At 44.6% G+C, this 922,746-nt stretch carries 822 protein-coding genes, 9 pseudogenes, 4 riboswitches and 2 other annotated features (2 of these 837 cut by a window edge); of the genes and pseudogenes, 575 read left to right on the forward strand and 256 right to left on the reverse strand.

What is annotated here, in order from left to right:
- The 36 genes from MHI14_RS11220 to MHI14_RS11395 all read left to right on the forward strand — a co-directional run.
- Nucleotides 1–300: the end of a M23 family metallopeptidase gene (locus tag MHI14_RS11220; RefSeq protein ID WP_133385378.1), read on the forward strand. 2,841 nt of this gene lie to the left of the window's left edge; 300 of the gene's 3,141 nt are visible here — the last part of the coding sequence; its start codon lies beyond the left edge, outside the window; its stop codon occupies nt 298–300.
- Complete coding sequence (locus MHI14_RS11225) at nt 300–716, forward strand: hypothetical protein (RefSeq protein WP_341130313.1); 417 nt, start codon at nt 300–302, stop codon at nt 714–716. Before MHI14_RS11220 ends, MHI14_RS11225 begins: the two co-directional genes overlap by 1 nt.
- 18 nt (nt 717–734) lie before the next feature.
- A complete protein-coding gene (locus MHI14_RS11230) occupies nt 735–1,145 on the forward strand; it encodes a hypothetical protein (protein WP_339309931.1) in 411 nt (136 codons plus the stop codon).
- Between the two features lie 11 nt (nt 1,146–1,156).
- Nucleotides 1,157–3,076 (forward strand): hypothetical protein, encoded by a 1,920-nt coding sequence (locus MHI14_RS11235; RefSeq protein ID WP_341130314.1) that lies wholly within the window; start codon nt 1,157–1,159, stop codon nt 3,074–3,076.
- Between the two features lie 13 nt (nt 3,077–3,089).
- Nucleotides 3,090–4,226, forward strand: coding sequence for a hypothetical protein (locus MHI14_RS11240; protein WP_036607790.1), 1,137 nt, complete (start codon nt 3,090–3,092; stop codon nt 4,224–4,226).
- A 101-nt stretch (nt 4,227–4,327) separates the two neighbouring features.
- Nucleotides 4,328–10,126 (forward strand): hypothetical protein, encoded by a 5,799-nt coding sequence (locus tag MHI14_RS11245; RefSeq protein WP_341130315.1) that lies wholly within the window; start codon nt 4,328–4,330, stop codon nt 10,124–10,126.
- A 45-nt stretch (nt 10,127–10,171) separates the two neighbouring features.
- On the forward strand, nt 10,172–14,818 hold the full coding sequence (locus MHI14_RS11250; RefSeq protein ID WP_341130316.1) for a hypothetical protein: 4,647 nt from the start codon (nt 10,172–10,174) through the stop codon (nt 14,816–14,818).
- Nucleotides 14,819–14,834: 16 nt separating this feature from the next.
- Nucleotides 14,835–15,968 carry a hypothetical protein gene (locus MHI14_RS11255; RefSeq protein WP_339309927.1) on the forward strand — a complete coding sequence of 378 codons (1,134 nt, stop codon included), beginning with the start codon at nt 14,835–14,837 and terminating at the stop codon, nt 15,966–15,968.
- 59 nt (nt 15,969–16,027) lie between these two features.
- Nucleotides 16,028–17,794, forward strand: a complete 1,767-nt coding sequence (locus MHI14_RS11260) for a hypothetical protein (protein WP_341130317.1) — start codon at nt 16,028–16,030, stop codon at nt 17,792–17,794.
- A 46-nt stretch (nt 17,795–17,840) separates the two neighbouring features.
- Complete coding sequence (locus MHI14_RS11265; RefSeq protein ID WP_133385370.1) at nt 17,841–18,137, forward strand: hypothetical protein; 297 nt, start codon at nt 17,841–17,843, stop codon at nt 18,135–18,137.
- 12 nt (nt 18,138–18,149) lie between these two features.
- Nucleotides 18,150–19,208, forward strand: a complete 1,059-nt coding sequence (locus tag MHI14_RS11270) for a hypothetical protein (protein ID WP_133385369.1) — start codon at nt 18,150–18,152, stop codon at nt 19,206–19,208.
- A 3-nt stretch (nt 19,209–19,211) separates the two neighbouring features.
- Entirely contained in the window at nt 19,212–20,165 is a 954-nt protein-coding gene (locus MHI14_RS11275; RefSeq protein WP_339309924.1) for a hypothetical protein, read from the forward strand.
- A gap of 16 nt (nt 20,166–20,181) precedes the next feature.
- Nucleotides 20,182–20,973, forward strand: coding sequence for a hypothetical protein (locus MHI14_RS11280; RefSeq protein WP_133385367.1), 792 nt, complete (start codon nt 20,182–20,184; stop codon nt 20,971–20,973).
- 14 nt (nt 20,974–20,987) lie between these two features.
- Nucleotides 20,988–21,548, forward strand: a complete 561-nt coding sequence (locus tag MHI14_RS11285; RefSeq protein ID WP_133385366.1) for a hypothetical protein — start codon at nt 20,988–20,990, stop codon at nt 21,546–21,548.
- The gene (locus MHI14_RS11290) at nt 21,545–21,940 is read left to right on the forward strand and encodes a hypothetical protein (protein WP_076331360.1); all 396 of its coding nucleotides are present in this window, start codon (nt 21,545–21,547) and stop codon (nt 21,938–21,940) included. Before MHI14_RS11285 ends, MHI14_RS11290 begins: the two co-directional genes overlap by 4 nt.
- Nucleotides 21,941–21,955: 15 nt before the next feature.
- The gene (locus MHI14_RS11295) at nt 21,956–22,867 is read left to right on the forward strand and encodes a hypothetical protein (RefSeq protein ID WP_341130318.1); all 912 of its coding nucleotides are present in this window, start codon (nt 21,956–21,958) and stop codon (nt 22,865–22,867) included.
- A 157-nt stretch (nt 22,868–23,024) separates the two neighbouring features.
- Nucleotides 23,025–23,348, forward strand: a complete 324-nt coding sequence (locus MHI14_RS11300) for a hypothetical protein (RefSeq protein ID WP_133385364.1) — start codon at nt 23,025–23,027, stop codon at nt 23,346–23,348.
- Nucleotides 23,341–23,514, forward strand: coding sequence for a hypothetical protein (locus MHI14_RS11305; protein WP_165980218.1), 174 nt, complete (start codon nt 23,341–23,343; stop codon nt 23,512–23,514). Before MHI14_RS11300 ends, MHI14_RS11305 begins: the two co-directional genes overlap by 8 nt.
- A 234-nt stretch (nt 23,515–23,748) precedes the next feature.
- Nucleotides 23,749–24,165, forward strand: a complete 417-nt coding sequence (locus MHI14_RS11310; RefSeq protein WP_036607758.1) for a Na-translocating system protein MpsC family protein — start codon at nt 23,749–23,751, stop codon at nt 24,163–24,165.
- 599 nt (nt 24,166–24,764) lie between these two features.
- Nucleotides 24,765–25,331 carry a sigma-70 family RNA polymerase sigma factor gene (locus tag MHI14_RS11315; protein WP_133385362.1) on the forward strand — a complete coding sequence of 189 codons (567 nt, stop codon included), beginning with the start codon at nt 24,765–24,767 and terminating at the stop codon, nt 25,329–25,331.
- 147 nt (nt 25,332–25,478) lie between these two features.
- Complete coding sequence (locus MHI14_RS11320; RefSeq protein WP_341130319.1) at nt 25,479–25,853, forward strand: hypothetical protein; 375 nt, start codon at nt 25,479–25,481, stop codon at nt 25,851–25,853.
- 78 nt (nt 25,854–25,931) lie between these two features.
- Entirely contained in the window at nt 25,932–26,306 is a 375-nt protein-coding gene (locus MHI14_RS11325; protein WP_339309922.1) for a hypothetical protein, read from the forward strand.
- Nucleotides 26,303–26,518, forward strand: coding sequence for a hypothetical protein (locus tag MHI14_RS11330; protein ID WP_339309921.1), 216 nt, complete (start codon nt 26,303–26,305; stop codon nt 26,516–26,518). Before MHI14_RS11325 ends, MHI14_RS11330 begins: the two co-directional genes overlap by 4 nt.
- Before the next feature lie 63 nt (nt 26,519–26,581).
- A complete protein-coding gene (locus tag MHI14_RS11335) occupies nt 26,582–27,283 on the forward strand; it encodes a lytic transglycosylase domain-containing protein (protein ID WP_339309920.1) in 702 nt (233 codons plus the stop codon).
- 66 nt (nt 27,284–27,349) lie between these two features.
- Complete coding sequence (locus MHI14_RS11340; protein ID WP_339309919.1) at nt 27,350–28,153, forward strand: sigma-70 family RNA polymerase sigma factor; 804 nt, start codon at nt 27,350–27,352, stop codon at nt 28,151–28,153.
- Between the two features lie 163 nt (nt 28,154–28,316).
- A complete protein-coding gene (locus MHI14_RS11345; protein WP_339309918.1) occupies nt 28,317–29,510 on the forward strand; it encodes a D-alanyl-D-alanine carboxypeptidase family protein in 1,194 nt (397 codons plus the stop codon).
- 31 nt (nt 29,511–29,541) lie between these two features.
- Nucleotides 29,542–30,168: a nucleoside recognition domain-containing protein gene (locus MHI14_RS11350; protein WP_133385355.1), complete on the forward strand. Its 627-nt coding sequence runs from the start codon at nt 29,542–29,544 to the stop codon at nt 30,166–30,168.
- A gap of 6 nt (nt 30,169–30,174) precedes the next feature.
- Nucleotides 30,175–30,708, forward strand: coding sequence for a spore maturation protein (locus MHI14_RS11355; RefSeq protein ID WP_017687658.1), 534 nt, complete (start codon nt 30,175–30,177; stop codon nt 30,706–30,708).
- 63 nt (nt 30,709–30,771) lie between these two features.
- Nucleotides 30,772–31,590 carry a S1 family peptidase gene (locus MHI14_RS11360; RefSeq protein ID WP_339309917.1) on the forward strand — a complete coding sequence of 273 codons (819 nt, stop codon included), beginning with the start codon at nt 30,772–30,774 and terminating at the stop codon, nt 31,588–31,590.
- A 196-nt stretch (nt 31,591–31,786) separates the two neighbouring features.
- On the forward strand, nt 31,787–32,536 hold the full coding sequence (locus MHI14_RS11365; RefSeq protein WP_062835222.1) for a pseudouridine synthase: 750 nt from the start codon (nt 31,787–31,789) through the stop codon (nt 32,534–32,536).
- Between the two features lie 134 nt (nt 32,537–32,670).
- The gene (locus MHI14_RS11370; protein WP_017687661.1) at nt 32,671–33,198 is read left to right on the forward strand and encodes a redoxin family protein; all 528 of its coding nucleotides are present in this window, start codon (nt 32,671–32,673) and stop codon (nt 33,196–33,198) included.
- A 14-nt stretch (nt 33,199–33,212) separates the two neighbouring features.
- Nucleotides 33,213–34,886 (forward strand): cytochrome c biogenesis protein ResB, encoded by a 1,674-nt coding sequence (resB, locus tag MHI14_RS11375; protein ID WP_133385353.1) that lies wholly within the window; start codon nt 33,213–33,215, stop codon nt 34,884–34,886.
- A complete protein-coding gene (gene ccsA, locus MHI14_RS11380; RefSeq protein ID WP_091028901.1) occupies nt 34,883–36,145 on the forward strand; it encodes a cytochrome c biogenesis protein CcsA in 1,263 nt (420 codons plus the stop codon). The genes resB and ccsA overlap by 4 nt, the downstream gene beginning before the upstream one ends.
- Before the next feature lie 138 nt (nt 36,146–36,283).
- Complete coding sequence (locus MHI14_RS11385) at nt 36,284–37,000, forward strand: response regulator transcription factor (RefSeq protein ID WP_017687664.1); 717 nt, start codon at nt 36,284–36,286, stop codon at nt 36,998–37,000.
- 55 nt (nt 37,001–37,055) lie between these two features.
- Entirely contained in the window at nt 37,056–38,453 is a 1,398-nt protein-coding gene (locus tag MHI14_RS11390) for an ATP-binding protein (RefSeq protein WP_240768053.1), read from the forward strand.
- Between the two features lie 196 nt (nt 38,454–38,649).
- The gene (locus MHI14_RS11395) at nt 38,650–43,506 is read left to right on the forward strand and encodes a BclA C-terminal domain-containing protein (RefSeq protein WP_341130320.1); all 4,857 of its coding nucleotides are present in this window, start codon (nt 38,650–38,652) and stop codon (nt 43,504–43,506) included.
- Between the two features lie 64 nt (nt 43,507–43,570).
- Here MHI14_RS11395 and serA read toward each other — a convergent pair whose 3' ends face one another.
- A complete protein-coding gene (gene serA / locus MHI14_RS11400) occupies nt 43,571–45,166 on the reverse strand; it encodes a phosphoglycerate dehydrogenase (RefSeq protein WP_076209897.1) in 1,596 nt (531 codons plus the stop codon).
- Nucleotides 45,167–45,365: 199 nt separating this feature from the next.
- Nucleotides 45,366–45,596, reverse strand: a binding site (T-box leader).
- 334 nt (nt 45,597–45,930) lie between these two features.
- Here serA and MHI14_RS11405 point away from each other — a divergent pair.
- From MHI14_RS11405 to MHI14_RS11415, 3 genes are read left to right on the forward strand one after another with little or no spacing between them, the layout of a single operon-like run.
- Entirely contained in the window at nt 45,931–46,524 is a 594-nt protein-coding gene (locus MHI14_RS11405; RefSeq protein ID WP_036607728.1) for a CPBP family intramembrane glutamic endopeptidase, read from the forward strand.
- On the forward strand, nt 46,521–46,973 hold the full coding sequence (locus MHI14_RS11410; protein WP_091028905.1) for a hypothetical protein: 453 nt from the start codon (nt 46,521–46,523) through the stop codon (nt 46,971–46,973). Before MHI14_RS11405 ends, MHI14_RS11410 begins: the two co-directional genes overlap by 4 nt.
- Nucleotides 46,974–47,002: 29 nt before the next feature.
- Nucleotides 47,003–47,812 carry a metallophosphoesterase gene (locus MHI14_RS11415; protein WP_341131693.1) on the forward strand — a complete coding sequence of 270 codons (810 nt, stop codon included), beginning with the start codon at nt 47,003–47,005 and terminating at the stop codon, nt 47,810–47,812.
- Nucleotides 47,813–47,845: 33 nt separating this feature from the next.
- On the opposite strand, the gene MHI14_RS11420 is transcribed toward MHI14_RS11415, so the two are convergent.
- Nucleotides 47,846–48,742, reverse strand: a complete 897-nt coding sequence (locus MHI14_RS11420; RefSeq protein WP_133385350.1) for a polysaccharide deacetylase family protein — start codon at nt 48,740–48,742, stop codon at nt 47,846–47,848.
- A 94-nt stretch (nt 48,743–48,836) separates the two neighbouring features.
- On the opposite strand from MHI14_RS11420, the gene MHI14_RS11425 reads away from it, so the two are divergent.
- From MHI14_RS11425 to MHI14_RS11535, 23 genes are all read left to right on the forward strand, one after another.
- On the forward strand, nt 48,837–49,190 hold the full coding sequence (locus MHI14_RS11425; RefSeq protein ID WP_047843572.1) for a hypothetical protein: 354 nt from the start codon (nt 48,837–48,839) through the stop codon (nt 49,188–49,190).
- A gap of 186 nt (nt 49,191–49,376) precedes the next feature.
- Nucleotides 49,377–49,991, forward strand: a complete 615-nt coding sequence (locus MHI14_RS11430) for a genetic competence negative regulator (protein WP_133385349.1) — start codon at nt 49,377–49,379, stop codon at nt 49,989–49,991.
- Between the two features lie 43 nt (nt 49,992–50,034).
- Nucleotides 50,035–50,730, forward strand: a complete 696-nt coding sequence (gene prsW / locus MHI14_RS11435) for a glutamic-type intramembrane protease PrsW (RefSeq protein ID WP_133385348.1) — start codon at nt 50,035–50,037, stop codon at nt 50,728–50,730.
- 114 nt (nt 50,731–50,844) lie between these two features.
- Nucleotides 50,845–51,015 (forward strand): hypothetical protein, encoded by a 171-nt coding sequence (locus tag MHI14_RS11440; RefSeq protein ID WP_165980215.1) that lies wholly within the window; start codon nt 50,845–50,847, stop codon nt 51,013–51,015.
- Between the two features lie 121 nt (nt 51,016–51,136).
- Nucleotides 51,137–52,483 carry a germination protein YpeB gene (gene ypeB, locus MHI14_RS11445; protein ID WP_076209902.1) on the forward strand — a complete coding sequence of 449 codons (1,347 nt, stop codon included), beginning with the start codon at nt 51,137–51,139 and terminating at the stop codon, nt 52,481–52,483.
- A gap of 148 nt (nt 52,484–52,631) precedes the next feature.
- Nucleotides 52,632–53,285 (forward strand): flagellar brake protein, encoded by a 654-nt coding sequence (locus MHI14_RS11450; RefSeq protein WP_133385347.1) that lies wholly within the window; start codon nt 52,632–52,634, stop codon nt 53,283–53,285.
- 63 nt (nt 53,286–53,348) lie between these two features.
- The gene (locus MHI14_RS11455; RefSeq protein WP_341130321.1) at nt 53,349–53,573 is read left to right on the forward strand and encodes a hypothetical protein; all 225 of its coding nucleotides are present in this window, start codon (nt 53,349–53,351) and stop codon (nt 53,571–53,573) included.
- A gap of 103 nt (nt 53,574–53,676) precedes the next feature.
- Complete coding sequence (gene cmk, locus MHI14_RS11460; protein WP_091028913.1) at nt 53,677–54,381, forward strand: (d)CMP kinase; 705 nt, start codon at nt 53,677–53,679, stop codon at nt 54,379–54,381.
- Nucleotides 54,378–54,965, forward strand: a complete 588-nt coding sequence (locus tag MHI14_RS11465; protein WP_076209906.1) for a lysophospholipid acyltransferase family protein — start codon at nt 54,378–54,380, stop codon at nt 54,963–54,965. The genes cmk and MHI14_RS11465 overlap by 4 nt, the downstream gene beginning before the upstream one ends.
- 142 nt (nt 54,966–55,107) lie before the next feature.
- Nucleotides 55,108–56,322 (forward strand): 30S ribosomal protein S1, encoded by a 1,215-nt coding sequence (gene rpsA, locus MHI14_RS11470; protein WP_062835205.1) that lies wholly within the window; start codon nt 55,108–55,110, stop codon nt 56,320–56,322.
- A gap of 185 nt (nt 56,323–56,507) precedes the next feature.
- The gene (gene der, locus MHI14_RS11475) at nt 56,508–57,830 is read left to right on the forward strand and encodes a ribosome biogenesis GTPase Der (protein ID WP_076209907.1); all 1,323 of its coding nucleotides are present in this window, start codon (nt 56,508–56,510) and stop codon (nt 57,828–57,830) included.
- Between the two features lie 11 nt (nt 57,831–57,841).
- The gene (gene plsY, locus MHI14_RS11480; protein WP_237174694.1) at nt 57,842–58,465 is read left to right on the forward strand and encodes a glycerol-3-phosphate 1-O-acyltransferase PlsY; all 624 of its coding nucleotides are present in this window, start codon (nt 57,842–57,844) and stop codon (nt 58,463–58,465) included.
- Entirely contained in the window at nt 58,458–59,498 is a 1,041-nt protein-coding gene (locus MHI14_RS11485; RefSeq protein ID WP_036607707.1) for an NAD(P)H-dependent glycerol-3-phosphate dehydrogenase, read from the forward strand. Before plsY ends, MHI14_RS11485 begins: the two co-directional genes overlap by 8 nt.
- Before the next feature lie 103 nt (nt 59,499–59,601).
- A complete protein-coding gene (locus MHI14_RS11490; RefSeq protein WP_017687687.1) occupies nt 59,602–59,877 on the forward strand; it encodes a stage VI sporulation protein F in 276 nt (91 codons plus the stop codon).
- A 173-nt stretch (nt 59,878–60,050) separates the two neighbouring features.
- Nucleotides 60,051–60,230 (forward strand): DUF2768 family protein, encoded by a 180-nt coding sequence (locus tag MHI14_RS11495; RefSeq protein ID WP_017687688.1) that lies wholly within the window; start codon nt 60,051–60,053, stop codon nt 60,228–60,230.
- Nucleotides 60,231–60,313: 83 nt separating this feature from the next.
- Nucleotides 60,314–60,931, forward strand: a complete 618-nt coding sequence (locus MHI14_RS11500; protein WP_340963137.1) for a hypothetical protein — start codon at nt 60,314–60,316, stop codon at nt 60,929–60,931.
- 17 nt (nt 60,932–60,948) lie between these two features.
- Complete coding sequence (locus tag MHI14_RS11505; RefSeq protein ID WP_341130322.1) at nt 60,949–61,299, forward strand: 2Fe-2S iron-sulfur cluster-binding protein; 351 nt, start codon at nt 60,949–60,951, stop codon at nt 61,297–61,299.
- A gap of 46 nt (nt 61,300–61,345) precedes the next feature.
- Nucleotides 61,346–62,125 carry a hypothetical protein gene (locus tag MHI14_RS11510; protein WP_341130323.1) on the forward strand — a complete coding sequence of 260 codons (780 nt, stop codon included), beginning with the start codon at nt 61,346–61,348 and terminating at the stop codon, nt 62,123–62,125.
- Between the two features lie 454 nt (nt 62,126–62,579).
- Nucleotides 62,580–64,058, forward strand: a complete 1,479-nt coding sequence (gene spoIVA / locus MHI14_RS11515; protein WP_036607700.1) for a stage IV sporulation protein A — start codon at nt 62,580–62,582, stop codon at nt 64,056–64,058.
- Between the two features lie 216 nt (nt 64,059–64,274).
- Nucleotides 64,275–65,372, forward strand: a complete 1,098-nt coding sequence (locus MHI14_RS11520) for a sugar ABC transporter substrate-binding protein (protein WP_133385344.1) — start codon at nt 64,275–64,277, stop codon at nt 65,370–65,372.
- Nucleotides 65,373–65,481: 109 nt separating this feature from the next.
- On the forward strand, nt 65,482–66,999 hold the full coding sequence (locus MHI14_RS11525) for a sugar ABC transporter ATP-binding protein (RefSeq protein ID WP_341130324.1): 1,518 nt from the start codon (nt 65,482–65,484) through the stop codon (nt 66,997–66,999).
- Entirely contained in the window at nt 66,996–67,982 is a 987-nt protein-coding gene (locus tag MHI14_RS11530) for an ABC transporter permease (RefSeq protein WP_017687695.1), read from the forward strand. The genes MHI14_RS11525 and MHI14_RS11530 overlap by 4 nt, the downstream gene beginning before the upstream one ends.
- Before the next feature lie 217 nt (nt 67,983–68,199).
- Nucleotides 68,200–68,472: an HU family DNA-binding protein gene (locus MHI14_RS11535; protein ID WP_024630670.1), complete on the forward strand. Its 273-nt coding sequence runs from the start codon at nt 68,200–68,202 to the stop codon at nt 68,470–68,472.
- A 66-nt stretch (nt 68,473–68,538) separates the two neighbouring features.
- Here MHI14_RS11535 and MHI14_RS11540 read toward each other — a convergent pair whose 3' ends face one another.
- Nucleotides 68,539–68,700 carry a hypothetical protein gene (locus tag MHI14_RS11540; protein ID WP_165980214.1) on the reverse strand — a complete coding sequence of 54 codons (162 nt, stop codon included), beginning with the start codon at nt 68,698–68,700 and terminating at the stop codon, nt 68,539–68,541.
- Nucleotides 68,701–68,847: 147 nt separating this feature from the next.
- Here MHI14_RS11540 and mtrB point away from each other — a divergent pair, with 147 nt between their 5' ends.
- The 32 genes from mtrB (at nt 68,848) to MHI14_RS11700 (ending at nt 96,937) form a co-directional block, all read left to right on the forward strand.
- Complete coding sequence (mtrB, locus tag MHI14_RS11545; protein WP_017687697.1) at nt 68,848–69,069, forward strand: trp RNA-binding attenuation protein MtrB; 222 nt, start codon at nt 68,848–68,850, stop codon at nt 69,067–69,069.
- 121 nt (nt 69,070–69,190) lie between these two features.
- Nucleotides 69,191–69,742 carry a hypothetical protein gene (locus MHI14_RS11550; protein ID WP_076209915.1) on the forward strand — a complete coding sequence of 184 codons (552 nt, stop codon included), beginning with the start codon at nt 69,191–69,193 and terminating at the stop codon, nt 69,740–69,742.
- A 101-nt stretch (nt 69,743–69,843) separates the two neighbouring features.
- The gene (locus tag MHI14_RS11555) at nt 69,844–70,707 is read left to right on the forward strand and encodes a heptaprenyl diphosphate synthase component 1 (RefSeq protein WP_091028932.1); all 864 of its coding nucleotides are present in this window, start codon (nt 69,844–69,846) and stop codon (nt 70,705–70,707) included.
- 15 nt (nt 70,708–70,722) lie between these two features.
- Nucleotides 70,723–71,451 carry a demethylmenaquinone methyltransferase gene (locus MHI14_RS11560; protein WP_017687700.1) on the forward strand — a complete coding sequence of 243 codons (729 nt, stop codon included), beginning with the start codon at nt 70,723–70,725 and terminating at the stop codon, nt 71,449–71,451.
- On the forward strand, nt 71,444–72,310 hold the full coding sequence (locus tag MHI14_RS11565; protein ID WP_091028934.1) for a UbiA-like polyprenyltransferase: 867 nt from the start codon (nt 71,444–71,446) through the stop codon (nt 72,308–72,310). The genes MHI14_RS11560 and MHI14_RS11565 overlap by 8 nt, the downstream gene beginning before the upstream one ends.
- Entirely contained in the window at nt 72,311–72,931 is a 621-nt protein-coding gene (locus MHI14_RS11570) for a UbiX family flavin prenyltransferase (protein WP_017687702.1), read from the forward strand.
- A gap of 343 nt (nt 72,932–73,274) precedes the next feature.
- On the forward strand, nt 73,275–74,249 hold the full coding sequence (locus MHI14_RS11575; RefSeq protein ID WP_017687703.1) for a polyprenyl synthetase family protein: 975 nt from the start codon (nt 73,275–73,277) through the stop codon (nt 74,247–74,249).
- Nucleotides 74,250–74,403: 154 nt separating this feature from the next.
- Entirely contained in the window at nt 74,404–74,847 is a 444-nt protein-coding gene (gene ndk, locus MHI14_RS11580) for a nucleoside-diphosphate kinase (protein WP_017687704.1), read from the forward strand.
- A 25-nt stretch (nt 74,848–74,872) separates the two neighbouring features.
- Entirely contained in the window at nt 74,873–75,667 is a 795-nt protein-coding gene (locus MHI14_RS11585; RefSeq protein ID WP_091028937.1) for a CheR family methyltransferase, read from the forward strand.
- A gap of 178 nt (nt 75,668–75,845) precedes the next feature.
- Complete coding sequence (gene aroC, locus MHI14_RS11590; protein ID WP_091028940.1) at nt 75,846–77,015, forward strand: chorismate synthase; 1,170 nt, start codon at nt 75,846–75,848, stop codon at nt 77,013–77,015.
- 1 nt (nt 77,016) lies between these two features.
- On the forward strand, nt 77,017–78,111 hold the full coding sequence (aroB, locus tag MHI14_RS11595) for a 3-dehydroquinate synthase (protein ID WP_341130325.1): 1,095 nt from the start codon (nt 77,017–77,019) through the stop codon (nt 78,109–78,111).
- 5 nt (nt 78,112–78,116) lie between these two features.
- Entirely contained in the window at nt 78,117–78,494 is a 378-nt protein-coding gene (gene aroH, locus MHI14_RS11600) for a chorismate mutase (RefSeq protein ID WP_047843558.1), read from the forward strand.
- A gap of 692 nt (nt 78,495–79,186) precedes the next feature.
- Nucleotides 79,187–80,755: an anthranilate synthase component I gene (gene trpE, locus MHI14_RS11605; protein ID WP_036607674.1), complete on the forward strand. Its 1,569-nt coding sequence runs from the start codon at nt 79,187–79,189 to the stop codon at nt 80,753–80,755.
- 68 nt (nt 80,756–80,823) lie between these two features.
- A complete protein-coding gene (trpD, locus tag MHI14_RS11610; RefSeq protein ID WP_091034830.1) occupies nt 80,824–81,864 on the forward strand; it encodes an anthranilate phosphoribosyltransferase in 1,041 nt (346 codons plus the stop codon).
- The gene (trpC, locus tag MHI14_RS11615; RefSeq protein ID WP_249912240.1) at nt 81,854–82,642 is read left to right on the forward strand and encodes an indole-3-glycerol phosphate synthase TrpC; all 789 of its coding nucleotides are present in this window, start codon (nt 81,854–81,856) and stop codon (nt 82,640–82,642) included. The genes trpD and trpC overlap by 11 nt, the downstream gene beginning before the upstream one ends.
- A gap of 35 nt (nt 82,643–82,677) precedes the next feature.
- Nucleotides 82,678–83,379, forward strand: a complete 702-nt coding sequence (locus MHI14_RS11620; RefSeq protein ID WP_341131694.1) for a phosphoribosylanthranilate isomerase — start codon at nt 82,678–82,680, stop codon at nt 83,377–83,379.
- Nucleotides 83,376–84,575: a tryptophan synthase subunit beta gene (trpB, locus tag MHI14_RS11625; RefSeq protein ID WP_017687714.1), complete on the forward strand. Its 1,200-nt coding sequence runs from the start codon at nt 83,376–83,378 to the stop codon at nt 84,573–84,575. Before MHI14_RS11620 ends, trpB begins: the two co-directional genes overlap by 4 nt.
- Nucleotides 84,572–85,378, forward strand: a complete 807-nt coding sequence (gene trpA, locus MHI14_RS11630) for a tryptophan synthase subunit alpha (protein WP_249912241.1) — start codon at nt 84,572–84,574, stop codon at nt 85,376–85,378. Before trpB ends, trpA begins: the two co-directional genes overlap by 4 nt.
- A gap of 86 nt (nt 85,379–85,464) precedes the next feature.
- A complete protein-coding gene (hisC, locus tag MHI14_RS11635; RefSeq protein ID WP_341130326.1) occupies nt 85,465–86,565 on the forward strand; it encodes a histidinol-phosphate transaminase in 1,101 nt (366 codons plus the stop codon).
- Between the two features lie 26 nt (nt 86,566–86,591).
- On the forward strand, nt 86,592–87,686 hold the full coding sequence (locus tag MHI14_RS11640; RefSeq protein ID WP_091028950.1) for a prephenate dehydrogenase: 1,095 nt from the start codon (nt 86,592–86,594) through the stop codon (nt 87,684–87,686).
- Nucleotides 87,687–88,384: 698 nt separating this feature from the next.
- Complete coding sequence (locus MHI14_RS11645; protein WP_062835180.1) at nt 88,385–88,978, forward strand: RNA polymerase sigma factor; 594 nt, start codon at nt 88,385–88,387, stop codon at nt 88,976–88,978.
- Nucleotides 88,975–89,610, forward strand: coding sequence for an anti-sigma factor family protein (locus tag MHI14_RS11650; protein WP_341130327.1), 636 nt, complete (start codon nt 88,975–88,977; stop codon nt 89,608–89,610). Before MHI14_RS11645 ends, MHI14_RS11650 begins: the two co-directional genes overlap by 4 nt.
- 43 nt (nt 89,611–89,653) lie before the next feature.
- Nucleotides 89,654–90,253 (forward strand): histidine phosphatase family protein, encoded by a 600-nt coding sequence (locus MHI14_RS11655; RefSeq protein WP_221820330.1) that lies wholly within the window; start codon nt 89,654–89,656, stop codon nt 90,251–90,253.
- Nucleotides 90,254–90,485: 232 nt separating this feature from the next.
- Nucleotides 90,486–91,604 (forward strand): hypothetical protein, encoded by a 1,119-nt coding sequence (locus tag MHI14_RS11660; protein WP_341130328.1) that lies wholly within the window; start codon nt 90,486–90,488, stop codon nt 91,602–91,604.
- A gap of 47 nt (nt 91,605–91,651) precedes the next feature.
- The gene (locus tag MHI14_RS11665) at nt 91,652–92,158 is read left to right on the forward strand and encodes a gamma carbonic anhydrase family protein (protein WP_091028957.1); all 507 of its coding nucleotides are present in this window, start codon (nt 91,652–91,654) and stop codon (nt 92,156–92,158) included.
- A gap of 23 nt (nt 92,159–92,181) precedes the next feature.
- Complete coding sequence (locus MHI14_RS11670) at nt 92,182–92,361, forward strand: IDEAL domain-containing protein (protein ID WP_017687723.1); 180 nt, start codon at nt 92,182–92,184, stop codon at nt 92,359–92,361.
- Nucleotides 92,362–92,513: 152 nt separating this feature from the next.
- Complete coding sequence (locus MHI14_RS11675; RefSeq protein ID WP_133385334.1) at nt 92,514–92,936, forward strand: DUF2487 family protein; 423 nt, start codon at nt 92,514–92,516, stop codon at nt 92,934–92,936.
- Between the two features lie 192 nt (nt 92,937–93,128).
- The gene (locus MHI14_RS11680) at nt 93,129–93,671 is read left to right on the forward strand and encodes a QcrA and Rieske domain-containing protein (protein ID WP_017687725.1); all 543 of its coding nucleotides are present in this window, start codon (nt 93,129–93,131) and stop codon (nt 93,669–93,671) included.
- Nucleotides 93,672–93,686: 15 nt separating this feature from the next.
- The gene (qcrB, locus tag MHI14_RS11685) at nt 93,687–94,358 is read left to right on the forward strand and encodes a menaquinol-cytochrome c reductase cytochrome b subunit (RefSeq protein ID WP_017687726.1); all 672 of its coding nucleotides are present in this window, start codon (nt 93,687–93,689) and stop codon (nt 94,356–94,358) included.
- Between the two features lie 21 nt (nt 94,359–94,379).
- A complete protein-coding gene (locus MHI14_RS11690; protein ID WP_091018012.1) occupies nt 94,380–95,264 on the forward strand; it encodes a menaquinol-cytochrome c reductase cytochrome b/c subunit in 885 nt (294 codons plus the stop codon).
- A gap of 110 nt (nt 95,265–95,374) precedes the next feature.
- Nucleotides 95,375–96,001 (forward strand): DUF1405 domain-containing protein, encoded by a 627-nt coding sequence (locus MHI14_RS11695; protein ID WP_133385333.1) that lies wholly within the window; start codon nt 95,375–95,377, stop codon nt 95,999–96,001.
- 66 nt (nt 96,002–96,067) lie between these two features.
- A complete protein-coding gene (locus MHI14_RS11700; protein ID WP_289389661.1) occupies nt 96,068–96,937 on the forward strand; it encodes a sporulation protein YpjB in 870 nt (289 codons plus the stop codon).
- Between the two features lie 123 nt (nt 96,938–97,060).
- On the opposite strand, the gene MHI14_RS11705 is transcribed toward MHI14_RS11700, so the two are convergent.
- Nucleotides 97,061–97,930, reverse strand: coding sequence for a YitT family protein (locus MHI14_RS11705; RefSeq protein ID WP_341130329.1), 870 nt, complete (start codon nt 97,928–97,930; stop codon nt 97,061–97,063).
- A gap of 172 nt (nt 97,931–98,102) precedes the next feature.
- Between MHI14_RS11705 and MHI14_RS11710 the strand changes: the two genes are divergently transcribed.
- The 25 genes from MHI14_RS11710 (at nt 98,103) to MHI14_RS11830 (ending at nt 122,754) form a co-directional block, all read left to right on the forward strand.
- A complete protein-coding gene (locus MHI14_RS11710; RefSeq protein WP_017687732.1) occupies nt 98,103–98,432 on the forward strand; it encodes a nucleotide pyrophosphohydrolase in 330 nt (109 codons plus the stop codon).
- Between the two features lie 50 nt (nt 98,433–98,482).
- Nucleotides 98,483–99,007, forward strand: a complete 525-nt coding sequence (locus MHI14_RS11715; protein WP_339309907.1) for a tetratricopeptide repeat protein — start codon at nt 98,483–98,485, stop codon at nt 99,005–99,007.
- An 80-nt stretch (nt 99,008–99,087) separates the two neighbouring features.
- Nucleotides 99,088–99,891 (forward strand): 4-hydroxy-tetrahydrodipicolinate reductase, encoded by an 804-nt coding sequence (dapB, locus tag MHI14_RS11720; RefSeq protein ID WP_017687734.1) that lies wholly within the window; start codon nt 99,088–99,090, stop codon nt 99,889–99,891.
- Nucleotides 99,892–99,902: 11 nt separating this feature from the next.
- Entirely contained in the window at nt 99,903–100,343 is a 441-nt protein-coding gene (gene mgsA, locus MHI14_RS11725) for a methylglyoxal synthase (RefSeq protein ID WP_091028967.1), read from the forward strand.
- Nucleotides 100,340–101,038, forward strand: coding sequence for a bacillithiol biosynthesis deacetylase BshB1 (bshB1, locus tag MHI14_RS11730; RefSeq protein ID WP_091028969.1), 699 nt, complete (start codon nt 100,340–100,342; stop codon nt 101,036–101,038). Before mgsA ends, bshB1 begins: the two co-directional genes overlap by 4 nt.
- Nucleotides 101,039–101,122: 84 nt before the next feature.
- Nucleotides 101,123–102,283: an N-acetyl-alpha-D-glucosaminyl L-malate synthase BshA gene (gene bshA / locus MHI14_RS11735; protein WP_036607630.1), complete on the forward strand. Its 1,161-nt coding sequence runs from the start codon at nt 101,123–101,125 to the stop codon at nt 102,281–102,283.
- A gap of 63 nt (nt 102,284–102,346) precedes the next feature.
- Entirely contained in the window at nt 102,347–103,645 is a 1,299-nt protein-coding gene (locus tag MHI14_RS11740) for a CCA tRNA nucleotidyltransferase (RefSeq protein WP_249912248.1), read from the forward strand.
- Complete coding sequence (locus tag MHI14_RS11745) at nt 103,632–104,609, forward strand: biotin--[acetyl-CoA-carboxylase] ligase (RefSeq protein ID WP_133385330.1); 978 nt, start codon at nt 103,632–103,634, stop codon at nt 104,607–104,609. Before MHI14_RS11740 ends, MHI14_RS11745 begins: the two co-directional genes overlap by 14 nt.
- Before the next feature lie 344 nt (nt 104,610–104,953).
- Nucleotides 104,954–105,832, forward strand: coding sequence for a 3-methyl-2-oxobutanoate hydroxymethyltransferase (gene panB / locus MHI14_RS11750; RefSeq protein WP_036607625.1), 879 nt, complete (start codon nt 104,954–104,956; stop codon nt 105,830–105,832).
- A complete protein-coding gene (gene panC, locus MHI14_RS11755) occupies nt 105,829–106,725 on the forward strand; it encodes a pantoate--beta-alanine ligase (protein WP_036607623.1) in 897 nt (298 codons plus the stop codon). The genes panB and panC overlap by 4 nt, the downstream gene beginning before the upstream one ends.
- Nucleotides 106,718–107,101, forward strand: a complete 384-nt coding sequence (panD, locus tag MHI14_RS11760; RefSeq protein ID WP_017687742.1) for an aspartate 1-decarboxylase — start codon at nt 106,718–106,720, stop codon at nt 107,099–107,101. The genes panC and panD overlap by 8 nt, the downstream gene beginning before the upstream one ends.
- Nucleotides 107,102–107,218: 117 nt before the next feature.
- Complete coding sequence (locus tag MHI14_RS11765) at nt 107,219–107,842, forward strand: tetratricopeptide repeat protein (RefSeq protein ID WP_313771433.1); 624 nt, start codon at nt 107,219–107,221, stop codon at nt 107,840–107,842.
- A gap of 141 nt (nt 107,843–107,983) precedes the next feature.
- Complete coding sequence (dinG, locus tag MHI14_RS11770) at nt 107,984–110,845, forward strand: ATP-dependent DNA helicase DinG (RefSeq protein WP_036607618.1); 2,862 nt, start codon at nt 107,984–107,986, stop codon at nt 110,843–110,845.
- A 218-nt stretch (nt 110,846–111,063) separates the two neighbouring features.
- Nucleotides 111,064–111,717, forward strand: a complete 654-nt coding sequence (locus tag MHI14_RS11775; RefSeq protein ID WP_036607616.1) for a redox-sensing transcriptional repressor Rex — start codon at nt 111,064–111,066, stop codon at nt 111,715–111,717.
- The gene (locus tag MHI14_RS11780) at nt 111,704–113,011 is read left to right on the forward strand and encodes an amidohydrolase (protein WP_133385328.1); all 1,308 of its coding nucleotides are present in this window, start codon (nt 111,704–111,706) and stop codon (nt 113,009–113,011) included. Before MHI14_RS11775 ends, MHI14_RS11780 begins: the two co-directional genes overlap by 14 nt.
- Nucleotides 113,012–113,050: 39 nt before the next feature.
- Nucleotides 113,051–113,581, forward strand: coding sequence for a cell wall elongation regulator TseB-like domain-containing protein (locus MHI14_RS11785; protein ID WP_036607612.1), 531 nt, complete (start codon nt 113,051–113,053; stop codon nt 113,579–113,581).
- Between the two features lie 301 nt (nt 113,582–113,882).
- On the forward strand, nt 113,883–114,410 hold the full coding sequence (locus tag MHI14_RS11790) for a hypothetical protein (protein ID WP_017687748.1): 528 nt from the start codon (nt 113,883–113,885) through the stop codon (nt 114,408–114,410).
- Nucleotides 114,403–115,905, forward strand: coding sequence for an AAA family ATPase (locus tag MHI14_RS11795; protein WP_036607609.1), 1,503 nt, complete (start codon nt 114,403–114,405; stop codon nt 115,903–115,905). Before MHI14_RS11790 ends, MHI14_RS11795 begins: the two co-directional genes overlap by 8 nt.
- Before the next feature lie 133 nt (nt 115,906–116,038).
- Nucleotides 116,039–116,911, forward strand: a complete 873-nt coding sequence (locus tag MHI14_RS11800; protein WP_017687750.1) for a 3-hydroxyacyl-CoA dehydrogenase family protein — start codon at nt 116,039–116,041, stop codon at nt 116,909–116,911.
- Nucleotides 116,908–118,113: an acetate/propionate family kinase gene (locus MHI14_RS11805; RefSeq protein WP_036607607.1), complete on the forward strand. Its 1,206-nt coding sequence runs from the start codon at nt 116,908–116,910 to the stop codon at nt 118,111–118,113. Before MHI14_RS11800 ends, MHI14_RS11805 begins: the two co-directional genes overlap by 4 nt.
- A 101-nt stretch (nt 118,114–118,214) precedes the next feature.
- Entirely contained in the window at nt 118,215–119,510 is a 1,296-nt protein-coding gene (asnS, locus tag MHI14_RS11810; RefSeq protein WP_017687752.1) for an asparagine--tRNA ligase, read from the forward strand.
- A gap of 20 nt (nt 119,511–119,530) precedes the next feature.
- The gene (locus MHI14_RS11815; RefSeq protein ID WP_082219126.1) at nt 119,531–120,235 is read left to right on the forward strand and encodes a DnaD domain-containing protein; all 705 of its coding nucleotides are present in this window, start codon (nt 119,531–119,533) and stop codon (nt 120,233–120,235) included.
- Between the two features lie 246 nt (nt 120,236–120,481).
- Entirely contained in the window at nt 120,482–120,982 is a 501-nt protein-coding gene (locus MHI14_RS11820; RefSeq protein ID WP_235200725.1) for an RNA polymerase sigma factor, read from the forward strand.
- Nucleotides 120,975–121,427 (forward strand): hypothetical protein, encoded by a 453-nt coding sequence (locus tag MHI14_RS11825; protein ID WP_341130330.1) that lies wholly within the window; start codon nt 120,975–120,977, stop codon nt 121,425–121,427. Before MHI14_RS11820 ends, MHI14_RS11825 begins: the two co-directional genes overlap by 8 nt.
- Before the next feature lie 37 nt (nt 121,428–121,464).
- Nucleotides 121,465–122,754, forward strand: a complete 1,290-nt coding sequence (locus MHI14_RS11830; protein ID WP_445670335.1) for a multi-tm2 domain protein — start codon at nt 121,465–121,467, stop codon at nt 122,752–122,754.
- 166 nt (nt 122,755–122,920) lie between these two features.
- Here MHI14_RS11830 and MHI14_RS11835 read toward each other — a convergent pair whose 3' ends face one another.
- The 7 genes from MHI14_RS11835 to MHI14_RS11865 all read right to left on the reverse strand — a co-directional run bounded on the left by MHI14_RS11835 (nt 122,921) and on the right by MHI14_RS11865 (nt 130,569).
- Nucleotides 122,921–123,574: a methylthioribulose 1-phosphate dehydratase gene (locus MHI14_RS11835; RefSeq protein WP_341130332.1), complete on the reverse strand. Its 654-nt coding sequence runs from the start codon at nt 123,572–123,574 to the stop codon at nt 122,921–122,923.
- 3 nt (nt 123,575–123,577) lie between these two features.
- Nucleotides 123,578–124,255, reverse strand: a complete 678-nt coding sequence (locus MHI14_RS11840; RefSeq protein WP_133385323.1) for a 2-hydroxy-3-keto-5-methylthiopentenyl-1-phosphate phosphatase — start codon at nt 124,253–124,255, stop codon at nt 123,578–123,580.
- Nucleotides 124,252–125,475 carry a 2,3-diketo-5-methylthiopentyl-1-phosphate enolase gene (locus MHI14_RS11845; protein ID WP_341130333.1) on the reverse strand — a complete coding sequence of 408 codons (1,224 nt, stop codon included), beginning with the start codon at nt 125,473–125,475 and terminating at the stop codon, nt 124,252–124,254. The genes MHI14_RS11840 and MHI14_RS11845 overlap by 4 nt, the downstream gene beginning before the upstream one ends.
- Nucleotides 125,472–126,332 (reverse strand): pyrroline-5-carboxylate reductase, encoded by an 861-nt coding sequence (gene proC / locus MHI14_RS11850; RefSeq protein WP_036607595.1) that lies wholly within the window; start codon nt 126,330–126,332, stop codon nt 125,472–125,474. Before proC ends, MHI14_RS11845 begins: the two co-directional genes overlap by 4 nt.
- Before the next feature lie 36 nt (nt 126,333–126,368).
- Entirely contained in the window at nt 126,369–127,616 is a 1,248-nt protein-coding gene (locus tag MHI14_RS11855) for a glutamate-5-semialdehyde dehydrogenase (RefSeq protein WP_341130334.1), read from the reverse strand.
- 279 nt (nt 127,617–127,895) lie between these two features.
- Complete coding sequence (gene proB / locus MHI14_RS11860; RefSeq protein WP_341130335.1) at nt 127,896–128,999, reverse strand: glutamate 5-kinase; 1,104 nt, start codon at nt 128,997–128,999, stop codon at nt 127,896–127,898.
- A 361-nt stretch (nt 129,000–129,360) separates the two neighbouring features.
- Nucleotides 129,361–130,569, reverse strand: coding sequence for a pyridoxal phosphate-dependent aminotransferase (locus MHI14_RS11865; RefSeq protein ID WP_341130336.1), 1,209 nt, complete (start codon nt 130,567–130,569; stop codon nt 129,361–129,363).
- 262 nt (nt 130,570–130,831) lie between these two features.
- Between MHI14_RS11865 and MHI14_RS11870 the strand changes: the two genes are divergently transcribed.
- The 4 genes from MHI14_RS11870 (at nt 130,832) to MHI14_RS11885 (ending at nt 134,831) form a co-directional block, all read left to right on the forward strand.
- Entirely contained in the window at nt 130,832–131,836 is a 1,005-nt protein-coding gene (locus MHI14_RS11870; RefSeq protein WP_341130337.1) for an ABC transporter substrate-binding protein, read from the forward strand.
- A gap of 200 nt (nt 131,837–132,036) precedes the next feature.
- A complete protein-coding gene (locus MHI14_RS11875; protein WP_341130338.1) occupies nt 132,037–133,659 on the forward strand; it encodes an AraC family transcriptional regulator in 1,623 nt (540 codons plus the stop codon).
- A 73-nt stretch (nt 133,660–133,732) separates the two neighbouring features.
- A complete protein-coding gene (locus MHI14_RS11880; protein WP_341130339.1) occupies nt 133,733–134,554 on the forward strand; it encodes a carbon-nitrogen family hydrolase in 822 nt (273 codons plus the stop codon).
- A gap of 91 nt (nt 134,555–134,645) precedes the next feature.
- Nucleotides 134,646–134,831, forward strand: a complete 186-nt coding sequence (locus MHI14_RS11885) for a hypothetical protein (RefSeq protein WP_017687767.1) — start codon at nt 134,646–134,648, stop codon at nt 134,829–134,831.
- Nucleotides 134,832–135,077: 246 nt separating this feature from the next.
- Here MHI14_RS11885 and MHI14_RS11890 read toward each other — a convergent pair whose 3' ends face one another.
- Entirely contained in the window at nt 135,078–135,998 is a 921-nt protein-coding gene (locus tag MHI14_RS11890) for a LysR family transcriptional regulator (RefSeq protein WP_091028991.1), read from the reverse strand.
- A gap of 377 nt (nt 135,999–136,375) precedes the next feature.
- Here MHI14_RS11890 and leuC point away from each other — a divergent pair, with 377 nt between their 5' ends.
- From leuC to MHI14_RS12015, 25 genes are all read left to right on the forward strand, one after another.
- Entirely contained in the window at nt 136,376–137,797 is a 1,422-nt protein-coding gene (gene leuC / locus MHI14_RS11895) for a 3-isopropylmalate dehydratase large subunit (RefSeq protein ID WP_339308556.1), read from the forward strand.
- Between the two features lie 31 nt (nt 137,798–137,828).
- Nucleotides 137,829–138,431 carry a 3-isopropylmalate dehydratase small subunit gene (gene leuD, locus MHI14_RS11900; RefSeq protein WP_091028995.1) on the forward strand — a complete coding sequence of 201 codons (603 nt, stop codon included), beginning with the start codon at nt 137,829–137,831 and terminating at the stop codon, nt 138,429–138,431.
- Nucleotides 138,432–139,033: 602 nt separating this feature from the next.
- Nucleotides 139,034–140,440 carry an N-acetylmuramoyl-L-alanine amidase family protein gene (locus MHI14_RS11905; protein ID WP_341130340.1) on the forward strand — a complete coding sequence of 469 codons (1,407 nt, stop codon included), beginning with the start codon at nt 139,034–139,036 and terminating at the stop codon, nt 140,438–140,440.
- Nucleotides 140,441–140,698: 258 nt separating this feature from the next.
- On the forward strand, nt 140,699–142,108 hold the full coding sequence (locus tag MHI14_RS11910; protein WP_036607564.1) for an N-acetylmuramoyl-L-alanine amidase family protein: 1,410 nt from the start codon (nt 140,699–140,701) through the stop codon (nt 142,106–142,108).
- 35 nt (nt 142,109–142,143) lie between these two features.
- Nucleotides 142,144–142,824 (forward strand): GerMN domain-containing protein, encoded by a 681-nt coding sequence (locus MHI14_RS11915; RefSeq protein WP_036671957.1) that lies wholly within the window; start codon nt 142,144–142,146, stop codon nt 142,822–142,824.
- Nucleotides 142,825–142,896: 72 nt separating this feature from the next.
- The gene (locus tag MHI14_RS11920) at nt 142,897–145,638 is read left to right on the forward strand and encodes an S-layer homology domain-containing protein (RefSeq protein WP_341130341.1); all 2,742 of its coding nucleotides are present in this window, start codon (nt 142,897–142,899) and stop codon (nt 145,636–145,638) included.
- Between the two features lie 163 nt (nt 145,639–145,801).
- A complete protein-coding gene (gene nth / locus MHI14_RS11925; protein WP_036607558.1) occupies nt 145,802–146,497 on the forward strand; it encodes an endonuclease III in 696 nt (231 codons plus the stop codon).
- Nucleotides 146,498–146,520: 23 nt separating this feature from the next.
- Nucleotides 146,521–146,793 (forward strand): hypothetical protein, encoded by a 273-nt coding sequence (locus MHI14_RS11930; protein WP_017687779.1) that lies wholly within the window; start codon nt 146,521–146,523, stop codon nt 146,791–146,793.
- Nucleotides 146,794–147,100: 307 nt separating this feature from the next.
- On the forward strand, nt 147,101–150,787 hold the full coding sequence (locus MHI14_RS11935) for a dynamin family protein (protein WP_341130342.1): 3,687 nt from the start codon (nt 147,101–147,103) through the stop codon (nt 150,785–150,787).
- A gap of 324 nt (nt 150,788–151,111) precedes the next feature.
- Nucleotides 151,112–152,884 carry an ABC transporter ATP-binding protein gene (locus MHI14_RS11940; protein WP_124116257.1) on the forward strand — a complete coding sequence of 591 codons (1,773 nt, stop codon included), beginning with the start codon at nt 151,112–151,114 and terminating at the stop codon, nt 152,882–152,884.
- Nucleotides 152,881–154,731, forward strand: a complete 1,851-nt coding sequence (locus MHI14_RS11945) for an ABC transporter ATP-binding protein (protein WP_091017941.1) — start codon at nt 152,881–152,883, stop codon at nt 154,729–154,731. Before MHI14_RS11940 ends, MHI14_RS11945 begins: the two co-directional genes overlap by 4 nt.
- Nucleotides 154,732–155,079: 348 nt before the next feature.
- Nucleotides 155,080–156,582 carry an AraC family transcriptional regulator gene (locus MHI14_RS11950; RefSeq protein WP_165980212.1) on the forward strand — a complete coding sequence of 501 codons (1,503 nt, stop codon included), beginning with the start codon at nt 155,080–155,082 and terminating at the stop codon, nt 156,580–156,582.
- 131 nt (nt 156,583–156,713) lie between these two features.
- A complete protein-coding gene (locus MHI14_RS11955) occupies nt 156,714–157,703 on the forward strand; it encodes an ABC transporter substrate-binding protein (RefSeq protein WP_341130343.1) in 990 nt (329 codons plus the stop codon).
- 62 nt (nt 157,704–157,765) lie between these two features.
- Nucleotides 157,766–158,788, forward strand: coding sequence for an NAD(P)/FAD-dependent oxidoreductase (locus MHI14_RS11960; RefSeq protein ID WP_091029006.1), 1,023 nt, complete (start codon nt 157,766–157,768; stop codon nt 158,786–158,788).
- A gap of 252 nt (nt 158,789–159,040) precedes the next feature.
- A complete protein-coding gene (gene purT, locus MHI14_RS11965; protein WP_091029007.1) occupies nt 159,041–160,228 on the forward strand; it encodes a formate-dependent phosphoribosylglycinamide formyltransferase in 1,188 nt (395 codons plus the stop codon).
- Nucleotides 160,218–160,676, forward strand: coding sequence for a GNAT family N-acetyltransferase (locus tag MHI14_RS11970; RefSeq protein WP_017687788.1), 459 nt, complete (start codon nt 160,218–160,220; stop codon nt 160,674–160,676). The genes purT and MHI14_RS11970 overlap by 11 nt, the downstream gene beginning before the upstream one ends.
- Nucleotides 160,677–160,936: 260 nt before the next feature.
- Entirely contained in the window at nt 160,937–161,743 is an 807-nt protein-coding gene (locus MHI14_RS11975; protein WP_091029008.1) for a CAP domain-containing protein, read from the forward strand.
- Between the two features lie 294 nt (nt 161,744–162,037).
- Nucleotides 162,038–162,907, forward strand: a complete 870-nt coding sequence (locus tag MHI14_RS11980; RefSeq protein ID WP_341130344.1) for a GDSL-type esterase/lipase family protein — start codon at nt 162,038–162,040, stop codon at nt 162,905–162,907.
- Nucleotides 162,908–163,873: an ABC transporter ATP-binding protein gene (locus MHI14_RS11985; protein ID WP_341130345.1), complete on the forward strand. Its 966-nt coding sequence runs from the start codon at nt 162,908–162,910 to the stop codon at nt 163,871–163,873.
- The gene (locus MHI14_RS11990) at nt 163,866–164,855 is read left to right on the forward strand and encodes an ABC transporter permease (RefSeq protein ID WP_211084733.1); all 990 of its coding nucleotides are present in this window, start codon (nt 163,866–163,868) and stop codon (nt 164,853–164,855) included. The genes MHI14_RS11985 and MHI14_RS11990 overlap by 8 nt, the downstream gene beginning before the upstream one ends.
- A gap of 76 nt (nt 164,856–164,931) precedes the next feature.
- Nucleotides 164,932–166,911, forward strand: a complete 1,980-nt coding sequence (parE, locus tag MHI14_RS11995; RefSeq protein WP_249912270.1) for a DNA topoisomerase IV subunit B — start codon at nt 164,932–164,934, stop codon at nt 166,909–166,911.
- A 12-nt stretch (nt 166,912–166,923) separates the two neighbouring features.
- Nucleotides 166,924–169,386, forward strand: coding sequence for a DNA gyrase subunit A (gene gyrA / locus MHI14_RS12000; RefSeq protein ID WP_249912271.1), 2,463 nt, complete (start codon nt 166,924–166,926; stop codon nt 169,384–169,386).
- Between the two features lie 228 nt (nt 169,387–169,614).
- Nucleotides 169,615–170,055 carry a MarR family winged helix-turn-helix transcriptional regulator gene (locus tag MHI14_RS12005; protein ID WP_124116267.1) on the forward strand — a complete coding sequence of 147 codons (441 nt, stop codon included), beginning with the start codon at nt 169,615–169,617 and terminating at the stop codon, nt 170,053–170,055.
- A gap of 275 nt (nt 170,056–170,330) precedes the next feature.
- Nucleotides 170,331–170,777 (forward strand): MarR family winged helix-turn-helix transcriptional regulator, encoded by a 447-nt coding sequence (locus tag MHI14_RS12010; protein WP_036613308.1) that lies wholly within the window; start codon nt 170,331–170,333, stop codon nt 170,775–170,777.
- Nucleotides 170,774–172,285 (forward strand): DHA2 family efflux MFS transporter permease subunit, encoded by a 1,512-nt coding sequence (locus tag MHI14_RS12015; protein WP_091029016.1) that lies wholly within the window; start codon nt 170,774–170,776, stop codon nt 172,283–172,285. The genes MHI14_RS12010 and MHI14_RS12015 overlap by 4 nt, the downstream gene beginning before the upstream one ends.
- A gap of 111 nt (nt 172,286–172,396) precedes the next feature.
- On the opposite strand, the gene MHI14_RS12020 is transcribed toward MHI14_RS12015, so the two are convergent.
- From MHI14_RS12020 to MHI14_RS12030, 3 genes are all read right to left on the reverse strand, one after another.
- Complete coding sequence (locus MHI14_RS12020) at nt 172,397–172,741, reverse strand: MGMT family protein (protein ID WP_339312902.1); 345 nt, start codon at nt 172,739–172,741, stop codon at nt 172,397–172,399.
- 193 nt (nt 172,742–172,934) lie between these two features.
- Nucleotides 172,935–173,666, reverse strand: a complete 732-nt coding sequence (locus MHI14_RS12025) for an RluA family pseudouridine synthase (RefSeq protein WP_091029021.1) — start codon at nt 173,664–173,666, stop codon at nt 172,935–172,937.
- A 2-nt stretch (nt 173,667–173,668) separates the two neighbouring features.
- Nucleotides 173,669–174,532, reverse strand: coding sequence for a class I SAM-dependent methyltransferase (locus MHI14_RS12030; RefSeq protein WP_017687801.1), 864 nt, complete (start codon nt 174,530–174,532; stop codon nt 173,669–173,671).
- Between the two features lie 294 nt (nt 174,533–174,826).
- Between MHI14_RS12030 and MHI14_RS12035 the strand changes: the two genes are divergently transcribed.
- Genes MHI14_RS12035 through MHI14_RS12045 form a run of 3 tightly spaced genes read left to right on the forward strand, consistent with a single transcriptional unit; the run spans nt 174,827 to nt 176,710 of the window.
- Nucleotides 174,827–175,279, forward strand: a complete 453-nt coding sequence (locus tag MHI14_RS12035; RefSeq protein ID WP_017687802.1) for a flavodoxin — start codon at nt 174,827–174,829, stop codon at nt 175,277–175,279.
- A gap of 5 nt (nt 175,280–175,284) precedes the next feature.
- The gene (locus tag MHI14_RS12040; RefSeq protein WP_133385301.1) at nt 175,285–176,091 is read left to right on the forward strand and encodes a hypothetical protein; all 807 of its coding nucleotides are present in this window, start codon (nt 175,285–175,287) and stop codon (nt 176,089–176,091) included.
- A gap of 52 nt (nt 176,092–176,143) precedes the next feature.
- On the forward strand, nt 176,144–176,710 hold the full coding sequence (locus tag MHI14_RS12045; protein ID WP_076317523.1) for a nitroreductase family protein: 567 nt from the start codon (nt 176,144–176,146) through the stop codon (nt 176,708–176,710).
- A 21-nt stretch (nt 176,711–176,731) separates the two neighbouring features.
- Here the strand turns inward: MHI14_RS12045 and MHI14_RS12050 are convergent, their stop codons facing one another.
- The gene (locus MHI14_RS12050) at nt 176,732–178,189 is read right to left on the reverse strand and encodes a 4-hydroxyphenylacetate 3-hydroxylase family protein (RefSeq protein WP_341130346.1); all 1,458 of its coding nucleotides are present in this window, start codon (nt 178,187–178,189) and stop codon (nt 176,732–176,734) included.
- 202 nt (nt 178,190–178,391) lie between these two features.
- A complete protein-coding gene (locus tag MHI14_RS12055; protein ID WP_076209985.1) occupies nt 178,392–178,544 on the reverse strand; it encodes a DUF1540 domain-containing protein in 153 nt (50 codons plus the stop codon).
- A 432-nt stretch (nt 178,545–178,976) separates the two neighbouring features.
- Here MHI14_RS12055 and MHI14_RS12060 point away from each other — a divergent pair, with 432 nt between their 5' ends.
- A complete protein-coding gene (locus tag MHI14_RS12060; protein WP_133385298.1) occupies nt 178,977–179,789 on the forward strand; it encodes an AAA family ATPase in 813 nt (270 codons plus the stop codon).
- Nucleotides 179,790–179,894: 105 nt separating this feature from the next.
- Here MHI14_RS12060 and MHI14_RS12065 read toward each other — a convergent pair whose 3' ends face one another.
- On the reverse strand, nt 179,895–181,361 hold the full coding sequence (locus MHI14_RS12065) for a HAMP domain-containing sensor histidine kinase (RefSeq protein ID WP_341130347.1): 1,467 nt from the start codon (nt 181,359–181,361) through the stop codon (nt 179,895–179,897).
- Nucleotides 181,346–182,032, reverse strand: coding sequence for a response regulator transcription factor (locus MHI14_RS12070; protein ID WP_036613325.1), 687 nt, complete (start codon nt 182,030–182,032; stop codon nt 181,346–181,348). The genes MHI14_RS12065 and MHI14_RS12070 overlap by 16 nt, the downstream gene beginning before the upstream one ends.
- Before the next feature lie 192 nt (nt 182,033–182,224).
- Between MHI14_RS12070 and MHI14_RS12075 the strand changes: the two genes are divergently transcribed.
- From MHI14_RS12075 to MHI14_RS12115, 9 genes are all read left to right on the forward strand, one after another.
- Nucleotides 182,225–182,941, forward strand: a complete 717-nt coding sequence (locus tag MHI14_RS12075) for a YceI family protein (RefSeq protein ID WP_341130348.1) — start codon at nt 182,225–182,227, stop codon at nt 182,939–182,941.
- A 257-nt stretch (nt 182,942–183,198) separates the two neighbouring features.
- On the forward strand, nt 183,199–187,578 hold the full coding sequence (locus tag MHI14_RS12080; RefSeq protein WP_341130349.1) for a glycosyl hydrolase 53 family protein: 4,380 nt from the start codon (nt 183,199–183,201) through the stop codon (nt 187,576–187,578).
- A 268-nt stretch (nt 187,579–187,846) separates the two neighbouring features.
- The gene (locus MHI14_RS12085) at nt 187,847–188,890 is read left to right on the forward strand and encodes an SPFH domain-containing protein (RefSeq protein ID WP_091029036.1); all 1,044 of its coding nucleotides are present in this window, start codon (nt 187,847–187,849) and stop codon (nt 188,888–188,890) included.
- Nucleotides 188,891–188,961: 71 nt separating this feature from the next.
- Entirely contained in the window at nt 188,962–189,936 is a 975-nt protein-coding gene (locus tag MHI14_RS12090) for a sugar kinase (protein ID WP_341131695.1), read from the forward strand.
- A gap of 83 nt (nt 189,937–190,019) precedes the next feature.
- Nucleotides 190,020–190,733: a response regulator transcription factor gene (locus MHI14_RS12095; RefSeq protein WP_341130350.1), complete on the forward strand. Its 714-nt coding sequence runs from the start codon at nt 190,020–190,022 to the stop codon at nt 190,731–190,733.
- The gene (locus MHI14_RS12100; RefSeq protein WP_341130351.1) at nt 190,730–191,728 is read left to right on the forward strand and encodes a sensor histidine kinase; all 999 of its coding nucleotides are present in this window, start codon (nt 190,730–190,732) and stop codon (nt 191,726–191,728) included. Before MHI14_RS12095 ends, MHI14_RS12100 begins: the two co-directional genes overlap by 4 nt.
- Before the next feature lie 188 nt (nt 191,729–191,916).
- Nucleotides 191,917–192,687: an ABC transporter ATP-binding protein gene (locus MHI14_RS12105; protein WP_341130352.1), complete on the forward strand. Its 771-nt coding sequence runs from the start codon at nt 191,917–191,919 to the stop codon at nt 192,685–192,687.
- Nucleotides 192,662–194,623, forward strand: coding sequence for an ABC transporter permease (locus MHI14_RS12110; protein ID WP_341130353.1), 1,962 nt, complete (start codon nt 192,662–192,664; stop codon nt 194,621–194,623). The genes MHI14_RS12105 and MHI14_RS12110 overlap by 26 nt, the downstream gene beginning before the upstream one ends.
- Before the next feature lie 100 nt (nt 194,624–194,723).
- The gene (locus MHI14_RS12115; RefSeq protein ID WP_341130354.1) at nt 194,724–195,107 is read left to right on the forward strand and encodes a cupin domain-containing protein; all 384 of its coding nucleotides are present in this window, start codon (nt 194,724–194,726) and stop codon (nt 195,105–195,107) included.
- Nucleotides 195,108–195,373: 266 nt separating this feature from the next.
- Here MHI14_RS12115 and MHI14_RS12120 read toward each other — a convergent pair whose 3' ends face one another.
- The 6 genes from MHI14_RS12120 to MHI14_RS12145 all read right to left on the reverse strand — a co-directional run bounded on the left by MHI14_RS12120 (nt 195,374) and on the right by MHI14_RS12145 (nt 199,164).
- Entirely contained in the window at nt 195,374–195,673 is a 300-nt protein-coding gene (locus MHI14_RS12120; RefSeq protein WP_445670362.1) for a metal-sulfur cluster assembly factor, read from the reverse strand.
- A 31-nt stretch (nt 195,674–195,704) separates the two neighbouring features.
- The gene (locus tag MHI14_RS12125; RefSeq protein WP_341130356.1) at nt 195,705–196,937 is read right to left on the reverse strand and encodes a hypothetical protein; all 1,233 of its coding nucleotides are present in this window, start codon (nt 196,935–196,937) and stop codon (nt 195,705–195,707) included.
- Between the two features lie 13 nt (nt 196,938–196,950).
- The gene (locus MHI14_RS12130) at nt 196,951–197,556 is read right to left on the reverse strand and encodes a DUF2249 domain-containing protein (RefSeq protein WP_341130357.1); all 606 of its coding nucleotides are present in this window, start codon (nt 197,554–197,556) and stop codon (nt 196,951–196,953) included.
- A complete protein-coding gene (locus MHI14_RS12135) occupies nt 197,543–197,917 on the reverse strand; it encodes a hypothetical protein (RefSeq protein ID WP_341130358.1) in 375 nt (124 codons plus the stop codon). Before MHI14_RS12135 ends, MHI14_RS12130 begins: the two co-directional genes overlap by 14 nt.
- Before the next feature lie 17 nt (nt 197,918–197,934).
- Entirely contained in the window at nt 197,935–198,168 is a 234-nt protein-coding gene (locus MHI14_RS12140; RefSeq protein WP_341130359.1) for a DUF2249 domain-containing protein, read from the reverse strand.
- A 294-nt stretch (nt 198,169–198,462) separates the two neighbouring features.
- On the reverse strand, nt 198,463–199,164 hold the full coding sequence (locus MHI14_RS12145; RefSeq protein WP_341130360.1) for a Crp/Fnr family transcriptional regulator: 702 nt from the start codon (nt 199,162–199,164) through the stop codon (nt 198,463–198,465).
- A gap of 177 nt (nt 199,165–199,341) precedes the next feature.
- Here MHI14_RS12145 and MHI14_RS12150 point away from each other — a divergent pair, with 177 nt between their 5' ends.
- Nucleotides 199,342–200,064: a ZIP family metal transporter gene (locus MHI14_RS12150; RefSeq protein WP_133385286.1), complete on the forward strand. Its 723-nt coding sequence runs from the start codon at nt 199,342–199,344 to the stop codon at nt 200,062–200,064.
- Between the two features lie 208 nt (nt 200,065–200,272).
- Here the strand turns inward: MHI14_RS12150 and MHI14_RS12155 are convergent, their stop codons facing one another.
- Complete coding sequence (locus MHI14_RS12155) at nt 200,273–200,974, reverse strand: Crp/Fnr family transcriptional regulator (protein ID WP_341130361.1); 702 nt, start codon at nt 200,972–200,974, stop codon at nt 200,273–200,275.
- Nucleotides 200,975–201,032: 58 nt separating this feature from the next.
- Nucleotides 201,033–202,022: a multicopper oxidase domain-containing protein gene (locus MHI14_RS12160; protein ID WP_341130362.1), complete on the reverse strand. Its 990-nt coding sequence runs from the start codon at nt 202,020–202,022 to the stop codon at nt 201,033–201,035.
- A 279-nt stretch (nt 202,023–202,301) separates the two neighbouring features.
- Between MHI14_RS12160 and MHI14_RS12165 the strand changes: the two genes are divergently transcribed.
- The 7 genes from MHI14_RS12165 to MHI14_RS12195 are packed head-to-tail and all read left to right on the forward strand — an operon-like array spanning nt 202,302 to nt 207,347.
- Complete coding sequence (locus tag MHI14_RS12165) at nt 202,302–202,910, forward strand: hypothetical protein (RefSeq protein WP_249912291.1); 609 nt, start codon at nt 202,302–202,304, stop codon at nt 202,908–202,910.
- Between the two features lie 46 nt (nt 202,911–202,956).
- Nucleotides 202,957–203,607 carry a hypothetical protein gene (locus MHI14_RS12170; protein ID WP_249912292.1) on the forward strand — a complete coding sequence of 217 codons (651 nt, stop codon included), beginning with the start codon at nt 202,957–202,959 and terminating at the stop codon, nt 203,605–203,607.
- Complete coding sequence (locus tag MHI14_RS12175) at nt 203,604–204,164, forward strand: hypothetical protein (protein WP_445670336.1); 561 nt, start codon at nt 203,604–203,606, stop codon at nt 204,162–204,164. Before MHI14_RS12170 ends, MHI14_RS12175 begins: the two co-directional genes overlap by 4 nt.
- Before the next feature lie 44 nt (nt 204,165–204,208).
- Nucleotides 204,209–204,943: a hypothetical protein gene (locus MHI14_RS12180; protein WP_341130364.1), complete on the forward strand. Its 735-nt coding sequence runs from the start codon at nt 204,209–204,211 to the stop codon at nt 204,941–204,943.
- 21 nt (nt 204,944–204,964) lie between these two features.
- Nucleotides 204,965–206,266: a hypothetical protein gene (locus MHI14_RS12185; protein ID WP_341130365.1), complete on the forward strand. Its 1,302-nt coding sequence runs from the start codon at nt 204,965–204,967 to the stop codon at nt 206,264–206,266.
- 32 nt (nt 206,267–206,298) lie between these two features.
- Nucleotides 206,299–206,721, forward strand: coding sequence for a hypothetical protein (locus tag MHI14_RS12190; protein ID WP_340914178.1), 423 nt, complete (start codon nt 206,299–206,301; stop codon nt 206,719–206,721).
- 20 nt (nt 206,722–206,741) lie between these two features.
- The gene (locus tag MHI14_RS12195; protein ID WP_341130366.1) at nt 206,742–207,347 is read left to right on the forward strand and encodes an SMI1/KNR4 family protein; all 606 of its coding nucleotides are present in this window, start codon (nt 206,742–206,744) and stop codon (nt 207,345–207,347) included.
- An 89-nt stretch (nt 207,348–207,436) separates the two neighbouring features.
- Here MHI14_RS12195 and MHI14_RS12200 read toward each other — a convergent pair whose 3' ends face one another.
- Nucleotides 207,437–207,766 (reverse strand): hypothetical protein, encoded by a 330-nt coding sequence (locus MHI14_RS12200; RefSeq protein ID WP_176872598.1) that lies wholly within the window; start codon nt 207,764–207,766, stop codon nt 207,437–207,439.
- A gap of 109 nt (nt 207,767–207,875) precedes the next feature.
- Between MHI14_RS12200 and MHI14_RS12205 the strand changes: the two genes are divergently transcribed.
- Together MHI14_RS12205 and MHI14_RS12210 are read left to right on the forward strand one after the other, a co-directional pair.
- Entirely contained in the window at nt 207,876–208,928 is a 1,053-nt protein-coding gene (locus MHI14_RS12205; protein WP_091029076.1) for a leucine-rich repeat domain-containing protein, read from the forward strand.
- 160 nt (nt 208,929–209,088) lie between these two features.
- A complete protein-coding gene (locus MHI14_RS12210; RefSeq protein ID WP_341130367.1) occupies nt 209,089–209,847 on the forward strand; it encodes a cupin domain-containing protein in 759 nt (252 codons plus the stop codon).
- 463 nt (nt 209,848–210,310) lie between these two features.
- Here the strand turns inward: MHI14_RS12210 and MHI14_RS12215 are convergent, their stop codons facing one another.
- Nucleotides 210,311–211,357, reverse strand: a complete 1,047-nt coding sequence (locus MHI14_RS12215; RefSeq protein ID WP_289389598.1) for an aromatic ring-hydroxylating oxygenase subunit alpha — start codon at nt 211,355–211,357, stop codon at nt 210,311–210,313.
- Between the two features lie 412 nt (nt 211,358–211,769).
- Between MHI14_RS12215 and MHI14_RS12220 the strand changes: the two genes are divergently transcribed.
- Both MHI14_RS12220 and MHI14_RS12225 read left to right on the forward strand, forming a co-directional pair.
- Nucleotides 211,770–212,216, forward strand: a complete 447-nt coding sequence (locus MHI14_RS12220) for a carboxymuconolactone decarboxylase family protein (protein ID WP_091029083.1) — start codon at nt 211,770–211,772, stop codon at nt 212,214–212,216.
- Between the two features lie 33 nt (nt 212,217–212,249).
- Nucleotides 212,250–213,185, forward strand: a complete 936-nt coding sequence (locus MHI14_RS12225; RefSeq protein WP_133385279.1) for a sigma-70 family RNA polymerase sigma factor — start codon at nt 212,250–212,252, stop codon at nt 213,183–213,185.
- A 96-nt stretch (nt 213,186–213,281) separates the two neighbouring features.
- On the opposite strand, the gene MHI14_RS12230 is transcribed toward MHI14_RS12225, so the two are convergent.
- Both MHI14_RS12230 and MHI14_RS12235 read right to left on the reverse strand, forming a co-directional pair.
- Nucleotides 213,282–214,238: a hypothetical protein gene (locus tag MHI14_RS12230; protein WP_341130368.1), complete on the reverse strand. Its 957-nt coding sequence runs from the start codon at nt 214,236–214,238 to the stop codon at nt 213,282–213,284.
- A gap of 238 nt (nt 214,239–214,476) precedes the next feature.
- Nucleotides 214,477–215,118 carry a spore coat protein gene (locus MHI14_RS12235; protein ID WP_373419867.1) on the reverse strand — a complete coding sequence of 214 codons (642 nt, stop codon included), beginning with the start codon at nt 215,116–215,118 and terminating at the stop codon, nt 214,477–214,479.
- 324 nt (nt 215,119–215,442) lie between these two features.
- Between MHI14_RS12235 and MHI14_RS12240 the strand changes: the two genes are divergently transcribed.
- Both MHI14_RS12240 and MHI14_RS12245 read left to right on the forward strand, forming a co-directional pair.
- Complete coding sequence (locus tag MHI14_RS12240; RefSeq protein ID WP_341130369.1) at nt 215,443–215,979, forward strand: hypothetical protein; 537 nt, start codon at nt 215,443–215,445, stop codon at nt 215,977–215,979.
- Between the two features lie 29 nt (nt 215,980–216,008).
- On the forward strand, nt 216,009–216,737 hold the full coding sequence (locus tag MHI14_RS12245) for a DUF1361 domain-containing protein (protein ID WP_289389593.1): 729 nt from the start codon (nt 216,009–216,011) through the stop codon (nt 216,735–216,737).
- Between the two features lie 141 nt (nt 216,738–216,878).
- On the opposite strand, the gene MHI14_RS12250 is transcribed toward MHI14_RS12245, so the two are convergent.
- Nucleotides 216,879–217,817 carry an alpha/beta fold hydrolase gene (locus MHI14_RS12250; RefSeq protein WP_341130370.1) on the reverse strand — a complete coding sequence of 313 codons (939 nt, stop codon included), beginning with the start codon at nt 217,815–217,817 and terminating at the stop codon, nt 216,879–216,881.
- Nucleotides 217,818–218,001: 184 nt separating this feature from the next.
- On the opposite strand from MHI14_RS12250, the gene MHI14_RS12255 reads away from it, so the two are divergent.
- Nucleotides 218,002–218,595: a TetR/AcrR family transcriptional regulator gene (locus MHI14_RS12255; protein WP_076331768.1), complete on the forward strand. Its 594-nt coding sequence runs from the start codon at nt 218,002–218,004 to the stop codon at nt 218,593–218,595.
- A gap of 143 nt (nt 218,596–218,738) precedes the next feature.
- Nucleotides 218,739–219,761 carry a serine hydrolase domain-containing protein gene (locus MHI14_RS12260; protein ID WP_341130371.1) on the forward strand — a complete coding sequence of 341 codons (1,023 nt, stop codon included), beginning with the start codon at nt 218,739–218,741 and terminating at the stop codon, nt 219,759–219,761.
- 86 nt (nt 219,762–219,847) lie between these two features.
- Here MHI14_RS12260 and MHI14_RS12265 read toward each other — a convergent pair whose 3' ends face one another.
- On the reverse strand, nt 219,848–220,828 hold the full coding sequence (locus tag MHI14_RS12265; protein ID WP_341130372.1) for a serine hydrolase domain-containing protein: 981 nt from the start codon (nt 220,826–220,828) through the stop codon (nt 219,848–219,850).
- Nucleotides 220,829–221,269: 441 nt separating this feature from the next.
- Between MHI14_RS12265 and MHI14_RS12270 the strand changes: the two genes are divergently transcribed.
- The gene (locus MHI14_RS12270; protein WP_341130373.1) at nt 221,270–222,616 is read left to right on the forward strand and encodes a glucoamylase family protein; all 1,347 of its coding nucleotides are present in this window, start codon (nt 221,270–221,272) and stop codon (nt 222,614–222,616) included.
- A gap of 84 nt (nt 222,617–222,700) precedes the next feature.
- Complete coding sequence (locus MHI14_RS12275) at nt 222,701–222,841, forward strand: hypothetical protein (protein ID WP_289389587.1); 141 nt, start codon at nt 222,701–222,703, stop codon at nt 222,839–222,841.
- A gap of 18 nt (nt 222,842–222,859) precedes the next feature.
- Here the strand turns inward: MHI14_RS12275 and MHI14_RS12280 are convergent, their stop codons facing one another.
- Nucleotides 222,860–223,726: a LysR family transcriptional regulator gene (locus MHI14_RS12280; RefSeq protein WP_341130374.1), complete on the reverse strand. Its 867-nt coding sequence runs from the start codon at nt 223,724–223,726 to the stop codon at nt 222,860–222,862.
- Nucleotides 223,727–223,885: 159 nt separating this feature from the next.
- Between MHI14_RS12280 and MHI14_RS12285 the strand changes: the two genes are divergently transcribed.
- Together MHI14_RS12285 and MHI14_RS12290 are read left to right on the forward strand one after the other, a co-directional pair.
- Nucleotides 223,886–224,248 carry a cupin domain-containing protein gene (locus MHI14_RS12285; RefSeq protein ID WP_249912314.1) on the forward strand — a complete coding sequence of 121 codons (363 nt, stop codon included), beginning with the start codon at nt 223,886–223,888 and terminating at the stop codon, nt 224,246–224,248.
- An 89-nt stretch (nt 224,249–224,337) separates the two neighbouring features.
- Entirely contained in the window at nt 224,338–224,703 is a 366-nt protein-coding gene (locus MHI14_RS12290; protein ID WP_341130375.1) for a cupin domain-containing protein, read from the forward strand.
- Between the two features lie 65 nt (nt 224,704–224,768).
- Here the strand turns inward: MHI14_RS12290 and MHI14_RS12295 are convergent, their stop codons facing one another.
- Nucleotides 224,769–225,125 (reverse strand): CPBP family intramembrane glutamic endopeptidase, encoded by a 357-nt coding sequence (locus MHI14_RS12295; protein WP_341130376.1) that lies wholly within the window; start codon nt 225,123–225,125, stop codon nt 224,769–224,771.
- A gap of 749 nt (nt 225,126–225,874) precedes the next feature.
- On the opposite strand from MHI14_RS12295, the gene MHI14_RS12300 reads away from it, so the two are divergent.
- The 4 genes from MHI14_RS12300 to MHI14_RS12315 all read left to right on the forward strand — a co-directional run bounded on the left by MHI14_RS12300 (nt 225,875) and on the right by MHI14_RS12315 (nt 230,499).
- On the forward strand, nt 225,875–226,804 hold the full coding sequence (locus tag MHI14_RS12300; RefSeq protein WP_445670363.1) for an ABC transporter permease: 930 nt from the start codon (nt 225,875–225,877) through the stop codon (nt 226,802–226,804).
- Between the two features lie 16 nt (nt 226,805–226,820).
- Nucleotides 226,821–227,732: a carbohydrate ABC transporter permease gene (locus tag MHI14_RS12305; RefSeq protein ID WP_124116320.1), complete on the forward strand. Its 912-nt coding sequence runs from the start codon at nt 226,821–226,823 to the stop codon at nt 227,730–227,732.
- Nucleotides 227,733–227,770: 38 nt separating this feature from the next.
- The gene (locus MHI14_RS12310) at nt 227,771–229,381 is read left to right on the forward strand and encodes an extracellular solute-binding protein (RefSeq protein WP_341130377.1); all 1,611 of its coding nucleotides are present in this window, start codon (nt 227,771–227,773) and stop codon (nt 229,379–229,381) included.
- A gap of 86 nt (nt 229,382–229,467) precedes the next feature.
- Complete coding sequence (locus tag MHI14_RS12315) at nt 229,468–230,499, forward strand: glycoside hydrolase family 130 protein (RefSeq protein WP_341130378.1); 1,032 nt, start codon at nt 229,468–229,470, stop codon at nt 230,497–230,499.
- Between the two features lie 60 nt (nt 230,500–230,559).
- Here the strand turns inward: MHI14_RS12315 and MHI14_RS12320 are convergent, their stop codons facing one another.
- Nucleotides 230,560–232,890 carry a helix-turn-helix domain-containing protein gene (locus MHI14_RS12320; RefSeq protein WP_341130379.1) on the reverse strand — a complete coding sequence of 777 codons (2,331 nt, stop codon included), beginning with the start codon at nt 232,888–232,890 and terminating at the stop codon, nt 230,560–230,562.
- A 278-nt stretch (nt 232,891–233,168) separates the two neighbouring features.
- Here MHI14_RS12320 and MHI14_RS12325 point away from each other — a divergent pair, with 278 nt between their 5' ends.
- The 5 genes from MHI14_RS12325 to MHI14_RS12345 are packed head-to-tail and all read left to right on the forward strand — an operon-like array spanning nt 233,169 to nt 237,796.
- Nucleotides 233,169–234,218 (forward strand): amidohydrolase/deacetylase family metallohydrolase, encoded by a 1,050-nt coding sequence (locus MHI14_RS12325; protein ID WP_240768134.1) that lies wholly within the window; start codon nt 233,169–233,171, stop codon nt 234,216–234,218.
- Complete coding sequence (locus MHI14_RS12330; protein ID WP_341130380.1) at nt 234,196–235,305, forward strand: DgaE family pyridoxal phosphate-dependent ammonia lyase; 1,110 nt, start codon at nt 234,196–234,198, stop codon at nt 235,303–235,305. Before MHI14_RS12325 ends, MHI14_RS12330 begins: the two co-directional genes overlap by 23 nt.
- Complete coding sequence (gene dagF / locus MHI14_RS12335) at nt 235,302–236,057, forward strand: 2-dehydro-3-deoxy-phosphogluconate aldolase (RefSeq protein ID WP_341130381.1); 756 nt, start codon at nt 235,302–235,304, stop codon at nt 236,055–236,057. Before MHI14_RS12330 ends, dagF begins: the two co-directional genes overlap by 4 nt.
- A complete protein-coding gene (locus MHI14_RS12340) occupies nt 236,050–237,063 on the forward strand; it encodes a sugar kinase (RefSeq protein WP_339309875.1) in 1,014 nt (337 codons plus the stop codon). Before dagF ends, MHI14_RS12340 begins: the two co-directional genes overlap by 8 nt.
- Nucleotides 237,064–237,073: 10 nt before the next feature.
- The gene (locus MHI14_RS12345) at nt 237,074–237,796 is read left to right on the forward strand and encodes a GntR family transcriptional regulator (protein WP_249912321.1); all 723 of its coding nucleotides are present in this window, start codon (nt 237,074–237,076) and stop codon (nt 237,794–237,796) included.
- Between the two features lie 58 nt (nt 237,797–237,854).
- Here MHI14_RS12345 and MHI14_RS12350 read toward each other — a convergent pair whose 3' ends face one another.
- Nucleotides 237,855–238,856: a hypothetical protein gene (locus MHI14_RS12350; RefSeq protein ID WP_341130382.1), complete on the reverse strand. Its 1,002-nt coding sequence runs from the start codon at nt 238,854–238,856 to the stop codon at nt 237,855–237,857.
- Between the two features lie 422 nt (nt 238,857–239,278).
- Between MHI14_RS12350 and MHI14_RS12355 the strand changes: the two genes are divergently transcribed.
- From MHI14_RS12355 to MHI14_RS12405, 11 genes are all read left to right on the forward strand, one after another.
- Nucleotides 239,279–239,632 (forward strand): hypothetical protein, encoded by a 354-nt coding sequence (locus MHI14_RS12355; protein ID WP_133385259.1) that lies wholly within the window; start codon nt 239,279–239,281, stop codon nt 239,630–239,632.
- 915 nt (nt 239,633–240,547) lie between these two features.
- Nucleotides 240,548–241,231, forward strand: coding sequence for a hypothetical protein (locus MHI14_RS12360; RefSeq protein WP_339309872.1), 684 nt, complete (start codon nt 240,548–240,550; stop codon nt 241,229–241,231).
- A 206-nt stretch (nt 241,232–241,437) separates the two neighbouring features.
- Nucleotides 241,438–241,707, forward strand: a complete 270-nt coding sequence (locus MHI14_RS12365; RefSeq protein ID WP_341130383.1) for a hypothetical protein — start codon at nt 241,438–241,440, stop codon at nt 241,705–241,707.
- Between the two features lie 279 nt (nt 241,708–241,986).
- Complete coding sequence (locus MHI14_RS12370; RefSeq protein ID WP_341130384.1) at nt 241,987–242,925, forward strand: hypothetical protein; 939 nt, start codon at nt 241,987–241,989, stop codon at nt 242,923–242,925.
- Between the two features lie 342 nt (nt 242,926–243,267).
- Nucleotides 243,268–243,465, forward strand: coding sequence for a hypothetical protein (locus MHI14_RS12375; RefSeq protein ID WP_133385255.1), 198 nt, complete (start codon nt 243,268–243,270; stop codon nt 243,463–243,465).
- Between the two features lie 59 nt (nt 243,466–243,524).
- Entirely contained in the window at nt 243,525–243,830 is a 306-nt protein-coding gene (locus tag MHI14_RS12380; protein WP_341131697.1) for an aldo/keto reductase, read from the forward strand.
- Nucleotides 243,831–243,968: 138 nt separating this feature from the next.
- Nucleotides 243,969–244,565: a cupin domain-containing protein gene (locus tag MHI14_RS12385; protein ID WP_133385253.1), complete on the forward strand. Its 597-nt coding sequence runs from the start codon at nt 243,969–243,971 to the stop codon at nt 244,563–244,565.
- Between the two features lie 176 nt (nt 244,566–244,741).
- Nucleotides 244,742–245,422 (forward strand): hypothetical protein, encoded by a 681-nt coding sequence (locus MHI14_RS12390; RefSeq protein WP_091029150.1) that lies wholly within the window; start codon nt 244,742–244,744, stop codon nt 245,420–245,422.
- A 548-nt stretch (nt 245,423–245,970) separates the two neighbouring features.
- Nucleotides 245,971–247,560 (forward strand): methyl-accepting chemotaxis protein, encoded by a 1,590-nt coding sequence (locus tag MHI14_RS12395; protein ID WP_341130385.1) that lies wholly within the window; start codon nt 245,971–245,973, stop codon nt 247,558–247,560.
- A gap of 23 nt (nt 247,561–247,583) precedes the next feature.
- Nucleotides 247,584–248,009, forward strand: a complete 426-nt coding sequence (locus MHI14_RS12400) for a chemotaxis protein CheW (protein WP_017687852.1) — start codon at nt 247,584–247,586, stop codon at nt 248,007–248,009.
- Between the two features lie 14 nt (nt 248,010–248,023).
- Nucleotides 248,024–250,039 carry a chemotaxis protein CheA gene (locus tag MHI14_RS12405; RefSeq protein WP_249912326.1) on the forward strand — a complete coding sequence of 672 codons (2,016 nt, stop codon included), beginning with the start codon at nt 248,024–248,026 and terminating at the stop codon, nt 250,037–250,039.
- A 97-nt stretch (nt 250,040–250,136) separates the two neighbouring features.
- On the opposite strand, the gene MHI14_RS12410 is transcribed toward MHI14_RS12405, so the two are convergent.
- Nucleotides 250,137–251,021 carry a LysR family transcriptional regulator gene (locus MHI14_RS12410; RefSeq protein ID WP_036672843.1) on the reverse strand — a complete coding sequence of 295 codons (885 nt, stop codon included), beginning with the start codon at nt 251,019–251,021 and terminating at the stop codon, nt 250,137–250,139.
- 112 nt (nt 251,022–251,133) lie between these two features.
- On the opposite strand from MHI14_RS12410, the gene zwf reads away from it, so the two are divergent.
- The 4 genes from zwf (at nt 251,134) to MHI14_RS12430 (ending at nt 256,376) form a co-directional block, all read left to right on the forward strand.
- Complete coding sequence (gene zwf, locus MHI14_RS12415; protein ID WP_341130386.1) at nt 251,134–252,657, forward strand: glucose-6-phosphate dehydrogenase; 1,524 nt, start codon at nt 251,134–251,136, stop codon at nt 252,655–252,657.
- A 36-nt stretch (nt 252,658–252,693) separates the two neighbouring features.
- Entirely contained in the window at nt 252,694–253,359 is a 666-nt protein-coding gene (fsa, locus tag MHI14_RS12420; RefSeq protein WP_062835043.1) for a fructose-6-phosphate aldolase, read from the forward strand.
- A 250-nt stretch (nt 253,360–253,609) separates the two neighbouring features.
- A complete protein-coding gene (gene gndA, locus MHI14_RS12425) occupies nt 253,610–255,028 on the forward strand; it encodes an NADP-dependent phosphogluconate dehydrogenase (RefSeq protein WP_289389573.1) in 1,419 nt (472 codons plus the stop codon).
- 244 nt (nt 255,029–255,272) lie between these two features.
- Nucleotides 255,273–256,376, forward strand: coding sequence for a metallophosphoesterase (locus tag MHI14_RS12430; protein ID WP_341130387.1), 1,104 nt, complete (start codon nt 255,273–255,275; stop codon nt 256,374–256,376).
- A 170-nt stretch (nt 256,377–256,546) separates the two neighbouring features.
- Here the strand turns inward: MHI14_RS12430 and MHI14_RS12435 are convergent, their stop codons facing one another.
- On the reverse strand, nt 256,547–257,569 hold the full coding sequence (locus MHI14_RS12435) for a hypothetical protein (RefSeq protein ID WP_341130388.1): 1,023 nt from the start codon (nt 257,567–257,569) through the stop codon (nt 256,547–256,549).
- 255 nt (nt 257,570–257,824) lie between these two features.
- Between MHI14_RS12435 and licT (MHI14_RS12440) the strand changes: the two genes are divergently transcribed.
- From licT (MHI14_RS12440) to MHI14_RS12455, 4 genes are all read left to right on the forward strand, one after another.
- Complete coding sequence (licT, locus tag MHI14_RS12440) at nt 257,825–258,679, forward strand: BglG family transcription antiterminator LicT (protein WP_091029168.1); 855 nt, start codon at nt 257,825–257,827, stop codon at nt 258,677–258,679.
- Between the two features lie 132 nt (nt 258,680–258,811).
- On the forward strand, nt 258,812–260,731 hold the full coding sequence (locus MHI14_RS12445; protein ID WP_341130389.1) for a beta-glucoside-specific PTS transporter subunit IIABC: 1,920 nt from the start codon (nt 258,812–258,814) through the stop codon (nt 260,729–260,731).
- A 49-nt stretch (nt 260,732–260,780) separates the two neighbouring features.
- Nucleotides 260,781–262,244: a glycoside hydrolase family 1 protein gene (locus MHI14_RS12450; RefSeq protein WP_341130390.1), complete on the forward strand. Its 1,464-nt coding sequence runs from the start codon at nt 260,781–260,783 to the stop codon at nt 262,242–262,244.
- A gap of 168 nt (nt 262,245–262,412) precedes the next feature.
- The gene (locus MHI14_RS12455; protein WP_047843459.1) at nt 262,413–262,979 is read left to right on the forward strand and encodes a 5' nucleotidase, NT5C type; all 567 of its coding nucleotides are present in this window, start codon (nt 262,413–262,415) and stop codon (nt 262,977–262,979) included.
- Nucleotides 262,980–262,991: 12 nt separating this feature from the next.
- Here the strand turns inward: MHI14_RS12455 and MHI14_RS12460 are convergent, their stop codons facing one another.
- Nucleotides 262,992–263,876 carry a helix-turn-helix transcriptional regulator gene (locus tag MHI14_RS12460; protein WP_341130391.1) on the reverse strand — a complete coding sequence of 295 codons (885 nt, stop codon included), beginning with the start codon at nt 263,874–263,876 and terminating at the stop codon, nt 262,992–262,994.
- 134 nt (nt 263,877–264,010) lie between these two features.
- Here MHI14_RS12460 and MHI14_RS12465 point away from each other — a divergent pair, with 134 nt between their 5' ends.
- The 11 genes from MHI14_RS12465 (at nt 264,011) to MHI14_RS12515 (ending at nt 277,872) form a co-directional block, all read left to right on the forward strand.
- A complete protein-coding gene (locus MHI14_RS12465) occupies nt 264,011–266,731 on the forward strand; it encodes a family 78 glycoside hydrolase catalytic domain (RefSeq protein ID WP_445670364.1) in 2,721 nt (906 codons plus the stop codon).
- Between the two features lie 115 nt (nt 266,732–266,846).
- On the forward strand, nt 266,847–267,323 hold the full coding sequence (locus MHI14_RS12470; protein WP_339309861.1) for a putative immunity protein: 477 nt from the start codon (nt 266,847–266,849) through the stop codon (nt 267,321–267,323).
- On the forward strand, nt 267,304–267,837 hold the full coding sequence (locus tag MHI14_RS12475; RefSeq protein ID WP_341130393.1) for a GNAT family N-acetyltransferase: 534 nt from the start codon (nt 267,304–267,306) through the stop codon (nt 267,835–267,837). The genes MHI14_RS12470 and MHI14_RS12475 overlap by 20 nt, the downstream gene beginning before the upstream one ends.
- Before the next feature lie 140 nt (nt 267,838–267,977).
- On the forward strand, nt 267,978–269,066 hold the full coding sequence (locus MHI14_RS12480; RefSeq protein WP_341130394.1) for an acyltransferase: 1,089 nt from the start codon (nt 267,978–267,980) through the stop codon (nt 269,064–269,066).
- Nucleotides 269,067–269,232: 166 nt separating this feature from the next.
- Complete coding sequence (locus MHI14_RS12485) at nt 269,233–269,793, forward strand: AAA family ATPase (RefSeq protein WP_091029185.1); 561 nt, start codon at nt 269,233–269,235, stop codon at nt 269,791–269,793.
- A 57-nt stretch (nt 269,794–269,850) separates the two neighbouring features.
- On the forward strand, nt 269,851–270,156 hold the full coding sequence (locus MHI14_RS12490) for a hypothetical protein (protein WP_341130395.1): 306 nt from the start codon (nt 269,851–269,853) through the stop codon (nt 270,154–270,156).
- A 224-nt stretch (nt 270,157–270,380) separates the two neighbouring features.
- The gene (licT, locus tag MHI14_RS12495; protein WP_036613486.1) at nt 270,381–271,220 is read left to right on the forward strand and encodes a BglG family transcription antiterminator LicT; all 840 of its coding nucleotides are present in this window, start codon (nt 270,381–270,383) and stop codon (nt 271,218–271,220) included.
- A gap of 168 nt (nt 271,221–271,388) precedes the next feature.
- Nucleotides 271,389–273,326, forward strand: a complete 1,938-nt coding sequence (locus tag MHI14_RS12500; RefSeq protein ID WP_341130396.1) for a beta-glucoside-specific PTS transporter subunit IIABC — start codon at nt 271,389–271,391, stop codon at nt 273,324–273,326.
- A 443-nt stretch (nt 273,327–273,769) separates the two neighbouring features.
- Nucleotides 273,770–275,683, forward strand: coding sequence for a beta-glucoside-specific PTS transporter subunit IIABC (locus MHI14_RS12505; protein ID WP_341130397.1), 1,914 nt, complete (start codon nt 273,770–273,772; stop codon nt 275,681–275,683).
- A gap of 34 nt (nt 275,684–275,717) precedes the next feature.
- Nucleotides 275,718–277,160 carry a 6-phospho-beta-glucosidase gene (locus tag MHI14_RS12510; RefSeq protein ID WP_341130398.1) on the forward strand — a complete coding sequence of 481 codons (1,443 nt, stop codon included), beginning with the start codon at nt 275,718–275,720 and terminating at the stop codon, nt 277,158–277,160.
- Nucleotides 277,161–277,473: 313 nt separating this feature from the next.
- On the forward strand, nt 277,474–277,872 hold the full coding sequence (locus MHI14_RS12515; RefSeq protein ID WP_133385236.1) for a RidA family protein: 399 nt from the start codon (nt 277,474–277,476) through the stop codon (nt 277,870–277,872).
- A 119-nt stretch (nt 277,873–277,991) separates the two neighbouring features.
- On the opposite strand, the gene MHI14_RS12520 is transcribed toward MHI14_RS12515, so the two are convergent.
- On the reverse strand, nt 277,992–279,152 hold the full coding sequence (locus MHI14_RS12520) for a S8 family peptidase (RefSeq protein ID WP_133385235.1): 1,161 nt from the start codon (nt 279,150–279,152) through the stop codon (nt 277,992–277,994).
- 210 nt (nt 279,153–279,362) lie between these two features.
- Between MHI14_RS12520 and MHI14_RS12525 the strand changes: the two genes are divergently transcribed.
- The 9 genes from MHI14_RS12525 (at nt 279,363) to MHI14_RS12565 (ending at nt 307,152) form a co-directional block, all read left to right on the forward strand.
- Entirely contained in the window at nt 279,363–279,887 is a 525-nt protein-coding gene (locus tag MHI14_RS12525) for a GNAT family N-acetyltransferase (protein WP_341130399.1), read from the forward strand.
- A gap of 50 nt (nt 279,888–279,937) precedes the next feature.
- Nucleotides 279,938–280,396, forward strand: a complete 459-nt coding sequence (locus MHI14_RS12530) for an SMI1/KNR4 family protein (RefSeq protein WP_341130400.1) — start codon at nt 279,938–279,940, stop codon at nt 280,394–280,396.
- A gap of 76 nt (nt 280,397–280,472) precedes the next feature.
- Entirely contained in the window at nt 280,473–281,330 is an 858-nt protein-coding gene (locus MHI14_RS12535; protein WP_206105759.1) for a Cof-type HAD-IIB family hydrolase, read from the forward strand.
- A 178-nt stretch (nt 281,331–281,508) separates the two neighbouring features.
- Nucleotides 281,509–282,774 carry a YncE family protein gene (locus MHI14_RS12540; protein WP_339309851.1) on the forward strand — a complete coding sequence of 422 codons (1,266 nt, stop codon included), beginning with the start codon at nt 281,509–281,511 and terminating at the stop codon, nt 282,772–282,774.
- An 18-nt stretch (nt 282,775–282,792) separates the two neighbouring features.
- Nucleotides 282,793–283,059: a hypothetical protein gene (locus MHI14_RS12545; RefSeq protein ID WP_339309850.1), complete on the forward strand. Its 267-nt coding sequence runs from the start codon at nt 282,793–282,795 to the stop codon at nt 283,057–283,059.
- Nucleotides 283,060–283,274: 215 nt separating this feature from the next.
- Nucleotides 283,275–284,480, forward strand: a complete 1,206-nt coding sequence (gene fabD, locus MHI14_RS12550) for an ACP S-malonyltransferase (protein WP_339309849.1) — start codon at nt 283,275–283,277, stop codon at nt 284,478–284,480.
- A 273-nt stretch (nt 284,481–284,753) separates the two neighbouring features.
- Nucleotides 284,754–296,639 (forward strand): amino acid adenylation domain-containing protein, encoded by an 11,886-nt coding sequence (locus MHI14_RS12555; RefSeq protein WP_341130401.1) that lies wholly within the window; start codon nt 284,754–284,756, stop codon nt 296,637–296,639.
- 35 nt (nt 296,640–296,674) lie between these two features.
- Nucleotides 296,675–306,496: an amino acid adenylation domain-containing protein gene (locus tag MHI14_RS12560; protein WP_341130402.1), complete on the forward strand. Its 9,822-nt coding sequence runs from the start codon at nt 296,675–296,677 to the stop codon at nt 306,494–306,496.
- A 473-nt stretch (nt 306,497–306,969) separates the two neighbouring features.
- A complete protein-coding gene (locus tag MHI14_RS12565) occupies nt 306,970–307,152 on the forward strand; it encodes a YjfB family protein (protein ID WP_017687882.1) in 183 nt (60 codons plus the stop codon).
- 125 nt (nt 307,153–307,277) lie between these two features.
- Here MHI14_RS12565 and MHI14_RS12570 read toward each other — a convergent pair whose 3' ends face one another.
- From MHI14_RS12570 to MHI14_RS12590, 5 genes are all read right to left on the reverse strand, one after another.
- Complete coding sequence (locus MHI14_RS12570) at nt 307,278–308,015, reverse strand: HAD family hydrolase (protein ID WP_341130403.1); 738 nt, start codon at nt 308,013–308,015, stop codon at nt 307,278–307,280.
- Between the two features lie 71 nt (nt 308,016–308,086).
- On the reverse strand, nt 308,087–309,136 hold the full coding sequence (locus MHI14_RS12575) for a zinc-dependent alcohol dehydrogenase (RefSeq protein ID WP_249912371.1): 1,050 nt from the start codon (nt 309,134–309,136) through the stop codon (nt 308,087–308,089).
- Nucleotides 309,137–309,374: 238 nt separating this feature from the next.
- Complete coding sequence (locus tag MHI14_RS12580; protein ID WP_341130404.1) at nt 309,375–310,613, reverse strand: aspartate aminotransferase family protein; 1,239 nt, start codon at nt 310,611–310,613, stop codon at nt 309,375–309,377.
- Nucleotides 310,614–310,703: 90 nt separating this feature from the next.
- The gene (locus tag MHI14_RS12585; protein WP_341130405.1) at nt 310,704–311,924 is read right to left on the reverse strand and encodes an MFS transporter; all 1,221 of its coding nucleotides are present in this window, start codon (nt 311,922–311,924) and stop codon (nt 310,704–310,706) included.
- Between the two features lie 342 nt (nt 311,925–312,266).
- A complete protein-coding gene (locus tag MHI14_RS12590; RefSeq protein ID WP_133385224.1) occupies nt 312,267–312,899 on the reverse strand; it encodes a DUF1963 domain-containing protein in 633 nt (210 codons plus the stop codon).
- A gap of 204 nt (nt 312,900–313,103) precedes the next feature.
- On the opposite strand from MHI14_RS12590, the gene MHI14_RS12595 reads away from it, so the two are divergent.
- Nucleotides 313,104–313,805: a pseudouridine synthase gene (locus MHI14_RS12595; RefSeq protein ID WP_341130406.1), complete on the forward strand. Its 702-nt coding sequence runs from the start codon at nt 313,104–313,106 to the stop codon at nt 313,803–313,805.
- Nucleotides 313,806–313,875: 70 nt separating this feature from the next.
- On the opposite strand, the gene MHI14_RS12600 is transcribed toward MHI14_RS12595, so the two are convergent.
- The 3 genes from MHI14_RS12600 to MHI14_RS12610 all read right to left on the reverse strand — a co-directional run bounded on the left by MHI14_RS12600 (nt 313,876) and on the right by MHI14_RS12610 (nt 316,994).
- Nucleotides 313,876–314,805, reverse strand: coding sequence for a DMT family transporter (locus MHI14_RS12600; RefSeq protein ID WP_339309844.1), 930 nt, complete (start codon nt 314,803–314,805; stop codon nt 313,876–313,878).
- Entirely contained in the window at nt 314,802–315,653 is an 852-nt protein-coding gene (locus MHI14_RS12605; RefSeq protein ID WP_133385221.1) for an AraC family ligand binding domain-containing protein, read from the reverse strand. Before MHI14_RS12605 ends, MHI14_RS12600 begins: the two co-directional genes overlap by 4 nt.
- Nucleotides 315,654–315,878: 225 nt before the next feature.
- On the reverse strand, nt 315,879–316,994 hold the full coding sequence (locus MHI14_RS12610; protein ID WP_445670337.1) for an NADH:flavin oxidoreductase: 1,116 nt from the start codon (nt 316,992–316,994) through the stop codon (nt 315,879–315,881).
- 223 nt (nt 316,995–317,217) lie between these two features.
- Between MHI14_RS12610 and MHI14_RS12615 the strand changes: the two genes are divergently transcribed.
- The gene (locus MHI14_RS12615) at nt 317,218–317,799 is read left to right on the forward strand and encodes a TetR/AcrR family transcriptional regulator (protein WP_341130408.1); all 582 of its coding nucleotides are present in this window, start codon (nt 317,218–317,220) and stop codon (nt 317,797–317,799) included.
- Between the two features lie 84 nt (nt 317,800–317,883).
- On the opposite strand, the gene MHI14_RS12620 is transcribed toward MHI14_RS12615, so the two are convergent.
- Nucleotides 317,884–319,137: a cytochrome P450 gene (locus MHI14_RS12620; protein WP_341130409.1), complete on the reverse strand. Its 1,254-nt coding sequence runs from the start codon at nt 319,135–319,137 to the stop codon at nt 317,884–317,886.
- A 98-nt stretch (nt 319,138–319,235) separates the two neighbouring features.
- On the opposite strand from MHI14_RS12620, the gene MHI14_RS12625 reads away from it, so the two are divergent.
- The 9 genes from MHI14_RS12625 (at nt 319,236) to tyrS (ending at nt 328,263) form a co-directional block, all read left to right on the forward strand.
- On the forward strand, nt 319,236–320,393 hold the full coding sequence (locus MHI14_RS12625) for a YhgE/Pip domain-containing protein (RefSeq protein WP_341130410.1): 1,158 nt from the start codon (nt 319,236–319,238) through the stop codon (nt 320,391–320,393).
- 71 nt (nt 320,394–320,464) lie between these two features.
- Nucleotides 320,465–321,010: a PadR family transcriptional regulator gene (locus tag MHI14_RS12630; RefSeq protein ID WP_165980206.1), complete on the forward strand. Its 546-nt coding sequence runs from the start codon at nt 320,465–320,467 to the stop codon at nt 321,008–321,010.
- A gap of 18 nt (nt 321,011–321,028) precedes the next feature.
- Complete coding sequence (locus MHI14_RS12635) at nt 321,029–321,328, forward strand: Dabb family protein (RefSeq protein ID WP_341130411.1); 300 nt, start codon at nt 321,029–321,031, stop codon at nt 321,326–321,328.
- 46 nt (nt 321,329–321,374) lie between these two features.
- Nucleotides 321,375–322,154: an NRDE family protein gene (locus tag MHI14_RS12640; RefSeq protein WP_133385214.1), complete on the forward strand. Its 780-nt coding sequence runs from the start codon at nt 321,375–321,377 to the stop codon at nt 322,152–322,154.
- A gap of 241 nt (nt 322,155–322,395) precedes the next feature.
- On the forward strand, nt 322,396–323,712 hold the full coding sequence (locus MHI14_RS12645) for a nucleobase:cation symporter-2 family protein (RefSeq protein WP_133385213.1): 1,317 nt from the start codon (nt 322,396–322,398) through the stop codon (nt 323,710–323,712).
- A gap of 309 nt (nt 323,713–324,021) precedes the next feature.
- Complete coding sequence (locus MHI14_RS12650; RefSeq protein ID WP_341130412.1) at nt 324,022–325,491, forward strand: protein adenylyltransferase SelO; 1,470 nt, start codon at nt 324,022–324,024, stop codon at nt 325,489–325,491.
- Nucleotides 325,492–325,644: 153 nt separating this feature from the next.
- The gene (locus MHI14_RS12655; RefSeq protein WP_341130413.1) at nt 325,645–326,088 is read left to right on the forward strand and encodes an Imm63 family immunity protein; all 444 of its coding nucleotides are present in this window, start codon (nt 325,645–325,647) and stop codon (nt 326,086–326,088) included.
- A gap of 20 nt (nt 326,089–326,108) precedes the next feature.
- Entirely contained in the window at nt 326,109–326,558 is a 450-nt protein-coding gene (locus MHI14_RS12660) for a DMP19 family protein (protein WP_341130414.1), read from the forward strand.
- Between the two features lie 98 nt (nt 326,559–326,656).
- Nucleotides 326,657–326,884 (forward strand) — a binding site (T-box leader).
- Between the two features lie 116 nt (nt 326,885–327,000).
- Complete coding sequence (gene tyrS / locus MHI14_RS12665) at nt 327,001–328,263, forward strand: tyrosine--tRNA ligase (protein WP_091011938.1); 1,263 nt, start codon at nt 327,001–327,003, stop codon at nt 328,261–328,263.
- A gap of 158 nt (nt 328,264–328,421) precedes the next feature.
- Here tyrS and MHI14_RS12670 read toward each other — a convergent pair whose 3' ends face one another.
- The 4 genes from MHI14_RS12670 to MHI14_RS12685 all read right to left on the reverse strand — a co-directional run bounded on the left by MHI14_RS12670 (nt 328,422) and on the right by MHI14_RS12685 (nt 330,624).
- Nucleotides 328,422–328,700, reverse strand: a complete 279-nt coding sequence (locus MHI14_RS12670; RefSeq protein WP_017687903.1) for a YxcD family protein — start codon at nt 328,698–328,700, stop codon at nt 328,422–328,424.
- A gap of 5 nt (nt 328,701–328,705) precedes the next feature.
- A complete protein-coding gene (locus MHI14_RS12675; RefSeq protein WP_091029269.1) occupies nt 328,706–329,209 on the reverse strand; it encodes a hypothetical protein in 504 nt (167 codons plus the stop codon).
- A gap of 98 nt (nt 329,210–329,307) precedes the next feature.
- A complete protein-coding gene (locus tag MHI14_RS12680) occupies nt 329,308–329,874 on the reverse strand; it encodes a PadR family transcriptional regulator (protein WP_036613540.1) in 567 nt (188 codons plus the stop codon).
- 174 nt (nt 329,875–330,048) lie between these two features.
- Entirely contained in the window at nt 330,049–330,624 is a 576-nt protein-coding gene (locus MHI14_RS12685) for a beta-class carbonic anhydrase (RefSeq protein ID WP_062835011.1), read from the reverse strand.
- Between the two features lie 349 nt (nt 330,625–330,973).
- On the opposite strand from MHI14_RS12685, the gene MHI14_RS12690 reads away from it, so the two are divergent.
- From MHI14_RS12690 to glnA, 19 genes are all read left to right on the forward strand, one after another.
- Nucleotides 330,974–332,488 carry a carboxypeptidase M32 gene (locus tag MHI14_RS12690; RefSeq protein WP_091029271.1) on the forward strand — a complete coding sequence of 505 codons (1,515 nt, stop codon included), beginning with the start codon at nt 330,974–330,976 and terminating at the stop codon, nt 332,486–332,488.
- A gap of 159 nt (nt 332,489–332,647) precedes the next feature.
- Nucleotides 332,648–333,652, forward strand: coding sequence for an ABC transporter substrate-binding protein (locus tag MHI14_RS12695; RefSeq protein WP_341130415.1), 1,005 nt, complete (start codon nt 332,648–332,650; stop codon nt 333,650–333,652).
- Nucleotides 333,653–333,680: 28 nt separating this feature from the next.
- Complete coding sequence (locus MHI14_RS12700) at nt 333,681–334,475, forward strand: ABC transporter ATP-binding protein (RefSeq protein ID WP_091029275.1); 795 nt, start codon at nt 333,681–333,683, stop codon at nt 334,473–334,475.
- A gap of 38 nt (nt 334,476–334,513) precedes the next feature.
- Complete coding sequence (locus MHI14_RS12705) at nt 334,514–335,305, forward strand: ABC transporter permease (RefSeq protein WP_253442648.1); 792 nt, start codon at nt 334,514–334,516, stop codon at nt 335,303–335,305.
- A 348-nt stretch (nt 335,306–335,653) separates the two neighbouring features.
- Complete coding sequence (locus MHI14_RS12710) at nt 335,654–336,631, forward strand: aromatic acid exporter family protein (RefSeq protein ID WP_091029278.1); 978 nt, start codon at nt 335,654–335,656, stop codon at nt 336,629–336,631.
- 75 nt (nt 336,632–336,706) lie between these two features.
- Nucleotides 336,707–337,267 (forward strand): outer spore coat protein CotE, encoded by a 561-nt coding sequence (locus tag MHI14_RS12715; protein ID WP_062835006.1) that lies wholly within the window; start codon nt 336,707–336,709, stop codon nt 337,265–337,267.
- A 204-nt stretch (nt 337,268–337,471) separates the two neighbouring features.
- Nucleotides 337,472–338,722 carry a putative amidoligase domain-containing protein gene (locus MHI14_RS12720; protein ID WP_341130416.1) on the forward strand — a complete coding sequence of 417 codons (1,251 nt, stop codon included), beginning with the start codon at nt 337,472–337,474 and terminating at the stop codon, nt 338,720–338,722.
- 204 nt (nt 338,723–338,926) lie between these two features.
- The gene (gene mutS / locus MHI14_RS12725) at nt 338,927–341,728 is read left to right on the forward strand and encodes a DNA mismatch repair protein MutS (RefSeq protein ID WP_341130417.1); all 2,802 of its coding nucleotides are present in this window, start codon (nt 338,927–338,929) and stop codon (nt 341,726–341,728) included.
- A gap of 21 nt (nt 341,729–341,749) precedes the next feature.
- The gene (mutL, locus tag MHI14_RS12730; RefSeq protein ID WP_341130418.1) at nt 341,750–343,966 is read left to right on the forward strand and encodes a DNA mismatch repair endonuclease MutL; all 2,217 of its coding nucleotides are present in this window, start codon (nt 341,750–341,752) and stop codon (nt 343,964–343,966) included.
- A gap of 17 nt (nt 343,967–343,983) precedes the next feature.
- Nucleotides 343,984–344,769, forward strand: a complete 786-nt coding sequence (locus MHI14_RS12735; RefSeq protein WP_341130419.1) for a class I SAM-dependent methyltransferase — start codon at nt 343,984–343,986, stop codon at nt 344,767–344,769.
- Nucleotides 344,750–345,706 (forward strand): tRNA (adenosine(37)-N6)-dimethylallyltransferase MiaA, encoded by a 957-nt coding sequence (gene miaA, locus MHI14_RS12740; protein WP_341130420.1) that lies wholly within the window; start codon nt 344,750–344,752, stop codon nt 345,704–345,706. The genes MHI14_RS12735 and miaA overlap by 20 nt, the downstream gene beginning before the upstream one ends.
- A gap of 373 nt (nt 345,707–346,079) precedes the next feature.
- Entirely contained in the window at nt 346,080–346,322 is a 243-nt protein-coding gene (gene hfq, locus MHI14_RS12745; protein ID WP_017687918.1) for an RNA chaperone Hfq, read from the forward strand.
- Nucleotides 346,323–346,493: 171 nt separating this feature from the next.
- The gene (locus MHI14_RS12750; RefSeq protein ID WP_091029287.1) at nt 346,494–349,172 is read left to right on the forward strand and encodes a transglycosylase domain-containing protein; all 2,679 of its coding nucleotides are present in this window, start codon (nt 346,494–346,496) and stop codon (nt 349,170–349,172) included.
- Between the two features lie 287 nt (nt 349,173–349,459).
- Entirely contained in the window at nt 349,460–350,023 is a 564-nt protein-coding gene (locus MHI14_RS12755) for a DUF402 domain-containing protein (protein WP_091029289.1), read from the forward strand.
- 110 nt (nt 350,024–350,133) lie between these two features.
- Nucleotides 350,134–351,105, forward strand: a complete 972-nt coding sequence (locus MHI14_RS12760; protein WP_062834999.1) for an AAA family ATPase — start codon at nt 350,134–350,136, stop codon at nt 351,103–351,105.
- A gap of 119 nt (nt 351,106–351,224) precedes the next feature.
- A complete protein-coding gene (gene hflX / locus MHI14_RS12765; RefSeq protein ID WP_076331536.1) occupies nt 351,225–352,511 on the forward strand; it encodes a GTPase HflX in 1,287 nt (428 codons plus the stop codon).
- Between the two features lie 83 nt (nt 352,512–352,594).
- Nucleotides 352,595–353,848, forward strand: a complete 1,254-nt coding sequence (locus tag MHI14_RS12770; protein WP_091029295.1) for a methionine gamma-lyase family protein — start codon at nt 352,595–352,597, stop codon at nt 353,846–353,848.
- Nucleotides 353,849–353,930: 82 nt separating this feature from the next.
- Nucleotides 353,931–354,344: a MerR family transcriptional regulator gene (locus MHI14_RS12775; RefSeq protein ID WP_056689944.1), complete on the forward strand. Its 414-nt coding sequence runs from the start codon at nt 353,931–353,933 to the stop codon at nt 354,342–354,344.
- Nucleotides 354,345–354,473: 129 nt separating this feature from the next.
- Complete coding sequence (gene glnA, locus MHI14_RS12780; protein ID WP_091029299.1) at nt 354,474–355,802, forward strand: type I glutamate--ammonia ligase; 1,329 nt, start codon at nt 354,474–354,476, stop codon at nt 355,800–355,802.
- 69 nt (nt 355,803–355,871) lie between these two features.
- On the opposite strand, the gene MHI14_RS12785 is transcribed toward glnA, so the two are convergent.
- Nucleotides 355,872–357,056, reverse strand: a complete 1,185-nt coding sequence (locus MHI14_RS12785; protein WP_341131698.1) for a tyrosine-type recombinase/integrase — start codon at nt 357,054–357,056, stop codon at nt 355,872–355,874.
- A gap of 918 nt (nt 357,057–357,974) precedes the next feature.
- On the opposite strand from MHI14_RS12785, the pseudogene MHI14_RS31115 reads away from it, so the two are divergent.
- From MHI14_RS31115 to MHI14_RS12815, 7 genes and pseudogenes are all read left to right on the forward strand, one after another.
- Nucleotides 357,975–358,238 (forward strand): annotated as a pseudogene (locus tag MHI14_RS31115) (CD3324 family protein).
- Nucleotides 358,239–358,399: 161 nt separating this feature from the next.
- Nucleotides 358,400–359,422 (forward strand): phosphotransferase enzyme family protein, encoded by a 1,023-nt coding sequence (locus MHI14_RS12790; RefSeq protein WP_249910813.1) that lies wholly within the window; start codon nt 358,400–358,402, stop codon nt 359,420–359,422.
- A gap of 389 nt (nt 359,423–359,811) precedes the next feature.
- Complete coding sequence (locus tag MHI14_RS12795) at nt 359,812–359,952, forward strand: hypothetical protein (RefSeq protein WP_341130421.1); 141 nt, start codon at nt 359,812–359,814, stop codon at nt 359,950–359,952.
- 253 nt (nt 359,953–360,205) lie between these two features.
- Nucleotides 360,206–360,373: pseudogene (locus tag MHI14_RS12800) on the forward strand (peptidase G2 autoproteolytic cleavage domain-containing protein); the annotation flags it as partial.
- A gap of 896 nt (nt 360,374–361,269) precedes the next feature.
- Nucleotides 361,270–361,977, forward strand: a complete 708-nt coding sequence (locus MHI14_RS12805; protein ID WP_341130422.1) for an adenosine deaminase — start codon at nt 361,270–361,272, stop codon at nt 361,975–361,977.
- 321 nt (nt 361,978–362,298) lie between these two features.
- On the forward strand, nt 362,299–362,475 hold the full coding sequence (locus tag MHI14_RS12810) for a hypothetical protein (protein WP_341130423.1): 177 nt from the start codon (nt 362,299–362,301) through the stop codon (nt 362,473–362,475).
- 801 nt (nt 362,476–363,276) lie between these two features.
- Complete coding sequence (locus MHI14_RS12815; protein WP_341130424.1) at nt 363,277–364,578, forward strand: aldehyde dehydrogenase; 1,302 nt, start codon at nt 363,277–363,279, stop codon at nt 364,576–364,578.
- Between the two features lie 105 nt (nt 364,579–364,683).
- Here MHI14_RS12815 and lexA read toward each other — a convergent pair whose 3' ends face one another.
- A complete protein-coding gene (gene lexA, locus MHI14_RS12820; RefSeq protein ID WP_017688034.1) occupies nt 364,684–365,310 on the reverse strand; it encodes a transcriptional repressor LexA in 627 nt (208 codons plus the stop codon).
- Nucleotides 365,311–365,606: 296 nt separating this feature from the next.
- Between lexA and MHI14_RS12825 the strand changes: the two genes are divergently transcribed.
- The 8 genes from MHI14_RS12825 to MHI14_RS12860 all read left to right on the forward strand — a co-directional run bounded on the left by MHI14_RS12825 (nt 365,607) and on the right by MHI14_RS12860 (nt 372,887).
- Nucleotides 365,607–365,984: a LysM peptidoglycan-binding domain-containing protein gene (locus tag MHI14_RS12825; RefSeq protein WP_341130425.1), complete on the forward strand. Its 378-nt coding sequence runs from the start codon at nt 365,607–365,609 to the stop codon at nt 365,982–365,984.
- 95 nt (nt 365,985–366,079) lie between these two features.
- A complete protein-coding gene (locus MHI14_RS12830) occupies nt 366,080–366,289 on the forward strand; it encodes a DUF896 domain-containing protein (protein ID WP_017688036.1) in 210 nt (69 codons plus the stop codon).
- A 125-nt stretch (nt 366,290–366,414) separates the two neighbouring features.
- Nucleotides 366,415–366,924 (forward strand): hypothetical protein, encoded by a 510-nt coding sequence (locus MHI14_RS12835; RefSeq protein WP_017688037.1) that lies wholly within the window; start codon nt 366,415–366,417, stop codon nt 366,922–366,924.
- A 28-nt stretch (nt 366,925–366,952) separates the two neighbouring features.
- Nucleotides 366,953–367,744 carry an HAD family hydrolase gene (locus tag MHI14_RS12840; RefSeq protein WP_341130426.1) on the forward strand — a complete coding sequence of 264 codons (792 nt, stop codon included), beginning with the start codon at nt 366,953–366,955 and terminating at the stop codon, nt 367,742–367,744.
- 589 nt (nt 367,745–368,333) lie between these two features.
- Nucleotides 368,334–369,263, forward strand: a complete 930-nt coding sequence (locus MHI14_RS12845) for an ABC transporter permease (RefSeq protein WP_371129062.1) — start codon at nt 368,334–368,336, stop codon at nt 369,261–369,263.
- 12 nt (nt 369,264–369,275) lie between these two features.
- Nucleotides 369,276–370,148 (forward strand): carbohydrate ABC transporter permease, encoded by an 873-nt coding sequence (locus tag MHI14_RS12850; RefSeq protein WP_036613592.1) that lies wholly within the window; start codon nt 369,276–369,278, stop codon nt 370,146–370,148.
- A 327-nt stretch (nt 370,149–370,475) separates the two neighbouring features.
- The gene (locus MHI14_RS12855) at nt 370,476–372,110 is read left to right on the forward strand and encodes an ABC transporter substrate-binding protein (protein WP_341130427.1); all 1,635 of its coding nucleotides are present in this window, start codon (nt 370,476–370,478) and stop codon (nt 372,108–372,110) included.
- Between the two features lie 102 nt (nt 372,111–372,212).
- Nucleotides 372,213–372,887 (forward strand): GntR family transcriptional regulator, encoded by a 675-nt coding sequence (locus MHI14_RS12860; protein WP_091020712.1) that lies wholly within the window; start codon nt 372,213–372,215, stop codon nt 372,885–372,887.
- 96 nt (nt 372,888–372,983) lie between these two features.
- Here the strand turns inward: MHI14_RS12860 and MHI14_RS12865 are convergent, their stop codons facing one another.
- On the reverse strand, nt 372,984–373,529 hold the full coding sequence (locus tag MHI14_RS12865) for a cupin domain-containing protein (RefSeq protein ID WP_047843398.1): 546 nt from the start codon (nt 373,527–373,529) through the stop codon (nt 372,984–372,986).
- A 179-nt stretch (nt 373,530–373,708) separates the two neighbouring features.
- On the opposite strand from MHI14_RS12865, the gene metH reads away from it, so the two are divergent.
- The 27 genes from metH (at nt 373,709) to MHI14_RS13000 (ending at nt 401,037) form a co-directional block, all read left to right on the forward strand.
- Complete coding sequence (metH, locus tag MHI14_RS12870; RefSeq protein ID WP_341130428.1) at nt 373,709–377,149, forward strand: methionine synthase; 3,441 nt, start codon at nt 373,709–373,711, stop codon at nt 377,147–377,149.
- Between the two features lie 76 nt (nt 377,150–377,225).
- Nucleotides 377,226–378,164, forward strand: a complete 939-nt coding sequence (rnz, locus tag MHI14_RS12875; RefSeq protein WP_017688042.1) for a ribonuclease Z — start codon at nt 377,226–377,228, stop codon at nt 378,162–378,164.
- A gap of 140 nt (nt 378,165–378,304) precedes the next feature.
- Nucleotides 378,305–378,439: a hypothetical protein gene (locus tag MHI14_RS12880; protein ID WP_341130429.1), complete on the forward strand. Its 135-nt coding sequence runs from the start codon at nt 378,305–378,307 to the stop codon at nt 378,437–378,439.
- Nucleotides 378,440–378,520: 81 nt separating this feature from the next.
- Nucleotides 378,521–379,330 carry a TIGR01457 family HAD-type hydrolase gene (locus MHI14_RS12885; protein WP_133385199.1) on the forward strand — a complete coding sequence of 270 codons (810 nt, stop codon included), beginning with the start codon at nt 378,521–378,523 and terminating at the stop codon, nt 379,328–379,330.
- Nucleotides 379,331–379,336: 6 nt separating this feature from the next.
- Nucleotides 379,337–380,158: an Fpg/Nei family DNA glycosylase gene (locus MHI14_RS12890; protein WP_091029323.1), complete on the forward strand. Its 822-nt coding sequence runs from the start codon at nt 379,337–379,339 to the stop codon at nt 380,156–380,158.
- Nucleotides 380,148–380,996, forward strand: coding sequence for a deoxyribonuclease IV (locus MHI14_RS12895; protein WP_341130430.1), 849 nt, complete (start codon nt 380,148–380,150; stop codon nt 380,994–380,996). The genes MHI14_RS12890 and MHI14_RS12895 overlap by 11 nt, the downstream gene beginning before the upstream one ends.
- A gap of 19 nt (nt 380,997–381,015) precedes the next feature.
- A complete protein-coding gene (locus tag MHI14_RS12900) occupies nt 381,016–381,354 on the forward strand; it encodes a cyclic-phosphate processing receiver domain-containing protein (RefSeq protein ID WP_091029331.1) in 339 nt (112 codons plus the stop codon).
- Nucleotides 381,354–381,671, forward strand: a complete 318-nt coding sequence (locus MHI14_RS12905) for a thioredoxin family protein (protein ID WP_341130431.1) — start codon at nt 381,354–381,356, stop codon at nt 381,669–381,671. Before MHI14_RS12900 ends, MHI14_RS12905 begins: the two co-directional genes overlap by 1 nt.
- Nucleotides 381,668–382,447, forward strand: coding sequence for an ABC transporter ATP-binding protein (locus MHI14_RS12910; protein WP_445670338.1), 780 nt, complete (start codon nt 381,668–381,670; stop codon nt 382,445–382,447). Before MHI14_RS12905 ends, MHI14_RS12910 begins: the two co-directional genes overlap by 4 nt.
- 6 nt (nt 382,448–382,453) lie before the next feature.
- Nucleotides 382,454–383,503 carry an SAM-dependent methyltransferase gene (locus tag MHI14_RS12915; protein WP_341130432.1) on the forward strand — a complete coding sequence of 350 codons (1,050 nt, stop codon included), beginning with the start codon at nt 382,454–382,456 and terminating at the stop codon, nt 383,501–383,503.
- Nucleotides 383,504–383,730: 227 nt separating this feature from the next.
- On the forward strand, nt 383,731–385,209 hold the full coding sequence (locus tag MHI14_RS12920) for a serine/threonine protein kinase (protein WP_289389518.1): 1,479 nt from the start codon (nt 383,731–383,733) through the stop codon (nt 385,207–385,209).
- 26 nt (nt 385,210–385,235) lie between these two features.
- Complete coding sequence (locus tag MHI14_RS12925; protein WP_091029336.1) at nt 385,236–386,255, forward strand: SAF domain-containing protein; 1,020 nt, start codon at nt 385,236–385,238, stop codon at nt 386,253–386,255.
- A gap of 76 nt (nt 386,256–386,331) precedes the next feature.
- The gene (locus MHI14_RS12930; protein WP_091029338.1) at nt 386,332–387,045 is read left to right on the forward strand and encodes a hypothetical protein; all 714 of its coding nucleotides are present in this window, start codon (nt 386,332–386,334) and stop codon (nt 387,043–387,045) included.
- Nucleotides 387,042–387,872 (forward strand): hypothetical protein, encoded by an 831-nt coding sequence (locus MHI14_RS12935; RefSeq protein ID WP_341130433.1) that lies wholly within the window; start codon nt 387,042–387,044, stop codon nt 387,870–387,872. Before MHI14_RS12930 ends, MHI14_RS12935 begins: the two co-directional genes overlap by 4 nt.
- A 7-nt stretch (nt 387,873–387,879) precedes the next feature.
- On the forward strand, nt 387,880–389,700 hold the full coding sequence (locus MHI14_RS12940; protein ID WP_341130434.1) for an ATPase, T2SS/T4P/T4SS family: 1,821 nt from the start codon (nt 387,880–387,882) through the stop codon (nt 389,698–389,700).
- A complete protein-coding gene (locus MHI14_RS12945; RefSeq protein WP_341130435.1) occupies nt 389,697–391,763 on the forward strand; it encodes a hypothetical protein in 2,067 nt (688 codons plus the stop codon). Before MHI14_RS12940 ends, MHI14_RS12945 begins: the two co-directional genes overlap by 4 nt.
- A 62-nt stretch (nt 391,764–391,825) precedes the next feature.
- Nucleotides 391,826–392,311 carry a hypothetical protein gene (locus MHI14_RS12950; protein ID WP_062834890.1) on the forward strand — a complete coding sequence of 162 codons (486 nt, stop codon included), beginning with the start codon at nt 391,826–391,828 and terminating at the stop codon, nt 392,309–392,311.
- Nucleotides 392,312–392,327: 16 nt separating this feature from the next.
- The gene (locus MHI14_RS12955; protein ID WP_341130436.1) at nt 392,328–392,726 is read left to right on the forward strand and encodes a hypothetical protein; all 399 of its coding nucleotides are present in this window, start codon (nt 392,328–392,330) and stop codon (nt 392,724–392,726) included.
- The gene (locus tag MHI14_RS12960; protein ID WP_341130437.1) at nt 392,723–393,274 is read left to right on the forward strand and encodes a hypothetical protein; all 552 of its coding nucleotides are present in this window, start codon (nt 392,723–392,725) and stop codon (nt 393,272–393,274) included. The genes MHI14_RS12955 and MHI14_RS12960 overlap by 4 nt, the downstream gene beginning before the upstream one ends.
- Nucleotides 393,261–394,244, forward strand: coding sequence for a hypothetical protein (locus MHI14_RS12965; RefSeq protein ID WP_341130438.1), 984 nt, complete (start codon nt 393,261–393,263; stop codon nt 394,242–394,244). The genes MHI14_RS12960 and MHI14_RS12965 overlap by 14 nt, the downstream gene beginning before the upstream one ends.
- Nucleotides 394,245–394,382: 138 nt before the next feature.
- Entirely contained in the window at nt 394,383–395,933 is a 1,551-nt protein-coding gene (locus MHI14_RS12970) for an ABC-F family ATP-binding cassette domain-containing protein (protein ID WP_341130439.1), read from the forward strand.
- Between the two features lie 75 nt (nt 395,934–396,008).
- A riboswitch (TPP riboswitch) is annotated at nt 396,009–396,118 on the forward strand.
- Nucleotides 396,119–396,344: 226 nt separating this feature from the next.
- The gene (locus tag MHI14_RS12975) at nt 396,345–397,007 is read left to right on the forward strand and encodes a thiamine phosphate synthase (RefSeq protein WP_341130440.1); all 663 of its coding nucleotides are present in this window, start codon (nt 396,345–396,347) and stop codon (nt 397,005–397,007) included.
- A 17-nt stretch (nt 397,008–397,024) separates the two neighbouring features.
- The gene (gene thiO / locus MHI14_RS12980; RefSeq protein WP_341130441.1) at nt 397,025–398,197 is read left to right on the forward strand and encodes a glycine oxidase ThiO; all 1,173 of its coding nucleotides are present in this window, start codon (nt 397,025–397,027) and stop codon (nt 398,195–398,197) included.
- Nucleotides 398,194–398,397, forward strand: coding sequence for a sulfur carrier protein ThiS (gene thiS / locus MHI14_RS12985; protein WP_133385191.1), 204 nt, complete (start codon nt 398,194–398,196; stop codon nt 398,395–398,397). Before thiO ends, thiS begins: the two co-directional genes overlap by 4 nt.
- Before the next feature lie 2 nt (nt 398,398–398,399).
- The gene (locus MHI14_RS12990) at nt 398,400–399,167 is read left to right on the forward strand and encodes a thiazole synthase (RefSeq protein WP_289392812.1); all 768 of its coding nucleotides are present in this window, start codon (nt 398,400–398,402) and stop codon (nt 399,165–399,167) included.
- The gene (locus MHI14_RS12995; protein WP_249912474.1) at nt 399,164–400,213 is read left to right on the forward strand and encodes a ThiF family adenylyltransferase; all 1,050 of its coding nucleotides are present in this window, start codon (nt 399,164–399,166) and stop codon (nt 400,211–400,213) included. The genes MHI14_RS12990 and MHI14_RS12995 overlap by 4 nt, the downstream gene beginning before the upstream one ends.
- A gap of 119 nt (nt 400,214–400,332) precedes the next feature.
- A complete protein-coding gene (locus tag MHI14_RS13000) occupies nt 400,333–401,037 on the forward strand; it encodes a response regulator transcription factor (protein WP_091029364.1) in 705 nt (234 codons plus the stop codon).
- Between the two features lie 108 nt (nt 401,038–401,145).
- Here the strand turns inward: MHI14_RS13000 and MHI14_RS13005 are convergent, their stop codons facing one another.
- Complete coding sequence (locus tag MHI14_RS13005) at nt 401,146–401,646, reverse strand: C40 family peptidase (RefSeq protein WP_249912476.1); 501 nt, start codon at nt 401,644–401,646, stop codon at nt 401,146–401,148.
- Nucleotides 401,647–401,942: 296 nt separating this feature from the next.
- A complete protein-coding gene (locus tag MHI14_RS13010) occupies nt 401,943–402,584 on the reverse strand; it encodes a thiamine diphosphokinase (RefSeq protein ID WP_091029368.1) in 642 nt (213 codons plus the stop codon).
- Nucleotides 402,585–402,766: 182 nt separating this feature from the next.
- Here MHI14_RS13010 and MHI14_RS13015 point away from each other — a divergent pair, with 182 nt between their 5' ends.
- Nucleotides 402,767–403,468, forward strand: coding sequence for a trimeric intracellular cation channel family protein (locus MHI14_RS13015; protein ID WP_091029371.1), 702 nt, complete (start codon nt 402,767–402,769; stop codon nt 403,466–403,468).
- 1 nt (nt 403,469) lies between these two features.
- The gene (locus MHI14_RS13020) at nt 403,470–403,940 is read left to right on the forward strand and encodes a low molecular weight protein-tyrosine-phosphatase (protein WP_341130442.1); all 471 of its coding nucleotides are present in this window, start codon (nt 403,470–403,472) and stop codon (nt 403,938–403,940) included.
- Nucleotides 403,941–404,105: 165 nt separating this feature from the next.
- On the opposite strand, the gene MHI14_RS13025 is transcribed toward MHI14_RS13020, so the two are convergent.
- Entirely contained in the window at nt 404,106–404,840 is a 735-nt protein-coding gene (locus MHI14_RS13025; RefSeq protein WP_091029375.1) for an alpha/beta hydrolase, read from the reverse strand.
- Nucleotides 404,841–405,096: 256 nt separating this feature from the next.
- Between MHI14_RS13025 and pdhA the strand changes: the two genes are divergently transcribed.
- The 9 genes from pdhA (at nt 405,097) to MHI14_RS13070 (ending at nt 417,234) form a co-directional block, all read left to right on the forward strand.
- Nucleotides 405,097–406,164 carry a pyruvate dehydrogenase (acetyl-transferring) E1 component subunit alpha gene (gene pdhA / locus MHI14_RS13030; RefSeq protein ID WP_017688072.1) on the forward strand — a complete coding sequence of 356 codons (1,068 nt, stop codon included), beginning with the start codon at nt 405,097–405,099 and terminating at the stop codon, nt 406,162–406,164.
- A 101-nt stretch (nt 406,165–406,265) separates the two neighbouring features.
- A complete protein-coding gene (locus MHI14_RS13035; protein ID WP_076210115.1) occupies nt 406,266–407,243 on the forward strand; it encodes an alpha-ketoacid dehydrogenase subunit beta in 978 nt (325 codons plus the stop codon).
- Nucleotides 407,244–407,419: 176 nt separating this feature from the next.
- Nucleotides 407,420–408,742, forward strand: a complete 1,323-nt coding sequence (locus MHI14_RS13040; protein WP_150366714.1) for a dihydrolipoamide acetyltransferase family protein — start codon at nt 407,420–407,422, stop codon at nt 408,740–408,742.
- Nucleotides 408,743–408,745: 3 nt separating this feature from the next.
- Nucleotides 408,746–410,161 (forward strand): dihydrolipoyl dehydrogenase, encoded by a 1,416-nt coding sequence (gene lpdA / locus MHI14_RS13045; protein WP_036613658.1) that lies wholly within the window; start codon nt 408,746–408,748, stop codon nt 410,159–410,161.
- 446 nt (nt 410,162–410,607) lie between these two features.
- Nucleotides 410,608–411,402: a thymidylate synthase gene (thyA, locus tag MHI14_RS13050; protein ID WP_340962884.1), complete on the forward strand. Its 795-nt coding sequence runs from the start codon at nt 410,608–410,610 to the stop codon at nt 411,400–411,402.
- Nucleotides 411,403–411,452: 50 nt separating this feature from the next.
- Complete coding sequence (locus MHI14_RS13055) at nt 411,453–411,941, forward strand: dihydrofolate reductase (RefSeq protein ID WP_338587227.1); 489 nt, start codon at nt 411,453–411,455, stop codon at nt 411,939–411,941.
- A 617-nt stretch (nt 411,942–412,558) separates the two neighbouring features.
- The gene (locus MHI14_RS13060; protein ID WP_289389509.1) at nt 412,559–414,046 is read left to right on the forward strand and encodes a glutamate synthase subunit beta; all 1,488 of its coding nucleotides are present in this window, start codon (nt 412,559–412,561) and stop codon (nt 414,044–414,046) included.
- A 231-nt stretch (nt 414,047–414,277) separates the two neighbouring features.
- Nucleotides 414,278–414,769, forward strand: coding sequence for a ferric iron uptake transcriptional regulator (gene fur / locus MHI14_RS13065; protein WP_036613667.1), 492 nt, complete (start codon nt 414,278–414,280; stop codon nt 414,767–414,769).
- 125 nt (nt 414,770–414,894) lie between these two features.
- Nucleotides 414,895–417,234: a type IA DNA topoisomerase gene (locus tag MHI14_RS13070; protein WP_341130443.1), complete on the forward strand. Its 2,340-nt coding sequence runs from the start codon at nt 414,895–414,897 to the stop codon at nt 417,232–417,234.
- A 28-nt stretch (nt 417,235–417,262) separates the two neighbouring features.
- On the opposite strand, the gene MHI14_RS13075 is transcribed toward MHI14_RS13070, so the two are convergent.
- Nucleotides 417,263–418,027, reverse strand: a complete 765-nt coding sequence (locus tag MHI14_RS13075; protein ID WP_036613669.1) for an HAD family hydrolase — start codon at nt 418,025–418,027, stop codon at nt 417,263–417,265.
- Between the two features lie 49 nt (nt 418,028–418,076).
- Nucleotides 418,077–418,997, reverse strand: coding sequence for an ArsR/SmtB family transcription factor (locus tag MHI14_RS13080; RefSeq protein ID WP_341130444.1), 921 nt, complete (start codon nt 418,995–418,997; stop codon nt 418,077–418,079).
- A gap of 391 nt (nt 418,998–419,388) precedes the next feature.
- Here MHI14_RS13080 and MHI14_RS13085 point away from each other — a divergent pair, with 391 nt between their 5' ends.
- The 5 genes from MHI14_RS13085 (at nt 419,389) to MHI14_RS13105 (ending at nt 424,917) form a co-directional block, all read left to right on the forward strand.
- A complete protein-coding gene (locus MHI14_RS13085; RefSeq protein WP_341130445.1) occupies nt 419,389–420,579 on the forward strand; it encodes an MFS transporter in 1,191 nt (396 codons plus the stop codon).
- 83 nt (nt 420,580–420,662) lie between these two features.
- The gene (locus tag MHI14_RS13090; RefSeq protein WP_036613671.1) at nt 420,663–421,388 is read left to right on the forward strand and encodes a phosphonate ABC transporter ATP-binding protein; all 726 of its coding nucleotides are present in this window, start codon (nt 420,663–420,665) and stop codon (nt 421,386–421,388) included.
- A 16-nt stretch (nt 421,389–421,404) separates the two neighbouring features.
- Nucleotides 421,405–422,730, forward strand: a complete 1,326-nt coding sequence (locus MHI14_RS13095; RefSeq protein ID WP_133385183.1) for a hypothetical protein — start codon at nt 421,405–421,407, stop codon at nt 422,728–422,730.
- Nucleotides 422,723–423,421 carry a response regulator transcription factor gene (locus MHI14_RS13100; RefSeq protein ID WP_017688086.1) on the forward strand — a complete coding sequence of 233 codons (699 nt, stop codon included), beginning with the start codon at nt 422,723–422,725 and terminating at the stop codon, nt 423,419–423,421. Before MHI14_RS13095 ends, MHI14_RS13100 begins: the two co-directional genes overlap by 8 nt.
- Entirely contained in the window at nt 423,418–424,917 is a 1,500-nt protein-coding gene (locus MHI14_RS13105) for a sensor histidine kinase (protein ID WP_341130446.1), read from the forward strand. Before MHI14_RS13100 ends, MHI14_RS13105 begins: the two co-directional genes overlap by 4 nt.
- Nucleotides 424,918–425,031: 114 nt before the next feature.
- Here MHI14_RS13105 and MHI14_RS13110 read toward each other — a convergent pair whose 3' ends face one another.
- On the reverse strand, nt 425,032–426,258 hold the full coding sequence (locus MHI14_RS13110) for a glucose-1-phosphate adenylyltransferase (protein WP_091029400.1): 1,227 nt from the start codon (nt 426,256–426,258) through the stop codon (nt 425,032–425,034).
- A 193-nt stretch (nt 426,259–426,451) separates the two neighbouring features.
- Between MHI14_RS13110 and glgB the strand changes: the two genes are divergently transcribed.
- Together glgB and glgA are read left to right on the forward strand one after the other, a co-directional pair.
- Nucleotides 426,452–428,458 carry a 1,4-alpha-glucan branching protein GlgB gene (gene glgB, locus MHI14_RS13115; RefSeq protein WP_091029402.1) on the forward strand — a complete coding sequence of 669 codons (2,007 nt, stop codon included), beginning with the start codon at nt 426,452–426,454 and terminating at the stop codon, nt 428,456–428,458.
- Nucleotides 428,455–429,897: a glycogen synthase GlgA gene (gene glgA, locus MHI14_RS13120; RefSeq protein ID WP_091029405.1), complete on the forward strand. Its 1,443-nt coding sequence runs from the start codon at nt 428,455–428,457 to the stop codon at nt 429,895–429,897. The genes glgB and glgA overlap by 4 nt, the downstream gene beginning before the upstream one ends.
- 145 nt (nt 429,898–430,042) lie before the next feature.
- Here glgA and MHI14_RS13125 read toward each other — a convergent pair whose 3' ends face one another.
- Both MHI14_RS13125 and MHI14_RS13130 read right to left on the reverse strand, forming a co-directional pair.
- Nucleotides 430,043–431,809, reverse strand: coding sequence for an alpha-glycosidase (locus MHI14_RS13125; protein ID WP_341130447.1), 1,767 nt, complete (start codon nt 431,807–431,809; stop codon nt 430,043–430,045).
- Between the two features lie 419 nt (nt 431,810–432,228).
- Nucleotides 432,229–433,404: a M20 family metallopeptidase gene (locus MHI14_RS13130; RefSeq protein WP_091029410.1), complete on the reverse strand. Its 1,176-nt coding sequence runs from the start codon at nt 433,402–433,404 to the stop codon at nt 432,229–432,231.
- A 183-nt stretch (nt 433,405–433,587) separates the two neighbouring features.
- On the opposite strand from MHI14_RS13130, the gene MHI14_RS13135 reads away from it, so the two are divergent.
- From MHI14_RS13135 to MHI14_RS13145, 3 genes are all read left to right on the forward strand, one after another.
- A complete protein-coding gene (locus MHI14_RS13135) occupies nt 433,588–435,051 on the forward strand; it encodes an ABC transporter substrate-binding protein/permease (protein WP_341130448.1) in 1,464 nt (487 codons plus the stop codon).
- On the forward strand, nt 435,038–435,760 hold the full coding sequence (locus tag MHI14_RS13140) for an amino acid ABC transporter ATP-binding protein (RefSeq protein WP_341130449.1): 723 nt from the start codon (nt 435,038–435,040) through the stop codon (nt 435,758–435,760). Before MHI14_RS13135 ends, MHI14_RS13140 begins: the two co-directional genes overlap by 14 nt.
- A 218-nt stretch (nt 435,761–435,978) precedes the next feature.
- Nucleotides 435,979–436,175, forward strand: a riboswitch (cyclic di-AMP (ydaO/yuaA leader).
- 2 nt (nt 436,176–436,177) lie between these two features.
- The gene (locus MHI14_RS13145; protein WP_091029414.1) at nt 436,178–436,849 is read left to right on the forward strand and encodes a 3D domain-containing protein; all 672 of its coding nucleotides are present in this window, start codon (nt 436,178–436,180) and stop codon (nt 436,847–436,849) included.
- Nucleotides 436,850–436,954: 105 nt separating this feature from the next.
- Here MHI14_RS13145 and MHI14_RS13150 read toward each other — a convergent pair whose 3' ends face one another.
- A complete protein-coding gene (locus tag MHI14_RS13150; protein ID WP_341130450.1) occupies nt 436,955–437,746 on the reverse strand; it encodes a polysaccharide deacetylase family protein in 792 nt (263 codons plus the stop codon).
- 154 nt (nt 437,747–437,900) lie between these two features.
- Between MHI14_RS13150 and lpdD the strand changes: the two genes are divergently transcribed.
- The 5 genes from lpdD (at nt 437,901) to MHI14_RS13175 (ending at nt 440,802) form a co-directional block, all read left to right on the forward strand.
- A complete protein-coding gene (gene lpdD, locus MHI14_RS13155; protein WP_051447323.1) occupies nt 437,901–438,242 on the forward strand; it encodes a prenylated flavin chaperone LpdD in 342 nt (113 codons plus the stop codon).
- Between the two features lie 111 nt (nt 438,243–438,353).
- Nucleotides 438,354–439,025, forward strand: coding sequence for a PspA/IM30 family protein (locus MHI14_RS13160; protein WP_076210133.1), 672 nt, complete (start codon nt 438,354–438,356; stop codon nt 439,023–439,025).
- A 95-nt stretch (nt 439,026–439,120) separates the two neighbouring features.
- On the forward strand, nt 439,121–439,522 hold the full coding sequence (locus MHI14_RS13165; protein ID WP_036613690.1) for a DUF350 domain-containing protein: 402 nt from the start codon (nt 439,121–439,123) through the stop codon (nt 439,520–439,522).
- Between the two features lie 23 nt (nt 439,523–439,545).
- Entirely contained in the window at nt 439,546–440,052 is a 507-nt protein-coding gene (locus tag MHI14_RS13170) for a DUF4178 domain-containing protein (protein ID WP_076210134.1), read from the forward strand.
- A gap of 12 nt (nt 440,053–440,064) precedes the next feature.
- The gene (locus tag MHI14_RS13175; protein WP_091029419.1) at nt 440,065–440,802 is read left to right on the forward strand and encodes a DUF4247 domain-containing protein; all 738 of its coding nucleotides are present in this window, start codon (nt 440,065–440,067) and stop codon (nt 440,800–440,802) included.
- Nucleotides 440,803–440,914: 112 nt separating this feature from the next.
- On the opposite strand, the gene MHI14_RS13180 is transcribed toward MHI14_RS13175, so the two are convergent.
- Nucleotides 440,915–441,205 carry an HNH endonuclease gene (locus tag MHI14_RS13180; protein WP_091029422.1) on the reverse strand — a complete coding sequence of 97 codons (291 nt, stop codon included), beginning with the start codon at nt 441,203–441,205 and terminating at the stop codon, nt 440,915–440,917.
- 221 nt (nt 441,206–441,426) lie between these two features.
- Here MHI14_RS13180 and MHI14_RS13185 point away from each other — a divergent pair, with 221 nt between their 5' ends.
- Both MHI14_RS13185 and mobB read left to right on the forward strand, forming a co-directional pair.
- Complete coding sequence (locus MHI14_RS13185) at nt 441,427–442,695, forward strand: molybdopterin molybdotransferase MoeA (protein WP_091034849.1); 1,269 nt, start codon at nt 441,427–441,429, stop codon at nt 442,693–442,695.
- A gap of 7 nt (nt 442,696–442,702) precedes the next feature.
- Complete coding sequence (mobB, locus tag MHI14_RS13190; protein ID WP_091029424.1) at nt 442,703–443,236, forward strand: molybdopterin-guanine dinucleotide biosynthesis protein B; 534 nt, start codon at nt 442,703–442,705, stop codon at nt 443,234–443,236.
- Between the two features lie 247 nt (nt 443,237–443,483).
- Here mobB and xerS (MHI14_RS13195) read toward each other — a convergent pair whose 3' ends face one another.
- Entirely contained in the window at nt 443,484–444,575 is a 1,092-nt protein-coding gene (gene xerS, locus MHI14_RS13195; protein WP_256332233.1) for a tyrosine recombinase XerS, read from the reverse strand.
- A 193-nt stretch (nt 444,576–444,768) separates the two neighbouring features.
- On the opposite strand from xerS (MHI14_RS13195), the gene MHI14_RS13200 reads away from it, so the two are divergent.
- From MHI14_RS13200 to MHI14_RS13215, 4 genes are all read left to right on the forward strand, one after another.
- Nucleotides 444,769–445,257 carry a GNAT family N-acetyltransferase gene (locus tag MHI14_RS13200; protein WP_076210139.1) on the forward strand — a complete coding sequence of 163 codons (489 nt, stop codon included), beginning with the start codon at nt 444,769–444,771 and terminating at the stop codon, nt 445,255–445,257.
- Nucleotides 445,258–445,336: 79 nt separating this feature from the next.
- Nucleotides 445,337–446,110, forward strand: coding sequence for an SDR family NAD(P)-dependent oxidoreductase (locus MHI14_RS13205; RefSeq protein ID WP_091029430.1), 774 nt, complete (start codon nt 445,337–445,339; stop codon nt 446,108–446,110).
- Nucleotides 446,111–446,235: 125 nt separating this feature from the next.
- On the forward strand, nt 446,236–447,129 hold the full coding sequence (locus MHI14_RS13210; protein ID WP_341130451.1) for an aldo/keto reductase: 894 nt from the start codon (nt 446,236–446,238) through the stop codon (nt 447,127–447,129).
- Nucleotides 447,130–447,755: 626 nt separating this feature from the next.
- Entirely contained in the window at nt 447,756–449,102 is a 1,347-nt protein-coding gene (locus tag MHI14_RS13215; RefSeq protein WP_091029434.1) for an amino acid permease, read from the forward strand.
- 56 nt (nt 449,103–449,158) lie between these two features.
- Here the strand turns inward: MHI14_RS13215 and MHI14_RS13220 are convergent, their stop codons facing one another.
- The 6 genes from MHI14_RS13220 to MHI14_RS13245 all read right to left on the reverse strand — a co-directional run bounded on the left by MHI14_RS13220 (nt 449,159) and on the right by MHI14_RS13245 (nt 455,194).
- Entirely contained in the window at nt 449,159–449,920 is a 762-nt protein-coding gene (locus MHI14_RS13220; RefSeq protein ID WP_091029437.1) for a YqcI/YcgG family protein, read from the reverse strand.
- 82 nt (nt 449,921–450,002) lie between these two features.
- Complete coding sequence (locus MHI14_RS13225) at nt 450,003–450,629, reverse strand: LysE family translocator (RefSeq protein WP_091029439.1); 627 nt, start codon at nt 450,627–450,629, stop codon at nt 450,003–450,005.
- Between the two features lie 117 nt (nt 450,630–450,746).
- Nucleotides 450,747–451,364: a DUF1989 domain-containing protein gene (locus MHI14_RS13230; protein WP_091029441.1), complete on the reverse strand. Its 618-nt coding sequence runs from the start codon at nt 451,362–451,364 to the stop codon at nt 450,747–450,749.
- A 148-nt stretch (nt 451,365–451,512) separates the two neighbouring features.
- Entirely contained in the window at nt 451,513–453,009 is a 1,497-nt protein-coding gene (locus tag MHI14_RS13235; protein ID WP_176872806.1) for an amidase, read from the reverse strand.
- Between the two features lie 321 nt (nt 453,010–453,330).
- The gene (locus MHI14_RS13240; protein ID WP_091029445.1) at nt 453,331–454,311 is read right to left on the reverse strand and encodes a DMT family transporter; all 981 of its coding nucleotides are present in this window, start codon (nt 454,309–454,311) and stop codon (nt 453,331–453,333) included.
- A gap of 144 nt (nt 454,312–454,455) precedes the next feature.
- A riboswitch (FMN riboswitch) is annotated at nt 454,456–454,609 on the reverse strand.
- Between the two features lie 84 nt (nt 454,610–454,693).
- Nucleotides 454,694–455,194, reverse strand: a complete 501-nt coding sequence (locus MHI14_RS13245; RefSeq protein WP_091029446.1) for a DinB family protein — start codon at nt 455,192–455,194, stop codon at nt 454,694–454,696.
- 143 nt (nt 455,195–455,337) lie between these two features.
- On the opposite strand from MHI14_RS13245, the gene MHI14_RS13250 reads away from it, so the two are divergent.
- The 5 genes from MHI14_RS13250 to MHI14_RS13270 all read left to right on the forward strand — a co-directional run bounded on the left by MHI14_RS13250 (nt 455,338) and on the right by MHI14_RS13270 (nt 461,595).
- On the forward strand, nt 455,338–455,889 hold the full coding sequence (locus MHI14_RS13250; protein ID WP_341130452.1) for a CGNR zinc finger domain-containing protein: 552 nt from the start codon (nt 455,338–455,340) through the stop codon (nt 455,887–455,889).
- Nucleotides 455,890–456,000: 111 nt separating this feature from the next.
- Nucleotides 456,001–457,380: an amidohydrolase family protein gene (locus MHI14_RS13255; protein WP_091029451.1), complete on the forward strand. Its 1,380-nt coding sequence runs from the start codon at nt 456,001–456,003 to the stop codon at nt 457,378–457,380.
- 472 nt (nt 457,381–457,852) lie between these two features.
- Nucleotides 457,853–459,289, forward strand: a complete 1,437-nt coding sequence (locus tag MHI14_RS13260; RefSeq protein WP_341130453.1) for an amino acid permease — start codon at nt 457,853–457,855, stop codon at nt 459,287–459,289.
- Nucleotides 459,290–459,548: 259 nt separating this feature from the next.
- Nucleotides 459,549–460,628, forward strand: coding sequence for a hypothetical protein (locus MHI14_RS13265; RefSeq protein WP_341130454.1), 1,080 nt, complete (start codon nt 459,549–459,551; stop codon nt 460,626–460,628).
- A gap of 46 nt (nt 460,629–460,674) precedes the next feature.
- Nucleotides 460,675–461,595, forward strand: a complete 921-nt coding sequence (locus MHI14_RS13270) for a tyrosine-type recombinase/integrase (protein ID WP_341130455.1) — start codon at nt 460,675–460,677, stop codon at nt 461,593–461,595.
- A 271-nt stretch (nt 461,596–461,866) separates the two neighbouring features.
- Here the strand turns inward: MHI14_RS13270 and MHI14_RS13275 are convergent, their stop codons facing one another.
- A complete protein-coding gene (locus MHI14_RS13275) occupies nt 461,867–462,796 on the reverse strand; it encodes an L-lactate dehydrogenase (RefSeq protein WP_091029459.1) in 930 nt (309 codons plus the stop codon).
- Nucleotides 462,797–463,132: 336 nt separating this feature from the next.
- Between MHI14_RS13275 and MHI14_RS13280 the strand changes: the two genes are divergently transcribed.
- Both MHI14_RS13280 and MHI14_RS13285 read left to right on the forward strand, forming a co-directional pair.
- A complete protein-coding gene (locus MHI14_RS13280) occupies nt 463,133–464,410 on the forward strand; it encodes a WD40/YVTN/BNR-like repeat-containing protein (protein ID WP_341130456.1) in 1,278 nt (425 codons plus the stop codon).
- 148 nt (nt 464,411–464,558) lie between these two features.
- Nucleotides 464,559–464,768, forward strand: coding sequence for a hypothetical protein (locus tag MHI14_RS13285; RefSeq protein WP_339309699.1), 210 nt, complete (start codon nt 464,559–464,561; stop codon nt 464,766–464,768).
- Nucleotides 464,769–464,855: 87 nt separating this feature from the next.
- Here the strand turns inward: MHI14_RS13285 and MHI14_RS13290 are convergent, their stop codons facing one another.
- From MHI14_RS13290 to MHI14_RS13305, 4 genes are all read right to left on the reverse strand, one after another.
- Nucleotides 464,856–466,073, reverse strand: a complete 1,218-nt coding sequence (locus tag MHI14_RS13290; protein WP_341130457.1) for a tyrosine-type recombinase/integrase — start codon at nt 466,071–466,073, stop codon at nt 464,856–464,858.
- An 18-nt stretch (nt 466,074–466,091) separates the two neighbouring features.
- Nucleotides 466,092–466,706 (reverse strand): ImmA/IrrE family metallo-endopeptidase, encoded by a 615-nt coding sequence (locus MHI14_RS13295; RefSeq protein WP_341130458.1) that lies wholly within the window; start codon nt 466,704–466,706, stop codon nt 466,092–466,094.
- 78 nt (nt 466,707–466,784) lie between these two features.
- A complete protein-coding gene (locus MHI14_RS13300; RefSeq protein ID WP_341130459.1) occupies nt 466,785–467,417 on the reverse strand; it encodes a hypothetical protein in 633 nt (210 codons plus the stop codon).
- Nucleotides 467,418–467,474: 57 nt separating this feature from the next.
- Nucleotides 467,475–467,831: a helix-turn-helix domain-containing protein gene (locus MHI14_RS13305; RefSeq protein WP_341130460.1), complete on the reverse strand. Its 357-nt coding sequence runs from the start codon at nt 467,829–467,831 to the stop codon at nt 467,475–467,477.
- 161 nt (nt 467,832–467,992) lie between these two features.
- On the opposite strand from MHI14_RS13305, the gene MHI14_RS13310 reads away from it, so the two are divergent.
- From MHI14_RS13310 to MHI14_RS13405, 20 genes are all read left to right on the forward strand, one after another.
- Nucleotides 467,993–468,235, forward strand: a complete 243-nt coding sequence (locus MHI14_RS13310; RefSeq protein ID WP_341130461.1) for a helix-turn-helix transcriptional regulator — start codon at nt 467,993–467,995, stop codon at nt 468,233–468,235.
- Nucleotides 468,236–468,275: 40 nt separating this feature from the next.
- Complete coding sequence (locus MHI14_RS13315; RefSeq protein ID WP_341130462.1) at nt 468,276–468,593, forward strand: DNA-binding protein; 318 nt, start codon at nt 468,276–468,278, stop codon at nt 468,591–468,593.
- Nucleotides 468,593–468,838, forward strand: a complete 246-nt coding sequence (locus MHI14_RS13320) for a hypothetical protein (protein WP_341130463.1) — start codon at nt 468,593–468,595, stop codon at nt 468,836–468,838. Before MHI14_RS13315 ends, MHI14_RS13320 begins: the two co-directional genes overlap by 1 nt.
- A gap of 91 nt (nt 468,839–468,929) precedes the next feature.
- Nucleotides 468,930–469,445, forward strand: coding sequence for an XRE family transcriptional regulator (locus MHI14_RS13325; RefSeq protein WP_341130464.1), 516 nt, complete (start codon nt 468,930–468,932; stop codon nt 469,443–469,445).
- Nucleotides 469,446–469,455: 10 nt separating this feature from the next.
- A complete protein-coding gene (locus tag MHI14_RS13330; RefSeq protein ID WP_341130465.1) occupies nt 469,456–469,728 on the forward strand; it encodes a hypothetical protein in 273 nt (90 codons plus the stop codon).
- The gene (locus tag MHI14_RS13335) at nt 469,725–469,961 is read left to right on the forward strand and encodes a hypothetical protein (RefSeq protein ID WP_307415121.1); all 237 of its coding nucleotides are present in this window, start codon (nt 469,725–469,727) and stop codon (nt 469,959–469,961) included. Before MHI14_RS13330 ends, MHI14_RS13335 begins: the two co-directional genes overlap by 4 nt.
- Nucleotides 469,962–470,094: 133 nt before the next feature.
- Entirely contained in the window at nt 470,095–470,340 is a 246-nt protein-coding gene (locus MHI14_RS13340; RefSeq protein ID WP_341130466.1) for a hypothetical protein, read from the forward strand.
- A 224-nt stretch (nt 470,341–470,564) separates the two neighbouring features.
- Nucleotides 470,565–471,512, forward strand: coding sequence for a YqaJ viral recombinase family nuclease (locus tag MHI14_RS13345; protein WP_341130467.1), 948 nt, complete (start codon nt 470,565–470,567; stop codon nt 471,510–471,512).
- Between the two features lie 9 nt (nt 471,513–471,521).
- Nucleotides 471,522–472,373, forward strand: a complete 852-nt coding sequence (recT, locus tag MHI14_RS13350) for a recombination protein RecT (RefSeq protein WP_341130468.1) — start codon at nt 471,522–471,524, stop codon at nt 472,371–472,373.
- The gene (locus MHI14_RS13355) at nt 472,373–472,576 is read left to right on the forward strand and encodes a hypothetical protein (RefSeq protein ID WP_341130469.1); all 204 of its coding nucleotides are present in this window, start codon (nt 472,373–472,375) and stop codon (nt 472,574–472,576) included. The genes recT and MHI14_RS13355 overlap by 1 nt, the downstream gene beginning before the upstream one ends.
- Complete coding sequence (locus MHI14_RS13360; protein ID WP_341130470.1) at nt 472,573–472,857, forward strand: hypothetical protein; 285 nt, start codon at nt 472,573–472,575, stop codon at nt 472,855–472,857. Before MHI14_RS13355 ends, MHI14_RS13360 begins: the two co-directional genes overlap by 4 nt.
- Before the next feature lie 16 nt (nt 472,858–472,873).
- Nucleotides 472,874–473,854 (forward strand): hypothetical protein, encoded by a 981-nt coding sequence (locus tag MHI14_RS13365; protein ID WP_341130471.1) that lies wholly within the window; start codon nt 472,874–472,876, stop codon nt 473,852–473,854.
- Complete coding sequence (locus MHI14_RS13370) at nt 473,841–474,179, forward strand: hypothetical protein (RefSeq protein ID WP_341130472.1); 339 nt, start codon at nt 473,841–473,843, stop codon at nt 474,177–474,179. The genes MHI14_RS13365 and MHI14_RS13370 overlap by 14 nt, the downstream gene beginning before the upstream one ends.
- A gap of 13 nt (nt 474,180–474,192) precedes the next feature.
- Complete coding sequence (gene dnaB, locus MHI14_RS13375; RefSeq protein WP_341130473.1) at nt 474,193–475,569, forward strand: replicative DNA helicase; 1,377 nt, start codon at nt 474,193–474,195, stop codon at nt 475,567–475,569.
- Nucleotides 475,570–475,582: 13 nt separating this feature from the next.
- The gene (locus MHI14_RS13380; protein ID WP_341130474.1) at nt 475,583–475,741 is read left to right on the forward strand and encodes a DUF6906 family protein; all 159 of its coding nucleotides are present in this window, start codon (nt 475,583–475,585) and stop codon (nt 475,739–475,741) included.
- A 53-nt stretch (nt 475,742–475,794) separates the two neighbouring features.
- Complete coding sequence (locus MHI14_RS13385; protein ID WP_341130475.1) at nt 475,795–475,944, forward strand: hypothetical protein; 150 nt, start codon at nt 475,795–475,797, stop codon at nt 475,942–475,944.
- Nucleotides 475,928–476,080 (forward strand): hypothetical protein, encoded by a 153-nt coding sequence (locus tag MHI14_RS13390; protein WP_341130476.1) that lies wholly within the window; start codon nt 475,928–475,930, stop codon nt 476,078–476,080. Before MHI14_RS13385 ends, MHI14_RS13390 begins: the two co-directional genes overlap by 17 nt.
- 5 nt (nt 476,081–476,085) lie before the next feature.
- Nucleotides 476,086–476,610: a crossover junction endodeoxyribonuclease RuvC gene (locus MHI14_RS13395; protein WP_341130477.1), complete on the forward strand. Its 525-nt coding sequence runs from the start codon at nt 476,086–476,088 to the stop codon at nt 476,608–476,610.
- A gap of 2 nt (nt 476,611–476,612) precedes the next feature.
- Nucleotides 476,613–477,473 (forward strand): hypothetical protein, encoded by an 861-nt coding sequence (locus MHI14_RS13400; RefSeq protein WP_341130478.1) that lies wholly within the window; start codon nt 476,613–476,615, stop codon nt 477,471–477,473.
- A 514-nt stretch (nt 477,474–477,987) separates the two neighbouring features.
- Nucleotides 477,988–478,140, forward strand: a complete 153-nt coding sequence (locus MHI14_RS13405) for a hypothetical protein (protein ID WP_341130479.1) — start codon at nt 477,988–477,990, stop codon at nt 478,138–478,140.
- 182 nt (nt 478,141–478,322) lie between these two features.
- Here the strand turns inward: MHI14_RS13405 and MHI14_RS13410 are convergent, their stop codons facing one another.
- The gene (locus tag MHI14_RS13410; protein WP_341130480.1) at nt 478,323–478,616 is read right to left on the reverse strand and encodes a hypothetical protein; all 294 of its coding nucleotides are present in this window, start codon (nt 478,614–478,616) and stop codon (nt 478,323–478,325) included.
- A 198-nt stretch (nt 478,617–478,814) separates the two neighbouring features.
- Here MHI14_RS13410 and MHI14_RS13415 point away from each other — a divergent pair, with 198 nt between their 5' ends.
- The 18 genes and pseudogenes from MHI14_RS13415 to MHI14_RS13500 all read left to right on the forward strand — a co-directional run bounded on the left by MHI14_RS13415 (nt 478,815) and on the right by MHI14_RS13500 (nt 492,041).
- Entirely contained in the window at nt 478,815–479,189 is a 375-nt protein-coding gene (locus MHI14_RS13415) for a LexA family protein (protein WP_341130481.1), read from the forward strand.
- A complete protein-coding gene (locus MHI14_RS13420) occupies nt 479,189–479,368 on the forward strand; it encodes a hypothetical protein (protein WP_341130482.1) in 180 nt (59 codons plus the stop codon). Before MHI14_RS13415 ends, MHI14_RS13420 begins: the two co-directional genes overlap by 1 nt.
- A 2-nt stretch (nt 479,369–479,370) precedes the next feature.
- Nucleotides 479,371–479,496 carry a hypothetical protein gene (locus MHI14_RS13425; protein ID WP_341130483.1) on the forward strand — a complete coding sequence of 42 codons (126 nt, stop codon included), beginning with the start codon at nt 479,371–479,373 and terminating at the stop codon, nt 479,494–479,496.
- 86 nt (nt 479,497–479,582) lie between these two features.
- Nucleotides 479,583–480,053, forward strand: a complete 471-nt coding sequence (locus tag MHI14_RS13430; RefSeq protein WP_341130484.1) for an ArpU family phage packaging/lysis transcriptional regulator — start codon at nt 479,583–479,585, stop codon at nt 480,051–480,053.
- A gap of 115 nt (nt 480,054–480,168) precedes the next feature.
- Nucleotides 480,169–480,696 carry an ATP-binding protein gene (locus MHI14_RS13435; RefSeq protein WP_341130485.1) on the forward strand — a complete coding sequence of 176 codons (528 nt, stop codon included), beginning with the start codon at nt 480,169–480,171 and terminating at the stop codon, nt 480,694–480,696.
- Between the two features lie 17 nt (nt 480,697–480,713).
- Entirely contained in the window at nt 480,714–481,772 is a 1,059-nt protein-coding gene (locus MHI14_RS13440; RefSeq protein WP_341130486.1) for an N-acetyltransferase, read from the forward strand.
- Entirely contained in the window at nt 481,750–482,175 is a 426-nt protein-coding gene (locus MHI14_RS13445; protein WP_341130487.1) for a hypothetical protein, read from the forward strand. Before MHI14_RS13440 ends, MHI14_RS13445 begins: the two co-directional genes overlap by 23 nt.
- A 680-nt stretch (nt 482,176–482,855) precedes the next feature.
- Nucleotides 482,856–483,542 (forward strand): hypothetical protein, encoded by a 687-nt coding sequence (locus MHI14_RS13450; protein ID WP_341130488.1) that lies wholly within the window; start codon nt 482,856–482,858, stop codon nt 483,540–483,542.
- A 240-nt stretch (nt 483,543–483,782) separates the two neighbouring features.
- The gene (locus tag MHI14_RS13455) at nt 483,783–484,244 is read left to right on the forward strand and encodes a hypothetical protein (protein WP_340984710.1); all 462 of its coding nucleotides are present in this window, start codon (nt 483,783–483,785) and stop codon (nt 484,242–484,244) included.
- Between the two features lie 49 nt (nt 484,245–484,293).
- Nucleotides 484,294–484,472: pseudogene (locus tag MHI14_RS13460) on the forward strand (transcriptional regulator); the annotation flags it as partial.
- Between the two features lie 79 nt (nt 484,473–484,551).
- Nucleotides 484,552–484,899: a nucleotide pyrophosphohydrolase gene (locus tag MHI14_RS13465; RefSeq protein WP_341130489.1), complete on the forward strand. Its 348-nt coding sequence runs from the start codon at nt 484,552–484,554 to the stop codon at nt 484,897–484,899.
- Complete coding sequence (locus tag MHI14_RS13470; protein WP_341130490.1) at nt 484,892–485,857, forward strand: HNH endonuclease; 966 nt, start codon at nt 484,892–484,894, stop codon at nt 485,855–485,857. The genes MHI14_RS13465 and MHI14_RS13470 overlap by 8 nt, the downstream gene beginning before the upstream one ends.
- A gap of 48 nt (nt 485,858–485,905) precedes the next feature.
- Entirely contained in the window at nt 485,906–486,577 is a 672-nt protein-coding gene (locus tag MHI14_RS13475; RefSeq protein WP_341130491.1) for a DUF4145 domain-containing protein, read from the forward strand.
- A gap of 291 nt (nt 486,578–486,868) precedes the next feature.
- A complete protein-coding gene (locus MHI14_RS13480) occupies nt 486,869–487,117 on the forward strand; it encodes a hypothetical protein (protein WP_341130492.1) in 249 nt (82 codons plus the stop codon).
- A 40-nt stretch (nt 487,118–487,157) separates the two neighbouring features.
- Nucleotides 487,158–488,051 (forward strand): phage terminase small subunit, encoded by an 894-nt coding sequence (gene terS / locus MHI14_RS13485; RefSeq protein ID WP_341130493.1) that lies wholly within the window; start codon nt 487,158–487,160, stop codon nt 488,049–488,051.
- Nucleotides 488,045–489,736, forward strand: coding sequence for a DNA packaging protein (locus MHI14_RS13490; RefSeq protein ID WP_341130494.1), 1,692 nt, complete (start codon nt 488,045–488,047; stop codon nt 489,734–489,736). The genes terS and MHI14_RS13490 overlap by 7 nt, the downstream gene beginning before the upstream one ends.
- The gene (locus tag MHI14_RS13495) at nt 489,737–491,218 is read left to right on the forward strand and encodes a phage portal protein (RefSeq protein ID WP_341130495.1); all 1,482 of its coding nucleotides are present in this window, start codon (nt 489,737–489,739) and stop codon (nt 491,216–491,218) included.
- Entirely contained in the window at nt 491,211–492,041 is an 831-nt protein-coding gene (locus MHI14_RS13500) for a phage minor head protein (RefSeq protein ID WP_341130496.1), read from the forward strand. Before MHI14_RS13495 ends, MHI14_RS13500 begins: the two co-directional genes overlap by 8 nt.
- On the opposite strand, the gene MHI14_RS13505 is transcribed toward MHI14_RS13500, so the two are convergent.
- Nucleotides 492,038–492,322 (reverse strand): hypothetical protein, encoded by a 285-nt coding sequence (locus tag MHI14_RS13505; RefSeq protein ID WP_341130497.1) that lies wholly within the window; start codon nt 492,320–492,322, stop codon nt 492,038–492,040. The genes MHI14_RS13500 and MHI14_RS13505 overlap by 4 nt on opposite strands.
- A 65-nt stretch (nt 492,323–492,387) precedes the next feature.
- Between MHI14_RS13505 and MHI14_RS13510 the strand changes: the two genes are divergently transcribed.
- From MHI14_RS13510 to MHI14_RS13620, 23 genes are all read left to right on the forward strand, one after another.
- Nucleotides 492,388–493,638, forward strand: coding sequence for an XkdF-like putative serine protease domain-containing protein (locus MHI14_RS13510; RefSeq protein ID WP_341130498.1), 1,251 nt, complete (start codon nt 492,388–492,390; stop codon nt 493,636–493,638).
- Nucleotides 493,639–493,661: 23 nt separating this feature from the next.
- Nucleotides 493,662–494,609 carry a phage major capsid family protein gene (locus MHI14_RS13515; RefSeq protein WP_341130499.1) on the forward strand — a complete coding sequence of 316 codons (948 nt, stop codon included), beginning with the start codon at nt 493,662–493,664 and terminating at the stop codon, nt 494,607–494,609.
- The gene (locus MHI14_RS13520; protein ID WP_341130500.1) at nt 494,609–494,938 is read left to right on the forward strand and encodes a Rho termination factor N-terminal domain-containing protein; all 330 of its coding nucleotides are present in this window, start codon (nt 494,609–494,611) and stop codon (nt 494,936–494,938) included. The genes MHI14_RS13515 and MHI14_RS13520 overlap by 1 nt, the downstream gene beginning before the upstream one ends.
- Nucleotides 494,916–495,302, forward strand: coding sequence for a DUF3199 family protein (locus MHI14_RS13525; RefSeq protein WP_127550619.1), 387 nt, complete (start codon nt 494,916–494,918; stop codon nt 495,300–495,302). Before MHI14_RS13520 ends, MHI14_RS13525 begins: the two co-directional genes overlap by 23 nt.
- Nucleotides 495,299–495,622: a hypothetical protein gene (locus MHI14_RS13530; RefSeq protein ID WP_341130501.1), complete on the forward strand. Its 324-nt coding sequence runs from the start codon at nt 495,299–495,301 to the stop codon at nt 495,620–495,622. Before MHI14_RS13525 ends, MHI14_RS13530 begins: the two co-directional genes overlap by 4 nt.
- Entirely contained in the window at nt 495,612–496,136 is a 525-nt protein-coding gene (locus tag MHI14_RS13535; protein ID WP_341130502.1) for an HK97 gp10 family phage protein, read from the forward strand. Before MHI14_RS13530 ends, MHI14_RS13535 begins: the two co-directional genes overlap by 11 nt.
- A complete protein-coding gene (locus MHI14_RS13540; protein WP_341130503.1) occupies nt 496,136–496,603 on the forward strand; it encodes a hypothetical protein in 468 nt (155 codons plus the stop codon). Before MHI14_RS13535 ends, MHI14_RS13540 begins: the two co-directional genes overlap by 1 nt.
- On the forward strand, nt 496,600–496,845 hold the full coding sequence (locus tag MHI14_RS13545) for a hypothetical protein (RefSeq protein ID WP_341130504.1): 246 nt from the start codon (nt 496,600–496,602) through the stop codon (nt 496,843–496,845). Before MHI14_RS13540 ends, MHI14_RS13545 begins: the two co-directional genes overlap by 4 nt.
- Complete coding sequence (locus MHI14_RS13550; protein ID WP_341130505.1) at nt 496,826–498,178, forward strand: phage tail sheath subtilisin-like domain-containing protein; 1,353 nt, start codon at nt 496,826–496,828, stop codon at nt 498,176–498,178. The genes MHI14_RS13545 and MHI14_RS13550 overlap by 20 nt, the downstream gene beginning before the upstream one ends.
- A 3-nt stretch (nt 498,179–498,181) precedes the next feature.
- Nucleotides 498,182–498,625 (forward strand): phage tail tube protein, encoded by a 444-nt coding sequence (locus MHI14_RS13555; RefSeq protein WP_341130506.1) that lies wholly within the window; start codon nt 498,182–498,184, stop codon nt 498,623–498,625.
- Nucleotides 498,626–498,684: 59 nt separating this feature from the next.
- Nucleotides 498,685–499,095, forward strand: a complete 411-nt coding sequence (locus tag MHI14_RS13560) for a hypothetical protein (protein ID WP_341130507.1) — start codon at nt 498,685–498,687, stop codon at nt 499,093–499,095.
- Nucleotides 499,096–499,253: 158 nt separating this feature from the next.
- A complete protein-coding gene (locus MHI14_RS13565; RefSeq protein ID WP_341130508.1) occupies nt 499,254–502,673 on the forward strand; it encodes a tail tape measure protein in 3,420 nt (1,139 codons plus the stop codon).
- Between the two features lie 3 nt (nt 502,674–502,676).
- Nucleotides 502,677–503,330 (forward strand): hypothetical protein, encoded by a 654-nt coding sequence (locus tag MHI14_RS13570; RefSeq protein ID WP_341130509.1) that lies wholly within the window; start codon nt 502,677–502,679, stop codon nt 503,328–503,330.
- A gap of 11 nt (nt 503,331–503,341) precedes the next feature.
- Entirely contained in the window at nt 503,342–504,319 is a 978-nt protein-coding gene (locus MHI14_RS13575; protein WP_341130510.1) for an XkdQ/YqbQ family protein, read from the forward strand.
- On the forward strand, nt 504,319–504,642 hold the full coding sequence (locus MHI14_RS13580; protein ID WP_341130511.1) for a hypothetical protein: 324 nt from the start codon (nt 504,319–504,321) through the stop codon (nt 504,640–504,642). The genes MHI14_RS13575 and MHI14_RS13580 overlap by 1 nt, the downstream gene beginning before the upstream one ends.
- Before the next feature lie 3 nt (nt 504,643–504,645).
- Complete coding sequence (locus tag MHI14_RS13585; protein WP_341130512.1) at nt 504,646–505,089, forward strand: DUF2634 domain-containing protein; 444 nt, start codon at nt 504,646–504,648, stop codon at nt 505,087–505,089.
- On the forward strand, nt 505,086–505,910 hold the full coding sequence (locus tag MHI14_RS13590) for a baseplate J/gp47 family protein (RefSeq protein WP_341130513.1): 825 nt from the start codon (nt 505,086–505,088) through the stop codon (nt 505,908–505,910). The genes MHI14_RS13585 and MHI14_RS13590 overlap by 4 nt, the downstream gene beginning before the upstream one ends.
- Complete coding sequence (locus tag MHI14_RS13595) at nt 505,907–506,560, forward strand: hypothetical protein (RefSeq protein WP_341130514.1); 654 nt, start codon at nt 505,907–505,909, stop codon at nt 506,558–506,560. Before MHI14_RS13590 ends, MHI14_RS13595 begins: the two co-directional genes overlap by 4 nt.
- Nucleotides 506,560–506,880, forward strand: coding sequence for a hypothetical protein (locus tag MHI14_RS13600; protein WP_341130515.1), 321 nt, complete (start codon nt 506,560–506,562; stop codon nt 506,878–506,880). Before MHI14_RS13595 ends, MHI14_RS13600 begins: the two co-directional genes overlap by 1 nt.
- Complete coding sequence (locus MHI14_RS13605; protein ID WP_341130516.1) at nt 506,873–509,752, forward strand: hypothetical protein; 2,880 nt, start codon at nt 506,873–506,875, stop codon at nt 509,750–509,752. Before MHI14_RS13600 ends, MHI14_RS13605 begins: the two co-directional genes overlap by 8 nt.
- A 162-nt stretch (nt 509,753–509,914) precedes the next feature.
- Entirely contained in the window at nt 509,915–510,343 is a 429-nt protein-coding gene (locus MHI14_RS13610) for a phage holin family protein (protein WP_341130517.1), read from the forward strand.
- A complete protein-coding gene (locus MHI14_RS13615; RefSeq protein WP_341130518.1) occupies nt 510,309–511,676 on the forward strand; it encodes a GH25 family lysozyme in 1,368 nt (455 codons plus the stop codon). The genes MHI14_RS13610 and MHI14_RS13615 overlap by 35 nt, the downstream gene beginning before the upstream one ends.
- 144 nt (nt 511,677–511,820) lie before the next feature.
- On the forward strand, nt 511,821–512,000 hold the full coding sequence (locus MHI14_RS13620; protein ID WP_341130519.1) for a hypothetical protein: 180 nt from the start codon (nt 511,821–511,823) through the stop codon (nt 511,998–512,000).
- A 13-nt stretch (nt 512,001–512,013) separates the two neighbouring features.
- On the opposite strand, the gene MHI14_RS13625 is transcribed toward MHI14_RS13620, so the two are convergent.
- Together MHI14_RS13625 and MHI14_RS13630 are read right to left on the reverse strand one after the other, a co-directional pair.
- Nucleotides 512,014–512,754, reverse strand: coding sequence for an HNH endonuclease (locus tag MHI14_RS13625; RefSeq protein ID WP_341130520.1), 741 nt, complete (start codon nt 512,752–512,754; stop codon nt 512,014–512,016).
- Entirely contained in the window at nt 512,747–513,928 is a 1,182-nt protein-coding gene (locus MHI14_RS13630) for an AAA family ATPase (protein ID WP_341130521.1), read from the reverse strand. The genes MHI14_RS13625 and MHI14_RS13630 overlap by 8 nt, the downstream gene beginning before the upstream one ends.
- A gap of 218 nt (nt 513,929–514,146) precedes the next feature.
- On the opposite strand from MHI14_RS13630, the gene MHI14_RS13635 reads away from it, so the two are divergent.
- Nucleotides 514,147–514,929, forward strand: coding sequence for a hypothetical protein (locus MHI14_RS13635; RefSeq protein ID WP_341130522.1), 783 nt, complete (start codon nt 514,147–514,149; stop codon nt 514,927–514,929).
- Nucleotides 514,930–514,996: 67 nt separating this feature from the next.
- Here MHI14_RS13635 and MHI14_RS13640 read toward each other — a convergent pair whose 3' ends face one another.
- Nucleotides 514,997–515,668 carry an SOS response-associated peptidase gene (locus MHI14_RS13640; RefSeq protein WP_341130523.1) on the reverse strand — a complete coding sequence of 224 codons (672 nt, stop codon included), beginning with the start codon at nt 515,666–515,668 and terminating at the stop codon, nt 514,997–514,999.
- Nucleotides 515,669–516,242: 574 nt separating this feature from the next.
- Here MHI14_RS13640 and MHI14_RS13645 point away from each other — a divergent pair.
- From MHI14_RS13645 to MHI14_RS13755, 24 genes and pseudogenes are all read left to right on the forward strand, one after another.
- Nucleotides 516,243–517,295: a hypothetical protein gene (locus MHI14_RS13645; protein WP_341130524.1), complete on the forward strand. Its 1,053-nt coding sequence runs from the start codon at nt 516,243–516,245 to the stop codon at nt 517,293–517,295.
- 105 nt (nt 517,296–517,400) lie between these two features.
- The gene (locus MHI14_RS13650; RefSeq protein ID WP_341130525.1) at nt 517,401–517,604 is read left to right on the forward strand and encodes a hypothetical protein; all 204 of its coding nucleotides are present in this window, start codon (nt 517,401–517,403) and stop codon (nt 517,602–517,604) included.
- Nucleotides 517,605–517,606: 2 nt separating this feature from the next.
- Entirely contained in the window at nt 517,607–517,900 is a 294-nt protein-coding gene (locus tag MHI14_RS13655; RefSeq protein ID WP_341130526.1) for a hypothetical protein, read from the forward strand.
- Nucleotides 517,901–518,125: 225 nt separating this feature from the next.
- Nucleotides 518,126–519,106, forward strand: a complete 981-nt coding sequence (locus MHI14_RS13660) for a hypothetical protein (protein WP_341130527.1) — start codon at nt 518,126–518,128, stop codon at nt 519,104–519,106.
- A gap of 706 nt (nt 519,107–519,812) precedes the next feature.
- Nucleotides 519,813–519,980 (forward strand): annotated as a pseudogene (locus tag MHI14_RS31120) (class I SAM-dependent methyltransferase); the annotation flags it as partial.
- A gap of 28 nt (nt 519,981–520,008) precedes the next feature.
- On the forward strand, nt 520,009–521,796 hold the full coding sequence (locus tag MHI14_RS13665) for a serine hydrolase domain-containing protein (protein ID WP_341130528.1): 1,788 nt from the start codon (nt 520,009–520,011) through the stop codon (nt 521,794–521,796).
- 21 nt (nt 521,797–521,817) lie between these two features.
- Nucleotides 521,818–522,597 carry a phosphotransferase gene (locus MHI14_RS13670; RefSeq protein ID WP_341130529.1) on the forward strand — a complete coding sequence of 260 codons (780 nt, stop codon included), beginning with the start codon at nt 521,818–521,820 and terminating at the stop codon, nt 522,595–522,597.
- A gap of 58 nt (nt 522,598–522,655) precedes the next feature.
- Nucleotides 522,656–523,081 carry an NUDIX hydrolase gene (locus MHI14_RS13675; RefSeq protein WP_341130530.1) on the forward strand — a complete coding sequence of 142 codons (426 nt, stop codon included), beginning with the start codon at nt 522,656–522,658 and terminating at the stop codon, nt 523,079–523,081.
- Between the two features lie 132 nt (nt 523,082–523,213).
- Nucleotides 523,214–524,284 (forward strand): CHAP domain-containing protein, encoded by a 1,071-nt coding sequence (locus MHI14_RS13680; protein ID WP_133385156.1) that lies wholly within the window; start codon nt 523,214–523,216, stop codon nt 524,282–524,284.
- 95 nt (nt 524,285–524,379) lie between these two features.
- On the forward strand, nt 524,380–524,802 hold the full coding sequence (locus MHI14_RS13685; protein ID WP_341130531.1) for an NUDIX hydrolase: 423 nt from the start codon (nt 524,380–524,382) through the stop codon (nt 524,800–524,802).
- A 70-nt stretch (nt 524,803–524,872) separates the two neighbouring features.
- On the forward strand, nt 524,873–525,415 hold the full coding sequence (locus tag MHI14_RS13690; protein WP_133385154.1) for a GNAT family N-acetyltransferase: 543 nt from the start codon (nt 524,873–524,875) through the stop codon (nt 525,413–525,415).
- Between the two features lie 35 nt (nt 525,416–525,450).
- A complete protein-coding gene (locus MHI14_RS13695; RefSeq protein ID WP_341130532.1) occupies nt 525,451–525,945 on the forward strand; it encodes an AAA family ATPase in 495 nt (164 codons plus the stop codon).
- A 43-nt stretch (nt 525,946–525,988) separates the two neighbouring features.
- Nucleotides 525,989–526,537 carry a GNAT family N-acetyltransferase gene (locus MHI14_RS13700; protein ID WP_091029485.1) on the forward strand — a complete coding sequence of 183 codons (549 nt, stop codon included), beginning with the start codon at nt 525,989–525,991 and terminating at the stop codon, nt 526,535–526,537.
- Between the two features lie 36 nt (nt 526,538–526,573).
- Entirely contained in the window at nt 526,574–527,167 is a 594-nt protein-coding gene (locus tag MHI14_RS13705; protein WP_341130533.1) for a C39 family peptidase, read from the forward strand.
- A 318-nt stretch (nt 527,168–527,485) separates the two neighbouring features.
- Entirely contained in the window at nt 527,486–528,616 is a 1,131-nt protein-coding gene (locus MHI14_RS13710) for a collagen-like protein (protein WP_091029491.1), read from the forward strand.
- 352 nt (nt 528,617–528,968) lie between these two features.
- Nucleotides 528,969–529,361, forward strand: coding sequence for a DUF2500 domain-containing protein (locus MHI14_RS13715; RefSeq protein WP_017688132.1), 393 nt, complete (start codon nt 528,969–528,971; stop codon nt 529,359–529,361).
- 147 nt (nt 529,362–529,508) lie between these two features.
- Nucleotides 529,509–530,258, forward strand: coding sequence for a glucose 1-dehydrogenase (locus MHI14_RS13720; protein ID WP_249912504.1), 750 nt, complete (start codon nt 529,509–529,511; stop codon nt 530,256–530,258).
- A gap of 204 nt (nt 530,259–530,462) precedes the next feature.
- Nucleotides 530,463–532,148 carry a hypothetical protein gene (locus MHI14_RS13725; protein WP_341130534.1) on the forward strand — a complete coding sequence of 562 codons (1,686 nt, stop codon included), beginning with the start codon at nt 530,463–530,465 and terminating at the stop codon, nt 532,146–532,148.
- Between the two features lie 160 nt (nt 532,149–532,308).
- Nucleotides 532,309–532,731 (forward strand): cell wall hydrolase, encoded by a 423-nt coding sequence (locus MHI14_RS13730; protein WP_074095421.1) that lies wholly within the window; start codon nt 532,309–532,311, stop codon nt 532,729–532,731.
- 75 nt (nt 532,732–532,806) lie between these two features.
- Complete coding sequence (gerQ, locus tag MHI14_RS13735) at nt 532,807–533,265, forward strand: spore coat protein GerQ (protein ID WP_036613981.1); 459 nt, start codon at nt 532,807–532,809, stop codon at nt 533,263–533,265.
- Between the two features lie 225 nt (nt 533,266–533,490).
- On the forward strand, nt 533,491–535,074 hold the full coding sequence (locus MHI14_RS13740) for a sigma-70 family RNA polymerase sigma factor (RefSeq protein WP_341130535.1): 1,584 nt from the start codon (nt 533,491–533,493) through the stop codon (nt 535,072–535,074).
- A 227-nt stretch (nt 535,075–535,301) separates the two neighbouring features.
- On the forward strand, nt 535,302–535,715 hold the full coding sequence (locus MHI14_RS13745; protein WP_091029501.1) for a MerR family transcriptional regulator: 414 nt from the start codon (nt 535,302–535,304) through the stop codon (nt 535,713–535,715).
- Complete coding sequence (locus MHI14_RS13750; protein ID WP_341130536.1) at nt 535,715–536,239, forward strand: hypothetical protein; 525 nt, start codon at nt 535,715–535,717, stop codon at nt 536,237–536,239. The genes MHI14_RS13745 and MHI14_RS13750 overlap by 1 nt, the downstream gene beginning before the upstream one ends.
- Before the next feature lie 633 nt (nt 536,240–536,872).
- Nucleotides 536,873–538,189: a hemolysin family protein gene (locus tag MHI14_RS13755; RefSeq protein ID WP_133385149.1), complete on the forward strand. Its 1,317-nt coding sequence runs from the start codon at nt 536,873–536,875 to the stop codon at nt 538,187–538,189.
- Nucleotides 538,190–538,259: 70 nt separating this feature from the next.
- Here MHI14_RS13755 and MHI14_RS13760 read toward each other — a convergent pair whose 3' ends face one another.
- Entirely contained in the window at nt 538,260–538,904 is a 645-nt protein-coding gene (locus MHI14_RS13760; RefSeq protein WP_341130537.1) for a hypothetical protein, read from the reverse strand.
- A gap of 240 nt (nt 538,905–539,144) precedes the next feature.
- Here MHI14_RS13760 and MHI14_RS13765 point away from each other — a divergent pair, with 240 nt between their 5' ends.
- Nucleotides 539,145–539,648 carry a hypothetical protein gene (locus tag MHI14_RS13765; RefSeq protein WP_341130538.1) on the forward strand — a complete coding sequence of 168 codons (504 nt, stop codon included), beginning with the start codon at nt 539,145–539,147 and terminating at the stop codon, nt 539,646–539,648.
- 5 nt (nt 539,649–539,653) lie between these two features.
- Here the strand turns inward: MHI14_RS13765 and MHI14_RS13770 are convergent, their stop codons facing one another.
- The 4 genes from MHI14_RS13770 to MHI14_RS13785 all read right to left on the reverse strand — a co-directional run bounded on the left by MHI14_RS13770 (nt 539,654) and on the right by MHI14_RS13785 (nt 543,975).
- Nucleotides 539,654–540,604 carry a hypothetical protein gene (locus tag MHI14_RS13770; RefSeq protein WP_249912508.1) on the reverse strand — a complete coding sequence of 317 codons (951 nt, stop codon included), beginning with the start codon at nt 540,602–540,604 and terminating at the stop codon, nt 539,654–539,656.
- Nucleotides 540,582–541,172 (reverse strand): RNA polymerase sigma factor, encoded by a 591-nt coding sequence (locus MHI14_RS13775; RefSeq protein WP_017688141.1) that lies wholly within the window; start codon nt 541,170–541,172, stop codon nt 540,582–540,584. Before MHI14_RS13775 ends, MHI14_RS13770 begins: the two co-directional genes overlap by 23 nt.
- A 247-nt stretch (nt 541,173–541,419) precedes the next feature.
- Nucleotides 541,420–542,652, reverse strand: a complete 1,233-nt coding sequence (locus MHI14_RS13780) for an aminopeptidase (RefSeq protein WP_341130539.1) — start codon at nt 542,650–542,652, stop codon at nt 541,420–541,422.
- Nucleotides 542,653–542,742: 90 nt separating this feature from the next.
- Nucleotides 542,743–543,975: an aminopeptidase gene (locus MHI14_RS13785; RefSeq protein ID WP_091029517.1), complete on the reverse strand. Its 1,233-nt coding sequence runs from the start codon at nt 543,973–543,975 to the stop codon at nt 542,743–542,745.
- Nucleotides 543,976–544,209: 234 nt separating this feature from the next.
- Between MHI14_RS13785 and MHI14_RS13790 the strand changes: the two genes are divergently transcribed.
- The 19 genes from MHI14_RS13790 to MHI14_RS13880 all read left to right on the forward strand — a co-directional run bounded on the left by MHI14_RS13790 (nt 544,210) and on the right by MHI14_RS13880 (nt 571,387).
- A complete protein-coding gene (locus MHI14_RS13790; protein ID WP_047843332.1) occupies nt 544,210–544,482 on the forward strand; it encodes a hypothetical protein in 273 nt (90 codons plus the stop codon).
- Nucleotides 544,483–544,662: 180 nt separating this feature from the next.
- Nucleotides 544,663–545,472 (forward strand): MBL fold metallo-hydrolase, encoded by an 810-nt coding sequence (locus MHI14_RS13795; protein WP_091029520.1) that lies wholly within the window; start codon nt 544,663–544,665, stop codon nt 545,470–545,472.
- 179 nt (nt 545,473–545,651) lie between these two features.
- Entirely contained in the window at nt 545,652–546,662 is a 1,011-nt protein-coding gene (locus tag MHI14_RS13800) for an aldose 1-epimerase (protein WP_074095412.1), read from the forward strand.
- A 132-nt stretch (nt 546,663–546,794) separates the two neighbouring features.
- Nucleotides 546,795–548,183, forward strand: a complete 1,389-nt coding sequence (fumC, locus tag MHI14_RS13805) for a class II fumarate hydratase (RefSeq protein ID WP_341130540.1) — start codon at nt 546,795–546,797, stop codon at nt 548,181–548,183.
- A gap of 176 nt (nt 548,184–548,359) precedes the next feature.
- Nucleotides 548,360–551,104: a CHASE3 domain-containing protein gene (locus MHI14_RS13810; protein ID WP_341130541.1), complete on the forward strand. Its 2,745-nt coding sequence runs from the start codon at nt 548,360–548,362 to the stop codon at nt 551,102–551,104.
- Between the two features lie 426 nt (nt 551,105–551,530).
- The gene (locus MHI14_RS13815) at nt 551,531–553,153 is read left to right on the forward strand and encodes a PucR family transcriptional regulator (protein ID WP_133385142.1); all 1,623 of its coding nucleotides are present in this window, start codon (nt 551,531–551,533) and stop codon (nt 553,151–553,153) included.
- Between the two features lie 239 nt (nt 553,154–553,392).
- Nucleotides 553,393–554,898, forward strand: coding sequence for a factor-independent urate hydroxylase (gene pucL / locus MHI14_RS13820; protein ID WP_341130542.1), 1,506 nt, complete (start codon nt 553,393–553,395; stop codon nt 554,896–554,898).
- Entirely contained in the window at nt 554,898–555,275 is a 378-nt protein-coding gene (uraH, locus tag MHI14_RS13825; RefSeq protein WP_091029530.1) for a hydroxyisourate hydrolase, read from the forward strand. The genes pucL and uraH overlap by 1 nt, the downstream gene beginning before the upstream one ends.
- Nucleotides 555,276–555,318: 43 nt before the next feature.
- Entirely contained in the window at nt 555,319–556,722 is a 1,404-nt protein-coding gene (gene allB, locus MHI14_RS13830; protein ID WP_341130543.1) for an allantoinase AllB, read from the forward strand.
- A complete protein-coding gene (locus tag MHI14_RS13835) occupies nt 556,719–558,026 on the forward strand; it encodes a M20 family metallo-hydrolase (RefSeq protein ID WP_341130544.1) in 1,308 nt (435 codons plus the stop codon). Before allB ends, MHI14_RS13835 begins: the two co-directional genes overlap by 4 nt.
- 6 nt (nt 558,027–558,032) lie before the next feature.
- Nucleotides 558,033–559,274: a pyridoxal-phosphate-dependent aminotransferase family protein gene (locus tag MHI14_RS13840; RefSeq protein ID WP_341130545.1), complete on the forward strand. Its 1,242-nt coding sequence runs from the start codon at nt 558,033–558,035 to the stop codon at nt 559,272–559,274.
- Nucleotides 559,268–560,863, forward strand: a complete 1,596-nt coding sequence (ggt, locus tag MHI14_RS13845; protein WP_341130546.1) for a gamma-glutamyltransferase — start codon at nt 559,268–559,270, stop codon at nt 560,861–560,863. The genes MHI14_RS13840 and ggt overlap by 7 nt, the downstream gene beginning before the upstream one ends.
- Before the next feature lie 135 nt (nt 560,864–560,998).
- Nucleotides 560,999–562,321 (forward strand): 5'-deoxyadenosine deaminase, encoded by a 1,323-nt coding sequence (locus MHI14_RS13850; RefSeq protein ID WP_036613764.1) that lies wholly within the window; start codon nt 560,999–561,001, stop codon nt 562,319–562,321.
- Between the two features lie 30 nt (nt 562,322–562,351).
- Entirely contained in the window at nt 562,352–563,644 is a 1,293-nt protein-coding gene (locus MHI14_RS13855; protein ID WP_341130547.1) for an XdhC family protein, read from the forward strand.
- Entirely contained in the window at nt 563,616–564,260 is a 645-nt protein-coding gene (locus tag MHI14_RS13860; RefSeq protein ID WP_341130548.1) for a nucleotidyltransferase family protein, read from the forward strand. Before MHI14_RS13855 ends, MHI14_RS13860 begins: the two co-directional genes overlap by 29 nt.
- Nucleotides 564,261–564,547: 287 nt before the next feature.
- The gene (locus MHI14_RS13865; protein ID WP_091029548.1) at nt 564,548–565,462 is read left to right on the forward strand and encodes an FAD binding domain-containing protein; all 915 of its coding nucleotides are present in this window, start codon (nt 564,548–564,550) and stop codon (nt 565,460–565,462) included.
- A gap of 33 nt (nt 565,463–565,495) precedes the next feature.
- Nucleotides 565,496–567,937, forward strand: coding sequence for a molybdopterin cofactor-binding domain-containing protein (locus tag MHI14_RS13870; RefSeq protein WP_341130549.1), 2,442 nt, complete (start codon nt 565,496–565,498; stop codon nt 567,935–567,937).
- Nucleotides 567,934–568,452 (forward strand): (2Fe-2S)-binding protein, encoded by a 519-nt coding sequence (locus MHI14_RS13875; protein ID WP_341130550.1) that lies wholly within the window; start codon nt 567,934–567,936, stop codon nt 568,450–568,452. Before MHI14_RS13870 ends, MHI14_RS13875 begins: the two co-directional genes overlap by 4 nt.
- A 355-nt stretch (nt 568,453–568,807) precedes the next feature.
- Nucleotides 568,808–571,387: a X2-like carbohydrate binding domain-containing protein gene (locus MHI14_RS13880; RefSeq protein ID WP_341130551.1), complete on the forward strand. Its 2,580-nt coding sequence runs from the start codon at nt 568,808–568,810 to the stop codon at nt 571,385–571,387.
- A gap of 81 nt (nt 571,388–571,468) precedes the next feature.
- Here the strand turns inward: MHI14_RS13880 and MHI14_RS13885 are convergent, their stop codons facing one another.
- The gene (locus MHI14_RS13885) at nt 571,469–572,113 is read right to left on the reverse strand and encodes a YczE/YyaS/YitT family protein (protein WP_133385130.1); all 645 of its coding nucleotides are present in this window, start codon (nt 572,111–572,113) and stop codon (nt 571,469–571,471) included.
- 123 nt (nt 572,114–572,236) lie between these two features.
- Here MHI14_RS13885 and MHI14_RS13890 point away from each other — a divergent pair, with 123 nt between their 5' ends.
- From MHI14_RS13890 to MHI14_RS13915, 6 genes are all read left to right on the forward strand, one after another.
- Nucleotides 572,237–572,755 (forward strand): GNAT family N-acetyltransferase, encoded by a 519-nt coding sequence (locus MHI14_RS13890; protein WP_340905020.1) that lies wholly within the window; start codon nt 572,237–572,239, stop codon nt 572,753–572,755.
- Nucleotides 572,756–573,446: 691 nt separating this feature from the next.
- Nucleotides 573,447–574,529, forward strand: coding sequence for a class II fructose-bisphosphatase (glpX, locus tag MHI14_RS13895; protein WP_091029562.1), 1,083 nt, complete (start codon nt 573,447–573,449; stop codon nt 574,527–574,529).
- Nucleotides 574,530–574,811: 282 nt separating this feature from the next.
- Nucleotides 574,812–575,861, forward strand: a complete 1,050-nt coding sequence (locus MHI14_RS13900; protein WP_133385128.1) for a LacI family DNA-binding transcriptional regulator — start codon at nt 574,812–574,814, stop codon at nt 575,859–575,861.
- A 54-nt stretch (nt 575,862–575,915) separates the two neighbouring features.
- Nucleotides 575,916–577,088: a Gfo/Idh/MocA family protein gene (locus MHI14_RS13905; protein ID WP_036613779.1), complete on the forward strand. Its 1,173-nt coding sequence runs from the start codon at nt 575,916–575,918 to the stop codon at nt 577,086–577,088.
- Nucleotides 577,089–577,158: 70 nt separating this feature from the next.
- Nucleotides 577,159–577,884, forward strand: coding sequence for a ThuA domain-containing protein (locus MHI14_RS13910; protein ID WP_076217226.1), 726 nt, complete (start codon nt 577,159–577,161; stop codon nt 577,882–577,884).
- A gap of 96 nt (nt 577,885–577,980) precedes the next feature.
- Nucleotides 577,981–579,087, forward strand: coding sequence for a Gfo/Idh/MocA family protein (locus MHI14_RS13915; protein WP_133385126.1), 1,107 nt, complete (start codon nt 577,981–577,983; stop codon nt 579,085–579,087).
- A 167-nt stretch (nt 579,088–579,254) separates the two neighbouring features.
- Here MHI14_RS13915 and MHI14_RS13920 read toward each other — a convergent pair whose 3' ends face one another.
- On the reverse strand, nt 579,255–580,073 hold the full coding sequence (locus tag MHI14_RS13920; RefSeq protein WP_341130552.1) for an SPL family radical SAM protein: 819 nt from the start codon (nt 580,071–580,073) through the stop codon (nt 579,255–579,257).
- Nucleotides 580,070–580,654, reverse strand: coding sequence for a bifunctional transcriptional activator/DNA repair enzyme AdaA (locus MHI14_RS13925; RefSeq protein ID WP_341130553.1), 585 nt, complete (start codon nt 580,652–580,654; stop codon nt 580,070–580,072). The genes MHI14_RS13920 and MHI14_RS13925 overlap by 4 nt, the downstream gene beginning before the upstream one ends.
- A gap of 383 nt (nt 580,655–581,037) precedes the next feature.
- On the opposite strand from MHI14_RS13925, the gene MHI14_RS13930 reads away from it, so the two are divergent.
- Genes MHI14_RS13930 through MHI14_RS13940 form a run of 3 tightly spaced genes read left to right on the forward strand, consistent with a single transcriptional unit; the run spans nt 581,038 to nt 583,725 of the window.
- Nucleotides 581,038–582,018, forward strand: a complete 981-nt coding sequence (locus MHI14_RS13930) for a Gfo/Idh/MocA family protein (protein WP_341130554.1) — start codon at nt 581,038–581,040, stop codon at nt 582,016–582,018.
- A 30-nt stretch (nt 582,019–582,048) separates the two neighbouring features.
- Entirely contained in the window at nt 582,049–582,819 is a 771-nt protein-coding gene (locus tag MHI14_RS13935) for an SAM-dependent methyltransferase (RefSeq protein WP_445670339.1), read from the forward strand.
- Nucleotides 582,820–582,831: 12 nt separating this feature from the next.
- Nucleotides 582,832–583,725, forward strand: a complete 894-nt coding sequence (locus MHI14_RS13940; RefSeq protein ID WP_339309674.1) for an NAD-dependent epimerase/dehydratase family protein — start codon at nt 582,832–582,834, stop codon at nt 583,723–583,725.
- Between the two features lie 229 nt (nt 583,726–583,954).
- On the opposite strand, the gene MHI14_RS13945 is transcribed toward MHI14_RS13940, so the two are convergent.
- On the reverse strand, nt 583,955–584,971 hold the full coding sequence (locus tag MHI14_RS13945) for a LacI family DNA-binding transcriptional regulator (protein WP_341130555.1): 1,017 nt from the start codon (nt 584,969–584,971) through the stop codon (nt 583,955–583,957).
- 411 nt (nt 584,972–585,382) lie between these two features.
- Between MHI14_RS13945 and MHI14_RS13950 the strand changes: the two genes are divergently transcribed.
- From MHI14_RS13950 to MHI14_RS14010, 13 genes are all read left to right on the forward strand, one after another.
- Nucleotides 585,383–587,173 carry an L-fucose isomerase gene (locus MHI14_RS13950; RefSeq protein ID WP_341130556.1) on the forward strand — a complete coding sequence of 597 codons (1,791 nt, stop codon included), beginning with the start codon at nt 585,383–585,385 and terminating at the stop codon, nt 587,171–587,173.
- A gap of 125 nt (nt 587,174–587,298) precedes the next feature.
- On the forward strand, nt 587,299–588,789 hold the full coding sequence (locus MHI14_RS13955) for a rhamnulokinase (protein ID WP_289389431.1): 1,491 nt from the start codon (nt 587,299–587,301) through the stop codon (nt 588,787–588,789).
- Between the two features lie 70 nt (nt 588,790–588,859).
- On the forward strand, nt 588,860–589,522 hold the full coding sequence (locus tag MHI14_RS13960) for a class II aldolase/adducin family protein (RefSeq protein WP_289389429.1): 663 nt from the start codon (nt 588,860–588,862) through the stop codon (nt 589,520–589,522).
- Nucleotides 589,523–589,772: 250 nt separating this feature from the next.
- A complete protein-coding gene (locus MHI14_RS13965; RefSeq protein ID WP_245838229.1) occupies nt 589,773–590,501 on the forward strand; it encodes an FCD domain-containing protein in 729 nt (242 codons plus the stop codon).
- Between the two features lie 41 nt (nt 590,502–590,542).
- Nucleotides 590,543–592,591 carry a hydantoinase/oxoprolinase family protein gene (locus MHI14_RS13970; protein WP_091029585.1) on the forward strand — a complete coding sequence of 683 codons (2,049 nt, stop codon included), beginning with the start codon at nt 590,543–590,545 and terminating at the stop codon, nt 592,589–592,591.
- Nucleotides 592,588–594,561, forward strand: a complete 1,974-nt coding sequence (locus tag MHI14_RS13975) for a hydantoinase B/oxoprolinase family protein (protein WP_091029586.1) — start codon at nt 592,588–592,590, stop codon at nt 594,559–594,561. The genes MHI14_RS13970 and MHI14_RS13975 overlap by 4 nt, the downstream gene beginning before the upstream one ends.
- 68 nt (nt 594,562–594,629) lie before the next feature.
- Entirely contained in the window at nt 594,630–595,766 is a 1,137-nt protein-coding gene (locus MHI14_RS13980) for an ABC transporter substrate-binding protein (protein ID WP_133385118.1), read from the forward strand.
- Between the two features lie 72 nt (nt 595,767–595,838).
- Nucleotides 595,839–596,969: an ABC transporter ATP-binding protein gene (locus MHI14_RS13985; protein ID WP_341130557.1), complete on the forward strand. Its 1,131-nt coding sequence runs from the start codon at nt 595,839–595,841 to the stop codon at nt 596,967–596,969.
- On the forward strand, nt 596,966–597,883 hold the full coding sequence (locus MHI14_RS13990) for an ABC transporter permease (RefSeq protein ID WP_133385116.1): 918 nt from the start codon (nt 596,966–596,968) through the stop codon (nt 597,881–597,883). Before MHI14_RS13985 ends, MHI14_RS13990 begins: the two co-directional genes overlap by 4 nt.
- Nucleotides 597,876–598,721, forward strand: a complete 846-nt coding sequence (locus MHI14_RS13995) for an ABC transporter permease (RefSeq protein ID WP_340914360.1) — start codon at nt 597,876–597,878, stop codon at nt 598,719–598,721. Before MHI14_RS13990 ends, MHI14_RS13995 begins: the two co-directional genes overlap by 8 nt.
- Nucleotides 598,714–599,931 (forward strand): Xaa-Pro peptidase family protein, encoded by a 1,218-nt coding sequence (locus MHI14_RS14000; protein WP_341130558.1) that lies wholly within the window; start codon nt 598,714–598,716, stop codon nt 599,929–599,931. Before MHI14_RS13995 ends, MHI14_RS14000 begins: the two co-directional genes overlap by 8 nt.
- Nucleotides 599,932–600,013: 82 nt before the next feature.
- Entirely contained in the window at nt 600,014–601,201 is a 1,188-nt protein-coding gene (locus tag MHI14_RS14005; protein WP_341130559.1) for an MFS transporter, read from the forward strand.
- 85 nt (nt 601,202–601,286) lie between these two features.
- Complete coding sequence (locus tag MHI14_RS14010; RefSeq protein WP_036613800.1) at nt 601,287–601,637, forward strand: hypothetical protein; 351 nt, start codon at nt 601,287–601,289, stop codon at nt 601,635–601,637.
- Between the two features lie 157 nt (nt 601,638–601,794).
- Here the strand turns inward: MHI14_RS14010 and MHI14_RS14015 are convergent, their stop codons facing one another.
- Nucleotides 601,795–602,421 (reverse strand): FMN-dependent NADH-azoreductase, encoded by a 627-nt coding sequence (locus MHI14_RS14015; protein ID WP_074095370.1) that lies wholly within the window; start codon nt 602,419–602,421, stop codon nt 601,795–601,797.
- A gap of 236 nt (nt 602,422–602,657) precedes the next feature.
- Here MHI14_RS14015 and MHI14_RS14020 point away from each other — a divergent pair, with 236 nt between their 5' ends.
- The 6 genes from MHI14_RS14020 to MHI14_RS14045 all read left to right on the forward strand — a co-directional run bounded on the left by MHI14_RS14020 (nt 602,658) and on the right by MHI14_RS14045 (nt 609,670).
- Nucleotides 602,658–603,596: a sugar-binding transcriptional regulator gene (locus tag MHI14_RS14020; protein ID WP_062836066.1), complete on the forward strand. Its 939-nt coding sequence runs from the start codon at nt 602,658–602,660 to the stop codon at nt 603,594–603,596.
- Between the two features lie 213 nt (nt 603,597–603,809).
- The gene (gene deoC / locus MHI14_RS14025) at nt 603,810–604,460 is read left to right on the forward strand and encodes a deoxyribose-phosphate aldolase (protein WP_076215422.1); all 651 of its coding nucleotides are present in this window, start codon (nt 603,810–603,812) and stop codon (nt 604,458–604,460) included.
- Nucleotides 604,461–604,689: 229 nt separating this feature from the next.
- Nucleotides 604,690–605,880: a NupC/NupG family nucleoside CNT transporter gene (locus MHI14_RS14030; protein ID WP_133385110.1), complete on the forward strand. Its 1,191-nt coding sequence runs from the start codon at nt 604,690–604,692 to the stop codon at nt 605,878–605,880.
- A 29-nt stretch (nt 605,881–605,909) separates the two neighbouring features.
- The gene (gene deoB / locus MHI14_RS14035) at nt 605,910–607,088 is read left to right on the forward strand and encodes a phosphopentomutase (protein WP_017688192.1); all 1,179 of its coding nucleotides are present in this window, start codon (nt 605,910–605,912) and stop codon (nt 607,086–607,088) included.
- Between the two features lie 98 nt (nt 607,089–607,186).
- Nucleotides 607,187–607,894 (forward strand): purine-nucleoside phosphorylase, encoded by a 708-nt coding sequence (gene deoD, locus MHI14_RS14040; RefSeq protein WP_017688193.1) that lies wholly within the window; start codon nt 607,187–607,189, stop codon nt 607,892–607,894.
- Nucleotides 607,895–608,368: 474 nt separating this feature from the next.
- Nucleotides 608,369–609,670 carry a pyrimidine-nucleoside phosphorylase gene (locus tag MHI14_RS14045; RefSeq protein WP_150366780.1) on the forward strand — a complete coding sequence of 434 codons (1,302 nt, stop codon included), beginning with the start codon at nt 608,369–608,371 and terminating at the stop codon, nt 609,668–609,670.
- A 123-nt stretch (nt 609,671–609,793) separates the two neighbouring features.
- Here the strand turns inward: MHI14_RS14045 and MHI14_RS14050 are convergent, their stop codons facing one another.
- Entirely contained in the window at nt 609,794–610,777 is a 984-nt protein-coding gene (locus tag MHI14_RS14050) for a TIGR03943 family putative permease subunit (RefSeq protein WP_341130560.1), read from the reverse strand.
- 82 nt (nt 610,778–610,859) lie between these two features.
- The gene (locus MHI14_RS14055; protein ID WP_133385107.1) at nt 610,860–611,894 is read right to left on the reverse strand and encodes a permease; all 1,035 of its coding nucleotides are present in this window, start codon (nt 611,892–611,894) and stop codon (nt 610,860–610,862) included.
- A 221-nt stretch (nt 611,895–612,115) separates the two neighbouring features.
- Here MHI14_RS14055 and MHI14_RS14060 point away from each other — a divergent pair, with 221 nt between their 5' ends.
- Nucleotides 612,116–613,315, forward strand: a complete 1,200-nt coding sequence (locus MHI14_RS14060) for a GTP-binding protein (protein ID WP_339309659.1) — start codon at nt 612,116–612,118, stop codon at nt 613,313–613,315.
- Between the two features lie 69 nt (nt 613,316–613,384).
- Here the strand turns inward: MHI14_RS14060 and MHI14_RS14065 are convergent, their stop codons facing one another.
- A complete protein-coding gene (locus tag MHI14_RS14065) occupies nt 613,385–614,242 on the reverse strand; it encodes a stalk domain-containing protein (protein WP_133385105.1) in 858 nt (285 codons plus the stop codon).
- Nucleotides 614,243–614,411: 169 nt separating this feature from the next.
- Here MHI14_RS14065 and rpmG point away from each other — a divergent pair, with 169 nt between their 5' ends.
- From rpmG to MHI14_RS14095, 6 genes are all read left to right on the forward strand, one after another.
- Nucleotides 614,412–614,561 carry a 50S ribosomal protein L33 gene (gene rpmG, locus MHI14_RS14070; protein ID WP_036613813.1) on the forward strand — a complete coding sequence of 50 codons (150 nt, stop codon included), beginning with the start codon at nt 614,412–614,414 and terminating at the stop codon, nt 614,559–614,561.
- A gap of 50 nt (nt 614,562–614,611) precedes the next feature.
- Nucleotides 614,612–615,319, forward strand: coding sequence for a metal ABC transporter ATP-binding protein (locus MHI14_RS14075; RefSeq protein ID WP_341130561.1), 708 nt, complete (start codon nt 614,612–614,614; stop codon nt 615,317–615,319).
- Nucleotides 615,265–616,158, forward strand: coding sequence for a metal ABC transporter permease (locus tag MHI14_RS14080; RefSeq protein WP_249912543.1), 894 nt, complete (start codon nt 615,265–615,267; stop codon nt 616,156–616,158). The genes MHI14_RS14075 and MHI14_RS14080 overlap by 55 nt, the downstream gene beginning before the upstream one ends.
- A complete protein-coding gene (locus tag MHI14_RS14085) occupies nt 616,145–617,299 on the forward strand; it encodes a metal ABC transporter solute-binding protein, Zn/Mn family (RefSeq protein WP_341130562.1) in 1,155 nt (384 codons plus the stop codon). Before MHI14_RS14080 ends, MHI14_RS14085 begins: the two co-directional genes overlap by 14 nt.
- Nucleotides 617,300–617,463: 164 nt before the next feature.
- Entirely contained in the window at nt 617,464–617,946 is a 483-nt protein-coding gene (locus MHI14_RS14090; protein WP_249912545.1) for a hypothetical protein, read from the forward strand.
- A gap of 43 nt (nt 617,947–617,989) precedes the next feature.
- Nucleotides 617,990–618,691 (forward strand): M50 family metallopeptidase, encoded by a 702-nt coding sequence (locus MHI14_RS14095; RefSeq protein ID WP_091029626.1) that lies wholly within the window; start codon nt 617,990–617,992, stop codon nt 618,689–618,691.
- 115 nt (nt 618,692–618,806) lie between these two features.
- Here MHI14_RS14095 and MHI14_RS14100 read toward each other — a convergent pair whose 3' ends face one another.
- From MHI14_RS14100 to MHI14_RS14120, 5 genes are all read right to left on the reverse strand, one after another.
- Nucleotides 618,807–619,178 (reverse strand): DUF4363 family protein, encoded by a 372-nt coding sequence (locus MHI14_RS14100; RefSeq protein WP_091029627.1) that lies wholly within the window; start codon nt 619,176–619,178, stop codon nt 618,807–618,809.
- 26 nt (nt 619,179–619,204) lie between these two features.
- On the reverse strand, nt 619,205–619,933 hold the full coding sequence (locus tag MHI14_RS14105) for a DUF421 domain-containing protein (protein ID WP_091029630.1): 729 nt from the start codon (nt 619,931–619,933) through the stop codon (nt 619,205–619,207).
- A 346-nt stretch (nt 619,934–620,279) separates the two neighbouring features.
- On the reverse strand, nt 620,280–621,143 hold the full coding sequence (locus MHI14_RS14110; protein ID WP_091029632.1) for an SDR family oxidoreductase: 864 nt from the start codon (nt 621,141–621,143) through the stop codon (nt 620,280–620,282).
- Complete coding sequence (gene uxuA / locus MHI14_RS14115) at nt 621,140–622,207, reverse strand: mannonate dehydratase (protein ID WP_289389412.1); 1,068 nt, start codon at nt 622,205–622,207, stop codon at nt 621,140–621,142. Before uxuA ends, MHI14_RS14110 begins: the two co-directional genes overlap by 4 nt.
- A 40-nt stretch (nt 622,208–622,247) precedes the next feature.
- On the reverse strand, nt 622,248–622,925 hold the full coding sequence (locus MHI14_RS14120; RefSeq protein WP_133385983.1) for a GntR family transcriptional regulator: 678 nt from the start codon (nt 622,923–622,925) through the stop codon (nt 622,248–622,250).
- Nucleotides 622,926–623,197: 272 nt separating this feature from the next.
- Here MHI14_RS14120 and MHI14_RS14125 point away from each other — a divergent pair, with 272 nt between their 5' ends.
- Nucleotides 623,198–623,500, forward strand: a complete 303-nt coding sequence (locus MHI14_RS14125) for an ArsR/SmtB family transcription factor (RefSeq protein WP_091029636.1) — start codon at nt 623,198–623,200, stop codon at nt 623,498–623,500.
- Between the two features lie 90 nt (nt 623,501–623,590).
- Nucleotides 623,591–624,994 carry an aldehyde dehydrogenase gene (locus tag MHI14_RS14130; RefSeq protein ID WP_339309656.1) on the forward strand — a complete coding sequence of 468 codons (1,404 nt, stop codon included), beginning with the start codon at nt 623,591–623,593 and terminating at the stop codon, nt 624,992–624,994.
- A 31-nt stretch (nt 624,995–625,025) separates the two neighbouring features.
- Here MHI14_RS14130 and MHI14_RS14135 read toward each other — a convergent pair whose 3' ends face one another.
- Complete coding sequence (locus MHI14_RS14135; RefSeq protein ID WP_133385099.1) at nt 625,026–625,937, reverse strand: AraC family transcriptional regulator; 912 nt, start codon at nt 625,935–625,937, stop codon at nt 625,026–625,028.
- Between the two features lie 221 nt (nt 625,938–626,158).
- Here MHI14_RS14135 and MHI14_RS14140 point away from each other — a divergent pair, with 221 nt between their 5' ends.
- From MHI14_RS14140 to MHI14_RS14180, 9 genes are all read left to right on the forward strand, one after another.
- Nucleotides 626,159–628,348, forward strand: a complete 2,190-nt coding sequence (locus MHI14_RS14140) for a glycoside hydrolase family 52 protein (RefSeq protein WP_339309655.1) — start codon at nt 626,159–626,161, stop codon at nt 628,346–628,348.
- Nucleotides 628,345–630,492 carry an alpha-glucuronidase family glycosyl hydrolase gene (locus MHI14_RS14145; RefSeq protein WP_341130563.1) on the forward strand — a complete coding sequence of 716 codons (2,148 nt, stop codon included), beginning with the start codon at nt 628,345–628,347 and terminating at the stop codon, nt 630,490–630,492. Before MHI14_RS14140 ends, MHI14_RS14145 begins: the two co-directional genes overlap by 4 nt.
- Nucleotides 630,493–630,573: 81 nt before the next feature.
- A complete protein-coding gene (locus MHI14_RS14150; RefSeq protein WP_249912551.1) occupies nt 630,574–631,641 on the forward strand; it encodes an NAD(P)-dependent alcohol dehydrogenase in 1,068 nt (355 codons plus the stop codon).
- 165 nt (nt 631,642–631,806) lie between these two features.
- Nucleotides 631,807–632,073, forward strand: coding sequence for an HPr family phosphocarrier protein (locus tag MHI14_RS14155; protein ID WP_026081056.1), 267 nt, complete (start codon nt 631,807–631,809; stop codon nt 632,071–632,073).
- Between the two features lie 144 nt (nt 632,074–632,217).
- The gene (locus MHI14_RS14160) at nt 632,218–632,469 is read left to right on the forward strand and encodes a type B 50S ribosomal protein L31 (RefSeq protein ID WP_062834756.1); all 252 of its coding nucleotides are present in this window, start codon (nt 632,218–632,220) and stop codon (nt 632,467–632,469) included.
- Between the two features lie 439 nt (nt 632,470–632,908).
- Nucleotides 632,909–633,214, forward strand: coding sequence for a Dabb family protein (locus tag MHI14_RS14165; protein WP_091029652.1), 306 nt, complete (start codon nt 632,909–632,911; stop codon nt 633,212–633,214).
- Nucleotides 633,215–633,373: 159 nt separating this feature from the next.
- Nucleotides 633,374–634,135 carry an SDR family NAD(P)-dependent oxidoreductase gene (locus MHI14_RS14170; RefSeq protein WP_133385095.1) on the forward strand — a complete coding sequence of 254 codons (762 nt, stop codon included), beginning with the start codon at nt 633,374–633,376 and terminating at the stop codon, nt 634,133–634,135.
- 256 nt (nt 634,136–634,391) lie between these two features.
- Complete coding sequence (gene poxB, locus MHI14_RS14175) at nt 634,392–636,119, forward strand: ubiquinone-dependent pyruvate dehydrogenase (protein WP_133385094.1); 1,728 nt, start codon at nt 634,392–634,394, stop codon at nt 636,117–636,119.
- Nucleotides 636,120–636,450: 331 nt separating this feature from the next.
- The gene (locus tag MHI14_RS14180) at nt 636,451–637,206 is read left to right on the forward strand and encodes an SDR family NAD(P)-dependent oxidoreductase (protein WP_062834752.1); all 756 of its coding nucleotides are present in this window, start codon (nt 636,451–636,453) and stop codon (nt 637,204–637,206) included.
- 120 nt (nt 637,207–637,326) lie between these two features.
- Here the strand turns inward: MHI14_RS14180 and MHI14_RS14185 are convergent, their stop codons facing one another.
- The 4 genes from MHI14_RS14185 to MHI14_RS14200 form a co-directional block, all read right to left on the reverse strand.
- Complete coding sequence (locus MHI14_RS14185) at nt 637,327–638,514, reverse strand: MFS transporter (protein WP_289389404.1); 1,188 nt, start codon at nt 638,512–638,514, stop codon at nt 637,327–637,329.
- A gap of 233 nt (nt 638,515–638,747) precedes the next feature.
- Nucleotides 638,748–639,032, reverse strand: coding sequence for an ArsR/SmtB family transcription factor (locus MHI14_RS14190; RefSeq protein ID WP_176872808.1), 285 nt, complete (start codon nt 639,030–639,032; stop codon nt 638,748–638,750).
- Between the two features lie 170 nt (nt 639,033–639,202).
- On the reverse strand, nt 639,203–639,532 hold the full coding sequence (locus MHI14_RS14195) for a ribosomal protein L7/L12 (protein WP_341130564.1): 330 nt from the start codon (nt 639,530–639,532) through the stop codon (nt 639,203–639,205).
- A 46-nt stretch (nt 639,533–639,578) separates the two neighbouring features.
- Nucleotides 639,579–640,778: a cytochrome P450 family protein gene (locus MHI14_RS14200; RefSeq protein ID WP_341130565.1), complete on the reverse strand. Its 1,200-nt coding sequence runs from the start codon at nt 640,776–640,778 to the stop codon at nt 639,579–639,581.
- Nucleotides 640,779–640,931: 153 nt separating this feature from the next.
- Here MHI14_RS14200 and MHI14_RS14205 point away from each other — a divergent pair, with 153 nt between their 5' ends.
- From MHI14_RS14205 to MHI14_RS14305, 21 genes and pseudogenes are all read left to right on the forward strand, one after another.
- Nucleotides 640,932–641,945, forward strand: coding sequence for an aldo/keto reductase (locus tag MHI14_RS14205; protein WP_445670340.1), 1,014 nt, complete (start codon nt 640,932–640,934; stop codon nt 641,943–641,945).
- Between the two features lie 421 nt (nt 641,946–642,366).
- Nucleotides 642,367–643,467, forward strand: coding sequence for an ATP-binding protein (locus tag MHI14_RS14210; protein WP_341130566.1), 1,101 nt, complete (start codon nt 642,367–642,369; stop codon nt 643,465–643,467).
- Nucleotides 643,455–645,923: a DUF5682 family protein gene (locus MHI14_RS14215; RefSeq protein ID WP_341130567.1), complete on the forward strand. Its 2,469-nt coding sequence runs from the start codon at nt 643,455–643,457 to the stop codon at nt 645,921–645,923. Before MHI14_RS14210 ends, MHI14_RS14215 begins: the two co-directional genes overlap by 13 nt.
- Complete coding sequence (locus MHI14_RS14220; protein WP_341130568.1) at nt 645,908–647,131, forward strand: VWA domain-containing protein; 1,224 nt, start codon at nt 645,908–645,910, stop codon at nt 647,129–647,131. The genes MHI14_RS14215 and MHI14_RS14220 overlap by 16 nt, the downstream gene beginning before the upstream one ends.
- 19 nt (nt 647,132–647,150) lie before the next feature.
- Complete coding sequence (locus MHI14_RS14225; RefSeq protein ID WP_341130569.1) at nt 647,151–650,708, forward strand: DUF4132 domain-containing protein; 3,558 nt, start codon at nt 647,151–647,153, stop codon at nt 650,706–650,708.
- A 4-nt stretch (nt 650,709–650,712) separates the two neighbouring features.
- Nucleotides 650,713–652,545, forward strand: coding sequence for a hypothetical protein (locus MHI14_RS14230; protein WP_289389396.1), 1,833 nt, complete (start codon nt 650,713–650,715; stop codon nt 652,543–652,545).
- A gap of 7 nt (nt 652,546–652,552) precedes the next feature.
- Entirely contained in the window at nt 652,553–652,810 is a 258-nt protein-coding gene (locus tag MHI14_RS14235; RefSeq protein WP_341130570.1) for a hypothetical protein, read from the forward strand.
- Between the two features lie 223 nt (nt 652,811–653,033).
- The gene (locus MHI14_RS14240) at nt 653,034–653,576 is read left to right on the forward strand and encodes a sigma-70 family RNA polymerase sigma factor (RefSeq protein ID WP_341130571.1); all 543 of its coding nucleotides are present in this window, start codon (nt 653,034–653,036) and stop codon (nt 653,574–653,576) included.
- A gap of 13 nt (nt 653,577–653,589) precedes the next feature.
- Nucleotides 653,590–654,996: a hypothetical protein gene (locus tag MHI14_RS14245; RefSeq protein WP_341130572.1), complete on the forward strand. Its 1,407-nt coding sequence runs from the start codon at nt 653,590–653,592 to the stop codon at nt 654,994–654,996.
- Nucleotides 654,997–655,170: 174 nt separating this feature from the next.
- Complete coding sequence (locus MHI14_RS14250; RefSeq protein WP_341130573.1) at nt 655,171–657,678, forward strand: WG repeat-containing protein; 2,508 nt, start codon at nt 655,171–655,173, stop codon at nt 657,676–657,678.
- A 187-nt stretch (nt 657,679–657,865) separates the two neighbouring features.
- On the forward strand, nt 657,866–658,456 hold the full coding sequence (locus MHI14_RS14255; RefSeq protein ID WP_341130574.1) for an ABC transporter transmembrane domain-containing protein: 591 nt from the start codon (nt 657,866–657,868) through the stop codon (nt 658,454–658,456).
- 46 nt (nt 658,457–658,502) lie between these two features.
- A complete protein-coding gene (locus MHI14_RS14260; RefSeq protein WP_341130575.1) occupies nt 658,503–658,745 on the forward strand; it encodes a hypothetical protein in 243 nt (80 codons plus the stop codon).
- A gap of 159 nt (nt 658,746–658,904) precedes the next feature.
- Nucleotides 658,905–659,369: a hypothetical protein gene (locus tag MHI14_RS14265; protein ID WP_289389391.1), complete on the forward strand. Its 465-nt coding sequence runs from the start codon at nt 658,905–658,907 to the stop codon at nt 659,367–659,369.
- 308 nt (nt 659,370–659,677) lie between these two features.
- Nucleotides 659,678–659,992: pseudogene (locus MHI14_RS14270) on the forward strand (RDD family protein).
- 320 nt (nt 659,993–660,312) lie between these two features.
- Complete coding sequence (locus MHI14_RS14275) at nt 660,313–661,938, forward strand: extracellular solute-binding protein (protein ID WP_341130576.1); 1,626 nt, start codon at nt 660,313–660,315, stop codon at nt 661,936–661,938.
- 56 nt (nt 661,939–661,994) lie between these two features.
- Nucleotides 661,995–662,918 (forward strand): ABC transporter permease, encoded by a 924-nt coding sequence (locus tag MHI14_RS14280; RefSeq protein ID WP_091029693.1) that lies wholly within the window; start codon nt 661,995–661,997, stop codon nt 662,916–662,918.
- A 10-nt stretch (nt 662,919–662,928) separates the two neighbouring features.
- Nucleotides 662,929–663,810, forward strand: a complete 882-nt coding sequence (locus MHI14_RS14285; protein ID WP_024631936.1) for a carbohydrate ABC transporter permease — start codon at nt 662,929–662,931, stop codon at nt 663,808–663,810.
- 102 nt (nt 663,811–663,912) lie between these two features.
- Nucleotides 663,913–664,971 (forward strand): glycoside hydrolase family 88 protein, encoded by a 1,059-nt coding sequence (locus MHI14_RS14290; RefSeq protein ID WP_445670365.1) that lies wholly within the window; start codon nt 663,913–663,915, stop codon nt 664,969–664,971.
- Between the two features lie 309 nt (nt 664,972–665,280).
- Nucleotides 665,281–667,581 (forward strand): helix-turn-helix domain-containing protein, encoded by a 2,301-nt coding sequence (locus MHI14_RS14295; protein ID WP_341130578.1) that lies wholly within the window; start codon nt 665,281–665,283, stop codon nt 667,579–667,581.
- A gap of 19 nt (nt 667,582–667,600) precedes the next feature.
- Nucleotides 667,601–669,250 carry an extracellular solute-binding protein gene (locus tag MHI14_RS14300; protein WP_341130579.1) on the forward strand — a complete coding sequence of 550 codons (1,650 nt, stop codon included), beginning with the start codon at nt 667,601–667,603 and terminating at the stop codon, nt 669,248–669,250.
- Nucleotides 669,251–669,445: 195 nt separating this feature from the next.
- Nucleotides 669,446–672,112, forward strand: coding sequence for a discoidin domain-containing protein (locus tag MHI14_RS14305; protein ID WP_341130580.1), 2,667 nt, complete (start codon nt 669,446–669,448; stop codon nt 672,110–672,112).
- Between the two features lie 585 nt (nt 672,113–672,697).
- On the opposite strand, the gene xerS (MHI14_RS14310) is transcribed toward MHI14_RS14305, so the two are convergent.
- From xerS (MHI14_RS14310) to MHI14_RS14330, 5 genes are all read right to left on the reverse strand, one after another.
- Nucleotides 672,698–673,771: a tyrosine recombinase XerS gene (xerS, locus tag MHI14_RS14310; protein ID WP_339176929.1), complete on the reverse strand. Its 1,074-nt coding sequence runs from the start codon at nt 673,769–673,771 to the stop codon at nt 672,698–672,700.
- Between the two features lie 726 nt (nt 673,772–674,497).
- On the reverse strand, nt 674,498–674,995 hold the full coding sequence (locus tag MHI14_RS14315) for a Cthe_2314 family HEPN domain-containing protein (RefSeq protein WP_341130581.1): 498 nt from the start codon (nt 674,993–674,995) through the stop codon (nt 674,498–674,500).
- A 73-nt stretch (nt 674,996–675,068) separates the two neighbouring features.
- The gene (locus tag MHI14_RS14320; RefSeq protein WP_341130582.1) at nt 675,069–675,656 is read right to left on the reverse strand and encodes a hypothetical protein; all 588 of its coding nucleotides are present in this window, start codon (nt 675,654–675,656) and stop codon (nt 675,069–675,071) included.
- 705 nt (nt 675,657–676,361) lie between these two features.
- Nucleotides 676,362–677,369 carry a HAMP domain-containing sensor histidine kinase gene (locus tag MHI14_RS14325; RefSeq protein ID WP_341130583.1) on the reverse strand — a complete coding sequence of 336 codons (1,008 nt, stop codon included), beginning with the start codon at nt 677,367–677,369 and terminating at the stop codon, nt 676,362–676,364.
- A 44-nt stretch (nt 677,370–677,413) separates the two neighbouring features.
- Nucleotides 677,414–678,091, reverse strand: coding sequence for a response regulator transcription factor (locus MHI14_RS14330; protein WP_341130584.1), 678 nt, complete (start codon nt 678,089–678,091; stop codon nt 677,414–677,416).
- Between the two features lie 245 nt (nt 678,092–678,336).
- Here MHI14_RS14330 and MHI14_RS14335 point away from each other — a divergent pair, with 245 nt between their 5' ends.
- The gene (locus MHI14_RS14335; protein WP_341130585.1) at nt 678,337–679,506 is read left to right on the forward strand and encodes a pectin acetylesterase-family hydrolase; all 1,170 of its coding nucleotides are present in this window, start codon (nt 678,337–678,339) and stop codon (nt 679,504–679,506) included.
- A gap of 150 nt (nt 679,507–679,656) precedes the next feature.
- The gene (locus tag MHI14_RS14340) at nt 679,657–680,808 is read left to right on the forward strand and encodes an NINE protein (RefSeq protein WP_341130586.1); all 1,152 of its coding nucleotides are present in this window, start codon (nt 679,657–679,659) and stop codon (nt 680,806–680,808) included.
- An 86-nt stretch (nt 680,809–680,894) separates the two neighbouring features.
- On the opposite strand, the gene MHI14_RS14345 is transcribed toward MHI14_RS14340, so the two are convergent.
- Nucleotides 680,895–681,863 carry an aldo/keto reductase gene (locus MHI14_RS14345; RefSeq protein ID WP_341130587.1) on the reverse strand — a complete coding sequence of 323 codons (969 nt, stop codon included), beginning with the start codon at nt 681,861–681,863 and terminating at the stop codon, nt 680,895–680,897.
- A 143-nt stretch (nt 681,864–682,006) separates the two neighbouring features.
- On the opposite strand from MHI14_RS14345, the gene MHI14_RS14350 reads away from it, so the two are divergent.
- The 3 genes from MHI14_RS14350 (at nt 682,007) to MHI14_RS14360 (ending at nt 684,167) form a co-directional block, all read left to right on the forward strand.
- Complete coding sequence (locus MHI14_RS14350; RefSeq protein WP_341130588.1) at nt 682,007–682,693, forward strand: TetR/AcrR family transcriptional regulator; 687 nt, start codon at nt 682,007–682,009, stop codon at nt 682,691–682,693.
- Between the two features lie 180 nt (nt 682,694–682,873).
- Entirely contained in the window at nt 682,874–683,242 is a 369-nt protein-coding gene (locus tag MHI14_RS14355; RefSeq protein ID WP_179264707.1) for a MerR family transcriptional regulator, read from the forward strand.
- Between the two features lie 70 nt (nt 683,243–683,312).
- Entirely contained in the window at nt 683,313–684,167 is an 855-nt protein-coding gene (locus MHI14_RS14360) for an oxidoreductase (protein ID WP_341130589.1), read from the forward strand.
- Nucleotides 684,168–684,967: 800 nt separating this feature from the next.
- Here MHI14_RS14360 and MHI14_RS14365 read toward each other — a convergent pair.
- The 3 genes and pseudogenes from MHI14_RS14365 to MHI14_RS31130 form a co-directional block, all read right to left on the reverse strand.
- On the reverse strand, nt 684,968–685,993 hold the full coding sequence (locus MHI14_RS14365) for an alpha/beta hydrolase (protein ID WP_341130590.1): 1,026 nt from the start codon (nt 685,991–685,993) through the stop codon (nt 684,968–684,970).
- Nucleotides 685,994–686,006: 13 nt separating this feature from the next.
- Complete coding sequence (locus MHI14_RS31125; protein ID WP_445670366.1) at nt 686,007–686,189, reverse strand: carboxylesterase family protein; 183 nt, start codon at nt 686,187–686,189, stop codon at nt 686,007–686,009.
- A 46-nt stretch (nt 686,190–686,235) separates the two neighbouring features.
- A pseudogene (locus MHI14_RS31130) lies at nt 686,236–686,454 on the reverse strand (carboxylesterase family protein); the annotation flags it as partial.
- A gap of 1,944 nt (nt 686,455–688,398) precedes the next feature.
- Here MHI14_RS31130 and MHI14_RS14370 point away from each other — a divergent pair.
- Together MHI14_RS14370 and MHI14_RS14375 are read left to right on the forward strand one after the other, a co-directional pair.
- Entirely contained in the window at nt 688,399–689,157 is a 759-nt protein-coding gene (locus MHI14_RS14370) for an SDR family oxidoreductase (RefSeq protein WP_091029713.1), read from the forward strand.
- Nucleotides 689,158–689,296: 139 nt separating this feature from the next.
- On the forward strand, nt 689,297–689,914 hold the full coding sequence (locus MHI14_RS14375; RefSeq protein ID WP_091029717.1) for a TetR/AcrR family transcriptional regulator: 618 nt from the start codon (nt 689,297–689,299) through the stop codon (nt 689,912–689,914).
- 108 nt (nt 689,915–690,022) lie between these two features.
- Here MHI14_RS14375 and MHI14_RS14380 read toward each other — a convergent pair whose 3' ends face one another.
- The 4 genes from MHI14_RS14380 to MHI14_RS14395 form a co-directional block, all read right to left on the reverse strand.
- A complete protein-coding gene (locus MHI14_RS14380; RefSeq protein WP_176872620.1) occupies nt 690,023–690,454 on the reverse strand; it encodes a hypothetical protein in 432 nt (143 codons plus the stop codon).
- Between the two features lie 97 nt (nt 690,455–690,551).
- Nucleotides 690,552–692,528, reverse strand: coding sequence for a sigma-70 family RNA polymerase sigma factor (locus tag MHI14_RS14385; RefSeq protein ID WP_341130591.1), 1,977 nt, complete (start codon nt 692,526–692,528; stop codon nt 690,552–690,554).
- A gap of 958 nt (nt 692,529–693,486) precedes the next feature.
- Nucleotides 693,487–694,074, reverse strand: coding sequence for a hypothetical protein (locus MHI14_RS14390; RefSeq protein WP_341130592.1), 588 nt, complete (start codon nt 694,072–694,074; stop codon nt 693,487–693,489).
- A gap of 287 nt (nt 694,075–694,361) precedes the next feature.
- The gene (locus MHI14_RS14395; protein ID WP_341130593.1) at nt 694,362–694,751 is read right to left on the reverse strand and encodes a hypothetical protein; all 390 of its coding nucleotides are present in this window, start codon (nt 694,749–694,751) and stop codon (nt 694,362–694,364) included.
- Nucleotides 694,752–694,835: 84 nt separating this feature from the next.
- Between MHI14_RS14395 and MHI14_RS14400 the strand changes: the two are divergent.
- A pseudogene (locus MHI14_RS14400) lies at nt 694,836–695,193 on the forward strand (sensor histidine kinase); the annotation flags it as partial.
- Between the two features lie 338 nt (nt 695,194–695,531).
- Here the strand turns inward: MHI14_RS14400 and MHI14_RS14405 are convergent.
- Together MHI14_RS14405 and MHI14_RS14410 are read right to left on the reverse strand one after the other, a co-directional pair.
- Nucleotides 695,532–695,768 carry a sensor histidine kinase gene (locus MHI14_RS14405; protein WP_165980188.1) on the reverse strand — a complete coding sequence of 79 codons (237 nt, stop codon included), beginning with the start codon at nt 695,766–695,768 and terminating at the stop codon, nt 695,532–695,534.
- Nucleotides 695,769–696,162: 394 nt separating this feature from the next.
- On the reverse strand, nt 696,163–696,642 hold the full coding sequence (locus MHI14_RS14410; RefSeq protein ID WP_341130594.1) for a GNAT family N-acetyltransferase: 480 nt from the start codon (nt 696,640–696,642) through the stop codon (nt 696,163–696,165).
- 172 nt (nt 696,643–696,814) lie between these two features.
- On the opposite strand from MHI14_RS14410, the gene MHI14_RS14415 reads away from it, so the two are divergent.
- Nucleotides 696,815–697,714, forward strand: a complete 900-nt coding sequence (locus MHI14_RS14415; protein ID WP_165980187.1) for a LysR family transcriptional regulator — start codon at nt 696,815–696,817, stop codon at nt 697,712–697,714.
- Between the two features lie 157 nt (nt 697,715–697,871).
- Here the strand turns inward: MHI14_RS14415 and MHI14_RS14420 are convergent, their stop codons facing one another.
- The 4 genes and pseudogenes from MHI14_RS14420 to MHI14_RS14435 all read right to left on the reverse strand — a co-directional run bounded on the left by MHI14_RS14420 (nt 697,872) and on the right by MHI14_RS14435 (nt 700,063).
- Nucleotides 697,872–698,561 (reverse strand): metal-dependent hydrolase, encoded by a 690-nt coding sequence (locus MHI14_RS14420; protein WP_341130595.1) that lies wholly within the window; start codon nt 698,559–698,561, stop codon nt 697,872–697,874.
- Between the two features lie 73 nt (nt 698,562–698,634).
- Nucleotides 698,635–698,856: pseudogene (locus MHI14_RS14425) on the reverse strand (MFS transporter); the annotation flags it as partial.
- A gap of 149 nt (nt 698,857–699,005) precedes the next feature.
- The gene (locus tag MHI14_RS14430; RefSeq protein ID WP_133385013.1) at nt 699,006–699,641 is read right to left on the reverse strand and encodes an FMN-dependent NADH-azoreductase; all 636 of its coding nucleotides are present in this window, start codon (nt 699,639–699,641) and stop codon (nt 699,006–699,008) included.
- 38 nt (nt 699,642–699,679) lie between these two features.
- Complete coding sequence (locus tag MHI14_RS14435) at nt 699,680–700,063, reverse strand: tautomerase family protein (protein ID WP_133385012.1); 384 nt, start codon at nt 700,061–700,063, stop codon at nt 699,680–699,682.
- A gap of 226 nt (nt 700,064–700,289) precedes the next feature.
- Here MHI14_RS14435 and MHI14_RS14440 point away from each other — a divergent pair, with 226 nt between their 5' ends.
- A complete protein-coding gene (locus tag MHI14_RS14440; protein WP_341131702.1) occupies nt 700,290–702,728 on the forward strand; it encodes a tetratricopeptide repeat protein in 2,439 nt (812 codons plus the stop codon).
- A 337-nt stretch (nt 702,729–703,065) separates the two neighbouring features.
- Here MHI14_RS14440 and MHI14_RS14445 read toward each other — a convergent pair whose 3' ends face one another.
- The 5 genes and pseudogenes from MHI14_RS14445 to MHI14_RS14465 form a co-directional block, all read right to left on the reverse strand.
- Nucleotides 703,066–704,025, reverse strand: a complete 960-nt coding sequence (locus MHI14_RS14445) for an NAD-dependent epimerase/dehydratase family protein (RefSeq protein ID WP_133385009.1) — start codon at nt 704,023–704,025, stop codon at nt 703,066–703,068.
- A 37-nt stretch (nt 704,026–704,062) separates the two neighbouring features.
- Nucleotides 704,063–705,253 carry a glycine C-acetyltransferase gene (locus tag MHI14_RS14450; RefSeq protein ID WP_341130596.1) on the reverse strand — a complete coding sequence of 397 codons (1,191 nt, stop codon included), beginning with the start codon at nt 705,251–705,253 and terminating at the stop codon, nt 704,063–704,065.
- 854 nt (nt 705,254–706,107) lie between these two features.
- Nucleotides 706,108–706,385: pseudogene (locus tag MHI14_RS14455) on the reverse strand (alpha-N-arabinofuranosidase); the annotation flags it as partial.
- A gap of 29 nt (nt 706,386–706,414) precedes the next feature.
- Nucleotides 706,415–706,996: a TetR/AcrR family transcriptional regulator gene (locus MHI14_RS14460; protein WP_091029755.1), complete on the reverse strand. Its 582-nt coding sequence runs from the start codon at nt 706,994–706,996 to the stop codon at nt 706,415–706,417.
- A 92-nt stretch (nt 706,997–707,088) separates the two neighbouring features.
- Nucleotides 707,089–708,099: a fumarylacetoacetate hydrolase family protein gene (locus MHI14_RS14465; RefSeq protein ID WP_341130597.1), complete on the reverse strand. Its 1,011-nt coding sequence runs from the start codon at nt 708,097–708,099 to the stop codon at nt 707,089–707,091.
- A 164-nt stretch (nt 708,100–708,263) separates the two neighbouring features.
- Here MHI14_RS14465 and MHI14_RS14470 point away from each other — a divergent pair, with 164 nt between their 5' ends.
- Both MHI14_RS14470 and MHI14_RS14475 read left to right on the forward strand, forming a co-directional pair.
- Nucleotides 708,264–709,286 (forward strand): MBL fold metallo-hydrolase, encoded by a 1,023-nt coding sequence (locus MHI14_RS14470; protein ID WP_341130598.1) that lies wholly within the window; start codon nt 708,264–708,266, stop codon nt 709,284–709,286.
- 814 nt (nt 709,287–710,100) lie between these two features.
- Entirely contained in the window at nt 710,101–710,685 is a 585-nt protein-coding gene (locus tag MHI14_RS14475; protein ID WP_341130599.1) for a hypothetical protein, read from the forward strand.
- 391 nt (nt 710,686–711,076) lie between these two features.
- Here the strand turns inward: MHI14_RS14475 and MHI14_RS14480 are convergent, their stop codons facing one another.
- Together MHI14_RS14480 and MHI14_RS14485 are read right to left on the reverse strand one after the other, a co-directional pair.
- Nucleotides 711,077–712,096: a DUF4367 domain-containing protein gene (locus MHI14_RS14480; protein WP_341130600.1), complete on the reverse strand. Its 1,020-nt coding sequence runs from the start codon at nt 712,094–712,096 to the stop codon at nt 711,077–711,079.
- Complete coding sequence (locus MHI14_RS14485) at nt 712,057–712,641, reverse strand: RNA polymerase sigma factor (RefSeq protein WP_341130601.1); 585 nt, start codon at nt 712,639–712,641, stop codon at nt 712,057–712,059. The genes MHI14_RS14480 and MHI14_RS14485 overlap by 40 nt, the downstream gene beginning before the upstream one ends.
- Before the next feature lie 489 nt (nt 712,642–713,130).
- Here MHI14_RS14485 and MHI14_RS14490 point away from each other — a divergent pair, with 489 nt between their 5' ends.
- The 4 genes from MHI14_RS14490 to MHI14_RS14505 all read left to right on the forward strand — a co-directional run bounded on the left by MHI14_RS14490 (nt 713,131) and on the right by MHI14_RS14505 (nt 715,867).
- A complete protein-coding gene (locus MHI14_RS14490) occupies nt 713,131–713,967 on the forward strand; it encodes an alpha/beta fold hydrolase (RefSeq protein WP_124114954.1) in 837 nt (278 codons plus the stop codon).
- Nucleotides 713,968–714,266: 299 nt separating this feature from the next.
- Nucleotides 714,267–714,728 carry a nuclear transport factor 2 family protein gene (locus MHI14_RS14495; RefSeq protein WP_341130602.1) on the forward strand — a complete coding sequence of 154 codons (462 nt, stop codon included), beginning with the start codon at nt 714,267–714,269 and terminating at the stop codon, nt 714,726–714,728.
- Nucleotides 714,725–715,306 (forward strand): TetR/AcrR family transcriptional regulator, encoded by a 582-nt coding sequence (locus tag MHI14_RS14500; RefSeq protein ID WP_133385000.1) that lies wholly within the window; start codon nt 714,725–714,727, stop codon nt 715,304–715,306. The genes MHI14_RS14495 and MHI14_RS14500 overlap by 4 nt, the downstream gene beginning before the upstream one ends.
- Nucleotides 715,307–715,396: 90 nt before the next feature.
- Nucleotides 715,397–715,867, forward strand: a complete 471-nt coding sequence (locus MHI14_RS14505; protein WP_091029778.1) for a DinB family protein — start codon at nt 715,397–715,399, stop codon at nt 715,865–715,867.
- 272 nt (nt 715,868–716,139) lie between these two features.
- On the opposite strand, the gene MHI14_RS14510 is transcribed toward MHI14_RS14505, so the two are convergent.
- On the reverse strand, nt 716,140–716,436 hold the full coding sequence (locus MHI14_RS14510; protein WP_341131703.1) for a DsbA family protein: 297 nt from the start codon (nt 716,434–716,436) through the stop codon (nt 716,140–716,142).
- Between the two features lie 331 nt (nt 716,437–716,767).
- A complete protein-coding gene (locus tag MHI14_RS14515; protein WP_341130603.1) occupies nt 716,768–717,763 on the reverse strand; it encodes a glycoside hydrolase family 43 protein in 996 nt (331 codons plus the stop codon).
- A gap of 837 nt (nt 717,764–718,600) precedes the next feature.
- Between MHI14_RS14515 and MHI14_RS14520 the strand changes: the two genes are divergently transcribed.
- The gene (locus MHI14_RS14520) at nt 718,601–719,809 is read left to right on the forward strand and encodes a sugar efflux transporter (RefSeq protein WP_341130604.1); all 1,209 of its coding nucleotides are present in this window, start codon (nt 718,601–718,603) and stop codon (nt 719,807–719,809) included.
- Between the two features lie 149 nt (nt 719,810–719,958).
- Here the strand turns inward: MHI14_RS14520 and MHI14_RS14525 are convergent, their stop codons facing one another.
- Nucleotides 719,959–727,275, reverse strand: coding sequence for a DUF5695 domain-containing protein (locus MHI14_RS14525; RefSeq protein ID WP_341130605.1), 7,317 nt, complete (start codon nt 727,273–727,275; stop codon nt 719,959–719,961).
- A gap of 256 nt (nt 727,276–727,531) precedes the next feature.
- On the opposite strand from MHI14_RS14525, the gene MHI14_RS14530 reads away from it, so the two are divergent.
- On the forward strand, nt 727,532–728,464 hold the full coding sequence (locus MHI14_RS14530; RefSeq protein ID WP_341130606.1) for a helix-turn-helix transcriptional regulator: 933 nt from the start codon (nt 727,532–727,534) through the stop codon (nt 728,462–728,464).
- A gap of 137 nt (nt 728,465–728,601) precedes the next feature.
- Here the strand turns inward: MHI14_RS14530 and MHI14_RS14535 are convergent, their stop codons facing one another.
- The 5 genes from MHI14_RS14535 to MHI14_RS14555 all read right to left on the reverse strand — a co-directional run bounded on the left by MHI14_RS14535 (nt 728,602) and on the right by MHI14_RS14555 (nt 735,383).
- Nucleotides 728,602–730,587 (reverse strand): glycoside hydrolase family 127 protein, encoded by a 1,986-nt coding sequence (locus tag MHI14_RS14535; protein WP_341130607.1) that lies wholly within the window; start codon nt 730,585–730,587, stop codon nt 728,602–728,604.
- 615 nt (nt 730,588–731,202) lie between these two features.
- Entirely contained in the window at nt 731,203–732,186 is a 984-nt protein-coding gene (locus tag MHI14_RS14540) for a glycoside hydrolase family 43 protein (protein ID WP_341130608.1), read from the reverse strand.
- A gap of 28 nt (nt 732,187–732,214) precedes the next feature.
- Complete coding sequence (locus MHI14_RS14545; RefSeq protein ID WP_397352003.1) at nt 732,215–733,033, reverse strand: carbohydrate ABC transporter permease; 819 nt, start codon at nt 733,031–733,033, stop codon at nt 732,215–732,217.
- Between the two features lie 31 nt (nt 733,034–733,064).
- On the reverse strand, nt 733,065–733,961 hold the full coding sequence (locus tag MHI14_RS14550) for a carbohydrate ABC transporter permease (protein WP_062834705.1): 897 nt from the start codon (nt 733,959–733,961) through the stop codon (nt 733,065–733,067).
- A gap of 84 nt (nt 733,962–734,045) precedes the next feature.
- Nucleotides 734,046–735,383: an ABC transporter substrate-binding protein gene (locus tag MHI14_RS14555; protein ID WP_133385972.1), complete on the reverse strand. Its 1,338-nt coding sequence runs from the start codon at nt 735,381–735,383 to the stop codon at nt 734,046–734,048.
- Between the two features lie 244 nt (nt 735,384–735,627).
- On the opposite strand from MHI14_RS14555, the gene MHI14_RS14560 reads away from it, so the two are divergent.
- Together MHI14_RS14560 and MHI14_RS14565 are read left to right on the forward strand one after the other, a co-directional pair.
- A complete protein-coding gene (locus tag MHI14_RS14560) occupies nt 735,628–736,710 on the forward strand; it encodes a GntR family transcriptional regulator (protein ID WP_341130609.1) in 1,083 nt (360 codons plus the stop codon).
- Nucleotides 736,711–736,854: 144 nt separating this feature from the next.
- Nucleotides 736,855–737,187, forward strand: coding sequence for a hypothetical protein (locus tag MHI14_RS14565; protein WP_341130610.1), 333 nt, complete (start codon nt 736,855–736,857; stop codon nt 737,185–737,187).
- A 478-nt stretch (nt 737,188–737,665) separates the two neighbouring features.
- On the opposite strand, the gene ilvD is transcribed toward MHI14_RS14565, so the two are convergent.
- The 5 genes from ilvD to MHI14_RS14590 form a co-directional block, all read right to left on the reverse strand.
- A complete protein-coding gene (gene ilvD / locus MHI14_RS14570) occupies nt 737,666–739,357 on the reverse strand; it encodes a dihydroxy-acid dehydratase (protein WP_341130611.1) in 1,692 nt (563 codons plus the stop codon).
- Between the two features lie 15 nt (nt 739,358–739,372).
- Entirely contained in the window at nt 739,373–740,038 is a 666-nt protein-coding gene (locus MHI14_RS14575) for a GntR family transcriptional regulator (protein ID WP_339309611.1), read from the reverse strand.
- Nucleotides 740,039–740,272: 234 nt separating this feature from the next.
- On the reverse strand, nt 740,273–741,877 hold the full coding sequence (locus MHI14_RS14580; RefSeq protein ID WP_091029833.1) for an extracellular solute-binding protein: 1,605 nt from the start codon (nt 741,875–741,877) through the stop codon (nt 740,273–740,275).
- Nucleotides 741,878–742,009: 132 nt separating this feature from the next.
- On the reverse strand, nt 742,010–742,900 hold the full coding sequence (locus MHI14_RS14585) for a carbohydrate ABC transporter permease (protein ID WP_029880772.1): 891 nt from the start codon (nt 742,898–742,900) through the stop codon (nt 742,010–742,012).
- A 28-nt stretch (nt 742,901–742,928) separates the two neighbouring features.
- Nucleotides 742,929–743,885 carry an ABC transporter permease gene (locus MHI14_RS14590; RefSeq protein WP_062322050.1) on the reverse strand — a complete coding sequence of 319 codons (957 nt, stop codon included), beginning with the start codon at nt 743,883–743,885 and terminating at the stop codon, nt 742,929–742,931.
- Nucleotides 743,886–744,138: 253 nt separating this feature from the next.
- Between MHI14_RS14590 and MHI14_RS14595 the strand changes: the two genes are divergently transcribed.
- Nucleotides 744,139–745,866, forward strand: a complete 1,728-nt coding sequence (locus MHI14_RS14595) for a cache domain-containing sensor histidine kinase (RefSeq protein WP_341130612.1) — start codon at nt 744,139–744,141, stop codon at nt 745,864–745,866.
- Between the two features lie 68 nt (nt 745,867–745,934).
- On the opposite strand, the gene MHI14_RS14600 is transcribed toward MHI14_RS14595, so the two are convergent.
- From MHI14_RS14600 to MHI14_RS14640, 9 genes are all read right to left on the reverse strand, one after another.
- A complete protein-coding gene (locus MHI14_RS14600) occupies nt 745,935–748,046 on the reverse strand; it encodes an alpha-galactosidase (RefSeq protein WP_341130613.1) in 2,112 nt (703 codons plus the stop codon).
- A 179-nt stretch (nt 748,047–748,225) separates the two neighbouring features.
- Complete coding sequence (locus MHI14_RS14605; protein ID WP_341130614.1) at nt 748,226–752,809, reverse strand: S-layer homology domain-containing protein; 4,584 nt, start codon at nt 752,807–752,809, stop codon at nt 748,226–748,228.
- Nucleotides 752,810–753,121: 312 nt separating this feature from the next.
- Nucleotides 753,122–754,654 carry a response regulator gene (locus MHI14_RS14610; RefSeq protein ID WP_289389296.1) on the reverse strand — a complete coding sequence of 511 codons (1,533 nt, stop codon included), beginning with the start codon at nt 754,652–754,654 and terminating at the stop codon, nt 753,122–753,124.
- A gap of 100 nt (nt 754,655–754,754) precedes the next feature.
- Nucleotides 754,755–757,088, reverse strand: a complete 2,334-nt coding sequence (locus MHI14_RS14615; RefSeq protein WP_341130615.1) for a glycoside hydrolase family 95 protein — start codon at nt 757,086–757,088, stop codon at nt 754,755–754,757.
- A 100-nt stretch (nt 757,089–757,188) separates the two neighbouring features.
- Complete coding sequence (locus tag MHI14_RS14620) at nt 757,189–759,261, reverse strand: alpha-galactosidase (RefSeq protein WP_341130616.1); 2,073 nt, start codon at nt 759,259–759,261, stop codon at nt 757,189–757,191.
- Nucleotides 759,262–759,634: 373 nt separating this feature from the next.
- Complete coding sequence (locus MHI14_RS14625; RefSeq protein ID WP_341130617.1) at nt 759,635–761,683, reverse strand: glycoside hydrolase family 16 protein; 2,049 nt, start codon at nt 761,681–761,683, stop codon at nt 759,635–759,637.
- Between the two features lie 201 nt (nt 761,684–761,884).
- Nucleotides 761,885–763,456 (reverse strand): response regulator transcription factor, encoded by a 1,572-nt coding sequence (locus MHI14_RS14630; RefSeq protein WP_341130618.1) that lies wholly within the window; start codon nt 763,454–763,456, stop codon nt 761,885–761,887.
- Nucleotides 763,457–763,459: 3 nt separating this feature from the next.
- Complete coding sequence (locus MHI14_RS14635) at nt 763,460–765,298, reverse strand: sensor histidine kinase (protein WP_341130619.1); 1,839 nt, start codon at nt 765,296–765,298, stop codon at nt 763,460–763,462.
- 74 nt (nt 765,299–765,372) lie between these two features.
- Nucleotides 765,373–767,025, reverse strand: coding sequence for an extracellular solute-binding protein (locus tag MHI14_RS14640; RefSeq protein ID WP_341130620.1), 1,653 nt, complete (start codon nt 767,023–767,025; stop codon nt 765,373–765,375).
- A 197-nt stretch (nt 767,026–767,222) separates the two neighbouring features.
- On the opposite strand from MHI14_RS14640, the gene MHI14_RS14645 reads away from it, so the two are divergent.
- Nucleotides 767,223–767,480 (forward strand): GlsB/YeaQ/YmgE family stress response membrane protein, encoded by a 258-nt coding sequence (locus tag MHI14_RS14645; RefSeq protein WP_074095306.1) that lies wholly within the window; start codon nt 767,223–767,225, stop codon nt 767,478–767,480.
- 248 nt (nt 767,481–767,728) lie between these two features.
- Here the strand turns inward: MHI14_RS14645 and MHI14_RS14650 are convergent, their stop codons facing one another.
- Both MHI14_RS14650 and MHI14_RS14655 read right to left on the reverse strand, forming a co-directional pair.
- The gene (locus tag MHI14_RS14650) at nt 767,729–768,097 is read right to left on the reverse strand and encodes a nuclear transport factor 2 family protein (protein ID WP_289389288.1); all 369 of its coding nucleotides are present in this window, start codon (nt 768,095–768,097) and stop codon (nt 767,729–767,731) included.
- A 262-nt stretch (nt 768,098–768,359) separates the two neighbouring features.
- On the reverse strand, nt 768,360–768,788 hold the full coding sequence (locus MHI14_RS14655; protein WP_091029863.1) for a MarR family winged helix-turn-helix transcriptional regulator: 429 nt from the start codon (nt 768,786–768,788) through the stop codon (nt 768,360–768,362).
- A 166-nt stretch (nt 768,789–768,954) separates the two neighbouring features.
- Between MHI14_RS14655 and MHI14_RS14660 the strand changes: the two genes are divergently transcribed.
- A complete protein-coding gene (locus MHI14_RS14660) occupies nt 768,955–770,265 on the forward strand; it encodes an amidohydrolase family protein (RefSeq protein WP_341130621.1) in 1,311 nt (436 codons plus the stop codon).
- A 133-nt stretch (nt 770,266–770,398) separates the two neighbouring features.
- On the opposite strand, the gene MHI14_RS14665 is transcribed toward MHI14_RS14660, so the two are convergent.
- On the reverse strand, nt 770,399–770,818 hold the full coding sequence (locus MHI14_RS14665) for an ester cyclase (protein WP_091029868.1): 420 nt from the start codon (nt 770,816–770,818) through the stop codon (nt 770,399–770,401).
- A 518-nt stretch (nt 770,819–771,336) separates the two neighbouring features.
- Between MHI14_RS14665 and MHI14_RS14670 the strand changes: the two genes are divergently transcribed.
- A complete protein-coding gene (locus tag MHI14_RS14670) occupies nt 771,337–771,693 on the forward strand; it encodes a winged helix-turn-helix transcriptional regulator (RefSeq protein ID WP_036613919.1) in 357 nt (118 codons plus the stop codon).
- Between the two features lie 192 nt (nt 771,694–771,885).
- Here the strand turns inward: MHI14_RS14670 and MHI14_RS14675 are convergent, their stop codons facing one another.
- From MHI14_RS14675 to MHI14_RS14725, 11 genes are all read right to left on the reverse strand, one after another.
- The gene (locus MHI14_RS14675; RefSeq protein WP_091029871.1) at nt 771,886–772,719 is read right to left on the reverse strand and encodes an SPL family radical SAM protein; all 834 of its coding nucleotides are present in this window, start codon (nt 772,717–772,719) and stop codon (nt 771,886–771,888) included.
- Nucleotides 772,720–772,891: 172 nt separating this feature from the next.
- Nucleotides 772,892–774,019: a Ger(x)C family spore germination protein gene (locus MHI14_RS14680; RefSeq protein ID WP_091029873.1), complete on the reverse strand. Its 1,128-nt coding sequence runs from the start codon at nt 774,017–774,019 to the stop codon at nt 772,892–772,894.
- Nucleotides 774,016–775,110, reverse strand: a complete 1,095-nt coding sequence (locus MHI14_RS14685; protein ID WP_341130622.1) for a GerAB/ArcD/ProY family transporter — start codon at nt 775,108–775,110, stop codon at nt 774,016–774,018. The genes MHI14_RS14680 and MHI14_RS14685 overlap by 4 nt, the downstream gene beginning before the upstream one ends.
- Nucleotides 775,111–775,113: 3 nt before the next feature.
- Nucleotides 775,114–776,589, reverse strand: a complete 1,476-nt coding sequence (locus MHI14_RS14690) for a spore germination protein (protein WP_341131704.1) — start codon at nt 776,587–776,589, stop codon at nt 775,114–775,116.
- A gap of 119 nt (nt 776,590–776,708) precedes the next feature.
- Complete coding sequence (locus MHI14_RS14695) at nt 776,709–777,077, reverse strand: hypothetical protein (RefSeq protein ID WP_091029878.1); 369 nt, start codon at nt 777,075–777,077, stop codon at nt 776,709–776,711.
- A 1-nt stretch (nt 777,078) separates the two neighbouring features.
- A complete protein-coding gene (locus tag MHI14_RS14700; RefSeq protein ID WP_091029881.1) occupies nt 777,079–777,426 on the reverse strand; it encodes a YolD-like family protein in 348 nt (115 codons plus the stop codon).
- Nucleotides 777,423–778,640: a DNA polymerase IV gene (locus tag MHI14_RS14705; RefSeq protein WP_445670367.1), complete on the reverse strand. Its 1,218-nt coding sequence runs from the start codon at nt 778,638–778,640 to the stop codon at nt 777,423–777,425. The genes MHI14_RS14700 and MHI14_RS14705 overlap by 4 nt, the downstream gene beginning before the upstream one ends.
- Nucleotides 778,641–779,006: 366 nt before the next feature.
- Nucleotides 779,007–779,894: an RCC1 domain-containing protein gene (locus MHI14_RS14710; RefSeq protein WP_341130624.1), complete on the reverse strand. Its 888-nt coding sequence runs from the start codon at nt 779,892–779,894 to the stop codon at nt 779,007–779,009.
- A 191-nt stretch (nt 779,895–780,085) separates the two neighbouring features.
- Nucleotides 780,086–782,017 carry a fructose-1,6-bisphosphatase gene (locus tag MHI14_RS14715; protein WP_341130625.1) on the reverse strand — a complete coding sequence of 644 codons (1,932 nt, stop codon included), beginning with the start codon at nt 782,015–782,017 and terminating at the stop codon, nt 780,086–780,088.
- 272 nt (nt 782,018–782,289) lie between these two features.
- Nucleotides 782,290–783,006 carry a class I SAM-dependent DNA methyltransferase gene (locus tag MHI14_RS14720; RefSeq protein WP_341130626.1) on the reverse strand — a complete coding sequence of 239 codons (717 nt, stop codon included), beginning with the start codon at nt 783,004–783,006 and terminating at the stop codon, nt 782,290–782,292.
- Nucleotides 783,007–783,071: 65 nt separating this feature from the next.
- Entirely contained in the window at nt 783,072–783,980 is a 909-nt protein-coding gene (locus tag MHI14_RS14725) for a LysR family transcriptional regulator (protein ID WP_341130627.1), read from the reverse strand.
- A 145-nt stretch (nt 783,981–784,125) separates the two neighbouring features.
- On the opposite strand from MHI14_RS14725, the gene MHI14_RS14730 reads away from it, so the two are divergent.
- Nucleotides 784,126–785,145: an alpha/beta fold hydrolase gene (locus tag MHI14_RS14730; protein ID WP_341130628.1), complete on the forward strand. Its 1,020-nt coding sequence runs from the start codon at nt 784,126–784,128 to the stop codon at nt 785,143–785,145.
- 284 nt (nt 785,146–785,429) lie between these two features.
- On the opposite strand, the gene MHI14_RS14735 is transcribed toward MHI14_RS14730, so the two are convergent.
- Both MHI14_RS14735 and MHI14_RS14740 read right to left on the reverse strand, forming a co-directional pair.
- Complete coding sequence (locus tag MHI14_RS14735; RefSeq protein ID WP_341130629.1) at nt 785,430–785,675, reverse strand: hypothetical protein; 246 nt, start codon at nt 785,673–785,675, stop codon at nt 785,430–785,432.
- Between the two features lie 573 nt (nt 785,676–786,248).
- Nucleotides 786,249–786,677, reverse strand: a complete 429-nt coding sequence (locus MHI14_RS14740) for a nuclear transport factor 2 family protein (RefSeq protein ID WP_341130630.1) — start codon at nt 786,675–786,677, stop codon at nt 786,249–786,251.
- A 341-nt stretch (nt 786,678–787,018) separates the two neighbouring features.
- Between MHI14_RS14740 and MHI14_RS14745 the strand changes: the two genes are divergently transcribed.
- The 3 genes from MHI14_RS14745 to MHI14_RS14755 are packed head-to-tail and all read left to right on the forward strand — an operon-like array spanning nt 787,019 to nt 789,948.
- Complete coding sequence (locus MHI14_RS14745; RefSeq protein WP_339309594.1) at nt 787,019–787,981, forward strand: phosphatidylinositol-specific phospholipase C/glycerophosphodiester phosphodiesterase family protein; 963 nt, start codon at nt 787,019–787,021, stop codon at nt 787,979–787,981.
- Entirely contained in the window at nt 787,968–788,666 is a 699-nt protein-coding gene (locus tag MHI14_RS14750) for a response regulator transcription factor (protein ID WP_091029908.1), read from the forward strand. The genes MHI14_RS14745 and MHI14_RS14750 overlap by 14 nt, the downstream gene beginning before the upstream one ends.
- Nucleotides 788,641–789,948: a sensor histidine kinase gene (locus MHI14_RS14755; protein ID WP_341130631.1), complete on the forward strand. Its 1,308-nt coding sequence runs from the start codon at nt 788,641–788,643 to the stop codon at nt 789,946–789,948. The genes MHI14_RS14750 and MHI14_RS14755 overlap by 26 nt, the downstream gene beginning before the upstream one ends.
- A 123-nt stretch (nt 789,949–790,071) precedes the next feature.
- Here MHI14_RS14755 and MHI14_RS14760 read toward each other — a convergent pair whose 3' ends face one another.
- From MHI14_RS14760 to MHI14_RS14770, 3 genes are all read right to left on the reverse strand, one after another.
- The gene (locus MHI14_RS14760; protein WP_341130632.1) at nt 790,072–790,773 is read right to left on the reverse strand and encodes a hypothetical protein; all 702 of its coding nucleotides are present in this window, start codon (nt 790,771–790,773) and stop codon (nt 790,072–790,074) included.
- Nucleotides 790,774–790,901: 128 nt separating this feature from the next.
- Complete coding sequence (locus MHI14_RS14765) at nt 790,902–792,284, reverse strand: sensor histidine kinase (RefSeq protein ID WP_091029914.1); 1,383 nt, start codon at nt 792,282–792,284, stop codon at nt 790,902–790,904.
- A 41-nt stretch (nt 792,285–792,325) separates the two neighbouring features.
- Nucleotides 792,326–793,033, reverse strand: a complete 708-nt coding sequence (locus MHI14_RS14770; protein ID WP_133384964.1) for a response regulator transcription factor — start codon at nt 793,031–793,033, stop codon at nt 792,326–792,328.
- A gap of 157 nt (nt 793,034–793,190) precedes the next feature.
- Here MHI14_RS14770 and MHI14_RS14775 point away from each other — a divergent pair, with 157 nt between their 5' ends.
- Nucleotides 793,191–793,448, forward strand: coding sequence for a GlsB/YeaQ/YmgE family stress response membrane protein (locus tag MHI14_RS14775; protein ID WP_024630063.1), 258 nt, complete (start codon nt 793,191–793,193; stop codon nt 793,446–793,448).
- Between the two features lie 148 nt (nt 793,449–793,596).
- Here the strand turns inward: MHI14_RS14775 and MHI14_RS14780 are convergent, their stop codons facing one another.
- Nucleotides 793,597–794,232: a TetR/AcrR family transcriptional regulator gene (locus MHI14_RS14780; protein WP_341130633.1), complete on the reverse strand. Its 636-nt coding sequence runs from the start codon at nt 794,230–794,232 to the stop codon at nt 793,597–793,599.
- Between the two features lie 130 nt (nt 794,233–794,362).
- Between MHI14_RS14780 and MHI14_RS14785 the strand changes: the two genes are divergently transcribed.
- A complete protein-coding gene (locus MHI14_RS14785; RefSeq protein ID WP_091029923.1) occupies nt 794,363–795,931 on the forward strand; it encodes an FAD-dependent monooxygenase in 1,569 nt (522 codons plus the stop codon).
- A gap of 110 nt (nt 795,932–796,041) precedes the next feature.
- Here MHI14_RS14785 and MHI14_RS14790 read toward each other — a convergent pair whose 3' ends face one another.
- The 5 genes from MHI14_RS14790 to MHI14_RS14810 form a co-directional block, all read right to left on the reverse strand.
- A complete protein-coding gene (locus MHI14_RS14790) occupies nt 796,042–796,803 on the reverse strand; it encodes a pentapeptide repeat-containing protein (protein ID WP_341130634.1) in 762 nt (253 codons plus the stop codon).
- Between the two features lie 85 nt (nt 796,804–796,888).
- Nucleotides 796,889–798,517, reverse strand: coding sequence for a hypothetical protein (locus MHI14_RS14795; RefSeq protein ID WP_091029928.1), 1,629 nt, complete (start codon nt 798,515–798,517; stop codon nt 796,889–796,891).
- Nucleotides 798,501–798,893, reverse strand: a complete 393-nt coding sequence (locus tag MHI14_RS14800; protein WP_341130635.1) for a hypothetical protein — start codon at nt 798,891–798,893, stop codon at nt 798,501–798,503. Before MHI14_RS14800 ends, MHI14_RS14795 begins: the two co-directional genes overlap by 17 nt.
- Nucleotides 798,893–799,246, reverse strand: coding sequence for an ATP-binding cassette domain-containing protein (locus MHI14_RS14805; RefSeq protein WP_341130636.1), 354 nt, complete (start codon nt 799,244–799,246; stop codon nt 798,893–798,895). The genes MHI14_RS14800 and MHI14_RS14805 overlap by 1 nt, the downstream gene beginning before the upstream one ends.
- Nucleotides 799,206–799,361, reverse strand: coding sequence for a hypothetical protein (locus MHI14_RS14810; RefSeq protein ID WP_341130637.1), 156 nt, complete (start codon nt 799,359–799,361; stop codon nt 799,206–799,208). The genes MHI14_RS14805 and MHI14_RS14810 overlap by 41 nt, the downstream gene beginning before the upstream one ends.
- 451 nt (nt 799,362–799,812) lie before the next feature.
- On the opposite strand from MHI14_RS14810, the gene MHI14_RS14815 reads away from it, so the two are divergent.
- Nucleotides 799,813–801,369 (forward strand): glycine betaine uptake BCCT transporter, encoded by a 1,557-nt coding sequence (locus MHI14_RS14815; RefSeq protein ID WP_249913568.1) that lies wholly within the window; start codon nt 799,813–799,815, stop codon nt 801,367–801,369.
- Nucleotides 801,370–801,574: 205 nt separating this feature from the next.
- Here MHI14_RS14815 and MHI14_RS14820 read toward each other — a convergent pair whose 3' ends face one another.
- The gene (locus tag MHI14_RS14820; protein WP_341130638.1) at nt 801,575–802,426 is read right to left on the reverse strand and encodes an alpha/beta fold hydrolase; all 852 of its coding nucleotides are present in this window, start codon (nt 802,424–802,426) and stop codon (nt 801,575–801,577) included.
- Nucleotides 802,427–802,518: 92 nt separating this feature from the next.
- On the reverse strand, nt 802,519–803,595 hold the full coding sequence (locus tag MHI14_RS14825) for an NAD(P)H-dependent flavin oxidoreductase (RefSeq protein ID WP_445670368.1): 1,077 nt from the start codon (nt 803,593–803,595) through the stop codon (nt 802,519–802,521).
- Nucleotides 803,596–803,722: 127 nt separating this feature from the next.
- Here MHI14_RS14825 and MHI14_RS14830 point away from each other — a divergent pair, with 127 nt between their 5' ends.
- Entirely contained in the window at nt 803,723–804,604 is an 882-nt protein-coding gene (locus MHI14_RS14830) for a LysR family transcriptional regulator (protein WP_341130639.1), read from the forward strand.
- 223 nt (nt 804,605–804,827) lie between these two features.
- Here the strand turns inward: MHI14_RS14830 and MHI14_RS14835 are convergent, their stop codons facing one another.
- On the reverse strand, nt 804,828–805,226 hold the full coding sequence (locus MHI14_RS14835; RefSeq protein WP_091029941.1) for a winged helix-turn-helix transcriptional regulator: 399 nt from the start codon (nt 805,224–805,226) through the stop codon (nt 804,828–804,830).
- A 136-nt stretch (nt 805,227–805,362) separates the two neighbouring features.
- Between MHI14_RS14835 and MHI14_RS14840 the strand changes: the two genes are divergently transcribed.
- On the forward strand, nt 805,363–806,397 hold the full coding sequence (locus MHI14_RS14840; RefSeq protein WP_341130640.1) for a zinc-binding alcohol dehydrogenase family protein: 1,035 nt from the start codon (nt 805,363–805,365) through the stop codon (nt 806,395–806,397).
- Nucleotides 806,398–806,825: 428 nt separating this feature from the next.
- Here MHI14_RS14840 and MHI14_RS14845 read toward each other — a convergent pair whose 3' ends face one another.
- On the reverse strand, nt 806,826–807,344 hold the full coding sequence (locus MHI14_RS14845) for a DUF3231 family protein (RefSeq protein WP_091034868.1): 519 nt from the start codon (nt 807,342–807,344) through the stop codon (nt 806,826–806,828).
- Between the two features lie 148 nt (nt 807,345–807,492).
- Between MHI14_RS14845 and MHI14_RS14850 the strand changes: the two genes are divergently transcribed.
- On the forward strand, nt 807,493–807,762 hold the full coding sequence (locus MHI14_RS14850; protein WP_289389255.1) for a WGxxGxxG family protein: 270 nt from the start codon (nt 807,493–807,495) through the stop codon (nt 807,760–807,762).
- 94 nt (nt 807,763–807,856) lie between these two features.
- On the opposite strand, the gene MHI14_RS14855 is transcribed toward MHI14_RS14850, so the two are convergent.
- Nucleotides 807,857–808,711: a manganese catalase family protein gene (locus MHI14_RS14855; protein ID WP_341130641.1), complete on the reverse strand. Its 855-nt coding sequence runs from the start codon at nt 808,709–808,711 to the stop codon at nt 807,857–807,859.
- 282 nt (nt 808,712–808,993) lie between these two features.
- Between MHI14_RS14855 and MHI14_RS14860 the strand changes: the two genes are divergently transcribed.
- The gene (locus tag MHI14_RS14860) at nt 808,994–809,839 is read left to right on the forward strand and encodes an MBL fold metallo-hydrolase (protein WP_091029950.1); all 846 of its coding nucleotides are present in this window, start codon (nt 808,994–808,996) and stop codon (nt 809,837–809,839) included.
- A gap of 238 nt (nt 809,840–810,077) precedes the next feature.
- Here MHI14_RS14860 and MHI14_RS14865 read toward each other — a convergent pair whose 3' ends face one another.
- From MHI14_RS14865 to MHI14_RS14875, 3 genes are all read right to left on the reverse strand, one after another.
- Nucleotides 810,078–810,509: a universal stress protein gene (locus MHI14_RS14865; RefSeq protein ID WP_341130642.1), complete on the reverse strand. Its 432-nt coding sequence runs from the start codon at nt 810,507–810,509 to the stop codon at nt 810,078–810,080.
- A gap of 5 nt (nt 810,510–810,514) precedes the next feature.
- A complete protein-coding gene (locus MHI14_RS14870; RefSeq protein ID WP_341130643.1) occupies nt 810,515–811,747 on the reverse strand; it encodes a CynX/NimT family MFS transporter in 1,233 nt (410 codons plus the stop codon).
- Nucleotides 811,748–811,962: 215 nt separating this feature from the next.
- Nucleotides 811,963–812,523: a helix-turn-helix domain-containing protein gene (locus tag MHI14_RS14875; RefSeq protein WP_091021004.1), complete on the reverse strand. Its 561-nt coding sequence runs from the start codon at nt 812,521–812,523 to the stop codon at nt 811,963–811,965.
- Between the two features lie 162 nt (nt 812,524–812,685).
- Between MHI14_RS14875 and MHI14_RS14880 the strand changes: the two genes are divergently transcribed.
- Nucleotides 812,686–813,648: an NAD(P)-dependent oxidoreductase gene (locus tag MHI14_RS14880; protein WP_341130644.1), complete on the forward strand. Its 963-nt coding sequence runs from the start codon at nt 812,686–812,688 to the stop codon at nt 813,646–813,648.
- Between the two features lie 31 nt (nt 813,649–813,679).
- Here MHI14_RS14880 and MHI14_RS14885 read toward each other — a convergent pair whose 3' ends face one another.
- Genes MHI14_RS14885 through MHI14_RS14895 form a run of 3 tightly spaced genes read right to left on the reverse strand, consistent with a single transcriptional unit; the run spans nt 813,680 to nt 815,261 of the window.
- Nucleotides 813,680–814,165, reverse strand: coding sequence for a hypothetical protein (locus MHI14_RS14885; protein WP_341130645.1), 486 nt, complete (start codon nt 814,163–814,165; stop codon nt 813,680–813,682).
- Between the two features lie 17 nt (nt 814,166–814,182).
- Nucleotides 814,183–814,758: a nitroreductase family protein gene (locus MHI14_RS14890; protein ID WP_341130646.1), complete on the reverse strand. Its 576-nt coding sequence runs from the start codon at nt 814,756–814,758 to the stop codon at nt 814,183–814,185.
- Between the two features lie 20 nt (nt 814,759–814,778).
- Nucleotides 814,779–815,261: a MarR family transcriptional regulator gene (locus MHI14_RS14895; protein ID WP_017688279.1), complete on the reverse strand. Its 483-nt coding sequence runs from the start codon at nt 815,259–815,261 to the stop codon at nt 814,779–814,781.
- A 386-nt stretch (nt 815,262–815,647) separates the two neighbouring features.
- Between MHI14_RS14895 and arr the strand changes: the two genes are divergently transcribed.
- Nucleotides 815,648–816,064, forward strand: a complete 417-nt coding sequence (gene arr / locus MHI14_RS14900) for an NAD(+)--rifampin ADP-ribosyltransferase (protein ID WP_047843187.1) — start codon at nt 815,648–815,650, stop codon at nt 816,062–816,064.
- A gap of 83 nt (nt 816,065–816,147) precedes the next feature.
- On the opposite strand, the gene MHI14_RS14905 is transcribed toward arr, so the two are convergent.
- The 6 genes from MHI14_RS14905 to MHI14_RS14930 form a co-directional block, all read right to left on the reverse strand.
- On the reverse strand, nt 816,148–817,110 hold the full coding sequence (locus MHI14_RS14905; RefSeq protein WP_341130647.1) for an amidohydrolase family protein: 963 nt from the start codon (nt 817,108–817,110) through the stop codon (nt 816,148–816,150).
- 16 nt (nt 817,111–817,126) lie between these two features.
- Nucleotides 817,127–818,620 (reverse strand): ABC transporter substrate-binding protein, encoded by a 1,494-nt coding sequence (locus tag MHI14_RS14910; protein WP_341130648.1) that lies wholly within the window; start codon nt 818,618–818,620, stop codon nt 817,127–817,129.
- A 57-nt stretch (nt 818,621–818,677) separates the two neighbouring features.
- Complete coding sequence (locus tag MHI14_RS14915; protein WP_341130649.1) at nt 818,678–819,559, reverse strand: carbohydrate ABC transporter permease; 882 nt, start codon at nt 819,557–819,559, stop codon at nt 818,678–818,680.
- A 17-nt stretch (nt 819,560–819,576) separates the two neighbouring features.
- A complete protein-coding gene (locus MHI14_RS14920; RefSeq protein ID WP_240768022.1) occupies nt 819,577–820,509 on the reverse strand; it encodes an ABC transporter permease in 933 nt (310 codons plus the stop codon).
- Nucleotides 820,510–820,842: 333 nt separating this feature from the next.
- Nucleotides 820,843–822,063: an amidohydrolase family protein gene (locus tag MHI14_RS14925; RefSeq protein WP_339309582.1), complete on the reverse strand. Its 1,221-nt coding sequence runs from the start codon at nt 822,061–822,063 to the stop codon at nt 820,843–820,845.
- A gap of 23 nt (nt 822,064–822,086) precedes the next feature.
- Entirely contained in the window at nt 822,087–823,346 is a 1,260-nt protein-coding gene (locus MHI14_RS14930) for an amidohydrolase family protein (protein WP_091029972.1), read from the reverse strand.
- Between the two features lie 217 nt (nt 823,347–823,563).
- Between MHI14_RS14930 and MHI14_RS14935 the strand changes: the two genes are divergently transcribed.
- Entirely contained in the window at nt 823,564–825,207 is a 1,644-nt protein-coding gene (locus MHI14_RS14935) for a PucR family transcriptional regulator (protein ID WP_341130650.1), read from the forward strand.
- 68 nt (nt 825,208–825,275) lie between these two features.
- Here the strand turns inward: MHI14_RS14935 and MHI14_RS14940 are convergent, their stop codons facing one another.
- From MHI14_RS14940 to MHI14_RS14980, 9 genes are all read right to left on the reverse strand, one after another.
- On the reverse strand, nt 825,276–825,434 hold the full coding sequence (locus MHI14_RS14940; RefSeq protein WP_249910533.1) for a hypothetical protein: 159 nt from the start codon (nt 825,432–825,434) through the stop codon (nt 825,276–825,278).
- Nucleotides 825,435–825,645: 211 nt separating this feature from the next.
- A complete protein-coding gene (locus tag MHI14_RS14945; RefSeq protein ID WP_165980179.1) occupies nt 825,646–825,792 on the reverse strand; it encodes a hypothetical protein in 147 nt (48 codons plus the stop codon).
- Nucleotides 825,793–826,000: 208 nt separating this feature from the next.
- Nucleotides 826,001–826,960 (reverse strand): NAD(P)H-dependent flavin oxidoreductase, encoded by a 960-nt coding sequence (locus tag MHI14_RS14950; RefSeq protein ID WP_341130651.1) that lies wholly within the window; start codon nt 826,958–826,960, stop codon nt 826,001–826,003.
- Between the two features lie 38 nt (nt 826,961–826,998).
- A complete protein-coding gene (locus MHI14_RS14955) occupies nt 826,999–828,126 on the reverse strand; it encodes an NtaA/DmoA family FMN-dependent monooxygenase (RefSeq protein ID WP_341130652.1) in 1,128 nt (375 codons plus the stop codon).
- A gap of 454 nt (nt 828,127–828,580) precedes the next feature.
- Nucleotides 828,581–832,384: a GH32 C-terminal domain-containing protein gene (locus tag MHI14_RS14960; protein WP_341130653.1), complete on the reverse strand. Its 3,804-nt coding sequence runs from the start codon at nt 832,382–832,384 to the stop codon at nt 828,581–828,583.
- A 132-nt stretch (nt 832,385–832,516) separates the two neighbouring features.
- Nucleotides 832,517–834,112, reverse strand: coding sequence for a glycoside hydrolase family 32 protein (locus MHI14_RS14965; protein ID WP_341130654.1), 1,596 nt, complete (start codon nt 834,110–834,112; stop codon nt 832,517–832,519).
- Between the two features lie 394 nt (nt 834,113–834,506).
- Complete coding sequence (locus MHI14_RS14970) at nt 834,507–834,656, reverse strand: hypothetical protein (protein WP_164783315.1); 150 nt, start codon at nt 834,654–834,656, stop codon at nt 834,507–834,509.
- A 248-nt stretch (nt 834,657–834,904) separates the two neighbouring features.
- Nucleotides 834,905–835,462, reverse strand: a complete 558-nt coding sequence (locus tag MHI14_RS14975; protein ID WP_341130655.1) for a flavin reductase family protein — start codon at nt 835,460–835,462, stop codon at nt 834,905–834,907.
- Between the two features lie 97 nt (nt 835,463–835,559).
- The gene (locus MHI14_RS14980; RefSeq protein WP_091029987.1) at nt 835,560–836,441 is read right to left on the reverse strand and encodes a LysR family transcriptional regulator; all 882 of its coding nucleotides are present in this window, start codon (nt 836,439–836,441) and stop codon (nt 835,560–835,562) included.
- A 176-nt stretch (nt 836,442–836,617) separates the two neighbouring features.
- Between MHI14_RS14980 and MHI14_RS14985 the strand changes: the two genes are divergently transcribed.
- Both MHI14_RS14985 and MHI14_RS14990 read left to right on the forward strand, forming a co-directional pair.
- Complete coding sequence (locus MHI14_RS14985; RefSeq protein ID WP_133384939.1) at nt 836,618–837,412, forward strand: SDR family oxidoreductase; 795 nt, start codon at nt 836,618–836,620, stop codon at nt 837,410–837,412.
- Nucleotides 837,413–837,440: 28 nt separating this feature from the next.
- Nucleotides 837,441–837,782 carry a nuclear transport factor 2 family protein gene (locus MHI14_RS14990; protein ID WP_133384938.1) on the forward strand — a complete coding sequence of 114 codons (342 nt, stop codon included), beginning with the start codon at nt 837,441–837,443 and terminating at the stop codon, nt 837,780–837,782.
- 60 nt (nt 837,783–837,842) lie between these two features.
- Here the strand turns inward: MHI14_RS14990 and MHI14_RS14995 are convergent, their stop codons facing one another.
- The 4 genes from MHI14_RS14995 to MHI14_RS15010 all read right to left on the reverse strand — a co-directional run bounded on the left by MHI14_RS14995 (nt 837,843) and on the right by MHI14_RS15010 (nt 841,380).
- On the reverse strand, nt 837,843–838,925 hold the full coding sequence (locus tag MHI14_RS14995; protein WP_133384937.1) for a nucleotidyltransferase domain-containing protein: 1,083 nt from the start codon (nt 838,923–838,925) through the stop codon (nt 837,843–837,845).
- 168 nt (nt 838,926–839,093) lie between these two features.
- Complete coding sequence (locus MHI14_RS15000) at nt 839,094–839,360, reverse strand: CD3324 family protein (protein ID WP_133384936.1); 267 nt, start codon at nt 839,358–839,360, stop codon at nt 839,094–839,096.
- Nucleotides 839,361–839,712: 352 nt separating this feature from the next.
- Nucleotides 839,713–840,798: an L-dopachrome tautomerase-related protein gene (locus MHI14_RS15005; RefSeq protein WP_176872639.1), complete on the reverse strand. Its 1,086-nt coding sequence runs from the start codon at nt 840,796–840,798 to the stop codon at nt 839,713–839,715.
- 303 nt (nt 840,799–841,101) lie between these two features.
- On the reverse strand, nt 841,102–841,380 hold the full coding sequence (locus tag MHI14_RS15010) for a hypothetical protein (RefSeq protein WP_133384935.1): 279 nt from the start codon (nt 841,378–841,380) through the stop codon (nt 841,102–841,104).
- A 188-nt stretch (nt 841,381–841,568) separates the two neighbouring features.
- On the opposite strand from MHI14_RS15010, the gene MHI14_RS15015 reads away from it, so the two are divergent.
- Genes MHI14_RS15015 through MHI14_RS15035 form a run of 5 tightly spaced genes read left to right on the forward strand, consistent with a single transcriptional unit; the run spans nt 841,569 to nt 843,882 of the window.
- A complete protein-coding gene (locus MHI14_RS15015) occupies nt 841,569–841,811 on the forward strand; it encodes a spore gernimation protein GerQ (protein WP_076253190.1) in 243 nt (80 codons plus the stop codon).
- A gap of 11 nt (nt 841,812–841,822) precedes the next feature.
- On the forward strand, nt 841,823–842,209 hold the full coding sequence (locus MHI14_RS15020) for a spore coat protein (protein WP_076253189.1): 387 nt from the start codon (nt 841,823–841,825) through the stop codon (nt 842,207–842,209).
- Nucleotides 842,206–843,342, forward strand: a complete 1,137-nt coding sequence (locus MHI14_RS15025) for a zinc-dependent alcohol dehydrogenase (RefSeq protein WP_036615410.1) — start codon at nt 842,206–842,208, stop codon at nt 843,340–843,342. The genes MHI14_RS15020 and MHI14_RS15025 overlap by 4 nt, the downstream gene beginning before the upstream one ends.
- A gap of 31 nt (nt 843,343–843,373) precedes the next feature.
- Nucleotides 843,374–843,574 carry a hypothetical protein gene (locus MHI14_RS15030; RefSeq protein ID WP_076253188.1) on the forward strand — a complete coding sequence of 67 codons (201 nt, stop codon included), beginning with the start codon at nt 843,374–843,376 and terminating at the stop codon, nt 843,572–843,574.
- An 11-nt stretch (nt 843,575–843,585) separates the two neighbouring features.
- Complete coding sequence (locus MHI14_RS15035) at nt 843,586–843,882, forward strand: spore coat protein (protein WP_036615415.1); 297 nt, start codon at nt 843,586–843,588, stop codon at nt 843,880–843,882.
- Nucleotides 843,883–844,102: 220 nt separating this feature from the next.
- Here the strand turns inward: MHI14_RS15035 and tenA are convergent, their stop codons facing one another.
- From tenA to MHI14_RS15060, 5 genes are all read right to left on the reverse strand, one after another.
- Nucleotides 844,103–844,765, reverse strand: a complete 663-nt coding sequence (gene tenA, locus MHI14_RS15040; RefSeq protein ID WP_091030008.1) for a thiaminase II — start codon at nt 844,763–844,765, stop codon at nt 844,103–844,105.
- A gap of 113 nt (nt 844,766–844,878) precedes the next feature.
- A riboswitch (TPP riboswitch) is annotated at nt 844,879–844,976 on the reverse strand.
- Nucleotides 844,977–845,182: 206 nt separating this feature from the next.
- Nucleotides 845,183–847,855 carry an endo-1,4-beta-xylanase gene (locus MHI14_RS15045; protein ID WP_133384934.1) on the reverse strand — a complete coding sequence of 891 codons (2,673 nt, stop codon included), beginning with the start codon at nt 847,853–847,855 and terminating at the stop codon, nt 845,183–845,185.
- Nucleotides 847,856–848,148: 293 nt separating this feature from the next.
- On the reverse strand, nt 848,149–849,000 hold the full coding sequence (gene licT, locus MHI14_RS15050; RefSeq protein ID WP_133384933.1) for a BglG family transcription antiterminator LicT: 852 nt from the start codon (nt 848,998–849,000) through the stop codon (nt 848,149–848,151).
- Between the two features lie 17 nt (nt 849,001–849,017).
- The gene (locus MHI14_RS15055) at nt 849,018–850,460 is read right to left on the reverse strand and encodes a glycoside hydrolase family 1 protein (RefSeq protein WP_091030014.1); all 1,443 of its coding nucleotides are present in this window, start codon (nt 850,458–850,460) and stop codon (nt 849,018–849,020) included.
- Nucleotides 850,461–850,520: 60 nt separating this feature from the next.
- Entirely contained in the window at nt 850,521–852,479 is a 1,959-nt protein-coding gene (locus MHI14_RS15060; protein WP_133384932.1) for a beta-glucoside-specific PTS transporter subunit IIABC, read from the reverse strand.
- A 335-nt stretch (nt 852,480–852,814) separates the two neighbouring features.
- Between MHI14_RS15060 and MHI14_RS15065 the strand changes: the two genes are divergently transcribed.
- Nucleotides 852,815–853,207 (forward strand): hypothetical protein, encoded by a 393-nt coding sequence (locus MHI14_RS15065; RefSeq protein ID WP_036671465.1) that lies wholly within the window; start codon nt 852,815–852,817, stop codon nt 853,205–853,207.
- 252 nt (nt 853,208–853,459) lie between these two features.
- On the opposite strand, the gene MHI14_RS15070 is transcribed toward MHI14_RS15065, so the two are convergent.
- Nucleotides 853,460–854,032, reverse strand: a complete 573-nt coding sequence (locus MHI14_RS15070) for a TetR/AcrR family transcriptional regulator (protein WP_091030019.1) — start codon at nt 854,030–854,032, stop codon at nt 853,460–853,462.
- 139 nt (nt 854,033–854,171) lie between these two features.
- On the opposite strand from MHI14_RS15070, the gene MHI14_RS15075 reads away from it, so the two are divergent.
- Nucleotides 854,172–854,936 (forward strand): SDR family NAD(P)-dependent oxidoreductase, encoded by a 765-nt coding sequence (locus MHI14_RS15075; RefSeq protein WP_341130656.1) that lies wholly within the window; start codon nt 854,172–854,174, stop codon nt 854,934–854,936.
- Nucleotides 854,937–855,075: 139 nt separating this feature from the next.
- Here the strand turns inward: MHI14_RS15075 and MHI14_RS15080 are convergent, their stop codons facing one another.
- From MHI14_RS15080 to MHI14_RS15100, 5 genes are all read right to left on the reverse strand, one after another.
- Nucleotides 855,076–856,815, reverse strand: a complete 1,740-nt coding sequence (locus MHI14_RS15080; RefSeq protein ID WP_341130657.1) for an ABC-F family ATP-binding cassette domain-containing protein — start codon at nt 856,813–856,815, stop codon at nt 855,076–855,078.
- A gap of 144 nt (nt 856,816–856,959) precedes the next feature.
- On the reverse strand, nt 856,960–858,342 hold the full coding sequence (locus tag MHI14_RS15085) for an erythromycin esterase family protein (RefSeq protein ID WP_091030027.1): 1,383 nt from the start codon (nt 858,340–858,342) through the stop codon (nt 856,960–856,962).
- A 267-nt stretch (nt 858,343–858,609) separates the two neighbouring features.
- Nucleotides 858,610–859,236 (reverse strand): ABC-2 transporter permease, encoded by a 627-nt coding sequence (locus MHI14_RS15090; protein WP_341130658.1) that lies wholly within the window; start codon nt 859,234–859,236, stop codon nt 858,610–858,612.
- A complete protein-coding gene (locus MHI14_RS15095; protein ID WP_249910547.1) occupies nt 859,233–860,093 on the reverse strand; it encodes an ABC transporter ATP-binding protein in 861 nt (286 codons plus the stop codon). The genes MHI14_RS15090 and MHI14_RS15095 overlap by 4 nt, the downstream gene beginning before the upstream one ends.
- Nucleotides 860,094–860,098: 5 nt before the next feature.
- Nucleotides 860,099–860,473 carry a GntR family transcriptional regulator gene (locus MHI14_RS15100; RefSeq protein WP_062834670.1) on the reverse strand — a complete coding sequence of 125 codons (375 nt, stop codon included), beginning with the start codon at nt 860,471–860,473 and terminating at the stop codon, nt 860,099–860,101.
- A 417-nt stretch (nt 860,474–860,890) separates the two neighbouring features.
- On the opposite strand from MHI14_RS15100, the gene MHI14_RS15105 reads away from it, so the two are divergent.
- Complete coding sequence (locus tag MHI14_RS15105; RefSeq protein ID WP_091030032.1) at nt 860,891–861,295, forward strand: VOC family protein; 405 nt, start codon at nt 860,891–860,893, stop codon at nt 861,293–861,295.
- Nucleotides 861,296–861,444: 149 nt separating this feature from the next.
- Here the strand turns inward: MHI14_RS15105 and MHI14_RS15110 are convergent, their stop codons facing one another.
- On the reverse strand, nt 861,445–862,305 hold the full coding sequence (locus tag MHI14_RS15110) for a LysR family transcriptional regulator (RefSeq protein WP_341130659.1): 861 nt from the start codon (nt 862,303–862,305) through the stop codon (nt 861,445–861,447).
- Nucleotides 862,306–862,459: 154 nt separating this feature from the next.
- On the opposite strand from MHI14_RS15110, the gene MHI14_RS15115 reads away from it, so the two are divergent.
- From MHI14_RS15115 to MHI14_RS15130, 4 genes are all read left to right on the forward strand, one after another.
- On the forward strand, nt 862,460–863,299 hold the full coding sequence (locus tag MHI14_RS15115; RefSeq protein WP_341130660.1) for an alpha/beta fold hydrolase: 840 nt from the start codon (nt 862,460–862,462) through the stop codon (nt 863,297–863,299).
- 283 nt (nt 863,300–863,582) lie between these two features.
- The gene (locus MHI14_RS15120) at nt 863,583–865,337 is read left to right on the forward strand and encodes a methyl-accepting chemotaxis protein (protein WP_341130661.1); all 1,755 of its coding nucleotides are present in this window, start codon (nt 863,583–863,585) and stop codon (nt 865,335–865,337) included.
- A 268-nt stretch (nt 865,338–865,605) separates the two neighbouring features.
- Nucleotides 865,606–865,857: a (4Fe-4S)-binding protein gene (locus MHI14_RS15125; protein ID WP_341130662.1), complete on the forward strand. Its 252-nt coding sequence runs from the start codon at nt 865,606–865,608 to the stop codon at nt 865,855–865,857.
- Nucleotides 865,850–866,131 (forward strand): GNAT family N-acetyltransferase, encoded by a 282-nt coding sequence (locus tag MHI14_RS15130; RefSeq protein WP_036615433.1) that lies wholly within the window; start codon nt 865,850–865,852, stop codon nt 866,129–866,131. Before MHI14_RS15125 ends, MHI14_RS15130 begins: the two co-directional genes overlap by 8 nt.
- 103 nt (nt 866,132–866,234) lie before the next feature.
- Here MHI14_RS15130 and MHI14_RS15135 read toward each other — a convergent pair whose 3' ends face one another.
- From MHI14_RS15135 to MHI14_RS15170, 8 genes are all read right to left on the reverse strand, one after another.
- The gene (locus tag MHI14_RS15135) at nt 866,235–867,902 is read right to left on the reverse strand and encodes a glycoside hydrolase family 13 protein (RefSeq protein ID WP_341130663.1); all 1,668 of its coding nucleotides are present in this window, start codon (nt 867,900–867,902) and stop codon (nt 866,235–866,237) included.
- 59 nt (nt 867,903–867,961) lie between these two features.
- Nucleotides 867,962–869,590, reverse strand: coding sequence for a glycoside hydrolase family 13 protein (locus tag MHI14_RS15140; protein WP_341130664.1), 1,629 nt, complete (start codon nt 869,588–869,590; stop codon nt 867,962–867,964).
- A 22-nt stretch (nt 869,591–869,612) separates the two neighbouring features.
- On the reverse strand, nt 869,613–870,506 hold the full coding sequence (locus MHI14_RS15145; RefSeq protein ID WP_133384921.1) for a carbohydrate ABC transporter permease: 894 nt from the start codon (nt 870,504–870,506) through the stop codon (nt 869,613–869,615).
- Nucleotides 870,507–870,519: 13 nt separating this feature from the next.
- Entirely contained in the window at nt 870,520–871,434 is a 915-nt protein-coding gene (locus MHI14_RS15150) for an ABC transporter permease (RefSeq protein ID WP_249910553.1), read from the reverse strand.
- A gap of 61 nt (nt 871,435–871,495) precedes the next feature.
- Complete coding sequence (locus MHI14_RS15155; RefSeq protein ID WP_341130665.1) at nt 871,496–873,232, reverse strand: sugar ABC transporter substrate-binding protein; 1,737 nt, start codon at nt 873,230–873,232, stop codon at nt 871,496–871,498.
- 252 nt (nt 873,233–873,484) lie between these two features.
- A complete protein-coding gene (locus MHI14_RS15160; protein WP_341130666.1) occupies nt 873,485–874,891 on the reverse strand; it encodes a response regulator in 1,407 nt (468 codons plus the stop codon).
- Nucleotides 874,888–876,600 (reverse strand): sensor histidine kinase, encoded by a 1,713-nt coding sequence (locus tag MHI14_RS15165; RefSeq protein WP_340914548.1) that lies wholly within the window; start codon nt 876,598–876,600, stop codon nt 874,888–874,890. Before MHI14_RS15165 ends, MHI14_RS15160 begins: the two co-directional genes overlap by 4 nt.
- Nucleotides 876,601–876,946: 346 nt before the next feature.
- Nucleotides 876,947–883,333 carry a rhamnogalacturonan lyase family protein gene (locus MHI14_RS15170; protein WP_341130667.1) on the reverse strand — a complete coding sequence of 2,129 codons (6,387 nt, stop codon included), beginning with the start codon at nt 883,331–883,333 and terminating at the stop codon, nt 876,947–876,949.
- 208 nt (nt 883,334–883,541) lie between these two features.
- Between MHI14_RS15170 and MHI14_RS15175 the strand changes: the two genes are divergently transcribed.
- Nucleotides 883,542–884,414, forward strand: coding sequence for a helix-turn-helix transcriptional regulator (locus MHI14_RS15175; RefSeq protein ID WP_091030058.1), 873 nt, complete (start codon nt 883,542–883,544; stop codon nt 884,412–884,414).
- Between the two features lie 130 nt (nt 884,415–884,544).
- Here the strand turns inward: MHI14_RS15175 and MHI14_RS15180 are convergent, their stop codons facing one another.
- Nucleotides 884,545–885,282 carry an SDR family NAD(P)-dependent oxidoreductase gene (locus tag MHI14_RS15180; RefSeq protein ID WP_074095227.1) on the reverse strand — a complete coding sequence of 246 codons (738 nt, stop codon included), beginning with the start codon at nt 885,280–885,282 and terminating at the stop codon, nt 884,545–884,547.
- Between the two features lie 176 nt (nt 885,283–885,458).
- Between MHI14_RS15180 and MHI14_RS15185 the strand changes: the two genes are divergently transcribed.
- The gene (locus tag MHI14_RS15185) at nt 885,459–886,073 is read left to right on the forward strand and encodes a TetR/AcrR family transcriptional regulator (protein WP_249910558.1); all 615 of its coding nucleotides are present in this window, start codon (nt 885,459–885,461) and stop codon (nt 886,071–886,073) included.
- 23 nt (nt 886,074–886,096) lie between these two features.
- Here MHI14_RS15185 and MHI14_RS15190 read toward each other — a convergent pair whose 3' ends face one another.
- Nucleotides 886,097–888,166, reverse strand: coding sequence for a helix-turn-helix domain-containing protein (locus MHI14_RS15190; RefSeq protein WP_341130668.1), 2,070 nt, complete (start codon nt 888,164–888,166; stop codon nt 886,097–886,099).
- 146 nt (nt 888,167–888,312) lie between these two features.
- Here MHI14_RS15190 and MHI14_RS15195 point away from each other — a divergent pair, with 146 nt between their 5' ends.
- The 4 genes from MHI14_RS15195 to sdaAA all read left to right on the forward strand — a co-directional run bounded on the left by MHI14_RS15195 (nt 888,313) and on the right by sdaAA (nt 892,707).
- A complete protein-coding gene (locus MHI14_RS15195; RefSeq protein WP_341130669.1) occupies nt 888,313–889,557 on the forward strand; it encodes an MFS transporter in 1,245 nt (414 codons plus the stop codon).
- A 114-nt stretch (nt 889,558–889,671) separates the two neighbouring features.
- Nucleotides 889,672–891,114, forward strand: coding sequence for a M20 family metallopeptidase (locus tag MHI14_RS15200; RefSeq protein WP_341130670.1), 1,443 nt, complete (start codon nt 889,672–889,674; stop codon nt 891,112–891,114).
- Between the two features lie 4 nt (nt 891,115–891,118).
- A complete protein-coding gene (gene sdaAB, locus MHI14_RS15205; protein ID WP_341130671.1) occupies nt 891,119–891,787 on the forward strand; it encodes an L-serine ammonia-lyase, iron-sulfur-dependent subunit beta in 669 nt (222 codons plus the stop codon).
- Nucleotides 891,788–891,831: 44 nt separating this feature from the next.
- Nucleotides 891,832–892,707: an L-serine ammonia-lyase, iron-sulfur-dependent, subunit alpha gene (gene sdaAA / locus MHI14_RS15210; RefSeq protein WP_341130672.1), complete on the forward strand. Its 876-nt coding sequence runs from the start codon at nt 891,832–891,834 to the stop codon at nt 892,705–892,707.
- Nucleotides 892,708–892,819: 112 nt separating this feature from the next.
- On the opposite strand, the gene MHI14_RS15215 is transcribed toward sdaAA, so the two are convergent.
- Together MHI14_RS15215 and MHI14_RS15220 are read right to left on the reverse strand one after the other, a co-directional pair.
- Nucleotides 892,820–893,551 carry a hypothetical protein gene (locus tag MHI14_RS15215; protein WP_341130673.1) on the reverse strand — a complete coding sequence of 244 codons (732 nt, stop codon included), beginning with the start codon at nt 893,549–893,551 and terminating at the stop codon, nt 892,820–892,822.
- Between the two features lie 41 nt (nt 893,552–893,592).
- Nucleotides 893,593–893,892 (reverse strand): immunity 53 family protein, encoded by a 300-nt coding sequence (locus tag MHI14_RS15220; protein ID WP_341130674.1) that lies wholly within the window; start codon nt 893,890–893,892, stop codon nt 893,593–893,595.
- Nucleotides 893,893–894,085: 193 nt separating this feature from the next.
- Here MHI14_RS15220 and MHI14_RS15225 point away from each other — a divergent pair, with 193 nt between their 5' ends.
- Nucleotides 894,086–894,442 carry a DUF3221 domain-containing protein gene (locus MHI14_RS15225; protein ID WP_133384909.1) on the forward strand — a complete coding sequence of 119 codons (357 nt, stop codon included), beginning with the start codon at nt 894,086–894,088 and terminating at the stop codon, nt 894,440–894,442.
- Between the two features lie 161 nt (nt 894,443–894,603).
- On the opposite strand, the gene MHI14_RS15230 is transcribed toward MHI14_RS15225, so the two are convergent.
- The 8 genes from MHI14_RS15230 to MHI14_RS15265 all read right to left on the reverse strand — a co-directional run bounded on the left by MHI14_RS15230 (nt 894,604) and on the right by MHI14_RS15265 (nt 904,209).
- The gene (locus MHI14_RS15230) at nt 894,604–895,875 is read right to left on the reverse strand and encodes an alpha/beta hydrolase (RefSeq protein WP_240768020.1); all 1,272 of its coding nucleotides are present in this window, start codon (nt 895,873–895,875) and stop codon (nt 894,604–894,606) included.
- A 115-nt stretch (nt 895,876–895,990) separates the two neighbouring features.
- Complete coding sequence (locus MHI14_RS15235) at nt 895,991–896,638, reverse strand: response regulator (protein WP_133384908.1); 648 nt, start codon at nt 896,636–896,638, stop codon at nt 895,991–895,993.
- Nucleotides 896,635–897,858 carry a sensor histidine kinase gene (locus MHI14_RS15240; protein WP_133384907.1) on the reverse strand — a complete coding sequence of 408 codons (1,224 nt, stop codon included), beginning with the start codon at nt 897,856–897,858 and terminating at the stop codon, nt 896,635–896,637. Before MHI14_RS15240 ends, MHI14_RS15235 begins: the two co-directional genes overlap by 4 nt.
- Nucleotides 897,859–897,936: 78 nt before the next feature.
- Nucleotides 897,937–898,167, reverse strand: a complete 231-nt coding sequence (locus MHI14_RS15245) for a hypothetical protein (protein WP_133384906.1) — start codon at nt 898,165–898,167, stop codon at nt 897,937–897,939.
- A 6-nt stretch (nt 898,168–898,173) separates the two neighbouring features.
- Nucleotides 898,174–899,790, reverse strand: coding sequence for a glycoside hydrolase family 43 protein (locus tag MHI14_RS15250; RefSeq protein ID WP_341130675.1), 1,617 nt, complete (start codon nt 899,788–899,790; stop codon nt 898,174–898,176).
- A gap of 62 nt (nt 899,791–899,852) precedes the next feature.
- Nucleotides 899,853–901,829, reverse strand: coding sequence for a YjhG/YagF family D-xylonate dehydratase (locus MHI14_RS15255; protein ID WP_341130676.1), 1,977 nt, complete (start codon nt 901,827–901,829; stop codon nt 899,853–899,855).
- A 16-nt stretch (nt 901,830–901,845) separates the two neighbouring features.
- Nucleotides 901,846–903,312, reverse strand: coding sequence for an alpha-ketoglutaric semialdehyde dehydrogenase GucD (gene gucD, locus MHI14_RS15260; protein ID WP_341130677.1), 1,467 nt, complete (start codon nt 903,310–903,312; stop codon nt 901,846–901,848).
- 21 nt (nt 903,313–903,333) lie between these two features.
- On the reverse strand, nt 903,334–904,209 hold the full coding sequence (locus MHI14_RS15265) for a fumarylacetoacetate hydrolase family protein (RefSeq protein ID WP_091030091.1): 876 nt from the start codon (nt 904,207–904,209) through the stop codon (nt 903,334–903,336).
- 217 nt (nt 904,210–904,426) lie between these two features.
- Here MHI14_RS15265 and MHI14_RS15270 point away from each other — a divergent pair, with 217 nt between their 5' ends.
- Nucleotides 904,427–905,338 carry an AraC family transcriptional regulator gene (locus tag MHI14_RS15270; RefSeq protein WP_341130678.1) on the forward strand — a complete coding sequence of 304 codons (912 nt, stop codon included), beginning with the start codon at nt 904,427–904,429 and terminating at the stop codon, nt 905,336–905,338.
- A gap of 194 nt (nt 905,339–905,532) precedes the next feature.
- Here MHI14_RS15270 and MHI14_RS15275 read toward each other — a convergent pair whose 3' ends face one another.
- Nucleotides 905,533–906,954 (reverse strand): family 43 glycosylhydrolase, encoded by a 1,422-nt coding sequence (locus MHI14_RS15275; RefSeq protein ID WP_341130679.1) that lies wholly within the window; start codon nt 906,952–906,954, stop codon nt 905,533–905,535.
- A 135-nt stretch (nt 906,955–907,089) separates the two neighbouring features.
- Between MHI14_RS15275 and MHI14_RS15280 the strand changes: the two genes are divergently transcribed.
- Entirely contained in the window at nt 907,090–907,863 is a 774-nt protein-coding gene (locus MHI14_RS15280; RefSeq protein ID WP_341130680.1) for a helix-turn-helix transcriptional regulator, read from the forward strand.
- Nucleotides 907,864–908,060: 197 nt separating this feature from the next.
- Here MHI14_RS15280 and MHI14_RS15285 read toward each other — a convergent pair whose 3' ends face one another.
- From MHI14_RS15285 to MHI14_RS15305, 5 genes are all read right to left on the reverse strand, one after another.
- A complete protein-coding gene (locus MHI14_RS15285; RefSeq protein WP_341130681.1) occupies nt 908,061–909,029 on the reverse strand; it encodes an ROK family protein in 969 nt (322 codons plus the stop codon).
- A gap of 258 nt (nt 909,030–909,287) precedes the next feature.
- Entirely contained in the window at nt 909,288–910,241 is a 954-nt protein-coding gene (locus MHI14_RS15290) for an alpha/beta hydrolase (RefSeq protein WP_341130682.1), read from the reverse strand.
- 57 nt (nt 910,242–910,298) lie between these two features.
- On the reverse strand, nt 910,299–911,351 hold the full coding sequence (locus tag MHI14_RS15295) for an LLM class flavin-dependent oxidoreductase (RefSeq protein ID WP_133384898.1): 1,053 nt from the start codon (nt 911,349–911,351) through the stop codon (nt 910,299–910,301).
- Between the two features lie 28 nt (nt 911,352–911,379).
- Nucleotides 911,380–912,249 (reverse strand): NAD(P)-dependent oxidoreductase, encoded by an 870-nt coding sequence (locus MHI14_RS15300; protein WP_249910573.1) that lies wholly within the window; start codon nt 912,247–912,249, stop codon nt 911,380–911,382.
- Nucleotides 912,250–912,409: 160 nt separating this feature from the next.
- On the reverse strand, nt 912,410–912,994 hold the full coding sequence (locus tag MHI14_RS15305; RefSeq protein ID WP_240768019.1) for a TetR/AcrR family transcriptional regulator: 585 nt from the start codon (nt 912,992–912,994) through the stop codon (nt 912,410–912,412).
- Nucleotides 912,995–913,147: 153 nt separating this feature from the next.
- Here MHI14_RS15305 and MHI14_RS15310 point away from each other — a divergent pair, with 153 nt between their 5' ends.
- The gene (locus tag MHI14_RS15310) at nt 913,148–913,633 is read left to right on the forward strand and encodes a hypothetical protein (RefSeq protein WP_341130683.1); all 486 of its coding nucleotides are present in this window, start codon (nt 913,148–913,150) and stop codon (nt 913,631–913,633) included.
- A 165-nt stretch (nt 913,634–913,798) separates the two neighbouring features.
- Here MHI14_RS15310 and MHI14_RS15315 read toward each other — a convergent pair whose 3' ends face one another.
- The 8 genes from MHI14_RS15315 to MHI14_RS15350 all read right to left on the reverse strand — a co-directional run.
- The gene (locus tag MHI14_RS15315) at nt 913,799–914,971 is read right to left on the reverse strand and encodes an MFS transporter (protein WP_341130684.1); all 1,173 of its coding nucleotides are present in this window, start codon (nt 914,969–914,971) and stop codon (nt 913,799–913,801) included.
- Between the two features lie 24 nt (nt 914,972–914,995).
- Nucleotides 914,996–915,814, reverse strand: a complete 819-nt coding sequence (locus tag MHI14_RS15320) for a MerR family transcriptional regulator (protein WP_341130685.1) — start codon at nt 915,812–915,814, stop codon at nt 914,996–914,998.
- Nucleotides 915,815–916,067: 253 nt separating this feature from the next.
- Nucleotides 916,068–916,487, reverse strand: a complete 420-nt coding sequence (arsC, locus tag MHI14_RS15325) for an arsenate reductase (thioredoxin) (RefSeq protein WP_341130686.1) — start codon at nt 916,485–916,487, stop codon at nt 916,068–916,070.
- A gap of 38 nt (nt 916,488–916,525) precedes the next feature.
- The gene (locus MHI14_RS15330) at nt 916,526–917,821 is read right to left on the reverse strand and encodes an arsenic transporter (RefSeq protein ID WP_091034885.1); all 1,296 of its coding nucleotides are present in this window, start codon (nt 917,819–917,821) and stop codon (nt 916,526–916,528) included.
- Between the two features lie 73 nt (nt 917,822–917,894).
- A complete protein-coding gene (locus MHI14_RS15335) occupies nt 917,895–918,221 on the reverse strand; it encodes an ArsR/SmtB family transcription factor (protein ID WP_341130687.1) in 327 nt (108 codons plus the stop codon).
- Nucleotides 918,222–918,364: 143 nt separating this feature from the next.
- Nucleotides 918,365–920,833, reverse strand: coding sequence for an FAD-dependent oxidoreductase (locus MHI14_RS15340; protein ID WP_341130688.1), 2,469 nt, complete (start codon nt 920,831–920,833; stop codon nt 918,365–918,367).
- Nucleotides 920,830–921,144 (reverse strand): ArsR/SmtB family transcription factor, encoded by a 315-nt coding sequence (locus MHI14_RS15345; protein WP_091030120.1) that lies wholly within the window; start codon nt 921,142–921,144, stop codon nt 920,830–920,832. The genes MHI14_RS15340 and MHI14_RS15345 overlap by 4 nt, the downstream gene beginning before the upstream one ends.
- 237 nt (nt 921,145–921,381) lie before the next feature.
- On the reverse strand, nt 921,382–922,746 hold the 3' portion of the coding sequence (locus tag MHI14_RS15350) for a family 43 glycosylhydrolase (protein ID WP_341130689.1). It continues 450 nt past the right edge of the window; only the last 1,365 of its 1,815 coding nucleotides appear in the window; the start codon falls outside the window, past its right edge — the gene reads right to left on this strand; it ends in the stop codon at nt 921,382–921,384.

The following is a 922,746-nucleotide window of genomic DNA, read 5'->3' on the forward strand; positions in this document are numbered from 1 at the left end:
GAACTCAAAGGAGAAATCCGAACCATGGTCCTGGCCGTTCCTTGGGCGAAGACGGTTGAAGCCAAAAGACAGGTGGCAGAACGAGCTTTTTTTGATATGAAACGTATGTGCCGTACGTTACAGGTATCCATTCCTGCGAATCCTGCGCTTGATCTGCTCGACAACGTCATTGTGACGGATAAAACGACCACCACACGGGCTGTATATACGATTAAAAGTATTAAAACCAGTTATTCGGTCGACCGTGGCATGTTACAGGTCATTGATATGATGTGGGCAAGAAAGGGAGTGATGGTGTAATGGCCGGCATTGTGAATGAAAATATTGTATTTCCCGTGCTGGATCTAATCCACCGGGAGCTTCGCAAATATAGCAGTATCTCCAATTCAAATGTTTCTCCTCTTGAAGGTGAGCCTTCCGTTACATTATATCGGGAGCACATGCAGGACCAGGACAGAGTGACAGGGGCAGACCTCTTGTATGAATCGGCATGGAAGGTTTCGATCTGGATGAAGTTTGGCTCAGAGGATGAGGAAGACTTTCCTTCCGGGGTGGGCTATTCCCACCCGGATTATGATTATTACAAGTATTTCAGGTTAACGCAGGTGACGGCCCGTACATATGATCCGAGTGGAGAGCCGATGTTCACTTACAATATTGGTCTAAATTATGATGACGAAGGACGCTTAACTGGAACGAGCGTAAGTCGTATATAACATGTAGGAGGTGGTTCCATGGCATTTAATGTATCTTACATCGCGGGTGGCGTCATCGACAAAGTGCGCGAGCTGCCGTACCCACACTTCAGTAAAAAGACGATCCCGTTCATTCGGGGACAGATGTTGGACATTCCGGCGTCCAAGACCACCAAGTCTGATACATTCACCTTGGCGTATGACACAGAGTTCCTGAGCATTGCGTTTGCTGCGAGCCACTACTGTGTCGGCGATTACTGGGAGCTGATGATCGGGACGGAGAAGGTATGTCGTACCATCTATACGAAGGAACTTCCCGAATCAGTTTCTATGGGTAACAGTTTCGGAATTGTCTACCCGATTCCGGCGGGAACGCCCATCACGTTTGACTTCTACAACGCGGTGGCTGAAGCCAAGTCGGTCTGGTACAACATCAAATTTTTGAGATAAGGAGGGTGACGATGGCACTGCAAAAACCGCAGACGAACTTTGCCGCTTATATTGACGGAGAGTCGGAAGCACAAAAACTAATCAACACACTGGCCGATGAAATCGTAGGTGCTGATATTCCCAAAGTAGAGGGCGGGATTGACGCCAATCGCTGGGAGAAAGTCTATGAGGCAGAGCAAGATTACTGGGTAACCTATACCCCTAAAACTCGGCCTAATATCCAAGGGAAGTACCTTCATACGGATGGTAACTTGTATGATGTGGTTAAAATTCCTGACTACAGTAAACTTAAGTTTAAAGATGGAACACCAGCTGTTGAAGATGATGGTTTCCTTTATGAAGTGAGTTCGGTATATTGGGATCAAATTGTCGAAGGTGGTAGTCGTCCCACAGTTAGAGAAAAGGATTACGGTAATTACAAGACCGGCAGAAAGATTCAAGTTGTTCAGTTTTCTTATACGGATAAGACAGGAGCTAATATTTTTGTAGACGTTCCTAATCAGCTAGCTACATTGGTAACAGATCTCACTAAACCTGATGGTGTTACTGCCTACATTGTAAAGCAGAAGCAAACGCTTAGTACAGGTGACGTAGTTTACTTGGACGACTGGAATGAATTTGAGTTAGTTACGGAGCTTCCTGATGACTGGAACTACAGTCTTAAGACGGCATATCAGTGGGAATACGTTAGGTATTTTGACTATTACGGTAGTTGGACTTCTTTGAAGTCTAGTATTGTGGAACCTGGTAAATCAAAATACACGTTTACTGAGCGTTATTATACTGCTGATCCCGTTCATGATGTGCCTTCTAGAGTAGTGATTAAAGGTACGCCAACTGTACCAACTGGAGTTCCTGTGCGAGAGTACTCTGTAATGTTGGAACAACCAACTAATGATTGGAACTATATAAATATTTATTATGGTGAAGAGTTTGAAGGTATAAACACAAGTGGAGATTCAACGACCACATACAGAGGAGCTTGTGACCCAACTACGGTTAAACCGGGGTTAACACCTACAGTTATAGATCAAGCCAAGGCACAAGCCATTTACGAGATGTGGAACACAGATACGATTGTCAAAACATTCATCCCACCGTCCACGAAGTGGAAGCTGGATTATGACGGCAAGACAGAGATCGTAAGCCCGGCAGCTCGATTTTTCCACGGACGACATTCTACCACGTCATGGTTGCCTAACAAAAAACGCAGACCGGATTACCTGGTAGCTTACACTTTATCGGTAAACAATGATCGAGTAGTTCTTGTTCTGGAAGGTGATCCTTCACCGAATATTCATAGCTATTACCGCAGTTTTGGATACATAGGCAAGATCGTTCCGTTCAATGATTACGACCATGGAGGCAACTTTGGTGTCACTGTAGGTATGGGTGATCTGCGAACAGATATGACAGGTTATACGAAAAATGATATTCTCACGGATCTTAATCCAGATATCTATGCCAAATATGGTGAGTACACTTCAAATGGCATGGACTCCATGTCCATGTTGAAGACACGTAGTAATGTCTTGTTCCAGCGGTATTACCCGGCATTTATTTCGCATCTTCCGAACTATCCTTCTGTGGGTAAACTTCCCCCGGGCCTTTCTAAATTGATTGTAGATACAGATGGGTTCCAGAAATCCCTCTGGACAGGAAAGTATCACGCGAGCCCAATCTACCTTGTGCATCAGGCAGAAGGATACCGAGGTTATATGGACGGTGTAGTAGCGATATACGACCATAATTTGGTCAATCGCGATGAATTAATCGTAGATACAGAAATTCTGAAAGACCCTTCCAAACCTGCATTGGGTACGTGGACTGAGGTTTACAAGTTTTTCAGTATCAAGAGTCCGTTGAATCTATTCAAGCATTCCCCATCACCAGATGTAATTACGATTGCATTTTTGAAAGAGATAAAATAAGGAGGATTACATAATGGCAAATTTTAAATATGTAGAAACAATCACCACTTCACAGGACGTGTTAACAAAACTGAAAGAGGAAGTTACAGGGTTTAAGAGTTTCCCATTTGAATCCACTGCAGGCGAGTCTCAGGAACAAAATCTGTGGGAAGTATTTTACGAAGAAAAGGATAGTAGTGACCGTATTCAGGAACTTATTCTTCGCGGGATCATGACGATTGGAACACAAGCAACACCGATTACTAAACATTTCTATGTAAGTTTCATTAATCATGCTCTGGTACCACGCGTCGTTGCACCAGTTCCAGCCTATGAGGAGCATAGTACGTTGACTGTTCAGCTGCTTGAAGGATTGGAAGGCAGCGAACCAACTACACTACCAGTTACCACTCGTCCAACATTCAAGCTGACAGGACATCCGGTACTCTACCAATGGGCACTGGAAAACTATACACCAACGGATCGGAATAAAGAAAAACCTGTTTATATGTATGTGAATGTCATGAACAATCGATTGGCGATGGTTCTCGTTGCGGACCCAGCTGTAAACTTCCTTGATTACAAAAAATCCTTCCTGTATGCAGGTGCATTGAAACCGTTCAAATACAACCTGAATGATGTAGACGGAAACGTAATGCTGACAGCCGGAGCAGTAATCGAAGAACCGGATATCTCGCAGATTGCCACAACAGGAACGTACTACTACGGTCAATATACCTCTGCAGGTAACAACACACTTCAGATGTTGAAAACCAAATCGGGTATTGAATTCCAGCAGCACTATCCTTCCTTTATCACGCAAGCTCCACCGAAAGGTAAAGCTTATCAAGATCCTGAATTGGGGGATACGGGTTTGGAATTGGAGCCTCAAGGCTTCCAGGCATCCAAGTGGACATCCAAATATCACTTGTCTCCGATCTACGTGGTTCATCCTTACGAGGGTTACCGCGGTCAATTCGATAATTGCATTGCGGTTACGAAGCATAATATCCTTCACCTGGATGAGTTAATTATTGATGTGGAAGGCAAGTCTTGGGACCAAGAGGTTTATCGTTATTTCGATACCGATACGGCGCAGAATTTTATGAATCTGTCTGCCAACCAACGCATGGGTGTAGCTATTCTGAAGGAAGTCCGTTATACGGCGTAAGTTAAACTGAATCAAAGCTGAGTCGTATAGATTCAGTGAGAGGGAACTTTCTGAGACTCCACTCAGGGGTTCCCTTTTTTTAGTTGGAAGGGGGCAGTGACGTGAGTCAAGTAGTCAATAAGTTTGATTTCACCGTTATAGATTACACGACAACTCAGTACGGTTACCTGTTTACAGTCGGAACTACAGGAAGCAGGCCTGAGGATTATCGATTTATATACATGCCTTACAGCCGGTATCCAAGTGTCCTGATGCTTGATTTTTACATGGCAAGATCGATCTCACATGGATTTAATCATCAACTTGTGGAAGCGATTCGCAAGGATCTGGAAGGAGAAGAACGATTTATTGTCCTAAGTGATGCTAAACAGGATAAAGAAGGACTTTTACACAGTTCCATGGAAGGATCGAGCTCAGCTACCAAGCAAGGCGATGTCATGGAATTTTCGTTCGAAATGGAGCGGTCTGCTTTAATTGAAGCTTTGGAGATGGATCATCACGATGAGGGCCACAGGCCCGGAGGATTAAAGGATTCATTCATTCCTGAAGATATGTCAGAGGGCTGGCGCGTAGATAATGACAAAGAGCTAAAGATTGTCCGTAATTTGGGTCTGACTCGTAACTTTGTGAAGAATCTGGATAAGCTGGAGCCTGGAAAAATCAGTTTCAGGGTCAGTGAATTTGGGATGATTGCGGACTATGCAGATAGTGCAGAGCAAGATAGCCACTCTGAACTGGTGATTAAACAATGGATACACTCCGTTCGAAACGATAAACCGGATATGGATGTGGCAGAGGTTTTCGAAAAAGTGGAGAAGATCATTGGACGCCGGGCACAAAATGACTTTTTGTTAGAAGCCATTCAAGACCACTTCAAAAGTACAGAACTGGAGAGAAGCCTTCGATCCCGGAAGGTAAGCAAACAAGACGTGGAAATGCTATATCAGGATCTGCTAGGTTTACGTGATGGTCATAAAGAAACATTTGCTGAACAAGCTGCCATGATTGGGAAAAGGGTAGATGATCATCAGCAATTATCTATTCTCTCTGATATGTCAACTGCTTATATTCGTCGGTTTCAGGAAATAAAGTATATGCACCTTGATCGCACGTTGCCGTTAGCCCAAAGAGTGTATGACACTTCACAATTGACACTCATGCATACATTGGGAACAGCTGTGCGAGCAACAACGTTTGGTGGAACGACTACAGGCAAAATTGTTCAAGCAATCAGAGACATCGAAGAGAATATGTTTCTTTCACAACTGAATCAGGCTACGCGGGTAATTGAGAATGAAATGACAACTCATGAGAATGTACTTGCCAAACTGAAGGATCATCAGTACCCGACTGTTCTACATACCGAAATGAGAAGTACGCGAGAAGTAGACAAGCAACTATACTTTCATGATGATCTCAGTCAAAGCAGCCGTGACCAACATCGAAATGCGTTAGTCTTTCGTCCGAGTGATACCCTGTGGCATCCGCTCCAAGCTCACAGAATGATAGACAAACATCCGGCAACTACAGCATCCGGTATCATTTTGGCATCCAGAGATTTAGGGACTATTACGGATGTGGAAAGGCAGTTTCCTTGGGCAGCTCGGGATCAAGCGGAAGATATGAACGTCATAGGTGATCTGACTACGGGGCAAAGAGTTTATGTGGAGAAAATGTATATTGAGCATGAGCGTCCTAAGGCACGACGAATTTATGTGGTTCATAGTGAGGTGGACCGTCATGCAGAACAGGCTTATCGTGAAAGTAAGGAGCACGGTTTTGTTTTCAGAGATTTGCAGGAGAGCAGAAGGATCAGTAAGGTTCCTGGGTATGTAGAGAGGGAAAGTAGGTTAGGCAAACGAGTGACTGCAGAGGCTCTTGAAGTACTTAACAAGCAATCACTTGGTGAAAGGGAAAGCAAGTTCGATAGCTATATTGAGGACAAGTTCCATACTGCAAAAACAGAAAAAAGGAATTTGTTCATCCCGAACAGCGAGGAAGGCGCAGAAAGAGAAGCATCCTTTGAAAGTTATACGGCTGGTTCAACAACGGCAGAAAGAGCCTTGGCTCATGATTTGTGGTTACCTGAGTCTGAGGACCATTTGGCTGATAAAGAATTATTACGTTCTACCATGCTCGAAAAGCTAAATTCGTATGGAAAGAACGACGAACAGAAGCATGTACATCTGACAGAGAAACCACTTGTATCACATAGAGACCGTAAAAAGTTACATCTGGAAACGACCCTGAAAGCCATCCGAGATCGTAGTCGACCAACCATGATTCGGGATGAGCTTTTGGACAAATTGGTTGGTGGAGGATGGTTGGGGAATAAAGCATACCCTGGATATCTGGACGAGGAATTTATCCTAGGGGAGATCTTGGAGAACAGCCCGGCAGTCATCCTGGAAATGATGATGGAAGCTGTGAATAATGCAGACGCTTCGGTTTATTTTGATGAACCGTTTTTGGCTGGGGTTAGAGAGCGGGTAGATGCGTTAATCGATTGTGGGATCTTAACAGCTGATAAAGAAGGAAGCAGATCAGGCATCATTTCCTTTAATTTCGAAGGTGCGAAGGAATCTCAGCTTGGTGATATAGGGACGGAACTCTCAGAAGCATCCAAAGATTTGAGCATAACAGTACTTGAGGATGAATCTCGATCGGCTGAACTGAACAGACGTAATTCTACTCTAGAGACAGACGTTTTCGAGGGAGTGAAAGTAAAGGAAGATCAGCATGGCGAAATTACGGAAGTCATTTACGGCGCCGATTTTAATGCAAGACCGGCTATTATTGAGTTTGAAGATTCATTAGGTTACCTGAATCCTGGAGGGGGATTATTCCCGGATGACCCAGCGTATGAAGGAAGTCAAGTTGAACGCAGAGGACAAACCTTTGATGAGTACGGGATAGGCGCAAAATATAAACGGGACGGAATGACTCTTGACCATCATATCGTGAGTTCCAACATGAACCGTGAGAGTGTGATTCATACCGAATTTAATATGGGCGGGGTTTCCCGGTATCGATATGGAATAATTGATGATGAATACACCATGGGTGGCACGAACTTGCGCCAGATGCTTTTGAACAGCGAATATGCTATTGGAACGTCAAAGACTCGTGAGGGATACTCGTATGATCAACAACTTATGGCTACTAATCCAATAAGAGAAGGTTTAATCAGTGGTGAGTACTCCATAGGCACAGCCAAGATCAGACAGTTGTATTTGAATGAGAGCTATTCTATTGGCATGATTGAACCACGTCAGGCAGCAATTGATATAGATTACTCACTGGCGACTTTGGAATGGAGATCTGCGCTGCTCAGCGAGGATTATTCCATAAGCAGCTCGAAATATCGAGATGGAGTAGCTGAGATTGGATATACGCTTGGTTCATCGTGGGCAAGAGAAAGTGCAATGGATATTGAGTTTATTGCAGGTACGCGGCAAGCATGGGAATCCACGTTGGTAAATATTACTTCTGAAGCGATTAGGGTAGATCGATATGGATCGGTGCAAGATGAGATGTCTCTAGCCACTACTGTAATGAAATCTGCGAATCTTGACGATATGCTGACGGCCCATTCAATCATGCGCAAAGGACAATTGAACGTTGAAATCATTTCGGATAACATGAACAGATTATCTCTCATGCTTGAAGATAACCATTCTACAAGAATCGTGAAAGAGGCATCAGTCCATGAGATTGAGAGTGAAATTGTCAAGTTGCGCTTAAGTGAATTGCATGGTGAGGGTTGGTACGGTGGTAAAAATATCAGAGATACTGAATTGGTCGAACTGATCTATGATTCGATAAAGAGTAAAAAGGATTCGGCACTGGATCATGATGTGATCATTGCCTACAAGCTTACTCATGACGCTTACCTTCATGAGACAACTGATAGCACGATTGAAAAGATTGCTAATCTTGAAGAACAACTTATAGCGGATAAACCGCAAAATGGTTATCTTGACCTCACGCTACCACTAGGCGGTATAAATCTGAAATATGCAGATGTTCCAGTGGAATCCGTGGGTGGGACGGGGCTCAGTTATGGAGATATACCTGTAGAGATTGTTGGCGGAACGAATCTGAAGTACGGTGATGTTCCAGTTGAGATTGTTGGTGGAACAAACTTGAAGTACGGAACAACAGAGATTGTACTCTCAGCGGACAAACCCCAGTACGGCAATATGGAAGAGAATCTGCTCGCTGACAAACCGCAATATGGATATTTGGAAGAGAACATGTATGGTCTGAAAAATGCCAAAGATTCCACTGTTGATGAGCAAATTCATGCGTTTAAAAACGGTAAAGAAGTCGATTTGATCCAAACGCTTGAGTTAAATAAAGAGGATAGATCAGCATTCTTGCATGACAACCTTTTGGGGGTAAAAGCTGAAAGATGGGCGCATACCCATGAGACGATCAATGATGTAATGAAGCTGCGAAATGGATCGTTGGATCAGGATATGTTCTACGGAAATAAAGAATTTAATGAATCCAATTTGGACACGGAAATGGTTGGCTTCCAATATAAACAGATAGACCTGATCCAAAGCGAATATGCTTACCTTAAAACGAGAGACGTTCATATCGAAGATAACTCGTTCATGAGCTCCAGAAGTTCTTATGACGCGTATAACCATCACTTGGATTCTGGAATGAACTTGTTAAGAAGCACGACTCTCGATTCGGAGCAATTCGCAGCGGAGAAAATAGATCGATATGGTCATTCACATGAAATGGAAAGTGGCGTTGGGGGTGAGCGAGCCGGTGAGCATTTCGATGGGATATACGGGACCACACTCCAGAGGTTTGCATTCTCAGGTGACGAGTTAAGTTACGGAAATAGTCTACCATACACAAGTTACGTTGATAATGACGGCGAGAGCTTTGGCAGTAAGTTAATAGACCCGGGTTATCTCAGTGAAGATGATTTTAAAGGGATAACTGAGGAACATGAATCCAGCATAGAAAGAGAGTGGCCGACTGGAACAACGAACGCCAGATTGTCTGAAATTGAAGATCCTGATTCTCTCATGGCTTCATTTGAAGAACGCTGTTCTCAAGTCATCACAGGTTTTATTTTCGCTGAAAGACCTGAGAAACGAGCAGAGTATCTGGAACAGTTGCACGCGTTCCTTCCCGAGAGAACAGCTCATCTTATGGAAATGTATCACGAAGCCAAGATGGAACCGCGTGAGAGCTTCACACTGACTGATCATCCGGTGGCTGAACGTGAAACCGCTGATGCTTACATTCCGATGATGGACACCATGGCACAGGGTCTCATATTCGATTACTCGGAAGATCTGCTCGATCGAGGGATGGATCCTGAAGATTGGGAAGGTGGTTTGGGTGTGCCGGAGGACTATGATCCGAATGATCCATTTAATGTGTACTATCCGTATTCCAAGGATATGGATGCGCTGGAATTATCCCAGTCTGACGATTGGACTAGATTCGGTCAAGGCGATTGGGATCGGGATCCATTGCTTGGAAAGTTTTATTCCAAGGCGGATACGAAGGACATCAGCGGATGGTACCGAAATAATTTCCTGGCTGAGACGTATAAGTTCTCAATTGATTTCAAGGTGGATGCAAGTACGGATGGGAATGGTGCAGGGATTATTTTCAAATACTTCGATGAAAATAATTATTGGATGTTTATGGTTCATGGAGGAGACAGCGATAACAGTCTGGATATGAGAACGCCGATGCAGCTATATAAAATCGTTGCTGGCAATCCAACTGCAGTGGGTTCTCCGATGCAACCCTTTAAGTGGGAGAAGGATAAATGGTATACATTGTCCGTTTCTGTCATGAAAAATAAACTCCAGATATACACAGATTCGAAATTGCAATATGATCTGACGGGCACCGATTAACTCGGTGCTCTTTTTGTCGTATAGAGAGATTGGGAGGTGATTGGTATGGGTCATACATTTGGTTTGTTCTCCAAATCACAGAAAGGTGTATTGTTCGCCAATATGAGAGCGAAGATTGCGGACGAAAGTTACGGCAACCCCAATAACCCTGCGTATTTACCGCAGAGTCCCAATGCACCGAGGAGTGAAACGGACCGGCATGGCGAAGAAAATAATCCTATTCTGGGTGATCCAGGTTACGGTCAGATAGGACGATGGCAGACGGTTCAATTGGATGCACTGGAAAACAGTATTGATCAAATCATTGAGCAATATCTGAAAGATAAGTCGTGGTATGCGAGTGTACGATGCCGTGAAGCACTGTGGAATATATATCGCAGGATTGAATGGTGGGTAGAACAACAGCAGCCTCCAGATAAAACACAATATCAGCGAGTACTGCAAATGGTGAAAGACTGTATTCACAAGATTCTTGAAAACGCCCAGAAGCCTGGTGGTAGTCATCATGGTGTGTCATTGCCCGTCTGTCCGGCACCCTACTACCATCATTTTAGTGGGAATTACTTTAATCATTTTGATGCAACCGTATATGAGATCCCGCTCTTTTCTATGAAAAAGGACGTCCCGTTCTCGAATAAATTCCCTGATTTCTTCAGATATGTATCATCGACGGAGGATCAGGAATGGGTAGCTGTCCACTCCGTAGGGCGAAATGAACAATCTGGTTCAGAGATGATCTTGAAACTGGATTTAGGACTTCTGGAGATTGGCAACTCATCCAAAATTACATTTAACTGGCGTGTGAAGCGTTATGGACAGATCAGGTTCAAGTACCTGGCTAGTGCCAAGCGCGGTAATGGCATGCTGTTCTATATTAATGGGCAGCAAGTCGGAGGTGAATGGAGCGAGAACAGTGGATGGCAAGAAGCTGCATTTACGTTGCAGCCTGGACAGATGTACAAGTTCGACTGGCTGATCCGTAAAATGAGACCTGAAGTGTGGCAGAACAATGGCATCTATATCAAGGATGTTGAAGTTGTTGAGATTGTGGATACACGCAAGCCGCCTGCTCCGAAAGATTACGATCTGGATGGTGAGGACGTATATGAGTATGGTAACTGGGTTGTAAGATCACCACAAAGTGTGGCACAGGCTCATTTTAAAGGACAGTTCATTACGGATGATTTGCGTAAGAAAACCATGACGATGGATCTGGACAACGAATGTGATGGTACGGTTTCATTTGCATACAAAATGGGTGTGGATGAAGAGCCGTATCCCGATCATGATTATCAGTTGTTTTTTGATGATACAATGCTTGAACGCACTCAGCGTGGGGATGGAGATCATGGCAGTTATGCTACATCAGTACATGGTGTGGAGTGGAGACTGAATGGGGAATATTCAGAAACGGAGACTAACCAGGCTAAAATTGAATATGAGATTGTTGCAGGGCCGGATACGACGGTGGACTTGAGAGGTGCGCTCGAAGTAACTTGTCCTCCACGAGAAATTGATCATTTGGAACCGTTTCACTATGGACAAGGCATTGGGAAGTATGAATGGTATATATCGGGAAATCCAAGTTGGGTGAATCAAGGGAATGTGCTTCGTCTGGATGAACCGAAGCAGGGAGATATGATTGCTCAAACCATAATAACTTTGCCGGATGAGGGATGGTTCATATTCAGCTATAAGCATCAGCTACGGCCTACTGAAGCGTTTGAGGTTACTGTAAATGGTATGTCTGTTCATTATACAACGACGAATGGTAATGGCGAACAAGTACGCATTCCTTTGCAAGCTGGAAACAACGTAATCCAATTTCGAATCAGAGATAGTTTAACGGAGGAACCCTTTAAATATCAGTTGGACAAGTTGTTTACCTATGGCAATAACACAGGTAATACATATCGCACAACGTCTCCGCTAGGATCATATGTTGATGTGACACGTGGATGGGATGTAACCGATGCTGGAGCAACCACGGAAACGAATAACGACACAATTACATATCGTTCCGAGTTAAATCCAGGAGCGAAGCTGACGATTAAAGAACACATGCGAATCTATCCTGCGATGGACTATAATTATGATCCGGAAACGGGCGCGAATCGAGATGAAATGGTTTTTTATGAGCTGTTTAATGAAGAAGACAAAATTAGTTCAAGATTAAGATTTACAGGAAGCTGGCAATGGAAGGAGCTAATTGCTGGTGATGGTGTGATGTGGGCTCAAGGACACAACCAGGAATTCAGCTGCGAACTCGAAGCTCAGCTAAATAAGCCCGGTTATATATTCTGGCAGTATGGTGGAGATTTCGATCCCGGAGAGAAATTGGAGCTTCAAGTAGATGGCGTTACAGTCTGGACAGGGAATCAGTCCAATGGAAACGATGGAACAAACTGTATGTATCCAGTTTCCTCAGGCAGTCACCGTTTTCGCTGGATTTACCGGGATGGTAAGGCATATGTGCCTAGCGACGGTAACCCAGGTGGATCTGGCAGCGGATCTGCAAATCCAGGCGGAAACGGTACCGGAAATGGTCCGTCAAATGGTTCGACTACAAGTCCATTTGGAGAAGTATGTTTTCAAAGTGGAATGAAAAATCATGATATTCAGTATGGACAAAATTCTTATTCAGGACGGTCTGAACAGACGAGTCTGTGGGGATGGAAAAATGAAGGAGCAGCTTATGACGGTAGTCATAGACTTCTGGATGAAGGTAAATATATTACCCGGGATTTTTATGCTCCTCACATTGGTAAAATTGATTATGTTGAGACACTAAAGGTATATCCTATAAAGAAATTAAACAACACGGGTTTACGACCCATTCGAACTTCGGACATGATGAGAGAGTATTATGCAGAACCAGGTACCATCTATCAAAATAAAGAAATTAATTATTACGGATTAAATGTGAAAAGTCTATCTCCTGGGGATCCGAAAACGGAGTTTGATAGTCCACATACCAAAATGATTTATAAACGTTTTTACTGTGAAGGCGAATTTAGCATTGATTTTAGATATATTTGTTATCTGAAAGATGGGGATCAACAAAAAGCAAGATTTAGAGTTTACTTTTATCCTGAATCTGGTACAAAACGAATAATATTAAATGAAAAAAATAACAGGGGTAAGAATAACGGGAAAGTAAATTACAAAAACATAAGTGCTTCAGACTGGAACACAGCAGCGAACTTTTCTGAAACAGTCCCTAATTTGAAAGCAGGATATTACTATATCTGTATTGGCATTACGGATACTTCTGATGACAGTGATCAAGATAAAGATGGGTTTCTCTACCATGCTTCCATTAAGAATCTATCCATTAAAACAAAAGATTCTGCCGGATTGAACGGCGGCAATCTGGTTTATCCTAACAGAACGGATAGTGAGACGTATGTATTAGTTGATTTGATCGATAAAACTGCAGGTTCAACGCTTTACTCCTATCGTTACCCAGCAAGTAATGGACAGATACAGACATACAATATGGATTTTACTCCTTATACAATACCTGGTAAGGCATACACAGTTCAATACAGTTTGCATAAAGCATCAGGTGCAGCTGACGGTAGTGGCTTGGATGCTGGAGGATTTACACTTAGTGGAGGACGTTTTAGAGAAACTTGGAATGCGTACTGTACAGATTCACAGGGACGTTTGTATTTGGAAGGACAATCACCACATCCTGGGGAGGATACATGGAATCCACCTGGCCCAGGCACGACTGCACCAGATGGTGGCAGTCATGCCTGGCTCGACGTTATTCGATTGTACGAGAATAGAGACCCGGCTTGTCAAGGAACCAAAATTGTCATTGAAACTTATGAGGACGGTCAACTATTAATTCCACCACGACCAGTGACAAATCAAGATGATCAGATTATCTCCATTGAAGTCGAGAATACATCAGATCAGAAGAAAAACTACGAGGTTCGCGTTCGATTCGAGCAGGGATGCCCTGGAGATGGCGCCATGATTTGGGGCGGATCGATGCAACTTGACGATATTAGCAAATTAGATCCATCCTGGGCAGAAGTGACCCACTTCGAAGTTTGGAATAACAAACCGATCTGGATGGGCGGCTGCGATAACAGTAATATGCGCGTGAAAATTACACGTGAGGACGGAAAGGTGTTATGGGATGAAAAGTATTACGGGGATGGATATCATGGCTTCGAACTGAATGATCTGGCTCCCAAACCTTATAGCAAATATAAAGTGGAGATTACAACAGATCAGAAGGGACAGATCAGCGACTGGACAGGAAAAAGATATCTAACCACCTTCCGGCTGCATGACTTCAAAGCCTACGAACGATGGGTATGGGTACCTGAACCGTTTGATTGTCAGCTGGATTTCTTCATTGACGATGAGTTGATCAAAACATTCACCCAAGAGGGTGGATACTATACATTTTCACATCCAGTGCCCAAAGGCAAACATGAATTCAAATGGGTGTTCACGTCACTTCAGGAAGTGGGTACGCGTAGTTACGAATATGCTAATCTGGACTGGATGGAACTGACAAACTGGATATGTGATGACGTCTATGTCATTCCTTACTGCGAAGGCGGTGGGGGAGACAAGTGTGTTGAAGCACTTATTAAATGCTTGCTGGAAGTTTGGAAAGCAAGGCCTAAGATGTGTGTAATCGGTAAACGCATCTGGTTATTCACGTAAAGAAAGGAGGTTCTATATGGGTGTTGCGAGATTGAAAGAGTCAGGCAGGATTTATGAGGATGCGTTCGTAAGCTCCAACTTGGATTCCAAATGGGAAGTACTCCCTAACGATGCTACTCGCTATCAAGCGGGTAGTGGCAGCCTGGTGCTCAAACATGGTCAAGATCCGCTGTATATGTTCTATAAACCTCTGACAGATATGAAGCAATTCGTCATGGATGTGAAGAACAGTTACAATCCCGATACAGAGGGATGTTACGGTGGGATTATTGTTTTTGTAGACGAACATAATTACATGGAGATTGAAGAGTTTCTGGATGTGTCTTTGCCAACGCCTTTGTTAAAGACCTACCCTTGGATTCGTTTGATTCGAGATTACAACTATTATACGGCGTATTGGTCAGATGATGGCTTGATTTGGAACATCATTGGTTCTGTAGAACTGGCGGGAGCTCCCCAAATTGGTCTCTATTTGAAGGGTGAAGGGGAGCACCCCATGCATGTTCAGTATATTCGAATTAACAAAGGAACATCTATTGCCGTAGACAATCTAACCAAAGGAACCGTGGTTGATCTAATCGATCAAAGTGGTGTTGTACTTGAGTCCCGGGTATGCCGATCTGAAGAAACGGTTGTACATTTTAACATGGATCCATATCCATATCCGTTTGAGGGCAATTTCGGGATTAGGCTTCCGGATGGAAATCGGTTTCAGGCCATGGATTCTATAAAGTTATACAAGGGAGACCTAATGTATTTTGAGGTTACACCAGATTTATATTACAAAGAGTCGAATCCTGAAACAGGAGAAGATTTCGATGTGCTTCTTTATCCCAACACGGATCGGTTTCTAGGCTATTTAACGGCAGGTGGTTCTGCTACACAAGAAGTTCGAATGTTTGCCAAGAACCCCATGATATCAGGAGACTTTAAAAATGTAACCTTTGCGCTCACAAGCGGAACGGATAAAGTGCAGATTGCGCCCGATGTTGATGGCATTCCTGGTTCCTTCAGTTACTCGATTACCGCGTTTACCATTTTGCCAGGAGCATCCTATCGATTCTGGCTGCGAATGGAAAGAGAGGAATCTCAAGACAGGTATGCTTCTCAGGTTAAATTTTCGCTACAGATGTATTCGACATACATATGACTTAATAGTATTGAAGTAATTACGTATAGATCATGTAAGGCATGAATGGAGGTGGTCAAATGTCAGTAAGAATTAACCAGTCTCATCGATCATCCGCCAAGAGTCATAAGGAATTAAGGGATATTGGGGCGCATACGCATGATGAGATTGATTCCTATCTTGTAGAGTTGGATGAAGCAAGAGGGTCTGCTCTCAGTCTAGGTGAACGGATCACTGTCGTAGAAGAGTCTGCAAGTGATAGCCGAGATGCAGTAAAAGATCATGAACAGAGGATAGGCGATGTCGAGACTAAGGTTATTTCAAACAGCTCACGATTGGATGATGTTCAGCAGGATATTCTCACAGCAAGAGCAGATATTAATACCCTTTCCAAGAGTCAGGATGACCATGAGAAAAGATTAAGCCTCGCTGAGACGGAAATAAAAGAAGCACGTGGAGCAGAGGCATCCATAGATCATCGATTTGACACGTTGGAGAAAGCGATTGAAGTTGTAGCGAAGCAACCCATTCAGGATCTCAGTGTTACCAACCCCACGTATCTAGATACTAATAACAGTGTTCAAGTTACGATTAATGCAGGACGAGCCAGTATCAATAAGGTAATTGTGGATCAGTTTACTCAGACATTTAGCATTCCAGCCATTCTGGCAAATACGACATATTATATTTTTCTTCATGAAAATGGGGAGTACTCTTACAGTTCAGATCAAGAAGAACCCAAGGATGCCATGATCATTGGTGGACTCGATGTCGGAGTTTCTCCAACAACTTCACTCACGGCTTTGGATTTCAGATATTTCTTAACAAAGGGTTCTATTGAAAATGACATGTCTGTATTGGGAATTCGTGTAGATGATCTGGAAAAAACCGTTGGTGAGCAAACCGTAACAATTGCTTCACATCATACGGCGATCGAAGCGATGGAAGCTCAATTAGAAGCAACTGCTGAAGAGGTTGTGGTTTCAAGAGAAGATAAAAACGGAGTCGTCTATGATGCTCTCAAGGACAGGCTCGACAACATGCAGAGTCGTCTTGAACTCGCTGAGAGTCGAGGCACCATGGAGCATCAATCCGTATTCCATTTCACTTCTGCTCCTAACAGCAGGTTGTCGACGACTAGAGATTTTCAAGTGCCCCGATATGTGATTGGTTCAAATTCGGCAGAGGTATTTCTGGATGGAATACGCATGGATGCAGGAGACGATTACATTGAATATAACGATACACTTATACGATTTACTTTTGATGTACCCAAGGAAGCCCGAGTAACGGTCATTGGTCGTGGGTCAATTATTAACACCACTTCGGTAACCGAATATACCTATTATCCAGATGGAAAAGTACATACGGAGAAGATTGATGGAGGGATTAACCGCACCATTGAGCACTTCTATAGCCCGGATGGAAATCTGGAACGACAAGAGGTTACCGAGAGTAACGGGCAGATTAAGTCCATTGAGTATCAGCGTGACATTACGGGTAAAGTATTGCGTGAAATCAACAATGGTGCAGAGTATTATGTGCTTCAAGGAGGCGCTACCTACGATGACACAGACATCAGGAGGAGGCTTGTGTTTCTTGAAGGAAGTACACTTGAGCTTGATGTCATGTATAACTACTTCTCTAATGGTGACATCGAGTCAGAAGAAGTGTTCTCCGTAGAATTGACACCGCAGCTATTGAAGAAAACATCGTTCACTTACAATGCAGATGGTACCGTTAAGACCGAGACCTTGATCTATGACGGCCAGGGAGTTCAGAAGGCATTTGAATACTATGCTAGCGGTAACATCAAACAAGTAAAAATCAGAAAGGTTGTGATTTGAGATGACGAGGACCGTGCAGGATGTGAAATTTGCTCTACATACCATTATGGATAAATTAGTGGGCAATCACCCGGAGCCATACAGTACAGAGGAAATTGAAATTCTGATCTTTGCTTTTGAGAGCAATATTCTGTTTGATAATGTGGCTCATAAATTTCTGCCTTCACTTCAAAAAATTATTGAGTTCCCGTCATTAGACTCTTTAGATATGAGGGAAAGTAATAGGGGAGATACTGATCTGAAAGACGAAGTTCAATTAAGAAACACAATGGTAAAGACAATTCTCATAACAGTAATTAAAGAAAATATATTCAGAGAAATAAGCATCCGATTCGGAAGTTAAGGAGGATATAAAGTGTCTGAAAACATACTGCTGGGACCTTTACGAAGATATGAATTTTATTCATATTGCTCCAATTTTATATCTGAGTTGTACAAGACTGTAACTCAAGAATTATATGGAGATATTCATTGGGAATGGTCATATTATAACAACAATGATTTTGCCATACCGAGAAGTTGGAACTCAACAGGACGCACGGCTGCAAACCAAGGAACGATTACGGCCAAAAATGTAAAAGATCCTAGTATGTTCTTTACGATTAGTATGAATTTCTCTCGATTCTACACGACCTATGATTACGTTGATTACACTAGAAGTTATGTGTGGCGAGTAGGCCTACGTAATAATGGGGCAGATGTTAAACCAGATTTATACACCAATGTTGGTCATATGACAGAGATACCTTTGAATACTTGCATTCAGGATGGTGGAACACGAACTCATAATGCGGTTAATACTTTTTACAAATGGAATCTGTTTATTACTGATACATATATCTTCTTCTATGGAGAACCACAAGGTGGAAATCAGGCTTATCCCGTAAGACTGTATATGGGAAGGTTGAGAGCGCTTGAGCAAGAAGATCCGCTTATTGCAAATGACTTTGTTGGAATATTCGGTCACTATCCCTCTGGATTAAATAATGATGAGGATGAGCTTATGTATAGAGCCGGCCGAGGTTATGTACGTTCATCACGAAACGGACAACCTAATGCTCAGTATCATTTTGCTACAAGTTCTCAGGTTCCATCACCAGGTGTAGGGGGGAGATTTTTTATATCTCCATTTTATGTATGGCATGAAAACGAAGGCATAAGAGGAGAATTTTACGGAGTGAAAACAGCTGTTCTGAGGGATTCTAGCATGTATCCAGATGGCTCAATTCTCGATCTTGGAGACGAAAGATATTATGTCTTTCACGCCTTGTCACAACAAAATCCTTCTACTTACCAAGGATGGGTTTCAACTGCAGGAGGAGTATTCTCAGGCCAACCCTACTTCTTCGATTCCCCCTTACTTCTCGGTGGTGGGCAGCGGGTGCTGCTATTCGAAATTGAGAAGGAGGTGTAGTGCATGACCATGATTCGTAGACACGAGTTTACCAGTACGCTAAGCTTGTTTACTTCAACGCTTGTTAACACCTTGAAGGATGCACTCGATCCTTACTGGGATACCATACATACGGCCGAAACAACCTATGCCAACTGGGGAAATGCGCTGCTTACCAATAAAAAAAATACATCCATGCGGTTTACCATGTGTGTGATTGCACACGCCAGGGGAGTCAATATTCGCTGGGGACTGAAGAACCTGGGAAGCAATGTGGCATCACCAGACCTATTCGTAAATCCGCCCGTGGACACAGATAAATTCATGACGGAAACGCCATTTTTGTGTCATAACGTACAGTACAATGTGAACTATAAGTGGTCTGTAATTACGAATGAGGATATCCTGTTTATCCATGGAGAGAGTCTGAACTATCCGGAACGAGCTTACCCAGTACGAATATTCTTAGGCAAATGCCAGCCCTTAGAGCAAGAAGACCCGGCGATTGCCAATAAATTTTATGGCGTTTTCCCACACATGCCTTTATCCGCTTCGGATAACAACACATCAGATCAATACGATACACCGAGAGGTGTCGTGATGACTTCACGGAATGGAACGGAGTATGCACTGTACAATTTTGGAACAGAGTCGATTCCTTCTCCAGGCGTGGGTTCCAGATACTATGTTACGCCTTTCATGGTCTACCATCCATCTGAAGGAGCTAGGGGCGAATTCAAGGGTATGCGTTCCATTGTATTTAAAAACAGTGCGCAGCACCCGGACGGATCGATCCTCGATCTTGGCAATGATGGCAAGTACTACGTGTTTCATGTCAAAGATCAGGATTATCCGAATACTGACTATGGACGTTATTACTACAATTCGAACCAAGTTCCTGTGTATTCAAGGCCGAAGTTCTTCCATGGTGCGAGACTGCTTGGTGGCGGGCAAAGAGCGTTACTTTTCCAAATATAGGAGGTGTTTATGAGGGATGGCTAATTTCACAGGCAAAGTTAAGATGAATGAATTATTCGCGAATATTGTTCAAGGCTTTAAAACGATTGCGGGATCTCCCTGGTCTGTTTTTTACGAGACAGCGAGTGTGATCGTGCTGAAATCGGTGGGCACAACGGGCTCAGATAAACTGTTCTTCAGACTTGAGGTTGGAAACACGAAGGGAACAACGGGAAACACATTGACCGTTAGTGTGGCTGAAGATGTGATGGCAACAGATGGTAGTATACCTTTGGGAAGAGCCGAAGTAAAAAAGGACTTCCTATGTCATACGAGTGCCGTTGATACGAATCTATTAATCGATTACCAAGTTTCAGTTCAACCCAACCGTATTATTATTTATTTGCAGGGGGATGTGAACTCGGTTACCGGTATATCCAATCTGGGTTACTTCGGAATTCTGAACAGGTATGCCACAGAGACGGATTCCTCAAGTTTGAGTGTAGGTCTCAGCTACAACGGGGATAACGGGATCAGGACGTTGCGTGATAAAGATAAACAGATGGTGAATAACATTTATGATGCTTACTCTGCCATGCTTCCTGTTAATCCAGGCTGGGGGTCTCTTTATCACCTTGCTCCGGTAATTATGTGTAATGGTGTGGAAGGCCCAAGAGGCGAGCTTATTGACATCTATGCGGTACCTTCTGCCGGAGTTTCTCATGGAGATGAGATCAAAGTCGGCACCAAAACATATAAGGTATATTCTCTGTCGATTGGTGGACAGAGCTTCTTATCAGGAGCTACGGTTGCTGTCCTGATGAATTAAGGTGGTGAATGGACATGGCTATACATCAAGGGAAAGTTGTAGGGACCGCCGAGAGCGGTTCTCTTTTTACCCAGAGTAAGGCGGCAGTTTTCCATAGCATTGGATACGATCTTGATGCTGTTCCGTTAACCATTGAGGGTAAGGAAATGGTCTATACATTAGGAACGTTATCCACTACGGCTGAATTAATTGACATCTACCGTTGGGGTACATGGAGGATGCTGGACAACCATAATGATCTTTTGATTGGATACGTTACGGATAAATATATTTATGGGCCACGAACCAGAGTGGGAATTCCTAATGAAAAAAATATGATACTGAAGCATCAATTTTTGACCCAATCCAGTGGAGCAGGTTTAATTCGAGACACCATAAGAGGTTTAAAAACAAAACAAAATTTTGCGGGGCTTGATTGGTGCATTAAGGTCAAAATTCCTGTCCAGCAAGCGGGGTTAGTGGGGAAAACGTGGGGGGATTGGTCTTACAGCGGAAGTGGAAACACATCTGGCAATCATCTTCGTCCACGACGGTATCCGGATACGCATATTCCTAGAAGGAGGGAAGACTCTTGAACAGGACATGGAAACTGATGGAGGAGATGAGAAAAGTGCTATTGCCAGTATCGTTTGCCCAAAGAGTAGAGTATGTTGGCGGTGGGGCGAAGGCAATGATTGATATTCCCATGGAACATCCTCGATTCATGATCAAAACGATTAGGGTCATTCCGTCCAGAGAGACAAATGTGGAACTTCATGTATTGAACAGTGCGGGTCCGCATCCAGAGGTTCTCTATTTCAACAATGCCCAATACTCGACAGGGAATTTTATGGAAGGGATTTACGATATGATCGATTTGCCATATGAGGACGTAGATGGGACTTCAACACTTCACTTGTCGTTAAAAAATCTGGGTACAGATGTGGCCAACTTCGATATTGAGGTCGTTGGTTTGACTACGAGGTAGGAGGAGGACCAACATATGGATATTGTTTCATTCAGCAAAGCTGCCAAAGTAGAACGTGAAGTTAAACAAGCCAGGGACTCTTATCCCTCACTTGATGGCAGACTGGACGCGGTGTCAGTAGGGAACGTGGTCTCGGTCAGACTCAAAACAGAACTGCCCACCGTGGGTGAAGCAGGAAGATTATATCTAGTACGCCAAGATTCAAGCAATCAAAATGAATCAACGACCTATACATACAGCAGCGGGGAATATGTAAAGGTAGGTGGTGATCGAGTTTCGAATCATCCGGAGAATGGTACCATTAATCTTAATGGTACCAAAACGGTGATCTATAACCATCCTGTTACACACAGCGCTGATATGTTAACAGATGGAAGCCATAACGTTATCATGACGCTGGACGAACGCGAAAAATTGTCCAACATCGAGCGTGAGGCCAACCATTACACACATCCAGACACACACAGTGCTGATATGATCAGTGATGGAGAAACCCATGTTAGCATGACTTGGGGTGAACGAAAACGCCTGAATGTCATTGATCCGTGGGAATCAATCAGCGACTTGGTAGATTATACGGATGTGGTTACATACTTTGCTTTTGACATGCAGGGAAGAGTTATTCGACAAGTTGTTACAGACAATTACACCGAGCAGCTGGTTAGAGAACCTGTACTGACCCTACCAGCTTCTCCAAAAGGTTACGCGCAGGATGATTCCTTCTTGGTCATTTCCATTGGTGAGATATATCGATATGATGGTCTGGACTTCGTGCAGCTTCCTACTTTGGTTGATGTCATCTATCAGTATGATGAGGGAAGACTGGTGGCCAAGTCCATAACCAGGGTGGGAACAACACCTGTTCAAACCAACTTCCAATATATATATGACTCATACGGCAATCGCATAGCGGTTAAGAAATACTAATACGGAAGGATAGCATATGCTGTCCTTTTTTCCTTTTAACAACGAAATAATTTATGAAATCCACATCTACATATGAAGATTAGCATTAACAATTACCTGATCAAGGCGTATAGAGAAAGTAGTATGAGAACGTAATTATTCCGGGAGGTAGTGTACGATGAATATTGAACTTACTGCTCATTTCTATTTCAAGGGAAGTGGGAAAAAGAAAACGGTGAACTGGACGGAAGATAATCCAAGATTACAACAGAAAGAGAAAGATTCGGATAAGGTCGTACGCGAAATCCCGTTAACTGCGGATGAGGTTAAGCAAGAATATCGCCGACTATTCACCAAACACAAAAACGAGGGGAAATCGATCACGTTGGAAGATACAGACGATGTAGTTCATATCATTGATCTTACCGATGTGCGAAATATTGAATTGACCTCTAAGGAGGGGAATACAGATGCTGTACAGGCTGACCTTTGCAATGAATGATGAGGAAATTGTTACTACCGAGATGACCTCGGATAAGGAGGATCTGGTTGGAGCCACGGAAGAAGCGTTCGATTTGATCGAAAAAGACTATGGTGCCAATGTCGCTTTGAACCTGGTTGCGTTTAGTTTGCTCAAAATAGAGCTAACCAATGAAATGATAAATTAAGCGTTTACGCTATCTAATGTTAGCTTTTCAGCACCAAGTTTTAGTTTAATTGAATAATTATAAAATATAGTTAATAAAGTGATATACCCCAATCCTAGTTCTGGGGTCTATTCCTTTTTCATGAAAAGTTGATAGTGACTTGATTTAATGCATCCATTGAAACTTGTCTTGTACAAGCAGTTTTGATTAAACTAGGTTGAATTCATATGTTCAAGGGCAGTAGAAGGGGTCAGGATGATTGGCAAGGAGGGATGGGACATTGAGATAAAAGACTTGGAAAGAGAGCTCGCAAAGTTGGCATCCAGAATAAGAAAAGATTTTACTGAGCGCGGGCCGGTAGATACCAGAGTCTCTATCATGAATCATTTTATCATCTTAAAGTTTACAGCAAAATTCACCAAGCCTGAAGCATTCATGCTGGAACATATGCAATCACACTCAAGTCAAATTTTCGCCGAATACAAGATGAAGCTAGCACATATGATGAGAGAAGATTTCAACCCCGTTTTCTCCTATATCAACATGGGTCTGAAGATCGAAGACATCGAAACAACATTTTTTGGTCATGATTTTGCAGAGCAGATTACAGTCTTCAAGATGAACAAGGATGTTGAAGTGCTGCTGAAAAATGATGAGATTAACATGCCTTAAGACCTATTAACTAACGTTTGAATACTGGACAGGTTCTTAGGAACTAATTTTTGTTGTTGACAATATCCTACATATTTCCTTATACTACCCTTATGGCGATCGAATAGATTAATAATCTTGACGAAGCCTATAACCTTGTTAAAGAACTTGAAGGCCATATCTTCGGTAATTGGGACGAAATAGATGTCAGACCAAGACCGACACATTCCACCATTTTGGTATTTTCCAGTGGTGCGCTCTGTGTTGGTCTTTTTGTTTGTAAAAAATGCTGCTTTACCTTTCACCGTATACTTCGTATATAGTCAGTAAAAGGCATATAAGCGAACGAAATAAATAAATGTTGCGAACATTAGTTCGTATTTGTTATTCTGAATGTAATAGGATGGGAATAGGGAGGCGGATCAAAGGGAGATTTCTTGATCGTTTGTATGTAATTAGGCTTATTAGCTTCAATTCTGTGTAAATAAGACTACATAAGGTATATGAGATTTCGGGAGCAATAACGGGAATGTAGAGTAAGATCATGCTGGATAACAAATAGATTGTGAAGAAAGAATACGAACTACTAATAATTAAATAGTTAATGGGGGAAATGTATAATGTCTGCTAAAACTGCTATGGGTTTTGATGATTTATTTGAGATTGGGGATATAGACATGTTCCTGAATAAAGCTCAGGAGAAGTGTCGTCACAAGCTTAGAGGGAAAACATTTGCCGGGATGGAGAAAGAAGATGTGACCCAGGAGATTATGATCAAATTAGTTAACTCCCTGGACAAGTATGATGCAGAAAAGGCCAAAATGTCGACGTTTGTTGATCATCTTATTGAAAATAAGATCAAGGATATGTACCGCAAGTGCATGTCTGAGAAAAATCTCAGTGTAGTTAATGCTGTACAGATCATGTGCACGGATCAGGGTGGTGGCGATGAATCAGAAGGCTCAGATATCGCATTAGCGCTTGGTCATGCTGGGTTTGCTTATGAGAATTTTGAGTTTGTAACAGATATTATGGAGAATATGAAACTGAACGAACGTGAGAAGCAAATCTTTAAACTTCGGACTTCAGGATATGAATTTGTAGAGATTGCAGGAATGCTAGGTGTATCCAAGGCACGTATATCCCAGTTATGGAAAGCGATTCGTGAGAAATACGAAGCATTGTAGTCATAAGTGGCAATTAATAGCCTAAGTTTGATGAAGATAGATTCAGTAGCCTACATAGAACAGAGAGAGCACCCTTAACTGGGTGCTTTTTTATGTCGTATAGAGAGATTAGTACAGAGAGAAAGGCGGAACAAGATGCTTAGTGTGGTGGTTTTAGGATTTTCTGTGGAACGTCTAGAGGGGTATTCGGATATCGCTTGGGCAAGTCATGATTCTTCGACAGCTTCTGATTTAAGCAACAGGGAGTATGCCTTGATCATTGAGAAAGTAGTGGTACAGGCTGATGCCGTCTTGGTTAATCTGGATATGGATCATTTGACTTCTACTGATATTGTGATCATGCATCATGCTTATATACATAAAAAACCGATCTTGGGTGTAGGTTTCAGGCCATTGGAGCCTGTCATCGAAGATTTTGTCTCCAAACGAGTGGCTGATCTGGACGTGGCTGTACACCATATGCGGAAGAACTATATGGTCCTAAGCAGCGGAACCAATACTTTATCTGCGGCTCCAATTTAACTGCCGCTCCGATAACACGTATAGAGAATGTAAGGGCAAGAATATTCGCTAGACTTTAACTAATGGAGGAATAATTCAATGACACATATGATCAAAGCAAAAGATGATAAATTAACGGAAGAAATCGTAGCCAGTATGATTGGAAAGTATATCCACGCGCCGACTAATATGCATGAAATCCAGACGCCAACTGGCGCAACAACAAAAGCGAACGTATGGTTTGCTGGTCGTGTAGCTGGTTACGAAAAAGCTGTTATTGGATTCAACTACGAAGAGGGTACCTTCCATGAAGAACTACAAACATTTTATAACGTTCATTTAACGGATGGTATGGGGTACATTCTGACAAGTGCTTACGAATTGGAGATTCATGAACTGACCGAAGAGGAGTTTAATCAACTTATTGAAGAGAAAAAGGAAGAGGAACAAGAAACATCTGGTGAAGAGCAATGAAGGTGTTAAACTACGCTTCGGATTTAGCTGTAAAAACGTTTGTGTCCGCTAGCGCTACAGGTGTGGAAGAATTAATCAACGCATGGATGTTATCCAAACCACACACGTTCGTTACCGGACTGGAGTTTATCTCCACTGTTGATCCATCCAGTAACACGTTGGAATTTGCAGCAATCATTGTATATCAGCCAAGTGAACAAGACCAATCTTAACTTATGTATGAGATTATTCCTTCTATAATATAGAGGCTTTCAGTAAGGAGGTGGGCGAATCTGTTGCTCACTGTAGAAAGAGTAATAAGTATTGTTATTGCTGTTGTGATATTAGCTTCGCAATACGGGAGTCTATCAGCATTGGGAAATTACAAACCGATTGACGAAGAAGTGCTTGACTCCAAGAGATTAAAGGGAGTAACACAAGAAGAGCAGTTAAAGCAAGTAAAGCCAACGAAGCAAGAAAAACAAGAAAAGAAAGAAAAACAACATAAACAAGTTAAATCGGTTGCTCCGGCGCACATACAAATGACGGATATGCTTGAGCAGTATATAAAACTCCACCATGAGAAAAGAGTGAGCCGGGCAAAACTGCTGAAATATGTGAGGTGGGTAGTTCGATATTCGAAGGATACGGATATCGATTCCGTCTGGATTCTGGCTATGATGTGGCAAGAGAGCCGGATGTTAGAGGAAAGTGTATCATCCCATGGAGCGATTGGTTTACTTCAGATTCTTCCTAGCACAGCGAAATCGTTTGGAGTGAGTAAACAGGAGCTACATAAGCCTGAAACGAATATCAGGACAAGCATTCTATACTTGGAATATCTTATAGATAAGTACGATGGAAATCTTCGTACAGCAACCATTGCGTACAATCAGGGAGAAGGCAATGTAGCTAAGGGAAAGGCTCGCTCCTGGTACTACGATCAAGTGAAGGAACATCATAACAAGATGCTTCAAATAATCAAAAAAGGTCAATAAACATCATTTAACAATAGAGTTTGAATACTATAAGATCGTTTATCAATTTTACATAGGGAGATCCAAATGGGAAAATTTCCAGAACATATTAGCACGAATTTGCAGGCAGACAAGAAGTATTACACAATGGATGACGTAGAAAATATTGAACGTTGTAAGCTCGATGAGCATTTCCTCGGGGATTGTATTCTGGTTAATGAGAACCTGATTTGGCACTCCGTTCATAAGTATATTGGAAAGCCCGAAATGATTATTAAAAATCATTGTGTAGAGAAGGATGATATTCTTCAACTGGGCCGTCTGGGATTCATCAAAGCGATTAGGGCATTTGATACGGGGCGGGGCGTGAAATTTAGTTCGTTTGCTGTCACTGCGATTGTTAGAGAAATCCGATGTTTTCTGAGAGATAGTGCAAGCATTATTCGTCCAACTCGCACAGCTACAGAATTAATTAACCGAATCAATCGACTTGAACACGATATGGGTTATCTGCCACCAGCACATGAAATCGCATTGCTGCTGGATGAGGAAGAAGAAAAGATCAATAAAGTACTTCAAGTGGGTAAAGGTGTGAAATACCTGGATGAGCCTGTAGGTGCTGATGATCAACAAACTCAATCCGTGACGTTGATGGATACCATCTATAGCGGGGAGAATATTGAAGAAGATATTCTGGACAAGTTATACGTTGATGCGGTTATTGATTCGGTCAAGCGCAAGCTTAGTGAGAAAGAAGTGACTGTACTGAAGCATCGTGTAGAAGGATTTAATCAAACCCAGACCGCAGATATGGAAGACATTAGCCAGATGAGGGTCTCTAGAATTATGCGAAAAGTAGCTAAAATGCTGGATAAAAAGGATCAGGCTTGATTGTCGTCTCAGCCCTTCATATCTTATATAATGTCTCATACATAACGTCCCTCCCGCATCGAAGCGGTGAGGGATTTTTGCTGTTTTTGCCCTATGGGACATACTCCAAGTTGTCCGAACATAAGATAGTACAAGATTCCAAGTGACCCGGAGGAATGAATTGATGCGAAAAATAACGAAAGTTCTTGCATGCATGCTTATCCCTGTCTTCTTGCTGTCTTCATTAGGGGTTACTCAAGCCCAGGCAACCATTCAAGGTCCGTCTACACATGCGCAAAGCGCTGCTCTCATTGATGTCACATCAGGACGGATCTTATACAGCAAGGATGGGGATAAGGAACTGCGAATTGCCAGTTTGACCAAAATCATGACGGCGATCGTAGCGATTGAACACAGCAAGCTGGATGAGAAAGTGAAAGTGTCTCCCACGGCATTTGCCAAAGAAGGATCGTCTCTCTATCTGAAGTTAGGTGAAGAGATGACACTCGAGAACATGTTGTACGGGCTAATGCTCCGTTCAGGCAATGACGCGGCCTCTGCAATAGCGGAACATGTAGGTGGTTCGGAAGAAGGTTTTGTTCTGTTAATGAACAAAAAGGCAGAGCAAATCGGTCTGTCACATTCCCACTTTATGAACCCTCATGGACTGGATGCAGAAGGTCATTATTCTACAGCCAATGACTTGGCCAGATTAACGGCATATGCGTTGCACAATCCGGTGTTCAAACGCATCGTAGCCACGGAGGACAAATCCGCACCGAACCCCAATGAAAGCTGGGAATACTCTTGGCACAACAAAAATAAAATGCTGCGGATGTACGAAGGTGCAGATGGAGTGAAAACCGGTTACACCAAGAAAGCTTTCAGATGTTTGGTCAGCTCGGCTACACGCAATGGACAGCAGCTCGCCGCGGTAACGTTGAACGACGGAAACGATTGGAACGATCATGCTCGGATGCTTGATTTCGGGTTTGAATACTTCCCCTTGGTAGAGATCGCGAAGCAAGAACAGCCTGTGCAAAATACAGATGTCGTTACGGGCCGGGGATTCTGGTATCCTCTGGCCGAGAGTGAGAAAAGTTCATTGACCAAAAAGTTGATTCTGCACGAGAATCGCGCCCAGTCGGAAACGAAAGTCGAAGGCAAGGAACAATCGACAGATCCTTCGTTCGGATTGGCAGGTCGCATTGATATGCAGCTTGACGGCAAACTTGTTGGCTCAATTCCGGTGTATCGCAAAGGCAGTTATATTCCTCCTGAACCGAAGACAGAAGATGCAACGCTGGGTGGAATCGGTGATGTCTCTTCCTGGGCAGCTGCATGGCGTGCCGTGTTAAGCCACCTGTTGTCTCCTTAGCTAAATCGCCATTGAAGGGAGGATATAATCCATGATTAATCTAATTTGGCTGCTCATGATTTTAATCGGATTTGCTTTTGCAGCCGTCAACGGCAATATCGAAGTGGTCACGCAAGCCGCTTTTGATGGGGCGGCAACGGGAGTCACGGTCTGTTTTGGACTGATTAGTGTGCTTGTGTTCTGGATGGGTATGATGAAAATGGCTGAGGATGCTGGCCTCTTGGCCCGGATTGCCAAGCTGCTCGGTCCGGTTGTGGGCTTCCTATTCCCCGATGTGCCCAAAAATCATCCGGCGATGGGTTATATTCTCTCCAATATGAGTGCGAATCTGCTGGGGCTAGGAAATGCGGCTACTCCGATGGGAATTAAAGCCATGCAACAACTGCAGGAGCTTAATCCGGACAAACAAACCGCTTCTCCTGCGATGTGCACCTTACTGGCTCTGAATACGGCTAGTATTACCATTATTCCGACAACGCTGATCGCCATCCGCTTAAACTATCATTCCGCCAATGCAACAGAGATTGTGGGAACAACATTGATGGCTACCATTATCGCTACACTTGCTGCTATAATCGCCGATCGCTGGTATCGGAACAGGGCTTTACACAAACCGCCGCGCGTACCGAAAAGTGGCAATCCCGGCATGAAAGGATGAGCACCTTTGTTAACCTTCATCAACTGGATCTCCGTCTGGGCCATCCCGGTTATTATCGCGTTTGTTCCATTATATGCGTTTACCAAAAAGGTCCCGGTTTACGAATCCTTTGTTGATGGGGCCAAGGATGGTTTCTCTACTGCAATCAGTATTATTCCGCATCTCGTGGGCATGATGGTCGCAATCAGCGTATTTCGTGCCTCGGGTGCACTGGATTTTGTGATTAGCCTGTTCGCTCCGCTGGTGTCCTGGATGGGTGTTCCAGGCGAAGTGTTGCCACTCGGAATACTGCGTCCTTTAACGGGGACAGGCTCTCTGGCGTTTACAACCGATCTGATCAAAACCCATGGCCCTGACTCCATGATCGGACGTATGGCATCTACGATTCAGGGGAGTACAGACACTACGTTATATGTGCTGACTGTTTATTTTGGGGCTGTAGGTATACGGAACGGTCGATATGCACTCAAAGTAGGGTTGTTTTCCGATGTCGTTGGTTTTATTGCTGCCCTTGCCATTTGTTTGCTCGTTTTTGGTTAAAAGATATCTCCTTTCCTTCCGATATATTAGATATGCTAGAATAATAGCGGAGGAGAGTGAGACATGCAGAAGAGTTGGAAACGAATGCTCCGTGTCGGAATGTCAGGTGTGCTTGCCCTTGCCATGCTTGCAGGGTCAACGGGGCTGGCGGCGGCTCAAGCCGTTCAGACGATACATTTTACAGGTTACTTCGACAAACAGCTGCGTGCACAAATGGCAGTCACAGCGGATTCTTTTCCAGTCGTGAATGTACGTTTGGTCAAGCAGCATGAACCCGATATGGTATATTATGATGTTGGTACCTCGATACTGATCTCAAAGGATGAAGTACTCACGAATTACCATGTCGTTCAGAGTTTTGCTGAATTGTCTGATGGTGATGAAGGTACACTGACTGTTGCGAGCCCGGGTTCCTTAGGTAAGCCTGTAAAGGCAAAGATTATTAAGACAGATCCGGTGACAGACATGGCGCTGTTGAAGCTGGACAAGGAAATAGACGCCCAACCGGTCACATTTGCAAATGCGAGGGATAACCAGGTTGTCTATACGATTGGATTCCCCAAAAATCCTGCTGGTGATCTTGTCATCCTGGATGAAGATTTTCCTTCAACCTACAATACGATAGCCAAAAGTCGAGTGTTCAGTTCCCAAGCTTCGGATGTTCCAGGCAAAAAGGGAATCGGCAGTATTGTGAAATCCATGGCACAGGGTAATTCAGGTGGCCCTGTTCTGGATCAGAACAACCGGGTTATTGGTATGATGACATTTGTGTATGGTGGACGTACCTATTATATTACTTCCAAAACATTGCAGTCTTTCATTAAAGACAGCGCTACGCCTGCCAAAAAACAGGTTGCAGTTGCCGGCAAAGTTTCCAATTAAATAGTTTGAGGAAAAGGCTTATCTTTACGCCATCTGTGTTCAACAGGTCGTGTAAAGGTAGGCTTTTTTTGCGTCAATCTCAAAGAGGAAGGTGGCCTAAAGTGGGTATTCGTATCGCCAGTTTGCAAAATCCTTGGATTATCCTTGTGATTTCCTTGCGTGATGGGTATCATTAGTGTGAGGTGACATGACAAACATGGAAAGATTACAAAAAATTATCGCACAGGCAGGCATTGCATCCCGCCGCAAGAGCGAGGAACTAATCCTGTCCGGCAAAGTAGAAGTTAACGGGGAGGTCGTAACCGAACTGGGTACAAAAGCGAACCCCGAAGAGGATATGATTACGGTTAATGGAAAACCAATCCGCAGTGAGAAAAAAGTGTACTTGATGTTGAACAAGCCAAAAGGCGTAATCACAAGTGCATCTGACCCGGAAGGTCGGAAGATTGTATCCGACTACCTGAAAGGTGTTAAGGAACGTGTATATCCTGTGGGTCGTCTGGATTATGACACAGAGGGCTTATTGATCCTTACCAATGATGGTGAGTTCGCACATTTGTTGACGCATCCTAAACATCACGTACCCAAAACGTATCATGCAACGGTTAAAGGTGTGCCGCATGGTACAGCTCTGGAGAAATTAAAGACAGGCATTATGCTGGATGACGGCATGACTGCTCCTGCAGAGGTAGAGTACAAAGATGTGGATACAGCCGCTAATGAGTCGGTCATTTCCATTACGATCTATGAAGGACGTAACCGTCAGGTTAGACGCATGTTTGAGGCGATCAACCATCCGGTAACCCGTCTGAAACGGATTTCGTTTGGTGGTATTTTGCTACAAAACCTGAAACGTGGTCTGACACGTAATCTGACCAAAGAAGAAGTCAACAACCTGATTACCCTCGCACAATCAGAACCAGCCAAAAAAATGAAAAAAAGGTAATGTGAGGACACACAATTTTCATAAAACCGCCGCAGTTTTGTGACGAAATTCGCTATAATTGTTCATAGGATGTTCACAGTTGTCTTAGACCAATAAGATGCGAATGCTACAGTCACATAAAAGGGGAGCAGCACATGGGGAAATCAAGAAGAACGGTGCAAATCGTCATTTTGTTATTGATCCTGGTGTTGGGCGGATATGCGATTACCACATCGGTATCCGGCTCGAATGGCAAGCCAAAGGAAGGGGACAAGTCTCCTTCTTTTGAACTGCTGGGCCTGGATGGTCAAGTTCATACGTCTGATGAGTACAAAGGAAAAGCGATGGTGATCAATTTCTGGGGCACATGGTGTGAACCTTGTGTTAAAGAAATGCCTGCACTTCAGGCACAAGCTGACAAATGGAAGGACCAGGGAGTACAATTTGTCGGAATTAATGTTGGAGAAGACCAGATGACCGTGGATAATTTTGTACGGCAGGTTGGCGTTACGTTTCCAATCATGCTTGATCGGGAGAAAAACTCGGTTCGTGATTTTGGGATCTCTCCGATGCCAACAACATTCTTTGTATCCGACACGGGCAAAATCTCTACCATTCATATCGGTCAACTTGATTTGGACACACTTGACGCTCAAATTTCGCAACTGGCGAAGCAGCCCTGACAGGAGGTCTATTCGTGTTCCAAAATACCAAATGTGAGTGCGGACACCAGAATCCGGTAGGCACTGTACTATGTGAGGCATGTGGGAAACCGCTGCTGGAGTCTGAAGCTAAATCGGATGAAGTGTTGGAAATGCGTTATGATGGCATGGCGCGCCGTTCACAGCGCAGTAATCCCAATATCATTGACCGCATATGGAACTTTTTTTCTTCCGTTAAAATTGCCGTTTATATGATTGTTTTTACGCTGGTGGGTTCTATGCTTGGTACAATCTATCCGCAAGAAAGTACATTCTTGAATATTGATCCTTCCGTGTATTACAAAGAAACATACGGTCAGTTGGGTCACATCTATTATCTGTTGGGTTTATCTCATACATACGAATCCTGGTGGTTTATTCTACTGCTGGTGCTGATTGGGGCATCATTGGTGATATGCAGTCTGGATCGCGTCCTACCGCTCTACAAAGCACTGAATAAACAGAGAATACGTAAACATACGCAATTTTTGACAAGACAGCGTCTGGTGTACCAAGGTACCATCGAAGAGGCACCAGAAGACTGGGTTAAGAAAGCGGTTACGCCGTTGAAAAAGAAAGGATACCGCGTGCACACCCAGGGAGATGCATTACTCGCCGAGAAACAGCGATTCAGTCGATGGGGCCCATATGTCATCCATATTGGACTCATTATATTTTTGCTGGCGGTGCTCGCACGAGGACTTCCTGGTCTGAATCTGGACGAGCACGTTGCTTTTCCTGAAGGGGAGATCAAAAAGATCCCGAATACGTCGATGTATCTGAAAAATGAACAGTTTAATGTTGAATTCTACAGTGAGGAAGAAGTACCTGAGCAATTCCGTAACCTGAATAAGACCGTTCCCAAACTGTTTGAAACAAAAGTTGTTTTGTATGAATGTACAGCAGATTGTTCGGATCTCTCGAAGAAACCTCAGTTAGCTGAGGTGGCCAGACATGATGTACGCGTGAATCATCCATTGAATTATAACGGTCTGAAAGCATATCAGTTTGATTATGATCTAACACCCACCATTCGTTCCGTAACGCCTGATCTGGTCAATACAAAGACGGGTGAAGTATATGGGCCAATTAAGATTGATATGGTAGATACCCAAAGAACATTTGAAGCTGGTCTTTATAAGCTCACGGTAAAAGAAAAGTTTATGGACTTTGGATTGGATGAGAATGGTCAGCCCAAATCAAAATCGCCTTCACCTAATGCACCTGCTTTTCTCTTTCTCATCAAGGGACCGGATCTGCCCGAAGAGGGGATACAATATCTGTACTTTGCAAAGCAGATTGATAAACAACGGTTTCAACAGGATGCGATTAACCAACAGCTGATTGGAGCTGAGATTCCTTTACAGCTGGAAGTAGACAGCATGGACAAGGTCGATATTATTCAGTCCGTAAGTTATCTCAATATAAGAGTGGATAAGGCAATGCCTTTTGTGTGGGTAGGAGCCGGTATTGTTATGTTGGGTCTCGTCATGGGTTTTTATTGGCATCATCGCCGCATCTGGATTCGTTTTGATGATAAACAGCTCACATTGGGTGGACATACCAACAAAAACTGGTTTGGCTTCAGGCGTGAAGTTGCGGCCGTCTTGAAACAGATGAATCTGGAAGTGGAAGAGAAGTCGTTGGATAACGGGGGGAATCAGGCATGAGATTATTGGATTTCAGCAGCGACGCATTTATCGTATCTTTCTTTCTCTATTGTGCTGCATTCTTGTTATATGCTGTTGCAGTCATGGGCAAAAAATGGAGTAATCGTGATCCTCTGGACCATATGAATCGCTGGGGTAAAAGAGCTTTTATCGCTTCGACTGTCGCTTTAGCGGCACATATCGTATTTTTTGTAACCCGATGGGCTGGCGCAGGTCATATCCCAGTTAGTAACATGTATGAGTTTATGTCTTTTCTGTCCATGATGATCATGGTTGCATTTATTGTTGTATATGCCATATACCGCAAGTCATTACTGGGTTTGTTTGCGTTACCACTTACCATTATTATTATGGCGTACGCCGCTGTATTTCCTCAGGAGGTACAACCATTAATCCCGGCACTTCAGTCCATCTGGCTGAAAATTCACGTGACGTTGGCCGCGCTTGGTGAAGCATTCTTCGCCGTGGGTTTTGCCGCAGGGTTCATGTATTTGCTCCGTACTGTTGATTTCAGTGGTAAAGACAAATCTTCAAGACGTCAACGAGGATGGGTTGAATTCACTCTGGTTACGATCGTTGTAGTCATCGGATTCATCGGAACGGTATTTGCCTTTCGTACAGCTGGTTACGAGGCGGTTTTTGTACAGAAAACGGTCAGCATTGACACAGAGGTACAGGAAAATAGTACAATAGAGAAAGTGATTTATCGCATGCCTCCGATTTTTGCACCATATAATAGCGAAGTGGAGAGCATGACACCGTTTCTTGGCATGGAAAAACCTTTACTTGAGACGCCTTCCTGGATGAACGGGGTAAATGCCGGGCGCAAGCTGAATACGGTGGTTTGGTCACTTATTGTAGGTCTGATCCTGTATGGAATTGTACGACTTCTTGTGCGCAGACCACTTGGACAAGCGTTACAACCAATGATGGATGGAATCGATGCCGATGATCTGGATGAGATAAGTTATCGCGCGATTGCGATTGGTTTTCCGATATTTACGCTGGGAGCATTAATTTTTGCCATGATCTGGGCTCAGATTGCCTGGAGTCGCTTTTGGGGTTGGGACCCTAAAGAGGTGTGGGCATTGATTACATGGCTATATTATAGTGTGTATCTGCATTTGCGTTTATCCAGAGGTTGGCAAGGTCAGAAGTCTGCATGGCTTGCAGTTCTTGGCTTCCTGGTCGTCATGTTTACGCTAGTTGGGGTGAATTTGATCATTGCTGGATTACATTCTTACGCTGGAGCGGACTAGGACAGACTCGTAACTCAAAGGTTGAGTTTAGAAGCGGGAACACAAACGTACCTTTTTATTGAAGGGTATTCAAATATTGTTCGCCAGATCGAACATAATAGAAGTGATGAGGAGTTATTGCAAAGGGGCTGGAGAGGCATGGCTGAACATGAGAATCGAATACTGGTCGTGGATGACGAAGAGAGAATCCGCAGGCTTTTGAAAATGTATCTTGAAAAAGAAGGTTATGAAATCGATGAAGCTGAGGATGGGGAAACTGCGCTGCGTAAAGCAACAGCAGGGGACTACGGGCTGATTTTGCTTGATGTGATGTTGCCGGGTATGGATGGAGTTGAAGTGTGTACCCGTCTTCGTCAGGTGAAATCAACGCCGGTTTTGATGCTCACTGCAAAAGGTGAAGAGATCAACCGGGTTCAAGGCTTCGAAGTTGGCGCTGATGATTATGTTGTAAAACCATTCAGCCCGCGTGAAGTGATTTATCGTGTCAAAGCGATTTTGCGTCGATCTTCCGCGACTGCTTATCTCTCCAAGGAGAGTAATTCGAGTAACAACATCGTGTTCCCGCATCTGGTTATTGAGCATGATGCCCACCGGGTAACCGCTGGTGGCGAAGAGATTAGTCTTACACCAAAAGAATATGAATTACTGCACTACCTGGCAACATCTCCCGACAAAGTTTTCTCCAGAGAAGAATTGCTCAAGGATGTATGGAATTACGAATTCTTTGGCGATCTTCGTACCGTGGATACGCATGTGAAGCGTCTTCGCGAGAAACTTAACAAGGTATCGCCTGAATCGGCGGCCATGATTACGACGGTGTGGGGTGTGGGTTATAAACTGGAAGTACCGAAGTAGTTTTAGTTTCTGGAGATCACTGGTCGGGAAGTTATGGATCACTATTATCTGCCTTGTGGGTTGTGTACTTATAGCGCTGGGTCTTTTTTTGCTGCCCTACATTGATACAAACTTTGCAGAATCCGAATCCAGAGATATTAAGCGGTTGTTCACCTATATCTGTATAATCGGATTCAGTTTAACCACGTTTTTTGCATTGTTTCTATTCACCAAGATAACGCAGCCCATGCAGCAATTGATTCAGGCAGCCAATGCGATTCGCAAAGGGAACTACGGAACACGTCTCTCCCTGGTAACGAGTGATGAGATTGGTGAACTTGCCAACACATTTAATCATATGGCTGCCCAACTGGAAGATAATATTCGAAACCTTAACCATGAGAAGGAACATTTGGCGAGTGTGCTTCGAAGCATGACCGATGCGGTGGTTACATTTGATGGTGAAGGCAAAGTTATTCTGACGAATCCGCCTGGAGAAAAGATCATGCAGGCTTGGTATGATCTGGATTGGGCAAAAATGGACGAAGGAAAAGATCCTGAACAGTCCGACAAGTCCTCACGTGATGTACCTGAGCCCCTTCTTCCTTTGTTCAGAATGGTGATGGAGCAAGGTGGGGATCAGAACTCCAATGTCCACGTACAGCAAGGTGTCTGGTCTGTTCAGATGGCACCGTTGTATGCTGATAGTGTTGTCAGAGGGGCTGTGGCTGTCTTGAGAGATGTAACAGAAGAAGTGCGTCTGGAGAAAATGCGGCGTGATTTCGTGGCTAACGTATCTCATGAGATACGAACTCCGCTATCCATGATGCAAGGTTACAGTGAAGCCCTTCTGGACGGCATGGCAACCTCACCGGAAGAGAGCGAAGAACTGATCCAGGTCATTCATGATGAGTCACTGCGGATGGGCAGACTGGTTAAAGACTTGCTTGACCTTGCGCGGATGGAAGCTGGACATACGGACATGGTGATGAAGGAAGTTGACCTCGGAGAACTACTTGAACGTGTATATCGTAAGTTCTCGGTGCGTTCAAAAGAACAGGGAATTCAACTGCACTTTGAATTTGAACAACCAACCATTGAACTTCAACAGGCAGATGAGGATCGACTTGAGCAAGTATTTACGAATTTGCTGGATAATGCGTTCAGACATACGCCTACAGGCAAAAATGTAATGATCTCAGCCGAGCGTGTCACTTATCTTCGTGCTCCATTTGTCAGAGTTTCTGTGAAGGATCAGGGTGTAGGTATCCCTTCATCCGACTTGCCATTTATTTTCGAACGATTCTACAAAGCAGACAAGGCTCGTGTTCGTGGAGAAAGTGTAGGCACGGGGCTTGGTTTAGCGATTGTAAAAAATATTGTTGATGCGCATCAAGGCATGATTACCGTCAATAGTGTACTTGGCGAAGGAACCGAGTTTATTTTGCAATTTCCTTTGGATTCATCGAAATAGCCTGATTTCATACAAAAAGTGCGGAAACACCCTCTTATGGAGGGTGTTTTTTTGTTGAAGAGTACCGTTTAATCTTGTTCAACGTGGAACATGAATCGTCTTTTTATTTTGACTAAAAGGAGTGTCCAAGATAATTTTCCTTCCTATGTGACATAAGCTTGAAAAGCAAGCAAGATAGAGGAGGATTGAGCTAAGCATGTCCGATGATCGAAAAAGGGTCAATATCAAAGCTTTTCTGGAAGGCAGATCTTTTAAAGCGGGCTCTCCCTTTATTCCCATAACCACAAGAGAACTGGAGCAGTTTGAATCCATTTTGCGTTCCCTCGCTGTGACTATTCCAGCTGCAATCAGTCAGCCAACTTCAGCCAATATACTGGCATTGCAGAATGGATTACGCCAGTTACTTACATTTGTAAATCAATCGGGATTTCGTGCCGGGGTAAAAGCAGAATTACAAGCTGTATTGGAATTAACGATTGCAGGCTCAGAGATTATTCCTGTTCCCCTAATTAATCTCGCAGGTAACTTGCAAAATTTACTAGATGATTTGTTAAGTGTGACGTTACTTCTGGAATTGCCGCCTGCTGAAAAAGATAAACTTGTGGGATTAATCCGTTCGATATCGTTATCCCTAAGTCGGGCGACGACGACTTTTGGAAACGGAGGGATTACCGGACCGGCTGGCCCACAGGGAGTGCCAGGAGTTCCTGGCGTACCAGGTGTTCCAGGAGTTCCTGGGGTGATAGGCCCTACGGGACCGGCAGGAGGAATTGGACCGATCGGCCCAATAGGTCCAGTAGGACCAGTTGGCCCACAGGGAGCACAAGGTCCGGCAGGGGCACCAGGTGTAGGTTTAAACAATATTACCGGATATGATCCTGCACTTGGACCGACATATGCTCAAGGTCAGGTAGTAAGCTACGAGGGTAGTCTTTATGTTGCCAACGTAAACGGTCCTCTGGGTACACCCGGAAGTTCTCCAGACTACACTCTTTTATTGTCGGGTGGAACGACTGGTGCAACGGGGGCAACCGGAGCTGGTTTAACGGGTGCTTTAGCATTTGATCCAGCGCTCGCCCCGGGTTATCCTGCAGGTCAGGTAGTTACTTATAACGGGAGCACCTATATTACAAGTGTAGCTGGTCCATTAGGAACACCCGGTACTTCATCGGATTACACATTAATTGCAGCAGCAGGGGCAACTGGAGCAACCGGGGTAGGCTTAACCGGAATAACATCTTTTGATCCAGCTCAGTCCCCGACATACCTAGCGGGTCAGGTCGTTACTTATAACGGCAGTACTTATATTACGAATGTTGTAAGTCCGGGAGGGGTGCCAGGAAGCTCACCGGATTACACACTGCTTGCGACAGCAGGAGCGACGGGGGCAACTGGAGCCACAGGTGTAGGGTTAAATGGCATTGTACCGTTCGATCCGGCATTAGCACCAACCTATCCAGCTGGACAGATCGTCACGTTTGGTGGCAGTACCTACATTACGAATGTTGCATCACCAACGGGTACACCAGGAGGTTCTCCAGATTATACATTGTTAGCAGGATCAGGAGTTACCGGTGCGACTGGAGCTACAGGCATCGGCCTTAATGGTACAGTTCCGTTTGACCCTGCAGTAGCTCCAACGTATCCAGCAGGTCAGGTCGTAACGTTTAATGGAAGTACGTATATAACGAATGTGGCTTCTCCTACGGGTACTCCAGGGACTTCGCCAGACTATACATTGCTTGCAGGTGCAGGACCCACAGGAGCCACGGGTGCATCAGGTGTAACGGGAGCAACCGGGGCAGGTTTAACAGGCATTTTGCCATTCGATCCAGCGGTGGCTCCAACATATCCAGCGGGTCAAATTGTAACGTTTAATGGAAGCACATATATAATCGATGTAGCCTCACCAACGGGAACGCCGGGGACTTCACCAGATTACACGTTGCTTGCTGGAGCAGGAGCGACAGGTGTGACGGGAGCCACAGGAATCGGCGTAACGGGAAGTACGGGGGTTACAGGGGCATCGGGTTCAACGGGAGCGACAGGCTTGGGTTTAAGTGGTATCGTGCCATTTGATCCAGCCGTAGCCCCAACGTATCCAGCCGGCCAGGTTGTAACGTTCAACGGCAGTACGTATATAACCAATGTAGCCTCACCAACGGGAACGCCGGGTACTTCACCAGATTACACGTTGCTTGCGGGCGCAGGAGCAACAGGTGTGACTGGTGCAACCGGCGTTGGAGTAACAGGAAGTACCGGAGCATCAGGGGTAACGGGAGCGACAGGTGTAGGTTTGAGTGGTATCGTACCATTTGATCCAGCCGTAGCCCCAACGTATCCAGCCGGCCAGGTTGTAACGTTCAACGGCAGTACGTATATAACCAATGTAGCCTCACCAACGGGAACGCCGGGTACTTCACCAGATTACACATTGCTTGCGGGCGTGGGAGCCACGGGAGCGACAGGTACAACCGGAGTTGGAGTAACGGGAAGTACGGGTGCGACAGGTACACCTGGCGTAACAGGGGCAACGGGTGTAACTGGTGCGGGTTTAACAGGAGTTGTACCGTTTGATCCAGCGTTAGCCCCGACGTATCCAGTGGGTCAGGTAGTAACGTTTAGTGGCAGTGCGTATATTGCGAATGTGGCCTCACCAACGGGAACACCAGGCACCTCACCAGACTACACATTAATTGCAGGTGTAGGAGCAACAGGTGCAACGGGTGTCGGGGTTACGGGTAATACTGGAGCCACGGGCGTAACGGGTGCAGGACTCACGGGAGTAGTACCATTCGATCCAGCCGTAGCTCCCACATATCCGGCAGGTCAAGTTGTTACCTTCAACGGCAGCACGTACATTGCAAATGTGGCATCGCCGACGGGAGCACCGGGCACCTCACCAGATTACACGCTGATTGCGGTAGCAGGAGCAACGGGAGTTACTGGAGCTACAGGAATCGGTTTGAATGGTGTCGCGCCATTTGATCCAGCGGTAGCCCCCACGTATCCGGCGGGTCAGGTTGTAACATTTAATGGAAGTACGTATATAACCAATGTGGCATCACCAACAGGAACACCGGGCACCTCGCCGGATTATACACTGCTTGCAGGGGCAGGTGCTACAGGGGCCACAGGGGCATCCGGTGTAACAGGAGCGACAGGTGTAGGTTTAAGTGGTATCGTACCATTTGATCCAGCGGTAGCCCCAACGTACCCGGCGGGTCAAGTCGTAACGTTTAACGGTAGTACGTATATAGCCAATGTAGCGTCACCAACGGGTACACCAGGCACGTCACCAGATTACACGCTAATTGCAGGTGCAGGCGCAACAGGTGTAACGGGAGCAACTGGACTTGGAGTGACAGGAAGCACAGGAGCGACGGGTGTCACGGGAGCCACCGGAGTCGGCGTAACCGGAAGTACAGGATCAACAGGTGCAACTGGTGAAACGGGAGCGACGGGTCTCGTAGGTTTGACCGGTGTGACTGGAGTTACAGGAGCGACCGGAGTTGGCGTGACCGGAAGTACGGGATTAACAGGTGCCACTGGGGAAACGGGAGCGACGGGTCTCGCAGGTTTGACCGGTGCGACTGGAGTTACAGGAGCCACCGGAGTTGGCGTAACCGGAAGTACAGGATCAACAGGTGCCACTGGTGAAACGGGAGCGACGGGTCTCACAGGTTTGACCGGTGTGACTGGAGTTACAGGAGCCACCGGAGTTGGCGTAACCGGAAGTACGGGATTAACAGGTGGAACTGGTGCCACTGGTGAAACGGGAGCGACGGGTCTCGCAGGTTTGACCGGTGTGACTGGAGTTACAGGAGCGACCGGAGTTGGCGTGACCGGAAGTACGGGATTAACAGGTGCCACTGGTGAAACGGGAGCGACGGGTCTCGCAGGTTTGACCGGTGTGACTGGAGTTACAGGAGCGACCGGAGTCGGTGTAACTGGAAATACGGGTTTAACAGGTGCAACTGGGGAAACGGGAGCAACGGGTCTCGCAGGTTTGACCGGTGTGACTGGAGTTACAGGAGCCACCGGAGTTGGCGTAACCGGAAGTACAGGATCAACAGGTGCCACTGGTGAAACGGGAGCGACGGGTCTCACAGGTTTGACCGGTGTGACTGGAGTTACAGGAGCCACCGGAGTCGGCGTAACCGGAAGTACGGGATTAACAGGTGCCACTGGGGAAACGGGAGCGACGGGTCTCGCAGGTTTGACCGGTGCGACTGGACTTACAGGAGCCACCGGAGTTGGCGTAACCGGAAGTACGGGATTAACAGGTGGAACTGGTGCAACTGGGGAAACGGGAGCGACGGGTCTCACAGGTTTGACCGGAGTTACAGGAACAACCGGAGTCGGCATAACCGGAAGTACGGGATTAACAGGTGCCACTGGTGAAACAGGAGCGACGGGTCTCGCAGGTTTGACCGGTGTGACTGGAGTTACAGGAGCGACCGGAGTTGGCGTGACCGGAAGTACGGGATTAACAGGTGCAACTGGGGAAACGGGAGCGACGGGTCTCGCAGGTTTGACCGGTGCGACTGGAGTTACAGGGGCCACAGGTATAACCGGAGCCACGGGAGTGGGCGTAACGGGAAGTACTGGGACAACAGGTGTCACTGGGGAAACCGGAGCCACAGGAACTTCTGTCACAACGGCTTCATCCTACGCAGAAAATACGAATGGCACCATTCTTGTTATTTTGGGCGGAACGGTTGTTGCTCTTCCTGCGAATCAGAATATTGGAACCGGAATTACGGTAAATGGAGCGAATGATACCTTCACTCTTGCTACAGCAGGCAGATACTATATCAGTTACAAAATTAATTTGACAGCAGCACTCGCCGTACAATCACGGATATTGCTTAATGGGGCTGTAGTACCGGCGAGTGTAATCTCACCAGTGCTCTCTCTAAGCCAGTTGTCAACCGACTTTATTATCACTGCCACAGCGGGTTCGACCATTCAGCTTCAATTATTCGGTCTAATAGCCACAGCTGTTCTATCGCCGCCAGGTGCGACACTCAATATTATTCGCTTAAGCTAATCACGAAAAAAAAGAGACGGACCCTTTGGGGCTCGTCTCTTTGATCTTACTGAATGATAAGGAACTATTCCAGAACAATTTCAACAGCAGTATTGATTTCAGGCAGCGCAGCAAGCTGCACAAGCACATCTTTTGGAACAGCTTTATCTACGGTCAGAATCATGATCGCTGCACCACCAATAATTTTACGTCCAACCTGCATGGATGCGATGTTGACATCGTTTTGTCCAAGCAGGGTTCCTACACGTCCGATAATACCTGGTTTATCGTTATGGGAGATCAAAATTTGATGACTTTCCGGTGCGATATCTACCGGGAATTTGTCCAGACGAACGATACGCTCTCCATAACCTGCAAGTAATGTACCTGCTACACGACGTTCCTCAGCATCCTGAGTTGTAACCAATGTAACGGTAATCAGGTTAGTAAATCCTTTAGTTGCTGAGGTCTGGCTTACAACCACATTCAGATCACGGATTTTGGCCAGATGCATGGAGTTAACGATGTTGGCTTCCCCACCCAAATGTCTGGCGAGAATCCCTTTCACAATGTAACGAGTGAGAGGAGAAGTATCTACTTCAGAAAGTTCACCAGCATAGTCGATCCGAATCTCCTGCACTGCATTTTGTGTAATCTGTGCTGCAAAACTACCCAACGTTTCACCCAGTTTGAAATACGGCTGCAATTTGTTCATAACGGTTGGTGCAACAGCCGGCATGTTAACTGCGTTTTTAAACGGTTCGTTACGCAAAATGTGAAGTACCTGTTCCGACACATCGATAGCCACGTTCTCTTGTGCTTCTACTGTGGACGCACCAAGGTGAGGCGTAACGATAATGCTTGGGTGATTCAGGAACGGGTGATCAGCGGCTGGCGGCTCGCTTTCGAATACGTCAAATGCTGCACCAGCAACAATACCTTGATCAATGGCTTCGACAAGTGCCATCTCGTCAACTACACCACCACGAGCACAGTTGATGATACGCATGCCTTTTTTCATCACTTCGAATTGTGGACGTGAAATCATATGCCGTGTTTCCGGTGTTAATGGCGTGTGAACGGTCATGAAGTCCGCATTGCGAATAATATCATCTACACTAGCCAGCTTCACTTGCAGCTTCTCGGCACGCTCCTCCGTGAGGAACGGGTCGTAAGCAAGAATGTCCATTCCGAATGCTTTGGCGCGCTTGGCAACTTCACTACCGATCCGTCCCATACCCAGTACACCGAGCGTTTTATTTCTTAATTCCACACCCAGGAAGGTTTTACGATCCCACGTACCTTGAATAGTCTTGGCATATGCCTGAGGAATGTGTCGTGCCAATGCCATCATCATGGCAAATGTGTGCTCACAAGTTGTGATGGTATTGCCATCAGGAGCATTAATAACGATGATACCGCGCTGAGTAGCAGCTTCCAGATCAATGTTATCTACACCAACACCTGCACGTCCGATCACCTTAAGGTTGGTACCAGCCGTCATAATACGATCTGTAACACGAGTCTGGCTACGAACCAAGAGGGCATCATAATCACCAATAATGGCAACAAGTTCATCTTCACTAAGACCGGTTTTCTTCTCAACAACAACATCATTTGCATCCACCAGTTGCTGGATCCCCAGATCACTGATTGGGTCCGACACTAACACTTTGTACATGGTTTCTTCCTCCTTAGGTATGTGTATCTATATCGTCAAGGTTTGACCTCAGCGAAGAGGTATTCCTTAAAACCAGATTGATTCTTCCGCCCAACAACGCGGTGTCGCAACAGAGGGGGGAGGTGAAGCAAATAGAGTGATCCCACAGATATCCTTTAAAATAAATCAAAAAACTCTCAATCCACATACTGCTTGCGCAATAAGGGACGAGAGTTGTCGTGGTACCACCCTAATTCACCGCCGTTTCGCAACGACAGTCTTAGCGGTCAATGAAGACCGAAGAGGATAACGGGTCTAAACCGATTGCACCTACTCCAATTTCAATGCAATAACTCAGGAGCGCTCAAGACCATTTGCCTGCCACCGATTCACACCTACCATCGGCTCTCTGTAAGACGAAGCAACATCTTTTTTCCATCATCGTGTTTAACGTGACTAATTTTTCATAATGTATCATGGCTGACATGAGCATGTCAATAGGCTTAAATGTTTTAAATTGTTTTGCAGATGTCTTTAGATTGACACATAAACAGAGTCACCATAAGTAATACAGTAGTTAATATACCTACCACAAGAAGATGGAAAGTAAGCTGTTTGGTGAACTGGATTTTACTGCTTTAATGAAGTAATGGCACGGACGTATAACCAGGACTTGGGGCAGGTCTTGAACCTAATTGGTTTTTTGGCTATCATTTAGTATACTATCCGATTGGACAACGTAATTGTTATCCATCAAATTTAACTCAAGAGGACAGACGCATCCGATGAAAAAATTCAAGTTTCCCAAGTTCAAGATTCAAAAGGCTGAGCCACAGCAGCTTACCGAGCGTTTGCTTTTAATCAATCTATACTTTACACAAGGTCTGACACTGATTATCGGAGTTGTGTGGATCTTATTGCAGAAACGAAACTTGTTAGATGTACTCGCATGGCCTGACAATTACCAATTTATATGGTGGGGTCTTGGTCTTGCAGGCATTATGCTTGTTATGGACTTGGTACTGTCGTATGTTATACCTCAGGAAAGTATGGATGACGGTGGAATTAACGAGATGTTGTTCCGTGGGCGTCCGATCTGGCACATTGTATGTATAGCAGCCATTGTTGCTGTGTGTGAGGAATTATTATTCCGTGGAGCCATCCAACATGCCATCGGTCCTTACTGGACAAGTATTTTATTTGCAGTTATCCATATTCGTTATTTGCGCCACTGGATTCCAACAGGCTGGGTGTTTGTCTCAAGTTATGGATTGGGTTGGATTTACTTGCAATCCGGCACATTATGGGCGCCTATATTATGTCACTTTATTATTGATTTGGTGTCCGGATTAGCGATACGTTTTCGGAGGGGATCATGAATCAGCCATTAAGTAGAATGAAGACATATGGCAGTCAGCGCCATCGTCAATCGGATAAAAAAGAGAAATCCGAGCGTCAGGTGGCTTCTCAAGTAAGCATCGTTGTTGAAACGGCAGCAGCTGCTGAGGTTGGCGGAATCACACCAATTACTTCTGTTTCTTTACCTAGATCACAGCGCAAGCCTTATACAGAAAAGCTGGAAAGTCCAGTACTTCCTCAAAGGGCACCATCACGCTCCAAAAAAACGCCAACATCAACGGAAGAGTCGATCCCCGAAGCGGGTTCGCTTCCTACACGGACAGAATTACATCCTTCACGTCGGTTAAAATTGAGCAAGAGGTTTGTCAATTCACTCATTTTTATTTTTGTCATGTTAACGATTAGTCTGGTTTGGTGGGGGGTTGAAGGGGCACCCGCTCTGAATACGTTCCTTCCCTTACCGTGGTAATGCTTTTAATCGCAGGTTTAATCATTTTGATGGGAGTTTTACTTCTTTTTCATATGTGGCGTGAAGCCCATATTCATCAAATGATTGAAGAAGAGGTTGAAGTGCCTCATCTGCCAACATCCTTTGACGGGGCTAAGATTTTGTATGTATCCGACACGCACAAGCGCAAGCTGAAGCAGAAGGATCTGGAAAACGTTAAAAACAAGGTGGACTGGGTTCTCATCGGCGGGGATGTTGCGGAAAAAGGAATCTCATGGTCTTTAGTTAGACATAACATGAAAATTTTATCGAACATTGCTCCTTCATTTACGGTGTATGGCAACCATGACAAGAGGGCTGGTACCGCTCAACTTGCGCGAATCCTTCGGGAATCGGACGTTAAGCTCCTGCAGGATAATGTGGAATATCTGCAAAGAGGCAACGACAGATTGAGCCTGATCGGCATAGACTATCGTTCCAAACAGGGCGATGTATTACTACAACAGATCGGTAACCGTTTTTGCAAAATTGCTATCGTTCATGATCCTTTGCAGGCCCTTCGCTTGGAGGAAAATGCAGATCTTATTTTAAGCGGTCATACACATGGCGGACAATTGGTTTTACCATTTTTCGGACCTGTGTTCCTGAGCAAAGTGTATCGTCCCGTATCGAATGGTTGGTACTCCCTGAAGCGAAGTCCGGAGGAAGTTCACCAAGAAGGCAAAATGCTTGTTAGCAGAGGATACGGTACAAATCATCTTCCTCTCCGACTAGGTTGTCCTGCGGAGATGCATATCATCACGTTAAGAGTGCCCGCGGAAAAAGCACTCACAGAGAAACAGCCTTTATCCATTGGATAAAGGCTGTTTTATTTTAATGCGCAAAATTTCAATTTAACGAGCTTCCAATTCAATTGCACGCGGATCAACAAAGGAATAACCTTTCTTTTCGAGCTTGGTCAGCAACTCATCCAATGCTTCAACCGTCCATGGCAACTCGTGCATCAAAATATTGCTTCCGGGATTTAACTGGTCCAGTACATTTTGAATGACTTTTTCTGGTTTGTCTTTGGTACTTTTATCCCAATCGAGCGAACCATTAGACCAAGTCATATATAACATGCCATTTTTCTTCACAGCAGCCTTCAGTGCATCATTTCCCGACCCAAAAGGTGGACGGAAGAATTGCGGTTCCTCACCAATGGTATCCTTCACTATTTTTTGGACATCTGTAACCTGTTTTGCCGCCTCAGCGTTGGACATTTTTTTGAGATCCTCATGATCCCAGGCATGATTGCCTACAATCTGACCCCGTTCATGTATGAGTTTGAGCAATTCCGGATGGCTTTTTACCCGATATCCATTGACGAAAAATATCGCTTTAGCGTTATGTTTATCTAAAGTGTCGATCAGTGAAGTAATCATTTTTTCTTCTTTGGGTCCATCATCAAAAGTTAACAAGACCACTTTGTTTGGGCTCGCTTCATCGTTTGGTTTAATATAATAATTTTCATTCATATGATACGTCTTTTCCACTTTCTCTTCTGTAGAAACCTTCTCCGAAGATTCAGGTTCTTCTTCTGTCGCAGTTGAATCTTCCGTTGAAGGCTCGGGCACATCAGTTCCGGGTTCTGCTGTTTCAGTTGGGTTAGAGTTACCTTGCTCTTCTTGACTCGTGGTAGTCGATTCGCCCGCTGGTGCGGAATTTTCAGATGTTTTTTCTTCTGTTGTCCCACAAGCTGACAGCAGTAAACTTGCAGCAATGATCAATGCGGCGGTATGTCTGAACATGATTTCAACTCGCTTTCCTGTATTTATACGGAATGAGATCGCTCACTACCGCAAACACTAAATATGATTTTAACACTTGAAGGAGGTTGGTGTAATGAAGACGTCATCCTTTTTTTGGGGCATTGTCATTGGTGTTGCAGCCAGTTCATGGCTGTCCAAAGGCAAATTGCCCATGATGTCATCGGGTTCATCAAGAAATATGATGGATCAGGCAAAACATAAGATGATGGAAATGACTTTCCCGGGTATGGACGGGTTCACAAGTAAGCAAAATCAACATGGTGAATCCCACAAAAATCCGGCAGCAAAGACCGCAAGAGCAATCACACCGCAGGAAAAAGAAGCGAATATGAGCATGCTCAAAGATTTTATTCGCACCAATCCGGATGTTAAGCATGAAGTTGAGCAAATTTTAAGTCAAACAAACACAACAGTACCGGGTTTATAAACCAAAACCACCAATTAGAATCATCCACAGTCTAGATTGGCTGTGGATGATTCTTTTTTTGTCGATTTTACTTCGTGCATTTAGAGGTATAAAATGATAACATAACTACATAGATTTATTTTCAGCACATATTGTTTTGTGCTTCATAATCTGTTATAAGACTTGCTTATAAAGGGGAGATCCTGTATGAAAATAGAACGACTAAGTCACGATAAGATACGGATTTTCCTGACCTTTGACGATCTGAGCGAGCGCGGAATACAAAAAGAAGATATGTGGCAGGAAATACCTAAGGTTCATGAACTGTTCACTGAAATGATGGATCAGGCCTATTCCGAACTTGGATTTGATGCCACAGGTCCACTCGCTGTCGAAGTATTCGCACTTCCCGCTCAAGGGATGGTTGTCATTGTCACACGTGGAAAATATGATCCGCAACAATATGGTTCAGGTCATGAAGATGATCTTCCTGAAGAAGTATATGAAATGGAAGTTACACTCGAGCAAAGCGATTCCATCGTTTATGCATTCAAGGACTTTGAAGTGCTCATTGAAGCTGCACATATGTTGCGTCAGCATGTTACGGATGCTGGGAGACTTTATTCTTATAAAGACAAGTGGTTCTTGCATTTTGAGCCAGATGAGGTAGATTCCACCAAACATGCGGCATTGATTGCTTTGCTTGCTGAATTTGGCGAAGGCTCCTCAGTTACTCCAGCAGTTATGGAAGAGTATGGTAAGGTTGTTATTCCTGCACAAGCGATTGATGTTATCTGCACCCACTTCAAACGCCAGGATTAATCTCTAGTTGTAATCGCGTCTTTAGTCAGAGGAGGGAATTTCGGTGCTTTTGTTTTCGGTCTTAGCGGCAGCAGTTGCTCCGGGTCTCGCCTTGTTAACATACTTTTACCTGAAAGACCGTTATGATTATGAGCCACTTCATATGGTATTGCGGGTTTTCCTCATGGGGATTCTCATGGTACTGCCTGTGATGATTATTCAGCGTGGCATGATGATGTGGCTCGGGGATAATCCTTATCTTGAGGCCATTATGATCTCAGGTGGTGTGGAGGAATTCATTAAATGGTTCGTACTTTATCATATCATCTATAATCACACCGAATTTGATGAGCCGTATGACGGGATCTTATATGCAGTCGCTGTTTCACTTGGATTTGCCACTGTTGAGAATGTGTTGTATGCCTTTGCGGGGAATGCATCCGTCTCAGCCATGTTCCTTCGGGCATTGCTCCCTGTTTCAGGGCACGCTATGTTCGCAGTAATCATGGGTTATTACATGGGTAAAGCCAAGTTTATCGGTGGTAAGAAAAAGCGGTGGTATCTGGTTCTTTCTCTGGTGTTACCTTTTTTCTGGCATGCATTGTACGATGTTATCATGAACACCATGGTGAATCATTGGTTGTGGTTTATAGCGCCGCTAATGGCGGGCCTGTGGTATGGGGCAATGGGTAAAATTACACGAGCTAATAACCGTTCTCCTTTTCGTTTTGTGAAGCGGGAGGAAGAGGTTAAATTATAAAAATACGGACACACTGGTGGACATAAAGCGCATATTGCGCCTATGGCTCCGGTGTGTTTTTATTTTTACGGATAAACTCCCGGGGAATGACCAACAGAAACGGAGATCGTTGTGATGAGAATTAAAATTAAAATCAGATGCAAACAATGCGGTGAACGATTTACATTACGAGGCAAGAAAGAGCGGGGCCGGATTGAGACGGGATTCAAGCAGTGCCTCTGTGATAACAGAGACCAGTTCGAAATTGAAGAAGAGGGCATGGCAACTGGGATTCAGCTGAATTAAAATAAGGACCCAAACGGTACTTTAGCAACCTGCTTGTGTAAGGACTGGAAATCGCATGCATAAGAGATCTTTCTTCGATCCACAATAGAGGTAGTGGTTTAGAAGAAAGGAGACTCTACCGATGTATAAACGATTAAGTTCAGTTATGTTTCCGATATTTGCGGTTCTGCTGGTCGGTGCGCTCGTGTGGGGCTATCAGGAGAATCAGGAGAAGAATGCAATTCTGATCAAGGCAGAGAATCAATATCAGCGTGCCTTTCACGATTTATCTTTTCATATGGACAAATTGCATTCGGAGATTGGTAACACCTTGGCGGTTCACTCTACATCACAGGGGATGCATCGCAAAGGTCTGATGAATGTATGGCGACTCACCAGTGAAGCGCAGAATGAGATCAACCAACTGCCACTTACCATGCTGCCATTTAACGAGACAGAGGAGTTTCTCTCGCGTATTTCCAACTTTGCCTATCGGGCGTCGATGCGTGACTTGACAAACGAACCGCTAAGTGAGAAGGAAATGGGCAACCTGAAAAAGCTGTATCAGAATTCATCCGAGATTACCAAGAATCTGCAGGATGTGCAGCAGAAAGTCCTGACGGACCGATTGCGCTGGATGGATGCAGAGACTGCCATGGCAACGCAAGAGCAAACCATGGACAACACGATCGTTGATGGTTTTCGTACTGTGAACAAAAAGGTGCAGGAATACCCGGAGCTTGATTGGGGTCCTTCCGTATCCAATATCTATGCCAAACGATCAGTCAAGAAACTGGGCGGCTTACCGGTGACCAAAGAACAGATTCAGAGCAAGGCTGCAAAATTTTCTAATGCGGATAGTAGCAAAATCCAAGTGCAGGAGAACGGCAAAGGAACGGACTGGGAGTCCTACACCGCCACGATTGATCATGCCAACAATGGCAAACTGATGATGGATTTCACCCGTAATGGCGGAATGCTGATCTCTTACAGTGATACGCGTCCAATCGGAACCAAAAAAGTGTCTCGTCAGAATGCCATGGCTAAAGCGGATCAATTTCTAATGAACAAAGGCTATAAGGATATGAAGGCTGTAAACTACGATGAATATGGTAATCTGGGTAACCTTACTTATGTGCGTAAGCAAGGAGACACTTTGATCTATCCAGAGAAAATGTCAGTTCGTGTAGGTTTGGATACAGGCGAAGTAACCGGCTTTCAGGCGAGTGACTTTGTCTACGAACATAATGACAAGCGCAAAATTCCGAAAGCAACTCTTACGGAGCAACAGGCGCGGAAAAAGCTGAACTCGGAGTTCGAAGAAAATTATGTTCGCAAATCCTTGATTGAGAATGATTACAGCAAAGAAGTATTGTGTTATGAATTCGGAGGGAAAATTAACGGTTCTCGTTACCGGATATACATTAATGCAAATACAGGAATGGAAGAAGCGGTTGAAGAGATCAAACCGGTCAATGCAACCTCATAAAAAGATGGATAATCTGAATTTTAAGCTGAGCGAATAACTGCGGCAGACCACGATGTGGTCTGTTTTTTTCTTGTTCAATGTGAGAAAGGTCATGGTATAATAGTCCTTGTACATACGAAGATAAATACATAAAGTGGCGGTGAACAGCTTGTTTCCGAAAATAAATGAAATTTTATACATCCAGATTGCTTCTGCAGATGAAAAAGAGGAACACAAAGAGTACAAATCACGCATTGCAGATATGGATGACAGCAGTTTTCTGATTGAGGTCCCGATGCAACAAGGAAGCAGCCGTCTGAAAAGGCTCTTTTTTGGAGAGGAATTGTCCATTTCATATATTATGGAGGATGGGGTCCGGCATTATTTTAATACCTATGTCACGGGATTTGAGGAAGATGTGGTCCGTCTTGTCCGTATCCGCAAACCGCTTCCGAGCGATATATCCAAAATACAACGGCGCAGCTTTCTTCGTGTTCATGCAAACCTCGAATTGGCCATCCAGAGTGAAGATCTGACCCGTGCCGTCGGATTGACTGAAGATATTGGTGGCGGTGGATTGTCCATCTACGGCGAAACAGGTTTTTCAATAGCTGAAGGTCAAAAACTGAAATGCTGGTTGCTGGTTCCCTACCGGAATTCAACCATTGAACATGTGAATTTTGAAGCTGAAGTTGTGCGGATCAAAACCCTGGAAACCGGCAGACAGCTATGCATGCTGAAATTTGTGCAGATTTCAGATTCGGAGCGCCAGAAAATTATCAAGTTTTGTTTCGAACGACAATTGGACTATCGTACGAAATAGGAATGTTGTGGCATAAGAAGAAGGAACTGCGGGTACCGTAATGAAAAAAACGGAGGCATTACCATGAATCATCGTCATGCAACCCGCAGATATGAACGACTTTATTATGTTTTCTCCAGGCGAATGGAACGAAAGGTTACGATTCTGATTACAGTCCTTCTAATCCTGCTTGTGGTATATCAATTGCTGCTGTTGATACCCGGCTTCAAAAAGAATTTGACCACCATTGACCGCCTGGAAGGAACGCCAATTGAAGTGCAAACGATGAATGATTACGAACATCGTTGATTTGTCTGTTTTTGCATCCATGTGTAGAGTGTGGTATAATTTTCACGATGCAGGCAATGCCTGTTTTTTTATTGAGGTTTATCGTTTGAGGAGGAATGCCCCGTTGGCAAGCCAGAACACATCAGAGAACGGGAAAATGAACGTTGCAATTGACGGACCTGCCGGTGCCGGGAAAAGCACGGTGGCCCGATTGGTTGCAGAGGCGCTCGCGTATGTATACGTCGATACAGGCGCAATGTACCGTGCGGTAACCTTGCACATGCTTCGGAAAGATATTGCGCCGGAAGAAGTGACACAGGTACTTCAGGAAGCCCAAAAGCTGGTCATTGATTTACAACCGGATCCCGACGGACAGAAAGTGTTCTGTAATGGGGAAGAAGTAACCTCGGAAATCCGCTCCCGTGAAGTGACGGGAATCGTGTCCCGATATGCGCAAATCGAGGGGCTGCGTACGCAATTAGTGGATACTCAGCGGCAAATGGCTTTGCGCAAGGGCGTCGTCATGGATGGACGCGATATCGGAACGACAGTATTGCCCGATGCGGAAGTGAAAATCTTCATGACTGCCAGTGTCGAAGAGCGTGCACTTCGCCGCTTCAAAGAACTGGACCCCTCTGAAGGACTGACGTTGCAACAGCTGGAGCGAGACATTGCCACCCGTGACAGATTGGATGAGAATCGGGAAATTTCCCCATTGCGTTGTGCTGAGGATGCTATCGTCCTTGATACAACGGAGATGAACATTCATGAAGTGGTTGACAAAATCGTATCTTATTGCACAATGGTCAGAGGAGAGATCGGTCTATGATTTACACATTTTGCAGCACATTACTGCGGATCATTTATACCATTCTTTTCCGCTTGGAGGCCGTTGGACGGGAGAATATTCCGAAAGAAGGCGGCGTACTTTTATGTTCCAATCATATTAGTAACTTCGATCCTCCAACCGTTGGTATCAAAATTCGCCGTCAGGTGCGTTTTATGGCCAAAAGCGAATTGTTTGACATTCCGGTACTCGGCCGAATTATTAAAGCCGTGGGCGCTTTCCCCGTTAAACGTGGAGGTGTCAGCAAGGAATCCATCAAAACCTCACTCAATATTTTGCGTGATGGTCAAGTGCTTGGAATCTTCCCCTCGGGAAGCCGTCACAATGATGGAGGTATCGGCAAAAAAGGGGCAGCGAGTTTTGCTCTCCGCAGTGGCGCTACAGTTATTCCTACTGCTATTATCGGTAACTACAAAGTTTTTCGTAAGATGAAAGTTGTATATGGAGCACCAGTAAGTTTGGACGAGTTCAAGGAAGACCCATCTGGAGAAGCTCTGGAGAAGGCGACTGAAAAGATTATGTCCAAGATTAACGAAATGGTGCAAACGGGCGTGCCAAGCAAGTAATGGCTTCGTCGGTAGCTGAGTGCATGTTTCCATATTTTTGAGGGAGACTAAAGCTTAAGCACTCAGTGATGAAAGTGTTTTGAACTCTGCTACAGGCAGGTTTGAATATAATGGGGTTTTTGAATTGAGGAGGGTATTTGACATGTCGGAAGAAATGAAAAATCAAGAAGCAACCCAAGATGAGTTGGATCAATTCGTTTCCTTGAAAAAAGGAGATACCGTAAAAGGAACCATCGTCAAATTGGAAGATAACCAAGCCTATGTGAGCATTGGATATAAATATGACGGTGTCATTCCAATTCGTGAACTGTCTTCATTACATGTTGACAGCGCGTCTGACGCAGTTGAAGTTGGACAAGAAGTTGAAGCTAAAGTTCTTAGCATCGACGACGAGAAAGAAAAACTCGTTCTGTCCAAACGTGCAATCGACAGCGAAAACGCATGGGATCAATTGCAAAAGCATTTTGAAGACCAAGACGTATTCGAAGTTGTTGTAGGTGATGTTGTTAAAGGCGGTCTGGTAGCAGACGTGGGCGTACGTGGATTTATCCCGGCTTCCATGGTTGAACGCCATTTCGTTGAAGACTTCAGCGACTACAAAGGACGCACACTGCGTGTTAAAGTGAAAGAGATCGACCGTGAGAACAACAAAGTGATCCTTTCCCAAAAAGACGTACTGGAGCAAGAATTCGAAGCAAACAAAGCTACAGTAATGGCTGGTTTGCAAGAAGGTCAAGTGATCGAAGGTACAGTACAACGTTTGACTCAATTCGGTGCATTCGTTGATGTGGGCGGAGTTGACGGTTTGGTTCACGTATCCGAGCTGGCTTGGACACACGTTGAAAAACCATCCGACGTTCTGTCTGAAGGTGACAAAGTTAGTGTGAAAGTGCTGAAAGTTGACCCTGAAAAAGGCAAAATCAGCCTGAGCATGAAAGCTGTTCAACCAGGTCCTTGGGAAACAGCAAGCGAAAAATTCAATTCCAGCGATATCGTAACAGGTGTTGTAAAACGTCTGGTTGACTTCGGTGCATTTGTTGAAATCGCTCCTGGTGTTGAGGGACTTGTGCATATCTCGCAAATCTCCCACAAACACATCGGCACTCCTCATGAAGTGCTGAAAGAAGGACAGGAAGTTCAAGTTAAAATCTTGGACATGAACCCTTCTGAGCAACGTGTAAGCTTGAGCATCAAAGAAACAGAAGAAGCTCCAGCTCAACCACAAAAATCAGAAAGACCTGCAAGAAACAACGCTCCGCGTGAAGAAATCAACAATCCAAACGTTTCCTTGAACAATCAAGGTATGAGCACTACGCTTGGCGAACTGTTTGGAGACAAACTCAGCAAATTCAAATAAGTTAACAATGCATGGTTCTAAGTTATATACTGCATATTTTGCTGAATAACAAAAGCAAGATCGGCGAGCCCCAGGCGGGTTCGCCGATTGTTTTTATTGCGAGTAATTTGGCATGAAACGTTAGCCAAGACATATCTTTTTTGCTATGATGAGTATCGTAAGTATGGACAGGAGGAGTGGAATGTATGGCAAGACCCGTTGTGGCAATTGTCGGACGACCGAACGTGGGTAAATCCACCATTTTCAATCGGATCATCGGCGACAGACTGGCCATTGTGGAAGACAAGCCGGGCATTACCCGTGACCGCATATACGGAATCGGTGAATGGAACGGTAAACCATTTAGTATTATTGATACAGGTGGTATCGAAATTGATGGTGAAGATGTAATCTTAAAATCGATTCGGATGCAAGCAGAGCTCGCTATTGAAGAAGCGGATGTTATTGTATTCATGTGTGATGCAAAAGCAGGTATTACGCAATCGGATGAAGAGGTAGCAGAGATGCTCTACCGCTCAGGCAAGCCTATTGTTGTAGCCGTTAACAAAGTGGATAATATCGGACGAAGTGAGCTCATTTATGAGTTTTATGGATTTGGTTTCGGTGATCCCATCGGCGTATCCGGAAGTCACGGTACAGGTGTAGGTGATTTGCTTGATGCAATTGTGGAGAAGCTGCCAGAACTTGAGGAAGAGACTTACGATGAAGATGTCATTCGTGTAGCTCTGATCGGACGTCCTAATGTGGGTAAATCTTCACTGGTGAATGCTATTCTGGGTGAAGAGCGTGTCATTGTAAGTGACGTGGCTGGAACGACCCGGGATGCAATTGATACACCTTTTGAAAAAGACGGCCAACGTTACGTGCTGATTGATACAGCAGGTATGCGTAAGCGTGGTAAAGTATATGAAACAACTGAGAAATACAGTGTAATGCGTGCGATGCGTGCGATTGAGCGTGCAGATGTTGTTCTGATTGTCATTAATGGTGAAGAAGGCATTATTGAACAGGACAAGCATATTGCAGGATATGCATTCGAAGCTGGTAAAGCGTCATTGTTTGTTGTGAACAAATGGGACGTAGTAGAGAAGCATGACAAAACGATGAAAGAGTTTGAGAGAAAAATTCGGGATCACTTCCTGTTTATGACTTATGCTCCGGTCGTATTCTTGTCAGCCCTCACAAAACAACGCTTACAAAAACTGTTGCCGGTTGTGCAACGTGTAGCAGAGCAACACTCGTTACGTGTGCAGACACATCTGCTTAACGATGTGGTGTCTGATGCGGTTGCGATTAATCCTCCGCCAACGGATAAAGGACGGAGAATGAGAATTAACTATGTGACTCAGGTTGCAGTTAAACCGCCGACCATGGTTATTTTTGTGAACGACCCTGAGTTGATGCACTTCTCATATGAGCGCTATCTGGAGAATAAAATCCGTGCAGCGTTTGATTTCGAAGGAACACCAATTCGCATATTTACTCGGAAGAAGTCCGACGAAAGTTAGGGGAGAAGTGTGTGATTTTACAAATCGCAGCGATTGTACTGAGTTATTTACTCGGTTCGATCAGCTTTAGTGTCCTCCTTGCCAAAGCGATACGGGGGATCGATATTCGTCAGCACGGAAGCGGAAACGCGGGAGCTACCAATACGTTGCGTATTTTGGGTAAAGGACCGGCAATTGCTGTTCTGTTACTTGATGTACTTAAGGGTGTTGCAGCTGTATGGATAGGAATCTGGCTGAGTGACGGATCTGTCTGGATTCCTGCACTCAGTGGTATAGCAGCCATTGCAGGACATAACTGGCCGCTTTACTTCCATTTTCGTGGAGGAAAAGGCATTGCCACAGCCATTGGTGTTCTGGTGAGTCTTGCTTTCCTACCTGCGTTATGTGCTGGGGTGATCGCCATTCTGTCTATTGTATTGACACGCTATGTTTCATTGGGGTCTCTGATTTTTGTAGCATTTACACCCATTTTTATCCTGGTATTACCCGGATATTCAATGAATATCTTCTGGGGGAGTCTGATTATTTGTCTGTTTGCGTTCTGGAGACATCGTACCAATATTGCGAAGCTCGCCAAAGGACAGGAAAATAAATTGGGATCGAAAAACCCTGGAGGGGGTAAACGAGTTGTCTAAAAAAGTTGCTGTTCTGGTCGCTGGAAGCTGGGGGACAGCTCTGGCCAGTGTACTCGCCGCCAATCAGTTGGATGTGATGATGTGGACACGTGGTGAAGACCAGGCTAACGAAATCAATAACAAGCACACCAATACTCGCTATCTTCCGGATGCGGAGCTTTCACCACGGATCCAAGCAACAACTGATATGGAAGCTGCGGTGGAAGGCGCTATAGCTGTGTTAATTGTTGCGCCTTCATCAGCCATGCGTGCAGTTACGAACCAGCTTAAGGCTTATTACAAGCCTGAGATGTTAGTCATTCATGCAACCAAAGGTTTTGAGACAGAAAGCCTCAAACGGATGTCCACAGTCATTTCAGAAGAGCTTGAATGTGAAGAAGGACGTGTGGTTGTTCTTTCTGGCCCAAGCCATGCGGAAGAAGTGGTGAAGCGTTGTCCAACGACAGTGGTTGTAGCTTCACTGGATAAGGCATCTGCCGAGTCTGCCCAAGCTTTGTTTATGAATGCCTATTTCCGGGTTTACACGAATCGGGACATGATTGGTGTTGAGCTTGCAGGCGCATTCAAAAATATCATTGCTCTTGGTGCAGGCATGTCCGATGGTCTTCAATTTGGTGATAATGCCAAAGCCGCTTTGCTAACACGAGGTCTGGCAGAGATCACACGTATTGGTGTTGAGATGGGAGCAAATCCGCTAACGTTTTCGGGACTTGCCGGCATCGGGGATCTGGTTGTAACGGCTACAAGTCAGCACAGTCGGAACTGGAGAGCAGGTTCCATGTTGGGTCAGGGACAGAAGTTGGATGATGTACTGAAGTCCATGGGCATGGTGGTAGAAGGCATTCGAACTACGCAAGCTGCCTATTTCATCTCACAAAAATACGGTGTGCAAATGCCAATTGCGGATCAGTTATATCACGTTTTATTCCAGGAGAGACAGCCGCGTGATGCGGTTGAAGCCTTGATGGGACGTGACCCGAAGACTGAAATGGAAGTCATGAAACTTGAAACCTGGGAGCAATGGCATTCCTGATTGTAATCAGCCTAAACGTACCTTGTGAAATAAGAAGCTTATTCACCTTTTCTGTAGCAGACTCATACTATACACATGAGTATTGCCGGAGGAGGGGAGACGAATGGGTAACAACATTTCCAAAGATGCACTGAATGCAATCAACAAGAAAACGGGTAAAACGATAACTGAAGGTGCCGTTAAGAAATTGGCAAGCACGGTGAAACCAACGACGATTCAGAATGAAGCTCAGTTGCGCCAATTGATCAAACAAGTATCCGCCATGGCGAAAGTTCCGGTATCTGAGGATACGGTTAAGGATATTGTGAGTGCGGTCAAGAAAAGCGGATTGAATCCGAGCAGTATGGAATCGTTAATGAAAATGATGATGAAAAAATAATAGATCACACCTGCATGTACAGGTGATCCAGTAAGACAAAAAGACGAGTCGGCTTCTGCCGGCTTGCTTTTTTGTCTTTTTTTTGGAAAGTTGAGCTGAATTTCGTGTTATAATGGTTGCAATTGTCACAGTGTCAGTGATGAATATCGGACTGAAGGGGAGACTGCTGGATTATGAGCGCAATGGACAAGATGTGGCTGTCATTGGTGGCCATCCTCATTATGGGATTATCTGTATTCCTGATTACGTTTGCTCGTGCCAAAACAAAAGGTATTGTACGGGGGATTCTTTCTCTAATTGCATTTTTGATTATGCTGATTGGCTTTTTCGGTGGAATCGCTTCTCTGACCTGATTTCCCATGCCTGAAAGATAACATCCGCATAAGCACATCATAAGAACTGACACAATGAACACGGATGAGGGGAGTGTGAGCCTATGGGGCCGCATGATACGGAGGGTCGGACAGAGCGTTATCCGGAATTACACGCGGCTTTGCTGGAAACGGCCAAAGCCTGGAACACACAGCCACAGACATGGTTACTTGGAGGAAGTTGTGGGTTGCTGCTTCAAGGGGTGGAGTTGCAACAAGCTCCAAGAGATATTGATATCTATGCGGATGTTGCTGCTGCTAAAGAACTTCACCTTAGCGCTCCGGGGGAAATGCTTGACGAGCCTACAGTGGACAAGACAGGACCGTATGCTTCTCTGCTGAGCCACTATCAGGTGGGTGAATGTGCGCTGGAATTGGTTGGTGGTTTCGAAATATGGGCTCGCAAAAGTTGGTACCGTATCGAGATTGAACATGTACTTGCTCCACATGCACCAGTAGCACAAGTAGGTTCATATACCCTGCGACTGATGCCGCTTGCGCATGAGCTGTTGTTTAATCTGCTGCGAGGTCGTGAAGATCGTTATGTACCCATTGCGACACAGATGCGTCAGCAACCACATGCACATCAACCTATAATGATGCTGTTAAGTCAACAGAATGTATGGACAGCCCGCTTCAGAGCCGAAGTGGAAGAGCTTGTTGGCTTTGCATGGCCCCAGTAGGTTGAGGGAGGAAAATGATGGAATATAAGATAACTTTTTTACCTATGAACAAATCGATAGCGCTCAAACCAGGGGCAACACTTCTGCATGCAGCACGACGTGCTGGAGTCAAGATTACGACCCGATGTGATGGTAAAGCGGCTTGCCTGATGTGCAAAGTGAACGTGGATGAAGAACATCGGGCGGAACTGTATCCACCAACAGATGCAGAAAAGCGCAAGCTGGGTTCACTGTTGGAAGCAGGTACACGACTGTCCTGTCAGGCCAAGGTGTGTGGATCTCTATCGGTTCATGTTCCAGAGGACCCGCTGAAGGCAGCCATTCGGAAACAACTGGAACGTCAACAACAGGAAGACGACTGGTTCTGAGCGTTATGAAATTGATTCTCTAATGAGTTATTCAAGGAGGACACGAATGATTAGGAACAAGCCAAATTGTGTTGAAAGAAGCAGACGGCAGCGTCTGAAACATCAGACGGGTGGTCTGCTGTTATTCCTGTTGTTTGCTTTTACAGCAAGTGGTTGTATGTATCCATCCCAGAGCAATTCGGACCCAAAGATAGCCTATCGGGAAAGCGTGAGCCGTATCCAGAGTGCGGTCGAGGCATTCCAGAAAGATGAGGGGATTCTGCCAATCATCAATGCAGATATGGAAACGCCAAAATATGAAAAGTTCAGAGTGGACCTGCCCAAGTTGAAACAACTGGGGTATCTGGATGAAATACCAGGGACTGCTTTTGAAAGTGGTGGGAGCGCTTACTTCCTTATTCAGGACGAAGAAGTGAATCCGACCATTAAAGTGATGGATCTTCTGACCGTACAGAAAGTAAACGATGTGCAACGATTGGTTAATCAATATAAGTCCGTACATAACAATAAGCTGCCAAGCGGGGAAGAACTGTATCCGGGGTTATATGCTGTGAATATGGAGCAGGCTGCACAGGCTGGCACACCTTCCATTACGCTGAATAGTGTATATTCAGGTCAGGCGTTACCTTTTATGATGGATGACGAAGGCAAAGTCTATGTAGATTATGCTTTTGACATCATGCAGGCAGTGGAAAAGTCTGACATGTCCCCAGCAGACACTGAAGATGTTCGCGATTTTCTGTTGGAACACTCCTACTTCGTACCCGTTAAATCGGTTCCCTATGCTTGGCAAAATAATGCGCCGATTGCCCAGCCCATAAAATAAGCATGGTTGCAATTCAAATGATTTAGGTGTAGGACCGCCATGGCTCTAATGGTTCAAAAAGAGATATTCCAAATAAGGGATATCTCTTTTTTCTTTTGTTAGTATCAGCAATAACCGTCATAAAAGCTTCACGGATCACATAAAGTAGATTGAAATAAAGACGCGCAGTCCGAGATCGGGGGATTCTCCTAATGTCATCACCATAAGATAAAAAAACAAAAATACGCGTCATATTGCCGCATACGGATACATAAGATGATACTAGTCCAATTGCATGTACGAGTTAACGCCGCTCTCGCCGGTTTCATCAGAATGCAACGTTCGGCGGCGGACGACTTCCGGGCACTCACAAAGGCGGCTCTACCGTTGCAGGGATTTCAGTCTTCTGATTGAAAAAACGAAGCGGATGCTCTTTAGCATTTTTCCTTCGGAGTAATTTAGGGAGGGGATTTCATTGGAGAAAGTGGACATTTTTAAGGACATAGCTGAGCGGACCGGAGGGGATATTTATCTCGGGGTTGTCGGCGCAGTCCGGACGGGAAAATCAACATTTATCAAACGATTCATGGAAACCATTGTATTGCCAAACATCACAAACGAGGCAGATCGTGGTCGAGCGGTGGATGAACTTCCACAGAGCGCAGCGGGTAAAACCATCATGACTACCGAACCGAAATTCGTACCAAATAACGCAGTCCAGATCAAGGTGGCAGAAGGGCTCGATGTCAATGTGCGCCTTGTGGATTGTGTAGGTTACGCGGTGGAAGGAGCCAAGGGATACGAGGATGAGAATGGTCCACGCATGATCTCCACGCCTTGGTTCGAGGAACCAATTCCATTCCAGGAAGCCGCCGAGATTGGTACTCGCAAAGTCATTCAGGAGCATTCTACACTGGGTGTTGTGGTAACAACAGATGGCACAATCGCCGAAATTGCCCGCAGCTCCTATGTGGAATCCGAAGAACGGGTCATTGCGGAATTGAAAGAAGTGGGTAAACCGTTTGTCCTGGTCATCAACTCCACTCGTCCTCGCAGTGAAGAAGCCCTGCAATTGCGTAGTGAGCTCGCTGCCAAATACGACATTCCGGTGATGACACTCAGTGCAGCCACGATGACGGAAGATGATGTGACGGGTGTACTTCGTGAAGTGCTCTATGAGTTCCCTGTGCATGAAGTGAATGTAAACTTGCCGAGCTGGGTTATGGTGCTCAACGAGACTCACTGGCTGCGTAGCAACTACGAAAATTCCGTACGGGATACCGTCAAGGATATTCGCAGACTTCGCGACGTGGATCGGGTTGTCGCTCAGTTCATGGAATATGAATTCATTGATCGCGCAGGCCTGAGTGGCATGAATATGGGGCAGGGTGTAGCCGAAATTGACCTGTACGCGCCGGATGAACTGTATGATCAGATTCTCGTGGAAGTGGTTGGCATCGAGATTCGCGGTAAGGATCATCTGCTGCAATTAATGCAGGAGTTCTCGCATGCGAAGAGAGAATATGACCGCTTCGCAGAAGCGCTGGAGATGGTCAAAACGACCGGATACGGCATTGCTGCTCCATCTCTTGCCGAGATGGCTCTGGATGAACCTGAGCTCATTCGTCAGGGCACCAAATTTGGCGTACGCTTGAAAGCAACGGCACCGTCCATTCACATGATCCGGGTTGATGTGGAATCGGAGTTCGCTCCAATCATTGGCACGGAGAAACAAAGTGAGGAACTGGTGAGATACCTGATGCAGGACTTCGAGAACGATCCGATCAAGGTATGGGATTCAGACATGTTTGGTCGTTCACTGCACTCCATCGTGCGAGAAGGTATCCAGGGCAAGATTGCCATGATGCCGGATAATGCAAGATACAAATTGCAAGAGACGCTGGGACGAATCATTAACGAAGGTTCGGGCGGCTTGATCGCCATCATTCTGTAAGACATCAAAAGACCGTAGGGGGTATCCCCTCGCGGTCTTTTTTGCGTGATTTCTTTATTTTGGATGAAATGGATAGGAAAAATAGTACTTTCGAAAAAACTTAGCGAGTTTTAGCTTTAAATTGCTAAAACCCATTTACATACTAGGGATTAGCCGGTATATTAATATTCAACTATTGTGATCGAGATCACAGAGAGTGGACAGGGGGAGACAGAGATGAAAAGAAAAGAGACAAAATGGGTATGGTTGAGTGTGTTATTAGTATTTACATTGGCGCTGTCCGCTTGCGGAATTAAAAAAGAACCGGCAGCAACTCCGGCTTCGGGTGCATCAGATGATACACCAAAAACGGAAGCAGTTACAGGCCCTCTAAGCGGCAAGCGGATTGCACTTATTATGGAGTTTAATACAGGTACTTTCTCGCAGCAATATGTACAGGGTGTAAAAGAAGAAATCGAAAAATTCGGTGGAGAACTGACAACGTTTGTTGCCGATAATGACAAAGCAAAGATGGTATCCTTGCTTGATAGCGCTATTAACCAGAAATTTGATGCCATTCTCACGGATCACGGTGATTCCCTATTAGAGCCAGGTGTGAAGAAGGCAGTAGAACTGAATATTCCAGTGGTCGTGTTTGACGCAGCTATCAGTGTTCCAGGAGCCACAGTCCTGTCGCAGGATGACCAGAAGATGGCTGAACTGACGCTGGAGCAAATGAAAAAAGATATCAATGGACAAGGTAATATTGTAAAGGTATGGGTAGCTGGTTTCGCACCGATGGAACGCCGTCAGATTGCATACGGTGAATTCATGAAAGCAAATCCGGACATCAAGGAAATAGCTACATTCGGTTCTGCACAGAACCCGGCGCTGGATACTCAAGCCAAAATGGAAGCTATTCTCAAGCAGTATCCAAAAGGTGAGATTACAGCTGTATGGACTGCATGGGATGAGTTCGCCAAAGGTGCAGCCCGTGCGATTCAACAAGCTGGACGTGATGAGATCAAAGTGTATGGTATTGATATGAGTGACGAGGATCTGCAAATGATTCAGGACCCGAAAAATCCTTGGGTAGCTTCTGCGGCTGTTGATCCAACGGATATTGGTCGCGTCCAAGTACGTTATGCTTATCAGAAACTGAACGGGGACGAGACCGAAGATGCAGTTGTTCTAAACCCGGTCTATGTTCAACGTGAAGCTCTGCCAGATAAACAAATCTCCACTTCGGAGCTGTCAGAGTTCGTTGAAGGTTGGGGTGGCAGCACACAAGGAATCAAGGACTGGATGAGCGAATACGGAATTACTGCTAAATAAGCAGCGTAACGGAAGCGCGCCGCAAGGCGCGCTTTTTCAAACATAATGAAGATATGTGTGGTCTGAAAAAAGGGATGCTCCCGGAAGGGAACGATTGGAGGTTAACATCATGAGCACTGCACCGATTCTGCTTCAAATGGAACATATCCACAAGCAGTTTTCAGGTATTCCTGCACTGAAGGATGTGGATTTCTCTGTAAAAGGCGGGGAAATTCACGCGCTGCTGGGTGCCAATGGTGCCGGTAAGAGCACGTTAATGAAAATTCTGTCTGGTGCCTATCCATTGGATCAGGGTACGATTCAATTGAGTGGACAAGCGCTTCACTTAAGTTCTCCGGGAGACGCGAAGGCAAGTGGGATTCACTGTGTCTATCAGGAAGTGGATGCTGCACTAGTGCCACAGCTGACGGCTGCGGAGAACATTATGTTGGATCAGTTGGCTTCATCTGCTGGAGGTTGGTGGAAAAGTCCACGAAAATTGCAACAGCGTGCGGTTGAGGCGTTGAAGCAATTAGGAGCAGACATATCTGTTCACCAAAAAGTGGCCGATCTGACACTTGCAGAGAAACAGATGATATTGCTGGCGCGGATTTTAATTCAGGATGCCAAGGTCATCATTTTTGATGAACCGACTGCACCGCTGAGCCAGGAAGAAACGGATGCATTTTTCAGGATTGTTCATCTCCTGAAGGATCGGGGCGTAGCCTGTATTTTCATTACCCATCGTCTTGCTGAAGTGACGGGTCACTGTGATCGCGTTACGGTTATGAGAGATGGGCAACACGTATTTACTGGTGAAGCAAAGGGACTTACGATCAACGATTTGGTTACACAGATGTTAGGTAAACCATTCGAAGAAGAATTTCCAAAGACGGAAGCACCCGTGGGGGAACTGCTGTTGGAGGCACGTGGGCTTCGTCGTGGAGTGAAGGTCAAAGGTGTTAACCTCTCTGTACGCCGAGGTGAAGTCCTCGCTGTGGTGGGTCTGGTAGGCGCGGGTAAAACGGAAAGCTCTCGTTTGCTGATTGGTGCAGATCGGCTGGAGGGAGGCGAGATCCGGCTTAACAACCGTAATCTCCGCCTGTCTCAGCCTGCGGATGCGGCGGCTCTGGGGATCGTTTCTGTACCGGAGGAGCGACGTAAACAGGGAATCCTGATCCAGGAGAACGTGGAACGGAATTTAAGTCTGCCTTTGCTAAGCCGTCTTAGTACATTAGGTTTCGTAAGTCGCAAGCGGGAACGTCTGAATGCAGAGTCATTGGTGAAACAGCTTGGGATTAAAACATCGTCCGTGAAACAGGAAGTGAAATATCTAAGCGGTGGTAATCAGCAGAAGGTTGCCATTGGTAAATGGCTAAATGCGGATGCGGATGTATTTATATTTGATGAGCCAACCAAAGGCGTAGATATTGGGGCAAAAAGTGACATTTTCCGCATCATCAATGAACTGGCTTTGGCGGACAAGGGTGTAATCTATTTCACCTGTGAACTGGACGAAGGCATGGGAATTGGCGACCGAATCGCTGTCATGTGCGAGGGTGTTATCGTAAAAGAGTTCAAACGAGGCGAGACTAACCAAGAACAGCTGCTATACTATGCAAGCGGTGGACAAGAGGTGCAATCATGAAGGATAAATCACTGGATTTTGCGTTCCGTTACGGGGCGATTATAGTCATAATAGGTGTTATCGCATTTTTCGGCATTAAATTGCCTTACTTCTTTACGTACAGTAACTTGACCGATATTTTGGGCTCGATCTCTATCGTTACGTTTGTAGCGATCGGTGTTACATTATCTCTCATTGTTGATGGATTTGATCTCTCGGTTGGGGCGACTGTCTCATTAACTACCGTCGTTACTGCTTCGTTAATGATTTGGTATCAACAACCACTGGCAATTGTAATTATTGTGCCACTAATCATTGGAGCTGTTATTGGTTTACTGAATGCTTTGCTCATTGTAAAATTGCGTATTCCGGATTTGCTCGCCACCCTTGCCACGATGTACATCATCGGAGGTATTCACAAAACGTATGCACAGGGATATACCATTTACAATCACATGCAGTTCCCTGATGGGAGTAAAGCTGCGGGAGAGATGGACCCGACATTCCTGCTTATAGGGCAGGGTAAATGGCTGGGTATGCCTATATCAGTTATCATGCTACTTATTGCGGTAATAGGTGTGCATATCTTTTTGACGTATACGAAATATGGTCGCCAGATGTACATTACAGGTGGTAATGAGGAAGCTGCACGGTTGTCTGGAATCAAGGTGAAAAAGGTGCGTACACTCGCCTATGTAGCCGCTGGAGTGTTTGCAGCAATCGGGGGTATCATCTATGCTTCCAAAGTAGGATCTGGTCAAATTGATGCGGGATCACCGTTGTTAATGGAATCCGTAGCTGCAGTATTTGTCGGTTTCTCTGTGTTTGGCGCGGGTAAACCAAATGTCATCGGAACCTTCATCGGTTCGGTTCTGATTGGTGTACTTGTGAACGGTTTAACAATGATGAACGTACAGTATTTCACACATGATATTGTAAAAGGTGGGGTTCTCGTGCTTGCCCTGGCGGTTACATTTTACGTCTTAAACCGCAACCGGACTTGAAATTGTGGGCTGTCTGTATTAGTATGAAATTTGTTCGGCGTCTGAAATGCCCGTGGTTTCAGACGACATTCTGCCGAAAATGACTGTTGACCGCAGGCGGAGATTTGTGTTCAGCGCTCAAGATGTACGTAGATTTTTTGCGTATGAACGTATATTTCGCTATAAAACGGAAACACAGTATAACATTCAGGACATTGATACAGGAGGTGAAAAACAAATGAACAAATCAGACTTGATTACACACGTATCTGAAGCGACTGAATTGTCCAAGAAAGATGTAACGAAAGCGGTTGATGCCGTATTCGAAGCAATCTCTGAGGCTCTTCAAAGCGGAGATAAAGTACAATTGGTTGGTTTTGGGAACTTCGAAGTTCGCGAGCGCTCTGCACGTAAAGGACGCAACCCGCAAACAGGTGAAGAAATCGAAATTCCTGCGAGCAAAATTCCTGCATTTAAACCAGGTAAAGCGCTCAAAGACGGAATTAAATAAGATTTCTACATATTCCATATGTCGACAAAAAGACCGTGACTTGTTCACGGCCTTTTCTTTTGCCCTTTAACGATGATTCTTGCGGCTATCCGAGTGCTCAGGATCCTCCGGTTGCCCGATATAAGCAACCAGAATCAGTTCTTCGCCCGCAGCTGCAGATAGATGCTGTTCGATTTCTTTTAACTGATGAATATGCTCGTCTGTAAGTGCGGCAGGGGTGTACTTCATGCAAATTCTCCTTTCTGTAGCTGTATAACTGTAGTATGACCCTAGGGTAGCCGATTCTTGCGGTTCATTCGTATAAGGCGCAGGTTGACAAATGAAACAATCTTAATCATCATTAACGCTATCGAACTAAAGAAGGGGACATGCGTGATGGATCATCCAACCGGCAATGATTATATTGTAATTAAGGCAGAGGAAAATGGTGTCCAGGTGATCGGATTAACCCGAGGTCAGGATACACGTTTTCACCACACCGAGAAATTGGACAAGGGTGAAGTGATGTTTGCCCAATTTACCACTCATACCTCAGCTATTAAAATCCGGGGCAAAGCCACGCTGATTACCAAGCATGGACAGATTGAATCGGAGTAATGGACAGATTGAATACATTCAAATGAAGATTGCAGGCATAGCCTGCTTTTTTTCATTGTACAATGAGGTATGAGCCTTTACCGGACAGACTACACTAACAGGTAAAGGCAGGGAGGCGTATATGAAACCGCGGATGATTGTTACTGCTTCAATGCTGGCAACGGTTGCGGCGGTCTTTCTGCTTGTTGCGATACAAACCTTACATATGCGTACATGGGGCGGGGACAACGTACAGCCTGCCTCTGCATCACATCATCCAGTTCAGCTAACGAATGACAATCTGGTTGATGTGCTAAGTTCCATGCAACTATCAACTCCCATTGCAAGAGTGGAATGGAAACAGTCCATTTTGACGTTGGACCTCAAAGTTAAAGGAACGGGTACAAGTTACACTGAAATCTATGAGAACATGGCAGCTGTGGCGGATCTGGGCTTTCGGAGTCTGGATAACGTGGATCAGGTGCTGCTACGTGTAATGGCAGAAGATGAATGGATGCATAAACGACATCTGTTGCTTGCTGCTGATATTCGGCGTGGAGAGTGGCCTCTGTATGCGATTGAAACATTACGGAACTGGAAAAGTGCGGCCTTTTCAGATGAATTGAAGGACTGGTTTCATTTGATGGAGACCGAACTCTGGAAGAAGCAATTCGAAATGACAAGTCAGGGGTAATAGAATAGCAGGATTCAGTGCGTGCCCGTTCAACATATGCTATAATATATAAGATTGTAGTGCAGAAATGGTTTAACAATGTTAAGGCTCGGAGGCTGAGAATGAATTCATATCGCGTACCCCAACTAGCAAAGAAATATACGGATTACGACATGATTCGACAACATACGGAAATCCCATCATTTCCGGATAGCCGGGCACGTCTGTTGCAGGTATTTGTGGGCCGCACAGACGAAAAGGTGCATCAAGAGTTATATGCTCTTGCAACTTCGCTCGTTCAGTTGGCCATGGATACGCATGATCGAATCGATACCATTTCCGGTGAGCGGAGAGAGCAGGAGATGCGTTCACGCCAGTTGAATGTACTCGCCGGGGATTATTTAAGTAGCCGTTTTTATCAATTGCTTGCCCAAGCGGGCAGAATTGAAATGATTGGCAAACTCAGTGGTGCTGTATCCGGAGTGAACGCACGCAAGATGACGCTGTATGAACGGATGAAGAAGCTTCTCGTTTCGGCTGATGAATACTTGCGTGAAACGGTACAGCTGAGGATGCAGCTGTTTCTTTCATTTACAGGCATGATTCAACATAACGAAGAGTCATTATGGAACAGCCTGTTGACCGAATTCAGCTCCTGCGAAACGATCGTGGAAGAACTGAAGCGGATGAATGACGCAAAACAATATCTTCACAGCTATGCATATTGGCACATATACGAGCATGGTAATGACGATGAGCGCAGTGTGCTACGTCAGTCTGAACCGGATGCACGTGCATGGAACGCTATGGTGCTGAAGCATAGGGTTGGCGAGGTTTTGCTGGACAAGCTTCGCGAGTGTACACACCGCATTCAACTGTTGTTGCAAGACGAGGAAGGGCGGATGGGCTTGCATGAGATACATGCAATTCTAGATCCTTACTTGGCATATTTGCAGCCTTCACATGCGGCAGTAAGGGAAGATTGAGGGGGAGACAGACGAATGGGGAGCGGAGAGACCAAACCGAAAGAAGAATATGTCCATTCGGTTTTTCAGAGTATAGCCGGAAAATATGATGTCATGAATGATATTCTAAGTTTCCGCAGGCATAAGGCTTGGCGTAAATTCACCATGAAAAAGATGAATATGTCCAAAGGCGATACCGGTCTTGATTTGTGTTGCGGCACATGTGACTGGACGCTTGCTATGGCAGAGGCAAGTGAAACGGGGCACATGCACGGACTTGATTTCAGCAGCAACATGCTGGAAGTTGGTCAGACAAAGATCAATGCGGTGCAACGTCAAAAGCAGATTACCCTGACACAGGGAAATGCCATGTCACTTCCTTATGAAGACAACTCATTTGATTATGTGACGATCGGGTTCGGGCTGCGTAATGTACCTGATCTCAGACAAGTGTTGTCTGAAATGAAACGTGTTGTCAAACCGGGCGGTATGGTTGTATGCCTGGAATTGTCCAAGCCAACATGGCAGCCGTTCAAAGGCATTTATTATTTTTATTTTGAGAAGGTTTTACCGAATCTTGCCAAAGTGTTTGCTAAAAGTTTTGAGCAGTACAAATGGCTGCCGGACTCACTGGCCATTTTTCCGGGAAGGCAGGAACTGGCAGATATTTTTGCAGAAACTGGATTACAACAAGTGCAGGCCTACCCTCTGACCGGAGGTATAGCGGCACTGCATATTGGAACCAAGGAGAATCAGCATGTTTAGGAAAATTCGCATCTTTTTAGAAATGATCAAGATTGAACACACGCTTTTTGCTTTACCTTTTGCATTTATGGGGGCCATTCTCGGCTCCATGGTAGTAAATGATACCTTCCCAAGCTGGATGCAGATCATGTGGGTATTGCTTGCGATGGTCGGCGCACGTAGTGCAGCTTTTGGTTTGAACCGAATTATTGACCAAGCGATTGATGGCAAAAATCCGCGTACCGCGATGAGAGCCATCCCGGCAGGACTGTTGAAAAATGGGGAAGTTGTTATATTTGTCATTATCTCATTTATATTGTTATTCTGGGCCTCATCCAATCTTAATGTATTATCCATGCAGCTGTTGCCTATTGCTGTGTTTATGTTGGTACTGTATTCGTACACCAAACGATTCACATGGTTATGCCACGTCGTTCTCGGAATGACGATTGGTTTGGCACCACTTGGTGGCTGGGTAGCTGTAACAGGAACGATGGATTGGACAGCGATTGTGCTGTACGTTACGATTGTGTTCTGGACAGCTGGCTTTGATATTATCTATGCATGTCAGGATCTGGAATTCGATCAGGGAGAGGGTCTTCACTCCATACCTTCCCGTTTTGGCCTGGTTAAATCCTTGCAGATCGCCAAGTTCTTCCATGTGATTACTGCAATTGGTTTTCTTGCGTTATTGTTGATGACAGATCTGAGCTGGTGGTATGGCGCAGGCATGTTGGTGACGTATGGAATTCTGTTCTATCAACACTATATCGTATCGCCTAATGATATGAGCCGTGTTCAAACGGCGTTTTTTACCATGAACAGTTTGCTTAGTATAATCGTATTTACGTTCACTCTTATTGATCTGGCGGTGAAATAAATGGTGCAGCAGCCGGACAATAAACGACTGGTTGTCGGAATTACCGGAGCGAGTGGCAGCATATATGGCATTCGATTAATTGAAACGCTGCTTGATTTGGAATATAACGTTCATCTGGTCATATCCAATGCAGGGTGGCGTGTACTGAAAGAAGAATTGGACTGGGATGTGACGAATCGGGACGCGGTGCTGGAAGAAAAATTCGGCAACCGTGCCGGTTCTCTGATCTATCATCCTGTGAGTGATATAGGGGCCTCCATTGCAAGTGGTTCTTATCTGGCCGACGGCATGATTATCATGCCATGTTCTATGGGAACTCTTTCGTCCATCGCGCAGGGATCGTCGGATAATCTGATGTCTCGCGCAGCCGATGTTATGATGAAAGAGGGAAGAACATTGATCCTCGTACCACGTGAGACGCCTCTTCATGCAATCCATCTGGAAAACATGCTGAAGCTTTCTCGTCTTGGTGTACGAATGATACCGGCTATGCCTGCTTTTTATTACAAACCTCAAACTATGGATGAGTTGATTCTATTTTTGGTGGGGAAAGTGCTGGATAGCTTGCGCATCCCACATCAACTGTTTACAAGATGGGGAGAACCGGATGAACGGGGATAACGACTGAGTTCGATACAAGGCTGTTTTTTGCCAAAGTGTTGCTCGGTTTATTTGTCCCCCGAATCCCGGGGTATTGGTGAGTGCTGATGGTGAGTCTTCATGAACCACAGTCTTGACCCATGCTCCGGCAACTTCTGTATTTTGTTTCAGAACAAGTCGCAGAGTTTAATTTTCGGGTGTCGGCTATGACATTCGGAGAAGAAAAATACGTTAGATTACCTTATAGAAAAACACAAGCAAGAACGGTAAGCCGGGTTTTTCGTAATGCCTGCAGGCCCGACTTGCTGGAGGGGAAGGTAAGCATGAATTTATGGACTGACAATACGCTGATACGGGTGAACGAATGAAACTATTGGATATTTTCGGGTTGTTAAAAAAGGACATGGATTACATTGAGAAAGAGTTGTATCGCAGTGTTCGAGGAGAACAGAAGCTGCTGAGTGAAACGTCACTTCATTTGCTCAAAGCAGGAGGAAAACGGTTACGGCCCGTTTTTGTGTTACTTGGTGGGAAATTTGGTACATACGACATTGAACGTCTGAAGCTGGTTGCGGTTCCGCTGGAACTCATTCATTCGGCATCCCTCGTTCACGATGATGTTATTGATAATGCGGAGACACGCCGAGGTAAACCTACGGTGAAGTCAAAATGGGATAATCGGATTGCCATGTACACTGGAGACTATATCTACGGTAAGGCACTTGAAATGACTGCCGGATTATCCGATCCAGCTATTCATCGTATCCTTGCCAAAGCCATGGTACAGATGTCCATTGGTGAGATGGAGCAAATTCGGGACTTTTTCAATACGGGACAAAGTGTTCGTAATTATCTACTGCGGATTCGCCGCAAAACAGCACTTCTGATTGCGGTTAGCTGTCAGTTAGGGGCATTGGCTACACGTGCGCCTGAGCATGTATCTTCCCTGCTGTATACGTACGGATACAATGTGGGGATGGCTTTTCAGATTCAAGATGATGTACTTGATCTGGTAGGTACCGAGAAACAACTTGGCAAGCCACCTGGCAGTGACATGAAGCAAGGGAATATTACTCTTCCTGTACTTTATGCTCTGGAAGAATCCGATCTGCGGGAACCTTTACTTAAGGAGATTTCCCGTGTCCAGCATGAAGAAGGACGGGCAAGTGCATCGGATGCAATTGGAATGATTCGCCAAAGTCAAGGAATTGCTAAAGCAGAAGCCCTTGCTGACCGATATATGAAGAAAGCGCTCGATGCTCTCGATCAGCTACCTAACATCAAGACGACCAAAAACCTGCGTGATATCGCTCATTTTGTGGTTAAACGTACGCATTAAACTTTGTATGACCTTCGACTCTCGGCTTGCTCATACCCAAAGATGAACAGAACTGTGAGATTCCTCATTGGGAGGATTTGGACATGTATGTTACAATCATAGGGATTGCGTTTACATAGTGATTAACTTTGAACCGTGAGTGAGGAGTGAGCTGATGGATCGTACATTTTTGATGGTGAAGCCGGATGGTGTGCAGCGTGGATTGATCGGTCGAATTATTAGCCGTCTGGAAGACAAAGGATTTAAGTTGGTGGCAGGCAAATTGGTGCAGATGTCTGAGGATCAGGCAAAACGCCATTATGCTGAACATGAGGGCAAACCGTTTTTCGATGATTTGGTTCGTTTTATCACATCTGGGCCTGTATTTGCCATGGTGTGGGAAGGCGACGATATTGTGGCGCTTGCGCGCATCGTCATCGGAAAAACCAATGTGAAGGAAGCAGCTCCGGGTACCATTCGCGGAGACTTCGCCAGCCACACACCACATAATCTGATTCATGGGGCAGATTCACCGGAAAGTGCTTCCCGTGAAGCAGCCAATTTCTTTGCTTCAGATGAACTGGTGGTATACGACAAGAGCATCGCAGCCTGGTTGTAATTATTAGCCAAAAGGGTGATACACGATGCTGGAGCAAGAACAACTACTAGACCCGGATTACACCGGATTCATTCGTAAAATCAAAGAGAGCACAGGCATTGATCTTGCTCAATACAAGGAAGGCCAGATGAAAAGAAGGCTGACCACACTTCGCAACAAAAACGGGTTTCATACATTTTCTAACTTTTTTGATGCTATGCAGAAAGATAAATCATTGTTCTACGAATTCCTTGATCGTATGACGATTAACGTGTCGGAATTCTGGCGTAATCCCAATCGTTGGGAAGTGCTGCGGGACGAGATCCTGCCTGAACTGCTGGGGTCCAAGCGTCGTGCTAAAGTTTGGAGTGCGGCCTGTTCAACAGGTGAAGAACCTTATACACTCGCCATGATTCTGGACACGATGGGTATTTTGAAGGACAGCTCCATTACGGCAAGTGATCTGGATGAAGGTGCATTGGCCAAAGCCAAGGAAGGGCGTTATATGGAACGCTCACTTAAGGATGTGCCAAAGGAAACGGCGAACCGTTACTTCAAGCAGGATGGCTTGGTATACCGTATTGATGAGCAACTCAAAAATTCGATCAAGTTCATGAAACAAAATTTGCTGGTGGACCGTTTTGACGATGGGTACGATCTGATTGTGTGCCGAAATGTCATGATCTATTTTACCGAGGAAGCCAAAAACCTGTTGTATCACAAATTTGCAGCAAGTTTGCGTCCAGGCGGTATTTTGTTTGTGGGCAGTACGGAGCAGATCTTCTCCCCGGGACAATATGGTCTGGAGACAGCAGAGACATTCTTCTATCGGAAAAAATAATGATAATGGTTGTTGAGCCGTCTGAAGCACATGTACATGTGTTCAGGCGGTTATTTGTATACCAAGTACAAGAAAGAGCCGACTTTCTTGTCAAAGCCGGTCAGCTATACTATAATAAGCAAAGAAATTATGGGATTTTAGCAATGTGAAGTTTAACAGTTTAAAGGGGGAACGTATTATGAGTTTACGCTATTTAACCGCAGGGGAGACGCACGGACCCCAATTGACCGCTATTATTGAAGGATTGCCAAGTAATTTGACAATTGATTTTGAAGAACTGAATTTCCAGCTTCACCGCCGCCAAAAGGGATATGGCCGTGGACGCCGGATGCAGATCGAGAAGGATCAGGCGAATTTCGTTGGTGGTATCCGTCATGGATATACAACAGGTGCTCCGGTAGCGCTGGTTGTTCAAAATAACGACTGGAAACATTGGCAGAATATTATGAATATTGAGCCGATTGAAGGCAGTGACGAAGAGAAACGTCGCGTTCATCGTCCTCGTCCCGGACACGCTGATCTGAACGGTGGACTCAAGTATAATCTTAAAGACTTGCGTAACGTACTGGAGCGCTCCAGTGCACGTGAGACAACGGTACGTGTGGCATGTGGTGCCATTGCACGTCAATTCCTGGCTGAATTCGGAATCAAGGTAGCAGGACGTGTACTTCGCATTGGAGAGATCGAAGCTCCGTATCAGGACCTTCCGATTGATGAACTGATCGCTGTGACAGAAGCTTCCTCTGTACGTGTTACGGATGCTGAGACAGAGAAGAAGATGGAAGCCTACATCGACCAGATTAAACAAGAAGGCGATTCCATCGGAGGAATCGTGGAATGTATCGTTGAAGGTGTACCTATTGGTCTTGGTAGTTATGTTCAATACGATCGCAAACTGGATGCACGAATCGCTCAAGGCGTAATGTCCATTAATGCATTCAAAGGTGTAGAGATTGGTATCGGATTCGAAGCCGGAGTCATTCGGGGATCACAGGTGCATGATGAAATCATGCATACGGATGAGCGCGGCTACCACCGGGCAACCAACCGTCTGGGTGGATTCGAAGGTGGTATGACAAACGGTATGCCAGTCGTTGTACGTGGTGTGATGAAGCCGATCCCAACGTTGTATAAGCCACTGCAAAGTGTTGATATTGATACAAAAGAAGCATTTACGGCTCAGGTTGAGCGCTCGGACGCTTGTGCTGTACCAGCAGCGAGTGTGGTTATGGAGCATGTTGTAGCGTGGGAAATTGCCAAAGCATTCCTGGAGAAATTCGGCGGGGATTCCATGGAAGAGATCCGTGCTAATGTTGCTAGTTATAACGCTCAACTGGAGAGTTACTAATATGCGTCAGCTGACGGTACAGTTGGAGGAACGCTCATATCCGATTCTGATTGGTAGCGGCCTATTGGCACAAGCCCCTCAATATTTTGAGCAGTATGGCTTGACCAAAAAAAGTCCGCTACTCATCATTACAGATGAAAATGTGGCTCCCAAATACTTGTCAGGTATGGAGCAAACGCTGCGTACGGCTGGTTATACAGTCGTATCTGCGGTTGTGCCCTCTGGTGAAACATCGAAATCCCTTTCGGTGTACCAGGATATGATGACCGTTGCGATCGAAGGCAAACTGGATCGGAGTTCTGCGATTCTGGCCCTAGGTGGTGGTGTCGTAGGTGATCTGGCTGGCTTTGTTGCCGCTACATATATGCGTGGAATCAAGTTTGTTCAAGTACCTACAACGATTTTGGCGCATGACAGCAGTGTAGGCGGCAAGGTGGCTGTCAATCATCCGCTGGCCAAAAATATGATCGGTGCATTCCACCAGCCCGAGCTTGTACTCTATGATGTGGACACACTTCAATCCTTGCCGCCACGAGATGTTTCGGCAGGGTTGTCAGAGATGCTGAAGCACGGGCTGATCCGTGATGAGTCTTTTGCACATTGGTGTGAGGAGCATGCGGAGGAGTTGCTTGCGCTTAATCCGGAAGCACTTGGATACGGCTTGGAGCGTGGGTGTGGCATTAAGGCAGAGATTGTATCCAGAGACGAACGTGAAAATGGAGAACGTGCGTTGTTGAACCTGGGACACACGATTGGTCATGCCATTGAAGCGATTGCCGGTTATGGAGAATTCCTGCACGGAGAGGCGATCTCGATCGGTATGGCTGGATCAGCATTGCTTGGTGAGAAGCTTGGTGCGCCAGCAGGGCTCTATGAAGATACAGTTCGCATGCTGCGTTCACTTCGCCTTCCAACAACGATGCCTGCACATCTCGACACGGAAGCATTAATGGAAGCGATGATGCATGACAAAAAATTCCGTGAAGGTCATATGGTGTTTATCATTCCTGATCGGATCGGGGCTGCAAGAATTGTGAAGGACGTACCTGTGTCGGCAGTTCGGGACGTCATTGAAATGCTCAGGAAGGGAGAATAACAGCAATGGTCACACGGGGAATTCGCGGGGCTACAACAGTCACGCAGAACAACGAAGAACAGATTTTGAAGGAAACGGCTGTATTGTTGCAGGAGATCGTGGATCGCAATGAGATCCAACCGGAAGATATCTGCAGTGTGTGGATTACGTTAACTGGTGATCTGGATGCTGCTTTCCCGGCAAAAGCTATTCGCCAACTGGATGGCTGGGAACTGGTACCACTGATGTGTGCACTGGAGGTTCCTGTTAAAGGTGCCTTGGCGCAGTGCATTCGTTTCATGGTGCATGTGAATACAAACAAAGCTCAGAATGAAATCAACCATGTGTATCTGAACGGTGCACAGGCATTACGTCCGGATTTGGCGGCACCTTCTGGCTCTTAAGTAGTGGGTTGTCAAACCGATCATAATGATGTATAGTGAGAACCAGTTGAGTAGAGTTGAGATTGAGCTGAGAGCAGCTGAGCTAGTGGAGTATATAGCAGAGTCCAGTGGGTGGTAACCGGGGCAACAGAAACCGGTCAACTGATTCACGGTACGTCGTGCTACGGAATAGGTAACAGGAACAGGGAAAACAAACGTGTCATAGGACATCGTTGTTTTGTATATTTTGGTATAAACACAATCAATGCACTCTCCTATATTTTATGAAATATTGGAATGAGAGTTGAAGTGTTATAACTGATATATTTTCCCGAATTGGATGATGTGAGATGCATCAATTCAGCGACCTGTGAATAATCCGACAGCGAAGTATAGGGACTTGTTATTTATGAAGCATCACCCTGTTAAATACAGCTTATAACCAAACCTCTACCTGATGGTAGAGGTTTTTTTGTACATATAACCTTTTCTACTACCCATATAGGTTCAACTTAACTTTTTACACACAAAAACGCAGAGGACAGAAATAACGTGAAGAAGCGGAGCGTTCACATTAATCACCGGATTTTCCCTTTTGAAAGGGAATCAAAAAAATCTGGGGATAACAGTGATCGGAAGGTTGTTCTGTCATCGAAGTGCTCAGTGTAAACATCTTTAGTTGAGCTTACCTAAATCTGAAAGGACGTGATCTGATGATAACGCCAAACGTTAATCAAGTACTGAAAATGTCGAACGAGTATAATCTGATTCCGGTAGTCAAACGGATTCTGGCAGATATGGAGACTCCGATTCGAATATTCCGCCGTTATGCTGACAACGACCGGGCATTCCTGCTGGAAAGTGTAGAGGGTGGTATTCAATGGGCGAGATACTCGTTCATCGGTACAGATCCGTTCCTGATGATTTCGGCCAAGAAGGGTCGGATCGTTGTAGAAGAAGCAGGGAAAACTCGTGAATTGCCAGGTAAACCGATTGAAGAACTGAAAGCACTGCTGCGTAAGTATCGCAGTCCAAAAGATGATGAACTGCCACCATTCACAGGTGGGGCAATTGGTTTCTTCGGATATGATCTGCTGTCCTATTATGAGAAACTTCCAGCTCACGCGCTGGATGACCTGAATATGGATGACATTCGCTTTATGTTTTGTGACCAGATTATCGTGTTTGACCATGTGAAGCAGCAGATGCTGCTCGTTGGGAATGTACACGTCAAGGACGGTGCAACGGATGACGAGATACGTCAAGCGTATGCAGTGACTTCGGAGAAGCTGGAGCAGGCCGCAGAACGTTTGCAGCAGCAAGGACCAGGGGAGAACCTGAATCCGCGTTCTATTCCGGGAGACGTGGAACTGGGGGATATTCGCTCCAACCTCACGAAGGAGCAATTTATCGGTAATGTGGAGCAAGCCAAAGATTACATTCGCGCAGGTGATATTTTTCAAGTGGTATTATCCCAGCGTTTCCACATTGATACGGAAGTTTCTCCGCTTCACGTGTATCGTGTGCTTCGGACCCTGAATCCATCACCTTATATGTATTACCTCAAAATGGATGATGAGATTATCGTGGGTACTTCGCCTGAAGCGCTGGTCAAGGTGGACGGGAATCGTGTGGAGACACGACCGATTGCAGGTACACGTCCAAGGGGGGCTACAGAAGCAGAAGATCGTGCACTCGCTGCTGATCTGCTCCAGGATGAGAAGGAACGCGCGGAGCATCTGATGCTGGTTGATCTGGGTCGTAACGATCTGGGCCGGGTATCCAGCTTCGGTAGTGTGAAGTGTGACATGTTTATGGAGATTGAACGGTACTCTCACGTGATGCACATGGTATCCAACGTTACGGGCGAGCTTAGAGAAGATAAGGATTTCTTCGATGCGTTCCTCTCATGCTTGCCAGCGGGTACCGTATCCGGCGCACCGAAACTGCGAGCAATGGAGATTATCGCGGAGCTGGAGAAAGAAGCACGGGGTGCTTATGCAGGAGCAATCGGATACCTTGGTTTCTCGGGTAACATGGACTCTTGTATTACGATTCGTACGATTATTTTCAAAAAAGGAAAAGCTTATGTACAGGCCGGAGCGGGAATCGTCTGGGATTCTGTGCCTGAGAATGAATATGAGGAAACAGTTAACAAAGCTAAAGCATTGCTCAAGGCGATTCGAACAGCAGAAGCCATGTTTCCTGCCAAAGAAAAGGACAGCACGTTGAGACTGGCGAATGCAGACTACTTTGTCACACCAGCGGCCGCTAAGAACTGAGAGAGGAGAGACCGGAGATGAACATAAACCCAATAATGAATGAGAAACCTGTAACCCCCATTGCTGAGATTACTCGTGAGGAAGGCATGAAGAATGGCCTGGCGAAGATTTTGGAGGGCAGCCATCTGGAACAAGCCGAAGCAAGAGATTTGATGTACTCGATTATGAGAGGTGAGGCAACGCCGGCTCAAATCGGAGGTTTGCTGATGGCGCTGCGGATGAAGGGGGAAACGGTGGATGAGATCACCGGTTTTGCTGAAGCCATGCGTGGTCAGGGCGGACGAATTCTAACGGATGGCAGCGGCTTGCTGGACACTTGTGGAACAGGTGGATCGGGTATTCACAAATTCAACATTTCCACAGCATCCGCCATTATTGCTTCGGCCGTCTCGGTTCGTGTCGCCAAACATGGCAACCGTTCAGCTTCAGGTAAAGCGGGTAGTGCAGATGTATTAGAGGCACTGGGTGTAAATATCCATCTGAACGGGGAGCAGGCCAGACAATGTCTGGATGATATCGGAATCTGCTTCTGTTTTGCCCAGGTATATCACCCTTCCATGCGACATGCGGCAGGACCAAGAAAAGAGCTGGGTGTTCGTACCATTTTTAATATGCTCGGACCATTAACCAATCCTGCGGGAGCAGATCGCCAATTGCTTGGCCTGTATGATCGTTCCCGGACGCCGATGATTGCTGAAGTATTGAATCGTCTTGGTCTTAAAAGAGCGTTGGTCGTGGCCAGCCATGATGGTCTGGATGAAATCAGTATCTCGGCACCGACTCAGGTATCTGAACTTCGCAATGGTGAAGTGCACACCTATGATATTGATCCACGTGATATGGGCTTGTCTCTGCATCCGCTTGAAGCGGTACTTGGAGGAGATGCGGCACAGAATGCCGAAATTATTAAAAGGATCTTCCAGGGTGAGCAGAGTGCCTATCGCGATGTCGTTCTGTTGAACGCCGGAGCGTGCATCTATGTATCCGGTCTTGCAGATAGCATTGCTGAAGGGGTGACACTTGCCGCAGAAGCGGTAGATTCGGGCAAAGCTGCCGGGAAGCTTGAACAGTTAATTCATACAACGGAGGCGTACAGTCATGTATCTTGATCGAATCGTTGCAACCAAACATAAAGAAGTTGAAGTTCTGGCACAGACATTTCGCATGGATGAAGCTATCCAAAAAATCGAAAAACTACCCGCAACCCGGGGGTTTGAACAAGCACTATCGAGCGGACGCAATCGCAAACTCGGCCTTATTGCTGAAGTGAAGAAAGCTTCGCCATCTAAAGGGTTAATTCGTCCGGATTTTCATCCGGTAGAGATTGCTGCTGCTTATGAGCGAGCGGGTGCTGACTGCATCTCTGTATTAACGGATGTGTCGTATTTTCAAGGCAGCAACGAGTACTTGCAGGCTATTCATCAGGCGGTGAACATTCCGCTGTTACGCAAGGATTTTATTATAGATGAACGACAGATTGCCGAGGCAAGATTGCTGGGTGCGGACGCGGTATTGCTGATTGCCAGCATTCTGACACCAGAACAGATTCGTCAATATCTGGAATTTGCCAAAAGTTTGGGGCTGGATGCCTTGATTGAAGTCCACGATCGAACAGAACTGGAGCAGGTATTGGAGATTCCGCAGGCAACACTTGTAGGCATCAACAATCGTAATTTGAAAACATTCGAAACCAGTCTGAACACGACACTGGATCTGATGGAATTGATTCCAAGTGGTGTTACCTTGATTAGCGAAAGTGGTATTGACGGACCAGAATCAACAGTACCTCTGATCCAGGCCGGTGTTCATGGTATTCTCGTAGGTGAGCATCTCATGCGCAAGGATGATGTCGAGGCGGCTGTATATGATCTGATGGGACCCAAATGATGAATACTTCCATACACGATGGCACAGGTGACAGTATGTCAGAACTGAGAAACCCGCTGCCAGCGGCCGTAAAAATATGTGGACTTCAGGACGTTGAAGTGCTAAAATCGATGATAAACTTGCCTGTGGATTACATTGGTGTTGTTTTTGCCAAATCACGCCGCCGAATCGAACCCGAGCAGGCTGCTGCATTAAGAACGGTGTTGTTCGAATGGTCTGCCTATGATCGGCCGAAGCTTGCGGGTGTATTTGTGAATCCTACGCTCGAAGAGCTGGAACACATTATGGAGATTGCTCACCTGGATGTTATTCAACTGCATGGACAGGAGTCTGCGGAATTTTGCCAGCAGGTGAAGCAGCGGTGGAATGCGGAAGTATTCAAGGTTTTTTCTTTTCCCAAAGATGAAACGGGTCCGGAAGCTGATGATGCAGCCATAAGGGCTCTTGATGCTTACGATAAATTCGTGGATGCGATATTGCTTGATACCCATGATCCTCTATATGGAGGGGGCTCCGGGAAAACGTTTGCCTGGGAGCGAATCCCTGCCTACGCTGAATGGGCCAAAAAGCGCGAAATTTCTCTGTTCGTTGCAGGAGGTTTGCAGCCGGACAATGTACAAGAACTAATACAGACATATGCACCTTTCGGCGTCGATGTATCCAGCGGCGTTGAGACTGAAGGTGTGAAGGAGATTGCCAAAATTACAGCATTCGTAGAAAGGGTGAAGCAGGCATGACACATCAATTGCCGGATCAACACGGGCGTTTCGGTCACTTCGGAGGCCGCTTTGTACCTGAGACACTAATGAACGCACTTATTGAGTTGGAGGAGGCATATAGCCACTTCTCTGAAGATGAGGAATTCAACAAGGAACTGAACTACCTGCTGAGCGAGTATTCCGGGCGTGAAACGCCATTGTATCATGCAGAGCAATTATCACGCCGATTGGGCGGACCAAAAATTTATCTGAAACGTGAAGATCTGAATCATACAGGCGCGCACAAAATTAATAACGCCATTGGGCAAGGTTTGCTTGCCAAACGGATGGGCAAAAAGAAAGTTATTGCCGAAACGGGTGCAGGTCAACATGGCGTTGCAACGGCAACCGTAGCCGCATTGCTTGGATTGGAATGCAAAGTATTTATGGGCGAAGAAGATACAGAGCGTCAACAGTTAAACGTATTTCGGATGAAGCTGCTCGGAGCAGAAGTGATTCCGGTTACGTCTGGAACACGGACACTGAAGGATGCTGGTAATGAAGCACTTCGCTACTGGGTCAGCAATGTGGAGGATACGTTCTATGTGCTCGGATCAGTCGTTGGTCCTCATCCATATCCGATGATGGTGCGGAATTTCCAACGTGTGATTGGTGATGAGACCCGTCGTCAGATTCAGGAGATCGAAGGGCGTTTGCCGGATGTAATTGTAGCAGCTGTTGGTGGAGGAAGTAATGCGATCGGTATGTTCTATCCATTTATCGGTGATCAGGATGTGAAGCTTGTTGGTGTTGAAGCCGCAGGCAAAGGGGTCGAAACCGAGTATCACGCTGCGACGATGACCAAAGGTACGCATGGTGTATTCCAGGGATCTATGAGTTACCTGTTGCAGGATGAGTATGGACAGGTTCAGCCAGCGCATTCCATCTCGGCCGGACTTGATTATCCGGGTGTTGGTCCGGAGCATTCCTATCTCAAGGATATTGAACGGGCAAAATATGTACCGATCACGGATCAGGAAGCACTGGATGCCCTGCAACTCCTATGTCGGACGGAGGGAATCATTCCTGCTCTGGAGTCTGCACATGCGGTAGCCCAAGTTGTCAAACTGGCGCCTGAACTTACAGCAGATGATATTGTAGTCATTTGTCTGTCGGGACGTGGAGACAAGGATGTTGAATCCATCATGAAATACACGGGAGGTGACTTGGGATGAATCTGATGGACCAGACCTTCCAGCAATTGAAGCAACAGAATCGTACGGCACTTATTCCATTCTTAACCGTGGGAGACCCGAATGTGGACACAACGATTGATATCATCAAGGAGCTTGAACAGGCTGGAGCGGATATTTTGGAATTGGGTGTTCCCTATTCCGATCCGCTTGCAGATGGCCCAGTCATTCAGCGTGCTTCCGAACGTGCGCTGAAAAGCCAGATTACCATTCGTACTGTTATGGAAACCGCAGCAAAAGCTCGTAATGCAGGTGTGAAACTGCCGTTTGTACTGTTCACCTATTATAATCCGGTATTGCAGACAGGACTGGATGTATTCTTTGATGAATTGGTCAAACACGATATTAGTGGCATGATCATTCCGGACCTGCCGATTGAGGAAGCGGAAGAGATGCGTGAACGCGCAAATCGTGCTGGTGTGCATCTGGTGCCTCTTGTTGCACCTACATCTAATGCCCGGATTGAGCGGATTGTAACGGGAGCGAGTGGCTTTATCTATTGTGTATCATCCCTTGGGGTAACCGGAGAGAGAGCTTCTTTCTTTGATGGCGTAGAGAGCTTCATTGAGACGGTGAAAAGTCTGACAGACCTCCCTGTAGCGGTAGGTTTTGGTATCTCCAGTCATGAGCAGGTGGCCCATTTCTCCAGCATCTGCGATGGCGTTGTGGTAGGTAGTGCCATTGTTCGTCAGGTGGAAGATGCGATTCCTCTGCTTGAAAATCCGGATACGCGTGCAGCGGGACTGTTGCAAATTCGCAACTTTGTGGCACAATTAAAGGGATAGGGATGTCCTGAAAGGACATCTTTTGGACACGTGAGGTGTACGCTGATTCGTGTCTAACATTATTTCAATAACAGGAGGCGGTCGGGTTGAAACCGAAATCCCAGATTGTCAATCTGCCTGTGTACCAGCCGGGCAAACCGATTGAAGAAGTGAAACGTGAACTGGGGCTTGAACAAGTCATCAAGCTGGCCTCCAACGAAAACCCGTACGGCAGTTCTCCTGCCGCCCTGGAAGCCATTACGAGAGAAATGACGAATATAAGCATATACCCAGACGGTAGCTCGGTTGAGCTGACGGGAGTTCTTGCCAAGCATCTTGGCGTTGAACGGAACAACTTAATATTTGGTTGTGGTTCCGATGAGATTATTGCTTTGATCACAAGAGCTTTCTTCTTGCCGGGTGACGAGACCATCATGGCAGATCAGACATTCTCCGTATATAAAAGCAATGCAGATATTGAGGGGGCCGTGACCATAGAAGTGCCTCTGAAAGATGGCACGCATGATCTGAGCGCGATGCTCGCGCAAATTAACGACAAAACCAAAGCAGTATGGGTATGTAATCCCAACAATCCGACAGGTACGATTATCTCCGAGCAGGAGCTTATAGCCTTTATGGACCGTGTGCCTGCTCATGTGATGGTCATACTGGACGAAGCTTATTATGAATTCGTAACCGATGAAGCATACCCGCAGAGCGTACCATTGATCGAACGGTATCCGAACTTGGTCATACTGCGGACATTCTCCAAAATTTACGGTTTGGCTTCGCTCCGGATCGGGTACGGCATTGCACGTCCCGAAATTATTGATTTGATTAACCGTGTACGTGAACCGTTTAACACCTCCCGTTTTGGACAGGTTGCGGCAACCGCTGCACTACTGGATCAGGATTTTGTTCAAGAGTGCTCGAAGCGGAATGAAACGGATCGGGATTACCTGCAAAATGAATTTACACGGCTCGGATTGTCGTATTTCCCTTCACAGGGTAATTTCATTATGGTTGACCTGGATATGCCTTCAGCAATTGCGTTCCAATCCTTGCTCAAACAAGGCATTATCGTTCGCCCAGGATTCCACGTATACCCAACTTACATTCGTGTGTCCGTCGGAACATCAGAACAGAACCGTGCATTTGTCACGGCACTGGAGAACACGCTGGCTGAGAAGGCGGTAGCACGCCCTTAATACTGGCGATGAAAGAGTGAGGACCCATGAAACTAAAAATTGCAATGATTGGTGTAGGACTCATCGGCGGTTCACTGGCGCTCTGCTTCAAAGGCAAGCCAGATGTAACCGTGATGGGCTACGCCCACTTGGATGAACTGAAGGACAAGTACATAGCGAGCGGTGTAGTGGATGATGCTACGCTCTCTCTGGAAGAAGCGGTAGAGGATGCCGACTTTATTTTTTTGTGCGTTCCCGTAGGTTTGCTTGAATCCTATTTCGAAAAGCTCTCCAAGCTGCCATTGAAAAAAGGATGTATCATCACGGACGTAGGAAGCACTAAAGCTTCCATTGCCGCTTGTGCCGAGCATGTGCGGTTGACTGACGCTTACTTCATTGGTGGTCATCCTATGGCGGGGTCGGAGCGTGCAGGCGTAGATGCGGCCTCAGCTGTGTTGTTTGAGAATGCATACTATGTCTTAACCCCTTCAGAACATGTACCTGAGGAAGCCTACAGCAGGCTGTCTGAGCTGCTTGCGTATACACGGGCACAGATCGTGCGTGTGGAGCCTCTGCTGCACGATGACATCGTGGGGGCGATTAGTCATCTGCCACATGTTATTGCTGTTGCGCTGGTGAATCAGGTGCGTGAATATAATGAGTCGAATCCACTGTATAAAATGCTGGCTGCAGGTGGTTTCCGGGATATTACCCGGATTGCGTCCAGTGATGCGATTGTGTGGAGAGATATCTTGCTTAGCAACCGTGATGTACTGTTGGGCTTGCTTAAGGACTGGAATAGCCAGATGAAGGCCTTTACGGATATGCTGGAGCATAAGAACGGTGAAGGTATAGAGGAGGCATTCCGTCAGGCCCGCGAGTTCCGCAGTATATTACCAGAACGACGCAAAGGCATGATTTCGCCGTTATTCGATCTGTATACTGATGTCCAGGATGCACCGGGTATGATCGGTAAGATCGCAACTGAGCTTGGGGCGAATGACATCAACTTGAGCAATTTGGAGATTATCGAAAACCGGGTGGATGTGCCGGGCATTATGCGTCTGTCTTTCCGTCAGGAAGAAGATATGGAACGAGCCAAGACGTTATTGGATTCCTTAGGCTATCAAGTGTGGATATAAGACGAGAGAGGGCGAAAGCCCTCTTTTTTGTGAGGTTATATTGGAGTTATTATTTGATTTTCAGACACGGATCAAAGAGGATTTTATACAGGGTTTATACAAATATTAACATATAAATATCTTTTTAAAGACAAAAAAAAGACCGCTTACAAAAGCGGCCATTGCTCACGTGGAGCAATACAGTTATTGGATAGGAGTGGAGAGAAACCATACTGTACCCTTATTATATGTATACGTTTTCATTTTGTCAACACTTTCAGTAAAATTGCTTGAATTAATTATATCTTTCGGTAATTCAGGATAATAACTCCTTTTTTTAGGGATACCTTAGATCAAAAAAATATCACATTTTTGTAACCTTTTCGGTATGTCGTCCGTCTATATAAGCAGGGCTTACCAAAAAGGCTCAAAATGAAGTCATGAACGTGAAAATGACCGCATATGAATGACAGGTCGGGTTTTGCGGATACCAATGGATTTGCCAGGATGATGCAGACCGTTGTACAATAAATACTGTTAATGTAGAAACGTTGGGGAAATTGCCATTACATAGGGGAATTTGGCGGGAAGGCCAGTTACGGCGCTGAACGCTTTTTATATGCGGTGAGAACCGCAACTTTTTTGTGCCTGTTCGGTAATACATGGATAGAGTCGAACGGGGAGAAGCACATGGATGGGCGAGGAGGGGTCGCACTCAAATGACGGATTCCCAGTTGATTCGAGAGATCAAGGAAGGTAACCTGGAGTTATATTCCGAGCTGATGAGTCGTTATCAGCGTAAAATACTGGCTTTCGTATATCATATGTTGAAAAGTTCCAATATGGAGCTGCTTGCGGAAGATCTCTGTTCTGAGACTTTCTATAAGGCGTTCCGCAGTCTGCACTCTTTCCGTGAGGTGGATGCCTCATTCTCAACCTGGTTATATACCATTGCGAGAAATACGGTACTGAGTGAGCTTCGCAAACAGCGCAGCGGAAATGTCCCACTTGAAGAGAGCGGGATTGTTCCCGTTGCTCCTTCGGAGAATGCACCGGAGTATGCTGTACTGCGCAGCGAGCGGGTGATGCTGGTTAGGGATGCGATTAACAATTTACCGGAGAAGCAGCGTTCTGCGATTATACTCCGCGAGTATGATCAACTAGACTACCAAGAGATTGCGAATATTCTTGGGCAGAGCGTCAGTTCTGTGAAATCGCTATTATTCAGAGCAAGATCAAGCGTAAAAACTCAATTGGAACCTTATTTCTTCGAACCGGTGTACGAGCCATATGAAGGGATGAAGAACCGATGAATTGCAATGAAGCCCAGGAACTGTTTGCACTGGTCTGGGACTTGCCGGAAACTCATCCTCAGCGGATTGCATTTCATGCTCATCTCGCTGGTTGTGAAGAGTGCTCCGAGCAGTTTGAGGTCTGGGAAGAAGCTCAGATCTTGCTGCACAGCATTCCGGTTCCAGTGACAGAACAACAAGCAGAGAGAGTGAACCGTAACGTTATGGACCGGATCTACGCGGAGTCTCCATGGCTACTGCCGGAAGAGGCAAAGGTTAATCGTTTCTCTGCTGTGATCCGCAAGCATATGTCTTTGTGGATTGCCGCGTTCCTGGCTATTTTTTTATGTAGCTTTCTGTATATGGCAATGTTTAAACCAGACGTATCAGAAGCTGAGCAAACCAAAGTTGTTACTACGGGTATCCTGGAGACAGGGGTTGCCGGAAGCGGACCATCGTCCTCTGGAATGTATCAGTACAACATGACTGGAGCGGACAGAGGAAGTATCATGGAACCTTTTGTTGTGAGCATGGGACCTGCTTATCCGCAGTATTGGATGGCCCTCTCTTTACTTGCAATAGGAATGGCGTTATTTTCTCTTGGACGTATGCATCGAACAACGAATAAACGTAAACAAAGTGCGAGTGCATAGGTAATAACCTTTCGTTCGCCGTGTGGAGAAATGAGGGATGTAAGTGCGAATCGGGCTTATTCGTCACGGTCTTACAGACTGGAATGCGGCGGGCCGTATACAGGGTCAGACGGATATTCCTCTGAATGGAGAAGGCCGTGAACAGGCAGAGCGACTGGGAAGACGTCTGTTGACGGAAGAATACCAGTGGGACTATATCATCACAAGTGGATTATCGCGGGCACAGGAAACAGGGGAGATTATCTCTAAACTGTTGAATGTACCTTTGCTTGAGCCGGACGCACGGTTGAAAGAAAGGGCTTTTGGTCAGATTGAAGGTCTGACTTCAGAAGAACGGGTTGCCCGTTGGGGCAAATCCTGGGAGACATTGGACTTGGGACAGGAGCAGATAGCGGATATCCAGATTCGTGCACTGGCGTTTCTGGAAGATCTATGGTCTGCCTATCCGGACCAAAACGTGCTCATTGTCACTCACGGAGCTTTTCTGGCCAACCTGTTAACAGCCTTGTTTAAAGATCGGTACACAGAACGGATTGGAAACCTGTCACTGACAATCCTGGAAAAGGAACGTGATGACTGGAGTCCGCTGTTATATAATTGCACACGACATCTGTCTTTGGACACAGCGAAACAACCTGAGTAATCTAACTTGGGTTGTTTTTTGCGTTTTATGGGGAAATAAAGACTTTATATGATTTCAAACCTCTCATTTTTCTTCTGATTGACCAACTTGGGGCATAGTATGGTTTAAAACATAAAAGATTTCCAAAAAGAGGTTTAGATTATGGGAATTCCGTCAACGATGTTTACAAAACCAAACTATTTCAGGCTCCTAATCAGCAGTCGAAGTAGTTAACGGGCGAGGCGATGGACCCATGAATCTAGCGGATATGCTTACTTTTGCCGATATTGGCCAGCTTAATCGAATAGCAGACTATTACCAATGTGAATGCAAGCCCAATTCCAAACATGAACTCATCCAGAGTATTCTCACTACATTGGGCAGCAGACCCTTTTTTGAGCAGCAGGTACGTCAACTGAATCAAGCAGATCAGCGCTTTTTGAACAACTTGTTGTTTGATCCTCGCCAGTATTATGGTATGGAAGAACTCATTGCCATAGCCCGTCAATCGATGGACAAAAAGGAGAGTGAGGCTGGCGCGAGTCCACGTGATCTCATCGTTCGCTTTAATAAGAGTGGATGGTTGTTCAATGGGACAACGCAGCAGACCAGGTATTTGTATCAGGTACCCCAGGATCTGAAATTAAGATTCAGGGATGTGTTATCCATACATCTGCGAGCAGGGATTACCAAAACAACGGAACCACCCATGTATCGGGATGAATATCATCTCTTAGCAGATGATCTCAAGTTGTTCCTGCAGTTTGTCCAGCAGCACGATATTGCCCTTAACGCTGAAGGCATGATGTACCGTCGCTCTCAACAGCAGATTATGGAGCATCTGCACATTAGTGAGGATTTAGTGGGCAAAGGTGGATGGAGATTCGGATATGGCCGTTCCTTCAAGGATTACCCGGATCGTTTCGCACTTCTCTACGACTATACATTTCACCATCGGCTGGTTCATGAGGAGCAAGGCACGCTGAAGCTATCACCAGCTGGAGAAGACAAGCTGGGGGTAGAGAAAACAGCCGAGATGATACAGCTATTTAGGTTTTGGTTAAGATTGTATAAAGGTGCTATTCCCAATCTGTCCTCTATTGTGTACTGGACAGGCGAATGTGCCCAAGAATGGTCAACCGCCGAGTCGCTGTTTCGTCAGATCGGTCCATTCATTCAGCCGTTCTATTATGATACGGCCGCGGCCATCTATGATAACAGAATTGTTAAAATGATGCTGCATCTTGGCATGGTCCGTATTGGGGAACATGAGGAAGGCCGGACTATACAAATGACAGCCTGGGGCACGCGTCTTGCTGCATCCTGTCGCTCCATCTCAGGAGACATTACACCTATTATGTTTGACAAGTGAAGGACAAGTTGCTAAAATCACTCCCAAATTAAGGAGTGATAATAATAATGATAATTCCATACAAAGGTTTACAACCTCAGTTACACTCTTCGGTATATATGGCTGAGGGTGCAAAACTGATCGGTGATTTGAGAATGGGAGAAGAGTCTTCCGTCTGGTTCAATGCAGTCCTGCGGGCTGATTTGGCTCCTATTATCATTGGAAAGCGCTGTAATATTCAAGATAACGTTGTCGGGCATGTCAATACTGATCAACCTTTGATTGTGGGAGATGATGTTTCAGTAGGACATACAGCGATCATTCATGGTTGTTGTATTGGAACAGGATCATTAATCGGCATGGGAGCCATTCTGCTGAATGGAGCCGACATTGGCGAATATACGCTGATTGGAGCCGGTTCTGTTGTTACTGAGAATAGTAAGATTCCGCCCTATACTCTTGCTTTGGGGACACCTGCCAAAGTGATACGTGAGCTGACAGATGCCGATCTGGAGCGGATGTCCAGAACTTCACTGGGTTATGTTACCAAAGGAAAAGAATATAGGAGCTCTTAAATCCGTTTTGGAGGTGCATCCTATTGGATAAAATGAAAGTTACGTATGAAGTCATGTTGGGGCTGGCAGCTGAGATGGTGTGGGACGAAGCGCTTCGCAAACAGCGCAGCGAGAAGCTCTATTTGGAAATCGATAAAGCGTTAGCTACCGGAGACGAAGTAGCTTTCCGGAGTCTGACGGATGAACTGAGGACCATAAACTGATAGGCAAAATATATCCTTGCTGAGATAAAAGGGAATGCGCAGAGGCGTATTTCCTTTTTTGATATGTGTAATTCTGAAATGAATGTCTGGATTTATAAGATATGGTCATATATAATATGGGAATAAAATGGATAGAGAGGGGATATAGGGAATTGAAATTCAGTGAGATGACTCAAGACAGCTGGGCTGAACTGCAACTCTATCTGGATACATGCCTTATTCCATACACAGCTCTTAGCGGTGAGCAGTCGCCAGTTGAAGCTACCGAGGCATTGGAGCGGCTGCGTGATTTTCTGGATCTGGTCGAAATTCCTTTCAAAGGGAGAATCATGACTTATCCAGCCTTTCATTATGCTAATTCGGAATTGTCAATGACATTAAATTCCTTGTCCGCACAGCTTAAATCCTCAGGATTCAAATATGTGGTTATTATGTCATCAGATGGTCATTTGGATGGCGTGGACATTCCATCTGCTGATCTGATTTTGAGTCGGTCCGTGTTAACTCATGAGGTCGGAGAAGAGGGGATTGCGAGATTTATAGGGGAAAAGATACGAGAGTTGTGGAAAAAATAGTTTTTGGCGACAAATGTGACAATTTACCAACAATTTTTTAATAACGCTTACAATTGAACCTTAAAAATGTGTGACAAATTCTTGACGGTGTTCTAGGGCTACTATATGATTATGTATGTTCTAGTAAGTCGTGGAATTTATGAAAATGAAAACGTTTGAGAGAGTTGGCTGAAAAAGGGGGTTGGAGACAGTATGAGCAGTGAGCATGACCACCACGAAGCTTCATTGAAATTGCCAAGCCGCATGGAGATGTCACGCAGGCAGTTTTTGACTTACACGCTTGGTGGAGCTACAGCCTACATGGCCGCCGGTGCAATCCTTCCTATGGTCCGTTTTGCGGTGGACCCGATTTTGCAACATAAGGGAGAAGGCACCTCTGTCAAAGTAGCTGAAATCAGCAAAATTACGAATGAGCCTCAAGAATTCACCTTTGAACTTAAACAACAGGATGGTTGGTATCTGAGTAATGCATCGTTAGTGGCGTGGATTCGCAAAGACGAGCAGGGTAAAATTTATGCACTCTCACCTATCTGTAAACATCTGGGATGTACAGTAGGCTGGAATAGTGACAAGCAATACCCTGACGAGTATCATTGCCCCTGCCATGGCGCGCACTATGACAAGGAAGGGAAGAATCTTGCCGTAGCCCCCAAACCGCTGGATGAGTACGTAGTCAAGGAAGAGCAGGGTTGGGTATATCTGGGCGACATTGTTCCGAACACCCGAGTGAATTAGGAGGCGTGAACGCAGATGTTTAAAAATGTCTATGACTGGATTGACGAGCGTCTCGACATCACGCCAATCTGGCGGGACGTTGCGGATCATGAAGTTCCAGAGCATGTAAATCCGGCTCATCACTTTTCCGCATTCGTGTACTGCTTTGGTGGATTGACGTTCTTTATTACTGTTATTCAGATTCTGTCAGGCATGTTCCTGACCATGTATTATGTACCTGATATTATCAATGCCTACGCAAGTGTGGAGTACCTGCAGACCAAAGTAGCCTTCGGCCAAATTGTTCGCGGCATGCACCACTGGGGAGCCAGTCTGGTTATCGTAATGATGTTCTTACATACGATGCGTGTGTTCTTTACAGGCTCTTACAAGGCACCGCGTGAAATGAACTGGGTTGTCGGCATGCTGATCTTTTTCGTCATGTTGGGCCTGGGGCTGACAGGGTACTTGTTGCCATGGGATAACAAAGCCTATTTTGCAACAAAAGTAACATTGGAGATTGCTAACACGGTTCCATGGCTGGGACCGATTATTAAAGAATTCCTGCAAGGCGGTACGATTGTCGGTGCACAGACACTAACCCGATTCTTTGCCCTGCATGTATTCTTCCTCCCCGCTGTGCTTCTGGTGCTTCTGGTCGGACACTTTATCATGATCCGCAGACAGGGCATTTCGGGACCACTATAAACTGAGAAGGGAGGAATCGCAATGGCTCACGGACATAAGAAGGATGATGAGGAAAAGGTTATCTTTGTCGGTGATTCACGGGTCCGTAAAGGGGCGGGCTTCATTACCCCGCCTGATTACACGGCGTATCCTGGAAAATCCGAAGCCTTTATTCCCAACTTCCTGCTGAAAGAATGGATGGTTGGTGTCGTTGTATTGGTGGGGATTCTGGTACTAACGATCTCAGAACCTGCACCTTTGGGGTATCCGGCCAATCCGAGCGCATCCGTAATTCCTATGCCGGATTGGTACTTCCTTTTTCTGTATCAGTACTTGAAGTATCCATACGCATCGGGCGATTACGTTCTGCTCGGGGTACTGGGGGTCAGCGGAGTCGCTTTTGGAGCTTTGCTGCTGGCACCATTCCTGGATACAGGCAAGGAGCGGCGTTTCTATAAACGCCCAATTGCTTCATCACTGATGATTTTGTCGGTCATTTCTGTATTCTACCTGACAAATGTAGCGTGGACGCACTACGAGCATGAGTTGGAAGCAAGTGGACAGAAGCCTGAACATATTCAACGTGAAGAAGAAGCGCTGGAGAGGCGTGAACAGGGGCTCCCACCCGTTTCCAATGCACCTGGACAGCAAGAAGAAGTTGCGATCGTGGAACAGGATGATCCTGCAATGGAAACGTACAAGAAGGCCGGATGTATTGGCTGCCATGCGGCTGATATGAAGGGTGCAAGTGGACCGTCACTTCGGGGCGTGGGTGACAAGCACAGCCAGGAAGAGATTCTGACCATTATTAAAGAAGGTTATAACGAGATGCCTGCGATGTACGATCAAGCGATTGCTCAAGGCGTCACAGATGAAGAGATCACTCATCTGACCGAATGGCTTGCGAAACAGAAAGCAGAACAGTAAAATCGAAATAACCAATGAAACCTGATCGTTTATGCGGTCAGGTTTTTTGAAGTGTTTTTTGGACAGCACTTTATTGTGCGCAATATATGATGAAGGAAGGGGCAGGGAATGTGGCTTTATCGTATTTCTGGAGTAGGGAATTTCTAACCAATCGTTATTTCCTGTGGCTATTATTTTGGTGTAATGCGGTAGGAACGGTATACGGATACATCTGGTATGGAGAGCAAATGAAATTGACGCTGGCTGAGCAGCCGGTGTGGCAGATCGTATTTGTGCCAGATAGTCCAACAGCGAGTTTGTTTTTTACTTTAGCGTTGTTATGGGTTTTGTACCCACCACGGTCCATCATTATCAAACGGATCGGACATGTGATTCAGGCGCTTGCCGTAGTCACATCTGTGAAATATGGCGTGTGGGCCGTGTCCATTATTTTCGCTGGATGGATGCAAGGCGGTACACAGCACTGGCAAGACTGGATGTTGATTGCTTCGCATAGTGCGATGGCCATTGAAGCTCTTATTTATGTACGTTTTTTCGGCTTCCGCTGGGCTTCCCTTGTCGTTGCAGGTCTCTGGACGTTGTTGAACGATACGATGGATTATACATATGATATTTACCCTTGGTTACCCGCTTCCCTCTATGATCATGTAGATGGTGTGCGTAATTTCACATTCGGACTGACACTGGTGAGCATTCTGTGCGCGTGGCTGGCCTTAAGACAAGCGAGACGAACCTGATATCCGATCTTGAGCTTGTTCTAACGAACTGTCCCCCGCCATACATTGGTGGTGGGAGGGATGTCCATGAAGAGAACGTTTGGGATCAAAACTGGCTTATTGGTGGTATCGTTCATAGCTCTGCTGCTTTGGACGAACTTAGCATATCGTGTATCCGCGCAAAGTGAAGCATTGAATTCGAATTCAGATCAACAAGTGTCCACAAGCAATTCAATTGCACAACTGAATGAGGAAGCAGCCATATTGTATCGTCAGGCGCTCGAGAATAATATTGAAGAAGTGCGAGGAAGCATTCTGCGTATCAGTAAAAGTCTGGAGCATATCTCCTTTGAGGGACAAACAACGGTTGAGGGCATTCACGCCTTGTCCGAAACCATTGTTGAAGTGAAACAAGCCGTTGTGAAGGTGAAAAATGACGATGCTTCTCTTCAGCAGTCCTCTGCCAAGCTCAGACTTGCAGCCGATAGTCTCGCGAATCCAACCAAGCCTTTATGGCTTCAGTATTATAAAATCGTGAAAAACGATCTGGACGCTTTATCCGCTGCTACAAATCAAGGGCAAACTGCGGCCGTACTTGCAAACCGCTACACCGTTCTGGAGGAGCATTATGAGACGATTCGTCCTGCCGCGCTGATTCGCCGTGAACCGTATGAGATTGCTCAGATGGACGCCTGGTTATCTCATACCAAAGGGCTTACCGCTGCGAAGCAACCTGATCTGGCTCAATTAAAGAACATGGTGGGCCATGGGGAGGAACTGGTGAACCAGTTGTTTGGTCGCGAGAAGGACGAGAGTGCCTTTGTACCGTTTGTACAGGGTCCTGATCGCAGGGCAGCCGGGCTGCTCATTAGTTCGGTCATTGTGGCGACGTTAAGTTACGCCGGATATCGTAAATATCGTGCGCAGCAGCAGGGGATTTTTCCTTTTCGGCGCTAATTGAATATGAATTTGATCCTGGTCTATATGTGGTATATAAAAAAAGACCTCTTTTCACATAAACAGCCACTTTAACGGCTCTTCATGCGAAAAGAGGTTTTCTTGTAGTTTCTGTATAGTGAATCAACTTTCTTTGAAACCTTCTCCATGTACATCGTGAACATCGCTGATGATGACAAATGCTCTGGGGTCAATGGAACCTACAATCGTCTGCAGTCGCCTGAACTCTTGCCTGGAGATCACGCAGTAGGCCATGTGTTTGGCCTGTTTAGAGTACGCGCCAATGGCTGGAATAAGGGTAACTCCACGATCCATATCCCGTGTGATCTGGTCGGCAATCTCGGGTGCATGGTCACTAATGATCATAAATGCCCGGGCAGAATATGCACCTTCCTGAATAAAGTCGATGACTTTGGAGGCTATGAATACAGCTACGAGCGTATACAGAATTTTTTCTTTGGGGATGTAGATGAGAGAGAGCCCGATAATGACGAAGTCGATGCCCAGTAATACTCGGCCCATACTCCATCCATACTTTCGGTTGAGAATACGGGCAATGATGTCCGAACCGCCCGTCGTTCCGCCCCAACGAAAAACAATGCCAAGGCCGGCTCCTAGGGTGACACCTGCATATAGGGCTGCGAGCAGGAGGTCATTCTCGGTATGTAATGGTTCAATCCACCCCAGATGAATCAACTTCTCAAACAACCATAGAAAAACGGTCAGTGCCCCGATTCCGATACCCGTATAGATCATCTGTCTGCCGCCCAAAATTTTGAGCCCGATCAGAAAGAGAGGAACATTCAGAATTAAGGTTGTAAGTGAAGGTGAGATGCCAAAAGCGTAATTGATCAGCACCGTAACCCCGGTGAGGCCACCTTCCATAAGCTGGTTGGGGATTATGAAATAGAGGAGCCCAAAGGCATATAAGGCTGTACCCAGCACGATGGGAAGAACCAGTTTAACTTGAATCCAGGTTTTGGCAGTGCTCATAAGATCCCTCGCTGTAGATAAATTAGAATGAAGAAGCAATCATTCCCATCTAGTATACCTGTTTATTGATTCTTTAAAAATGATTTGTCGCTGATGATGGTGGAAGTGCATCTAAATAACTGATATTATTAGGAACAAATACGACATCATTTCTAAAGGAGAATCCGTTCTCATGGAGAAAAGCATCGCAGAAATGCAGCGTGAGGTTGATCAGTATATCTCCCAGTTCAAGGAGGGGTATTTCAGTCCTCTGGCCATGTTGGCCCGGATGTCTGAAGAGGTTGGGGAGCTTGCAAGGGAAGTGAATCATGAGTTCGGCGAAAAGCCGAAGAAATCTTCCGAAGCAGCCAATTCCATTGAACTTGAACTTGGAGATATTTTATTTATCACGATTTGTTTTGCGAACTCACTGGGAATTGATCTGGCTGAGGCGCACGATAAAGTCATGCATAAATTTAACACCCGCGATGCCAATCGGTGGACTCCCAAAAACACCGATTAGGCGTAGATTACATATGCTGTACCATCACCCGATCGGGGAGGGTCAGCTTAATGATGAAACCGGAAGAATATATGCAGCAGGCTTACCGCTGTATATTGCAAAATGATTTTGAGCAGGCGATTCGTTGGTTCGAGTCAGCCATTCGCGCTCATCCAAAACATGCGGAGTTATATTATCGCTGTTCCATTACACACGCCCGCAGCAAACATCTGGTTCCAGCGCTTGAATATGCACGTAAGGCGGTTGAATTGTCGCCAGGAACAGAAGAGTATATCTTGCATCTGCAGACGTTGGAAGCAAAAGAGTTGACCTCCAGAGCGAAGTTGCTGTTGGAGCAGGCGGGTATTGCAACACAGGAGCGGTATGTGGAAGCGTCTACGCTTCTGCAAGAAGCGGTCAAACTTGATCCGCTCTCAGTGGAAGCTCATGTTATGCTTGCCCTGGCTTACAGTGATTTGAATGAATTTGAATATGCAATTCAGGCGCTGCGTGAGGCAATTTTGCTGGACCCGCAGAATGGGCAACTGCATCAGATGTTACAGGAAATCAAGCAACGTATGAAATCCATTCAATAAGAATTCATTTTACAAAGATTTCTTTCGAGTTGAAATGGATTCTACGATATGATCCAACATAGCGAGGAGATGCAGTCAATATGAGTGAAGTAATCAGAGTTGCCGTGATCGGAGCGGCTGGCCGTATGGGCCGTGAAGTTGTGAAATTGGTACTTCAGGACCCGGAATTGGAGCTTGCAGCGGCTGTCAACCGCTCCGGAGCAGGCACGGATGCAGGAACCCTTGTTGGTTTACCAGAGTGTGGGGTGCTGGTGACTGATGATATCGAAATGGCTTTTGCCGAAACAAAACCGCAGGTTATGGTTGATTTTACAGTGCCGCAATATGCTTTTACACATACCGAGATCGCGATCCGTCATGGAGTCAGACCTGTCATGGGTGTTACCGGCTTTACGCCGGAGCAGATTGAACAGTTGGACAAGCAATGTCAGGACAAAGGAATTGGAGGGCTTATTGCCCCTAACTTCTCGATCGGTGCCATTTTGATGATGCGATTCGCAGCACAGGCTGCCAAACATATGCCAAATGTGGAGATTATCGAATATCACGGGGATCAGAAGCTGGATGCTCCTTCTGGAACAGCGATCAAAACTGCTGAACTGATTGCTGCCAATCGGGAAGAACTTCGTCAGGGTAACCCGAATGAGGAAGAAACCATTGAAGGATCACGCGGCGGTTATTACAACGGCTTCCGAATTCACAGTGTACGATTGCCTGGCGTATTCGCGCAGCAGGAAGTTGTTTTCGGAGACTATGGACAGTCACTCAAAATTCGGCATGACTCCTATGAGCGCGCAGGTTATATGCCTGGTGTTAAGATTGGTGTGCAAAAGGTTATGGAATATACAGGAATGATCTACGGATTTGACCACTTTATCGACTAAAGGAGATTGTCATGTTGAAAATAGCATTTATCGCCCATGATCGTAAAAAAGAAGAGATGGTTAACTTCGTGACGGCATATGAGCCTGTTTTTACGGACCATCAATTGTATTCTACAGGAACAACAGGCCTTCGTATTATGGAAGGAACGTCGCTGAAGATTCATCGATTCGAATCAGGCCCACTGGGCGGAGATCAGCAGATTGGAGCTTTGGTTGCGCAAAATGAGATGGATCTGATTATTTTCTTGCGTGATCCACTGATGGCACAACCTCACGAGCCGGATATTAATGCGTTGCTGCGTCTTTGTGATGTGCAGGGAATTCCACTTGCCACCAATATCGCAACCGCTGAGATTCTGGTTAAGGCTCTGGATCGTGGTGATTTTGCCTGGAGAGAGCTGGTACATAAATACAAGCCGGAGGCTGGATTGAATTCGGGTGATACCGAATGAGTCTGGATATTCTCATCTTTGGAGCACATGCAGACGATGCGGAGATTGGTATGGGTGGAACGATTGCCAAACATACCGCTGCTGGCTTGAAAGTAGGCGTGTGTGATCTGACTCGTGCTGAGATGTCTTCCAACGGAACAGTAGAGCGCAGAACCGAGGAAGCGGAGCAAGCCTCCCGCGTCCTCGGTCTTTCGTGTCGAACGAATCTGGGGCTTCCTGATCGTGGCTTGTATCTTACGCCTGACCATGTACAGGCGGTGACGGCTGAGATACGGCGTCATGCCCCTCGGATGGTGTTTGCTCCGTATTGGGAAGATCGTCATCCGGATCACGTCAATTGCAGTAAGCTTGTGCAGGAGGCTGTATTTAACGCCAAGCTTCGCAACTATATGCCGGACATGCCTGCCGTGCAGGTGAAGGAACTTTATTTTTACTTTATTAATGACATCGGGCCTACGGATTTGATTGTCGATATTACGGAACACTATGAGCAAAAAGAAGCCTCATTGCTCTCTTATCGTTCCCAATTCGAACTGGGAGACGGAGCGGTCTCGACGCCATTGAATCAAGGGTATATCGAACGTGTAAGAGCCCGTGATTCCTTGCTCGGACAACGCAGTCTCATCCCGTTTGCAGAAGGTTTTGCTACAATTACACCTTACGTGGTTCATCAATTTGGCTCGGGTGCCCAATAAACGTTTAATGAAACGAAGGGTTTCATTATTCCATTGCATTATATCAACCTGCATGAAGCGGGAGATCAAAGGAGCGTCCACAGGATGGATAAAAAGCTAAAAATCGGCATCACCTGTTATCCGTCCCTCGGCGGGTCTGGCGTTGTCGCAACGGAGCTGGGCAAATTACTTGCCGAACAGGGGCATCAGGTTCATTTTATTGCCAACAGTATCCCGTTCAGACTGGGTACGTTCCAGAAAAATATTTTTTATCACGAAGTTGAAGTAAATGATTATTATGTTTTCCGTTACCCTCCGTATGACCTGTCACTGGCAACAAAGATGGCTCAGGTGGCTAAGTCACAGCAGCTCGATCTGCTGCATGTTCACTATGCCGTGCCACACGCAGTATGCGCCTTTCTTGCGAAACAAATGGTAGGGGACGGCCTTAAAGTGGTTACCACGTTACATGGAACGGATATTACGGTTCTGGCTCAGGATGAATCTCTGAAGGATCTGATCCGTCTAGCCATTAATGAAAGTGACGCGGTTACTGCCGTATCACAAGATTTGATTCGAGAAACGGTCGAACTGCTGGATATTCAGCGCCCAATCGATCTAACCTATAATTTTATTGACAAACGAATATATTATCCGCGGGATGCTGCCAGTCTGCGAAGAGACTTCGCTGCGCCCGACGAAAAAATATTAATGCACATCTCCAATTTCCGACCGGTGAAGAGAACTCAGGATGTGGTAGAGGTCTTCCGTCAGGTACAGGAGCAGGTTCCTGCCAAACTGTTATTTGTTGGTGAAGGACCTGATTTGCCGAAGATGCAATGGAAAATTAATGATCTCGGGTTGAATGATAAAGTTCATTTCCTTGGCAAACAGGATGACATTGCTCAGGTCATTTCCATGGCAGACGTGTTGATGCTTCCATCGGAGAAGGAAAGTTTCGGACTTGTGGCGCTCGAAGCAATGGCTTGTGGCGTACCCACGATCGGTTCACAGGCCGGAGGAATTCCGGAACTGGTATTACACGGTAAGACGGGATTCTTATCCGCGATCGGGGATACACAATCCATGGCCGAGAACACAATCCGTTTGTTAACAGATGATCGTTTGGCTGCGGAGTTCAGGGAAGCGTGTCTTCAACGCGCACATCACGACTTTTGCAATGATGCCATTCGGCATGAATATGAACAGATTTATTACCGGGTGCTGGGAAGGGAAGTTCCGAACTTGAAGCCGGTTTGCGGTTAATCAATTTGTTTGACGAAATTATACTGTGCATACCACAACAGGCAAGAGAAGAGGTGATATGTGGTGGTTCAATGGACACAGGTAGATCGTGAAATGGCAATTCAAAGTGAGAATGTACTCACAACATTAAACAAACATGGCTACAAGGCATATTGGGTAGGTGGTTGCGTTCGTGACGAATTGCTGGAACGAGTTGTAGACGATATGGATATCACGACATCTGCTTCTCCTCAGCAAGTCATGGAACTGTTTGACGATTGTATTCCTACAGGTTTGCAACACGGTACGGTTACCGTTCGTTCAGGCGGTTATTATTTTGAAGTGACCACCTTTCGAACAGAATCCGAGTATCAGGATAACCGCAGACCAGCTGCGGTTCAATTTGTTCAGGATATCAAGGAAGACTTACAACGGCGTGACTTCACGATGAACGCTCTTGCTATGGACGTCACTGGGACAATCGTTGACCCGTTTGGTGGACAGGCAGATATCAAGGAAGAGCGAGTCAGGTGTGTGGGTTCTGCGATGGAACGATTTGGTGAAGATGCACTGCGGATGCTCCGCTGTGTCCGGTTTGCTTCCGTATTTGATTTCAAAATTGCTCATAACACGTGGAAGGGTCTTGTAAGGCAGAAAGACCTGCTTCAACATATAGCGATGGAACGAGTACGCACCGAGATGGTAAAAATGATGTCGGGACCCCATCCATTAAAAGGATTGGAGCTGTTATACAGAAGTGATGCGCTTGCGCACATCAAAGCGCCAGTTAGCTCGGCGCGTTTTAACAAGACGTTGTTATCCGATCTGGAACAATTGTCAGGTCAGCATGTGTTGCTTCGTTGGTCACTCATCCTGATTGCTGGCGGTTATAGTAAGGATGAAGCAGATGTATTATTACGTCAGTGGACATTCTCCAATGAACATCGTTCTCGAATAACAGGGGTCCTTCAGGTGGAACAGTTGATTCATACTTCCGTTCAGGAGCAGAAGGATACGGTCAGTCTCCGTTCCGATTGGATCGTTACTGTTCTGGCTTGTGGTGTTCAGGCGGCGGATGATTGGCTTCAAATACAGTCTACACTGCCAGCAGGATGGCGGAATCAGTCCGAACAGGCAGCAATGCAGGTTGTTTTGGTTCAAGAACTTGCAGCCAAATGGAGTCAATCGATCCCTGTGCATGACTTGAAAGAGCTGGATATCACAGGGGAACAAGTGTTACAAATGGTGCAGCGCAAAGGCGGGCCTTGGCTGGGTCAACTGATGAAACATTTGTTACGAGAAACAGCGATTGGAACGATAGAGAATCAGCATGCAGCACTAAGTGCAGAAGTGAAGCGGGTGGTTCAAGATGACCAAACATGAAGATCTGTTACATATGTTATTAAATGCAGAAGGACGATTCGTATCAGGTGAAGAGATCAGCCGTAATCTGTCCATCAGTCGGACCGCTGTGTGGAAACATGTGAACAAGTTACGAGACATGGGTTATGAGTTTGAAGCTGTATCCCGCAAAGGATACCGTCTGGTAACGAAGCCGGATAGCATTGACGCTACTGGCCTCCAATTGGCTCTGGATACAACCGTTTTTGGCCGTAAGGCTGTTTTGTTGACTTCGACCCTGTCTACGCAAGGGGATGTTCTCAAGCTAGCTGAGCAAGGGCAGGCAGAAGGTGCTGTGGTCATTGCGGAAGAACAAACAGGAGGAAGAGGACGTTTCGGTCGACAGTGGTTCTCTCCTCCGGGTAAAGGAATCTGGATGAGTGTCCTGTTACGCCCTGATCTACCACTTCAGCATACGCCGCAGTTAACTTTATTAACAGGAGTGGCTGTATGTCGTGCCGTTCGAGCTTGTTCAGGAGCTGATGCAGGCATCAAATGGCCAAATGATTTATTGATTGATGGGCGCAAGGTATGCGGCATATTGCTTGAATCCACGGTGGAAGATCATGAAGTCAGATATTGTATTGCAGGTATAGGCGTTGACGTGAATTTTGATCCCGAGGATTATCCGGAAGATCTGACCACAATCGCTACTTCGCTCAAGATGGAGACGGGTCAATCCGTTGATCGTACCAAACTAACGGCTGCCATTCTGACGGAGCTTGAACAGTTGTATTTTTTGTATCAAAAAGAAGGATTTGGTGTGATCTCAGCTCTATGGGAGGCACTGTCCGTATCGATGAATCGAGAGATTACAGTGACGAATCCTCATGGTGTCATTGAAGGGAAGGCAATTGGTCTTGACCCTTCTGGAGCACTTATCGTGGAGAAGCACGATGGAGAACATACACTAATCATCTCTGGTGAGATTTCTTGGAAATCATAAACAATTTGTCGAATTTTCACTGGTAAAATGAACATAAGACGTGAAGTTTGAGCAGAACTTTGGTATACTGTGTTCGTGAGGCGATATCGGCTAATGCAGACCGAATTGCACTCTCGTAACAGTAACCTTTGTTCTGCTTTGATGTGTTTTATATAAGCAGACCACAGTGCAAGAATGAAATACGTTTAAGTGAGTTGTTGGATTCTGCTCTGAGCCGAAGAGGACCGAGACAGAAGGGACGATCGCAAGTGACTCTTTTTTGACTTTTCGGGACTTTTTAGTGGAAAACTAAAAGGTTTTTTTGTTGCGTTTATTTGAAAAGAAGAAAGGAGCCATGAGAGAAAATGGCGAACAAACAAGCGTTGAATATTGTGAAAATGAAAAAATATAAGCAGGATGGCGTGCCGCTTAGTATGATCACGGCTTACGATTATCCAACAGCGCTCCTCGCAGAGGAAGCAGGTATCGATCTGATCCTGGTTGGTGATTCACTCGGCAATGTAGTACTGGGTTATAACTCGACGCTTCCGGTGACCATCGACGACATGGTGTACCACACACGTTCCGTAGTGCGCGGTGCTGAGAAGACGTTTATTGTGGCTGATATGCCTTTTATGACCTATCATGGCAGCGTGGATGAGACGCTTAAGGGTGTACGTCGACTGATGCAAGAGGGGCATGCCCATGCGGTTAAAATGGAAGGCGGAGTCGAGATTGCGGACACCGTTAGAGCAGTCGTGCAAGCAGGCGTACCTGTTCTTGGGCATATCGGACTGACACCTCAATCGGTTAATCAGATTGGTGGTTACCGCATTCAGGGCAAGGATGCAGCGGATGCGAAACGTTTAATGGACGAAGCCAAAGCCCTGGAAGCTGCTGGTGCGTTTGGTATCGTGCTTGAACTGGTTACGGAAGAAGTTGCACGGGCGATCTCGGAGGAACTGTCCATCCCTACCATTGGAATTGGAGCAGGTCGAGGCTGTGATGGTCAGGTACTGGTATTCCACGATGTGGTTCAATACGCCTCTCCGTATACGCCCAAACGATTTGTCAAAACCTATGGAGATGTGGGTACATTAATCAGAACGAGCATCGAAGCTTACGTGAAAGAAGTTAAAGATCGTTCGTTCCCGGCCGAAGAGCATGTATTTAATGCTGCGGATGGTGTTCTGGATCAACTGTACGGCGGACAACGCAAGGAAAAGGTGGGGAGTAACTCATGAAAGTATTACGGACAATCGCAGAGTTAAGACAGGAACTAAGCTTGAAGCGTCAAGCGATTCGGTCCAGTGCGTCCGTTGTAGGTCTGGTACCGACAATGGGTTATCTGCATCAAGGTCATGCAAGCTTGATGCAGGCAGCCAGACAACAGAGCGATATCGTGGTATTAAGCATATTCGTTAATCCGATTCAATTTGGCCCTAATGAAGATTTTGACAGTTATCCGCGGGATGAAGCCAGAGATGTGGAAACAGCACGCTCACAAGGAGTGGATATCGTATTTATTCCCTCTGTTGAAGAGATGTATCCACAGGCAACGCAAACGACGGTATCTGTCTCAAAACTGACGGAGCGCTTATGTGGCGCTTCACGTCCAGGACATTTTGACGGAGTAACAACTGTAGTCTCCAAGCTCTTCAACATCGTACAGCCGCAGCGTGCATTTTTTGGAATGAAAGACGCTCAGCAGGTTGCGGTCATTCAACAGATGGTGAATGATTTGAATATGCCTGTAGAGATTGTACCTTGTCCGATTGTTCGCGAAGAGGATGGTCTTGCCCTCAGTTCACGTAATGTCTATCTTAGCGCTGAACAGCGTACACAGGCGTTAGTTCTGTCGAAGGCACTGCGTGCAGCTCAGGATGCCGCAGATACAGGTGCAGCTACAAACGCCGCAGATATCCGTCGTATTCTGCGCGAGCAGATTGCAAGCTCACCGCTTGCCGTTATCGACTACGCCGAGATTCAGGCTTTTCCAAGTCTGGAGCCACTCGCAGATCAGGAGGAAGTTCAAGGACGTGATGATCTGCTCATCGCACTTGCGGTGAAATTCGGAAAAACAAGATTGATTGACAATATAAGGTTGCAAAAATCGGAGGTACTGTCCCATGTTTAGAACACTGATGAAATCCAAAATTCACCGGGCTACGGTAACGGAAGCCAACTTGAACTATGTGGGTAGCATTACCATAGATGAAGACTTGATGGAAACATCCGACTTGATGGAAAACGAAAAAGTGCAAATTGTGAACAACAACAATGGTGCACGTCTGGAAACTTATGTGATTCCAGGACCACGCGGAAGCGGGGTCATATGTCTTAACGGGGCAGCTGCACGTCTGGTGCAGCCTGGAGATAACGTCATTATCATTTCTTACGCCATGATGTCGCAAGAAGAGGCAAATACTCACAAACCAACCGTTGTATTTGTAGATGGACAGAATAAACCTGTACAAACGATGAAACAGGAAGTCCACGCAACAATTATGTAATCGACTGGTAAGGAGAATGAAATCGGCCCTTGAAGCAAAAAATGAGTACAGGTCACTGCACTAATCCATTTTTTCAAGGGTGGGGATGCATCGATGTTCCAGCATGTTTTCGCAGAAATGAACGACATGTTAGATGAAATTATCAAGAGCTATCCTTCCGCTGAAGGCCTGAACAAACAGGAATTGCTGCAAAAGTGGAACTTGCTTAAGCGGATGAGTGACGGAATGCTGGATGAATGGCTGATGTTTGAAGAAAAAATGAGCCAGGTGAGGGAGCGGGAGATGGATAAGCCTGCTTCCCTTGAACCGGAACAGGAAGCTGTTACCGCTCTGCCTGAACTCCATCTGGAATGTTTCAGTCGAGGTCAGGGCTATTTCAAATTACAGATGTATCCGCAGGCGATCATGCAGTTCTCCCGGGTTGTGACCGATCATCCGGAGAGTGCATTGACTCGTTTTTACCTGGCGCTCGCGTATCTGAATTTGGAACAAATGGCGGAAGCCGGGACACATTTGCAGCAGATCATGTACCTTAAGGGTTCACCTCGCTTGAAAGGGCTTGTATGTAACGCCCTGGGCTGTATTCAAGCCAAGCTTGCGAATCCCGAAGCTGCATGTTCACTCTTTGCACAGGCCCTTCAGTATGACCCGACATTGACCGAACCACTGTACAACATGGAAGCTTGCAGGTTGAACAGGGGAAAATTGCAATATGCTAATCAGCTGACGACCCTTCATTAAGCGGGAATTCGGCGACAAAAAACGGTGTTCCCTCCTTTGGCATAGCGGCGGGGACACCGCTTTTTTGTCAGTTAATTTTCAAATCCCCTTTTTTTTGCTATGCTGTAACATAGACTGGAATGGAAGGGACCGTACATTGCAATGAAATTTGCCGTATTGGATTTCGAAACAACCGGCACGCAGTCCGACGGTGAGATTATACAGGCCGGACTTGCCATCATAGATCATGACTACAGCATAACTCAAATATATAGTTCTTATGTGAACCCTGGTGTACCGATTCCCCCGTTTATTTCGGGGTTGACGGGTATTACCGATGCAGATGTGGCGGACGCTCCTTCACTCGAAGAGATGATGATGGAGATGGTTCCGCTACTTAATGATGTGGTGCTTGTTGGACACAACGTCGCTTTTGATTTTCACTTTTTGCAGAATGCTCTTGACCGTTGCGGTTATTTGCCGTTCACTGGCCGCATTCTGGACACGATTGATTTTCTGAAGATCACATTCCCATCACTGGGTTCTTATCAACTCGGTTATGTGTCTTCCGAATTTGGATTTCAACATGATCGCCCTCACCAGGCAGACAGTGATGCACTGGCGACAGCCTATGTGCTGCTCAAGTGCCTGGATGAGTTAAAGGAATTACCGCTCATAACGATTCAGCGCCTCAGTGACCTGTTTGCACCAGAAGACAGTGACTTGGGCTGGTTCTTGGACGGAATGCGCAGTGAGAAGGAAGCAGAGCCGATTCAGGATCTGGACGGACATACCTATTATCGTCAGCTTGCTCTTAATGTAAGTGATTGGACCGATATTGGTGCACCACGCGATGAGCGGGAGGCTAACCCCCTTGATGGTGTAAGCTTCGAACAGTTTATGGACCAGGTTCGGGAGAACCTGAAGGATACGCTGGATCATTACGAAGAGCGTGAAGCGCAGACTCAGATGTTCAGCAGTGTAAGGCAAGCCCTGGATGAAGAGAAACATCTCTTGATCGAAGCAGGAACAGGCACCGGTAAATCTCTGGGTTATCTCTTGCCTGCTATTTACGAAAGTGTGAAGCAGGAACAGAAAGTTATGGTCAGCACGCATACGATCAATCTGCAGGAGCAATTGAGAGAGCGGGACATTCCGATGCTGACTCAAGTGGTTCCGTTCCCGTTTAAGGCTGCTGTATTCAAAGGACGTGGACATTACCTGTGCCTGCGCAAATTTGAACACAAAATCAATAAACGTGAATTCGCTACACCCAAAGAGGATTATTTCACAGCTGCTCAGATGATTGTCTGGCTCACGCAGACCGAAACCGGAGATGATGAGGAACTTAACCTTAGCGGACGCGGAGGGGACTTCTGGGAGACGGTACAGAGCGAATCCGAGTCCTGTCTGGGAAGATCATGTCCATGGTTCCGCAAATGTTTCTACCATCGTGCCAAACATGAGGCCGGGTTGTCTGATATTGTAATCACCAATCACTCCAAATTATTTACGGATGTGAAAGCCGCGCATCAGCTGCTGCCAGCCTATGAGAGTCTTGTGATCGATGAGGCACATCATCTGGAGGATGTCGCTGGTAAACATCTTGGAATGCATATGAAATATTTCACCTTGGTTCATACACTGACCCGCCTGTTTAAAGACAGTCGTAATGGTCAGCTGCCTATGCTTCGTTCCCAGTTATCCGGGCATGAAAATTCGGTTCAATGGGGCTCCATGGTGGATCAGATGTTCCCGCTGGCTGTTGAGGTCAAGGAACTGTGGGATCGTATGAGCGATGCCTTGTTCGGTTTGTTGCCTGAACGAAGTGATGCTTCACCGGGAGAGACGGGGCAATTTTCACTGCGTCTGAAAGCTTCTCAGAAACCTGCAAAATGGCAGGAGTTGCAGGATCTGGAGAACCAGATCTATGTGACTCTGGGCGATTTGGTTCGCAAAGGGGACAAATTGCTGCTTGAGGTGAAAGAGGATCAGGATGATTATCAATCGGATAGTCTGATCACGGACATTACAGGATTGCTGAAAGATCTGACCACATTGAAGGAGAATCTACGTTTCTTCATGCGTATGGATGATGCCAAAACGGTGTACTGGATGGAAGCCAGCGGTCAGTTCCGAAGTAAATCTCTTCAGTTGTATGCTGTACCTGTAGATGTCAGTGCACAACTTAAGGATTTATTTTTTGATAAAAAGAAAAGTGTTGTACTTACATCGGCTACGCTTTCGGTAGATAAGTCATTCCAGTTCATGATTGAACAACTTGGCTTGCAGGAAGCTTCCGAGAATAATCGGTTGTTAACTTCGATGCTGCCATCACCTTTCAACTATCGCGATCAGGCACTTCTGGTGATTCCGCGTGATTTCCCGAGTGTGAAGGGCAGTGTGGGTGATGCGCACTTTGTTAATATGCTGGTGCGATCACTCGCAGAGACGGCAATTGCCACGCGTGGACGCATGATGGTTCTGTTTACTTCATACAAGATGCTGCGACAGGTCTATGATCCGCTGAAGGAGGCACTGTCTGGTAACGACATCTCGTTGCTTGGGCAAGGCGTTGACAGTGGAAGCCGCTCCAAGCTGACTCGCAGGTTCCAAGATGCCAAAGCTACGGTACTTCTGGGTACAAGCAGCTTCTGGGAGGGTGTAGATATCCCGGGAGAGGCGCTAACCTGTCTCGCTATTGTGCGACTGCCTTTCCAGCCACCGAATCATCCGTTGGTGGAAGCCAAGAGTGAGCTGCTTCAGGAACAGAAGAAAAATCCGTTCATGAAACTGTCCGTGCCGCAAGCGGTCATTCGTTTCAAGCAGGGATTTGGCCGGTTGGTGCGTACAGCGAAGGACAGAGGAATTGTCATTGTTTATGATACACGGGTGATTGAAGCGTACTATGGTAAATTCTTTTTATATTCTTTACCTGGTCCCAAAATGGAACACATGCTCACGGAGCAGATGGTTCCACGAATTACCGAGTGGTTGGAAAAACCTGCTAATGAACAAAAATAATGGTTGTTTTGTTCGTTATATCATTGCATGACACTATCGTTTGGCGTTAAACTTTATTAGATATTTCCGTATCCGATTAAAGCAGCTGCACGTAAGAACTTATAACCTAAATTACAAGGAGCATTCTGTATAAAATGTCACGTTTATCTTTGAGTTTATACAGGATGCTCATCTTTTCATCTATTATTTTATCGTGGCCTTGGTAAGGGGGAGCAAGAATGAAATCGGATAAAATTTCAGAAGCGGTGGTACGCCGTCTGCCTGTATACTTGCGTTATTTGAACGAGTTGCATCAGCGTGAGGTGGCTACTGTTTCTTCTCAAGAGCTTGGACAGAGGCTGGATCTGAATCCGGCCCAAATTCGTAAAGACCTGGCTTACTTCGGTGATTTTGGTCGTAAAGGAATCGGGTATGATGTATCTTATTTGATTGAGAAAATTCGTCACATTCTCAAAATCGATCAGCAAATTAATGTAGCTCTGGTAGGCGCGGGTAATCTCGGTCAAGCCTTGTCCAACTACAACGCATATCTGAAAGACAACATGAAGATTGTTGCTGTATTTGATGCATATGGACCGAAGATTGGTAGCCAAATCAACAGTTTGACGGTAAAACCAATGAATGAATTGACGGAAGCGGTTAAAACGGAAAACATCCGTATCGGTATTATCACGGTTCCGGATACGGAAGCCCAAAATGTTGCGGATCAGCTTATTGAATCAGGAATTGAAGCGATCCTTAATTTTGCACCAACAATTCTAAAAACACCGCCGCATATCCGCATTCACCATGCTGACTTTACAACGGATCTGCTTAGTTTGGCCTATTACTTGGAGACTGGAAAGGACGACGAGGAAGATGACAACAAATAGATGGGTAATTCACAACGGCAAATTTGCCGTTAATGAAGGCGGCACAGCATGGAACGTGGTTCAAGGATACATGGTTGTCGAGGATGACAAGATTGTGCATATTGGTGAGACATTGCCGGATGGAGACAAAAATTGTACCAAAGTGGATGGAAAAGGACTGTTCTTCCTGCCGGGTCTGATCAATACGCATGGTCATGCAGCAATGTCGTTGCTCAGAGGGCACGGAGACGATCTTGCATTGCAAGTATGGTTGCAGGAAAAAATGTGGCCGATGGAAGCAAAAATGACTTCAGAAGATGTATATTGGGGAACTTCCCTGTCGGTGCTTGAAATGTTGAAAGGCGGAACTACAGCTTTCCTGGACATGTACGATCACATGGATCAAGTTGCCAAAGTTGTGGAGCAATCAGGCGTTAGAGCAGCACTGGCACGTGGTGTAATCGGGCTGTGCTCGGAAGAAGAGCAACTGCGGAAGCTGGAGGAGTCGGCAGCGTTTGCACGTGAGTGGAATGGACAGGCAGATGGTCGCATTACAACCGTAATCTCGCCACATGCACCATATACATGCCCTCCTGACTACATAGAGAAGCTTGTGCAGGTTGCGAACGACCTGAACCTTCCTCTCCATACACATATGTCTGAAACGCTTCGTGAAGTGGAGCAGAACGTGGCTGATTATGGACTGCGTCCTGTGGCACATCTGGAGAAACTGGGCTTTTTCTCCCGTCCATCCCTGGTTGCACATGCGGTGCATCTGAATGACGAAGAGATTGAAATTTTGGCCCGTCATGATGTGGCTGTATCCCATAACCCGGGAAGTAACCTGAAACTCGCTTCCGGTGTTGCGCGGGTACCTGCGTTACTGAAAGCAGGAGTTACCGTGTCACTCGGAACAGACGGACCGGCAAGCAACAACAACCTGGATATGTTCGAGGAAATGAGACTGGCTGCATTGATCCACAAAGGTGTATCTGGTGACCCGACGGCAGTGCCAGCAGGCGAAGCGTTACTCCTCGGAACGTCATACGGTGCCAAATCCATCTTCTTGAACAATACCGGAGCACTCCAGGTTGGCATGAAGGCTGATTTTATCGCTTTGGACATTGAACAGGCACATTTCTATCCACATACAGACCTGATCTCGCATACCATCTACTCGGCTTCTGCCAAAGATGTAGAGCACGTATGGGTGGATGGAAAACAAGTGGTGAAACACGGCGAATGTCTGACGCTGGATGAAGAGCGCATTTTGCGTGAGTCTCAATTGGCATTTGATGGTCTGCTTGCTCGTTAATTGCAGGACAGAACATCATAGGGAAAGGAAGTTCGGCTTTTGAAGAAAAAAAAGAAGTGGATATGGATTTCGCTGCTTGCACTGGTTCTGATTCTGTTTGGACTTCAGCGTTATTACGTCTATGTCACACAGGACCAACGTAAGGAAGAAGCGCTCGCCATACAAGCAGCACAGAAGCAACTGGGCATTACATCCTATGATGAATTGCGCAAGTACATCTGGGGAGACAAAGAAGGCTCTGACAACATCTACTGGACCCTGATCGGTAAAAATAAGGATAACCAGGATGTTATGGTCTGGGTTAAATTCGATGCAAACAATCAACCGGCTAAGGGTGCAAACGCTGTACACAGTGAGCTGCTGCAGAATGGCATGTCCGAAGCGCAGATCCGCAATCGCTTCAGTTCTGAAGTTCCTGCCGGCGAGATTAAGCGAATCATGCCCGGAGTTGTGAATGGAATATATGTGTGGCAAGTGTATTATAAAGACGGTACGCATAACCACTATCGCTTTTATCGTTTTAGCAACGGAGAACAGGTGGACCTGGTCTACACCCTCCCGAACAGCTAGAACAAATAGAGTGACATAACTAGAGAATTAGAGAAATAAAAGAACCGGCAGACGGATATCCGACTGAACCGGTTCTTTGTGTTGTCTGTAAACATTTTTGATTTAAATAGTTAAAATTAATAATTTATTCATATTTTCGCCTTCGAAAATGTATATACGATGTGATATACTCAGATATGTACTCAAAGTTACATTCAAAAACAAATAATCCTGTCGAAATTCTCGCAGGAGTCAATGTACACATATTCGTATATACCAATAAGCCAGTAGGTTAGGCCAAAATCTGGGAGGGGTAATTCACTTGAAGCTAAAAGTATTGCCTATTGCTTTAACTGCCGTCATTTCAGCCGTTGTGTTGTTTGGAGGTTGGTTTGTATATCGTCAGGTGGCTGTGCAGAATCCGATTGAAAAGATGGTTACCCAGTACGATGGAGTCAATGACGTTCAATTAACTATTAACCGCAATGACGTACAATTGAAACTGGATCTGCAACCTGATGTTGATTTGGGCAGACTGGTACAATATATTCACAAAGAAGGACAGACGTTAATTGGAACACGTTCACTAAAGTTGGATGTTGTGGATCATTCCAGTGAAGCACTGGAAAGTTGGTGGGGTGATGCGATGTTTACCGTAGCTCAGGCGATGGAGAACAAGCAATACACCGAGATTACACCAACGTTGTCAAAGATGGCGACGAATGGAATTAAGGTAAATACAGCGATGGATGACAACAACGTATATGTCAGTCTCAGAGACGGAGATGCCAGCAAGTTTATTATTCTGCCGCGTGTGCCCGGTCAGATAGGAGTGTGGCCTAATGCCTAAGTGGACAAAAGAAGTTGCCATCGGATTTTTTCCCGTATTGATTATTTTTCTTGCTTTTACTGGTGTTAATATTGTTCCGATTCTGATTGCAGCGGTGTTTGTCGGAGCTTTGCTGTTCATGATGCAAATGCGTGGCGGAATTACAGTAGGCGCTGCACAGGAACGTAAACGGAAGAAAAAAGGACCTTCCAAGCTTACTTTTGAAGAAATTGGCGGACAGGACAGTGCCAAGCAGGAATTGCGTGAAGCGCTTGACTTTCTTATCAAACATGAAGAAATTCGGAAGTTCGGGATTCGTCCGTTAAAAGGGATCTTGCTGACGGGCCCTCCAGGGACAGGGAAAACGTTGATGGCCAAGGCTGCTGCCCATTACACCGATTCTGTTTTTGTAGCAGCATCGGGTAGTGAGTTCGTGGAAATGTATGTTGGTGTGGGTGCCAGCAGAATTCGGGATTTGTTCAAGGACGCAAGAACCCGTGCCACCAAGGAAAATAAGGAAAACGCTATTATCTTTATCGATGAAATTGATGTCATTGGGGGTAAACGTGAAGGTGGTCAACAGCGTGAATATGATCAGACCTTGAATCAACTCCTGACGGAAATGGATGGAATCTATTCTTCCGATACACCAAGAATACTGGTTATTGCTGCAACAAACCGCAAAGAGATGCTGGATAGCGCCCTGACGCGACCGGGACGTTTTGACCGCCACATTCAAGTGGACTTGCCTGACAAAAAGGGCAGAAAGCATATTCTGGAACTGCATGCGGTGAATAAACCTCTGATGAAGGAAGTTAATCTGGAGAAAACAGCTGAAGAATCGTATGGTTTCTCCGGTGCACAGCTCGAAAGTGTTATGAACGAAGCAGCAATATACGCCATGCGGGACGGGCTGTTGAACATCGAACAGCGGCACTTGTCCCTGGCTATTGATAAAGTCATGATGGGTGAGAAGACAGACCGTGAGTCCAGTGTGGAAGAGAAGAAAAGGGTCGCCATTCATGAGTTGGGACATGCCATTATGGCTGAACTTGTGCGTCCAGGCAGTGTAAGCCAGGTAGCACTCAGTCCGCGTGGTCAAGCGCTGGGATATGTACGTCATAACCCGCAACAGGAACAGTTCCTCTATACGAAGCGCTTCCTGGAAGAGCAGATTATGATTGCACTCGGAGGAGCAGCTGCGGAGGAAATGTACTACGGTGGTCGTTCCACAGGGTCACGCAATGACTTTGATCAGGCAACCAATGTGGTACAGACCATGATGGCTTCGGGGTTGACTTCACTTGGGATTGTGAACATGGATATGGTCACAACCGAGGAACTGATGCGAGAGAATAAATTAATTCTGCAAGAACTGATGGAACAGACAAAGCGGTTGCTTGAAGAACAACGGACAATTTTCGACAATTCACTCGACATCTTGATTCGTGAGGAAGTTTTGTCTGGCGAACAATTTCGTTGTCAATTTCGTGACAGTGCCCTTCTACCAGCATAATTTATTTATGCTGGTTATTTTTTTTTACATTTCACTCGTGCTAAGATATTATTATATGTTGGGTCGAAATTTGTAATTTTCGGCGAACAGGGTACAATAGAGAAATAGAGAACCGAAAGGATGGAGCAGAACCATGTTTTTCAAAAAAATAGGAGTTGTCGGCGGCGGTACGATGGGGCAAGGTATTTCCCAGATGCTCGCAGCCAAAGGACTTGATGTGCTTCTCGTGGAGCATACAACACAAAAGCTGGATCATGCATATGACATGATCGAAACCAATCTGGATAAACAACTGGAGAAATGGGCGATTACAAAAGCGGAGAAGAAGTTGATTCTTTCCCGCATTACCAAGGTAGCTCATTTAGCTGAACTTGGAACTTGCGACATGGTCATTGAGACGATTTCAGAAGATCTGGATGCGAAAAAAGCAGTATTCAGCCAACTGGACCAAGTTTGTCCAAGCAATGTCATTCTGGCAAGTAATACATCCACGCTGAGTTTGACCGAGCTTGCAAGCTCGACCAAATACCCAGAGCGTGTTATTGGTATGCACTTTATTCACCCGGTATCCCGGGTTGATCTTGTAGAGATTATTCGTGGACTGAAAACTTCGGATACAACTTTCGAAGAGACCAGACGTTTTGTTGAAGAAGTAGCGGACAAAAAAGGAGTCATGATCTATGAATCACCTGGATTCGTAACTTCCCGCTTGATCTGCCTGCTGATTAACGAAGCGTTGCATGTATTGCAAGAAGGTGTTGCATCTGCTGAAGATATCGATGATGCAATGCGTATCGGATATAACTTCCAGCATGGACCACTCGAAATGGCTGACCGTTTCGGATTGGATTCTGTTGAAGCTGCACTCGAAAGAATGTTCCGTGAATTCGGAGAATTGAAATATCGTCCTTCTACAGTCCTGAAGAAAATGGTGCGTGCAGGACACCTGGGTGCCAAAACAGGCGAAGGATTCTTTAAGTACGACAAGGATGGTGACCGACTGTGAAAGTACTCGTAATTAATGCGGGGAGTTCCTCGCTCAAATATCAACTGTATAATATGACTGACGAATCTGTACTGGCTAAAGGTTTGGTAGAACGGATCGGAATGGATTCCTCCATTCTGACACATAAACCCACAGGCCGTGAGGATGTTACAGAAGTTAGTGAAATTCTGGAGCATACAACAGCGATCCGTAAAGTCATTGATATTTTGACTCACAAAGAAAATGGTGTACTGGATTCTGTAAGTGAAATTCAAGCTGTTGGACACCGTGTTGTTCACGGTGGTGAAGCATTTAAAGAATCTGCATTGGTAGATGATGCTGCCAAAGCTGAAATTCGTCGTTTGTTCGACTTGGCTCCACTTCATAACCCGGCAGCAATGATGGGTATTCGTGCGGCTGAAGCCAATATGCCTGGTGTGCCACAGGTTATGGTCTTTGATACAGCGTTCCATCAGACGATGCCTGAAAAAGCTTATCTGTATGCCATTCCGCGTGTACTTTACAAAAAATATAAAGTACGTCGCTACGGCGCACATGGTACTTCCCATGATTTCGTAAGCAAGGCAGCTGCTGAATACTTGGATCGTCCAGTGGAAGATCTGAAAATTATCACTTGTCACGTCGGTAACGGTGGTAGTGTAACAGCAGTTAAAGGTGGCGTATCCGTGGATACTTCGATGGGTATGACTCCGCTTGAAGGACTGATGATGGGAACGCGTTCTGGTGACCTTGACCCAGCCATCGTACCTTATGTAATGAACAAGGAAGAACTGAGCGTAAGCGAAGTAAACTCCATGTTGAACAAACACAGTGGATTGCTTGCGATCTCCGGAATCAGCAGTGACATGCGTGAGATTACGGAAGGTATGGAGAATGGCGATGCCAACTCCACGCTTGCTTTTGAGATGTACGAATACCGTCTGCGTAAATACATCGGTTCATATGCAGCTGCAATGAACGGTGTAGACGTGATCGTCTTTACGGCTGGTGTAGGTGAGAACTCTGTTGTACTTCGCCAAAAAGTATGTGAGCAGCTCACTTATCTGGGTGTTGAACTGGATGAAGCGTTGAATGCCATTCGTTCTGGCGAACCGCGCCGGATCACAACAGCGAATTCCAAAGTGGAAGTTCTCGTTGTGCCAACTAACGAAGAATTGGTCATTGCACGCGATACACACCGAATCGTATTGAATTCTCAGTAATCTAACTGTAAAGTAAATATAGAATGACAAGGAAGTGCAGAGGACAGGCATAAGCCTGCCCGCTGCATTTTCAAATTCAGGAACCAAGGGGAGATATGGGCATGAATACGAATTGTGTAATTCGTAATGTGAACGAGCATGTGGGCGAAACCGTAACAATCGGTGCCTGGATTAACAACAAACGTTCCAGCGGTAAAATTCAGTTTTTACAGCTGCGTGATGGAACCGGATATATCCAAGGGGTTGTTGTAAAAAGTGAAGTTAGTGAAGAAATCTGGAACAATGCCAAGAGCCTGACCCAAGAAAGCTCTTTGTATGTTACAGGTATTATTCGTGAAGAACCTCGCAGTGCGTCCGGTTACGAGATGACTGTTACAGGGGTTGAGATCATTCACCTGACTGAAAACTATCCAATTACGCCTAAAGAGCATGGTGTTGATTTCTTGATGGACCATCGTCATCTGTGGCTTCGTTCTACGAAGCAACGTGCGGTTATGGTGATTCGTGCAGAGATTATTCGCGCTGTTCAACAGTTCTTTGATGGTAACGGATTCACACAAGTTGATCCTCCGATTTTGACACCATCGTCTGCGGAAGGAACAACGAACCTGTTCCACATCAAATACTTTGATGAAGATGCTTATCTGACACAAAGTGGTCAATTGTATATGGAAGCCGCAGCCATGGCGCTGGGCAAGGTATATTCCTTCGGTCCAACATTCCGCGCAGAGAAGTCCAAAACACGTCGTCACTTGATTGAGTTCTGGATGATTGAGCCGGAAATGGCATTTGTAGATCACGAGGAAAGTCTGCGCGTACAAGAGAAATTTATTGCTCATGTCGTTCAATCCGTGGTGAAAAACTGCCGTGCAGAACTGGAATCTATCGGTCGTGACGTATCCAAACTCGAAGGTATCGTAGCTCCATTCCCACGAATTACGTATGATGAAGCGATTGAATTCCTGCATGGACAAGGCTTTGATATTCCTTGGGGAGAAGACTTTGGTGCACCGCACGAAACAGCAATTGCTGAGAAGTACAATACACCCGTCTTTATCACGCATTACCCTGCTGGAATCAAGGCATTCTACATGAAACCAGATCCGAATCGTCCAGAAGTTGTTCTCTGTGCTGATATGATTGCACCAGAAGGCTACGGAGAGATTATTGGCGGTTCGCAGCGTATCGATGATCCGGAATTGATGCAACAACGTTTTGAGGAGCACAATCTCTCGGATGAAGCTTACCAATGGTATCTGGATTTGCGTAAATACGGATCGGTTCCTCACTCCGGTTTCGGTCTGGGATTGGAGCGGACGGTAGCATGGATCTGTGGATTGGATCATGTACGTGAAACAATCGCATTCCCACGTATGCTCTATCGTCTGTACCCTTAATGCTTAACCGAGGAGCGTCTATGGAAGACACCACATCCAAAGCTTGGTTGGATGGAGCAGCTTATGGCATGACTTCGGGTACAGCCCATCTGCCGTATGCCTTGTTACGTTTTTATCACCAGCTTGGTCTATCAGATGCAGAAGTGCTTCTTCTGATTCAACTGCTAGGGTTCCGTCAGGCAGAGTTCAATGAGTTTCCCACGCTTGAAGAGCTTGCGGCGCGCATGGGACTTGCACCTGAAGGCATTGCCAGAATGTTGCAACGTCTGATGAGGGATGGGTATATTGCTATTGACGAGCACCGTGACGAAGAACGGGACATCCAGTACGAGCGATATGATTTACATGGATTATATGCCAAACTTGCAGCGTGCACTGCTGAAGAAGTAGCCGCATTCCGTGCGGAGCAGCATAGTAGCAATACAGCACGTCAAGATTCGAACAGTGTTCAAAAAGAAGAGGAAGAACGGAACATGTTCTCCATCTTTGAAAAAGAATTTGGACGTCCGCTCTCTCCAATGGAGTGCGAAACGATATCCGGCTGGTTGGATCAGGACCGTTATCAAGAGGAATTGATTCTAATGGCTCTGAAGGAAGCAGTTTTTGCAGGCAAAGTACATTTCCGGTATATCGATCGAATACTGCTTGAGTGGAGTCGCAATCGTGTCAAGACCGTTCAAGATGCAAAGGCGTACACACAGCGGTTTCGTAATGGTGGACGTTAATTCCAGCATAGGCGGGACAAGAAACAGGCCAGAAGTCATTCTGTGCCTGTTTTTTTTGGATTATAGATTGGATGAGTGATCAGCAACATCAACCTTTCAGGCAATGATTTCACTTTGTTTTACAAAAATTTGATAGATCACGCAGGGGTTAACGCACAAGCTGTCGTCTATTGTATTGGAGAGGAGGGGAGAGTTATTGATGAAGCGCGTGTAATCGAACAAATCCGTCAAGGAGATACATCCCAGATGCGTACTCTGATTGATAAATATAGCCAGCATGTATACCATGTGGCCTATTCCGTACTCAGGAACGATCAGGAAGCACAGGATGCAGCTCAGGAGGCGTTCATACAGATGTATAAGTCTCTCCCCGACTACCGTTCTGAAGGTTTCAAGACGTGGTTAACCCGAATTGCCTTTCACAAAGCGATTGATGCCAAACGCAAGCTGGGCAGACGAACTGCTGAGGATCTGGGTGGAGAAGAAAAAATAATCAATATTCCCGGACGGGATGAAGACGTTCTTACCCGTCTCGTTCGTGAAGAGCGTCAGGATAAACTTCGCGAACGAATTAATCAGTTGCCTGCTCAGCACCGTGACATTATCACTGCGTATTATCTAAGCGAAAAAAATTATGAGCAGATTGCCAGTGATGCACAGGTGGCTGTGAAGACCGTGGAATCCCGCTTGTATCGTGCCCGGCAGTGGATTCGAAAACATTGGAAGGAGGATGAATGGCGTGAGTAAACAGGAGAAGTATACCGCTGCGCAATGGACTGATTATATTGAAGGCCATATGAGTGAAACTCAAGCGAGCCAAATGGAACAGCTCCTGATGAAAGACCCGGATGCGATGGACATCTATTTGGAAGCGCTCGGTATCCATGGGGAACTGCCTCCGTTACATGATCCGACAGGGTTTGCGGATTCAGTCATGCATCGGATTGAGGGCATTCAATCATCCAAGGAACAACGCAAATCCCGCGCTGGACGAAACCGGCGTTGGCTTGAACATAAAGTGTTCCATTACGCGGTAGCGGCCTGTTTGACATTGATCTTCCTCTCGTCTGGACTTTTTGACAAGGTAGCACCTTATCACAAGTTCCAGGATGGTGACCACAGAGGGTCTTTTACCGAGAAATGGACGGAGGCAGCCACTTCATGGCTGGATAACCTCAAGCCTAAACCATAAATAGCTTCGCATTGCCTGAAAAGAAAGGATGACGACTGTGCACTCAGATCGTAACAAATTACTCGCATTTCTATTAAACCTGATACCCGGTCTTGGTTTTATGTATTGGGGACGGGCCGCAAGGGCTGTGATTTATCCATTGCTTTTCTTCGGAACATCTGTTGGCTCATTCATGTTAGCAATGGTCACTAATGAACAAGATTTAATGATTTTCGGTGCACTTTTTGCTGCTTTCTTCTGGGGGATCAGCATGCTGGACATGGTTATTGTTCTGCTCCGTGCGCCTTCCGGCCGAGATGCTCATTACAGGGGATATGGAGCACATTACGGACCGCAACATCCAGGAGCAGCCTATCAGGGAGCACACATGGGCCATCAAGGGCCTATGGAACATATGAATGAAGATGAGCTGCATCAGCATCCTGGTAGTGAATATGCTCACGCTGAAGGGACCTATGGTCAACCCATGTATCGAAAAGGCAGTGAGGGTGAACGCTTCTTCACCATTTTACTCTCATTTGTTCCAGGATTGGGACATCTTCATCTGGGATTGTTGCATCGTGGGTTGTCCTTCCTGATGGCGTTCTTTGGTTCATTTGCCATGATGGTTTTTGTAGCTTCGATCACCAATGAATCCGTATTTTTAATGTTCCTGCTAATACTGCCTGTAATATGGGTATACTGCATGTTTGATGCGGTGCAACATGTCCACCGTAAGCAGGCTGGTGAGGTGTTGCAGGATCGGACATTATTTGAGGAATTGGAGATGGGCAGAGTAGCCGGACGACGTAGCAAAGTGCTTGCAACGCTGCTATCCGCTTTTCCAGGTGCAGGTCATCTATATCTTGGATTGCAGAAAAGAGGCATGCAATTGATGTTCCTGTTCCTGGGCAGCATCTATGTTCTGGACCTGCTTCATTTATCGGTGTTTCTGTTCATGATTCCACTGGTCTGGTTCTACAGCTTCTTTGACGGACTACAGTGCTCCAGTCGTTATGGACGCGAGCCATTGGTTGATCAACCGATCTTCAAGGACTGGGCCCGCCATCAGCGTCTGATTGGATTCGGGATTGCCGCGCTGGGTCTATATTACCTGACGATCCGTCTTGTCATTCCACAGCTGAATGAGCTCTTCCCTAATGCATTTATGACGTATGAGATCCGTTCCTATCTAAACACCGTCATCGTATCCTTGCTGCTCATTTTTGGCGGCTTGAAACTGCTGTTTGGCAAGCAACGGGGGACGGGTATCCAAAGTGCTGCTCATCGAAATGAAGAGGGAGCAGACAGTCTCTTTTTATTCAAGGATAGGGATGATCGACTGTAATTTACGATCCAAGTTGAATTAAAGATTGTTTACACTGACACTACGATGCACAGAGCAACCTTTCAATCGCTGTTATCCCTACAACATAAAAACACGCCAAGGGCTATGTATATCAGCCTCTGGCGTGTTTTTGGGTTGAACAACTTTGATTTCGAATAAATGATTGCTATTTCGTAGCACCCTTCAACAGAAGTTGACGGTACATCACTTCGAACAGGAACTCGAACGCTTCCAGATGACGTTTTGCTTCAAAAGCATCTTTGCCCCACGCATATATACCGTGGTTCCGAAGCAAGATCCCTGGTACGTTGGCATCGAGTACATCCGGTACCAATTCAGCGATAGATGGAATATCTGCAAAGTTAGGCAGGACGGGTACACGAATCTCCGCATTTTCTTCCCAAATGTTGAAAGCCTTGATCAATTCGATTCCTTGAATCGGTACGTGTCCATCTGCTCCAAAGAATTCACTGATCAGGTTGTTAAACACGGTATGCACGTGGAATACAGCGCCACAGCCGGTCAAACGATAGATTTCGCAATGAATCAACGTTTCAGCACTTGGTTTCAACGTTGTTGTCTCAATCGCTTTGCCATGCTTGTCCACAAAAAGAAAGTCTTCCGGTGTGCGAAGAGATTTGTCTTTGCCTGAGGCGGTAACCGCAAAATAAAATTGCTCCGGATCAAAATCTCCTACACGCATCGACAGATTGCCACTTGTTCCAGGGAACCAGTTACGACTGGCGAACAACGCTTTAATATCAGCCAGTTCTTCAAGGACCTGACGTTTGTGTTCCAATGTAATCTTTTCAAAGCCCATCGTTTACAGCACTCCTTGTGTTTGCTTCTGTTTCATATCTTCGATGATATCGTAAAAGGTAGCGAATGGCACATGGTCCACACCCAGCTCAATACATTTGTCCGTTAAAATGGAGCGGGAGTAGACGAGATCGGCAATTTTGGCACCTTCAAAATCCGTCAGACTGTCTCCAATGAGAATTCGATTATATTGATCTTCCGGGAAAGTACGAATCACGGTTGTTTTACACATGCCGCAGCCGTTCTCACAAGGAGGCTGGCAAGGATTCGGCCATTCAATCTTAATGGTTTCACCCGAGAAGTCAGCTCCGTTGCAATAGACATGATCCTGCGGGATATGAAATGGTGCGAGTAACGGTTCGATAAAAAAGTCCATACCACCGCTGGTCACATTGAATTCAATCCCTTCGCTGCGAACGTAGTCAAGAAACTCGGTGAATCCTTCACGGATCCCCGCTTGTCCAAGCACAAATTCCACAATTTCATCTTTCTGCGATGCAGGCAACAGAGCAAACATGGCTCCAACGCCTTCACGCAGCGAGATGTTTTGCTCAATCGTATCTTTCATAATCGCTTCAATGCCCTCAGGTTTGAAATGTTTCATGATCGCTACGATGTTGTCCGAGAGGGTAATCGTACCGTCAAAGTCACAGAAAATGACTGTTTTTTTATCACTTCTCATCGTTCGCCACCCCACAGGTCCAATGCGCTTTTCAGCTCCGGATGCTCGGTTGCATATTGCGCGAGTGGAATGGAACGCTGAGCTGCCTCAATGGCTTGCAGGAATGCACGTCCGCCTGCCTCAGTGCCCATAGGATGTCCATGAATACCGCCACCAGCATTAACGATGACATCTGTACCAAAGTCGCGCAAAATGAGCGGTACAAGGCCTGGATGGATGCCGGCTGAAGGCACTGGCATGCTGGTTCTTACAGGCAAATCAGCTGTCAGTAATTGCTCTGTGATCGCCATATTTTCTTCCTTCGGCATCGTTACCGATCCATAAGGAGAAGGGAAGAGCACCAGATCGGCCCCCGCAAGACGCATCAGCTGGCCAAGTACAACCGAAGCCGACATGCCGTAATGTGGTGAAGGATACAATGCGCCTGCAAGTGCAGGGTGCGCCATAATTGGCACATCAATATCAGGATCACTGCTGAGTTCATGGAGGACATCATATCCGTAGGACAAGACGTTGAACAACAAGGCATTGGCTCCTGCGCCGATGGCACGTTCAGCTTGCTCTTTCAGACGAGATGTAGGCCCTGTGAGATTGGTTGCATACAGAAGTTTCTTGCCGGTCTCCTGGCGTGCCTGTTCGGCAGCTTTCATGCAGACCTCGACTCTTTTTTCGATGGGTGTCAATTTATTCTCGAACAGAATCTCATCGTCCTTGATAAGATCAACGCCCCCAAGGGCCTGACGAATAAATTGTTCACGCAGTTCATCTGCATTCAGCCCAATAACTGACTTGAAGATACTCATTAACAGTGGACGGTCGTGTACACCAAGCAGATCACGAACACCAGTCAGTCCAAACTTGGGTCCAGGGAATGCACTGAGGAAGCCATCCGAGAAACCAAGCTTTGTCAATTTGATTCGGCCATCCATTGAGATTTTGCCAAAGACCGTCACGAGCAGGGCAGGGATGTCACGACTGAAGTTCACATCAGGATATCCAATAGTAATATCGGCGTAACGCTCACCCGCAGCCATTCCATCAGCTTCATGTACTTCTACGCTTATTACTTCACCTAGATGTTTCTGCATCGCTTCACGTTGGGCTTGCGGCAACTCCGTCCAGCTGCCCACGGTCATGCCAATCGCGATGGACTGAGCTTTCTTGCGAAAGTCTGCATGGTTATCATGCAGACGATATGTGGCTGTACACATATTATTCATTTTAAATCCCCTTCCAAAGCAGCTCCCATCTCCCGTGAGCGCTCTGCACAGCGGTTGACGGCTGCGATTACATTTTCAAAGAAATCTCCTTCGTCCAGCGTTTTCAGTGCTGCCTGGGTTGCCCCTCCCGGGGATGTCACATCACTACGAAGCTTCATCGGTTCCAAACCGGTTTGTTGTACCATTCGTGACGCGCCCAGCACCGTCTGAACAGTGAGATCACGAGATTGCTGGCTGGATAAGCCACCACGAATACCTGCGGCAATCATGGCCTCCATTAAATAGTATACATAAGCAGGGCCGCTTCCGGAAATCCCTGTGAGCACTTCGAGTTTATCTTCAGGCACGATGGTCACGATACCAACCGCTTCAAACATGGTCATCACCGTACTGCGCTGATCATCCGTAATTTCCGCAGAGAAGGCAAGACCGGTTGCACCAAGTCCAATGGTACTGGATGTATTTGGCATGGTTCTCGCGATTGGCTGTTTACGACCAAGCAAGGACTGCATCGTGCGGATTGATAATCCGGCAATGACAGATACGATCAGTTGATCAGGTGATAACAGTGGACCGAGTTCGCGCAGCGCTGCGGCAGCATCTTTGGGTTTCATACAGAGTACAATGACCGGAGTGGAGGCAAGATGATCCAGAGATTGTGAGGCCGTTCCGGTATGTACTGCATAACGGGTACTGAGCTCCTCCTGACGTTTCTGGTTGCTGCGGTTCAGCATCGTAATATCCTGAGGACGAACGACTAGGCGGGAGATCAGTCCGCGCACGATGGCTTCAGCCATCGCGCCTGCTCCGTGGAAAGTAATCTTCTGTTGTAGTAACGTCTGTTGCTCTTGACTCATATTTATCGTTCCTCCTATATAACTGGTGCTGGGATATTATTGACGAATCTGTCCATTGCCTGTAATACGATATTTGGTTGATGTCAGTGCGGGCAGTCCCATCGGTCCACGTGCATGCAGTTTCTGGGTACTGATTCCGATTTCGGCTCCATAGCCAAATTCAAATCCGTCGGTGAAACGAGTGGACGCATTGTGATAGACGGCTGCTGCATCCACATCATGCATGAAGCGCTCTGCATGGGCTGTATCCCGCGTTACAATACATTCGGAATGTTTGGTTCCATAATGTGCGATGTGCTGCATTGCTTCGTCCAGGTTCTCGACCACACGGATATTTAAAATATAATCGTTATACTCGGTCGCATAGTCTTCCTCGGTTGCCTCAAGGGCAGACGGAACAAGACGACGCACCGTGTTGCAACCTTTCAAGACCACATTGGCCTCACGGAATTGCTCGGCAAGAGCAGGCAGATGCTCTTCTGCATATGCGGCATGCAGCAGCAACGTTTCCATGGAGTTACATACGGATGGACGTTGTGCCTTGGCATTGATGGCAATTTCGGCTGCCATAACTGGATCGGCTGATTCATCCACATAGGTATGGCAAATGCCCGCCCCAGTTTCGATAACAGGTACGGTTGCATTGGCAACCACATTACGAATGAGGGAAGCCCCTCCGCGTGGAATGATGACGTCCAGCAGTCCGTTCAACTTGAGCATTTCATCTACGGAAGCACGATCCGCATCCTCAACCAGTTGCAGAGCATTAGCAGGCATGTCTGTCGTTGTGAGTGCCTGATGCAGCACCTCCACAATTTTACGATTGGAGGACAGGGCAGAGGAGCCGCCGCGCAGAAGCACTGCATTACCTGTTTTGAGACATAATCCGGCTGCGTCTACAGTTACATTCGGACGAGCTTCGTAGATGATGCCAATCAGGCCAATCGGCACTCTTAATTTTTCAACATGCAATCCGTTAGGACGGGTGAATGTCTCCAATACTTCACCGACTGGATCAGGCAGATCTGCAATCTGACGTAATCCTTCAGCAATGCCAGCAATGCGCTCCTTATTAAGTGCGAGCCGATCCAGCATGGATTCCGGCGTACCTTGTTCTCTGCCGCGTTCCAGATCCTCAGCGTTTGCCGTAATAATGGAATCCGTCTCCTTAATCAAAGCATCTGCCATGACACGCAGGGCCGTATTTTTCTGTTCTGTATTCAATCGGTTCAGCTGTGGAACCGTGGCTTGGGCTTTGCTGGCTTTTTCTCTGACTTCACTCATCGTAATTCCTCCTCATATATATAAAGTTAAGTATTCCAACCACATGTTAAACTAAAGATTATTCACACAGACACTACGATGACAGAATAACCTTCCAATCGCTGTTATCCCCAGATTTTTTCGATTCCCTTTTCTAAAGGGAAAAATCCGGAGATAAGCGTATGCTTCCGATGTAGCTTTCTTTCAGAAAGCTTTTAGGCGAACGCTCCGCTTTTTCAGGTTTTTTCTGTCCTCTCCGTTACGTGTAAATGATTAGTTTAACTTAATATAGCTTCAAGTTTATTTTAAAGTAATCCATTCGTCTCTATGAATAACCTCAAGTCTATGGATGCTAGCGAGTTGTTTCATCACTTCGCCACTGGGAAGTCCGGCAATGAGTCGAAGCTGGTCATCATCATAATTGACAATACCGCGACCGAGCAAGGTTTCATCCATACCAATGACCTCTACGACGTCTCCGGCGTGGAACGTTCCTAGTACCCGCTTGACGCCTACAGGCAGAAGGCTGTGCCCCCCATGGACAAGTGCCTCTTGAGCACCATCATCCACAACGACGGTTCCCAGCGGAGTAGACATGAAGCCAAGCCACTGCTTTTTACGGGATAACGAAGCGAGTCGTGTCTCAAAGTAAGTTCCTTTACCGGTGCCATCAACCGCTTTCTGCATATCTCCGTGTTCTTTCACACTTCCCACGAATACAGGTACGCCTCCACGTGTAGCAACCTTTGCTGCATCAACTTTGGATCGCATTCCGCCTGTGCCAACCGATGATCCTGAGCCTCCGGCAAAAGCGTAGATCTCAGCCGTTATTTCGGGAATACGGTCGTAACGTACGGCAGAAGGATCTTTACGCGGATCTGCGGTGTACAGGCCGTTGGTATCGGTAAGAATGATCAGATGCTGTGCCTTCACCAGGTTTGCAACCAATGCGGACAACAGATCGTTATCACCAAACTTCAATTCGTCTACCGATACCGTATCATTCTCATTGAAAATCGGAATCACTCGCTGTTTAAGCAGCTCTTCTACGGTCATGCCTGCGTTACCCATGCGTTTACGACTGTGAAAGTCTGTACGCGTTAACAGAATTTGCGCCGTAGTAACGCGGTGCGCTGCAAAAGCCTGTTGATATGCCTGCATCAGTAATGCCTGACCAACGGCAGCTGCGGCTTGTTTCTCATGTAGCAGTTTGGGGCGCTGAGGATAACCGATCTCCCGGAATCCGGCCGCTACCGCTCCTGAGGTGACCAAGAGTACTTCATGGCCCTGATCAGCCAATGCTGCAATTTCTCCGGCAAAAAAAGTGATCGAACTGCGATCCAGACCGCCTTCTTCCGTGGTAAGCGAGCTGCTTCCAATCTTAACTACAATACGTGAAGTCATGGTTTCACTTCCTTAAACATGATTAATAAGTGCTTCTGGAGCAGTCTTTAGCGGGTACAAAAAAAACTCCCGCCCTTTAGTTAAAAAGGACGAAAGTTTGTTACTTCCGCGGTACCACCTTTATTGATGATTAGATCATCCGGCTTCATGCCCTGTAACAGAAGGCACTGTCCTGCACGTAACAGGCCGCTCAGGGGTAGGTTTCAGAGAAGAGCCGCGGTAAATTCTTTCAGCAGGGTGGAATTTACTCTCTGGGCGCGACTGATATTCTCTTACTGGTCCCGTCATCACGTTTCGTTCAATATTTCTTATAACATACCATGGAAACTTGGCATATGCAAAGGGGTTATGGTCCTGTAAATTACTTGAATAAATTCAGCTTGCCAATCCGCTCAACAGCTTCGCGTAATCGGTTTTCATCACTTAGCAGTCCCGCGCGCACATAGCCTTCGCCATGTGAACCAAAACCAATACCTGGGGCTACAGCCACCTTGGCTTCCCGCAGTAACAAGTCTGCAAATGAAGCAGAGGTATAACCTGCAGGTACAGGTAACCAGCTGAAGAATGAACCTGCGGGTTTCGAAGCTTGCCAGCCAATCGAGGAAAGAGCGTCATAAAACGCATTGCGACGGGATTCGTAACGTGAAACCAGCGAGGCAACACATTCCTGGGAGCCAGTCAGTGCTTCCGTTGCCGCAGCTTGAATCCCACCGAAGAGACTGACATAGATATGATCCTGAAGCAGATTGATTTTAGAGACAATCTCTGCATTACCTAGCGCAAATCCAACACGCCATCCAGCCATATTGTACGTTTTGGATAACGTATAGAACTCAATGCCCACTTCTTTGGCACCAGGGGCTTGTAGGAAACTTACTGGACGATGTCCATCAAATCCAATCGCACCGTAAGCAAAGTCGCTGGCAACGACGATTTGATTTTGAATGGCAAATTCAACCGTATCTTCGTAGAACGAAAGTGGAGCCGTTGCCGACGTTGGATTGTTGGGATAGTTGAGGAACATCAGCTTGGCCTTCTCCCGATCTTCGGCTGTAACAGCTTCATAATCCGGCAGGAATGCATTGGACTCCAGCAAAGGCATAAATGACATGTTTGCTTTGGCGAGTGCAACACCGGACCAGTAATCCGGGTAGCCTGGATCGGGAACAAGAACGGTGTCACCGGGGTTAAGCAGGACCTGAGGTAACTGAACCAGTCCTGTTTTGCCTCCGAACAGAATGGCTACTTCAGTCTCGGGATCCAGATCAACGTTGTAATCTTCCTTATAACGTTTGGCGACAGCTTCCTTCAGGAAAGAGTACCCTCTAAAAGGGGAGTATTTATGGTAGAGAGGATTTTCAGCCGACTCTTGCAGTGTTTTCACAATATGGGGTGGTGTAGGTGTATCCGGGTTCCCCTGACCCAGATTGATCACGTCATGTCCACTTGCGATTTCACGATTTACATTTTGAACAAGGGTAGCAAAAAATTGCGTTGGCAGCTGTGTCATCACATCAGATGTTGGTATCTTAAAGGCTGAACGAGCGGATGTATGGTCTGAATGGGTCATTATCTTCATCACTCCGGTTATTAATAATGGCAAATAGTTCTCATTAATTTATCACGCCAATCCCGAGCTGTATAGAGGGAAATCCACTTGATTAGGGAGTACATAGAAGTAAAGAGCGGAGGATTGTACAAAACTGAAAGTGCCCATATAGTTTTGTCCATTGAGCTGAGAGAAGCCTTGTTTTATGATAATATCCGATAATGATAATCAATATCATTAAATTTTATTGCACAATGCACATGATACAGGGGGAGAAATAGCAATGAAAAAGGGCATACGAAATACGGCAGTACTATTTACGATTACGTGGTTATCCATTCTGCTGCTGGCTTGTGGAAATCAGGCTACAACACCTGCTGCTGGCGCAGAGGATTCCAAAGCAGCCACAGAAACCACAGAAACCACAGAGACCACGACTGCAGCAGAAGAGACAAATGAGGGGGAGACCCGGGTATTCAAAGATTGGACTGGCCATGAGGTAGAGGTCCCTGTAAATCCGAAACGAGTCATCTATCATGGAGAAGTTACCGGGGATCTGCTGGCGCTTGGTGTTGTTCCTGTAGGCATACTTCGTCAGGATGGAACTGTATACGATGATCAGGTTGCTCAGGCAGAGGATGTAGGATTTCCGATCAGTGTGGAAAAGGCGCTAGCCTTGAATCCCGATCTGATCATTTTCTCGAACAGTGATGAGACACAATACGATCAGATCGCGAAGGTTGCACCCACGGTTACATTTGATTCGTTCGGGTCAATAGAAGATCGTATGCGTATCCTTGGCGACTTTTTGAACAAAAAGCAAGAAGCGGAGGATTGGATTACGAATCATCAAAAAGCAACAGAAGAGATGTGGAAGCAACTTCATGAGAACGGATTGAAAGAAGGGGAGACCGCTTCGGTATTCACCATGTATCCCGGGAATCGTCTGTTTGTTATGGCGGGTGCAGGATTGCCACAGTTGTTATATGGTAAAGACGGGCTGAAGCCAACCGCGGAAATTCAGAAAGTATTGGATGAAGACATGGGTTTTGTAGAGATTTCGACTGAAAAATTATCTGAATTTGCCGGTGATCGGATATTTATTCTGGATCCTGTGACCGACGATGCGAAACAATCCACCAAGGAATTGCTGGATAGTTCAATCTGGAAGAACCTGCCTGCGGTGAAAGAAGGAAAAGTATATCGTTTTAATATCGTAAAAGCTTCAAGTGATGCCCTTTCCAGGGAGTGGCTGTTACAAGAGCTGCCAAAACAGATGATTCAATAATGATGACGAGCTAGTGAGGCAGCAGTAACACCTTTGAGTAATGCAGTTATAAAAAAGTAAAAGGGGCCTTCAACATTTCGTTGAACGCTCTTTTTTGCTGATAAAGTCATATCTGGATTATTGACCATCGCTCGCTTATAATCAGACCATACAGAATGATTGATAATTATTCTCATTTTAGAAAAACGAGGTGAACCGACATGCAGGCTTTGGATGCCGATGGGGGAGCGTTGTTCTTTTCAGCATTCATGTTTCGGCTGGATCATCTGGTACGACGAATTGAACCACCTGAACAGGTGATGCTGGAAGTTGCTTGCGAGAAACATGCGTTCCTGATCTGCGAAGAAGGGGATGGGCGTTTATATATTGGACATGAACAGTTTCCGTTTACTACGGGATGTGTCTATCCGCTTTCTCCGGGAGAGGGGTACCAGATTGAACATCGTAATAACTCGGAATTGAAATATATCGTAATGGCTTTTGATGTTATTCATGTGTTGACGGGTGATCCCGAACTCTTTACCCGCCCTGTGTTTGAGCACAAAAACCAATTGAATGGTTATCCCTATGCTCCGTTAAGTGGGATGCTTGAGCAAATGTATGCCATTCGAAACTATAAAACAGATGCAGAATACAGTCATTTGAATGCGCAATTCCAAAAATGGATGGAGATGATCATTACCCGGTACACTTCTCCAAAGACGGAACAGAGTATGGAAGCAAGACTATATAGTACGATTCAGTATGTGGACGACCATTATGCTGAAGAAATCACTGTACAGAAACTGGCACGTCTTGCGGAGATCAGACCTGTACAATATACGACCCTTTTCAGACAACTCACGGGTCACAAGCCACTCGATTATGTGAATCATGTACGCATTAAACATGCCAAGGACTGGCTTCGCAAATCAAATGAACCACTTCGGGATATAGCGAACCGCGTGGGCTTTAAGGATGAGTATTATTTCAGCAGGCGTTTTCGCCAAATGACCGGATTATCTCCTCGCCAATATGACAGATCTATTCAGCAGCAGACGTTGGTACAAGATTGGTTGGGTCATGATGTGAATATTCCAGTAAACCCGGAACGAATTATGTATTACGGAGACTCCGCTGGGGATCTGCTGATGCTGGGCATTCAGATATTGGGAGATCAGACCTATGACGCGGTTGCGCCGGTTAATGTGGAAGCAGCTGTTATCATGAAGCCGGATTTGATTATTTTTGATAGCAGCAATGAACAGCAATATGAACAACTTTACCGGATTGCACCGACGCTTGCTTACAATTCACATGCCACGTTGGAAGAACGAATGCACAGATTGGGCAGCTGGTTTGGCAGACAACCGCAGGCTGAACAATGGCTAACCTCCTATGCGGAGCGTACTGAGCAGATGTGGGCGAAGATCCATACTGTGATTGAAGAGGGGGAAACGGCATCCGTATTTACATACCATCGGGGTGCAAGATTATTTGTTATGGGCAATATCGGTCTGGCGCCTATGTTATATCATCCAATGGGATTCAGGCCAGTGACCAAAGTGAAGGAAGCACTTGCGGCAGGCAGAGCCTATAAGGAAATTTCGGCTGAAGCGGTACGTCAGTACGCGGGAGATCATGTGTTTGTTATGCTGCCTGAGGAAGTTGTGGCAAGACAGGCTACAGAGATGCTGATGAAAAGTCCCAGTTGGCAGGCCCTTCCGGCTGTACAGAATGGACGGGTATACCGTGTGGAGGAGTCAATTTGGAATCTAGGTGACGCGCTCACGAGTGATCGATTGTTGACCCTGCTCCCTGAGTTGTTGTGTGTAAGTTCATAACAAAAACAGGCTTGCAGTCCTCAAGAGGATCAAGCTATGATAGCAGGTATTACGGTTCAGAGGAGTGCTTGTCATGACAGAAAAACAACAGGGAGAAATGCGTGTAGCCCTGATTCAGGGCGATATTCAACTTGGAGACCCTGAGGCCAATCATAAACATATGCAGACGTTGCTTGAGCGTGCGGTAGAACAGTATCCGGATCTGGGGCTGGCTGTGTTACCTGAGATGTGGAATACCGGATACGCTTTGACTCAAATTCATGAACTCGCTGACCCGGAAGGCCAGAAATCTCGGGAATGGCTGTCTGCTTTTGCTCAAAAACATCAAATTTCCATCGTTGGCGGTTCAATTGCCGAGAAACGGGATGGTCAAATATACAATACAATGTACGCTTATGATCGTGAAGGAAAACAGGTAACACGATACGATAAATTACATTTGTTCCGTCTAATGGACGAGGAGAAATATTTACAGCCAGGTGCGGAACCTGAAATTTTTGAATTGCAAAACGGTCTTACAGCTGGTGCTTCGATCTGTTATGATATCCGGTTCCCGGAACTTGCCCGCACACTGGCTTTAAATGGTGCCAAGGCATTAATTGTACCGGCCGAATGGCCGAACCCTCGTTTGCACCACTGGCGTACGTTGCTTACAGCACGAGCGATTGAGAATCAGATGTATGTGATCGCCTGTAACCGTGTAGGTAAAGGGGGAGAAACCGAATTTTTCGGACATTCCCTTATCATTGATCCTTGGGGTGAGATTGTGGCTGAAGGTGGCGAAGGGGAAGAGATCGTGACCGGAATTGTTCGTCCATCTCTGGTAGATGAGGTTCGCGGGCGTATTCCCGTATTTGAAGACCGTCGACCTGGCGTTTATTTTGGCAAAAAATAAAAACTGAAATAAAATTCTTCAGAAAAAGTGTTTATTTTTCCAGGGCACGGGTAATGATAACTATCCCGTCACCAAGGAGGATGATCAATCAATGGACAACCATGTGAAAGATACGCTCAGGAGACTGGAACAGGATAACACAAGGGAAGATCACTTAAGGGCATTCTTAGAGAATGGAGCAGGAGGGCTATCACCCCCTGATTCAACTGTTCAGGACGAAGGCCGTGTAATGAATCAGCAAAACAGGCTGACAAGCGATCGTAATTTGCGTAAATAAACCGCCAGACATGAAGTTTTCTTATGTACGTTTCTACGTTAACATTATAAATTAGCATTGAAGCCAAACAACTTAACAAGCAACATTGTACTGTAACCAGTTACTGTGATTGCAAAGTAAGAACTTTATCCTGCGGATGCGGGAAACGAGTATATGACAAAGGCTTGGCCCATAAGGGTCAAGCCTTTGTTTTGGTTCAGTATGAAATGTACCTAAAGAAATGTACCTATACCACAGAGCAATTTCTTAGTCTCCCTTTGACAGTTCGGCCACGGTTTGTTGAAACGTATGGATGAATGCCTCGGCTGCCTTCGACAGCACTCTGCCTTGACGATAAGCCACAACAAGTGTTCTGCTGGGAGTAGGCTCAGCAAGTGGAACATACACAGGCACGAACTCACTGCGCGGCGCACGGGCAATAAAGCGTGGAACCAGTGTAATACCCATACCTGTGGCGACCAGCGACTGAACAGTCTCAATATTTGTGCTCTCAAACACAACTTTGGGATCAAAACCGGCTTGCTCACAGAGATCAAATGTAAGTTTGCGGAAACCCTGTCCTTTTTTCAATACAACAAAGGGTTCATCCCGAAGTTCTTCAATTCGCACAGGAAGCGGATGTTCCGGATCTGCCCTGCGTGCCAGAGGGTGATTCGGGGGAACCGCCAGATCAATTCGTTCTTCTCCAATGGTTACATAAGACAAGCTTGGCTCTTGTAAAGGAAGAGATAACAGACTCAGATCAGCTTTACCGCTTGCTGTCAATTTCTCAAGTGTAAGCCCGGAGTCTTCCAATAAGGTGACTTCAATCTCGGGATACGCTTGTTGGAACGCAGGAAGCACGTGTGGTAGCAGGTGTGAGCCTGTGATTGGCATGCTGCCCACAACGACTTTACCTTTACGAAGCTGGGAGATGTCTGACATTTCCTGACGCAATAGCTCCACGGCATCTACGATCTTTTGGGCTTGTTCGACAAACGTAACACCCGCATGAGTTAACTCCACGGTACTTGTATTCCGCTGAAACAGCAGTACTCCCAATTCTTTTTCCAATTTGGATAATTGCTGGCTTAATGAAGGTTGGGCAATGTGCAGCTTCTCTGCTGCCCGGGAGAAATTGCGTTCGGCCGCGATTTGCAACGTATATTGAAGTTGTCTGAATTCCATTGTCATTGGTCATTCCTTTCGTTATGCCACCATTATATCATTACAAATGAAGAAATCATTCTCTTTGCCGGAACTACCGGTAAACTCAAATATCAGGAGAGTGCTTCTTTATTTTGTATAAAAGCATTGACAGCGAAGCAGCGGAAACGTAGTATAAGACTTATCTGATAATGATAATTGTTATCAATTGAAACCTCTGCGATGAGCAGTGGTTTATTTGTCTTTATCTCATTATAGGTTAAACCTATTACATCTATAGATATTATATCTTGGAACAATGAAGGACAGGGTGATATATTTATGTCATTCAAGAGCTTCACTTTTTAAAGGAAACACGAGGCTCTTCCAAGGACCGAACTTATAATGAGGTGAAAATGATGAGTAAAAAAACGATGTTTGAGAAAATTTGGGAAAACCACGTGATTCATCAAGAAGAAGGCAAACCAAGCATTCTGTATATCGATCTGCATCTGGTGCACGAAGTAACTTCTCCACAGGCATTTGAAGGTCTTCGTCTCAGCGGACGTAAAGTTCGTCGCCCTGAACTGACATTTGCGACAATGGACCACAACGTTCCAACGAAAGACCGTTTCAACATTACAGATCCTATCTCCAAACAACAAATTGATACACTTTCACAAAACTGCCGTGATTTCGGCGTGAAATTGTATGATCTGGACACGATTGATCAAGGCGTTGTGCACGTTATGGGACCTGAACTGGGTCTGACTCACCCGGGTAAAACGATTGTATGTGGTGACAGTCATACGTCCACACACGGTGCGTTTGGCGCACTGGCATTCGGAATCGGAACAAGTGAAGTTGAGCACGTTATGGCAACTCAATGTTTGCAACAAGCAAAAGCCAAAACGATGGAAGTTCGTTTTGTCGGTAAACGTAACCCGGGTGTAACCGCGAAAGATATGATCCTCGCAGTCATCGCCAAATACGGTACAGACTTTGCAACAGGTTATGTTATTGAGTACACAGGCGAATCCATCCGTGAGTTGAGCATGGAAGAGCGTATGACGGTCTGCAACATGTCCATCGAAGGTGGAGCAAGAGCCGGATTGATCGCTCCGGACGAAACAACATTCGAATATCTGCGTGGACGTGAATACGTACCAGCGGGTGCGAAGTTTGATGAAGCTGTAGCAGGTTGGAAACAGCTTGTAACAGATGAAGGTGCGGAGTTTGACCATGTGGTTGAAATCGATGTGGAAACATTGATTCCGCAAGTAACTTGGGGAACAAGCCCAGGTATGGGAACCGACATTTCTTCGAAAGTTCCTGTTCCGGCTGAATTGCCTACAGAAAACGAACGCAAAGCGGCTGAAAAAGCGCTTGAATATATGGGACTTGAACCGGGAACACCAATCGCCGAGATTCCAATTGATTATGTATTTATCGGTTCTTGCACGAATGGTCGGATCGAAGATCTGCGTGCAGCAGCAAAAGTGGCTAAAGGTCACACGGTATCCAGTCAGGTTACAGCAATTGTTGTACCAGGTTCAGGACGTGTTAAAATTCAGGCTGAACAAGAAGGTTTGGATAAAATCTTTACAGAAGCTGGATTTGAATGGCGTGATGCGGGATGCAGCATGTGTCTGGCGATGAACCCGGATGTATTGAAGCCAGGACAACGTTGTGCTTCGACTTCCAACCGTAACTTTGAAGGACGTCAAGGACGCGGTGGACGTACACATCTGGTATCTCCGGCAATGGCAGCAGCAGCAGCGGTTAAGGGTCACTTTGTGGACGTACGGGACTGGAACTTCAAAACGGAAGCAGCGATCTAATCTATAACAGACAGAAGGGAGAACGTTTAATATGGAAGAATTCAAAACATTACAAGGCATCGTTGCACCGGTAGACCGGGTCAATGTAGATACAGACGCAATCATTCCGAAACAGTTTCTGAAACGGATTGAACGTACCGGATTTGGACAATTTTTGTTCTACGAATGGCGTTTTGATGAAGAGGGCAACAATAATGCTTCCTTCGAAATGAACAAACCTCGTTATGAAGGGGCATCCATCCTGATTTCACGTGCCAACTTTGGCTGTGGATCTTCCCGTGAGCATGCGCCATGGGCAATTATGGACTATGGATTCCGTTGTGTGATTGCTCCATCTTTTGCAGACATTTTCTATAATAACTGCTTTAAGAACGGAATCTTGCCAATCAAGTTGTCAGAAGAGCAAGTTGAAGACTTGTTCCAACGTACAGCTACACATGAAGGTTATGAGATGAATGTAAATCTGGAAAACAAAACGATTACCGATGCATACGGACTGCATATCGATTTTGATCTGGATGAGCATCGTCGTCAATTCCTGTTGCAAGGACTGGACGATATCGGTCTCACTCTTCAACATGACGATGAAATTGCTGCGTATGAGCAACGCCACGCGGCAAAACTGTTCGGTTAATCTCTAAAGTCTAAAGTATCGTATAGCAGAAAGCTTCTGCTCGCCGAAGGGATCTTGTTCCCAGCGGTGAGACAGAAGCTTTTTGTAATTTCAGAAGTACATTATCTTAATGAGTTCTCTATACATAGAAGTCCTGATCCTTCTTGGTGGAATATTTCAACACGCAATCTTGGCCATTATTCAGTTCTAGGGAGGCAACTTTGATTGGAGTATAATCCAATCGCGTCTATCTTTGAGCATAATCGTGTGAGTATTCATTTCCATCTCAAAGAGTACGTTGATCTAATGATCAGTCTTTTTTGTAATACTTCCTATTCCGATATATGTATACTTTAAAGTTACATTAATAGATGGAATTTCATCAATTTATGACATCACTGATACGAAATCGATACACATTCGTGTAAAAGAGATTATGTTCTTAAATGTGATCTGCTTTTTTATCTTATTTCCGACTGAATATGACAACGTTGTAACCGGATGAAGGGACAATATCTGATAAACTGATTAGTAGATTATGGAAGGTTACATATTGTCATTGATGTTACGCTGCAGAGAATCAGGTCGGATGTTCAAAAGACAAAAAGAATGGTGGATGAGGTATGAAAAAATGGTCGGCAGCAGTCGTTTTTCTTCTGTTCCTATGTTTATTCCCAGTCATGGCCTATGCGAACACCACTCCCTCGATTGTACTCGACGGTGTAACCATTAACCAGCAGACGGGTGCACCTGCAGAGAATATCGGGAAAACGGTCATGGTTCCAATTCGAATTGTATCCGAGAACCTGGGTTATAAGGTGAAGTGGGAGAAGGAAACTCAGTCAGTCCAGGTTCAAAAAGGAAACAGCATGATCCAAATGACGGCTGGCAAAGATGCAGCTACAGTGAATGGAAACGTGGTGAACTTGGATTCGCCCCCACTGGTCAAACAGGGAACTACGCTTGTTCCGTTACGCTTTGTTGGGGAAGGCATGGGTCTGCGTGTTGGCTGGGACAATGGAACCAAGACAGTAAGCCTATTTAGTATTCCTCCCGTAGTTGAAACGGAAAGTGACAGTGACCCCGTCGAGGCACCAGTCCCGGATGGTTTGACAGAACTTCAAGGCATCAGCTTCAGCGGAGATCGCTTGATTGTAGCAACAAACGGTAATATTAGCCCCAAAGTATCCAGTATTGGTGGGCCAGACCGAATTATTGTTGATCTGCCTTCAGCGACATTCTCTCAGGAGTTCATTCAGGGACAAGCCTCTAATCCGGATGGCAGTGGACAGATTCTCGTTATGGATTCATCAATAGTTTCCAAAGTCCGTTATGCCATGTTCAGTAAATCGCCTTCTACCGTGCGTGTCGTTCTGGATCTGAGTCAGACGGCTACAGCCAAATGGTCTGTTGGAGATAACAATGTCTTGCTCGTTGACCTGACAGCCACGAGTGGAGAACCGACAAGCCAACCGGCAGTACCTACGAATGATGGTAAAACGATTGTGGTCATTGATCCGGGACATGGTGGTCGTCAATCGGGTGCAGTGAGTTTGTCAGGTGCTTATGAGAAGGATTTCAATCTGGCTGTAGGGCTGAAGGTACAGGCAATCCTTCAACAATACAAAAATATTCAAACGGTAATTACACGCCAGGATGATACAGAACTTTCGCTCAAACAGCGTGTGGATATTGCTGAATTGAATCAGGCAGATGTTTTTGTATCCATTCATGGAAACAAATTCACTACACCGGTACCAAACGGCATTGAAACGCTCTACAGTCGTAAAGAAAGCAAGACTTTGGCTGACACTCTTCACAAATATGTGTTGCCGGTGACAGGACTCAAGGATCGTGGGGTTAAAACGGCTAGTCTGCATGTGACGCGTGAAACAACCATGCCTGCTGTGTTACTTGAACTTGGTTTTTTAAGTAACCCTACAGATGAAGCGGTTATGCTCACGGAAGAGTACCAGGACAAATGTGCACAGGCGATTGTGGACGGAATTGTTGAATTTTTGGGACTGTAAATTGAATTGTGCGCAAATATGAAGGTTAGGGTAGTACGTTGTTTAGAGATGTGTATTTGATAAATAAGGAAAAAAGAAGACATTAAAATGTAAAAAAAGCTTGATCTGACAACGTTTTTTTTCTGTTATGTTGGAATATATTCGCAACTTTTGAGAGCGAGGGGCGTCTAATAGGTGTCTGGTAATGCCCAAGCGGTCAGTCGGAGTTGGAAAATGACAACATGCGGCAAAAAAATATGAGAATGGTAGGGGTGAAGGATGAAGAAGTTCGGTTTTTTGGTACTGTTATTTGTCTTTGGGCTCGTATTCCCGGGCTATAGTCACGCAGCAACAGACACGAAAATTATCCTAGACGGAAAAGAAATCGTACAGCCATCGGACACAAAAGCGGAAATTATCAACAGCAAGGTGATGGTTCCGATCCGGGTTGTGTCTGAAAATCTTGGATATAGCGTGGAGTGGAAGCAGCAAACGCAAACGGTGACTATTAGCAAAGACAACACTGCCATGCAGATGATTGTTGGACAGAAGACGGCAACGGTGAACGGCAGTAACGTAAACCTGGATGCCCCGCCACTCGTGAAAAATGGTACTACGCTCGTACCTCTTCGATTTATTGGTGAGGAAATGGGTCTTAAGGTGGGTTGGAACAATACCACGAAGACGGTAACATTAGTTACCCAGAATTCAGGTTCCGGAAACGGGACAACCACACCTCCGAACTCTGGCAATGAAGGCGGAGGATCGGATCAAGAAGGTCTTGTACTGGTGAACGGCATCAGCTTCAGCGACAACCGCTTCATGATTGCAACAAGCGGAAGTACGAAGCCGAACGTCTTCACGATGACAGGACCAGATCGAATCGTTATAGACTTGCCGAATACCGCATTTGCTGATTCGTTCAGTGAAGGACAGGCTCTAGACAGCAACCAGAATGGACAACTCGTCGTTAGCGGCTATCCGGATGTGTCGAAGATTCGTTACTCGTTATACAGCAACAGTCCATCTACAATTCGTTTTGTAATCGATCTGTCCAGTTCAAAAGGGTACAGTGTGCAAAATGATTCCGGACTGGTTATGATTAACCTCGACAATCAAAGTGGTACACCTGCTCCTCCGGTTGGTAATAATGGCAAAAAAGTTGTCGTTATCGATGCAGGTCACGGAGATCATGATCCTGGGGCAATCGGTGTAACTGGTAAACGTGAAAAAGACTTCAATCTGGCAATGGCTCTGAAAGTGGAAGCCTTGTTGAAAAAAGAATCCAAAATTGACGTTGTGTTAACGCGCAGCGATGATACATTTTTGGCATTGAAAGAACGTGTGAAGATTGCACAAGACATAAAAGCGGATATCTTCATCTCCATTCATGCTAACAGTGGCCCTGCTGCTGCGAACGGTGTAGAGACATTCTATACACGCTCCAACAGCAAAGCACTTGCTACAGTGATGCACAAGTATCTTTTACAGTCTTCCGGACTGAAAGATCGTGGAGTGAAAACGGCAAGTCTCCATGTGACCCGTGAAACGACAATGCCAGCAGTTCTGCTGGAAGGTGGATTCCTTAGCAATAAGAGCGACGAAGCAGCCCTGTTCACTGAGAGTTTCCAGAACAGTGTTGCCAAAGGGATTGTTGCAGGAATCAAGGAGTATCTGGGAATTAAATAAGGGACAAGCCCTTATGTTGAGGAGGCGGAGTTAGAATGAACAAGAAAATATGGATTGCAGCCTTGCTGGTAACGGTTATGGCAGTTGCTGCTGGATGTGGAAGCAAGCCAACAGCTGCTCCGAATCAGACGCAAGGCGCAGGAACTGAAAACAATGTAACCGAGGTTGAAGGTGAAACAATTACCGAACCGGTAACTGCTGAGCCTGAAGAGAATACAACGCCTACAGAATCCACGGAGGAAGGCAGCTCAGAGGAAGCGACTACAACTACTCCGCCAAGCGAAACGTCTACGGAGAAGCCGGCAACTTCCGAAAGTAATGAAAAGAAAACGATCACTGTATTCTATACGGATGAAGAAGAACTGGAGTTGCACAAAGCTTCGGCAGAGATTTCATACGCATCGGATGATGCCAAATATAAAGCTGCCTTTGAATCACTGCAACAGAGCAAAGACGCTAAACTGGTTCCGCTGTGGTCTAAAGAAATTGAATTGAAGTCTGTTCAGTTCAAGGATGGAGCTCTTACGCTGGATATTCATATGCCAGATACGGCACGTCTTGGAGCAGGTGGAGAATCTTATGCGCTGGATGCTCTAAAACAAACGTTCTTCCAGTTTGATGAAGTAAAATCACTTGATTTACTTGTGGATGGTCAGCAGACGGAGAGTCTGATGGGCCATGTGGATCTTGAACATCCAATGACAAGATCCGAATAGGCTGTACAGCATGCTGTTGTACCGTGAATCCACGGAATATGGGTCGTTTTACATGAGAGAGGGGAATCATAGGTGACTTTTAAATATAACCATACATCACACTCTAAAAAAGTAGTATCAGCCGTGCTTGCAGGCATGATGGCCCTTAGCGCCGGCGGAGCTGCCATGGCAGCAGAATCAACAGAAACGGGGCAGGGTCAGACTGCTGCAATAACAAATACGGCTGCACCAACTGGTTTGTTCAGTGACATCAAGGTCGGATACTGGGCTGAAAAACATGTGTACAAACTGGCATATCAAGGTATTCTTCTCGGTAACAACGGCCTGTTCCGTCCAGGAGACGCGGTAACACAGCAAGAAGCTGTAACGATGGCAATCCGTTTTATGAATCAAGAGGGCCAGTTGAATACCAACACGGCTGCGGCATTACCGACAAACATGGAAGTGGGAAATTATTTCAAGCCATATGTCGCGCTGGCACTTCAACTGGGGCTAATTGACAAAACGGAAGAATCAACAGTGGATGTATCCAAGACCTCATGGGGTCAAAAGCCGGCTTCACGGGAATGGATTACGAAATTGTTAATCCGTTCATTGGACAAGGATGCTGAAGCGAAGGCACAAAATAATCAATCTACCGGATTTGCTGATAATGCAAGTATTTCCGAAAGTGGTAAAGGTTATGTCAATCTGGCTGTTAGCCTGGATCTGGCCAAAGGTGTGGAAGGCAACAAATTCAATCCAACCGGTTCCGTAACCCGTGCTCAACTGGCTACCTTCTTCAGTCGTGGTGAATCGTTAACGGATACAACGTACCCGAACACATCCACGGGTTATGTGACAGGATTGAAAGATGGGCAGATCACGCTGGTTGTGGACGGCAAAGCCGTTAACTTCGCAGTGAACAGCAGTACGCCTTACTTTACGAAAGACAGTGAAACTCGTGCTTCCGCCACAGATGTGAAGCTATATACGAAAGTTATGGTTGTAGGTTCGGCAGGTGGGGCTTCCTATGTGGAAGTTGTTGATGCTACACCGCAGGTGGAAAGTGTTGAAGGTACATTTGCACGTTCATTGTCTGGTAATAAAATTGGTATCTTTGTGGGCGAGAATTACGAAACGTACAGTTATGATGAGGCAACTGCATTCATCGATCAGAATGGTAATGCAATCAAACTGTCCGATATTACGGCAGATAGCATCATCGAAGTACAGCGTGAGACGTTCTCGGCTGACAAAAAAACAGTCGCTATTCGTGTGAAATCCGGCATTGTTAACAAGAGTGACAATGGCGTAATTGCTGAAGTATCCACTTCTGGCAAAACGATTAAACTTGTCAATACAGCGGGTGCTACAGAACAGTTTGCGTACAATGACAATCTGCTTATCACATATCAAAACCGTATCATGTCAGTGGCTGATCTCAAAGCCGGCAGTGCCGTGAAATACACCGTAAAGGACAGTGTTTTGCAAACTATCACATTGTCTCAAGGTGTGGAGCAATCTGTGCGCGGAACATTGGTTGAGATCGGTGGCAACCAGTCCACGTTAACGTTCAAACGTGAAGGGGGTTCCCTTGAGGCGAAATTGCTGATTGAAAAGCCGGAAGTCATCATTAATGGCATTCAGGATGCAACGTTGAATGATCTCATCACAGATGCAACGAACGGGGATCAGGTTGAGTTGTCATTAAACGCTGACGATCAGGTTACGCGTATTCAGGTGATTGGACGTCAAATGGAACCTATGAACGGGGTAACGGTTGTATCTTACAACAGCAAAACAAAGGTACTTACCGTACTGGACAACAACAAAAAACCGTTTGTATTTACATTGGACGAAAAAACCAAACTGGACTACAATACGACCAAACCTACACTCGCTGGTCTGGAGTCGATTTTAAATGATGGTCGCAAATTGGATCTGACCTATGTGGGAACACGTGCGTTGTCCGTTAAAGTGATTTACAAGTACGAAGGTACGATCAGCAACATTGACACATCGGGCAGAAAAATCAGTTTGTTGTCTGGTAATCAGACGATTACAGTGCCTTATACTACCTTACCTACGGTTGAGATCTATAACAAATCGGGCGCAAGTCTGGGAGATTTGAAGATTGGTGACAAAGTGACCGTAACGCTTGGAGCAAATCAGGATGTAGTGCAGAAGGTTGCACTGAACACTGTGGCTCAATTCGAAGTGGTTGCCTTGGAAGCAAATAGTCGTATTCGAGTAAAATCCGATCTGCTGACAAGTCAGTTCTACGTGGATCAAGCGGTACTGACAGGAGAGAGTGGTCAGACGATCACGCCTTCACAACTGACAGCAGGCAACCTGATTAATGTAACGTTTGAAGGAGCTACGCCAAAAGCGGTTCAAGTCGTGAAGCGTACGCTGGCTGAAGTTACAGCGGTGGATGCTTCATCTGTAACGCTCAAGCAGTTTAATAACGGCCAGACTGAAACCGTACCTGTTAGCGGTTCTGTTAAAGTCGTAAAATCTGGCTCCACATTAACTTCATTGACTAGTCTTACGGTCGGAGATCGTGTGGAAATGACAAAAGATACGGATAATTCCACACGCTTCAGAGTATTAACTGTCATGAGCAAACAATTCTGGTCTTATGATGGCGTTGGTAACCAGATTTTGGTTAAACGGGAAACGACAGCAGACACGAACTATCGTTTTGCACTCGGATCAAGTGTATTTGTTCACCAGGGTGACAATACTTTAAGCGTGCAATCTCTCAGAGATAATGATAATATTGTATTGTATCTCCTGAACAATGTTATTCTGGAGATTCAAAAACAGTAATCGTTTCTTTTCGAGGATCAAAAGAATGACCGTCTTGATACGGGATCTTTCCCGCATCAAGACGTTTTTTTTGCAAGCTTTTTGAGGTCCCCGCAAAGTACTCGGATGAAGCTTCGAAGTAAGGCTCCGCAGCGTGGAGTCATTTTGTGGGAGGTAGCTCTTCATGAATGCAGCGACAGTTAGACATATACTCGAAACTATGGAAGCAATGTTTCCTGATGCACATTGCGAATTAAATCACAGCAATGCATTTGAATTGACGGTAGCTGTCCTTTTGTCTGCCCAGTGCACCGATGAAACGGTGAACAAGGTAACCGCAGATTTGTTCCAGAAGTACAGAAGCCCAGCAGATTATCTGGCGGTTCCTCTCGAAGAGTTGGAACAGGATATTCGGCGAATCGGTTTGTACCGGAACAAGGCCAAGCATATTCAGAACATGTGCCGAATTTTAATAGAGCAGTATGGCGGTGATGTACCGCAGGAACATGATCAGCTTGTGACGCTACCAGGTGTCGGGCGGAAAACCGCGAATGTAGTTGTTTCCAATGCGTTTGGAGTACCGGCAATTGCGGTAGATACTCATGTTGAACGTGTATCCAAGCGGCTGGCGCTTGCAGGTTGGGATGACTCCGTACTTGAAGTCGAAAAGAAACTAATGAAGCGCGTACCCCGGGACGAGTGGACTTTAACTCACCACCGGTTTATATTTTTTGGACGCTACCATTGCAAGGCACAGAACCCTGCGTGTCATATCTGTCCATTGCTGGACATATGCAGGGAAGGGAAAAAACGTATGAAAACGTCCCAAATCAGGAAAGATAAGGAACGTGTCACCACCCGAAAACGAAAAATAAATTAATGAGCAGAAAAGGATGAATAATCATGAAATGCATTTCCGTGTACACTGACAATTTTGAGGCCTTCTCCGATATCTTTGAACAAATCGTTGAACAGGAAATGGCTGAAAATGAAGAAAAAGAAGTAGAAGGCATCACAGTAAGCCACTCTGGCGACGTGCCTGAACATTATCTGGAGCGTATGTCCGTTAAACCAGAAGTTGTTGTTATGAGAGACAAAGGCAGAGACATTACAATTCTGCAACATGGACAAGTATTTGAAATCTTGCTGCCTTCCATGGAGAACGCAGTTTCATAAGAAGTGATTACACTATGGGTTCTGTTGTATTAATGTCATGAGGATCGTTGTGGTTAAGATGATCGCATCGCATTCATGCAACAGACACTTGGCGTAAGCATTTGCTAAATACCGAGTATAAAACGTATTACAGATAAAACCGACTTGTTCGGTTTTATTTTTTTTAGATTATAGATTTATACGTTCATTTATGTATATTCAATTCCAACCGTTCAAATTCAAACTTGATAATGTTAAAATAAATGTTGTAAAAGAGATAGACGTCGAAACGGATGTCAAATTAGAGGAGCCAGGGGGAAGGCCAGTCATGTCCAGAACAGATTACCCAAAAGAAATGGCCAAACCTCTGCTTCCGCTGCGTGAAGCGATGGAGCAGACAGGGGACCATACGGCTGTACAGGCTTTAACGGATTTAATCAGCAAGGCGGAAATGAAACATCTGACGATTGCGTTCTGTGGTCATTTCTCTGCAGGCAAATCGAGTCTCATCAACAGTTTATGCGGTAAGCGGGTGTTGCCTTCAAGTCCCGTGCCAACAAGTGCAAATGTGGTATCCATACGTAATGGTAAGCCAAGAGCGCTTATTTATACTACTCCAAACGTAAGCGCTGACAATGGAGCAGGAACACTTGAAGTTTCTCCAGAGGAACTGGAGGCGTATTGCAAAAATGGTGGAGCGTACAGCTCGATTGAGGTGTGGGATGATATTCCTTTGCTGAAAGATGATGCTGTCCTGCTGGATACACCAGGTGTGGATTCAACAGATCGCGGACATAGTCTCGCAACCCATTCCGCGCTTCATCTGGCCGATGTGGTCTTCTATGTCATGGACTATAATCATGTTCAGTCCGAGACAAACCTTTCATTTGCCAAGAGTCTGTCGGATTGGGGCAAACCGTTGTTTTTGATCGTGAACCAGATCGACAAGCATCGGGAGCGTGAGCTCTCTTTTGACCAATATACCGAAGGTGTCGAAGCTATATTTGCGGCCTGGGAAGTCAGATATGACGGACTGTTGTTTACTTCCCTCCGCGACAAGCAGCATCGCTACAACCAGTGGGATGTGCTTCCGGAACTCATTGGACATATGATGCAAGAGAAGGAAGCGTTAATTACGCACAGTTTGGCAAGTTCGGCCAGTCATGTAACGGAGCAACATCTGACACGAGAAGCGGAGAAACGTGAAGACGAAGAGAATTCCCTGCTGGATGAGATTGGTGGCAAGGAAGGAATTGAACGCTTGGAACGAGAGCTGGAGCTTCTTGATCAACAAGCAGCAGACATTCGTACCGGGCCTTCGCGAGTGCGTGAGAAATTCCGGGCAGAGCTGGAACCTCTTCTGGCGAATGCAAATCTTACTCCTGCGGATATTCGTACGTCTGCTGCTGCCTATTTGGAGAGCCGCAAACCGGGCTTCAGGGTAGGTTTATTGTTCTCAGGTGGCAAAACCGAGCAGGAGAAACAACGCCGTGTTTCTGAGCTGGTAAGACTGTTACAGGATCAGGCTTCCGGACAAGTTGAGGTACATATTCGTACGATGCTTAGACAGCTGGGTGAATCCCATCAGCTATGGGGAGCGGAGTGGGAGCAAGCGCTTAATACGGAGCTGCCTGCTGTAGATGAAGCACTATTGGAGATGAAACGTAGTGCGAGTGCAGAGGTATCTCCAGAGTATGTGATTCAGTTCAGTAAAGATGTGCGGGGCGAGATTGAGGCCCGCTATCGCAAGTCGGCCATGATGCTGGCCGACCGCATGCTGGAGGCGCTGGGCGCGCGAGGCGAAGCCGCGCTCCAGGCGCTGGACGCCAGCCGCGCAGCGCTGCTGGCGCAATCCGTGGCGGCGGCGCGCTACACGGCGCTCCAGCGCAGCGCCGCCGCAGAGGCAGCAGGGCTGCGCAGCCTGCTGCCCGATGCGGGCCCCCTCCCCTCCGGGCTATTGCCGGAGGTGAAGGGCCCGCACGTGCCCGCGGTGCCTGAACCGGGCGAAACTCCCGGTTCGCATGCGGGCACGTCAACGTCTGTGGCTGCGCAGCCACAGACGCCAGAGGCACCGCCGCCGCAGCGCGCAGCCGCAGCGGCAGTGCCTGGGCCATCGGCGGCGGCTGGTGCTGAACGCCGCCGACGCCTGGACGCAGCAGCGGCACGGCTTGAAGCCGCTGCTGCGCTGGTGGAGCCGTACCCCGCCATGGGGTCGGCGGTACGGGATCTGCGTGCACGCGCGGCTTCGCTTGCGGGCGGCACGTTCACTCTGGCGCTGTTCGGAGCATTCAGCGCCGGCAAATCCTCCTTCGCCAACGCGTTGCTGGGCGAAGCTGTACTACCCGTCTCGCCGCATCCAACAACAGCGGCGATTAACCGGATTATGGCTCCTGCCGGGGGCGCGGAGCATGGTACAGCCCGGGTCCGTATGAAGACCCGTGACGCTTTCCAGGAAGATCTCGCCTATTCCTTCCGATTGCTCGGACTGGGTGAGCCTGGAGCAGAGTGGCAGAAGCGAGTACGTTCCCTATCGCCACAGGATGTACATCCGGCGGGGCGCCCGCATTACAGCTTTTTGCAGGCAGCGGCAGCTGGTTGGGAAGAAACAGCGGACCAGCTAGGGCAGGATGTGCTGGTGGATCTGGACGGTTATCGTAACTTTGTCGCAAACGAGAAGAAGTCCTGTTTTGTAGACAGTATCGATCTGTATTACAGTTGCGATGTGACTGAACAAGGCATTGTATTGGTGGACACACCAGGAGCGGACTCCGTGAATGCTCGTCATACGGGTGTAACCTTCAATTATATGAAGAATGCGGATGCCCTCATTTTTGTAACGTATTACAACCATGCTTTCTCACAAGGTGATCGCCAGTTCCTGAACCAGTTGGGACGTGTCAAAGATAGTTCTGCCATGGATCAGATGTTCTTTGTTGTCAATGCCAGTGACCTGTCTTCCTCTGAGGAAGAGCTGGAGCAGGTTCTCGATCATGTGAGCACCCAATTGCGCAGTAATGGAATTCGGGCACCACGACTCTTCCCGGTATCCAGTATACTGGCGATGGAAGGCAAGATGGCAGGTGATTCGAAGCTGCTGGAGCAATCCGGTTTTATCCGTTTTGAGGAAGAGTTCAACCAATTTGCGGGCAGAGAATTAGCCGATCTTGCCGTAGGTGGCGCTTCCGAAGAGATGGGACGTGTCATTCAGCGGCTGAAGAAGCGTGCGGAGGATGCGGCTCAAGGGGAGGAAGCTTTGCAGCAGCGGCGGGATGAACTGGAGACCATTCAGGGACAGTCACGCCAGCGCATACAGCTACTTGCAGAGCGATCCATGAAGGAAGAATTGTCACAGGAAACAGCAGAATTACTCTTCCATGTGCGGCAGCGACTTGCCTATCGCCTTGGTTTATTCATGGCAGAAGCATTCCATCCATCCGTACTTCGGGAGGATCGGGGCAATCTGAAGACGGCTTTTGCAGCCTGTGGACGTGAACTGTTACGCATGATTGCCATTGAACTGGAGCAGGAACTCCTTGCTACCACCCTCAGACTTGAACAGGCAGGTCAGACCTGGCTGATGAAGCAAGTTACGGATTGTATAGATGAGGTGAGACAGTTATCAGGGGGCGTGGATGTGTCACTGCCACTGAACGAACGCTGGAGTACACCTGTGCTTGAAGAAGTTCGTCTGGAAGAACCGTCTGGATGGAAAAGCTATTTGAATTATTTCCGCAATCCGAAACAGTTCTTCGAAGGAGATGGACGTCAGCGATTACAAGAGGCACTTGATCCTGTCCTCAAACAGATGATCATTGAAGTTCTTCCTGCTGCGCAAGACAAACTGATTCAGTTTTATGACAACCAGATTTGTCAATCATTGCAACACCAATCCCGTCAGTTGGAAGAACGTCTGGACGAGGCGGTGAGTGGAATTCAAGATACACTGGAGAGCGGAATTCCGGCGGAGCAATGGACCAGCTTGTCTAACCAACTGGAACAGATTGAACGAAGTTAGAATCACGGCATAACACGTATTCTCTGGAAGTCTTTGTAAAACAAAATGAATGATACAGCAACACATTGAAAATGTTGCGAAAACCAACCCAAAAAGGCCCCTGCCGAAAAGGCATATAGGGAGCCTTTTTTTGGTACGAACAACCTGAAATAAAGAGAATATTCAAACATTTGATTGAAAGGTGGGTATTTACCTCCGTTAATGCGTCAATAAGCTGAAAGCAGGCAGAATATGGTCTGTTATTCGCTTTGCCGCGAATGGGGTACGGTGATAAACTTCATAAATGTTCATAGTATTTTTGAACGACATAAGAGGAGGAGAAACATGGATGTTCTTAGGCAACTGCAAATCTTTTTTTGGGAAAAGCGAACGTATTTATTTGTATCAATCTTGTTCCTCGCCTTAGCGACCGCACTTGGGTTGGTGTATCCGTACATGCTGAGGATACTGATTGATGACATCATTGTTCCGCGAACTTTTGAAGACGTTCCCATAATTGCCTTGACAGTGTTAGGTGTAGTTATTTTGAAAGCGGGAATGCAGTTTTTACATGGCTTTTTTGGAGGACGCTTGGGTAACTTCCTGGCGTACAGACTTCGTAACGCATGTTATGAAAAGCTTCAATTTTTATCCTTCCGTTATTATGATACGGCCAAGACAGGTGATCTGATGTCCCGCCTCACGGGAGATTTGGAAGCCATCCGTAACTTTATCGGATTTGGTTTCGCCCAGATTCTCAACATGGTTTTGATGGTCGTATTCGGCGCAATCATGATGATGACCATGAGTTGGCAGCTTACACTGTTCACACTCATATGCATCCCATTACTTGCCTTCGTTGCGCTGAGATTCGAATCCAAAATTCACCCTGCGTTTCAGGAGATGCGGCTGGCGCTCAGTTCACTGACAACAGCGGTACAGGAGAATATCACTGGCGTACGTACGGTAAAATCCTTTGCACGTGAGCCTTATGAAGTGGAGAAATTCTCTACACGTAATGAACGTTACAAGACAAATCAGATTCATGCTGCAACATTGTGGAGTCGTTATTTTCCGATCATGGAGATTCTTGCTTCGGTGAGTATCGTGCTGTTGCTGGTGATTGGTGGAAGAATGGTTATACAGAAGACGCTGACACTCGGTGAACTCGTTGCCTTTTTCAGTTTGATCTGGTACATAATCGGTCCAATGTGGAACCTTGGGTTCCATATCAACAATTATACGCAATCCAAAGCTTCAGGTGAACGGGTGCTCGAACTGCTCAATACGCCAGTGGACGTGGAAGAAACGCAAGATCCGGTCATTGTGGAGGCAGACCAGGTGAACGGCCATGTGACATTTGAATCCGTTACCTTTGCCTACGGCAACAAGATGCCAGCGGTAACCGATATTAATTTTGATGCTGCACCCGGTTCTGTAATCGGTTTCCTCGGGGGGACAGGGTCAGGTAAATCAACCATCATTCAGCTTCTGATGCGTGCATATAACGTCAACTCGGGTACGATCAAGCTGGATGGCAAAAACATCAAAGATATAGGCATTCGCAGTTTGCGGAGTCAGATCGCTTCTGTTTTCCAGGAAACATTCCTGTTCTCATCCAGCATTCGTAATAATATTTCCTACGGACTTAAGAACGTCACCATGGATGAGATTATCCGTGCAGCCAAGCTGGCCAAGGCTCATGACTTCATTATGGAATTCCCGGACGGATATGACACGGTGGTTGGTGAGCGCGGTATGGGTTTATCGGGTGGACAGAAACAGCGGATTGCGATCGCAAGGGCTTTGCTGAAAAATCCGAAAATTCTGGTACTTGATGACGCAACAAGCGCCGTGGACATGGAGACAGAACACGAGATTCAATCCGGTTTCCAGGAAGTTATGCGCGGCAGAACGACATTTATTATTGCACACCGTATTTCTTCACTACGACATGCAGATGAGATTCTGGTGCTCGATGAAGGTCGCGTGGTACAACGTGGCAAACATACCGAACTCATTGAAGTGCCTGGACCATATCAGGATGTTTATAAAATTCAATATGCAGATTATATTGCCCGCGGTAAGCGGGAGGCTGGGGAGCAGGTGAATTCATGAGTGCCGAAACGATAGCAGACAGGCGCGAGGCCAAAGGGGCCTCTGAGAAGAAACTGAATGAACGATTTGTGTATCAGGATGATGAAATTATTGAAAAACCGTTTAACTGGAAAGAGTTCGGACGTTTATTTGCATACATGAAACCTTATGCGAAACAACTGTTACCACTTGTTATTCTAATGATGATTTTGGGTACCATTACGAAATTGTCCGTACCTTTTCTCATCAGTCTGGCGATTGACCGTGCCATCGCACCGGCAACGGGGTTGCCAAGCATGACTATGCTGTATCTTATCGCAGGCTCCATATTTGTGTTGTATCTCATTCAATGGGCTGCCAATACGTACCGGATCAAACTGACAAACATTATCGGACAGCGCGTTATTTATGATCTTCGCTCGGATCTGTTCAAGCATATCCAGAAGCTGTCCTTTAACTTTTTTGACAAAAGGCCGGCAGGTTCCGTACTGGTACGTGTTACGAATGATATTAACTCCCTTCAGGATCTATTCACGAACGGTGCAGTTAACGTCATGATCGACTGCGTACAGCTGCTCGGGATCATTGTGATCTTGCTGTTGATTAACTGGAAACTGGGCCTTGCCGTAATCATTACGGTGCCAATCATGTTTATCATCTCGACCAAACTGCGGGTGCTGATCCGTCGTGCTTGGCAGGATGTGCGCATGAAGAACTCTCGGATTAACTCCCACTTGAATGAATCCATTCAAGGAATTCGAGTGACTCAGGCCTATACCCAGGAAAAAGAGAACATGAAATACTTTGACAACATGAACCTGTCCAGCAAAAAGTCATGGGATAGAGCATCAGCGATGAACCAGGGCTTTGGACCGCTGATTGAGATTACCGGCGGATTCGGTACATTAATCCTTTTCTGGTTTGGTGCTTATCTGATTCAGGAAGGTCAATTGACTGTGGGATTACTTGTTGCTTTTGCCAACTATGTCGGCAACTTCTGGGACCCAATCAACCGTCTGGGACAGATGTACAATCAGTTGCTGGTTGCGATGGCATCATCGGAGCGTATCTTCGAATTCATGGATGAAAAACCAAGTATTGCAGATAAACCAGGTGCCAAGCCACTTCCTTCTATTAAAGGAGATATCGCATTCGAAAATGTTGTGTTCGAATACGAGAAGGGCAGACAGGCGCTCAAAGGTATCAGCTTCTCGGCGGCTGCGGGACAATCGATTGCACTTGTTGGTCATACGGGCTCAGGTAAAAGTACGATCATTAATCTGATCAGTCGTTTCTATGATATATCTGGCGGACGTCTCACCATTGACGGACAGGATGTGCGGGATGTAACGGTAGAGAGTTTACGCAGCCAGATCAGCATTGTATTACAGGATACCTTCATCTTCTCGGGTACGATTCGTGACAATATCCGATTTGGACGACTGGATGCAACGAATGAAGAGGTGGAGGACGCAGCCAAAGCAGTCAATGCACATGAGTTCATCATGAAGCTGCCTGGCGGATATGATACCGAAGTAGAGGAACGCGGGAACGTATTATCCATGGGACAGCGACAATTGTTATCCTTTGCCCGTGCGCTGCTTGCTGATCCACGCATACTGATTCTGGATGAAGCTACAGCCAGCATTGATACGGAGACAGAGCTTAAAATCCAGGAAGCATTGAAGGTGCTGTTGCAGGGAAGAACGTCCTTTATGGTCGCTCACCGTCTCTCAACCATCCGGAATGCAGATAACATTATCGTCCTGGATCATGGTGAAATTAAAGAAGAGGGTAACCATGAGCAGCTTATCCAAAAACAAGGCGTGTATAATGGATTAATAGAAGCTCAATACAGATTTTTGTGATGAAACCTTCGGACGCCTGTGAAGCGTCTGAACACATATGAACTTATAACATTCTGGCGTTCTTTAGCCTGATCTTTCAATAATAAGTGTATCTTATTCATTGAAGACAGGTTAGAGGATAGCCGGAGTGTTTTTTTTTTTCATTAGTGTGGTATGTTATATTTTTGAAGAATGAAATCAATACAATCGTTCATGGCTGGAGGGAGATCAATGCAGATGGACAACAACGAAATAAATTCAAAGCATTTGGATCACCTGGATCATATGAATTTTAGGCTCCTTCACGTGAACTATACGAGTGACCCTGCGACGGAGTGGCTTCTGAGGAAACACTTCATTGAAACATACATGTTATTATTTGTAGCCAGTGGACAAGGGTGGTTAAAGATCGATGGCAGTTTCATCGAATTGAAGGCGGGCGGACTGTATGTAGGCTTCCCGGGGCAACTGGTTGAGGCAAATGTGCATTCGTTGGATGAACGAGGCGTGTATCACATGAGTTTTGATGTCATGTACGCACTGGAGCAGGAGGGTGGAACAGCCCTTGATATGATGAAGCAACTTTTACGTAATGAAGTGAATGGCGGGGTCAGCTCATCTTCGCCCGTTGCTGTTGGCGTGATCTGTCAGATGATTTACCACCACACGTTGAAGAAGGATGGTTTGCAAAGGTACTATGGTCAGATTCGTTTTCAGGAACTATTGTATACCTTGTTTTATGACGTGGCCTGTGCCGAAAAGACGGATCTCGTTTCACCAATTGAACATGTCAAAGGCTACATGGAGCAGAATTATTCGAAGAGATTAACCATTGAGGAATTAGCAAATGTGGCACGAATGAGCCCTCGACATTTCATGCGTTTATTCAAGAAAAGGTATGGTTACAGTCCTGTGGACTATTTAACGCTATATCGAATCAAACAAGCCCAGATCTTAATGAGAAATGATCACAGTTATCGACTCAAGGATGTGGCATCGTACGTGGGTTATCAGGATGAGACGTATTTCCGGCGTAAATTCAAACAAATCTCTGGCATTCCACCAGCAGCGTTTATACGTAATAGCAAACAAAAAATTGCTGCACTTCATTCTTTGAGCATTGGTATACTGCTTGCTTTGCAGATCATTCCATGTGCCGCGCCGGCAAGTCATCCGTGGACATACTATTATAGACGTAAATATGAAACGGACAAAGTTATGCCACTCGCAGAGAGTGAGACCACCTGGCTGGAACAGCTTCGATTAGTTAAACCTGATTATATTATTACGATTGGGACGGAGTCTGAGTCTCTGCAAAGTCAGCTACAATCTATTGCTCCAGTGTGTGACCTCCCGTGGGGAAAAGGCGATTGGAGAGAACATTTGAGATATGTTGCAAGTTTTTTGGACAGGTCGGATATTGCAGAGGTATGGCTTCAAAGATATGAAGAGAAAGCAACGATCATAAAGAATCAGCTTGCGGATTTCATACGAAAAGACAGATTAGTCGTACTCAAAGTTCATGGTGAAGCGTTGCAGATGTTAGGCCCAAGGAGCATTGCTTCCGTTTTTTACGTTGATATGCAAATGGAGGGTCCCGAAGGAGTTGAGACTTATTGGGAACGGGGAACAGCGACCATTAAGGAACTATCTGTTCTCAACGTTGAAAGAATATTACTGATTGTGGGTGATGATGAGACATCCAGGCAGACATGGTCTGCTGTGCGTAAGTCTGAAGAATGGCTTGAGTTGTTAGCAGTACAGGATGGCAGAATGGATATCCTGTTGTCGAGCGTCCTGCTGGACTACACTGCGTTTACCCATGAGCTTATGTTGGATGAAATATTAAAGTTATGGCAAGATCGTCCATAGCAAAAAGTCTGAATAGTCAATATCATGCCTGAACATATTTTATTATACTACTCCTATATCGTAGTGATAATGATAATTATTATTGATTAGACATTGTCATATATTAATGACCTATAGGGGGTACATACAGAATGAGATTCAGAAGGATAACCGTAATATGCACAATGATGTTGATGCTCGTTATTTCGGCTTGTGGTGCAGCAGGCAAAGAAGCATCCTCGAGCAAGGGACAAGAAGCGGGTTCCGCCAATTCTTCAACAACAGAAGCCAGTCAGGTGAAAAAAGTGAACATGGAAATGGGAGAAGTTGAAATTCCGGTGAACCCACAAAAAATAGTTGGTTTGTCCGTTGTATATCCAGAATTTTTATATTCACTTGGCATCGTACCCATTGCTGTACAGAACTACCATGAGGATTTTCCTTCTTACTTGCAAGAGCCATTTGCAAACACGATGAAAATGGGAATAGGAAGAACGCCTAACTTTGAAGCCCTCATGGAGGCAGCTCCGGATTTAATTATCGCTCCTGACTGGTGGTCCAAAAAGGACTATGATCAGCTTACTCTGATTGCACCTACCGTACTTTTGCCACAGCGTGATGATTGGCGCGATGAACTGCGGGATATGGCCAAAGTTTTGGACAAAGAAGAACAGGCAGAAAAGGTGATCCAGGATTTGGTGGATAAGGAGAAGGTAGCTGCTGCCAAATTGGATAAGCTGATTGGTGAGCAGACTGTTCTCTACATTAGAGTGATGGAAAAAGAAATCGTACTTCATGGGGAGAACCTTGACCGAGGAAACTTTGTCCACAAACGATTGGGAATGAATCCACTTCCTAATTTCCCGAAAGATCAAACGGCCATGTCCGTATCCTTGGAAGTACTGCCTGAATACGACGCTGATCATCTGATCGTACAGCTCGATGATGAGACTAATCCGGAAATTAAAAAGAAATTTGAAGAAATGTTATCTTCATCGTTATGGAAAAATCTGAAAGCAGTCAAGCAGGACCACGTCTACATGGTGGGTGGCAAGGAATGGTTCAATCTGGGAATGTCTCCACTTGCCGATGAATATGTCATTGATGATATTGTTGCTGCTTTTGAAGCAAAAAACAAATAAAGCAAACTGGGAATGTTACTTGTATCTCGAATTCATAACTAAATAAACAAGGTGTGTTTAAAATGAATGAAGAGGATATCTATGATGTAACCATCATTGGAGGCGGCCCTGCTGGCATGTATGCGGCTTTTTATGCAGGGATGCGTGATATGAAAGTCAAAATCATTGAAGGGAAGGACCAACTTGGTGGTTTTCTGCATACCTATGCGGAAAAAACAATTTGGGATGTTGGTGGCCTGCCACCTATGAAATGTTCGAAGTTGATCGAATGGCTTGTTCAGCAAGCAAATACGTTTAATCCAACGGTTGTATTGAATTGCCAGGTAGAAAGGTTTTCCCGACTGGATAACGGAATATGGAGTATGTATACCGCTGAAGGGGAGATACACCATACGCGCACGATCATTGTTGCAGTAGGCCGCGGTATCGCAGAGATTCAGAAGCTGGAGCTTCAGGAGCCGATTGAATATGAGCAAGAGAACCTTCATTACACCGTGCAAAATCCAGAACATTTCGCTGGGAAGCGTGTACTCATTTCGGGTGGAGGCAACAGTGCTGTAGACTGGGCAATTGAACTTGCTCAACTTGCTCGCAGTGTAGTTGTAATCCACCGGAATAATGAGTTCCGCGCGATGGAACGAAATGTCAGTGAGATGAACAATATAACGGATGTGAGAACACCATACAGCATCACGCAGCTTCATAATAATGGAAATCGAATCCAGCAGGTTGTGATCACGCATATGAAAAGTCAGGACAATGTAGTGTTGGAAGTGGATGAAGTTGTCATTAGTCATGGATATAAAAGCAATTTAAGTGATCTTGCCAGTTGTGGCTTAGAAATGGACGATGGAATGGTTCTAATGAGCCACCATGCACAGACGAGTCTTCCGGGTGTTTTTGCAGCAGGGGACTGTGCCACCCACGAGAGCAAAGTTAGACTCATTGCAGGTGCCTTCAATGATGCGATCGTGGCAGTTAATAGTGCGAAACAATATATGACGCCAGACGCACCCCAGATGGCTTATGTTTCTTCCCATAATGAAATCTTCAGAGAAAAAAATCGACAAATTCCAAGTCTTTAAACTTGGGATTTGTTTGCGTATTTCGATTCGTTGGAGTATTAAAGTCTGATCTTTTAACATTTCCTTAATTTTGGGAGGAATGGAAGGAGTATCGAATCTGTAAGCGGTAATTGTAAAATTTGATCGAAAAAACACAAAAAATCTTGTAAAATTCACAAGAAAAATAGGGAGTACTCTTGCAATCTTTAACCAAAACCCCGAAAATAGAGAGACAGATATAGAAGATTTCTCTTTGGGAGGATTGGAAAGAACATGTGGGGTGCTCCTTTTACGGCTCAAGCCAAAAAAATGCTGCTACTAGGCAGTGGAGAATTGGGAAAAGAGGTCGTTATTGAGGCCCAACGACTGGGAGTAGAGACGATCGCTGTTGATCGTTATGAGAACGCACCTGCAATGCAGGTCGCGCACCGGTCTTACTGCATCGACATGCTGGATGCCGAAGCTTTGAAACAATTGATCCGTAAAGAAAAACCTCATTACATCGTACCTGAGATTGAAGCTATTGCAACAGAAGCTTTACTGGAGCTTGAGGAAGAGGGATTTTGTGTAGTACCTACTGCCCGAGCTGCACGTTTAACGATGGATCGCGAAGGCATCCGTCGGCTTGCAGCCGAACAATTGAAACTTCCGACAGCTGACTACCTTTTTGCGGACAACCTGGAACAACTTCAGGAAGCCGTACGTGAGCTTGGCACACCTTGTGTCATTAAACCATTGATGAGTTCTTCCGGCAAAGGGCAGAGTGTATGCCGTACACCGGGCGACGTGGAGGATTGCTGGAACATTGCTCTTTCGGGAGCACGTGGCAAATCTGTTCGTGTTATCGTGGAGAGCTTTGTGCAATTTGACAGTGAGATTACATTACTTACCGTTAGGTCTGTATCTGGCACCGTATTCTGTCCTCCGATCGGTCACATTCAGAAGGATGGGGATTATGTCGAATCCTGGCAACCTCATGCAATGACTCCTGAACAATGGGAGCAGGCTTGTCATATTGCCAAATCCGTCACGGATGAACTTGGCGGTTATGGACTGTTTGGAGTGGAATTGTTCCTGACTCCGGATGGTGTTGTGTTCAGCGAGGTATCGCCTCGTCCACATGACACAGGAATGGTTACAATGGTGACGCAAGACAGTTCCGAGTTTGCGCTGCATGTACGTGCAATTCTTGGTTTTCCGGTCACAGGTGTACATCTGTTGACACCGGGAGCTTCAGCAACGCTGAAGGCTAATGATGAAACATCTGACTTTACTGTAGGCGGGATAGAAGAAGCACTGGCTATTCCTCGTACTCAGATTCGTGTATTTGGCAAACCTGAGACCAAAGTAGGACGCCGAATGGCTGTAGCCTTAAGTGCTGGCCAAGATGTGGAAGAAGCTCGTAAAACAGCGGTGCAAGCCGCTAATATGCTGAAAGTGGAGGTAAATCATGTCCAATAATGTTGAGGCCCCTGTACTGATGATCCGAGAGTGTGAGCTGCGAGATGCTGAAGCGGTAACGGGACTGATGCGAGAGGTCAGCTATCCGACAACAACCAATGTCATGAAAGAACGCATTGAATGTTTGGAAACCAATCCAAACGCATGCATGCTTGTTGCCGAAGTGGATGAACAAATTATTGGTGTGATTGGCTTGCAATGTGTGCAAAGTCATGCCTATCCAGAACCTGCCGCACAAATTACTTCCCTGATTGTAGGTCAAGAACATCGTGGTGGTGGGATTGGCCGTCGTCTGATGGCTCGTGCCGAAGATTGGGGCAGACAGCAAGGTGGTAAACAACTGTTTGTCACGGGTGCTAACCGTGAAGTGACTTCAACAACGTACTCTTTTTATGAGCACATTGGTTTTCAGAAGAGAGGCTATCGGTTCAGTAAAGTTCTTCTATAGTATAAAAAAAGTTTCTTCTATTGCATGGAAATTCTCATGATATCCTGATCTGCACATTCTGGTGTGGTGAATGATAAATAGATGGTGAAGCGACATTCGACTAGCATTTTTAGTCCGAATGTCTTTTTTTTTATGGCTAAAAAATGACAAAAAAGTTACTTTTCCATATTTTATAGGTTCACAATCTCCTGTTGAATTGATATACTGCTAGAGTATTAATTACAAAGTTGTAATAACTAATCTTAAGGAGATGAATGAATTTGAAAAAGAAATGGATGAAAACTGTCGTAACGAGTAGTCTGACAGCCGTACTGGCCGTAGGGGTAATGCTTCCTGCTTCCGCGTCTGCTGCAGATTCAACATATAAGACTATCACAACGTACAAAATTACAAGTACAGACAGCTTGAAAGCTTATATTGAGAAATGGCTCAAACAAAATGGATACACCGTATCCGAGGGGCAAATTGTAGAGAAGCCTGCTACGCAGCCTGATCAAACAACGAAACCTGCTGAGCCGACAACAAAACCAACTCAACCAACAACAAAACCTGCTGAGCCTACAACTAAGCCTGAGCAACCGACTAAACCAACACAACCAGCTCAAGAAGAAAAACCGGAAACTACTCCGGCTAAAGATCCTTCAAACACAGGTAATACAGGTAACAATACAAGTAATAATGGTAGCGAAAGCACACAATCCGACTTTGCTACTCAAGTTGTAAAACTTGTGAACGCTGAGCGTGCTAAAGCAGGTCTGAACGCTCTGTCTTCAGATGCACTTCTGGACAAAGTGGCTGTTGCTAAAGTAAAAGATATGAGCAACAACAACTATTTTGATCACCAGTCACCTACGTATGGTTCTCCGTTTGATATGATGAAACAATTCGGAGTAACTTACAGCTATGCAGGTGAGAACATTGCCCAAGGACAAAAAACACCACAGGAAGTGGTTACAGCTTGGATGAATAGTGAAGGTCACCGTGCCAATATTCTGAGCAAAAACTTTACGCATATCGGTGTAGGTTTCTACAACGGATACTGGGCACAAGAGTTTATCGGTAAATAATCGATTTATAATGAAGAAAGTATGAATTTCTTTCCAAAAGGTTATGCCAGCACACAGTTCAAATCTGTGTATGGTATAACCTTTTTTCCGTAAAATGACATAAGGAAAATGAATTCTGCGAATATAGCGCCAAAATTTGCAAATTAACGACAGAACATTTATGTTATTTAGGAATAGCATCATCAGGGCGTGTCTGAAAACTCCGAAGGAAGCGGATTTTCAGACACGCCTTAATGTAAAGTCATTATAAATTATTAAGCACCCGGATTGGTGTGCATGAGCGGAGATGTGATGATGAAAAAGAAAAAAAGCCTGGATTCAGCACCATGGATCTGGAGAACCGTCAGTACAGTATCCATCTTGGCAACCTTGTTGTTGTTATTTGGATTTGGATACGCCATAAAAGACGTGATTTTCCCCGAGGGAGATTCAGCGTTAACTACAGGCCAAGAGGCAACTGCTCCATCTAAGGATAAAGAAGGAGAACCGGCTGTAGTGAAAGATGGCAAGATTCGGATGGCTGTCATCGGCGATTCCCTGGCAAGAGGTACGGGGGATGATGAAGGACTCGGTTTTGTGAGACGTGCAGGGAACCTGCTTAAAGATAAAGGATATGACGTTCAGGTTCTTAATAATCTGGGTGTAAACGGTTTGAGAACAGATGCTTTACTGGAAAAACTCGATGAGCAAGGCGTGCGTTATGTCTTACAACAGTCCAATTTTATTTTGCTCTCGATCGGCGCAAATGATTTGTTCCAGGGAGGACAAGTTCTACAGGGGGAAGATCCGCCAACAGCAGAGCAGCTGGCAGCGGCTTTGCCTGAAACGTCGAAGCGCCTTCAAGAGATATTGAAGAAAGTCAAAGAAATTAATCCCGATGCACAGATTGCGTACATAGGGCTGTACAATCCATTTGGCGATGTGAAGGAACTAGAGAAGCCGGGTAATGCAGTAGTTGCTGCATGGAACGATGCCGCACTGGCTATTTTGAACAATGAGGACAAGATGACACTTGTCCCTACATTCGATTTATTTGAAAATCATCTGGGGGAGTATCTCTCTTCAGATCATTTCCATCCCAACGGACAAGGTTATGAGCAAATTGCAGTTCGGATTGCACAGGAATTCCAGGCAGATACACCGGCAGAAGGGAGCGGAAATTAAATGGCAGAGCAGCAGTATGATTCCGTTTTGTCTGTACAGCATCTGAAGAAGCGGATCGGACGCAAGTGGATCATTAAGGACGTTACATTTGACGTAAAACCTGGTGAAATCTTTGGATTTCTCGGTCCCAACGGTGCCGGCAAAACAACAACGATACGGATGCTGGTGGATCTGATCAAACCGACAGAAGGAAAAATTAAAGTCTGTGGTTATGATGTGAATCGGGACCCTGAGCGTGCTTTGAAGTATGTAGGCTCCATTGTTGAAAATCCGGAGGTATATACATATCTGACAGGGTGGGAGAACCTGGAGCATTTTGCCCGCATGCAACCAGGTGTGGACAACGAGCGCATTCAGGAAGTTGTGGATATTGTGCGTCTGGATCAGCGGATCCACGATAAAGTCAGAACATACTCATTGGGTATGCGTCAACGGCTTGGTATTGCACAAGCGCTGCTCGGGCGACCGCGTCTGCTCATTCTGGATGAACCGACGAATGGCCTTGATCCAAAAGGCATTAAGGAACTTCGTGTCTTTATTAAGCAACTTGCCAGTGAAGGTATGGCTGTATTTGTCAGCAGTCACTTGTTAAGTGAGATCCAGCTTCTCTGTGACAGAGTAGCGATTATCAGTGCTGGGCGTGTGCTTGCCGTTGGAGGTGTAAGCGAACTGATAGAAGATCATTCCAAGTTGGCTATATGGCATGTTTCACCACTGGAACAAGGCAAAAAGATGTTACTGGATGCAGGCATTGCTCTGGTAAGTCGACCTGCGGATGTGATGGATGATACCATTGTTGCGGGCCTTGGTCCAAACGCTGTGGTTGCCGAGATGCATGAAGATCGAATCCCTGATCTGGTGCAGCAGATGGTTCAAGCTGGTATACAGGTTGAAGGGGTACAGCGAATTCAGCCTACGCTTGAACAACTATTCTTAAAAATGACAGAAGGTGAATCCATTGAGTAATATCATGCCGCTGATCCGTAATGAAACGATTAAGATGGTGAAGAAAAAACGGCTTTATATTATATTTATTGTACTTGCGGTCCTCGTACCAATGTTTACGTATGCCCAGATGAAATCTGCGGAGAATAATCGCGACAAGTTTGGTGGCGATTGGCGGCTTGAACTGCAACAGGCCATCACAGACAATCAAAATTCGCTCGGTAGCGATCGGGTACCTGAAGAGTACAAAAAATATAGAACAGTATATATCCAACAGATGCAGTATTATCTCGAAAATGACATCAATCCCAAAGAACCGGGTGGTGTTACCTTTACACGGGAGTTCATGAACAACGCAGTTGGATTGTTTATTCCACTGTTAATCATGGCTATTGCTTCAGATCTTGTTTCAGGTGAACGTACGACAGGTACGATTAAAATGCTTTTAACGCGTCCGGTTAGACGCTGGAAAGTGCTTCTGAGTAAATTAATTACGCTGATTATGTTTGTTTCAATCATAGTGGTATCAGCCTACATTATATGTTATGTCATATCGGGTGCGGTCTTTGGTTACAAAGGCTTCAACATGCCAATCTTCACAGGATTCAAAGTTGTGGGAACAGATGTTGATATGTCGGCAGTGCATGCTGTAGACCAGTGGCTGTATATGCTTATGCAGGCAGGACTGATCTGGTTTGTGAGTGTAATTGTGGCTATGCTTGCATTTATGGTATCCGTACTTGTGCGAAGTACAGCTGCAAGTATCGTTATCATGATGGCCGCTCTGATTGCTGGAACAATCTTGACCAGTATGGCTGCATCCTGGCAGACAGCGAAATATCTGTTCATGGTTAACCTCGAACTTCCTGATTATTTGTCAGGCGGATTACCGCCAATCGAGGGTATGAATTTAGGTTTTTCCCTTATTGTGCTTAGTGTTTGGGGCATTGCTTCACTCATTGTGTCATTCCTTGTCTTTACGAAACGGGATATCTTGAATTAAAATGGACAAGGATAAGAAAACATCTGTTTGCATTTTAGGCATTTTTTTAGTTGCAAGTTAAGAAGGGGGAGCATGAATGGTCGAGCAAATCGATATGTCGGCAGGTTCGACAGGCGGAGGACAGGGGTCTTCAGGCTACGACGCGGACGACATTCAAGTACTTGAAGGGTTGGTAGCGGTACGGAAACGGCCGGGGATGTACATCGGCAGCACCAGCACTTCGGGTCTACATCATTTGGTATGGGAAATTGTCGACAACGCTGTCGACGAACATCTCGCCAAATTCTGCTCCAAAATCGATATCACGCTGCATAAGGACGGTTCTATTACGGTTCAGGATAACGGAAGGGGAATTCCGACAGGTATACATAAAACAGGGATTCCTACTCCCCAGGTCGTGTTTACGATTTTGCACGCAGGCGGAAAGTTCGGTGGATCAGGATACAAAAAATCAGGCGGTTTGCACGGTGTAGGTGCGTCAGTTACAAACGCATTGTCCGAGTGGCTTGAAGTCGAGATTTTCCGTGATGGCAAGATTCATCGTCAGCGATTCGAGTATTGGAAGGACAAAAAAGGGATTGAACATGTCGGTGAACCGGTCTCCGGTCTCGAAGTGTTGGGCAATACCAATCGGACAGGTACAAAAGTTACATTTAAACCGGATATTCGGGTGTTCCAGAACGGCATTCAATTTAATTATGATACATTGGCAGAACGCCTCCAGGAGATTGCTTTTCTGAATTCAGGTCTGAGAATTGTGCTTAAGGACGAACGTTCGGGCAATCAGGATGAATACATGTATGAAGGCGGAGCAAGCCAGTTTGTTGCTTTTCTGAACGAAAATAAAGATGTGTTGCATGATGTTATTCACTTCTATGCGGAGAAGGATGACATTGAAGTCGAAGTGGCAATCCAGTATAACGCGGGTTATACAGAAACACTGGCTTCGTTCGTGAACTCGATCCCTACTCGGGGTGGCGGTACTCATGAGACCGGATTCAGGGCTGCGTATACCCGTGTAATGAATGATTACGCACGGCGTACCAGCATGATTAAGGAAAAAGACAAAAACCTCGAAGGTAATGACCTGCGTGAAGGTATGATGGCCGTCATCAGTGTCAAAATGTCAGATGTTGAGTTCGTGGGTCAGACAAAGGATCAGCTCGGCAGCGCTTCCGCTCGAAGTGCAGTGGATTCGGTCGTGTCCGAGAATATTCAAAGGTTTCTGGAAGAAAACCCGCAGGTAGCTCAAACGTTAATTCGCAAAGCGGTTCAAGCCTCCAGAGCCAGAGAAGCAGCTCGCAAAGCACGTGATGATATGCGTACAGGCAAGAAACGCAGTGAAAGTTCCAACCTGAACGGCAAGCTGACGCCGGCGCAATCAAAGGATTTTACCCGAAATGAGTTGTTTATTGTTGAAGGTGATTCCGCAGGTGGTTCTGCCAAACAGGGCCGTGACTCGAAGATCCAGGCTATTCTGCCGCTCAAGGGAAAACCGCTCAATCCGGAAAAATCGAAGCTGGCCGACATTCTCAAAAATGAAGAATACCGTGCCATTACAGCGGCGATCGGGGCGGGCATAGGAACCGAATTTGCAGTTGAAGACAGCAATTATTCCAAAATTATCATTATGACCGATGCGGATACGGATGGCGCACATATTCAGGTGCTGCTGTTGACCTTCTTTTATCGTTATATGAAGCCTTTAATTGATGCAGGCAAAGTATATATTGCTCAGCCGCCATTGTACAAACTTACTCGTAAGTCTGGTAAGCTCGCGACTGTTCGATATGCATGGACGGATGAAGAACTGGCGAATTATATGAAGGAATTCGGTAATAATGTTGAGCTTCAACGTTATAAAGGTCTTGGTGAGATGAATCCGGATCAACTGTGGGAGACAACAATGAATCCGGAAACTCGTGCGATGCTGAAGGTACAGATTGTTGATGCAGCAAAAGCAGAACGTCGTGTATCTACGCTCATGGGTGATAAGGTTGATCCGCGGAAACGCTGGATTGTAGAGAACGTCGACTTTACAGAGTACGAAGAATAGAAGGTGCTTGGAATGAGTCCATCAGAACAATTTATGCCGGCCTTTCTCGAAGAGGTCGTTGGGGACCGTTTCGGTCGCTACTCCAAATATATTATTCAGGATCGAGCCATTCCGGATGTCCGGGATGGGTTGAAGCCAGTACAACGGCGTATTCTGTACGCCATGTACGATTCAGGTAATACGCCTGACAAGACTTACCGCAAGTCTGCCAAAACCGTTGGGGACGTAATGGGTAATTATCATCCACATGGTGACTCCTCCATCTATGAGGGTATGGTGCGGATGGCTCAGCCTTGGAAAATGGGCCATATGCTCGTGGACGGTCATGGTAACTGGGGATCACAGGATGATGACCCGGCAGCGGCGATGCGGTATACGGAGGCCCGTTTGTCGCCCATCGCAATGGAGATGCTTCGCGATATCGAGAAACGGACGGTGCTGTTTAAGGATAATTTTGATAATACGGCCAAAGAACCGGTTGTATTGCCATCCCGTTATCCGAACTTGCTGGTTAATGGCGTCAGCGGTATTTCCTCGGGCTTTGCAACCGAGATTCCTACACATAATCTGCGTGAGGTCATTGATGCTTCCATCGCTGTGATGGAGAAACCGTCGATTGAGCTGGACGAGATCATGATGTTTATGAAGGGTCCTGACTTTCCAACAGGCGGATTGATTATGGGCGGTGACGGCATTCTGGATGCCTATCGCACAGGTAAAGGACGGATCTATATCCGCTCCAAAACCGAGATTGAAAACATGCGCGGTGGCAAACAGCAAATCGTCATTACCGAGATCCCTTATCAGGTCGTGAAGTCTCGTCTGGTTACAGCGATGGAGAACATCCGACTTGAGAAGAAGGTTGAAGGTATTGCCGAAGTGCGTGATGAGAGTGGACGTGAAGGTCTGCGAATCGTGGTTGAGCTGAAAAAAGAAGCGGACGCACAAGGTATTTTGGCTTATTTGCTGAAGAAAACCGACCTGCAGGTCACCTATAATTTCAATATGGTGGCGATTGTGAATAAAGCACCTCACCAATTAGGATTGAAATCGATCCTCGAGGCTTACATTGCCCATCAGCGGGAAGTTGTAACATTCCGTACCCGGTTTGAGCTGGAGAAGGCGCAAGACCGTGCGCATGTGCTCGAGGGCTTGGTAAAAGCACTTAACATCCTTGATGAGGTCATTGCGGCCATCAAAGCGTCGAAGAACCGTCAAGATGCTCAAAATAACCTGATGTGGATGTTTGGATTCACGGAACGCCAAGCGGATTCCATCCTTACTTTGCAATTGTACCGTTTGACTAATCTGGAGATCAATTCTCTGGAGAAGGAACTCGGTGAACTGATGAAGAAGATTGCACAACTACAATCCATTCTGGATAGTGACCGTAAGCTCATCGGAGTCATCCGCAAAGAATTGATGGAGATTCGTGAGAAATACGGCATAGACCGTCGTTCCGCGATCCAGGGTGAAGTGGAAGAACTCAAGGTTAATCTCGAAGTGCTTGTCAATGCGGAAGATGTATTTGTTACGTTATCCAAAGAGGGATACGTGAAACGTACAGGCATGCAGTCCTTTACACGTTCAGGTGGTGAACGGAGCGGAAGTGGAGTAAAAGATGGCGATTATATCGCTCAGGTTCTGGAAGTAAATACGCTTGAGAACTTGCTTGTCTTTACGAGGAAAGGGCAGTACTTCCTGTTACCTGTTCACCAGGTACCTGAATTCAAGTGGAAAGATCCAGGCACAGCCATTGTGAATGTCATTCCCCTTGCGAAAGATGACCGTATTGCAAGTGTGCTTGCTGTGAAATCCTTTGAAGAGCCAAACCACAGTCTGGTTTTCGTTACGCGAAGAGGACAGGTGAAACGAACGGAACTGAAGGATTACGTTACCAAGCGTTCCGGTGCAGTTGCGGCTTGTAAAGTGGGCAAGGACGATGAAGTGTTATCTGTACATCTAAGTACAGGTGGTCAAGATATTATGTTGATTACAAAAGAAGCCATGGCGATTCGTTTCCGAGAGGATGAGGTTAATCCAATGGGACGTGTATCCGGTGGTGTTCGTGGTATTCAGTTAAGAGATACAGATGAAGTTGTATCTGCCCTATGGGTAGAAGGAGATGAAGGTGAAGTTGCCGTGTTGTCCGATTTGGGATATGGTAAACGTTCATTACTCCTGGATTATGCTATCCAGAGCCGTGGAGGCAAGGGGCTTGCCACATTCGAGTTCAAGGAAGGCAAACGTGTGAAACCGAATGGCAGCCGTATTGTTGGAGCGTTTTATTGCAAAGAGCAACGTAAGATCACTGTAATGACCAAGGAAGGCCAAGTGCATCCGATCTCTTCGGAAGGTGTTCCGATTACTGAGCGCAAACACATTGGCAAACTGATCGTTCCTGTGGATAAACAGGACGAGATCGTTGAACTTCTGAGGGACTTCAATGAGAATCAACCAGCATCATCTTCATAAAAACAAACAAACGAGACTTTTCGCAGAACAGCTAATCCTGTCATGCGAGGAGTCTTTTTTTGTTGTTCGAAGGCGGATTAGAAGAGGTCATTCATGCGAAGTTTAACAACCTTCGTCGATTACGGTCGATCGCTAGGAAATTGAAAAAAGGCAGCAGGAATGCGGCTTTGGAGCGCGAAAACTTAAGCAGGTGAAGTGATAACCGGTTGCAGAGAGGAGCGATGGAAGATGTATAATTCCGATTTTGCCAAGTGCTGGTCCAGGTTAACGAAAGATTATAAATTGCATATGGATCAAGAGCTGGCACCCTCATTAACGGAGGCTCAGCTGGCTGTTCTGGAGGTACTTGAAGATCATCAGAAGATGAAACCTTCGGATCTGATACCTTATCTGGCGACTACGCCAGCTGCTGTAACCATGCTGCTCGATCGGATGGAGAAAAATGATCTGATTCGCAGGAATCGGGATAATCAGGATCGACGCATTGTGTGGGTATCTCTGTCAGAGAAAGGAAGAATGGAGACAGAGCGGGGAATCACCATCCGTAACGAATTCATGAACTCTGTTCTCAGTAACATTTCGATGCACAATCAACAATTGCTGGTATATCTGTTAGGCAAAATGACAACACCGAAGACCAAAGAGCCTGCCTTATCTACTTCGGTATGATACCATGCTGATTCTTCTGAATAACCATAGGAGTGCCTGCTCGTTTCATGCAGGAGCCCTATGGTTATTTTATTTACAAATTACATATGATACACACTGTGTCCAGGTTAGTTGAGTAAAGGCATGGATGTAACACAGTTAGTATGTCCTGATATTATTTTTGTGAATTCATATGTAAAGAGTTGACTATGTAAATATTTTTGTTATAATAAATAATTGTTCCCCTGATATTTCGTGTACGAAATATTATATTCCAAAAGTAAAAGGGTGAAACAATGACTGATACGTATGAAGTATTCTATATTATTAATTCGTTCCGCCAAGTGAATCAAATGCTTTTTCGAGCATTTTGGAATGAAAACAAGGAGATCGAGCTGACTTCGATCCAGTTTATGGTGTTATCCATCCTGAGGGAGCGTCCTTCCATTGGCATCAATGAAGTGGCTGAGCTATGCCATATGGGCAGCAGTTCCATGAGCGCTGTTGTGGAGCGACTGGTCAAAGGCGAGTATATCGTTCGGACACGTTCAGATGCTGACCGCCGATCCGTTAAGCTTCAGATTACGGACAAAGGGGAACAGGCCCAACAGGAAACGCACCATTTGTGGATGGAAAGAGTGTCACCCATTCTGGATATATCGAAGGAAGACCTTGAGCACCTACTTAGAATTCATAGTCAAATGATTGAAAAGTTAGAAGGAAGAGAGATGAACAACATATGAGTACGACTACTGCTGCAGCTCCATCCTCAGCGATGGACAACATCAAGAAAGGCCCGATTGTAGCGGCATTGTTAATTGGTGCCTTTGTGGCATTCCTGAACCAAACCCTGATGAACGTAGCGCTTCCTAAAATCATGGAAGACCTCGCGATCAATGCAAACAAAGCCCAATGGTTAACTACGGGTTATATGCTCGTCAACGGTGTACTGATTCCGGTTACGGCATATCTGATTGCCAAATTCTCAACGCGTCAAATTTTTATTACAGCCATGACTCTATTTACCATAGGTACATTAGTCTGTGGTCTTAGTCCAACCTTCACCATTCTGATGGTAGGTCGTGTCATTCAAGCGGCAGGTGCAGGTATCCTGATGCCTCTCATGACCGTTGTATTCCTGACCATCTTCCCGATTGAGAAACGTGGTCAGGCCATGGGAACCATGGGGATCGCGATGATTCTGGCTCCTGCGATTGGGCCTACACTTTCAGGTTATGTGGTTGAGCATTATTCCTGGAGATTGTTGTTCTACATCATCTTGCCATTTTCTATTATTGCAACGGCAATTGGTATTGCTTTTGTCAAAAACGTAACACGTCAGTCCAGACCTAAACTGGATTATCCAGGCGTTATTTTATCTACACTTGGTTTTGGTAGTTTGCTCTACGGATTTAGTGATGCGGGTACCGATGGATGGGGCAGTGCAATTGTCATTGGATGTCTCGTCGTAGGTGCGATATCCCTGATTCTGTTCGTTATTCGTCAACTGACAACAGATCATCCGCTCCTTGAGTTCCGTATTTTCAAGTACAACATGTATACATTAACCACAATTATCAATATGCTCGTGACAATGGCGATGTTTGCAGGTATGATCCTGCTTCCTATTTTCCTGCAAAACATTCGTGGATTCTCACCAATTGAATCAGGACTTCTGATGATGCCTGGTGCGATATTGATGGGGATTATGTCTCCAATTACAGGTCGCATATTTGATAAAGTGGGCGCACGCTGGCTATCGGTTGCAGGTCTTGCCATTACGGCGATTACAACTTGGGGACTGAGTCGCCTGGCAATCGATACTACTTACGGCTACATGATGTTTATCTATACGGCTCGTATGTTTGGTATGTCGATGCTGATGATGCCGATCCAGACAGCAGGTCTGAATCAACTGCCTCAGCGTCTGAACGCGCATGGTACAGCGATGTCCAACACATTGCGTACTGTTGCCGGTGCGATCGGTACAGCCATTCTCGTTACCATCATGAGTAGCAAGCTCAAAACACATCTGGCGGATGCAGTGGCTGCGGGCCAAGTTGACCCTAATAATAAGACAGCGATGTTAGCTGCTACCGCAGATGCAACAATTTACGGTGTTAACTATGCATTCATCGTGGCTACCGGAATGACCGTGGTTGCTTTGATCATGGCGTTCTTTATTCGGAAAACAAAACCAGCTGTTGAGCCTGTTACTGTAGAACAGGAAAAAGCGACGGCTACAGCATAACGAATATCAGAAAAAACCAAAAAAGAGAACTCTAGCAGTTGAAATGGGGTAACCCTAACTGCCTGAGTTCTCTTTTTTTTTGGTGTGCGCAATATGAGGAGAGTAATCTTATTATTCGGTCTGGATCGTTGGATCGAGAAGAAATACAGGATCCGGCTCATGACCGAACTGTTTGAGGTTAATGGTTCCGTTCAGTTGAAACTCCACACCTTCGCTAATCAGTTCTGTTTCCTGCATCATGCGCGAGTGTTCGTCCGGTATGGAGATTTCGCCTTTTGCGTTGACGACACGGTGCCAGGGCAGACGTTCCTTGCGGCTCATCGAGTGCAGAATACGAACGACTTGTCTCGCGGCTCTTGGACTTCCGGCATGGGCTGCAATCTGACCGTACGTCATCACTTTACCTTCGGGAATCGCCGCGATGATCGCAACGACTTGTTTGGTAAACGGGGTCATCATGATGTCTCCTTTCTATATCTTAGGTATATAGCTGAAAATATGAAAAAACGTGTCGTTCAGATACAGAATCTGAACGACACGTGATATGGACAGATCTAACCTGATCCTGTGCATTTATAGAGGTTGTTCGATAAAAATGCTTGTGATCCCATCTTCTCGTTACTGAAAACCAGTCTTTTTGAACACGTATTTATTGAGGTTGTCCAAAAGCTTTTTGGTACACGGCAGCTGGCCATTCTGCCCAGGGGAATTCTCTTGCAGGCAAAGATTGCAGAATAACTTCTTCCTTGGTAACTGGATGAGGAAAAGCTGCAATCGCAGACCAGAGAGCGATCTGTTGCCCGGGTTTATTCACGCTTGCACCGTACTTCTGATCCCCGTACAGAGGGCAGCCAATTTCTTTCATTTGCACCCGAATCTGATGAGATCTGCCGGTGTGCAGTTCGATATGAACAAGGCTGTAACGGTCCGTCTCACCAATGACCTGATAATCCAGAATGGCATCCTTACCGCCAGCCGTGCCTTTAGGCACAACAGTAACGGTATTTGTGCGTGCATCTTTCAGCAGCGTGTGTTTTAACGTTCCCTGTTGTGCAGGCAACTTGCCATGTACAACAGCCACATATATTTTACGGAAATGACGTCCCCGCACAGTCTCGGACAATCTCGAAGCTGCCTTAGAAGTCTTGGCAAAAATCATTGCCCCTCCAACAGGACGATCAAGTCGGTGTACTAACCCGAGATAAACATTGCCAGGTTTATTGTATCGTTCTTTCAGATCCTGCTTCAGCAATGTAAGCAAATCCGGATCACCTGATGAATCTTCCTGGGTAGGTACATTGACCGGTTTCGTAATGCCTAACAGATGGTTGTCTTCGAACAGAATCGGAATTGCATCGTGATCATGCCGATGTTCTGACATGATTAAGACTCCCAACGGCCCAGAATACCACAAGGCAGATCAAGACCACTACGTGTGATTGGCAGACCAATTTCACCTGCAGTAATGTCACCACCGTACTGAGCAGACATCGTCATGGTCAACATGTTGCGCAGAACCGTAGAGGAAATGCCCGTAGTGTAGGAGTTAACCAGCATGAATAATGGATTATCCGACAAGATCGTCATACATGACTTCAAGAAAGGATATAGGTTCTCTTCCAGTTTCCATGTCTCTCCATTAGGGCCTCGGCCATAAGAAGGAGGGTCCATAATAATGGCGTCGTAACGATTTCCACGACGTTGTTCCCGTTGTACAAATTTGAATACATCATCTGTAATAAAACGAACAGGGCGATCAGCCAGTCCGGATAATTGAACATTTTCCTTGGCCCATTGAACCATGCCTTTAGCAGCATCCACATGCACAACAGAAGCGCCTGCGTAAGCAGCAGCTACCGTTGCTCCGCCTGTATAGGCAAACAGGTTCAAGACAGAAATAGGGCGTCCTGCATTGGAGATTTTATCCATCATCCAGCTCCAGTTGGCGGCTTGTTCAGGGAACAGGCCAGTGTGCTTAAAGCTGGTAGGTTTAATGTGGAATTTCAGGTTTTCGTATCCGATCGTCCAGCGCTCGGGAATGGGCTTTTTCATATCCCAGTTACCGCCACCGGAAGAGCTGCGATGATAGTGACCGTGCACTTGCCGCCATTCATTGGTTTCTTGCTCAAGGGGCCAAATAATCTGTGGATCGGGTCTGCGTAAAATCACATCTCCCCAACGCTCCAGTTTCTCGCCGCCTCCTGTATCGATTACTTCATAGTCCTTCCAATTCTTAGCTACGTACATAATGATTTATCCATCCTTCAAAAGTCATTTGGATACTATTGTACAACAAAAAAGGGCTTGTACGCCAGTTGGGGGACGGGATCATTGGAGGAAGGTATTACATCTGACCTTAAAAGGGTGAGGTATTTTAGCTGTGTTGAAATCCAAGGTGTGCCATATACTGAAAAACAAAGATAACCAAAAATTTAATTTGACAATGATAATCATTATCACATATGATTTTGTTAATCCAAAATTCATTCTTTCTTCATAGAGAGAATATAACATGATCAAATTAAAGTGAGGGAAAAATAGATGGCTAAATTGTTAGTGGCTTATGCGAGCATGACAGGAAATACAGAAGAAATTGCAGAACTGATTGTGGAAGGAATTACACAGGGAGGCCACGAGGCAGACCTGAAATCCGTAACGGATTGTAATGCATCTGATGTATTGGACTATGACGGATTCATGATCGGTGTGTACACCTGGGGAGACGGGGAGTTGCCAGATGAATTCCTTGATTTCTATGAGGAGCTGGATGAACTAGACTTGAGCGGTAAGAGAGCTGCGGTGTTTGGTAGTGGTGACACCTCGTATGAGCAGTTCTGCGGTGCAGTTGATCTCGCGGCTGCCAAGCTGCAAGAGCGTGGGGCGGAGGTATCTCCAGAGATGTTGAAAATTGAATACAGTCCGCTTGAGCAGGAGAAAGAAACATGCCGTGACTTTGGCAAACGCTTCGCTGCTGCCGGATTACAGGTATCCTAAAGATCATGTTAAGACATAATGTTCAGGCAGCGATGCCGGTCGGAAGGAATGACCTTCCCGGACGTCTGCTCGAAGATTACAGATTGGAAGAAATGCTGCGCAGCCCACACCGATTCATCCGCCCTGAACCAGTGTCTGAGCAGCGTCCTCCACTGCAATGGAGGCACCGTGTACAATATGCGGTGAGCCATGCGGTCAATGCCTTTTATAGTCTCGACCCCGATGTTCGCAAAGAAGTACCTGTACAGTATTTACTTGAGAAGTGGTGGCCCAGAAAGACCGATGGTTTCGAATCTGTTCTCCATTACTGGGATGTGAAGAACAAGATCACGGATGAATTGTCACTTGCCATTGCAATGAACGATGATCTGAAACATCCAGCCATTCTTTTTGAACAGTGGAGAACGGAGTTACCTTCATTATCCATGCATTTATCGATGATATTTCAGGCGGCCTGGCAACCAGAAGGCTGGGATTCGCTGCTTATTCAGAAATATATGGTTGTCCACGATCCAAACGTAGTTGAAGCGTTTCAGCATATGGTCAGTGTATTCTGCTGGGAGGCCTTCGGAAAATTACCGGGTATGATCGAGATATACTGCTTGTTGGAAGGACGCAAAATTAGGTACATCCCTGGACGCCAGTCTCTGATACGTTCCATGGACTACATTCGCTTGATACGTGACAGCATGCCGCAAGCTGAAGTGGTGGAGTCAGAACAGTTTACGACGCGTGATAAGGCGCGCATACACGAAGAGGTAGATCGCTGGAAAACGGAAGCCGTTGAACCGAAGAAAACATGGTTGATGTGAAGGCGATTGAAGGATAACGATATATCATGCAGATAGAGGAGGGGAAGTTGCCATGTCTACCGGTCTAAGTCAAGATATAAGCAGCGGCAAGAGACGTGCAGGAACTTGCGAATTCAGTCCGTTGCCAGTACCCCAGTCGGTTATACGAAAGTTGCTTGATGAAGCAGATCCTTCATTATATGTGATGAGTTCAGAACCTTGGAGGTTTATGTTGTTTGCAGGCGAAGGGCGACAGCTATATCTGGAAGCGGTCAGACAGAGCTATCCACCCCATCTGGCTGATCGCTACGGCGATTGGGCTACATATCAATACACGGAAGCAATCCCTACCCATCTGGTTGTCGTGGCGCCTAGAAATGCCCGTGAGGATGATCTTCTGCCGGCCAAAGCCTGGAGCAAACGTTTTAGTATTCTGGCTGCGGAACAGGGTTTGAATGCTGTCTGGAAGATCAATGATTATCAACAACATCCTGTGTTTATGAATTTGATGGGTTTGACAAGTGAAGAGAAGGTGCTGGGGGTCTTCCATATCGGTTACGGAGACCAGCCTGCATTGCGGGATATGGATGCAAGCAGACCAGCCTCTGAACTGATGACGGTCTATGACCATCTGGTATAAAAAAATGATTCATTAGTTCTCTTATTTGCTGGTGTTGGACAGAAAATCACGAACGAGCTGACGATTCGTCTGATCTTTGTTGTAGACGGAGAACAATCGATTGGACACCGTAAGGACATTGCCAAAAAAGAATCGTTCGAATTGGGTCTGCCTGCCCCCGAATGATCCGGCCCCAAGCTCCCAGATCAGGCGAAACAGAGCGTTGCGTTCGTGAGAAGCCATATCGTTCCCTTTCAGATATATATTCAGTGACGGAGCGATATCGGATTGAAACTCTTCTTCCTGAGGGATCATAATCACCCCGCTCGAACCCAAGAGTTGCAGAATTTCAATCATCTCAGGATAAAGTTTCGGAAAAAGGAGATTGGCTGCCATTAATGGTTTGGGTGCAGGTAATACAAATCCTCGTCCGTCTGGTATTGCACCTGCCTCCGCGGCCAAGGCCAATGCTTTTAACGATTCAAGACCTGCGAACACACGTGCAGATTTCTCTATAACATGTGCTTCCGTATTCAGATCCAGTGTATCCGTGAGAAGCTGGATTGTACCGAGAACAAATTCCGTCTTGGCAATATAACGACACAATACCTGATGACCTGCGTGAATATGAAAGTTGCTACCACTGAAGAGACGTGAGGACATTTCCTCACTTCCTGCAAAAAATATTCGTTCATGCGGAACGAGCACCCGGTCAAAGATGACGATATTGTCCATTTCTTCATATCTGGAACTCAGAGGATAGTTGGTGTGAGATTCGGCTGCGTAAGTATCCCTGCATACCAGACTGATTCCTGGCAGATCATTGGGGACAGCAAAAGAGAATGCAAATGGATTTTCGTCATCAAATGGGGCAGGAGAAGGTGACGGATAGACAAAAATCTCATCCGAAGTGGCAGCTTGTGTAGCCATCATAAATGCTCCGCTAATAATGAGGCCTTCCTCGGTGCGATCTACGACCTTTGCGGCAATAGCATCCTCAGTGGCATCCAATTGCCCTGAGATTTTGCTGGCATATGGCTGAATGAAGGCATGGGATAGCGTAATATCATGATCACGGCAGTAGGCATAATAATTCTTGAGATTATCTGCATATTGGGGAGATAATTCGTTCAGGAGATCGGCACCTGTGTAAAAGGACATTATGGCTGTATTCATGTAATCGGGTGAGCGACCAAGAAAGCCATGATGGACATTTGCCCAGATATTCATCCCTTCCCGTCGTTTACGGAGGTCATCGGCACTCGTTGGAGGCAGGAAGGATATGCCCACAGGTTTGCCGTCTGCCGGGGAGGCATACGTCATCTTTTCCGCAAATTGAGGATCAGATTGCAGATCATACATGTACATCTGAGTCTCCATTAAACCAGCAAATGCTACATGTTCAGAGCGTTTTCCAGTAATCAGTTTACCTTTGTACCAGCAAGGGACGGACTGGGCATCAATTCGTTCGCGATACTGTGAGCCACTTTTAACAGGCATTATTATTCACCTCTTGGTTCTAATCGTTCATGGGCATACTGACTTCTTACGTAGTGTACGTAGGTCATCTGTCCAATGTGCATTTAAGAGGTGAGAAGCATTTTTACAGAATAGGGCTTGATAATAATTATCATTCTTGTTACAATAGACAAAGAAAAAAGGAACCGGTAAAGGCTCCTTTAAGTCGATTACATGAAATTACTTATTTCACTTCAAAAGTCTTACAGTCTGTTTCAGCAGACTGACTTGCTTCTTTGTTACTGTGACTCACGATGTAGATCGAAGAAGCGTTACATTTGTTTTCTTGAGCCCAGTGACGACAGGAATTAACTTCACACAATACGTCTTTTGCCATGATTGATAACCTCACTTTAATTGGATTACATTCGTTGGTATAAAGAAACCAGATACAACAAGTTGCCGCTTGCGAACCTGGAAAATTTTTGCTCTCACGAAATTTGGAGGGCTTTTTTGCGTTATACACAACGATGCATAATTAGAATAGCAAATTTTATTGAAGCTTGCAACCAAATGACTTCCTTCTGTGGCAAAATAGTGTACGTGCTGTGGTTATATTTGCAAAAAGGCAGTAGTATGTTATTATTTAATAGTAATAATTACGATTAAAGGTCTAAGTGGTTCTATATAAATTGAACTAAACATTTACACGATAACAGCGATCGGAAGGTTGTTCTGTCATCGAAGTGGTCAGTGTAAATATTCATTAGTTCAACTTATATAACTTGAATCACGGACTGACACTATAAATGAAGGAGCATATGTATACATGAGCAAAATAAACCATATGAACCGGATTCCCCGAGCAAAAGGGATCGATATGGCTGCTTTTTACACGCCAAAAGAGTGTAGACGCAAAGCCCAGCATATTGTATTTTCCGCTGAAAATGAACGCATCATTAATGAATTTATCACCATTCTGGGCATGAAAGAGAAGTTCAGAGAGCATGATGTATCAATCCCCAACAAAATGGTCATGTTCGGGCCTCCCGGCACGGGAAAAACATTAACGGCATCACATCTGGCGGAGCGTCTTGATCTGCCATTGGTTCTTGTGAGATTAGATGCGATCATTCATAGCCATCTTGGGGAGACGGGGAGTAACGTACGTAAGTTATTCGAATATGCACGAATGAATCCCTGTGTGTTATTTCTGGATGAATTTGATGCCATAGGCCGGACACGTGAGAGCAATGATGAAGTGAAAGAGATGGCTCGTGTCGTCAATACGTTATTGCAGTGTCTGGACGAATTCGATGGGGACAGCATACTGGTGGCTGCAACGAATCTGGAGACCCAACTGGATCATGCCATCTGGCGGCGTTTTGATACGAAGATGACCTATGGTATGCCTGATGATTCAAGTCGCAGATTGTATATCAGCAAGTTGGTGGGAGCATTTGAACAGGAGACCCGGCTGGAAGATTACATATGTGAACGCTTGAACGGGTGCAGTTATGCGGATATAGAGCAGATTGTTTTGAAAGCAAAGCGGAAAGCGATCATTGCCAGTAGTACACTTCATAAGCAACTGATCTCGGATGCTTACGATGAATACAAGCCACGTGTCTTAGAGTGTTGACTGCTTCTATTTTGGATAGTTTGGATAAAGCAACAAGGAACAACGCTGAAATAGCCCAGTCTCCTGAATGGAATCCTGGGCTATTTGCCATGTTAGCATGTTGCGTTACACTTTAACGGCTGCTCCGTATGCTTTTTCTGTATTCATGGCTTCTTGTGTTGCAGTCCAGCGTGGCAGACTTAATCTGAACATGCTCCCTTCCGGGCTGCTGGAGACAAGTGTTAGTTCACCGCCTTGTTCCTGAGCAAGTAGCCGGCTATATGTTAATCCTAGACCCAGGCCGCGGTTACGACGTTTCTTGAGCTCTCCACGATAGAAGCGTTCGAAGATTTTGGGTTGTTCTTCAGCTGCGATGCCTGTGCCGTTGTCCTTGACATCAACGTACAGCATCTGTTCTTCTGTACTTAGATAAATATCGAAGACAGCTTTCTGTTCAGGAGCTGTGGCATGAAGTGCGTTATTGAGCAAATTGACAATGATCTGCTGAATGCGGAGAGCATCCCCCATGGTAAAGAAGTTAATTGGAGGGGCGTGCAACTGAACCTCTGGCATTTTGTCCTCATATGCAATCTTCCACTGATAGATGATTTCACCGACCAACAGTTTCAGATCCGTCCGTTCCTTGCGAACGGCAACACTTCCTGCAGCCATGGCGTTATAGTCAAGCAAATCTGCGACCATTCGCTCCATGCGTTCAGATTCCTTCAAAGCGATATCCAAAAATTCTTTTCCTTCCTGTGGACTCACGACATCGTCACGTACTGCCATAACGAGCCCCTTGATGGAAGTTACCGGTGTCTTGAGTTCATGACTTACCCCTGCCAGCGAAAGTGTACGCCATTCTTCGAGTTGTTGGAGACGAGTGGCCATATCGCGGAATGAATTTACAAGTTCATTGATCTCACGCTCTCGAGTATTCAAGTCAAGACTCACATCATAATTGCCACCTCGAATCTGCTCAGCGGCATAGGCGACCTGACGAATGGGTCTGGATAACTTATTGGACAGGAGATAGATTGTAAACCATCCACAGAGGATTAGTCCTCCGAGGATTAGAGCCACGAGCCATATGGTCTCTGGACCAAATGTAATGGATTGTTTGGACTGCATGACCCACACTTTGCCCAAGGTTTGATCGCCTTCGGATATGTTGACCGTTACACCTGCATATTTGTTGTTTCGCGGTTCAAGATAGTCGTCTGACAGTCGATAATGCACATCTTTTTGTTCCATTTTAGGCTGGGAAAAGATCAATTGATTGTTATTGTCCAAGATCATGACACAAAAATAATGATCTGTATTAAATAGTTTCTCTCGCTTGGTTACCAGTCTATCAAGATCGGGTGGAACCCGAAGCATATTATTTTCACTGGTCACATGATCGGCAATCTCCAGACCAAGCAGTTCTGCGGTTTTGAGACTTTTCTCAATGGAAGTTGTTCGAATCCAGTAGAGTGCCCCTGCCGCAATAATCGTGAAACCAATGCACAAAATGAGAAAATATCGCAGTGTCCAGTGTGACAGAATGGATATCGTTCGTTTGGTTTTCTTCTGTTTCAGTTGGCGATCCAAAATTGATACCCCATTCCTCGCAACGTCCGAATTTCTCCTGTCTCTGGCGACCAGTGGGAGAGGGCTTGACGTAGTCGTTTAATCGATAGATCCACAGCACGGTCACTGCCATCATAGTCCATCCCCCATACCTGTTCAATAAGGTGATCCCTGGTAAACGTACGATTCGGATAATCGGACAGGAAGAACAGCAACGACAGGTCACGAGGTGTGAGTGCAACCTCTGCACCGTTCAGCAGCACCTGCTTGGCAGCAAGATCAATGACGAGATTTCCAAAGGAACGCTTCTCTTCGCCACCAGAGGTCCAATGTGGATTACGGCGCAACACCGCATTCACTCTGGCGACCACTTCTTCCGGTACAAAAGGTTTGCTCATATAATCGTCAGCACCGGCATTTAGTCCGTTGAGACGGTCTGAAATGTCATCCAGTGCGGTTAGCATGATCACGGGACAAGCACTTTTTTCACGAATAATCCGCAGCAGATCCCATCCGTCCATTCCTGGCAGCATCACATCAAGTAATACAAGGGAAGGCGTTACGGTATCAAAAAGGGTAAGTGCAGTCGGTCCATCTGCTGCATGATGAACTTCAAATTCTGCTTTTCTCAGATAAGCAGCCAGTACTCGTGCAATAGCTTGTTCATCCTCGACGATAAGTATGGATTTCAAGAAAAGCGTTCTCCTTTCGCTGAGTAAACTTGTACTGATTTTACATGAGCTAGAGCGTAAAGCCAATCCTGTATTACGGATTTGAAAAAAATATGGGACTTGTCTTATCTTGACTTCTTCCTGACACATTCAATTGATATGATTCACTCCAACAAGCAACTTAAACAATAATATACTGGAGGAAACATACAGATGAACAAGAAAGCAAAAGCATGGCTTATTACAGGTGTGGCGGCGGTTGCCGTAATCGGTGGCGGTGGTTACTATCTCGCAAATAGCTACTTGGGGAACAACGTGGAGATTGAACAGGTGCTTCCTGCCAGCACAGCAACTTCCACAACAGCTGTAGATAGCACAGGAACGGCTGTAGCCAATGAAACTGCAGGAGCAGAGCAACTGAACGGAGACTGGAACATCAGCGAAGGTTCCAAAGTATACTTCTCCGTAACCACTTCACAGGAGACGGTTAATTTTGTGGACGAGCAGGTAAAAGGGAATTGGACAATTAATGTAGATGATGCTTCTCAGATGAAGGCAAAAGGACAGATCGAGATGGACGGCATTGATTCCGGGAATGGACAGCGTGATGGTCACGTGAAGCAAGCGGATTTCTTCGACATTGCTACGTATCCACAGGCAACTTTTACAGCGACTTCATTTGAAGGGGTACCTGCGGAATGGCCTGTCGGTCAAACGGTTGATATCAAAATGAATGGTACGATTACGGTTAAAGGTATTGAAAAAGAAGTAACTTTTGACGCAAAAGCTGCTTATGAGAATAATGCAGTATTGTTGTCGGCAACATCCATGGTAACATTCGAAGATTTCGGAATGGAAAATCCACACTCCGTTGTGCTCTCAACTGAAAATGATATCCAGGTACAACTTGAATTGAAACTTTCCAAATAAGTGTAACAATGATCATATACCTGAAAATCTGTTCTGTTCTGCCTTACGGTAGACGGACAGATTTTTTTGTTTCTTTTGCAAAATAGTGTGATTAATATAGCTCAAATGTAACTGTCACAGGATCATATTGTTAAAATAACTGCTGTTTCCTTTGGATTATGCCGTGTCGCCTATCACTATTAAGCGCTTACAATGAGGAGGATTCATAACATTCATTGATCCATGCACAATCAAACACAAAAAGGGGGAGATCAAGAGTGAACAAAAGGTACATAAGCGGGTGTCTGGTATTACTGATGCTGTTCTGTGATCTGGGGTTAATGGTTCGTCCAGCGGCTGCAGAAGATGCAAAAGTGAACGTGGCACTTAACAAGGCGGTTACGGTAAGCACAGAATATTTGGAGCATTGGAGCAAAAAGGAGCACTTGGTTGATGGTAAAAGTGACACGCATTGGGCTGCTAAGGCTGGAGTGACAACGGAACAACCACAGTGGGTGATGATTGATCTGGGTGAAGACTACAATCTGTCCGGAGCGGAAATAACGTGGAGAGAAAACACGGTTGTGAAATATATGGTAGAAACATCTGCTGACCAGCAGGCATGGACCAACGTTGCTGATCAAAGTGAAAATGCAGATGCCAAACAGATCGCTGATCTGACGTTCGAGCAGAATGATGTACGATACATCAGACTGAACATTTCCTTTTTCAAGGGTGAAGGAGTCTGGCCGGAAATATTGGAGTTCAAAGTGTGGGGAGAATCAGAAGGCACTGAACCTGCCAACATTACCAAATATGATTCAATCGAAGTGAAAACGGTGACAAGAAGTGCGCCAGTTCTGCCTAATCAGGTAAAAGCATGGTACCAGAATGGAAAATCAGGAATGGTTCCAGTGGAATGGGATAGTATTGACCCTTCAGAGTACGCACATGCGGGCAGCTTTACCGTGACAGGTTCGGTATACGGTGCGCCTCCAGAGCCTCAGCTTAAAGCTAAGGTGATTGTTGAGGGATATCGTGAAGACTATGTTAGAGGTGTCGATATTTCCACGTTAACCGCCATTGAGGCTAAAGGCGGAAAATATGTGGACAGCAACGGTACACAGCGTGATTTGCTCGATATTCTCAAGGATCGTGGTGTCAATTACGTACGCCTTCGTCTATGGAATGACCCGCAGAAATCCGGGGGCTATAACGATAAGAAAGATGTAATTGAGCAAGCCGCACGGGTGAAAGCAAAAGGAATGAAAGTGCTGCTTGATTTCCATTATTCTGACGAGTGGGCTCATCCGGGACAGCAACTTCGTCCTAAAGCTTGGGAAAGTTATACTTTCGATCAATTGAAGCAGGCCGTATACGACTATACGGTTGAAGTTGTAAGTGAGATGAAAGCCGAAGACGCTATGCCTGATATGGTGCAGATCGGTAACGAGATTAACAGTGGTGTGTTGAACGGCTTGAGCAGTGACGTGGATTTCGAGCAAAATGTTGCATTGCTAAAAAGCGGAGTTGATGCTGTACGTGCAGTAGAAGGAGAGATCACCGATAACGCGGATAAGGTGAAGATTATGATCCATCTGGCTGAAGGCGGCAAGGCGGATACGTTCAAATGGTACTTTGGAGAGTTACGTAAAGGCGGACTGGACTATGACATTATCGGACTGTCGTATTACCCGTTCTGGCATGGGACGTTTGCGGATGTACAGAAAACGATGAATGAAGTGTCAGCCGAGTTTGGCAAAGATGTCATTATCGCTGAAACGTCCTATCCGTTTTCCTACAAAAACGGGGATGCACACGGTAACATCATTGGATCAGATGAAGCGCTCCATGTTGGGGGAGCAGACTTCCCCGCAACCGTTCAAGGTCAATATGATGCCATCGCTGGCATTATGGACATGATTGCGAACGTGCCGAATAATCATGGTGCAGGTTTCTTCTACTGGGAGCCAGCGTGGATTCCGGCGGGTGTAGGCTGGATTGCATCCGAAGGGAATGCATGGGAGAACCAAGCCATGTTTGATTACGACGAATTTCCGGGCAACGGCGGGCATTCGTATGAAGGCAGAGCGTTATGGTCCCTTGATGTGTACAAACGTGGATTGGGTCTTCTGCCCGCAGACCGCCAGCAACTGGATGCGGCACTTACACGAGCCAGATCATTGGTACAGACTGATTTTACTCCGGAAAGCTGGGGGACTCTGGCTCCGGCAATCTCGGCAGCGAATGATGTATACCAACAGGCATACACGCCGGGCGGGGTAACTCAAGCAGATACAGATGCAGCGACAACAGCATTGGAACGTGTGATGCAGCTGATGCAGGTTATCGCTCCGCAGCTTGACGAGCTTCGAGCCAAAATAGCGGAAGCGCGTACGTATCAGCAGGCTGACTGGTCTGCGGCCACTTGGGCGGTATTGACCAAAGCGCTGGAAGGCGCTGAGCAGGTCTTGAATGATCCTAGAGCGACACAGACGGATGCGAATACAGCGGTTAAACGTTTGCATGATGCCATTGATGGTCTATCCAATGTGGACAAAACACAACTGCACCAGTACATTCAACAAATGCAGCAGCAGACTAAATCTTCCTATACACGCCGGAGCTGGTCTGTATTGGAACAGTCTTTGCAGGCAGCGATTCAGGTCCGAGATAACAATGCTGTTGTTCAGTCTGAGGTGAATTCAGCACTGAATACGTTGAAACAAGCCTTTACTAGTCTAGTCTCTCTGGAGGCTTTAACAACGGGCAAAACGGCAACAGCTTCAAGTAGTGCAGGGACAGGAGGCAATCAAGCCAACTCTCCTGAAGGTGCAATTGACAACAATCCAAACACTTCATGGGGAACAGACCAGAGTAAGGATAGCTGGTGGCAAGTGGATTTGGGTCAGGTTGCTAACCTCCGCAAGATCGAGATGTCGATGTGGAGTGGCGGCATCAAATATACGATCGAAGTGTCCAATGATAACAAAAAATTTGTTAAAGTAGTGGACACCACAAGTGATGTTGTTGTATCAACTGCACCTAGCCATGTACTTCCAGAAGGCACGGAGGGACGTTACATTCGGGTAACAATTAAAACAGGTCCCACATGGGTAGGATTCATGGAATTTGAAGCCTACGGTACGTTCCCGGCGGACAAATCGGCACTGCAAGCTACGGTAGATACCGCTGAGAAATTAAAGCAAACCGAATACACGACTTCAAGCTGGAATGTATTTAGTAAGGCACTTTCTGAAGCGAAGGCATTCATTCTGGATGTTGAATCTTCAACGCAAGATGTAAGTACGGCTGATCGTACGTTACAAGATGCTGTAAGTAAACTTGTACGTCAAGATGTAACACCTGGCCCTGGCCAGCCATCACAACCAAGTGAACCGTCACAACCGTCCAACCCGGGAACAGCCCCTTCAACGGGGAATCCGGCTGCAACAACACCGACTGAACCTGGTAATCCGCCAGCGAAGGGTCTAATAACGGTAAAAGGAACAGCAACCGGGGATGACAAGTATTCTATTCGTCCGGATGCATCTCAATTAACTCAGGCACTGCAATCCATGGATGCAGGAAATCGTACGTTGAAACTGCTTGCAGATGTACCCGACACAGCCAAGACAGTCACATTCCAGTTGGCTGCAAGTCAACTGGCAGCATGGATTCGTTCCGAGGAAGTGAAATCCCTGGATGTAGTCGTAGGACAAACTACCGTTCGTGTTCCTCTAAAATCACTCCCGCTAACCATTGCGGAGACTGCGGGAACGTTCGACATCGTAGTGGCAAAAGGATCGACAGATACATTGTCCACATCTCAAAAAGCAGTAATCGGTAATCATGCGATTGTTGATGTAAGTTTGTTAATGAACAATAAGCCATTGCAATGGACAAACAGAGCGGTTGAAGTTGCTCTATCCAATGTGGAGCAACCTAAAAAGAATGATGTAGTTATGGTTGTACATTCCGTATCTCCAAGTGGTGAAATGAAACCTGTTACGTATTCCAAGTACGATGACAAGACAAAGACGATGGCGTTCAAACCGCTGGAATCGGGCAGTTATGTCATTGCAGAAGTTGAAGTACCATTACATGATCTGCAAAATTACAATTGGGCTCTCCAAGAAGTGCAGAACCTATACGGTAAGGGAATTATTACGGGGATGAGTGCAACACGTTTTGCCCCGCAAGGTGAACTGACCAGAGCACAATTTTTGCAAATGATTATTAAAGGTATTGGTGATGTACGCCAGCCCGATCCATCTATCTCAATCCCAACAGATGTGAAGGAAGGGCAGTGGTATGCCGATTCAGTACGACTTGGCATTGAAATGAACATTATTCAAGGCCGGGCGGATGGAAGCTTTGGAGCGAATGAACGTATTTCGCGAGAAGATATGGCCGTTATGCTGAACAGAGCACTGCAGGTTGTGCAACGTGATCAGGATGCGAACAATGCTGCACAAGGAAATACGGTATTTGTAGACAATGCCGAGATCGCCGGGTATGCAAAAGAAGCTGTAGCTTCGATGCAACAACTTGGACTGCTGAACGGCATGCCTGATGGCACGTTTGCCCCGAAAGAAACAGCGAACCGTGCACAGGGTGCTGTTGCAATCGCGAGACTGATGGAACAACTGTATTAGAAATAGTTTAAAAAGTCCGCTTTTGATTACGAAGAATGTCTGGTGGCATCATCAGTACGCATGAATAGAAAATAACAAAGCAGGTAAAGAGATCGAATCATAGGATTCGGTCTCTTTACTTTGCGAAAAAAAAGAGAGGATCAGACTTTATCCCTTTCTCTAAATAGGCATATGAATATTTTGTTAATGTCGTATTGACAATATCATTTTCTTTTGTTATCATTTCGATAATATCAAAACGACAATATTAAGAAATGGGGAATGAGCCATGTTTGGATTCCGATTTGCGAAATTTCAACCCAGTGAGTATGTCATGAAAGTGAAAAATGGTGAGATACAACGTCAAGGTGTCGGATTGTCCTTTTATTATTATGAGCCGACCACATCGGTAGTGGTTCTACCCGTGTCCTCGGTGGATGTACCATTCATGTTCGAAGAGATTACAGCGGACTATCAGACGGTTACTGTGCAAGGGCAGCTAAGCTATCGCATAGTGGATTATTTGAAAATAACCCAGAGTCTGAATTACACGTACAATTTGCGCAAAAATCGGTATATTTCCGACGACCCCGGCAAGCTGGACCAACGGGTGATCACCACAGCGAAAGTATTAACCAAGAAACATCTGGAGCAAATGCCGCTGAAGGAGGCCATTCAATCCAGTGAACGGCTGGCGAGCAGCATGAAACGCGAAGTTGTACAAAGTGAAGAGTTGGAGAAACTGGGCGTTGAGCTAATGAGTCTATCCATCCTGGCCATTCTGCCTAATAAAGAAACGATGCGTGCATTGGAAGCCCAAGCGCGGGAAGAGATTTTACGTCAGGCAGATGAAGCGCTCTATGTGCGTCGTAATGCATCTATTGAACAGGAAAGACGAGTGAAAGAGAACGAACTGAACACCGAAATTGCCGTGGAGACAAAGAAACAGCAAATTAGGGAGACCCAGTTGCAGGCAGAACGCTCGGTAAAACAGAAACAAAATGAGATGGAGCAGGAGCAGCTTCAGTTCAATACAGCGATGGAGGAACGTAAGCAGCAACTGATTGAGTTAACCATTGCCAATCACAATGCGGAAGCGGATGCCAAAGCGTATGAGATTGCTGCCGTGATGAATTCACTGCAAAATGTACAGCCAAATGTACTGCAAGCGATGGCGAACATGGGTATGAATTCCGATAAGCTGATCGCACTCGCGTTCCAGGAACTGGCTGAAAATGCAGGCAAGATCGGACAGCTTAATATCTCGCCGGATCTGTTGCAGGGATTAATGTCTCCCGCGCCGGGCAGAGATCAGGGAGGTCGAGCGAGATGAGATTAGGAAGAAGAGAGCAAGCAGAGCAGGCAGGGAAATCTGTACGTCAGCAGCCTGCGGCAGATGATCGAATGAGCGAACATAAACTGATTCTGGTGAAACGCCGGACCAGACTGGAAGAGCTGGTGGTTCGATATAACACGGTACAGCAAGCACAGTTCTATATTGAACGTCTGGGCGCAGATTTCAGTGATTATATGGAGGAAGACCGTCGTTATCGGCTATCTGTACAGCAGGCGCAGCAGCAACTGGGACAATTGGGTCGTGTACAGACCATTGATCGGGAACATGTACCCAATTTTATCTTTGGAGAGCAGGATATCGTGGTTGTGGTTGGACAGGATGGGCTTGTAGCCAATACTCTCAAGTATGTAACCGAGCAACCGCTCATTGGTGTGAATCCGGACCCGATGCGTTGGGATGGGGTATTATTACCTTTTACCGTGGAGGATCTGAGCTTTATTGTCCCTGATGTCATTCGTAGGCAACGAACCTTGAAAGAAGTCACTCTCGCTAAAGTGGAACTCAATGATGGGCAGTATCTATATGGTGTGAACGATCTGTTCATTGGTCGGAAGACGCATGTATCGGCCCGTTATGAAGTACGTTTGGGTACATCCGCAGAACAACAATCCTCCAGCGGTATCATTGTATCCACAGGCATGGGATCAACGGGCTGGTTCAAAAGTGTGCTGGCTGGAGCCACCGGAATTGTAGGGTCGGCGGCATGGCAGAACCTGAATTCTGAAGCTGAGGTTGCTACAGCATCCGCATCCATTCATGGAAGCAGGCAGGAGTTGAATCATTTTAACTGGGATGCGCCGTACTTATATTTTTCAGTACGTGAACCGTTCCCGAGCCGGACGACTGCGGCCAATCTGGTGTTTGGACAGATTCATTCAAAGCAACCATTGCACATTGTATCCCAGATGCCAGAGGATGGTGTTATATTCAGCGATGGGGTTGAGCAGGACTTTCTTGAGTTTAACTCTGGGGTGGAAGCTATCATTGGGTTGGCAGAGAAGAGGGGGCGTCTCGTGGTCTGACCCTTTATTTCCAAGCCGTTTCCGACTAGAATGGGTAACTAGATATGATACATTGACGTCAGGAAACGGAAAGAGGGTTAACGATGCAGTCGATATTGTTGGTTGAAGATGATGCCAAGCTTGCAGGATTGCTGGCGGCTTATCTGACCCGAAATGGATTTCAGGTACAGGTCACAGATGATTTCCGTCATGTATTGGATGAATTTGTGAAGATGGAACCGGATCTGGTGCTGATGGATGTGAACTTGCCTCAATATGATGGTTATTATTGGTGCAGACAGATACGCACACATTCCATATGTCCCATTTTATTCATCTCCGCTCGTGACAGTGGTATGGATCAGATTATGGCGTTGGAGCATGGGGCGGATGATTATATTACAAAACCTTTTCAATATGAAGTCGTTCTTGCCAAAGTCCGCAGTCAGCTGCGCAGAGCCTATGGTTCTTACGCTGCTGTGCAGCAGGAAGCAAAGGTGAAGAACGGTCCCATGATCCTCTATCCTGAGCGATTCGTATTGGAATATGATGAACGCTTAACAGAGCTGACACAGAAGGAAGCCATACTGGTGGAAGTGCTGATGGCGAAGGCAGGGCGGGTTGTGAGTCGGGAAAAATTGCTTGAACAGATGTGGGAAGATCAGCATTTTATTGATGATAATACGTTGAATGTATATATTACACGTGTTCGCCGGAAGTTGAAGGAGCTGGGTGCAGAAGAGATTTTGGAGACGGTTCGCGGAGCGGGTTATCGTGTGTTGGATCTGGGTTCATCCGCACAGGGGAAAGGGATATGAGACTTTTTCTGAAAGACCACCAGATGTTAGTTGGATTTTATGTGCTGCAGATGTTACTGGTTCCGTGTGTCTACTGGCTCTCTGGTGAGGGCCGTCCGATGAAAATTGTCCTCTATGGCATGCTGATCAGTACGGTGGTGCTGATGGTCTATCTGGTCGTACGTTACTTACAGCTACGAGCATATTATCATCTTCTTGAACAACCACGTAAACGGGTAAACGAGCCCTTTCAAACGCTTGGAAATTCGGTTGTGGCGGAGGCAGTCCAGCAATTGTTACATGAAATGGAGCGTAATCGGCAGAACGAGATAGGTCAGTTACGTACTAGCAAGGAGCAGCAGGTGATATTCATGAATCGCTGGGTTCATCAGATGAAGACACCGTTGTCTATTATCCAACTAACCTTGGAAGATGTGGACGATGAGACGGCTGGCAGTATTCAGGATGAGCTGGATAAGCTGCGCAAAGGACTTGAAATGGTCTTGCATTCATCCCGGCTTGAACAGTTCGAAGGGGATTTTCGTGTCGAGCTGCTGTCTCTGCATGAGGTGCTTCGAAGCAGCATTGCAGAGAACCGCCGTTTGTTTATACGCAGAGGCATTACGCCGGATATCCGTATAGAGGAAGACCTTCAGATATATAGTGACTCCAAGTGGCTGCGGTTCATGTTCACCCAAATTTTGACCAATGCCGTGAACTATTCCGATAGCAAATCAGGCAAAAAAGTGATCATTACCGGCTATAAACAGGAAGAGCGTACAATCCTGGACATTCAGGATGAGGGAATCGGCATCTCGTCCGAAGATATTCATCGCGTGTTTAATCCCTATTTTACAGGTGAACGGGGCAGACAATACCACGAATCTACGGGAATGGGATTATATCTGGTCCGTGAGATCAGTGCCCGCCTTGATAACCGTGTCGAGTTGTTTTCGGAGCCAAATGAGGGAACGTTGGTCAGATTCAGCTGGATTCATTCGAAATATCCGAAGTGAAAAGTGCTTTGCCTATGGGCGAGGTGCTTTTTTAATGGACAGAAGTGTCATAGAGCAGGCAGGGGAACAGAACCTTAAACGCGTTGTAAGAGAAGTTTAAGGTAATTCGATAGCACCGTTACGGGAGGTCAGTTAGGATAAGAATAGAATTAACGTATAAAGAATGATGGATCAGGAGGGAATTACGCATGGAAATGTTACAGGTATCAGGACTGAACAAAGTATATCAGGGCAAAGTGCAGACTCAAGCCCTTAGTGATATTCATCTGACAATCAAGCAAGGTGAGTTTGTGGGTATTATGGGCCCGTCGGGCAGTGGCAAAACCACATTGTTAAATATGGTCTCTACCATTGATGAACCCAGCTCGGGCAAGGTGCTGATTAATAGCATGAACCCGTTTGATATGAAAAAGAAAGAACTTGCCATGTTCCGACGTCGTGAACTCGGATTTGTCTTTCAGGATTTCAATCTGTTGGACACGCTGACGGTTGCTGAGAATATTGTACTTCCATTGACACTGGACAAGGTCAAACTGAAGGAGATGGAGAGCAGACTACATCGTATTACAGCCAAGCTTGGGATTGATCATATTTTGGATAAACGAGTTTACGAAATCTCGGGCGGACAGCGACAGCGCACAGCCATTGCAAGATCCATGATTAATTTGCCTTCGATTGTACTGGCGGATGAACCCACCGGCGCATTGGATTCCAGTTCATCTCAGGCCGTCATGGAGTCCCTTGAACAGATTAATCAGGAGGAGAAAACGACCATTATGTTGGTCACACATGACCCGCTTGCGGCAAGTTATTGCAACCGAATTGTATTCATCAAGGACGGGAAACTGGCAGCCGAGGTACACCGCGGAGATAATCGACAGACGTTCTTCCAGCGGATCATTGATACGTTATCCTTCTGGGGAGGGAATTCACATGAGCTTTCCTCAGTTCGCGTTTAACAATATTCGCCGGAATGGGCGAGCGTATATTGCTTTTTTTCTAAGTAGTGTGTTTATGGTCATGATTTTCTTCGCTTATGCGGTGTTCATCTATCATCCATATGTGGCAGAGTTGCCGATGGGTGACACAACTGCTACGGGGATGCAGGTGGCTTCGATCATTGTATATGTGTTTGCATTTTTCTTTGTCATGTATTCCATCAGTGCTTTTCTCAAATCACGGAACAAGGAGTTTGGCATTCTGACCATACTTGGTGCAGAGCCCGCACAAATTCGGAAATTGGTCATTCTGGAGAATATGTTGATCGGCTGCCTGTCCATTATTGCCGGTATCGGCGGAGGGATGTTGTTGTCCAAGCTGTTCCTGATGTTAACGACTCGTTTTATCGGGATGGACGATTTGCCTTTTTATTTTCCGACCAAAGCCATTCTGATTACCGTGGCAGCCTTCCTGTTATTATTCTTTTGCATTTCACTCTTCACATTGCTCTTTATCGGGAACAAACGGACGTTAGAACTCTTGACGGGTACCAGCAAACCTAAAAAGGAACCCAAAGCTTCGTGGTTCTTCTCACTTCTGGGATTGGCATTACTTACAGTCGGCTTTGTGGCAATCCGCAGCGAGTTGAATGGCGGAACGATCTTGCTTGCAGCAGTGACAGGCATAGCGGGAACGTATTTTTTCTATTCACAACTTTCCGTGCTCATCATTCGTTTATTGAAGCGTAATCGTAAAACGGTATGGCATGGTACACGTCTGTTATGGATCTCAGAGATGAGTTACAAAATGAAGGATAATGCTCGGATGCTGTTTATGGTGACCGTGGTGATTGCGATTGCTTCGATGAGTGCAGTGGTGATTTTGTCGCTGGATCAGGAGAATCGGGAGCAGTTTATCAATAATGATTTTGCAGTCCAATACAATGTATACACACCTTCGGATCAATTGGATATGAGCGCCGTTGATTCGAGACTTGAAGCCGCTGGCTTGGATTATCAGCAAGTGTATCTGGAGTACTTCTGGTCTGATGCGGATCTGAGTGCTGTCTCGGTCATGCCGCTCAGTCATTACAACCGATTCAATGCAATCCTGGGAAAGAAGACATTCCAATTGGATTCAGATTCAGCATTGTTCGTAGATTCCCGTAATGAGAAGGATCAGGCTCAGATCGATCGCAACAGGTTTCGCAATTATGCGGAAGGAGACACCATGACTCTGAATCTGGAAGCTGGTCCGATGCAAGCAAGAGTTACAGCTACGGATGTTGAGACACGGTTTGCAACCTTGATCTATTCAACTGCTGTGGTTGTCCTCCCGGATGAGAAGTTTGAAGAGATCACACAACAGCTCCAAGGAAATAGATTATCTGGCAAAGTTCTGTATCAGATTCCGGCATGGGGTCATGCTGTACCTGACCGACACTCCTCGGAAGCCATGGTTAGCGATCAGCTTCTGTCGTCCGCAGATACCATTCGAAGCGATAATGCTTCTTCTGATGAGAATTACTCCGGCTTTCTGACCACTCGATATGGAGATTTTGAGAGATACAGACAGGGTACAGCACTCTTTACCTTTCTGGGCATATTTATCGGATTAATCTTCTCCATCTCTTCCGCAAGCTTTCTGTATTTCAGACTGCATACCGATCTTGAAGCAGATGGGAAAATGGTGCATTCTCTTTCGAAAATGGGTCTCAGTTTCGACGAGATGAAACGATCATCCACCGTTCAGATTGCCATTCTGTTCTTCTTACCAATTGGGGTAGCTATCATTGAAACGTTGGTCGTGGTTAAGCCGTTCCTGTCTGAATTCGGTATTACGAATTATACGGTTCCGGTGTTGACTGTATTTGGTGCGTTTCTCCTTGCACAGACATTTTATTTCTTTGTTATCCGTTCCAGATATATATCTTCTCTGCGCAAAATGATGGTGTAATTATTCAACAAACGAATGATGATATGGATCGACCATGATCTGTTCATGGCCCGCATTTTCTTGATTAAGATCAAGGAAACGCGGGCTTTCTTGCGTTAAGATGAATGCATCAACAGATGATATTATCGAGGAGGACGATTATATGAGTATTACGTCATTGCAAGAAGTCAAAACATTTAGTGAGGACCGTTTTACGAAACGGGTTTTATTCCAACAGGGTGGTGGGGTGACCTTTGTCCTTCATTTTCTGCCAGGACAGCAGCTTCCCGTTCATAAACATCCGGGCACAGACGTTATTTTACTGGTAGTCGAAGGCACAGGCACACTTATTCTGGATGGAAAAGAACAAGCGGTGAAACAAGAGGATGTGATCCATTGCGGCGGTGAGGTGGAGTTCGCATTCCATAATACAGGAGATCAGGAGGTTCGTTTGTTCGTAGTGTTAAATAAAGTACCAGCAGCATCCTATGCAAAGGACATCTAACATCTAATATCAAGGAATCGATATAATAATTCACTGATCGGCACCAATATAAGGGGAACTCTATTCTGGAGTTTCCTTATTTATTTTTATTCAAGAATACTCGTCTCCAACATTCGTTCTTCTAGCAATCTCCGGGGTGTAGATCAAGTGTGTATTCCCATCGCAAAACAAAAAGCATACCTGGGTCTGAGAGTATCAGATCTTAAGTACGCTTCTTCGTATTCCACCAGCAATTTGTTCATTCATCCGGTCACTGTTCATTCTGCCTAGTAGTATCCCAGCATTTCTTTGGCTTCATTCGACATCAGCTGTGGAGACCATTGTGGCTCCCACACCACTTGTACATCAATATCGGTTTTATTCGTATTTTCCTGCAAAACCCATTTCACCGCACCAACAATCGTATCGTGCAGCGGGCAACCTGGTGTCGTCAGCGTCATTCGTACATGAACCCGTTCAGGCTCTTCCCTTACTTCATACACCAGACCCAGGTCAACGATATTGACACCTAATTCAGGGTCATACACTTCCTTGAGACATTCTAGCAAATGCGTGGTTTGTTCCATCATGTTCACTCTCCAGTCCACCTTATTTATGTTAACGTCTGAATACCAGAGCAATATTTGTTATATAAACGATGGAGACAAGAGACAAGATCGTCCCTCCAACCATCATGACCTCAGCCAGATTAATCAGAATTCCACTGACAAGCAACAGGCTTCCAGCGACCATGGCGAGCATACCCCAATTGACATACTGTTCACTCAGCATACCTGCCATCAGCGGTGTTCCGGGTCTGCCTGCCTGCTTGCCATATTTGTGGGTCCACCATAGAAAAGGCACGATTTTGGAGGCATAACCAAGTATGGTGAGAGACACCCAGCCCCCGAGATATACCCATCCAGAAAGCAGAACAACACGTGGATGGAGCAGCAGTTCAGTCCCTTGCGAGGAATAGATCAATAGGGCAACAGCATATACAGCCAACGCACGGCTTACATACACAGACCAGCGAATGCCCGGACCCGGGTTGCTTTTGTGCCGTTTCTCCTGAATTTGCTCCAAGTGATACACATAGAAGAGAAGGGTTGCGGTTAGAAGCAAGAGCGCAAACCAGAGTAAGCCTCCCTTCAACCCAGTCAGAAATGCGACAACGCCTGTAACTACAGCTGCATTCCATAGAACCAAGACCACTTTTTGCAGTCGAATGGAATAATCGTGGGACAAGTAGAACATCGGAAGCATTTTGTAACTGAATCCGGTAATTAACATGCCAAACCAGCCGAGTGTACCCATCCAGATATGTGCGCCGAATAAGCGTTCATGTAGACCGTTCCAATCACCAAAGGCAAAATTCAACCCCATCAGCATGCCGGATAACCCGGTTAACACAAGATAAAGACAGGCGCAGGCGGCGCTAATCGTCACAGGGTTCCATTGTGAAGCTCGGAAAAGGGTGACGGTCATGTTCCAGCCAAAGAATAATATGCCCGATAGTGCAAGTGTGGCAGAAGCGGCAATCCAGCTGACATCTGCCCGAATGAAGCCGTATAACATGCCCGTTATTCCAGTCGTGAACAAGAAGTAATGACAATAACCGAGGAACAGACTATAGATATTGGATTGCAAAATAACGTGTATCAACTGATAAACGGCACCCATACCCAGCATGGTTGCCCACCCGAGCACAAACAGATGGGCATGAAACCAGCCTTCGGGTCCTCTGAGTTCATCACCAAGCCAGCCTGTCAGCGAGAGCAGGGAGAATGCGTGATACATTACAAATCCAAAGATGCCCGTGATGATAAAAAGAAACGGCAACCTGGACATGGCTTTTGCCTCCTTACCCTTTTTCAATTCTCACTTTGGCCGTACCATCAGCTTGATCCTCAACGGTGAAAGGGCAACCGAGATTATTTAACTCTTCAATCAAGAAGACTGGCACACGGTCATTGTGAATCAGTACGACTTCCCCAGGTTTGCAACGTTCCAGTGCGGCAAGTGTTCGCATCATGGGTTGTGGCGGTTCCAATCCGCGATTGTCCAGTATCACGGTGGGCGCCTGTAGGGATTCAAAGTTTTCAATCGCAACAGCTTGCTCCTCTGGATGGCCTTTGCATGAAGCTGATTCTTCGTCTGAACCGGGCTCAGAATCGACTTCCGATCCAGATAAAACTATTGAAGATAATGCTTTGTCACCGGTTTTATTTTTTTTGTGCACAAACGTGGTAACCCAGTGATCTGAACCTTTTCGTTCCGATGTGCTGGAGTATCCTTTCAGCTTGAGAATACCGAGCAGGGGCGTTGGTTTGAATGGAGCGTGTAGTACAAATACATCTTCATGCTGAAGGCCTTTGACCGTGTCCATGATCAGTTGAAACGGCTCCAACTTTTTACTCATATGAGGACGCACATCCAATTCAACAATATGGACATCAGATGGAGACATGTGCGTTCACATCCGATCCTGCACTAGCTACATCCGCCTGCTGTACTAACTGTAGAGATGATTCATACAGTGCAGTCATTCCGCCGTACAGTGCATAGAAGAATGACTCCGGCGCATCGAGGGAGAAGGACAGATAGGCTTTCGGGTCCATGCCGAGCACACGCTCAAAAAGTCTTGCGCTGTCATAGGCGTAAAAACAGAAATGAGTGTATTCGAATACAGGCATTTTTTCGTAAATGGTGATAATCTCTTGCGCATATTCCGCTTGCTCACGCTGTGCCATTTGAACCATGGTTGTGGCGTCTTCCAGCCGTAGCGTGATGCGAAGTGTAGTATCATCAATGATTTCAACGTGCGCCATAGCGGTTCAGCTCCAATCTATAATTTGCTGATTTTGACCTGGAAGGTTGTAGGACCCTGCTCAATATACTCCCAGTTAAATCCATCGGGATGTGTGGACTGAAATTGGAATCGAAGTGGCTTAGGATCGTGATCGTTAATGAGCAGCAGGGATTCCTGTGGTTGCAACTGATCAAACGTTTCGAAAATAACTTTATGTTTCAAATGCGGTGGATACTCCGTGGCATTAATGGTTGCTGCGTATGTGTTCATGTGTCATTCCTCCAAATAGGGATAGTGTGGTGTTGCAATTTGATTATAGAAAACGTGAAGAGGGGTCTGTGTGAGCAGGGTCACACCTTTTTTAATGTCATAGACTCGCCTTATTTAAGTCAGAATCCTGAGTGGAAAGAGTGCTATGGGCAAGCCAAAGCTAACAATATCCTGATACGTATAATGTTAATTGTGCATGCGAAAGAGACCTTAACAACGATTACGGGCGTTAAGGTCTTTGTGCACACACAGTTTAATGTAATAGCGTGGGAGATGTATCTGGGTGCAGGGTGGTCACGTATCCCTTTGTTGCTTCAAAGCTTGCAAATCATGAATGATAATCCGGTTGCGATCCACTTCGAGCAAATTCTCTTTTGTAAGCTGGTTTAAAAGCCGATTTGCTGTTTCCCTTGTTGTACCAATGGAATTGGCAAACTCCTGGTGTGTCATGGGCAGGTTGATGATAATCTGGTCTCCATGCATTTGTCCGTGCTGCTCTGCGAGCATAAGAAGGAAGGAAAGCACACGATTGCGTACATCCTGACCAGAAAGCACCTGCAATTTATCCTGTAATTCTCTTATTTTGTCACCGAGTACACGCATAATTTTGATCGCAATGGAAGGTGTGCTCAGCATTAATCGTTCGAAAAGTCGGACAGGTATGGCTAGTAGTACGGTAGGGGTAATGGCTTCTGCGGTAGCCGGGTAAGGGTACGCATTAAAAAAGCCGGTGTGTGGAAACATATCTCCTGTTTTGAGGAAAGAGACGATCTGTTCATGCCCGTTCTCATCGGTTTTATAGGCCTTTACAATGCCCGTACGGATGAAAAAGACAGCTTCCTTTTCGCTTCCTTCGCTGAAAATAACTGATTTCTTCTGAATGCTTCTGGAAATGGCGATATCTTCGACTTGCTTTAATTCCTCGGGGCTAAGGTCCTGGAAGATGGGAAACTGTTGTAGAAACTCCGCTGTTGTATCTTTGTTTACCCTACTCATGAGAATCTCTCCTCTCTCTGTTCATATTTCTGAACGACGACATCATTGTATCATAGCGTGATTTTTGAACACATCAGGTGATATAGATCACCGTAAAGCCATATCACTGTTTTTGATTGCTCAACCAGGGTTAATGGAATGATAGAATATGATTGAACAAGAGAGGGGTCGGCCCGGATGTGGACTGCATTCATGTGGGGCGGCATCTCTGCCTCAGCGGTAGTCATTGGCGCACTCGCAGCATTGTTTCTGAAGATTCCCAAACGAGTCATTGGTTGGATTATGGCTTTTGGGACAGGAACATTAATTGGTGCAGCGACCTTTGAACTTCTCGGAGATGCGCTGAATGATGGAGGAATTATACCTACAGCCATTGGATTTACGGCGGGTGCTGTCGTGTACACCCTGTTTGACCTGCTCGTTTCTGCAAAGGGAGGTGCGGGGCGTAAACGATCGGCAAAGTCGGGAGACTCGAATCAAAGCGGGCTTGGAATCTTTGCAGGCACGGTAATGGATGCTATCCCGGAATCCATCATGCTTGGAGCCAGCTTGCTGGCCGGAAACGGTGTCAGTGTGGTTCTGGTAGTATCAATCTTTGTCAGCAACATTCCTGAAGGTCTGTCTAGTACGGTTGGACTACAAGGCAAGTACAGTCGTGGCAAAATCATATTGATGTGGCTGAGTGTACTGTTGATCTCCGCGCTTGCAGCACTGGGCGGATATCTGTTTCTGGAACAGCTTCCAGAGGAGATGGGTGCAGCGATTGGTGCATTTGCAGGTGGTGGAATCATTGCCATGATCTGCTCAACGATGATGCCGGAGGCATTTGAAGAGGGTGGGCCTGTAGTGGGTTTGATTGCATCCATGGGATTGCTTGTGTCGCTGTTGCTCGATCTGTAGATGAGAGAATAAGCTTCCGATGCAGCTTTCTTTCAGAAAGCTTTAAGGCGTACACTTCGCTTCTTCAGCTTATTTCTGTTTTCTCCGTTTTTGTGTAAATATGAGTTGAATTTATATAAAAAGAGTATCCGAACAGAGGGGTTTCTGATCGGATACTCTTTTTTTGCCAAAACAGCTTCCTCCGCACCTGCAAGTTTTCGTACCTAATTTATTGAATTCGGGCAGGCGGTTCCATTCTTTCCCTAAGCTGCTCCAGTTGAAGAATAAGGATGCAGTTTCCTGTAACCTGCAGCAGTCCCTGGGTTTGCATTATAGTAAGTTTGCGACTTAGTGTTTCGGGTGTAATCCCGAGCAGCAGAGCCATATCTTTTTTGAAAACAGGCAAGCGGATCTCATGTTTTGCATGATTCCGGGTATGGAAGAACAACAGCAGCTTGGCAATCTTCTGTTCCGTTGTCATCGCACTAAGCGAGCTGTTCCATTCATCAGTTTCACGGAGAAGATTGGAAATGGCAAGCAGGAAATGATAAGCAAGCTTTGGATCAAGTTCAAGTAACTGGTCGAAGTCATGTTTGTTGATGGAGCAAATGGCCGAAGGCTCCAGAACTTCAGCGTTTGCAGCATGTGGTTTTTGGTGTAACAGGGAATCTTGTCCGAAGAAATCTCCGGGAAACAGAAACCGCATAATATGTTCCTTGCCACTTTCATTGTATTTGGATAACTTCACACATCCCTGATGAACCACGTAAAGCGTATCTGAGCGTTCGCCCTCATGGACGACAACTTCACCTTTGTTATATTTGCGGGTATGCAAAAGGGAGATCAACAATTCAGCTTCGGATGGATCTAGATGCTGGAACAGAGATACTTTGGAGAAACAGGCATCATTGGGTTCGTGCTCACAGATCATCGTTTCATCACCTCGAAATTGTTCAGAATGGGTATAAACCATTATCTATTGTTATGTCTCAGTGAGACATTGCGGTTCCACCATGATCAGTACCATCCTTGGTCACACGCAGAACAGCGGCAGCTCCTTTGGCTACATGGTTGAACTGATGGGTTACAATCGCATAATCACCTTCTTCGGTCACGGTAAACTCTACGACAGCTCCACCACTTGCGGGAAGCATGACGGTCTGTATTCCATACTGGATGTTGCGTGGATTTCCATCGGTATACACACGGTCCATAATTGTACCTACAACGTGGAAGGATGAGACTTCATTGGGTCCAGCATTACTGACATAGATCCGAACCGTATCTCCTACTTTGGCTAGCAGGGGATGTTTTACTAATCCATAGTCATTGCCGTTAAATACGACATAATCCGGTTCCCCGTTCAAAAAAGCTTCGTAATCATGTTCTTTATACCATTCACTCTGAACAAGAGTATACTCACGATCTACCAAGTGATCAGAAGGGTACCCAGCCTTGGGTTCCACAATAATCATGCCGTACATCCCGTTCGCGATATGGGCAAGGACCGGTTTGGTTCCACAGTGATACATGAATACACCGGGTGAGGAGGTTGGGTAAGTGAAGGTGCCTTCCTCGCCTGGCATAACATCAATAAATTTGCTGCTTGGAGCAGCATGTACAGCGTGAAAATCCATGGAGTGAGGCAGGCTGGAATCTTTATTTTTCAACGTGAACACCAAGGTATCTCCCTCGGTCACTCGTAGGACGGGTCCGGGAACGGTACCATTAAATGTCCAAGCGTTGTAGATCACACCTTCGGAAATTTCAACATCTGTAACTTGGGCCGTCATCTCAATATATACCGTAGTACCTTCTCTACGAATGATCGGGTCCACCGGGGGTTGACTGACCGCAGAGAGGGAGACTTCATCGTGGTTAACAGGTTTAACCGTATCGGTTGAACTACAATGAGAGAGCGTTGCTGTGAATATAGCGAATACGAGTGACCATTTATATACATTCAGTAAGGAAAACATAGTTGCACAACCTTCACTCAAGTGATGTTTTTCACAATCTAAAAAGCAGGTTTTCTTTCATTTCAGTAGTTATTTAGTTATAGATTACGTTATTGAGGTGGGGACGGGTGTGATGAGGCACACACTTGGGTATGTCTTATTAGAGCCATTTTCAATAATCTGGCTTCAATTGTTGTGCTGAGGAACGGAGTTTCATATAATTTTAGAGAGATGGATTGGTAAATGTTGAGTATTTTGACGCGGGGTGTGTCGTAGTTTCAGAAGAAAGGTGGATACAGAATGAAACGTTTCGAAGATGAAGGTGCGTATAAGTATAGTTTCTATTCGGTTCTTCGACGGGGAGAGCGGATTGATGTGAAATGTCCCAAATGCAGTGGGCATGCTTCGATTGATCAACGGAATGGTCAACTGGGTTGGAAGTGTTACGAATGTTACGCTCAAGCTTTTGAAGAACCAGTATATCAATATAAAGCCAATGGGAATTGTGCTGTATGTGAACGTTGGTTTAACGTGGAAGTCACAGACGAGAAGAAGACGTCTCACCGATCAACGCATGTGGAATGTCCGCATTGTGGTGCTGTTAATCAGGTTGAATTACATGCCAAATCGACATACGGAAGGTGTTTTTCCGAGATTCGTGCAGGGAAAGATCCTGTATTTGAGCTGGAATTATACTTCCTGGATAATTTCAGAGGAAAAATAATATGGGCTGTGAATCGGGAGCACCTGAATTATCTCATTGCTTATGTTTCCGCAGATCTGCGTGAGAAACCTGGAAATATGCCTTTAAGAACAGCTTCACATAGTATTCCGGCTTATATTAAGGATGCGAAGAACAGGGATATGGTTGTGCGTACACTGTCTAAGCTTCAGCACAAGACTGGATGAGACTGAAAGCGAAGATGAAGCATTAAAGCTGCAAGGGAGAGAAGACATGAAACTACGAGTTAAACTTAGTATTTTTGCAATCATTCTGGGTATGTTGATGATTCCAGCTTATTTTATTTTACAGACTTATGGCATATTTCAAAAACAGACAGTCTTATCTGACTATGCTCTCGCCGTTGATGTGAATGGGAAGTCCTATGAAGCCTGGCCGCTTATTAACAGTTTTGCAGCGATGGATAAACAAGAGGAGAACCGTCAGTTTTATTACCGGATTGACATGAGTCATCTCCAATACCTGTTTAATCTGGCCTATCGGGAGTATGAAGTGAAGCCCGGCGGGGACAATCCGTATCTGGCTGGTACTGTAAACTATCAACATACGGATCACAACTATGTGCAGACTGAAAGAAAGTATGAGAACGCCAATGATTTTACAACGGTCTTAAATCTGTATGATCAGGATGGGCAGGTGATCTACACCTACGATAATACCGGCAAAGCGGATAACGAATTGGTGAAGTCCATCATTCATCAGGGAATGAGCCGTAATAGTGGCGGTAGTAGCGAAGCTGCCCGCGATCCGTATATCAATATTACGGCGTTATTTCGCGACAAGCTTAACATTGATGTGAAACTGACGGTGGATGAGGAACACAAAGTGGTTACCATTCGAATGAACAAATCGGAGGCGAGATGATGAATGCGTATGGTGTACAGCACGGACCTGCTTATCTGGAAGGATTAATTAGGAAGGAAGAGGACATTAAACCCGATGAAGTAGAGTGGAAAGGCAAACTTCAATCGAGTGACGGACATGATAAATTCCATATTTTTTATTATGGTGACTTGACGGAAGATGATCTGATTACCTGGCATGATTCGACACCGCTTCTTGTATATGCGGAGCATACCGTCACGGGTGAACGCTACCTGCTCATTGATGCCGCCAAGCACGGATATGATGCCATGTTATGTGAGACCTATTCGGAAGAAGCCCTACATAACAGACCACTTCGCCCTTATCTGGATGTTGAAGGAGAGGATATCTTTGAGGTAGAGTTGACTGCCTACTACAATGTGCCTTGGGATGATGAGTTTGGCGAAGATGTAGATGAGCATGGTACGTATGAACTGATTACGGGAGAGCGCATGGATTTTGATCAGGTCAAGCGTGATGGATATGATGCCTTTGCCATTCGCATTCTGAATCGTAAAGGAGTATGGACTGAAATTGTACAGGAAGAACTGGCTTAGATCTGTATACGAATGAACCAAACTGAGATGGGAGATGTCGAAAAATGTATATTGTATCCCGTGTACTTAAGCCGGTTCCAGCAGAGGAACTGGATCACTTTGAACAACAGCACGCCATCTCGCTACCTTTGTCATACCGGACCTGGATTGAACAATACGGAGAGGGTACATACACGGGATGGATGAATGTGCAGAGACCGGACCCGGAAGTGTTGAAGCCTTTTGTTGAATATGATTTTTGGATACATACGGACGATTCGCCTATAAGTCAGCAGCAACTTGAGCAGTGCATCTCCATCGGCAGTTCTGTAGATGGAGATTTCCTTGCTGTTCATCCGGAAGTTGAGGGGCTGTTGTGGCTACCCCGTCATGATGAACATATCACCTTATGGACATGCACGGAGACTGAATTTGGCGAAACGCTGGACCGGATCTATTGTGGGTATTACCATCAGGATAAACCAATAACGCCAGTTTACTTTGAGCCGTGGAATGAGTTGCGGAAACATACGTTTTACCATTTTTCAGGGACGGAACAGGGAAACTCCATGAAGGAACTCGCCGATATATGCAAAACAGAATTTAAGTGGGATGTTGTGTTGGAGAATGAGTACATGTGCAAGATGTTCATGGTGTCGATGGGAGGATATTTACGATTTAACTATGCAACCGGGAGAGAAGTTGCCCTTTTCTATGAAGAAAAGAATGGTGCGGAGGAGGGGACGGATAACGAAATCAGTTTGTTCTTGCAGGCACATCATTGTACGGCATATGAATAGAGGCAGAGTGGAGGGGAACAGATGAGTTGGTTAAAGGAAGACATCGCGGAACAATGGCGCAATGAAGGCAGGCGTTATGCAAGGGATGTCAATGCATTTGTACGGAAAGGCATGGAGGGAGAGCAACCAGATGAATCCGAGCTGAAGGAAGATGCCAGAAGCGGTATGAGTACTGAAGTATTCCATATGGTGAGACAGGCCAATCTCCACGGTGACTTGGAGATGCTACGACGTGAGCTGCCAGCAGCGACGTGGCCATTGAGCGAGGCATTTCAGGCTTCCATGCAGGCTGTCAAAGTTGTAGGTTATCTGAACGAGGAAACGGTTGTATGTCATATGGGGATTTTCACGGAGAATAGTCAGATATATACGATGGATCAGCAGGGGTGGCAGTTGATTTCTCCGTATACTTTTGCAGGTTGCTCATCAGACGGATTGGACTATGCGCTTGCAGGACCGGAAGGGATTCGTATTATTCGTCAGCCAGATCGCAGGTTGGAAGGACAGGAGATAGCGACATATCGTTGGGAAGATATTCAATCCCGGATACAGTCTTCCTTACCTCGGATTGAATCACTTGCGGATTGTGAGCATCCCGAACGGACACTTGAAGGACTTATACCTATGGATGAAGGCAAAGCACTACTCATCCATTCACGATACGGGATATATCTCGTCACACAGGCTCAGGTGACCTTGCTTCATCCCGATCTGGCAGAGATCGAAGAATATGAGCTAGAGGATACACAGTTAGACATGGGACATGCAGCGGTATCTCGGGATGGTCGATGGATTGCATTTGGTAGCCAAGGGAGCAATCATATGGTGATGGACCGCCAGCTGAACAAAACATACTCTCTCTATCCAGAATCGAGCTACCCTCATTATGCGGCATTCACCAGTAATAACCAGACCGTTTGGTTTAACGCATGTCATTTCTATAACGGAGTCACGATACAGGTTCCGCTGGAATCAATCGCAGGTAACGAAACGAAGGAAGATTGGCCAGTGATGGATGAGAATGCACGTGTGTATGCAGCAGTGGAAATAGAGGCGGGAATGGTACTTGGAGATGCATACGGTTATCTGTATTGTGTGAATGGCGAGGGGAAGGAAATGTGGCGCCATTTTGTGGGTAGTACCATCTATTCTCTCGCCGTATCGCCAGAGCAGTCCAAGCTGGCAGTGGGTACCTATGGGGGCATGCTGCATGTGATGGATCTTCGTTCCAAAGAGATGGACGAGTACGGGATCGGTACAGGCACTCTTCGTGAGCTGGAGCGATATGTGTTGTGGCGTGGAGAAGAACCTCTGCGCTGGTGAGTTAGCATTTTGACCTAGTTAGGGGTGAAGGAATGGAACGTGAAGAGGCAGTAATGTTATTAAAATGTCATTCCTTTTCCTATGATGATCTGAGTCATCCCAAGATGGAGAACGGTTTTATTGGCAGTCTGCGGCCCTTTCGAGGACATTTAATTGAGGAGAATTTTCATGAGTTGATGGAGATACTGCGGGTTCTGGCACCAGAACTTGCACGGCCTTCACTGGATCGGGAAGTCATGGCATGTCTATGGGGAATTACTCATATGGCACGCGCCTGGGCCGTTGAACCTGAGGGTATGCTTCGCAGCAACAACCTCATCTCGGACGACCAGGTGGCGTTGATGGAACAATGGCTTAATTTGTTATCTTACGCAGTCATGATTCTGATTGAAGGTGGCGGAGAGGAAGAAGCGTTTTGGGAATATCATCAATATCTACAAGAAGAGAAGGGCTGAGATAGGGAGGTGTGGTCAGCGTGGAGCGGAATGTATCATTAAACGTGTTAATGGACGAGCTGAATCACTTGTTAGATGAGAGAATACAGGATCAAGAGATTCGGCAATTGTTCGAAGAATTTCAACATCGGGAAGGTGCATCCGAGGAAAGTTTGGATCTATTCGAAAAGGAGTATGGTGTCCGGCTGCCTGGCGATTTTCGTACCTTTTACCAAGGCAAAGATGGCAGTGGTTACGGGTTACATGTGCTGTACCCAGGTGATGCCAAGGGTGGGCGTTGTACACCTTTTTATCTGATGTCATTGGAAGAGATTCGAGAGACCAAACAATACTTCTGTGAAGTAGATGAGAAGCTTGAAGAGTATTATTCTGCCGAAGAGATTAGCCAGTTGGACCTGGAGATCAAGCCATACCTGTTCCATAAACCATGGATTCCTTTTGCAACGATTGCGGGAGGTTCACTGTATCTGATGCTCGATTTTGATCCAACGGAGGAAGGGACGTATGGGCAGATTATCATGTACGTGCACGATCCAGACTTTGTTTATTACCTTACACCTACCTTCACGGATCTCCTCAGCATGTCGAACCGTAATCTGAAGATGATGGATGAGATCACGTATTAAATCCTGAACGATTAGATAATTCCTTAATAATAAAGAAGCTGCCGAAGCAGCTCCTTTATCTGAACAAGTACTTTGAATAAGTCTAATGATTACCACTGGAAGAAACGATGTCCGTGAAATCCTCCGCCGCCTGGAGATCCTCCATGTCCACCTGGACCACCCGGACCGCCAGGTCCACCTCCGTGAGGTCCACCGGGATAGCCACCTCCTGGGAAATGACCAGGGTGTCCACCGGGGTAACCACCGCCGGGATATCCACCATGCCACCAAGGACCACCGATCGGATATGGCAGTGGAACAGGAACGATGGGCGGGTATGGATAGGGATAAGGGTACGGGTACGGTGGCGGTGGTGGATAATAAGGGTAAGGATAACCCGCAGGTTGCGGGGATGATACTGAACCAGGGCCGTATGCCATGTAACAAGCCTCCAATAACTGGATTGATGATATCAGCCTATGCCACAGTGGTTTCAGATGATACAACAGATTAAAGATTAATGAATATAGTGCCATGAGGGGTGAACATATGGTAGCCGTAGCTTTTCACACGGATCCAAAAGGAACGGCCTATGAACTGTTGATTGACGAATTGATCGAGAAGACAGACCGGTTTATGCTGGTTGATAGACAAAGGTACGAAGAGAACGAGATACCGGAAGTGTTTCGTGTGTTAGAGAGATTGAAACCCTATCTTGTGGAACGTGCTACGATGGAAGAGATGATGCTGAAAAGCGGAGCCTATTATTCCGAAGGCACCTATTATACATATCGCTGTACACCGGAATCGGGTCAAGTGCTCAAAGAAGAAGCTAATCGTTTTCATGATTGGTGTTACCCGGCATTGCCGGACGATCTTTGTTTTATAACAGAAGACGGAAATGATTATTTTTTCTCTGTTGCCCATGAACATATGTACGGCATGAGGATTACATACAAAGAAGCGAGTGAACTTATGGAGCGGATTCCGGGGTTGTTCTTTGAATTGGACCGTCATAAGGAAATTGATCATCTTCTGGACGATGCGATCAGGCATCAGACCGATAAGCTGGATATCAGCTTACACGGTTTAAGTGAGCTTCCCGAACGAATTCGGGAGTTGAAGCACTTGAAGGAGCTGACGATTTTTGAGCAGAATCTGTACTCGCTCCCTGCAAGTCTTTTCGAACTGACTTCATTGGAAAGATTGGTCATTACAACGCTGGATCTGGAGCGTCTTCCGGCAGAGATCGGGAAACTCAAGCAACTTCAAGAGTTAAGAATTTATTGTGGCAGCCCTTTTGAATCTGTACCTGGTTGGAGGCCCAGACCACAATCTGAATTGGGACTAAATTGCATCCCGCCTGAGATTGGTGAATTAAGTGAACTGAAGTATCTGGAGATAGTATATTCTGGTATACGTGAACTCCCTCCGGAGCTGGAAAAACTGAAGAATCTGCGTGCTTTACTGGTAACGAATGCACTGATTGAGGGAACTCCGGATGTTGTCACAAGAATGCACTGGCTGGAGTATGTAGACTTAATGAATATTCCATTTGGTACACATTGGGAAGAAGTCTGGGAAATGAAAAAGAACATGTAATGAATAGAGCCCTGCTCGGGATGTCCGAGTCAGGGATATTTGTTATGGGATGAAAATTGGTGGAAATGTCACGTATCTGGGCGCTGGGCATAAGCTGGCATATAGGTTATGACCTAAACCGAGAGCGAAGGGCAGGCGTTTTATTTTGGCAACCTCATACATGGATTACACTTTACCAACCACCGAATTTACTTACGATTTGAGCAATAACCCGTTATTCAAGAAGGATGAGAACAACTATATTAACTCTCTTTCCATCAAGCAGTTAAACACACTGGGCAATGCTTCTTTACTGGATATTTTCCTCAACACGGGCAATGTGGTTGAACCACATACGCATCAGAATGCAACGGAGTTGGTATACTGCATCAGCGGTGCGGCAGTTGTTTCCCTCATTAATCCGTTTACCAACGAGCTGCTTCATTTCCCGATTACTCCGGGGCAGGTGGCTAACGTTCCTCAAGGCTGGTGGCACTATGAAGTGGCTACTGCAGATCATACACACTTACTGGCAGTTTTTGATGCTCCTGTTCCTGAGGCGATATTTGGCTCAGACACCTTACGTCTTACACCTGCAAAACTTTTGGCTTATACGTACTGTCTGGACGAGAAAAAAGTTCAAGAAGCGCTGGCTCCGATCCAAAAAACAGTGATCATTGGCCCGCCGGCAGATTGCCAAACTTCAACTGCTCCCGCCTCTAACAGTGCTCCAAATGTGAATCATCAGCCTTACGTAATGCCTAATGTACAACCCAATGTACAGCCAAACATGCAACCAAACATGCAACCAAACATGCAACCTTACGTGAACCGTCTTCCGTACTGGGGCACTTGGGTTGATCCACGTATTATTCATGAGCCGGGCTGTCCGTATTATAGAGAGCTTCCTGTGAATACGAATAATCAAGAGGAAAGATGAACTTTAGTAGACAAGGTTTATCTTAATACACATAGGTAACTCAGTTGAATTAGGTATAGCAAAAGAAGCGTCCGCAAAGGAACGCTTCTTTTTTTGATTAAAGGTGTCTTCAAACCTGCTGAAAGCCGATACATACCTGAACGTGTCCGAAGCATGGAGTGCTAACGAATCGTAGGCGTCTTAATCAAGGATTTGAGGCGTGTTCAGAAATCTAAAGAATCTGAGACACGTTATATCAGAATAAACAGCCGTATAAAGTGTTTTTATCGGGGATTTTGGGGAATAAAGTGTCTGATGTTCCTTACAATTTAAAAAGAGAACCTGATGGCCAAATAAGACGCCCTGTGTTCCTTAGAAAATGGTCTACCTTTCCCCAGAGTCCGCAGGATGGTACTTCAAGACTTTCTAGGCGCTGACATGCATCATTGATAACTTGCCTGAGGTTGAAGAGTACCTATATAATTTACGATGTGTAATTTCGTCCCAAGCCAAGCTCCGTTAATAATTGACGATAAGCAATCGAAGTACGGTCAGCGGGAATATGGGCTTCGGCATGCAGATCAAGGGGCAGATCCTCCGGTTTCTGTGACTCGACCATCTCGCGGTCTTCTTCAAATACCTGCAAGTTGAACTTGATTGTGTCTTCAATCGGAGCGTCTTTGTCAAAGTTGCGTGTGATTGGACAGAATAGACGTGTATAACGGGCAGAGATCGGCGAAGCACAATTCAGAATATTCAGCTTGTCGTCTCCTGGGAAATGTACCGTAAGAGAGGCCGCAAAAGGTGGGAACACTCGAAACTCGCGCAACCATTGGAAACCTTCAGGTGCAACAAGATCTTGCCCTTTGCCATAGTTACTCACCGTACTCCAATACTCGGCCAGTAACTCATTACCTTCGCGTTTCACTTTGTATTGGGGGACTTCTGTGTTGTTTCGGTCACCAAACGTTTCGGTATGCACATAGGCAAAATGGGATACATCCAGGAAACCCTCCATTTGTCGTCCAGAGGAACCAGCAATGTCAAAGTTGGGTGGCAAAATATTGATATAATCCGGATCATCCCAACCAGGGAAGGAGGGGATCTGTTCTTCCATTCCTGCCAGTGTAGTCCATATTAAGCCATAACGTTCAACTGCCGGGTACACGATAAGTTTGAGCTTAGGCGAGATCTTGGAACTTGGGTGCGCAGGTACGGCGGTACATTTGCCTTCGCAATTATATCGAAAACCGTGATAAGGGCAGACAATCTCGCCATTTTCTACCCAGCCTTTGCTAAGTGGAGCCCCGCGGTGAAAACAAAGATCCTTGGCTACCACAACCTGATCATTACTGCGATAGAGAACCAGCTTCACATCGAGTAATTGAGCAGCAAGTGGTTTGTCTGTTACTTCGGTTGCTTGGGCTATCGGATACCAATATTGGGATAAAACATGCCAGTCTTCAGCGGTGAACGTACAGCCTCTAGGCAATTCGGACGTCACATTACGGTTTGCATTGGAAGTTATCATAGGAAACACTCCTTGCCGATATGAATAAACGATTCTCTTTTTATGTTAGAAAAGTTAACTTGATTAGCCGTATGTTACTACTCTTTTGGTCGATATATCAATATAGATAACTTGTTTTTGTTTGAAATCACAAATAGCTCAGTAAAAACCGTACATGGATACGGGAAAATCCGGTTTTTTCTTACGTCAGATGTTAATTATAGAAAAGAGAACAACCTTTCAGTATGTTTTTCCTTTCCATTACTGATTATTGACTCCATGAAGGTTGTCCTGACATCAGAATCTCAGTGTGAATATTCGTTAATTGAGCAACCATTCTTGTGGGCATAAAAAGATTTTCGTAAAGAATGTCACAGATTCCGGCCGTCGTTTGTCTTCAGTATGTAAACCAAATGACGGAGGCGAATGAAAAATGAATTTAAGAACGAATTACAGAGTAGCTAGTCCAGGTGCTTTTAAAGCGATGATGGCAATGGAGCAATATATATCCGGCCAATTTGAAAATAAAGTATTGTATGAGTTGTTAAAAATCCGCGTGTCCCAGATCAATGGCTGCGCCTTTTGTCTCGATATGCATGCCAAAGATCTGATGAAACTGGGAGATTATGCGGATCATATTTTATTGCTGAGTGTGTGGCGTGAAGTGGCTTTCTTCACGGATCAAGAACGTGTTATGCTGGAGCTGGCTGAAGCGGTGACCCGAATCTCGGAACACGGTGTACCACTTGCGTTGTACGATAAGGTTCGTGAACATTTCAGTGAATCCGAACTGGTGGATCTGATCCTGGCCATTAACACGATTAACAATTGGAACCGGATTGCGATTACAACAGGGATGTATCCGGGTTGCTTTAAATAAAATACATGCACCATGCCAGAGGGGGCCATTCTTATGAATTCCAATCTCCACGCCAATGAGCCAGATGTGTCTTCTCTGGATGTTGGTGAGTTGTATATTCGTTATAAAAAATATGCATTTTCAATAGCTTACCGCATGCTGGGCAGTGTGGTAGAAGCTGAAGATATTGTGCAAGATTGCTTTGCGGGGATTCAGAGCACGTCTGCTCAGGATATTCGTAATCCCAAGTCCTACATCGCCAGATTGGTTGTGAACCGAAGCTTGAATCTGCTAAATTCCGCCCGTAATCAGCGGGAAAGTTATGTTGGTGAGTGGTTGCCAGAGCCGATGGGTGACAGTGAAGAGTCGAACATGCCAGAGGAAACGATGGAGAAAAAAGAACTGATCTCCTATGCCTATCTGGTCATGTTGGAGCGTCTATCACCCATGGAACGCGCTGTTTTTGTACTTCGTGAAGCGTTCCGATATGATTATTCCGAAATAGCGGATTGGCTGGGCAAAACGGAGAGTAACTGCCGTCAAATCTTTAGCCGCGCCAGACGGAACTTGCCTGAAAGACTTCCGCCGATCGAGCAAAGTGATGCAGATATGATAGCTAAAGGTGAATTGCTGAGCCGTTTTACATCGGCTTTCCTTCGTTATGACGTCTCTGCCATGCTGGAGTTACTGGCAGATCAGCCTGTATTTACAGCAGATGGCGGTGGCGTTGTGCATACGGTTATGAGAACAATGAACGTTCACAAAGGTGTGCTTGCACTCCTGACCTCACGGCGAGTCCTTACGCGATTGCGTGAAAGAGAATGGGTGCCCATGTGGATCAATGGTGAGCTTCAACTTGCGTTGATGAAAGAAGGACAATTGTCCGAGGTACTCTGTTTGGAGTTGGACGCTTCTGGAGAGCGGATTGAGGGCGTGTATCTCGTCGTAAATCCGAACAAACTTACATCAATAGACACTTCAACTCTTTGATCCAAACGTAAGGAGTTGAAATGAAAAAAAAGCGGCACCCTCTGTCACGAGGATTGCCGCTTTTTTTTCATTTACATTTTGTTATTCAGCATCCAATTACTCCGGAGCAAATTGTTGTTGAACATTTTCGATGATTGCTCTGACTTCAGGTGTAAGCTCATCATTGTTCTGATTGAGGACCAGCAAAATCTTTTCCATAGTGTCCAGAATAACACTCTCTGTATTGGGCTCCCGCTTAGCCAAAGCTTTCTCGTAAGCCTTTTTCACCTCAGGGTCTATGGTGCGGATTTCTTCGTCGTCCGTGTACCAATCATATGCAGGTGTGTTGTCACTTCCGTAAAACAGGTAATCCACAGATATCCACTGCTTCACTGCAGATGTACGATTGGAATTCGGGAAATTGTTCAAAAAGGCTTCTTTCTCCAATGTACGCTGAATTAATTCATTCCAGGAGATGATAATGCCACCATCTGAAGTTGTCATCTGATTGGACTCGGTAGCCATAATATCAATGTACGCGGCAATATCAGCCTTAACAAAAGGTTTGAACTTTTGGTATATCTCATAATTGATGATGGGGTAATACAAGCCTTCACTGGTTTCCAGTTTGAACCCGAGATCAGATGCTTCCTGCAGAAGTTTCTTCGCTTTCGGATCTTTAATTTCTTTGAGCAGACGACTATATGTAAGCTTCTGTTCGTAACCAATTTGTTCATGGGCTTGAGATATGGCCTGTTGAAATTGTTCCGTATACATTTGGTGATCCACATCAGCCAGCTTTACGTTCTGCATGTTCTCCAATTGCAGTGTCATTAGTGTGGCCTGCCAAGGGCTGGCTTTATCGATATGATTCATCAGGTATTTACGTGCTTTAATCAGACTTTCTGTGGACTTCACTGCTTCTGTTCGATAGGTTTGGAATTGATGATACACCGCTTTGGAAGCGGGGACAGGTGCAGCCAGTGTTGTTGAGGTCGTCAGTGTTGAGCCAATGGCAGTACAGCCAAGAGCCATAGCCAGGAAACCAAGTTTAACAGGTTGCTTCCATCTCATTTGTATACCTCCCCATTAATGAAGAAAAGCCATTTGAATTTTCTTATAACCGCATTTCACCGTATTTTATATGTATGATCCGTATGTTGAATATGTAAGTTCTGTCTTTGATTAAACCAGTTTCTGGTAAGCGAATCAAGTGTCTTCAGTAGGAAAAAGATTACATAGTTAAAGAACAGCCCCTTAAACCCGAAAGGGTTAAAGAGACTGTTCTAGGTATTTGGACTTTATTTTCTAATTAATGAAGTGGTTTATTGCTATTAGGCATCTGAGGTGCTCCGGTTGCTGGAATGTATGCCTGAAGCATCTGCTGTGTATCACTTGGAGTGAGTTGAGGTACTTGGTAATAGGCGTTTTTATTCTGGAACATGAAAATTTCATAGGCCATCTCGATAAAATGCTGGATCTGAGAAGCGATGACTCGGCGAACCGTTCCATTTGTGATCTCGCTACAGGACATGCCGAGCAGACTCGCATGTGATTTGATCAGTCCCAGCATATGACCGCTGATCCCGGCATCCTTTACATCGGCCAAGCTCTGGTTTGGTTTTTTCGGTGCTGATGGCTTAAGGCCATATACCGGTGGTACCATGTTGGGGATCATATAGGTAGCTGTCTCTTGATGAGGCTTCTGTCCGGATGCAAAACACTCTGCTGTCAGATTGTACTGGGATAATATAAAGTTGTACTGCCGGTCCAGAATGCCAATCAGTTCCTGGCTCTGTACAAATGTACGAAAGATCATGTATTGATCCAGCACGTTAATGGTGGAGGACAGAATCTCGTGCACGTCGAACATCTCATGGCCGCCATGATTCATGTTAGGGGTGACATTTGGATTAGCATTCAATGTGGGTTGTACTACATTCTGAGGGTTCATGGAATTTGGATTCATTGTAAATTTGATTCTCCTTTGGTAAATGGTATGATTCTATATAAGTTGAACGAAAGAATATTTACACTTGCCACTCCGATGACAGAACAACCTTCCGATCGCTGTTATCCCCAGATTTTTAATTCAATTTTACAAAGGTGAAAATCCGGTGATAAATGCGAACGCTTCGCTTCTTCAGGTTCTTTCTGTCCTCTGCGTTCTCGTGCCAATGTATAGTTCAACTTCTATAGTATGCTTGGAAAGTAGTAAACTTATGTAATGTGTTAGGAGTATACGCACAAATAGGAATAGGCATGGTGGTGGTTAAAGATGGAAGAGACCGATTGGGGTGTAGCAAAGGATTTGTTCGTCAAACATTACGGGAGCGCTATACAGATGCATCGAGAAGGGGTGTATGCAGAATATAAGCGATGGGACGTACCCCAAGAGCTAGAGGAACAATGGATAGGGGAGCGAATTCAACAATTAAGTTCCGAGCTGTCTATCATGAATTGGGATGCGGTGGATGAACTTGCGTTGATTTCCAAACATCGGACAGAACCATCAATTATTATGGCAATTACAGCATTTGCTTCAAGACAATTGAAGAGTGCGGACAGTATGGTTCGTCTCGTGTATGCTGAACGTCTGATTGAGCTCATTAAACGGTATGAATCTTCTCTGCCGATCGACAAGTTGCGGGAAACCTATCAATTGACGATGGACTTGCTGGTTGATGTGGCGACTAAACCGTTGGTGCTTGATCCAGGTCATGAATTACAGCAGTATGGATTAAAGGATAAACGTGGATTGAATTTGCGCGTGGAAAAGAATAAGGAAGAAATCATCCGATATTTTCAAAATTAATTGAATTTTATCAAGTGAGGTCAGAAACATTGAGAAAACTGAATTATATTCGCATATTTATTTTCCTTAGTGTGGTCACTGCAGTAACACTTGGCTTGTACTATGTAGCCGCAGATTGGCTGGATCAGCGTTATTTCCGCTTCCTGATCTGGAATCTGTTCTTGGGCTGGATTCCTTTTGTGTTCTCTTATGCAGCCTATCTTTTAAGTGATGTGAAATGGAAAGGTGCCGTATGGCTTGCAGTCGCAAGTGGGCTGCTGTGGTTGTTATTTTTCCCGAACTCTTCTTATATTGTTACGGATTTGGTTCATCTGACAGCGAGAAGTTCCCGGTATTATGGTGGGAACGGAGTGGACTACACATATTGGTACGACTTGAGTGTTGTATTAATGTTTGTCTGGACTGGACTCCTGCTTGGCTTCCTGTCAATGTATCAGCTTCAGGAAGTGATCTATCACCGAATTGGACGCTGGGCATCCTGGATCTTTGTACTGGCTGGCTGTGCTTTGGGGAGTTACGGGGTCTTGCTTGGACGTGTATATCGACTGAATAGCTGGGATGCACTGACGAATCGCGAGACGTTGATTGAACTGATGCACGAAAGTGTAAGCCGTCCGTCTCTGGCGTTTTGCCTGTTTTTTGGCACGTTTATCACTACAATCTATGCCACATTGTATTATCTGATCAATACGAGGGCTCCCCGTGAAATGAAGAAGAGTGCAGGAAGTCCCGAGTCGGACCTAAAAGCGTTACGCTAACATTTGTTTTCTTAAACCCGAACTTATTAGATCTAATCTTAAGGTACATTGCTTGAAGGGCTGTTCCAAGTCATACACATGGCTATCGGAACAGCTCTTTAACATTGGATCGAGCGCAGGATGTTCTGAAGAAAAATATCTCTACTTATCAGAGATTAGCTCAAGGATTGTTTTCACAACCAGTTCAGGTTCATCGTGAATAATCATATGCCCACTGCGGGTGGCCACAATGAGCTGACTATCCTTCGATATATTCAACATGTTCCGTTGCCCCGATTGCCATATGGATTCGAGCTTCTGCCCAATGTCAACCGAAATCCCTGCACTAGCATAGTCTTGAGGACGTCCGCGTGCAATGATACGTACAGGGATTGATCCAAGACTTTGGCCACGAATGGCATCTTCTGTTGAATGGGCGTGGAGGGCTTCTTCTTCTTTGGCGTGAAAATAGGATGGGGTAGCAATCACATTAACAAAAGTATCCCGATCTTGCTTGGCAACCAGACCATCAAGCATAAAGTCTGGAAATAATCTGAAAGCTCCAGATACCTTCAGTAAAGATAACAAGGAGGCAGGCGGGTTTCCCTGAAACTGAGCCTGTTTCAACAGAGCCTTTGTATTCCGTTCATCATCCTCAGGTCTCGCATCAATGAGGACAAGGCTCTGAACCTCATTTGTATAGGTCTGTGCAAAGAGTCTAGCATACATACCCCCAAGGGAATGACCTACCATAATGTAAGGGCCGCGGATATTCTCTTTCTCCAGAGCTGCATGTAAATCTTTGACGATATTTGCACCTGTACGTTCTGTGGGTGCAGATTCACTCCAAGCATATCCTGCACGATCATACGTGACAACCGTTGCATGTTGGGCTAGTTCCACAGGAATGTCTCTCCACGACAAACTGGTTTCACCACTTCCAGCCTCCATGAGTATGGTCGGTGAACCATTGCCTTGTTTATGAATGTGTAGTTGGTAACCGCCGACTTGAACTAACGTACCTGGAGGTGGAAAGTCCTTTTTGGCCTGCGACGAAGCAAACCACTCATAGAGGAATGCGGCACCTACCAGTAGTAGCATTGTGCAGAATAACCTTATTATGAAGGTGAAAACTCTGAATTTCTTGCGTGTTGAGGCTGGGGTAGTTGTATGCATGATCTTATGAATTCCTCTCCTACAGCTGTTTTTATATTTTAATACAATGTATTAAAAAGATTATAGCACAGTGTATTACAAAAAGAGAAGTTTGTTGTATAATGTTGTCATGCCAAAAATCGTAGATCATGAAGCTCAAAGGAAAATCGTTGCTGATGCAGCAATCCGGGTCATTCAAGTGCATGGACTGGAGCATGCTACAGTTCGGAATATAGCGAAGGAAGCGGGACTATCTGTAGGTTCCATGCGTCATTATTTCGCCACACAGGCTGAATTGTTCACCTTTTGTATGAACCTTTTTGCAGAACGGGTACAGAGAAGGGTGGAGGCGTTACAGATGAGTGGATCTGTACTGCAGGATATGAAGAATCTGCTCTTGCAATTTCTCCCGTTGGATGAAGACAGAATGATGGAAATGGAGGTCTGGTTTTCGTTTACAGCCAAATTATTGGTGTACCCCGAATTAAAAAAGTTAAGTGATCAGATGCATCAGGGGATGTATCGGTCGGTTCAATGGGTAATACAGGAGTTGCAGAAGCAGGGGATGACACATCCTGAACTGGATGCTGAGATGGAGATAGAGAAGTTATACGCTCTTGTGGATGGACTCGCCATTCATATGTTAATGCAGCCAGATAGACTTACAGTAAAACGAGTGGAACAAGTGATTGAACAGCATTTGAGCATGCTTTGTCAAACTTAATCTTACGTTGTCTGAAGAAGGGTTATTTCCTTTTATAAGGGAGTAATCCTTCTTTTTATGCAAAATTGGCAGGTATGCAGGAGATGACGAAGAATTAAGAATGAGAATGTAATGAATACATAGACAAGTAGGTGAACAACAAAATGTTGAATGCAGTAGAGCTGACAACAAAAGTAGAAGAAGTCATGGAACGCGTGAATTTTTCGGGTGTTGTATTACTCCAGCAAGCCGGGAAAACCCTTTTGAATATGAAACGTGGTTATGCGAATCGTAGTGAAGAGCTTGCTAATCAGGTGGACACACGCTTTGGAATTGCATCAGGATGTAAGATCTTCACGGCAGTGAGTATATGCCAACTAATTGAAGCGGGTAAATTGTCTACTGATTCCAAGCTGAACGATGTGTTGGATGTGGAGTTTCCACTGTGGGACGAAGGGATTACCATCCAGCAGTTGTTAACACACACGTCAGGCATTCCGGATTATTTCGATGAAGATGTGATGGAAGACTTTTCAGCATTGTGGAAAGACAGACCGGTTTACGCGATGCGGCGATTAAGTGACTTTCTGCCCATGTTTCAGCATATGCCAATGAAGTTTGCTCCGGGTGAACGTTTTCACTACAACAATGCGGGTTTCATTGTGCTGGGGCTTATCGTGGAACAGCATTCAGGACGGTCGTTTACAGATTATGTGGAAGAGCACATTTTCAAAAGTTGTAGCATGAAGGACTCCGGTTATTTCGTAACAGATCAGCTTCCGCGCAACACAGCCTTAGGGTATATCGATCATGAAGATGGCTCCTGGAACACCAATATGTTCTCCATTCCTGTCAAAGGTGGATCAGATGGTGGAGCCTATGTTACGGCACCGGATATGATTCGATTCTGGGACGCTTTGCTGGGTCACCAATTGTTGAATGAAGAGACAACACAGCAGCTATTAACTCCACACGCTCATCAAGAGGATGAAGAGTACTATGGGCAGGGTATCTGGATTGACCGCAAGGGGGAAGAAATTTTCAAATTTCATGTCATGGGCTTTGATCCAGGGGTGTCGTTCATGTCTTCCGTGTATCCGGACTATGATCTACAACTGGTTGTGATCTCTAATCAAGAGTCTGGTCCGTATCCAATAACGATTGCCATCGAAGAAGCTTTGGCATGACAAATAAACCCTCAACCAATGGTCAGGTTATGGCCACAAGGTTGGGGATTCATTGGTCAAACAGGATAAAAGGACTGCTTGCGCGTTTATAACATTTTCCATAGCTCAGGGGCGATTAACCGAGGGAAAACATCCAGCGGAGGTTTCTCTTTCTTTCGTTTGTCATTGGTTAACACCGTAACAAGTTCGAGCTCTGGGACAATATATACATACTGACCACCAAATCCTCGCGCGTAATAATAATGGAGATTGGGTTTGTCGTCTACAGAAGCAATATCTTCAGCGGCAGACTTTTCATTTGGATAAACATCCACCCACCAATGCCAAGCATAACTGCCGTGATTTGGTGGAGTGACCGTAATGAAAGGCTGCGTAGAACGGGATACGAGATCACTTGAAATGAGAGACTCACCCTCCCACATACCTTGCTGTAGAAACAGCTGACCGAATTTCAGCAGATCTACGGGTAACATCTTAAGACCGAATCCGCCAGTATGTACACCTTGAGGGTCGCTTTCCCATTCATAATCCTTAATTCCCAGCGGACCAAAAAGATAACGTTCTGCGAACTCGGCTACGTTCATACCTGCATTTTGCATCAGGATAGCGGATAGGATCTGTGATACTCCTGAATTGTATTCCATGTATGTACTCGGTTCATGACTTAGGCGCTGTTCCAACGCAAAATTCACCCAATGATCGGTGCGAGTCATGCGAGGGAATGAATTCTGCCCGCTGAACTCGTCCCAGTTGAATCCGGCTGTCATGGTAAGCAGTTGTTCCAGCGTGATCGAAGGTTTACGAGGATCAGGATCAGATGTCAACTGTGGGAAAAAGGTGGAGATTGGGGCTGATGCCTCTGGCAACAAGCCTTTATCCATTGCTATACAGATGAGTGCGGATAGCACACTCTTGGTACATGAATTGATTTTTGCGATATCAGTCGCAGCCTCTTGGTTGCGGTAGTGTTCGTACATAATCTCACCGCGTACGCTGACGAGGCAGCTTCGCAGATCCAGCGGTGGAATGATCTGTTCTAATTTGGATGACAGTGATGAAGGATTCATAGTGTCCTTTCTGTACGGTTGATTTGTTATAGGATTTTGTAGAAATAGGTGTCCATTATCTTAGCATACTCCCGAGGTAGGGCTCAACCAGCGCTACATTATTATGTCAAAGCAAGCATGTAAAATGCGATTTTCGATGTAAGCAACTTAAAACGGTTCAGAATGGATACGAGAAAGGATCAAGCCTGAGATTCCTATGGAGTCAGGCTTTTATCTCCTCAATTTAGAATCTAAAAGTCCCTCAAACGATCAAATACGTCATATAATCCTGCGTGTGCTGCCTAGATGTGGTTCAATAATGAAACGTTTCGAATTTATATTTATAAATGATCCATAATATAATCAATATTTGTAAGCGTTCTATTTTCCTGTTTACGGAAATGGGAAATTTATGATAACATATACACGAAACGTTTCGAATCCATTTGAAGGGAGAAAATTATGAAAAAAGTAAAACAATTCAGCTTCATTTTAACTTTTTGTCTGTTAGCTAATCTAGCTTTAACTCCTATGGCTTCAGCAGGTGACTCAAACAATGGATTTCGAGCAGAATTGAAAGCGATTGCATATAAGACTTATACGTTTTTTGAGGACTATACGGATCAGAACACTGGCTTGACTTATGATGAAGTACGGCATACTGAAAACGGGATAGAAGAAGCTAAACGTACCTCGCCCACGAACATCGCAATGTATATGATGAGCACCGTTTCAGCGCAACAATTGGGCATTATTTCAAAGAAAGAAGCTGTACAACGCCTGCAAACGACTATACATTCCCTCGAAAAGTTAGAAAAGTGGAACGGCCTATTTTATAACTGGTATAACACGGATGACGGTTCAGTGAAGAAAGATTGGGGACAATTTATTTCCCAAGTCGATAATGGCTGGTTATCCGCTGGTTTAATTGTTGTTGGGCAAGCCTATGAAGAACTTCATGGGGAAACAAGCAAGCTGGTTAAAAATATGAATTATACTCCGCTATATGATCCTGAAGTCGGCCAATTCCGCGGAGGTTATGATGTGGCTAAAGGCGCGCTGACGGACCACCATTATGGAATGTTTTATACGGAACCACGTGTAGGCAGCTATATTGCCATTGGGAAAGGTGATGTTCCCCAAGATCATTGGTGGAAGATGTATCGCACATTACCTCAAGAATGGGATTGGCAAGCTCAGATTCCTCAAGGCAAATCCGTTAAGTACGATGGAGTGGATGTGTTTGAAGGAAGTTATGTATACAAGGATAAAAAGTTTGTGCCAAGCTGGGGAGGCAGTATGTTTGAAGCTCTTATGCCCGGTATGGTCATAAAGGAAAAAGACCTGGGTACTCAAGCTTTGGGATTGAACAACCAGCGTCATGTCGAATTGCAGATCGAATATGCCAAAGAAAAAGGGTATGCCGCATGGGGCTTTTCACCTTCTGCAACTCCCACAGGATACAGTGAGTTTGCAGCAACGCCGTTGGGTACCTCAGGTTATAAAGACGGAGCAACGGTAACAGCACACGCAACATTCCTTGCCCTGGATTATGCCCCTGAAGCTGTTCGAAAAAACATTAAAGCTTTAAAGAACTTCAAAATGTTTGGCAAATATGGGTTCTATGACTCAGTCAATGTCGAAACGGGAGAACTTGCAAAAGCTTATCTGGCACTGGATCAAGGGATGATTATGGTGTCGATCGCCAACTATCTTCAAGATGGCGTTATACGCGATTATTTTCACAGTGATGTGATAGGGCAGACGCCAGAAGAATTATTGAAAAAAGAAGTGTTTTCGATCCAATAAAGGGCTTCTTTAGATTTTAGAGCAAGTTCACTAACGAAATGGGACGAAGATAAAAAGAGGGGCGGAACGAAGCAGGGTGTCAGCATGCTTCGTTCCGTTTTTGCGTTTACCCTTGATAATGAAGTCGCAGATGGATTAGATTATGGAATTTACGTTACAGGTGGCGAGGCCGCAGGTGCGGCTGCGGCAATTCTGACGGAGAAAGGCTCACACCAAACATGCTAGTGAGTATATGGAAATAGATCACAGATTAGTTATGCCCACCAGCTCCATAAATTGTGAGAGAGCACTTGTCATGTACGAGTCACGTCGTCTTATAAACACCGTGGGCACTTTTCCATACGATTCTGGTAATGGATGACAGCTAATTTTCCCCTGCTGTATGCGTGATTCAACCATAGACATGGGTAAAACAGTGACTCCTAGCCCGTGCTCGACACATTTAAGGACACCCTCTAGTGTGCCGTATTCCATGACCTTCATAGAAGCATAACCATTGTCCTCTAGCCATCGCTGCCAACGTCCCAAATAGATGCAATGCGCGAATGACGAAAGCAGTGGTTCATGTAAAATCGATTTTAATTGAAAGGGCTCGGGAGAGAAGCACGTAATCAAAACTAGAGATTCTTCAAAGACAGGGTATTCAACAATCTCCGGATGAAGAATTGGTCCATCCACAAATGCACCGTCTACCTTATATTCGAGAATGGTACTTACTTGATCTACGGTAGGTGCCATATATAAGCTTAATTCTACTTGTGGAAATTTCTTGTGATATTGTGTGAAGATCAATGGCAATCGTGTAGAAGCAGTTGACTCCATAGCTCCAATTCGCAAGGTCCCCCGCGGGGCAGATGAAAGCTTAACTGCCTCAATCGCTTCCTCGAAATCATAAAGCAACTTGTTTACATGCGGCAACAGCTCACGTCCTGCAGGAGTTAAGGATACCTTCTTATGATATCGATATAACAGAGGAACGCCCAATTCTTGCTCAAGACGTTGTATTCGTGCAGTAACGTTGGACTGTACATAATTCAATTTCTCAGCAGCCTTGGTGATGCTTTGTTCAATGGCTACTGCCTTAAACACTTCCAAAGACCTAATATCCAAAACAGCCCTCTCCTTTTGCATCACATATTATGATGATCTATATACTTTTATTTAATTTTACGTGATGCATCATAGGATGTAAACTTAATGAATCAGAGGGATTAACGCCATTGCCAATGGGTTGATGATCTCGTTATCGGATAATGAGGGGGGGATCTCATGATTTCAAAGATCAATATACAAGATAAATTTATGCGAATCCATGATTATTTTAATCCCAGAATAAGTGGAGAGTTGAATGATTCTTACGTAAAAATGGTGAAGATAAAGGGAGAATTCATTTGGCATCACCATGATCATGAGGACGAAATGTTCTTTGTATGGAAAGGGAGACTACTCATCCGTTTGAGAGACGGTGAAATAGCTGTTAACGAAGGAGAGTTTGTGATTATACCTAAAGGTATTGAACATCAGCCAATTGCTGAAGATGAGGTCCATTTATTATTAATCGAACCAAAAACTACACTAAATACAGGAAATATAGTGAATGAACGAACCGTTTCAATCCCTCAACACATTTGATGAATCGCCGCTTATCCATGAATTATTTATGCTTATTTTTGAATCAATAGTCTAAAGCCTTAAAGCCTCAATAAAAAGGAGTGTTTAATATGAGTTACCAACCTATTAATTTTAATGAGAAATTATCTAAGTTCAATGAACATTGGTCTCCGAAAGTTATTGGTGAAATGAATGACTATCAGTTTAAATTGGTTAAAATCGAAGGGGATTTTGTATGGCACGATCATCAAGATACCGATGAGGTGTTTATCGTGATCAAAGGGGAGATGTTTGTCTATTTCCGCGATGGCCAAGTAAAGATTTCCGAAGGAGAGATGTTCATTGTACCGAGAGGAGCCGAACACAAAACGTTTGCATACCAGGAATGTCATATCATGATGGTAGAGCCCAGGGGAGTAGTAAATACTGGGGAAACCGAGTCGGAATTAACAGCAGTCAATGATATTTGGATATAATGAAGTTGATGAAACAACACAAACATACTGGCAGGATACAATAATAATGTTCCATTGAAAGTCGCTCAGATAGCGGCTTTTTTTATTTTATCCCTACCCGTAGCTCCTTTATATTGAGGAACATGTATTATCCAGAATAGAAAAGTGCTTATTAGAATGACAAGCCAATCCACGATCAAAGAATATCCAATAAATAATCCGATCAGGACACCTCTAAAAAAGAATTCTTCAAATATACCACCTATCGCCGTTAAAGCTATACCACTTGGTCGGATCATTATTTTTTTATTCATATCTGACCCCTCAGTTTTAGGGAGTTCTGTTCTTGTTCTGGTGAATGTAATTAGAACAATCGTAGTAACAAAAAAACTAAAAATAAGACCAATGATGATTGCGGATAACATACTAATCTCGTTTGGCATGAATAAGGAAGCTATAAATGGTAATATTCCTCCCCACTTAAAAAAACAATAAAAATAAATCCAATAAATAGAAAAGCTGATTGTGTTAGTAATGCGATCAACAGTATTTTGTAATGTTCCTTTGTACGGGTCTCAGACATAATGAAAACTCCTTCTATCATATTTTTTTCATTATAGATTGTGACGTAGTGTCCCCCCGCAACAGCTTTTTTTATCAGAATATTGTTCAGTTACTAATCAGGAATTGAATGGAGAGGTCAAGAGATCCGAATCAAAGCAGAAGGTCTCGTTTCTTTTTCAGAAAGCATGCGGAGAGAGGAGGACATTCCGAATTTGTTTCGTCAGTTTGATCTGTTCGTAACAAAGTAACTTCGCCAATGGAGTCAAGGTCCTCAGGTTGTTTTGTGGAGAGCATTGACGTAGCAAATGTTTGCATTCCTGCTTGTGATCACAATATGTATCTTTTGCAGCGTGAAGAGAGGTTCGTAATTCACATATTTACAGCCTTGCTCCTTCTGCAACCATCTTCATCAGGGCTGAACGGAAAGTACCGCAGTAGCGCGATTTTACACATCCTAAACATGACAATGCAGAAGCTACATATTTACTGTGTCATCTTAGTTTCACTATACTTCGAATTGTAAGCGTTACCAAAGAGGGAGTCAGCAAGAACGCAAAGCAGCAACATCATCGTATCTAATGAAAAAGACATAGAAAGGAGTGGGAGAGTGAAGGAGAGTCACACTGTAATATCCGTAAGTCCTTCATTGAAGAAGAACGGTCTTGGCAAAAGAATTTGGAAAAACTGGGAGCTTTATCTGTTCATGCTTCCCGCGTTGTTGTATTTCCTTATTTTTCATTATGGTCCGATGTACGGCATTCAGATTGCTTTTAAGAATTTCGTACCTTCGAAAGGAATTACAGGCAGCGAATGGGTTGGTTTTGACCATTTTGAACGGTTCTTCAATTCTTATTTTTTTTGGGATCTGCTCTGGAACACATTCAGTATCAGCTTCTATGAACTTGCCATCGGATTTCCCCTGCCTATCATTCTGGCGCTGGCCTTCAACGAAGTCCGCAACGGCCCGTTCAAGAAATCGGTCCAGACAGTGACCTATGCACCCCATTTCATTTCTGTAGTTGTCATGGCAGGTATGATCATTACATTTTTATCACCTTCCAGCGGAATGATTGTCCGGTTCATCGAGTTCATTGGTCTTGAACCAGCACAATTTCTGACTGATCCCGCATGGTTTAAGACGGTGTATGTATTCTCCGGCGTCTGGCAGAGCACCGGGTGGGGAACCATTATTTATCTCGCGGCTCTGTCTGGGGTAGATCCCCAGCTCCATGAAGCGGCCATTATGGATGGAGCAAGCCGAATGAAACGGGTGCTGCATATCAATCTGCCGACGATATTACCCACGATTACGATCATGCTGATCTTAAATATGGGTAATATACTGGGCCTTGGCTTCGAGAAGATTCTGCTGCTGCAGAATTCACTCAATATGGAAGCTTCCGATGTAATATCCACCTATGTATACCGCGCCGGTTTGGTGAACGCCCAGTATAGCTTCTCAACGGCCGTGGGATTATTCAACTCGGTAGTTAACGTTATTTTACTTGTTACGGTCAACCAGATCGCCAAACGCACCAGTGAGAACAGCCTCTGGTAGAAAGGAGTTGAAGTCTATGGTTACTGCGATGAAAGAATCCAGGGGGGACAAGCTTTTTCTGATCAGCACTTATATTTATTTAGGTCTTTCACTGCTGGTTGTTCTCTATCCGCTCATCTATATTCTCAGCGCTTCAATTAGTTCACCGCAGGACGTCAATTCGGGAGCAATGTGGTTGTTTCCGAAGAATGTAACACTGGACGGCTACAAGCTTGTGTTTGAGAACCCGAAGATATGGAGTGGTTACTGGAACACAATTATTTACACTGTGGTGGGGACTCTACTCAATCTCGCCGTCACTCTGCCGGCCTCGTATGCGCTCAGCAGATCTGATTTTGTCGGGCGCCAGTTGTTCATGGGCCTCATTCTGTTCACGATGTTCTTCAGCGGCGGAATTGTACCGACGTATCTGCTGGTCAAGAATCTTGGACTCATGAACAGCATGTGGGCATTGATTCTGCCGGTGGCAGCTTCGGTCTGGAATATCGTCGTGGCCCGCACCTTTTTTCAGACGACTATCCCTAAAGAACTTCAGGAAGCAGCGCACATTGACGGCTGTACGAATCTAAAGCTGTTCATTCGCATTGTTCTACCGCTGTCGGCACCAATTGTAGCCGTTATGGCCCTGTTCTATGGGGTGAGCCACTGGAACAGCTACTTCCCGTCCCTGATCTATTTAAATGATGAAGCGAAGTATCCGCTGCAGATGGTTCTGCGTCAGATCCTTGTCCTTCAGGAAATGACGGCGGAAACTACGGGCTCATCAATCAACGGCGAAGTGGCGACCGCCATGAATAATAAGGCAGAAACGGCATCGCTGATTAAATATGGAGTCATTGTGGTCTCCACACTGCCCATCGTGGCAATCTATCCGTTCCTGCAGCGTTACTTTGTCCAAGGGGTCATGATAGGCTCTGTTAAAGGTTAAACAGTTAAAATGTGATGATAACAAGGGAGGAATTATGAATGCCGACCACACGCAAACCATGGAAGCTTCTGTTATCTTCGGCTTTAGTTCTTACACTACTGGCAGGCTGCAGCAATTCAAACGAAGGTGAAGCAAACAACAATCTCGGAAAAGTCGCTGTAAACAATGAAGGTTTCCCGATTGTTAATGAACCCGTTACTCTGTCGCTTATGGCGCCAGATGTAGGGATTCAGAACTGGGAGAACATGGCGGTGCTTCAGCAGATGCAGGAGAAGACCGGTATTACGCTGGAATACAAGAACGCACCGAAGGATAGCTTCGAAACCAAGAAAAATCTGGTGCTCGCCAGTGGGGATTACCCGGATATCCTCTATGCCGCCGGTTTGACAACTGCAGAGCAGATGAATTATGGAGAGCAGGGTATCCTCATTCCACTGGAGGATCTGATTGAAGAGTATGCTTCGAATTTCAAGGCGCTGCTGGAAGAGAATCCGGATGTCCGCAAATCGATTACTGCACCGGATGGGCATATCTATTCCTTGCCGGTAGTAGAACTTAGCCAGCACTGGTACCGCAATCCGATGTGGTATAACGGGGACTTCCTGAAGGCGCTCAATATCGATAAACTTCCCGAAACGACAGAGGAGTTGTATACCTATCTGAAACGTGTGAAAGAGGAAGATCCCAACGGTAATGGCATAGCCGATGAAATTCCAATTTCTTCGGTAACAACACCTGCTGCGAACCTCCGCGATATCCGTACATGGCTGCTTGGTGCCTTCGGCATTTATGAAGAAGAAATTTATGTGGACGATGCGGACAAGGTGCATTATACACCACTTGAAGAAGGCTACAAGGAATATCTGACCTATATGAACCGCCTGTGGTCTGAAGACCTGCTGGATCATGAGAGCTTCTCACAGACAGCGGAGCAAAAGAAGGCCAAAGCACAGAACAATCAAATTGCCCTCTTTTCGGACTGGCATGCCTACATGAGCAAAGGTGGAGAGCCTTCGACGGCAGATCCGATGTTTGCACCTGTCCACAGTGAATCAATTGCTGCTCCAGCGATTGCAAAGAACAGGGGGATTACAAGCGGCGCTTTTGCTATCACGCAGAGTAATCCTGCGCCGGAAGCCTCTATACGCTGGGTGGATTATCTCTATTCCTATGAGGGTGCCATGTTCTTTAATAAAGGTCCAGAGGGCATTCTCTGGGAGTACACCGATAAAGAGAACCGGGTCAAACAGTACTTACCGGTACCAGACGGCAAGGAAATGGAGGATTATCGGGCAACGCTGACACCTAACTACGGCATTCCCGCTCCAACCCTGTCCATGGATGATATTAATAAGGGACTAAAGACAGACTTTGACTTGTGGGTAGAGCAGGAGACCAAGCAGAAGCTTCTGGATAAAGGCGCACGAATTCCGTTCCCAACGCTGTTCCTTACCGTGGAAGAGCAGACCGAAATCAGTAGCCTGAATTCTGATTTGAAGACATATGTGAATCAGATGGAGGCGAAATTCATCACTGGAGCCGAGCCACTTACGGGCTGGGACAATTATGTGGCGACCGTCAAAAAAATGGGCGGAGAGCGTATGGTTGAAATCAACCAGGCTGCCTATGATCGCTGGAAATCCAACTAACCAGGTCCATGCGCAGAAATTTGCTGTAAAAAATGAGATATAAGCATAAAACGTGTTCCTGAACATTAAATGCAGGAGGATTAGACATGCAAATCACGAGACATCCGAATAATCCCATTGTCGTCCCGGGCAACTATGAATGGCGCAAGGTTACGGTTTTCAACCCTGCAGTTATCATCGATAACGGCAAATTTTATATGATTGAGCGCACCGCTGGTTCCCTAACGCCATGCAAAAATTACTTAGGGCTGCTAGAGAGTGAAGACGGAGTGAACTTTACCCACGTGAAGGATGAGCCAATTGTGACGCCAGACATGCTGGGATTCCCTTATGGTAGTGTACAGGACCCACGGATTGTCAAAATTGACGGGACCTTTTATCTGAACTACGCCCTTCGCCCCTGTGCCATGAGTTACTATCCTACCGGGGCAGGTGTCCCCCTTCGCTCTATTCCGAAATATCCGGATGGGTGGGGGGACGAGGAGGGACATTGGCTAACCCGGTCCTCCATTTTGAAATCAGATAATCTGCTGGATTGGGAGTATGTGGCGGACACGACACCTCTTGATATTAATGACCGGGACAACATTCTGTTCCCCGAGAAAATAGGTGGCAAATTTGTACTGCTGCGCCGCCCCGAGGAATATGTGGGAGAAGCCTACGGTACGGATAAGGCGGCCATGTGGATTACCTACTCCGAGGATCTCGTGAACTGGGAGGAGCCAAAGCTGCTCGCTACCGCCCAGAACCTTTCCTGGGAATCGCGGAAGATTGGTGGCTCTACGCCCCCGGTACGTACGGACAAGGGCTGGCTGGTGCTCTATCATGGCGTCGATAAGGACATTGTCTACCGTGTAGGGGCCATGCTGCTGGATTTGGAGCAGCCGGAGAAAATCATTGCCCGGACGCATCATTTTATTATGGAGCCGGAGACGTATTATGAGAAATTTGGGTTCCAGATCCCCAATGTCATCTTCCCGACCGGAAATGTGGTCAAAGATGGACTGCTCTATATCTATTACGGGGTAACAGATACGGCGATTGCCCTTGCAACAGTTCCTCTGGATGAGCTGGTAGAGCACATCCTCCAGGAAGGGCAGCAGCAAAATAAACCATAAAATGAAGCTGTATCTTCAAATATAAAAATGTAGAACAGAAAGGGTGCAAGCTCCACCAACTTAAACAGGTCTTTTCGTAGTAAGCCCTCTCAAGGCATGTTCCTTGCGATACTGCCCTGGCGTCAGACCGATTTCTTTTTTGAACTTGCGGATGAAATTTGGCGCATCCATATAACCGACCTGTTCGATAATTTCTTTGAGCGGCGCGCTAGTATTCTCCAGCAGTCGCATGACTTCATCCACACGACGCTGCCAGATATATTGTGAGAAATTGCTGCCGGTCTTCTCTTTGAAGCTCCGGCTTAAATAAGAAGTTGAAATGGCAAACTTAAGCGCCACATGCTCTAGACTGAGTGTGTAGTCTGCAAACTGTTGATCCACGTAAGTCAGAACGTCATCCATTAATGTAGACTCACTTGTCTTTGTATTCAGCTCCACCTGCGCGCAAATGTCAGCGGCCAGACTGAGCAAACGACTTTCCAGCTCTTCAAGTGTTTCGAAGGAAGTTAATTCCGGCATATTAGCGAACACTTCGTTCATACCAAGCTCGGAGGCGGTGCGTAGAAAAGTGTTCAGCAGATCAAAACAGATGCATCGTAGTAGATGAACCTGTAACGGCTCGTCTTTGATCGTATGAATGGTATCGGCAATCATTTGGACAGCTACTGATTCGTTGCCCTGCTTTAGACTCTGCTCCAGTTTCAGCATGGATTTGCGTGGAATCCAGAAGCTCTCGGAAGCAGATGGGTTCAGCTCTGCAAGCTGCTCGAAATAAGTGACCTGACCGCTGCGCCGGATGATCCGGTGCTCCAGAGCTGCAGCGGCTTCAATGAAGGATTGGTTAAGACGGGCTAAGTCTCTGTAGGCCATGCCGACACCGATACTTAGAGATAGCTGAGAGTGCTCGCGGATTAACGTTTGAATGGCTTCAATGACCTGCTCCAATTGGCTTTGAATCGGCTTGTCCGCATCACCGGGAAGTGAAATAATCAGGGCAAACTGGTCCTTGACCGAGAATTCTACACCGAAGATTTGAGCACCGGTACCGGGAAGACATACATTGCTGAGTATTTCCTGCAACAGATGGCGTTCCTGCCAGGACTTGCCGCCGGGCATAGTATCATCCCAGGACAGAATAGCCGAGAAATAGAGACCTTGTCCTTGAGGATGCCTAAATCCTGCGCTAAGGATCATTTGTTCGATCTCCGGATCATCCGGCTTGCCGTGTTTGAGTAACAGTAGCATACACTGATTGCGAACAAAGGGCTCCTGAAAATCAATTTTAACACTGTAATTGTGGAGGGTCTGGCGTATCCATTCCCATTCATTGCGGAGCTTGGAAGCATCATCGTCGCTACCTTTCATCTTGTCCATCAAATCCCTGATCGGATGGTACTGCCGTTTGGCTAACAACAGCGCAGCAGCTATGCCAGTAATGACGGTAATACAGAAGACGATCAGGATGAGGGTTTGGACATGGGCGACACGGCTGAAAAATTGGAAGCTTGGCATCGTGGTCACATAGGTCCAGCCATTTTCTTCAGATTGAACAGAAACAACGGAGTATTGTTCTCCATCCATCTTCAAATTATGAATACCGGGCTCAAGTGTAGCCAAATTCTCAATTTCGTCCTGGGGAAGGCTGATGCCATGGCTATTTGCGGTCAACACCTCTCCGGAGGGACTGAAAATATAACTGCTTCCTGAAAAATCACTCAAAATCGAATCCATGACCCCGGTAAGGTTGGATTCTTTCATTAAATAAACAACGGTCCCATATGGAAACGGGTCATTCGGTTTAACGGGCACAAGCATGACGAGCATCGACTCCACTCGGGAATTAACCTTCACGTTCTCAGCGGGACGGACCAGGGGCTGCCTAGTTTCATTCAAGTCCCGCCGCAACTCTTCCGGATTCCAATGCTCGAACTGATAGAGGCTATCAAAGGTGACGTCAAGATTAGCCAGACCGCGGTACGAATAGATGTTGGCATCGTTATGGAAATAGAGAAGCAGATCCTCTGCAATGCTGCTGCTAGCTTTGTAATTGGCGAGCGCCTGAATCGCCTCCAAACTGTAATAGGGATGCTGTACCATATAAGGGGTCAGGTGTTTGTCATAGGCGATTCTCCCCGCTATTTCCTGAAGCTCATTCATACGGTTATCTATAGTGCTCTTCACCTGGTTAAGCTGATTGACATTTGATTGTTCAATCTCTACACGCAATCCTTTGACAGCGTTTTCATATACAAAAATAGTTACACCTGTCAGAGGGATAAGAAATATGAGAATGTAAGAAAAGGCATATTTCAGCAGAAGCCTTGATTTGAAATGATTCCAGCTGAGCCTGAATCTGTTGAGCAAGGATGGCTTGAGTGCCGAATTTGCCATGAAGCAGTCCCTCCAGTGTTAGGATATTCGGATTAAACTTTTGAATTAGAAATCAATGTTCTCTTCTGGATTACTCTTGTGCTAGTATAAACATTATAACATTATAATCTTTAGAATAAAGTAGATCATCAGGCTTATTTTCAACTAATTAGAAGTACAGATTTCATATCATGAATCATTTTTTGAATTTTGCCTGTAAACCGGGGTTGAAAAAGGAGATGGGATGAGTGGGCACAGAGAATGTGCTGCGCAATTTGCAGCTTGTTGACGGGCGAATTATGGATATCGCCATTCAGGACGGGATCATCACCGCAATTACACCGCCAGGACAGGCTGAAGGAGAAAATGAGCTGGATTGTTCAGGGTTATATGTGTCCAGTGGGTGGATTGATATGCATGTGCATGCCGTCCAGGAGCTTGATCCCTACGGCGATGATATCGACGAAATTGGTGTGAAGCAGGGGGTAACAACGCTTGTAGATGCCGGAAGCTGCGGTGCAGATCGAATTGGAGCTTTTTATACCGCAAGACTACAGGCTGCTACACAAGTATTTGCTCTGTTGAACATTTCAAGCATCGGGCTCGAACGGACGGATGAACTGTCGCAGCTGGAATGGATTGACCGGGCCAAGGTACTGGAGGCAGCAGCGGCTTATCCTGATTTCATTGTTGGTCTGAAAGCCCGCATCAGCCAAAGTGTGGTCAAAGACAGCGGCATACAGCCACTCAAGTTGGCACGCACACTCTCGGAAGAAACGAAACTTCCGCTCATGGTTCACATCGGTTCTGCTCCGCCCGCGATCTCTGATGTGCTGGAGCTACTACAGTCGGGTGATGTAATCACCCATTATCTTAACGGCAAGTCCAACAATCTGTTTCATGCGGACGGCACACCGCTGCAAGAACTGCTGGATGCAGCTGCTCGGGGAGTTCATCTGGATGTGGGGCATGGCACAGCGAGCTTCTCCTTCCGGATTGCAGAACAGGCCAAGGTTGCAGGTATTGCGTTGAATACAATCAGTACGGACATTTACCGAGGCAACCGTATGAATGGTCCGGTATACAGTATGTCGAATGTACTGACGAAATTTCTGTACCTCGGCTACAGTCTGGAAGAGGTGATCCGTGCGGTTACAAGAAGTCCAGCGGAGTGGCTCAGTAAGCCGGAGCTCGGGCAGATTAGGGTGGGACAGCAGGCGAACCTGACTTTGTTTTCTCTGGAAGCAGGCGAAAAGCAACTTAAGGACTCGGAAGGAGATGTCCGGGTCACGCAATACTATATTGAGGCTAAAGGAGTTTATGCTAATGGGTCACTCATTACAGGCTAAATATGGATTGAAGCGTGTTATTAATGCCAGTGGAAGAATGAGCATCCTTGGCGTTTCCGCACCAACGGATTCAGTCATGGATGCGATGAAACAGGGCGGACAGCAGTACGTGGAAATTGCGGATCTTGTGAACAAATCCGGAGAATATATTGCACAGCTACTTGGTTCGGAAAGCGCGGTTGTGGTGAACTCCGCATCCAGTGGTATTGCACTGTCAGTGGCAGCCATTGTGACTGCCGGAGATCCACATCTCAGCCTTCGTCTGCACCAAGAGCCGATATTGAAAAATGAAATTATTATGCTAAAAGGCCATAATGTGCAATATGGAGCGCCGGTTGAAACCATGATATTCCTTGGCGGCGGCCGGGTAGTGGAAGTTGGATACGCCAATGAAGGCCGCAAGGAGCATATCGATCAGGCAATCGGCGAACACACTGCAGCCATTTTTTATGTTAAATCCCATCACGCTGTCCAGAAGAACATGATTTCTGTGGAAGAGGCCTGGGAGGTTGCACAGCGAAGAGGGGTGCCGCTGATTGTTGATGCGGCAGCGGAAGAGGATCTGCACAAATATATCCAACTTTCGGATCTGGCCATTTACAGCGGGTCGAAAGCTATTGAAGGCCCTACTTCCGGCATTGTCGCCGGCAAAAAGAAATACGTGGAGTGGCTTAAGGTACAGCTACACGGGATTGGCCGCAGCATGAAGATTGGCAAAGAGACCATTTTTGGGTTACTTCAAGCGCTAGAGGAATACCAGGACAAAGCGGATAATAGTGAACGAGAGAAGCAGACGCTGGAGGCTCTTCAGGCACTGGATAGACTTCCTGGTGTTTCGGTCCGCATCGTGCAGGATGAAGCCGGCAGATCGATTTTCCGGGGGCGCGTCCAGATTGATCCCTCTCTTGCCGGGGTGGATGCGAAGAAAATGAATGACCAGCTACGTGAAGGTGTAATTGCGGTATATACCCGAGACTATGGCGTCAAGCAGGGTTATTTCGATATTGATCCAAGGTCGCTGCAAGGAGATGATTTGCCGGTCATCGTCAGCAGAATACATGAAATCGTGGGAGGCAAACCAGAATGAGTCATATTCAGCAGTGTCTTTATAAGAACAGGGCCGCAATTAATGTACTGGCCGGGAGTATCGGGAACGCCAAGGATGTGTACGAAGCTGCGGAAGGATATGTACTTATTGGTGTGCTCTCCAAAAATTATGCTACGTCGGAAGAAGCTGTAGTTGCCATGACTGAATATGGTCAGGCTATTCAAGATGCCGTATCTATCGGACTTGGGGCCGGAGACAGCCGTCAGGCTGCAGTTGTGGCGGAGATTGTCGCCAGCTATCCGGGAAGCCATATCAATCAGGTATTCCCGGCAGTCGGGGCAACCCGTGCCAATCTGGGACCTAAAGATAGTTGGATTAACTGCCTGGTATCTCCGTGCGGTCAGCCAGGTTATGTAAATATATCGACTGGCCCCATCAGTTCAGTAACGACTCCGCAGGCCATTGTTCCGGTTCATGCCGCCATTGCATTGGTTCGTGACATGGGAGGGAACGCGGTCAAATATTATCCGATGCAGGGGTTGAAGCTGGAAGAGGAGTACCGTGCTGTTGCCAAGGCTTGTGGAGAAGCGGGATTTGCTCTGGAGCCTACAGGCGGAATCGATCTGGACAACTTTGGACCCATTCTAGAGATTGCACTACAGGCAGGCGTACCTCAGGTTATACCACATGTCTATTCTTCAATTATTGAGTCGCAGACCGGGAGTACAAACGTACAGGATGTCCGCAGACTGCTCGAAACAATGAAATCGCTGGTAGACCGATATGCCTAGGGTTGCTGCATTTGGTGAAGTGATGATGCGGCTGCAGGTTCCGGGCTACGAAACACTGGTCCAGAGCAGCAGGCTGGATTATTCGTTTTCCGGCAGCGGGGTGAATGTAACGGCAGCATTAGCCAGATACGGCCATAACGGTGCTCTTATTACGACCTTGCCGGAAACTCCGGTGGGCGAAGCGGCTATCGCTTATCTGCGCAAGCTGGGGGTAGATACCTCTCTTATTAGCCAGGGCGGTAGACACCTTGGGATGTACTTTCTGGAGAATGGCTTTGGAGCCCGCCCTGGCAGAGTTACTTACACAGACCGGCTGGGCAGCAGTTTCAATACCGCGGAGGCAGATAATTATGATATGAAAGATCTTGCCTCCCGAGTCGATGTTCTTCATTTATGTGGCATTACGCTGGCTATGAATGATGGCGTGCGCAAGCAGATGAAACGGCTTGCTGAGGAAGTGAGGAGTGCTGGGGGCAAGGTTGTTTTTGATTGTAATTACCGTCCTGCGTTATGGGGGACAGATGGTTATGTCAAGGCCCGCCCGCATTATGAGGAACTGCTGGGGCTGGCAGATCTGGTGTTAATGAATGAGAAGGATGCAAAGTGTATTCTTGGCATCGGAACCGGAGAATATGATAGAATAACACAGATGAAGCAAGCGATTCCTGAAGTTGCAAAGCGCTTCGGAATCGGAACGGTAGCAGGAACCCACCGTGTGATTAACGCGGACCATACGCATTCCTTGACAGGATATATCTATCATCAAGGTACGTTCGTATTTTCCCGAAGGCTGATATTCCCAGTGTATGACCGGATCGGTGCAGGGGATGTATTTGCTAGCACCATCATCCATGGGGAATTGCAGCAATACCCACACGAGTATACGGTTAATATGGCAGTGGCGGCAGCGATGCTGGCCCATACCACTCAAGGCGATACAGCGCTTTTTACCGAGAATGAGGTGCTCCGCGCGCTGTCGGACCATCCCTCAGATGTTGAAAGGTAGTGAACAGTGAGTGTCTCTGAAGCGCAAGCAAGGTCCTTTATATCAGCAAATCCAAAAAATTCTCAAAGATCGGATTCTACATGGAGTATATCCTCTTGGAAGCATCATCCCCTCTGAACCACAGCTGGAGAAAGAATTTGGCGTCAGTAAAATGACAGTCCGCGGTGCGGTCCAAGAGCTGTCGCAGGAAGGTTACGTGCAGAAGAAAAGCGGTGTTGGCACAATTGTGTTGCGCAATACCTCTCATCAGAAGCTCTCAAAGGGCAAACGGTTTACGGAGCTGCTCGTAGAAGAGGGCCATAAGCTGGAAAAGAAAGTTCTGAATTCCCGTTTACTCACCAATGATACCGGAACGGAGGAATATGGTCGCTACGGGCCGTATTGCCAGCGGATTGAAAGGCTCTACATTCTTAACGGACAACCTTATATTCATCTGATACACTTCTTGGCAGCAGCTGCATTACCCGGCGGAGGCATGGAAGAAATGAATGGAGACATCCAATCGCTGTATGACTCATTGGAGGAGAACAACATTTTGCTGGAGAGCTTCAAAGACCGTTTCTTTGTAGAGCCGGCAGCTCATGAGGTATGCCAACTACTGAAGATCCCCCCGGGGACGCATGTGCTTAAGCGCCTCCGTAACTCCTTCGACGGAGAAGGCAGATTAATTGAGCACAGTATCGGCTGTTATAACACGGAACTTCATCATTATCTGGTTAGTTACGACACTTGAGGTCGGCGGTGCAGAAAAGGGTCCTGCCATTTTCATAACAGGACCCTTTTTACGTAAACTAAAAATCCCTCAAACGATCAAATACCTCATATAATTCCTCGTGATTAACCTTAACCCAATCATCTTGACGCAGTTCCAAATGCTGCTGTAATTGATCCAGCAACTCCGTTAGAACAACATAAATCTCTTCCCGCTCAACAGTTTCAATAAAGCCGGTCTTGGCATCCATCTTGTTGAAGGTCTGTGTGTAGTTCTCAACCATGGAGACGAGCTGTTTGTGCATAGCTTCCTGATTGTTAAAATCTTGACTTAACTGACGGATTTCCTTCAAGCACTGCTTGTACAATTGCGTTGCTTTTTTGGCGTGAGCTGCCTTAATGTGGTCCCGCCCATCCCAATCCCGAAACGGATTGTTCAGGTTCTCCGCAAGCCATTCGGGTTTGCGTGCTTTGGTGATTTCCATATCAAGTCCGGCAGCAGCGAATTTTTTATATCTTGTTTTGATCGATTTGGCTGCATCAGCAGGCAGGCTGGTTAGCCACAGCGTAGTCAATTTCGGAAGTTGTTCTGGATCAGGGAATTGTCCACCATTGAAGCCGAATAGGTCATATGTAGTGAAGGTTTGCAAATTTGCCAAATGCTGAATTGATTCTATATGGGATACATTGCCGGGTTTACCCCACAATCGCAACTCTGAAAGCTCAGGATAATACTGCACAAGTGGGTCCAGATTGAGCTCCGTGATATCTCTGATATACGGACCATCAAGTCGTGAGATACCCGTAACCTGTGGCAGGTCCGATGGAACATTGAGAGTGATGCATTTACCGTCTTCATAAGCCACGATACGCAGATCAGGAGACAACTCCCCTGTGAAATTCAGACTTTTCATCTTTGTGTTCAAAATTAACTCCTTCAACCCGCTGACATCCACAATAAGTCTGGTCAGGTGACTCTTGCTGATATCGAGCATCGTTTGACCATGATGTAAGATATGAAGTTCATTAATGAACGGGTTTTCCTCTATAAATGGAAAGATCGATTCCGTATAACCATCCATTTCAATATGTGTCAGACAAGGAAGCTTTGCGAGTTCGGCTACATCTTCAGAAGATTTAGGGCTGAAATCGTGTCGAGGGACAAGAACATGAGCCGATTACCGATTAGATAAACACCTAACTAAGTTTCATGCAGTTTCATTTAACAAATGTGCAGGAAAAATAAACTAATTGTCCAGTGAAAATATAGTATTTTCTTAGTGTTAAGGTTAAAGATAGGTCCCTGTTTAAGCACTATATGCTACAAACGTAGGTTCTTTAATAGGTGATTGGAATTGGAATATATAAAGGTGGACATAACCCGCGAAGGAGCGGAGGGCAGTGCTCAGTTTTTTATGAACAAAAGAGGTATTTGTGGTATTATATGTAATTATGGGTTAATAAATAAATGGATTATTTGAAATGAAAATGGGGGAATCAAAATATGGAACGTAAAATTCAACTAATGGAAACCTACGTAAATATCAACTTTGGAAACTCACCCTTTTTAAAATTAGATAATGGGTTGCAAATTCCATACTCTTCAATCGAGGGAATAACAACAGGTAGACCAATACCAAATGCTTTTAAACTATATGGTGCTTTATTAGGAGAAATGAGAAATGGGTTATTTAGATCAAATGGTGGTTATCAACTGCACGTTTTTGAAAATGAGCTTGAAACACTTCATTTAGATTTGAATAGCTTTAAAGTTGGGAAGTTCAAAATATCAAAGTTGATCATTGGTGTTGAAAATCCTGAAGAAATAAGTAAAAATATTTCCGAAAGAGTGCAGTGATAATTTGTTGACGTGTCGAGGGACAAGAACATGATCATGAGATAGTAATATCAAAATTAAAAGCCGTACACGATTACGAAAATCCGTAAGTAAGTATAACAAGGCAGCACTAGCCATACATAAGATTAATGTCCTTTTGGCTAAACTCTACGGAGTTGAAGCGACAGTAAAGGTGTATGCCAATGTAAAAACTCCTAGCGCTGTTTTACTAAAAAATTCAATCCATAAAGACAAAAGTTTATATATTACTCGAGATGAGGCCAAAAAAATCATCTTATCGATTCAGTCCGGAACGAGATGGACTTCGGCTATAACCGAGGAGTGGGCTACAGCTTCAATAGGCAGTGTTTGTTATAAACTCAGCAGCTCAAATTCCAACTTCCAGATTATTATAGATAAATATAATGTTCTTAGTTAGGTGAAAAAAAACTACTCTACAATATCAAAATAAACCAAAAACGGAGGTCCTTATGTTTCTCTTATCTGCCATCCAAGGATGTACCTTAAAAAGATGAGCGCGGTGGGTTGAGAAGGAAATTATGCTTTTAACTGTCCAGTAGTTGAAATATCCGACTTAACTATTGTTAGAAGTCGGAGCTTCTTCTCGAATGTTTAAGCTCGCGTTGACGGTCACGGTCATGATGAACGCCACAGCTGGTGCAGCCTCACTCTCGGATATGTAGATCTCTCTTTCCGTCCTGATGTCCGCAAACGGAGCAGATCTGGATGGGAAGGGGACCATCGTCCGACAGAGTTGTCTTTATTTGTTTAGTTGCCAAAATACATTTTTCTGTGCATTAAAGAGTCCTTCTAATAGAATATCTTGTAGTTCTAAAGTATTATCTAAAACAAAACCATTTACCTACATCTTCAGATAGGATAAAATATACTAAATACCTATATTTGGAGGATTAGATGAAAAAGTTACTTATCTCATTGCTTATTATGTCAACACTATTTTCAGGATCGGCCATGGCAGCTAGTAATACAACCACAAGTAACATTAAAATCACGAGCACAACAGAACAAAAAGCAAGTAATAAAGTCAAATCTAGTATTTTTAATTTATCAGATCAGCAACTTAAAAATGCAATTGCAATAGGCAAGAAAGGATATGATGCCGTAATTGATTTCAATAATAAGCAAAAATTAAAGATTTCAATTGATAAACTTGAAATATGGCAACCAGATGTCTGGGTATCTTCCCCATATTATAATATAGTTAGAGCCTCTTTTCTAAAGTTTAACGATTATGATACATATACATTAAAAGATGCAAAAGAGTTCTTAGCACTCTACAAAGGTTTGAATAGATTAGATTTCGAGCTACGTACGTATGGCAATAGTATTACTTTTACCAAGAATCTTAAAGTGGTATTGAAACAAGGGAGTAAAGTTTATCAACCAAAAGATATAAGAGGTAAGGACAATGTCTCAATGAGCGGATCATGGCCAGAAGCTCCAGCATATGTGTCAGTCTTACATGTAAGTTTTGATAATTCAAAAATCGATTTTAGCAAGCCAGCTGAGCTAGTTTATATGTATTCAGGTAAAGAATTGTCTGTAACCTATAAAGTAGATTTCACAAAAGTTAAATAATCCCCCCTTCTGGGGGATTTTTTAATGAAAGTCCAAAAATACTACAATCTATGCATATTACAGGCATAAGTAGATTAAAAATAGATCAAGAATAAACATATGAAACTTTCTAAGGAGAATATACAATAAATTATCTGAATGTTAACGAGGAATTCAATAAAGATAATCATCTAGCTATTAGTGGAACAACGAATCTGCCGACGGATATGGAACTGATGGTCACAGTTACAAGTGAAGAGGGATATAACGCACAATCGAAGGCGTATGTAATGAACGGATTGTTCCAAAGTGAATGGTTCACTTCAGGTGGACAAGGGCTTCCAAGTGATAAGTATAATGTCGAAATAACTTCTCCTACGGCCAATGTTCAACCTCTAAATGTGAAAGAAGGGATTGGAGAACAAGGCGCTAACTTATCCGGGCCGCTTGTGAACGAGGACGAAATTCGGGGAAAGAAGAATAGTATATTCACATGAATTCAGTGGTGGGGAATGAATTGAGATGGTGTTTACGGGCCAAAGAGAATTTCAAGTGAGCGGGGCACGATAAATTTCAATAACATCGCCTCTGCTCATTCTTTTTCCAAGAGAAGGGTTCGCACGTGGATTTGTTAGTATTTGGTTCTAATATACCTATGCATAGTAAAATATTGAAAAAATTACATACGAAATTGCAATAGAATCTATATTTCAGTTGGTTGCTGAGTATAAACCTTAATGATGAGTAAAGGAATGAAAGAGATGAACAAATGGACGATGAAGGAAACATTGAAAGGAAAGACCTTTTCCATAATTATCCTAACGATTATTTTGACCATTGCCATCAATAAATTGGTCAATCGAATAATGACTCAAGAGGTGATTTTTGAGGGGGGGTTATACTCTTCTCATACAAACCATTTCTCACTTGGTATCTATGGTGTGATATTTGCAATCCCCGCTGGATTTATAAGTATTTTAGTTGTAAAGCTCTTTACGAATAAGATTAAAAGGCAGTCCAATCCCTTTGATGATGAAAAAAAATTCAAATGGCATAGTATGTATGGAACTGTTTGCGGATTTATTATTCTGTTTCTGCTACTTAATTTAACCAATACGTACGCATCTCAAATGCTAGTATCTGATGTATGGGATGGTTTCATACATCTAGCTATTTCATTCATTATTCCAATTGTCTTTGCTGTGATATCTGCAAAGTTGATCAACAAAGTTATGGTTCGTATAACAAATACAAACGGAAGATTGATTGAAGAGATAGAGGCAGGAAAATACGATAGAGAGATTCTAAGCCAGAGAGATAAAGCTAGAATGTTGAAGTTATTAAAAAAAGGAAGCGTAGCTTCCTTGAAGGGAGGAATGATGCGGCTCAAAGTCATTGATTTTTTACTTTTGGTCGGTGGTACTATTGTATTCGTTCTGCTGTTAGTACTGGATAAGGTTGTCTCATTATTTAGTAATCCAAACCATGGTACCGGATGGAGTAATGGGGAAAGTAATTTACACGAAGAGAGAGAACGATTAAAAAGTAAGGCATATGATAACGCTGAGGAAAAACGGGAACAGGCCGATTTTTCAAAAGAAATGTTTGTAAAACAAGCTAATTATAACGTTAGGTATTCGCAATCAGAATGGAATCGAGCAGTTCGAGATGAAAGAGAATATCAAAGGGCCAAACGGGATGCAGATTCGTTATAGTTATGAGTACGTAATATTTCAAGCCTATAAAAGGTCAGACAGCATACATCCTGCCAGAACAGCACTGATCAGATTATCAGTTAATATATAATTTTGCGAGGTACAATATGAAAAATCAACATTTTGTAATATTTTCAAATACGTTTGAGGAATATGAGGCATTTATTAATGAGGTATATTCTATTGGCCAAATGAACTTTTTAAATCAACACCTTACCAAAAAAACTTAAATCATATTGAACTTAAAGAAAAAGGTAGGAGATAGAATAGCCATTGTAGTAGTGATCCGCCCATAATAGTGTGAAACTTTTACGTGCAATTATTTAAGGAGGGTATCTTCACATGAAGCGTATGTCAATTTCTGAATTGAATGAAATTTTAGTAAAAGCAACACTCTCGGCCAGACAAGAGGCCAAAAGCAATGGTGTGCCCATTGTATATGAAGAAAATGAAAAAATGATCAAGGAATACCCGGATGGCAGAAAAACAGAGATTATATATGAAAAAAATGGTAACAAAAAGGAAATTGAATACCCATGAGCTGAAATAAATGAGTTGATCATTGTTCCATTAAAAGTCGCTATTTTAGCGGCTTTTTTATTTATGGTACAAGTTCTTGTCCCAAGCCTAGGACAAGAACTTGTACCGATTGCCGAATAGAGGTTGTTGGATTGATCCAAGAGATGGCTAAGCAAAAAGGATGCACGGTCTCTCAACTTGCTCTGGCCTGGTTGCTTGGAAAGGGGGAACATATCGTTCCGATCCCGGGGACTCGCAACTTGGAAAGAGTTCACGAGAACTTAGGAGCGCTACAGGTTTCGCTTACGGATGATGAGATGAACCAGATAGATCGCATATCACCCCAAGGCATTGCAGCCGGAGGCAGATTCCCTGGTCAAGTCTAGTTTGTTTATACATGATTCTAAGAAACCTAAAGTTCAGGATTAAAAACAATATATAACATGTTTCAACGGTATTATCTTTCTATTCTCCGGCATACAGTACAACAATGAGATGTATGCCCAAGGAGGAGAAATGATCGTATGATGAATCCGATTTTACAAGCCCCGAATGTTCCGCTGGCAGCCGATTCCAATGCGGTTGTGAATTATCAGAGGGATTCACGCAACTATGTAACCCAGTTGTTTGGAGAACAGCTGCCGACCATTGCGAATGGTTTCTTCAACGTGTACTTAAGCAAAGGAATCATTGTGCAGCCGCACTGGCACACCAATGTTACGGAGATGGTTGTGGTCATCACCGGTGAAGTTACAGCGTCAGTCTTCAATCCGTTTACGCGTGAACGATTGACATATCGTCTGAAACCAGGTCAGGTTGTGGTATTTCCGAAAGGCTGGTTTCACTGGTTTGTCGCTGAGACAGATGATGTATATGTATTAACTATTTTTGATCAACCAACGCCTGATATTGTGTTTGGAGCGGATTTCTTGGCAGCTACACCGCCGGAGGTGGCTCACCGCGCGTACTGTTTGGATGAAGAGGCATATGCGAGAGCTGTTGCGTCCATTAAAAATGATGCCATTCTGGGCCCTCCAATAGGGTGTGATACGCAGGTTTCTGATCAATCGACTTCACCTTCCAAGACGTCTGTGCCATCGTCCAATAAGCTGAAATCTTAATTCAAGATCCTTATTCATTATCAAAGTACACAGCCTGTAACTGGAGAATAACAGTTGCAGGCTTTTTGATGTGTAGGTGTAATGATCGTATGATAAAAATTCAAAATGCCTGAGTCAGTGTATTACGATCTCTGTTAGTATAGTATGAACATCCAAAAAAAACGGAGGACTCATGAATGAACATGTCAGAAATGAATACGCTTGAAACTGCAATGAGTTATGCACCTATTTTGATGTTTGACAGAGCCGAACCCTTTTATCCTGATTTTGTTGGCATTTCTGTGTTGCATCAATCAGGGCCTTCACCATCGTTCAGAAGGGACATAAAGTTTCCGACCGAGGCAGTACAATATGTAATTGAATATGCAATCTGGTGGGATTATGAGATTGGACATCTGTATGAAATGGAGCATGTATGGGTTTATGTGGGTCATGACGGAGAGGTAGTAGACTGTGAAGCCAGCTTTCATGGGAAAGTGCTGCGTGGATTGTTGAAGGAACGGGTCAATGTGGTTGGACATCATGTATGTCTGTACTCGCAGCCTGGCAAACATGCTTTCTCACCACTTCCGGTTGTATTTGAGTTATTGCCAAACCTGTATAGTGCAGCAGGTGCCGAAGCTGGATGTGATGGGCTACTTGTGAATGAGTTGTTTCAAGATTATTTTGAAACGAACGAACAGATCGATGCTCAGGTGGAGCGTTATCTGCAGACCAAAGCGTTTGTACCTACCATGGAGTTCGAAGAATATTTACTAAAACCGGAGATGTTCATGACGTGGGATAATCTGTTTGATATTATTCCGCACAGGATTAAGGACCGCTTGATGGAACTGGAGCAGTTATATAACACATAAGTAATTAGTTTTAAACGGGTTTTATGTTAATTTAAAGTGTGTTTTTTCGCTTCAAAACCAAACTTTGTTAATTCGGGTTTGGTTTTTTTTATGGGAAAATGGACTCAGTATGAGTAAGGATTTATTAGACTTAAGTCTTGAAATGTTGAGTATGTGCAGCAAAATACATAATTTTTACGCATGGAAAATGACATTTGTTAGACGTAAGAACTATACAACTTCTTATGTAAATATAAGAAGATCATATCACATGAAATTTTGTATGGAGATGTATTTGCAAATCAATGCAGAATGTAGATTATACATATATATGTAAGTGGAAAAAGAAATTTAATAGGTAAAAAGTATAAATTATATTAAAAAGAAGTTTCTTTATATCTGAAATAAAAATTCATAATAGTGCAAATTTATAGAAATAAAAATTTCCTATTCAGTTTTAATATATTTATGTCGAAATAGATCGTAAGTTGTCTGGAGCGCGACCTAGAGAAGGGTTTACTAAGCGTTATATACATAACTGGACACTACGATGCCTAGGAGGAGATTACATGAAGTGGTTTGGAAACTTGAAAACAGCAACAAAGATTATCTCAGCATTTTTAATTGTGTCGATAATCCTCGCGTCGCTTGGCGTCTACTCGGTAGTAACATTGAGAAGTACAAATGAACGAATGCAAGAGATGTATAACAACAATCTGATCTCAGTTAGGGAACTGTCCTCTGCTCAGGTTGATTATCAGAGATTGCGAGTTAACGTGCGAGATTTGAATTATGAAACGGTAGCAGCAGAACAGACCAGAGTTACGGAAAATATCGCTACAATTCGTCAATCCATGGAGGAGCGACTTGCTACGTATCGTCCTCTTGCTACTACCCCGGAAGAAGCGGAATTGCTTCGTAAGTTAGATACCCAATATACCAGCTATATGAAACTTTATGATCAAGGCGTCACTATGGCGGTATCAGATGATGATGCAGCTTTCATTACATTCCTGAAATCAACATTGAAACCTCCGGGTGATGAGGTTGTAAAAACGCTCGCAGACCTGGTGGATCTCAATGTAACATTGGCAGATCAGGCTAACACGAAGTCTGAAGAAGCCTACACAACTTCCTTTGCAGTAACAATTGTTATGGTCGTTGCATCCGTACTCTTCAGTGTCCTCATTGGATACATTATCTCTCGCTCCATTTCGAAGCCACTCATGGCCATGGTGGGTCTAGCTACGGAAGTTGCCAACGGAAATCTGACCCTTAAATCAGACATCTCTAGCAAAGACGAAGTGGGTCAACTGGCTGCGGCATTGAATCGTATGGTCGACAACCTGAAAGAGTTAATCAATAATATCGTGATGAACTCTCAAAGTGTTGCCGCTTCTTCGGAACAGATCTCAGCTAGCACACAGGAAATTGCAAGTACCAGCACAAGCCAATCCAGTGAGGCAGGAAACATCTCCGAATTGTTCAAGGAGCTTTCGCTTGCCATTAACTCTGTCGCTGCAAGTGCGGAAGAAGCTGCTGAGTTGTCCAACGATACCGTGAAGACTGCACGTGAAGGTGGACTTGTTGTACAGACTTCATTGGAAGGTATGCAAGCTGTTAATACAAAAATGACCAAGCTTGAAGATGATTCTCGTAAAATTGGTGACATCATCGAAGTGATTGACGATATCGCTGAGCAGACCAATCTGCTCGCGCTGAATGCTGCTATTGAAGCGGCACGTGCGGGAGAACAAGGACGAGGATTCGCCGTAGTCGCAGATGAAGTCCGGAAGCTTGCAGAACGAAGTGGTGAGGCGACCAAAGAAATTACAGCCATCATCAAAGCGATGCAGGAAAACACGAGACAGAGTGTACAGGCAGTAGCAGCCAGTGTTGAGCAGTCTTCCATGACTGGACAGGCGTTTGATCAGATCATTGATATGGTCAATAACTCTTCGCAGAAAGTAAACGAAATTGCAGCTGCATGTGAGGAAGAGGCAGCTCAAGCGGCGGAGGTAATGAGTTCTGTTGAATCCATCTCGGCTTCCAGTGAGGAATCCGCGGCTGCGTCAGAAGAGACTGCAGCAACCTGTCAGTCTTTGGCACACCTGGCGGAAGAGCTGGCGATTTCGGCAGCTGCCTTCAAAACCCAATAAAACATTGAATTGAGGGTGAATTGATGTCTTCACTTCAGAAGGAACAATATATTGAGCTGTCTGTAGGTGCAGAGACCTGCGCCATTCGAATCGAAGAAATTCACGAAATTATTAAAATGCTCAGCATTACAGATATCCCATTCAGTCGCCCAGAGATCAAAGGGGTAGTTAATCTGCGTGGCAAGGTTGTATGTGTGATGAGTCTGCGTAACCTGCTGGGTATGCCGGATGAACCGGACACCAGAGCGACGCGTATTATCGTAGTTCGACATCAGGAGGAATATATTGGCTTGATCGTGGATCGCGTGAACAAGGTAACCACATATTCGGAAATACATCCGCCAACCGGCGGATATGGTCGTAACCGTGAAGGTTTATTCCATGGTGTGGGTCAACAGGAAGACAAGCTTGTGGGCATTTTGAAACTGGACGAAATATTGGGCGGTTAGGGAGGTATATACGAATGATGGATTTGTCTGCCTACCGTGACATCTTTATCGAAGAACTGAATGATCAATTGGAACGTATGGATCAGTCTTTACTGGCATTGGAGCTTTCGCCTTCTGTAGAACTGGTTCAGACGCTGTTTCGGGCAGCCCATACCATCAAGGGATCGGCATCCACAATGGATTTCCGTGAATTAAGCGACCTCACGCATGAAGTGGAGTATGCTCTTGAATGGGTCCGGGAGAAAAAACCGGAGATGACTTCGGAGCTAATTGATACGTTGTTTCGCTCTTTGGACGCCATGAAGGTGCTTCGTGATCAGTACATTCGTGGGGAAGCTTATGCAGACTTTCGAGCAGTAGTACGAGAAATAAAAGATTTAATTCAAACCCCGGCAGTAGTTGGGCAACTTAAAGTACCTCAATTGCAACCAGCAGAATCGATTGTGGCACAGGTGGCTATAGTGTCAGGCAAGCAGTTATTGTCCATTCATATCGTGCTGGAGCAGAAGTGCATGATGAAAGCGGCCAGATATCATATTTTACGACAACGCATTGAGGAGATCTGTGGTACGGTTGTCGCTAGTTCGATCATGGAGAGTCAACCGGGCGCGCAGAATGAAGATGATCATTATGGTCAGTTCATCATCATCGTAGCAACGTCAAAGGACACACAGCAGCTTAAGGCAGAGCTGTCTTCAGACTCGGATATTCATATGCTGGAGATTGATCCATATCTGTTGGAATCCAATGAGGTTGCAGCGACGTCTGCACCAATTGAATTAATCTCTGAAACAGAGCAAACGAAACAAAGCTTGCCTACCGTGAATACAACTGGCCCGGATGAGAAAGTGAAAGCTGCTCAACCTACGGTTCGTGTGAGTGTTGAACGTCTGGACCATTTGATGAATTTGGTCGGTGAACTGTTAATTGATCAAACATCCCTTGCAGATCTTAGTGGATCGGGTGCGCGTAAGGAGTCATCACCACTAATCCGGAGTATTAGTGGTGTATCCGATCATATGGGCAGGGTGATCAAGGAACTTCAAGAAGGTGTAATGAAGACACGGATGTTACCCATTGATCAACTATTCAGTCGCTTCCCGAGATTGGTTCGTGACCTATCACAGAAGCTGGGTAAGGATCTGGAACTGGTTATTCAAGGTGGAGAGACTGAGCTTGACCGGATGATTATTGAAGAACTGAGTGACCCGCTGATCCATCTCATCCGCAACAGTGCAGATCATGGCATTGAAAGTGCAGAGGTTCGGGCGGAGAACGGTAAGCCGTCCAAAGGACGTATTACCTTAACTTCGTTTCATGAAGAAAATCATGTTGTCATTCGTTATTCAGATGATGGTAAAGGTATCGATGGTGAGAAGATCAAAGCTTCCGCTTTGGGTAAAGGTATCATTAGTGAGGAACAGGCTGCACGCCTAACAACACAGGAAGCTGTCCATCTCATATTTGAGCCTGGTTTCTCCACGGCTTCTTCTGTCAGTGAAGTATCAGGACGCGGCGTTGGAATGGACATCGTGCGTAGTCAGATCGGGCGGCTCAACGGTATCATTGATATTGATACGGAGGTTGGTGTGGGTACCACGTTTACGATTCGTCTACCACTCACACTGGCGATTATTAAAGGTCTGTTAGTCAAAGTATCGGGCCGTGTGCTGATCTTGCCGATGTATAATGTTGCTGAGATTGTTCGAATTTCACCTGAAGATATTCAGATGATTCAGGGGCAACAAGCGATTCTGAATCATGGACGAATTGTACCTTTTCACCGACTGTGCGACAGGCTCAACTATCCACGAACAGACCGTAAATCCAAGACCATTCCACTGGTGATCGTGCGTTCCGTTGACAAAATTGCAGCATACGCAGTAGATGAGATTATAGGAAATCAGGAAGTTGTTATTAAGACGCTTGGTACGTATCTGGGAGCGATGAACCATCTATCTGGTGCAACGATCCTCGGTAATGGTAAGGTTGCCCTTATCTTGGACGCGTCCTATCTGGTGAGTCTTTAATCGTTAGATAAACACATAAATTATGCACGCCTAAGAGCCTCATCGTCCATGACTGGATGGTGGGGCTCTTTGTTGTACCTTTTGACATTGTGACCACTCAGGATTTGAAAATGAGATCCATAAACCGGTTGGCAGCCAGAGAGATTGGCATATTGCGTTTGGTCATAATCCCCACATGGGAAGGGGGGAGCGGGACATCAAGCTGAATTTCGAAGAGAGAACCTTCCTCCAGCTCTTTGGATATAAATTCACGTGTGACATAGGAAATTCCCAGTCCTCGACGCGCAAACTCAATCAACAGATCAACGCTACCAACCTCAATCTCAGGTTTCAACGTGTAATTATAGCTGTTAAACAACTCGGTAATAGCCATCCGAACCCGGCTGTTCCGGGAGAAGAGGATCAGTTGATGCTCCAGAAGCATCTCAAGTGTCATGACTTTACCCTTCAACTGAGCATAACGTTCTCCAGCTACAAAACAGTCCTTCAACTGAATACTTTCCCTGACTTCTAGCTGTGGATCAACAATGGGCATCCGAACAACACCAAGATCAATCTTGCCTTCTTTCAGAAAGGTGATGACTTCCGGCGTAGTTCCATGACTCAGATGCAGCTTGATGTTAGGGTACAAGGTGTGGAATTCCTCTAGATACGCCAGCATGTAATGCTTGAACAGGGAGTCACTGCCACCAATCCGGAGTTCACCATTGTCGAGATTCTTCAGTGCGGCCATTTTTTCTTCCGCAAGTGAGATCAGAATCTGGGATTGTTCAATATAGGAGTATAGACTGGCACCTTCCTGTGTCAACGCTACACCCTTGGAATTTCGATAAAACAAGGTAAGACCAAAGCTCTCTTCCAATTGCTTAATGGCATGACTGACGCTGGGTTGAGTGATATACAGTGCTTTTGCAGCCTGTGTCAAACTGCCCGTTTTGGCGGCCCAATAAAAGACTTTATATAGTTCGTAATTTGTTGTCATAGATGTGGTCTATAGCTCCTGTGAAATATATTAATTACTTGTATAGCTATAAAACGTATTATAGTGTAACTACAACAAAGAAACCAGAGTTACTTGGAAGGAGAACGGTAAGATGGAACCAACTACCATTGTTTTATTTGGTGCTACTGGCGATTTAGCCAAAAGAAAAATATATCCTGCCTTATATAACTTATATCTTGAGCAGAAGCTTCCGGAAACCTTCTCATTGATTGGTCTGGGGCGTAGAGAATGGTCTGATGAATTCTTTCAGGCACAAGTGGAAAAATCATTAAATGAATTTTCCAGACGCCAGGCTGATCCTGAAGTTGTGAAGTCATTTGTGAAAGCTTTTCGCTACAGTGTATTGAATATAAGCCATAAGGAAGATTATATAAAGCTGTTGGGATTAGTTGAACAAAGAGAAGCTGAGCTTGGCATTCCGTCCAATCGCTTGTTTTATCTCTCGGTTGGTCCGGAATTCTTCGAACCGATTGCCGAGAATATTCAACAAAGTGGGCTAGGTTCCACAGAGGGCTGGAAGCGTCTCGTCATCGAGAAGCCATTTGGTCACGATCTGCAATCCGCCCGAGACCTTAATCGCAAATTAAGCGAATCGTTCACGGAGGAAGAGATTTATCGGATTGACCACTATTTGGGCAAACCGATGGTACAGCGTCTGGAGACGTTGCATCAAAGTAACCCAATCATGAAGGCGTTATGGAACAATCGTTACATCTCCAATGTGCAAATTACGGCGAATGAGACTGTAGGTGTCGAAGAACGTGCATCCTATTATGATCATGTAGGCGCTGTGCGAGACATGTTCCAGAATCATATGTTGCAATTGCTCATGATGATGGCGATTCAGCTTCCTTACAACAGTACTTCCGAAAAAGTTGGATTGAAGAAAAAGCACATCATGGAATCGATCCAGCCGTTACAAAAACAAACTGTGGGCGCAAACATCATCCGTGGACAGTATGCAGCAGGCAACATTCAAGGCAAACCGGTTAATGCTTATGTTGCTGAACCGGGTGTAGCCGAGAATACGATGAATGACACATTCATTGCTGCCAAATTGCAAATTGATGATTTCTTCTGGCGTGGTGTTCCGTTTTACATTCGCACGGGTAAAAGAATGAAGGAGAAATCAACACGTATCGTGATTGAATTCAAAGAACCTTCAGGACAGACAAATGTGCTGAAAAACAAGGGTTCCAAACCAAACCTGCTCGTCATTGAGATGAGTCCGGATCAGAGCATGACATTGCAACTGAATGCAAGTGATCCTGAGAATAAAGGTGAATTCAAACCGGTTCATATTGATCTTTCTCCGGACAAAGGTGACCTCGCGGAAGCTTACGAGAATCTGATTCGTGATGCTTTGCTGGGTGACCCAACATTCTTTGCCCACTGGGATGAAGTAGAATTGTCATGGGCATGGGTGCAGCCAATTCTGGATGCATTCCAGGAAAATCTCTTGCCACTTCACCTGTATCCTGCGGGTAGTTATGGACCGGCTGAATCAGATGTTATGCTTGAAGAAGATGGTCACCACTGGTGGTTTGATGAGCCGGCGGATCAGGAGTCTGTAGTTACAAATAGCATACCCTTGGCGGTTAATGCAAATCTCTAAACCAAAATAAAAAATATATCTGGAGGTAATTTAATCATGAAATTTTTTATCGATACAGCTAACGTGGAAGATATCCAAAAAGCATACAAAATCGGCGTATTGTCTGGTGTAACAACTAACCCATCTTTGGTAGCCAAAGAAGGCGTGAAATTCGAAGATCGTATTGAAGAAATCTTGCGTTTGGTACCTGAAGTGGAGTCCGTTTCTGCGGAAGTGACACCAGATGCCCTTACTGCTGAAGAAATGATCGCGCAAGCAGAAGAATTGATCAAAATTAACAACAGTGACAAAAACATTACGATCAAATTGCCAATGACACTTGCAGGACTTGAAGCTTGCCGTTACTTGACCAAAAAAGGCGTGAAAACCAACGTAACGTTGATCTTCACTGTGAACCAGGCGCTTCTGGCTGCTCGTGCTGGTGCGACATATGTATCTCCATTCCTGGGACGTCTTGATGATATCTCCGAAGATGGCGTACAACTGGTTACCAAAATTGCTGAATTGTTCCGTACACATAACCTGGATGCACAGATTATTGCGGCTTCTGTAAGACATCCGGATCACGTTACACGTGTAGCGATGGCTGGAGCACATATTGCAACTGTTCCATTCTCCGTCATTGAACAGATCTCCAAACACCCGCTGACAGATCAAGGTATGGACAAATTTGCAGCTGACTGGAAAAAAACAGTACAATAATCACTGAAAATATATTCGTTTCAACTTACAATAAATACGTGTTCAAAAAGGTCGGTTTTCAGTATCGAGAAGATGGAATGAAGCTAGAAATGGAGTAGCGGAGCGTAGGAAACTACGTGAGCAACGGACATTTCGGCTGAATTCCATATTCGATGCTGATGATGCCTTTAGGCATTCTTCGTAATCAAAAGCGGACTTTTTGAACACCCTCTATAAAACTATATAAATCATGGAGCATTGGGAGGACATAATGAGTAAACAACAGATTGGTGTTATTGGATTGGCAGTAATGGGTAAAAACCTGGCTTTGAATATTGAAAGCAAAGGTTTCTCGGTATCGGTATTTAACCGTTCCCCTGAGAAAACGAACGATCTTCTGAAAGAAGCAGAAGGTAAAAACCTGACAGGTGCGTTCACCATTGAAGAATTCGTGGAATCCCTGGAGTCTCCGCGTAAAATTCTGATCATGGTGCAAGCAGGTAAAGCAACAGATGCAACGATCGAGCAACTGCTTCCTCATCTAGATCAAGGCGACATTATTATCGATGGAGGTAATGCTTACTTCCCTGACACACAACGTCGCAGTAAAGAACTGGAAGAAAAAGGTTTCCGATTCATCGGAGCAGGTGTATCCGGTGGTGAAGAAGGCGCACTGAAAGGCCCGGCAATCATGCCAGGCGGTCAGGAAAGTGCTTATCAGTTGGTAGAACCGATCCTGACAGCGATCTCCGCTAAAGTTGGCGATGACGCTTGCAGCACATATATCGGACCAGACGGTGCCGGACACTATGTGAAAATGGTGCATAACGGTATCGAGTACGGAGATATGCAGTTGATTGGTGAAGCTTATCACTTGCTCAAATCCGTATTGAACGTTTCCGTTGAAGAGTTGCATGAGATCTTCACTGAGTGGAATCAAGGGGAGCTGGACAGCTACCTGATTGAAATCACTGCAGATATCTTCTCCAAATACGATCCTGAAACGGGTAAACCAATGGTTGACGTTATTCTGGACGCGGCTGGACAAAAAGGAACAGGTAAATGGACAAGCCAAAGCGCGCTGGATCTCGGCGTACCATTGTCCATGATTACAGAATCCGTATTCTCCCGTTTCCTGTCTGCCATGAAGGACGAGCGTGTAGCAGCTAGCAAAATCCTGAATGGACCAGCAACTGAAGCATTCTCTGGCGACAAAAAAGCGTTCATCGAGAACGTTCGTAAAGCGCTGTTTGCAAGTAAAATCGTTTCCTACGCTCAAGGATTTGCACAAATGCGTGCAGCTTCCGATGAGTATGGTTGGGATCTGAAATATGGCAACATTGCCATGATCTTCCGCGGCGGATGTATCATCCGTTCGCAATTCCTGCAAAACATCAAAGAAGCTTATGATAAGGATGCAGCTCTGAAAAACCTGCTTTTGGATCCTTACTTCCAAAACATCGTTGAGTCTTATCAAGGTGCATGGCGTGAAGTTATAGCAGCTGCTGTAAAACAAGGTATTCCGGTACCAGGCTTCTCCAGCGCTCTTTCTTACTACGACAGCTACCGTACAGAGCGTTTGCCAGCAAACTTGCTGCAAGCACAACGTGACTACTTCGGTGCTCACACATTCAAACGTGTGGACAAAGAAGGTTCATTCCACTTCCAGTGGATGGACACTAACGAGTAATATCAGTTCCGAATATATAGCATTCTTGCAGTCGTTCATGAATTTAACTTCATGGTACCTGCAAGGATGCTTTTTCTCGTTAATGGTTCGAATTTGAATATCATCAAATTGTAATAAAATGTACGAATCTGGGTTTGGCAAACAGATGATCTGACTCATCAACTACGTTATACTTGTTCAGACGGACCTGTGTCCGTGTTGAAAATTCAGAATACAACTTATTGACGTGGAGGTTAGACCGGGCATGTTTGTATTAGCGGGTATATTGTTTTTGGTCGTATACGGTTTATTAGTGTTCTACATAGGCTGGAGCGGTTGGAGTTGGATGAAACCAGTTGTGTCCGCCAGATTTCGATGGTTTTATATTATAGCGCTTGTATTCCTGGCCGTTTCCTTCATTTTGGCACGATTATTTGGAAGCATCTCGTTCCTCAGTATCATCGGTTCTTACTGGCTGGCAATCTTCTCGTTATTATTACTGATCCTGCCCGTCGTTCACCTCACGGTGTGGTTGCTGAGATTGACCCGTATTCCTAGACATCACACACAGAAATGGGCTGGGGTCGTTACGTTGGTGCTGTTAGTGTCCACATTAGGTTATGGAATTTTTAACGCTTACAGCCCGGTAGTCAGAACATATAATATCCAGATTGATAAAAAAGTAGAAGGTGTAGACAAGCTCAACATTGTCATGGCTGCCGATATGCACTTCGGACTTCTGTCTGGCCCTGCACATGCCAAACGCATGGTGGAGGAGATTAATGCTTTGAAGCCAGACCTGGTGCTGTATCCTGGAGATATTATTGATGACAATCTGGATATGTACCTCAATAGCGGAATTGCCGATATTATCAGTGATATTCAGGCCCCATACGGCGTCTATGCTTCTCTCGGGAATCACGATAAGTTCGATGGCCCGATTGAAGATCTGATTGCTGCGCTGGAGAAGAGCAACATGCAAGTTTTGTACGATGACAAGATTGTACTGGACGACAAGATCACCCTCATTGGTCGGAAAGACCGAACAGAGAAGGATCGTGCAGAAGTAGCTACTTTAATGCAAGGTACTGACTTGAATCAACCGGTATTTATGATGGATCACCAGCCGTATGATCTGGATATTGCGGAGCAGAACAATGTAGATCTAGTCGTATCCGGTCACACCCACCGTGGTCAGATTGCGCCTGCTCAGTTCATCACACAGGCTATTTACGAGAATGATTGGGGTTATCTGCAAAAAGGTTCTATGCACTCTATCGTAACCTCAGGATTTGGCTTCTGGGGACCTCCAATTCGTACTAGTAGTCGTTCGGAGATTGTACAGATTAATGTGACGTTCCAGCAATGATGAAAGGCCCTTCGAGAGGAGGGCTGCCTTATAAGCACGTCAAGCGTAGATTGATGATACCGGCTCCGCTTTTATGATGACAAGATCAAATCTACTGTCGTCATAAAGCGGAGTATTTCTTATGCAATTTTAAATCGGCGCTTCAAGCCGCCTGTTTTTTATTATGTAAGTTAGTTTCTTACCCCTTTTGAAGGAATGGCTTCAAACGAATAAAATGCGCCTTTTGTATTGATTTTACCAATAAGCGTTGTGGCTCCTTTTTTTGTAAAGGTGTATTCGTTTTCTTGGATACGAACGGAATAACCTTTTAGCTCAATACCAAATATAGATCTGACTGTGGGTATAGCGATGGATAGTGCTTTGTTTTTGCTGAGCTTGGGCTTGGCAAAAGACTTTTTGAAATCAGCATCATTTTTCCAGTTGATACCTAGTTCGTTGGTGATTTTCCATACCTTTCCGGTCTTGCTGCCGATATGTACGTAATTTAGATTGTCGTCATCCCTATACTGCCATAACATATCTTTTCCTTCTACGGTAAATAAGGTGTAATCAAAAGCTTTTACTGAGGGTATTCCAAGTGTTTTGAGTGAATTTCGTGCTATGTTTGTCATCCAGGCATAGGAATCATCGATTTTATATTGCAGAATTGCCGACATTTGATTACCTTTGTCCACATCGATGTAAAGTTGTTGACTTGGTCCAAAGATGACCCAGTAGTTTTGAAGTAAATGTCCATGTTCTGGATCATTGGCTTTGAAACGCCAGAAACCACCTTTAATGAAGATATCTTCATCTTCAAACGTTTTTAAGAAGGCATCAAGCTTCAGGCGCAGCGCATTATCCATGACTTTATTCAAATCAGCGTTATCATACATGATATGGGTGGACGCGACACGATTTGTATCAGGATCGTATGTTTGTGTGAAATAGGCGAACCCGGTTCCATCAATAGTTCCGTTAATGACCCACGGATCAAATGATCTGTCTATTGTGGTGAATTGAATGCTCTGTTTCCCCACGAGTTTAACTAGTTCATCACTCAAAAGTTGTTGTGTCTTCCGATCCAGCTGGTCAGCAGACTCTTGATTCTCAATCAACGAGAGGTCATTGGAGTTTGCGGCCAAGGTGAGTGGCGCAGATAATAAGAGTGACATGGCAGCAATGAATACAGTCATTGAAACGATTTTTTTCAAAATGAATCCTCCTGTTTAGTTTAGGCCATACTAAATAATGCTTACATATCTTTTAATGTAACATAAAAGTAAAATGTTGCATAAACATAATAACCCAAACATCGGTTTCCTGTTGACACCGTTTTCAGGTTATGATAAATTAGATCCGAGGCTTGTTACCGGTAATGCGGGCAAAACCACTATGGAAATGATTTTATTATTTCTGTTTTGGTTTTGCCCTTTTTTATTCCTCAAAAAAAACCAGGTGGGTCCATAATGATTATTAAACAGATATTTAATAACAATATTGTCAGTACCGTGGATGACAAAAATCAGGAACTACTGATCCTCGGCCGGGGTATCGGATTTAAGTTCAAAGCAGGCGATGAGATTGATGAAGAGCGGATTGAGAAGATATTTCGTCTTCAGGATGCATCGATTTATGAGAAATTCAAATCCATCGTAGCTGAAGTGCCGATTGAGATTCTGCAGGCAACAGATGATATTGTGACACTGGCACGAACGCAATTGAACAAAACCATCAGTGACGGGATCTATGTCTCGCTGTCTGATCACATTCACTTTGCCGTTCAACGCTTGGAAAAAGGAATGATTACTCGTAATCCACTTTCTTGGGAAGTTCAGCATTTCTATAAGGCGGAGTATGATGTGGCCAGAGAAGCACTGACCTTGCTGAAGGAAAGACTGGATATTGAGTTTCCCAAAGATGAAATCTGTAATATTGCCTTACATTTCATCAATGCGGAAGTCAATGATTCCATGAACGATGTCACTCATCTGATGCAGCTGTTGCAGGAGATTATGAATATCATCAAATATCACTTCAACGTCGAATTGGATGAAGATAGCGTCAACTATTTCCGCTTCATCACCCATTTGAAATATTTCTGTCAGCGTGTCATTACCCATTCTTCACATGATGATGCCGAGGAGTATTTATATGAAGTGGTTCGGAAAAACTATCCGGAGACGTTCAAATGTATTGGCAAGATCGAGACTTTTATCCATAAGAACTATCAGTATGACATGACTCACTCTGAGCAGTTATATCTAACGCTCCATCTGGAACGTCTGATGAAAACCAAGCGGGACGAGAAGTCCACGCAATAGAATCAAATTACAACTGGATATCCTATGGGCTTGTTACTGTTCAATCAGGCAATACCCGAATGAGATGGCGCCATCAATATGCGCTAGATTCGTTCGGGTATTTTTTATTGGAAAAATGAGGAGGAAAACATCATGAAACATCAGGAAACGGCACAGGAAATCATTAAAGCCGTTGGGGGAACAAACAATATTAACTCGGTGTATCACTGCGTTACTCGACTGCGCTTTGATCTGAAAGACAACGATAAAGTTGATAACGGCTCACTCAAAAAACTGGATAAAGTCATGGGAACGAATATTTCGGGCGATCAATTCCAGGTCATTATCGGTAATGACGTGTCGAAAGTATTCGATGCTATGGTGAAGGAAAATCCCGCAATCCAGCAAACTACAGAAAATAAAGAGCCAAAGTCGGATAAAAAACAAAATGTAGTGCTGAAAATTTTTGAAACAATCGCAGGTGTCTTTGCTCCGATGCTTCCAGCGATTACTGCGGCAGGTATGCTCAAGGGATTACTTGCACTATTTGTGTCCGTAGGTTGGATGTCTGCTGGAACTGATACGTACCGTATTCTTTCGGCCATCGGTGACGGTGTGTTCCATTACCTGCCTTTACTGATCGCAGTCAGCGCTGCTCGTAAATTCGGCAGTAACCCGTTTGTTGCGATTGCACTAGGTACGGCACTGATGTATCCAGACATGACAGCATTGTTATCTAGCGGTGAATCGGTTGGATTTTTGGGAATTCCGGTTACGGCTGTAAGTTATGCTTCATCGGTTATCCCGATTCTTCTTGCAGTATGGTTGATGTCTTATGTTGAGAAATGGGTTGACCGTGTTATCCCAGCTGCACTCAAACTATTGCTTGTGCCATTGATTACCTTGCTTGTTATGGTTCCGGTAACGCTGATTGCAATTGGTCCATTGGGTACATTTGTAGGTAGCGGATTGTCTGGCGGTATCAACTGGCTGTTGAATGAAGGCGGATTGATTGCAGGTATTGTTCTTGGCGGCGCGATGGCGCTCATTATTATGACAGGAATGCACTATGCACTTGTGCCGATCATTCTGAGTAATATCGCTACACTGGGCTTTGATAAATTCTTGCCATTGACCTTTATCTCCAATATGGGTCAGGCTGGTGCAACACTCGGCGTATTCTTCCGGGCAAAAGATAAAAAACTTAAAACCGTGGCATTGTCAACGAGCTTCACCGCACTCATGGGTGTAACGGAGCCGGCTATGTACGGGGTTAACATGAAGTATAAAAAACCATTTGCCGCAGCGATGATTGGTAGTGCAGTGGGTGGCGGATTCGCCCTTGCTTTTGGCGCGAAAGCATATGTACTTGCGGGTAACGGTGGTCTCCCAGGACTTCCTTCCCTAATCGGACAGACCTTCTGGTACTCCTTTGGGGGCATGATTTTGGCCTTTATCGTGGGTGCAATCATGTCTACGATATTTGGTATCAAAGAAGAAGAAGGAGACGCTGAGGCGTTAGCTCAATTCTCACCGGGTGCTTCTACAGCACCAGCGAAAGTTGTTTCCAACGAAGCTGCAACCGTAAATGTGGACGACATGGGCGACCCAACACCAACGAGTGATGCAGTAGCTGTTGCACCGATGACAGGTAAATCCATCCCGCTCAAAGAAGTCAACGATCCAACATTTGGTGATGAATTGATGGGTAAAGGTGTGGCATTTGTTCCAACGGTGGGCGAATTGGTTTCTCCAGTGACAGGTACCATCATGAATGTCTTCAAAACGAAACATGCGATCGTTGTCCGCAGTGATAACGGAATGGAATTGTTGATTCATGTTGGAATTAACACGGTGAAGCTGCGTGGACAGTATTTTGATGCACATGTTACTACAGGAGCACGTGTTCAGGCTGGAGACAAGTTACTTACATTTGAACTGGCCGAGATTGCAAAAGAATACGACATCACAACCGCTATGGTTGTTACCAATACGGCTGATTACAAGCAGGTTCTACCTGTGAAATTGGGCGAAATCACGATGGGTGAAGACGTATTGAAAGCTGAGATCTAAACTGTCCGTCTTAGGACTAACAATATCAACAAAAGAAGGAGAGATACGAATGATTAATCGACAAGGGTTCCCGGAAGGTTTTCTATGGGGCGGCGCTATTGCCGCTAACCAGGCTGAAGGTGGATTTGACGCTGGTGGCAAAGGATGGTCGACAGCCGACATGGTTCCTTATTTTGAAAAAAAGGACTACACCAACCTTAGAGAACTGATGCATGTTACCAGTGCAACGGTTGAGAAAGCAATGGCACATCATAGTGCGGAAGGTTATCCGAAGCGTTACGGGATTGATTTTTACCATCGTTTCAAAGAAGATATTGCGCTCTTCGCCGAGCTGGGCTTCAAGACATTCCGTCTGTCCATCAACTGGCCGCGTATTTTCCCGAATGGTTATGATGCCGAGCCAAATGAAGAAGGACTGCGTTTCTATGACGAAGTGTTCGATGAACTCCGGAAATACGATATCGAACCACTGGTAACCCTCTCGCATTACGAGATGCCTATGGCACTTGTTCTGAAATATAATGGCTGGGCTGGCCGCGAAGTGATTGGACATTTTGTAAGATATGCGGAAACCGTGATGACCCGATATAAGGACAAAGTCAAATACTGGTTGACGTTTAATGAGATTAACACAACGATTATTGAACCGTTCACAGGCGGCGGTATTATTGAAGATCGGGTTGAAAACACGATGCAGGCTTCTTATCAGGCACTTCATCATCAATTTGTAGCCAGCAGCCTGGTGACAGAGAAAGCACGTCAGATTAACCCGAACTTCCAGATCGGATGTATGCTTGCACGTATGATTCACTACCCGGCGACGTCGAAGCCAGAGGATGTACTGCAAGCACAGATTGATAACCAGCTGAACCTGCTGCATACGGATGTACAAGTTCGTGGTAGTTATCCAACGTTCATGGCTCGGTACTGGGCAGAGAACGGGATTATGATTGCCATGGAACCAGGAGATGAGCAAATCCTGCGTGAGCATACGGTTGATTTCATCTCATTCAGTTATTACACATCCTTGGTGTCCGCAGTGAACCCAGAGGAATATGGAGTAACTGGAGGTAACCTGTACAGTACGATCAAGAACCCGAATCTGGAGCGTACGGAGTGGGGCTGGCAGCTTGATCCGATCGGTCTGCGCGTTGCATTGAAAGAGCTGTATGACCGTTATCAGCTGCCACTGTTTGTGGTGGAGAACGGCCTTGGCGCGAAAGATACGGTTGAAGCAGACGGTTCCATCAACGATGATTACCGTATTGATTATCTGAGAAAACATATCACACAAATGAAAGAAGCCGTTATGGATGGTGTGGACCTGATGGGATATACCAACTGGGGAGCGATTGATATCATCAGTGCATCCACTTCGGAAATGTCCAAGCGTTATGGCGTAATCTACGTGGATCAGGATGACAACGGACAAGGCACATTGAATCGGTATAAGAAAAAGAGCTTTGGCTGGTACCAAAAAGTTATTGCCTCAAATGGCGAGAACTTGGAATAGATCAACCTATATAGGCACCCCGGGCGTAGCTGGTATTACGGCGCCGGGGCGCCTTTTTAATATAATCAGGTGGAATTCTCATCAACGCTATTGGCATTTTAAGGTAAAAAAGATGACTACATAACATTCTGGATGGTATACTGTGATCGTATTGGGGGAGGGATAACCATGAAGAAGCCTATTATTGCTGTAGATATGGATGACACGATATGTCATCTGGTCAAGCGGGCTATATATCACAACAACCTCAACTTCCCGACCCATCCGTTGCGCTATGAGGATATGATTCATTGGGATACATCCCATTTGCGTCATCCAGAGAGCACGCATGATGTATTTTATGGTCGGCCGGGTCTGTTCGAGGAATTGGAGTTATACGACGAATATGTTGTAGATGAGATGCGAAAGCTGAACGATGCTTATGATGTTATTGTTGTGACGGCAGCAGAACCAAGAACAGTTGTTGAGAAGTGGAACTGGCTTCAGCAGCACATGCCTTTTATAACCGCAGAACAGTTTATTACATGCAAAAGAAAAAATCTGCTCGCTTTTGATTTGCTTATTGATGATGGGGCACATAATTTGATTCCCGCGCATGAGGATGGCAAAAAGGTCATCTGTATCCCGCATCCATGGAATATACAGGAGCGTGAGCGATACAACTTTCCGTTGATGTCTTCATGGAAAGAGGCCAAGGCATACATAGATGAAGTGTTACAGGTTGTTGGTGTCTGAAAGTTACGAACCTTATTGTCCAGAGTGCTGTGCTCTGGATTTTTTGCGATAGGCGAGAGGTGTTTCACCTGTTATTTTTTTGAATGCAGCATAAAATGAATCCATATCCCGATATCCGACCAGCTCGGCAATCAGGCTGACTTTGTGCTGTGATTTCTTTAGAAGTTCGCAGCTTTTTTGTATACGCAGGTGTTGCAGGTGGCCGCTAAAGGTCTGTCCGGTATGTCGCAAAAACATTCGCCCAATCTGTTTTTCACTCCAGCCTGATATACGGACCAGATCAGACATCCGAATACGATTGCTTACGTGCTCCTTGATATAGTGAAGGATGTAATCAAAACCGGTGGAATGATTCTCTTCATCATGTTCCTTTTGATAAAGTTGTCTGTAGGTCATCAATACCAACTGGCTCACCAGGGTGTATAACATGGTAGACGAACCGATTCCCGGAACGGAGGATTCACGGTACAGCTTCACCATTAGTTCTTCAATCCGATCGTTGTGATCCACAACGGAAATATAAGGAACCTGATTTTGTGCCAGATCCATCAGATGTTGAATGATTTCTTTTTCCTGAATGATCGCTGTCAGCGTGTTGATCAATTCAGCATGAAATAAGCAATTATATAGAATTAACGGATGTTCGGTTACGTTTGTACTCACAGGACGAAAGACATGAGGAACGCCGACAGGAATGACAAACAGCATCCCCTTTGTCACCGGAATGACATCTTCACCGATATGATGAAAGCCCTTTCCTTCGGCAACATAACTATACTCAATAAAATCATGTGCGTGAAAAGGAAGCACAAAATCTTCAGAGCAACGATTGACGAAAAGTTGCAGATGATTATGCAGAAAGTATTCGCTTTTCATGAGTTGTACAGATGAATTCACAAGCAACCTCCTCGCACAAATGGCTGAATCACCGGATGAAATAGTCCTGATTACCGGGTATTTAGGGCAACAGGATCGATATAATTATATCGTAACCCCGAATGGGAAGCCAAGATGGAAAGGACGATCTGCTAATGTTCAACGTGAGTCACCTTCGCTGTGAGTATAGAATCAACCCGATTGGTCTCGATGTAAAATCACCGAGATTAAGCTGGCAGTTGCAGTCCGATCGTCGGAACTGTATGCAATCTGCTTACCAGGTACAGCTGTCCCTGACGGAAGATTTTGATGGGATTACATGGGATTCTGGTGAGATAAGCACGGATCAATCCATACATGTGGAACTAAACCATTTTCAGCCTTCTCCGGTAACGCGATACTATTACCGGATTAGGGCATGGGATGATACAGGAAGTGATTCGGACTGGTCCGAAACGGCCTATTTCGAGATGGGACTTATGGATCGTCATAACAAGTGGAAAGCAGAATGGATCACAGCTCAACCAATAGATGATGGAGATACGTCATGCCCGCGTATGCGCAGGCAGTTTAATGTAAAACAGCCAGTTACGTCTGCCAGAATATATGTGACAGCACTTGGATTATACGAGTTGCATATGAACAACACAAGAGTAGGAGAAGATTATTTTACACCTGGTTGGACCTCTTATCGTAAGCGATTACAATATCAAACCTATGATGTAACTCATCTACTTCAGGATGGGCAGAACATATTAGGCGCTTATCTGGGTGATGGCTGGTACCGAGGGTATCTCGGCTGGAACAAAGAACGGGAGATATATGGTTCAACGTCCGCATTGCTGCTGGAACTGCATATGAAATACGCAGATGGATCGGAGGAATGGATTTTATCTGGTGGGGATTGGACCGCTGCTCCTAGTGCGATTCGTATGTCGGACATCTATATGGGGGAGACGTATGATGCACAAATGGAGTCTGATTGGTCGGATTCATCTCAGACGAATTGGGCACCTGTGAACGTACTGGATCATCCCAAAGATATCATCGTTGCGCAGGAGAACGTACCCGTCACCCAAGTAGAACAGCTACAGCCAATCGCTTTGTTAACAACCCCACAGGGAGATCGTGTAATAGATATGGGGCAGAATATGGTGGGATGGGTGAGATTCAGCATTCAAGGTAAGGAGGGTCAGACGGTTGAGCTGCACCATGCTGAGATATTGGATCATCAAGGCAACTTCTACACCAATAATCTTCGCGCCGCCAAGCAGTGTATTCGCTACACTTGCAAGGGGGATGGAGTGGAAACATTTGAGCCGCATTTTACGTTCCAAGGGTTCCGATATGTGAAGCTGGTTGGCTTCCCGGAACACGTTTGTCTGGATGAATTCACCGGAATAGTGCTGCACTCGAATATGGAGCAAATAGGTCAGTTCTCATGCTCCAGTCCACTGGTGAACCAACTGCATCACAATATATTGTGGGGGCAAAAGGGGAATTTCCTTGATGTGCCGACAGACTGTCCACAGAGGGATGAACGGCTCGGATGGACCGGGGATGCACAGATGTTTATCCGCACGTCCTCCTACCTGATGAATACGGCTCCCTTCTTCACCAAATGGCTGCGGGATCTGGAAGCGGATCAGGGAGAAGATGGCGGTATTCCATTCTTTGTTCCGGATCTGAGAAGTTCCACCTCAGAAGGGTGGGGAGACACCAGTCATTCCTCCGCCGCTTGGGGTGATGCAGCAGTCATCTGTCCTTGGACCATCTATGAGATGTATGGGGATGCCAGATTGCTGGCCGAACAATATGAGAGTATGAAGCGGTGGGTTGAGTATATTCACGCGCAGGGTGACAATCCGTACCTGTGGAACACGGGATTCCACTTTGGCGATTGGCTGGGACTGGACTCCAAGCCCGATAGTTATGTCGGCGCAACGGACACGGATTATGTGGCAACTGCATTCTATGCCTATTCGGTTTCGTTAACACAAAAAGCGGCTGAGGTACTTGGAAAGACAGACGATGCAGAATATTACAAGCAGTTGCATACAAACATTGTTCATGCGTTTCGAAATGAATTCGTGACTCCAGCTGGCAAAATTGCTGTTCCTACGCAAACAGCACATGTTCTTGCGCTCCAATTTGACCTGCTGGACGCCACTGCCCGAACTCGTGCTGTTGATCAATTGGCGAAACTCGTGAAAGAGGCGGGGAATCATCTTACTACAGGCTTCGTGGGCACACCTTATCTAAATCCGGTGCTGAGTGATGTGGGACTTCACGACCTGGCTTATACATTACTTTTTCAAGAGGATTATCCATCCTGGCTATATCAGGTGACTCAAGGCGCAACGACTGTCTGGGAACATTGGGATGGGATCAAAGAGGATGGAAGTCTCTGGAGTGCTGATATGAACTCATTTAACCACTATGCGTACGGTGCGATTGGAGAATGGTTGTATCGGTATGTTGCTGGCATTCGGTCCGATGAACATCAGCCAGGATTCCGAATGGTGCATATCGAGCCGCAACCCGGGCCTGGACTGGATTGGGTAGAAGCGAGTCTGGAGACGATGTATGGTCAAGTTGCTTCAAGCTGGCACCGGCTGGCGGAGGGTGAAATGGAGATTCGGGTGCATATTCCCGCCAACACAAGAGGTACGGTACGTCTTCCTGGAGCAGGTGCACAGATCGTTCTGGAGCAAGGGAACCCGTTGGATCAGGTAAGTGAAGTCGAGAATATTCAAAGTATTGGAGACGATGTTGAAGTCACACTTGGATCTGGGAGTTACCAATTCACGTACAAAGACACGGATACGAAGAATGAACGGGGTGTTCAGGAGGCAACATTGACAGAGTCCGTATAATGATAGAAAAAGCGATAAGAGGTACACTTGAAGAGGATCTGCACACACGCAGGTCCTTTTTGGAACTTGTCTGAGAGTGAATTTGTAGTATTTGAACAATGAAAGGAGCATGACCATGGCAGAACCTGCATTCAAAGATGTACCTTTGCGCCGCGATATAGAGGATTTGGCTAAGCAACAAGATCACCATACATTGGCCTGTTGGGCTACGGAGTCTGCGGCACGTGTCTTGCCTATATTTGAGGCGTACCAGTTGGAGGATCTCCGCGCCCGTGATGCCATTAATGCAGGAAGAGGTTGGATCCGTGGAGAGGTTACCATGGTTGATGCTCGAAAGGCCGCTTTTGCAGCTCATGCTGCTGCACGGGAAGCCGATAATATCGCTGCCTCTAGTGCATCTCGTGCGGCGGGACACGCAGCTGCAACGGCCCATGTCAAAGGCCATGCGGTGCATGCCGCAACGTATGCAGTGAAAGCTATCTTTTATGACTGTTTGATGGAAGAGCAAGAACGTCGTGTCCTGGAAGAGAGAACGTGGCAATATCAATATCTGTTGGGAGGAAATACGGGTCATGGGGAAAGAACACGTTAGATTAATTAAACCATCACAAGCATATAAGGATGCGTATTTGGCATTTTATGAAGACTGGATCAGAAGTGGAGAATTGATGGTACCTTGGGTCATTTCCAAAGAACCTTATGCGTTCGATGAGATGTTGGCGTTTTTGCAGCGCAATGAACAAGGGATTGACATCCCGGAAGGCTGGGTCAAAGACAGTACATACTGGCTGGTCACGGAGAGTCAACAAATCGTGGGTGCCGTCAATATAAGGCATGAGCTTAACGACAAATTGTTCAACAGTGGAGGGCATATTGGATATGGTATTCGTCCAGGAGAGCGGCAAAGTGGCTATGGTTCCGAAATACTCAGGCTTTCTTTGGAGAAAACGAGAGAGCTTGGAATTACCAAAGTATTGATCGTATGCGATGCGGTTAATGAGCCTTCCAGAAGGGTTATCCTTCGAAATGGTGGCATTCGGGATGAAGACTATGTGGAGTCAAATGGCAACATTGTTGAACGATTCTGGATAGAAAATGTCGAATAATGCAGAATAATGATGTGATATAACGAAAATAATATGGATTATGATTGTATTACCCTCGTGTGCTGATTAAAATGAAGCATAGAATCTGGATTGCGGCCGGAAACTATCATCCCATATCAGGCACAAGTGAGGTTATCTTTATGAATCAACCGGTTTATCGGCCCCGGCGAATTGAGTACCTGGATCTCTATCGTGCGTTTGCCATCATGGCAGTGGTAGCTATTCATGCAACTTCAACTGCAGTTGCGCATTACCCCAAGCATACATTAGATCATGATGTGTATTATTTTTGGAACACGTTTTTGCAATTTGCTGTTCCAGCGTTTCTGTTCCTTTCATCCCTTGTCTTGTTCTACAACTACAGCTCCAAGGTGAATGAGAAGGGTTGGATGCTCGCTTTTTATAAGAAGCGTTTATTTAATGTATTTGTACCCTATGTGGTGTGGTCCCTTATCTACTTTGCTATTAAACAGTTGCTTGCGGGCAAAGAACCTTTGACCCATGGTGTTCAATTTGCCAAACAATTAGTGATGGGAACCGCTCATACGCACTTGTACTTTTTTTTGATTATTCTTCAATTCTATATCGTTTTTCCATGGCTTCTGTCCCTTACACGCCATCGTTTGTTTAATCGTTATTTGCCATTATTTTTTATTGCTGGCCAAGCGATCTTCTATGCACTACATTTGCAGTTTCACTTCGAACGGACAGGAAGTTTGTTACCCAGTTATCTGATCGTGATTGGATTTGGCGCATGGGTTGGGTTGAACTTTGAGTGGGCATTGAAGAAACTATATGCTCACCGTTATGTGCTTATAGTTGCATTGTTGAGCGGAGGTGCCATTTTTATATATGGTAATGCTTATATCAAAACCGCTTTCGCTGCATACCCGGTTATTATCTATACCGTGCTGTTCCTGTTCCGAAATCTGTTTACGCTGTCAGCCTGCTTGCTCCTTCTGATCTTTACTGAACGAATCGGCACAGGAAAACATACCGAAGTTCGTAAAGCTACGCATGTTTTGGACTCCTTGGGTACCGTTGCATTTGGTGTATTTTTAATGCATCCACTCGTACTGCTCTTCTGGAGACGTGAATTCACAGATGAACTGGCTCGGCACTTCAGCGTAGGCATCATACTATCTTATGTTGTAGCGCTCCTAATCTCATGGATCTGCGCGATGGGATTGCGCCGGATGAAGTGGGGATGGGTACTGATTGGACGTTAAGTTAAAATAAACATATGTCATTTAAGATAAGAGATTTCAAGCCCTCACGCGTTGAGGGAATCACTTGAAACCTCTTTTTTATTTGCCCTAAAGAAGGTATTATAGAGTTTAATGTCCATAAAATTGAATTAATGGAATGAACACTACCTTGTCAGGAGTGATCGAAATGAAATTGGTGATTATTTTTGGTCCGCAGGCTGTGGGCAAAATGACGGTTGGGCAAGAACTGGAGAAGATAACAAAGCTTAAATTGTTTCATAACCATATGACCATTGAATTGGTGTCTCCTTATTTCAGCTATGGTACACCACAAGGCAAAAGACTGGTGAGCCTGTTCCGGCAGGAGATTTTTGAAGAAGTGGCAAAGAGTGATTTGCCGGGTCTGATTTTTACTTTTGTATGGGCGTTTGATTTGGCGAAAGACGGAGAGTACATCCGTCAAATCAGGGAGTTATTCGAATCTAATGGAGGACAGGTCTGTTATGTGGAACTGGAAGCCGATGCATCGGAAAGATTGGAGCGCAATAAAAGTCCGCATCGCCTGTTACATAAGCCAACAAAGCGAGACATCGCGTGGTCTGAGCGAGATTTACTAGATACGATGAAGCATTATCGACTGAATTCGGAACCTGGAGAAATCACGCATGAGCACTACATACGGATTGATAACACACACAAGAGCCCGGATGAGGTGGCAAAGTTAATTCAGGAACGATTTAATTTGTAATCTATCAAACGTTTATCTTAGCAGAGTAGATATTTTATATGAGAGGGGGCATTACATATGTATTTCGTTATTTTTTTGCTCATTGGACTTGTTTTATGTTATCTGATCCCATTTGGTCCGATAGTGGCCGGGGGCATTATTTTTGCACTTGTTGTAGACCAATACCGCCACACGATGCATATGCGTGAAGATATCCGAGACATCAAGAATCATCTGGGGCTAATGAACAAAGGCGAGGCGCAAGAGTACGAGTTGGATAAAGAATACACTCAAGTTGATCGTTTGGATGCAGAAGAAATGAACATGATTAATCGAAGAATTGAAGCCGAACTGGAGAAAGGAAGCAAAAACAATAAACCGTGAATCCTTGTAAAATAATTCTTGTTTTGCACACTCCTGTGAGTATATTTACCTAGATCAGGAGTCATGTTAATACGATATTAACTTTTTGTTGCACTGTGTAGAAATTTGTAATATTATGAGGGAAGCGCGTACAACATATCGGGTTGTAACTGTTGAATCAGGCAAAGCCGTATACCTTGAGAAAAGGGATTGGTTTGTCTTTTTCTGTATATTGGAGTGATAAAGTGAAAATCGAGAAGGTGCTGAACAATAATGCTGTAGTTGCAATGAATGACGAACAGGAAGTTATTATCATTGGCCGGGGGATTGCTTATCAGAAGCGGGCGGGTGATATGGTTTCCGAGCAGCATATCGATAAGATATTTACTTTACAGAATGAAGATATTCAGGAAAACTTCAAGGCATTAATCTCAAGCATTCCTCTGGAATACATGAAAGTATCTGAGGAAATCATCGCTTACGCCAAATTAAAACTTGGCAAGAAATTAAATGAGAGCATTTACTTACATCTCACAGACCATATTCACTTTGCCATTGAGCGGTATCGCAAGAATCTGCCCATACGCAACGGGTTAATCTGGGAGACAAAGCAGTTATACAAAGAGGAATATGAAGTCGGAATGGAAGCGCTCAATATGATCTGTGATCAGTTTGGTGTGATCTTGCCCGAGGACGAAGCCGGTTTTATGGCACTTCACTTTGTGAATGCAGCTTTGAACGAGGAAATGCCCAACATCAAGAGTATGACGCAGGTCATGCAAGAAATCTTGACAATCATCAAGTATCATTTCAAGATTGATTTTGATGAGAACTCACTAACATTTTATCGCTTTGTGACGCATTTGAAGTTTTTCGCTCAACGTTTGGTGAAGGGAAAACATTACAAGAGCAACAACGATGATGAACTGTTCCTGATGATTCAGAAAAAGTATCCGGCAGCACACAAGTGCTCGGAGAAAATTAAGAAATTCATTGAAAGCAACTACACGTATCAACTAACTGACGAAGAATTGATGTACTTAACGATCCATATTGAGAGAGTTGTGAATGCAACTTCTGAATAATCCCATAGATCAGCTTGCAGGGTTGCAACCACTAGGGCAAAACCTGAACGCTTGAATGACAGAACATACCGTTAACCGGATGTTCCATACATTCAGATGTTCAGGTTTTTTTATTCTCTCCAATAATGCTTTGAATCCGTGTCTAGCCAGAAAGGAAGAAAAGACTTCATGAAACACGAGCAATTAGCCAAAGACATTCTGTCTGGCGTTGGTGGTAAACAGAACATTAACAGTGTGGTGCACTGTGCGACCAGACTTCGTTTCAAATTAAAAAATGACAATAATGCCAAAACAGACGAACTCAAAAATTTACCTGGAGTCATAACAGTAATGCAAAGTGGGGGGCAATACCAGGTAGTTGTGGGTAACGAAGTGTCTGATGTATATAAAACCTTGTTACAGGTGGGTAATATGAATGCGGATGAACCGGTCTCAAGTGATGAGTCAGAATCTTCCGGTAAAAAAGAGAGTCTTTTGGGTCAGTTTATCGACTTGATCTCAGGTGTATTTACACCAATTCTCGGATTGCTAGCTGCAACAGGGATGATCAAAGGTTTCCTGTCCATGTTCACTTCTCTCGAATGGCTGGACCCGGCTTCAGGAACATATCAATTGTTGAATGCTGCAGGAGACTGTCTGTTCTACTTCTTCCCAATCTTCCTGGGTTACACAGCTATGAAAAAATTCGGTGGATCTCCATTCCTCGGGATGGCCATCGGAGCATCACTTGTATATCCGACCTTATCCGGTCTTAGTGGTGGGGAACCGCTCTATACGCTGTTTGCAGGCACATTGTTTGAATCACCGATTCATATCACGTTCCTGGGTATTCCCGTTATCTTGATGAGTTATTCCTCATCCGTTATTCCGATTATTATTGCTGCTTATTTTGGGGCAAAGGTAGAAGCGTTCTTCAAAAAGATCATTCCATCTGTTGTGAGAACGTTCCTCACGCCATTCTTTACGATTCTGATTGTTGTACCTGTAACATTCCTCTTGATTGGTCCAATCGCGACATGGGCAAGTCAGCTGATTGGTGCCGGGGTATCGGGTATTTATGACTTGAGTCCGTTGGTGACTGGTATTGTTGTTGGTGGATTGTGGCAAGTATTGGTTATCTTCGGGTTACACTGGGGTATCGTACCAATCATGTTGCTCAATCTGTCCACTCTGAAAGCAGATCCGATTCTGGCGATGATGTTTGCTGCTTCTTTTGCTCAGATTGGTGCCGTTCTTGGCGTTATGCTTAAAACAAAAAATACCAAACTCAAATCACTGGGTGTTCCTGCTTTTGTGTCCGGGATTTTTGGTGTAACTGAGCCTGCTATTTATGGTCTTACTTTGCCATTGAAAAAACCATTTATTATGAGTTGTATTGCTTCTGCAACTGCTGGTGGTATTATTGGCTTCGCAGGTTCCAAAATGTTTGTATTTGCTTCAGGAATCTTTGGTGTTCCAGCGCTGATTAGTCCTACAGAAGGGATCAACTATGAATTTTGGATGGCCATGATTGCCACTATCATTGCTTTTGTACTAGGCTTTGTTCTCGTTTATTTTGTAGGATTCAGAGATCCTGCTAATCCAGAGGCTGCCAAACAGGCTCCAGAGCCAGTAAAAGAAGAGAAGGCTTCACTTGAGCCTAATCCAAACAATCGTTACGAAATTGCCAGCCCGATGACGGGTGAGGTGGTTCCTTTGCAAGAAATTAACGATGCTACATTTGCTGGTGAACATATGGGTAAAGGAATTGCCATTCGTCCAACCAGTGGGAGAGTTGTATCCCCGATTAATGGTGTGGTACAGACGATTTACCGTACCAAACATGCAATTGGACTTGTAGATGATCAAGGTGTAGAGATTCTGATCCATATCGGTCAGGATACGGTACAGCTCAAAGGTCAACATTTCACTGCCCATGTGAAAGATGGAGATCGTGTGAGTGTTGGCGATCTGATTGTTGAATTCGATCTGCAGGCCATTATTGAGGCGGGTTATGAGACCGTAACACCGATTATTGTGACCAATACGGCTGATTATTTGGACGTAGTTGCTACAACAAATCGTGAAGTGCAAGAAAAGGATAAATTGGTTACCGTTATTGGTTAATTCTGCTTCAGTGCGTATTATAAATGTGGACATTATGCTATAAAGGGGCCCTTTTGATGCTTTCCGAAGGGTCTCTTTATAGCATTTTTGGTCACTTAAATGCATTTGTGAATTTAATAAAAATAAGTGTTGCAAACGTAGTTCAGATGTACTATGATGAGTTCAAGAAGTAAGCGCATACATCAATCGGGTTGTAACTGTTCAATCAGGCAATTCCGACCATCCTCAGTTAGAGGATATGGAATGCAACTTACTTTCGTTATCCAAATAATTAAATACCAATGTGTACAGCCTTACAGGGTTGCAACCGTTAAGGGCAAAACCTGAATTGCTGAATAACACGACTGATTTCCGGACGATCCGGTAAGTTGTGTATGTTCAGTGGTTCAGGTTTTATTTGTTTCAAAAGTCATGGGGAGTCTACTTAGAGAGGGAGAATTACAATGAGCAACTACGATCAATTAGCTAAAGACATTCTGTCACGTGTAGGTGGTCGCGAGAATGTAAACAGTGTATTCCATTGCGTAACAAGACTGCGGTTTAAACTAAAAAATGAAAGCGTAGCCAAAACGGAAGAACTTAAAAATCTGCCAGGTGTTATTACTGTCATGCAAAGTGGTGGACAATATCAAGTTGTTATCGGCAACGAAGTACCGGATGTATATAAAGCAGTCGTTAAAGTAGGGAATTTCCCAAGTGAAGGACAAGTTGAAGAAGAAACGGACAACTCAGGCAAAAAAGTAGGGTTGTTCAGTCGATTTATCGACATGATCTCCGGTGTGTTCACACCGTTACTCGGTTTGCTGGCTGCAACAGGTATGATCAAAGGTTTTACAGCCATGTTTTTATCCTTTGGATGGATTACGGAAGCTTCTGGAACGTACCAACTGTTGAATGCAACGGGTGACTGTCTGTTCTACTTCTTCCCAATCTTCCTTGGTTATACGGCAATCAAGAAATTTGGCGGTTCACCGTTCCTGGGAATGGCGATAGGTGCTTCGTTAGTTTATCCTTCGCTGTCCGGTTTGACTGCTGGAGATCCATTGTACACCCTGTTTGCAGGTACGTTAATTGAATCACCGATTCACATTACGTTCCTGGGTATTCCAGTTATTCTGATGAGTTATTCAACATCGGTTATTCCAATCATTATTGCTACATTCTTCGCAGTTAAAATTGAAAGATTCTTTAAAAATATTATTCCTAAAGTTGTTAGCACGTTCCTTGTTCCATTCTTTACATTGCTCGTTATCGTTCCGGCAACGTTCATACTGATTGGTCCAGTATCCACTTGGGCAGGCCAGTTGATTGGTGCAGGAGCAACAGGCATCTACGATCTAAGTCCAGTGGTTACAGGTTTGCTTATCGGTGGATTGTGGCAAGTGTTTGTACTGTTTGGACTCCACTGGGGACTCGTGCCAGTCATGCTTCTTAACTTGAGTACTTCTGGGGCTGATCCGGTAATTGCAATGTCTTTTGCTGCCTCCTTTGCTCAAATCGGTGCTGTACTTGCCGTTATACTGAAAACCAAAAATACGAAATTGAAATCTTTAGGTATTCCGGCCTTCATCTCTGGGATCTTCGGTGTAACCGAGCCAGCTATCTACGGTCTGACACTTCCACTGAAAAAACCATTTATCATGAGCTGTATTGCTGGTGGTATCGGTGGTGGTATCTTGGGACTGGCCGGGTCGAAATTGTACATCTTTGGTGGACTGGGCGTGTTCGGATTCCCAAGTTTCATTAATAAAGCAACAGGTGTTGATTCTGGTTTCTATATGGCTCTGGTTGCATGTGGTATCGCATTTATCCTTGGTTTTATTCTGACGTACGTGGTTGGATTCAAAGACAAAGTGGAAGTTACACCAGCTCCAGCACCTGTACTTGATCCTAATCCGAACAGCAGATACGAAATTGTAAGCCCAATGGCTGGTGAAGTTGTTGCATTGAACGAAATTAATGACATAACGTTTGCAGGAGAGCACATGGGTAAAGGGATTGCAATTCGTCCAACCAGTGGCAGAGTGGTATCTCCGATCACAGGTGTCGTTCAAACCGTATATCGTACCAAACACGCTATTGGTCTTGTAAGCGATGATGGTGTAGAGATGCTGATCCATATTGGACAGGATACGGTAAAGCTGAAAGGGGAACATTTTACAACCCATGTGAAGGACGGAGACCGCGTTAACGCTGGTGACCTGATTGTTGAGTTTGATCTGCAAGCGATTAAGGATGCAGGTTATGAGACGGTTACACCGATCATTGTCACGAATACTTCAAATTATCTGGACGTTGTAGGAACAAAAGATGCATCCGTTCATGAGAAAGATAAATTGATCACGGTATTAAGCTAATTGAAATCACAGATGGTTTAGGAGGAATGCCTCAATGAATGAAAAAATTACAGCCTTCCCGGAGAATTTTCTCTGGGGAGGAGCAACTGCAGCGAATCAATTGGAAGGTGCTTATCTGGAAGGTGGCAAAGGTTTAACAACGGTAGATCTGATTCCGATTGGTGCCAATCGATGGAATATTGCTCTGGGTAACCTGGATTCGTATGAGCCAAAAGCAGGGGAATTTTATCCTTCACATGAAGCCATCGACTTCTATCATCGATATAAGGAAGATATTGCGTTATTTGCTGAAATGGGATTTAAGTGCCTCAGGCTTTCCGTAGCCTGGGCACGGATTTTCCCTAATGGCGATGAAGCGGAACCAAACGAAGCAGGCTTACAATTTTATGATGATGTCTTTGATGAGTTATTGAAATACAACATTGAACCTGTCGTGACGATCTGCCATTTCGATGTACCTGTACATCTGGTCAAGACTTACGGCGGTTGGAAGAACCGCAAGATGATTGGTTTCTTTGAGAAATATGCAACGACTTTGTTCAATCGATACAAGAATAAAGTGAAATACTGGATGACGTTTAATGAAATCAATATGTTGCTGCATCTCCCGTACATTGGAGCGGGTATTGTTCTACAGGATGGTGAAAACAAAGAACAGGTTCTATATCAGGCAGCACATCATGAATTGGTAGCGAGTGCACTTGCTGTTAAGGCTTGTCATGATATCATTCCGGGTGCACTGATTGGTTGTATGTTAGCCGCTGGAATGGTGTATCCATACAGCTCTAATCCAAATGACGTGTGGAAGGCGATGGAGAAAGACCGTGAATCGTTCTTCTTCATCGACGTGCAATCGAAGGGAGCATATCCGGGTTATACTAAAAGATTTTTCAGGGAAAATGATATTCGAATTGAAATGCATCCGGAAGATGCGGAGATTTTGATGCAGAATACGGTTGATTATATCGGTTTTAGCTACTATGCAAGCCGCTGTACAAGTACGGACCCTGAGATTTTGAAAGATTCGACAGAAGGCAATGTATTTGGTTCGGTGAAGAATCCATATCTTCAAGCATCTGAGTGGGGATGGACCATTGATCCTAAGGGGCTTCGAATTACGCTTAATCAACTGCATGACCGCTATGGCAAACCGTTGTTTATCGTAGAAAATGGACTTGGGGCAACCGATGTGTTGTTAGACAATGACTCCGTTGAAGATGACTATCGCATCGAATATTTGAATAGTCATTTTGCCGAGATGGCTGAAGCGATTCAAGACGGTGTAGAGCTCATAGGTTATACAAGCTGGGGACCGATTGACCTGGTCAGTGCGGGTACCGGAGAGATGAAGAAACGTTATGGCTATATCTATGTAGACAGAAATAATGATGGCACGGGCACACTTCGCAGAGTGAAAAAGAAGAGTTTTCACTGGTACAAAGATGTCATTGCGAGTAACGGCGCACAATATTTCTGATACAAGGTGTCCGACGCTATAGAATAGACAAAGAGCAGTCTCGTTATTACGGGATTGCTCTTTGTTTATGAGGGGATGAATTTGACCCATGATGTAGCTTTTAGATATAATAAAAAAATCAAGAGAATCTTGTCACTTAAGAAAGGGGAGCATTCACTCATGAAGAAAAAATCACTTGCATTTATATCTTCGGGATATGGATACTCCACTGCTGTCTTTTTCTAGAATCTATTCCAAGGGTGAAGTCTGCCCAAAATCGGAAGAAAACTAGGAAATAACGCAGAAAAATCTTAAGAATGATGAGGTAATCCAGATGAATATTGACAAAATTACTAGAAAAAATCCAGAAAATATGCCAGCTCCTGTAGGTCAGTACACGCATATTACCAGAATCCCGAGGAATGCAGAGTTATTTGTGACTTCGGGTCAAATTGGAGCAGATCGTAGTGGACTCTTTCCAGAGAGTCTGAATGAGCAAGTCACTAATACATTTAATAATATTAAAACGGTGCTCGAATCGGAGCATTTAGATGCTGAACATATTATCAAAGTGAACGTATGGGCAACCGAGAAAATCGATTGGGATTTCTTATATGCGGAGTGGGGACAATTATTTAGTACGGATTATCCTGCAATGACGATTGGATATATTACGGCGTTAGGTCTACCAGAGATTAAAATTGAAATAGAGCTTTGGGCAGCAAAGGTGTAACATCGAATACTTTTTAACCAAAAGAAGGAGCATCTCACTTACAGATGCCCCTTCTTTTTTTTATTCGTGAAAAATGGAAAGGATATGCCTTTGAGCAATCATGAGCGATAGTAAGTGTATTATGGCACCTGCAAGCTCTGATAGGCATTCAGTCGACCATACGTCCAATAGATCCCGGAGCCTGATACCGGATCAGAAGCGAAACACAGCGCATCACGGATCTGGGCATTTGTTTTCCCACGTGCAGCAAGAAGGGCAGCGACTCCAGCCACATGAGGAGCAGCCATGGAAGTCCCGCTAAGGTAGGCATAGGAACCACCCAGGTATGTGGATAGAATGGTATCACCCGGGGCAGCCATATCAACCCAGGAACCATAGTTGGAGAAATTGGATTTGAGATCGGAGGTGTTGGTTGAAGCGACAGCAATCACGTTGGGATACGATGCAGGTACAATAGGGAATGAAGTGTTGTCGTTACCGGCTGCAGCAATAATCACAGCTCCCCGATCCCAAGCATACTGTACCGCAGCTTGAAGGAAAGCATCTCCCATCGGACCACCGAGGCTCAGGTTAACAACCTGTACACCGTTATTGGCCGCATAGACAAGCCCGTTACCGACATTACCTACCGTTCCTTGCCCGTTGTTATCCAGTACCCGGAGCGGAACGATGGATGCGAGTGGTGCAACACCTGCGATACCCACACCATTGTTGGTAACGGAGGCAGCGATCCCGGCTACATGGGTGCCGTGACCGTTCCCGTCCTCAGGGATGTTATCATAATCAACATAATCATAACCGGGGAGAAGCTTGGAGGCCAATTCTGGGTGGTTCAACTGTACACCGGTATCGATAATGGCGATTTTGACAGAGCTGTTACTTTGAGTAATGTCCCATGCGGTGGGTGCATTAATTTTGGACAGGTTATACTGGTAAGGAAAGAACGGATCATTAGGGGTGAAGGATGCCTCAACGAGGTAATTCGGCTCAGCATGTTCAATCAGCTCATGATCTTTGTAATGTTTAAGCATCCGGTGCATTTTTTTGCGGGATTCCACACGGTACCATCCTAAATCTTCATAGGTCTCAGCGACCTTACATCTCCCTTTTTTGTGAAGGGTGTGCATCTCATCCTCCGTTGTACCTTCCTTGAATTTGACTAAGAGCTGCTTGGGAGCATGAGGGTGAAACTTGCTCTCGGCACGTCGGTCCAGATAACGATACACGAACACGATTATTGCTAGCAAAATGAAACCAAAAACACCTAACCATAACCACATGAGCGTTTCTCCCTCCAATATGGATTGTGACACGCCTTATCGTATGCGAACTCTATCAGACTGCGTGGGCACTCTTTCAATTTGGTTAGTAGTGTAGATAGATTGATAGGAAGGGATAAATTCGGTAAGATGATATGAAGAGAGCCGATCTGGCATGAACAAGATTCAAGAAGGGCCAAGAAGTAGCTCCTAATACAGAGGATAAGGAATGTGGATTTATTGACACAACTTCAGAGTATACCGACAGTCACACCAGTTCAGGCACACCAGATTCATGATGCCATTGATTTTGCCATGCGTGTACGCAGAGAAGTGTTTCCGATGCTGGATCATACGAGATTACCTGTGGACTTCGAGCAGTTCAGAGAACATTATCTGGATTCCGATGGTTCGGTCTTTCTTGTAGCAATGATGGGGGAAGCGGGTATCGTCGGAACGATTGGAATATTACCATATGATGGACGTATTCAGGCCGTAGACGGTCGATATGCAGCCCAATCCGCAGCCGAAATTGTGAAATGTTATGTAGATCCTGCGTATCGCAGATATGGCATTGGTTCCATGCTGGTAAAAGAACTGGAGAATGTGGTGAAGGATATGCGCTATACTACACTCTACTTGCATACACATCGCTTCTTGCCAGGAGCCGTAGATTTCTGGAAACGTCAAGAGTTTACGGTTATTGCTGAGGAAAATGATGACTGGCAAACTGTACATATGGACAAGTTGGGATGAAGGTAATCATAACTCAATGACATTACAATGGTATTGGAGGAGATCTATCCATGTATTCAAGTCTGATTGAGAAACTGGAACATACCGAGGCTATACGCTGGTTCCCGAACCATCAAGTTCAAGAGAGCTGGATTGTTGAAGTTGAACAAGAGTTGGGCTTTTCGTTACCCCCATCCTATCGCTGGTGGCTTCTGAATTATGGTCAAGCGCTGTTAAGCGGGACAGAAATTCTGACGATTACGTCTTCGGAACACCGAGAGTATACCGATGCTGACATTTTGTATAGATACCGACTTGCCGATGAAGACGCAAAGAAGGAAGGGAAGCTGGAGCTGTTTGTACCGGACGAGGATGAACATTACTACTTTGATACGCAGACGGCTGATCACCTTGGGGAGTATAAAGTGATGCGTTTGGATTACTTTAATGGGGAACCTGAGGTATACGCGGATTCTTTTGCCGGATTTTTGGAGAAGTTGATCGATCAGCGAACACCACGAAATAGGTAATTTTATATCAGGAAAATGCCTGTCGGCACTCGCTAAGTTAGACATAGACAACATTACATGACAGGGGCATAAGCAGATGCAAGAAATGAAGCGGAAAATTGTATTTATTGATATTGATGGCACATTGGTAGATGATGACGGAAACATTCCGTTGTCAGCACAGAAGGCTTGCAAACAGGCCAGAGAAAATGGACATTTGCTCTATTTATGTACAGGCCGGTCCAAGGCGGAAATCTATGATTCCATCTGGGATGTAGGGTTCGATGGCCTGATTGGTGCAGGTGGAGGTTATGTGGAGTTTGGCAAGGACGTGTTGTATCACAAAAGGGTAACAGCGGAAGACGTACGTCATATGGTTGATTTCTTCAACGAAAACGGCATTGACTTCTACCTTGAATCCAATTCGGCTCTGTATGCGAGTAGTAATCTGCAACCTCATTTGGAACGCCGTATCTATGGTGATGTGGAGAATGATCCTGTAGCCAGAGAGAAGAAGGAACTGAAGCCACACCCTTTTATTGCTGGATTGACTTATGGAGAGGCCGACCTGTACAAGGATGACGTGAACAAAGTATGTTTCTTGGAGAGCTCGGTCATCCCGTTTGAGCGAATCAAGCAGGAGTTCGAAGGCAAATTTGAAGTCATTCAGTGCACGGTGCCGATTTTTGGTGAAGGAAGTGGCGAGCTGATGATCCCAGGCATTCACAAAGCCATTGCAATCGCCGATCTGCTGAAGCATCTGGGCATGTCCCAAGAAGATACATTTGCCATCGGTGATGGCATGAATGATGCCGAGATGCTGGAGTTTTGTCACGTCGGCATTGCGATGGGTAATGCAAAGCCAGGTCTGAAAGCCATTGCAGACGATATTACTGGAACCGTTGAGGAAGATGGATTGTATCATAGTTTTGTGAAGTATGGATTGATCACTTGATAAAGAAAACAAGGTGAGAGATAAAAACGGTTAATACGTACACCCTTTGTCCCAAACCTTATTTTAGACCCTGCATATATTATTGCAGGGTCTTTATTTTGGTTTAAACAGATCAATTTATATTTTTACAAAAGGGTTCTAATCAAACCATAACATCTAAGTGAAGGAGAGAATCGAAATGGCCATTCTATCAACCGGACCCATTGAGAATAATGCCGTCAGTGATGTAAGGCCAACACAACAAGTTACCGTTAAAATTGATAACAGGAATTCTCTGGATGAATCCGTTGTTTTGATACAAGGGTATAATTTGACCGCTACGAGGACTTTATATGTCAGCGAGCAGATTTCACTTGCCCCGGATCAGGTAGTGACAAGATCTTATTTTGCCAATCTTGATGCATTTGAATTTGTCTTTACAGTTGAAGGTGTAGCCGTAGAGCAGACGGAGATTTCCGTGTGGGGCAAAAATGAAATCGGCCAGCTTGTTGCTGCACATCGATTAGTTTCTTCCGAACTTGAAATAGAGGGGGATAATACGTCAGTCAACCGCATATATGTAGCCAATTTTAATAGTAACGATGTTTCCGTCATTAATGGCGAAACGAATACGGTGATTGCTACCGTTCCTGTGGGGACGAATCCTGCAGGGATTGATGTCAATCCACTAACGAGTCGTGTTTATGTCGCAAACAGAGGCAGCAATACCATTTCCGTCATTAATAGTTTAACCAACGCAGTGATTGCTTCTGTTCCGGTTGGGAGTGAGGCAGGTGACGTAGGGGTCGATATAGCGACCAATGCTATTTATACGGCAAATTTTAATTCATTGGATACAACTGAAGATGTAACCGTTATTGATGGATTGACCAACACGGTGATTGATACTATTACTATTCCGGGACTCATTTTTTTAACGGGTATAGGCGTCAATTCCTTAACCAATCGGATCTATGCAGTAAATTTTAATTCTGATGCTGTGTCTGTGATCGATGGAATAACCAATACAGTGATTGCTACGATACCCGTTCAGGTTAATCCATTCCGCGTAGGGGTCAATCCAGCCACCAACCGTATTTATGTATCGAATTTTACCAGTAATACAGTTTCCGTTATTGATGGTGTGACGAATACCGTAATTGATACCATTCCGGTCGGCGTTACGCCAGCTGAAGTAGCGGTTAATACCTCCACAAACGCCATTTACGTACCAAATCGAGATACGGATAATGTTTCAGTAATTAGTGGATTAACCAATACGGTGATTGCTACTGTTCCTGTCGGAATTAATCCAAACGGAGCGGGCGCCAATCCGTTAACCAATCGAGTTTATATAAGCAATCAAGATGACAATACCATTTCTGTGATCGATGGCGAAACCAATACGGTGATTGCTACCATTCCGGTGGGGGCACGTCCGTTCGCAGTAGGTGTAAATCCGTAGAAAGGTGAGGGGATTCGTATGAAAGAAGTTATAATGGCATCAGACTTAATGGAGCAGCTGATCACCATGAACAAAGAAAATTCTGTATGCCAAGTTAGGATTCCAGGTAAGGGAATATATGCAATTGTATTACAGGGCGATTATTCAACTGTACCATTTTCAGATCAAATGTTGAGTGATACAGAGAACGAAGTGAGCGAAAAAATCAGATCAGAAAGGAACAGGCATCTCTTCAATGGAGGTGTCTATTTGCATAGTACTCAGACTACAGACAAGATCCAGTAAAGAACAACACTAAATGTTCCAACACAGAGGACAACAAGGAGCCCAAATAGAATGACGAATTTTTTTCCGTTCATAGAAATAGATGACCCTCCTTTTGACTTTATTATTGCATAACTCCTAATGAAAGTTTATTATAAATTTTGCAAACAAGGAATTTATTGGTTTTCAGTTGTCGAAGTGCATGAAATATAAAGTTGATACATGGAGGATGCTGGATGAGTAATGTAGCTCTGTTGTTTCCTGGACAAGGTTCTCAGATGGTTGGGATGGGTAGAGACTTTTGGAATAACTTTGATGTGGCTAAGAAGTTATTTGAAGAAGCCAGTGATGCCATTTCTTTCGATTTGAGAAAGTTATGTTTTGAAGGTAGCATGGCTGATTTGACAATGACAATGAACGCTCAGCCTGCACTTTTGACTGTTAGTATCATAGCATATCAGGTGTATATGCAAGAAATAGGGATGGAACCTGCTTATTTGGCTGGGCATAGTTTGGGAGAATATTCGGCTCTGGTATGCGCAGGTGTGCTCTCATTTCATGACGCCATTAAACTGGTAAGACAACGAGGTATCATTATGCACAATGCAGACCCGGATCAGAAAGGTACCATGGCCGCCATTTCAGGTATTCATTTAGATACACTTCAAAACATATGCGAACAAGTTTCCACGATCGAGCGTCCTGCTTGTGTGGCTTGTATGAACGCTGACCAGCAGTTTGTCATTTCGGGACATCGGCACTCTATACAAGAAATTATTAAAAGGACAGAAACCCTAGGAACGAAACATTCTTATATCAATGTAAGTGGTCCCTATCATTCTCCCATGATGCAAACCGCAGCAGAACAATTCAAAGTTGAATTGGATCAATATCAATATGCCCATGCAATAACCCCGATTATTTCCAATGTTACAGCAGCACCCTATGAGTCTGATCGATCTGTCGTTGAATATTTAAACATGCAGATGACGATGCCTGTAAGATGGTCAGAGTCTATGCTCTATCTGGTTGCAAATGGGGTTACTGAAGTTATAGAGTTGGGTTCTAAACATGTGTTAGTTAGTCTTATGAGTAAAATAACGAAGCGTATTCTACCTTACTCGCTAAGTCAGACTTCCGATTTAATAATACTTACAAATACACAAGAAAGGAAAAATAAGCGGTTAACGATTCGTAAAAAGTTGTTATCAGAACTAATAGTAACCGCACTCATTTCACGGAATTATAACCCAGATTCGATATCATATACCCAAACGGTTGCCCCCTTATTTCATCATTTACAACGGGTACAGGAACAAATGCACAAGAATGGATACGAACTCAGCGAAGAAGAGATAAATGATGCTCTACAGGTATGTCATTCCATTATTATAGCAAAAAAAATTCCATTGGATGGAGCCGCGTTGATTGATGCAATCTAGTACCCGATCTGTTCTTTTGCAAGATCTATTTTACAGCGAAAGGCTACCTTTTTATAAGGTAGTCTTTTTGTCCTTTAATGCATCTGAACTTGTTGAAGCTTCAGATGTTTTGTAATAAATATGTCAATAACTCACGAATCAATCTCTATTTTTTACCATATAGTAACAATAAATTGATTGATTTTACATATATTTCTATGGTAAAATTTTGCTTGAAAATATGTGTAAATAATTAGATAAGCATGTTAGAGATGATTCATTTGGAGGAGAGATATGTATACTAATCAGTTTCAAACACTAGTGGATGTTATCCGCGACAGAGGTAAAATAACGGACCGCGGTATTCGTTTTATCGATGCGGACAAACGTGAAACTTTTATATCTTATCATCAATTATTTACTGAGGCACAAGGGTATTTAGGTTATCTACAAGCCATCGGAATTAAACCTAAACAAGAGATTATTTTTCAGATTCAAGAAAACAAACGGTTTTTAGTCGCATTCTGGGCTTGTATACTCGGTGGAATGATCCCTATCCCTGTAAGTATTGGTGAAGATGAAGAACAAAACTTGAAAGTATGCCGTATTTGGAATTTGCTAAATAACCCTTTCATGATTGTATCTGAGAATGTGCTGGATAAAATGAAGAGATTTGTTTTGGAACATGACATGCTTGATTTCCATCATCAATTAGAAGTCAGAACGGATATGATCCAAGACACCATATATCATTATGAATCTAATAATAATTTAGTTGAACCTCAGTCTGATGACTTGGCATTTATTCAATTCTCTTCTGGATCAACCGGTGATCCCAAAGGCGTAATGCTCACCCATCGAAACCTGATTTATAATACTTGTGCTGCTATTAATGGCACACAAATTAGCTCAAACGATAGTTTTCTCTCCTGGATGCCCCTTACCCATGATATGGGTTTGATTGGATTTCATCTCGTACCCCTCGTGGCAGGAATTCATCAGTACTTGCTCCCAACGGAATTATTTATTCGCAAACCGATTCTATGGATGAAAAAAGTAAATGAACACAAAGCAACCATACTGTCTTCTCCTAACTTTGGTTATAAATACTTCCTGAATTTCTTTCGCGAAGACAAAGCGGAGGGATGGGATCTGTCATCTGTCAGAGTCATTTATAATGGGGCGGAACCTATATTACCCGAAGTGTGTGATGAATTCCTAAATGTATTGTCAGCATATCACTTAAAGAAAACAGCCATGTTTACCGTATATGGATTAGCAGAGGCCTCTGTTGCTGTCTCCTTTCCCAAGGTAGATGAAGAATTTACTGCGGTGTACGTTCACCGGGATCATCTGAACTTGGGGGAGCGTGTCATTGAAGTCGAGAAACATGCTGAACATGTAGCATCATTTGTTGCCGTTGGCGAAGCAATTGATTATTGCCATGTTAGAATTTGCGATGAGGAAATGAACAGTGTTCCCGATTTGGTTATTGGAAAAATTCAAATCAAGGGGGATAACGTCACCCAAGGTTATTATAATAATTCACTTGCAACGGAGAAGTTATTAACGCACGACGGGTGGGTGAATACAGGAGATCTGGGTTTTATCATGAACGGAAAACTGGTTGTAACAGGGCGGGAAAAAGACATTATCTTTATCAATGGTAAAAATGTATATCCCCATGACATTGAACGTGTCGCCATACAATTAGATGATATTGAACTCGGAAGAGTTGCTGCTTGTGGTGTGTATGATACGAATAGTCAAAGTGAAGAAATTATTGTGTTTGTCGTGTACAAAAAAAAGATTGAACACTTCTTGCCGCATGTTAAAGAAATCAAAAGACATCTATACAAACATGGGGGATGGAGTGTCAAAGAGGTACTGCCCATCAAAAAATTACCCAAAACAACAAGTGGGAAAATCCAGCGGTATCAGTTAGCCAAGCAGTATGAAGCAGGCAAATTCTCAACAGAATCTGCATTCATCCATGACTGGATCAAGAATGACAATGACAAGGCAAAAGAAAAGGCTGCTGTTTCGGTTCGAGTCATAGAACGTGAATTAACTTCACTATTTTCTGAAGTGCTGGTTGGGAAGAAGGTAGAACTTGAGGATAGCTATTTTGATATGGGTGCAACTTCATTACAGCTGGCCCAAATCGCTGAACGTATAGAACAAAAATACGGAGAAGAGCTTGCTGTTACGGACCTCTTTACCTATCCCTCGATAACTGAATTGGCAGCATATCTGGCTAGAGGATACAGTGAGACCATGCAAGTCAACAAAACTCAAGAGGATCATACGCCATCCAAAGATATTGCTATTATCGGTATGTCTTTGAATCTCCCTGGTGCATCAAATGCAAGCGATTTTTGGCGTGTTTTGGAAAATGGAACGCATAACATTCGGGACTACCCGGAAAGTCGGATAAAAGACGCAGCGGATTATATACAATCCATGCGAACCGAAATGAGCGAAGTTCAATGGATCAAGGGTGGTTACTTGGATCAAATTGATCAATTCGACTATTCTTTCTTTGGCATAACCCCAAAAACTGCACAATTTATGGACCCGAATCAAAGGATGTTCTTGCAAACGGCATGGCATACGATTGAAGATGCCGGGTATGCAGGGGAAGGAATAAATGGAAGAAATGTAGGCGTATACGTGGGATATTCCAAAGTTGGGTATGATTACGAACGGCTCGTGACGGCGAGTTACCCTACAGAACTCAAAAATTATATCATTGGAAATTTACCATCTGTACTGGCGAGCAGAATTGCATATTTCTTGAATTTAAAAGGCCCGGCCTTAACGATTGATACCGCTTGTTCCTCCTCACTTGTTGCTGTTCACATGGCATGTAAAGGATTGCTCGCTGGAGACTGTGAAATGGCAATCGCAGGAGGCATTCGAACGGCATTATTACCGATAAGTATCGGACTGGATATGGAATCTCCAGATGCATTGACGAGAACGTTTAGCGAAGATGCCAACGGCACGGGATTTGGCGAAGGTGTTGGGTCGGTCATGTTGAAGCCAATGCAGCAAGCGATTAAGGACGGGGATCATATCTATGGTGTGATTAAGGGAAGTGCGATTAATCAGGATGGCAAGACGGTAGGAATCACAGCACCTAACCCGGAGTCACAAACCAATGTGATCGAACAGGCTTGGAAGGAAGCCGGTATTTCTCCTGATACGCTTAACTTTATTGAAGCACATGGAACAGGGACAAAATTAGGTGATCCGGTTGAGTTCAATGCTTTGCGTAAAGCTTTTGAGAAATATACGGATCGGAAACAATTTTGTGCAATCGGATCTGCCAAAGCTAACATTGGACATGGCTTTGAAGCGGCGGGGATCGCTGGATTAATTAAATCTATTCTTATGTTTCAACATAGAAAGATTCCACCATTGGTTCACTTTGACAAGCCTAATCCTCTGCTTAAGTTTGAAGCTTCACCTTTTTATGTGAATCAGGAATTAATGGCTTTTGGTGAAGTAGAGGGTCCATTAAGAAGCGGGGTTAGTTCTTTTGGTTTCAGTGGTACCAATGCGCATGTGGTTCTCGAAGAATATGTTCCTTCCCCAACCGTAGATAAAAGAATGTCCCAAGAGCCTAATTTATTTGTTCTGTCTGCTGCCACGGAACGGGCGCTGGATGAATTGGTCGGAACGTATCATGAATATCTAACTGATCACACGGATGTTTCCATACAACAAATCTGTTATACAGCCAGTATGGGAAGGGCTAATCTGGATTATCGGCTTGCCATCGTAGTCACGAGTACACAAGAATTACATGAAAAATTGAAACGAATTGCAAGCGGAGAGGGTAAAATGCCAAATGTTTATTTTGGTTATGCCAAAAAAGACAAAACGCTTGTTAGCGATCATCTCTATGCTGGGGGAAAGGCAGAATCTTTAAATGAACTCGGTCAGTTATTTACACTGGGGGCAGTGATTGATTGGGAAAGGTTTTATAATCATGAAGTCATTCGGAAAATTCCATTGCCTCTATATCCATTTGAGCAGAAGCGGTGTTGGATTGAAGTCAAACATACGATACCAGCGGGACATAGGTCAGAGAGGAATGAGGTTCAAATGGAGATGAATACAAACGATATTGAATTAAAGATTAAAACAAGCATCAGTCGTGCATCTGGTTTGAAGTTGGAAGAGCTGGATCATCAAGCTCATTTTCTCCAAATGGGATTGGATTCCATCATTCTTGTGCAAATTCAGAAGGAGATCTCAGAGCTGTTCCGTTTGAATATCCCGATGGAAATGTTTTTTGAAACCCTTACAAATATTAATTCCTTAGTTAAATATGTGTCAGAGAATATAATGCATAATGATGTATCTGAAAATATAAACAATCAAACAGTTCAGGAGCATACTGAACAACGAAATCTGGCATCTGTAAACAATATAAACACGGCAAAATCATCAGGGAATGTGTCGGAACAAATTGTGATGTCTGCCATTCAGCTCATGGAATCCCAATTAAAAAGTTTGAATGTGCTGTTAGGCGAGCAAATGACTGCTGTTCAATCGCCTCTTTTGGAGATGAAACAGCATGAAACCAAACCAACCAAAGAGATCCAACCCAATTCGGAATCGAAGGAAGCCAAACCTTTTATACCGTATCAATCGTTGAAAATTCATGAAGAGAGTGGATTCTCAGCGCTTCAGAACCAGTATGTTGAACAATTTATAGCCAAGTATACCACAAAGACAAAAAGCTCCAAATATAAAACGAGCCAAACTCGTTATGCCCATGCGAATAATCGCAATGTGTCCGGATTCCGTTCGTATTGGAAGGAAATGGTGTATCCTATCATTTCAACTCGTGCAGAGGGATCTAAGATATGGGATATGGACGGGAACGAGTATTTGGATCTGACGATGGGATTTGGTGTGAATCTATTTGGCCATAATCCAGCATTTATTCAAAATGTAATAGCAGACAGCCTCCAGGAACAGTTGCCTCCATTGGGCCCTATGTCAGACTTGGCAGGAGATGTCGCAGCTAAAATTTCCGAGCTAACGGGTGTAGAGCGTGTCGCATTTTATAATTCAGGAACAGAAGCTGTCATGGTTGCACTTCGTTTAGCGAGGGCAGCAACGGGGCGTTCCAAAGTTGTATTATTTTCAGGATCTTATCACGGTACACATGACGGCGTGTTGGGTATAGCGAATCCTGGGGATGCTTTATCGTCTGCGCTGCCTATGGCTCCTGGTATTGTAAATAGCGCTATGGAAGATTTGATTATTCTTAATTATAACCATCCACAATCCCTGGATATGATTCAGAACCTGGGTGATGAATTGGCTGCTGTGCTTGTAGAGCCGGTGCAAAGTCGAAGACCTGATATGCAGCCAACACAATTCTTACGGGAACTTAGAGAAATAACAAATCAATTTGGGATTGCACTTATTTTCGATGAGGTCATCACTGGATTCAGAATCGGTCTGGGTGGAGCACAGGATTGGTTTGGGGTTCAAGCCGATTTGGTTACGTATGGGAAAGTGGTCGGTGGCGGGCTGCCTATTGGCATAGTCGCGGGTAAAGCTGAATTTATGAATCCGGTAGATGGTGGAACCTGGAACTTTGGTGATGATTCTTACCCTTCCGATGCAGATAAGAAAACGTTTGTCGGTGGAACCTTCTGTACACACCCTCTTACGATGAGAGTGACGTTAACGGTACTGCAGTATCTTCAATCCGAAGCAGGAACTTTATATAAGGAATTAAATGAAAAAACAGATTATCTTGTTAAAGAATTAAATGCGATTTTCAAAACAGCGAATGTACCGATGCAAATGGTGAACTATGGATCTTTATTTCGATTTATATCATTTGGAGATATGGAATTATTCTTCTACCATTTAATTTATAAAGGTTTATATATTTGGGAAGGCCGTAACTGTTTTATATCGACTGTTCATTCCATGGGTGACATGGATACGATAATCAGAATCGTGAAAGAGACGATCCATGAACTACGCGAGTGGGGGTTTATCCCTGGTGAATCGCCTGTTTCGGAATATCCGCTCTCTTTAGAGCAAAAACAATTATTGTTAACTTCATTACATGGGGAAGATGCGAATGCTGCATTAAATCAGAGTGTTATTTTAAAAATGACAGGTGGAATAAAGCCTTCCACACTGGATCAGGCCGTGAATCAGATCGCACAGCGTCATGAAGCCCTGAGAACAGTCATTCATGCCGATCGTGAAACACAACAAATCAGATCCGTAATGGAATTTCAATGTACATGGTTGGATTTCTCGGCATATGCAGGTGAGGATCAAGAACGGGAAATTTCCAATTGGTTATCTGCCGATGCAAATGAAGCCTTCGATTTACAGTCTGGGGAACCTCTATTTAGAATCACCTTGCTTAAAAAGGCAGCCGATCAACACCTTATGGTGCTGACATTTCATCATATTATTGTAGATGGCTGGTCGATTGCTGTATTCATTCAAGAGTTGGAACATACCTATTCTGCTCTGGTCCGAGGAGTTCCGATTCAATTACCTGAAGCCACTCCATTCCGTGAGTATTTAAGATGGCAACGCCTTGAACATGAAAAAGGCTCATTTACCGAAGGAGTCCAGTTCTGGAAAGAACAATTTTCCTTATCCTATCCCAACATTTCACTTCCAACGGTACAGTCCGATGATGTGCCCAGGGGATATTCTGGTGAAAGGTATTCCATCAAGTTGGATCATCAATTAACAGAGTCTTTGCGAACGTTAAGTATAAATAATAAGAGCAGTTTGTTTGTAACGATGTTTGCAGCGTTTCATTTATATTTGCATCAACTAACAGGGCAGTCTCACCTTGTCATCGGCGTGCCTACAGCGGGTCAGTCTCATATGGGAAAAAATGCGCTGATTGGCAACTGTGTCAACATTGTACCTGTTCATCATGCCTTGTTAACGAAGCAGTCCGTCGTAGAGCATGTTCTTCAACTCAAGGAAACGCTGGCTCTTGTCATGAAGCATCAGCATGTCCCACTGACTCTCGTATCCGAACAGCTTGCTCATATGACTGCACCGGATACCCGGATTTTATTCAATATGGACAGAACGATTCATCATCTTCAATTTGAAAATATCAAGACTGAATTCATGTCGTATCCGATCAAACATATTTCTTACGATTTATTTCTTAATATTACGGATGTTAGCCATGAATTGTATCTGGATTTTGATTACAATACCGATCTCATTGGACCTGAGATGATGAAATTGTGGTCCGAAGGATTTAAGGGTTTACTGCAAAATATGGTGAGTCATCCAGAGGCTGAAATTTCGTCTTTGACGTTGTTCTCATCCGAGCAACAGGATCAATTACAAGAGATGTACAATCGATTTGTTACGGAGCGTCTTCCTCACGTTAATCATGCAGCCATATTCGAGCCTCCAGTCAATGTAGTGGAGAAAAAGCTGGCTTTGATCTGGGTAGACGTATTATCCCTCGATCAAGTGGGGAGACATGATCACTTTTTTGATCTCGGAGGAAACTCGCTCAAGGCGACTGTAATGCTATCCAAGGTACATGAGCAGTTTCAACATAAAATTTCAATCGTTCAATTCTTCCAAAACCAACGTCTGAAAGAGCTTGCCAGTCTGATTACAGGCGAGAGCGAGGAAACATTCATTCCAATCAAGGCATTGGACGTGAAGGAGTTCTATGAGACGTCAGCTGCACAACAGCGAATCTACTTTCTGGATCAATTTGAGCCTAATAGTGTGTTTCAGAACATGTGCGGCCATATCACGGTCACAGGAAATATCGATGAAGCTAAACTAATTTCGTCATTGGAACAAATCGTGCACCGTCACGAAGCTTTTCGCACCAGTTTCCATCTGATGGATGGAGAGCTTTACCAGCGTATTGCTCCAACGATTGATTTTGAAGTAAAACAATCTCAGGAAAGCTCTGCTTCATTCGAACAACATGTTAAGGCGTTTGCAAAACCATTTGATTGCTCCAAAGCGCCATTAATACGTGCCGAATTCATTCGTATAAACGATGATCATGCAGAGATTCTCATCGAGATGCATCATATTATATCGGACGGATATTCCGTTGGCATTCTTGCGAATGAACTGATCGATGTGTATGACGGAAGAAACATGCCGGAAATTGAGATTGAATACAAAGACTTTGCAGCTTGGCAGAAAGAATTTCTGGCGGGGGAGTCTTATAAGCAGCAAGAAAAATATTGGCTGGATCAATTCAAAGGAGAACTCCCGAACCTTAATCTGCCTACTGATTTTGTTCGGACACCTCTTTTGACTTCGGCAGGTTCAAGATTGTCATTTGTGTTGGACGCACACTTGAAGCAGTCGCTGGAGAAGCTTGCGAAACAAACGGGAACTACGATGTTTATGGTGTTATTGGCAGCGTATAATGTGCTGCTTCATCAATATACGGATCAAGAAGACTTGATTGTAGGTACACCAACATCAGGAAGAAACCATCGGGATGTCGAGAATATGATAGGTGTCTTTATCCAGACGGTAGCGATTCGATCACAGCCAGTGGGGAATAAGTCATTTCGATCCTATCTCGAGGAAATAAAAAAACAATCCCTGGATGCATTGGATAACCAGGACTATCTTTTTGACAATCTTGTAGAGAAATTAAACACACATCGTGATACCACTGGGACAGCACTTTTTAATACGATGTATATCTTCTTAAATACCGCGTTGAATCAACGGCAAGAACAGGATTGCAGCTTTAAAGTTAGAGAATTAAATGTCGGTGTATCGTTGTATGATCTGATGTTCATCGTTGAGGATGATAACGAGTGTCTGGAAATGCACTTTAATTACAAGACGGAGCTGTTTGAAAGGGATACCATCGACAGAATGAAAACACATCTGTTTAACATCCTCAGAGAGATTGTGATCGAACCTGATATTGCCTTATCCGATATTCAAATGCTGTCTGAACATGAGCAGAACGTTCTTTTATATGACTTTAATGATGCCAACATAGAATATTCCCGGGATCAGGCCATCCAGGAATTATTCGAAGCACAGGTGGAACGGACACCCGATCAATTAGCCGTCGCTTTTGGAGATGAGCAATGGACGTATCATCAATTGAATGAACGGGCGAATCAGTTGGCATATACGCTTAGAGCTGAGGGAGTGCAGCAGGATCAATTTGTAGGTATTCTGACAGATCGTTCGATTGATATGATCGTTGGCATCTTTGGCATTCTAAAAGCAGGCGGGGCGTATGTACCGATTGATCCGGATTCTCCTGAAGAGCGTATCCGCTATATCCTGCATGATTCCGGGGCAACGTTGTTAGTTACGCAAAAGCATTTGAAGCAGTTGGTATCGTTTAATGGAAAAATGATTGATTTGGACGATGAAGAAACCTATGCAGCTAATCTGTCGAATCTGGAACCGGCAGGGAATTCAGAGCAGTTGGCTTATGTGATCTATACTTCAGGCACAACAGGCATGCCAAAAGGTGTGATGATCGAACATCGTCAGGTTCATCATTTGGTTAAAGCGTTGTACAGTCAAGTTATAGATGATCAGCATAGCGGTTTGCATGTCGCTTTACTTGCGCCTTACTATTTCGATGCATCTGTGAAGCAGATTTTTGGCGCACTGCTGTCAGGACATGCCTTGTTTATTGTAGACAAGGACACGGTACTGGATGGACAAGATTTGATGAATTATTATCAGCACCACCAAATTGATTTGACGGACGGAACACCTGCACACCTGAAATTACTTTCGAAGGCAAAAAACGTTCAAGGCATATCGCTAAAATATATGCTCATTGGCGGTGAAGCTCTTTCTCAGCAAAGTGTAAATGAAATCACATCATTATTTGCTCTCAATCATATAACGCCTCCAACCATAATTAATGTGTACGGTCCAACAGAATGTTGTGTGGATGTTGCGACATACCGTGTACTTCCAGAATACCTGGATACAGCGAATCAACGAGCTCACCTACCGATTGGTCGAACATTAGGAAATAATCGTCTGTATGTATTGAACAAACATGGCAAAGTTCAGCCTGTAGGCGTCGTAGGGGAATTATGTATCTCTGGCGATGGGGTTGGTAGAGGATACTTGAATTTACCTGAGCTGACAGCAGAAAAATTTGTACGTGATCCGTATGTCCAGGGAGCGACAATGTACAAAACGGGAGATTTGGTGAAATGGCTTCCCGATGGCCATATCGAGTATTTGGGAAGAATGGATCACCAGATTAAAATTCGCGGATACCGGATCGAAGTAGGGGAAGTCGAAGCAGCACTGTTAAAAATAGAGTGTGTGAAAGAAGTTATCGTTATGGCACATGAGGATGATCACGGGGACAAATCGTTATGTGCATACTTTACAGCGGATTCCACGCTGACGGTGGGAGAGTTAAAACAAATCCTCTCTAAGGTGTTGCCGAATTACATGGTTCCAGCCTACTTTATACAATTGGATCACATGCCTTTGACATCGAACGGGAAAATCGATCGCAAATCGCTTCCGAGTCCAGAAGAAAACATACAAACGGGAAGTGAATATATAGAACCCCAAACGGGGGTGGAAAAACAGTTGCTGCCTATTTGGCAGGATGTGCTTGCGGTGAAAAAAATCAGTGTAAAAGATCTTTTTTTTGATGTAGGAGGCAACTCTTTACGTGCGACCAAGCTGGCCGCCAAAATCAATCAAAAGCTGAATATCCGCATATCGGTAAGAAACGTCTTTGAATGGCAGACCATCGAACAGATGGCTCAATCTATTGAACAAATGGAACAGGATGAATTAGTGTCCATTCCTCAGGTAGAGGAAAAAGAATATTATCCTATTTCTTCGGCGCAAATGAGAATGTACATTATGAGCATCAAAGCCGGCAAGGAACTCATGTACAACATGTCAGGTATGTTTATGTTGGAAGGATCGCTTGATCGGATCAGATTGGAAGAAGCATTCCATCAATTGATTCATCGTCATGAATCGCTTCGGACTGGATTCAAAGTCATACACGGAGAACCGAAACAGATCGTATACCCTAAAGTGAACTTTGGAATTGAATTGATCGAGTCAACCGAAGTAGAGATCGAAGATCGAATTGAACAGTTTGTTCGCACATTTGATCTCGGGCAAGCACCTCTTATGAGGGTGGGACTTATTGAACTTCAGCAGGAGCGTCATGTTTTGCTGGTAGATCTCCACCATATCATTGCAGACGGACTATCTGTACAGCTTCTAATGACTGAACTTAGCCAGTTCTATAAGGGAGAGGAGTTATCTCCTCTTCGAATTCAATATAAGGACTATGCTGAATGGCAGCAAATACAGCTTCATAGTGAGTGGATGAAAAAGCAGGAGAAGTATTGGCTTACTGTGTTTGGTGAAAGTATCCCACTATTGGATCTGCCAACAGACTACGAAAGACCTGAAACGCTAAGGTATGCGGGAGATGTATTGGACATTGTTGTGCAGGAAGACCTCCTTCCAGGCTTGAGAAAAATGGAAGCTTTGACAGGAACAACGCTATACATGATTCTATTAGCCGCCTATACCATTCTGTTGTCTAAATACAGCGGACAAGAAGATATCATCGTGGGCACGCCGATTGCAGGCAGGACACATGCTGAGCTGGAGCCGGTCATGGGGATGTTCGTGAACACATTGGCTATTCGAAATTATCCTGCAGGAGATAAAACTTTTACGGAGTATCTGATGGAAGTCAAAGAAAATATGTTGAACGCATATGAGAATCAGGATTATCCGTTTGAAGAATTGATTGAGAAAGTAAATGTAACCAAAGATGCTCGGAGGAATCCGTTGTTTGACACCATGTTTGTATTGCAGAATACAGATGCTTCAGAGATTCAGATGGATGGAGTAACCTGTAAGCCTTATGCTCCAAATACGAGAGTATCCAAATTCGATTTAACGCTATATGTTACCGAATTGCAACACAAGTTAGAAGTGGCCTTTGAATACAGTACGATTTTATTTGAGAAAACAACGATTGAAGCGATGTCACAAAATCTGTTGGTCATATTAACAACCATTGCCAACGACCCTCATATTGAGATCAACAAGATTCAATTGGTTGAAGAATTAATAGATGGGGATACGCTGGCTGATCTAATTGAAGTAGATTTCTAAAATAACTAAAAATATAAATGTGATCGGGGTGCCGTATGTCTATTTTTAAGAAACAGGAATCGTATTGGGCAAGCCGATTTGAAGATGATGATCATCTTGTTCATTTGCCTTATTGCAAGACAACCTCCAAACACCCAGACGATACGCAGCACCAGAATGATATATATAAGTCTTTATCAGCCGATGTCTCATATAAAATCAAGTCCATGTCGCGCAATGCTCCTATGGCGATATATACGATCTTATTAACGGGAGTTCAGTGTCTGTTATATAAATACTCGAATGAAACCAAGATGATTATTGGCATACCAACGATGGAAGAAAAGAACAATGATCTATCGCTCTCGAATAAGGTTCTTGTCTTAAAAAATAATATCAATCATGTGATGTCATTCAAATCCTTATTTAATCAAGTGAAGACCAGTTTAACCGAAGCCATTCAGCATCAACGAATCCCTTTCAGAAAAATGGTTGAACGTTTAAATGTTCAGTATGATTCGAACCATGTACCTCTAATTCATACCTTGGTTTCGTTGAATGAAATTCATCCTGCCCTTGATGAAAATAACGTAAAAGCGGCGACAATGTTCCACTTTGATCTGGAGAACGACTCCATTCAGTTAAGATTAGTTTATGATGATGATCGTTATGATCGAGAGTATATGGTTCAAGTTGTAGAACATCTTGACCAATTGTTATCCGTTGTGCTGTACCAACCTGATCTGGAGTTAAGTCATGTCGATATGTTATCGGAGTTTCATCGAAACAAGCTGTTATTTGACTTTAACGATACAAGGGTGGGGTATCCACAGAACAAGACGATGCATCAATTATTTGAAGAACAGGTGGAACGAACACCGGACCATCCGGCAGTCGTATTTGAGAATAGACAGTTAACGTACAGAGAGTTAAATCAAAAATCCAACCAATTGGCCCGATTGCTTCAAGCTAAGGGGGTGCAGGCGGGTCAGTTCGTTGGCATTATGGCAGAGCGCTCACTTGAGATGATCATAGGTTTATTCGGTATTCTAAAAGCTGGCGGGGCATATGTCCCAATCGATCCGGAATATCCGCCAGATCGTATTCACTATATCCTTGAGGATTCAAAAGTTGCTTGGTTGCTGCATCAAGGTCATATACAGAAGCCGGAACATTATGCAGGGACATGTGTCATTCTGGATTCTGAAATAAATCACCATGATCATCATTTAAATTTGGTAGATGGAGCGATCTCCAGTGATTTGGCATACATGATCTACACGTCTGGAACAACAGGTTATCCCAAAGGCGTAATGATTGAACATGCCAGCATTGTGAATTCCCTGCAATGGAAATCGGATTTTTATCATTTTACCGGAGATGATCGGGTATTAATGCTGAATCCTTTCGTTTTTGATTCATTTATTACTCATTTCTTTGGTCCGATGATATCTGGCTCGACAGTGTACTTGTTAAACCAGCAACAGTGTAAAGATGCTGTAGCCATCAATACGATGATCAAAAAACAGGAGATCACGCACATTCAAAGTCCACCCAGTTTCTTGATGACACTGTTGGAACAAGTAAGCGCGGAAGATTGGAGATCCATGAAAAATGTGGTGGCTGCGGGAGAGAAGATTGTTCCTGCCTTAATACACAAATTACAGCGCATCAATCCACGCATCGAAGTGTGTAATGAATACGGTCCAACTGAAAATAGTGTTGTATCCACAGTTCTGTCGATCAAGTCGGCAGATCAAAATATCTCAATCGGGAAGCCTATAGCGAACAATAGAGTCTATATTTTAGGAGAACGGAATGAATTGCAGCCTATTGGAGTTCAGGGAGAATTATGTGTAGGAGGAGCAGGGCTCTCCAAAGGTTATTTGAACCGTCCAGATCTGACGGCGGAGAAATTCGTAGATGATCCATTTGTTTCGGGAGCAAAAATGTACAAGACAGGTGACTTCGCAAGATGGCTGCCCGATGGGAACTTAGAGTATATAGGAAGGGTAGATCATCAAGAGAAAATTCGTGGACACCGGATTGAACTTGGTGAAGTGGAGACGTCTCTTCTAAATAGTACCCAGATAAAAGAGGCCATCGTCATAGCCAGAGAAGATGAAACGGGAACGAAACAATTATGTGCGTACCTGGTAGGAGAGGATGCAATCACGATCGGGGAACTGCGGGGGGCGCTGTCCCAGCAGCTGCCAAACTACATGATTCCGACCTATTTTGTACAGCTGGATCAGATGCCGCTCACGTCTAACGGGAAAATCGATCGCAAAGCTTTGCCTGCTCCCAAAGAACATATGTTGAAGGGCATGGAGTACGAAGCACCCCGAACGATGGTGGAACAACAACTTGTATCGATCTGGGAAGAGGTACTTGGGGTAGAGAACATTGGGATTTTGGATAATTTCTTCGAGCTTGGAGGAGATTCGATTAAATCCATTCAAGTTTCTTCGAGGTTATATCAAGCAGGTTACCAGGTGCAGATGGATCATCTGTTTAAAAATCCAACCATAGCAAGATTGATTCCCTATGTTCAACCCATAAGTACCCTGTCAGAACAGGGAATCATCACTGGAAAAGTGATGCTGACTCCAATTCAACATTGGTTTTTTGAGCAATACAAGGTGGACGCCCATCATTATAATCAGTCCGTGATGTTGTATCGGAAAGAAGGTTTTCATGAAGCCACACTTCGCCATGTATTCGATAAACTGAGTGAGCATCATGATGCACTTCGTATGGTATATCGCCATACGGAGCGGGGGTATGAAGCGTGGAATGAAGGGCAGGAAAAGGAATCCTTATATACACTTGAAGTGATGGACTTTAAGTCATTAGCAGATCCGTCTCAAGAAATCGAGAAGAAAGCAAATGAAATGCAAAGCACGTTTAACGTGGAACGTGGACCCTTGATGAAGCTGGGCGTATTTCAATGTGCAGACGGAGATCATTTACTAATCGTTATTCATCATCTAGTCATCGACGGAGTTTCATGGCGAATTTTGATCGAAGACCTATCGAGGGGTTATGAACAATTAAGTGATGGCGAACCCATTCAACTACCGCAAAAAACGGCTTCCTTTCAATTATGGGCAGAACAGCTCCAGTTGTATGCGAACAGTGATGCGATAACGCAAGAGATTGCATATTGGAATGAGATTGAAAAAGCAACCTATAAGCCGTTACCTACAGATTTTAAAGCGGATCATGCACTGGAAAAAGACAGCGAAGAAATCACGATGGAATGGTCAGCGGCAGAAACGGAGCAATTATTAAAACAAGCGAATCGTGCTTATAAAACGGAGATTAGCGATTTGCTGCTCAATGCACTAGGCATGTCTATTCACCAATGGACAGGCATGGATAAAGTGCTGGTCAATCTGGAGGGACATGGAAGAGAACAAATTTTACCGGATCTCGATATTACACGAACGATCGGATGGTTTACAAGCCAGTATCCGGTTGTACTTGATATGGAAACAAGTTTAAATATGTCTCTTTTCATCAAAACAAACAAAGAAATGATTCGTCAAATCCCTAAAAAAGGGATTGGTTATGGTATTTTACGATATTTAAGTGCACATCAGCAAGAAACGCCCTTTACCTCGAATCCTGAAATTAGTTTTAACTATTTGGGACAATTTGATCAGGATCTTCAGAATAGTGGGATGCAGATCTCTCCCTATCCAGGCGGAGCAACAGCAAGCGACAATCACAGAAGAAATGTTCTTATCGATATGAATGCCTTAATTGTGGAAGGCAAATTGACGTTGTCACTTCGGTATAGTCGCACCCAATATCAAAAAGAAACGATGGAGCGAGTGGTAACATATTTTAGAGATCATCTGCAAGAAATAGTGATGCATTGTGTGACAAAAGAGAAGCCGGAATGTACACCAAGTGATCTAACGTTAAAAGGAATTACGATTGAAGAATTAGAAGGATTTGTTCAAGAATCGGAACACATTGGTGAAATCGAAGATATATATGCTTTGTCACCGATGCAAAATGGGATGTTCTTTCATCATTTGCTTCATTCAAAATCGGAAGCGTATTTCCTTCAAACCACGCTGGATCTTCATGGTCCGTTAGACGTGGAAGCTTTTACGAAGAGTCTGGATCAGTTGATGCAGCGAAATTCGATTCTCAGAACAAATTTTCATAGCAAATGGAAGAATGGACCTCTGCAAGTGGTATACCGTCATAAACGGAATGGGCTAATATACGAAGATTTGCGTGAGATGAACGAAAAAGATCGTGAAGCATACGTGGCAGAATATACAAGAGCAGATAAAATGAAAGGTTTCGACCTGTCTCAGGATGTGTTAATGCGTATTTCGATCTTGCAAACGCATGACCAAACCTATCGTTTCATTTGGAATTATCATCATATTTTGATGGATGGCTGGTGCCTGTCTCTTGTAATCCAGGAGTTGTTTGATGGATACTTTGCTATTCAGGAACAACGAAAACTGGAGGCAAAGGGTACGATTCCATACAAACACTATATTGAATGGCTGGACAACCAAGATCATGAAGAGTCCCTGAAATACTGGAGTGACTATTTGCAAGGTTATGATGAGCAGACCACTTTGCCAAAAGAACATTCAATTACGAAGAGTGATGAATATCATTCAGAGCATATAATTTGTGCACTTAGTCAGGAATTAACCGGACAAATCGCACAAGTGGCCAGTCAGAATCAGGTGACGCTGAATACGTTCATGCAGACAGCTTGGGGAATGTTGCTACAGATATATAACGGCAGTGAGGATGTTGTATTCGGAAGCGTGGTGTCGGGCAGACCTGCGGCGATTGTCGGAGTTGAGCGAATCATTGGTTTATTCATCAATACCATTCCTGTACGCGTTCAGACTCAAGGTAACGAGACATTTGCAGCGGTTATGAAACGGAATCAGGAACAAGCTGTGGCTTCGCATCCACATGACACGTATCCGTTATACGAGATTCAAGCGGAAACATCGCAAAAGCAAAATTTGATTGATCATATCCTGATATTCGAGAATTATCCTGTACAGGGCATTATGGAACAGTTTGGGGATCAGGAGGAGACAGCTCTTCGGATTACGAATGTAGAAGCAGATGAACAAACGAATTATGACTTTAACCTGATTATCAAACCAGGCCAATCCATAAAATGCATGTTCTATTACAATGCTAACACCTATGATCGGGCAAGCGTAGAACGTATTCAAGGTCATTTGATTCAGATGTTGAAGCAAGTGGTCAACAATCCGAATATTCCGATCCATGAAATCGACGTGACCACAACACAGGAGAAAACACAAATTTTGGAACAGTTTAATGATTCTATGGCTGAATATCCAATGGAGAAGACGATTCATGGACTGTTTGAGGAGCAGGCGGCAAGGACTCCTGAACACGTTGCGGTTGTATTTGAGGCTCAACATTTGACCTATCAAGCGCTGAACGAGAAAGCCAACCAATTGGCAAGAACGTTGAAGGCTAAAGGCATTCAAAATGATCAGTTAATAGGGATCATCGCTGATCGTTCGCTAGACATGGTTGTAGGAATCCTTGCGATTTTGAAAGCCGGTGGCGCATACGTGCCGATTGATCCTGAATATCCAGAGGATCGTATAAACTACATGCTTGAGGATTCGGGTGTACATGTATTATTAGTGCAAAGTCATTTGAAAGAACGCATCTCTTTTGCAGGAGAGGTCGTTTGCCTGGATCTACCTGAGTCCTATCATGAAGATCATTCCAACTTGGGAGTGACTGCTGCACCAACAGGCTTGGCATATGTAATTTATACCTCAGGAACGACAGGTAAACCAAAAGGGACATGTATTGAACATAAAAATGTGGTTCGATTGTTGTTCAACAGTAAAAATTTGTTTGATTTTAATACATCAGATACATGGACCTTATTCCATTCTTTTTGCTTTGATTTTTCGGTATGGGAAATGTATGGGGCATTGCTCTATGGCGGAAAACTGGTTATTGTACCTCAAATGACGGCAAAAAGTCCGGAACAATTTCTACAATTGTTAAAAGACGAGCAAGTGACGATATTGAATCAAACGCCAACGTATTTCTATCATCTTCTTCAGGAAGAACTGGGAGGTCATGCAGCAGATCTGAAATTAAGAAAAGTGATTTTTGGAGGAGAAGCCCTCAATCCCGTGTTATTGAAGGATTGGAAGCTGAAATATCCATTTATCCAGTTAATTAATATGTATGGGATAACCGAAACAACGGTTCATGTAACGTATAAGGAAATAACCGACATTGAAATACATGCTGGAAAGAGCAATATTGGAAAACCAATCCCGACGTTGCAGACCTATATTCTGGATAAACATCAACGCATTCAACCGATCGGTGTTCAGGGAGAATTAGTTGTAGCAGGTGAGGGCCTTGCCAGAGGTTATCTGAACCGGCCTGATTTAACCGCAGAGAAATTTGTTGATCACCCCTGGATTACAGAAGGGAAAATGTATCGCACAGGAGATGCCGCAAGATGGTTGCCGGATGGAAATATTGAATATCTGGGACGAATCGATCATCAAGTGAAAATTCGCGGTTACCGAATTGAGCTTGGCGAAGTGGAAACTGCGCTTTTGCAAATAGACTTCATTCAGGAAGCAGTCGTTATTGCCCGTGAGCATGAGGATGGTTCGAAGCAGTTGTGTGCGTATTGGAAAGGCCACAGCTCACTGACAGCGAAGAAAATCAGAATGGCATTATCTCATGAAATTCCGGATTATATGATCCCGTCTTATTTTGTTCAATTAGAGCATATACCGTTAACTTCCAATGGAAAGGTTGACCGAAAGGCATTGCCATCTCCACAAGAACATATGCAAAAAGGGACCGAGTATATGGCGCCGCAGAACGCTGTAGAACAAGCGATCGTCTCTGCCTGGGAAGCTGTGCTTGGTGTTCAAAAGATTAGCACATCAGATCATTTCTTTGAACTCGGGGGCGATTCGATTAAATGTATTCAAGTTTCCTCACGACTGCTTCAAGCAGGGTATAAAGTGGAAATGAAGCATTTCTTCACCTATCCAACAGTAGCAGAGTTGAGTGAACACGTTACATCTGTGAGTACTATTTCTGACCAAGGGGAAGTTAGGGGACAAGTGATGCTGACACCTGTTCAGCGCTGGTTCTTTGATCAAAATATGGTGGACGCACATCATTACAATCAGGAAATGATGTTCTTTCGTGAAAAAGGGTTTGATGTCCGCTTTATTCACAGCATCATGGATAAGATCGTTAAACAGCATGATGCTCTCCGCATCCTTTATCGTCAAGCGCCTGAAGGTGGATATGAAGCGTGGAATCGAGGGGCAGACGAAGATGGATTATACAGCCTTGAAATCGTTGATCTCAAAACAGAAGCAGATCCTGCATCGTTCATTGAAAATAAAGCAAAAGAAATTCAGAGCGGTATGGATCTGTCTCACGGGCCTTTGATCAAACTTGGGTTGTTCCAATGTGCTGTAGGGGATCACCTGCTTATTGCCATCCATCATTTGTTGGTAGACGGGGTTTCATGGCGTATTTTATATGAAGATATTCAGACAGGACATGATCAGTTCTTGAGAGGCCAAGAAATCCAGCTTCCTCAAAAAACGACCTCGTTTAAACAATGGGCAGAACAATTGTCTACGTTTGCAGATAGCCCGGCGATGAAGCAAGAGAATCCATACTGGAGTCGTGTGGAGCAGGCCCAGCTAAGCCCGCTGCCAAAAGATATGGATTGTGATGAGACGATTGGCAAAGATAGTGAAACGATCACCATTCATTGGACAGCAGCGGAAACGGAGCAATTATTAAAGCAGACACATCATGCGTACAATACGGAAATTAATGATATATTGCTAACGGCATTGGGAATGGCAGTTCATGATTGGACAGGCATGGGAGAAATTCTTGTAAATCTGGAAGGGCACGGTAGAGAAGACATCCTGCCAGAGCTGGACATTACGCGTACAGTGGGATGGTTTACGAGCATGTACCCCGTTATGATTACGATGGAGTCCGGGGCTGACTTATCAAGGAGGATTAAGACCGTCAAGGAAAGACTGCGTCAGATCCCAACTAAAGGCATTGGTTACGGGATTTCGAGGTATTTGTCACATGGAAATGAAGGATTCAAGTTAGAGAAAAATCCCGAAATTAGTTTCAACTATATGGGACAGGTGAATCAGGATTCGGGCCAAGATGGCATTAAATTCTCGCATTATTCCAGCGGACCATCCGTAAGTGAAAACAACAAGAGACCTTTTGTACTTAATATGAATGGCATTGTTACAGAGGGTCGGTTGTCGCTGTCCATTAACTATAGTCAAAAACAATATCGCCGGGAAACGATGGAGCAATTGGCTTGTCTCTATAAGGAAGGTCTTAATAGAGTCGTTGAACATTGTGTAACGAAGGAACAAACCGAGCTTACGCCAAGTGATATTTCATGCAAGTCATTAACCATTGATCAATTGGATCAAATCGTGGAACAAACTGGGCACATCGGTCGAATCGAAAATGTGTACCCACTTACACCATTACAGAAGGAAATGTTGTACGAAAGTGAACGGAATCCAATTTCGGGCGCTTACTTTGTACAAATCATGTTTGATATGCGTGGTGATTTCGATGTTGCCTCTTTTGCGCAAAGTTTGGATCAATTAATGCAAAGGCATGCGATATTAAGAACTAATTTTTACAGTGATTTCGTGGACATCCCTCTTCAAATTGTGTATCAAGAGAAGGAATTTGAATTTATCTATGAAGATGTAGCTGGCACAAGTGAGCTGCAACGTAAAACGTATGTTGACGAGTATATTGAGCAGGACAAGGCAAGAGGATTTGACTTACAACGAGATTCGCTAATACGCATGTCTGTTTTACGAACAAAGCATGAGGAATACCGCGTCATATGGAGTTTTCACCATATTTTGATGGACGGCTGGTGTATGTCTCTGGTAAGCAAAGAGATATTTGAAAATTATTTTGCGATTCGGGAAAATAGAAAGCCTCAAGTGACTCTATTAACACCGTATAGTCAATTCATTGAATGGCTGGAACAGCAAGATCATCAAGGTGCAATAACCTATTGGAGTCATTACCTGGAAGGTTATGAAGGGCAAACGAAATTGCCTGGAGAAAAAATCAAACCGAAACATGAAAGACAGGATTCCAGAACGCTAAACTGTTATTTGGATGATGTACTAATCGAACAAATGAAACAGATTGCGGAACAGCAGCATGTAACGCTCTATACGTTAGTTCAGACTGCTTGGGGTGTATTGTTGCAGCAATACAATGAAAGCAATGATGTTGTATTCGGAAGTGTTGTATCGGGCAGACCGCCTGTTATTCCTGGGATCGAAAGCATGATTGGATTATTTATTAATGCGATTCCGGTTCGTATGCAGGCTCAGGCCGATGAGTCATTTATATCTTTAATGAAAAGGAATCAGGCACAAGCTGTGGATTCACATGCGTATGATACGTATTCGTTATATGATATTCAAAATCTGACCAAGCAAAAACAATCTCTAATTAACCATGTTGTTGTGTATCAGAACTTCCCGGTAGAGCATCGAATGGAGAGTTTGGGTCAAAAAGGCGAAATACCGCTTGAAATTATGAATGTTGGGGGTACAGAACACAATAGTTTTGATTTTACTTTGATCGTCAAGCCCCATGAGAACATGAAGATCATATTGATGTATAATGCCAATGTGTATGACCTATCTACCGTTGAACAGATTCAAAAACACTTTATTTCCATATTTCAACAAGTGGTAAGTAACCCGGAAGTTAAAATAAACGAACTTGCGTTGAGTACGTCGAACATTTATTAATGGAAAAGTAATGGGCCTCTCCAAAAGTGAGTTTCCTCCTCACTCAAAGCGCTAACGAATCTGACGCGTCTTAAGAGGTAGATTCGATGTGAACGGCAAACTTAAACGAACCTCAGTAACGTTATTTCATCATATCAGGGTGTCAGAACCTAAAAAACGACCCAATCGACGAAATAACGTCTCTGTGATTCGTTACACCATAGACTTGTGCAAATCAGAGCGAATAGCGTGTGCCAGGTTCATTAGAATAAAATAACTTTTATAAGGGATGTCCTCAGTCATGCTCATGACTTATGGCATCCCCTTTTTATGCTCCGTTAATGATGCAAGGAACTGCCTGAAGCTGAGGGTGGTTATGATTGATTGGAATGGATTTTCGTATACATTTTGATCGACCTTTTAACAAATCCTCCCTTGTGACCGATATATAATAAGTACATCTATGTAATCAGAAAGTGAAAGGAGTGCAGAACATGGATATTGCAGCATTATCAATGGCGATGAGCCAAGCTTCAGTAGTGCAGTCGGCAAGCTTGCAAGTGATGTCGATTACGAAAGACATGGCACAGCAGCAAGGCCAGCAGATGGCGGAAATGTTGAAGTCAGTGCCTGCTCCTCATCCCAATCTGGGTGGAAGTCTCGATCTTTCGGTTTAGTTGAAATTACAGCATGTGTTCTTATGTAACACCCATTGCAGCAAGCAAACCCAAACAGCTCCAATTCAAATGAATTGAAGCCGTTTGGGTGTTTTTTTTAAATACATTCCGAAATTCCGATCTTCTCAGCGAAACTTTGACAAACTTGGCAATCTGCCTTCAAAGGGCAGTGTGTCCTTCAATGTCCATAACTCATCGTAACTGGAAATCTGAAGATCGGCTTTGGACAAGTCCTGATTGCCTGATCCCGGATTACGATATCCGATACAGCGCATGCCTGCACTTTTGGCGGCCTGAACACCATTGCGCGAGTCCTCGATCACCAGACAATTCGAAGGAGATGCACCAATCATTTCAGCGGTGGTCAGGAAAATGTCTGGTGCCGGCTTGCCGTTTGTAACTTCCTCACCTGTCATTCGCACCTCAAAGTATTGTCCAAGACCGGTCTTGTCCATGATCAGATCAATCAGTGCACGTGGAGAGGAAGAAGCAACGGCTATGGGTACGTGCTGCTCATGCAGCCAGCTTAACCAGCGTTCCACGGAAGGCATTGCCGTCAGATTCGGATGGGCAAGCATCGTTTGCATCACATTATGCTGATGATAAGCAAATATTTCTTCCAGCGTAGCTGTCAGCTGATGTTTGTCCAATACTTGCTGCCACATGGATTCCAGCGTAACTCCAACATAGGTATGATGTTCTTCATCAGTCACCACAGCGCCAAAATGGGTAAAAGAGCTGCGCTCAATCTCGAAATAAATCGGTTCGCTGTCAATCAGTACACCATCCATGTCAAAAATGACTGCTTGAATGCTGTCATCATCGGCCGCTTCCAGTCCGCCAAACTCTTGGTTTGCTACCATGTTGTATTCCTCCTCCAGGATTGTGTATACATATATCTCTAATGTAATCCATTCATGGTTAACCTTCCACTTTAGAAACTGGAACCGCTGGATTGCAGCACAACTTTAATGGCATGTGAAGAGGCTTGAAGTGTGCGTCCCTGAATATCACAGCCAAGTGTACGGAATGCCTCTTCGTAATCCTCCAACGGGAAGGAGTGGGTGATGATTTTTTTTGCCGGAATAATCCCTTGTTCAATCATATAATGTGCGGTAGCAAATGTCCCCAGAGAATCGATGGAACCAATAATTTTTAGACTGCGGTCCACAACTTCCTTGGGATTGAAGGATGTGTTTCCATCTCTCAGACCAACCAGCATCAGATAACCGCCACTGGCGAGCTGGGAAAGCACTTGTGTGCCCACAACACCTGTTGTATCCACGATCATATCGACCTGATGGGTTGCGGGTGACAGCGATTCGATTGCACTTTCGAAGGATGAATGAACTTCCCAACGATCGGGTGCAATGGAACCGGCAATGGCTAAGCGTTCTTCGGAGATGTCGACCAGACAGCCGGTGACCCCTTTAGAAGCGAGCGCGTAGCTGTACAGAATGCCAATCGGGCCTGCGCCGAGGATGATCGTTCTGAAATTCGGCAATAAATGAATCTGATTAATCCCCGTCAGCATACAGCTGAGCGGTTCCGTCAAAGTTGCTTCTTCATAGCTCACATGGTCCTTCAATTTGTACAAAAAACGATCCTCGGTCACATAATAATCTGTAAATGTTCCGTCAGCGCTCACACCTGTCTCGGTAACAGACTTGTGTGTGCAATGATTTTGTCTGCCTGTTCTGCACATGTCACATTGTCCGCAATAGTAGGTGGGGTCGATCACAACACGGTCGCCCGGTTGTAATGTCGTTACCGCAGAGCCAACAGCAATGACTTCCCCGGCAGACTCATGACCGAGAATGACAGAAGGAACCGCATGATATTTACCGCTGACGATGCCTAAGTCGGTACCACATACTCCGGTTGCTCGAATACGAACCAACACCTGATTATCTCTTGTAATTTCCGGGACAGGCCGTTCCTCAAGCGCCACATCCCAAGCCGATTTGTATACCAATGCAAGCATGATATAACCTCCTTGTAATTATATAAAATATAAATATAGCGATTCATCTTAAAACAGTTTCGGACAAGATACGAAAGTAGTGAAGGGGACGAAATCGATTCTGGAGAAGCGAAGCGTTCGCCTTTATCCACGGATTTTTCCCTCGTGAAAGGGAAATCAAGAAAATCCGTGGATAACAGTGATCATAAGAACGATTCGTAACCGAAACGACCACTTCGAACAGTTGCATTGAAATGTTTTAATGAACGCTGGCAAGCACTGAATCCAGCCGCTCCACAATCTCAACCAGTTCGTCTTCGGTTGTGGTAAGGGAAGGCCGGACCTTAACAACGTTGCCGAAGCCATATCTTGAACTTCTCAAGATCAGATGCTCATCTGTAAAAGCACGGTCAACAATGGCATTGGTTTTTAGTGTATCCGGTTCATTACCGTCACCTACGATCTCCAACCCCCACATTAACCCGACGCCACGAGCTTCCCCGATACTTGGGTATTTCATAGCCAATTCATGCAGCAATTCACCCAGAATTTCACCTTTGCGTTTTACCGCATCCAGAAATCCGGGTTCGGATACCACTTCCAAGGTGGATTTGGCAGCGGTTACGGAGATCAGATTACTTCCTGAGGTGAAGGAGTGTTCGTGCTTTTCGAGCACATTCAGCCGGGAATGCATTAATACAGCAGCAACAGGTACGCCGATTCCGCCAAGACCCTTTGCAAGGGTAATCATGTCAGGCTGGATATCAAACAGTTCGCTGGCAAACATGGTTCCCGTACGACCGATTCCTGTCTGCACTTCGTCGGCAATAAGAATAATATTGTACTCGTCACACAGTTTACGCAGACGTTTGAAATATCCGGGTGGAGGAATGATATTGCCACCATTTCCGAGAATGGGTTCAATAATCATGCAGGCGACTGAGCCGGAACTTGCATATTCTATTGCATCAGATATAGCTTCAACACATTGATAGCCGCAGTCTCCATTTGAGGATTTGAATGGGCAGCGATAACAGTATGGGGCAGGTACATGGACAGCGTTAGCCACAGCCGAATTGGGGAAGCGTTTCCGCCTGAAGGCATTCCCCGAAATCCCGGTGGCAAATTGGGTCTGCCCATGATGGGACAGATACAGGCTGATGATGTCTGTCGATTCGGTATACTTCTGTGCGATTTTGGTCGCACATTCGTTGGCAGTTGAACCAGTAATATCCCGCATCCATCCGGCATTAATGTCGTTTGGAGCATATTCGATTAAGTGATCAAGTACTTCATTTACGTATGGTTCAGTGAAGGAGGAAGACATATGCGTCAGATTGCCGACTTGTTCCTGAATTTTGCTGACTACATGTGGGTGATTATAGCCCAGTGACAGATTAAACGTGCCTGACACGCCATCGAGGTATTCAACACCTGAATCGTCAATCAACTTAATCCCTTTTCCGGCTATGAAGCGGTTGTTGGTTAAAGTTTGCATACGATTTCCTCCAATATAATGGTGTACTAGCTCGAACAAAGCTCAACAATCCCGGATGATGCGGGCATCACCTCCCTTAAGAAACGATGTTTACATTTCCTTGCTATGTTGTGCGAGAGCATGTGCGAGAGCAGCACGTACTGCATTATTTTTTACAGTCCATAGATGAGAGACCATCAATGTGAGCAGCAGGATCAGACAGAATCCGGCCAAAATCCAGATCGTATTCACAACAGGCCAGGTACTCATACTCCATCCAGTCACATACTGCAAGATGGCTCCTCCAATACCACCCGATGCGATCAGGATACTGGTTGTCCGCTCGGTCATACCGGGAATCAGAACATTTGCGTAGACCAGTGCGATACAGAACAGCCCAGACATGAACAGACCGGTTCCGAAGATGAGCACATACGTTGCCCACTGTCCAGTTACAAATACCATAGCGACCGTAAACAAAAGCGTGCCAACCGTACTCCAGATCAGGAAAGGCATATAGTTGACGGCTTCCGCTATTTTCCCCGAGAAAAGACGGCCGATGATCATCGCAATCCACAGGATGGAGACACTTAGCGATGCGACAGATTCCTGAAGCTGCAATCGTTCTACGAGAATGGAGGGCAGGAAGTTCATTAATCCCAGTTCCAGTCCCATGTAGATGAAAAAGAAGATGACAAAGATCGTCAGCAGACCCAGCTGTTTTCTAGAATATCGGGCTTTACCTGCTGAGTGTGCCACTGTATTCTCGCCAGCCTGTTCCAGATACAGTGCGGCTGAACGGGGCATGGTGATCCACAGTAGCATGAGAACGAGTGACAACACGGCCACTGTATAAAAAGTAAGATGCCACAGATCCATCCAGATAAATAAAGCAGCGACAGCGGGGATGAGAAGTGCTCCAAGAGCAAAGAACACATCAAGCTTGGACATCGCTACGGCTTTCTGATTCTCAGTGAATTCGATCGTGAATGCTCCAACGGAAGGCTCAATAATGCCTGAGCCAAAGCCGATGAGAATAGTAAGTAGAAGAACACTAGTCCAAGATGGCAAAAATCCGAGAACAGCATAAGCCGCTACAATACAGACCAGTGCAATCAGTAGCATAACTTTTCTTCCGATCCGGGCAGTCATTGAAGGAGCGACAAGAACCCCGACAAGAAATCCAAGGAACTGCAGAAATAACAAAAATCCGCCATCACTATAACCGCGCTCATAATATGTCAATAAAACAGGGAGAAGGGCGCCGAGCACAACGCTGGTTATGCCGATTAACAGATAAAAACCGCAGCTTAGAGCGAATATTCTTTTCATAAGTCTGCCTCCTAGTTGGATAAAAATTTTATATTATGTAATTAATGTTTATTTCATATATAACTTATACCATAAATGCACAAATGTACATGCTTTTTGTTGTAAAATAATGTTAAATTTTGATGAGGAGAAATATTTCTCGTGCTAAGTTTCATCTAAAACGATTTCGTGTCGAAAGGATAAATATGATCCAATCCATATGACCTTTTAACAGGGTTTGGCATTTGTATTGATCGAGGATAGTAACACGTGCATATATAAAAAACGTTCCCTGTCTGAGTAGACGGGAAACGTTCTGATTAGCCCTTTTATATGATGTTACCTGACCTCAACGTATCGCCATTAAGCAGTCTGTACAAAGAATATTCCATCGAATGGCGCGTGAGCAGACGCGGGACCCCTTCGCAAAAATAAATAACCGTTTGCATCGGGAAGACCCAATATATCCCGATAAGGCTCAGGAAAATCTCCGGAATATATTTGACACACCAGTTGATGTTCCTCTACCAAATGGTCAATTCCTTTCACACCATTTGGTAACGTGGGAGAGAAAAATGAGAATGCAGGGAATGCCTGATCGTCTAACTCCATTTCAATCAAACGTACGCCGCTTAACGGAATGGGTGGAACGGGACATACGGAAGTGAGTGGATGCGAAGATACCGAGACATAAGTGCACCCGGCGAGAATATTCTCGTTCCATTCCAGCTCATCTCCCGTATAGGTTACCTGATCCAGAAAATATTCGGAGGCGGAGTAGGTCGAGAAGACCGAGATATATTTATCTTGTGGTAAAGAAGGGATATGGACCTGCTGTGAAAGTGTATTACAATTAATGGAGAACAGATGCAATAAAGGCTGCCCCTCGGGGTTGAGAGGCCAGTCGGAAACGTATGCAGTTTCTCCACCAATCCACATGCCAGAGTCTTGGTTTGGATCATCGGGGTCAACTGTAAATCGAGTAACTTTGTACATGAGAAACTCCTTCCAGCGTGTATTTTGGCATTCCTATGTAACGTTGTATGTGTTTTTATATAACCATTCATTGCTTCGTTTCAGTATAAATGAGATGATGTGGAATGAAAATCAGTACAAGGTACTAACTCATTGCACGAAGCGAATGAACGTACCAGCACTCTAAGAACCAGTGGCAATACTATAGATGAGAAGTGGTGACACATGTTAATTAACAAATACATAAGTGAAACGGGATTCTGCTCCCGCAGGGAAACGAACCGTTTAATTGCAGCTGGACGCATAACGATCAATGGCAGGGTATGTGAAAAAGGGGCGGAAGTTGAACCTCATGATGTGGTACTCATTGATGGCAAGGAGATTCCTCGTAATGACAGTGAACCTGTCTACATTGCTCTGAACAAACCCATCGGTATTGTCTGCACAGCAGCAGCACATGTGGAAGGGAATATCATTCAATATATGAATTATCCTTCTCGCATATTTGCGATAGGCAGGCTGGATAAGGCATCTGAGGGGTTGATTTTGCTTACGAATGATGGAGGCATTGTGAACAAGATGATGCGTTCGGAGCATAACCATGATAAAGAATATGTAGTGACTGTAGACAAACCCATAACAGATCAATTTGTAAAGTCCATGTCTGAAGGCGTTGAAATTCTGGACGTGGTGACCAAGCCCTGCGAAGTGTATAGGCAAAGTGAAGATGTATTTCGTATTATTCTGACACAGGGTCTCAACCTGCAGATCCGTAGAATGTGCAAAGCCTTGGGGTACCGAGTGTTGAAGCTGGAACGCATCCGAATTATGAATATTAGGCTGGATCAACTGGAGCGGGGGCAATGGCGTCATCTGGAGCAAGAGGAACTGGAGATTCTGCTGTCTCAATTAAGCGAGATAAAATGAATGACTTCTGCGCATGTCAACGGTGGTCAACCACGATGTCCAGTTTTATCAGTAAAAAATGAAGCAAACACTAACCCCTATGCGGATTAGTGTTTTTGTTGTTAAGCTTGTGTCCTTTTCGTTCTGAAATGTAAGAGCCAAATAGGGTTAAGAACGCACCGAGAACAATCACCCAGGTTATCTGCTCTTGAAGAATCAGTGCAGATGACACAACTGTAATGACAGGCACCAGATAGATATATACACTCGTTTGGATAGCTCCGAGAAGATTCACGGCCCGGTTCCAGGTCACGAAACACAATGCGGAGGCACCCAGACCGAGGTAGAGAACATTAGAAAGGTTGGTCATACTTGTGAAGCGTCCGAGTTCCCAATGGAATTCAAACAGGAACAGAGCTGGCAGCATGAAGATCAGGCCATAGAAGAACACTTTGCGAGTCGCACCAATGGTGTGATAACGAAGCTGGCCAATTTTCCGCATTAACACAGAGTAGATCGCCCATACCGCAGGTGCTATAAAAGCAAGCAGATCACCTACCGGATTCAATTGCAGAACGAAACTGCCGTTCAGTGCGATGAGTAGGATGCCGCTCAAGGCAATCCCAAATCCGATAAGAAAGCGGCGCGTTAACTTCTCACCATCCAGGAAGAAATTGGCGAGCACGGCAGTGAAGAACGGGGCAATGGAGACAATAACACCCACGTTGGAAGCGGTTGTGTACAGCAGGGCAATATTTTCAATGAGAAAATATAGAGTCACTCCACATATTCCTGCTCCGATAAATAACCATTCTTCTCTGAATGAGGCGATCCGCAGTGAACCCGGATAGATTAGCAACAGTACCAAATACCCGATCAGGAAACGGAAAAATAGAATCTCCACTGGAGTGAAATCAATCAACAAGACCTTTGTTGAGACAAACGTAGTTCCCCAGATCAATATGGTAAATAAGGCGAGCAAATGTCCGGTAGCAGCATTAGTGTCATGATGACTCGTCATACGAGGTTATCGATGGTTCGTTTCAACTCCGTATCATGGTTGAAGATACGTTTGTATTGCTTCGGCGTCAGCCCGATTAGTTTTTTGAAAAAATTCGTGAAATGGCTCTGGTCACTGAATCCTGTCTGTGCGGCTACTTCAATGGGAAGCAGGCCTTGTTCCAGCAGACGTTTGGCTTGATTAATGCGAATCGTTTCCAGATAGCGGTAAGGTGATATGCCTTTCTGGCGAGTGAATAAACGCAGCAGGTGATACTTACTCATCTCCGTCAGATCGGCTAACTCGTTCAGCGAGATGCTCTCCATGTAATGAGCTTCTATGTAATCACATATGCGTCTGATCTCTGCGGTAACATCCTGCGTGGATACAGGCGGTTCAGCATCCGCATAATCTCGCATTAATTGATCCAGCAGAAAGAGTAACAATTCTTCTTTGCAGAAATCCGATTGCTCCTCCAGAATCATCTGATGAAGCTCGTGCAGGGAACCCACAAGTTCACTCTGATAGAGAACGGGGGATGTGAACCGTGGCAAGTATGCTTGTCCAGTAATCTCTTTTGCATACTCTCGCATAACCTCAGGCTGGACGTTGATACAGCGATAATCGAGGGTTCTGCCATCGACCTGTTCGCAGGCATGAGGATCATGTGGATTAAAGACAATCATGTCGCCACTATTCAGAATGTATTCTTCGTTGTTGCAGACGAGGTGACGCTTGCCTTGCTCAATAAATCCAATGACGTAATAGTCATGAAAATGATTGGGAAATTTCTGCATAATGCCTTCAAATTGATAAGCTTCTAGCTGTAGATCGGTATCAAATACCACAGTCCGGACTTCCCGAGTCATGATGCACCTTCTTTCTGGTATGTTAAGGTCATTATAGGTTGCAAAGAAGGAATTTTCTTGAACGATATTGCTATTGCTCGAAGTGTTTGATCGCACAGATAGCTCCAAAAACAAAATACCCGCAATCCCGGAGGGAAAGCGAGCCCTTTGCATAGTATAGTTGATTCATGAGTTCGAACCTATATATAGGGGAGAAAAAATGTCTGGAACAATTAGTAATTGTTCTTAGTGTAACGTAGCCAGTGCTTCAGGTGTAAAAGCCTGAATCTCAGATACGCGGCCTTCGCGTATTTTGGCAGCCCATGCCGGATCACCAAGGAGTGCACGTCCAACAGCCACCAGATCAAATTCCTGTTGCTCATATCGCTTCATAAGTTCGCTCATCCCCGGATGTTTTACTTCATTGCCTTCTGCTTCAGGCTCATCTGCCATACCTACAGAACCGACCGTTATCGTGGTTTGACCACTTAGCTTCCGCACCCACCCTGCAAATCCAAGATCAGATCCTTCAAACTCGGGCTCCCAGAAGCGTCGTGTCGAGCAGTGGAAGATATCTACACCTGCATCAACCAGCAAACGAAGGAATTGTTCCAGTTCTTCCGGTGTGTCGAACAGTCTGGCTTGATAATCATTCATCTTCCATTGAGAAATCCGCATTGCAATAGGGAAATCAGGACCTACCGCAGCACGAACTGCCATGACAAGTTCAACCGCGAATTGAGTTCGTTTCTGTAGGTCACCACCATAGCGGTCCGTTCTCCTATTCGTTGTTTTCCAGAAAAACTGATCGATTAGAAAACCGTGTGCACCGTGAAGTTCAATTCCGTCAAAACCAATACTTTGCGCATTGGCTGCTGCATCTGCATAGGCTTGAATCACAGTTGCGATCTCTGCCTCCGTCATGGGCGCACCTACTTGAGTACCTTCCATATCAACTCCCGATGGACTCAGTGATGCAGCTTCCGGGTGTGGGTCAGATCCTGAAGGACGAACGATTCCCATGTGTAAAATCTGCGGAAAAATCTTGCCGCCGGCTTCATGGACTTGTTCGACCACTTCAGCCCAGCCTTGAAGAGCTGCTTCTCCATACATATGAGGGATTCTAGGTTCACTTGATGCAGAGGGATGCTCAATGGTTGCACCTTCGGTAATAATAAGTCCAACACCATGCTCGGCACGTCGACGATAATATGCGGCTACGTCTGAGCCAGGGACACCGCCCGGGGAAAAAGCACGAGCCATGGGGGACATGACGATGCGTGAGGACAGGGTTAGCTTTGAAACAGTGTATGGTTGAAACAAACGCTCTGTAGAAATAATGTTATATTGTGGATTACTCAAAATATACACCTCCATTATGTTGTACCTCTCAGTGGGTACGAGTGCAATGTTAACAAGGTCTATAGGCATGCTCAACCAACAATCGGAGCATTTTGTTGCTTAAGCGAAAGACACGGATTATTGTATGGTGTCTTTGCACTTACTTTCACTTGTTGAACAAATAACACTTATCTATAATGAAGGAGTCTAACCAAATATTTTGTGTACAAAGGAGGATTGGGGCATGTCTGGTGTATTGTCTCCAAACTCGAATGATCCGCGTGTAATCCGCACGCGTCAATTAATTCTTGATGCGTTTTTAAACCAATTGAATCTTAAAAATTTCAACAGCATTACCATTCAAAACATTACGGAACAGGCCACAATTAACAGAGCCACATTTTACGCCCATTTTCAGGATAAATATGCACTCCTTGAATCCTTGTTATCGGATGCTTTTATGGAATATGTAACAAAAAGGGTAGACCCGGATGCACGGTTATCAGCGGAAACCATACAGCAGCTTATATTTTCATTATGTGATTATCACGTCTCAAGTAATGAGTGCATCAAGAAATATGAGACGGTTGCACCAATCATTGAAGAGAACATCAAGACTCAACTGGAACAATTCCTTCTTGAATTAATGAGCAAAGTGGCGAAGGATGTAGATCCCAAAACGCTAAAAATGACTGCAACCATGCTAAGCTGGTCGATCTATGGAATGACGTATCGATGGAATGTGGATGGAAGACAGGAATCCCCTGCTGAGTTAGCTCAACGAGTTGTCCCCTATATGATGGGCGGATTGGAATTGTTGAATTAAATTGATTTGAATGAGTGAATCAATCAAAGTCATGAGAAAAAGAGCAGATGATCTGCTCTTTTTTGGTATTCGCACTAACCGAATTTACTTATACAGCTTCATCGGAAGGTTTGTTAAGGACTGCCCAGCGGCAGATGGAGTCAGGTTTTCTTCCAGGATGAACCCTTGAACAGGTTCAATTTTGGTGAATGTCTTTAGGAATGCGGTTAATACGATCTTCGCTTCCAGGCGCGCCAGAGGAGCCCCAAGACAGAAGTGAGTACCGAAACCAAACGCAAGCTGTTTGTTATTGTTCGAACGATGAATATTCAGTGTGAATGGATCTTCGAACATGTTCTTGTCCATATTGGCTGCACTCATCCACGCCACGATGGCATCTCCTTTATTTAACTTAACCCCAAGAAGATCGTTATCCTCTTTGACCATGCGGTCCATTTTACTGATGTGAAAACGATATCTCAGCATTTCTTCTACCGCGGCTGGAACAAGTTCAGGGTGATCTCTGAGTTCGGCATACAATTCCGGTTGGTCATATAGAAGGGAGTAGAACGAGTTGGCCAGCAGATTACTGGTCGTTTCGATGCCAGCTCCCAGAATAAACATGGTGGTTCGCACAATCTCTTCATCTGTAAAAAATTCGCCATCCAACTCAACCTGAATCAGGTCTGATATGATATCTTCTCCCAGATTGGATCGTTTGGACACAACGAAGGGATACAAGTACTTGAAGTATTCTTCACCGGCAATCTTTTTCAATTGGTTAATCTGTTCAAAGGTTGCATCGGTAGTAGGCATAAACATGGTGTCCACCCAATCCTTGAATAGATTACGATCTTTGGAAGGAATACCGAGCAGGTCAGACATGATAATGACAGGAAACATACTCGTATATGCTTCAACAATATCCACTTCAGGTTGATGTTCAAATGCGCTGATTAATTCTTCGGCCACGGCCTCAATTCTTGGTTCCCAGAGCTTGAGACTTCTTGGTGTAAATGCACTGGCGAGTAAGGATCTCCGCTTGCGATGTTCCGGGGGATCTACGTTGTGAATATCCAGCTTGTCCGGCATATGGTGCTCGTTCCCCGAACCTTCTTCTTCATTCGAATATCCTACGTTAACAATCGATCTTTTTCTCACACTGGAGAAGTGCTCGTGATCATTAAGCACCGTTTTGACAAGATCATACCTGAACACATGCCAGGAATCGGTTTCTTCGTTGTAGACGACAGGTTCCTGATTCAACATGCTGCGATACCAACGGTAGGGACTGAATTCTTCTTCTTTCGATTGAAAATTCGTGATTTCAGATAGAGAAATTATAGCGCTCTTCTTCATTCGTTTCGCCTCCTTGGTTGGTCTCATTGACAAATATACCAAACAAGAGTACTTTAATTCAAGTAGTTTATATTATAACAAACAAGGTGGAGTAGACAGTGAAGAACATACTGAAGCATGGCGGAGTCAAAGCAGGCATATTCATGATTGTTTTTTATCAGATCGTAATGTTGATCGTTTTTATGTCAGGGTATAGTGCCATCCCGAAAAATGTAACGAATCTTACCGTGGCTATTGTCAACGAAGACCAGCAATCCGGTACGGAATTTGTACAAAAATTGCAAGAGCAATTGCCGTTTAACGTGGTAATGGATGAATCGTTGCAACAGGCGAAGACAGGACTTGAAGACCGGGATATTCATATGATCATTCGTATACCGGGTGATTTTACGGAGAAACTGTCTGAACAGGGCGGGAAAGCGCAGCTCCAGTACCTGATTAATGAATCGAACCCAACAACAATTACAAGCACCATGAAAAATGTAGCTGCTGAAATTACTGCGCAGATGGGAACTCAGATTCAGGCACAGAGCTTCGAGGGGGTGCTGAGCAGTATGCAGGTTCCAGCGGAGCAATCGAAGCAGATTGTGGAATCCACTATGGGAAAAGTGTCATCTGACATCGTTCTGAGTAACCCGCAACCAGCAGGCATGCAGAATCAGATGGCACCGATGTTCATCACCATGGCGCTGTATGTCGGGGCTATGATCTATGCGATGCAAAGCATTGGCGGAATGCAGCATCTTCAAGGACAGATGGGGAAATGGAAAGCATTCTTTGCAATGCGAGGAGCCAACCTGCTTATTTCCATCCTTGCTCCACTTGTAGGGATCGGCATTTATTTTATGGTGCAGGGGTATGGGGTGGAAGTGTTTTTGAAAATGTGGATGGTACACAGCTTGCAGCTGTTTGTGTCGATTGAGTTCACAAGTATCTTTATCATGCTTCTCGGTCAAGGTGGAATGCTGATCAATATGATCTTTGTACTCAGCCAATCCATTGCGAACGGGACGTCCATGTCACCGGAGATGATGCCAGGATATTTCAAATTCGTAAGTCAGATTACACCGATGTTCCATTCAACACATCTGGATTATAATATTCTCTTCGGCGGAGGGAAAACAGTAGAATATGCGGTCGGACTGGCACTGGTGGGTGTGGGAGCCTTTATTATCAATACGGCCATCCATCATTTCAAAAAAGCCAAACAGATCGATACAACACAGGAGCCTGTACAACAGCCCGTTATGATATAAAATAGAAGTTATGAGGGTAGGCGATTAGGACCAAGCTGTACCCTTGGATGAGCAGAATGGGGGCAGTCACAATGTCGATTCAAATATTTATACTCGGTGCACTAAGTGAAGGGAATTATTACCCTTATGATATTAAGAAGCGTATTGGTAAACATCTGGATCAAACCGACGCCAAAATTACTGAAGGCACTATCTACTATAATTTTGAAGTGTTGCTGAAGAAGGGCCTGATCGAGAAGGTAGAAACGATACAGACTGAAAATCGACCGGACAAAACGACATATGGAATCACCGAAAAAGGGCGACAGTCACTTGAAGAAAGCATATATAAGGTCTTCCAGAAGTTTACGAATGTGCAGTCACTGTACGCTGCGTTGGTCAACCTGGATAAGGTGGACAATCAGAAGATTGCTTACCTGATTGAGGATATTATCGAAAAGATGAAAAAGAAAATAGAGTATATTGAGCTTCATACCCCAGAACAGATGGATACTAAAGGGGAGCTGAAAGATGCTCTGTTATTAATGAGAGATCATGCTTATCAGAGTATTCAAAGCGATATCAACTGGTTGGAGAAACTGCGAAAACATGTTGAAAATAGAGTAGCAAAGAATTAACAGAGGAGGAATAACAAGATGTTTGAACATTTAGTTGTTTTTAAATTTAACGGTAAAACCACGCTAGCCAAACAACAGGAATGGGTGGCTCAATTGCTCGCACTACAGGAACAAATCCCGGGAATTGTCACGCTGACCGCAGGAATCAATACAACGGAAGAAACGGACCGTATTCAAGGTTATACGATTGGATTGAGAGTGACGTTTGAAGATCAGGACGCATTGCGCGCTTATGGACCACATCCTGCTCATCAGGCATTTGTAGCTTCCCTGGATGGTTGGGTGGAAGATGTCATTGTAGTTGATTATGCGATATAAAGCCACGTTATCAGAGGGTTAACGAATATAGGAGTTGAAGATTCCCATGTGTTTAATTTTATTTGCTTACAACATGCATCCAAAGTATCCGTTTATTCTGGGATCAAATAGGGATGAATTCTATCACAGACCTACGGCTCAAGCACACTATTGGGAAGACTATCCTCATATATTGGCTGGCCGGGATTTGTCGAAAATGGGAACCTGGATGGGGGTAACAACAGGTGGGCGTCTGGCTGCTGTTACGAATTATCGTGATCCAAATGAAGAGGTACAGGCCAAGGGCTCAAGAGGAGATCTGGTTGCTGACTTTTTAAAAGGAACGTCCACACCTGAGCAATTTATACAACATGCGGAGCAAAGTCGCAATGATTATCCTGGCTACAATTTGTTAGTGGGTGATCCTGACGACCTCTATTATTATTCTAATGTGGGTAATGTTGTGATGAAGTTGAAACCGGGAATATACGGGATTAGTAATCACTTGATTAATACAGATTGGCCCAAGGTGAAACGTGGAAAAGAAGGGCTGGAGAAAATCATCCAAGGGGAAGACGAAGATACCCTGACAGAACAAATATTAGGTTTGCTGCAAATTGCAGATCCTTCAGTGGATGAACTTTTGCCTCATACAGGCGTTCCATTGGAGTGGGAACGTTTGTTATCACCCATCTTCGTTAGAAGTGAGAAATTCGACTATGGGACCAGAGCTTCATCCGTTGTTCTGATGAACAGAGAAGAAGTGTTTTTTACGGAGATGGTTCACCAGAACGGAGAGGTAATCGAGCAACGTTTTAACATTAATCCTCTCAACTGGACAAGCTGAGAATATGAAATAAATGATGTTCAGACCTTATGCATTAATGTGTCAACTTATATAACGCGACATAAACGGTATGAGAATACCTTTTGTATAACATGCCCAATTTTAGTTGGGCTCTTTATCTCTTATCACAATTCTATGTTATGAATCATGGAACTTCCCTGAATAGTTTATATAATGTGAATCAACATAACATGATTTTGCAGTGGTTCAGTTGATTCTAATTTCAGGGGGGCAACGTGGGATGAAAGAAACCAAAAAGATGAGAGTTTTTTCACTCGGGATTCAGCACGTATTAGCGATGTATGCGGGAGCAATTCTGGTGCCTTTGCTTGTGGGCAGAGCACTAAATCTGACTGCAGAGCAGTTGGCGTATCTGGTTTCCATTGACCTGTTAACGTGTGGGATTGCAACGTGGCTTCAGGCTCGGAAAGGCAAGTACTTGGGTATTGGTCTGCCAGCGGTGCTCGGAAGTTCTTTTGTAGCGGTGACACCCATGATAGCGATTGGATCGCAATACGGAATTCCTGCCATATATGGGTCGATCATTGCAGCGGGTTTATTTATCGTCATCTTTGCTGTGTTTTTCAGCAAAATCGTCAAATTGTTTCCGCCAGTTGTGATTGGTACAGTGGTAACGATCATCGGTCTTGCGTTAATTCCAACCGGTATTAAAAATATGGCTGGTGGAGCAAACAGCGAGAATTTCGGAAGTTTGGACAATTTGGCGCTTTCATTTGGTGTATTACTGTTCATTCTAATCCTGAATCGATATGCTCGCGGTTTTGTTAAATCTCTGGCTGTTCTCCTTGGTATTATCGTGGGGACCCTCATCGCAGCCTTCATGGGAAAAGTAAATTTTGCCGCTGTACAGGAAGCCTCTTGGTTCCATTTACCTCAACCCTTTTACTTTGGTTGGCCTACCTTCGAAATCGGCCCAATCATTACAATGATTATTGTAGGTACAGTCGTTATCATCGAATCAACAGGTGTATTTATGGCTTTGAGCAAAATCTGTGATCAACCGATCAACGAAAAAGATCTGGCACGGGGATATCGCGCAGAAGGTCTCGCGTTTGTCCTGGGCGGCATATTTAATGCTTTTCCATACAATACATTTGCACAGAATGTTGGTTTGGTTCAGCTCTCCAAAGTGAAAACGACCAATGTTGTTGTTGCAGCCGGAGGTATCCTGGTCTTTCTGGGACTCATTCCAAAGGTAGCTGCTTTTGCAACCATTATTCCAAGTGCTGTCCTCGGAGGAGCGACTGTTGTCCTGTTTGGAATGGTCGTCTCATCCGGGATCAAAATGCTGCAAAACGTTGATTTTGGAAAACAATCCAATCTATTAATCGTGGCTTGCTCCGTTTCGCTTGGGCTCGGTGTTACTGCTGTACCCGATCTGTTTGCCCAGCTTCCTCAGAGTATTCGGATTATTGTTAGCGATGGTATTATCACGGGAAGCCTGTCAGCGATCCTGCTTAATGTCTTCTTTAACCTCGCTTTGAAAAAAGAGAGCTTGCCAGTACAGCCTATACAGGCTCAAGAAGCACACACGTAATCCTTGTAATAACAGACGTGTCATCTGGTAGTAAGTGGAATAGATCCAAGATGGTTTTCTGGGAAGTGGAATGAAAGACAATGATTCCACTTGGCAAAGAAACCTCTTGGATTTTTTTTGCTTACGATTCATGAGGAATGCAAAAGGCATGCAAATATGCTAAAGTTTCATCAAGAACATTTAATATGTTCGTTTAAGTCAACATCCTCTTGAATTGAATTTCCATGCGACTACATAAATGAGCATCGGTTCACAAGGCTACAATATAACCAAGGGATATCCCTTGTGCAGAAAAGGAGTTGTGATCACATGCAACAAGAAACATTGAACAAAGGGTGGAACTTGGAGAATAGTTATGCGGAGTTACCGCAACCCTTCTATACAAGTCAGGGCGCAGTGCCTGTTCAATCACCAAAGCTAATCATTTTTAATAGACTGCTTGCTTCCAGCTTGGGACTGGATGTGGAGTCTCTTGACAGTGAGGAAGGAGCACAAATTTTTGCAGGTAACCTGATTCCGGAAGGAGCTGAGCCTCTGGCTCAGGCCTATGCAGGACATCAATTCGGAAATTTCAACATGCTTGGTGATGGACGTGCTTTGCTGCTGGGTGAACAGATTACGCCACAGGGCGAGCGAGTGGATATCCAGCTGAAAGGTTCAGGAAGAACACCGTACTCTCGTGGAGGAGATGGACGTGCTGCTGTAGGGCCCATGTTGCGAGAGTATATTATTAGTGAAGCGATGTATGCACTGGGTATCCCAACGACACGCAGTCTGGCGGTGGTATCAACAGGAGAAAACATTATCCGCGAAACAGAGCGGCCTGGGGCTATATTAACCCGGGTGGCTTCCAGTCACATCCGGGTAGCAACCTTTCAGTACGCAGCAAGGTGGGGATCTATTGAAGATCTCCGGGCGTTGGCTGATTACACATTGAATCGACATTATCCTGAGGTTGCTCACGTCGAAAATCGTTATCTTCTGCTCCTTCAGGAAGTGATTAAGCGGCAGGCGGCTCTCATTGCCCAGTGGCAGCATGTTGGATTCATTCATGGCGTGATGAACACGGATAACATGGCCATTAGTGGTGAGACCATCGATTATGGTCCGTGCGCCTTTATGGATGCTTACAATCCTTCAACCGTATTCAGCTCCATTGACAGGCAAGGTCGCTATGCTTATGGTAATCAACCGTATATTGCCGGGTGGAATTTGGCTCGTTTTGCCGAGACACTTCTGCCGTTGTTGCATGAAGATGAAGAACAGGCGGTGCAACTCGCTCAGGATGCTATGGCACAATTTTCTGAATTGTACCATCATCATTGGCTCAAGGGAATGCGTGCCAAATTGGGCTTGTTGGATGAAGAGGCCGAAGATGAAGCGCTGATCAAGGATCTTCTTGAACTTATGGAGAAGCATAGTGCAGATTACAACAATACGTTCCTGGCTTTGACCTTTGATAGGTTGGAAGGGACAGCTTTGTTTGGCACGCCAGAATTTGCTGAATGGCATGAGCGGTGGCAAGCAAGATTGGACAGACAGCAAGAGGAGAAGGAAGTCTCTCAACAGTTGATGAGAACAAGCAATCCAGCCGTCATTCCCCGAAATCATCGGGTCGAGGAAGCCCTTGAGCAAGCGGAGAACCACGGAGATCTTAGCGTAATGCAGAAGCTTTTGGTAGTTCTTTCAGACCCGTTCGCTCACTCACCTGAGCAGGCTGAATATGCCGAATTGCCAGCACAGTGCAATACTTCGTATCAGACTTTTTGTGGAACCTGATTGAACAGTATGGAATGAAGAGGCTGCCTTGGGCAGCTTTTTCATTTTTCATTCTGTCTTCGACGTTAGAATCCAACGAGGGTATTGAATTTGGAGAATGTCATGCAATAATTAGAGAAGTAGAGATTTACTTTTACAGAGGCAGGTGCATTCATGTCCAACATGTTAAGCAAACAACAATTGGCAGACATCCTTTTACAGCTTTTAGAGCGTACATCTTTCCCTAGGGAACAGATGCAGAACTATGTTAACCGCTTGTTTGAGAGCTTTAAATGGGATGGTGTGCCCTATGTAGAGAGTGGAGAAGATACGTATATCGTTCGAATATACGAACGTGGTCTTGTCTCATTGGAGAAACGGGTGAAACAGCCGGATGAAGTCATCTATTGGTTGCTGGCAGATATTATTTTCACTGCGACGCATGTAGGGTTGTTGGAAAGACATGGCGTGGATAATAAAGAGACGCATTTGAACTATACAAATGATGTGATGAAGGACCTGAACAGGGGGGTTCTGGAAGCCTTCCAGCAGATCGGTAATCCGTATTTACATTGGCATCAGACGGGTAAACGTCAGGAGTTAAAGAGCATGGCATAAAGAAAAGTGAGGTGTGTAACGTGAGTGAGCAAGATATTAATGATGTATGGTATGACTATGCTGTGTTATTTGTCGAGAAAAAGAATGAATCTGAACATGGCTGGGCTTCGTTGACTTCGAACGAGCAGGACATTGCTGCTTTATGGCTGTTAGAGGCGGATATCTTTAATGGCGGTTTTATACAGTTTTTCTGTAACTGGGGGGAAGAGGTGTACCGTTACGCGTTGCGGGCATTACATATCATTGGTGCGACTCAAGTCGTGGAGATCATAACGTCAGCATACGGCTGCATTGAGCACTTGAAAGAGGATGAAAGGCTTACTGAGCTGTGGGATATTCCTAAATCCCTGAAAAAGGAACAAGAGCAGCAGTTAGATGCGCTGGACCAGCAGTTTTGGAAAAATGAGGATCAGATCGCGGAGAAAGCCCATGGTTATTATCACGGAAAATTGAACATGATGATTATATAATCTGGTTTCAACTATGCATCCGTTGTTCTGTTCAATGATTAATACTTGGTCTTGCAATGACTGAAACGTTCGGCTATACTTGCTATAAATTGAATACATGAATCACGTTGATAGAGCGCAGTAGCGGCTTTGTCCCTGTTACAGAAAGTCAGGGGTTGATGGAACCTGATACATACAAGGGCTGCGAATTACACTCTGGAGTACTTGGGTAATGCCAAGCGGATGGGCAAACGATATATTGCCAAAAGTGGTATGGATAACGTGTTAAGGTCACGTGTTGTCCATGCAATTTGGGTGGTACCACGGTTATGATAATCGTCCCTGTGTCTAATGAAGACAAGGAGGCGATTTTTTTGTGTCCAAAAAAGCCGTTCCAGCGTGTTATTTCGTAATTTAACGTAGATCATGACTGAATCTTGAGGATAGAAAAGGGGTTATACGAATGAATATTATTGATGAACTACAGTGGCGTGACGCCATTAACCAGCAGACGGATGCAGAGGGACTGCGTGAGTTGACCGAAACCAAATCAGTTTCATTGTACTGTGGCGTTGACCCTACGGGGGATAGCATGCATATCGGACATCTCATTCCCTTCATGATGCTGAAACGGTTTCAACTGGCAGGACATCGTCCAGTCATTCTGATTGGTGGAGCTACAGGCACGATTGGTGATCCAAGTGGTCGTCAGGCAGAACGTTCTTTGCAAACGATGGAGCAAGTGCAGGAGAATGTGGATGCACTGACAGCACAGATGAAGAAGTTGTTTGTAACAGACGGTGATAATCAGGTTCGCATGGTGAACAACTACGATTGGACGCACAAGATCAATGTCATTGAATTCTTGCGTGACTACGGCAAAAACTTTAACCTCAACACCATGCTGGCTAAGGATGTAGTTGCGAGCAGACTGGAAGGCGGAATTTCGTTTACCGAGTTTTCCTACCAGATCCTTCAATCACTCGACTACCTGCACCTGTTCCAGAACGAAGATGTACAGCTTCAAATCGGCGGTTCTGATCAATGGGGGAATATCACGAGTGGTCTTGATCTGATTCGTAAAAAAGAAGGATCTGAAGCGAAGGCGTACGGTCTGACTATTCCGCTCATGCTCAAATCCGACGGTACGAAATTTGGTAAAACAGCTGGCGGAGCAATCTGGCTTGATCCGAACAAAACGACACCATTTGAATTCTACCAGTTCTGGGCGAATACAGATGACCGTGATGTGATCAAATACCTGAAATACTTTACCTTCCTGAGCAAAGAAGAAATTGAAGCTTTGGCTGAAAAGGTAGAGACAGAGCCGCACAGACGTGAAGCACAGAAAGCACTCGCGGAAGAAATGACAAAATTCGTTCACGGCGAAGAAATGCTGGAACAGGCTAAACGTATTACAGCGGCGCTGTTCAGTGGTGATATCCGTTCCCTGACGGCGGATGAAATCGAGCAGGGATTCAAGGAAATGCCAACATTCGAGACGGACGGCGAAGCGAAAAATATCGTGGACTGGCTCGTAGATCTGGGCCTGGAGCCATCCAAACGCCAGGCGCGTGAGGATGTCACCAAAGGTGCGATCTCCATGAATGGTGAGAAAATCACGGAGCTTGAATTCACAGTGTCGGCAGAACACGCCATTGGCGGTAAATTCATCATTATCCGTAAAGGTAAGAAGAACTACAGCTTGGTCAAACTTCAATCGTAGTTTCCAAGAAATAGTACGTAACACAGGCACGTATAGAGACTAGAATAGACACACAAATAAAGATACAAATACAGAAACAAAAAGACCGTCTTCCATCTCTGTCAGGCGACAGAAGGGAGACGGTCTTTAGTATAAGAGGTCATTACTTGACCTATAGTTTATTGATTAACGATCGCTGTGATTTCTTCATCCAGATCAAGTCGTACATTCTCACGGTACGCCCGGATGTTGTATTCACTGTGCAGGTAGCGAAGAATCGCTTCAATCATATTGGACTCGACCAGATATTGACTGCGTCCTTGGATCCAAACTTCAGCGGAATAACCTGTATCTTCTTCCCAGCTCAGTTCTACATTCACATCGGTTGGACGTACACCCTTACGTTCTGCCATATGAATACAGATTGCATTCACAATTTCATCCATGCTCAGAACCATAGAGATTAGTACCGTCCGTTTCTGTTACGGTCATCATCACGATCATTGCGACGGTCATAACGACCATCCGCTGCAGGTTTGCGGCGATTGGAGATGGCTCTGAAGAGTGCCATAGCCAGCATAACAATCAACATAATTGCTGCAACGTTCACGAGCAATCCAAGGATGTTACCCAGGGCGCCCATGCCACCGAACAGTCCGCCGAACATCATACCAGCAAGACCACCAAGCATCATGCCTTTCATGAAGCCTCCGCCACCGCCGAAGAATCCACCACCACGGGTTGCAGCTGCACCAGTACCGGAGTTATTACCGGAATTGGATTGATTCACGTTGTTGTTGGAGTCGGATTTCTTAGGAGTGTTGGTATAACTTTTTGTACCGGATTTGAATCCGCCACCACGTCTTGCATCTGCAGAATCCGGATTCGTTACTCCCACTGTTGCGAACAATAATGTAAAGGCCATAAATACCATCATTAGATGTTTAACTCCAAATTTTTTCTTCATTGTAAAGATCGTAACCCCCCGATTAATTTGTTTGAATCGCCCAAAAATGGGCCTTACTCATGTAATACGGTCAACTTGCAGGAACGTTTCAAATTTTATTAAATTTCTGAAACGCTTGGACTTGGGTCTTGAATTGCAGCTTGGCCATCAAGCAATTGGGTAACCCAATGACACCATTCCAGGCCTGTTTGTGCATGCATCAACCCTTTTTGTACCAGGATGTAGCTTCCAAAATCTCGGTTGCCTACACGAAGATTATCCTGAGGTATACGTGACTTCAGATCCTCGAAATAACGTATGCGTTCCATAAACCAGCTTTTACGCTCGTTAAGAATGCGTCTCATGCTTCCGTCTTCCGCTATGCCAACACACAAAATACGCAAATTAAATTCATCGCGTGTAACCGGTGCGGTAACAGGAGTAATCATCCATTCCAAGAGCTTTTCAATGCCTTTTTCCGTAACTGCGTACATTTTCTTGTCCGGTTTGTCAGACTGTTGTACCCAGCGGGAGGCCAATAACTCATCGTTTTCCATCTTGGACAGGAGTGGGTAGATCTGGCTGTGTTTCGCCTGCCAATGCGGCTGGATCTTCAGCATCAGATCATAGCCCGATGACTCCTCGCGGGTAAGCAGCCCGAGCAATCCGTAGGAAAGTATGTTCATGCACATGTCTCCTTAATATTAGGGCTAGGTCAGAGAGAACAATCGTTTTTACTTTCTTTGACCGCTTTCATAAAAAGTGTACACTGAAACTGTATGGTTTGACAACCTGACAGAACAACTGCCTTAATTTAGACAAAAAAAAGTGCGAACCATAAGGTCCGCACTCCAAACCATTTAGAGAGATGCCTGTTGTCCATACCCCTCAGCGACAAGATCAAGCTCACCTGTGGCAGAATCGATAACCATGCCGTGGACGGGTACATTGGGAGGAAGTAAAGGATGCTTCTTGATCACTTCCACAGTATGTTTTACCCCTTCTTCGACGCTGTCAAACCCACGCAACCATTTTTGCAAACGGATGCCCGAATTCTCCAGAGTAGTCATGACTTCTTCCGATACACCACGCTCTACCATATGTCCAATCATGGTCTCAGCGTGAAGGGAAGCCATACCACATTCCGTATGACCCACTACCAGGACTTCATCTGCACCCAGTTCATAGATGGCGACAAGCACACTACGCATTACACTCCCGAAAGGCTGAGATATAATTGCGCCTGCGTTTTTGATGATTTTCACATCACCGTTTTTCAGGTTCATGGCCTTGGGCAGCATTTCCACCAGACGTGTATCCATACAAGTGATGATAACCATCTTTTTGGTTGGAAACTTGCCAGCCGTATACTTTTCGTATTCTTTGGTCTCGACAAATGATTTGTTGTAAGCCAAAATCTCTTGAATGTTGTTCATGTCCATTGCCTCCTGTTATCCAATACGACGAGCACGGCCACTTGCATATGATGCAGCTTGTCCTACACGCCTTTGCTTTAATAGTATTTCACGGTCAGCAGATGGCATTACTCCAACCCTTTAGAGGTTGTTCAAAAAGTCCACTTTTGATTACAAATCATGCCTGAGGGCATCATCGGCATCGAAGTTGAACGCCATTTCCATCTTCTCGGTAATGAAAACCAGACTTTTTGAACACGTATCTTTAGGAGAACAATGCAATTTTCATCTGTTAAAAGTTGATTATACGCAATGCAAAAAGTATCATCAATAGGGTATAACATTTTTTTTGAAGAGGTGAACGATAACAATGGATAAACAAACACAGGAACATTTGGAATCCTTCCGTAATCTGGCTCGTAAAATTAAGAGCTATCATGAAGCCATTGGTTTGCTTCACTGGGATCTGCGCACAGGTGCGCCGAAAAAAGGCGTTCCGACTCGTTCGGAGACGCTGGGTATGTTGTCCACCGAAGCATTCAAGCTGCAAACCTCAGCTGACATGAAGACTTACCTGGATGCGTTAACGACTCCAGCGGTATTGGAACAGCTCCAAGATATAGATCGTCGTCTGGTTGAAGATTGCAAGAAAGAATATGATCGCAGTCAATCCGTACCACCGGAAAAAGTACAAGCTTATACCGTGCTCACAGCCAAGTCGGAAACGGCATGGGAAGATGCCAAGCATAACAGTGATTTTGCAGGATTCTCCCCATATCTGACAGATATCGTTAAGCTCAAACAGGAGTTTATTGATTACTGGGGTGTAAAGGATACGCGTTATGATACGCTGCTTGATATGTATGAACCGGATCTGACCGTTGAGAAAGTGGATGCTGTATTTGCCCGCCTCAAAGCACGTTTGGTGCCTCTGCAAGAGAAGATTAATGCTTCAGAAAACAAGCCAAATACAGAGTTTCTGAATCAGTTGTTTGACACCAAACAGCAGGAGAAGTTCAGTCTGTTCATTTTGGAACAAATGGGCTATGACTTTGAAGCTGGACGATTGGACGAGAGTGTGCATCCATTTGCAACGGGTCTTAACCCGGGTGATGTGCGAATTACAACACATTATCTGCAAGATGATGTAGCAAGCGCAGTCTTCAGTTCACTGCATGAGGGCGGACATGCCCTGTACGAGCAAAATATTGATGACAGTCTGGCGGGTACCCTTCTTGCCGAAGGAACGTCCATGGGGATTCATGAGTCACAGTCTCGTCTTTGGGAAAACATGATTGGTCGCAGCCTGCCATTCTGGACACGTTATTACAAAGATTTGCAGCAGCATTTCCCTCAATTGAGCGAGGTTGAGCTGGAAGATTTCTATCGTGCAATCAATCGGGTGGAGAGTTCACTCATTCGGATTGAAGCGGATGAACTGACCTATAACCTGCATATTATTATCCGGTATGAGATCGAGAAAATGTTATTCAACGATGGTCTGGAAGTGAAAGACCTGCCGGAGACCTGGAATGCAAAATACAAGGAATACCTCGGTATTATGCCAACGAATGATGGAGACGGCGTTCTTCAGGATGTTCACTGGTCTGGTGGTGACTTTGGTTACTTTGCTTCGTATTCTCTGGGTAATATGTATGCAGCTCAAATTCTACATACATTGCGCAAGGAAATGCCGGAGTTTGATACCCTTATTGCTGAAGGTAATCTGATTCCAATTAAGGAATGGCTTACAGACAAGATCTATCGGTATGGTAAAAGTCGCACACCTTCGGAATTGATTGTTGCCGTAACGGGTGAAGAATTGAACCCGGATTATCTGGCCGATTATCTGGAAGCCAAATATGCCGAGATTTACAAGCTGTAGATATCCTATAAATAACATATTGAATAACATTTCGAAGAGCTGAAGAGTCGGGCATGATTGCCCGGCTCTTTTTTGCATTTAAGTTCTTAACCTTTTGTTGGGCATCGGCATATCCATAATAGAGAGAAACTGCTGAAACCAGTGAAGGAGGGAAACAACATGAAATACACGCCATGGTTCGTCCGGGGCATCGTTATTCTGCTGATTATCATTGTGGCGCTCACCAGCTGTAACAAGGAAGAGAATGAAGCCAAGATTACGATTGGCGAAGTGACTCGTTCGGTATTTTACGCACCGGAGTATGTGGCTGTGGCTCAAGGTTTTTTTGAAGAGCAGGGACTTGAGGTGGATATTCAGACGACTGCTGGCGGTGACAAAACGATGGCAGCATTACTCGCAGGTTCAGTGGATATCGCACTGGTAGGAGCGGAGACGTCCATATATGTCTATCAGCAGGGAGCGGAAGATCCGGTCATTAACTTTGCCCAGCTCACCCAGACGGATGGTACATTTCTGTTCGCTCGTAACACAGAAGGTAGCTTCGATTGGGAGCAACTGAGGGATTCCACATTTCTCGGTCAGCGCAAAGGCGGCATGCCGCAAATGGCAGGGGAGTTCGCACTGAACAAACATGGCATTGATCCGCAAAGTGATCTGGAGCTGATACAGAATGTGGACTTTGCCAACATTGCGTCTGCTTTTGCCTCAGGCACGGGAGATTATGTTCAACTGTTTGAACCCCAGGCATCCATCTTTGAACAAGAAGGTCGGGGCAAGGTTGTTGCATCGTTTGGAACAGAAAGTGGTCGTCTGCCTTACACGGTCTTCATGACGAAACAGAGTTATCTTAACGACAATAAGGATATCGTCCAGAAGTTTACAAATGGTCTGCACAAAGCGCAGACATGGGTGGATTCCCATACGGCTGAAGAGATTGCTGAAGTCATTTCTCCTTTTTTCAAAGACATCGATCCAGCCATTTTGGTAAGCAGTGTGAACCGTTATAAGGAACAGGGCAGCTATGCAACGGACCCGATCATTGATGAGGAAGAGTGGAACAATCTGCTTGATGTCATGAGTGCCGCCGGCGAGTTGAAAGAACGCGTGGATCTGAGTGCAATTGTGGATAATGCCTATGCGGAAGAAGCTACGAAATCAAAGTGATGGGTATTCAGGAAAGGAAGTGAGCAGAATGCCTGAATCCGAAAGTGTGATCCGACTGGAGGGGATCTCTCAAGTATACGTCAGCGAGCGGGAAGCTTCATTGGTGATTGAAGACTTGAGTCTGGAGATCCAAAAAGGAGAGTTCGTCAGTCTGGTTGGACCGAGCGGATGCGGTAAAACGACATTGTTGTCGATCATCGCCGGGCTGCTCACACCCACCCGAGGAGAGGTTAAGGTTAAAGGAAAACTCGTTGGCGGCCCCTCAGCACAGATTGGTTATATGCTTCAACAAGACTATCTGTTTCCATGGCGGACCATTCTGGATAATGCATTGATCGGTCTTGAACTGACAGGCAGACTGGATGAACGGAGCCGTGAGCGTGTGCGTGAACTGCTGGTAAGTATGGGTTTGGCCGGAACGGAGAATCAGTACCCATCAGAGCTTTCAGGGGGTATGAGACAGCGAGTGGCTCTGGTGCGCACGTTAGCAACCGATCCGGGAATTTTATTGTTGGATGAACCATTCTCAGCACTTGATTATCAAACCAAGCTGCAACTGGAGGATCTGGTCTCGGATACGTTAAAACAGTTTGGCAAAACATCCGTTCTCGTCACCCATGATTTGTCTGAAGCCATTGCGGTCAGTGACCGCGTCATTGTGCTTGATCGCAATCCCGGCCGCATCCGCCGTGAGTTTATTATCCCTGATGGTATTCGGAAGGCTCAGCCGTTTCATGCCAGGGAGCAAGAAGGATTCAATGCGTTGTTTCAGGCGTTGTGGAGTGAACTGGATCAGTCCGGGGGAGGTGAGGAAGACGCGTGAATCCAATGAATCCGAAGCAGGAAAAGCGTGACGAATGGATGGGGCAGCTGCATCGGAATCATATTCAGCAGGTGGCCAGATGGCGACATCAAGTACTTGCCGTACAGTTATCTATGCTGGTATGTATGTTTTTGCTATGGGAAGTGGCAGGCAGACTCCGTTGGATTGATGTACTGTTATTCAGTTATCCGAGTAAGATTTTTGCCCAGATTGGCAAGGACATCGCTAGCGGCGAATTATGGGCACATGTTGGGGTAACCGTAGGGGAGACGGCAGTTGGTTTTTTACTGGGAACACTCGTTGGAACCTTGCTTGCGGTTTTAATTTGGTGGTCTCCTTTTTTGTCCAAAGTGCTTGACCCCTATATGGTTGTGTTCAACAGTATGCCAAAGGTAGCGCTTGGCCCGATCTTTATCGTTATGTTTGGCGCTGGTTTTACGGCAATTGTTATGACTACGTTGTCCATCACGGTCATTATTACAACGTTAGTGGTGTATAACAGCTTCAATGAAGTGGATCCCAATTATATTAAAGTGATTCGTACGTTTGGTGGAGAACGTTCCGAGATTTTTACCAAAGTTGTATTGCCAGCTTCTTTTCCGGCGATTGTATCTACTTTGAAAGTGAACGTAGGCATGGCCTGGGTGGGTGTAATTGTGGGTGAGTTTCTTGTCGCTAAACAAGGGCTCGGTTATCTGATTATCTACGGATTCCAGGTATTCAACTTCACACTTGTATTATCGAGTCTGTTAATTATTGCTGCAGTTGCAACAGCCATGTATCAACTTGTTGTCTATGCAGAACGTAAAATGCTGGCTGGCCGCAGGTGATTCGGACGTGTTTTACTCGTAATGTGACCGGGTATGATATGTATACAATTTCACAAGGGGTGTCACGTTGCCCGATACCGTAAAATCAAGTACCATATTTAGTATGAATATTCCGCGCAGATCCGGAATGAATGCGATGATTGGAGAAGAGGGCCTTGAGGTTCTGTCGCAACGATCTAACTTGCCAGCGTCCCTCATTCGGGGCGTGTTGCTGTGACCGGCATGCATGCGCATGTCGGTTGATGTCGTCTAGTTTACATTTGGATGAGACATACTAGTCATGATAAATGAATGAGGCGACGAGCTGGCTAAGAATTTTTTTGCAGCTTAGAGGAGATGGAATGTTAAATGGGTTTTAGGGTAATTAAAACCGCAATCGCCGCATTAATGGCCGTGCTGATTGCGGACTGGTGCGGCTTGCCAGGACCGACATCAGCGGGATTGCTTGCCATTCTCGGGGTGGATGTAACGAGAAAACGAAGTATTCGTACCATATCGGCTCGATTTTTTGCTTCAGTAGTTGGACTTTTATTTGCAAGTGTACTTTTTCACTTTCTAGGCTTCCATTACTGGGTACTGGCCGTATACATATTGATCGCATTTCCGGTTATTGTCCGGGTTGGCTTCAAGGAAGGTATTGTAACAGGTTCGGTCGTGGTATTTCGGGTGTTCGGCGGCGGGGAGATGGACGTGCATGTCGTCCTCGTGCAAATTGCTTTGCTTCTGATTGGTCTTGGTTCCGCAATGGCGGTTAATCTGGCCTATATGCCGGCAGCGGATCCACAGATGCTGCGCATTCGCAAACGAATCGATGAACTCTTTTCGAAGATTTTCAAGGAATTCGCGGCCACGCTGCGTAATCCCAATGAAGCGTGGGCAGGGAGAGAGCTGATTGAAGCGGATAAAGCGATTCTGGGCGGTATTGATGCAGCCAAGCGTTCTCTGGAGAATCAGGTGATTCATCCGAATGAGGAATGGAGTGTCTACTTCTATATGCGCAAAACGCAGCTCGACTCCATCCAGCACATGATGCATCTGGTGTCCCAGATCTATCAGAAGATGCCACATGCGGAAATGGTATCGGAGCTGTTCGATCAGCTTAGTCAGGATGTACTTACTGAATCCTACACCGGACGAACTGAAAAACTTCTTGCGGATGTGCAAGAAGAATTCAAACGTATGGAGCTGCCAGATACAAGGGAAGAATTCGAGATTCGTTCCGCAATTCTCCAGCTGTGCCGCGAACTCGCGCTGTATCTGAAAGTCGCGAAGAAGGACAAAGCACCGTCCCCAATCTCGGACCGGTCCCAATCTACAAACGAATAATAGAAAATAGTTGTCACCCTAGACGAATGCCCTGCATACACTTGTAGTGAATGATTGTATGGAGGAGGTTTAAAGATGTCATTGAGTCATAAACATCAATGTAGAGAGATTATCACGAAGGCGATCTGCGGCAAAGGTCGTAAGTTCTCTACCGTAACACATACCGTGACTCCGCCAAATGGTCCGACAAGTATTTTGGGGGCTTGGATTATCAACCACCAATATGAAGCCGTATCAGCGGGTGACGGAATTGAAGTTATTGGTACTTACGATATCAACATTTGGTATTCCTATGACAAGAATTCGCAAACGGATGTAGCCAAAGAAACGGTCTCGTATGTAGAACATGTGCCTTTGTCCTATCTGGACCCGAAACACCGGACTTCCACAGTGGAGGTATCTGCGGATGCAACGCAGGAACCTAGCTGTGTGGAAGCCACAGTATCAGCAGGTGGAAGCAGTGTAATTATCCGGGTAGAACGGGAATTCGCTGTGGAACTCGTTGCCGAAACCAAAGTTTGTGTGAAGGTCTGCACAGATGGTTGCGGTGATTACGAAGACAAGGACTATGACTTTGGCAGTGGCGATGGAGATTATGACGATCTCGATCCCGATCTGCTCGACGATGAGCTGTGAGTTTGATTCATCTTGTATTTGTTAACCTAAGGTATCATATGCGCCAGAAGGCGCGGTGAAGAGGGCGTAAGCCCTCTTTCTTCTTAAATATTGAAAAATGGGTGTTAACGAGCCTCGCAATATGCCTGTAATACCTTTCACGGGAAGGCTCCGCATTGCGGGGTTATTTTTATTTTAGTTGCATGCTCCGGGAGGGGGGACGTCATGAATGTGTTAGAACAAGCGGAGGAGGCATTACTCCGATATGAAAGGATGACTTCTGGAGAACGTACAGAACGGTTAAAACAGGCAGGCATTGAAGTATTGTCACTGCACGATCGGCGCAAACGCGAACCAGGCTTGCGTGTACGCTATGATGTAGAGATAAGTTGTCTGCAGGCGATCCGGATCAAGCGCAAGGATACTAGTGGCATGGGAGGGGCACAGGAAACTCTGTTGGAGCGTGAAGTGAGTTCAACCTTGTTCAAGCGCATAGAACGACTTGCGATCAAAACGCTGTATACGCTAGGACTGGATCATGGAGCTGTCCGAATGGAATCCTCAGGGAACGGCGGTTGTGCAGTCATTTCGATCGATCCGAGTCCATGGAAAGGGGTGACCAACCTTGCTGCTAGTTACAAGGAAAGCTGGAAGCAGCATCAGGAACTGCTGGATGAGGAGCAGAGTCACAGACCTATTCCCATCCTCGGCATGGATCCTGAGTTTCTTCTAGTGCAGATGCCAGAATCCAAAATCGTACCCGCCTCCAGATTTCTTGAACGTACCGGAATGGCAGGCTGTGATTCTGTGACGATTGGTGGCCGGCGCATATATCCGGTTGCCGAATTGCGACCCGCTCCCAGCTCCGAACCAAGAGAGCTATTGGCTCATCTGATGAGGGCATTTGCAGCAGCTTCCCGCAGCATTAGTGATCACTCGCTCATCTGGCAGGCGGGAGGGATGCCACAGCGTGGGTTACCTCTGGGCGGTCATATTCATTTTAGCGGCGTGAATCTTACCGGGGAGCTGCTCCGCGCACTGGACAATTATCTGGCATTGCCGCTGGCATTTCTTCAAGACCCGCGTGGATCGGGAAGACGCCCCCGTTATGGAGCACTTGGTGATTTTCGCCTGAAATCCTACGGTGGGTTTGAGTATCGTACGTTACCCAGCTTTCTTGTGTCGCCCCTTGTTGCGAAGGGTGTTGTGGCCTTGGCGGGTCTAATCGCGAGCGGGTATACTGAACTACGGCAGCGTCCGTTGGAGAAAGCGGAGGTTCATACCGCTTTTTATGAAGGAAATCGCGAAGTGATCAAGGAACACATTCCAGCTCTGGTAGATGATCTGAAGAGGTTGGATGGATATGCGCGTTATGAACGGTATGCGTCTCCGTTACTCCTTCAATTAAAACTGGGAAGAACCTGGGATGAGAGCCGAGATATCCGTAAACTCTGGAATATTCGGGCAGGTTCATGAAGAACGGACGTTTTTTTGATATAATAAGAAACAAGTCTTTTTTTAAGTAGTAGCTACGGAAGATATGGAGCAGCAACCTTTGAAGGAAGTGGCGAATAGCCAAAACATAAGGCGGAGGCGCAAACACAGTGCCTGACCGTCTTATTGTCCTTCCAGGACGCGTTTCTTCCTGACATTATAGGAATGGGATGGAGGATATTCATCATGGCTCAGTATACGCCAATGATTCAACAATATTTGCAAGTGAAGGCCGAAGCACAAGATGCTTTTTTATTTTTTAGACTGGGTGACTTCTATGAAATGTTCTTCGAGGATGCGATTAATGCTGCTCGTGAACTTGAGATCACGCTGACCGCACGTAACGGAGGCACGGATGACAAAATTCCGATGTGCGGTGTACCTTATCATTCGGCTGACAATTACATACAGCGTCTGATTGAAAAAGGATATAAAGTTGCGATATGTGAACAGATGGAAGATGCGAGTGTAACCAAAGGCATGGTACGACGCGAAATTGTACGTGTGGTTACACCCGGAACGGTGATGGAAGGCAAAACGCTGGGGGATAAATCCAACAACTACATGGTGTGTCTTACAGGTAATCAAAATACGCTGGCGCTTGCGGCCTGTGATCTGTCAACGGGTGAGTTGTATGTGACATCCGTACCCTATTCCAAGGAATGGCTTAAGGATGAAATCGGCATCTACGAACCATCCGAGCTGGTGGGGGATGCAGCGCTGCTTGAAACGGTAGAAGCCGAGGCGTCTCCAATCGGTCGCCCTGTGGTCTACACGTCGTGGACAAAGAATAAGGAAGATCTGGTCCGTCAGCAGTTTGGCGAGGCTGTCTGGGCAAGATTAGAGCCTGAACGTCAAGCGTGCATTGCACGACTTTTCTCCTATCTTAGTGAGACACAGAAACGTTCTCTTGGGCAATTAACTCAAATCTCAACCTATGAGCCGGATCATTATATGATCTTGGACCCGTTTACCCGCCGGAACCTGGAATTGGTGGAAACCGTGCGTGAACGCTCCAAAAAAGGTTCATTACTCTGGTTGCTTGATAGGACGGAGACTTCCATGGGTGCAAGAATGCTGCGTCGCTGGGTCGATAAGCCATTATTGCAAAAAGGGAAGATTAATGAGCGTCTTGAAGCAGTGGATACGCTGTACAACCAGTTTATATTGCGTGAGGACCTGCGGGCAGAACTCAAAGACATCTATGATCTGGAGCGCTTGGTAGGCCGGATTGCGTTTGGTAATGCCAATGGTCGTGACCTGAATGCGCTCAAATCATCCCTGGAGAAAATTCCAGGACTTCGTCAACATTGCGCTGGATCATCTTCCGCAACATTGCAGCATATTGCCGAAACGATGGATGATTGCAATGATCTGCGTGAAGCTATCGGGCAAGCCATTGTGGACGAGCCGCCTGTATCGGTAAGGGACGGAGGTCTGATTCGTGAAGGGTACCATGAACGTCTGGATGAATTACGTGAGGCTTCGGTCAACGGGAAACAGTGGATTGCAGAGTTGGAAGCGCGAGAGCGTGAGGCGACAGGCATTCGATCGCTGAAGATTGGATATAACAAAGTGTTTGGTTATTATATCGAGATCACCAAGTCCAATCTGTCCGCATTGCCAGAGGGACGTTATGAACGTAAACAGACACTTGCCAATGCAGAACGTTACATTACGCCGGAGTTGAAGGAAAAAGAGACGCTGATTCTCGAAGCTCAGGACAAAATGGTTGATATTGAGTATGGACTTTTTGCGGAACTTCGCGAGCGGTTGAACAAAGAGATTGCAAGATTGCAAAAGCTGGCCGAACAGGTAGCCGAAATTGACGTGTATCAATCTTTTGCGGTGATTAGTGCTGAGCGAAACTTTGTACGGCCTACGTTGACCGACGGTTATGATCTGGTTGTGGAAGAAGGACGCCATCCGGTTGTCGAGGCGGTCATGCGAGATGGCGCATTTATTGCCAATCACACAGCAATGACCAAGGAAGAGGCACGTATTCTGCTGATTACTGGTCCAAATATGGCTGGTAAGAGTACGTATATGCGACAGGTCGCTTTAATCTCCATTTTGGCGCAAGTAGGTTGTTTTGTACCTGCGGGTCAGGCGGAAGTGCCGATCATGGATCGCATTTTCACACGGATCGGTGCCGCGGATGATCTCATTGGTGGACAAAGCACATTCATGGTGGAGATGGCCGACATTCAGGTTATGACAGACAAAGCCACACCACGCAGTCTGATTATTATCGATGAACTGGGACGGGGAACGTCAACCAGCGAAGGTATGGCGATTGCACAGTCTGTTATTGAATATGTACATGATATTATCGGATGTAAAGCCCTTGTATCAACTCATTTCCATGAACTTGCTCATCTGGAGGAGAGCCTGGACAAGCTGGCCAACTACTCGATGGCGGTGCAGGAGAGCGGGGACAAGGTGAATTTCCTGCGCAAATTGATTGCCGGAGCAGCCAGCAGCAGTTATGGTATCTATTGTGCACGCCTTGCAGGTCTGCCTGATAGCATTATTGAGCGGGCGAATGGACTATTGCATGGGTTCGAACATGCGGCCGCGCAAGTAGCTGTGGGCAGTGAATATATCGGAAACGAGAAGCAGGAAGCAGGCTTGAAATTAAAAGGTGGAGAGCTCCAGCATACGGATTCAGCACCATTGATCCGGGAGCGCGAGATTGCGGAGAGTGCAGAGTACAGACCTTCTATTGAAGATTCGGCCGGAAAGCAACATGCCAAGAAATCAATCAGTAAAGCACAGTCCGGTGCAACCCATTCAGATGTGGTTCAACTGTCCATCTTTGGGGATGATGAGCCGAATGTGGCAACGAAACCGGATGTGGTTGCGGAGGATAAGCCAGCGCGAGAATTCATTCGTACGATGAAAGATATCGATGTCATGAATATGACGCCTCTTCAGGCGATGCAGATATTAAATGATCTCAAATTGAAGGCACAGCAATTATCCTGAATATAAGGGAGGGGAAAACCTGTGGCGAAAATACATGTGCTTGATGAACATATTGCCAACCAGATTGCGGCGGGTGAAGTGGTCGAACGGCCTGCTTCGGTTGTCAAAGAGTTGCTCGAAAACTCGGTGGATGCAGGCGCTACCAAGATTGAAGTAACGGTGGAAGAGGGCGGACTCCTCAGTATTCGTGTCAAAGACAATGGTTCAGGTATCGAGCCAGAGGATATGGAAACTGCCTTTTATCGTCATGCGACCAGCAAAATAGCCCATGGCCGAGATCTGTTTCAGATCAAAAGTCTTGGATTCCGTGGAGAAGCCTTGGCGAGTATTGCTGCAGTATCCAAGGTAGAGGTATTATCGGCAAGTGACAATGACGGGCGGGGGCGCCGCATTGTAATTGAAGGTGGGAACCTTGTCTCTCATGAAGATGCAACCTCACCCCAAGGTACAGATTTTGCAGTGAGAGAACTATTTTACAATACACCAGCCAGACTCAAATATATGAAAACGATCCAGACGGAACTGGGACATATATCAGATGTTCTTTACCGGATGGCGATGTCTCACCCCAATATTTCGTTCAGACTGCGACATAATGAGAATGTGTTGCTTCAGACGTTGGGCAACGGCGATCTGCTGCAAGTGGTTGCAGCGATCTATGGTACAAGTGCAGCGAAGGCGATGCTTCCCATCCAAGGAGAAAGTCTGGATTACCGCGTGAGCGGGCTGATCAGCCTGCCAGAATGGACACGAGCGAATCGTGGTGGTATGTCTACGATTGTTAATGGGCGATTTGTTCGCAATTACGGTCTCAATCAGGCGATTCTTAAAGCCTACCATACCTTGCTGCCCATTAATCGTTTCCCACTTGTCGTGGTGCAGTTGGAGATGCACCCATCTCTTGTGGATGTGAACGTGCATCCGGCCAAGTTGGAGGTTCGCTTCAGCAAGGAACCAGAATTGTATGAATTTATAGAAACGACGTTGCGAGGGATACTCCGGCAGGAGGTATTGATTCCACAGGTCAAAAAACAACAGATCCGGCGTGGAGATGATAGTTCCTTTATTCAGGAACAATTCCTCTTTCCACGTGGTCCGCTGAAAGATTCAACTGATGCAGAAGGATACGGACAACAAGGCCCACTAGGGAAACCTGCCAGTGCATTGTTAAAGTTGATTGCAGAAGATGATGATCTGGATTTGGATGCTCCGGCGGATGTGTCTACAGCACAGTTGGTATCTGAACATGGTCACTCAGTGCCGTTGCCCGAAGCTCCACCTGAGGTTACACAGCCCCCGGAGCAGTTAGAAAGTTGGAACGGGGATATTTTGCAGAAGATTGCTAGTTATGACGGGGGACAGGCATCCGCTAACGTGCAAGAAGGCACTAAGAATGTAAGTGCTAGTTCTACCGAAACTGTTCCCAAATCTGACCTCTCTTCTCAAGATGGTGGGGATCGTGGAGCAACAGAAAAACCGCTGGCTGAAAGCAAACCAGCTACGTATCGCTCCGACTCTGTATATTCACCGATTAAAGAAGCTCGTTCATCGTATAATCCGTCTTCGGCTATGCGAAGTGAACGGACGTGGAAAACTTCAGGTCTGCCTGATGCTACTAAACTTGCTGCTGCCATTAAATCGGATGCATCCATGCCCGCATTTCCGGAGCTGAGTCTGATCGGACAGCATCATGGTACGTATTTGATCGCGCAGAATGACCAAGGTTTATATTTGATTGATCAGCATGCCGCTCATGAACGCGTGAATTATGAGTACTATTACGAGAAGTTTGGTAATCCTGCCCAGGCCTCACAAGAGTTACTACTGCCGATTACGCTGGAGTTTACACCTTCGGAGACGGAAAAACTGAAAACAAGACTGGCCTGGTTCGAGCAGGCGGGTGTATATTTGGAGCATTTCGGTGGACAAACGTTCCGCGTGCGTTCCCATCCGTTCTGGTTCCCCAAAGGGGACGAGAAAGACATTATCGAAGAAATGTCCGAGTGGGTACTTAGCGAACGCAGCATAGATGTGGCCAAGATGCGGGAAGCTGCATCTATTATGTGCTCCTGCAAGGCGTCCATCAAAGCGAACCAAAAGCTGACGGATCAGGAAGCAGAAGTTCTGATTCAGCGTCTGGGTTCATGTCGTCAGCCCTACACTTGTCCACATGGGCGGCCGATTGTGGTTTCATTTTCAACGTATGATCTGGAAAAATTATTTAAACGAGTGATGTAGCTATTTAGGGGGACATTATGTACATTACAACCGGTGACAAGGAGATTGCCTCTCAGGTGGAGCGTGCGCGTAAGCTCGCCGAAACAACAGGAGGCACCTACGTACCGCGCAATAGAACGTCTTTACCCAAAATGATTGAACATTATGGTATCAACGAAATACTGGTCGTGCTCAATGGCAGAGCCCGCTTGTTTCGCAAGGATGCAACGGAGCTTGAGTTTCACCCCAGTATGGGATTTGTTCGCGCTAAACGTGTTGTAAGAGGTGAAGCCGATCCTATGCTGGAAGCTGGTGCAGTACTCGAAGGGGACACCATTGTTGATTGTACCGCTGGACTCGGTTCAGATGCGCTGGTATTTTCGGTTGCGGCTGGGAAGAATGGACAAGTCATTGCCTGTGAAAGTTCTCAACCGCTCTATACCCTGCTGCTGGAGGGCATGTCTCATTATAAGAGCAATCAGCCCTTGGTGGATGAGGCTTTCCGGCGCATAGATCTGCGGCATGTGGATCATCTTGAGTTGCTGCGTTCCATGCCAGATCGAAGCTGTGACACCGTATATTTTGACCCCATGTTCCGTGAGCCAATGATGGATTCAAGTGCTATACAGCCCTTGCGAGATTATGCAAATGCTCACGCGCTGGATGAACAGAGCATTATGGAAGCAAAACGAGTTGCCCGTAAACGGGTAGTCATGAAAGAAAAGCGCGGCAGCGCGGAGTTTGACAGGCTCGGATTTGAAATAATTGATCGGGCGAATGCAAAAACCCTGTACGGAGTGATTAATGTTGAAAGTGGAAGTTAAACCAAAACCAAAACTGCTTGTGTTGGTTGGACCAACAGCAGTAGGCAAAACAAGAATGAGCATCGAGCTGGCCCAAGCTTTCAATTGTGAGATTATCTCAGGGGATTCGATGCAGGTATATCGTGAAATGGATATCGGAACTGCCAAGATTACCTCTGAAGAAATGAAGGGTGTACCCCATCATCTCATTGATATCCATGAACCGGAGTATCCGTATTCTGTGGCCGAGTTTCAGGAGAGTTGCACACGATTGATTAGTGAAATTCACGAACGCGATAAAATGCCTTTTATTGTAGGTGGCACCGGTCTATATGTGGAATCGGTATGTTATGGCTTCCAATTCTCGGATAGCGGTTCAGATGAAGGGTTCAGAGAGGAACAATTCAGCTATGCTGAGCTAAATGGAGCTCAGGCTCTTCATGATCGATTGAGGGAAGTTGATCCCGTTAGTGCGGATCGTCTGCATCTAAATGACCAGCGGCGAATTGTACGTGCGCTTGAGATCCATCACCTGACAGGCGAGAAGTGGTCTGATCAGCTGGCAGTACAGAAGAAAGAGTCGCCTTATGACCTTCTTATTGTTGGTTTGACAATGGATCGGCAGAAGTTGTACGCCCGGGTAGAAGAGCGGATTGATCTGATGATCGAACAAGGTCTGGTGGATGAAGTGAAGTCCCTGTTGGAACGTGGAGTGGCCAGAGGTCATATTTCCATGCAAGGACTAGGGTATAAGGAGATTGCAGCGTTCTTGCAAGGGGAAGTGAGTTGGGAAGCTGCGGTTGAGTGGTTAAAGAGGGATACACGTCGGTTTGCCAAACGGCAGCTTTCCTGGTTCCGCCATATGAAGGATATTGAATGGGTGGACATGACGGATACCCAGGATTTTGAAGGGAAATACAAGCAGATAAGTGAATTGATTACACGGAAATTTGATTGATTTGAGCGATTATTAGTATCTTTCTGACAGGCATCGATTAGATCAAGATATGTAAACCTCTACCTTTTTGTCTTCAAAAGGATAGAGGTTTTTACTTATCACTAGAACAGATGGTAGAGATCAATCATTCGCCAAACAACGATTAAATGTGCTTTAAAATGAAGATTTTGTCCCTCTTTTGCAAAACAGACAAGCGGTGTATAATGGATAAGTCTTCTATTTGTTCACCTCGCCAAGAATGGGTGTAAAATAGCAGACAAGGGGTTTTTGTGGATTATATGAAACTGTTCATGATATAATAGCACGAAAGCTACTCAGCGATATTGAATATTACTTGAACACGAATTCAAATGAACCAATGGGGGTACGGCTAATGAACAAGTCCATCAACATCCAAGATACGTTCTTGAACCAACTGCGGAAAGAGAATATTCCTGCTACGGTCTATCTGACCAACGGCTTCCAAATCCGCGGGACGATCAAGGCATTTGACAATTTTACGATCGTCATTGACAGCGACGGACGCCAGCAAATGGTCTACAAGCATGCCATCTCCACGTTCACGCCGCAACGCAGCGTATCGCTGATGCAGCAAGATAACAGCGGCGAAGCTTAAAAAAATTTACGAAACCTTTTCACCAACCATTTCGTCTACAAGTATAGGTATTGAAACAGAGCAACCTGAATAAAGGGTTGTTCTTTTCATTCCGGGCAAAATATGTTTAATATATGCCTGAGCCTACAGACGGATAGAAATTATGCAACCGAAAGGGAGTCAGGAGGTAACATGCCAAACGATCCGTTGTCGAGGTCTAACAATCGCAACAACAATAACAAGTCACCCAAAAAAGCGAAGCCAAAGACCTCTAAAAAGAAAAAAATTACGGGTAAACGCGTTGGATGGACACTGTTTTTCACAATGGCAATCGCCATATTCTGTGCACTAGGCGGATATTTATTTATTATGGTGAGTGGTGAAAATCTGCTCAAAGCCAACAAGGACAAAACCACAATTAATGAAACTTCAAAAGTATATGATCGCAATGGCCAATTAATGGGGGAGCTATCCATTCAGAAGCTAGAACCCGTTAAAGAAGATGATATTCCTGAGCTGGTGAAGCAAGCCTTTGTTGCAACGGAGGATAAACGCTTCTACGATCATCAGGGCGTGGATATCTGGTCCATAGGGCGTGCGGCGGTTAAGGACGTCATGGCTCGTTCCATGGTGGAAGGTGGTAGTACACTAACCCAACAGCTTGCCAAGAACATGTTCTTGTCCCGTGACAAAACGTTCTTCCGTAAAGCAACGGAAGTATCGATTGCCATGGCATTAGAGCGCAAGTACACAAAAGACGAGATTCTGACGATGTACCTGAACCGGATTTTCTTCGGTCATCAGCGTTACGGGATTAAAGCAGCATCTGAATTTTACTTTGGAGTTACTGATCTCAAGAGGTTGAAGTTGTGGCAAATTGCTACATTGGCAGCTATGCCGAAAGGGCCTTCTGCCTATAATCCGGTGAGCAATCCAAACGACTCAAAAGCACGTCGAGGTGTGGTATTGCAGCTGATGTATGAACAAGGCTACATTACCAAGGCGGAGATGGACGAAGCAAAAGAGATTAACTATAACTACAAGCGACCAGAGAAAGACAGGAAGTATCAAGGTTTTATAGATTATGTGCTCCGTGAAGCTGAACGAGTAACAGGTAAAACGGAAGATGATCTGAATATCGGCGGATACAAAATCTATACAACTATGGATGCTCAGGCTCAAACAGCCATGGAAACTGCGTTCACAGATGATAGTCTGTTCGAGGCAAGTAAAGATGATCAACAGGTTCAAGGCTCCATGGTTATTATGAACCATGAGAATGGTAGCCTCGTTGCCCTCCTGGGTGGACGGGATTATCAGACTAAAGGTTATAGCCGTGTAACGCAGAGTCGAAGACAACCAGGTTCAGCTTTTAAACCGATTGTGTCTTATGCACCGGCACTTGAATCAGGAAATTACAGTGCCAATTCGTCGCTGAGTAATGCGAAGCAATGTTTTGGTAACTATTGTCCTGGTAACTTGCATGGATATTCTTCAACGATCAGTATGACGGATGCCATTACGAAGTCGGAAAATATCCCTGCGGTTTGGCTGCTTGATAAAATAGGCGTTAACACAGGCATTAATTTTGCCAAGAGTGTAGGTATACAGCTGACAGATGAAGACAAAAACTTGGCGATTGCCCTCGGTGGTCTAAGTAAAGGTACAAATACACTGGAAATGGCGCAAGCCTATAGTGCATTTGCCAACCTCGGAGAATACCGTCAAGCCTATTCGATTAAGGAAATTAAGGATAGCGCAGGCAAAACAACGTACAAACACGATAACTCGGACACAACGCGTGTCATGAGCGAGCAAAATGCGTATCAGCTTACACAGATGCTGCAGAACGTTGTTAATGACGGTACGGGACGTTCAGCACGTCTGGATCGCCCCGTAGCGGGTAAAACAGGAACTGTTCAAAGTGGTATCTCTGGCAACAGTGCCAACCGTGATGTATGGTTTGTTGGATACACACCGGAATGGACTGCCGCAGTCTGGATGGGCTATGACAATCCGGATGCCAATCACATGCTTAAGAACAGCAGTAAGCTGTCGGCAGCTTTCTTTGCCAAAGTCATGGGAGATGCTTTAAAAGGCGTTCCAGTGAAGCAATTCAAAGCACCAGCTGGAGGGCAGGCACCTCCGCCAGTAGAAGAACCAGAAAAGCCGGCTCTGTCCGTTAGTGGGCTGAGTGGATCATACGATCCAAATGCACAAACCGTCTCCCTAAGTTGGACTGGAACGGGTGACGCGAGTACGCAATATCGGATTTATCGGAAAGAAACATCGGAAGCCCAGTTCACTCATCTCATTGATGCAATAGGAGCGACCAATGCACAAGATTTAAGTGCGTTGCCTGGTCTAACCTATGAGTACTATGTGACAGCTTACGACTTGGCATCAGGACTTGAGACGGATCCTTCCAACACCATTTCCTTGATGATTGAAGCACAGGAAATGCCGCCGGAGGAACCTGATCCTGGTATAGACCCTGGAACAGAGATAGATCCTGAGCAGCCAGGTACGGAGAATCCGGACAATGGTTCACCGGATAATGGCAACTCGAACGGTAATAACGGTAATGGTAATGGGAATGAAAATGGCAACAACGGAAATGGTAATGGTAATAACGGAAACAATGGCAACGGTGGTAATAACGGTGGACCCGGCCAAGGAAACGGTCAACCTGGGGGAGGAAACACGACCCCACCTGGCCAGGGGACAACAGAGCCAGGCGGTACCGGTGAAGGCTCCGATGATGGGGCCGTAACGACGCCGGGCGAGGTTGTAACTCCGGACAGCGGAACGAGTGGGGATACTGGAGGAACAGATGCACCTGCAGATTCTCAAGCTGGAACCGGCGGTTAAGCCAATGAATCACTAAATAGCTACATTAAAAAACTGCTTCCCGGAATTTCGGTGAAGCAGTTTTTTTGTTATACGGAACCAACTGTAATAGCAGCTGATTTGATGAATAGGTGGGACAAAGCTTCATTTTGAGTGTAAACCTTAAATATGGTAAGCTGTAACTATTCGTAATACGTTGTGCAAGAGCGGGCCCAGAGCGCTGGAATCCATCAGGCGGACGTTATTACATTGTTCACCAATAACATCAGAGCAGGTCACGGACCTGTAGTCGGCAAAGAGGGGTTCGTATGAAACGGAAATTCGGGGACCGCGCGAACTGGCGCCGGATTACGAACCGACAATTCACATGCCGGTTCGTTCAATCCAAAATTTTCACAGGTTATATTACGTTGTACACCATACAGGATTTGAAAGAACCTTTGTGGAAAACTTATGGAGGCAGTACCTTCTGTATCGCAGATAAAGGTTATTCCTGGCTGCAATACTATCCGAAGGGAGAGCACTTTGTTGTTACGGCGATGTTTGACGATCAGGAACGGATTGTAGAGTGGTACATTGATACATGTCGTAGTCAGGGGATAACCGATCAGGGCGTTCCTTGGTTTGATGACCTGTATCTGGATGTCGTTGTACTGAAAGATGGAGAAGTATTTTTGCTGGATGAAGATGAGCTTGAAGATGCACTGTCACGGAAGCATATTACTACAGGCGATTATGACTTGGCTAACAAGACGGCAAAGGAACTGCTGCATGCCATTGATGCACATGTATTCCCATACTTTCAGTTATCACTGAAGCATAGGAAGAGTTTGTTTGAGAACGGAGAGTTTCGAAAAAACATTCAGATTTGAGACATCTACTTATCCGTAGAATTCTTCATGATCCTTCTAATATTGGAGCACCTGATAGAATACATTAATAATCAGGAGAGTTCAGCCCGATAAAATAGAGGTGATGGCGAATGAACGGACGGGTCATGGCTGCAGGAGAGCAACCAGGAGGCAGACCATCCAGACAAATTAATATTGTGTTGCGTAACCAGGAACCTCAGATGTTGGTCAAAGATGAAGCAGCGGCAGTACAGGCAGCCAAGAGTATAACCAAACATGCTCATTTCCAGGAGATACAGGGTGAATTGGAGCAACTGGTTGGACTTGAAAATATCAAAGACTTGGTATTTGAAATTTATGCTTTCCTACAGATTGCTCAGATGCGCACTGAAGCAGGCCTACTTAGTGGTGCGCACGTGTATCATATGATCTTCAAAGGCAATCCGGGAACTGGTAAGACCACCGTGGCGAGGATCGTTGCCAAACTCTTTCAGAAGATGGGGGTGTTGAGTAAAGGTCATCTTATTGAAGTAGAGCGTGCGGATCTGGTTGGAGAATACATTGGTCACACGGCGCAGAAAACAAGAGATTTGGTCAAGAAGGCACTCGGTGGGATATTGTTCATTGATGAAGCTTACAGTTTGGCCCGCGGGGGAGAGAAAGATTTTGGAAAGGAAGCTATTGATACGCTTGTTAAGTCCATGGAAGATAACAAAAATCAGTTTATACTAATTCTTGCCGGGTACTCGGAAGAGATTGATTTTTTTCTCCAGACGAATCCTGGATTACCTTCTCGCTTTCCCATTCAAGTGGAGTTTCCAGACTATAGCATTGATCAGTTGATTCAAATCTCTGAGATTATGGCCAAAGAGCGTGATTATATTCTAATGCCTCAGACCATACTCAAACTTAAGCAGCATTTGCTTCAGGAAAAAAATGATTCGCTGCATGCGTTCAGTAACGCCAGATACGTTCGTAATGCCATTGAGCGTTCGATCAGGCATCAGGCGGTTCGTTTGTTGGAACAATACTCGGAAGGCAGTCCAGGAAAACTGGAGCTGATGACAATCCGTACAGAGGATTTGAACTTTGAGCGAAAGTAAGCGATAATATAGTTTTTACACCAGCCGGCCGGGCCAACCGGTTCGGCTTAAGGCATGCCATGGCATATTCGTGGTAATGAATATCAACAGAATAGTAATTAGAGGGAGTGAACATATACATGACAAATGGCACACATGATACAGATATGGTCAAAAAAGATCGCGCCGTCTTGGTGAGTCTTGTTACGGATGATGTAAAACGTACAGGTATCAACCCTGAGTACTCTTTAGAGGAACTGGTGAAACTTGCCGAGACAGCTGGAGTGGAAGTGCTAAGTGTACTTTCCCAGAACAGGGAAAAACGTGATACCAAATGGTTCATTGGTAAAGGTAAGGTGGAAGAGCTTCGTGCGATTGCAGAGGAACTCGGAGCAACTACAGCTATTTTTGATCAGGAATTGTCAGGTGCACAGGTTCGTAACCTGGAAGAAACCCTCGATCTCAAAATTATTGACCGTACCCAATTGATTTTGGACATCTTTGCACAACGTGCCAACACTAGAGAAGGTATTATTCAAGTGGAATTGGCTCAACATAGCTACTTGCTGCCACGTTTGTCGGGTCATGGCAAGAACCTGTCCAGACTCGGGGGCGGAATCGGAACAAGAGGCCCAGGTGAAAGCAAGTTGGAGACAGACCGCCGTCACATCCGTGGTCGTATCGATGATCTGAAGCGTCATCTGGAAGAATTGACTCGTCATCGCAAGTTGCATCGTGAACGCCGCAAAAAGACAGGTATTGTTCAGGTGGCCCTCGTTGGTTATACCAATGCTGGAAAATCAACCTTGCTCAAACAGTTGACGGCTGCAGATGTGTATATTCAAGATCAGCTGTTCGCTACTCTGGATCCAACATCACGTACGATGGAACTTCCAAGTGGGAAAGAGATCGTACTTACCGATACGGTTGGTTTTATTCAAAATCTCCCGCATGATCTGATTGCAGCATTCCGGGCAACGCTGGAGGAAGTGAATGAAGCAGACCTGATCCTGCATGTTGTGGACGCCTCATCAGCTATGCGTGAAGATCAGATGCGGACGGTTAATACGATTCTGCAAGAACTTGGTTCAGGGGACAAGCCGCAGTTAGTCCTGTATAACAAAAAAGATGCGTGCACACCAGAGCAGCTTGAGATGCTTCCATTGGATAAAGGTCATATTAAGGTAAGCGCATTAGACTCTGAGGATCTGCTTAAAATCCGTGAATTAATTCAGACAGAGCTGACAGGTGATACGAAACGCTTCCGTATTCCGGCAGAACGTGGTGATCTTACGTCGGTACTCTACAAAATTGGTGATGTAGTGGATACCAGCTTTGAAGAGAATGATGTAATTTATGAAGTTGAATTGCAAAAAGGTGAATATGAGAAATTTGGTTATATGCTTGAAGAATTCATTGAATTGTAATATTCATGACACATTGATGTGATAAGTTACACGATAATGGATATTCAACGTCAGATTCGTGCTATGAAGGGGAATGAAGTAAGATGGTAAGCTTTGATTCAGAAATATCTGAACTTCAACGTCAAGTGGAGCGTCAGATTGAAGGACAACTGCAACAGATTGATCGGATCACAGATCACAATCAATGGAAGGTGATTAATGCTTTCCAACAGCGAAAAGTAAGTGATTTTCACTTTGCAGGTTCAACAGGTTATGCCTATAACGATCGTGGGCGTGAAGTGCTTGATGAAGTATATGCTGATGTTTTCGGCGCGGAAGCCGCGCTGGTGCGTCCTCATTTTGCTTCAGGTACTCATACGATTAGTACAGCTCTCTTTGGAGTTTTGCGTCCAGGTGACGAATTATTGTACATCACGGGTAAGCCTTACGACACATTGCATAAAGTTATTGGCAAACCCGGTGATGGTACAGGTTCATTACGCGATTTTGGCATCGGTTACCGTGAGACGGCCTTAACTGATGAAGGTGGAGTGGACTGGGCAGCAGTTGAAAAAAGCATTACACCGGCTACAAAAGTTATTGGGATTCAACGTTCACGTGGTTATGACTGGCGCTCCTCCTTCTGCGTTGCTGAGATCGCTGACATGGTTACGCGTGTTAAAGCGCTGAAGGAGGATGTCATCGTATTCGTAGATAATTGTTACGGTGAATTCACAGAGGAACGTGAACCGACAGAAGTCGGAGTTGATCTGATGGCCGGATCACTGATCAAGAATCCTGGTGGAGGCATTGCGGAAACCGGTGGATACATATGCGGGAAGGAACAATACGTACATCTGGCAGCTTATCGTCTAACAGCCCCTGGAATCGGGGGAGAGGTGGGAGCGATGCTGGGGACAACACGTGGCATCTACCAAGGACTTTACATGGCACCGACAATTGTAGGACAAGCTATCAAAGGAAGTACGTTTGCTGCTGCGATGTTTGCTGAATCTGGATTTGTAACCAAACCCGCCTGGAATGAAGCTCGCACAGATCTGATCCAGGCTGTTCAGTTTAGCTCTGCTGAGCATCTGATCGCCTTCGTGCAGGGGATTCAGCGTGCAGCAGCTGTGGATAGTCATGTGGTTCCTGAACCTTGGGATATGCCTGGTTATGAGCACCCTGTCATTATGGCGGCAGGTACGTTCATTCAGGGTGGAAGTCTGGAATTATCAGCCGACGCGCCTATTCGGGAGCCGTATATCGGGTATATGCAAGGCGGATTAACGTACTCTCATGTCAAATATGGCGTTTTGATGGCGTTACAGACTATGAAAGATCGTAAATTATTGTGAGTTTATCTAACACGTCATTGACACTTGGTAATAACTAAATGTACAATAGGGTGAAGAATAGATGACTGGAAGGTTGATGAACATGGGTGATGAAATTCGCAGAAATATGGCCTTATTCCCGATTGGTATTGTAATGAAACTTACGGATCTGTCTGCACGTCAGATTCGTTATTATGAGCAGCACAGCTTGATCGTTCCTGCGAGAACGTCAGGTAATCAACGTTTATTCTCTTTTAATGACGTAGAGAGATTGCTAGAGATCAAGGCTTTGATTGAAAAAGGAGTTAACATCGCGGGGATCAAACAAGTGATGAATCCTGTTTCGAAAGAATCCGAGGAAGCTACAGTTATCACGCCAGACACTGAAGTTAAACGCAGAGAGTTGTCCGATACGCAGTTGCACCGCTTGCTGAAGCAGCAGCTTGTATCAGGTAAGAGACCTGGACAAGTATCTCTCATTCAGGGAGAGCTTTCCCGATTCTTTAATAAAAAGTAAATTCGTATAACTTGGCGAGTGAGGGGAAAACATGCACTTTTGGTGTGAGACTCCTTGACCCGTGGAACTTTCTAATGTACAAATATAACAGGCAAGCCAAATACGCAGATAAGAAAGGGAGAGGTTATAGTGAGTTATACAAAAGAAGACATTCTCCGCATTTCGAAAGAAGAAAACGTACGATTCATTCGATTGCAATTTACTGATTTGCTTGGAGCTATCAAAAACGTTGAGATTCCTGTGAGTCAGTTGACTAAGGCTCTGGATAACAAAATGATGTTTGATGGATCTTCCATTGAAGGTTATGTACGTATTGAAGAGTCCGACATGTACCTCTATCCAGATCTAGATTCTTGGCTTATTTTCCCATGGGTTGCAGAGAACCGTGTTGCACGCCTGATTTGCGACGTATATCTTCCGGATGGTAATCCGTTCCCAGGAGATCCACGTGGCATCTTGAAACGAAACCTGAAGGAAGCCCAAGATATGGGATTCACTTCCTTCAACGTTGGTCCTGAACCAGAGTTCTTCTTGTTCAAAACTGACGAAAAAGGAAACCCAACTAACGAACTGAATGACCAAGGTGGTTATTTCGACCTTGCGCCTACGGATCTTGGTGAAAACTGTCGTCGTGACATCGTTATCACACTTGAAGAAATGGGCTTTGAGATCGAAGCTTCCCACCATGAGGTAGCTCCAGGTCAGCATGAGATCGACTTCAAATATGCTGATGCTCTGAAAGCTGCTGACCAGATCCAAACGTTCAAACTCGTTGTTAAAACGATTGCACGTCAGCATGGTTTACATGCTACATTCATGCCGAAACCGCTGTTTGGTATGAACGGATCCGGTATGCACTGTAACCAATCCTTGTTCAAAGGCAATGAGAACGCATTTGTTGATGAGTCGGACGAGTTGGGTCTGAGCAAAACTGCTCGTCACTTCATGGCTGGAACTCTGAAGCACGCGCGTGCGTTTGCAGCAATTACTAACCCAACTGTGAACTCATACAAACGTCTTGTACCAGGTTATGAAGCACCTTGTTATGTAGCATGGTCTGCTAGTAACCGTAGCCCAATGATTCGTATTCCAGCTTCCCGTGGTCTGAGTACACGTGTTGAAGTTCGTAACCCGGATCCGGCTGCTAACCCTTACCTAGCTTTGGCTGTTTTGTTGAAAGCAGGTCTGGACGGAATCAAACGTGAGCTTTCCTTACCAGCTCCAATTGACCGTAACATCTACATCATGTCAGAAGAAGAGCGTGTGGAAGAAGGTATTCCAAGCTTGCCAGCTGACTTGAAAGAAGCTTTGAATGAATTGATCCGCAGCGAAGTCATCTGTGACGCTCTCGGCGACCATGCCTTGGCTCACTTCTATGAGCTGAAAGAAATTGAGTGGGATATGTATAGAACACAAGTCCACCAATGGGAACGCGATCAATATATTACTTTGTACTAATTGAAAAAACCTTGTAACTACGGGGTTTTGAAGTATCTAGCCGGGGGACGTTTTGAGGAGATTGCACTTCTATTGAGGTTGCGTCCCCCAAATGTCCCCCGGTTTTTGATTTTCTGATCCAAAAATACGGGAAGTGTACTCTTCATATTTATCAATGTTCCGCTTCTCTAGCTTTTTAGAAATATGAGCATACACATCGGATGTAATTTGCACACTGCCATGCCCAAGTTGCTCTTGTACAAATTTTATGTCTGCCCCAGCTTCAAGCATGACCACGGCATAGGTATGTCTCAAGGAGTGAATTGTTAATTCCTCACTCAAACCAGCCTTTCTCAAAATCCTCTTCGAAGCATTAAAGAGACTAGATTTAGGCATCGGACTACCGTCGTTTTTGCACAAGACTAGGTTCAAATCGTGTCTGTACATTGACTCTCCTAAATTGATCTTATTTTGATTCTGCCATGAAGCATGATATCTTAAATCATTAATAATTCCGTTACTTACACTAATTGTGCGGGTAGAATTTCGCGTTTTTGTATCTCCGAAAAGTTCGTCCTCGTCTCCGGCTTGAAAATCGAGTGTTTCATCCACGCGGATCGTCTTTTCTTTGAAATTGATATCCGACCACCTGAGAGCGGCAGCTTCACCTTTTCGTAAACCCGTTTCAATGAGCACTTTGAAGAAAATCCAATAAATGTACGCGTCACCTCGAGCCGTATGAAGAAATTTGGGAATGTCCTCTGAATCAATGAATTGGATCGTCTTCTTTTTGTGCTCTCCTTTAATAATTGAACCTTTACATGGATTGCGTAATATTTTCCCTTGAATCAATGCATGCTCTATGGCTGAGTATACTGTTGAGTTAATGATCTCGACCGTTCGTTTACTGAGTCCCTTTTTAAATAGAGAGTCCAAAAAGACTTGATACATATCTGGTTTTAAATCCTGGAGCATCAGACGCTTAAAATAAGGTTTGATATGGGTGTTAAGATTGTTATCATGTAGTTTGATTGTGTTCTTTCTTACAACACCTTTTTTGTAATTATCAATCCAATTACGAATGTAATCGACCAAAGGAATGTCCGTCTGTTCGAACCCTTGCTTTAGCTGCCTTAAAAATTCAGCAGCAGCTAGTTCAGCCTCTGGTTTAGTTCGAAAGCCAGCCTCGGATTTCTCCTTTTGTTGTTGAGTGAACGGATCGGTGTACTTTAACCGATACCTCCAGCCGCTTTTTAATTTCTTAAAAATTGCCAATTTCATTCCTCCTACTAGAACGTTAGTTCTTTTTATGTGTATGTAAAATCGCCTCACGGCGATGCAAGCGCAAGTTAATCAATTTGAGGCGAGCAGTGAAATGTTTTTGTTGAAAGATGAAAAAGGAAGAACTTCGAATAAGAGTCGGAAAAAGATATTTTAAAAAAAATCATCAAAAAACGAGCCTTCGGTAACTAAGGCTCGTTTGTGCAGGAGTCATATTTGGCTCCAATAACTATGTTTGGATTAGTGCAGAAGTTTCTTGCGGAAAAGTAACTAAAACAATTCTACCCTATTTCACAGGATTTGACCATACTTTAGCTTTAAAGCTCGAGACCAGAAATTGTACCGATTGCCGAAAAGGACAAGGAAATGATCTGATTACCGATTAGATAAGTATTTAACTACTTGTCACTGCTCTAATTCATTAAGCTAGCGGGCAGTTTAGTTTAAGATTAAACTGCGGTGAACCATATCATCGCTAGTGATAAAGCAGAGAATTGAACTGGATATCGCATCGGCAACGCTGAGTTTGCAGGAAGGAGCTTAAAGTATTCACGTACTCGATACATGTGGAGTGTCTAATATTGATGGTTCGTAAGGAATAGATGAGATATGACAGTTTAGCTCAAACGACTTAATTGTATAGTGTTGACACTTCGCCCACTTGGAGTAATATGTTACTATTGAGATAGCATTCTATTTCCGATGAAGACATATTTTAGTTTGAATGTTATTTAGGAAGGAGAGACACTATGACAATGTTCGAGATATGTTCTATGCAAAGTCTATTTTATGAACAACGGCGGTTGTTTGTATAGAGCTAATAATATGTAACCGCTTAAATCTGGATAGTGATAATTGTTATAGTGTAGACTTTGTTACCTTAAAATTCAACTATTTTAAGGAGCGGCTATCATGAGATATGTAAATGCCGACATCATCTTTCCGGAAGAATTACTAAATGAAATACAAAAGTATATGAACGGTGAATTGGTTTACGTCCCTAAATCAAAAGGTTTGCGTAAAAAATTGGGGTGAAAATTCAGGCAGCAGAAAAATTATAATCTTAGAAATGATGAAATCCGGCGAAAGTTTCTCGATGGTGACACTATCGAGAAACTTTCAGATCGATTTTGCCTTTCAAGCGATACTATTAAAAAGATCGTTTATACAAAATAATAGCTTAACAAAAGTCGCATTGGAAGAAATTCCAATGTGACTTTTTTGTGTATAGTATAGTTTAAATTGTTTATTACATATTTTCAAGCTTTTACTATCGTTATAATAACATATAAGAGAAGTAGTTGATTTACTTCATAAAAACTGCAGGGGGATAACAAATGAATGATTTTTTTAGATTTGATACTGATGAAGAACGGCGGGCGTTATTAATCAGAGCAAGGAAAGTCGCTTTATCTGCAATTCGAAAGTATGACTTAGAATGGGATAACATCCAGTTTATTCAACTATCCGGCGATACGATCACGTATAAAATTGAAACCAGTACAGATAACAATTATTTACTTCGCATTCATTCGGACCGATTAAGCAGAGAGGAAATTCGTTCGGAACTCCTACTGTTACAAGCACTGAACAAATCGAAAGATCTAAAAGTACCAGAAGGGATGGCAAATTGTGATGGTATTTATGTATTGGAGATCGAAACAGAGACAGGATATAGGCGCCCTTATATAACGATGATGCGATGGATAGAGGGTGAAAAAGCAGCAGGTGAATTTACAGATAGTCAAGCATATAATATGGGTGTATTGATGAGCAGGCTCCATGAAGCAGCAAAGGATTTCAATCCACCTTCTGATTTTGTAAGACCTACTTGGGGAGTAGAAAGTTTTAAACGTGAAATGGCTAAGTTGGAACGTTACTATGAGCGTTTTTTATCCGAAGAGGGATGGAAGCTGTATCAAGATGCAGCTGAGAAGGTTGTATCCCAACTTACCACGATGCATCCAAGTGAACATAACTATGGACTCATTCATGCTGATTTACATACCGGTAATATGGTATTTGAGGATAATCAACCCTATCCGATTGATTTTGGAAGATGTGGGTACGGATATTATCTCTACGATATGGCAGGCACCATATTGGAGCTTTGGCCAAAGCATCGATGGATGCTTATCCAAGGTTATGAGAGTATTAGGAAGTTGGAAACGGACTATATTCGGGATCTGGAATGTTTTTTTGTCATGTTCATGATCGAGAACTCCTGCCATCACTCCTCTGATCCAAGAGAAACAACCAGTTTAATCGATGAACAAAAGTATGCCCAAGCATACATAAGAGAATATTTAAATGGTAATCCATTTTTATTCGAAGTGATCGAGCCTGTAAATGTGGATTAATACTAACCGATACCGGGCTAAAATAATGATATCTTATGGTGATGATTTACAATAGGTCGCTGTTTAGAGTGTTTGTTCGTATCATCTAGTTTTAAAAACGTGAGCTATGACTTCGAGTTTATATAAGATCTACTTGTGTACTTAGCGCTGAAACTTTTCTGTTTATTATAAAGATTTATACTTATTCATGAAGTTTGTCCGATCCAGTTGTTCTTCAGCTTCTCTAGTTCCCCCTTCATTTTGGGGGTATATTTTGACGGAGCTGTTTGGGTCGTTTCGTGATTTTTTAAACTGGCATTGAGTTGGAATGAAGGCGACTCGAATTGGTGGGTCGTCTTTTTTCTTTTCTAGGGGCTTGATGGTTTGCGCCGGATGTTCAGGTCAGCGAGATGCCAAATACGGTTGAGGCATTATGGAAGATCGAGCTTTTATATGGAAAGCATCCGTCCTATACGGAGAGTACGTATGCGGTAAAGTTAACAACAAAGCTGGAGGGGGAGCTTCGAAGTGCTCCTTGGTCAGCGATTTGAGGGATAAGTTCGATGAGTTCCTCAGAGATTTTAATGTTTTTGGAAGTATGGAGAAGGCAGAGCTGCATCAAACCATTGATTATGTGAAGCTTTAAACTTCATATTCTGCAGAATTAGCATAATGTATTTATTAAGAACCCCTTTTATATCTTTAAAGCCTCCTAATCCAATTGGACACTCGAAGCCACCTCAGATACACTAAATGAAATGAGGAGAGCGTCCATGAAAAGATGGAAACGGGGAGGTTACAGTCCCATCACACACGTTGAAAACAGCATTAATCAATCCTCAGTATGATCCTTTACAGACTTACGTTTCTCGGTTGGAGCGTCCAGAATGGGTAGCTGTAGGAATGATGGGAAAACTTCTGATAAGAGATGATGGCACATGTCGAGAGAACGGGTACTGTATAGAACGTTAGTTCTTTTTTTGTGTATGTAAAACCGCCTTACAGCGGTGTAAGCGCAAGTTAATCAAAGTATCGAACAGAGCAGTAAAATGTTGTTGTTGAAAGATGTAAAAAGGAAAATCTTCGAATTAGTAACAGAAAAGATATTTTACAAGATACATCAAAAAACGAGCCTTTGTATATAAGGCTCGTTTGTGCAGGAGTCATATTTGGCTCCGAAAGTTATGTTTAGTCTACTACATTTGTTTTATCGCTGAGAAAGTAACTATAACAATTCTACCCTATTTCAGAGAATTTGACCATACTTTAGCTTTATAGTTCATGTCCTTAGTTCGAGACCAGAACTTGTACCTTGTACCAAGTGTCGGAATAGAGATGTGTCTAATCATTGTGCGTTTAACTGAAAATATCATTTAGTATCCTAGCGCATGAGAAGTTACATATTATTATATAGCAACTGAAACGCTGAGATAGGGAGTCAGATATTAAAAAAACGAAATATAGTACTGAAAATAGCTGTTGAGCAAAGGGGATTATACTGGTTAAAGCTATCATCATAAATATTATTTAAAAACTTTAAGGTATATAAGAGAAATTTTACCAAATTTATGTTATAATATTTTTGAGTTGGAAATACAATACTTGATTCTGTGAACAAGAGGTGAGAGCAACTATGAAAAATAGAAACATAACAGGTATTGTATTGGCTATAATCTATTGCATTGTTCTTTACTTTATTTTAACAGATTCTCCGCCTGGTGAAGCTCCAAATAATCCGTTCTGGGTTTATTTGTTTATTCCAATTGGGGCTATTGTGATTACATCTTTGTTTGATTACGTAATCAAATTCGATTTTTTTAGAAAAAAGAAAGATTAGAATTGAATGGAGGACTAAAATGATACAAACAATGAAAATTGCTAAAACATTTTTAGCCGGAGTCATGCTTTCTACATCTATCTCAATTCCAGCATTCGCTCAAGATCAGGCAAATTCTTTACCAGCACTTCAAGTGGAAAATAGCCTTTTAGAACTAGTCGAAAGTACAACCGATAATTCCATCACTTTTAAAGACGGTTCTACATTAATTCAATATGACAGCTATTATATTGCAACAGATTTAAATGGTAAAGATGAGTTAAAAATTACAAAAGTTGATGAGACTAAAGTAAAGTATGAAAATCTTCAAACTGGCGAAGTGAATTATGCTACAAACGAAATAAAACCTATTCACGAAGATCTCAGTTTCTCGCCACAAGCATTAGCAGACGGTTATGTATATAAAGGCAAAGTAGAAAATTCCACAGAGATAATATATGCAACTGCTTCTGCAATAGCAGGTATACTTGCTTCCTTTATAGGAGGACCTGTAGGTGGTAGAATAGCGGGCATACTTGTAAGCATCGGTGGTTATTATCTTTCTAAGGATGCACCCAGAGCCTATTGGGTAACAAAAACATATACTAGAGATGTTAAGCATAGTGATTTTAATGCGACTTTATTCATCAGGAAAGACCATCATTATTACAAATATCATGATTATACCGGTTTTATTGATACCGCTTCGACAATCCAGACTTGCCAACCTTTTGGTTGTGGTCCAGTGAACGAATATTAAATCTATTTATGTCGGATAGAAAATATCCCATTAAAGTCGCTATTATAGCGGCTTTTTTGTTTTATTCGTACAAGTTCATTTTTCGATTACCGATTAGATAAATATTTAACTACTTAGCAGAAACTAAATAAATTGATAGAGTGGTCTTACGAAAAAGCAAAGCTCAACCGATAAAGCAATTGATGCTTTAATCCGTTGGCAAAACATTAAAGGAGTAACAAGCAGGTTTCTAACTGGCGTAGGTGGTGTTGTCACTCTTCCAGTAGCTAAACCAGCTGATTAATGTACGTGCAAATACGAGTGATAGCTGCCATTGCTCACATGCGTGGTTATAATCCAAAAGATGATGAAGTTAAAACGTTGGTTTTTTCGTGTCTTACCAGACAAGCTGCTACAGATATTTTGAAGGCTGGTATAAAACCGGGCAGTATACCTGTAAAGAATGCGATTAAAAAGATTCCAAACGTAGCAATTAAGACTATAAATCAAGTTTGGTGAAAAAGGTATTATGTTTTCTTTCCAATTAAGTGTAGCCCAGCGGAATTAGACTTAAAAATAGTTTTAAGATAACGGACAGGATAGTGTAATTATTACGCGAATTATCCTAGGGAGTTGCATAAAGAAGGAAAAACCTATCTAGATAAACAAAAAAACTTCTTAGTGAGACTGGTGGAAAGTGTGCAAACCCGGGATGTTTAAGAATAGAGCCTGTTGATTACCATCAAATCAAGGTATGGGCAATTCATAAAAAACACGAAACTAGGCACATGATTGCGTGGAAAACTTAAAATAACTGATGATGAGTTATATAGATGGAAGCAGATAAAAGGGTCACCAAAGAAGCCTATGTTTGTCTGTAACCATGGCTTACTTTTAACATGATGTATTCGTTCACCGATATATAATCGTAAAGCTCTCTTTTCATTAATGAAAGGGGAGTTTTTTATATGTGGTAACTAAACATTTCTATTTTGAAGAAATGTATCAATTCATGTTAGTAACAGCGCAAAAACCATTGTCATTATCTAGTAACCCATTAAAGAGAAACTGAAATTAGAATTCTTTCTTACAGTGCATTAAACTGTCTGAAACAAAAGATTTAAATCAAACTTCCTTAGAAATTCTGATAGCCACGAAATAGAAAGGAATACTAACATTCACTCTTTTAAAATTCAAACCATCATTCCAATATATACAAATGGATGTTTCATTTGTATGTTGAAAGTTTCATATAGAAGAGGTATACTTTAATTAAATTTTGAGCAATTTAATTTTAAATAATTAATTGGAGATGTTAATATGGATCAAGCAAAACAACTAGTGACAGAACAACGTACATTTTTTTATACAGGACAAACTAAAAATATCGAGTATCGAATTAATGCTCTTCAACAGCTTAGAAAAGGAATTGAAAAGTATCAGCAACGGATTCAAGATGCACTTCGGGCAGATTTGAACAAATCTGAGGCGGAAGCTTACGGTTCCGAGATTCGCATTGTTCTGGGTGAACTGGATTTTGCATTAGAACATCTGCAGGAATGGGCTGCACCCAAACAAGTTCCAACCAATTCGGCTATGCCGGATGGGGTGAGCACCATTTACCCTGAACCATACGGAGTGGCTCTTATAATTGCACCTTGGAACTATCCTTTCCAACTGGCCTTTGGTCCACTGATTGGAGCAATTGCAGCCGGTAACTGTGCAGTTATCAAGCCTTCTGAATTAACACCAGCCGTATCTCGTCTGACGTATGATCTGATTCAGGAGATATTCCCTCAGGAGTATATTGCCGTTATGGAAGGGGAAGTTGAAGCCAGCACAGTATTGTTGAAAGAGAAGTTTGATTATATTTTCTTCACAGGAAGCACAGGTGTTGGTCGCATTGTTATGAAGGCAGCTGCTGAGCACCTGACTCCTGTAACTCTTGAGTTGGGCGGTAAAAGTCCTGCTATTGTCCATAGTGATGCAGATCTGAAGCTGGTGGCTCAGCGTATTGTTCGTGGTAAGTTCCTGAATACAGGGCAAACTTGCGTTGCTCCGGATTACTTGCTTGTACATGAACAAGTTCATGATGAATTGATCAATCTGATTGGCGCAGAGATCAAATATAAATTTGGGGACGATGTGTTACAGAACGCTGATTTCCCGCACATTGTCAATGCGCGTAACTTTGATCGGTTGTCGGGGTTCCTTACAGATGGCAAAACGCTGATTGGTGGACGTTCTGTACGTGAGCAGTTGCTCATTGAGCCGACTGTACTTGGCGATGTGAACTGGGAATCAGCTGTCATGCAAGAAGAGATTTTCGGTCCGATTCTTCCTGTATTTACGTACAGTGACCTGGATCCTATGCTGGATGAGATTGTTCGCCGGCCAAAACCATTGGCGTTATATCTCTTCACACAGGATGAGCAACTGCAGGATCAGGTTCTGAATCAAGTATCCTTCGGTGGGGGATGTATTAATGACACACTTTCTCATATGACTTCACACTATCTCCCGTTTGGTGGTGTAGGAGAGAGCGGTATGGGCTCATATCACGGACAACAGAGCTTTGATGTGTTCTCGCATCACAAGAGTGTTCTGAAACGCAGTGAATAATTAGCCGCTAAAATAACATAAACATGAAAAAAAGAGGTTGTCCTGTTGATCAGGACAACCTCTTTCGTATTTCATTACATCTAGTTTTGTTACTCAAGTTAAATATTAATGAATATCTCGGAAAAGGCCAATGACTTTACCCAGAATACTAACATGTTTCAAACGTAAAGGTTCGAAGGTCGCATTCTCCGGTTGAAGGCGAATATGATCTTTTTCTTTATAGAACGTTTTCACTGTAGCTTCATCGTCTTCAGTCATTGCAACGACGATATCACCGTTATCAGCAGTTTGCTGTTGACGGACAATAACATAATCTCCGTTAACGATTCCAGCTTCCACCATACTATCTCCGACTACTGAAAGCATAAACACTTTCTGTTCGCCTACATAATGTGTAGGAAGAGGGAAGTAGTCTTCAATGTTCTCAGTTGCAGTGATTGGAACCCCTGCTGTAACCTTACCAACGACAGGAATACGTGCAACGCTATGAGCAAATTGATGAGAATGCTCAGATTCTTCCTGGCTCAAAAGCTCAATGGCTCTTGGCTTGGTAGGGTCGCGTCGGATCAAACCTTTTTTCTCCAAACGATCCAAATGTCCATGTACTGTTGAGCTGGAAGCCAGTCCAACCGCTTCACCAATTTCCCGTACGGAAGGAGGATACCCCTTCAACCGGACTTCATTTCGTATAAACTCCAGAATAGCCTGCTGCCTGCTGGATATCTTCGACATACCGTATCAACCCCATTTTAGTAACGTTTGGGAAAATTATAACATAGAACCTCCGTTCGTACAAACATAAGTTCTAAATAAAATGGCATTAAATCAGTGTTTTTTAACTTTTAGAACCGAATTTGTCCAAAAGGCAGAGCATAATACTGCAAATGCTTTGCAAAAGAACTTCAATTAAGAAATTTCTCCTTCAAAAAAGAAGCGAACAATTGTTCTAAAAATCTATTGAACAAAACAAGTGTTCGTGTTATATTGATTTCAACAGATAGGAACAAACGTTTGGAGGCGGGTATTTAATGAGATATTCTACTTATCAAAGCATTTATGAACCAATGAATTCGGAACTGGTGAAGACTAAAATAGGGAACTACAAGAATGTTTTAGCGCGTTTCAAGATTTCTTCATGGATGTTAAAGGTAGCCATTACCTCTTTGATTATATTTATTGGATGTAGCACCGTTTTAACTGTATTTGCTGGCAATGAGAATGATGTTCTGCCTGGAGGAAAGATAGCTATTTCACAAGGGGAAACATTATGGAGTATTTCTTTGGAACATAAACCGACGAATATGGATACACGTATTTATATAGAAGCAATTAAGAAAGTGAATCAACTTCATACAACTTCCATCCAAGTGGGACAAGTACTAGCTCTACCGCAATTTGCAGAATAAAATGCACATCAATGAGTGTTAACGCGTGTCAGCTTGACAAGCTGCCTTTATAATGGCAAAGTTAATATGACTTTGTATTTTTGGAGGGGACAAGCTTGGATATAGATAGTCTGGTAGCACGCATTAACGAATTGGCTCGTAAGCAAAAGTCCACTGGATTGTCGGAGGAAGAACTTGCTGAACGTGCCGAGCTAAGAGAGATTTATTTGAGCAATATTCGCAGCAATTTCAGACAACAACTGGATACCATTGAGATTGTTGATGATGAGAATGACAAAGGCCACCAAGGCAAACTCAAACACTAACGAAACCTAATGATATCATTATGATATTTAGGTTTCTTCCTGTTATTTTGAGTGTGCAATTTATAGGGGGAAATGTTGGTTTGCAATTATGTAAGCCGATACAAAGACACATAAGGGGGATTCTCATGTCGCGTTCGTTCGAGAGAACGGTTAAGAAAAATTCCAAGCAGTTAAATCAGCAACGCAAAAAAAGTGGTCAACCAATCACAGGTACACCAGGTGAAGAAGTCTTTAAGGGGCGCAGCCTGTTGTTCCCTATATTTTTGATCGGTCTCGCCTTTTTGTATCTGTTTATGAGCACGTTCCTTGTGCAAGCTCCGATGACAACCTGGGACTGGGTGACGATGCTGCTTTACGTATTTTTGGCAGTCATCTTCATGCTTCGCCGTCCATACATCAAGATTAGCAGTAATCGGATTATCACGACGAAGGGTAATCGTGAACGTTCAATCGGGGTTGACGATATTGTCAAATTCAGAATTGAACCAGGTACAGTTGTTATCGAACATAACAGTCGCGGGAAAAGATGGGTGTTCACCAAGTTATTGAACCGTTACGATACAGATGCGATTGCAGAACGTTTGCTGAAGTTTGCAAAAGCACACCAGATCACCGTGGAAACCGTCGAAAAGTAATTATTGCATAAAGGGGTAGATGATCGGAATGGCGTTAAAAGCGATTTTGTTCGACCTAGATGATACTTTATTGTGGGATGAGCGTAGTGTTCGAGAAGCTTTTCATGAGACTTGTCTAATTGCAGCGCAAGAGACTGGGGTCAAACCAGAAGAACTTGAAGAAGCTGTTCGTAATGAGGCACGTGGACTGTATGAATCATATGAAACCTTTCCTTTTACCAAAATGATTGGAATCAATCCGTTTGAAGGCCTATGGGCGAACTTTACTGGTGGGGATCAACCTGAGTTCCGTCAGTTGGAACAACTTGCTCCAGTTTACCGTAAAGAATCCTGGCGTCGTGGCTTGTTGAAGTTGAGTATAGATCGGGAAGATCTTGCTGAACAGTTGGCCGCGCAGTTTGGAGTAGAACGGAGATCCAGACCTCATGTATACGAAGAAACGATGGACACCTTGCGCCAGTTACAAGGAAAGTACAAACTGTTGTTGTTAACGAACGGTTGTCCTGCTTTGCAACAAGAGAAGTTGGATGGTGTACCTGAATTGACTCCTTTCTTTGATGAGATTATTATCTCGGGTAACTTCGGAAAAGGAAAACCAGATCCGTCGATATTTGAACATGCTTTGAATAAACTGGGTGTTAAACCCGAAGAGAGCATGATGGTTGGAGACAAGTTAACGACTGATATTCGTGGTGCTTTATCATCTGGCATCCAATCCGTATGGATTAACCGTGAGCATAAGACCAACAATGAAACGTATGCGCCAGACCATGAAATAACGCATTTATCGGAATTAAATCAGCTTATTGCTAATTTCTAAGCAGATCAGCTATAACATCTTTCCTCAGCACCCTGAGACATTGGAAGCTTCTATGAACGATGATGTCGTTCTTGAAGTTACCAATGTTTTTTTATTTGAGCTTGTTGACTAAATTACCTTGTTAAAAGAGATCTCCATTTTTTTTACTAAAAGTTATTGAAATTAGGGGGAAGCTGGATTAGAATATAACTAACATACTAGTATGACTAGTATTTAGATTGTCCTAAAGCAATTTCTTTTTGACTTACTTCATTAAAATGGAAGCAGGGAGTTATTGCTAATTATTTTCTATTGATTGTAAGCGCTTAATATTTTGAAAAAGCTTATTTCGATTTGGAGATCACACCACTTAGTAAGTGCTAATTAATGATGTGAAGCACCTTGGATTGTGTGATTTTACATAATACATCAAATTGATATCGCTTACATTTGGCATTTATCTATTTCGTAGTGGGGGTGAAGTTGAAGGATTGGTTGTCTTCTACAAGAGGAGAAACGATGGGAGTTGTACATGAATTACTCTTACTTATCAAGTCCTGGATCGGAGTGAAAACACATGGAGTCGGAAACCGCTAAAACAACGTTAACCATGACATCTTTACGTAAAGAGAGCAGATTACGAACGGCAGCAACTTTGTTCCGCAAAGACTGGCAGCTGTATTCACTATTAATCCTTCCCATCATCTATCTCCTTATTTTTAAATATGGGCCGATGATTGGTAATGTGATTGCGTTCAGACGTTTTGTTCCCGGGGGAAGTATATTTGGAGAAACGTGGGTTGGATTAAGGTACTTCAAAATGTTTATTGAGGACCCTACCTTCTGGAGAGTATTCGGTAATACGCTGATGTTAGGCGGACTTGCGTTACTCTTTACATTCCCGGTTCCAATCATTTTTGCCTTGATGCTTAACGAAGTGAAGAGTAAACGATTCAAAAAGTTTGTACAGACCGCGTCATATTTGCCTCATTTTCTGTCCATCGTTATCGTTGCGGGTATGATCCTGCAGCTGACAGCAGTGAATGGTTCCATTAATGGGCTGGTGGCTTTCTTTACCGGAGACAATATTCCTTTTATGCAGCGGGCTGAATGGTTCAGAACAATCTATATCACTTCTGAGGTATGGCAGGGTATGGGTTGGGGAGCAATTCTGTATCTGGCTGCACTGACAACCATTGATGATTCTTTGTATGAAGCTGCGCGTATCGATGGTGCCAATCGGTGGAAGCAAACGATTCATGTAACAATACCAGGGATCTTGCCAACGATTGTGACGTTATTGATTTTGAACATGGGTAATTTCCTGGCTGTTGGATTTGAAAAAATCTTACTCTTGTACAACCCGTTGATCTACGAGACATCTGATGTGATCTCCACTTACCTTTATCGGGTCGGATTGGAATCCAGTAACTTCAGTTATGCTACCGCAATTGGCTTGTTCGAATCGCTGATCGGTCTGATCCTGGTGTTCTCCGTAAATGCCATCTCACGCAGACTGACACAAAGAAGCTTATGGTAAAGGAGGAGCATCATGCAGGAATCCAGATCTTACAAGGTATTTAAAGTATTCAATGTCATCTTTCTGCTGTTCGTGGTATTCATAACACTCTATCCATTCTTAAATGTCGTGGCACAATCCTTCAGTAGTGAGTCCTATATTAATTCCGGTAAGGTTAGTTTGTTTCCAAGAGGATTCAATGTGGAGACATACAAGACCATCTCGCGTGACAGCATGTTCTGGACCAATTATAAAAATACGATTATCTACACTGTAGTAGGTACGTTAATCTCCATGTTCATGACGACTATTTTCGCATATGCTCTGTCCAAAAAGAGGTTGATGGGTCGCAAGTTTCTGACGATGTTCGCCGTATTCACGATGTTCTTCAGTGGTGGATTGATTCCAAACTATGTCTTGATTAATTCCCTTGGGTTCAACAACACCATGTGGGCACTTGTTGTTCCTGGCGCAATTAGCATATACAACATGCTGATCATGAAGTCATTTTTTGAAAATATGCCTGAAGAACTGGAGGAAGCTGCCTCCATAGACGGTTTGAACACCTACGGGATCTTGTTACGCATTATTTTGCCGCTTAGTAAAGCAGTTATGGCAACCATGGTGTTGTTCTACGCAGTAGGTCATTGGAATTCCTGGTTCCCAGCCTTTCTGTATTTGGACAAAAAAGAACTGTTCCCGGTCACCATTTATTTGCGCAATATGATTGCAGGAGCGACAAGCGGGGCATCTGCCGGTGCAACCTCAGCTGATAACCTGACACAGATTGCTGCCAATATTAAGTCAGTAACGATGGTATTAACCATCTTGCCGATACTCACCATCTATCCATTTGTCCAAAGATACTTTGTAACCGGTATCATGTTAGGGTCTGTTAAACAGTAATACGCAGCATCTATATAAATTGAACTAAAGATGATTTACACGGAACACTCCGATGACAGAATAACCTTTCAATCGCTGTTATCCCCAGATTTTTTCGATTCCCTTTTTAAAAGGGAAAATCCGGTGATAGCATATGCTTCCGATGAAGCTTTCTTTCAGAAAGCTTTAAGGCGAGCGCTTCGCTTTTTCAGGTTTTTTCTGTCCTCTCCGTTTTATGTAAATGAATAGTTCAATTTATATAGAAAGATTCACATGATTACTTTTAGTGATTGATTAAAAAGTTTTAAGGCAAGGTCAACCTAAACCAAATTCAGGGGGATAACCTAAATGAATCAAAAGCCACGTAAGTTTGTTGGTAAAATGGTGTTGGCAACAATGATGACCGTTGTTCTGGCAGCATGTAGCAGCGGTACCGGAGCTGGAGGTGACATCACAGAAGTTCAAACCAAGGCAGCGATGGAGACGTACAATGTAGGGGATACATTCAAGGCGACTGAGCCATTTAATCTCTCCATACTATATAGTGATCAACCTAGTTATCCATACAAAAAAGACTGGTTACTTTTTAATAAAATTACCGAACTGACGGGTGTTACGCTTGAGCCAACGATTGTACCCATGAGTGATTACCCTCAGAAGAGATCTCTGTTGATTAGCTCTGGTGATGCACCACTGGTTATTCCGAAAACGTACCCTGGTGAAGAGTCTGCATTTGTATCATCCGGTGCGATCTTGCCAATTAGTGATTATATTGATTTGATGCCAAATTTCAAGGATAAAGTGGAAAAATGGGGTCTAGAAGATGAACTTGAAGGACTTCGACAGGAAGATGGAAAGTACTATGTACTCCCGGGTCTGCATGAAGAAGTATGGCCAGATTACACACTACTCGTAAGAACGGATGTTTTTGAAGAAAATAACATTGCCATCCCGACCACATGGGACGAATTGTATGATGCAGCGAAGAAACTGAAAGAGATTTATCCGGATTCCATTCCGTTTTCGGACCGATTCCAATTTAATAGTACGTTGAACATCGCTGCTACTGGCTTTGGTACCAAGGCTGGATGGGGTTTTGGTAACGGATTGACGTATAAGGAAGATCAGGATGAGTTTGTGTACACGGCTACAACACCAGAATACAAAGAGATGCTAACGTATTTTAACAAGTTGGTATCCGAAGGGCTGCTCGATAAGGAGAGCTTTACACAGGATGATGATCAGGCTGTACAGAAATTTGTATCCGGCAAATCATTCATGATTAATGGTAATTCCCAAACGGTGGTGCTGCACCGAAATGATATGAACAAAACGCTGGGAGAAGGTAAATACTCAGTTGCAAAGATTACAGTACCTGGTGGACCAAAAGGGCAATTAATGTCCGGCTCCAGACTTGAAAACGGTGTTATGATCTCCGGGAAAATTCAAAAAAGCGAAAACTTCAAAGCTATTATGCAATTTATTGATTGGTTATACTACAGCGATGAGGGTCAAGAGTTTGCCAAATGGGGCGTTGAAGGCGAAACATTTACCAAAGAGGGCGGAACACGTAAATTGGTAGAAGACGTGAACTACAATGGCTTGAATCCGAAAGGAACGAAAGACTTGCGTATTGACTATGGATTCTCTGGTGGAGTATTTGCCTACGGGGGTACCACAGATCTGCTGCAATCGATGTTTAGTGAAGAAGAGTTGAAATTCCAGCAAGACATGAAGGATACCAAGGAAGTGATCCCGGCAGAACCACCGATTCCTTACTCTTCAGAGGACCGTGAACGGGTGACACTTCTGAGTACACCACTGAAAGACTATTCGGATCAAAATACACTTAAATTTATTTTGGGTGAGCGGAACTTGTCTGAATTCGATACATTTGCCAAAGAGCTGGAGAGTCAAGGTTTATCTAATTATCTGAAGCTGGCAAATGATACGTACAAAGCCTACAAAGAAAACAAGCAATAATATAGTTGATGTTGGCCAGATTACCGTTTCACACCGATATATAAGTGGAACGGTAATTTGTGCTAAGATGAATGAATACGGCTGATAGAAAGAGGTCTAGGCATGTCACTTAATCAAAAAATTAGAGGCTCGACCCGGGCATATTCATATAACCTGTTAAAAGAACGAATTCTTCATCTGGAACTTAAGCCGGGTACCAAGATTTCAGAGAAAGAGATTGCAGATGAACTGCAGGTGAGCAGAACACCCGTGCGAGAAGCATTCATGAAGCTTGCTGAAGAAGAACTGCTGGACATTATTCCCCAGAGTGGAACGATCGTCTCTCATATTAATCTGGAGCATGTGGAAGAAGGCAGGTTTATGCGGGAGAAGATGGAGAAGGAAATCGTGACTTTGGCTTGTGTTTCTTTTCCTGAAGAGTTCAGATTTCGACTTGAAACCAACATTGCAATGCAGGAAGTCTGTATAGGAAAAAACAATTTCTATCGGCTTTTTGAACTGGATGAAGAGTTTCATCAGATTTTGTTCCAGGGCACGGGGAAGCTGAGAACATGGAAAATGTTGCAACAACTGAATATTCCGTTTAATCGGTTGCGTTTATTACGTCTAGCGGAGGACTCCAACCTGGAGGTCATTATTTCCCAACACAAAGAGATTTATCGGCTTATCACAGAGCGGCAGACTGAGCAAGCTGTTCAGGTGATGGAAGCTCATCTTAGACTAGTTGTTATTGAACAGGAATCGATTAAGGCGAAATACCCGCATTATTTTATATAATGCAACGATGTTGTATAATACTCTCCATATGCATATGCGAAAACCCCTGTTCAATTGAACAGGGGTTTTGGTTAAGCAAGTTGTAACACGAGAGTGTTAGGCTTGTTTGATAAAAGTAGGATCAGGGTATGGATCTGCAATCCAGCCATCTTTTTCGATGAACAGACGTACAGCAATAATTTGTTTATTCTCCATTAAAGTGAAGAAGTGCGGTGTATTCTCAGGTACAGAGATAACGTCTCCTGGAGACAATTCTACATTAAAGTAGCCTACATCGTCTGTAGCTTTGATAACAAAGATTCCTTTACCAGCGACAATTGCACGAATCTCATCTTCAGCGTGGGTGTGGATCTCTTCGAACTTGGCCAGCTTTTCTTCGATATCTGGTGTTTGTTCGGACAGCGTGATGACATCCCAGATCTGGTATCCACGACGTGCAGCCAAATCTCTGATTTCATAATCGTAAGTTTCCAAAACCTCAGTTTTCTGTTCATCAGTTAATCCAAAGTTATTTTGCAGATCAGTGTTCAGTTTGGATGCGTCCCACTTCTCGTATAATACTTCGTATTTGTTCAAGAAATTTCGAACATTTTCGTCACCAGTGATGCGTTCGTTCGTATTTCGGATAACAATTTCAGCCATGTTCTTTCCCTCTTTTCCACTTGGTTTAATTGAATTATATCGGATTGCTTTGTTTTTGTCGATTCTCAAATTCCGTTCATATTCGTGCAAACCCGCCATCTTTCGGGATCAAACCCGATCTTTCACATTAAGTTAGTTTCTGTTAAACTAAGATTTAACGTTTTGCGGGGGTGAAGATATTGGATAAGATTAGTCTACACGATGCATTAAAACAACGAATATTAATCCTCGACGGTGCAATGGGGACCATGATTCAACAAGTTGATCTGACTGGCGAAGATTTTGGCGGCGAAGATTTGGATGGATGTAATGAAATGTTAGTGCTTACTCGTCCAGAGCTGATCCAGCGCATTCATGAAGAATATCTGGAGGCTGGAGCCGATTTAATCGAAACCAATACATTTGGTGCCACATCCGTTGTACTTGCTGAGTACGATATTCAGGATCGGGCACGTGAGATCAACCTGGAAGCAGCCAGAATTGCGAAAGCGGCGGTTGATCGTTTCTCTACACCTGAATCTCCACGTTATGTGGTAGGTGCGATGGGACCAACAACCAAAACACTGTCTGTAACTGGGGGAGTAACGTTCCAGGAACTTATCGACAGTTATTTGGAGCAAGCGCTTGCTTTAATAGAGGGAGGCGTTGATGCGCTACTACTCGAAACCTCACAGGATACCCTCAATGTAAAAGCAGGCAGCATTGGAATTCAGCAGGCCTTCGAACAGAGTGGCGTTACACTGCCCCTGATGATATCAGGAACGATAGAACCGATGGGTACGACCCTTGCGGGTCAGAACATCGAATCCTTTTATATATCCTTAGAACACCTTAACCCAATTTCGGTAGGACTAAACTGTGCTACGGGTCCTGAGTTCATGCGTGATCACATTCGCTCGCTTTCTGGAATGGCATCGGTTGCCGTTAGTTGTTACCCGAACGCGGGTCTTCCGGATGAGAACGGTAATTACCATGAGTCACCAGACTCGCTTGCTCAGAAGATTGGTGCTTTTGCCGAACAGGGCTGGTTGAATATTGCTGGTGGATGTTGCGGGACAACCCCTGCACATATTCGGGCGATGCGCGATACACTTGCCCAGTACCCCCCAAGAGAAATGAACGGAACACATCCACCGGCATTGTCTGGTATAGAACCAATCTACATTGAACAGGACAATCGTCCGTACATGGTTGGTGAGCGTACGAACGTGCTGGGATCACGGAAATTCAAACGACTCATTGTAGAAGGCAAATATGAAGAAGCTTCGGAAATTGCTCGTGCTCAAGTGAAAAATGGAGCGCACATTGTTGACGTGTGTGTACAAGATCCGGACCGTGAAGAGTCTGAAGACATGGTGAAGTTCCTTGAACTGGTTGTGAAAAAAGTTAAGGTTCCTCTCATGATTGATACGACGGATGCTTCAGTAATTGATCTGGCCCTTCAGTACTCACAAGGTAAAGCGATAATTAACTCCATTAACCTTGAGGATGGCGAAGAGAAATTTGAGTTGATTACGCCGTTGCTTCATAAATATGGTGGTGCGGTTGTTGTCGGAACGATTGACGAACGAGGTCAGGCGATTAGTCGGGAAGACAAGCTTGACGTAGCCAAGCGCTCTTACGATTTGCTAGTGAACAAATATGGACTCAAACCAGAAGACCTGATTTTTGATACGTTGGTGTTCCCGGTTGGTACCGGAGATGAACAGTACATCGGTTCAGCCAAAGAAACCATTGAAGGTATAAGAGTTATTAAGGAAGCGATGCCTGAATGTCATACGATACTCGGTATCAGTAACATTTCATTCGGACTGCCTGAAGCAGGTCGTGAAGTGCTGAACTCTGTGTTCTTGTATGAATGTACCAAAGCAGGTCTCGACTATGCCATCGTGAACACAGAGAAACTGGAGCGTTATGCGTCCATTCCAGAAGAAGAACGCAGGCTCTCGGAAGAGCTTTTATATAACACGAATGATGACACACTGGCGGCGTTCGTAGCGGCGTTCCGTAACAAAAAGGTTGAGAAGAAGGAAAAAATCTCGAACCTTTCATTAGAAGAGCGTCTCGCTTCATATGTAGTAGAAGGAAGTAAAGAAGGATTGCTGCCAGATCTCGAACAGGCACTTGCCAAATACACAGCACTTCAAGTGATTAACGGTCCACTGATGCGGGGGATGGAGGAAGTAGGTCGTCTCTTTAACAACAATGAGTTAATTGTAGCTGAGGTGTTGCAGAGTGCGGAGGTTATGAAGGCTTCTGTAGCATATCTGGAGCAATTCATGGAGAAGAACGAGACTTCGGTTAAAGGCAAGATCATTCTGGCCACGGTCAAGGGCGATGTGCATGACATCGGTAAAAACCTGGTTGAAATCATCCTGTCTAATAACGGTTACCGGATCATTAATTTGGGTATAAAAGTACCACCAGAACGTATCATTGAGGCGTACCGAGAAGAAAAAGTCGATGCGATTGGCCTCTCAGGGCTATTGGTAAAATCAGCGCAGCAGATGATTCTGACCGCTCAGGATTTGCGAACAGCAGGTATTGATGTACCTATTATGGTTGGTGGCGCGGCGCTAACACGTAAATTCACCAAAAATCGTATTCGTCCTGAATATAACGGAATGGTTGTATACGCTAAAGACGCGATGGACGGTCTGGATCTGGCGAACAAATTGATGAATCCCGTTTCACGTGAAGCGATGCAACTGGAGATGGAAGCAGAAAAAGAAGCTGATGCTTCAGGTGCTGTAGCTGTTCAGACTCTTCCAGAGCTTACGCGAGTGGAACGTTCGGATATTGCTGTAGATCATCCGGTTCTTGTCCCGCCTGATCTGGAGCGGCATACAATGCGTAACTACCCACTATCACATATCCTGCCATATGTGAACATGCAGATGTTACTTGGACATCATCTGGGATTGCGCGGTTCGGTAGAACAACTGCTTGCTTCAGGTGATAAGAAGGCTACCGACCTGAAAGCAGTCGTGGATGATATTATGCAAGAGGCTGTGCGTGACGGGATTATTCAGGCGCATGCCATGTATCGTTTCTTCCCTGCTCAGTCCAGTGGTAACAGCATCATCATCTATGATCCAAAGGACACCAGCAATATCTTGCATACCTTTACGTTCCCACGTCAAAAAGTCGAGCCGTTCCTGTGCCTGTCCGACTTCCTGAAACCTGTTGAATCCGGTCAAATCGATTACGTTGGTTTTATGGTTGTTACGGCCGGACACGGCGTGCGTGAACTATCCACTGCGTGGAAAGATCAAGGGGATTACCTTCGCTCGCATGCTCTGCAATCCGTAGCGCTTGAAGTAGCAGAGGGATTAGCTGAGCGTGTGCATCATATGATGAGAGATATCTGGGGATTCCCTGATTCTGCTCAGATGACCATGAAACAACGTCATGGGGCACGTTATCAGGGAATCAGGGTATCCTTTGGATATCCGGCTTGTCCGGATCTGGAAGATCAAGGGCCGTTGTTCAAGTTGCTGCAGCCTGAGGATATCGGTGTGGAATTGACGGAAGGTTTCATGATGGAACCTGAAGCATCTGTATCAGCGATGGTGTTCAGCCATCCGCAAGCCAAGTATTTTAACGTAGAAAAGGCATAAATCAGTAGAGTGTCAGGCAAAGCCCTCCGCAATGTCGGAGGTTTTTTGCTGGCAACAGAAAGAGGTGCGATCCAGAATGGAACTATATTTCCTGGGAACTAATGCTGGTGTACCTACGCTTCAACGGAATGTAACTTCCATTGGGCTACGCATGTTGGATGAGCGCAGAGCTTTGTGGTTGTTTGACTGCGGGGAAGGAACGCAGCACCAGATTTTAAGTTCTCCGCTTAAACTGAGCAAATTGGAGAAAATATTCATTACTCACCTGCATGGTGATCATGTATTTGGACTTCCAGGACTGCTTTCGAGCAGAGCCTATCAAGGTGGCACCACACCATTAACCGTATATGGTCCGCCAGGTACGGAACGAATGATCAGTACAACAATGGAGCTTAGCCAATCCCGGGTGAACTATGATTTGAATATCGTGGAACATACGGGCGGCGTCCTGTTCGAGGATGACAGTTTTATCGTGGAAGCTGCTTTGCTTGAGCATCGGATTGACAGCTATGGATACCGGATTACGGAAAAAGATCGTCCAGGAAGCCTGGACCCAGCCAAACTGGCGGAATACGGTTTGAAACCAGGCCCATTGTTCGGCCGGCTGAAACGTGGAGAAACCATTACGCTGGATAACGGTGATTCGCTTCGTCCAGAAGATGTATTGGGAGCGCCAAAACGAGGCATGGTGATCACCATATTAGGTGATACACGTCCATGTGACAACGTACAGCCACTTTCCATCAATGCAGATGTACTTGTGCATGAAGCTACATTCATGCATGATTTGGCCGATACAGCGCATGAGTACTATCATAGTACTTCTAAACAAGCGGCAGAAGCGGCTAGAGCAGCCAATGTAGGGCAACTAATCATGACTCACTTCAGTTCACGCTATAAGGATGAGGATCAACTTCAGCCACTTTTGGAAGAGGCGCAGTCCGTATTCCCGAATACCAGACTTGCAAACGAACACCAGCTTATTCCTGTCGTGCATCGCAAGCAAGAATCTTAACCCTGATTGCGTACCAGTGCACGGCTAAACACGTCATATAAAGATCCGGGTAATTGCACGGGACTGAGGGAGAGGAACTCCCGCGGTCCCTTTTGCAATCTGGTCAGAAAGCGTGTAGGATGGGCAATATGAAGAGGGAAATGATTCAAATTATTTTCCGGGAAAGCGCAGGAAATGACAAGCTTGTACAGAAGACGCGCGAGTTAAACCGTCGGTGTTCGATCCGGTTCGACTTGTTGCGTGCATATGTCAGCAAGCCATTATTTTTTGCCTGAATACATAGGTTCGCGGTCAAGTTCGAGGTAAATGATTAAGGACATGAAATGTTAATGGAATGAAGAAAGGAAGTGCTGTGTGTGATTAAGGCCTATCTGATTGACTTGGATGGTACGCTCTATCATGGCAGACATCGTATCGAAGGAGCCGATCAGCTTATTCGAACACTGCAAGAGCTAGGAAAGCCGTATTTATTCGTAACAAATAATTCTTCCCGTACACCACAAGGTGTGGCAGATCATCTGAACGGGATGGGCATACCTGCCGACGCGTCTCAAGTATGTACTTCTGCTGTGGCTGCTGCTGAATATGTTGCTGAAGAGTCCCCTGGTGCAAAAGTGGCATGTATTGGAGAAGCAGGACTGCTGGAAGCCATTGAAAAAGCAGGACTACAGCTGACGGAAGATGCACCAGATTACGTGATACAGGGGATTGATCGTGAATTTTCCTACCATAAACTGACCAAGGCGCTAAGGTGGATTAATGCGGGATCAAAATTCATCATGACCAACCCGGATCTGCAGCTTCCTTCCGATGATGGACTGACACCTGGGGCGGGGACTATTGGAGCAGCAATTGAAGCAGCAACCGGAGTTCATCCTACCGTTATTGGCAAGCCATCGAGTGTTATAATGAAGTCGGCCATTAGCCGGCTAAACCTGGCGTCTCATGAAGTGGCAGTGATCGGAGATAATATGCGAACCGATATTGCAGCTGGAGTGGCAGCAGGGTGTGAGACGCTGTTGGTACTTACCGGTGTGACCACACGGGATAATATGGATGGACACATTCAAGCAGCCAAGGCTCGACCTGATCATGTGTTTGAAGATTTGCATAAATTGATGGAGTGGCTGTCGCAAGAGACAGACCAAGCTTCCAAAAAGGGGTAATGTACGATGCCGGAACTACCGGAAATGGAAAATTACCGGACCTTGCTGTCCGAGAAAATACTTGATCTACTGATTACAGGTGTTGTAATTAACCGCGATAAAACGATAAATACGGAGCCTGATCTGTTCATCAATGAACTTACAGGTAATCGCATCATATTTGTTGAGCGCCGAGCGAAGCATCTGATTTTCCACTTAGCTAATGGCAAACGTCTGGTGCTGCATCTCATGTTGGGCGGTATGATTTTCTGGGGCACGGAAGAGGAACGCCCTGATCGTTCCACACAAGTGGAAATCCAGTTTGGCGATCACATTTTATTCTTTATTGGACTGCGCTTGGGTTATTTACATCTGCTTACTTCGAAAGAAACCGAAGAGGCGATGTCTGATCTTGGACCTGAACCATTGGATCGACGGATGAACGTGGAACGTTTTGCTTCTCTGTTGAAAGGTCGTCGGGGTACACTTAAGACAACGTTGGTAAACCAGCATATCATTGCAGGGATTGGCAACTGTTATTCGGATGAGATTGCTTTTGCTGCTGGTCTGAGACCAAGCTCCAAAACGCAGAACATCGCGACTTCACCTGAGCTGACGGAGCGCTTGTTCCATTCGATGCAGTCCGTGTTGCGTGAAGCGGCTTCTGAGGGTGGTTATATGGAAATGCCACTGATGCAAGGCGATACGAAGACAGGAAGTTTTGACGAGCAATGTCGAGTGTACGATCGGGAAGGCGAGACTTGTCCGCGCTGCGGGGGAACAATTGAACGAGTGGAAATTACGGGCAAGAAGGCGTTCTTCTGTCCGAAATGCCAGCATGAGGCCTAAAACCGGTATCGGGGCACATGTTAGCACCAGAGGTGGATTTCTTCAGGCAGCCAAGAGAGCGTATGAGATGGGGGCAACGGCGTTTCAGTATTTTCCGAAAAACCCGCGCAGTCTCAGCCTGAAAAGTCTGGATCTAAAGGATGCTGAGCAGTGCAGGGATTGGTGTGAACAGCATGGACTGGCTTCGATTGCACATTCACCCTATCCTACGAATCCGGCGTTGGGCGTGACCCGTGGAGAGGCGGGGTTTCATGCTACAATAGCTTCTATTCGTAATGATCTTGAAATTTCGAATGCTTGCGGTTCTGTTGGGACGGTGGTCCATTTTGGACATATCAAAACAAACGATCCGCTGGAGGGTTATCAGAACCTCATTCATTGTCTGGATACCGCCTTGGAGAATTGGAATGGACATTCAAAGGTGCTGATTGAAAATCAGGCAGGTGATCATGGCCCGATGGGCACGACAATGGAAGAAATGATACAGATTCGCAAATTGAGCCGATATCCGGAGCATATTGCTTTTTGTTTTGACACATGCCATGCTTTTGCTTCAGGTATGTGGGCGTCAGGCAACGAAGCTGCGATGCTTGATAAGGGCAGGAAGCTCGGATACTGGGATAATGTTGCTGCTGTACATTTTAATGATTCCAAATATGCGTCTGGTTCGTGTAAGGATAGACATGCGAGAATCGGACAGGGATATATCGGAAATGAATCAATGAAAGCATTGTTAACTGCGCCTGAGTTCCAAAAAGCGGTTGTTGTGCTTGAGACAGAAACGGGCGAAGATGGAACGCACCGTGATGATATTGTGCTCATGCGTTCCTGGTTATAGTGGGGAGAGGAGCGATTGTATGCATGTTTTTTTGGATGACTATCGGGCATGTCCGAAAGGGTTTGTTCTGGCAACGAATGCAGAAGAGTGCCTGATGCTGCTAAGAGAAGGTGACGTGGACATTTTGTCTCTGGATTATGAGCTTGGTCCGGATTCGCCTAATGGCGGAGAGGTTGCGGCATCCATTGTACGAGAAGGTTTATTTCCGCGTGAGATCTATTTGCATACGTCCAGTATGTTTGGGAAACGCCAGATGTACGAGATGTTATATAGCAATAAACCGGATTCGGTAACCATTCATAATGGTCCAATGACGGGTGAGGTCATGCTGCGTGTTGCTGCGGGAGAAGAACGTTAATGAAGCCAATTACATCCAAAATGTTAATGCGCGGCGTATGGGAAGGCATGCCACAGGCTGTATTTATATATACCCCTTTATGTGGGACATGTGCGGCAGCACGGCGTATGTTGGAGGTAGTGGAGCACATGCTGCCAGAAGGTATTTTATCCGAAATGAACATCCATGACATTCCTGAACTTGTGCAACAATTTCAAATTTCAAGCGTACCAGCAGTGATGCTGTTTGATGGCAAGCAAGATGTTCCAAAAATGGTTTATCGGATGAGCTCTGTGGAGCATTTACTCTCGGAGATCCGGAAGGCGGTGCTGAAATGAGTATAATCTCGATGGAACATGTCTCACTTCGACGAGAAGAGAATCAAATCTTGGATGACGTACATTTGTGCATCGAACAAGGCGAACATTGGGTTATTCTGGGTCGGAATGGTTCTGGCAAAACAACGTTGCTGGAAATGATGAACGGATATATGTTTCCAAGCCAGGGACGCATTGAAGTACTCGGTAATTTGTATGGACAATGTGACGTCAGGGAAGTACGTAAGGAAATCGGTTATATCAGCCAAACGTTGATTGAGAAACTCACACCCAGAGATCCGGTATGGGAGGTCGTCGCTACAGGAGCTTATGCTTTTTTGCGTTTTTATCAGACAATTCCTGATGAAGTAAAAGCAAAGGCAATGAGTTTGTTAGATGACATGGGCTTTGCCAACTTGGCCAACAACCCGCTTGGAACGTTATCCCAAGGGGAGCGTAAAAAAGTCATGCTTGCTCGTTCATTAATGGCTGAGCCAAAATTGCTGATTATGGACGAGCCTTGTGCCGGACTAGACTTATATGAACGTGAGAAAATGCTGGCTGAGATTGATCGTCTGCGCCGGCGTAACATTACAGTTGTGTATGTAACACATCATGTTGAAGAGATCGTACCTTTATTTACGCATGTGGCCTTGATCCGCGATGGACGTATTGCGGCAGCTGGCCCCAAGCATGAAGTTTTGACACAAGATACAATTAAGCATACGTACGATGTGCCGGTCGATATCCAGTGGGATAATGGTCGTCCGTGGATACGCGTACGTTCTGGAGGGTAACACAATTTGAGTACACAATCGTCTTGGGAAGAAGGCAACTTCTCCCGTTTTATCTGCACGGCCAATCATGGCTTTGCCCCTTATGCTCAGGAAGAGTTGCGTCGTACGTTTGGTGCGGTGAAGAGCACGGTACTCGTACCAGGAGAAATATTGCTTGCGGGTCTGCCTGTAGCGGAGGAAGAAGTTGCAGATAAGCTGTGGGCAGAGTATCCAACGTTTTTACGTCATATTCAACCTGTTCAGTTTCAGGAGAATACAGAAGATTCGGAACAATCTATCGAGAAATTGATTGCATTTGTGCTGAATCATAAGGAACTGACTGGTACCCCTGTCGTGCTGCAGGTACGGAAGACAGAAGGGTCCTTTTGGCAAGAAAATGCGGCCTCATTGAAGCAATTGCTGACAGAAAAGCTGGATGAACTAGGCTGTGAATGGGTTGTACGTGATGCTGAATATGTCATTTCCGTATTTGCTGCGAATGATATGTTGTATGCTGGCGTATCCAGACCTGAACAGAACCTGTCAGACTGGAGCGGGGGAGCCGTACGTTTTCAAAAAGAAGATGGACAGATTTCGCGTGCTAAGTTCAAATTGCTTGAAGCCGAGCAGACGTTTGGCATTGACTTTACTTCATTTCATAAAGCACTTGATATCGGTGCAGCACCAGGTGGATGGACCTCGTTCCTGCTTGAACGTGGGCTTGAAGTTACGGCGGTAGATCCGGCGAAGATGGATGCAACGCTGCTGGCATCACCAAAACTGACTTTCTTGAAGAAAAACGCAGGGGATGTTCGTTTCCGCGAAGGAGAATTCGACCTGCTCGTATGTGATATGAGTTGGAGTCCCAAGCTGATGAGCCGACTTGTATCAGACCTTCTATATAGTCTGCAACCCGGGGGAACAGCGATTGTTACCGTGAAGTTATTGCATAAAAAGCCGCTCGCACTCATTAAAGATGTGATTGGTACGTTTGAGCGTTCGCGGATGCAGATTCAACGTTCCAAGCAGTTGTTCCATAACCGGGAAGAGATTACACTTTATATGGTCAAATATTAAGAGATCTAGCCTTGATTAAAGCAGCTAAAGGCATTATGAAATTGATTCGATTAAGCTCATTAAATTTTGTGCTTTACAATCTATTCCTGCCTGTACTATAATGATACCAATATTAACCATAACAAACCTGAGGGAAAGCATCCCGAAGTGAACGAAACCGGATATCCGGTCTGTTCTACTTCGGTGAAGCTTTCCCTTTTTTGTTGTGTAATGAAGGAGGAATTGATATGAGACATCCGGCCAGGCTGGAACGCGGAAGCCTGCTGGGAGGTAGATATCGTATCGTATCCATTCTGGGAACAGGCGGAATGAGCCATGTATACGAGGCGGAGGATCTCAAGTTGCCGGGCAAGATATGGGCAATTAAAGAAAGCGTAACGATTATGCCATATGAAGGCAGTATGGAGACGGAGGCCGCTCTTCTGACATCACTTCGCCATCCCAGATTGCCGCAAATTGTTGATTTTTTTGTCCCGGATGAAGATGGGTACACGTACTTGGTGATGGAATACATCGACGGGTTAACGCTCAGTGAGTATTTCAAGCAGTGTCGTGGGAAGATCCCGATGGAGCAGTTGACGGAGCTTGTACTTCAATTGCTCGATGTGTTGAGTTATTTGCATAATCTGAATCCACCTGTGATCTATAGGGATCTGAAACCATCAAACATCATGATCACTCCGGAACATGAAGTAAGATTAATCGATTTTGGCATCGCCAGAAGTTACAAACCGCAAAGTGCCGAAGATACCGTCAAGTTGGGAACTGCTGGTTTCGCCGCTCCAGAACAATATGGCTCGGGTCAGACCGATGCTCGTTCAGATCTATATGGACTCGGAGCATTGCTGCTGTATCTTATGACAAGTGGGGCCTATACGGAATGGATTCAGGGTGTGGAAAGTTCTATCCGGAGCGATGTTCCACGGACGTACATCCCTGTGGCAAGAAGATTGTTAAGATATAATGCCGAGGAGCGATTCCAATCTGCCGATGAGGTGCGAAAGGAACTGCTCCGAATACCCGGTGGAATAACGCCTGGTGGAGATGCAACCATGACCTTGAATGGCGGAACAAGAGTTATTGCCTTGACTGGTGCTTCATCTGGTGTAGGGGTTACCCACACGGCTATAGCTATCAGTCATTATCTCGAAAGGCAAAACTTCAAAGTAGCTGTGATTGAAATGTCACCTCGCTCTCAATCCTTTGCAAGAATTCAACAAATCGCTCAAGCGGGTAAACCGGTGCCAGCAGGCAGACAGTTTGCAGTGGATGGTGTGCATTATTGGAAACAATCCGGGCGAGCGGATATTTTGTCTTTGCTTGGGGGGAGTTATCAATTCATCGTGATGGATCTCGGTAGTGGTCAGGACCAGAACCGGCTGGAAGAATTCCTGCGTGCAGATCTGCCGATTGTGATAGGCTCAGGTGCCGAATGGCGACAGGCGGAGATTGGCGCTTTTGTTCGATCACATCATCGGTATCCACAAGAGAAATGGATATATTGTCTGCCTCTGGCAGCAAGTGAAGCAGTTCAGCGCATTCGTAAAGCTCTGGATACATCGAGTGTATATGGTCTGCCGTTACATATTGATCCTTTTGACAAGGATGGACAGATGGATAAAGTGTTTTCTCATATTTTAACGCATATGATGGCACAACAACCCAAGAAACGGTCATTCTTTTCACGAAGGAAAGTACATGATTAGAAGAGATTACGAAAGGAGAGCCTCTTTTGTCTAAATTAAGAAAACAAAGCCGTCAACTGATCTATGCCGGACTTATCGGAGCAGGAGCTGTAGGGTTGGTGTTCGGAGGATATGTTATCTACAATGTCAAAACGATGGGGGATGTCAGGTCAGCCGTAGAAGCCCGGTATTTATCGGCATATGAGGAAAAGGAAGCTGAATTAAAGCAACAATGGGATTCGGGAGCACAAGGATGGGTTACGATTCGGGATATTGAAGCAGGTGAACCGATATTACCGGAGGATCTGAAGCTCATTGCTGTTCCAGATGCACAAGCACCGCGAAATCTCTGGTCCAGTACCAAGCAGATGGAAGGCCAAGTGGCCAAAATAGAGTTGAAAAAAGGAACAGCCATTACCACCGAGATGGTGTATGAGGATGCACCGGCTCCGCCCGATTTAAGAAATCGAGAGCTGCAAGTTGTATTACTGCCGTCCTCACTTGTTAAGGGAGATATTATTGATGTTCGTATCCAATTCCCTACCGGACAAGACTATGTTCTTTTATCGAAGAAGAAAGTGGAACGACTCAATGCAGCTACCTTATGGATTACGATGACGGAGGAAGAGATTCTGTCACTCTCAAGTGCAATTGTAGATGCCTATTTACATAAAGCTTCAATCTATGCCTTAACCTATGTAGAACCACAGTTTCAGACACCTGCAATCGCGACGTATCCTGCCAATTCAGAAGTGTTAAAACTGCTGGAAAGTGATCCGAATATTGTTCGACGAGCCGAACAGGAGTTATCCAGACAGGTGCGAAGTTCGCTTGAAAGTTCACTGGCCGCCTCCGTGACAGCACCGTCAAAAGGAGTGGAACAGGATGTGGCACAATCCTCAGTTACCTATAACAGTCGTCCATCAGCCAATAATTCGGCAACGTCGGATGGAGTGATGTGGAATGATGGTTCAGGAAACGGGGCAGGAGCTAATTCTGGAAGCGTAAATAATCCTGCTGAAGCTTCACAAACAGAACAGCAGAGTTTGCTAACGGGTGGAGAGTAGAGATTAATCTAAGGTTTTCACATTAAAATAATTCAGATAACAGAGGTTTAAAGAAATAGAAAGGGGTGTAACATCTATGCATACATGGATCTTCGCGGGTTTATGTGAGAAGAATGATCTGATGTTGTATCTTTGCAAGATACTAGCTTCGACAGGCAAAAAGGTCTTGCTCGTAGATGGAACCTTACAACAGAAGTATGGGTACGGTGTAGGTGACAGTCAGCAGTCTTTGCGAATTACGGAATTTGAAGGATTTGATATCGCTTGTCATTTTGTCACTTCAGCAGCTGTAGAGAATCATCTTGAAGTAAATGGAGAGCGATTGGACAGTTATGACTATGTGTTATATGACATGGAGACCTCACACTTTGCTTCCCGTAGTCTCTGGCTAACCGCTGATGTAAGAGTCTGGGTGAGTGATTATGAGCGTTACAATCTGGAACGTGGCAAGGGTTGGTTGAAGCGGTTGCTTGATGAACAATCTTTGCCTGGTGAGCTGTCATTTCAAAGGCTCTTCATTAACGGGGTTGACTGCAAGCTTGAAGCTCGTTATCTGTGGGCGTATCTGGAGGGCAGTCCGTTTGTGTGGACAGGAGAATCCTTAGTGCTTCCGTGGGATGAGTTAACAGCGGCGGTTAAGCTTGAGAATGAGCATCATCGCCGAGTTCATCTAGGACCTTTGTCACGAAACTACAAAAAATCGTTGTGTCGTGTGGTCCAACAGTTAACAGGTTGGGAAAGTGTCCGTAGTCGCCGTGCGATGAAAGAAGCAGAGAGGATGAGAGCATGAGCACCATTACATTTTGGAGCCCTTTTGCAGGAACGGGTTGCACTTCAAGCACATTAATTAGTGCTTATGCGATGGCACTTCACTACAGGACAAGAGTGTTACTTGTTAATGCAGGCCTTGCCGGAACTGGCACAGAAGCTGCCCTACCATCCAAAGATACGGATACAGCGGATTTTATGTTCTCCTTCGAAGAGGGTGGCTGGGATGCGATTGAACGGCTGCATTCGAGCGGAAGTCTGAATAAGCACAATCTCAGGGATTATACCAAGCCACTTCTTAAGGAAAGACTTGATTTCCTAACAGGAAGAATGGATGAGATGGAACGTTCCCCGCAGGAACATGGTGAGACTGTCAAAAAGCTGCTAAATGTAGCTAACGAGTATTATGATCTGGTTCTTCTGGATGCGGATCATGCTGGTGTTGATTCACAGCACAAGCTGCAACAGGCGGACTATGTTGTAATTAATCTCGATCAAAATATGCGAAATCTGGAGTTGTTCTTTGAAGAGATCCTGCCAGAACAAATGAACAATAAGAATATACATGTTGTCATTAACAAATACGATTTGCATTCCCGTGCAACGCTTTCCAATATTCGGCGCCAGTTCAAATACAAAGGCACGATATCAGCGATCCCATACACAACCGGATACCTGGATGCAATGAATCGGCGAGATGTCGCTAGGTACTTGCAGTTGGAAAGTTTGACTGAGGATAAGGATATTCGTAAAGGGAGCTTTACTGCAAGCATGAGCGAACTCGCTCGCCTGATTATGGACGGTGCAGGTATGCGCACAGTTCTGAAGAGGCTGGAAAGGGGAGCCTGAACCTCCGATGCTCTGGAATACCATAGGGATAAGTTTAATTTTGATTCTGTGTCTGACTTATATCTGGTTCAAGTATAAAACGTTTCTGCGTGAAAAGAATGCTCGTGTTCCTGAACAGGAATCATTCACGATTGACATGTTGATTGAGAAGGTGAAGAACTCACTTCATGAGCTTAGTCATAGTCAACTCGCGGACGCGGGTCTGCACGAAGAAGAATATCGTCGAAGAATCAATCAACGTGCCGAGATGAGAAAAGCGCTGAAGGGCTGTGTCTCAGGCAGTATCAGCGACAAAACGTATGTCAAAAATCTGATAGGGGATCTGCTGACCCGAAGCATAGGTCTGAACAAATCCAATGTAAATGAAGTTATTTTGTTTGCAGAACCAGATTTGTTGTCGATCCAGGACCGATTCGAAATTGTGTTTTATCTGTACCGACAGCAATTCGGTGTGGATGCACTTTCCCGATTGATTGATACCTACGATCTGGGAAGGCTGAGAATGGAGGATGGTACGGACGACGGAGGGAGTTATTATATATCCGAGGAAGACATTCACTATGTTTTCGAGTGCGAATATCGAGAGCTTGGATTCAGAGAAAAGATAGATATCATCGTGCAGCGTATCTACCAACATTACAAAGGGTTCTCGGTTGTTGATGAGATAAGGGACCAACGTATTGATGGCGTTAGTGGTGGTGTCAGCGGTATGCTTGATGCTGTTCATAATATGGGGCTTCAAAAACCGGCATCATGGAATGATTTGCTGGATCAAGGACTGGAGGATGATACACATGAAGAACCGCTTAGCGGTATGGAAAGTGTCTGGATTTTTTATAAAGGTAAGTCCATTCATCTATCCTTTCTTTCATTCGGCAGCATCCGTGAACTGAAAAGGGTATGCCAGAATATATACAAATACAATTATCCCGGACAGTTGTCGGAAGCAAGTGGATACAAGGTGAATGAGATGAAAGACGGCTCTCGTGTCGTAGTTGTTCGTCCTCCTTTTGCAGAATCGTGGGCATTCTTTGTCCGGAAGTTTGATATTCCGAATGCTTCACTAGAACAGTTGATTACAGGTAACAACGCAAATCTGCCAATTGAATTGCTTCAATACCTGATGAAAGGAAGCCGGATCACAGCTGTAACCGGGGCCCAAGGTTCTGGTAAAACAACGTTGCTTATGGCTATGGTCAAACACATCTATGCATCGTACACCCTTCGGGTGCAGGAGATGGCGTTTGAACTTCAATTAAGACGGATCTACAGCCGACGTAATATTTTGAGTTTCCGAGAGACTGAACACATTTCAGGTCAACAAGGACTTGATTTGCAGAAAAAAACGGATGGTACCGTCAATATTCTCGGTGAGGTTGCGAGTGATGAGGTGGCCGCATGGATGATTCAAATGTCTCAGGTTGCCAGTCTGTTCACCCTGTTTACCCACCATGCCAAAACGTTTCGTGATCTGGTCTTCTCCCTCCGAAATTCCTTGCTCAAGACAGGTATGTTCCAGCATGAGCATATTGCTGAGGAGCAGGTTGTGAGTGTCATCAATTTCGATGTTCATATGAAGAAAGATGCTGAGGGACGAAGATATATTGAGCGTATTACGGAGTGTCTTCCTCGTGCGAATCAAGGTGATAGCGTGGAAGAGAGGGCAGGTTTTACATTTCATAATGTTGTGGAATACAGAGATGGAGTGTATGTTGCAACAGCTCCAATCTCCTCTGGAAGCATGGTGGATATGCGAGACCAGATGACATTACAGGATGCCGAGAAATTTGAACAGTTTATGAAGCAACACTGGGGTGATTCAGCATGACAATTAAATGGATTCTGCTCCTCGTATTAAGTATTTGTGCAGGAGGGCTGCTGATCACACTTCTGGTTCTAAGTATGTTACGTCACAGAGGAGGTGGTTCACCAAGTCAGCCCGGCGTTATTCTTGCTCCTAGCGGGAAGGGACTCAAGGGAGTCGGATCAATCTTGTTGCAATCCTACCGTCTTGGAATGAAGGTCCCACTGTTATCAGCGTATATTTTACAGGTGCAGAAGCGTATTTCATTCCGCCATGTTGGGGATGAGCCTTCACTTCGCAGGCTGACGATGACAGTGGTTCTGATTATTCTTGGAGGTTATGGAGGCATTAGTGTTATTCTGTTTTTTCTACAGCCGGGCATCGCTTTTGTAATACTATCCGTCCTCTGTGCTGTGGTGTTAAACAGCCTGGTATTGGATATGTGCCTCAGTCGTATGGAGAAAAGGTTGCTGGTGCAGATGTTGGATCTCTTTGCAGATGTAAGGCATCGGTATCATCAGCATGGCATGGTTGAGGAAGCGCTATATGAAGCCGCTGAAGCAGGTACAGGAGAAGCAGCAGAACAGGCAAGACTGATCTACGAAGCTCTAACTTCTCCAGATCCAAATGAAGCACTTGAGCGTTATTATGAAGTGGCTCCCAACCGTTTTCTCAAAGGATTCGCCGGCGTTTCCTATATGGTCATGGAGTTTGGGGATAAGGACAGAGCCCAAGGCTCTATTTATCTTAAAGGACTGGGTAACCTGACTCAGGAGATTCATCTGGAGATTTTGCGGCGGGATAAATTGGATTACCTGCTCAAAGGACTTAATATCATCACGCTAGCTCCGGTATTGTTCACCGCTCCAATCGAACGCTGGGCTAGAGTCAGTTTTCCAACGATGGATGAATTTTACCGCAGCAAAATCGGTTTTGTTACCAAAATATCGATCTATGTCATCATCATCCTTGCTTATTTGCTTCTGCAAAGGCTCCAGCAATACGATGAAACTCGTTACCGGTCAGGACATAAGCATTCATGGTTGGATCAGTTGCTGTACAGGCAGACCTTCATACGGAAATTGGCGATGTTGTTTGCAGCGAAACCTGGCAGTGCACAGTACAGTCAAACGATACGGCTCATGAGGGAGAGCAGCTCAGAGTTGAAATACGAATGGCTTGCCATTCGACGAGTGATGTTATTCGCAGGTTGTTTGGTCCTTACAATGGTGTGCATCTTGCTGTTGCACCAGGTTGAACGTAATCACATCTTGTATGATCCAATCCGCGATGATCGAATGTTTGGTGCAATGGCTGAAGCGGATCTCAGGAAAGCTGAGGAAAAAACAGCGTTGGATCAATCTGTGTTGGAAAGTGTAGAAATGAATCGAGGAGCTACATACGAAGAAGTCTCCAAAGCGTTACAGCAGTTATCTCCAGTTCAGTTAGACCATGATACCCAGAATGAGACCATCACGCGCATTATGCAGAAACTTGAGGTGTACAACAAGCAATATGTACGCTGGTGGGAAATGATTATAGCCATTCTTATGGGTGTAGCAGGGTATTACATGCCGGTATGGCTCATGTTATTTCAACGGAAAATGCGAAGATTGGATATGCGACATGAAATCTATCAATTCCAGACAGTGATTTCCATTCTACGTGAGATGGACCGAATGTCAGTCGAGGAGATATTGGAATGGCTTAATCGATTTGCCGTCATTTTCAAGCGTCCGCTACAAAAATGTTTGTTGCATTTTGAACATGGGCCAGAGCTTGCACTTGAACAATTAAAGGAAGAGGCGGGCTTGCCCGAGTTCCAGCGACTGGTTGATAAGTTACTGCTTGCCCTTGGCAAAATATCAATACGTGAAGCCTTCGATGATCTTGAGAGCATGATGGCATTCTATTTTGAACAACGCAAGCAGGAGTACAGCAAAATGATAGATGTCAAAGCATCATGGGGGAGAACCATTGGATTTACACCTATGTACGCCCTTATCTTTTTGTATCTGGTTATTCCATTGGTCGGTATGAGTTTCTTGCAGATGAACATTTATTATGAGCAGATTCAGAAACTGTAGCACAATTCATCTGTGTGACAGTCTGAAATAGTTTAATAACTTATAACTTGGGAGGATTTATCATGAACAATGCATCAAGCGCTTTAAAGGTGGCAGCAGGGATTTTCTTAACAATCGCTTTGATCACAATTGTAGTTCTGTTGTTTATTTCGGCTCAGGAGGCAACCAAGACGGCCCAGAACAATTTTGCTGATATCCAAACCGAGTTGTCCCAGGCTGCATTTACGGTATATGACGGAACAACCATCAGTGGATCGCAGGTAACGAATGCGCTGCGTAAATATGCGGACAAGGATCAGTTCGGTATTCAAGTTATTACAGGTAAAAATAAAGCGGGTCAATGGTACGGCAATCAACTAAACATTTCACAGGATCTCAATAATGCGGACTACGGCTCGGTTATTGCACCCGACGATAAAGTGGGGATTATTAACCAGACCATGAGTGAAAAAGACAATCAATATGTAAATCCAAGTGGTAAATTCAAAGCCATTATCGTAAAAGACCGATCCAACGTGGTAAGAGGGCTGATCTTCCAGCAATCCTGACAGGAGTTGGTTTAACATGTCCCGGAATACACAGCATCTCATGTTGTTTTGTACGGCGGTTGTCCTGTTTGTGACAGCCTGCCTGTACGGGCAACAGAATGTTAAGATTTTATCAGCGGCCTTGAACGACAGAGTACAGACAACAGCAGGCATGGAAGGTCGGCTGACAACAACACTGCATACCACCAATCCGTCCCGGTATAGTGGTGCGGAAGTGTTGCATACCGTGAGACAGATGACAGGCACAGGCATTCCTGTAGAGGTAGACGGAACTTCCAATGTGATCGACCCACTTGTCAGCAAAACAGCGACTATTCCTGTCCAGCTCTATGTTACCTACAGACCAGAGTTTATACGAAATGAAACTGGAGAACTGCTCAAGATTGTTTTTTGGAAGGAGACCAGTGTGAATTGATTAATGACGCATCCAAGCTGCTTGCCGTATTGCTCGCAGTCCTTCTGCTCTATGTGTACCCAACTGCTGAAACAGCTGATCGGCAGGATGATATAACACGTATGACGGCTGTTCAGAATGTAACACGTTTTGTTGATGCTGTCCGAACGAAAGGATATATTTCACCTCGAATGTTGGCTGAGTTTGAGGAGCAACTGGCCCAGACGGGCAATCTGTATGAGGTGTCGATGGAACATTTACATAAGAAATATGTACCTCATTATACAGACCCGATGGACAATAACAGTTTTACCGGGACCTATGAGGTAGTGCAGGATGGATATTATGAAGCTCAGATTCGAGAAAGACTATTCCCATCCTCAGGTGTGATACCGGTTGATGATCCTGGCCGAAGATATACGTTGACGACAGGGGATTTTTTCACCGTGACGCTCCAAAATACAAATCGTACACCTTCCATGCTCATTCGTGAATGGTTGAGTGGCACGGCTCAGGCTTCAGCAGTATTTGTAACATACGGAGGTATGGTCCTCAATGAAGATTACTGAGCTATCCATTGTATTTGTGCTGATCTTCTTCCCGCTCTTCTGGATCATCTCACTCCATACCCAAGATGCCGAAGAGGCTCAATATCTTGGTCAACGATACAGATCTGCACTTCAAACCGCAGTCATGGATGCAGGTGCAGTCATGCATCAGAATGAGAAACAAAATGATGAAGCAGGTTATGATTTAACCAAATTTGTTAAAGCGGATAAAGAGCTTGCCTTGTTAACATTTACTCAGACGATGGCTTTGAATATGGGGATTCAGGATGATCCCGCAGCTATTCAAAACATGTTTAATTACATTCCTGCCGTGGTTATTCTGGATTATGATGGCTATTATATGTTGTCCACAGAAACAGAGATGACGGGTAACCGTGAAGATTCTTTCAGGCAAGTGTGGAGCCCCAAGAAACCTTATACATATTCAGATTCTAATGGTAACAGTATTAACTTTACACTGGACGACTACGTATATGCCTATGACGCAAACGCAGGGAAATGGATTGAAGGATTTCAAAAAGAACTGGCCTCAAGCACACAGATTCCTTTACTTCAGAATACCAGCGTATTTGAACAAGTTAGACAAAGCCGGATTGTGACTACTGTGCAGGATGATCTGGCTGATGTGATTAACCGCCATAATGAGTTTGCCAGAAAGAACGGTATTTCCTATACGTTCACGATGCCCCTGGTTGCGCAGGAAGATTGGTACAACTCCATTAACGATACAGGGATTATGGCCTTTATCCAAGGTATAGGTGTGGGTGACCAGAAGATCAACAATTATGCGATCGGTGGAGGCAGACTTGTGAAGAAAACGGCCATCGTAGGTGGGGTAGATCCTTTAACGGGTATCAGGTACTATTACCCCTCCACATGTGGTAATGGTTACCGTGCTGAAGAGGTGTTCACAGACGCAAGACAAGCAGCTGCGCAAGGCTATTTCGAATATAAATGCTCTAATCGTTAGGGTAGCCTGTATGACAAAATCATGTAAGAGGTTCTTGAACTGTTTACATTACTTTCAGAAAAGACGGGACCTGTGCTAGAATAGGGTTTCGGAACAATAACAAAAGTAATGTCTAATAGATAGGAGCAACCTCATCTTATGAGTTTATTGTCAGTAGAGAACGTAAGTCACAATTTTGGAGATCGCACGTTATTTAAAAATGTATCATTTCGTTTACTTGCCGGAGAGCGCGTAGGACTTGTTGGTGCCAATGGTGTGGGTAAATCCACATTAATGAACATCCTTACCGGTAAATTGCTTAAAGATAGTGGAAAAGTGGAATGGACACCTAAGGTCCGTTATGGATATCTGGATCAGCACACGAAGCTTACCCCAGGCAAAACCATTCGTGACGTGCTTAAGGATGCATTCCTTCCGTTGCTTGAATTGGAAAAAGAAATGATGAATATTACGGACCAGATGGCAGATGCAGATCCAGATAAGCTCGAGCAGTTGCTGGAAGAGATGGGCAATATTCAGGAACAACTGGAACAGGGCGATTTTTATCTGATTGACGTAAAAGTGGAAGAGATGGCCAATGGTCTTGGTTTGTCCGCAATTGGTCTTGATCGGGATGTCGCAGCTCTAAGTGGTGGACAACGTACCAAGGTGCTTCTTGCCAAGCTTCTGCTAGAGAAACCTACAGCTCTTTTGCTGGATGAGCCGACCAACTATCTGGATGTAGAGCACATTGAATGGCTGTCACGTTACCTGAAGGACTACCCGCACGCGTTTCTCTTAATCTCCCATGACACGGAATTCATGAATGAAGTCGTAAATGTCATTTATCATTTGGAATTTGCCAAATTAACGAGATATGCAGCGAACTATAACAAGTTCCTCGAGATGGCTGATATGAATAAAGCCCAGCATATTGATGCATATGAGAAGCAGCAAGAGTACATCAAGAAGCAGGAAGATTTCATTCAGCGTAACAAGGCACGTGCTTCAACTTCAGGTCGAGCGAAGAGCCGTGAGAAACAGCTGGACAGAATTGAACGTATTGATCGTCCAGATGAAGCAGCCAAACCAACGTTCAAATTCAAGGATGCCCGCGCGAGCAGCAAAACGGTCTTTGAGGGCATTGATTTTGAAATTGGATATACGTATCCTTTGCTGCCTAAGATGACAATGACAATCGAACGTGGTGAGAAAATTGCCATCGTAGGTTGTAATGGTGTGGGTAAATCGACGCTGTTGAAAACCATCCTGGGCAAAATATCTCCACTCAGTGGAAAGACCTTTTTGGGAGATTATCTCGAAACGGCCTATTTTGAGCAGGAAGTTCGTGCTGGGAATATCACGCCGATTGAGGATGTCTGGAATGAGTTTTCACATTTGACCCAGAATGAGGTCCGGGGTCATCTCGCTCGCTGCGGGTTGAAAAATGAGCACATTACCCGTCCGCTTAACATGCTGAGTGGTGGAGAGCAAGCCAAGGTTCGTTTATGCAAACTCTTGATGCGTGAAAGCAACTGGATTTTATTCGATGAGCCGACAAACCATCTCGATGTCACAGCCAAAGCGGAGTTGCAGCGTGCTTTGCAAGAATTCAAGGGAACGGTGTTACTGGTATCTCATGAACCTGATTTCTACGAGGGTTGGGTCACCAAAACATGGAATGTCGAAGAGTGGTCTGAGAAAAACTAGATGATCTAAGACAATGTTTAACAGAAATGACGGTGACAAAAAAATCCGTCTATGGTAACATAGGCTACAACTTCATATGAACACTAGGGGGGCCGCACGATGCGGCTGAGATGGAAGAATGCGATTCCGGACCCTTTGCACCTGATCTGGATCATACCAGCGTAGGGAAGTGGCGAGCGCGTTTCAGTGAATGACGTGAGCAAACGGCAACTCTTAAGGATTTCAACCGTCTGCTTAACGAATTGAAACATGCAGTTGCGTGTATAACGTTATGGCTATAAGGTCTATAGCTTTATTGCACGAAATGAACTGTATGTATCAGTCAGTCATCTGGTTCTATAATTAATACGCAGCCACTCCCCTACGGGAGTGGCTTTTTTGTGTTTTCATAGCATTCAAGTTTGGAAGGAGATGAACAGTACGGTAATTTCTCATGAACATGTTCAAGAATCATTTGAATTGCATGTTGTATCTACGGGTGCAGGGGATCAGGCAGCTTTTGTAAAAGCTGCAAAGGACGTTTGGCCTTTGGTGGACTATATTCAAATACGAGAAAAACAACTCACATGGCAAGACAAGATCGGTTGGGCTCAAAGTCTGCGTAGCGTTGGCATTCCATCTTGCCGCATTGTTATCAATAGTTCAGAACTGCCTCCACAGAATGACATTTATGGCGGTGTACATTGGGGGCAAGATGCGATACGAAATTATAACCCTGCTGTTATAAGCAATGTGCAGCGCCTTCGTCTGGGTGTATCTGTTCATTCAATCGATGAGGCAAAAATCGCTGAAGAACGGGGAGCCGATTATCTTTTCTTCGGGCATGTCTACTCAACCAACAGTAAGCCTGATCTTGACCCCAGAGGATTACATGCTCTTGCTGAAGTGTGCAGGCGTGTCTCCATTCCTGTCATGGCGATTGGGGGTATCGGACCGGGAAACATTCACGCTATTCGCTCTGCAGGGGCACAGGGAGTCGCCGTGATCTCGAATGTATGGGCGAGCGAGTCACCGGATCGGGCGGCTGCATTATTAAGGCAGGCTATCGTTGCTACAGAAAGTCTGAGTCCCTGAATCAAGGAGATGAGAGGATGAAAGAGATCGTTATTGATAAACCAGATAAGTTTCATGCAGAAACGATTATTGTAGGTGGAGGCGTTGTTGGTTGTGCTATCGCTTATGAGCTTGCTTCCCGTGGACAGGATGTGCTGTTGCTGGAGCGTTCGGCGATTGCAGGAGGCACTTCTTGCGCGGCGGCTGGAATGCTGGCGGCAGACAGTGAGGATTTTGCTCATCCTTTGATGGCTAAGCTTGCCAGACAGAGTAGACAGTTACTTATCGAGCAACAGGTGCTAATGGCTACACTCAGTGAGGTAGAGACTGGCCTGCAACGCCAGGGATTCCTAACTCCTTTTCGTTCATACAGTGAATTAAGTAGTTATAAGGACAATCGGAAGTCTGCGTTGTCTGCTTCTGCTGATGAGGTATGGTGGGATCGTTCCGTTGTGCAACAGGAGGCATCATGGCTTAACAGAGATACGTATGGAGCCTACTACAGACCTTACGAGAGTGAGATTCTTCCAGTCCATCTAACGAAGGCATATGCTGAATCCGCTCAAGCATTGGGAGCACGGGTTATGGAGGACATACAGGATATACGTGTGCAAGCAAACGAACTTGGCGTGCAGGGAATCACCACATCGATCGGTGAGATGAGATGCAAACATGTCATTATAGCGGCTGGATTACAGAGTGAAGAGTTAATGAGACATGTGAATCTGAGCATGCCTGTGTGGTCGGTAAAAGGAGAAATAGCCGCCGTTCAGTTCTCAGATGAACATGCAGGGTACAGACCTGACAGAACGGTGTATGCAGAGGATATCTATATTGTTCCCAAAGCCAATGGCGAAGTTTGGCTCGGGGCAACCAGTCTGCCAGGCAGAACGGATCTTAACGTTTCTGTACAGGGTGTCCAGAAGCTGCTAACAGCGGCTACCCACTGGGTACCTGGGATGAAAGAAGCACAATTTATGCGAGCGTGGGCAGGCGTAAGACCGGCAACTCCAGATGGACTGCCTTATATAGGTGCTTGCAAGAGTATACCAGGGCTGTTCGCCGCCTTTGGGCATTACCGCAACGGTATCTTGCTTAGTGCGATAACAGGCAGGCTTATCGCTGAGTTGCTCGCTGGCAAAAGCTCAGAAGAACTCGGAATTGAGGCGCTGAGTCCGGAGCGATTGAACAGAAAGGGAGTGGTGCAGTGAATATCATCGTTAATGGTCAACGGATGGAGATTGAAGACAGATTGAATCGTGTGGATAAACTGCTTAAATCTTTTGATCTGCAAGTCAAGACTGTAGTTGTAGAGCTGAACAAGCATATTTTAACCCGTGAGTATCATGAGTCAACGGCATTAAGAGAAGGCGATCGAATTGAGATTGTACATTTTGTAGGAGGCGGTTGATGATGTTGAATATTGGTAAATATACGTTTGAGTCCAGATTGTTGCTTGGAACAGGCAAGTTTTCGGATCTGGAAGTGCAAAGTCAGGCTGTGGAAGCATCTGAAACGGAAGTTTTAACCTTTGCTGTTCGTCGTCTGAATCTGGAGGAGCGCAACCAGAAGCATTTCCTGGATACGTTGGATCTGGACAAATACACTCTTCTTCCGAATACGGCTGGAGCTTCCAATGCGGAAGAGGCGGTGCGAATTGCCGAGCTTGCGCGGGCTTCAGGACTTTGTGATATGATAAAAGTCGAAGTCATCGGAGATGGAATGACGTTACTCCCAGATCCGATTGAAACGTACAAGGCTTGCGAAATTTTGCTTGAAAAGGGCTTCACGGTATTGCCTTATATTTCGGATGATGTCATTCTGGCCAAAAGGCTACAATTGCTTGGCGTACATGCTGTAATGCCTGGCGCTTCTCCTATCGGAGCTGGCAGAGGCATCATCAATCCCTATAACCTTGAGATCATCATTGAGCAGGCTGTTGTACCTGTAATTGTGGATGCAGGATTACGCTCCCCAAAAGATGCTGCTTATGCGATGGAACTTGGTGCAGATGGCGTATTGTTAAATACAGCCGTATCCGGATCAGGGGATCCAGTGAGCATGGCTAAAGCGATGCGATTGGGGGTAGAAGCGGGTAGATTGGCATATGAGGCAGGCATGATTCCCGTAAAGCGTTATGCAGCAGCCAGTAGTCCGGTGGAAGGAATGGTTCATACATGACAGATCAAATAACATCTTCCGAGCAGGCCGATCGTTATTCCAGACAGGAACGTTACGCGCCACTTGGCAAGGAAGGCCAGGCCAGATTAAAGGGCAGCAGAGTTTTAATTGTAGGCGCTGGCGCACTCGGAACAGGAATTGCAGAAACGTTAGTTCGTTCAGGAGTTGGACACTTAACAATTGTGGATCGTGATTATGTGGAGTGGAGTAACCTGCAGCGACAGCAATTATATGTAGAACAGGACGCGATTGAACGGATGCCGAAGGCGATGGCAGCGGAAAAACGGTTATCTGCCATTAATTCCACGGTTCATGTGGAAGGGAAAGTGTTGGATGTCAGAGTAGATGAATTGGAAGAACTCGTTCAGCATACCGACTTGATCATGGATGCAACGGATAACTTTGATACGCGATTACTCATTAACGATATGGCACAGAAACACCGTATTCCCTGGATTTATGGTGGATGCGTAGGTAGTTACGGCATCACCTATACGTTTATGCCTGGAGATACGCCATGTTTAAATTGTTTGCTGGGTGAAGTCCCTCTGGGAGGAGATACATGTGATACGTCTGGTATCATACCTCAAGCGGTACAGATGGTAACGGCAAATCAGACAGCAGAAGCGATGAAGTTACTTAGTGGCAATGCCAATGCATTGAGACGTAAGTTATTGTCATTTGACGTGTGGAGGAACGAATACATATCCATCAATGTGGATGGTGCGAAAAAGCAAGACTGTCCTTCCTGCGGCACTTCGGCAACATATCCATATCTTTCTGCGTCCAATCTGGAGAAAACCGATGTGTTATGTGGCAGGGACACCGTTCAGATCCGACCTGCACGGCGTATGAATCTGGATCTTCAACATACGGCGGAACGTCTGAACAGGCTTCAAGAAGGAAAAGTGGAATCCAATCCGTTTCTGGTTTCTTTTACAACAGGAGTCCATAGAATGGTTATTTTCCAAGATGGACGTGTCCTCGTACACGGAACAAAAGACACAGCTGAAGCACGTACGCTCGTCCATCGCTACTTTGGTTAAAGCAAGAAAGAAGCAAAGTCTGTTCCCTTGAGGGAATGGACTTTTTCATTTTACGGCATGCTATCTGTACCAACCATTGCTGCGAGCAGTGGGGATAGAGACAGGCCGGGTGAAAAAGAGTGAAAACAGTCATTTTGCTGATTGGAGCAGGAGAACAGGTCAGCCTAATTCAGGATATTTTATGTAGCGAAGGGTATGAGGTGCAACGAATGAAGTGGTCCCAACTAAACCAATCCGTCGAGCCTTCGTTGCTGCATATTAAACTGATCATCCTGGTAGACCGGGAAGAGGGAAATGAACATTGTGGCCAGGATCAGAAATTAGAGTTAAAACGATGGGTAGATAAGGGTCAGGTTATACCTCTACTGGTTATTACTTCAAATGCATCTCCTCAGTTCATCGTGGAATGGCTGGATTACGGAGCTAATGACGTGATGGAGGAACCGATCCACTTAACCGTGATGCTTGCCAGAATACGAAATTTATTGCGTGTTTTTGCGAATGCAACACCAGAGGGTGAGGAAGTAATTGTAGTTCATGATCTTAAAGTCAATTTGCGTTCAAGAAGGGTAAGTCGTACGGGTGAATACCTGACATTAACGCCAAAAGAGTACGAATTGCTGGAATTCCTGGCCCTGCATGTAAATGAAGCATGTACCCGGAGTGATATTTTGCGGGAAGTATGGGGATATGAGTATGCGATGGATACCAACGTTGTGGATGTGTATATCAAACATCTAAGGGTTAAGGTGGATAAGGGAAGAAGTGTGAAACTGATTCATACGGTGCGTGGGATCGGTTACATGCTTCATGATAAAAATTAGATGTATCACCGAATTCCATGAAACTCCAGTTTAGACTGTGGCGAAAAAAGGGTAAATAAAAAGACCGGAACATATCGTCCGGCCTTTACTTATTAGCAATATATAATTCTAAAGTACACGACGAGCTTTAACATACGTTCTCTTCCAAGTACCAGAGTCCAGATCAGAGAGGGTTACGCCTGGAGATCCATACGTATGCAGAATCTTACCATTTCCCGCATAAACGCCTACGTGAGTGACATTAGAACCGGTAGACCGGCTACCACTTGAGAAGAATACCAGATCTCCGACACGCAGATTAGCTTTAGTCACAGCTTTACCTTCTTTGGATTGTTTCACGGAAGTGCGCGGCAAATCTACACCATACTTTTTGAAAATATATTTCATAAAAGAAGAACAGTCAAAAACTTTGGTTGTTGATGTTGAAGCACCAAATTTATATGGAGTTCCAGTAAATTGTTTACCATAGTTAACAATCTGTTGACCTGTGGATACAGAAGCAGTTGCTGCCTGTGCAACAGGTGCGTTAGTCATTAATACAGCTCCAAAACCTAGTGTAGCGCACAACCCGACGGTTACGGCCTTTTGGACAAAGATGTTTGTTTTCATGTTAGTTAGTACCTCCAAAATTCGTTTTCGTTAAGTTGCTAGAGCGAGTATAACAGCTTTGTAACAGCCTAGAAATTGGATAGGGAAGTGTAATCCCTTGCGCCACAATGGTTTGGGTATGTTTATTAAAATATGATTAAAAATGTCAAAAAATTAATCATTGACGGACGAAGAATAAAGATGAAACAACAAAGACCCTTGAATATCAAGGGTCTTTGTTATGTGTGAACCTATTTTCTTCATTCAATCACTGGTTACAAAAACGTAATAAATAACTATGAAGCATTCGAATAGATTCAATCTTTGCTCTGAATTATCAGTAATAAGCCACTATCAATAGTGACTGTACCGGAGGAGCCTAAGAGCTTGTTGCTTACACCCAAGGATTGTCCCATGCGAATGGTGGCTTGATCTAGCGGATACATAAAACCATCTAGAGTTATTCCTGCAACTTCATGAGTCAAGGGCAGCAGAGAAACATATTTATAGTCTCGGTGTTCAACCACAGCTTTGGATGTGGTCAGTGTCATGTAGTTGTGTTTGTCCTGAATGGCACAGGAGATATGATGTTGCATCGCGCGAACCATGATATGTACATTAGCGAGAGTGTGATCCATACGTGTACCTGTAGCACCTAACATTAAGATGTGAGAAGGTTCGTAATCTAGCGCTGTCTCAAAAGCCATTTCTGTATCAGTAAGATCCTTATGAACAGGGTCACATGTAATGAACCGAATGCTATTGTTGCTTACAATGATACGTTCCTCTTCAGTAATGGAGTCGAAGTCTCCAACTGCAATGTGAGGCTGAATGCCGTGTTCAATTAAAAATAATGCACCGCGATCGGCCGCGATGATCATATCATCTTCTCGTATTTCCTGAAGTAATTCTACAGATAAGTTTCCGCCTGTAAAAATAACTATCCGTTTCACCGTCATTTTATTTCATCCTTCCTAATTCAGAGAAAAATAGTTCATTGTTCAAATATAATGTTGGAACCTGTACAAATATATTCACCAAACCAGTATAATCCACAAAATGTGGTTGCACAATTTCAGTGCTCGCGGATACAATGGGTAGAGCGACATGGAGATGACTTGAAAAGTGAGGTTTGAACAGGTTGGACTTACACATTTTTGAAGTATTCAGCATTATAGGCACTATCGCATTTGCAATGTCCGGTGCCTTCGTAGCAATGGAAGAGGAGTATGACATTCTGGGTGTACTAGTGCTTGGACTTGTCACGGCATTCGGAGGCGGGATTATCCGGAATGTACTTATAGGTATACCTGTAACGACACTGTGGAGTCAGGGATCACTTATTATGTTAGCCTTAGTATCTGTAGCGATTGCGTTTATATTGCCTCTCAAGTGGATAAGTCACTGGAAGCGAACAGAGGCGTTGTTTGATGCAATCGGACTCGCAGCATTTGCAATTCAAGGGGCGCTGTACGCGGCGAACATGGGACATCCTATTAGCGCAGTTATCGTTGCAGCAGTAATGACCGGTATTGGTGGAGGCGTTATTCGTGATGTGCTTGCGGGACGTAAACCGCTTGTATTGCGTGACGAAATTTATGCTGTATGGGCAATGACAGCCGGTTTTGTTATAGGTATGGGTTGGTTAACAACGAATGCCGGATTATTATTTTGTTTCGCGGCCGTTGTGTTCTTCCGGATGTGTTCTGTACATTATAAATGGAAACTGCCACGTCGTTCGTTGGTGCCATCTGAGACCGGGAACGTCACTCCTCAGCCGGAGAGCATTGTGACACAGCCAACATCGTCGGTACTGCAAGGTACGTTAAGCAAGGGGGATTAATATGATTAATGTTTTGTTTGTATGTCTGGGCAATATATGTAGATCACCAATGGCTGAAGCCGTTTTGCGTCACAAAGTCCTGGAGAAGGGGCTTGAACACCAGATTCGTGTGGACTCAGCGGGTACAGGGGACTGGCATGTTGGTAAACCTCCGCATGAAGGGACTCGAAAATTGCTGGATTCGTACCAGATTTCTTATGCCAACATGGCAGCAAGACAGTTCGCCAGCGAAGACTTTACTCAATTTGATTACATTGTGTGTATGGACAATTCCAATGCAGATAATGTGCGCAACGTTCCAGGCGGAGCTGAGGCGGACATCATCAAGTTCATGGACATGCTTCCCAAGGAAAAACTCAGAGAAGTACCTGACCCGTATTACACAGGCAATTTTGAAGAGGTGTACGAGCTGGTTAACGCAGGCTGCGATGTTCTGTTGAGAAAGATTGAAGTGGAACATTCCTTAGCTTAAAAAGTAAACGAAATTCATGCTTAATTTGTAATCGGGCAAAGAAGCAGGATTAGAGCACTTAAAGCAAGCAGGATATCCTGCTTCTTTTTCAGATTACAATTGTAAGCGGTATCATTAAAATGAAAAACAATAGCGGCATTTCAGCCGCCTGTTAATGTGGTCCTTTTATCTCTCCTGGAGAAAATAAAGTAATGCTTCGGGCAATTCCTTCTGCCAAAAGCCCCATTGGTGTTTTCCGTCTTTCTCTTGATAGGAGACGAGGGCACCACGTTTTTCCAGCAATTCTCGAGTATCCCGGTTTAATTGAACAAAATCATACGTACCGGTATCTGCCTTAAAGGCAGTTTCCTGTAAACCAACGATCATCCAGATCGAGAGCCAAGACAGATCTTCAGCTGCGGCATAGATTTCTTGTGAAGCAGAGTAGAAGGCACCAGACATGCTGATGACACGTGTGAACAGATCCGGATATAACAGAGCAAGATGAAGCGAAACACTGCCACCAAGCGAGTCTCCGGCAAGAATGCGTTCCTGCGGAGAACGGCGCACAGGATATTTCTCTTCTATATAGGGAATAATCTCTTCAGCGAAGCAAGCGGTATATGCCTTGAACCGATCTCCGAATGGAGCATATTCCTGCGTTCTCACAGACACATCGACCTGAACCCCTACAATAATGAAAGGTTCGGCTCCTTCGTCCAGAATAATTTGGTTAGCTGTTGTAGCAATTCGTCCGAAATTAAAAAATTCTTCGCCATCCTGACAATATACGACAGGGTAGCTAAGTAATTCGTTATAGCCCGGAGGGAGGTAAATACGGAGCGTTCGCTTCTCTCCGAGATAGCGACTTTCAATCTCTTCCTTCACAATCGTGCGTTTCAAATAGCGGGAATCCGTCATAAAACGTCACCTTTCTCGGTTAATTTTTTGCATTCGACCGCGCAATACGGTAAGATTACCCTTGTGCGGGGTTAGGTCAAACACGCAATCATGTATTATGCTGTTATACCAATATTAATCCCCTGTTATACATACAATCCGGCAGGAAACATAAAAAAATTACGGATTTCTTTGACGTATGGAGTGAAACAGGTGTATAATAATATTATAACAGCGGAACTTGATATTCAAATTTTTTGTTGAGGTGAAGAAAAAAATGAGCAAGGTTCCTTATGAAGTGTATACAGAGGATGTAGAAGCTCTGTCCGTGCTGTCTCCTGACGGCGAAATTGTTAACAAAGACATGATGCCTACACTTTCCGATGATCAATTAAAAGAAATTATGTACCGCATGGTATTTACCCGTACTTGGGATGACCGTGCAGTAAACCTGGGCCGTCAAGGTCGTCTTGGTTTCTATGCTCCAGTATCTGGTCAAGAAGCTACAATGGTTGGTAGTGAATTTGCAATTGAAAAAGAAGACTTTGTATGTCCTGGCTATCGTGACATTCCGCAACTCGTATGGCATGGACTTCCTCTTTATCAAGCATTCTTGTACTCCCGTGGACACCAACATGGTGGACAAATTCCAGATGGCGTTAATGTATTGATGCCACAAATCATCATTGGTGCACAAATTCTGCATGCAATGGGTATCGCTATGGGTTACAAATTGAAGAAACAAAAACAAGTTGTTATCACGTACACAGGTGATGGCGGTTCTTCTGAAGGTGACTTCTATGAAGGTCTGAACTACGCTGGTGTATACAAACTGCCTGTTATCTTCTTCGTACAAAACAATGGTTATGCCATCACAACTCCTTTTGCTAAACAAACAGCAGCTCTGTCCATCGCTCACAAAGCGGTAGCAGCAGGTATCAAAGGTGTTAAAGTTGACGGTATGGACATCTTCGCTGTTATCAAAGCTGTTCAGGAAGCTGCTGAGCGCGGACGTAACGGAGAAGGCGCAACATTGATCGAAGCAGTAACATACCGTTTCCGTCCTCACTCCCTTTCGGATGATGCTTCCAAGTATCGTACAAAAGAAGAAGAGGCAGAATGGTCTGCTAAAGATCCTATCGCACGTTTCGCTAAATATCTGGAGAAAAAAGGTCTTTGGACTGAAGAAGATACAGCACGTGTGAAAGAAGAAGCAAAAGCTAAAGTAAATGAAGAGATCAAAAAAGCGGAAAAAACCGAGAAAATGACGATTTCAGGCTTGATCGACAGCATGTTCGAACAAACGCCTAAGCACTTGGAAGAGCAAAAAGCTGATTTCCAATAAGTTTTTTCCGATAAAGCATAAACATCCGTGACTTTAATGTCCCGGTATACATGTACGAATTCAAATGTGAACTGTCAATGTTTAAGGAGGAAATGAAGCAAATGGCACAAATGAACATGAAAGAAGCAATCCGTGATGCGCTTCGCGTGGAGTTGAAACGTGATCCTAACGTTCTGCTTTTCGGTGAAGACGTAGGTAATGTAGGCGGCGTTTTCCGTGTAACGGAAGGTCTGCAAAAAGAGTTTGGCGAAGAGCGTGTATTTGATACACCACTGGCTGAGTCCGCTATTGGTGGTCTGGCTGTAGGTCTGGGTGTACAAGGCTTCCGTCCGGTTGCTGAGATCCAATTCGTTGGTTTTATCTTCGAAGCCCTTGACCAAATGGTAGTGCAAGCTGCTCGTATGCGTTTCCGCTCCGGTGGAAAATACAATTCTCCAATCGTATTCCGTACACCATTCGGTGGCGGTGTAAAAGCGGCAGAATTGCATACAGATTCCCTGGAAGGTCTGCTCACGCAAACACCAGGTATCAAAGTCGTTGTTCCTTCTAACCCTTACGATGCAAAAGGACTGATGATCGCTTCTATTCGCGATAACGATCCTGTATTCTTCATGGAGCACTTGAACTTGTACCATGCTTTCCGTGCAGAAGTGCCTGAAGAAGATTACGTTGTTGAGTTGGGTAAAGCGAACGTTGTTCGTGAAGGTTCTGATGTAACAATCATTACTTACGGTATGATGGTTCACACTTCTGTGAAAGCAGCAGATGAACTCGAAAAACAAGGAATCAAAGTTGAAGTTATCGACCTTCGTACGGTTAGCCCGATCGACATCGATACTATCGTTGCTTCCGTTAAGAAAACAAACCGTGCAATTGTTGTACAGGAAGCTCAAAAGAGCGCAGGTGTTGCAGCTGAAGTCATTGCCCAAATCAATGAAAAAGCAATCCTGCACTTGGAAGCACCGGTTCTGCGTGTAGCTGGTCCGGACACTGTATATCCATTTGCACAAATCGAAGATACATGGCTGCCTAACCCGGCACGTATCGTTGCTGCGGTTAACAAAGTCGTAAATTTCTAATTTAATCATCTGACATGCCGCAAGGCGCAGTATGGTGATTCACACCGCAGCGCAAGCTGCACTGTAAACAGCCATTAGCCCCTTGAGTAACAGTTATTTGCATTAGCAGTAACAGTTGTTTCTTGGAGTTAAGGGTTGTTTTCAGGATTGAGCACATAATCAAGGAGGTTTTTCAGTTGGCTAAATTTGAATATAAATTCCCTGAATTGGGCGAAGGCCTGCACGAAGGCGAAATCATCAAGATGCACATCAAAGTCGGTGACAAAGTAACTGACGACGACATCATCATGGAAGTACAGAACGACAAAGCGGTTGTAGAAGTACCTTGCCCGGTTAACGGAACAGTTACAGAAGTATTCGCTAAAGACGGTCAAGTCTGCCACGTTGGTGAAGTTGTAGCGATCATCGATGCAGAAGGCGAACTTCCTGAGCAAGACGACGCTCCTGCTGGTGATCAAGGCGAGCAAGAGAAAGATGCAGCTCAAGGCGGAGCTGACACAAGCGGTTCTTCTGCAGCAGCTTCCAGCTCTGATGCAGCTAAAGAAGGCGGCAACAACAGCGTTCCGGCAGTACCTGCCAAAGACGTTCTGGCAACACCAAGCGTGCGTAAATTTGCTCGCGAACAAGGTGTAGACATCGCACAGGTTAACGGCACTGGCAACAACGGTAAAGTAACCAAAGAAGATGTTGAATCCTTCAAAAACGGTGGCGGTTCTTCCGCAGCGGCATCTTCCGAAGCTCCGGCTCAAGAAGAGAAAAAATCCGCAGCACCAGCAGCGGCTGCAGCTGATCAATACCTTGAAGAAGAGCGCGTACCATTCAAAGGTATCCGTAAAGCAATCTCTAATGCGATGGTTAAATCGGCTTACACAGCACCTCACGTTACAATCATGGACGAAGTGGACGTAACTGAATTGGTTGCTTTCCGTACTCGCATGAAACCAATTGCAGAGAAAAAAGGAACAAAAGTTACTTATCTCCCATTCATCGTTAAAGCACTGGTTGCGGCTTCCCGCCAATTCCCGGCTCTGAACGCTATGATTGATGAAGAAGCTAACGAAATTGTTTACAAAAAATACTACAACATCGGTATCGCTACAGATACAGACAACGGCTTGATCGTTCCTGTTATCAAAGATGCTGATCGTAAATCCATCTGGATGATCGCTGATTCTATCCGTGATCTGGCTGCTCGTGGTCGTGACGGCAAATTGAGCGCGAATGAAATGAGAGGAAGCACAATCTCCATCAGTAACATTGGTTCTGCTGGCGGTATGTTCTTCACTCCAATCATCAACTTCCCTGAAGTTGCTATTCTCGGAACAGGACGCATCAGCGAAAAAGCAGTGATCAAAAACGGCGAAGTAGTTGCAGCACCTGTAATGGCTCTTTCCCTGAGCTTTGACCACCGTATCATCGATGGCGCAACAGCACAAAACTTTATGAATTACATTAAACAGCTGCTCGCTAACCCTGAGCTGCTTGTTATGGAGGTGTAAGATATGGTAGTAGGCGACGCTTCTCTCAATATCGACACATTAGTAATTGGTGCGGGTCCTGGTGGCTATGTAGCTGCCATCCGCGCTGCTCAACTGGGCCAAAGCGTATTGATCGTAGACAAATCCGAACTGGGCGGTGTTTGTTTGAACCGTGGATGCATTCCATCCAAAGCCCTGATCTCTGCTGCACACCAATATGAGTCTGCACTTCACGGTGAAGCTTTTGGTATCTCTGCTGAGAACGTAAAAGTGGACTTCAGCAAAACTCAAGAATTCAAAAACGGCGTTGTTAAGAAAATGACTGGCGGCGTAGCTGGTTTGCTCAAAGGCAACAAAGTTGAAGTTTTCAACGGTGAGTGCATGTTCATCAACGAAAACGAAGCTCGTGTATTTAATGACCACGAGTCTCCACGTTACAAATTTAAAAATGCAATTATTGCAACAGGTTCCCGTCCAATCGAACTGAAACCTTTCCCGTTTGGCGGACGCATTCTGTCTTCAACAGAAGCTCTGAACTTGCCTGAAGTACCAAAAAGCATGATCGTTATCGGTGGCGGATATATCGGTGCTGAGCTTGGTCAAATGTACTCCAAATTCGGTGCAAAAGTAACAATCATCGAAGGTCTGGATACAGTACTGCCAGGTTTCGATAAAGACATGACTAGCCTCGTGGCTAAAAACATGAAGAAAACAGGCATCGAAATCGTAACGGGTGCAAAAGCTGAAAGTGCTGAGCAAACGGATAAAGATGTAACTGTTAAGTACTCTGTAAATGGTGAGTCCAAAGAAGTAACTGCAGATTACCTGCTGGTAACTGTTGGACGTCGTCCAAACACAGATGGAGAACTGGGTCTCGACATGATTGGTGTTGACGTTGACGAGCGTGGATTTGTCAAAGTTGACCACCAAGGTCGTACCAGCATTCCTCACATCTTTGCTATCGGTGACATCGTATCTGGTCTGGCTCTGGCACACAAAGCTTCTTATGAAGGTAAAGTGGCTGCTGAAGCAATCGCAGGACAACCATCTGTAGTTGACTACAAATGTATGCCAGCTGTTGTGTTCACAGATCCAGAGTGTTCCAGCGTAGGTTACACTGAAAAAGAAGCTAAAGAAAAAGGTTACAAAGTAAAAGCAGGTAAATTCCCTTATGCGGGTAACGGCCGTGCTGTATCTTTGAACCACGCTGAAGGCTTCGTGAAAATCGTAGCTGACGAAGAAAGCGGCCTTGTATTGGGTTGCCAAATCGTAGGTCTGGAAGCTTCCAACCTGATTGCTGAGCTTGGTTTGGCAATTGAAATGGGCGCTACTTTGGAAGATCTGGCTCTCACAATTCACGCTCACCCAACTTTGGGCGAAATCGTGATGGAAGCTGCGGAATTGGTTATGGGTCACCCGATCCACATCATCTCCCGTTAAGATCATCTAGGCTTCGGACCCGTCCGGCATTATACGTATATCAGAAGAGACGAATGACGTTAACGCGTTATTCGTCTCTTTTTTCTGAGCAAGAGCCGAAAAATTTAAGATACTCGTGTATGTGATATGATGAAAATTTACACGCTCACAAGTTTTAGTGAATTGATTTTATCCAACAACACAATTGTGGTAGACTGTAGTAATGATCAGTTATGATGTGGCTCCAAGCCAATCACGGTCTATGTAATTAGTATTGAAGTTAAACTAATCTTTTACACGAGAACGTAGAGGACAGAAAGAACCTGAAGAAGCGGAGTGTTCGCCTTTATCCCCAGATTTTACCTTTGGAAAAGGAAATCAAAAAAATCTGGGGATAACAGCGATCGGAAGGTTGTTCTGTCATCGGAGTGGTAAGTGTAAATATTCTTTAGTGAGGGGATATCAACATGAAAAACTATCTCGATTTATTACAGGATATTCTGAACAACGGCGTGCATAAAGGAGACCGTACAGGAACAGGAACACAATCTGTATTTGGCAGACAGCTTCGTTATGATCTGTCCGAAGGGTTTCCGCTGGTAACAACCAAACGAATTCATCTCAAATCGGTTATTCATGAACTGTTGTGGTTTTTGAGTGGCGATACCAATATATCTTATCTGAAAGAAAACGGTGTGAAGATCTGGGACGACTGGGCGGACGAAAATGGAGATCTTGGACCGGTATATGGCTCGCAGTGGCGCACATGGGAAGCACCAAACGGAGAAAAAATTGATCAGATCGCCGCAGTGATTGATTCGATCAAAAATAATCCGGATTCACGTCGTCACCTTGTCAGCGCATGGAATGTGGCTGAGATTAATAATATGAAGCTTCCACCTTGTCATTTTGCGTTTCAGTTTTACGTTGCAGAGGGTAAATTATCATGTATGCTTACGATGCGTTCCGTGGATACGTTCCTCGGGTTACCGTTTAACATCGCGAGTTATGCGCTCTTAACTCATATGATCGCTCAGCAATGTAATCTTGAGGTGGGTGACTTCATTTGGTCTGGAGGGGATGTTCACATCTACTCTAACCATGTTGATCAGGTTAAAACTCAGCTGGAGCGTGAACCTTATGCTTTACCTAAGCTGGTAATCAAGCGTAAGCCGGATTCTATTTTTGATTATAAGTTTGAAGATTTTGAGTTTGAGAACTACCAGCATCATCCGGGCATTAAAGCTCCAATTGCAGTCTAATTATGTGTTCAATCTCGATAAGAGACTTGGATTGAAGGAGTGTATTACCCTTGAGTATTGAATTGGTATGGGCAATGGGGGAGAACGGTGTGATCGGATTAAACAATTCGATTCCATGGCGTTTACCCAAGGATATGGCCTTTTTCAAACAACGTACGTTAAATAAAACGATTATCATGGGACGTAATACGTGGGAATCCTTTGGTGGTAAGCCCCTTCCTCAGCGCCGTAATATTGTGGTGACTAGAGATCTGAACTACAAGGTGGAACAGGCTGAAATCGTACATACGATTGAAGAGGGTCTGAGTGTAACCAAAGGTGAGGAACTGTGTGTAATTGGGGGTTCCCAAGTGTATCGTGAGTTCTTGCCACTTGCAGATCGTCTAGTAGTGACCAAAATTCATGAGAATTTTGAGGGAGATACGTTTTTCCCCGAAGTGGATTGGTCCGAATGGCAACTGATTGAACAGATTGAAGGCGAACAGGATGAAAAAAATGTTCATGCGTATACATTCGAATTTTATGAACGTAAACGGTAAATATGGCATAAGAAATTCCTGACTTCGGTCGTATTTGTATGATAAGAGACGCTGATTGCGAAATATTCGTGAACAGCGTCTTTTTTTATATAAAAAAAATGAGTCACTTGTTTAGATTGGAATACATATAACATAAATATAACATTAGTAATTGGTATTTATGTATAATATACATGTGGGCAAGCATTAAACAGTAAAAAAGTGTAAAAGTTTTGAGGTTTTAACGTTGTGAAGCCCTAAAACAAGTCTGATATTCGGAATTAAGAACGATTTATAGCAGAATATGTTGGATTTCATGACAAATTATCTAACATTTACTTAACGTTTCGACCTTTTATTTCTTTAACACACACCAGATTTCGCAGTTCAAAACCACATTTAACACCAAAATAAGGGTATTGACCATGGGTAGACTTGAAAGATATGATGTATAAAATACAAATAATTATGCGGATAATCCATTTAATATTCAGTACAGTAAATGCTACTATAATTGAAATATCTTCGAGAAGATTTTGTGATACAATAGACAAAAACTCAAGTAATGAGTAATCCATTTCATATAGAACCATGCACATGAAGGGATTAAGACAAGAACGGATGGGGGAAAACGTAAGATGTCTACACCTACTGGATTTATGGAATACAAACGTCAACTGCCAGCAGATCGTGAGCCAGCGGAGCGGATTAAGGATTGGGAAGAGTTTCATAAACATATGGCTGAAGAAGAGCTCAGAACACAAGGTGCACGATGCATGGATTGTGGTACCCCGTATTGCCATACAGGTATAGATATGATTGGCGGCACGTCAGGTTGCCCCGTGCATAACCTGATTCCAGAATGGAATAATCTTGTATATCGCGGACTGTGGAGAGAAGCACTTGAGCGCCTTCACAAAACGAATAATTTCCCAGAGTTTACAGGTCGCGTCTGTCCAGCTCCTTGCGAAGGATCTTGTACAGTTGGCTTAATCGGTCAGCCTGTAACCATCAAAACGATTGAAGAAGCAATTATTGAAAAAGGTTTCGAAGAAGGATGGGTAGTTCCCCAACCTCCTGAAAAACGTACGGGTAAACGTGTAGCTGTGGTAGGTTCAGGTCCAGCGGGATTGGCTACTGCGGCTCAGTTGAATAAAGCAGGCCACTTGGTAACCGTATATGAGCGTTCGGACCGTGTCGGTGGATTGTTGATGTACGGTATCCCAACGATGAAATTGGATAAAAAGGTAGTTCAACGTCGTGTTGATCTGCTTGAAGCAGAAGGCGTTCAATTCATCACGAATACCGAGATCGGTAAGGATATTGCAGCACAACAACTCGTAGATGATTATGATGCTGTTGTATTGTGTGGTGGTGCAACGAAGCCGCGTGAATTCAATATTGAAGGCAGCGACTTGAAAGGCGTTCATTACGCCATGGATTTCCTGAATGGTAGCATTAAGAGTTATCTGGATTCCAATCTGGAAGATGGTCAATATCTGTCCGCTAAGGATAAAGATATTATCGTCATTGGTGGTGGTGATACAGGATCTGACTGTGTAGCTACATCGCTGCGTCATGGTTGTCGCACGATTACTCAATTCGGTACGCATACACAAGCGCCTATGGAACGTGATCGCATTAACAACCCTTGGCCGCAATTCCCGAACGTATACACACTTGATTATGCGCAAGAGGAAGCCAAAGCGTTGTTTGGTCAAGATCCGCGTGAGTTCTCCATCATGACAACAAAATTTGTCGGAGACGATGAGGGGAACCTCAAAGAATTGCATACCGTACAGATCGAGCGTATTGTGGATGAGACCGGTCGCAAGATTTATCAGCCGATTCCAGGTACAGAGCGTGTATTCCCGGCTCAGATGGCAATGATTGCCATTGGTTTTGATGGACCGGAACAAACGTTGGTAGAGCAACTGGGACTTGCAACAGATCGTCGCACAAATGTTAAGGCACGTTACGGCAAATACAACACCAATGTGGATAAAGTATTTGCAGCAGGTGACATGCGTCGTGGTCAAAGCTTGGTTGTATGGGCAATTAATGAAGGCCGTGAGGCTGCTCGTGAAGTGGACAAATACTTGATGGGTGCTTCGGTTCTGGTGTAAAAGTATAGAACAAGATATAAACGACAACCTTCGCGATCAGCGAGGGTTGTTTGCTGTTATTTTAACCAATTTGACTACATATTTCATGTAAGTGTGAGCAATATCATTGCTTTTTAAGTGATAAAGATTTATTATTATATTATAATAATTATAAATAAGGATTAACTGAAACCATGAATCCGTACGATAAAAGTAAATTTCAATGAATATAAATCGGAGGTGCGACCTGCTATGGCAAGTAACCGGGACAAGTCCATTTCAGAACAGATCTTTCACATTAAAAATCAATTGGTTGAAAAAGGATATAAGTTAACACAACAACGGGAAGTTACTGTACGTGTATTACTTGAACATGAAAAGGATCATTTTAGCGCAGAGGAAGTATTTCTCCTGGTTAAGGAGCAGTTCCCTGAGATTGGATTGGCTACCGTATACCGTACTCTCGAACTGCTGAGTGACCTTCAGGTCGTTGAAAAAATTAACTTTGGTGACGGCGCTGCGCGCTTTGATCTGCGAAGTACAGACGGTTCCCATCACCACCATCATTTGATCTGTACAGAATGTGGTAAAGTGGAAGAGATTATGGAAGATGGGCTGCTTCGTTTGGAACAACAAATCGAGCGTCAGTATGGCTTTGCTGTTACGGATCATCGTCTGGATTTCCAGGGTGTATGCAAAGAGTGCAGACAAAAACATGTATTAAAGGAACAGGCAGCAGGATAATTCATTTCGGGAAGGTGCTCCCGAATCCAAAATCTGATATAATGAGTTTCAGAAGCAAGGGGCTTCCGTCGGCGGAATGCCCCTTTTTGCCGTCATGCGGACGGTGAAGGAGGAGAGATGGACGGATGAAGACACTGGTTATAGCGGAAAAACCCGACATGGGTCGAACCATTGCCGCCGTCATAGAACCAAAGGCCAAGAACAATCGCACGTATCTGGAGGGTGAGCATTACATCATCACTTGGGCGATAGGGCATTTGCTTGGACTGGCTGAACCGGATGCCTATGATACAAAGTACAAGCGCTGGAATATAGCGGACCTGCCGATCATACCCGATCAGTTCAAGATTGTACCCAATCCGAGGACTAAAGATCAGCTCAAAATGATTGGAGAACTAGCAAAACGGGCTTCAGCGATCGTTAATGCTTGCGATGCAGGGAGAGAAGGTCAGTACATCTTCGCCCTCATACAACAGCAATTGAAGCTGCGTCAGCCTGTAAAGCGATTATGGATATCGGATTTGACGGCAGAGAGCATTAGACGTGGTTTTGATGGTCTGAAGGATGCCTCTGAATTTGAAAATTTGACCCATGCTGCTCGCGCCAGAAGTGAAGCTGATTGGCTGATCGGTATGAATGCCTCGCGGGCGTTTACAACCCGCCATAATGCATTGTTGTCCGTAGGTCGTGTGCAGACGCCGGTACTCGCGCTAATCTACGATCGGGAAATAGAGATTGAAGCGTTCCAGTCACAGACCTTTTATGAAGTAGCCGCCTGGTTTCGGCAGGAAGGTGTCGAGTACCGGGGACTGCGTCAGGGAGATAAGTTGACCGATGCGGAGGCAGCAGAGGCCATTGCAGCCAGTGTGAAGGGCAAGACAGGGCAGATTACCAAATACGAAGCAAAGCAGACGAAGGAGTATCCGTATCGTTTGTATGACCTGACCCTTTTACAGCGTGAAGCCAATGCCAAGTTCGGATATGGTGCCAAAAAAACACTGGATATTGCACAGGCCTTGTATGAAAAACACAAGGTGATTTCGTATCCGCGGACAAACTCTAATTATGTTACTGAACAGAATATTGAAGGTATGCACAAAACACTAAACCTGCTTAAAAATGGTAACTATAGTGAGCTTGCGCAAGGGGCCAAGCCAGAGCTTGTTCATAAGAATAATAAAGGGGTATGTAACCCGAGCAGGGTTGAGGATCACCACGCGATCCTACCTACTTTGAAGCGACCAGGTACTTTATCCAAGGATGAGCAGAACATCTATGATTTGATTGTAAGACGTTTCTTGTCTCACTTTTATCCTCCGGCGGAGTATAAGCAACATACCGTGCTCACCGAAGTGGAGAAACATCAGTTTAAGACATCTGTCAAAGAACTGCTGTCCCTCGGATGGAAAGTGGTTCTCGGTTCTGGAGATCAGGAACAGGGCGGTGCAGGTAAGAAGAAGACTAAGAAAAACGGCAATGAGGAAGAGGAAGCTGAAGAGTGGACGGACAAGGCTTTTGCTGTACAACCCGACTTGCCTGTTCAATGTACGAAGAGTGAGTTTAAGGAGAAGGCGACCCAGCCTCCCAAAAGTTATACCGAGGGAACATTGCTGAAAGCGATGGAGAGTGCAGGCAAGCAGATCGAGAATGAAGAGCTGCGAGATGCGATGAAAGATAGTGGTCTGGGTACTCCGGCTACACGTGCGGCTACAATTGAACGCCTCAAAAACGTGGGTTACATTACGCTGCAAGGGAAGAAAATGCAGTTAACGCTCAAAGGCAGAACAGCTATTGAGTTGATTCGCCGTGCGGGTGTAGATCTGTTAACTTCACCTGAGATGACCGGGCAATGGGAAAGAAGGTTATATCAGATTTCCAAAGGTGAGGCGGGTCAGGACAAGTTCATGGAGAACGTCAAGAAATTCACCTTGTCCATCATTGAGAAAGTGCGTGTACAAGCTCCTGCTCCAGCAGATGCTTTTGGAGAAGATTCACGGGCAGGCAGGGGGAAAGGTAAAGGAGCAAGAACCCAGGCCGGCAATACAAGGACATCTGCCAAGACAGCTAGTGGCGGTTCGACTGTAAAAACGTCCCATCAGACTTCGGCATCTTCATCGAGAGCCGGCAGTGGGAAAAGTGCGACCACCAAGGCGCCGTCTTCTAGTGCGAGTCCATCGGGAGTGAGAGAGATACTGGCACCTTGTCCTTCTCCCGGCTGCACGGGTCAGATTATAGAGGGCAAGAAGGGTTATGGATGCTCACGTTTCAAGGAAGGCTGTTCGTTTGTAGTTTGGAAAGAGTATGCGGGCAAAAAAATCACCAGTACGATGTTAAAATCGCTGATTGAGAAGGGTAGTACCCAGGTACTGTCGTTCAAACGAAAAGACGGGAGTACAGTGAAGGCACGTATTATTTTGCAAGATGTGGTAACAGGCAAGTTATCTGGTGAGAAACAGGATGCTTGATGTTAGTCATCATAAAGTAAAAGGACCCTTATCCAAGGGTCCTTTTTTGTTGCTGCTGTTGTATATTTTCGTGTATGACTTTTGGTACCTCTTCCAGTGCAGTGATGGTATACATCGATGTTTCCGGATTAGGTTGAAGTTCTACGATGTTGTATTGCCATTCATTTGGTTGTTTGATATATATGCTGTGAATTCCGGCTTTTACCGCGGGCATAATGTCTGTCCGCAGTGAGTTACCGATCATCCACGTTGCACGACGATCAAACGGACCATTAGACAGAATGCCTTCCAGTGCCTCAACGTTTTTGTGTTGTCGGATATAGATCCGATCATCAAAATAAGCCGAGAGTTTCATCTGATCAATCTTGCGCTGCTGAATCACGGTTTCGCCGCCGGTATATAAGTAGAGGGAATGTCCAGCACCTTTGAGGTTCTCAAGCGTTTCAACCATATGAGGGTAGGGTTCAACCTCCTGGTCGTACACACTCATACCCAACTTGCTCAGATAAGACTCTTCTCTGGGAGAGGTTAATCTGGCGAACTTGCCGGAGAAATAACGATAGGTATCAATCAGGGATTGCGGGAAATGATGACTTGCAAAACCAAGCTTGTTTACTCCGGTTACATCGATCTCCAGCTGTTTTTCCCGAATCTCTTGTGTTGTCAGAGAATGTCCATCAAACCACTCTTGCATATTCTCAAAGAATTCTCCCAAAATCAGGTTGAAGTACTTGTTGCAATATACAAGTGTATCATCAAGGTCAAACAAAATATGTTGTTTCATTATTTTCATGATCTAACTCACTCCTTGTAGCCAGTAACTCCACAATGGTTCAACTAAATTAAATGCGAATGTAGGATTCCAAGAACATATTCAATTCAGATACGCCATCCGGCCGAATACTGTATTTCTCTTTGCGGTTACTTCCGAGCAGATGGGTCCGTAGCAGACCTGCGATGCGTAGCGCCATAACCTGGTCTTTGACCGTGTCTTCGTCTTTACCCAATTCTTCACACATCTCAGCGAGGGATTTGGGTTCATCCGATACGTAACGAAGCAGGCGAAGTCTTTCGGGATCAGCCAATGCATGGGTAAAACGTAAAAGGCATGTTGGCGGCTGGTCTTCGTTCTCTTCAGGTGCATCTACGGGATACTGCATAATCATCATCCCCTCATAGAAGCAGTACATATTAATAGGGCGATTGTGCACCGTTGGAAACAGGATGACTTCATTCAATCCAGGCATTGGTTCAACAAGAACTCCTGCTGTAGCATATTCAATAAGCAGTTCAGGGCCCATTTTATCAAGCAAAATGCGTTTTTCTTCGGCATCTTCTTCCAGCCACACACGCTGATCTTCGCTCATATTCTGACAGTAGTGTTCATCCCATAGTCGCAATAATGGGACATAACTGTTCCGAATGCGCGTAGATTCTTCTATTGTAAGAGCGGGCAGAAGAGGAGACACACGTGCAAACAGGTCTTCCGCTGTCATTCCGGCAAGCATGTCCAGAAATTCACGATTTTCCTGCGTATCATTTTGATACGCAGCCCATGCAAACAGGACATCAAAATCATCAAAAGGCCAAGTGGCAGCAGGCGCGAGCGCAGCTCGTACATTGGAACTTAGTTTGCCTTCCACTTCCAGAATCCATTCAGGACCAATATCCAGATGCTGAATCCATTTTTTCGTAACATAAACCAGAAAGCTGTTGAGCATTTCATATATCGGTGAAACATCAATTTTAACATGATAAGCCATATTGTTGCAGAATCCTCCCGTCACATCTAAATGTACGCAGCGACTTAAGTACGATTAGTGCGTGTTCAAAAAGTCTGGTTTTCAGTACCAAGAAGATGGAATGAAGATAGAAATGGAGTAGCGGAGCGTAGGAAAACTACGTGAGCAACGGACATTTCGGCTGAATTTCATCTTCGAAGCTGATGATGCCACTAGGCATGATTCGTAATCAAAAGTGAACTTTTTGAACAACCTCTATTATGGCTTGTTTTGCAGGGCGTTGTCCACTATAATGTTCAAGTCCGGGGCAAAGCCCTGATTCAAGAATAGCAGTTTAAAACCATATGTATACCATACAAAAGTCGTCAGCGATGGCGATTTTTCTTTGTGTGTTCGCAGGAGGAATGAATTCGTGTCATCGATTACTCGCCCCAAACTATCACACTCGACAGCCAATTATCTGATTTTGATTACGGTTATTGTGGTAGCTGGAATTAGTCAGGGCCTTTTGCTGCCTGTGCTTTCGATTTTTTTGGAGCAAAAAGGGGTTTCACCAGGTTTAAACGGATTAAACGCTGCTGCATTGTACATTGGCTCTTTTGCCATGACTCTAGTTGCGGAACGACTATTAGGAGCACTCGGCTTCAAAAAACTGATTGTGGGTGGCCTGATATTGGTCATGGTCCCTTTAATACTATTTCCGTATTTACCAGATATTAAAATATGGTTCATATTGCGCCTGATCGTTGGAATAGGAGACAGCGCACTGCATTATGCGGCTCAGCTCTGGGTGCTGCTTGTTACGGCACCTGAAAAACGTGGTCGCTACATATCGTTATATGGCATGTCCTACGGTCTGGGATTCAGCATTGGTCCACTAGGAATCAAGCTGCTTGGCTTCGGTGATGCTGTCCCTTTCTGGGTATTGTTCGTATGTATGGCAGCAGTACTTATACTGGTATTAATGAAGCTTCCGAATACGAAGCCGGAAAAAGCAGAGCATGGCCAGCTCCCTGAACGGCGCTTCCGTCGTAGTCTGGCATGGGCTTGGTACGCACTGTTACCTGCTCTTTTGTACGGATATATGGAGGCCGGTATGAATAGTAACTTCCCCGTGTATGGCCTGCGTATTGGGTTCGACACCGATCAGATTTCGTCGTTGCTTCCCTTTATCGGGATTGGAGGTTTGTTCCTTCAATTGCCTCTGGGGATGTTGAGTGACCGATACGGGCGTAAAAAGATATTGATGTCTGCGGGCATAAGCGGGGGAATCATCTTCATGCTGGTTCCAGTCGCAGGTACGCATTTCTGGTGGACGCTTGTATTGTTAACGATCGCTGGTGGCCTGGTCGGCTCCTTTTTCTCATTGGGCCTTGCCTACGCCGCAGACATTTTGCCTAAAGTGTTGCTGCCTGCAGCCAATGTTGTGGCATCCTTTCATTTCACGATTGGAAGTATTATTGGACCGAATCTGGGAGGTCAGATGATCAATTGGATTTCACCCGGAAGCATGTTCACCTTGCTCGGAATCATGTACCTTCTTTTCGGCTTGGCAGGTATATTATTTCGTCGTAAACCTGAGTTCGAATCTGTGTTAAAATAGAAGCTGGTGTTCGCATGGAAATTGATGTCCATTTCCGAGTACACTAGTGGTAGGGAAAAACATGGACAAGAGGAGACATCGCGATGATCAGAGTAGAGAACTTGAGTAAATCCGTTGGCGTGGACCGCGTTCCCGTTCTACGGGATATTCGATTTGATATGCAACAAGGTGAGATGATAGCTGTAGTTGGTTCAAGTGGTAGCGGAAAAAGCATGCTGCTCAAATGTCTGGCTATGATGGAGAAATGGGATTCCGGCCGGTTTACGGTGGATGGCGCCGAGATTTTGAAAGAAGGCTGGTCCGGAAAACGGAAAATTAAACGGGAATGGGCTTACTTGGAACAGAATCCAGAATTATTTCCCAGACGTACGGCTCTTAAAAATGTATTAATCGGACGATCGGGTCAGACTCCCGTATGGAGAATGGTAACCGGTATGGTACGTTCCGATGATTATATGGGTGCTATGGATTATCTCGAAGGATTGGGATTACTTGATAAAGCACATCAAATAGCAGAGAAGCTCAGTGGTGGCGAGAAGCAGCGTGTTGCCATTGCAAGAGCACTTGCTCATGGTGCCAAAGTTGTTTTGGCCGATGAACCAGTGATTGGTCTTGACCCTCACACAGCAGATTCGGTGCTCGAAACGCTGCGCAAATTATGTGAAGAAGAACGTGCAACAGTCATTGCAGTACTGCCTATTGAACTTGCTGAGAAACATGCCACACGGATCTGGGGATTGGCAGAAGGCAAGATTGCTTTTGATATTCGTGGACGAAGACTGACACAGCAAGAAAAAAACCAGATTTAAACTATTGAAAAGAGTGATGAGATTGTTTAATTCACGGTGGGGACGCTTTGTAGCAGCAGGAACTATGGCAATTATGCTTGGTTCTGTTCTAAGCGGATGTACAGTCATAAGTGACCCCAAGGGTTTGATGAGAAAACCAATGATGTCCACCGATAAGGAGAAACTGTACAACGTGGTTCAGGTTAAATTGCCGCCAGAGAGTACATTGATTCGTCCCAAGGATATGAATAATACCAGCATGATTCGGGTGGAAGACCTGAACGGGGATGGAACTCGGGAAGCGATTGTTTTTTATGAGACACCAAATGAGAATGTGCGAATCCATGGCATGATTTTGGAAGAGCAGGGAGGCACATGGGTTAAAAAGCTTACATTTGATGTGCCGGGAAATGAGCTGCAATCCTTTAAAGTATTGGATATTACGAATGACGGAAATCCGGATATTATTCTTGGTGTAAGTCTGCAGGAGCAGAAGGCCCTGACTGCATATTCCTACAAGGGCGGGGCACTGGAGCAGGTCTTGGGTGGAGTTCCGTATAATCAATATATCATTGATGATGCGCAGGGGAACACGCTGGATTTGAGCGGAGATGGTAAGAGTGATTTTGTTATCATTTCGCTGAACAACAGCGGTTTTGCAACGATTGCGTTATACCAGTACGAAGATGGCAGCTTCAAGGAAGTTGATCGGGTGCAGACCGATTATACCGTTAAAGAAGTTTATAATGCTCTGGGCGGAGAGATCGCGGAAGGACAGATGGGCATTGTACTGGATGCCGAGCTGGATGATCGGAGTTCCTTCTCGCAAATTATGTATGTTAAAGATAACAAGTTAGTCAATGCTTTCAAATCACCGGATCAAACGTATAGAGATGACAAAATTTTAAGCGGTGATGTTGATAATGATGGTATTATTGAGTTTGGACTTAAAGAGACTCCGAAAGGCTGGGAGCATTACGTATTTGACTCTCGGTTGTGGTTCTACACCTATTATCAGTGGGATGGCAAAGACAGCAAGAAATTTGTCTCATTCCAATTCCGGGATGATGCTGATTTATTTCATCTAAATCTCAAACCAGAGTGGTACGGTAAGATCACTATTGACACCAAATCGGAAAAGGAAAAATATATTCGATTTAAAATGATTGATACGGACGAAACCGTGGCAGAGATCAAATATTTCACCCTTTCCAAGTGGGAACAGGAGAAGGGTAAAAGCTGGAAGGAAATTACGCGTACCAAAGATCGGGTTATTGCTTCACGAGTAGCACAATCAGAGGCGGGTAAAGATGCACTGAGCAATACTTCCCAGCTGAATAGAAAGGGAGAACTTAATGAGTAAAGTACTTATTCTTGAGGATGAAGAATCCATCCGCAGTTTTATAGTAATTAATTTAAAGAGAAACGGATTCGAAGTGCTTGAAGCGGGTGACGGTCATGAAGCGCTTCGCATACTGCAAACGGTACCGGATATTGATCTGGCTCTGCTGGATGTCATGGTACCTGGTATTGATGGATTCGAGGTGTGTCGACGGATCCGTGAGACCAATGAACGCTTGGGTATCATCTTTTTAACCGCAAAAGTGCAGGAACAGGACAAAGTGTATGCACTTTCCGTTGGTGCAGATGATCATGTAAGCAAGCCTTTCAGCCCTACAGAGTTGATTGCACGTATTCAGTCTTTATTACGCCGTGTGAACGTGCATCGGGAAACCGCGGCAAAGGTTACGTTCCAGTCTGGTCCATTTTCACTGGATCTGATCTCGAAGCAATTCAAGAAACAGAATGAAGCCATTGAATTGACTCCAACGGAGTTTTCCTTGATTCAGTTTTTCCTGGAAAAAGAAAATACACCGCTCAGCCGCGATGTGTTGTTAGATCATGTATGGGGAAAAGAGTACATGGGTGATCCCAAAATTGTGGATGTCAACATTCGTCGTCTGCGTCAAAAAATTGAGAACAATCCTTCCGAGCCCGAATACCTGCAGACAGTATGGGGTCACGGGTACAAATGGAAGGGCCGGGAGCAATGATTAAAAAAGGCATTACTCGGCAGATCGTACTACATTATTTCTTTGTAGTTTTTCTCGCTCTGCTGTTGGTCGAATTCGTATTTATGTTGGCAGTTCAAAGGTATTATTATGAAAGTATCTACAATACGATTAGTACCCACATTTCTAATTCAAAGGACTTTTTCGAGCCGATCGCTCGTGAGAATACTACGGAGGATGGCAATAATCTGTCCAGATTGATTGTGAATTTGGCCTTATCCAACACTGAATTGGAAATTTTGGATCTGAACGGGCGCGTATTGGCGAGTTCAACTGCTTTTGAATCCGACCGTGCTGTGCTGCAAACCAGTGATATTATGCAGGCTCTGAATGGGGATATGGGACGCTGGATTGGAAGACAACCAGGTACTGGAGAATCCGTCATGGCCGTTTCACACAAGTTTGATCTGGGCGGCGAAAATACTTATGTTATTCGTTATCTGACTTCACTCGAAGATGTAAATTCAAAGCTGTTGAATATGGGACTACTCGCCGCTGCGGTCGGTGTTGGCGTGCTTGCTATAGTGTTAATCATCAGCATTGGTATGGCAAATTCCATTGTACGTCCAATTAACAACATCACCGCAGTATCTGCCCAAATGGCCAGAGGACGGCTGGATGTCAGGGTTAAGGGGAATTATAAGCACGAACTGGGTGAATTGGCATCAACACTTAACTTCATGGCACATGAGATTGTGCGCAGTAATCAGATCAAAGATGATTTTATCTCTTCGATCTCACATGAGTTAAGAACACCTCTGACCAGCATTAAGGGCTGGAGCGAGACACTGGACTCAGGTGGTTATGATCCGGAAGAGACCCGTATCGGGATGGGCATCATTTCTAAGGAGACCGAACGACTGATTGGACTTGTTGAAGAGATGCTGGATTTCTCCAAATTGCAGCAGAATCAGATGAAGCTGGTCAAAGGAACGGTCAACATTCGTGAAATTGTACAGGAAACGATGTTGAATGTCTGGGCCAAAGCGGAACAAAAACAGGTCCATCTCAAGTTGGAAACGGACGAAACTCGTGCTTATAATGTCCATGGAGACGGCAACAGATTGAAACAAGTCTTCTTAAACATTGTTGATAATGCGATCAAATTTTCACATGAGAATTCCTGGATCTTCTTGTCTGTCAAAGAGGAGAATGGTCAGATCATTGCAGCAGTTCAGGACACCGGTATCGGAATTAGTGAAGAACACCTAATCAAAGTACGGGACCGTTTCTTCCAGGTAAATCATCAAAATGGGGGAACCGGATTGGGTCTTGCGATTACGCAAGAACTGGTAGAACTGCACGAGGGGACGATCACGATGCAGAGTGAACTTGGATCTGGTACAACCGTTACGGTTACATTACCGGCTGTGTCTGAGGAGATGGGTACAGAAGAATCTGAAACCGCGTCTGTTGATGCTGAATTCACAGATGAGCGAACAGCAAGCGATACAAAATCGCATATAGAAAAGTCTTAAGATTTTAAAAGATAAGAGACTTTTCTACCTGACGATCGAGCATGTACGCTTTATAACATCCATATCAACAGAAAAAAAGGTGAGCCATCCAAGGCTCACCTTTTTTGCATATTATTATGAAGAAAGTTCACCAGTGCGCAGGCGCCCACTTTTTTCATATACTTCTTTCAACATACGAACAGGTTGCGTACGGACAGCCGGTTTGGCAGAGATGATCTCGTTAGGTCCAACGACCACAATTTCATCCGCCGTACCTTTAACGATTGCACCGTCCTTGATTATTGCACCTTCACCAATGATGGCGCGTTCGATGTGAACCCCACGGCCTATGCGTGCGTTAGGCATAACGACACTGTCTTTAACCTCAGAGCCTTTACCTACTTCTGCACCGCAGAAGATAACGGAACGTTCTGAACGACCTTCGATTGCACAAGAGTCGTGAATCATGGAAGTAACATGTTCGATCTTTGTATGTCTTGCTTTGTAAGCACTTGGCTTGGAGCGCCAGTCGCGAGTAAACATCGGCCAGTTTTCTTTTTGCAGACTCCAGTCTTCCTCGTTGTGTAACAGATCCATATGTGCATCCCAAAGGCTCTTAACCGTACCTACGTCTTTCCAATAACCATTAAAGTTATAGACAAAGAGGGGATTATTTTCGTTCAACATTTGAGGAATAACATCTTTACCGAAGTCATGGCTGGATTCAGGGTTAGCGGCATCTTCCAAGAGATGGCGTTTCAGATAATCCCATTTGAACATGTAGATGCCCATTGAAGCCAGATTACTTTTTGGTTCAGCCGGTTTCTCGGCAAACTCGGTTACACGCAAATCCGCATCAGCAGCCATAATCCCAAAGCGATGTGCTTCATCCCATGGAACTTCCATAACTGAAATCGTTGCTGCGGCGTTATTAGCCTGATGAGCCTCCAACATATCACGATAATTCATATGATAAATATGGTCACCCGACAAAATTAGAACATTTTCGGGGTTTTGTTGGTCAATATAGTCGATATTTTTATAAATAGCATCCGCGGTTCCCAAGTATTCGTCATTTCCTGTATGATAAGATGGAAGCAAGGAGATTCCTGCCTCACTTGAGTTGCCATGTCCCCATGGTTCTCCTCCACCGATATGATCGTGTAACGATTCCGCTTGGTACTGCGTCAATACTCCTACAGTATCGATCCCTGAGTTTACGCAGTTACTGAGAGGAAAATCGATGATCCGGTAGTGCCCGCCAAACGGTACAGCGGGTTTTGCGATACTTGAGGTTAAAGGGGCTAATCGCTTCCCTTCTCCTCCCGCCAACAGCATAGCGATGCAATCTTTATTAAACATAATCGTTTCCCTCCCAAAATATTGTGCATTGTAGTACATCATTAACGCAAAGTAGAGCAAATGAAACGATTGTTACTGTAAAAATTCTGAAAATGTACAACATTTTCTAATTCACCGCATTTTTCTTTTCAACTTGGCTAGAATGGGGTAATGGTTACTGTTATATCTATTTTCTTGAGAAGAAGGTGATCTCTTGGCCATTCAACCGTTAGCACACCCGGATATATTGCCGGAGCATATTTATTTATTTCATGAAGGTAACCTTCATCACAGTTATCGAATGTTGGGCGCGCAGCCTGAGACTTGCGATGGCCTTCAGGGGTATCGCTTTACCGTGTGGGCACCAAATGCCGTAGAAGTGGGACTGGCTCTGGACCGCAATGAATGGAAAGGCGAAAAGGAACCTTTATATAAGATACCCGAATCAGGATTTTGGAGTCGTTTTTTTCCGGAAATCAGCGAAGGAACTTTATACAAGTTCCGTATATTAACGGAAGATGGAACAGAATTGCTCAAAGCGGACCCATATGCGTTTCAAGCAGAGGTTCGACCACAGACAGCCTCTGTCACCAGTTCAATCGAAGGGTACAAATGGAATGATGGAGCCTGGAGACGCAAACAACGTGCCATGTATAACAAACCTCTACATATTTACGAAATGCACATGGGAACCTGGAAGCGCAAAGAAGACGGAAGCCTCTATAGTTATCGCGAGATGGCTGATTTGCTTGTTCCTTACTTATTAGAAATGAAATATACACATGTTGAAATGATGCCCCTTAGTGAGCACCCATATGACCTTTCGTGGGGCTACCAAAACACAGGGTTTTATGCGCCTACCAGTCGTTATGGGCATCCAAAAGATCTGATGTATCTAGTGGATACACTACATCAGGCTGGGATTGGCGTATTGCTGGATTGGGTTCCTGCACATTTTGCCAAAGACGCTCATGGGTTGCGTATGTTTGATGGTACGCCTTTATATGAGTATGCAGATCCGATGTTAGCAGAGAAGCCGGGTTGGGGTACACTCAGCTTTGACTACTCGAAACCTGAGATTCGTTCATTTCTGATCTCCAATGCATTATATTGGATGGAGATGTATCATTTTGACGGACTCCGTGTTGATGCGGTTACGAGTATGCTTCGGCTTGATTTTGAGAAGCAGCCAGGACAATATCGTACCAATGATGAAGGCGGTCTTGAGAACAAGGAAGCTGTAGCCTTTTTGCAGCAGCTGAATGAAACGGTGTTCAAGTATTTCCCTTATGCATTGATGATGGCTGAAGAATCTAGTGCATGGCCAATGGTGACTTTACCTGTAGATGAAGGTGGTCTGGGTTTCAACTACAAATGGAACATGGGCTGGATGAACGATACGCTTGATTACATGGAATCTGATTTTCATGAGCGTCCTTCCAAACATCATTTGCTGACTTTCCCGGTCGTATACTCCTTTGCTGAAAATTATGTGCTACCTCTGTCACATGACGAGGTTGTTCATGGCAAAAAGTCGCTCCTCGACAAGATGCCAGGAACCTATGAGCAGAAATTTGCCGGCATGCGTGCTTTTCTGGGCTATTTTATGACTTTCCCAGGGAAAAAGCTGTTGTTTATGGGTGGAGAATTTGGCCAGTTCATCGAATGGAAAGATGAGGATCAACTGGACTGGTTCTTGCTGGATTATGACAGTCACCGCAATTTGCATAAGTTTGAGCGTGAGCTGTCTAACCTGTACTTGAGTGAAAAAGCTTTGTGGGAGCTTGATCATTCCTTGGACGGTTATGAATGGATCACTCCGGATGATCAGGACCAGAGTGTCATCTCATACGTACGCAAAGGAAAAAAACCTGCGGATACACTCCTTGTGCTCATTAACTTTCAGCCGGTCAAGCGGGAGCGTTACCGGATTGGTGTCATGCGTCCCGGTATGTATACCGAAGTACTGAACAGTGACCATTCCGTTTACGGCGGTTCAGGCATTACTAATGATATGCAACTGCCTACCGAAAAGATTCCTTTTCATGGGCATCCGCATAGTCTTGAATTGGTATTGCCTCCGCTGAGCATCGTGATTCTAAAAAAGAATACGCGTCGGAAAACGGATGAATCACCTGCGAGTATCACTTCCGTCAGTTCAAAAACGAAGAATAAAAATGAAAGCAACACGCTCAAACCGAAGAGGAGGACAAAGGCATGAATATTCTTTTTGCTGCTGCTGAAGTACATCCATTTATCAAAACAGGAGGCCTTGCTGACGTAATCGGTGCTCTCCCGTTTGCATTGAAGAAGAGCGGGGCAGATGTGCGGGTGATTATGCCTAAGTACAAGGGGATTCCCGATGAGTATAAAGACGCGTTACAGCCCGTAATTACAACGGATGTGCCTCTTGGCTGGCGCAGACCCTACTGTGGAATAGAAATGCTGGTTCATGATGGGATTCCAGTATATTTTGTGGATAATGAGTATTATTTTGGGCGTGATGGAGTGTACGGTTATATGGATGATGGCGAGCGTTTCGCCTTCTTCAACCGTGCAGTGCTCGAGGTGTTGCCACAGATTGAGTTCAAGCCTGACGTGCTGCACAGTCATGACTGGCATGCAGGAATGATTCCTTTGGTGCTTGAAGCCCATTACAGACATGATTCATTCTACAGTGATATTCGTACGGTATTCACCATACATAACTTGTTGTACCAAGGGGTATTCCCGCATGAGTTATTCAGTGAAATCCTTGAGCTGGACGATCGATATTTCACCGTGGATGGAGCCGAATATTACGGTAACGTCAATTTCTTGAAAGCCGGAATTGTGTATGCTGACCATGTGACAACCGTAAGCCCAACATACGCACAGGAAGTGCAAACGTCTTATTATGGATATGGCCTCGACGGACTGCTCAGTTCACTTGGAGATCGTTTCAGCGGGATTGTGAACGGGATTGATACCAAGAGTTACAACCCGGCAACCGACACCAAAATTCCAGTGAAATACAGAACAAGTCTGTCCAAGAAAACGGAGAACAAAATTGAGCTGCAAAAGGAACTTGGACTTCCTGTTCGTCCTGATGTACCACTTATGGTGATGGTGACAAGACTCGTGGACTCTAAGGGGCTTGATCTCGTCTGCCGTATCCTGGATGAATTGCTGTACTATGATGACATTCAATTTGCGGTACTGGGAACAGGAGAGCCTATGTATGAACACTGGTTCCGTGAAGCCGCGAATCGTTATCCGCTCAAAATGTCTGCCCAGATCACGTTTAACGATGGGTTATCCCGACGTTTCTATGCTGGCAGTGATATCTTCCTGATGCCATCGAGGTTCGAACCATGTGGTATTAGTCAGCTACTGGCTCTGCGGTACGGTAGTGTGCCTCTCGTAAGGGAAACAGGCGGTCTGAACGATACTGTGCATGCATACAATGAGTTTACTGGAGAAGGGAATGGCTTCTCATTCACGAGTTTTAATGCACATGACATGATGAATACCATTCGGCGTGCTGAGGAGATCTACAAACAGCCAGAACACTGGAAGAAAATTGTGAAAAATGCAATGGGCGGAGAATACAGCTGGAATGTCTCAGCTGAAGAATATATGGATATTTATCGTCGGATCACACTTGATCCAGTAAACTGATGCAATCCTGAATGAGTCACAGCATTTCTGCTGTGACTTTTTTTTATCAAATAAACAAAACACTTCCAAAGTTCAGAATGAAGTATCATCTGTGACGGTGGAAGTGTTTTTCTTTTCTTTTATATGACTGTTCAGAATTTAAACCTCAGTAGTGTTGGATGGTTGCCGGATCAAGCTGTCTGTACAAAATGCGGTACCCATAGGGGTCAAGCTTAATATTCATCATTCCATCGGTTGGAAACACAGGCTCTTCAGTTAATGCATCCTTCCAGTCTTTTGTTTCCATAGGATGAGAAAGCGTTTGATCTTGAGGTGTATTGTTCATCCATACGGTAAAATGAAGGTTGTCATCCACACGCTCGTACACGATACAGGGATCATTGTGATCAGCCTTGAGAAATCGGAAGCGTCCTTTGCGCAGGGCTTCATTGCTTTTGCGTAAATCGATCATCAGACGATAGAAATCATACAATTCTCTGTCCTGCTTGGCCGGGTCCCATTCCATACATTTTCGACAATCCGGGTCAGCATCACCACTAATTCCCACCTCATCGCCGTAGAAGATACAAGGTGTACCGATATAGGTGAAAAGAAATACAACAGACAATTTTAAACGGCGTTTGTCTTCTCCTAACCGGGTTAGCAGTCGTGGGGTATCGTGGCTGCAGAGCATATTAAAGATCACTTCGTTGGTCTGTTGCGGATAGCGCATAATCAGTGAACCCATCTCGTTGGCAAAATGATAACCATCCATTGAACCACAGAAGAACTGAAGCACTTTGTCAGCAAATGGATAATTCATGACCGAATCAAATTGATCTCCCATAAGCCAGGTCAAGGAGTCGCTCCATACTTCACCAACAATATAGGCTTCAGGATTCGCTGCCTTAACAACCTTGCGAAAATCACGCCAGAAATGGTTGTCCACCTCATTTGCTACATCCAGACGCCAGCCATCCAACTTGATTTCCTTAATCCAGTACTCTGCTACATCAAGTAGATATGCCTTAACCTCAGGGTTGGCTGTATTGAACTTGGGCATGTTGCCGTAGAACCCAAATGTATCGTAGGTTGGTATACCATCCTTGATTTGAATCGGATATTCATTGATGTGGAACCAATCGGCATACTTAGAGTTTTTTCCATTCTGGAGAACGTCTTGAAAAGGAGGGAAGTCTTCGCTGCAATGGTTAAACACCGCGTCAAGCATGACACGTATACCCAGGCGATGACATTCTTCTGTCAATTGTTTGAGCAGGGCATTATCACCGAAATGGGGGTCGACTTTTTTATAGTCAATCGTGTCGTATTTGTGGTAGGAATTGGCCTGGAATAACGGGGTAAAGTAAATGGCGTTCACGCCAAGTTCAGTTAGGTCATACAGATGATCCAGCACACCTTGCAGATCTCCACCAAAATAATTGTCCAACTCAGGTTTGCCACCCCAGTCATGCGTTTCTTTTGGATTCAGCTTGGGATCTCCATTAGCAAACCGTTCAGTCATGATCTGATAAAAGACGGCTTCTTTGGCCCACTCGGGCACCTTAAACACATCAATTTCATGTATATACGAGAACTCATAATATCCTCCAGTTGGATAGGGGGTCTCATAATGAATTCCATTATCCGCTAGAAAAACATCTTCTGAACCGGCAGTTATCCGAAATATATAGGTGAGACGTTTGAATTGTGGCTTGACGGCAGCCTCCCAATAATCAAACATGTTATCCGAAGCAGACTTCTCCAATTGAATTTCCTTGTACGTTCCATTCCAATCGTACTTATCTCCGGTCAGTGCAGTCACGTATTGCACATCATTACGTTTGGTTCGTACGCGCAGATGTATGGTAGACGAATTATAGGCATAAGCCCACTTGTCACGAGGAACATGATACATGGCTTCGAGCAGCATGACAGCACCTCCTGAATATAGGATAAGTTATAGAGGTTGTTCAAAAGCCCGCTTCTGATTACAAGTGATGCCTATCGGCATCATTGGCATCGAATATGGAATTCAGCCGAAATGTCCGTTGCTCACGTAGTTTTGCCTACGCTCCGCTACTCCATTTCTAGCTTCATCCCATCTTCTCGGTACTGAAAACCGCTCTTTTGAACACGCACTTATAGTTATAATTAACCAAGTTAGCCAGCAAATGAATCACATTTACTGTAATAAAATGTATTGTTTTCATCGTTTTCAAAGGTTTCTTTCACAGCATCTCCAGCTTCTTGCTGAATATACTTACAGCTAAATCAAGAAAAGGGTGCCTTGAACAAGCTTGGATTTCAAGTTTGTTCAAGGCACCCTATATAACATGTTGAAAGTGAATCTTAGCGAATAGATTGCTCGAACTCTGTACGGATGGTTCGAAGCAGCTCTGGCTGGCTCAGTACGTCATAGGCTGTTGTAGCAAGTGCCTTGGCTCCCAGAATCATGCCATCCAGCGCGCGCTCCTGAAGTGCAAGGTCACGGAAGGCTATGGAGTGCAGGGTATGAACCTCATCCACAACACGGATGTACGGATGGATTGCAGGACATTTCAAGGAAACATTACCGATGTCCATGGAGCCATGATCATTACCACTTACAATCTCTTCTTGCGGGATGCCGAGTTCCATGAGATTTTGACTAAACGCAGCTGAGAATGCTTCATTGGTAACCATCTCGTCATAGGACGTTTCATAGTTGGATGTCACCAGCTTGCAACCTGTCTGGAGAGCAGATCCTTCAGCAATCTGAATTACACGTTCTGTGAGGATATTCAGTTCTTTGCGAGTTGCTGCCCGTACATAAAACTGCGCAGAAGCATAGTCAGGAATGATATTTGCTGCCTGACCTCCGTTGTTGATCACACCATGAATCCGAACGGTGCTTTTCACTTGTTGCCGGAATGCATTGATTCCGTTGAACGTTTGAATGACGGCATCAAGTGCATTAATACCTTCGTGCGGACTTGCAGCAGCATGTGAAGATCGGCCATGGAATTCAAATTGCACAGCGTCAATCGCCAGCGAGCTGCCTGACTTTTCATAGGCATAATACGGATGCGCCATAAGGGCAACATCACAGTCATCGAACAAGCCTGCTTCCGCCATCGGAACTTTGGCACCACGTGTCTCTTCTGCGGGTGTACCAAATACTTTAATCGTTCCACCTACTTCGTCCAGAATGGATTTCAGCCCAACAGCAGCTCCAAGACTCATCATACAGATCAGATGGTGACCACAAGCGTGACCGATCTCCGGCAAGGCGTCATATTCACACAATAACGCAATGGTAGGGCCGGGTTTTGCGGCTGAATAGGTTCCGATAAAGGCTGTCTCCAGTCCAAGGATTGGAGCCTCTACAGTGAAACCGTGATAGACCAGTTCTTCTTTTAGACGAGCAGAAGCAAGGAACTCTTCATTTCCCAGTTCGGGATTGGCACCGATATATGATGAAATGGCTTTAAAACGGGAAGCATATTGATCAATAACCGTCAGTATCTGTGATTTGTTAGATGTCATTAGTAAACTCCTTATGCAAAAATGAAAATAATTCATTGATTATATCATGTTTGCTTCAATTTTTCAGAAACAAGTCAAGATTTGTAATGTCAAAATGCATTGCATAATCATGCATTGTACTTTATAATGACTCAGTCATCAACATGAGAAGCATACAAAGTATTGTAAGGGGAGAGAACAAGGTTGAAATTAATAAGTCGTTACACCATGATGCTGTTGACCTTTGTTATTCTGCTGACGACTGCCGTTCCTGTGGCATTTGCAAGTGGAACTACAGATAATTCAAGCAGTAAAAAGCTGGTGCTCGGTACAAGTGCCGATTTTGCACCATATGAATTCCATAAAGTGATTAATGGCAAAGATGAAATCGTCGGCTTCGATATTGAGATCGCCAAAGAGATTGCCAAAGATCTTGGCGCTGAGCTTGTGATTGAGGATATGGGCTTTGACGGTCTTCTGCCTTCGTTGCAGAGCGGGCGTGTTGATCTGGTGATTTCAGGTATGACGCCGACGGATGAGCGGAAGAAAAGTATCGATTTTTCCGACACCTATTATAAATCAAAACAAGTGATTATGGTTCGCAATGTGGATAAAGACAAATATCCAACTATGGCAGAACTTGAAAATGCGAAGATTGGCGTTCAGAAAGGCTCCATTCAGGAAACGATCGGACAGAGTATTCCAGGAGCGAAGCTTACTGCGCTTGATAAAATCTCGGATATCGTGCTTCAACTGCAAACAAAACGCATTGACGCGGCAATCGTTGAAGATACCGTTGCTGCAGGTTATCTGGACGATATCATTGGACTTGCTGCTGCTGTTCCGGACGAAGAGCAAGCAGAAGCGGCAATCGGGATTCGTAAAGGTAATACCGAGCTGCTGGCTGCAGTAAATGGAACACTGGAACGATTGAAAAGTGAAGATAAAATCAATCAGATGGTGACGGACGCCAGCCTCTTGATGGCGGATAAAGCGAACAAATCACAGAATATTTTCCAAGTATTCTGGGAGTACAAAAGTTTCTATGCTACAGGAGTAGGATACACACTTCTGTTGTCCGCACTGGGTGTTATCTTCGGTGTAATTATTGGATTGATCATCTGTTTGTTCCGTCTGCATGACGCTGCAATCTTGCGCTGGATTGGTACAGCTTACGTTGAAGTGATTCGTGGCACACCGATGCTGGTACAATTAATGATTATTTACTATGGTTTTTCTCTGAGCTTTGGCATTAACTTTACTGCACTTCAGGCAGGTATCATTACACTTTCAATCAATAGTGGTGCCTATCTGGCGGAGATTTTCCGTGCAGGTATCCAAGGTGTGGATCGTGGTCAGTTGGAGGCAGCGCGTTCCCTCGGAATGGGCAGAGGTGCAGCAATGCGTTACATTATATTGCCACAAGCCTTCAAAGCTGTATTACCAGCGATCGGTAATGAATTTATAACTATCATCAAAGAATCCTCCATTATCTCAGTTATCGGTATGGTGGATATTATGTATCAGGCAAGTGTAGTCAAAAACATTACGTATCAAGGCTTGAGTCCATTTTTGATTGCAGCAGCCATCTACTTTGTAATGACGTTCATTTTGTCCAAGCTGCTGGGACGACTGGAAAGGAAGTTGAGTGCAAGTGATAGACGTTAGACAATTACACAAATCTTATGGAAATAACGATGTGCTTAAAGGCATTAACGTGACAATTGGCAAAGGTGAGGTTGTCGTAGTCATCGGCCCTTCCGGTTCAGGTAAAAGTACTTTCTTACGTTGTCTGAATCTGTTGGAACAGCCTACCTCGGGTGAGATTGATTTTGAAGGCGTGTCAATCACTGATCCGAAGCACAACATTAATGCAACTCGGGAAAAAATGGGCATGGTGTTCCAGCATTTCAACCTGTTCCCACACAAAACGGTACAGCAAAACATCACGATTGCTCCAATTAAAGTGAAGAAACAATCCACTCAGGAAGCGGAGAAAATTGCTGCTGGATTGCTTAACACGGTGGGCTTGTACGATAAAAAAGATACATTCCCGAATCAGCTGTCTGGTGGACAGAAGCAGCGGATCGCCATTGCTAGAGCATTGGCCATGCAGCCGCATGTGATGCTGTTTGACGAGCCTACTTCGGCACTGGACCCCGAGATGGTCGGTGAAGTGTTGGATGTCATGAAACGTCTTGCAGAAGGCGGGATGACGATGGTCATCGTAACACATGAGATGGGTTTTGCACGTGAAGTGGGAGACCGGATCCTGTTCATGGATGGCGGGGTTATTGTAGAAGAGGGAACACCTGATGAGGTGTTTGGAGCACCAAAAAATTCACGTACACGTGATTTTCTTGCGAAAGTACTCTAAACGAAGTGATCAAATAGCGTTACTGACTTCGAGTCGGTAACGCTATTTTTTATGGATAATAATCACGTATGAATTCGAAAAAGTAACTATTCTGTTACCAAATGTAAAGTATCGGATCTCCCAACTTTTCTAAAGTATCCAGTATTCTTAATTATGCTTACATGCTAAAAAACCATTTGGTAAGAATTACTACAAGTTCAGGTTACAAAATTGTGATATATTGAACTCTGCCGAAACTTCCGGACAGGGAGTGCGGGGGATGTAACGATGCAGATTGTGCAGGGGGAAGATCTACAGCACACTGCTTGGGGTGAATTAGGGGTACATAACGTTTTAAATGTAATGAAGAACCTATAGGGTGGGCTCCTCATCCGAATCCGACAACTAACTTCGCAGGCACAATGAGGGAGGAAGACCATGATTAACAAGAAACGTATAGCCAAAACAGCAGTAGCATTATTGACAACAGCAATGCTCATACAAGCCGTTCCGGCTCACGCCGATTCAGTTCATGTGGCCAAAGAAGGGGATACCTTCTACACCTTATCAAAACAATATGGAGTAGCAATGAACACGTTGGTTAAAGCAAATAACGACATTTCACCTTACAATATTTATGGTGGTTTGAAAATTACGATTCCCGGTAAGGCAAACAATGTAGCTGCCGCGGCGACGGAGAGCAAGACCCAAGCCAAAACGGTTACCACAGCAAGCTTGGACGTTAACGCAGATAACAAAGTGGTTCAAGCCTGGGGTAAAACATTTGATTACAGCAAAGCTGTGAACGTGAAAGCAACGGCATACTCTGCAGATCCGTCTGAAAATGGAGGATGGGGTGCAGTCGATTATTTCGGAAATGACCTTGAACTGGGTACGATTGCAGTTGATCCAAGTGTAATTCCACTCGGAACCAAAGTACTGGTAACTGGTCATAGCCATCCAGGATTGCCAAAACAGGCTTTTGTAGCCACAGCGCGTGATGTGGGCGGTGCAATCAAGGGTCACCGGATTGATATCTTTATCCCGGGTAGCAAACAGTCCGTAAGCACATTTGGATTTCAGGATATCGAGCTGTACATTCTTAAGTAGAAAGTAAATTACATCTAACGAATTCAAACAGGGTGTCTGCCAGTCGCTAATTTGCGATTGAACAGCACCCTTTTAATATTGCATTTATTTGCTATCGCAGTCATCTTAATCTTTGGCCTTTGGCAATCCCAACATCTCGTCCAAGGTGACCAGTTCATACCCCCGGTTACGCATTTCTTCAATTATTTCAGGCAATGCCTCAATCGTACCGTTCAGGTTAGATCCCACACCGCCTCCTGCATGTTGCAGAACGATGGAGCCAGGTTTCACGGCAGATAGGATGTTATCCTTCACCTCTTCCTTGGAGAGGCCTTTCCAGTCCAGTGAGTCAACGTTCCAGTTTACAATGCTATAGTGTTGTCTAGCAGCCCATTGCAGCTGTTCTTCATTAATGTCTCCATAAGGTGGCCGAATTATCTTGGGCGTATATCCCGCCAAATGTCGAATAATATCCCCGGTATGTAAAATTTGTTTGCGAAAGGCATTCATCGACAGCTTACTGAATTCAGGATGATTGTAGCTGTGATTACCAACCATATGCCCTGCCTTAACGATGCGTTTCACCAGATCCGGATGTTTCTCAGCACGACTACCCACGATGAAGAATGTAGCTCTGACATTGTATTTCTTCAATACATCCAGCACTTGTGGAGTAAACCGTGGATCAGGTACATCATCAAAAGTCAGTGCAACCTTCTTTGTTGAAGGACCATTGGTTTTGAACGTATCGGCATATTTTTGACGTAACTGTCCCAATGTCAGTTGTTCTTCTTCCGCAGAATCTGAACCTGATACTGATTCACTTGACGGGCTTGAAACATCCCGCGATGAAACTGGAGCATGATATCCTCCGAGAAAAATAACGATAACCATCAGCATAATGAGGCGTACGCGCATAATAACGGCCTCCTTTTCCAAAATGACGTTCTCCTTGGTATGCCCGGGGGTTTCATAAAATATGCGTAGTGTGAGAAGTTTCATTGCGGATTTAGCTTATGACAGCCATAATTCCTCCATATATAACATATAGAAAAGGATAGGTGGATAGGATATGAGTACATATGATTTGAAATCCATACGTTTACAGGTGATTGAAGCAGGAGAGGATAAGGTTTTTCTCGTTACCGGAGGAAAGGCGCATATTGGCGCCGTAGCCACGTTCTACGTGGATCATGAGCGCGTCAGCGGGACGACGGTACATATTCCTGGGCATAAGGAACAAGAACTGTGTGAGCGGCTTGCCAGAAAGGCTGCCCTGCAGCTGAAAGTAACCGTTACGGTGATCATGGGTATCCATTTTGATTCCATCACGCGGATGCAGATCGACGAAATCGTGCAGACTGCAGAGAGGCTGATGGAGGATCATCTGAACAAAGATAAACGATCTTCCTGACATAAGAGCCATCGAATGTTTTGATTTTATTTGCTAAAATTGAAACGAGTTGTAGATTGTTACGTATGTATGTTTATATACGATGTAATATCGACTAGGAGGAATAACATAATGTCCATTTTCAAACGTTTGCGTGATCTAACCATGTCTAACATCAATGCCATTATTGACAAGGCGGAAGATCCAATCAAGATGACAGACCAATATATCCGTGACATGCAAGAGGATCTGGAAGATGCGGAGAAAGCAGTAGCTCAACAGATCGCCATTGAGAAGAAATTCAAGCAGTTATTCGAAGAGCAGGAAGCTCTTGTGAAGAAACGTGAAGAGCAGGCGCATACGGCGGCACGTGCTCAGAATCTGGATTTGGCTCGACGTGCTCTGGAAGAGAAAAAGGCTGCTGAAGAGAAGATGGCTGAGTACAAAACCAGCTATGACCAAAACAAGGCTTCTGCAGATAACCTGCGTGGCAAGCTCGACGAGATGCGTAAGCAACTGACTCAAATGAAGAACAAACGCGAAACACTGGTAGCCCGCTACAATGCAGCAAAAGCCCAAACGGAAATCAACAAAGCGTTGAATGGGTTTGGTTCTGATACTGCAAGTGCTGGTATGAAGCGTATGGAAGAGAAAATGATGCAGATGGAAGCACAGGCGGAAGCAAGTAACGAAATGTCTTCCAAAGGCAAGTCTTTGGATGAAGAGTTCGAGAAGTTGGGTAAAGATCAGGCTGTTGAAGACGAACTCGCAGCATTGATGAAACAGTACGATAATAAGAACTAATACCTTGGTTGTCAGCAGGGTTAACCAGCGGAGGAGAAGAGTATTTCTCCTTCGCTTTTAAATGCGGTTCATGTTGATATGTGGGGGCTGTGTAAATGGATTTGAATATTTTGGCGATGCTGGTCTGGACCGGATCTGGTTCGGTTTTGCTGTTTGTCTTGATGTATGTAGATTCACTGTTTACGAAATATAAGGATTTTGCTGAAGTTAAGGCGGGCAATATGGCCGTTACTACACGAATGGTTATGAAGTTATTTGCACAAGGATATGTACTCGCTACGTCCATTTCTACGGCTGGTCATCTTGGAGAAGCATTGTTGGTCTCCGTTGTATCCTTTATCATTTTGTTGATTCTGGAGAGTGTTGTACACTTTATGATTCGCAAGTGGGCCAATCTGGATCTGGATACGGGAATTCAGCAAGGGAAGACAGGATACGGGTTGTTCTCTGGCGCTTTACATATCGTGGGCGCACTGATTATTGCAGCTTGTTTATAAGATAAGGAACAGGAGTAATTCTCATGAGTGTATGGAAACGAATTAAAGGAATACTAACAAAACCTGAACCACCGCAGGCAGAGAAAACGATGCTTCAGCTTGCACCTGGTGATATCTGTGAGGTTTCTCTGGTCACTTATGAAGTCGTTGGTCGGGTACAAAATCGCGCTAGAAATGCAGTTGTGCTCACGCTGCAGGATGGTACCGCATTTCGATATTTGCATATCGAAGAACGGGAACTCACACGTTACGCTCTATATACACCAATTGATGGCAGGCTTGATGCACCTGATGAGGTGCCCACATTGCTGGACCTGGATGGACGCGCATTTCATCTGGAGGAAGAGTATGGAGGCATGGTATCAACGGCAGGTAGAACTCCATATGGCCAGGCTGGAGAACAATTGGTATGGCAGTATCAGTCGGATGATAATATGCTTCTTCGGGTGGAGTGGCAAGACAGAAGATTTACACTGTATGAGGGTGAGTCCATTCTTCCTGCGGATATCAAAGTAATTCGTTCGAGCTAGGAGAGGTTCCCAATGAAAAAACGCTTGGCACATGGATTAAAATTAATGCTGGTCCTCAGCCTTGTGATGTCTCTGTTGTCCGCGTGCGGAGCACCTTCTGTTCAGGACACATATCCGCTTGAATCGGTTAACGGCAGTGGTAACTCAACGTCCTATGTGTACCGGGCTTCAGACCGTACCGTTCCGGAAGTGGCTCAGGAATTGTCTGACCAAAGGCAACCGGATCAGATCTCGGCAGAGAACACAGAGCGTATGTTCCTCGTGTATCAGGACGAGTATTATCACCTGCAACAAGACCCGAATAAGCCGGAGGATACCTTAGTAGAGGTGGACTCCAAGGAATATGTTCGGCAGAACTACGATTCATCTTTTTTACAAGGTTACCTCACCGCTACATTAATTGGTAATCTGTTCGATTCTTTTGGCGGGCGAGGGTATGGCAACTATCGGGGATATACCAATAAAGATACGTATAAACCGAGTGCAGGATCTTATCGTGCACCAACAAGTAATGACAAGAAGCTTGCTCCACCTATTACTGTTGATCGGAAAGGTACGATTACAAGGCGCGGAAGCGATAAAGATTCAAGCGTGGGATCTGGCGGAGGATTATTCAACCGCAACAAGGATCAGAGCAAGGGAACCATTGATCGTAACAAGAGCAGTGGCGGGTTGTTTGATTCACCTAAGAAATCCTACAAAAAACCAAAAACCAGAGTGGGCGGCGGCCGAATTAAGAGGCGAAGATAATAAACATCTAATCATAAGGATGGCTGCCAATCGCATAGTTCATTTAAGAACAGTGACAAGGGAAGGCGGATTCACCTCGCCGGCACATGACCTTGGAGCTGTTCTTTTTCGTTTACGATTTGCGAACATGATTTGACTTGCGTACACGGGGAATCGTTGAAGCAGGCTGTTTGCGAATCCAGCGGATAAATGGAATCATTCGTTCATCCTGTCTCAGGGATTGCAGATCCGTGAGACCAAGGGTTACAATGTCGCGATTAGTGTATAGCGAATGAATCTGTTTGTGACAGGGGATGCACAGGTTGGCTGTTGGCAGAAATGTTCCTCCCATTTCTTTCGGTGTCAGATGATGAACGGTCGTGTTTACAGGTTCTCTGCCGCATAATTCACATCGTTTACTCATGATCATCGCCTCCCTTTGTCAATTATATTATGGGCAGACAAGTTGCCTTTCATGTTGAATATAGGTCAAGGAATGTTACACCTGTATGAAATAAGATTTTGTCACAGTATTCAATACGTGATGTACTTGTTATCTTACAGTATTCGGGCTACACTTTCTTAAAAGATGAATGTCTCTAGGAGGTAAGAATACTTTTGAAACTGAACTCACATTCACATGATATGACAACTGCCAAATTCAATCGTACAGCTGTACAGGTGCCGGATGCCCAAGCCAAAATCGCTGCAAGAGTTACTTTAGGCTCCATAGAGAAAGTTCACCTTGAATCTGCTCATGGCCGTACACTTGCAGAGACTATTCAAGCACCTCATCCGTATCCATTCTTCCGGAGATCGGGTATGGATGGATTCGCAATTATAAGTACAGATACCATAGATGCATCGAGTGATCATCAAGTTTGGTTTCGAGTCATTGATGAAATTCCTTGCGGGTACACCTCGGACCACAACATTGTTTCAGGTACGACGGCTCGAATAATGACCGGTGCACAGGTTCCAGAAGGTGCAGATGCGGTAGTCATGATGGAGATGACCGAGAGCAAGGTAGAGAACGGAGAACAATGGATTGCATTGAAACGGCACATATTGTCGGGTGCTAACATCACCCCAATCGGATTGGAAGTCCAAGAGGGACAGCAACTGCTCGAAGCAGGAACGATCATCAGGGCAGGAGAGCAGTCCGTGTTAGCTACTTTTGGCATAGCAGAAGTTCCCGTATTTCAACGTCCAAAGGTGGCGATATTCGCAACCGGCACGGAATTGCTTGATGTAGATGAGCCATTGCAACCAGGTCGGATTCGAAACAGCAATAGTTACATGCTGCGCTCTCTGGTTGTTGAAGCAGGAGGAGAGCCTGTGATGTATGGTTCCATTGCAGACGATGTGAATACGGCAAGGGCCAAACTGGAAGAAGCCATTCAAGATAATGATATCGTGGTGACCACAGGTGGTGTATCTGTCGGGGATTATGATATTATGGGCGAACTTGTGCTGGAAGAACATGTGGAGATGTTGTTTAACAAAGTGACGATGCGACCAGGCAGTGTGACCACAGCTGCTGTATATAAAGATAAATTGCTATTTGCACTTTCCGGTAACCCTGGGGCTTGTTTTGTGGGCTTTAGTTTGTTTGTTCGTCCAACCATTCGTTCCATGCAGGCGGATGCTCATCCTTATTTGGAAGAATGGACTGCGATCTTGGAAGAAGAGTACACCAAAGTGAACAATTTTACACGATTCGTTCGTGGACGCACAGAGATCCGCAACGGCATGGTGTACGCGATACCGGCTGCCGCCCGTGTAGATGAATCCAGCGTGATGATCACCATTAAGGACAGTGATTGCCTGATTGTTGTTCCACCTGAGAAAAAAGGTATTCCTGCGGGTGAGCAGGTACGTATTATTAAACTTCCCACAGGTCATGTGAGGTAGTTGATAGATGACTACAATGAGTGATACAAAACCACATATCATACAGATTGTTGGATACAAAAACACGGGCAAGACAACCCTGACAGCCGCGCTGATCAGGCACTTTTCTTCCTTGAGACTTAAGGTAGCTGCGATTAAGCATGATGGACATGACCATTTTGAGATGGATCAAGAAGGAACGGATTCGTATCAATTTGGAGAGGCTGGGGCCTCGGCGGTGGTTGTCATGTCAGAGAAACGTACTGCGATTATGGAGCGACAGGCAACCAAGTTGGAGGATATGTTAAGTCATCTGTCCGGTTATGATTGGATTGTCATTGAAGGATTCAAGGATGCTTCTTATCCCAAATTCGTGATGGTTCGAGAAGAGGAAGATCTGACCTTGGTTGATCAGCTTAAAGGGGTAGTTGGTATGATCTCATGGTTACCTTCAGAGCAGTTTATAGAGCGGAGCACCGTAAGCAGAGATATAACATGGTACTCGGTTCATGAAACGGAGGATATAGCCAAAGCGTTGTTACAGATGGTTGAGAGCAAGTGAAGACAGAATGGTGAATTCGAATCGTGGAAACGTCAAGAAGTGGGATATTATGGTGGCTTCACATGATTGAATGTACAGAGAGCGTGATTGATTCTTTTTTAAATATAACGTAATATTTATTATGTAAACTATAATTATTTCTACTTATGCTCTTCTTCTTGAATGATGCAAAAAAACAAAAAAGCAGCAGACCTTTCTCGGATCGAAATCCTTGATGTGGCTTGCTGCTTTTATTCTGTTCGGGATGTTACATCCCGTCATCAGTACGACGTTCGATGGCTTCGGACATCGTTTTGTCGGTAAGGTGAGCATAGATCTCGGTCGTTTCCGTAGAAGCGTGTCCAAGCTGCTCTTTCGTTTTGTAAATATCATTTTGCAAATAATAGTCGGTTGCGAATGAATGGCGTAATTTGTGCACAGTCAAGTATGGTTTGCCAAAGCGCTTGGCGTATTTCATAATCATGGCCTGGATCGCTCTTTTGGTCATTCGACTTCCTTCTGAATCTCCGTTACGCAAAGCAATGAACAGACCTTTCTCACGCTTGGGCGTACGGTAACGTGATTGCCGCAGGTTCATATAAGTTGCGAGTTCATCCTTGGCCTGTTCCCTGAAATAAACGGGTGTTTTGTACGTCTCATCATTGTTACCTTTGCGATAAACATACAAGAGTTTGTTGTTCAGATCGAGATCATCAACGTTCAGGTTCACGACCTCCGACACCCGTAAACCTGAATTGAGGATCAGGCTGGCAATGCAGGCGTCCCGTTCTTTGTTGAGCTCATGGGAATACAGTGCCTGTTTGTTCTTTTCCATATCAACAGCGTACCCTTCAAGGATATAGCCGATAAATTCCAGCAGTTCCTCTTCCTCCAGAATTTTACCTTTGAGTTTGGCAGCGGTGTCCTTGGGTTTATGGGTTCGTTTGATCTCGATTTTGGCCATAATGTTCCGCTTCAGCAAAGGATAAAAGTCTTCATCTTCCGCAATCTGGCTCAAATAATGGAAAAGGGAACGAAGGGAAGAGAGTTTGCGAGATACGGTAATTCTGGAATTGGTTCCTTCCCGTTTGGTTGTGAGAAATAACCGATAGGCGGTAACCGAATCCATGCGAAGGACTTCCAGTTCATTCAAAGTTACTTCTTTATTAGAGCTTGCCTCGGACAGCCCTTCTGCTCGCAACCATCCGAAGAAAGCTTCGTAATCTCTCAGATATTCGAGCAGGGTAGAGGGGGACAGGTCAGGTAGCTTGTAGTCCATGAATTGCTGAACGAACCAAGGCATGGAAGGTAGTTTGTCATCCAGCTTGCGTCGATCAATCTCTTTTTGCACGTTGGTCAAGTTCGACACCTCCATGTGAAAAACATATAAGATTAATATTCAATTTAATAGTATTCTATGCTCTAGTGTACCATAATTTACATGCTCACAGCTTGTTCACCAAAGCAGGCAGTAAGTAGAGGATGCTTCCTTGCCCTTCGGCGCGTAAACCATTAAAGTAATTAGTATACGTAAAGCAGAGGAGGTGAACCGGATGAATATGAAAATAGAACTGGTTCCCCGGGAACGCAGTCAGGTGATTCGGCATTTAATGCAATTTTATCTATATGATTTTACCAAATATCTGAATATTGATGTGGACAGTAACGGCATTTTTCCGGAGTATCCGGGTCTGGAAGCATTCTGGACAGAAGAGGACCGTAAGTTTCCTTTTTTGATTACAAGTGATGGGGCACCTGCAGGGTTTGCTCTGGTGGAGAAGTTGGAGCCTGGAAGTAAGGATAACGACTACTATTTGACTGAGTTTTTTGTGATGCAAAAATATCGGCGCAGTGGAGTGGGCACTCGGGCAGCCTATGAGCTGTTCAAACGTTTTCCAGGAAGATGGAAAGTGACCCAGGTTCGTAACAATGTTATTGCGCAGGCGTTCTGGCGAAAAATTATAGGGGAGTATACTGGAGGCCGCTTTCGAGAGAAGTTCCATCCGGAACTGGGCAATCCAAGCCAATATTTTGTAACCTGATTCCAATCGGGACTTCACTTACATATAAAGCATTCTGTTTGAATGCAGAAATTAAAAAACTAATGAAGGGGTGAGTAACATGAACGTACCCACATTCCATCTTGATGGACAGACAGCACTGGTGACAGGTGCAGGGAGAGGGATCGGAAAAGCAATTGCGATTGGACTTGCCCAGTCAGGCAGTGACGTTGTACTTGTATCCCGAACGATGAAAGAAATTGAGGAGACAGCCACCTACATCTATGAACAGACAGGGCGTAAAGCGCTCGCTCTGACTGCGGATGTGACATCAAAAGGACAACTGGAAGAGACGTTTCAAGAGGCAATCTCGGAGATGGGTAGTCTGGACATTCTGGTGAATAACGCAGGTATGAACATACGGACTCCAGCACTTGAAGTAACGGACGAGCAGTGGGAGACCATCATGCAGACAAACTTAAAATCGGCTTTCTTCGCTTCGCAGTTGGCGGGTCAGCATATGAAAGAACGTGGGACTGGGAAGATCATCAACATCTCTTCGGTAGGTGGGCATACGGCTTTGCGGACAGGGGTTGTATATGGTGCGACCAAAGCTGCATTAATTCATATGACCAAAGTTCTCGCACTGGAATGGGGCAAGTATGGAATCCGTGTCAATTCAGTAGGGCCATGGTATTTCCGAACACCTTTGACTGAAAAGCTACTGGATGATCCCCAGTATTTGCAGGAAATTGTAAGCCGCACACCGCTTCAGCGAGTGGGAGAACTGGAAGAAGTGGTAGGGCCAGTTGTATTCCTGGCATCAGATGCAGCGGGATACATAACGGGTCAGACGTTATTGGTTGACGGTGGAATGTCCATTTATGGCTTCTAAATAAATGAAGTTGGTTGTAGTTTAGAAAAGTGGGTGGCATAACCAACTCATGGGTAATAACATAGGGAAAGTTAATCATTTCTATTTATCTGTACCCAATTCACTGAACTTGGAGGAAGATAACCATGGAAACGCGCAAGTACGGTAATACTGGCATGAACGTAAGTACACTTGGATTTGGCGGAGCGGAAATAGGCAAAAATGTATCCAAAACGGATGTAGCGACATTGCTGAATAGTGCCCTCGATGCAGGATTAAACGTAATTGACACAGCTGAATGTTACGGGGACAGCGAGGAATTAATCGGTGAGGTGCTGTCACATCGGCGTGATGACTACTATTTGTTCACCAAATGTGGACATGCTGCCGGGATCGAAGGTCCAGATTGGGATGCCAAAGTACTGGAGCAAACGATTGACCGCAGTCTGAAAAGGCTGAAAACGGACTATGTGGATGTTATCCATTTGCATAGCTGCTCTGAAGAAGTACTCCGACAAGGAGCAGTAATCGAAGTGCTACAGCGTGCCAAGGAAGCAGGAAAGACCAGATTTATCGGATACAGTGGGGATACAACAGATGCGCTATATGCGATTCAGACCGGAGTATTTGACAGCCTGGAGACTTCATTAAATATAGCAGATCAGGAAGCAATTGATCTTACGTTGCCTGAGGCAAGAAAAAGAAACATGGGTGTAATCGCGAAAAGACCAATTGCCAATGCGGCCTGGACGTATGAAACACTTTCGGAAGAGGCTTATCCATTTATATACTGGAAGCGCTTAAGTGAACTGAACTATGGTTTTCTGGGTGAAGATGCCCAGGCAGCGGTGGAAACAGCACTGCGTTTTACGCTAAGTACCGAAGGTGTAGACACAGCTATTGTAGGAACAGCTAAGCCAAATCGCTGGCAGCAAAATGCTGATCTTGTGGCTAAAGGGCCACTTCCGCAGGAACTGTATGATGAGATTAGAGCACGATGGAAAGAAATCGCCGGAATAGACTGGACTGGCCGGACTTAAAAAATGAAGAATATTAGCGAAGCCGCCATTATGGCGGCTTTTTTATGACCAACATAAAATATTTTCAATATATGAAAAATTCACAATAGTATTCGGAACAGAGGCTGCGAAAAACTTTAGGGGATAATGTCAATACATCAGCCTAGTCCGAAAACCGGTGAAAAAGGATAAAAAGGAAAAATCCCAGGAAGTAGCCCTTCTTATAAACAACTAAATTTATAAAAAACGACGAAGCTATTAAGAAAATACGAAAAAGAGGCAGTCTACGTTCATTTAAAAGAAATAACGACTTATTTTATAAAATTTCAACATATGAAAAATTCAAAATAGAAAGATCATTTCTCACCTTAGTTACCATCTCTCATATAGCCACATTGACGCACCACCAAGTTTAAAAGGAAAACCATTCTAAGCGATTGAAGTCAACCACTTTTTTTGCGGATTTAAATAGAATTGAAAATATATCTTTATTCTGATGCTTAAAAAGCATACAGCTTGAATTTATCATCAGAATAAATTGAACATATTAAATATTATGTAAACTAATAATAATTCTTTTGGCAATACAGACATAAAACCTCCATGACCTGTAAATCGTAAGGGGATAAGGCAGAAGGAGGAGCTTCATGAAAAGTCAGCAACACCGTAAAAACGACGACGAAAAACTAAGTTGGGTCAGCCTATCCTTGTTTGGCGCGGGTTGCACACTGGGAACGGGATTTTTTCTAGGGACCAGTCTGGCGATTCATTGGGCTGGGATATCCGTACTTATATTGTTGGTGCTGGCGGCGGCAGGTACTTACTTTGTATTTGGTGCACTGGCACAGATGACCGCAGAAGATCCAAAGGAAGGTGCTTTTCGAACGTATGCAGGCGAAGCATTCGGACCTTGGGCTGGTTTTGGTAGTGGATGGATGTACTGGTTCTCTGAAATGCTCATCATGGGCAGCTCATTAACGGCACTTGGGCTGTTCTCTCAATTCTGGTTTCCCAAGTTTCCGCTTTGGGCATTTGTTGCGATCTATGCCGCTATAGGTTTGTTCATTGCTGCATTGGGAGCGAAGGGATTAACCAAAACGGAGAATATTCTTGCTGTAATCAAACTTGCTGCAACGGTTGCATTTATAGCTATAGCAGGAGCGGCTTGTCTGGGTTGGTTACCTGTAAAAGTGACACCAGAGCAATTGAAGAATGAATGGTTCCCGCATGGAGGTAAAGGGGTATGGACCGGTTTCATCTATGCATTCTTTGCCTTTGCCGGGATCGAGGTCATGGGCTTGATGGCAGCCAATCTGAAAGAGCCAAAAGATGCAGTGAAATCAGGTCGAGTAATGTTATTATCGGTGAGTACACTCTATGTGATTTCAATTGCGTTGATCCTGTTGCTTGTGCCTTCAGCTCAGTTAACTCCAGATGAAAGTCCGCTTGTCAAAGCCATGTCAACCATTGGATTAACCGTTGTGGTCCACATTCTCAACGGAATTCTGATTATAGCCGGATTTTCGACGATGGTGGCTTCGTTATATGCCATTACGTCCATGTTGGTGAAACTCGCAGAAGATGGAGATGCACCAAAGCTGTTCACAAAGACCTGGGGTAAAAAGGACATGCCAATTCAGGCATTGTGTTGCACAGCGGCTGGATTAGTCCTGTCTACGTTGATGGCATTATGGATGCCCAAGAGTTTGTTTGAATATGTGACGACAGCAGGTAGTCTGGTATTAATGTATACATGGCTGCTCATCTGCATCACGTACATTAAGAAAATGAAGCCCGTGAAGTGGAATCGCATAAAAGTATGGATTGCCATAGTATTCATTGTGGCTGCTGTGGCTGGGACAGCGATGGAAAAAGCCAGCAGAACAGGTCTGCTGGCAAGTGTGGGACTTGTGGTGTTCCTTGGGATTATCACATATGTTGTTCATAAGGTACGTGGCTCGAAACCACCGCAGTCAGCACCATCCAAACCATAAGCAAGTTTCAGCAACTTTCGTGGAAGTTGCACAACGAATTAATGAGTGCTTTAAAATTATTTCGTCAACTTGCCTAGGGCTTGCTTCATCCGCATAAAGGGACATTTGGAAGGTGTCTGCTCATCATCAGGCAGAAAATACTGTTTCCATTCCAGATTATCCTGCTGACCATACCACATCAGCGAAGGGTGAGCAGGGACAGCATCATACGAAGCGAGACGTTTGCGAATTAAGGTTTTCATTTTACGGCCAAGAGGGGTGTTGTCATTAATGGATTCGAATACCCACCGCGGTTGAAAAGCAAACATGAGATAAGGAAAATGCCGGCTGGCTCGGAGTTCATGTGCAGGAGTTGCACAGAAACAAAAGTAAGGCTCTCCGCCAAAGCAAAACTCCCATGATGAATCATGAGGATCGGTTGATATATGTTCCGGCCACGGCTCGGTATCGTGTGAACTTACCCGATTAAGCATTTGCCAGAATAACGTCTGATATTGCTCTACCGTTGTATGATCTTTCAGATCACTTGGCGTCTCACAGATCACAACCATGGAAGCGTAATGGCCAGTGTCTCTGGAGACAGGACCATATTGTCTAAGCAGATCGGCCATATCTTCGGCAGCCTGTTCTGATCGGGGGTCACACGTAAAGCCGTACCTCAAATGTCCTGACAGAAATCCCATTCGTCCAGGTACACATGGATACGTATTATCTTCATCGGCGATCATTTTACCAAATTGCGAATAAGCGTCCTGCTGCCAACATGGAAGACGCTCAAACAAGGTGTTTATTTCGTCGGCACTATACAGCTCCGCCATTGATTCCCAACTCCATTCCACATGATACCGTTACAGTATTAATGTGGGGGAAGTTGGGTGACTGTCCAGTCTGATTTTATTGTCAGAAAAAAATGGAACGTACAGCTTCGTACCCAAAATACAAACCAAATCCGATCAGGCAGATTCCCGAAATGATGGAGATCCAGCGTAATACATTTTCACTGCTATGTTTGTGGAATCGACTGGCCATTCCAGCCATAATGACATCCCACACCAGGATACCAATGAATATGCCTGAACTGTAGAGCAGCAAATGAGCCATGTCCGTGTGCTTCACAGTTGTCGCGAGAATAGAGCCATAGATCCCAAGCCAAAATAAAATGTTCAGTGGATTGGACAGGGCCATTAAAAAGCCGGAAATAAAGGATTTTCGAACAGTCGCTTCCGCAGTAGATGTACCTTGAATCCCCTGTTTCAGCTTCGAGAGCGTTTCCACTCCCGTGTAAATCAGAATAAAACTGCCAAATGACCAGAGAAAAGAGCGCATGAACGGCGTGTCCAGAAAATGGGCAACTCCAAAATAAATCAGCAGCATATACACCAAGTCTGCAAACATAGCTCCGAGTCCTAGAATCCAGGCATGCATGAATCCATGTCGAGCTCCACGGTCCAGTTGAGCTGCATTAATCGGACCGATTGGAGCTGACAATGATATTCCCAGAATAATATAACTGAACAGTACAGACATAAACACGTTCACTCCTTAACGGGTTCGACGAATTGTACCAGTAGTCACATAAAATGGGTACAAGTCATCGTATTCCCGCAAGGAGTGAATTAGAACAAACTGTGAGGATATAACACTTTAAACAGCAGGCGACTCCACATCGAGTTGAACAGGTGTACAATGATAGCCATTGCAAGAACTTTCCTCGCATGGACAAGCTGATAAACCGATGATCAGATCCATCAAAGCTTCCATTTCAACATAATCCCCTGCACATGATTCGGGAGCGATAACATCAATTTTGCCTTCACCATCTACTACGGAATTCATAAACAGATTGAAAGGATAATGTTGATCAGGGGGAGAGATACCGAAAGGTTCAAGAGCAGTATTCAGATTATTATAACAACTGGGATGGTCCTTTTTATCATATAAGACCTCATACATTTCCGGACGACAGGCCGAATTGAAAAAATCATGAATGCCTACAGTTTCACTGACAATGGAAATGAGAGGTTTATAACGGTTGGAATACAGGCATTGCCCCGGTTTAATTCTGTAATTGCGCAGGACATCGAGGGTTACCCCGGGATCAAGCCGATTATTAATATTCTGTGCATCATAAGCGACAAAGTCAACCACTTGCTGCCCCTCCAGATCAGTTATACGGATCAGTGAGCCTTTTTTCACTTTAAGAGCGTAGCCTGTCTTGGCAGGAATGTGAATAGATTGCTTATGAGATTCCGTTGAATTCATCACTGTCTCCTCCGAGGTCTTTTTACTTCAGTATGCGGAGATGACATTGCTTTCATGCACTATAGCAAGTAATGTAGGCATGCGAATATGAAGAATAAGAATAGGGTGCATGAAAGATTACTCATCAAAAACGTGTGAAATATTGCGTTTATGCTGGGAACAGCGGATTACCTTTCATCCCAATCCAGAGGTCTGATTGTTCAAGCTGTCCAGCCAGATGTAACAACCAATCTTCGCGTCCCTTGGTTGCCATCACTTGAACGCCCATTGGCAAACCTTCAGGTGTCACATGCAGAGGTACACTTATCGCAGGCTGGCCTGTCAGATTTGCAAGCTGGGTGAACGGTGTATACGTAAGACTTGGCTCAAACATTTCATAGATGAGTTGCTGCTGCTGGGTCTTGTCCAATTCACTGATTCGCATCAGATTACGGATCTGTTCGTCATGAGGTGTTAATTCCCCAATCTTAGGCGCAGGAAAAGCATTAACAGGTGTGACGTAGAAGTCATAACGCTCAAATAAGGTGGACATCTGAGCTGCAGCTACATCCCATTCAGCTAAGCTATGTACAAATTCCGCAGCGGACACCTTTTTGCCTGCTTCAGCCAGAACCCAGGATTCAATCTCCATATCATCGGAGGTCAGAGCCCGGCCCATGGACCGTTCCATGGAAGAGATCATCGCGGCCATCTCACCACTGTTCATCATGTAATAGTTCTCCATCAACCGAACTCCATTGACTGGACTCAGTTTTTCCTCAACATGATGACCTTGATCTTCCAACCAGCGAACGAGCTTGTATACAGACTCTTTGGCTTCTGCGCAGACAGGTGTACCCACGGGCGAATCCGTTGTGTATGCAATTTTCAGTTTGCGTTGATGTGGATAGCTCATATCTGCCAAGTAACTGCCTGGAAAGAGTGGAGCATGGAACGCAGCTTCGGGCTGAATGACTTGTAACGTATCAAGCAATGCAGCACTGTCCCGAACCGAGCGAGAGAGGGCAAAATCAATCGATGCGCCTTGCCATTGACGACCAACTCCCGGTCCTACAGGTGTGCGCCCGCGTGTTGGCTTCAATCCAAACAATCCGCTAAAGGAAGCCGGGATACGAATCGAACCACCTCCGTCACTGGCTCCAGCGAGAGGAACAATACCCGAAGCTACAGCCGCGGCAGCTCCACCGCTTGAACCACCTGGAGTGTGATTTATATTCCATGGATTGCGAGTTGGACCATGGAGGCGGGGCTCTGTGATATTTTTCAAGCCAAATTCAGGCGTATTGGTATGTCCTATGAAGATAAAGCCTGCATCACGGAGTCGAGTGACAAAATTGGAATTGCGTAATGCACGATGCTCGCTGAACAAACGTGAGCCTGAAGTCAGAAATTCGCCTTCCAAGGATTGCGAGATATCTTTCAGGAGCAGGGGAACACCGGCAAAAGGTTGTTCTCCAGGGCGAACCAAACCGGCTTCCTCACGTGCGCGATTTTCATATGTACGAATAACCGCATTAAGTTGCGGATTCACTTCTTCAAGGCGTGCAAACGCCGCTTCCAGCATTTCAACCGGGGATACCTCCCGGGATCGGATCAGTTCAGCCAAACCTACGGCGTCGTAGGAGGTATATGAGAATGAAGACATCATGATCGTTCCTCTCTGAATATAATTATCTGTTTATTCCATATGTCATCGTACCACCGGATTGGATAAAAGACAAAACATAGAAGAGACTTAGCGCGATGATTTTGATATTCGGTATGAGAGGAGAGAATAGAGGGGCATTTGCGATATAGAAATAAAGCACAGGGTTAATAGCTCATATTGCAAATTGAGAAAATGATCGAGTAATATCGAGTAAATTGAGTAATGGAAATAAAAAACCACTGCTCATCTAATTTGATGTGCAATGGTTTTATTTTATATTTGACTATTTGTTTATATGTGAACCTCAGATATATCTACTTAATCTGTACGCAGCTTCGGTGCAGCATCGGCCGCAGTTGATGATCTTTCCTGCTGTCTGGAAATGGCGAAGAGGGCCACCCAGATCAGGATAAAACCAAGCAGCTGCTCCCATGTAATCAGTGTACGGAAAGCAATCCAGTTCACCAACACACCCGCCATCGGGAAGCTAAGTTCCGCGAGTGTTGCAACAGATGCTTTGGTTGACGACAGACCTTTGTAATACAACAGAAGACTTAGCAAACCTGGTAACAATGCCTGACCGAGAATATTGAGGATGACAGCAGTCTGTTCACCCGTTCCGGACGGAAATGTCCATGCCGCACCTTCGTTCCACGTCATAAAAATCAGGAGCGGGAGAGCAACGACAAAGCGAAGGGAGGTGACCGTTTCATAACGCGCCTGTCCCAGCATCAATCGGCCCATAACGGTTGAACCTCCCCATAAGGCAGCAGCCCCAAGGGATAACAAGCTTCCAGCATGAATCCAGTTGTCCCAGTTACCTAATGGCAATGTGAAGCCAAATGTAAGCAGGTAGGTTCCTGCTAATGCAATGAAGAACAATCCACCGAAGCGACGAGGCAACGTTTCTTTCAGTAACAGTTTAGCCAGAACGATAGCGAAGAGTGGTTGCATTTTTTGCAATAAAAGCACCGTATTCGGATCGTTATGTGTTAGTGCCATGGTGAACAATACCGTTGCGAGTGCTGATCCTCCCCATGAAATAAAAATCACGGCAATCCAGTGGCGAGCGCGTAGGTTTTTCAGATCAGCCCGAAATTTCCACAGCACGGGTATGGCAATAAGACTGACGATGATGTGTTCCACCAGTACAATCTGCGTGGATGTCATCGTGTTTAGCAAAATAATGCGGAAGAGTGGGTCGACACCCCATAAGGCGGCGCCGAGAACTACAAGCCAGAATCCAGTATTACTTCGTTCCTTGCGGTAAACAGGTGATGCTGCTGATGTCTTTTCCATATTCAGGACTCCTTCGTCAGAACACGGAATCTTCAGTTGGCAAAATCGACAAAAGCCCCCGTTTTGGTATATACCAAATAAACGGGGGCTCATCCAAAGACATGCGTCAGGAAAGAGGCCTTCCCGAGAACGGCATGTCAATGTGTTGATCTTCTCTCATCCGGACTGTACCGTCGGCCTTGGATTCACACCAAGTCAGTCGCTAGATGTCCTTCGTTAAGAACTAATAGCGAGTCGCGGGCTGGTTCCGAAGAACATCACCGCCGGTTGGGAATTGCACCCTACCCCGAAGATCCTATTCAATTATATAGTGTGTTGAACAAGCTGTAACATTAATAAGTTCATCTTATTCCTGTAAGCGCTAGCAGTTCAAGCATTTTTTTTAGAAAACGATTTTCCAGCTTCCTTGCTGTCTGCGAAGGAGCACGATCTGACCTGCGTGATACGCATCATGGAGTACCCAGCGAGCTAGTTCGTGTGCCCATTTCTCTTCGGAGTCCATATATGCGGCTTCAAGATCTGACTCTTGTAGTGCAGCCAATTGATCTCGCAACTGCTGGGCTAATCGAGTTGTACCCTGTAGCAGTGTATTCCATCCAGCTGCATCCGTCGGATCTCCGGAATTCCCAAACGTGTATTCATTGGAGTCTACAGCAGGAAGGGTAGGCTCCTTACCTTGCATGCGACATAATAAGCGATGGTTGTAATAATACATATGGTTAACCAACTGCCAGATGCTTAATCCCCCTGAGGGTGGAATCCAGGCTGCTTGTTCTGCTGTAAGACCCTCCAAGGATTTCGACAAAGGTACAATCCAATTACATTGATCCCAAGTATCATCCTTTTGAATAAGTAACACATCTAGTGCTGTTGTTTTTGTCATTGCCTTTTCCTCCTTGCGTATAATTGTGATTTGTGATGTAACTAGCTAAAACTGATTAATGAGGTTACACTTAATATAACACATCAAAGATGAGTTGTAACCTTCTTTATTTACTTAGATGGTTACGATAAACGGAGGTATATATGGACAGGTTATGGACCGATTTTGTAAACAGCGATTATCACGACTGGCGTGGGGGAGATCGATCGGAGGACAGACTAGGGAAGGCGAGCTGGCAGCAAGATTTTCTGGAACGATGGCAACTTAACGCTTCTGTCCCTTCATCTCCAGAAGATGAGTTGTCGATGAGAAATTTCAGGAATGAATTGATGGATCTTGGAGCCCGCTTGTCTTCTGGAGAATCATTAACGGATATAGAAAAACAATGGTTGAATGGCGTTATGGAAGCAGGGCATGTGAGAAGAAAATTGACTACAATTGATCAGGGACTGAAACTCCAACTGGTAGCTGTAGAAACGGGTTGGCATCAGGTTATGGCTGAGGTAGCTGCTGATTTTGCTACGACTTTGGTAGCGGGAGAAGGCGGCAGGATTCGGATCTGTGATAATTCGGATTGTCGCTGGATGTTTTATGATGATACCCGAAGCAGAACACAGAAGTACTGTGATGATAAGATGTGTGGAAATCTGATGAAGGTCAGAAGATTTCGGGCGAAACGTAAATCCCAAAATTGATAAATACTAACAATAACTATATAATATATATATACTAGCGAAACAATAGTCAAAAGCAGTACGGATTCGTAAGCAGGATATGATCGTCTTTCAAACCAAATCAGATGGGAGATGTGTCTTGTGCGGACAAGTTATCTGTTGAAAAATGGCTGTGTGTTGTCGATGGATGCTCGAATTGGACAGTATAAGAGGGCGGACGTTCTGATTCAGGATTCACTGATCATGGCGATCCAGCCCGACCTGGATATTCCAGATGCGGAGATCATTGATGCTTCATCGATGATTATTATGCCTGGGCTGGTGGACACACATCGGCATGTGTGGGAATCACTGGTCAAAACAGCGGGAACCAACTGGTCCTTGCCAGTCTATTTGCAAAATCTCTATTATGGTGCGATGGGAAGCAAGCTCCGTCCAGAAGATAGTTATATTGCCAACTTACTCGGTTCCTTGGAAGCGCTTAATGCAGGAGTGACAACGGTGTTGGATTGGAGCATGCCGTATTCACCTGACCATACGGATGAACTGATTCGTGGACTTCAGGATGCTGGCATTCGGGCGGTATTTGCTCACGGAGTCCCTGGTGAGACGAACTACTGGAATCGGGATAGCCAACTCACGTATTCGAATAATGATGTGAGAAGAGTCAAAGAACGTTATTTTTCATCACGGGATCAATTACTTACCTATGGGCTTGCCATTCGTGGTCCAGAGTTCAGTCATTGGGATACAACCGTGAAGGAGATCGAACTTGCTCAAGAGCTGGATGTGATCTGTTCCATGCATGCCGGATTTGGCAGTTGGGGATCTGTGGATCGTTCGATTAGTCACTTGTACGAAGCGGGACTGTTAAGTCCACGAGTGAATATCGTTCATGGTAATACCATGGGCATGGATGAATACAAAATGCTGGCAGATAGCGGTGCTTCCTTGTCGGTCACACCTGAGGTTGAGATGATGATGGGTCATGGATATCCGGCCACCGGCTATTTTCTTGAACATGGGGGAACCCCTACACTTGGTGTAGATGTGGTGACTTCCACAGGCGGAGATATGTTCTCGCAGATGAAGTTTGCACTTCAAGCTGAACGATCCAGAGCCAACGAACAACTTTTGCAGCAGGGTGAGATGCCTGGTGAGTTGAACTTGCAGTCCAGCCAAGTACTGAGATTTGCAACTTCGGCTGGTGCCCAAGCATTGGGATTGGAGAAGAAGGTGGGTACGTTGACCCCAGGGAAGGAAGCAGATCTGATCATGATTCGTACCACCGATCTGAATCTGTTCCCCATCCATGATCCAATCGGCGCTGTCGTGCAATTTGCCAATCCATCCAATGTGGATACGGTCTTTGTGGCAGGTAGACTCGTGAAGCGAGAGGGTAAGCTGTTGCATGTTGATTTGGATGCGATTCGTCATATGGCGATGCAGAGCAAAGAGTATTTGTTATCCCAATACCGGATGTCAGATGCAGAGAGAATTGCTTTCTCGTGAACCCATAGTAAGAAAGAAAGGGCCGCATAATGATATGTGGCTCTTTTACATGCCTTCATATCGTCGAATTAGACAGGATAAGAGAGGAAGGGACAGCGGAAAAAGACGAAAAGAGCTCTCATTTTTTTAACTTCAGATAACAAGGGATATAAGGTGTTTTTCACGAAAATTAAGGCTCATAAAAACTGCGCATAATATAAATTATACGCAGTTTTGTTTTAAATCGATTTTCATATTTGTCCACGTGAAACAGTTCATGATAATTTTCGCGAAAAAAGAACAAAATAAGTGATCCTTAAAAATAAATTTAACCAAGCAACGCGATAACGTGTAGAATTCGATAGGTTTTTATAGGTGATCGATAAGATAGAACAAATGACTTTTTCATAGAACAGATGGGAAGCCATCCAATCGCTGCTACATCCATAGCACATATTGCACATTCAAGATTCATGACGAGAGGAACATGACTATGCGTGAGAACGAACAACGATCTTCATTATTTCGTAAAAAACCAATTGCCTCGGAGGGCGATAACAGCAGTGCATTGAAACGGGCGCTTGGTCCGTTGGACTTAACCACACTTGGCGTAGGAGCTATTATTGGTACCGGGATTTTTGTGCTGACCGGTGTAGCTGCCGCAACGTATGCTGGCCCTGGCCTTGTACTGTCATTTTTGCTGGCAGGTATCATATGTGCATTCGCGGCATTGTGTTACTCGGAATTTGCCTCAAGCATACCGGCATCGGGTAGTGCGTACACGTATAGTTATACGGCTTTTGGTGAAGTGATTGCCTGGATTCTGGGATGGGATTTGATATTGGAGTATGGATTCGCGAGTGCAGCGGTAGCCAGCGGATGGTCTGGATATTTCCAGACGTTATTGTCTGGATTTGGATTGGAGTTACCACATGCGCTGACGAGTGCGTTCAGCCCGGAAAAGGGAACCTATTTTGACATCACGGCTGCGGTCATTACGTTAATTATCACCTTCCTGCTTACTCGAGGGGTGAAGGAAGCCGCTCGTGCGAACGGCATCATGGTAGCGATTAAGATTATCGTGGTGTTGATCTTCATTGGTGTAGGTGTTTTCTATGTAGAGCCAACAAACTGGCAACCATTCTTGCCCTTTGGTATCTCAGGCGTAACTGCGGGAGCAGCAACCGTATTCTTTGCTTACATCGGATTTGATGCGGTCTCCACAGCAGCAGAAGAGGTCAAGCGGCCACAACGGGATTTGCCGATTGGAATTATTGCGTCACTGGCGATCTGTACTGTTCTCTACATTGTTGTATCGTTGATCCTCACAGGGATCGTGCCTTATAACATGTTGAATGTAAGTGATCCGGTTGCGTTTGCATTTGAATTTGTTCAATTGAAGGGATTGTCCTGGATTGTATCTCTTGGAGCGATTGCCGGCATTACGACCGTATTGCTGGTCATGATGTATGGTCAGACACGTTTGCTCTATTCCATGTCTCGTGACGGACTGCTGTCTCCGGTCTTTTCCAAGGTTAGTGGCAAGAGTCAGACACCAGCGGTAGGGACATGGGTTGCAGGCATTATCGTGGCTCTGTTCTCCGGGTTCATCTCGTTGGGACATTTGGCGGAGCTTACGAACATCGGAACGTTGTTTGCTTTTGCAGTTGTAAGTCTTGGCATTATTGTGTTGCGTAAAAATAACCCTGATCTCAAACGCGGCTTTCGCGTTCCACTTGTGCCACTGATTCCGATTCTGAGTGCCTTGGGTTGTGTATACTTAATGACACGCCTTGCAGCGCTGACATGGATTACGTTTTTTGCTTGGTTGATTATCGGATTGATTATCTACTTTGCGTATGGACGTCATTACAGTCATCTGAATCCGGCACGCCGGATCTCCAGTGCTTTCAGAGCGAAGGATAAATAGATTAGTTGAGAACGTCTTTAACCGAGAACATCTTCATTTTTCCTCATTTCGTATCGCTTAGGCGAAGCGGGATGGGGATTTTTTTATATAGAAAGATAAAGGAAGATAACAGCAGGGGAAGGTTGGAATTTTCTTCATATATGGGTAAGTAATTAGGGACGTGACGAACTTAATCACGGGGGCGGGGTTGCGGCTAAGCCAAATATGAAATATATTTGGGGATGTGACATGCCATCAGACATAAGAGAGGGGATGTATCATGAACACACCATTACATACGAATTCAGATCATCAAAATGTAGCTTTTGGATTTGCACTCGCTGACTCAGCTGTACTTGCAGAGGCGCAATTAATTGTTTCACAATTAGAGGATTCACAAACCTTACAGTTGGATATTGATCCACAGCGTCTTCTGAAGGATGGACGTAAGGTATCTGTCATTGCACAACAGTTGGATTCACCCGTCAATCGTCAGGATGCCAATATCATCTATGGTCAGGAGTTAGCATACGTGCAGTATGCTGTTAACCTGAAACCGGATAGCTCGATCTCCATTGCTTCTATTGAAGGCGTTGAACAGTCTGTTAATCTTGGTTGGGCAGCATTTCAGGAGGGGGAATACGAACTTCGAATCTCCCTGCATATGAAAACACCTCGTATTGCTGAAGGTACACTCGAACCTGAACAACTTGCAATGGTTAAGTATGCGCAAGTTATCACCGTATATATATCGCTTTTCCCGGCAGAAGCAGCGTCGTTGAGTTCACCATCTCAAGCTGTGTGGAGCAGAAACCATCATGTGTTTGACTCCTACGGGAGAGGAGGATTTATTCTCGCTGACCTGCCTCGACTCGCTAAGCGTGTGGAGGAACTGATTGGACCAGGTAACCATAATCTGATCGAACAATTTGCGGAAGGGGAACTGTCGGATACGTTGCTGGAAGAGGGGTTGATGGCGATCGCCTGGGGCGTGACTCCTTGGTGTTATTCACTCTATTCCGCACCAGATGAGCAGTCTGCTGGAATACTTGCCGTGGACAAGCTGGGCGATGAACCTGAACGGCAAGGGATCTACCGTATTGATCCGTCCATTCAACAATTAAGTATCGTACCTGCGAATGAGCTGGCTTATTGGCCTGCCTGCGTTCAGAACGATTGGCCTGTCATTGATGTGGCGGGTGAAGGCGAGACGTTGCACATGAATTTATATACTCAGATCTGTGAATCCGTGAATGGGCTGCACGAGAATCCATTGCCATCGTTTGTACTTACCCGTAGTCAAGGCAAACCCGAAGCGATCATTCCGCTGATTGACGTTGTCATTGTGGATGAAGCATAGGATCACTGGTCAACTTATAAGAACCGAATCGAGGTGACGTAGACAGATGATGACTGAGGAGATCCAGGAGCAATATGCGGACGAGCTAGAAGCTTTTCACATATGGATGAAGGATGCCGGATATACAGGCCATACGGTAAAATCATACACGGGTGACGTGGTGGAATTCCTGGTCTCCATTCAAGGAAAGTCACTGGAGCAGGTCAAAAAGCTGCATGTGTTGTCATTTCTGTCCCGCGCTCGGGAGCGTGGGGTTAGTGATGCCACGAGAAATCGCAAACATGCGGCGGTGAACTGTTTTTACAAGTCCCTCATTGAACTCGAATTGTTAACAAATAATCCGGCGTTTGGGATCAAGAAATCCAAAACCGAAAAAAACCGTGCGCCCGTTTTCCTTGATGAAAGTGGGCTGACACGTTTTCTGGAGTCGGTAGAAGGCAAGTATCGCACACGTAATCTGGCTGTTTTTCTACTGATGGGATATATGGGATTACGGGTGGGAGAAGTGCACGCGTTGGATTGCAAAGACTATAATGCGGAGCGGCGTACATTGGATGTATTTGGTAAAGGTCGTAAATGGCGCTCGCTCCCTGTACCGGAGACTGTGGCAAAAGTACTGTCTCAAGCGATGGCTGAGCGCTTGGAACCTTGGCGACCAAAAGAGGAAGCATTATTTGTCTCGCAAAAAGGGAAGAGATTGTCGATTCGCAGCATCCAGCTCATATCTACGGAAACCTTTGAACGCTTCCAGCAGGAATCACCAGCCAATCAACGTCAAAATTACTCCAGTCATAAGCTGCGTCACTCCTTCGCGACCATGATGTTACGGCGTGGAGCCGACTTGCGTACGGTTCAGGAACTGCTTGGTCATGCATCGATACAAACGACAACCGTGTACACACACGTAACCAGCCGGGAGAAAGAAGAGGCTATGGCTTTGCTGGACGTTAAACTTCCGTCATATTAGAAGAAAAAAACCAATATTTAATCCAAAAAGGAGTCTGTCCAAGTGACAGGCTTTTTTTGTTATTGATTTGATGAAGGAGAATTAAACATAATTAATATTATGTAAACTAATATCTGGTATCTAAATACTCATATAAATAGAAGTCAAACCAAAGAACCATTCGCTTCTTCTCTCTGGAAGAAACAATGGTTCTTTTAGCTAGCACAGATATTTTAATTCACAACGGTTAATATGTTTAATCGTTCACGGTATGAATGATTATGTGGTCGGATTACTCCAATCCAGCGATTTGTTCTTTTAATTTGTTAGCAGATGCTTGGAAAGCCACTTTCTCGGTTTCATTCAACGGAAGAGGCAGAATCTCGCGCACACCGTTGCGATCAACAACGCATGGAACGCCTAGGTAAACATCCGATACGCCATTGTAATCTTCAAGCAATGTGGACACGTTCAGAACGGAGCCCTCGTTGCCGAGAATTGCAGCTACAATGCGGTCCAGAGCGAGGGCGATTGCATAGGAAGTCGCTCCTTTGGCATTAATAATCTCATACGCTGCATTTTTGGTACGGTCGAAGATATCCTGTTGTGTTTCTTCATCCAATTCCAGATCTGTTCCTGCAACGTTAGCCAGGCTCCATACCGGTACTTCGGAATCTCCATGCTCACCAATAATGTGTGCGTGAATACTACGCGGGTCGATTCCTTTATTTTTACCAATCAAGTAACGGAAACGTGCGCTATCGAGCAATGTACCTGAACCGATGACACGAGAAGCAGGCCATCCACTTTGTTTCCATGAAGTATAGGACAAAATATCTACAGGATTGGTTGCAATCAGCAAAATACCATGAGAATTCACTTCAGTAATACGCTCGATAATATCTTTGAAAATGCTTGCATTTTTCTTCAGCAGATCAATCCGAGTTTCGCCCGGTTTTTGGGAAGCACCCGCTGTGATAATAATGATATCTGCATCTTTGCAGTCGGAATAATCGCCAGCCCATACTTTCACGCCTCCCGTAAATGGAAGACCGTGGTTCATATCCAGCATTTCGCCGGTTGCTTTATCATGATTCACATCCACAAATACCAACTCGGACGAACGCTGTCTCAACATTAGCGTGTATCCCGTTGTTGTTCCCACCGCACCCATGCCTACAATCACGACACGACTTGGTTTCAGAGCTGCACTATTTGTCATGTTCATATCCTCTCCTTTTTGGGTTATACTCCCATCCATATTAAGGGATTAGAGAGTATAAAGCGAGTGTTGTCTATAAAATAGTTCACATTTCATGTCTTTTTACCAATTATTCCGTCGAAAAACAGTTTAGGATGAAATTAATGGTAATAAATGTGCGACATATTGCCCAGAGCATCAGCTTGAAAAAGGGAGCGGGCCGACCATGAGTGGGCAATGAGCCTTTTACATAAGGTTTGTGGTAGAATAGGAGCAGTGGATTCTGATGAATCGTAAATAAAACGCCATAGGACAGGCATGCGCGCCTGTATATTGGATGAGAGAGGTGGAACCCACTTGCGTTCGCAATGGATTAAAATCGCGCAGACAGCATTGCTGTCTATAGGTATAGCAGCTGTATTGGCTGCATGCACCGACTCAGATCAACCTCCGGTAGCAGAACCTCCGCAGCAGCAGGAGGACGCCGGGAATACAGGGCAGACATTAACTGTCGTTCCCCCTGTGAACAGTACAGAATCTGCAGATATGGCCAAGTACCAGATACAGACTCGTTTGACCGATTTTCAGTTGCTCAATGACAACGGAGGATTGGCGTGGGGTGTGACGCGGAATGCGCTGCGCCTGTACTACACTCAGGATCAGGGAAAGACCTGGACTAATATTTCACCTTCGGAAAATGTACAGTTTCCGGCTAACCCTAAATATGGACAAAGCATTTATTTTGTAGATCGTGCACATGGTTGGATTGTTCGTGAAGGCATGGGTGGAACAGATACCATGGTGCTTCGCACCAACAATGGGGGCGTAACTTGGAGCCTGTCTTCTCTGTCCAAGACGGATAAAGTGACTGCGATCTCATTTGTATCTCCTGAAAAAGGCTGGATTCTCACCACGGTTGATACCGCTATTGGTAAACAGGACAAGAAACTTTACTTCACCGAGGACGGTGGAATTACCTGGAATCGGATGTCATCCAGTGATGAAGATGGTAAACAGGAAGCAGAAGAGATTTCCAAACGTGGATACACCACGGGGATGACTTTCTCGGATCCAAAGCATGGTTTCTTAACAGCGCTGGAGTTCGGCACACCGAAGTTGTATGTAACATCAGACGGCGGAGAGAACTGGAATACTGGACCATCTTTCTTTGATCGAAACAAATTCAACGGGTGTGGTAATTTCAGTGTTAGTTCACCACAATTTTTTGGACGTGAAGCGCAATCAGCCTGGATGTCAATGTCCTGTTCTCAAGGCGAGAACACGACATTCAATGGATTCTTTACCACCGATGGCGGAAAGAGCTGGAAGCTGTCCAATTTCACTTTAAACAAACAAAAGGGTCCGAATCGTAACCTTTCACCGGTATTTCTAAACGCATCGGAAGGTTGGGCGATGCAAAAGGGCATAACCTACCACACCAAGGATGCGGGCAAAACGTGGAGCGCTCTTCCTGCAAGCAGTGTACTGGAGAAAATTCTCGAAGATTATCCGGAAATTGTGAAGATTCAGATGGTTAACCCCGAGCTTGGCTGGATATTGGTTGAAAATACAGATGCCAAAAGATCGTTGTTATTGCAAACGGTAGATGGCGGTGTACATTGGAAAGTACTATAAACGTAGAGTGTTATCGATGTGAATAGATAGGAGAAAGGAGAGGAGCCTAAGGGTTTCTTTTCTTTTTTTGCTTAGTTTGTGAAATAAATCACAAATAAATCCACTAAAAGGTGATATATTTAACTCAACAAGAGAAGGAGTGATGAAGATGAGAACCAACGGTCAAACTCAATTCACGCAGGCGGATGAATTAACCAGATATATGCTTCAATTATGCTACACATGTGACGATGCTAATCGTTGTACGACAGAGGAAGCAGTGAAGGCTTGCATGGCAGAACACGCACAGACAGACCAGCCCGAACCAGCCGAAGGTGGAGAAGTAACTCGCGGGTTTATGGACCTAATGTACGCTTAGTTATCAAGACTGATCAAAAAAAGGCTGTTATATCAACGTTTTGCCCCCAACAGGGGGCTTTCTTATTTTGAAAAATCACTAAAAAAATCACATATCCTGCAGTACACTCATGTTCAACACTTCAGCAAAATGTTTTTTTAACTTCTGGTCAGCATTATTTTGCATTTTCTGAGTGACATGAGTATATATGCCGAGAGTTATTTTTTCATCCCGATGCCCTACTCGTTGCATAATCGTTATTAAATCAACACCCGCCTCAGCGAGCATGCTGATATAAGTATGTCTGAAAATATGAGGTGTAGCATGCTTCTTTATAGTTGTTTTCTTCATAAGTTGTTGCATTCTTGTAAGAATGTACTTCTGATGTATAGGATATCCGTCGGGTTTTCTAAAAACAAAGTTCTCATCGTGGTAATGCTTATACATTTTTTTATGTTGAAGATAACTACTATCAGATTGTTCCTGAAAATTCTTCAACATATTCATTATAGATTCGTCTATAGGTACGACTCTTATTGACGAAGTTGTTTTCGGTGGTGTTAATTCATAATTAATAAAGCTTTTCGCATGAAGAGTTTTGGTTATTCTAATATGATTTGCTTCAAAATCAATGTCTGGCCATTTAAGTGCACATAGTTCACCAGATCGAAATCCAGAGAATGCTAAGAGGTTAAATATCTCTTTGTCTAAGTATATTCCATAAATATTTATGACGTTGAAAAAGTTTATTAGCTCAACTCGATCTAAATATTTTTCTTCAACAAGTTGATCCTTATTTTCTATTTCAGCTACAGTAAGCATCTTAACTGGAATAATAGAGTCCGTAGTTGGATTATCAAGAATGTATTTGTTTTTAATAGCATATTTAAAGATCATGTTCGCAGTGGTTTTAAAACCGCTTATAGTATTGAAAGAATATCCTTGTTCAAACAACTGATAAAGACACTCTTGAAAATTTCTATGAGTAATAGTAGAGATCTTTCTTTTTGCAAAGTGTTTGTTTAAATTCTTGATTTCAACTCCTCTGGTTATAATGCTTCGTTTTTTCACCTTACCTTTAGAATAAACTCTAAACCATTCTTCAGCCACATCTTCAAAAAGTAAACTCTTATTCTTCTTAGCATTAATACCTCTTAATAATAGATCATACACAGCTTGAGCACGAGCGAATGCTTCCTTTTGAGTATCACCTCTTCGAGGTATCTGTTTCCGCTTTCCAGTTAAAGGATCAGGAGGACCCTCTAAAGTACATATCCACTTGTATCCTTGTTTATTGTTAGCCTTAATCTTTGTATAAGATGCCATGATGATCAGCTCCTCAAATTAACTAGTTTGATTTTTTAATTGTTGGAGAAGACGTCTTGTTTCACTTGAAGTCTGTCTTGGTTTTGTTGAGCGAAACAGGTTGACTGCCATTTGAATTTTACCTTTCATAAGTTCAACATCTTCACGGTAGCTGTGGTATTCTTCGTGTAATCTGGAGGCAATCTGTTCAGCACGGTCTGCAGCCAACTCAATAGGGACTCTAAACTCTTCTGATAGAAGTCCAATATATTCAGCCCAAGTCATATCTAAGGGTGTAGGGAGCAAGTAGTAGGGCATAGAAGCTATTAATCTAAAGTTTGTTGCCTGGATCTCTTGAAGATCTACAAAAAGCTTAGGAAGTTCATCCTGGTTGCCCTCATGACGAACGATGTGAGCCAGCTCGTGAAAGAAACCTGCCCTTTGTTGTATGAGAGAAGTATCTTTATTTAGAAAAATAACACTTCCCCAATCTTCCCAATGAGATTTCGGTTTTCCATTGTAGTAAATGATGTCTGCACCCCATATAGAGGCAATAAGGTCGATATCTAGTTCATGCGGATGATTAATTCCAAACACTTGATACAAATCGCAGATCAACAGTTCTGTATCCGTTGGTTCATAATATGGAAGCATTATGCCATTTCCCCTTGTAAAATAGTACATATGTTCGGTTTTTGTTTTGAAAGAAAAGCCCAAAAGGGCTTGGTGGAATTACTTTGCTGCTGTGATACCAAATGTAGAGATGTTATTGTCTTGGATTTTGAATCGATATTTAAAACCATTCCTAACAGTCGCTCCATCGAAATCATTCAGGTTTATGTCGCTATCGAGTAAACCTATATCTTTTATAACATCTTGCGCATCGTTATATGTGTATTCGTCATTACTTGTCATGATCAATGTGGCAATAGCTGTCATGAGTGTTCCGCCAGTTTGTTCGCTGAAACCACCTGATCCTATAAGAATAACTTGCTGTACCTGATCTTCGGAATTTAGCGTACCCATCATACTTAAATCATCACTAAAAATATACTGGAAAGTTTTATTGTTACTATTTTCAGCATCATCAATTTTAAATTGAGTGATTCCAAGATCGTTTAATCTGTATTTGCCAACTATAGCGTTAAACTTATTTTTGAAATCATCCGTAGACATGCTGAATAGAGCAGGCATTGGCATTGACGACTTGACATTTTCCTGTGTATTTACTGCTAAGGCTTCGGTTGGAGAATCTTCACTTTGCGTCTTTGTTACTTTTGAATCAACTGTATCTTGCGTCTGAGCCTGATTAGAACACCCTGTAACAGCAAATACCACAATTAAAGCTAAGATTATTCTTTTCAACTTTGTTCGTCCTTTTAATGACCCATCGGCTGGGAAATTTGCTATAAAATTATGCAATTAATTATCGTTCGATTCCACCTGTTTCTTCTTCATTTCTCTCCAAGCTTGTATTGCTGCATTCGCTACTTCTTTTTCTTCATCAGTCCAGCCCTTACCACCGTCCATATAAGCACTACCACCTGAAGGTAGGCGAGAAACTGAACGTCCTTGCAAGTAATCCAAGGAAACTTCAAAAAGATCAGCGATCTTGTTCAATGTATCCAAAGGAGGTTCTTTTGTTCCATTTTCATAGGCAGTGTACGTAGGACGTGCTACTCCAATAATATCGGCCACATATCCTTGGGTCCATTTAGATTCAGAAGCCTTTTTACGTTCTCTTTCAGACTTTAGTCTTTTAGAGAATACCTTTTCCATATTAGACACCAACTTTATTAAGGATACATTTATTATAATGTTCCTTAAAGAAACTTTAAACAAATGTTCCTAATAGTATAACTTTATGTTGACTTGTTCCTTTTAGTAACATATAATTCGGGTATAAAGTTACTTAAAGGAACATTTCGGGAGGTGAGCATATGAGAATATGGCTGAAAGAGTTTCGTGAGACTGCCAATAAAACACAAGTAGTAGTTGCTGATGAGGCAGAAATCTCACGTAGTTATTATACTAACATCGAAAATGGGAATAAAACACCGTCCGTAAATACAGCTAAATCAATTGCAAAAGTACTACATTTTCAATGGGAACTTTTTTTTGATGATAAATGTTCCTTTAAAGAACAAAACGTTCAAATTATCACTGATAAAGAAGTTGTTTGATTACACAAACATCTAAACCATAAAAGAAAGGAGACTTAACATGTTCAAAATTGAAGTTAATCCAAGTGAATTGGAACAAATGATCATGTCGGCAGTTCACAAAGCAATTGAACAATCAGCGTTTGCTTCTTCACAAACACATCCAACCCTGATGGACAAGAAGCAATTAATGGAGTTGCTACAGATCGGCGCTACGAAAGCAGCAGAGCTCCTGAACAGAGAGGATTTCCCAGTGATTAGAGAGTTCGGTCACCCACGAGTACCTTTTCATTCATTAATGATTTGGATTGACGAACACACTGAGTGGGTGAAATCGAATGCCAAAGGCTACTGGGAGCAGCGAGGGGGCACTGCTTAATGCGACTACACTGGTATCGCGAATCTTCTCCAGCCGCATGCGTCGCAGGAGCAACTATAAGAGTTTTACTTCAAGGCATTGAGCCTGATGAAGCTCTCCAGCAAACGTTATATAACGGTCGTCATACTGACAACCCGGAAGAGATTACGTTTGACGCACTTAATTCATTGAGGGAAACAACCCAAGCTCACCTTGAACAAATAAGAAAATCCGCCGGAGCTGTACCGGCTGCCGGCGGACGATGAAGGGATCAGGGGAAGACCTTACAACACAATATTACATCAAACCTCTGTCCAAATTCATCACACTAAAACGGACAAAGGAGATCTAACAGATATGACAATTGGACATTTTCCTGGTGCCTTGGGTGAAGTTATCAAACGCACCGGTGATACTCTGGCAAAGGCTGGAGAAGCAGTTCACATGGATGGTTCACAGATAGGCAAAGTGCTTAAGGGCACTCGCAATCCATCGAAGGAGCTTATGCGTAATGCTGCTGAACATTACGATGATGGTCAGTTATACATTGCTGCAGCTGGGGAAGTCACAGGCGGCGCTTTTGCTCCCTGGCTGGACAATGTGGATCTACATAGAGCAAGTGTACTTTTTAAAACGGTGGAAGAAATGAAGGAAGTTCTGGAGTTGACATCTGAAGCACCGATCAGCAAAACTGCTGACCAACTCACGGATGCCGATCGCATCATTATGAAGCGACTACTGATGGAAACAGTCGAAGCGATAACTGCGCTGACGCACTTCGCGGCGGTGTTGTGCAAAGAATATTCGTTCTCCTGGTTTGGCACTTGGAAAGAACACCGTGCGGATCTGAAAGCTAAAAAATATATGAAGTGAGGTTGATTGAATGTCTCGTAAACAGTTGGCATACGAAGCATTGCAGGCTGGAAGAAACTCGAAGCACAACTTGGAACTGATTCGCAAACAGCCTGAGAAATTGTTGCCTGGGAAGATGAATGAAGCGGAGCATTATCTTAATATGATGATCCAGTTCGCGGAAGTAGAAATGAAAAATGCCCGCCTGGCAGGGCGGACACTTGGTTTGAGAACTCGACTAAAGTCTCTTGTGCTGCACATTTTACAGTCTCCCGAGCAAAAGCGCAAGGGGGAGTCTGTATGAACAATCAGATGGCCATCCAAATCATCATCAATTATACGGAATCTGCCAAGGCTCTACGCGAGAACACGGCGGCTGTTATGTCCTTCAATGGATCGGTTCAGGGAACTGACTTCGAAGCTCTTTGGCAGGAACGAGATATGATTTATCACCGCTGGCAGAATGCTGCCGCAAGCCTTCGTGAGCTACCTACGGAATATATGTCACTTGCGGTTAGAGCAATCGACGAGATTTAGAACACATAAGAAAAGAACAAGACAAGCCAAGTCGGCCTTGTCTTCCGGCGTCGGACGGTTTCATAACCAACTCCCGTACGGCGTCGGAAGATGCGGCTGACGCATCAATACAGATGAAAGGAGTAACAGGTATATGACGATTCATGAATCAGTAGGAAAGATCCTGAATCTGCTCAGCAGTCTGGCAGATGACACAAATGATGCTATTAATAACACACCGTACATCCTTCGCAGATTAGCGGAATTTACTGATGGTGAGCTCAATGATGTGATTTCTCAACTTGAAGCAATTAGAGATCAGGCAGAAGAGTTGGAAGAAGCACACGAGAAGATTCAAGAAGAAGTTGCGAAGTTGGAAGAAGAATTAAACGAAAAATAGCCCGTTGCAGCGGGCTATCTCAGAACATTGAAAATTAAATATGGATACACGGTCATCTTACCATGGGTGACCTTCCCAAACAAGGAGGATGCGCATGTCTGAATTGCTTGAGTCCCAGGAAAGTGAATGTTCAGAGGAACACGATTCTGATTATCCTACGATTCACGAAGAACTCGCTGATAGGGGTATGAGCATTCACGATTTCATTTAAGGGAGGAACTATCATGGCAATGAATATTGCAGCCAGTACAAAGAACATGGCTCGAGAGGAATGGCTGAAGATCCGCCGGAGAGGTATCGGTGGTTCGGATGCATCTGCTGTCGCTGGCCTGAATCGCTATAAATCACCCGTTGGAGTGTTTCTGGATAAGACAGGTCAAATCGAGCCTGACGAAGCTGGAGAAGCGGCCTACTGGGGCAACGTGCTTGAAGATGTTGTAGCAAGGGAGTTCACGATTCAAACCGGACTACGGGTTCAACGTAGCAACAAGCTTTATCAGCATCCTGCACATAAATTCATGCTTGGTAACGTGGACCGCTTGATCTTGGATAAAGGCGGTCGTGGACTCGGCATCCTGGAGTGTAAAACGGCCAGCGCCTACAAACTCGGTGAGTGGGAAGATGATCAGGTTCCTGATGAGTATGCGATCCAACTGCAGCATTACATGGCTGTTCTGGGCGTGGATTACGGGTACTTTGCGGTTCTTATCGGTGGTCAACGTTTCCAATACAAGTTGGTGGAACGCAATGACAAGATCATTGACTCACTTGTGCAGATCGAGGATGAGTTTTGGAACCGGCATGTCGTGCCTGGTATTCCGCCAATGATTGACGGGAGTGACGCTTCAGCAAATCTGTTGAATCAGCTCTACCCCATATCCGCGCCAGCAAGCGAAGTCATCTTGGATGATAAGCAAGCCGGAATCGTTCGTCAGCTTCAGGCGGCAAAGGAAGAAGCTGCCGTTGCTACGGAACAGGTCAAACGTTACGAAAACGAGTTGAAATCAATCATGGGCGAGAATGAGCTGGCTATCCATAACGGTGACACTTTGGTGTCCTGGAAGTCGAATGATACTTCTCGGATTGACAGTAAACGATTGAAGAAAGAGCAACCCGAGCTATATGAAAAATACTCAAACACCTCGTCTTCAAGACGGTTCTTGGTGAAATAAGGAGGCCCTATGGCACGAGCAAACGGAGCATCACTCGAAGGAAAATTACAAAATAAGGCAGCGGGGGCGAACAACGCTCCTGCTGTTAATCCATCGCAAACCGTTGCCGCTTATCTGAAGAAAATGGAATCTCAGATAGCTGAGGCAATGCCGAAGCATATGAACATCGAACGTTTAAGTCGTATCGCACTCACTACAATTCGGACAAATCCAAAGCTTTTGGAATGTTCAATTCCTTCACTGATGGCCGCGGTTATGCAATCGGCTCAGTTAGGACTTGAGCCAGGACTGATTGGTCATTGCTACATCATTCCTTACGGCAAGGAAGCCACGTTCATTATCGGTTATAAAGGCATGATTGATCTGGCCCGGCGTTCTGGTAATATTCAATCCATTTCCGCGCATGAAGTCTATGAAAATGACTTCATAGAGTTGATATATGGACTTGAAGAGAATCTGAAACATGTTCCTTGGTTCCTACGGAAAGATGAAAAGCCAACTGAGTCAGGTAAGGTAGTCGGAGCTTACATGGTCGCCAAGTTCAATGACGGCGGTCATTTCATCCATTACATGCCTATCAGCGAGATTGAGGCGCACCGGAAACGTTCAAAGGCATCGAATAACGGCCCCTGGGTCACGGATTATACGGAAATGTGCAAAAAGACGGTCGTTCGTTCCGGATGGAAATGGTTGCCGATCAGCGTGGAGATTGCTTCTGCTGTAACGCAGGATGAAACCACAAGGAAAGATATTACACCTTCGGATGAACCGTTCATCGATATCACCCCATCTGCAGGTACTGACGATCCACCACCTGCTCAACAAGGCGATGGTGGATCTGAACAGGTCGAATTTGAATAATGAACCAAATAGATTCCATTACCGATCAGCCGCTTCTACGCAGTATGATCGGTGATCGGATATGGCGACTGATGGATTCAGATCCTTCGCTTTTCAAGCAAGAGGTTCGGGATTACTTCGCACGAGGCTATCCTGGATGGCTGGTTGTTCGTGCGAAGTACCCGCACATTTATTTACGTGATAATAGGAGGCGTGATGTATGAATACGAAACAGAGCAGAAAGGCAGTGTTCAACCAGTTGCAACAAATGTTTGAAGACGCCGCGATGGAAGGGCCGGAGGTTCTCCAGTCCCATTTAAGAGACGTTGCTTTCTCGCTGGGAGCACAGGCGGCAGCATCGTCAGATCCTGCTCATATGCCGCAAGCGATTAATGATTTGATTACTCAATTCGGTCGTGGAATTCAGACGATTACTCGTGAGATCACAGGAAATGAAAGCAAGTTCGATGTCGCCGTTTACGCAGTAAGTAGCTCACAGCATTAAAAAGGGGATGAGCAACATGCCCGATGGCAGTTACCCGTTTCCGATTTACTCCGGCATCTTGGAGCCAGACCACTACAAGAACATAGGCAACGCGATATGGCTTTTCCTCTGGTGCATCAGTTCAACTACGAAGGAGATTGAGGAGGAGGAAACTGTCTGGGGCGTTGTCCTCGGCGGCAAGCCAATGAAGCTGTCTGAGATTGCTGGATACTTCGGAGTCAATGATAAGACCGTCAGCAGATGGATGGATGCACTTGAACAGCATCAGTACATTAATGTTACCAGGGCACCAAGAGGACTGATCCTGAAGGTTCGAAATTCAAAAAAGAGATCAGACAGAAATGTCCGATCAGTCGAAAGTGAACGGACAAAAGTGTCCGATCATGAAGTCAGTGATAAGACAAATATGTCCGATCACAATCAAAGTGATCAGACAATATTGTCCGATCAGTCGCCTAGTGATCAGACAGAAATGTCCGATCACACAGCAAATTTGGGTAGTGATCAGACAAAACTGTCCGATCTAAAAGATAGTACTACTACTACTGCTACTACTAGTGAATCATGGGATGACATATTGAATCCTGTTCCTTCTGGAGACGGTGGAATGATTGAAATATTGGATGCTTATTGCAAGATGCACAACAAACTGGATTTTAATGTTTCTCAAAAAGAACGTTTAGCCATGGGTAAGATGGTCGCCGGAGGTACGCCTAACCCTTTTACCATCCAAACTATGGCAAGCCTGCTTCAGGCAAAACGCATTCGTGAGGGAAATAGCTTCAAGCTTCCCAAGAGTTTTTTATACTACGTCGAAGGCATCGAGGAAGCTTGGAAAATTCATCAAGCACCGGGACAGCAGCCATTTAAACCTGTTTTGGTTCCAAACACACAAGCGACAGCGGTCACTCAGCCGCGGAGGTTAAACCGTCAACAGCAAAAGAGAGAGAATCTAAAGCAGAGACTGAGGGAGGAGGAAGCCCGTGGAAAGAGCTGATGTCCTGAGGTTATTCGTTTTGATAACCGATGAATATCCGAATTTTGATGACAGTGACGAAAACGTGGATCGCCATCTCAAGGCGCTGAAAGATTTCTCTTTTGAAACGGCTGTACAAAACGTTGAACGGCACATCGAGACAAACAGTTTTTACCCCAAGATCTCTGAGATACGGGGATTCGCCGCTGATCAGTCAGCCCGAGAACGAGAGTTAGCAGAAACCAGGGCTTACTTGGATCAACGAGCAGCAAGCCGGGTGAAGGCAACGCTACCGCCTCCTGGATGGAAGGATGAGTTACTTGCAAAGCTTCGACATACAAAATAATCTTCCGCACAGCATGGAATTTGAACAATCCACACTTGGAGCAATGCTGTTAAACCCTGATGAGGTTATGGAACTGGCTGAAGGACTCTCAGACGATGCGTTTTACGATAAGGCCCATCGCTTGATTTATATAGCCATAGCTGATCTGAAAAAATCTCAACAGCCTATTGATCTGGTGACGTTGACTTCACGTTTAAAGGCTAACGGAGAACTTCAAGACATTGGCGGTGTTAGCTATCTGGCCAATTTGGTTCGCGCTGTACCAACGACTGCTAATGCTGGCTATTACATCGAGCAGTTGCAAGACATGGCTATTCGCAGGGAGTTCATTCAAACAAGTCTTCTGCAGATCCAACAAGCTGCCAGTGGAACAAAGGTTCCGCAGTTACTCGCCAGTGCATCAGCAGCACAAGCCAAGATCGCTGACCGTGCCGCTCCAAAAGAGGACTTCAAGCCAATCAAAGGTATCATGATGCAACTTGTTGATGACGTGGATACTCGTGCATACAACGTGAAGCATGGCATCGTCAATGGCATTCATACCGGATTCATTGACTTGGACAGCATCACCGGCGGACTCCAACGTAGTGACTTAATTATTGTGGCAGCTCGTCCTTCCGTCGGGAAGACTGCATTTGCCCTTAACATCACTCAGAACGTTGCGAAGAAAACTGACGATGCAGTAGCTGTTTTCAGTTTGGAGATGTCCGCAGGGCAATTTGCACAACGGATGGTCAGCTCAGAAGGAAACGTAGAAGCTACCGCAATGAAGATGGGCGAAATGGAGGACCAAGATTGGATCAACATGACCAAAGCCGTTGGGATTTTGGCTGAAACCAATATTTATGTCGATGATTCTGCAGGAATCACCATTCAGGACATTTGTTCCAAATGCCGTCGTCTCAAGAAGGAAAAGGGATTGGCTATGATCATGATCGATTATCTGCAGCTTATCGAAGTTGCTGGAGGAAAAGGTAAATCGGGTGAGAATCGGCAGCAAGAAGTTTCCTACATCAGTCGGACATTGAAGCATTTAGCTCGTGAACTGGACGTTCCAGTTATCGCATTATCCCAGCTCAGTCGGGCAGTCGAGCAACGCCAGGACAAACGCCCAATGATGTCCGACTTGAGAGAATCCGGCTCCATTGAGCAGGATGCCGACATTGTATCGTTCTTGTACCGGGACGACTACTACAACCAGGAGTCGGAGAAGAAGAACATCATCGAGATCATCATCGGTAAGCAGCGGAATGGTCCAGTAGGCACGGTTGAACTGGTCTTCCTGAAACAGTTCAATAAATTCGTCAATTACCAACGCACTCATAACGATTCATTCGGACCAAAACCGCCACAACAGCCCCAAAACATTGAACAACGCCAGTGGGCGTAAGGAGGAAACGGACATGAAGCAAGGGAAGCGGGCGACAAAGCGGCAAAAGATTGAGATTAAGGCTAATGGCTTGAATGCGGAGAACTGGTTGGTTGAAAGGGATTTGCCAGACCAAATGGTCATTGTTCACCGCTTCTCAGGTAAGCCAAGAACTATTCGGCGTGGAGCATGATGAACAACGCTTATAACAGATGGTCCGTTTCGGAGTACATGAGGCATCGGTTCATGCGAACCGGACAGGTTCCTGATCGGGATGAGCTGCAGGCCGAATTTGCGGGGATTGATCAAACTGAGCTCCACGAAGGGATCGCTGAGTTTGATGCAATTGCTGGCGAATGGCCGGAACTGGAGGTGCAGTGTGCGAAAGCTGATTGATCCGCACCATCAGACACATTTGAGTTACGTTGTTCGCGGGGATGATGGCCGTAAACTGGCCGAGGTGTTTGTCATTAAGCGGGACATGCTGCCAGCGAAACAACGAAGGAAGGAAAGGAAGCGTGCCAGACGATGAAGATTATGGGCATTGATCATGGAACCAATTATGCGGGATGGGCAACGATGACGAAGGGTAAACCAATTGATTTCGGTTTAAAGGACTATTCCAAAATACAGATGCCTAAGGTCTTGAACACCATTTACCAAGACACCTACGACATGATTCAATTCCAGAAGCCTGATGTGGTGATTATGGAACGTCCTGTACATTTCAAAAATGCCAAAACCGTTGTTGCTTTGGTTGGTGCGTATTCTATGGTTACTTTGGCTGCACTTCACAATCGTGTACGTTTTGCTGAAATACGTCCCTCGGAACTCAAGATGTTCACTGGCAAAGGTAACGCGGATAAAGAAACAGTTGCTGTTGAGATGCAAATGTTATTCGACCTTGATTTGGACGAAATTGCTTTACCTGTTTACTACAAGAAAAATGATCCAAAAGGAAAATTCAAGATCGGTGATCTACAGCAACGGATGTATGACCCTTCAGACGCTCTTGCCTTGTGCTGGGCTTACTATCAAAAACATATCAAAGGAGTTGCATAGACATGACAAATGGAATGGTGAAATTTTCGGCAGAGGTAGCAAAAGGAATCAGTGTTGGTACAAAGAACGTAACAATCAAGTTGCTCATCCCGCTTGCTGCAGTCGAATCAAGATTATCTGCTTTAGCGAAGATGCAAGAAAAAGAGGTCATGGTATACCTGGGTGATCCGCAAGGATCGTTTGACTTCGATGATGAAGAGCGCGACCCAATGTATGACACTTGGCAAGGTCGCCGTGTAACAACCGATGCATCAGGTGTGGTAACCAGAGTTGAAGGCACTGGCGAACCTGAGCGGGACGAGAATCAGGCTCAATTGTTTGGACCAGTTGAAGCGCCGATTGATCAAGAACAGCCAAGTGGAGACGGTCAAGAAACGGATGATGGTGACGGCCAGCCAACTGTTCCACCAACAGGCGACGATGATTCGGGTAACGATCCGAACGATCCATACGGCGACGATGACGGCACTCCTTCCTGGATTAACGATGGCGGGAGTGATCAGTCCGGATCAAAGGAAATGAAGGACTTTAGTTCTGGTGATTCAGAAGGTGACCAGCCGCCGAGCGATCCCCAACACGTAACACAAGAAGATCTGCCTGCAGGTGATAAAGCCAATCCACCTGCCGAGATCGGTAAGGAAGAACTTGAGATGTTCATTCTCAATAAACGGCCGATCTTTGATGATATCAAACTTGCTGACGCTCCTGCCGATTTCCCTGCCTTGTTGCAACAGCGTAACTCCGGCAAAACGTGGATGGAGATCTCCAAAGAGATCAATGTCCCAAGTGGTCAGATCAGTACCAAATATGGCTTGTACAAAAAGCGTGTTACTAAAATGATGCAGGATGGCGTAGCAGTCTAAGCATTATTCATTTAGAAGTATCCCCCGGTCGATCGTTGGCCGGGGTGACCAGCTGCATTCAATAAACAGAACATATGTACTAAATCTTTAATCTTCGGTGATCTTCAAGTCAATAGTATGTCTACAGTTGGGACATTTTTTTGTAGCAGTGTAAGTTTTGTTTTGATTGATTTCGAGAAGGGATAGCAGCTGAACTAATAAATTTGGTAGTGAAACCAGAGCAAGCAACAAAGTGATTGTACTCATTGCGGCGGTATCAATTAATGCTTTCTGATCCTGAAGCATTCCAGCCATAAAAAAACCTAGGATTATGACAAATACTACAACAAAGCCTATGTACAGTAGTCCCCAACTAATCTTTGTCCACTTCCATATTGTTTTTATTTTCATTTTTTCACCTCGATACCTATTACGTCTATTGAGATCAAAAGATTCAATATTTGATGCTGAATTGGTGCCTTATCGCACATGGACTGTCGTATCGCTGCAACTGAAAATTAAAGGAGCTGATGAAATGGCCATCTCACCGAAGGTAATTCAACTGATCGATCAGAAGCTTACACCGTTAATTCGAACCGGCTGCCGCATCGGTCAGATCAAAATGGTGTGTGGTGCAGGTGCGGAACTGGTGAAACAAGGGTCCGTCCAGACGGAATCGGAGTATTGAAGGTGGAAGCAGATCCTGTATGCTTTGAAGAGGAAGCACCTTCCCAATACATACAGGATCTACTAAACGTTAGGCATCTCAGAGTGTTTCACAAAAACATTTGTTTGTAAAGAATTTCAAATGGTTACAGACAATGAAAATGATCGAGGCTCTAATTCTGATACTAAAGTTAATCAGGAATATTAAGGTGCTACGCTACTAATAATTACAATTTTTTCTGCATTAACATCATGTGCTACTCTGACACCTGGATTACCGTTGCTGTCATATCCAACATAAGCGAAGGTAACGTACTCTTCTCCATTTAAAAGTGTAACAGCATTATGGATAAAGATTCGGTCACCCCAGACAATTCCGTCTACAGTGGCAGTAACAATTGTTCCAACGTAATCTTTGAATCTCCCGCCAGGTTGACGAGTTTCACTACGGGTAAAATTGTTTTTCGCCCAATTTTTCAATAGTTGATCTTTGTTCATAGTTATTACCTCCAAATTATAATGTCAAATTCCTTACCTAATGTATGACAATTAAATAATTTGGTGTCATTTTCTAAGGGGGTTTTTAATATTGGAATTTATCCTTACATCTGCCTGGCAGCTCGACGACGTTGTTCATCTGCAGGAACCAGTGCCAGCGAAAGGCCAACTGAGTTTATGGAACTGGGAGGAAACAAAATGACTACATCAGCAACATTGGACAAGCCACTCAGCCGACGACAAAGGGATGTTTACGACTATGTACGGATGTTCATTGAAGATAACGGGTACAGCCCGACAATCAGGGAAATTGCAGATGGGATTATGTTGTCATCTGCTTCAACGGTCCACTCACATGTGAATTCACTTATTCGGAAAGGGTATCTGACCCATTCTTCCGGTGGGGTTCGCACCCTGGCATTGACCAAGAAAGGCAAACGGCCAAAGGTGGTAACTCAGGCCGGCATCATGAGATGGATTCAAGATCAAGGAATTGAGAAAACACATGATGCCAACGTCTATAACTTGTTGGCTGATCTACAGGAAAGCATTCAATCGGGGAGGATCTGCTAATGATCGATTATCGTAAAGTGAAAACAGTAGTGTGGACACCGGAGCAGATAGCAAATCATTTGAAGGCAATTGGGGCTGAGCATCCACCTAAACCGCCCGACAAGTTGCAAAAGGCTGTCACTGCTCCACAACAGCATAACGGCAACAGCAGGTACTACAAACGTGGAGGTGAATGGTAGGTTTGCAAAGAGATCATAGAGCATTGTTGTTAAAATACGGTTATCCGGAGGACTTGGTAAGTGGATGGAGTGCTGAAGACTGTGAAGCGGAGTGGGACCAGTTTTGCAGTAAGGTCATTCAGGAATAACAAATATCCCCCGCAAGCTTGCCGGCACGGCGGGGGACACATCGAATAAACCTCACCAAAAATTATAACACGGTGAGGGGATCAAAATGGGGAAACGCCGAAAAAACAACTTACAACTGACTTTTAACATACTTCCAATCGACGAGAAAGCTACCCGCCGCGCTGTGGAAGAATATTTAGAAACCGTTCGGCAGTACCGGCAGATCGGTTTCGTGAGACGCGAGGCAGCAGTCACGCAGGCTTATGTATATAGAGAACATCAATCTACTAATGCAATCAGCAAACAGACTGAACGGATTGCAATTTATAATGTTGATAAAGAAGCTGAACTGAAGGAAAAGGATCGGTTACTTAGTTTGGCAATGGAGAGGCTATCTTCTGTGCAACGCGAAGTCATTCAACGGAGCTATCTTGATAACGAAGGGGAATTTGATTATATCAGTTGTGGGGAAATGGGAATTAGTGATAGTACGTATCGGCGTGAGAAAAATGAAGCGATCAGTATCTTGGGGACTGCGTTGAGGTTGGAAAAGTTTAATGGAATCGGGGTAGGCTGAAGCCTACCTCGTTTTTGTCGAAAACGTAAAAAAAAAGGGAAAATTTGAAGGAGAAAATCTCGTGTGTGTTGAAATATTACATGTAAACCAAAAAGATACAAGCGGAGGTGGAGTTTTGAAAAAAATAGTATTTGTTGGGGGAATTCACGGTGTTGGAAAGACTTATTTGTGTAATGAAATTAATCAAGAACTAGATACTCCTCACTTTTCAGCGAGTGAACTGATTCGAAAACAGAAGGAAGAGGAGGCAAGAACGGTAAAGAACGTAACAGATGTTAAAGGAAATCAAGACGCCTTAATTATGGCTATAAACAATTATGTTACTGATATTCCTATTTTTCTCTTAGACGGGCACTTTTGCATCCTAAACAAAGAAGGAGAAATAGAAAGAATACCTCATGACACATTTGAACGAATGGAGATTGCATGTTTATTGGTGCTGACCGACGATCCCAATGAAATTCATATGCGACTGAAGAATCGCGACTCTAGAGAATATCCTATTGATTTACTCGATAAGTTCCAAACCGAGGAACTCTCTTATGCAAAACAACTCTCGGAGACTTTAATGCTCCCACTACTTGTACATAAGAACGGTGAAGATAAGAAGAAGTTGTATGATTTTCTAAATAAGCACATCTAATTTTAGGAGGATTTTTTATGAATGATTACTTGGTGAAACAACGATTTGGAGACATTAACTTAGCCGATCCTTTTTTTGATTCTCTTAAGGCAGACTATCAAGAGTTTGAAGATTGGTTTAACCGGAAGAGTGATTCTGAGGCATACCTGCACTACAACGACGGTTTAGTTGATGGATTCCTTTATTACAAGTGTGAGGAAGGACCGGTTGAAGATATTCAGCCTGCATTAGATTGTGCTTCTGCTCTTAAAATTGGTACCTTTAAGATTATTCCGCACGGGACAAGATTAGGCGAACGCTTCATTAAGAAGGCACTTGACTATGCGATTGTAAATAATGTCGAATCTTGCTATGTTACAATATTTGATAAGGAAGAAACTGCTGCTTTAATTTATTTGTTAAAGAAATATGGTTTTTATGTTCATGGTACTAAAGCTACACAGAACGGTAACGAATTGGTCTTAGTGAAAAGTTTAACAGAAATTCAAAATGATATTCTGAAGGATTATCCTTTAATTAACACAACCGATCGAGACAAGTATTTATTAGCTATTTATCCTCAATATCATTCAATTATGTTTCCTGATTCAATTTTGAATAATGAAAGTGTCGATATACTGGAGGACGTAACGTATACTAATGGTATTCATAAGATATATGTCACAACAATGCCTGTTAACAGAACTTCACCTGGCGATATATTAGTCATGTACAGAACCAAGACACCGAATCAATCAGCAGAATACACGTCAGTAGCAACATCAATCTGTATTGTCGAAGAAGTAAAATCACAATCCGAATTTAAGGATTTTGAGGCATTTTACAAATACGCAAGTACTTATAGTGTTTTTGATAAAAATGATTTAAGAGACTGGTATAATAAAGGTGGTTGTTATACTATAAAAATGACGTATAATGCAGCTTTAAGCAAAAGATTAATCAGACGTAAATTGATCGAAGGAATTGGTATCGATAGGCAACGTAAACTAAGGTGGTCCTTTTTCAGTCTAAGCGATGATCAGTTTAGTCAAATACTCAAAGAAGGTGGAGTAAGTGAAAGTATTATTATCGATTAAACCAGAGTTCGTCGAGAAGATATTCAGCGAAGAAAAGCGGTATGAGTATCGTAAAATTATCTTTAAGCAAAAAGTAGATTCTGTTGTTATCTACTCGACAATGCCTGAAGGAAGAATCGTAGGGGAATTCAGCATAGATAAGATTTTGAGCGACGATCCAGATAGCATATGGAACTTGACCAATCGATACTCAGGAATTACGCACAATTTTTTCAAGAAATACTTCAGTAATAAAGAAAATGCATATGCTATCAAAATTGGTGAAATCGAGCGGTATGATGAGCCTATAAATCCCAAGGATTTTGATTTTCCCTTTACGGCACCTCAGTCATTTTTTTACGTGGATGACGACTTTCGTCCACTCTCACAGAGAACAGAACTCATTGAACCTGTACTATTTTGACTGATTTCTGACTGCTAATAGAGAGTTTGTTGGACTTTCTAAGTGTTATATTTGTATTGTGGAACTCGAGCGAGAATGAAACGCACAGCTGCACATGTGGCATATGACTGGGGCGTTCCTCTTCTCGCTTTTTCCAATTTTCAGGATTATCATTCCGTGAGCTTCAACTATATGATCATGTCGAGGTAATACTCGTTATGGTCCAAATGCGAAATAGCAAGTAATCAGCAGGAAACGACGGGTTTGTTCCAGTTCATCGGGACTCACTCGTTTTCTGTTCCTTGACTCGCATTTGGTAGCTTCAGTAAAATGGTCTCATTCTTCCTCTATAGTTACAAAGCACGTATGCTTTTAAAGCAAAGAGCGCAGCGTTTTTGCAGCGACCGTTTTGGGCGCATGCTTTTAGGACGTAACACCAACATCATACATAACACATTAAAGTCGTTCCTTGCGGATCGGCTTTTTTTATTGGAGGTATTGAAGTGATCAGCAGCAGAAGACGGAAGAAACAGCGTATCCGTCCCAACAAGCAGCCGGAGAAATGCAAAGGTTGTGTATGGGGAAGATGGGATGAGGTGAAGCAGTTCTGTAGTAGACCAGTTTGTATTAAAAATAGTTGATTGTCACATATTGTATCATTTTGGAAATCCGGTTATTATTGTTCAGGGGAGTTGAGAAATGTGAACAATAAAAGCAAAGTTCAGAATCCACTTACAATTATAGCGATCTTTGCGGGCATTGCAGAAATAGCAGGAACAGGAGTACTGTTAGGTTTACCTTTAGAGATACAAAGAACATTTATATGGTTTGTCATGTTGTTCCCGGTTGGACTGGTTGCAGCTTTCTTTTTGGTTTTGTTATTTAAGCACAATGTTCTTTATGCTCCGAGTGATTTTGTAGATGAGAACAATTTTATGAACCTACTTCAAAATAAGAAGGTCATAGAGGTTGTAGATTTATTGGAACAAACTAAAGAAGATGACACAAACGATCAAACAAAGGAGAAAATTGATGAGGCTCTTAGCAAATTAGACCAAATTTCTCTCTACAACGATCTACTTATTAAAAAGAAAGAATACAACAATATTATTCTTACAAAGAGTGATTACGACAATTTCACAAAGAAGTATAATATCGACAACAAAGAACTGCTTTCTTCACTCAAAACATATGATTCAACAAACGAAGATGTATTAGAGAACCAAGTTTTTCAGTTACTCGAACTTCTAAGAGAAGGTCTTACATTATCACAGTTATCAAGTGCGCTACCTACAGCGAATAAGAGGATATTAAAATATCATTTAGAAAAGTGGGTAACAGCAGGTCTTTTAAAGAAGGATGATAATGAAAGATATTCGATAAATTAAAAGCGCCTGTCGTGGTGCTTTTTCTTTTGCTCTCTTATGACAGAATGTGAGCCGTTTTAAGCTTGTTTATATGAGAACGTCCGTTTGCAAGGATCAGTCCATTGAAGAGCGGAGAACAGCGTCTGAGTGAGCCTACGCATGCATATGATGGTCACCCAAACGTTGAAACCAACTCAACACAAACGAATAAAAGGATTTCTCTTAATTACGTCGAAAATCGACATTAAAGGGGGAATCTTGATGGGGTTTGATTGGGGAAGCTTTACAGGTGGTATAGTGGGGACGTTAGGAGCTATAGGGGCTGTTAAGTATTCTATGCATCTACAAGAAAAGAAAGAGAAACCAAATAAAATTAAGCAACAAGTACAAATTATTGATATTCTAATAGGCATCTTTGAGCGCCATTGGGTTGAAATTAATAAGGAACCTTTAGATACTTATGAGAATGCTTTCGAAAAGACAATTACTATTGTGAATACTCTAAGACAGTATTTAACGGTTGCTTTAGATAGCGACAGAGAACTTGTTTCTTTCCTATTGGGTGCTATTGATGAATTTAATAAAACCGGTAATGATTTTTCGCAACGAGAGAGATCCAGGGATGAGTTGTGGAGATTCCAAACAGCGATTCTAACTGTTATTGGTTTTAAACAATCTGATTTAAGAAAAATGAAAGAAAAACTATTTTCAGAGTATAAGTAATCTTAATTTCAGACGCCAAAGAGCGTCTTTTTTATTGGAGGTAGAGTTCATGAACATCAGAATCGTGCCAATCGAACAGATCAATTCAGCAACCGACAACCCCCGTGTTGAGCTTCAGCCTGGGGATTGGAGTATGAGAAGCTTCGCCGCAGCATTGAGGAGTTTGACTATGTGGAGCCGATTGTCTGGAACGAACGTACTGGGCATATGGTCGGTGGCCATCAACGGACTAATCAAAATAAAGCCACCTCTCAAAAGCAAGGATTTTGACGTTGTTTGTCGAAAGATTAACTTGAGGTGATTAGTTGTGAATGAATTAATTAGCAGAATTACAGCATTTAGAGATGAACGAAACTGGGGACAATTTCATAATCCGAAGGATCTTGCAATCTCTTTAAATCTGGAGGCGAGTGAGTTGCTCGAGCTCTTTCAGTGGAAGAGCAGTGAAGAAGCAATCGAGCAAAATAAAGACAAGCTTCAGGACGAACTAGCAGATGTACTCTATTACGTGCTGTTGATGTGCAATGATCTTAATATAGATCCGAAGGAAGCCCTGCTTAATAAGCTACAGAAAAATGCCGATAAGTACCCTGTAGAGAAGTCTTATGGCTCAAATAAGAAATATACAGAATTACAGGGGGATAGCAATGAGTAAGGTGATTTTACAGCCATCAGGAAACAAAGATGCTCGAAAACATTATGAGGATACAATTCAGAATCCAGTACCTATCGAAGTATTATCGGAATATCTACCTGAGGAAACTTTAGACCAAGTAAAAACTTTTTACCTAGACGGATTAGTTCCAACTTGGGGAGTAACTCCGGGCAAAAACAATGTTAACGTCTCAAAATGGGGAAAGATTCAAACGGGCGATGTTACAGTATTTTCAGCAAACGGGCAGATATTCGCCTCTGGTGTTGTTGTAATGAAATTACGACACAAAGAACTGGCTGAAAAGTTGTGGGGTTACGATGGATCGGGTCAAACATGGGAATATGTTTATTTTCTCGATGAGATCAAGCAACATAATATCCCCTACATAGATTTCAATAGAACCGTTGGATATGCAGACAACTATATTATTCAGGGATTCAATGTACTAAGAGAAGAATTAAGCGAACGAATGTTATTATCATTTGATATGAAAAGTGCAATCTATCTACCAGATGTTTCTCCAGAAGAATATGAAGAGGAAGTACTCCTGTTTGAAGATCATGATTCTCTTGACACACATCGCACGGGCAAAGGAAGAAAAGAACAATCTTTCCTCAGGAAACAGCTATTCAAGAACAAAAAAGTAGGGTCATGTGGCATATGTGGGAATCAATATCCCGTTGATCTCTTAGTTGCAGCACATATCAAAAAGAGATCAAAGTGTTCTAGGGAAGAGCGTCTAGATTACAAGAATATTGTTTTACCAATGTGTAAATTTGGCTGTGATGACTTGTTTGAGAAGGGATATATTATAGTTGTTGATGGCAAGGTACTTAGAAACTCTAAAAAGATTTATACTCCGCATTTATTGGAGAAGATTGTTCACATTGAAAATAAAGAGTGCCAACATTGGAATGACAGCACTCGTAAATACTTCGAATGGCATCAAGTACAGTAACTATAAACTTATATCCATCCAATCAGAGGCGTTCAAGAGGGGCTAACTATGATAAAAACGGAAGTGATGATCTGTTATCATTGTGGAAATAAAACTTCAATGGAACATTTATTCGAAGCAAAAAAAAGTGAAAAGGAATTCTTCAACGTTTCTGGTAGCACGTATGATATAGAATTTTTTAGATTTTGGAATCTGTATTTATGTCCAGTTTGCGAAGGGGTAACTTTAGTGAAAACGACTAAAAACACAGAAGATGTGGACATAGAAAACTTAACTTTAACTCCTACAATCACAATTCTGTATCCTGATGCTACTGTGAAGGAGGCCGGTGTTCCGAAAAATGTAAGAAATTCATTTGAGGCAGCACTCCGAATTAAGCATATAGAAGGTACTCTATGTGCAATTGGAATTCGTAGAACTCTAGAGATGATATGCAAAGATAAAGAGGCGTCTGGAAGGACGCTATTTAATAAATTAGAAGATCTTTCTGAAAAGGGAATCCTTCCTCCAATTGTCGCGGGTATGGCTACTGTAATCAAGGATTTAGGGAACGCTGCTGCACATGGAGATGATAGAGAATTCTCAGAGGAAGTTATCGAATCTATAATTAAGTTTACACATGTTATTCTTGATTATGTTTATAACCTACCAGATGAGTTATCTCGGATCCAAAATGAACTAAGTAGACAATCTGTTGCAGAGAATGCTAGAGATAGTTAATACAAGTAAAAGGCGCCCAAGGGCGTCTTTTTTATTGAAATATTAATAAGAGCAAAAAGTGATGTTCAGTAAGTTTGTTTTGCAATAAGCAAAAAAACATTGAGCAGTCCACAACTATTTCCCAGGATAAACCGATAGATAGTGCGAGTAAGTATAGAGGCTATTGGTCATAAGGGTTCATACATGATTTTTAACTTTTGTAGTAGATTCCTATCACGACAGTTAAGGTTGGCCCTCCTATTCTTATAATGTCATCGGAAGCCTTGTTGGCTTTACATTACAACGTGAGGAATGAGTTTAATGCATAAGAGAGAAGTATCAAACTTTATGGTTATTGACCAGGACAGAAGATTGTTCAATGTGATTGAATCCGAAAGCGGCCATGAGTGGTGGAAGGAAAAGGTTTTGGAGCAACAGGAGAAAGGTAGGAAGCTATTGGGGCTCCCTTCTTCAAAAGATGCAGATGTGCTCAAAAAAGAATATCAAGACCAGTTTGGTTACACTTATACGAAGGATTCAGTTCTGCTTCCATTCAGTTGACTGACTGTAAACTTCGATTAATGGGGGTGGTGGTGATGTAATGGCGCGTGAACGCAGTCCCGAGCGGGACAAGGCTAAACTGATGTGGCTAAAGAGCGGCGGGAAGATGATGCTTAAGGACATCGCCGCCGCTCTTTCTGTTCCCGAGTCCAGGATACGCAAATGGAAATCCATGGACCGTTGGGAGGATGAACTCAATGGGAGCGTTTCGGGGGATTCCAAAGGGAGCGTTCCAAATGGAACGAATGGGAGCGTTCCGAAATCAAGGGGAGCGCCCAAAGGCAATAAGAATGCATCTGGTAATCGAGGCGGTGCTCCACCCGGGAATAAAAATGCCGTTGGGAACAGTGGTGGTCCAGGTGGACCATACCGGAATAAAAAGGCGTTGAAGACAGGCATGTATGAAACGATCTTCTTGGATGCTTTGGAACCTGACGAACAGGATATGTTTGATCAGATCGATACGGACCCCCTCGCACAGCTCAATGAACAGTTGATCATGTTGTCATTGCAAGAGCGGCGGCACATGAAGCGGGTCAAGCTGCTTGAAGATGGGCTGACTGACGAAGAGCGTAAGACTAAACAAGAGCTCATGCAGCGGAAGGACAAGGTGCCATACACCAGCCCAAAAAGCGGGAAGGCAGTTCAAATACCTGTTGTCACTGAAGGCATGAAGGTAACGGAGATTACGACCGTTGTCACGTCCAAGCTGGACAAGATACTTAAGCAAGAGGAAGCCTTGGTCAAGACACGGGATAAGAAGCTTCGGGTCATCAATTTGATCGCCAGCTTGCAGCAAGAAGAAGAGAAATTAAGAATCGCCCGGGAACGTCTTGAGCTGGATAAATATAAGGCGCTGGGTCACGGGGATGAAAGCGGGGGCGGAAATGATGTAGACGATGAAGATGACGATGGGGATGATTTAGATTGGTAATCGCACTGGCAAAGGAACACCGCCGTCGGATCAAGCGAAAACTGCAACAACGACCGGACAAGTTGGCCGAACTAAAAGCGATCTTGTTAGACTTCGAACAGTTTTGTTACCGGATGCTCAAGATCAAGGACAAGTCCGGTGCTATGGTGCGGTTGATCCTCAATGATGCCCAGCGGCGTTATGCTGCAAAGGTGTTTGAGGATCTGGCAGCGGGGAAACCTGTTCGGATCATCATTCTGAAAGCTCGGCAAATGGGCTTTTCAACGGTGACTGAAGCATTGATTTACTATTTCACCTCATTACAGGAAGCAAAGAATGCCTTTATCGTTGCCCAGTCTTCAGATGCTTCCAGCAATTTGTTCGATATGTTCCAGTTGTATTATGAGCGGGTACCGTCGGTCATACAGCCAATGACCCGTAAGAACAATGCCAAGAAGCTGACTTTTGAGAATCCGGCGATCCGGACGGCAGACCGTCGAAGGAATCCAGGCTTAAAGTCAAAGATCACCGTACAAACAGCAGAAAGCCGGGTGCTTGCCCGTTCAGATACGATTCATTACCTGCATGCTTCCGAAGTGGCATTCTGGCCAGCCAAAAAGAAGAAACGGCATTTGCTGTCTCTCTTGGCGGCACTGTCCAAGGAAGCGGGAAGCATCGGTATTATCGAATCCACAGCCAACGGCATGGAAGAGTTCAAGCAAATATGGGATGCAGCCGTGAAGGGCGAGAATGATTTTTCTCCGCTCTTTTTTGCATGGTTCGAAATGCCAGACTATCGCAAGCCCATTCCTCCTGGCTTTGAACTGACTGAAGATGAACTGGAGCTGAAGGCAAAATACGGGCTGGATGATGAACAGCTTCAATGGCGGCGTTACACGATCCGAAACGATTGCGGTGGCGATTCACGACAATTTGAACAGGAGTATCCTTCTGAACCTGACGAAGCGTTCCTGTTATCAGGTGAAAGTATCTTTGATAACAAATTCATTAAGCGCCTGAAGGAAGCAATTAAACTGAAAGGTGCTATTCATGAAATTGATTTTGTTAAAGAACAGTTTATTCCGGCTCATGCGGGGGAACTGGTCGTCTATCACTTTCCAGAGCAAGGGAAGCGATATATTTTATCTGCAGATACAGCAAAGGGCACCGAAGATGGCGACTATGACGCTGCTTATGTGATCGATGCGCGTACAGGCGAAATGTGCGCGGCTCTGCATGGCAAGTGGGACACTGACTTGTTCGGGAAAAAGCTGAACACGTTGGGACTGTATTACAACACAGCATTGCTGGCAGTGGAAAACAACAACACTGGTGAATCAGTGCTTAACACTTTGTTCAATACTTGTCATTACCCGCTGCTGTTCCTTCATAAGAAGGGCAAACTTGGATGGGAAACCAATAAGGCAACCCGTCCTGTGATGATCAGTGATTTCAAAGAAGCCATTCGTGATGAGCTTTATGATATTTACTGTCCTGATCTGTACGGCGAGTGTATGACGTTCATTGATAACAAGGGCAAAGCGGAAGCAGACAGCGGTTGTCATGATGACCGAATCATGGCATATTCAATCGCCCTGCAGGTGCGTCAGGTAGCCGACAAGTGGTTCGAATGGTTTAAGAAAAAACAACAGCAACGGGAGGAATCGAAGCATGAAGAAAACAATGGGGGAGCGGGGTGGATTTAATTGAGTGAAGGCAATGCATCATGGGTTCCATTTGCGAAAGAAGAAGGTAAGCACATTCCATCCAGTGCCCAACTTCCCGATGTATTCGACAGCTTATACGATCATCACGGGCTGTTACCATTTGAATCAGGCAACGATCCTACTTCCTGCAGGTTGCTTGTCAAAAACAGCAATATCATTCCTCAGTGCATCGAGGCATATAAGCGGAACATTGCTGGCCACGGTATTGCTTTGGAATATGTGTCTGGTGAAGATGACAACTCGGCCAAGGAAGAATGGAACCGTGCTGAACGCTTTTTGGAGACTTGTAACCTCGAAGATAATCCTGAAGAGATCATAGGCCAGCTTATTGAGGACTTGGAAAGCACAGGGATGGCCAACATGGAAGTTGCTTGGCCCGCAGGTAGCGAGTTTCCGACGATCTTCCGTATGGATCCGAAGTACGTCCGTTATACCAAGGAAAGTAATCCAGCGACTATCAAACGCAAACGGCGGATCAGTTCCACAAAGACAGTTGAGGAATTCACTCAACAGATTTACGCACGTCGTTATGCAATGAAGCGGGGAACTTCGGTTGTATGGTTCCGTTTATTTGGTACCGAAGGTACCGAGAATCAGGTCATTCCGTTGAAGGTTGGCAATGACGGTGCCTACGGTGAACCCCGCTGGTTTGGGAACGCGCCTGGTGTGGTCGGGTCCCGAGAAGCCGAGGAATTGAACGTATCCTATTTCTCAAATGGTCGGATGCTCTCCATGATTCTGACTGTAACCAATGGACGACTCACTCAACAATCCATGGAGCTATTGAGTAAGGTCAAGGGATCTCAGTCCCAGGGCGGTATTCTCTACCTTGAAGCCAAAGGCCAAGAAACAGGCGGGCCACTGGACGAGAAGGTCGAGAAAGTATCTATCCAAATGGACAAACTGAACGACTTACTGCAGCAGGATGCACTTTTCCTGGAGTATGGAAAGGAAAAGAAGGCTGATATTTTGTCATCCTTCCGCTTACCGCCAATTCTTGTTGGCCAAAGTTCAGACTATAACCGTGCTACAGCTCAAGCAGCATTGCAGTTTGCAGAAGAACAGGTATTTGAGCCTTACCGCAAGTGGATCATGAACGAGATCTTTAACAAGCGGTTGTTCCCAGCCATGGGAATCTTCCGAGTTAAGGCGGTGCTTCGAGCACCAAGCATTATTGATCCCGAAGATCGCAAGGCAATGCTGGACTTTATTGCTGACCGCGGCATTATGTTGGTCCGTGACCTGATCCCGATTGCTGAGGATGTTCTGGGTACGACGATTGATGAAGGTAAGTTCAGTCAGGAATACCTGGACACGCCTATTATACAATTAGCAGGAAGCCAACCGACTATTCTCGATCCGGAAGAAAACAGTGATGTCGACGACCTGCAAGAGCGTGTATCGATCATCGCCAAACGGTTGCTTCGGAAGGGATCAGCTGAGGTGGGCGCTCATGTGTGAAGCTTGTTGGGAACTGATTGTCAAAGCTGATGATGATGAGTTTCTTGATAGTCTTGAGCTGACATATGTGGAACGCAAGTTGCTTGAAGAGTTGTACAAGCAGGGTGAAGACCGGATTATGGAGAACCTTGAGCTTCAGGGAGAAGCCCTTAAGGAAGCTATCGCTGAACTGAGCGAGGAATCTCTTGGTGATATCGGTGAGTTGGGTAAGGTCATGATTGCTTTACACACATCCGAAGTCTTCGGGGATCTGTTTGAACAAGCGGTACAAGATGCATTCGAACCGTTGTTCAATCTGGCGGGAGAGTCTGAGCTGCTTGAGCTTGATGATGAAAAGGTTTGGAGTACTAAGAATAAGGCGGCCAAGAAATTTGTTAAGGAGATCCGCAGCCTGGTACCCGATATGAACCAGTCTTCAACGGATACACTCTTGCGAAGCTTCGAAAAGGCGATTGATGAAGGGAATACTCCTTCAGAACGGGCTTTGCTTGTTCAAGAGATCAGTGCTCTTGCCGCTACGGGTGAAGATGGACCTTTCAGCATGGTACGAGCGCAGCGGGTGTCACGAACGATGAGCACGGCAGCGGCAAATGGCGGCAAGCTTGAAGGGTGGAAGCAGTCCGAGATTGCCAAGGGTAAGAAATGGCGTTCGGCTGCCGGTACAAGAACCCGAAAAACCCACCGGAAGGCAAATGGCCAGATTGTTGCGCTGGACAAGCCTTTCAAAGTGGGGTCAAGCAAACTTATGTATCCGGGTGATCCTTCAGGTGAAGCTAAAGAAATAGTCAATTGTCGATGTACAATGCAATTGGTATTGGATTAAAGTTTGAGGCAACTAGCCCATGCATACTCATCACCTTGATTGGGTGGAATTTCTCCACTAGCTATTTTATCCATATGTTTAATGTGTTGGATAACCGCATCATGCGGTTCAGAAACATTATTATTTATTCTTGCTGTTAGAATCCCGAATACATCGTTATTCACAAGATTTTGAGCACAGATCTTAGCGGCTGAACTATCGCTATTATTCTGTTTGTACAATCTGTAATCGGGCAGTATTCCTACAATTTTAGCATTTTCAATGGGGGTCCAAGTAGCCATGAAATCACTCCTTATTTATTTTGGGATATTATATCATGTTTCTCTGAGAGGAGGTGAGATGAGAAATGACCTACAAAATGAAGGATGCAAAGATTACGCACTTGTCGCTGGTAGATAAGGGCGCTAATGGTGTGCCATTTGCCATCATTAAAGCCGCTGGGAAAAACGCTATTCAAAAGCAAGTCCAAATCGCCAAAGTGGATGACACACAACACATCGTTATTGGTGTGGTATATCAGCCAGATGTCGAAGATGTCCATGGCGACATGATGGACGCTGTGGAGATTGAGAAAGCGGCGCACCTGTTCATGGAGAACCAACATACCTACAACATCGATAAGCAACACGATCTGGACGCTGACAAAGGATACGTTGTTGAATCCTACATTGCCCCGTGTGATATGGAGATAGGTGACCAAGTGATTGCAAAAGGGTCGTGGGTTGCTGGTGTGAAGGTCACTGACGACGGTGCCTGGGAAGAAATCCAAAAGGGTGACATTACAGGATTTTCAATGTTTGGCGTGGGTAAGCGTGAGGAAGTCGAGGATGAAGAGGAAGTTTCCAAGGGATTGCTTCACAACATCAAGAAAGCTATCAATGCAGCCTTGTCTCCGATCGTCAAAGGGGCTGTAGCCGACAAATACAATAAGAACCGGAAGAACCGTGAGTTTTGGGCAGCGCAGGACGCCTTAAACGCGGTTCTTTTTCGTTGGGACTCCTGGGAATCCGGGATGGAGACAGACGCCGAAATCATTCGCGAGGCCTTGCAAGATTTTGTTGAAATTGCCCAAGACGTATTGGTGCAGGAAGATATCGTGAAGGCGATAGGTAAACCGCCTGAAGCCATTGTCAAAGCTGGCAAAAAGATTTCTGCCAGCAACCTGAAACACATTGATGATGCGATTACTACATTGACCGACCTTAAAAATAAAACGGCTCCTGAAGAAGAGCCTGAGGAGGAAGACGATTTGAAACCAGAAGATATTGCAAAAGCCTTTCAGGCTGCTGTTGGTCCTATTGTTAAACAAATGGAGGGACTGGCAGCTGATGTCACTGAACTGAAGAAACAGGATGGCGAAGATGATCCAGATCCAGACGCTGGAACATCGGGTGCGGGAACAGGCACTAATCCAGAAGCAGATGCTGTTACAGATGCCATTGCCAAGGCTCTCGCTCCATTGACTGAGCAAATGACTACGTTAGCTGCTGATGTGCAGATCGTTAAAAACAGCCGCGGTGGATCTGCTCAAGGTGGCGCAGAAGAAACTCAAATTCAGAAAGCATCTGGCACTTCTACGCTGGCCCGCTTCGTTTAATTTAAAAGGAGGAATATAAAACTATGAGAAATAACGGACAAATTGCAAACAACAGCATTAGAAAAGGTACAATTCATACAGGACTTGACCCGGCAGCCATGAACTATGAGGAAGTTGATGCATTTCTACAGATGGCATATGAATCTACAGAATTTTTGAAGGGTATTCGTACTGAAACGCGCGACAGTTCAAAGGGTACTATTGACAAGATTGGAGTAACAGGGCGAAACCTACGCAAAAAAAGAGAGGGGAATCCCGCTGGTAAGCAAACTGAACCTGTGTATCAACAAGTTCCTTATTCTGTTGTTCCTGTAACTCTCCAATATGAGATTACAGAAGAAAAGATTCGGATGGAACAGCGGGTTCGGAAACAGAACATTGAAGAAATCATCATGGGTGGCATGACCCGAAACTTTGGCGAAAACATGCAGGACTTGGGCTTTAATGGTGATATGAGCACTCTGAACACTGATCCTGATTATGACTTCCTGAGCATTGCTGATGGCTGGTTGAAAAAGGCTCGTAGCACAGGGAATTTCACGGATTGGTCTACACTTGACGCAGCTGGTAAGCTCGGTATTTTCTTCAGACTAGAACGTTCTGTGCCAACAAGATTGCGTAGTGCGGGACAGTTCAAATATTTCATGCATCCCAATACATTCTCGGAGCGCTTGGAACAATTGGCTTTGAAAGATACTAGTGCTTCGATTCAAATTCAAATCTTAGGGGCGCAAAAGAGAATCAACAACTACGATGTGGAAGAAGTACCACATATGCCTGAGGGTGCAGTTCTATTCACGTATAAACCAAACTTTGTCATTGTAAATACTTATGACATGATTATCCGTAAGACAACTGAAGGTAAAGCGGCTGTAACAGAGGACAAACGATTCTATGCTACGCACGCAGACGGGGATTTCATTTTCGAGGAGCCAGGTGCTGTTGCAATGGCAGAAGGGGTGCAATTCTAATGAAAAAGATTACCTTTAAAGGTAGTAATACTTCACTAACAAAGTATGGCATTCGTTTTGAGCCTAACAAGCCGATCATGATTGCTGATGAGATTGCAGATAAACTGGCGCAGGAGCAGGAGTTCACGGTTGAAGAAACTCATGATGAACCTGCTCCAAGGGCAGACGATAACGGCAAAGATGATGGTCCTTCCCTTCAGGAATTGAAGGAGCAAGCCAAGGCTGAAGGCATCAAAGGGTTTTCATCCATGAATAAGCAAGAACTGACCGTTGCACTGGCAGCACTGCCGCAGAAGGACGATCCTTATGCTAACGCCCCAACTTCTTAAAACTCGTAGCCGAGTCTCTCCAATCCAAGAAGCTGAAACGGAACAGTTGGAACAGTACATCGATGATGCTCAAGTGCGTATTGAATTGTATTTACCCATTCCTTTCCCTGAAGAAGTGGATCGGCAGCTCATGCTCGCATGGGTGAAGCTGGCTGAAGGGCTTGCCCTACAGGACAGTGAGGAATATTTGGCTGCTGTCGCTCGGAACTATGCTTCAGAGAGCGATGGGGCTTGGACATACACCCGACAAGCGATTGCAGGCATGACTACGGGTAACCCGGACGTGGACGCAATCTTGTTCCTTTGGGTGAAGAAACAACAGGAAGGGCCGGACGATGGAAACATCACGGCCTATTTGTTGTGAATCATCGGTTTAAAACGCCGCTTGCCGTTTACCGGGTAGGCAGCAAGCGGGATGGTGATGATCTGTTCAATGATCGGAAGAGCGGCAAAATTGCGGATCTCAAATGCCATGTTATCAAGACGGAGACATCCGACAAGGCTGATGCAAAACCCGTGATGTACATCGTGAAGAAAACGATTGGCGTGGCCAAAACGGCTGATGTGAGAATCAGCGATGAAATTGTATTGTTCGGTCGTCGTTATCTCGTCATCGATGCGAATCCTCGCCGCTATTGGATGGAGCTGCTGATGACATGTGAGGTGAAAGGCAATGATCGTTAATGACTTTGATGGGTTGGCACGTAGATTCAGAAAACTGGCTGATCAAGGGATGAAGCGGGTTCTGACCAACATTGCCGAAGCTTTGGGAGAGACGTTGTTAAACCACATCATTGACGAAATCGATAGGCAAGGCCTTATTGATACAGGCTTGATGTGGAACTCATTTACCCGTGGTGGCGACGGAAACGTATGGGAATGGGATGTTGACAGGAATTCTATCACATTGGAAGTCGGATCTGATCTCGGGTCCGGTTCAAACGATCAGGGAGCATGGGGATACCCGCGTTTGATTAATGACGGTTACACGATTCACAAAGCCCATTGGGTACCAGGTTACTGGAACAGCGGTGGATCATTTGTGTATGACCGAAATGCCAAAACTGGCTTCATGGCAAAACCGCGTAGCTTCATTGGCCGCCGATACTTTGACATTGCTGTTACCCAATTCGAAGGCGGCATGAACAGGCTCATCATAAGACGGCTTGAAATTGAGTTGGAAAGGGTGCTGCGCTGATGGATGCAGGATTAAAAGCATGGGCTGAGATTGTGCGAGGCGTTTACCCTGATCTGACGATTTTGCGTGACCGGACGCAATGGCTGGCTGGGAATTTCGATACACCTTCCGTTTTTATTGAAACGGATCTTGTGTCTGATAAGACACATACCCCGCGTGCTGACCGGGTCGTAGAGGATGTAGGACTTGTCTTCCATTTTGATAAGGAGCGAGTAACGGAAGAAGACGAGGGGGAACCAATCCCCTTTGATCTGGCGCCGTTGTTCACATTCTTACGGCAACAACGGTTTTGCTACGCTTCAAAACGCTTCGGTGTGGCATTGGTGATGGAACCACCGCGTAACCGACCAGAGAAGGATCGGATTGAAGTCACCTGTAGGTATTCGTATCTTCTGGCAGTGCCGAAGGTTCCGGTACCGAAGATCAATGAATTCCACATTGGATATGGAAAGGAGCTCACACCATGAGTACACCACGCAAGGAAAGGCTTGCTGCCGCTGTCCAGGAGGATCTGAACAAGCGTACCAAGCAAGAATGGATTGAGGGTGCAGTTGCCTTGAAGCATGAACGCTTTGAGGTGGCGGGCGCCCTTTTTGATTGCAAAGCTGATACCCTGCTATCCCAGCAGGAAGTACAAAACCGACTGGAAGCATATTTGCAACCAATGGTAACGAAGGAGGAAACGCAGAATGTCGATTCAGAGAGTTAGACCTGGCGGATATGTGGAATTGATCGCGTTGGCCAAAGCAAGGGTAGTCCCAGTAACTGGCCGTGTACTGATCCCTTACCAAGCGGAATGGGGGGCGGCCAACCAAGCTATTGACATGGCAGACATGTCCGAACGTTTGAAGGAAAGCGGCCTGCAGACTGATGAATTGGAGCTGGCTTCGGAAACGGGGGCAACGGTGGTTGGTTACCGTGTCACCAGTGGTTTGGAAAAGGTTGCTTCCGTATCTGTTACGGACAGTTACATGATTGAGGCACGTTATCCAGGATTACGCGGTAATGATTTTGAATACATGATTCGTGCCAGCTTGGTCGATGCCACCAAAAAGGAAATCATCGTCCGCGATACCAAAGGAATTTATGACACAGAGACGTTCACAGTGTCCGATAAGGCTTCTGCAGAAGAAGCCCTGAAGAAGTCAAATATGGTCCGGTTCAAATCGACAGGGGTTGTTGCTTGGGCGGACGTGGCATACACGGCGCTCACGGGAGCAGTATCTGGTTCAGCGACAATCACGGCGTCAGACTGGAGTCGGATCTTTAACCGGGTGGACGGTCTGACCTTCGATGTGTTCTATTTACCTTCAACGGAAGCGGCCGTCCAAGCTGCGGCAAAACAATGGTTGCTTGATCGTCGCATGAAGGCCCGTAGGCTCGCTCAGTTGGTCGTTGCTGGCCCTCCACTGGATGATACCGACATTGATAAGCATAATGCTCGTAGCCGGGCTATGAACGCGCGGTACATCGTCAACTGTTCACTAGCTGGGACACATACCAACGGGAAAACGTACAACTCGGTGCAGTGGGGAGCATGGTTGGCTGGTCTGATGGCTGGTACACCTGCGAATAAGTCCTTTACAGGGGTTAAGGTCCCAATGACACAGGCTGCGATCGATTGGAGCCATAGCGAAGTTATTAAAGGGTTGGCCGAGGGTACAATCATGGCCACGCGCGACGGTTACGACTACATCATTGAGTCAGCAGTGAACACGCTGACCACAATGGGTACTGGAGAACGTGAGGACTTTGGTAAGATTCGTGTTTCTATGACAATCGACCAAGTTCTGAACGACATCTATTCCACGGCTAAGAAATGGAAAGCAAAGCTCGACAACGACAAGGATGGCCGAGGCATGTTTATTGCGGCTGTGCTTGAATACCTGGCGATCCGCAGGAGCCAAAAGGCGATCGATGAAGGTTATACCTTCACAGAAGATCCGAACAATGTGAGTGACTTCGATTACGCTTATTTCAAACTGTTCGCCAAACCGCTTGATGCCATCGAAGCATTCTATATTACATGGGAGGTGGCATAGTAGATGGAGCGCGAACTAATTGGCCGTAATCTTTCAGTTGAAGACGATAACGGGGATGCAGTTCAGACAATCAAGGAAATTGAAGTCACACTGAATCCAGAAACATTGGATGTTGTCCGAGCTCGTAGAATGGCCAAAACCAAACAAATCGTGGGATATGAGATCCCAGTTAAAATTGTTATGTCCAAACTGGAATCCAGGCTGCGTTATCGTCTGTTGGAGGACTTTAAAAAAGGTAAGACCATGTTCCTTGATCGCATCACTGGTTCCTTGGAAGATATGCAAACAGGCAATACAGAACGGGTCCTTCTGACAGGGATTCATATCCACGGGAATATGGATATCTTGGTTGCTCAGATCGACAGTAATACTGGTATTGATATCACGTTGGAAGGGACAGCTACGGACTTCGACTTTGTAGAACAGTTCCCGGACTACATGGCGTAGGGGCGCATTAGCGCTCCTTTTTCATTTTCACAAATAAATAAATTATTGGAGGAATAACAATGAGCGACAAATTACAAAAATATCTTGCGGCTGGTACGGCTGCAGAACAGCCCGAACAGATGGAAGTACCAGTAGACGGTGAAAAATGGTCCGTTCGTCGACTGACCACGATTGATATTCGTCGGTGTTATGATGTGGCGTTCAACGACGATGGAACTGCAAAGGAAACATTCAACGAGATTGATGCAATGATTGTACGAGCAACAGAACATGATTTTCCATGGAATAATAAAGAATTGTTGTTGGCTTACAAGTGTACGAACAAAAATGAACTCCCACCCCGCATTCTGAATGATCCTGATCACTATGCAGTACTGTCCAAGGCTGTTCGGAACTTTCAGGAAACAAAGGATGCGTTGCTCAAAGAAGCAAAAAACTCATCCGGCGAGACGGAGAAGCAAGCTGGATAGCATCCTTTTGGATTAATCAAAAGAAGCTGCCTGCCGAAGTCTTGCCGTATGAAGTTAATCGGAACAGACAGTATCATTTCTGTCTTGCCGCATCGATGCTGGCTGAGGAAGAGGTGAAGAAGCTTAACAAAAAATAGGCCGGGAAGGGGGTGCATACTATGGCAATGGCTAACCGGGTGACAGTGCCATTTGAAGCTAGAGATTTAATATCTGGTGCTGTGCGAAATATGCGCAGTTTGATCCAAAGAGCCACAGATGACGTGAGAGAGTTTCGACGCATTGCGGGTAGCATGGGCGATGATATAGTTTCCAGCAGCCGCAGGGCTAGAGATGCAGCTGATGATTTGGGTAGACGAATACATGGTGCGGCCGATGAAGTACGAGATTTCAATCGTGTTCAACTGGATGATATTTTTCGTCGTTCGCGAGCTGGGGCCGATGATTTAAGGCGCTCTGCTAGCCGTGCTGATGCGGAGATCCGCGGGATAAGAGATGCTCACGTTCGACTGAGAGCAAATGATGAGATTAGCCCATTAGTAGATGGCATTTCTGCAAAGATAGCAGCACTGGCGACTGTAGCTGGTGGGCTTGTACTCGGTGGCGGCGTGTCAGATACGCTGTTTGGTGGTGTAACAGACTATTACTCGGAAGCAGCGCGCAGCGCACCTTATATGCCTGCTCAGGAACGACAGAAAGCACTCGCAATAAATGATGATCTCGTTTCTCAAGCGATTGTTTCAGATCGCGCAACTGGTGCAAGAAACTTGGCTGACATCGCACCAATGTTTCCTGATAAATCCATGATCGGGGAAGCAGTAACGGCTTCATCAAAGATTCAATACATTCGTCCTGATTCCGGGCCCGAGGAGATCAATCGTGCGTTAGCTCAAGCAAGTAATGCATTTAAGGAGACGCCTACCCAAATCGCAGATAGCATGATGTATGCCTATCAAAGTGTGGGCGATCGTCAGCAGGACTTGTTCGATACATTCTGGGAGTATAGTCCTTATTTTGCTAGTAGTGGGACGGATTCTGCTCAGATGAGTAATTTTTTATCAAAAACAGTCCAAGGTGGGGCCTTCAATTTCGACAAGCCAGGTGATTTCTTTAAAGAAACATTTGGAGTAAAAGCCCTGAATGCTGATGACATGGCTAATTATTTCGTTAGCAGGGGTTCAGGTAAAAAAGATGCAGCTAGTCAAGCTCAAGCATTTACAGAAGACATTAACTCAGGGGATAAGCAAAAAGCACAGGGAGCTATAGCGGCATTAGTTGCTGATTTAGCCAGTCAAAGTCGAAGTGATTTAAAACAATCGCTTGTAACTCTTGGTGCAGCTGCTGCCGAGGACAATTCAGATTCAATTTTGAGTACGTATGGCCTACCCTTCCAAAAAGCGCCCGATATGTCTGGAACAACAGATCGGTTGGTTGCAACTCAACAGGCAGCTGATCCAATGACTGAATACCTACAAGTTCGAAATCAAATGCAAATTCAAATGCAAGATATCGGCGGAAACATCATGCAGGCTTCATTGCCGGCGCTCGAAGAATTTAACACCTTAATCACTGAAAACAAAGATAGCATTGAAGCTTTTGGAGTGGGAGTCGCAAACGCCATTACGAAAGTGACCAGTGTTTATAAAGAAAATACAGGATTAATCAATGGTGCTTTGATTGGTTTGGCTAGTGTGCTTGTGGTAAAAGGACTGGTTTCTTTCGGTCAGGGAGTGCGTCAACTTAATTCAGATCTTGCTGGAGCTGCTGGATGGGTAGGACAAAAAGGTAAGAATATCGTTTCCGGTGCGGGTCAAGGGCTGAAAAACGGCTGGGATCGCATTCGGGGCAGATCATCCGGACCAACACCTGGACCAACGGAGGAAACACCTGCCGAACGTGCTAATCGTATCCGTAATCAAGTAGGTGACCGTCGAATCAGGGGTGACTTAGGTCGTAATCGAAACAGCTCAGGTAACCCGTTGGGTGGAGTTCGTAGCTCATCCACGATGACGATTAATGCAAATCGGGTGAATGTGTATGGATCTTCATCTGGTGGTAGAGGTAATGGTCGAAATCGTGGAAGAGGTGGCGGCGGGAATAACCGAGGTTCAGGGGGAAACCATAACCGTAATAGAAACAATCCTCCTGATACACGTGACCCGAACAGACGCGGGACGCGTGAAAATCCATATCGTGTGCGTCGACCAAATCCGCCAACCCCTCCACCAACTCCTGACGTGCCAAACGGGGGAAAGATAGGCAATTTCCTCAAATCGAATGCGAAAATGCTGAAAGCTGGCGGGATCATCGGGGCCGCTACATCCTTGGGTTTTGGAGCATATGATTTATATCAGACTGCCAAGGAAACCGGTTGGAAGGAAGCCATCTCTTCGTCAGGTGGTTCAGTTGCTGGTGGTGCCATTGGAGGTACGTTGGGTGGTATTGTCGGATCGTTAGCCGGTCCGCTCGGAACTGCTGCAGGTGCTTACTTTGGGAACTGGGCAGGCGAGAAGCTCGGCGCACTTGCTGATTCAAGCGGTATTACTCGTGACATCGTGGATGGTGTTTCATCTCTTACAGACTCTATCAAGGGTTGGATGGGTTTTGGTCCAAAAGAAGAGCCTAAGCCGGTTATGCCTCAGTTACCCAAAGAAGCATTTGTCACTACAACGGCTTCTACAACCAAGGAAGGCGAGCAAAAAATCAAGGAAACGATGGAAAGTGTCGTTTCTAATGTTCAGAAAAGTGGACTGAAGCAAGGCCTTACAGATGCAATGAACGAGAGCGGCATCACTCAAGCCGCAGATCATATTAAGGATAAGTTAGTGGGTATGTTCAAGGGTTCTGAGTCCAAAGAAGCTGAGAGTAATGTCAAGGCTGTTGGGACAGCAACCAAGGAAACCGAACAGAAAGCCAAAGATCTGGGAGTTACTACGAAGAATAGCACCAGGGATATTATCAGTGGCAACGGCCAAGCTGCTTTGAGTTTTAGTGGTGTGAGCTCATCCGCCAAAAGTGCAATTGATCTTACTCGACAACATCTTGAATCGCTGTCTACTGTATCAAGCAAAGGAAGCACCTGGGGTAGCAATCTGATCAGTATGATGGCAGCGGGAATGCAAAGTAAATTCCCGACATTGACAAGTATCGTTTCCAAAGCTGCAGGTGTGATCAAGGATTACCTTGGTTTTAGTTCCCCGACCAAAGAAGGCCCTGCCAGTAAGTCAGATCGATGGGCGGGAAACTTCGTATCCATGTTTTCGGATGGATTACGGCCAGATTCGATTCGAGAACGCATGAACCAGATTGCTGGGACAATGCGGGACGGTGTGGATGGCATTGAAGGTCCGAATTTGTCCGGCAGTGCCATTCCCGTCCGGACGACTCCGTTTTCTGCGCAAGTAACCAGTGGAAGCAAGTCTGTAACGATAGGCAATGTCACTATCGATCTCGGAGGGATTGCAGCGGGCATAACAGACTTCCAATCCTTTGCCAAGGCTCTTACAAGCCCTGAGGGGCGCGCACTGATCCGTGATGTAGCAGGTGAAGAAATATACAAAGCATTGGAGACGGGGGGTTAACTCATGCTTGCAATGTCTCAAGGAGCGATTCGGTTGACCTTCCCGATCACTCCAGCAGAGGTAAAAATTACAACCGGTAATGACGTGGACACTTTTAACGTCATTACCGGACAAGAGCGGACAGGGAAACCCACTGCCAAGTTGCAGCGGGTTTCTTTTACGGCAATTTTGCCCCGCGAGTGGCGCGAACTGTGGGAAACGGACAAGAAACAGACCGTCACTTACAAACGGCCAGAAACCACGTGGCAACTGCTGGAGAAGTGGAAGCCTAAGCCGGTCGTGATCAACTTTGAAGAATTATTTTCTCAGACTATGTTGATTGAGAACATGGAGATCGTTTATAAAGATGGCCAAGGTAATATTCACATCACAATAAGCTTGGTAGAGCATAAACCTGTCAAAATCATTTCATATAGTAACACGAAGCAACTCCTGAAGCCTGGCGTGATCATCACTAAATCTAGTAAGAGTAGGCCCAACACGACCAGCAAGAAAGACAAAAAGGATAAGACAAAGAAGTCTAAAGATAAGAAGAAGTCAGAGGATAAAAAGAAAAGTACTGCTGCTGCCAAAGATGCTGCCGATAATGCAACAGGTGCATTTGACTATAGAGGGCAAAAAAACAAAATATCTGCAGCGGTAAACAAAGCGAAGTAAGGAGGGCAGTCATGGATAAATTTGCAGTCATATACGGTAAACAGGATGCCAGGTCTGCCTTGACTCCTGCTATAACCGACATTTCTTGGTCATCCCAAAGGGGCGAAATCGCGCGAAGCATGACTGTGCGGCTGCGTGATATCCCTACGGTTAGTGTGGCCGGTATGCTGATGTGCTTTTCCCACCGGATCGGCAAGGCACTCCTTCATCACAAAAATCAGTTCTTTCATGGTCCAATCATTGACTATGAACAAGATGAATTTACACGGGCTTGGGAAATCAAAGCCCGTGAGATTGGATGGTACCTTGCGAAGAATAAAGGTGTGCGACCATATCTGAAGGGTGAAGCAGGGGCTGAGCTACAGAAATACATTCAGACGACGGGTGTTGATTTCCGTTGTCCTAAACTCGGCTTTAACCTGGATGAAAGATATGGCACTATGGCACATTCCGAAATCATCCTGGATGTGCTCCAAAAAGCATATGAGCGTAGCGGCTACCGGTATCATGTGGATGCTATCCGGACGGAAACAAATTTTTACCTGCAGGTCGTTCGTGAAGGGACAAACGAGCGGGTACCCATTTTTGTTCCCGAGCAAATGGAAGCCAGCAGCGCAGGATACAACATGGAAGACACTTACACCGTTGTCACAGCCCAGAAGTACAAGGATGACAAACTATCAGCATCTGTCACTAAAATTGATGCTAGCGCATTAAAGACTTTTGGACGTATGGAAGAAATCATCGAAGTTGAAGAAGAAGAGAACCCGTCGACAGTTGCAACTCAAAGGTTGAAGGCGATGGCCAAGCCCAAGCAGAATAAGAAGATCACTGTTCGTCATGAGGATCATACTTTGTCGGGACTACGGGCTGGGTGGGTGCTGATCAAGACAACCGTCGTCACTAAATGGATCGTGGAGAGTGCCGACACAAGCTGGAGTAATGGGATATTCACGGTCAAGATGGTTTTGGAAAGGAGGGAAGCGTGATGATGGTTGATGCTATCAAGCTTTTAAAAGAGAAAGTGGCGGGGCACATCGATGCACGGGATACCGAACGTGCTACCCTTCTAAGCTGGCCAACTGCCAAGATTGAGGTGGATGGAGATCCTCATCCCTATGAGTCGGCAAGTTTAGTTTTTGCGGATTATCTGCAGGAACAAGAAATTGAAGTCACCTTTGATGTCTTGGAACCAGAACCTTCGGTATTGAAAGGCAAAATAATCATTCCAAGTCCCCTGCAGGTGGGTGATCGACTCCTGGTATCGCGTATGACAGGACAACGTTATTACGTGTTGGGAAAGGAGCGTTGACCCATGGAAGAAGATGAAACGTTATTCCCTGAAATAGAGTTGGAAGAGGTCGATGTCACAGACCTGATGGATAACATCCCTTCAGCGACTAAATGGACATACAAAATAGATTACCGTAACCGCAGGGCTGTCCTGGATGAGTCGGGGCGTCCAGTCCGGACAACCAGTTATGAGGAATTTCTTGTTGAAACCGCCATGAAGATCCTTTGCACCGAGCGATTCCAATATGTTGTATACGGCGCTGACATGGGCGTTGAAAAATCTGAGTGGCCAGGTTGGGAAGACACTGAAATTATCCGAGATATTGAAGAAGCGTTGACCGCTCACCCGGAGATAGAGCAAGCCGAGGTTACGTCAATGACACGAGTTGATCGGGGCATGGATCTGACCATCCAAATTACGGGTCTTGTAGGCGTGGCTGAATTGAATGAGGTGATCGATACATGAGCTTAACGATTAATGATTTGCCTAAATTCCCTGTTGTCCCTGTACTTGAAGAAACCCCAGATATGATTTATCAACGATGGGTCAACCGGGCTATTACGATGGCCAACGAAAGAGGGCTGCCACCGCCTCCTGTGGGTGAGGGGGAATACTTTTACGACCTTTGGTATCCGATTGCTCAGGAGCTGGCCGAGCAACAGGAATTGTGGGGTTATGGCGTGTTGCAATCGACACCAATCTGGGCAGATGATGAATTCTTGGATGCTCATGGATGGGCTGATGGGATGGTCAGGAAAGATGGTGAATCCAACGATGATTACCGATTGCGGATTCTTGACCGGGCCTTTACCGAGGAAGGGAATGGACGTCGCAAGGACTATGAGTTGTGGGCCAAGGAGATTCAGGGCGTAGGTGGGGCCGTTGCAGTCGAAAAGGAACGTCATGACAATTCCATTGATCTGTATTTGACAGACATGAAAGGCCAGCCGATCATAGCCGAATTTGCGGAGACAGTCAAAACCTTAATGTGGGAGGACTATCGTATTGCTGGCCATGACTTGGCTGTGCATCCCGCTCCGATTTTCCTTGTTACCGTTAAGGCCACGTTGGAAACAACTGAAGACCTGCAACAGCTGACCGAACTGATCCGTCAGCGTGTGACCGCGTACGCCAACGGTCGCAATAAGTTGTTGTACAACTATATCGCGGCTCTCCTGCTCGTACCAGGCGTGGAGAATTACAGTAACTTTACCCTGAATGATGACGTTGAGGACATTTATGTGCCGCCTGTCTCATTCCTGCAGGTTGAGGTGATGCTGTTATGATTCCCGTTCGGTACCGCGAGGTACTTGCGCCGTACTGGTATGAGAACGAGGTAGCAGGCTGGCACTTTGGTGTGATGGAAGAAGAAATTGATCTGCGATCAGAGAAAATGAGCGAACTCGTGAATCAATTTTTACTGCAGCGGTCAACCTGGGGCTTGAATCTGTGGGAATGGATCTACTTCCGGACGGAACAGGTAGGTTCATTGGCTAACCGTCGAGAATCGATCCGAAGGAAGCGCCTGGCCAAAAAGCCGTTCAAGCTGCCTATTCTACGACAGATCGGTTCGCAATATGGAAAACTTTTGAAAGTGACGGAAGAGTTCTTGACCAAAGAGATCCACTTCGAGTATGACAGTAGCTCGTCTATCAACATGGAGGGGCTATTTACAGATTTTGAATACATTCGACCTGTTCATATTAACCGAGCTGTTCCCGTGATAAAGACGACGACCACAGGGATCACACTCGATGGAAATGTCTATCATCATGCGGTAGATTTTCCGATTTGTGGTCTGGAAATGCCCCTAGAATTGGGGGTAAGTGGGAGTTTGGTTTCTCAAAGTATTACAATCGTTACTACCGCGATGCATGCTCGGATTGACAGTCCGATAACAGGATTGGAATTACCAATGAAAGGAGGGGCACTGTAATGGCAGAAGTTATTCAACCATTAATGCTTGATTATGCAGTAACTGATGCAAATTCACATTTTGATCACGCGCTTGTCAATGTGGGTGGTGAGTTGATTCAATACCCCATCTACAACACTGTTATTTCTGGACGAACGATCCTCAAGTACATCTATTTGAAAGATACAGAAATAGTAGGTAAACAGATCCTTGGTGCATCACTTATGGATAATCAAGGAAGGACATTGGCGAATCGGGCTTTGAACATCATTAAGAACGATCGGGGATTTTTAATCGGATTTGAGTTCAGTATCAAATTGGAGGCGAAGGCAATTGTATAATAAACAAGAATGGAAGGATGAAATTCCTGATTTGACCAAGCCGATTATGGATCAATCAACCGGAAAACAAAAGACTGATCCACAGACTGGTCGTCCTTTGTTTGATCTAGTTCAAGAAGGAACGCGCATTACCTCATCAAGATTGAATACCATGGAAGGAGGGATTGAGGCAGCCCACACGCTTGTAGAAAAGCTGGGCAAAGAGACAGCCGGGAACTTTGTTGCTGTAATAAACGGCGTGATGGGGTTGTCTTGTAGTGCCCAAGGGTTAAAAGTGACATGGACAACGGGGGTAGCTTACGTCGGTGGGCGACGATATGAGGTTACTGCTGGAGAGATGGCATTGAATCCCACTCAAGGTCAATATGTATATGTGGACAATAATGGGGTAGTCAACAAGACTACTTCGCAAGCGACAGCCAAGGCAGGCTTGTCGCTTTTTTATGTTTCCACAGACACCAGCGGTGTTATTTCTTCCGAGGATCGTCGAGTAAATCTGAACATAGAAGAACTTCGAAAGCGGATTGCAAGTGTGGAAACTGACATTATCACGAAAACAAGTAGTGCCGAAAGAAATGCAAAAAACTACACAGATGAACGGATAGGTCCACTTACTGACCTCAAAACAAATGCTAAAGGAAATGCTGTTCTAGCAATTAATGAGCTTTTTACATCTGTCAGTAACGGTAAGGAAGTTTTGGCCAATGCGATTACTGACATGGGACAAACAACATTGGTTTCTGCTTCTTTCTCTGTAATGGCAAACAACATTACGAAACTGTCTACCTCTACTCTCCTTAAGGAGTGGAGACAGATTGGACCTATGGACTATGCTCCTGGCGTACTTACTCATGTAATCTCTGGTAATGGTGTATATGTGGCTATAGGGAGTACTGCAGGAGAGCTGCAGTTTTCAAATAACGGCCTATCTTGGAGGCCAGCTATATTGCCTGCAGGTTTTGTTAACAGTGGCTTCGTCGACATCCTTTTCTCAGATCTTCAGTTCGTAGCAGTTGGTTACGGGAAGAACATTTTCACTTCGAACAACGGACTGAACTGGACGCAGATTTCTGGATTCCCTAGTGATACTATTATCAGCCAGATTCCTTGGACCGCTGCTGCATATACGAATGGCCGTTACTGTATCATGGATGGTGTCTCCACATTGACATCTATAGATGGTGTTTCGTGGAGCTTCCACGAGAACAGCATTGTAGGTGTAGGTGAAGAAGGTTCTCGAGGTTTGCATGGAGGGAACGGAACATTCCTTACTATGGTTGACACAACAGATGTTCTGAATAAGCTACTCTATTCAGATGATGGAATTAACTGGTATAGTGCAACTTCTGATGTGGGGAGCTTTACCTTCATCACAGCGTTTGCATATGGTGACCAGGGTTGGATTGGTATTACTGCAACAGAGATTTACAAGTCTCAAAACGGTATTCAATGGAGCCGTAGCTTCCACGGTATCAGTATCACAGGTATCTCAGCAGGTAAGGCAATTTATGCTGAAGGTGTCTACATGGTCGTCGGTAACTCGCGAAATCCTGCCAATGCCAATCGTGCTTCAGTATTTACCTCAGAGGATGGTTTTAATTGGAAGCGTGCTTGGTATACCGAAACAGCTGCTACAGCATTTATGACCTTCGTGCACTCACCGGGATTGTTCCTTTATTATTATACTTCAGGTAAGGCCGGGGCATTCACTGGTACTATGGACCCTGTAAAGGCGTTCGACTGGATGGTTAATAATCTGTCTGATCTCAGATCGACCTTCTCCTCTACTTTAAGCAATCAGCTAGTCACGACACCTACTTCTGTTGGGTTTGACGTAATGGTTAGCAACATTGCTCGAATCCCTAGGAACTTAGCTGCGACGGACTGGATCGCTCGTAACTATGGATCACCTGCACGAACGGTTATGGCGGTGGTCTTTGGGAAGGGGAGGTTTGTTGCAGTAGGGAGAGCATCTGGCAATACAGGTACAGTGTTGATATCTACTGATGTAGGTAACTCCTTCTCCTTTGTCTCAGCACCTAACGTCGACTTCTCTGCAGTGGCATACAACGACGCTGGTCTGTTCTTGGCAGTTGGAAATGGATCTTCACAGAGCTTCGCTGCAGCATATAGTACCAATGGCGGTCTCTCGTGGTCAACTGTTTCTCCCTCCGTAATTGCTGCAAGTACTGAGTTTGTAACAGCCACTTGGACAGGTACGGAGTTCATGTGTATTACGAGAAGTGGATTGGTATACACCACGCCAAACGGCACATCATGGACTTTAAAAGGAAACATCCCTGGACTTTCCTCCAGCGTTGTAGAGGCTGCTTATGGTCCTGCAGGTTTAGTTGTAATTACTGAGTCGGATGTATACTTCACATCAGATATTACTAAATGGACAAAAACACTCAAGATTAACGGTGGACGTATGAGAGGGGTAGCCTATGGAAATGGGCGGTTCGTAATCGTAACGATGTCTCCTACTATTGTGAATAATGAAGACGGCACTACTGACATGAACAAGCGAGGAGAAGCTCTAGTGTCTACGGACAATGGCTTGACCTGGAAGTACGTGATGATGAGCGGTGCTGGAGGGTTTAACTCCACAAACAGAAGCTTCACGGACATTATCTTCTACCAAGGGCTATTCATTGCAAGTTCTTCTGCTTCTCAGGGCCCTACGTTCGCTGTGTCGCACAACGGAGATGCTTGGTCTGCAAGAACGAAGGCAAGTTCGTCCGGTACGAACGTTGGATTGGTAGCAGCAGGCGGGGGTGTGATCTTAGCCTTCCAGGCGACCTCAGATGTTAACTACATGACATCAGGCACTGTTGACAAGGATGTATACAACCTTATTCGAGGCAACTAAACTCTCAGATAAAAGAGGGTCAAGGCCATTTTGAATGCTTTTACATTTTTGAGCTTTAAGTGAAAAAAGTATACAAAGATTGTGCGCCAAATTAGGCGCTATTTTTATGCCCTTATGATTTATAAAAGGGTCATTTACATTAATTTGATGGGGGATATGATTTTGGAGAACGTAGGGAAATGGGTTCTGGCCTTAGGGAGCTGGTTAGTGTCTTATTTATTTGGGGGTTGGTCTGGAGTGTTGGGAGTATTACTGTTCTTCGTTATTTTGGATTATTTGACGGGTGTTGTAGCTGCCGGATCTATTGGAGGCTTAAAAAGCAAAATTGGCCTTATCGGGATCGCCCGTAAGGTCTTTATTTTTGCCATGGTAGCGGTGGGACACTTAGTGGATGGCATTCTTGGTGATGGACACTTATTCAGGGATACGGTAGCGTTTTTCTACATTGCTAATGAGCTACTTTCAATCACTGAAAATGGTGGGAAAATGGGTGCACCTATTCCGTCTGTGATCAAGCAAGCAATCGAAGTGCTGAAGGGTAAAGGAGGTAACGACAATGATAAAGGAGCTGGTACAGGTGCAAGCACGTAAGGAGAACAATGTACAAGGCATCGATGTTTCCCGTTACCAGGGCAAGATTGATTGGCTTCAGGTGAAGGCAGACAAGCGGGAATTCGTATTTATCAAAGCTACTGAAGGTCAGACATACACTGATCCGAATTTCACGGCCAACGTTAAGGGGGCGTTGTCGGCGGGGTTGCTGGTTGGTACGTATCACTTCCTGAAGGCTACAAGAGCAGCTGCAGCAAAAGCCGAGGCAGCTCATTATGCAAAATCCCTCGAGGAGATCGGTGGGGCCAAAGCATTGCAGTTACCGCCTGTGATGGACTATGAGAACAATCCTGAAGGGATCAGCAAGGCACAGATAAACATTGTGGCCAAAGCTTTCTTGACTGAACTGGAGCGGCTGACAGGGATCAAACCGATCTTCTATACGGGCAACTCATTCGCAAGCAATTTTGATACTGGCCTTTCCGATTATGATCTTTGGATTGCACGTTATAGTAACACTCGTGTCCCGGATGATCAGCCCGCATGGAAGACCTGGACCATATGGCAATATAGCGATTCAGGCAAAATACCAGGCATTGCCGGCAACGTGGATCTGAATGAGTTCAATGGATCGTTAGCGGATCTCAAGAAACGATATGGAAGGGAGCCAAACATGAGTAATCCATTTGAAGGATACCGGCTCACAAGTCCGTTCGGAATGCGGACACATCCGGTGTCAGGAGAGAAGAAGTTTCATAGGGGTGTGGATCTCGTTGTCACACCTGAGGATGGACCCATCTATGCTTTTGAAGCTGGAGAGGTCATTCACGCTAAAATGGGCGTGTCTGGATCCGGCTTCGGTAATTATGGGATTGTTGTGGCCATCAAAGATGACAAGGCTTATTTGCATGTCTATGCCCATCTTTTATCTGCAGGCGTCAAAGTTGGCCAACAAGTCAAACGTGGTCAACTGATCGGTAAGCAAGGCAGTACCGGCATCAGTAGTGGGGCACACCTTCATTATGAAGTGCGTAAAGCTTACACACCTCAGTTTGGTTACACTGCCACCGAAGCGGGCGTTGTGGAGCCGACACAATACTTAATCAACTATTATGGGCAAACGCCCGTTAAGGAGGACAAGCCAGTGACGGTAAGGGATATCAATGTGCCGAGCAAGTGGGCAGAAGCGGCATGGGCAGAGGTTACAGCCAATGGGTATTTTGACGGGACACGTCCAGGAGCGGTGATTACACGAGAGGAATCCGCAATCGTGATAAATAGACTCAGGAAAAATATCCTGAAACTGATTGCGGGGGTTAACGGTGATGTGAAGGAGCTTGGTGAGAGTCTCCGAAAAATAGAATCGGAGTAGATTAATACAGTCTTATTATCGACTAAAATCAGACTTTTTTCATCCGAAAGATTGTCTTCGTCTGTTTTTAGAATCGGTATAGTGATCTATAGGTTCTATATCAAGTGATTCTGGTAATAAATATAATTAATTGGAGGTGTCACTGTGGGCGAAAAAGAAGAGGATGTAACATATACGTTAGTATCGGTTTCCCCGAATAATAAGTATGTTATGATACGTTCAAGTGCAGAACCAGAGACAGATAAGGTTATTTTAAAAAATGAGTTTGAGGATCAATACGTTTCTATTGGAGGATTAGAATACAGCAAAAGGCCACTCAAGTAGTGGCCTTTTGCTGTTAAAGTAGTGAGAGGGTGCTAGCCACTTTGAATAAATTATCTAATTCCTGATCCCAGAGTCCTTCAGATTTAAGAATATCAACGACTTCTGTAAAATTACTATCACACATAATATCAGTTGCTACTGATGCTGCATATTCAGCTTGGGGTGAAGCTTCCTCTAAGATGTTTTTTGTTGTTTGAACAATCCTATTTCGGAGTCTTGTAGTTTTTTCTCCAGATGAGAAAGTTTTACACTTCTCACAGAGCTCTTCAATCTTCTCATGGACAAGTTGAGATATTTCAAAGCGTTTTTTCACGACCTTGCTTGTGTCGTTAAGCATCAGAACTTCAATTGTTTCCTTACCAACGATTGTTTTTGCATGTAGTCTATAATATTTCATTAATAAGTGTTCTTTGGGGTCCATGGTAGCTGGGTTTATTATAGGGTCTTTAACAGTATTATGACCGTGTTTTCTCCCATTACATCTCTTACAACTCGGCAACAGGTTATCCCATGCTACTACCTGATCTGGAAAGGAACTTTTATCGTGGTAATGTTCAACTTCCATATACTTTGATTCAATGTTTAACTTGCACTCACAATAGGCGCATTTAGAATGAGAGCTTTCTAACAAAGCGTCTTCAATGAAAGGTTTTTTCCAAACTGATTTGCCTGTTTTTTTATATTCATCAGTTAATTCGAAAACTAATTGATCTGTTAACTCAAGAGGACGAGAGGACTTTTTTATCCTAATCATTGATTACACTTCCTAATGATGCAAGTTGGATTTTTAAAAGTTTGCGTAGAGTGTTTTCTGGATGCAGCATTTCATTGAGTTCATTATAAGCGTTCTGTGCAGAATTGAAATTTTCTTTATCTAATGCTAACTCAAATTGTTCCATTGCTTCTACAAATAGTAGAGAGCGAGTCTCTTGAAGCCCCATGACATCTGTTAGTATTTCTTCAACAGTCCATCCTTTAAAACCGTAATTGGAAGATTCCAAATCCCTCTGATATACCAAGCCATGGTTATTTCTAGCCAATGAAATTATCTGATTGGGATCAGAAGCTTGGATTATGTGTGCACTGTGAGTGGTTGTAATAAACTGTGCTTTTGGGAAAATTTCGTTGAGAACTGATAGGATGCTAGTTTGCCATTGAGGATGTAGATGTAAGTCTAATTCATCAATTAAAACCACTCCATCAAAGTCCTCTATCTCCAAATTATCATTTGAAAATCTGTGTTCAATTTCCTTAATTAAACCCAAAAGAATGAATATGACGGCTTTATAGCCCGAGGATAAGTATTCAAAGTAAATTTCGGTTCCATCATGTTGCTTTAAAAGAATATCGTTGGTTCCTCCCTTCACTCTTGAAAAGGATATTCCAGGGTCTGTCTTATTAAAAATCGATTTTGCAGCTTGAAGATTATGGATTTGGGCAGTGGTGAGAGCATCATTATGCGCAGACCAAAGGTGACGACTTACAAACCAGTTCTTGGCATCTGTTATCGGCATCCCTGTTAACAACATCCTTTCATCTTCGTTTATATCACGAATATCACTAGTTATTGAAGTGAGCTGTATATAATCAAAAGAGCGTTGTGTTTTTATGTAGATAATGTTTTTGGCTTTCTTATAACCAATGCGTGGTTCTTGAATTGATTGATCTTCATTAGGGTGAAAATTAGTTTTTTGAACAGAGTAGACTTCTCCGTCTGTAGTACTTAATTCCCATGACCCTCTTTCATGATCAGCTTTTTTTCTTACATAAGTAAGGCTGTTAAATGTGAAAGACTGAGCAATACATTCGAGAATAGTTGTTTTACCAATACCATTTGGACCGCAAATGATATTCATATTAGAGTTGAAATTGAGAACCAAATCCTCTATTCCCCCAATGCCTGAAATACTTAAACTCTTCATTTTCATTAATTAACCCTCCCTGAAAAAATATTATTTAAATAGTCTATCAGACCTAAGAAAATGTTTCTAGATTATTTTGAAACAATTTACAAAACTGTGGTAATAGGTTAAAATAATAAACAAATCCGAAGGCATCGGTTAAAAGGGCACTGCTGGCATAATGCTGGCAGTGTCTTTTTTTATTTCCACTATGCAATTATATTGAAGGGTAGATGATAATTTTTATGAATACAATTTGGACAATATTAGTTAGTATCGGTGGGACATCAATAGTTACAATTGGGATCGTAAAGTGGTTGAGTGGGTTAGTGCAAAGTAAAATCCAAATGAGTTGGGACCATACTTATAAAAAAGAACTTGAAATCATTAAAGCAAACCTTACAAGCAATCAGGAAACTGTTAAATTGGCTTTTTCAAACCTTTCGTCAAACAATCAAAAACTTTTAGAAAAACAAATTGTTGCAGTTGAAGAAATTTGGAATCATATTATCAAACTACGAGAGGGATTATCACCTGTTAGAATGTATCTTTCCTCGATACCGCCTCAAGAATATAACGAGCCTAATGAAGATTACTTTAAGTTGTTTAGTTATAAAGAACTGGATGAGAATGAGATGAATGAGTATAAAAGAGAGCATAAGAGAATTGAGATTCATCGATTATACGTGGGTGAATATATATATAATCTATTTGGAATCTATCGTGGGTTTATTCTAAGGCTACGAATTAAGTTTGATAATCATAAGAAAGCGAACAATATTACTGAATGGCATACCGATCAACACCTAATTAGCATTGTTGATCACATTCTTGGTGATCAAATCAGGGATATTAACATTGCATCTCCAGGCTCGTTAAATAATTGCATTGATATGATAGAAACAAAGATTCTCTTTGAAATTGAGAAACTAATATCTGGCTCAGAATCTACGGAAAAGAATTACATAAAGGCAAGAAAGTTAATGGAATTAAATTTTGAAGAAAGAGATAATGCGTTAAAAAAATAATAGTACATTGACACTACTAAATAACACATTAAAGAGCAGGAGGGATAACCTCACTGCTCTTTTTGTCCTATCGGATTTCTTTTATCAGATCTTCACTGTTATTATGCACATTGCCTACATCCTTTGGCACTTCGTAAGCTCGCATCTCAGATGCTTGATATGGCTTGAGCAGACTGAGCAGTGACTCAAGATCTTCATTATCTCTTCCAAGCCATTCAGCCTCATCATCGGGGCGCAGAATAACCGGCATACGGTTATGGATGTCTTCCATGAGATTATTGGGTTGGGTCGTAATAATGGTGCAAGTACTCAGTTTGTTTCCATCTGGATCTGTCCAGGTATCATAAAGTCCGGCAAGCGAGAACAAGCGGTCATCCTTCATTAGAATCCGCATCGGCTGCTTAGCAGATCCTTCTTTCTTCCACTCGTAAAATCCGTTTGTCGGAATAATACAACGCTTAGAACTAATCAGCCGTTTAAAGGCTGGTTTCTCTGCCAGTGTCTCGGCCCGGGCATTAATCATTTTGTTTCCTATTTTATCATCCTTAGCCCATACGGGTACCAGGCCCCAGCGGAGCGAACCCAATCGATTACCATTTTTACTACCGATAATCGTTGGAATGTGTTGCATAGGCGCTACATTGTAATTAGGCTTGTACTCAAAGCCATCATTTATAGATGCATAATACCTGTCCATTATTGCGTCTAAGGGGTCAGTGATTGTAAATCTACCACACATACAAAACACCTCCTATATTGTCTTTACAATATATAATCGCACACTAAATTGATCAAACACGGGTATGCTCAGCAAGCGAAATATTGTCCAATTCCTCATCTTCATTCTAGCGTGTAACTTTGGTTTCAATTACACATAATCCTTATCTTGTTACGAGCTGCTGGTATACACAGCGAAATGCCTGCTTATGCTTTTGATTCGGGCAGTGCTCAATTATTCCTGCTGGTCGCAGACTGATGGACAGATCGGGCATAGCAGCTAGCCGAACTTCGCCTTTTTGTATCCAGTGTTGAACACCGTATAGCGCCTCTCCTGTGCCTTCAATATATGGAATAATACCAAAGTTAGAGGACCCATAAGAGGGAAAGGTGATTATGTTAAATGTGGAAATATTAACAAATTGACTCATACACATAAAATTTAAATAATTTCCATTTATAAGTAATTTAATGTGATGTAAATTATTTGTTAAACCAAAGAATATTTATTGAATTGAAAAAAATGTTTAATTATTTTGAAAGTTAATGTAGTATTTACAGTAACTTCTTAAATATACATGATTGGAGAGAAAGTTATGGATGCACTGAAGACTTGGTTCAGCACAATGACATTTGATTCTCAACATTGTTTTTTGTGTGGAGTTTCCTTAAACGGAAGTAATAGTACTGTAGAGCATGTTTTCCCCAAATGGCTGCAGCATAAACATAATCTTTGGGATCAAACGATGGGACTTCCGAATAAGAGTTTAATAAAATATCGGCAATTAGTGGTTCCTTGTTGTAAAGAATGCAATAATGGCTATCTAGCAAATTTAGAAGACACGATGAAAAATGCATTTTCTAAAGGGGTCGAACACATTAGAGAACTTGATTCCACAATTATTTATCGATGGTTGATGAAGATTCTGTACTGTCTTATGTATAAAGACCTCTCTTTATCATGGAACAGGAAAGATAAAGAAAGTGGTACGATCTTAACTCCAGAATTTCTTTCTGAACATAAATTAATGTTTGATTGTATGCAGAGCATTAGGGGAAACATTGCTTTAGATCCTAATTATGCTTCTATTTTTATTTTTGAAGTGCACAAGCATATTAGTAACGATAAAAATAAAGATTTCTTTTATGCTGATGACCTCATACAAGCTCAAATAGTAATTCAGTCAGGTGAAATTGGAATAGTTTGTTGTTTTGGTGATAATAAAGCAATAGAACGTAGACTATCGAGGTATTTAAAGCCATTTAAGAAAATCAAACTGCATCAAATCCAATTTAGGCAAATTATTGCCGACGTTTACTATAATCGTACTTTGTTAAAAGGAGGATCTACAGGTATCTTGACTAAAGATCAAGTTCTTTTTATCCCTCCATATAAAAATACATATGATGAGTATAATTACAAAAATTATGCAATAGTTCTATACTATTTCTTAAGAGATTTTGATATAGAATTTGAAAAAATTTATTCTGAAGAAGTAGATGCCGTTTTAAATCTATTAATTAATAATGACAAAAGAATAATTATTTATGATGATCAAAATAATTATTCTTTAGGCGATATTCATAATGAATATAGTGGAGAGCTCTTTGAAAATAAAAATGAGGTTAACTCAGCTAGGTATAATTAAACAACATTGAAACCCAGGGCAATTACTTTGGGTTTTTTTTCTCGTTGTATAAAGAACGTATGTTCGCATATAATACAAACAAATGTTCTTATTGGAGGGATGAACATGCCAGTGAAATACTTGGGTTGGTTAGTTGAGATAATTTATGAGGATCAAAGTGGAAAGATCACGAAACGCCGTATCCAGGTCAAAAGCATACGATCCGGGATGATCAAAGCTGATGATCTATTGTCAGGGCAGCCGCGGACATTTAAGGAATCCGGTTTACTGGCATGTCATCCGATCATGACGACAGTACAGGGGGCATAAACATGTTGACTGATTACGAACGGAAAGTACTAAGGATCTTGTTTAATTACAGTAGCGGCCGCAGACGATTACCAACGATCCATGAACTTACGGTTAAGACTGGTAAGGGGAAGCCGGATGTTATGGCTGCTCTGGACGTTCTTGTGGCTGCGGAATACATACATTGGGAAGACAGGTCAGACACGGCCAATATAGTGATCCTTGAAGGTTGGGAACGCGAGGCGGAACGTCCTAAGGTTGATTATAGGCCAGCGCCATCTAACAACACTAACATTGACTACTGGACTCAATATTAAGGAGTACTTTTCCATATTATAACAATGTAGCAGCCCTTTATACGCCGAAAGTAAGTTTAAGAAGTTGAGAAATAAAATCATGGACGCAATCAACAACGAGATTTTACGGCGATGGTAGGGGAATTCCGACTTATGGAAGAGTTCCCTCCGTTGTTTCACATAATTGAGAATCCTTTAAGAAATAATAATTCCGAGCAAAAAACTATTTAAAAGGAGTGTATTTTTATGTCATTTAGAATAAGAGTACCTAACCCTATTGATGAGGCCCGTAGAGCCGCTGATCGTATTGCACGAGAGGCGGCAGAGGCTGAACGTAGGCTTAGAGAAGCCGCAGCGGAAGCGGAACGTAAGACTAGAGAAGAGGCTGAACGTGTGGCAGCGGAGGCTGAACGTAGGCTTAGAGAAGCCGCAGCGGAAGCGGAACGTAAGGCTAGAGAAGAGGCTGAACGTGTGGCGGCGGAGGCTGAACGTTTGGCTAAAGAAGCCGCAGCGGAAGCGGAACGTAAGGCTAGAGAAGAGGTTGAACGTTTGGCTAGAGAAGCCGCAGCGGAAGCGGAACGTAAGCTTAAAGAAGTTGAAGATACCAAAAATAAAATCTTAGACGCAATCAACAACGGTGCTAAAAATCTCGATCCAAAAGATGTAGTAGTAGCATTAAATTACTTTAAAGATCATATTCCACCGGAAATCACCGAAAAAGGTAAAGCGTATATAGCTAAAATTGAAGAAATAAAACAGCAAATTGAACAATTACAAGATGCGTTAGATATAAACAAACTAAAAAGAGATGTATTAGGAAAAGCGGAAGAATTCTGTGAAGAATACCTTAAAGAAAAATTATTCTTCCTTACAGCAATTGAATTAAAAGGAGTGCCGCGAGTCCACTTAGATTTTAACGGTAAACAAATTAGTGCAGACATTAATGTATTTGTCCTGCTGAAAGACACACAGGAAAGTAAATTTGAACAAGCTTGGTTAGCTCGATTATCCGTTAATGCAGTTCAGGATATTGCAAAATTAGTATTACCTGACCTACAGATAAAAATTGAGCCTAATCAGAATTTCCTGAATGACAAGTTTGAAGAAATCAAGAAAGAAATTGAGGCTAAAAAAGAAGAATTAATCGCAAAACTGATTATGGATATTCTGCAGGATTATGTTCCTCCACTAAGAGCATTAAATGAAGTAATTAAAATATTTGGATAATTTTTAACCAAACGCAAACGAGACTTAAATTAAACTCTCGAAACGCATACGGATTAAAATTGAGGAGTTTATTTCTGCAAACATATAAATTGTGCCCTGATCTTGATTGGGGCACTTCTTCTTGTTGTATATTTTTTTAGATAATACAAACATAGCAAATGAGATATCACAAAAATCACATTAAAAATAACAATCTCTGCGAATAAGGGTGGATAAAATGGACACCTGTTAAATAAGAAAACTAGTAATATATCAATTTTCAAACCTTCACAAACATAAGCGCATGCAGGTGAAAGTCATGACAAGATGGACCTAATGTACGCTTAGGCTAATGATACACGGATCAATCACGGAGAACGCTCCTGCGGGAGAGTTCTTTTTGATTTGTAGAGAAATGTATGCGCTTTTAAATGTACTACGCAAATATTGCAGTATGGGTTATTATAGAAATAATTAAGGTAAATTACTCAAAATGTGGAATTGTTTTATTGACTCTTAGTTTGGAGGAAGGTGACTTGGATAAACGTAGTATTCATGAAACCAATAGCCTGTCCTGGGATACAAAAGGAAATGATGTTTTAGGAGCGACAGCACTTCCGCTTTATGGAGGACGGATCTATCGGAGAATCAAATTGAAAAAACAAAACAACTTTTGTCATCCACAAATGTGTTGCTGCAGAAGAGGAGAGACTTGTTTTAGCATTTTGATCGTAAACTATCAACTTATGTAAATGCGTTAGCAAAAGCGGGATTTGCCATTGAGCAGTTCATTGAGGAATCTGATGATGAATTGATGCAACTGCAAAATGATGATTTTGCCAATAAAGCAAAAATGCTCCCTGTAACCTTTGTGATAAAGGCACGAAAACTATAGTAGAACAATAAGGGGATAGCTAATGAAGATGAATCGAAAATATTATTATGTTAATAAAGTAATCGCTTGTGTTCTGGTACTTGCATTCATCATTATGACATGTGCGGAACCTGTGCACGCTGAGGTAGAGCAGATGGAGACAACACCCTCCAGAATTGCGTTGTCTTCTCTAGAGGAAACGATTGATTCATATGTGGCCACGAATCAGAAGAATACCGCTGCCGTTTCGGTTGTAGCTATCAAGAACGGTGAGGCCATTGTGAATAAGGCCTATGGATACGCAGATCTTGAGCAACAGAGAAAGGCAGACATCTCTACTGTATTTGAATGGGGTTCAACTTCTAAACTATTGGTCTGGACGAGTGTTATGCAGCTTGTAGAACAGGGGAAGCTTGATTTGGATACCGATATTCAGGACTATTTGCCGGAAGGATTTCTAAAGAAGCTTGAATACGATGCTCCCATTACCCTAATGAACCTTATGCATCATAACGCAGGATGGGAGGATAGATTGATCGATTTATGGTATTCATCCGAGAGTGATATTGTGGAGTTAGGTGAAGCTTTACAAAAATTTGAACCAAGGCAGATCGATAAACCTGGGAGTGTTGTTGCTTATTCAAACTATGGTACTGCTCTGGCCGCCTACATCGTTGAAGTGCAAAGCGGACAACCCTTTTACAAATATGTCAACGAACATATATTTAAACCACTGAACATGAAAGACACATCGATTCACCCATCACAATATGATAATCTAAACGTCTTGAAACGAAGAAATGAGATTCAAGGTTACACTACGAATCTGAAACTAATTCCTAAGAACAGAGCATACATAAGCTTGTACCCTGCGGCAGGGGCCATTGGCACAGCAGAGGATGCAGCTAAATTTCTCGCAGCCTTGATGCCTATGGATCGTAGTAATTTATTATTTGAGAACAATGACACCTTAGACGAGATGCTGTCAACAAGTCTATATTACGATGGGACTTCAACTCCTCGTATTGCACATGGTTTCTTTGAAGTAGAGTACTGGGTGCCTGCACTGGAACACGCTGGAAGTACGGCTGGATTTACAAGTAAATTTGTTTTTGATCCGGAGTCTAAGTTTGGATTCGCGGTCATGACAAACCAGTCAAATGAAATGGCTTATAACGTTGGTCTTGTCCAGAAGGTGTTTGGAAGTAGTTTCAGCACGAATTCAGTTGAATCTGAGAGTGGAGGATATTATCTGCCTGCGCGACGGGTTGTTTCCGGTTTTACGAAGGCATATTCAATGTTAAGTCTGCAGAAGTATACAACATTTGACCTTAGTAACTTTGCAAATGTTGTTGAGCGTAACGGAACAGTTGAGAAGGTCTCCATTTCTTATAATGACTTTTTGCCCGTATCCAATTTAACGATAAACTTGATCAAAGCATCTTGTATTGCTCTTCCAGTAGCCATCCTACTCAGTTTGAGAGCGATAATTGGTTATTTTATTCGGTTATCCAAATACAGATTAAAAAACTGGGAAAGACCCGGCACAGGATTTGATAAATATCATATTGCCATTAATATTGCCAGTCTGGCATTAATTTTAAATACGATCCTATTGTTTATGCGCGCCTTAGGCTTTTCCCCCTATTCTTCATTACGCATCCATCTCATTTTGAACCTGGTTTATGTGATTCTAGCTGTGGCGTATCTTGTTTTGTTGTTCTACAAACTGCTGAAAAGAAGCTATAGTAAAAAGCAAAAGGCGGTATACATCATGTCTGGCATGTCTGCTTTCCTATTTGCTGGTTTTATTATGGGATGGGATTTGTACTTTTAGAGCAGTAGAAAGGATGAAACCATGAATATTCAGGATCTTCCAATTGAAATAAAAGAATATATAGGGAAAGTTCAGAAAATCACTTTTCCTAAGCAAGGTCATACTTCTACTGTGGCTATTCTGGATACGTTCGACCAAAAGTACATCATCAAAAAGACAGAAAACGATCTTTATAATGAATGGTTATTAGATGAATATAAGGTGCTTCAATACCTTTACCAAACGGGACTCCCTGTTCCAAAGGTATATTTATTTCATACTGAGGAGACATCAAGATGGCTTCTGATGGATTATATTGATGGAATAAGTTTAAGAGAATTTCTTTCTAAGATGCCTGACCTCCAGAGTAAAGAAAAAGCGATTTTTAACTTTGGGCTTTGTCTAAAGAAAATACATGAATGCTCTTGTCCTGTTGAATTATTGAACAATGACACTCCTTGGTTAGATACAATGCTTAATAAAGCAGAATATAATCTAACTCACTTTGCTGTAGACGGATCAGAAGAACTACTTCAACAGCTGAAAGAAGGAAGACCAAAACCAATAGAGAACACTTTCATTCATGGAGATTTTACTATAGATAATGTGCTAGTTAATGATTGTAATATTGTTGGAGTTATTGACTGGGCAGGTGCCGCTTATGGCGATCCAAGATATGATGTAGCATTAGCCATTAGACCGAAACATAATGCGTTTGATAATGAAAGAGATAGAGAAATATTTTATAACGGGTATGGAAAGTCAAGAATAACGGATGAAGAATATAATTATTTTGAAGACGGGATATATAACTTCTTTTAGTCTGGCTATAAATTGTTCTTCAAATGCATATCCAATCTCTTTAGAAGGAGTAAAACAAATGAGCCCTCCAAAACATATCTTATCTGCCGCTGCAATCGTGATAAACGACAAAAATGAATTATTACTTATTAGAGGACCCCGAAGAGGATGGGAAATGCCAGGTGGTCAAGTGGAAGAAGGAGAATCTCTAAGTCAAGCTGCGATCAGAGAAACAAAAGAGGAGTCCGGAATCGACATCAAAATCATCAAATTCTGTGGAATATTTCAAAATATCGAGAATTCAATATGTAACACATTATTTCTAGCCAGACCAATAGGAGGAGAATTAATCACATCAACGGAGAGCTTAGAGTCTGGTTTCTTTCCGATCGAAGAAGCCATTTTAAAAGTCGAATGGAAAAACTTCAGAGAAAGAATAGAGTATTGCTTAAACCCTGAGATGCAACCTTTTTGCATTGAATTCAGTGATAAGAATAATATTTAAAACTTTCCCAGAAGCGTAGCACATATTACAGCGTATCCTCTATTATTACTTTTGATCGCAGATTCATCATAGACATGGGTCTAGGAATAAAGCCGAATATGGCCTATTCAGGAAAGGTAAGGAGGCTAAAGTTTGAATTCGGGAAAGAAATTTAAACGGCTGGACACTGTTCGTAATCTCGTTCATGAAATGCTTCTTGAGGAAAGTGTTAACAAGGAATGTATGTTGGTCCATCTTTATGGGGTTTCTAACTTTGCTTCCAAGCTTGCTATGAAAAGAGTAAAGGATTCGGAAATTACTGCGATTGCAGGGTTACTCCACGGTTTTTATTTCTACAAAACAGGAATTGAAAACTTTCCTGGTCCTAATAGTGCGGATGCTGTTAGACCGATATTACGCAGTGCTGAAATTTTTACGACAGAGGAACTGTCTATCATACTTAAATCAATCTTTTATCAGGAAGATACACATCTAGTTCATGGCCCATATGAAGAGATTATTAAAGATGCCATACTGTTTCAGATGTACTTCCAGAATCCAGGTAGAAGCCTATCAAAGATAGAGATAAGTAGATTAGAGAATGTATTTACTGAATTGGGGATATCGAAGGAGAAAATAAAAGCAGACGTTAATGTTAATGTGCAAACTGTTAACATAAATATTGAAGATCGGCGTTCCAAGTTAGCTGATTTAGCAGAAACGCTGGCAAGGCAAAATATTATTGGTACTCCAGGGGATAAACGATATCAGGAAATTTGCAGGTATTGGCCGGATTCTGATATCTATAAAGTACTTGAAGCCAACTGGTGTGCCGCATTTGTATATCATTGTTGTATGAAAGTTGGAATAAAACTCCCTATTCGATATCCTAATCGAATGTATCGATTAGCTGGGGTAGGTGCTTGGTTAGACTGGGCTCAGCTTGCTGAAACAGTATTCTTTTATAGGGATATGCAAGAAGGGTTTGAACCAGAGCGTGGTGATATAGTCATTTATGAGAAGCTCTTAACCGATAATTCTCACGATCACATTGGAATTGTTTTGGCCTGTGACGGTGATCAATTATTGGTTGCAGAAGGGAACACAGACAATAAAAACTACTCTAGCATTTTATACAGAGAAAGAGGACATTGTATTCTCGGATATATCCGTGTAGATGACAGCTATCAATTTAATTTTCAAGGAGAGTATAGACCAGTTTAGGTGATATACATGGGTGTGCCAGTTTATGTATCTTGAGGTTATGAACTTTATATCAAAAACATAGGAAGGTCAATTCCGGAAAGGAAGTTCAATCTATGAAACGAGTCGATGTAGTTTACTCACTACTAACCAATCCATCCAAATCTAAAGTGCTTGCCGTAAGAAATGTAGGGCGTTCAAGCTGGTCGCTGCCTGGCGGAGCTGTTGAAGCCGATGAATCATGGGAACAAGCAGCAATCAGGGAAGCCAAAGAAGAAACAGGACTTGATGTTGGCGTCCACGGTATTGTAGCAATAAACGAGTGTAAATTTGAAGAAATTAAAGAACATGCCATTTTTATCACATTCAGAGCGGAAATCGTCGGAGGGAATGAGGAGATATCAAGACCAGATGAAATCTCTGAGATTGCATGGTTGGATATAACACAGGCAGATGTACTTATGCCTTACTACAAGAACGGCTTTAAAAGCTTACTTAATGGAAATGAGATTACATATTTCAACGAAGGTAACAAGTGATGTTCTGGATGTAGTGTTGTGATTAAAGCAAGAAAACGATTATTTAATGAAATGAATCGGAGAGTGGACTATGTTTAAATATCAAATGGATGCCGCTACCCATATATCGCTATTGGCGATGAAAGATGCACCCCAATTATATAATTTGATTGATCGAAACAGGGATCATATAGGAGCGTGGTTAAAGTTCCCCAATATGACATTAACAGAAGAGGATTCAAGCACTTTCATCAAGAGAACTCGTATACGATATGCTCAAGATGATGGTTATTGGTTAGGAATCTGGTGTGGAGACGAGCTTGCTGGCTCTATTGGATACTTATACATTGATCAAGAAAACAAGAAGACCGAAATAGGATATTGGCTAGGTCAGGAATATGAGGGTAGAGGACTTATTACAAAATCGATTAAAGTTCTAATTGATTACGCATTTAATGAACTTAAATTAAATAAAGTTGAAATTGGCATAGCAACAGACAACTTCAAAAGCCGCGCAATTCCTGAAAAATTAGGCTTTCAACGTGAAGGTGAATTAAGAGATTACGAATATATTAACGGTGCATATTTAAACAGGATTATTTATGGTTTGAAAGCAGATCAATGGAGAACGTAATAAATCAAATTTTATTTTAACTTAAGGAGCTAGTTATGAGAAAATTACCGCTTTTTGTAGTGACAGGCGCAAGTGGAACAGGAAAAACAACGATCTCTTCACATGTTCGCAAGCAACTTCCCGAATTTGACGTCTTTGATATGGATATCATCGATAACGTGGATTGGCAGATTGCCAAAGAGAATTGGTTGAGGATTGCGTATAACATATCGCTAAGTGGACGAGGGACTGTTTTATGTGGAACGATGGTGCCGGAAAACATTGCATCGTCCGATTACATAGATCGATTTGATCGAATTCTATATATGAATTTGCATTGTGACAATGTTACTCGCGAGACGCGTTTAAGAGTTCGTGGGTGGGACGAGAACCTGATAGAAGATCACAAGAATTTTGCAAATTGGTTACTCCAGAATTCGGAAACTGCGTTTGACCCGCCAATGCAAACAATTGATACGACAGAACTTACAGCAGTGGGAGTAGCTGAACAAGTTAAAGAATGGGTTTTAAAGAACTGGTGCGAGGAATGAACACCTAAAATAACCTGATAGTTAGATTGAGTGGAGGAACATGATGCTGCCTTTTCAAGTGAATGAATCTATTGTATTAAAGCTGATCCAATCTCGAGATAGAGATGAGTTGTATGCGTTAATTGATGAGAATAGAAAGTACTTGAGAGCGTGGTTACTCTGGGTTGATAAACGACAATCGCCCAGCGATTTAGATTCTGTAATAGATGTATGGACACATAATTATGAAGAGAGGAACGGTTTTGATTCCGGAATATGGTTCAATGAACAATTGGTTGGGATGTTAGGATTGCATTATATTGATTGGAACAATAGAGCAACGAGCATTGGATATTTTTTAGCTGAGTCAGCACAGAGCAAAGGAATCATTACCAAATCAATAGAACAATTGCTTAAATATCTCTTTAACGAGTTGAAGTTAAATCGTGTCATTATTCAATGTGCAGAAAACAACTTTAAAAGCAGGGCTATACCTGAGAAAATCGGATTTTCAAATGAGGGCACATCCAGAGAAGCTCAATGGGTTTACGATCATTACGAGAATATAGTGACGTATAGTTTGTTGTCTAGTGAATGGCTACTTAAAAGGTAGAGTATATCATCTTGATGAGACGAAGGAGGTCACGTATTGTTTCTCAATGTATTACTTTGGTTGATTATCCTCTGGGTGATCTCCCTTTATTTCAGTTTTCCTAAGAAAGATCACATGTACACAGTCAATGTGCCAAGTACATATTACATTCAATCTTCAAATCGGTTGGATATTCAGAAAAACTACGAATGCGCTGCATTTTCCAGTGCTTTTGTCTTGAGACATTTCGGTTTGGAGTCCAACGGAACAAAGATTTGTGAAACCTATCCTCGCAAATTACTGGATGGGACAGTATATCCCAAAGCGGTCGTTGTTTTTTTCAGGAAGCTAGGATATCAGGCAATGTACTTACGTGGAAATGTGAATACGTTGAAGAAACAGATCAGCCAAGGGGTGCCTGTTATATTATTTATTAGAGTACATCCCAAACAACGTTATTTGCATTTTGTTCCCGTCGTTGGTTATGATGAAACGCATTTTTACTTGGCAGAATCGTTAGAACACAAGATCAATTGTGATGAAGAATATTACAATCGAAAAATCAGCATAAGTGAACTCAACACGTTATGGAGGTCATGGTTGCCCTTTTGTCAAAACTCATATATCGTTGTACACCCGACGCAGATGTAAGACGGCCCTCTTTCAAGGGACAGGATATATTGGCTTTGAACGAACTAATCGGTATTATTCGGAACGTCTGTGTGGTTAAATCATGAAACTCATGCCCAAATGGCATGAGTTTTTTGGTGAACCAATCTCCTCACGTAAACCAGTTCACTTTAATCGATGGTTATAAACAAAATAGATTAAACATATAGGCAGTTGCTACCGATTTTATTGTTTTACCTGATAATCAGCGGAGTTTTTTAATTAAATTGGTTGTTCGTCCACGCATCTATTCATCTGCATACGTACGTTAAACTATGTCTATAGGGAGGTGTCCACACTGTGAGTTATTCAGAAGTGAAGAAACGTATGAAGAGAAAAAAGGCAACATTACATCCATGTAAAGTTAAAAGAAAAGACCGCCGACTGAAAGTGGTTAAAAAATTCGTTCAAGTAAAATGTCCGCCTCCAGAAGTGAACATATCTAACCCTACTGTTGTTGGCCCAACAGGACCACAAGGTATACAAGGCGTACAAGGCTTACAAGGTATTCCAGGTAAACAAGGGGTAGAAGGGCCACCTGGAGCTCAAGGACCAGCAGGAGGGCCACCTGGACCACAAGGACCTCAGGGACAGCCAGGTCCTGCTGGAGCGGTAGGCGCTCAAGGTCCGGTGGGACCTGCTGGCCCCGTGGGAGCACAGGGGATTCCGGGAGAAGCAGGGGCTGTAGGACCACAAGGTCCGCAGGGTAATCCCGGACCTGCCGGAGCGATTGGACCTCAAGGTTTTCCCGGAGCTGTTGGGCCGACGGGTGCGACAGGAGCTGCAGGAGCTGTAGGCCCGGCAGGCCCAGCCGGTGCAGCAGGAGCTGTAGGTCCTGCAGGAGCAGTAGGAGCTGTAGGCCCCGCTGGAGCAGTAGGCCCGGCAGGCCCAGCTGGTGCAACAGGAGCCGTGGGTCCTGCTGGAGCAGTAGGTCCGACAGGTGCAACGGGAGTAGCGGGTCCCGCTGGGGCAACAGGATCTACAGGTGCAACAGGAGTAGCCGGAAGCGTACTGGGATTCGCTGACTTTTTCGCACTGATGCCACCTGATAATGCAGCAACGGTTGCTCCCGGTACAGATGTAAGCTTTCCTCAGGATGGGCCAACAAGTGGAACAACTATCGCCCGCACGGGGCCTAGTGCATTCAATCTAGCAGCCATTGGTACGTATCAGATTTTATTCCAGGTGAGCATCAATGAAGCAGGTCAACTAATCTTAACTCTCAATGGGGCAGATTTGGCTCCTACTGTAGTTGGGCGAGCAACGGGAACGTCTCAGATTGTTGGTATGGCTTTGGTGCAGACAACCGTGATTAATTCTATTCTGACCGTGCGGAACCCGGCTGGTAATGCTACAGCATTAACAATCACGCCACTTGCGGGCGGAACTAGACCTGTATCCGCACATCTTGTGATCACACAATTAGCATGAGTACGTTATTAACCTAGGCTAATTGTCCATTGCTTTATTAAATATGCATCCACAATGGTAACATTGGTTTGCTTGAACTGAGATAGCAGTGCTTTACTCAAGGCTGTTATCTCAGTTGGAGCTGATGTTGTACATAGCTTGGTTATATATGATGACCAGAAATAATATCGGCAATGTTTCGGTAGCGGACGAGAGTCATTCAATGAAGCGCAACATATTTATTCACTCATTCTTTGATTTTATTGCTCAAATATTTAATCGGATTAACAAGTTCCGTGTTCGTCCGCATATACATTACAGGAGACGGGTCAAGACTCCGGCTGTCCTAAGTTGTATGAACGGAGGGAGAGACATGGGCATTGAATCATCCTGGATGTTTGATTTGTTTGGAACCGTCTTTCCGGTTGTATTTGTTCTGATTATAGGTATAGTCCTTCTGTCGATGGGAAAGGAGGTATGGAGGTGGGGACGCAACAACTCGGAGCCGCTATTGACCGTGCCTTCACGAATCACCAGCAGACGGATGAAGATGAGTCAGTCGCAATCTGAACCGGGCAGTACAGCACGAACGTTATACTACGTCACCTTTGAAGTAGAAAGTGGAGATCGGCTTGAATTCAAAGTCAATGGCGAAGAGTATGGTTTGTGCGCTGAGGGGGATGAAGGACGGCTCTCGTTCAAAGGAACACGTTATGTAGGCTTCGAGCGATATAATCGCGTATATTCTGAACGCCTACGTGGTTAAACTGAGCAGCTTGCGCCAAGATGGCGTGAGCTTTTTTTGATTATTTACTGGACAAGCGTTTCTTAATGGCCCTGACGTGTATTTATATAAGAAGAGGCATAATGAAATTATGATCAAAGGATCATTACCATAGAGGAGGCAATGAATATGTCATTTACAGATCAGGTTGTTGTTGTAACTGGTGCCGCTCAGGGAATCGGACGGAGTGTGGCTGAGGCTTATGCGGTCGCTGGGGCCAAAGTTGTACTTGCTGACTACAAGGAAGCGGAGGGGGCGGCAGCAGCAGCTTCCATTCGTAATGAAGGCGGAGAAGCCATCTTTGTTCAATGTGATGTTCGGAGCGAGCAGGATATTACGAATCTTTTTCGTACAACCGTGGAAGAATTCAAGCAAATCGATGTTCTAGTGAATAATGCAGGACTCGCCAAGTGGAAGTCACCCTATGAGCTAACGCTGGAAGAATGGGACGATGTACTCAATACCAATGTGAGAAGTTGCTTTTTGGCGAGTCGGGAAGCAGCCAAACATATGAAAAGCAATGAACATGGAGGTGCCATTATCAACATGGCTTCTACCCGTGCGCTGATGTCTGAGCCGGATACCGAAGCTTATGCCGCATCCAAAGGAGCGATTGTAGCTCTAACGCATGCGCTGGCGGTCTCACTGGGCAAGGACCAAATTCGGGTCAATTGTATCAGTCCGGGATGGATTGAGACAGGTGACGCGCAGAAATTGAAAAAGGAGGATCATGAACAGCATCCCTCCGGTCGTGTGGGTGTTCCTTCGGATATCTCCCGTGCTTGTCTATATTTATCTGATCCAAGCAATACCTTTGTCACAGGGACCAACCTCGTTATTGATGGAGGCATGACCCGAAAAATGATATATGAGGACTAGAACCGGGATTGAGCCGGGCGAGCCCTAAGCTATCCCAACTTAAGAGCAATAAGCCCAAGTTAAGCACTTGGGCTTATTTGTTTTTAATAACTCGGTTGCTATAATAAATGTGATTTTACAACAGTAGAGGAATGGAGGGAGTATATGTTCGGGAAACAATCCCGGAAGGTATTTTGGCTGTTACTGCTGATCGGAGGGATGATAATGATAGGGAATGAGTCACCTGCTGAAGCTGACGGCGCAGATATACGGGCGGCCTGGGTATGGCAGGCACTGTCTGTTAGCAACGGAGATGAGCTGTTGGCCAATGCAGCTAAACATAAGATAAACAGACTGTACGTGAATGTAGACATGACGATGCCCAAGGAGGTATACCAGACGTTCATAGCCAAAGCCAGTCGTGCGGGTATTGCGGTTGAAGCTTTGGGAGGCGATCCATCCTGGGCAATCAGTGGTCGTGAAGGTCCCATGCTCAGATTAGCCTCGTGGGTAAGTGATTACAATCAAGCTGCTGAGACCAACGAGCAATTTGATGCCATACATCTGGATATCAAGCCCTATGTGTTACCAGCCTGGAAAGAAGATGCTAAGCCACTGGTACAATCCTGGGTAGCCAATATGAATCTGTTATTTGAGCAAGTGAGACAGGATGGCGCAGTTGCAGTGAATATTGACCTGCCATTTTGGCTGGATTCCTACACCGTCACAGGAAATAGAGTTTCTGAGGATGCAGATAACGAACCATTGTCACGTTGGTTCATTGAACGAGTGGAGCATGTCACTTTACTCGCTTACCGTGATAACGCGCAAGGGAACAATGGTATTATACGTTTAATTGAACAGGAAATGAACTGGGCCGATACTAGCAATGTGAGCGTTACGGTTGGGTTGAACACCAAGCCAATGCCTGGCGAGGAGTTCACGACATTTGCCGGTAAAGGTGCAGCACAACTGGAAAGCGTTATTGAAGAAGTTGCCTCCGCATTCAGCGAACATAGTTCCTACGCAGGTTCTGCTGTACATGACATCGTATACTGGGGACAACTGGAGCCATCAGAACTGCCATCACCGGAGATTCCATCCAATCAACCAGAGATTCGGGGAACGTATATCTGGGAGGCCTCTCAGGTGACAAATGACGGGGGAGAGCACATACTAGCGTTTGCTAGAGAGCAGAATATTAACTGGTTGTATGTCCGTTTGGACCTGGATCAACCCTATTCCAGTTACCGCAGTTTTGTGAAACGGGCAAAAGCGCAGGGCATTGAGATCCATGCGATGGGTGGACACCCCATCTGGGGCAAAAAGGAGAATCGTCCACGCATTAAGCGATTGATTGATTATGTGAAAAACTATAATGCTGAATCCGAGCCGGATGAACGATTTGAAGGCATCCATCTGGATATTGAGCCGTACACTTTGCCAGAGTGGGAGAATAGTCGGGACACCCTGTTGATCGAATGGGCTGCCAACATTACATTTTTCCAGGAAGAAACGAAGAAGGACAGTGATCTCGAAACAAGCGCAGACCTTGCTGTATGGCTGGATAGCTTCGCGTTGCCAGGAAAGGATACATCTGTGGCTGAATTTATGATCCGTACACTCGATCATGTGTCGCTGATGGCTTTCCGTAACAACGCCGAAGGTTCCAATGGGATTGCTGCTGTTGTGAGCCAGGAGATGGAGATCGCGGATCGTTTGGGAAAAAGGTTAATGATTTCGGTAGAAATGAAGCAGAACCACGAAGGTCCTCATATTTCTTTTTATGAAAAAGGGGCAGCGGAGATGGAACTTCAGCTTGCCAAGCTTCCGGATCTGCTGGCCGAACATCAGGCTTACCAAGGCAACATTGTTCATGCTTACGATTATTGGATTGAAGCCAAGCCTTAAACAAGCGAGTATTATAAGAAACGAGTTGCTTCGGGACTTCACCTTGGGTGAGGTTCCGGGCTTTTTTTTGTGGAAAAAAGATGGAATCGTGTCACCGAATGGGCTCCTGCACAATACGATGTACGGTGATGAACAGCTGAAACAAGGGAGGAAACAGACTATGGCTGTTATTAAAGCCAACTCAGAGGACGTCAAGCTGCTGGCTAGGCTCATGAGGGCAGAGGCTGAAGGTGACGGCGAACAGGGTATGTTGCTTGTGGGCAATGTAGGTGTGAACCGGGTGCTGGTGGATTGTCTGGACTTCAAGGATATTCGCGATATCAATCGTATGGTATTCCAGAATCCAGGAGGCTACGAGTCAACACAGAAGGGGTACTTTTACCAACGGGCAAGACAGTCCGAGATTCGTCTCGCACAACGGGTGATCAATGGAGAGCGCATCTGGCCAGCGAGCAATTCATTGTGGTTTTTCCGACCTGTGGGCGACTGCCCACCAACATGGTATGACCAGCAAAATACAGGACGTTTCAAAGCGCATTGTTTCTTCAGTCCGACAGGCGATGACTGTCCGGAAGTATATTAAATTTTGGGAGGAATCACTATGATTAATCAGCCTTATCAACCAACGACTCAAACACTGGGTCAGCAAGCCAATTCTGTGTTGGGTCAACAAGCCAATTCTCAGGTTCAAGGTACGTCTTACAAAATTGGTAACGGAATGCCTGCCATGTCACCAACGCCAGGGATGGTATCACCAAGCTCGACAAGTGTACCCCCACTCGTATCCAGTGGAAGCCCAATGACACCAACGGGTGCAGTGATTACAACAACGGCTCCACAGTTTGAGCAGTCATACATTGAGAATATTTTACGTCTGAATCTTGGTAAATTCGGTACGTTCTACATGACATATGAAGGAAATAAAGAATGGAACGCTCGCATATTCCAAGGTATTATTGAAGCAGCGGGACGTGACCATATTATCATCAGTGACCCGAAGACAGGAAGACGGATCATGCTGTTGATGGTCAACTTTGACTATGCTACATTTGATGAGCCGTTGTTGTATCAATATCCAGGAGTGGTAGGCAATTACCCGCAAGCTCCAAGCAGATAATCATTGGCCCTCATCATTTTGATTGATAACTGACATGTCTAACACATACTGATATACTTCGCTGTCCTGAATGTGGAGGTAATCCGCAGACAGGACAGCTTTTTACATAAACATATATACGAAGGTTACTATAGGTTTAGAGTCATACGTAACCTTTTGGCGATAACATGGCACTTATACATGAATAGAACAAGCAGCATGCTTATATGAAGGGAGTCCATAGCATTGAATTCATGGATTGAAGGAGCGATGAAGGGCGAACCCGAAGCTTACGCACAACTGATGTCTCAATATCGCGGGATGGCACTTGCTGTTGCCTACCACCGACTGGGGGATACATTTTGGGCAGAAGATGTCGTGCAGGAGGCGTTTACTGAAGCCTTTGGCAATCTGTCCAAGCTGGAAGCTCCTGAGGCTTTTCCCGGGTGGTTCAAGGTGATCGTGGAGAGGCAGTGTTATCGCTGGCTAAGACGCAAGCAGCATACCATGATTCCAGTTCAGGAGCTGGAGCATGTATTCCATGAAGAGGATCAGGCGCATAATCCGGAAAAACAAGCGGTGCAAAATGAAATGCATCGTACGCTTCGTGATTCCATTGCAATACTGCCATCATCGATGCGGATTGCTGTTGAACTGTTTTATTTGGAAGGATACTCGCTCAAGGAAATATCGGATTTCCTCGGGGTCAAGGTACCTGCATTAAAGAAAAGGCTGTTCGATGCCCGATCCAAACTCAAGCGTTCTATGCCTGTAAGGGATCTGGTCTCTGTATTCAGTGACTTGTATGAAGGGGGAAAAGGATTGTTACACATTATGAATGGGGATCACGCTGCCAATCGTTTAAGAGAGAGTGGAATTCAGGGAGACATCCTGGTATGGAGAGAGTTGTATACGTTCGGCCCGGTAGCCAAAGAGATGGGAGATACGCAGGAGCGGCAGAATCGGGCATCCGTGTTAGAGCAGCAGTTGGGCATTCCACAGGCGGAATACTTGAAGATTGAGGAGCTTGAACGCAAGTTGCATTCGTTTCAACAATACAAGGAAATTGTCTTATGGTTCGAATACGATCTCTATGATCAGACGATGTTATCGTATCTGTTACATTATTTCAAAGGACAAGCACTCCAGAATACGAAACTGAATCTGCTCTGTATTGACTCGTATCCAGAGATTGAGCACTTTAGAGGACTGGGACAGCTTACCTCCACACAGATTGAACGGCTGTCAGGCAGTTGGCATGTGATTGAGAAAAACGAGTTACAAGCCGGTGCACAGTTCTGGGAAGCCTATACGTCGACTGATTTCCGGCATCATCTGGATTACTTGCAGGCAGACACTTCTGCGCTACCCTTTGCAAAAGCTGCCTTTAAGGCACATTTGTCCCGTCTGCCATCTGTATCGAACGGTCTGGGGCTCATTGAGCAGACAACACTAGAGACCATTAGAGCAGGTGTGGAGCATCCGTATCCATTATTTCGCGAGGTAGGGGACAAGTTGCATATTCTCGGGATGGGTGATCTTGAATACTGGGCACATCTGAAGCGGATGACAGAAGGACCTCATGCCCTGCTTCAGATGAGCGGTGCAACCACTTTCCCTAATTTCAAGCAGCATGATGAAAAATTCCGTGACGGTGTCCTGTCGCTAACGGAACTCGGAATTAAGGTGTTGAATGAAGAAGTCGATTGGGCACTGCTGAAGCAGGATGAATTCTGGATCGGTGGATTGCATAACGCAAGCGGGAAACAAGCCAAGTGGCGCTGGAACCCCGCTTCGGAAACCGTAGTGGAGATTGAGTCGACATCGTAATTAGCGGATAGAATCTGAGAAAATAACAGTATTACAAAAAGAGAGTATCCAGCCATGCGTAAACATGAGCGAGGATGCTCTCTTTGGTTAGTTAAGAATTAGTTGTGATTCTCAAAATGATTTTTCCTTTTTTAATAGTTGTTTGACTAGATGCATACCTATACAGTAAACTGTACATATTACAGTTTACTGTATAGGTATAAACTAAAGTTTAAAGGAGTGAGTTTATGAATCAGTACACTGCAAAGCGTATCTCAGAAATTCTTCAAGAAGATGATACTAAGATGAATCTGAGGACGGTTCGGTACTATACACAAATAGGCATGATTCCTCCGTTAGAGTTGGTAGGAAATAAAAGAGTATACACCGATAAACACATTCATTATTTTCGAGCAATTATAACTTTATCTAGAACTGGTGAGAACTTAGCATCCATCCAAGAAAAATTAAATTCTCTTTCTTTAGAGGAAGTGGAAAAAATCGGCCAATTGATGAGTTTATATAGTCCAGACCGTGTCTTGGAAAACGAAACTCTAACAATAACAGATGATGTTTCAATTACATTAAGTCCTCGAGTTTCAGCCGAATTAAAACAGAAGGTAATTGATTCTGTTTCACAGGTTTTGAAGGGGGGAATTTAATGATGCTTAATTTACGGCTGGCTAAAAAAAAGATGGAAAAAGAAGAAGGAATGAATCATTTATGGATTGAGCTCACCCATACCAATAAATTATTTGAAAATGCAATATTACGTATTCACCTCCCAAATGGTCTTTATCGAGGATTAAATTTGAATGGGAATTTTGAAACAGAAACAGGTGAAATAAAATTAGTGTCACAAGATAAAGACGTATTTATTGAGTTTTATACACAGTCCAGAATAGATTGTGATGAGGCATTGATTAATGTGGAATTATGTTATCAAAGTAGTCATCTAAATTGGAAAGGAATAAAACAGGACATAACAGTTCGCTTTGTAGACGAGGAAGATGTAGATGATGAGCATATCGATCATCAAGTCATTGAACGAGTGATGAGACTCGAAATTAATTCGTCTAGCAAGGCTGGCTCAGATAAGGAATTATTAGTTATCAGACCAAGAACGTATCAAACAAGAGACAGTGAATATGCTTATCTTGAAAAGGACTATCGAATAAACTACTAGTGGAAGAGAGCGCTCAACGTATTTTACGAATGCGTAAACTTATTGATAATGTGATTGTAAAGCACAATAACAATGGGCAGGTGATTAAAAATGGACCGAGAGGCAATCGAATATTCCGTAGAATTCCAAGATTCTTATGGAATCATATACACTCGAGAATTGAGAGCTGAAAGTATAGCTGAAGCCAAAATTATCATTCAGAATAACTATCCTGATGTTATAGTTCGAGCAGTCACACGTATTACAGAAAATGAAAAGGAATAACTATCTGATGATCTGGAATTTAATCATTTATCAATACAAATACACACGTTGCAGAGGATTCAACTAGTGTAAAAATAAGAAGCATAACGGCGTATTTAGTAAAAATTATTTCCGTGAAAACAGCGTAATCGAGACTTTTGTTAAAGAAAAAAGGCGTTTGTGCCATTTCGTTGTCATAGGACACGGATTGACTGTGTAGTGTAGAATTATATAATAAAAGAAGCATATCTTTGTTATTCGACAGAACAAGGTGGAGGTGGAAGCATTGGGAAGTTGAAATTGCATATGAGCGGCAGAATGGCTAATATCCTACATTTTCGAAGGAGGTGGACCTATTTGCCGAAGAATGACGGCGAATAGGATGAAAATTTGAGTGACCCCTTACCGAGTATTTTAAATTTAGTATTAATTGGTTTACTTGTATTAATGAATGGTTTCTTTGTGTCGGCGGAATTTGCGATGGTGAAAGTTCGTGGAAGTCGGATTGAGGCTTTGGTGGAAACAGGCAACAAAAATGCCATCTATGCTTCCAATATCGTACGTAATCTGGATGCATATCTGTCAGCTTGCCAACTAGGTATAACTTTGGCTTCACTGGGACTCGGGTGGCTGGGAGAACCGGCAATTGCACACCTGTTAGAGCCCGTGTTTACCGCATTTGGACTGGGACCAGTCTACGTTCATGGAATCTCTATTGCCATTGCATTTGTGATTATTACGATCTTGCACATTGTACTGGGAGAACTTGCTCCCAAAACGATGGCGATTCGAAAGTCTGAGACGATCACGTTGTGGTCTGCGGCTTTGCTAACGTTCTTCTACAAGTTAATGTATCCATTCATATGGGCACTGAACGGTATGGCTAACGGCTTGTTGAGACTGTTCCGAATGGCACCAGCTTCGGAGATGGACGACGCGCATAGTGAAGATGAATTACGTATTCTCATGAAAGAAAGCAATAAGAGCGGTTTAATTGATAACACTGAATTAGCACTTGTTGATAATATATTTGATTTTACGGATACAACCGCCCGTGAAATTATGATTCCGCGGACGGAGATGATCTGTCTGAATGCCAATGAGTCCATGCTGGAGAATCTGGAGATTGCCAGCGAAAGTATGCGAACAAGGTATCCGGTGTATAACGGAGACAAGGATCATATTATCGGCTTTATTCACATTAAGGATCTAATGCGATCCCAACTCACGGATACCATCTCCGTAATCCGGCCCATCCTGGCTGTGCCAGACACCACGCTGATCAGTGATCTGCTCAAGCGTATGCAGCGTAGCAAGACACAGATTGCGATTCTGATTGATGAATACGGCGGAACCTCCGGGCTTGTCACACTTGAAGATATCATGGAAGAGATCGTAGGCGAGATTCAGGATGAATTCGACCAAGAACGTCCTGCCATTGAGCAAGTGGATGAGATGGAATACTCCATTGATGGATTGATGCTGATTGAAGAAGTCAGTGAACGATTTGGACTGGAGATGGACCGTGCTGATTACGATACCATTGGAGGCTGGTTATACTCCAGAGTAGATGCCATTCCACCTGAGGTCGGTCAATCGGTTGAGTATGGGGGTTATGTATTTGTCATTCAAGAGACAGAGCATAAGCGAATTTCCCGAGTAAATGTGATTAAGCTGGAACTGTTGGTTGAAGAAGAAGGCGCGTAAGCCGGATCGAAATTGTAACGAATGAAGCTGTATGGTGACGTAATGGTCATCGTACAGCTTCTTTGCATGCTCATGATTCTTTGGGTGCATGAATGACAACATCAGCGTAACGGTTCTCCGTGACCAAGCTATTTTTGATATAAATTCGCTTATAAGTGACATAAACATTCTCTCCAGGAGCGAGATCATGCTGGATATTCAGCTTTTTTCGAGTGGATTGGGTTGTTGTCGGTGTCTTAAAGGTGATGATGTCGTACATATCGACGAAAGTAACCTCGTAAGAATTGTAGTCCCCCACCTTAGTAGTGGATAACACCGGATTTTGCTTATATTGGGTTAGGTGATCATTCATCATACTGAGTGTTGCTGGTAACACATAAAACAGAAGTACCAGAGGCAGAAGGCAGAAAGCAATCCCGAAAACACGTAAAAATTTGACATGGGAAAGGGTTCGGCCACTCTGCTTGAGAAAAAGAAAAGCAAGGATGGGGGACAGTACAAGTCCCCAGATCATAAAGGGCAATACATAGCGGTCTATCCCCATGCTTATCCAGCTTTCACGGGCTGTAGCCAATAAATATATTAAGGTCCCTGCGGTAAGCGCACTCACCAAGATAACAAGCCAACGTTTGAACGAGCCGGAAACTTCGATGTGTAGTTCATTCGGATTGGAGCTTTGACGATGCCTTTTGGATTTGGATTGAAGTTTACTCAAGTTATACACCTCATTTGCAAATCTTGTTGGTTAATATGATTTCGTGTATCCATTACCCAATACATACGGGCTGGAATAATTTAGGTTTCAATCATGCTGGAGATGCAAGCAAGACAAAAGACGCTGCCGACTGAAACATCGGAGCGTCTAATTTTTTTTGAAACCTGTCACCCGATCCGTCCGTTTATACCCTTACACAAAATCAAGTATGGAAGCGGAGGATGGATCAATATGCGGAAAATGAAAACGAAGAGTGCAGGATCTATACTAAAAATAATGCTTGTTGCCTTGTTAATGGTGCCAACAATCCTGGCTTTACCTACGTCCGAACCGGCCGTTGCAAGCCCAATGATCAATGTGTCCTCTGGTGCTCTTACACCCCCGCCACCGCCGGAACCATTCATCCATTCACTTGCTACCATTTCCGAACGTGGACATATTTATCAAGCGGTCGGAGCAGTCATCCCTGGGGGTGGACTATCGGCTATCGTCAATACCAAGACCACGACATATACAGCAATGAAGACACTTTCCGTAGATTATCGACTTGAGCGCTGGACAGGAACAGCATGGGTAACTTTCAAAACCAATTCCAACAATGCAACGAATACAAACTTACTGAATGCCACATCGGATTGGACCGTTATGCCAGGATATTATTATCGCGTTACGAGTATTCATACAGCGTATGATGGAAGTACCACGGATACAAGCAAACATGTCTCTGGCACCGTGTTATTTTGATCTTATCAGCGGGTGCTACCGGGAAACTTCTGCTCTTGAAAATCGTTGGCAATAGCAGTCATTTCTTCTTCCGAAAGGGTGCCAAACAGACTCATATTGTTGGAACCCATCATCCACTGAAAGGAGTTATAGGGTGGGCCGATATACATCAGTGCTTCCGAGCCATCCGCCAGCTTTACGGTGCTCATATCACGAAGCATGGCCCCTTCAATTTTCTCCCCAGGCATGACATAGACATAATCAAACTGGATGATCTCATCCTCTATGCTCTTGCCTTCACTGGTATATTGAACTCTCATTTGTGTGGACTCATAATAATCGTCTGGATTCACAGGGTTTTCAGTATCAAGCACGAGTTCGAATTTGACCTTGTTGAATCGCTCGGGAATGGCATTGGATAACAGAAAGTCACCCATGAACCCTTCGCGTGCGATCTCTTCCGTAACAAGTACTGGACGAAGCAGGTGGCTAGATAACTCATACGAAGGTGTATTAAGAGCTTCTTCTTCTTGTACTTTAAGAATGTCGTCTAAGCTGGTTTCCGGTGGTGGAGGCGTTTTGGCTGTTGACGGATCAGCCCCCAGATGGGTCGTGCGATCCTCAATGATAATGGATTTCATGCCATTGCCCCAATCCTTGATGGATTGTACAAAAGGGGATACCGCTTGCGTACCGGACGGCAGGCTGAAGATTACGGCTCCGATGGTCACGGACGCGGCTACGACAACTGAAAGTCGCAAGGTACGTATTCTTTTTTTACGTAAACCGATTCTGTTAATTTCCCTGTGTACCTTCTGCCAGGATTGCTGCATGGATTCGGTATGGGAGGCGGAAGGGGCAGAGACGGCCTGATGGAAAGCTTCATCAAAAGCCAGGTCAAACGCAGCGTCGAAATATTCGTCTTCCAGCTCTGAATCGAATCGCTCCACGTTTTTATCGGACTTGCCTTTGCTCAATGCTTCCACCCCATTCCTTATGTAATTTCTTCTTGATACTGCCACGGGCTCTGAACAAACGTTGCTTCACAATGTCTTCGGAGGTATCCAGCAGTTCGGCCATCTCTCGGTAGGAGAGACCTTTTTTCCACCGTAACTCCACCAGTACACGATATTCCGGTTTGAGCTGTCTGAGATAATATTCAATGGACTCTTCCATCATCTGCGTTTCTACCATGCTTTCCACGGAAGCTGCCGTCTGATTCATCGTCTCCATATCTATAAAAACACTATCCGTATCCAATTGGTTACGGTTATTTTTATTTTTTCTCAGATAATTAATAGCTGTGTTTCGTGTGACGACCTTGAGCCAGGCTTTCAGTTTGACCTCGTCTTCAAAGATAGGTTTGTTTTTAATGATTTTGATAAAAGCTTCCTGAATAATATCTTCTGCTGCAGCACGCTCCTTGATGATATAAACAATAAGACCATGTACCATATTATAATATTCATAATACACTTCTTCCTGAAGTGCAGAGCCTAAATTATGGAAATCTGAGGCTAGTAATAACTGGAGCCGATTGGCCATGATGTTCTCCTTTCTGGTGAACAATCCACAAACATTGGTATCATTACATTTTACAACATAATATGGAAACGATACAATGGGAGGTTGGTCCGGGAAAAACCAGATGAGGGAAGTGTGTATAACATGCGGGAAAGTTTGCTGAAAATTAATAAAAGGCCGTCTCACCAACCATGAATACATGGTTGCAAGACAGCCTTTTCTACTGTTTAGTGAAAATACATTACGGGAGATAACTCTCCGTGATCAGTTAGAAAGCCCAGTCTCCCTTAAGGAAGATGGCTTCACGTTCGCCGTTTGCCGTAATACCGTAAATGTCCGTCTCAGGCGAGCCCATCATGAAGTCCACATGGGTGATACTGCTGTTCATGCCACGGGCTGCAAGCTCTTCAGGAGACATCGTTTTGCCACCTTCGATATTAAATGCATAGGAACTGCCGATCGCAAGATGGCACGACGCATTCTCATCATACAATGTAGTGTAATACAGGATACCACTCTCAGAGATCGGTGAATGGAAGGGGACCAAAGCGACTTCGCCGAGGTAATGAGATCCTTCATCCATGGAAATGAGTCTTTCCAGCGTATCCTGACCTTCTTCGGCATGAAAATCAATGATACGTCCGTTCTCAAATGTGAGTGAAAAACGATCAATGATACTGCCGCCATAGCTGAGAGGTTTGGTGCTGGACACCTTGCCATTAACGCCATGTTTGGCTGGAGCGGTGAATACTTCCTCTGTCGGGATATTCGCGACAAAAGGGGTGCCTTGCTCATTCACGCTACCTGCCTGCGCCCAGATATGACCTTCTGGAAGCTCGACAGTAAGATCCGTCCCTGGGGAGAGGAAATGTAATGCTCGATACTTCTTGTTGTTCAGGGCAACGGCTTTGGTCTCCAGTCGCTCAATATGTTGTTCCCAAGCCGCTACAGGGTCCTCCAAATCGGCTCTCACCGCAGCAAAAATGGCTTCCCACAGCTGGCTAACCTGCTCAGCTGCCGGGAGATCCGGGAATACTTTGGCTGCCCAATCGGGGGAAGGACAAGCCACACCCGTCCAACTCATTTTATCCGCCTGTTGATACTGACGGTACTTGGCCATCGCCTGACCAAATGTACGCTGATGGGTGGAAATCCGCTCCGGGTCAATACCTTTCATCAGGTCTGGACTGGATGACAATACGGTTAGAAAGGCTGCATTATTGGACGCTAGTTCTTCAAGCTCCGCTGCATGCCATTTCGGCGGCTCTTGGAAGGATTCCTCTGGGGCCATCTCAAACCGCAATCGATTGACGGTTTCATCTCCGTATTTTACAATCACCTGCTTGGCGCCAGCTTCATATCCCTTGCGTACCAGCAAACGTACGAATTCAGAGGTATCAATCATCGCACTGATAACAAATACTTGCCCTGGTTGTACGTTAGCACCTACTTTTACAGCAAGTTCAGCGTAACGATCCAGTTTTTGTTCAAAACTTAACATATGAGTTCCCTCCAATTGTTGAATTGTTGACCTGTTGACACAGGAAAAGAGAGGAGTAATCTCCCCTCTCCTAAATCACATCAAACGGTATTAAAATGCCCAGTTTCCTTGCAGGAAGATCGGCTCTTCCGCACCTTCGGAGGTCACGCCGTGAATGTTCATTTCTCCGGATCCAATCATGAAGTCTACATGAGTGAGACTGGAGTTCATGCCACGTTCAATCAGCTCTTCTTTGGACATCGTTTTACCACCTTCCAGACAGAAGGCATAGGCATTACCAATCGCCAAATGGTTGGAGGCATTTTCGTCAAAGAGTGTATTGTAGAACAAAATATTCGTATCCGAAATTGGTGACTGATGTGGAACGAGAGCAACTTCACCCAGGTAGTGTGCACCTTCATCCATCTCGATCAGGTTTTTGAGTGCATCCAGTCCCTGCTCAGCGGTGTAATCTACGATTCGACCGTTCTCAAATGTAAGGGAGAATCCGTCAATCAGGTTGCCGCCGTAGCTCAGTGGTTTCGTGCTGTGCACTGTACCGTTAACACCCGTTTTCAGCGGAGCCGTGAATACTTCTTCGGTAGGCATATTGGCAATAAAGACATGTCCTTGCTCATTCACACTTCCACCGGATACCCAGATATGGCCTTCTGGAAGTTCAATGGTCAAGTCTGTGCCTGGAGCTGTATAGTGAAGCTTCTTGTATTTTTTGTTGTTCAGCAGATCAGCGCGGGAATCAAGGTTTTGCAAATGGGTTTTCCATTCGGCAACAGCATCCTGCTCACCGATCCGTACTGTTTTGAAAATGACGTCCCACAGGCGATCCACTTGTTGTGCTTCTGGAAGATCCGGGAACACTTTAGCTGCCCATTCTGGAGAAGGAACGGCCACGATAGACCAGCTGAATTTGTCAGCCATCTGATAAGAACGATATTTTTCGAGCGCTTTGCCGCGCACTTTTTGGCTAGTAACAATCCGTTCCTGAGCTACACCGTTCAGCAGATCCGGATTTTCAGCGATGACGTGCAGAATAGCGGCACCTTCTTCAACGAGTTCAGTCATTTCAGCTGCAAACCATTTCGGTTCAATGGAGAAGGCTTCATCAGGTGCAAGATCGTAATGAAGACGTGTAACGGTTTCATCACTCCAGTTTACTTTGACCAATTTGGCACCTTTACCGTAAGCTGCTTTGACAATCAGTCGTACAAAATGTGCTGCCGAGATTGGAGCGTTAACCACGAGTGTCTGCCCAGGATGGACATTGACACCGACTTGTACAGCCAGTTCAGCATATTGCTGAAGATTCGTTTCAAAAGTATTCATGCTATTTTTTCCTCCAATGTGATAATAATATCGTAGCTTGTTGGCTAATATAGATGTTGTTCAAACACGTATTATAATCCTCATTACAACTATGTAAGGACTCAGAATGGTTCCTTCATTGAATAAGGTATACGTTGCTACGTTATATATTGTACAATTAACCAATAATAATTACCAAACTAGGTTTACCAGAAATGTTGGAGACCTGCTGTAAATGAAAGATTAAAGGAGAGAATGATTGTGAATATTGAAATTATAAGTGCTGAAATGCGCCGTGAAGGTGAAAAAGGATACGTAGGAAATACCGTTTACCGCACAGAAGGCGAAAAGTCAGTATATGAGATTACCTTCATGAGCAAGAATGGAAAAGATTGGGACTATAGCTTGCATTTCACGGAGCAATCCGGTGATGAAGAAGAGTTACTTCGTATGGACGAGTTGCTTGAGAATGATGACGATCTGTACAATCAATTGCTCGATGCTGCCTTGGAGGCATTTCCGGCTTAACTGGCCGAGATGTTCTTGTTCTATTGTGTTGTGTCGATGACTATACTAGACGGTGTATGCCCGAAACAGGGTGTATGCCGTCTGTTTTATTGGAATTGTTGAATAGATGATCCAGAAAAGGGAAGTCTACGAGATGAATGGAACCAGAGAGACAATCCGCCTAATGGGAGGTAACCGTGAATGGCATCTGACAATCTGATTACAGAAGGGTTGACGGGACTTGAAGAAGTCGCGCCCGATATTCTCAGTCTACGTACACTATTCGTTAATGTCGTGTTCATCGGAGAGCCAGGAAGCAGGAACTGGGTCCTCGTGGACACCGGAATGGCGAGGTTCACAAATCATATTGTTCAGGTTGCAACAGAACGATTTCAAGGTCCGCCGTCTGCGATCATATTGACGCATGGTCACTTCGACCATGTAGGAACCGTTATTGAGCTGGAACAATTCTGGGGTGTGCCAGTGTATGCTCATCCGCTTGAAATTCCGTATTTAACGGGATTAAAAGATTACCCCCCAGCGGACCCTTCTGTAGGTGGAGGTTTAATGTCCAGGTTGTCATTCGCTTATCCTAATGAGGCAATCAATCTGGATGATCGGATATTCAGTTTACCCAAAGATCATTCCGTTCCAGGTCTATCAGAATGGGAGTGGGTGCACACGCCAGGTCATACGCCTGGACATGTGTCGCTGTTTCGGGAAGCAGACCGTTTGTTAATTGCGGGAGACGCGATCATTACAGTGAAGCAGGAGTCGCTGTGGAGTGTGTTGCTTCAGGACAAACAGTTGCATGGCCCGCCTTCCTATTTTACAACCGATTGGCAGGCTGCTCATCAATCTGTACAGCATATAAGGCATCTGGAGCCGAAACTTGCGATTACCGGGCATGGGCATGCCTTGAGCGGAGATATGCTGAGTGAATCCTTAAAGCGGCTTGATCTGGACTTTGAAGAGAACGCTGTGCCGGATCACGGCAAATATGTGGATTAATTGAACCATCATATGAAAGACAGCAGAGACAGCCGTAACGTATTGCAGCTGTCTTTTTCCTGTCTTTTTTGTCTTTCTATTATGAATTTGTTCTCTATCATAGATTGGTATTTTGCGCTCGGGCATGATATAGTCGAGCCGTATAATATAACCTTAGTATGCAGGAGGTACATATAACGATGACACAGCAAAATGCAGCATTTGAAGAACAATTTGGAGGGATTCCGGCCATTTGGCTTCGTTTTAATCAGTTTGAAGCGGCAGTTATTCCAAGCGTGGGTGCCAACCTCGTTGCTTTCCGTGATACAGAAAAGGGTTTCCGTTATTTGAGAGAGCCGAATCAGGATCAGATGGATGAGTTTATGGCTGCACCTGCGGTCTATGGAATTCCGATTCTTTCTCCACCGAACCGATATGAGGATGGGCGTTTCCCGTGGAATGGTAAAGTCTATCAGTTGCCTGTGAACGAACCGGCTACAGGTAACCATTTGCATGGATTTTTACATGATGCCGAATGGAAGGTCGAGGGATACGGTTCTGATCAGCTGGAGAGCTATGTGTTGCTTAGCCAGGACGTGAAAGAAGGGCATACATTCCATCAGTACCTGCCGTTTACGTTCACAGTGACGCTCCGTTATTCTTTGAGCAGCCAAGGACTTCAGCAGCAATTGATCGTCCGCAACAACGGGACTGAATATATGCCGAATTTGTTTGCATTCCACACGGCGATTGCAGTACCTTTTGCACCGGACAGTCAGGCCTCGGATTACACGGCCAAAGTTACGATTGGACAACGTCGTGAATTGAATGAGCGTTCTCTGCCAACAGGACAATTTCAACCGCTTACACCTGAGGAAGAACAATTGAAAAAAGACGGGGTTAGTCCGTTTTTTGCAGCCATGGATAATCATTACACTGCGGAGCCGCAGAATGGACGTAACTATATGGAACTTACGGATCACCGTACTGGAGACAAACTGGTATACGATGTGGGTACTTCGTACAAACACTGGATGATCTGGAACAATAACATGGGTGGCGAATTCTTCTGTCCTGAACCACAGATGAACCTGGTTAATGCTCCTAATGTTGAAGGCATTCCGGCAGAAGAAATCGGATTGATCGGTTTGGAACCAGGTGAACTATTCGAACAAAGCAGCCGATTGTATCCAATTGCATCACAAAAATAATTCACGCTCGTTTTGCGCTACGCTTACAATTTTGTCGAAAAGGTGAAAACCTGCTCGCAAATCATGTATAATATGACGAGATACACAAGCTTTGTAGAGACCCAAACCATCTTTTTGGAGGAGGACAAGCAAGTGGAATACCGCATTGAGAGAGATACGTTAGGCGAAATGAAAGTACCAGCCGACAGGCTGTGGGGAGCTCAGACGCAGCGCAGCAAGGAGAATTTCCCGATTGGCAGTGAACATATGCCGATGGAAGTGATCCGTGCTCTTGCCATTTTGAAAAAAAGTGCTGCGGCCAGTAACCATAAATTAGGTAAATTATCTGCGGCTAAGTCCGATGCCATCGCTTATGCAGCAGACGAGATTATTGCAGGCCGAATTGATGACCATTTCCCACTGGTAGTGTGGCAGACTGGTAGCGGAACACAATCCAATATGAACGTGAACGAAGTGATTGCGAATCTGGGGAACCAACTGCTGGAGCAAAAGGGCAAGGAAGAGCGTCTGCATCCGAATGATGACGTGAACATGTCCCAGAGCTCCAACGATACATTCCCAACGGCTCTGCATGTCGCAGGTGTTCTGGCTGTTGAGGATCAACTCTTGCCGGCCATTGCGGTATTAAAAGCCACTTTTGCAGACAAGTCGGAGGCATTCAAGGATATTATCAAGATTGGACGTACTCACCTCCAGGATGCAACACCAATTACGCTTGGTCAGGAGATCAGTGGTTGGGAAGCCATGCTGGGCAAGAGTGAGCGTATGATCCGTGAAAGTGTACAGTACCTGAAGGAGCTCGCGATCGGCGGTACAGCTGTCGGAACGGGCATTAATGCGCATCCGGATTTTGGGGACTTCACTGCCAAGGAGATTGGCAAACATTCGGGGAAAGATTTTGTATCTGCACCAAACAAATTCCACGCACTTACAAGTCATGATGAAGTTGTATATGCGCACGGTGCTGTTAAAGCGCTTGCAGCTGATTTGATGAAAATTGCCAATGATGTCCGCTGGTTGGCCAGTGGTCCTCGTAGTGGATTGGGCGAGATCCGTATTCCTGAGAATGAGCCAGGCAGCTCTATTATGCCGGGTAAAGTCAACCCAACTCAGAGCGAGGCCATTACTATGGTGGTTACGCAGGTCATGGGTAATGATGCAGCGATTGGTTTCGCGGCAAGTCAGGGTAATTTTGAACTGAATGTATTCAAACCGGTTATCATCTATAACTTCTTGCAATCCGTGCAGCTCCTGGCGGACTCCATTATTGCGTTTAATGACAAATGTGCCGTAGGCATTGAGCCTAACTTGGATCAGATTGAACATAATCTGAACAACTCGCTTATGCTGGTTACAGCGCTCAATCCGCATATTGGTTATGAGAATGCAGCCAAAATTGCGAAGCTTGCACATAAAGAAGGCTTGTCTTTGAAACAGGCGACGTTACAAACGGGTCTGCTTACCGAAGAGCAATTTGATCAATATGTCGATCCAGCCAAAATGATCGCTCCAAAGGCCTAAAATCAGCTAAAATGAGAAATATAGATCAATGATGAGGACGACCTGCTGAAGTAGGTCGTTTTTCTTATGCTTATCGATGAACTTAAAGCTTGTCAGACTATACGTATACATATAAACTACATATGCACCGTTTTAATTTAATTGAATGGATTCGTATATATTTGGAGGTTTCCGCGTTGTCAAAAACGAGAAGATTTACGATACGCTCCAAAATTTTATTGGGCTATCTTGTGGTTGTGCTTTTGTTTGGTGCTGTTCTGCTAGTGCTTACGGCCCAAATTAATGTGTTACAGAAGGAAAATGATTTTATCTCCCATCATGATCTGGAAGTACATAATCTGACCAACGCGATTGAAAAAAATGTCTTGAACATGGAGACAGGACAGCGTGGATTCATGATTACAGGCAATGAAAGTTACTTGGAGCCTTACTCCCAAGGCCTATCCCAGTGGAGTTCCAACTATGATCAGTTGAATGCTCTCATTAGCGATAATCCTTCACAACAGCAGAGTCTGCAAAACATCAAAGCTCATATTACACGCTGGATTGAGATTGCTGGGGAGCCGTCGGTGGACTTGAAAAAGCAAGGGGATCAAGCGAAAGTTGTTGCATTCTTTCAATCTGATCCGGGTAAAACTGAAATTGATCTACTGCGCTCTCAACTTACAACCTTCCGTAACACAGAGATCTCTCTGACCGAGGCGAGGGTTACTGAACTTGCCAGACGCAGTTCCACACTGCTGACGATTATGTACACGCTGTGGGGTATTATTGCAGCATTATCCATTGCAGCTGCGATTGTGATATCAGGAAATATCGTCAAAACGTTGCGAGATGTTATGCAAACCATCAGTGATATCTCCAAAGGTGGAAACCTGAAGCAGCGGATTCAGGTTCGGACACATGATGAAGTGGGAGACCTGGGCCACGAAACCAACAAATTACTGGATGAAGTACAGGAACAGAATCGGGTCAAGGACCAGATCACAGGCATTGCCACACTCTTACAGAACCCGACCAATCTGGAGGGATTGTCCCGCTTGTTCCTGAACGAGCTTGCCAAGTTGTTTGAAGTTCCCTATAGCGTTTTATATTACTGGAAAGACAATCGACTGCTGCGCGTGGCTGCATATGCTGGGGATGGAGAGAAAGAACGTTCGCTCGGTAAAGTGTCGCTTGCCCCGGGTGAGGGGCTTGTAGGTCAAAGTGCTGTAGAGAAGCGAGTTCTACGCATGAATGATCTGCCCCAGAACTATATCCGAATCTCTTCGGGGCTCGGGTATACATCTGCCACATCACTTACTGTAGTACCGATCCTGTTCGAAGGCAGAACGATTGCGGTTATCGAGCTTGCTTCGATGAAGCCATTGCAAGAGAATGATATGAAGCTGATGCAAGAACTGACGGACATTTTTGGTGTTTCACTACACTCGACCGTCACCCGCATGGAATTACAGCAATTATATGATGAGTCACAAGTTTTGAATGAAGAATTACAGGCACAATCGGAGAAACTTCAGGCTCAGACCGAAGAGATGCTGTCTCAGACGGAAGAACTGCAAATGCAGACTGAAGAGCTTCATATGCTTAATGATCGCCTGGAAATACAGAAGAGTGCTGCTGAGACATCAGCCAATGAACTTGCAGTTGTGGCGGATCAGTTACGAACAAGCTCGGGATACAAATCCGAATTCTTGGCGAACATGTCTCATGAACTGCGGACACCGCTCAACAGCATGCTGATTTTATCCGAAATCTTGTCTGAAAATAAAAATCAACACTTGAATAGTGAAGAGCAGAACTATGCTTCGGTCATTCACAAGTCAGGTAAAGACCTGCTGAATCTGATCAATGATATTCTTGATTTATCCAAGGTAGAGGCCGGGCAGATGAAAGTGGATTTTGATGATGTTTACCTGAGCAGTCTGCCTGAAGTCATGAACCAGTATTTCCTGAAAACAGCGGAACAGAAAAAAATAGATTTCCGAATTCAGCTCCAAAGCCCTTTACCGGAAACCATCGTGACTGACGAGATGAGAATGCATCAGATTCTCCGAAATCTGCTCTCGAACGCATTCAAGTTCACCAGTGAGGGTGAAGTTGCCTTAACGATCTCCAGAATGAGTCTGGCTCATCCTGAGGTGAAAGATCAAGAGACCGACGTGATTGCTTTCTCCGTCAGTGATACAGGGATTGGCATAGCGGAAAACAAACTTCTACAGATCTTTGATGCATTCAAACAGGCGGATGGGGCTACGGCACGTAAATATGGCGGAACAGGGCTTGGCCTGTCGATCTCTCAATCGCTTGCAACTTTGCTGGGTGGGTCAATCTCGGCAACAAGTCGTGAAGGACATGGCAGTGTGTTCACGCTGTTCCTGCCACTGCGAAGAGATGAACCAGAGACTATGAATGTATCGCGGTTGTTCTTGAATGAGGTGGCAAGCACTACACCTGAGATCAATAAACTTCCTTCAATGACTTCCGAACAATCGGATATTTTATTGACACCTCTGGAAGAGTCTTTGCTCAGTGGTCGTCAAGTGCTAGTCGTTGATGATGATATTCGAAATGTATATGCGCTGGCTAACGCTCTGGAGCAATACGGCATGAATGTCATCTCAGCTCAGAATGGGTACGAGTGTCTGGAATTGCTGGAGCGTGGAGGAGTCAAGCCTGATATCATCATGATGGATATTATGATGCCGGAACTGGATGGGTATGAGACGACTCGCCAGATTCGTGAACGGCTTGGCATGACTCAGCTTCCGATTATTGCACTGACAGCCAAGGCCATGAAAGAGGATCGGGAGAAATGTATTGCTGCAGGTGCTTCGGACTATCTCAGCAAACCGCTGAATATCAAAGATGTGTTATCCCGTATGAAATTATGGATGGATCACGAAACCATGGAAATCTGATTGTAGTTGAACTAAAGATTATTTACACGGACACTACGATGACAGAACAACCCTCCAATCGCTGTTATCCCCAGATTTTTTCGATTCCCTTTTTCAAAGGGGAAAATCCGGGGATAAAGGCGAACGCTTCGCTTTTTCAGGTTTTTTCTGCCCTCTCCGTTATCGTGTAAATGGATTACTTCAACATTATGTGGATCATAGTAACTTATAAAACTTATGCCAATTACAGGGAATTGCGCTGTAATTAGGTCATAGGTTTTATTTTTTTGCCATGTAAGCTTTATTCAGAAAAATGATGTTATAATACTTAACAACAAATAAAAGTTAAACGACTGAATATGGATTTAATTCGAAAAATAATGCGAAATTTAGTTATAGTAATCAGAATGACATAATATCGTGTTATATATATGGGAGGTAGTGTCCATGCAACTTACGGTTAAAGAGGCTTTACAGGTATACCCGTTGTCAGAGGCTAAACTGGTTGCGGGTGGAGAAGGGACTTCACGGATGATGAAATCCGTTAACGTCATGGACGCTCCTGATATCGCGGATTGGATCAAATCCGGAGAAATGTTGTTCACGACCGCTTTTATTATGAAAGACAGTGAAACAGATGCACTGCGTTTGATGCGACGCTTGAATGAACGTGGCTGTGCAGGACTCGGCATCAAGCTGGGACGTTTCTGGCAGTCCATTCCCCAAGGCATTGTTGAGGAAGCTGATCGGCTTCGTTTACCGCTGCTTGAGCTCCCCTTCCAATTCACCTTCTCCGACCAGATGAATGCCTTGTTCAAGGCTGAACATGAACGTAGTAACCGATTGCTGCATGAGGTTGTGCAGAAACAGAAAAAATTAATGCAGTTTGCACTGCAACAGCAGCCACATCGGAATGTGTTTGCCGAGCTTGCCACGGTGCTGAACTATCCGCTTGCCGTCATTGGTTCGCGTGGGCATGTGCTCTATGGGAGTGAAGGCATTGCAGGGGATGCTGTAACCCAAGGCTGGCCGTGGAAATCCGTCATGCACCGAGTGAAATGGAATCAGGGAAGTTGTCATCGCGTACCCATCAAGCAGAATGATGAAGAATACGGATCGTTGCTTGTGTTTACCGATTCAGCCTTATCCCTTCGAGCGGAGGAAGAGCTGTTCCAACAGGCTGCGGATGTACTGGCATTTTATATGGATATGACTTATCGCGAGCATATTAATCCGACTGTGCAAGATGAGATGCGTACATTGCTTTCACAGTATCTGGATAACAAAATGACCATCCAGGAATTGACCACTTTGAGTGAAAACAAAGGTGTACATCTGTTCCAGGGCACCTATCAGTGCGTATTGATTACACTTGAACCAACTCTGTTTGCCGAGGGAAAGCTGCTTAAACAGATTCATCGCGAGTTGCAATACAATCCGCTGATGCAATTCACGGCCTCACAGCATTTTCAGATCGAAGATGGCATTCTGTCCATCTACACCTGCCCAACAGGGCGAGATTATGGAGAGGAGCTGTCAAGTTTTCTCTTGAGCCGTTTCGGTGATGTTCTGGCAGCGCAAGAAGCGAAAGGAGCACCAGCTCCGCGTTTCTGGATCAGCAAAATGAAACACGAACCCAAATCGCTCCGTGAAGCGTATCAGGAGTGTCTGGACACACGGCAACTGGCTCGTCGATTCGGCATGAAAGACCGTGCTTTGCAATTTGAAATGCTCGAATTTGCTTACGTTTTTCAACATGTACCGGATAACATTATGGAGAATTACTGCAATAAAGTACTTGAACCGTTACTTGCCAGGGATGGTGATCCCAATCAAGTGCTGATGAATACGTTGGAGTCCTTTATCGAGAATGATGGACTGATCAATGAAGCTGCCAAGCAGCTGTTTGTGCATCGTAACACGGTCACTTATCGGATGGAGAAAGTCGGCAGCTTGCTGCAAATGGACTTTAAGAAAACGAATGATCTGCTCAAATTAAAGCTGGTATTCACCTTCCGCAAGTTTGTTCGGGACAAAACAGCTTCAAGACCGCACAATGTCCAACTCTAGACCGCACATTGTGCAACATGACAATGCTACCGGGTCATACCCCCAAGAACCGCATTCCCTTGATGGAGTGCGGTTTTTTAATGTTTAAGGACCACAAAAACTGAATTTCCCGTGCACAGCAAACAAATCGCAACTCTGATGTTATGTTATATTACAAAATTGCGTAAATATTGTTGTCGCGACATTGAACGACACTTAGAATGAAGAACAATAATCCACAACAGACCGGAGGTTTTAACATGAGCGACTTAATTAAACTTGTTAACAACTGGTCTATCACACAGTTTGTGCATACGTTTGGCGGCTTATTTGAGGAATCACCATGGGTGGCTGAGCGGGCCGGGCTTTTACGACCTTTTGATTCATTTGAACAGATGATGAAAGTGATGAAAAACGTGGTTCAGGCATCGGATGACCAGGTGAAGTTACAGTTACTTCGAAATCACCCGGATCTTGGAGCGCGAATCAGCATGAGCAGCAACTCCGTTCAGGAGCAGGCTGGTGCAGGACTTGATTCCCTCTCACAAAAGCAATACAACGAACTTCAACAATTAAACAAAGCATATACAAGCCAATTTGGCTTTCCTTTCATATTGGCCGTTAAAGGCCATACCGCAAGCTCCATCCTTGAATCCATGAGGCAACGTCATCGCCGAGGCAGGGAAGAAGAATTCGAGACTGCATTGAAGGAAGTCTTCAAAATTGCGGGCATTCGCTTGGAGCAGTGGCTTGCACAGATCGGTCATGAACATGAGTTTGTGAGCAAGCCAGCCGCAGTGCAGCAGCGGACGATGTATTACGGCAAAGGGGATGTGTGGATGTACCGTTCCTACGCCAAACCGTTGACCGGTGTACAGTCCATTCCGGAATCTCCGTTCATGGGACGCAGCAATATTCTGTTTGGATTAAACATTAAGGTCGCTGTGCAGGGCGATGAATTCTTGCCTTCTTTTGCAGAAGGAGATAATTCGCTGGTGGTCGCAACCGATTCGATGAAAAATTTTATTCTCAAACATGCAGCGGATTACACAGGGGCGACGGTGGAAGGATTTCTTGCACTGGTAAGTCGGCGTTTCCTGGAGACGTATCCGCAGATGAGCAAGGTTCAGATGACAGCGGACCAAATTCCTTTTGAAGATATACCGATTGGATTGGAAGGAAGTTATCGACCGAGTGCGCTCGTATTTCGTTATTCGCAGAATGATCGTGCAACAGCTGCCGTGGAAGCAGAACGAACAGGAGACTCGATTGAACTAAGCAACCATTTCAGTGGTGTAGCCGATCTGAGACTGATCAAGGTCAAAGGCAGTGAATTTGCCGGATTTATGCAGGATGAATATACCACTCTTCCAGAGACATGGGATCGACCGTTATTTATTTTCCTGAACATTAATTGGCGTTATGAAGATCCGAGAGATGGTATGGATGATCAGCGTGGAAGGTATGTAGCGGCGGAACAGGTTAGAGACTTGGCTGCTGCGGTATTTCATGAGTGTCGATCCGCTTCCATTCAACATCTGATCTACCAGATTGGACGAAGGTTGTTAAGCCGATTTGAGCAACTGAGTGAGGTTTCATTTGAATCCAACAATCGGACGTGGGAGACAGTGCTGGAGGAAGTGAAAGAAGGAGAAGGCAAAGTATTTACCGAGCCGAGACCACCTTATGGATTCCAGGGTTTCTCGATGACAAGGGATGATATGGCAACAGACGGCCGTGACTCCGGGAAAGAAGGTGACGTCTGATGTCGATATCTGGTGGACGAATTACAACACATGTGCTGGATACATCCAAAGGTGTCCCAGCTGCGGGTGTTCGGATCGAACTGTATACCCTGAAGAGGAATGGAGAACAGGAAAGCAAGATAAAAGTGGCTGAGTCGTTGACCAATGCGGATGGGCGTTTGGATGCACCGCTGCTGGATGAAGGCAAGTTGGAGCCAGCCATATATGAGCTTCAATTCCATGTCGAGAGTTATTACGCACAGCGTTCGTTGGAGGAGCTGGGGCAGGCATTATGGACGATTGTTCCGATTCGTTTTGCCGTATCTGATGCCTCAAGCCATTACCATATTCCATTATTAATTGCTCCAGGAGGTTACAGTACATACCGGGGAAGCTGAATATGCACACATCCGGTTCTGATTCAGGGGGAGGGTCATCCACATGACAACATTTGATACCATCATCCGGGGGGCCCGGGTGGTGCTGAGAGATCGGGTAGAACAACTGGATATTGGCATTACTGGTGAGAAAATAACGGAACTATCCACGCGGCTGACTGCTGGTGAAGCGACTTGCATCATAGAAGCTGAGGGGCTTACAGTGATGCCGGGTGTCGTGGATATTCATGTACACTTCAATGAACCTGGACTCGCCAGTTGGGAGGGGTTCCGATCAGGTTCGGCAGCCCTTGCCGCAGGGGGAATCACCACCTATGTCGATATGCCACTTAACGGCGTACCACCAACCACGAGACCGGAAGCATGGGAAATGAAAATGAAAGCAGCGGCAGACCAATCGTATGTTGATTATGCCTTCTGGGGAGGCTTGGTTCCCGGTAACCGTGAGGAACTTGCTCCACTGGCAGGGTTGGGTGCTGCCGGATTCAAGGCATTTATGTCCGAGCCGGGAGGCGAAGGGGAAGACATCTTTGCCAGAGCTGATGACCATACACTGTTGGACGGGATGCATGCAATTGCAAAAATAAACCGTGTGCTGGCACTTCATGCAGAGGACGAAGGCATCGTTGCCGAACTCGGCGCGAAAAGCATTGCGGAGGGAAAGACTGGACCGATGGATTATATCCGGTCGCGTCCTGTGGAAGCTGAAGTCGTCGCAGTTGCCCGAGCGTTGAAATATGGTGAACAGACCGGGTGTGCGCTGCATTTTGTGCATATTAGTACCCGGGAAGCGCTGGATCTGATTGCAGAAGCCAAGCGGCGTGGGCAGGATGTCACTTCGGAGACTTGCCCTCATTATCTGACACTGACCGAGCAGGATGTGGTCCGATTGGGTGCTGTAGCGAAATGTGCTCCACCTCTTCGCAGCTCTTCCGAGCAGGAGCAGTTGTGGGATGCACTGACGTCAGGATTGATTGATGTTATTGCCTCAGACCATTCTCCATGTCCGCCATCCATGAAACAATCTGATAACTTCTTCGAAATCTGGGGAGGCATATCGGGGGCACAAAGCACGCTGCTAATCATGCTGGAGGATGGACATCTTCAGCGTAATATCGACCTCCCGTTGCTCGGAAGAGTTCTCTCCTTGCAACCTGCCAAAAGGCTTGGTCTGGAGAGTAAAGGGGAGATTGCCATTGGCAAGGATGCAGATCTGGTCCTGATTGACTGGGAGAAGAGCACAATCCTGAACACGGAGGATCTGCTCTATACGCATAAACAGAGTCCTTATGTGGGACGTACATTTAAGTGTCGCATTGCAGAAGTATTCTGTCGTGGGCAACGGGTATATAACTCGGAATCCGGATTATCTCCTGAACCGATCGGGCAGCACATTACAGCCCACTCCTTTAGTCCCATCGAAGCGGGAACGGAGGAGACGTCATGAATGAGTCTGGAGTATACCGGTCATCCGGTACAAATAACGCACCTCTTCCTTTGCCAAATGTGGAACAGGTGGAGCTGCAAGCCATGCTTGACTGGCTGTCGACCTATGGTGCGGATGCACAGGGCGGCGTCACACGACTGTTGTATGACTCGGCTTGGTGTGAAGCACAAGGTGCTCTTGCTGCCAAAATGCAGGAGAAAGGGCTGTCTCCCGAATTTGACCAGTCCGGTAATCTGTATGGCACACTCAAGAGCGAGAGTAAGGAATCAGCGACTGGTGCTGAAGAATTACCGATTGTGACCGGATCACATATTGATACTGTGGTGTATGGTGGCAAGTATGATGGTGCTTACGGTGTGGTGGCGGGTGTCCTTGCTTTGGAGTATTTGCAGAAGCATTTCGGAGCACCTAAGCGCACACTTCAAGTGGTATCGTTATGCGAAGAAGAGGGAAGCCGATTCCCTTTTGCGTATTGGGGTTCACGCAGTATAACAGGAATAACGTCTCTGGAAGATGTAGATCATTTGAAGGATCAAAACGGCGTTACCTTTGCACAAGCGATCCGGGATGCGGGCTTTGGACCCGATAGTGCATATAGACCTGCCGCGAAAAATTACGGTGCCTTTATTGAGCTTCACATTGAGCAAGGTCAGGTTCTGGAACGTCTCGGACATTCGATTGGAGTTGTATCCGACATTGTAGGTCAGAAGCGGTTCAGTATTACCGTAAGTGGAGAAGCGAATCACGCAGGAACGACACCGATGTCTTGGCGCAAAGACGCACTTGCAGGAGCAGCCGAGATGATTACTGCAGTAAGGAATATCGCATTGGAAGCAGGAGAACCGCTGGTAGCCACGGTTGGGCGAATCACAGCCGATCCGGGTGTTGGAAATGTGGTTGCAGCACGGGCGGTGTTTTCATTGGATATCCGCCATATCCGGCAGGAGAGTATTGATCGGTGCTGGCAGGATATGCTTCAGGCTTTTAGTCGAATCGCAGCCGAGCAGCAGCTCGGACTGGACTGGGAAGAACATCTGTCGGTAACGCCTATTCCTATGAATGCAGAGATGATCTCAGACATTCAGGATACCTGTGAGCAGGAGCGGTTGTCCTATTGGCTAATGCCAAGCGGCGCGGGACATGATTCGCAGATTTTTCAGCCGGCTTGTCCAACAGCCATGATATTTGTGCCGAGTCAGGACGGTATCAGTCATAATCCACTTGAATATACAGCTGAAGCAGACCTGATGCACGGTTTTCGGGTTCTGGTACGGCTACTCTATAAATACGGTTACGGGAGTTGAATGAAGATGTCCACCTATAAAGAGTTATCTCCGTCCTTGCGGACCATTATGACCCCGGGGCCGGTTGAAGTTGATCCACGTGTTCTTAGAGCATTATCCTTTCCGATCCTGGGGCAGTTTGACCCGGAGTTCACATCCTTAATGAACGAGACGATGGCGATGCTGCGTGAGTTATTTATGACAGATAACGAGTGGTGTTATCCAGTCGATGGTACATCCCGTTCAGGCATTGAAGCTGTGTTGGTTAGTCTGATCCAGCCCGGTGACAAAGTTCTCGTTCCGATCTACGGACGATTTGGACATCTGCTGGTTGAGATCTCGGAACGCTGCGGTGCAGAGGTTGTCTTTTTTGAAACAGAATGGGGAACGGTATTTGATCCCGAAGAGGTGATCAAGGCGATTCATACCCATAAACCAAGTCTGGTTGCGATGGTTCACGGTGAGACTTCCACCGGTCAGATGCAGCCCCTTGCCGAGATTGGCAAAGCCTGTCGCGACCTTGATATCTTACTCGTCGTGGATGCTGTAGCAACCATTGGCGGGACTCCGGTGGAGACGGATGCCTGGCATCTGGATGCGGTGATGGGTGGCACGCAGAAATGCCTGTCCGTTCCTTCAGGGATGGCACCTCTCACGTACAACAGTCGTGTGGAACAGAAACTGATGAGCCGCAAAACAGTTGAACGCGGACTCCGAGATGCAACCAGTGCGCGGGCAGAAGGCCGCACCATTGCCAGCAATTATTTTGACCTGAGCCAATTGCAGGATTACTGGAGTTCAGCACGGTTGAACCACCATACGGAGGCAACCTCCATGCTCTATGGTCTTCACGAAGGCCTGCGCATACTGCTGCAAGAAGGGTTGGAGGCCAGGTTCCAGAGACATCTGGTCAATGAACGTGCGTTGGTCGCTGGAATTCAGGGAATGGGACTACAGTTGTATGGGGATATGTCCAGTAAACTTCCGGTGGTCACTTGTATCACGATTCCGGAGGGGATTGATGGTGAGTCGGTGCGCAGCATGTTGCTGAACGATTTCAGCATTGAGATTGCCAGTTCATTCGGCCCGTTGAAAGGGCAGATCTGGCGGATCGGTACAATGGGATTCAGCTGCCAACGCAAGAACGTACTTCATGTGCTAGGGGCGTTGGAAGCTGTTCTTCTCCGTCATCGTCATGTACTACCTGCCGGTGAAGCAGTGCAGGCCGCATTGGATGTGTATGCAGGGAAGGAGGGCGCTTTATGTTAAACCAGATGCCAATCTCAAGGGAGGTCATGGTCACCACTCCTCATTATCTGGCGAGTGCAGTAGGAAGCTCCATCCTCCAGCAAGGCGGGAATGCTTATGATGCGGCTATTGCGGTCAGTGCAGCACTAGGTGTGGTATATCCGCATATGACCGGACTTGGCGGGGATGCCTTCTTCCTGATTCATGACGGAGCCAGCGGTGAGATTACCGCTTATAACGGAAGTGGTCGCTCAGCAGCAGGCATTCATGCGGAGACGTTCAAAGCGATGGGCATGAGTGCGATCCCTCAGCGTGGTGTGCTTAGTGCCATCACGGTTCCGGGAGTGGTGGATGCCTGGTGGGAAGTCTGGTCCCGGTACGGGAAGTTACCGTGGGAGCAACTGCTTGAACCTGCCGCGCAGTATGCGGAAAAAGGATGCCCTGTATCCCGGAATCTCCGCCTGTGGATGGAAAGGGATGAAGATTTCATTATGGGGCATACACCGCTGCGAGCGGTATTTGCGCCTTTGGGTAGACTTTTGCAGGAGGGCGAGCTGCTGATCCAACCTGATCTTGCTGCCTCCATTCGTCTGATTCAGACGGGAGGGCGAGATGCTTTTTATACAGGAGAACTTGCGGATCGTCTGACTTCGGCTATTCGTGAGGATGGGGGCATGCTTGCACCAGCAGACTTTGCAGGGCATCGGGGCGAGTGGGTGAAACCCGTTAGCACGGAGTATCGTGGCTATGAAGTTCATCAGATGCCGCCCAACTCGCAGGGATTCTCGATGCTGATGATGTTAAATATGCTGGAGCATACGGATCTGTCCTCTGTAGCACGTACCTCACCGGAATTCTATCATCTGATGGCGGAAGTGGTGAAAAAGGCGTTTCGTGATCGTGACCGTTATCTGACGGACCCGGATTTCAGGGACATTCCGCTGGATCTTCTGTTATCCAAGAGTTACGGAGACCAATTGTGGAATGAGATTCAGTCTGCTCCACCTGTGGCACAACCGTTTTTGTCTAAAACAATAGGCCAGGACACGGCGTATGCTGCGGTTGTTGATAGCGAAGGCAATGCCGTTTCCTTCATTCAAAGCCTGTATTTTGACTTCGGTGCAGCGTATGTACCAGGGGATACGGGGGTCATTATGCAGAACCGGGGGTCGTTTTTCTCCCTAGATTCGAGAGATGCCAACGTGCTGGAACCGAACAAACGCTCATTCCACACCCTCATGCCGGGCCTTGTTACACGAGATGGCAAACCATATATGCTTGTAGGTACACAGGGGGGAGAAGGGCAGCCTCAGACACAATTATCGGTGCTTACCGGAGTGCTTGATTACGGGCTCAACATCCAGGAAGCGATCAGCCTGCCGCGTTGGGTGTACGGACGTACCTGGGGCGAAGAAGGTGATACGATGCGTGTGGAGAACCGATATCATGATGACGTATGTGCAACCCTTGCCCAGTGGGGACATAACGTTGAAGCGAGAGCGCCGTGGGACGGTATTATGGGACAGTCGCAAGGCATTGTCATTCGTGAGGACGGCATGATTAGCGGCGCCGCAGATCCCAGAGGCGATGGTATGGCTATTGGGTGGTAACAGCTACATGAACATATAAGTTCAACTAGATATTTACATGATAACAGCGATCGGAAGGTTAGTCTGTCATTGGAGTGAGAGTGTAAATATGTATGAGTTGTACTATATAGACAGACACAGATAGGGGAGATTGGCATGGGAACGATCCTGCTGAAAGGCGCACAGCTTGTGACGATGAATGCAGAAGAGGAAGTGTTCATCGGAGATCTGTTAATAGAGGATAACAAAATCAAGGAGATTGCAGCGCACATCGACGTGCAAGCTGACCAAGTCATTGATGCTCGCGGCAAAGTGTTGTTGCCAGGTTTCATCCAGACGCATATTCATCTGTGTCAGACCTTGTTCCGTGGACGTGCGGACGATCTGGAACTAATGGATTGGCTCCGTCAACGTATCTGGCCGCTGGAAGCAGCACATGACGAGGAGTCTGTATATTATTCAGCGATGCTCGGATTGGGTGAATTAATCTCCAGTGGAACCACGACCATTCTGGATATGGAGACGGTACATCACACAGACTCGGCGTTTCAGGCGATGGCACAGAGCGGCATCCGGGTCATCTCCGGCAAGGTGATGATGGATCATGGAGACGAGGTTCCGGAACCTCTGCGTGAGGATACAGCAACTTCGTTGCAACAGAGTGTGGATCTGCTGGAAAAATGGAACGGGTTTGGCGGAGGTCGCATTCAGTATGCTTTCTGTCCACGCTTCGTTGTATCGTGTACCGAAGAATTGCTGGTGGAGGTACGCGACCTGTCTAATAAATATCATGTCAAAGTCCACACCCATGCCTCCGAGAATCGTGGAGAGATCGAACTGGTAGAACACGAACGCGGGATGCGTAACATCGTATACCTCGATCATATCGGTCTGGCTACCCCAAGATTGGTGCTGGCCCACTGTGTATGGCTGAGTGAGGAAGAGAAGGAAATCATCCGCAAACGTGGTGTCAAAGTCACTCACTGTCCTGGATCAAATATGAAGCTTTCTTCCGGGGTAGCGGATATTCCGGATCTGCTGAATCGTCAGATCGCGGTTGGGATTGGTGCTGATGGTGCAGCGTGCAACAACAATCTGGATATGTTTCAGGAGATGCGCCTCACAGCGCTGATGCAGAAGATTCCTCATGGACCAACGGTGATGGATGCCCGGACCGTATTACGCATGGCTACCATGGGCGGTGCAGAGGTGCTTGGCTTGTCGAAGGAAATTGGCAGTCTCGAAGTGGGCAAAAAGGCAGATATGCTACTGCTGGATCTGGATGATTTCCACACGTATCCTTCCTATGAGACGGATGTCTATTCCCGCGTAGTGTATTCCGCAACACGCAGCTGTGTGGATACCGTTATTATTGATGGCAGCATTGTACTCAAGAATCGCAAGATTCAGACGATTGATCGTGGCATTGTGCTGCGTGAGTCGGATAAAAGCATTGCGAGATTGATGAAGCGCATCTGATCGAAGGAAGCTTATGCGATTCCAGAAAGGATGGAGACCGATATGGAAATGCATGATCTGTGTGCAATTGCAGCCCGTGATACGCGCTGCGTGCTCGCAACAGCGATCAAGGTAGAGGGTCATGCTTACCGTAAGCAGGGAGTCTCTATGCTGTTGACCGAGGATGGGCAAATGTATGGCAGTATCAGTCCGGGATGCCTGGAGAGTGATCTTCAGGCCCGGGTGAGCCATGTGCTGGATACAATGCAGATGGAATTTGCGGAGTACGACATGCGTCCCGAGGATGATCTGTCCTGGGGGGCGACGATTGGCTGTGGCGGACTTGTTGTTGTGCTGCTTGAACCTGTGTGTGGTGAACTCCGATCTACTTTGCAGAAAATGCATGCGTGTTTGCAATCCGGCTCTGCGATAGTGTTAACCCGAACATTTCAGGATGAGTATACAAGGGTTCGATATGACTGGAAACGGATTGAGCCAACAGATACCCGGCGCGAGCCGATCTTGCGTCCTTCGCTCGTCCCTCCTCATGATCGCGTGACGAACAATAATCCAGCTTCATTGCAGGTTGATGTCCAGCACAGCAGTGGGGATATCAAGCATGAACATACGGCATCAACACAACATTCTTCCGATATACCTCGCCTTACGCTTGTGCCTGAAGTGGCACCTGTTACGTCAAACGGATCTCATTCTTCCCATTTATCTGGTGATTCACAACATATCTCTGAGTCTGATGCTGAAATATTGACAAACGATAAGTTTTCAACGAATTCCTGGGACCTCCCGCAGCAACTTACTTCGCTGTACACACCTAAACCACGTCTGATTATCATCGGAGCCGGGAATGATGTTATTCCTGTTGCAAAACTCGCCCAATCCGCAGGATTCCGTGTTGTGATAGCCGATTGGCGAGAGTCCTTATGCACCTCGGAAAGGTTCCCTGAAGCTGAACTAGAAACGGGTTTCCCGCGTGAGATTATGCCTTTGTTAAACGTGCACAAAGGAGATTATTTGATTTTGATGAGTCACAACTTTCCTCGCGAACGTGAACTGCTGGAGATGTTAGTGGACTGTGAGTATACGTATCTTGGCATCATGGGTTCCAAAACACGAACAGCCCGTCTGCTGGATGGCTTACCACCGTTGAAATATGTACATTCTCCCGTTGGTTTGAGCATCGGAGCAGACGGTCCCGAACAGATCGCCATCAGTATTGCAGCGGAATTGATCGCATGTAAACATAAGGTTTCTTCCTTGAGTTCTGAGGCGCAGAAGGGGAGCGTTGCACATGCGAATGACGGGTATAGTTCTGGCAGCAGGTAAGAGTTGTCGCCTTGGTCGGGATAAACTCTCGGTTGTCATGCCAGACGGGAGGTCACTGGCTGCTTGGTCGCTGGAAGCTGCGCTGAATTCGGAGCTGGATCAAGTGGTCTGTGTAGTCAAACCGGAAGATTCATTGGCATGGCTGCCTGTAAAATGGATTGATTCAGCCGCATATGCTTACCATCCCACAGCGCGACTTCGAATTGTGGCCTGTGCAGACTATGCTTGCGGCATGGCCAATTCTCTTCATTCTGGCGTATTGTCGGCCATGGAGTACAAACCGGAGGGCATTCTCATGTTACTGGGTGATCAGCCTTTGTTAAAAACGCAGGATATTAATCGGGTGACGACAGCACTGGCTACCCACAAGCTGTGTGACTATGTCGCAGCTACCGACGGTGAGGGAGGCAAGCCGCCCGTTGCTTTTCGCTCCCATATGTTCGGACCTCTGTTGTCCTTGCATGGAGATGAGGGGGCACGCAAGATTATGCGCAGCGCTAACTATTCAGGTGTACATGTACCACTGTCTGAGACTAGTTTCTGGGATGCGGATACGGAACCGGAATTGGAACGCATTTTGAATCATGTATATGAATCGGAGCAGACAGACTCATGAACAGGAGAAGATGAAAAATTATGTTTAATTTAATGACATGAACAGGTCAGCCAGGCAGTCTGGTTGGCCTGTTTGTCTTCTTTTATCATGTGATGAAAGAGAGTCTGTGTTAGCTTTCGATAGATCATGATGCATCAAGCACAAATGGAACGCAGGTTTTATACATTTATCCAAAACGATGTAAAGGTAATTGACGTTGCTGCCGAACTCTCATATGATTTGAAGAATTATCTGGATCAGACGGTTGAATTTCCTGCCCAAGGAAGAGAGAGAAAGGGGATGCAGCGATGGTCACACCGGCATACGGTTCTGGAGCATTGCCATCGGTATGGCAGCCTGAGAACCTGCAAGAACTCCAAGCGTTAAGAAGTAGACTCAAGGGAATATGTTGTTTTACGGCAGGCGGAACATTGCTGCGAACCCAGTGGGAGGGTGGCTTGGTTCAAGCGCCTGAACACATGATTAGTCTGGCTTGTATTCCTGAAATGAGTGGTATATCTAATCGTGGAAATGAGATAGTCATTGGCGCAATGACCCGATTAAAGAAATGTGCTTCACAAGCGTTGTTGCATCAACTGCCGATCCTGCAAGAAGCGGTGAATGCAATTGCTGCCCCTTCCATTCGTAATGTGGCAACCATTGGCGGAAATATTGTGTCCGGAGTAGGCGATACGCTGCCTGCTTTGCTTGTATATGATGCGAAGCTGCACTGGTTGACGGACAGCGGAATTGAGATCCGCAGTGTGTCTTCCTGGCTTCAGGGTGGACGGGATGGCAGCCGTAATCCCGGGGATGTATTAATCTCTATTCATATCCCGATGAGACCGTCCTCTCTGCTTAATGTGGACAGTGGGCATAGGCCTGCTGTACGAGAAGTTTCCTTTTACCGCAAGTTGGGTCGACGGGAGACGTTCAGTGCATCGCTGGTGACGGTTGCGTTGTATGGAGAAATTGATTCGGATAACCGCTGGACCAAGATTGCGATTGCTGCGGGCGGGGGTTCAGGCATGGCGATGCGACTTCTGGAGTCGGAACAACAGCTTCTTGGTAGTGAAGCTACTGTCATGCAAGCGGCGACTCTTGCAACTGCTGTGGCTGCCGAATTTACGACTTATGGCGATACATTTGCAACAGAACATTATCGCAAACAGACCGCAGGCAATATGCTTGGCGCTGGGCTATGGGAGGCACTTCACGAATAAATGAATGGGATCAAGCAAAGGGGGAGAGGGATCATGCTGCTGAATCGGAAACAGAGCGGGAAACGCTGGCACTTGCGGCCAGATGGGGCACCCAAAGTAACAGGGCAGCTTCAATATCTGACGGATATGACGCTACCTGACATGATTCATGGCAGAGTATTGCGAAGCGAATATCCTTATGCTCGCATATTGTCTATAGATACTTCGGAAGCTGAGGCGTTGGATGGCGTCTATGCGGTTCTGACTTCCAAAGATGTACCTGGTCTGAATCGTTTTGGCATAGCGACCCCGGATCAGCCTGTGTTCTGCGAGGATATTGTACGTTATGTTGGGGATGCCATAGCAGCAGTTGCTGCGGATTCTCCGGAACGTGCGGCACTTGCGCTGGATGCGATTCGCGTAGAGTATGAGGAACTCGCTCCACTGAATAGTACAGACGCTGCCTTGGCTCCCGGAGCACCAGAGTTGCATGAGCATGGTCCAGGTAATGTGCTGCATCGCACGGAGATCAAACGTGGAGATACCGAGCAAGCTTTTGCCACTTGTGATCATATCGTGACTGAGACGTATTATACGCCTCGCCAGATGCATGCTTACATGGAGACAGAAGGTGGCCTGTTTGTCCCGGATGAAGAGGGAAGGCTGAATGTATACGCGGCAACGCAACATGGCTATAAAGACCGGATGCAGCTTGCGCGTATTATTGGCTGTCCTGAAGAAGATATTCGGGTGGTGTCTTCACCGATTGGTGGTTCATTTGGCGGAAAAGATGAACTCAACGTACAGCCCTATGGTGCATTACTGGCCTTGAGATGCTGGCGTCCTGTAAAAATGCATAATTCACGTAAAGAATCTGTACGTGCAGGATTGAAACGGCACCCAATGAAGATTGAAATGAAGACCGGTATGAGCCAGGAAGGTATCATCCAAGCGCATCGTGTCCGTATTACAGCAGATACGGGAGCGTATGCCACATTGGGTGCACCGGTGCTGAATTTCTGTACCGAGCATTGTCTAGGACCATACGCCATCCCTCATGTGGATGTGGAAGGTGTGTCTGTGTATACGAATAACGGACTGTCAGGTGAGTTTCGCGGATTTGGCGGGAACCAGGCGATTTTTGCCATGGAAGGCCAGATGGATCGGCTTGCGGATATCATGAACATGGACCCTTGGGAGTTCCGCAGACGTAATATGAGGGAAAAGAATGATCCCGGCCCGCTGAATCAACGCATTCTGGTCACGGATGGACTGTCCCAAGTATGGGAGGCATTGGATCGCTCCGAACTGTGGCAAAAACATCAGCAACCCCCGGCAGATCCTTCTCTGCCGCCATGGATCAAGCGTGGAGTCGGAGCAGCCATCGCCATGCACGGTGCAGGGCTGGGATACGGGATTCCGGACCCTGCGGGAGGCCGTCTGTCCCTGAATAACGAAGGAAAGATTGAGGTGGCGTTCAGCTACGAGGAATTCGGTCAAGGGCTAATTGCAACGCTGGAAATTATGTTATGTGATCTATTCCTATGCAGTACATCGGATCTCAGTATCATCATTGGAGATACGGATCGTGTGCCACACAGCGGATCAAGTACAGCTTCACGTTCAACAACGATGGCATGGATGGCTCTTCAACGACTGCAGACTCCATTTCGTTCCCGTGTTCTCGCTGTCGCGTCTGAAATGTCCGGCGTTCCGGCAGATGAACTGGTGACAGGGCCTGGTGGTATATGGCGTAAAGGCCAGCTTCCTGCCGAAAGTTCAGAAGCGGAAACACCAGAAAAGGCTGAAAGAATTGAAGTGGCTGAGATCGTTGCTGAAGGGACTGGAAGTACTCAAATTGCTGAAAGTTATTTAGGTGCATCTCAATACTTGGCGAAAGAGGAAGCCCCTTCAGGCTTAGTTATCTCGTATGCTGAACTCGCGATGCAGAGTGAAGCCGATGAATGGATTTTCGATACAAAGTTTGATTACCCAACTACGCCAGACAATGTGGTAGGCGGGCATTATTTATATACGTATGCGGCGGTTGCGGCAGAGGTGGAAGTGAATACTTTGACCGGAGAAACCAAGCTTCTTGATACACGCCATGTTGTTGCGGCAGGCCCGGTGATCAACCCTATGGGCTTTATCGGACAGATTGAAGGCGGCAGTGTCATGGCACTTGGATTCACGTTGACCGAGGATGCGGTCATGCAGGACAGCCGTTATGTAACCACTAATCTCGATACGTATCTGATCCCAACCATTCAGGATATTCATACCAATCTGGAGGTTGAAGCTATTGAAGACTTGCCCGAAGGTGATTCATTCGGCCCTAGGGGGATCGGTGAGATTGGCTCCGTAGCGCTTGCGCCGGCCATTACAGCCGCAATTCACCAGGCGACAGGTGTATGGGTTAACCGTCTTCCTGTACCGAGGGAACAACTGGTCAGACCTTTAAATGTACCTTTGCAGGAAGGAGTGAGCCCATCATGAGTAAACCACTTGAGAATCACTGGACAGCCGTTGTGAATGGCGAAGAAAAACATCTGGAGATCGCGCAAACGACCCGACTTGTCGATATGCTTCGGACTCATTTGCAACTAACGGGTACCAAAGTATCCTGCGAAGTTGGTCGCTGCGGCGCATGTATGGTTCTGATGGATGGAGAGCCCGTAAACTCCTGTCTTGTCATGGCTTATCAATGTGCAGGCAGTGACATTACGACCATTGAAGGCCTGCACGGCGAGGAGAAAGGCACTCTGCATCCGATCCAACAAGCTTTTGTGGAGGAAGGTGGCTTCCAGTGCGGCTACTGCACTCCGGGCATGGTGATCTCAACCAAGGCATTACTGGATGCACATCCTGAGCCTTCTCAAGAACAGATTGAATCGGGATTGTGCGGGAATCTGTGTCGTTGTACCGGCTACGGTGGCATTATTCGGGCGGTACGCAAGGCAGGGGAACGTTGTGCGGTAAAGGAAAAATCAGCCGAGGAAACCGTAAGTTGAGGCGGGACGCAGACATAAGCAAGGGCAATTGAAGAAACATACGTGAAAAAGCATCCGAATAGGAATGCTTTTTTTGTTGTTTATCAGTTTTTCTTTCAAGTACACATCTAATGTGAGATGAAGTTTCATACGCTAAATTGATTAGATTATGAACCGTTTTCGTCAATTATCAAGTCGGATGAGAGAAAGGAAATATAATGTTCAAAGTACTGGTACAAAAGAATTTCAAACATTCTCATTCACCATATATTTACAAAAATTGATGCGCATGCTATGTTTAAAATGAAAGCGCCATCATGAATGGGTTCATTGACATTTCATTATCATATTTCACTTGGGAAGGAAGATGGAATTGATGAAAAATTTGCTCAAAAAGGCAACCGCAATGATGCTGGCATTGGCCCTACTGATTGGATTAATGACAGCGCCCGTTCATGCAGACACACCATTGTTCACCATCGAAAGCGAAGATGCGCAGCTCACCCCGGATCTTCAAGTGGTTACTTCAATCTATGGGCAACCCAAGCCCGGATTCTCAGGTGCCGGATTTGTCTGGATGCAGAACTCTGGCACATTAACCTTCACAGTTACTGTCCCGGAAACCGGCATGTACGCGATCTCCACACGATATATGCAGGAGCTCAGTGCAGATGGCAGGTCACAAAATTTAATCGTGAATGGTGTTACGAAAGGGGCGTATATGCTGCCTTACACAACAACATGGTCAGACTTCGATTTTGGCTTTCACAAGTTGAATCAGGGTGCCAACACGATTGAGCTGAAGGCTGGCTGGGGCTTCGCGTATTTTGATACTTTTACAGTGGATCATGCTGATCTGGATCCCCTGAATGTGCAGCCAGTTCTCACTGATCCTGAAGCTACACCGGAAACTCAAATTTTGATGAATTATTTAACGGAGGTATACGGAAACAACATTATTTCTGGTCAGCAAGAGATCTATGGAGGAGGGAATGACGGAGATACAGAGCTTGAATTCGAATGGATTCATGATCTGACTGGAAAGTATCCGGCAATCCGTGGCTTTGATCTGATGAACTATAATCCGTTGTATGGTTGGGAGGACGGTACAACCGATCGCATGATTGATTGGGTGAATAACCGTGAAGGTATTGCAACAGCTTCCTGGCATATCAATGTGCCTCGTAATTTCAATACGTATGAGCTCGGGGACTTTGTGGATTGGAAAGAGGCTACCTACAAGCCAACAGAAACGAATTTTAATACAGCCAATGCGGTAATTCCCGGTACGAAAGAGCATCAATACGTGATGATGACCATTGAGGATCTGGCAGAACAACTGTTAATTTTGCAGGACAACAACGTGCCGGTTCTGTTCCGTCCATATCATGAAGCAGAAGGCAACGGCGGACTGAACGGGGAAGGTGCATGGTTCTGGTGGGCTTCGGCAGGCGCAGAAGTGTACAAAGAGCTATGGGATCTGCTTTATACCGAATTGACCGAGACGTATGGCTTGCATAATCTGATCTGGACATACAACAGCTACGTATACAGCACTTCTCCTGCCTGGTATCCGGGTGATGATCAGGTAGATCTGGTGGGATATGATAAATACAATACGATCTACAACCGTTATGACGGTTTGTCTGGCGTACCGAATGAGGATGCGATTACCTCGATTTTCTATAAGCTTGTTGAGTTGACAGGTGGTACGAAAATGGTAGCCATGACGGAGAACGACACGATTCCAAGCGTGAAAAATCTGACCGAGGAGAAATCAGGATGGCTGTACTTCTGCCCTTGGTATGGCGAGCATCTGATGAGTTCAGCTTTTAATTACCCGGCAACATTGAAAACGCTTTATCAAAGTGATTATGTCATTACGTTGGATGAGCTGCCAAATCTAAAGGTTAACAATCCCAACCCCAGTGCATCCATCACACCTGGAAACGTTGAATTTGACAAATACACACCCAATCAAAGCGATAAAACCGTAACCGTGAATGCAAACGGCAATACGCTAATTGCTCTCCGGGCAGGCAACAATGCATTGACCGCAACGACAGACTATACCTTGAACGGAAGCACATTGCTGTTGAAAAAAGCTTATCTGGCAACCCTGCCAGTTGGTGAGCATTCGATTGTTCTGGATTTTAATCAAGGTCAGGACCCTGTGTTAAAAATCAAAATTGTGGATTCAACATCGAGTACCAATGCTGTGATTTCTCCTGTGAATGCAACATTTGATAAAGCAACGAATCCCGCACAGGATATTTCCGTATCTCTCACCTTAAACGGCCGTCAGCTTACAAGCATCACAAAGGAGAATGTTACACTTGTAGCGGGTCAGAATTATACAGCATCCAGCTCTGCTGTTGTTCTGAACAAATCCTATCTTGCCACGCTTCCGCTGGGCCAGAACGTATTGACCTTTCACTTCAATGGAGGAAATGACGCTGTGCTAACGGTGAACGTCGTAGACAGCACCGTTACTGTGCCAGCAGGGGATTTGACGATTCAAGCATTTAACGGCAATACAAGTGCATCCACCAACGGCGTCTCACCCAAGTTCAAATTGGTCAACTCAGGTAATTCGGCTATTCCGTTAAGTGATGTAAAACTCCGGTATTACTATACAATTGACGGGGAAGATGCTCAGAGTTTCTGGTCCGACTGGGCCAGTATGGGCAGTGCGAATGTAACGAGTCAATTTGTTAAACTGGCGACTCCAGTTGCCGGAGCGGATCATTATCTTGAAGTGGGCTTTACAAGTGCGGCGGGATCACTGAATGCGGGCCAGAGCGCAGAGGTTCAAGCACGCTTTTCCAAAAACAATTGGTCGAATTACACACAGACTAACGATTACTCGTTCAAGGCATCCGGTAGTCAGTTCGCAAACCACGATAAGGTTACCGGGTATGTGAATGGTCAGCTGGTATGGGGAATTGAGCCCTAAGGAATAATGAACGGTTGATGGGCTGGATCAGGGGTTAAACCTCTGATTCAGCCTTTTTATGGTGTAGAAGGTGTACACCGATTAGACGGAATGTTCTTTTTCACTTCTAGTATGTGACGATGTGTCCATGTCTGTTAATATGCGATCTATTATCCTTTTCGTATGGCCCATGATTAACTGAAGAAGCACACCTGCACAACATACGGTTATCAACGTTCCAAGCCCGATCGGTCCACTGAGCAGAAACGCCAGAATTAAAAATACAAGGTAAATGAATGTTCTCGATACAAATAAGGGAGTTCGAGTGATTTCATGCAAGATTAATGTTAAGCGGTCAATCGGAATGGGTGCAAAATTGGTCTGTAAATAAATTGCCGTGCCGATACTTATGATCACTAAACCAATGACAAAAGTCATTAATTTGCTGTACCAAACTTCGGGTGTGATCAAGGAATCAGATACATAAAGCCAGATATCAATCCCCACACCAGTAATGAATGCGGTGATGAGCCCCAGAAACTCGGGTTTTTGCTGCTTCAAAAGCGAATTACATCCAATTAATAGGAAAGCAATGATGACCTCCCAGCTACCTACACTAAGTCCTACATGATGTGACAGCCCTACCAGAAGTGCATCAAACGGAGAGGTACCCAGTTCAGATTGGATGGTAAGGGAAATGCCAAGTGTTAAGATTAGAATACCTGCGACAAAAAGTACATATTTCAATTCATTCGACCTCTTTTTTAGAAATTATGTTGCAAATACAACAAAATTGAGCTAAATTCAATGTAACCCTTTTTTAGTGCATTTGCAACAAACGATTAACTTGTTAAAGGAATGTGAATATAGATGACGATTCGTATAGAGATATGTACCATTGAACATGTATGTGAACTGCAGGAGATTAGTTATGAGACGTTTAATGAAACGTTTAAAGCGCAAAATTCACCCGAAAATATGAAAGCTTATCTGGAAAAGGCGTTTAATCGGGAGCAATTGGAAACGGAACTGTCCGTTGCGGATTCACAATTTCTTTTTATTTATGTCAACCATAAAGTGGCAGGGTACATGAAGGTAAATATCAATGATGCTCAGTCTGAGAAGATGGGCGTGGAATCCCTTGAGATCGAGCGGGTGTACATCAAGAAAGAGTTCCAAAAACATGGCCTTGGTAAAGTGCTACTCCATAAAGCCATAGAGATGGCAACAGAACATCACAAAACGAATATTTGGTTAGGCGTGTGGGAGAAAAATGAAAATGCCATCGCATTTTATGAAAAGATGGGGTTTGTACAGACAGGAGCCCATGCGTTTTACATGGGAGATGAGGAACAGATTGATTTTATAATGACCAAAACGATACTGTAACTGGATCATCGAGGGGAAAGCTTGAAAGAAAAATGCTATTGAGCAGAATTCTTTCGGGCTTTTTTATGTTTTGCCAGAACCGTTGAATCATTAAATGAAGAAATCGACGAAAAAATAATACATAATAAATATTATGTAAACTTATTATTTTCGATGCCCCTCATAAGCTGCATCTATGGCTTTAGCAAAAGTTAAAGGCCTGATTAATACATAATTGACTGTATAAATTAGCTCAATAACCGTCAAGGGAGCAGGCTGATCTCAAGGATTATCATTGCAGTTTATTAGTTTATTTCTGCGTTTGGGCCGCCAGTCGAAAATCGTTTTCGTTTGTAGGCTATTAGATAGCGTTACGTTCTTAATAATCCGTATATAAGTTGTATATACCTCATGTTAAAAGAACTTTTTGCACATGAAACGGACGTGTTAATCCACCATGTTGAATTATTTAGTTTTAGAGCGGAAAATGGAAAATAAAATTAATATTTCAAGTAATAAATCAGGAGGATTGGACTCTTAAAACCAGCCGAAAAAAAAGTGAAATTGATCAAAATATTAATTGGATAAATAAGGTATAAATCGTTCGAAAGGCGCTACTACGCCTTTTATAGATCAATTTCATATGGATTTGCGATGGATTTAGTACCGCTTTCACGTTATGCTTTTGGAAATTGGAAAGGAAGTGGGAAAAATGGAACGCGAACTGGCGTTGGAAATTGTCAGAGTAACAGAATTGGCTGCGTTAGCTTCAGCACCCTGGATGGGACGAGGCGACAAGAACAGTGCAGATGAAGCGGCTACTTTGGCCATGCGCGCCATGTTCGATTCCGTGTCCATTCGCGGCACGGTGGTAATCGGTGAAGGAGAAATGGATGAAGCACCCATGTTGTACATCGGCGAGGAAGTGGGCAACGCTGAGGGGCCTGAGGTTGACGTGGCTGTAGACCCGCTCGAAGGTACAGAAATCGTAGCCAAAGGACTAAACAACGCTCTATCGGTTATTGCAGTGGCGGGAAAAGGTAACCTGCTCCACGCACCGGACATGTATATGGAGAAACTGGCGGTAGGGCCTGCACTTGTAGGCAAAGTTAGCATTGAAGACCCGGTTGAAGTCACACTGGAGAAAGCCGCTGCCGCATTGAACAAAAACATCTCGGATCTCACTGTGATGATTCTGGATCGTGTACGACATGAGAGCACAATTAAGACCCTGCGCAAGGTTGGCGTGCGGATCAAGTTCCTCAGTGACGGTGATGTTGCGGGTGCGATGGCACCGGCCTTCCCCGAGGCGGGTATTGATCTCTATGTCGGATCTGGAGGAGCGCCAGAAGGTGTGCTGGCTGCCGCAGCGCTATCTTGCCTTGGGGGTGAGATTCAAGGTCGCCTGATGCCTGCCAACGCGGACGAATTCCAGCGCTGCCTGCAGATGGGGATTGATAATCCTTACAAAGTGTTAACGATGCAGGATATGATCGGTACGGAGGACGTCATTTTTGCCGCAACAGGTGTGACACCAGGTGAGATCTTGGGAGGGGTACGGTATCTTGCGGATGATCGTGCCGAGACGGATTCGATTGTTATGCGTGCCAAAACCAAAACAATTCGGTTTATTCGTTCCCAACACTTCCTTCCTAACAAAGAAGTTCTGCACAAAGTAAGACAGCTCCAATCCACGCCAGAACCCTCGGATCGCATTCCGAGTCATGTGAAAACAATGGAACAGGCTGAATTTAGTCAATCCTCCGTTGATCTTGGCGTTACAACGACGTTGTGAGCTGAACTTTCTATTAATTGATCAAATAGGGTCAACTGAAATCGCTGTAGTGAGTTTGATAAGTACCTTGAACCCCTAAGATTAATGGGGCACGGATTCAATGAAAGTACCATCTCTGGCAAGATCATAATGAGGGCTTGGATTAACTCAAGCCCTCATTGTTTTTTTTTGTTTTAAAGCATTGACAACGGTTACATGGCATGAGAAAATGTACGCGCGTACATAAATATTGATTTTTAATTATTACATCATTAATAGGTGAGCTAGAAAGGGTTGAAATTCATGGCATCTCGTAAAGAAGTGGCTGATCTTGCGGGTGTTTCCGAGGCGACGGTCTCCCGGGTGCTTAATGGGGTAGGTCCTATTAAAGAAGAGACACGCCGCAAGGTTCTTGAAGCTTCCGAACAGTTAGGCTATGTGCCCAGCGCTCTTGCTCGCAGTTTTGCCAGAAGTAAAAGCGGGAACCTTGGCGTAGTATTGCCTTATGTTCCGAAGGCGCATCTGTTCTCGGCGTATTTTTTCTCGGAAATGCTGAGTGGGATTGGAAGCAAAGCCAGAGACAATGGCATGGACCTGCTGGTTATGTTCCGGACACCCGGTGAAGTGATGAATTATACGGATCTGTTCCGGCGTCAGAAAGTGGACGCCTGTATTATCCTTGGTGCCCGAGATGATCATGAAGAACTGGCGGCCATGCAGCAGCTTCATCAGGAAGGACACCCATTCTGTGTCATGAATCAGCATTTTGAGGGCCAATCGTTCACGGAAGTGGATGCGGATCATGTGGAAGGAAGCAGGCTTGCCATACGTCATCTTACGGATCAGGGATATCGCAAAATCGCTTTTCTCAATGGTCCGGACAGCTATTCCAACAGCCAGGAGCGAATGGAAGGTGTCCGTCTTGGCTTACAAGAAGCAGGTATGGAGCTGGACCCGAGTCTATTGCTTGAAGGGAATTATAGTAGACGGAGTGGCATTGAGGCGGCAGCGATTGTAGCAGATCGCCTACATGAGATTGATGCTGTATTTGCGGCCAATGACCGGATGGCTATTGGGGTCATGCATGGTTTGCGTGAGCGGGGAATCCGGGTGGAGGATTTTCCGGCATTTGTAGGTTATGACGACTCTGATGCCGCCGAGATGGCGGTTCCGCCGCTGAGCAGCGTCAGGGTTCCATTTTTTGAGATGGGTGAACTTGCAGCATCGAAGCTTATGCATGGGTCTGTGGGTGACACACATAAAGCGAATAACTCTGTTGTAGCGGTAACCGAATCAGCGAGAGCGTTGTTGCCTACCGAACTGATCATCCGTGCTTCTTCTATCCGTCAATAGTTTATTGGTACACATATTGAAAGACTTTTTATTATTCCAAAGGAGGAAATGACCATGTCAAATCGTCTTCGTGTCGGAATGGTTGGATACAAGTTTATGGGGAAGGCCCACAGTAATGCCTATCGCAGTCTGCCGATGTTTTTCCCGTCTGCTCCGCTGCAGCCTGAGATGTCTGTGATCTGCGGACGTAACGAGCAGGGAGTACAGGAGGCAGCGAATCAGTTCGGCTGGTCCGAAAGTGTGACTGATTGGCGTGAACTAGTGAAGCGGGATGATATCGATCTGATTGATATTAACGCACCAAGTGATGCCCATAAGGAAATTGCGTTGGAAGCGGCTCGTCAGGGCAAACATCTGTTTTGTGAGAAACCACTTGCCCTATCGCTTGCGGATTCGCGCGAGATGCTTCAGGCAGCAGAGGATGCTGGAGTCGCACATATGGTCGGGTTCAATTATCGTTTCTCACCAGCGGTGCAGTTGGCCAAAGATCTGGTGGAGAGTGGTCGACTGGGTAAAATCTATCATTTCCGTGCGTTTTTCCTTCAAGACTGGATCATGGACCCTTCGTTCCCGCTGGTATGGCGTTTGCAAAAAGAAGTAGCTGGCTCCGGTTCCCACGGGGATCTGGGCGCGCATTTAATCGACCTGGCTCGTTTCCTTGTTGGTGAATTCCAGGAAGTCATCGGCATGAGCGAAACATTTATCAAAGAACGACCACTTGCAGCAGAGATGACCGGACTGAGTGCAAAGGGCAGTTCGAATGCGGATGCACCCAAAGGAGAAGTGACCGTCGACGACGCTACGCTGTTCCTGGCACGATTCGCAGGAGGTGCGCTGGGCAGCTTCGAGGCTACACGTTTTGCAGCGGGGCATCGGAGTACAAACTCGTTTGAGATTAACGGCAGTCTCGGCAGTGTACGATTTGATTTTGAACGGATGAATGAACTGGAAGTGTATTTTACAAAGGATGAAGAGGACGTACAGGGATTCCGCCGTGTACTGGCAACCGATCCGGCACATAAATATGCTGAAGCTTGGTGGCCTGCCGGACATACGATTGGATTCGAGCACACGTTCACCCATGAAATGCTGGAGCTGGTGACAGCGATCTCTGAAGGACGACAACCATCACCGAGTTTCCACGATGGGGTCGCTTGTCAGGCTGTACTGGAAGCGGTAGAACGTTCGGTAACAGAACGGCGCTGGGTGACGCTTGAAGAGATGTGAGCAAGCAAGACAGTGACGTCAGAAATAAGGTTGAACACAACTAAACTAGGCGAAAGCGAGTGAATAAACGATGAGTAAAGCACTGATTGTATGGGGCGGCTGGGATGGACATGAACCGGAGCAGGTAGCAGCGATTTTTGAACGTATTTTGAAGGAAGAGCAGTTCGAGGTTGAAGTCTCAAATACGTTGGAGTCTTATGCGGATGCAGAGAAGCTGATGGGTCTGGATCTGATCGTGCCGTTGTGGACAATGGGACAGATTGAGCAAGAACTCGTCAATAACGTATCAGCGGCTGTTCAGAGCGGTGTGGGCTTGGCTGGTCTTCATGGCGGGATGTGTGATGCCTTCCGAAATAACGTAGACTGGCAGTTTATGACGGGTGGACAATGGGTTGCTCATCCAGGCAATGATGGTGTGGAGTACATGGTAAACATGAAGCGTGGCTCTAGCCCGTTATTGGATCATATTGAAGATTTTCAGGTAAAAAGTGAACAGTACTACCTGCACGTAGACCCGGCAGTGGAAGTGTTGGCAACAACTCGTTTCCCAGTGGTGACTGGTCCGCATGCGGCGAATGGCCCCGTAGATATGCCTGTTGTCTGGACGAAACGCTGGGGCGCAGGACGGGTATTCTACAACTCCCTGGGACACCATGCAGACATTGTAGACATGAAACCCGTGACTGAAATGATGCGCAGTGGATTCAAATGGACAGCAGCAGGTAAAGAACTTGCCAAGAGTCGAGTAAGTTCAGCAACCGAAGTGTACACAGGTATGGCGGACAACCAGAACTAATGAGATTGTAGTTTGATTGCAAACGTAACTTCAGTGTTAACCATTCATCCTCAATGGATAAACCATTTCTGATCCACGGCGAAGGGAGCCACAGGCATGAAAACAATGAAAGTAGGCATTATTGGCTGCGGTAAAATCAGCGGTATTTATATGGAAAACTGTCACCGGTTCGAGGTGCTGGAACTTGTTGCTGTTGCGGATCTTGATCGGAAACGTGCCGAAGAGCAGGCTGCTGCCTATAACGTGCCTAACGTATACAGCGTCGACGAAATCTTGGCTGATCCCGAGATTGAGCTGATCATCAACTTGACGATTCCTTCCGTTCATGCGGATGTATGCTTGCGGGCACTTGAATCTGGCAAACATGTTTATGTAGAAAAACCGCTTGCTGTTACCCGTGAAGAAGGGCAGGCCGTGCTCGAAACAGCAAAGCGTAAGGGACTGCTGGTGGGCTGCGCGCCAGAAACGTTCTTCGGTTCGGGTATCCAGACTTCACTTCAATTGGTGGAGGAAGGGGTCATCGGCAAACCGGTGGCGGCGACCGCATTTATGATGAGCCGTGGTCATGAGCACTGGCATCCCGATCCTGAGTTTTATTACGCCTCTGGTGGTGGACCAATGTTTGACATGGGTCCGTACTATCTCACGGCATTGGTTCAACTGATGGGCCCAATCAAGTCCATTGCGGGTATGACAGGTAAAGCGATGGAAGAGCGCACGATTACGAGTGAGAAAAAGAGAGGCCAGACGGTTCCCGTCGAAATTCCAACTCACGTTACCGGTCTGTTACAGTTTGAACAGGGGGCTATTGGCACACTGATTACGAGTTTTGACGTATTTGGCGGAAGTACATTGCCACCGATTGAGATATATGGCACGCACGGTACATTACAGGTGCCTGACCCCAATACCTTTGGCGGTCCCGTTCGTTACCGTTTGTTAGGTGAGCATGAATGGACGGAAGTTCCGCTTCTCCCAGGGTATCAGGAAAATACACGCGGGATTGGTGTGGCAGATATGGCCTATGCAGCTAATAGCGGACGTGCACACCGGGCAAGTGGGGAACTGGCATACCATGTTCTTGAGGCCATGTGGGCATTCCATGATTCATCAGATGAACAGACATTCTACCAGATGAAAAGTTCATGTCAGCGCCCGGCTGCGTTGCCGGTGGACCTGCCATTGTATACATTGGATAAATAAGATAGCCATCATGGCTTATGTCATGATAAATAGCCCCTTTTCCTTTGAACAAGGAAAGGGGCTATTTTTTATTAAATCAAAAAAATTGGGATAAACAGCGATTGGAAGGTTGTTCTGTCATCGGAATGACCAGTGTAAATATTCTTTAGTTCAACTTATATAACCAATTAAGGCTCAAATCCCGCCTGACTGATCCAGATTTCATCCTCGGCAAAATAGTCTTTCATCCGCTGAACCACAGTCTGATACGCATCTGGATGATACCAGTGCTCCATCCCTACTTGCTGATAGAGCGACTCCATACCGAGTCGACGGGTGCGCTTGCCCTCGCTACCATCACCCATGAAATAATCGTCAATGCATACACGCTGAACCAGAGGTCTCAAGATGGCTGCAAACTGTTCACTGCTGGGTAATACGGGAGCAATCGCAACCTGCGTGGGTATTCCGGCATCCCGCAACTGTTCCAATGCACGTAAGCGACCTGCAATCGGGGGAGCGGAAGGACTGAAATGCTTGCGCATATCGTCCAGATCCGTCTCCACCGTCATGCTGACCCGAACCCGGTCACCTAACTTCTGTAGCAGATCTATATCTCGGGTAACGAGTGGGCTGCGGGTCTGGACTAATACGAAATCAGGAGGATACTGCACCATCGTTTCAAGCAATGAACGCGTGATACACTCCTTGTATTCGGCGGGTTGATACGGGTCTGTACTGGATGACATGAACAGAGTGACTTTCCCTTTCATTAAGGCACGCTGCAATTCTTTGGCGAATATTCGAGAAGCCTCCTGTTTCACATCCACCCAACTCCCCCAATCCTCTTTACGAAATAAGGAGACAGGCATCTGTCTGACATAACAATAGGAACAACCAAAGGCGCAGCCTGTGTAAGGATTCAGTGTATGTGTATATCCATTAAGGAACCCTGTCCCCTTGTTGAGTAACGTTTTGGGTACTTTGTAAGTAAGATTCGTCTTCATAAGTTCTCATGCCTTTCGCGGTAGTGTGCAGGTGTGAGACCTGTGTGTTTGCGAAATACAGTAATGAAATAAGCTGAGTTAGGTATACCGACATGGCGGCCAATCTCGGTGACGGTGTGTCTGGTATGTTCAAGCAGCTTCCGGGCTTCGGTGATTCGTTTTTCCTGTATATATTGAACCGGTGTGCGGCCTGTAATTCGCTTGAACACACGATGCAGATGATAAGGACTGCCATGACTTACAGTGGCAAGGACATCCAAGGTTAGAGGTTCGGCGTAATGATGTTCGATGTAATCCGTGATTCCGTATATCCACTCCTGATCAGGTACCCGCTCGCCTGTTGGTTTACAACGTTTGCAGGGTCTGAACTTTCGCGCCAATGCTTCTTCAACATGTTGAAATATCAGCACATTTTCAGCTTTGGGTGCTCTGGACTTACAGGAAGGTCGGCAAAAGATCCCCGTTGTCTGCACACCGTAAAAGAACGTTCCATCATAAGAATTATCGTTGTGGATGATGGCATGCCAGTATTTTTCATCTATAGAATTAGGCAGTATGCGATCTTGATCTGGACTTTCCACGGTGATCACCTCATCTCTAATTATACCCCTGATTCCAAGGGATGGACGAAGTTTCAACTTAAAAAGCAAGATATCAATATCTGGGATAAAGTACCTTCCTTCAATCTGAACGAAATATGAGCTACAATATACAGGATGGTATAAAGGTTATATAGGTTCAACTAAAACTTTCTACACGAGAACGGAGAGGACAGAAATAACGTGAAGAAGCGAAGCGTTCGCCTTTATCCCCGGATTTACCCCATTATAAAAGGAATCAAAAAAATCTGGGGATAACAGCGATCGGAAGGTTGTTCTGTCATCGGAGTGGTAAGTGTAAATATTCTTTAGTTGAACTCATATAGAACTCAAATGAAATTTATAGATGAAAGAGGTAGGTAAGCATGGTTCGTTTTGGCGTAGTGGGTACCAACTGGATTACAGAAAGGCTTCTTGAAGCCGCAGCACAGGTTGAAGGTTTTAAATTAACCGCCGTGTATTCAAGAACTGAAGATAAGGCTAATGCATTCGCAGATAAATATGATGTTGAACACCGCTTCACCGATCTGGAAGAGTTGGCGGCAAGTGATGTGATTGATGCAGTCTACATTGCAACACCGAATACGGTTCATGCAGAGCAGGCTGAGCTTTTTCTGAGAAACGGTAAACACGTATTGTGCGAGAAACCTCTGGCTGCAAATAGCGCCGAAGTTCGGAGTATTATCGATACAGCACGAGAACATCAGGTTCTGCTCATGGAAGCGATGAAATCTACTCTTGTTCCCCAGTTCAAAATGGTGCAGTCTAACCTGCATAAAATCGGTCCTGTCCGCAAATACGTAGCAGGATACTCTCAGTATTCTTCGCGTTACGACAAGTACAAAGAAGGCATCGTCCTGAACGCGTTCAAACCTGAACTCGCTAATGGGGCGTTAATGGATCTCGGTGTGTATTGTCTCTATCCATTGATTACATTGTTCGGTGCACCTAACCGGGTTCAGTCCCAAGCGATGATGCTGGAATCCGGCGTGGATGGACAAGGCAGTGTGCTGCTGGACTATGATGGGATGGATGCGGTCGTTACATACTCCAAAATCTCCAACTCTCATGTACCAAGCGAAATTATGGGGGAACTGGGCAGCATCATCATTGACAAGATTGGCTCACCGGAACATGCAGAGATACGTTACAATGACGGTACGGTGGAGCAGCTCACAGTCGAACAATCCCATCCGGCGATGTATTATGAAGTGGAGGAGTTCGTGAATCTGGTTCAGGAAGGCAAAAAGGAGTCTGACATGAACACATATGAACGCTCCTATGTTACGATGCAGGTCATGGATCAGATTCGGAAGCAGATTGGGCTTGTGTTCCCTAACGATTGATTCAAGCGCAGGAAAGGAAGCTGAGACGAGATGAGTAGAGATGAGCAGAGCAACAGTAGAGAGTGTCAGAAGAACAGCCGAGAAGATCAGGAGTTCAATGATTCTGGTGGTTTGGAAATGAAACAAATTGTTTTCATAGGAAGAACCTTCGAGGAATATATGAAGATGTTCAACCTGACTGTGGAGGATCTTACAGGCAAGTCCATTCTGGATTGTCCAGGTGGAGCGTGTTCGTTCAGTAGCCAGGCGCGCAAGTTGGGTGCTGATCCCGTGGCCGTGGATATGGCCTACAAATACGAGATCGACGAGCTTGAAGTAAAGGGATTTCAGGACATTGAGCATACGATGAAACAGATGGAACCGGTGCAAGGCATATATGTGTGGGATCAATTTGGATCAATCCAGGGGTTAAAGGAAGAGCGAACTCGTGCCATTACAGATTGCGTCGCAGATATGAGAATGTTTCCTGACCGTTATGTGGCGTCTGTGCTCCCGAATCTACCCTTTGCGGATGAACAATTCGATCTGACGTTATCCGCCCATTTCCTGTTTACGTATGCGGATCGATTGGAGGTTGATTTTCATCTTGCAACCGTGATGGAACTACTGCGTGTGAGCAAACGAGAAGTTCGCATTTTTCCAACAGTGGATCTGTCTGGCGAACGTTACAAACACATGGATGAATTAAAATTAATACTCGAAGAGCTTGGGTACACGGTATCCGAAGAACCAACAGCATATGAGTTTCAACGGAACGCTCACACCATGCTTCAAATTGTTAAACATAATCGAACAAGATAGGAGGTTTTTTGGATGAATAAAGTTCTTATACTTGGGGGTACACGTTTTTTTGGTAAACGTCTGGTGGATCACTTGCTGTGGGAAGGGAAGTCTCAGATCACAGTCGCAACTCGTGGTAAAACGGATGTTGACTTCGGACCCGAAGTAAACCGAATCAAGATGGATCGTGAAGACCCGGAATCTCTGGCAGAGGTTGCGCAGACAGACATGTGGGATGTTGTGTACGACAATATCTGTTATTCACCGGATGCAGCGAAAGCGGCATGTGAAGCTTTTGCAGGTCGCACCAAAAGATACGTTCTGACATCCACACTCTCGGTGTACGGTGATCCCAGACCTGGATTTAAGGAAACGGATTTTGACCCGTATACATATCCATTACAGTATGGGAGTGCGGCGGATTTTTCGTATGGAGAAGGCAAACGGCTTGCGGAGGCTGTATTTTTCCAGGAAGCGGATTTCCCGGTTGTGGCGATGCGCATTCCCATTGTACTCGGGATTGATGATTATACGAGAAGACTTCATTTTCATATTGAACATGTGCAAAAAGGAAAACCGATTGGCATGCCAAATCCGGATGCGGAGATTGGATTTATCAATTCCACAGAAGCGGCAAGATTTCTCGCTTGGCTTGGACACTCGTCCATTACCGGTCCGGTGAATGCAGCTTCCAAGGGTGCGATTACGCTGTCAGCCATGATACATCTGATCGAGACAGTCACGGGTATGCAGTCCCAGATCCTCACGGAAACGGTGAAAGAGGACATGTCCCCCTTCGGAATTGAGCAATCATGGACGATGGAGACGACCAAGGCAGAACAAGCAGGTTATACGTTCGAACCTCTGATGGAATGGTTCCCGGGACTCGTTCGTGAGGTCGCTCTTGCATTACAGTCGGAGCGGTAGAATATCGGCTCGGATGGAACCAAAATGAAACTGAATGAACCTGACGAACCAATCGGTTCGGACGAACGGGTCATTCTAACGAATGAACATCAAACAGGGTGCAACCAGAGCGTAATCTCCGGTGCACCCTGTTTATGTTGTACATTTTTCGAATTTGAACGGGAACTAATCTAGATAAGTGGGACTAATCATTTACACGATAATATTTAGTCAACTCACGTGCTTAACTCTATTCTTGCTCACGTGGAGCAGTAGCTGAAGCCCGTATGCGCAGTTCTGACGGTAGAATGACGGTTTGGGCTTCGGAAGGGGCCTTGCCTTCAATCCGGTCAATCAGCATCTGTACTCCCTGAAACCCAAATTCATATGCTGGCTGTGCAGCTACAGTCAGAAAAGGATCAAAGGCAGAAGCCAGATCCAGATCGTCGAAACACACGACGGAGATGTCTTCTGGCACACGCAATCCTCGTTTGAGCAAAAGCCGAATGACCCCAATCGCCAGCATGTTGTTGGCGGCAAAAATGGCTGTTGGTTGATCCGGTTGAGAGAGTAGTCCATCCAGTCCTTCTTCATCGCTGAAATCCCGGTACCCGGTTCGAAGCACAAGCTCGGGATCGATATCAGCTCCGGCCTCACGTAAACCCGCTACATAACCTTCCTCCCGCAGTCTGGCGGTAGAAACCTCCGAAGAACCATTGACCAGTGCAATGCGCCGGTGCCCCAATTGCACCAGGTAGCGGATCAGCTCAATCGCGCCTTCCCGGCTATCTCCGGCAATCATATCTGACGTAATGCCAGGTACGGTGCGATCAAGAAAGACAAACGGAATGTGACGTTCCTGCAGCTGTTTCAGATGAGGAAGAGAACGATCCCCCGCCGGAGCATAGAGTACACCATCCACACGAGTAGACAGAATCGCATCCACGTAATCCTTTTCTTTGTTGTAATCCTCGTCACTATTGCCAAATAAAAGACGGTACCCACGAAGATGGGCTGCATCTTCAGCACCACGGGCCAGTGTTGTATAAAAAGGGTTGGTAATATCTGTAATAAGCAGGGAGAGCATCTGGGTTCGTTGAAGCACAAGGCTGCGCGCATTGGAGTTCGGGATGTATCCGAGTTCGTCGATCACCTGTTGCACACGTTCACGTGTCGCGGAACTTATGCGGCCCGTATGATTAATGACCTTTGAGACCGTCATGGCGGAGACGTTGGCTTTTTTGGCAATATCGTAAATGGTAATCATTAGAATCTAACCTTTCCGCAACATAGTCTTACCATTCTATAGGATAATGCCAATTGACAGCAAGATAGGCTCATGCTATGTTAGGGTTACCGATAACCCTAAAGGGTTCTGAACGTATTTACTACATAAACCATTTCGTTGAATTCGCTCATGCACGTTCCATTTTCTGAATAGAGGAACTACATACATAGCTAATTGATGAAGTGGTTTATTGTTATTTTAAAAATATGTAAACGCATTCAACACTCAAGTAGAGCTCTTGATAATCTGTGTATGTAGCTCTTGTGTGCCACTCGGGTATCGGTTGTATTTCCGTCATTATCTCATTCCAATCAATGCATATGGATCAGACAGAAGGTTTCTCAATTCAACCCAAACTCTATGAAACGAATTGAAGGAGGACATTCCAGTATGACACATCAGGATTATCGTTATAAGCAGGCTTTCCCCAAGATTGGTATTCGTCCCACGATTGATGGAAGACGCAAGGGTGTTCGGGAGTCACTGGAAGAGCAAACGATGCGGATGGCGACATCTGTTGCGGAACTGCTTGCAGCCGAACTGCGTTATCCTGACGGGTCCGCGGTGGAATGTGTTGTGGCCGAGACCTGTATTGGCGGAGTGGCCGAAGCGGCCGCAGCATCAGAACTGTTTAGCCGTTCCAACGTGGGCGTAACGATCACCGTGACACCGTGCTGGTGTTATGGTACGGAAACGATGGACATGTCACCATCCATTCCTACAGCTATCTGGGGTTTTAACGGGACTGAACGTCCGGGTGCTGTATATCTGGCGGCAGTTCTCTCTGCCCATGCACAGAAGGGGATTCCGGCCTTTGGGATCTATGGAGAGGATGTGCAGGACGGAGGGGATACAACCATTCCCGATGATGTGCGTGAGAAATTGCTCCGGTTCAGCCGTGCGGGGCTTGCTGCCGCTACCTTGAAAGGGCAAGCGTATCTGTCCATTGGATCGGTATCCATGGGGATCGCAGGCTCGATTGTGAACGATTCATTTTTCCAGGAGTATCTGGGCATGCGCAATGAATACGTGGATATGAGCGAACTCACTCGCCGGATCGAAGAAGAAATCTACGATCCTGAGGAGTATAAGCTCGCACTGGCCTGGGTGAAGGAGAATTGTAGCGAAGGTCCGGACAACAACGCTGCCCATCTGCAAACAGATCGTAAACGCAAAGAGTACGAATGGGAAACGGTTGTGAAAATGACCCAAATCGTGCGTGACTTGATGGCTGGCAATCCAAGATTGGCAGAGCTTGGTTTTACAGAGGAATCGATGGGTCACCACGCAATTGTATCCGGCTTCCAGGGACAACGGCAGTGGACGGATCATTCTCCGAACGGAGATTTTCTGGAGTCGATATTAAATTCTTCCTTTGACTGGAATGGCAAACGTGCGCCTTATCTGGTTGCAACGGAGAATGACAGCCTGAACGGGGTATCGATGTTATTCGGTTCGCTGCTGACACATACGGCACAGATCTTCGCTGATGTGCGTACGTATTGGAGCCCGGATTCAGTACAGCGTGTGACGGGGCACCAGTTGGAAGGAAACGCGAAGGATGGCATTCTGCATCTGATTAACTCCGGTTCCGCAGCTTTGGATGGCACAGGACAACAGTCCAGAGACGGGAAGCCTGTCCTTAAGCCTTTCTGGGAAATTACAGATGAGGAAGTTCAGGGCTGCCTGAAAGCTACATCGTGGAGACCGGCATCCGTAGAGTATTTCCGCGGTGGCGGCTATTCAGCGGATTTCCTGACCAAAGGTGGCATGCCTGTAACGATGACACGCCTGAATCTGGTCAAAGGACTGGGACCAGTGCTGCAAATCGCTCAGGGTTACACGGTCGATCTGCCTGAAGATGTGCATGATACGCTGGATCAGCGGACAGATCCAACCTGGCCATCTACCTGGTTTGCGCCTATTCTAACCGGATCGGGAGCGTTTACTTCCGTATACGAGGTCATGAATCAATGGGGCGCCAACCATGGCTCCATCTCGTACGGACACATCGGTGCTGATCTGATTACACTTGCTTCCATGCTTCGCATTCCGGTAAATATGCATAATGTACCTGAAACGGAAATTTTCCGTCCCCGTGCATGGGGATTGTTCGGCACAAGTGAGCCGGAGAGTGCAGACTACCGTGCTTGCAGTGTGTTTGGCCCGTTGTATCGTTAAAATAAAGTTCCATTCCTGTCAAACGCCATGTTCCTTATGAAATGAAGGTAACATGGCGTTCTCTTGAAGGCTGTGTTCAGATCTCGAATACGGCTTATCGCGTAGAGTTAAGGAGGCTTGGTAGAATGGGCAATCAAGCAACACATGTGCTTGCTGCCGACTATGGCGCTGGTAGTGGACGCGTTGTCCGGGGTTCTTTTGATGGAAGCAAACTCTCGTTACAAGAAGTGCATCGATTTAACAACGAACCTGTGCAGCTGAGGGACGGATTGTATTGGGATTTCTTGCGACTTTTTCATGAATTAAAACAAGGAATTGTGAAAGGGACGCAAGGCATCTCTCCATCGGTCCGTTCTATAGCTGTGGATACGTGGGGAGTGGACTATGGACTGGTGGATGGGGCGGGAAGATTATGCTCGAATCCGCGTCACTATCGGGAAGCACGTAATGCGCAGTGGATGGAAGAAGTTCTGCACATGGTGAAAGAGGAAGAACTGTATGCCATGTCCGGCGTTCTGCCGCAACAAATCAATACGGTATTCCAACTGTTAGGCAGTGTACGAGAGCAGGCCGAAGGTTTGCGTCCGGATGTGCGCATGTTATTTATGCCGGATTTATTTCACTATTATCTATCCGGTCAGCAGGCTTGTGAGTATACGATTGCAAGTACGAGTGGGCTGTTGCATGCAGGCGAGGCGCGTTGGAATGAACATCTGATCGGGCGTCTCGGTATACCGGAAACATTATTTCCAAAACTCGTTCAGCCCGGTACCGTGCTGGGCAATTTAACGAATGAGTTGTGCGCGGAGTTACGGACTGGACCGATGCAGGTAGTCTCTGTGGGATCACATGATACGGCATCTGCCTTGGCAGCGATTCCTGCGATGGATTCGGATTTCGCTTTTATCAGCTGTGGAACCTGGTCTCTTATGGGGGTGGAGCGTGATACGCCTGTATTGGATGACCGAAGTCGTGCATTAGGATTCACCAATGAAGGGACCGTGAATGGCAAAGTACGTACCCTGAAAAATCGTTCAGGCCTGTGGCTGCTACAGGAATGCAAACGACAGTTGGAGCGGGAGAATCAACTTTTTACACATGAAGAACTGATTCAATTGGCTACCTTGGCAACGCCGCATCAAAGTTATGTATCGCCGGGAGATGGCGTGTATTTGGCGCCAGGAAATATGGCTGAACGAATACGGCAACAATGCAGTCTCACCGGACAGACTGTACCCAAAACGACTGGAGCGATTGTACGCTGCATTCTGGAAAGTCTTGCACTGGAATTCAGACAAACGCTGGATGAACTGCAGTTGATTACAGGTACAAGACCTCGTGTCATTCATATGGTTGGTGGCGGTGTGCACAATCGACTATTGTGCCAGTTTACAGCCAATGCAGCCGGTGTACCGGTGGTGGCAGGGCCGGCAGAGGCGACTTCAGCGGGAAATTGCATGCTGCAATTCCTTGCGCATGGAGAAGTGCGTAGTTTGGCCGAGGTACGGGAGGTCATGGCTGCTTCCTTTTCCCCCGAGACCTATGAACCTGAGGATACAGAGCTTTGGCAAGAAGCTTATGAAAACTACCAAAGTCTGAATCAAATCAAAAGGTAATGAACCGATTTAATGCAATGAGCATTAACGCAAAATGCTAAAAAGAAAAGTATGAGGAGTGGTGAGCAACATGTCTGAACAGCAAATAAGGGAAGAGTTGACGAAATATGCCCGCAGAGCAGTTGCCCAAGGGTTGGTGGTAGGACCGGGTGGGAATCTGAGCGCTCGTTCTGGGGGAACGATGTTGTTGTCTCCAAGTGGTTATGCACTTGAAGACCTGGAACCGGACGAGTGGATCGCTATTGATATCGAGACAGGGGAAACTAGCGCAGGATCAACACGTCCATCTTCCGAAGTATTAATGCATCTGTATAGTTATCGTGTGAATCCTGATATCCAAGCCATTGTGCATACGCATCCGGCATATACGATCGCACTCAGTCTTGTTTTCGATGAATTGCCACACTTGTTCCCTGATCAGTCTGCATTGGTGGGCGATATCGGGTTCGTTCCATATGTTCTGCCAACAACGAAGCAACTTGCCGATGCAGTCTCAGCCAAGGTAGAAGAACATACGGCACTCATTCTCGTCAATCACGGATTGGTTACGACCGGTAAAAACCTCCGCGAAGCCTATTACCGCACTCAGGTGGTGGAAGAAAGCGCGAAGGTATATATGATCGCCAAGGCAGCCGGGGAACCCAAAGTGTTAACTGCTGAAGAATATAAGGAAATTCAATCCCTTGAAAGTGAAGCCTACCGTGTGCAGTTATTGCAACAACTCAAGTCCTGAAAAGATTGCTATATTAAGGGCAGATTGCATCCTTCAGTTAAACGCTGGAATAAAGGATGTGAAATGCTCTTTTTTAATTTTAATTTTGATTTGAAAAAGCGCAGAGTATAGCTGAGGAAATAATTCGTACTAATTTGATGAGAATTGTTGAAATTGTGATGCCTGCAAGGTATACTAACGTTAATCATCAGTGAGTAACAACTACGAAGAAGATTAAAAAACAATTAAGTATCTAAGAGGGGTGAAATCAGTGGGTCCTGAGCTAAACGAAATGGAGTTGGAATACGAACTGCTAAAGCAGCTTCGAGACGCTAATGCTCCCATCGGGGCCAGTACGTTGGTTCATACTTTGGGCAAAACGTATGGTCTGAGTCAGGCAACCATCGGAAGAAGACTTATGGAGATGGATGTTGAAGGTTTTACAGTTCTGGAAGGTCGCAAGGGAAGGACTTTGACCGAACAGGGTCTGGATCGAATGAAGACGTTGGAAAAAGATTTGCAGCAACAAAGCGTGAATTCACAGTTAATTCAGATGCTGAACCATTCCGGGGAAAAGGCTCTGCTAGATGTTCTCGTTGCCAGAAGGGCGCTTGAGCGGGAGATCGCTTCCCTGGCAGCACAACGTGCCTCGAAAGAATACATAGTACTGTTGCAAGCATCTATTGCCAACCAGCATGAATTGCTTTCCAAGAATATTATACCATACGAGGAGGACCGGGAGTTTCACAGATTGCTGGCTTATGCTGCGCAAAACCAAATTCTTCTGCACGCGGTTGAACTGGTATGGGAGACAAGCCGCGATTTTCTGGAAACCGCGTATATTCGCCGGAGAGTAGGAAGTGAATTAGTTGTGGATCATCAGCAGATTCTGGATGCTATAGTAGCAGGCTCTCCGGAGCAGGCTGAAGCGGCAATGGTGAATCATATCAACCAAATGATCGATGATGTCAAACGTTATTTCGCCATGCAAAACCAATAACTTACCTTAGAATGAGACCCTGTGATAAAGGAGTTGAGCTTGTGGACACAATCTACCGTTTAGGCATAGATATCGGAGGTACTTTCACGGATGCGCTGGTGATGGACCATCAGGGCAGCGTGATTGCGGCGCTCAAGACGCCATCGATTGCAACAGCTCCGGAACAGGCGATTTTTAACGCACTTGATCAACTCAAGGCGAATGGTGTGAACATTCGTGAGATTGATCTATTTGTGCATGGAACAACACTTGGCGTCAACACGTTAATCGAACGAAATGGTGCGGTTACAGGTCTGCTGGTCACTAAAGGATTCCGCGATATTCTTGAAATCCGGCGGTTGCGACTTGAGGATACAACCAATCTGTACGGTGACAAGACAGATGCGTTAGTACCGAGACATCGTGTCAAGGAAGTTGATGAACGGGTGATTGCAAGTGGGGGGATACTTCAGCCACTGAATCAGGAACAGCTGCTGCAAGCGGTGGATGAGCTGGTAGAAGATGGCGTTACTGCTTTGGCGATCAGTTTTTTACATGCTTATGTGAATCCTGCTCATGAGCAGCTTGCGGAAGATCTGATCAGGGAACGTTATCCGCAACTGTTCATCTGCCGAAGCAGCGCCATCTGGCCACAACAGCGTGAGTTCGAACGAACACTCGCAACGGCCATGAATGCTTATGTAGGTGAACGAATGGGGTCTTACTTCCTGCGTCTGCAAGAAGGGATTCAGGCATACGGCCTCAAAGCCAACTTGCTGTCGACCATGTCCAACGGTGGAATTATGACGGCTGCCAGAGCGGCCAATGAGCCGGTACGCACGCTCCTATCCGGGCCTGCTTCCGGTGTAATCGCCGCGACCCATATCGCTGAACGAGCTGGGATTCATCAGGTCATCACATTTGACATGGGTGGGACAAGCGTGGATGTTGCTCTCATTGACAAAGAACCAGCCTATTCATCCGAGAACAAAGTTGGTGATTTTCCTGTTATCATTCCTGCTGTTGATGTAACGGCTATAGGAGCAGGTGGTGGTTCAATTGCCTGGCTTGATTCCGTAGGCGTACTCAAGGTGGGGCCACGCAGCGCGGGAGCCAACCCCGGTCCAGCCTGTTATCAGCGTGGGGGAGAAGAGCCGACAACCACAGATGCTTATCTACAGCTCGGTATCCTGCACGCTGACCGTTTCCTTGGGGGACAAATGCGTCTGTATCCCGAACTTGCAGAGCGTACTCTGGGCAATCTGGGAGAGAAGCTTGGACTGAATGCCGAACAGACTGCACAAGCCATTCTTGATGTGGCAACTGCCAATATGTACGCCCAGTTTTCTCCCCTCATGGCTCGCAAGGGTGTTGATCCCCGCGATTTTACGTTGCTCGCATATGGTGGAGCTGGTCCGATGCATGCTTTTTTGATGGCACGCGAGGTAGGTATCGGCAGAGTACTGATCCCGCCATCTCCGGGAACATTGTGTGCCATGGGCTGCACGGTTGCCAATCTTCGCAATGATTTCGTTCATACGTTACACAAAAGTACCCAGACTCTGGAGTCTGGTGAATTAAGATCTCTTTTCACTGAATTGGAAAACCAGGGACGTAGCTGGGTCGATGAGGAAGCCCGTGGTGGTGTCAAGCTGGACAATATTTATTGCCTATACAGTGCGGATATGCGATATGAGGGACAGGCCTTTGATCTCGAGGTCACGCTGACATTGGAAGAAATTGAAGATCCCAAGAAGGCAGGGATTAAATTCCATACGTCTTACCAAAACGTGTTTGGCATTAGTCAGCCAGAGGCAGAGGTTATGTTTGTAAGTCTCAGAGCGACCATTGTTGGTGTTTTGCCTACCCATAACACGGTAGCTCCGGCAGATTTGCCATTCGATGAGAGTACAGCAGAAGAAAGGATCATAACCTTTGACCATGTACAGCAGACAGCCAAGGTACTGAAAAGGGGACAGATTCCATCGGTGGATGCTCCCATCCCTGGGCCCGTTATTGTGGAGGAATATGATACAACGATCTTTATCCCGCCTGGATATAAAGTATACCGGGATGGCCACGGGAACGTGATTGGGGAGGTGGAAGCATGATCGGCGACAAGGTCTTTCTTGAGATTTTTAACAACCGGATTCAAGCTGCCGTGGAAGAAATGGCGAATGTTGTTCTGCGCACAGGATTCACCGCTTTTGTCAAAGAAACGGGCGATTTTGGAACCTACCTCTTATCTCCATCCGGGGAAACGTTCGGGTCACCGCTGGAGACGGGTTACAATCTGTCCCTGGGCATCCCTGCTGCTGCGACCATTAACAGCATAGAAGACTGGAAAGAAGGGGATCTCGTCATATGTAATGATCCTTATTCCACTAAAGGCATGGTCACACACCTTCCAGACATTCATCTCATCAAGCCTTATTTTCACGAAGGGCGAATCATCGCTTACGGCATGTGCTTTGTTCATTCATCCGATGTGGGCGGCAAGGTACCGGGGAGCGTATCTCCCAGCGCCTACGATATTCATATGGAAGGCATTCGAATCGCACCAGTCAAGCTGTATGAAGCTGGTGTTCTGAACGAGCAGATCCTGAGCATGTTTCTGGACAACAGCCGAATTCCGGAGCAAAATCTCGGTGATCTCAAAGCACTTATGGCTGCATTGAATCGGGGAGAGCAGCGGCTTGAGGAACTCATTGCACGTTATGGCATGAAAAAAATTCAGCAGGGCATCGAACAATTGCTGGAATACGCCGAGTTGAAGGCACGTGCTATCGTGCAGGATATCCCGGACGGTTCCTATGACTTCTGGGACTACCTGGAGAAAGGACCAGGGGGATATCCTATCCGGTTACGCTGCAAAATGACGATCGCAGGCAGTGACATTCATCTGGACTTTAGCGGCACCGATCCTCAGGTCAGGGCTTCATTCAACATTCCCACCCACAACCAACAGGGGCATTACATGCTGGTGCCCGCACTTATTCGTTATTTCCGTACGCTCGATCCGACCATTCCTTGGAATTCGGGCATGATTCGCATGGTGCGAAATTACGCGCCGCCTGCTTCCGTACTTAACCCGGAGCCGATGGCAGCAGTTGGGGCACGTGCTGCGACCTTTATCCGGCTTATGGACGTCATCACGGGTGCTTTGGGAAAAGCTCAGGGCAGTATGGTTCCCGCGGCAGGAGCTGGACAAGCCTGCATCGTCATGATGGCGATGACAGATGCATCCGATGGCAAGAAAAAGGTTGGTGTGATTCAGCCGATCTGCGGAGGTTCGGGAGCTAGGCCGATGAAAGACGGCATTGATGGCATGGATTTTGCGGTCGGTCATCTTCGGAATATTCCTGTGGAAACGGTGGAATCCGAGATGCCTGTGTTGATCGAACATTATGGTCTTCGTGCCGACTCGGCAGGTGCAGGAACCTTCCGCGGTGGAAGTGGGATTGATTTATGTGTCAGAATTCTAACACCGGATACGGTGATGACGGCCAGAAACATGGAACGTATGGAGTTTCAGCCTTGGGGCAGGCTCGGTGGTGGCGTAGGTTCACATGGAGAAGCGATTCTCAATGCTGGACGTGCAAGTGAGGATCATCTGGGAAGAATTGATGAGCTGTTGCTTCAACCTGGAGAAACGGTTACGTTCTTGTCGCAAGGCGGAGGCGGATATGGTGATCCACTTGAACGTGACCCACGCCTAGTTCTGGAGGATGTAAGAAGGGGGCTAGTATCCCCGGAGAAAGCCCTTGAGTTATACGGTGTTGTGATTGACGGCCTGGAGCTGAACGAGAGCGATACCGAACTAATGCGAGCCAAGCGACCACGGCAGCAGGAGGAATTCGCCTATGGCAAAGCGCGGGAGCAATTTGAAGACATATGGAGCGATGAGATGCAGGTAACGCTGAATCAGGCCTTGCTGAATGTTCCGCTGGCACTGAGAGACTACCTGAAGCGTCAGACCATGGGCGTTGTAGAGGAGAAGTATAAGGATTCCCTATCTGTAGATCCACGGGAGATATCCGACATTATGGAAGGTTTACGCCAGCAAATAGGGTTGCATTGATCAAGGGTATGGAGACTATCTAGTTCTGTCATATCGGTAAAACCAACTACATGGATGGGGGAATTTGCATGTTCAAATCCAATAAAAAACGCTTTCTCAGCCTCGCCTCTCTGACACTGGCCGGTACATTGGTGCTTTCGGCCTGCGGTGGAGCAGGCAGCTCAAGTAATACTGCCGGAGAGAGCGACTCTTCAGGAGCAAGCGGAGACAAAGTTAAGCTGACGATGTTTATCTGGGCTGGCTCCAATCAGGATGTTGTACCCAAAGAAGTGGTTGCCGAGTATGTGAAAGAACATCCCAACGTTGAAGTCACCTTTGAGGAATCCTCCAATTCGGTAATGTACCCAAAAATGGTCGCAGGCAAGCAGGCTGATGCAAACAATCCGGTGGTTAACTTCGGTTACTTCAATGCAGATGCGACGGCAAAAGGATTGAATGATGACATGTGGGAGCCGCTGGATACAAGTATCGTGACCAATATCAAGGATATCCCGGAATCCTTCCACAAGCCTGATAATAAAGGTGTGGTCTGGGGCGTTTCGAGCTTTGCCCTGGTGTATAACAAAGACCTGGTGAAAACGCCGCCTACCAGCTGGAACGATCTATGGGATAACGAGGAGTTCAAAGGAAAAACTGCGCTTTGGGACTACATGTTCTATTCCTATATCTCTCCACTGATTGCTACCAAAGGTCAAGAGATTGGCGCATCCTATGATAATCCCGAGCCAGCCTTCCAGTTCTGGGCAGATCGCAGTGACCAGATTGGCACATTGGTTTCATCCAATGATCAGCTGAAGGCACTGCTGGAGTCAGGTGATGCTCTCATTGCCCCATTCAGTGCACAGGTTGCACAGACATGGATTGATGGCGGTTCTCCACTCGCCGTAGCATATCCGAGTGAAGGTGCCATCTCTTTCCCGTATACACTTCAGGTAGTGAAAGGCTCAACACCAGAGCAGACACGTGTTGCAAACGAAATTATTAACGAATTGTTGAGCGCAGAGGCGCTGTCACAATACGCAGAAGCAACGGGTACACCAGTAACCAGTACGACAGCTGCAGTTCCGGACAAGTACAAGGATGATCCTTCATTCTCCGTCGAAACGCAAAGTAACGGCATTAATCCAGACTGGGATGTGCTTGCACAGAACAGTTCTTCCTGGAAAGAACTATGGGATCGACTCGTGAAAACAAAGCTTCAATAAAAGGATTGTTGCCAGGCACACAACGATTCCGGGTTCTGTTATGAACCTGGAATGGATGGGAGGGAATCAGAGATGAGCAGCGGACAAGAGACCATATCCATTGAAACAAGGGAAGTCACGAAGACTTATGGTAAGCGAGCCGCCGTTGATCAAGTAACACTCCAAGTGAAAAAGGGTGAATTCGTTTCCTTACTTGGTCCGAGTGGCTGTGGCAAAACCACACTGCTGCGCATGCTTGGCGGACTTGAGCAGCCGGATCAGGGCACCATTATGCTGGGAGGCCGGGATGTTACCGGCATCCCGGCCTATGGACGCAACAGCAACATGATTTTTCAGCAGCTTGCGTTGTTCCCTCATATGGATGTATTCAACAACATTGCCTATGGACTAAAGGTGAGGAAGTTACCAAAAGCCGATATCCAACGACAGGTAGGTGAAATGCTTGATCTGGTCCAGCTCGGAGACTATGGCAGGCGTGCGGTATCTGAGCTGTCCGGGGGGCAGGCCCAACGCGTCGCCATTGCTCGCGCACTGATTAACAGACCTGAAGTGCTGCTGCTTGACGAACCTCTCTCTGCATTGGACATGCAGCTGCGTCTAGATATGCAGCGTGAACTGAAACGGATACAGCGTGAATTTGGCGGAACGTTTATCTTTGTAACGCATGATCAGAGCGAAGCCATGAATATGTCTGACCGAATTGGCGTCATGCGCGCCGGAAAGCTGCTTCAATATGCAACCCCTGATGAAATCTATGAAAGACCAGCTGATAGCTTCGTAGCCAAGTTTATTGGAGATACCAATCTCTTTGAGACGGAAGTGTTAGGACATGAGGTGAATGGAATTCGGGTGGAATGCTTCGGCAAGCCATTACTGGTGAAAGTCAGTGATGGAAATGCTGTACCGAAAGCGGGAGCACGACATTCCTTATCGATCCGCAATGAGTATATTCGACTTGGAGAAGATGCAACTCACTGCCTGAACAAGCTGGATGGACATGTGATTGAAGCGGTGTATGGCGGAGCAAATATTCGATACAGTGTGCAGATTGCTGAGGGTTTTCTAGTTCAGGCCAGTATGCTGCATCAGCGGGGAGCTTCACGTTACAGTCCAGGTGAGCTAATACAAATCGGCTTTGACCCAGAGAACGCGCTCTTGTTATCCGAACCCATTGATGACCGTGTACAGGGGGCAAGAATATGAACCGGATCGCGGAACGGATCGTGAATCTGTATTCCTTTGGAAACCGCACATGGGTAACCCGGTTGCTGCTTCTGTTGCCTGCGCTTGCTCTGATGGGCATCGTGTATCTGGGCGGGTTGATGATCTTTGGCAGATATAGCTTTGATATGTATGAGAATGGAAAGCTTATTCGGGGCTGGGATTTAGGAGCTTATCGTGCTTTTCTGTCCGACCCTTATTATTGGAAGCTGATTGGCACAACGTTTCGCATTGCCTTCAAGGTTACGCTATGGAGTCTTCTGCTTGCCTATCCGCTGGCCTATTGCATTGCGGGTCTAAAGAAACCTGGCATGAAGCAATTGTTGCTGCTGCTCACGTTTCTTCCGCTACTGGTCAGTGCGGTTGTGCGTTCTTACGGATGGCAGCTTTTGTTGTCCAAACAGGGCTTCATGAACTGGCTGTTCATCCGTCTGGGGCTAACCGAGGAAGGATTCAGCATGATATACAACGAGACAGGTGTTGTGGTGGCCCTTGTCCATATTTTCCTGCCATTTATGGTCTTTCCGATCCTGAATGTACTGTCCCAAAGTGACGCTTCCTTAAAGGCAGCTGCTCAGGATCTGGGGGCGGGCAGCTGGAGAACATTCCTGACCATTACCCTGCCTTTATCGGCAAGAGGTATTGCAAGCGGGGTACAGATTGTGTTCACGCTATGCCTCACCGCGTTCACCACACCACAACTGATCGGCGGGGGAAGAGTCATGACACTTCCGGTATTTATATACCAGCGAACCTTGGACACCAACTGGCCGATGGCTGCGGTTGCCAGCCTGTTTTTACTTGTGTCTTCCATTGTTGTTTCGTTGCTTGTGAATAAAGGAGCAGAAACGTTGATGTTCCGTCGTTCCCGTAAGGGAGGTCAGGCGTATGGTTAAGTCGAACAGGGGCACCAAGCTGTTACTCTACATCTTTGTGGGTGCCGTAGCGATTTATTTGCTGCTGCCACTGCTGATGATTATGTTGACATCTGTAGGCTCAGGTTCAGCCAGCAAATTTCCCCCGGAAGGTCTCACCTTGAAGTGGTATGCCAATCTGAGTGAGCAGACCCAGTTTCTCGATGCATTCAAGAACAGCCTTATTGCTTCTACAGGGGCGGTTCTGCTGGCTTTGATTACAGGTACGCTTGCTGCGCTAGCAATCGTGCAATACCCTTTCCCGGGCTCGGGTATCTTAAGGGCATTTTTTGTATCTCCGATGGTTATGCCAAAAATTACGCTGGGTATTGCATACCTGATTTTATTCTCAAAAATGCATATTGCAGGCGGACTGTTTGCACTTATTTTGGGTGAAGCGGTCATTGTACTTCCATTTGTGCTCACTATTGTGGGCAGTGCGTTAGCCAATCTGCACCCGGCTCATCGGGAAGCTGCCGCGGACCTTGGCGCAGGGCCGATGCGCATTTTTTTCACAATTACGCTGCCACAGCTCCGACTATCCCTGCTTCTGTCAGGGTCAATCGCTTTTGTCTTCACTTTCGATCAGGTTGAGGCTGCACTGCTGTTGCTCCGTCAGGACAGCTACACGCTGCCAATACAGCTATTCCTGTATATGGAGAAATGGCAGGACCCAACGATAGCCGTGGTGTCTGTTGTATTGATCGCGTTTGCGCTGGCTCTGTTTATGACGATTAAACTAGTGCTGCGCTCTGTACCAGGACTTGAAAGTTTGTTTGGTCGCAGGAAAATAAAAGGAGGTCTGGATCAAAATGAATAATTCACAGCATCTATCCCATAGCTCAGGTCTGAACCGGGACCGGGCGGAAGAAGTGATGAAAACTAAGGGGCTAAGCGCCCTGATCGCAACTACTCCGGAGAACATTCACTATGTCATCGGGTCCCAGCTGCGTGCAAGCAACTGGACCATGCAGATTTATGCGGTTCTGCCTGCCGACAGATCTGCTAAGCCGTGTATCATCATTCCAACGAATCGGTTGGGCGTTGTGGCCCAGTTCGGTATTACGGGGGTAGATATATTTGCCTACAGTGATTTCTTCGTGGAAGGTTCAATTGAAGGCAAACCTTCCACTGACGACATTGATCTCTTTTATTCTCTCCTGCAAACGACGGTTATTCATCCAGGTCCTGTTGAAGCACTCAAGGCAGCGTTAAAACAGCTTGAGATCGAAGATCAGCCGATTGGAATCGATGAGATGCGGATCGCTCCCGATATTCTGACGAGAATCAAGGAGGAGGTTCCTGACAGACCGGTAATTCCTGCATATAAGTTGTTCCGAGAAATCCGCTTGGTCAAGACACCTTTTGAAATCGAGCAACTTCGTCAGGCTGCCCAATTAAATGAACGGATTGAGCAGGAACTAATTGACCTGATTGCCGCAGGTATTCATGAGAAGCAACTTGCCGATCATTATCGTCTGGCTGTGATGCGAGCAGGTGGAACTCCAGCAATGACAGCGGTAGGGGCAGGGCCACGCAGTGCGTTGCCACTCATTGAAAATTATTTTCATACGATTGAGACCGGAGATCAGATCCGTTTCGATCTTTGCCTACAGCTGGAAGGTTACTGGGGAGATACGGGCCGCACGGTTGTTGCAGGGGAGCCTACCGCCTGGATGATAAAGCATTTTGCTGCGGTCAAAAGTGGATGGGAGACAGCACTTGAAACCGTGCGCCCTGGCGTCAGGGCGTCGGAAGTATTCCATGCTGCAGTGTCTCGCGTACAGCGTGAGGGGATTCCGCATTACCGACGTCAGCATGTCGGACATGCCATCGGGTTGGAACTGTACGACGATATAACCCTCTCCCCGGGTGACCAGCGGATACTGGAGCCCGGTATGGTGTTATGTGTTGAGATACCATATTACGAGCTAGGTGCTGGTGGATTCCAAATCGAAGATACAATTGTTGTAACGCCAGATGGTTATGAGTTTCTGACCCATATGGAGCGGAAACTGTTCACTAAATAACGATAAATGGAAGGCTTCACTGACCGGCGATCAGACCACAGTCGATCCAAGAAGCTTTCTTACTGAGAAAGTTGGAACATCCATGATTCAGCAGGGAACTAAGACGTTTCGTAACATTAGCCTTGCACTGTTCGCCGGAGGTTTTGTCACTTTTGCTTTGCTCTACAGCCTCCAGCCCCTGATGCCTGAGATTAGCGACGCATTCTCCATTACGCCGGCACACGCCAGTCTTACGCTATCGGTAACAACGATCGCCATGGCACTGACGATGCTGTTCATCGGGTCCTTGTCTGATTCTGTGGGCCGACGCTTTATTATGACAGCGGCACTGGTGATATCTTCTGTTATTGCTTTACTGAGCGCATTCAGCTTGGGATATACGGAGCTTCTTCTGCTTCGTATTCTTCAGGGGGTGGCACTCGCGGGGTTGCCAGCGATAGCCATGACATATCTGTCAGAAGAAATTGAACCTAGAAGTCTTGGTTATGCCATGGGCCTATATATCAGTGGCAATTCGATAGGTGGCATGGCCGGCCGTTTCATCAGCGGTGTGGTGACAGACTGGTTCAGTTGGCGCGCTGCAGTGGGTTTCATTGGTATTCTTGGACTGTGTGCAGCCGTTATTTTTTGGCTTGTCATCCCGCCATCCCGTCATTTTGTCAAAGCTGCACCCGGATTCAAAAATCCAATACCTTTTTTGTGGTCACAATGTCGCAATCCAAGGCTGTTATGCCTGTATGGACTCGGTTTTCTCCTGATGGGGGGATTCGTGACCCTGTTCAACTATATTGGTTTTGAATTAACGGGTGAACCCTATCATCTTAGCCAGTCTATCGTTGGAAGTCTTTTTGTGGTATATCTGATGGGCACGGTAAGCAGCACCTGGATGGGCAGGCTGGCAGATCGGTACGGCAGGTCACATGTGCTTGGAATCGCGCTGGGAATTATTCTGGCTGGTGCAGTCTGTACCGTTCATCCAGCGCTTTGGGTCAAAATTATCGGACTCGCCCTGTTTGCCTTTGGTTTCTTTGGCGGTCATTCCATCGCAAGCAGCTGGGTTGGACTCGTGGCTAATCAGCACAAATCCCAGGCCAATGCGTTGTATTTATTTTTCTACTATCTTGGTTCAAGCATAAGTGGAACAGGAGGTGGACTGCTTTACAGTCATCTGGGATGGATAGGCATTGTGGGGATGATCGGTGTGTATGTTTTGATCGGTTTTGTCTTGTGTAATTTGCTTGTTCACAGGTTGAAGGGACAGGCTACATAAATCAACTTTTTCCGACAGCTATTGCATATCCTGAAATACCGAGTATAATACTTGGTAAATAGACGAAAAGGGGATGCAATAAACGATGAAAACACATGCTGAATTGAACTCACTTCTTGTTGACGATTATCTGGATCTCCTGAACATTGCGAAACAGCTAGGTGATGACGAATGGAAAGATGCTATTCTGCAAGCATTGAAGGAAGAAGTCGATGCGAATCATCATCTGGATTCCAAAGAGGTAAGACAGGATTTATGGATTCAATTTGAAGGCATTAATGAACAAATGCATGATCTGTTAATGCAACTGAAGCATGCCGACAGTCCTGAGGAGAAAGAGCAGATTATTGAAATGATCTGGGGATTAAAAGTAGACCGTCATGCGATCACACGTAAACTTGAAACCATGAGCCGTGCCAGCGCTGGACATCAATAAGCTCTAGGTTGATTATACATTGAAAACCCGCGTGTATCCTGGGAATATCTCCTTGGATGCACGCGGGTTTTGTTTTTGTTTTGATTGTTTACTACACTGCTGATGATGCCACTAGGCATAATTTGTAATCAAATGCGGACTTTTTGAACTACCTCTCTTAAAACTGTTTTGCGAAAGTGCGTGCTTGCTCTATAGCTTGTTGCTTAATCTCATCTGCACGATCTTTATATTGATTGTGCCCCTCAACAAAAATGCCATCAAGCTTCGGCACACCGAGGAATGACATGATAATGCTTAAGTAACGATGACCGGATTCCATCTGAGCCGCTGGGCCTTCGGAATAAATGCCACCGCGAGCCTGAATATGCAACGCTTTTTTGTCGGACAACAGTCCAACAGGACCTTGTTCGGTATAACGAAATGTTTTGCCAGCTACGCAGATCGAGTCCACATAAGCCTTCAGAATTGGAGGGAACGAGAAGTTCCACATCGGGGTTACAAAAACATATTTATCTGCTGCGGCAAATTGATCCGACAGTTCATTCAAACGGCTTACTTTGGTCTGCTCTTCGGCAGTCAGGTCACTACCCGATTGCAGTTTGCCCCAACCACTGAAGACATCCGCGTCGATATGCGGAATATCCGAACGATACAGATCGAGGTGAACAACCTCATCAGAAGGGTGACTTTCACGATAAGCATCAATAAATGCTTTGCCCGTAGCCATGCTGAAGGAGGTTTCATGATCATGAGGATGGGCAGTAATATACAATAAGGTAGACATACAATTCTTCCTCTCTGTGCGATTAATGGGGTGAAGCGATCTTGGCAATGATGAAGCGACCGCAGTAGTATGCATCGTTTCCCCCATTTTATACGTCAGAAAGGGATATGAATGGATCGATCATGATACTGAATTGGATGCTATATGGTGACCAGATACTCAATCCATGTATAATATACAGGACGAGTATTTATTTTCCAAAGACAATAGGATGAGTGAGATGAGCGCACATGGGAATGGACCTGGAGAAGCAACGATTAAGCATTGAAGCAGCGAAATTGTATTATCAGTCCGATTATAGCCAGCAGGATATTGCCGCAAGGCTGGGCGTGTCGCGTCCAACGGTGTCAAGATTACTTCAGTACGCTAAAGATCGTGGATACGTCCGGATTGAAATTATGGACCCGCTGGAGGATATCGACATCATTGCCGGAGAACTTAAGTCGAAATATGATCTGGATACGGCACTTGTGTGTTTTGCCCCGTTGAAGAGTGATGAGGAAATACAGAAGCATATCAGCAAACGAGCAGCAGACTACCTTCAAGAGACGGTTCAGGATGCGGATATCATCGGGGTGACTTGGGGAACAACCATGCATGCTGTAGCACGCCAACTTCGTCCCAAGCAGGTTAAAGGTGTCGAAGTCGTGCAATTGAAGGGGGGCGTAAGCCACTCCCATGTCAATACGTATGCAGCTGAGATTGTTCATTTGTTCGCTGAGGCATTCCATACGGTACCAAGGTATTTGCCACTGCCCGTTATTTTCGACAACATTGAAGTAAAGAACATGGTGGAAGCCGATCGGCATATTGGCAGAATCGTAGAGCTTGGCAGACAGGCCAACATTGCTTTGTTTACCGTGGGTACTGTGAAGGAAGATGCGTTACTGTTCAGGCTCGGTTACTTCAATGAAGAAGAGCAACAATTGCTGATGAACTCCGGTGCAGGTGACATTTGTTCACGCTTTTTCGACGCGGAAGGTCAGTTGATCAGTGAAGAGATTAACAGCAGAACTGTTGGAATTGATCTAGCCGAGTTGAGAAATAAGGAAAAATCAATTCTTGTTGCCGGGGGGCAACGCAAAATTGAAGCCATTCATGCGGCTCTTAAAGGTCATTACGCAAATATTCTGGTCACGGACCAGTACACAGCGCAGGCATTACTTCGATTTTAATTTCAAATGGATATGGATGACAACATCTGCCACGCAAAAAGGGCGGATGTTTTGCTTTTTTAGGAAGAAAATATAACGAAGAAGAAATGTAAGTGTAACTGTGAACAAAAGTTCAAGTTGATTTTTACATATGTTCATGTTAGTGTAAGGGTATAGAAAATAACTAGTTCAGATAAGGGAGAGATTCAATTGACTACACCACAATTAGCTAAAATGATCGACCATACGTTGCTTCGTGCGGACGCAACGCAAAGTGAAATGGCCAAGTTAACCGAAGAAGCAAAGCAATATCAGTTTGCTTCCGTATGTGTTAACCCAGGCTGGGTTGCTTATGCTGCTGAGCAGTTGCAGGGTTCTGGCGTAGATATCTGCACCGTTATTGGTTTCCCTCTGGGAGCATCTACATCGGAGACAAAAGCTTTCGAAACGAAAGATGCGATTGCTAAAGGTGCAACTGAAGTCGATATGGTCATCAACATCAGTGCTTTGAAAGATGGCAAAGATGATTTCGTTGAACAAGATATTCGTGCTGTTGTTGAAGCGGCTGCGGGTAAAGCTTTGGTGAAAGTTATTATTGAAACTTGTCTGTTGACGGATGAAGAGAAAGTACGTGCTTGTCAGGCAGCTGTGCGAGCTGGAGCTGATTTTGTTAAAACTTCTACAGGTTTCTCCACAGGTGGAGCAACGCCAGAAGATATCGCTTTGATGCGTCGTACTGTAGGTCCTGATGTTGGCGTTAAAGCTTCCGGTGGCGTACGTAGCCTGGAAGATATGCAGAAAATGATCGAAGCGGGTGCAACTCGGATCGGTGCAAGTTCTGGCGTGAAGATTATGCAGGGTGGTCAGTCTACATCTTCTTATTAAGCAAAAGCATCTATCAAGAAAAAGCTTAATAAATAAAAGTAATGTTATATTCTCTGTACTTGGGCGTTCGACTCAGGTACAGGGAATACAACTTACACTTATATTTTAATTAACGGAACTTATTGTAAGCGCTTCATAAGTTTTCTGAAAGATTACTGATAAAAATGCTTAAGAACCCTTTGAGCTGAATTTCCACATCCGGCTTAACTACCTTCAAAGGAGAGATCAAATGAAATTTCTAATTGCCCTTCTTGGTTTACTCGTTGTTTTTGGACTGGCTTATATCGCAAGCAACGGTAAAAAGAAGATTCGCTACCGGCCACTGGCCGTAATGGTTGTTTTACAGGTGATCCTGGCGTATGCCTTGCTGAATACAGGGGTCGGGACATGGCTGATTGGCGGCTTCGCCACCGTATTTAAAAGTTTGCTTGATTATGCAAATGAAGGAATTGCGTTTGTATTTGGTGATTTGACGAAGGTTGAAGACGCAACTGGCGGGGTCCCATTCTTCCTGAACGTTCTGATGCCGATTGTTGTCATCTCTGCCCTCATTGGGATATTGCAGTATATCCGAATCTTACCTTTTGTTATAAAATATATTGGTCTGGTATTAAGCAAAATCAACGGAATGGGCAAACTGGAATCATATAACGCGGTTGCTTCGGCTGTATTGGGGCAATCTGAAGTGTTCATTTCTGTGAAAAAACAAATTGGGTTGTTGCCAAAACATCGGCTGTACACCTTGTGTGCTTCGGCGATGTCCACGGTATCGATGTCGATTGTCGGTGCCTATATGTCCATGATTGATCCGAAATATGTGGTTACGGCACTTGTGCTAAACCTGTTTGGCGGTTTTATCATTGCTTCCATTGTGAATCCTTATGAGGTTACAGAGGAAGAAGATATATTGGAAGTACAGGAAGAGGAGAAACAGTCCTTCTTCGAAATGCTTGGCGAATACATTCTGGATGGATTCAAAGTTGCCATCATCGTAGCTGCGATGTTAATCGGATTTGTTGCCTTGATTGCACTTGTTAATGGAATTTTCAGCGCGGTGCTTGGCATTTCATTCCAGGAGCTGCTTGGTTATGTGTTTGCACCATTAGCCTTTATTATGGGTGTTCCTTGGAAGGAAGCGATTCAGGCGGGAAGTATTATGGCAACCAAAATGGTATCCAACGAATTCGTTGCCATGCTTGCTCTAGCGAAGGAGACCTTATTGTCTGCCAGAACAACAGGGATCGTATCCGTCTTTCTCGTATCGTTCGCTAACTTCTCCTCCATTGGTATTATTGCCGGTGCGGTGAAGGGACTTCATGAGAAACAAGGTAATGTGGTAGCCCGCTTCGGTCTGAAACTGCTTTACGGTGCATCGCTTGTCAGTGTATTGTCAGCGATCATCGCCGGACTGTTCTTGTAAACCGGATTATTGGAAGGAGTGCTTAGGTTATGTCAACATTCAAAAGAGTACATCTGATCGTTATGGATTCTGTAGGGATCGGCGAAGCGCCGGATGCAGCAGAATTTGATGATTTTGATGTAGATACCTTCGGTCACATTGCACGTGAACGCGGAGGTCTGAAAATGCCTCACATGGCCAGTCTCGGACTGTCCAACATCAAAGAAATCGAGGGTGTCCCTGTAGCGGATGCACCTAAAGCGTATTACACCAAGATGCAGGAAGCATCCAGAGGCAAAGACACAATGACAGGTCACTGGGAGCTGATGGGTCTTTACATTGATACACCTTTCCGTGTGTTCGAGAATGGTTTTCCCGATGAGTTGATTCAGCGCATTGAAGAGAAAACAGGCCGCAAAGTAATTGGTAACAAACCGGCCAGCGGCACGGAAATTCTGGATGAGCTGGGTGCAGAACATGTTGAAACTGGCGCGCTCATCGTTTACACATCCGCGGATTCGGTTCTGCAAATTGCAGCACATGAGGACGTTGTCCCATTGAAGGAACTGTATGAAATCTGTGAGTTCTGCCGTGAAATTACACTTGAAGATCCGTACATGCTGGGCCGCATTATTGCACGTCCATTTGTAGGTGAAGCGGGTAACTGGAAACGTACTGCGAATCGTCATGACTATGCACTCAAACCTTTTGGTCGTACTGTTATGAATGAACTGCAAGATGGCGGATTTGATGTGATTGCCTTGGGTAAAATCGCAGATATCTATGATGGCGAAGGTGTGACCAAGGCTGTTCGTACCGTCTCCAACATGGATGGTATGGACAAGTTGTCCGAAACGATGGATGAAGAGTTCACTGGACTCAGCTTCCTGAACCTGGTTGATTTTGATGCCCTGTACGGTCACCGTCGTGATCCGCAAGGTTATGCTCAGGCACTTGAAGACTACGATGCAAGACTGCCAGAGATTTTTGCCAAAATGACCAATGATGACCTGTTGCTGATCACAGCTGACCATGGTAACGATCCAACATACCGAGGTACAGACCATACACGTGAATATGTACCACTGCTTGCCTACTCTCCGCGCTTCAGCGAGGGCAAAAAGCTTGATCTGCGCAGCACATTTGCTGACCTTGGCGCAACCGTAGCAGAGAACTTTGGAGTGAAAATGCCGGAATACGGCACCAGCTTCCTGAAGGATTTGAAATAAGTTTTTCAAAAAATGGATAGGGGAGGTCGGAGTAGCTTGGGCTGCTCCGGTCCTGCCATCATAATAGACTAATTTGTATAACTGGAGGAGATTCATTCATGAGTACACATATTGGAGCAAAACCCGGGGATATCGCAGAAACGATCCTATTGCCAGGAGACCCATTGCGCGCGAAATATATCGCAGATACGTACCTCGAAGATGTTGTATGTTACAACGAAGTTCGTGGAATGCTCGGTTACACAGGTACATATCAAGGACACCGGATTTCGGTGCAAGGTTCAGGGATGGGTATTCCGTCCTTCGCCATCTATGCTAACGAATTGATCAGCGAATATGGCGTAAAAAACCTGATTCGTGTTGGTACTTGTGGCGGTATGCAGGAGCATGTACGTGTACGTGACGTCATCCTTGCACAAGCAGCATGTACAGATTCCAGCATGAACAAACACGTATTCGGTGGTTATGACTTCTCACCAATCGCTACGTTCTCCCTGCTGAAAGAGGCATATGACCGTGCAACAGCTAAAGGTATGAAGATTCACGTCGGTAACGTATTCAGCTCCGATTCTTTCTACCGCGATGACCGTTCCGTAACCGAGAAGTTGATGAAACACGGCGTACTGGGCGTAGAGATGGAAACAACAGCACTGTACACCATCGCTGCCAAGTTTGGTGTTAACGCACTGACCATCCTGACGGTAAGTGACCACTTGCTGACAGGCGAAGAAACATCTGCCGAAGAGCGTCAAAAAACGTTCAACGACATGATGGTAGTGGCTCTGGACACAGCAATTACATTGTAATAGTTGTATTTAATATTCAATATCAATTTTGATTTGGATCGAAACTTTTGTTCTAAGCACGGAGTGAAGGACTCGGAATCGATTCTGAAGAAGCGTTAGCGTTCGCCTTTGTCTCCGAGTTTTCTCCATTGCAAAATGGATCAAAAAAACTTGGAGACAACAGCGATCAAAAGAACGATCCGGAGCCGGAACGAATTAACATCAAAATGTTGTATAAGATGACAACGGATGTTCTTGTATTTTATATACAATAATCATTTGATTTTAATCGAAACTTTTGTTTGAAGCACGGAGTGAAGGACCCGGAATCGATTCTGAAGAAGCGTTAGCGTTCGCCTTTGTCTCCGAGTTTTCTCCATTGCCAAATGGATCAGAAAAACTTGGAGACAACAGCGATCGAAGGAACGATCCGGAGTCGGAACGGTCCCAGTACAAAGTGTTCTATACAAATCATTTACCCGAGGAGAGATCATCATGAGAATGGTAGACATTATTGCTAAGAAACGCGACGGAAAAGAACTGACAACAGCTGAGATTGATTTTGTTGTTCAAGGATACACACAAGGAGAAATCCCGGATTATCAAGTCAGCGCTTGGGCGATGGCAGTATTCTTCAAAGATATGACAGACAAGGAACGCGCTGATCTGACGATGTCGATGGTGAATTCCGGTGAAACGATCGATCTGTCCGCTATCGAAGGCATCAAAGTAGACAAGCATTCCACAGGTGGTGTGGGCGATACAACAACACTGGTACTCGCTCCACTCGTTGCTGCATTGGATGTCCCTGTTGCCAAAATGTCCGGACGTGGACTTGGTCATACGGGTGGTACAACAGACAAACTGGAATCCGTTGCTGGTTTCCACGTAGAACTTGAAAAAGAAGAATTCATTCGTCTCGTAAACGAACATAAGGTTGCAGTTATCGGACAAAGTGGTAACTTAACGCCTGCAGACAAAAAGCTCTATGCACTGCGTGACGTAACAGCTACCGTTAACTCCATTCCACTGATCGCCAGCTCCATCATGAGTAAGAAAATTGCAGCAGGTGCTGATGCAATCGTATTGGATGTTAAAACGGGTGCTGGTGCATTCATGAAAACAACGGAAGATGCTAAAGAATTGGCACATGCCATGGTAAGCATCGGTAACAATGTTGGCCGTAAAACGATGGCTGTTATCTCCGATATGTCCCAACCACTGGGTCTGGCGATTGGTAACGCACTTGAAGTGAAAGAAGCCATCCTCACCCTGCAAGGTAAAGGTCCAAAAGATCTGGAAGAACTGTGTCTGGCACTTGGACGTCAGATGGTATTCCTTGCTGGCAAGGCAGATTCCTTGGAGCACGCTGAGGAGAAATTGAAAGAAGTGATCCAGAACGGTAAAGCACTGGAGAAATTCAAAGATTTCCTGGCAAACCAAGGCGGAGACGCTTCGGTTGTGGATCATCCAGATCGTTTGCCACAAGCACAATATCTGGTTGAAGTCCCGGCAGACAAAGACGGCTATGTTGCCGGAATCGTCGCTGACGAAATCGGAACTGCAGCAATGCTGCTCGGCGCAGGCCGTGCAACAAAAGAGTCCGAGATCGATCTCGCTGTTGGTTTGATGTTGAACAAAAAAGTGGGTGACCCAGTCAAAGCTGGTGAGTCCCTCGTAACGATTCATGCCAATCGTGAAGACGTAACAGACGTCATCGCGAAGATCAAAGAAAACATTACAATTGCGGATCATGCCGATGCTCCTGTATTGGTTCATGATATCGTAACGGAATAATACAATCAGAGCAGACGAGATGTAATCTCATGTCTGACTGAACATGAAAGCCCCAAAGCGATGTAATCCATAGCTTTGGGGCTTTTTGTCGTTGAAAAGTACGCTGTTGGTTATTGCGAGCAACTACGGGCTCTTTATTTTCTCATACGCCATCACTGAGTCCGCATTGGTATAAATATAAGGCGTGGATGGCTCAGCTACACGTGTCACCTTTGTTGCCCGAATTTCAATCGTATCCTTACCATTCACCTGTGCTGAGCCGATGCTACCATCGATTTGCACCCAGCTATCTGTAGGAAAGCTATCCGCTTCTGGAATGTGAATCATCACGCCAAAGGGAGCCGCATCCGCGGGGCAACACATGACGAGAAATCGTCCCAGTGCAAAATGTGATTCATGATCCATGCTTTTATCACGGTAGACAAACCCGGTTAAGGAGATATCTTTGCCTGCAAATTGTCGCTGGAACATATCAATCGTGCCGAGGGTTTCAGAGAAGATCTCGGGATAGACTCGGATGACCTGTTCTGCATACAACTTCTCCGCCAGTTCAGCGAATTCGCGGCTATACTCGTCTGGAGGAACGAATTGTACTTTGGTAGCCGTTGCAGGCTGAACGGTCGTTGGTTTTTGCTTGAGATCTTGTACATTTAATTGCGTTGCCGGATCAGGTAAAGGCTCTTTCCGACGAATCTCGGGAGGGGTATAAGTGAGAGACATGCCTTTCTGACTGGCCATGGAGCTGCCGAGCGCCCGATCAGGTAACAAAAATCCTAGCAACAAGGGTATGGCAATCAGACCATATACCATTGAGCTACGAAGGAAGCCCGAGGGTGGTGGATGTTCACAGTCGCAATGAACCTCGTTTCTGCCGAACAGTCCATGCCAGGCCATGATAACAGCAATAAACAATAAGGGAACAGGGCAGCATAACAGCAGTTTTTGCATGGTAGGAGCCAAATAATAATGAAGCGAATCACTTGAATTCAAATGAATAATGTATACCGCAAGACCGCCGATCCAGACCGCACGGATCAGGTTATGCCATTGAATGATGTGTGACCTTGGAACAGGAGGTTGGGTCATCGTATAGATAGTGTGGTTCATATCATCACCTCATTTCTATTAATCATCAGGATGAAAGTTCATAGGATTAACCATTTAAGTCATGAAGTATTTTGCTCAACCTTTATACCAGCAGATTAATCAACCATGAGCCAGCGAAGACAAGCGTAATAATGGCTAGACTTAGACCAATAACAAACCGGGTACGGAAGGTCGAGAGCAGCATCAGGGTGCTTTTGAAATCCAGCATTGGACCAAGCACTAGGAATGATACCAGCGGCCCCAGTGCAAACGTATGTGAGAACGCAGAAGCCACAAAAGCATCAGAAGTGGAGCAGAGAGACAATACATAAGCAAATCCCATCATGAATACATAGGAGGCAACAGGACCATTGCCAAGTGAGATCAGATCGCTGCGGCTAATGAATGTCTGGATGCAGGCTGTAATCAGGGCACCGATCACCAGATATTTGCTCATATCGACAAATTCATCTCCGGCGTGAATGAAGAAGCTGCGCCAGTTTTTTACATGGTTATGATCATGTGCATTCGCATGTGCATGAGGTTGCGCCATTTTAAACCCAGGATGTGTCTTGACCTCTGTTCCTGCGACCTTTGGCATCCGAAGGGGATTTCGACGAACGAACAGATACACGAGCATACCTATGGAAGCAGCTACGGCAAAGGCCAGTCCCATGCGGGCAATGGTAATCTCAGGATGGGAGGGAAAGGCGAGCAAAGTTGCGGTAAATACGATGGGATTGACTACGGGACCACTCAAGATGAACGTCACTGCGATATAGGCAGGCATACCTTTGTGCATTAACCGTCTAACTACTGGGATCATGCCACATTCGCAGATGGGAAAAATAATACCGAGCAACCCTGCAACCAGCACACCGCCGATCGGATTCTTGGGCGTGAGTTTGCGGACCATTTCTTCGGATACGAACCACTGCATGAGCGAGGACAATAACACACCCATGAGCAGAAAAGGTGCGGCTTCAAGGAAAATACCTATGAATACGGTTTTCATATTTTGCAAAGCTTCACTGTTCCATGCTTCCTTCAAGTCTGGAGCCATTGTGATCAACACGGGAACAAGAAATGCACAAGGGATCAGGAAGGACAGGAGCTTCAGATTGGCTGCCATTTTCATGAAACAGACCTCCACAACTAGGACTTTGCTAAAATATATGCTTGTACGTGCGGCAACATACATCATTCCTATGTTTTAATCAACATTTTTACGATTAATCAAGATTTTTCATCATATTAGAGTTGACAACCGAGAGAAAACTGCGGTATAGTTCGGATTGCATCTTTAATAGTAATAATTACGATTAAAGTTAAAACTTAAACAGAGTGGAGGAAGCAGAAATGTCAGATCAACAGGTTCAACAGCGGGTTCCAGTAACCGTACTTAGTGGATATTTGGGTGCAGGCAAAACGACACTTCTCAATCATGTGCTTCATAACCGCGAGGGGATGCGGGTTGCTGTTATCGTTAATGATCTCAGTGAGGTTAACATCGATGCAGGTTTAATACGAGATGGTGGAGGATTATCACGTATTGATGAGAAACTGGTAGAGATGTCCAATGGTTGCATCTGCTGCACCTTACGGGAGGATCTGCTGAAAGAAGTCGAGCGGCTTGCGCTGGATGGTTCTTTTGACTACATACTGATTGAATCTACGGGTATTGGTGAGCCGGTACCTGTTGCGCAGACGTTTACGTATATCGATGAGGAACTCGGCATTGATTTGACGAAGTTCACTCGTCTCGACACGATGGTTACGGTTGTTGATGCTGCCCAGTTCTGGCGTGATTTTTATTCCAAAGAAACACTGAAGGATCGTGGACAGGAAGCGGGGGAGGACGATGTTCGCGGAATCGTTCATCTGCTGACGGATCAAGTGGAATTTTGTGATGTACTGATTCTGAACAAATGTGATCTGGTGTCGGAGGAAGAACTTTCGAAGCTTGAGAAGGCGTTACACGCCATGCAGCCAGAAGCTAAGCTTATTCGAACAACACATGGGCATATTGATCCAAGAGAGATATTGAACACAGGACGTTTTGATTTTGAAAAAGCAAGCCAGTCAGCGGGTTGGATCCGCGAATTAATGAAAGAGGAACATACCCCGGAGACTGAAGAATATGGAATTCATTCATTTGTCTATCATCGTAAACGTCCATTCCACCCGGAACGGTTGCTGCGTTGGATTGCGAAATGGCCAGATAATATCGTGCGATCCAAAGGCCTGATGTGGCTGGCAACAAGGAACCATATGGCGATCTCTTTCAGTCATGCAGGCACATCAAAGCAGCTTGCGCCAGCAGGAATATGGGTAGGTGCGATGAGTGAGGAGGAAAGGCAACTTCATTTTGGCGACACGCTGCCAAGCATACCGGACTGGGATGATGAGTGGGGTGACCGGGTGACGAAATTGGTATTCATCGGCATTGACATGGACCGGGCGGAGATTGAACGTACATTGGATGAGACCCTTCTTACGGAGGAAGAGATGTTGATGAACTGGCGTGAACTGAAAGATCCTTTTCCAGAGTGGAGTTGAAGTGAAAAGAAAAGATCTTCAAGTGCAATAGTGCCCCTGAAGATCAATGATTATATTGTATTAAGGACTTTAGCTAAAGTACAAATCGCCAAGATAAAAATCACCGTTGCCGCTTTTTTGCGGACTAAACACAAAGGTAAGGTACACTCCATAGGAACCCGTCCATCCTTGTGGATAATAAATGGCTTTGTAACTGTGTCTTGTTTTGGTTTTATCGTTCATTGCAATCACTTTAAAATCAGCTGATTTGATGTTAATCAACTGATCTGCATATTTAGTCAGCGTTTTTTTATCATTTGCTGCAATGATACCTTTGACTGTAGTCTTAAATTTATCTTTCTGGGATTGCTTACCCAGATCAAAAATGTCGATCTCGGGATTTTCAATAACTTTAGCATCTATGTATTTATCAAATTCACTAGTGCTACCTGTTTTAAGTGCTTTACCATACATTTTGATCAATGTTAAAGATTCTTTTTGCAATTTGACTATCATCTGAGCGTCAGTTCCAGTCATCTTGATTGAGCCAGAAGTGCTTGAGTTACTTGAACTACTTGGTTTACTTGAATCTTCAGAACCTTTGGCACCTGTACTGCTGTTATTACTACTCGAACTGCTTGGCTTACCGCTACCTGAATTAGTGATACTTACAACTTTGTTGCTAACATTCAGAGATACGTTGGCTCCCAGTGCTTCTGCTGTGGTACTTACAGGCAAGTAAACATCACCGTCATATACCAGTGCATTCAGTTTGTCTCCAGCTTCATTCTTGGGTGTCCAAGACAAACCGTTTACTTTAAAGCTAATGTTGCTGTCGAGTGCCGCTTCAATATCTTGAATTCCGTTTGAAGCTGCTACACCCAGGGCACCGAAAGCCAAACTGCATGCTACCAATGACCCAATAAAAGTTGATTTTTTGATCTTCATCTAGTTCCTCCGTAGGTAAAGTATAATGATACCAAAGCAGTATATCATATGAAATTATATTATGCATACAAAATTTTACTGTAACAGATATGGAGTTGACAAAAGAAAAGCTATAGACTAATATCATTAAATAGTAATAATTACGATTAAATAAGAGGAGGCAACAACCATGAGAGTCATTGTAACCTTAGCCTGTACCGAGTGCGGGGACCGCAACTATACAACAACCAAGAACAAACGTAACCATCCAGAGAGACTTGAGATGAAGAAGTACTCCCCACGTTTGAAGAAAATGACGATCCACCGGGAAACCAGATAAAAATTTTTTGTTATTTTTAAATCGTAATATTTACGAAAAGAGGGAGAGGCATGATACTATCCTCCATGCGTGATGTTGTATTTGGATATGGCAAAGAGCCGGTCATTGATCAACTGTCACTGGATATCCATGTGGGAGAGTTCATAGGCATCACAGGTCCCAACGGTTCTGCCAAAACGACCCTGTTAAAGCTGCTACTAGGGCTATTGAAGCCCTGGAGTGGCACGATACATATGAATCCGCAGTTGAAACGTGGGAACAAGTCCAATATCGGTTATGTGCCCCAGCAGGTGGCATCGTTTAATAGTGGATTTCCCAGTACGGTGAATGAACTGGTCCGGTCCGGGTGTTACACCAGGTTGGGATTATTCCGCAGATTCACAGCAACGCAGGATGCCATCGTTGAACGCAGTCTGCGGGAAGTTGGCATGTGGGAATATCGGAATACACGCGTCGGTGAGCTGTCCGGTGGACAGAAGCAGCGGATCTGTATTGCAAGAGCTATGGCTGGGCAACCGCAGGTTCTGGTACTGGATGAGCCAACAACGGGGATGGACCGCCACAGCCGTGAAGGATTTTACAATCTGATGCGCCACTATGTTGATGCTCATGGGATAACTATTATTATGGTTACTCATGGACTGGAAGAGATGGGAGATCGATTGGACCGAACGATTACTCTGGAGCTGCAAGAAAGTGAGGAATGGCAGTGTTTGAGTACGAATTCATGCAACGTGCCTTCTGGGCAGGTGGACTGATTGGAGTCATCGCTCCAATTCTCGGGGTCTATCTGATGCTCAGGCGGCAGGTACTAATGGCAGACACGTTATCCCATGTCTCACTTGCAGGGGTTGCGCTCGGTTCGGTCATGAATCTTAACCCGGTGATCTGCGGATTCGCCATTGCAATTATCGGTGCATTACTGGTTGAACAACTGCGTCGAAGTTACCGAACCTACAGCGAGGTACCTGTGGCAATCATCATGACTTCGGGGCTGGCTCTTGCTGTAGTGTTGATGAGTCTCAAAACCAATCTGTCCAAGACATTCAGCTCATACTTATTCGGATCTATTGTTGCGGTTAGCGATATACAGTTGTGGATGATGGCAGGAGTATGTGTCATGGGTTTACTTTTTTTCATCCTGCTCCGAAGACCGCTCTATAGCTTTACGTTTGATGAAGAGACAGCTTCCATTGGGGGCGTTCAGGTAAAAGGTTTATCGTTTGCATTTGCCATTCTGACAGGAATGACTGTAGCTTCAGCCATGCCGATCGTCGGTGTGTTGCTGGTGTCTGCTCTCATTGTATTACCTGCTGCCTTGGCACTGAGAGTGTCTCGCAGTTTTACAGCAGCCATCATTGTTGCGGTAATTACAGGATTAATCGGTATTTTTAGCGGGCTTACAACATCTTACCATCTAAATACACCACCGGGAGGAACAATTGCACTCATCCTGTTGGTCATCCTATTGACTGGAATATCAGCGCAAAAGCTGATTGCACGATATAACCGCAAGCGTCATAGCAAAGAAACGAAATCACAGCACGTCATTCTGGTCAACCATTCTAGGAGGAATACATCACATGAAATTCAGTAAAAAAGCTACGCTCGGATTGTTGTTTAGTCTTACACTTATCGTCGCAGGCTGCGGACAAAAATCCGCTTCTGATGCAAATACAGCTTCGACAGGCACTTCTGTTCCAGTCGAGACGAAAACGGCAAAATTAAACGTGCAGGTCAGCTTCTACCCGATGTATGAGTTCACCAAAAATGTGGCAGGTGATCTCGCTGAGGTGCATACCCTCGTTCCAGCGGGGATGGAGCCCCATGATTGGGAGCCCACACCACAAGATATTGCCAGCATTGAAAAAGCGGATGTGCTTGTATACAACGGTGCGGGTATGGAATCATGGATGGATCAGGTCACCGGAAGTCTAAGCAACGCTTCACTCATTCAGGTGGAAGCAAGCAAGGGCATCAACCTGCTTGAAGGTGGAGAGCATGATCACCATCATGAAGATTCAGAGGCAACAGAACATGACCACGATCATGACCATGCGAATGAAGCGACTACAGAAGAACATGATCACGATCATGCGGATGAAGCGACTACTGAAGAACACGACCACGATCATGCGGATGAAGCGACTACTGAAGAACACGACCACGATCATGACGCCGAGGCAGAAGCAGGACATGATCACGATCACGGTGGACTCGATCCCCACGTATGGCTGTCACCTGCATTGGCTGTCAAAGAAGTACGTAATATTGAAGCGGGATTAGCGCAGGCTGCTCCAGAACACGCTGAACAGTTCAAGCAAAATGCAGATGCCTATGTTGCTCAACTGGAGTCACTGGATCAAGACTTCAAGGCGGCTGTGACGGATAGCAAACGTAAGGATTTCATCACACAACACGCTGCATTTGGCTACCTTGCACAGGAATACGGATTGCAACAGGTGCCCATCGCAGGATTGTCTCCTGAGCAAGAACCCTCGGCAGCACAGATGGCATCCGTTATTGATTTTGCAAAAGAGCATCAAGTGAAGACAATTTTCTTCGAAACACTGGTTTCATCCAAAGTGTCTGAGACGATTGCAAGTGAAGTGGGAGCCAAGACGGCTGTATTGAACCCGATTGAGGGACTCACCGAGGAAGAAATTGCGGCGGGAATGGACTACATTAGCGTGATGAGACAGAATCTGGAGGCTCTAAAACTGGCGCTGAACGAATAATAAAAGATCAGTTTGATGCCTTTCACCGAAAAAGGTACAATAATACAACATGCTGAGGAATGGATCGCCATTCCTTTGCCTTTTTGCAAAGCAGAGAGCACAGGGATGTGCTCTCTCTTTGTTGAATAAGGGACCGGATCAAGGATAACAGGAGGACGCATTAGATGAATTTAAATGAGGAACATGAAGTGCTGTTAAGTGAACAGCCTGCCCATCTATGGAGACGGCGGAAGCTGGAGCTGATGCACTGGACGGAACGTGATAAACATACGGTATCCGCGAAGAAAACAGAGATTTGGAACGGTGTTGAAGTTGATGCTGAGCTTGTGAACGCATTGTCCATACTTCAGAGTGTGGGCGTGAGGACGGAATTTTCATGTGCAGGGGTGAGTCCGCTTGATGAACCTGTCGATCATTCCCTTTATGCTTATGTTACCCTGATACAAAGTGAGGTTGCAGATCAATTCGTGCACTATGCTCTCCGTCGGATGCGGAATCGACTGCTCGTTACACTAGAGGCTGAAAAAGGCCGATATGACCTATCTTCTTTTTTCATTGGACACAATCGGAGCTTCTGCTGGTGGATGGAGCACTGCGCCTTACAGTTCGGAAGCCGAAACGAATCGAGTGAAAAAAGCGTAGTATAAAGAATAGGCTTGTTTACTTGAAGGTAAAGGAGGTATGGCACGATTGAATAAGTGGGTCAAAACGATACTGTTCCTACTAGGCTCCGTCTTTCTTACACGATTCATCCCATTTTCGTCCTTGTTCCGTAACCTGGATACGATGATCCATGAATTCGGTCATGCACTAATGACACTGGTATTGTCAGGTAAAGTGTTGCGCATTGAATTGTACGCTGATCATAGTGGTGTAACTTACTCTTCCATGCTGACGCCAGGCAGATCGATCCTGGTTTCTCTGGCGGGATATATCAGTGCATCACTGTTCGCCTGGCTGTTGTTTTACTTATACCGCAAAGGCTTGCACATGTGGGGACTCGGTATTATGACGGCTGTCGCTCTGGTGTCGCTCCTGTTATATGTAAGAGGAGAGTTCGGTATGTTATGGCTGACCGGGTTTATCGTTCTGAATGTGGTCATTATGATTTTTGGCGCCAAGATCGTGAAGTTCTATTATCTGTTACTGGCGTTTCTTACACTGGAAGAGTCGGTTGTTAGTGCGGTATACGTTGGATTTATGTCCTGGACTCAGCCTTCACGGGCAGGGGATGCAGCGAATCTCGCTCAACAGACATTCCTTCCCGCACTGTTCTGGGGAACGCTGTTTGCTCTATTTGCGCTGTGGTGTGCCAAGGGAGCACTCGGTCTCTTTTTCCGCAAAGAAAGCACTTCGCGATCGTCACGGTCTCGGGGATTACGAAGAGCGTAATGGTTATAAAGGTATACAAAGCAAAAAAAGGCACTTCCTTTCTTCATGAAAGGAGAGTGCCTTTTAATTTTGGACGTACATCTGATATTAGAGTCTGATATTGAACACATGGAACCTAATCTCCAAGATTATCCCATAACACATAAAAGTAATAAATCTCTTCCATAATCGCCTTATCATCCTCTGCCGCAACGCCGCCCTTGATCCGAGCAAGCGTGCCCAGAATATCATATATCGTTTCACGCTCTACACTGAACTGAATGCGGTTAACGACCTTATCCCAAGCTTGCATTGCGTAATTAACTTGAGACTTGGCTTCAGTCCATTGTTTTCCCTCAACCTGTTTCTCTAACGTTTGTATAGATTCAAGCAAGCGATCATCGTTGCCAAAGGGCTTTTTGAGAAAGGCTCCGCTAGCCATAATCGCAACGAATACAAGAATGAGGAAGATCGGAAGCACATATAGCAGCCAGAAACGCGTTTTCATTCAACCGCCTCCTTCATGTAAAGAGTTTAGAAAGGCCCCTCATAATCGCCCATATCGATTTTTTCGGTGATCTTATCCTTGAACAGGTCCACATACAATTTGTCATTGGGTAATATGGCGGCAAAAGCGATATCCTGTATCGTAATGTTTTGCTTTTTCAGCTGTTCACTGAGCCAATTAATATCTTTGTGTCTTTCCTCAAGATTTTGCTTAATCAGCAGGCCATCAATGATAATCTCGGTCATCAGCTTGCTCTTCGGCGGGTGCATATGCATGTCTTTTGCGGTTACCGGTTGATTCTCAGGTTTCAAAACAACCGAGAGGCTGCCATCCGGTTCCAGAATCGCATAATCTAACGTCGTAATATCAAATACATCCTTTTGCCGCAGCATCATGGTCAATTCATCAAATTTGACTCGCATTTTACTCAGGTTCTGTTCGAGAATTTTACCGTTCTGGATGATCAATGTGGGATCTGAGTCCATTAATTTGGAGATGGTGCGATTCTTCAGCGTAATATACTGAAAGATGATCGTAATGATTGTGAAAATGGTCAAGGCCACAAAATGAATCCAGGCCTTGGACGAGAGATCGGTTGCAAACGTACCTGCAATGGAACCGATTGTGATGCCGTTAATGTAATCAAAATACGTCAAGTTACCCATCTGCTGTTTGCCCAGCACCCTTGTATAGATGATCAGGGTCAGAAAGGCAATAATAGACCGTACGGCAACAACCCATGTTTCTTCCATCATATATGTATCACCTTCCTTTATTTCACCGTAGCTGTATTATGAGGTTGTTTAAAAAGTTTGCTTTTGAACATGCATTATAACAAGCTTCTCCTATGCTGGATGATCTTATGCTTGAACGCAAAAAACCGAAACCTGGGTATGTATCCCAAGCTTCGGTCTCTATAAATTCTCTATATTAGTTGAACTGATTCATTTGCACGTAACGGAGAGGAAAGAAAAAACCTGAAAAAGCGAAGCGCTCGCCTTTATTCCCGGATTTCTCCTTCGGAGAAGTGAATCGATAAAATCTGGGGATAACAGCGATTGGAAGGTTGTTCTTTCATCGGAGTGTCTGTGTAAGAAATCGTTAAACACCGGAATATGCCATAAATCCGCCATCTACCGGAATGACTGTGCCAGTGACAAAGCCGGACTGTCTTTCATCCGCAAGCCACATTAATGTGCCAAGCAGGTCTTCCGGTTTGCCAAAGCGGCGCATGGGTGTATGCGCAATAATTTTACTGGAACGTTCCGTTGGTGAGCCGTCTGGTTGCAGTAATAGATTACGGTTTTGCTCGGTCAGGAAAAATCCGGGTGCAATAGCGTTGACACGAATACCGGATTCGGCCAGATGAACGGCGAGCCACTGCGTGAAGTTGTTAATGGCTGCCTTCGCAGCGCTGTAAGCTGGAACTTTCGTCATGGGAGATGGGGCGCTCATGGAAGAAATGTTTATGACAGTAGCGGGAACATCGCGCTCTATCATATGTTTTGCAAAGATCTGAGTGGGGATGAGAGAACCGACAAAATTCAGATCCATCACCTGACGAAATCCCTCTACACTTACATCGAAAAATGTAGTGACATCGCTCTTTTCCAGATCTTCCAATCTAAAAATTTCATTGGTGGTGTTGGCACTGGCGTTATTGCCACCGGCGCCATTAATCAGAATGTCGCATGGTCCAAGCTGTTCCAGTACAGCATCTGCCGCCGCTTGTACACTATCGGCCTGGGTTACGTCACAGGCAATAGCAATCGCTCTGCCACCGGCAGCTTCAATCGCAGCTACAACTTCCTGCCCCTTGGACACGGTGCGGTTCAGGATGGCTACACTTGCACCGTGCCGAGCGAGTTCTTCCGCCATGGAGCGGCATAGTACTCCAGCACCTCCGGTGATTACAGCCGTTCTGCCTTCGAGACGAGATGAGCGTTCATATTGACGTTCACTCATGCTTTTGCCCTCCTTTGCAGGGAATCCCAGACGCCCCAGAGATACATGATCCCCAAAGCCCGGTCATAGAGTCCATAGCCAGGTCGGCACTGTTCTCCCCAGAGATGACGACCGTGATCGGGTCTTGCATAACCTTCATAACCGATATCGTGATAAGCCTCAACAACCCCTGCAATATCAACACTGCCATCCTGACTGCGATGTGAGGTTTCAATAAAGTCGCCGTTATCGTATATTTTTACATTACGAATGTGGGCAAATGGAATCCGATCCTTGAACTCGTGTATCATCCCGATAATGTCATTATCAGCATTTGCTCCCAAAGAGCCACTGCATAACGTCACGCTGTTGTAAGGGCTATCATAAAGATTCAAATATTTCCGAACATTCTCCTGATTCGTAATAATCTTTGGTAATCCAAAGATTGGCCATGGCGGGTCATCCGGATGGATGGCCATTCGAATCCCCAGCCGTTCGGCTGTAGGCATAATCTCTTGCAGGAAATAACGTGCGTGCTCCCACATGTGATCCTCGGTTACATCCTTGTAGGCTTCGAACAAACCTGTTAAATACTGCAATCGTTCCGGTTCCCAACCTGGCATGGTGAGTGCGGAGTTTTCCGTAATGCGTCGAACGAGTTCCAGAGGTTCTATATCTGCGAGTTTACTGTGCTCATAGAAGAGGGCAGTTGAGCCATCCTCCATTTCCTTGTGCATATCCGTGCGAAGCCAGTCGAAGATGGGCATAAAGTTATAACAGATGACCTTCACACCAACCTGGGCAAGTTTCTCCATCGTTTTAATATAGTTCGCAATGTATTTATCCCTTGATGGCAAGCCCAACTTGATATCCTCATGGATGTTCACACTCTCAACGACATCCAGATGTAATCCGGCCTTGTCCGCTGCTGTTTTGACAGCGAGTATTTTGTCCATCGGCCATTCCTCGCCAGCAGGAACATCGTGCAGTGCCCACACAATACCTTCAACACCCGGAATCTGCCGGATATGATCCAGCGTTACCGTATCATTGCCTTCGCCAAACCAGCGAAAAACCATTCTCATCACGTTCACCTCATCATGAATAGTAGGAAGAAAAATTCAGTCATTGAAAATAGGAAGGATATGTATCCTGCAGGACAGCCAAATCGGTGACAGTTAAATGCAAATGTTCCTGCATCAGTCGCTCTGCTGTGTCGGCATCATGCTGCTGAATGGCCTTGACCATAGACCGGTGCTGTTCAATTAGGTGATCCCATTGGTGGTCCGAGGACAGGCGTAACATGCGACTTCGATTCAAATGTACATTCATCTGCTGGATAACAGTCCAGGTGTTGCTTTTGTTGCAGCCTGCAAAAAGAGTGCTATGGAATTCCTCATCCAATTGAAACATTCGTTCATCATCCGGTTTGACCCTGCATTCCTGTTGCCACGCAAGGTTCTGTTCAAGAGCTACCATATGTTCGTTCGGAAAGTTCTCGCAGGCGAGCCTGATTACGGCTCGTTCGAGCTGTTCACGCATGAACCGTGCTTCCTCAACGAGATCGACTTGAATCAGAGAGACGTATGTGCCACGCTGTGGATACACTTCCAGCAGACCTTCCTGAGCAAGCCTTACAAAACTTTCTCGAACAGGTGTCCGGCTGACCTGGAACTCAAGCGAAATTTCCTTCTCGGAAATAGCTGTTCCCGGAGGCATTTTTAGACTCAAAATGAGTTGTTTCAGCGTGAAGTAAACGACATCTCGCGTTGAGTAAGATTGCTTATTATTCATGGAAGACATACTGCTCGCAACAGGCAACAAACCGGCTTTGGATGATAACTTTGGGGTATATTCCACAACTTCAACTCCTTCATTGATATACTACCATACTTGTATGGTAGTATGGAAGCGCTTTATCCACATTATATTAAATTTAGTTGAAGGTTCACTTGCAGTTCAAGTGATTGAAGAGTACAATTCAGTTATTAGGTTCGAATGTTTAAACCAACAGACATCAAACAGAGAAAATATACGTAGAATAATGAAGAAGAAATAGTATAGAGGTGAACACCATGGGACAAAAAGCGATCAGCGTTTTTCAAACCTGTATCCCGTTATTTCAAGTATTAAGTGACAACCATCGTCAATCTATTTTGCTGACACTTACCGAGAAGGGCAGAATGACGGTGAATGAAATTACCGAACACTCCAGCCTATCCCGGCCAGCCATATCTCATCATCTCAAGCTGTTATTAGAGAAGGGGCTCATATCTGTGGAACAGAAGGGCACACAGCGATATTATTCGGCTTCATTGAATGCATCGGTGGAACTGCTGAAGGAACTGGTAGCTGCTTTGGAAGAAGAGTGTCTGTAGATTAATAGTGATAAAACATGCTTTTGCATGTGCCTTATAGGTTCGTAAGTTTAAACGCTTGATCAATAATGAATAGAGGAGTATGTATATATGACAACGACTATACAGGAAGTAACCAGTCAGGAAGTTGAACAGATTTTGGAGCAGCAACGACAATTCTTTCGTTCCGGGGCCACACGATCGGCAGAAGCTCGAATTGCCCGTCTGAACCAACTCAAGCAGGCGATTCAAAAGTATGAGACCAGACTGACTGAAGCTCTCTATCAGGATTTGGGCAAAAGTGAGTTTGAATCCTACACAACCGAGATCGGATTTATGATGGACAGCATCACACACACCATTCGTAAAGTGAATAAATGGGTGAAGCCCGTTAAAGTGAAAACGCAAATGGCACTCCTTGGTTCGAAAAGTTATATCATACCCGAACCCTACGGGGCAGTTCTCATTATCGGACCGTTTAATTATCCATTTCAACTCTTAATCGAACCATTGGTAGGTGCTATTGCGGCAGGCAACACAGCCGTGCTCAAAGCGTCAGAGAATACACCTGCGGTGTCCGCTGTTGTACGTGAAATGATTGCGAGCGTGTTCGAACCGGCATACGTACAAGTGCTTGACGGTGCTAAAGATACAACAACAGCACTGATTAACGCGCCATTCGACTATATCTTTTTTACAGGCAGTGTACCGGTAGGCAAGATTGTAATGGAGGCAGCTGCCAAAAATCTCGTTCCCGTTACGTTGGAACTGGGCGGTAAGAGTCCGGTCATTGTTGATGAACAGGCGGATATCAAAGTAGCAGCTGAGCGCATTATATGGGGCAAACTGCTCAATACAGGACAGACCTGTATCGCACCCGATTATTTACTCGTGCATGAGCGCGTGAAGGAAGCGTTAATTACGGAGATGAAAGCAGCGATTGTGTCCTTCTTTGGTTCGGATATCCAGCACAACAAGGACTATGGGCGAATCGTGAACAAGGGACATTTTAAACGGCTGACGACTTTGATTGAGCGGGATCAGGCCAAAGTGATATATGGGGGAGCTTCGGATGAGGAAGATCGCTTTATTGAACCTACACTGATTGATGCGGAGTCCTGGGATGCAGCAACGATGGAAGATGAGATTTTTGGACCAATTCTTCCGATCATTAGCTACCGTAACGTTGATGAAGCTATTGTAGAGATCGTAAAGCGGCCGAAACCACTCGCCTTGTATCTGTTTACTTCCGACACCCGGGTTCAGGACAAAGTGCTGCGCGAAGTTTCTTTTGGAGGCGGCTGCATTAACGATACCATCACGCATGTAGCGAATCCGCGTCTGCCGTTTGGCGGTGTTGGTCATTCCGGTGTTGGCTCGTATCATGGGCAGTACAGCTTCGAAACCTTCTCTCATCTCAAAAGTGTACTGAAAAAAAGCACCAAGTTGAATCTGCCGATTCTATATCCACCGTATGATAACAAGCTCAAGTTGATTAAGCGTTTGTTGAAATAAATAAGAAAGACAAAAAGCCTGCTACTGGACCTTATTCCAGAGCAGGCTGTTCCTGTCGGTAACGGGATGGTGACATGCCGGACCAGCGCTTGAATTGACGACTGAAATGAGCAATATCCTTATAACCAAGCATGACGGCAATATTCTGAACAGACAGCTTCGGATTGCCCAGAAGAAGCTTCGCTTCATGCAAAACCAACTGGGACAATACAGCACGGGGAGACTGACCGAACACCTGCTTGAACACGCGATTACAGTGAGAAGAACTGATGCCCAGCTCTGCTGCAATATCATCAATGCCATAGTGAGCGTTGGATTCGTGTCCCTGTTTGAATTGCTGACTCATCAGGCCTTGCAATCGATTACGAATCTGGTGGGCGAGTTCAATCTTCTCGTGTCCGTCGGTAAACCATTGTGCTGCCTCTTGCGATACCGCCTCCCACAGATGGCCAAATAGTTCAAATACCGCAGATTGCAGCTGCATACGCTGTACCATCGTATTTGCTGTTTCATCATCCGCAGATGACATCAATTTGCGCAAAACCGGCTCAATCTGCTGTGTAACCGGACTATCCGCACTGAATCGCACTTGTTTGATGCGTGCCAGCAACGATAGGAACAACTGATCATCAATGTCAAAATGCATGCAAAAATACGTAAATCCCTTGCCGTTATGGCTCTGGCTGGAATGAATGCTTCCCGGAGGAATCAGGAGCAGTTCGCCAGCCTTTTGAATGTATAGGGTACCATTCACCATCATGCGTTGCTCGCCTTCCGTGACATAATTCAATTCATATTGAGGGTGCTCATGCGCCGGATAATCCCAGTCCGTACCGACACTGCGTAAATGAATGGCGAACAGATTAACCGTTGTTTGCACATCTGGATAAAAAACTTCATGGACACTTTCTCCCAAAGTAGGAGGCAAATACGTTGAAGACATGGAAGATCCCCCTTTATTTAGAGGTTGTTCAAAAAGTGCGATTTTGAACACGCACTTATATCAAATGGAATGGTTTTGTGTAACCGCTTTAATCCATTATAGTCTATCAGCTTGATTTGGGTAAATATCCGATTGATTTGATCATGGTCTGAGGTGAAACCACGTGTTAGGATGGGGCTAATGAAAACGCATGCAAACCATTTTGAGAGGGGTTATGATTCGTGAGCACATCCAAATCCATCTTTTATAATGCACATCACGCACCGATTGGTGCTTTTGCGAGTTTTACACTGGGATACAAAGGAGCCAAAGGCGGGCTGGGTCTTGAACTTGGCAAGCCGGCAGACCAGAATGTATATATTGGATTACAATCTCGCGATGGCGACAATTATCAGGCACTTCCTTTTTATGAAGCTTCCCAGGATGAGAGCAGCCGCTATGATGTAGAGAAGTTGGAGAATGGGGACCCGGCGTCGACAACAGCATCCAAAGTTCCACAACCTCTTATTACAGCTTTTCGCGATGAAGATATTACCCGTGAATTCACCTCAGGTACGGATACGTGGACTGCTGGAGATCTGACGTTCCGTATCTACTCGCCTGTACGTCCAGTACCTGATCCAACGAATGGGGATCGCGAAGAATTAATGGATGCACTCGTACCTGCCGTATTGGTTGAGATGACGATTGACAATACGCAAGGTCAACAACCACGCAAAGCCTACTTTGGCTATCAGGGCAATGATCCGTACTCTGCGATGCGTCTGATTGGGGGACCGGAAGGTGGCTCCATCACAGGTGTGGGACAAGGTCGACTTACAGCAATTATGTCAGCAGATGACGGACTGTGGCCCGCACGCGGATTTACGTTGGAGAAGCTCTTGCAGGAGAAACATCGGGAGAATTTGGCATTTGGACTTGGCTCAACCGCTGCACTACTGATGGAGGTGCCGGCTGGAGAGAAACGTACGTATCAATTCGCAGTATGTTTCTATCGTGGGGGCATTGTGACGACTGGAATGGACACAACGTATTGGTATACGCGGTACTTCTCCGATATTCAGGCAGCAGGAGAGTATGCACTACAACGCTTCAGTGAGTTGACCGCATCCTGTGGAGAGGTTGAACAGCGCCTTGGATCGGCTGCTTTGACCGAAGATCAATCATTCATGCTGGCTCATTCCATTCACAGCTATTATGCCAGTACTCAACTGCTGGATGCCGATGGTGAGCCACTCTGGGTGGTGAACGAAGGGGAGTATCGGATGATGAACACACTTGATCTGACAGCTGATCAGTTGTACTTCGAGCTTGCCTTGAATCCATGGACGGTGCGTAATGAGCTGGAGTGGTTTGTGAAAAGATACAGTTATACGGATCAGGTTCGTTTCCCGGGGGAAGAAAAGTTATATCCGGGGGGAATTACCTTTACCCATGATATTGGTGTTGCCAATGTGTTCTCACGCCCTGGACACTCGGCATATGAACTGGTTGGCATTGACGACTGCTTCTCACAGATGAGTCACGAAGAACTGGTGAACTGGCTCTGCTGCGCGACAGTGTACATTGAACAGACACAGGATCAAGCTTTTGTGAAAAACATGTTGCCTGTTATCCAGGATTGCTTCGAAAGTATGCTTAATCGTGACCATCCCGACGCTGAGCAGCGTAACGGTCTGATGGGTCTGGATAGCAGCCGTACTCAAGGTGGAGCGGAGATTACAACCTACGACAGCCTGGATGTGTCACTTGGACAGTCTCGCAACAATATCTATCTGGCGGGCAAATGCTGGGCGGTCTATGTTGCATTGGAGAAGTTGTTCGCAACGGAGAAGTTGGCCGATCTGTCACATCAAGCAGGTCTTCAAGCGGATCGCTGCGCTGCCAGTATTGCTGCACAGTTGACTGATGGCGGCTACATTCCAGCTGTTATTGCAGAAAATAATGATTCTCGAATCATTCCGGCAATTGAAGGTCTGGTGTTCCCGTACTTTACAGGCTGTGAAGCAGCACTGGATGTCAATGGTCGGTTTGGACCTTATCTGAAAGCACTCCAAACTCATCTGAAGACGGTTCTTGTACCGGGAACATGCCTGTTCGAAGATGGAGGCTGGAAACTGTCCTCAACAAGTAATAACTCGTGGTTAAGCAAAATCTATTTGTCCCAGTTTATCGCTAGAGAGCTGCTAGATGTGGAATGGGATGAGACAGGCAAGGCAGCAGACGCGGCGCATGTCAACTGGCTGCTGCATCCGGAGGAATCTTACTGGTGCTGGAGCGACCAGATCCTGTCAGGTGTGGCGGTTGGCAGCAAGTACTATCCGCGTGGTGTAACGTCGATTCTATGGTTACTCGAAGGAAAAGGGAATCACCTTACGCAGATCTATGCCAGTAAGGAGGCGGTACAATGAACCAATCCGTCGTTCAAACTGCCTTGTCAGGTCCACAGTACGATGCGTGGCTGGGGTATCACTCCGAATTGCCAAGAGCGAATGGACTTGCCCAAAAGACGGCTCCTGCGTGGAGCAAGCTGATACTCGCGGAAGAGAACCATGGAGTAATCACAACAGCTCTGACCGAACTTTCACGAGGACTGGAGAAGTTGTATGGCGTGAAACCGTCGGTCAGTCATCTGTCTGATACTCAGCAAAGTGAGCGGGACAATAACGCTTCCGCTCCCGCGATACGAATCGGTACTTGGACAGGAAGCAATTCGGTGGCTGGTTCGTTCAGTGAGAAAGAGCGTTCAACTGTTCAAGGAGAAGGGTACATCATTCGTGAGAACGAGACCGAGGGTGTACTGGTCATTGGTTCAGAGACTCCCCAAGGTGTGTTGTATGGTGCATTTCATCTGCTTCGGGAACTGACAATGGATCAAGGAATTGCAAGTAAGGCGGATGACGCTGTGAGTAAGTGGAGCTTCATTACAGAGCAGCCTACCAATGCACTACGGATGATTAATCAGTGGGATAACGTGGACGGCAGCATTGAACGTGGTTACGCAGGAGAATCCATTTTCTATGATAACGGGGAATTTACGCTGGACTTGGGACGTATCAGAGATTATGCACGCCTGCTTGCTTCGACGGGTATCAATGCCATATCGATCAACAACGTCAATGTACACCGCCGTGAGAGTCTGTTTCTGACCGAACGTTATCTTAGTGATGTGGCGAAAGTTGCCGCTGAATTCAGAGCATATGGCATTCGATTGTTCCTGAGCGCCAACTACGCGAGTCCGATTGAGATTGGTGGATTACGTACGGCTGATCCGCTGGATGCGCAGGTACGGGAATGGTGGAACATTCAAACGGCCAAGGTGTACGCAGCGATTCCGGATTTTGGTGGTTACCTGATCAAAGCAGACTCCGAGAATCGTCCGGGACCATTCACGTATAACCGTGATCATGCCGATGGTGCGAACATGTTGGCTGAAGCCCTTCGGCCATTCGGTGGATTGGTCATCTGGCGTTGCTTTGTCTATAACTGCAAGCAGGACTGGCGGGATCGTTCCACTGACCGTGCACGTGCAGCATATGACCACTTTACGCCGCTGGATGGACGTTTTGCCGACAATGTCATTTTGCAGATCAAAAACGGGCCGATGGACTTTCAGGTGAGAGAGGCGGTATCCCCGCTGTTCGGCGCCATGGAAAATACCAATCAGGTGATTGAATTTCAAATTACACAGGAGTATACCGGGCAACAACGTCATCTCTGTTATCTGGTTCCCCAGTGGAAAGAAGTATTGGACTTTGACACATACGCCAAAGGCGAAGGTTCAGAGATCAAGCGAATCGCGGACGGTTCTCTGTATAAACGACCATACAGTGGCTTCGCCGCAGTATCCAATATTGGTGCAGATGCCTGTTGGACAGGACATCCACTCGCGCAGGCGAATCTATATGGATACGGAAGACTTGCGTGGAACCCGGAGCTGTCCGCGGAAGAGATTGCCGATGAGTGGGTGAGACTCACATTTGGACATGAAGACGAAGTTGTGCGGCAGGTTACGGGCATGCTTTTGACTTCACTAGATATCTATGAGAATTATACGGCGCCTCTCGGTGTAGGTTGGATGGTTAATCCGGAACATCATTACGGGCCGAATGTAGATGGATACGAGTATTCCAAATGGGGAACGTATCACTTTGCCGATTGTCATGGTATTGGTGTAGATCGAACCGTGAACAGCGGTACAGGATACACTTCACAGTATCACCCTGAGAATGCTGATCGTTATGAGTCCGTAGACACCTGTCCGGATGAGCTGATCTTATTTTTCCATCACGTGCCGTACACCCATGTTCTGCATTCGGGTAAAACGGTCATTCAGCATATTTATGATACACACTTTGAAGGTGTTGCGCAGGCAGAGGCCTTAGCCGAGACATGGAGAGGGCTGGAGGGTAAAATCGACCCGGTTATTTTCAGTAAAGTTGCTTCATTACAGGACAGTCAGGCCGAACATGCGAAGGAATGGCGAGACATGATCAATACGTACTTCTATCGGAAGAGCGGCATTGCGGATGAACAAGGTCGAACAATCTATTGATTGGTGATATGAAGATAGAAGATACCTTGTTTTCTTTGTTGTAGAATAGACAGCATGGACATACATGAGGAGGAGAACCGTATGGGACAACATCAACTGCCCGAGACCATGAAAGCTGCTGTCATGACAGAGCCAGGACACATCATTATTGAGGAACAACCCGTCCCGCAACCGGCAGCAAATGAGGTGTTAATCCAGGTGATGGCTGTTGGGGTGTGTGGCTCGGATGTGCATTATTTTGAACATGGACGTATTGGCAGATTTGTGGTGGAGAAACCGATCATTCTGGGTCATGAGTGTGCGGGGATCATTGCTGCTGTTGGCTCGAACGTATCACGTCTGAAAACAGGGGATCGGGTTGCTATTGAGCCTGGGGTGACTTGCGGGCGTTGCTCGGCATGCAAGGAAGGTCGTTATAACCTGTGTCCGGATGTACAATTTCTAGCGACCCCTCCGGTGGATGGGGCATTTGTACAATACATGGTGATACGTGAAGATATGGTATTCCCGATCCCGGATCATCTGTCTTATGAGGAAGCAGCTATGAACGAGCCATTCTCTGTTGGTATTCACGCTGCACGCCGCAGCAAACTGGCTCCGGGTACAACCCTGGCGATTATGGGTATGGGTCCCGTTGGACTCATGGCCGTGGCTGCTGCCAAATCTTTCGGTGTAGAGAAGATCATTGTAACCGATCTGGAGGAAGTTAGGCTGGAAGCCGCTCGCCGCATGGGTGCCACTCATACCATTAATGTGCGTAATGAAGATGCGCTGGCTGTGATTCGCGAGTTAACAGGTGGTGTGGGTGTGGATACCGCATGGGAAACAGCGGGGAATCCAAAGGCGCTACAATCTGCTCTGTATTCACTTCGACGTGGAGGCAAACTTGCGATTGTGGGCCTGCCTGCACAGGACGAGATCGCACTCAATGTTCCATTTATTGCGGACAATGAAGTTGATATCTATGGCATATTCCGTTATGCCAATACGTATCCGGCAGGAATTGAGTTCCTGAGCTCCGGTCAGCATGACGTGATGTCCCTGATTACAGATCGTTATTCACTCGAAGAGACACAGCAAGCGATGGAGCGCGCATTACACAATAAAAGCGGCAGTCTGAAGGTCATGGTATATCCAAACGGTATGTAAGAACAGCCTGGAAAGAGTCCTGCGGTTCAGGACTCTTTTTTTGTTTTTTTGCAAAAAAGTATGGGTCAAGCTCCCATAACATGGTATAATTCATGAAGATTTTAATATATAAATGGATACACACCATATTGGTGAATAAGTACTTAGCGAAAGGAACTGAAGGTTGTGAGAGTACATGAATTTATGATACACGCTGATTTTCATCGGGATGATCTGATGTCGGTATCTTCTCAAGCGTCACGTTTTTCCTCGGATATTATTTTGTCGTATATGGAGTCTGAGCATGAGCATCGTGTAGATGTCAAAAGCCTGCTTGGAATGGCGTTACTTCCCATTCGATATGGTAGTGTTGTCAGATTACAGACAAGGGGCAGGGATGAACTGGAGGCTTTGGAGTACATGTTGAATGTACTGGAGAAAGGGACGGCGTAACACCTGATTAGGTGCAAAATCACAGATATCATATTTTTTTTAGCTATTCCTCAAATCCTGCTGGTACTTTGTCCAAAAAAAGAGTATAATAAAATTTAGTTTGATTCTAAAGAAGTACCCATATTAAAGGAGTGTAAATAGATTATGCCAAAAGTTGACATCCATCCAAAGACACAACTCGTAATTTTTTACGATGCAAGTGCTGATTTCAAATTCCTGAGTTCTTCCACGAAGTTCTCTAACGAAACTATGGAATGGGAAGACGGTAACTCTTACCCAGTAATCCGTGTGGACACTAGTTCCGCATCCCACCCGTTCTTCACTGGTAAACAAAGAAACGTGGATATCGGTGGCCGTGTTGATAAATTTAACCGTAAATACAACATCAACAAATAAGTTTGTCCATACATTACAAAAAACCTCGGGATTTGTCCTGAGGTTTTTTTGTGTATATATTCAGGGTAAAGGCTAGTGAATTTTACTTGAAATTAATATTTGTAACTATATAAATTGAGATAAAATTTACACAAAACGGAGAGGACAGAAAGAAACTGAAGAAGCGGAGCTAAAAGCTTTCTATGGAAAGCTACTTCGTAAGCATAAACTCGCCTTTATCCCCGGATTTAACCTTTATAGAAGGAATCGAAAAAATCTGGGGATAACAGCGATCGGAAGGTTGTTCTGTCATCGAAGTGACCAGTGTAAATATTCCTTAGTTCAATTTATATAGAAATATCCATTTCATAAAAATTAATTCAGCCAATTATTGCGCTTACAACACATTCGGATGTACACTAGGAAACAGAGTAAGAACATATTGGAGGAGGAAATAGAGATGAGCAGCATCACACATATGGTAACGTTTACACTTTACGCGGGTAAAGATACACCGGAGGCAGAAGCCTTTTTAAAGGAAAGTTCGGATGCACTGGCTGTCATTCCTGGGGTAGAGCAATTTCAGGTTCTGAGACAGGTAAGTGAAAAGAATGAGTTTGACTACAGCTTCTCGATGGTCTTTGCAGATCAGGCTGCGTATGATGCATACAACAATCACCCGGTTCACCGTCAATATGTAGAAGATCGTTGGGAAAAGGAAGTCAGTCGCTTCCAGGAAATTGATCTCATTCAACATCATAATTAATAGTCTCCACATATAGGAAAAAGGTTGAACTACCATATACAGCATTGAACAATGCTGTATATCCCTCTGAATAATGCGTAATTAATAAACAAAAATAACACATTTCGAAATCGTTTTCGACTATTTCGACCAAATGAATTCTAGGAGGTTTTCGCTGTTATGCAATTGGATCTCTCAGGAAAAACGGCTCTGGTTACAGGCGCAACCGGACAACTGGGGAGAGTCATCGCCCGCACGTTGGCAGCCTGTGGCGCCAATCTGGCTCTACATTACATAAATAATGATACCAAGGCTCGGGAGCTTCAAGGTGAGATTGAAGCACTCGGTCGTAAGGCTGTAATTGTACAGGGGGATATTACAAAGCAGGATACAGCATTTCGGATGCGTGATGAAATTCAGTCTGTCCTCGGCGGAGTGGATATCGTTGTTGCCAATGCAGTCATTCAATATGAATGGACAACGGTGTTGGAACAGTCTCCTGAAGATTACTTGAGCCAGTTCGAATCCTGTGTCATGCAGAGTGTGTATCTTGCCAAAGCTTTCATTCCACATATGCAAAGTATCAGAGCCGGTCGCTTCATTGGTATCAATACGGAATGTGCAATGCAAAACTTCGCTCACCAATCGGCCTACACCGCTGGTAAGCGTGGAATGGATGGCGTGTATCGCGTACTTGCCAAGGAGGTTGGCGAGTATCAGATTACCGTAAACCAGGTTGCACCTGGATGGACAATTAGTGAACGTGATCGGTCCAGTGAGCCTGGACATGATGAGGCATATACGCGTACCGTGCCGCTGAAGCGCAGGGGTGAAGATCAAGAAATTGCCAATGCGGTAGCTTTTCTCGCTTCGGATCTGTCGTCATTTATTACGGGTGCCTACATCCCTGTAAGTGGTGGCAATGTGATGCCTGCTATCTAGTGTCTAATTTGGATTCGGGAATCCACATGAAATAACAATAAACCTAGTTTAACCGTAATCCGTTTGTCATTCGACAAGCGGATTTTTTGGCATTTTGCTAACAATGAAATAACGGTTCAAGGGGCAGTTTTTTGTTTCATATATCCAGACATACATATGAGTTGGTTCGGTTTTCGAAAGATTGGGGTATAAGAATAGGTATATTAACAGAGTGGAAACATAATCAAAATGAGCAATTAAAGGAGACCCATCACTTATGAAAAAAACAGTCGCGGACGTTCTGGTTGAATCCTTATTGAACGCTGGCATCAAACGCATATATGGCATTGTTGGAGACTCCTTGAATGCGGTACTCGACTCCATTCGTCGTTCGGGCAAGATCGAGTGGATTCATGTACGTCATGAAGAAGTAGCTGCATTTGCTGCTGGGGCGGACGCTCAGGTCAGTGGAAGTATCGCTGTCTGCGCAGGTAGCAGTGGTCCTGGTAATATGCATCTGATTAATGGTCTGTACGACTGTCACCGCAATCGTGTTCCTGTACTCGCTATCGCTGCACATATCCCAAGTGACGAGATTGGCAGTGAATATTTTCAGGCGACGCATCCGGAGTATCTGTTTCAGGAATGTAGTGATTATTGTGAAGTCATTACAACAGCAAAACAGATGCCGCGTTCTCTGACGATGGCCATTCAGACAGCAGTCGCACGTTCAGGTGTGTCCGTCGTTGTATTGCCGGGGGATGTAGCAGGACTTGAAGCAGCGGATCTTCCTGTGCCTGAGCATGTGTATCACGCAACCAACCCCGTGGTACATCCTTCTGAGCCGGAACTCGTGAAACTGGCGGAGTATCTGAATCAAGGCAAAAAAATTACGTTATTGTGCGGTGCAGGCTGCGCGGGCGCTCGGGAGCCCCTTATGCAGCTCTGTGATCGCTTGAAATCCCCGATGGTTATTGCACTACGAGGCAAGGAATATTTGGAGTATGACAACCCCTATTCCGTGGGTCTTACGGGTCTAATTGGGTATTCATCCGGTTATCATGCCATGATGGACTGTGATGTACTACTGATGCTGGGAACGGATTTCCCATATCGTCAATTCTATCCCGAAGATGCGAAAGTCCTTCAGGTCGACATTCAATCTTCCCATCTGGGTCGGCGCACGAAGCTGGATTACGGCGTATGTGGGGATGTGAAAGCGACCATTGAAACTTTGCTTCCTTATCTGACAGAGGAACACAGTGACAAACATTTGCGTAAAAGTGTGGATCGTTATGTGAAAGTACGCAAAGATCTGGACGAGCTGGCCGTTGGAAAACCGGGTAAAAAGCCCATCCATCCGCAGTACCTGACCAAGGTTATTAGTGATGCCGCAGCTGAAAATGCCATCTTCACCTGTGATGTCGGTACTCCGACAGTATGGGCGGCCCGTTATATCGAGATGAGCCGCAACCGCAGGCTGCTTGGTTCATTCAGTCATGGTACGATGGCCAATGCCCTTCCACAAGCAATTGGTGCTCAGGTCGCTGATCCAGGCAGACAAGTCATCTCGTTATCGGGTGATGGTGGTATTACGATGCTGATGGGTGATCTGTTGACACTGAAACAGCATAATCTGCCGATCAAAGTTGTGGTGTTTAATAATGGAGCACTCGGTTTTGTTGAGTTGGAGATGAAAGCTGCCGGATTCCTGGAATCGGGAACAGAGCTTGTAAATCCCAACTTTGCGATGGTTGCTCAAGCCATGGGCATGGAAGGTATTCGGGTTGAAGATCCGGGTGAACTTGAAGGAGCTGTGCAGCGTGCGCTTCAGCATGATGGTCCTGTACTGATTGATGTGGTGGTGAACCGTCAGGAATTGTCTTTACCTCCGAAGATTGATATCAAACAGGCTGAAGGATTCACGTTATGGATGATGAAAGCCGTGCTGAACGGACGCGGGGACGAAATTATTGAATTAGCAAAAACCAATCTGCTAAGATAGCCGTTTCGATAAAGCGGAAATGCACCGTGTGAAGTTGTAGAGATACCGACTTTCAAAGTATTGTTTATGTAAAAGAGGTAAAAGAGGAGCACGTGACAAGACATTATCGTTGCGTGCTTCTTGAATAGAATGCTGAAAATGTGACATGTAATATAGTATGAATACATATTATATGATTTGTTTTTATGTCGAAAGTCTATTAGAATAGGTAAAGTCAGGAAGGTTTTATGCCATTTTTGACCTACATATTGCATCATTGCATGTACGTACGTTTCATATCGTATTCATCGATCCAATCACAAGATGACACACACACATGGAGGAGATCAACATGAGTCACGCAGGAAAAGTAGCCATTATTACTGGAGCAGGAAGTGGATTGGGCCAAGCAGCAGCGCTAAAGCTGGCTGAGAAGGGCGCATCCATTGTCGTTGTGGATCTTGTCGAAGAGACAGGTCTTGAAACCGTTAAGCAGATTGAGAAGCTGGGAAGTAAAGCTATTTTTGTACAAGCAGATGTGAGTAAAGCACCTGAAGTTGAGAATTATGTGAAAAAAGCAGTCGAAGAGTTCGGACGAATCGACATGTTCTTTAATAATGCAGGGATTGCAGGTCCTGGGATCAAGCTGATTGAACATACGATTGAGCAGTTTGACCAGATTATTGATATTAACCTGAGAAGTGTATTCTACGGGTTGAAGTATGTAATTACTGAAATGCTCAAAACAGGTGGAGGTTCCATTCTAAATACAGCCTCCACAGCCGGTATTGTTGGTGTACCCGCGGTTGCACCTTACGCAGCAACCAAACATGGCGTGGTGGGTTTGACCCGCACAGCTGCAATTGAATATGGCAAGGACAACATTCGTGTAAATGCGATTGCTCCAGGTACAATTGAGACGCCGATGGTTGTTCAGTTTGGTAAAGACAACCCTGAAGTGTTCAAGGCAACCGTTGATAGCATTCCATCTGGACGCCTTGGCAGACCGGAAGAGATCGCTAACCTGGTTTCCTTCCTGCTTGGAGATGAAGCGCCGTATATTAATGGTGCAGTATATCCGATCGATGGTGCAGTTACGGCCCAATAAGAGTTCAGCTTATCGGCAATAAAATAGCTGTTAAAATGTTTAAAGAGAGGTCACTGTATGCGTACAGAGCCTCTCTTTTTAATTTCTCTTTTATACTACGCATAGTACTGCGAATCCATATCAGGCAACGTTGTGTGATGCATTGGTTTGTTTACTTTTCGTAGATGCTGAACGGTACGAACTTATGACGATGATAACGGCAATAACGACCCCGACAGCCCCAATCCAGGTGATGGATGACAATGAGACGCTGCTTACTGCGATGCCACCAATCCCTGCTCCGGCGGCCATAGCTAATTGCATGACCGAACTATTCAGACTAAGCATAATACCTGAGGATTCGGGAGCCATAGTCACGAGGTTATACTGCTGAGTTGGACCCGAGGACCACGCGGCAAAAGACCACAAAATCAGAACAAGCAAGACAGCGAGATGAGAGCTTGCCGTTATATTCAACAGAAGCAGACTCACGATATGCAACGTCATGCCTGTGATCAGTGTTCGTTTGACACCCCATCTGTCAGCGCTGAATCCTCCAACTTTTGAACCGATCAGACTTGCTATGCCAAATGCGAGTAAAGCTGAACTGAGTAGTGCTTCGCTCATTCTTGAAATGGATACAAGGTAAGGTGAAATATACGTGTAGGCAATGGAATACCCACCTAACCAGAAAAAGGTCACCAGCAGTGCCAGTACAATTCGTGGCTGTTTGAGCAAAGACAGTTGATTCTTCAGCGGAACAGGCGCTTCTGCTTTGGAAGGCGGAATGGCGGCCGCGATCACCAGCATGGCGAGAATGCCAAGAACGGCGATACCGGCAAAAACGAGCTTCCAATCCCAAGATGCAGCCACAAGCCTTCCGAGAGGAACGCCAACAATCAAAGAAGCCGTAAATCCAGTGATTACTGTGGCGATTGCACTAGCTTGTTTGCCCTCAGCCGCTATTTGGGAAGCAACCGTTAATGCCGTGACAACAACAACGCCCGCCCCTAAAGCCATCAACACGCGTGCTGCGACGAACAGTCCATAACCCGGCAACAGATAGGCAAGAACATTAGCCACAACGAATAGACCGAGGAAGTATAGCAACAGCTTGCGACGGTCCCAGCGCGAAGTCAGTGCAATAATGACAGGTGTACCTAGCGCATATACGAGTGAAAAAATCGTAATGAGCTGTCCGGCAGCGATTAAAGAGATATTCATGGTATCTGCAATGCGATCCAAAATGCCGGCAATGACATATTCGGACGTTCCTACAAGGAAGCTGACCAAGGCAAGAACATAGATTTTGAGCGTAGAAGAAGACATGGAAACATAACCTCTTTCTAATTGTAATTATTATATTTTTAGAAATATAGAAATAAAGACGATAGAACAAGAAATGAACTCTCTGAATGCACCCTATCTGCGCGAATGGTAATGTTACAACCTAGATAATGAATATTTGATATAAGCGTAAACTTAGGTGACCTAGTGCTACTAATAAATGTTAAGGTACTGTTTCAATATTTCTAATTATATAGAAATATAACTCAAATTTTTTATTTATTTAGCAGATAGGGAACAAACTTTTGTGCAGTCTCCGTGTTTAGGCTGTAGTAGATATACGTACCTTTCTTCTGCGATGTAAGCAGGCCACAATCCGATAGCTGTTTCAGGTGATGAGACAGAGTCGATAGGGCAACCGTAACAAGGCGGCTCTCCAGATCGGCGGGACACAGGTTGCTTTCGCTCGATAAAATCTGAATGATTTTGTAGCGTGTTTGCTCGCCCAGCGCTTTATGAATTTTGACGACTTGTTCAATCTCATTCGAGTTTGATTGCATCATGATCCGTCCTTTCGTCTTTATTTCTTATTTCTAGTAATATAGAAATAACAGTAGCATATGTCGTTAGAAAAGTAAACTCTCGGTGAAGATTCCACACTTTCTACTGCGTCTGTGTTAACAGCCGAAAGTCTGGAGTAACTTCCCCGGAGAGTTATGTGAGTTGTATATTACCGATCTAGGGAATCAACATAGTCTTTGGCTTCCTTCAACGAAAGACCTCGGGCTTCACGCAGTCGTTTGATCGCCATAATTTTTTTCCCTTGTTGTATAAGTGTAAGCAGTTCCTGATCCAGATCCGATTGGGCTGGTTGGCTTGTGTGAGATGTTTCCTTCGGCGACAATGTGTAATTGAAGTCAGAGCGGGCGCTGACTGTTGAACCGTTCTCCAGACGCTCCACATCACTTTTCAATTCATTTAATTGGCGTTGCAGACTGGTGACTCTGACCAGTAACACAAGGATCAGAAGCAGCAGAACGATCCATACCAAGGTGTTCATTTCCATGATGTCATGTGCCTCGCTTTCATTTATTCATATTTAGCTATTATTTAAGTTGAACCGGGATTTCCTTGACACCACGAACAATCATGCCAGGTCTCCATTCCAGTTCATTCACATCTGCCTGAAGCTGTATATTTGGAAAACGATTCAGAAGTGTGCTGACTGCAATCTCACCTTCCAGACGAGCGAGCGGTGCTCCCAGGCAGAGATGAATGCCTTTGCCAAAAGCCAGATGCGAACTTTTTTCGCGGGTAATGTCGAAGATATCAGCATCCTTAAACTGCTGTTCGTCCCGGTTGGCGGAACCAAGCGCAACAATGACAAGTTCACCTTGAGCGATATGCTCTCCACGGAATTCAATATCTTCCAGAGCCCAGCGAGATGTGCTGAACTCCAAAGGCCCGTTATAACGAAGCATCTCTTCAATGGCATTGTGAATAAGCTCAGGCTGCTTGATGAGCAGTTCGCGTTGCTCTGGATGCTCCAGTAGGGCGAGAATCCCATTGCCGATGAGATTAACAGTTGTTTCATGACCGGCAATGATTAATAAGGAGACCACGCCAAGCAGTTCTTGTTCAGTTAACTGCTGCCCGGATTCTTCTGCAATGACAAGCTGGCTGATCAGATCAGTGCCGGGATCTCGGCGAACTTTCGCAAACCAGGCCGTAAGGTAATCCGTAAACTCCCTTGCATGCTGCTCAAACAGCTCAGCGCTCTCGGCTGTGGAAGCATCGATTACCGTATTGGACCACAAGCGGAATTTGTCACGATCCTCAAGAGGTACTCCCAGAATTTCACTAATGACAATGATAGGCAGCGGGAAGGCAAAGTCATCGATCAGATTCATTTTTTCCTGTGACGGGAGGTTGTCCAGCAGTTCATCAGCAATGTCCCGAATATGGCTTCGCATGTCTGCGACCAGTTTGGGTGTGAATGCTTTCTGCACAAGTCCCCGAAGACGTCTATGATCTGGCGGATCGGAGAACAACATATTATTCGAGAAGATGCTTTGATTGTCAGCGCCGTAACGTCGGACCATGTCTTTGCTGAATCGAGGATCTTTCAGAATCTGGACTGCATCCTCGTATCGGGTAATAATCCAGCCGAATTCCCCATGAGGAAACATGACTCTGAAAACGGGCTCATCTTTTCTTAACTTTTCATACACCGGGTAAGGGTTATGCGTGAATTCTTTCGTGAAAAACGCTGGCTTTGAGGACTCGTTGAGTTCATTCGGGTTCAAATGTAATATCTCCTCTCATATTCCTGCATAATACCTGCACCCTCTATATATTCAATACACAAGCTTTTGAAACCTTGTTTTTTCTTCATATGGATGATAGAGCAGGAAAATAGAGGAAGATGGAAGAAGACATGGTAGAGAGAATCGATTATTATGCTTGCTAAAAATGAAAATGAGGTGAAGGCTGACATGTCTTACGCACAACTTCCTTTGCATCACCACCAGATTCCGGCAAGTCGAATGGTTCTTGGCTGTATGCGGTTTGGGGGTGAATGGGATGGGCTCCCCATTACTTCCGATCTTGTCGTAGAAGGTCATCGAGCGGTAGAAGCAGCTATCGAAATCGGCATTAATCACTTTGATCTGGCGGATATTTACACACGTGGTAAGGCAGAGCATGTCTTGGGGCGAGTTTTATCCGAAACTCCCGGCTTGCGTGAGCAGATCATTATACAGTCGAAGTGTGGTATACGTCTTGTGGGTGATGATGAAGGACCGCAGCGTTATGACACCTCAGGTGCACATATCCTGGCGAGTGTGGACGGTATCCTGGAACGGCTCGGCATCGATTATCTGGATATTTTGCTGTTACATCGTCCTGATCCACTTGCCCATCCGCAAGAGATTGGAGACGCACTGGCTGAGCTGCATCATTCCGGTAAAGTGCGCCATTTTGGAGTGTCCAACATGGGTTCTGAACAGATTCGTTTTCTTCAGCTTCATAGTAAAGTACCTCTGATTGTGAATCAGCTGGAGATGAGTCTGGATAAAATCGGATTCGTAGAAGCCGGTGTGACAGTTAATCGGCCGCAAGCCAGAGACAACGTATTTCCTTATGGCACGATGGAATATTGTCAGGCAGAGCATATTCAACTGCAGGCTTGGGGTCCACTTGCTCAAGGACGATTTACTGGCAGGGTAGTTGAGGGACAGCGTCCTGAAATTGAGCATACGGCTCAATTGGTTGATCGAATGGCTAAGGAGCGTGGAGTTACACCGGAGTCTATTGTACTGGCTTGGTTAATGAAGCATCCAGCAGGGATACAACCTGTCATTGGTTCGATTCGACCAGAACGTATTCTGGCCTGTCGTGATGCAATAAATATTGAGCTTACCCGTTATGAGTGGTACGAGCTGTATTCCGCCTCATGCGGGCGTAGAATGTAAGTAGGGAATTCTGAGAGAGTGGTTCGTTTCGATCAAAATTCATAGATATTGGGTGAAATTTGAACATATAAGAAGACACAAGCTGCTGATGGCCTGTGTCTTCTTTGTAATAATGGGCTTCATTTGGTTGAAACACATGATCGAAAGTGTAATGAATCCTAAGGTCATATGGCCTACAATGCGTTTGCATGGGTAATAAGCATGCTGATTCGGAGCCGAAAACAGTGTTTAGGCACGGTTGTAAGGATAATTCACCTTCATATTTGTGCTAGAGACTATGTCCATGGACTTAGGAAGAGTGCTGATAAGAAGGACGTTTCAACCATTTTTATCGTTTTACCGGGTAGTTGTTCGAGGGCTGTGATAAAATGATAGGAATAAGAACATACGATCTGTTTACGTGAGAGGAGACACCTTGACGATGGAGATGCTTAAACCACCCGCCGAGACATTATACGAGGTTGAATTACGTGCGCTGCGAGAGGAAGATCAGGGGAAACGTCCCCCGAACTGGCTGTTATCTCCCGCCTATGTGCGCGATTTTATTATAGGCAGGGATAAGCCTGCGTTATTAAATGGAGAAGAGATCACGATTACCCGCAAATTCTATGGCAATGACGTGTTAATTGAACGTGCCGTGGTTACTCTGGCAGGCAATCGAGGATTAATGCTCGTGGGAGAACCCGGGACAGCCAAGACCATGCTTAGCGAACTGCTGACCGCAGCGATCTCCGGTACCAGTCTAAACACGATTCAAGGTACAGCAGGCACGACGGAAGACATGATCAAGTACTCATGGAATTACGCCATGCTGCTTGATAAAGGCCCTTCGGAAGCTGCGCTTGTGCCATCACCGTTATATAACGGCATGAAGAAAGGAATTCTTACCCGTTTTGAAGAGATTACACGTTGTCCGGCTGAAGCGCAGGATAGTCTGATCAGTATTCTCAGTGACAAGGTCATGAGCATCCCGGAACTGGATGGCGGTGTGCTGTTTGCCCAACCGGGATTTAACGTCATTGCTACAGCCAATATTCGCGATAAAGGTGTTAACGAAATGAGTGGTGCATTGAAACGCCGGTTCAATTTTGAAACGATCAAGCCCATTCATAACGTAAAGATGGAAGCCAAAATTATTGAGTCCCAGGCACGAAGCCTGTTATTACATAGTGGAATTGATATTGACATTAACCCGGACGTGGTTGAATTGCTGGCTACAACATTTATGGAACTGCGCACCGGCATGACACGCGAAGGCTACAAACTTGACACCCCTCAAGCATCCATGAGTACGGCGGAAGCGGTGTCTGTCTATGTTCAGAGTGCGATGACTTCCTATTATTACGAAGATAAGGCTATTGCGCTGGATCGGCTGGTGCAGAACATGCTGGGGACCATTGCAAAGGAAAACGACAAGGATCTTTCCATTCTCAAAACCTATTTCTCTAAGGTCGTAAAAGAGCGTTCCAGAGAAGAGGGAATGTGGAAGAACTATTATGAGGAGAGAAAATGGATCGGTTAACAGCGGTACTGGACTCTGATGTTGAGCAGTTACAATCCTTGTTCGAATCCCAGGTATATAACCTGAGTAATCATACGGTCTATTATCCTATTAGACACCATAGCCCTGCATGTTCGTATCACTTGTTACGATTAATTGAGGAGTACAAGCCAGATATCATTTTGATTGAAGGACCGGAGAGCGGTAATCCATTAATTTCGGTGCTGAGTGATGAGGCAACCTTACCTCCTGTCAGTCTGTACTATACCTATGAGAGTGAATTGGAGAGAGAAGCCTGCTATTATCCGATGCTTCGGTATTCACCTGAATATGTAGCTTTGAAAGAAGCAAAACGCCTGAACATTCCGGCGAAGTTTATTGATTTGGACTATCAACACTTCTCCACTCGTGCATCCAAATCCGGCCAGACAGAACAAAAGGAGATCTCCATTCAGGACGAAACCTTGCTTGCGGGCTCTGACTTCATTAACCGTTTGTGTCAAAAAACAAACTGCCGCAGTTTTGATGAATTGTGGGAAAAGGTGTTTGAGATCGGTGGCCTGGAGAAGTCTACTGAGGAATTCGTGCAGGATGTATTCACGTATTGTACCTTATCCCGAATGTGTTATTCCACGGAACGATTACAGTCTTCAGGTGATCTGGCAAGAGAAGCATATATGAAACAACATATTAATCAAGCGGTGCAGGAGCATGACCGTGTGCTTGTCATTACCGGTGGATTTCATACGTATGGACTGTTGATGTCAGAGAAACATGAATCGGAATTGGAACAGCCAGAAATGGATAAACGGCATACAGACCGACGTTTGGATGGACAAGGTAAACCAGGAACGTCTCAACAAAGTGCGGTTAATCCAGACACGGTTCACCAACAAATGTACCCGATGGTCTATACCTTTGCTGAAGCGGATCGGCTCAATGGATATGCGAGCGGCATGCCTTATGTAAATTATTACGATCAGATCTGGAACCAGCTGCTTCGCAAAAAGAGTACACCGTATAATCTAACGGCTCTGGACTTGTTATCCCGGCTGATGCGCCAATTAAGGGATGGTCACGAACATGTATCAACGAGTGATGCGATTGAGGCGTACAGCATGATTCAAGGTCTTGCCGGGCTTCGGGGTAAAAGGGAAGGCGGCGTCTATGAGTTGATGGATGCAGCACTCTCTTCCTTTGTGAAGGGGGAGCTTACCTTGGCGACCGATAAACCGCTGCAAGAGCTGCAGCAGTTATTGACTGGAGACGTCATTGGAAGCGTGGCTCCCAATTCATTCAGTATTCCCATCGTGGAGGACTTCAAGGCGCGTTGTACAGAGTACAAACTGCAGATTCGTACAACAGGTCAACACAAGAAAGTTCTGGATCTGTATGCGAAACCGGAGCATCGTCAGATAAGCCAATTGATTCAATGCATCACCTATCTGGTTCCGGAATTTGCGAAACGGCAATCGGGGCCGGACTGGATCGCAGAGCGTGATATGAATCTTGTTCGCGAAACCTGGATTTATATGTACTCATCCCGTATTGAAGCCAGATTGATAGAAAACTCTCTTTATGGCGGAACGCTTGCTGGAGCGGCTACACGCAAAATGGAAGAACAGATGCAAGAAATACCGGATCATCATAGCGGTGAACTTGCCCGACTCATGCTTCAAGCGTTACTCATGGGGCTTCAGGACACTGCGATGAAACTCTATGAACAGGTGCGCTCGGCGCTGAGAACCGACGGGAATTTCCTATCCTTATGTAACAGCCTGCATGTCTTGAACCGAATTCATCAACACCGCAGGTTGCTGGGATTATCTGACGAGCAACATCTCCCTGACCTGGTATCCGAAGCTTATAGGAACGCCGTGGACAAGTTGTTACAGCTCTCCAGAGCTAACCCGGATGAACATGAAGCCATTATTCAAGGATTGAAGCTGCTAGCCATGCTCGCAGAGTCATCGGAGGGGTATTTTCAGGATGAGACATTCCGAATACAGCTGAATGAGCTTCTGTCGGATCACCAGCTTCCGGCTCAGCTGGAGGGTGTATGTGTGGCTATTTCCTCAGGGCTCGGTGACAGGCCCAGAGATGAGATTGTTGATCGTGCTCGTGGTTATATCCATGGTACACCGGATCAGACCCGTCAAACCGCACTTTTTTTACAGGGAGTATTCACTGTAGCACGTGACGCTTTTTTATATGAAGATCAGCTGTTGTCCGAGTTGAATTATCTGATTGAACAGCTTTCATACGACGACTTCATCAGTATGGTACCGGAATTGCGGTTGGCATTCACCTACTTTACACCAATGGAAACGGGCTTGATTGCCGAACGGGTGGCGAGTCTGCATCAGGTTGAGCCAGAGGAAATGTTGAGGCCTGCGGTTGATGAGCAGATGCTGACTCAGTCCAAAGCATGGGACGAAGCGCTTCGAAAGGAGTTTGCCGCATGGAAGCTAATATGAATGAAGCGAATCGGAGAACGGACGATATCAGAGAAATCAATGAAAGTTCCAATCCGGATGGAAGCAACCGAGGGGATCAACATTCTGCTGAAACCTTAAATCGATGGCGTCTGATTCTTGGTGAATCGTCCGAAGAAGGGTTGTGTAATACAGACCAATATACGTCGGCTGAATTTCAATATACGGAAATCGATGAGATTCTGGGGTATCTGTATAACCGTGAATACGGTGAAGAACAAGGTTACCGAAAAGAGGGAGGACGCGGTGCATCTAATCTGACTGTACCAAAATGGCTGCACAAAGTCAGGGACCTATTCCCCAAACCAACGGTAGAAATATTGGAGAAACAGGCGCTTGACCGCTATGGGCTGACAGAATTGTTAACAGACAAAAAGTTGCTTGAATCCCTTGAACCCAACATGAATCTGCTCAAGAACATTATGCAGTTCAAAGGACGGATGAAAGGTGAGGTGTTAAAGAGCGCCAAGGAGATCGTGCGAACCGTGGTTGAAGAGCTACGCAGCAAGCTGGAGTCTCAGACCCGAGCGAGTATCATGGGCAAGCGCAGTCGCTATACCTCGAGTTCAGTTCGATCCTTGCGCAATCTGAATTTCAAGCGAACTATCACCAAGAATTTGAAGAATTACGATAAAAACAAGCGCAGGTTTGTGATTGATCGTCTGTATTTCGACGGGAATATACAGCCCCATAACAAGTGGAACATCATCATTGGTGTAGACGAAAGTGGCAGTATGCTGGATTCAGTCATCTACAGTTCGGTGATGGCCAGCATCTTCTATCGCTTGAATGCGTTGCGCACGAAATTATTCATATTTGATACGCAGGTTGTTGATCTGAGCGACAGACTGGAAGACCCCGTAGACGTGCTCATGAATGTACAGCTCGGTGGGGGGACACATATTACCAAAGCGTTGCGATATGGCGAGACGTTAATCGATAATCCGGGCAAAACCATCTTTATTCTGGTCAGTGATCTGGAGGAAGGGTACCCGATCGCGCAGATGTACAAAGCCTGTAAAGATATCATCGATGCAGGATGCAAATTGCTGGTTCTCACCGCGCTCGATTTTTACGGGGATTCAGTCTATAACAAACATGCCGCACAGACATTAACCAATATGGGGGCACATGTAGCAGCAATTACGCCTAACGAACTCGCGGATTGGATTGGCGAGATTATCACTTAAATTCAAGGAGGAATGTGTAATGCTTACCGCAGACCGCGCAGTTGAAACTTTGGTGGAGAAATTCGCAGTAACCTGTTCAAACGAGTATTCATTAAAAACAGATCGCAGCTCCGAAATTATCGATTATGTCTTGGGAACGACAGACAAGTTTCCGGATATGATGGGAAATTCGAGTCATTATGTGTATCAAACGATTGATCTGCTCATGAAGCTTGCCAAAAAAGACGATGGAGATATCTTTTACCGTGCCGGGGCTATTGTGATATATCTGGAATCCAATTATTCCAAAAGAAGTTCATGGAGAACGGATGCCTTTACTGTCTGTATGGGAAATGATTCAGAAGCCTACGGATTGAGCGGGAAGAGCAAAAGCGCTGATCGCATGGATGGATTGTTGTCCCGGTTGGAGAAGATCAAACAGTTTGCGGGCGAGAACGAAATTTCGGCTGAATTAAAGAGCAAATTAAAGCGTGCCCAGTGGCTTTTTGATTCCAAAAAGGCTGACACCCAGGGGGATTATCGAGATGTAATCAATGCGTTAATGCTGCTGCAACTATATTCAAGACTCAGTGACACGGCTTCTCATCTTGCAGAGGTTCAATCTTCTGTTCAATCGTTACCCGTGTTGTTTCAACATGTGATGGCTAATGATCCAGATAAGTTGCGGGACGAGCTACATACGTTGATTGAACCTGTAGTGGTCAGTAATATTCAAGGGAAACATAACGGATCATCCCAAGAATTGAAGGATGAATTCCTCAAGGAGAAGCGTAGTCAGCTCGTAGCTGAGCTGTATCCCAATACATCGTTCTCTTCAAAAGAGCAATGTTCAAACACCGTATTCCATCAAACTATGGTACTGGTGAGTGGCGCTTTGCTGTACTTGATTAACATTAGTGGGGGTAAACAACGGTTCCTTGATACAAATAGTGAGATTGGGCATGTTTTGCTTCACACAATACATCAATTACATGAGATTTATCCACTTGAAGTTCGTCGTTACTTGCTGAGTATGGACCCTAGAGCAAAGAGTCCAAATGATCTGCTTGCTGGACTTGTGCCTCTGGATGAGCCTTATCAGTTGGTTGAAATGTTGCGGGACGAGCTTAATTCGTACACGGTATCCTGGAACATGTTACAATCCGCGATCGCGAATCGTCCTGAACAAGCGATTCGAGCATACGAGATTATAAAACCGCCATTCCTGAAACTCTGCATTCAGAAATTCATGAAGGATCAAGGATTGACATTGCCTAATGCGGAGGGCTCACTGGAGCAAGCGGTATTTAACGCTCTTCGGCATCCTTTGGACGGGGGACGTCAAGGACTTGTGATTGCAAGATACTTAGGTGGAGAAAACACCCTGGAGGAATATTGGGAGGACCCGAATAGTCGCGGGTTGTTTAATCAACTGAATCGGGATAAGAAGCGTGTTCACAACCTCATTAGTATTAGTTTTCTGCCCTTGGACTCGGAGGCGATGCGCAGGTTCGCAATCCTCACCACTCATCCCGATTGGACATTGGATATTATCTCGGACATGTACAATTCATACGCGTTTAGTGGAGAGCAGCTGCTTCAACGTTATGGGCAAGATCCTGAGGTGCAACGTGAGAAATTGCTAACCAGCCTGATCTCACTCAATGGCATGACCGACTATAGATACAAATCCATGCCGCATGACGAATACCGCCGAATCATTCAGCAGAATCTGGACTATGCACTGACACAGTACAAGAAACTGCCAACGGATACGCGCATTTTAATTCTGGAGATAACCTTTGAACAGCGTGATGAGTTATCGAAGAAAATATTGGCTGAAGCGATTCGTGCCGGATTGCAGGATTCGTCCAAGAAGGCCAACGGCGTGGCGTTAGCGGAATTCAATCGAATTCCTGATCAGGACTTGTATACGCTCGTATACCTCTCCGAGAAAAAAGTGGGAATCAAAGAGATGGCTCTGACCGCAATCCGCAGTCTGGAAAACAGCAAGGAGCTGTATGGTGAGCTTTTGAAGAAAGAGAAGTCCGATGAGTGGAAGAGCTTGATCCAAATTCTGCTGGATACCGCAGATCTAAGTCCAGAGTATGCCCATGCTGCACTCGCTGATCAGGCGGATGCCAAAAAGTTGTCGAGACTGAGCTGGTTGTCCTTGAAAGATCTCCCTTCACTGATACGTATTGAAGACAATCAGCCTTTAGATGACCGGATTAAACAGTATGCTTTGGTCCAATCATTGGATCATACATCCGGTCCTAATGAACGGTTGAATGAATTACGAGATTACGTAAGTGAGGTATCTCTCGCTCGTTTTGCAAGTGAAATGCTTCAGGTCTGGATTCAGGAAGGTGCTCCTGCAAAAGAGAAATGGGTGATGTATGTATCAGCACTCTTTGGCGATATTCAGATTGTAAATATTTTAGCTCCGCAAATTAAGGAATGGACAGAAAATAGTCGTGGCGCGATTGCAGCAGATGCTGTAAAAGTGCTCGCTTATCTGAAAGATCCATCCGCTCTAATGGCGATTGATAAAATCAAACGTGGTGTGAAGAACCGTCAGGTGAAAGGTGCAGCAGAAGAAGCATTGCAACTTGCAGCCGATAATATGGGACTTACCTCGGAACAACTGGAGGATCGGTTAGTCACCACGCTTGGTTTTGATGAAAAAGGAACCATGCAGCTGAGTTACGGAGAGCGTTCCTTCCTGGTTAAGGTCAATGGAGACTTACAAGTCGTTGTCTTAAATGAAGAAACGGGCAAAGCCGTGAAGAGTCTGCCTGCTCCTGCACAGAAAGATGATCCTGAATTGGCAGCCCAGTCCAAGGCACGTTTCACACAGCTGAAAAAAGATCTCAAATCCATGGTTAACATTCAGGCGCAGCGTCTGGAAGAGTCATTGTCCAAGCAACGTCTGTGGTCTGCCGATGAGTGGAAAGCACTGTTTGTACAAAATGTAATCATGCAAAAATTCGCTGTTGGTCTGATCTGGGGAACGTATGAGGATGGCGCTCTGATCAGCACGTTCCGTTATATGGAGGACGGCACCTTCAATTCCGTGGATGAAGACGAGGTTGATCTGCCTTCAGGTGCACAAGTGGGACTTATACACCCGCTGGAACTGGATCAGGCGACGCTTGAAGGTTGGACAACGCAGTTGGAGGATTACGAGATCAAGCAGCCGTTTGAACAACTGAATCGTGAAATCCATCAGCCTGAAGATGAGGACAAGGCGAAGAATGAATACGATCGTCTGCCCGAGTCTGATTTCTCACCAACGTCTTTCCCCAAAGCACTGGAGAAATACGGCTGGATCAAAGGGCCGGCACAGGACGGCGGCTGGTATCATGAATTTTATAAAGAGTACGGAGATCTTGTTGCGGAATTACAATTCAGTGGTACGAGTATTACGTATTACGAGGGATTGGATGACATTACCCTGGATTCCCTACATTTCTTCAAACCAAATAACAAGCAATATTATTACTATGGTGACAACAAACCCATTGCTCTAGGCAACGTTCCAGGTCGAGTATTCAGTGAAACGATCTACGACATTCTGAGAGCAACGGGGCGTTGATGACGTGAGTGGATTCAAGGAGAAATTCCGGATTTTTTCGAAGCTGTGTACGGAGGATTATTTGATTCGGTATGCCAACAAGGGGTTGTACAAAAGGTCTTTGAAAGAGTTGGACAATGGTGTAAGTGTAACGTACACATGGAATGAATCATCTGTGAGTTGCCAGTTAAGTGACGGGACACACTGTACGCTTGAAGATACACTGGATCATTGGGAATGCTCCTGCCCGGCCGATCATATCTGCAAGCATGTGCTGATTGCAATTCTGTATGATCAACGGGAATATACGGCAGAGGATTCAATGAATGCAGACGAGAAGCATGCGCTGGATAAGTACTCAGGGATATCGGATAATGATCCGTTGGACGTACCCAAAGACGTATCAGTAAAAGAATCAGTATCAAACTTAGTATTAAACGTGGACGATCCAAGCGAAGATCCACATTCAGTGTCTCTTGAGATCGAGTCTCGCTTCCGCTGGATGACGGAGTCTGATCTTACCGTGTTAATTAAATCGTATAGTTCTTCCATGATTGAGGAAGTTGTTTTCCGACTGAGGTACCCAGAGGAAATTAAGATCATTGAAGATTCACTTCTTACGGTTCATCTGACCACCCAGAATATCGAGGTGTCTTTTACCGAGGAGGCGAGCCTTGCAAAAGCACTATGTAAGGTGCAGCAGACAGCTGGGAAAATGGCCAAGCTTGAAGCTTTGCTACGATATCGGAACCTAAAAGGCCTGCATGACACGGATGCATTAAGTGGAAGGGTGTACGAAGCCAAGTTCTCTCTGCAGACGGTGCAGGAATGTCGCATTATGCTGGCAGGATTGTTGAAGACAGGACTGGCCCGTATTCCTCAGTCCTATATGGCACAACTGGAGACCTTGGCAATCGCTGCTCATAGTGGCAACCTGCCTGACATAGAACGCAGTTTGCGAGGGATTCAAGGGGAACTACAGTTGTTTTTCAACAGACATATACGTTTCTCCATGCAATCCATGTTGGATCGGGTAAGCAAGCTGTATCTTGCACTCCAGGTTCTTGAAGAAGAAAAGGTATCTGTCATTCAGCAGAGTCAGCTCATTGGCAGTTTTCGAAGTAAATACTTTACGGTGCCTTCACTTCACCTGTATGGACTGGGAGCTGATGCGTGGGAGACACGATCCGGTTTCCGTGGAATCACCTATTATTTCTATTGCTTCGATGATGAGGAAATCTACACCTATAGCGATGTACGTGCTGTATATTATGGTGATCAGCAGTTCTCATATACAGAGCATTACGGTGCATTCACACCATGGCTGCCTAATCTGACCTTTCGCCAGTTCGTGGGTGAAGAAGTTCAATTCCATTCCGTTAAAGTGAATGAAGAACGCCGGATCTCTTCCGGCGAAGGTGCCAAGCTTGCGATTTTGCCACGAACGGGTGTGAAAACGTTGAATCTGGGCAAAACCATGCAAGACGTAACGTCTGTACTTCAAGAGGAATCGCGAACATTCGACTTGTTTGCTGCTCCCAAAGAACGATTGGCTGTGATCAAAGTTGCTCGAATCGTGGACCATAACTTTGTCAAACAAACGCAGGATCTTGTCCTGACGGTTGAGGGTGCCGAAGGAGAACGTTTGGCACTTACTCTCCCGTATTCAACTGATTGGCAAACGATGATCCAAAGACTGGAGTCAGGATATGGTTCCCAATCACTTGAACACTTCTATGCCTTTGTGCGTGTGGAACCAAAACGGATTAGCCCAATCAGTTTCCTGAAGGGTCAAACGGTGCTCAGTCTGAAACTGGATATCGGTAATGGAAGGATGGGCAGACTTGGAAGAATATAATCAGTTTATGCAGAGAATTAACGGCTGGTCAGAAGAGTTGCTCCTGCGTGGGTTATCTCAGTTTACGACCCGGGATATTGAGGTACTTGAGCAGCTCACAGCGGAATCCTTGCGGTTGCAGATGAGTTTCCTGCATGAGTTGTTGAATCACCTCATCAAAGAAGGGCGTAGCGTGGCTCTTGGACAAGGTAATGAAGAGTTGCTGTTATTTCAGTATTGTCGTCTCACCCAATATGTGCAATTGAGTGTGCAAGAAGAGGCGTAATATTGGTTAGTATTCCAAGCGAAGGCACATGAAGCGATATGATGTAATAAATAAGATGTATTATAGAATATAAGAAGATTTGCAGAAGACCATAAGGTCACTGCAAATCTTTTTTTATCGTGGAGTAAGTAAAAGTCATTTGTTAAACGAATATAGGTAGGTAGCACGGATCAACACGAGCATTCGTGATTATATGAGCATGGAAGGGAGGGTGCATGTAATCGTGGAAGAAGAACAGATACGGAAGGCAGTAGCGAATCGTGATCCTGAGGCCATGGAATGGGTGATGAACCACTACGCAGGTTTGTTATGGAAGATTGCTCATTCCATCTTATATCATGCATCGGCAGAAGAGATTGAAGAATGCGTAGCAGATACATTTTTTGCTTTTTGGCAGAATCCGGATGCATTCCAGTCTTGGCGAAGTAGCCTGAAAAATTACCTTGCAACAATCACAAAACATAAAGCGATTGATCGCTACCGGAAACTTAATCGAAGAACTGAGCTTACATATGAAGAGGAGATTCATTCGGTGAAAACGGATGATTTGTTGGTTCAGATGATCAGTAAAGAGACATATACGGAACTTAATCAAATGATTGAATCTTTTCCAGAACCGGAACGTGAGATTATGAAACGTCGGTTTTATGAAGGACAGAGACCCCATGAGATATCAGAAGCATTGTCCCTACACGTTAGGCAAGTCCATAACAAGCTTTATCGCTCCAGGCAACGATTGAGGACATGGTGGATGAACAGGAAATAAAGGAGGCGATCAAATGCGAAAATCCGAGAAAGAATTCACTGAGCAGAACCTCTTTAATATTAAAAAGTTGTTCTATGATAAATTGGCGCTGAATGAACCACCAACCGTTACGAGATCAGATTCATCATTTTATCCACCTGTATTATATCCATCCGCACAGACCAAGAAGTCCATGAATAAAAGAAAAAGGTATCGCAAAGCCATCTATATTCCTGTAACCGCTGCGTTATCGTTATGTCTGGTTACAGGGGCAGCTGCATCAGTTGGGATCATTGATCTGTCTACTGTTCTTCATTTTATAGGTGCAGATCGGATTGGCATTCTTCAGCCTGTTCACCAGGTGAGTGAAGATCAAGGGATTCGAATGGAGGTTATAGGTGCTGTCAGGGACGGAGATACAACGGAAATCTATGTTTCATTATCCGATCTGACGGGTCATCGCATTGACGATACAATGGATGTATATGATTACAGGGTAACCGGTGGTAATGCAAACAACGCTCAGATTATTCATTATGATGATGCTAACAAAACGGCTATTGTCCGATTCCTCATTCAAGGAAAAGTCAGCAAAAATCGAATTACCGTTCAGATCAATACGCTGATGTCAGGTACATCTCTTCAAGATGGTTACAACGTACAGGTGGACTGGGAGCAGTTGCTACAAGAAAAGCAAAACAATAACTATGATATTCTGGATCAAGATCGTATAAGTGGCTTGGGAGGTAAAACCGATATTCAAATGGAAACCGATCCAATTCCGGTATTGCATCAGGATGTAACGAATATCCCTGTTGAGGGTATTGATTGGATGCATATTTCCAATATGGGTTTTGTGGATGGCAAGTTACACATTCAGATTAATCCGGATAATGAGATTGGCGAGTATAATCATGGATACTTCTACTTCACGGATGAGCAAGGTAAAAAGCTTGATATACCTGAATATTCCATTAGTTATGGACACTATATGAAAGGTCAGGTTAGGTTTGGAGGAGATTACATTGAGCATGTGTATGATCTGTCCACTGTTGACCAATTAGATAAGCTTAGACTTCAAGGCAGTTTTACGAGCATTAGTGAAGTTGTAAAGGGAAATTGGAAAACGACCTTTAACTTGAGTGAAAATGGTTTGAGCAAAACAGGAAACGTTCAGCTTGATGCAAATGGAGCCTCACGGGCAAATGTATCTCTTTCCGCAGTTGGCGTCACGCTTACAGGTGAGGCACTGAGCAAGATTCGGGTGGAGGACTTGAGTATTGAAGTTCACCTGAAGGGTGGTACAAATTTGTCTGGCGCATCCGGTTTCCTCCAGCTGGATCAGGATCTCATTAAGTGGATATCCCCTAAGACCATTCCGGTGAATGATGTGAGCTACCTGCTAATCAATGGAGAGAAAGTAACTTTGCAAGATAGATAATATAAAAAGTTAATCAAAGAATCGGGGGATAAGTGCAATCAGAAGGTTGTTCTGTCATCGTAGTGGTAAGTGTGAATATTCTTTAGTTCAACTTATATAAAATGAATTACATGTCATATCCCGATTTATGACGCATACCATTAGGCGAATGCGGTCATAAGGGAGGAAACTGAGATGTCCATGAGCGAACCGCTGTTAACGCAGATTGTGAATCAACATATTCCGGCTGGTGCAACGGTCGTCACTATTGATAAACCTGTTCAACATCCAGCGATCTATGCGGCAGATCTTACCGGTGACGGTATGCCGGAGATTGCTGCAGTCTATCAGTTGAACGGTGAGCTGTATTTGCTCATTCTGAAATTTGTTCAAGGACACTGGATCAAGATGGCACTAATTAAGGGATTGGGGTATGGGGTGACTTTAATGACTGCAGCCCCTGTAACTTCAACGGCAAGGAACAATCTTATTATTGGTTGGCGGATTGGTTCTATTTGGTCTAAGCTTGCCGTATATGAGTGGACGGAATCAGGGCTCAAAGATTTGGCGCCTGACGATCTATACTATAGCTATGCAGAGATTATAGATATGCCTGGTCCGCATGGTCGAGATGGGAAAGTGGAGATTGCACTCTGGATACATGACACAGGTGAAGCCTATCGTGTGGAGATTATCCGATGGCAGAATGGGAAATGGGTTCCTGCACCGGACGTATATGCAACCTATTATCCAAAAGTGGTGCAATATTACGAGCAACTAACCCAGCAATATCCTGATTATATCTTTTACTGGTATTACCTTGCGGATGCTCAGTACCATGCGGGCCAGTATCCGGCAGCACTTGCTTCCGTTCAGAAGGCACTCAGTTTCCCGGAAGCTTATCCTTCCAGAGAGGTACTACAGGAGCTGGAAAAGAAAATAAAGCAGGCGATGGTCCCTATAAGCCATGCCCGGGTAACGACATGGTTATATCCAATCTCCGTTCGAACCACGAGTGGGACGCGTTGGGGGTATATGGATGCACAAGGCCACATTCGGCTTGAGCCGGTACTGGATGACGCGCAAGAGTTTCAGCCCAATGGATTGGCTGTGGTTGTGAAGGATGGTCGAGCCGGCGTTATTAATCTTCAGGGGCAGTATGTTGTTCAGCCTGTATACAATTCCATCAATTCCTTTTCCGAAGAACGGGCGATAACCATTGATTCTCAAGGATTTAAGATGATTAATGAACAAGGTACGGTCCTGACCAAACGGGCATACCCGTATATCTCGAATATGAAGGATGGCCGAGCGTTGTTTTACGATTCTAATCCTGGTCAGGCAGATGGATCGGTGAGTCGGTATGGTTATTTGGATGCGTCGGGCAATGAGGTGATACCTGCACAGTTCGCTTCGGCGAATGATTTTCAAGATGGCAAAGCGGTTGTGCAGATTAAGGACAATGAGTATGCACTCATTAATCGCAATGGACATCGGCTCGCGACGTATCCATTTGCCTATGTGGGACCGTTAGGGGATGGATTGCTCGCTTTTCAAAAAGAGGCCTCGGGCAAATATGGGTACATCGACGAACGGGGTAATATTCGCATTCAGCCCAAATTTTCATCGGCATTTCCTTTCAGCGGCGGGCAAGCGATTGTTAATACAGCAGAGGACTACAAATCGAACTATGGTGTCATTAATACGGAGGGATCGTTTATCATTCAACCCGCGTATAATGACATCCGCGAACTAGGCGAGCATCGTTATGCGCTGGGGCAAGCAATTAATCCGGAGCAGCCGTATATTGGCTCTGTATACGCGATTGCAGATACCAGTGGCAGAAGACTTACGGAGTTCCTATATCGCGAAGTAGGCAATTACAAAAACGGCCTGGCTTCTGCATCGGACGGAAGACAAACCTATCTGCTGGATCTGAGTGGAAGACCTGCCGCTGGGTATCCGCATGTAGAAGGTTCGGGTACGCTGGAGGTCGTGGCACCAGATCTGATTAAGGCCTATCTAGACCAGCGCTTATCGTATGTGAATCGGGCCGGACAGATCATCTGGCGGCAAAATACAATCGTTCCACTTCATCCGCCGTACCGTGTACGCGAAGTGAAGTACAAACCAAACAGGGACTATCTCGTATATTATCCGCAGGTGGAGGGATTGACGAACCAAGCGGAGCAGCTTGCACTGAATGCCAAGTTGAAGCAACTCTCCCAGGTTAAACCGATTCCTGCTGATCAACAGCTGGATTACACGTATACAGGGGATTTTGATATTACGTTCTATCAGCAGCAATTGCTGCAACTGCAACTCACAGGTTATAACTACCCGGCAGGTGCAGCGCATGGTATGCCTACGATGATCTATGCGATCATTAATCTGACGAATGGTCAGTTGTATGAGCTGAAGGATTTATTTAAACCGGATAGTGACTACGTAAAAGTGTTAAGCCAGATTGTGGGGGATCAGATCAAAAATGATCCTCAATACTCGTATGTGTTTCCGGACACCTATACGGGGATTAGTGCGGATCAGCCGTTTTATGTCACAGCGGATGCTCTGCATCTCTACTTCAATCCATATGACATCGCGCCCTATGCGGCAGGGTTTCCAACGTTTACAATTCCGTTTGTTCAGATCAAGGATATCATTAATACAGAAGGTTCGTTCTGGAGAGCTTTTCATGAGTGAGTGTCTTCTTACAATCCAACAGATTCAGAGTATGAGGCCATATGTCCAATATGGCTTCTTTGAATTAGATTCACTTATAATCCGTATTGAGGTATTTTTGCTCCGGATTGGGGTAGCGGTTGCCCGCGTACCTGTGAGATATTAATGTGCGTATGTAGCACTGCACTATATTGAGAATGATTATGAGATGAACAACACATCTGAAGTGTCCGGGTTAATGCAAGTGACGAAGGAGCGTAAAGGTCTGCTGATTACAGCAAGTATCTTCTCGACCCTTTCGAGACTGTTGCAGATTGTTCCTTTTGTCGGAGTGTATAAGATTGTCGAGGAACTGCTAACGCATACGAGCCAACTATCTGCCATGGACAAAGATCTGTTGATCTATTGGGGGATCGTCGCATTCGTAGCCCTGATTGCAGGGCTTGTTGCGCTCTATATCGGGGGGATGTGCTCACACATTGCTGCGTTCAACATTTTGTACCAGCTCAGAGTTAGACTTGCTGAGCATGTTGCCAAAGTACCGATAGGGTATCACACCCGGACGGCAACCGGTGAGCTGAAAAAGATCATCGAAGTCAGTGTGGAGAAAATTGAGAAGTTTATTGCCCATCAGTTGCCGGATCTGGTGAGTAGCGATCGTCATTCCACTGATGTTGCTGGGATATCTTTTCTGGCTCGATTACCGCATGGCGCTGACGCTTTTGGTTCCGATTGGAATCGGGTTATGGCTCCAAAGCCGTCTCTTCCGCAGAGAACGAGGCCGTCAGGCTTATCGTGATTTTCAGCTTTCTGTTGAAGAGATGAATGCGACGGGGGTTGAATACGTGAGAGGTATGCCGGCGGTGAAAGTATTTGGGATTACAGCTGATTCGTTTCTGACGTTTAAACAGGCGGTGACGCGTTATCGGGATATTTCGTTGATAATAACAGATTTGTGTAAAACATCCTACGGGCTGTTTTTTGTAATCATGATCTCGTTGTTTACCTTCATCGTTCCGGTGGGTATTCTGCTGTCGAGTGGACAGCGATGGGAAGAATGGAGCTTATGGACCGCCTGGGTACGATGATTCTGGAAGGGCAAAGGTAATGTTCAATTATAGCAATTCATGATAGATTAACTTTAACTTTTAACAGAACCTAACGGAGGCCTATCTGTAATTGTGTAATTTGTTCGAAATCATGTAACTTGAGCGGCTCTGGCTGCGTTTAGACATTGGGGTGATCTGATGTTGGTGAACGCGGTTCAACGGTACATGGTATTAGGATTTATATTTATCGGGATCTTCTTTACAGCACTCATCGTTCTTGAAAGGGTTGAAGGGTACCATATTACAACGACAGAGTATTACGGTTTACGTAATTTAGGGGGCTTGATATATATATTGTCGCTCATCCTGGGATTCGGTCACTATTTAATCGCTTTTTATGTTGTTATTATAAGCCCGATCTCATGGTTGCTGCGGAAATATGTGTGTTCTCCTATGGTGAGGATTTTCATCTACATGGTTGGGTTTGGATGGGGCGGGCTGTGGGTTTTTGATCTCATGTACAATCCATATTTCGTGAATGGATACCATCTGAACCGAATGACATCGATATGGATATTTGCCATCGCCGGTTTAGTCTATGCCATTGTGGAGAATAAGATTTGGCGAAGAGGGCAGATGCAGAACGAACAGAAAGCTACTTAACAAATGTTGAGTAGCTCTTTTGGTTTACATAATTATTATGGTGTTTTCATTGGAGATTCAGAAGCTAAATACAATATTAGAAAGGATTATGTAAGAGGAAGTAATGAACATGAACTAAGTTAATTCGATAGTTTGTTATAAAATTTACAAAGGGTACAAGTGAGAAGAAATAGGAGTTATATCGTGAATAAGTAAAATTTTCTGATATACTACCTGAGTTGCGTACATAGAGTTAGATATTTTATGAAGGGAGCTCATGAAGTAAATTAGCCGTTTAGTTTAAAAACGTAGTTTGGAGGAAAATTTTTTTGTATAAAGCAGGTTTTCGGATCAGATTCGGGGCAGGATTGTTGGATGGCATTATTATCACATTTCCTTTAATAATTATTGCAGGGTTGATATGGTCGAACAATCGGTAAGCGCATCTGCGGGATTCGGATTCGGAAATACGATTCACATGAATCACCAAGGCTGGGTACAATGTTACTACGAGAGTTGTTGGACTTTTGTATTTTATAACTTTTGGCATTGGTTTCATTGTAAGTGTCATCATGGTTGCTGTACGAGAAGACAAACGTGCAATACATGATTTTATCGCAGGTACCGAAGTCGTTTGGGACTAAAAAGGAGAAGGTAAGCCCTGGGGTAATATATTCGTTATAATCCAATTCGCTCATACTCACCCACGTTACAGACTATGAACAGTGTTCATGGTCTTTTTTTTTGTGATCTCAGAAGTACAGTCACAAACCCGCGCCAACACAGCAAATTCAAGGCATTGCAGTTGATTATATAAAGAATTCGTCTATCGTTTTGGCTAAATGATCATTTTGTTCTGACGAAATCAACATGTCATTTCATCTTTTGCGAATATCGCTACAGTGCCCTCTCCCTTAATCTGAGGTAGAGCACAGACATTCCCAAAAGGTGGAGGATAAGGTCCATGAGAAGAAAAGTGTTATCTACGAGTTTGATGATCCTGTTATTAGGTACGACGATCCTTGGGTGTTCGTCCGGAGAAAGTAAAACGGGCGATGCTGATAAAGGGACACCAAGCGGATCAACGGAAGCAACAACCTATCCGATTCAAACGGATAAGACGCTTACGTATTGGGGTGAAATTAACGGCAACCTGATCGGGGTCAAAAATTCGCACAGCGAAATTCCATTCTTTCAAAAGTGGCAGGAAAAAACCGGCGTACCACTCAAATTCACGGCACCACCGACAGGGCAGGTCAGAGAATCCTTCAACGTGATGCTGGCATCCGGGGATTTGCCGGACATGCTGGAATACAATTTCATCGGAGATTTCCCCGGTGGACCGGAGAAAGCCATCAATGATGGTTACATCCTAAAGCTGAACGATCTGATTGACCAGTATGCTCCGAATCTGAAGAAATACCTGCAGGACAATCCAGACATCGACAAGATGGTCAAAACGGATAGCGGCAGCTATTATGTATTCCCGTTCATTCGGGGAGATGAGTATCTCCGTGTCTTCCAGGGTCCAATCATTCGTAAGGATTGGCTGGATGAGCTGGGACTACCGGTTCCGGAAACGATTGATGAGTGGACTACAACCCTGAGAGCTTTTAAAGAGAAAAAAGGCGCATCCGCTCCGTTCTCTGTTGTAAGTAAGCCCCGATTCTTTAACGATTCCGGTAATGGTGCTTTCCTTGGTGCCTTCGGTGTAAACCGTGGATTCTATCAGGAAGAAGGACAGGTCAAATTTGGTCCTGCGGAAGAAGGCTTCAAAGAATACTTGAAGTTATTCCAGGAATGGTACAAAGAAGGTTTGATTGATAAAAACATCTCAACAGCGGATACCAAATCCGTTGACGGTAACCTCGCTTCGGGTGCTACTGGCGCTAGTGTTGGTAACGCAGGCGGAGGTATCGGCAAATGGCAACCGCTCGTAGAAGCAAATGATCCGGATGCCGTTCTGGTCGCCGCACCATATCCGGTGTTTAAAAAAGGTGATATTCCTAAATTCGGTCAGCTTAACCAGGGTTATGCCTCGGAAGGCACTGTTGCCATCACGACGGCAGCCAAAGACCCGGAACTTGCTGTTCGCATGCTGGATTACGGCTACAGTGAGGAAGGGCACATGTTCTTCAACTTCGGAGAAGAGGGTGTCAGCTATAACATGGAAGGCGATTATCCGAAATTCACAGATTTGCTGCTGAAGAACCCGGATAAACTCGCTCCTGCACAAGCGATTTCACTATATGCCCGCAGCAGCTATAACGGTCCATTTGTTCAAGACAAACGGTATGCCGAGCAGTTCTTTGCACTACAGACTCAGCGCGATGCCATTGATGTATGGAAGAACACACAGGCCGCCAAATATAATCTGCCTTCAATCACACCTACACCTGAAGAGAGCTCCGAATACGCGACCATCATGAATGATATCAACACACTCGTCGATGAGATGACCATCAAGATCATTCTGGGCAACGAACCGGTGGATCAATTCGAGAGCTATGTCGCGAAAATGAAATCGTTACATCTGGATCGAGCGATTGAAATCCAAACCGCAGCACTCGAACGCTACAACAATCGGTAATTGTAAAAGGGGAGGGCGCTAACCCTCCCGATTGAAAAGAGGTGAAAAGGTACATCATGAGCAATCGTCAATCCTTTAAAAGCCGGTTCGTGCGGGACTTCATGATGAACAAGTATTTATATATCATGATGATTCCCGTTATTGGATATTATTTAATATTTCATTACGGTCCGATGTACGGCGCAATTATTGCCTTTAAAGATTATTCTCCGATGAAGGGCATTTTGGGTAGTGATTGGGTTGGGCTGAAGCACTTTGAAGAGTTTTTCAACAGTTATTATTTCTTACGTGTGCTGAAGAACACTCTTCTTATCAGTTTGTACACGCTGGTCTTTGAATTCCCTGCACCGATTATTCTGGCGCTGCTCATCAATGAAGTACGCAAGCGCACGTTCAAGCGGGTCGTTCAGACGATAACGTATATGCCTTATTTCATCTCTCTCGTCGTCATATGCGGTATTATTACGGACTTCACGAACGCGGATGGTTTAATCAACCGCCTTATCATGATGCTTGGATATGACGGTCAGGCGATGCTGCAAAAGCCGGAGCTGTTCCGTCCAATCTATGTTCTGTCTGAAATATGGCAACGGATCGGTTGGGAATCCATTATCTATATCGCTGCGTTGATGAGCATCGACCTGGAGCAGTATGAAGCGGCGAAGATAGACGGAGCGAGCCGTCTCAAGCAAATGTTTCACATTACGCTGCCCGGATTGCTGCCAATTATTACGATCATGTTCATTCTCCGGATGGGTAATATGCTGAATGTCGGCTTCGAGAAAATCATTCTCCTTTATAATCCGGTGACCTATGAAACAGCTGATGTCATCTCTTCCTTCGTATATCGAAAGGGATTGTTGGAGTTCGGATGGAGTTACAGCTCGGCAGTCGGTCTATTTAACTCGGTGATCAATCTCGTTCTTCTGATTTCGGCGAACTATATCAGCCGCAGAGTGAGTCAAAACAGCTTATGGTGAGGTGGTAACTTTGATTAAGGAAAGTGGTTGGTTTGACCGAATCTTTACGATTTTAAATTATACATTTTTAATCCTGCTTGTCATCGTCACATTGTACCCGCTGCTCTACGTGTTATTTGCATCCTTAAGTGATTCGGCGCAGCTGTTAGCAAACAAGGGGCTCCTGTGGAAGCCGGTCGGCTTTAGTCTGGAAGCTTACAAGAGCGTACTTGCCAATCCAGGTATAGCCACAGGTTTCCGCAATACATTATTTATTCTTGTGTTCGGCGTTATCGTCAACCTGTTCATGACTGCGCTTGGTGCGTATGTGCTATCCCGTAAAAATGTGATGTGGAACAAGGTGTTCATGTTCTTTATCGTGTTCACGATGTTCTTTGGCGGCGGCTTGATTCCACTGTACCTGGTTGTAAAAGGCGTTGGCCTGTTAGATACACTGTGGTCGACCATTCTTCCTTTTGCCATCAGCACGTTTAACCTGATCATCATGCGAACGTCATTTATGGGCATTCCGGACAGCCTGGAAGAGTCGGCCAAGATTGATGGAGCGAATCACTTCACCATTTTGTTCCGTATTATTATCCCGTTGTCCATGCCAGTCATTGCCGTGATGATCCTGTATTACGCAGTTGATAAGTGGAATGGATGGTTCTATGCATCGGTGTTTATCAAAAGCCGAGAGCTGTTCCCGCTGCAATTGGTGCTGCGTGAGATTCTGATTGCCAATTCCACCGAGAGCATGTCGGCTGGTGCATCGGCTGGGGATCGCTTCCAGATCGGGGAAACCATCAAGTATGCAACGATTATGGTAGCGACGATACCGATCCTGTGCATCTATCCATTTTTGCAGCGCTTTTTCGTGAAAGGTGTCATGGTTGGTTCATTGAAGGGTTAAACCAGAGAATTGAAGAACGGTAAGGAGGTATGATGTTACATGAGCGTATTAAATGAAGTGAACAAGGACGTGTGGGATCAGATTAAAAGTAAAGCCGATCAGATGCTAGCAGCCATAGGTGAAAAGTCTCCGCATGTCGCTGGAGCAAATGGCATCTATGACGACATGAGAATCGATTGGTGGACCTCAGGATTCTGGCCGGGCATGTTATGGATTGTGTACGATATGACGGGTGATGAGAAATATAAAGAAGCTGCATGGAATTGGGATGAGCGGCTATCGGAACGGTTTCTCGAAAACAACTACTTTGATCACGATGTGGGCTTTCATTTCCTGCCTACGGCCGTCGTCAAATACAAGCTCACCGGAGATGCCGATGCCGCAAGGCGTGCCTTATTTGCCGCGAACTTCCTGGCTGGACGCTTTAATACCAAAGGCAGCTTCATCCGGGCCTGGAATGGCGACATGCTGGGCTGGTCGATCATAGACACCATGATGAACCTGTCCTTGCTCTTCTGGGCGTCTGAGGAGAGCGGTGATCCACGTTTCGGCCATATCGCCAAAGCTCATGCGGATATGGTCATGAAGCAATTTGTCCGGGAAGATGGCTCGGTGCATCATATCATTCGATTTGATCCCGAAACAGGTGAACGCGCAGAAGCGATAGGTGGACAGGGAGCGGGACCGGATTCGGCATGGAGCCGGGGAGCGGCGTGGGCTTTATATGGATTAACGAATACGTATCGGTATACAGAGGACCTGGCATATCTTGATGCTGCTCAGCGCGTGGCGAACTTCTTCATTTCCAGACTGCCTGAGGATCACGTTCCGCATTGGGATTTCCGTGCAGAGTCCGAAGAAGAGGAGGAAGTTCCACGAGACAGCTCTGCTGGTGCAATTGCAGCTTCCGGATTGCTTGAGCTTGCAGATGTACTTCCTGATCCGGAGGGCAGACTCTATGCTACCGTTGCCAAACGTATCCTGAGTTCCCTGCGGAATCATTATGGAACATGGGATCTTCCTGAGCACGAAGGTATGCTCCTGGAGGGAACCGGTCATAAACCGGCAGGTCAGAACGTGAACGTCTCACTCATATACGGTGACTATTTTTACGTTGAGGCGAGTGCCAAATTAAACGGATGGAAGCATCGCATTTTCTAAAAATGCTCTGAGAAAATTTCCGAAAACATTCTCATCTATTCAAAAATGAATTCAAATGAATACGCGTTTTGATACCGAATGCCCGATAGACGAAAGTGGTCTATTCGGGCTATTTGTGCTTGATTTAACGGGGGAAATCGGTGCTTGCGCACCTTTTTGTCAATTGAATTGAACTTTTTATCTATATCCCAATCGCGCTCTTGACGTTATAATAAATTCCTGATCCAAACATCGATAATCTACGAAGAGTTGGGTGATGAACTGTTGCTAAACATTCGATATTTGTGGCAAAAACGAGAAAGCATAATCGTGACCTGGCTTGTCTCCTACAGTGCTGTTTTAATTGTGCCGATTCTGATCAGTCTGGTTATTTACATGCAAGCGAATGAGACATTGAAGAGTGAAATACATCGGGCGAACGATTCCTTATTGAAGCAGATGCGTTATACGATCGATACACAAGTTGATCTCATGAAACGGTTAAACATGGAGATGACATGGAGCCCGAATCTGCAAACGCTGATGTACTCCAATCAACCTGCCAAAGAGGCGCCTTATACGGCCTACCAACTGGTGAAGGAACTTCGTCTCTATAAAACATCATACGCGTCCATCGATGAATTCTACGTTGTGTGGAAAAAAGACCAATCCATTCTCCGTTCAGGCAATATTCGGGATATGCGGACGGCATTTCATACCCTACATAACACAGGTGCAATGTCTTTCGAAACGTGGCGGGATCAAGTTCTGGGTGCAGAGACGAATCAATTCGTCATTCTGCCGCATCAGAATGCAGCTCCGGCGGAGTCTTCCATTGCGTACATTACACGTCTGCCTGATGATTTGAATGGTCAGGAGACCGGTACGGTTGTCGTCATGGCGGATACGCGAAGATTCCAGAAAGCGATTGAGAGCATTTCGGGTTTTAGTGATGCCACGCTGCTGATTCTGAACCAGAATAACGAGATTCTGATGAGCAATCATCCCGGATCGGAGGAATTGAAGCCATTCATGAATGGCAATCAGGTTCAGTTGGATAACGCCAGGGTTGGCAAGTCGGAGATGTTCTACATGGACTCCGCGGTATCCGATCTGAAGTACGCATTGATTATTCCCAGCAGCCTTTATTGGGAAAAGGCAGTGTATGTCCGCAATTTTACGTATATCAGTATCGTGGTGAGTCTCATTAGTGCGGGTGTACTGACTTGGTTCTTCATGCGCCGGAATTACTCCCCAATCCAACAGCTCGTGGAATCACTAAAAGACAAAAATAGTCAGAACGAACCCGCTGATCGGAACGAACTTCGGTTTATTCAGAAGGTCATCATGAACACACGATCAGAAAAAAACGAGATTGCCCAGCAACTGCAGAAACATCAGCAGGTACTGCGCTCCAATATGATTAATCGGCTTCTGAAAGGCAAACAGGATACGCTCGTGCCCTATGAAGATGCATTCCGTTCCTTCCATATGCCGCTCTATTCAAGTGAATTTGCTGTTATCTTATTTGTAATCGAAAATGAAGAGAATCTCTATGGAAAGCTGCCGGGTATTGATATCAATGAACGAAACAAATTGATCCATCTCATTATTTCAAATGTTGTTGAAGAACTGGCTTCAGAGCGTCAGCACGTCGGATATGTAGCAGAAGTTGATGATATGATGGTCTGCCTTGTAAATATGAAAGCGGATTCTTCGGATTGGAATCATGATCTTCATCACATTGCGGCAGAAGCGCAGCGCTTCCTGGAAAGCTATGATATGGAATTGACGATCTCTATCAGTGGACGCCACACGTCATGGATTGGCATCGCCGAAGCATACCAGGAAGCAGTAGACGCGATGGAATACAAAATGGTGCTTGGCAAGAAAGGCATCATTACCTATGGCGATGTCCGCAGCGATGCGATGGCGGATGCCCCATTTGGCTACTACTATCCGCTTCAAGTGGAACAGCAACTTCTTAATTTCATCAAAGCGGGAGATACCGACCAAGCCAGCGCTTATATGAACGAGATTACAGAGCGAAATTTTGATAAACCGATTATGTCGCTCACACTTGCACGTTGCCTGATTTTCAACCTGGTAGGTACGATGATAAAGGCTATTAATGATCTGGGGGACAGGGATAACCATACGCTAATCCAATACCCGCATCGGATTGAGGACATTATTGCCGGGGATACCATCCAGGAGATGCAGGAGGCTTTGCAGAACTTGCTTGAGGAGGTATGTTCCTATGCCGCTGACAAGCGCGCAACGAATGTATCACAAGAACGTGAGGATTCCCTGCGTCATCTCAGCACCCAAGTCACACAGTATATTGAGAGTAACTATACGGACGTGAATTTGAACGTCAACGCAATTGGTGAGCATTTTGAGCTTAAGGGCAGTTACTTGTCCAAACTCTTCAAGAATCAGACCGGTGAGGGTCTGCTGGACTGCATTCATAAGTGCCGTATCCGACAGGCTAAAGAAATGATTGAGCATAAACAGGAATCCATTACAGAAATATCTCGATTGGTCGGGTATAACGATGCAGCAACTTTCATCCGGGTATTCAAGAAATACGAAGGCATTACACCTGGTAAATATAAAGAAATCAGTTGATTTGAAAGGAGACCGGAACATGAACGTAAAGAGGAAGTTGGCATTCATAGCAAAGGTGACAGGGCTCATCCTGCTGCTTGGCATGCTGACTGCTTGCGATCAGAACGGGACAGATTCGGATGCCAAGCTGGATGAACGTTCCGGCTCATCAGAGTACCAGACCGTCTCAATTGCTTCACCCAATGACGGTGGGAAATTAACCTACTGGGCAGAATTGAATGGCAATGCAGCGAGCATTAAGTCCAGCTTCAATGAAGTGCCTTTTTTTCAGGAATGGCAGCGGAGAACCGGAGTCAACCTTCAATTCATCCGGCCACCCGCCAATCAGGCCAAAGAAGCGATTAATGTGCTGCTTACATCCGGGGAACTGCCGGATATGATTGAATATGAGTGGAGCAATTATCCCGGTGGGCCGGAGAAAGCGATCAAAGACGGATATATTCTGCGATTAAACGATGTTATTGATCAATACACACCTCATCTGAAGCAGTACCTGAACGAGCATCCAGACATTGATATGCAGATTCGCACAGCGAACGGAAGTTATTACGCGTTTCCTTTTATTCAAGGAGATGATAAGCTTCGAACCTATCAAGGACCGATTATCCGGAAGGACTGGCTGGACGAGCTTGGACTTGATGTGCCAACCACGATTGACGAATGGCATACGATGCTTCAGGCATTTAAGGACAAAAAGGGAGCTGACGCCCCGCTTACTTTTCTAGGTGTTCCGAATCCGTTGTTTGGTATCGAAGGCGGCGGTTTTATTGGCGCTTTTGGTATTAAAAAAGGGTTTTACGTGGAAGATGGCCAAATTAAGTTTGGGGCACAGGAACCTGAATATAAGGCATTTCTATCCTTATTTCGTGAATGGTATGCGGAGGGACTCATTGACAAGAATCTGGCTGCCGTAGATTCGGAGACTCAGGATACAAACATGACAACAGGACGCAGCGGCGCGAGTATCTGGAATGCTGGGGCGGGGATCGGTACATGGCTACCCATCTTGCGGGAGACGGATCCCCATGCAAAGCTTGTGCCAGCGCCATATCCTGTTATGAACAAAGGAGATCGTCCGAAATTTGGTCAACTTGCTCCCGCTATCGGTTCCAGTGGGGTCGCCATATCCAACAACAGTCATCATGTAGAAGAAGCAGCACGGATGCTGGACTACGGGTATGGGCCTGAGGGACACTTGCTGTTCAACTTTGGCATTGAAGGTGTCAGTTTTGAGATGAAGGACGGGTATCCGACGTATACCGAGACTATTTTGAAAAACCCTGATAAGTGGTCGCCGGCTCAAGCACTAGCGATGTACACCAGAGCGAGTTATTTCGGTCCATTTGTGCAGGATACGCGATACATGGAGCAATATTATATTTTACCGGAACAGAAAGAGGCGGTGCAGTTATGGTCCAGCACGGATGCTGTTCTCCATCAGGTACCGACCCTGCCCAAAACCGAGAAAGAGAGCACGGAGATGTCAGTCATCATGCAGGAAGTGAACAAAGTGGTGGACGAGATGTCGCTTAAAATCATTTTTGGCATTGAGCCGGTGGATGCTTTCGATACGTACGTCAAGCAAATCAAGTCATTACAGATTGATCGTGCGATTGAGATTCAGCAGCAAGCGTTAGAGCGGTATAATCGCGCTATATCCTCTAAATAAATCCTTATATTGTATAAAATAGGCATTGGAGTGTCGTTTTTGTTGATGTAATTTCGTTCCCTCGTGCTCTACAATCGGTTATGACATGCTGAGATGGCATGCAAATGACTCTTGCTTGAGCAGGGTTGGAGGTGACTATAGGGTTTCTTGAAACCGCTCACATACTCTGAAATCCAAAAGGAGGAGAACGAAAGCATGCGGAGAAAGTGGCCTTTTTTATTGTTGGCATTTACGTTGACTGTTGGATTGTCTGTACCTGGAACCCAGGAGGTTCGAGCGTCAGAGGGCGACTCACAGCCATCTATTGATCGTGCCGGTGAGAATCTGTCTCTGGGTACGGATGGCAGAAGCAGGCTCTATCCAAACGATTGGTATCCAGGATTTAAAGATGAACAGGGAAGGTTTCTGCATGACTTTTCTTATGCCGGTTATCGGCGTGGGGAGACAGAATTGCCTAAAACGCCTAAAAACAAACTTATCGACGTTACGAAAGCACCGTATTTTGCCGATCCTTCAGGGAGCCGTGATGCAACGCAGGCTATTCAAAGGGCAATTGATGCCGCTGTGACGCGGGGTGGAGGTGTCGTGTATCTTCCCAAGGGTACATATCAGGTTAACCCTCAGGACGGCAAGGATTATTCACTAAACATTCCTGCAAGTCGTATGGTCCTGAAAGGTGACGGGATGAACAAGACTCATATCTATAATGCACAGCAAAATATGAAAAACAAGGATATTATCCGGATCGGTAACGGAGATTGGAAGAAAACCGGGATTTCTACGAAACTTCGCAAATCCGTTACCGATCCAACCGTCCTGCTGTCCGTTGAGGATACAAGCGGGTTTGCAGTGAATGATTACGTGGTCATTTCATTCGAAACGACGCCAGGATTCTTACGTGAGCTTGGCATGCAAAACAAGTGGTCATCACGTCTTGGTAAAGTAGAACCGTTATTCTACCGCCAAATCGTGGGCGTAGATCCGGATAATAAAACGATTACATTAGACATTCCGACGCGTTATCCAATGAAGCTGCGCGATGATATTACGATTAGTCAGACTGCAGATCCAATTGTCGAAGTCGGTTTAGAGGATTTTTCGATCGCAAACATTCAAAATGTGAAGTCGGGGCTTGGTGAGGATGACTTCAAAGTCGTTGGGACTGCTGGATATGAAGCCGATAATGCCAAAGCGGTCAATGTGATTGCAGTGGCCAACAGCTGGATTCGAAATATTAACACTTATAAACCAGCTGGCAATACAGATTATCATCTGTTATCCAAGGGTATTATTCTGGATCGTACGAAGAACGTCACTGTGGATCATGTAACCATGCAGTACCCGCAGTATCGTGGAGCGAACGGGAACGGTTATTTATATCAATTTATAGGTAATGATAATCTCATTAAGAATAGTAAGGCTATAGGAGCTAGACATAGCTTCACATATGCCAACTTCTCTGCGAACGGAAATGTCCTGCAAGGTTCGTATTCTGAGAAACCTTCATTATTGACTGATTTTCATATGTATTTGAGCATGGCGAACCTGATCGACAACCTGGTAGTTAATGGGGACGGGATCTCTGCCATTACACGGGATTATGGATCATCAGAAACGAATCGTCATGGGGTGGTGACCACTGAAAGTGTCTTCTGGAATACGACCGGTCAGGCGGCACACCCTAGTAAATCCGGTGTTATTGTAGAATCAGAACAATTCGGGAATGGATATGTCATTGGAACAAAAGGAAAGGACACCGGCGTGAACGTCGACATTGTTGGTTCCATTCCGGATGCTGATACGCAGCCATTTGATATGGCGGAAGGCATTGGGGAGGGCGATCGTTTATCCCCGCAAAGTTTATATCAGGATCAGAGCAAGAAGCGAATCAAAGATATTCATCTGGGGCTTCAATCCCTGTTGGTGAATGGCGAAGTCATAGGGGGTATGCAGTTCTTAAGAACGGATTACGTTCACACTTTGCCTTATGGCACAACCGAAACGCCTATCATCTCTGCAAAACCTTTTGCGAAGGATGGGAAGGTTAAAATTAAGCAACCGCAAGGGACAAATGGAACTGGAGAGATCACTGTATCATATCGGGACCACAAACAGAACGTGCGAGTGAAGTTTAAGGTAGCTGATACACCGGTACTTCCAGAGAACATCTCCATAAGTCCCAATAAAGCGGTACCCGGCTGGAGAGTCGCAGGTAATGCGATTAGCGCAGGAGGAAGCGGAGAATTATCTTCGTTTCTAACATTAGATAATGGGGAGATCGTAAACATTGCAGAATTGAACGTTCCTGTCACGTACACAACGAGTGATGATACGATCGGATATACGGAAGGAACTACATTCCATGCAATAAAAGCTGGAAATGTCGACATCATCGTGAGCTGCGTCTTTAATGGAGTAACGGTCGAGGCACGGGAGAAATTTGAAGTCAAGGAGCCTATGGCCGAGCCGGAAGGACCGTTCGCTGTCGTAACCAAGGTTACGGCAAGTGCAGATGATGGCAATCTGCCGATCCATACGATCGACCGCGATCCAGACTCCAGATGGTCTGCAGATGGAAAGGGACAGTACCTGCAGTTAGAGCTTGAGCAACAAACCCAAGTAGGGCAGGTAAGCATTCAATTCTATAATGGGCATACGCGATCCAATTATTTTGATTTGGAGATATCAAAAGATGGTACTAATTACCAAAATGTATTAAGTAACGTCACCAGTCAAAAACAGGCTGCCTATGATACATTTGAATTTGAACCGGTTCAAGCCAAATTCATTCGTTATATTGGGCAAGGAAATGAATCCAACACCTGGAACAGCATAATTGAGTTTTGGGTGCACGGGGATTAAAAATGACGTAGGATCAGATTAAAAGAATTCGATTCAGATTTAGTATCCAATATAATATGTGCTCATTTTAAAACTAAAATGGGTGCATATTATATTGGGATAGATTGGATAGCTGAATTGTGAAGATGCGATATTAGATCACATATTTATCCATATGAAATTGAAAAATTCTCAGGGGTTATAAATTTAAAAAGCTACATTTATCCATATGAATGGATCGAACACGGTTTGATTGTAGTAATCAAAAAGAAGATGACAAAGTTAAAAAAGAAGTTAATACCCAGTACAGTACAGTGCACAGTCAGTGAGTTAATTAACTAACTAGGGTTATGAAACTTAAAATTATACAATACTGTTTCACAAAACTCGTATTTTGTACATATGTATGGATTGTTCATGGCCCCTTTGCAAACAAAGTTCTAGTGTACATTGACACAAAGTTCCCTACCAAAATGACACAAAGTACCCTACTATCATGCATTTATGCCCTTTGTTAAAATTAACGGAGCAAATTTGGAACTTGGTAGGCAACTTTATGATGTCATTCTCCAGTCTGGTAGGCAACTTTGTGTCACTCCCTCCAAATTATTTATCCATGTTGTTTACAGCATTTTTCATTTGATCATCTGTTAAGTGCGTATAAATCATTGTAGTTTGTATTGAAGAATGTCCTAATTGATTTTTTAATTTTGGGACATCATTATTCTCAATATGATAACGTGTGGCAAATGAATGCCTCAAAGAATGAACCGTCAAAGCCGGCTTTCCAAAGGCTGTTGCATATTTCTCAACAAGTTTTTCTATAGAACGTTGTGTTAAACGTCTATTTTTACCTTTGCGTCCTACAGGTGCTGCAATAAACAAATATTTTTCATTTTTTTCTGGGGTATATCTTGTTTCCCTTACCTGCAGGTAATTCTCAATATCTAGGGATGCTTGGCTGCTAAAGTAAACATATTGCTCTTTTCCCCCTTTTCGAGTTACTCTTACAGATGATTTTGTCAGGTCTAAATCCTCAAGATTGATTCCGGAAACTTCCGATAATCTAAGTCCTGATCCTAAGATTAATGAAATTATTGCCGTATCTCGTTGACGATTAAACTGATGGAAATTCATGATACGTTTATTTGTTTTGTTTAATTCGCCATAATCGTATGCTACAAACACTCTAAAAGCTTCAAAATCATTTTCTCTCAGTATTTTCCCTTCCATACGATTCGCGATCGTTTCCTGACTTTCTTTTACTGCATTCAAGTCCATTTTAGCCATAACATTTCGTTGTATATAAGGCTTTAAATCAATTGTTTCGGCTTTATTCTGTAAGTAATCAAATAAGGACTTAAGAGAAGAAAGCTTACGGTTTATTGTTAGCTTATTATTCCCAAGTTGATACTCCAAAAAAGACAAAAAGCTTTCTGTTTCACGTATCGTTAATGTTTCTAGCGTGGATAATTCAATTTCTGTTCTTTTTTGAGCTGTGGTAAAGTTCTCTGTAATCAGCCAATCAAAAAAGATAATATAATCGTGGCAGTAATTAAGAAGTGTTGAGGCAGAAAGCTTACGCTTCTTACTGTCAATAAATTCAGTAACATACCAAGGTAATTCACTTAACTTATCGTCAATTCGACCCATAAGGTGTAATTTAGCTTGTTTATCCAAAAGCAACCACCCCCAAATGAATATAACTTCTAAGTAATTATTCGTCAAATTATTATTTTACGTAATTATAATTTTCTCACACATAAGCCTCAACTGATTTAACGGGAATATTAATCGGATTCTTTCTAAAGTTTTATTTTGATACCGCTACTACAATAATAGCGACTGCAAGGTGGTGCTTATCTCTTTCTTCACCATTGATACATCATACAAACTTATTCATTAAAAAATGTAATCTAAAATCTCTGCACTCTCTTAATTGTTGGGCAATTTTTTTGTGATGGTTTTGTTGTAGAGCAACTTCTAAATATAGTGGAATAGGATTTATAACGGGATATTTCAAAATCCATTCTCCTTTGTCACAAATATAATAAAAAAGTGTATAATCTTCGTTATCCGCGTTGAACTCATAAACACGAAACGACAATTTACCGTTGGTAAATGTCTCGCCTTTCTCTGTTCTCGTACTGTCATAAGACGTGCAATTATCACACATGGGCAGAACATCTCCTTTTAATAAAATAAGACCGCCACGAGGAACGGTCTAATCTCTGATATTTGAAAGGATCTTAGGTAACATATTTTCTGTTATCCTGCGTTCCACCTCTATCGCACTATATAGTATACCATGATTTTCCTATGAACATAAGAAGTCAATATGATAGAGTTTATACAAAAAAAGGTGAATGTGTACCACATTAGTGGGCCATTCACCTTTATAATAGATTACCCTTTGGTATTTAAATGATATTCTCCAATACGATGAAAATGAGTTAGTGCAGTATCAAGAGACTCAATTAGATCATAGATCATTTTACTATTTTCAATAATAGCAATCATCAATTCATAATCCATTACTTCCTTGTAATCACCACCCATAAAGTCTTGTTTCACTAGTAGGTGGAAAAAATCTTGACGTGAGCTATATAGTTGTTTATACGCAACACTACTGACTATATAATTGCATTTTTTCACAGGCGGTAAAGAACTATAAGAACGGTAGTCTTCATTTTTGGGATCATGAAAAGATTGTAGTACACTTTCAAATGTAACATCACCTAATTCTAATTCAAAGAGATCTTGTAAAATCATTCCTAACTTATCGTAAACACTATACATACGAATTAAGGCACTATGAATAAAGTACCGATAGTTCATGCCATTAAACCTTACCCAATGTTTATCACGATCTTGATACGATTGTAACATTGCGGTACGAGACATTTCAGCTGCATAACCAATACTTCTCGCACTCTCATGTATTCTTACCGTTACATCTATGAGTTTATAGTAAATCCTATTCAAAGGGGGGGGTTGAAAAGTTAACCTTCCAATTTATTACCTCTTCTAACCTTTGATTAGCCCATTTAATATATCCTACTGAGAGATCATTAAAATCTGTAATGTCACTATAACTAAAGTTTTTCCTCACCTTCTGAAGCTTTTTCTTTAACAATTTTGGTTCACTGAGAACATTATTTTTAAATCCGTATTTTTGGACTTGATTTTTGGTAACTAATCTTATTCTATTCTTTAACAAAGCAATAGCTTCTTCGATTCCGTTGTAAATAGCATTAAGATTATCAAGAATATCTTCTGCTATTTTACTTTGACTTATAACATTATTTCCACTCAAGTGAAATGATAAGTTATGGTCATTGTTCTTTCGCGCTTCATCTACAGAAGAGAATTTATTATGACTCCTAAGGATTCTATAATCGTTGAATAATTGGGTGTCTTTGAAGCCTGACTTGTTAATTTTTTTCTTCAGGCGATCTAATGAGTTCTTTTTTGGGTCAGTGTTCAATGGAACTTCATGATATATACAGTGAAAGCGTATAATTTTCTCCCATGCACCGATTGTTTTTATAATACTGTTAGTCAAGAAATAACGTTCAGAAAAAAAGTGGCTCTCTGCCTCTTCAAACATCTGACAAAATAGATAACATTCGAAAACAATTCGGAAATAAACATGGTCAAGATTCTCTACAAAAGTTCACTGACTAAAACTCTGTCAAGTAATAGGTTTAATAAAGCTAAATGATCGAACTATTCAGTATCTTTAAAAGATACCAAAGAAAGTCGCCAACTCAATTATTTGCCCCTTCCTATCTGTTAATATGTCTTCCACCTTACATCATTCTGTAGATGAACTAAACCCGCATGATAAAAACTCCCGGGAGATACGTAACGAGCACCTCGGGAGCCAAATTTCGGATATGATTTCCTTGACTCTAACCGATACTGGGAGTGGAAAGATATTTTTTCAGAAAAGCCAATAGAGTGTTAATACCCTCAGCCGTATCTTCTAAGACTAATCTCTTACCCAATATTATCCTGGGTAAAGAGGTCATTTTTTAAACATACTTTGGAGTAACTCTGTTTTATATTGTTCACCCGCATCGGTATTTTCGATATCAACTTCACTAACAGTTTCTCCGTTATCATCTTACTAATCAAATTATTTTCCTGACTCGGCAAGACATGCAGACATCTTTTTTCCTCATCTCATTTGAAAAGCTCGAATGCAAAAACGCTTGACGCCGGAAGTGTCCAGCGTCAAGCTGTTTTTACGTTAAGTAAATATTGTTTATCTATAAAAAACGACGCTAAATTTACTTCCTCTAGCCTGCTCGCTTTGTACGATAATATCGCCATTGCAAAGTTCTATTATACGTTTTACAAGAGGAAGCCCAAGCCCGTATCCTTTTTTGGCATGAGAAGCATCCCCCTGAAAAAACTTATCAAAAAGATGAGCCTTCGTATGTTCATCCATGCCAACCCCGTGATCCTGGATACTAAAATGAATCTCTTCATTGAAGATGGCAAGGGTGACTTCAATCAAGCCATCTGTGTGGGAAAACTTAATTGCATTATCCAAAAGATTGATCCAAATCTGCTGTATCACTTCTTCATTGCCACTGTAAACTACTTCTTCTAAATTCAAATTAATGGTTATGGCCTTAGCTGACCACTTAGGTTCCATTAATATGATAGTTCTTCTGATCTGTTCGTCCAGCCTAAACGGATTTTTATCCATTAGAATTTCAAGATTCTCATATTTCGCCAAAGTAAGTACATTGGTGGAGAGCGTAGCTAAACGCTCAGATTCCTTAATGATAATGTCAAGGTATTCTTGTCTGTCTTCCTCAGATAAAGGATTCTCTTTTAAAATTTTGGCAAAACCACGAACCGAAACAATAGGTGTTTTAAATTCATGGGAAAAGTTGTTGATAAAATCATTTCTTAGGGTCTCAATACCTGCCAATTCTTTCGTCATTTTATTAAAGCTTTCCGATAATTCTTCCAACTCTCCAATCCCTTTCAAATTGACCTTAACGCTAAAATCACCAGCTGCAACCCTGTGGATTGAGTCAATGACCTTGCGTATGGGGTTCAATGCTTTTTTGCTGAGAAAGGCAGTAAGTGAAGTTCCTATTAATACACATAGACCAAAAAGAAAAAGAATTGAGAGCATACGTTCACCTAATCCTTGATTCGGGGAGGGAGCAAGTGAAATAACACCAAGATACTGTAAGAGAATGCCACCGCCAATTAGCAGTAAGAATGTAGCCACCAACACACCGAAAACAAACATTACTAAGGTGATCGTGAGACTTATTCGTTTGCGAAAAAAATCTCTCATTTTGCTTGAATCACCGCCTTATAACCGAGTCCTCTAACCGCGATAATCTCAAACTCATTCCATTCTCGGAAACGGTTCCGCAAACGATTAATATGAACTGTAAGTGTGTGGTCATCTGTTGACGATTCCATACCCCAGATTTCATCCATTAGCTGCAGACGAGTGAATATCATGTTTGGATATGAAAGTAATTTAAATAACAGGTAAAACTCCTTCGCTGGAAGGATGCTAACTTCATCTACGCATGTTACTGCCAGCTTATCATAGTCGAGTACGACGTTCCCGATGGTTAGCTTTTGTTCACTGGCAATCCTTGCTCTACGTAGGAGCGCTTTAATCCGAAGAACCAGCTCCTCTTCATCTACTGGTTTTATCATGTAGTCATCAGTACCAGCAAGAAATCCCTGCCTTTTGTCTTTCGGCTCCTGTTTGGCTGTTACCATCAGGATCGGGAGGTGTTCCGAGAATATCCGAAGTTGACGTGTCAATTCATAACCGTCCATATTCGGCATCATTAAATCAAGCACCACTAAATCTATATGCTGACTCTCAATAATCTCTAGCGCTTTTATCCCGTCTTCCGCCCAGTATGTTGTGAATCCTCTCGTTTGTAAGACCACACACATTAACTTTCTGGTACTTTCGTCATCCTCTACCACTAATATATTTAACATAGAAATATCTCCTTCTGTTACTAATAAGATGTCTCATTTTATCGTTGAAAGGTAAATTGAACATAAACATATGCAGTTGAGTTTCAGTTTACATTGTACAGCTACACTAGTGCTGATTCCACATATAGCGACCTATGAAAAATTCAAGGAGGAAAGCTATTTATTGAAAAAGATAAAGATACGGCTATAGCTATATAAGAAGCAAATCAATTTCAAAAATAAACTTACAGAAAAGGAAGGTTAAAATGAGTAATAAAATCAAACAGAAAAAAATGAAAAAGAGATGGAAAATATCAGCCTTAGTTTTAGGAATTCTGGCAGTTATTGGTGTTGTCAGTTATGTAGGATTACAAAATTTTCTGAAATGGAAAGCACCAGAATTAAGTGGTGAACCAAAAGTAGGAGAGTGGTATCGTATAACTCCAGAAGGAACTAAGTCAGCAAACGGCAAGGATTGGCATAGTTTGATAAAAGTAGGAAAAGAAAACAAAGTAATAGTGTATTTCTTTGGTGGTGGATTAGCAGTAGATGAATACACAGCTGCAAGACCTTTAAATGATGACGGCGGTTTTTATGCAGATTATGCTGACGTTGACTTTAGTGTTAAATTTGGAATAGCAAGTAATAATAAAGAAAATCCTTTCAAAGATTGGACAATATTAGCAATACCTTATTCAACAGGAGATCTTCATGCAGGAAGTGGCGAATATGAATATACAGACTTAAATGGTAATAAACAAATTCTTTATCATAATGGATATATTAACTACACTTCTTTTATGAAAAAAGCGATGAAATATATACCTAATCCAGATACACTACTTATCGCAGGTTTTAGTGCAGGAGGATTTGGTACCTCATTACTTGCAGATGATATTATTACACAGTATTTTCCTCAAGTAAATAATGTAACAGTAGCTGTAGATAGTTCATTACTTTTAACGGATACTTGGCATGATGTCGCTGAACATATGTGGCAAACGCCAAAAGAGATTTCAGATAGATTAGTAAGTGATAATATTATCTTAGACAGTTTAACCAGCCTATCAAAAAAATATGGTAATAAATTAAAAATTCTCTTTGGTAGTTCTTTAAGAGATGAAGCATTAAGCACATACCAATCTTATTTTAGAAATGGAATTTTATCCACAACAAATGAAAATGGCGATATCTATGAAAAAGACCTTGTAAAAATGGTAGCTGATTTACAAGACAACCTTCCTAATGTCGGAATTTATATTTGGAATGAGATAGAGAAAAATAAAGATGGAAAAAATTTAACTCCGCATACCATCTTACCTTCTCCTAATTTTTATGGTAAGAAATATTCAGAAGATAAAAGTATAGCTGACTGGATTATTAATGCAATAAATGGAAATATTAATAGTTATGGACTAGATTTATTAGATAAATAGTTCAATGTTGTAAACGGGGATTTGGAGTCACTTATTCACTTCGCGGTATCTCCAAAATGATGCAATGACAGCATTATTCCAATCTGATGAAAAAAACCATGAATATAGCAATGTTATTGCACATCAAGAGGTTGTCAAGGAGGTTACATTTTGTCAAAAAGGTCGAAAAGTATAGATCTTCTACTTTGTTTATTTTTGGGTGTATTTGGAATACACCGGTTTTATGAAGGGAAAATAGTTACTGGCATATTATATCTTTTTACAGTTGGTTTTTTAGGGCTGGGTGTTTTAATTGATTTGCTCCAGATCATTTTTGGTTGTAGGACTGATAAAAACAAGCTTCCCATTGGGAAACCCAATAAGAAGCTTGGTACTATAGCTATAGTACTTTCAGTTCTCATTGCAACACTTTTATGGCTACTGTTCGGTTTTTTAATTTTCAAGCAGATTCTGAATCAACCTATGATTGAAAAGGAGTATTACAATAAAGTTGATGCTGCCTACCCCATTGAAAAAAAATATACCAGACTTGGAGAATTCAAAACTAGCGACATTGAATTTAAAAGTGATGAAAAATTATTCGATAAGTTTAAAGTATGGTATCCCTCATTACTTGAGCAAAGCTCTGAAAAACACCCTATCGTAGTTATAGCCAATGGTACCGGTGTACCATTTTCGAAATTTAGTGAAGTCTTTAAACATCTGGCTTCTTGGGGATTTGTCGTTATAGGAAATGATGATGATAGCTCGTGGTCGGGACAGTCATCTTCCGACGCTTTAAAATTTATTTTAGGCTTGAATAGTGATACAGATAGTATCTTTTATGATAGGTTAGATACAAATAACATTGGCATATCTGGACATTCACAAGGAGGAGTTGGAGCCATCAATGCGGTAACTAGATTCAGCAACAGTGATATGTTTACGTCGATCTATACTGCCAGCACGCCGGGGTTGGAACTTGCTAAATCCTTAAAATGGGACTACGACGTTACCCAAATAAAAATACCATATTTCATGTTAGCAAGCACAGGCGAATCGGATGCGGAACTCATTTCACCTTACAAATCATTATATGAGAACTATTCCGATCTAAGTAAAGGCATACCTGCTGTCATGGCAAGAAGGAAAAATGTCGAGCATGGTCACACTCTTTCTCACGCAGATGGATATATGACAGCTTGGTTTCGTTATACTCTGATGAATGATAATGAAGCAAGTAAGGTATTTCGTGGGAACGCTCCGGAAATCATGAAGAATACAACAAATTGGGAAAAAGTAAGAGTTAAAAATTTGGATTAGAAATAACAATTTAATATGAAATATAAAAAATCTGAACAACCGCTCCCTGGTTTAATTGGGAGCGGTTGTTTTTTTGTATAAATTTCCTAGAGATTGAGACCTTTCATACTATTCTCATCGTATCTCCCCCCTTGAACGGCTGTTTCAGGGCTAACAGCTTCAATTCGTGTCAAGTCATCTGATGTCAACGTGATATCCGCAGCACCAGCATTCTCCTCTAAATAATGGACTCGTCTTGTACCCGGTATTGGCAGCGCACCTTTAGCGATTGTCCAAGCTAATGCCAACTGTGAAGGTGTACATCCTTTTTCTTTAGCAATTATTGTAATCTCATCTGTAATGTCTACATTCTTTTGAAAATTATCTGGTTGAAAACGTGGTAAATATCTGCGAACATCATCAGCTGCAAGATCCTCAAATTTTCGTATTTCCCCCGAAATAAATCCACGACTTAAAGGGCTGTAAGCAACAAACGTAATACCTAGTTCATTAATAACTGGCAGAATTTCATTCTCTACGTCTCTGCTCCAAAGGGAGTATTCCGTTTGAAGAGCAGAAATAGGATGTACAGAATGAGCACGTCTTATCGTTTGTGCTGATGCTTCGGATAACCCGAGAAAACGAACTTTCCCTTCCTTAACTAGGTCTGCCATAGCTCCAACTGTTTCTTCGATTGGAACATTTGGATCCACGCGATGTTGATAATAGAGATCAATATAATCGAGATCTAGTCTGCGCAGGCTATCCTCTATTGCTTTTCTTACATAGTCTGGATGCCCATTAACCCCTTGAAAATTAGGACCGATTGCAAACTTCGTAGCAACAATTGCTTGATCTCTACGCCCTTTCAGTGCTCGACCGAGCAATTCTTCATTATGCCCGTTTCCATACACATCAGCAGTATCTAACAAATTTACACCTATGTCCACAGCTCTTTGTATTGTTTTGATTGATTGCTCATCATTACTCTGTCCATATACCCCAGACATACCCATAAGACCTAACCCGATAGAAGATACTGTAACATCACTATTGCCTAATTTTCTTGTTTTCAATGCGCTCTCTCCTTTGTGATTGGAATCGAGATAAGCATACCATTGTTAAACGAACTTTACAACTTTTATATTTAGTGTTAACTAAGTAAGGTTTATAAAATGTTTATTTTCAGTTATACTATTTACATAAGGGGGTGACTAATTTGAAGGATGAGCAAAAAAAAATGCAGAAGTTTCTTCAAACCCAGGAAAAATTACTTTTTAGATTATTACCATCTATACGAAAGAGTGGATTTCATTCTTTGAGTATGGATGAGATAGCAAAAATCATGAATATCAGTAGAGTTACTTTATATAAGTATTTCTCAACAAAAGAAGAGATTATTCAGATCGTTACCAATACAATTATTGATTACTTTAAAGAGGTGGTTATTGGGGAACCACCAGAAGAAGAAAGTTTATATGCTGTGCGCTTTCAGCAGCTATTTGAACAATCTGTTTCTTTAACGATGTTTGTTACTGAGGAGTATAAACATGATCTTTTTAGTGTTTACCCAGAAATTTACGAACAATTATTAGTCGTCACACAAGAAAGAGAAAAACAATTGCTCACCTTTTATCATGAGGGTATGAGAAATAGTGTATTCAATGAATTAAACGGACAAGTACTAATTCTGCAGGACCAATTATTAAATACGATGTTAGATACTAAATATCTGTTGATGAATGGTTTGACTATCGAACAAGTACTTTATGATTTTTACAAATTGAAAAAGTTACAGTTATTCAGACCTGAAAAGCTCCATTTGGTGGATGATAATCTCATCGTTCCTCATATCGATTATTTAACCCAAAAAATTTCAAAAACTTTATTTGATACTAGACAATAATTTCTATTTTGTGAGGCATTCGGATAAGAATGAGTCTAGGCTGTTTTGCATAAACCATCATGCTACTAATTACTCCTTTTCTCTGAAGAGGGAGTAGTTCTTCTTATAGACTTAGTTTCAACGGGGATTTTGGGTGAGCTAAACATAAAGTGAACTCTAACAACGAAAGGATACTCAATCATGTATAGTATCAGCGAGATCGAAAGAATTACCGGCCTTCGACCCTCTACTCTTCGCTATTATGAGCAGGAAGGTATATTGCCTCATGTACAGAGAGGTACATCAGGTAGGAGAGAATATTCGGATGAGGTACTCGAATGGCTGGAGTTGGTCATTGCTCTGAAAGACACTGGAATGTCCATTGAGGATATAAAGGCATACACAGAGTTGATTCGGCAAGGTGACGTATCGCTGGATGCCAGAAAGTATTTCTTGTTGGAGCACAAGGCCAAGGTCGAACAGTCTGTAGCACAGACGCAATTCCATTTGGAAAAGATCATTCGCAAGATCGCGATCTACGATGTATTAATGTTTAAAAAGATGAAATAAAAGCTTTGTAAAAAAAATATTGACTTCAAGTTAACTTTAACATTTAAAGTATGGTTATCAACTTGAAGGAGTGATTATATTGTCTCAACAAGATAAGGTTTGGTTTATTACTGGATGCTCAACAGGGTTTGGACGTCAGATCGCTGAACAAGCGATTCGTGCTGGATATAAAGTGGTCGTAACTGCTCGTAATGTGGAGCAGATCACAGATATTACCGCAGGCCATGAAGAAAGTACGCTCATGCTCCCGTTGGATGTGACCAGTCCAGATCAAATTCGTACGGCTATTGATCAAACGATTGAAAAGTTTAATCGTATTGATGTCTTAGTGAACAATGCGGGCATCGGATATTTCAGTTCAGTAGAAGAAAGTATTGAAGAGGAGACTCGCCGCATGTTCGAAATCAACTTTTGGGGGCTGATGCATGTAACAAATGCCGTACTTCCTCACATGCGCAATCAAAAAAGTGGACATATTATCAACTTTTCTTCCATTGGTGGTCTGACTTCATTCCCGACACTTGGATATTATCACGCTACAAAATACGCAGTTGAAGGGATTTCGGAAAGTCTTGCGCAAGAACTTGCTCCTTTTAATATTCATGTGTCTTTGATTGAGCCAAGTAGCTTCCGCACAGATTGGGGCGGTCGCTCTTCTGTGAAGACCGAGACATCCATACCTGAATACAAAGAATCCATTGTGGGTCAAATGTTGCAAGGGGTTCAACTTGGGGCTGGTCAAGAAGCCGGCGATCCTGTTAAATTAGCCGAGGCACTCATTCGTATTGTTGAAATTCCCGCCCCCCCTCTCCGTTTGCTTCTGGGGCAACAAGCTTATCAAGCGGCCAAACACAAATTTACCCTCCTGCTTGAAAGCATGGAAGAATGGAAAGAAACAACCATTGATGCGGATTACAAAGATTAAGGCTAATGGATAAAATAAGATGATAGGTGAAACCTCTTGTCATCTTATAAATGCTAAAATATCGAGCATACAACATGGGCTTCAACATCTAAGTTGCCAGACTTAAAGAAAACACAAAATGCCGCTAACTTTAGCGGCATTTTGTGTTTTCTATTATAAAAATTAAAACTTTTTCATTGTTACTCCTTGCTATCTACTTGTCTATGCTATTTTATGATCTCGTGATTTCAATCCCTCCGTAATCAAACCAATCAAAATCAACAGTAGAATTTTTAATATCTGAGCAACCGACCATTCGCATATTTTACTAAAACTTCCCAATCGTTTACCATTCCCCACCAAGAGCGGCTTGATCCAAGCGTTGTCGCATCGTAGGTGCAGAGGTCATCTTTCAGATCCCTAAAGCTTTTGGAAAAAGTGATCCTTTCGATAGACTCGATATGAGCCATGTCACTCTTGCCTTAACACAGCAGACCGAGATAAGCACGAACGTTATCCGCGTGAGAGATGAGGCACTTTGACGTCATCAATGACCGTGTGATTCAAGCGTTTGTTCTGTTGAGTTAGATAGATCTAACATCTAACCATCAATTACAAGTCCTGCCCGCGATATAAGAAAGTCGCTGGACGCTTCAAGGGTAAATTTAGGAGTCATGAACATTCGCCTCTGTGCTACAAATTAAAGAATGGTAGAAAACACAACATTTTCTTCATTGTACGTTCATTAGCTCTATGAATCTAGAGCTAACACATGGCAAGCATCACGGATTTAGGGATATTTAACCTTAAAAATTCATTTTTTATTTTTTTGTCTCATTATTTATGAAATCTATAAGTCTATGGAATGCTTTCATAGAAATTTCATCATTTCGTAAATTTGCAACAAATCCGTGTTGTTTTTCAATTCCATATTCAACTAACGGATCTACTAACTCATTTTCTACATCTACCTTTTCAAGTGCCTCGTGTAATGTAAGCATATCTTTACGATATTCACTCCCTAATAAGAAAGTTGCTGGATATTCACTAGTTATATGGTAAATGTTGTTGTATTTTTTAATTTCATCATCGCTTAAATAAATCGATCCAGAAACATAGTTCCCTACTAACATTTTTGTTCCTAGTGGAAAATTCTTATAATCTAGTGGTGCATCGTCAATTACGAGTGCCTTTACTTTATCTTTTTCAATACTTGGTACTATGCCTAGCAAACTTGCATAATGTTCATTCGTAAGAATGCTTCCATATTGAGATGTCATAATTCCTCCTGCCGAAGAACCCATTAAAACAACATTGTTCACATTAAGATTATATTCTTTAGCGTGTTGTTTAATATATGCTATTGCCTGATTCATTTGCACTAACGGAGTTGGAAAATGATAATCAGGTACTAAAGCATAATCTACATTAACCACATTATATCCCTTAGCTACAATATCATCGATTAAATAAGTAGCCTCACTTTCAGCAAGAGGGTCTCCCATATTTTTACTTCCCCCAAAAAATCCTCCTCCGTGAAAATAGAAAAGAGTGGGACGATCTACTTCAGTATTATTATCAGTGTAAATAATATCAAGATAACTATTTGGATATTCTTCACTGTATTTAATTTCACTGATTAAGTATTGACCATTTTCTTTGAGACCTTTATACGCTTCATTTAACGGTTCAAAACTACTGGGATTCGCTTCTTTATATATTCCTTTTTGAATGATACCTACTACTAATTGTGGGTTATTTGTAACTGTTATATAACCTACCATACCCATACAAAGTAAAATTCCTATAAACCACCCTAAAAATTTTAGAATTTTATTTTTTTTCATTTTGCATTCTCCTTTAATCATCACTATTCGTGGGCAATTCGATATTTACAGAGCTCATGACCATTGTCTTGGAAAATAACCTTTGAGCCACAGGAGAAACGGTTAGCGCATTCACCAAAATCGCACCGGCAGATTTCCCTATAACGGTAACATTGTAAGGATCTCCTCCAAATTGCGCTATACTATTTTGCACCATTTCAACGCCTGAATTTGGTCTCCAATGAACCAAAATTTGACGAGTTTCAGCTGTCCGATTCGGCGGAGAGTTCTTCCGAAGCGAGAAAACCAAAAATTCCAAGGAGGTAGATAATGCTGATATATACCGTATCTTGTCTCACAATAAATTCACCGGCATATACCTCTGCAGAAGAGCCCCCGCTGACAAAAGCCCCTCCATGAATATATACAATGACAGTTTTATTTCGATTATCATTATTATTGGCCCAAACATTCAGATAGAGGCTGTCCTCGGACTACCCGATATCATCATTAATGAACTCCTTGGTGTACCGTGAATATGGAGCCTGTTGTGGTTGAATTGCGCTTACACTCCAAGCTATTGTATCTCGTACACCGCTCTATGGTTCTACTGGCAGCGGAGCTTTCCAACGTAATTTGTCGGTAGACGGGGCAGTGTATGGAATTCCCTTATATATTTCGATTCAATTTAATGACATGACGACTTTCTTCTTCAACTCCTAACATCTCCTTTAGGTTTATTATTTTCTCCTTGATATGCTGCTTGCATTACCATATGGACAATTGGAATAAAACGATCACCTCCTGGATGCTAAGAAATAAGTAAGATCGATGCGCCCCTTCCAACGTAATTAACGATGTGGCAGCCTTCAGACACGAATCCGCTATGGTTCCGTCTTCGGCTTAACTTAATACGCATTTTATTCGGCCAGTTTAAATACTATCTGACAAAACTAAACTAAAAATAAACTAAGTGAAATCTGGAGCAAGAATTCAGGAATCTCCATACCATCAGTGTCATATGACCGCATAGAAATGCTTGAATGCAAAAACAGTTGGCAGCCGGAATTATCCGGCTGCCAACTGTTTTTACGTTAAACAAGTCCAATTTATCTATAGAAAAGGACACTAAATTTACTGTCTCTCCCCCGCTCGCTCTGTGCGATTATATCGCCATTGCAAAGTTCTACTATCCCATGATCCTGTATGCCAAAATGAATCTCAATCAAGCTATCTATGTGGGGAAATTTAATTGTATTATCCAAAAGAGTGATCCAAATCTGTTGTAACAATTCTTCATTGCCACTGTAAACCACTTTTTGAAATTACTTTTAACTTGAGTTATCTGCATTGCTTCTTTAGTTATAGATATAGTTAAATATTATCCCAATTTTCTATTAGTGTGTAAAATTAAGGGCGGTTTCTCTAAGATCGTCGGGGGCGTAAAAACCTGAGAAAGACACGAAACTACGCTAATCTGCTCATTAGTTTTAATTAATTTACGGGGAGAATAATAATTAGATATAAGTCTAATCGGCAAAAGGGATATGTTCTTGTCCAGTACGGTAATCGGTTCAACTTCTTGTCCATAACAATGACAAATCAGAACAAAGTGCAATATCTGCATATGTTTCCCCTTCCTTGATCTAAAATTACATTCAGCTTCCTCCCCTTTTCTTTGCTAAAGTGCTTTATTAAGGAGCTTATTTTATCCATTTCAAATGGGATTACAGTTCCAGTGGAAATACCTCCTAGCGTTGAAGCAGGTATCTTGATCATAATCCATCTTGTGGTCTGTTAGTCGCTCAAAAGATACCCAATTCTCACACTTAGATATTCATCTAATCGGAAATGGGAACATGTTCTTGTCCATCTCGGCAATCGGTACAAGTTCTTGTCCTTGGCTCGGGACAAGAACTTGTACCGATAAAATAAAAAAAAGCCGCTAAAATAGCGACTTCAATGGGAATAAGTTCTTGTCCCTCGACAAAAAGAGTTGCATAAGAGTTCAAAATCATGCCTACCTTCTTCTATTCTCTGAAACAAATTATTCAACGATTGGTTTTCGTGACTTCAATCGCAAACGGGAGCCGATCTCCTATAGATACAAATACTCTTCTGTACGAGTATTTGTATCTAATTTAGACAGTGGAATCCCTCCCGGATTCTCCTACTTGATAACGATCTTAAGATATTGAACCTATTTACTGATGTCTCATCAGGACTACTCCTCCCTAATTTGTCAGAGTCCATCTCTCACTTTCTCTAAACGAATAAAAAAACTTTTTTAACTCTGTATTCACAGCCTCTTGTGCTCAAAATGATTTTATCACATAAGAAAAAATAAATAAAGTTGAGTTACTTGACTTTAGATTATTATCGTCTTATATTTATCCTTGTAAGTATCTTGCGATGGAGGTTTTAACATGACTAGACTTAATGGTAAACGAGCACTTATTACGGGTGGCACCAGTGGAATTGGCTTGGAGACAGCCAAACAATTTCTGGCTGAAGGTGCTGAATTGATTGTCACCGGAGTAACTCCGGCAAATGTAGAAAAAACGCAAAAGGAACTTGGAAATCAAGTCCTTGTGCTTCAGGCAGATTCCCGAGACCTCAATGCCCAACGTCAACTGGCTGATCGAGTTGAACAACATTTTGGCAAACTGGATATTGCCTTTTTAAACGCAGGTGTATCTGACTGGCGTCCATTCGAGCAAATCGATGAGGAAGCCTTTGACCGATTGTTTGCCATCAACGTAAAAGCTCCATTTTTCTTAATGCAGGCACTAACTTCTGTTATGGCGAACCCCTCTTCTGTCGTTTTAATGGGATCGAGCAGCTCTCATGCCGGATATGCACATTCCAACGCTTATGCGGCTACTAAAGGTGCCATTTCCACCCTGACCAAAGCCTGGAATTCCGACTTATTATCGTCTAACGGAATTCGCTTCAATACGGTGAGTCCTGGACCGATTGATACCCCGCTTTACGATAAGAACAAGCTAGGCGTGTCTGACGAAATTCGTGAGATGGTTATTAACCGCATTCGTGACGGGATTCCGGCTGGACGCATGGGTACTGCCGAAGAGATTGCCAAAGCTGTTGTTTATCTGGCTTCGGATGAGTCACGCTTCACCATTGGCGTTGACTTGGTTCTGGATGGCGCTCAAACGATTCTCTAATATGTTAGCCCTATTGCTGCTTAAGCCCTCCGAGGGTGCTTAGGCAGCTTTTTCTTTTAGAACACGATCAACTGTTGTATAGTAGAGAAGAGGGTGCTATCCCTCTGATAAGACTTAAATCCAACTTTGGAGTGGAATTATGGGAACTAAATCAACTTACCATGAACGTATAAAGGAAGAAAAAAGGGCGTGCGCGATTGCCGCTGCACAAGAACTGTTTTTTGAAAAAGGGTATGCGCGGACTACTTTAGCTCAGATTTCAAAACTTGCTGGTCTCTCTACAGGTACACTTTTCAATCATTTCCCGACGAAGGAATTGATTTTTGAAACCATCGTCAAGCATTTTTGGGAGCTTGATCCCGAATGGGACTTTCCACCGGAGCTCGGCTCTCCCCTGCAAGGATTAATAAAGTTCGGACGAGACTACGCATGCGTGCTGACTCGTGATGGAATGGCTCCTTTATTCCGGGTCGTCATTGCAGAAGCCAAGCAATTCCCCGAGCTCAGTCTTTTTCATTATGAACTGGGCGAAGGCGCCGTGCATCAGAAATTGACGCAATATTTAGTAGATGAAGTTCAATTGGGTAATATAAATCTGCCGGATGCGTCAAAAACGGCCAATGAATTTATGAGTCTAATTGCTGGGCAGGTGCTATGGCCCAAAATGTTGCTGCTTGATTTCAGTATTTCACGAGAGCAGGCTTTTCAAATAGCGGATGAGGCTGCTCATACGATTATAAACAAGTATGCTGACTAAAAAGACGAATACGAGAGATCTCCCAATATGAGACTCCCTCGTATTCGTTTATTTACATTCTTTGTAGAAATGAAGAACCATCAGGGTTTATTGATTATCACCGTATTTTTAGAGCGACTTTTGCTTCAGAGAACTCACCTCTATGTGTGCGGTTTTTGTTATTTTGTTATTGCTGCGTGCTCTGGTTAGGCTGCGATACGTTTCTCCATGCTGAACCATACCAATGAGAATACGAGCTAGCTGTCCAATAAGTTTAACATAGATTGCATCTTGCCCATCCCCCTTTTTCACATTCTGCTTATACCAGCGCTTGAAGTCCGGTTGGTGACGCGCAAGCTGGAGCAACGCCAAAAACAAATACTTTCGCAGCATGCTGTCCCCGCGCAATATTACGGTTGAACGCAAAGGCCGCTTCTCTGGCTTTCTCAAAAACTCCATCGCTCTTCCTGCATGATCTCGCTCGATGACCTTGTATACACGGGACGGTGGATAGGAAGAAAGGATGGGATCGTCCTTCCATAAGGAACCATCGATGGGCATTCTGGAATGGACACCAACTTCCTTCCAATGCTGTTCTACGTCCGCAGGCTTTTGAATGCCTTCCAGCCCTTAGTTTCGGGCTAGATGTTTCTGTTTGTCAGTAAAAAGTATTTTCGTATAACTTCCCCGTATGCGCATCAAGCACTTCGGGCGTCCGCTCGTGCTCGCTACCAATCATTCGATACACTAGTTCGTACTTCGCCTCTACCGCCCTAGCATTGTGCATCCGTTCCCATTGCAGACGCAGCTTGGCCTGTGCCGTCCATCGGAGGATGGCTGTCTGGGAATCAAATGAACGCACGGTCTCCAGCTTCTTTAACTGTTCTGGCCTTATGGAGGGGGACATCAAACTTTTGACCCTCCCATTAGAGCGGTCAACAGCTAGTTGATAGCATTCATCCCTGACAGATACGTCTTGAACATATACACCAAAGCGAATGATTTCCAAACGATCTTCGTCGTCGGTCTCTTCAGTTAGAAGCTTGAGATACGGCAACATTTCGGCTGCTAGTCCTCGGACATAGTCCATAGCTACTTTTATACATGCGTCTCGATCCCAGGTTAATGGAGCTAGTTGATCTGGCTTACCATGCGAAACAAAGTCAATCAGTTGTCCGGTTTGGCTGTCTACTCGCGCCTTGACCGCTCCCTCCATCTGATCAGCCCAATAGGCCTTCCAAGACCAGTCATTCTTGGCTGGACGCTCTTCATTCTGTTGCTTCCACACCATCAACTTGGTGTTCGAGCCAATATTGTCGTCTTGTACTAACTGAAATTGGTCGTTGTCTACGCCAATCCACTTTTCTAGGCTTCGTGCGGGCGGGAACTCACCTGGCCACTCGTCCAGAGTTCTTGGGTCAGAGGGGACAGCTTCTGCCCTATAGGCTGTCGGAACTTCCTCCTGTGATGATGCAGTATAGATTAGTCCTCTACTTCGGGGGGCGTAAACAAGATGGACCTGATCGTCACCATCCGTGTACACGGCTTTGTCCAATACGCAATATTCCACATGTAGCAAAAAATTCGCCTTTATACACGCCATCTGTTCCTCTTCTGGTGTGATCATGGTTGGGAGTGCTGGCCCTGGAACGGTTCCGTAGTACCTAAATCCGACCACGCGACCGCTGGGGTGAACCATAATCAGGCATCCCGTCTCAGGAAGCGGCAGCCCCATCGCCTTCTGCTGTCGTGTGTACCCAAACATCCCTTCCATCCACTCCATCTCACAATACGGAAAATCACGCAGTGCGCCGGGATAATGATCTTCCAGGAATTGCTCTGCCTGCTGTTTGAGCTCCTCCTCAGATAGCCGTGTCTCGTTGTCCAATGAGGCCCAGGAAATGGCATAGTCTAGCAAGTTGCCGTCCCTGGAGAGCGTGGCAGAAACGGCGTCATCACTCCCCGTTTTAACCCATAAGAAGCCCGCTTCTCCCTTCCCTGTTCCCCTCATGGTGTTTTCTTGATAGTCATTGACGATCAGATCATAATCCGGTGAAACGGCAAACTGGTGCTCTGCTTGTTGTCTTAACTGCAGGCGTAATGTATCCAGGTCTCGTTCGAGAAAATCTTGAGCCATTTCGTTGCGCAAATGTTCCAGCCCCTTCCGTAATTGTGTTTTTACAGTACCTAATGGCATATCCAGGAGATGGGCGATTTGCTGCTGGGTCAGGTCCTTCTTATATTTTAAGAACAGGAGCTGACGCAGCTTCGGATTCAGACTGGCCAATGCACGCTCCAGATCCAGGGTTTGATCGATATCATTAACGACTAATGGCTCTTGCGCCTGCGGGTCTTCGCTCAGGTGAACACGCTTGGATTTCTCCAAATGATTGAGCGCCCGGTTCACCACGATTCTGGTAAGCCAGCTCTCAAACGCTTCGGCTTGCTGCAGCGTTTGCAGTGACTCATAAGCCTTAACCAGGGCATCCTGAACGATATCCTCCGCATCTTTGGACTCCCGTACATAATGGCGAGCCACTCGGTGCAGCTTATCCGTTCGATCCTTTATAAGAGAAACGAAGGCATCGTGATCTCCGTTTTGTGCGGCGTTGATTTGTTGCTGTGCATCGATCATTGTCGTTCACCTCCTGTTATATAGACAGCTAACTCGGGGGTTTGGATTTAATTAATGTAACATTATTCTGGAACTGACCGATCAAATTTCTACGACACGTTATCATGTTCATAGAGATCCACCATGAATCCAGCCATTTCTTTAGCAGTGTTCAACGGCAAGACCTTCTGTAAAGGCACTAATATAGTATTTCGATGCGGAATATGCCACCCTCTCACTGCAATTGCATATCCAAGTGTATGTTTTCATTGGTATATTTTCTTTGTTTAGGTATACATCTAATCGGCAATCGGACGATGTTCTTGCCCATTCCGGCAATCGGTACAAATTCTTGTCCCTCGACGGATTCTATTTGATCAATTCTAGCATAACGATACTCCGTAGTTGGGCTTCTTTGTGCCATATTTACGCCTAAGGTGTTTTGCCGTTGGTTCAAGTTCGCTAGGTAGCTTTTTATTCAACTCCGTTCCCCTTCCAGTTCTGCCAGCTTCGCTATCTCGTAAGCTAAAAGACGCTCTGTTTACCTGCACTCGTTCCTCTGCTCCCTTAATTGCTTTACCTGCTGGCAGTAGCCCCTTATTTCCTCCATCAACTGCTCATAATCTGCTTGAGCCTGGGCAATTGAATGCACCGTTTTTCTTCCTGTTCACGTTTTGCCATTGTCTGTTCATCTCCTTAGATTTTTTGCACGCAAAAAGGGCTCATTCCATCTTCAACAAGTGGAATAAGCCTTCTAAGTGTGGGTTCAAGTTTATAGTATCAAGGTTGTATTAGCACTGTGTACAACGTACAGTGTACGACCCATTCCTATAGAAGTAAACCCAGCGATTATAATTTAGTCAAAATTAAAGTTGTTGACTGGCAACGGGCATTACACGGTCAGGTTAATTGAATTCGCACTTAAGAAGGGAAAATGCTGAGTTGGACACCACCGGAAATTCCGGTCAAGTGAACGTTATCAGCTGTTTCTAAATACCTCCTCAAGCATATTTAAATAACCACTCTTAATAGTCTTCTTATCTTTTAGTTTTAACAACAATTGATAAAAACCTGTTCTATAATCGGAATAGTGGGAGATGTTCGCTTTTTCCATCATTGTTGCAAATCGTTTTTCAAACTGTGGTGCATCACGCAGCATATACTTGAAATTCATCACCCAGAGCTTCATCAAATGAATCCATGGGTCATTTTCAAACTGTGTTTTGTCATAGACCAAATTCTTATCACTGTTTAGGATACTGACATCATAAAATGCGAAGGGATTGTCTCCTCCAATAAATGTTGATACTAAAAATTTATCAGGCATCAGGCTGTTTGCAAAATCATACCACACCGGTTGGAACTTCGCTTTTACACTTTCGGTCACTTCGAACAATGCGATATCTGGAGTAACATCTTTAATTGTTAGCAATAAATCTACATCCGAGTAAGCGTCTGAGGTTTGTTCAACACGACTTCCAATTACATCTATTCGGGTAATAAAATCCAACCCATTTAAATGTTCTATCAACTGTTGGGTCAAACCTTCACTAGTCGACGTTCCCACTATATCCCCTCCGCTAAACTCCTGTTTGTCTTGTCTACGTTACTATATAAATAATGCTATTATAACATACTGGTCGTATCCTGAAGGATAACCTCGACAGCTTCCTTACGACGCGCCCTCATAACCTTTGCTCCAAAATACGTAAGGTGTTGGGTCATTCAGGCAGGTTCTCAGCAACAATTTGGGCAATCGCTTTATCAGACGCATTGTATTTTGACAAAAGCTAAAATGGAGGTAAAGGCATTAGAGCCCTTACCTCCTTACTATTTTGCCACTTCTATTTACATTTACTGCTGCTTGTATAGGTCTGCCTTTCCCCGGCAGGAGAGACGAAGCTTCTCCAAATCAAGCGCAGGCTCACTGGGAAACCAGAAGAATAAAGAAGTTACGCTGCTTGACGTATAGGAACCGGTCCACATCCCTAGTATAGCCTCAATCATATTCTGCTTCAGAGCCTCCTCTTCCAGTCTGTCCGCCTTAATCCGATCGTGGATCTGTTTATAGAACACGTTGAATTTTTGCGAAAGTACCTGCTGTCTCTGCTCGTTAGCAACAGTCAGTTCTTTGGCGACCTTAGCAAGGATATCCTGCATGGATTGCATACTCATGGATAACTTGAGAATATATCCGCTCGCCCCGTACTCAAGCGCCTGCTGGGCATATTTGAACTCATTCATACAATTAAGCATAACAAACCGGCTTATCATCTCGTTAGACCGGGCATTTCTCAACAGTTCAATCCCATCCATACCGGGCACGGCGGAGATGCTCATCTGCTAGAACGTGCAATCAGCAACTTGTTGGATAATGCCGTCAGATACACGCCTGATTTCGGAGAAATTAAAATAGATTGCAGCAGCGTAACCGACCAAGTTAGGTTTGCAATCCGCGATACCGGTCCAGGATTTGCAGAGAATGAAATAGATAGGGTATTCGAACCTTTATTTCGAGGAGAGATGTCCCGGAACCGCTTGACTGGTGGCAGCGGGTCTGGGCATGACCATATCCGAACGCATCATCCGGCGGCATGGGGGCGAACTTGTGGCCGACAACAGTAACCTCGGCGGAGCGCTCTTGTCGGGATGGATTCCATCCGTGAAAGATTCGAGTAGGAGGTAATTTTGCATGTGAAAAATTAAAAGAGGGTATTAATTATCCTTTAAAATTATTCTTTCCGACACTATAAAAGGTAATCCCTTTTTTATATATTGTTCTGCTGAAAGAGAACTATTATTTTCCAATCCACAGATGCTCCATAAATTCCCCAACTAAAAATAGTTGAAACAATTTTCAAATCTTCCGAACTCATATTATGTTGTTGTTTTAATAATAGAGAATGAAATAATTCTCCCAATTCTTTTTTTATTTTCTGTTCAATTATTGAATTAAAGGGTTCCATACTCTTTCTACATTGTGGGCGATATATTCTGTTTTTTTTGTATGAAACTCAGTTAATGTTAAAAAGATAGGATGTCATAATCTAGTTGAATCACGAAGCGGGAGCATTCGATACTCAGGTAATGATGAAGCAGCTCCACTTCCTTATCCAATGCATTATAGGTCTCACCTTTGTCCAGAGCTAGCCGATAATAACGTGCGGACAATTTGGAGATTCGTTCAGTCTCCTGGGCCTTCTCCTTTCGTGCATTCCATGAGATCAGCACCAGCGTATTATATAGAAAATGCTGACGCAAAGGCCCCAGCTCCGCTTTACGTTTGAGTTGTTCGATCTCTCAAATCGTTTGAATCGAATCATCGATTCTGCCCATCATGCGTTATCTCCTACCATTGTTCAATATTATTTCAAAGGAATAATATAAAAGGTTATGTTGGAAAGTTGATTAACTAACCTGCCATTTACCAATTTATCGGAAAATTCCTTCAGTTTCACTCAGTATTAGTACCATTTTGCTGTATTTATATTGTTCGACATGAATCCTTTTGTAATCACAGTCGCTAATAAAAAAATAAAACAAATTCATTACTCCGAGTAATACAGTGCTTAGTAAACAAAACAATATAATCTTATTCTTCAAAGACAGACCCTCCATTTAACTATTCCATAAAAATGAGACCTTCTTCCTTTTGTTATAGTTCTAATAGAAATATGATTGAATTGCGGTCAGGATAATCATATTTAATTGGCAAATCCTCTTTGTCAATCTCTTTAAATCCAACCTTTTTATAGAAACTGTGAGACCGAGTGGCTTTAGATGGGGTATCTAAAATGATCTTTGACAAACCTTGTTCCTTAGCAAAATCAAGCAGAACTTCATAAAGCTTTTTTCCTATTCCAAATTCTTTGCCTCGGTAGTCTTTATAAACAAAAAATTTCTTTAATACAGCAACCTCGTTATTTTTCTTTTGCAAACCAATTGAACCTACGACCTCTCCGTTATCATTTAAGGCTATCCAAAAATTACCGCCATCATTTATATAATTTGAATGAATGTCTAGAATGTCTGGTTGTTCTTTAACACTTATACCCACTTCATATTCGACATTCTGTACATGCAATATTAATTTAATGACTTCTTCTTTATATCTATCATTGTAAACTGTAATCATTTATTAACTCCCCCAACCGTTTTATTAAATGAATGCTATTATAGTGACCGTATTTGCCAAATTTCCTTAAGATTAACCCGAAACTAATGATTAGTAAAATTGAATTTATAGAAGTTATCCATTGATTTTTTTGATACTATAGAGTGAGATTGCATGGAAAGTTGGTGAACTGATGGAAATACGTCATTTTATTACATTTAGAAAAGTTATTCAATTGGGCAGCTTTACACAAGCAGCAGAACATTTAGGTTACACTCAATCCACTGTCACTTCTCATATTCAAGCACTTGAAGAACATTTGGGTGCATCTCTATTTGATCGAATGGGTCGAAAGGTAAGATTGACTGATATAGGCAAGAAATTATTGCACTATACTCAAGAAATTCTGGATACTTACGAGAAAATCGAAAGCATTACAAATGATGGTGATGATATAAGAGGCGAGTTAAGGATTGCGGCTCCTGAATCTTTAACGGTTTATCGACTTGAACCTATATTAAGAGAATATAGAAATAAGTTCCCCCATGTGAGCATCATTTTAAGTAACGCTACTTGCGGAGATAACAAGAGAGCAATACTTCATGGAAGTGCAGATATTGCATTTCTTATGATGCCAACGTTTCAGGATTCAGATTTCATCGTACATTCTTTAATGGACGAGCCTATTGTCCTTGTTGGAAGTCATGACAACCCGCTGAATGTTTTAGATCAAAGCTATGAAAACCAAAAGTTAAACGAGTGTCTGATCACGAATGAGAAAGAATGCAGTTATCGAACCATGTTTGAAGGATATCTTCGAGAAAGAGGAATCGTACTTTCCAACACGATGGAACTTTGGAGTATTGAGGCGATAAAACGTTGCGTAATGAGTGGGCTGGGTATTGCTTGTTTACCATTAATAACTGTAAATAATGAAATCAAGGATGGAAGATTAAAAGTTATTCCTTGCGAAGGTGATCATAAACCGATCTCAGCCCAAATGGTTTATCATAAAAACAAGTGGGTCTCCCCCGCGCTATCAAAGTTTATCGATATAACATTGAAACACACAAGAGACTGGTCATGTGAGTAAATTATTTTTAAGGCAAGATGAAGATGAACTGGTATCTTAATTTTATAATGCGATGTAACCTCTCGAATTAACACAAAAGGAAGAAATCCTGCAGCCATTTTCCAAAGCATACAGGGTGATGGCTGTACATTTCTTTCTTCCGATGTCTTATTGATGTTCAGGATGATAAGTTGATGGTTTCTCCAGGTTTAAGGACGACCCCTACTCCTTCCTTAAGGAGCGAGGCGAAGTACTGCGGGTCTTGTTGAATGAACGGGAACGTGTTGAAGTGGATCGGCACAACTTGTTTGGCTTGAAGCCAATCTGTGGCTACGGCGGCGTCTTCCGGTCCCATCGTATGGTTGTCTCCAATCGGGATAAAAGCCAGATCAATGTCGTTGCGTTCCCCAATCACTTTCATGTCGTAGAAAAGGCCCGTGTCACCTGCATGGTATATCGTTTTCCCTTCGGCTGTGAACAGAATTCCGGTAGGCATTCCCGTGTAGATGATGGTTCGGGTCTCCGAGTTAATATAACTAGAGCTATGGAAAGCCTGAGTCAGCTTCACTTTTCCAAAGTCGAAGGTGTACGCCCCGCCAATACTCATGGCATGGGTTCTTACCCCTTCCCATCCGAGCACATCTGCCAGCTCTGCCGAGGCAACGACCAATGCGTTGTTTCGTTTCGCGATGTCTACCGTATCTCCTACATGATCCCCGTGACCGTGGGTCAACAGGATTACGTCTGCTTGTATACTGGCCGCGTCCAGATCGGTACTTGCGTTGCCTGTAATAAAGGGATCAATCAGGATGGTAGTGCCGTTTGTTTCGATTTTCACAACAGAATGTCCATGATAGGATACTTTCATTTTTATTCCCCCTTTGATCGAATTGCTGATGTCGGGTTTCTTCGGATTAACGTGAGGTAACAAATAACTGCGGCGGTCCGGCTGCCAATTGCCCGAACGAGAGTCCCAACATACATGCAGTCAAGCTAATCTGGGCCATAGAAGGTGATGTCTGCAAATCGCTGGCTAGTGCCGGCAGCGCGGGCAAATACATGTCCAGGGAGAACGGGGCGAGCGAAGCCAAGGCACCCAATATGAGCGCCGCCCCTGCTCTTTTACCTGCCTTCAGCCCTGCTTGTGGCTGAAGCTGGGTCATGCTCTATCCCTCCTTGAATTCACCAAATATGCCTTCGATACGAAAGCACATGAACACTTCCATGAGCGCCCATCCAATGCTCGTATTTCGGAAGCTATGGATGGGCAGAATGTTGTGAAGCATATTCAGTGTGTTAGCTAAATGTAGTCTTAAAAGTTTTTGGCGGCTATGCGTGCTTTCTCAATCGCATCCGCTTTGATTTGTGGAGCGCGATCTCCTGCAGTGGATACGCCTTCTATAAACAGATTATCGAAGTCGGTAATGCCTACGAAGTTCAGGACGGTTTTCAAATGACGGCTGCTGTTCTCCCGATCCGCCACAGGTCCTTCCGAGTAAATTCCGCCGGTAGCTTGGATATGGAAGGCTTTTTTGTTTTCAAGCAGGCCAACGGGACCGTTCTCTGTGTATTTGAAGGTTTTAGCTCTGACGCAGAAGGAATCAATGTATGCCTTCATTACCGGAGGGTAGGAGAAGTTCCACATCGGTGTTACGAACACATACTTGTCTGCAGCAACGAATTCATCAAGTAATGTATTCAACTGAGTCAATTTTTGTTGTTGTGCGGCAGCTAATTGATCGAACGAACCACCATTCTGAAGGGTTCCCCATGCTTCCCATACGTCAACGTCAATGTGGGGAATGTCGCGTTGATACAAGTCTACATGGACTACTTCATCTCCCGGATTACTCTCTTTGTAAGCTTGTACGAATTGCTCTCCGACGGAAAGGCTGTAAGATGCCTGAAGGTTGCCGGGATGGGCAGTAATATAAAGTAAAGTTGACATAATTAAAACTTCCCCTCTAAATAAGTATAGTTTGTGTATTACACGATGAACGGAGCGATGCCGTTACCGTAAGACCAGTTTTCTTTGGTGACCTCAACCAGATTGATGAACACATCCTCCACTCTAATGTTGCACTGCTGATGCAGCTGCTCGGCTAAAGCATCATAGAACTCTTTCTTCACTTCGGCTGACCGGCCGGCATTTAGAGTGATCTGAACGATTAGAAAACCGTCACTTCTATCAATATCCAGGCAATTCGGATCAAAGCTTAAATTCTCGCGGTCAAGTTCTTCTGTAATCAGAAAGCGATCGTTCTGGGGGACGTGCAGCTTGTCTACAATCGTCTGCAAGACGACCTCGCCAATAAGGGCTTTCTCTTCGCTGGAGCGACCTTTCAATGTGGTAATGCGAGTCAATGGCATGTATGTTACCTCCTTGTTATTGTTACTGTTGTTGTTGATATGGCTAATTATATCTGTTAGAATCCAGAACACGAATGTACATGAGTTCGGGTTTGTTCGTGTGAAGCAGCGGAAACTATGGAATTCAGGTGATAGGATGGAAGACGGGAAATTGTCAAAAGATTGGCCTCATGAATGGATCAAAAAAATTCGTTCAAGACCTGCCAGGCACGGCTTATCCAAGCGGATGCGGCAAGTGGACTTGGCACGGCGGATCGGCGTTGATCCGCGAACCGTGCAGCAATGGGAGAATGGAGACCGGCTCCCAAGTGTGGGTAGTCTCAAAGGAATGATCCAAGCGTTTTGCGAAGAAGGACTTCTCTTGGAAGCGGATCCGCGTCAAGAGGCGGAGGATCTCTGGGATACTGTAAAGCGCTTCTCGGAAGCGCGATCAGCGACCTCGCGGGAGTTTCCGGATTTCGACGCTGCCTGGTTCGACACATTGGTTACTCTGGAAGGGATAACACCGAAACCAACAATTATCACACCGCGTGCTTCAATCGCGGCAACACAACAACTGCCAAAGCTCCCTACACTCTTCGTTGGACGAAGTCTGGCCATGGCTGACTTGGAGGAACGGCTGGATATTCACTCTTTGGTCTCTGTCGTGGGTCCCGGGGGAATAGGCAAGACGTCTCTTGCTGTTCAGGTGGCTTCAACGCTTGGGGGAACGTACCCGCAAGGGATATGGATGTTTGAGTTCGGCTCTATCAAAGAACCGCAAGACTTGGATCAGTTGCTCATGTCCACACTAAGACTGCAGAACCAAGCACACCGGACCGACCTTCAAACGATACTGGAGGCCTTGTCCGACCAGAAAATGCTCTTTATTTTTGATAACTGCGAACATGTCATTGACGCAAGCGCATCTTTGGTTGAATCACTTCTTGCATTCGCGCCGGGACTGACAATCCTCGCCACTAGCCGGGAACCTCTCAATATCCCGGGGGAACTTGTCTACCGGCTTCCTCCGTTATCTTTTCCTGCGGATGAGCATTTACTAGAGGAAATACCTGAACAGGAGATTATAGCCTTTGAATCTGTGCAGCTGTTTTTGGAGCGGGCGCATAGTACTGCGCCCCAGTTTCAGCCCACGTTGCCCAATCTTAGGCTTGTTGGCGCTATTTGCAAGAAGCTGGAGGGAATCCCGTTAGCCATTGAGTTAGCGGTTGCCCGAATGAACATGCTGACACTGGAACAAATCAAGGAACGTCTGGGAAATCTGTTGACTTTGCTGACAGCAGGCAAACGAACGGCTGCGACCCGGCAGCAAACGCTCAAATCCACAATAAATTGGAGTTATGAATTGCTGACCGGCAAGGAACGTCTGCTGTTGAGGCGGCTTAGCGTATTTGCGGGAGGGTTTACTTTGGAGGCGGTGGAAGAGATCTGTATCTGTGAGCCTGGAATGTCAGAGCAGCAAGATCGCATCGCCCGCGAAGACGTGCTCGACCTGTTATCCGGCCTGGTCAACAAGTCTCTCGTATCTATTGAGATCAGCAAGGATTACCGCTTCATCCGCTATTTCATACTGGAAGCTATCAAGGAATACGCAGGCGAGAAGCTGCAGAACGAAACTGACAAACATAAGAGCCACCAGCTTTCTGAACGCCATGTTCGTTATTACAGTCAATGTTTGGTCCGTGCGGAGCCCAAGTTCAGGACTCGTGAACGCGAAGCGTGTATTGATGAAGTACGGCGGGAATATGCGAATCTTCGTTCTGCCCTGGAATGGTCATACTCCAATCCGCATGCCCATTCATTCGGGCTTCACATGGTCTCGAACCTCTATTGGTTTTGGCTGCACGAAGGCAGGCTGAAGGAAGGAATGTTCTGGCTGGATCGCTTTCTGGATAACGAAACACACGAAGGACAGCCTGGCACCGATTCCGCAAAGGCCTTACATGGAAGTGGTGTCATTCAATTTATCCGTGGAGATGTTGAAGGTGCCATGAATTCGGCGATCAGAAGCGTTGAACTCGCTCGCGATTTGGGAGAAAGCTCTCTCCTTGCCTCCTCCCTTCGGCTGCTCGCGTTTCTTCACATCAAACAGAAACGCCTTGGGGAAGCCGAGCCATTGGTACAGATGAGCGTTAATATTGCCAGAACCACGGGCGATTTGTGGAATTTAGCTTCCTCATTGCATGCTTACGGGAAGCTCCGATTAGGGCAGAATAATTATCTTGAAGCGTCTAAGCTCCTGAATGAGAGTGTACATTTCTTCGAAGCCGTCCAGGATCAATGGGAAGTATCCGGTCCGTACGAAAGTCTGGGGTATTCCGCCCTGAAGCTTGAGCAGATTGCGGCTTCTATTGAATATTTCAAAAAATGCATCGCCGCAAGCCAGATCTACAGAGGTTCTTGGATTCTATCGCGCGGTATTGAAGGATTAGCCATTGCGTTGTGTGCTAAAAAAGCCTTCACCGAAGCTGCAATCCTTCTCGGAGCTGCTGAGAAAGGCCGCCAAAACTCTGGCGGGGAGGACATGCCCAATTTTCCCGCAGAGCATGAAGAGGTCATTTTTGATCTTCAGCATGTTTTTTCTGAGCAGGAATTGCAGGAATTGTGGAGTAAAGGCACATCAATGACACGATCACAGGTGCTTGCGTATTCACTGGAAATTTAGGCGATAAGCAATAATAAGTGACGACTGTTTATGGTTTATCAATGATTATCGCCAGTAGGTGGGTTAATCAAGGAAACGGAGCCATCCTGTTCCTGGCGATAATCCAGATTACCTAGGGTTAAGGCAAAGGAGTAAATCACTGACTTTTTGCCTGTCGGCTTTTTGTTGAGTTTAAGCTCTTCTTTGAGTCTGTTTTTTCCCAGGGTATAGATTAAATCAGTGTCTGGGCTGGAGGATGAAAATAGAAGCTGCAACAAAAGGTCCGTGTAACGCCAAACCTCTTGATGCAGCTTCTTTTGTATATCTACTCGCTTTGCACAGCGAATTCATAATAACTTTAAGCCTTGCGAAGCATTTGTCTCTCGCTTAGCTGTGAAAGCATATCCTTCGTCATGGCCTTCAGGTCGTAGCAAGTATGAAATCCCCATTCTGTTTTCGCTGCCGTTGCATCAATGGAATGCGGCCAGCTATCGGCAATCGCCTGTCTCTTCGGATCAACGTCATAATCGAGGATAAAGCCGGGAAGCTCATCCCGAATCGCTGCAGCGATCGCCTCCGGATCCACGCTCATTGCGGTGACATTAAATGAATTTCGGTGTATCAACCGGGATGAATCCGCTTCCATCAAATCGATGATAGCGTTCAGGGCATCCGGCATATACATCATGTCCATGTTTGAGTCCTTGGCGATATAAGATGTATATCGGCCAGCCGTCACGGCTGCGTAATAAATTTCCACGGCGTAATCCGTCGTTCCTCCGCCGGGAGGCGTCATATAAGATATCAAACCCGGGAATCGCAGCCCCCTAGTATCCAGGCCATATTTGTGAAAATAATAATCACAAAGCAGTTCGCCGGACACTTTGTTCACGCCGTACATCGTATTTGGCCTCTGGATCGTATCCTGAGGGGTATTGTCTTTCGGAGTCAAAGGACCAAAAGATCCAATGGAGCTTGGAGTGAAAAATTGGCAGCCGAGTTCCCTGGATATTTCAAGTGCATTCATCAATCCGCCCATATTCAAATTCCAGGCAAGCAGCGGTTTCTCCTCTGCGGTAGCCGACAGCAGCGCAGCCAGATGGATGACGGTATCAACGTCGTACCTCTTGGCAATTTCGAACATCGCCTTATCATTCGTCACATCCAGCAGCTCGAATGGCCCAGATCGGGTAATTTCGTGGGCTGATGACCTGAGATCCGTAGCAACGACGTGATCCGCACCATAAATTTCACGTAATTTAACAACTAACTCAGAACCGATTTGGCCTAGTGCTCCGGTCACCAAAATCTTGTTCATAAGACATTCCTCCCGAAATGTACTCCCGCGAATGCAGCTAAATCAGCTTCATGTCCTTGCCAACTTTCTCATACACGTAGATCACTTGGTCGAGCATCTCCTTGGTATGGGCAGCTGTTGGCATGTTGCGTATTCTTCCAGTTCCTTTCGGAACCGTCGGAAACAGGATTGCCTTGGCGTAAACGCCTTCTTCATAAAGCCGTTTGCTGAACTGTTGGGTGGTTACCTCATCGCCAATGATGCAAGGTGTGATCGGCGTTTCGCTTTGGCCTACATCATATCCAAGCCGGCTCAAGCCATTTTTCAAATCATTGCCGTTCTCCCACAGCTTCTCGATCAGCTCTTTGTCATTCATCAAAATGTCGACAGAAGCGCTGCAAGAAGCGATTGCAGCCGGTGGTAGAGATGTCGAGAACAGAAACGGACGGCTTCTCAGCTTCAACCATTCGATCAGTTGTTTTTTACCCGCCACATATCCGCCGACAACGCCAATCGCCTTGGAAAGAGTACCAATTTGAAAGTCAATGCGGTTGGACAATCCAAAATGCTTCACGGTTCCCGCACCTGCTCCGAGAACTCCCGAACCGTGGGCATCATCCACATAAGTAATCAGATCGAATTCTTCTGCTATTTTCACGATTTCGGGCAGCTTTGCTATATCACCATCCATGGAGAAAACCCCGTCGGTGATGACCATAATTTTATGGTACTGACCGGATTCCTTGGCATCTTTCGCCTGCTGTCTTAAATCATTCATATCCGAATGCTTAAAGCGAATCACCTTGGCTCTCGACAGGCGGCAGCCATCAATAATCGAAGCGTGGTTCAGCTCATCTGATAAAATCGCATCATGCTGGTCCATTACCGCGGATATAGCAGCCATATTGCAGTTAAATCCCGATTGATACACGATAACGGCTTCCGTTTTTTTGAAACGGGCCAGTTTTTCTTCAAGCTCAATATGAAGATCCATCGTACCATTAATTGTTCTCACAGCCCCTGCGCCTGCCCCGTATGTCTGCGACGCCTTAACTGAAGCATCAATCAGGCGGTAATCTGTTGCCAGTCCCAAATAGTTATTGGAAGACAAATTGATTAGGGATTTTCCGTCGATACGAATAACAGGACCATTTGCACCCTGCAGCGTATCGATGACGTTATATAGACCTTTAGTTTTTAGATCTTCGATGTTCGATTTTAAAAATTGGTCCAATGCTTGACTTGACATTCCATTCCCTCCTCAACATACGCATGTCCTTGTACAGGAGACATATAATTATCTGGGAAAAACCTGTTATAAAAAGGGTTAGATTGATTTTAATGTATCATCTTTTTATTTTTTTGTACACATGTGGCGGACAAAAAATAAAAAAATCCGCAAAAAAAACATACCGATTGCTTCCCCCATTCTCGGAAGCAATCGCTACTAAATCTTTGCTTATATATTTTGCTGCTCGGTAGTTTGCGATACCATGCCGATTAGATACACGACTAATCGGTAATAGGAACAGGTTCTTGTCCAATACGGTAATCGGTACAAGTTCTTGTCTTCGGCTCGGGACACGAACTTGTACCGATAAAATTAAAAAGCTGCTAAAATAGCGACTTCAATGGGAATATGTTCTTGTCCCTCGACACTTTCTTCTAGATGATAAAACTCAATTGAGCTTGATAAAGAATTTTTTCATAAATATTTTATTGCTATGTTTTGGAAACTGTTATCTCTTATTTGTTCAATTACGTTCCATTGAGGTACACTTACTTATACACTTCTTTCTCCTGCAATTCTCAATCAATAAAAAAAAGGTTGCGCTAAATTGAGCTACAATCTTTTCTAATATCCAGAATAATGCGTTCTTATCAATCCCCCTTCACTTCTCATTTGATGACTAACGATTTGGGCTGCAAAATATTCTAAGTGATCTCTTATGTTTAATGGTCCTCTTTAAATAAAAAATTATGTTGATCCAATTTACGTTTGAGTGACACAATTGATCCTCCTATCAAAAAAGCAGCCCCTTCAGGAGCTGTCTCATGTTATGCCTTATCTTGTAATCTTATCTGTTACGGCTAACCCGCCAGCTACTCGGCACCTGGATAAGGATTGATCTTCTGGATCGTTCCGTCTTCGTTGTATTTCAGCTCGGAATATTTAACGCAGCGCTTATGGTTGCGCCTTCCGACAGGGAGCTGTCGTGATAGAACAGATACCACTTGTCTTCAACTTGCACAATGGAGTGGTGGGTTGTCCAGCCGATAACCGGAGAGAGAATCTCGCCCTTGAACGTGAATGGTCCCATCGGGTTCTTGCCGATCGCATATACGAGCTTATGCGTGGTTCCTGTAGAGTAGGACAGGTACTTGGCGTATTTAAATAAATCAACAAAGCTTATGACTGAGACAAAATTCCTTTTACAAACAATGAGACACTGTGCTTGTAAAAATCTTCCTCGGTGACGAGTTGGGACTGATATTGCCGGTGAATCAGCTCGCTCATCTGAAATCCGTAGCACATCGAGAGAAAAGACATGGCGGCAAGGCGCTCATCCTGTCTGGCTATAACTTTTTTCTTCTGCAGGCGTTCAAAATATTCAACCAGCAAGGAGTGCAGCTTCACCGGCGGATCGGACAGCACTCTGTCCAATTCGGGAAACATTCCTTTGTCGCGGATGCCAATCAAAATGATGTCCGCATTTTTATGAAAAAACAATCGATACTGCTGACTTACATTCAGCAGATCGACTTCCGGATTGTCGGTCGCGTCCTCTTTTAACAGCTTCTCAAATTGCGGGATATCCGAATGTCTTTCAATGATGGCTTCCAATATGCCTTGCTTACTTCCGAATTGCCGGAAAATCGTAGATTCATTGACTTTAGCTTCCGTTGCAATGGTTTTGGTGCTTACTCCCCGATAGCCATTCTTTTTGATGAGCCGTGTCGCGGCTTCAATGATTCTGTCTGAAGTTTGCATTGTATTTCTCCTTTTGCATATGTTAACCCTATTCTACTACAAGTTTTGCAGATGAAGCAGATTCAGAGTTCATCATTTTGATAAACGTTTATTTAAGGTAAATCGCTTCTTCTTTCCCAGCGGCTTGGTTCCGTAATCTTGACATGATCAGGCACCAATTGCGTGAGCGTGCCTAATTTATCAAATGTAATCTGGATTCGGTCAGAGGGCAACAGCCATTCTTCGGTCTCGATTGCGCAGCAATCCGGTATCGTCCCCATTCCTATAATCGTGCCAGGGAGTGGCGTGAAAACTTTGAGAACCTCCTCCATCACTTTTGCAGGGTGTGCAGAATACTCGGATGTGCTTCCCTTCCAGTGCAGTCTCTCCCCGATGCGTACATCCACATCCAATGCCAGCGGGTTGTCGATTTCATCCGGCGTTACCAGAAATGGTCCTATTCCTTTGCTACGATCGAAATCTTTGCAGCGCGTCGGTCCGGTCATCGCCTGGAAATCCGGCCACTGCACATCGCGGACAGTACTGTCGTTAAAAATAACATAACCTGCAATGCAGTTCTCCTTTCCTGTAACAAAGGCCAGCTCCGGCTCGATATCCAGGTAGGAAGAGTACGAAGGCCAATGAATCGTATCCCCATCGCCAATTAATGCATTATGATTACACTTATAATAACTGAAAGTTACTTTATTCAAATCTTGCTGGAATTTTTCGGAAATTTTACGTGTGAGCTCTTCTCTTTCCGGCCCTGTATATTCTCTTTGCAGCAGATTTACGCCAGCATTTCTCAGATGTCTTGGCGTCAGCCCGAAATCGATAAGCGCAGCCGGATTCGGAACCGGCGGTAGCAGGTTTACCGCTGCAATCGGGCTGATTTCATTTTCATTGAATTGGTGTAACTGTTCGACAGCATATTGCATCAATTCCTTAGCGGCATCATAACTTTCCGGCAAATAATGAAGATAGCTGTCCATACTTTCAAGACTATCAACGAATGTTCCCTGCTTTTTCATAATTGCGGCAAAAGACACGACAAATTTCTCGTTAATTACAAGCCCAAAAAAAGGTTCTTGCGATGTATTGGTTTGAAAGGTTATTAGTTTCATGTTGCAGCGCCTCCATCAATGTAGTGTGATGTTGTTCTGTTAGTAGCATACAGTATGGAGTTAATGCATGCAAGTGCATGCTTGCATTTCTGTTTTCCATTTTCTATAATGAGGACATAGTCAGTATGACTTACCCAAAAACATATACGCAAAGGAGAATTTTTATGAAGTATGGACGTATTATCCAAAAACCTCGCGTTAAATTTTTTGAAGTTGCACATGGCGTCTTTGCTGGTATTTCGCCGTATCGCGGGATCAGTTGGGCCAATGCCGGGTTCATCAACAAAGGTGAGGGGTTGGTGTATGACACGTTTTTCGATTTGTTCCATGCGCGGGAAATGCGGGAGGCTTTTAAGGAAGTAAGCAACGGCGGCTCTCCCGCATATGTGGTGAACTCGCACTATAATAGCGACCATGCCTGGGGAAACAAAGTGTTTGAAGATGCTTGCATTATTATGCACAAGGAAGCGTCCAGAGAGCGTCTTACCGAAAATATCGCCTGGATGGACAGCGTCATCAGAAGAGGAAAGGATTCTCCGGATTCTACTTCGGGCGAGCGGTTTTTTGCAGCGGAATTTGAAGGATTCGACCTGGAAGGCGTAGAATGGTTGCTCCCGAATGTTGAGATAAAGGACGATATCAACATCCGCCTTGGCGATACGGAAGTCATGATTTACAACGTAGCTCCGGCCCACTCTGACAGTGACTTGCTGCTGTGGATGCCAAAAGAAAAAGTGCTGTTCGCCGGCGATGTCGTGTTTAACGGGTGTACGGCATACAGCGAAGAGGGAACCCTCAATTGGGTTAAAGTGCTTGACCGCATTATTGATGAAATTAAACCCGAAATCATTATTCCAGGACATGGCGCTATTTGCGGCCTGGACTTCGTGAAGGAGCAGAGAGACTACCTCCTGAACCTGATCAGCGAGTTCAACAAGCATTACAATGACGAAATTGATGCCTTGTCCCTGACCAAGCAAATTGATATTTCCCGCTTCCTTCATTGGATTCAGCCAGAACGCTTGTATGTTACAGTGGACATCCTATTGAAAAGTAAACGAGGGTTACCACCCCTTCCAATTTGGAACGAGGTGCCTGCTAAACTGGAAGACATGAAAGTTTTTTTGGCCGGAAAATATGGTAATCAAATCAAGCCATGGGACCCTATGAGTGTTTGGCAAGAATGAATAGCAATTTGAAGCTAGCCTACGAAAAACAAAAATCGGCCCTGTCGCAAACGATGCGAACAGCGGCCGTTTTTTTGAATTGTTCCACGGAATTAAAATGGAGTTGGACTTATGACTTACTTTTCCGATAATTTAATAACACAAAGATCTATCAATAATTACAGTTCATTAGATTCAATCGAATTTATGTACATTTTAGCTTTTATGCTAAGACACCCAATGGTATATAAATAATTTAACATTAATATAATGTAAAGGCTGTTGACTAAGTTTACTTAAGGGGGCATTTAATATTGATTAAATTCCAGAATGAGCGTCAGATGATACCGCATCCAATTCTTTTGGAAGCAAAACAGAGTGCAGCAAATCAAATTCTAATTACGTATGATCAGCGGACAGATTTAGGATCAGCAACACATATTTCAAACTACTGGATTAGGAGTACTATGGAACACCTACCGGTATTGCAACTGTGGGAATGAGTGATGCACTGATGTCTTCAAACTCAATACGTCGGGAACTTGAAGGATAAACACAATTAACGTAACGATTAAAAATTATAACTCCAAGAGCGTAACCTAAAATGTAGGCGTTGTTCTTCATATAAATCCCTATTCACTTACCAAGTTCGAAATGTGCTCATTCACTACATTGGTATGGGTCTGTTTCTATGTCCAATGATCGATCGAATCCACAAATTCCTACAGATACTCTGTTTGCTGTGTAGACCTAGCCTAATAAAATATCAGTTATTAGACATACACCCATTAGAATAAATTACATAAACTGGACTGCATAACTAAGAAGGTAAACCATGATTACTGAGCAAACGAATGTAAACTCTTCTTCAAACCTTTGCAAGCTATGCATTTACAGGTATCTGATAACAGGAGCTTTTTATTGTAAGGTGATACCGCTTAATGAAGAGTGTCCCCCAATGTTTGAGTATGAAGAGTTAGGAAGCATAATAATAAGCTGTCCTGTATTGCAATCAGACAACTCTTCAGCTTTAGTTCCCCCACTTCCGATTGAGGTTACAGATGTACCAGCAGATATAAGACAGCGTGATACCATATTAAAGAGCTATAATCAGGGCGAGCTAAAGCACTATGCTGATCAGGTAGCGAACGGACAGCAACCAGATGATCCACTGGATGTCCCTCCTTTGCGCTCCGTACCAATATCAAGTCTCTTGGGCTGTGAAGGAAAATGGGTCAATCTTCTTATAGGTAACGTATTTGCTTTTATCCCAGTTGTGTTCAAATTTAATCGTCTTTTACAGCAGCCGAATGGATACTATCTCGAAGGATGGATGGAACTACCTGATGGAACTTGGCAGCAGTTTGGCACTGTAACGCTTCCCTACCCTGCATCAAATATTCAAGTTATATGGTGCTAAATTATTTAACAGAGACAGTGACCTCAGATTGTAGTTACGTCCAGCTGATCGACACCTGAAGGCTTGAAGAATCAATAACTCCAATCACTTACATCAACGATAATAAGGTTTCATAATAATTCGGTCAGGTCATTCTTTATAGTTTACTTAAAAAACCCCTGAATCTCTCATAATGAGAAATTCAGGGGTTTCTTTTCTATACTTATTGCACGTGTTGTGGACGGCAACTACCAGTCCTAGCATTAATATTTGCGTAGTGAACAATCATTGTATTTGTACTTAACAACTGGAGTTTAGTTTCACATATCAGTGCTGCCGCATATCTTGTGTTCTTCAGTAAAACAGAACTAATGTCTAAAGAGCCTTGTTTATTCCTTTGTTGTTTGGAACACTAATGAGATGTAACCATCTCTTCAGCTATTTTGATCAGATCCTCTTTACTTAGATTGCTGTCCGCATTATTGGATATTTCATATAACAAATGATTGTGATCGTCCCTCCATCCAATCCGATGGTAAGTAACGGAATTAGTTTCTCTATCTCTGGTATCGGATTGAATATAATAGACCTCATTACCTTGAATGTTCAGCTTCTCGGATTTAGCCTCATCGTTCTGGAATATGGTCACTTTGGAGTCAGGGAGTATTTTTGTTGCCGTTACAGTTACAATGTTCTTCCCATTGACATAGCGTGCCAAAGAGAAGTCAGCCTTGTTCCAATTCAGTTTTTGAATATACACCCGTTGCCCATCCGAAGAAGATTCAGCTTGTTTTTTCAGGTCGTCTGTTAACTTCAGGTAAGCAGGATCTGCGAGATGATTTGTATACAGATCGGCAGGATAAACGTATCCGTAATCAAACCGGTACCCTTGAGGAAGGTGCGTTATTGATTTTAAAACGGGAGCCTGCGTCCGCTTAATTTCAGCTTGTAAACTGCTGAAATTAGAATATTTGATCCATTTATATTCAAATTTTACGGGATTTGATTTATCCGCGTTATTAATTAACTCATCTTTGACATAATAGGCTACGTAATCCCCAGGTTGCAATTGTTCTTTGATCTGATTTGTGTAAAAGCCCAGTCTTTTTGTGTAATTTGTAACAAAGTCAGTAGGCTCTTTGGCGGCGGCAGTGTTTAGTACCACCTCGCCTTTATGGTTAAGGAATTCAATATATTGTGAGGCCGCATACCCTGTCACTGATACTCCAAGAACGAACATTGCTGTTAGCCCGGGAACCACGACTCTTTGACGAACGCGTGCTCTGGCATGCAAGCCTCGCTTGTGAACTGCCAGCTTATGGACCCGAGTCATGACTTTGTCAGTGACATCAAAATTCTGAAACTCCTCTTCGATTAAGAGATCCATTTCTTTCAGATTTTCGTTTTGAGAAGTACGTTGTAATTTTGGCATAGTTCTTCCTCCTTTGGGCTCATCCATTTTTTGAGTTTGATTTTGGTTCTGGCAAATTTTTTCTTGACGGCATCGGGACTTTTATTCAAAATTTCAGCTATTTCTGCAAACGATTTTTCTTCAAAAACGCGTAGAATCAGTAGGTTCCGTTCAGCTACATTTAGTTTTGCAAACGCGCGGCTTAGTGGTTCGTTAAAGAGTTGGCTATCCAGCATTTCTGCAGGACTAATGGCAGATTGATCTTGAGCTATTAGTCTGAATTTCCATTTCTGTTGCATTTTTTTTCGACGGATTATGTTTATGCAGTGATGATAAGCCATTTTGTAGAGCCAAGCGGAGAAATTCACCTCAGGCTTATAGAGATTTATTTTCTCATAGGCCTTAACCAGAACGTCCTGAACAGCATCCTCGGCTTCCTGTTTGTTTGATATAAGTCTCCAGCAATACATAAATATCTGTTTTTGGTATTTTTGAACGATATAAACGTAGTCCTGAATTTCGCCCGCTTGTACTCTTTTAATTCTGTATTCAGTTTCCTCATCCATGTTTCTTTAAGGCACCTCCCAGGTATTCGCGATGAAGTTTATATATGTATAACAAACGAGGTAGTTCTAAAGGGACATTTTTTAGAAAAGTCTCTAGATTGTTGTTCAACCATACTCTATACCAATCAAAACTCAAACACTGTAAGAGCAAATTCAACATCTAATCTTCCAATATTAAATAATACATCCTTTGATCCCTGTGGTGAAACTCTTCTCGGCAATCAGTAATCGGACTATGTTCTTGTCCCTCGATGCTTCAACCTGTATGTTTAATCTCCCATATGATTGTTATTAATTAGGTTTGAACTTAAAAATTTGGAGGCGTCGACACGGCGCTAAGATATGAACTTGCAAGTGTATACCGATCGGTTTATAATGATGCAAACGGTATAGAAAGTGAGGCGATCTATGAACAAGCCCCATTCATGTTTCTGAGCCAAATAGCTTATGTATAAATAAAAAATATACTAACTAATGGAGGTATTTTCCATGTCTAAAGTAAATGTAGGCTCTGAGAATGAACAACCAATTGAACTGTATTATGAAGATCATGGTGCGGGAAAACCAATTATTCTGATTCATGGCTGGCCTTTAAGTGGACGATCCTGGGAGAAGCAAGTTCCTGCCCTGATTGAAGCGGGTTACCGTGTTATCACATATGACCGTCGTGGATTTGGTCAGTCTTCCCAACCTTGGGATGGTTATGACTATGATACTTTCGCTTCAGATTTGCATAAATTGATTCTGCACCTTGATCTGCGCGATGCCACATTAGTCGGATTCTCCATGGGTGGCGGCGAAGTTGCACGCTACGTGGGAACTTACGGAACTGAGCGCGTTTCTAAAGCTGTATTTGCAGGAGCGGTTCCTCCCTATCTCTATATAACCGAAGACAACCCTCAAGGAGGATTGGATGATGCAACGATTGCAGAATTCCAAAACGGGGTAAAAGCGGATCGTTTAGCTTTCCTGGATGGTTTCACAAACAACTTTTTCGCTGCTGGAGACCGTACAGACCTTGTGAGCGAACCATTCCGTATCTATAATCGGGATATTGCAGCTCTGGCTTCACCTAAAGGCACCTTGGATTGTATTGCTGCCTTTGCCCTTACTGATTTCCGTCAGGATCTGGAGAAGTTCAACATTCCAACACTGGTTATCCATGGCGATTCAGATGCTATCGTGCCTTTGGAGGTAAGCGGACAGCGTACTCATGAATCCATCCCTGGCAGCCGTCTGGTCGTTGTTGAAGGTGGACCACACGGATTTAATGCGACCCATTCTGAACAATTTAATGCAGCATTGATCGAATTTTTGCAAGGTTAAATTTAATTCGATTAATGATTTTAGCTAAAAGAACAAAATGAGAGAAAAAGTAGAACGCCTCCTATAGAGGAGACGTCCTGCTTTTTCATTATTTCATAGGATATGCATATAAAGAATGAACACCCTCTTGATCATTGGTAATACACAAAAAGAGCCACTACGCATAAGATTGATGGCTACTTGGTACATTATGAGTATGAACCGATTCGACATTTGTATTGAATTTCGGATGTAAACTTGCACTTATAAACCGATCGGTTTATATTAATACAAACGGTATAGAAAGTGAGGAAGATTTAATGAATAATTTAACTCCCCCATTCACTCGTGAGACAGCAATTCAAAAAACACGTATGGCAGAAGACAGCTGGAATAGCCGAGACCCTCAGCGCGTCTCCCTTGTGTATACTGAGGATTGTTATTGGAGAAATCGGAGCGAATTTATAACAGGCCGCCAAGAAATTGTGTCTTTACTAACTCGAAAATGGGCCAAAGAACTGGACTACCGCCTTATTAAGGAGCTTTGGTCATTTACGGATAACCGTATTGCTGTTAGATTCGCATATGAATGGCATGATGATAGTGGCAATTGGTTCAGATCGTATGGGAATGAGAATTGGGAATTCGCTGACGACGGCTTGATGAAGCGTAGATTTGCTTCGATTAATGATATGCCGATTAAGGAAGAAGAACGAAAATTTCATTGGTCTCTCGGCACACGCCCTGCTGAACACCCAAGCCTCAGTGAGTTAAACCTATGACTCGCACTGTCTTTGAAAAATCCGATGTCATTCCTCTCGTGACTGAGGTATTTCGTGAATTAGGTTATGAGGGCGCATCTTTGAGTAAAATTACAGCCCGTACGCGTCTATCTAAAGGTAGCTTATATTATTTCTTCCCGGGTGGAAAAGATGAGATGGCTGCTGAAATTCTTACTCATATTGATCAATGGTTTATCAAGAACATTTTTGAACCGCTCGAAAAGAATGAACCCCGGGCAGCCATTGATCATATGTGGCAAGAGGTCGATATTTATTTTCAATCCGGTCAGCGGATATGCCTTGTTGGTGCATTCGCTTTGGACGAAACAAGGGATCGATTCGCTGCTGTAATTCGGCAATATTTTATAAGATGGATTGAAGCATTAAGTGCGGCACTAGTTCGAACAGGCATCTCTAAAGAGACTGCTGACCAAATTTCAGAGGAAACCATTGCTAGTATTCAAGGGGGATTAATTCTGAGTAGAGCAATTCATGATGAATCCTATTTTGAACGTATGTTGGCAAATCTGTCACAACGAGTCTCAACTTATGTTTCTGAAAGCAACTCTGGTCACTGACACAAAAGTGTTTTTAGTAAACTGGCGGAATTTCTTCACACGAAAAACAAGTGATTTTTTCTTTTAGCGACTTTATGGGAGGTCAATAACATGAGCAATTTTGTCGCAGATCAATGGGGATTTGTTCGCCGCCAGACAATTGATTATGTGAGGAATATAAATGACTCTGCCTCAGAAATAATTCCAACAGGTTTGAAAAACAATATAAAATGGAATCTAGGCCACATGTATGTTATACATGAGAAGTTCGCTTTCCAACTTACTGGGCAAGAAACCAGATATCCTGCTAATTTTGGTAAGTTGTTTGCTCCAGGAACTAAACCACTTGACTGGAATATAGAGCCTCCAACGATGCCTCAGATAATCGACTTGTTAACCGAACAAATTGAAAGGGTTGAAGCGGTACTTTTAAGCAAATTGAAAGAAGAAATCAATCCTCATTACAAGTCTTCTACAGGACTTATCTTTACAAATGTAGAACAATTACTGGGTTTTCTGATTTACCATGAAGCAATGCACTTTGCAACAATTAAAAATATCAAGAGCATAATTGACAGTTAGGATTAGTAAAAAATTTTCAAAACCAATGTCTCGCCATGAAATATTGCGTTATTTTGATTACATTATTAGTAGTGTCTCTTCACTAAAAGGAACATTCAGAAATCGGACTATGTTCTTGTCCCTCGATATATGTGCATGTAATTTAAAGGCCATCCTTTGTAGGACGGCCCCTTCCTTTTGTTTGAACTGCCTGTCTACACGCTGTTCTAAAATACTTTGTAATTGTTCTCGACAATACTTTCATAATATCTCTGTCTTACAAATGGCTTTACTTATTGTGTAGCTTCATCTGAATGCACTTCGTTAGCGTATTTGGATGGATCATAGAGAACTGCCATTGACTCGTCCCTATTCATTCCGATTGATTCTGCAAAATCTGCTAATGTATCATGATCGCTAATTAGCTTGGCGTCCATGTAATAAGAATAGAACAGCTTCTCTGCTAATTCCTTATCTTTACCAATAGATTTGGCATATTGGGTTAAACGATGAGCATCCAACGTATTGGTGGGCTTCACTTGGTCAATATTATACGAATTTGATGCATATTTTTGCCTGAGTACATCGATCCTTGCGGATTAAGTTCAAAGCTTTTATATTCAATAACCACTTCATTCGGATGGGCGAACTGCTCGAGTGCAGACTCTAATCGTCGTTTCCCAATATAATAAAATGGTACTCCAATATATCGCATCTACTTTTATGGGCATTGTAAAATGGTGTCAAACAATTTTGTAGGGAACACAGACTGTGCTGTAGGAGACAGTTATTCGTTATGTTGATCTTATTAAGGTTTGAGTGACACAACTGATCCTCCTATTAAAAAAGCAGCCCCTTCAGGAGCTGCCTCATGTTATGCCTTATCTTGTAATCTTATCTGTTTCCGCTAACCACGCCAGCTTACTCGGCACCCGGATAAGGATTGATCTTCTGGATCGTTCCGTCTTCGTTGTATTTCAGCTCGGAATATTTAACGCAGCGCTTGTGGTTGACGCCTTCCGACAGGGAGCTGTCGTGATAGAACAGATACCACTTGTCTTCAACTTGCACAATGGAGTGGTGGGTTGTCCAGCCGATAACCGGAGAGAGAATCTCGCCTTTGAACGTGAATGGTCCCATCGGGTTCTTGCCTATCGCATATACGAGCTTATGCGTGGTTCCTGTAGAGTAGGACAGGTAGTAATAGTCGTTATATTTATGCATCCATGGGCCTTCAAAATATCTCCGTTCCTCATCCCCGGCCAGAATCGGATTCCCGTCTTCATCGACAATTGATATCTCGGCAGGCTTGCCCTGGAAGGACAGCATATCGTCACTAAGCAGTGCAACTTGCGGTCCAAGCGCTGGCTGGTCAGGAGCCGGTCCTTCTGCATCTGGCACGAAGCTGCCGGTCTGCCATTTCTCCAGCTGGCCGCCCCAAAGTCCGCCGAAATAGATGTATGACTGATTGTCGTCATCGACCAGTACGGCCGGATCGATACTGAAGCTGCCTTCCATATAATTTGGTTGCGGCGTGAACGGGCCTGCCGGAGACTCTGATGTTGCCACACCCAGACGGAAGATGCCGTCATGATCCCGTGCCGGGAAGAACAGGTAATAAATATTGTCCTTATAAGCGGCATCCGGTGCCCAGAGCTGCTTCGAGGCCCACGGAATATCTCTCAGATGCAACGCTTCGCCGTGATCGACCACCGGGGAATCGAAGTTGTTCATCGAGAGGACATGATAGTCTTCCATTTTATACTGGTCGCCGTTATCGTTGCTCGGCTCGTCATGATCGAGGTCATGGGAAGGATAGATGTAAATTTTTCCCTCGTAGACATGGGCGGACGGGTCCGCAGTGAAGATGTGGGTTACGAGCGGCTGGTGGGGCTTAGGTAGTTGTTGTTGATTCATAAGGCATCTCCTTTGGTATTGGAATAATAGAATCCTTCATAATTAAGGCTGGTGTTCTCTGTACCGTTGCCCAAGGCGCGCAGCCCCAGGTAGACGCCGGTGAAGCAGCTGGCTGAGGCAAGCGAACAAGGGAGGCGCTTCATCGTCCAGCATGTAGGTATGTCTGCGGTCCAGGAATAGCGCTCAAATATCCGGCGATTTACGGTAATTCTTTGATTGCATCCTCAGAATTCGAAGCAAGCGTTTACAATCTCTAATGTTATTGTATAAGCACCGCTTATTCTTTCCTATACACATAATAAAGATCTTTCCCCGAAAAAATGTACAATTCCCGCCCATCTCATAATTCTTATATTCTAAATAAGACTACTTTAATGAAGTGATCTTTTTTGCGTTGTCTTGTCACACATATTACTTCTTCTCCTCTGGATCGCAACCATTCTACGAATTAATTTTTTTGGTGGCATTTTCACTTTAAGAAAACAGCGTTCGGCTCCTTTAAACTATCCTGCCCGTTAGCTTAATCTTTACAGTAGGTTATATTGAACACCACCTAGTTCAGCAACCTCGCGCAGGCGGTGAAAAGATTTACTGTATACTCACACGAGTCTATGGTAGGTTTAGGCAAGCATTTGGCACGAATGTTATATTGTTTGTGTTGTCATCTAGTACATAATAAAGATGTACGATTGATTCTATTCAGCCATGAATATGAGCGTTTATTAGCTTCCCAAAGTGGATGTGAAGCATTCACCAGTAAAATGCAATTAGACGAGATAAAGCAAGGTCATGTATGGTGATTACACAACAACAAATTCTGAGGAGTAATTTTACACTATGATCAATCGATTCATCAGCTTATTTTCCATTCCTTCGTATGCTTTACTCTTTATGTGTATGGCACTACAGGGAATGGGCATTTCACTCAGTACCCCCTTTTTATCTATTTATTTCACGGAACAGCTTGGCGTATCTATTGGTATGTTTGGTCTTTATCTAGCCGTTACACTAATTGCAGGAATATGGATCAGTACACTAATCGGAAGACGTTCTGACCTCGGCTTGAATCGGAAGAGCGTTTATCTTTTCTCTACTCTCTCCAATGTTCTGGCCTTTAGTGGATACTTGTTTATTCAAGATTTTCCGATTTTGTTCATTTACATGACTGTGTTTACTGCCCTTGGTGCACCAGGAATGCCCCAGTTGTTCGCTATTTCTAGAGAAGCAGTGATAAAGAGTCATTTTACGGAGCGTGCGTTTGCTAATTCTACCTTGCGTTCTGCTTTCTCTCTCGGCTTTATTACAGGTCCTTTAATCGGCACTTTATTACTCGCTGCTATTGGATTTAAGGGGATTTTTTGGGGAACGATCGGAGCTTTCCTACTCGTTGCTCTGCTTGTTTTCCTGTTTCTCAAATCAAACACAGAAATGAAGAGCAGTAATGCTGAAGCGAATATAAAAAGTTTCCGACTGGCTCAAAACCGGGATATTCTAATTCCTTTTCTCATTATGATACTCATGTATACGGCTCATTGGATGAGCAGTATAAACACGGCTCTCTTTATTACAAACAATCTTGGCGGAACGACAAGTCATGTCGGTTTAGTCAGCAGTATATGTGCTGCGCTGGAAATTCCCTTTATGATTGTACTCGGTCTACTTAGTGCAAAGTATAGTAACCGAATCTTGGTGTTTTGCGGGGCTATTTTTGGAGGAGCTTATTATTTCGTTATCCTTATCTCGAACGAGATGTGGCAAATGCTTGCAGCACAAATTTTGCTCGCTGTTTTTGTCGCCGTCATTTCTGCGATTGGAATTAGCTACATTCAGGACCTGCTGCCTAGTATGCCGGGATATGCTTCCACACTCTATTCGAATTCATCCACAATCGGCAGGCTGATTGGTAGTCTTGTTGGTGGTGGAGTAGCCAGCATTGTGGGTTACCGATACTCATTTATCTTCTGCTTTATACTTATTATTGTTGCTGCAATTATGCTTGTGGTAAGTGGAAGACAGCCTGTAGATGAACCGCAAATTTCAACCTAACTACGCCGATTCAATGGGATAATGTAGATTTTTAAACTTTTCCAGGTATGGGGTAATTAACATTGGGCACGGCATCATGCTTGATGCACTCCCTAAAAAAGAAACCGACCTTGGTCCTGCAGAAACAGGACCAAGGTCGGTTTCTTTAATTATAGCTGCGAGAAAATCTTATACAGAACTTGAGCAGCTTCTGCTCTGGTTGTCGTTCCGCCAGGACTCAGGGTGACATTGCTTCGCCCGTTTATGAAACCCATTCTAACCATTCCAGCCATGTCATCAATTGCGTACTTTGCTACATTTGCCGCATCTGTAAATCTCTTGAGATCCTCAGCTGTACGGGTCTGCTCGGTTTTCCCAACTGCCCGCAAAGCCCGCATGGTCAGCACAGCCAAATCTTGTCTAGCAATTTCCATTTCCGGATAGAAGCTGCCGTTTGAACCCATGGCGATCCCGAGTGCTTTGGCGATTCCGATTTCCTCATAATAGAGGTCTGTTCGCTTCATATCACTGAAGGTGGTGTTTAACTCTGTTTTGAGATCCAGTGTCCTTACCAACCAAGCTAGATACTCACCTCTTGTGACCTTTTGCTCGGGACTAAAGCTTGTTGCTGATGTCCCGTCGATGAATCCTTTGGACGCCATTGTTTCAACCGCTGGTGCGTACCACGAATCCTTGATGACATCATTGAAGAACTTCTTCGTATAAACAACTGCATATTGACCTGTATTTGCCGCTGGAAAAACCATGGCTTGTAGAGCACTGTCGTATTTGCCATTCAGTAGCTGAACAAATGTACTATTTGCAGCCTCGTACGAAACTGTAAGGTATTTGGAATTGGCCAATTCTTCAACATCAGGAGTATAAGGCAGTCTGATTTCAACCGGTGCATTCAAGGTTGCCATTTCTTCTCCATCTAATTGCACAGAGAATGCAATAACAGGTCTGCTGGCTATCACTGATTTTACATCTGAATGAAGCTTTACAGTATCTAGCCGGCTCAGTGACAGTTCCACATTTTTGGCACCTGATACATACTTCAGCAAATTAGAAGATACTGCAACGGTTCCAAATTCCGTATTAATCTCGATCTTGATGTTGGCATGCGCTGCGGTTAGTGCAGCTGCAGGAAGCTCAACCGCATAGGAATGGGCTCCCTCTGCTTTCGGAATGTCCACCATGATTGTTTTAATTTTACTGCTATTCGCCTTTACATGCTCCAGAGCCTTATTAAGGTCTTCCTGACGGATGGGTGCTCCTTTAGCTTTACCGGTTTTGGTATCCGTCTTTGGTGCCACAATCTTAATCCAATTCCCTTCGACTTTGATGTTTTCAGGAACCGGTGAAGGTGTGGTGACTGACACAGGTGCATCCGTTGACGAGGGTGTTTCCGTAGGCTTCGGATTGATGACTGGATTGCTGATAACGACAGTAAGGGATTGGCTCGCATAATGAGTTGCCGTCTCTTTATATCTTACTTCATAGATTCCGTTGCCAAGACCTGCAACCTCTGTGCCTGTGATCGCATTCCAGCTGCCAGCGTCCATTCCTACTAGCCGATATTCCATTGCAGGACTTACACCTGTGATCTTACCATCCTTGGCCCCAGCTGCACTGACATTTACAGCCTTGACCTCTGCACTGGACGGCGGACTTTGCTCCTGCTTGGTTCCGTCAGGCACAACGATCAGGATAGCAGGACTTGGATTGCTCATATCCGTCCCGGCGTACCGGAGCTCATAGCTGCCCACCTCTAGGCCTTCAATGCTGGATCCACTAACCGGCATGTAACCACCTTGATCCACCTTTCGGTACTCCATATCGACAGTCACATTTTCAATTCTGCCATCATTCCCGCCTGCCGCTGTAGGCGGTGTAATGACGAGTCCTTCCACTGTTGGTGCCTCTCTATCTGCCTTGGTTTCATTACGAATGTCCACGGTTACCGGCGGACTTGCCTTTAGGCTGTCTGTGGCTGCATACCGGATCTGATAGCTGCCAGGCTCCAGATCGTTGATACTTGAACCTGTAACAGGTGTGTAGTCCTCTTCGCCCAGCTTCCGGTATTCCATCGTATCATTCAAACCCTCAATTATGCCTTTTATGCCGGTATCCGAATTGGCGTGTGAGATCACCCACCCACTCGCATCGGGTGCAGCCTGCTCCTGTGTCTGCCCTTCCGGAATAACGACTTCCTTATCCAGGCTGACGCTCAGCGAACCGGTCTTCATATACCGGACATAATATTTACCGGCGGTGAGACCTGTGACCTCAATTCCTGCAATTGCAATATATTCTTCTTCGCCTTCCTTCTTATACTCCATTTCTGTTGTCACACCGATCAGTTTGCCGTCATCTCCATCAGGAATGGACGGTGCCACACCTGCCGGTGTTACTGGAGCCTCACGATCAGGAATGGGTATGGCCTGGTGAACTTCCCATTCCCATAGGCCTACACCGTTATCGCCTGCCCGCGATTGTTTAGTCAGGGTAACCCGCAGTGCTTTTACATTCAGCACCGAGTCAAACGTGTACGGATTGGAGGATTCCGCTGGAGTATGTTCAACCACTTTGATTCCCTCCGTAACCGTTCCCGCTGTTATCCATTCATCAGTTCCGCTATCCGCCGGGATGTAGGAATATACAATTTGGGTAGGCGGCTTGATTCCGCCGCCATCTGACCACAGCACCAGATTCGAACTCCGGATAGATGCACCCTGCGGCCATTCATATTGCACCCACTCCTCTGCGCCTTCATGACCCCAGGTTCCCCAATGCGAAATGTTGTTGCCATCTTTCTTTCCGTCGTTTACTGCCGCCAAACTCTCCCAAGGTGAGGTGTAGCTGGAAGAAGCATTCGCGAGGAAAGCCATATTGCCGTCATTCGGACTCAGCAGACGCAAATCCGTCAGCAACTTCTTGAGCGCTAGGGCAATTTCCTCGTCTGTGGCATTCATATTCTTGATCACAGCAGATGCTTCTGTCTTCGCTGCTTCGATTGGCGCAAGACCAGGATCTGCAAGGTTCGAAGCATTTAATGTATTTACATAGTTATAGACCTTGATCAGTTCTGACTTATCTACCGCTCCGGTATAGCCGTATACCTTCCATTCCAGAATACCGCTGCCATTAACGGAAGGCTTCATGTCCATACGAACACCTGTAATATAGGTGGGCTCAAAGGTAGTTGTATTGTATTTATTAAGTTCATTGCCCAATCCCTTTATGGCCCGTGGGGTGTACCATTTCCCATCTTCGTCGCGAAGCATTAGCTGCATATCCTTCGGACGGAAGTTCCCGCCGCCGTCCTGGAAGACATATACATCCATAGAAGAGGCCAGGAATGGCTGATCCCATTCATACATCACCCATGCTGGATCTCCTTCTCTACCCCAGTTATGCCATGCACTGTTGGGGGCACCGCGGTTCGGCGAGAAATCTGCCGAGCTTTTAGGTTCAATGCCGTTATTCATCGCTTCCGGATATCCGTCGCCACCAGAGAAGCTAGCGGAAGCCTTGGCTGTCAGCGCCGCATTTTGTAGCTCAGTATTCACGACATGTACGGTAGCCCAAACCTCCAAAGCACTTCCATTGACCTTTCCTCTGGCTTCAAATTGGCCTACACTAGCATAGCTGCTTGGATCTATAGCATCCCAAGTGATTTCCTGCTCTAGATACCCTTCCTCTGACAGAATATAGATTTGTCTAGGAAGTTCTGGTTCAATATCCTTTTTGGTGACAACGCTGAGTGCCCGGTAAACGTCAACGGTATCTTCCTTAATCTCTATCGTTATATCCTTGCTGGCCTTCTTGTCTCCGTCTGCCGCACTGAAGGTAAACGTGTAGGTGCCTGCCGTGCTTACACGCGCATAGGCTGCTGCTTTGTCACCATCCACAAATGAAATGTCCGCTGAACCTTCAGGCTTTTGCTTGACGGCCCAAGTGTACTTCAACTGGGGTTCTTCTGCCTCGCTATGCACAGGGTCAGGAATGGCCTCCCCGGATAATACTACGATACTGTTATTGGCAACATCCTGAACCGCTGTTACTTGGCCAATTGCTGGAGGCTGTTTATCCGGCGGTGAAGCCAGTTCGAAGATTACCTGGCCGGAGCCAGTCAGTTGTCCATCACTTGCGCTAAGCTTAACTGTATATGAGCCTGCTTTGGTACCCGTAGCCTGTGTAATACTTGCTTTTGGGTGAGTAAAGGTTAGCATGGCGCCTTCCGGGGCACTGACCACTTCCCATTGATAAGACAGAGTCCCTTTCGGCGCGCCATCATCGGTTACAATCCCATTCAGCATAAATGGAATCAACGCCTGTGAATGTTGTGTCGCCAGCTCTACAGTAATTTGCGGAGCTTCATTTTCGCCGCCGGCTGACTTTTCAATGATCAATTCAGCACGCTGCACGCTACCCATCTGAAACATGGCAACGCCTTCATTGTCCTGAACATAGAACTGTCCGGCAGCTGCACCATTCAGCTTCATGGTATAGTAGCCATTCTCGATCCCCACTCCATCAAACAAAATCCGTGAAGTATGCTCTTTTCCTGATGGATTCAGGAGCTGAAGTGTAAAACCCTTACCATCTTTTTGAATTTGAGCGCTTTCTACTTTATCACTTTCCAGCTCCAAATAGATTTTCTCATCGATCAGATTGATCCGTTTGCCGAAACCGTCTTTCGGCGTAATGTTGTAGCTGTCTCCTTCGTCACTCACCAGCGCTCCATAACCGAACAACCCGAATATCGGATCTGTAACAATATCAGAGCTGATGCTGAGAAGGGAACCATAGAGGCCTTCTTCCGATTCGCCCGAAAAATCATTCCAGCCGTTACTCATGACGCGAGAGCCGCCATCGTATACGTCCTTCGTACCTGTGCCTCCCTTATACATCGAATATCTCCAAGAGGTACTGCCAACTGAATTAGCCGAAATCTGTCCCATATTGACGGCATTGAAGTTCGAAATCTTCGCGGCATAATTTCGCTGCTGTGCAATGGCCTTCTGCTCCACCGATCTGCCATCATTCTCATACCTTAACCAGTCATCCATAATGTATCCTGCCAAAGACGCAGTATATTGGAAATTCCACCAGCCTTCACCGCCGCGGAAAACGGGCACGGAATAATGGAACCAGGTAGGCTGAATACCGCGCATGGCACGTGTTTTCCAATCGGCCATTTCCATACTTTTCTCAGCTGCACCTGTAAGTGCGTCTGCTGGATAGTACGTGCGCAGTGCTTTCGCTGCTGCATAAGCCCCTTCTTCGCCAGTATTGTCATATTCAAATTCCGACCCGTAAGGATAAGTGGCTCTAGTCATATTCCGTCCCTTGTCGAGGGCGAACTTTTTCTGCAGATTGGCTGACTCGGTCTGCATCCCCTCTTCCTTCAGTGCTTCAATCATATGCGGGACTTGCTGCTCGCCATAGAATCCGATGGCCCCGGTGGAAACACGCTTATAGTAGATGTTATAAGCTTTCTCCAGATAAAACTGAGGCGATTCCCGGTACTCGATCAGATTAGGATAAGCCTTCTGAATCCGGTACATGTTGAAAAATCCGGTAGCTTCCATGATTTCGGAGAACGTACGTGTATAAGGTTTATCTTTGTCAGTGTACGCTCCAGAATCTTTCAGCCAGTTCGCAACGATGTAGCTATCCTGCGTATTCTTCATGTATCGTTCCCACATGAAGTCGATCAGGTATGTCTCGATAGAGCGAATTTCATCGGGACTTGGAGCCAGATAGTTCTTCATCGTCATGAAGTTGATGTTGTCATGGCTCCAGTCATCTCCCCAATGGCTTGTATTGAGATCCATGCCGCTTGAAAGATACCAGTCGAAATAGTTCCCGTAGGTGGGACTTTCCGGATCCTTATCCTGTGTTTGCTGAACCATGAATTCGGAATGGGCATCCGAGATTGCATCCAGCTCGGCTAGAACATTGAATTCAAATTGAGTGAATTTATCCACCCATTCGTTGCCGTCCTTCAGCTTATATTCGATACGCACGCTGTTATTGCCGATCGAATCAAACTGAAGCGAATAGATGTGATGCTGTTCCCCATTTAAGATCTTGGTCTCCACAAACTCAACCGACTCGTTGTAGCCAGGGTTTCCGCCAGGCAGTCCACGTCCAGCCCGCGAGTTGTCAACCATTTCCTTTCTGCTCTTCCCAGGCTTGATAACCGGAATATGCGCTTCGTCAAACGGATCATTCTCTGCCACATTTTGAATATCGATGGTTTGTACATCAACGATACTGTCGTCATAGTGCAGGTCTAGCTTGACAGGCATATTGATCGCTGTCTGGAAGCCCGGCACCGCTACTGCATCAATCATGCCTGATTTATATAGGATGGACCGCAGATTGGCTTCACGGTCTTCCATCGAGGTCGAACTGTTATTTGGGCTTTGGGCGCTTTCCTGCGGCGTATTGTCGCCTCCACGGACTGCTGAGAATTTAAACTTATACGTCTTGGACTCATCCGGGCCTAGGACGAGGCTGGAAGCATCAGTAAAGTATCCGCGTCCCGTTTTTTGGATTTCTTTGGAGTGAATATAGAGCACGTTCAGCCCCGGATACCAGCCGCCACTATCTCCTGTCCAGTTCTTAAAGGTGTCTGCAGCACGCCGCTCTCCTGCTTCATGCATCCAATAATCCACATACTCGATTCGAGCGCCGCTCTCCGGCACCGGAGTGAAGAGCATGAAGTTCCCCTCACCACTGGTGCGGATGGCATAAGAATACCCACTGTCAGCACCTGCGAAATTATGCACCGTCACACGGTCATCATAGGTATCGGATAAGCTCTGGTATTTGTTGTTCCAAGGCATCGGCAAGCCGATATCCCCGAATTCGATATACTGATTGCTTTTGTTCTTCACCGTAATTTCCCAAAGCATTGAACCATCATCGGTCTCCATATCAAAAACGGATTTCACATCGAAGCCCTTCATTACCCGCTGGTCTGTAGAATTTAGGTTCTGTCCAATAAAGCTGACTTCTACCTTCTTGCCGTCTGCTGATGCGGTCTTGTTCATATAGGGGTTATCCGGATTAATGGTCGAATATTGTGTAGATCCACCGGCAGCCAATGTTTTATTGGTATCAACTTCTACAAAGCCGTCCCTGTTATCAGGGAATTGTCCATTGGCACCCGTGCGGTAAGAGAAGATCATTCCCCCCATCCATTGGTGCTGAGTACCATTCTGCGGCGATGTAGTATTAGGCAGGACGAAATTGATTGGCTTCCCCTGTTTATTGGTAGGATTGTTGTTGATATAAAGCTCCTCAATCTGACCTAAGTCGCCAACTTTGGCCGACAGGCTGGCATTGGAGATACCGGTCTTTACCGCAGCCGTCGCGGCCGCAGGCAAAGCGCTAACCTGCAGCGGCAGACTTGAAAATGCCAGGAGCAGCGCGATCATGAGCGGCTTCCACTTCTTCGAAATCATTGTCATTATAACCTCCTGTATATATGTGATCATATCCATTAGGGGTTTAATTCTCTTAAACCGGCAAGTATAGTTTCTTCTACGAAATACCTTTGACCGATCCATCGAAAATGACGTTCATTCTTTCGTCTAAAGTAGAATCTCTAAAGAGTGAAGATAAGGTTCTAAACCTGAATCCGTTGAAGGTTAAAACTGAATTTCGTAAGCGCTTTATTTTCTATGTTACTTGCTGTATCATAAAAAATAAATGCTCGATGCCAACATGAATTTTAAATATTTCAACCTGTTCGGAGGTGCCGGATTGGACTCGCCCATCCTTCATTTCATCACCCCGCCCATTCCCTATTTTATTGATTGCGGCCGTGCTTGTTACGAAGCCGGTGAATATCACATTAGCCGGAGTGACATCGGTGTCTTTGATCTAATTGTTGTTACACGCGGTTCGCTCGCCATTAGCGAGAACGGGACAGAATGGCTTCTGAACCAAGGAGAAGCACTGATCCTTAAGCCGGATGGACATCATTACGGCAGCGCAGCCTGTAAGGCGGAAACGGAAATGATCTGGATTCATTTTCAAACCTTTGGCAGCTGGAGAGAGTCTGCCAACATGGACGAATGTCTCGCCAATCAAGCCGAACTAATTGAGACACATAAGGTGAGCGCATATCTGAACCACTGTGATGTCTGTTCCATCTTCATTCCCAAACATTTGCACATTGCAATCAAAGATATGGAACTTCTGGAGCATTTCTCTCAGCTTGATCAGGAGCCTCAGTCCATGCGCAATTGGAAACGACAGGCGACCTTCCAGCAATTTATGCAGCATCTGGATCTTGGGCTGTCTTCACTGTCAGACGTTGCCGCAATCCGGATTGCCGAGAAAGTTGAACTCTACATCCGCCACAATTACCCGCTACCCATTTCCAATCCGATGCTGCAAAAGGAACTCAACTACCATCCAAACTATCTCGCACGCAGCATGCTGAAAGTGTATGGCATGACACCCATGGAATATCTGCTGCATTACAGAATCGAACAGGCCAAAAAGCTGCTGTTGCAAACCGCCTGGTCCGTTGCTCGCATCGCCGAAGAGATCGGCTTCAATCATGTATCCTACTTCTCTTCCTGTTTCTCGAAAAAAGAGGGCATCTCTCCTTCCAACTTCCGCAGCAAGTTTACCAACTCAGATAAATAAACTGACTCAATCAGAACTGATGCCGTGAAAAAAGTGTCCGCTCACCAAAGATCACGTTATCCTACAGCGCGTATTTTGGGTCTATCGGGCGCTTTCCTTTTGTATACCTTTTTACAGCAGCACTAGTAGACTTCTTTTTATTCGCTTTCGCGAATCCAAACACTCATTTCTCCTTCATCCCGATTGGCCCAAGTGAAGTAAGGAATGAACCGAAGCTCGGCAGGCTGTGTATCCCAGTGAACATCACTGCGATACAGATGTATTCCCCAGTCTTCTTGGGATACGATTCTCTGCCCAATGGTTGTAAGAGCCGGGACCCCCAGAGGCATCTGTTCCCCGCTACCGATGTGAAACTCGGCATCCCGGGGCAGCTGAATGCGATGCAATCCGCGGGCATTGTCGACTTCTTCGAGACAGTACATAAACGGTCCCCGCTGGATGGCTACTTTTCCGAAAGTGGCTTTGATGTGATCATGTCCTTTCATCCGCAGCAACTCCATAGGGAAGTGAAGTTTAATTTCATCACCGGCTTTCCACAAACGGGTCACCTTTATGTAACCGTATTCAAAAGTAAAACCATCTTGTTCGCTCTTCTCCCCATTAATCCACAGCTCGGGAATCTTGCACCAGTCCGGCTTTCTCAGAGCTATCGTAAACTGCATTCCCTCTGGGGAATCAGGCCGAACGATCAGCTTCACATCTCCAGTGGAGGTATAGTCAGAGTCCATGGTTACGGCTGCTCTCCTACCCTCAAGTGTGAATTCCCCATCCCCTCCGATGTACAATTGTACATACAACGTAGCCTGTTCCACGGCCGGGGTATATACATATTGATCCAATGAGGCAATTAATCGCGCAATGTTCGGCGGACAGCAAGCACAACCAAACCACCCTTGCCGGCGTGTTCGCACGTGGGCATAATTAGGATTCACACGTTGCATCTTCGGATCGACTTCAAGCGGATTCACATAGAAGAAACGTTGACCATCCAGAGACATTCCACTAATCACCGTGTTGTACAGGGCTCGCTCCATAACGTCTGCGTACCGGCTATCCTGCTCCATCTGCAGCATGCGCTTCGCCCAAAAGATCAGGCCAATTGAGGCACAGGTCTCTGCGTAGGCGGTATCTCCAGGCAGATCATAATCGCCTGTAAATGCTTCTTCTTTGGCTGATGAACCAATGCTTCCCGTAATGTACATTCGCTTGCTTACGATGTTGCTCCACAACCGTTCACAGGCTTCTTTCAGCGATGTATCCTCCTTCTTCGCAGCTACATCTGCCATAGCGGCGCACATGTACACCAGTCGAACCGAATGGCCTTCTGCTGTCGACTGCTCCCTAATAGGCAGATGGGACTGGGAGTACGTGTGTCGGTGAACCATATCCAACTCTCCAAAATGTATGGTACGGCCCCTTTTCTCCCATTCCTCTACAAAAAAATGCGGACTCGCTCCCCGCTGATCCAGAAAATAACGGCTCAGTTCCAGATATTTCTCTTCTTTTGTCGTCTCATACAATTTGAAGAGTGCAAGTTCAATCTCCTGATGTCCATCATAACCTGGCAATTGTCCCGGCTCTGTACCAAACACGGTGCCCATATGATCCGCCAGGCGAATAACCACATCCAGCAGCGTGCGTTTGCCCGTGGCATGATAGTACGCTACACCAGCCTCAATCATATGTCCTGCACAATAAAGTTCATGACACTCGGCGAGGTTCGTCCATCGCGCCCCAGGTTCACGCAAGGTGAAGTACGTGTTCAAATAACCATCGGCTTGCTGTGCCCGAGCTATGGTCTCAATAACAGAATCCACGAGGACTTCCAGTTCCGCGTCGGGCTTCGCGGAGAGCAGGTACGAAGCTGCTTCAATCCATTTCGCAACATCGCTATCCTGAAAAACCATGCCATAATGAACGCCCTCTTCATCCCCAGCAGCAATGCGGAAATTCCGAATGGCCCGGCTTGGTTCAGCTCCTTCGATACGGTCATTGAGCGCTTCCCATTGATAAGGAACAACTACGTTGCGGACCAGTTCAATATAATGCGACCAGAATGGATCATTGATTTTATGGCTATAACCTGATATCTGTGGATGGTGCGGGACGTCTGGCTTTGTCATGGGAACCTCTCCTAGTTCTTTTTTGATAAGCTTATTTTACAAATCATTACATCAGGTTGAAATCATCATTTCCAACTGAAATTTACATAATTACAACCTTGTTCATATGCTGACCTTGTAACAAATCAGAAACTTGCCCGTTACAGTTCCTCTCGCTGTAAGTGACTCAAAGCCCGTTTTTGTATCTTATCGAGTTGTTTGTCCCATAAGAAATTTGAAAACTGTGCAGAATTTATGCTGCCTGTTAAGATTTAAATTACATCTTATTCTTTAGATGTACTTCTTAACGGTAATAGGACAATGTTCTTGTCCATTCCGGCAATCGATAGAAGCTCTTGTCCTTGGCACGGAATAAAACTCGTACCGATAACATAAAAAAAGCCGCCGATCCTATTGATCAGCGACTTTTTTTGTTTTTTTGATATGATTTTCCGGGATAACTGGAGCGGCAAGTTTTAAGGCAACTTACCACTAATTGTATTACGGTTCGACGTATTATCTGTTGAACGAAGTCGAAGGCACCCAGTAAGGTGCCTTCGATGTTTTAAATCTCTCTCTTTGGCAAGTTGGATAAACGAACTCAAATCCATCAACCAACCTTGCTGGGACACTCGTTCACTGTACAGAACGTGCAAGTGCTGCAACAGAGCCGCGGAAATCGGGTTTGCCGTCAGCCGTCCACAAAAGCTCCGTCACAAATGTATGGCGATTCGGATCGTACAGCGGATCTCCTATAATGTTCTTGTACGTTCTTGCGTGGAACACAAATAACGTCTTTTCGTCGACCTCTGACACCGTGAAGGAATTATGACCGGGACCATACATTGAGATGCTCTCATCTGTCGAGAGAACCGCTGTTTGCGACTTGCGCCATGAGGTGGCATCGAGCAAATCAGCATCCGCATCGGCTTCAAGCAGGCCCATGCAATAATTGAAATCGGTGGCGCTAGCCGAGTAAGAGAGGAATACCCGATTACCCTTGCGAAGAAATGCCGCGCCTTCGTTCACTTTATAACCAATGATTTCCCAGTCATATTCCGGCAGCGAAATCATCGTTTGCGGTCCAGTCAGCGTCCATGGATTGCTCATTTTGGATATATACAGATTAGAATTACCTTCGATATTCGGATCCTTTTGTGCCCATACGTAATAACGGCTGCCATTATGCTCAAAGGTAGTGGCATCGAGGGCGAAGCTTTCCCATTCGGTACGAACCTGCCCTCTTTCCATCCAACTGCCTTCGAGCGGATTGGCATTTTCATTCTCTAGCACGTACATCCGATGGTCGAACAAGCCTTCATTCGTTTCCGTCGTGTGTGCGGCAGCGAAATACACGTACCATTTGTCATCAATAAAATGCAGTTCGGGTGCCCAAATATTGGCACTAAGGATACCAGTCTCGCGCTTTCTCCAGATCACTACAGGAGTTGATGTAACAAGCCCCTCAAGGTTCTGGGCTCTACGGATTTCAATCCGATCATACTCCGGAACGGATGCTACGAAGTAATAATAACCGTCCGAATGTCGGTAAATAAAAGGATCAGCTCTCTGCTCAATTAATGGTTGAATGACGTGTGAAGCTCGTTGTTGAATTTCCATCTTATCACCTGTTTCATCATAATATATACTACCCCTTAACAGCACCTGCAGTCATACCGTCTATGAAATATTTCTGGAAAGCAATAAATAGTATGAAAATTGGAATGATGGAGAAGAAGGAGCCCACAATCAATAGGTCATAGTTATTGCCATAAGGAGTTAACAACGTTTTCAAACCGATTGGAAGTGTATATTTACTCTGATCTCCGAGCACCATGAATGGCCACAATAGATTATTCCAGCTATTCATACCATTCAGAATGGCCATTGCTGCAAAGGATGGCTTCATAATCGGCATAATTAGTCTGAAATAAATCGCATACTCGTTTGCGCCATCAACCCGCCCAGATTGAATAATCTCTTTGGGTATGCTTCGTAGATACTGCCTGAAGAAAAATATCGTCGCGGCATTGGCTATACCGGGCAGAATGATTGCCGAATAGCTATTCACCATTCCCAAATCATTAATTAGGCTGTACAAAGGAACCAGCAGTATTTCGAAAGGCACCATCATAATGAGCAAAACACATATAAAGAGGAAGTTCTTACCTTTAAAATGATATGCTGCAAAACCATATCCAACAAATGCGCTTACAAAAAGTGTTAAAACCACTTGAACGATTGTTAAAATCATACTGTTCCAAAACCACACAAAATAATCATGTTGTCCAGTAAACAGATAGATGAAATTATCAAAACTCATGATTTCAAAATCCAAACTTAGGTTAAGACCATATCTAACTAATGATTCACCGGGTTTAAAGGAAGATAGGGCCACTGCGTAGAATGGGATCATAATTATAACGAATAGTATAATGAATAAACAAATAATTACTATTCTAGAGATGAAATCACTCCTCGTCTGACTTCTGCCCACTTTAATCCTCCTCCTTTTTGAACATTCCACTAAATTTCAACTGCGTTAAATTGATAACCATAGCAATGACTAACAGAACGATTCCAACTGCAGCTGCGTAACCCAGCTTATTCTGCTCAATCCCTTGTCTATACAGGTATCCAACAATGGTTAAGCCAATATTTTTGGGTGAATTGTTACCGTTAAACATCATCAGGCTCTCGGTAAACATGGCTAAACCTGCATAAACACTAATTGTCGTAACATATACCGTGGTCGGCTTCAATAATGGCATTGTGATTGTTCTAAACTTCTGCCAAGCAGATGCCCCGTCAATTGAAGCAGCCTCATAATACTCATTGTCAATGCTTTTCAAACCGGATAGATAGTAAAGCATATTAACACCCGTCCATCTCCAACATGCGAGGATTAACAGTGCTGCCATACTCCAATTTCCGTCTTTCAAAAATTTAATAGGCTCTATACCAAATAGACCTAGGAAACTATTCATTAATGAACCTTCCATTTCACCGAATGTAAGGCGGAAAATGGTACCTGCAACTGCGACAGAAGTCAGTGCAGGGAGAAAGAACGAAGATTTGAAAAATTCTCTTCCCTTCATTAACTTACTGTTGATCATAACGGCGAATAACATTGGAAAAGGAATTAACAGCACTAAGGTTCCTAACATGTACACAACGCTATTTTTAATAGATGTCAAAAACACTTTATCAGTAAGTAATTTCGAATAATTCGCTTCACCAATCCATTTAGGATCCTGTCCTAACATTCTATCTTGAAAGCTCATTACGAATGAATTTACAAGTGGAAAAAACCAGAATATCAAAAATATAAGTATAAATGGCAATACAAAAACATAAGGCGCAACTTTTTGAGAGTATACAAATTTCTTTATCATATTCTCAATCTCCCTTGACTAAGGTTAAACCTGCCGACTACTATACCTGCCGACAGGTTTAATCAAATCATTTACTTATTATATTTATTTCAATTCTTGTTCAATTGCTGCTTGTGCTTCATCCAAAGCTTCCTTCACGTCTTGGCCATCTTCAAAGATAGCATTCAAAGTTACCGTATTGAATATATTGCCGATGGTTGGTGAGGCTTTAACGGACTTAATCGCTCTAATTTCGTCCTTGATTTCATTCAAAGTATCAAATGCATTTGTTTTAAAGTATTGGACGTATTCATTATCAGGGTTTTTCGTAACTGCATCATCTTTCCATACTTCCATGTTAATTGGGTCAAATCCAAGTGTATTCCAGATTTCAGTAGTAGCTTCTTTCGAAAGCTTAGCAAAGGCTACAAATTCTTTTGCCAACTGAACGTCTTTACCATTCTTAGTAACAACTGTGCCAGTACCGCCTAAGCCAACGGAACGAGGATTACCTTCTTCAAATACAGGCAATGGAGCTATTGCATACTTACCTTTAAGGTCTTTCATTTCGTTTACAAAGCGGGACATGTACCATTCAGGCATCAATGCACTTGCGTAGTTGCCTTTGTTGTATTCGCCTTTTGCTTCTTCTGTGTCGGGTTGTCCGCCAGGGATCGTATGAATAACATTGTTCTTCTGCAGATCGACTAACATTTCATACGCTTTAATCATTTCAGGCGAGTTAACTTTTGGATTACCATTTTCATCTGTAAAATCAGCGTTTTGCTGAGCTAGTAGCAGCGATGCTTGCCACGTAGCTGATGTATCAGCAGTACCTAAGTACTTGCCAGTCTTTTCATAAACCTTGATACCTGCTTGTTTGTAATCTTCCCACGTTTTAATTGTCTTGTAGTCAACACCTGCTTGCTCGAGAATTTCAGTATTGTAGAAAGCAAGCGTCGCACCTACGTGATAATCGAATCCATAAACCTGTTCGGCTTTGGAATAAATCTCGACACGTGAAGGAACAACAACGTCTTTGTATGGTGTAAATACATCATTCAAAGATTCCAGTGGAACGTTGTCACCTTCCAAGAATTTAGGAAATTGACCAAGCTCAATATCCGCGATATCAGGAGCACCTTTTCCGCTTGTAACTGCCAATAAGAGCTTGTTGTGCATATCATCGTAAGGCATAACCGTTACATTCAACTTAATCTGTTTGTCTGGGTTCTGTTGGTTCCATAACCCCAGCATTTTATCCAAATGCTTGCCGTGCAAATCTACGAATGTCCAAAATGATAATTCTGTTGCATTCTCACCGGCATTAGCGCCTAATTGCTGCGTTTCCGTTTTTGAACCGGAAGGATTACCACATGCAGTAAAAACAAGTGACATAATAAGGAGTGTAACGATGGAGATTAAAGCACTGCGTTTTTTCATTTGTTCGTCATCCTCTCTTTTTTTGTTATGCATTTGAAAAGTCGGCTGACTAGTTAGTTCTGTTAATTTAAGCGGTTTCAATACACCTCGGCACCACCATCCTTAACATAATTCTAACCTTTCAAAGAAAAGACCCCTTCGCAACAATTTCTCAGATTCCATATTGTAAGCGCTTTACATGCCGTATTATAATATATATGAAATAAGCTTTATATAACCAATTGATTATAAAATCATAAAGTTTATGGGGAGATGCTACTCTTTGAAAAAGCTGGCGCTCTACAAACAAATTCGAGAAAACATTATACAGAAAATTAAATCAGGGCAACTTCGGCCAACGGATCGCATTCCTTCTGAGCAAGAACTAATGGACGAATTCAGAGTAAGTAAAATTACCGTCAAGAACGCCCTAACCCTACTAGCTGACGAAGGATTAATTATACGCGTACAAGGCAAAGGCTCATTCGTCTCTTCTAGTCTTGTTGTTTCTAGTATCAATTTCTCGCCATCCCCATGCAGCGCGTCCTCCATACCGCTCATTGGCTTTATCATTCCGACGATGAGAACCCGTGTCATTCAGAAGCTCGTTGACTACACGGAACACTTCCTGCAAGAAGCCGGCCTCAGCATGGTACTAAGCATCACGCGCGAGTCCTCCTCTATCGAATCAAACGTCATTCGTACACTAACGGAGCTCGGTGTGAAGGGGCTGATCGTTTTTCCAACAGAAGATGAGAAGTACAACGAATCATTACTGCGTCTGTCGCTCGATAAATTCCCGTGTGTGTTCATCGACCGCTATCTGCGCAACATTGAGACGTACACCATTACATCCGACAATTACGGCGGTGCGTATAAGGCTGTATCCCATTTACTATCCAAGAGTCATCAACAGATTGCGCTCATCTCACCTGAAAATGCCAATACAGCCGTCGAGGACCGCACGCTCGGCTTCGAGCAGGCGTACACAGATCAAGGCATCTCGATTGACAAGAGCTTGTGGTGTCACATTCCTCTCGACATTCTACGCAGCGAGCAAGCATTGGACTATGTAAGCAACTTCTTGCAGAACCACAGTGGAATTTCGGCAGCCTTCTCCTTGACTGAAGAAACAGCACGCCTTACATCCGCCGCGATCAGTCTTCTGAACGATCACTCAAATATCGATTTACTATCTTTCGATAATCCACATCTTTCAGGCGTAGCTTATGTGCAGCAGGATGAACAGGAAATGGCACGAATAGCCGTCAAGCTGTTATGTGAACAGATGGAAGATATTTATTCTCCTAAGAACGCCGTCATCCCCGTGGAACTCATCTTCCCTTGACACTAATCTAAACTCAACTCTTTGCTTTTATGTTTAAATCAGGTCTTATTTTTTTGTTGTAATGCACTAAACTGAGATCTGAGGATTTAATTTCAGTCCTATATTTTGCTTTTAAACTTCAATCCTTTTATGGCGTTTATCTCTATGACCTTTGAATTAGAGAATAAAAAAAGATGTCGATCTTTATCAGACCAACATCTTCTAGCTCGCTTCTATCCCAAGAATCCCATCATCACTAAACCATATGTTCATGAAGACATTGCTGTCGCTTTTGAGAACGTGAAGCGGGATGATGATTATGCCATTAAGCTTGGTTGGACTCACATCATCATCGCGCGTCTAATATGCGAAATTGAATTTGAACAAGTACAGCAACTTCCCGTACAGGACTTATCCAAGAAGCTGATGGAATACTTAGCAACACATTTCACCGAACCCATCACCCTAATGCTGGTCAAGAAGCTGAAGATCCTCTAAAGGCTGCTGAATCAGCTTCTAGCATTAAAAATATTTTTATACTGAACAAGTATCTTGACTCTAAAATGGTTATGAGCATATTTGTTTACAAGCGGTACAGCACTAAGCAGATAACCTGCAGTTAATTGTGGGTTTCCAACTCCGTTGTGTAAGGCTGGAACACATAGTATAACAATAAACATGTACTAAGAGAAAAACAGCCAGCGTATAATCAAAAATTCATATGGCAAGGAGTGTATCTATATTCCGTTCCTCAGTTAATATGAGTATAGTCACTGGCAACAAGAACTTGTACCGATAAAACAAAAAAAAGCCGCTAATATAGCGACTTTAATGGGAAAATGTCTTATCCCTCGAAATCGTCTAATAAACTCAGTATTAGCCCATTATTAAACAAAAAAACCCCCGTTAATTTTCAAATAATGAAACTAACGGGGGTATAAAAATTTAATCTTTACAAAAAGTATTCTTTATTTGTTTATTCCATCAAATCTGTTACTGCCCCTTTGGAAGCGGAGGAAACTAATTTAGCATATTTGGCAAGTACACCGGATTTCACTTTCAGTGGCGGTTGTACCCAAGCTTGCGCTCGAGCGGCCAACTCTTCTTCTGGCACTTCAACCTTAATTTCCTGAATGTCGCTATTAATGGTGATAATATCTCCATTTTGGAGCAAAGAGATCGGTCCACCTACTTGTGCCTCAGGGGATACATGGCCGACTACAAATCCATGCGAGCCACCCGAGAACCTACCATCTGTTATGAGAGCAACTTTCCCACCGAGACCTTTCCCTACAATGAGTGCTGTAACGGAAAGCATCTCAGGCATACCTGGTCCACCCTTCGGTCCACAATAGCGTATGACCAATACGTCCCCTTCTTGAATTTCATCATTCATGATCGCTTCTGTCGCTTCATCTTCGCTATCGTACACCTTTGTCGGTCCGGAAAACTGTTGTATCTTCATGCCTGACATTTTGGCAACAGCGCCTTCAGGAGCTAGGTTTCCTCGAAGCACAACCAGTGGTCCATTTGGTTTAAGCGGATTATTGAGTGGACGTATAATCTCTTGATCATTCTGAAGTGGAGCAGCTTCCGCTAAATTCTCCGCCAACGTTTTACCAGTTACGGTGAGGCAATCCCCATGAAGTAATCCCTCATCGAGCAATAGCTTCATTACCCCGGAAACACCACCAATATCATTCAAATCCTGCATGACATACTGACCACTTGGCTTCAGATCTGCCAAATGAGGAACACGCAAGCGAATTCGTTCAAAATCATCCAAGGTTAAATCCACTTCTACGGAGTGTGCAATAGCTAGCAGATGGAGAAATGCGTTGGTTGATCCCCCTAGAGCCATAACAACGGTGATCGCATTCTCAAATGCTTTCTTCGTCATAATGTCTCTTGGGTAGATTTCCTGTTCAAGAAGTGAGATGACCTGCTTACCGGCTGCTTCGCATTCCAATGCTTTATCCGCTGAGATAGCTGATGTCGAAGAAGAACCAGGCAAACACATACCCATTGCTTCTGCAGCTGCGGCCATCGTATTAGCGGTATACATCCCCCCACAAGCCCCTGGACCTGGACAAACACTGCATTCGACCTTATGCAATTGTTCATCTGTTATTTTTCCATCTTGATATTGTCCAACGGCTTCAAAAGCTGAAACGATATCCACTTTTTTACCGTCGAGATTACCAGGTTGAATGGTTCCTCCATATACATAAACGGAAGGAATATTCATCCGTCCAATAGCCATCAAACATGCAGGCGTATTCTTGTCACACCCACCGATTGCAACAACGCCGTCAAAACGCTCCGCTCCGGTCACAATTTCAATCGAATCAGCTATAGCTTCCCGACTTGGTAGCGAGAACAACATCCCGCCATGTCCCATCGAGATCCCATCAGAAACGGTAATCGTATTAAAAATTAGTGGAGCACCGCCGTTATTACGTGCGCCCTGCTTAGCTTGCACCGCTAAATCATTGATGTGCATATTGCACGGTGTTACTTCACTCCACGTACTTGCTATTCCGATCATTGGCTTTTTAAAATCCTCATCTTGAAATCCAACTGCACGCAGCATCGCTCTGTTCGGTACCCGGTTAGCACCTTCACTGATTACCTTGCTTCGAATGCGAAGATCTTTTTTATTTTCCATGTTTCTTCCCTCATTTCAAAGTATTTCGTTCAGTTCCTGCATCGGTCGAATAAAATTTTGTTTCATTAAATTATGGGCATCGTTGCTATTTTTGCCTTCAAAAGCTTTAATAATCTGATCATGTTCTTCAACTGAAGCTAGTGTAGCCGTAATAGGTTGTTTTAAAAATACGTATTTAAATCGCCTAATGTGAATCTGAAGAGATGTATTAAATGTAGCTACATAAGGATTATCTGAGAGCTCCACAATATAATTATGAAATTGCTCATCCACCTCCATAGCCTGATAAACTTGTCCATTTTTAATAGAACTTGCGAATTCCAAATTTATGGATCTTAGTTTCTCGATCTGTTCTGGAATAATAGTTTGGGCGGTGATTTCAGCAGCTAAGGCCTGAAGAGCAGCCATCGTTGAATACATCTTAAAAATATCGTTTTTCTCAATATTCGTTACTTTTGTTTCTTTTCCTGGATGCATGGACACGAGGCCTTGAACTTCGAGTAACTGAAATGCCTCCCGAATCGGTGTCCGGCTGACTCCAAGCGATTCAGCCATTTCCGCATCAATAAGCTTTTCACCTGGTTGCAGTGTTCCATCAATGATCCATCGCTGAATCTGAGAAAACGCTCTTTCTTTTGCGGACATACGGACTGGTAGGGAAAAATCTTTAGGAATTGGCATTGTTTTCATCCTCATTACAATTATTCTTATATGCAATATATCGCATACACAATCGAGAAGCAATTATTATTTCATTTTTTACTCACTCCATTAAGGACAAAAAAACATTGCATTGCCTTACCCCATCTATTTTATCCCAATAAAAACCCGTTAATCTCATCAAATCACAGATTAACGGGTTTAAGAAAACTTAGGTTTTCTGATATAAGCGTTTATTTATAAGTTGATTTCCAATTATTTCGAAGACCACAGCTCCATACGCTGAGCATATTTCTCGTTGATGATCTCTTCCACTTTCTCATCGCCAGCCTTTTTCATATCCTCCAGCATCTTGTCGAACACGGAATTGGCTTCGGCCTCACTTGGAGCAATAATGGCTCTCGTAATGCTCTGATCCATGATATCCTTCACCTTCTGGGCCGTCAGTGCTTGAGGTGTTCCCCCATCCGGATTCAGGTTGTCATACTGTGCTGTATCCCATACGGAATCGCCCAGACTCTTAATGGCCAGTTCGTCCACTTCACTGCGCTGGAATTTAACCGCCATGTCATACGGCTGTCCGTTCGGGTCCAGACCATTTTTGATAAACCATAACCATTTGCGAACGCCGCTTTTCTTCACCGTATCATCCCAATTATCCTTGAAGCTTTGCAGGAATTCAGGTTTCGGTTGTCGCTTGCCATCCACCATGGTGTACTGTTCGCCTTCCTTGCCCCACAGCAGCAAATGCTGTCCTTCATCACTCGCTAGATAATTAAACAGCTTTATCGTTTCTTCCGGGTGTTTGTTGTTTTTGGTAATCGCGATCGCATCCCATCCAAGCGAACTTCTTGGGCCAAACGTCGTTTGAGCCGGATCTACACCTGGAGCAACAACTTTGTAAGCAAAGAGTTGATTCTTTTCCCCGCCGTCCTTCTTCAGGGCCGCATTCCCGTTCCCCGGGTCCCAATATGCACCTGGGGTAGCGAATACCGCTCCAGTCGTCAGCTTTTGAATCCAGGTCTGTGTTTTGCTGATGGCAAATTCCTTTTCAATCAGACCTTCTCTATATAAGCGATTCATATATAACAGCATTTCGCGATATTTAGGGTCCTTGACATCATATTGCAGACGTCCGTTGTTGTCATAATACGTTTTTAAGCCCCACATGCCTTTGAATGTTCCCAGATTTGCGCCCATGTTCTCCCCGTTCATCGTCATCGGAATGGACTCTTTGCCATCAATCGTATTGTATTTCTCTTTAAAATTTTTCAGGAGTGCTTCGAATTCATCTGTTGTGAGAGGCTTTGAACCATCTGCTTTGTCCGGAAGAAATTCTTCCAACAGGCTTTGTCTCATCAACATACCGAAGACCGGATCACTGTCGAGTCCATACCAGTTGGCCAGATAGTAGTTCTTCCCGTCGGTATTACGTGTTTTGGTCAAGGTATCTCCGTACATTTCCTTCAGATCAGAACCATATTTCTCAATTAACTCATCCAGTGGAATGAATGCCCCGCTTGAAATGTATTTGTCGAGGGAAGCATCTCCCCGGCTCATGACTACCACATCCGGATAGTCGCCACTGGCGAGCATCAGGCTCAGTTTTTCCGTTGGATTACCTGTTGGCTGCTGGATGGAGATCTCTATGCCCGTCTTTTTGGTAATTTCCTGGGCAACTGCATCGGTAAATGGTTCTCCTTTGGTATTACCATCAAACCAGGTCAGCGTAATCGGGCCTTGTTCCCCATCTTTACCTGCTGTTTTGTTCTCCCCATCGTTAGAGGAGCAGCCCGCTAACAAACCAACGACTAATGCAGCAGTCATACCCATCGTAATCCATTTTTTTGTCTTTATCATTGACACCCTAATTCCTCCCAATGAATAAATTCCTAAAGTGCATGATCGAGCAATTACAAAACAATCTTGGCCCACCCCCTTTCAGGAGAGGTCGCAGGACGAGTCCGTCCCACAACCGGATCATGGAATCGCTTAACTCTTTACCGCTCCCAAAGTCATACCTTTAACAAAGTACTTTTGCAGGAACGGATACACCATCACGATCGGTAATGTGGCTACCATCGTAGCAGCCATTCGAATGGTATCGCTGGAAACGGCATTTCGTTTGGCTGAGTTGGCCAGCATTTGTGTTTGCGAAATCATGCCACCGGTCTGAAACTGATTTAATATTTTCACGAGCACGGCTTGCAGAGTCTTCAGATCCGAACTATAGGTGAACGCATAGGAATCAAACCACGCATTCCAATGCCCGATCGCTTGAAAAAGTCCAACTGTTGCAAGTACAGGTGTTGTCAGCGGCATCACAATTCGGAAGAAAATGGTCAGATCGTTAGCCCCGTCTACCCTCGCCGATTCTTCAATCTCATGGGGTAGCTGTTCCATGAAAGTACGGACAATGATCATATAGAAGACATTCATCAAACTTGGCAAGATGAACACCGAAAAGGTATCAATCATATTCAGCGCCTTAAGCACCATGTAGAACGGAATCAACCCGCCACTGAAATACATGGTAAAAATAAAGTACAGGTTCCAGCCTTTGCGACCAATTAGATTCCGCCGACTTAGCGGATACGCAAGCATCGTAATGACGAGAACCGATAGCGGTGCGCCAATCAGCGTTCGTTTGACGGTTACCCACAGCCCGTTTAAAATCTCGCTATCTTTCAAAATCTGCTGATAGCTGTCCAGTGTCAGATCTCTGGGCCACAGATAAACGCCGCCTCGCACCGTATCCTCCGCGCTGTTCAATGAAAGAACGAGTATATTCCAAAATGGAAGAAATGTAACCAGTAATACGAGAATAAGAATGAAATATACAATAATTTTGAAAATACGATCCCCGAATCGGTTCAGAATCATTACAAGCGCTCCCCTCTGTCTTTTGTAGTTAGAACAACGCCTGGTCGTTCACTTTTCTGGAAATCCGGTTCACGATAAGGACAAGAATGAAGGCAACAACGGATTTGAACATTCCCACAGCAGCACCATAAGAGAACATGCTGTTTTGTAGTCCGTATTTGTAAGCATAAATATCAATAACTTCGGAGTATTCAAGCACGGTATTATTTTGCAGCAGGTATTGCTGTTCAAATCCTGCATTCAAAATGCCTCCGACCGCGAGAATAGCCAATATGACAATTGTAGGACGCATGGATGGCAGCGTTATATGCCACATTTGCTTGAATCGGCTGGCTCCGTCCACCCTGGCCGCTTCGTAGAGCTCCGGATTAATGGAAGCGATTGCGGCCAGATACATAATGGCACTGAACCCCATCTCTTTCCACATGTTCGACAATGCGATAATCCACCAGAACAGAGGCCCGTTTTGCAAAAATGCAACTGGTTCTTTGACAATGCCCAGCAGAACCAGAATATTGTTAAGCATTCCATCCGAAGCCAGCAGCGTAATCACAATGTTGGCTGCAATAACCCATGAGATAAAATGCGGCAGATAAGAAACCGTCTGTACAAAACGTTTGAAAAATCCCTGTCTCGCTTCATTCAGTACAAGCGCAAGGATGATTGGAGCAGGAAATCCGAAGAACAGTGTCAGCAAGCTTGTCGCAAGCGTATTACGCATAACCCGATAGAAATCCCCTGTAGTAAAGAAATACTCAAACCACTGGAAACCTACAAATTCGGCATGGAAGAACTGATGTAAGAACGATCCCCCACCCGGCTGATAGTTTGTAAACGCCATATATAGTCCAAACATCGGACCATAGGAAAATAGCAATGTCGCAATGAAGGCAGGAAGCATAAGCACGAATAACCATTTTTGCTCTTTTAGTCTGCTTATCAGATTATTGCTCCTGACTGTTTTGATAGCGCTTACCTTATGCATTAAGTACCCTCCCTTTTTCTATACAGCAGCATGGCCGGCCATATCTTGATTCAACTTCTCTCCTATTCATCATAAATTTGACACGGATTACTCGCCATAGTTGAATTCTCCGAAAGATACCGCTTTTTAAAGATGTTTTTGTGCAAAGAGAGGATTGGATTTCCATATTCACTCTGCTATGATGAACTGTGCAACGAATATTCAGTCAAGAGAGGGCTTCCGGATGCGCCAATTTTATAGAAGATTTATGTACATGCCTTTTGTAAACCTGAGTTTTCGTTCCAAACTGTTTATGGTATTTGTTCTGGTCACGATCATTCCGATGATGCTGTTGGTTTATTTTTCCTATGAGCTCACCAAAACGAAGCTTACTGAGCAGATCTACATCAACATGACAAACTCAACGGCTCAGATCACTAAAAATCTGGAGAACAAACTGGATAGCTACGAACACATTTCCGCCTCCATTTATTTGGATAACCGCCTTGCCAATTACCTCACAAACGAGTATCAGGATGATCCATCTTATCTGGATGTCTATAATTATATTGGCAATCGAATCGACACCGTGATGGCTGCCTACCCTGATTTTGATAGCGCATTCATTTATTCGGATAATCCGTCGCTGCCCAAAGACAATTATTATATTCGGCCGATCACACCGGAAGTTCAGGACACGGAACTGTTTCACAAGCTGCAGCAATCCTATGGGAACATTATTCATCTCTCCACGCCGCAGACAGAGAACGGACCTGCCATGTTTACACTCGCCCGGCTGCTGAACAACAATAGTAATCAGTACCCCTACGGGATGCTGGTCTTTCAAATTTCTGAGTCGGTCATCTATTCTCTCATGGAAAAAGAAGCAGGTGGCAAAGATATTTTTATTATCAATGACAAGGGTATGATTCTGTCTTCAGCGGACAAACAGTTAATCAATACAAGTCTGCCCGAATTGCTTCATCAGAATTTGGACGAGACGCCTTCAGGCAGATTTGATACAACATATCAAGGCGTGAAGGCTCTAGCCGTCTATAACACGCTCAAAAATGGCTGGAGAACGGTGTCCATTTTCCCGTATGACAGTATTATCAAGGATGCTAAATCCCTCTCTCAGCTCATTATCAAAATTTCTCTGGGCTTCATCGGCGTGGCGCTGCTGCTCATCTATATTACTGCTTCGCTGTTTAGCAATCGCATCAGGACGTTAATTCGGATGATTCGGCGGATTGAGCGGGGGGATTTCAACCCTACTCATGAGGAGCAAATGGGCAGTGATGAGATCGGACAGCTTCACTTTGCATTCGAACAGATGACAACTCGGTTGAAAAGTCTGGTTACAGAAGTCTACCAGAAAGAGCTGCAGAGCAAGGAAGCCGAACTGGACCTGCTTCAAGCTCAGATCAATCCTCACTTTCTGTATAATACACTCGGTTCGATCTCTTCTCTGGCCGTGAAGCATCAGGATCCACAGATTCAGGATATGGTTCTTCATCTGGCCAAGTTTTATCGGATATCCCTGAACAAAGGAAAGAGCATCCTGACCATCAATGAGGAGCTGAAACTGACCAAGAGTTATAATGCCATTCAACTTATACGGTTTAAGGGCAAGCTGAACATCATCTACACGATAGATCAATCGATCCTGCCTTACTCGACCGTGAAGCTTGCGCTGCAGCCTTTTGTGGAGAATGCAGTGATTCACGCTCTTTGGAATCAGGATCGGCCTCTAAATATCCATATCAAGGGTGTCATCGAGAACAATAGTATCATCTTATCGGTTATAGACGACGGAATGGGCATGCGGCGAGAGAAGCTTGAGGCTTTGTTTGAAGAGAAAGAAGGACGGGGTTATGGCATTTCAAATGTGGATCGGCGGATTAAGCTGAAATTTGGTGAATACTACGGTGTTAAAGTGTATAGCAAACTTGGTATGGGAACTACCGTACAGATCCGTTTGCCACAAAAAGAGATCCAATAAAAAAGGAGTGCGATGCAGCCGTTATCGGCCTGCAAAGCGCTCCTTTTAAACCGTTCTACAACATCCTATTATACCTGCTCACGAATACGATACACCAGGCTGTCGAAATCGCCGCGCAGAGGCAGCTCCACCCCGATGTTCATCAGCGCACGGCCACTGACCGTTAATCCCAGTTCTTCAATGAGATAGGTCTTGTCAGCTTGAAGGCCTGCCAAACGGAGTCTAGGCAACGGTTCACCCAGCTTCTGCGAGTGAAGAAAAGCGAACAGCACATGGTCACTTGCGGCGGCATCACTGTACTGGACAGCAGTAACCCCCTTATGGCGAAGCGAAGTCAGGCGGAATTGTCTGCCGAATTGCACCAGGTGGCGAATGGATTTGTACTGACAGATGAATTCCCCGGACTGTTCAATCCATTCATCACTCCACTCGTTCAGATTGGAGCCGACACCAAGCGTGCCCATCATTGCACTGTGGAAACGATACTTCAGCGAGACGTTTCGACCGTTCATTCCTGTAGGTGACTCGGTTACCCAACAGGTCATCATACGTGGTGTGTATGTATACGAGAAACCTTCCTGAATGCTTAGGCGGTCGAACGCATCCGTGTTATCACTCGGCCAGGACTGATCGGCATAACGGAAGATGCCCAGATCAATCCTTGAGCCGCCTCCTGCGCATGTCTCAAACTCTACATCCGGGAACTTGGCTCGGAGCCGTGCCCAGATATCATAGAGACTCTGGACATGCCTTACCCATACTTCTTTCTGGCGGTTATTGGGGTGACCCTTCATGCCCGGCTCCGTGATCGTCCGGTTCATGTCCCATTTAATGAACTTAATCTCATGATTACCAAGCAGTTCGGTCATAAAATCGATAATGTATTGCTTGACCTCCGGCTTGGAAATGTTCAGCAGCAGCTGATTGCGAAGCTCCGTCCGTCCCCGGGTCTCAAAATGATATACCCAGTCCGGATGTGCTCTATAGAGATCACTATCCGGGTTAACCGACTCCGGCTCCACCCATATGCCGAATTCCATCTCAAGTCCGTGAACCCGGTCAATCAGCTCAACAAGTCCGTTCGGGAACTTCTCTTTGTTCACGTTCCAGTCGCCCAACCCCGCACGGTCGGAATGCCGCTGCCCAAACCAGCCATCATCCACAACGAATAGTTCCACACCCATTTTGGCTGCCCTTTCGGCAAGTGCCATTTGGTCCTGGGCGTTAACATCGAAATAAGTAGCTTCCCAGGAGTTGTACAGCACTTTTCCGATTTCACTGCGCGGCAGTATGTAATTGTATTGGTACTGATGCAAGCGATGGCTCATGCCGCCAAAGCCCTCAGGGCTGAATCCGCCGACAAAGACAGGCGTCTCAAACGTCTCGCCCGCACCCAGCAACCATTCATTGTCAAAATCATGGATGCCACCTGTCACCCTCACATGTGTGAATGGCGTCTTCTCTGCAACAATCTTCCAGTTACCGCTCCAAGCCAGTGCCCCAAACCATACTCCGCCACCTGTTTCGGTTGAAAGACCATCATCAATCGCAAACCATGGGTTGGCATGACCGTCAGTGAAACCTCTCCGCGATTCAAGTACCTTTTTTCCCTCTGTCAAAATGGTATTGCGCAGTTGGAATTCACCTGACCATTTCCCCGTAACATGGGTCAGGCGGTAATCCTGGAGATATGGCAAGGTCCAAGCTGCGGATTGCATGCTTTCCAGCACGATATCCTCCTGTCCCTTATTTACGATATTAGCGTACCGCTCCACCAGGTCGAATTCCGGGATGACCCGATATACCAGCTGTGTTTCAAGTGCATACACCTGATCCTTCAACGTAATAATCAGCGTCTGTCTGCCATCCTGTTCAATGATCTCGTGACAGTCATATCTAACCTGAAGATCGCGGACACCATCAGACATGCGCAGTTTCAGAGATGGCTCTGTATAAGATGCGCCTCCCCAGAAGCTGTACTCCTCCACCTCTCCTTCCACTTCCGCGTCAAAAGAGCTGTGGGATTGTAGATGGAGCAAAGGGACACTGTCCTCGATACTCACTGGATCTCCCCAATACAGATGCTGAAGGTGCTCTCTCTCATTAATTCCGAAAATATAGGATGAATGTTGTGTCTGTATTGCAAATATACGCAATTGTTCATGATATTGAATCGTCATGTTTACCCCTTTCAGGTTCCGGTTATGGTACCTATATGCTGTGTGTTGTGAACATACATATTATTGTAGGAAGCAGCAGGCGGATTAGCCATATCGCAATCTTACAATCCATAGGGGAAATCATCTGTCATCTCAAAGTTATGAAAATAAGGCTGCGATATAATTCGCAGCCTTAAAGCTTACTTCAAAATCAGGTTATAAATGACCTGAGCCGCTTCTGCCCGGGAAGCAATCCCTTTAGGCACAAACTGTCCCTGTCTTTGGCCTTGGACCAGTCCCAATCGGGCTGCATCCTTCACCGAAGCCGTTGCCCATGAAGAAACCTGATCCATATCGGTAAACAAGATATCTGTAGAACCAACAGGCGGTACTTTCCCAACATTCCGCTCATAAGCTTTCATCAGCATCACCGTAATTTCTTCACGAGTAATCTGTGCGTCCGGTTGGAAACGGGCTGCGCTTCGGCCGTTTACAATACCAGCTTGGATCGCAATCGAGATGGGTTCCGCGTACCAGGCATCTGTCGCTACATCTGTAAAGTGTACTTCCCCTGCTACAGTCAGTCCCAGGGAATGAACGAGCATAGTGGTGAATTCAGCGCGGGTGACAGCGCGTCCTGGCTCAAATTGATCTACATGTGTGCCTTCAACATAGCCCTTTGCTGCCAACTCCTTGATTACAGTGCTGGCCCAATGATTGGCGGGAACATCGGTAAACGTCCGATCCAGTTCCAGAACGGCATACTTGCTGAAGTGGCTCACTTTAGTCGTTAATACGCCATTCACGTTATCTGATTTGAGAAATTCCAATGTCCCATTTTCGTTAATATAATATATTCCTCCCTGCTTAACGTTGAAGCCTTCAGCCGCTGCCAGGCTCAGCGTAACCGGGTGATTGAACGAAGAAAGTATTTCGGTTGTACCTGATTTGGTTGTTGCCGAAAGGCTGAATTCAACGATTTCTCCCTTAAGGGAAACCGTTGACCGGGAGGAAGATTTCACTGCAGCAATGACCTCCTGGGCCTTGCTTCCAAGGGCAAGCATTTTCAAGGAAATCGTACTATCTTCCCGTTGCCCAGCTGGTAGCTTGCTCAACAGCTGTTGGAACAAACTTGCAGGTATTTGTAGGGTTAGCTTTACTGATTTTACTTCCAGTGTATGGTTGCCGAGTTGGCGTAAGACAGCTGATGACAGTTGCAGCTCCTGAGTACCAGCCTCGATGTCTATAACGACTTTCCCTGCCCCACTGTCCACCTTCAGCATATCGGCTGTGATGACCCGTGTTGCTGTATCGTTCTGCGGAGTCGCGCTGTTGCCCGAGTTCCCACTCCCGCTAGTATTACTGTTATTACCATTGTTGCCATTGTTGCCAGGATTACCTGGATTGCTTGGATTACTTGGGTTGCCTGGATTTTCTGGATTGACTGGTTTTTCGGTCACTTTAACCAATTTCGATTCAGCCGGTCCCAGCGAGATGGACCATGCACCCGTGGCTGACGAAGATTCACCTGTCCACAAGTCTTTTAACGTGTAGGTTTTGGATTCATTCAATCCGGCACGACCCAGATTAATCGTTTTGTTCGCTGAACTATTGGCGCTGTAATTAAATACGGCGAGGTAATAATCATTGCCGTCTTTCAGAACAAACGTATCTGCGGCATTTGCATTCGTATTTCCTTCAAGCGGCTTGAATACTTTGCCTTTCAGCGCCACCTGAAGAACATCCGTGTTATTGTACAATGCTGTCATGTATTCCTGTGCCTTGGGATCGTTCACATCATCGGAATCCATCATCACCGTGCCGGCAATTACACCGGAATTCACCCGGCTGCGGGCTTCCTCCAAGCTTGAAGCACGGCTTAATACCAAATGATCTGGGTCTGTATAAGAATAGATCGTTCCATTTTGCCAGAAGCCATAGGTCAGTGAATTGAGCATATACTCCGTTTCATTGATTTTGCCATAGGTGTCGCAGGAGATCCGTCTGCTGTGCGCATATTGGCTCGGAAAGATCGGTGCAATGGACGCACTAATAAACATTTTTCCATCCAATCGCTCTTCGACATAACGCATCCCTTCATTGTAAGCCTGGATTCCTGTTGTCACGGTAGTGTCATAGTGTTGACCTTCCAGTGAGCCATGGGTCAGGAAATCCAGTTTGATGAACGTGAAGCCAAGCTCCTTAAACTTATCCAGAAAATATTTCATGCGCATTTGACTCCCCGGATGTGTCACATCCAGTGCATATGCTCCATCCAGTGTCGGCAGAGGTTTACCCTCAGCATCCTTGAGCACAATATCACCATACGTATATTGTCCGTTGGTACCATCTACTTTTTGGCTCATATCGTTGCCCCAATACACAAATGGTCCCCAATAGATGCCTGCATGCTGACCATTGTCCTTAATGACAGATACGGCTTGGGCAAGCTCAGCATCACTTAGATTGTCCCAGTAGGAATCCATATTAATGAATACATTGCCGTTATTGTTGAACTTCTTAAGATTGTTCTTGAAATAATTGGACACATCCACTACGTTCTGATACGAAAGCCCGCTATCATAAGCTCCCCAGCTATTCCAACCTACTGGAACACCTTGTGGTAGCTCCGGATTCAACGCCAGCGGAGGAGTAATAATCGCATTGGCTTTACCGTATTCTTCAAGTCCTATACGGTAGTCACTGAAACCACCTACCATAATCAGTGGTGAGGACAGTTCAGTACCAGTCAGGCTGCCATGTGACTGAGTATCGCGAGTAACGTCACTCGCTGCACCACCATACACAGCAAATTCATTCAGACGATTAGCTGAGCCTTTCCAGTCAATACCGGTCTTCCAGGTGTCATGGGTTACTGAACCGATCACCAGACCGTTACGTGTCGAGTTATTGAATACCGTTGTCATCTCATAGCTGGTATCCGCCCGGTTCATCGTTTGAGATTTGTAGCGAATCCAAGCGTCATTGTCAAATGGCACTGTCAGTACACGATTATCCGAGCTGACGCCGATATCCACACCGCCCGTATTTTTAACCGTAATTGGTGACATGTAATTACTCTGGATCTCTGTATCACTGATGGTGTCCAGACGGTTGAGGAAATACGATTTATCATCATAAAACCGATAGACCTGCTTCATGGTTGGTTTGCCAGTTGACGTATGAACAAAGCTCAACTCAATGCCTTTGCCGAATCCATCCTGAATCTCCAGCGGTGCTCCACCGCTCGCATGACTCTCATAACCTTTGGTTTCCACAAGACTCTCACCAAGTTTAATGCTGCTGAAAATCCCCCGCATCTTCTGTCCTTCTGCCCAGCTATAGCCGACGAATCCAGTCTGGGTATTATAAGACACTTCGTATTGTCCGTTCGATACCAAAAGACCATGAGTGTAATCAGTCACCGTAATTTCCCCGTATCGTTGCGAGTCACCCGGTGTTCCCAGATCGTCATCTCCTTCACCTGGATTTTCGGGTTCTGTCTCTATCGCAGGCTCTACGATAATCCGGTCCAGATCGGGAGAATAGCCATTGTTGTCTGAAAAGGTAATCGTATTCTCGCCTTCAGTTAATGGGAGTGTAAGATCATACGTACCTACCGTATCCCAATCCGGTGTTTTGGGCAGGTCGTGAAACTGCTCTTCCCCGTTATTTGCGCGGACATAGAAACTGCGCGGATCACCGGAAAAATAGGCAACCGTAACACGGTAATTACCTGTCATCGGGGCTATAATCTTATTGAATGTTAAGGAGCTCCCGCCATTCAGATATCCGACCTTTTTGCCACCTGATGCTGAGGGGCTGTCCGTTACACGCGCTTCACCAGTCAGCGTATTGTCCGAATCTTCGGCTTCATAACTAATTGTATACGGAATCACTTCAATTCGGTCCAAATCAGGGGAGTACCAGTCATGATCCGAGAACGTGATGGTATTGACACCCTTATGAAGAGATACCTCCACATCATACGTGCCAATCGTGTCCCAGCTTGCCGTTTTGGGCAGATCAATCATCTCGTCCGTGTCATTGTTCACCTGCATATATACAGGTCGCTGATCACCAGAAATATAAGATATTCGGATCAAATATGTACCATCTGCTGGTACGTTGATATTCGTAAATTGCAGTGAACTGTTTTTGTTCAGATCGGTTACTTTCTTCCCACCCGAACTAATGCTGCTGTCCACCACCTTGGCATTGCCTTTCAAAATATTGTCGGCCGCTTCTGCCTCAATAATTGCACCATGCAAATCTTTCTTCCAGTCGTCTCCGCCTCCTTCCTCTGGAGGACTACTGTCCAAACCGCGGATCACGATCTTGTCGATGTCGGGAGAATACCAGTTGTTGTCATCAATCAGGATTGTGTTGGTTCCAGCGTTCAACGGAAGGGTCACATCATAGGTTCCCACCGTATCCCAGTCGATTGTCTTGGACGGTTCTTCAAATTGTTTCTCCCCGCCGTTCGCACTAATATTGAATGGCCGCGAATCACCTGAAATGTAGTAAACGGAAATTTTATAATATCCTGTTTCACTTACAGTGACATTGTTAAATTGCAAGGAACTGCCTTGGTACATGCCTCCGACCTTTTTGCCGCCTGAAGCTGCCGGGCTATCAGAGATTTGCGCGTTGCCAAGCAAAATATTCCCCGCGGCCTCGGCTTCATAGGTATTCATATCATCGGCGTGAGCTGTTCGGGCGAACTGGCCTCCGCCAAATACCAAGCAAAAAATGATAAAGAACACAAATCCTTTTTTCATCATCCGTCCCAACATAACATGCCTCCATTTTCTAATGATTGAGTTAGATCTCCCTATGCCTATTCCTGCAGTGGTTCACAGCCATTGTCTGTAATCGCTTTCATAAAGAGCTGTTAAATCCCCTCTCTCCTCCTTTCTTTCCTATATGGTTAATTGTAAAAAGGAGGAGGGGGATGTTCCATACCACAATGTTACTATTCATACAGGAAAGCCTCTTTCATTTGCCATATCACAGGTTAGTAAGAGGGAGCCTATTCAAATCATGTTCAAGGAAAACAGAGCATCAATATCATCATTACCAGACAGTCTCTATCGTCACATACTTTTCCTGTATTCGTTGGGTGTTACGCCCTGTGTCTTCAGGAATAGAGAAATAAAATAGGATGTACTCTCATAGCCCACGGTCTGCGCGATATCGTGAATCTTGAGCGAGCCGTCTGCCAGTAGTTCCCTGGCTTTATCCAATCTGATGCGTGTCAGATAATCGTGAATTGTCATCCCTGTTTTGTCCTTAAAAATGGATCTCAAATAGTTCGGTGACAAATAGACCTGATCAGACAGGCTGTTGATGGTAATTGGCTGATTGTAATTCTGGTCGATGAGGGTACGGACCTTGTGAATCAATTTTGCATTTTTGTCCATAAACCGCTCGCCCAGCATGCTCACCGCATCTTCCGCAGTACCGAGAATCAGATCCTCGATCTCATGCAGAGTCAGCGCATTATAGATGGAATGATACAGCTCAGCCCGCTTCGGAACAGGTTTGTGAAGCTGCTCCAGCAGTTCATTCACGAGATCTATCGACCAGTCGCAGATGATTTTTTTCTTGACTCTCAGTGTTGCCAATCCCTCAATATACCCGTGCAGCTTCTGTGCCGCCCATTCAAAATCCAGTCGGTTAATGGAATCGAACCATTCCTTTTGGTCAAAAGGGGGCATATGCTCTGTATAAAACTGATTCGAAACGGTCCCAGCATGAATAATTGTGCCTGTACCTTCATAGAAACGCTCATTCAAGATGGTTCGTGTCTCTTCGTACAGACAGTGAATATGGGATAACGCGGTCTCTTGTCCGCCTACAGCAGCCGTCACCGTAAAATCCAGGGCACTACGGATAGCCTCAGCCAAGTCCTCCCACGCATAATGTCCCGGCTGCTGGGCCGCTTCCATAAATACACCGGTCTCTCCTTCCTTGTAATCCACAAAGATCGCTTTCAGGTTCTTCGCCTTGAAGAAGTGATCGAGAAAAGACACCAGACGACCTGTACATTCCTCCAGACTTTGCTGTTCTCCTTCGGCCTCCTTGGGATCGATACTAAACAAGGCCATTGCATATCGGGTGGTCTCAGGTTGCCGGGTTAGACGGCTGAAACTAAAAGCGAGATCCATGGCACGATCCTCATTTTTTTCGTAAGATAACTCCTTCAGGATATTGGCTTTGGCCGCCTCCATGGAACGGTTCTTAATTCCAACTTCGTCACAGCGCTGTTTAACTTTACTGACAACGCTTTCAATTTCGTTTAAATCCAGAGGTTTTAGCATATATCCCACGGCGCCTACGTTGATAGCCGATTTTACATATTGAAATTCATCGTGTCCGGTCAAAAACATCACCTGGATCGAGTCGTAGCTCTCATGTATCTTTCTCGCCAGATCAATACCGTTCATGATCGGCATCTGAACATCGGTAAGAACGATATCAGGCTGGGTGGCCTCAATTTTCTCCATGGCCTCCCTGCCGTTACTCGCCGTTCCCATGATATAGATACCCATCTCTTCCCAACGGATATAATCCCTCATCATCTCAAGTCCCAGTTCTTCATCGTCTACCAAAAAAATACTGTACATCAACGTCCCCTCCCTTTGTATCTTTCTGTCTCTATTATATGTTTTTCCCTCCGTGGGACCATGGTCCATATAAATGAAAGTTATTTTCAAGTATAGATCGTTATTTTACCAACTGTAGCTCGCTATTGAAATAGTAACTTTCGCCTGCTTCGGCATGAAGGATCGTTCTATGTTTGCCCCAACAAATGGTGAACGTTCCTGCAGAGAAAGTATGAATGTTCGTAGAAATTAACTGTCCGTTCTCCCAAACGATATCAACCTCGGCATTCCCTTTTGCTCTCAGCCCGGTTATCGAGCCTGTGCTCCATGCCTGTGGCAGCGCTGGGAGAAGGTGAATCTCGCCCGCATAACTTTGCAGCAGCATCTCCGCTACGACAGCTGTACCGCCGAAATTTCCATCAACGACAAAAATATTACTCTCTGCTCCAGCAATTCCGGATTTGGAATAGGTGAACAGATTATCGAAGCACAGGCCGCCAATCAAATGTGAGAGGTGTTTATAAGCCGTCTCCCCATCATGCAATCTCGCAAAACCCAGTCCCAACAAAGCAGCTGTAAATTCAACATCCTCCAACTCTTCCTGGACCATGCGGTTCTCCAACGTTATCCGTACTGCCGCACTGAGTTCCGGTGTATGGTCAGGTGTAATCTGATTGTCTGGATATAGCGCATACATATGAGACAAATGCCGATGCTCCGGCTGCGCCTCCTCATAATCCTCAAGCCACTCTTGTAACTGCCCTTTCTTGCCGATCTGTAGAGGTGGAAGCTTGCCAATTGCTTCTTCCAGCTTGCGTCCGAGTTCTTTGTCTTTGTTCAAAAGTTCAACTGATTTAAGACAAAATTCAAAGAGCCTGCGCACCAGCATCTGGTCCATTGTTGTTCCCATAGACAGCTGCTGTACCCCCTCTCTCGAATTATCGGGATAAAAATGATTCTCCGGCGAATTGGAAGGACCCGTCACCAGCCAACCGTTCCGAGGATGCTCACACATGTAATCCAGATAGAAGGCCGCGGATTCTTTAATTACAGGATAAGCCACATTCTCAAGGAAAACACGATCCTGACTGTACTCATAATGCTCAATCAGGTGTGCAGCCAGCCATAATCCGCCTGTAACGTTCAGCCCCCACGAGGTTTCCCATCCAGGCAGCGTAAAGCCCCATACATTGGAGAAGACATGAGCGACCCATCCGTCGCATCCATACACATGACGAGCCGTTTCCCTGCCCGCCTGTGCCAGATCCTCAACATACCGAAACAACGGAAGATGACTCTTCCCCAGGTTTGTAATCTCTGTAGGGAAATAATTCATCTGAGTATTCACATCAAGGTGATAGTCACAGCTCCAGCCCATTCGGCACGCTTCACCATCATTCCAGATTCCCTGGAGATGGAGTGGCAATGGAGAGTTCTCGCGAGACCCCGCGATGGTCAGATACCGTCCATATTGGAAAAACAAGGCGAACAGCTGCGGATCTTCATCTCCACCACTCTGTTCCAACAAACGAATACGCTGATCTGTAGTGAGGCCGGATTTCCCCGTGACCCCGAGCTGAATATCTATCTTGTCAAATTGCTCACAGTAATCGCGGATATGATCCTCTCTCAGTGAGGTATAACCTTTATTTAAAGCTTTCACTAGCGTATAATTGCTCTCTGTTTTCCAATCCGAATCTGTACGACGATAATCCGTGCTTACACTAAAATAAATCCAAGCCTCATCCGCTCCGGTCACGGTCAATCGGTTTCCATCTTTCCTAGCGATTGTCCCCCCGGATACAATCAACTTCAACAGGCCCTTGGCCCATACGCCGCAAGTTCCATCACTATGTACATTTTCCGTTGCCTGTCCTTGGAATTCAAGCGTGTTGTCATCTAAGGCTGCAACCTTGAATGATTCCGTTCCCCCTTCCAAACCTAGCGTAAAGGATACGCCACCAGGAGCTTCACTCCAAATTCGGGAGGCCAGTATATCATCGGCGTGAGAAGCGAAAACTTCACGTCGAATCGTGGTGTCGTCATCTTTCCAGAACGCCCCAGCCAGTGCATGAGTCAGATCCAGCTCACGTTGGAAGCTTCCAGCTTCATCAGAACCCGGATTCCTCTTCTCAAAATCAATAACAACTTCACATAATCCAAGATGGGTGCCGAAATTACGCTTCTTTGGCTGCAGATGCTGTTTGGCAAGACGATCCCCTTCATCATAATCACCCGAGAAAAAATAGCTGCGCATCTCTTCCAAAGCAGCCTTGCCTCCCGCCGGAGGATACTCCGGGTCAATCTGTCCTGACCAGTAGGTAACCTCGCTCATACTCCACACCTCACGATGCGAAGACGCCATAACCACTGCTCCTATTCTACCATTGCCCAGCGGCAGGCCTTGAGACCAATCCGTAGCAGGAGTTGAATACCATAAAGTAAAATCGTTCATATCATGTCCTCCAGTCCCCAAACAAATAAACGCGCGATCTGTGAGATACAAAAGCGCGCGTTTGACTTTGTTTTTATTTTAAAATCGATCATGGTTCCGCTTAATTATTTGACTCCGATCCGTTTTCCTTCACGGTCAATCTAAAGATTTTGGATTCCGCCGGTTCCAGCGAGACAATAAGCTCTCCAGACGTTTCCCCTTGTGAGCCTTCCCACAGATCTTGCACATTGTATAGGGCATTGGCGTTTAGCCCGGCCCGTTTCAGCGAGATGGATTTCTCCGCAGCCTGTGCAGAATCAAAATTGAAGACGGCGAGATAGAAACTCTTTTCTTCCGGCGATTCCAGGACAAACACGTCAGAAGACAGCTTCCCAAAATCGCTTTCAACTGGACGGAAGGTTTTGCCCATACGAGCAACGTTCAAAATATCCGTGTTACCAAGCCAAGCTCTTGCTCGTTCGGCAGCTTCCTCTTTACGGAAGTCATCCCCGAGCAGGAGCACCGTTCCAGCAATAACTGAAGCGGTCAGGCGGCTGCGTCCTTCATGCCAGCAGGTAGCTTCCTGGTTGAAGCTCTTGTATAACACCGAATGATCCGGATCATTGTAGCGATAGAGCGTATTGCTCATCCACCAGCCGTGTGTCAACGAGTTCAACAGATATTCCGTATCCGCAAGTGTACCGAAGACATCACAGGAAATACGGCGGCTGTGGGCAAAAGCATATGGAAATAATGGAGCGATGGACAAGTTTATGAAAAATGGTCGTCCGATTACTTCTGGCGAGAGTTTATGCTGCAAATAAGACATGCCATAGTGATAAGCTGCTATCCCTGTTGTAATACCCGAATTGTGGTGCTGTCCTTCCAACGAGCCATGTGCCAAGAAATCCAGTTTGATATATTCGAAACCTTCGGAGATGAATTTGTTCGTGAACCAGTCGATTCTTTGCAGGTTGCCAGGATGTGTCGGGTCTATCGCCAGACCACCGTCTACATCTGGCAGAATTTCGCCCTCACTGTCACGCAGCAGAATATCTGCATAGGTGTATTTGCCGTTCGTTCCTTCGACCGCCTGACCGAACTGATCGGGCCCTCCCCAGAAGGCAAATGGAGTCCAGTACGTTCCGGCTCTATGCCCGTTTTGCTGCACCCGGTCCAGCGCATTCTTCATTTCTTCCGGCGTAAAGTTGTCCCAGAACGCATCAAAGTTGATGTATAACGTTTCCTCATTCTCGAATCCAAGCGGTTGTACTTCATTTTTCAGAAAATCGCTGGTCGCTGTATACAAATCATAGTCCAGATCACTCATGGCTGCGGACCAGCTGTTCCATCCAACTGGGACACCGCCCTCCCACGGTAACTGAGCCTCAATCCAGGTATTCGCCTGACCGTAAGCTTCAAGACCTTCACGGTAGTCTTCATAGAATCCGATGAATACCAGGGGGGATTCAACTCTCGTTCCCTTCACATAACCATGAGGCTGGGAATCACGAGTCAGTTCACTTACGGCACCGCCGTACAGATCAAGTCCCTCGATATGTCCACTTTGTTCGCTTTGCATACGGATCCCTGTTTTCCAAACCTTATGCGTAAGGGAACCCATCACAATTCCCATGCGGCTGTCGGGCGCGAACAAGGCAGTCACCTCGTAACTCTCCACATCCAGTGGCGGCTTGACCACCGTATATCTGACCCATTTGTCGTTATCAAAAGGTACGCGCAGAATGCTCGGTTCATCCTGGCCGGATTCTCCACCGATTGATATGGTTTTGGATTGGATCACAGCCATCCGGTTCGCCTTAAGCTCTTCATCCCCGACTATAGCGGTCTGCACCAGTACAACCGGTGAGGATTCATATATATAGAAATGCTGCTCCAGTTGCGGCAGCAACGAGGCTGTATGCAGAACAACCAAGCGGATGCCTTTTCCAAATCCTTCTCGAACAATATCTTCCTGTTCCTTCAGCTCATGGTTCTGATAATGATCCGTGCTGTATTCCCGGCCCTGCCAGCGAAAAGCACTTCGAATGCCCTTCACATGGGAAGAATGCTTGCCGATGCAGGACACTTCACCATTTTCAAGATTGATCTCCAGGCTCACGTGCCCATTTGTAACGCTTACAAGATTAACATTCTGTTGCTGCACTTGTACGGCTGTATCGCTAGTTAGCATCATATGCCTCCTTATTGTTGCATGCTGTGCCCTGAGCGGAGCTGGTTATGTCTCTCCTGCCCAAGTCTGCCCTCATTATAAAGACCGAATAGAGCATTTTCCATGCAACGATCTTCCGATCCATAACGCGATTTAATTCAATTTAACCTTCTAGGGATGGTTGAACCCGGACTGACCGCTGTTACGCCTTCCGCTGTCCGGAATTTATGCTCCGATGAACCAAATTATCAAGTATAAATTTAAACAACCGATTCCCAGGTAGAAATATCGGGAATCGGTCGTAAGCCAATTTTAGAGTATGAGATTTCAGGTTCTCCGGTTTGCCCAGCATCTGTTCCATCTGCTCTTCATTCGCTCTACGCGAAATCGCAAATTACTGTTCTTTATACACTCGTACATAATCCACTTGCATAGTCGCAGGGATATCAGAGGCGTTCGGAGTACGACCACCGTCAAAGTTTCCGCCGATTGCCAAGTTCATAATAAGGTAGAACGGCTCATCGAAAGGTGCATTCGGATTATTCGGTGCAGCTGCGGAATACCACTGCTCGTTAGTGACTTTATAGAAAAACTTGCCGTCTACATACCATTTAATGTTGTCCTCTTCCCAGACTACTGAGTATACATGATAATCATTGGCAAAAGTTTGCCCCGCCGGGAAGTGATAATCACCGCCCGAATACTGGTTCCCTGGCCATTGTCCACCAAAGTGTATGGTACCACTTACTGATCCAGGCAGACGGCCTCTCGCTTCCATAACATCAATCTCTCCTGATGCAGCCCAAGTGCCGTATACCGAATCTTTTGGAAGCATCCACAGTGCTGGCCATACACCATCACCTGTAGGAAGCTTGGCACGAAAATCTACTCTGCCGTACTTCAAGGAGAGTTTATCCTTGGTGTTAATCTTTCCTGAAGAATACTGTGCATACCGATTTGGATCCTGCGGGAAAGATTTACTGTCGTTCATGGCTTTGATATTCAGCTTTCCGTCCTGTACATATACATTTTGAGTGCTGTTTGTGTAGTGCTGCAGTTCTGCATTTCCCCATCCCCAAGTAGCGGGATCGTTGTTGAGATAATATCCTGTTTCATAGTTCCATTTGCTTGTATCCAGCGTAGTTCCGTTAAATTCATCTTGCCAAATGAGGTTCATGCCCGCGATTGCCGGGTCGGTTGGCGTCCCGATTGAGATATCCTCTTGATCGGATACATCCGGACGCGGGGCATTTGGATTGCCGATGAAGGTATAGTTGACGAAGTTGTTGCCAATATTTCCACCCGTCTGTCCATTCAGCGGATATCCAATACGGATCTGCATATTTTCTTGGATTGGCTGGAACCAAAGACCATAGACATAATCGGCCCAGTAACCCCACTGGTTGGCATCGGACATATTGTTATACCCATTACCGGAGTATACAAATTTGCTCTGGCTGGAGTTACTCAAATCAACCCACTGCCCATTGATGTTAATTTGGTATACAAAATTGCCCAGTTCCTTGGCGATTGGTGCCCCCCCATCAATTTTGGGAAGCGGAACCCCAATGGAACCATTCGCATCTGCTGTGAAAGTTGTTCCTTCGTATGGCGTAATGACATATGAATTTCTTGTAGGTTCATTAAACGTAATGGTATAAACAAGATTAGCCGAAGAAGTCTGTGATTCCAATTTGACATTGATCGACTCCGTTACGTTAAACCAGTACCCGCCGCCGCCATCCGTGAATTGACCAAAATTGTGATCGTAGATCCAGCCGCTGGCTGCGTTATTGTCAATATCAATCCAGGTGCTACTGTTTACAGGTTTGACATACACCTTCAAATCATCCGCAACAGCTTCATAAGTGACCGCAGGATTATTGTTGAACGTTGGATATGTAAAGCCTGCACCGCCTGTGAAACTTGCTGTGATTTGTGGACCTTGTGTCGGATTCATCGCTGTGATGGTTGTTTTGTTGATGTTTTGGAATACAAGTTGATACTCCAACTTAACACCATTCGCTTTGGAGTACAGTTGAATCTCGGTTGTTGCGGAGAGGGTGAACCAATAGCCATTGAAGCCGCCATCGCTCCAGTGCCCCCAGTTTTGGTTATAGATATAACCGCCTGCCTGGTCGATATCAACCCAGTTGTTGCCCACTTTTACATTAACGCCTACATCACTGTAAACATCATTCCATGTCACGGAGCCTCCATTGAACTTAGGCATAACAAATCCGTAGCTGGCCTTGCCAACCCCTGATTTTGAAATAACAGGCCCGTCTGCTGGTGAGAAGTACTCCATTGAGGTTACGGTAGTTCCCGCTGCCTGAACCTTTGAAGCTGGCAGTATGCCAATACTAGCTAGCATCACAACTACAAGTAACATACCGAGTACCTTTTGCATAAACTTTTTTGCCGTAAAGTGAGATGGTTTCATAATTGCCCTCCTTTAATAGAATAATAGCTTCTCCCAATCCATGCGCATTAAGGAAATCGCTTACAAGTGGGAATATCTTTATTCTATCGAATAGGTTAATTTGCTGAAAAGGTACAATTGTTTTTGTGGTATCCCATTTTTTTGGCTTTTGATTCAATTGGCATATTTAACAAGGGAGATGGTCCGTTTGATTATGCTGTTTCATGGTATAGCGTTATAGGAATGAGCTTTGTGCTCTGCCTTCTGCCGCATCATCTGTCGGTACTCTGTGGGTTGGATCTGCATCACAAGTCGGAACGCGCGTGTAAAGCTTTTGTAGCTTTCATAGCCAACCATAGCAGCCACCTCCACAATTTTATGGTCGGTTTCGGCGAGAAGCCGCCGCGCTTTATCCAGACGCACATCTCGTAGGTATTCAGCAAAACCTTTACCAATATTCTTCTTAAACAGATTTGAAAAATAAGCATAATTAAGCGATATATGATTGGATACCATCGCGAGGTCCAGCGGTTTGTGGTAACTCTCGTGTATAAAACGAATGGCTTCATTTAGATCCTGCGAATGGCGATAGCTGCACTTATAGTCATAATATAACTGATTTAGCCGAAGCAGCTGCTGTTGCAGTGCTTGTATATACTCACGCATCCCTGGATAATCAAAGAGGTTACGCAATGATTCAAGGTCAAGCTTTTCTTCCCCCATATAAGGGCGGATAACCCGTTCGTATTCCTCCATCATCTGAATAGTGGCGGCGCAGAGCTGTTGAGTATAGCGAATGGGATAACGTTGCAGCACCTTTTTGTGAAATATTGCAGAAATACCCTTCGTTATTGTTCCACTGTTATCTGTTCCAACCGACTGGAACAGTTCATATAAGTCTTCATAGGGAAGTTGCCACTGCTGTTCCATATGCTCAATATGCGCTGGGAAGATACTGGACTGATCAGGAAACAGGTAACTGTGCCGATAGAGCTCAAGCACTTGGTTATAGCTGTCGGGTAGTTCTTTTAACCCCTGAATCGGGTTCGTCATGGCCGTTATGGCATCGATCTTTCCTTCCTTGAGCGCTGCAGGCAAAACACTTGGATCTATGGACGCATCCACCGCAAGAATCAGGTATGGGCGATGTTGCAGGCAAATACAACCTTGTCTACCAAACACACGATAAGCAATGGCTTCCATGCTATGGGCGCTGCTGGTTCCGGGCTGGTTCATGCAAACTTCTTCCCGCAGCAGGGCTAGGCGATAATTACGCCATAACGCATCATTTTGTTCCTCAATCTGAAGAATCCATGCGTCATCACTTAACGCACCTTGCATAAACATTCTTAATTCTTTACGATCGGTCTCTTGGGCGAGACGGGATACACGCTGCATATTATGCGTAAGTGCCTGCCGTGTCTGGATCTCTTGCCATACATGCTCCAGGGAATTTTGCAGATCCTCTCGCTTCAAAGGTTTGAGCAAGTAGCCCTTTGCCCCAAGCCCGATAGCTTTTTGGGCATATGTAAAATCACTATAACCGCTGATAATGAGGTATTCCACATCCATGTATTCCTCTTTGGATTGAGCCATGAGTGCCAACCCATCCATATCCGGCATCATAATATCGGTAATAACGATGTGAATGCAATGCTGCCGCAATAGGCACAGCGCCTCAATCCCGCTCGCGGCACAGTATATGTTGCTCAGCTCCAGAGGAAATTGATGCAGCATGGCCTGCAGGCCGTCACGAATGTGTTTTTGATCGTCCACAATCAGGAGATTAATCATGCTCTACCACCCTCCAAGATTTACATTTTCCCAAGGCAAGCGTATCGTTACGCAGGTATATGCACCTTGCACACTATCAATCCAAAGACCACAATTCTTGCCATAATGAAGCTGCAACCGCTTATTCACGTTTTCCAAACCAAGTCCGCTCCTGCTAGTAACCATCGGTGTATCCGATTCGCTCCGCAGTACTGCCTGAAGACGGTGTAACATCTCAGGCTCTAACCCCTTTCCGTCATCTCTTATGTTAATGAAAAGCAGACTGTCATTCTCCACAGAAAAGGTAATCTCTATAGTTACCCTGCCGCCTGAAGGCGCCCCGTGATGAACTGCATTTTCAACGATGGGCTGCATACACATCTTGGGAATGGCGTAGCGAAGTATCTCCTGAGGAAGATCCGCCGTCATAACGATACTGCCGCCTTCCATAAAGTTGATAAATTCAATATAACTTTGGATATTGGCAAGCTCCTCACGAAAAGCAACGGTATCGCTACGCCACTGCATGCTGTAACGTAGCTGGGAGCCCAACGACACCAATGAATTGGCTATAGCAGGCTGCCTCTGTACCTCTGCCACCATACGGATCGATTCCAGGGCGTTATATAAAAAATGAGAATTAATCTGCGAATGCAGGGAGTGCAACTGTGCGTTTTTGGCAATTAACTGCTTATCCACGACCTGTGTCATTAGACGTTTGACCTCATGTAACATTTTATTGTAATTCACCGCCACCTCATCGATTTCATCCCCTCTTTCGTTCTCATCAAGGCCTGTATCAATCATTGCATCCAGCTCGCCTTTCCGTACCTGACGCATGGATACCAGTACGCTGTCCAACCGCCGGAAAATACGCTGCGTCGTTTGGGATACGAGTAGCATAATCAGCAGCAATACACATAATGTAATCGTTACCACAAATGCATACCAACTGCGTGGCCCCTTCATCAATGCCTGATGGGAAGCAATATCAACCACATAAGTGTTCAACGGGGCGATGTATCGATACAATGCATAGAAGCTCTGATCTCCCACCTTAACCTGAAGCGGGTGTTTCTGTGGCAATATATCCAGCTGGCGATGAATACTGCCAAGGATCTCTTCCATCCCCTGCCCGTACTTCTCAGAAAACTCATGCTGGGGATTGTAAACATACTCGGGAGGATCGCTTGCGTTCATCAACACCGAAAAGAAGTCCCCCTTGCTCTCCTGGAGCAGGTCGCTGAAAAACATGCTGTGCGGGACTCGCACTTCCATAATACTAGGGCGTTTTTGTTCCTGCCCTTGAAGACGAACCAGACGATAGTAGGATAAAGTGTGTTCACCCTCCCTAAAAGAAAATAAACGGTAAGCCGCACCACCTTCGTCCCGAAGCTTTACCCAATAATCCTGCGGCCAAAATTTCTTATAATGATAGATTTCAGGCCAGATTTCATACAAGTTTGGGTTATCGACGTAAAAGCTAAGCTCACTGATCATCGCATTGCTTTGAATGATATTAAGCATTTGCTCAAACTGGTTTTGCTTAAACTTCACCAGACGTAATCCATCTACAAGCATATTGGAATGAATAAAATCCACAAATGACTTTTGAGTAAGGGCTGTATTGGAAGCGTTCTCAATCATGTCCATTCTTCTGCGTAATTGTTCATTCAGCCATGAAACGTGGCTGTTGCCCGTTGCCATAGCGTCCTTATATAGCTGGGTTTCTTGCATGCGGATATACACAAAGGATATCAAAATAACAGGTATGGCAATCATCAGGCTAAATGCCAGAAACAGCTTTTGGGATATACGGGCATTGCGATAAAGCTTCCTCAATCTCGTTAGCAGGTATTTCATTCTGATGTATTCACCACCTTTGTTATACCATATATTACTAGTTAGCTGTTAGTTAACAATGTAGTAGGGAATGCTTATCTGGCTATCTTGGCTTTCCGCAGTTCCAGTTCATTCTGGCGATATTCCATCACCTGGTTAAAGCCGTAATTCACACGACGTATCAGAAAATTTTCAAAAATTTTGTCAAAGGCAGCTTCATCCTTCGCTGTAATCAGTTCTGGCAGCACTTCTTCCCAATTCTGAGAAATACGTGACCAGGCTAACGCGATATCGGAATCCCCTATAGGATCTAGTCCCTTATAGATGCCGCTGTCCAGATCGGCCTGTTGGTTGGCGAACTCCTCCATTTGCTTAATGGATGGAGCATTCTCAGGTCTCCACTTGTTAACAAAAGCAGGGTTTCGCAGCATCCAGTAGGTATCCATAATGCCATATTCCTTTTCCAGCCGCTCCCTATCCGTGTCATGCAACTGGACCATTGCCGCCGTCAACTGCGGTTTGCCGTTCTTCATCGCCCAGGTTTCACCTTCTTTGCCCAAAAATAAATCCCGTTGGCCTTCTTCACTGGCCAGATAGGTCAAAAATCGGATGGCTCGTTCAGGGTTTTCCGTGGATCTGCTAATCATCGTAACCATCCAGCCATCCATGCTGCCGGGAAACAGTTTGGCGGATTCTCCCCTGCTGCTCCGGGGTCCATCTACAGCAATATAGTATGAACTCTGATTCGTAAGGACTTCCAATTTCGAATTGAGGTCCGATATGTCTGTCCATTCCCGAATCATCATAAAATATTGGGCATGGTTGGTTTTTTCCTGAACCTGTACACTGGAGTCGACCAGAAAATCAACATTAATCAGGCCCTGCTCGTAAGCGATACGAAATGTTTTCAGCCACTCAATATAATCGGGATCTGTCATTCGGTCGTATACTTTACCATTCTGTTCATGGGGGATCGCAAGCAGATTTTGCAAATATTCGGTCATCCCATAGGATGCATTCCCCTGTGCCCAAAACGGACTGATCAGCTGGCCTTTATAAACAGAATATTGATTCTTCAGCAATTGCAATGCATTTAGAAAACCTTTCGGTGTGGTAAGGTCCGGTTTGCCCATCGACTCATACAGATCTTTACGTACGAGAAAGGTTTGGTTCGCTCCCGTCAAGCCGGTTGAACGCATTTGTTCGGGACTGTACGCATCATTGGGGATGACATAGGTATGGCCGTCTTCCTGCCGATACCATTGTAGAGCACCATCACCTGCTACCTTGTAAAAGTAAGGATCATACTGGTTGGCTAGCTCATCCAGGGCATAGATGTTATTACTCTCCCGAAGTTTGTTAACCGCACTCTCCCAGGAGCCGATGGTTATCAAATCCGGCAGACTACCGGTCGTCAACATCCGTGATAAGATCTCGCTTGGTTCACCAGTGGATACTTCAAATTCGATATTGACTCCTGTTTTTTGAGTGACATATTTGGAAGTCAGGCTCTCACCCCAAGTGTGCCCGTACCATTCGGCTCCAACGAACCACGTTAGATTCACGGGGGTGGTATCCATTCTCCATGCCGGTTCTTCCAGATTCAGATTAAGGCTCTGTATCTGCTCCGTGAAGTCAGCCTTTGTCGAAGCACCCTTATCTTCCGATTGCTCTGACTCAGAACAAGCAGTCAAGCCTGACATCAGACACATCATCAACAAGGCTAAAATAAAAGGACTTCGAAACATGAACACCTGAGCGCCTCCTTTCTATACTGGCCATCTCCATCCCCATCTGCACCACATTCATACGAGTGGTGGTACAACCGATTTTACTACCCTTGGATTAAAATGGAAATGGTTTAGTGGTCGATTCGCAGATGATCCGCAACATTCCCCCTAACGAAACATAACTTGTAATAAATCAATGGAAGGGAGACCAATTCGTGTATCTAATCTGGATACTTATTGTCGGTGGGTTAATTGGCTGGTTAAGCGGAAATCTGATTGGACGGGATGTGCCGGGAGGCGTACTCGGAAATATCATTGCTGGCTTTGTTGGATCATGGTTAGGGTATGAACTGTTGGGACCGAGGGGGCCGGTGGTGGGTGGATTTCATATCATACCCGCGATCGTCGGGTCGATCATTGCTCTCTTGATTTTCTATGCTCTGGCACGCGGTGGAGCGTTCCGAAGACGTTAACAGGCGGAGACGACAAGTTTTTCCCAATTGATTAGATATTGACGTAAAGCTTCTTTCGCCACCTTTGTATAATCTTCTTCACAAAGCATAATTTTCACCCGGTAGTCGAATAAAGCCGCCGATCCTATTGATCGGCGGCCTCCTTTGGTTTTATGGAACATTGTTTCCCGTTAGCTTGATGAATTAAAGTGCAAAATAACGAATACACCTATTCGGTAATAGGAACATGTTCTTGTCCCTCGACATCTTTAATCAATCTTACATGGTCTAAAAGTTTCATGTGTAGCTTCATACTCTTCTATTAATCGGATTTTATTTCCATCAAATCTAATCATTGATATCCCATCAAATGAATAAAGTTGTTTTTCTTTTGCTTTAAAATACCATTCTACAAAAAATAAGGTTTCATTTACTTGATGAATATTTTTAATCTTCCATTTTAAAACAACTTGCTTGAGTAACATTTTTTTGATCCACAAATGGACTTCCTCTATACCCACATACATTGCTCCATAACATTCGCGGTAGATAATATCATCAGAAAAATACATATCTAAAAACGTAAAATCTCTAGTTACCCACATAGAGAAATATTTTTTTATAATTTCTTCTTTCATAAGTTACTCCTCTATTTTTTAATTAAGCGAAGTTCTTGACGAGTGTTTTGAATCTATTATATTAAATGAATTAATTCAGAAAAAAAGAGAATGAATAAACAAGAAAAAAACGAACGACTATAAACTAATTAATGATAATCGTTCATCCTGTGCATGGCAAAATAAACATAAGCCGCCACGTTCAGCCAGCTCCACCCTATCGTAAAACAACCACAAAAAAAGCCAACCAGTACGCCACCGATTACCTCTGCCTGCCCGTCTGTTATATGCGTTCATTAATTTTGATCAGTAATTTCTTTAAGATTTGCTTCTCCTCGTCATTAAGGGCTTGAACGATTTCATCCTCCACTTTTTGAAATGAGTTATTGAAGTCTTCAATTAAGTCAACCGCTTTTGGTAATACATAAATATTTTTTTGCCGTTCATTATTGGCCGGGATTTTACGTTCGATGAAACCTTTTTGCTCTAAACCTTGAAGCATGCTTGTAACGCTTGCCCCACGCAAATGAAACCGATCTGCAAGATCCTTTTGAATAATATGATTGTCTTGATTCTCATAAATATAATCGATTACTTTTCCTTGTTGAGAACTTAATCCTAGCTCTTTTATACTCTCATCCGCTCTTTTCTTTAACTTAAGACCGATAATTTGAAACAAATCCATATAAGGCGTATCTTCTCGGGAATGCATGACCGTCCATCGTCCCCTCTGTAATTGTTAGGAATCTAATTGTAAGTAGCTAAAATATACAGTGATCCCAGTAGGCTTGTCAAACAAAAGTTAGACTATTGACTGTTAGATATCTAACAGTTATACTCCGAAGTGTTGAATCACAAACACATTAGGAGGAGTTATGATGGAGAAATTAAATCAGAATGCTGGGTTAGAAAAAATTACGGCGATTACAAATGTACGAATCTTTGATGGATATCAAGTTATTGTTCCCAGACATATTGTCATTAAAGGGGTGTCCATTATTTCAGTGGGCGGAGACATCCCAAGCGACGCAACAATTATCGATGGAGAAAATGCGACATTAATACCTGGTCTGATTGATGCACATGTTCATACCTCAATTGGCGGATTACGAGATGCCTTAAAATTCGGTGTTACAACAGAACTCGAAATGAACGGCGATTTTACTAAAAGAGGGCGCGAAATTCAGCTAAAAAATGTCGATGACATCGCAGACGTCCGATCTGCTGGTACAGCGATTACCGCTCCTGGTGGGCACCCAGATGAATTACTGCCTGATGGAGATGAAATACCTGAATTCGTATTAAAGGAACTAGAGCAGTTATCGGAGGGAGACCGGGAAGCAATGTTGGCCGCTTACGCTCACGATCACGACGAAATACCTCAAGTGACGACGGTTGAAGAAGCGATCAAACATGTGCATACCCAATTGGAGAATGGATCTGACTATATTAAGATCATGATTGAAGAGGGAACGGTTATGGGTGCACCCGGCCTGCCTGTTCTAAGTGATGAGATTCTAAAAACAGCCGTTACTGAAGCCCACAAGTTCGATAAGTTGGTCATTGCCCACGTTTTGACGGCTCTTTCATCGAAAGCAGCCATCGATTTTGGAGTCGACGGTTTGGGCCACTTGTTTATCGACAGACCCGAGTACACGTCCGAATTGGTTAAATCCATAGCTGATTCTGGAGCTTTTGTTACACCGTGCTTGGTTTTGAATTCATCAATTATTGGTAATCCGGCATCGGAATTGGCTAATGATCCACGAGTTCATTCCAAATTAAGTCCGGATTGGATCGATATTTTGAACTCAAGCTTCAATACATTCCCACAAGGCAATATGGAGAACAGCTTTAAAAATGTGATGGATCTTCACCGTGCCGGAGTTGATATTCTTGTAGGGACGGATGTCGCACCGGTACCCGTTCCGAACCTTGGTGGCCTTGCTCATGGAGCCAGTGTTCACCACGAAATGCAGCTGCTGGTGAAGGCTGGGTTCACTCCGATCGAAGCTCTTCAGTCGGCTACTTCCAAACCGGCCCGTTGCTTTGGTCTACATGATCGTGGCCGGATTACCGAAGGTGCTCGTGCTGATCTTATTCTCATAAACGGTGATCCAATCACTAATATTTCAGATACCTTGTCAATCCAATCCGTGTGGTTCAATGGTTCGCAAAAACTAGGCTAAAACTAGTAGATTATATTTCCTAATTGTAAAATCACTAAGAAGAGGGAGTGCAAAATGCATTCCCTCTTCGACTTTAATCTATTTATCCAACTCCCAATTTTTTAGGAACGATGCCCAGATCAATGAGATGTAATTATGCTTTTGGAATTGCCCCTATTTGTTGAAGCAAGCCAAGCATATCGGGTTGACCATACTCTTCAATAATTTGGCCATTAGAGATCCGATAAAAATTCATTGCATTTACTTCGATTTTTTTGCTCGTTGGTGGAAACCCGAGAAACTCTCCGTCTTGTGTGCCCTTCATGACAAAATGAGCTGCTATTAGATCCTCTTCTGCTACCAGCTCCTTAACAGTCCATTGTATATCGGAAAAACCAGATCTCATCATATGAATTATGGAGAGATAACCACTTGGACCATTCATTGGTTCTTTTTGCATAGGTACATAAAAAACAGCATCTGGAGCAATCAACTCTTCAGCAAGTTCTTTGCTTGCCGTATTAATGAAGTTCGTGAAACGATACATCAATTGTTTGTTTTCTGTAATCGTCATATTTAAACCCCTTTCTATTTTCGTGAGCATATGCCTTCACTTAAATTTTATCTCTACTTTAGATAATTGGTAAGTAGGCACCTTAATGTTGCATAGGAACCTTTTTGTAACTATTATTTTATCTTTAGGTTGCAGAGAAGTTATCCCTTGTACAGATTCAAGTAAAGACATGGACACACCTTGTAACCCGGATACTGTATTCATTAGGTCCCATTTCTCGGAACGACCGTATGTAGTTGATAAGGTACCTAATGTAACTCCGATAAGTGTAGAACCCATCAATGCCAATAAACTGATCTTTAAATGCTGTCTCCAAGAATTCAAGAACGTTAACATATGATTCAAAAATATTCACTCAGTTGCATCCATAAACTCTCTTGCAAACTCCCTCCTCCCTTCATTCATTCTCATTTGATTTTTCATCGACAGAATTATAATATAAGCAATGTATTGTTTTGAAAGTAGGCACCTTTTTGTTATATAGGAACCTAATAGTAACTATTGGAGGTGATAATGTAGTGATTTCAAAAAAAGAGTTGCCGTTGTGTCCCGTCGCTACGACAGTTGGATTGATAGGTAACAAGTGGAAGTTATTGGTTATGAGGGATCTTTTGAAGGGAACTCATCGATTCGGAGAACTTCGTAAAAGTATACCTGAGATCAGTCAAAAGGTTCTCACTGAAAATTTACGTTCTATGGAAGAGGATGGAATTGTCATTCGTACTGTTTTTGCAGAAGTCCCTCCGAGAGTCGAATACAGCTTAAGTGATTTAGGAAATTCACTGAAACCAATTATATTCTCTATGGAAACATGGGGACTCGGGTACCAGAAACTCAATGATGAACTTCCAAACGATATTCATCAGAGTGAATGATGTCAAATTGTTACTCCACGGTCATTTCAAAATAGAATAAATTCCTCTACATCTTCAAGTTAAGTCAATGGAGGACTCATGCGTCCTCCATTGATTCGTAAGAGAAAGTTGATCTTCGAACACCAGTTGCAATATTTCTATTGCATGAAGAAAAATGGGCACGATCCTCATAAAATGAATGGCTAGTTAAAATCAAAATGGATATGCGCTGTTTTTGGATACATGAATTATTTCAGATGGAAACCTCGCCTTAAAATATTTTTCGACTTTCAGATGAATACTTTTCTCGTACCATCTGTCCCAGCCGTTCACATCAAATAATTGTGGCATCCCTAACCGCTCAGATCTCATCCCCATTTGACCATCACCAATCAGTAGCGTATCAATCCAAATTCGATCAGTTATGCCTTGTAACATGTTAGCGAAATTAGGTGAAAAAGGTAGCACAGGGGAGATAGATACTTGTGTATGTATCCCTGCATCATTTATCTTTTTCAAGGCTTTAACTCTTAAATTTATTCCAGGAGCATAGGGCGAAAAAATTCGTTTCACGTCTTCGCGATCTGTCTCGATTGTCATGGAAACCATAATTCTACATTTTTCCTTTAATTTCAGTAGTATATCAAGGTCTCTGGCAACCAGCGGGCTTCTAGTTTGAATTTGAAGTGAATCTGGTGGGTTTTTATCCATTTCTTCCAAGAGGCTTCTTGTAATGCTTGCCCTCTGCTCTACAGGTTGATAAGGATCTGTGGCTGATGACATGAATATACTTATGGGTTTATTTTTACGTCTTAGAAGAGAGACTTCCTTTAGATAGTTTTCTGCTGCATTTTTCTTGACATCCACCCACGATCCCCAAGGGATATCCTTAAACTTTTGAATAGGCATTTCTCTGACGTAACAGTATTCGCAAGCAAATGCACAACCCGTATAGGGATTTAGTGAATGAGTAAAACCAATATCTAGATAACCTTTTACTTCACTTAATATTTTCTTAGACACAATGTCTTTAATTTCAATTGGCATGACGCTACCATCCCCTCAATTACTTTTCAATCTATCATCTTGGCGATCACTTCTCCTCTTGAGTTTTATCTTAAAATTTCTCATGCTACTTGAAAAGTAGGCACATTTTTATTAGATAGGAACCAGAATGTAACTATTGGGTGTTAACAACAAAACAACCGTTTCAACTCGATTATTCTACTGCTCCAGTGGCGCCGATTCGAAGATCAACTTCCACATCAAAATGTGCTCGGGACAGCTCTTTCCCCCAGTCGGCCTGTGCTTCCTTGTATAAGGGATACTGATATGCCCTGGCATAAAAACCATACCCGAAAGGATCGATATTATAGTTTTGGCACTTTTTAATAAGCGCCTCCATGCTTTTTTTCATTTCCTTGCTTAATTTATTTGCCATTTCCTCGGAATTTCCCAAAAGCTCAAATTCAAGAAACTTTTCAGTTATGCTTACGATCGACTTCACTTTAATGTTGAATTGAAATCTGCCATTTTCATGAGAGGATTTCGTTTTTACCGATATGTCACCTAAAGAAAAACTCACTTTGTCGATGTTAAATGGCAGTGATTGTTGTAAATCATCAACAGGAAAAGTGAGACTGACCCCTGGTTCAGCTTCATTTTTCAAAATGTGAAGAAGTGATGTCTCCTGATAGGTCAGGGAAGTTTTGTACTCCCCTTTTCGGGATAAAAGAGTTGTTCCTTTTAACATGATTTTATTATTTTCAATCTTGATTTCCGAGATGGAAGGCGTCATCGCTCGATCATACAATTGTCTATGTAGCTCCTGCGCGGTTGTTTTTACCGTAGCTGAACTTTTGCTTCCTGAATCGACAATCGCTTTTATAAATAAAGGTAACGGCGGTTGATCTTTGGCTTGAAAATTGAAAATATCCGCCATAGGACCGTCAAAAGCAATGATGCGGTCGGTAATCGTATTGCGAGGATCGCGGAACATGACATCAAGTACTTTAAACCAATCCTTATATTGAAGCAATTGTTTCCCTACAATGATGACTTGAAAATTACGTCCCGCAAGCGAACCGGGAAATTGGGCATCCTGGTGATTTCTCGACTGTCTTAAACCTTCTGCTATCCCTCCCCCTTCGCGGCTTTTCTTTTGAATGTCTTTACTGAATACAGGGGCAGATATATAATAATGGAGCTTTTTATCTTTGACATCCAATCCAAGAGCCAAAGGAACCGTTGCGTCTTCCAAATTGGTTTTGTCATTGGCGCAACCTACGAGCGCAGCCAATAAAATACAGGACACACCCGAGATAATGAATTTCCCGACCCATCTCATGTGCGTTGCCCCCCTCCCATCTTTTTGCGGATTGTTACATACAGAAGAACGCCTGCGGGCAGAACAAACTCCATCATAAATCCAATGTAATTGAGTGCGTAGTTTACTTGGGCAGATTCGATAAAGCTGGGCCGATAGAGGAAAAAGCTAATCTCAATGACAATACACCACACTGCAAGATGGTATCTTTCCTGACCTTTTCCTACCAGCGACGCGGAGCACCTCGAGACAAGATACATGGAGGGAATCCATATGCAAGAGAAAACGAACAGATAAAATGCGATAAATACCACTTCTACGCGCTCAATAAACTGAAATTCAATGGACTTCATAATGCTAATCACGGGGTCATTATACTCCCCGATCTCATCAGGACTAAAGTACACGTAACAAATCAGGGTGATTCCCAAGTAAACGATGCAAGTGAGCGTGTTGGAGATGATCATGGCAGGCAATGCTCTTTTTTTGTTTACTAGTTGGGGATAGAGGAACAAAACCAGGCCGATGCCGAGCATCGGATAGATCATAAATTGGATGGATGAAAGAACTGGGAACCATCCCTCTTTAAAGATGGGCAATAAATAGAGCCAATGGGCACGACTTAACGTAGACACATAAATGAACGGAATCCATATGGAGAGTATGGTGACTATTTCGCTGTATCGCCCGATGGCCTGAAACCCATGCTGCGCAATCTGAAATGTGGGGATGAGCAGCAGCAGGACTAGAATATAAATATACGTACTTGGCAATAACCATAATTTAATGACAAGTGAAGCAATCATATAACCGTCATACGCCAGAAGCAAATAATAGGACATAAATATTAAAGCAGCTAATTTTGCTGCCCATACGCCGATATAACGCTGAATCAAATCGAGTATTGAACTGTTTGGACTATATTTCATCAACTTGACGATCGCTATGGAGGCTAACGTTGCCAGCCCCCATCCTAAGAAAATGACCATCCAGCCATCTGTTCCCGCATGCCTCGCCAGCTCTCTGGGAATAGACAAAAAAGCAACGCTGATTTGGAAAGAAGAAATAATAAGAATGAATTGAAGCATCGTTACCGGGCGTAATGACTTCATGTTCTATTTATTCTCCTTCCATCCTCTGCTTTTACCCTGTCTTTTTGACTGGCGTGAATTCGTGCTTGCGGGGCGGTTGTTCATCATCCACAACGGTACCCGCAGTAAGGTATCCTTCCAATCCATGGCCCTAAATGGAGCTATAGGTGTGCTATAGGAGGCACCGAGCGAGTTTAATGTTATTAGTCGACCGATGAAGCTCATCATGCCCACCACCAGTCCAACAAACCCGAACCAAGTAGCTAGTACCATCATCATGAACCGCATGATGCGTACAGCTGCCATCATGTCTTGATTGGGAATAATAAAAGATGAAATAGCTGTAAAAGCCACTACGATAACCATTACATTGCTGATCAACCCTGCCTCCACAACTGCCTGACCAATGACAATACCGCCAACGATTCCTACAGTTTGTCCTACTGGAGCTGGAAGGCGAACTCCCGCTTCCCTTAACATCTCAAGTGTTATTTCCATAATAATCGCCTCTACAAATGGCGGGAACGGAACTTGCCCCCGTGACTCACCAAGCGTTAATAGGAGCTTCAAAGGTATAATCTCAAAATGAAACGAAATGACGGCTATAAAAATTCCAGGCAAAAAAATAGCAATGAAAAAGGCAAAGATGCGCAATATTCTGAGGAATGACGAAATGGACCATCGGGAACTGTAATCATCAACCGTCTGAAAAAAAGACATGAACGTAGCTGGCGCAACCAGAACACTTGGCGAACCATCGACTACAACGACACAACGGCCTTGCAGTATTTGAGAAGCTGCCGTATCCGGTCTTTCTGTCGTAATCATTTGGGGAAGCAACGCAAGTGGTTGGTCCTCAATAAATTCAGCCAATTCTCCGGTGTTAATGATGGCATCCACATCAATGGATTGAATCCGTTCTTCCAGTGCTTTAATGATGTCCGGCTGGATCACATCTTCCAAATAAAGCAAAGATACTGGCGTTTGTCCCCGCTGCCCAACAATATACCGCTTCACCTTTAACTCTTTGTCCGCAATATAACGACGGATCATGGCTATATTTTGAGAACCTGTCTCTATAAATCCTTGATGAGCCCCTTTCAGTGAGGGCTCCTGCTGAGGATCCTCAACAGCGCGTTGCGGAAATCCTTTTGTATCTAATGCGTATGCAGTACTTCTTCCTTCAATAAATAACACGCTGTAGCCGAGTATAATGGAAAGTCTGAGCTCTTCCCACTTGGAGTGAGGTTTTACATAACCCACTGTTGTAATGAAATCTCCGGAAGGATTTCCGGTTTCTAGTTGAAGCGGAGCAAGAACATTTTGATTAAGTGACGCTTTATCTGTCAATTCTTCCATATAGATTATAGCGGCTAGTTCTCCGGTCTGTTTTATGCTTAACTTTCGGATGATTAAGTCGGGAGTATTCGTAAAGATTTCTTCAATTCTACCCAAGGATTCGTTCAAACTTTTGGTGATATTTTCCTCTTTTGTGTTCATGGCAGATTGATCATCCACTACCCTTACCTCCCTTCTTACAGCAACATTTCCTTATTATGACGATTATTCTTCTTGATATACATCGCGGCTTGTTCGCAGGTACATCTTATTTTCTATGTTCATTTGAGCAAATCAGTAATATCAACGTTCATATGTTCAGTAAGCATTAAGGTTACATCCACTTTTACTTTGCTCCATAATAATGTCATTTTATGAATGTAACCTCTCACCGAATAATCTACCGTTAAACTCAGCTCAGATCTCACTTCATCTATGATTTTAATATGATGTTCCTTTAGCCTTTGTTTTGATTTGTACATCTCTAAAGCAATTTTCTTTTGGGTACCGTCCAGGTAGTCAACATACACAGATTTCATTTTGAAGTTTGAAGCGTATATTTTATGCTTATCTACCTCCAGAGCACCTAAAAGATAAGGGAGCTCCACCACCCTCTTCACGAGTGAAAGTTCCTCGAAAGTCTGTCGCATTTTATACGCCTCCTTCTTCAAGTTTTACAGCGACCAATTGATCAAAATCGACCCATTCAAATCCATTTTCCATTTCAATTTTGATTTTCTTCCCAAAGGTACTGACTGAAGTGACGATCCCGTGTATATACCGATTGCCTGACTCAGTAAATATTTCAAAGGTGGCTTGCAATGTATAATTGAGCGACATATCTATATTCTGAGTAATAATCTCCCACTCATCTTCATGGATCAGTGGTTTCGCTTGATAATGAATTTGAGTTCGATGCTGTATAATTCGTTCTTTATGTTGAGGAAGCATCATGCGGCTCGATTCCCATAATCCATTGGCCTCCAGTTTTTTGCTCATTTATATTGCCCCCCAATTTTAGATGCTCGATCGATCGCTTGACCCGCAGCCGTAATGGAGCTCGCTCGTAGAATGGCAATGTCGCCAAATCGATCCTTAATGTCGTCCATCACCTGATCAATGGCCCGTTTCTGCTCTTGATCATCAAAAAAAGATAGTTGATATGTATCCGCGTTGGATAATTGAGACAGGGATACGCCTACACGGCGCACAGGTTGCCCATCCCAGTGTTGATGGAATATGCGTTTGGCTATCTTGCATACATCAACGGTTATGTTTGTAGGATCAGACAGTTTAACCTGCCTGTGAAAACCAGTGGGGTGGTCAAAATCCGCTCCAGACACACTTACGGATACGACACTACCCATCAGTCCCTTTTGCCGGGCTCTTCTGCATACTTCTGTACAGATATCGAGAATAACCACTTCGATCTCCCAAGCCTCTGTGAAATCTCTAGGCAGGGTCATTCCGTTTCCGATATCTTTTTGTGTACTGTGCGTATTGACGGTTACCGGCGAATTGTCGAGTCCATTTGCGACTCGCCAGATGACTTCTCCATTAACACCCCACTTACTTCTTAATTTGGAAAGAGGCGTATTCGCCAGGTCTCTAATGGTTCGGATGCCCATCTTCCACAGATGTTTTTCCATTCTTGAGCCTATCCCCCACATATCGCGGATGGGCTTATCTCCAATATGGAGGTGTAACTCCTCTTTTTTTAAGTGGAAAATGCCCCCCTCTGCTTTTTTAGCGATCATATCGCAGCATAATTTACTGATGATTTTGTTTTCACCAATGCCAGCTCTCGCGTATACGCCTGTTTCATTATAGATTTTGTCTTGAATTTGCTTGGCCAAATCGACTGGATCATTACCAAATAGATGCATAGACCCTGTAAAATCAGCGAATAATTCGTCTATACTGTAAGGTTCGACCAGATCGGTGAACTCCTCAATAATGGACATGATTTGAGTGGATACTTCGATGTATTCTTGCATGTGTGGTCTCACAATGATCAGTTCAGGGCACTTCTGAAGAGACTGCCAGAGTGGTTCCGCGGTAGATACACCCTTCGCTTTGGCTAGTGGACAAGCGGCAAGGATAATTCCAGAACGTCTTGCGGGGTCTCCCGCGACAGCTAATGGTCTATTTTTGTATTGAGGCATTTTTGCCTTTTCGACTGAAGCATAAAAGCTCTGCATATCAATGAGCATAATGGTTCGTTGCTTAGTCAACACTGAAATCACTCCTGTACTTTTAAGAACGTATGTTTGTATATATTATAAACCGAACACATGTTCTTTATGCAAGAGGTAAATATTTATATTTAGGCTACGACGAAGTGATGGATTCAAATCATACTAAGTCACACCAGCTGCTCCATCATTTGAACTCCCACCTGTAAACACAGTTTTCATTTTCCTGACTTAAATGCGAAAATACTTGAATATGTAATTAAGGGTGCTATTCAAAAGCCAATGCACAAAAAGCCGCTAAATTAGCGACTTCAATTGGACCATGTTCTTGTCCCGCGACAAATAATAAAAGCAGCCGACATCAGCTGCTGCTTTTTTAGTATTTTATTGTTGGATGCTACTCCATCCGCTTACATCACATTGTCCATAATCATTATCACCCACAGCAACCATCGTACCATCCGATTTCAGTCCAATTGTATAGGCACACCCCGCAGAAATAGATCTAATTTCGTGCCAGCCACTTACATCACATTGGTGATGCTTATTCGAACCCACAGCAACCATCGTCCCGTCAGACTTAAGACCAACGGTATGATAACTCCCAGCTGCAACTGCTACAATATCGCGCCAACCGCTTACGTCGCATTCCCCTTCATTATTTCTACCCACAGCCACTACCGTGCCATCCCATCTAAGCCCAACAGTATGAAAATACCCCGCCGAAACAGCTAATATGTCGCCCCAGTCGTTTACGCTACATTGGTTATACTTATTGTTACCAACGGCTGTTACCGTTCCGTCTATTTTTAGACCAACTGTATGCCAGTCACCCGTCGTGACCGATACAATATCATGCCAGCTGCTCACGTCGCATTCCCCTTCATTATTTCGCCCCACCGCAACCACGGTGCCATCTGATTTAACCCCAACAGTACGGCACCAACCTGCCGAAACGGTTACTATATCGCGCCATTCGCTTACATTGCATTGGTCATGCGTATTCCAACCGATAGCTGTTACAGTACCATCGGATTTAAGACCAACTGTATGTGCATTACCGGTGTTCGTAGCCATATGAACATTACCAGCCGCAACTGCGACGATATGGCACCAATCGCTTACCTTACATTGACCGTATTTATTATCACCCACAGCTATTACTGTTCCATCAGATTTAAGAGCAACGGTATGACGACGACCTGCCGCTATGGTACAGTTACGGACCCGTTTCGCCTCAAACACTGCTTCCTTCCGTGAATTGTAGCCCATATCTTCCTCCTCTCCACCAATTGAAAATCCTCGGTTAGTTCAACTGTAAGTCATAAAGTTTGTTGTTACATCGTACTGTTACAAAAGAAAGGCTCGCACAGACAGGGGATTCTTACTTCCCTGCCCAATACGAGCGTTTACTTCAAATGCACTCAAACGGTTGATCCAGGTGTGTATTTTTAGCAATCGTTTCATTTCATGTAGCGATATTCTAATAGATCCTTCAAGTTTGAGATTTTCCGCAGCAGCTTCTCCCCGACATTGGTTTCCCTCACCAGCTTCCGCTCCAGTTCTTTGTCCACCAATCTTTTTAGAGATAACACGTCTGTTCCGTTACATAACACATCTTCTTTTGAATTAAATTTCTGATGGGCGACGAGCTGCATGCCAAAAGAATTGTACAGCAAGGTATATCCGGCAATGCCCGTTGTGGACTGATAGGCTTTGGAAAAACCGCCGTCAATCACGATCATTTTTCCGTTTGCTTTAACAGGGCTCTCTCCACGACTTTCTTTGACTGGCGTATGACCGTTAATGACATGTCCATGATCTGGATTCAAATCAAACTCCTGCAAAATTTTTCGAGTGATCTCTTCATTTTCACGTAAATGGTAGTAAGGGTTCTTTCTCTCCTTATGTGCTTCTTTATCTTGGATAAAGTACCGTTCAAAAGTGGTCATTTCTCTCTTTCCAAAGAGCGAGGAGCATTCCCCTGTCCAGATGTACCATACCATATCCGTCGCCAGATCTTCTGTCTCTTCCGGATGTGCAAAGGCGTAACGTAAATAATCCTCAAAAACATCAAGCAATTGACGGCCGGCATATGTCTTGTCTTCAATCTGCATTTCTTCCATATTTCCTTCTTCATCCAAAGGAATACAGCCGTGGATTAACAAATTCCCGTTGTATTTTAAATAAAGACTACCCTTTTTCATAAGAAAATTCATATGTCTGGCCATCTTTTCGGAATGCTGAACGGAAAACAGCAGCTTTTCCATCACCTGGCGTTCTTCCTCCAGCAATTGTTCAGGCTTCTGCGGATTTATGGTTGCAAAACAGGTGTTTTCCAGCAGGTATGTTTTACCGCAGATGTTGATTTCATTTTTGTCGTAATCAATCTGCTCCAGCAAAAGTCTTTCAGACATATTAAAGTATGGGCGTCTCTTGATAATCGGGATTTCAAGTTTAAACTGAATCATGGCAATGGCTTGGTGAATTTTCGTGATCTGCAGAATTTCCTGCTCCGTTAGGTTATGACCAGCCTGTAGCTTAGGTCTGAAAGATGGATTGTCCTCATAGTATTTCTCCGCCAGGTTTAGCAGTGGGTGCAGATTGATTCCGTATACATCTTCGATGATATCCAGATTGTCGTATCTGGCGCAGATCCGAATAATATTCGCAAGGCAGGCCAGAGAACCCGCGTAGGCTCCGATCCAGAGGACATCATGGTTACCCCACTGAATGTCTACAGAATGGTAGTTGATCAGTGTATCCATAATTTTATCGGGGTACGGCCCCCGGTCATAGATATCTCCAACCACATGAAGATGGTCAACCACCAGGCGTTGAGTCGTATAAGCAAGGCCGATAATGAGATTGTCCGCCTGGCCCAAGGATATAATTTGCCGATATATTTCCTCGTAATAAGGATCCTTATTGTTGGTCGAATCCGTCTTGTATAAAAGCTCTTCTACAATATATACATATTGCTCCGGCAGAGCTTTACGCAATTTCGAGCGCGTATATTTTGAAGAGGCATAAGAAATAAGCTTAAGCATGTGTTCAATCGTTAGTCTATACCACTGGTTCAAAGCCTGTTTATTGCTCAGTTCCCCTATAACCAGCTGTATTTTTTCTTCCGGGTAATAAACCAATGCCGCAAAATCATTGATTTCTTGATCCGTCCAAACCTTCCGGAATAATTCTTTGATTTTCTCTTTGACGGTACCCGAACCGTTTCTTAGTACATGCTGAAAAGCCTGGAACTCCCCATGCAAATCACTGACAAAATGCTCGGTTCCCTTCGGGAGATTGGAGATCGCTTCAAGGTTGATGATCTCTGTTATGATTTTTTCTTCCGTATCATATTTCTCGGCCAATAAATCTAGAAACTGCTCATCCAAAACAGATGTCCCCCTTCAAGGAAGTATGGTGTTGTATAGCCGGGTCCAAAAGCTTTAGACCTACATAAAATTACTCTATACTTGGCATTGATTATATGGTAATTATCAGCATCGCCTTCCCCCATCATACTCCAGTTCATCATATATGAACAAATTTCATTGAATGGATTTTGAACGAAACAATGTTTTGGAGTTATAAAATAAAAAAGCCGCTAAAATAGCGACTTTCAGTGGGATCATGTTTTTGTCCCTCGACATTTTTTAACTAACTGCTATTTTACACAATGAAAAATAAACGATCTATTCTCAGAATTTGCTTCTTTAAACTCCCAATCACCATATGTTTCAATTTTTGAAAAACCGATTTGTTTCAGCGACTCATCGAATTCTTCTTGATTTCGAAACCTCAGCTGCATTTTTTCATGAACTAACACTTCATCTGTTTTTGTATTTTTTACCATTTCGTAGAAAGTGTAAATATCTCCCTCAAACCCTTCATATTCTGTATAGATTTCTAAAGGATCTCCGTTTAGTCTATCTTTAGCTAAGTCAGGAGTTTTGTCCTTCTCCCATTCTTCCCATACTTTTACCAAAGGGTTTCTTGTATCAAAAATAAAGTGACCCCCATTTTTTAGGGATCGGAATACGTCTGAGATTACTCGCTTCCAACTATCATCTGTAAGAAATACCTGTGCAACATTGGCTGTCATAATTACCGCATCATAGGTATTGGTTTGTAAATCCGCACTATCACCTATAATCCAATTCACATTTCCAGAATTATCTTTACTTCGCGCCATTTCAATCGCTTCTTCATTGGGATCTATAGCGGTAATTTTATAACCGCACTGAACAAGATGAGTAGTCCATCTTCCTGTTCCACAGCCCAGATCAGCTATGAATTCTACTTTTAATCTCTTTAACAATGCAAGGAAAAATTCATCATCTTTTCCCCAATGGTTAATCTGGTCGTATACTAATGGAATCATATATAATGTCTCCCCACTTTCAACAGCGTTTACTGTGCTCAACAGTTTGATGCCTCATACATAAACTATACAGTTTTAGTCTCATTCAGTGAACCAATAACTTCCCTGGTTGCTTCTATGAAAGATAACATGATTGGTGAAAGCGACTTGTCTTTATGCCACAACATCTGTGTATCTACCTGCAAGTCCGGAATTTGCCATGGGAGGACAACAAGTTCTCCACGTTCAACTTCAGATTTCGCGACGATCTCAGGAAGAAAGGCAATACCGATTCCTGAAATTGCACATTGTTTAATGGCTTCAGCACTTTGAAACTCTAAGTATGTAATGCTATCAATGCCCTCTTTCTCAAATGATCGATCAAACATCGTTCGATATGGACAACCCTTCTCATTTGTCAGGAACACTTCATCATGAAAATCTTCCAATTGCAGCACAGTTCGTTTGGCGAGTGGGTGATCTGGAGCAGTTAACAATCGGAAATGTTCTTCCAGCAAAGGTTCCACGGAAAGTCCACTCGAACGAATGGGTTCATCCAACATATAAACAATATCCGTGGTTCCCTCAAAGAGCGTTTGCTTGAGTTCTTGGTTCGGCACTGAGCGGAAGATTAGACGAACTCCCGGATGCTGCGAACGAAACCGTTGGAAGACAGGTGGAAGCCGATAGGAGCAAATAACCTCATTCGCACTTATCGTTAAGGTACCACTTAGTATTTCATTATCATGGACAGCACTGCGAGCTTCGTCCATTTTTTCAAGAACGCCCTGGGCGTGTGTTAAAAAGCGTTTACCCGCAGTTGTGAGCGCGAGTTGCTTGCCCAACCGATCAAAGAGGCGAACACCCAGCTCATCTTCCAATGCTTTGATTTGCATCGTGACGTTGGAAGGAACGTAGCTCAGTGCTTCTGCAGCCCGCGTGAAATTCAATGTTGTTGCAACCGTACAAAACGTATTCAGTTGACGCAATTCCATCTGATGATCCCCCCTTCATCTTTCAATTTTATTGAATGCTATTATGAATTCTATTCACTTTTATTGAGAGTATCACAGCTCTATACTGAGTACAAGAGATCACAGGGAACCTGTGGTTTTTCATTTTGAAGGGAGCGACTATACGATGGATTATGAAATTTTTAATTTGCGTGATGTACTCTTACAATCGGGAGTGTCGTTACCAAATGCTTTTCTTGCTTACAAAACATACGGAAAATTAAATGAACAGAAGGATAATGTTATTGTCTATCCAACGGCTTTTGGGGATCAACATGTTCAGAATGAATGGCTTATTGGCAGTGGGATGGCACTGGATCCAGAGAAATATTTTATTATCGTTCCCAATTTGCTGGGCAATGGACTCTCTTCCTCTCCCAGTAACACGCCTCCTCCATTTGATCGGGCTAACTTTCCACAGGTAACCATCTATGATAATGTTCGATTCCAGTACCAACTGCTGACCGAAAAATTCGGTATTCAAAAGATTGCTCTCGTCGTCGGGTGGTCAATGGGCGGCATTCAGGCATTTCAATGGGGGGCAAGTTACCCGGAGATGGTTGAACGAATCGCTCCTTTCGGAGGCATCGCCAAACCTTGGCCTCACACATTTGTGGTGCTGGAAGGCGTGAAGGCTTCGCTGCTATCTGCAGTCGGCTTAGACTCAAGTAAATTAAACCAACTAAGTTCTGCAGACATGCGTGCCGTTGGTCGGGTGTATGCAGGATGGGGACTATCACATGCATTTTATAGAGAAGAGCTATACCGTGAGATGGGATTTGACACATTGGAGGATTTTGTAGCTGGTGTCTGGGAAAATAGCTTTATGAATATGGATCCGCATAATGTTCTGGCCATGTTATGGACAGGCCAATATGCAGATATTAGTGCAAACCCCTCCTATAACGGAGACTTTGATAATGCACTTCAAAGCATAAAAGCTTATGCCTGTATCATGCCGGGAAGCACGGATCTCTTCTGCACAGCGGAAGATAATGAATACGAGGCTAAGCGTATACCTAATGCTGTCTTGAAACCAATCCAATCGATCTGGGGCCATTTTGCCGGTCGTGGAATCAACAGTGCCGATAATCAATGTATTGATGACAATCTAAAACACTTGTTGTCACTTAACACTAATGAATAGATCGTCATCTGCATTGGATGTCTGTCAGGCCTAGCAAGATTCTGTGTTCTTTAGCCCGGTTATTTCTCTCATGATTTCATAACCTGACTGATCGTATTTGAGGTCACCAGTACTTACTGGTTCGACCTCTTTATTCTGCGATCGTACTTCCTTTGACGAATTCTGCGAATTCTGAAGACCGTAGCATGTCTTTAATCTTAAAAGTTAAACTTATGTTTTATCGTTTGCATACCTGGCGTATATTCACAAAATTCATCTATCCTGCCCGTTAGCGTTATAAAGCATTAACTTTTAATATCTTCTTTAGCCTTTTGTCTATATCGAATTATGGAAAGAGGTAAATTAACTATTCCAAGAGTAAAAGAAGAGCCAATAGATATCCATTGAGATATTGAAGGATAATTCTGTTTTCCGTCTCCTACAGGTCCTATTTTGGGTTGGTGGCTATCCCACAAAACATATAAGAGACCAACAGCAGGTAACAATATGCAAATTACACTTGCAACTATATGTAACACATACTTGTTCAATCCTACCCCTCCATTATTGTATTCATGTCTTGAACTCTGTTTATATTATAACGTTAACTAAAATGGGAAATTACACTAACCTGACCCTTAGTTTAACAAAAATTTTTCTCCTTTAAGATATTTCCTAAAATAGTTTTGAATAACTGATGGAAAATTTGCCGCTAAGGATTGTTGTTCAAAAGTGGTGGATATATCATCTTGAAGAAGATGTTACGGCAGAACAGATGGATGAGTATTACTATCAGATGGTTAACGAGAAAATCATGTTAGATTAGCACGAGGCTCACTCTACGCTACACACCTAGCCAAGTTATCCAGCCTGACCTATTTTCACCAGAATAAGAAGGTATCTTATTGTTGAGATAAAATAAAAACCGATGGGCATTTACAAATGTAAAGTTCCATCGGTTTCTTTAGTTTTAGGATAGTTCGGTTGAAGGCCACAAATGCTGTGAATCTAAAATATAAGTCGATAAAATTATGCCTACTGATCAAAAAAATGGGTTACTATGTAGCAAATCAGCAATTGTTGCTTACCAGAGGCCTATGAAGTAACAACCACCTATATTCATCTTACGAGTTATATTCATTGTAAGCATCTTCAGTCGTCTGCACGTTCTTCATATACATAATCTTTCCCTCTTCATTTAAACGCATAATATCTATACCTTCTTTGGTGAAAACCGTGCCATCTACTGCTTGACCGCATACTGCCCAGTTAGTTCGATAACTGCCGTCGGGCTGAAGTACCCATGCATCCCACATATGTTTAATGTCTTTGTTGTATTCATAAATAGTCTTAATAACTACTTCGAATCCTGTTCGGCTGCTACCGTTCGAAATAACTTCGACATCCTCCGTAAATAAGGATAACAAGTCCTTCATAGCCCGATCGTCAGTGCGAGATGCATCAAACAAGCGAAAATAATTATTTAACATCGTGATGTTTGCATCGGTTTTCAGAGAGTTAGTAGTATTGCCAGCGGTTGCTGTATTGGACATGTTATTACCTCCTGTATTTTCTATACTGTCTTACGTAGTATAGTTTTCAGTTCGAATATTTTCGAACTGTTTGGCCTGAAAAGAAATATATCACACTTCCCACATAGCTGCAATACATAATTCGAAAATTTTCGAACAATAAAAAAGAGGTTGAAAATGCTAGTATCTATCTTATGAGAACTTTAAGAATCCATACAGGTTCGGAGAGAGGTCTTCAGAGAAGAAATCTCGTTTGGTAGTGAAATGTACAAACTTCATAAATTCCTTCGTTTTTATACCACTCCTTCTTCATTTGAGTCCTGTAGTATGACTTACATCGGGATAACAAAGGAGCAGAACGAATGAAGAAAACGATGATGTTAAGCTTACTCATAGTCATTACGGCAGGAATGATCTGGTGCAACTGGGGGCTTGTTAGGACAGGTCAGAATCAGCTGGAATCTACAGCTGGCACCAGCGACTGGCAGGAAAATAGGCTTATTGCACATGCATTTGGTGGAGTTAACGGGGCTAGTTACACCAATTCTTATGAGGCATTTATAACCAATTACAATAGAGGGTACCGTTTGTTCGAGGTTGATCTTGTGCAGACGACGGACGGGAAGCTTGTAGCCAGACATGATTGGTCGCAGAGGCTACAGCCGGATTTGGCGGCTCATCGCGGACGAAACGTAACAAGGATTCAATTTGCAAAGTCGCTTATCATGGGAAGATTCCACCCTCTTACACTGCCAGACATACTGCAGCTGATGCAGCAATATCCTGATTTTGACTTAATTGTGGATACGAAAGCAGGCAGCAAAGAGCAAATTCAGCAGCAGTTTGCGCATCTAGTCAATGAGGTTCGACGTACGGATCCTGCACTGCTCAACCGGATTATACCTGAAATTTTCAGCCCGGAAATGTATGACGCGGTTATGGGAATCCACCCCTTTCCAAACAAAATATATTCACTTTACAAAACTGGCGCCTCCGCCGAAAGTATTGTAGAATTCGTTAGGGACAAACAACTGACAGCGGTTGCCATGCCTGTATACCGCGTGTATCTAAACCCCAATTTAGTTCCAACACTACATAAGTTTGGGGTGAAAAGTTATGTTCACACCGTCAACAGCAGACCGGTTATGCAGATTCTGTCCAGGTTCGGGGTGCATGGATTTTACACGGATCAGGAAGAATCACCAGAGGAGCTGATGCTTGCAGACGCTCTCCCCGGCCATGTTGAATTTTCTGGATACATGAGTTCCGGATTAGTAAGTATAAGAAATATCGTGATGAAGGTGAGAAATAATGGCTATAAATAACATTCTTGTTGTAGACGATGAACCGGAAATTCGAGAAGCGCTCGTTATTTATTTGAAAAGCGAAGATGTGGATGTATTAACTGCCTCTAACGGATTGGAGGCGCTGGAAATTCTTGAACAAGAAACCATTCATCTTATTATCATGGACAACATGATGCCACAGCTCGATGGAATTAAAACGACATTTAAAATTCGTGAAAACAAAAATATACCGATCATTATGCTTTCCGCCAAGTCAGAAGATAACGACAAGATTTTGGGACTCAACGTTGGGGCTGATGACTATATTACGAAGCCGTTCAATCCTCTTGAGCTGATCGCTAGAGTCCGATCTCAGCTGCGCCGGTTTACGAATTTAGGTTCCTTCCAGTCAAACGGGGATGAGCTCATTCAAGTAAGAGGACTCGTGCTGAACAAAAGCTCGAAGACTGTTGAGATAGATGGAGAGGACGTCAGATTGACCCCGAAAGAATACAAAATTTTGGAGCTGCTGATGGAGAATAAGGGTAGGGTTTTCTCAATCGAAGAGATTTATGAGCGCGTGTGGAATGAACTGATCTTCACTTCAGACAATACGGTTGCCGTACATGTGAGAAACATTCGTGAAAAAATTGAAATCAATCCCAAAGACCCAAAATATTTAAAGGTGGTATGGGGAATTGGATACAAAATCGAGAAAAAATAAAGCCGATCGGAAGGTTCCAATCGACCTTATTGTCATCATTGTCGCCGCGATTTTATGGAGCCTCGTACTCATAAACAGGTATTCATACACGGGGTTGAGTCTGAGCTATTCAACCTCAAGTTACATCCAGACACTGCTTGCCTTAATTATTCTTTGCCTGCTGGCAAGCAGACTGGTTTTTTATTTTAAGGCACCCCATAGTAGGCGTTCCTTCTGGCATGGCAGTCTGCTGATGGATTACTTTCATATTTGGAGAACCTGTCTTAGAGCCAGTTTACAAAACTGGAGACTAACGTTTGGCCTCATCATGATGCTTTTGCTAACCGCGATAGCCGGCATTTGTATTTGGCAGGCAGTCACATATTACGGACAGGGGTGGCTTCTACTTTATTTGTTGCTCTACGTGTTGTTCTTGGTTCCATATATACTTTCCAAGCTTAGAAGATTCATCGCCATTATCAACGGGAGCAAAGAGATTGCCGAAGGGAACATTCAGAACACAATTCAGGATACCGGCAAGGATGATCTATCCAAGCTTGCTGGCTATATTAAAAATATGAAGGCCGGGTATCAAAGCGCGCTGGAGAATCAGATGAAGAGCGAACGGTTAAAAACAGAGCTGATTACCAACGTATCACATGATTTGAAAACCCCGCTTACTTCTATTATCAACTATGTTGATTTATTAAAAAAAGAAGATCTGTCTAGTGAGACCACCCGAGCCTATATTGAAACCCTGGACCGGAAGGCGCTACGGATGAAGCTGTTGATTGAAGACCTGTTCGAAATCTCAAAGATGGCCAGCGGTACAGTAGAGCTGGATATTGAGTACGTCGATGTCGCGACATTGTTGACACAGGCGATTGCCGAGTCCAACACCAGTATGGGACAAGCGTCGCCTGTGATTCGGGAGAGGATTGCGAAATTCCCGATCCATGCACATTTGGACGGCAATAAAATTTGGCGTGTATTCGAAAATTTAATTGGCAACGCGCAGAAATATTCGCTTCCGGGAACCAGAATCTATATTTATTTGGATGAGTCTGATGATCTGGTGCTATTCAAAATTCAAAACACTGCTGCTTATGAGATTGATTTTGCTGCGGAAGAGTTGTTCGAACGGTTCAAAAGAGCAGATGAATCTCGCCAGACAGAAGGCTCCGGCCTAGGGATGTCCATTGTGAAAAGTATCGTTGAGCTGCACGGCGGGGAGATCAAAATCGAAATTCATGGTGATCAATTCAACGTTATTATGCATTTGCCCAAGCAGCGCTTAATTTAAAGGTCCTAAAACTACGTTAACCCTCAATGCTCCTTTTCAGGAGTATGAGGGTTAACTTTTCATTGTTATTCAGGTGTTAAAGGTGAATCGTATGAATGGCTTACCAACATCGATTCCTAAATATTAGTCCAGAAGGCTGTAGATCTGAATGCTCTCCACCTTGGCATCCTTGATATGAAACGACATCACATCCACATAATTGGATGGCTCGTAACGGAAGTCATCCTCCTCATCTGGAGCTCCATCACCAAGCAGTTTCCCCTCAGGGTAGGCGTTTTTGAGTGTATCCAGGCTGTCTCCTGCTTTAATGTTTCGGACTGTCGCATACTTGGGGTCTGTGATTTCAATATGAAAGATGGAGTCTTGTTTCCCCTCCGGTATACTGATTGTTTTAATCTCCAGACCAGGATACGTGTACACTTTTTCTGTAAAACCGATTAACGTATCCATGTTTGTTCCATCGTCGGCACTGTACGTATGAGATTTCAGGTTATCGGGTTTGCCCAGCATCTGTTCCATCTGATCTTCATTCGCTGTATCCGAAATCGCAATGGTGTGCTCATTATAGACAAAAGCAAGCTCCTTCAGCACCACATTGCCTTCCTTTTCCATCGAACCTTCCTTAATCGCTTCAGTACCCTTTTCTTCCGAATTTTCTGAAGCAGGCGCAGTAGAATTGGTTGCTCCTTCGCCTTTGCTTTGTTCATTCGTTGTGTTCTGTCCGGTTGTTGGGGGCGTAGCATCACTGGACTGACAGCCCGTTAATGCCACCGTTAGTAAAGCACCTAGTACGATAAAACCTGCAGCTTTCTTTGTTAACTTCATCATGATCCCTCCATAAATGTGTGATTTGTTCTTATGAAGTGATTATAAATAAAACATTTGTTAGTCTCATAACAGAAATGTACCAATCTTGTAACGTTACCTATTCAGGCTTGGGTTTAGATGCAGGTCTACGCACGAGGCAAAACAATCGTAACGGTTGTACCTTCCCCAATTTGACTTTCCATGTCGATATATCCATTAAACCGCTCTACAATCTCTTTGCAAATGGAAAGTCCAAGACCTGAACCGTTCGCTGTGCTTGCATTTTTCGCCCGGTAAAAACGTTCCTGCACTCTCTCCAGCTCATCGCCCGCGATGCCGATCCCTTGATCACGTATACGTATAACCACCTCACTTGGCGTATGCTCCATCTCTACTTTAATCTGTGAGTGACTTCCTGAGTATTTGATGGCATTGTCCACAAGGTTGGCGATTGCATGGGACATCAACATTGGATTGACCTCGGCGTAGACTCTTGTCAGACCTCCATCTGCCGATCCTCCCTCCACTTTACTAACTTTGATCTCGATCCCTTTATCCTTAGCCTTGGCTCCCATATTCATTGTGACTTCCTGAATCAGTTCATTCATTTCCGTCTTTTCAACTTCCAGTTCGCTGGAACCAGCTTTGTCGAATCGGGATAACAACAACAGTTCATTAATCAAGCGCGTCAGCCGATCTGATTCCTGCAGCAGATGAGCATAGATTTTTTGCAGTTCCTTGTTCTCAGTCTCCCCTTCAACCAAGTATTGAGAGAAACCACGAATGGCTGCCAATGGTGTTTTTAACTCGTGAGATACGTTGGAGACAAATTGTTTCTGGTACTGAATGTAATCATGAAGCTGCCGCCCCATGGAATCCAGCCCATCTGCCAGCATGCCCAGCTCATCCTTCCGGTTTAGTTGGACTCTCCGAAACTCCTGTCTAGAGAAACTTTGCGCAGCGCCAAGCAACAGTTTAATCGGCTTGGTTGTGTTGCGGGCAATCCACAGACTGGATAATGTAATCAGTATAATAAATCCGCCTGCGCCGACAAACAGGATATAACGGATTTGATCCATAATTGCATAAAAGTAGGAAATGTCCTCCACGAACTCATACACATAAGCGTTCTCGTAGAATTGATCCTGAATGGGTGTCGCAAAATAAAGCAGATGATTTTCCGTAACGGTGTAGGCATAACTGCCGCTCAGTGCTTTCTCAATATTTTTGTCAAAAATAAGCGGTTTGCCATCATTAATGATGATGCCATCCACAGCCAGGCCCAGCAATTGCTTGGAGCTGTCATAGATACGTACTTCCTTGCCTGAAGCTTTCAGTTTCTCCAGAGCAAGTCTGGCAATTTCCTTCGTCTGGGGCTCTCCTGACGATGACCTATGCTGTGCCAACACCTCACGGAAGGACAACTCCGACAGATCTGCCTTCTCCATCATCTGTTTCTCAATGGTAATGAAGCTGTAGTAATCGATGGCTTTATTCACCGCAAAAATGATGATGCCAAAGGAGAGCACGGAGAAAAATAAATAATTCAGCAGTAACCGGGTTGCATACTTCAGGCCTCGCCACCTCCAAGTTGATAGCCAAATCCATAGATCGTCCTGACATACTTCGGTTCGTCCGCGTTATCCTCGAGCTTCTTCCGTAATCTCATGATGGTCATATCCACACTGCGACTGTCTCCCATAAAGTCATATCCCCATCCGATCTGCAGCAGTTCGTCCCGGGTAAAGATTTTTTCTGGCCTTTTCAGTAACGTTTCCAGAATTTTAAACTCTTTGGCCGTTAAAGACACGGGTACACCGTTTTTCAGCACTCTTCGGCTCTCCAGGTCAAAAGTCAGCTCTTCATGAATGATACGTGTCGATTGCACTTCTGTCCCTTCACTTGTGTCCTCCCTGCTCTCGTTTCTTCTCAGAATAACCTTGATCCGAGCGAGCAATTCACGATTGTCAAAGGGTTTGGTCATGTAATCTTCCGCCCCTAGCTCTAGTCCCAACACCTTGTCGATTACCTCATTTTTGGCAGAGAGCATGATCACTGGAATGGCACGCTTTCCGGTTATTTCCTTACACAAGTCATATCCAGAGCAGTCTGGCAGCATCAGATCAAGTACGACTAAATCGGGTTGAAAAGAGTCAAGCAGCTGCAAGCCCGTTTTGCCGTCCTCTGCGGTCTGCACATCGTAGTTTTCTCGCCTTAGCACCAGCTCAATTAAATCTCGAATTGCGATTTCATCATCAATGACTAGGATTTTCTTCAACTGTACACCCCTATCTAGCCTTGTTTTCACCAGCTTTAATCAATTATTAACCCATCTTAGCACAGGCGCTTTAGTTTCCTCCACCAACTGGAAGGTGAGGTATATTCCACTCAGCCCAACATAACTTGTAATAAACCCGAAGAAAGGAGAACAATCCATGGATCTGCTCTGGGTACTCATTGTTGGTGGACTTATTGGCTGGTTAAGCGGCAACTTGATTGGACGGGACGTACCGGGCGGTGTACTTGGGAACATTATTGCGGGTTTTATCGGTTCTTGGTTAGGAACGGAATTGCTGGGACCAAGGGGACCGGTGATTGGCGGATTTCATATTATTCCAGCCATTGTTGGCTCGATTATTGCCCTACTAATCTTCTTCGCTCTGGCACGCGGCGGAGCCTTCCGAAGACGTTAACCAAGAGAGGCGGAAACCGATACCGTCGTTCATTAGTACAGGATAAACATAAAAGGACCGAAAGCATTCATCGATGGAAGATGAACATTTACGGTCCTTTTTTTATTTTTGAACAAAAACGCAATCCGTATGATGGTTGATTTTCGTTTTAAACGGTACGAGGTGCATAAGCACAAAGAAAGACGCGTACGCCTTCAGTGATGATACGTTTGATTTGTTGCTCTTCCAATGCCTCTGTTTTTCTAGGTTGATTAAATACCAATAAAAACGTTAATGCAGCGAAGTGCTTTGTAGCCATTTCAGGATCGGGCACATGGAGCAATCCGGTATGTCCAAACTCTGTAAACCTCCTGATAATCCCCTCTTCAGTTGCGTTATCCAGCCTTTCAAAAAACGAGTCTGGCAGATTGGCGGCTTCCACCATAACCAGACGGATCAAAGCCATGTAATCGGACGAACCGTTCGCAGAAGCTACGATTTGTTCGCAAAATAAGATGAGCGCCTGTTTCAGATCCTCGAATTCCAAGAGGTGATCTGAAATTCCTTGCTCAATCATGTCTAGAACCGCCAAACTGGATTCTTCAACAACGGCAAGCAGTAGGTTCTGTTTGTCGCCATAATAATCATAAACTGTCCGTTTGGAAACTCCCGCTTTAGCTGCGACCGCATCGACGCTAGATCGATCAAACCCATCGGAAAGAAACAGGTCTCGTGCTGCCGCAATAATTTTAGCTCTTTTGTCTGAAGAGCCTTTGCGGATTTTCTTGTTTTCCGTATGATCCATTCTTACGTTGCCCCCTTATAGGTATACCATCAGAAATTGATTAGAGTTCTGTTCTGTTTACAAACTACACTGCACGGTGTAGTATAACGAATGTAGCATATCAAATCAATGATCAAGGAGGATTCTATTCATGAATACCAAGCCGTCTTTTGTTGATGTTCTCATTGTTGGGGCCGGACCTACAGGGCTTACACTTGCCTGTGATCTGGCTCGTCGAAACGTCGACCATCGTATTATTGAACGAAGCTCCTTATATCACGTTGCTTCTCGCGCCAAAGGCATCCAGCCTCGCTCGCTTGAAGTCGTCGATGATTTGGAGGCCGTCCACTACATTATTGACACAGGTGTTGTGGATTTGCCTGTTCGTTATTATACCGCAGATGGAAGGAGTGTGGACAAACCGGCTATTACCGTTGCAGCCAGCCCCGAACTTGAAACACCCTATCGTGATCCGGTCTGGATTGCTCAATATGATGTAGAAAAAGCTTTGCGCGACCAATATGCAGTGCTTGGCGGTCAAGTTGAGTTGGGCATGGAAGCTGTAGAGCTTGTTCAGGATGTGGATGGTGTAACGGTAACCGTAAATTCACCACAAGGAGAAGAGAAAATTCGCGCGCGTTATGTCGTCGGCGCTGACGGGGGCAAAAGCAATATCCGCAAGTTTATTCACTTACCGCTGGTTGGGGAAACACATGATCATGAGCGTTGGTATCTTGGCGATGTACGATTGGAAGGGTTAGATCGTGACCATATCCATATCTGGACATCTTCGGAGGGGATGGTTGGGGTGACCCCGCTGCCAAAATCCGATATTTGGCAACTGCAGGCTACAATTCCGCAAGAGATCGAAGAACCAGAGAAACCGTCGTTAGAGGCGTATCAAGCCATGTTTGACCGCCGCGCCGGGGCCGGACGTGTTCGGCTGACGGATGCTTCCTGGCTGTCCATCTACCGGGTCAACGTTCGTATGGTTGAATGTTACCGCAACGGCCGGGTCTTCCTTGCCGGCGATGCTGCTCATGTTCATTCGCCGGCCGGTGGTCAAGGCATGAATACGGGGATGCAGGACGCGTACAATCTCGGCTGGAAGCTGGCGGCTGTGATACGGGGAGCGGACACCTCCTTACTCGACACGTACGATGAGGAGCGCCGCCCAGTGGCTCAAGCCGTGCTTGAGGACAGCACGAAGAAGATGGGAGTGGTCATAGGAACGGCGACTGAAGGCGGAGGATTGTCCCAATCCTTGAGCACCATATCCGACGATCTAACGAGTGGGCTTCTCATTTCCTATCGCTCAAGTTCGCTTACCCGTCGTTCTGCTCGAACCAATGCTACCCGTTCATTTCCTGGGGATCGTGCTCCTAATGCTACGGGCTTGCAAGGCACCGGATTTGCAGGAAGTCTCTTTGACCTATTGCGAGGCCCACACTGGACGCTTTTGGCTTTTGCAAACAGCATCCATCCTTCGCTGAAGAACTTCACCAACAACGAACTCCATATACATTATATCCTGCCATCCAACGTGGAGGGGGCGGCGGAAGGTTTAATAGATACAGCAGGTAATGCCTATCGAATTTACGATGTAACAAGTAAAGAACTTGTATTGATTCGTCCCGACGGATACATTGCAATGCGTACCTCCATTGATGATACTTCATCGATTTCGAATTACTTGAATTCCATTTATCGGGCGAACTGATTTGGACAAGGTCAGCGGGAAATAAGATAAATTCAAGAGGAAATCAAAGAAGGGCAACTTTTGTCACCAAAAGCGGCCCCTCTCCTTTTACTTCAATCCATTTTTTAAATCTACGCAATGTTACAATCCAGACTACTGAAAAATCGTTCAACAAAAACATCACCGTATATTTTCTTCATATGCGCTGTGTTAAAAATATATTGTTCCATAGGCTCAAGCCTGCGCAGACTGCGTACCAGTACTTTCCGATCATCATCAGATAGATTAGGGTCATCGTCTATCTTCGTCAGAGCATTTTTCACACGAGCGGATACCTGTTCAACATACACATGGTTTTTGGATTTTGGCGGAATACATTGCGTCAGGTCACAGCTTACAAAACGAACACCGTCAAGGATGCAGTTTTCAAAATTGGCGATTAGCTTTTGTTTGCCATTTCCCTCAAACGTAATATCCACTAGCTTGCCGGTAAAGGAACAATTGACGATATTCGCCGCTCGTAAAATCCGGTCATTGAATCTACATTTAACAAAAGTACAGTCGATAAACGTAGCGTTCTCCAATGTCATCCCTCTCATATCACAGGAGGAAAATTCGCAATTGGTGAAAACAGCCTCGTCTCTGGCAATACCAACAGAGCGCAAGTCGGAACGAATAAATGTACAACGATCAATTGTACTACCGGCAAAAAATCTCACATTTGTAAGATCGCAGGTATCAAATATAAGATGCTGCAGGTCACAGCTCCAAAATATGGGTGAACCAACATTTGAGTTGATTATGGTCGTTCCACTTATCGTTTCGTGTTCATACCTGACAATATCAGAAAATAATTCGTTGTTTACTGACATACCAGACTCAAGTCTTCTCATCCCTATCACCCTATCATTTCTTCAGAATCTTTTTCAATTTATAATAACCTTATGTTGGAGTTGAATTCTCTTTGGAATCTACTTCTCATTTCACTCTAAAATGGTTTTGAGCATATTTGGTTACGAGAAGGACAGCACTGGATAGATAGGCTAAAGTCAACACCATGATAACAGCGGTTAATCCCCATAGTGTAGGACCTAGAAACATCGCCACAATAAAACTCAATGAAATAAGGCCGTTTACGAATGAGAAAAGAGGACTATTGGTTTCAAACTCCGTTGTGTAGGGTTGAATTACATAGTATAACAACAGATGATGTATTGAGAAAAATACAGCAAGTGCAATGGTTATAACCCAGATAGGAAGTAGCAAACTTATATCCTCTCCTCCAGTTAATACAAGTATAGATACACTTAGCACAGCTGCTAAACAAGAACCTAACTTTAGATTTATGCTTAATATACTTCTAAATCTTAACAGAAAATGCTTCTTTGCATGCTGGCGATAAAATGGATAGCGCATCAGCGGCTTATCACAATGGCAAAATAGAGCCTTACAAATCTGGCTACCTACTGTCAGATTTAGCATGACCATAATGATAAAAGGTGAGAATCTATCAATTGAATTTAGTGAAAGATGATCTTTGAAAATGAGTACCAACAAAGGTAGGAGTATGCCCATGATCATAATAGCCAATAAACGTCTGTGGAACGGTGCACGGAGGAGAGTGGTATGCCTGGTAACAAAAATTTCGTGTAATTGTTCGTATCCCTTTTTTTCAAATGCGCTCTGCTCGTTGACATGAAGGTTAGATGAGGAAGGCCTGGCAAGATCATGATCCTTTGACTGAACCATTCTCTGTTGAAGATCAGCAATCCGTATTTCTGGATTTAACAATGGATCGGCATGGTTTGTTACTGCGCACACTGCAGATGTGAAATCTGTATATTTTAGTAAAACATAACCACACATAACCCCGGACAACGATATCAGTGTCATAAGCCATGGTTGATCCAATATCACAGACCCAAATAGAGGAAGGTTTAGTTTTGTGAAGGGAAGGTATGCAAAAGTAAGTGCCAGCAACATGCTCAAACTCGTAGCCCATGTTTTCTGTACAAGAACAATCCCCTTCCATTTAAATAATGCCAAATGTAAAAATTCACATATCAATCGCCAAAAAGTCATCATTCCCACAATCAGCAATGCATGAGGAATTGAAAATTTAAAAAGTACCGCAACCAGAGTCATAGCAATCCCTTGATAGATGAAAAATGTCGTATACCGATAAAATAGCGTAGCTCGCATATATTTGGTTGGGTTTATCCGCATAAGTCGGATAGATGTATACTTCATTTTGTTTGATTCCAACACTTTTGTACTCGTTACCCCAGCCATTACACCACTTATGCAAAAATACATGTGAAGAAGAAGGTTAAAATGCTCCGTACGATTAACATTTTCCGTCCATAAGAGCATGGGCAATGCAAACATTCCCCCGAAATATAATAAGCTTTCCAATAAACCAGCGACAAATAATAAAATAACCGCAATTGCACCGATGGTACGTTTAGTCCGAAAAGCAGCATAAGTTTGTGCACTGATTAAATTGCCTGCAAACGGTAACTTTTGCGTGAAATAGATTAAACGGTTGACCAGCGTAATCATCTGTAACTGCCACATGCGAGAAATTGTACTAAAGATTCCCGTCATAGGCGTTCTCCTTCGTACTTCCATTTTGGCTTTCATTCCGTAATAATTCAATTACCTGCTCTTCAAAGTCGGGCTGAGTAAGAATTTCGGGTGAAATCTGTGTTAAACTCCCGTGATTTAAAATAATTAACTCATCACACAGATCCGTGGCCAATTGCAATATATGGGTCGAGAAAATTAGGATATGATCTTTTTTTAAATCACGCAACAATTGTTTCATCTCACTCGCAACGATAACATCAAAGGAAGTTAAAGGTTCGTCCAACAGAATCACTGCAGGTTTTATGAGTAAAAATAACAACATTTGAACTTTATTTTTCATTCCATGCGAGTAATGTTTAATGAGCTTATGTCGGTCATCCTGCGCAATGTGCATCATATCAAGAGAGCATCAATATTGTTACCTCGTTCTTCAATTACATCTACGTTAACATCGATGAAAAAACGTACAAATTCATATCCTGTCAGAAATTCTGGTAACAGTGGCAGTGAATAAACGTATCCTACATCACCCATTTCCAAGTCACGCGATTTTGATCCGTTGACGAGTTTCATTTTGCCGCCATCTACTTGGATCTCGCCACCTAAACAATTGAATAACGTTGTTTTTCCGGCGCCATTGCGCCCAAGAAGACCATAGATTTTTCCCTTTTCAAATTGAAAACTTAAATTGGCTAATACTTTTTTTTCACCAAAACTCTTCTCTACATTTTGCAACACCAATTCCATTTATTTGTTCCTCGCTTTCAAACCATTTCGTTTTTTGTTTAACTGAGAATTCAATAGTTACATGCATGCCATTTTTCACGTTTTTATTCATATCTAATAATTGTTTAGTTTTCATCCGTATCAATCCCTTCAATTTTTTTGATAAAAGGATAAGAATTAATATCCCTTTAATAGGTGAATCGTCTCACTTGACCAATATAACTGATCTTGGAAATAGACAATCACTCTAAACTGGTATTCTATTTTGAACGTTATAATTCCTTGTATTTACATATAAAAGTCTATTTGATACAACAAAAAAGCCGCTATAATAGCGACTTTCCATAGGAATTCGTTCTTTACATAGATAATTATGCTCAGATTCCGGATTAATACAAATATCCTAATAAATCTTGAATCTTTGTCGCTAATTCCCCACTAAAAAAGGGAACGAATAAACCGACGGGTGTTTCATTACATGGCGGTTTGTTTTAATTTATCAACAGCTAGCTTTCCGAAATATTACAGGTCGGACTAGCACATACTAAGACATAGTTGGCTGAAGCTTACATAACGGAGGTCTCATCATGGTATTTACAATCACAATTATCATCGTTGCACTGTTTGCAATATGGGGAGCCGTCGCTCCTGATCAGCTGGCGGATGTGGCTAATGTTGCCTACAACTTCTCTATTCAGAATTTTGGCTGGTTTTATTTGCTAGCGACACTGTTCTTCCTGATCTTTGCTTTCTATCTGGCGTTCAGCCGATTTGGCGGTATTAGGCTTGGGGATGACGATGATGAGCCGGAGTATTCTACGGTTTCCTGGCTGTCCATGCTGTTTAGCGCTGGTATGGGCATAGGGCTGGTTTTCTGGGGAGTTGCTGAACCGCTGTCCCACTATTTATCTGCCCCTGAGGGGGCGGTACCCGAAACAACGCAAGCAGCCATACTTTCAATGCGTTATTCCTTTTTCCACTGGGGGCTGCATCCTTGGGCTATCTATACCGTCATCGGCCTAGCGCTTGCTTACTTCCAGTTCCGGAAAGGATACAAAGGGCTGATCAGTTCCACCTTTATTCCTCTGATAGGTGAGCGTCTTGCTTCAGGCTGGCTTGGTAAGGTCATTGATATTCTGGCGGTCATTTCCACCATCTTTGGTGTTGCGACCTCGCTTGGATTGGGTGCACTTCAGATCGGCGGAGGTCTGAATCACTTATTCGGTATTCCTAACTCGACTTTGACTCAGGTTGTCATTATCACAGTTGTAACCGTACTGTTTTTAATCTCGGCAACCTCCGGCCTGGATAAAGGTATTAAGATTCTGAGCAACGTCAACCTCGTTATAGCTGTGCTATTGATGTTGTTTGTATTGGTGACTGGACCAACTTCTTTTATATTTGACACATTCACAACAACCTTGGGCAGTTACATGCAGAATATTATTAACATGAGTTTGAGACTGACGCCGTTCTCAAGAGAAACCTGGATTGGAGCATGGACGTTATTTTACTGGGCATGGTGGATCTCATGGGCTCCTTTTGTCGGCACTTTTATCGCAAGGGTATCCAGAGGAAGAACCATAAAGGAATTTGTAATTTACGTCATGGTTATTCCAAGTCTTTTCGGTTTTATCTGGTTCTCCGTCTTCGGCGGAACAGGACTTCACATGGAATTGTTCAATGCCGCTCATCTGGCGGAGGCCGTCATGGAAGATACGACAACCGCTTTATTCCTTATGCTGGAGCAGCTGCCTTTGGGCACAATCGTGGCATTCATCGCCACAATCCTGATCATGATCTTCTTTATTACGTCAGCTGATTCAGCTACCTTTGTACTGGGCATGCTCACTTCAGATGGCAAGTTGGACCCGAGTACAAGAGTGAAATTAACCTGGGGGATCATGCAGTCCGCCATCGCGGTAGTACTGCTAATCAGCGGGGGGTTAACTGGCCTCCAGACGGCATCCATTGTAACCGCATTGCCGTTCGCTATTGTCCTTATCGGTATGTGTTTCTCCCTGCTCAAGGCTCTAAAGGCTGAGGACAAAGAGCGCCGTCAGAAGGAAAAACGACAGCGCCAAAAGCTGAAACGACTGCTGGAGGAACAAGAAATCTCGCTGAATGAAATTTCTGGCAGGTAATGTATACTTTTCTCTATAGAAATACTTCTGTAATATGACATCTTTATGCACAAAAGCTGATTATGTAGTTTGCAGCTTTCATGTTTTTGAACTAACCTGCCTTTTAACGTAATGAAGCTGCCGGTCCAATACAGGCAGCTTCATTTTTGTCGTTTATTCAGTTATTGTTTCACGTTAGTTTAATTCGCTGTTCAATACCCAGTTATTAATTATGTTTTTTAAGGAATTGAACCATCATTTTTCCTATTTCCTTAGCGTGTGTTTCTAATGCAAAATGACCCGTATCCAATAAGTGAATCTCTGCATTGGGAAGATCCCTTTTAAAAGCCTCAGCACCTGCAGGTATAAAAGATACATCATTTCTCCCCCAAACAGCTAATAAAGGAGGTTGATATTGCTGAAGATATTGCTGAAACAGTGGATACATTCTCACATTTGTTTGGTAATCGTATATTAAATCCAATTGCTTTTCAGCGTTTCCTGGTCGATTCATATAAGCACGATCTAGAGTGTAGCCATCGGGAGAAACCAAATTATTTTTCGTTCCGTCCACATATTGATGTTTAATGGTATCTTGTGCAAAGGCTGTTCGATAACTGTCTCTCTTCTCCAATGTTGGATTCTGCCAATACTCTTCTCTCGCAGCCCACTTTGTCCCCAAGCCCTCACGGTACACGTTACCATTTTGACTTATGATCGCTGTAATATGTTCTGGATTACGCATTGCAATCCGGAAACCAATGGGTGCTCCGTAGTCAAAAACAAATAATGCGTACTTAGTAAGGTTCAGCTTAGCGATAAAACGTTCGATGATATTCGTGATATTATCAAATGTATATTCAAAATCAGTACGTTCAGGTGATGATGAGTTTCCAAACCCTGGGTAATCCGGAGCAATTAAATGAAAGTGCTCTTCTAATACAGGAATTAGTTCCCTAAACATATGACTCGCGCTTGGAAAACCATGTAGTAAAATAAGTACCGGTTTGTCTGCTGATCCCGATTGACGATAAAAGATTTCAATCCCATCTACATCCACTATATGGTAAGTTGTCACGTGTAGTAATCATCTCCTATTTCTAAAAAAATATCTTATAATTTTTTATTCAAAAACTGTTTGATACGGACGGTGCTCATGAAATTAGTGTATTAAATCAAGATTTTTCTAGCATCTGTAACTATTTGGTTAATAATATCGCCTGCTGCTTGATCAGCTGTAAGCATTCTTGTTCCTTGTCCTGCCCAAAGTGCCATATATTCAGCATTATTCTGACGAGCAGAAACATTTCTAATTTCTCGTGTTAAAGTATTCTGTGTAGGAAACCGAAGGGGCTCAATCCGACTCGTTTCCCAGTGTTGTATAAACGTATTATGAATTCCTCGTGCTGGTCTTCCCGAAAATGCGTTTGTGATCACTGTACTTTCCTCAGTACTTTCAAGTAATGCACGTTTATAGACTGGATGTGCGCCCGACTCTGTCGACGTTAGGAATCTTGTTCCCATTTGTACACCTTGTGCGCCTAAAGCAAGTGAGGCTACGAGACCCCTACCATCCATAATTCCACCAGCAGCAAGAACCGGAGTCTCTACGTGATCGACAATCTGTGGCACAAGTGCCATTGTTCCAATATTCGCTCCGGAGGGTCGAGATGACGTATCAAATGTCCCGCGATGTCCTCCAGCTTCACTACCCTGAGCAACGATAACGTCACATCCCCGGCTTTCGGCCTGGATCGCCTCATCTACAGTAGTTACTTTATTTATAATCTTGATTCCTAATGATTTGGCTTGTTGCACTTGATAATCAGATAATAGGCCGAAAGTTGTACTAATAACTGGGATCCTTTCCTCTAATAGAACATGAAATTGTTCATCAAAGCGATCAGGTGTCCATATCTCTTGTTTATCAGGAGATAGTATCCCTAATGATTCACGAATGATGTTCAATTCTTTGTTAACCGCATCAAAGTTTTCATAATTATCTGGACCTACGTTAGAAAAAATATTCACGGCAAAAGGGGCATCAGTTCGCTTCCTAATGGCTTGTATAGCATCCTTTATTTCTTCAGGTGTCATGTAAGCAGCTCCCAAGGTCCCAAGACCGCCTGCATTAGAAACTGCGGACACAAGCTGAACCATATGAGGAATCCCGGCCATACCTGCAAGTACAATGGGATAACGAATATCTAAAAGTTCACACAATTTGTTGGTTAGTTGTATAGAAATGGCTATTCCCTCCTTTATTTATCTTGCTTCATTGTTTAGTTTACATCCGTTCTTTCCATCATGTATAATTCGAAAACATGATCTTATCTATCTTGATTTCAGATACTTTAATTTTAGTGGAGGCTTTATGGACATTCATTTGTTAGAGATTTTTATTCAAGCAGCTCGTGAAGGCAGCATTTCTAAAACTGCCAAAAAGTTAAACTATGCTCAGTCCAATGTCACAAACAAGGTACAGCAATTGGAAGCTGAGCTTCAGACAACATTGTTTTATCGCCATAAAAAAGGAATTACCCTTACTCCTTCTGGAGAAGTTTTGGTATCTTATACCGAAAAGATTTTAAACATGATGGATGAAGCAAGAGCGGCAGTCGGAAATGCTTCTATTCCTTCCGGCCCTCTTACCATTGGTTCTATGGAAACCACAGCAGCAGTTCGGTTACCCACAGTTATTGCTAAATATCATTTAAAATATCCTGCTGTAGACTTTTCTCTTATTACCGGACCAACGGAAAAGCTGCTTCAGGCAGTTCTTCATTATGAACTTCACGGAGCATTTGTCTCTGGACCTATCCAACATCCTGATTTATCACAGGAAAAAGTTTTTGAAGAGACACTTGTACTCGTAACGTCCCCTTCACATCCTTGGGTTGATTCTATCCATGAATTACAAAATCATACCATGTTGGTATTTCCTAAAGGATGTACATATCGTGCCAAGCTTAATTCTGTTTTACAAGATGAAGGTTTACTACCCGCCAAACTAATGGAATTCGGAACTCTTGAAACAATTCTTGCTTGTGTAAGTGCAGGGTTAGGGATTACTTTACTCCCATACTCAATAATTGCCGATTATGAGGATCGAGGAAAGGTAATCAGTCATCCACTTCCCGCTAAGCTTTCTTCTGTAACAACCATGTTTGTAAAGCGTAAAGACACCTTAACTACACCGGCATTATCTGCTTTTTTAGTCGAAGTGAATAATAATCTCTCCGAAAAACTTCACTAATCTTAACCAAGTTTTTTTCACAACTTGTATCGAAAAAAGTCGCTAAACCGGCTGTGTATTGCGCCAATTAAACTATACTGCCCGTTATTTAAAACAAAAGCAACCAATCTTAAATGATTGGCTGCTTGTTATTTTGATTAGGATATCGTTTTCCGTTAGTTAAATGAGAGTTACAGATTGCAGTTAACTAATTAAAGACTATAAGAAATACTCTACTGTTACTTCACATTGAATCCATCATGGATTCAACCACGTTTTCTGTCTGTCTAGAAGCAGCACTTGATAAATTTTTGTGTTTTTCTCCCCAGATTTTCATTTCCATAATGATCGGCACTAATGTGCGTCCGAATTCCGATAGCGAATATTCCACTTTGGGAGGAACTTGCGGGTACACTTCACGGTGCACGATCCCGTCTTCTTCAAGCTCTCGAAGCTGTAGAGTCAGCATCCTCTGCGTAATGGTCGGACATATTCTGCGAAACTCATTAAATCGTACGGGACCTTCGATCATATGATACAGAAGTAGACCCTTCCACTTGCCGCCAATGACATCCAACGTATACTCGACGGGACAACCTTCTTCATTCGGGCATTGGCCATATCCCGATTTGCGGTCACGCATGTATTTATCCTCCTTATTTAACAGTATACAAATTGATACTACATCACACTATTGTGCGTACTATTCATGATTGTTAATATACGTTATATTACAACCAGAAAGCAATAAGTGATGTACATTCAAGGAGGAATCGACAATGTCAAACCGACAAATGAAAGCCATCGGCTTGCTGAAGTATTTACCCATTAATCAACCTGAGAGCTTGCTGGACGTTATGATGGATATACCTGAACCTACAGGGAGAGACTTGCTGATCCGAGTCAAAGCCATTTCAGTCAATCCCGTCGACGTCAAAGTGCGCGCTCCCAAAGATCGGACCGAAAACACGCCAAAGGTTCTCGGTTGGGACGTTGCAGGTGTCGTCGAACAAGTTGGACCGGAATCTTCGCTGTTCAAACCCGGCGATGAAGTGTATTATGCCGGTAGCATTGCCCGTCCTGGGGGGAACAGCGAACTTCATCTCGTCGATGAGAGAATCGTCGGTTTTAAACCGGCAACACTGGATTTTGCGCATGCAGCAGCTCTGCCATTAACCGCTATCACCGCTTGGGAAGGATTATTTGATCGTTTGGGCGTGTCTGCTGCCACAGAGCGCAACGAAGGCAAGACGATTTTGATCATCGGCGCTGCGGGCGGTGTTGGTTCCATTGCGACACAACTGGCCAAACACGCTGGTATGACCGTCATAGGCACGGCTTCCCGACCGAAATCGGCTGAGTGGGCTAAAAACATGGGTGCTGACCACATCATCAATCATTACGAAGCATTTCTCCCTCAGCTGAAAGCGCTGGGTTTAGAGCATGTTGATTATATTTTCTGCCTGAATAGTACGGAGAAACATTGGGTCAATATGGCCGAGGCCATTGCTCCCCAAGGGAAAATCTGTTCCATTGTGGAGACGGATGAGCTGCTCGATCTGACCTTGCTGAAAAACAAAAGCGTAACTTTTGCTTGGGAGCTGATGTTCACCAGACCTTTGTTCCAGACTGCGGATATGATTGAACAACACAACCTGTTAAATGAAGTTTCCCGTATGATCGATGAAGGTCGCTTACGCACTACGGTTGCCCAGATCCTCTCTCCCATCAATGCTGCCAATTTGCGTAAAGCACATACGATACTGGAAGAAGGACGTATGACAGGTAAGATTGTAATTGAGAATTTCGAGTAATAGCTATATTTGTTCCTGCCCTGCTGAATTGCTAATAAGGGTGGGAACGTTTTTTTTCGAGACTAATTTACCTCATAAGAAGTCTTCGCAAATGGATTATATGTCTTCACCTCGCGTCGAGATCTTATCCCTTCGAATTGCTGCCCAAAAACAGCCGACTACGTTGATCGTACCTAAAATTGAGCTACTATCTTTTCTAACCTGACAATTTGTTCTATGTAATCTCTTATGATCTTTGACCTTATAGTAAGAATTATTATCATACTTACTTAAACATTATATTGCCCCCGCTTACCACAGCGGGGGCACAACAAAACCTGTATACGAGGGGTTCCTTTATACAAATGCAAATACAAATACAAATACATACTTCTGCACTATAAATTATCTAACGACTTGTCCCATTGAATGTCAGAGTCAGTAGAGATTTAAGCCTCAACTGCTTCTGGTCTCTTCACCTGAAGAGGGGGAGGAATAAGCCACCCTTTTTCTTTGCTCATTTGAAGAATACGAAGGCCTAAAGCCGTTTTAGTAACGTGATATTTCGCAAATAAGGCGCCAATATCCTCTCTAATGGATTGGCCCATAACTTGACTACACGCCACTAATCCCATTGAAGTATCAGAAGCAATACTTGCTGCTATTTCCGGATCCGTAAATCTTGCACCAACAGGAATGTCTTCAAGCTTTACTGGAGGTCTTTCTGGTAATACTGGTGTTGAAGCAATTCCGTTATCTGTCAGCAGGGTATCGCACTCTTTAATTTCTAATTTAGCTTGATCAATTAGTGCTTCGAGTATTTTTTTCAGATCCTTATCTCCTGCGTGATTCAAAAAGGCTTGGTAGAAGGAAAGAGCTCCCTTTGCAACCGTTGAACATTGCCATACGCTGAAGATTTCACCATAATGCATAGGTTCATTTTTTGGATTACCACTTAATATTCCCACCATAACAGCTCCTTTTTTATTTTATTTCCCACCAAAAGTATAGTTCCATATTCATGAACAACATATTCAAAAGTAATAAAATACCAATGGAATAAGGAACTGATTTTTGGAGAAATTAACTTAATCACACATACAGGAGGGAACTCTTATGAAGAAAAAAATAACAACTGTTGTTGTATCCATTTGTCTATTAGGTGCCTTGGCTGTTCCTGCATCTGCTCAAGGTGTAAATGAAGCAGCCCAAGATGGACGAGGCATTAACACCTACCAAAACAATAGTTCTAATTATCAAACAAACAGTGTAAGGGCAAATGCGACCGATAACGATAATGATATGGACTGGGGATGGCTGGGTCTACTTGGATTATTAGGTTTAGCGGGAATGCGTAAAAGAGTATCCGATCATTCCACTCGATAACAGGTTATGTTTTTGATCTCCCTACGTCTTTGATGGAAAAAGGAACCCTGGTTTTATGGGTTCCTTTTTTGTTTCTTACCTTTTTACGTTTTATTTAAGTATTTAAATCATGTAAGCCTGGGCTATGCTCATTTGGAAGCTCCGGCATATACGGGAGTGGGAATCCCTGAGGAGGTTCCGTGACTTGTAGCTCACCACCATTACGACTAGGTGTTTGACCGCTGAATACTTCAGCGATTCGTGTATTGTCCAAACGGAAGTTAAATTGGGCATTGTGCAAGCCGAGGTCAACATATTTCTGACACTCTGGATATTTGTTGATATCGTAATTGGGAACAGGAAATACTTTGCCCCAATTTACGCCTAATGTCTCCAGCGCCTTCGCGAATGCATTTTGGTGAGCGTTGTCACGAACGATTAGAAATGCCAAAGTTTCACGGAACGCTTTGTTGTTACTCATTTCATAGATTCGTGTTTTTTGTAATACCCCGGTTGATTCCAGTACAACGTTATCAAGCAGATTGCTTACCAAGTTGCCATGATCATATACATAGTTCCCGAGCCATGGATTACCGGCAGCATCTACAGGTAGGGAACTTTGAGCGCCCATAATATAATGATGTGGGTTGGCATGTTTAATAGCTTCGTCCAGCGGAGCCCCATCAATGCCTGCATTTCCTACTCCCTCGGCTCCAGCTCCGGTCAGCAATTGATTTATTGTTTGTTGTACCAGTTCAACATGACTTAATTCCTCCATAAATACACCACGAATTAAGTCTCTATACTGCTTCTCTTTCCCACGGAAATTACTACTCTGAAAAAAATACTGCATCATAGTTCGCATTTCACCAAATTGTCCGCCAAGGGTTTCCTGTAACACTTTTGCGGCAGCCGGATCGGGCTTGTCCGGGACGATCATGTTGATCAGATCTTCTCGATAAAAAAACATGGTTGTCCTCCATTCAAGTAAATTACAACTTTTGGTATTTAATTCACCCTTGATTTTATGTAAATGTGTGATTAACCAATTGTTGGTACTCTATCATTTGCAGTGTTCCTTTGATTTTCTTCCAATAAGCCGCTTGTATAGCGACATGAATGCAAAATGCGCCTATTCTTGTCAATCGACTGTTTTTTACAAATCAACCTGTGGAGTCTGTGGAAGTCGGATAATTTTTAACTTCTGGGTATACTACAGCAAGTCAATTCAACAAATCAAGGAGGATGAGTAATGAATCAAGAATTGAATTACGGTACAGATTACAAGTTCGTCCCCGTAACTTCAGTAGGAAATGGTGTGGGGATTGAAATATTACCTGATTTATTTTGCTACACTATCCAAATCGTCAATATCTGTCTAGTGGGTAAACCGGAATCTGACGAGTTCGTTTTAGTAGATGCGGGAATGCCAAAGTCAGCAAATGAAATAATCTCTGTCATTGAGGAGCGTTTCGGTGTAAACAGCCGCCCCAAAGCGGTAATCTTGACCCATGGACACTTTGATCATGTCGGAGGGGTGATCGAACTTGTCAAACACTGGGGAATTCCGGTTTATGCGCATCCGTTGGAGCTCCCCTTCCTCACAGGGGTGAAAAACTACCCGGAACCAGATCCTACAGTTGAAGGTGGTTTGGTAGCGAAGATGTCCCCATCGTTTCCGAATGAACCAATAAACCTTGGAAGCCATGTACAAACGTTACCTCCTGACGGAACTGTACCCCACATGCCAGGATTTAGATGGATTCATACGCCAGGACATTCTCCAGGGCATATTTCTTTGTTTCGGGAAAGTGATGGAGCGTTAATCGCAGGTGATGCTTTCGCTACTGTAAAACAGGAGTATATGTATAAAGTATTTACTCAGGAATTGGAGATAAGTGGCCCCCCTCGCTATTTGACAACAGATTGGGAAGCTGCAAAGCATTCTGTTGTTAAACTTGAGAATTTAAAGCCCTTGGTTGCTGTAACTGGCCATGGATTACCCATGTCGGGGAACTTGCTGACAACAAGCCTGAAAAAACTGGTTGATGAGTTTGACCAAATTGCCGTACCGGATTATGGAAAGTATGTTAACTAATTTTGTTCCCTTCGAGCATAGTGGTTGAACATCCGATCAAAGCCCTTCTTGTTGCATAAGAAGGGCTTTACTTAGGGTTAGCCGTTTTTTTGCGTTAATATAGAATATGGTTTTTCATCTTTAGCGTCAGCATGTGAGCAACTATAGGAATATAGAAACAGCGGCATTGTAGGACACTAATATCCTGGAGTGCCGCTGGTTGATTCATACTACAAACGTTCCCCAGTTCCTGGAGGAGTTAATGTACAATGAGGACTGGGCAACTTGATAGCTGTGAAACCTTGTGGCTGACACTTCCAAGCATCATTTCTTTAATGCCCCTTAGCCCACGGCTTCCGATAATAATAAGTTGCTGCTCGGTATCCTTTGCATAATTCAATAGTTCATGCGCAGGATCTCCCTTAAGATGAACAGTTTCCGCGTTAATCCCCGCAGACTTTAATTTAGATTTCGCTTGATGCAACTGTTCCAAACTCTCTTTCTCCATTTCGTTCAGTATGTCTTCCAAAAAATTCTCTGGTACATATGTCATGCCATTTGACACATAATCCTGGCTGACATTAACCAAGGTAACTTGAGCTTGTTTATTTTGGGCTATTTCAACGGTTGCATCAAGGAGTTTGTTCGTTATTTCAGATTTATCAATGGCCACCATAATTTTGTCAAACATAGTTATCACCCTTTCCGTGGCAATTCGTAACCATTTCGACTACCTACAACACGATTACTTGCTGCTCCGATACCAACTATAAAGAGTAACACGGAAGCCCCAAGTAGAATGAAAAGTGGCAGGTTCCAACTATTTGTTGCATCGTGCAGATATCCTATAAGGGCTGGACCGATTGCGGCAAGAAGATATCCGATCGATTGGGCCATGCCAGATAGTTCCGCTGCTTGATGCGCATTTTCAGTGCGTAACCCGAAAAACATCATAGCCAAACTAAAGGCGAAGCCTCCACCAATTCCGAGTATGACGATCCACAACAGAATGACATTAGAACTTCCGTAAAGAAGTCCGAGCGTCCCCGTCAAAAGCAAAATGGTTGTGATGACCACTAACAAACGTTGGTTAGACATACGCCCAGCAATAACAGGAACAATAAAGGTAAATGGAAGCATCGCTAACTGCATGATCGAGAGGTACCATCCAGATTGGTTGGAGTCAATTCCTTGCTGCTTTAAAATTTCAGGCAACCATGCGATCAATACATAGAAAACCATAGACTGTATACCCATGAACAAGGTTACTTGCCAGGCAAGCGGGGATCGCCATACATTCACATCATTACTGACCATTTGTTGACTTGTCTTGGCTGTTTGTTTCGTTTGATTTCTTAATTGAGCTAACCAACAGAGGATCGATACAAAGCTTAGAATCCCCCATACTCCCAATGCTCCCTGCCATTTTAGCCCTGCGTTCATGGCTAGCGGTACACTGATTCCCGATGCGATTGCTCCACATAAATTCATCGAAATGGAGTAAACTCCTGTCATGGAGCCAATTTTATTTGGGAAATCCCTTTTGATTATACTTGGCAATAATACATTACATATGGCAATGGCGAATCCAAGAACTGCTGTTCCAATAAACAGATTAACTGCGCCAGATAAAGATCGTATTACAATACCAACAGTCAAAAAGATTAGGGCAATCAAAATGATACGCTCAACCCCATACCTCCGTCCTAATTTTGGTACAAGAGGCGATAATAAAGCAAAGGCTAGCAAGGGTACCGTTGTGATCAGGCCTGCTAATGTATTTGAAATATGAACGTCATCCCTTATAAAACCCACTAAAGGACCAACTGAGGTTAAGGGAGTACGTAAATTAGCTGCAATAACAATAATGCCGAGAATGATCAGCGCTACAGAGGATGGCACGAATTTATTATTTTGTTTATTCGGCATTCTTCATTTCTCCTTCCTGATTCTTAAGTCTAATATTTGCTTCTTGTTGGCTGAAAAACTTTGCTATAACATCCGCGCGAATAATAAAAGTATAGTATAATATACTTTTATAAACAATAATTATTTTATAACATACTAAAATTGATTAAAAAAATACAACTCTGAATTCCCGTCATGGAATTCGGAGTTGTATTTAATAAGTGGATTTTCGGCTTTTAGAAGCCATACTTTAAGGATATATGGAGCACTGTTTCGTTATTCGTATGATTGGTATAAGCGTGAGGATAATCTGCACGAAAACTGATCGTATCATATTGATTCAATGTGTAAATCTCTCCATTGACTTGTAACTCAATGGAACCAGTCATTACTGTCGCAATTTCAGTTGTATTCACATGATGACCTTCAGGGTAATATGAGCTATTAGGCTGTAAGTATGCCCGACACATTTCAATATCGTTGCTTTTAAAGACGGGTTCAATGATCCAATTTTTTTCATCATTAGAAAACCGCAGTCCCTCCCCTGCTCGATACAAACTAACAGGTTTCTCTGATGTGAACAAAGCCAATAGCGGTAAGGATATTCCTTTTGAAATTTTCCATATAATTGCTAAAGTTGGATTTGTCTCGCCACGTTCGATATTCCCCAGAGTAAGTTTGCTTACGCCCGTTAATTCTGATAAGTCGTCTAAGGTCATATTTTTTTCTTTTCTATACTTTTTTAATGCACCGCCGATTTGTAATACAATTTGTTTTGACTCATCAATTTCATCCATTTGATATTCACCTCAACAAAAAAACTATATAGCTAGTATATTGTTTATCTAGATTCTTTTCCATTCCGGTTCAATAGAACGTGATGAGATTTTCTTGATAAAATTGAATTAAAAGGATACAATGACGAGCATCAAACGGTTTTATTCGAAGAATGGTAGCTTATGAAAGGTGGTTTAGCAATGAAGATTCTCATCGTTGGCTATTTTAGCGAAACCTCAAAATCAAATATTGCAAGGTGTTTTCCGCAAGACTGGAACGTTGTAATTGTTCCGCCAGGAAAAGAAATGCTGCATCATATTGAAGATTGCCAGGTAATCATTCCTGAACATATTAAAGTGGACCACAGCCTGCTTTCTAACGCAAAAAAATTAAAATTGGTACAGACGGGTGCAGGATTTGATAATGTAGATGTCCCTGCCTGTACACAGCTCGGCATTTGGGTGGCCAATGCTGCAGGGGTGAATGCACAGGCAGTGGCCGAGCACGTAATGGCACTGATAATGTCTTATTATAAAAACATACCGTTTCTTGATACTTTCATGAAAAACAAGATGGATGAAAATCAATTGGACTATACAGGTAGTGAATTAAAGGGCAAAACGATTGGGATTATCGGTTTGGGTGCTATTGGAAAAAAAGTTGCTGCGTTTTGCAGGGTTTTTGATATGCATGTGCTGGCGTATGCGAGAAATGCCACTGTACAATCGGACGGTTTTGTGAAAATGACGGATTTCGATACTCTTGTAAGCACATCGGATATAGTCAGTGTACATGTACCCTTGAATGAGCAAACCAAACAGCTGATCAACAAAACGGCATTCAAAAAAATGAAAAACACCTCTCTTTTTATCAATACAGCCCGCGGCGGCATTATCAACGAAAGAGACTTAATTGATGCATTAAAAAACGGGGATATTTCAGGCGCATGCCTGGATGTGTTTGAATCTGAACCGCTTCCTATTGATAGTGAGCTCCGGAATCTGGGTAATGTGATACTTACTCCCCATACAGCGGGAATGCCTGATGGTCGGAAATTTCATAAAACAAGATATGATTTCTTTATAAAGAATATAAAACGTGTAGAAAATGGTGAGGAGCCTGAAAGCAAGCTCAATCAGTTATGATGTTTTGGTGCAATAAAAATTGATCGCCACCCTACAGAAGTTCAAAATGAAGTTGAGTCTCAGGTAACTCAGTATTCCCTTTCCACTGATTTGCACCGTATCCCAATTCCAGAACCGCAGCAATGTGCTCGTTACTCTGTACACCAAACATTTCAGTACGGCTCGGGTCGTACATCCAGTCATGCAAGGTACAGCGCACACCCAGACTTTGCTCATGAGCCAGCAAGCGAAAATTCTGAATTAGGCAGCAGACAGCCGCAAAGTCCTCTTCTCGCTTATGTTGATCCGCCTCTTCCTTCATCAAGACCAGAAGATATGCAGGGGCAGGCTCCTGTAATCCCTGCATGATGTCCCCATACCGGTTATCGGCGAAGATGAATCGCCACGGCTCTCGGAGGCCATCATTTGGCGCCCATACGGCATGATTAAGCAATTCAAGGATTAGATCCTGCGATACCGATTGTTCCAAAAACTCACTCGGACCGGCCATGTCTCCTTCCAGATCTGACAATTTCATTTTTACATCCTCCTCTTCTATGTAGACTGTCCTCGCAATACGGTCCACTTCTGCTCAGCTGGTGTCCTTTTCCGACTTCTTGGCGCTTTGTCGTAATATCCTATATGAAGAATACCAACAAATCTTTCATTCTCACGTAAGCCAATTCCATTGAAGAACCCTTCATGCTGAATCATGGACTCTGTATCCCACAACATTCCTAACCCTCGTTCCCAGCCCAGCAGTTGGAAGCTCTGCATCACCCCGCAGGCAGCCGCATAATTACGGTCATTGGTCAGACGATTCGGTCCTACAGTCGACATAACAATGACGTGGGCAGGAATATCGGTAAATCTCTTTTTAAAAACATCCAGAAGTTTCCCTGGAATCAGCTTGCCGAGCTTGCTTTGTGACATCTGTTCCAGCATGCAGTCCACCAACCGTTTGCGTGCTTCTGGCGTTCCGGCATATACTACACGCCACGAGCCAGACTCGACAAATGGTTGAAGCCTTATAGCCTTACGCAGTAATTCTACAATTAACTCTTGGTCCACCGGCGTAGAGTTACATTTACGAATACTCCTGCGCTCCCTGATCAATTCCGCCAGACTCAAATGCCTCACTCTCCTTTGTTCTATCTGGATTCAATATTTATACTGCTGTCTTGAAGAAATTGATGGATTACTTTTAGCTCCGTTTCCGAATATTTGTCGAGAGTACGATAGAAGCGCTCAGCCTCATGTATATGCAGACGTTCATGCAGTTCAAAGATTTTTTTGCCTTGCGGTGACAACCGGAAATAGCTCTCCTTTTTGTTGTCGTTCATTTTTGTACGTTTGACGAATCCTTCCTCCAGCAGTTTGTTGCCAATTTTGGTGATACTTGCTTTGGACAAATTCATCGCCTCGGCAATACCCGTGTTGTTAATAGGCTCATGCTTTCCTATGCAGTCTATCATATGAACCGCGGTCAAATGCTGAGGGATTTTCTCGATGCTTTCTCGCTGGGCGATACTTAGGAAATGCTCGATTTCTGTATCCTTGTGGTTCTCATACACATGTAAAAAACGGATAAATTGGTCATAAAGCAATTGTTTTGTTCGATCTTTTGAGATCATCCTGGATCGCTCCTTATTTACTTGTAAACAAAAATATCATTTAAATAATTGGGTTTTTCTAAATATTTTCTTATATTTAGTTTACTTGTGAACAATATAACATGAATGATAATGCTTATCAACTATATTCTATGGCATTACAACATTACTCTATAATCCAGGCCAGAGACCTGCCTTGAACGGATTATCTTTTAACCTGCTCGTTAGTTAAACAAAAGCAGCCGATCACGCTGATCGGCTGCTTTCTTAAACTTGGGTTATTGGACTCAGTATCATTCTCTCTACTTAAATTATACCGTTATTTTTTATTTTTTATAGACTGTTTTTTTTAGAATTCCTACACTATACTGCTAGATACAAAACTAAAAAAGAAGAGGTGGATCAGTATGGATGACAAAAAAGTGATCATAGATCAAGGTCCTTTTTTTCATGGTACAAAAGCAGAACTGCAAATTGGTGATTTATTAGAACCACAGTTCTTATCAAATTATCAAGAGAAAAATTCTAACCATATATACTTTACTGCAACATTAAATGCTGCCAAATGGGGTGCTGAATTGGCAAGATCTAATGCAAAAGAAAGAATCTACATTGTAGAACCATTAGGAGATTTTGAAAGTGATCCAAACGTAACTGATAAAAAGTTTCCTGGAAATCCAACACGTTCATATCGATCTAAATCGCCACTTAAAATAATAGCTGAATTAGCTTCATGGGAAAGACACTCTGAAGAAGAGATTAATCACATGATTACATCATTAAGAAAACTAAGTGAAGAAGGAAAAAATATAATATATGATTGATTCCTCTCGTTAGCTGAATAAAAGCAGCCGATCATTGGATCAGCTGCTTTCTTAAAATGATTGATTTATCGTTTCCTGTCACTTTAAATTAACTTTTTCTGTATATCAAAAAGCTTAGAAATGCGGGGAAATAGACGAAAGGCATTGCCATAAGCGATCGCCTTCGCGTTTTCTTCGCTGATCTGCTGTGCTTCATGGAATACCGACTCCCGCTGTATACGAAGGACGCTGTCCGCAGGCCAAGGTATGTCCGCTCCGAAGAGAATCCGATCAGGCGCAATCAACTTTTGGATTGTGCCGAGGTTCAACGTGGAATCATAATAAAGGTGGTCCAGTTTGGCTATTTCAGCTTGAAATTGTTCCGGTGTTGTTTCAACCTGAATCGAATCTTGCCCGATGGCGGCAAGCGCAATTCTCCATTTGATATAAGGAACCATGCCCCCGGTATGGGGAAGAATGAACTGAATGGATGGATATTGGTCGAAAATGCGATGAACAGCCATCGTAGTGACGGCCCGCGTCGTATCGAAGGTGCCCTCAAGCAATGCAGGACTAAGTCCAGCGATTTTTTGTGGTATAAGGATGGGATGCAGAAACACAACAGCACTGCGTCGATCCAATTCGGTTAACAATTCGGTGTAATCCGGATGGCTTAAATATTTCCCCTGATAACTTGTCAGCATTGCAACACCATCCATCCCGAGAACATCTAGTGCATACAAGGTTTCTTCCATGGCTGCTGCGGGATCCGGGAGTGGAAGCGTTGCAAACGCACCATACCGCTCAGGATGAAGTTGAGCATACGATGCGAGCTCTTCATTCATTTTACGTGCCAATGTGTTGGCAGAAGATTGGTCGATGAACGTCAGGTCTGACGGGGCTGAAAGGAATGAAAACGAGATGTCACATACATCCATTTTTTGCATCCCAATCTCGGGCGTCCACTTCGGCATAAAACTTGGAATCTCCATTCCCAGCTCCCGCTGTTTTCGTTGTATTTCTTTAGAGATGATATGGTGGTGAACATCAATGACAGGATTAAACATGCGTGATCAGCTCCTTCTATTTATTTTCAAGCCATTGGTTTAACTGGTTTTGCTTCTCCGTCAATATTTTCTCTACGCCTGCATTCTTTAGTTTGTCGATATAAGCACCCAGTTCTGACGGATCAAAAGTTCCTGTCTGAAAGCCTGCATCATACTGGTTTTGGACGTTGGCCACCGAGGTAATTTGTGTTTTAACCGGATTGATGTCGAAGCTGAATCCCATCGCCCTTGATTTTACGGCACTCTCGTTTTCGCCCCTCAACTGCTTCCACATGTCAGGATCATTCCCTTCCCATATATAGGACAGGAAATTGTTCCCCACGGCATATTGGTTTGAATCGTATCCTGTTGCAGTGACACCTTCCGGTTTGCCGATCAGGTCATTATCCCGCTTAACATAATGCTTGCCCTCAATTCCATTGGTAAACAGATTAATGACTGCTTCGTCCAAGTAAAACAGTTCCAATACTTGAATCGCCTTATCCGGCTGCTCACTGTTCCTTGCCAAAGACATCATGTTGGAAGCTACGCTATTTCGCGTCATATACGAGTCCTCAAGAGGTACGCATACAAGTTCAGTCCCAGCCGCAAGTGATTCCGAGTAACACTCATTGATATTCCGGATATACGAGAAGGCTTTGCCTGCCTTGATCAGATTGGACCCCGTTTCCTGTGACGTTGCGACGTCTTTGCTGAAATAACCTTTTTGATACCAATCACGCATCAGGTCAGCCATTGTGGAGAACCGCGAAGTCTCAAAAAGGTTCTGCACGGTGAAGTCCTCCCCGCCAAAATCCAGTACGCCAGGTGCTGTTCCCAATGGATCAAAATTCAGCATGGCTTGTCCGGGTGTTTCCTGCGAGGTATAGCTGACAATCGGCGTGACACCTGGCTCATTGTCCTTGATAAGCTGCAATACAGCAGAGATATCATTCCAGGTTTTTATGGCGTTAAGGTCAATATCATGCTTATCGGCAAGCTCTTTGTCCATCACAAAACTAGGGGAAAGTGCCCAAGCTTTAATGCTGGGAACGCCATATGTTTCACCATTCATCTTACCGGCTTCTGCGGCTTCCTCCGGAACAGCCTCCAGTATCTTTTTACCAAATTCATTCAACGATTCGTCCATGGGCAGTAACTGTCCCCTGCCGATTTGGGATTCAAGGCCGAACCAAACGCTGGTATACACCAGATCCAGTTTCTCGCTGCCCGCCAACATCAAGTTCATTTGATTGGCATAGTTCGATCCATTAACAGGCAAGAGCTTCACGGTGGCGCCTACCTTCTCCGCTGTAATATCGCTGATGGCTTCCTGAATTTCCTTAACATCCGTTACATCCCCAAAAGCCGGATACGTCATGACCACTTCATACATATCTGTTGCTGAAGCTTTCCCAGGTTCTGCTCCCTCCTTACTGTCTGGATTTCCGCATGCCGTCAACAATAGAGGGGCCGCACAAATTAAGGACATTACCGTTATGAAACCCGCAGGTAATCTTTTTCTGAACATCTTCATTCACTCCCCGTGTTTGCTTTTGGATGAGACATCTTGGATACGAAGCAATGACTAACCTTTTACGGCACCAATGGTCAATCCCTTGACGAAGAACTTCTGGAAAAACGGATACGCTGCGATCAGTGGCAACACGCCGATTACGGCAATAGCCATTCTCACACTGCCAAGAGGTACGGATGAGACAACAGCCGTCTGGCCAGACAAACTGTTTTGCTGTAAGTACTGGACATCAGACAACATTCGATTAAGCAGGTTTTGAATGCTGTAGAGGCTTCCGTCATTGATGAAGATTAGACCGTTAAACCAATCGTTCCAATACGAAATCATGAGCATCAGACCAATGGTTGCCAGGCTTGGGAGAGTAAGCGGGAGAACGATTTTGCAATAAATAATCCATTCGTTGGCTCCATCCACATAGGCTGACTCCACGACTTCGCCGGGAATTGATGTGGAAAAGAAACTGCGCATCAACAAAATGTAGAACCCGTTGGTCAATAAATTCGGGATGATTAGCGACCAAATGGTATCTTTCAAATGGAAGAGGTCCGTATAAACCAAGTACATCGGCACCAGCCCCCCATTGAAAAGCAGGGTGAAAAATACGAAGAATGACAGGAACGAACGAAATGGAAGCACATTTCTGGATAGCGGATAAGCGACCAGGGTTGTGATCAACAACCCAACGATCGTGCCCACGACCGTGATGAACGTCGTAATTCCATACGACCGCAGAATCAACGAATACTGATTAAACAGATACACATAAGCATCGAAGCTGAATTGAGTCGGTAACAAACGATAACCATCCCTGATAATGGCTTGTTCCTCGGTTAGGGAAGCGGATATCAGAAGTATAAACGGAAACACTGCAGCGATTCCCATCATGATGAGCACGAGGTGAACAGCCATTTGATATATCCTATTTGAATACATGTTGTCCTCCCCCTTAGCTAAAACAGCGCCAAATCCCGGTTTTTGCGACGAACAATCGCATTGGTCGTCAATACTAACAGAAAACCGACTATGGACTGATAAAGTCCGGCAGCGGATGACATTCCGAAATCCCCAAAAGTCATCAATCCACGATAAACGTATGTGTCAATGACATCGGTAGTCGTTTGCAGTGCACCCGAATTCAGCGGAACCTGATAGAACAATCCGAAATCGGAATTGAAAATGCGTCCCACTGCAAGAAGCACCATAATGACTATCGTGGGTTTAAGCAGAGGAAGGGTAATGCTCCAGACTTGCCTCCACTTGGATGCTCCGTCCAGCGTAGCGGATTCATAATATTCTTGGCTGATGCCTACGATTGAGGCCAGATAAACAATGCATGTATAACCGACGTTTTTCCACAGATATACGACACTTAATATAAAGGGCCATTTACCGGAATCCGCATACCACGACACGGGATCAATTCCCAGCAAAGGAAGCACGTAATGGTTGACGAATCCGTTTTCCTCGTTGAGCAATGCCAGAACCAAGTAAGCGACAATGACCATCGAGATCAGATAGGGCAGCAAAATGATGCTTTGGTACAGTTGGGAGGCAAATCGCTTTTTTACCTCGTTCAACAATACGGCCACAGCTATGGAGAGCACTGTTCCAAGCACGATAAATGCGCCGTTGTAGAGTAACGTGTTTCGGGTAATCACCCAAGCATCCTGCGTTTGGAACAGATAGGCGAAATTATCGAAGCCTACCCAGTCACTTCCCCAGATTCCTTTTGCAAAATTGATATCTTTGAACGCAATCACAATGCCGAACATGGGCAAGTAATTGTTGATGAACAGATAGACGATGCCTGGCAAAATCATGACCAATAACAGCCCATGCTTTCTGATGTTTTGGATGCGGTTTGCATGGAAACCTCGACGCATGTCTCTCTCCCCCTGTTCTTAACAATGATGTTTGGTTTGTGTAACTCCTCCAATATCCCTCCTATTCTGTTAATGTCAGTTTATATGACTCAAAAATGTTCTTATATGAATAATACGATGTAAGGAAGCCTCAGTCATTGGTGTGATTCACTAAAAAAAATGATTTCATTTGGATTATTACACCAAAAGAAAAGCCTGTTTAAATTAAAGCGTCATGTATTATGACATTCACTGCATTAAGCAACGTTTTATACGTCATGTGATCAGCCTTTTCATGCCAAAAAGCAACGCACCTGAAAAAGGATGCGCTGCTTCATGTATGATTAAAGATTGTTACGAATGGATGGCTGCCATCTGTCTGCTGTTCGGAAACATTCGACCACCAACAAGCACACCACCCGAAAATACAGCTTCGCGTGGAGGTGCTGCAGCCAACGCATGCATCGCATTTATGGCATTTACCAAAGAGAAAGCGCCTCGTTCACCCACTTTTGGAGTTAATGGCGCATTGGAAATAAGCTTGTACGTTTCTAACAACCAGAAGTCTTCCACCCAACCGGATACTTCAGCGAGACGTGAACCACGGGAGAGCATATCGCCATTACCAAATGGGCTCCACGAATCCAAAATGTTATCGGAACCGATATGCACGGACACTCCCGTTTCCATCAACAGTTTGATGGGGGGCATGGGTCTGTCAATGGGCACGCTCGTCATGATGGCTACGCCGGTCGCACACAACCTTTCCGCGAGTGAGCGCACCTCTGTTTCCCCAACCTGGCCCAAACAGTAGGCATGGCTTACCGCGGTACGGCCGGACATACCGGCTTGTTCTGTCAGTTCGGCGAAGCGGCTGATCGTGTATATTCCGAGATGACTCGGGTCATGCAGATGTAAGTCGATGCCCGCAGAGAATTCTGTCGCAAGTTCAAACATGGCTTCCAGACTGGCATCCACCCGGCGGTCCAGTCCGGCCGGATCCACACCACCAACATAGTTGGCTCCAGCACGAAGCGCTTGCCGCATGACGGAAATGGAGTCAGACCGAAGCAGGCCTTGCTGGGGAAACGCCACAATTTCCATATCGATGCGTCCTTGGTACATCTTACGCACTTCCAAGACCTCCTCAAGATGAGAGAGACCAATTTGCGGATCCACGTCAACGTGTGTGCGGATTGCCGTTGTACCTTGGGCTAGCATTAAATCCAACATTCGTTTCGCACGTTCTCCCGCCCCGGTTGGTAGTTCTCCCAACATACTTTTCTCAAATTCCAACTGTCCGGGCAGCGTGACAAACGGCTGCAAAGACTTCCACGGCTCTCCAATAAAATGCTTGTCCAGATGGGTATGCATATCTGCCATTGGTGGTACATAGTGGAGCCCATCCGCGTCAATGACGGTTGTCGCCCTACCGGCAATATTTACAGATGTGAGATCCGCATCAGTTCCGGCAGTCTCAATGCTGACAATAAGTCCAGTTGCTTGATCAATCGTTAGATCAAACAGGTTTTCCGACCATTTGACATTTTTTACGAGTGTTAATCCTTTCTCCATAACTCCATCCCCTTACTTCATAATTAGATTGTTTCCATCCCATCCGTCAACCACGGTAATTCCAAAAGTTTTGAGTCGGTACAAGCTACCTGTAATCCCGATTTCCAGACCGTACGGGCCTCCGGTTTATTAAGCAGCACTTCCCTTTCCGACCGCTCTTCGAACAATACCATATCAGCCGGAGCGCCAACCTTAACTCCATAATTATCAATGCCTAACGCCTGTGCCGCGTTATGCGTCAGCATGTTGGTCAAGATGAGCGCATCCCGTTTGCCGCCCATGTACGAAGTAATCGCCAATAGCCAGGCAGCCTCAATCGGGTCTGCCTTGCCAAACGGCGTGAATGGGTTGCGCACATTATTGACGCCAATCACCACATTCACTCCACAATCCTGCAGCAGTTTCACAGGAGTCAGACCTCTATGATAACCTTCGGAGCCTTCCCTTCCATTCAAAAAGAGGTCGGTCATCGGCAGCGTAATGACGCTGATTCCGGCAAGACACAGAAGCTCTCCGATAGCCGAAGCTTCGTGTTCAATGAGGGAACCGAGCGAGGTTACATGTCCCGCGGCTACATGCCCCTGCATTCCTGCAGCAATTGTCCTTTTTGCAATTTCCACAACGGCACGGTCGTTGGAATCGACCGAGAAATCCGCGTGGAAATCCAACGGTTTTCCGTACTTCCCGGCCAGACCAAATGCAAAATCCAAGTGTTCCCCCAGGTTTGCATCCTGATAAGTGATTCCTCCAATCACATCGGCTCCCATACGAATGGCCTCTTCCATCAGCTCAGCAGTCCCAGGACTCTTAAAGACCCCTTCTTGCGGAAAGGCAACTACCTGTAAATTCAGTTGATGTTTTAAGGATTGTTTGAGACGAAGAGCAGATTCGACAGCTTTGAGTCCAAGGACCGGATCAACCTCTGCATGGCAACGCATATGGGTTACACCATTCCTGACGGCTTTTCGAATGACAACCAGCGAGCGACGATACATGTCCTCCCTCGTGAACGAACTTTTAAGTTTGGATGTTATCCGAATCGCGTCCTGGATAGACTCCGCCTCCCGATCCATGGAATCCAGCAAATATGCTTTTTCCAAATGAATATGCGGCTCGACCAATCCGGGCAGCAATAAACCCCCTTTGCCCTGCACTACACGAGACGCTTCGGTTTTCCTCTCCCCGCATGGCGTGACAAATGCAATCTTGCCTGAGGATATCCCGACATCCATTCGCCTTTCATCCCCGGAAATCACCGTATCTGTGATAAGTAGATCAATCATTACATCCTCCGTTCATGTACGCTTTTATTACACACAAGAAACACTTTAAGCATAATTCACTCCTTACGAGAAATCATTGGATGAAAAGGATAAAAATAATTAGCATTATTGGATGATCAAACCAAAGATATTTACTCTACATGATCGTAGTGTTATATTACTTAACAATAAAATAACTTGTTCCAGAAAGGGATGGGTCGATGTGCTGCTGACAGATTTGCTGAAAAACGGCATTTACGATGATGCCAGAGTGATTACGGGGCATAAGGGTCTAGTACGTGAGGTTCAAACGGTCAATATTATGGACTGTCCAGATATCATTCGGTTTCTAAGGCCAAATGAGCTCTTGCTGACCAACGGCTTTTTCATGAAGCAGCAGCCAGATATGTTTATTCATCTCATCAGGGACATGCAGCGGCTTCATTGCTCGGGATTGGCCATCAAAACCAAGCGCTTTGAATTGCCGATCCCTGATGAAATACTTTGGGAAGCGGATCAGAACGAATTTCCCATCATCGAAATTTCCGATGTGCGTCTATCCCTCGGCGAAATTTTGCAGCGATCGACCAGTGTGATTCTGAATAACAAGAGCGACGAACTGCAATATGCACTCAGCATCCACAAAAAGTTCTCCGAGATGATCATGCGCGGCAAAGGAATTTCCAGCATTATCGATTCTCTATCCAAACTGTTCTCATCCCCAGTCATCCTGTTAAACTACAAATGGCAAACCATCTCCGCTTCCAGCCAGAATACAAGTATTGCTGAACTCACTGCAGCCGCTGTGAATACACTTCAAGACTTGTCCGATATTTCTAGTCCTACTTCGTTGTGCTTCATCAACACATCAGTCCGAGAGCGTTACTGCATGTTAATATATCCGGTGAAAACTTACCGCCACGAAGGCTATTTGCTATCCTTTCATTCTCCGGATGAATGGACTGGCCTTTTTGGTCTGACGCTTGAGCAGGCCTCCAACGTCATTGGAATGGAGCTGACCAAATCACAGGCTGTCAAAGAGCGCTCTCGCAGGCACAAAAACGAATTCTTTTCCGATCTGATTGAGGGATATATCACTTCTGAGCAGGAGGCGCTGAACCGTGGCAAGAGATGCGGGCTTATCAAGGGGCGTGCAAGTGTCGTGCTGACCATGCGTAATGACGAGGTGCATCACATGCATCAAAGATTTCCTAATCACGAAGGTTCGGCGTTTCCGAAAGGAGATAATATCACGGAGCAAGAGGAGCAATACGAGCACATCAAACGTGTTTTTGGTGGGTTAGATCATTCCTTCGTCATGTTTACCAAACATGATACCTACTGTCTTCTGCTATCTATCCCTGAGTCGGGGTGGGATGAGGCGAAAATCACCGAGCAGCTGTCAGGAATGCTGAAAGTGCTGCATCATGAGACTGGACTGAGTCTGTCTATCGGCATGGGCAAACCTGCAACAAATGTACTTGGCGTTCGTCATTCTTATACAGAAGCGGTTAATGCATTGCAATTCGGCTACTGGCTAAAACGAAAGCAATTTGTCCAATCTTACCAAGCCAAGGACATCGGATATTTATTCCACATGCTTCCCCACAACGAACTGAAACAATTTTACGACGCGACCTTAAACGGATTGCTGTACATTGCAGACGAACATGAAAAAAAAGAGTTGCTGCGCACCTTGAACGCTTTTTACGATACCCAATGCCAGCTTGTCGAAACATCCAAGCAACTTTTCGTTCATCGAAATACGGTGGTCTATAGACTGGAAAAGTGTGAAAAACTCTTGGGTGTGAAACTCAAAGATCCAACTGAAAGCTTACGAATCCGCATAGCGATAGCCATCGAACCTCTGCTACTGCAATAAGACTAAGTGAGAAATCTTCTTGTAAGGCTCTATTCCCACACAAAGTTATTCCGAGCGTTTAATCTACCTTACATCACCGGAACAAAAGTACTGTTATCAGCAATATGAGCACGGTTATCAGTAGAGCGTCCTTGTCCGTTCTGCAGAAACATGGGGAGTATAATCGCGAGCGACAGGCCATTCAGCATACTCGACGCATCATAAGCAGGCTGACATTGTACATCCAATATTCGCCGTATGTTTCAATTTTCGAAAAACCTATTTGTTTTAGCGACTCATCAAATTCTTCTTGAGTTCGGACTTTAGCTACATTTTTTCAATACATCATGATAATATAAAAAACCTCAGCTGAGTTAACCGAGCTGGGGTTAAAAAATTAAATATTTTTGTGTTTTCTTTATTTGATTCTGTTGAATACTTGAGTCGCATCTAGCTTCTTCATTTAATAACTTCAACCTTTTTATCCCCTGCTGATTTCGCTACCTCTAACGTTGTGTTACCTTGGATAGCGACTATCACGCCAGTAGCCAGCATAGAAACGATTAAAGCTGCGCTGAGGGCTGTGGAAGTTTTCTTCTTCACCATAACCATACCTCCGATATCGTTTGCTTAGACTCACTGATAAATTGAAATATTTAACTTTTTTGATGGGTAATCCACCTGGTGATTGTATTATAACGTACTGACAATGATTGTAAAAGGTTTTTCCTTGTGCAGCTAAGTTAGCGGCTTGGAATTTGCGCAGTGTTTAGCTTTTTGACCATTCGATATGAAGGTAAGTCTACCAAGGCAATTATTTAAAATCTTGCATTAAATCATGGATGACTGTTTCTACAGTTCTAATCTCTTTAATTGGTGTGATTCCTGTGCCAACAGTGACATAGCCATCATCTGTATTGCCTTCTAGCATTCCGATACGCATTCCAATTGATCCACGCATCAATTTTGCTGTTTCTTCACGACTGGCACCTTGTTTATCCATTTCGACTAGTTTATTCGCCAATTTAGTAGGTAAAGAACGATAGTATGCTGGTAAAGTACGAAACATTTGTAAGTCTTCTGCTGTGGCATCAACAATCATTTGCTTTACATTTTGAGCTGTCGGATTTTCTTTTGTCGGAATAAAGACACTGCCAGCAAACACACCTTCAGCACCTAAAGCAAATGCGGCACGCACTCCTCTAACGTCTCCAATACCACCAGCTGCCATTACAGGAATATTTATAGCATCAACAATCATTGGAACAATCGAAAATGTTCCAATAACTCGTTCTGGAACTGTACCACCTTCATCAAATCCAGTCGCTACATAAACATCTATTCCAAATTTTTCTGCAGCTTTTGCATTTTCAATAGTAGGCGTAAGGGGTCTATAAACAATTTTAATGTTGTTTTCTTTTAATGGTTTAAAGATCCTTTCATCCAGTGTATCATTCACCAGAACAACAGGAACTTTCTCGTCAATAACTGTTTCTATAAGTGGCCATGTGTAAGCTAAATCACGATTCACGATCACTGGAATTCCAAATGGCTTATTCGTTAAAGTTTTTGTTTTTTGTATTTCAGTTCTCATTCTTTCCGCACTTATTTCTGGTGAGCGAGTTATATCAACCTGACCGGCATTTGGACCTAGAAATCCTAATCCACCTGCATTGCTTATTGCTGCAACAAATTCGGCATTAGCAACCCAAGACATTGGTCCTTGTATAATTGGCTTTTTAATATCTAATATTTCACATACTCTGTTAGTCATTTTATTTGTTTCCCCCTTGTTAAATGAATTTTATATTATTACTTCGTATAATTATTTTCTGGGTAAGGTAAACCTAAATTTCCCCGAAGTGTGTCGTCCTCATATTCATTACGGAATATGCCTCTATCTTGCAAGATAGGAACAACCAATTGGATAAAGTCCTTAAATCCTGCAGGATGATCTTGTCTAATCAGCAAGATATCCATGACGCCTTCTCGATACCAATGTTCAATTTGTTCGGCAACCTGCTCTGCCGATCCTATCAATCCAGGTTTCGGCATTCGATAACCTTTAGGCATCCATGATTCAATTTCCCTTAGCTTTTCAAGGGCTTCTTTTTCCGTTCTACCAACGATCGGGTTATGAGAAGGCATCATCAACAGGTCATATGGTGAACGCCCTTGATTTTGAACTTTACGTTTAAGTTCATTAGTAAATGCCTTGAGATATTCCGAATCATGTCCAGGTGCCATGATGACTTCGGCATGCTCTGCAGCAATATCCATGAACTCCGGTGAAGTGCCCGCTTGAAAGACCACTGGTCTTCCTTGCCTCGATCGACTGATGTTTAAGGGTCCCTCCACGGAAAAGTAATTCCCGGTATAATCTAGTGGATGCATTTTACGCGGGTCATAAAATACCCCACGTTCCTTATCACGTATAAAGGCATCATCTTCATACGAGTCCCAGAGTCCTTCAACAATCTCCAAAAACTCTTTTTTCATGGGATAAAGATCTGCTTTCTTCAGATGGGACCGACTGTAATTGGCTAACCCTCCAGGATTGGAGGTGATTGCATTCCACCCTGCTCTGCCCTTGCTAATCTTATCAAGGGAAGCAATTTGCCTAGCAACCGTAAAGGGATCAGCATATGAAGTCGCTATCGTAGCGGTTAAACCAATAGAATGAGTTACCATACTCAATGCAGATAAAATGGATACACCCTCAAACATGCTTAGATAGTGCGGGATCATGCCAGGTCCGATATGACTTACGTCTGCTAAAAAGATGAGATCGAACTTCCCCTGTTCAAGTTGTATAGCTTTCTGTACGTAATACTCAATATTTTCACTGGCATCTGCTGGAATATGTGGGTGTCTCCAACCCGTGTAATTCCATCCCACGCCATCAATAATTCCTCCTAGTTTAAGCTTTCTTTCTTCCATAATTGAAAGATCCCCTTTTCATGAGTTCACTTACTTTCCTTGTAATACACCTAATTCCTTAGCCAATAATTTATGCCCTTTTTTCCGACTCTCTTGATTTGGATAGAAGTCAGCAATCCGTTACTCCTTGCCCTCTTAAGTTTATTATTTAGCTTGCTAACTATTAGGAGTGAAAATATTTGGTTGTGAGCCAATCTTAAGCGTAATCGTTTCGTTTGCAAAGAGGGCAATTTAAATGAACATAGTACATCTTTTTGTACGTATAGAAGGGAGTGGTTTGAAGATTAGACTCTATTTTAAATAATGAGTCTGTCTTTCAAACCCAAAAGGCCATCCTTTTTTGGATGGCCGTGTGTGCTTTGATATAAACCTCCAGTTGTCGTCCCCTTTGAGTCTATCCCAACCAATATAATTGGAATATCTATGAGATACGCCGTCATGGAATAAATTTTGATTATTTCGTTAATATCCATTTTTGTCGATCAAGTGATGGATCCAGTTCACTTAGCAAGAGTTCGGTCCCATCTTCCGATACTTCTAATGCTTTTTGATGATGAGCTGAAGTAATATGAACTGATCCGTCTTTGTTCTGGTGAAGGACCCAACGCTGGTTATTGTACCCTAAGTAATGATATAGCTGAAGTTTATTTTGCCCTATATCCAGATCAAGCGTCTGACCGGCCGTAGTACGAATCGAATACGAACCTGCTTCGTCGCCTGTCGGAACAAATATCCACTTCTGTACGGAAGCTGCACTTGCATCTTGCAAGGTAACCGGCTCCCCGTTGACAAGGTTAACTGTATAAATGAATTTCTGTGTTGTGGCATTTACAAGGCTGGACTTAATGAGGTTCGCAGGTTCGCTGTTGCTCATATTGACGTTCTGATAAGATGCGGAGCCGCCAAATACATGGAGTCCAAAGTGGCCTTCTGCAAAAGTACCATCCATGATATCTATGACTTTTTGACTGTCCACGTGAACGACAATATGCGGACCATTCGCTTCTATTTTCACCTTATACGTATGGCCTGGCTGAATGAAAGTTGGTACTTTTGCAAGAACCTGCCGTTCTTCAAATCCTCCATTGATTTTATAGAACAGACGGATTGCCTTCATGTTAGGGTCTAGATTCAGATAATAACCACTGCGACCATCCTCGCTAGCCCTGAACAAAATAGAACCTGCCCCTCCTGTTTCACCAAGCATCATGTCTGCTTCATACGTAAAATTCCCAGCCTTCTCTTTGGCAATATAATTCGAATCGCTAAAATATTTACCACGAATCCCATGTTCACTAACTAACCATGAAGCAGCAGACAGATCTTTAGTCCATCCACTCAGGTTTGTCCGGAACTCGCCACCTGAGACTTTAACGAGCACACTACTGGAAGCTTTACCATTCGGTGTAGATACAGTGACTGTGGACTCCCCTTCTTTTTTTGCCTTAATAACTGCATGTGAATTGTCTACCAACTCTATGGCTATTACTTCGTTATTACTGGAATTCCACTTAAGTGGTTGAACGCCTGGACCTGGTCCATACTCGACCATGGCCTGCAGTGTATCCGACTCGCCTACCCCCAGTTCCCGAACGCTCGTATCCATCTTTATTTGAACTTTTGAAGGAATGTCCTCGTTCCAGACAGATTGAAGTTGATGCACTTTCAAGGAAACAACGTTCACCTTCCCACCTTTCACGTAAAAACTCATCGCTCTACTAGCAGGATCAGGAAATATAACATCTGAAAAGACAACTTTGCCGTCGTTACCAAAGGCTTCAACAGAAGACTCATCCACAAGAATACGCATCTTGATCCGATTATTCTCCATTTGCGTAGACGCTTCATGTTTCTTACTGAAAAGGTTAGAAAAATCCGTTTCACCGGATGCAGTTCGGTCCACAAACATACGACTATCACTTGCCTTATAACCCACGACCGTCTTCTGATTTGCACCCTCACGAATGTTAAAGCCAAACTCGGTCACCGTGCTGGCTTCAGGGATTTCAATTTCAGCTTCAATTTCGTAAGCACCTGAAATAATACCTTTTAGCAGATTCCCGGAAGAAGGACTCACCGACTTGTTGGAAGCAGAATACAAAGGTTTACGCAGTGATTCCAATTCTTTGATTGGACTTTGCACCATTCGAATTCCATCTTCGGTTGTTACCAATGATACTTCTCTCGGAATGGTTAGTTCACCTTTCCAATTGGACGTTGGGAAAGCGAACGGATAATCCCAATTCGTCATCCACGCCATCATCACTGTGCGATGATCAGGCATGTTAGCAAAAGACATCGAAGCGTAAAATTCTTTACCAAAATCTGTTCTTAACACCTTACCCGCCGGATTATCGTTCACGAATTTACCATCAGCTGTTAAATGACCGATAAAATACTCGGCATCTGATCCGCCTGTTTTGGGATTCGCTCCTGTACTGATCATCATAACCCACTTCTTCTGTGACGTTCCGTCTACCGGAAGCTGGAACAAATCAGGGCATTCCCATACTCCTCCGCGGACGTAATCCCCATATCCCCAATTATCTGTCAATGTCCAGTCAAGTAAATTCGTTGACGTATAGAAACGAATATGATCTCCTCCGGACACAACCATAACCCATCGGTTATTCTCATCATCACGGATCACTTTCGGATCGCGGAAATCCCAATTCCCAACTTCATTTCCGCTCTTACCCGGGTTCTCGATCACAATCGGGCGTTCCTTCGAATACTCCCAAGTACGACCTTGGTCTTTACTGTAAGCCAGACCTATACGCTGGTTCCCATTCGGGCTATCCGGATTAAAGGAAGTGTAGTATGCAATAAGGCCCTTGCCTCCTGAATCTCCGAATAAACCAGATGCATTTGTCATATCCGCAACAGCCGACCCAGACCAGACATGTCCGTGATCATTCCAGGGAAGTGCAATCGGAAGCCGTTTCCAGTTCAGCATATCTTTACTTACAGCATGCGCCCATGTTCCTCCATCCTGATGGAAGAGATGATATTCTCCTTCGAAGTAGACAAGTCCATTCGGATCACTCGCTGAACCACGTATTGGCGTGTAGTGATATTGTGGACGATATATCTCATTGTAATATTGGCTCAATTCCGTCACATAAGTATCATTGAAGTAAGCCGTCCCCTTTTTTACGACGATTCCGGTACTTCCACTCCTGTAGGTTGTATCTTTCACGTCAATCGCGGCCGTAGTGTATCCGTCCAGGAAGACCTGAATTCGATCTCCCTTTGCCTTGATTTCCACATGATGTTTGGCTCCCATCTGACTCGGATAAGAACGTTGCGAACTTGCAATTACTGTTCCTTTTGTATTCGTCAAACTTACACGAACCTGATCCCCTTCCTTCGTAAGAGTAGCTTCATATCCTTCCGCTCCATCGGTTGAAGATCGAAATGCGAGAGCTGCAATAGAATCAGGACGAAGGGTAATATTCCCTTCATAGACCATATCAGTCGCCTCTTTATTATAGATTTGCTGTGCTGTGCTCTCCTGTTCTACCGTCCCTCTTTTGCCGTTGATATCAGGCTGCCATTTTCCCTTGCTAGAAAGCACTGTACCCAAATTACCTTTCAGATCGCTCACCACGATGTTCGAAAACAAGGCGGATCCATCCCATACATGGAGTCCGAGCCTTCCGCTTTGATACGAAATGTCTTGAACATCAATTAATGGTTTATATTGATTGCCCCAATATACTTTTAGCGAGGAACCCACTGCCTTCACTTTGAGATGATAGATTTGCCCCATTTCAACAGAAACTTTACGCTCCTCCTTTAATCTCCCATCTCCATTTCTTGCATCTCTTAACCGAACCAGACCTGCGTCCGGAACGATTTGCAGCATGTACGAGCTAAAGCCATCCTCATTAGATCGAAACAACAATGTGGCATCTGCCTTCGTATCCCTGATCATGACATCAGCTTCATAAATAAAATCATCGGACACTGTCTCTGAGATGGCCATTACATTTTCTTTAGGTTGTGAAGTTAGCAAGATTCCTTTTGAAGTATCCTCTAATCCCCCTTTTCCTTTCACTTGCCAGCCTATCAGATTGGTGCTTGGTTTGGATGCGCTTTCAAAAATATCAAGCTCCTCCTTTGCCTGTTTATTTGTTTCCTGATCAGCGAGCACAGCACTAGCCGCAACTGAGTTAGATGTAAAAATACCGTTTGAAGTCAGAGCTAATCCCGTTGCCATCAGAAGACATATTGCGAATTTAGATTTATCGTTCATTCCTTACCCTCTTTTCTAATGGAATTGTAAAGTCGGTTCAAATTTAATTGGTTTTGGACACCCAGTTCAGTTCAGTTCGGTTGCCCAAAACCGCGCAGTAGCCATTATGTCGAATCCAGCCATTGCTAAAGTCTAAACACTCTCATTTCCCCAAATGCTTACGAGATCATTGATTTGAAGCGACACGACCTTTAGTTCTCCGCCAATGGCATAGAGTTCTAGTCCTCTACTTCCCAAGTCGGGGAAAATCGTGTCTGAAATGATAGTTGTTCCATTGTTGCCAAAGATCTCTACACTTGACCAATCAACATAGATGCTCAACTGTATCCGTTTATGCTGTGGCTTCATGGGGGCCTTGTGTTTTGCACCAAAATCGGGATGGAAATCAACAGTGTTTGACTTCGTCCGATCGACGAACAACTCCTCATTCAAGACATTATATCCGATGACTGTCTCCTGGTTGGAAGAGGAAGACTTTCGCACCTTGAACCCAAATTCTATTGCATTACCGATTTCAAATTCCGCAATAATTTCCATCTTTGCAGCAGAAACAGCAGACAAAACGTTCATATCTGGTTTAATTGTAATGTCTTGTAGAGACAGAATTGATCTTCTAAGTTGATTTAACTCAGTTATGGGTGCTTGAATTAAGCGAAGTCCTTCCGAATACGTCCTAAGCTGAATCTCTCGTGGGATTGACATATGGCCACGCCATTCTTTAGAAGGAAGAGTGGAAGCATAACGCCAATTATTCATCCAGCCGACCCAAATCTTTCGCCCATCCTCATTCGGCATACCATCCCAGGTCACGGCCGCGTAAAAGTCAGATCCGTAATCTATCCATTTGATTGTATCGAATGATTCCAATGGTTCATCTAGTGTAAAAACCTTACCATCAAAGTGACCTATAAAATACATCATGCCAGAACCGCCTGCGGGTGGTTCTGAATCGTTTGGATTTACGCCATTTCTATCTCCGACACTTAGTGTCAGAATCCATTTAGTGGTATTAGGGTCCTCATCCACTTGGAGTTTAAAAACATCAGGACATTCAAATATTCCACGATGGATGCCCGGAATATCAGAACCGAAACCGCTTGCAAAAGACCAATCCTTAAGATTCGAAGATGTGTAAAATTCTACACGATCGCTTACAGCAAGAACCATTACCCAGTTTGAAGATTCTTCATGCCAGAATACCTTTGGGTCTCGAAAGTCTAGCGTCTCCATGGGGAATAAAACAGGGTTACCTTCATATTTCGTCCAGGTTCTACCTTTGTCTTTGCTGTAAGCGATGCTTTGAACCTGCGGTTTACCGGGTTGAGCGCTGTTACCATTATTAGTATAAATTGCAACCAATCCTGATCCTGCTTCGTTGAAGAATCCGCTTGTATTGTTCTTATCGACTACCGCACTTCCCGAAAAGATCGCTCCATCTTCCCCAGGTGAGATGGCTGGTGTAAGTTCATCCCAATGTACTAAATCGTTACTTACTGCATGCCCCCAATGCATTCTGCCGAAGTCAGGCTGCGTATCATGAGGAGTATACTGGTAGAAAAGGTGATATTCTCCTTCATAATAAACCATTCCGTTAGGATCGTTAATCCAGTTTCCCTTAGGGGAATAATGTATTTGCGGTCTGTATTCATTTTTATAAATAAAGTTTTCCGGACCTTTGCTGATACTATTTTCTTCAGCTGATAGAAGTGTTTTTTTGATTTTATTCACGCTCCTTTAAGGCTATTTAGAATCTAAAAGAAGAAATAAGCATTCCTTATTAACAAAATAATCCACCTGTTTTCATTTGTCAAAGTATTTTTGTATAAATGAACATTATTTTTTATGTATATACCTGTTTTAGTTTACATTTGCACATTTTATGCCTGATTATAGAAAATACCAATTTTTATTTAAGTCGACCTAATCATTTTTTTTATTGTTTCAAACCTAATGGTTTACAAATGTAAAAAAGGTTACATCTAAACTTCTCTTTACTTGTTCAACAAAATATCGTTAGTATTAAACCCAATTTTACCGATAAAACAAAAAAAGCCGCTAAAATAGCGACTTCAATAGGAATATGTTCTTGTCTCTTGAAATGTTCTAAACAAATTAACGTCTCTTATGCTTTAACCACTTCAACCTTTTTATCCCCTGCTGACTTCGCTACCTCTAACGTTGTGTTACCTTGGATAGTGACTATTAGACCAGTAGCCAGCATAGAAACAATTAAAGCTGCGCTGAGGGCTGTGGAAATTTTCTTCTTGACCATAATCATACCTCCGATATCTATTATGTTGTAATAAGCGACTCAAAGAACTATGACGAGCCGAGTGTGACTGGATATTACAATATTTCACTTTTTTGTTGGGTAATCTACCTGGTGATTGTATTATAACGTACTGCCAATCATTGTAAAAGTTTTTTTTCCTTGTTTTCAAATAAAATAAAGTATGAACTGGCAGCATGTGCTATTGAGTTACTGTTCTTGTTAAATGAGGATTCTTGGCAGGAACATTGTCACTGACGAACAGGTGGTGCAAAGACTGGAGCCAATCTAGACGGATGTACCTTTTCCCCGATACCATAAAACTCACAAAAGTTCATTATTAGCGGATTCCACTTATCTGGATCGATATAATTTTCTTCTCCATCCATCAATATCTGCTCGTTAATGTGCGACTTCACAATGTTAACTTCGATAGCAGCTAGTGTACTTGGATCCTCTCCAAAATCATGAACATGTTTGACAATTGCTTCAAGTTGCACGGGGCACTCCTTAACACAGGAAGGTTTTACTATATCTGATGGTGTTTGAGTTAATTGGGCGGCACCAAATTTGTCTGGTTCGTACCTATACCCCTGTCGTACTTTGTAATTCACGTTCACGCAGAATATTTTGCACGGTTGAGATCGGTTACTTATTCCAAGCATAAATGACTGATTTAGCGACCATGCAGATGAAATAGGAGCTAAATTTACCGAATGATCCTCGTTTAGAGTGCTGATAAGTACGACTGGAGTTCCAAAATACAATTTTATGCATAGATATGCTCCTTCGCATTCAATTTTACTCATTGATTATAACAAGGGAGCAATTTCGAAATCTTTGTCTTATTCAAAAAACTTTAGGGATTGTATTCTCAGATTCTTTTCAAAACTAAAAATTTGGCGGTCATTCTCCTTGATGTAAAGTATCCACATATTCAATAAACCTTTTCGCTGCTGGGGAAATATTATGATCATCTCTCCACTTTAATCCTATTTCCCAGTACCATCCTTCATCAATGATAGGGATCCAGACCAATTCATCTAACATCAACCCCAGCGTCTTAGGCAGCACTGATACACCTAGACCCGACTTTATAAAACCGGCTACAGTGATCAGGTCCTCCGCTTCATAAGCCGAAGCAAGAAAAAATCCGGTATTTCGGAACCGGGATATAATCGTTGCTTTTAACCCACAGTTGTTTTTCAATCCAATAAATGGCTCTCCAGACAGCTCTGCCAAACTAAGAGCGCTGCAATCTGCATAACGATGTTGGGAGGGAACAACAATGTATAAAGGAACATTTTGAATAGTCTTCCAGTGATGATTATCCATAGTAGATTCCCTCGATGTAATCATAACATCCGAAAATCCTTGCTCCAGATGTTCATCAATATCCCCTAAGTTCCCTTGTGTCAATTCGAACCGAACTTTGGGATACTTCGATTGATAACTTCGAATTAGGCTAGGGATCAATTCAACCCCGAGAATGTTTAGATAAGACAACGTAATCACACCAGTATCCGGATTGGACCACTCTTCAATTTCCCTTAGGCCATTTTCAATATTATGTAGGGCTCTACCAATCCATTTAAAGAACATAGTACCGTTTCGGTTGAGCTTTATATTTCGTCCATTTCGCTCAAATAAAGGAGCTCCTATTTCGTTTTCAAGCTTGGCAATTGCATGACTTAACGCTGGCTGAGTAATACCGAGTTTTTTGGAGGCTAAGGTCATATGTTCAAGCTGTGCAACGGTCATAAAGTATTCCAATTGTGTAAGTTCCATTAAAACACCCCTCCATATATTAATAATATTCATCATTTTTATTATTATAATAAATTGGACGTTATGAAAGTAGCAAGTGTAGTATTAGTTCTAGCTCCTCTCGAACTACACATTAAGGTTTAGAGACAGAGCACTTTCAAATTAATCATTGAATACCATCACTAGGAGGAATAGTTATGCATAAAGAATTTGAGTTCTCTGTATCAGAATTTGAAGGTAAAAAGGTGCTTGTAACCGGAGGAACAAAGGGAATGGGACAAGCAGTTGTAAAAAGACTTGCAAAAGGCGGAGCTACAGTCCTTACTACTGCCCGTTCTCTATCTACTGACTTGCCCAATTCGGTCAAATTTGTGCAAGCAGATGTCGCCACACCTGAAGGTGTAGAGCAAATAATTACAGCAGTAAAAGAGCAACTTGGAGGTATCGATATTATTGTCCATTGCGTAGGTGGATCAACGACACCACCAGGAGGCGCACTTGTATTGAGTGATGAGGATTGGCTTCATACATTAAATTGGAATTTACTCGCAGCAGTTCGACTTGATCGTGGCTTAATTCCACTTATGTTAGAAAATAATTCAGGCGTTATTCTTCATTTCACTTCCATCCAGAGACGTTTGCCTTTATATGAAACTACACTGGCTTATGCATCTGCCAAAGCCGCGCTGACTAATTATAGCAAGGGATTATCGAATGAATTTTCCCCTCAAGGAATTCGCATCAATACATTGTCTCCCGGATTTATTCAGACAGCAGCAGCTGACGCATTAATTGATCGGATCGCAACGGAAACCGGAAGTCGAGAAAGTGCGCTCGAACAACTTATGACTTCACTCGGAGGTATTCCAATTGGCCGGCCAGGATTTCCTGAAGAAGTCGCTGAGCTGGTCTCATTTCTGGTCTCAGACCGAGCAGCATCTATTACAGGTAGTGAATATGTCATAGATGGGGGAACGATCCCTACCGTCTAAAAATTAATTAATAAAGGGAGAGAACAATATGGATCTCAGTCATTTACCGTCTGTAATTGGCAAATACATTACTGCATCTAACAAGCCAGACCCAGTAGTATTTGTAGATTGTTTCTCAGAAAAAGCTGTCGTGTTGGATGAAGGGAAAAAGCGAAATGGCAAACAGGCGATTCGGGAATGGAGTGATCAAAACCATTTCGCGGCGAATGTAACGTTAGAGCCAACAAAAGCAAAAAAAATAGGTGATGAAATTGTGTTAACATGCAAGCTGGATGGTACCTACGACAAGACTGGTCTACCCGATCCACTATTATTGGATTATCATTTTGTTATTGTTGACGATAAAATCGTCAGACTTTCCATTTTCTAAACGTATCTAAATGTAAAAACAATGTTTTCCGTGGGCTTATTACCAACTGGGATAGTAAGGTCAATGATTCATATAATGGGTATATAGTTGCTCGAAGGTTGTAAAATGTTCGACTTTTCTACCGACCTTATCATACTCTTCTAGATAATCATCCATCACTTCAAGGAGCTTCTCTTTCATAACTGGTAAATTACTTGCATCAAAGTACTGCATAAGATCAAATTTCTTGGTTCCTTTCTCCATGGCCATTTCATCAAGATATCCATGTGCTCCAAAGGCCGAAAGAAAGACGTAGGAAGGATCGTTCGTTGCAACACTCTTCAAAATTTTATTACGGTAGTTGCACCACAATTCTTCGTATGTCCCTCTCAGATTATCAAAGGTCGGAGCCGGTTTAACAATGAAGTTATCACACATTGTGTTATGTAACCTCGTAACGCTATTCAACATATTAAAGGATGTTATTCGAATATCTTCAATGGTATGAGCTTCGATGATTGACATGTATAAGGATTCGAGATTATCCGGAACATAGCGAAACGAACGTATCTCTTCCAAATATCGCTTGATCCCTCGTTTGATGCACGTGTTATTCATACTCACCAAGGCATTGACTAGATTGTACAGAACCTCAGCAGATGCATATCGCACTGAACCGATATCTTCACTAAGCATCGTATCGCTGTATGCTTGCTTAGCCAGGTCGATCCATTTATTTGCTCGATTAAGACACGCTTCTCCTATCGGTTTTGCAAGTGCATCAAGAGCTTTTTGCCGGAAGACGTTCAATTTCTCCAAATCCTCAGGCTTTGCATAGTAGAGTATTTTGAGCTCGGTTAGGCTCGATACGTTGGGACTCTCCAAGTTGGATTGCTCTTGTATTCTTGAATCCCATGGCGTGCAATAGATATCATATCCAACGTCGTCCAAGATGAAGCAATCGGATATTTCCCATCCCTTTTCTGTATTATTAATGATAATTAAATCAAGATCGCTCTTCTCGTGAAAGTCATCGGTGCTAAATGAACCAGTAAGCCCAATAATGGCGATATCATCTAGAAAATCTCTTTTTACGCGTTCAATCACCATATTAATTAGCAGTTCATTTTTGTCCAGCAGCTTCTTCTTTATGATTTCGTTCATTCGTTACACCTCTTTGTATGATCCGGCCGTCCTTCATCACAACAACCTTAACTTGAGTCTATCGATTTAGAGGTACGGTTACTATGTATAAGTTCATTTAAGTCATCTTTGCACAAAATCCGCTAAACCGTCGAAACGACGAGTTAGCGGATTTCATTAGTTCCTTGATTAGTTCTTTGTATAGACTATTTTCTTTATGCTTTCGCAGGACAAGAAATACCGACCCGCCAACTCCTCTATCCTGACTCCATTGCGGAATAAGGATTTAATCTCAGCGTTTCGAGCAGAGACCTTACTCTTGCTCTCTGTTTTCTCGCCCCATTTTAGGTGCGCCTCTTTGGGTTTGGGGATATAAACCAATTCGCCTTGAACGTATTCTTGAATGATACGTAGCAATTCTTCCGGAAAAATAGACTCGGCTTTTGAATATTTCATGGGCCTCACTCCTTATTTAATAGATCAATAAGGTGCAAAGCCAGTTAGTAGAATATTACGATTCGTCGTTGGCAATGTGATTCTTCCCAGGCTCTATGCAAAGCATTGCCATATCCTTCACTGGCTTTGCATAGAGCTGTGCATGTAAGAATCCTACCCCGATTGTTTTCAATAGCCTCACCTCCATAGAAAATAGATAGTTGCTATTTGCTTATTATATCAGGGCTTGTTGTTGAAATGTATAATCATGTCTTTTGGGGCTGACACGATTGTACGCTTACTGGATCATGTATAGAAAAATAAAATACATTTCTACGTAAATAAAAATCCGCTTTGTAAAGTGGGATGTATATCAAAAGGTAGGAGCAGGTAATTCATCAATTTTCATGCGTAGTAAACTATAGGGTTTTTGTCGCAGGTCTCTTCCATAATGAAATCTCGCCTGCCTATGTAATTGGTTCACAATTACATATAAGTATTGATCCGGACCAATAGAAAACGTATCTGGCCATAAAATTCGGGGATCATGGGCGATGGTTTCCATGATTCCATTTGGCAATATCTTTCGAATACTATCGTTTTCATAATCTCCAGCATAAACGTTTCCTTTTGCGTCCGTGATCATCCCATCAGATGCACCCTTCTCTCCCCAATACTGCACAAGATCACTTAACTTAAAATCCGGTATCGTTCTGTCTCTTAACGATTCTGTTGAGATCGAGTATAGCTGGCGACTGGTTAATGGACAATAGAATAACATTTTTCCATCAGGGGAAATGGCTATACCATCAGAGGCCAATCGAAAGGGCGATGTTGAACCATCCGCGTTTCGATTCATCAAAATTTTACCTTCCACTTTCGGCACAAAATATGGATCGGGTGAGGTCGAGCTTGCTCCATGCAACCGTCTATACGCATTTCCGTTTTCTAAATTCACGACGATAATAGCGCCTGGACCATTGGAAGAAGAATCCGTTATATATGCGAAACCTGCTTTTCCTACACGAAAGTCAAATCGGACATCATTCAGATACGTTGTCGGCAAGACTACATCATCAGCAAATGTATATACTTTTCTTATTGTATTTGTTTCTAAATCTACCGCGACTAATTTTGCCCCTCCTTTAATTGGCTCAGAAAAATTTGGTGCAGCCGTGTCCAGTACCCACAAGGTTCCCCTTCCATCTGCAACAACACTTTGGACACTGATGAAGGACATAACGATATTCAATGGGTTGATCAAATTCGTTTCTACATTAGGATAAGGTTGCATCTGACCCTCAACAATTTCCGCTACCGTAAATCTAACGTCATCTCCCCATTTTGGAAAGCAAATAAAGATACGCCCGGTTTCGGATACACTAACGCCTGTAGGCATAGCCCCGTAAAAGGAATGAACGAGTTCTAACTTACCAAAATATTCTTCCATAGGTAACATAGGCTGTATGATGTCCTCCTCAACATAGTTGAATAGATATTACCTATAATTATGTTCGAGACTTTTTCTAATGCCTGGCCCTTAATCATTCTTTTTCAACCTCGATTTTGAAAATGTCCGATACATCTAAAAATACAAAAAACTTCGGCGTAAGCCGAAGCATGTTGACTGTAACTATATGTGTTCTAGGAAAAATGCTTCCTCCGATCGTCAACGCAGGGTAATTCCCCCATGCAGAGAGTATCGGAGAAAATTCGGAAAAGAAGGAAAAACTCTGCCAAGCTTATCAGTACCAAAACCGTTTTATTGTTGGTCCGGCAGACGTAATGCGTTGGCTGAAGTTTGCGCTTGATCTAAAAATTCATCTGCTCGGGTCAATTGCTGCCGGGCAATCTCCAACGCTTGTGAATTTGTTGCATTAGATTCATTTAACGAGCTTATTGCCTGATTTAAAGCCGTCTGCACCTCAGAAACCGCGTTAGATGCATGCTGCTCCAGCGTATTACCACTCGAGTTAAGTGCACCTTCTGCCGGTTTTCTTGCATTTTCGGTGGCTAGATCAATTTTGTTTTTATTGGGCACCGTGACTCCTCCTTCCTTGAGTAAGATCATTCATTTAAACAGAAATAAGTATGGGATTGAGATTTTGTTTATATCCCTGCGAGTACATGGGAATATTCGGATCTTACCTCTCCGGTGATCCATATTAGTATAAGATCCGATGCATTGGAAAATCTAATCTTGATGAAAAAGGAGGTGATCATTTCTGAATGGCTAATCCAACGCTAGCGCCGCACGAATCGATGGAACTGCATGAAGCGTTAAACTTCAAAACGCTCTGCATCGCTAAGTCGAAACTTATGCAAGGCCTGGTCTTTGACCAAGAGCTAAAAGCCTTAATGCAGAAAGACGTAACTCAATCCATACAACAGATCGCTGAGCTGCAAGCAATCTACGCAAGAGCTCCTTTCCAAGCACCCGTTCCAAATAATCCGACACCTATAACACATTAAGGGGAACTCAGATGAATACCGATTATTTAGATCCGATTAATTCATTGAATATGCCGGAAATGGCAGATATGACTTTTGCCATGGACTTCCTTCTTCGTGCCAAGGAGGGTGTACGTAATTTGTCCATCGCCCTGACGGAAACGGCTTCACCGGATGTAAGAGCCCTGCTGCATACTCATCTTAAGCAGGGGATTGCAATGCACCAAGAAATCTCGGAGCTCATGATGCGCAAAAAGTGGTTTCATCCTTATGAGTTGAACGAACAGTACCAACTCGATCAGCTTTCGGCGAAAAATACGGTGATGATCGGGCAGATGAATCTGTTCCCGGGTGATACGTCACGTAAAGGGATGTTTGATCGGACCCCAGATGAACATATTGGAGGACATAAAGCATGAAGGCGGTAACGTATCAAGGGGTTAAAAATGTCGTGGTCAAAGAGGTGCCGGATGCGAAGATTGTGAAACCGGACGATATGATCGTAAAGATCACCAGTACCGCCATTTGCGGTTCTGACCTTCATCTTATTCACGGGATGATCCCTAACCTTCAGGAGAACTATGTCATCGGGCATGAGCCGATGGGGATCGTAGAAGAAGTAGGTCCTGGCGTGACCAAGGTAAAAAAAGGTGACCGTGTGATCATTCCGTTTAACATCGCATGCGGAGAATGCTTTTTTTGCAAAAATCAGCTGGAAAGCCAATGTGACAATTCAAACGAACACGGGGATATGGGCGCATATTTCGGCTACTCCGGAACGACCGGCGGATATCCCGGCGGGCAAGCCGAATATTTACGGGTCCCGTTTGCCAATTTTACCCACTTTAAGATCCCTGAAAACTGCGAACAACCGGACGAAAAGCTAAGCTTGATCGCCGATGCCATGACGACGGCATTCTGGAGCGTAGATAACGCCGGCGTTAAGAATGGTGATACAGTCATCGTGCTCGGCTGCGGTCCGGTCGGACTCCTGGCCCAGAAGTTCTGCTGGCTGAAAGGTGCTAAGCGGGTCATAGCCGTCGACTATGTCGATTACCGCTTAAAGCATGCAAAGCGAACAAACAATGTGGAAATCGTAAACTTCGAACAGGATAAGAATATTGGGAACACTCTCAAGGAAATGACCAAAGGCGGCGCCGATGTCGTGATTGATGCGGTAGGAATGGACGGTAAGATGAGCGATCTTGAATTTCTAGCCAGCGGTATGAAACTGCAAGGCGGCACCATGAGCGCATTTATCATTGCATCTCAGGCTGTCCGCAAAGGTGGCACCATTCAAGTCACTGGTGTATACGGCGGACGTTATAACGGATTCCCGCTCGGTGACATCATGCAGCGAAACGTGAATATCCGTTCCGGACAAGCTCCGGTCATTCACTACATGCCATACATGTACGAGTTGGTTACGTCTGGCAAAGTGGACCCTGGGGACATTGTTACGCACGTCATTCCGCTCAGCGAGGCCAAGCGGGGCTATGAAGTGTTCGATACAAAAACGGACGATTGCATTAAAGTCATCTTAAAGCCTTAAATATGAATTGATACATGGGAGGACAATCTGAATGGATTCCACATACGCTTTGCATGAGATGCTCGAGGTGCATGAAATAGCTGCGTTCAAGACGGTTTGCATGACAAAATCCAAGACCATGCAAGCTCTGGTAACCGACCCGGAGCTCAAGCAAATTTTGCAACAAGATGCGACATTATCACAACAGCAGCTTCAGGAGCTCGGTGGAGTGCTGTCTAAAGCGACTGTATAGGAGATAAAAAAATGAACCCAATATTAGAACACATGACTGGTCTTAATACGCTGACCGATGACGTGATCGCAATGGATTTTTTGATGAACGCCAAGAGCGGCGTCAGAAACTACGCCATGGCTGTAACCGAATGTGCCACCCCCGAAATCAAACAAATTTTGATGAAACAGCTCGATGAAGCCATAGACTCTCATGAAAAGATATCAAATTACATGGTGCAGCATGGCTTATACCACCCTTACCATATTGCAGAGCAAATTCAGCTCGATCTGAAAAACATTCAGACTGCTATGAACATTCCGTCCTGACACCCTTTTTGATTTTAGCCAGAGACTTCAGAGTACAAAATGTTCCTGAGTTAAGAATTTCAACAATGAAAAAGGCGGATACACTCCGCCCTTTTTTTGGCATCGGCACGAAACACGCTTATACAAGCTTTCCTTTACGTAAATCTACTTATTTTCCATTCTGAGACTGATTACCCTTTGCAACTCCACGACCGCGACCTTTAATTAACTACCAGTGAGCTCAAGCCTCCAGCCTCCATGACATCTCCCAAAAATCAAGTTCAAAGCGACTGCACATCACGAAAATATCTTCCATCCGTTGGTACGTTACCTCGCTACAGCCTTCTAATAGCTTATCCGTTAACGCGACAAGGGATTGGTTGTTGCTGTTGTATTCAGAGGAAGCATATCCTGTGATCCATTCTCCATAAAAGGGATGATCAGCTGCACCTGGCTTTTGGGAAAGAACTTGACCAATCTCTGCATAGCTCCATGAGCAGGCCAGAATGGATACAAGTACTTCTGCTATGCCGCCCGCATGGGAAACAGAGAGCATATAGTTAGTATACGCTGCATTCTTCAGTGCAGGTTTTACCTGAAAAACATGATCCTCTGTAATTCCTAATCGCTCCATATAAGAACGATGAATTTTCATTTCACCATTCAGGATGTTATCTACGTTTTTACTAAAAAACTGCATCAATTTGGGGTCGTGCGACTTGACAATACCTAGTGCAAATACACGGGCATAATCGTACAGGTACAAGTAGTCTTGCAGCAAATAATAACGAAATTGTTCAACCTGTAAAGAACCATCTCCGATCCCTTTAACAAAAGGATGCTCAAGACATTCCTTCCACACAGGCTGTGCTGCCTGATATAGTCTCTCTGAAATAGTCAACATGTGTTCCTCCAATTCATAATGTACGTATTTAAAAACAAAAAAACGAAACATCCGTAGGATGTTTCGCAGACAAATACACTAAAACAAGGGGGGTCGCATGAGCTACCCAAGTACAGTGTTTCATCGTTGCATCCCTACGTTGGCATTATCCAAATCAGGTAAGGTCGGTTTAACACCCTCTCAGCCGGTTAAGGCTCCCTTGCAAACGGTTGTATGTAGTTGATTACTTTCTTATCCGCATAAAAGAAAAAATAACATCCATTTAGTATATCAAGGGCTGTTAAATATAGTCAAGGCAGTTTGTATCCCACCTCATCAGCTTGAGAGACGTATTTAAACGACGGAAACCATCACAACAATGGTTGAGTTTTAGCTACTGTTATGATGGTTTCTATTCTTTGAACTACTGCCAATGATTTAATGCCCGAGTTTGTTCTTTCCGACAAAAGTGAGTATTCCGTACTGGGAAGTGTTTCTCCAGCTCTCATTGGTCGTATCATTCCACTTAGCTACGTTCTGTTTACCTCCGCCCTGATTGTCGTTAATTTGAAGATCGAAACCGAGAACATTTCCTGCTTTGGGCGTCAGTGAATGTAACTGGATTCGGGCTTCTACGAGATATCCTTTATTTGTTTTCTTCACAGCACTTACAAGGCGTCCGGGTGAGGCACCCCCTGCAAAGGTTCCTACATTGTCTGCACTGATTCTGAACTGGGCATCATCATATTGAAAATACGGTGTGCGCTGGTGATTCTCATCCAGGAAAATCTCAATCGAATCCTGATCCCATGGGTTGATGCTATCTGTGATGATGTTTGGATCAGTGACGTCAATCAGCAGATATAGATACTCCCCTGACCACATTGCGCGAGCCACTGCCTCTGCACCTTCGGTCTCATTCAACCTTTTTACTTCAAATGGTACAGCCTTATTCCATAGGGCGTCTTTCTTCCCATCAATCTGAACAATCCCTTGCACAGCTTGTGCAGATTTGGGCATAGGGGCAAGCTGAATCACGCCGTATTTGCTTGTATCTTGTTCCTGAGATTGTGTTCGATCATTCCAGTATAGTGGATTATGAGGCTCTGTCCCACTTGCACCGCCATCAGTCACACGGATATCCAAGCCAACTTCATATTCTGAACCGGCTTGGATACCATCCCATGGAATGGACAATTCAACCTGATATCCAGCTTTTGTCTCGCGTACACGATATGAACGCCGCTCCGCGCCCTCAGCTTTGCCCGACCGCTTAATAATTACGTGTCGGTCATCTGCTTCATATGAGGTGGTCTTGCCATTATTGAGGTCAACAAAGAGTTCTACTCTGTCATTCACATCTGACTTCGCATCCTGAACATCCACGAGGATATACAGGTTACTTTGATCCCATAAGGTTCTGAAACTGGCTGATCCCGAAGAGTCACCCTTCAGTGGAGTAGACACCGCTTTGTTCCAGAGCGGATCTTGTGACTGTTTTTTGATATCCGGTTTACCCGAAAGTGAGACGGCTCTCTGTGTCAACACAGGCAAGCTGGATTCATCCACGAGTCCCCAGTATGCTTTTTTGGCCTTCAGGGCTGAATCAAACAGCATCGCCTGGTTGTTGTAAGACTTCTCATCTTGGAGTCCCCATAAGGTAACTGAAGAAATGTGATCTTTGTGTTTTTGGTACAAATCCAACAGTTCCTTATATCGATACGCCTGTTTTACCGCAACTTCATCCGACATCTCTTCACCATATGGAATTCCGCTATCCACATCCAGTTCCGTGATCTGAATATCCAATCCAAGTTCGACGAACATGTTGATCGTTTTTTCAATTTCCTCGATGGGCGGGGATTCCAGGTTATAGTGGGATTGCAAACCCACACCATCGATGAGTCCCTTCTCTTTCAGTCGTTTGACCAACTGAAACATATGCTCTCTTTTCTCAGGGATTTCCGTGAAGTATTCGTTGTAGTATAATTTGGCATCCGGATCGGCTGCACGAGCGAATTCATAGGTTTTTTCAATGTAATCCGGACCGATTAGTTCATAAAAGGGACTTTTACGTAAACCGTTGGCATCACCATTGCTATCCGCAATCGCCTCGTTTACCACATCCCAGGCATAGATCTTACCTTTGTATCGGGTCATGACGGTTTCGACATAATCCTGAATCCGGGCAAGCAGTAATTCTCGACTCGCAGGGTTACCCTGAGGATCCTTGAACATCCACTCTGCAGCATCAATATGCCACAACAACGCATGTGCGCGTACGCCCATACCATGCTCCTCAGCGAACTGAACATATTGATCGGCTGCCTCGAACTCATAAACACCTTCGGAAGGAGACATGTACTTCGGTTTCATCTCATAGGTTGCGGTCAAGCTGTTAAAATGCTTTGTGAGCAGTTGTCCGTATGCGCCTTCCAACTGCCAGCGATACACCGCTGCACCAATGGGGAAATCATCTTGATACAGGTCCTCCAGAGACAGAATCCCTTCTTCAATCTCCAGTTGCTCGGCCAGAGTAAATGATACATCATCCACATAGAACGATAACATATCTACGCTATCTTCAGAGATGTAGGGTGTTTCGATGAACAAATTCAATTCAGTGGGATCATCGCTATACTGAAATTTTCCGGTGATCTTGTGCCATGTATTCCATTCTGCTTTGGCAATTTTCACGCTACCGATCGGGTTCCAGCTTTCGGCCGTTGTTTTTTTATATGTGGTGAGCTGTAGTGTTTGATCCGTGGTAGGCTGCTGGGTAAGTCTTACATATGCCGTAATTTCGTACTCTTGGTTACGCCCAAGCAGATCCTTCATGGATAACATCGGTCCATGATAGGAACGCTCACGGTTGGTGACCAGCATACTGGACTGACCTTCGTGTGCCTCCTGCTGTGTCACTGTCAGCCTTTCGTTACCGATACGTGGAGTCCATCCCTGAAGTGTACCATCTTCAAAGTTTGTGCTCAAATGACCTCCCTCCACTTCCGTAACTGCCTTGGCTGCATGTGAGACATTCGAAAATGGAAGCATGGCGAGTACCAGCACAAGAACCAAGGCTGTTATATTCCATTGACCTAACCGTTTCATACAATTCCTCCTCTTGATTTGGTCTAAGTATTTCTGAACGGATTAACATCCAGATAAATAGATTATAGTGCTTTGGATAGCGCTTACATATAACAAATTTCCAATAATTATAATAAAAAGTTATCGTTTGGTAATTGTGAGTTTAGGAAGCTGGAGTTCGTTCGCGTGGAATATCAAAAAAGCCGCTACATATTTGCAAAAATAAAAGACCGTTTCCCGATAAAATACGAGAAAACGGTCATAGTTAAAAAGTATGTTTTTTCCTGTCTGCTAACAGGCATATAAACTTTGTTTTATAATCGTCCCTCGTCACCCTGTTCCTCCTGCACAATTCGTGCAATGTGAATCATCAAATATAATAATTCCTCGTTCGATATGGAGATGTCCAGCATATTCTGCACGTAGGTTTTGATCATCTCCGCGCATTTGTATTCAAGCGGATGCTCCTTCACCATGTGTTGAAATATAAAATCTTTCGCCGAATTGCCCAGACGCCCTTCTTGTAAACGCTGGATGAAGAATTGCAGATGTGTGACGAGTCTCACATAATGGATAGAATTTTTGTTCAATTGCATATCAAAGGTGTATTGAATCAGGTTAAAAATATCTTTTAACATCTTAACGGATTGCATCGTGCGCTCCATATTCTGTTCATGCGTTTGGGCATTCACGAAATGAAAAGCGATATTCCCTGCTTCTTCTTCCGGCAGTTCAATACCCAATTCTAGATTCAGCATCTGAACGGCTTCAAGGCCCAGTTCGAATTCGACAGGATGAAACCTCTGTATCTCCCATAACATGCGATTCTGTAATGCTACACCTTTTTTCCATCGTTCAATGGCAAACGACAAGTGATCCATTAGCGTAAAGAAGATTTGGTCGTCAAGAGACAGCTTTTCTTTTGCATTGGTAATCAGTTTGTTTATGACATTCACATGTTTTTCTGGCATGTTTTCGATGGTTCGTACGTAAGCCTGGGCAGACGGATTATTTTGCAGAATGAATCGTTTCTGGATATGCTCCTCATCGAGTCGCTCGCCGACTTTGCCTTTGAATGCCAACCCTTTTCCCATGACAATCATCTCTTGTCCCTGTTCATCTTTGGTCAGAAGCAAGCTGTTATTTAATATTTTGATTACTCTCATGAATTCATCACGATCCTTTATTCTTTCGTGACCGCCTGATCCGAATTTCCGATACATCTGCCATTCTGTTTAATGACCTCTTGATACCACGAGAAGCTTTTCTTCTTCAAACGCTTCAAGTCTTTCAGATCCTGTTCACCGCGGTTTACATAGATCATTCCATAACGTTTCCCATACCCCTGATGTGTGCTTACCACGTCAATAACGGACCAAGGGCAATAACCAATCACATCTACTCCATCCGTTAGAGCCAGTCTGATCTGTTCCAGATGTTTCTCGATAAAATCAATCCGGTACGTATCGTTAATCGTGTAATCTGCCTCCAGTACATCTGGGGCTCCTATACCATTTTCCGTAATTAAAATCGGGAGACCATATCGTTCACATACCTTACGCAATGTCAGCCTTAGGCCAACCGGGTCAATGACCCAGCCATATTTCGTTTTTTCCGTATAAGGATTCTCCGCGGCCCGGTATACTCCCTGCTCGCCAAGCATAATTTGCTGATCACCCGCACGAGCTGTAACATCCGACGCATCGCCCATACTGGCGGCAATGGTTGCCGTCGAGTAGTAGTTGATTGCTACCAGATCGGGGCGGCCAGACTGGATATCTTCCATGTCACCCTGCTCAATAACCGGCTCGATGCCGCGTTCCTGTAAATAACTCCAGAATAATGGATTATACCGTCCCCACACCGATAAGTCGAGAAAACCCCATCCGCGAATCGTCTCCCAGTTATGTGCAGCGATTGCATCTGCTGGTCTGGAGGTTGCCTGGTACATGGATGTCATGTTTAATGCAGGACCAATCTTGCCTTGCGGGAGCATATCATGAAATAGTCGCATCGTTCTGCCTTGAGCTACAAACATGTGATGATTTTGCTGATACAGTTCCTTACTGGAAGGCAGACGTCCGTCTTTTGGTGTACCAATGGCACCTGGATGGAGAATCATCGTATTTTGCTCATTAATGGTCAACCAATATTTCACTTTATGCCCGTAATGCTCAAACAAGATACGCCCATACTCGACAAAGGCATCGATCGTCCCCCGGTTGTTCCATCCTCCGGTTTTCTCAAGCTCGTAGGGTAAGTCGAAATGGTACATGGTCACAACGGGTTCAATACCATGGAGCAGCAATTCGTCAATTAATTGGTGATAAAAATCGAGTCCCTTCTCATTAACAGCCCCTGTGCCTGAAGGCAAGATTCGAGTCCATGCAATTGAAAAACGATATGCTTTGAGGCCCAGCTCTGCAAAAAGCTTCACGTCATCTCTGAATCGGTGATAGTGATCGCTCGCAACTGTGAAATCGGCGGTTCCAGCCGGATGATCACACATATCGATGACGGACAGGCCTTTGCCATCTTCGTTCCAAGCTCCCTCCACTTGATAGGCCGAGGTAGAGCCTCCCCACAGAAATTCATTGGGGAATGGTTTGATGTGTTGATATAACATCTCAAACACTCCTTCATTTTAAATGTTGATCAAGATATGTGACGGACCATATTACGGTTGTTACGAAAGTTGGATAATCGTCGCTCCAACCTCCACAGGGCTCTGCTTCTCCAGCTTAATGTCCGGGAAACGATCCGAATTGGCGATAATGATCGGGGTTATGACTTCATACCCTTCCGCCTTTATGGCATCGATATCAAAGCGGATCAACAAGTCACCCTGTTTTACGCGATCCCCTACTTTAATGGAAGAGTCGAAATGTCGCCCCTTCAGGTTGACGGTATCCACTCCAATATGAATGAGCACCTCTTCTCCATCATAACCATTTAATTTGACCGCATGTTTGGAGTCCATGAAAGCCGTAACTTCACCTGCGATTGGTGCATACAGTTCTCCTTTTGAAGGAATGATTGCAGCGCCCTTACCCAGCAATCCCAAAGAGAAGACATCGTCTGGTACACGGTCAAGGTGGACTAATTCTCCTTGCATCGGGCTGGCGATTGTAAGTGGGCGTAATTCATTTTGGCTCGGCCCATTTGCATTTGTTGTTGTAGAAGACTTAGTGTCTGTGCTGTTGTCTTGAACAGGCTGCCCGGAAATTGTCTTGTCATCGTTAACATTGGTATTTCCTTCTTCTTCATCGTCCACTGGATCCTCAAAACCAATGATCCATGTCAGAGCAAAGGTAACGATAAAAGCGATCAGACAAGTCACAATGGCATGAACGATGTTCATCGGATTGCTTCCAATGAAGGCAGGTAACGCGGCAAGACCCGGAGAAACGAAGGCATAACGTACTAATCCAGTCAGACCAGCATATATCCCTGCTACACCACCACCAATCATTGCGGCAATTAAGGGTTTCTTCAGTTTCAAAGTTACACCGTACAAGGATGGTTCCGTGATGCCCAGTACGGCGGTGAAACCGGATGAAGCAGCGAGCTGTTTCAGTTTTTTGTTTTTTGTTTTCAATGCTACAGCAAGGGTGGCCCCACCTTGAGCAATATTGGACGCGAGCATTCCCGGACCGTTGATCATTTCATATCCATTTTTGGTTAGTTGGCTAGTTGCAATCGGCGTCATCGCCCATGCAGTGCCTGTTACGATCAGGAATGGTTGCAAAGTTCCCATTAACAAAGGAATCAGCCAACTGGCTCTGGCATTAATCGCTTCTGCACCCATGGCAACCAGATCATTCAGGTACGTTCCGAAAGGTCCAATCGCCACCAATGCAAGTGGTGCTGTAATCAACAGCACAATCATTGGTTTCGTGAAAAATTTGATCATTGAAGGCGATACCCGATCCGCGAAACGTTCAATATAGGACATGAGCCAAACGACGATAATAATCGGCAGCACGGAGCCCGCGTAATCGGTTAGTCGAACTGGAACACCGATGAAAAACACGTCTTTTCCTTCCGCCATAAGGGCGCTCCATCCCGGGTGTAACAACACGCCGGCAACTGTCATCGCCAGAATGGGACTAGTTTCAAATTTAATGGAAGCTCCATAAGCCAGCAGAATAGGCATGAAATAAAAAGCCGCGTCCGCAATGGTATTAAGGATATAGTAGTTTTGGCTTTCCGTCGTTACAAGGCCTGTCAGCACAAGTACGGCTAATATCGCTTTGATCATACCCGCGCCAATGATTGCCGGAATTACCGGAGTAAATGTTGTTGAGATCACGCTGATGAATCTGGAGATCCAGCTCTGTTTTTGCTTTGGTCCGTTATTTTTGCCAGAATCCGATTTGGATTCCGCACTTCGGGTAGCCGAACCCATCTGCTGAGTGATAACTCGGTAGACCTGCTGCACCTCATTGCCCACAACGACCTGGTATTGTCCACCATTGTTCACAACAGTAATGACACCTGGAAGTGCTTTGAGTTTTTCTGTCTCCGCTTTGGAGATATCGTGCAGTTCGAACCGAAGTCGGGTTGCGCAGTGCGTAAGCCGAGCGATGTTATCCTTCTTTCCAACCAATTCCGTAATCTCTTGTCCCAACTTGCGATAATCCATACCTTTGCCTCATTTCTGAATTTGGATATAAAAAAAGACCAAAACGATATGCCTTCCCCTACTCACATAAGGAAAATGCAAAATCATTTTGGTCATGCCTGCTTTACCAGTAACAGCCAAAAACTGCAATATTCAATTCGTTATCGATGTAAACGTTTACTGGATCATAATATCACACAATAAATTAGTTAGCAATCACTTTATTCGACATTTTTCTGCAATTTAATTTGCTTGATTCGACTTGATTATTAGCGGCCTTCTATAGGCTTCCACCCATTCCCCTTCTCAATTGCCTACATACAATACATTAGACTAATGAACAGGAGTGATGTGATATGACATTTTTACCTCCTTTTGGACCTGGTGGAGGGTTTGGCGGACCTGGGGGTCCCGGAGGACCAGGAGGACCCGGAGGACCCGGAGGATTTCCTGGTCCTCCATCGTTCCCCGGGGGTGGAGGCGGCGGACCACAAGGCGTGCAGGCACCTACAGGGCCGCCACCATCATTCATTCCACAGCAACCCGCTTCGTTATATGCGGTAGATCCAAGAGCCATATCCGGCTGTCTGTTTCGCTACACATATATTTGGCCGGATCGTGGTCCCGGCTTCTGGATGTATCCGGTATTTGTAGGTAGAAATTCGGTAGCTGGCTTCCGTTGGAATGGCTTCTTCTGGCTATACACCGGCATTGATCTGCAGCGAATCAGCTCGTTTAGCTGTTTCTAGAAGTAATCTCCCCTGTATGCGGATCAATCCGCATACAGGGGGATTTACATGTAAATAAATAGACGTTAGCTACTCAACCATTGAGGATCGAAAATAGGCCATATATTTTCAACCGGTTACTACTTTTTTTAAAAATCGAACTTGATCACATAATCAAAAAAAGACGTAATTACAATAGCGCCAAGAGGAATCAATAAATAAACCCAAAGTGGATTATTAGGAGCTTCACCAGGAGCTGTTCTCCACTTGATATCACACTATTTTTTCAGCATTTCCCTTCGGAATAGTGACCCCACAGAACTCATACAAAATATCAGCCATGTATGTATCACTTTCTTTCATGCCATTTAACGCCCATTCGATTAAAACGCAATAAAATCCACCTACATAAAACTTAGCAATATAGTTTTCTTTGACAGAATCGTCGTAGGTTTTAACTACAATTCTTGTGGCTAATTTGTGTAGGTATTCATTACACTTGGCTAGCAATAAGTAACTAACGTTGGACTTTACCAGATTTTCTACTAAGATTTTCTCATTCCTGAAACATCTGAAAAATAATAGTGTTGAATAATAATTATCAAAGTTCTCCCCTGCCAATGCCTGATCAAAAAAGTCAGTAAACACTTGATCAATGCGTTCCACGATTACATCCTCAATGATGTTGTAATTTCTATAGAACCCCATGCGTGAAACACCAGCTTTTGTACACACCTCAGTAATAGATATGTTATTTAGATTTTTGGTTTGCATTAATATCATGAGTGCATTGAAAATCCATTCTTTCGTCAGTGCACTTCTGACTTGATTAGATGGGTTTGACATTACAACATCTCCTTTTATGTCACACTTGCCTTGAAATGCATTGATAACTTTATGTTATACACATTATACTGAGCTCAACAAGACGTTACAACAGTAACATCTTAGCGTTTAGCGAATAAAATTTGAGGAGGAATATAACATGTTTAAAAAATTGCAAGATACGGTGGCGTTGGTAACTGGAGCAAGTAGTGGAATCGGTGAAGCCACTGCCAAAAGGCTCGCTGCTCAAGGAGCAACCGTTGTCCTTGTCGCACGTCGTAAAGATCGATTGGAGAATCTGGCTTCCGAGCTAAAAAACCTTGGAGGTGAGGTTCTTGTAATAGAAACAGATATAACAGATAAGAAGCAAGCGGAACATGCAGTTCAGCAGGTTATAGATAAATATGGACGTTTGGACACCGTTATAAATAATGCAGGACTCATGTTAATCGGGGGTGTGGCAGAGGCGCCCTCAATCGAATGGGAACGAATGATATCCGTGAATATAAATGGGTTGTTATACATATCCCATGCTGCACTACCGTATCTAATCCAATCAGCCTTGACTTCCGACCGGAAAGTTACTGATTTAATTAATATTAGTTCAGTATCTGGACGCAGACCATCGGCAGGGCAAGCGGTATATAGTCTCACGAAATCTGGTGTTGCAGCGTTTACTGAAGCACTGCGGCAAGAGACGGCCGGGCTTAACGTTCGTGTGGCTGTTTTAGAGCCAGGTGCAGTGGGAACGGAACTAGGCAATCACTTACGTGAAGACGTGCGTGAGCAACTTTCCAATATTCTGAGCCATATTGAAGTTCTTGAAGCAGAAGATATTGCAGAAACGATTGAATTTATTGTAACTCGCCCACGTCGCGTTGCGGTCAACGAGATTTTAGTTCGTCCAACGGATCAAGCAATGTGATCTGATCCGATTCTTATTAGATACAGTTGCGATGTATTAAGCATAAACATGATTGACCTTCGATTGGACTACTAAACAAAAAAAGTCGCTAAGATAGCGACTTTTTTCTGGTCTATCATTTCAATCAAAGCGTTGTAACTTAAAGCAACTTAATCAGCTTTTCTAGCTCATCAACCAAACTCTTTGCAAGTTCAAAATTAGTATCTTTTAAAGCCAATTCGATTTTCATTTCAACAGACTTTTTCTTTTGTTCATTTTCTAGATAGTTTTCATCAAAATGACTCGTATAAATCATCTCTCTAAATTCTTCTATACTCATTTTACTAATCGTTTTGTCCCCAATAATTAAAACATAATCCATACCATTTACAACCGAATAGAAATCATGAGAAATCATGAGAATCGCACCTTTGTAGTCCTCAATAGCTTTCTCCAATGCGATTTGGCTATAGATGTCTAAATGGCTTGTCGGTTCATCCAGAAGCAATACGTTGGCTTGACTGGCAGACACTTTAGCCAATTGAAGCATATTTTTTTCTCCGCCAGATAACGATTCAATCTTTTGATCAAGGATTTCTCCTTCAAAGCCATAGTTTGGAAGATACGATCTAATCTCGTCATACGTTTGAAACCCTGAATCAATGAATTCATTTAGTATGGTATTCGAATCTTTTAGCATTTCGCCTTGAACCTGAGATAAATAAGCCACATTAACATCAGCATTGATTTCAATGGAATCCTGATTGTTTTTAAAGATTTCTCGGAGTAAAGTCGTTTTCCCGGTACCGTTAGGACCGATCAGGGCTACTTTATCTGTCGATTTGATCTCAAAGTTCACATTTTCCAAAAGCAACTCGTCAAAGGAAACGCTATAGTTATTGACGTTAACCACAACGCTGTCTTCCATTTCCTTATCGATCCCAAAACGGATATTCGGCTGTTTGATATCGACAAATGGCTCTTTTATTCGACGTGCTTCCAATCTCTCTTGAAACTTGACTCTGGCTTTTAACGCTCTGCCTCTGGAGGCTTCCGAATTATACGTGGCGATCTCTCTAAGATTGTCGATGATGTGATCGTATCTCTCAATTTCTTCAGCTTCAGCAACCGCGATTTCTTGCAGCTCAATCTTCGTCTGAAGCAGCGAGAAGTTGTAATCGATATATCGCCCGTCAAACTCTTGGAGCTCTGTGTTTTCGAGGTGTATGATTTTGTTGAAACAATGGTTCAACAGATATCGGTTGTGCGTAACAACGAGCAGCATTCCCTTGTGTGTGTTAATCAATTTTTTAAGCGCGTTCAGGTTTTCAAAGTCTAAAAATACATCAGGTTCATCCATAATCATGAAGTCTGGACGATTCAGCATTTCCTTCATCACTTGAATAAGTTTGAATTCCCCGCCGCTTACGGCGGATATACTAAGATCTTTGAGCTTCATGAGGTTGGCAAGGTTTAACTGTTTATTGATGTTTTTTTCGTAATTATCCCCATCCATCGCTTCGAAGGCATCCAAAGCCAATTGAAGCTTTTCCATCAGGGAATCCATATCCGATGTGGTGGCCATCTCCGCATAAATCGCTGTAATTTCATCTTGTATCTTGATGAATTCTTCTGCGATATATTCAAAAACGGTCACTTCTTTTGTTTTGTCTACTTGCAAAAACTGACTCACATACCCGATTCTGCAATCGGGGTCTATCTCTAACTTGCCCTCGAACAAATATCGTTCCGGATCCATCAGGATATCGATCAATGTACTTTTTCCACTTCCGCTTGTTCCGATAAAAGCACAGTGTTGTGCCTCTTCAAACGTAAATGAAATGTTTTTATATAATTCCTTTTGTGGAAATGAGAAGGATAGGTTTTCAACTTTTATCATAGTGTTACCTTTCTTTATAGCTAAATTGGTGGCTAGTATTAAATATATTGTCGAACACAGACTTTTAGAGTAACACTGTTTACCACCAAGTACAATCGATTTTTAGCCCTTACCCTCACTTCGAAATTTTAGTACGTTGCTTTCCTAGTGATTAGAGGGATGGATTTTATGAATAAGTAATATTCCATCATACTGATCGCGAGGTATCATCTTTTCGTCTAAAACTCCCCATGCTTTGGCAATTCGAGGTGTATACATCCACTCCGTTGTTGGACTTAACTCCTCGTCCTTCATATTGATGAACCGGGCTGGGCCCATTTCAGTTCCCACAATATCTTCAAGACTACCTTTTTTATGAGGCTGGACTTGCTCTTCCTCTCCATTGTTTTTATAGGCGCTTCCTTCATATGCATACAAACCTATAACATAACCAGCTTGCTTGAGTGAGTATGGAAGCATCTCACCCATGGTTGGATATGGATTATTATCATAATCGTATCCGTTATGCTCTGTGATCATTGTGGAATTATTCTTACGTATATGATAATTGTGTCCCCATAAAATAATTTTTTCCTCAGGATAAACTGTTTCTGCAAGCCATTCTACATTATCCGCCATCACGCGATCTCGTTCATAACTTCCCAATTTCAAATGCTTCTCAGGGTCTACTCCTGCTAGCAGATTTACAATATGAGGATGGTAGTTATCCAACATGTCTAACCTATTTTGTAAGACGCGATCTACCAGAGATATCAGATTGAGTTGCTCCTTCTGATTCCTACTTAATTCAGCTTTGTTGTCTCTTACAAACTTTTGGAGAGTAATATATTTTTCTTTTATTTTCTTCTTTTGAATATTAAAATCGTCTACTTTGTTAACCATGTTAAGCTTTAAATACCAGCGTTCCGTTTGTGCAAATGCTGTAGCTTTATTCTTGTCGACCTTAGCAAACCACGCCTCAACGAATTTAATAAAAGACTCCGACGTGCCTTGTGAATCAAATCCAGTTAATATAAGCGGATGATCTGTGTTGCTTTGTTGTGCAATGTATTCAAATAAAGGTAAGTTCTCTTCAACCTGCCACACGCCATAGACGGAGCTTTTCATCAATTCCTCTGGTGTTGTATTATGTATTTGAGCATATGCAGCAGTAGTATCGGCTAGATTGGATTCAAATGCAATGACATCATATCCGAGTTCTTCATGCAAAAATTTTACGAGTCTTACTTTCATTGAATTGTATTCTGACGTTCCATGCGATGCTTCTCCCAAGCTAACGATTCGTTTATGCGTTAAAATAGGCTTTAGAAACATCAAATCAGAGTACTGATCATTTTTTTCTGCTTTAATGGATGTAATCGTATTTGCATTTGAGCGAACGCTCTCTTTCCAAATTAATTCTGAAGATATCCTATTCTTCTTGTCTACTAAAGTTGATCCAGACATATATGCCACCTGACCAATGGACATCACACTGAAACTGCACACCACTGTAGACAATAACACTTTTCTGAACAACTGATTCATTAGGCTGACACTCCTCTGTTTTTATGTATATCAGCTTAACATCTGGAGTTTAAAACCAATGCACGTTGCGTTTAAGATTTGTTTAAAAATGTATCTAGTACTATAGGATTTAGCTCTATAACGCTCTGTAAATGTATACAAAAAATCGTCTGCATTTCTGCAACGATTCCGAAAAAAGCCGACAACTGCGATTCTGCTCGCGGTCATCGGCTCTGCACTTTACGTCTGGCTCTGAGATAATTGAAGTTTTCCACCGCTGGTTATGCCTCATAATTCTTTACGGCTTAGCCATCTAGGGCATATGATCCATGAGAGTATATATACGACAACACTAAACGCAGCTACTACTCCGTACAATAAAAGTAGATTTTCTTCTATATTCATATAGTAGCCTAGCAATGTTCTTAATCCTGCAATGGCAAGGGCAGTAACTACATAAGAAAGGATTATTCCGGCAATACTTTTTTCTCCATCGAGTAAAAAAGAACTAGGGATATTCACACTAGCTGGCAGAAATGCAAGAATAAGCGCAAAGGATACATTCACATATACAGCAGATAACTCAAAGCTCGATAATATCATAGAAGCAATAACACAAATTATCGTGGCAACCAAAATTCCAAATAGACTAAGCAGCACATACAAACCGTATTTGCTTGAAGCACTTTGAATCCTTGAGACGGGAAGCGTAGCGCAAAATTTATCCCACTGCGCTGTTTTGTCACTTTGAATGCTCATTACCGCCATCATTCCAAATGAGGTTCCTGCGATCACAATCAAAAGCCAAGGAGAGCTTACGACGGACAAAACGACTCCAATGACGACCATTAATATTAGGGGGATAAGCAACGCATCCTTAATAGCATAGAAATCTTTCAGCATAAGCCCTCTCATGTTCTCTCCCCCTTTATATACAACAGCATAATATCATCAATTGTGGCAGGATCAATTACTGCATTCGGGTATTTTTTTTGCGCCAAATCTTTATCGGCAACTAATACTTCCCAAGCGTAATCCTGCTTCCGGTAAGCGATTATATCTTGTTCGTCAAGGGCATCATACTGTGCTGTACCACATTTAATGATCCCGTACTTATACCGCAATTCATCCTTTGGTTTGTTAAAAATAACCTTACCGTTATGAATGAATACGATATAATCAGCAACTTTTTCCAAATCACTTGTGATATGTGAGGATACCAGGATAGAGTTGCTTTCGTCCTGAACAAAATCCAAAAACATATCTAAAATATCATCACGAACAACAGGATCAAGCCCGCTCGTCGCTTCATCCAGGATCAGAAGTTTGGAACCGTGAGAAAGTGCGACAGCGATAGACAGCTTCATTTTCATCCCTTTAGAAAACTCTTTGATCTTTTTGTTTGCAGGTAAGGATAGTTCATTTAGCAAAGAATAGTATTTCTCTTCATCCCAAGCAGCAAAGATATTTTGGAAGACACGGTTTAGTTTTTTGGGTGATAATCCTTCCGGGAAATTACTGCCGTCCAACACAACACCAATCTGATTGCGAACAGCATTATCAATTTCCTGATCCTGCTTGCCCAAAATCGTCACCGTGCCGGAATCCTTGTTTTTCAATCCAAGAATCGAATTGATGGTTGTGCTCTTTCCTGCACCGTTTTGGCCAATCAACCCCACAATCGACCCGCGCGGTACATGAAATGATACATTGTCCAGAACAAAGTCGTGATACGCCTTTGTCAGTCCATTTACAGTCAAAGCATGATTCATGATCATTACTCCTCCTCATAGAACAGCTTTAATAACTCGATGAGTTTTTCGACAGGAATACCATTTGTGCGCCCAATATCTGCGGCTTCCTGCAATAGTCCCTCAGCTTTGCGCTGGATTTCTTCTTGATAGAAATTTTTGTTTTGCGCGGATACAAAACTTCCCCGTCCTACGGTAGTCTCTATAAAACCGTCCCTCTGCAAATCCTCATAGGCCTTTTGAACAGTAATCACACTGACATGAATCGATTTTGCCATGGATCGCATTGATGGAATGGGGTCGCCAGTCTTTAATTCACCGCTCATAATCATCGCTTTGATCTGTGATGTAATTTGTTCATAGATGGGCTTACTTGTATTGCTGCTTATGATAATCTCCATATTAGTACTCCAATTAGATTATTTTTTTAGTAAAGGTTTGCCCTCTTGAAATATGCTGCACTCCAAATCTGGTTTCTTTTTTCATCATTCTCCTCCTTGCTTTTCGTTTAAACACCGTTTTTCTGTTAAAAATTCAGCGATGCCTGTGTACTATATTGTACTTATGCAACAAGTACAATATAGTACACAGGAGTACAATTGTCAATTATTCTTATAAAGTCTTTAGTGCTTCCCCATCAATGCTATAACCGGCCACTGTGAGATCCCTCCCCGCGTTATCGTTTCTCGTTAGTTCAATCCGATCATTTTTATTCTATGGTTAATTCATAAAACACTACTGACATACCGTTGTCAGTAGTGTTTTTGTATAGTCGGAGTAAGTAATCGTAATACTTATTATAGGAAGGATGATATCTCGTGAATTTTGCTTCTGTGCGCATCATTACTGATGACGTGAATCGTCTCGTCGAATTCTATGAGAAAATTACGGGTGTTTCAGCAGAACGCCCTGCACCTGTCTTTGCCGAACTCGTTATGCCGTCGTGCACTCTAGCGATCGGCCACTCCCAGACGGTGCAACTGTTTGGTGCTGGTTCCGCTGTGGCGGCCAACAATCGTACTGTCATTATTGAGTTCCACGTCCACGATGTTGATGCCGAATACGAGCGCTTGAAGCCGTTTGTCGATGAGTGGGTAAAGGAACCTACCACAATGCCGTGGGGGAATCGTGCTTTGCTGTTTCGCGATCCTGACGGTAATCTGGTTAATCTCTTCACGCCGGTGACCGAGGAAGCAATCCAACGGTTCAGTGGTAGGTTATAAAGGACAGTTGAAATAAGTAAGGCAATTTTTTATTAATTTTTATGACCAGCAGAAAGAGACCATAGCGATGAGCTATAGTCTCTTCATTTTTGTATAAAACGGAAGAAGTAATTTAACGGGAAATTAACAGAAGACACTCTTCTCATTTCTTACCAGAGGGAGGCATGCTTTCTAACGATCTCAATAAATGCTTCTACTTGGGGAGAGATCCACTTGTTTTTGGGATACAGCAACTGCGTAGCTAGATTTTGTTTGTACTGCTGACCTGAAAGTTTTTCTTCCTTCAGCTCCTTCTCTACCGTAATTCGAGGTAACAAGGATATGCCCATACCGCTCAATATCGACTGTTTCACAGCTTCAATACTCCAGAATTCAATATTGGAAGTAATCCCAATCTGATACTCTTCAATGCATTGTTCAAACAATGTGCGATAACCACAACCTCTTTCGGTAAAAAGTAAATTGCTTCTCACAATGTCTCGTTGTAGCTCAAATGAATTGGGGTACAGCAGCATCATGGGCTCCTCAGCCAATTTCTCACTGTACAGATTGGGATCATGCACCTCTGTCCCCAGCATGAAGGAAATATCACTTTTACCTTGCATCAAATTCTCTTTATAATGTACGGAATCTAATTGGTGCCACTCGATATTGACATGAGGATGCAATTTTTTGAACTCTTCAATAATAGGTGGAAAACGATAGATCAACAACGTTTCCCCAATACTGATCACGATATTACCCGTTAATTCACCTTGTGCAGCAGTCACTTCCTTAATCATGTGATACAGGTCAAGCATTTTTTTGGCATGTGGCAACAATTTTTTCCCAGTCTCCGTTAAAATAACCCGCTTACCAATTCGATCAAATAAAGGGTAGTTAATCTCCTCTTCCAACGCCTTGATATGCAATGTAATTGTAGATTGCGCGTATCCAAGATGCTCAGCAGCTTTGGTAAATCCCTCGTGTTCCACAATTGTAATAAATGTGACCAAATGACGTATTTCCATCATTGGCTCCCTTCTTTTTAACATCATTAAAACTGATCGTTTACATACAAACTATCAATTTCACTAATGGAAAGCAATCGTTTATATTCAATCTAGCTCATTAAGAGCCCATTTCATTTTTAATCGCAATCGTTTATGGAAGGGAGTAATCACTATGCAAACAGCAGCAACGTCATCCATCTTGATTAGTGGATATCGAATCGCTTATGAACAATATGGAGAAGGCTCTCCCATATGGCTCCTTCATGGAACACCCTCTTATAGCTATGAATGGAGAAAAGTAATACCCTCTCTGGTTCAAAAAGGGTATAAAGTCTACGTTCATGACCTTCTTGGATATGGAGCATCCGAAAGACCACTTGAAGCAGATACTTCTGTGGCAGCACAATATAGGATTTTCAGTCAGCTTTTAGACGAACTTGGAATAGATCGTTTACATGTCGCAGCCCACGATCTGGGTGGAGTTGTTGGCCTCCAACTGGCTCAGGAACAACCTGAGCGTATACAATCGCTTACGTTACTTAACATGCCCAGCTATGATTCGTGGCCCTCACCAACCTGGAAGAAAATTATCGAAGAACAGCTAGAACAGTTTGAACAAATGCCCCGTGCTGATTTTGATACCATGCTAAAGAAACAATTACCCATGGCAGTGTATAATAAAGAGCTTATGACTGGAGATACACTGGGTGCATATCTGGAACCCCATGCAGGTTCACTGGGGAAAGCCTCATTTTTCTCCCATCAGGTAGCCCACTATAATGCAAAATATACTGAATCCTATGGAACAAATTTACCCAAGCTGAAAGTCCCCGTTCAAATTATATGGGGGGAAGAAGATGAATGGCAGCCCCTCGATTATGCAAAGAGGCTTGTCCAGGATATTCCCCATGCCTGCCTACATGTCATTCCCAAAGCTGGTCATTTCGTTATGGAAGATGAACCTGGGCAATGTTCTGATTATATCGACCGTTTCTGCAATAAACATCCGTGAGTATGTTTGTATATTGAACAGAATGTCTTAGAGAAAAATTAAGTGCTCCACTGGCATAAAGCTGGTGGAGCCTTTTTTGGTTAATGACAACGTTTCTTGATGCAAGACGTAACTTCAACATTCGGTTTGAATGCACTGGCACCACAAATGATCACATTCCCCAACGTATATGTATATACAAATTTAGTGTTAGTCTTCATTTCCCCCTTCAATATTACGATAAATAGTATGGGGTTATACGAATAACCATATTTACTTTATTACATCCAAGGGGGAACCGAACGTGAGACAGACTCGCAAAAAGAAGATGGATTTAAGGTTCAAACTGTATTTGATTATTCTGGTTCCGCTACTGGCCATGGGCGGTCTAATCATGTGGGCCACTATCGACTCCAGTGAAAATGCATCATTAATGACCATGCAGCATAACAATCAGCAGCTGGCTGTGAATACCGCCTCTCAACTAGGTCAGGAATCGGAATTAATTAAGACATTATCTTCTACTGCTTCAGAGGAGAGCAACGAATATAAAAGTCTTAGGGACGAACTCGTTAAAGTTAGGCTTCAATCGGGAGCCTTGTATGTTTATATGTATAACAAAACTTCGGACGGGTGGTTCTACACCGTAGATGGAGCGGATTGGAATGATACGGAATATAGCCCTTACGGGACTGCAATGGAATTCAATCCCCAGATTCAGGAACGCTTGTTACGCGGTGAAGTCGTCACAACAGGCATTGTAGACGATCCGACCTGGGGCCAGCTATTGTCCTCCTTTACACCAATCAAGGATTCGCAAGGCGTTGTTATTGGTTATCTGGGCATTGATATTTCTGCTGGAGCAGTGAATCAAGTCTCCGCGACATCTGTGAATAATGCCTATCAGACCATTATCCCGATTTTTGTGGTTGTACTGATTCTTTCTTTGGTCATGATGTTATTCGTAGTACGAGGTATTCTTAAACAAGTACGCGATATTAAGTCAAGCCTCGAGCAGGTTGCTGATGGGAATCTTAAAGTCGTATCCACACATATGACCAATGATCAACTCGGTGACATCAGTGATTTGATTAACATCATGGTTGCCCAATTGACGAACATTCTGATGGGAATACAGCAAGGATCAAATACGTTACAGCAGTCATCAAAAGATATTTCGGAAACCGCTCAGACGAACCAGCGTCAGAGCGAAGAACTTTCCAGAGCGATTGAGGAAATTGCCATAGGTTCAATGAAACAGGCTGAAGAGACAGAACACTCCGTCCAGCATTCAGAGAATCTCGGCAAAATAATGGATGAAGTAGGTTCATATGTGAAACAGTTTACTTATACTTCAGAGCAGCTATCTTCTGTTCAAGTACAAGTTACACGTGAACATGAGGTTCTGCTTGAGAAGGGCCGAGAGAATGCCAAGCGTGTTGAGCATCAACAGGATATTTCCAGGTCTCTGACGACTCAATCCGAACTCGCTTCCTCTATTAGCGGTCAAATTCACAACATTTTAAAACAAACTCAAATTCTATCCCTGAATGCTTCAATTGAAGCAGCCCGAGCTGGAGAAGCGGGTAAAGGCTTTGCAGTCGTTGCTGGGGAAATGGGACAGCTCGCTCAACAATCCGAACGTTCGATCCAGGAGATTGATGAGATCCTGGGTTCATTTGTTCAAGAGATACATCGGATGGGCAGTCATTTTGATGCGAATATGGTAGCTGTTAAGGAACAGGAGAAACAGATCGCGGATTGTCTCCAGGCATTTGGACAGGTTAGCCGCTTATCGACCGAAGTGCATGAGTTGGCTCAGAGTTTAGACAGCCGGACGATGGATATGCACTCTATTCGTCAGGAGTTGGAACAAAACCTCAGTTATATTGCTTCCGCAACCGAGGAAACTTCAGCCATGGCCGAAGAAGTCACGGCTAGTGCTGTGGAGCAGCAGCGTTCGGCGAGCGAACTGTCGAACATCTCCGGGGAACTCGCCGGTCTTGCAGGCAACCTGAAATCATATTCCGATCAATTTCAGATCGAAATCACTAAATAAGTGCCCAATCTCATTAAGACTGTTGTTAGATGACAACTTAGAATCGCCGGAAACATAACTTTCTTGGAGCGTTAATGTTTCGGAGGGCCCAGGGTTATGATCAGCACATAGAATGACCGTGTTCTTCTCCTGTGTCACGTTGACTTATTAACGATTCCTCATTTATAATTCGGACATTAAGAGCCTTGCTGACATGGCTTACCATGGCTGCCTGGAGTATGGACCTGTAAACAAACTCAAACTCAAAAGTGAAAGATGTGAATACATTATGGTTAAAGAGAAATTATATTACGGTAAAGATATCGAGGTCATGTTTAATTCGGATGTCTGCATTCATTCCGGTATTTGCGTAAAGGGCCTCCCTGCTGTTTTTAATTTAAGCAACCGTCCCTGGGTTGATCCTGATGGTGACACTTCGGAGGCCATTGCCCGGCATATTGACACATGTCCAAGCGGAGCATTGACGTATAAGCTTCTGGACGGTGAATATTCAACAAAGAAAGAGGATGAACATGCATAACGTAGAACATGAACCTGCCAATAAAAGATTCCTTATTCAAGATAACGGTGACATTGCTGCGGTGATGACCTATGTAATCTCGAGTCCAGAGCTATACATAATTGATCACACTTTAGTGGAAAATGCTTACCGAGGACAAGGGCTTGGCGATGAACTTATCAAAGCTATGGTGGAATACGCGCGGGAAAACGGTATTAAGATTCTACCTTTATGCCCGTTTGCCAAGGGACGTTTCGAACGTATCTCTGAATACGCGGATGTTCTCCATCAATAACTAATATTCGCAGCTGATTTCATGTGGTTGCACAACAATAAAAGGCGTCTATATCATTCAGAAAATGATATAGACGCCTTTTGCCTTTTTTTACGTATCCTACTCAAACTTTATCGCTTAATCCAACAATGGTTTCAAACGGTCGCAACACCAGTGGCAGCATGCCATTCTCATAATTGGTAAGCCAGATCTCTGAGAAGTTGAGGCAAAGCTCATCTTCCTCAAGCTCCACCATGTGTTCAGTAAGATTGATTACTACCAGCACCTGTTCGTCTGCCAGTGTACGTGTATATGCATATACACTCGGATGATCCGGCATATGAAGCTCATAGATCCCATAAGTCAACGTATCGTGCTCTTTTCGCAGCTGAATCATTTGTTTATAAAATTGAAGAATGGAACCAGGTTCCTGAAGTTGTTTCTCTACATTAATATGGACGTAATTGTCATTCACCTTTAACCATGGCGCACCCGTGGTAAACCCGGCCTCTTTGGCCGAAGACCATTGCATCGGCGTTCTGGAGTTATCGCGACTCGAAGCCCAAATGATGTTCATGATCTCCTCATGCGACATCCCCTCTTCGCGTTTGATCTGATATAAATTCCGATCGGCTATGTCGTTATAGTCCTCTATGGAAGGGTAAGCCACGTTTGTCATGCCTATCTCTTGCCCCTGATATATAAAAGGTGTGCCTTGCATGAAAAAGTACATGGCTCCAAGTGCTGTAGCACTCTCATACCAATACTCTGTATCATTTCCCCAAGATGAAACTTTGCGAGGCTGATCATGATTTTCAATAAACAAAGCATTCCAGCCTATGCCTTCCAATGATTTTTGCCACTTGGTCAAGACGTTTTTCAATTTGGGAACATCCAGTTGCCTGTCCGTACTGTTTTTCCAAAGGTCCAGGTGTTCGAATTGAAAGACCATATTAAATTTCCCTCTGACTTCACAGATCCAATCCAGCAGATCTTCTTGGTCCTCTACTTTAACTCCATTCGCTTCCCCAACAGTCACGACGTCATATCTGGATAATGTGTTCTCTTTCATTTCTTGCAGATAACTCTGGATTCCCTTGACATTCATATGCTTTTCAAAAGAAGAGATGTACTTGACACCTTCTCTGATTGGCATGTCCAAGAGGCCCTCTTCTTTGTGAATATGGCTGATTGCATCCACACGGAAACCATCAATCCCTTTATCCAGCCACCAATTCATCATTTCATATATGGATTTCCGAACCTCCTGATTTGCCCAATTCAAGTCTGGTTGTTTCTTGGAGAACAGGTGGAGATAGTACTGTCCGGAGACTTCATCATATTCCCAAGCAGAACCGCCAAATATGCTTTCCCAGTTATTCGGTTCGTCTCCGTTCTTCCCATCTCTCCAGATGTACCAATCTCGTTTGGGGTTATCCAGCGAAGCTCTGGATTCAATAAACCACGGGTGCTCGTCACTTGTATGATTAATCACCAAGTCCATAATAAGTTTCATGCCGCGGTGATGCACTTCATGCAGTAATTGATCAAAGTCCGCCATCGTGCCGAATTCATCCATAATGGAACAGTAATCACTGATGTCATAACCATTATCATCGTTGGGTGACTTATACATCGGACAGATCCATATCAGATCAATACCGAGATCTTGAATATAATCCAGTTTGGATAGAATCCCATTGATGTCACCAACCCCATCTCCGTTGGAATCCATGAAACTTCTCGGATAGATTTGATAGGCTACTGCTTCTTTCCACCATACTCTTTTCATTGAATATAATCCTTCTTTCTTGAGAACTGAACATTATATAACATATTACGTATTATGCTTTAATTATGAATAAGGTACATTCTTGCTTCATATGGACGTAATTTGCTCTCGGAGAGTTCACCTGTATAATTGGATATCAATAGCTGGTTCGACCCTGTTAATTGCGCCTGAAGCGGGAGTTCGGTCGTATATCCTTGGAAATTGCATACCACAAGAATCGTAGAACCATTCAGCGTTCGGGTATATGCAAACACGTCTGGGTTCTCTGGAAAGATCAGCTCATAATCACCATATACAATGACTTCATGATCTTTTCTAAGTTGAATCAACTTCCGGTAATAATGGAATATGGATTCGGGATTACTCAAACTTTCCTCGGCATGGATATGCTTATAATTCGGATTCACCTTAATCCAAGGTTCCCCTTGTGTAAAACCTGTGTTATCGGAAGTATCCCATTGCATAGGTGTGCGTGCATTATCACGTCCCTTGGCGTAGATCGACTCCATCACGCTTTGTTCAGGATAACCATTCCCCATTCTTTCCTTATAAAAGTTGAGCAATTCAATATCCCGATAATCCTCGATCGAATATTGAACATTCGTCATACCCAGCTCTTCACCCTGATATATGTATGGCGTACCTTGCATGCCATGAAGAAGGGTAGCCAACATTTTAGCCGATTCAACTCTGAATTCTCCATCATTTCCCCAACGTGACACGATTCGAGGCAAGTCATGGTTGTTCCAGAACAGACTGTTCCAAGCATCACCTTTGAGCTCCGTTTGCCACTTGGACAGCACTTTTTTTAATGCCATCACATCCAAAGGTTTAAGATCCCACTTTCCTTTGCCTTCTTGTTCATCCAAACTGATGTGTTCAAATTGGAAGACCATTGAAAACTCACTGCCGTCTGGATTGCTGTACAGTTTGGCGATTTCCGGAGTGGCGCCCCATGTTTCTCCAACCGTAAGCAAGTCTTCCGCTTTTTGAAACGTCTCCATGCTCAGTTCCCTGATATATTGATGCAGATTAGGTCCATTTCCCGTAATCTTCGAATCCGGTTCTTTACCGATTAAGTCGATCACGTCAAGTCGAAAACCACCAACACCCTTGTCGATCCACCAATTAATCATGTTGTATATCTCCTGCCGGACTTTGGGGTTTTCCCAGTTGAGATCGGGCTGTTTTATGGAAAAGAGATGCAAATAATATTGCCCGATCTCAGGCACCCATTCCCAGGCTGAACCACCAAAGGTGGAACCCAAGTCGTTCGGAGGTGTTCCTTCAACACCATCTCTCCAAACATAGTAGTCATGGTACGGATTGTCTTTGCCTTTTTTGGCTTCATGAAACCAGGGGTGTTCATCCGATGTATGGTTCAACACCAAATCCATGATGATCCGAATGTCTCTTTTCTTGGCTTCAAGTATTAACGTTTCCATATCTTCCAAAGACCCAAACATCGGATCGATATCCTGATAATCTGAAATATCATATCCGTAATCATCTTGAGGAGACTTGCAAACAGGGGATAACCAGATCGCACCAATGCCGAGTTCCTGCAAATAATCCAATCGGGATACAATGCCCTTTAAGTCGCCGATGCCATCTCCGTTACGATCTTGAAAGCTCCGTGGATATATTTGATATACAACGGTTTCTTTCCACCATTTTTTATTTTCCATGTTCCATTCAACCTTTCTAAGGTTATTCTTTGACCGATCCTACAACAATGCCAGTCACAAAGTATTTTTGCAGCAAGGGATAAATCAGCAATAGCGGGATAACAGCAACTACGATTTTGGCTGCATTCAGGTTTTTGTTCGAAATTTCAGTCAGGTTGCTGAGTTCACTGGAATTTGTGCCAGCTTGAAGCAAATCGGCAATATTCACGTTAAGGGACTGAATATAGGTCATTAGCGGATAATTGCTGACTTTGGTCATATAGATCAAACCGCTGAAGAAGTCATTCCATGTACCCACGATACTGAATAAGGCAACTGTCGCCAGTGCAGGAATGGACACGGGAACATACACTTTGAACAAAACCTGAAGCGGATTCGCTCCATCGATGAATGCTGCCTCTTCAAGCGCTTTAGGTACAGCGGAGAAGAAATTCATCACGAGGATGACACTGAATATCGGGACAGCGCCTGGCAGAACCAGTGCCCATATCGTATTCAGCATATCCAGGTTTTTGATCAGCAGGTAACTCGGAATCATGCCTCCACTGAACAACATGGCAAAAATCATGATATTCATATAAATGTTTCTGCCTTTAAAATCCCTCTTTGATTTGGATAACGGATAAGCCATCAAAATAATCAGAATCATATTAAGCGCAAGGGTAAGCGCGACACGTAAAATGGAGATGCCAAAGGAACGCCAGAACTGTGCATCATCGATAATTTTGGTATACGCTGCTGTTGTAAAATTGACCGGAACGAGACCTACTGCATTTGCGGATACCGCCTCGCTGCTGCTGAATGATATGGCAACGATATTCCATAACGGAAGAAGGCAGACCAATGCCAGCAGAATGACGATGGCATAGATGACAAACCGGCCAATTCGTTCTTTGAAGTTTGCAGAATAGGACACAGGTTTGGCCTCCTTAGAATATTTTTCGATCCGTATATTTTTTGGCCAACTGGTTGGCAGACATAAGCAATACAATGCCGATTACGGACTTGAACAAACCAACAGCCGTACCGAAGCTATACTGTCGTCCAACGAGACCGATCCGATAGACGTATGTATCCAGAATATCGCCCGACTCATAAACAACCGGGTTATACAAGTTATAAATTTGATCAAAACCAGCGCTCAAAATGTTGGTCAGGCTCATTACGCCCATGAGCAGAATAATAGGCAGCATGCCTGGCAATGTAATATGCCACACTTTTCTCCACCAACTGGCTCCATCCATTCCTGCCGCTTCATATAGACCGGGATCAATCGACGTAATCGCCGCCAAATAGACGATAGAGCTGTAGCCAAACTCTTTCCATACGTCTGTACCTATAATCAGTGGCTGGAACCAGGTGTTGCTGCCAAGGAAATTAATATTCTCCAGGCCAAAGAACGCGAGCATTTGGTTCACAATGCCGTCCAAACTGAACATGTTGACAACGACGGATGCGAGTACAACCCAGGATAGAAAGTGCGGCAGATAAACAATCGTCTGCACGGACTTTTTAACGTATTTGATACGAATTTCATTTAATAAAACGGAAAAAATGATGGCCATCATCGTTCCAAGCAAAATCTTGCCAATCGCAATCACCAGCGTATTGCTGACGACCTGCGCGATATCCGGCAGCTTGAACATATACATAAAATGCTTCAGTCCTACAAATTCGGAGCCAAACATCCCCTTCGCCGGAACATAGTCCTGAAAAGCTGTGATGACGCCGACCATTGGAATATAGCTGAATACAAGCAAAAACAAAATGCCCGGCAGCATCATCATATGGTACATGGCACCTGGGCCGAGCCGCCCTCTCGCTTTCAAATTCCCCTGTTTCATGGATGAACCCCTTTCGTTGAAGAAAGGCTGCGTATCGCAGCCCTGCTACTGTTCATGAATATTATTGTTTCGATGCGATCTCGTCTTCAATTTCCTGAATGACTTGATCACCACCCTGTTTCTTCCAGTTACTGACGAATGTATCGAAGTAATCAAGCGGTTCTGAACCCGTTATGATTTTGATAAACGACTCCTGCTCCAACTTCGTCAGATTGGCCCACGTCTGTTTCATGCTTGGTGTAGTGCCAGAAAAGGCAGGTGTCATCCATACAAATTTGTTTTCCTGTGTCAGTTTGTCGATCAGTCCCACTCCGTTGATCCGTGAATGATATTTTGACCAAGCAGTCACATCATCCGTATCCATGTCGCTTAAATAGGTTTTGATGCTTCCGATGTTGTTCTTAGATTCGGTAGTGCGAACCTCATCCAGGGAAATTTCTCCTTTGATTCCTCGAACCACGTCAGAGTAATCATCCAGCAGTGATGTAGCCGAGTTGACTTCGATATTAAAAGGTCTCGTAGATCCGTCTACCCCGGTCTCCTGATACTTGGCAGCTTCCGGCATGGTTGTTGCGGCATCTTTATCATTGGCCAGTTTATCGTAGAACAGGTTAAGAATCTTAACGGCCAGTTCAGGGTGTTCGTATCCCTTTCTCACCACGATAAACTGATTGGATGGATTGGCATGCGCCACGTTGACCTTGCCGTCTGCATCCTCCAGTGTATAAGCCGAGAATTTCGCGTTTTTATCCATCTGTTTTGCACTGATCAGTCCCCAGTCAGGGATATGCCACGGTCCAAAGGCGATGCCGCTTTGGCCATTGGCGTAGAGTGCGGTAATATCGTCAAACGTGCGGGTTCCAAATTGCGGGTCAATGATACCATTCTTGAACCAATCGGCCATGATGCCCAGCATCTGCTTCGTTTCTTCTGTCGTGGAACCATACACGATTTTGCCGTCTTCACCATTCATCCAATATTGCGGGAAGGCTCCCTCGGTTGAGGCCACACCCAGCATCGTATAAGCAGAGCCATTATAATCTGTTGTGTTCATCGTGTTCACAAATGGAATACCTACCGGGTTTCCGGATTGGCCAGGATCTCTTTTCAGGAATTCCTGTGTGGTCTTCTCCACTTCATCCAGTGAAATGGCGCCGTCACCATCTGCATCAAGTTGAATCCCCAGCAGATCCAGCCAATCTTGACGGACCCAAACCATCGTTGGTGCGGAATCCAGAGAAGTCGCCGGAAGTCCCATCAAACGTCCATCAATCGTTGCATTTTCTAATGCACGTCCATCATAGGAATCGTACATCTGCTTGATGTTATCCGTAGCATATTGATCATAAATGGTGGTCAGATCCTCAATCAGATCGTTATCCACCAGTTCTTTCAGTTCATCTTTGGAATCAACACGCATCATGTCAGGCAATTCCCCGGATGCGATGGCAAGCGATACTTGACGACTATAATCTTCACCATTGGCTTCAAATTGATCTGTAATCTGAGCGTTAAACGTGTCTTTGACCAGCCGAGTATATGCGTTGTTCTCATAGGTATCACCAGCCGGCAGTTTTGGGTTGGCTGTGGTTACCCGTCCCATGGTTACGGTGATTTCGTCTTTATAGGCACTGAACGGATCTCCAGGCGTTACCTCATATTTGCCTGCTTCCTCTGCAGTAGGAGGATTGGAAGAGTCTCCACATGCCGCTAGGGCTGCAACCATCAAGGCGGACATGGACAGCACGGCCAGACGCTTTGTCACCCGTTTGCTTTTCATAGACCATTTTGTTCTCATCTAGTTCGATTCCCCTTTATTCTGATGTTCAATATATTTGTTTGCGCTTTCATTATAAAATGAAGTGAAGGCCAATCGAGATAGGGATTACACGTCCGTTTGGATAGAGAAATGGTTACAATTTTCAGTCCGTAGTATGAAGTATGGTTAACTTGTGATCATTTACCCTACCTACTGACCAACATTCGTCTATCTACCCCTATTCTCGATCAAAAACAAAAGCCGGCAGCTCCTAAAACAGGAAGCTGTCGGCTATTTATTTCCTCTACCTAGCTGCCGATATTCGCTTGGCAGAAGACCTGTCAGTTCGCGGAAAATCCGGCTGAAATATTTTTCATCCGTATAACCCACTCGCTCCGCAATCCAGAAAATTGTGTTGTTTGTATTGAGCAAGTACTCTTTGGATTTCTCTACCCGAATGAACCGGGAGTACTCATTAAAGGTTTTCCCCATCAGATCTTTGAAACATTGACTGAAATAACTTCGGCTGATATTGAGTTGTTGGGAGAGACCTGAAGCTGTATAGGCCTGTTCCAAATCATGCTGCACGATTATCACTGCTTTTTTCACGGCATCGATGATTTCCTGTGAATACGAAGTCTGTTCATCAGCCTTTCGAATGCTTACAGCAGTCTGTTTGATCCATTCTTCAACCTCGTACCAAGACTCGAAAGAATGGATCATCGAGATTCTTCCAAGCGTAGTTTGAGCAAAAAGGTGGTTCCATTCCATCACGATCGAGTACAGCAATCCCATCAACTGACCTTTATGTAATCGTAAGGATATAAACTGATCAATGAGTTGATTGTAGTAACTGTCGTGGTGGGTCCATGGGGTCTGGAACCAACTTTGCTTAATCCGATCAAGGTCCTCATCCTGCGGTTCTTTTGAACATGTGTCTTCCTCATTCATCGAAACGGCAATGACTTGGTTATTGGGGTTGTAGGCATAGAATAAAGACGTCTCTGTATAATTTATAATCCAGTTTTTGATTTGCGACCATGTTCGGTCTTGCACATCAGACAAAACCAACAACGTACTCTGGGGAACTTGATGCAGGGATTCCTTCAATTGATAAAATAGTTGATCTTCTTCGGACGGGGGTGCAGCCCACATGCAGCTATTACGCTCAACCTCCCATCTTATCTCATCTTCATGCGCAGTTAGCTCCATTGGCCATTGATGCTCTGATTTGCGATCCTGTGACACAAGGGCATACACATTTTGATAATGGACATTGACTTCATTCTGCGAAGGCATCTTTCTTATCGTGCTTGTCAACCCGTTAATTCGGGTATGTATCCGTTGCAGAACATGTTCAAATTGCTCTTTCTCCAGCTGGACTTTGGCTATATAATCGATGGCTCCGAGTCTTAGCGCTTCCTGGATATAATCGAAATCCTGATGCAGTGTTAACACAACGATATGAAGTTCTGGATAGAGCTGCCTCGCAGCTCGCATCAGTTCAATTCCTGACATGACGGGCATTGCAAGATCCGTCAGCATCAGATCGACCGGTTGGGTTTCCAGGAAATCCAGTGCTTTCGCCCCGTTGCTGGCCTCTCCTACAACCTCCATATTGAACTCGTTCCATGGCATCGCTGAGCTAATGCCTTTGCGTACCAACTTATCATCATCTACAATCAATACCTTAATCATGCCGAGATATCTTCTCCTTTAATAGGCAATACAAGCAGTATGCTTGTCCCTGTTCCCAATTCACTCTCGATCACCAGCTGTGCTTGGTCCCCGTACTGTGCCTTCAACATGCGGTGAACGTAATTGAGTCCGATGCCCATCCCAACTTTTTGTTGTTCAGCTTCACGATTGTTCAGCAGATTATGAATGGTTTCTTCAGTCATACCTGCGCCATTATCTTGAATCATAATGTTCAACGTTGCAGTGCATGTCACTTCAATCTGAATAAAACCTTCGTCACTCAATCCATGATATAGCGAATTTTCAACCAGCGGTTGCAGAATAAAGCGGGGCACAGGAATTTGAAGCACTTGCTCATCTGCAGTAATGCGGACGTCAAATTCAAAGTCATAGCGAATTTGCTGCAAAATCAGATACTGTCTTAACGCATCAATCTCTTCTTCCATGGTGGATACTTGCCCTAATTTGCCCAGATTGTAATAGAGCAGCTTGTTCAAGGACTGTACCAGCTTGTCGATCTCCCCTTGTCCGTTCATGACGGCCAGCCAGTGCACCGTATCCAGCGTATTCATCAGAAAGTGTGGGTTGATCTGATAGAGCAGCTTTTCCACTTCCAGGTCTGCACGTATCTTCTCTTTCTGCTGCACTTCCCTGAAGAGGTCACCAATTTGATGCTGCATATTCGAAAATTCACTGAGCAGAAAATCAAATTCTGGAATTTGAGTGCGAGCTCGGCTCCCTGTCATTTGTGGATTTTTGGACATCCCGTTGATTTCCGAATGGAACAGGCCGAGTGGTTTGTAGACCATTTTCCACAGAAGCCAAGCAAGAAACACGGTAAAGCCGAGGAAAAATAAAGCGACCAGCAATATTTGAAGCAACCACTGGTTTTTCTCCTGTTGATATTGAGCCTGCGAAATGACAGATACGACGCTCCATTTCTGTGAGGAATCCTCCTTGAACCAGTGATACCCACGGGATATTCCGTCCTTGGCAGGATCGACCGTTAAGCTGGAGAAATTCTCCCCGACCTTCATGGCCTCCGGTATTTCACTGTACACAATGTTTCCTGTACCATCCAGAATGAGATGAGATAATGCTCCGTTGTATTGATTGTAACCCAAGATATCCTGTGTAAGGCGAAATCCGGATTCTACGTATATGTACACGTCGTCCCTTTTGGGCAGTTGTACTTTTCGCATGGCAGACAGAACGAGTTGGTCATCAAACCGGTTCATGCTGATATGGGGACCATAATACTTAATGCCATAGGTTTGGAAGAGCACTGGCAAAGATTCAGGAGAAAAATGATCCTTAATCGGAAAGTTGCCGAACTGCGTCGTGCCTTCTTTCTGGAAATAATATAAGGTCAATCCGATATTCGGATTGGTAAACGTGACCACACTTAACTCGCTCTTTAATTCGTCCCTGGCCTCGATTAATTCGAAGATATCGGAGGACGGATTCAAAAATTCATCCAACCTTTTGCCTACAGTACCACCGTAAGATAATTGCTGTGTAACGTGATTCAGATTGGTGATGGAATTCTCCAATGAAGATGTCACCTGTTGTAAATTGCTACGGATGCCATCATCGATCTTATTTGCGAAAATGGAGTCGATCGTATAATAAGAAATCGCAAATATACTGATAAAGGGGATAAACGCACTGAGAAAGAACAGTAAAAAGATTCTTTTTTTAAGTGTCATGGGAACCTATTCTCCTTCTGAAAATGAAACAGCAAGCCTCCTGCGTATGGAAGCTTGCTCTGAATAAACATATAGGTATGCCGATTATTGTTTATCCATAGGCCTCGGCCCATTTTGAAGCTCGTCGGCATTTCTAATTCATTCAAGCGGACACGCTGTCTGTATCCTGTCCAAGTCCAATTTCCTTTCATCATTATAGATTGATATTCAAATAAGTCAAACGCTTTCATACTGTGCGCATATAAAAAGTGCTACTCCTCAAAATGATGAGGAATAGCACTTTTATATGCGTGCCTTACTTCAGTTGTAATTACTTCTTGTTAATGGAATGCTCAAAAATTTCAATCTACTCTCGTACCGTCACATTTAATTTGTGTGATCTGGTTTCCCCTGAAGAATTACGAAGTACAGCTTCATACTCGTAGATTCCAGGTAACCTTCCAGAGATTGCGGTAACCGCAGACTGTGCACCAGGCGAATGAGATTGCAGTGATTGTGTGTCAATCAATACACCATTTTCGTAAAGTTCGTATTCGGTTGCGTTTGTTCCCCACCACAGATTCATGGTGATATTATAGTTGCCGTCACCGTCCCAGTTGTCGTTCGACAGAACAGCTTGCCCCGGGGAAGCATCCATGACGATGACTGTCAGCGGAACACTCATGGTTGAACCTAGTGCATTGATCAATTCTCCAGTATAGATATAGGTGCCATTTTTCTTTCCAGTAATATCAACTTGAACGGATTGGGCGGACGGGGATTGATCGACCAGAGAAATTTCCTTAATCAATTCACCATTCTCATACAGCTTGAACTGATTGCCGTTATTCCCCCACCACAGATTCATCGTGATTGTATAGTCTCCGTCCTTGAGCCCTGTGTCGTAACCATTATTATCAGATAACACCGGAGTGCCAGGGGCACCGTTTGCTAGTGGCGTTGTCTGATGGAGCCATTCTTCCCACTTAATCAGCACACTTGCTTGCTCATCCGGTAATACGGTTCCTCTAGCTGCTTGAACGTCATTACCGTAGGATGCAAGCAATTGACGCGCTTTTGCTCCTTCACGATCGTTTGCTGCCTGTTTGGCCTGCTTTAACGTGTTTGTAAGCTGATCAGCAAGAGCGCCGGCAGTAGGATCGGTCGATTCATCAGCAAAGGCGTTGGTCAGATTGATCAGGCTGTCGAATGTGGCAATAACGCCAAAATTATATTCTACCGTCTGTTCCCAGCCTGCCAAATCGGAGACGGTTGCCGTAACCTGGTTCAGGCCGGGTTCCAGTGCATACGCCGGAGTGTCCAGGAGCACACCTTCCGGTTCTGCCACACCGGATACCATATCGGAAGCTGTATAGCCAATTTCCACGTGCTGATCAATGGTGTATTCGGTTTGACCATGAATTTCAATGGTTGGAGGTACGAGATCAATGGATATGGACAAAGATTGTTCGCTCTCTTTGTTACCGTCAACATCGACGCTCCAGTAGGTGATAGTATGTGTACCTTCTTCAGTTAGGGTCAACTGTGTGCCACTCACCGTTTCGCCACCATTGATTTGATAATAAGTCCCTTCGATTTCGGAATCTTCATCGCTTGCTGTGAAGGTTACTTGTGCCGGAGAAGTATACCAGCCGTTCTGCAATTCTCCTTCCACAGTTGCCTTGGTATGCGGGGCTTCCTGCTCCGGAGTTTCTCCTTCCAACGTAACAAAATCAGATAGCGGAATATTTAATTCCTTCACAAGTCGTGCCACGAGTTCAGAAACCTTGATTGCGCCATTCATCTGCAAATGTGTATTGTCTTCCGTTGTGCCTACCCACATGAATATCGATTTGGTTCCTTCTGTGCCAAGCTCCTGGAAATGCTCCCAACTAGCTTGGTTCAGATCGATGATAAGCGTTTCCGTTTCCTGCGCCGTTTCTTTCATCGCCTGTACGTATTCCGGGAAGCTTTTGTTCAGCACCTCTCCGGTAAAATCACGACGATTCACTGGCGTGACCAGAACCGGAATCGCACCTCTCTGCAGAGCGCCGTTAATGTATTCTTTCAAATATATCTTGAACTGCTCGGGCGTGAGATAACGCTCTGGACGTGAAGGTGTGGAATCATTATGAGACCACTGCATGAACAGATAATCGCCTTCTTGAATGTCGAGTAAAATATCGTTGAGATATCCACCGACCAGGAAGGTTTTGCTGCTCAAACCTCCAACTGCCCGGTTATCAATACTGACTTCATTTGGATCAAAATATCCACCCAATGTTTCTCCCCAGCCTGCTTGCGGACGATAGTTCTCCGCGTAATTGGCCACAGTCGAATCGCTGGCCAGATAAATAACCGGTTTATCGCTTGCACTGTGATCTGGCAGGCGCTCCAGCTTCAGCGCATTGATCTTCGGTGCATTTCCGGTGAAATTGAAGTTAAATACCCCATCGATCAGGGCAATGTCATATGTGATTTCTTTGAATTCGCCCTTGGTAATGCTTGTGAGCGGCAGCTTTGTCATCTGCTCTACAACAACATTTGCGCTGGTTGATTCCTCCGCATCCCCGATGGTCATCGTTACCCGGTAATTCGCCGGCTCCATTTCCGCGAGGAAAGAGGTACCGTTTACTCGTGTGAAATCTTCTTTGAGCAAATCTCCGGTTTCCCGGTTCTCATCTTTGGTCAGCGCAGTATCAGCAAAGCCGTACCCATTGCCTTCAATGTACGCTCTTTTGGCATCTACCTTGATGTATCCGTCGGCTGCGCCGCCGGAACCAAAGTCAAATTTGTATTCGTTTATCCCTTCGCCCGGTTCACTTGTCAATGAATCCTTCGCGACAGTTAACATATTAAACACATGGTCAACTTGAGCTTGGGTAGCTTCCGTATTGAAAATGGCTTCCGCAGCTGCCAAAGCCCGGTTCACCACGGCCTTCGATGCATCTGTATAATCCGACAGATCTAGTGCTTTGATCTCATCATACATAGCGATCAATGCAGTCTGATCGCCACCCTCCGAAGAGAGCTGAGTGCCTTCAATTCGCACGTTATCGATCTGGGTAGTCCAGTTCAACGTGCCTCCACCACCTTTTCTGGTGCCTAAGAACCGCATGGATCTGACGTTGTCCGCATATGCGGCGGAACTCAGTGGGATACCTTGAATCGTTTGTGTAAGTGTCGGATTCGCTAGGTTCGTTAATGTCAGATCAAGTGTTTTCTCGGCAAAATTAACGGTAGCATCCACATTGACCCACTGGTTCTTGGAAATATCTGTAGCCGTTCCCCCTTCAGGTATGGCTGTATCCCCTGTGCCGTAGTCTGGGTTATACGCACCGACAAAATAATGAATTTTGGTGCTTCCAGTTTTCGTAAACAGCGTGAAAAGGGCATTTTCGTTCGAATCCTGGACCGTGAGATGACCTTCTGACGGATAGGCACTTACATTACCGGATTGCCAGTCAAAGTTCACATTCACCTGATCGCCGTTTACTGCATCAAACAGACGGAACACCTTGGCTCGATTGCCCGATCCGGACCCTGTGACGGACAGTACCTTATTTCCGGACTGTTCAACTACCGTTCCCGCCATGGTTCCTGCGATACCCGTAGCATTGACCATCGCATACTGGTAGTTGGCAGCGTCGCCTTCAAAATCCTCCTCATAGAGCTGGGTTTCTGGCTCTGGTTCTGGCTCGGTAATATCTGGGTCAATGACCAGCGATGAGATACTCAGCTCCATGTCTTTGACTGCACCAGCAACGAGTCCGGCAATTTTCTGTGCACCATAGCTGCTGAAATGGGTATTATCGTTGATTCCATTCGGGTATTTCGGATATTCACCCGGATTAGCGTATAGGAATACTTTTTCAGTAGCTGTATTACCAATTTTGTCGTAGTACGCAATACTTAACTTGCTCAGATCAATCAGCGGCACGTCAAGCTCTTCTGCCACTTCTTTGGCAGCCTGCACGTATGCTGGGAAGCTGACGTTGAACTCCTGAGTCACCGTGTTGAAATCTCTGCGTCCAACCGGAGTGAGCAATACGGGTGTAGCGCCGCGCTGTTTGGCACCGTTTACATAACGAGTTAAGTAGATCTTATAATCCTCAGGGGATGCATACCGGTCCGGTATCCCTGCACTAGCGTCGTTATGACCAAAGGAAATGAAGAAGAAGTCCCCCGGCTTAATTCGTTGCAGGATTGTATCCAAACGACCGTCTACCATAAAGGATTTACTGCTTCGGCCACCGATCGCATCGTTCACGACGACTGCCCCATTGGAGAAATAACGTCCGAACTGCTGGCCCCATCCTTCTTGAGGAGCCTGCGCTTCACTATAAGATTGCATGGTTGAATCACCAGCCATATAGATCGTTGTTGCCGCACCAGCCGCTTTCTCTGGATATTTCTCGATGATGACGTCTTGGATGTCTATGGATGTACCCGTGAATATAAGATCGAGCTGTCCATCCACCACAGCAATATCATAGGAATACTCCAGTGGTGCTCCTGCTGTCACATTGGTTACGGCGAGCTTCTGGACGAATTCGGATTTGACTCCAACGTTCGAGTCATTTGCATCATTGCCCAATCGCAGCGTCACCTTATAGTTTGAATTGGGCAGATCAACGGCAAATGTCGTGCCTGCCGCGACCGAAACCTGGTTTGCCCCTACCGTAACACCACTTGTATCCTTGAAGCCGTATCCCGGATCTTGTGCGTAGAGCGTATCCTGTATGTTTGTACTTCCTGACGCAGTCTCTGTACCGAAATTAAAGCGGTAGATCGGCTCCGGCATTTCAGCTTCGCGAGTCAGCGCCAGATCGGCTTTAGGGAATGCTGTAGCTTCCGCTCCAAGATAAAAGCCGGTATGAGGCGGCTGGTTGTAGGCTACATTTTGCCAGGCTACGCCAAGTCGATACACAGGGTCCTGCATCAGCGTAGGGATGCGATAGTCTGAAGGAATGGTCGTTGTGTAGAGACGATACTCCGAACTATCTTCGCTCCGCAGCAAAAGCTCCTCACGCCAGTCGCCCAGAATGTCCGCCTGAAGTGCCGGATTGCCTTTGGTATGGTTGTTCGTTAACGTACCGGTTGCCCGGAAGATTTCATTCAGCTTTTTGTTTTGGTAATCCCACTTATAGATGAGCGGAATTCCTTTGGCTGTGCTATTATCCCACTCATGGTCCAATAGCTCCCGCTGAAGATCTCCATCCCACCAGATGGCGAAATTGGCGGTTTTGGGCCCTTCGTCCACAGTGTAGATAGCTTCTCCGGCAGCTGAATAAGTATTGGTTACAGGGACACTTTGCCCGTTGGTAACGGTCGTGGCCCATGATTCGTAACCCGGATAGTTCGGATCAATGTCCGCCGACATCCCGCGACCGGTGTCAAAACCTGTTTTCTCACCCCAAAGGATTTCACCTGTTGCCGCATCGCGCATCTCCAGTCCGTATGCTGCATCCGAATGCTCATGCACACTTACGACCTGATAGCCCTCCCGGTTCGGATTGAGCTGGCCGGCATGCATAGCATCACCGTGTCCGAGTCCGGTGCTGTACAGCAAGCTGCCGTCATCGTCAATGGCCAAGGCGCCAAACATAATTTCGTCCTTGCCGTCCTTGTCGACATCCAGCACACTTAGATTATGGTTGCCCTGTGATTGATATTGTGATCCTGCTTCGTTTGTGTCGAACGTCCAGCGCTTAACGAGTTCCCCGCCAACATAATCATAAGCAACAAGCACTGTGCGGGTATAATAACCCCGGCTCATCACGACACTTGGCTTCGTGCCGTCCAGATAAGCAATCGCGCCAAGAAAACGGTCTACACGATTGCCATAGCCGTCACCCCAATCACTGACGTTTCCTCTTGGCGGATCATAATTCACGGTGGATACAGCCGCGCCAGTCTCACCGTTAAACAGTGTGAGATATTCCGGTCCTGACAGTATGTATCCGCCGTCGTTGCGATAATCTTTCGTGCCGTCACCAATGACCGTGCCTTGGCCATCCTTTGTGCCGTCCGCCGTCTTGACAACAACCTCGGCCTTTCCGTTGCCATCGAGGTCATACACCATTAACTGCGTATAATGCGCTCCGGCGCGGATGTTGACTCCCAGGTCAATCCTCCACAGCTTTGTGCCATCCAGTTTGATGGCGTCGATATAGACATTTCCCGTATAACCGGCCTGCGAATTGTCCTTGGAGTTGCTCGGACTCCACAGGAAGACGATTTCATATTCGCCATCCCCGTCCAAATCAGCTACGGAAGCGTCACCTGCATAATAGGAGTAGGTTCCACCGTCCTTAGTCCGTCCGTCGGCTGGTTTATCGAGCGGAATAGGCAAATAATCGTTATGCCAGACCGATACAACCTCCGGTTGCATTTGCTCTTTGCCTGCAATAACGGTGGAGATCTGATATTGTGAGCTGTCGAAACCAGTCGTGTCCACAAAGTTCGTCACATCGCTTATGGGTGATGCGTTCACTTTGGTTCCATTTTTATATATATTGAAAGCGATATCATCTGGGTCGTTGTTTAAATACCTCCAGCTTAAAAAAACGCCGTTGTCTACAAGAACCGCAACCAAACCCCGGTTCAGGTATTCTGCTTGGCGACCCGGCAGGCCGTTTGATGATGACTCTGCACGCATCGGTGCCGGAGGAACAGCCAGTGAAATAACCATAAGGAGTGCTAAAAAACATACAAACATCGATTTCTGGATGGAAACAGTTCTTCGGATCATTCGATTAACTCCTCCTTATCTAAGAATTCATTTTTAGAATCATCAGTTCGATCCTGCCCTGTTTGTTGTCAAATGAACACAATTTACAGCCACCTCCTCTTTATGTTACCGCTTACATTTATCTTACAGGTCTAAAAAAAGACAGACAATCTAAAAAATGTGACGTATTATATAAAATAATTGACTTTTTTAGGAAGGAGATGAAACGATGGTTCATACGGTTTCTTATGCTTTTCGTAATGACGATACATCAATCATGACACTTGACTCTATTGGATGGCAGATCGTTTCAAGCGAGGAATATCGTTGTCCAAGTGATGATAGACCGGACCCGGGGCACGTTGTTTTTCAATACACACTTAATGGTCAGGGTTATCTGGATATTGAAAATCAAACGATTCCTTTACCAAAGGGGCATGCCCTACTTGTTAAAATCTCCGGAGAACATTGCTATTACTATAAACAAGAGAACAACGAACCGTGGGAATTTATATGGATCAATATTCGCGGGGATGAAGCCAACCGAATTTGGGATATGATCCATGATAATGAGGGACATGTCATTCGACGAAACGCGGACTCTCCCTTGATTCAAGAGTTATGGCAAATTATCCATTTGATTCATCAAGAGAAAGTTACGGACAAGTATCGCTTGTCCATGCAAGTCTATCGGTGGTTGCTTATCTTGGTACAGACGAGTCGGGATGCGGAGAAGGATATCGGTGCCCTATCCATAACAACGATTGAGAAATGTAAAAAGTTCATTCGAGAGAATTATGCCTCCCCTTTGACACTGGATCTGCTGGCCAGTCATTGTGATATCAATAAACACTACTTGTGCAGGTTATTTCAGAAATCCGAAAAAACATCACCGCTAGCCTATCTCAAAGACAGACGCATTGAGGTTGCAATCCGGCTACTCCGCACAACGGAACTTCCGATTTCTCAAATTGGCCAACATTGCGGCTTTGAGAGTCCCAGCTACTTCGGCAAAGTTTTTCGTCAATATATGTCCATGTCGCCCAAAGAATATCGCTTGAATAAGTTAGAGTTTCCTTATGAGGCTATCTATTATGAGTAACCAAACCGCCGTTTGCTAGTCGTCTTTATCTCATGAGATATACTTTTTATCATAAAATAAAAAAAGCCACTATAATAATAGCGACTTTTAATGGAACTATGTTCTTTGTGTGCTTCGATAATTGCTGCAATTATTGAGCGGTGTATCCTCCGTCTATGATCAGGCTATTTCCTGTCATATATGAAGAATCGTCACTAGCTAGGAACAGAACGGCTTTCGCCATCTCTTCTGCTTGACCCAGACGTTTCATTGGTGTTGCCGCTGAAAGTGCTTGTTTGCTCTCTTCTGGGATAATTGGTGTATCGATGAAGCCAGGGCAAAGGGAGTTCACCCGAATATTCTGCTCAGCATACTCCAGCGCGAGGGAACGAGTCAGATTCACAACGCCGCCTTTAGCTGCATTGTAGGCTGCTGAACCAGGCGAACCAACCCATCCGTACATGGAAGCCGTGTTGACGATTGTACCTCCGCCAATTTTGAGCATTTCGCGAATCGATTCTCGAGCAACCAAGAATACGCCGTCCAGATCAACATTGACTGTATTGCGCCATTCGGCATAATCAAGCTCATGCGTCGGATGAACACGTCCGATTCCCGCATTGTTGAATACGATATCCACTTGACCAAATGTTTCTACGGTTTGTTTGAAAATCTCAGAAACCTCTTCTTCACTTGTTATGTTTGCTTTAATAAAGAGAGCCTCTGCTTTAAGCGCTTTCAGTTCCTGCTCAAACGCCTTGCCTTTTTCCTCATTCAGATCCACCAAGACCACTTTTGCTCCCTCGGAAACGAATAAGCGAGCTGTCGCTGCACCAATCCCGGATGCTCCTCCTGTGATGACTGCAACTTTATCTTGAAGTTTGCCCATGAATAAATCCCCCAGTATAATATTTTGAATAGCGCCTATATAAATAGTGCTATATGATGTTTACAAAACTAATTCTATGCTTAAAATTGTAACAATCCAATCATTAAGATGTGACCAAGTGTCTACCTCGTAGACACTTTATAAAACTATGTCTATATTTATAGGAGTTTTTTTGAATGAATAATGAACTTATTGTGACATCTCAACATCGTAATCGAACCAAGGAGCACCTGAAAACTGCTCTGATTCAGCTCATTAAGAAAAAAGGATTCCATGGTGTTTCTGTCAAAGACATCGTTGATCAGGCCGGTTATAATCGCAGCACGTTTTACTTACACTACCAAGATAAATATATTCTCGCCGAAGAGTTGTTGAGTATGACACTCGAAGGATTGAGGGGCGCAGTAGGTAAACCCTATTGGCACGGTCAAAAGGTTTCAACAAACAAGCTGGATGCCGAATCTTTTCAAATCGTGGATTATATCTACGAACACCGTGACTTCTTCGAACTGATTCAATACGATGATACGTTACCTGGTTTACATACAGGCTTTCCACAAACCATACTCAAAATCTATCAGGAGCAATTTGTCTTTGAGACGATCAACAACTCGCCAGTTAACATGGACTATTTCAAATACTATACCGCCTACGGTTTTTTTGGACTGTTGAACAATTGGATATTAAGCGGATATCGTGAGTCACGCGAGGCATTTATCAAAAACGTGATTGAACTCACCAGAACGCATATTCACTCTTTTCATTATGTCGGTAACACGTTTGAATCATGATCTCGAGTAAGTTGATTTGAAAATCATGATGAACGATATGTCTGCTTTAGATAACAGGCCAGTTGCAGATGGAGCAGATGCTCCTGATTACTCAGGGACATGCCCAGAATCTCTTCGATTTTATGAATACGCTGATACAAAGTATTGATATGAATATGAAGTGCTGACGCAGCTTGGACTGCAGAACCTCCGCACGCCATATACGTCATGAGAGTTTCCTCTAGTCCGCTGGTCTGCCCTTTGGCAGGCCGAAGCGGCTCAAATATCTCTGCCATAAATGCATTTAAATCCTCAGCCGGTTGTCGGATAAACAACCGGTTAACACCAATATCCGTATATCGGATCGTCCCCTGTTCTCCTCTTGTCTTCTGGTATGCAAGCGCCTTGTCCGCTTCCTGGTATCCCGTATTAATGGCATCGACCCCAGACCGCACTGAACTTAATCCTCCCAACAATTTCACATGATTACGATGTTCCCACTCCGGCAGTAATGCGCTGAACTGTTGTTCCAGTTTGCCTGGCTTGTGCGACTCGTTTAGCATAAGCAGTATTGTAATTCGTCTTTCATTGCCAAACGCAATGGGCAGCGCTCCTGCTGGCATTTTGTCTCTTAGATAAGCTACCAATTGAACAGACAACGCGCTAAGCGTAGAAGGGTTGACCCACTCCGCAAACTCCAGCAGTCCCACCACGATGGAGGTTGAAGGAACGATTCCGATCTCCCCGGACTTCTGCCAATAATCCTCAGAATCCTGACTGAGCCTCAAATCGTTGAAAAATTGCTGTGTTTTTTTAAAATAAAATTCGGCCAGGGACTGTTTGCGCATCAATTCCAGGGCCAAAATGGAGCTTCCCTGCTCCAGCGCAATCAACTGCAATGGTTCAAGCTTTGTGTTCATCTGGATAATGAGATAACCAAGGCACTGATTGGCTGAAGCGATTGGATACAGATATTGATACGATCGGTCGGCTTCTCCCTCGATACACGTCAGATAATCTGGATGATGCAAGGATTCGTATAAGCTGCGAAGACTTTCTGTATTCCAGCCATTCATGATTTTGCTGCGTTTCGGAATCCATTCGTTGTCGATAAAATCCACAAAGGTCATCGGTACGCCAATAACACGTGTCAGTTCGTTAACAATAGATACCACGCCCTTATTTTGCAGCGAAAGCCGCATAAGCGAGGAGTGAATCTCATCCCGTTTCATGAGTGTCTCGTTCTGTTTGCTCAGATTCTCGTAAAGTTTGGCATTTGTGATCGCAATCGAAACCTGATCTGCAAAGCTTTGCAGCAGTCGCACATCCGACTCCGTGAATAGCGGGACCCTTCCTTTTTGATAAACGATTAACACACAATCCGATTGACCTTCTACCTTGATAGGCACCGAAATAATTGAACCTATATTTTGAAAATTGTACGCTGAATTCAGATGATATTTGTTGTCCGATGTCATATTGCCAAAGTCGTCTTCTACTGTAGATAAACCGTTGTAGAGCTTTGGTGTACCTCGCTTAAAGGTGTTCCCAATGATCCCTTCACCTGGTTTCAGTTTCATTCTCAGCATGCCTTCACCCATCTCCCCTGCTCTTGCCTTGACCGTCAACGCGTCGATCGCAGGGTCATATCTCCACAACACACCTATGCACTCATAAGGGATAACCGATAGTGCACTTACCAAAATCCGTCCAAGCAACTCGTTTAGATCCAGAAGTTGAGTCACATCCCTGATGCTGTTCATGATTTCATTCAAGGCTCGTTCATTCTTGCTTGCCACAGCTTCCGTATAGTATGGGTAAAGCAAAGACGACAGTGTAACTAAATCTTCCGCAGAAAACTCCCAATTCTTAAATACCCGGATAGCCACACATATATTGTTATTGTATGGAAGAAAAACTAACATATTTTCTTCTGATTCCCGTTCTACTTTGGGATGTTGCAGTGGAAGCTGTTCCGCAAAACAAGGCGGTGTACTTTCTCTTCTGCCTATCGCTTCGATCAGTACCCAATCCGCCCAGTTACTGCTGATCCACACCTCATAATCACAGTACCCCAAGCGTTCTTGCAGGATTTTATGTAAGATTCCATTCAACGCAGCCGCCTCCTGTCAATGTAGGTTTTCACATTATGATTCAGATAATTATACAGAGATATACATTGTCTTGAAACCCCTACATCATGTAACTTTAAAGCAACACAGAAATTTAGTTAACATTCGATGAGAAGGAAGGTAACGCGATGTCTAAAATCATGCACAGTAAACACTTCAAGTACATTGTTCTCACTCTCTTGTTTCTCGGCTGGTGTCTTGGCAACCTGGATCGTTTCGTCATCAACTATGCCATTGTTGGCATTACTCAGGATCTGGGCCTAAGTGCTTCTGCACAAGGAATCATCCTCAGCAGCTTTTTTCTCGGATATGCCATTATGCAAATTCCAGGCGGAGCACTCGCCGACCGTTTCGGTTATCGGAAAGTTATTCTCGTTTCCTTATTCTCCTGGTCTGTGTTCACTATTCTTACGGGTTCAGCCTGGTCGCTGTTCTCTCTCATCTTTGTTCGTTTCCTGTTTGGGATCGGAGAAGGCAGCTTCTTCCCTTCCGGTTCCAAAGCGATTGCCACAAACTTTCCCATTAATCAGCGCAGTGGAGCCATGTCCATTATGCTGTCATCCGCAGCCATTATGGGGGTAATTACTCCGATTCTTACCGGACACGCCCTTGTGACCATTGGCTGGCGCAACCTGTTCTATATCATTGGTGCGGTAGGGATCCTCATCACAGCCTTGATGTTCTTTTTATTAAAAGAACCCGCCAAGCCTGCACTTGCGACCTCCGGCTCGGGCCAACAACCCAAAACATCACTGAAAACCGTCCTGAAGACGCCCATGATCTGGAATTTGTTCATCAGCTACTTCAGCATTTATGCAGTGAACTGGGGGCTTCAATCCTGGATGCCGACGTACATGGTCAATGTCCGGGGATTGGATATGACTCAAATGGGATTGCTCGCCGCCATTCCGGCTTTGGTCAGCATTTTCACCATGATTCTCAGCGGATATGTGCTTGACCGTATCCCGGCAGGCAAAGATCGAATTATCGCTTCTGTGTTCGGTGTACTTGTGGCCTTGTTCCTGTATCTGATGGGCTCCGCGGGCAGCATCACCACATTCATTACGTACATGACAATCGTTACGGCAATGGCCGGATTTATCTCAACACTGATCATTTCGAAGTCCCTTAAAACGATGCCCGAATCTGTCGTCGCAACAGCCAATGGATTCATTAACACAGGAGCTCAGCTTGCAGGTTTTCTGACTCCGATGCTGATCGGATTCCTGGTTGAAGCTTCCGGGGGGTCTTATGCCACCGCCTTTATGATGCTGATTGCTTTCGCTCTGATCTGCTCCATTACCTTGATGTTCTCTCGTCGTTCGAATTCGGATCAGGATAACATAACTGAGATGCAAGCAAAAGCTGTATAAACAATTTCTCTGCAATTCATAAATAAGAGTTTGCCGCCACATGTTACTTCGACATTTAGTTCATGTTCTATACGACAATACAACCATTTTAACGAATAAGAGGTGCTATGAATTATGACAACAACTGTAGATTTGACTCAATTTATCTCGGAAGCCATTGAAGGAAAACGCGATATGTTCACCAATGCCAGTGACCGAGTCTGGGGCTTTGCAGAGACACGTTTCGATGAATTTCAATCAGCAGAGCTGCTTATGGGGATGCTGGAATCCGAAGGCTTCACGATTGAGAAAGGTGTGGCAGGATTGGAAACCGGTTTTTACGCTTCCTATGGTTCGGGGTTGCCCGTTATTGCTCTATTGGGCGAATACGATGCCCTGGCTGATCTCAGCCAGGAAGCCGGAATCAGCACATATCAACCTGTTCAGCCGCGTGGAAACGGTCATGGATGCGGGCATAATCTGCTCGGCATTGGTGCATTGGCTGCTGCAGTTGCGGTCAAAGACTATCTTCAGGAACATCCGGAAAACCCAGGAACGGTGCGCTTTTACGGATGTCCTGCCGAGGAAAGTGGATATGGTAAAACCTATCTGGCTCGCGAAGGTTATTTTAAAGATGTAGATGCCGCTCTCTCCTGGCATCCTCATTCCTTGAATGCCGTTATGCATGGAAGCTCCAATGCTGTCATTCACGGCACATTTACCTTTAAAGGCATTAGTGCTCATGCCGCTGCCGCTCCTCACCTGGGACGTAGTGCTCTCGATGCGGTTGAGCTGATGAATATCGGTTCGAACTATATGCGTGAACATATGATTGATCAGGCCAGAATTCATTATGCGATCACGAACTCAGGCGGCTTGGCTCCCAATGTAGTGCAAGCGGAAGCCGAGGTCACTTATCTCGTTCGAGCTCCCAAGAGCGCACAGGTACGTAGTCTGTTTGAACGTCTGGTGAAAGTGGCCGAAGGGGCTGCCCTGATGACCGAAACAACGATGGACTTCAAATATGAAGGCGCCTGCGCCAACCTGATTCCGAACAGTACGCTTGAAAAAATAATGCATCAACATCTCGTTGCCTTCGGCGCACCTGAGTATGAAGAGGATGAATACAATTATGCCAAAGCGATCTATGAGACGCTGCCCCTACAGAACCAACAGGAAGCTGGCGCGTTAGTTGGCCCTGAGCTTGCGCCGCTTTTGGCTGAACGCCCCCTACCAAATTTTATTGCTCCATATTCGGATGAGCGGGAAACGTTCATGGGTGGTTCAACCGATGTAGCAGATGTTAGCTGGAATGTGCCGACAGCACAATGTATCACGACCACGATGGCCTTTGGCACGCCGCTTCACGCATGGCAAACCGTTGCTCAGGGCAAGAGCAGCTTTGCTCACAAAGGCATGTTGCTCGCAGCTAAAGCGATGGCGGCTACGGCCATTGAATCCATTTTACATCCAGAGATCGTCAAGGAAGCGCAGCAGGAATTACTGGACAGACTCGGTGGGGAATCCTACGACTGTCTCGTTCCGGCAGATGTGCAACCTCCGAAACGGGGAGAATAAGACCGTGAGGTTCAAAGACGTATTTTCTATTATTGGTCCAGCCATGGTTGGACCTTCAAGCTCCCATACCGCTGGAGCAGCACGGATTGGACGTACAGCTAGACATCTGTTCGGGGAGTGTCCCTCACATGCTGAGATCCTCATGTTTGGTTCTTTTGCCGCAACGTACAAAGGACATGGAACCGACACCGCCATCGTGGGTGGTCTGCTGGACATGGACACGGATGACCCCGGACTGCCTGATGCATTTGCCCATGCAGACACTGCTGGTATGGAAACCATCATCCGTCCGGGGACGGGGCTGTACCCTCATCCGAACACGGCCGAGATTGCATTAACCAACGCTGCGGGAAATCGTACATTGAATATGGTAGGCACATCGATCGGTGGAGGAAATATCGAAATCGTCCGGATCAACGGCTACAACCTGAAATTGACGGCGCTCTATCCTACACTCATCATCCGTCACAGCGATGAACCGGGCGTCATTGCCATCGTCACTCGGTTGCTCGTGGATAATCACATTAATATTGGACACATGTCCGTGGATCGAAAGAATCGGCGCGGTGAAGCTATGATGGTACTAGAATGTGATGGCAAGATGGATCCTGTCGTGGTCCACCAGATTGAGGTGCTCCCGGAAGTCCATGATGTCACTCTACTCTGTCTATAGCTTAAATATCTGACTTCAGCTTTCTTAAAAAAGGAGTTTCGCCAATGAATTTTCAAACGTTAAAACAACTTGCTGAACTGGCGGAGACCCGTAATCTCACCCTCGGTCAGCTCATGCTGGAAGAGCAATGTCATGAATCGGGCGAAGACAAGGATGCTGTCTTCAAACAAATGCAAGAATACTATGAAATTATGAAAAGTGCGGTGCATCAAGGTCTGCATACCGATACTACTTCCAACAGCGGCTTGACTGGCGGAGATGCCCGCAAACTGATGGGTTACCGCGCAGATGGACAATCCTTACTTGGCGACCATGCCAGTCTGTCGATGAGTTACGCCCTTGCAGTTTCTGAGGTCAACGCCTCGATGGGTCGAATTATTGCTACACCGACGGCGGGTTCCTGCGGCATCATTCCCGGTGTATTTATTAGCAGCCAGGAACGGTTTGGGTGGTCCGATGAACAAATGGTTTACGGCCTGTTCGCGTCTGGAGCCATTGGTTACGTCATCGCCAACAATTCGTTCATCTCTGGTGCGGAAGGAGGTTGTCAAGCCGAAGTGGGTTCTGCCATCGGGATGGCAGCCGGGGCGTTGGTGGATATCCGGGGCGGGTCCCCTTCTCAGGCGATTCATGCCGTTGGACTTGCTCTGAAAAACACCCTGGGCCTGATCTGTGATCCGGTAGCTGGATTGGTCGAGATACCATGCATCGTGCGCAATGGCTTTGGTGCAATTACTGCTCTGGGAGCCGCCGATATTGCTCTTGCTGGCGTACGCAGCATCATCCCTTCGGATGAGGTAGTGCAGGTCATGTTGGAGGTTGGATCAGCCATGCCTGAATCTCTTCGCGAAACAGCCGGCGGCGGCCTCGCCCAGACACCAACGGGACGTAAAATTACAAGGGATTTACAGTACAAATAAAAAACAGGCATGTCATTTATACGAGAGGAATAAAAACCTCAAGGTAAATGCATGCCTAATAATAAAAGAGACCATGACACCAGCTGGACAATGTTTTCTAGAGGCAAAATAATTAATGTTCTAGGGTTGCAGAAAATTTTTCAGTGCCTGTTTTATTAATTAAAGCAACTTCAAAATCAGATACCCATGTAAGTTCACCTAGATGTCTATCATAGGCAAATTCATCTGGTTGTTCTGATATGACCTTCTCTAAAAGTACTTGCGTACCATCTCGTTGTAAAATAGATAGGAATATGTCCATGCTATCTACATTATGGTGGCAAATGACTCTAGCATTGTGCTTCTTATTAGGGCTCTTCAAGTCTTTTTTCCAAGTCCATTCATTTACATAATCTAACGCCTCTATTTGCAAAGCTATCTCCCTAAATGGATCAACCTCCCAATTATTACGTAGAGCAAGTTTCTCTATACCTTCCATTAACAGTCGAAGTGTAGTTTTTTTTTTCTCCAACTCATTTTTTTCATTAAAGTCATTCAAACTAAATTGGATTGGTACCGAACACACACCAGAAACGTTAACAATCCGTTCATCCGTAATGTTTTCTACACATTCTATTAGTACTTTCCGACAATCTTTCGTATTGTATTTCCCAAATAGACGTTCATACATCGCTGTAATACAGCGAGTTTCCAAACTAAAAGAGCGTCTTTTCCATTTCCAATTCAACGCATAATCTAATTTTGTTGCTTCGTTGTACTCACAATTTTGTTTTTTCATTATAAATTCAATAGTTTCATCATCTACAACATACGGTAAATCCAAATTAAATTCTTTTAGATACATATGGTTCTCTCCTTAGATTACTCCCGATGGTTAGTGCATTATTAACTTCTATCCAAACTTGAAGCCCAATCTTTAAAGCAAAGAAGCATCTCTTCTAAATTTTTTGCTCCCCCTGCACTGTGAAACACTCCATCTCTCACGATACAGTAGAACCAATCTTGTTCATTTCTCTCTTCTTCAATCGAATCAAATGGCACATCTTCTAAATATGTATCCGTCAAATCGATTTCGACAGACCAACCAGGATTATCTACAGTATCAATTCGCACACCGTATGAATGTTCCCAATCACCGTCACAGTTTTCATAATACCAGCTTTGAATCCATTTTAGGGTATCCATCATTGTGACCTCTTTTTAGTTTTTTCTACTCTAGGAACTTATAATTTAAAGGAATCCTCATGCCATATGTCATACTTTTTACGTATCAATTACTTTTTACGTATCAATTACTTTTTAGTAATAATTTGCTTTTTTTACGTAGGGTATACTTAAAAGCAAGGGGAAAACTTTATTTCAAATCAAGGAGGTTATTATGAAGAAAATAGTATTGTTTATCTTCATTAGTATGATTATACTTGCGGGCTGTTCTAACAAGGATGAGAAAGAGAATTATCCAGTTTTCGAGGGCACTGTAGTATTTAAAACAGATGAAAATGACAAGTACAAATTTCTTGTACTACAAAATATAAGTAAGGAAGACCTGGAGAATGGAAATCTTGAGGATTTTATAGAACTAGCACAAGACCAGGAAGCTTCGTATTATTTGGTCGATAGAGAAACATATGAAACATTTGAAGTAGGGCAAAGAGTAAGGATCACTGCTGGCTTTGACCAACTAGAACCCTCGCCACCCATTAGAACGGTTGTGAGTATTGAACAAATAGGCTAAGAATTCTTCGATTGCCCAAAAGATAAAAAGACCTTAACGTTTCCACGAACGTAAGGTCTTTTATCTTTTTGGTTTTAAGAGTTCGGAGTTAAATCTCGCAGGGTTAAATCCGTCCCCCTCTTCTCTCGTTACCCCTTCTGAAAACTTCAGGCAAATCAATACTAAGGCTTTTGAGGTTTCTTAATCATCTCTACGCCGTCAAAGGTAAGGCTGTCAATATCCGTATCCTTTTTCAACATATATTTATCAAAGAACGCCTTTGTATAAGAAGTGATGATGTTGCGCTGTTCCATCGCGTCTCGGGTTCCTCTGGATTTTTTATCCGTAGTTGTAAACAAGGAATCGGAGAAGTCACCATGGACTACATTATCAATAATGGCAAAGTAGGTGTCCTTACTGTTGGATTCAAGAAGAAATGCATTTGTATTATAGGCTAGCACGGTGCTAAGCTGCATGAAAGGTTTCTTAAAATCGCTATCTAAGGCACCTAACATATTACCGTCAAGGTTTACAGCGCCGACAAATCGGTCATCGTCACGGCTAACAATTGCCGCTGTCGTTCCTCCAAAAGAATGTCCGAACACACCCATACCGAGATCAAGCTGTAATCTGCCTTTAAACATGGATTCCATGTCACCTGTATTCATTTTGTACAAGTTATCTGCAACATATCGAATATCCTCGCTCTGTAAAACGGCATATTTTGCAAACTTGACTGCTTCAGGCGCCGAAGTTAATTTGCGAGCAATCTCAATAGCTTCTTCTTCCTCAAGCTTCTCTGTCACAATTTCAGGTGGAGTTAGGGTGGCCGCTTCCATTCCGTATTTCGTTACTTCGTCCATAAATTTCTCTGACAACCCAACCGTTCGTCCATCTTTAAGTTTGTACACACCACTTTCGGCATGTCCGATGGATACCACAATATAGCCAGCGCTTGCCAGGTCTTGAGCGAACAAAGTACCTTGCTGCGGGTATGCGCCTGCGCCATGAACAAAGAATAAAACCGGATATTGTTTTTCCTTTTCAGACAAGGCCAGATCGTCGTAAGACCACGTTTTGAAATTGGAATCAAAAAGCTGCTCACCACCCGCTGTGCCCCCTAATCTAACCAAAAGCTTATCCCTCAGTGAATGAAACTCCGGAAATGCATATTCTGCCGTCGGCTTGCCCTCATTACTGTCGGACGGATAGAAAAATAATGCCGTCAGTTCTCTTTCTGAATGGTCTGATGCTGTGTACTTGAAGTCCATCTGTGTACGCCCGACCGTATAACTTCCCATCGGTTTCGGAAACTCATTCTGTGCGGAAGCAACGCTATTTTCAGGTTTCGGAATTTCCTCCTGTGTGGAAGTCCCGCTACTAGTGCTACTGCAGGCGGATAGCATGGTCAGTGAGATAACAGTTGCCAGAATCGTTGTCAGTCTTTTTTTCATCATTTTTCCTCCAATTTGTATTCATGCAACTATCATAAACGGAGGAGAAAAATAAAAAATCGTACAAAAGGGCAAGTCCCCAGTGTACGATCGGGCAAATCTATGAAATGTTAGATTATAAATGCAATATTCCACGCTCCACCGCGACGGCGACGGCCTGCGGTCTCGAATCCACACCCAATTTATTGTAGATACTCGTTAAATGAGTCTTTACAGTCCGTTCGGATATGCCCATATCAAAGCCGATTTCTTTACTTCGAGAGCCACGGGCAATTGCTTGAAGCACGATTAGCTCTTTGTCTGTGAGAGATATCCTCGTCGAGGATGATTCTTTCGCCTTTTCTGATGTCTTGTGAGCAAATACTTTCTCGCTGATCTCTGGAAGTAGCAACGTTTCTCCCCGCATCGCTGCATCAATCGAGCGAAATATCATCTCTCTTCCCGTGTCCTTTAGCAAATACCCTTTAGCACCTAAAGCCAGCCCGCGGATCATCATTTCATCCTCGTTATATGTAGTCAAAATAATGATCGGTATATCCATTCCTTTAGCTCTGAGCGCTGTCATGGTATCAAGGCCACCCATTTCAGGCATGTTTAGATCCAATAGAATAATGTCCGGCTTGTAAGTATCTACCCGTCGAATCGCTTCCATACCGTTAGATGCTTCTGCAACTACCTCGTACCTTTGATTGGTTTCCAGGATCAGCTTAAGTCCCTCCCGAACGACGAAATGGTCGTCCACGATAAGAATCTTGATTGTCATACGTTGATGTCCTCCTGTTGTAATGGGATGCGAACAGAAACTTGGGTTCCTTGCTTCCCGCTTTCAATTTCGATCTCCCCGCCCATAATTCGGGTTCGTTCATATAAGCCAATTAGACCATAACTACCGGATTGTTTCTCGATGAGGTTGGTATCGAACCCTATTCCGTCATCCGTTATGCTTAGCTCGATTTCGTTTTCCCGCGCAGCAACCACGACTTCTACATTCGTAGCATTAGCATATTTAGCTGTATTGGCCAAGCATTCTCGGATGATATGTAAGCTATGTTCGAAGATCAACTTCGGCACCACCAGATGGGGCATCGATAACCGAGTGACAATACGAATCCCTGTCATATGTGAGAAATGTTCAGCCTCTTCCTTCACTGCTTTAGAAATATCTATGACCTCTGCAGAATACGAACGCAAGTCGTCAATTGCGCTTCTCGCTTCTGAAAGCGTGCGCTTGGCTTGGGCTTTTGACAACTGAACAATCTCGTGGGCACGGTGGTTATTATCATTTTCTAAATGCGCATCTACGGCATCAAGCTGCATGATGAGACCTGCCAGCCCTTGTGCCAAGGTATCATGTAAATCACGGGCCATCCTTTGACGTTCATTGGCAATCGTTAGCTCCTCAACTTTCCTGTGCGCTCGTTCCAACTCACGTAAAAACGACTGGGTCCGTAATTTGGCACGAACTTGTTTATAGAACAAAGCAGCATAGCCGATTACGAAAAACATGATAAAGAAGAGCGATGGTACTGTAGATGGCAAATCCTCGGTAGTCCCGAGCCAAACCAGGGAGACAGAAAACAAGGTACAGTAAAAGGTACATACCAGAAGCACCTTCATCCGTTGAGCGTATACGCCAATACTCTGACCGGCCAAAGCCGTCAATAGACTTACAAAGATGAGAGAATGAGCATTAGGCATGAATAACGCACACCCCCAGACAATACATCCTTGTGTCACAAAATAAATCCAGGGTCTTCGATCGACAACGTATCCGGCATACCAATGCAGCAGAATGTGAACCAGAATGAGAGCTGTAAACATCATAAATTCAAACCATGTGGGCAACATCGGTAGCTGGGAATACAATGCAGAAAAATAAATCAATATGCCCCAGATCAAAGCAGGCAAACGAGAATCACGCAGAACATTTTGAATATCAGATCGGGAGCTTGCATACGGTTGGTTTATCGAATAATTACTCATGCTTGATCACCTCTATCAGGTACTATCTCAAAACAATCTTCCTAAACACAAAAAAACGGTACATTACTGTACCGATCATTATCTCACTCCATCTATGTTAATGTACGAAGTGTCTCGAAGTCCAGCCCCAGCAGAATCGTCATGATCACACTCAGCCTTCCTGCTCCGCACTATGCCCTGTTCCTTTACTTCTGCGAGCATATATTCCTCTATTCTTGCTGCTTTACTTTCCATGTTCATTTCATGCTGGTTTCCATTATTGTCCCTAACGATATCAACTGATTTATATGGAATAATGTGCCTTTTCAAAGACCGTCACATGTTTTCCAATACACCTGCTGCATGCTTTGTTTCTTTATACATAAAGTAATCAAAATCGGCATGTTTGCGGGTTCCACCAAGATCCTGCACACAAAGACCAATATAGGTTCCCGTAAACCGGATATACTCCGGAGATTCATCGGACAGATGTGTGATATCAACCCACTCGCCTGCTGTATTCCAGGATGAATCACTATTTATCGCATAGTAAAAGCGGGCGCGATCTTGATCCACCACAGCCTTTAAACGGAGCGTGCTCACCGACTCTAGCGGAATATCCTGAAGCAGTTCGTCGTATAGCCCGTATTTGGACTGAATAATCCCCAAGCAAGGTCCCTTGTCTTCATGATAAGTTACACGTAAGTAGAGATAGTCCTGGGTATCGTAGTACAAAATCAATCCTGCCATTTGCTGTGGATGGTCCGGCGCAAATTCCAGACACGTCTCGGCTTCGCACTCCAAGGCCTGAAGTCTGCGTGCGATCATGCTCTGCCTGTGCGTTGAACTCATCGACTCCATGCCGTGCAAGCGCAAGTAACCGGGACGTTCCGTTAAGCTGACCCATGTCGAATCGGGTGGAATGCGTAGTGTATTCCAATCATGCCGAAGCTCAAAGTGATCGAAATGATCCATTTCAGCAATCGGCTCAAACGGATGGGGCTGGATCATTGGTGCAGGCACCTGAACCTCCGGATATCGGTCACCGCTCGCAAGTCTCAACCAGCCGTCCTCGCTCCATGTACACGGCTGAAGTGCGGTCTCACGTCCAAGAATGCAATATTTGTGATGAACGGGTCGTCCGACTAGATGAGCCATATACCACTCGCCGGTGTGCGTTTCGACGAGACTGCCGTGACCCGCTTTTTGTAGAGCTAAATCTGGTCTGCCGTATGAAGTGAGGATCGGATTGGCAGGATCGACCTCGTAAGGGCCTTGTAACGTACGAGAACGTGCTGCTGTAACCGCATGCTCATAACCGGTTCCTCCTTCAGCAGTAATCAGATAATAATAACCCTTGTTTTTATAAAGGTGGGGTGCTTCGGTCAACCCTAATTCTGTTCCCTTAAAAATGTTAACGGCCGGTCCGATCAGCTTATGTTCCTGGACGGAATATTCCTGAAGAACGATGCCTGCAAACCGATTTTTGCCCTTACGGTGATCCCATATCATATTGACCAGCCACTTGCGCCCGTCTTCATCATGAAACAGGGAAGGATCAAAACCACTGCTGTTCAGATACACCGGCTCGGACCAAGGGCCCTCGATATCCGTTGCTGTCACAAGGTAATTGTGGGTATCTTTAAAAGCGCCTACCCGGCTTTTGACATCGGTGTAAATCAGGTAAAACACACCGTTGTCGTAACTAAGACAGGGTGCCCATACGCCTCCGGAATTAATGTTGCCCTCCATGTTCAACTGCGTTACACGAGTCAGCGGAGAAGCAATTGGCCGCCAATTGACCAGATCCCGGGAATGGTGAATTCGTACACCAGGGAACCATTCAAAGGTGGAAGTGGCGATATAATAATCCTCCCCTGCTCGGCATATGGACGGATCGGGATGGAAACCGGGCAGGATGGGATTGGTGATCATTTTCTTGATCTTATTCATGGAAGAAACCTCCGGTATGAAAGTAATGATCTGTACAACAGCAGATTCACAAAAGGTGGATATCAGTACCAGCCCAGCGCTTTTTTGCCGGCTTCCAGGGCGGTTATGATCCGCTCTACATCATATACATTCCCTCTCCAAGTCCCACCGCTGACCGATTGCAATGCAGCCCAGAGCTTTGTATCATCCGGCAAAGCTTCATCAGGCCTCATATCTGGATGAAAGGGCCTTTGTGCCAGGATGAGTGCACCTTCTTCCGGCGAAAACTCCAGCTCTCCTTCTCCGACAAAGTTAATGCTGCCCTCCAGTGTGTTACGATCAACCGCGATGTCAATCAGGTCTCCGTTACGCAGCTTGCCAATCGGTCCGCCTGCCAGCGCTTCGGGGCCAACATGACCAATACACGCTCCGGTGGAAACACCGGAGAACCGGGCATCCGTAATTAGAGACACGTATTTGCCAAAAGGCAAATGTTTAAGCGCTGATGTAAGCTGGTACGTCTCCTCCATTCCGGTTCCCGATGGACCTCGCCCGAGAAGCACAACAACGTCGCCAGCCAGAATTCCTCCGGTCTTAATCGCATGGATCGCCTCACGTTCGGTGGTAAACACCTTTGCTCTGCCACGATGACGGTATACGCCATGCTCATCCAGCACAGCAGGATCAATAGAGGTGGATTTGATGACAGAACCTTCCGGAGCGATATTCCCGGTTGGAAATGTTACGGTCGATGAGATTCCAAGCCGCTGAGCGTGTTCTACACTCATGATGACACTGTCTGGATCAATGCCGTCCTGCTCTTTTAACTGCTTCCGCATGAGATGACGGCGTTCCGACGATTCCCACCAGTCCAATACCTGACCCAGTGAAGTACCTGTAACCGTTGGTACAGACTCATCCAACAGACCCAGCTGTCTGAGGTGAAGCATGACCTCTGGTACCCCTCCAGCCTGAAAGACACGTATGGTCGGATAAAAGATCGGTCCGTTTGGCAGGGCACTCACCAGTCTTGGAACATTCTTGTTGACTTGTATCCAGTCCTGTACCGTAGGCACGGTTAAACCAGCCGCATGGGCAATTGCCGGTATGTGAAGAAGCAGATTGGTCGATCCGCCAAACGCAGCATGGACGGTCATCGCATTGCGAATGGATGCATCCGTGACAATGTCTGCCATCCTCATCCCCTGTGATTCCATATGGATGAGTGCACGTGACGATTGGCGCGCCATTTCAAACCAGATCGGCTGCCCGGAAGGTGCAAGCGCGGCATGTGGCACTGTCATACCCATTGCCTCGGCTACAACCTGGGCTGTAGCCGCGGTACCTAGAAACTGACAGCCTCCTCCCGGTGTAGCACAAGCTCGGCATCCTAAATCCGACGCCATTTCCAGAGAAAGTTCCCCGTTGACGTACCGTGCACCGATGGTCTGAATTTTACCGGCATCCTCTCCATCGGTAGGCGGAAGTGTGACGCCACCGGGAACGATTACACCAGGCAATTGCGGCATGCCGGCAAGCGCGAGCATCATCGCCGGAAGGCCTTTGTCACAAGTGGCGATACCAAGCACGCCTTTACGTGTTGGCAGCGAGCGAATCAGTCTGCGAAATACCATAGCGGCATCGTTCCGGTACGGAAGCGAGTCAAACATGCCGGTTGTCCCCTGAGATCTGCCGTCACACGGATCGCTGACATATCCAGCAAACGGGATTCCTCCCCGGCTCGACAGTTCTTCTGCGGCAGCCTTCATCAGCAGGCCGACCTCCCAGTGACCCGTATGGTAACCGAGTGCTGCCGGGCTGCCATCTTCATTGCGTATGCCACCTTGCGTACTCAAGATCAGATATTGTTTTCCGTTCAATTCCCCGGGCTTCCAGCCCATTCCAACATTCTGGGACATGCCAAACAAGTCGCCGCTTGGAGCATTCCGCAGCAAATCATCCGTTAAAGGCAGACGTCCGGCAGCCCCTGGAGCATGTGCTATGATATCGAAGCAGTTGGACGCGGTCTCTCCCATAATCGACGTAATCTGTTCGTACATGATAGCCTCCCACAGTTTATGACTTCACAAAGACCGTTTTGATGGCCGTGAAAAACTCGATAGCCGCTTGCCCCTGTTCTCTTGAATGTGAACTTGACATCTTCATTCCGCCGAACGGAGCCTGCAGCTCTACGCCGGCCGTTTCTGCATTAATTCTGACCAGTCCCGCATCCATGTCCCGGATGAAAGACAACATGGCTCCGACGTTCTGTGTATAGATGGAAGCACTTAAGCCGTAATCGCTGTCATTAGCCGCTTCGATCGCTTCCTCCAGGGAATCTACCGCAATCAAGGCCAGGACCGGGCCAAAGATTTCTTCTCGGGCGATGGACATATGGGATTCGACCCCTTCAAATACGGTCGGCTGCACATAGAATCCCTCTTCGAGTCCCGGACCGTCCCCTCTTTTTCCGCCAGCGAGCAGAACGGCACCTTCATCCTGACCTTTTTGAATATAACTCAGCACGGTATTGAGCTGTCCTTCGCTTGCACATGGACCCATCCAGCTTCCAGCAGACATGCCGTCACCGAGCCGGATTTCCTGGATTTGCGAGAGCAGCTTTTCTTTGAAGGCATCGTATACTTTTCGTTCAATAATGACCTTGCTGGTGGCCGTACATTTTTGCCCGGTCGATTTCAACCCACCGCTGATCGTGGCTTCCACAGCCAAATCCAGGTCAGCGTCAGCCGCGATAATAATCGGGTTTTTCCCACCCATTTCAAGTTGATACTTGGCCCCACGTGCCAGTGCTGCGCCGCCGACCCGTTTGCCCACTTCATTGGAGCCTGTGAACGTTATTCCGCCCACATCCGGATGCTCAGCAAGTGCAGATCCGATCACTGAGCCTCTGCCGCATACCAGATTAAGAACGCCTGCCGGAATGCCCGCCTCTGCAAAACACTCCATTACTTTAGCCGCAGTGACCGCAGTTTCCTGAGCAGGCTTTAACACAACCGTATTGCCGTAGATCAAGGCCGGAGCCGTTTTCCATATAGGAATGGCTACTGGGAAATTCCAAGGAGCAATAACCCCTACAACGCCAAGGGGTACACGGGTCGTAAACATCAGCGCTTCGCTGTCCGTTGATGGAATGACATCACCGGTTTTTCGCATGCCTTCTCCAGCGTAATACCTTAAGATTGCGACACCGCGCAGTGTCTCTCCTTTGGCTTCAGGGAGTGTTTTGCCCATTTCCCTGGTCATCGCCTCTGCAACTTCATCGGCCCGGCGTTCCAGCACATTGGCTGCCTGAAATAAATAGTTGCCGCGTTCCGCACCCGATAACCTCCGCCAATCTTTTGCTGCTTCCTTCGCCGCTGCGACAGCCCGGTTCAGATCCTCTACGCCGGAGGTGGGGACATAGCCAACTACCTCCTTCCGCTTCGCCGGGTTGATGCTCGGTTCTGTTTCACCGGATGTCGCCTTCACCCATTCTCCGTTAATGTAATTGCTGTATGTCTGCTCTACCTGAAATGTGGTCATCACATTCATCCTCCTTGTACATTAGTTTGAAATGACTGGATTAATAAGTGTCCCGATATCGCTAATGGATATTTCAATGCGGTCCCCGGGTGCAAGTGTAAAATCATTGGGTGGCACGATGCTAGTGCCTGTCAATAACACCGTACCGTCAAACAGATCGTTATCTCTGGCCAGAAAAGAAACCAGCTCATCGAGTTTTCGGTTTAACTCACTCGTGCTTGCCTCGCTTTTGACGACCAAATCTCCTTCACGATATATTTCGCAGACGATGCTGAACGCATATGGATTCTGCACCGTTTCCGCTAGACGAATGGCCGGACCTATGGAGCAGGAATTGCGCCACATTTTTGCTTGCGGCAGATACAGCGGGTTTTCCCCTTCAATATCGCGGCAACTCATGTCATTGCCAACGATGTATCCCACAATGCTGCCATCCGCGGCAAGCACCAACCCCAGCTCAGGCTCCGGGATCTGCCAATTGGAATCGCTGCGAAGCGTGACTGCCTCAAGCGGTCCTATAGTGCGGGCTGCTGTGGATTTAAAAAAGATCTCCGGTCTTTCGGCATCATAAACTTTATCGTAAAAGGTCTTTGCATCCAGCTTGCCTTCCGTTGCTTCATAATTTCGCGCTTCGCGGCTGCGCTGATAAGTCACACCCGCCGCCCATACTTCCGGAGCTTCCAATGGAGTGATTAGATGCAAGGAAGTCCAATCGTCAGTTAACTTGTTCAACGGTTTAAAAGCGCTTTCAACAAGGTGAACTGGAGAAATCCCCTGCTTTCTTGCTTGATAGATCAAAGTCATAAAATCTGCTTGCGGCAAACGATAGGCTTGTTCATCATCCGTAACGGCTGCCAGCCACTTCTGTTGTCCGTCCAGAAATCGAATAATTCTCATTCAAGCTTGCCTCCATTTTCCCCCATCGGGTTGATAATACTACCATAGCACCCGCTATGGTTCATGACGATGTTCTAATCACTCCGACGATTTACCCTTTTCACGCATTTTTTTTCTGTTAAGATGAGGTTAGATCCGTTGAACTAAAGATGATTTACGAGGACACTCCGATGACAGGATGTTGGTATATAGAATAGTACAAGGGGGTTGGCTTGCTGTGACCAAGCTTTCGGATGCTGTGTATTTAGGTCGTCTGCCCGATGTTCGCATGTCTTTTCAACTATTGGGGCTGCACGCAAGAAAAGTAGATTCCAGCTGGACTTATCCGTCTCACGAACATTCAATGTATGAAGTCCACTGGATGATGGACGGGCAGATGAACATGGTTGTCAACGGGCAGTCTTATCATCAGTCGGTTGGCGACCTTCTGTTCATCCGGCCTGGTATAACCCATTCTTGCACCGGAGCCGGACCAGAGGGTTTCACTTATTTCTCGGTGCATTTCAGCATACACGATACGTCCTTTTGCAGGGAACTTAACCGTTGCAAAGACATCTATTATCCGGCAAATTCGAATTTGGCTCTGGGGCTGTCCTCTTCCCTGTCTACCTTGTATGGTTTGGCCACAGAGAATTTGTCGAGTTCGCTATCTTCTTCCAAACAGATGAAGGTACATGCCGCTGTGTTTGAACTGCTCGGCTCCTTGGTCGGCCAGTTATCTCAGCAAGCCTCCGTTACATTGTCGAGAAAAGAAACCATTGCCCATCAGATTGCCGAGCACATTGAGGATTCGGTAAGATATATCCATCTTCACGGGGAAATTCAAGAGAGTGAGCGAACCTGGATTCAGGACATTGCCAAATCGCTGAGCATTAGCCCGTCACAGGTTAATCGTATTTTTCGGCAGGTATATGGCATCGCTCCACGCAAGTTTCTATCCGAAACCCTTCTGAACGAAGCGCAGCGCTTGTTAAAACAAACGGACCTGAACATAGACCATATTGCGATGATGCTGGGGTATAAGACCAATGCGCATTTTAGCCGCCAGTTCAAGCGGTGGACAGGCATCGCGCCAAGTGAATTTCGCAGTCATTCACAGCAGGCCGGAGAAGCCAACCATCCAGATTGACTATACTTAACTTTTTGAGATTCCTGAGAGAATCTCTGTAATCCCAGAGCCACCTGACCATTGCAGTAAGAGTGTTACGACCATGAGATGCAGCAATCTCTGAGCCGCAGGAAGCTAACCAATACAAAAAGCAGCTGCTGGATGTCCAGTAGCTGCTCTATCTTTCTCAGGGGGACTATGTTCCTCTGTTATACTTACGCTAAAATAAATGCAGCGAGGCTCGCACTTCCCGAACCCCGATATGTAAAATACAACGCCTGTACGCCATCAGGAATAATAATCTCGGCTGTATAGGGTTTCCAATGATTTGTAAAATGCACCGGGATTGTACCCAGTGCTGGGCCGTCCCATGCTGTTTTGACCTCGAATAACCCGTTACAATATCCGCGCACCTTGATTGAGACTTCGCGAATTCCTTTGCAATCAAAATACTTAAATCCTGCAGTTGCGGATTCAACCATATTGGCAATATAACCAGTCTCTTCATCACCGTCTCTACCATCCTGGGTGATCTTCGGAAAGCGGCTGTCCAGCCAGGCTCCTGCTCCGAAACCTCCAGTATAGCTCTGATCATCCTGGGTAAAAAGATTGCATGCAAGATATGCAGGGTACTCACCTTTTCCTTCTAACGGTCTACCATTTGGGCCGCAGGAGGTCATTTCCACCTGAAGAATTCTTCCGTCCTCCTGAAAAAATATCTTCTCGATACAGCCCTGCCGGTTGAATGCGTCCCCATTGGTATGACGGTGATAAAAGATATACCAGTCTCCATTGATCTCGACTATGCTGCCATGGTTGTTGCCCCCATAATACATGGGCTTGTCGGCAGGTTTGTACGAGTCGATATGGAGATCGCAGTTGCTTACGATAACGCCCTGATATTGGAATCCTTTGTTTGGAAACTGACTTGTGGCATAACATAATTCATGCATAACGATAGAGGAATATACGAGGTAGTAGGTGTCGCCTCTCTTTCGGATGGAAGGCGCCTCAAAAAATGCATGTCCCTCATAACCACTGCCTTCGCTGTAAGATTGACTAGGTATCACAAATACGGGTTCCTCCATAATCGTCAGCATGTCTGAACTGAGTATCGTAGCCATCGCGCCATGTCTGGATTGGTCTCCAGGTGCACAAAAACCGGTATACAGATAGGTATGTTGTCCTTCAGTCATCACGCCGGGATCGAACTGCGGCTCATCCCCATCTCTTTCGCCCAGACGAGTGCCGTCGGCATATTGTACATACCCATGGAATTCAAATTTGCCAGCAGGTGTGTCACATACAGCCACCGAAACTACGGGTACTTTATCCAGCACGTAATACAGATAATACCGTCCATCGGGACCTAGCGTAACATCTGGTGCATACAGACACATATCGCCATCCGGATTCAGCGGATCATCTGTTTTCCGGTAGATCACGCCCTCATTTCTCCAATTCCCAAGGTCATTTACGGGTGCAGACCAGCATACATAATCGTTCAGACAGAAGGCATGTCCGTTAAAACGGTCATGTGAACCGTACACATATACTCTGTCATTAAATACGTAAGGCTCGCCGTCAGGGACATATTCCCAGGATGGAAGGTATGGATTCAAACCTTGTTTATTCATTCAACGTACACTCCTCATACAATCGTAATAGTACATTCGTTCTATGAAATAAAGATAACTCTCGTATAATAGAAAATAGCTTAAGTAGTGTAGTGACTATTCATTTCTACAAATTAAAGAGAAAGGAGAAGAACCATGACCTCTATTTTTTACGTGGAATGTGACGCGGTACATCAGAACCATTTTGTTTTTGATATCCCTGAAGGGCATGATGCCTGGCTATTGGTCATTACAAAGACCCCTGCCCAGTTTTGGGTTGATGGACAACTTAAGGATTACCCGGCTCATTGTGCCGTACTTTTCAAACCGTATCAAAAAATATATTATCGGGCTTGTTCAGAACGCTATATTAATGATTGGATTCGTTTTGAAAGTGATGAAACGTTTGTAACCGATACCTCCCTTCCATCAGGCACACCTTTCCCGCTGGATGATCCGGAATATTGTCATAAGCTGTTCCAATTGCTTGTTGCAGAGCATTCTTTTCAGAACGATTACCGGGAATCGTCCATCAATTGCCTGCTGCGAACCTTGTTCAATAAATTGCTTGAGTCTTGTGTCCAAGAGGATATTAATCCTCAGCACTATCCTCTGTTGAAGCTTCGAACGGCAATTCATAACCATCCCAGCCATCCTTGGACAGTATCAGAAATGGCGAAGACCATAAACGTCAGTCCGGGATACCTGCAATTGATGTACAAGAAATCCTTTGGTCTCTCGTGTATGGAGGATGTTATTCATAGCCGAATACGTTTGGCCAAAGAATATCTCAGACATCACACATATACGGTTGCAGAGATTGCCGATCGATGCGGTTACCGTAATGTCGAGCATTTTTGCAGGCAATTCAAAAAAATGACCGGTTCCTCGCCTAAACAGTTTCATAAACGACATGAAGAGCCCGGCTGACATAACAGAATGGAGAGATAAATCTCACTCATCCACTCTGTCCAATGGGCGTTTACACATAACCTAGTCGTCCAATTGATATAAACGTCATCGAGCTTGTTAGCGTTCTCTGCTGTCATTTTAAGTTAAGGTTTTAGACTGTATGTTGCAATGACATATTCTCAAGCATAATTGATCAATTATCATATTGTGATACTTTATAATGATATTTTGTTTTTGGCATATGCAGCCGCACCAATCATTCCTGCTTGCCCACCTAATTTCGCTTGCACTATTTTACATGCACGGGATGAAAGCTTTAACGCATGTTTCTCAACAGTCTCACGTACTGTATTCAGTAATCGATCACCCGCTGCCGACATTCCTCCAGCAACAATAATTACTTCTGGATTGAACATATTGATTACATTGGAAAGACCAAACCCGAGAATCTTTCCGGTCTCATGCATAACCTCAATAGCAAGTGAATCCCCAAGATCATATGCTTCCGAGATCATACGTGCAGTAATTGTCGTGCAATCCTCCCCTACCCATTCCAGAATCATACTTGATCGGCCTGCCTCCAGCTTGTCTGTAAAGGTTTTGACGATTCCTATCGCAGACACGTATCTCCCCAGACAGCCCGAACTTCCACAACGACAAGGCCGACCCTCCCGGTACATATTCATATGACCGAGTTCGCCTGCACTTGATGTAGTACCGTAGAGAACCTTTCCGTTATTAACAATACCAGATCCCAGACCGGTACCTAACGTAATCAATATCAGGTTTTTATAGTCGGTGCCTGCACCAAACTGCCATTCACCATACAGATTTACACGAACATCATTGTCGATGTAAACGGGAAATTCAAAATGATTTTTCATATAGTTCACGACATGGATGTTTTCCCAGTCTGAAAAATTAGGTGAAAATATGGATAGTCCCTGCTCCGGATCTAATAATCCAGGAATGCCCATACCCATGCACAGAATAGAAGCTGGCTGGATTCCCTCGGAAGATAGCATCTCTTGAATAATGTCTACGATTCGGTTTAATACATGAAACGGTCCTTTTGCTGCCTCTGTAAGGTCGCATCTTTCGTGAATTTTTTGAAACTCCAGGTTGAAAATGGAGGACTTAATATTGGTTCCACCCAAGTCAATTCCAATTATGTATTTTCGCATAATAATCTCCGCTCTCATTTATTTGGATACCGAGGAACGTTACCCTACTTGATTCACTGGATCATCCAACTCTACATATGCTCAAGCTGCTCCATAACTCAATCATCTTGTCAGAGTGACTCACTATAGTATAGGTTCAGAGCTCGAAATTGAACAAGCGCCTCCAGACAAAAAGAAGCCACTACATTAGTGACTTCTTGGGACATAAAGTTTACAATTATCAATTTACTTTAAGTGTAAGGTTCCGATGACTACTCCTTATTCAAGGGTTCTATTGGGATGAAGTGCACGAGCCATTGCATCCATATAACCCTGAACAGCGCGCTGACTCACTTCTGTTTCTGGAGCAAGAATTTCAAAAAGGTGGAAACAACCTGGATAGAGTTGAAATTCAACATCCACACCTGCTTGTGCTAGTCGTGCCACGTACTCCATCGTCTCATCCCGGAATAGATCGAGCTGACCTACACAAGTATAGGCTGGCGGCAATCCGGCCAAGTTCTCTGCTCTCGAAGGTACTGCATAAGAAGAACTTCCATTGACATCGTTCTCCTCACCAAGGTACATATTCCAAGCAGCCACGTTGTCCGTTCGGTTCCAGATTGAACCCTCTTCTGTAATCTCATGACTAGATGGCGTGATGTTGCGATTATCTAACATCGGGTACAATGGCATTTGGAAGATAATAGACGGACCTCCTTTATCACGTGCCATCAGCGCGAGTGCTGCTGTCAGTCCTCCACCACCGCTAGCACCGGCAATTGCAACCCGATTCACATCAATGCCAAGCATTGCTGCTTCCTCCGTCATCCATACCAATCCAGCATAACAATCTTCAATCCCCGCAGGATAAGGATGCTCAGGAGCGAGCCTATAATCGACTGATACGACAATACATTCTGCTGTCTGAACAAAACGTTCGCACAATTTGTCGTCCATATCGGGATGTCCTAACACGTACCCACCCCCATGAATCCATAACATGGCTGGTAGTAAATCATTCGTTCGTTCGGCCGGCTCATAAATTTTGACCAGCATCTCACCTCCATCCCTCGGAATTTTCCGACTAGTTGTGTTTACATGCTCTGAATTTTTCACCGATGCAGCCGATACTAAGTTTCTGCTCCACTCTAAATTTTTCTCCAACTCAAACCCTGGAAATTGTGAATAAACCTCTCTTAATTCTGGTAATATACGTGTCTCAATACTCATGATAATTCCTCCAAATATAATAATGAATTCGATCGTGTACGTTTTTTCAGTTAATTCTTATCTCATTTCAGCTTCCCACTTGGAAATTTCCTCTCGTACTCGCGGTGCAACCTCTTTACCGAGCAATTCTATAGCCCGCATTACCAACTCATGTGGCATCGTGCTTAAGGGAACATACATCATGAAACGTGTAATTCCTACATGCTTGCGCAGATGAATGATTTTTTGAGCAACAGTTTCTGGATCCCCTACATACAACGCACCATCAGAGCTGCGGGCAGCGTCATAGCTGGAACGATCGTAATATGCCCACCCCCGCTCTTTGCCGAGTTTATTCATGCCGTACTGAGTGGACGGGAAAAAGAGTTCTGCGGCTTTTTCCGTATCTTCTGCAACAAATCCGATAGAATGAGAACCTACCCGAAGCTGTGACACATCATGACCAGCATGAGTTGCCGCCTTTTTATACAGTTCTACAAGTGGCGCAAATTTTGTTGGATTTCCACCGATAATTGCCAGAACTAGTGGCAGACCTAGAATTCCAGCACGTATGGCAGACTCCTGAGTACCTCCGCTACCGATCCATACAGGTATAGAATTCTGAACAGGACGCGGGTATACCCCCAGATTATGTATCGCTGGACGATGGCCTCCACTCCATGTTACTTTCTCGGATTCCCGTAATTTAAGAAGCAGTTCAATGTTTTCATTAAATAAATCCTCGTAGTCATTCAGGTTATAACCAAACAGTGGAAAGGACTCAATGAAGGAACCCCGACCCGCTATAATCTCGGCACGTCCATTGGAGAGACCGTCAAGCGTTGCAAAATCCTGAAACACACGGACAGGATCAGCTGAAGATAGGACCGTCACAGCACTTGTTAAACGAATCCGTTTTGTGAGGGGCGCCGCAGCGGACAACACCATTGCTGGTGAAGATGCTGCATAATCATCACGATGATGCTCACCTATGCCAAACACATCAAGTCCTACCTGATCTGCAAGGACAATTTCTTCCACAACTTCTCGCAATCGCTGAGCGTGACTCATCACAACTCCGGTCTTAGTATCAGGCTTTGTTTCTACGAATGAAGTAACACCTATTTCCATAATTAATCTCTCCTTATATTTTCTTTCCTTAAGAGGAATGCTCAAGACAACGGATTAAAGCCGTCCAATCCAACTCACCATAACCATGGGTAATTCCTTCAGAGAGGTGTTGATGAATAAGCTGACCTAAAGGAAGTGGAGCTTGAACTGACTTGGCTGCCTCGATAGCTAATGCAACATCCTTTAACCCAAGCTTCATTTTAAAACCGGCTGGTTCAAAGCGCTGTTCGGTCATGATCGCACCATAGTTCTGATATACCGGAGATTGAAAAAGAGCATTCACAACATCCATATATCGGGACGGCTTAATGCCGTGCTTTTCAACCATGAGCTGCGCTTCCGACAAAGCTTCCAGCATTGAAGCAATCAGAAAGTTAACGCCTATTTTGACAATGTTACCTTCTTCGCCATGATCCCCAATCTCAAATATCTCTTGACTTAGTGCTGTTAACATGGGAAGTACTCGTTGTCTTGCATGTTCCGGACCAGCTAAAATAATGCGCAATGTAGCTGCTTTCGCGGCATCCGGACGACCCATTACGGTGGCAGACACAAAGTGCTGGTGTCTCTCCGCATGCAAAGCGGATAATTTCCGAGCCAGATCTACGCTGATCGTACTGGCAGATACGTGAATTCCATTTTCAGATAATCCGTTCAGAACGCCAGTTGGTCCCTCAACAATCTCTCTCAAAGCAGCATCATCAGATAACATGGTAATTACAAGATTGCTTTCTTTCGCTGCCTCTAGTGGTGTTTGGACATACCGTGCTCCCTGTTTTATTAATGGTTCAGCTTTTTCAGGGGTCCGATTAAAGATGACTACGTCATAACCCGCTTTCAACAGGTTTTGTGCCATTGGAAGGCCCATATTTCCAAGTCCAATAAACGATACCTTCATTGGTTGCATCTCCTTATTGTTGATGGATTGTTTCGATAACGGAATGAATGTTCCAGAATGATCAAAAAAAATTATGGTCTTACAGATACTCTTCAAATGACACCTTCAAAATATGAGGAATATAATAACGGAACAATCATTCCGATATTGCTAAAAAAAATTATATCCCTGCAATTACAAAGCTAATCATCTCTTTTGCACGTTCTGGATTTTGACCTGTTTTGGCCATAATATTTATGCTTTGATGTAAATTCAGCAATAAATAAGACAATGTTTTGATATCTGTTGTTTTATCTATCTCTCCCGATTGTTGGCCCTTCTCCAAAAGCTCGCAAAATGCTTGTTCCAAATCCGAAAAACTAGTCTGTATCAAGACATTTATCTGTTCATCTGGTGACTCCAATGTTGTAGCTGTATTCGTTACAAAACATCCGCCCGGTAGGCTCGTATCGTATGCTGAAGCAATATGATATTCAAAAAATTGAAGAATTCCATCTCTTACGTTTGATGCTTGTTCAAGAATGGTCTGCTTATTGGAACTCCCTTTTTTATAATGCTCCAGGGCATCTCTGTACAAGGTTTGCTTGTCGGAAAACGTATCATAAAGGCTGGATCGGCTAATGCCCATCACTTCCAGTAAATCCGGTATGCTAGCAGCCTCGTATCCTTTTTTCCAAAACAACAGCATTGCTTCGTGTAACGCTTGATTTTTGTCAAATTCTTTAGTCCTGGCGATAAGTAACACCTCCCGTTTCAGAAATATAACATATCTGAACCGATCAGTCCAGAAAAGAATTTCGCAGATCGTCGATCCTTATTGAAAATTTATCCATTAAAGAAATATATATGCTATATTTGACAGGTAACTTAAAACATATTGAGGAAAAGAGGATGTTCTATGAAAAAAGTCTTTTTATCTTGCCTTGCCATGTTTATGTTTTTGATTTCATTTTCATCCGCAACTTCCGCTGCCAGTGGAGATCGACTGATTTATGACATTATGTATAATGTCGCAGGTGGAGGGTTAGTGTCAAACAATAACAGGTTCTCGTTTCAATTTGATAATTATGGGGATGCACAGATCTGGGACGTCAAGTCACGTAAAATGATATGGCACAGCAACACTAAAGACACAAGAATACATAAACTCCAGATTAATTATTTCAGCGGAAAGTTGGTCATATCAGATCCGCAAAACACACCTTATTGGACATCGGATAACCTGGCGTGGGCTAAGGAATGGTACGGAGCAGACAATGTGCCAGCCAATCTTAGAGGCAATGTGCTGATCATGCAAACTGACGGCAATCTGGTGCTGTACAACAATGAAAATCCGGCCTTGGGCTGGTATCCTGTCTGGGCTTCGAATACAGGTGGACATTAAAACATATAACAGTAATTTGTTAATGGATTCATACTCTATTCTGTCATGATGATGTAATGTGATTCTCATTATTACTTTGTTAAACGCCAAAAAGATCTCTTCTGCAGTGAATGCTGAAGAGATCTTTTTTTATTTTACATATAACGGTCAATTGCAACTCAAAAATTACACTGGATCTGGCGTTCCAGTCCTGCTTCTCGATTTCTTAAATAGTAAGATGGCAAGAAGTAAAGCTACGCTTACAGCTCCAAAACCCAACCAATTCAAATACATGACAGATGTATGATTGATTACAAGCCCGCCTAATCCAGATCCCAATGCAAAACCAAATTGGATAAACGACGTATTTACGCTAAGGGCAATGTCAGGATTACGAGGTGCCAGTGTAACCAGATATAGTTGCTGGGCCGGAGATATACTCCACGTTGCCAACATAAAAATCATTAAAACCAAGATTAACATCATAAGATTAACTCCAGCTAGAGCAAACAAAAGAAGAGTTATGCCTTGTAACAGAAGGCCTAGACAAATTGTAAACTTTGATCCCTTTGCATCTGCCAATTGTCCGCCCACTTTTGATCCCACAAAGCTGCAAATTCCCGCGAGAAACAGAACACCGCTTATCTCGGTCATGGAAAGAGAAGACGTAGCTTGTAAGAAAGGCGTAATGTACGTGAACAGTGTCGAATAGCCGCCGATATACAATAACGTAATAAGCAAGGCAGTCAGAATGATTGGATTTTTCAAAATGGAGAGCTGCATTCGGAGGGTGATCTTTTCTTCCTCTTTGATTGCCGGAACCTTTTTGTAGATAATAAGTAATGGAAGAACACTTAACAATCCAATGATTACAAATAGAACTCTCCATCCAAACATTTCACTAAAAAATGTGCCCAATGGGACACCGAGCACTAGCGAACTGCTTAGCCCCATCAAAATGATGCCGATGGCATTGCCCCTTTTTTCTTTTTCAACCAGTCGTGTCGATACGGCCATCGCTACTACGGTAGCGATTCCTCCGCTCGCCCCTTGAATAATTCGGACCCATAGTAATGTTTCGTAAGAAAGGTTTACAAGCATAAGTCCGTTACTGGCTATAAACACACTGAGGGTGGACACCAGTAACATCTTGCGATCTATATTTATTGTAAATGCAATGAGAATCGGGGCGATAATGGCCGCTGCTAGAGCAAACACAGTCACCAGCAAACCCACTTCGGAAGTAGATACGCTTAAGTCTGCGGCGATCATTTCAATGACTCCCGTAATAATGTATTCAATGGTTCCGATCAGAAAAACAGCCAATGCCAAGATATATATGATCCATTTATTTTTCACTTTACTCCACTCCATCTTCTTCAGTTATCTATTTAGTATTGGAATTTGTATTTCTATGAATTGGGCATCTTGTTCTTGTGATAAGGGTAAATATAGTTCCCTACCAGCTCCGTTCTCCTTGATCTGATAGTTATTCTTCTCAATCCATGTAGCTAGATGAACACAGGCTTTACAGGCAAATGTGGCATTGGAACGATAAGCTATGGTGGCCATCATGGGTTCAGCAGGAAGAGTCCGCAATTGAAATGGGTCGGGAGGTGATCGCAGCTCACAGGTTAAGAAGTAACCTATCTCAAACTCGAACTCTTCCTCTTGTCCAGCGATTTCTCTCCACAAAACAACCTGTGGTCCGTGGATTAGTTGGCGCATTTCTTTTGTTAATGACTGATCAAACTGATGAAATAAACTCGGGATCTCCTCTTCCCTCCCGCACCCTGTCTGAAAAAGAAACTGCCGAGCACCTTCCTCTTTGATTCGTATTTCTTGCCCGGTTTCGACATGCCCCTCTTCCTCTATAAGCTGCATGCGTTCCTCAATTCGGACGAGTTTAGCTTGTTCCGTATCGATAATCTGCTGAATTTCGCTTCTTTTAAGCTTAAACATGCCTTGAATATTCTCCAATGTAATATGTTCCTGTAGCAGCTGTGTGATTTGTGGCAACGTAAACCCCAATTCTTTATAAATGAAGATTCGGTTGAGCTCGAGAAGCTGATCTGCGGAATAGTAACGGTAACCCGTATCTTGATCTACCTTTCTCGGCTTAAGTATGCCAATCTGGTCATAATAACGCAGTGTTTTTAATGAGACCCTGCTTAGCCTGGAAAACGCACTGATTTTGAACAATATATCATCTCCAATCAATTAACATAATGCGAGTATATAGTTTCCCGTACAGGGGAAAGTCAAGGGTATATATGCTTCTCACTTTTATAGGTAAAATCAAATACCGTCCTTGTCATTACTCTATGTTGCTGTTATGGGTAAGTCAAAGAACCGTTTCTGAATGAAACGTTCATTTTTTTTGAACAAAAAAAATGCCACTCATCGTGGCATTCTCTCGGTATTCATTAAATTGTCCTGCTCAGGCAGGTTTGTACTATTTTCCAGTTTCAGCAAATGTTTTAATGCGTTCCCCGATCTGGTCACGAACCCTTTGGAATACGGCCCATTTCTCTTGATCTGACCCTTGCGCTTTGGCAGGATCATCAAATCCCCAGTGTTCCCGCTTCACATGTGGAGGCGTCATTGGACATTTATCTGCGGCATCCCCACACAACGTGACTACGAAATCAGCATTGTTCAACAACTCTGAATCAATGATGTCCGAGGTTTGAGTCGAAATATCCAGATCAACTTCGTTCATGGCTGCAACCGCTTTTGGATTCAGACCGTGGGCCTCAATTCCTGCACTATAGATATTCCAGTCCTCACTCAGATATTTCTTGGCCCAGCCTTCGGCCATTTGACTCCGGCAAGAATTACCTGTGCATAGGAAGTACATTGTTTTTTTACTCATGTTCATCGTCTCCTCGTTACTTGAATTATAGATTGCTTTTATAAAATGCTTAACCACAGATACAGACCCACTAGCGTAATAAACAGAGTCGGAATCGTGATTATGATACCTGTCTTGAAGTAAGTACCCCATGAGATTTTGACACCTTTCGTGCTAAGCACATGAAGCCAGAGCAGCGTCGCCAGTGAACCAATCGGGGTAATCTTGGGACCCAAGTCTGATCCAATAATATTGGCGTAAATGAGCGCCTCCCGAACCGTTCCTGTAGCCGTTGTTGCATCAATGGCAAGCGCATCAATTAACACGGTAGGCATATTGTTCATCAGGGATGAAATGATTGCCGCGATAAAGCCCATACCCATTGTTGCAGCAAACAATCCTTGATCAGCCACAGCCTGAATGACTACGGCCAGCAGATCGGTCAAACCTACGTTACGTAGACCATAAATCACGACATACATACCGATGGAGAAAAATACGATGGCCCAAGGTGCTTCTTTGACAACTAATGCAGTCGGTACAGCAGAACTCCGGGAAGCCATGATCAGGAAGAATATCGCGACGATACCTGCCACAAGAGATACGGGAATTCCGATAAATTCACTGGTAAAGTATCCAATGAGAAGAACCCCTAATACCACCCATGACAACCGAAACATCTTCATATCCTTAATGGCAGTTACCGGAGGTTTTAATTCACTGGCATCAAATCGTTTGGGAATACTCTTGCGGAAAAAGAGATACAGTACACCGATACTCGCCGCCAGTGAGAACAGATTTGGAACAAACATCCTTCCTGCGTACTCCATAAACGTAATACCAAAGAAATCGGCAGACACAATGTTGACCAGGTTACTTACAACCAGCGGCAATGAAGTTGTATCCGCAATAAATCCGCTGGCGATAATGAATGGAAATACTTTTTTCTCATCGAAATTCAGTGCACGTACCATGGCTAGAACAATCGGTGTCAGAATCAGTGCGCCCCCGTCATTGGCAAAGAAGGCAGAAACCACCGCTCCCAGGATGGAGACGTAAACAAACATCCGTACACCATTGCCATGAGCGGCTTTGGCCATATGTAAGGCAGCCCATTCAAAAAAGCCGATACGATCCAGAATTAATGAGATCAGAATGATTGCAACAAAAGCAAGCGTGGCATTCCATACGATTTGTGTCACATCCCATACATCTTCCAAATTGACCACACCCACAAGTAAAGCAAGGATTGCTCCTCCGCAAGCAGACCAACCAATGGACAGGTTTTTAGGCTGCCAAATAACGAGTACAAGTGTAATCAAAAAGATGATGCAGGCTAACAGCGTAGAAAACAAAACCATATACCCCCTTTCAGTTCATCTTAATTTACATTGGTATATAATGATATGCTTATATATCGATCAAAAATTAATTACAAACAGATGTAAAGTTTTCTTTATTTAACGATTTAAGAATAGTTGCTGTATCCGGCATCAATTCCAGGACAGATGTAATATAGGGTGTATTCTCTACATTTAAAGAGTAGTATACCCACTGACCACGTTTACTTTCTTTAACCAAGCCTTGATCCTTCAGTTTGCGCAAATGTTGACTAATTCCAGGTTGTGACATGTCTAAAATCTCTACAAATTCACACACGCACCATTCACGTTCTTTGAGAAGTGTAAGGATCGTAAGGCGTGTTTTATCACCCAGCAATTTAAGCTTATCCGCTATCTCTTGCATAGAATCCATAGCACTTCCTCCTTCAATAACATATAAGTGTATGCTTATATTATAATATCAAAAAAATGAAGTCAATGTTTACTTTATGATTAAGTCCAAAAAAGCGTTGGTTCGAATTCGAATCAACGCTTTTTTGAGTTTGTGATAAATTATTAAATAAACAGATTATGATTGGCTTGTGATGCTTGTCCAAGATAATAACCGACACCACCAATTTTAACTTGGTCTATTAATTCTTCACGCTGAATTCCCATTAAATCCATGGACATTTGGCAGGCAACGATCTCTACTCCTTGTGCAATTGCGCTCTCAATTAATTCCTCCAACGAAGGCACATGATGTTTTTTCATCAAACCACGAATCATCTTCGGGCCTGCTCCGAGCATATTCATTTTGGACATGCCAAGCTTCTGGCTGCCGCGAGGTAACATCATATCAAACATACGACCGATCATGGTTTTGGATAACTTCTGCGGTTGCGGCTTACGAATAATACTCAATCCCCAAAATGTGAAAAAAAGGGTTACTTTCCGTCCACTCGCTGCTGCCCCATTTGCAATAATGAGTGAGGCGATCGCTTTATCCAGATCACCACTGAAAACAACCATCGTGCTGGCAGGATCGCTGATGGGGGAATCTGATACGGGTTGTGCTGTATTTTTAACAATGACGGACTCAATGGTACCGCCTTTCATTCTTTCCAACTGCAAGATTGTGGAACCCGACATTGTGGCCCATGCTTTGACATCTTCATAGAAGCCTGGATCGGAAGCTTTCACGCGAAGGGTTTCCCCGTTCGAGAGTTGATCCATTTTCTGCTTCACTTGTATTAGCGGACCAGGACAACTTAATCCGCATACGTTCAACTCATGATCAATACGTTGCGGCTGTGTTGAGTCAGTGGGAATAGACTTTTTTTCCTTAACGTTCACCGTAGGATCATGATGATCTTGTTTTGCAGCAGTAAAGGGAGCAGGCTTAAACTGGGCTTGACGGTATGTTTTATAACCACCACTCAAGTTTTTTACGCTAAAACCATGCTGGCGCAAAATTTGCGAAGCAGTGTAACCACGTAAGCCGACTTGACAGTATAGCCAGATTTCTTTGGATGGGTCTAATTCATCTAAACGTTGACGAAGCTCATCAACTGGAATGGAGAGTGAACCCGGTATATGACCATTTTGATGCTCGATTTCACTGCGAACATCCAGAAGTATCGACTGCTCCGGCTGACGATCAGCCAGCTGTTTATAGGTGAACGTCTGAACACGTCCAGTGATCATATTCTCTGCTGCATATCCAGCCATATTTACGGGATCTTTGGCAGAAGAATATGGTGGCGCGTAACTCAGTTCAAGTTCTGTCAAATCCCTGACATGTCCTCCGAAATGAATGGCTACAGCAATATCATCAATTCGTTTATCCACTCCATCATAACCGACTGCTTGTGCGCCTAAAATTTTACCTTGCGGAGTAAACAGCAGTTTAAGAGTAATTGCGCTTGAACCCGGATAATACGATGCATGAGAAGCAGGGTGTACGATAACGGTTTGATATTCCACGCCGAGACGCTGTAGTGTTTTCTCATTACTGCCTGTCGTGGCTGCCGTCATTCCAAATACTTTGATAATGGACGTACCTTGTGTTCCTTTATAGGTAGAAGGAAGCCCGGCGATACGGTCGGCAACAATACGACCTTGTTTGTTGGCAGGTCCGGCAAGTGGAATCGTTGCCTTCGTACCATGAATGGTTTCCGTTACTTCGATGGCATCCCCAACAGCATAGATATGTGGCACACTGCTTTCTAAAGCTTCATTTACGATAATATGTCCACGTGCACCCAGCGAAACGCCGCTATCTTTCAAAAAATAGGTGTCCGGCGTTACGCCTATCGCAAGAATAACCATGTCAGCAGTCAGCGTATGACCATCGGCAAGTTCAACCCCTATGCCCTGCTCTAGGGAATGGAATCCCTGAACACGTTTGGAAAACAGCAGATTCACACCGTGGTTCTCCATTTCCTGTGCCAATGCGGCTGCTAACTCGGGATCATATGGGGTGAGTACTTGTGCGTTCCCCTCAATCAGCGTTACATCCAGACCAGCTTCCTTTAGATTCTCAGCCATTTCTACGCCTATAAATCCACCACCTATGACGATCGAAGACTTGTTGTTAGAAGAACTCACCTGTTCTTTGATCCGATCAATATCCGGAATACTTCGCACGGTGTAAATTAGCGGATTGTCCTTACCCGGCAGATCGGGAATGATCGGTTTTGCACCTGGTGACAATATCAACTCGTCATAGCTTTCTTCATATGCACCGCGCTCCTGAGACTGTATCTTAACCACTCGCTTCTGCGAATCAATAGCTACGACCTCACTTCTTGTACGCACATCGATACAAAAGCGATCTGCCATCCCTTTTGGCGTCTGCACCAGCAGACGCTCTCGATCATCGATTGTGCCACCTATATAATAAGGTAAACCACAATTGGCAAATGAGATATAGGGTCCCTTCTCAAAGATAATAATTTCGGCATGTTCATCCAGACGGCGAAGACGTGCAGCTGCAGAAGCACCTCCAGCTACACCGCCAACAATAAGTACTTTTTTGCTCATGATTCACAATCATCCTTTTCAAACAAAGTTTTAATAATCTGTTCAACCCGTTGATCGGCAAGCACATAGTTCACTTCAAGACCATTCCGCTCCGTAGCAACAATACCTGCACTACGAAGCTTCTGGAGGTGTTGTGACACTGTAGATTGGGGAAGATCCAGACATTCCTGCATGTAAGAAACATTACATTTCTTTTTTTGCATCAATCCCCGCACAATGCATAAACGAATGGGGTGAGACAAAGCTTTCAGCAGATTAGCAGGTTCATCGAACTGTTTAATGTTATTGCTGTCAAAAGCGGGAGTGTTCACAAGTATTCCTCCTAAATCGTTATATCGTAATAATACGATTTATTGATTTGTATGTCAAATGTACTCTGGATTAATGTATTCAATTAGTCGCATACCCGCTCAAACCTAAGGTTTTGCTTGTTCCAGGTGGAAGATAAAAATGATAAAATGCCTGCCAAAACCGCTAAAAGCGACATTTGACAGACATTCATGTTGTATCAGGCCTTTATAGATAGCGATTTAATTAAACGTCTTATATTAGAGTATAACAAGCTGAATCAGTCCGTCCTTACCAAACAGAAGCGGGTCCATACATATTTCGCGGTGATAACCCTTTCCAGAGGAAAATCTGGATAGTGGCGTGACAAAACGGTGATAGGCAATCTGGTATTGACCCGTTTCGGAATCATTAAATATACAGTGATGACCTGTGCCCAGCATGCCCTTCTCGACATTTTTGCTCAGAATCGGGTATTGATAGGTAATAGGACCGTATAATTGCTCTGACGTACCGTAATTCACATGATAGTCTTCGCTGCCTGTATCATCACAGGACCACGTAAAGTGGTATAGTCCGCCCTGCTTTAACACGGTTACCGCCTCACGAAAATCATGCAAGCCTGCCAGATTGCTCATTGTGTCCTCCACTACACTTATCATGTCTTCACCAAGCTCCACAATGGCAGCATGTCCATTGCCAAATAGCAGATACGGTTTTCCATCATCTTCGACATAGACGGAGGGATCAATAGCTTGGCCCATGGTAATGCCCAGGCGTTTCAACTGCTCCATTGTGATTAAAGGCTGTGGCTCGGCCAGGAATGGACCAATTGGTGTATCTGCAACAGCAACGCCGATGGCACTCTCTCCATTCCGCATTTTGCCACAGAAATAAAAATAGAACTTTCCGCTTCGGCTGGCAATTGCCGGTGCCCAGGCATTACCGGTTGCCCAGGCGACATCCTCTGTTCCCAGATCAAGGATCATGCCTTCGTCTTGCCAATGCTTCAGGTCTGAAGAAGAAAACACCTTGAATTGTGTTCCCGACCACCCCTCAAACCCATCTGTTGTTGGATACATATAGTAACGATCCCCAAACTGTGCGACATCAGGATCGGCATATTGTCCAGGAAGCACCTGATGACCATCTCCGAAAGCCACGAGAAGCCGGCTGCACTCCTCAGCTGTGATTGGCAGGACACTTCCATGACGCTTTTGATTCGTTCCCATATCAAAATCATCATCAGGGACAATTCGGAATTCTCCGCTTCCCAGATCTGTAGTCAACAGAGGAAGATAACCCTTGCCTTCAGCAAATCGATCAACAATCAGGCACCATTCCTCCCGGTCATTGAATTTAAAGATTTGAGGTCCCTCCACACCTGCCACAGCCTCCAGTACCGGGGCTTGCAGCGTAACAAACGCCTCTTTGTCGAGAGAGTCTCCTTTTTCTACCCGTATGTTTTTGGTTGTTTCATCCTTGGAGTATCGATAATAAGCTCCATCCGCAGGAAGAATCGTTGTATCTATAATGTGATTATCCCGCTCAATGTATTTTTTCGATGCAGAAAACGTACGAAAGTCTTTTGTACGAGCGCTGTATATTTTTTGCTTTCTTTCTTG

The sequence above is a fragment of the Paenibacillus sp. FSL K6-2393 genome (genome assembly GCF_038002545.1).
In the GTDB taxonomy this organism is placed as follows: Bacteria; Bacillota; Bacilli; order Paenibacillales; family Paenibacillaceae; genus Paenibacillus.

Excerpts from the sequence above, each read along its gene's own strand:
- MHI14_RS11225 (WP_341130313.1), top strand. The coding sequence starts at position 300 with ATGGCCGGCATTGTGAATGAAAATATTGTATTTCCCGTGCTGGATCTA.
- MHI14_RS11230 (WP_339309931.1), top strand. The coding sequence starts at position 735 with ATGGCATTTAATGTATCTTACATCGCGGGTGGCGTCATCGACAAAGTG.
- MHI14_RS11235 (WP_341130314.1), top strand. The coding sequence starts at position 1,157 with ATGGCACTGCAAAAACCGCAGACGAACTTTGCCGCTTATATTGACGGA.
- MHI14_RS11240 (WP_036607790.1), top strand. The coding sequence starts at position 3,090 with ATGGCAAATTTTAAATATGTAGAAACAATCACCACTTCACAGGACGTG.
- MHI14_RS11250 (WP_341130316.1), top strand. The coding sequence starts at position 10,172 with ATGGGTCATACATTTGGTTTGTTCTCCAAATCACAGAAAGGTGTATTG.
- MHI14_RS11255 (WP_339309927.1), top strand. The coding sequence starts at position 14,835 with ATGGGTGTTGCGAGATTGAAAGAGTCAGGCAGGATTTATGAGGATGCG.
- MHI14_RS11260 (WP_341130317.1), top strand. The coding sequence starts at position 16,028 with ATGTCAGTAAGAATTAACCAGTCTCATCGATCATCCGCCAAGAGTCAT.
- MHI14_RS11265 (WP_133385370.1), top strand. The coding sequence starts at position 17,841 with ATGGATAAATTAGTGGGCAATCACCCGGAGCCATACAGTACAGAGGAA.
- MHI14_RS11275 (WP_339309924.1), top strand. The coding sequence starts at position 19,212 with ATGACCATGATTCGTAGACACGAGTTTACCAGTACGCTAAGCTTGTTT.
- MHI14_RS11280 (WP_133385367.1), top strand. The coding sequence starts at position 20,182 with ATGGCTAATTTCACAGGCAAAGTTAAGATGAATGAATTATTCGCGAAT.
- MHI14_RS11285 (WP_133385366.1), top strand. The coding sequence starts at position 20,988 with ATGGCTATACATCAAGGGAAAGTTGTAGGGACCGCCGAGAGCGGTTCT.
- MHI14_RS11295 (WP_341130318.1), top strand. The coding sequence starts at position 21,956 with ATGGATATTGTTTCATTCAGCAAAGCTGCCAAAGTAGAACGTGAAGTT.
- MHI14_RS11300 (WP_133385364.1), top strand. The coding sequence starts at position 23,025 with ATGAATATTGAACTTACTGCTCATTTCTATTTCAAGGGAAGTGGGAAA.
- MHI14_RS11305 (WP_165980218.1), top strand. The coding sequence starts at position 23,341 with ATGAATGATGAGGAAATTGTTACTACCGAGATGACCTCGGATAAGGAG.
- MHI14_RS11310 (WP_036607758.1), top strand. The coding sequence starts at position 23,749 with ATGATTGGCAAGGAGGGATGGGACATTGAGATAAAAGACTTGGAAAGA.
- MHI14_RS11315 (WP_133385362.1), top strand. The coding sequence starts at position 24,765 with ATGTCTGCTAAAACTGCTATGGGTTTTGATGATTTATTTGAGATTGGG.
- MHI14_RS11325 (WP_339309922.1), top strand. The coding sequence starts at position 25,932 with ATGACACATATGATCAAAGCAAAAGATGATAAATTAACGGAAGAAATC.
- MHI14_RS11330 (WP_339309921.1), top strand. The coding sequence starts at position 26,303 with ATGAAGGTGTTAAACTACGCTTCGGATTTAGCTGTAAAAACGTTTGTG.
- MHI14_RS11340 (WP_339309919.1), top strand. The coding sequence starts at position 27,350 with ATGGGAAAATTTCCAGAACATATTAGCACGAATTTGCAGGCAGACAAG.
- MHI14_RS11345 (WP_339309918.1), top strand. The coding sequence starts at position 28,317 with ATGCGAAAAATAACGAAAGTTCTTGCATGCATGCTTATCCCTGTCTTC.
- MHI14_RS11350 (WP_133385355.1), top strand. The coding sequence starts at position 29,542 with ATGATTAATCTAATTTGGCTGCTCATGATTTTAATCGGATTTGCTTTT.
- MHI14_RS11360 (WP_339309917.1), top strand. The coding sequence starts at position 30,772 with ATGCAGAAGAGTTGGAAACGAATGCTCCGTGTCGGAATGTCAGGTGTG.
- MHI14_RS11365 (WP_062835222.1), top strand. The coding sequence starts at position 31,787 with ATGGAAAGATTACAAAAAATTATCGCACAGGCAGGCATTGCATCCCGC.
- MHI14_RS11370 (WP_017687661.1), top strand. The coding sequence starts at position 32,671 with ATGGGGAAATCAAGAAGAACGGTGCAAATCGTCATTTTGTTATTGATC.
- ccsA (WP_091028901.1), top strand. The coding sequence starts at position 34,883 with ATGAGATTATTGGATTTCAGCAGCGACGCATTTATCGTATCTTTCTTT.
- MHI14_RS11385 (WP_017687664.1), top strand. The coding sequence starts at position 36,284 with ATGGCTGAACATGAGAATCGAATACTGGTCGTGGATGACGAAGAGAGA.
- MHI14_RS11395 (WP_341130320.1), top strand. The coding sequence starts at position 38,650 with ATGTCCGATGATCGAAAAAGGGTCAATATCAAAGCTTTTCTGGAAGGC.
- serA (WP_076209897.1), bottom strand. The coding sequence starts at position 45,166 with ATGTACAAAGTGTTAGTGTCGGACCCAATCAGTGATCTGGGGATCCAG.
- MHI14_RS11405 (WP_036607728.1), top strand. The coding sequence starts at position 45,931 with ATGAAAAAATTCAAGTTTCCCAAGTTCAAGATTCAAAAGGCTGAGCCA.
- MHI14_RS11410 (WP_091028905.1), top strand. The coding sequence starts at position 46,521 with ATGAATCAGCCATTAAGTAGAATGAAGACATATGGCAGTCAGCGCCAT.
- MHI14_RS11415 (WP_341131693.1), top strand. The coding sequence starts at position 47,003 with ATGGGAGTTTTACTTCTTTTTCATATGTGGCGTGAAGCCCATATTCAT.
- MHI14_RS11420 (WP_133385350.1), bottom strand. The coding sequence starts at position 48,742 with ATGTTCAGACATACCGCCGCATTGATCATTGCTGCAAGTTTACTGCTG.
- MHI14_RS11425 (WP_047843572.1), top strand. The coding sequence starts at position 48,837 with ATGAAGACGTCATCCTTTTTTTGGGGCATTGTCATTGGTGTTGCAGCC.
- MHI14_RS11430 (WP_133385349.1), top strand. The coding sequence starts at position 49,377 with ATGAAAATAGAACGACTAAGTCACGATAAGATACGGATTTTCCTGACC.
- MHI14_RS11440 (WP_165980215.1), top strand. The coding sequence starts at position 50,845 with ATGAGAATTAAAATTAAAATCAGATGCAAACAATGCGGTGAACGATTT.
- ypeB (WP_076209902.1), top strand. The coding sequence starts at position 51,137 with ATGTATAAACGATTAAGTTCAGTTATGTTTCCGATATTTGCGGTTCTG.
- MHI14_RS11455 (WP_341130321.1), top strand. The coding sequence starts at position 53,349 with ATGAATCATCGTCATGCAACCCGCAGATATGAACGACTTTATTATGTT.
- MHI14_RS11465 (WP_076209906.1), top strand. The coding sequence starts at position 54,378 with ATGATTTACACATTTTGCAGCACATTACTGCGGATCATTTATACCATT.
- rpsA (WP_062835205.1), top strand. The coding sequence starts at position 55,108 with ATGTCGGAAGAAATGAAAAATCAAGAAGCAACCCAAGATGAGTTGGAT.
- der (WP_076209907.1), top strand. The coding sequence starts at position 56,508 with ATGGCAAGACCCGTTGTGGCAATTGTCGGACGACCGAACGTGGGTAAA.
- MHI14_RS11490 (WP_017687687.1), top strand. The coding sequence starts at position 59,602 with ATGGGTAACAACATTTCCAAAGATGCACTGAATGCAATCAACAAGAAA.
- MHI14_RS11495 (WP_017687688.1), top strand. The coding sequence starts at position 60,051 with ATGAGCGCAATGGACAAGATGTGGCTGTCATTGGTGGCCATCCTCATT.
- MHI14_RS11500 (WP_340963137.1), top strand. The coding sequence starts at position 60,314 with ATGGGGCCGCATGATACGGAGGGTCGGACAGAGCGTTATCCGGAATTA.
- MHI14_RS11505 (WP_341130322.1), top strand. The coding sequence starts at position 60,949 with ATGGAATATAAGATAACTTTTTTACCTATGAACAAATCGATAGCGCTC.
- MHI14_RS11510 (WP_341130323.1), top strand. The coding sequence starts at position 61,346 with ATGATTAGGAACAAGCCAAATTGTGTTGAAAGAAGCAGACGGCAGCGT.
- MHI14_RS11520 (WP_133385344.1), top strand. The coding sequence starts at position 64,275 with ATGAAAAGAAAAGAGACAAAATGGGTATGGTTGAGTGTGTTATTAGTA.
- MHI14_RS11525 (WP_341130324.1), top strand. The coding sequence starts at position 65,482 with ATGAGCACTGCACCGATTCTGCTTCAAATGGAACATATCCACAAGCAG.
- MHI14_RS11530 (WP_017687695.1), top strand. The coding sequence starts at position 66,996 with ATGAAGGATAAATCACTGGATTTTGCGTTCCGTTACGGGGCGATTATA.
- MHI14_RS11535 (WP_024630670.1), top strand. The coding sequence starts at position 68,200 with ATGAACAAATCAGACTTGATTACACACGTATCTGAAGCGACTGAATTG.
- MHI14_RS11540 (WP_165980214.1), bottom strand. The coding sequence starts at position 68,700 with ATGAAGTACACCCCTGCCGCACTTACAGACGAGCATATTCATCAGTTA.
- mtrB (WP_017687697.1), top strand. The coding sequence starts at position 68,848 with ATGGATCATCCAACCGGCAATGATTATATTGTAATTAAGGCAGAGGAA.
- MHI14_RS11550 (WP_076209915.1), top strand. The coding sequence starts at position 69,191 with ATGAAACCGCGGATGATTGTTACTGCTTCAATGCTGGCAACGGTTGCG.
- MHI14_RS11555 (WP_091028932.1), top strand. The coding sequence starts at position 69,844 with ATGAATTCATATCGCGTACCCCAACTAGCAAAGAAATATACGGATTAC.
- MHI14_RS11560 (WP_017687700.1), top strand. The coding sequence starts at position 70,723 with ATGGGGAGCGGAGAGACCAAACCGAAAGAAGAATATGTCCATTCGGTT.
- MHI14_RS11565 (WP_091028934.1), top strand. The coding sequence starts at position 71,444 with ATGTTTAGGAAAATTCGCATCTTTTTAGAAATGATCAAGATTGAACAC.
- MHI14_RS11570 (WP_017687702.1), top strand. The coding sequence starts at position 72,311 with ATGGTGCAGCAGCCGGACAATAAACGACTGGTTGTCGGAATTACCGGA.
- MHI14_RS11575 (WP_017687703.1), top strand. The coding sequence starts at position 73,275 with ATGAAACTATTGGATATTTTCGGGTTGTTAAAAAAGGACATGGATTAC.
- ndk (WP_017687704.1), top strand. The coding sequence starts at position 74,404 with ATGGATCGTACATTTTTGATGGTGAAGCCGGATGGTGTGCAGCGTGGA.
- MHI14_RS11585 (WP_091028937.1), top strand. The coding sequence starts at position 74,873 with ATGCTGGAGCAAGAACAACTACTAGACCCGGATTACACCGGATTCATT.
- aroC (WP_091028940.1), top strand. The coding sequence starts at position 75,846 with ATGAGTTTACGCTATTTAACCGCAGGGGAGACGCACGGACCCCAATTG.
- aroB (WP_341130325.1), top strand. The coding sequence starts at position 77,017 with ATGCGTCAGCTGACGGTACAGTTGGAGGAACGCTCATATCCGATTCTG.
- aroH (WP_047843558.1), top strand. The coding sequence starts at position 78,117 with ATGGTCACACGGGGAATTCGCGGGGCTACAACAGTCACGCAGAACAAC.
- trpE (WP_036607674.1), top strand. The coding sequence starts at position 79,187 with ATGATAACGCCAAACGTTAATCAAGTACTGAAAATGTCGAACGAGTAT.
- trpC (WP_249912240.1), top strand. The coding sequence starts at position 81,854 with ATGTATCTTGATCGAATCGTTGCAACCAAACATAAAGAAGTTGAAGTT.
- MHI14_RS11620 (WP_341131694.1), top strand. The coding sequence starts at position 82,678 with ATGTCAGAACTGAGAAACCCGCTGCCAGCGGCCGTAAAAATATGTGGA.
- trpB (WP_017687714.1), top strand. The coding sequence starts at position 83,376 with ATGACACATCAATTGCCGGATCAACACGGGCGTTTCGGTCACTTCGGA.
- trpA (WP_249912241.1), top strand. The coding sequence starts at position 84,572 with ATGAATCTGATGGACCAGACCTTCCAGCAATTGAAGCAACAGAATCGT.
- MHI14_RS11640 (WP_091028950.1), top strand. The coding sequence starts at position 86,592 with ATGAAACTAAAAATTGCAATGATTGGTGTAGGACTCATCGGCGGTTCA.
- MHI14_RS11645 (WP_062835180.1), top strand. The coding sequence starts at position 88,385 with ATGACGGATTCCCAGTTGATTCGAGAGATCAAGGAAGGTAACCTGGAG.
- MHI14_RS11650 (WP_341130327.1), top strand. The coding sequence starts at position 88,975 with ATGAATTGCAATGAAGCCCAGGAACTGTTTGCACTGGTCTGGGACTTG.
- MHI14_RS11660 (WP_341130328.1), top strand. The coding sequence starts at position 90,486 with ATGAATCTAGCGGATATGCTTACTTTTGCCGATATTGGCCAGCTTAAT.
- MHI14_RS11665 (WP_091028957.1), top strand. The coding sequence starts at position 91,652 with ATGATAATTCCATACAAAGGTTTACAACCTCAGTTACACTCTTCGGTA.
- MHI14_RS11680 (WP_017687725.1), top strand. The coding sequence starts at position 93,129 with ATGAGCAGTGAGCATGACCACCACGAAGCTTCATTGAAATTGCCAAGC.
- qcrB (WP_017687726.1), top strand. The coding sequence starts at position 93,687 with ATGTTTAAAAATGTCTATGACTGGATTGACGAGCGTCTCGACATCACG.
- MHI14_RS11690 (WP_091018012.1), top strand. The coding sequence starts at position 94,380 with ATGGCTCACGGACATAAGAAGGATGATGAGGAAAAGGTTATCTTTGTC.
- MHI14_RS11700 (WP_289389661.1), top strand. The coding sequence starts at position 96,068 with ATGAAGAGAACGTTTGGGATCAAAACTGGCTTATTGGTGGTATCGTTC.
- MHI14_RS11705 (WP_341130329.1), bottom strand. The coding sequence starts at position 97,930 with ATGAGCACTGCCAAAACCTGGATTCAAGTTAAACTGGTTCTTCCCATC.
- MHI14_RS11710 (WP_017687732.1), top strand. The coding sequence starts at position 98,103 with ATGGAGAAAAGCATCGCAGAAATGCAGCGTGAGGTTGATCAGTATATC.
- MHI14_RS11715 (WP_339309907.1), top strand. The coding sequence starts at position 98,483 with ATGATGAAACCGGAAGAATATATGCAGCAGGCTTACCGCTGTATATTG.
- dapB (WP_017687734.1), top strand. The coding sequence starts at position 99,088 with ATGAGTGAAGTAATCAGAGTTGCCGTGATCGGAGCGGCTGGCCGTATG.
- mgsA (WP_091028967.1), top strand. The coding sequence starts at position 99,903 with ATGTTGAAAATAGCATTTATCGCCCATGATCGTAAAAAAGAAGAGATG.
- bshB1 (WP_091028969.1), top strand. The coding sequence starts at position 100,340 with ATGAGTCTGGATATTCTCATCTTTGGAGCACATGCAGACGATGCGGAG.
- bshA (WP_036607630.1), top strand. The coding sequence starts at position 101,123 with ATGGATAAAAAGCTAAAAATCGGCATCACCTGTTATCCGTCCCTCGGC.
- MHI14_RS11745 (WP_133385330.1), top strand. The coding sequence starts at position 103,632 with ATGACCAAACATGAAGATCTGTTACATATGTTATTAAATGCAGAAGGA.
- panB (WP_036607625.1), top strand. The coding sequence starts at position 104,954 with ATGGCGAACAAACAAGCGTTGAATATTGTGAAAATGAAAAAATATAAG.
- panC (WP_036607623.1), top strand. The coding sequence starts at position 105,829 with ATGAAAGTATTACGGACAATCGCAGAGTTAAGACAGGAACTAAGCTTG.
- panD (WP_017687742.1), top strand. The coding sequence starts at position 106,718 with ATGTTTAGAACACTGATGAAATCCAAAATTCACCGGGCTACGGTAACG.
- MHI14_RS11765 (WP_313771433.1), top strand. The coding sequence starts at position 107,219 with ATGAACGACATGTTAGATGAAATTATCAAGAGCTATCCTTCCGCTGAA.
- dinG (WP_036607618.1), top strand. The coding sequence starts at position 107,984 with ATGAAATTTGCCGTATTGGATTTCGAAACAACCGGCACGCAGTCCGAC.
- MHI14_RS11775 (WP_036607616.1), top strand. The coding sequence starts at position 111,064 with ATGAAATCGGATAAAATTTCAGAAGCGGTGGTACGCCGTCTGCCTGTA.
- MHI14_RS11780 (WP_133385328.1), top strand. The coding sequence starts at position 111,704 with ATGACAACAAATAGATGGGTAATTCACAACGGCAAATTTGCCGTTAAT.
- MHI14_RS11795 (WP_036607609.1), top strand. The coding sequence starts at position 114,403 with ATGCCTAAGTGGACAAAAGAAGTTGCCATCGGATTTTTTCCCGTATTG.
- MHI14_RS11800 (WP_017687750.1), top strand. The coding sequence starts at position 116,039 with ATGTTTTTCAAAAAAATAGGAGTTGTCGGCGGCGGTACGATGGGGCAA.
- asnS (WP_017687752.1), top strand. The coding sequence starts at position 118,215 with ATGAATACGAATTGTGTAATTCGTAATGTGAACGAGCATGTGGGCGAA.
- MHI14_RS11815 (WP_082219126.1), top strand. The coding sequence starts at position 119,531 with ATGGAAGACACCACATCCAAAGCTTGGTTGGATGGAGCAGCTTATGGC.
- MHI14_RS11820 (WP_235200725.1), top strand. The coding sequence starts at position 120,482 with ATGCGTACTCTGATTGATAAATATAGCCAGCATGTATACCATGTGGCC.
- MHI14_RS11835 (WP_341130332.1), bottom strand. The coding sequence starts at position 123,574 with ATGGGCTTTGAAAAGATTACATTGGAACACAAACGTCAGGTCCTTGAA.
- MHI14_RS11840 (WP_133385323.1), bottom strand. The coding sequence starts at position 124,255 with ATGAGAAGTGATAAAAAAACAGTCATTTTCTGTGACTTTGACGGTACG.
- MHI14_RS11845 (WP_341130333.1), bottom strand. The coding sequence starts at position 125,475 with ATGAATAATATGTGTACAGCCACATATCGTCTGCATGATAACCATGCA.
- proC (WP_036607595.1), bottom strand. The coding sequence starts at position 126,332 with ATGAGTCAAGAGCAACAGACGTTACTACAACAGAAGATTACTTTCCAC.
- MHI14_RS11855 (WP_341130334.1), bottom strand. The coding sequence starts at position 127,616 with ATGAGTGAAGTCAGAGAAAAAGCCAGCAAAGCCCAAGCCACGGTTCCA.
- proB (WP_341130335.1), bottom strand. The coding sequence starts at position 128,999 with ATGACTTCACGTATTGTAGTTAAGATTGGAAGCAGCTCGCTTACCACG.
- MHI14_RS11865 (WP_341130336.1), bottom strand. The coding sequence starts at position 130,569 with ATGACCCATTCAGACCATACATCCGCTCGTTCAGCCTTTAAGATACCA.
- MHI14_RS11870 (WP_341130337.1), top strand. The coding sequence starts at position 130,832 with ATGAAAAAGGGCATACGAAATACGGCAGTACTATTTACGATTACGTGG.
- MHI14_RS11875 (WP_341130338.1), top strand. The coding sequence starts at position 132,037 with ATGCAGGCTTTGGATGCCGATGGGGGAGCGTTGTTCTTTTCAGCATTC.
- MHI14_RS11880 (WP_341130339.1), top strand. The coding sequence starts at position 133,733 with ATGACAGAAAAACAACAGGGAGAAATGCGTGTAGCCCTGATTCAGGGC.
- MHI14_RS11885 (WP_017687767.1), top strand. The coding sequence starts at position 134,646 with ATGGACAACCATGTGAAAGATACGCTCAGGAGACTGGAACAGGATAAC.
- MHI14_RS11890 (WP_091028991.1), bottom strand. The coding sequence starts at position 135,998 with ATGGAATTCAGACAACTTCAATATACGTTGCAAATCGCGGCCGAACGC.
- leuC (WP_339308556.1), top strand. The coding sequence starts at position 136,376 with ATGAGTAAAAAAACGATGTTTGAGAAAATTTGGGAAAACCACGTGATT.
- leuD (WP_091028995.1), top strand. The coding sequence starts at position 137,829 with ATGGAAGAATTCAAAACATTACAAGGCATCGTTGCACCGGTAGACCGG.
- MHI14_RS11905 (WP_341130340.1), top strand. The coding sequence starts at position 139,034 with ATGAAAAAATGGTCGGCAGCAGTCGTTTTTCTTCTGTTCCTATGTTTA.
- MHI14_RS11910 (WP_036607564.1), top strand. The coding sequence starts at position 140,699 with ATGAAGAAGTTCGGTTTTTTGGTACTGTTATTTGTCTTTGGGCTCGTA.
- MHI14_RS11915 (WP_036671957.1), top strand. The coding sequence starts at position 142,144 with ATGAACAAGAAAATATGGATTGCAGCCTTGCTGGTAACGGTTATGGCA.
- nth (WP_036607558.1), top strand. The coding sequence starts at position 145,802 with ATGAATGCAGCGACAGTTAGACATATACTCGAAACTATGGAAGCAATG.
- MHI14_RS11930 (WP_017687779.1), top strand. The coding sequence starts at position 146,521 with ATGAAATGCATTTCCGTGTACACTGACAATTTTGAGGCCTTCTCCGAT.
- MHI14_RS11935 (WP_341130342.1), top strand. The coding sequence starts at position 147,101 with ATGTCCAGAACAGATTACCCAAAAGAAATGGCCAAACCTCTGCTTCCG.
- MHI14_RS11940 (WP_124116257.1), top strand. The coding sequence starts at position 151,112 with ATGGATGTTCTTAGGCAACTGCAAATCTTTTTTTGGGAAAAGCGAACG.
- MHI14_RS11945 (WP_091017941.1), top strand. The coding sequence starts at position 152,881 with ATGAGTGCCGAAACGATAGCAGACAGGCGCGAGGCCAAAGGGGCCTCT.
- MHI14_RS11950 (WP_165980212.1), top strand. The coding sequence starts at position 155,080 with ATGTTATTATTTGTAGCCAGTGGACAAGGGTGGTTAAAGATCGATGGC.
- MHI14_RS11955 (WP_341130343.1), top strand. The coding sequence starts at position 156,714 with ATGAGATTCAGAAGGATAACCGTAATATGCACAATGATGTTGATGCTC.
- MHI14_RS11960 (WP_091029006.1), top strand. The coding sequence starts at position 157,766 with ATGAATGAAGAGGATATCTATGATGTAACCATCATTGGAGGCGGCCCT.
- purT (WP_091029007.1), top strand. The coding sequence starts at position 159,041 with ATGTGGGGTGCTCCTTTTACGGCTCAAGCCAAAAAAATGCTGCTACTA.
- MHI14_RS11970 (WP_017687788.1), top strand. The coding sequence starts at position 160,218 with ATGTCCAATAATGTTGAGGCCCCTGTACTGATGATCCGAGAGTGTGAG.
- MHI14_RS11980 (WP_341130344.1), top strand. The coding sequence starts at position 162,038 with ATGAAAAAGAAAAAAAGCCTGGATTCAGCACCATGGATCTGGAGAACC.
- MHI14_RS11985 (WP_341130345.1), top strand. The coding sequence starts at position 162,908 with ATGGCAGAGCAGCAGTATGATTCCGTTTTGTCTGTACAGCATCTGAAG.
- parE (WP_249912270.1), top strand. The coding sequence starts at position 164,932 with ATGGTCGAGCAAATCGATATGTCGGCAGGTTCGACAGGCGGAGGACAG.
- gyrA (WP_249912271.1), top strand. The coding sequence starts at position 166,924 with ATGAGTCCATCAGAACAATTTATGCCGGCCTTTCTCGAAGAGGTCGTT.
- MHI14_RS12005 (WP_124116267.1), top strand. The coding sequence starts at position 169,615 with ATGTATAATTCCGATTTTGCCAAGTGCTGGTCCAGGTTAACGAAAGAT.
- MHI14_RS12010 (WP_036613308.1), top strand. The coding sequence starts at position 170,331 with ATGACTGATACGTATGAAGTATTCTATATTATTAATTCGTTCCGCCAA.
- MHI14_RS12015 (WP_091029016.1), top strand. The coding sequence starts at position 170,774 with ATGAGTACGACTACTGCTGCAGCTCCATCCTCAGCGATGGACAACATC.
- MHI14_RS12020 (WP_339312902.1), bottom strand. The coding sequence starts at position 172,741 with ATGACCCCGTTTACCAAACAAGTCGTTGCGATCATCGCGGCGATTCCC.
- MHI14_RS12025 (WP_091029021.1), bottom strand. The coding sequence starts at position 173,666 with ATGTCAGAACATCGGCATGATCACGATGCAATTCCGATTCTGTTCGAA.
- MHI14_RS12030 (WP_017687801.1), bottom strand. The coding sequence starts at position 174,532 with ATGTACGTAGCTAAGAATTGGAAGGACTATGAAGTAATCGATACAGGA.
- MHI14_RS12035 (WP_017687802.1), top strand. The coding sequence starts at position 174,827 with ATGGCTAAATTGTTAGTGGCTTATGCGAGCATGACAGGAAATACAGAA.
- MHI14_RS12040 (WP_133385301.1), top strand. The coding sequence starts at position 175,285 with ATGTTAAGACATAATGTTCAGGCAGCGATGCCGGTCGGAAGGAATGAC.
- MHI14_RS12045 (WP_076317523.1), top strand. The coding sequence starts at position 176,144 with ATGTCTACCGGTCTAAGTCAAGATATAAGCAGCGGCAAGAGACGTGCA.
- MHI14_RS12050 (WP_341130346.1), bottom strand. The coding sequence starts at position 178,189 with ATGCCTGTTAAAAGTGGCTCACAGTATCGCGAACGAATTGATGCCCAG.
- MHI14_RS12055 (WP_076209985.1), bottom strand. The coding sequence starts at position 178,544 with ATGGCAAAAGACGTATTGTGTGAAGTTAATTCCTGTCGTCACTGGGCT.
- MHI14_RS12060 (WP_133385298.1), top strand. The coding sequence starts at position 178,977 with ATGAGCAAAATAAACCATATGAACCGGATTCCCCGAGCAAAAGGGATC.
- MHI14_RS12075 (WP_341130348.1), top strand. The coding sequence starts at position 182,225 with ATGAACAAGAAAGCAAAAGCATGGCTTATTACAGGTGTGGCGGCGGTT.
- MHI14_RS12085 (WP_091029036.1), top strand. The coding sequence starts at position 187,847 with ATGTTTGGATTCCGATTTGCGAAATTTCAACCCAGTGAGTATGTCATG.
- MHI14_RS12090 (WP_341131695.1), top strand. The coding sequence starts at position 188,962 with ATGAGCGAACATAAACTGATTCTGGTGAAACGCCGGACCAGACTGGAA.
- MHI14_RS12095 (WP_341130350.1), top strand. The coding sequence starts at position 190,020 with ATGCAGTCGATATTGTTGGTTGAAGATGATGCCAAGCTTGCAGGATTG.
- MHI14_RS12100 (WP_341130351.1), top strand. The coding sequence starts at position 190,730 with ATGAGACTTTTTCTGAAAGACCACCAGATGTTAGTTGGATTTTATGTG.
- MHI14_RS12105 (WP_341130352.1), top strand. The coding sequence starts at position 191,917 with ATGGAAATGTTACAGGTATCAGGACTGAACAAAGTATATCAGGGCAAA.
- MHI14_RS12110 (WP_341130353.1), top strand. The coding sequence starts at position 192,662 with ATGAGCTTTCCTCAGTTCGCGTTTAACAATATTCGCCGGAATGGGCGA.
- MHI14_RS12115 (WP_341130354.1), top strand. The coding sequence starts at position 194,724 with ATGAATGCATCAACAGATGATATTATCGAGGAGGACGATTATATGAGT.
- MHI14_RS12120 (WP_445670362.1), bottom strand. The coding sequence starts at position 195,673 with ATGGAACAAACCACGCATTTGCTAGAATGTCTCAAGGAAGTGTATGAC.
- MHI14_RS12125 (WP_341130356.1), bottom strand. The coding sequence starts at position 196,937 with ATGTCCAGGTTGCCGTTTCTTTTTATCATCACGGGCATCTTTGGATTT.
- MHI14_RS12130 (WP_341130357.1), bottom strand. The coding sequence starts at position 197,556 with ATGTCTCCATCTGATGTCCATATTGTTGAATTGGATGTGCGTCCTCAT.
- MHI14_RS12135 (WP_341130358.1), bottom strand. The coding sequence starts at position 197,917 with ATGGCGCACGTTGAAATCATTGATGATACTACACTTCGCATCACGCTA.
- MHI14_RS12140 (WP_341130359.1), bottom strand. The coding sequence starts at position 198,168 with ATGAACACATACGCAGCAACCATTAATGCCACGGAGTATCCACCGCAT.
- MHI14_RS12145 (WP_341130360.1), bottom strand. The coding sequence starts at position 199,164 with ATGAGTAGGGTAAACAAAGATACAACAGCGGAGTTTCTACAACAGTTT.
- MHI14_RS12150 (WP_133385286.1), top strand. The coding sequence starts at position 199,342 with ATGTGGACTGCATTCATGTGGGGCGGCATCTCTGCCTCAGCGGTAGTC.
- MHI14_RS12155 (WP_341130361.1), bottom strand. The coding sequence starts at position 200,974 with ATGATCTGTGAGCACGAACCCAATGATGCCTGTTTCTCCAAAGTATCT.
- MHI14_RS12160 (WP_341130362.1), bottom strand. The coding sequence starts at position 202,022 with ATGTTTTCCTTACTGAATGTATATAAATGGTCACTCGTATTCGCTATA.
- MHI14_RS12165 (WP_249912291.1), top strand. The coding sequence starts at position 202,302 with ATGAAACGTTTCGAAGATGAAGGTGCGTATAAGTATAGTTTCTATTCG.
- MHI14_RS12170 (WP_249912292.1), top strand. The coding sequence starts at position 202,957 with ATGAAACTACGAGTTAAACTTAGTATTTTTGCAATCATTCTGGGTATG.
- MHI14_RS12175 (WP_445670336.1), top strand. The coding sequence starts at position 203,604 with ATGATGAATGCGTATGGTGTACAGCACGGACCTGCTTATCTGGAAGGA.
- MHI14_RS12180 (WP_341130364.1), top strand. The coding sequence starts at position 204,209 with ATGTATATTGTATCCCGTGTACTTAAGCCGGTTCCAGCAGAGGAACTG.
- MHI14_RS12185 (WP_341130365.1), top strand. The coding sequence starts at position 204,965 with ATGAGTTGGTTAAAGGAAGACATCGCGGAACAATGGCGCAATGAAGGC.
- MHI14_RS12190 (WP_340914178.1), top strand. The coding sequence starts at position 206,299 with ATGGAACGTGAAGAGGCAGTAATGTTATTAAAATGTCATTCCTTTTCC.
- MHI14_RS12200 (WP_176872598.1), bottom strand. The coding sequence starts at position 207,766 with ATGGCATACGGCCCTGGTTCAGTATCATCCCCGCAACCTGCGGGTTAT.
- MHI14_RS12205 (WP_091029076.1), top strand. The coding sequence starts at position 207,876 with ATGGTAGCCGTAGCTTTTCACACGGATCCAAAAGGAACGGCCTATGAA.
- MHI14_RS12210 (WP_341130367.1), top strand. The coding sequence starts at position 209,089 with ATGGATTACACTTTACCAACCACCGAATTTACTTACGATTTGAGCAAT.
- MHI14_RS12215 (WP_289389598.1), bottom strand. The coding sequence starts at position 211,357 with ATGATAACTTCCAATGCAAACCGTAATGTGACGTCCGAATTGCCTAGA.
- MHI14_RS12220 (WP_091029083.1), top strand. The coding sequence starts at position 211,770 with ATGAATTTAAGAACGAATTACAGAGTAGCTAGTCCAGGTGCTTTTAAA.
- MHI14_RS12225 (WP_133385279.1), top strand. The coding sequence starts at position 212,250 with ATGAATTCCAATCTCCACGCCAATGAGCCAGATGTGTCTTCTCTGGAT.
- MHI14_RS12230 (WP_341130368.1), bottom strand. The coding sequence starts at position 214,238 with ATGAGATGGAAGCAACCTGTTAAACTTGGTTTCCTGGCTATGGCTCTT.
- MHI14_RS12235 (WP_373419867.1), bottom strand. The coding sequence starts at position 215,118 with ATGAACCCTCAGAATGTAGTACAACCCACATTGAATGCTAATCCAAAT.
- MHI14_RS12240 (WP_341130369.1), top strand. The coding sequence starts at position 215,443 with ATGGAAGAGACCGATTGGGGTGTAGCAAAGGATTTGTTCGTCAAACAT.
- MHI14_RS12250 (WP_341130370.1), bottom strand. The coding sequence starts at position 217,817 with ATGCTACTACTGGTAGGTGCCGCATTCCTCTATGAGTGGTTTGCTTCG.
- MHI14_RS12255 (WP_076331768.1), top strand. The coding sequence starts at position 218,002 with ATGCCAAAAATCGTAGATCATGAAGCTCAAAGGAAAATCGTTGCTGAT.
- MHI14_RS12260 (WP_341130371.1), top strand. The coding sequence starts at position 218,739 with ATGTTGAATGCAGTAGAGCTGACAACAAAAGTAGAAGAAGTCATGGAA.
- MHI14_RS12265 (WP_341130372.1), bottom strand. The coding sequence starts at position 220,828 with ATGAATCCTTCATCACTGTCATCCAAATTAGAACAGATCATTCCACCG.
- MHI14_RS12270 (WP_341130373.1), top strand. The coding sequence starts at position 221,270 with ATGAAAAAAGTAAAACAATTCAGCTTCATTTTAACTTTTTGTCTGTTA.
- MHI14_RS12275 (WP_289389587.1), top strand. The coding sequence starts at position 222,701 with ATGCTTCGTTCCGTTTTTGCGTTTACCCTTGATAATGAAGTCGCAGAT.
- MHI14_RS12285 (WP_249912314.1), top strand. The coding sequence starts at position 223,886 with ATGATTTCAAAGATCAATATACAAGATAAATTTATGCGAATCCATGAT.
- MHI14_RS12290 (WP_341130375.1), top strand. The coding sequence starts at position 224,338 with ATGAGTTACCAACCTATTAATTTTAATGAGAAATTATCTAAGTTCAAT.
- MHI14_RS12295 (WP_341130376.1), bottom strand. The coding sequence starts at position 225,125 with ATGCCAAACGAGATTAGTATGTTATCCGCAATCATCATTGGTCTTATT.
- MHI14_RS12305 (WP_124116320.1), top strand. The coding sequence starts at position 226,821 with ATGGTTACTGCGATGAAAGAATCCAGGGGGGACAAGCTTTTTCTGATC.
- MHI14_RS12310 (WP_341130377.1), top strand. The coding sequence starts at position 227,771 with ATGCCGACCACACGCAAACCATGGAAGCTTCTGTTATCTTCGGCTTTA.
- MHI14_RS12315 (WP_341130378.1), top strand. The coding sequence starts at position 229,468 with ATGCAAATCACGAGACATCCGAATAATCCCATTGTCGTCCCGGGCAAC.
- MHI14_RS12320 (WP_341130379.1), bottom strand. The coding sequence starts at position 232,890 with ATGGCAAATTCGGCACTCAAGCCATCCTTGCTCAACAGATTCAGGCTC.
- MHI14_RS12325 (WP_240768134.1), top strand. The coding sequence starts at position 233,169 with ATGGATATCGCCATTCAGGACGGGATCATCACCGCAATTACACCGCCA.
- MHI14_RS12330 (WP_341130380.1), top strand. The coding sequence starts at position 234,196 with ATGGGTCACTCATTACAGGCTAAATATGGATTGAAGCGTGTTATTAAT.
- dagF (WP_341130381.1), top strand. The coding sequence starts at position 235,302 with ATGAGTCATATTCAGCAGTGTCTTTATAAGAACAGGGCCGCAATTAAT.
- MHI14_RS12340 (WP_339309875.1), top strand. The coding sequence starts at position 236,050 with ATGCCTAGGGTTGCTGCATTTGGTGAAGTGATGATGCGGCTGCAGGTT.
- MHI14_RS12350 (WP_341130382.1), bottom strand. The coding sequence starts at position 238,856 with ATGGATGGTTATACGGAATCGATCTTTCCATTTATAGAGGAAAACCCG.
- MHI14_RS12355 (WP_133385259.1), top strand. The coding sequence starts at position 239,279 with ATGGAACGTAAAATTCAACTAATGGAAACCTACGTAAATATCAACTTT.
- MHI14_RS12360 (WP_339309872.1), top strand. The coding sequence starts at position 240,548 with ATGAAAAAGTTACTTATCTCATTGCTTATTATGTCAACACTATTTTCA.
- MHI14_RS12365 (WP_341130383.1), top strand. The coding sequence starts at position 241,438 with ATGGAACTGATGGTCACAGTTACAAGTGAAGAGGGATATAACGCACAA.
- MHI14_RS12370 (WP_341130384.1), top strand. The coding sequence starts at position 241,987 with ATGAAGGAAACATTGAAAGGAAAGACCTTTTCCATAATTATCCTAACG.
- MHI14_RS12375 (WP_133385255.1), top strand. The coding sequence starts at position 243,268 with ATGAAGCGTATGTCAATTTCTGAATTGAATGAAATTTTAGTAAAAGCA.
- MHI14_RS12385 (WP_133385253.1), top strand. The coding sequence starts at position 243,969 with ATGATGAATCCGATTTTACAAGCCCCGAATGTTCCGCTGGCAGCCGAT.
- MHI14_RS12390 (WP_091029150.1), top strand. The coding sequence starts at position 244,742 with ATGAACATGTCAGAAATGAATACGCTTGAAACTGCAATGAGTTATGCA.
- MHI14_RS12395 (WP_341130385.1), top strand. The coding sequence starts at position 245,971 with ATGAAGTGGTTTGGAAACTTGAAAACAGCAACAAAGATTATCTCAGCA.
- MHI14_RS12400 (WP_017687852.1), top strand. The coding sequence starts at position 247,584 with ATGTCTTCACTTCAGAAGGAACAATATATTGAGCTGTCTGTAGGTGCA.
- MHI14_RS12405 (WP_249912326.1), top strand. The coding sequence starts at position 248,024 with ATGATGGATTTGTCTGCCTACCGTGACATCTTTATCGAAGAACTGAAT.
- MHI14_RS12410 (WP_036672843.1), bottom strand. The coding sequence starts at position 251,021 with ATGACAACAAATTACGAACTATATAAAGTCTTTTATTGGGCCGCCAAA.
- zwf (WP_341130386.1), top strand. The coding sequence starts at position 251,134 with ATGGAACCAACTACCATTGTTTTATTTGGTGCTACTGGCGATTTAGCC.
- fsa (WP_062835043.1), top strand. The coding sequence starts at position 252,694 with ATGAAATTTTTTATCGATACAGCTAACGTGGAAGATATCCAAAAAGCA.
- gndA (WP_289389573.1), top strand. The coding sequence starts at position 253,610 with ATGAGTAAACAACAGATTGGTGTTATTGGATTGGCAGTAATGGGTAAA.
- MHI14_RS12430 (WP_341130387.1), top strand. The coding sequence starts at position 255,273 with ATGTTTGTATTAGCGGGTATATTGTTTTTGGTCGTATACGGTTTATTA.
- licT (WP_091029168.1), top strand. The coding sequence starts at position 257,825 with ATGATTATTAAACAGATATTTAATAACAATATTGTCAGTACCGTGGAT.
- MHI14_RS12445 (WP_341130389.1), top strand. The coding sequence starts at position 258,812 with ATGAAACATCAGGAAACGGCACAGGAAATCATTAAAGCCGTTGGGGGA.
- MHI14_RS12450 (WP_341130390.1), top strand. The coding sequence starts at position 260,781 with ATGATTAATCGACAAGGGTTCCCGGAAGGTTTTCTATGGGGCGGCGCT.
- MHI14_RS12455 (WP_047843459.1), top strand. The coding sequence starts at position 262,413 with ATGAAGAAGCCTATTATTGCTGTAGATATGGATGACACGATATGTCAT.
- MHI14_RS12465 (WP_445670364.1), top strand. The coding sequence starts at position 264,011 with ATGTTCAACGTGAGTCACCTTCGCTGTGAGTATAGAATCAACCCGATT.
- MHI14_RS12470 (WP_339309861.1), top strand. The coding sequence starts at position 266,847 with ATGGCAGAACCTGCATTCAAAGATGTACCTTTGCGCCGCGATATAGAG.
- MHI14_RS12475 (WP_341130393.1), top strand. The coding sequence starts at position 267,304 with ATGGGGAAAGAACACGTTAGATTAATTAAACCATCACAAGCATATAAG.
- MHI14_RS12480 (WP_341130394.1), top strand. The coding sequence starts at position 267,978 with ATGAATCAACCGGTTTATCGGCCCCGGCGAATTGAGTACCTGGATCTC.
- MHI14_RS12485 (WP_091029185.1), top strand. The coding sequence starts at position 269,233 with ATGAAATTGGTGATTATTTTTGGTCCGCAGGCTGTGGGCAAAATGACG.
- MHI14_RS12490 (WP_341130395.1), top strand. The coding sequence starts at position 269,851 with ATGTATTTCGTTATTTTTTTGCTCATTGGACTTGTTTTATGTTATCTG.
- MHI14_RS12500 (WP_341130396.1), top strand. The coding sequence starts at position 271,389 with ATGAAACACGAGCAATTAGCCAAAGACATTCTGTCTGGCGTTGGTGGT.
- MHI14_RS12505 (WP_341130397.1), top strand. The coding sequence starts at position 273,770 with ATGAGCAACTACGATCAATTAGCTAAAGACATTCTGTCACGTGTAGGT.
- MHI14_RS12510 (WP_341130398.1), top strand. The coding sequence starts at position 275,718 with ATGAATGAAAAAATTACAGCCTTCCCGGAGAATTTTCTCTGGGGAGGA.
- MHI14_RS12515 (WP_133385236.1), top strand. The coding sequence starts at position 277,474 with ATGAATATTGACAAAATTACTAGAAAAAATCCAGAAAATATGCCAGCT.
- MHI14_RS12520 (WP_133385235.1), bottom strand. The coding sequence starts at position 279,152 with ATGTGGTTATGGTTAGGTGTTTTTGGTTTCATTTTGCTAGCAATAATC.
- MHI14_RS12530 (WP_341130400.1), top strand. The coding sequence starts at position 279,938 with ATGTATTCAAGTCTGATTGAGAAACTGGAACATACCGAGGCTATACGC.
- MHI14_RS12535 (WP_206105759.1), top strand. The coding sequence starts at position 280,473 with ATGCAAGAAATGAAGCGGAAAATTGTATTTATTGATATTGATGGCACA.
- MHI14_RS12540 (WP_339309851.1), top strand. The coding sequence starts at position 281,509 with ATGGCCATTCTATCAACCGGACCCATTGAGAATAATGCCGTCAGTGAT.
- MHI14_RS12545 (WP_339309850.1), top strand. The coding sequence starts at position 282,793 with ATGAAAGAAGTTATAATGGCATCAGACTTAATGGAGCAGCTGATCACC.
- fabD (WP_339309849.1), top strand. The coding sequence starts at position 283,275 with ATGAGTAATGTAGCTCTGTTGTTTCCTGGACAAGGTTCTCAGATGGTT.
- MHI14_RS12555 (WP_341130401.1), top strand. The coding sequence starts at position 284,754 with ATGTATACTAATCAGTTTCAAACACTAGTGGATGTTATCCGCGACAGA.
- MHI14_RS12560 (WP_341130402.1), top strand. The coding sequence starts at position 296,675 with ATGTCTATTTTTAAGAAACAGGAATCGTATTGGGCAAGCCGATTTGAA.
- MHI14_RS12565 (WP_017687882.1), top strand. The coding sequence starts at position 306,970 with ATGGATATTGCAGCATTATCAATGGCGATGAGCCAAGCTTCAGTAGTG.
- MHI14_RS12570 (WP_341130403.1), bottom strand. The coding sequence starts at position 308,015 with ATGGTAGCAAACCAAGAGTTTGGCGGACTGGAAGCGGCCGATGATGAC.
- MHI14_RS12575 (WP_249912371.1), bottom strand. The coding sequence starts at position 309,136 with ATGCTTGCATTGGTATACAAATCGGCTTGGGATGTGGCGCTTGAGGAA.
- MHI14_RS12580 (WP_341130404.1), bottom strand. The coding sequence starts at position 310,613 with ATGCAAACTTTAACCAACAACCGCTTCATAGCCGGAAAAGGGATTAAG.
- MHI14_RS12585 (WP_341130405.1), bottom strand. The coding sequence starts at position 311,924 with ATGAAAAGAATATTCGCTCTAAGCTGCGGTTTTTATCTGTTAATCGGC.
- MHI14_RS12590 (WP_133385224.1), bottom strand. The coding sequence starts at position 312,899 with ATGTACAAAGTTACTCGATTTACAGTTGACCCCGATGATCCAAACCAA.
- MHI14_RS12595 (WP_341130406.1), top strand. The coding sequence starts at position 313,104 with ATGTTAATTAACAAATACATAAGTGAAACGGGATTCTGCTCCCGCAGG.
- MHI14_RS12600 (WP_339309844.1), bottom strand. The coding sequence starts at position 314,805 with ATGACGAGTCATCATGACACTAATGCTGCTACCGGACATTTGCTCGCC.
- MHI14_RS12605 (WP_133385221.1), bottom strand. The coding sequence starts at position 315,653 with ATGACTCGGGAAGTCCGGACTGTGGTATTTGATACCGATCTACAGCTA.
- MHI14_RS12615 (WP_341130408.1), top strand. The coding sequence starts at position 317,218 with ATGTCTGGTGTATTGTCTCCAAACTCGAATGATCCGCGTGTAATCCGC.
- MHI14_RS12620 (WP_341130409.1), bottom strand. The coding sequence starts at position 319,137 with ATGAAGAAGAGCGCTATAATTTCTCTATCTGAAATCACGAATTTTCAA.
- MHI14_RS12630 (WP_165980206.1), top strand. The coding sequence starts at position 320,465 with ATGTCGATTCAAATATTTATACTCGGTGCACTAAGTGAAGGGAATTAT.
- MHI14_RS12635 (WP_341130411.1), top strand. The coding sequence starts at position 321,029 with ATGTTTGAACATTTAGTTGTTTTTAAATTTAACGGTAAAACCACGCTA.
- MHI14_RS12640 (WP_133385214.1), top strand. The coding sequence starts at position 321,375 with ATGTGTTTAATTTTATTTGCTTACAACATGCATCCAAAGTATCCGTTT.
- MHI14_RS12645 (WP_133385213.1), top strand. The coding sequence starts at position 322,396 with ATGAAAGAAACCAAAAAGATGAGAGTTTTTTCACTCGGGATTCAGCAC.
- MHI14_RS12650 (WP_341130412.1), top strand. The coding sequence starts at position 324,022 with ATGCAACAAGAAACATTGAACAAAGGGTGGAACTTGGAGAATAGTTAT.
- MHI14_RS12655 (WP_341130413.1), top strand. The coding sequence starts at position 325,645 with ATGTCCAACATGTTAAGCAAACAACAATTGGCAGACATCCTTTTACAG.
- tyrS (WP_091011938.1), top strand. The coding sequence starts at position 327,001 with ATGAATATTATTGATGAACTACAGTGGCGTGACGCCATTAACCAGCAG.
- MHI14_RS12670 (WP_017687903.1), bottom strand. The coding sequence starts at position 328,700 with ATGGTTCTGAGCATGGATGAAATTGTGAATGCAATCTGTATTCATATG.
- MHI14_RS12675 (WP_091029269.1), bottom strand. The coding sequence starts at position 329,209 with ATGAAGAAAAAATTTGGAGTTAAACATCTAATGATGGTATTTATGGCC.
- MHI14_RS12680 (WP_036613540.1), bottom strand. The coding sequence starts at position 329,874 with ATGAACATACTTTCCTACGGATTGCTCGGGCTGCTTACCCGCGAGGAG.
- MHI14_RS12685 (WP_062835011.1), bottom strand. The coding sequence starts at position 330,624 with ATGAACAACATTCAAGAGATTTTGGCTTACAACAAATCATTTGTCGAG.
- MHI14_RS12690 (WP_091029271.1), top strand. The coding sequence starts at position 330,974 with ATGGATAAACAAACACAGGAACATTTGGAATCCTTCCGTAATCTGGCT.
- MHI14_RS12695 (WP_341130415.1), top strand. The coding sequence starts at position 332,648 with ATGAAATACACGCCATGGTTCGTCCGGGGCATCGTTATTCTGCTGATT.
- MHI14_RS12700 (WP_091029275.1), top strand. The coding sequence starts at position 333,681 with ATGCCTGAATCCGAAAGTGTGATCCGACTGGAGGGGATCTCTCAAGTA.
- MHI14_RS12705 (WP_253442648.1), top strand. The coding sequence starts at position 334,514 with ATGGGGCAGCTGCATCGGAATCATATTCAGCAGGTGGCCAGATGGCGA.
- MHI14_RS12710 (WP_091029278.1), top strand. The coding sequence starts at position 335,654 with ATGGGTTTTAGGGTAATTAAAACCGCAATCGCCGCATTAATGGCCGTG.
- MHI14_RS12715 (WP_062835006.1), top strand. The coding sequence starts at position 336,707 with ATGTCATTGAGTCATAAACATCAATGTAGAGAGATTATCACGAAGGCG.
- MHI14_RS12720 (WP_341130416.1), top strand. The coding sequence starts at position 337,472 with ATGAATGTGTTAGAACAAGCGGAGGAGGCATTACTCCGATATGAAAGG.
- mutS (WP_341130417.1), top strand. The coding sequence starts at position 338,927 with ATGGCTCAGTATACGCCAATGATTCAACAATATTTGCAAGTGAAGGCC.
- MHI14_RS12735 (WP_341130419.1), top strand. The coding sequence starts at position 343,984 with ATGTACATTACAACCGGTGACAAGGAGATTGCCTCTCAGGTGGAGCGT.
- miaA (WP_341130420.1), top strand. The coding sequence starts at position 344,750 with ATGTTGAAAGTGGAAGTTAAACCAAAACCAAAACTGCTTGTGTTGGTT.
- hfq (WP_017687918.1), top strand. The coding sequence starts at position 346,080 with ATGAACAAGTCCATCAACATCCAAGATACGTTCTTGAACCAACTGCGG.
- MHI14_RS12750 (WP_091029287.1), top strand. The coding sequence starts at position 346,494 with ATGCCAAACGATCCGTTGTCGAGGTCTAACAATCGCAACAACAATAAC.
- MHI14_RS12755 (WP_091029289.1), top strand. The coding sequence starts at position 349,460 with ATGAAACGGAAATTCGGGGACCGCGCGAACTGGCGCCGGATTACGAAC.
- MHI14_RS12760 (WP_062834999.1), top strand. The coding sequence starts at position 350,134 with ATGAACGGACGGGTCATGGCTGCAGGAGAGCAACCAGGAGGCAGACCA.
- hflX (WP_076331536.1), top strand. The coding sequence starts at position 351,225 with ATGACAAATGGCACACATGATACAGATATGGTCAAAAAAGATCGCGCC.
- MHI14_RS12770 (WP_091029295.1), top strand. The coding sequence starts at position 352,595 with ATGGTAAGCTTTGATTCAGAAATATCTGAACTTCAACGTCAAGTGGAG.
- MHI14_RS12775 (WP_056689944.1), top strand. The coding sequence starts at position 353,931 with ATGGGTGATGAAATTCGCAGAAATATGGCCTTATTCCCGATTGGTATT.
- MHI14_RS12790 (WP_249910813.1), top strand. The coding sequence starts at position 358,400 with ATGAATGATTTTTTTAGATTTGATACTGATGAAGAACGGCGGGCGTTA.
- MHI14_RS12795 (WP_341130421.1), top strand. The coding sequence starts at position 359,812 with ATGCCAAATACGGTTGAGGCATTATGGAAGATCGAGCTTTTATATGGA.
- MHI14_RS12805 (WP_341130422.1), top strand. The coding sequence starts at position 361,270 with ATGAAAATTGCTAAAACATTTTTAGCCGGAGTCATGCTTTCTACATCT.
- MHI14_RS12810 (WP_341130423.1), top strand. The coding sequence starts at position 362,299 with ATGCGTGGTTATAATCCAAAAGATGATGAAGTTAAAACGTTGGTTTTT.
- MHI14_RS12815 (WP_341130424.1), top strand. The coding sequence starts at position 363,277 with ATGGATCAAGCAAAACAACTAGTGACAGAACAACGTACATTTTTTTAT.
- lexA (WP_017688034.1), bottom strand. The coding sequence starts at position 365,310 with ATGTCGAAGATATCCAGCAGGCAGCAGGCTATTCTGGAGTTTATACGA.
- MHI14_RS12825 (WP_341130425.1), top strand. The coding sequence starts at position 365,607 with ATGAGATATTCTACTTATCAAAGCATTTATGAACCAATGAATTCGGAA.
- MHI14_RS12835 (WP_017688037.1), top strand. The coding sequence starts at position 366,415 with ATGTCGCGTTCGTTCGAGAGAACGGTTAAGAAAAATTCCAAGCAGTTA.
- MHI14_RS12840 (WP_341130426.1), top strand. The coding sequence starts at position 366,953 with ATGGCGTTAAAAGCGATTTTGTTCGACCTAGATGATACTTTATTGTGG.
- MHI14_RS12845 (WP_371129062.1), top strand. The coding sequence starts at position 368,334 with ATGACATCTTTACGTAAAGAGAGCAGATTACGAACGGCAGCAACTTTG.
- MHI14_RS12850 (WP_036613592.1), top strand. The coding sequence starts at position 369,276 with ATGCAGGAATCCAGATCTTACAAGGTATTTAAAGTATTCAATGTCATC.
- MHI14_RS12855 (WP_341130427.1), top strand. The coding sequence starts at position 370,476 with ATGAATCAAAAGCCACGTAAGTTTGTTGGTAAAATGGTGTTGGCAACA.
- MHI14_RS12860 (WP_091020712.1), top strand. The coding sequence starts at position 372,213 with ATGTCACTTAATCAAAAAATTAGAGGCTCGACCCGGGCATATTCATAT.
- MHI14_RS12865 (WP_047843398.1), bottom strand. The coding sequence starts at position 373,529 with ATGGCTGAAATTGTTATCCGAAATACGAACGAACGCATCACTGGTGAC.
- rnz (WP_017688042.1), top strand. The coding sequence starts at position 377,226 with ATGGAACTATATTTCCTGGGAACTAATGCTGGTGTACCTACGCTTCAA.
- MHI14_RS12880 (WP_341130429.1), top strand. The coding sequence starts at position 378,305 with ATGATTCAAATTATTTTCCGGGAAAGCGCAGGAAATGACAAGCTTGTA.
- MHI14_RS12890 (WP_091029323.1), top strand. The coding sequence starts at position 379,337 with ATGCCGGAACTACCGGAAATGGAAAATTACCGGACCTTGCTGTCCGAG.
- MHI14_RS12895 (WP_341130430.1), top strand. The coding sequence starts at position 380,148 with ATGAGGCCTAAAACCGGTATCGGGGCACATGTTAGCACCAGAGGTGGA.
- MHI14_RS12900 (WP_091029331.1), top strand. The coding sequence starts at position 381,016 with ATGCATGTTTTTTTGGATGACTATCGGGCATGTCCGAAAGGGTTTGTT.
- MHI14_RS12905 (WP_341130431.1), top strand. The coding sequence starts at position 381,354 with ATGAAGCCAATTACATCCAAAATGTTAATGCGCGGCGTATGGGAAGGC.
- MHI14_RS12910 (WP_445670338.1), top strand. The coding sequence starts at position 381,668 with ATGAGTATAATCTCGATGGAACATGTCTCACTTCGACGAGAAGAGAAT.
- MHI14_RS12920 (WP_289389518.1), top strand. The coding sequence starts at position 383,731 with ATGAGACATCCGGCCAGGCTGGAACGCGGAAGCCTGCTGGGAGGTAGA.
- MHI14_RS12930 (WP_091029338.1), top strand. The coding sequence starts at position 386,332 with ATGCATACATGGATCTTCGCGGGTTTATGTGAGAAGAATGATCTGATG.
- MHI14_RS12935 (WP_341130433.1), top strand. The coding sequence starts at position 387,042 with ATGAGCACCATTACATTTTGGAGCCCTTTTGCAGGAACGGGTTGCACT.
- MHI14_RS12940 (WP_341130434.1), top strand. The coding sequence starts at position 387,880 with ATGCTCTGGAATACCATAGGGATAAGTTTAATTTTGATTCTGTGTCTG.
- MHI14_RS12945 (WP_341130435.1), top strand. The coding sequence starts at position 389,697 with ATGACAATTAAATGGATTCTGCTCCTCGTATTAAGTATTTGTGCAGGA.
- MHI14_RS12950 (WP_062834890.1), top strand. The coding sequence starts at position 391,826 with ATGAACAATGCATCAAGCGCTTTAAAGGTGGCAGCAGGGATTTTCTTA.
- MHI14_RS12955 (WP_341130436.1), top strand. The coding sequence starts at position 392,328 with ATGTCCCGGAATACACAGCATCTCATGTTGTTTTGTACGGCGGTTGTC.
- MHI14_RS12965 (WP_341130438.1), top strand. The coding sequence starts at position 393,261 with ATGAAGATTACTGAGCTATCCATTGTATTTGTGCTGATCTTCTTCCCG.
- MHI14_RS12970 (WP_341130439.1), top strand. The coding sequence starts at position 394,383 with ATGAGTTTATTGTCAGTAGAGAACGTAAGTCACAATTTTGGAGATCGC.
- MHI14_RS12975 (WP_341130440.1), top strand. The coding sequence starts at position 396,345 with ATGAACAGTACGGTAATTTCTCATGAACATGTTCAAGAATCATTTGAA.
- thiO (WP_341130441.1), top strand. The coding sequence starts at position 397,025 with ATGAAAGAGATCGTTATTGATAAACCAGATAAGTTTCATGCAGAAACG.
- MHI14_RS12990 (WP_289392812.1), top strand. The coding sequence starts at position 398,400 with ATGTTGAATATTGGTAAATATACGTTTGAGTCCAGATTGTTGCTTGGA.
- MHI14_RS12995 (WP_249912474.1), top strand. The coding sequence starts at position 399,164 with ATGACAGATCAAATAACATCTTCCGAGCAGGCCGATCGTTATTCCAGA.
- MHI14_RS13005 (WP_249912476.1), bottom strand. The coding sequence starts at position 401,646 with ATGAAAACAAACATCTTTGTCCAAAAGGCCGTAACCGTCGGGTTGTGC.
- MHI14_RS13010 (WP_091029368.1), bottom strand. The coding sequence starts at position 402,584 with ATGACGGTGAAACGGATAGTTATTTTTACAGGCGGAAACTTATCTGTA.
- MHI14_RS13020 (WP_341130442.1), top strand. The coding sequence starts at position 403,470 with ATGATTAATGTTTTGTTTGTATGTCTGGGCAATATATGTAGATCACCA.
- MHI14_RS13025 (WP_091029375.1), bottom strand. The coding sequence starts at position 404,840 with ATGACGGATTCCCGCTATTTGAAACGCACGATTGTGAAGGAAGAGATT.
- pdhA (WP_017688072.1), top strand. The coding sequence starts at position 405,097 with ATGAGCAAGGTTCCTTATGAAGTGTATACAGAGGATGTAGAAGCTCTG.
- MHI14_RS13035 (WP_076210115.1), top strand. The coding sequence starts at position 406,266 with ATGGCACAAATGAACATGAAAGAAGCAATCCGTGATGCGCTTCGCGTG.
- lpdA (WP_036613658.1), top strand. The coding sequence starts at position 408,746 with ATGGTAGTAGGCGACGCTTCTCTCAATATCGACACATTAGTAATTGGT.
- thyA (WP_340962884.1), top strand. The coding sequence starts at position 410,608 with ATGAAAAACTATCTCGATTTATTACAGGATATTCTGAACAACGGCGTG.
- MHI14_RS13060 (WP_289389509.1), top strand. The coding sequence starts at position 412,559 with ATGTCTACACCTACTGGATTTATGGAATACAAACGTCAACTGCCAGCA.
- fur (WP_036613667.1), top strand. The coding sequence starts at position 414,278 with ATGGCAAGTAACCGGGACAAGTCCATTTCAGAACAGATCTTTCACATT.
- MHI14_RS13070 (WP_341130443.1), top strand. The coding sequence starts at position 414,895 with ATGAAGACACTGGTTATAGCGGAAAAACCCGACATGGGTCGAACCATT.
- MHI14_RS13075 (WP_036613669.1), bottom strand. The coding sequence starts at position 418,027 with ATGAAAATAATGAAACAACATATTTTGTTTGACCTTGATGATACACTT.
- MHI14_RS13080 (WP_341130444.1), bottom strand. The coding sequence starts at position 418,997 with ATGGCTTATCATGTTAAAATTGATGTTTCACCGATATATGAAATGCTC.
- MHI14_RS13090 (WP_036613671.1), top strand. The coding sequence starts at position 420,663 with ATGATCAGAGTAGAGAACTTGAGTAAATCCGTTGGCGTGGACCGCGTT.
- MHI14_RS13095 (WP_133385183.1), top strand. The coding sequence starts at position 421,405 with ATGAGATTGTTTAATTCACGGTGGGGACGCTTTGTAGCAGCAGGAACT.
- MHI14_RS13100 (WP_017688086.1), top strand. The coding sequence starts at position 422,723 with ATGAGTAAAGTACTTATTCTTGAGGATGAAGAATCCATCCGCAGTTTT.
- MHI14_RS13105 (WP_341130446.1), top strand. The coding sequence starts at position 423,418 with ATGATTAAAAAAGGCATTACTCGGCAGATCGTACTACATTATTTCTTT.
- MHI14_RS13110 (WP_091029400.1), bottom strand. The coding sequence starts at position 426,258 with ATGTTTAATAAAGATTGCATCGCTATGCTGTTGGCGGGAGGAGAAGGG.
- glgA (WP_091029405.1), top strand. The coding sequence starts at position 428,455 with ATGAATATTCTTTTTGCTGCTGCTGAAGTACATCCATTTATCAAAACA.
- MHI14_RS13125 (WP_341130447.1), bottom strand. The coding sequence starts at position 431,809 with ATGCTGCTCGAAGCCATGTATCATGTTCCTCGTGACAAGTGGGCTTAT.
- MHI14_RS13130 (WP_091029410.1), bottom strand. The coding sequence starts at position 433,404 with ATGACATCTAACAAATCACAGATACTGACGGTTATTGATCAATATGCT.
- MHI14_RS13145 (WP_091029414.1), top strand. The coding sequence starts at position 436,178 with ATGATTAACAAGAAACGTATAGCCAAAACAGCAGTAGCATTATTGACA.
- MHI14_RS13150 (WP_341130450.1), bottom strand. The coding sequence starts at position 437,746 with ATGCGCGTACGCCTCATTATGCTGATGGTTATCGTTATTTTTCTCGGA.
- lpdD (WP_051447323.1), top strand. The coding sequence starts at position 437,901 with ATGAGTACATATGATTTGAAATCCATACGTTTACAGGTGATTGAAGCA.
- MHI14_RS13160 (WP_076210133.1), top strand. The coding sequence starts at position 438,354 with ATGTCCATTTTCAAACGTTTGCGTGATCTAACCATGTCTAACATCAAT.
- MHI14_RS13165 (WP_036613690.1), top strand. The coding sequence starts at position 439,121 with ATGGATTTGAATATTTTGGCGATGCTGGTCTGGACCGGATCTGGTTCG.
- MHI14_RS13170 (WP_076210134.1), top strand. The coding sequence starts at position 439,546 with ATGAGTGTATGGAAACGAATTAAAGGAATACTAACAAAACCTGAACCA.
- MHI14_RS13175 (WP_091029419.1), top strand. The coding sequence starts at position 440,065 with ATGAAAAAACGCTTGGCACATGGATTAAAATTAATGCTGGTCCTCAGC.
- MHI14_RS13180 (WP_091029422.1), bottom strand. The coding sequence starts at position 441,205 with ATGAGTAAACGATGTGAATTATGCGGCAGAGAACCTGTAAACACGACC.
- MHI14_RS13185 (WP_091034849.1), top strand. The coding sequence starts at position 441,427 with ATGACAACTGCCAAATTCAATCGTACAGCTGTACAGGTGCCGGATGCC.
- mobB (WP_091029424.1), top strand. The coding sequence starts at position 442,703 with ATGACTACAATGAGTGATACAAAACCACATATCATACAGATTGTTGGA.
- MHI14_RS13200 (WP_076210139.1), top strand. The coding sequence starts at position 444,769 with ATGAATATGAAAATAGAACTGGTTCCCCGGGAACGCAGTCAGGTGATT.
- MHI14_RS13205 (WP_091029430.1), top strand. The coding sequence starts at position 445,337 with ATGAACGTACCCACATTCCATCTTGATGGACAGACAGCACTGGTGACA.
- MHI14_RS13210 (WP_341130451.1), top strand. The coding sequence starts at position 446,236 with ATGGAAACGCGCAAGTACGGTAATACTGGCATGAACGTAAGTACACTT.
- MHI14_RS13215 (WP_091029434.1), top strand. The coding sequence starts at position 447,756 with ATGAAAAGTCAGCAACACCGTAAAAACGACGACGAAAAACTAAGTTGG.
- MHI14_RS13220 (WP_091029437.1), bottom strand. The coding sequence starts at position 449,920 with ATGGCGGAGCTGTATAGTGCCGACGAAATAAACACCTTGTTTGAGCGT.
- MHI14_RS13225 (WP_091029439.1), bottom strand. The coding sequence starts at position 450,629 with ATGTCTGTACTGTTCAGTTATATTATTCTGGGAATATCATTGTCAGCT.
- MHI14_RS13230 (WP_091029441.1), bottom strand. The coding sequence starts at position 451,364 with ATGAATTCAACGGAATCTCATAAGCAATCTATTCACATTCCTGCCAAG.
- MHI14_RS13235 (WP_176872806.1), bottom strand. The coding sequence starts at position 453,009 with ATGTCTTCATTCTCATATACCTCCTACGACGCCGTAGGTTTGGCTGAA.
- MHI14_RS13240 (WP_091029445.1), bottom strand. The coding sequence starts at position 454,311 with ATGGAAAAGACATCAGCAGCATCACCTGTTTACCGCAAGGAACGAAGT.
- MHI14_RS13245 (WP_091029446.1), bottom strand. The coding sequence starts at position 455,194 with ATGACAAAAACAACAGCACTAGATGTGTTACTTATTCAAAAGGATGAT.
- MHI14_RS13250 (WP_341130452.1), top strand. The coding sequence starts at position 455,338 with ATGGACAGGTTATGGACCGATTTTGTAAACAGCGATTATCACGACTGG.
- MHI14_RS13255 (WP_091029451.1), top strand. The coding sequence starts at position 456,001 with ATGTGTCTTGTGCGGACAAGTTATCTGTTGAAAAATGGCTGTGTGTTG.
- MHI14_RS13260 (WP_341130453.1), top strand. The coding sequence starts at position 457,853 with ATGCGTGAGAACGAACAACGATCTTCATTATTTCGTAAAAAACCAATT.
- MHI14_RS13265 (WP_341130454.1), top strand. The coding sequence starts at position 459,549 with ATGAACACACCATTACATACGAATTCAGATCATCAAAATGTAGCTTTT.
- MHI14_RS13270 (WP_341130455.1), top strand. The coding sequence starts at position 460,675 with ATGATGACTGAGGAGATCCAGGAGCAATATGCGGACGAGCTAGAAGCT.
- MHI14_RS13275 (WP_091029459.1), bottom strand. The coding sequence starts at position 462,796 with ATGACAAATAGTGCAGCTCTGAAACCAAGTCGTGTCGTGATTGTAGGC.
- MHI14_RS13285 (WP_339309699.1), top strand. The coding sequence starts at position 464,559 with ATGAGAACCAACGGTCAAACTCAATTCACGCAGGCGGATGAATTAACC.
- MHI14_RS13290 (WP_341130457.1), bottom strand. The coding sequence starts at position 466,073 with ATGGCATCTTATACAAAGATTAAGGCTAACAATAAACAAGGATACAAG.
- MHI14_RS13295 (WP_341130458.1), bottom strand. The coding sequence starts at position 466,706 with ATGCTTCCATATTATGAACCAACGGATACAGAACTGTTGATCTGCGAT.
- MHI14_RS13305 (WP_341130460.1), bottom strand. The coding sequence starts at position 467,831 with ATGGAAAAGGTATTCTCTAAAAGACTAAAGTCTGAAAGAGAACGTAAA.
- MHI14_RS13310 (WP_341130461.1), top strand. The coding sequence starts at position 467,993 with ATGAGAATATGGCTGAAAGAGTTTCGTGAGACTGCCAATAAAACACAA.
- MHI14_RS13315 (WP_341130462.1), top strand. The coding sequence starts at position 468,276 with ATGTTCAAAATTGAAGTTAATCCAAGTGAATTGGAACAAATGATCATG.
- MHI14_RS13320 (WP_341130463.1), top strand. The coding sequence starts at position 468,593 with ATGCGACTACACTGGTATCGCGAATCTTCTCCAGCCGCATGCGTCGCA.
- MHI14_RS13325 (WP_341130464.1), top strand. The coding sequence starts at position 468,930 with ATGACAATTGGACATTTTCCTGGTGCCTTGGGTGAAGTTATCAAACGC.
- MHI14_RS13330 (WP_341130465.1), top strand. The coding sequence starts at position 469,456 with ATGTCTCGTAAACAGTTGGCATACGAAGCATTGCAGGCTGGAAGAAAC.
- MHI14_RS13335 (WP_307415121.1), top strand. The coding sequence starts at position 469,725 with ATGAACAATCAGATGGCCATCCAAATCATCATCAATTATACGGAATCT.
- MHI14_RS13340 (WP_341130466.1), top strand. The coding sequence starts at position 470,095 with ATGACGATTCATGAATCAGTAGGAAAGATCCTGAATCTGCTCAGCAGT.
- MHI14_RS13345 (WP_341130467.1), top strand. The coding sequence starts at position 470,565 with ATGGCAATGAATATTGCAGCCAGTACAAAGAACATGGCTCGAGAGGAA.
- recT (WP_341130468.1), top strand. The coding sequence starts at position 471,522 with ATGGCACGAGCAAACGGAGCATCACTCGAAGGAAAATTACAAAATAAG.
- MHI14_RS13355 (WP_341130469.1), top strand. The coding sequence starts at position 472,373 with ATGAACCAAATAGATTCCATTACCGATCAGCCGCTTCTACGCAGTATG.
- MHI14_RS13360 (WP_341130470.1), top strand. The coding sequence starts at position 472,573 with ATGAATACGAAACAGAGCAGAAAGGCAGTGTTCAACCAGTTGCAACAA.
- MHI14_RS13365 (WP_341130471.1), top strand. The coding sequence starts at position 472,874 with ATGCCCGATGGCAGTTACCCGTTTCCGATTTACTCCGGCATCTTGGAG.
- dnaB (WP_341130473.1), top strand. The coding sequence starts at position 474,193 with ATGGAATTTGAACAATCCACACTTGGAGCAATGCTGTTAAACCCTGAT.
- MHI14_RS13380 (WP_341130474.1), top strand. The coding sequence starts at position 475,583 with ATGAAGCAAGGGAAGCGGGCGACAAAGCGGCAAAAGATTGAGATTAAG.
- MHI14_RS13385 (WP_341130475.1), top strand. The coding sequence starts at position 475,795 with ATGCGAACCGGACAGGTTCCTGATCGGGATGAGCTGCAGGCCGAATTT.
- MHI14_RS13395 (WP_341130477.1), top strand. The coding sequence starts at position 476,086 with ATGGGCATTGATCATGGAACCAATTATGCGGGATGGGCAACGATGACG.
- MHI14_RS13400 (WP_341130478.1), top strand. The coding sequence starts at position 476,613 with ATGACAAATGGAATGGTGAAATTTTCGGCAGAGGTAGCAAAAGGAATC.
- MHI14_RS13405 (WP_341130479.1), top strand. The coding sequence starts at position 477,988 with ATGGCCATCTCACCGAAGGTAATTCAACTGATCGATCAGAAGCTTACA.
- MHI14_RS13410 (WP_341130480.1), bottom strand. The coding sequence starts at position 478,616 with ATGAACAAAGATCAACTATTGAAAAATTGGGCGAAAAACAATTTTACC.
- MHI14_RS13415 (WP_341130481.1), top strand. The coding sequence starts at position 478,815 with ATGACTACATCAGCAACATTGGACAAGCCACTCAGCCGACGACAAAGG.
- MHI14_RS13420 (WP_341130482.1), top strand. The coding sequence starts at position 479,189 with ATGATCGATTATCGTAAAGTGAAAACAGTAGTGTGGACACCGGAGCAG.
- MHI14_RS13430 (WP_341130484.1), top strand. The coding sequence starts at position 479,583 with ATGGGGAAACGCCGAAAAAACAACTTACAACTGACTTTTAACATACTT.
- MHI14_RS13440 (WP_341130486.1), top strand. The coding sequence starts at position 480,714 with ATGAATGATTACTTGGTGAAACAACGATTTGGAGACATTAACTTAGCC.
- MHI14_RS13455 (WP_340984710.1), top strand. The coding sequence starts at position 483,783 with ATGGGGTTTGATTGGGGAAGCTTTACAGGTGGTATAGTGGGGACGTTA.
- MHI14_RS13470 (WP_341130490.1), top strand. The coding sequence starts at position 484,892 with ATGAGTAAGGTGATTTTACAGCCATCAGGAAACAAAGATGCTCGAAAA.
- MHI14_RS13475 (WP_341130491.1), top strand. The coding sequence starts at position 485,906 with ATGATAAAAACGGAAGTGATGATCTGTTATCATTGTGGAAATAAAACT.
- MHI14_RS13480 (WP_341130492.1), top strand. The coding sequence starts at position 486,869 with ATGAGTTTAATGCATAAGAGAGAAGTATCAAACTTTATGGTTATTGAC.
- terS (WP_341130493.1), top strand. The coding sequence starts at position 487,158 with ATGGCGCGTGAACGCAGTCCCGAGCGGGACAAGGCTAAACTGATGTGG.
- MHI14_RS13500 (WP_341130496.1), top strand. The coding sequence starts at position 491,211 with ATGTGTGAAGCTTGTTGGGAACTGATTGTCAAAGCTGATGATGATGAG.
- MHI14_RS13505 (WP_341130497.1), bottom strand. The coding sequence starts at position 492,322 with ATGGCTACTTGGACCCCCATTGAAAATGCTAAAATTGTAGGAATACTG.
- MHI14_RS13510 (WP_341130498.1), top strand. The coding sequence starts at position 492,388 with ATGACCTACAAAATGAAGGATGCAAAGATTACGCACTTGTCGCTGGTA.
- MHI14_RS13515 (WP_341130499.1), top strand. The coding sequence starts at position 493,662 with ATGAGAAATAACGGACAAATTGCAAACAACAGCATTAGAAAAGGTACA.
- MHI14_RS13520 (WP_341130500.1), top strand. The coding sequence starts at position 494,609 with ATGAAAAAGATTACCTTTAAAGGTAGTAATACTTCACTAACAAAGTAT.
- MHI14_RS13525 (WP_127550619.1), top strand. The coding sequence starts at position 494,916 with ATGCTAACGCCCCAACTTCTTAAAACTCGTAGCCGAGTCTCTCCAATC.
- MHI14_RS13535 (WP_341130502.1), top strand. The coding sequence starts at position 495,612 with ATGATCGTTAATGACTTTGATGGGTTGGCACGTAGATTCAGAAAACTG.
- MHI14_RS13540 (WP_341130503.1), top strand. The coding sequence starts at position 496,136 with ATGGATGCAGGATTAAAAGCATGGGCTGAGATTGTGCGAGGCGTTTAC.
- MHI14_RS13545 (WP_341130504.1), top strand. The coding sequence starts at position 496,600 with ATGAGTACACCACGCAAGGAAAGGCTTGCTGCCGCTGTCCAGGAGGAT.
- MHI14_RS13550 (WP_341130505.1), top strand. The coding sequence starts at position 496,826 with ATGTCGATTCAGAGAGTTAGACCTGGCGGATATGTGGAATTGATCGCG.
- MHI14_RS13555 (WP_341130506.1), top strand. The coding sequence starts at position 498,182 with ATGGAGCGCGAACTAATTGGCCGTAATCTTTCAGTTGAAGACGATAAC.
- MHI14_RS13560 (WP_341130507.1), top strand. The coding sequence starts at position 498,685 with ATGAGCGACAAATTACAAAAATATCTTGCGGCTGGTACGGCTGCAGAA.
- MHI14_RS13565 (WP_341130508.1), top strand. The coding sequence starts at position 499,254 with ATGGCAATGGCTAACCGGGTGACAGTGCCATTTGAAGCTAGAGATTTA.
- MHI14_RS13570 (WP_341130509.1), top strand. The coding sequence starts at position 502,677 with ATGCTTGCAATGTCTCAAGGAGCGATTCGGTTGACCTTCCCGATCACT.
- MHI14_RS13575 (WP_341130510.1), top strand. The coding sequence starts at position 503,342 with ATGGATAAATTTGCAGTCATATACGGTAAACAGGATGCCAGGTCTGCC.
- MHI14_RS13580 (WP_341130511.1), top strand. The coding sequence starts at position 504,319 with ATGATGGTTGATGCTATCAAGCTTTTAAAAGAGAAAGTGGCGGGGCAC.
- MHI14_RS13585 (WP_341130512.1), top strand. The coding sequence starts at position 504,646 with ATGGAAGAAGATGAAACGTTATTCCCTGAAATAGAGTTGGAAGAGGTC.
- MHI14_RS13590 (WP_341130513.1), top strand. The coding sequence starts at position 505,086 with ATGAGCTTAACGATTAATGATTTGCCTAAATTCCCTGTTGTCCCTGTA.
- MHI14_RS13595 (WP_341130514.1), top strand. The coding sequence starts at position 505,907 with ATGATTCCCGTTCGGTACCGCGAGGTACTTGCGCCGTACTGGTATGAG.
- MHI14_RS13600 (WP_341130515.1), top strand. The coding sequence starts at position 506,560 with ATGGCAGAAGTTATTCAACCATTAATGCTTGATTATGCAGTAACTGAT.
- MHI14_RS13615 (WP_341130518.1), top strand. The coding sequence starts at position 510,309 with ATGATAAAGGAGCTGGTACAGGTGCAAGCACGTAAGGAGAACAATGTA.
- MHI14_RS13625 (WP_341130520.1), bottom strand. The coding sequence starts at position 512,754 with ATGATTAGGATAAAAAAGTCCTCTCGTCCTCTTGAGTTAACAGATCAA.
- MHI14_RS13630 (WP_341130521.1), bottom strand. The coding sequence starts at position 513,928 with ATGAAAATGAAGAGTTTAAGTATTTCAGGCATTGGGGGAATAGAGGAT.
- MHI14_RS13635 (WP_341130522.1), top strand. The coding sequence starts at position 514,147 with ATGAATACAATTTGGACAATATTAGTTAGTATCGGTGGGACATCAATA.
- MHI14_RS13640 (WP_341130523.1), bottom strand. The coding sequence starts at position 515,668 with ATGTGTGGTAGATTTACAATCACTGACCCCTTAGACGCAATAATGGAC.
- MHI14_RS13645 (WP_341130524.1), top strand. The coding sequence starts at position 516,243 with ATGGATGCACTGAAGACTTGGTTCAGCACAATGACATTTGATTCTCAA.
- MHI14_RS13650 (WP_341130525.1), top strand. The coding sequence starts at position 517,401 with ATGCCAGTGAAATACTTGGGTTGGTTAGTTGAGATAATTTATGAGGAT.
- MHI14_RS13655 (WP_341130526.1), top strand. The coding sequence starts at position 517,607 with ATGTTGACTGATTACGAACGGAAAGTACTAAGGATCTTGTTTAATTAC.
- MHI14_RS13660 (WP_341130527.1), top strand. The coding sequence starts at position 518,126 with ATGTCATTTAGAATAAGAGTACCTAACCCTATTGATGAGGCCCGTAGA.
- MHI14_RS13665 (WP_341130528.1), top strand. The coding sequence starts at position 520,009 with ATGAATCGAAAATATTATTATGTTAATAAAGTAATCGCTTGTGTTCTG.
- MHI14_RS13670 (WP_341130529.1), top strand. The coding sequence starts at position 521,818 with ATGAATATTCAGGATCTTCCAATTGAAATAAAAGAATATATAGGGAAA.
- MHI14_RS13675 (WP_341130530.1), top strand. The coding sequence starts at position 522,656 with ATGAGCCCTCCAAAACATATCTTATCTGCCGCTGCAATCGTGATAAAC.
- MHI14_RS13685 (WP_341130531.1), top strand. The coding sequence starts at position 524,380 with ATGAAACGAGTCGATGTAGTTTACTCACTACTAACCAATCCATCCAAA.
- MHI14_RS13690 (WP_133385154.1), top strand. The coding sequence starts at position 524,873 with ATGTTTAAATATCAAATGGATGCCGCTACCCATATATCGCTATTGGCG.
- MHI14_RS13695 (WP_341130532.1), top strand. The coding sequence starts at position 525,451 with ATGAGAAAATTACCGCTTTTTGTAGTGACAGGCGCAAGTGGAACAGGA.
- MHI14_RS13700 (WP_091029485.1), top strand. The coding sequence starts at position 525,989 with ATGCTGCCTTTTCAAGTGAATGAATCTATTGTATTAAAGCTGATCCAA.
- MHI14_RS13715 (WP_017688132.1), top strand. The coding sequence starts at position 528,969 with ATGGGCATTGAATCATCCTGGATGTTTGATTTGTTTGGAACCGTCTTT.
- MHI14_RS13720 (WP_249912504.1), top strand. The coding sequence starts at position 529,509 with ATGTCATTTACAGATCAGGTTGTTGTTGTAACTGGTGCCGCTCAGGGA.
- MHI14_RS13725 (WP_341130534.1), top strand. The coding sequence starts at position 530,463 with ATGATAGGGAATGAGTCACCTGCTGAAGCTGACGGCGCAGATATACGG.
- MHI14_RS13730 (WP_074095421.1), top strand. The coding sequence starts at position 532,309 with ATGGCTGTTATTAAAGCCAACTCAGAGGACGTCAAGCTGCTGGCTAGG.
- MHI14_RS13745 (WP_091029501.1), top strand. The coding sequence starts at position 535,302 with ATGAATCAGTACACTGCAAAGCGTATCTCAGAAATTCTTCAAGAAGAT.
- MHI14_RS13750 (WP_341130536.1), top strand. The coding sequence starts at position 535,715 with ATGATGCTTAATTTACGGCTGGCTAAAAAAAAGATGGAAAAAGAAGAA.
- MHI14_RS13765 (WP_341130538.1), top strand. The coding sequence starts at position 539,145 with ATGAAAACGAAGAGTGCAGGATCTATACTAAAAATAATGCTTGTTGCC.
- MHI14_RS13775 (WP_017688141.1), bottom strand. The coding sequence starts at position 541,172 with ATGGCCAATCGGCTCCAGTTATTACTAGCCTCAGATTTCCATAATTTA.
- MHI14_RS13780 (WP_341130539.1), bottom strand. The coding sequence starts at position 542,652 with ATGTTAAGTTTTGAACAAAAACTGGATCGTTACGCTGAACTTGCTGTA.
- MHI14_RS13785 (WP_091029517.1), bottom strand. The coding sequence starts at position 543,975 with ATGAATACTTTTGAAACGAATCTTCAGCAATATGCTGAACTGGCTGTA.
- MHI14_RS13790 (WP_047843332.1), top strand. The coding sequence starts at position 544,210 with ATGATTGTGAATATTGAAATTATAAGTGCTGAAATGCGCCGTGAAGGT.
- MHI14_RS13795 (WP_091029520.1), top strand. The coding sequence starts at position 544,663 with ATGGCATCTGACAATCTGATTACAGAAGGGTTGACGGGACTTGAAGAA.
- MHI14_RS13800 (WP_074095412.1), top strand. The coding sequence starts at position 545,652 with ATGACACAGCAAAATGCAGCATTTGAAGAACAATTTGGAGGGATTCCG.
- MHI14_RS13815 (WP_133385142.1), top strand. The coding sequence starts at position 551,531 with ATGCAACTTACGGTTAAAGAGGCTTTACAGGTATACCCGTTGTCAGAG.
- pucL (WP_341130542.1), top strand. The coding sequence starts at position 553,393 with ATGAGCGACTTAATTAAACTTGTTAACAACTGGTCTATCACACAGTTT.
- uraH (WP_091029530.1), top strand. The coding sequence starts at position 554,898 with ATGTCGATATCTGGTGGACGAATTACAACACATGTGCTGGATACATCC.
- allB (WP_341130543.1), top strand. The coding sequence starts at position 555,319 with ATGACAACATTTGATACCATCATCCGGGGGGCCCGGGTGGTGCTGAGA.
- MHI14_RS13835 (WP_341130544.1), top strand. The coding sequence starts at position 556,719 with ATGAATGAGTCTGGAGTATACCGGTCATCCGGTACAAATAACGCACCT.
- MHI14_RS13840 (WP_341130545.1), top strand. The coding sequence starts at position 558,033 with ATGTCCACCTATAAAGAGTTATCTCCGTCCTTGCGGACCATTATGACC.
- ggt (WP_341130546.1), top strand. The coding sequence starts at position 559,268 with ATGTTAAACCAGATGCCAATCTCAAGGGAGGTCATGGTCACCACTCCT.
- MHI14_RS13850 (WP_036613764.1), top strand. The coding sequence starts at position 560,999 with ATGGGAACGATCCTGCTGAAAGGCGCACAGCTTGTGACGATGAATGCA.
- MHI14_RS13855 (WP_341130547.1), top strand. The coding sequence starts at position 562,352 with ATGGAGACCGATATGGAAATGCATGATCTGTGTGCAATTGCAGCCCGT.
- MHI14_RS13860 (WP_341130548.1), top strand. The coding sequence starts at position 563,616 with ATGACGGGTATAGTTCTGGCAGCAGGTAAGAGTTGTCGCCTTGGTCGG.
- MHI14_RS13865 (WP_091029548.1), top strand. The coding sequence starts at position 564,548 with ATGGTCACACCGGCATACGGTTCTGGAGCATTGCCATCGGTATGGCAG.
- MHI14_RS13870 (WP_341130549.1), top strand. The coding sequence starts at position 565,496 with ATGCTGCTGAATCGGAAACAGAGCGGGAAACGCTGGCACTTGCGGCCA.
- MHI14_RS13875 (WP_341130550.1), top strand. The coding sequence starts at position 567,934 with ATGAGTAAACCACTTGAGAATCACTGGACAGCCGTTGTGAATGGCGAA.
- MHI14_RS13880 (WP_341130551.1), top strand. The coding sequence starts at position 568,808 with ATGAAAAATTTGCTCAAAAAGGCAACCGCAATGATGCTGGCATTGGCC.
- MHI14_RS13890 (WP_340905020.1), top strand. The coding sequence starts at position 572,237 with ATGACGATTCGTATAGAGATATGTACCATTGAACATGTATGTGAACTG.
- glpX (WP_091029562.1), top strand. The coding sequence starts at position 573,447 with ATGGAACGCGAACTGGCGTTGGAAATTGTCAGAGTAACAGAATTGGCT.
- MHI14_RS13900 (WP_133385128.1), top strand. The coding sequence starts at position 574,812 with ATGGCATCTCGTAAAGAAGTGGCTGATCTTGCGGGTGTTTCCGAGGCG.
- MHI14_RS13905 (WP_036613779.1), top strand. The coding sequence starts at position 575,916 with ATGTCAAATCGTCTTCGTGTCGGAATGGTTGGATACAAGTTTATGGGG.
- MHI14_RS13910 (WP_076217226.1), top strand. The coding sequence starts at position 577,159 with ATGAGTAAAGCACTGATTGTATGGGGCGGCTGGGATGGACATGAACCG.
- MHI14_RS13915 (WP_133385126.1), top strand. The coding sequence starts at position 577,981 with ATGAAAACAATGAAAGTAGGCATTATTGGCTGCGGTAAAATCAGCGGT.
- MHI14_RS13920 (WP_341130552.1), bottom strand. The coding sequence starts at position 580,073 with ATGAAGACGAATCTTACTTACAAAGTACCCAAAACGTTACTCAACAAG.
- MHI14_RS13930 (WP_341130554.1), top strand. The coding sequence starts at position 581,038 with ATGGTTCGTTTTGGCGTAGTGGGTACCAACTGGATTACAGAAAGGCTT.
- MHI14_RS13935 (WP_445670339.1), top strand. The coding sequence starts at position 582,049 with ATGAGTAGAGATGAGCAGAGCAACAGTAGAGAGTGTCAGAAGAACAGC.
- MHI14_RS13940 (WP_339309674.1), top strand. The coding sequence starts at position 582,832 with ATGAATAAAGTTCTTATACTTGGGGGTACACGTTTTTTTGGTAAACGT.
- MHI14_RS13945 (WP_341130555.1), bottom strand. The coding sequence starts at position 584,971 with ATGATTACCATTTACGATATTGCCAAAAAAGCCAACGTCTCCGCCATG.
- MHI14_RS13950 (WP_341130556.1), top strand. The coding sequence starts at position 585,383 with ATGACACATCAGGATTATCGTTATAAGCAGGCTTTCCCCAAGATTGGT.
- MHI14_RS13955 (WP_289389431.1), top strand. The coding sequence starts at position 587,299 with ATGGGCAATCAAGCAACACATGTGCTTGCTGCCGACTATGGCGCTGGT.
- MHI14_RS13960 (WP_289389429.1), top strand. The coding sequence starts at position 588,860 with ATGTCTGAACAGCAAATAAGGGAAGAGTTGACGAAATATGCCCGCAGA.
- MHI14_RS13975 (WP_091029586.1), top strand. The coding sequence starts at position 592,588 with ATGATCGGCGACAAGGTCTTTCTTGAGATTTTTAACAACCGGATTCAA.
- MHI14_RS13980 (WP_133385118.1), top strand. The coding sequence starts at position 594,630 with ATGTTCAAATCCAATAAAAAACGCTTTCTCAGCCTCGCCTCTCTGACA.
- MHI14_RS13985 (WP_341130557.1), top strand. The coding sequence starts at position 595,839 with ATGAGCAGCGGACAAGAGACCATATCCATTGAAACAAGGGAAGTCACG.
- MHI14_RS13990 (WP_133385116.1), top strand. The coding sequence starts at position 596,966 with ATGAACCGGATCGCGGAACGGATCGTGAATCTGTATTCCTTTGGAAAC.
- MHI14_RS13995 (WP_340914360.1), top strand. The coding sequence starts at position 597,876 with ATGGTTAAGTCGAACAGGGGCACCAAGCTGTTACTCTACATCTTTGTG.
- MHI14_RS14000 (WP_341130558.1), top strand. The coding sequence starts at position 598,714 with ATGAATAATTCACAGCATCTATCCCATAGCTCAGGTCTGAACCGGGAC.
- MHI14_RS14005 (WP_341130559.1), top strand. The coding sequence starts at position 600,014 with ATGATTCAGCAGGGAACTAAGACGTTTCGTAACATTAGCCTTGCACTG.
- MHI14_RS14010 (WP_036613800.1), top strand. The coding sequence starts at position 601,287 with ATGAAAACACATGCTGAATTGAACTCACTTCTTGTTGACGATTATCTG.
- MHI14_RS14015 (WP_074095370.1), bottom strand. The coding sequence starts at position 602,421 with ATGTCTACCTTATTGTATATTACTGCCCATCCTCATGATCATGAAACC.
- MHI14_RS14020 (WP_062836066.1), top strand. The coding sequence starts at position 602,658 with ATGGACCTGGAGAAGCAACGATTAAGCATTGAAGCAGCGAAATTGTAT.
- deoC (WP_076215422.1), top strand. The coding sequence starts at position 603,810 with ATGATCGACCATACGTTGCTTCGTGCGGACGCAACGCAAAGTGAAATG.
- MHI14_RS14030 (WP_133385110.1), top strand. The coding sequence starts at position 604,690 with ATGAAATTTCTAATTGCCCTTCTTGGTTTACTCGTTGTTTTTGGACTG.
- deoB (WP_017688192.1), top strand. The coding sequence starts at position 605,910 with ATGTCAACATTCAAAAGAGTACATCTGATCGTTATGGATTCTGTAGGG.
- deoD (WP_017688193.1), top strand. The coding sequence starts at position 607,187 with ATGAGTACACATATTGGAGCAAAACCCGGGGATATCGCAGAAACGATC.
- MHI14_RS14045 (WP_150366780.1), top strand. The coding sequence starts at position 608,369 with ATGAGAATGGTAGACATTATTGCTAAGAAACGCGACGGAAAAGAACTG.
- MHI14_RS14050 (WP_341130560.1), bottom strand. The coding sequence starts at position 610,777 with ATGAACCACACTATCTATACGATGACCCAACCTCCTGTTCCAAGGTCA.
- MHI14_RS14055 (WP_133385107.1), bottom strand. The coding sequence starts at position 611,894 with ATGAAAATGGCAGCCAATCTGAAGCTCCTGTCCTTCCTGATCCCTTGT.
- MHI14_RS14060 (WP_339309659.1), top strand. The coding sequence starts at position 612,116 with ATGTCAGATCAACAGGTTCAACAGCGGGTTCCAGTAACCGTACTTAGT.
- MHI14_RS14065 (WP_133385105.1), bottom strand. The coding sequence starts at position 614,242 with ATGAAGATCAAAAAATCAACTTTTATTGGGTCATTGGTAGCATGCAGT.
- rpmG (WP_036613813.1), top strand. The coding sequence starts at position 614,412 with ATGAGAGTCATTGTAACCTTAGCCTGTACCGAGTGCGGGGACCGCAAC.
- MHI14_RS14075 (WP_341130561.1), top strand. The coding sequence starts at position 614,612 with ATGATACTATCCTCCATGCGTGATGTTGTATTTGGATATGGCAAAGAG.
- MHI14_RS14080 (WP_249912543.1), top strand. The coding sequence starts at position 615,265 with ATGGCAGTGTTTGAGTACGAATTCATGCAACGTGCCTTCTGGGCAGGT.
- MHI14_RS14085 (WP_341130562.1), top strand. The coding sequence starts at position 616,145 with ATGAAATTCAGTAAAAAAGCTACGCTCGGATTGTTGTTTAGTCTTACA.
- MHI14_RS14090 (WP_249912545.1), top strand. The coding sequence starts at position 617,464 with ATGAATTTAAATGAGGAACATGAAGTGCTGTTAAGTGAACAGCCTGCC.
- MHI14_RS14100 (WP_091029627.1), bottom strand. The coding sequence starts at position 619,178 with ATGAAAACGCGTTTCTGGCTGCTATATGTGCTTCCGATCTTCCTCATT.
- MHI14_RS14105 (WP_091029630.1), bottom strand. The coding sequence starts at position 619,933 with ATGATGGAAGAAACATGGGTTGTTGCCGTACGGTCTATTATTGCCTTT.
- MHI14_RS14110 (WP_091029632.1), bottom strand. The coding sequence starts at position 621,143 with ATGAGTGAACGTCAATATGAACGCTCATCTCGTCTCGAAGGCAGAACG.
- uxuA (WP_289389412.1), bottom strand. The coding sequence starts at position 622,207 with ATGAGAATGGTTTTTCGCTGGTTTGGCGAAGGCAATGATACGGTAACG.
- MHI14_RS14120 (WP_133385983.1), bottom strand. The coding sequence starts at position 622,925 with ATGTCTTCCATGAATAATAAGCAATCTTACTCAACGCGAGATGTCGTT.
- MHI14_RS14125 (WP_091029636.1), top strand. The coding sequence starts at position 623,198 with ATGGGACAAAAAGCGATCAGCGTTTTTCAAACCTGTATCCCGTTATTT.
- MHI14_RS14130 (WP_339309656.1), top strand. The coding sequence starts at position 623,591 with ATGACAACGACTATACAGGAAGTAACCAGTCAGGAAGTTGAACAGATT.
- MHI14_RS14135 (WP_133385099.1), bottom strand. The coding sequence starts at position 625,937 with ATGTCTTCAACGTATTTGCCTCCTACTTTGGGAGAAAGTGTCCATGAA.
- MHI14_RS14145 (WP_341130563.1), top strand. The coding sequence starts at position 628,345 with ATGAACCAATCCGTCGTTCAAACTGCCTTGTCAGGTCCACAGTACGAT.
- MHI14_RS14150 (WP_249912551.1), top strand. The coding sequence starts at position 630,574 with ATGGGACAACATCAACTGCCCGAGACCATGAAAGCTGCTGTCATGACA.
- MHI14_RS14160 (WP_062834756.1), top strand. The coding sequence starts at position 632,218 with ATGCCAAAAGTTGACATCCATCCAAAGACACAACTCGTAATTTTTTAC.
- MHI14_RS14165 (WP_091029652.1), top strand. The coding sequence starts at position 632,909 with ATGAGCAGCATCACACATATGGTAACGTTTACACTTTACGCGGGTAAA.
- MHI14_RS14170 (WP_133385095.1), top strand. The coding sequence starts at position 633,374 with ATGCAATTGGATCTCTCAGGAAAAACGGCTCTGGTTACAGGCGCAACC.
- poxB (WP_133385094.1), top strand. The coding sequence starts at position 634,392 with ATGAAAAAAACAGTCGCGGACGTTCTGGTTGAATCCTTATTGAACGCT.
- MHI14_RS14180 (WP_062834752.1), top strand. The coding sequence starts at position 636,451 with ATGAGTCACGCAGGAAAAGTAGCCATTATTACTGGAGCAGGAAGTGGA.
- MHI14_RS14185 (WP_289389404.1), bottom strand. The coding sequence starts at position 638,514 with ATGTCTTCTTCTACGCTCAAAATCTATGTTCTTGCCTTGGTCAGCTTC.
- MHI14_RS14190 (WP_176872808.1), bottom strand. The coding sequence starts at position 639,032 with ATGCAATCAAACTCGAATGAGATTGAACAAGTCGTCAAAATTCATAAA.
- MHI14_RS14195 (WP_341130564.1), bottom strand. The coding sequence starts at position 639,532 with ATGAACACCTTGGTATGGATCGTTCTGCTGCTTCTGATCCTTGTGTTA.
- MHI14_RS14205 (WP_445670340.1), top strand. The coding sequence starts at position 640,932 with ATGCTTGCTAAAAATGAAAATGAGGTGAAGGCTGACATGTCTTACGCA.
- MHI14_RS14210 (WP_341130566.1), top strand. The coding sequence starts at position 642,367 with ATGGAGATGCTTAAACCACCCGCCGAGACATTATACGAGGTTGAATTA.
- MHI14_RS14215 (WP_341130567.1), top strand. The coding sequence starts at position 643,455 with ATGGATCGGTTAACAGCGGTACTGGACTCTGATGTTGAGCAGTTACAA.
- MHI14_RS14220 (WP_341130568.1), top strand. The coding sequence starts at position 645,908 with ATGGAAGCTAATATGAATGAAGCGAATCGGAGAACGGACGATATCAGA.
- MHI14_RS14225 (WP_341130569.1), top strand. The coding sequence starts at position 647,151 with ATGCTTACCGCAGACCGCGCAGTTGAAACTTTGGTGGAGAAATTCGCA.
- MHI14_RS14235 (WP_341130570.1), top strand. The coding sequence starts at position 652,553 with ATGCAGAGAATTAACGGCTGGTCAGAAGAGTTGCTCCTGCGTGGGTTA.
- MHI14_RS14245 (WP_341130572.1), top strand. The coding sequence starts at position 653,590 with ATGCGAAAATCCGAGAAAGAATTCACTGAGCAGAACCTCTTTAATATT.
- MHI14_RS14250 (WP_341130573.1), top strand. The coding sequence starts at position 655,171 with ATGTCCATGAGCGAACCGCTGTTAACGCAGATTGTGAATCAACATATT.
- MHI14_RS14255 (WP_341130574.1), top strand. The coding sequence starts at position 657,866 with ATGAACAACACATCTGAAGTGTCCGGGTTAATGCAAGTGACGAAGGAG.
- MHI14_RS14265 (WP_289389391.1), top strand. The coding sequence starts at position 658,905 with ATGTTGGTGAACGCGGTTCAACGGTACATGGTATTAGGATTTATATTT.
- MHI14_RS14275 (WP_341130576.1), top strand. The coding sequence starts at position 660,313 with ATGAGAAGAAAAGTGTTATCTACGAGTTTGATGATCCTGTTATTAGGT.
- MHI14_RS14280 (WP_091029693.1), top strand. The coding sequence starts at position 661,995 with ATGAGCAATCGTCAATCCTTTAAAAGCCGGTTCGTGCGGGACTTCATG.
- MHI14_RS14290 (WP_445670365.1), top strand. The coding sequence starts at position 663,913 with ATGCTAGCAGCCATAGGTGAAAAGTCTCCGCATGTCGCTGGAGCAAAT.
- MHI14_RS14300 (WP_341130579.1), top strand. The coding sequence starts at position 667,601 with ATGAACGTAAAGAGGAAGTTGGCATTCATAGCAAAGGTGACAGGGCTC.
- MHI14_RS14305 (WP_341130580.1), top strand. The coding sequence starts at position 669,446 with ATGCGGAGAAAGTGGCCTTTTTTATTGTTGGCATTTACGTTGACTGTT.
- MHI14_RS14315 (WP_341130581.1), bottom strand. The coding sequence starts at position 674,995 with ATGTCTCGTACCGCAATGTTACAATCGTATCAAGATCGTGATAAACAT.
- MHI14_RS14325 (WP_341130583.1), bottom strand. The coding sequence starts at position 677,369 with ATGTTTGTTTTCGGTGTGTTGGTGGCTACATTCTTACTGCTAATTGGC.
- MHI14_RS14330 (WP_341130584.1), bottom strand. The coding sequence starts at position 678,091 with ATGTTAAATATATTAGTGGTAGAGGATGACGAAAGTACCAGAAAGTTA.
- MHI14_RS14335 (WP_341130585.1), top strand. The coding sequence starts at position 678,337 with ATGAGTAATAAAATCAAACAGAAAAAAATGAAAAAGAGATGGAAAATA.
- MHI14_RS14355 (WP_179264707.1), top strand. The coding sequence starts at position 682,874 with ATGTATAGTATCAGCGAGATCGAAAGAATTACCGGCCTTCGACCCTCT.
- MHI14_RS14365 (WP_341130590.1), bottom strand. The coding sequence starts at position 685,993 with ATGAAAAAAAATAAAATTCTAAAATTTTTAGGGTGGTTTATAGGAATT.
- MHI14_RS31125 (WP_445670366.1), bottom strand. The coding sequence starts at position 686,189 with ATGGTGCAAAATAGTATAGCGCAATTTGGAGGAGATCCTTACAATGTT.
- MHI14_RS14370 (WP_091029713.1), top strand. The coding sequence starts at position 688,399 with ATGACTAGACTTAATGGTAAACGAGCACTTATTACGGGTGGCACCAGT.
- MHI14_RS14375 (WP_091029717.1), top strand. The coding sequence starts at position 689,297 with ATGGGAACTAAATCAACTTACCATGAACGTATAAAGGAAGAAAAAAGG.
- MHI14_RS14380 (WP_176872620.1), bottom strand. The coding sequence starts at position 690,454 with ATGCCCATCGATGGTTCCTTATGGAAGGACGATCCCATCCTTTCTTCC.
- MHI14_RS14385 (WP_341130591.1), bottom strand. The coding sequence starts at position 692,528 with ATGATCGATGCACAGCAACAAATCAACGCCGCACAAAACGGAGATCAC.
- MHI14_RS14395 (WP_341130593.1), bottom strand. The coding sequence starts at position 694,751 with ATGAATGAGTTCAAATATGCCCAGCAGGCGCTTGAGTACGGGGCGAGC.
- MHI14_RS14410 (WP_341130594.1), bottom strand. The coding sequence starts at position 696,642 with ATGATTACAGTTTACAATGATAGATATAAAGAAGAAGTCATTAAATTA.
- MHI14_RS14415 (WP_165980187.1), top strand. The coding sequence starts at position 696,815 with ATGGAAATACGTCATTTTATTACATTTAGAAAAGTTATTCAATTGGGC.
- MHI14_RS14420 (WP_341130595.1), bottom strand. The coding sequence starts at position 698,561 with ATGAAAGTATCCTATCATGGACATTCTGTTGTGAAAATCGAAACAAAC.
- MHI14_RS14430 (WP_133385013.1), bottom strand. The coding sequence starts at position 699,641 with ATGTCAACTTTACTTTATATTACTGCCCATCCCGGCAACCTTCAGGCA.
- MHI14_RS14435 (WP_133385012.1), bottom strand. The coding sequence starts at position 700,063 with ATGCCATTGACTCGCATTACCACATTGAAAGGTCGCTCCAGCGAAGAG.
- MHI14_RS14440 (WP_341131702.1), top strand. The coding sequence starts at position 700,290 with ATGCGGCAAGTGGACTTGGCACGGCGGATCGGCGTTGATCCGCGAACC.
- MHI14_RS14445 (WP_133385009.1), bottom strand. The coding sequence starts at position 704,025 with ATGAACAAGATTTTGGTGACCGGAGCACTAGGCCAAATCGGTTCTGAG.
- MHI14_RS14450 (WP_341130596.1), bottom strand. The coding sequence starts at position 705,253 with ATGTCAAGTCAAGCATTGGACCAATTTTTAAAATCGAACATCGAAGAT.
- MHI14_RS14460 (WP_091029755.1), bottom strand. The coding sequence starts at position 706,996 with ATGCAAACTTCAGACAGAATCATTGAAGCCGCGACACGGCTCATCAAA.
- MHI14_RS14465 (WP_341130597.1), bottom strand. The coding sequence starts at position 708,099 with ATGAAACTAATAACCTTTCAAACCAATACATCGCAAGAACCTTTTTTT.
- MHI14_RS14470 (WP_341130598.1), top strand. The coding sequence starts at position 708,264 with ATGAAGTATGGACGTATTATCCAAAAACCTCGCGTTAAATTTTTTGAA.
- MHI14_RS14475 (WP_341130599.1), top strand. The coding sequence starts at position 710,101 with ATGATTACTGAGCAAACGAATGTAAACTCTTCTTCAAACCTTTGCAAG.
- MHI14_RS14480 (WP_341130600.1), bottom strand. The coding sequence starts at position 712,096 with ATGCCAAAATTACAACGTACTTCTCAAAACGAAAATCTGAAAGAAATG.
- MHI14_RS14485 (WP_341130601.1), bottom strand. The coding sequence starts at position 712,641 with ATGGATGAGGAAACTGAATACAGAATTAAAAGAGTACAAGCGGGCGAA.
- MHI14_RS14490 (WP_124114954.1), top strand. The coding sequence starts at position 713,131 with ATGTCTAAAGTAAATGTAGGCTCTGAGAATGAACAACCAATTGAACTG.
- MHI14_RS14495 (WP_341130602.1), top strand. The coding sequence starts at position 714,267 with ATGAATAATTTAACTCCCCCATTCACTCGTGAGACAGCAATTCAAAAA.
- MHI14_RS14500 (WP_133385000.1), top strand. The coding sequence starts at position 714,725 with ATGACTCGCACTGTCTTTGAAAAATCCGATGTCATTCCTCTCGTGACT.
- MHI14_RS14505 (WP_091029778.1), top strand. The coding sequence starts at position 715,397 with ATGAGCAATTTTGTCGCAGATCAATGGGGATTTGTTCGCCGCCAGACA.
- MHI14_RS14515 (WP_341130603.1), bottom strand. The coding sequence starts at position 717,763 with ATGAATCAACAACAACTACCTAAGCCCCACCAGCCGCTCGTAACCCAC.
- MHI14_RS14520 (WP_341130604.1), top strand. The coding sequence starts at position 718,601 with ATGATCAATCGATTCATCAGCTTATTTTCCATTCCTTCGTATGCTTTA.
- MHI14_RS14525 (WP_341130605.1), bottom strand. The coding sequence starts at position 727,275 with ATGACAATGATTTCGAAGAAGTGGAAGCCGCTCATGATCGCGCTGCTC.
- MHI14_RS14530 (WP_341130606.1), top strand. The coding sequence starts at position 727,532 with ATGAATTTTAAATATTTCAACCTGTTCGGAGGTGCCGGATTGGACTCG.
- MHI14_RS14535 (WP_341130607.1), bottom strand. The coding sequence starts at position 730,587 with ATGACAAAGCCAGACGTCCCGCACCATCCACAGATATCAGGTTATAGC.
- MHI14_RS14540 (WP_341130608.1), bottom strand. The coding sequence starts at position 732,186 with ATGGAAATTCAACAACGAGCTTCACACGTCATTCAACCATTAATTGAG.
- MHI14_RS14550 (WP_062834705.1), bottom strand. The coding sequence starts at position 733,961 with ATGATAAAGAAATTTGTATACTCTCAAAAAGTTGCGCCTTATGTTTTT.
- MHI14_RS14555 (WP_133385972.1), bottom strand. The coding sequence starts at position 735,383 with ATGAAAAAACGCAGTGCTTTAATCTCCATCGTTACACTCCTTATTATG.
- MHI14_RS14560 (WP_341130609.1), top strand. The coding sequence starts at position 735,628 with ATGGGGAGATGCTACTCTTTGAAAAAGCTGGCGCTCTACAAACAAATT.
- MHI14_RS14565 (WP_341130610.1), top strand. The coding sequence starts at position 736,855 with ATGACCTTTGAATTAGAGAATAAAAAAAGATGTCGATCTTTATCAGAC.
- ilvD (WP_341130611.1), bottom strand. The coding sequence starts at position 739,357 with ATGGAAAATAAAAAAGATCTTCGCATTCGAAGCAAGGTAATCAGTGAA.
- MHI14_RS14575 (WP_339309611.1), bottom strand. The coding sequence starts at position 740,038 with ATGCCAATTCCTAAAGATTTTTCCCTACCAGTCCGTATGTCCGCAAAA.
- MHI14_RS14580 (WP_091029833.1), bottom strand. The coding sequence starts at position 741,877 with ATGATAAAGACAAAAAAATGGATTACGATGGGTATGACTGCTGCATTA.
- MHI14_RS14585 (WP_029880772.1), bottom strand. The coding sequence starts at position 742,900 with ATGATTCTGAACCGATTCGGGGATCGTATTTTCAAAATTATTGTATAT.
- MHI14_RS14590 (WP_062322050.1), bottom strand. The coding sequence starts at position 743,885 with ATGCATAAGGTAAGCGCTATCAAAACAGTCAGGAGCAATAATCTGATA.
- MHI14_RS14595 (WP_341130612.1), top strand. The coding sequence starts at position 744,139 with ATGCCTTTTGTAAACCTGAGTTTTCGTTCCAAACTGTTTATGGTATTT.
- MHI14_RS14600 (WP_341130613.1), bottom strand. The coding sequence starts at position 748,046 with ATGACGATTCAATATCATGAACAATTGCGTATATTTGCAATACAGACA.
- MHI14_RS14605 (WP_341130614.1), bottom strand. The coding sequence starts at position 752,809 with ATGATGAAAAAAGGATTTGTGTTCTTTATCATTTTTTGCTTGGTATTT.
- MHI14_RS14610 (WP_289389296.1), bottom strand. The coding sequence starts at position 754,654 with ATGTACAGTATTTTTTTGGTAGACGATGAAGAACTGGGACTTGAGATG.
- MHI14_RS14615 (WP_341130615.1), bottom strand. The coding sequence starts at position 757,088 with ATGAACGATTTTACTTTATGGTATTCAACTCCTGCTACGGATTGGTCT.
- MHI14_RS14620 (WP_341130616.1), bottom strand. The coding sequence starts at position 759,261 with ATGCTAACTAGCGATACAGCCGTACAAGTGCAGCAACAGAATGTTAAT.
- MHI14_RS14625 (WP_341130617.1), bottom strand. The coding sequence starts at position 761,683 with ATGAAACCATCTCACTTTACGGCAAAAAAGTTTATGCAAAAGGTACTC.
- MHI14_RS14630 (WP_341130618.1), bottom strand. The coding sequence starts at position 763,456 with ATGATTAATCTCCTGATTGTGGACGATCAAAAACACATTCGTGACGGC.
- MHI14_RS14635 (WP_341130619.1), bottom strand. The coding sequence starts at position 765,298 with ATGAAATACCTGCTAACGAGATTGAGGAAGCTTTATCGCAATGCCCGT.
- MHI14_RS14640 (WP_341130620.1), bottom strand. The coding sequence starts at position 767,025 with ATGTTTCGAAGTCCTTTTATTTTAGCCTTGTTGATGATGTGTCTGATG.
- MHI14_RS14650 (WP_289389288.1), bottom strand. The coding sequence starts at position 768,097 with ATGAAAGAAGAAATTATAAAAAAATATTTCTCTATGTGGGTAACTAGA.
- MHI14_RS14655 (WP_091029863.1), bottom strand. The coding sequence starts at position 768,788 with ATGCATTCCCGAGAAGATACGCCTTATATGGATTTGTTTCAAATTATC.
- MHI14_RS14660 (WP_341130621.1), top strand. The coding sequence starts at position 768,955 with ATGGAGAAATTAAATCAGAATGCTGGGTTAGAAAAAATTACGGCGATT.
- MHI14_RS14665 (WP_091029868.1), bottom strand. The coding sequence starts at position 770,818 with ATGACGATTACAGAAAACAAACAATTGATGTATCGTTTCACGAACTTC.
- MHI14_RS14675 (WP_091029871.1), bottom strand. The coding sequence starts at position 772,719 with ATGCCAATTGAAATTAAAGACATTGTGTCTAAGAAAATATTAAGTGAA.
- MHI14_RS14680 (WP_091029873.1), bottom strand. The coding sequence starts at position 774,019 with ATGAGATGGGTCGGGAAATTCATTATCTCGGGTGTGTCCTGTATTTTA.
- MHI14_RS14685 (WP_341130622.1), bottom strand. The coding sequence starts at position 775,110 with ATGAAGTCATTACGCCCGGTAACGATGCTTCAATTCATTCTTATTATT.
- MHI14_RS14690 (WP_341131704.1), bottom strand. The coding sequence starts at position 776,589 with ATGAACACAAAAGAGGAAAATATCACCAAAAGTTTGAACGAATCCTTG.
- MHI14_RS14695 (WP_091029878.1), bottom strand. The coding sequence starts at position 777,077 with ATGCGACAGACTTTCGAGGAACTTTCACTCGTGAAGAGGGTGGTGGAG.
- MHI14_RS14700 (WP_091029881.1), bottom strand. The coding sequence starts at position 777,426 with ATGAGCAAAAAACTGGAGGCCAATGGATTATGGGAATCGAGCCGCATG.
- MHI14_RS14705 (WP_445670367.1), bottom strand. The coding sequence starts at position 778,640 with ATGCTCATTGATATGCAGAGCTTTTATGCTTCAGTCGAAAAGGCAAAA.
- MHI14_RS14710 (WP_341130624.1), bottom strand. The coding sequence starts at position 779,894 with ATGGGCTACAATTCACGGAAGGAAGCAGTGTTTGAGGCGAAACGGGTC.
- MHI14_RS14720 (WP_341130626.1), bottom strand. The coding sequence starts at position 783,006 with ATGATTCCATTAGTATACGACCAGATTAACCATTGGGGAAAAGATGAT.
- MHI14_RS14725 (WP_341130627.1), bottom strand. The coding sequence starts at position 783,980 with ATGGAATTGCGTCAACTGAATACGTTTTGTACGGTTGCAACAACATTG.
- MHI14_RS14730 (WP_341130628.1), top strand. The coding sequence starts at position 784,126 with ATGGATTATGAAATTTTTAATTTGCGTGATGTACTCTTACAATCGGGA.
- MHI14_RS14740 (WP_341130630.1), bottom strand. The coding sequence starts at position 786,677 with ATGTCCAATACAGCAACCGCTGGCAATACTACTAACTCTCTGAAAACC.
- MHI14_RS14745 (WP_339309594.1), top strand. The coding sequence starts at position 787,019 with ATGAAGAAAACGATGATGTTAAGCTTACTCATAGTCATTACGGCAGGA.
- MHI14_RS14750 (WP_091029908.1), top strand. The coding sequence starts at position 787,968 with ATGGCTATAAATAACATTCTTGTTGTAGACGATGAACCGGAAATTCGA.
- MHI14_RS14760 (WP_341130632.1), bottom strand. The coding sequence starts at position 790,773 with ATGAAGTTAACAAAGAAAGCTGCAGGTTTTATCGTACTAGGTGCTTTA.
- MHI14_RS14775 (WP_024630063.1), top strand. The coding sequence starts at position 793,191 with ATGGATCTGCTCTGGGTACTCATTGTTGGTGGACTTATTGGCTGGTTA.
- MHI14_RS14780 (WP_341130633.1), bottom strand. The coding sequence starts at position 794,232 with ATGGATCATACGGAAAACAAGAAAATCCGCAAAGGCTCTTCAGACAAA.
- MHI14_RS14785 (WP_091029923.1), top strand. The coding sequence starts at position 794,363 with ATGAATACCAAGCCGTCTTTTGTTGATGTTCTCATTGTTGGGGCCGGA.
- MHI14_RS14790 (WP_341130634.1), bottom strand. The coding sequence starts at position 796,803 with ATGAGAAGACTTGAGTCTGGTATGTCAGTAAACAACGAATTATTTTCT.
- MHI14_RS14795 (WP_091029928.1), bottom strand. The coding sequence starts at position 798,517 with ATGACGGGAATCTTTAGTACAATTTCTCGCATGTGGCAGTTACAGATG.
- MHI14_RS14800 (WP_341130635.1), bottom strand. The coding sequence starts at position 798,893 with ATGCACATTGCGCAGGATGACCGACATAAGCTCATTAAACATTACTCG.
- MHI14_RS14805 (WP_341130636.1), bottom strand. The coding sequence starts at position 799,246 with ATGGAATTGGTGTTGCAAAATGTAGAGAAGAGTTTTGGTGAAAAAAAA.
- MHI14_RS14810 (WP_341130637.1), bottom strand. The coding sequence starts at position 799,361 with ATGAAAACTAAACAATTATTAGATATGAATAAAAACGTGAAAAATGGC.
- MHI14_RS14815 (WP_249913568.1), top strand. The coding sequence starts at position 799,813 with ATGGTATTTACAATCACAATTATCATCGTTGCACTGTTTGCAATATGG.
- MHI14_RS14830 (WP_341130639.1), top strand. The coding sequence starts at position 803,723 with ATGGACATTCATTTGTTAGAGATTTTTATTCAAGCAGCTCGTGAAGGC.
- MHI14_RS14835 (WP_091029941.1), bottom strand. The coding sequence starts at position 805,226 with ATGCGTGACCGCAAATCGGGATATGGCCAATGCCCGAATGAAGAAGGT.
- MHI14_RS14840 (WP_341130640.1), top strand. The coding sequence starts at position 805,363 with ATGTCAAACCGACAAATGAAAGCCATCGGCTTGCTGAAGTATTTACCC.
- MHI14_RS14850 (WP_289389255.1), top strand. The coding sequence starts at position 807,493 with ATGAAGAAAAAAATAACAACTGTTGTTGTATCCATTTGTCTATTAGGT.
- MHI14_RS14855 (WP_341130641.1), bottom strand. The coding sequence starts at position 808,711 with ATGTTTTTTTATCGAGAAGATCTGATCAACATGATCGTCCCGGACAAG.
- MHI14_RS14860 (WP_091029950.1), top strand. The coding sequence starts at position 808,994 with ATGAATCAAGAATTGAATTACGGTACAGATTACAAGTTCGTCCCCGTA.
- MHI14_RS14865 (WP_341130642.1), bottom strand. The coding sequence starts at position 810,509 with ATGTTTGACAAAATTATGGTGGCCATTGATAAATCTGAAATAACGAAC.
- MHI14_RS14870 (WP_341130643.1), bottom strand. The coding sequence starts at position 811,747 with ATGCCGAATAAACAAAATAATAAATTCGTGCCATCCTCTGTAGCGCTG.
- MHI14_RS14875 (WP_091021004.1), bottom strand. The coding sequence starts at position 812,523 with ATGGATGAAATTGATGAGTCAAAACAAATTGTATTACAAATCGGCGGT.
- MHI14_RS14880 (WP_341130644.1), top strand. The coding sequence starts at position 812,686 with ATGAAAGGTGGTTTAGCAATGAAGATTCTCATCGTTGGCTATTTTAGC.
- MHI14_RS14885 (WP_341130645.1), bottom strand. The coding sequence starts at position 814,165 with ATGAAATTGTCAGATCTGGAAGGAGACATGGCCGGTCCGAGTGAGTTT.
- MHI14_RS14895 (WP_017688279.1), bottom strand. The coding sequence starts at position 815,261 with ATGATCTCAAAAGATCGAACAAAACAATTGCTTTATGACCAATTTATC.
- arr (WP_047843187.1), top strand. The coding sequence starts at position 815,648 with ATGGATGACAAAAAAGTGATCATAGATCAAGGTCCTTTTTTTCATGGT.
- MHI14_RS14905 (WP_341130647.1), bottom strand. The coding sequence starts at position 817,110 with ATGTTTAATCCTGTCATTGATGTTCACCACCATATCATCTCTAAAGAA.
- MHI14_RS14910 (WP_341130648.1), bottom strand. The coding sequence starts at position 818,620 with ATGTTCAGAAAAAGATTACCTGCGGGTTTCATAACGGTAATGTCCTTA.
- MHI14_RS14915 (WP_341130649.1), bottom strand. The coding sequence starts at position 819,559 with ATGTATTCAAATAGGATATATCAAATGGCTGTTCACCTCGTGCTCATC.
- MHI14_RS14920 (WP_240768022.1), bottom strand. The coding sequence starts at position 820,509 with ATGCGTCGAGGTTTCCATGCAAACCGCATCCAAAACATCAGAAAGCAT.
- MHI14_RS14925 (WP_339309582.1), bottom strand. The coding sequence starts at position 822,063 with ATGGAGAAAGGATTAACACTCGTAAAAAATGTCAAATGGTCGGAAAAC.
- MHI14_RS14930 (WP_091029972.1), bottom strand. The coding sequence starts at position 823,346 with ATGATTGATCTACTTATCACAGATACGGTGATTTCCGGGGATGAAAGG.
- MHI14_RS14945 (WP_165980179.1), bottom strand. The coding sequence starts at position 825,792 with ATGGTGAAGAAGAAAACTTCCACAGCCCTCAGCGCAGCTTTAATCGTT.
- MHI14_RS14950 (WP_341130651.1), bottom strand. The coding sequence starts at position 826,960 with ATGACTAACAGAGTATGTGAAATATTAGATATTAAAAAGCCAATTATA.
- MHI14_RS14955 (WP_341130652.1), bottom strand. The coding sequence starts at position 828,126 with ATGGAAGAAAGAAAGCTTAAACTAGGAGGAATTATTGATGGCGTGGGA.
- MHI14_RS14960 (WP_341130653.1), bottom strand. The coding sequence starts at position 832,384 with ATGAACGATAAATCTAAATTCGCAATATGTCTTCTGATGGCAACGGGA.
- MHI14_RS14970 (WP_164783315.1), bottom strand. The coding sequence starts at position 834,656 with ATGGTCAAGAAGAAAATTTCCACAGCCCTCAGCGCAGCTTTAATTGTT.
- MHI14_RS14975 (WP_341130655.1), bottom strand. The coding sequence starts at position 835,462 with ATGAGTAAAATTGAATGCGAAGGAGCATATCTATGCATAAAATTGTAT.
- MHI14_RS14980 (WP_091029987.1), bottom strand. The coding sequence starts at position 836,441 with ATGGAACTTACACAATTGGAATACTTTATGACCGTTGCACAGCTTGAA.
- MHI14_RS14985 (WP_133384939.1), top strand. The coding sequence starts at position 836,618 with ATGCATAAAGAATTTGAGTTCTCTGTATCAGAATTTGAAGGTAAAAAG.
- MHI14_RS14990 (WP_133384938.1), top strand. The coding sequence starts at position 837,441 with ATGGATCTCAGTCATTTACCGTCTGTAATTGGCAAATACATTACTGCA.
- MHI14_RS14995 (WP_133384937.1), bottom strand. The coding sequence starts at position 838,925 with ATGAACGAAATCATAAAGAAGAAGCTGCTGGACAAAAATGAACTGCTA.
- MHI14_RS15000 (WP_133384936.1), bottom strand. The coding sequence starts at position 839,360 with ATGAAATATTCAAAAGCCGAGTCTATTTTTCCGGAAGAATTGCTACGT.
- MHI14_RS15005 (WP_176872639.1), bottom strand. The coding sequence starts at position 840,798 with ATGTTACCTATGGAAGAATATTTTGGTAAGTTAGAACTCGTTCATTCC.
- MHI14_RS15015 (WP_076253190.1), top strand. The coding sequence starts at position 841,569 with ATGGCTAATCCAACGCTAGCGCCGCACGAATCGATGGAACTGCATGAA.
- MHI14_RS15020 (WP_076253189.1), top strand. The coding sequence starts at position 841,823 with ATGAATACCGATTATTTAGATCCGATTAATTCATTGAATATGCCGGAA.
- MHI14_RS15025 (WP_036615410.1), top strand. The coding sequence starts at position 842,206 with ATGAAGGCGGTAACGTATCAAGGGGTTAAAAATGTCGTGGTCAAAGAG.
- MHI14_RS15030 (WP_076253188.1), top strand. The coding sequence starts at position 843,374 with ATGGATTCCACATACGCTTTGCATGAGATGCTCGAGGTGCATGAAATA.
- MHI14_RS15035 (WP_036615415.1), top strand. The coding sequence starts at position 843,586 with ATGAACCCAATATTAGAACACATGACTGGTCTTAATACGCTGACCGAT.
- tenA (WP_091030008.1), bottom strand. The coding sequence starts at position 844,765 with ATGTTGACTATTTCAGAGAGACTATATCAGGCAGCACAGCCTGTGTGG.
- MHI14_RS15045 (WP_133384934.1), bottom strand. The coding sequence starts at position 847,855 with ATGAAACGGTTAGGTCAATGGAATATAACAGCCTTGGTTCTTGTGCTG.
- licT (WP_133384933.1), bottom strand. The coding sequence starts at position 849,000 with ATGAGAGTAATCAAAATATTAAATAACAGCTTGCTTCTGACCAAAGAT.
- MHI14_RS15055 (WP_091030014.1), bottom strand. The coding sequence starts at position 850,460 with ATGTTATATCAACACATCAAACCATTCCCCAATGAATTTCTGTGGGGA.
- MHI14_RS15060 (WP_133384932.1), bottom strand. The coding sequence starts at position 852,479 with ATGGATTATCGCAAGTTGGGACAAGAGATTACGGAATTGGTTGGAAAG.
- MHI14_RS15065 (WP_036671465.1), top strand. The coding sequence starts at position 852,815 with ATGACATTTTTACCTCCTTTTGGACCTGGTGGAGGGTTTGGCGGACCT.
- MHI14_RS15070 (WP_091030019.1), bottom strand. The coding sequence starts at position 854,032 with ATGTCAAACCCATCTAATCAAGTCAGAAGTGCACTGACGAAAGAATGG.
- MHI14_RS15075 (WP_341130656.1), top strand. The coding sequence starts at position 854,172 with ATGTTTAAAAAATTGCAAGATACGGTGGCGTTGGTAACTGGAGCAAGT.
- MHI14_RS15080 (WP_341130657.1), bottom strand. The coding sequence starts at position 856,815 with ATGATAAAAGTTGAAAACCTATCCTTCTCATTTCCACAAAAGGAATTA.
- MHI14_RS15085 (WP_091030027.1), bottom strand. The coding sequence starts at position 858,342 with ATGAATCAGTTGTTCAGAAAAGTGTTATTGTCTACAGTGGTGTGCAGT.
- MHI14_RS15090 (WP_341130658.1), bottom strand. The coding sequence starts at position 859,236 with ATGAGAGGGCTTATGCTGAAAGATTTCTATGCTATTAAGGATGCGTTG.
- MHI14_RS15095 (WP_249910547.1), bottom strand. The coding sequence starts at position 860,093 with ATGAATCATGCTTTGACTGTAAATGGACTGACAAAGGCGTATCACGAC.
- MHI14_RS15100 (WP_062834670.1), bottom strand. The coding sequence starts at position 860,473 with ATGGAGATTATCATAAGCAGCAATACAAGTAAGCCCATCTATGAACAA.
- MHI14_RS15110 (WP_341130659.1), bottom strand. The coding sequence starts at position 862,305 with ATGGAAATACGTCATTTGGTCACATTTATTACAATTGTGGAACACGAG.
- MHI14_RS15115 (WP_341130660.1), top strand. The coding sequence starts at position 862,460 with ATGCAAACAGCAGCAACGTCATCCATCTTGATTAGTGGATATCGAATC.
- MHI14_RS15125 (WP_341130662.1), top strand. The coding sequence starts at position 865,606 with ATGGTTAAAGAGAAATTATATTACGGTAAAGATATCGAGGTCATGTTT.
- MHI14_RS15130 (WP_036615433.1), top strand. The coding sequence starts at position 865,850 with ATGCATAACGTAGAACATGAACCTGCCAATAAAAGATTCCTTATTCAA.
- MHI14_RS15135 (WP_341130663.1), bottom strand. The coding sequence starts at position 867,902 with ATGAAAAGAGTATGGTGGAAAGAAGCAGTAGCCTATCAAATCTATCCG.
- MHI14_RS15140 (WP_341130664.1), bottom strand. The coding sequence starts at position 869,590 with ATGGAAAATAAAAAATGGTGGAAAGAAACCGTTGTATATCAAATATAT.
- MHI14_RS15150 (WP_249910553.1), bottom strand. The coding sequence starts at position 871,434 with ATGAAACAGGGGAATTTGAAAGCGAGAGGGCGGCTCGGCCCAGGTGCC.
- MHI14_RS15155 (WP_341130665.1), bottom strand. The coding sequence starts at position 873,232 with ATGAGAACAAAATGGTCTATGAAAAGCAAACGGGTGACAAAGCGTCTG.
- MHI14_RS15160 (WP_341130666.1), bottom strand. The coding sequence starts at position 874,891 with ATGATTAAGGTATTGATTGTAGATGATGATAAGTTGGTACGCAAAGGC.
- MHI14_RS15165 (WP_340914548.1), bottom strand. The coding sequence starts at position 876,600 with ATGACACTTAAAAAAAGAATCTTTTTACTGTTCTTTCTCAGTGCGTTT.
- MHI14_RS15170 (WP_341130667.1), bottom strand. The coding sequence starts at position 883,333 with ATGATCCGAAGAACTGTTTCCATCCAGAAATCGATGTTTGTATGTTTT.
- MHI14_RS15175 (WP_091030058.1), top strand. The coding sequence starts at position 883,542 with ATGGTTCATACGGTTTCTTATGCTTTTCGTAATGACGATACATCAATC.
- MHI14_RS15180 (WP_074095227.1), bottom strand. The coding sequence starts at position 885,282 with ATGGGCAAACTTCAAGATAAAGTTGCAGTCATCACAGGAGGAGCATCC.
- MHI14_RS15185 (WP_249910558.1), top strand. The coding sequence starts at position 885,459 with ATGAATAATGAACTTATTGTGACATCTCAACATCGTAATCGAACCAAG.
- MHI14_RS15195 (WP_341130669.1), top strand. The coding sequence starts at position 888,313 with ATGTCTAAAATCATGCACAGTAAACACTTCAAGTACATTGTTCTCACT.
- MHI14_RS15200 (WP_341130670.1), top strand. The coding sequence starts at position 889,672 with ATGACAACAACTGTAGATTTGACTCAATTTATCTCGGAAGCCATTGAA.
- sdaAA (WP_341130672.1), top strand. The coding sequence starts at position 891,832 with ATGAATTTTCAAACGTTAAAACAACTTGCTGAACTGGCGGAGACCCGT.
- MHI14_RS15215 (WP_341130673.1), bottom strand. The coding sequence starts at position 893,551 with ATGTATCTAAAAGAATTTAATTTGGATTTACCGTATGTTGTAGATGAT.
- MHI14_RS15220 (WP_341130674.1), bottom strand. The coding sequence starts at position 893,892 with ATGGATACCCTAAAATGGATTCAAAGCTGGTATTATGAAAACTGTGAC.
- MHI14_RS15225 (WP_133384909.1), top strand. The coding sequence starts at position 894,086 with ATGAAGAAAATAGTATTGTTTATCTTCATTAGTATGATTATACTTGCG.
- MHI14_RS15230 (WP_240768020.1), bottom strand. The coding sequence starts at position 895,875 with ATGAAAAAAAGACTGACAACGATTCTGGCAACTGTTATCTCACTGACC.
- MHI14_RS15235 (WP_133384908.1), bottom strand. The coding sequence starts at position 896,638 with ATGACAATCAAGATTCTTATCGTGGACGACCATTTCGTCGTTCGGGAG.
- MHI14_RS15240 (WP_133384907.1), bottom strand. The coding sequence starts at position 897,858 with ATGAGTAATTATTCGATAAACCAACCGTATGCAAGCTCCCGATCTGAT.
- MHI14_RS15250 (WP_341130675.1), bottom strand. The coding sequence starts at position 899,790 with ATGAATAAGATCAAGAAAATGATCACCAATCCCATCCTGCCCGGTTTC.
- MHI14_RS15255 (WP_341130676.1), bottom strand. The coding sequence starts at position 901,829 with ATGTACGAACAGATTACGTCGATTATGGGAGAGACCGCGTCCAACTGC.
- gucD (WP_341130677.1), bottom strand. The coding sequence starts at position 903,312 with ATGACCACATTTCAGGTAGAGCAGACATACAGCAATTACATTAACGGA.
- MHI14_RS15265 (WP_091030091.1), bottom strand. The coding sequence starts at position 904,209 with ATGAGAATTATTCGATTTCTGGACGGACAACAGAAGTGGCTGGCAGCC.
- MHI14_RS15275 (WP_341130679.1), bottom strand. The coding sequence starts at position 906,954 with ATGAATAAACAAGGTTTGAATCCATACCTTCCATCCTGGGAATATGTC.
- MHI14_RS15280 (WP_341130680.1), top strand. The coding sequence starts at position 907,090 with ATGACCTCTATTTTTTACGTGGAATGTGACGCGGTACATCAGAACCAT.
- MHI14_RS15285 (WP_341130681.1), bottom strand. The coding sequence starts at position 909,029 with ATGCGAAAATACATAATTGGAATTGACTTGGGTGGAACCAATATTAAG.
- MHI14_RS15290 (WP_341130682.1), bottom strand. The coding sequence starts at position 910,241 with ATGAGTATTGAGACACGTATATTACCAGAATTAAGAGAGGTTTATTCA.
- MHI14_RS15295 (WP_133384898.1), bottom strand. The coding sequence starts at position 911,351 with ATGGAAATAGGTGTTACTTCATTCGTAGAAACAAAGCCTGATACTAAG.
- MHI14_RS15300 (WP_249910573.1), bottom strand. The coding sequence starts at position 912,249 with ATGAAGGTATCGTTTATTGGACTTGGAAATATGGGCCTTCCAATGGCA.
- MHI14_RS15310 (WP_341130683.1), top strand. The coding sequence starts at position 913,148 with ATGAAAAAAGTCTTTTTATCTTGCCTTGCCATGTTTATGTTTTTGATT.
- arsC (WP_341130686.1), bottom strand. The coding sequence starts at position 916,487 with ATGAGTAAAAAAACAATGTACTTCCTATGCACAGGTAATTCTTGCCGG.
- MHI14_RS15335 (WP_341130687.1), bottom strand. The coding sequence starts at position 918,221 with ATGGATTCTATGCAAGAGATAGCGGATAAGCTTAAATTGCTGGGTGAT.
- MHI14_RS15340 (WP_341130688.1), bottom strand. The coding sequence starts at position 920,833 with ATGAGCAAAAAAGTACTTATTGTTGGCGGTGTAGCTGGAGGTGCTTCT.